Annotated in this window: 834 protein-coding genes, 7 tRNA genes, 3 rRNA genes, 1 other RNA gene, 9 pseudogenes and 2 riboswitches (2 of these 856 cut by a window edge); of the genes and pseudogenes, 526 read left to right on the top strand and 328 right to left on the bottom strand. The window is 72.2% G+C overall.

The window, feature by feature from the left end:
• Positions 1-53: the 3' portion of a sigma-70 family RNA polymerase sigma factor gene (locus tag ACTFTM_RS27255; RefSeq protein WP_449563246.1), read on the top strand. 775 nt of this gene lie to the left of the window's left edge; only the last 53 of its 828 coding nucleotides appear in the window; its start codon lies beyond the left edge, outside the window; its stop codon occupies positions 51-53.
• 1 nt (position 54) lies between these two features.
• Positions 55-342 carry a mycothiol system anti-sigma-R factor gene (gene rsrA, locus ACTFTM_RS27250; RefSeq protein ID WP_355050536.1) on the top strand — a complete coding sequence of 96 codons (288 nt, stop codon included), beginning with the start codon at positions 55-57 and terminating at the stop codon, positions 340-342.
• A 124-nt stretch (positions 343-466) separates the two neighbouring features.
• Here rsrA and ACTFTM_RS27245 read toward each other — a convergent pair whose 3' ends face one another.
• Complete coding sequence (locus tag ACTFTM_RS27245; protein ID WP_369752275.1) at positions 467-541, bottom strand: 50S ribosomal protein bL37; 75 nt, start codon at positions 539-541, stop codon at positions 467-469.
• Positions 542-752: 211 nt separating this feature from the next.
• Between ACTFTM_RS27245 and ACTFTM_RS27240 the strand changes: the two genes are divergently transcribed.
• Both ACTFTM_RS27240 and ACTFTM_RS27235 read left to right on the top strand, forming a co-directional pair.
• Complete coding sequence (locus ACTFTM_RS27240; RefSeq protein ID WP_007464729.1) at positions 753-974, top strand: biotin/lipoyl-binding carrier protein; 222 nt, start codon at positions 753-755, stop codon at positions 972-974.
• Positions 971-1,480 (top strand): GNAT family N-acetyltransferase, encoded by a 510-nt coding sequence (locus ACTFTM_RS27235; RefSeq protein WP_449563245.1) that lies wholly within the window; start codon positions 971-973, stop codon positions 1,478-1,480. The genes ACTFTM_RS27240 and ACTFTM_RS27235 overlap by 4 nt, the downstream gene beginning before the upstream one ends.
• A gap of 11 nt (positions 1,481-1,491) precedes the next feature.
• Here the strand turns inward: ACTFTM_RS27235 and ACTFTM_RS27230 are convergent, their stop codons facing one another.
• Positions 1,492-2,103 (bottom strand): TetR/AcrR family transcriptional regulator, encoded by a 612-nt coding sequence (locus tag ACTFTM_RS27230; RefSeq protein ID WP_449563244.1) that lies wholly within the window; start codon positions 2,101-2,103, stop codon positions 1,492-1,494.
• Between the two features lie 112 nt (positions 2,104-2,215).
• On the opposite strand from ACTFTM_RS27230, the gene ACTFTM_RS27225 reads away from it, so the two are divergent.
• Positions 2,216-3,799, top strand: coding sequence for an MDR family MFS transporter (locus ACTFTM_RS27225; protein ID WP_449563243.1), 1,584 nt, complete (start codon positions 2,216-2,218; stop codon positions 3,797-3,799).
• A 62-nt stretch (positions 3,800-3,861) separates the two neighbouring features.
• Here the strand turns inward: ACTFTM_RS27225 and ACTFTM_RS27220 are convergent, their stop codons facing one another.
• Positions 3,862-5,691, bottom strand: coding sequence for a tetratricopeptide repeat protein (locus ACTFTM_RS27220; protein ID WP_449563242.1), 1,830 nt, complete (start codon positions 5,689-5,691; stop codon positions 3,862-3,864).
• Positions 5,692-5,872: 181 nt separating this feature from the next.
• On the opposite strand from ACTFTM_RS27220, the gene ACTFTM_RS27215 reads away from it, so the two are divergent.
• Both ACTFTM_RS27215 and ACTFTM_RS27210 read left to right on the top strand, forming a co-directional pair.
• Complete coding sequence (locus tag ACTFTM_RS27215) at positions 5,873-6,904, top strand: SIS domain-containing protein (protein WP_449566745.1); 1,032 nt, start codon at positions 5,873-5,875, stop codon at positions 6,902-6,904.
• 30 nt (positions 6,905-6,934) lie between these two features.
• Positions 6,935-8,524, top strand: coding sequence for a histidine kinase N-terminal domain-containing protein (locus ACTFTM_RS27210; protein ID WP_449563241.1), 1,590 nt, complete (start codon positions 6,935-6,937; stop codon positions 8,522-8,524).
• A 264-nt stretch (positions 8,525-8,788) separates the two neighbouring features.
• Here ACTFTM_RS27210 and ACTFTM_RS27205 read toward each other — a convergent pair whose 3' ends face one another.
• Positions 8,789-10,255, bottom strand: coding sequence for a glycosyltransferase family 39 protein (locus ACTFTM_RS27205; RefSeq protein ID WP_449566744.1), 1,467 nt, complete (start codon positions 10,253-10,255; stop codon positions 8,789-8,791).
• Positions 10,256-10,649: 394 nt separating this feature from the next.
• On the opposite strand from ACTFTM_RS27205, the gene ACTFTM_RS27200 reads away from it, so the two are divergent.
• From ACTFTM_RS27200 to ACTFTM_RS27185, 4 genes are read left to right on the top strand one after another with little or no spacing between them, the layout of a single operon-like run.
• On the top strand, positions 10,650-12,362 hold the full coding sequence (locus ACTFTM_RS27200) for a nitrite/sulfite reductase (RefSeq protein WP_449563240.1): 1,713 nt from the start codon (positions 10,650-10,652) through the stop codon (positions 12,360-12,362).
• Positions 12,359-12,520 carry a hypothetical protein gene (locus ACTFTM_RS27195; protein WP_449563239.1) on the top strand — a complete coding sequence of 54 codons (162 nt, stop codon included), beginning with the start codon at positions 12,359-12,361 and terminating at the stop codon, positions 12,518-12,520. Before ACTFTM_RS27200 ends, ACTFTM_RS27195 begins: the two co-directional genes overlap by 4 nt.
• Entirely contained in the window at positions 12,517-13,278 is a 762-nt protein-coding gene (locus ACTFTM_RS27190; protein ID WP_449563238.1) for a phosphoadenylyl-sulfate reductase, read from the top strand. Before ACTFTM_RS27195 ends, ACTFTM_RS27190 begins: the two co-directional genes overlap by 4 nt.
• An 11-nt stretch (positions 13,279-13,289) precedes the next feature.
• A complete protein-coding gene (locus ACTFTM_RS27185; RefSeq protein ID WP_449566743.1) occupies positions 13,290-14,045 on the top strand; it encodes a sirohydrochlorin chelatase in 756 nt (251 codons plus the stop codon).
• 85 nt (positions 14,046-14,130) lie between these two features.
• On the opposite strand, the gene ACTFTM_RS27180 is transcribed toward ACTFTM_RS27185, so the two are convergent.
• Together ACTFTM_RS27180 and ACTFTM_RS27175 are read right to left on the bottom strand one after the other, a co-directional pair.
• Positions 14,131-14,388, bottom strand: coding sequence for a WhiB family transcriptional regulator (locus tag ACTFTM_RS27180; RefSeq protein WP_007072794.1), 258 nt, complete (start codon positions 14,386-14,388; stop codon positions 14,131-14,133).
• Positions 14,389-14,835: 447 nt separating this feature from the next.
• Positions 14,836-15,786: a diacylglycerol/lipid kinase family protein gene (locus ACTFTM_RS27175; RefSeq protein ID WP_449563237.1), complete on the bottom strand. Its 951-nt coding sequence runs from the start codon at positions 15,784-15,786 to the stop codon at positions 14,836-14,838.
• Between the two features lie 43 nt (positions 15,787-15,829).
• Here ACTFTM_RS27175 and ACTFTM_RS27170 point away from each other — a divergent pair, with 43 nt between their 5' ends.
• Positions 15,830-16,219, top strand: coding sequence for a hypothetical protein (locus ACTFTM_RS27170; RefSeq protein WP_449563236.1), 390 nt, complete (start codon positions 15,830-15,832; stop codon positions 16,217-16,219).
• A gap of 18 nt (positions 16,220-16,237) precedes the next feature.
• Here ACTFTM_RS27170 and ACTFTM_RS27165 read toward each other — a convergent pair whose 3' ends face one another.
• From ACTFTM_RS27165 to sodN, 3 genes are read right to left on the bottom strand one after another with little or no spacing between them, the layout of a single operon-like run.
• Positions 16,238-16,645 carry an ATP-binding protein gene (locus ACTFTM_RS27165; RefSeq protein ID WP_449563235.1) on the bottom strand — a complete coding sequence of 136 codons (408 nt, stop codon included), beginning with the start codon at positions 16,643-16,645 and terminating at the stop codon, positions 16,238-16,240.
• 32 nt (positions 16,646-16,677) lie between these two features.
• Positions 16,678-17,199, bottom strand: coding sequence for an N-acetyltransferase family protein (locus ACTFTM_RS27160; protein WP_449563234.1), 522 nt, complete (start codon positions 17,197-17,199; stop codon positions 16,678-16,680).
• On the bottom strand, positions 17,196-17,600 hold the full coding sequence (gene sodN, locus ACTFTM_RS27155) for a superoxide dismutase, Ni (protein WP_449563233.1): 405 nt from the start codon (positions 17,598-17,600) through the stop codon (positions 17,196-17,198). Before sodN ends, ACTFTM_RS27160 begins: the two co-directional genes overlap by 4 nt.
• Positions 17,601-17,684: 84 nt before the next feature.
• On the opposite strand from sodN, the gene ACTFTM_RS27150 reads away from it, so the two are divergent.
• The 3 genes from ACTFTM_RS27150 (at position 17,685) to ACTFTM_RS27140 (ending at position 20,353) form a co-directional block, all read left to right on the top strand.
• Positions 17,685-18,035: a S24/S26 family peptidase gene (locus tag ACTFTM_RS27150; RefSeq protein ID WP_449563232.1), complete on the top strand. Its 351-nt coding sequence runs from the start codon at positions 17,685-17,687 to the stop codon at positions 18,033-18,035.
• A 145-nt stretch (positions 18,036-18,180) separates the two neighbouring features.
• Positions 18,181-19,359: an NAD(P)-dependent malic enzyme gene (locus tag ACTFTM_RS27145; protein ID WP_449563231.1), complete on the top strand. Its 1,179-nt coding sequence runs from the start codon at positions 18,181-18,183 to the stop codon at positions 19,357-19,359.
• A 31-nt stretch (positions 19,360-19,390) separates the two neighbouring features.
• Complete coding sequence (locus ACTFTM_RS27140; protein ID WP_449563230.1) at positions 19,391-20,353, top strand: zinc-binding dehydrogenase; 963 nt, start codon at positions 19,391-19,393, stop codon at positions 20,351-20,353.
• 167 nt (positions 20,354-20,520) lie between these two features.
• Here ACTFTM_RS27140 and ACTFTM_RS27135 read toward each other — a convergent pair whose 3' ends face one another.
• A complete protein-coding gene (locus tag ACTFTM_RS27135; protein ID WP_449563229.1) occupies positions 20,521-21,486 on the bottom strand; it encodes an alpha/beta hydrolase family protein in 966 nt (321 codons plus the stop codon).
• Between the two features lie 75 nt (positions 21,487-21,561).
• The gene (locus ACTFTM_RS27130) at positions 21,562-22,611 is read right to left on the bottom strand and encodes an aldo/keto reductase (RefSeq protein ID WP_449563228.1); all 1,050 of its coding nucleotides are present in this window, start codon (positions 22,609-22,611) and stop codon (positions 21,562-21,564) included.
• 88 nt (positions 22,612-22,699) lie between these two features.
• On the opposite strand from ACTFTM_RS27130, the gene ACTFTM_RS27125 reads away from it, so the two are divergent.
• Positions 22,700-23,161 carry a MerR family transcriptional regulator gene (locus tag ACTFTM_RS27125; RefSeq protein WP_449563227.1) on the top strand — a complete coding sequence of 154 codons (462 nt, stop codon included), beginning with the start codon at positions 22,700-22,702 and terminating at the stop codon, positions 23,159-23,161.
• Here the strand turns inward: ACTFTM_RS27125 and ACTFTM_RS27120 are convergent.
• Positions 23,043-23,588: a nucleotidyltransferase domain-containing protein gene (locus ACTFTM_RS27120; RefSeq protein ID WP_449563226.1), complete on the bottom strand. Its 546-nt coding sequence runs from the start codon at positions 23,586-23,588 to the stop codon at positions 23,043-23,045. The two genes, ACTFTM_RS27125 and ACTFTM_RS27120, sit on opposite strands and share 119 nt — an antisense overlap.
• 427 nt (positions 23,589-24,015) lie before the next feature.
• Between ACTFTM_RS27120 and ACTFTM_RS27115 the strand changes: the two genes are divergently transcribed.
• A complete protein-coding gene (locus ACTFTM_RS27115; RefSeq protein WP_357175305.1) occupies positions 24,016-24,183 on the top strand; it encodes a hypothetical protein in 168 nt (55 codons plus the stop codon).
• A gap of 3 nt (positions 24,184-24,186) precedes the next feature.
• Here ACTFTM_RS27115 and ACTFTM_RS27110 read toward each other — a convergent pair whose 3' ends face one another.
• From ACTFTM_RS27110 to ACTFTM_RS27095, 4 genes are all read right to left on the bottom strand, one after another.
• Positions 24,187-25,302, bottom strand: coding sequence for an acetate/propionate family kinase (locus ACTFTM_RS27110; protein WP_449563225.1), 1,116 nt, complete (start codon positions 25,300-25,302; stop codon positions 24,187-24,189).
• The gene (gene pta, locus ACTFTM_RS27105; protein WP_449563224.1) at positions 25,299-27,368 is read right to left on the bottom strand and encodes a phosphate acetyltransferase; all 2,070 of its coding nucleotides are present in this window, start codon (positions 27,366-27,368) and stop codon (positions 25,299-25,301) included. Before pta ends, ACTFTM_RS27110 begins: the two co-directional genes overlap by 4 nt.
• 130 nt (positions 27,369-27,498) lie before the next feature.
• A complete protein-coding gene (locus tag ACTFTM_RS27100) occupies positions 27,499-27,684 on the bottom strand; it encodes a DUF6104 family protein (protein ID WP_139582193.1) in 186 nt (61 codons plus the stop codon).
• 121 nt (positions 27,685-27,805) lie between these two features.
• Positions 27,806-31,555 (bottom strand): multifunctional oxoglutarate decarboxylase/oxoglutarate dehydrogenase thiamine pyrophosphate-binding subunit/dihydrolipoyllysine-residue succinyltransferase subunit, encoded by a 3,750-nt coding sequence (locus ACTFTM_RS27095; protein ID WP_449563223.1) that lies wholly within the window; start codon positions 31,553-31,555, stop codon positions 27,806-27,808.
• Between the two features lie 293 nt (positions 31,556-31,848).
• Between ACTFTM_RS27095 and ACTFTM_RS27090 the strand changes: the two genes are divergently transcribed.
• Positions 31,849-32,151, top strand: coding sequence for a hypothetical protein (locus ACTFTM_RS27090; protein WP_449563222.1), 303 nt, complete (start codon positions 31,849-31,851; stop codon positions 32,149-32,151).
• Positions 32,148-32,555, top strand: coding sequence for a hypothetical protein (locus ACTFTM_RS27085; protein WP_449563221.1), 408 nt, complete (start codon positions 32,148-32,150; stop codon positions 32,553-32,555). The genes ACTFTM_RS27090 and ACTFTM_RS27085 overlap by 4 nt, the downstream gene beginning before the upstream one ends.
• A 97-nt stretch (positions 32,556-32,652) precedes the next feature.
• On the opposite strand, the gene ACTFTM_RS27080 is transcribed toward ACTFTM_RS27085, so the two are convergent.
• The 3 genes from ACTFTM_RS27080 to ACTFTM_RS27070 all read right to left on the bottom strand — a co-directional run bounded on the left by ACTFTM_RS27080 (position 32,653) and on the right by ACTFTM_RS27070 (position 35,180).
• A complete protein-coding gene (locus tag ACTFTM_RS27080) occupies positions 32,653-33,474 on the bottom strand; it encodes an ABC transporter permease (RefSeq protein ID WP_449563220.1) in 822 nt (273 codons plus the stop codon).
• Complete coding sequence (locus ACTFTM_RS27075) at positions 33,471-34,406, bottom strand: ABC transporter ATP-binding protein (RefSeq protein WP_449563219.1); 936 nt, start codon at positions 34,404-34,406, stop codon at positions 33,471-33,473. The genes ACTFTM_RS27080 and ACTFTM_RS27075 overlap by 4 nt, the downstream gene beginning before the upstream one ends.
• Before the next feature lie 129 nt (positions 34,407-34,535).
• Positions 34,536-35,180, bottom strand: a complete 645-nt coding sequence (locus tag ACTFTM_RS27070; RefSeq protein WP_449563218.1) for a hypothetical protein — start codon at positions 35,178-35,180, stop codon at positions 34,536-34,538.
• 150 nt (positions 35,181-35,330) lie between these two features.
• Here ACTFTM_RS27070 and ACTFTM_RS27065 point away from each other — a divergent pair, with 150 nt between their 5' ends.
• From ACTFTM_RS27065 to ACTFTM_RS27025, 9 genes are all read left to right on the top strand, one after another.
• On the top strand, positions 35,331-36,104 hold the full coding sequence (locus ACTFTM_RS27065) for a GNAT family N-acetyltransferase (RefSeq protein ID WP_449563217.1): 774 nt from the start codon (positions 35,331-35,333) through the stop codon (positions 36,102-36,104).
• Entirely contained in the window at positions 36,101-37,027 is a 927-nt protein-coding gene (locus ACTFTM_RS27060) for a lysophospholipid acyltransferase family protein (RefSeq protein ID WP_449563216.1), read from the top strand. The genes ACTFTM_RS27065 and ACTFTM_RS27060 overlap by 4 nt, the downstream gene beginning before the upstream one ends.
• Positions 37,028-37,244: 217 nt before the next feature.
• Positions 37,245-38,069 carry a DUF4097 family beta strand repeat-containing protein gene (locus ACTFTM_RS27055; protein ID WP_449563215.1) on the top strand — a complete coding sequence of 275 codons (825 nt, stop codon included), beginning with the start codon at positions 37,245-37,247 and terminating at the stop codon, positions 38,067-38,069.
• Positions 38,066-38,677 carry a PadR family transcriptional regulator gene (locus ACTFTM_RS27050; RefSeq protein WP_449563214.1) on the top strand — a complete coding sequence of 204 codons (612 nt, stop codon included), beginning with the start codon at positions 38,066-38,068 and terminating at the stop codon, positions 38,675-38,677. Before ACTFTM_RS27055 ends, ACTFTM_RS27050 begins: the two co-directional genes overlap by 4 nt.
• A 74-nt stretch (positions 38,678-38,751) precedes the next feature.
• Positions 38,752-39,453, top strand: a complete 702-nt coding sequence (locus ACTFTM_RS27045; protein WP_422736714.1) for a response regulator transcription factor — start codon at positions 38,752-38,754, stop codon at positions 39,451-39,453.
• On the top strand, positions 39,450-41,009 hold the full coding sequence (locus ACTFTM_RS27040; protein WP_449563213.1) for an ATP-binding protein: 1,560 nt from the start codon (positions 39,450-39,452) through the stop codon (positions 41,007-41,009). Before ACTFTM_RS27045 ends, ACTFTM_RS27040 begins: the two co-directional genes overlap by 4 nt.
• A 62-nt stretch (positions 41,010-41,071) precedes the next feature.
• On the top strand, positions 41,072-42,694 hold the full coding sequence (locus tag ACTFTM_RS27035) for a trypsin-like peptidase domain-containing protein (protein ID WP_449563212.1): 1,623 nt from the start codon (positions 41,072-41,074) through the stop codon (positions 42,692-42,694).
• A 168-nt stretch (positions 42,695-42,862) separates the two neighbouring features.
• On the top strand, positions 42,863-43,522 hold the full coding sequence (locus ACTFTM_RS27030) for a BON domain-containing protein (RefSeq protein WP_449563211.1): 660 nt from the start codon (positions 42,863-42,865) through the stop codon (positions 43,520-43,522).
• Positions 43,523-43,664: 142 nt separating this feature from the next.
• Positions 43,665-44,720: a glycosyltransferase family 4 protein gene (locus ACTFTM_RS27025; protein ID WP_449566742.1), complete on the top strand. Its 1,056-nt coding sequence runs from the start codon at positions 43,665-43,667 to the stop codon at positions 44,718-44,720.
• A 14-nt stretch (positions 44,721-44,734) separates the two neighbouring features.
• Here ACTFTM_RS27025 and ACTFTM_RS27020 read toward each other — a convergent pair whose 3' ends face one another.
• Positions 44,735-46,234: a serine/threonine-protein kinase gene (locus ACTFTM_RS27020; protein WP_449563210.1), complete on the bottom strand. Its 1,500-nt coding sequence runs from the start codon at positions 46,232-46,234 to the stop codon at positions 44,735-44,737.
• A gap of 165 nt (positions 46,235-46,399) precedes the next feature.
• Here ACTFTM_RS27020 and ACTFTM_RS27015 point away from each other — a divergent pair, with 165 nt between their 5' ends.
• From ACTFTM_RS27015 to ACTFTM_RS26990, 6 genes are all read left to right on the top strand, one after another.
• Positions 46,400-47,233 carry a patatin-like phospholipase family protein gene (locus ACTFTM_RS27015; RefSeq protein ID WP_425890925.1) on the top strand — a complete coding sequence of 278 codons (834 nt, stop codon included), beginning with the start codon at positions 46,400-46,402 and terminating at the stop codon, positions 47,231-47,233.
• On the top strand, positions 47,233-48,237 hold the full coding sequence (locus ACTFTM_RS27010; RefSeq protein WP_449563209.1) for a 1-acyl-sn-glycerol-3-phosphate acyltransferase: 1,005 nt from the start codon (positions 47,233-47,235) through the stop codon (positions 48,235-48,237). The genes ACTFTM_RS27015 and ACTFTM_RS27010 overlap by 1 nt, the downstream gene beginning before the upstream one ends.
• A 37-nt stretch (positions 48,238-48,274) precedes the next feature.
• Positions 48,275-48,595, top strand: a complete 321-nt coding sequence (gene cutA, locus ACTFTM_RS27005; RefSeq protein WP_425728676.1) for a divalent-cation tolerance protein CutA — start codon at positions 48,275-48,277, stop codon at positions 48,593-48,595.
• A 48-nt stretch (positions 48,596-48,643) separates the two neighbouring features.
• Positions 48,644-52,081 carry an SCO7613 C-terminal domain-containing membrane protein gene (locus ACTFTM_RS27000; protein WP_449563208.1) on the top strand — a complete coding sequence of 1,146 codons (3,438 nt, stop codon included), beginning with the start codon at positions 48,644-48,646 and terminating at the stop codon, positions 52,079-52,081.
• Between the two features lie 137 nt (positions 52,082-52,218).
• Entirely contained in the window at positions 52,219-53,271 is a 1,053-nt protein-coding gene (locus ACTFTM_RS26995; protein WP_449563207.1) for a fatty acid desaturase family protein, read from the top strand.
• A gap of 154 nt (positions 53,272-53,425) precedes the next feature.
• On the top strand, positions 53,426-54,580 hold the full coding sequence (locus ACTFTM_RS26990; protein WP_449563206.1) for an FHA domain-containing protein: 1,155 nt from the start codon (positions 53,426-53,428) through the stop codon (positions 54,578-54,580).
• Positions 54,581-54,701: 121 nt separating this feature from the next.
• On the opposite strand, the gene rocD is transcribed toward ACTFTM_RS26990, so the two are convergent.
• The 5 genes from rocD to ACTFTM_RS26965 form a co-directional block, all read right to left on the bottom strand.
• Positions 54,702-55,916: an ornithine--oxo-acid transaminase gene (gene rocD, locus ACTFTM_RS26985; protein WP_449566741.1), complete on the bottom strand. Its 1,215-nt coding sequence runs from the start codon at positions 55,914-55,916 to the stop codon at positions 54,702-54,704.
• Positions 55,916-56,731 (bottom strand): dimethylargininase, encoded by an 816-nt coding sequence (gene ddaH / locus ACTFTM_RS26980; RefSeq protein WP_181518433.1) that lies wholly within the window; start codon positions 56,729-56,731, stop codon positions 55,916-55,918. The genes rocD and ddaH overlap by 1 nt, the downstream gene beginning before the upstream one ends.
• 395 nt (positions 56,732-57,126) lie before the next feature.
• The gene (locus tag ACTFTM_RS26975) at positions 57,127-57,960 is read right to left on the bottom strand and encodes a thrombospondin (protein ID WP_449563205.1); all 834 of its coding nucleotides are present in this window, start codon (positions 57,958-57,960) and stop codon (positions 57,127-57,129) included.
• 117 nt (positions 57,961-58,077) lie between these two features.
• Positions 58,078-58,323: a hypothetical protein gene (locus tag ACTFTM_RS26970; protein ID WP_449563204.1), complete on the bottom strand. Its 246-nt coding sequence runs from the start codon at positions 58,321-58,323 to the stop codon at positions 58,078-58,080.
• A complete protein-coding gene (locus ACTFTM_RS26965) occupies positions 58,320-58,484 on the bottom strand; it encodes a hypothetical protein (RefSeq protein WP_355052812.1) in 165 nt (54 codons plus the stop codon). The genes ACTFTM_RS26970 and ACTFTM_RS26965 overlap by 4 nt, the downstream gene beginning before the upstream one ends.
• A 190-nt stretch (positions 58,485-58,674) precedes the next feature.
• Here ACTFTM_RS26965 and ACTFTM_RS26960 point away from each other — a divergent pair, with 190 nt between their 5' ends.
• The 3 genes from ACTFTM_RS26960 to ACTFTM_RS26950 are packed head-to-tail and all read left to right on the top strand — an operon-like array spanning position 58,675 to position 60,604.
• Entirely contained in the window at positions 58,675-59,562 is an 888-nt protein-coding gene (locus ACTFTM_RS26960) for a helix-turn-helix domain-containing protein (RefSeq protein WP_449563203.1), read from the top strand.
• Positions 59,555-59,755: a DUF397 domain-containing protein gene (locus ACTFTM_RS26955; RefSeq protein ID WP_449563202.1), complete on the top strand. Its 201-nt coding sequence runs from the start codon at positions 59,555-59,557 to the stop codon at positions 59,753-59,755. Before ACTFTM_RS26960 ends, ACTFTM_RS26955 begins: the two co-directional genes overlap by 8 nt.
• Positions 59,756-59,794: 39 nt before the next feature.
• Positions 59,795-60,604, top strand: coding sequence for an Fpg/Nei family DNA glycosylase (locus ACTFTM_RS26950; RefSeq protein WP_449563201.1), 810 nt, complete (start codon positions 59,795-59,797; stop codon positions 60,602-60,604).
• A 9-nt stretch (positions 60,605-60,613) separates the two neighbouring features.
• Here ACTFTM_RS26950 and ACTFTM_RS26945 read toward each other — a convergent pair whose 3' ends face one another.
• Positions 60,614-61,480, bottom strand: coding sequence for an aminoglycoside phosphotransferase family protein (locus tag ACTFTM_RS26945; RefSeq protein WP_449563200.1), 867 nt, complete (start codon positions 61,478-61,480; stop codon positions 60,614-60,616).
• A gap of 121 nt (positions 61,481-61,601) precedes the next feature.
• Between ACTFTM_RS26945 and ACTFTM_RS26940 the strand changes: the two genes are divergently transcribed.
• From ACTFTM_RS26940 to ACTFTM_RS26925, 4 genes are all read left to right on the top strand, one after another.
• Positions 61,602-62,438 (top strand): fructosamine kinase family protein, encoded by an 837-nt coding sequence (locus ACTFTM_RS26940; protein WP_449563199.1) that lies wholly within the window; start codon positions 61,602-61,604, stop codon positions 62,436-62,438.
• Positions 62,439-62,451: 13 nt separating this feature from the next.
• On the top strand, positions 62,452-62,877 hold the full coding sequence (locus tag ACTFTM_RS26935; RefSeq protein WP_449563198.1) for a nucleoside deaminase: 426 nt from the start codon (positions 62,452-62,454) through the stop codon (positions 62,875-62,877).
• 339 nt (positions 62,878-63,216) lie between these two features.
• Positions 63,217-64,482, top strand: coding sequence for an AGE family epimerase/isomerase (locus ACTFTM_RS26930; protein ID WP_449563197.1), 1,266 nt, complete (start codon positions 63,217-63,219; stop codon positions 64,480-64,482).
• Positions 64,479-65,429 (top strand): carbohydrate kinase family protein, encoded by a 951-nt coding sequence (locus ACTFTM_RS26925; RefSeq protein WP_449563196.1) that lies wholly within the window; start codon positions 64,479-64,481, stop codon positions 65,427-65,429. The genes ACTFTM_RS26930 and ACTFTM_RS26925 overlap by 4 nt, the downstream gene beginning before the upstream one ends.
• A 235-nt stretch (positions 65,430-65,664) precedes the next feature.
• Here the strand turns inward: ACTFTM_RS26925 and ACTFTM_RS26920 are convergent, their stop codons facing one another.
• From ACTFTM_RS26920 to ACTFTM_RS26910, 3 genes are all read right to left on the bottom strand, one after another.
• Complete coding sequence (locus ACTFTM_RS26920; protein ID WP_449566740.1) at positions 65,665-66,633, bottom strand: LacI family DNA-binding transcriptional regulator; 969 nt, start codon at positions 66,631-66,633, stop codon at positions 65,665-65,667.
• Positions 66,634-66,705: 72 nt separating this feature from the next.
• Entirely contained in the window at positions 66,706-68,085 is a 1,380-nt protein-coding gene (locus ACTFTM_RS26915) for an FAD-dependent oxidoreductase (RefSeq protein WP_449563195.1), read from the bottom strand.
• Positions 68,086-68,108: 23 nt separating this feature from the next.
• Positions 68,109-69,245 carry a carboxylate-amine ligase gene (locus ACTFTM_RS26910; RefSeq protein WP_449563194.1) on the bottom strand — a complete coding sequence of 379 codons (1,137 nt, stop codon included), beginning with the start codon at positions 69,243-69,245 and terminating at the stop codon, positions 68,109-68,111.
• Positions 69,246-69,418: 173 nt separating this feature from the next.
• Here ACTFTM_RS26910 and ACTFTM_RS26905 point away from each other — a divergent pair, with 173 nt between their 5' ends.
• Positions 69,419-69,712 (top strand): DUF6412 domain-containing protein, encoded by a 294-nt coding sequence (locus ACTFTM_RS26905; RefSeq protein ID WP_449563193.1) that lies wholly within the window; start codon positions 69,419-69,421, stop codon positions 69,710-69,712.
• 96 nt (positions 69,713-69,808) lie between these two features.
• Positions 69,809-70,567: a YidC/Oxa1 family membrane protein insertase gene (locus ACTFTM_RS26900; RefSeq protein ID WP_449563192.1), complete on the top strand. Its 759-nt coding sequence runs from the start codon at positions 69,809-69,811 to the stop codon at positions 70,565-70,567.
• 17 nt (positions 70,568-70,584) lie between these two features.
• On the opposite strand, the gene ACTFTM_RS26895 is transcribed toward ACTFTM_RS26900, so the two are convergent.
• Together ACTFTM_RS26895 and ACTFTM_RS26890 are read right to left on the bottom strand one after the other, a co-directional pair.
• Positions 70,585-71,256 (bottom strand): DedA family protein, encoded by a 672-nt coding sequence (locus tag ACTFTM_RS26895; protein ID WP_449563191.1) that lies wholly within the window; start codon positions 71,254-71,256, stop codon positions 70,585-70,587.
• Between the two features lie 93 nt (positions 71,257-71,349).
• The gene (locus ACTFTM_RS26890) at positions 71,350-71,964 is read right to left on the bottom strand and encodes a DUF1349 domain-containing protein (RefSeq protein WP_449563190.1); all 615 of its coding nucleotides are present in this window, start codon (positions 71,962-71,964) and stop codon (positions 71,350-71,352) included.
• 68 nt (positions 71,965-72,032) lie between these two features.
• On the opposite strand from ACTFTM_RS26890, the gene ACTFTM_RS26885 reads away from it, so the two are divergent.
• A complete protein-coding gene (locus tag ACTFTM_RS26885) occupies positions 72,033-73,685 on the top strand; it encodes an alpha-amylase family protein (RefSeq protein ID WP_449563189.1) in 1,653 nt (550 codons plus the stop codon).
• 43 nt (positions 73,686-73,728) lie between these two features.
• Positions 73,729-74,487, top strand: a complete 759-nt coding sequence (fabG, locus tag ACTFTM_RS26880; protein ID WP_449563188.1) for a 3-oxoacyl-ACP reductase FabG — start codon at positions 73,729-73,731, stop codon at positions 74,485-74,487.
• Positions 74,488-74,517: 30 nt separating this feature from the next.
• Here the strand turns inward: fabG and ACTFTM_RS26875 are convergent, their stop codons facing one another.
• Positions 74,518-74,934 carry a hypothetical protein gene (locus ACTFTM_RS26875; protein WP_449563187.1) on the bottom strand — a complete coding sequence of 139 codons (417 nt, stop codon included), beginning with the start codon at positions 74,932-74,934 and terminating at the stop codon, positions 74,518-74,520.
• Positions 74,927-75,319 carry a hypothetical protein gene (locus tag ACTFTM_RS26870; protein ID WP_449563186.1) on the bottom strand — a complete coding sequence of 131 codons (393 nt, stop codon included), beginning with the start codon at positions 75,317-75,319 and terminating at the stop codon, positions 74,927-74,929. Before ACTFTM_RS26870 ends, ACTFTM_RS26875 begins: the two co-directional genes overlap by 8 nt.
• 488 nt (positions 75,320-75,807) lie before the next feature.
• Here ACTFTM_RS26870 and ACTFTM_RS26865 point away from each other — a divergent pair, with 488 nt between their 5' ends.
• Positions 75,808-76,710: a Gfo/Idh/MocA family protein gene (locus ACTFTM_RS26865; RefSeq protein WP_449563185.1), complete on the top strand. Its 903-nt coding sequence runs from the start codon at positions 75,808-75,810 to the stop codon at positions 76,708-76,710.
• Between the two features lie 91 nt (positions 76,711-76,801).
• On the opposite strand, the gene ACTFTM_RS26860 is transcribed toward ACTFTM_RS26865, so the two are convergent.
• Complete coding sequence (locus ACTFTM_RS26860; RefSeq protein WP_449563184.1) at positions 76,802-76,993, bottom strand: DUF2795 domain-containing protein; 192 nt, start codon at positions 76,991-76,993, stop codon at positions 76,802-76,804.
• Positions 76,994-77,093: 100 nt separating this feature from the next.
• Between ACTFTM_RS26860 and ACTFTM_RS26855 the strand changes: the two genes are divergently transcribed.
• Positions 77,094-78,350, top strand: a complete 1,257-nt coding sequence (locus ACTFTM_RS26855; protein ID WP_449563183.1) for an erythromycin esterase family protein — start codon at positions 77,094-77,096, stop codon at positions 78,348-78,350.
• An 89-nt stretch (positions 78,351-78,439) separates the two neighbouring features.
• Here ACTFTM_RS26855 and ACTFTM_RS26850 read toward each other — a convergent pair whose 3' ends face one another.
• From ACTFTM_RS26850 to ACTFTM_RS26840, 3 genes are all read right to left on the bottom strand, one after another.
• Complete coding sequence (locus tag ACTFTM_RS26850; RefSeq protein ID WP_449563182.1) at positions 78,440-80,644, bottom strand: MMPL family transporter; 2,205 nt, start codon at positions 80,642-80,644, stop codon at positions 78,440-78,442.
• The gene (locus ACTFTM_RS26845) at positions 80,644-81,231 is read right to left on the bottom strand and encodes a TetR/AcrR family transcriptional regulator (RefSeq protein WP_449563181.1); all 588 of its coding nucleotides are present in this window, start codon (positions 81,229-81,231) and stop codon (positions 80,644-80,646) included. The genes ACTFTM_RS26850 and ACTFTM_RS26845 overlap by 1 nt, the downstream gene beginning before the upstream one ends.
• A 100-nt stretch (positions 81,232-81,331) precedes the next feature.
• Positions 81,332-81,718 (bottom strand): winged helix-turn-helix transcriptional regulator, encoded by a 387-nt coding sequence (locus ACTFTM_RS26840; RefSeq protein WP_355052881.1) that lies wholly within the window; start codon positions 81,716-81,718, stop codon positions 81,332-81,334.
• Between the two features lie 122 nt (positions 81,719-81,840).
• Between ACTFTM_RS26840 and ACTFTM_RS26835 the strand changes: the two genes are divergently transcribed.
• From ACTFTM_RS26835 to ACTFTM_RS26820, 4 genes are all read left to right on the top strand, one after another.
• A complete protein-coding gene (locus ACTFTM_RS26835; protein WP_449563180.1) occupies positions 81,841-83,340 on the top strand; it encodes an MFS transporter in 1,500 nt (499 codons plus the stop codon).
• Positions 83,337-84,296 (top strand): DNA polymerase domain-containing protein, encoded by a 960-nt coding sequence (locus ACTFTM_RS26830; protein ID WP_449563179.1) that lies wholly within the window; start codon positions 83,337-83,339, stop codon positions 84,294-84,296. Before ACTFTM_RS26835 ends, ACTFTM_RS26830 begins: the two co-directional genes overlap by 4 nt.
• 103 nt (positions 84,297-84,399) lie before the next feature.
• Positions 84,400-84,849 carry a helix-turn-helix transcriptional regulator gene (locus tag ACTFTM_RS26825; RefSeq protein ID WP_449563178.1) on the top strand — a complete coding sequence of 150 codons (450 nt, stop codon included), beginning with the start codon at positions 84,400-84,402 and terminating at the stop codon, positions 84,847-84,849.
• A gap of 35 nt (positions 84,850-84,884) precedes the next feature.
• Positions 84,885-87,266, top strand: a complete 2,382-nt coding sequence (locus ACTFTM_RS26820) for an ATP-binding cassette domain-containing protein (protein WP_449563177.1) — start codon at positions 84,885-84,887, stop codon at positions 87,264-87,266.
• A gap of 285 nt (positions 87,267-87,551) precedes the next feature.
• Here ACTFTM_RS26820 and ACTFTM_RS26815 read toward each other — a convergent pair.
• The 4 genes from ACTFTM_RS26815 to ACTFTM_RS26800 all read right to left on the bottom strand — a co-directional run bounded on the left by ACTFTM_RS26815 (position 87,552) and on the right by ACTFTM_RS26800 (position 90,657).
• A tRNA-Arg gene (locus ACTFTM_RS26815) sits at positions 87,552-87,623 on the bottom strand.
• 92 nt (positions 87,624-87,715) lie between these two features.
• Positions 87,716-88,408, bottom strand: a complete 693-nt coding sequence (locus tag ACTFTM_RS26810; RefSeq protein ID WP_355052838.1) for a winged helix-turn-helix domain-containing protein — start codon at positions 88,406-88,408, stop codon at positions 87,716-87,718.
• A 771-nt stretch (positions 88,409-89,179) separates the two neighbouring features.
• Entirely contained in the window at positions 89,180-89,848 is a 669-nt protein-coding gene (locus tag ACTFTM_RS26805) for a DUF305 domain-containing protein (RefSeq protein WP_449563176.1), read from the bottom strand.
• An 8-nt stretch (positions 89,849-89,856) separates the two neighbouring features.
• Positions 89,857-90,657, bottom strand: a complete 801-nt coding sequence (locus ACTFTM_RS26800; RefSeq protein ID WP_449563175.1) for a DUF3105 domain-containing protein — start codon at positions 90,655-90,657, stop codon at positions 89,857-89,859.
• A 98-nt stretch (positions 90,658-90,755) separates the two neighbouring features.
• Here ACTFTM_RS26800 and argS point away from each other — a divergent pair, with 98 nt between their 5' ends.
• The 11 genes from argS (at position 90,756) to prfA (ending at position 107,085) form a co-directional block, all read left to right on the top strand.
• Positions 90,756-92,423: an arginine--tRNA ligase gene (gene argS / locus ACTFTM_RS26795; protein WP_449563174.1), complete on the top strand. Its 1,668-nt coding sequence runs from the start codon at positions 90,756-90,758 to the stop codon at positions 92,421-92,423.
• A 1-nt stretch (position 92,424) separates the two neighbouring features.
• Positions 92,425-93,810, top strand: coding sequence for a diaminopimelate decarboxylase (gene lysA, locus ACTFTM_RS26790; protein WP_449563173.1), 1,386 nt, complete (start codon positions 92,425-92,427; stop codon positions 93,808-93,810).
• An 8-nt stretch (positions 93,811-93,818) separates the two neighbouring features.
• Positions 93,819-95,129 carry a homoserine dehydrogenase gene (locus ACTFTM_RS26785; RefSeq protein ID WP_449566739.1) on the top strand — a complete coding sequence of 437 codons (1,311 nt, stop codon included), beginning with the start codon at positions 93,819-93,821 and terminating at the stop codon, positions 95,127-95,129.
• A 127-nt stretch (positions 95,130-95,256) separates the two neighbouring features.
• A complete protein-coding gene (gene thrC, locus ACTFTM_RS26780) occupies positions 95,257-96,306 on the top strand; it encodes a threonine synthase (protein ID WP_449563172.1) in 1,050 nt (349 codons plus the stop codon).
• A 118-nt stretch (positions 96,307-96,424) separates the two neighbouring features.
• Complete coding sequence (locus ACTFTM_RS26775; protein WP_449563171.1) at positions 96,425-99,706, top strand: efflux RND transporter permease subunit; 3,282 nt, start codon at positions 96,425-96,427, stop codon at positions 99,704-99,706.
• Between the two features lie 154 nt (positions 99,707-99,860).
• On the top strand, positions 99,861-100,676 hold the full coding sequence (locus tag ACTFTM_RS26770; RefSeq protein WP_449563170.1) for a polysaccharide deacetylase family protein: 816 nt from the start codon (positions 99,861-99,863) through the stop codon (positions 100,674-100,676).
• A gap of 11 nt (positions 100,677-100,687) precedes the next feature.
• Positions 100,688-101,932 (top strand): MFS transporter, encoded by a 1,245-nt coding sequence (locus ACTFTM_RS26765; RefSeq protein ID WP_449563169.1) that lies wholly within the window; start codon positions 100,688-100,690, stop codon positions 101,930-101,932.
• Positions 101,933-101,998: 66 nt separating this feature from the next.
• Positions 101,999-102,943, top strand: a complete 945-nt coding sequence (thrB, locus tag ACTFTM_RS26760; protein ID WP_449563168.1) for a homoserine kinase — start codon at positions 101,999-102,001, stop codon at positions 102,941-102,943.
• Between the two features lie 294 nt (positions 102,944-103,237).
• On the top strand, positions 103,238-105,352 hold the full coding sequence (gene rho, locus ACTFTM_RS26755) for a transcription termination factor Rho (RefSeq protein WP_449563167.1): 2,115 nt from the start codon (positions 103,238-103,240) through the stop codon (positions 105,350-105,352).
• Between the two features lie 305 nt (positions 105,353-105,657).
• Entirely contained in the window at positions 105,658-105,882 is a 225-nt protein-coding gene (gene rpmE / locus ACTFTM_RS26750; RefSeq protein ID WP_088987870.1) for a 50S ribosomal protein L31, read from the top strand.
• Between the two features lie 114 nt (positions 105,883-105,996).
• Positions 105,997-107,085 carry a peptide chain release factor 1 gene (gene prfA / locus ACTFTM_RS26745; RefSeq protein WP_449563166.1) on the top strand — a complete coding sequence of 363 codons (1,089 nt, stop codon included), beginning with the start codon at positions 105,997-105,999 and terminating at the stop codon, positions 107,083-107,085.
• 119 nt (positions 107,086-107,204) lie between these two features.
• Here the strand turns inward: prfA and ACTFTM_RS26740 are convergent, their stop codons facing one another.
• Positions 107,205-108,752, bottom strand: a complete 1,548-nt coding sequence (locus ACTFTM_RS26740; protein ID WP_449563165.1) for a diguanylate cyclase domain-containing protein — start codon at positions 108,750-108,752, stop codon at positions 107,205-107,207.
• 72 nt (positions 108,753-108,824) lie between these two features.
• Here ACTFTM_RS26740 and prmC point away from each other — a divergent pair, with 72 nt between their 5' ends.
• From prmC to ACTFTM_RS26720, 4 genes are all read left to right on the top strand, one after another.
• Positions 108,825-109,772 (top strand): peptide chain release factor N(5)-glutamine methyltransferase, encoded by a 948-nt coding sequence (gene prmC, locus ACTFTM_RS26735; RefSeq protein WP_449563164.1) that lies wholly within the window; start codon positions 108,825-108,827, stop codon positions 109,770-109,772.
• The gene (locus ACTFTM_RS26730) at positions 109,772-110,419 is read left to right on the top strand and encodes an L-threonylcarbamoyladenylate synthase (RefSeq protein ID WP_393214160.1); all 648 of its coding nucleotides are present in this window, start codon (positions 109,772-109,774) and stop codon (positions 110,417-110,419) included. The genes prmC and ACTFTM_RS26730 overlap by 1 nt, the downstream gene beginning before the upstream one ends.
• Positions 110,420-111,031, top strand: a complete 612-nt coding sequence (locus ACTFTM_RS26725; protein WP_449563163.1) for an arsenate reductase/protein-tyrosine-phosphatase family protein — start codon at positions 110,420-110,422, stop codon at positions 111,029-111,031.
• 106 nt (positions 111,032-111,137) lie between these two features.
• The gene (locus tag ACTFTM_RS26720) at positions 111,138-113,252 is read left to right on the top strand and encodes a transglycosylase domain-containing protein (RefSeq protein WP_449563162.1); all 2,115 of its coding nucleotides are present in this window, start codon (positions 111,138-111,140) and stop codon (positions 113,250-113,252) included.
• Between the two features lie 261 nt (positions 113,253-113,513).
• On the opposite strand, the gene ACTFTM_RS26715 is transcribed toward ACTFTM_RS26720, so the two are convergent.
• On the bottom strand, positions 113,514-114,977 hold the full coding sequence (locus tag ACTFTM_RS26715; RefSeq protein WP_449563161.1) for an SDR family oxidoreductase: 1,464 nt from the start codon (positions 114,975-114,977) through the stop codon (positions 113,514-113,516).
• A gap of 216 nt (positions 114,978-115,193) precedes the next feature.
• Between ACTFTM_RS26715 and ACTFTM_RS26710 the strand changes: the two genes are divergently transcribed.
• The 13 genes from ACTFTM_RS26710 to ACTFTM_RS26650 all read left to right on the top strand — a co-directional run bounded on the left by ACTFTM_RS26710 (position 115,194) and on the right by ACTFTM_RS26650 (position 126,165).
• A complete protein-coding gene (locus tag ACTFTM_RS26710) occupies positions 115,194-116,483 on the top strand; it encodes a serine hydroxymethyltransferase (protein ID WP_449563160.1) in 1,290 nt (429 codons plus the stop codon).
• A complete protein-coding gene (locus ACTFTM_RS26705) occupies positions 116,476-116,898 on the top strand; it encodes a hypothetical protein (RefSeq protein WP_449563159.1) in 423 nt (140 codons plus the stop codon). Before ACTFTM_RS26710 ends, ACTFTM_RS26705 begins: the two co-directional genes overlap by 8 nt.
• Before the next feature lie 190 nt (positions 116,899-117,088).
• A complete protein-coding gene (locus ACTFTM_RS26700) occupies positions 117,089-117,325 on the top strand; it encodes an AtpZ/AtpI family protein (RefSeq protein WP_449563158.1) in 237 nt (78 codons plus the stop codon).
• Between the two features lie 11 nt (positions 117,326-117,336).
• On the top strand, positions 117,337-118,134 hold the full coding sequence (gene atpB / locus ACTFTM_RS26695) for a F0F1 ATP synthase subunit A (RefSeq protein WP_449563157.1): 798 nt from the start codon (positions 117,337-117,339) through the stop codon (positions 118,132-118,134).
• A 65-nt stretch (positions 118,135-118,199) separates the two neighbouring features.
• Positions 118,200-118,433 carry an ATP synthase F0 subunit C gene (locus tag ACTFTM_RS26690; protein WP_091405890.1) on the top strand — a complete coding sequence of 78 codons (234 nt, stop codon included), beginning with the start codon at positions 118,200-118,202 and terminating at the stop codon, positions 118,431-118,433.
• A 27-nt stretch (positions 118,434-118,460) separates the two neighbouring features.
• Positions 118,461-119,000, top strand: coding sequence for a F0F1 ATP synthase subunit B (locus ACTFTM_RS26685; protein WP_449563156.1), 540 nt, complete (start codon positions 118,461-118,463; stop codon positions 118,998-119,000).
• Positions 119,000-119,821, top strand: coding sequence for a F0F1 ATP synthase subunit delta (locus ACTFTM_RS26680; protein WP_449563155.1), 822 nt, complete (start codon positions 119,000-119,002; stop codon positions 119,819-119,821). The genes ACTFTM_RS26685 and ACTFTM_RS26680 overlap by 1 nt, the downstream gene beginning before the upstream one ends.
• 116 nt (positions 119,822-119,937) lie before the next feature.
• Positions 119,938-121,590, top strand: coding sequence for a F0F1 ATP synthase subunit alpha (gene atpA, locus ACTFTM_RS26675; protein WP_449563154.1), 1,653 nt, complete (start codon positions 119,938-119,940; stop codon positions 121,588-121,590).
• A gap of 4 nt (positions 121,591-121,594) precedes the next feature.
• Positions 121,595-122,524: a F0F1 ATP synthase subunit gamma gene (locus tag ACTFTM_RS26670; protein ID WP_433535457.1), complete on the top strand. Its 930-nt coding sequence runs from the start codon at positions 121,595-121,597 to the stop codon at positions 122,522-122,524.
• Positions 122,524-123,960, top strand: coding sequence for a F0F1 ATP synthase subunit beta (gene atpD / locus ACTFTM_RS26665; RefSeq protein ID WP_449563153.1), 1,437 nt, complete (start codon positions 122,524-122,526; stop codon positions 123,958-123,960). Before ACTFTM_RS26670 ends, atpD begins: the two co-directional genes overlap by 1 nt.
• A gap of 220 nt (positions 123,961-124,180) precedes the next feature.
• The gene (locus tag ACTFTM_RS26660; protein WP_449563152.1) at positions 124,181-125,326 is read left to right on the top strand and encodes an LCP family protein; all 1,146 of its coding nucleotides are present in this window, start codon (positions 124,181-124,183) and stop codon (positions 125,324-125,326) included.
• An 89-nt stretch (positions 125,327-125,415) separates the two neighbouring features.
• Entirely contained in the window at positions 125,416-125,697 is a 282-nt protein-coding gene (locus ACTFTM_RS26655) for a F0F1 ATP synthase subunit epsilon (RefSeq protein WP_421472903.1), read from the top strand.
• A gap of 12 nt (positions 125,698-125,709) precedes the next feature.
• On the top strand, positions 125,710-126,165 hold the full coding sequence (locus ACTFTM_RS26650) for a DUF2550 domain-containing protein (RefSeq protein WP_422736650.1): 456 nt from the start codon (positions 125,710-125,712) through the stop codon (positions 126,163-126,165).
• 431 nt (positions 126,166-126,596) lie between these two features.
• On the opposite strand, the gene ACTFTM_RS26645 is transcribed toward ACTFTM_RS26650, so the two are convergent.
• Positions 126,597-127,169 carry a cob(I)yrinic acid a,c-diamide adenosyltransferase gene (locus ACTFTM_RS26645; RefSeq protein WP_449563151.1) on the bottom strand — a complete coding sequence of 191 codons (573 nt, stop codon included), beginning with the start codon at positions 127,167-127,169 and terminating at the stop codon, positions 126,597-126,599.
• Here ACTFTM_RS26645 and murA (ACTFTM_RS26640) point away from each other — a divergent pair.
• Together murA (ACTFTM_RS26640) and ACTFTM_RS26635 are read left to right on the top strand one after the other, a co-directional pair.
• Positions 127,168-128,610 (top strand): UDP-N-acetylglucosamine 1-carboxyvinyltransferase, encoded by a 1,443-nt coding sequence (gene murA, locus ACTFTM_RS26640; protein ID WP_449563150.1) that lies wholly within the window; start codon positions 127,168-127,170, stop codon positions 128,608-128,610. The two genes, ACTFTM_RS26645 and murA (ACTFTM_RS26640), sit on opposite strands and share 2 nt — an antisense overlap.
• A 99-nt stretch (positions 128,611-128,709) precedes the next feature.
• Positions 128,710-129,558: a 3-hydroxyacyl-CoA dehydrogenase family protein gene (locus ACTFTM_RS26635; RefSeq protein ID WP_449563149.1), complete on the top strand. Its 849-nt coding sequence runs from the start codon at positions 128,710-128,712 to the stop codon at positions 129,556-129,558.
• Positions 129,559-129,600: 42 nt separating this feature from the next.
• Here ACTFTM_RS26635 and ACTFTM_RS26630 read toward each other — a convergent pair whose 3' ends face one another.
• Both ACTFTM_RS26630 and ACTFTM_RS26625 read right to left on the bottom strand, forming a co-directional pair.
• Positions 129,601-130,446 (bottom strand): ABC transporter permease, encoded by an 846-nt coding sequence (locus tag ACTFTM_RS26630; RefSeq protein ID WP_449563148.1) that lies wholly within the window; start codon positions 130,444-130,446, stop codon positions 129,601-129,603.
• The gene (locus tag ACTFTM_RS26625) at positions 130,443-131,294 is read right to left on the bottom strand and encodes an ABC transporter ATP-binding protein (protein ID WP_449563147.1); all 852 of its coding nucleotides are present in this window, start codon (positions 131,292-131,294) and stop codon (positions 130,443-130,445) included. The genes ACTFTM_RS26630 and ACTFTM_RS26625 overlap by 4 nt, the downstream gene beginning before the upstream one ends.
• A gap of 151 nt (positions 131,295-131,445) precedes the next feature.
• Here ACTFTM_RS26625 and ACTFTM_RS26620 point away from each other — a divergent pair, with 151 nt between their 5' ends.
• Entirely contained in the window at positions 131,446-133,446 is a 2,001-nt protein-coding gene (locus ACTFTM_RS26620; RefSeq protein ID WP_449563146.1) for a protein meaA, read from the top strand.
• A gap of 16 nt (positions 133,447-133,462) precedes the next feature.
• Here ACTFTM_RS26620 and ACTFTM_RS26615 read toward each other — a convergent pair whose 3' ends face one another.
• The gene (locus ACTFTM_RS26615) at positions 133,463-133,759 is read right to left on the bottom strand and encodes a DUF1540 domain-containing protein (RefSeq protein ID WP_355052875.1); all 297 of its coding nucleotides are present in this window, start codon (positions 133,757-133,759) and stop codon (positions 133,463-133,465) included.
• 11 nt (positions 133,760-133,770) lie between these two features.
• Positions 133,771-133,971 (bottom strand): hypothetical protein, encoded by a 201-nt coding sequence (locus ACTFTM_RS26610; RefSeq protein ID WP_449563145.1) that lies wholly within the window; start codon positions 133,969-133,971, stop codon positions 133,771-133,773.
• A 632-nt stretch (positions 133,972-134,603) separates the two neighbouring features.
• Between ACTFTM_RS26610 and ACTFTM_RS26605 the strand changes: the two genes are divergently transcribed.
• On the top strand, positions 134,604-135,173 hold the full coding sequence (locus ACTFTM_RS26605; RefSeq protein WP_449563144.1) for a hypothetical protein: 570 nt from the start codon (positions 134,604-134,606) through the stop codon (positions 135,171-135,173).
• A gap of 86 nt (positions 135,174-135,259) precedes the next feature.
• On the opposite strand, the gene ACTFTM_RS26600 is transcribed toward ACTFTM_RS26605, so the two are convergent.
• Positions 135,260-135,877: a DUF4126 domain-containing protein gene (locus ACTFTM_RS26600; protein ID WP_449563143.1), complete on the bottom strand. Its 618-nt coding sequence runs from the start codon at positions 135,875-135,877 to the stop codon at positions 135,260-135,262.
• A 71-nt stretch (positions 135,878-135,948) separates the two neighbouring features.
• Between ACTFTM_RS26600 and nucS the strand changes: the two genes are divergently transcribed.
• Positions 135,949-136,608, top strand: coding sequence for an endonuclease NucS (gene nucS / locus ACTFTM_RS26595; RefSeq protein WP_357134169.1), 660 nt, complete (start codon positions 135,949-135,951; stop codon positions 136,606-136,608).
• A gap of 7 nt (positions 136,609-136,615) precedes the next feature.
• Here the strand turns inward: nucS and ACTFTM_RS26590 are convergent, their stop codons facing one another.
• Together ACTFTM_RS26590 and ACTFTM_RS26585 are read right to left on the bottom strand one after the other, a co-directional pair.
• Complete coding sequence (locus ACTFTM_RS26590) at positions 136,616-137,275, bottom strand: methyltransferase domain-containing protein (protein ID WP_449563142.1); 660 nt, start codon at positions 137,273-137,275, stop codon at positions 136,616-136,618.
• 79 nt (positions 137,276-137,354) lie between these two features.
• A complete protein-coding gene (locus ACTFTM_RS26585) occupies positions 137,355-138,851 on the bottom strand; it encodes an aldehyde dehydrogenase family protein (protein WP_449563141.1) in 1,497 nt (498 codons plus the stop codon).
• Between the two features lie 256 nt (positions 138,852-139,107).
• Here ACTFTM_RS26585 and ACTFTM_RS26580 point away from each other — a divergent pair, with 256 nt between their 5' ends.
• From ACTFTM_RS26580 to ACTFTM_RS26550, 7 genes are all read left to right on the top strand, one after another.
• A complete protein-coding gene (locus ACTFTM_RS26580) occupies positions 139,108-139,524 on the top strand; it encodes an FHA domain-containing protein (RefSeq protein WP_449563140.1) in 417 nt (138 codons plus the stop codon).
• Between the two features lie 93 nt (positions 139,525-139,617).
• Positions 139,618-140,751 (top strand): alpha/beta fold hydrolase, encoded by a 1,134-nt coding sequence (locus ACTFTM_RS26575; protein WP_449563139.1) that lies wholly within the window; start codon positions 139,618-139,620, stop codon positions 140,749-140,751.
• A gap of 119 nt (positions 140,752-140,870) precedes the next feature.
• A complete protein-coding gene (locus ACTFTM_RS26570; RefSeq protein ID WP_449563138.1) occupies positions 140,871-142,718 on the top strand; it encodes a 3-hydroxyacyl-CoA dehydrogenase family protein in 1,848 nt (615 codons plus the stop codon).
• Between the two features lie 41 nt (positions 142,719-142,759).
• Positions 142,760-143,254, top strand: a complete 495-nt coding sequence (locus ACTFTM_RS26565) for a SigE family RNA polymerase sigma factor (RefSeq protein ID WP_449563137.1) — start codon at positions 142,760-142,762, stop codon at positions 143,252-143,254.
• Entirely contained in the window at positions 143,251-144,309 is a 1,059-nt protein-coding gene (locus tag ACTFTM_RS26560; protein ID WP_449563136.1) for a hypothetical protein, read from the top strand. Before ACTFTM_RS26565 ends, ACTFTM_RS26560 begins: the two co-directional genes overlap by 4 nt.
• Before the next feature lie 38 nt (positions 144,310-144,347).
• A complete protein-coding gene (locus ACTFTM_RS26555) occupies positions 144,348-144,677 on the top strand; it encodes a hypothetical protein (protein ID WP_387120701.1) in 330 nt (109 codons plus the stop codon).
• Positions 144,678-144,809: 132 nt separating this feature from the next.
• Positions 144,810-145,610 (top strand): alpha/beta hydrolase, encoded by an 801-nt coding sequence (locus ACTFTM_RS26550; RefSeq protein ID WP_449563135.1) that lies wholly within the window; start codon positions 144,810-144,812, stop codon positions 145,608-145,610.
• Positions 145,611-145,648: 38 nt separating this feature from the next.
• Here the strand turns inward: ACTFTM_RS26550 and ACTFTM_RS26545 are convergent, their stop codons facing one another.
• From ACTFTM_RS26545 to ACTFTM_RS26535, 3 genes are read right to left on the bottom strand one after another with little or no spacing between them, the layout of a single operon-like run.
• Positions 145,649-146,842, bottom strand: a complete 1,194-nt coding sequence (locus ACTFTM_RS26545; RefSeq protein ID WP_449563134.1) for an AI-2E family transporter — start codon at positions 146,840-146,842, stop codon at positions 145,649-145,651.
• Between the two features lie 50 nt (positions 146,843-146,892).
• Positions 146,893-147,084: a DUF397 domain-containing protein gene (locus tag ACTFTM_RS26540; RefSeq protein ID WP_449563133.1), complete on the bottom strand. Its 192-nt coding sequence runs from the start codon at positions 147,082-147,084 to the stop codon at positions 146,893-146,895.
• Positions 147,075-147,854 carry a helix-turn-helix domain-containing protein gene (locus ACTFTM_RS26535; RefSeq protein WP_449566738.1) on the bottom strand — a complete coding sequence of 260 codons (780 nt, stop codon included), beginning with the start codon at positions 147,852-147,854 and terminating at the stop codon, positions 147,075-147,077. Before ACTFTM_RS26535 ends, ACTFTM_RS26540 begins: the two co-directional genes overlap by 10 nt.
• A gap of 329 nt (positions 147,855-148,183) precedes the next feature.
• Here ACTFTM_RS26535 and ACTFTM_RS26530 point away from each other — a divergent pair, with 329 nt between their 5' ends.
• Positions 148,184-148,525 (top strand): hypothetical protein, encoded by a 342-nt coding sequence (locus ACTFTM_RS26530; RefSeq protein WP_449563132.1) that lies wholly within the window; start codon positions 148,184-148,186, stop codon positions 148,523-148,525.
• A gap of 89 nt (positions 148,526-148,614) precedes the next feature.
• Here ACTFTM_RS26530 and ACTFTM_RS26525 read toward each other — a convergent pair whose 3' ends face one another.
• From ACTFTM_RS26525 to mce, 4 genes are all read right to left on the bottom strand, one after another.
• Positions 148,615-150,741 (bottom strand): hypothetical protein, encoded by a 2,127-nt coding sequence (locus ACTFTM_RS26525; RefSeq protein WP_449563131.1) that lies wholly within the window; start codon positions 150,739-150,741, stop codon positions 148,615-148,617.
• A gap of 177 nt (positions 150,742-150,918) precedes the next feature.
• Entirely contained in the window at positions 150,919-152,184 is a 1,266-nt protein-coding gene (locus ACTFTM_RS26520) for a cell division protein DivIVA (protein ID WP_449563130.1), read from the bottom strand.
• A 286-nt stretch (positions 152,185-152,470) separates the two neighbouring features.
• Positions 152,471-153,826 (bottom strand): crotonyl-CoA carboxylase/reductase, encoded by a 1,356-nt coding sequence (ccrA, locus tag ACTFTM_RS26515; RefSeq protein WP_449566737.1) that lies wholly within the window; start codon positions 153,824-153,826, stop codon positions 152,471-152,473.
• 350 nt (positions 153,827-154,176) lie between these two features.
• Entirely contained in the window at positions 154,177-154,650 is a 474-nt protein-coding gene (mce, locus tag ACTFTM_RS26510) for a methylmalonyl-CoA epimerase (RefSeq protein ID WP_449563129.1), read from the bottom strand.
• Positions 154,651-154,713: 63 nt separating this feature from the next.
• On the opposite strand from mce, the gene ACTFTM_RS26505 reads away from it, so the two are divergent.
• The 6 genes and pseudogenes from ACTFTM_RS26505 to ACTFTM_RS26480 form a co-directional block, all read left to right on the top strand.
• Positions 154,714-155,913, top strand: a complete 1,200-nt coding sequence (locus ACTFTM_RS26505) for an acetyl-CoA C-acetyltransferase (RefSeq protein ID WP_449563128.1) — start codon at positions 154,714-154,716, stop codon at positions 155,911-155,913.
• Between the two features lie 226 nt (positions 155,914-156,139).
• Positions 156,140-157,144 carry a methylmalonyl Co-A mutase-associated GTPase MeaB gene (gene meaB, locus ACTFTM_RS26500; protein WP_449563127.1) on the top strand — a complete coding sequence of 335 codons (1,005 nt, stop codon included), beginning with the start codon at positions 156,140-156,142 and terminating at the stop codon, positions 157,142-157,144.
• Between the two features lie 128 nt (positions 157,145-157,272).
• Positions 157,273-157,689: an Asp23/Gls24 family envelope stress response protein gene (locus ACTFTM_RS26495; protein WP_449563126.1), complete on the top strand. Its 417-nt coding sequence runs from the start codon at positions 157,273-157,275 to the stop codon at positions 157,687-157,689.
• A 106-nt stretch (positions 157,690-157,795) separates the two neighbouring features.
• Positions 157,796-159,484, top strand: coding sequence for an acyl-CoA mutase large subunit family protein (locus ACTFTM_RS26490; protein WP_449563125.1), 1,689 nt, complete (start codon positions 157,796-157,798; stop codon positions 159,482-159,484).
• A 198-nt stretch (positions 159,485-159,682) separates the two neighbouring features.
• Positions 159,683-160,603: a tetratricopeptide repeat protein gene (locus tag ACTFTM_RS26485; protein WP_449563124.1), complete on the top strand. Its 921-nt coding sequence runs from the start codon at positions 159,683-159,685 to the stop codon at positions 160,601-160,603.
• Between the two features lie 84 nt (positions 160,604-160,687).
• Positions 160,688-161,669: pseudogene (locus ACTFTM_RS26480) on the top strand (arginase family protein); the annotation flags it as partial.
• A gap of 472 nt (positions 161,670-162,141) precedes the next feature.
• On the opposite strand, the gene ACTFTM_RS26475 reads toward ACTFTM_RS26480, so the two are convergent.
• Complete coding sequence (locus ACTFTM_RS26475) at positions 162,142-164,106, bottom strand: penicillin-binding transpeptidase domain-containing protein (protein ID WP_449563123.1); 1,965 nt, start codon at positions 164,104-164,106, stop codon at positions 162,142-162,144.
• Between the two features lie 287 nt (positions 164,107-164,393).
• Between ACTFTM_RS26475 and ACTFTM_RS26470 the strand changes: the two genes are divergently transcribed.
• A complete protein-coding gene (locus tag ACTFTM_RS26470; RefSeq protein ID WP_449563122.1) occupies positions 164,394-169,475 on the top strand; it encodes an NAD-glutamate dehydrogenase in 5,082 nt (1,693 codons plus the stop codon).
• A 71-nt stretch (positions 169,476-169,546) separates the two neighbouring features.
• Here ACTFTM_RS26470 and ACTFTM_RS26465 read toward each other — a convergent pair whose 3' ends face one another.
• Both ACTFTM_RS26465 and ACTFTM_RS26460 read right to left on the bottom strand, forming a co-directional pair.
• Positions 169,547-170,236: a class F sortase gene (locus ACTFTM_RS26465; RefSeq protein WP_449563121.1), complete on the bottom strand. Its 690-nt coding sequence runs from the start codon at positions 170,234-170,236 to the stop codon at positions 169,547-169,549.
• A gap of 1 nt (position 170,237) precedes the next feature.
• Positions 170,238-171,452, bottom strand: a complete 1,215-nt coding sequence (locus ACTFTM_RS26460; RefSeq protein WP_449563120.1) for a hypothetical protein — start codon at positions 171,450-171,452, stop codon at positions 170,238-170,240.
• A 590-nt stretch (positions 171,453-172,042) separates the two neighbouring features.
• On the opposite strand from ACTFTM_RS26460, the gene ACTFTM_RS26455 reads away from it, so the two are divergent.
• Positions 172,043-173,851: a glycoside hydrolase family 6 protein gene (locus ACTFTM_RS26455; RefSeq protein WP_449563119.1), complete on the top strand. Its 1,809-nt coding sequence runs from the start codon at positions 172,043-172,045 to the stop codon at positions 173,849-173,851.
• A 121-nt stretch (positions 173,852-173,972) separates the two neighbouring features.
• Here the strand turns inward: ACTFTM_RS26455 and ACTFTM_RS26450 are convergent, their stop codons facing one another.
• From ACTFTM_RS26450 to ACTFTM_RS26430, 5 genes are all read right to left on the bottom strand, one after another.
• Positions 173,973-174,359, bottom strand: coding sequence for a hypothetical protein (locus tag ACTFTM_RS26450; RefSeq protein ID WP_449563118.1), 387 nt, complete (start codon positions 174,357-174,359; stop codon positions 173,973-173,975).
• A 116-nt stretch (positions 174,360-174,475) separates the two neighbouring features.
• Positions 174,476-174,784 (bottom strand): hypothetical protein, encoded by a 309-nt coding sequence (locus ACTFTM_RS26445; RefSeq protein WP_449563117.1) that lies wholly within the window; start codon positions 174,782-174,784, stop codon positions 174,476-174,478.
• Positions 174,785-174,799: 15 nt separating this feature from the next.
• Positions 174,800-176,458 (bottom strand): sodium:solute symporter family protein, encoded by a 1,659-nt coding sequence (locus ACTFTM_RS26440; protein WP_449563116.1) that lies wholly within the window; start codon positions 176,456-176,458, stop codon positions 174,800-174,802.
• Between the two features lie 218 nt (positions 176,459-176,676).
• Positions 176,677-177,750 carry a hypothetical protein gene (locus ACTFTM_RS26435; protein WP_449563115.1) on the bottom strand — a complete coding sequence of 358 codons (1,074 nt, stop codon included), beginning with the start codon at positions 177,748-177,750 and terminating at the stop codon, positions 176,677-176,679.
• Between the two features lie 11 nt (positions 177,751-177,761).
• Positions 177,762-178,364 carry a hypothetical protein gene (locus ACTFTM_RS26430; RefSeq protein ID WP_449563114.1) on the bottom strand — a complete coding sequence of 201 codons (603 nt, stop codon included), beginning with the start codon at positions 178,362-178,364 and terminating at the stop codon, positions 177,762-177,764.
• Positions 178,365-178,782: 418 nt separating this feature from the next.
• Between ACTFTM_RS26430 and ACTFTM_RS26425 the strand changes: the two genes are divergently transcribed.
• From ACTFTM_RS26425 to ACTFTM_RS26395, 7 genes are all read left to right on the top strand, one after another.
• Positions 178,783-181,230, top strand: a complete 2,448-nt coding sequence (locus ACTFTM_RS26425) for a nitrate- and nitrite sensing domain-containing protein (RefSeq protein ID WP_449563113.1) — start codon at positions 178,783-178,785, stop codon at positions 181,228-181,230.
• Positions 181,230-181,652, top strand: a complete 423-nt coding sequence (locus ACTFTM_RS26420; protein ID WP_449563112.1) for a roadblock/LC7 domain-containing protein — start codon at positions 181,230-181,232, stop codon at positions 181,650-181,652. Before ACTFTM_RS26425 ends, ACTFTM_RS26420 begins: the two co-directional genes overlap by 1 nt.
• Complete coding sequence (locus tag ACTFTM_RS26415; RefSeq protein WP_449563111.1) at positions 181,642-182,031, top strand: DUF742 domain-containing protein; 390 nt, start codon at positions 181,642-181,644, stop codon at positions 182,029-182,031. Before ACTFTM_RS26420 ends, ACTFTM_RS26415 begins: the two co-directional genes overlap by 11 nt.
• On the top strand, positions 182,012-182,614 hold the full coding sequence (locus ACTFTM_RS26410; RefSeq protein WP_449563110.1) for a GTP-binding protein: 603 nt from the start codon (positions 182,012-182,014) through the stop codon (positions 182,612-182,614). Before ACTFTM_RS26415 ends, ACTFTM_RS26410 begins: the two co-directional genes overlap by 20 nt.
• Positions 182,615-182,718: 104 nt before the next feature.
• Positions 182,719-183,756 (top strand): lactonase family protein, encoded by a 1,038-nt coding sequence (locus ACTFTM_RS26405; protein WP_449563109.1) that lies wholly within the window; start codon positions 182,719-182,721, stop codon positions 183,754-183,756.
• 165 nt (positions 183,757-183,921) lie between these two features.
• Positions 183,922-185,676 (top strand): substrate-binding domain-containing protein, encoded by a 1,755-nt coding sequence (locus ACTFTM_RS26400; protein ID WP_449563108.1) that lies wholly within the window; start codon positions 183,922-183,924, stop codon positions 185,674-185,676.
• 213 nt (positions 185,677-185,889) lie between these two features.
• The gene (locus tag ACTFTM_RS26395; RefSeq protein ID WP_449563107.1) at positions 185,890-187,374 is read left to right on the top strand and encodes a sugar transferase; all 1,485 of its coding nucleotides are present in this window, start codon (positions 185,890-185,892) and stop codon (positions 187,372-187,374) included.
• A gap of 9 nt (positions 187,375-187,383) precedes the next feature.
• Here ACTFTM_RS26395 and ACTFTM_RS26390 read toward each other — a convergent pair whose 3' ends face one another.
• Complete coding sequence (locus tag ACTFTM_RS26390) at positions 187,384-188,514, bottom strand: PP2C family protein-serine/threonine phosphatase (protein ID WP_449563106.1); 1,131 nt, start codon at positions 188,512-188,514, stop codon at positions 187,384-187,386.
• Between the two features lie 96 nt (positions 188,515-188,610).
• On the opposite strand from ACTFTM_RS26390, the gene ACTFTM_RS26385 reads away from it, so the two are divergent.
• Positions 188,611-189,255: a MarR family winged helix-turn-helix transcriptional regulator gene (locus tag ACTFTM_RS26385; RefSeq protein ID WP_449563105.1), complete on the top strand. Its 645-nt coding sequence runs from the start codon at positions 188,611-188,613 to the stop codon at positions 189,253-189,255.
• An 18-nt stretch (positions 189,256-189,273) separates the two neighbouring features.
• Here ACTFTM_RS26385 and ACTFTM_RS26380 read toward each other — a convergent pair whose 3' ends face one another.
• Both ACTFTM_RS26380 and ACTFTM_RS26375 read right to left on the bottom strand, forming a co-directional pair.
• Positions 189,274-190,944 carry a SpoIIE family protein phosphatase gene (locus tag ACTFTM_RS26380; protein WP_449563104.1) on the bottom strand — a complete coding sequence of 557 codons (1,671 nt, stop codon included), beginning with the start codon at positions 190,942-190,944 and terminating at the stop codon, positions 189,274-189,276.
• A gap of 128 nt (positions 190,945-191,072) precedes the next feature.
• Positions 191,073-192,311 carry an ROK family protein gene (locus ACTFTM_RS26375; RefSeq protein WP_449563103.1) on the bottom strand — a complete coding sequence of 413 codons (1,239 nt, stop codon included), beginning with the start codon at positions 192,309-192,311 and terminating at the stop codon, positions 191,073-191,075.
• A 78-nt stretch (positions 192,312-192,389) separates the two neighbouring features.
• Between ACTFTM_RS26375 and xylA the strand changes: the two genes are divergently transcribed.
• The 3 genes from xylA (at position 192,390) to ACTFTM_RS26360 (ending at position 196,530) form a co-directional block, all read left to right on the top strand.
• Positions 192,390-193,577, top strand: a complete 1,188-nt coding sequence (gene xylA / locus ACTFTM_RS26370; RefSeq protein ID WP_449563102.1) for a xylose isomerase — start codon at positions 192,390-192,392, stop codon at positions 193,575-193,577.
• Between the two features lie 9 nt (positions 193,578-193,586).
• Positions 193,587-195,005, top strand: a complete 1,419-nt coding sequence (xylB, locus tag ACTFTM_RS26365; protein WP_449563101.1) for a xylulokinase — start codon at positions 193,587-193,589, stop codon at positions 195,003-195,005.
• Between the two features lie 91 nt (positions 195,006-195,096).
• Positions 195,097-196,530, top strand: a complete 1,434-nt coding sequence (locus tag ACTFTM_RS26360; protein ID WP_449563100.1) for an MFS transporter — start codon at positions 195,097-195,099, stop codon at positions 196,528-196,530.
• Positions 196,531-196,621: 91 nt separating this feature from the next.
• On the opposite strand, the gene ACTFTM_RS26355 is transcribed toward ACTFTM_RS26360, so the two are convergent.
• The 5 genes from ACTFTM_RS26355 to ACTFTM_RS26335 all read right to left on the bottom strand — a co-directional run bounded on the left by ACTFTM_RS26355 (position 196,622) and on the right by ACTFTM_RS26335 (position 202,858).
• Positions 196,622-198,277, bottom strand: a complete 1,656-nt coding sequence (locus ACTFTM_RS26355; RefSeq protein WP_449566736.1) for a glycoside hydrolase family 13 protein — start codon at positions 198,275-198,277, stop codon at positions 196,622-196,624.
• Positions 198,278-198,310: 33 nt separating this feature from the next.
• Positions 198,311-199,357, bottom strand: coding sequence for a LacI family DNA-binding transcriptional regulator (locus ACTFTM_RS26350; protein ID WP_449563099.1), 1,047 nt, complete (start codon positions 199,355-199,357; stop codon positions 198,311-198,313).
• Positions 199,358-199,424: 67 nt separating this feature from the next.
• Positions 199,425-200,393 carry a carbohydrate ABC transporter permease gene (locus tag ACTFTM_RS26345; RefSeq protein ID WP_449563098.1) on the bottom strand — a complete coding sequence of 323 codons (969 nt, stop codon included), beginning with the start codon at positions 200,391-200,393 and terminating at the stop codon, positions 199,425-199,427.
• Between the two features lies 1 nt (position 200,394).
• Positions 200,395-201,441, bottom strand: coding sequence for a carbohydrate ABC transporter permease (locus ACTFTM_RS26340; protein ID WP_449563097.1), 1,047 nt, complete (start codon positions 201,439-201,441; stop codon positions 200,395-200,397).
• Between the two features lie 70 nt (positions 201,442-201,511).
• Complete coding sequence (locus ACTFTM_RS26335; protein ID WP_449563096.1) at positions 201,512-202,858, bottom strand: ABC transporter substrate-binding protein; 1,347 nt, start codon at positions 202,856-202,858, stop codon at positions 201,512-201,514.
• 252 nt (positions 202,859-203,110) lie between these two features.
• On the opposite strand from ACTFTM_RS26335, the gene ACTFTM_RS26330 reads away from it, so the two are divergent.
• Positions 203,111-203,884, top strand: a complete 774-nt coding sequence (locus tag ACTFTM_RS26330; RefSeq protein WP_449563095.1) for a peptidoglycan DD-metalloendopeptidase family protein — start codon at positions 203,111-203,113, stop codon at positions 203,882-203,884.
• Between the two features lie 48 nt (positions 203,885-203,932).
• On the opposite strand, the gene ACTFTM_RS26325 is transcribed toward ACTFTM_RS26330, so the two are convergent.
• From ACTFTM_RS26325 to ACTFTM_RS26305, 5 genes are all read right to left on the bottom strand, one after another.
• Entirely contained in the window at positions 203,933-204,427 is a 495-nt protein-coding gene (locus tag ACTFTM_RS26325) for a TspO/MBR family protein (RefSeq protein WP_449563094.1), read from the bottom strand.
• Between the two features lie 154 nt (positions 204,428-204,581).
• Positions 204,582-204,728 carry a GPGG-motif small membrane protein gene (locus ACTFTM_RS26320; protein WP_449563093.1) on the bottom strand — a complete coding sequence of 49 codons (147 nt, stop codon included), beginning with the start codon at positions 204,726-204,728 and terminating at the stop codon, positions 204,582-204,584.
• A complete protein-coding gene (locus tag ACTFTM_RS26315; RefSeq protein ID WP_449563092.1) occupies positions 204,719-205,495 on the bottom strand; it encodes a metallophosphoesterase family protein in 777 nt (258 codons plus the stop codon). The genes ACTFTM_RS26320 and ACTFTM_RS26315 overlap by 10 nt, the downstream gene beginning before the upstream one ends.
• Positions 205,496-205,505: 10 nt before the next feature.
• The gene (locus ACTFTM_RS26310) at positions 205,506-205,781 is read right to left on the bottom strand and encodes a hypothetical protein (RefSeq protein WP_449563091.1); all 276 of its coding nucleotides are present in this window, start codon (positions 205,779-205,781) and stop codon (positions 205,506-205,508) included.
• Complete coding sequence (locus ACTFTM_RS26305; RefSeq protein WP_449563090.1) at positions 205,778-206,425, bottom strand: nucleotidyltransferase; 648 nt, start codon at positions 206,423-206,425, stop codon at positions 205,778-205,780. Before ACTFTM_RS26305 ends, ACTFTM_RS26310 begins: the two co-directional genes overlap by 4 nt.
• 101 nt (positions 206,426-206,526) lie before the next feature.
• On the opposite strand from ACTFTM_RS26305, the gene ACTFTM_RS26300 reads away from it, so the two are divergent.
• Complete coding sequence (locus tag ACTFTM_RS26300; protein WP_449563089.1) at positions 206,527-207,261, top strand: dTMP kinase; 735 nt, start codon at positions 206,527-206,529, stop codon at positions 207,259-207,261.
• On the opposite strand, the gene ACTFTM_RS26295 is transcribed toward ACTFTM_RS26300, so the two are convergent.
• On the bottom strand, positions 207,246-207,938 hold the full coding sequence (locus ACTFTM_RS26295) for an SDR family NAD(P)-dependent oxidoreductase (RefSeq protein WP_449563088.1): 693 nt from the start codon (positions 207,936-207,938) through the stop codon (positions 207,246-207,248). The genes ACTFTM_RS26300 and ACTFTM_RS26295 overlap by 16 nt on opposite strands.
• 180 nt (positions 207,939-208,118) lie before the next feature.
• On the opposite strand from ACTFTM_RS26295, the gene ACTFTM_RS26290 reads away from it, so the two are divergent.
• The 4 genes from ACTFTM_RS26290 to ACTFTM_RS26275 all read left to right on the top strand — a co-directional run bounded on the left by ACTFTM_RS26290 (position 208,119) and on the right by ACTFTM_RS26275 (position 212,471).
• Positions 208,119-209,138, top strand: a complete 1,020-nt coding sequence (locus tag ACTFTM_RS26290) for an NAD-dependent epimerase/dehydratase family protein (protein WP_449563087.1) — start codon at positions 208,119-208,121, stop codon at positions 209,136-209,138.
• A gap of 74 nt (positions 209,139-209,212) precedes the next feature.
• Complete coding sequence (locus ACTFTM_RS26285) at positions 209,213-210,127, top strand: MurR/RpiR family transcriptional regulator (RefSeq protein WP_449563086.1); 915 nt, start codon at positions 209,213-209,215, stop codon at positions 210,125-210,127.
• The gene (locus tag ACTFTM_RS26280; RefSeq protein ID WP_449563085.1) at positions 210,124-211,080 is read left to right on the top strand and encodes an N-acetylmuramic acid 6-phosphate etherase; all 957 of its coding nucleotides are present in this window, start codon (positions 210,124-210,126) and stop codon (positions 211,078-211,080) included. Before ACTFTM_RS26285 ends, ACTFTM_RS26280 begins: the two co-directional genes overlap by 4 nt.
• A 401-nt stretch (positions 211,081-211,481) precedes the next feature.
• Positions 211,482-212,471 (top strand): sigma-70 family RNA polymerase sigma factor, encoded by a 990-nt coding sequence (locus tag ACTFTM_RS26275; protein WP_355052221.1) that lies wholly within the window; start codon positions 211,482-211,484, stop codon positions 212,469-212,471.
• A gap of 71 nt (positions 212,472-212,542) precedes the next feature.
• On the opposite strand, the gene ACTFTM_RS26270 is transcribed toward ACTFTM_RS26275, so the two are convergent.
• Positions 212,543-213,520, bottom strand: coding sequence for an NlpC/P60 family protein (locus tag ACTFTM_RS26270; RefSeq protein ID WP_449563084.1), 978 nt, complete (start codon positions 213,518-213,520; stop codon positions 212,543-212,545).
• A 542-nt stretch (positions 213,521-214,062) separates the two neighbouring features.
• Here ACTFTM_RS26270 and ACTFTM_RS26265 point away from each other — a divergent pair.
• Positions 214,063-214,545, top strand: a complete 483-nt coding sequence (locus ACTFTM_RS26265; protein ID WP_449563083.1) for a DUF6232 family protein — start codon at positions 214,063-214,065, stop codon at positions 214,543-214,545.
• Between the two features lie 27 nt (positions 214,546-214,572).
• On the opposite strand, the gene ACTFTM_RS26260 is transcribed toward ACTFTM_RS26265, so the two are convergent.
• On the bottom strand, positions 214,573-214,899 hold the full coding sequence (locus ACTFTM_RS26260) for a DUF3817 domain-containing protein (RefSeq protein ID WP_449563082.1): 327 nt from the start codon (positions 214,897-214,899) through the stop codon (positions 214,573-214,575).
• A 26-nt stretch (positions 214,900-214,925) separates the two neighbouring features.
• Positions 214,926-215,348: a hypothetical protein gene (locus ACTFTM_RS26255; protein ID WP_449563081.1), complete on the bottom strand. Its 423-nt coding sequence runs from the start codon at positions 215,346-215,348 to the stop codon at positions 214,926-214,928.
• Between the two features lie 130 nt (positions 215,349-215,478).
• On the opposite strand from ACTFTM_RS26255, the gene ACTFTM_RS26250 reads away from it, so the two are divergent.
• From ACTFTM_RS26250 to ACTFTM_RS26240, 3 genes are read left to right on the top strand one after another with little or no spacing between them, the layout of a single operon-like run.
• Entirely contained in the window at positions 215,479-215,844 is a 366-nt protein-coding gene (locus tag ACTFTM_RS26250; protein WP_449563080.1) for a DUF6158 family protein, read from the top strand.
• Positions 215,844-216,170: a hypothetical protein gene (locus ACTFTM_RS26245; protein ID WP_449563079.1), complete on the top strand. Its 327-nt coding sequence runs from the start codon at positions 215,844-215,846 to the stop codon at positions 216,168-216,170. The genes ACTFTM_RS26250 and ACTFTM_RS26245 overlap by 1 nt, the downstream gene beginning before the upstream one ends.
• 52 nt (positions 216,171-216,222) lie before the next feature.
• Positions 216,223-216,759 carry a DUF1360 domain-containing protein gene (locus ACTFTM_RS26240; RefSeq protein ID WP_449563078.1) on the top strand — a complete coding sequence of 179 codons (537 nt, stop codon included), beginning with the start codon at positions 216,223-216,225 and terminating at the stop codon, positions 216,757-216,759.
• Between the two features lie 63 nt (positions 216,760-216,822).
• Here ACTFTM_RS26240 and ACTFTM_RS26235 read toward each other — a convergent pair whose 3' ends face one another.
• From ACTFTM_RS26235 to ACTFTM_RS26225, 3 genes are all read right to left on the bottom strand, one after another.
• Positions 216,823-217,017: a hypothetical protein gene (locus ACTFTM_RS26235; protein ID WP_421472824.1), complete on the bottom strand. Its 195-nt coding sequence runs from the start codon at positions 217,015-217,017 to the stop codon at positions 216,823-216,825.
• Positions 217,018-217,066: 49 nt separating this feature from the next.
• The gene (locus ACTFTM_RS26230) at positions 217,067-217,300 is read right to left on the bottom strand and encodes a hypothetical protein (RefSeq protein ID WP_449566735.1); all 234 of its coding nucleotides are present in this window, start codon (positions 217,298-217,300) and stop codon (positions 217,067-217,069) included.
• A gap of 272 nt (positions 217,301-217,572) precedes the next feature.
• The gene (locus ACTFTM_RS26225; RefSeq protein WP_449563077.1) at positions 217,573-218,670 is read right to left on the bottom strand and encodes a 3-deoxy-7-phosphoheptulonate synthase; all 1,098 of its coding nucleotides are present in this window, start codon (positions 218,668-218,670) and stop codon (positions 217,573-217,575) included.
• Between the two features lie 273 nt (positions 218,671-218,943).
• On the opposite strand from ACTFTM_RS26225, the gene ACTFTM_RS26220 reads away from it, so the two are divergent.
• Complete coding sequence (locus ACTFTM_RS26220) at positions 218,944-219,162, top strand: hypothetical protein (RefSeq protein ID WP_449563076.1); 219 nt, start codon at positions 218,944-218,946, stop codon at positions 219,160-219,162.
• On the opposite strand, the gene ACTFTM_RS26215 is transcribed toward ACTFTM_RS26220, so the two are convergent.
• Positions 219,129-219,887, bottom strand: a complete 759-nt coding sequence (locus ACTFTM_RS26215; RefSeq protein WP_449563075.1) for a phosphodiesterase — start codon at positions 219,885-219,887, stop codon at positions 219,129-219,131. The genes ACTFTM_RS26220 and ACTFTM_RS26215 overlap by 34 nt on opposite strands.
• A gap of 106 nt (positions 219,888-219,993) precedes the next feature.
• Here ACTFTM_RS26215 and ACTFTM_RS26210 point away from each other — a divergent pair, with 106 nt between their 5' ends.
• The 4 genes from ACTFTM_RS26210 to ACTFTM_RS26195 all read left to right on the top strand — a co-directional run bounded on the left by ACTFTM_RS26210 (position 219,994) and on the right by ACTFTM_RS26195 (position 224,388).
• Positions 219,994-221,286 carry a M16 family metallopeptidase gene (locus tag ACTFTM_RS26210; protein WP_355052234.1) on the top strand — a complete coding sequence of 431 codons (1,293 nt, stop codon included), beginning with the start codon at positions 219,994-219,996 and terminating at the stop codon, positions 221,284-221,286.
• Entirely contained in the window at positions 221,283-222,626 is a 1,344-nt protein-coding gene (locus ACTFTM_RS26205; protein ID WP_449563074.1) for a M16 family metallopeptidase, read from the top strand. The genes ACTFTM_RS26210 and ACTFTM_RS26205 overlap by 4 nt, the downstream gene beginning before the upstream one ends.
• Positions 222,627-222,787: 161 nt before the next feature.
• Positions 222,788-223,813, top strand: coding sequence for an aspartate-semialdehyde dehydrogenase (locus ACTFTM_RS26200; RefSeq protein ID WP_449563073.1), 1,026 nt, complete (start codon positions 222,788-222,790; stop codon positions 223,811-223,813).
• Between the two features lie 134 nt (positions 223,814-223,947).
• Positions 223,948-224,388 (top strand): PPOX class F420-dependent oxidoreductase, encoded by a 441-nt coding sequence (locus ACTFTM_RS26195; RefSeq protein ID WP_449563072.1) that lies wholly within the window; start codon positions 223,948-223,950, stop codon positions 224,386-224,388.
• Positions 224,389-224,455: 67 nt separating this feature from the next.
• Here the strand turns inward: ACTFTM_RS26195 and ACTFTM_RS26190 are convergent, their stop codons facing one another.
• A complete protein-coding gene (locus ACTFTM_RS26190; protein WP_449563071.1) occupies positions 224,456-225,037 on the bottom strand; it encodes a nucleotidyltransferase family protein in 582 nt (193 codons plus the stop codon).
• A gap of 117 nt (positions 225,038-225,154) precedes the next feature.
• Here ACTFTM_RS26190 and ACTFTM_RS26185 point away from each other — a divergent pair, with 117 nt between their 5' ends.
• The 5 genes from ACTFTM_RS26185 to ACTFTM_RS26165 all read left to right on the top strand — a co-directional run bounded on the left by ACTFTM_RS26185 (position 225,155) and on the right by ACTFTM_RS26165 (position 229,422).
• Positions 225,155-225,286, top strand: coding sequence for a hypothetical protein (locus ACTFTM_RS26185; RefSeq protein WP_449563070.1), 132 nt, complete (start codon positions 225,155-225,157; stop codon positions 225,284-225,286).
• 88 nt (positions 225,287-225,374) lie between these two features.
• On the top strand, positions 225,375-225,791 hold the full coding sequence (locus tag ACTFTM_RS26180; protein ID WP_355052239.1) for a CBS domain-containing protein: 417 nt from the start codon (positions 225,375-225,377) through the stop codon (positions 225,789-225,791).
• 351 nt (positions 225,792-226,142) lie between these two features.
• Entirely contained in the window at positions 226,143-226,514 is a 372-nt protein-coding gene (locus ACTFTM_RS26175; protein WP_449563069.1) for an SCP2 sterol-binding domain-containing protein, read from the top strand.
• On the top strand, positions 226,514-228,574 hold the full coding sequence (locus ACTFTM_RS26170) for an amylo-alpha-1,6-glucosidase (protein WP_449563068.1): 2,061 nt from the start codon (positions 226,514-226,516) through the stop codon (positions 228,572-228,574). The genes ACTFTM_RS26175 and ACTFTM_RS26170 overlap by 1 nt, the downstream gene beginning before the upstream one ends.
• Positions 228,575-228,669: 95 nt before the next feature.
• The gene (locus ACTFTM_RS26165) at positions 228,670-229,422 is read left to right on the top strand and encodes a lysophospholipid acyltransferase family protein (RefSeq protein WP_449563067.1); all 753 of its coding nucleotides are present in this window, start codon (positions 228,670-228,672) and stop codon (positions 229,420-229,422) included.
• Between the two features lie 138 nt (positions 229,423-229,560).
• Here ACTFTM_RS26165 and ACTFTM_RS26160 read toward each other — a convergent pair whose 3' ends face one another.
• The 5 genes from ACTFTM_RS26160 to ACTFTM_RS26140 form a co-directional block, all read right to left on the bottom strand.
• Positions 229,561-230,271: a hypothetical protein gene (locus ACTFTM_RS26160; RefSeq protein WP_449563066.1), complete on the bottom strand. Its 711-nt coding sequence runs from the start codon at positions 230,269-230,271 to the stop codon at positions 229,561-229,563.
• A 71-nt stretch (positions 230,272-230,342) separates the two neighbouring features.
• Positions 230,343-231,056, bottom strand: a complete 714-nt coding sequence (locus ACTFTM_RS26155; protein WP_449563065.1) for a response regulator transcription factor — start codon at positions 231,054-231,056, stop codon at positions 230,343-230,345.
• Positions 231,029-232,240 (bottom strand): hypothetical protein, encoded by a 1,212-nt coding sequence (locus tag ACTFTM_RS26150; protein WP_449563064.1) that lies wholly within the window; start codon positions 232,238-232,240, stop codon positions 231,029-231,031. Before ACTFTM_RS26150 ends, ACTFTM_RS26155 begins: the two co-directional genes overlap by 28 nt.
• Entirely contained in the window at positions 232,230-233,408 is a 1,179-nt protein-coding gene (locus ACTFTM_RS26145) for a sensor histidine kinase (RefSeq protein WP_449563063.1), read from the bottom strand. Before ACTFTM_RS26145 ends, ACTFTM_RS26150 begins: the two co-directional genes overlap by 11 nt.
• Positions 233,409-233,527: 119 nt before the next feature.
• Entirely contained in the window at positions 233,528-233,923 is a 396-nt protein-coding gene (locus tag ACTFTM_RS26140; protein ID WP_449563062.1) for a VOC family protein, read from the bottom strand.
• A 117-nt stretch (positions 233,924-234,040) separates the two neighbouring features.
• On the opposite strand from ACTFTM_RS26140, the gene ACTFTM_RS26135 reads away from it, so the two are divergent.
• Positions 234,041-235,057 (top strand): hypothetical protein, encoded by a 1,017-nt coding sequence (locus tag ACTFTM_RS26135; RefSeq protein WP_449563061.1) that lies wholly within the window; start codon positions 234,041-234,043, stop codon positions 235,055-235,057.
• A gap of 6 nt (positions 235,058-235,063) precedes the next feature.
• Here ACTFTM_RS26135 and ACTFTM_RS26130 read toward each other — a convergent pair whose 3' ends face one another.
• The 3 genes from ACTFTM_RS26130 to ACTFTM_RS26120 all read right to left on the bottom strand — a co-directional run bounded on the left by ACTFTM_RS26130 (position 235,064) and on the right by ACTFTM_RS26120 (position 237,252).
• A complete protein-coding gene (locus ACTFTM_RS26130; RefSeq protein WP_449563060.1) occupies positions 235,064-235,957 on the bottom strand; it encodes a septum formation family protein in 894 nt (297 codons plus the stop codon).
• Positions 235,958-236,316: 359 nt separating this feature from the next.
• Positions 236,317-236,604: a hypothetical protein gene (locus ACTFTM_RS26125; RefSeq protein ID WP_449563059.1), complete on the bottom strand. Its 288-nt coding sequence runs from the start codon at positions 236,602-236,604 to the stop codon at positions 236,317-236,319.
• A gap of 84 nt (positions 236,605-236,688) precedes the next feature.
• Positions 236,689-237,252 (bottom strand): dihydrofolate reductase family protein, encoded by a 564-nt coding sequence (locus ACTFTM_RS26120; protein ID WP_449563058.1) that lies wholly within the window; start codon positions 237,250-237,252, stop codon positions 236,689-236,691.
• Positions 237,253-237,504: 252 nt separating this feature from the next.
• Here ACTFTM_RS26120 and ACTFTM_RS26115 point away from each other — a divergent pair, with 252 nt between their 5' ends.
• Positions 237,505-237,765 carry a DUF7660 family protein gene (locus ACTFTM_RS26115; protein ID WP_449563057.1) on the top strand — a complete coding sequence of 87 codons (261 nt, stop codon included), beginning with the start codon at positions 237,505-237,507 and terminating at the stop codon, positions 237,763-237,765.
• 126 nt (positions 237,766-237,891) lie between these two features.
• On the opposite strand, the gene ACTFTM_RS26110 is transcribed toward ACTFTM_RS26115, so the two are convergent.
• The gene (locus ACTFTM_RS26110; protein ID WP_449563056.1) at positions 237,892-238,260 is read right to left on the bottom strand and encodes a hypothetical protein; all 369 of its coding nucleotides are present in this window, start codon (positions 238,258-238,260) and stop codon (positions 237,892-237,894) included.
• Positions 238,261-238,685: 425 nt separating this feature from the next.
• Here ACTFTM_RS26110 and ACTFTM_RS26105 point away from each other — a divergent pair, with 425 nt between their 5' ends.
• Positions 238,686-240,011 (top strand): alpha/beta hydrolase family protein, encoded by a 1,326-nt coding sequence (locus tag ACTFTM_RS26105; RefSeq protein WP_449563055.1) that lies wholly within the window; start codon positions 238,686-238,688, stop codon positions 240,009-240,011.
• 49 nt (positions 240,012-240,060) lie between these two features.
• Here the strand turns inward: ACTFTM_RS26105 and ACTFTM_RS26100 are convergent.
• Positions 240,061-240,133: transfer RNA gene (locus ACTFTM_RS26100), tRNA-Arg, on the bottom strand.
• A 157-nt stretch (positions 240,134-240,290) separates the two neighbouring features.
• Here ACTFTM_RS26100 and ACTFTM_RS26095 point away from each other — a divergent pair.
• Positions 240,291-240,974: a hypothetical protein gene (locus ACTFTM_RS26095; protein WP_449563054.1), complete on the top strand. Its 684-nt coding sequence runs from the start codon at positions 240,291-240,293 to the stop codon at positions 240,972-240,974.
• Between the two features lie 16 nt (positions 240,975-240,990).
• On the opposite strand, the gene ACTFTM_RS26090 is transcribed toward ACTFTM_RS26095, so the two are convergent.
• Positions 240,991-242,043: an alpha/beta hydrolase gene (locus tag ACTFTM_RS26090; protein WP_449563053.1), complete on the bottom strand. Its 1,053-nt coding sequence runs from the start codon at positions 242,041-242,043 to the stop codon at positions 240,991-240,993.
• A 280-nt stretch (positions 242,044-242,323) separates the two neighbouring features.
• Entirely contained in the window at positions 242,324-242,743 is a 420-nt protein-coding gene (locus ACTFTM_RS26085; protein ID WP_449563052.1) for an HPF/RaiA family ribosome-associated protein, read from the bottom strand.
• A gap of 305 nt (positions 242,744-243,048) precedes the next feature.
• Between ACTFTM_RS26085 and ACTFTM_RS26080 the strand changes: the two genes are divergently transcribed.
• From ACTFTM_RS26080 to ACTFTM_RS26070, 3 genes and pseudogenes are all read left to right on the top strand, one after another.
• Complete coding sequence (locus ACTFTM_RS26080; protein WP_449563051.1) at positions 243,049-243,765, top strand: single-stranded DNA-binding protein; 717 nt, start codon at positions 243,049-243,051, stop codon at positions 243,763-243,765.
• Between the two features lie 205 nt (positions 243,766-243,970).
• Positions 243,971-244,969 (top strand): annotated as a pseudogene (locus ACTFTM_RS26075) (cobalamin biosynthesis protein); the annotation flags it as partial.
• Between the two features lie 113 nt (positions 244,970-245,082).
• Positions 245,083-246,624 carry a cobyric acid synthase gene (locus tag ACTFTM_RS26070; protein ID WP_449563050.1) on the top strand — a complete coding sequence of 514 codons (1,542 nt, stop codon included), beginning with the start codon at positions 245,083-245,085 and terminating at the stop codon, positions 246,622-246,624.
• A gap of 129 nt (positions 246,625-246,753) precedes the next feature.
• On the opposite strand, the gene ACTFTM_RS26065 is transcribed toward ACTFTM_RS26070, so the two are convergent.
• Positions 246,754-247,155: a rhodanese-like domain-containing protein gene (locus tag ACTFTM_RS26065; protein WP_449566734.1), complete on the bottom strand. Its 402-nt coding sequence runs from the start codon at positions 247,153-247,155 to the stop codon at positions 246,754-246,756.
• A gap of 333 nt (positions 247,156-247,488) precedes the next feature.
• Here ACTFTM_RS26065 and ACTFTM_RS26060 point away from each other — a divergent pair, with 333 nt between their 5' ends.
• The 4 genes from ACTFTM_RS26060 to ACTFTM_RS26045 all read left to right on the top strand — a co-directional run bounded on the left by ACTFTM_RS26060 (position 247,489) and on the right by ACTFTM_RS26045 (position 251,522).
• On the top strand, positions 247,489-248,142 hold the full coding sequence (locus ACTFTM_RS26060) for a uridine kinase family protein (protein WP_449563049.1): 654 nt from the start codon (positions 247,489-247,491) through the stop codon (positions 248,140-248,142).
• Between the two features lie 21 nt (positions 248,143-248,163).
• Positions 248,164-249,522 (top strand): M20/M25/M40 family metallo-hydrolase, encoded by a 1,359-nt coding sequence (locus ACTFTM_RS26055; protein WP_449563048.1) that lies wholly within the window; start codon positions 248,164-248,166, stop codon positions 249,520-249,522.
• Positions 249,523-249,593: 71 nt separating this feature from the next.
• Complete coding sequence (locus tag ACTFTM_RS26050; protein ID WP_030333429.1) at positions 249,594-249,800, top strand: hypothetical protein; 207 nt, start codon at positions 249,594-249,596, stop codon at positions 249,798-249,800.
• Between the two features lie 129 nt (positions 249,801-249,929).
• On the top strand, positions 249,930-251,522 hold the full coding sequence (locus ACTFTM_RS26045; RefSeq protein ID WP_449566733.1) for an ATP-dependent DNA ligase: 1,593 nt from the start codon (positions 249,930-249,932) through the stop codon (positions 251,520-251,522).
• A gap of 26 nt (positions 251,523-251,548) precedes the next feature.
• Here ACTFTM_RS26045 and ACTFTM_RS26040 read toward each other — a convergent pair whose 3' ends face one another.
• Positions 251,549-252,370: an SURF1 family cytochrome oxidase biogenesis protein gene (locus ACTFTM_RS26040; protein ID WP_449563047.1), complete on the bottom strand. Its 822-nt coding sequence runs from the start codon at positions 252,368-252,370 to the stop codon at positions 251,549-251,551.
• A gap of 173 nt (positions 252,371-252,543) precedes the next feature.
• On the opposite strand from ACTFTM_RS26040, the gene ACTFTM_RS26035 reads away from it, so the two are divergent.
• Together ACTFTM_RS26035 and ACTFTM_RS26030 are read left to right on the top strand one after the other, a co-directional pair.
• Positions 252,544-253,941 carry a cobyrinate a,c-diamide synthase gene (locus ACTFTM_RS26035; RefSeq protein WP_449563046.1) on the top strand — a complete coding sequence of 466 codons (1,398 nt, stop codon included), beginning with the start codon at positions 252,544-252,546 and terminating at the stop codon, positions 253,939-253,941.
• Entirely contained in the window at positions 253,938-254,507 is a 570-nt protein-coding gene (locus tag ACTFTM_RS26030; RefSeq protein WP_449563045.1) for a GNAT family N-acetyltransferase, read from the top strand. The genes ACTFTM_RS26035 and ACTFTM_RS26030 overlap by 4 nt, the downstream gene beginning before the upstream one ends.
• Before the next feature lie 86 nt (positions 254,508-254,593).
• On the opposite strand, the gene ACTFTM_RS26025 is transcribed toward ACTFTM_RS26030, so the two are convergent.
• Complete coding sequence (locus tag ACTFTM_RS26025; RefSeq protein ID WP_449563044.1) at positions 254,594-256,726, bottom strand: transglycosylase domain-containing protein; 2,133 nt, start codon at positions 256,724-256,726, stop codon at positions 254,594-254,596.
• 122 nt (positions 256,727-256,848) lie between these two features.
• Here ACTFTM_RS26025 and cobC point away from each other — a divergent pair, with 122 nt between their 5' ends.
• Genes cobC through cobA form a run of 3 tightly spaced genes read left to right on the top strand, consistent with a single transcriptional unit; the run spans position 256,849 to position 260,265 of the window.
• On the top strand, positions 256,849-257,931 hold the full coding sequence (gene cobC / locus ACTFTM_RS26020; RefSeq protein ID WP_449563043.1) for an Rv2231c family pyridoxal phosphate-dependent protein CobC: 1,083 nt from the start codon (positions 256,849-256,851) through the stop codon (positions 257,929-257,931).
• Positions 257,931-259,013 carry a nicotinate-nucleotide--dimethylbenzimidazole phosphoribosyltransferase gene (gene cobT / locus ACTFTM_RS26015; RefSeq protein WP_449566732.1) on the top strand — a complete coding sequence of 361 codons (1,083 nt, stop codon included), beginning with the start codon at positions 257,931-257,933 and terminating at the stop codon, positions 259,011-259,013. Before cobC ends, cobT begins: the two co-directional genes overlap by 1 nt.
• 31 nt (positions 259,014-259,044) lie before the next feature.
• Complete coding sequence (cobA, locus tag ACTFTM_RS26010) at positions 259,045-260,265, top strand: uroporphyrinogen-III C-methyltransferase (protein ID WP_449563042.1); 1,221 nt, start codon at positions 259,045-259,047, stop codon at positions 260,263-260,265.
• A 273-nt stretch (positions 260,266-260,538) separates the two neighbouring features.
• Here cobA and otsB read toward each other — a convergent pair whose 3' ends face one another.
• Complete coding sequence (gene otsB, locus ACTFTM_RS26005) at positions 260,539-263,100, bottom strand: trehalose-phosphatase (RefSeq protein ID WP_449566731.1); 2,562 nt, start codon at positions 263,098-263,100, stop codon at positions 260,539-260,541.
• Positions 263,101-263,141: 41 nt separating this feature from the next.
• A complete protein-coding gene (locus ACTFTM_RS26000) occupies positions 263,142-264,542 on the bottom strand; it encodes an alpha,alpha-trehalose-phosphate synthase (UDP-forming) (RefSeq protein WP_355052272.1) in 1,401 nt (466 codons plus the stop codon).
• Between the two features lie 329 nt (positions 264,543-264,871).
• Between ACTFTM_RS26000 and ettA the strand changes: the two genes are divergently transcribed.
• The 4 genes from ettA to ACTFTM_RS25980 all read left to right on the top strand — a co-directional run bounded on the left by ettA (position 264,872) and on the right by ACTFTM_RS25980 (position 268,423).
• Positions 264,872-266,548, top strand: coding sequence for an energy-dependent translational throttle protein EttA (ettA, locus tag ACTFTM_RS25995; RefSeq protein ID WP_449563041.1), 1,677 nt, complete (start codon positions 264,872-264,874; stop codon positions 266,546-266,548).
• Positions 266,541-266,987, top strand: coding sequence for an acyl-CoA thioesterase (locus tag ACTFTM_RS25990; RefSeq protein WP_449563040.1), 447 nt, complete (start codon positions 266,541-266,543; stop codon positions 266,985-266,987). Before ettA ends, ACTFTM_RS25990 begins: the two co-directional genes overlap by 8 nt.
• Positions 266,984-267,706, top strand: a complete 723-nt coding sequence (locus ACTFTM_RS25985; RefSeq protein WP_449563039.1) for a hypothetical protein — start codon at positions 266,984-266,986, stop codon at positions 267,704-267,706. The genes ACTFTM_RS25990 and ACTFTM_RS25985 overlap by 4 nt, the downstream gene beginning before the upstream one ends.
• A gap of 132 nt (positions 267,707-267,838) precedes the next feature.
• On the top strand, positions 267,839-268,423 hold the full coding sequence (locus tag ACTFTM_RS25980; protein ID WP_355052276.1) for a type III secretion system chaperone family protein: 585 nt from the start codon (positions 267,839-267,841) through the stop codon (positions 268,421-268,423).
• A gap of 34 nt (positions 268,424-268,457) precedes the next feature.
• Here ACTFTM_RS25980 and ACTFTM_RS25975 read toward each other — a convergent pair whose 3' ends face one another.
• The 3 genes from ACTFTM_RS25975 to ACTFTM_RS25965 all read right to left on the bottom strand — a co-directional run bounded on the left by ACTFTM_RS25975 (position 268,458) and on the right by ACTFTM_RS25965 (position 271,614).
• Positions 268,458-268,886 (bottom strand): globin, encoded by a 429-nt coding sequence (locus tag ACTFTM_RS25975; RefSeq protein ID WP_449563038.1) that lies wholly within the window; start codon positions 268,884-268,886, stop codon positions 268,458-268,460.
• Positions 268,887-268,955: 69 nt separating this feature from the next.
• Positions 268,956-270,320: an MFS transporter gene (locus ACTFTM_RS25970; RefSeq protein WP_449563037.1), complete on the bottom strand. Its 1,365-nt coding sequence runs from the start codon at positions 270,318-270,320 to the stop codon at positions 268,956-268,958.
• A gap of 235 nt (positions 270,321-270,555) precedes the next feature.
• Complete coding sequence (locus ACTFTM_RS25965; protein WP_449566730.1) at positions 270,556-271,614, bottom strand: mechanosensitive ion channel family protein; 1,059 nt, start codon at positions 271,612-271,614, stop codon at positions 270,556-270,558.
• A gap of 267 nt (positions 271,615-271,881) precedes the next feature.
• Here ACTFTM_RS25965 and ACTFTM_RS25960 point away from each other — a divergent pair, with 267 nt between their 5' ends.
• Positions 271,882-272,418 carry an HNH endonuclease gene (locus ACTFTM_RS25960; RefSeq protein ID WP_074313833.1) on the top strand — a complete coding sequence of 179 codons (537 nt, stop codon included), beginning with the start codon at positions 271,882-271,884 and terminating at the stop codon, positions 272,416-272,418.
• A gap of 76 nt (positions 272,419-272,494) precedes the next feature.
• Here the strand turns inward: ACTFTM_RS25960 and ACTFTM_RS25955 are convergent, their stop codons facing one another.
• Positions 272,495-274,081 carry a DUF6194 family protein gene (locus tag ACTFTM_RS25955; RefSeq protein ID WP_449563036.1) on the bottom strand — a complete coding sequence of 529 codons (1,587 nt, stop codon included), beginning with the start codon at positions 274,079-274,081 and terminating at the stop codon, positions 272,495-272,497.
• 54 nt (positions 274,082-274,135) lie between these two features.
• Between ACTFTM_RS25955 and ACTFTM_RS25950 the strand changes: the two genes are divergently transcribed.
• Positions 274,136-274,915 (top strand): TioE family transcriptional regulator, encoded by a 780-nt coding sequence (locus ACTFTM_RS25950; RefSeq protein ID WP_449563035.1) that lies wholly within the window; start codon positions 274,136-274,138, stop codon positions 274,913-274,915.
• Here the strand turns inward: ACTFTM_RS25950 and ACTFTM_RS25945 are convergent.
• From ACTFTM_RS25945 to ACTFTM_RS25935, 3 genes are all read right to left on the bottom strand, one after another.
• Entirely contained in the window at positions 274,861-275,637 is a 777-nt protein-coding gene (locus tag ACTFTM_RS25945) for a class F sortase (RefSeq protein ID WP_449566729.1), read from the bottom strand. The genes ACTFTM_RS25950 and ACTFTM_RS25945 overlap by 55 nt on opposite strands.
• 102 nt (positions 275,638-275,739) lie before the next feature.
• Positions 275,740-276,261, bottom strand: a complete 522-nt coding sequence (locus tag ACTFTM_RS25940) for a hypothetical protein (protein ID WP_449563034.1) — start codon at positions 276,259-276,261, stop codon at positions 275,740-275,742.
• Positions 276,262-276,638: 377 nt separating this feature from the next.
• Positions 276,639-277,076 carry an Lrp/AsnC family transcriptional regulator gene (locus ACTFTM_RS25935; RefSeq protein WP_435207185.1) on the bottom strand — a complete coding sequence of 146 codons (438 nt, stop codon included), beginning with the start codon at positions 277,074-277,076 and terminating at the stop codon, positions 276,639-276,641.
• 146 nt (positions 277,077-277,222) lie between these two features.
• Between ACTFTM_RS25935 and ACTFTM_RS25930 the strand changes: the two genes are divergently transcribed.
• The 14 genes from ACTFTM_RS25930 to ACTFTM_RS25865 all read left to right on the top strand — a co-directional run bounded on the left by ACTFTM_RS25930 (position 277,223) and on the right by ACTFTM_RS25865 (position 290,082).
• Positions 277,223-278,125 carry a tryptophan 2,3-dioxygenase gene (locus ACTFTM_RS25930; RefSeq protein WP_449563033.1) on the top strand — a complete coding sequence of 301 codons (903 nt, stop codon included), beginning with the start codon at positions 277,223-277,225 and terminating at the stop codon, positions 278,123-278,125.
• A gap of 14 nt (positions 278,126-278,139) precedes the next feature.
• On the top strand, positions 278,140-279,420 hold the full coding sequence (gene kynU / locus ACTFTM_RS25925) for a kynureninase (protein WP_449563032.1): 1,281 nt from the start codon (positions 278,140-278,142) through the stop codon (positions 279,418-279,420).
• Positions 279,417-280,754: an FAD-dependent oxidoreductase gene (locus ACTFTM_RS25920; RefSeq protein WP_449563031.1), complete on the top strand. Its 1,338-nt coding sequence runs from the start codon at positions 279,417-279,419 to the stop codon at positions 280,752-280,754. The genes kynU and ACTFTM_RS25920 overlap by 4 nt, the downstream gene beginning before the upstream one ends.
• 23 nt (positions 280,755-280,777) lie before the next feature.
• The gene (locus ACTFTM_RS25915) at positions 280,778-282,259 is read left to right on the top strand and encodes a 2-hydroxymuconic semialdehyde dehydrogenase (RefSeq protein ID WP_449566728.1); all 1,482 of its coding nucleotides are present in this window, start codon (positions 280,778-280,780) and stop codon (positions 282,257-282,259) included.
• 14 nt (positions 282,260-282,273) lie between these two features.
• Positions 282,274-283,071: a 2-keto-4-pentenoate hydratase gene (locus ACTFTM_RS25910; RefSeq protein ID WP_449563030.1), complete on the top strand. Its 798-nt coding sequence runs from the start codon at positions 282,274-282,276 to the stop codon at positions 283,069-283,071.
• Positions 283,068-283,997: an acetaldehyde dehydrogenase (acetylating) gene (locus ACTFTM_RS25905; RefSeq protein ID WP_449563029.1), complete on the top strand. Its 930-nt coding sequence runs from the start codon at positions 283,068-283,070 to the stop codon at positions 283,995-283,997. Before ACTFTM_RS25910 ends, ACTFTM_RS25905 begins: the two co-directional genes overlap by 4 nt.
• Positions 283,994-285,076 carry a 4-hydroxy-2-oxovalerate aldolase gene (gene dmpG / locus ACTFTM_RS25900; RefSeq protein ID WP_449563028.1) on the top strand — a complete coding sequence of 361 codons (1,083 nt, stop codon included), beginning with the start codon at positions 283,994-283,996 and terminating at the stop codon, positions 285,074-285,076. Before ACTFTM_RS25905 ends, dmpG begins: the two co-directional genes overlap by 4 nt.
• Positions 285,073-285,846, top strand: coding sequence for a 2-keto-4-pentenoate hydratase (locus ACTFTM_RS25895; protein ID WP_449563027.1), 774 nt, complete (start codon positions 285,073-285,075; stop codon positions 285,844-285,846). The genes dmpG and ACTFTM_RS25895 overlap by 4 nt, the downstream gene beginning before the upstream one ends.
• The gene (locus ACTFTM_RS25890) at positions 285,843-286,265 is read left to right on the top strand and encodes a RidA family protein (RefSeq protein WP_449563026.1); all 423 of its coding nucleotides are present in this window, start codon (positions 285,843-285,845) and stop codon (positions 286,263-286,265) included. Before ACTFTM_RS25895 ends, ACTFTM_RS25890 begins: the two co-directional genes overlap by 4 nt.
• Positions 286,262-286,786 (top strand): 3-hydroxyanthranilate 3,4-dioxygenase, encoded by a 525-nt coding sequence (locus ACTFTM_RS25885; RefSeq protein ID WP_355052291.1) that lies wholly within the window; start codon positions 286,262-286,264, stop codon positions 286,784-286,786. Before ACTFTM_RS25890 ends, ACTFTM_RS25885 begins: the two co-directional genes overlap by 4 nt.
• Positions 286,786-287,787 carry an amidohydrolase family protein gene (locus tag ACTFTM_RS25880; RefSeq protein WP_449563025.1) on the top strand — a complete coding sequence of 334 codons (1,002 nt, stop codon included), beginning with the start codon at positions 286,786-286,788 and terminating at the stop codon, positions 287,785-287,787. Before ACTFTM_RS25885 ends, ACTFTM_RS25880 begins: the two co-directional genes overlap by 1 nt.
• A gap of 65 nt (positions 287,788-287,852) precedes the next feature.
• Positions 287,853-289,319 (top strand): amidase, encoded by a 1,467-nt coding sequence (locus tag ACTFTM_RS25875; RefSeq protein ID WP_449563024.1) that lies wholly within the window; start codon positions 287,853-287,855, stop codon positions 289,317-289,319.
• 48 nt (positions 289,320-289,367) lie between these two features.
• The gene (ctaJ, locus tag ACTFTM_RS25870) at positions 289,368-289,688 is read left to right on the top strand and encodes an aa3-type cytochrome oxidase subunit CtaJ (protein WP_449563023.1); all 321 of its coding nucleotides are present in this window, start codon (positions 289,368-289,370) and stop codon (positions 289,686-289,688) included.
• A complete protein-coding gene (locus ACTFTM_RS25865) occupies positions 289,675-290,082 on the top strand; it encodes a DUF5130 family protein (RefSeq protein ID WP_357133566.1) in 408 nt (135 codons plus the stop codon). The genes ctaJ and ACTFTM_RS25865 overlap by 14 nt, the downstream gene beginning before the upstream one ends.
• A gap of 67 nt (positions 290,083-290,149) precedes the next feature.
• On the opposite strand, the gene ACTFTM_RS25860 is transcribed toward ACTFTM_RS25865, so the two are convergent.
• Entirely contained in the window at positions 290,150-290,713 is a 564-nt protein-coding gene (locus ACTFTM_RS25860) for a Uma2 family endonuclease (RefSeq protein ID WP_449563022.1), read from the bottom strand.
• Between the two features lie 84 nt (positions 290,714-290,797).
• Complete coding sequence (gene pepN, locus ACTFTM_RS25855) at positions 290,798-293,347, bottom strand: aminopeptidase N (RefSeq protein ID WP_449563021.1); 2,550 nt, start codon at positions 293,345-293,347, stop codon at positions 290,798-290,800.
• 222 nt (positions 293,348-293,569) lie between these two features.
• Between pepN (ACTFTM_RS25855) and ACTFTM_RS25850 the strand changes: the two genes are divergently transcribed.
• The 4 genes from ACTFTM_RS25850 (at position 293,570) to ACTFTM_RS25835 (ending at position 296,791) form a co-directional block, all read left to right on the top strand.
• A complete protein-coding gene (locus tag ACTFTM_RS25850; protein WP_449563020.1) occupies positions 293,570-294,193 on the top strand; it encodes a mycothiol-dependent nitroreductase Rv2466c family protein in 624 nt (207 codons plus the stop codon).
• A gap of 192 nt (positions 294,194-294,385) precedes the next feature.
• On the top strand, positions 294,386-294,946 hold the full coding sequence (locus ACTFTM_RS25845) for a hypothetical protein (RefSeq protein ID WP_449563019.1): 561 nt from the start codon (positions 294,386-294,388) through the stop codon (positions 294,944-294,946).
• 90 nt (positions 294,947-295,036) lie between these two features.
• Positions 295,037-296,236, top strand: coding sequence for a DUF1015 family protein (locus ACTFTM_RS25840; RefSeq protein ID WP_449563018.1), 1,200 nt, complete (start codon positions 295,037-295,039; stop codon positions 296,234-296,236).
• A gap of 87 nt (positions 296,237-296,323) precedes the next feature.
• Positions 296,324-296,791, top strand: a complete 468-nt coding sequence (locus tag ACTFTM_RS25835) for a ribose-5-phosphate isomerase (protein WP_449563017.1) — start codon at positions 296,324-296,326, stop codon at positions 296,789-296,791.
• A 45-nt stretch (positions 296,792-296,836) separates the two neighbouring features.
• On the opposite strand, the gene ACTFTM_RS25830 is transcribed toward ACTFTM_RS25835, so the two are convergent.
• Complete coding sequence (locus ACTFTM_RS25830; protein WP_449563016.1) at positions 296,837-297,178, bottom strand: hypothetical protein; 342 nt, start codon at positions 297,176-297,178, stop codon at positions 296,837-296,839.
• Between the two features lie 209 nt (positions 297,179-297,387).
• On the opposite strand from ACTFTM_RS25830, the gene ACTFTM_RS25825 reads away from it, so the two are divergent.
• Positions 297,388-297,936, top strand: coding sequence for a hypothetical protein (locus tag ACTFTM_RS25825; protein ID WP_449563015.1), 549 nt, complete (start codon positions 297,388-297,390; stop codon positions 297,934-297,936).
• 131 nt (positions 297,937-298,067) lie between these two features.
• Here the strand turns inward: ACTFTM_RS25825 and ACTFTM_RS25820 are convergent, their stop codons facing one another.
• Positions 298,068-300,218: a M14 family zinc carboxypeptidase gene (locus tag ACTFTM_RS25820; protein WP_449563014.1), complete on the bottom strand. Its 2,151-nt coding sequence runs from the start codon at positions 300,216-300,218 to the stop codon at positions 298,068-298,070.
• A gap of 155 nt (positions 300,219-300,373) precedes the next feature.
• Between ACTFTM_RS25820 and ACTFTM_RS25815 the strand changes: the two genes are divergently transcribed.
• Positions 300,374-301,495, top strand: coding sequence for a hypothetical protein (locus ACTFTM_RS25815; RefSeq protein ID WP_449563013.1), 1,122 nt, complete (start codon positions 300,374-300,376; stop codon positions 301,493-301,495).
• A 239-nt stretch (positions 301,496-301,734) separates the two neighbouring features.
• Here ACTFTM_RS25815 and ACTFTM_RS25810 read toward each other — a convergent pair.
• Positions 301,735-301,808, bottom strand: a tRNA-Gly gene (locus ACTFTM_RS25810).
• A gap of 291 nt (positions 301,809-302,099) precedes the next feature.
• On the opposite strand from ACTFTM_RS25810, the gene ACTFTM_RS25805 reads away from it, so the two are divergent.
• The 5 genes from ACTFTM_RS25805 to clpX all read left to right on the top strand — a co-directional run bounded on the left by ACTFTM_RS25805 (position 302,100) and on the right by clpX (position 306,676).
• A tRNA-Pro gene (locus tag ACTFTM_RS25805) sits at positions 302,100-302,173 on the top strand.
• A 117-nt stretch (positions 302,174-302,290) separates the two neighbouring features.
• Complete coding sequence (gene tig / locus ACTFTM_RS25800; RefSeq protein WP_449563012.1) at positions 302,291-303,637, top strand: trigger factor; 1,347 nt, start codon at positions 302,291-302,293, stop codon at positions 303,635-303,637.
• A 217-nt stretch (positions 303,638-303,854) separates the two neighbouring features.
• Positions 303,855-304,496 carry an ATP-dependent Clp protease proteolytic subunit gene (locus ACTFTM_RS25795; protein ID WP_088988027.1) on the top strand — a complete coding sequence of 214 codons (642 nt, stop codon included), beginning with the start codon at positions 303,855-303,857 and terminating at the stop codon, positions 304,494-304,496.
• Positions 304,497-304,506: 10 nt separating this feature from the next.
• A complete protein-coding gene (locus tag ACTFTM_RS25790; RefSeq protein WP_007464109.1) occupies positions 304,507-305,169 on the top strand; it encodes an ATP-dependent Clp protease proteolytic subunit in 663 nt (220 codons plus the stop codon).
• Positions 305,170-305,380: 211 nt separating this feature from the next.
• Positions 305,381-306,676, top strand: a complete 1,296-nt coding sequence (gene clpX, locus ACTFTM_RS25785) for an ATP-dependent Clp protease ATP-binding subunit ClpX (protein ID WP_449563011.1) — start codon at positions 305,381-305,383, stop codon at positions 306,674-306,676.
• Positions 306,677-306,703: 27 nt separating this feature from the next.
• On the opposite strand, the gene ACTFTM_RS25780 is transcribed toward clpX, so the two are convergent.
• A complete protein-coding gene (locus ACTFTM_RS25780; protein ID WP_449563010.1) occupies positions 306,704-307,324 on the bottom strand; it encodes a helix-turn-helix domain-containing protein in 621 nt (206 codons plus the stop codon).
• Between the two features lie 41 nt (positions 307,325-307,365).
• Between ACTFTM_RS25780 and ACTFTM_RS25775 the strand changes: the two genes are divergently transcribed.
• Entirely contained in the window at positions 307,366-308,199 is an 834-nt protein-coding gene (locus ACTFTM_RS25775; RefSeq protein ID WP_449563009.1) for an EamA family transporter, read from the top strand.
• A gap of 39 nt (positions 308,200-308,238) precedes the next feature.
• A complete protein-coding gene (locus ACTFTM_RS25770) occupies positions 308,239-309,036 on the top strand; it encodes a carbon-nitrogen hydrolase family protein (RefSeq protein ID WP_449563008.1) in 798 nt (265 codons plus the stop codon).
• A 1-nt stretch (position 309,037) separates the two neighbouring features.
• On the opposite strand, the gene ACTFTM_RS25765 is transcribed toward ACTFTM_RS25770, so the two are convergent.
• Positions 309,038-309,262 carry a hypothetical protein gene (locus ACTFTM_RS25765; RefSeq protein ID WP_425733575.1) on the bottom strand — a complete coding sequence of 75 codons (225 nt, stop codon included), beginning with the start codon at positions 309,260-309,262 and terminating at the stop codon, positions 309,038-309,040.
• 643 nt (positions 309,263-309,905) lie between these two features.
• Between ACTFTM_RS25765 and ACTFTM_RS25760 the strand changes: the two genes are divergently transcribed.
• The 3 genes from ACTFTM_RS25760 (at position 309,906) to rrf (ending at position 315,111) form a co-directional block, all read left to right on the top strand.
• Positions 309,906-311,420 (top strand): 16S ribosomal RNA (locus ACTFTM_RS25760).
• Between the two features lie 380 nt (positions 311,421-311,800).
• Positions 311,801-314,911 (top strand): 23S ribosomal RNA (locus tag ACTFTM_RS25755).
• A gap of 83 nt (positions 314,912-314,994) precedes the next feature.
• Positions 314,995-315,111 (top strand): 5S ribosomal RNA (rrf, locus tag ACTFTM_RS25750).
• The 16S, 23S and 5S rRNA genes sit together here, the layout of an rRNA operon.
• Before the next feature lie 153 nt (positions 315,112-315,264).
• On the opposite strand, the gene ACTFTM_RS25745 is transcribed toward rrf, so the two are convergent.
• Positions 315,265-315,951, bottom strand: a complete 687-nt coding sequence (locus ACTFTM_RS25745; protein WP_449563007.1) for a hypothetical protein — start codon at positions 315,949-315,951, stop codon at positions 315,265-315,267.
• Positions 315,952-316,020: 69 nt separating this feature from the next.
• Here ACTFTM_RS25745 and ACTFTM_RS25740 point away from each other — a divergent pair, with 69 nt between their 5' ends.
• From ACTFTM_RS25740 to ACTFTM_RS25730, 3 genes are read left to right on the top strand one after another with little or no spacing between them, the layout of a single operon-like run.
• Entirely contained in the window at positions 316,021-318,639 is a 2,619-nt protein-coding gene (locus ACTFTM_RS25740; RefSeq protein ID WP_449563006.1) for a valine--tRNA ligase, read from the top strand.
• The gene (locus ACTFTM_RS25735; RefSeq protein WP_449563005.1) at positions 318,636-319,970 is read left to right on the top strand and encodes a bifunctional folylpolyglutamate synthase/dihydrofolate synthase; all 1,335 of its coding nucleotides are present in this window, start codon (positions 318,636-318,638) and stop codon (positions 319,968-319,970) included. Before ACTFTM_RS25740 ends, ACTFTM_RS25735 begins: the two co-directional genes overlap by 4 nt.
• On the top strand, positions 319,967-320,470 hold the full coding sequence (locus tag ACTFTM_RS25730; protein WP_449563004.1) for a DUF4233 domain-containing protein: 504 nt from the start codon (positions 319,967-319,969) through the stop codon (positions 320,468-320,470). Before ACTFTM_RS25735 ends, ACTFTM_RS25730 begins: the two co-directional genes overlap by 4 nt.
• A gap of 30 nt (positions 320,471-320,500) precedes the next feature.
• On the opposite strand, the gene ACTFTM_RS25725 is transcribed toward ACTFTM_RS25730, so the two are convergent.
• Complete coding sequence (locus ACTFTM_RS25725) at positions 320,501-321,970, bottom strand: VOC family protein (protein ID WP_449563003.1); 1,470 nt, start codon at positions 321,968-321,970, stop codon at positions 320,501-320,503.
• Between the two features lie 142 nt (positions 321,971-322,112).
• On the opposite strand from ACTFTM_RS25725, the gene ndk reads away from it, so the two are divergent.
• Complete coding sequence (ndk, locus tag ACTFTM_RS25720) at positions 322,113-322,538, top strand: nucleoside-diphosphate kinase (RefSeq protein WP_449563002.1); 426 nt, start codon at positions 322,113-322,115, stop codon at positions 322,536-322,538.
• Positions 322,539-322,550: 12 nt separating this feature from the next.
• Here ndk and sigJ read toward each other — a convergent pair whose 3' ends face one another.
• The gene (sigJ, locus tag ACTFTM_RS25715; protein WP_449563001.1) at positions 322,551-323,426 is read right to left on the bottom strand and encodes an RNA polymerase sigma factor SigJ; all 876 of its coding nucleotides are present in this window, start codon (positions 323,424-323,426) and stop codon (positions 322,551-322,553) included.
• Complete coding sequence (locus ACTFTM_RS25710) at positions 323,423-323,857, bottom strand: carboxymuconolactone decarboxylase family protein (protein ID WP_449563000.1); 435 nt, start codon at positions 323,855-323,857, stop codon at positions 323,423-323,425. Before ACTFTM_RS25710 ends, sigJ begins: the two co-directional genes overlap by 4 nt.
• A gap of 219 nt (positions 323,858-324,076) precedes the next feature.
• Here ACTFTM_RS25710 and ACTFTM_RS25705 point away from each other — a divergent pair, with 219 nt between their 5' ends.
• The 3 genes from ACTFTM_RS25705 to ACTFTM_RS25695 all read left to right on the top strand — a co-directional run bounded on the left by ACTFTM_RS25705 (position 324,077) and on the right by ACTFTM_RS25695 (position 329,985).
• On the top strand, positions 324,077-325,627 hold the full coding sequence (locus tag ACTFTM_RS25705; protein WP_449562999.1) for an alkaline phosphatase D family protein: 1,551 nt from the start codon (positions 324,077-324,079) through the stop codon (positions 325,625-325,627).
• Between the two features lie 398 nt (positions 325,628-326,025).
• On the top strand, positions 326,026-329,199 hold the full coding sequence (gene ileS / locus ACTFTM_RS25700) for an isoleucine--tRNA ligase (RefSeq protein WP_449562998.1): 3,174 nt from the start codon (positions 326,026-326,028) through the stop codon (positions 329,197-329,199).
• Between the two features lie 96 nt (positions 329,200-329,295).
• Positions 329,296-329,985: a lysophospholipid acyltransferase family protein gene (locus ACTFTM_RS25695; RefSeq protein ID WP_449562997.1), complete on the top strand. Its 690-nt coding sequence runs from the start codon at positions 329,296-329,298 to the stop codon at positions 329,983-329,985.
• Positions 329,986-330,117: 132 nt separating this feature from the next.
• Here ACTFTM_RS25695 and ACTFTM_RS25690 read toward each other — a convergent pair whose 3' ends face one another.
• Positions 330,118-331,638: a hypothetical protein gene (locus ACTFTM_RS25690; protein ID WP_449562996.1), complete on the bottom strand. Its 1,521-nt coding sequence runs from the start codon at positions 331,636-331,638 to the stop codon at positions 330,118-330,120.
• Positions 331,639-331,790: 152 nt separating this feature from the next.
• Between ACTFTM_RS25690 and ACTFTM_RS25685 the strand changes: the two genes are divergently transcribed.
• The 8 genes from ACTFTM_RS25685 (at position 331,791) to ACTFTM_RS25650 (ending at position 341,297) form a co-directional block, all read left to right on the top strand.
• Entirely contained in the window at positions 331,791-333,794 is a 2,004-nt protein-coding gene (locus ACTFTM_RS25685; RefSeq protein WP_449562995.1) for a TIGR03960 family B12-binding radical SAM protein, read from the top strand.
• A gap of 87 nt (positions 333,795-333,881) precedes the next feature.
• The gene (locus ACTFTM_RS25680) at positions 333,882-334,616 is read left to right on the top strand and encodes a TIGR03936 family radical SAM-associated protein (RefSeq protein ID WP_449562994.1); all 735 of its coding nucleotides are present in this window, start codon (positions 333,882-333,884) and stop codon (positions 334,614-334,616) included.
• Positions 334,617-334,747: 131 nt separating this feature from the next.
• On the top strand, positions 334,748-337,858 hold the full coding sequence (locus ACTFTM_RS25675; protein WP_449562993.1) for an Rne/Rng family ribonuclease: 3,111 nt from the start codon (positions 334,748-334,750) through the stop codon (positions 337,856-337,858).
• A gap of 116 nt (positions 337,859-337,974) precedes the next feature.
• The gene (locus tag ACTFTM_RS25670) at positions 337,975-338,460 is read left to right on the top strand and encodes a hypothetical protein (protein WP_449562992.1); all 486 of its coding nucleotides are present in this window, start codon (positions 337,975-337,977) and stop codon (positions 338,458-338,460) included.
• Between the two features lie 167 nt (positions 338,461-338,627).
• Positions 338,628-338,942, top strand: coding sequence for a 50S ribosomal protein L21 (rplU, locus tag ACTFTM_RS25665; protein WP_007464063.1), 315 nt, complete (start codon positions 338,628-338,630; stop codon positions 338,940-338,942).
• Between the two features lie 11 nt (positions 338,943-338,953).
• Positions 338,954-339,208, top strand: a complete 255-nt coding sequence (gene rpmA, locus ACTFTM_RS25660) for a 50S ribosomal protein L27 (RefSeq protein ID WP_043966727.1) — start codon at positions 338,954-338,956, stop codon at positions 339,206-339,208.
• 93 nt (positions 339,209-339,301) lie between these two features.
• Positions 339,302-340,777 carry a GTPase ObgE gene (gene obgE, locus ACTFTM_RS25655; RefSeq protein ID WP_449562991.1) on the top strand — a complete coding sequence of 492 codons (1,476 nt, stop codon included), beginning with the start codon at positions 339,302-339,304 and terminating at the stop codon, positions 340,775-340,777.
• A 70-nt stretch (positions 340,778-340,847) separates the two neighbouring features.
• On the top strand, positions 340,848-341,297 hold the full coding sequence (locus tag ACTFTM_RS25650) for a GNAT family N-acetyltransferase (RefSeq protein WP_449562990.1): 450 nt from the start codon (positions 340,848-340,850) through the stop codon (positions 341,295-341,297).
• Between the two features lie 39 nt (positions 341,298-341,336).
• Here the strand turns inward: ACTFTM_RS25650 and ACTFTM_RS25645 are convergent, their stop codons facing one another.
• Both ACTFTM_RS25645 and ACTFTM_RS25640 read right to left on the bottom strand, forming a co-directional pair.
• Positions 341,337-342,002: a DUF6766 family protein gene (locus ACTFTM_RS25645; protein WP_449562989.1), complete on the bottom strand. Its 666-nt coding sequence runs from the start codon at positions 342,000-342,002 to the stop codon at positions 341,337-341,339.
• A gap of 72 nt (positions 342,003-342,074) precedes the next feature.
• Positions 342,075-342,566 (bottom strand): DUF4383 domain-containing protein, encoded by a 492-nt coding sequence (locus ACTFTM_RS25640; protein ID WP_449562988.1) that lies wholly within the window; start codon positions 342,564-342,566, stop codon positions 342,075-342,077.
• A gap of 232 nt (positions 342,567-342,798) precedes the next feature.
• Here ACTFTM_RS25640 and ACTFTM_RS25635 point away from each other — a divergent pair, with 232 nt between their 5' ends.
• Genes ACTFTM_RS25635 through ACTFTM_RS25625 form a run of 3 tightly spaced genes read left to right on the top strand, consistent with a single transcriptional unit; the run spans position 342,799 to position 344,769 of the window.
• Positions 342,799-343,623, top strand: a complete 825-nt coding sequence (locus ACTFTM_RS25635; RefSeq protein ID WP_449562987.1) for a hypothetical protein — start codon at positions 342,799-342,801, stop codon at positions 343,621-343,623.
• A 31-nt stretch (positions 343,624-343,654) separates the two neighbouring features.
• Positions 343,655-344,122 carry a phage holin family protein gene (locus tag ACTFTM_RS25630; protein ID WP_357397623.1) on the top strand — a complete coding sequence of 156 codons (468 nt, stop codon included), beginning with the start codon at positions 343,655-343,657 and terminating at the stop codon, positions 344,120-344,122.
• Complete coding sequence (locus ACTFTM_RS25625) at positions 344,119-344,769, top strand: DUF3618 domain-containing protein (protein WP_449562986.1); 651 nt, start codon at positions 344,119-344,121, stop codon at positions 344,767-344,769. The genes ACTFTM_RS25630 and ACTFTM_RS25625 overlap by 4 nt, the downstream gene beginning before the upstream one ends.
• Positions 344,770-344,867: 98 nt before the next feature.
• Here ACTFTM_RS25625 and ACTFTM_RS25620 read toward each other — a convergent pair whose 3' ends face one another.
• Complete coding sequence (locus ACTFTM_RS25620) at positions 344,868-345,908, bottom strand: glycosyltransferase (RefSeq protein ID WP_449562985.1); 1,041 nt, start codon at positions 345,906-345,908, stop codon at positions 344,868-344,870.
• Positions 345,909-346,015: 107 nt separating this feature from the next.
• Positions 346,016-347,260: a cytochrome P450 gene (locus ACTFTM_RS25615; protein WP_449562984.1), complete on the bottom strand. Its 1,245-nt coding sequence runs from the start codon at positions 347,258-347,260 to the stop codon at positions 346,016-346,018.
• Between the two features lie 211 nt (positions 347,261-347,471).
• On the opposite strand from ACTFTM_RS25615, the gene ACTFTM_RS25610 reads away from it, so the two are divergent.
• On the top strand, positions 347,472-347,867 hold the full coding sequence (locus ACTFTM_RS25610) for a hypothetical protein (protein WP_449562983.1): 396 nt from the start codon (positions 347,472-347,474) through the stop codon (positions 347,865-347,867).
• A gap of 104 nt (positions 347,868-347,971) precedes the next feature.
• On the opposite strand, the gene ACTFTM_RS25605 is transcribed toward ACTFTM_RS25610, so the two are convergent.
• Positions 347,972-348,190, bottom strand: a complete 219-nt coding sequence (locus ACTFTM_RS25605) for a DUF397 domain-containing protein (RefSeq protein ID WP_007464035.1) — start codon at positions 348,188-348,190, stop codon at positions 347,972-347,974.
• A gap of 69 nt (positions 348,191-348,259) precedes the next feature.
• Here ACTFTM_RS25605 and pepN (ACTFTM_RS25600) point away from each other — a divergent pair, with 69 nt between their 5' ends.
• A complete protein-coding gene (gene pepN / locus ACTFTM_RS25600) occupies positions 348,260-350,776 on the top strand; it encodes an aminopeptidase N (protein ID WP_449562982.1) in 2,517 nt (838 codons plus the stop codon).
• Positions 350,777-350,824: 48 nt separating this feature from the next.
• Here pepN (ACTFTM_RS25600) and ACTFTM_RS25595 read toward each other — a convergent pair whose 3' ends face one another.
• Positions 350,825-352,039 (bottom strand): FAD-dependent monooxygenase, encoded by a 1,215-nt coding sequence (locus tag ACTFTM_RS25595; RefSeq protein ID WP_449562981.1) that lies wholly within the window; start codon positions 352,037-352,039, stop codon positions 350,825-350,827.
• 161 nt (positions 352,040-352,200) lie between these two features.
• Entirely contained in the window at positions 352,201-352,860 is a 660-nt protein-coding gene (locus ACTFTM_RS25590; protein ID WP_449562980.1) for a helix-turn-helix transcriptional regulator, read from the bottom strand.
• A 105-nt stretch (positions 352,861-352,965) separates the two neighbouring features.
• Between ACTFTM_RS25590 and nadD the strand changes: the two genes are divergently transcribed.
• From nadD to ACTFTM_RS25565, 5 genes are all read left to right on the top strand, one after another.
• Complete coding sequence (gene nadD, locus ACTFTM_RS25585; RefSeq protein WP_449562979.1) at positions 352,966-353,562, top strand: nicotinate-nucleotide adenylyltransferase; 597 nt, start codon at positions 352,966-352,968, stop codon at positions 353,560-353,562.
• Between the two features lie 110 nt (positions 353,563-353,672).
• Positions 353,673-354,080, top strand: a complete 408-nt coding sequence (gene rsfS / locus ACTFTM_RS25580; protein WP_355053184.1) for a ribosome silencing factor — start codon at positions 353,673-353,675, stop codon at positions 354,078-354,080.
• Positions 354,077-354,706, top strand: a complete 630-nt coding sequence (locus tag ACTFTM_RS25575) for a histidine phosphatase family protein (protein ID WP_449562978.1) — start codon at positions 354,077-354,079, stop codon at positions 354,704-354,706. Before rsfS ends, ACTFTM_RS25575 begins: the two co-directional genes overlap by 4 nt.
• A gap of 69 nt (positions 354,707-354,775) precedes the next feature.
• Positions 354,776-355,630: a DegV family protein gene (locus ACTFTM_RS25570; RefSeq protein ID WP_449562977.1), complete on the top strand. Its 855-nt coding sequence runs from the start codon at positions 354,776-354,778 to the stop codon at positions 355,628-355,630.
• Positions 355,631-355,634: 4 nt separating this feature from the next.
• A complete protein-coding gene (locus ACTFTM_RS25565; protein WP_449562976.1) occupies positions 355,635-356,408 on the top strand; it encodes an SDR family NAD(P)-dependent oxidoreductase in 774 nt (257 codons plus the stop codon).
• Positions 356,409-356,459: 51 nt separating this feature from the next.
• Here ACTFTM_RS25565 and ACTFTM_RS25560 read toward each other — a convergent pair whose 3' ends face one another.
• Positions 356,460-357,938, bottom strand: coding sequence for an arabinofuranosidase catalytic domain-containing protein (locus tag ACTFTM_RS25560; protein ID WP_449562975.1), 1,479 nt, complete (start codon positions 357,936-357,938; stop codon positions 356,460-356,462).
• Positions 357,939-358,152: 214 nt separating this feature from the next.
• On the opposite strand from ACTFTM_RS25560, the gene ACTFTM_RS25555 reads away from it, so the two are divergent.
• The 4 genes from ACTFTM_RS25555 (at position 358,153) to ACTFTM_RS25540 (ending at position 362,874) form a co-directional block, all read left to right on the top strand.
• Positions 358,153-358,944: a helix-hairpin-helix domain-containing protein gene (locus ACTFTM_RS25555; protein WP_449562974.1), complete on the top strand. Its 792-nt coding sequence runs from the start codon at positions 358,153-358,155 to the stop codon at positions 358,942-358,944.
• On the top strand, positions 358,941-361,325 hold the full coding sequence (locus ACTFTM_RS25550; RefSeq protein ID WP_449562973.1) for a ComEC/Rec2 family competence protein: 2,385 nt from the start codon (positions 358,941-358,943) through the stop codon (positions 361,323-361,325). The genes ACTFTM_RS25555 and ACTFTM_RS25550 overlap by 4 nt, the downstream gene beginning before the upstream one ends.
• 155 nt (positions 361,326-361,480) lie before the next feature.
• The gene (gene holA / locus ACTFTM_RS25545) at positions 361,481-362,461 is read left to right on the top strand and encodes a DNA polymerase III subunit delta (protein ID WP_449562972.1); all 981 of its coding nucleotides are present in this window, start codon (positions 361,481-361,483) and stop codon (positions 362,459-362,461) included.
• A complete protein-coding gene (locus tag ACTFTM_RS25540) occupies positions 362,458-362,874 on the top strand; it encodes a hypothetical protein (protein WP_449562971.1) in 417 nt (138 codons plus the stop codon). Before holA ends, ACTFTM_RS25540 begins: the two co-directional genes overlap by 4 nt.
• A gap of 78 nt (positions 362,875-362,952) precedes the next feature.
• Here ACTFTM_RS25540 and rpsT read toward each other — a convergent pair whose 3' ends face one another.
• Together rpsT and ACTFTM_RS25530 are read right to left on the bottom strand one after the other, a co-directional pair.
• A complete protein-coding gene (gene rpsT, locus ACTFTM_RS25535) occupies positions 362,953-363,219 on the bottom strand; it encodes a 30S ribosomal protein S20 (RefSeq protein WP_030336508.1) in 267 nt (88 codons plus the stop codon).
• 253 nt (positions 363,220-363,472) lie between these two features.
• Positions 363,473-364,459 (bottom strand): phosphotransferase, encoded by a 987-nt coding sequence (locus tag ACTFTM_RS25530; RefSeq protein ID WP_449562970.1) that lies wholly within the window; start codon positions 364,457-364,459, stop codon positions 363,473-363,475.
• A gap of 61 nt (positions 364,460-364,520) precedes the next feature.
• Here ACTFTM_RS25530 and ACTFTM_RS25525 point away from each other — a divergent pair, with 61 nt between their 5' ends.
• The 8 genes from ACTFTM_RS25525 to ACTFTM_RS25490 all read left to right on the top strand — a co-directional run bounded on the left by ACTFTM_RS25525 (position 364,521) and on the right by ACTFTM_RS25490 (position 372,533).
• Positions 364,521-365,057, top strand: a complete 537-nt coding sequence (locus ACTFTM_RS25525; protein WP_449562969.1) for a DUF4240 domain-containing protein — start codon at positions 364,521-364,523, stop codon at positions 365,055-365,057.
• Between the two features lie 117 nt (positions 365,058-365,174).
• Positions 365,175-367,049 (top strand): translation elongation factor 4, encoded by a 1,875-nt coding sequence (gene lepA, locus ACTFTM_RS25520; protein WP_449562968.1) that lies wholly within the window; start codon positions 365,175-365,177, stop codon positions 367,047-367,049.
• A gap of 389 nt (positions 367,050-367,438) precedes the next feature.
• The gene (locus ACTFTM_RS25515; RefSeq protein ID WP_396804119.1) at positions 367,439-367,723 is read left to right on the top strand and encodes a GlsB/YeaQ/YmgE family stress response membrane protein; all 285 of its coding nucleotides are present in this window, start codon (positions 367,439-367,441) and stop codon (positions 367,721-367,723) included.
• Between the two features lie 517 nt (positions 367,724-368,240).
• Complete coding sequence (locus ACTFTM_RS25510; RefSeq protein WP_396804119.1) at positions 368,241-368,525, top strand: GlsB/YeaQ/YmgE family stress response membrane protein; 285 nt, start codon at positions 368,241-368,243, stop codon at positions 368,523-368,525.
• A gap of 225 nt (positions 368,526-368,750) precedes the next feature.
• Positions 368,751-370,037 carry a sugar ABC transporter substrate-binding protein gene (locus ACTFTM_RS25505; protein WP_449562967.1) on the top strand — a complete coding sequence of 429 codons (1,287 nt, stop codon included), beginning with the start codon at positions 368,751-368,753 and terminating at the stop codon, positions 370,035-370,037.
• Positions 370,034-371,020, top strand: coding sequence for a carbohydrate ABC transporter permease (locus tag ACTFTM_RS25500; RefSeq protein ID WP_449562966.1), 987 nt, complete (start codon positions 370,034-370,036; stop codon positions 371,018-371,020). The genes ACTFTM_RS25505 and ACTFTM_RS25500 overlap by 4 nt, the downstream gene beginning before the upstream one ends.
• Positions 371,017-371,847 carry a carbohydrate ABC transporter permease gene (locus tag ACTFTM_RS25495; RefSeq protein WP_449562965.1) on the top strand — a complete coding sequence of 277 codons (831 nt, stop codon included), beginning with the start codon at positions 371,017-371,019 and terminating at the stop codon, positions 371,845-371,847. Before ACTFTM_RS25500 ends, ACTFTM_RS25495 begins: the two co-directional genes overlap by 4 nt.
• A gap of 44 nt (positions 371,848-371,891) precedes the next feature.
• Positions 371,892-372,533, top strand: a complete 642-nt coding sequence (locus tag ACTFTM_RS25490; RefSeq protein ID WP_449562964.1) for an MOSC domain-containing protein — start codon at positions 371,892-371,894, stop codon at positions 372,531-372,533.
• A 50-nt stretch (positions 372,534-372,583) separates the two neighbouring features.
• On the opposite strand, the gene ACTFTM_RS25485 is transcribed toward ACTFTM_RS25490, so the two are convergent.
• The 3 genes from ACTFTM_RS25485 to ACTFTM_RS25475 all read right to left on the bottom strand — a co-directional run bounded on the left by ACTFTM_RS25485 (position 372,584) and on the right by ACTFTM_RS25475 (position 375,503).
• A complete protein-coding gene (locus ACTFTM_RS25485) occupies positions 372,584-373,486 on the bottom strand; it encodes a phytanoyl-CoA dioxygenase family protein (protein WP_088988074.1) in 903 nt (300 codons plus the stop codon).
• Between the two features lie 222 nt (positions 373,487-373,708).
• Positions 373,709-374,563 (bottom strand): hypothetical protein, encoded by an 855-nt coding sequence (locus ACTFTM_RS25480; protein WP_449562963.1) that lies wholly within the window; start codon positions 374,561-374,563, stop codon positions 373,709-373,711.
• A 130-nt stretch (positions 374,564-374,693) separates the two neighbouring features.
• Positions 374,694-375,503, bottom strand: a complete 810-nt coding sequence (locus ACTFTM_RS25475; protein WP_449562962.1) for an enoyl-CoA hydratase-related protein — start codon at positions 375,501-375,503, stop codon at positions 374,694-374,696.
• Positions 375,504-375,522: 19 nt separating this feature from the next.
• Between ACTFTM_RS25475 and hemW the strand changes: the two genes are divergently transcribed.
• Positions 375,523-376,746, top strand: coding sequence for a radical SAM family heme chaperone HemW (hemW, locus tag ACTFTM_RS25470; RefSeq protein WP_449566727.1), 1,224 nt, complete (start codon positions 375,523-375,525; stop codon positions 376,744-376,746).
• Between the two features lie 63 nt (positions 376,747-376,809).
• Here hemW and ACTFTM_RS25465 read toward each other — a convergent pair whose 3' ends face one another.
• Complete coding sequence (locus ACTFTM_RS25465; protein WP_449562961.1) at positions 376,810-377,448, bottom strand: DUF4870 domain-containing protein; 639 nt, start codon at positions 377,446-377,448, stop codon at positions 376,810-376,812.
• Between the two features lie 199 nt (positions 377,449-377,647).
• Between ACTFTM_RS25465 and hrcA the strand changes: the two genes are divergently transcribed.
• From hrcA to ACTFTM_RS25450, 3 genes are all read left to right on the top strand, one after another.
• Positions 377,648-378,670: a heat-inducible transcriptional repressor HrcA gene (gene hrcA / locus ACTFTM_RS25460; protein ID WP_355053206.1), complete on the top strand. Its 1,023-nt coding sequence runs from the start codon at positions 377,648-377,650 to the stop codon at positions 378,668-378,670.
• A gap of 73 nt (positions 378,671-378,743) precedes the next feature.
• Positions 378,744-379,892 carry a molecular chaperone DnaJ gene (dnaJ, locus tag ACTFTM_RS25455; RefSeq protein WP_433539303.1) on the top strand — a complete coding sequence of 383 codons (1,149 nt, stop codon included), beginning with the start codon at positions 378,744-378,746 and terminating at the stop codon, positions 379,890-379,892.
• A 1-nt stretch (position 379,893) separates the two neighbouring features.
• Positions 379,894-380,628 (top strand): 16S rRNA (uracil(1498)-N(3))-methyltransferase, encoded by a 735-nt coding sequence (locus ACTFTM_RS25450; RefSeq protein ID WP_449562960.1) that lies wholly within the window; start codon positions 379,894-379,896, stop codon positions 380,626-380,628.
• Between the two features lie 235 nt (positions 380,629-380,863).
• Here the strand turns inward: ACTFTM_RS25450 and ACTFTM_RS25445 are convergent, their stop codons facing one another.
• The gene (locus ACTFTM_RS25445) at positions 380,864-381,625 is read right to left on the bottom strand and encodes an SDR family NAD(P)-dependent oxidoreductase (protein ID WP_449562959.1); all 762 of its coding nucleotides are present in this window, start codon (positions 381,623-381,625) and stop codon (positions 380,864-380,866) included.
• Positions 381,626-381,672: 47 nt separating this feature from the next.
• Between ACTFTM_RS25445 and ACTFTM_RS25440 the strand changes: the two genes are divergently transcribed.
• The 8 genes from ACTFTM_RS25440 (at position 381,673) to ACTFTM_RS25405 (ending at position 388,965) form a co-directional block, all read left to right on the top strand.
• A complete protein-coding gene (locus tag ACTFTM_RS25440; protein ID WP_393055180.1) occupies positions 381,673-382,032 on the top strand; it encodes a histidine triad nucleotide-binding protein in 360 nt (119 codons plus the stop codon).
• Positions 382,029-383,414: a serine hydrolase domain-containing protein gene (locus ACTFTM_RS25435; RefSeq protein ID WP_449562958.1), complete on the top strand. Its 1,386-nt coding sequence runs from the start codon at positions 382,029-382,031 to the stop codon at positions 383,412-383,414. The genes ACTFTM_RS25440 and ACTFTM_RS25435 overlap by 4 nt, the downstream gene beginning before the upstream one ends.
• 131 nt (positions 383,415-383,545) lie before the next feature.
• Entirely contained in the window at positions 383,546-384,604 is a 1,059-nt protein-coding gene (locus ACTFTM_RS25430) for a PhoH family protein (RefSeq protein WP_449562957.1), read from the top strand.
• Between the two features lie 15 nt (positions 384,605-384,619).
• Positions 384,620-385,093, top strand: coding sequence for an rRNA maturation RNase YbeY (gene ybeY / locus ACTFTM_RS25425; protein ID WP_449562956.1), 474 nt, complete (start codon positions 384,620-384,622; stop codon positions 385,091-385,093).
• Positions 385,069-386,493, top strand: coding sequence for a hemolysin family protein (locus tag ACTFTM_RS25420; RefSeq protein WP_449566726.1), 1,425 nt, complete (start codon positions 385,069-385,071; stop codon positions 386,491-386,493). The genes ybeY and ACTFTM_RS25420 overlap by 25 nt, the downstream gene beginning before the upstream one ends.
• Entirely contained in the window at positions 386,486-386,872 is a 387-nt protein-coding gene (locus ACTFTM_RS25415) for a cytidine deaminase (RefSeq protein ID WP_449562955.1), read from the top strand. The genes ACTFTM_RS25420 and ACTFTM_RS25415 overlap by 8 nt, the downstream gene beginning before the upstream one ends.
• A gap of 5 nt (positions 386,873-386,877) precedes the next feature.
• Positions 386,878-387,774, top strand: a complete 897-nt coding sequence (gene era / locus ACTFTM_RS25410; RefSeq protein WP_449566725.1) for a GTPase Era — start codon at positions 386,878-386,880, stop codon at positions 387,772-387,774.
• Between the two features lie 72 nt (positions 387,775-387,846).
• A complete protein-coding gene (locus ACTFTM_RS25405; protein ID WP_449562954.1) occupies positions 387,847-388,965 on the top strand; it encodes an acyltransferase family protein in 1,119 nt (372 codons plus the stop codon).
• On the opposite strand, the gene ACTFTM_RS25400 is transcribed toward ACTFTM_RS25405, so the two are convergent.
• The gene (locus ACTFTM_RS25400) at positions 388,952-389,758 is read right to left on the bottom strand and encodes a DUF4097 family beta strand repeat-containing protein (protein ID WP_449562953.1); all 807 of its coding nucleotides are present in this window, start codon (positions 389,756-389,758) and stop codon (positions 388,952-388,954) included. The genes ACTFTM_RS25405 and ACTFTM_RS25400 overlap by 14 nt on opposite strands.
• 102 nt (positions 389,759-389,860) lie before the next feature.
• Here ACTFTM_RS25400 and recO point away from each other — a divergent pair, with 102 nt between their 5' ends.
• The 5 genes from recO (at position 389,861) to ACTFTM_RS25375 (ending at position 393,106) form a co-directional block, all read left to right on the top strand.
• Entirely contained in the window at positions 389,861-390,739 is an 879-nt protein-coding gene (recO, locus tag ACTFTM_RS25395) for a DNA repair protein RecO (RefSeq protein ID WP_449562952.1), read from the top strand.
• Positions 390,736-391,548 carry an isoprenyl transferase gene (locus ACTFTM_RS25390; protein WP_449562951.1) on the top strand — a complete coding sequence of 271 codons (813 nt, stop codon included), beginning with the start codon at positions 390,736-390,738 and terminating at the stop codon, positions 391,546-391,548. The genes recO and ACTFTM_RS25390 overlap by 4 nt, the downstream gene beginning before the upstream one ends.
• A 68-nt stretch (positions 391,549-391,616) precedes the next feature.
• Positions 391,617-391,802 carry a hypothetical protein gene (locus ACTFTM_RS25385; protein ID WP_334630275.1) on the top strand — a complete coding sequence of 62 codons (186 nt, stop codon included), beginning with the start codon at positions 391,617-391,619 and terminating at the stop codon, positions 391,800-391,802.
• A 318-nt stretch (positions 391,803-392,120) separates the two neighbouring features.
• A complete protein-coding gene (locus ACTFTM_RS25380; protein WP_449562950.1) occupies positions 392,121-392,348 on the top strand; it encodes a thioredoxin reductase in 228 nt (75 codons plus the stop codon).
• On the top strand, positions 392,345-393,106 hold the full coding sequence (locus ACTFTM_RS25375; RefSeq protein WP_449562949.1) for a pirin family protein: 762 nt from the start codon (positions 392,345-392,347) through the stop codon (positions 393,104-393,106). The genes ACTFTM_RS25380 and ACTFTM_RS25375 overlap by 4 nt, the downstream gene beginning before the upstream one ends.
• Positions 393,107-393,213: 107 nt before the next feature.
• Here ACTFTM_RS25375 and gndA read toward each other — a convergent pair whose 3' ends face one another.
• Positions 393,214-394,656 (bottom strand): NADP-dependent phosphogluconate dehydrogenase, encoded by a 1,443-nt coding sequence (gndA, locus tag ACTFTM_RS25370; protein WP_449562948.1) that lies wholly within the window; start codon positions 394,654-394,656, stop codon positions 393,214-393,216.
• Between the two features lie 144 nt (positions 394,657-394,800).
• Positions 394,801-395,097: an MTH1187 family thiamine-binding protein gene (locus tag ACTFTM_RS25365; RefSeq protein WP_357133265.1), complete on the bottom strand. Its 297-nt coding sequence runs from the start codon at positions 395,095-395,097 to the stop codon at positions 394,801-394,803.
• A 290-nt stretch (positions 395,098-395,387) separates the two neighbouring features.
• Here ACTFTM_RS25365 and ACTFTM_RS25360 point away from each other — a divergent pair, with 290 nt between their 5' ends.
• On the top strand, positions 395,388-395,852 hold the full coding sequence (locus tag ACTFTM_RS25360) for a hypothetical protein (protein WP_449562947.1): 465 nt from the start codon (positions 395,388-395,390) through the stop codon (positions 395,850-395,852).
• A 147-nt stretch (positions 395,853-395,999) separates the two neighbouring features.
• On the opposite strand, the gene ACTFTM_RS25355 is transcribed toward ACTFTM_RS25360, so the two are convergent.
• The 3 genes from ACTFTM_RS25355 to ACTFTM_RS25345 form a co-directional block, all read right to left on the bottom strand.
• A complete protein-coding gene (locus tag ACTFTM_RS25355) occupies positions 396,000-396,800 on the bottom strand; it encodes an energy-coupling factor transporter transmembrane component T family protein (RefSeq protein ID WP_449562946.1) in 801 nt (266 codons plus the stop codon).
• The gene (locus tag ACTFTM_RS25350) at positions 396,797-398,242 is read right to left on the bottom strand and encodes an ABC transporter ATP-binding protein (RefSeq protein WP_449562945.1); all 1,446 of its coding nucleotides are present in this window, start codon (positions 398,240-398,242) and stop codon (positions 396,797-396,799) included. Before ACTFTM_RS25350 ends, ACTFTM_RS25355 begins: the two co-directional genes overlap by 4 nt.
• Before the next feature lie 111 nt (positions 398,243-398,353).
• Positions 398,354-398,941, bottom strand: coding sequence for an ECF transporter S component (locus tag ACTFTM_RS25345; RefSeq protein WP_449562944.1), 588 nt, complete (start codon positions 398,939-398,941; stop codon positions 398,354-398,356).
• A 77-nt stretch (positions 398,942-399,018) separates the two neighbouring features.
• A riboswitch (TPP riboswitch) is annotated at positions 399,019-399,123 on the bottom strand.
• A gap of 107 nt (positions 399,124-399,230) precedes the next feature.
• Between ACTFTM_RS25345 and ACTFTM_RS25340 the strand changes: the two genes are divergently transcribed.
• From ACTFTM_RS25340 to ACTFTM_RS25320, 5 genes are all read left to right on the top strand, one after another.
• On the top strand, positions 399,231-400,061 hold the full coding sequence (locus ACTFTM_RS25340; RefSeq protein WP_449562943.1) for an alpha/beta fold hydrolase: 831 nt from the start codon (positions 399,231-399,233) through the stop codon (positions 400,059-400,061).
• Between the two features lie 3 nt (positions 400,062-400,064).
• Entirely contained in the window at positions 400,065-400,871 is an 807-nt protein-coding gene (locus ACTFTM_RS25335) for an aminoglycoside N(3)-acetyltransferase (RefSeq protein WP_449562942.1), read from the top strand.
• Positions 400,868-401,617 carry a sugar isomerase domain-containing protein gene (locus ACTFTM_RS25330; protein ID WP_449562941.1) on the top strand — a complete coding sequence of 250 codons (750 nt, stop codon included), beginning with the start codon at positions 400,868-400,870 and terminating at the stop codon, positions 401,615-401,617. The genes ACTFTM_RS25335 and ACTFTM_RS25330 overlap by 4 nt, the downstream gene beginning before the upstream one ends.
• Positions 401,618-401,771: 154 nt before the next feature.
• On the top strand, positions 401,772-402,275 hold the full coding sequence (locus tag ACTFTM_RS25325) for a DUF6328 family protein (RefSeq protein WP_421472653.1): 504 nt from the start codon (positions 401,772-401,774) through the stop codon (positions 402,273-402,275).
• 308 nt (positions 402,276-402,583) lie between these two features.
• The gene (locus ACTFTM_RS25320) at positions 402,584-404,506 is read left to right on the top strand and encodes an acyl-CoA dehydrogenase family protein (RefSeq protein ID WP_449566724.1); all 1,923 of its coding nucleotides are present in this window, start codon (positions 402,584-402,586) and stop codon (positions 404,504-404,506) included.
• A 331-nt stretch (positions 404,507-404,837) separates the two neighbouring features.
• On the opposite strand, the gene ACTFTM_RS25315 is transcribed toward ACTFTM_RS25320, so the two are convergent.
• From ACTFTM_RS25315 to ACTFTM_RS25275, 9 genes are all read right to left on the bottom strand, one after another.
• Positions 404,838-405,005: a hypothetical protein gene (locus ACTFTM_RS25315; RefSeq protein WP_449562940.1), complete on the bottom strand. Its 168-nt coding sequence runs from the start codon at positions 405,003-405,005 to the stop codon at positions 404,838-404,840.
• Positions 405,006-405,491: 486 nt separating this feature from the next.
• Positions 405,492-406,100 (bottom strand): hypothetical protein, encoded by a 609-nt coding sequence (locus ACTFTM_RS25310; protein ID WP_449562939.1) that lies wholly within the window; start codon positions 406,098-406,100, stop codon positions 405,492-405,494.
• 81 nt (positions 406,101-406,181) lie between these two features.
• Complete coding sequence (locus ACTFTM_RS25305; protein ID WP_449562938.1) at positions 406,182-406,622, bottom strand: GNAT family N-acetyltransferase; 441 nt, start codon at positions 406,620-406,622, stop codon at positions 406,182-406,184.
• Positions 406,622-407,020, bottom strand: a complete 399-nt coding sequence (locus ACTFTM_RS25300) for a Fur family transcriptional regulator (RefSeq protein ID WP_421472648.1) — start codon at positions 407,018-407,020, stop codon at positions 406,622-406,624. Before ACTFTM_RS25300 ends, ACTFTM_RS25305 begins: the two co-directional genes overlap by 1 nt.
• On the bottom strand, positions 407,017-407,316 hold the full coding sequence (locus ACTFTM_RS25295) for an ArsR/SmtB family transcription factor (RefSeq protein WP_449562937.1): 300 nt from the start codon (positions 407,314-407,316) through the stop codon (positions 407,017-407,019). Before ACTFTM_RS25295 ends, ACTFTM_RS25300 begins: the two co-directional genes overlap by 4 nt.
• Positions 407,317-407,368: 52 nt before the next feature.
• The gene (locus tag ACTFTM_RS25290) at positions 407,369-408,235 is read right to left on the bottom strand and encodes a metal ABC transporter permease (protein WP_449566723.1); all 867 of its coding nucleotides are present in this window, start codon (positions 408,233-408,235) and stop codon (positions 407,369-407,371) included.
• A 2-nt stretch (positions 408,236-408,237) separates the two neighbouring features.
• A complete protein-coding gene (locus ACTFTM_RS25285) occupies positions 408,238-408,999 on the bottom strand; it encodes a metal ABC transporter ATP-binding protein (RefSeq protein WP_449562936.1) in 762 nt (253 codons plus the stop codon).
• Positions 408,996-409,946: a metal ABC transporter substrate-binding protein gene (locus tag ACTFTM_RS25280; protein ID WP_449562935.1), complete on the bottom strand. Its 951-nt coding sequence runs from the start codon at positions 409,944-409,946 to the stop codon at positions 408,996-408,998. Before ACTFTM_RS25280 ends, ACTFTM_RS25285 begins: the two co-directional genes overlap by 4 nt.
• A gap of 54 nt (positions 409,947-410,000) precedes the next feature.
• Entirely contained in the window at positions 410,001-410,258 is a 258-nt protein-coding gene (locus ACTFTM_RS25275; protein WP_449562934.1) for a hypothetical protein, read from the bottom strand.
• Between the two features lie 29 nt (positions 410,259-410,287).
• On the opposite strand from ACTFTM_RS25275, the gene ACTFTM_RS25270 reads away from it, so the two are divergent.
• The 4 genes from ACTFTM_RS25270 (at position 410,288) to dusB (ending at position 413,864) form a co-directional block, all read left to right on the top strand.
• Entirely contained in the window at positions 410,288-410,629 is a 342-nt protein-coding gene (locus ACTFTM_RS25270) for an antibiotic biosynthesis monooxygenase family protein (protein WP_007463893.1), read from the top strand.
• A gap of 24 nt (positions 410,630-410,653) precedes the next feature.
• Positions 410,654-411,133, top strand: a complete 480-nt coding sequence (locus ACTFTM_RS25265) for a hypothetical protein (protein ID WP_449562933.1) — start codon at positions 410,654-410,656, stop codon at positions 411,131-411,133.
• Between the two features lie 114 nt (positions 411,134-411,247).
• Complete coding sequence (locus ACTFTM_RS25260) at positions 411,248-412,627, top strand: glycine--tRNA ligase (protein ID WP_234587283.1); 1,380 nt, start codon at positions 411,248-411,250, stop codon at positions 412,625-412,627.
• Between the two features lie 64 nt (positions 412,628-412,691).
• Positions 412,692-413,864 carry a tRNA dihydrouridine synthase DusB gene (gene dusB / locus ACTFTM_RS25255; RefSeq protein WP_449562932.1) on the top strand — a complete coding sequence of 391 codons (1,173 nt, stop codon included), beginning with the start codon at positions 412,692-412,694 and terminating at the stop codon, positions 413,862-413,864.
• 613 nt (positions 413,865-414,477) lie between these two features.
• Here dusB and ACTFTM_RS25250 read toward each other — a convergent pair.
• Both ACTFTM_RS25250 and ACTFTM_RS25245 read right to left on the bottom strand, forming a co-directional pair.
• Complete coding sequence (locus tag ACTFTM_RS25250; RefSeq protein ID WP_449562931.1) at positions 414,478-415,140, bottom strand: C39 family peptidase; 663 nt, start codon at positions 415,138-415,140, stop codon at positions 414,478-414,480.
• Positions 415,141-415,746: 606 nt separating this feature from the next.
• On the bottom strand, positions 415,747-417,468 hold the full coding sequence (locus ACTFTM_RS25245) for a beta-N-acetylhexosaminidase (RefSeq protein ID WP_449562930.1): 1,722 nt from the start codon (positions 417,466-417,468) through the stop codon (positions 415,747-415,749).
• A 259-nt stretch (positions 417,469-417,727) separates the two neighbouring features.
• Between ACTFTM_RS25245 and ppdK the strand changes: the two genes are divergently transcribed.
• From ppdK to ACTFTM_RS25225, 4 genes are all read left to right on the top strand, one after another.
• The gene (gene ppdK, locus ACTFTM_RS25240) at positions 417,728-420,436 is read left to right on the top strand and encodes a pyruvate, phosphate dikinase (RefSeq protein ID WP_449562929.1); all 2,709 of its coding nucleotides are present in this window, start codon (positions 417,728-417,730) and stop codon (positions 420,434-420,436) included.
• Between the two features lie 156 nt (positions 420,437-420,592).
• Entirely contained in the window at positions 420,593-420,940 is a 348-nt protein-coding gene (locus ACTFTM_RS25235) for a VOC family protein (protein ID WP_449562928.1), read from the top strand.
• 3 nt (positions 420,941-420,943) lie between these two features.
• Positions 420,944-422,179 (top strand): deoxyguanosinetriphosphate triphosphohydrolase, encoded by a 1,236-nt coding sequence (locus tag ACTFTM_RS25230; RefSeq protein WP_449562927.1) that lies wholly within the window; start codon positions 420,944-420,946, stop codon positions 422,177-422,179.
• Between the two features lie 14 nt (positions 422,180-422,193).
• Positions 422,194-423,024, top strand: a complete 831-nt coding sequence (locus ACTFTM_RS25225) for a siderophore-interacting protein (protein WP_449562926.1) — start codon at positions 422,194-422,196, stop codon at positions 423,022-423,024.
• Positions 423,025-423,036: 12 nt separating this feature from the next.
• Here ACTFTM_RS25225 and ACTFTM_RS25220 read toward each other — a convergent pair whose 3' ends face one another.
• On the bottom strand, positions 423,037-424,224 hold the full coding sequence (locus ACTFTM_RS25220; protein WP_449562925.1) for a low temperature requirement protein A: 1,188 nt from the start codon (positions 424,222-424,224) through the stop codon (positions 423,037-423,039).
• Positions 424,225-424,338: 114 nt separating this feature from the next.
• Here ACTFTM_RS25220 and dnaG point away from each other — a divergent pair.
• Positions 424,339-426,241: pseudogene (gene dnaG / locus ACTFTM_RS25215) on the top strand (DNA primase).
• On the top strand, positions 426,242-426,778 hold the full coding sequence (locus ACTFTM_RS25210; RefSeq protein ID WP_449562924.1) for a hypothetical protein: 537 nt from the start codon (positions 426,242-426,244) through the stop codon (positions 426,776-426,778). It begins immediately after the preceding pseudogene.
• A gap of 7 nt (positions 426,779-426,785) precedes the next feature.
• Here the strand turns inward: ACTFTM_RS25210 and ACTFTM_RS25205 are convergent, their stop codons facing one another.
• Both ACTFTM_RS25205 and ACTFTM_RS25200 read right to left on the bottom strand, forming a co-directional pair.
• A complete protein-coding gene (locus ACTFTM_RS25205) occupies positions 426,786-427,805 on the bottom strand; it encodes a TAXI family TRAP transporter solute-binding subunit (RefSeq protein ID WP_449562923.1) in 1,020 nt (339 codons plus the stop codon).
• On the bottom strand, positions 427,769-429,841 hold the full coding sequence (locus tag ACTFTM_RS25200) for a TRAP transporter permease (RefSeq protein WP_449562922.1): 2,073 nt from the start codon (positions 429,839-429,841) through the stop codon (positions 427,769-427,771). Before ACTFTM_RS25200 ends, ACTFTM_RS25205 begins: the two co-directional genes overlap by 37 nt.
• Before the next feature lie 458 nt (positions 429,842-430,299).
• Between ACTFTM_RS25200 and ACTFTM_RS25195 the strand changes: the two genes are divergently transcribed.
• On the top strand, positions 430,300-431,232 hold the full coding sequence (locus ACTFTM_RS25195) for an ABC transporter ATP-binding protein (protein ID WP_449562921.1): 933 nt from the start codon (positions 430,300-430,302) through the stop codon (positions 431,230-431,232).
• 127 nt (positions 431,233-431,359) lie between these two features.
• On the opposite strand, the gene ACTFTM_RS25190 is transcribed toward ACTFTM_RS25195, so the two are convergent.
• Positions 431,360-431,587 (bottom strand): flavin reductase, encoded by a 228-nt coding sequence (locus ACTFTM_RS25190; protein ID WP_449562920.1) that lies wholly within the window; start codon positions 431,585-431,587, stop codon positions 431,360-431,362.
• A 242-nt stretch (positions 431,588-431,829) separates the two neighbouring features.
• On the opposite strand from ACTFTM_RS25190, the gene ACTFTM_RS25185 reads away from it, so the two are divergent.
• The 22 genes from ACTFTM_RS25185 to ACTFTM_RS25080 all read left to right on the top strand — a co-directional run bounded on the left by ACTFTM_RS25185 (position 431,830) and on the right by ACTFTM_RS25080 (position 458,950).
• Positions 431,830-432,618 carry a helix-turn-helix domain-containing protein gene (locus ACTFTM_RS25185; RefSeq protein WP_449562919.1) on the top strand — a complete coding sequence of 263 codons (789 nt, stop codon included), beginning with the start codon at positions 431,830-431,832 and terminating at the stop codon, positions 432,616-432,618.
• Entirely contained in the window at positions 432,609-432,800 is a 192-nt protein-coding gene (locus ACTFTM_RS25180; protein WP_449562918.1) for a DUF397 domain-containing protein, read from the top strand. The genes ACTFTM_RS25185 and ACTFTM_RS25180 overlap by 10 nt, the downstream gene beginning before the upstream one ends.
• A gap of 560 nt (positions 432,801-433,360) precedes the next feature.
• Positions 433,361-434,161, top strand: coding sequence for an ABC transporter permease (locus tag ACTFTM_RS25175; protein ID WP_449562917.1), 801 nt, complete (start codon positions 433,361-433,363; stop codon positions 434,159-434,161).
• A 9-nt stretch (positions 434,162-434,170) separates the two neighbouring features.
• Positions 434,171-434,980, top strand: a complete 810-nt coding sequence (locus ACTFTM_RS25170; RefSeq protein WP_449562916.1) for an ABC transporter permease — start codon at positions 434,171-434,173, stop codon at positions 434,978-434,980.
• Between the two features lie 65 nt (positions 434,981-435,045).
• Positions 435,046-436,191, top strand: coding sequence for a YihY/virulence factor BrkB family protein (locus ACTFTM_RS25165; RefSeq protein ID WP_449562915.1), 1,146 nt, complete (start codon positions 435,046-435,048; stop codon positions 436,189-436,191).
• 258 nt (positions 436,192-436,449) lie between these two features.
• The gene (locus ACTFTM_RS25160) at positions 436,450-437,628 is read left to right on the top strand and encodes an ROK family protein (protein WP_449562914.1); all 1,179 of its coding nucleotides are present in this window, start codon (positions 436,450-436,452) and stop codon (positions 437,626-437,628) included.
• The gene (locus tag ACTFTM_RS25155) at positions 437,625-439,247 is read left to right on the top strand and encodes a sugar ABC transporter ATP-binding protein (RefSeq protein WP_449562913.1); all 1,623 of its coding nucleotides are present in this window, start codon (positions 437,625-437,627) and stop codon (positions 439,245-439,247) included. Before ACTFTM_RS25160 ends, ACTFTM_RS25155 begins: the two co-directional genes overlap by 4 nt.
• A complete protein-coding gene (locus ACTFTM_RS25150; protein WP_449562912.1) occupies positions 439,244-440,371 on the top strand; it encodes an ABC transporter permease in 1,128 nt (375 codons plus the stop codon). Before ACTFTM_RS25155 ends, ACTFTM_RS25150 begins: the two co-directional genes overlap by 4 nt.
• A 98-nt stretch (positions 440,372-440,469) precedes the next feature.
• Positions 440,470-441,522 carry a substrate-binding domain-containing protein gene (locus ACTFTM_RS25145; protein ID WP_449562911.1) on the top strand — a complete coding sequence of 351 codons (1,053 nt, stop codon included), beginning with the start codon at positions 440,470-440,472 and terminating at the stop codon, positions 441,520-441,522.
• A gap of 54 nt (positions 441,523-441,576) precedes the next feature.
• Positions 441,577-442,767 (top strand): Gfo/Idh/MocA family protein, encoded by a 1,191-nt coding sequence (locus ACTFTM_RS25140; RefSeq protein ID WP_449566722.1) that lies wholly within the window; start codon positions 441,577-441,579, stop codon positions 442,765-442,767.
• Positions 442,768-443,413: 646 nt separating this feature from the next.
• Complete coding sequence (locus ACTFTM_RS25135) at positions 443,414-444,580, top strand: inositol-3-phosphate synthase (protein WP_449562910.1); 1,167 nt, start codon at positions 443,414-443,416, stop codon at positions 444,578-444,580.
• Positions 444,564-445,520: an SCO3242 family prenyltransferase gene (locus ACTFTM_RS25130; protein WP_449562909.1), complete on the top strand. Its 957-nt coding sequence runs from the start codon at positions 444,564-444,566 to the stop codon at positions 445,518-445,520. Before ACTFTM_RS25135 ends, ACTFTM_RS25130 begins: the two co-directional genes overlap by 17 nt.
• Positions 445,517-446,482 carry a sugar phosphate isomerase/epimerase family protein gene (locus ACTFTM_RS25125; protein WP_449562908.1) on the top strand — a complete coding sequence of 322 codons (966 nt, stop codon included), beginning with the start codon at positions 445,517-445,519 and terminating at the stop codon, positions 446,480-446,482. The genes ACTFTM_RS25130 and ACTFTM_RS25125 overlap by 4 nt, the downstream gene beginning before the upstream one ends.
• Positions 446,483-446,502: 20 nt before the next feature.
• On the top strand, positions 446,503-447,111 hold the full coding sequence (locus ACTFTM_RS25120) for an EboA domain-containing protein (RefSeq protein ID WP_449562907.1): 609 nt from the start codon (positions 446,503-446,505) through the stop codon (positions 447,109-447,111).
• Between the two features lies 1 nt (position 447,112).
• Complete coding sequence (locus ACTFTM_RS25115; RefSeq protein WP_449562906.1) at positions 447,113-447,970, top strand: TatD family hydrolase; 858 nt, start codon at positions 447,113-447,115, stop codon at positions 447,968-447,970.
• Positions 447,970-449,169 (top strand): metabolite traffic protein EboE, encoded by a 1,200-nt coding sequence (gene eboE / locus ACTFTM_RS25110; protein WP_449562905.1) that lies wholly within the window; start codon positions 447,970-447,972, stop codon positions 449,167-449,169. Before ACTFTM_RS25115 ends, eboE begins: the two co-directional genes overlap by 1 nt.
• Complete coding sequence (locus ACTFTM_RS25105) at positions 449,166-450,581, top strand: alkaline phosphatase family protein (protein ID WP_449562904.1); 1,416 nt, start codon at positions 449,166-449,168, stop codon at positions 450,579-450,581. Before eboE ends, ACTFTM_RS25105 begins: the two co-directional genes overlap by 4 nt.
• A complete protein-coding gene (locus ACTFTM_RS25100; RefSeq protein WP_449562903.1) occupies positions 450,578-451,645 on the top strand; it encodes a polyprenyl synthetase family protein in 1,068 nt (355 codons plus the stop codon). Before ACTFTM_RS25105 ends, ACTFTM_RS25100 begins: the two co-directional genes overlap by 4 nt.
• Positions 451,646-451,862: 217 nt before the next feature.
• On the top strand, positions 451,863-454,718 hold the full coding sequence (locus ACTFTM_RS25095; protein ID WP_449562902.1) for a PQQ-dependent sugar dehydrogenase: 2,856 nt from the start codon (positions 451,863-451,865) through the stop codon (positions 454,716-454,718).
• Positions 454,719-454,780: 62 nt separating this feature from the next.
• The gene (locus ACTFTM_RS25090; RefSeq protein ID WP_449562901.1) at positions 454,781-456,895 is read left to right on the top strand and encodes a ThuA domain-containing protein; all 2,115 of its coding nucleotides are present in this window, start codon (positions 454,781-454,783) and stop codon (positions 456,893-456,895) included.
• A gap of 165 nt (positions 456,896-457,060) precedes the next feature.
• Complete coding sequence (locus ACTFTM_RS25085) at positions 457,061-457,555, top strand: sensor histidine kinase (protein WP_449562900.1); 495 nt, start codon at positions 457,061-457,063, stop codon at positions 457,553-457,555.
• Between the two features lie 387 nt (positions 457,556-457,942).
• The gene (locus ACTFTM_RS25080) at positions 457,943-458,950 is read left to right on the top strand and encodes a sugar phosphate isomerase/epimerase family protein (protein ID WP_433114716.1); all 1,008 of its coding nucleotides are present in this window, start codon (positions 457,943-457,945) and stop codon (positions 458,948-458,950) included.
• A gap of 286 nt (positions 458,951-459,236) precedes the next feature.
• Here ACTFTM_RS25080 and ACTFTM_RS25075 read toward each other — a convergent pair whose 3' ends face one another.
• Positions 459,237-459,635, bottom strand: coding sequence for a hypothetical protein (locus tag ACTFTM_RS25075; RefSeq protein WP_355051320.1), 399 nt, complete (start codon positions 459,633-459,635; stop codon positions 459,237-459,239).
• Between the two features lie 319 nt (positions 459,636-459,954).
• Here ACTFTM_RS25075 and ACTFTM_RS25070 point away from each other — a divergent pair.
• From ACTFTM_RS25070 to ACTFTM_RS25030, 9 genes are all read left to right on the top strand, one after another.
• A tRNA-Asn gene (locus ACTFTM_RS25070) sits at positions 459,955-460,027 on the top strand.
• 764 nt (positions 460,028-460,791) lie between these two features.
• Positions 460,792-462,915 carry an MMPL family transporter gene (locus ACTFTM_RS25065; protein WP_449562899.1) on the top strand — a complete coding sequence of 708 codons (2,124 nt, stop codon included), beginning with the start codon at positions 460,792-460,794 and terminating at the stop codon, positions 462,913-462,915.
• Complete coding sequence (locus ACTFTM_RS25060; protein WP_449562898.1) at positions 462,905-464,143, top strand: FAD-dependent oxidoreductase; 1,239 nt, start codon at positions 462,905-462,907, stop codon at positions 464,141-464,143. Before ACTFTM_RS25065 ends, ACTFTM_RS25060 begins: the two co-directional genes overlap by 11 nt.
• A gap of 56 nt (positions 464,144-464,199) precedes the next feature.
• Positions 464,200-465,147, top strand: a complete 948-nt coding sequence (locus tag ACTFTM_RS25055) for a hypothetical protein (RefSeq protein ID WP_449562897.1) — start codon at positions 464,200-464,202, stop codon at positions 465,145-465,147.
• Positions 465,144-466,829, top strand: coding sequence for an insulinase family protein (locus ACTFTM_RS25050; RefSeq protein WP_449562896.1), 1,686 nt, complete (start codon positions 465,144-465,146; stop codon positions 466,827-466,829). The genes ACTFTM_RS25055 and ACTFTM_RS25050 overlap by 4 nt, the downstream gene beginning before the upstream one ends.
• Before the next feature lie 66 nt (positions 466,830-466,895).
• Positions 466,896-466,972 (top strand) — tRNA-Ile (locus tag ACTFTM_RS25045).
• Between the two features lie 27 nt (positions 466,973-466,999).
• Entirely contained in the window at positions 467,000-467,200 is a 201-nt protein-coding gene (locus ACTFTM_RS25040) for a hypothetical protein (RefSeq protein WP_449562895.1), read from the top strand.
• Positions 467,201-468,224: 1,024 nt separating this feature from the next.
• Positions 468,225-469,664, top strand: a complete 1,440-nt coding sequence (locus ACTFTM_RS25035; RefSeq protein ID WP_449562894.1) for an AAA family ATPase — start codon at positions 468,225-468,227, stop codon at positions 469,662-469,664.
• Positions 469,665-469,708: 44 nt separating this feature from the next.
• Positions 469,709-470,602 (top strand): hypothetical protein, encoded by an 894-nt coding sequence (locus ACTFTM_RS25030; protein WP_449562893.1) that lies wholly within the window; start codon positions 469,709-469,711, stop codon positions 470,600-470,602.
• 342 nt (positions 470,603-470,944) lie between these two features.
• Here the strand turns inward: ACTFTM_RS25030 and ACTFTM_RS25025 are convergent, their stop codons facing one another.
• Both ACTFTM_RS25025 and ACTFTM_RS25020 read right to left on the bottom strand, forming a co-directional pair.
• Complete coding sequence (locus ACTFTM_RS25025) at positions 470,945-471,217, bottom strand: hypothetical protein (RefSeq protein ID WP_449562892.1); 273 nt, start codon at positions 471,215-471,217, stop codon at positions 470,945-470,947.
• A gap of 181 nt (positions 471,218-471,398) precedes the next feature.
• Positions 471,399-472,199 (bottom strand): hypothetical protein, encoded by an 801-nt coding sequence (locus ACTFTM_RS25020; protein WP_449566785.1) that lies wholly within the window; start codon positions 472,197-472,199, stop codon positions 471,399-471,401.
• Here ACTFTM_RS25020 and ACTFTM_RS25015 point away from each other — a divergent pair.
• From ACTFTM_RS25015 to ACTFTM_RS25005, 3 genes are read left to right on the top strand one after another with little or no spacing between them, the layout of a single operon-like run.
• A complete protein-coding gene (locus ACTFTM_RS25015; protein WP_449562891.1) occupies positions 472,090-472,647 on the top strand; it encodes a DUF5753 domain-containing protein in 558 nt (185 codons plus the stop codon). The genes ACTFTM_RS25020 and ACTFTM_RS25015 overlap by 110 nt on opposite strands.
• Positions 472,637-472,816, top strand: coding sequence for a DUF397 domain-containing protein (locus tag ACTFTM_RS25010; protein WP_449562890.1), 180 nt, complete (start codon positions 472,637-472,639; stop codon positions 472,814-472,816). Before ACTFTM_RS25015 ends, ACTFTM_RS25010 begins: the two co-directional genes overlap by 11 nt.
• A gap of 23 nt (positions 472,817-472,839) precedes the next feature.
• The gene (locus tag ACTFTM_RS25005) at positions 472,840-473,772 is read left to right on the top strand and encodes a GNAT family N-acetyltransferase (RefSeq protein WP_449562889.1); all 933 of its coding nucleotides are present in this window, start codon (positions 472,840-472,842) and stop codon (positions 473,770-473,772) included.
• A gap of 22 nt (positions 473,773-473,794) precedes the next feature.
• Here ACTFTM_RS25005 and ACTFTM_RS25000 read toward each other — a convergent pair whose 3' ends face one another.
• On the bottom strand, positions 473,795-474,145 hold the full coding sequence (locus ACTFTM_RS25000; protein ID WP_449562888.1) for a hypothetical protein: 351 nt from the start codon (positions 474,143-474,145) through the stop codon (positions 473,795-473,797).
• Positions 474,146-474,309: 164 nt separating this feature from the next.
• Between ACTFTM_RS25000 and ACTFTM_RS24995 the strand changes: the two genes are divergently transcribed.
• From ACTFTM_RS24995 to ACTFTM_RS24965, 7 genes are all read left to right on the top strand, one after another.
• Positions 474,310-474,441, top strand: coding sequence for a hypothetical protein (locus ACTFTM_RS24995; protein ID WP_449562887.1), 132 nt, complete (start codon positions 474,310-474,312; stop codon positions 474,439-474,441).
• A gap of 27 nt (positions 474,442-474,468) precedes the next feature.
• The gene (locus tag ACTFTM_RS24990; protein ID WP_449562886.1) at positions 474,469-474,747 is read left to right on the top strand and encodes a hypothetical protein; all 279 of its coding nucleotides are present in this window, start codon (positions 474,469-474,471) and stop codon (positions 474,745-474,747) included.
• Positions 474,748-474,815: 68 nt separating this feature from the next.
• Positions 474,816-475,793 (top strand): DUF6461 domain-containing protein, encoded by a 978-nt coding sequence (locus tag ACTFTM_RS24985; RefSeq protein WP_449562885.1) that lies wholly within the window; start codon positions 474,816-474,818, stop codon positions 475,791-475,793.
• A 188-nt stretch (positions 475,794-475,981) separates the two neighbouring features.
• Positions 475,982-476,356, top strand: a complete 375-nt coding sequence (locus tag ACTFTM_RS24980) for a YciI family protein (RefSeq protein WP_449562884.1) — start codon at positions 475,982-475,984, stop codon at positions 476,354-476,356.
• 63 nt (positions 476,357-476,419) lie between these two features.
• Complete coding sequence (locus tag ACTFTM_RS24975; RefSeq protein ID WP_449562883.1) at positions 476,420-479,212, top strand: BTAD domain-containing putative transcriptional regulator; 2,793 nt, start codon at positions 476,420-476,422, stop codon at positions 479,210-479,212.
• Positions 479,213-479,303: 91 nt separating this feature from the next.
• A complete protein-coding gene (locus ACTFTM_RS24970) occupies positions 479,304-480,026 on the top strand; it encodes a hypothetical protein (RefSeq protein WP_449562882.1) in 723 nt (240 codons plus the stop codon).
• Entirely contained in the window at positions 480,014-480,895 is an 882-nt protein-coding gene (locus ACTFTM_RS24965) for a hypothetical protein (protein WP_449562881.1), read from the top strand. The genes ACTFTM_RS24970 and ACTFTM_RS24965 overlap by 13 nt, the downstream gene beginning before the upstream one ends.
• A 98-nt stretch (positions 480,896-480,993) precedes the next feature.
• Here the strand turns inward: ACTFTM_RS24965 and ACTFTM_RS24960 are convergent, their stop codons facing one another.
• Positions 480,994-481,875: an AraC family transcriptional regulator gene (locus ACTFTM_RS24960; protein ID WP_449562880.1), complete on the bottom strand. Its 882-nt coding sequence runs from the start codon at positions 481,873-481,875 to the stop codon at positions 480,994-480,996.
• Between the two features lie 91 nt (positions 481,876-481,966).
• Here ACTFTM_RS24960 and ACTFTM_RS24955 point away from each other — a divergent pair, with 91 nt between their 5' ends.
• Positions 481,967-483,046: an aldo/keto reductase gene (locus ACTFTM_RS24955; protein WP_449562879.1), complete on the top strand. Its 1,080-nt coding sequence runs from the start codon at positions 481,967-481,969 to the stop codon at positions 483,044-483,046.
• A gap of 161 nt (positions 483,047-483,207) precedes the next feature.
• Positions 483,208-484,398: a serine hydrolase domain-containing protein gene (locus ACTFTM_RS24950; RefSeq protein ID WP_449562878.1), complete on the top strand. Its 1,191-nt coding sequence runs from the start codon at positions 483,208-483,210 to the stop codon at positions 484,396-484,398.
• A 7-nt stretch (positions 484,399-484,405) separates the two neighbouring features.
• Here ACTFTM_RS24950 and ACTFTM_RS24945 read toward each other — a convergent pair whose 3' ends face one another.
• Both ACTFTM_RS24945 and ACTFTM_RS24940 read right to left on the bottom strand, forming a co-directional pair.
• A complete protein-coding gene (locus tag ACTFTM_RS24945; protein ID WP_449562877.1) occupies positions 484,406-484,852 on the bottom strand; it encodes a hypothetical protein in 447 nt (148 codons plus the stop codon).
• A 63-nt stretch (positions 484,853-484,915) separates the two neighbouring features.
• Positions 484,916-485,455: a TetR/AcrR family transcriptional regulator gene (locus ACTFTM_RS24940; RefSeq protein ID WP_449562876.1), complete on the bottom strand. Its 540-nt coding sequence runs from the start codon at positions 485,453-485,455 to the stop codon at positions 484,916-484,918.
• Between the two features lie 88 nt (positions 485,456-485,543).
• On the opposite strand from ACTFTM_RS24940, the gene ACTFTM_RS24935 reads away from it, so the two are divergent.
• Entirely contained in the window at positions 485,544-486,434 is an 891-nt protein-coding gene (locus ACTFTM_RS24935) for an NmrA/HSCARG family protein (RefSeq protein ID WP_449562875.1), read from the top strand.
• A 3-nt stretch (positions 486,435-486,437) separates the two neighbouring features.
• Here the strand turns inward: ACTFTM_RS24935 and ACTFTM_RS24930 are convergent, their stop codons facing one another.
• Together ACTFTM_RS24930 and ACTFTM_RS24925 are read right to left on the bottom strand one after the other, a co-directional pair.
• Positions 486,438-487,622 carry an NAD(P)/FAD-dependent oxidoreductase gene (locus ACTFTM_RS24930; RefSeq protein ID WP_449562874.1) on the bottom strand — a complete coding sequence of 395 codons (1,185 nt, stop codon included), beginning with the start codon at positions 487,620-487,622 and terminating at the stop codon, positions 486,438-486,440.
• 82 nt (positions 487,623-487,704) lie between these two features.
• A complete protein-coding gene (locus ACTFTM_RS24925) occupies positions 487,705-488,652 on the bottom strand; it encodes an RNA polymerase sigma-70 factor (RefSeq protein WP_449562873.1) in 948 nt (315 codons plus the stop codon).
• Between the two features lie 65 nt (positions 488,653-488,717).
• On the opposite strand from ACTFTM_RS24925, the gene ACTFTM_RS24920 reads away from it, so the two are divergent.
• Complete coding sequence (locus ACTFTM_RS24920; RefSeq protein WP_449562872.1) at positions 488,718-489,266, top strand: DUF6461 domain-containing protein; 549 nt, start codon at positions 488,718-488,720, stop codon at positions 489,264-489,266.
• Between the two features lie 10 nt (positions 489,267-489,276).
• On the opposite strand, the gene ACTFTM_RS24915 is transcribed toward ACTFTM_RS24920, so the two are convergent.
• Positions 489,277-489,945 (bottom strand): hypothetical protein, encoded by a 669-nt coding sequence (locus tag ACTFTM_RS24915; RefSeq protein WP_449562871.1) that lies wholly within the window; start codon positions 489,943-489,945, stop codon positions 489,277-489,279.
• Between the two features lie 63 nt (positions 489,946-490,008).
• Positions 490,009-490,674, bottom strand: a complete 666-nt coding sequence (locus tag ACTFTM_RS24910) for a LuxR C-terminal-related transcriptional regulator (protein WP_449562870.1) — start codon at positions 490,672-490,674, stop codon at positions 490,009-490,011.
• Between the two features lie 211 nt (positions 490,675-490,885).
• Here ACTFTM_RS24910 and lysW point away from each other — a divergent pair, with 211 nt between their 5' ends.
• The 8 genes and pseudogenes from lysW to ACTFTM_RS24870 form a co-directional block, all read left to right on the top strand.
• Positions 490,886-491,071: a lysine biosynthesis protein LysW gene (gene lysW / locus ACTFTM_RS24905; protein ID WP_355246263.1), complete on the top strand. Its 186-nt coding sequence runs from the start codon at positions 490,886-490,888 to the stop codon at positions 491,069-491,071.
• Positions 491,064-491,921 (top strand): RimK family alpha-L-glutamate ligase, encoded by an 858-nt coding sequence (locus ACTFTM_RS24900; RefSeq protein WP_449562869.1) that lies wholly within the window; start codon positions 491,064-491,066, stop codon positions 491,919-491,921. Before lysW ends, ACTFTM_RS24900 begins: the two co-directional genes overlap by 8 nt.
• Positions 491,918-492,964, top strand: coding sequence for an N-acetyl-gamma-glutamyl-phosphate reductase (gene argC / locus ACTFTM_RS24895; protein ID WP_449562868.1), 1,047 nt, complete (start codon positions 491,918-491,920; stop codon positions 492,962-492,964). Before ACTFTM_RS24900 ends, argC begins: the two co-directional genes overlap by 4 nt.
• Positions 492,961-493,809 (top strand): [LysW]-aminoadipate kinase, encoded by an 849-nt coding sequence (locus ACTFTM_RS24890; protein WP_449562867.1) that lies wholly within the window; start codon positions 492,961-492,963, stop codon positions 493,807-493,809. The genes argC and ACTFTM_RS24890 overlap by 4 nt, the downstream gene beginning before the upstream one ends.
• On the top strand, positions 493,802-494,941 hold the full coding sequence (locus ACTFTM_RS24885) for a [LysW]-lysine hydrolase (protein ID WP_449562866.1): 1,140 nt from the start codon (positions 493,802-493,804) through the stop codon (positions 494,939-494,941). The genes ACTFTM_RS24890 and ACTFTM_RS24885 overlap by 8 nt, the downstream gene beginning before the upstream one ends.
• Position 494,942: 1 nt before the next feature.
• Complete coding sequence (locus ACTFTM_RS24880) at positions 494,943-495,818, top strand: transketolase (RefSeq protein WP_449562865.1); 876 nt, start codon at positions 494,943-494,945, stop codon at positions 495,816-495,818.
• Positions 495,815-496,786 carry a transketolase family protein gene (locus ACTFTM_RS24875; RefSeq protein WP_449562864.1) on the top strand — a complete coding sequence of 324 codons (972 nt, stop codon included), beginning with the start codon at positions 495,815-495,817 and terminating at the stop codon, positions 496,784-496,786. Before ACTFTM_RS24880 ends, ACTFTM_RS24875 begins: the two co-directional genes overlap by 4 nt.
• Positions 496,783-497,961 (top strand): annotated as a pseudogene (locus ACTFTM_RS24870) (MFS transporter); the annotation flags it as partial. The gene ACTFTM_RS24875 and the pseudogene ACTFTM_RS24870, both read left to right, overlap by 4 nt.
• Positions 497,962-498,009: 48 nt before the next feature.
• Here the strand turns inward: ACTFTM_RS24870 and ACTFTM_RS24865 are convergent.
• From ACTFTM_RS24865 to ACTFTM_RS24850, 4 genes are read right to left on the bottom strand one after another with little or no spacing between them, the layout of a single operon-like run.
• Positions 498,010-498,780 carry an SDR family NAD(P)-dependent oxidoreductase gene (locus ACTFTM_RS24865; RefSeq protein WP_449562863.1) on the bottom strand — a complete coding sequence of 257 codons (771 nt, stop codon included), beginning with the start codon at positions 498,778-498,780 and terminating at the stop codon, positions 498,010-498,012.
• 14 nt (positions 498,781-498,794) lie between these two features.
• Positions 498,795-499,703 carry a sulfotransferase gene (locus tag ACTFTM_RS24860; RefSeq protein WP_449562862.1) on the bottom strand — a complete coding sequence of 303 codons (909 nt, stop codon included), beginning with the start codon at positions 499,701-499,703 and terminating at the stop codon, positions 498,795-498,797.
• Positions 499,700-500,554: a family 3 encapsulin nanocompartment shell protein gene (locus ACTFTM_RS24855; protein ID WP_449562861.1), complete on the bottom strand. Its 855-nt coding sequence runs from the start codon at positions 500,552-500,554 to the stop codon at positions 499,700-499,702. Before ACTFTM_RS24855 ends, ACTFTM_RS24860 begins: the two co-directional genes overlap by 4 nt.
• A gap of 28 nt (positions 500,555-500,582) precedes the next feature.
• Positions 500,583-501,470 carry an ATP-grasp domain-containing protein gene (locus tag ACTFTM_RS24850; RefSeq protein WP_355246291.1) on the bottom strand — a complete coding sequence of 296 codons (888 nt, stop codon included), beginning with the start codon at positions 501,468-501,470 and terminating at the stop codon, positions 500,583-500,585.
• A gap of 225 nt (positions 501,471-501,695) precedes the next feature.
• Between ACTFTM_RS24850 and ACTFTM_RS24845 the strand changes: the two genes are divergently transcribed.
• Both ACTFTM_RS24845 and ACTFTM_RS24840 read left to right on the top strand, forming a co-directional pair.
• A complete protein-coding gene (locus ACTFTM_RS24845; protein WP_449562860.1) occupies positions 501,696-503,345 on the top strand; it encodes an AMP-binding protein in 1,650 nt (549 codons plus the stop codon).
• A 3-nt stretch (positions 503,346-503,348) separates the two neighbouring features.
• Positions 503,349-505,157 carry a BTAD domain-containing putative transcriptional regulator gene (locus ACTFTM_RS24840; RefSeq protein WP_449562859.1) on the top strand — a complete coding sequence of 603 codons (1,809 nt, stop codon included), beginning with the start codon at positions 503,349-503,351 and terminating at the stop codon, positions 505,155-505,157.
• Between the two features lie 20 nt (positions 505,158-505,177).
• Here the strand turns inward: ACTFTM_RS24840 and ACTFTM_RS24835 are convergent, their stop codons facing one another.
• The 4 genes from ACTFTM_RS24835 to ACTFTM_RS24820 are packed head-to-tail and all read right to left on the bottom strand — an operon-like array spanning position 505,178 to position 515,100.
• Positions 505,178-505,861, bottom strand: coding sequence for an aspartate/glutamate racemase family protein (locus ACTFTM_RS24835; RefSeq protein ID WP_449562858.1), 684 nt, complete (start codon positions 505,859-505,861; stop codon positions 505,178-505,180).
• Between the two features lie 5 nt (positions 505,862-505,866).
• Positions 505,867-513,093 carry an amino acid adenylation domain-containing protein gene (locus tag ACTFTM_RS24830; protein ID WP_449562857.1) on the bottom strand — a complete coding sequence of 2,409 codons (7,227 nt, stop codon included), beginning with the start codon at positions 513,091-513,093 and terminating at the stop codon, positions 505,867-505,869.
• Position 513,094: 1 nt separating this feature from the next.
• Positions 513,095-513,316 carry an MbtH family protein gene (locus ACTFTM_RS24825; protein WP_355246306.1) on the bottom strand — a complete coding sequence of 74 codons (222 nt, stop codon included), beginning with the start codon at positions 513,314-513,316 and terminating at the stop codon, positions 513,095-513,097.
• Positions 513,313-515,100 (bottom strand): non-ribosomal peptide synthetase, encoded by a 1,788-nt coding sequence (locus tag ACTFTM_RS24820; protein WP_449562856.1) that lies wholly within the window; start codon positions 515,098-515,100, stop codon positions 513,313-513,315. Before ACTFTM_RS24820 ends, ACTFTM_RS24825 begins: the two co-directional genes overlap by 4 nt.
• Positions 515,101-515,251: 151 nt before the next feature.
• On the opposite strand from ACTFTM_RS24820, the gene ACTFTM_RS24815 reads away from it, so the two are divergent.
• From ACTFTM_RS24815 to ACTFTM_RS24800, 4 genes are read left to right on the top strand one after another with little or no spacing between them, the layout of a single operon-like run.
• The gene (locus ACTFTM_RS24815; RefSeq protein ID WP_449562855.1) at positions 515,252-516,775 is read left to right on the top strand and encodes a lyase family protein; all 1,524 of its coding nucleotides are present in this window, start codon (positions 515,252-515,254) and stop codon (positions 516,773-516,775) included.
• 4 nt (positions 516,776-516,779) lie between these two features.
• The gene (locus ACTFTM_RS24810; protein WP_449562854.1) at positions 516,780-517,715 is read left to right on the top strand and encodes a GHMP family kinase ATP-binding protein; all 936 of its coding nucleotides are present in this window, start codon (positions 516,780-516,782) and stop codon (positions 517,713-517,715) included.
• Positions 517,715-519,988, top strand: a complete 2,274-nt coding sequence (locus ACTFTM_RS24805) for a pyridoxal-phosphate dependent enzyme (RefSeq protein ID WP_449562853.1) — start codon at positions 517,715-517,717, stop codon at positions 519,986-519,988. Before ACTFTM_RS24810 ends, ACTFTM_RS24805 begins: the two co-directional genes overlap by 1 nt.
• On the top strand, positions 519,985-521,022 hold the full coding sequence (locus ACTFTM_RS24800) for a GntG family PLP-dependent aldolase (protein WP_449562852.1): 1,038 nt from the start codon (positions 519,985-519,987) through the stop codon (positions 521,020-521,022). The genes ACTFTM_RS24805 and ACTFTM_RS24800 overlap by 4 nt, the downstream gene beginning before the upstream one ends.
• Here the strand turns inward: ACTFTM_RS24800 and ACTFTM_RS24795 are convergent.
• Positions 521,009-524,122, bottom strand: coding sequence for an amino acid adenylation domain-containing protein (locus ACTFTM_RS24795; protein ID WP_449562851.1), 3,114 nt, complete (start codon positions 524,120-524,122; stop codon positions 521,009-521,011). The two genes, ACTFTM_RS24800 and ACTFTM_RS24795, sit on opposite strands and share 14 nt — an antisense overlap.
• Before the next feature lie 458 nt (positions 524,123-524,580).
• Here ACTFTM_RS24795 and ACTFTM_RS24790 point away from each other — a divergent pair, with 458 nt between their 5' ends.
• Positions 524,581-524,850, top strand: coding sequence for a hypothetical protein (locus ACTFTM_RS24790; RefSeq protein WP_449562850.1), 270 nt, complete (start codon positions 524,581-524,583; stop codon positions 524,848-524,850).
• Positions 524,850-525,890, top strand: coding sequence for a hypothetical protein (locus ACTFTM_RS24785; protein ID WP_449562849.1), 1,041 nt, complete (start codon positions 524,850-524,852; stop codon positions 525,888-525,890). Before ACTFTM_RS24790 ends, ACTFTM_RS24785 begins: the two co-directional genes overlap by 1 nt.
• Positions 525,891-525,987: 97 nt before the next feature.
• On the opposite strand, the gene ACTFTM_RS24780 is transcribed toward ACTFTM_RS24785, so the two are convergent.
• Positions 525,988-526,812, bottom strand: a complete 825-nt coding sequence (locus ACTFTM_RS24780; protein ID WP_449562848.1) for an SDR family oxidoreductase — start codon at positions 526,810-526,812, stop codon at positions 525,988-525,990.
• A gap of 63 nt (positions 526,813-526,875) precedes the next feature.
• Here ACTFTM_RS24780 and ACTFTM_RS24775 point away from each other — a divergent pair, with 63 nt between their 5' ends.
• Positions 526,876-527,661: a helix-turn-helix domain-containing protein gene (locus ACTFTM_RS24775; RefSeq protein ID WP_449562847.1), complete on the top strand. Its 786-nt coding sequence runs from the start codon at positions 526,876-526,878 to the stop codon at positions 527,659-527,661.
• Positions 527,662-527,694: 33 nt separating this feature from the next.
• On the opposite strand, the gene ACTFTM_RS24770 is transcribed toward ACTFTM_RS24775, so the two are convergent.
• Together ACTFTM_RS24770 and ACTFTM_RS24765 are read right to left on the bottom strand one after the other, a co-directional pair.
• The gene (locus ACTFTM_RS24770; RefSeq protein ID WP_449562846.1) at positions 527,695-528,225 is read right to left on the bottom strand and encodes an SRPBCC family protein; all 531 of its coding nucleotides are present in this window, start codon (positions 528,223-528,225) and stop codon (positions 527,695-527,697) included.
• A 1-nt stretch (position 528,226) separates the two neighbouring features.
• Positions 528,227-528,538 carry an ArsR/SmtB family transcription factor gene (locus ACTFTM_RS24765; protein WP_449562845.1) on the bottom strand — a complete coding sequence of 104 codons (312 nt, stop codon included), beginning with the start codon at positions 528,536-528,538 and terminating at the stop codon, positions 528,227-528,229.
• 97 nt (positions 528,539-528,635) lie between these two features.
• Between ACTFTM_RS24765 and ACTFTM_RS24760 the strand changes: the two genes are divergently transcribed.
• Positions 528,636-529,565: an LLM class F420-dependent oxidoreductase gene (locus ACTFTM_RS24760; protein WP_449562844.1), complete on the top strand. Its 930-nt coding sequence runs from the start codon at positions 528,636-528,638 to the stop codon at positions 529,563-529,565.
• 4 nt (positions 529,566-529,569) lie between these two features.
• Here ACTFTM_RS24760 and ACTFTM_RS24755 read toward each other — a convergent pair whose 3' ends face one another.
• Complete coding sequence (locus ACTFTM_RS24755) at positions 529,570-529,992, bottom strand: hypothetical protein (RefSeq protein WP_449562843.1); 423 nt, start codon at positions 529,990-529,992, stop codon at positions 529,570-529,572.
• A 120-nt stretch (positions 529,993-530,112) separates the two neighbouring features.
• Here ACTFTM_RS24755 and ACTFTM_RS24750 point away from each other — a divergent pair, with 120 nt between their 5' ends.
• Complete coding sequence (locus ACTFTM_RS24750) at positions 530,113-530,868, top strand: hypothetical protein (RefSeq protein ID WP_449562842.1); 756 nt, start codon at positions 530,113-530,115, stop codon at positions 530,866-530,868.
• Positions 530,869-530,909: 41 nt separating this feature from the next.
• Positions 530,910-532,142, top strand: a complete 1,233-nt coding sequence (locus ACTFTM_RS24745) for an FAD-binding protein (protein ID WP_449566721.1) — start codon at positions 530,910-530,912, stop codon at positions 532,140-532,142.
• Between the two features lie 90 nt (positions 532,143-532,232).
• On the opposite strand, the gene ACTFTM_RS24740 is transcribed toward ACTFTM_RS24745, so the two are convergent.
• Together ACTFTM_RS24740 and ACTFTM_RS24735 are read right to left on the bottom strand one after the other, a co-directional pair.
• Positions 532,233-533,372: a site-2 protease family protein gene (locus ACTFTM_RS24740; RefSeq protein ID WP_449562841.1), complete on the bottom strand. Its 1,140-nt coding sequence runs from the start codon at positions 533,370-533,372 to the stop codon at positions 532,233-532,235.
• 71 nt (positions 533,373-533,443) lie between these two features.
• Complete coding sequence (locus ACTFTM_RS24735) at positions 533,444-534,298, bottom strand: alpha/beta hydrolase (RefSeq protein WP_449562840.1); 855 nt, start codon at positions 534,296-534,298, stop codon at positions 533,444-533,446.
• Positions 534,299-534,574: 276 nt separating this feature from the next.
• On the opposite strand from ACTFTM_RS24735, the gene ACTFTM_RS24730 reads away from it, so the two are divergent.
• From ACTFTM_RS24730 to ACTFTM_RS24715, 4 genes are read left to right on the top strand one after another with little or no spacing between them, the layout of a single operon-like run.
• A complete protein-coding gene (locus ACTFTM_RS24730; RefSeq protein WP_449562839.1) occupies positions 534,575-535,474 on the top strand; it encodes an ABC transporter ATP-binding protein in 900 nt (299 codons plus the stop codon).
• A gap of 3 nt (positions 535,475-535,477) precedes the next feature.
• On the top strand, positions 535,478-536,281 hold the full coding sequence (locus ACTFTM_RS24725; protein WP_449562838.1) for an ABC transporter permease: 804 nt from the start codon (positions 535,478-535,480) through the stop codon (positions 536,279-536,281).
• Between the two features lie 26 nt (positions 536,282-536,307).
• The gene (locus ACTFTM_RS24720; protein WP_449562837.1) at positions 536,308-537,438 is read left to right on the top strand and encodes a sensor histidine kinase; all 1,131 of its coding nucleotides are present in this window, start codon (positions 536,308-536,310) and stop codon (positions 537,436-537,438) included.
• A complete protein-coding gene (locus ACTFTM_RS24715; RefSeq protein ID WP_449562836.1) occupies positions 537,435-538,067 on the top strand; it encodes a response regulator transcription factor in 633 nt (210 codons plus the stop codon). The genes ACTFTM_RS24720 and ACTFTM_RS24715 overlap by 4 nt, the downstream gene beginning before the upstream one ends.
• A gap of 10 nt (positions 538,068-538,077) precedes the next feature.
• Here the strand turns inward: ACTFTM_RS24715 and ACTFTM_RS24710 are convergent, their stop codons facing one another.
• Both ACTFTM_RS24710 and ACTFTM_RS24705 read right to left on the bottom strand, forming a co-directional pair.
• On the bottom strand, positions 538,078-538,989 hold the full coding sequence (locus ACTFTM_RS24710; RefSeq protein ID WP_449562835.1) for a L,D-transpeptidase: 912 nt from the start codon (positions 538,987-538,989) through the stop codon (positions 538,078-538,080).
• A 77-nt stretch (positions 538,990-539,066) separates the two neighbouring features.
• Complete coding sequence (locus tag ACTFTM_RS24705) at positions 539,067-540,512, bottom strand: alpha amylase C-terminal domain-containing protein (RefSeq protein WP_449562834.1); 1,446 nt, start codon at positions 540,510-540,512, stop codon at positions 539,067-539,069.
• Positions 540,513-540,788: 276 nt separating this feature from the next.
• On the opposite strand from ACTFTM_RS24705, the gene ACTFTM_RS24700 reads away from it, so the two are divergent.
• Genes ACTFTM_RS24700 through ACTFTM_RS24685 form a run of 4 tightly spaced genes read left to right on the top strand, consistent with a single transcriptional unit; the run spans position 540,789 to position 545,462 of the window.
• Positions 540,789-542,429 carry a hypothetical protein gene (locus ACTFTM_RS24700; RefSeq protein ID WP_449562833.1) on the top strand — a complete coding sequence of 547 codons (1,641 nt, stop codon included), beginning with the start codon at positions 540,789-540,791 and terminating at the stop codon, positions 542,427-542,429.
• Positions 542,426-543,892 (top strand): NADH-ubiquinone oxidoreductase-F iron-sulfur binding region domain-containing protein, encoded by a 1,467-nt coding sequence (locus tag ACTFTM_RS24695; protein ID WP_449562832.1) that lies wholly within the window; start codon positions 542,426-542,428, stop codon positions 543,890-543,892. Before ACTFTM_RS24700 ends, ACTFTM_RS24695 begins: the two co-directional genes overlap by 4 nt.
• Positions 543,893-543,933: 41 nt before the next feature.
• Positions 543,934-544,551, top strand: a complete 618-nt coding sequence (locus ACTFTM_RS24690) for a thioredoxin-like domain-containing protein (protein ID WP_449562831.1) — start codon at positions 543,934-543,936, stop codon at positions 544,549-544,551.
• The gene (locus ACTFTM_RS24685; RefSeq protein WP_449562830.1) at positions 544,548-545,462 is read left to right on the top strand and encodes a cytochrome c biogenesis CcdA family protein; all 915 of its coding nucleotides are present in this window, start codon (positions 544,548-544,550) and stop codon (positions 545,460-545,462) included. The genes ACTFTM_RS24690 and ACTFTM_RS24685 overlap by 4 nt, the downstream gene beginning before the upstream one ends.
• 171 nt (positions 545,463-545,633) lie before the next feature.
• On the opposite strand, the gene serS is transcribed toward ACTFTM_RS24685, so the two are convergent.
• The 5 genes from serS to ACTFTM_RS24660 all read right to left on the bottom strand — a co-directional run bounded on the left by serS (position 545,634) and on the right by ACTFTM_RS24660 (position 550,997).
• Positions 545,634-546,917 (bottom strand): serine--tRNA ligase, encoded by a 1,284-nt coding sequence (serS, locus tag ACTFTM_RS24680; RefSeq protein ID WP_449562829.1) that lies wholly within the window; start codon positions 546,915-546,917, stop codon positions 545,634-545,636.
• A gap of 96 nt (positions 546,918-547,013) precedes the next feature.
• Positions 547,014-548,114: a DNA polymerase III subunit beta family protein gene (locus ACTFTM_RS24675; protein WP_449562828.1), complete on the bottom strand. Its 1,101-nt coding sequence runs from the start codon at positions 548,112-548,114 to the stop codon at positions 547,014-547,016.
• 25 nt (positions 548,115-548,139) lie between these two features.
• Positions 548,140-549,375: a saccharopine dehydrogenase family protein gene (locus ACTFTM_RS24670; protein WP_449562827.1), complete on the bottom strand. Its 1,236-nt coding sequence runs from the start codon at positions 549,373-549,375 to the stop codon at positions 548,140-548,142.
• Positions 549,376-549,426: 51 nt separating this feature from the next.
• Entirely contained in the window at positions 549,427-550,569 is a 1,143-nt protein-coding gene (locus tag ACTFTM_RS24665) for an alcohol dehydrogenase catalytic domain-containing protein (RefSeq protein WP_449562826.1), read from the bottom strand.
• Positions 550,566-550,997, bottom strand: a complete 432-nt coding sequence (locus ACTFTM_RS24660) for a hypothetical protein (protein ID WP_449562825.1) — start codon at positions 550,995-550,997, stop codon at positions 550,566-550,568. The genes ACTFTM_RS24665 and ACTFTM_RS24660 overlap by 4 nt, the downstream gene beginning before the upstream one ends.
• 134 nt (positions 550,998-551,131) lie before the next feature.
• On the opposite strand from ACTFTM_RS24660, the gene ACTFTM_RS24655 reads away from it, so the two are divergent.
• Entirely contained in the window at positions 551,132-553,888 is a 2,757-nt protein-coding gene (locus ACTFTM_RS24655) for a LuxR C-terminal-related transcriptional regulator (RefSeq protein WP_449562824.1), read from the top strand.
• 35 nt (positions 553,889-553,923) lie between these two features.
• Here the strand turns inward: ACTFTM_RS24655 and ACTFTM_RS24650 are convergent, their stop codons facing one another.
• The 3 genes from ACTFTM_RS24650 to ACTFTM_RS24640 form a co-directional block, all read right to left on the bottom strand.
• Positions 553,924-554,472, bottom strand: coding sequence for a DsbA family protein (locus ACTFTM_RS24650; RefSeq protein WP_449562823.1), 549 nt, complete (start codon positions 554,470-554,472; stop codon positions 553,924-553,926).
• Positions 554,469-554,966: a redoxin domain-containing protein gene (locus ACTFTM_RS24645; protein WP_449562822.1), complete on the bottom strand. Its 498-nt coding sequence runs from the start codon at positions 554,964-554,966 to the stop codon at positions 554,469-554,471. The genes ACTFTM_RS24650 and ACTFTM_RS24645 overlap by 4 nt, the downstream gene beginning before the upstream one ends.
• Positions 554,967-555,027: 61 nt before the next feature.
• Positions 555,028-555,714, bottom strand: coding sequence for a BON domain-containing protein (locus ACTFTM_RS24640; protein WP_449562821.1), 687 nt, complete (start codon positions 555,712-555,714; stop codon positions 555,028-555,030).
• Between the two features lie 405 nt (positions 555,715-556,119).
• On the opposite strand from ACTFTM_RS24640, the gene ACTFTM_RS24635 reads away from it, so the two are divergent.
• Complete coding sequence (locus tag ACTFTM_RS24635; RefSeq protein WP_449562820.1) at positions 556,120-558,870, top strand: cellulose binding domain-containing protein; 2,751 nt, start codon at positions 556,120-556,122, stop codon at positions 558,868-558,870.
• 159 nt (positions 558,871-559,029) lie between these two features.
• Here the strand turns inward: ACTFTM_RS24635 and ACTFTM_RS24630 are convergent, their stop codons facing one another.
• Both ACTFTM_RS24630 and ACTFTM_RS24625 read right to left on the bottom strand, forming a co-directional pair.
• On the bottom strand, positions 559,030-559,437 hold the full coding sequence (locus ACTFTM_RS24630) for a hypothetical protein (RefSeq protein ID WP_449562819.1): 408 nt from the start codon (positions 559,435-559,437) through the stop codon (positions 559,030-559,032).
• Between the two features lie 138 nt (positions 559,438-559,575).
• Positions 559,576-559,716 carry a hypothetical protein gene (locus tag ACTFTM_RS24625; RefSeq protein ID WP_449562818.1) on the bottom strand — a complete coding sequence of 47 codons (141 nt, stop codon included), beginning with the start codon at positions 559,714-559,716 and terminating at the stop codon, positions 559,576-559,578.
• A gap of 377 nt (positions 559,717-560,093) precedes the next feature.
• Between ACTFTM_RS24625 and ACTFTM_RS24620 the strand changes: the two genes are divergently transcribed.
• Positions 560,094-560,456: an STAS domain-containing protein gene (locus ACTFTM_RS24620; protein WP_007463546.1), complete on the top strand. Its 363-nt coding sequence runs from the start codon at positions 560,094-560,096 to the stop codon at positions 560,454-560,456.
• Positions 560,457-560,471: 15 nt separating this feature from the next.
• On the opposite strand, the gene surE is transcribed toward ACTFTM_RS24620, so the two are convergent.
• Positions 560,472-561,299: a 5'/3'-nucleotidase SurE gene (gene surE / locus ACTFTM_RS24615; protein WP_449562817.1), complete on the bottom strand. Its 828-nt coding sequence runs from the start codon at positions 561,297-561,299 to the stop codon at positions 560,472-560,474.
• Complete coding sequence (locus ACTFTM_RS24610) at positions 561,296-562,258, bottom strand: PfkB family carbohydrate kinase (RefSeq protein ID WP_449566720.1); 963 nt, start codon at positions 562,256-562,258, stop codon at positions 561,296-561,298. The genes surE and ACTFTM_RS24610 overlap by 4 nt, the downstream gene beginning before the upstream one ends.
• A 186-nt stretch (positions 562,259-562,444) precedes the next feature.
• Between ACTFTM_RS24610 and ACTFTM_RS24605 the strand changes: the two genes are divergently transcribed.
• Positions 562,445-562,897, top strand: coding sequence for an SRPBCC family protein (locus ACTFTM_RS24605; RefSeq protein WP_449562816.1), 453 nt, complete (start codon positions 562,445-562,447; stop codon positions 562,895-562,897).
• A gap of 21 nt (positions 562,898-562,918) precedes the next feature.
• Here ACTFTM_RS24605 and ACTFTM_RS24600 read toward each other — a convergent pair whose 3' ends face one another.
• Complete coding sequence (locus ACTFTM_RS24600) at positions 562,919-563,422, bottom strand: hypothetical protein (RefSeq protein WP_449562815.1); 504 nt, start codon at positions 563,420-563,422, stop codon at positions 562,919-562,921.
• A 93-nt stretch (positions 563,423-563,515) separates the two neighbouring features.
• Complete coding sequence (locus tag ACTFTM_RS24595) at positions 563,516-564,583, bottom strand: coiled-coil domain-containing protein (RefSeq protein WP_449562814.1); 1,068 nt, start codon at positions 564,581-564,583, stop codon at positions 563,516-563,518.
• 5 nt (positions 564,584-564,588) lie between these two features.
• Positions 564,589-564,720: riboswitch (cyclic di-AMP (ydaO/yuaA leader) on the bottom strand.
• A 252-nt stretch (positions 564,721-564,972) separates the two neighbouring features.
• Here ACTFTM_RS24595 and ACTFTM_RS24590 point away from each other — a divergent pair.
• Positions 564,973-566,799 carry an SGNH/GDSL hydrolase family protein gene (locus ACTFTM_RS24590; RefSeq protein ID WP_449562813.1) on the top strand — a complete coding sequence of 609 codons (1,827 nt, stop codon included), beginning with the start codon at positions 564,973-564,975 and terminating at the stop codon, positions 566,797-566,799.
• A gap of 125 nt (positions 566,800-566,924) precedes the next feature.
• On the opposite strand, the gene ACTFTM_RS24585 is transcribed toward ACTFTM_RS24590, so the two are convergent.
• The 3 genes from ACTFTM_RS24585 to ACTFTM_RS24575 all read right to left on the bottom strand — a co-directional run bounded on the left by ACTFTM_RS24585 (position 566,925) and on the right by ACTFTM_RS24575 (position 571,149).
• Positions 566,925-567,842, bottom strand: a complete 918-nt coding sequence (locus ACTFTM_RS24585; RefSeq protein WP_449562812.1) for a cation diffusion facilitator family transporter — start codon at positions 567,840-567,842, stop codon at positions 566,925-566,927.
• A gap of 107 nt (positions 567,843-567,949) precedes the next feature.
• The gene (locus ACTFTM_RS24580) at positions 567,950-570,067 is read right to left on the bottom strand and encodes a HelD family protein (protein ID WP_449562811.1); all 2,118 of its coding nucleotides are present in this window, start codon (positions 570,065-570,067) and stop codon (positions 567,950-567,952) included.
• Between the two features lie 107 nt (positions 570,068-570,174).
• Positions 570,175-571,149 (bottom strand): alpha/beta fold hydrolase, encoded by a 975-nt coding sequence (locus ACTFTM_RS24575; RefSeq protein WP_449566719.1) that lies wholly within the window; start codon positions 571,147-571,149, stop codon positions 570,175-570,177.
• Between the two features lie 148 nt (positions 571,150-571,297).
• On the opposite strand from ACTFTM_RS24575, the gene ACTFTM_RS24570 reads away from it, so the two are divergent.
• Entirely contained in the window at positions 571,298-571,942 is a 645-nt protein-coding gene (locus ACTFTM_RS24570; protein ID WP_449562810.1) for a carbonic anhydrase, read from the top strand.
• 351 nt (positions 571,943-572,293) lie between these two features.
• Here the strand turns inward: ACTFTM_RS24570 and ACTFTM_RS24565 are convergent, their stop codons facing one another.
• Positions 572,294-572,623 (bottom strand): hypothetical protein, encoded by a 330-nt coding sequence (locus ACTFTM_RS24565; RefSeq protein ID WP_355051393.1) that lies wholly within the window; start codon positions 572,621-572,623, stop codon positions 572,294-572,296.
• Between the two features lie 308 nt (positions 572,624-572,931).
• Between ACTFTM_RS24565 and ACTFTM_RS24560 the strand changes: the two genes are divergently transcribed.
• Both ACTFTM_RS24560 and ACTFTM_RS24555 read left to right on the top strand, forming a co-directional pair.
• Complete coding sequence (locus tag ACTFTM_RS24560) at positions 572,932-573,423, top strand: DUF3145 domain-containing protein (RefSeq protein WP_007463525.1); 492 nt, start codon at positions 572,932-572,934, stop codon at positions 573,421-573,423.
• Positions 573,424-573,519: 96 nt separating this feature from the next.
• On the top strand, positions 573,520-575,253 hold the full coding sequence (locus ACTFTM_RS24555) for a glycoside hydrolase family 3 protein (RefSeq protein WP_449562809.1): 1,734 nt from the start codon (positions 573,520-573,522) through the stop codon (positions 575,251-575,253).
• A 22-nt stretch (positions 575,254-575,275) separates the two neighbouring features.
• Here the strand turns inward: ACTFTM_RS24555 and ACTFTM_RS24550 are convergent, their stop codons facing one another.
• Genes ACTFTM_RS24550 through ACTFTM_RS24540 form a run of 3 tightly spaced genes read right to left on the bottom strand, consistent with a single transcriptional unit; the run spans position 575,276 to position 577,490 of the window.
• Positions 575,276-575,569: a DUF1330 domain-containing protein gene (locus ACTFTM_RS24550; RefSeq protein WP_449562808.1), complete on the bottom strand. Its 294-nt coding sequence runs from the start codon at positions 575,567-575,569 to the stop codon at positions 575,276-575,278.
• A gap of 32 nt (positions 575,570-575,601) precedes the next feature.
• Positions 575,602-577,035, bottom strand: a complete 1,434-nt coding sequence (locus tag ACTFTM_RS24545) for an MFS transporter (RefSeq protein WP_449562807.1) — start codon at positions 577,033-577,035, stop codon at positions 575,602-575,604.
• On the bottom strand, positions 577,032-577,490 hold the full coding sequence (locus ACTFTM_RS24540; RefSeq protein WP_449562806.1) for a MarR family winged helix-turn-helix transcriptional regulator: 459 nt from the start codon (positions 577,488-577,490) through the stop codon (positions 577,032-577,034). Before ACTFTM_RS24540 ends, ACTFTM_RS24545 begins: the two co-directional genes overlap by 4 nt.
• A 98-nt stretch (positions 577,491-577,588) precedes the next feature.
• Here ACTFTM_RS24540 and ACTFTM_RS24535 point away from each other — a divergent pair, with 98 nt between their 5' ends.
• The gene (locus tag ACTFTM_RS24535) at positions 577,589-577,807 is read left to right on the top strand and encodes a hypothetical protein (RefSeq protein ID WP_449562805.1); all 219 of its coding nucleotides are present in this window, start codon (positions 577,589-577,591) and stop codon (positions 577,805-577,807) included.
• 89 nt (positions 577,808-577,896) lie between these two features.
• Here the strand turns inward: ACTFTM_RS24535 and fabF are convergent, their stop codons facing one another.
• The 8 genes from fabF to ACTFTM_RS24495 all read right to left on the bottom strand — a co-directional run bounded on the left by fabF (position 577,897) and on the right by ACTFTM_RS24495 (position 585,562).
• Positions 577,897-579,123 (bottom strand): beta-ketoacyl-ACP synthase II, encoded by a 1,227-nt coding sequence (gene fabF, locus ACTFTM_RS24530; RefSeq protein WP_449562804.1) that lies wholly within the window; start codon positions 579,121-579,123, stop codon positions 577,897-577,899.
• A gap of 2 nt (positions 579,124-579,125) precedes the next feature.
• Positions 579,126-579,365 carry an acyl carrier protein gene (locus tag ACTFTM_RS24525; protein ID WP_007463517.1) on the bottom strand — a complete coding sequence of 80 codons (240 nt, stop codon included), beginning with the start codon at positions 579,363-579,365 and terminating at the stop codon, positions 579,126-579,128.
• 87 nt (positions 579,366-579,452) lie between these two features.
• Positions 579,453-580,397 (bottom strand): beta-ketoacyl-ACP synthase III, encoded by a 945-nt coding sequence (locus ACTFTM_RS24520; protein ID WP_449562803.1) that lies wholly within the window; start codon positions 580,395-580,397, stop codon positions 579,453-579,455.
• Positions 580,394-581,350 carry an ACP S-malonyltransferase gene (locus tag ACTFTM_RS24515; RefSeq protein ID WP_449562802.1) on the bottom strand — a complete coding sequence of 319 codons (957 nt, stop codon included), beginning with the start codon at positions 581,348-581,350 and terminating at the stop codon, positions 580,394-580,396. The genes ACTFTM_RS24520 and ACTFTM_RS24515 overlap by 4 nt, the downstream gene beginning before the upstream one ends.
• A gap of 78 nt (positions 581,351-581,428) precedes the next feature.
• Positions 581,429-582,823, bottom strand: coding sequence for a PucR family transcriptional regulator (locus ACTFTM_RS24510; RefSeq protein WP_449562801.1), 1,395 nt, complete (start codon positions 582,821-582,823; stop codon positions 581,429-581,431).
• Positions 582,742-583,593 carry a septum formation family protein gene (locus ACTFTM_RS24505; protein ID WP_449562800.1) on the bottom strand — a complete coding sequence of 284 codons (852 nt, stop codon included), beginning with the start codon at positions 583,591-583,593 and terminating at the stop codon, positions 582,742-582,744. The genes ACTFTM_RS24510 and ACTFTM_RS24505 overlap by 82 nt, the downstream gene beginning before the upstream one ends.
• A 110-nt stretch (positions 583,594-583,703) precedes the next feature.
• Entirely contained in the window at positions 583,704-584,372 is a 669-nt protein-coding gene (locus ACTFTM_RS24500) for a response regulator (protein WP_449562799.1), read from the bottom strand.
• Entirely contained in the window at positions 584,369-585,562 is a 1,194-nt protein-coding gene (locus tag ACTFTM_RS24495; protein ID WP_449562798.1) for a sensor histidine kinase, read from the bottom strand. Before ACTFTM_RS24495 ends, ACTFTM_RS24500 begins: the two co-directional genes overlap by 4 nt.
• A gap of 199 nt (positions 585,563-585,761) precedes the next feature.
• On the opposite strand from ACTFTM_RS24495, the gene ACTFTM_RS24490 reads away from it, so the two are divergent.
• Together ACTFTM_RS24490 and ACTFTM_RS24485 are read left to right on the top strand one after the other, a co-directional pair.
• Positions 585,762-586,301 carry a hypothetical protein gene (locus ACTFTM_RS24490; protein ID WP_449562797.1) on the top strand — a complete coding sequence of 180 codons (540 nt, stop codon included), beginning with the start codon at positions 585,762-585,764 and terminating at the stop codon, positions 586,299-586,301.
• A 104-nt stretch (positions 586,302-586,405) separates the two neighbouring features.
• Positions 586,406-586,729 (top strand): hypothetical protein, encoded by a 324-nt coding sequence (locus ACTFTM_RS24485; protein WP_449562796.1) that lies wholly within the window; start codon positions 586,406-586,408, stop codon positions 586,727-586,729.
• A 128-nt stretch (positions 586,730-586,857) separates the two neighbouring features.
• On the opposite strand, the gene ACTFTM_RS24480 is transcribed toward ACTFTM_RS24485, so the two are convergent.
• Complete coding sequence (locus ACTFTM_RS24480; protein WP_449562795.1) at positions 586,858-587,508, bottom strand: hypothetical protein; 651 nt, start codon at positions 587,506-587,508, stop codon at positions 586,858-586,860.
• A gap of 238 nt (positions 587,509-587,746) precedes the next feature.
• Here ACTFTM_RS24480 and ACTFTM_RS24475 point away from each other — a divergent pair, with 238 nt between their 5' ends.
• Positions 587,747-588,394: a copper resistance protein CopC gene (locus ACTFTM_RS24475; RefSeq protein ID WP_449562794.1), complete on the top strand. Its 648-nt coding sequence runs from the start codon at positions 587,747-587,749 to the stop codon at positions 588,392-588,394.
• Between the two features lie 346 nt (positions 588,395-588,740).
• Here ACTFTM_RS24475 and gltX read toward each other — a convergent pair whose 3' ends face one another.
• The 3 genes from gltX to ACTFTM_RS24460 form a co-directional block, all read right to left on the bottom strand.
• Positions 588,741-590,150 carry a glutamate--tRNA ligase gene (gene gltX / locus ACTFTM_RS24470; RefSeq protein WP_449562793.1) on the bottom strand — a complete coding sequence of 470 codons (1,410 nt, stop codon included), beginning with the start codon at positions 590,148-590,150 and terminating at the stop codon, positions 588,741-588,743.
• Positions 590,151-590,367: 217 nt separating this feature from the next.
• Positions 590,368-591,645, bottom strand: a complete 1,278-nt coding sequence (locus ACTFTM_RS24465; RefSeq protein WP_449562792.1) for an MFS transporter — start codon at positions 591,643-591,645, stop codon at positions 590,368-590,370.
• Positions 591,642-592,991, bottom strand: a complete 1,350-nt coding sequence (locus tag ACTFTM_RS24460) for a GH1 family beta-glucosidase (protein ID WP_449562791.1) — start codon at positions 592,989-592,991, stop codon at positions 591,642-591,644. The genes ACTFTM_RS24465 and ACTFTM_RS24460 overlap by 4 nt, the downstream gene beginning before the upstream one ends.
• A gap of 188 nt (positions 592,992-593,179) precedes the next feature.
• Here ACTFTM_RS24460 and ACTFTM_RS24455 point away from each other — a divergent pair, with 188 nt between their 5' ends.
• Entirely contained in the window at positions 593,180-593,623 is a 444-nt protein-coding gene (locus ACTFTM_RS24455) for an SRPBCC family protein (protein ID WP_355051413.1), read from the top strand.
• A 271-nt stretch (positions 593,624-593,894) separates the two neighbouring features.
• On the opposite strand, the gene aceE is transcribed toward ACTFTM_RS24455, so the two are convergent.
• Entirely contained in the window at positions 593,895-596,633 is a 2,739-nt protein-coding gene (aceE, locus tag ACTFTM_RS24450) for a pyruvate dehydrogenase (acetyl-transferring), homodimeric type (RefSeq protein WP_449562790.1), read from the bottom strand.
• A gap of 174 nt (positions 596,634-596,807) precedes the next feature.
• Here aceE and ACTFTM_RS24445 point away from each other — a divergent pair, with 174 nt between their 5' ends.
• The 7 genes from ACTFTM_RS24445 (at position 596,808) to ACTFTM_RS24415 (ending at position 602,275) form a co-directional block, all read left to right on the top strand.
• Positions 596,808-597,257 carry a hypothetical protein gene (locus tag ACTFTM_RS24445; protein ID WP_449562789.1) on the top strand — a complete coding sequence of 150 codons (450 nt, stop codon included), beginning with the start codon at positions 596,808-596,810 and terminating at the stop codon, positions 597,255-597,257.
• 26 nt (positions 597,258-597,283) lie between these two features.
• Positions 597,284-597,688 carry a secondary thiamine-phosphate synthase enzyme YjbQ gene (locus tag ACTFTM_RS24440; protein ID WP_355051416.1) on the top strand — a complete coding sequence of 135 codons (405 nt, stop codon included), beginning with the start codon at positions 597,284-597,286 and terminating at the stop codon, positions 597,686-597,688.
• A gap of 410 nt (positions 597,689-598,098) precedes the next feature.
• Entirely contained in the window at positions 598,099-598,512 is a 414-nt protein-coding gene (locus ACTFTM_RS24435; protein WP_449566718.1) for a MarR family winged helix-turn-helix transcriptional regulator, read from the top strand.
• Positions 598,513-598,563: 51 nt separating this feature from the next.
• Positions 598,564-601,032 carry a thiamine pyrophosphate-dependent enzyme gene (locus ACTFTM_RS24430; RefSeq protein WP_449562788.1) on the top strand — a complete coding sequence of 823 codons (2,469 nt, stop codon included), beginning with the start codon at positions 598,564-598,566 and terminating at the stop codon, positions 601,030-601,032.
• A gap of 112 nt (positions 601,033-601,144) precedes the next feature.
• The gene (locus ACTFTM_RS24425; RefSeq protein ID WP_030330240.1) at positions 601,145-601,582 is read left to right on the top strand and encodes a DUF3052 domain-containing protein; all 438 of its coding nucleotides are present in this window, start codon (positions 601,145-601,147) and stop codon (positions 601,580-601,582) included.
• 86 nt (positions 601,583-601,668) lie between these two features.
• On the top strand, positions 601,669-602,133 hold the full coding sequence (locus tag ACTFTM_RS24420; RefSeq protein WP_449562787.1) for a peroxiredoxin: 465 nt from the start codon (positions 601,669-601,671) through the stop codon (positions 602,131-602,133).
• Between the two features lie 67 nt (positions 602,134-602,200).
• Positions 602,201-602,275: transfer RNA gene (locus tag ACTFTM_RS24415), tRNA-Val, on the top strand.
• A 31-nt stretch (positions 602,276-602,306) separates the two neighbouring features.
• Here ACTFTM_RS24415 and ACTFTM_RS24410 read toward each other — a convergent pair.
• Both ACTFTM_RS24410 and ACTFTM_RS24405 read right to left on the bottom strand, forming a co-directional pair.
• Entirely contained in the window at positions 602,307-602,675 is a 369-nt protein-coding gene (locus ACTFTM_RS24410; protein ID WP_449562786.1) for an immunity 53 family protein, read from the bottom strand.
• A 107-nt stretch (positions 602,676-602,782) separates the two neighbouring features.
• Positions 602,783-603,190 carry a hypothetical protein gene (locus ACTFTM_RS24405; RefSeq protein WP_449562785.1) on the bottom strand — a complete coding sequence of 136 codons (408 nt, stop codon included), beginning with the start codon at positions 603,188-603,190 and terminating at the stop codon, positions 602,783-602,785.
• 226 nt (positions 603,191-603,416) lie between these two features.
• Between ACTFTM_RS24405 and ACTFTM_RS24400 the strand changes: the two genes are divergently transcribed.
• The 3 genes from ACTFTM_RS24400 to ACTFTM_RS24390 all read left to right on the top strand — a co-directional run bounded on the left by ACTFTM_RS24400 (position 603,417) and on the right by ACTFTM_RS24390 (position 606,377).
• Positions 603,417-603,659 (top strand): hypothetical protein, encoded by a 243-nt coding sequence (locus ACTFTM_RS24400; protein WP_449562784.1) that lies wholly within the window; start codon positions 603,417-603,419, stop codon positions 603,657-603,659.
• 317 nt (positions 603,660-603,976) lie between these two features.
• A complete protein-coding gene (locus ACTFTM_RS24395; RefSeq protein ID WP_449562783.1) occupies positions 603,977-605,449 on the top strand; it encodes an FG-GAP-like repeat-containing protein in 1,473 nt (490 codons plus the stop codon).
• 376 nt (positions 605,450-605,825) lie between these two features.
• On the top strand, positions 605,826-606,377 hold the full coding sequence (locus ACTFTM_RS24390) for a hypothetical protein (protein WP_449562782.1): 552 nt from the start codon (positions 605,826-605,828) through the stop codon (positions 606,375-606,377).
• A gap of 127 nt (positions 606,378-606,504) precedes the next feature.
• On the opposite strand, the gene ACTFTM_RS24385 is transcribed toward ACTFTM_RS24390, so the two are convergent.
• Positions 606,505-606,945 carry a hypothetical protein gene (locus tag ACTFTM_RS24385; protein WP_449562781.1) on the bottom strand — a complete coding sequence of 147 codons (441 nt, stop codon included), beginning with the start codon at positions 606,943-606,945 and terminating at the stop codon, positions 606,505-606,507.
• 82 nt (positions 606,946-607,027) lie between these two features.
• Positions 607,028-608,473: an RICIN domain-containing protein gene (locus tag ACTFTM_RS24380; protein ID WP_449562780.1), complete on the bottom strand. Its 1,446-nt coding sequence runs from the start codon at positions 608,471-608,473 to the stop codon at positions 607,028-607,030.
• Positions 608,474-608,616: 143 nt separating this feature from the next.
• Here ACTFTM_RS24380 and ACTFTM_RS24375 point away from each other — a divergent pair, with 143 nt between their 5' ends.
• Positions 608,617-609,456: an alpha/beta fold hydrolase gene (locus ACTFTM_RS24375; protein WP_449562779.1), complete on the top strand. Its 840-nt coding sequence runs from the start codon at positions 608,617-608,619 to the stop codon at positions 609,454-609,456.
• 13 nt (positions 609,457-609,469) lie between these two features.
• Here the strand turns inward: ACTFTM_RS24375 and ACTFTM_RS24370 are convergent, their stop codons facing one another.
• Positions 609,470-610,342 carry a class I SAM-dependent methyltransferase gene (locus ACTFTM_RS24370; protein ID WP_449562778.1) on the bottom strand — a complete coding sequence of 291 codons (873 nt, stop codon included), beginning with the start codon at positions 610,340-610,342 and terminating at the stop codon, positions 609,470-609,472.
• Between the two features lie 276 nt (positions 610,343-610,618).
• Between ACTFTM_RS24370 and ACTFTM_RS24365 the strand changes: the two genes are divergently transcribed.
• Together ACTFTM_RS24365 and ACTFTM_RS24360 are read left to right on the top strand one after the other, a co-directional pair.
• On the top strand, positions 610,619-611,167 hold the full coding sequence (locus ACTFTM_RS24365; RefSeq protein ID WP_449562777.1) for a hypothetical protein: 549 nt from the start codon (positions 610,619-610,621) through the stop codon (positions 611,165-611,167).
• Between the two features lie 43 nt (positions 611,168-611,210).
• Positions 611,211-611,834 (top strand): HAD-IA family hydrolase, encoded by a 624-nt coding sequence (locus tag ACTFTM_RS24360; RefSeq protein ID WP_449566717.1) that lies wholly within the window; start codon positions 611,211-611,213, stop codon positions 611,832-611,834.
• 11 nt (positions 611,835-611,845) lie between these two features.
• On the opposite strand, the gene ACTFTM_RS24355 is transcribed toward ACTFTM_RS24360, so the two are convergent.
• Positions 611,846-612,781: a phosphotransferase gene (locus tag ACTFTM_RS24355; RefSeq protein WP_449562776.1), complete on the bottom strand. Its 936-nt coding sequence runs from the start codon at positions 612,779-612,781 to the stop codon at positions 611,846-611,848.
• 112 nt (positions 612,782-612,893) lie between these two features.
• On the opposite strand from ACTFTM_RS24355, the gene ACTFTM_RS24350 reads away from it, so the two are divergent.
• A complete protein-coding gene (locus tag ACTFTM_RS24350; RefSeq protein WP_449562775.1) occupies positions 612,894-613,448 on the top strand; it encodes a GNAT family N-acetyltransferase in 555 nt (184 codons plus the stop codon).
• Between the two features lie 63 nt (positions 613,449-613,511).
• Positions 613,512-614,654 (top strand): polysaccharide pyruvyl transferase family protein, encoded by a 1,143-nt coding sequence (locus ACTFTM_RS24345; RefSeq protein WP_449562774.1) that lies wholly within the window; start codon positions 613,512-613,514, stop codon positions 614,652-614,654.
• Positions 614,655-614,661: 7 nt separating this feature from the next.
• On the opposite strand, the gene ACTFTM_RS24340 is transcribed toward ACTFTM_RS24345, so the two are convergent.
• Positions 614,662-614,868: a hypothetical protein gene (locus tag ACTFTM_RS24340; RefSeq protein WP_435209291.1), complete on the bottom strand. Its 207-nt coding sequence runs from the start codon at positions 614,866-614,868 to the stop codon at positions 614,662-614,664.
• An 82-nt stretch (positions 614,869-614,950) separates the two neighbouring features.
• On the opposite strand from ACTFTM_RS24340, the gene ACTFTM_RS24335 reads away from it, so the two are divergent.
• From ACTFTM_RS24335 to ACTFTM_RS24320, 4 genes and pseudogenes are all read left to right on the top strand, one after another.
• Positions 614,951-615,472, top strand: a complete 522-nt coding sequence (locus ACTFTM_RS24335; protein WP_449562773.1) for a DinB family protein — start codon at positions 614,951-614,953, stop codon at positions 615,470-615,472.
• A 156-nt stretch (positions 615,473-615,628) separates the two neighbouring features.
• Positions 615,629-616,523: pseudogene (locus ACTFTM_RS24330) on the top strand (ATP-dependent helicase); the annotation flags it as partial.
• Positions 616,524-616,597: 74 nt separating this feature from the next.
• Positions 616,598-618,736 (top strand): annotated as a pseudogene (locus ACTFTM_RS24325) (DEAD/DEAH box helicase); the annotation flags it as partial.
• Entirely contained in the window at positions 618,733-619,620 is an 888-nt protein-coding gene (locus ACTFTM_RS24320) for an SWIM zinc finger family protein (protein WP_449562772.1), read from the top strand. The pseudogene ACTFTM_RS24325 and the gene ACTFTM_RS24320, both read left to right, overlap by 4 nt.
• Positions 619,621-619,624: 4 nt before the next feature.
• On the opposite strand, the gene ACTFTM_RS24315 is transcribed toward ACTFTM_RS24320, so the two are convergent.
• Complete coding sequence (locus ACTFTM_RS24315; protein WP_422736250.1) at positions 619,625-619,882, bottom strand: DUF3040 domain-containing protein; 258 nt, start codon at positions 619,880-619,882, stop codon at positions 619,625-619,627.
• Positions 619,883-620,311: 429 nt separating this feature from the next.
• Between ACTFTM_RS24315 and ACTFTM_RS24310 the strand changes: the two genes are divergently transcribed.
• From ACTFTM_RS24310 to ACTFTM_RS24290, 5 genes are read left to right on the top strand one after another with little or no spacing between them, the layout of a single operon-like run.
• Positions 620,312-622,435 carry a DUF1800 domain-containing protein gene (locus ACTFTM_RS24310; RefSeq protein ID WP_449562771.1) on the top strand — a complete coding sequence of 708 codons (2,124 nt, stop codon included), beginning with the start codon at positions 620,312-620,314 and terminating at the stop codon, positions 622,433-622,435.
• A gap of 8 nt (positions 622,436-622,443) precedes the next feature.
• Entirely contained in the window at positions 622,444-623,826 is a 1,383-nt protein-coding gene (locus ACTFTM_RS24305) for a DUF1501 domain-containing protein (RefSeq protein ID WP_449562770.1), read from the top strand.
• Positions 623,823-625,241, top strand: a complete 1,419-nt coding sequence (locus ACTFTM_RS24300) for a ferredoxin reductase family protein (protein ID WP_449562769.1) — start codon at positions 623,823-623,825, stop codon at positions 625,239-625,241. The genes ACTFTM_RS24305 and ACTFTM_RS24300 overlap by 4 nt, the downstream gene beginning before the upstream one ends.
• Positions 625,242-625,252: 11 nt before the next feature.
• Entirely contained in the window at positions 625,253-625,858 is a 606-nt protein-coding gene (locus tag ACTFTM_RS24295; RefSeq protein ID WP_449562768.1) for an FMN-binding protein, read from the top strand.
• Positions 625,859-625,907: 49 nt separating this feature from the next.
• Positions 625,908-626,630: an FAD:protein FMN transferase gene (locus ACTFTM_RS24290; RefSeq protein ID WP_449566716.1), complete on the top strand. Its 723-nt coding sequence runs from the start codon at positions 625,908-625,910 to the stop codon at positions 626,628-626,630.
• A gap of 404 nt (positions 626,631-627,034) precedes the next feature.
• On the opposite strand, the gene ACTFTM_RS24285 is transcribed toward ACTFTM_RS24290, so the two are convergent.
• Positions 627,035-627,706, bottom strand: coding sequence for a bifunctional DNA primase/polymerase (locus tag ACTFTM_RS24285; protein WP_449562767.1), 672 nt, complete (start codon positions 627,704-627,706; stop codon positions 627,035-627,037).
• A 246-nt stretch (positions 627,707-627,952) separates the two neighbouring features.
• On the opposite strand from ACTFTM_RS24285, the gene ACTFTM_RS24280 reads away from it, so the two are divergent.
• The 7 genes from ACTFTM_RS24280 (at position 627,953) to mctP (ending at position 634,710) form a co-directional block, all read left to right on the top strand.
• A complete protein-coding gene (locus tag ACTFTM_RS24280) occupies positions 627,953-629,182 on the top strand; it encodes a helix-turn-helix domain-containing protein (RefSeq protein ID WP_449562766.1) in 1,230 nt (409 codons plus the stop codon).
• Positions 629,183-629,195: 13 nt separating this feature from the next.
• Complete coding sequence (locus tag ACTFTM_RS24275; RefSeq protein ID WP_449562765.1) at positions 629,196-629,771, top strand: flavoprotein; 576 nt, start codon at positions 629,196-629,198, stop codon at positions 629,769-629,771.
• A 183-nt stretch (positions 629,772-629,954) separates the two neighbouring features.
• Entirely contained in the window at positions 629,955-630,791 is an 837-nt protein-coding gene (locus ACTFTM_RS24270) for a Nif3-like dinuclear metal center hexameric protein (protein ID WP_449566715.1), read from the top strand.
• Positions 630,781-631,518: a zinc ribbon domain-containing protein gene (locus ACTFTM_RS24265; protein ID WP_449562764.1), complete on the top strand. Its 738-nt coding sequence runs from the start codon at positions 630,781-630,783 to the stop codon at positions 631,516-631,518. Before ACTFTM_RS24270 ends, ACTFTM_RS24265 begins: the two co-directional genes overlap by 11 nt.
• A 3-nt stretch (positions 631,519-631,521) precedes the next feature.
• Positions 631,522-632,679: a bifunctional RNase H/acid phosphatase gene (locus tag ACTFTM_RS24260; RefSeq protein WP_449562763.1), complete on the top strand. Its 1,158-nt coding sequence runs from the start codon at positions 631,522-631,524 to the stop codon at positions 632,677-632,679.
• A 139-nt stretch (positions 632,680-632,818) separates the two neighbouring features.
• Entirely contained in the window at positions 632,819-633,061 is a 243-nt protein-coding gene (locus ACTFTM_RS24255; RefSeq protein WP_355051446.1) for a DUF3311 domain-containing protein, read from the top strand.
• A complete protein-coding gene (gene mctP, locus ACTFTM_RS24250; protein ID WP_449562762.1) occupies positions 633,061-634,710 on the top strand; it encodes a monocarboxylate uptake permease MctP in 1,650 nt (549 codons plus the stop codon). The genes ACTFTM_RS24255 and mctP overlap by 1 nt, the downstream gene beginning before the upstream one ends.
• Before the next feature lie 525 nt (positions 634,711-635,235).
• Here mctP and ACTFTM_RS24245 read toward each other — a convergent pair.
• Positions 635,236-635,694, bottom strand: coding sequence for a MarR family winged helix-turn-helix transcriptional regulator (locus ACTFTM_RS24245; protein WP_449562761.1), 459 nt, complete (start codon positions 635,692-635,694; stop codon positions 635,236-635,238).
• A gap of 54 nt (positions 635,695-635,748) precedes the next feature.
• Here ACTFTM_RS24245 and ACTFTM_RS24240 point away from each other — a divergent pair, with 54 nt between their 5' ends.
• Entirely contained in the window at positions 635,749-636,981 is a 1,233-nt protein-coding gene (locus tag ACTFTM_RS24240; RefSeq protein WP_449562760.1) for an MFS transporter, read from the top strand.
• Between the two features lie 24 nt (positions 636,982-637,005).
• Here ACTFTM_RS24240 and ACTFTM_RS24235 read toward each other — a convergent pair whose 3' ends face one another.
• Positions 637,006-637,767, bottom strand: coding sequence for a sulfite exporter TauE/SafE family protein (locus ACTFTM_RS24235; RefSeq protein WP_449562759.1), 762 nt, complete (start codon positions 637,765-637,767; stop codon positions 637,006-637,008).
• A gap of 127 nt (positions 637,768-637,894) precedes the next feature.
• On the opposite strand from ACTFTM_RS24235, the gene rnpB reads away from it, so the two are divergent.
• An RNA gene (rnpB, locus tag ACTFTM_RS24230) (RNase P RNA component class A) lies at positions 637,895-638,311 on the top strand.
• Positions 638,312-638,356: 45 nt separating this feature from the next.
• Here rnpB and ACTFTM_RS24225 read toward each other — a convergent pair.
• Complete coding sequence (locus tag ACTFTM_RS24225; RefSeq protein WP_449562758.1) at positions 638,357-638,734, bottom strand: YbaB/EbfC family nucleoid-associated protein; 378 nt, start codon at positions 638,732-638,734, stop codon at positions 638,357-638,359.
• A gap of 175 nt (positions 638,735-638,909) precedes the next feature.
• On the opposite strand from ACTFTM_RS24225, the gene ACTFTM_RS24220 reads away from it, so the two are divergent.
• From ACTFTM_RS24220 to ACTFTM_RS24200, 5 genes are all read left to right on the top strand, one after another.
• Positions 638,910-639,233, top strand: a complete 324-nt coding sequence (locus tag ACTFTM_RS24220) for a WXG100 family type VII secretion target (RefSeq protein WP_449562757.1) — start codon at positions 638,910-638,912, stop codon at positions 639,231-639,233.
• Entirely contained in the window at positions 639,233-639,727 is a 495-nt protein-coding gene (locus tag ACTFTM_RS24215) for a WXG100-like domain-containing protein (protein WP_449562756.1), read from the top strand. The genes ACTFTM_RS24220 and ACTFTM_RS24215 overlap by 1 nt, the downstream gene beginning before the upstream one ends.
• Positions 639,720-640,325, top strand: a complete 606-nt coding sequence (locus ACTFTM_RS24210) for a DNA/RNA non-specific endonuclease (RefSeq protein ID WP_449562755.1) — start codon at positions 639,720-639,722, stop codon at positions 640,323-640,325. Before ACTFTM_RS24215 ends, ACTFTM_RS24210 begins: the two co-directional genes overlap by 8 nt.
• A gap of 4 nt (positions 640,326-640,329) precedes the next feature.
• Positions 640,330-640,665 carry an immunity protein YezG family protein gene (locus ACTFTM_RS24205; protein WP_449562754.1) on the top strand — a complete coding sequence of 112 codons (336 nt, stop codon included), beginning with the start codon at positions 640,330-640,332 and terminating at the stop codon, positions 640,663-640,665.
• A 204-nt stretch (positions 640,666-640,869) separates the two neighbouring features.
• On the top strand, positions 640,870-641,556 hold the full coding sequence (locus tag ACTFTM_RS24200) for a hypothetical protein (RefSeq protein ID WP_449562753.1): 687 nt from the start codon (positions 640,870-640,872) through the stop codon (positions 641,554-641,556).
• On the opposite strand, the gene ACTFTM_RS24195 is transcribed toward ACTFTM_RS24200, so the two are convergent.
• Both ACTFTM_RS24195 and ACTFTM_RS24190 read right to left on the bottom strand, forming a co-directional pair.
• Positions 641,528-641,719, bottom strand: coding sequence for a DUF397 domain-containing protein (locus ACTFTM_RS24195; RefSeq protein ID WP_449562752.1), 192 nt, complete (start codon positions 641,717-641,719; stop codon positions 641,528-641,530). The genes ACTFTM_RS24200 and ACTFTM_RS24195 overlap by 29 nt on opposite strands.
• Complete coding sequence (locus tag ACTFTM_RS24190; protein ID WP_449562751.1) at positions 641,706-642,512, bottom strand: helix-turn-helix domain-containing protein; 807 nt, start codon at positions 642,510-642,512, stop codon at positions 641,706-641,708. The genes ACTFTM_RS24195 and ACTFTM_RS24190 overlap by 14 nt, the downstream gene beginning before the upstream one ends.
• Positions 642,513-642,778: 266 nt before the next feature.
• Here ACTFTM_RS24190 and ACTFTM_RS24185 point away from each other — a divergent pair, with 266 nt between their 5' ends.
• Positions 642,779-643,054 (top strand): hypothetical protein, encoded by a 276-nt coding sequence (locus tag ACTFTM_RS24185; protein ID WP_449566714.1) that lies wholly within the window; start codon positions 642,779-642,781, stop codon positions 643,052-643,054.
• Positions 643,051-643,326 (top strand): hypothetical protein, encoded by a 276-nt coding sequence (locus ACTFTM_RS24180; protein ID WP_449562750.1) that lies wholly within the window; start codon positions 643,051-643,053, stop codon positions 643,324-643,326. The genes ACTFTM_RS24185 and ACTFTM_RS24180 overlap by 4 nt, the downstream gene beginning before the upstream one ends.
• 58 nt (positions 643,327-643,384) lie before the next feature.
• Here the strand turns inward: ACTFTM_RS24180 and ACTFTM_RS24175 are convergent, their stop codons facing one another.
• Positions 643,385-644,161, bottom strand: coding sequence for a helix-turn-helix transcriptional regulator (locus tag ACTFTM_RS24175; RefSeq protein ID WP_449562749.1), 777 nt, complete (start codon positions 644,159-644,161; stop codon positions 643,385-643,387).
• A gap of 86 nt (positions 644,162-644,247) precedes the next feature.
• Between ACTFTM_RS24175 and ACTFTM_RS24170 the strand changes: the two genes are divergently transcribed.
• Positions 644,248-645,300 carry a zinc-binding dehydrogenase gene (locus ACTFTM_RS24170; RefSeq protein WP_449562748.1) on the top strand — a complete coding sequence of 351 codons (1,053 nt, stop codon included), beginning with the start codon at positions 644,248-644,250 and terminating at the stop codon, positions 645,298-645,300.
• Positions 645,301-645,472: 172 nt separating this feature from the next.
• Here ACTFTM_RS24170 and ACTFTM_RS24165 read toward each other — a convergent pair whose 3' ends face one another.
• The gene (locus tag ACTFTM_RS24165; protein WP_449562747.1) at positions 645,473-648,268 is read right to left on the bottom strand and encodes a TIM-barrel domain-containing protein; all 2,796 of its coding nucleotides are present in this window, start codon (positions 648,266-648,268) and stop codon (positions 645,473-645,475) included.
• Positions 648,269-648,487: 219 nt separating this feature from the next.
• On the opposite strand from ACTFTM_RS24165, the gene ACTFTM_RS24160 reads away from it, so the two are divergent.
• Complete coding sequence (locus tag ACTFTM_RS24160; protein WP_449562746.1) at positions 648,488-648,661, top strand: hypothetical protein; 174 nt, start codon at positions 648,488-648,490, stop codon at positions 648,659-648,661.
• Between the two features lie 153 nt (positions 648,662-648,814).
• Here ACTFTM_RS24160 and ACTFTM_RS24155 read toward each other — a convergent pair whose 3' ends face one another.
• Positions 648,815-649,723 (bottom strand): expansin EXLX1 family cellulose-binding protein, encoded by a 909-nt coding sequence (locus tag ACTFTM_RS24155; RefSeq protein ID WP_449562745.1) that lies wholly within the window; start codon positions 649,721-649,723, stop codon positions 648,815-648,817.
• 229 nt (positions 649,724-649,952) lie between these two features.
• On the opposite strand from ACTFTM_RS24155, the gene ACTFTM_RS24150 reads away from it, so the two are divergent.
• From ACTFTM_RS24150 to ACTFTM_RS24120, 7 genes are all read left to right on the top strand, one after another.
• Complete coding sequence (locus ACTFTM_RS24150; RefSeq protein WP_449562744.1) at positions 649,953-650,351, top strand: hypothetical protein; 399 nt, start codon at positions 649,953-649,955, stop codon at positions 650,349-650,351.
• Position 650,352: 1 nt separating this feature from the next.
• The gene (locus ACTFTM_RS24145; protein ID WP_449562743.1) at positions 650,353-651,021 is read left to right on the top strand and encodes a haloacid dehalogenase-like hydrolase; all 669 of its coding nucleotides are present in this window, start codon (positions 650,353-650,355) and stop codon (positions 651,019-651,021) included.
• A gap of 142 nt (positions 651,022-651,163) precedes the next feature.
• Positions 651,164-652,711: an FAD-dependent monooxygenase gene (locus ACTFTM_RS24140; RefSeq protein WP_449562742.1), complete on the top strand. Its 1,548-nt coding sequence runs from the start codon at positions 651,164-651,166 to the stop codon at positions 652,709-652,711.
• A gap of 206 nt (positions 652,712-652,917) precedes the next feature.
• Positions 652,918-654,144, top strand: coding sequence for an epoxide hydrolase family protein (locus ACTFTM_RS24135; RefSeq protein ID WP_449562741.1), 1,227 nt, complete (start codon positions 652,918-652,920; stop codon positions 654,142-654,144).
• On the top strand, positions 654,145-655,098 hold the full coding sequence (locus ACTFTM_RS24130; RefSeq protein ID WP_449562740.1) for a thioredoxin: 954 nt from the start codon (positions 654,145-654,147) through the stop codon (positions 655,096-655,098).
• A 47-nt stretch (positions 655,099-655,145) separates the two neighbouring features.
• Positions 655,146-655,733: a GNAT family N-acetyltransferase gene (locus tag ACTFTM_RS24125; protein ID WP_449562739.1), complete on the top strand. Its 588-nt coding sequence runs from the start codon at positions 655,146-655,148 to the stop codon at positions 655,731-655,733.
• An 87-nt stretch (positions 655,734-655,820) separates the two neighbouring features.
• Positions 655,821-656,687, top strand: coding sequence for a GyrI-like domain-containing protein (locus tag ACTFTM_RS24120; protein ID WP_449562738.1), 867 nt, complete (start codon positions 655,821-655,823; stop codon positions 656,685-656,687).
• A 3-nt stretch (positions 656,688-656,690) separates the two neighbouring features.
• Here the strand turns inward: ACTFTM_RS24120 and ACTFTM_RS24115 are convergent, their stop codons facing one another.
• Entirely contained in the window at positions 656,691-657,188 is a 498-nt protein-coding gene (locus ACTFTM_RS24115; protein WP_449562737.1) for an NUDIX hydrolase, read from the bottom strand.
• 176 nt (positions 657,189-657,364) lie between these two features.
• Between ACTFTM_RS24115 and ACTFTM_RS24110 the strand changes: the two genes are divergently transcribed.
• From ACTFTM_RS24110 to ACTFTM_RS24090, 5 genes are all read left to right on the top strand, one after another.
• Positions 657,365-657,568, top strand: a complete 204-nt coding sequence (locus tag ACTFTM_RS24110; RefSeq protein WP_425732704.1) for a hypothetical protein — start codon at positions 657,365-657,367, stop codon at positions 657,566-657,568.
• Between the two features lie 82 nt (positions 657,569-657,650).
• A complete protein-coding gene (locus ACTFTM_RS24105; protein ID WP_449562736.1) occupies positions 657,651-658,526 on the top strand; it encodes a histone in 876 nt (291 codons plus the stop codon).
• 114 nt (positions 658,527-658,640) lie between these two features.
• Positions 658,641-660,071 carry an RNB domain-containing ribonuclease gene (locus tag ACTFTM_RS24100; RefSeq protein WP_449562735.1) on the top strand — a complete coding sequence of 477 codons (1,431 nt, stop codon included), beginning with the start codon at positions 658,641-658,643 and terminating at the stop codon, positions 660,069-660,071.
• A gap of 78 nt (positions 660,072-660,149) precedes the next feature.
• Complete coding sequence (npdG, locus tag ACTFTM_RS24095) at positions 660,150-660,848, top strand: NADPH-dependent F420 reductase (RefSeq protein WP_234586517.1); 699 nt, start codon at positions 660,150-660,152, stop codon at positions 660,846-660,848.
• Positions 660,849-660,872: 24 nt separating this feature from the next.
• On the top strand, positions 660,873-661,223 hold the full coding sequence (locus ACTFTM_RS24090) for a hypothetical protein (protein ID WP_449562734.1): 351 nt from the start codon (positions 660,873-660,875) through the stop codon (positions 661,221-661,223).
• An 88-nt stretch (positions 661,224-661,311) separates the two neighbouring features.
• Here ACTFTM_RS24090 and ACTFTM_RS24085 read toward each other — a convergent pair whose 3' ends face one another.
• Positions 661,312-662,562 carry a DUF222 domain-containing protein gene (locus ACTFTM_RS24085; RefSeq protein WP_449562733.1) on the bottom strand — a complete coding sequence of 417 codons (1,251 nt, stop codon included), beginning with the start codon at positions 662,560-662,562 and terminating at the stop codon, positions 661,312-661,314.
• Positions 662,563-662,704: 142 nt separating this feature from the next.
• On the opposite strand from ACTFTM_RS24085, the gene ACTFTM_RS24080 reads away from it, so the two are divergent.
• The 3 genes from ACTFTM_RS24080 to ACTFTM_RS24070 are packed head-to-tail and all read left to right on the top strand — an operon-like array spanning position 662,705 to position 664,328.
• Entirely contained in the window at positions 662,705-663,133 is a 429-nt protein-coding gene (locus tag ACTFTM_RS24080) for a hypothetical protein (RefSeq protein ID WP_449562732.1), read from the top strand.
• The gene (locus ACTFTM_RS24075) at positions 663,127-663,354 is read left to right on the top strand and encodes a helix-turn-helix transcriptional regulator (protein ID WP_449562731.1); all 228 of its coding nucleotides are present in this window, start codon (positions 663,127-663,129) and stop codon (positions 663,352-663,354) included. The genes ACTFTM_RS24080 and ACTFTM_RS24075 overlap by 7 nt, the downstream gene beginning before the upstream one ends.
• A complete protein-coding gene (locus ACTFTM_RS24070) occupies positions 663,351-664,328 on the top strand; it encodes an NAD(P)-dependent alcohol dehydrogenase (protein ID WP_449562730.1) in 978 nt (325 codons plus the stop codon). Before ACTFTM_RS24075 ends, ACTFTM_RS24070 begins: the two co-directional genes overlap by 4 nt.
• A 93-nt stretch (positions 664,329-664,421) precedes the next feature.
• On the opposite strand, the gene panB is transcribed toward ACTFTM_RS24070, so the two are convergent.
• Together panB and ACTFTM_RS24060 are read right to left on the bottom strand one after the other, a co-directional pair.
• Positions 664,422-665,267: a 3-methyl-2-oxobutanoate hydroxymethyltransferase gene (gene panB / locus ACTFTM_RS24065; protein ID WP_449562729.1), complete on the bottom strand. Its 846-nt coding sequence runs from the start codon at positions 665,265-665,267 to the stop codon at positions 664,422-664,424.
• 188 nt (positions 665,268-665,455) lie between these two features.
• The gene (locus tag ACTFTM_RS24060; RefSeq protein ID WP_449562728.1) at positions 665,456-667,213 is read right to left on the bottom strand and encodes an NAD+ synthase; all 1,758 of its coding nucleotides are present in this window, start codon (positions 667,211-667,213) and stop codon (positions 665,456-665,458) included.
• A 237-nt stretch (positions 667,214-667,450) separates the two neighbouring features.
• Here ACTFTM_RS24060 and glnA (ACTFTM_RS24055) point away from each other — a divergent pair, with 237 nt between their 5' ends.
• The 4 genes from glnA (ACTFTM_RS24055) (at position 667,451) to ACTFTM_RS24040 (ending at position 670,684) form a co-directional block, all read left to right on the top strand.
• On the top strand, positions 667,451-668,800 hold the full coding sequence (gene glnA / locus ACTFTM_RS24055) for a type I glutamate--ammonia ligase (protein WP_449562727.1): 1,350 nt from the start codon (positions 667,451-667,453) through the stop codon (positions 668,798-668,800).
• A gap of 100 nt (positions 668,801-668,900) precedes the next feature.
• Positions 668,901-669,326 (top strand): DUF350 domain-containing protein, encoded by a 426-nt coding sequence (locus ACTFTM_RS24050; RefSeq protein WP_355051479.1) that lies wholly within the window; start codon positions 668,901-668,903, stop codon positions 669,324-669,326.
• A 96-nt stretch (positions 669,327-669,422) separates the two neighbouring features.
• Positions 669,423-670,115, top strand: coding sequence for a helix-turn-helix transcriptional regulator (locus ACTFTM_RS24045; RefSeq protein WP_449562726.1), 693 nt, complete (start codon positions 669,423-669,425; stop codon positions 670,113-670,115).
• A gap of 194 nt (positions 670,116-670,309) precedes the next feature.
• Entirely contained in the window at positions 670,310-670,684 is a 375-nt protein-coding gene (locus ACTFTM_RS24040) for a VOC family protein (protein ID WP_449562725.1), read from the top strand.
• Between the two features lie 173 nt (positions 670,685-670,857).
• Here ACTFTM_RS24040 and ACTFTM_RS24035 read toward each other — a convergent pair whose 3' ends face one another.
• On the bottom strand, positions 670,858-671,346 hold the full coding sequence (locus tag ACTFTM_RS24035) for a hypothetical protein (protein WP_449562724.1): 489 nt from the start codon (positions 671,344-671,346) through the stop codon (positions 670,858-670,860).
• A 179-nt stretch (positions 671,347-671,525) separates the two neighbouring features.
• Between ACTFTM_RS24035 and ACTFTM_RS24030 the strand changes: the two genes are divergently transcribed.
• Positions 671,526-672,404 (top strand): Vgb family protein, encoded by an 879-nt coding sequence (locus ACTFTM_RS24030; protein WP_449562723.1) that lies wholly within the window; start codon positions 671,526-671,528, stop codon positions 672,402-672,404.
• 1 nt (position 672,405) lies between these two features.
• On the opposite strand, the gene ACTFTM_RS24025 is transcribed toward ACTFTM_RS24030, so the two are convergent.
• The gene (locus ACTFTM_RS24025; protein ID WP_449562722.1) at positions 672,406-673,341 is read right to left on the bottom strand and encodes a S66 peptidase family protein; all 936 of its coding nucleotides are present in this window, start codon (positions 673,339-673,341) and stop codon (positions 672,406-672,408) included.
• A gap of 91 nt (positions 673,342-673,432) precedes the next feature.
• Here ACTFTM_RS24025 and ACTFTM_RS24020 point away from each other — a divergent pair, with 91 nt between their 5' ends.
• Both ACTFTM_RS24020 and ACTFTM_RS24015 read left to right on the top strand, forming a co-directional pair.
• The gene (locus tag ACTFTM_RS24020) at positions 673,433-674,200 is read left to right on the top strand and encodes a type 1 glutamine amidotransferase (RefSeq protein ID WP_449562721.1); all 768 of its coding nucleotides are present in this window, start codon (positions 673,433-673,435) and stop codon (positions 674,198-674,200) included.
• Complete coding sequence (locus ACTFTM_RS24015) at positions 674,200-677,220, top strand: bifunctional [glutamine synthetase] adenylyltransferase/[glutamine synthetase]-adenylyl-L-tyrosine phosphorylase (protein WP_449562720.1); 3,021 nt, start codon at positions 674,200-674,202, stop codon at positions 677,218-677,220. Before ACTFTM_RS24020 ends, ACTFTM_RS24015 begins: the two co-directional genes overlap by 1 nt.
• 5 nt (positions 677,221-677,225) lie before the next feature.
• Here the strand turns inward: ACTFTM_RS24015 and ACTFTM_RS24010 are convergent, their stop codons facing one another.
• Positions 677,226-678,809 carry a hypothetical protein gene (locus tag ACTFTM_RS24010; protein WP_449562719.1) on the bottom strand — a complete coding sequence of 528 codons (1,584 nt, stop codon included), beginning with the start codon at positions 678,807-678,809 and terminating at the stop codon, positions 677,226-677,228.
• A gap of 44 nt (positions 678,810-678,853) precedes the next feature.
• Between ACTFTM_RS24010 and mptB (ACTFTM_RS24005) the strand changes: the two genes are divergently transcribed.
• Positions 678,854-680,254, top strand: a complete 1,401-nt coding sequence (mptB, locus tag ACTFTM_RS24005; protein WP_449562718.1) for a polyprenol phosphomannose-dependent alpha 1,6 mannosyltransferase MptB — start codon at positions 678,854-678,856, stop codon at positions 680,252-680,254.
• 74 nt (positions 680,255-680,328) lie between these two features.
• Positions 680,329-681,849 (top strand): polyprenol phosphomannose-dependent alpha 1,6 mannosyltransferase MptB, encoded by a 1,521-nt coding sequence (mptB, locus tag ACTFTM_RS24000; RefSeq protein WP_449562717.1) that lies wholly within the window; start codon positions 680,329-680,331, stop codon positions 681,847-681,849.
• A gap of 396 nt (positions 681,850-682,245) precedes the next feature.
• Here mptB (ACTFTM_RS24000) and ACTFTM_RS23995 read toward each other — a convergent pair whose 3' ends face one another.
• Together ACTFTM_RS23995 and glnA (ACTFTM_RS23990) are read right to left on the bottom strand one after the other, a co-directional pair.
• A complete protein-coding gene (locus ACTFTM_RS23995) occupies positions 682,246-682,617 on the bottom strand; it encodes a hypothetical protein (protein ID WP_449562716.1) in 372 nt (123 codons plus the stop codon).
• 283 nt (positions 682,618-682,900) lie between these two features.
• Positions 682,901-684,325, bottom strand: coding sequence for a type I glutamate--ammonia ligase (glnA, locus tag ACTFTM_RS23990; protein ID WP_357170622.1), 1,425 nt, complete (start codon positions 684,323-684,325; stop codon positions 682,901-682,903).
• 273 nt (positions 684,326-684,598) lie between these two features.
• Between glnA (ACTFTM_RS23990) and ACTFTM_RS23985 the strand changes: the two genes are divergently transcribed.
• Entirely contained in the window at positions 684,599-684,997 is a 399-nt protein-coding gene (locus ACTFTM_RS23985; protein WP_449562715.1) for an RDD family protein, read from the top strand.
• 318 nt (positions 684,998-685,315) lie between these two features.
• Here ACTFTM_RS23985 and ACTFTM_RS23980 read toward each other — a convergent pair whose 3' ends face one another.
• Entirely contained in the window at positions 685,316-685,999 is a 684-nt protein-coding gene (locus tag ACTFTM_RS23980) for a DUF4191 domain-containing protein (protein ID WP_449562714.1), read from the bottom strand.
• A gap of 206 nt (positions 686,000-686,205) precedes the next feature.
• Here ACTFTM_RS23980 and ACTFTM_RS23975 point away from each other — a divergent pair, with 206 nt between their 5' ends.
• Both ACTFTM_RS23975 and ACTFTM_RS23970 read left to right on the top strand, forming a co-directional pair.
• Complete coding sequence (locus ACTFTM_RS23975; protein WP_449562713.1) at positions 686,206-686,376, top strand: hypothetical protein; 171 nt, start codon at positions 686,206-686,208, stop codon at positions 686,374-686,376.
• Between the two features lie 95 nt (positions 686,377-686,471).
• On the top strand, positions 686,472-689,369 hold the full coding sequence (locus tag ACTFTM_RS23970) for a helix-turn-helix transcriptional regulator (protein ID WP_449562712.1): 2,898 nt from the start codon (positions 686,472-686,474) through the stop codon (positions 689,367-689,369).
• Between the two features lie 15 nt (positions 689,370-689,384).
• On the opposite strand, the gene ACTFTM_RS23965 is transcribed toward ACTFTM_RS23970, so the two are convergent.
• On the bottom strand, positions 689,385-690,989 hold the full coding sequence (locus ACTFTM_RS23965; protein WP_449562711.1) for a hypothetical protein: 1,605 nt from the start codon (positions 690,987-690,989) through the stop codon (positions 689,385-689,387).
• Positions 690,990-691,042: 53 nt separating this feature from the next.
• Positions 691,043-692,038 (bottom strand): lipoyl synthase, encoded by a 996-nt coding sequence (gene lipA, locus ACTFTM_RS23960; RefSeq protein ID WP_396799077.1) that lies wholly within the window; start codon positions 692,036-692,038, stop codon positions 691,043-691,045.
• A gap of 442 nt (positions 692,039-692,480) precedes the next feature.
• Here lipA and aspS point away from each other — a divergent pair, with 442 nt between their 5' ends.
• Positions 692,481-693,767, top strand: a complete 1,287-nt coding sequence (gene aspS, locus ACTFTM_RS23955; protein WP_449562710.1) for an aspartate--tRNA(Asn) ligase — start codon at positions 692,481-692,483, stop codon at positions 693,765-693,767.
• A gap of 55 nt (positions 693,768-693,822) precedes the next feature.
• Here the strand turns inward: aspS and lipB are convergent, their stop codons facing one another.
• Together lipB and ACTFTM_RS23945 are read right to left on the bottom strand one after the other, a co-directional pair.
• The gene (gene lipB / locus ACTFTM_RS23950; protein WP_449562709.1) at positions 693,823-694,464 is read right to left on the bottom strand and encodes a lipoyl(octanoyl) transferase LipB; all 642 of its coding nucleotides are present in this window, start codon (positions 694,462-694,464) and stop codon (positions 693,823-693,825) included.
• A 62-nt stretch (positions 694,465-694,526) separates the two neighbouring features.
• Positions 694,527-696,353, bottom strand: coding sequence for a DUF2079 domain-containing protein (locus tag ACTFTM_RS23945; protein ID WP_449562708.1), 1,827 nt, complete (start codon positions 696,351-696,353; stop codon positions 694,527-694,529).
• A gap of 211 nt (positions 696,354-696,564) precedes the next feature.
• Between ACTFTM_RS23945 and ACTFTM_RS23940 the strand changes: the two genes are divergently transcribed.
• The gene (locus ACTFTM_RS23940) at positions 696,565-697,803 is read left to right on the top strand and encodes an extracellular catalytic domain type 1 short-chain-length polyhydroxyalkanoate depolymerase (protein WP_449562707.1); all 1,239 of its coding nucleotides are present in this window, start codon (positions 696,565-696,567) and stop codon (positions 697,801-697,803) included.
• Positions 697,804-697,899: 96 nt separating this feature from the next.
• Here the strand turns inward: ACTFTM_RS23940 and ACTFTM_RS23935 are convergent, their stop codons facing one another.
• From ACTFTM_RS23935 to ACTFTM_RS23920, 4 genes are all read right to left on the bottom strand, one after another.
• On the bottom strand, positions 697,900-698,799 hold the full coding sequence (locus ACTFTM_RS23935; protein WP_449562706.1) for a TIGR01777 family oxidoreductase: 900 nt from the start codon (positions 698,797-698,799) through the stop codon (positions 697,900-697,902).
• 156 nt (positions 698,800-698,955) lie between these two features.
• On the bottom strand, positions 698,956-699,201 hold the full coding sequence (locus tag ACTFTM_RS23930; RefSeq protein WP_449562705.1) for a hypothetical protein: 246 nt from the start codon (positions 699,199-699,201) through the stop codon (positions 698,956-698,958).
• The gene (locus ACTFTM_RS23925; protein ID WP_449562704.1) at positions 699,180-703,436 is read right to left on the bottom strand and encodes a polymorphic toxin-type HINT domain-containing protein; all 4,257 of its coding nucleotides are present in this window, start codon (positions 703,434-703,436) and stop codon (positions 699,180-699,182) included. The genes ACTFTM_RS23930 and ACTFTM_RS23925 overlap by 22 nt, the downstream gene beginning before the upstream one ends.
• 431 nt (positions 703,437-703,867) lie before the next feature.
• Complete coding sequence (locus ACTFTM_RS23920) at positions 703,868-704,860, bottom strand: aldo/keto reductase (RefSeq protein WP_449562703.1); 993 nt, start codon at positions 704,858-704,860, stop codon at positions 703,868-703,870.
• A gap of 60 nt (positions 704,861-704,920) precedes the next feature.
• Between ACTFTM_RS23920 and ACTFTM_RS23915 the strand changes: the two genes are divergently transcribed.
• A complete protein-coding gene (locus ACTFTM_RS23915; RefSeq protein ID WP_449562702.1) occupies positions 704,921-705,307 on the top strand; it encodes a MerR family transcriptional regulator in 387 nt (128 codons plus the stop codon).
• Positions 705,308-705,416: 109 nt separating this feature from the next.
• On the opposite strand, the gene ACTFTM_RS23910 is transcribed toward ACTFTM_RS23915, so the two are convergent.
• Positions 705,417-706,754, bottom strand: coding sequence for a low temperature requirement protein A (locus tag ACTFTM_RS23910; protein WP_449562701.1), 1,338 nt, complete (start codon positions 706,752-706,754; stop codon positions 705,417-705,419).
• A 45-nt stretch (positions 706,755-706,799) separates the two neighbouring features.
• Complete coding sequence (locus ACTFTM_RS23905; RefSeq protein ID WP_449562700.1) at positions 706,800-707,408, bottom strand: TetR/AcrR family transcriptional regulator; 609 nt, start codon at positions 707,406-707,408, stop codon at positions 706,800-706,802.
• Between the two features lie 106 nt (positions 707,409-707,514).
• On the opposite strand from ACTFTM_RS23905, the gene ACTFTM_RS23900 reads away from it, so the two are divergent.
• Entirely contained in the window at positions 707,515-708,450 is a 936-nt protein-coding gene (locus ACTFTM_RS23900) for an SDR family NAD(P)-dependent oxidoreductase (protein ID WP_449562699.1), read from the top strand.
• A 64-nt stretch (positions 708,451-708,514) separates the two neighbouring features.
• On the opposite strand, the gene sucB is transcribed toward ACTFTM_RS23900, so the two are convergent.
• Both sucB and lpdA read right to left on the bottom strand, forming a co-directional pair.
• Complete coding sequence (gene sucB, locus ACTFTM_RS23895; RefSeq protein WP_449562698.1) at positions 708,515-710,362, bottom strand: 2-oxoglutarate dehydrogenase, E2 component, dihydrolipoamide succinyltransferase; 1,848 nt, start codon at positions 710,360-710,362, stop codon at positions 708,515-708,517.
• 67 nt (positions 710,363-710,429) lie between these two features.
• On the bottom strand, positions 710,430-711,821 hold the full coding sequence (gene lpdA / locus ACTFTM_RS23890; protein ID WP_449562697.1) for a dihydrolipoyl dehydrogenase: 1,392 nt from the start codon (positions 711,819-711,821) through the stop codon (positions 710,430-710,432).
• A gap of 178 nt (positions 711,822-711,999) precedes the next feature.
• On the opposite strand from lpdA, the gene ACTFTM_RS23885 reads away from it, so the two are divergent.
• On the top strand, positions 712,000-712,329 hold the full coding sequence (locus ACTFTM_RS23885; RefSeq protein WP_396799101.1) for a hypothetical protein: 330 nt from the start codon (positions 712,000-712,002) through the stop codon (positions 712,327-712,329).
• Between the two features lie 50 nt (positions 712,330-712,379).
• On the opposite strand, the gene ACTFTM_RS23880 is transcribed toward ACTFTM_RS23885, so the two are convergent.
• On the bottom strand, positions 712,380-713,954 hold the full coding sequence (locus tag ACTFTM_RS23880; protein WP_449562696.1) for a leucyl aminopeptidase: 1,575 nt from the start codon (positions 713,952-713,954) through the stop codon (positions 712,380-712,382).
• 162 nt (positions 713,955-714,116) lie between these two features.
• On the opposite strand from ACTFTM_RS23880, the gene gcvT reads away from it, so the two are divergent.
• Positions 714,117-715,247, top strand: a complete 1,131-nt coding sequence (gene gcvT, locus ACTFTM_RS23875; RefSeq protein ID WP_449562695.1) for a glycine cleavage system aminomethyltransferase GcvT — start codon at positions 714,117-714,119, stop codon at positions 715,245-715,247.
• Between the two features lie 103 nt (positions 715,248-715,350).
• On the opposite strand, the gene ACTFTM_RS23870 is transcribed toward gcvT, so the two are convergent.
• From ACTFTM_RS23870 to ACTFTM_RS23860, 3 genes are all read right to left on the bottom strand, one after another.
• Positions 715,351-716,646: a DUF2314 domain-containing protein gene (locus ACTFTM_RS23870; protein WP_449562694.1), complete on the bottom strand. Its 1,296-nt coding sequence runs from the start codon at positions 716,644-716,646 to the stop codon at positions 715,351-715,353.
• A 66-nt stretch (positions 716,647-716,712) separates the two neighbouring features.
• On the bottom strand, positions 716,713-717,486 hold the full coding sequence (locus ACTFTM_RS23865; protein WP_449562693.1) for an adenosylcobinamide-GDP ribazoletransferase: 774 nt from the start codon (positions 717,484-717,486) through the stop codon (positions 716,713-716,715).
• On the bottom strand, positions 717,476-719,422 hold the full coding sequence (locus ACTFTM_RS23860) for a bifunctional adenosylcobinamide kinase/adenosylcobinamide-phosphate guanylyltransferase (protein WP_449562692.1): 1,947 nt from the start codon (positions 719,420-719,422) through the stop codon (positions 717,476-717,478). Before ACTFTM_RS23860 ends, ACTFTM_RS23865 begins: the two co-directional genes overlap by 11 nt.
• 186 nt (positions 719,423-719,608) lie before the next feature.
• Here ACTFTM_RS23860 and ACTFTM_RS23855 point away from each other — a divergent pair, with 186 nt between their 5' ends.
• Both ACTFTM_RS23855 and ACTFTM_RS23850 read left to right on the top strand, forming a co-directional pair.
• Positions 719,609-719,809 (top strand): hypothetical protein, encoded by a 201-nt coding sequence (locus ACTFTM_RS23855; protein ID WP_030337978.1) that lies wholly within the window; start codon positions 719,609-719,611, stop codon positions 719,807-719,809.
• Positions 719,809-720,603, top strand: a complete 795-nt coding sequence (locus ACTFTM_RS23850; protein WP_449562691.1) for a site-2 protease family protein — start codon at positions 719,809-719,811, stop codon at positions 720,601-720,603. The genes ACTFTM_RS23855 and ACTFTM_RS23850 overlap by 1 nt, the downstream gene beginning before the upstream one ends.
• A gap of 60 nt (positions 720,604-720,663) precedes the next feature.
• Here ACTFTM_RS23850 and ACTFTM_RS23845 read toward each other — a convergent pair whose 3' ends face one another.
• The 6 genes from ACTFTM_RS23845 to nadA form a co-directional block, all read right to left on the bottom strand.
• Positions 720,664-721,662 (bottom strand): aldo/keto reductase family protein, encoded by a 999-nt coding sequence (locus ACTFTM_RS23845; protein ID WP_449562690.1) that lies wholly within the window; start codon positions 721,660-721,662, stop codon positions 720,664-720,666.
• 44 nt (positions 721,663-721,706) lie between these two features.
• Positions 721,707-726,611 (bottom strand): WG repeat-containing protein, encoded by a 4,905-nt coding sequence (locus tag ACTFTM_RS23840; RefSeq protein ID WP_449562689.1) that lies wholly within the window; start codon positions 726,609-726,611, stop codon positions 721,707-721,709.
• 374 nt (positions 726,612-726,985) lie between these two features.
• Complete coding sequence (locus ACTFTM_RS23835; protein WP_449562688.1) at positions 726,986-727,537, bottom strand: helix-turn-helix domain-containing protein; 552 nt, start codon at positions 727,535-727,537, stop codon at positions 726,986-726,988.
• Between the two features lie 155 nt (positions 727,538-727,692).
• The gene (locus tag ACTFTM_RS23830; RefSeq protein WP_449562687.1) at positions 727,693-728,286 is read right to left on the bottom strand and encodes a DUF3043 domain-containing protein; all 594 of its coding nucleotides are present in this window, start codon (positions 728,284-728,286) and stop codon (positions 727,693-727,695) included.
• A 118-nt stretch (positions 728,287-728,404) separates the two neighbouring features.
• The gene (gene murA / locus ACTFTM_RS23825) at positions 728,405-729,760 is read right to left on the bottom strand and encodes a UDP-N-acetylglucosamine 1-carboxyvinyltransferase (RefSeq protein WP_449562686.1); all 1,356 of its coding nucleotides are present in this window, start codon (positions 729,758-729,760) and stop codon (positions 728,405-728,407) included.
• A gap of 212 nt (positions 729,761-729,972) precedes the next feature.
• Complete coding sequence (gene nadA / locus ACTFTM_RS23820) at positions 729,973-731,148, bottom strand: quinolinate synthase NadA (RefSeq protein WP_449562685.1); 1,176 nt, start codon at positions 731,146-731,148, stop codon at positions 729,973-729,975.
• Positions 731,149-731,216: 68 nt separating this feature from the next.
• Between nadA and ACTFTM_RS23815 the strand changes: the two genes are divergently transcribed.
• The 4 genes from ACTFTM_RS23815 (at position 731,217) to ACTFTM_RS23800 (ending at position 741,645) form a co-directional block, all read left to right on the top strand.
• Positions 731,217-732,356, top strand: coding sequence for a glycerate kinase family protein (locus ACTFTM_RS23815; protein ID WP_449562684.1), 1,140 nt, complete (start codon positions 731,217-731,219; stop codon positions 732,354-732,356).
• 159 nt (positions 732,357-732,515) lie between these two features.
• Positions 732,516-732,884, top strand: a complete 369-nt coding sequence (erpA, locus tag ACTFTM_RS23810) for an iron-sulfur cluster insertion protein ErpA (protein ID WP_282257478.1) — start codon at positions 732,516-732,518, stop codon at positions 732,882-732,884.
• A gap of 177 nt (positions 732,885-733,061) precedes the next feature.
• Complete coding sequence (locus tag ACTFTM_RS23805) at positions 733,062-734,039, top strand: carbohydrate kinase family protein (RefSeq protein WP_449562683.1); 978 nt, start codon at positions 733,062-733,064, stop codon at positions 734,037-734,039.
• A gap of 136 nt (positions 734,040-734,175) precedes the next feature.
• A complete protein-coding gene (locus ACTFTM_RS23800; RefSeq protein WP_449562682.1) occupies positions 734,176-741,645 on the top strand; it encodes a hypothetical protein in 7,470 nt (2,489 codons plus the stop codon).
• 12 nt (positions 741,646-741,657) lie between these two features.
• Here ACTFTM_RS23800 and ACTFTM_RS23795 read toward each other — a convergent pair whose 3' ends face one another.
• Both ACTFTM_RS23795 and ACTFTM_RS23790 read right to left on the bottom strand, forming a co-directional pair.
• Entirely contained in the window at positions 741,658-741,891 is a 234-nt protein-coding gene (locus ACTFTM_RS23795) for a sulfurtransferase TusA family protein (protein WP_449562681.1), read from the bottom strand.
• A complete protein-coding gene (locus ACTFTM_RS23790; RefSeq protein ID WP_449566713.1) occupies positions 741,888-743,039 on the bottom strand; it encodes a cysteine desulfurase family protein in 1,152 nt (383 codons plus the stop codon). The genes ACTFTM_RS23795 and ACTFTM_RS23790 overlap by 4 nt, the downstream gene beginning before the upstream one ends.
• 182 nt (positions 743,040-743,221) lie before the next feature.
• Between ACTFTM_RS23790 and ctaC the strand changes: the two genes are divergently transcribed.
• From ctaC to ACTFTM_RS23775, 3 genes are all read left to right on the top strand, one after another.
• The gene (ctaC, locus tag ACTFTM_RS23785; RefSeq protein WP_449562680.1) at positions 743,222-744,193 is read left to right on the top strand and encodes an aa3-type cytochrome oxidase subunit II; all 972 of its coding nucleotides are present in this window, start codon (positions 743,222-743,224) and stop codon (positions 744,191-744,193) included.
• A gap of 9 nt (positions 744,194-744,202) precedes the next feature.
• The gene (locus ACTFTM_RS23780) at positions 744,203-744,628 is read left to right on the top strand and encodes a cytochrome c oxidase subunit 4 (RefSeq protein ID WP_422736140.1); all 426 of its coding nucleotides are present in this window, start codon (positions 744,203-744,205) and stop codon (positions 744,626-744,628) included.
• Between the two features lie 272 nt (positions 744,629-744,900).
• Entirely contained in the window at positions 744,901-745,107 is a 207-nt protein-coding gene (locus ACTFTM_RS23775; RefSeq protein WP_449562679.1) for a hypothetical protein, read from the top strand.
• A 133-nt stretch (positions 745,108-745,240) separates the two neighbouring features.
• Here ACTFTM_RS23775 and trpD read toward each other — a convergent pair whose 3' ends face one another.
• The 3 genes from trpD to ACTFTM_RS23760 form a co-directional block, all read right to left on the bottom strand.
• A complete protein-coding gene (gene trpD / locus ACTFTM_RS23770; RefSeq protein ID WP_449562678.1) occupies positions 745,241-746,305 on the bottom strand; it encodes an anthranilate phosphoribosyltransferase in 1,065 nt (354 codons plus the stop codon).
• Between the two features lie 90 nt (positions 746,306-746,395).
• On the bottom strand, positions 746,396-746,791 hold the full coding sequence (locus tag ACTFTM_RS23765; protein ID WP_449562677.1) for a hypothetical protein: 396 nt from the start codon (positions 746,789-746,791) through the stop codon (positions 746,396-746,398).
• 108 nt (positions 746,792-746,899) lie between these two features.
• Positions 746,900-747,889 carry a cytochrome c oxidase assembly protein gene (locus ACTFTM_RS23760; RefSeq protein WP_449562676.1) on the bottom strand — a complete coding sequence of 330 codons (990 nt, stop codon included), beginning with the start codon at positions 747,887-747,889 and terminating at the stop codon, positions 746,900-746,902.
• Positions 747,890-747,997: 108 nt separating this feature from the next.
• Here ACTFTM_RS23760 and ctaE point away from each other — a divergent pair, with 108 nt between their 5' ends.
• The 5 genes from ctaE to ACTFTM_RS23735 all read left to right on the top strand — a co-directional run bounded on the left by ctaE (position 747,998) and on the right by ACTFTM_RS23735 (position 753,165).
• Positions 747,998-748,597, top strand: coding sequence for an aa3-type cytochrome oxidase subunit III (gene ctaE / locus ACTFTM_RS23755; RefSeq protein ID WP_355236426.1), 600 nt, complete (start codon positions 747,998-748,000; stop codon positions 748,595-748,597).
• A gap of 72 nt (positions 748,598-748,669) precedes the next feature.
• On the top strand, positions 748,670-749,509 hold the full coding sequence (gene qcrC / locus ACTFTM_RS23750) for a cytochrome bc1 complex diheme cytochrome c subunit (RefSeq protein ID WP_449562675.1): 840 nt from the start codon (positions 748,670-748,672) through the stop codon (positions 749,507-749,509).
• A 64-nt stretch (positions 749,510-749,573) separates the two neighbouring features.
• A complete protein-coding gene (gene qcrA / locus ACTFTM_RS23745) occupies positions 749,574-750,662 on the top strand; it encodes a cytochrome bc1 complex Rieske iron-sulfur subunit (protein WP_449562674.1) in 1,089 nt (362 codons plus the stop codon).
• On the top strand, positions 750,659-752,290 hold the full coding sequence (gene qcrB, locus ACTFTM_RS23740; protein ID WP_449562673.1) for a cytochrome bc1 complex cytochrome b subunit: 1,632 nt from the start codon (positions 750,659-750,661) through the stop codon (positions 752,288-752,290). The genes qcrA and qcrB overlap by 4 nt, the downstream gene beginning before the upstream one ends.
• Before the next feature lie 194 nt (positions 752,291-752,484).
• Positions 752,485-753,165 (top strand): DUF4142 domain-containing protein, encoded by a 681-nt coding sequence (locus ACTFTM_RS23735; protein WP_449562672.1) that lies wholly within the window; start codon positions 752,485-752,487, stop codon positions 753,163-753,165.
• Between the two features lie 87 nt (positions 753,166-753,252).
• On the opposite strand, the gene ACTFTM_RS23730 is transcribed toward ACTFTM_RS23735, so the two are convergent.
• From ACTFTM_RS23730 to ACTFTM_RS23710, 5 genes are all read right to left on the bottom strand, one after another.
• The gene (locus ACTFTM_RS23730) at positions 753,253-753,540 is read right to left on the bottom strand and encodes an Lrp/AsnC family transcriptional regulator (RefSeq protein WP_355049387.1); all 288 of its coding nucleotides are present in this window, start codon (positions 753,538-753,540) and stop codon (positions 753,253-753,255) included.
• Between the two features lie 36 nt (positions 753,541-753,576).
• Entirely contained in the window at positions 753,577-754,431 is an 855-nt protein-coding gene (locus ACTFTM_RS23725; RefSeq protein WP_449562671.1) for a nucleotidyltransferase family protein, read from the bottom strand.
• Positions 754,428-754,970, bottom strand: coding sequence for an NUDIX hydrolase (locus ACTFTM_RS23720; protein WP_449562670.1), 543 nt, complete (start codon positions 754,968-754,970; stop codon positions 754,428-754,430). Before ACTFTM_RS23720 ends, ACTFTM_RS23725 begins: the two co-directional genes overlap by 4 nt.
• A 53-nt stretch (positions 754,971-755,023) precedes the next feature.
• Positions 755,024-756,817 carry a RelA/SpoT family protein gene (locus ACTFTM_RS23715; RefSeq protein WP_449566712.1) on the bottom strand — a complete coding sequence of 598 codons (1,794 nt, stop codon included), beginning with the start codon at positions 756,815-756,817 and terminating at the stop codon, positions 755,024-755,026.
• 128 nt (positions 756,818-756,945) lie between these two features.
• On the bottom strand, positions 756,946-758,700 hold the full coding sequence (locus tag ACTFTM_RS23710) for a DEDD exonuclease domain-containing protein (RefSeq protein ID WP_449562669.1): 1,755 nt from the start codon (positions 758,698-758,700) through the stop codon (positions 756,946-756,948).
• Between the two features lie 127 nt (positions 758,701-758,827).
• Between ACTFTM_RS23710 and ACTFTM_RS23705 the strand changes: the two genes are divergently transcribed.
• From ACTFTM_RS23705 to ACTFTM_RS23685, 5 genes are all read left to right on the top strand, one after another.
• Positions 758,828-760,246, top strand: a complete 1,419-nt coding sequence (locus ACTFTM_RS23705; RefSeq protein WP_449562668.1) for an NYN domain-containing protein — start codon at positions 758,828-758,830, stop codon at positions 760,244-760,246.
• Between the two features lie 222 nt (positions 760,247-760,468).
• A complete protein-coding gene (locus ACTFTM_RS23700; protein WP_449562667.1) occupies positions 760,469-760,702 on the top strand; it encodes a hypothetical protein in 234 nt (77 codons plus the stop codon).
• Positions 760,703-760,810: 108 nt separating this feature from the next.
• Positions 760,811-760,969, top strand: coding sequence for a hypothetical protein (locus ACTFTM_RS23695; RefSeq protein ID WP_449562666.1), 159 nt, complete (start codon positions 760,811-760,813; stop codon positions 760,967-760,969).
• Entirely contained in the window at positions 760,966-762,225 is a 1,260-nt protein-coding gene (locus ACTFTM_RS23690; protein WP_449562665.1) for a M48 family metallopeptidase, read from the top strand. Before ACTFTM_RS23695 ends, ACTFTM_RS23690 begins: the two co-directional genes overlap by 4 nt.
• Positions 762,222-763,346, top strand: coding sequence for a glycosyltransferase family 4 protein (locus tag ACTFTM_RS23685; protein WP_449562664.1), 1,125 nt, complete (start codon positions 762,222-762,224; stop codon positions 763,344-763,346). The genes ACTFTM_RS23690 and ACTFTM_RS23685 overlap by 4 nt, the downstream gene beginning before the upstream one ends.
• A gap of 14 nt (positions 763,347-763,360) precedes the next feature.
• On the opposite strand, the gene ACTFTM_RS23680 is transcribed toward ACTFTM_RS23685, so the two are convergent.
• The 7 genes from ACTFTM_RS23680 to ACTFTM_RS23650 all read right to left on the bottom strand — a co-directional run bounded on the left by ACTFTM_RS23680 (position 763,361) and on the right by ACTFTM_RS23650 (position 771,619).
• Positions 763,361-764,017, bottom strand: a complete 657-nt coding sequence (locus tag ACTFTM_RS23680) for a lysophospholipid acyltransferase family protein (protein ID WP_449562663.1) — start codon at positions 764,015-764,017, stop codon at positions 763,361-763,363.
• A 12-nt stretch (positions 764,018-764,029) separates the two neighbouring features.
• Positions 764,030-764,611 carry a TetR/AcrR family transcriptional regulator gene (locus ACTFTM_RS23675; RefSeq protein ID WP_449562662.1) on the bottom strand — a complete coding sequence of 194 codons (582 nt, stop codon included), beginning with the start codon at positions 764,609-764,611 and terminating at the stop codon, positions 764,030-764,032.
• A gap of 71 nt (positions 764,612-764,682) precedes the next feature.
• Complete coding sequence (locus ACTFTM_RS23670; protein WP_449562661.1) at positions 764,683-766,446, bottom strand: putative bifunctional diguanylate cyclase/phosphodiesterase; 1,764 nt, start codon at positions 766,444-766,446, stop codon at positions 764,683-764,685.
• Positions 766,421-767,230, bottom strand: a complete 810-nt coding sequence (locus ACTFTM_RS23665; protein WP_449562660.1) for an SAM-dependent methyltransferase — start codon at positions 767,228-767,230, stop codon at positions 766,421-766,423. Before ACTFTM_RS23665 ends, ACTFTM_RS23670 begins: the two co-directional genes overlap by 26 nt.
• A gap of 189 nt (positions 767,231-767,419) precedes the next feature.
• Positions 767,420-768,088: a response regulator transcription factor gene (locus ACTFTM_RS23660; protein WP_007072219.1), complete on the bottom strand. Its 669-nt coding sequence runs from the start codon at positions 768,086-768,088 to the stop codon at positions 767,420-767,422.
• Positions 768,089-768,095: 7 nt separating this feature from the next.
• Positions 768,096-769,787 carry a sensor histidine kinase gene (locus ACTFTM_RS23655; RefSeq protein ID WP_449562659.1) on the bottom strand — a complete coding sequence of 564 codons (1,692 nt, stop codon included), beginning with the start codon at positions 769,785-769,787 and terminating at the stop codon, positions 768,096-768,098.
• Between the two features lie 14 nt (positions 769,788-769,801).
• Entirely contained in the window at positions 769,802-771,619 is a 1,818-nt protein-coding gene (locus ACTFTM_RS23650; protein WP_449562658.1) for an AMP-dependent synthetase/ligase, read from the bottom strand.
• Between the two features lie 155 nt (positions 771,620-771,774).
• Here ACTFTM_RS23650 and ACTFTM_RS23645 point away from each other — a divergent pair, with 155 nt between their 5' ends.
• The 6 genes from ACTFTM_RS23645 (at position 771,775) to ACTFTM_RS23620 (ending at position 777,016) form a co-directional block, all read left to right on the top strand.
• Positions 771,775-772,230: an SRPBCC family protein gene (locus tag ACTFTM_RS23645; RefSeq protein WP_449562657.1), complete on the top strand. Its 456-nt coding sequence runs from the start codon at positions 771,775-771,777 to the stop codon at positions 772,228-772,230.
• 31 nt (positions 772,231-772,261) lie between these two features.
• Positions 772,262-772,954 (top strand): hypothetical protein, encoded by a 693-nt coding sequence (locus ACTFTM_RS23640; RefSeq protein ID WP_449562656.1) that lies wholly within the window; start codon positions 772,262-772,264, stop codon positions 772,952-772,954.
• A gap of 79 nt (positions 772,955-773,033) precedes the next feature.
• Positions 773,034-773,981, top strand: coding sequence for an ROK family glucokinase (locus ACTFTM_RS23635; protein WP_449562655.1), 948 nt, complete (start codon positions 773,034-773,036; stop codon positions 773,979-773,981).
• A gap of 12 nt (positions 773,982-773,993) precedes the next feature.
• Positions 773,994-774,686 (top strand): endonuclease/exonuclease/phosphatase family protein, encoded by a 693-nt coding sequence (locus ACTFTM_RS23630; RefSeq protein WP_449562654.1) that lies wholly within the window; start codon positions 773,994-773,996, stop codon positions 774,684-774,686.
• Between the two features lie 114 nt (positions 774,687-774,800).
• Positions 774,801-776,207: a flavin-containing monooxygenase gene (locus ACTFTM_RS23625; RefSeq protein ID WP_449562653.1), complete on the top strand. Its 1,407-nt coding sequence runs from the start codon at positions 774,801-774,803 to the stop codon at positions 776,205-776,207.
• Between the two features lie 14 nt (positions 776,208-776,221).
• Positions 776,222-777,016, top strand: coding sequence for an alpha/beta hydrolase (locus ACTFTM_RS23620; RefSeq protein ID WP_449566711.1), 795 nt, complete (start codon positions 776,222-776,224; stop codon positions 777,014-777,016).
• 13 nt (positions 777,017-777,029) lie between these two features.
• Here ACTFTM_RS23620 and ACTFTM_RS23615 read toward each other — a convergent pair whose 3' ends face one another.
• Together ACTFTM_RS23615 and ACTFTM_RS23610 are read right to left on the bottom strand one after the other, a co-directional pair.
• On the bottom strand, positions 777,030-778,502 hold the full coding sequence (locus tag ACTFTM_RS23615) for an alpha,alpha-trehalose-phosphate synthase (UDP-forming) (RefSeq protein ID WP_449562652.1): 1,473 nt from the start codon (positions 778,500-778,502) through the stop codon (positions 777,030-777,032).
• A 246-nt stretch (positions 778,503-778,748) separates the two neighbouring features.
• On the bottom strand, positions 778,749-779,609 hold the full coding sequence (locus ACTFTM_RS23610; protein WP_449562651.1) for a DUF308 domain-containing protein: 861 nt from the start codon (positions 779,607-779,609) through the stop codon (positions 778,749-778,751).
• Between the two features lie 501 nt (positions 779,610-780,110).
• Here ACTFTM_RS23610 and ACTFTM_RS23605 point away from each other — a divergent pair.
• Positions 780,111-780,791, top strand: coding sequence for a lysophospholipid acyltransferase family protein (locus ACTFTM_RS23605; protein WP_449562650.1), 681 nt, complete (start codon positions 780,111-780,113; stop codon positions 780,789-780,791).
• Positions 780,792-780,794: 3 nt separating this feature from the next.
• Here the strand turns inward: ACTFTM_RS23605 and ACTFTM_RS23600 are convergent, their stop codons facing one another.
• The gene (locus ACTFTM_RS23600; protein WP_449562649.1) at positions 780,795-784,361 is read right to left on the bottom strand and encodes an ATP-binding protein; all 3,567 of its coding nucleotides are present in this window, start codon (positions 784,359-784,361) and stop codon (positions 780,795-780,797) included.
• A 125-nt stretch (positions 784,362-784,486) separates the two neighbouring features.
• Here ACTFTM_RS23600 and ACTFTM_RS23595 point away from each other — a divergent pair, with 125 nt between their 5' ends.
• Positions 784,487-784,684 (top strand): hypothetical protein, encoded by a 198-nt coding sequence (locus ACTFTM_RS23595; RefSeq protein WP_449562648.1) that lies wholly within the window; start codon positions 784,487-784,489, stop codon positions 784,682-784,684.
• A gap of 97 nt (positions 784,685-784,781) precedes the next feature.
• Here the strand turns inward: ACTFTM_RS23595 and ACTFTM_RS23590 are convergent, their stop codons facing one another.
• A complete protein-coding gene (locus ACTFTM_RS23590; protein ID WP_007463121.1) occupies positions 784,782-785,474 on the bottom strand; it encodes a Crp/Fnr family transcriptional regulator in 693 nt (230 codons plus the stop codon).
• A 305-nt stretch (positions 785,475-785,779) separates the two neighbouring features.
• Between ACTFTM_RS23590 and ACTFTM_RS23585 the strand changes: the two genes are divergently transcribed.
• From ACTFTM_RS23585 to ACTFTM_RS23565, 5 genes are all read left to right on the top strand, one after another.
• Entirely contained in the window at positions 785,780-786,277 is a 498-nt protein-coding gene (locus ACTFTM_RS23585) for a polyadenylate-specific 3'-exoribonuclease AS (RefSeq protein ID WP_449566710.1), read from the top strand.
• Between the two features lie 77 nt (positions 786,278-786,354).
• Positions 786,355-786,858 carry a pyridoxamine 5'-phosphate oxidase family protein gene (locus ACTFTM_RS23580; protein WP_449562647.1) on the top strand — a complete coding sequence of 168 codons (504 nt, stop codon included), beginning with the start codon at positions 786,355-786,357 and terminating at the stop codon, positions 786,856-786,858.
• 158 nt (positions 786,859-787,016) lie between these two features.
• Complete coding sequence (locus tag ACTFTM_RS23575) at positions 787,017-788,045, top strand: 6-phosphofructokinase (protein ID WP_449566709.1); 1,029 nt, start codon at positions 787,017-787,019, stop codon at positions 788,043-788,045.
• Positions 788,046-788,118: 73 nt separating this feature from the next.
• Entirely contained in the window at positions 788,119-788,937 is an 819-nt protein-coding gene (gene proC / locus ACTFTM_RS23570) for a pyrroline-5-carboxylate reductase (protein WP_449562646.1), read from the top strand.
• Between the two features lie 52 nt (positions 788,938-788,989).
• Positions 788,990-789,340: a DUF2203 family protein gene (locus ACTFTM_RS23565; protein WP_449562645.1), complete on the top strand. Its 351-nt coding sequence runs from the start codon at positions 788,990-788,992 to the stop codon at positions 789,338-789,340.
• 72 nt (positions 789,341-789,412) lie between these two features.
• Here the strand turns inward: ACTFTM_RS23565 and ACTFTM_RS23560 are convergent, their stop codons facing one another.
• Together ACTFTM_RS23560 and ACTFTM_RS23555 are read right to left on the bottom strand one after the other, a co-directional pair.
• Positions 789,413-790,075, bottom strand: a complete 663-nt coding sequence (locus ACTFTM_RS23560) for a class F sortase (protein WP_449562644.1) — start codon at positions 790,073-790,075, stop codon at positions 789,413-789,415.
• Complete coding sequence (locus tag ACTFTM_RS23555) at positions 790,045-790,899, bottom strand: DUF4397 domain-containing protein (protein WP_449562643.1); 855 nt, start codon at positions 790,897-790,899, stop codon at positions 790,045-790,047. The genes ACTFTM_RS23560 and ACTFTM_RS23555 overlap by 31 nt, the downstream gene beginning before the upstream one ends.
• Before the next feature lie 334 nt (positions 790,900-791,233).
• Between ACTFTM_RS23555 and ACTFTM_RS23550 the strand changes: the two genes are divergently transcribed.
• Complete coding sequence (locus ACTFTM_RS23550) at positions 791,234-792,835, top strand: glycosyltransferase 87 family protein (protein ID WP_449562642.1); 1,602 nt, start codon at positions 791,234-791,236, stop codon at positions 792,833-792,835.
• A 24-nt stretch (positions 792,836-792,859) separates the two neighbouring features.
• Here the strand turns inward: ACTFTM_RS23550 and ACTFTM_RS23545 are convergent, their stop codons facing one another.
• Together ACTFTM_RS23545 and ACTFTM_RS23540 are read right to left on the bottom strand one after the other, a co-directional pair.
• Positions 792,860-793,534: an NADPH-dependent F420 reductase gene (locus ACTFTM_RS23545; RefSeq protein WP_449562641.1), complete on the bottom strand. Its 675-nt coding sequence runs from the start codon at positions 793,532-793,534 to the stop codon at positions 792,860-792,862.
• A 374-nt stretch (positions 793,535-793,908) separates the two neighbouring features.
• On the bottom strand, positions 793,909-794,391 hold the full coding sequence (locus tag ACTFTM_RS23540; protein ID WP_449562640.1) for a glutathione peroxidase: 483 nt from the start codon (positions 794,389-794,391) through the stop codon (positions 793,909-793,911).
• Positions 794,392-794,557: 166 nt separating this feature from the next.
• Here ACTFTM_RS23540 and ACTFTM_RS23535 point away from each other — a divergent pair, with 166 nt between their 5' ends.
• From ACTFTM_RS23535 to ACTFTM_RS23520, 4 genes are all read left to right on the top strand, one after another.
• Positions 794,558-796,195 carry a glycosyl hydrolase family 18 protein gene (locus ACTFTM_RS23535; RefSeq protein ID WP_449562639.1) on the top strand — a complete coding sequence of 546 codons (1,638 nt, stop codon included), beginning with the start codon at positions 794,558-794,560 and terminating at the stop codon, positions 796,193-796,195.
• 181 nt (positions 796,196-796,376) lie between these two features.
• Positions 796,377-796,883, top strand: coding sequence for a hypothetical protein (locus ACTFTM_RS23530; RefSeq protein WP_449562638.1), 507 nt, complete (start codon positions 796,377-796,379; stop codon positions 796,881-796,883).
• Positions 796,884-796,970: 87 nt separating this feature from the next.
• Complete coding sequence (locus tag ACTFTM_RS23525) at positions 796,971-798,377, top strand: class II 3-deoxy-7-phosphoheptulonate synthase (protein WP_449562637.1); 1,407 nt, start codon at positions 796,971-796,973, stop codon at positions 798,375-798,377.
• A 71-nt stretch (positions 798,378-798,448) separates the two neighbouring features.
• Positions 798,449-799,483, top strand: coding sequence for a threonine aldolase family protein (locus ACTFTM_RS23520; RefSeq protein WP_449562636.1), 1,035 nt, complete (start codon positions 798,449-798,451; stop codon positions 799,481-799,483).
• Positions 799,484-799,551: 68 nt separating this feature from the next.
• Here the strand turns inward: ACTFTM_RS23520 and ACTFTM_RS23515 are convergent, their stop codons facing one another.
• Together ACTFTM_RS23515 and pknB are read right to left on the bottom strand one after the other, a co-directional pair.
• Positions 799,552-800,424, bottom strand: a complete 873-nt coding sequence (locus tag ACTFTM_RS23515; protein ID WP_449562635.1) for a deoxyribonuclease IV — start codon at positions 800,422-800,424, stop codon at positions 799,552-799,554.
• Positions 800,424-802,412, bottom strand: a complete 1,989-nt coding sequence (gene pknB, locus ACTFTM_RS23510; RefSeq protein ID WP_449562634.1) for a Stk1 family PASTA domain-containing Ser/Thr kinase — start codon at positions 802,410-802,412, stop codon at positions 800,424-800,426. Before pknB ends, ACTFTM_RS23515 begins: the two co-directional genes overlap by 1 nt.
• 200 nt (positions 802,413-802,612) lie before the next feature.
• Between pknB and ACTFTM_RS23505 the strand changes: the two genes are divergently transcribed.
• Positions 802,613-802,987, top strand: a complete 375-nt coding sequence (locus ACTFTM_RS23505) for an Rv2175c family DNA-binding protein (RefSeq protein WP_449562633.1) — start codon at positions 802,613-802,615, stop codon at positions 802,985-802,987.
• A 130-nt stretch (positions 802,988-803,117) separates the two neighbouring features.
• On the opposite strand, the gene ACTFTM_RS23500 is transcribed toward ACTFTM_RS23505, so the two are convergent.
• Both ACTFTM_RS23500 and ACTFTM_RS23495 read right to left on the bottom strand, forming a co-directional pair.
• On the bottom strand, positions 803,118-804,200 hold the full coding sequence (locus tag ACTFTM_RS23500) for a polyprenyl synthetase family protein (RefSeq protein ID WP_449562632.1): 1,083 nt from the start codon (positions 804,198-804,200) through the stop codon (positions 803,118-803,120).
• Positions 804,201-804,209: 9 nt separating this feature from the next.
• Positions 804,210-804,611 carry a helix-turn-helix domain-containing protein gene (locus ACTFTM_RS23495; protein WP_449562631.1) on the bottom strand — a complete coding sequence of 134 codons (402 nt, stop codon included), beginning with the start codon at positions 804,609-804,611 and terminating at the stop codon, positions 804,210-804,212.
• A gap of 244 nt (positions 804,612-804,855) precedes the next feature.
• Between ACTFTM_RS23495 and metF the strand changes: the two genes are divergently transcribed.
• Both metF and ACTFTM_RS23485 read left to right on the top strand, forming a co-directional pair.
• The gene (metF, locus tag ACTFTM_RS23490) at positions 804,856-805,773 is read left to right on the top strand and encodes a methylenetetrahydrofolate reductase [NAD(P)H] (RefSeq protein ID WP_433114255.1); all 918 of its coding nucleotides are present in this window, start codon (positions 804,856-804,858) and stop codon (positions 805,771-805,773) included.
• Between the two features lie 21 nt (positions 805,774-805,794).
• A complete protein-coding gene (locus ACTFTM_RS23485; protein ID WP_449562630.1) occupies positions 805,795-806,508 on the top strand; it encodes a CDP-alcohol phosphatidyltransferase family protein in 714 nt (237 codons plus the stop codon).
• A 61-nt stretch (positions 806,509-806,569) separates the two neighbouring features.
• On the opposite strand, the gene ACTFTM_RS23480 is transcribed toward ACTFTM_RS23485, so the two are convergent.
• The 6 genes from ACTFTM_RS23480 to ACTFTM_RS23455 are packed head-to-tail and all read right to left on the bottom strand — an operon-like array spanning position 806,570 to position 811,851.
• Positions 806,570-808,057: a phytoene desaturase family protein gene (locus ACTFTM_RS23480; protein WP_449562629.1), complete on the bottom strand. Its 1,488-nt coding sequence runs from the start codon at positions 808,055-808,057 to the stop codon at positions 806,570-806,572.
• A gap of 12 nt (positions 808,058-808,069) precedes the next feature.
• A complete protein-coding gene (locus ACTFTM_RS23475; RefSeq protein WP_449562628.1) occupies positions 808,070-809,194 on the bottom strand; it encodes a glycosyltransferase in 1,125 nt (374 codons plus the stop codon).
• Positions 809,191-810,051 carry a carotenoid biosynthesis protein gene (locus tag ACTFTM_RS23470; RefSeq protein WP_449562627.1) on the bottom strand — a complete coding sequence of 287 codons (861 nt, stop codon included), beginning with the start codon at positions 810,049-810,051 and terminating at the stop codon, positions 809,191-809,193. Before ACTFTM_RS23470 ends, ACTFTM_RS23475 begins: the two co-directional genes overlap by 4 nt.
• The gene (locus tag ACTFTM_RS23465) at positions 810,048-810,599 is read right to left on the bottom strand and encodes a GNAT family N-acetyltransferase (protein WP_449562626.1); all 552 of its coding nucleotides are present in this window, start codon (positions 810,597-810,599) and stop codon (positions 810,048-810,050) included. Before ACTFTM_RS23465 ends, ACTFTM_RS23470 begins: the two co-directional genes overlap by 4 nt.
• On the bottom strand, positions 810,596-811,366 hold the full coding sequence (locus ACTFTM_RS23460; protein WP_449562625.1) for a monooxygenase: 771 nt from the start codon (positions 811,364-811,366) through the stop codon (positions 810,596-810,598). The genes ACTFTM_RS23465 and ACTFTM_RS23460 overlap by 4 nt, the downstream gene beginning before the upstream one ends.
• On the bottom strand, positions 811,363-811,851 hold the full coding sequence (locus ACTFTM_RS23455) for a YbaK/EbsC family protein (RefSeq protein ID WP_449562624.1): 489 nt from the start codon (positions 811,849-811,851) through the stop codon (positions 811,363-811,365). The genes ACTFTM_RS23460 and ACTFTM_RS23455 overlap by 4 nt, the downstream gene beginning before the upstream one ends.
• A gap of 452 nt (positions 811,852-812,303) precedes the next feature.
• Here ACTFTM_RS23455 and ACTFTM_RS23450 point away from each other — a divergent pair, with 452 nt between their 5' ends.
• From ACTFTM_RS23450 to ACTFTM_RS23385, 14 genes and pseudogenes are all read left to right on the top strand, one after another.
• The gene (locus ACTFTM_RS23450; protein WP_234589090.1) at positions 812,304-812,753 is read left to right on the top strand and encodes an SAV_6107 family HEPN domain-containing protein; all 450 of its coding nucleotides are present in this window, start codon (positions 812,304-812,306) and stop codon (positions 812,751-812,753) included.
• Between the two features lie 96 nt (positions 812,754-812,849).
• Positions 812,850-813,575, top strand: coding sequence for a hypothetical protein (locus ACTFTM_RS23445; RefSeq protein WP_449562623.1), 726 nt, complete (start codon positions 812,850-812,852; stop codon positions 813,573-813,575).
• A pseudogene (locus ACTFTM_RS23440) lies at positions 813,572-814,813 on the top strand (DNA polymerase Y family protein); the annotation flags it as partial. The gene ACTFTM_RS23445 and the pseudogene ACTFTM_RS23440, both read left to right, overlap by 4 nt.
• Positions 814,814-814,939: 126 nt before the next feature.
• A pseudogene (locus ACTFTM_RS23435) lies at positions 814,940-815,275 on the top strand (DNA polymerase Y family protein); the annotation flags it as partial.
• A gap of 264 nt (positions 815,276-815,539) precedes the next feature.
• The gene (locus ACTFTM_RS23430; protein WP_449562622.1) at positions 815,540-818,905 is read left to right on the top strand and encodes an error-prone DNA polymerase; all 3,366 of its coding nucleotides are present in this window, start codon (positions 815,540-815,542) and stop codon (positions 818,903-818,905) included.
• Between the two features lie 81 nt (positions 818,906-818,986).
• Positions 818,987-820,339, top strand: a complete 1,353-nt coding sequence (locus tag ACTFTM_RS23425; protein WP_449562621.1) for an extracellular solute-binding protein — start codon at positions 818,987-818,989, stop codon at positions 820,337-820,339.
• Positions 820,340-820,345: 6 nt separating this feature from the next.
• Positions 820,346-821,290: a carbohydrate ABC transporter permease gene (locus ACTFTM_RS23420; protein WP_449562620.1), complete on the top strand. Its 945-nt coding sequence runs from the start codon at positions 820,346-820,348 to the stop codon at positions 821,288-821,290.
• Positions 821,287-821,463, top strand: a complete 177-nt coding sequence (locus ACTFTM_RS23415; protein WP_449562619.1) for a hypothetical protein — start codon at positions 821,287-821,289, stop codon at positions 821,461-821,463. The genes ACTFTM_RS23420 and ACTFTM_RS23415 overlap by 4 nt, the downstream gene beginning before the upstream one ends.
• A complete protein-coding gene (locus tag ACTFTM_RS23410; RefSeq protein ID WP_449562618.1) occupies positions 821,460-822,383 on the top strand; it encodes a carbohydrate ABC transporter permease in 924 nt (307 codons plus the stop codon). The genes ACTFTM_RS23415 and ACTFTM_RS23410 overlap by 4 nt, the downstream gene beginning before the upstream one ends.
• 9 nt (positions 822,384-822,392) lie before the next feature.
• Positions 822,393-823,160 (top strand): methyltransferase domain-containing protein, encoded by a 768-nt coding sequence (locus ACTFTM_RS23405; protein WP_449562617.1) that lies wholly within the window; start codon positions 822,393-822,395, stop codon positions 823,158-823,160.
• A complete protein-coding gene (locus ACTFTM_RS23400) occupies positions 823,157-824,416 on the top strand; it encodes an alkaline phosphatase family protein (protein WP_449562616.1) in 1,260 nt (419 codons plus the stop codon). The genes ACTFTM_RS23405 and ACTFTM_RS23400 overlap by 4 nt, the downstream gene beginning before the upstream one ends.
• A gap of 62 nt (positions 824,417-824,478) precedes the next feature.
• Entirely contained in the window at positions 824,479-825,741 is a 1,263-nt protein-coding gene (locus ACTFTM_RS23395; RefSeq protein WP_449562615.1) for a DNA polymerase IV, read from the top strand.
• A gap of 116 nt (positions 825,742-825,857) precedes the next feature.
• Positions 825,858-826,256 (top strand): DUF3040 domain-containing protein, encoded by a 399-nt coding sequence (locus ACTFTM_RS23390; RefSeq protein WP_449562614.1) that lies wholly within the window; start codon positions 825,858-825,860, stop codon positions 826,254-826,256.
• A 208-nt stretch (positions 826,257-826,464) separates the two neighbouring features.
• Positions 826,465-826,602 (top strand): hypothetical protein, encoded by a 138-nt coding sequence (locus ACTFTM_RS23385; protein WP_449562613.1) that lies wholly within the window; start codon positions 826,465-826,467, stop codon positions 826,600-826,602.
• A gap of 10 nt (positions 826,603-826,612) precedes the next feature.
• Here ACTFTM_RS23385 and ACTFTM_RS23380 read toward each other — a convergent pair whose 3' ends face one another.
• The 3 genes from ACTFTM_RS23380 to ACTFTM_RS23370 are packed head-to-tail and all read right to left on the bottom strand — an operon-like array spanning position 826,613 to position 831,456.
• The gene (locus ACTFTM_RS23380; RefSeq protein WP_449562612.1) at positions 826,613-829,087 is read right to left on the bottom strand and encodes a transglutaminase TgpA family protein; all 2,475 of its coding nucleotides are present in this window, start codon (positions 829,085-829,087) and stop codon (positions 826,613-826,615) included.
• Positions 829,088-829,103: 16 nt separating this feature from the next.
• Positions 829,104-830,402, bottom strand: coding sequence for a DUF58 domain-containing protein (locus tag ACTFTM_RS23375; RefSeq protein WP_449562611.1), 1,299 nt, complete (start codon positions 830,400-830,402; stop codon positions 829,104-829,106).
• 1 nt (position 830,403) lies between these two features.
• Positions 830,404-831,456, bottom strand: coding sequence for an AAA family ATPase (locus tag ACTFTM_RS23370; protein ID WP_449562610.1), 1,053 nt, complete (start codon positions 831,454-831,456; stop codon positions 830,404-830,406).
• 400 nt (positions 831,457-831,856) lie between these two features.
• On the opposite strand from ACTFTM_RS23370, the gene leuS reads away from it, so the two are divergent.
• Positions 831,857-834,697 (top strand): leucine--tRNA ligase, encoded by a 2,841-nt coding sequence (gene leuS / locus ACTFTM_RS23365; RefSeq protein WP_449562609.1) that lies wholly within the window; start codon positions 831,857-831,859, stop codon positions 834,695-834,697.
• A 111-nt stretch (positions 834,698-834,808) separates the two neighbouring features.
• Here leuS and ACTFTM_RS23360 read toward each other — a convergent pair whose 3' ends face one another.
• The 3 genes from ACTFTM_RS23360 to ACTFTM_RS23350 are packed head-to-tail and all read right to left on the bottom strand — an operon-like array spanning position 834,809 to position 837,445.
• A complete protein-coding gene (locus ACTFTM_RS23360) occupies positions 834,809-835,492 on the bottom strand; it encodes a TVP38/TMEM64 family protein (protein ID WP_449562608.1) in 684 nt (227 codons plus the stop codon).
• Positions 835,489-836,208 carry a type 1 glutamine amidotransferase gene (locus tag ACTFTM_RS23355; RefSeq protein ID WP_449562607.1) on the bottom strand — a complete coding sequence of 240 codons (720 nt, stop codon included), beginning with the start codon at positions 836,206-836,208 and terminating at the stop codon, positions 835,489-835,491. Before ACTFTM_RS23355 ends, ACTFTM_RS23360 begins: the two co-directional genes overlap by 4 nt.
• Entirely contained in the window at positions 836,198-837,445 is a 1,248-nt protein-coding gene (locus ACTFTM_RS23350) for a MurT ligase domain-containing protein (protein WP_449566708.1), read from the bottom strand. Before ACTFTM_RS23350 ends, ACTFTM_RS23355 begins: the two co-directional genes overlap by 11 nt.
• A gap of 355 nt (positions 837,446-837,800) precedes the next feature.
• On the opposite strand from ACTFTM_RS23350, the gene mraZ reads away from it, so the two are divergent.
• The 25 genes from mraZ (at position 837,801) to ACTFTM_RS23225 (ending at position 864,534) form a co-directional block, all read left to right on the top strand.
• Positions 837,801-838,232 carry a division/cell wall cluster transcriptional repressor MraZ gene (gene mraZ / locus ACTFTM_RS23345; RefSeq protein ID WP_449562606.1) on the top strand — a complete coding sequence of 144 codons (432 nt, stop codon included), beginning with the start codon at positions 837,801-837,803 and terminating at the stop codon, positions 838,230-838,232.
• A 205-nt stretch (positions 838,233-838,437) separates the two neighbouring features.
• On the top strand, positions 838,438-839,544 hold the full coding sequence (gene rsmH / locus ACTFTM_RS23340; protein ID WP_449566707.1) for a 16S rRNA (cytosine(1402)-N(4))-methyltransferase RsmH: 1,107 nt from the start codon (positions 838,438-838,440) through the stop codon (positions 839,542-839,544).
• Entirely contained in the window at positions 839,541-840,146 is a 606-nt protein-coding gene (locus ACTFTM_RS23335; RefSeq protein ID WP_449562605.1) for a hypothetical protein, read from the top strand. The genes rsmH and ACTFTM_RS23335 overlap by 4 nt, the downstream gene beginning before the upstream one ends.
• Before the next feature lie 3 nt (positions 840,147-840,149).
• Complete coding sequence (locus tag ACTFTM_RS23330) at positions 840,150-842,378, top strand: peptidoglycan D,D-transpeptidase FtsI family protein (protein WP_449562604.1); 2,229 nt, start codon at positions 840,150-840,152, stop codon at positions 842,376-842,378.
• Between the two features lie 52 nt (positions 842,379-842,430).
• Positions 842,431-843,993 (top strand): UDP-N-acetylmuramoyl-L-alanyl-D-glutamate--2,6-diaminopimelate ligase, encoded by a 1,563-nt coding sequence (locus tag ACTFTM_RS23325; RefSeq protein WP_449562603.1) that lies wholly within the window; start codon positions 842,431-842,433, stop codon positions 843,991-843,993.
• Positions 843,990-845,384, top strand: a complete 1,395-nt coding sequence (locus ACTFTM_RS23320) for a UDP-N-acetylmuramoyl-tripeptide--D-alanyl-D-alanine ligase (RefSeq protein WP_449562602.1) — start codon at positions 843,990-843,992, stop codon at positions 845,382-845,384. The genes ACTFTM_RS23325 and ACTFTM_RS23320 overlap by 4 nt, the downstream gene beginning before the upstream one ends.
• The gene (mraY, locus tag ACTFTM_RS23315; RefSeq protein ID WP_449562601.1) at positions 845,381-846,505 is read left to right on the top strand and encodes a phospho-N-acetylmuramoyl-pentapeptide-transferase; all 1,125 of its coding nucleotides are present in this window, start codon (positions 845,381-845,383) and stop codon (positions 846,503-846,505) included. The genes ACTFTM_RS23320 and mraY overlap by 4 nt, the downstream gene beginning before the upstream one ends.
• 349 nt (positions 846,506-846,854) lie before the next feature.
• Entirely contained in the window at positions 846,855-848,267 is a 1,413-nt protein-coding gene (locus ACTFTM_RS23310) for an FtsW/RodA/SpoVE family cell cycle protein (protein ID WP_449566706.1), read from the top strand.
• The gene (murG, locus tag ACTFTM_RS23305) at positions 848,267-849,373 is read left to right on the top strand and encodes an undecaprenyldiphospho-muramoylpentapeptide beta-N-acetylglucosaminyltransferase (protein ID WP_449562600.1); all 1,107 of its coding nucleotides are present in this window, start codon (positions 848,267-848,269) and stop codon (positions 849,371-849,373) included. The genes ACTFTM_RS23310 and murG overlap by 1 nt, the downstream gene beginning before the upstream one ends.
• Entirely contained in the window at positions 849,370-850,932 is a 1,563-nt protein-coding gene (murC, locus tag ACTFTM_RS23300) for a UDP-N-acetylmuramate--L-alanine ligase (RefSeq protein WP_449562599.1), read from the top strand. The genes murG and murC overlap by 4 nt, the downstream gene beginning before the upstream one ends.
• Positions 850,929-851,747, top strand: a complete 819-nt coding sequence (locus ACTFTM_RS23295; protein WP_449562598.1) for a cell division protein FtsQ/DivIB — start codon at positions 850,929-850,931, stop codon at positions 851,745-851,747. The genes murC and ACTFTM_RS23295 overlap by 4 nt, the downstream gene beginning before the upstream one ends.
• A gap of 247 nt (positions 851,748-851,994) precedes the next feature.
• Complete coding sequence (gene ftsZ / locus ACTFTM_RS23290) at positions 851,995-853,110, top strand: cell division protein FtsZ (RefSeq protein ID WP_449562597.1); 1,116 nt, start codon at positions 851,995-851,997, stop codon at positions 853,108-853,110.
• A 9-nt stretch (positions 853,111-853,119) separates the two neighbouring features.
• The gene (locus ACTFTM_RS23285) at positions 853,120-853,863 is read left to right on the top strand and encodes a YggS family pyridoxal phosphate-dependent enzyme (RefSeq protein WP_449562596.1); all 744 of its coding nucleotides are present in this window, start codon (positions 853,120-853,122) and stop codon (positions 853,861-853,863) included.
• A 188-nt stretch (positions 853,864-854,051) separates the two neighbouring features.
• Positions 854,052-854,747, top strand: coding sequence for a cell division protein SepF (locus ACTFTM_RS23280; protein WP_449562595.1), 696 nt, complete (start codon positions 854,052-854,054; stop codon positions 854,745-854,747).
• 30 nt (positions 854,748-854,777) lie between these two features.
• Positions 854,778-855,083 carry a YggT family protein gene (locus ACTFTM_RS23275; RefSeq protein ID WP_449562594.1) on the top strand — a complete coding sequence of 102 codons (306 nt, stop codon included), beginning with the start codon at positions 854,778-854,780 and terminating at the stop codon, positions 855,081-855,083.
• A gap of 44 nt (positions 855,084-855,127) precedes the next feature.
• Positions 855,128-855,931 carry a DivIVA domain-containing protein gene (locus ACTFTM_RS23270; protein ID WP_355049472.1) on the top strand — a complete coding sequence of 268 codons (804 nt, stop codon included), beginning with the start codon at positions 855,128-855,130 and terminating at the stop codon, positions 855,929-855,931.
• Positions 855,932-856,011: 80 nt separating this feature from the next.
• Positions 856,012-856,677 carry a hypothetical protein gene (locus tag ACTFTM_RS23265; RefSeq protein WP_449562593.1) on the top strand — a complete coding sequence of 222 codons (666 nt, stop codon included), beginning with the start codon at positions 856,012-856,014 and terminating at the stop codon, positions 856,675-856,677.
• A 6-nt stretch (positions 856,678-856,683) separates the two neighbouring features.
• A complete protein-coding gene (locus tag ACTFTM_RS23260; RefSeq protein ID WP_449562592.1) occupies positions 856,684-856,995 on the top strand; it encodes a DUF167 domain-containing protein in 312 nt (103 codons plus the stop codon).
• 22 nt (positions 856,996-857,017) lie between these two features.
• Positions 857,018-858,517 (top strand): potassium/proton antiporter, encoded by a 1,500-nt coding sequence (locus ACTFTM_RS23255; protein WP_449562591.1) that lies wholly within the window; start codon positions 857,018-857,020, stop codon positions 858,515-858,517.
• A 224-nt stretch (positions 858,518-858,741) separates the two neighbouring features.
• Positions 858,742-859,161 carry a TraR/DksA family transcriptional regulator gene (locus ACTFTM_RS23250; RefSeq protein WP_355049476.1) on the top strand — a complete coding sequence of 140 codons (420 nt, stop codon included), beginning with the start codon at positions 858,742-858,744 and terminating at the stop codon, positions 859,159-859,161.
• A gap of 66 nt (positions 859,162-859,227) precedes the next feature.
• Positions 859,228-859,842 carry a signal peptidase II gene (lspA, locus tag ACTFTM_RS23245; protein ID WP_449562590.1) on the top strand — a complete coding sequence of 205 codons (615 nt, stop codon included), beginning with the start codon at positions 859,228-859,230 and terminating at the stop codon, positions 859,840-859,842.
• Positions 859,839-860,783, top strand: a complete 945-nt coding sequence (locus ACTFTM_RS23240; RefSeq protein ID WP_449562589.1) for an RluA family pseudouridine synthase — start codon at positions 859,839-859,841, stop codon at positions 860,781-860,783. The genes lspA and ACTFTM_RS23240 overlap by 4 nt, the downstream gene beginning before the upstream one ends.
• Before the next feature lie 42 nt (positions 860,784-860,825).
• Complete coding sequence (locus ACTFTM_RS23235) at positions 860,826-861,854, top strand: hypothetical protein (RefSeq protein ID WP_449562588.1); 1,029 nt, start codon at positions 860,826-860,828, stop codon at positions 861,852-861,854.
• A 74-nt stretch (positions 861,855-861,928) separates the two neighbouring features.
• Positions 861,929-863,644, top strand: coding sequence for an AAA family ATPase (locus ACTFTM_RS23230; protein ID WP_449562587.1), 1,716 nt, complete (start codon positions 861,929-861,931; stop codon positions 863,642-863,644).
• Positions 863,645-863,700: 56 nt separating this feature from the next.
• Positions 863,701-864,534 carry a DUF2567 domain-containing protein gene (locus ACTFTM_RS23225; RefSeq protein WP_449562586.1) on the top strand — a complete coding sequence of 278 codons (834 nt, stop codon included), beginning with the start codon at positions 863,701-863,703 and terminating at the stop codon, positions 864,532-864,534.
• On the opposite strand, the gene ACTFTM_RS23220 is transcribed toward ACTFTM_RS23225, so the two are convergent.
• Positions 864,449-865,153: an LON peptidase substrate-binding domain-containing protein gene (locus ACTFTM_RS23220; protein ID WP_449562585.1), complete on the bottom strand. Its 705-nt coding sequence runs from the start codon at positions 865,151-865,153 to the stop codon at positions 864,449-864,451. The genes ACTFTM_RS23225 and ACTFTM_RS23220 overlap by 86 nt on opposite strands.
• A 106-nt stretch (positions 865,154-865,259) precedes the next feature.
• On the opposite strand from ACTFTM_RS23220, the gene hisD reads away from it, so the two are divergent.
• From hisD to hisF, 12 genes are all read left to right on the top strand, one after another.
• Positions 865,260-866,582: a histidinol dehydrogenase gene (gene hisD, locus ACTFTM_RS23215; RefSeq protein ID WP_449562584.1), complete on the top strand. Its 1,323-nt coding sequence runs from the start codon at positions 865,260-865,262 to the stop codon at positions 866,580-866,582.
• Positions 866,579-867,667 (top strand): histidinol-phosphate transaminase, encoded by a 1,089-nt coding sequence (locus tag ACTFTM_RS23210; protein WP_449562583.1) that lies wholly within the window; start codon positions 866,579-866,581, stop codon positions 867,665-867,667. Before hisD ends, ACTFTM_RS23210 begins: the two co-directional genes overlap by 4 nt.
• A gap of 99 nt (positions 867,668-867,766) precedes the next feature.
• On the top strand, positions 867,767-868,378 hold the full coding sequence (gene hisB, locus ACTFTM_RS23205) for an imidazoleglycerol-phosphate dehydratase HisB (RefSeq protein WP_355049484.1): 612 nt from the start codon (positions 867,767-867,769) through the stop codon (positions 868,376-868,378).
• Positions 868,378-868,551 (top strand): hypothetical protein, encoded by a 174-nt coding sequence (locus ACTFTM_RS23200; RefSeq protein ID WP_266244462.1) that lies wholly within the window; start codon positions 868,378-868,380, stop codon positions 868,549-868,551. Before hisB ends, ACTFTM_RS23200 begins: the two co-directional genes overlap by 1 nt.
• Positions 868,548-869,183: an imidazole glycerol phosphate synthase subunit HisH gene (hisH, locus tag ACTFTM_RS23195; protein WP_449562582.1), complete on the top strand. Its 636-nt coding sequence runs from the start codon at positions 868,548-868,550 to the stop codon at positions 869,181-869,183. Before ACTFTM_RS23200 ends, hisH begins: the two co-directional genes overlap by 4 nt.
• A gap of 39 nt (positions 869,184-869,222) precedes the next feature.
• On the top strand, positions 869,223-869,546 hold the full coding sequence (locus ACTFTM_RS23190; RefSeq protein ID WP_449562581.1) for a hypothetical protein: 324 nt from the start codon (positions 869,223-869,225) through the stop codon (positions 869,544-869,546).
• A gap of 14 nt (positions 869,547-869,560) precedes the next feature.
• On the top strand, positions 869,561-870,286 hold the full coding sequence (gene priA, locus ACTFTM_RS23185; protein WP_449562580.1) for a bifunctional 1-(5-phosphoribosyl)-5-((5-phosphoribosylamino)methylideneamino)imidazole-4-carboxamide isomerase/phosphoribosylanthranilate isomerase PriA: 726 nt from the start codon (positions 869,561-869,563) through the stop codon (positions 870,284-870,286).
• Complete coding sequence (locus ACTFTM_RS23180; RefSeq protein WP_449562579.1) at positions 870,283-870,672, top strand: RidA family protein; 390 nt, start codon at positions 870,283-870,285, stop codon at positions 870,670-870,672. Before priA ends, ACTFTM_RS23180 begins: the two co-directional genes overlap by 4 nt.
• Before the next feature lie 79 nt (positions 870,673-870,751).
• The gene (locus tag ACTFTM_RS23175; RefSeq protein ID WP_449562578.1) at positions 870,752-871,198 is read left to right on the top strand and encodes a MarR family winged helix-turn-helix transcriptional regulator; all 447 of its coding nucleotides are present in this window, start codon (positions 870,752-870,754) and stop codon (positions 871,196-871,198) included.
• Between the two features lie 5 nt (positions 871,199-871,203).
• Positions 871,204-871,635 (top strand): organic hydroperoxide resistance protein, encoded by a 432-nt coding sequence (locus ACTFTM_RS23170; protein ID WP_449562577.1) that lies wholly within the window; start codon positions 871,204-871,206, stop codon positions 871,633-871,635.
• Positions 871,636-871,682: 47 nt separating this feature from the next.
• Entirely contained in the window at positions 871,683-872,681 is a 999-nt protein-coding gene (locus tag ACTFTM_RS23165; protein WP_449562576.1) for an NADP-dependent oxidoreductase, read from the top strand.
• Positions 872,682-872,754: 73 nt separating this feature from the next.
• Positions 872,755-873,522, top strand: a complete 768-nt coding sequence (hisF, locus tag ACTFTM_RS23160) for an imidazole glycerol phosphate synthase subunit HisF (protein ID WP_449562575.1) — start codon at positions 872,755-872,757, stop codon at positions 873,520-873,522.
• A 171-nt stretch (positions 873,523-873,693) separates the two neighbouring features.
• Here hisF and ACTFTM_RS23155 read toward each other — a convergent pair whose 3' ends face one another.
• Both ACTFTM_RS23155 and yczE read right to left on the bottom strand, forming a co-directional pair.
• A complete protein-coding gene (locus ACTFTM_RS23155) occupies positions 873,694-874,155 on the bottom strand; it encodes a hypothetical protein (protein WP_449562574.1) in 462 nt (153 codons plus the stop codon).
• A gap of 103 nt (positions 874,156-874,258) precedes the next feature.
• Entirely contained in the window at positions 874,259-874,939 is a 681-nt protein-coding gene (gene yczE, locus ACTFTM_RS23150) for a membrane protein YczE (RefSeq protein ID WP_449562573.1), read from the bottom strand.
• 59 nt (positions 874,940-874,998) lie between these two features.
• Here yczE and yczR point away from each other — a divergent pair, with 59 nt between their 5' ends.
• On the top strand, positions 874,999-876,456 hold the full coding sequence (gene yczR, locus ACTFTM_RS23145; RefSeq protein WP_449562572.1) for a MocR-like transcription factor YczR: 1,458 nt from the start codon (positions 874,999-875,001) through the stop codon (positions 876,454-876,456).
• 63 nt (positions 876,457-876,519) lie between these two features.
• Here yczR and ACTFTM_RS23140 read toward each other — a convergent pair whose 3' ends face one another.
• The 3 genes from ACTFTM_RS23140 to ACTFTM_RS23130 all read right to left on the bottom strand — a co-directional run bounded on the left by ACTFTM_RS23140 (position 876,520) and on the right by ACTFTM_RS23130 (position 880,190).
• Complete coding sequence (locus ACTFTM_RS23140; protein WP_449562571.1) at positions 876,520-878,346, bottom strand: AMP-dependent synthetase/ligase; 1,827 nt, start codon at positions 878,344-878,346, stop codon at positions 876,520-876,522.
• Between the two features lie 137 nt (positions 878,347-878,483).
• The gene (locus ACTFTM_RS23135; protein ID WP_449562570.1) at positions 878,484-879,431 is read right to left on the bottom strand and encodes a terpene synthase family protein; all 948 of its coding nucleotides are present in this window, start codon (positions 879,429-879,431) and stop codon (positions 878,484-878,486) included.
• Positions 879,432-879,560: 129 nt separating this feature from the next.
• Entirely contained in the window at positions 879,561-880,190 is a 630-nt protein-coding gene (locus ACTFTM_RS23130) for a TIGR03085 family metal-binding protein (RefSeq protein WP_449562569.1), read from the bottom strand.
• A gap of 171 nt (positions 880,191-880,361) precedes the next feature.
• Between ACTFTM_RS23130 and ACTFTM_RS23125 the strand changes: the two genes are divergently transcribed.
• The 3 genes from ACTFTM_RS23125 to ACTFTM_RS23115 all read left to right on the top strand — a co-directional run bounded on the left by ACTFTM_RS23125 (position 880,362) and on the right by ACTFTM_RS23115 (position 884,883).
• Positions 880,362-882,245, top strand: coding sequence for an ABC transporter ATP-binding protein (locus ACTFTM_RS23125; RefSeq protein ID WP_449562568.1), 1,884 nt, complete (start codon positions 880,362-880,364; stop codon positions 882,243-882,245).
• Between the two features lie 17 nt (positions 882,246-882,262).
• Positions 882,263-884,038, top strand: a complete 1,776-nt coding sequence (locus ACTFTM_RS23120) for an ABC transporter ATP-binding protein (protein ID WP_449566705.1) — start codon at positions 882,263-882,265, stop codon at positions 884,036-884,038.
• A gap of 95 nt (positions 884,039-884,133) precedes the next feature.
• The gene (locus tag ACTFTM_RS23115; protein WP_449562567.1) at positions 884,134-884,883 is read left to right on the top strand and encodes a DUF2470 domain-containing protein; all 750 of its coding nucleotides are present in this window, start codon (positions 884,134-884,136) and stop codon (positions 884,881-884,883) included.
• On the opposite strand, the gene ACTFTM_RS23110 is transcribed toward ACTFTM_RS23115, so the two are convergent.
• The 3 genes from ACTFTM_RS23110 to ACTFTM_RS23100 form a co-directional block, all read right to left on the bottom strand.
• Positions 884,880-885,476 (bottom strand): TetR/AcrR family transcriptional regulator, encoded by a 597-nt coding sequence (locus ACTFTM_RS23110; RefSeq protein WP_449562566.1) that lies wholly within the window; start codon positions 885,474-885,476, stop codon positions 884,880-884,882. The genes ACTFTM_RS23115 and ACTFTM_RS23110 overlap by 4 nt on opposite strands.
• 86 nt (positions 885,477-885,562) lie before the next feature.
• Complete coding sequence (locus ACTFTM_RS23105; RefSeq protein ID WP_449562565.1) at positions 885,563-886,318, bottom strand: ABC transporter permease; 756 nt, start codon at positions 886,316-886,318, stop codon at positions 885,563-885,565.
• 55 nt (positions 886,319-886,373) lie between these two features.
• Positions 886,374-887,117, bottom strand: a complete 744-nt coding sequence (locus ACTFTM_RS23100) for an ABC transporter ATP-binding protein (protein WP_449562564.1) — start codon at positions 887,115-887,117, stop codon at positions 886,374-886,376.
• A gap of 193 nt (positions 887,118-887,310) precedes the next feature.
• On the opposite strand from ACTFTM_RS23100, the pseudogene ACTFTM_RS23095 reads away from it, so the two are divergent.
• The 4 genes and pseudogenes from ACTFTM_RS23095 to ACTFTM_RS23080 all read left to right on the top strand — a co-directional run.
• Positions 887,311-887,997: pseudogene (locus ACTFTM_RS23095) on the top strand (phosphoribosyl-AMP cyclohydrolase); the annotation flags it as partial.
• Positions 887,998-888,177: 180 nt separating this feature from the next.
• On the top strand, positions 888,178-888,609 hold the full coding sequence (gene hisI / locus ACTFTM_RS23090) for a phosphoribosyl-AMP cyclohydrolase (RefSeq protein ID WP_449566704.1): 432 nt from the start codon (positions 888,178-888,180) through the stop codon (positions 888,607-888,609).
• 58 nt (positions 888,610-888,667) lie between these two features.
• Positions 888,668-890,221, top strand: a complete 1,554-nt coding sequence (locus ACTFTM_RS23085) for an anthranilate synthase component I (protein ID WP_449562563.1) — start codon at positions 888,668-888,670, stop codon at positions 890,219-890,221.
• Positions 890,218-890,817, top strand: coding sequence for a Trp biosynthesis-associated membrane protein (locus ACTFTM_RS23080; protein ID WP_449562562.1), 600 nt, complete (start codon positions 890,218-890,220; stop codon positions 890,815-890,817). Before ACTFTM_RS23085 ends, ACTFTM_RS23080 begins: the two co-directional genes overlap by 4 nt.
• On the opposite strand, the gene ACTFTM_RS23075 is transcribed toward ACTFTM_RS23080, so the two are convergent.
• Positions 890,818-891,114 carry a hypothetical protein gene (locus ACTFTM_RS23075; protein ID WP_449562561.1) on the bottom strand — a complete coding sequence of 99 codons (297 nt, stop codon included), beginning with the start codon at positions 891,112-891,114 and terminating at the stop codon, positions 890,818-890,820.
• A gap of 487 nt (positions 891,115-891,601) precedes the next feature.
• Here ACTFTM_RS23075 and trpC point away from each other — a divergent pair, with 487 nt between their 5' ends.
• Genes trpC through trpA form a run of 3 tightly spaced genes read left to right on the top strand, consistent with a single transcriptional unit; the run spans position 891,602 to position 894,486 of the window.
• Complete coding sequence (gene trpC / locus ACTFTM_RS23070; RefSeq protein ID WP_039906616.1) at positions 891,602-892,405, top strand: indole-3-glycerol phosphate synthase TrpC; 804 nt, start codon at positions 891,602-891,604, stop codon at positions 892,403-892,405.
• Between the two features lie 37 nt (positions 892,406-892,442).
• A complete protein-coding gene (gene trpB, locus ACTFTM_RS23065; RefSeq protein ID WP_449562560.1) occupies positions 892,443-893,681 on the top strand; it encodes a tryptophan synthase subunit beta in 1,239 nt (412 codons plus the stop codon).
• A 1-nt stretch (position 893,682) separates the two neighbouring features.
• Entirely contained in the window at positions 893,683-894,486 is an 804-nt protein-coding gene (trpA, locus tag ACTFTM_RS23060; protein WP_449562559.1) for a tryptophan synthase subunit alpha, read from the top strand.
• 167 nt (positions 894,487-894,653) lie between these two features.
• On the opposite strand, the gene ACTFTM_RS23055 is transcribed toward trpA, so the two are convergent.
• Positions 894,654-895,229, bottom strand: coding sequence for an NUDIX hydrolase (locus ACTFTM_RS23055; protein WP_449562558.1), 576 nt, complete (start codon positions 895,227-895,229; stop codon positions 894,654-894,656).
• Positions 895,230-895,330: 101 nt separating this feature from the next.
• Between ACTFTM_RS23055 and lgt the strand changes: the two genes are divergently transcribed.
• Together lgt and ACTFTM_RS23045 are read left to right on the top strand one after the other, a co-directional pair.
• Positions 895,331-896,512 (top strand): prolipoprotein diacylglyceryl transferase, encoded by a 1,182-nt coding sequence (gene lgt / locus ACTFTM_RS23050; protein WP_449562557.1) that lies wholly within the window; start codon positions 895,331-895,333, stop codon positions 896,510-896,512.
• A 14-nt stretch (positions 896,513-896,526) separates the two neighbouring features.
• On the top strand, positions 896,527-897,714 hold the full coding sequence (locus ACTFTM_RS23045) for an FAD-dependent monooxygenase (RefSeq protein ID WP_449562556.1): 1,188 nt from the start codon (positions 896,527-896,529) through the stop codon (positions 897,712-897,714).
• 34 nt (positions 897,715-897,748) lie between these two features.
• Here the strand turns inward: ACTFTM_RS23045 and ACTFTM_RS23040 are convergent, their stop codons facing one another.
• Positions 897,749-898,585 carry a GNAT family N-acetyltransferase gene (locus tag ACTFTM_RS23040; protein WP_449566703.1) on the bottom strand — a complete coding sequence of 279 codons (837 nt, stop codon included), beginning with the start codon at positions 898,583-898,585 and terminating at the stop codon, positions 897,749-897,751.
• Positions 898,586-898,738: 153 nt separating this feature from the next.
• Between ACTFTM_RS23040 and gltB the strand changes: the two genes are divergently transcribed.
• The 4 genes from gltB (at position 898,739) to ACTFTM_RS23020 (ending at position 907,061) form a co-directional block, all read left to right on the top strand.
• On the top strand, positions 898,739-903,442 hold the full coding sequence (gltB, locus tag ACTFTM_RS23035; RefSeq protein ID WP_449562555.1) for a glutamate synthase large subunit: 4,704 nt from the start codon (positions 898,739-898,741) through the stop codon (positions 903,440-903,442).
• Positions 903,435-904,955: a glutamate synthase subunit beta gene (locus ACTFTM_RS23030; protein WP_449562554.1), complete on the top strand. Its 1,521-nt coding sequence runs from the start codon at positions 903,435-903,437 to the stop codon at positions 904,953-904,955. The genes gltB and ACTFTM_RS23030 overlap by 8 nt, the downstream gene beginning before the upstream one ends.
• Before the next feature lie 170 nt (positions 904,956-905,125).
• Positions 905,126-906,514: an MFS transporter gene (locus ACTFTM_RS23025; protein ID WP_449562553.1), complete on the top strand. Its 1,389-nt coding sequence runs from the start codon at positions 905,126-905,128 to the stop codon at positions 906,512-906,514.
• A gap of 58 nt (positions 906,515-906,572) precedes the next feature.
• Entirely contained in the window at positions 906,573-907,061 is a 489-nt protein-coding gene (locus tag ACTFTM_RS23020; protein ID WP_449562552.1) for a hypothetical protein, read from the top strand.
• 579 nt (positions 907,062-907,640) lie between these two features.
• Here ACTFTM_RS23020 and ACTFTM_RS23015 read toward each other — a convergent pair.
• The gene (locus ACTFTM_RS23015; protein ID WP_449562551.1) at positions 907,641-909,173 is read right to left on the bottom strand and encodes a M1 family metallopeptidase; all 1,533 of its coding nucleotides are present in this window, start codon (positions 909,171-909,173) and stop codon (positions 907,641-907,643) included.
• Between the two features lie 187 nt (positions 909,174-909,360).
• On the opposite strand from ACTFTM_RS23015, the gene ACTFTM_RS23010 reads away from it, so the two are divergent.
• Positions 909,361-911,916, top strand: coding sequence for an FtsK/SpoIIIE domain-containing protein (locus ACTFTM_RS23010; protein ID WP_449562550.1), 2,556 nt, complete (start codon positions 909,361-909,363; stop codon positions 911,914-911,916).
• 2 nt (positions 911,917-911,918) lie between these two features.
• A complete protein-coding gene (locus ACTFTM_RS23005; RefSeq protein ID WP_449562549.1) occupies positions 911,919-912,773 on the top strand; it encodes a hypothetical protein in 855 nt (284 codons plus the stop codon).
• On the opposite strand, the gene ACTFTM_RS23000 is transcribed toward ACTFTM_RS23005, so the two are convergent.
• The 3 genes in view from ACTFTM_RS23000 to ACTFTM_RS22990 are tightly spaced (at most 59 nt apart) and all read right to left on the bottom strand, a layout consistent with a single transcriptional unit that may run on beyond the window.
• A complete protein-coding gene (locus tag ACTFTM_RS23000) occupies positions 912,743-913,795 on the bottom strand; it encodes a phosphotransferase family protein (RefSeq protein WP_449562548.1) in 1,053 nt (350 codons plus the stop codon). The genes ACTFTM_RS23005 and ACTFTM_RS23000 overlap by 31 nt on opposite strands.
• 59 nt (positions 913,796-913,854) lie before the next feature.
• Complete coding sequence (locus ACTFTM_RS22995) at positions 913,855-914,307, bottom strand: hypothetical protein (protein WP_449562547.1); 453 nt, start codon at positions 914,305-914,307, stop codon at positions 913,855-913,857.
• Positions 914,304-914,811: the 3' portion of a hypothetical protein gene (locus ACTFTM_RS22990; protein WP_449562546.1), read on the bottom strand. The gene runs 209 nt beyond the window's last position; only the last 508 of its 717 coding nucleotides appear in the window; its start codon lies beyond the right edge, outside the window — the gene reads right to left on this strand; the stop codon is at positions 914,304-914,306. The genes ACTFTM_RS22995 and ACTFTM_RS22990 overlap by 4 nt, the downstream gene beginning before the upstream one ends.

Below are 914,811 nucleotides of genomic sequence, written 5' to 3'. Positions count from 1 at the left end.
CGGCCCGGTCCGCCAAGGGCTCGACCGCTGCCGCTGCCGGCCGGGAGGTGTGACGTGAGCTGTGGAGAGCCGCACGAGACGGACTGCCGCGAGGTGCTCGCGGAGGTCTACCTCTACCTGGACCTCGAGTGCGCCGACGAGCGGCGCGCGCTGATCCGGCACCACCTCGACGAGTGCGGGCCGTGCCTGCGCGAGTACGGGCTCGAGCAGGAGGTGCGGGCGCTTGTCGCTCGTTGCTGCGGTAACGAGACCGCTCCGGACCAGCTCCGCGAGCGGCTGCGGGTCAAGCTCACCGAGCTGGTGGTCTTCGAGACCAGCGATTCCCGCGAGCTGGCCGACTGAACGTCGGCGTACCGAAGCACACACAAACCGGTGGCCCGGGTCGATACCGACCCGGGCCACCGGTGTACCCGGCCTCGGCCGGGCTGAGCTGACCGTCGACGGGCACGTCGGCCCGTCGGCACGTTCAGGAGTTGGGGCGCTTACCGTGGTTCGCGCTGCTCTTCTTGCGGGCCTTCTTCTTGCGGGCCTTCTTCGCCATGCTGACCTCCTCGTGATGGGTCGGATCCGTCTCGCGCGCGGCCTCGCGCCGGTTGTACCCACCGGCCGCCCGGCGTCGGGTCCGACCCGCTGATGGTAGTGCGACCGGCACCTCGTCCTTCCCCCCGGGGCCGACCCGCGCCGCTGCGCACCCACGCCCCACCCTCGCGTGATTGGATACGTCGGCAGGCACATCGCGAAAAGGGAGGGCCGTGGACATGGCCGAGGAGATCCGCGCCGAGATGGTGGCGAACGTCTGGAAGGTCGTCGCGTCGGCGGGCGACACCGTGTCCGAGGGCGACACCCTGGTGATCCTCGAGTCCATGAAGATGGAGATCCCGGTCGTCGCGGAAGCCGACGGCGTGGTCCAGCAGCTCGCCGTCCACGAGGGCGACGTCGTGCAGGACGGCGACCTGATCGCGGTGATCGGTTGACGGGCCTGCTGGTCCGGCCCGCCGACCCGGCCGACTTTCCGGCGGTCGCCCGACTGACCGTGGCCGCGTACGAGGCGGATGGTCAGCTCAAGGGCGAGCACGGGTACGCGGCGGTGCTGGCCGACGTGTCGACCCGGGCCGCCGTCGGCGAGGTGCTGGTCGCGGTGGACGAGGAGACCGGTGCGGTGCTCGGCTCGGTGACCTTCGTGCTGCCGGGCACCCCGTTCGCCGAGCTGTCCGGGCCGGGCGAGGCGGAGTTCCGCATGCTGGCCGTCGACCCGGCCGCCCAGGGGCGGGGTGTCGGCGCGGCGCTGGCTCGCGCGTGCGTCGACCGGGCCGCCGAGCTGGGCTGCACGGCGGTCGTGATCTGCGTCCGCGCGGGGATGGCCGTGCCGGCGCACCGGCTCTACGAGCGTCTCGGGTTCGTGCGGACGCCGGAGAAGGACTGGTCGCCGGCGGCGGGGGTGGCCCTGCTCGGCCTGCGGCGGGAGCTGCCCCGCGCCTGACCGCCGGCCCGTCAGCCGTGCGCGTTGGCCGGACTGGCCGGGGTCGCGCTCTCGTCTGGCGGCGTGCCGATGGCGGCCAGCAATTCGTCGGCGACCTCCAACGCGAGCCGGCGGCGTTCGGAGTCGGTGATGCCGGGTGCCCGCAGGGCGAACCAGCTGGCGTGCACGGCGAACAGGGACAGCGCGGCGCGGAGTTGGGCGGCGGGGGAGTCGTCGCCCCGGCAGAGCGCGTTGGCGAGCTGCATCATCCGGTCACGCATCTGCTTGCCGGAGGAGCTGCTCTTGAGCACGGTCTGGTTCTGCTCGAAGAAGCGCATCACCGAGGGCATGTCTCCGCCGAACATCGTGTCGGCGTAGCGGAAGACCAGCTCGCGCCGGGTGGCCAGGGTCGCGGGCTGGGACTCGCCCCAGGCGGTCAGCTCGTCCATCTGGGCCAGCCGGTCGCCCACGAAGCTGGCGACGATGTCGTCCTTGCTCTTGAAGTGGTAGTAGAGCGCGGCCTTGGTGACGTTGAGGCGTTCGGCGATCTCCCGCAGCGAGGTCTTCTCGTACCCCTGCTCGGTGAAGAGCTCCAACGCGACGGCTTTGATCCGCTCTCGGGTGCCGCCTGTGCTCTCCCTCACCCACGCCCTCCAATTCGTTTGACCGTGTGCTGGTACCCAACTTACCGTGCGGCTAGTAAGGTGACTAGCCGGGCGGCAAGTAAGTGAGACAAACCTCGGGGGGAGCTTACCCATGACTCAGGCAACCCAGGCCGACGTGCGACCCAATGTACGGGTCGTGCTGTTCGGGCTGATGATCGCGATGATGCTCGCGATGCTCGACAACATGATCGTCAGTACCGCGCTGCCGCGGATCGTCGGCGAGTTCGGCGGCCTCAACCACTTCACCTGGGTGGTCACCGCGTACGTCCTGGGTACCACCGTCTCCACCCCGATCTGGGGCAAGCTCGGTGACCTCTACGGCCGCAAGTCCGTCTTCCTGACCTCCGTCGGCATCTTCCTCGTCGGCTCGGCGCTTTGCGGCATGGCCGGCTCCGGGATGTTGGGCGGGCCCGAGGACGGCATGGTGCAGCTCATCGCCTTCCGGGCTGTGCAGGGCCTCGGCGCGGGCGGCCTGATGGTCGGCGTGATGGCGATCATCGGCGACCTGGTCCCGCCCCGCGAGCGCGGGCGCTACCAGGGCATGATCGCCGGCATCATGGCCATCGCCATGGTGGCCGGCCCGCTGGTCGGTGGCTTCATCACCGACAACCTCTCCTGGCGGTGGGCGTTCTATGTCAACCTGCCGCTGGGCGGCATCGCGCTGCTCGTGCTCATCACCACGATGCACCTGCCGAAGTACCGGACCGAGCACCGGATCGACTGGCTCGGCGCCGGGCTGCTCTCGGTGGGCATCACCGCGATCGTCCTGATCACCACGTGGGGTGGCAACGAGTACGACTGGACCTCACCGCAGATTCTCGGGCTCGCCGCGCTGGCGCTCGTGACGCTGGTGGTGTTCGGCCTGGTGGAGCGCCGGGTTCCGGAGCCGATCCTGCCGCTGACGCTCTTCGCCAACCGCAACTTCGCGCTGATCTCGGTGGTCGGCTTCCTGCTCGGCTTCGCGATGTTCGGCGCCATGAACTTCCTGCCGCTGTACCAGCAGACCGTGCAGGGGGCCTCGGCCACCAACAGCGGCCTGCTGCTGCTGCCGCTGATGTTCGGCATGCTCGTCGTCTCGCTCGCCATCGGTCGGGCGATCACCAAGAACGGCAAGTACCGCGCGTACCCGATCGTCGGTGGTGTGGTGATGGCCGGTGGCATGGCGCTGCTGTCCATGCTCGACACGAACACCAGCAAGCTGACCTCCTCGCTCTACATGGTCGTGCTTGGCGTCGGCATGGGCTTCCTCATGCAGACCTCGATGCTGATCGCGCAGAACAGCGTGGAGCAGAAGGACCTGGGCGCGGCGAGTGGCGCGGCCACGTTCTTCCGGTCGATCGGCGGCTCGTTCGGCATCTCGCTGTTCGGCGCGATCTTCGCCAACCGGCTTGCCGACTCCGCCGCAGGCGCGGCCTTCGGCGGTGAGTCCGGCGGCGGTGCGATGGACCTGGAGAAGCTCAAGCAACTGCCCGCCCAGGCGCGCGAGCTGGTCCTCACCGGCCTGGCCGACGCGATCTCGCACGTGTTCCTGTGGGCCGTGCTGTTCACCGTGGTGATCCCGGTGCTCGCCTGGTTCATCAAGGAGATCCCGCTGCGTACGGCCAACGAGGCGCCGCCGCAGGCGTCTCCGGAGGAGGAGGCCGAGGTCGCCCTCGGCAAGGCCCCGGTGGCCTGACCCCGCATCGACAAGCGCCCCGCCGATCCTCCGGCGGGGCGCTTGTCGCGTGTGCGCGGGGCTCAGCGCCGGTGGGTCAGTCGCTGCCAGAGCCGGCGTAGCGGGTTGCGCGGGCGGGGAACGCGGGATGTCCGCTCGCCGAGCATCCGGGTGGCCAGGGCCGTGGTGGCCGGATCGACGGCAGGGGCGGCCAGCGCGAGGTGGGCCAGCGAGGCCGCGATCGGCACCGGCCGCGTCTGGGCCACGGCCGCCACGTCGGCCAACCGCTCCGCCACCACCCGGGCGACGTCCGGGCGTACCGCAGGGTCCACCCAGGCGGCGGTGACCAGGGCGAACAGCGCCGCCTCGGTGACCCAGTCCTCCACGCCCCAGACCAGGTCGAGCAGCACCTGTCTTCTCGTCGATGAGTCCCAGGGCTCGTCGGTGCGCTGGTGCAACAGTCCCAGGCAGGCCCACACCTGCACCCCGCGTACCCAGATCGACGGGTCCTGGAGGGCTAGCAACCGGCCCAGCGCGTTGGCCGGCGCGGCGGGCGGGTGCACCAGCAGCCCGAGCAGGTCGTCCACGTCGAGGCCGGCCAGACCCACGGCCGCGTCGTAGGCGGCCGGCGGGTGCGGCCACGCCGGTTGGGCCACCTGACCGATCCGCTCGACCGCCGCCGCCGAGGGCGCCGCAAGCGCCGGCGTCGGCAGGTGCCCCGTGAAGGTCCACAGCCGCCGCGCGGACGCGCGCCGGGGCTCGTGCGGGTCCGGCTCGGCCGCGCTCTCCACCTCGACCCGCAGCCCGGGCGCCACGGACGTCGCGGTCCGCAGGGCGCTCGGTGGGGCTGCCGCAGCGAGGCGTACGACGCCGCCGACGCCGTTGTCGTCGTCGGCGACCGCCTGGCGCAGCGCGTCCAGCAGGGGACCGCCGGCCGGCGTCAGTTGCCCGAGCCAGGGCCGCCCACGGCAGCACTGGGCCAGGTCGCCGTGCTCGTGACTGTCGTCCGGGTGGTCACGGATGAAGTCGGCGAGCGCGACGAGGTGGGACACGTCGCCGTCGCGCAGGTGCCGCAGGCGGTGCGTCGTGTGCACCGCGCAGTCGAACGTCGGGTCCCGGGCCAGCGCCCGCTCGGTCCACTCCAGCGCGTCGTCGAGCCGCCCGATGTCCGCCAGGGTGCCGGCGATGTCGGCGTAGACGGCCAGGTCGTCGGGGTCCAGGTCGACCGCCCGGTACAGGGCCGCGAGGGCGTCGCGGGTCCGGCCCGCGCTGCGGTACGCGTACCCGAGCCAGACCTCGCCCATCTTCGACGGCTGGCTCCGTACCCCCCGGCTGGCCCAACGGATCGCCAGCGCGACCTCGCCGAGACGCCGGGCCAGCGCGGACGCCGCGCCCAGCAGCGTCCCGTTCTCCGGATGCACGGTGACGGCGTTGCGGGCCAGCTCGAGGTACGGCGTGAGGGCGGCCCGGCCGGCGCGCGGCACCGGGTCGCCCAGCGCCGCGCAGACCTGCATGAGGACGCGGGCCAGGCGGTCCGGGTCCAGCCGTTCGGCCAGTTCGGGGGCGGTCACCCACGGCACGCCCGCCCACTCGGCGTCGGGTGAGTGGCCGGTCGCGGCGGCGAGGAGTTCCAGCCCTTCGGCGGGGCGGCCGGCGGCGGCCAGCAGGTGGGCGCGGGCGACGACCGCGCCCACGAAGGTGTGGTGGTTGATCGGGAAGAGGTCGAGGCCCCCGCCGTCGGCCGCGGCGAGGTGGGCGAGCGTCTCGTGCACCTCGGGCAGGGTGGGCGCTCGTGCCAACGCGCCGGCGAGGTGGCGGGCGGCGTGGTGGAGGTCACCCTCGCCCAGTGCCAACCGGGCCAGGGCCAGCTCCTCCGTCGCGGAGAGCGCGGGGTTGTCCCTTCCCTCGGGCACGGTGTCCTCTCGTCGCAGTTTCTTGGCGGGGCCAGCGTAGTTGATATTGGGATGATCAAGTGATCAACTGCGCACTACTGCTCGAATAATTGCTCTGACCGACAGAAGAGTGCAAGACTGAGCAGGAAACGCGCGGCAATCGCGCAGGAGGGGAGTGTCCGTGTCACGTGCAGGGTCCGGAATGGCCGCCGACATCGACGAGCAGCCGGCCGGTTACGCCCGCCTGCTCGACACCGCCAACGCGGCGGCGATCGCCCAGGTGGCCTCGGTCGTCGCCGAGCGTCGACCTCGGCACGTCGTCTTCACCGCGCGGGGCACCTCCGACCACGCGGCCCTCTACGGGGCGTACCTGACCGAGATCCGGCTCGGCCTGCCCGCCGGGCTCGCCTCGCCGAGCGTGGTCACCCTCTTCGGCGCGCGCCCCGACCTGTCCGACGCCCTCGTCGTCGGTGTCAGCCAGAGCGGTGGCTCACCCGACCTGGCCGAGGTGCTGCGTGCCGCGCGCGCCTCCGGCGCGCTCACCCTCGCGGTGACCAACGCCCCCGACTCCCCGCTGGTCGAGACGGCCGAGTTGAGCATCGACATCGCTGCCGGGCACGAGCGCGCGGTGGCGGCGACGAAGACGTACACCGCCGAGCTGCTCGCCCTGCTGATGCTGGTGGAGGGCATCCGGGCCGGCGACGGCGCGCTCCCCGCGGCCGAGCACGAGGCGCTCGCCGCGTTGCCCGACCTGGCCGCCCGCACCCTCGCCGACGACACCCCGGCCCAGCTCGCGCCGCGTTACCGCTTCGCCCGCCAACTCGTCACCACCGGCCGGGGGTACGCCTACCCGACCGCCCGCGAGGCCGCGCTGAAGCTGATGGAGACCTCGTACCTGCCGGCGCTCGCCTTCTCCGGCGCCGACCTGCTGCACGGCCCGCTCGCGATGACCGACCCGGAGGTTCCGGTGCTCGCCGTGGTCGGCTCCGGCCCCGGCGGCCGGTCGATGGGCGAGGTGCTGCCCCGCCTCGGCGAGCGCCGCGCCGACGTGGTCGTGGTCGGTTCCGCCGACGTGGCGGGCACCGCGCGGCTTGCCGTCCCCGACGTCGACGAGCGGTACGCCCCGCTGCTGGACATCCTGCCGTTGCAGCGCCTGGCGCTGGCGTTGGCGCTGACCCGCGGCGAGGATCCGGACGCGCCGCGTGGCCTGAAGAAGGTCACCGCGACGATGTGAGTCGGGGCGCGGCGTGGCACCCTGGTCACCGTGTCCACGCTGCGCGACCTCGCCGAGGAGCACACCCACCTCCGTCCGGCCGACATCGACCACCTGCACCGGATCGCCGGTGACTGGCAGTTGCTCTCCGACCTGTCCTTCGCCGACCTGCTGCTCTGGGTGCCGGTCGACGCCGACGGCACGTTCCTCTGCGTCGCCCAGGTGCGTCCCACGACCGCGCCGACCGCGTACCAGGACGACCAGGTGGGCCGGATCATCGGCGGCTCGGAGGTCGCCCACCTGGCGGTCGCCTACTCCCAGGGGCGGATCTGGCGCGAGGGCGACCCGGTCTGGTACGGCGACGTGCCCGCCCGGCACGAGGCGATCCCGGTCCGGCTGCGCACCGCCGACGGCGAGGCCGGCGAGGTGATCGCCGTGGTCGGACGGGACACCAATCTCTCCACGGCGCGGACGCCCAGCCAGCTCGAACTCAACTACCTGACCACTGCCGACGACCTCGCCCAGATGATCGCGGACGGCACCTTCCCGCCGCCCCGGCACCCGGGCGAGACGACGTCCGCGCCCCGAGTCGGTGACGGCCTGGTGCGTCTGGACGCCGGTGGCAAGGTGACCTACGCGAGCCCGAACGCCCAGTCGGCGTACCGGCGGTTGGGTTACGCCTCGCACCTGGTGGGTGAGGACCTGGCGGCGTTGCACCGCCGACTGGCCGGCGATCCGCTGGACGGCACCGAGGCGGCGACCGGGATCCTGGCCGCGCTGCGCGGCGAGGCCCCGCCCCGCCGGGAGATCGACGCCCGCGGGGCCACGATGCTCACCCGGGCGCTGCCGCTGATGCCCGCCGGCGTACCGATCGGCGCGTTGGTGCTGGTGCGGGACATCACCGAGGTCCGCCGTCGGGATCGGGCGCTGATCACCAAGGACGCCACCATCCGGGAGATCCACCACCGGGTGAAGAACAACCTCCAGACGGTGGCCGCGCTGCTGCGGTTGCAGGCCCGCCGGGTGGCCATGCCGGAGGCCCGGGTCGCCCTGGAGGAGTCCGTCCGCCGGGTCGCCTCGATCGCCCTCGTGCACGAGACGCTGTCGATGTCGAGCGACGAGGCGGTCGAGTTCGACGGCATCGTCGACCGGGTCGCCAGCGCGGCGACCGAGGTCGCCGCGACCGAGGTGAGCGTCGGCATGCGCCGTCAGGGCAGCTTCGGGGTACTGCCCGCCGAGATCGCCACGTCGCTGGTGATGGTGCTCAACGAACTGCTGCTCAACGCCGTCGAGCACGGCTTCCCCCCGGCGGACGAGGCCGACGAGCCGGTGCCGGCCGCCTCGGGCATGGTGCCGGTCGCCGCCCCCGAGGTCGATCCGTCACTGCGACCCGAGGTGGTCGTCTCGGCGCACCGGTTCCGCAAGATGCTGCACGTCTCGGTGACCGACAACGGACGCGGGCTGCCGCCCGAGTTCGACGCCGAACGCGGCAGCCGACTCGGCCTTCAGATCGTCCGGGCCCTGGTCACGGGGGAGTTGCGCGGCACGATCGAGCTGCGCGCGGGTGCCAACGGTGGCACCGAGGCGTTGCTGGTCGTCCCGCTGGGCCGCAGCGCGCCGGACGGCCGCTCCCAGGGCTGAGCCGCCCGCTGGCCGGCAGCCGCTTGCGAGCAGCGGACACCAGAATGAGCGTGATGCCGGTGAGTCATCAAGATGACTCACCGGCATCAGGGTCAACGCAGTGGTCCCGGCCGCGCCTCTTGGACGAACAGGTCGTCAGCCGGCGCCGGGTGGGTCCGCCCGCCTGCTGGATGATCGGCGCACCGGCGACGTCGTGCGGCCGGCCTCGTCTCCCGACTGATCAGGCCGGCGGTCGACGCGCAGGTCCGTCCGGTGGCTCGTCGGTCAGCGGCTGGTCAGCAGGGCGACGGTCAGGCCGGGGCGCGGCCAGACCTGGGCGACGGTGAACCGCGCGCGGAGCGCGTCGCCCTTGGCGCCGGGCACGGCCGCCAGCGGATCGGTGTGCCGGCCGGCGACCACGAGCCAGACCCGTGGCGTGCCGGCCAGGCACTGCGCCGGTTGGGGACACTCGGCGGCCCAGAGGTCACCCCGGCGGGCCTCGTCCTCGGTAGCCAGCACATCGCGCGGCGGGTCGTCGAGGTGGTACTCGATGCCGAGGTCGAGGAAGAGCCAACTGTGTCGGGGCGAGTAGACCACCGCGTCCCCGGGCCGCTGACCGTCACCGATCACCCTTGCCGCGCCCGCGTAGTCCACCGGAGCGTTGCGTGGCCACTCGTGGGTCCGCCGCAGCGCGGCCTGGTCGGGGAGGCCGAGGAGCCCGGCCAGGAGCACCACGACGAGCGCGGCCGGCGCGGACACCGCCGCCAGGGCCGCGCCCGCCAGCAGGCACGCGAACGGCACCACGAAGACCAGGTACCGAGGCACCCACAGCGGTACGACAGCGCCGGCCGCGAAGAGCAGCAGGACCGGCAGCAGCACCGCGCTCAGCGGTAGCAGAGCGCGCCGACCGAGCCGGGCCGCGCCCAGCGCGGCGATCCCGACCAGCAGACCGCCCACCACACTGCTCTGGGCCACGCCGCCGGGCAGCGCGGTCAGGTCGTCCAGCCGAGCCAGACCCACCCAGTTCAACTGCCGGGACTGCTGGGTCCGGGCCTTGACCAGCAACGGACCGGCCACCAGTACGACCGGCACCACGGCGACGACCCACCGCCACACCCGCCGGTCCCGCTCGACGGTGGTGTGGTCCCGAGTGCCGACACCGGCATCGGCGGGCCCACGCCACCAGGCGAGCACGACGACCAGCGCGTGCGCGGCGAGCAGCGTCAGCGCGATCAGGTGAATGAGTCCGAGGGCGGTGACCGCGACCGCGTACCCGGTCCAACGGGCCCAGCCGGGCCGCCGCAACGCGGTCACCAGGAGCAGGGTGGCGAGCACCGCGAGCATGGTGGCCAGCGCGTACGGGCGGGCCTCCTGGCCGTAGCGCGACGTGCCGGGGAGCACCGCGAACAGCAGGCCGGCGAAGAGACCGGTGCGCCGGTCGACGAGCCGCGCGCCGAGCACGGCGAGCAGCCCGGCGGCCACGGTCATCGCCAGCACGGCCGGCACGCGCAGGGCGACGGTGGAGTCGCCGACGATCCTGGTCCAGATGTGCATCAGCAGGTAGTACGGGCCGGTGGCGGCGTCGATCGTGTCGGCCAGGCGGGCCAGCTCGGTGGGGGAGCGGGTGGCCGCGCTCCACGTGGCCAGCTCGTCGCGCCAGAGCTGGGCGGAGCCCAGGCCGGCCACTGTCACCGCCAGGGTCAGCAGCGCCGGGGGGAGCCAGACCGGCGGGCGGCGCAGGTGTTCCCACACCGCCCCGCTCGACTTCTCCGACAATCCGCCCACGGGTCCGAGCCTGCCACGGCCCTGCCGCCCGTGGGCGTCAGCTGCGGCAGGCGGTGGCCCAGGTGATCGTCGGCCCGTGATGTGGGATCCAGCACGTGGACATTGGCCGGCCCCTACGCCGTGTGGCAGCATGACTGCATGACCGCCGCTGTCGTCCGCCGCTTCGTGGCACGTCGCCACGTCGACTACGGCCGCGTGCGCAGCGCGATCTGTCCGGCCTACTGACGACGCCCGACCAATCTGTCTCGGGCGCGCTCCGCGCCGGCTGTCTCTGACACCGTTGTCCCGCCCGCTTCGCCGGGCCGGCCGCCGCGCCCCGCGCGTGCTTCGAGGCACAGCAGAGACAACGGAGGACGCCGCGATGGCGGTCAGCAGCATCCCGGCCCGGCCCGAGGACCCGACGGCCCGGCCCGCCCGGCCGCCGCGCCGGCCGCGGGGCGAGGGCCAGTGGGCGCTCGGCCACCGCGAGCCGCTCAACCCCAACGAGCGGATTAAGAAGGACGACGACCCGCTCAACGTCCGCGCCCGTATCGAGAACATCTACGCGCACCGTGGCTTCGCCTCCATCGACCCGCAGGACCTGCGCGGCCGGTTCCGCTGGTGGGGCCTCTACACCCAGCGCAAGGCCGGCATCGACGGCGGGCGCACCGCCGTGCTGGAGCCGCACGAGCTGGAGGACGAGTTCTTCATGCTCCGCGTCCGCATCGACGGCGGCCAGCTCAGCCTGGCTCAGCTGCGGGTCATCGCGGACATCTCCCGGGAGTTCGCCAGGGACACCGCCGACATCACCGACCGGCAGAACATCCAGTACCACTGGATCCGCGTCGAGGACATGCCGGAGATCTGGCGTCGGCTCGAGTCGGTCGGCCTGCAGACCACCGAGGCGTGCGGCGACTGCCCGCGCATCGTCCTCGGCAGCCCGGTCGCCGGGGTGGCCCGCGACGAGCTGCTCGACCCGACCCCGGCAATCGACGAGATCGTCGCCCGGTACGTGGGTGACAAGCAGTACTCCAACCTGCCCCGCAAGTTCAAGACGTCGATCTCCTGGCTGGTCGACACCCCGTACGAGTCGAACGACATCGCGCTCCTCGGTGTCGACCACCCCGAGCACGGCCCCGGCTTCGACCTCTGGGTCGGTGGCGGCCTCTCCACCAACCCGATGCTCGCCCAGCGGCTCGGCGTCTGGGTGCCGCTGGCCGAGATCCCCGACGTGTGGGCCGGCGTTGTCGGCATCTTCCGTGACTACGGCTACCGCCGGCTGCGTAACCGGGCCCGGCTGAAGTTCCTGGTCGCGGACTGGGGTATCGAGCGCTTCCGCGAGGTCCTGGAGAAGGAGTACCTCGGTCGTACGCTGCTCGACGGCCCCGCGCCGACCCTGCCGTCGAAGCCGATCGACCACGTGGGCGTGCACGAGCAGGCCGACGGGCGGCACTACGTGGGCGCCGCGCCGGTGGTCGGGCGGGTCTCCGGCACCCAGCTCGCCCAGTTGGCCGACGTCGTCGAGGCGCACGGCAGCGACCGGGTGCGGCTCACCCCGTACCAGAAACTGCTGGTGCTCGACGTGCCGCCGGCGCGGACGGAGTCGCTCGTCGACGCGCTGCGCGGCATCGGCCTGGAGGCTCGGCCGTCGGCCTGGCGGCGCGGCACCATGGCGTGCACCGGCATCGAGTACTGCAAGCTCGCCATCGTCGAGACCAAGGCTCGCGGTGAGGAACTGGTGGCCCGGCTGGAGCAGCGGCTGCGCGACTTCGACGCGGACATCTCCATCCACATCAACGGCTGCCCGAACGCCTGCGCCCGCACCCAGGTGGCCGACATCGGTCTCAAGGGTCAGCTGGTGGTCGGCCCGGACGGCCGGCAGGTGGAGGGCTTCCAGGTGCACCTGGGCGGCGGGTTGGGCATGGCGCAGGGGCAGACCGCCGGTTTCGGCCGCAAGCTGCGCGGCCTGAAGACCACCGCCGAGGAGCTTCCGGAGTACGTGGAGAGGCTGGCCCGCCGCTACCTGGCCGGGCGGGTCGAGGGCGAGACGTTCGCCAACTGGGTGATCAGAGTCGACGAGGAGGAGTTGCGGTGAGCAGCGAGAACCGAGCGGCACCCCTGTACTGCCCGTACTGCGGCGAGGAGGACCTGCGGCCGCACGAGGCGGGGCACGGCGCCTGGGAGTGCCACGCCTGCGCCCGGGTCTTCTCGGTGAAGTTCACCGGGCTGCTCTCGCGGGCGGTGACCTCATGAGCCTCGTCTCCGCCGCGAGCCTGCGCCTGGTCGGCCCGGGCGCGCAGACGTCGACCGCTCCGGCCGGGCGCAGCCCGGACGAGTTGCGCGCGCTGGCCGAGGACGCCGGCCGGGAGCTGGAGGGCGCGCCCGCGCTGGAGATCGCCCGCTGGGCGGCGCAGACCTTCGGCGACCGGTTCTGCGTCACCAGTTCGATGGCCGACGCCGTCCTGGCCCACCTGGTGTCCCGGGTCGCCCCCGGCGTGGACGTGGTCTTCCTGGACACCGGTCTGCACTTCCCCGAGACGCTCCGCGTACGCGACGAGGTCGCCCGTACGCTGCCGGTGAACGTCCGGTCGATCCGGCCTCGGCTCACCGTGGGGCAGCAGGACGGCCAGTACGGTCCGCGACTGTTCAACAAGTCCCCGGACGACTGCTGCCAGTTGCGCAAGGTGGAGCCGTTGGAGCGGGCCCTGTCCGGGTACGACGCCTGGGCCGCCGGTCTGCGCCGGGACGAGTCGCCGACCCGGGCCAACACGCCCGTGGTGACGTTCGACGCCCGGCGCGGCAGGGTCAAGGTCAACCCGATCGCGGCCTGGTCGCAGGGGGACGTGGACGCCTACATCGCCCGCTGGAACGTGCCGGTCAACGAGCTGTTCAAGCAGGGTTACGGCTCGATCGGCTGCTGGCCGTGCACCCGCCGTACGAAGGCCGGCGAGGATCCGCGCGCCGGACGCTGGGCCATGTTCGAGAAGACCGAGTGCGGGCTGCACGTCTGACCTCGTCGTCGATCACCCCGACCGGCCCGGACGCGGCCGGCGGGGCGGCCCCGGTGGTGCTGGTCGCGCACGGCAGTCGGGATCCGCGAGCCGCCGAGGCCACCCGGGCGCTGGCCCGGGCGGTGTCGGCGGTCCGGCCCGGCCTGTCGGTGTCGGCGAGTTGGCTGGACCATACCGAGCCGGGGCCGACCGAGGTGCTGCGCGGGCTGGCCGAGGCCGGGCACCGGAGGGCGGTGGTGGTGCCGCTTCTGCTGACCGCCGCGTACCACCGCCGGGTGGATATTCCCGCGGCGGTGGCGGCCGCGACGAAGGCCGGACCAGCGCTGACGGTTCGGGTGACCGACGTGCTCGGCCCGGCGGACGGGACGGTGGCGCCAGCCCTGCTGGCGGGGCTTCGTCGTCGGCTCGGCGAGGTCGCTCCGGGCCGCTTCGACGCCCTGGTGCTGGCCGCTGCGGGCACCCGGGACGCGCGTGCGCGTGGTTCGGTGGGCCGCGTGGCTGATGCGCTCGGCGTCGAGTTGGGGGTGCCGTGCCGCGTGTCGTACGCCTCGGCGGCCCCACCGGCGACGGGCGTGGCGGTGACGCGGCTGCGGGCGGCGGGCGCGCGGCGGGTGGCGGTGTCCGCGTACTTCCTCGCGCCGGGCCTGTTCCACGACGCGGTGACCGCGTCGGCGCAGGGGGCCGGGGCAGTGGCGGTGGCGGCCCCGTTGACGGACGCGCCCGAGCTGGCTGAGCTGGTGCTGCGCCGGGTCGACGAGCTGGCCTGACCGCTCGTCCGACCGGAACGGTTCCGGACAGCAGTACGCCCCGGCAGGCGGACCTGCCGGGGCGTACTGCTGTGTCGTTGGGGGATCAGGCGGAGTGAGCGCGCAGCACCCGGAGGCCGCCGCGCCGCTTGACAGCGCGCCGCTCCTCCTCGCTCATCCCGCCCCAGACGCCGGCGTCCTGACCCGACTCGAGCGCCCACTGAAGGCACTGGTCGGTGACGGAGCAGCGCCGGCAGACGGCCTTGGCCTGCTCGACCTGAAGGAGAGCCGGTCCGGACGTCCCAATCGGGAAGAACAGCTCCGGGTCCTCGTCGCGGCAGACAGCATGGTGACGCCAGTCCATGGCGGCAACACTCCTCATTCTGGATGGGTGGCAATTTATTGCGGGTAGTGCTTTTCCTATATGCATCCGCAGTGCCTATGGTGACCGTTCGCGTCCGACCATTCGGCAGTGCGTGAGCAGGCAGTCAGCCCCGGGGACCTGCTGGAACAGCTCAACCTGTCGAGCATATCCAGGCAATGTCCCGGTAACTCAAGTTCGCTTGTGAATACTTTCACGAACGCTCGCGATGTCAAGGGTGACGCTCGGAAAAACTCCGCGCGGTGAGCAAGCCCACAACCCATTTGTCCGGGTTCCAGTACCTTCCTGGTTACCCGCCGTGCCACAGCCGAGGATCAATATAGTACAGTCCGCGTGACATTGCTGACATTTCCGGCACCTGCCCCTCGGTGTGGCGGCACCAGCCGTTGCGGTTGCGGCGCCGCGTCGACCAAGGGCAGTACCCGAGACCTAGCAGATTACTCTGAGTGCGGCCGGAATGGAGGTGAATCTGACCTTCTCCCGCTCACCAAGATAGTCGCCGTCGAGCTGGAACGCCTGCGGGCGGCTGGAGACCAGGGTGAACTCCGCAGTGTCATGGAGTCGTAACACCTGACGTCCGTTCGGATCTGGCCGCCGGGACATGAATTGAGTGACTGTCCGTGTTGTGCTAGCCACCCGGAGCTGACGCAGGGCCAGCACGTCCAAGCCGAGGTCGAACGACGCCTCCGGATTCGGGTTGACCTCCCGATCACCCAGGTACGTCCAGGGGGCGGTGTTCTGGATGATGACGGTGGCCAGCTCGTCCTCGGCCGCCTCACCGGGCCGCTCCAGGCTGATCGCCGGATGCCGCCGGTCCGAGGCGAAGAAGTACTGGCTCATGATCGAGCGGAAGTAGAGACCGGGCGTCGAGACCCGCCCCTTGCGGCGGGCCTGCTCCACCCGGTGGATCACGGCGGCGTCCAGCCCGAACCCGGCGCAGAAGGTGAAGTAGCGGTCGTCCGCGAGGCCCAGCCCGACCGTGCGCTGCCGGCCCAGGCGCAGCCCTTCCAAAATCATGCTGGTCGCGTCGGGCCACTCCCGGGGCAGACCCAAGGCGCGGGCGAACACGTTCGTGGAACCGCCCGGAACGGTGGCCAGCGCGGGCAGCCGCTGCGCCATCGACGCTCCATCGGCACCGGCCGGCGGCTCGGCCGTCATCAGGCCGTTCACCACCTCGTTCACGGTGCCGTCGCCACCCAGGGTGACGACGAGATCGACGCCCTCGGCGGCGGCCTCCCGGGCCAGGGCCATGGCGTGCCCCCGGCGGCGGGTGTAGCGCACACTGAGGTCGACTTCGCTGCGCAGCGCGCGGACAAGCACGTCTCGGCTGCGTTCGCTGGTGGTGGTGGCCTTCGGATTGACCACCAGGACGGCCCGCATGGGCGGCACTGTACCTCTCGGTAGCACAGGTATCGTGGCGCGCGTGACCATCGACTCGGCCCGGATTCCCGGCACGCTTCGCTGGGCGGCGCGGCTGCTGTGGGCGGAGGCGGTCGCCGTCGGTCTGATCGCGGTCTGGTTGGTCTGGGCCGACCTGACCGCCACCACCACCGACCTCGCGTCGGCGTTGCTGGTGACCGCCTTTGCCGTCGGGGCGGCCGTCGCACTCTGGGCCCTGGGCCGCGCGCTGCTGCGCCGCCGGGCCGGCGCACGGGCCCCCGCGATCGTCCTTCAGCTGATGCTGCTGCCGATCGGCTGGTTCATGATCCAGGGCGGGATGGGCTGGTTGGGCGTACCGCTGATCGCGCTCGGCCTGGGCGTCGGCTGGCTGCTCGTCAGTCCGCCCACGACGAAGGCCCTCGGCTTCGAGTGACGCCGCCGGGCGGGTCGGTCAGTAGCCGCCGGAGCGGCGGGTCAGCAATGAGATGGTCGCCCGGCCGTCGGCGGCCGTGGCAGACGCCGACGTGGTCAGCGCGGTGAGCACCTTCCAGGCGAAGGACGACTCGGCGGGCAGCGTGGCGCCGCGGACGGTCGGGACGGTCACCTCGACGGTCAGCGCGTCGTTGGTGACCGAGAAGCGACACTCCAACTCGGCGTCCCGCGTGGCGATGGCGAGCAGCATGGCGCACGCCTCGTCGACGGCGATCCGCAGATCCTCGATCTCGTCGAGCGCGAACTGCAACCGGGCCGCGAGGCCGGCGGTGGCGGTGCGGAGCACGCCGAGGTAACCGCCGTCGGCGGGCACCGTGAGGTGCACCACGTCGTCGTCGGTCGCTGGCTGGCTGGTCAGTTGAGTCACGGCTCATCCCCCCGGTCGGGGACTCTACCCGGTCAGTCGCCCGGGTGCGTCTCGGCGGCCTCCGCCTGAGTGGCCAGATCCCGCAGGGCGTCACCGCTGAGTCGGTACGGAACCCACTCGTTCAGCTGCTGGGCGCCGATCGAGGCGTAGAAGCCGGCGGCCGGATTCCACTCGATCATCCACCACTCGAGCCGTTGGTAACCCCGTCGTACGCAGATCTCGGCCAGCGCGGCGAGCAGCAGTCGGCCCGCGCCGGTGCCCCGGGCGGACGGGGAGACGTAGAGGTCCTCCAGATAGATGCCGTGCACGCCGGCCCAGGTGGAGAAGTTGAGGAACCACAGGGCGAAGCCGACCGGCACGTCGTGCTCGTCGACCGCGACGTGACCGAAGAGCGCCGGGGCGGTGGTGAACAGCGCCGAGGTGAGCTGCTCCTCGGTGAGGTGGCACTGGTCGGGGGCGCGTTCGTACGCCGCCAGTTCGTGCACCATGGCGACGACGGCCGGTACGTCCGCGGGACGTACCGGCCGGATCGTCGGGGTGACCGGGTTGGTCACGCCTTCTTGGTCTCCCAGAAGATCTTCGCGATCTCGTCGATCTTCGCGAGGAGCTGGTCGGCCGTGGCCGGGTCGAGGCTGCCCTTGACGCCGCCGGCGCCGGCGAGCTTGGTGGCCTCGTTGAACAGGGTGTGCAGGTTCGGGTACTTCTCGAAGTGCGGAGCCTTGAAGTAGTCGGTCCAGAGCACCCACAGGTGGTGCTTGACCAGCTCGGCGCGCTGCTCCTTGATGATGACGGCCCGGGTACGGAACTCCGGGTCGGTGTTGGCCTGGTACTTCTCGCAGATCATTTTGACCGACTCGGCCTCGATCCGGGCCTGGGCCGGGTCGTAGACGCCGCACGGCAGGTCGCAGTGAGCGCTCGCGGTGACGCGAGGCGCAAGGATGCGCGGAAGTCGCATCGGGATCCTCCATGGGAAGTTTGCGATGATCAAAGGCGACATTACTCCTGAGAGTGCTCCCCGAACGGGGTGGAGGTGAAACCAGTGGGCGCCGATCACCCGGGTGAGCCGCCTCGCCTGCGCGGCCCGCTGACGGCGGTGGCGGTGACCGGCCCGTCCATGGCACCGACGCTGCGGCACGGTGACGCGGTGCTGGTCCGCTCGGGCGGGCGTCCGATCCGACCCGGGGACGTGGTGGTCGCGGTCTTCCGGACGCGGCCGGAACTGCTGGTCGTCAAGCGGGCGGTCCGGCCGCAGGACGGCGGTTGGTGGCTGCGTGGTGACAACGAGTTGATCACCGACGACTCCCGGGCGTACGGCGTGGCCGACGTGCGCGGCCGGGTGGTGGCCCGCTACTGGCCACGCCCCGGACGGGTGCCTCGCCGGCTTATATGACCCTGCTCACATCCGAGGGGCAGTGTCGACACTATGCTCGGAAAGTGCCCGGGTGACCCCCCGCGCCGCGTGCCATCGCTCGCCGCCCACCTCGCGGCCGGGCCCGCCGCCTCACATCTGCTCGACAGATCCTGGAGTCACCGCCATGTCTTCATCCACCGTGGACCCCGCTGATCCCGTCTTCCAACTGCACCTCGGCGGCAAGATGGCCGTCGCCTCGACGGTGCCGCTGACCAGCCGCGAGGACCTCTCCCTCGCGTACACCCCGGGGGTGGCCCGGGTGTGCGAGGCGATCGCCGCCGACCCCGACCTCGCCGACGAGTACACCTGGGCGTCGCACGCGGTCGCGGTGGTCACCGACGGCTCGGCCGTGTTGGGGCTCGGCAACATCGGCCCGCGTGCCGCGCTGCCGGTCATGGAGGGCAAGGCGGTGCTGTTCAAGCAGTTCGCGGGGGTGGACGCGGTGCCGGTCTGCCTCGACACCCAGGACGTGGACGAGATCGTCGCGGTGGTGCGCGCGCTGGCCCCCTCGTTCGGCGGAATCAACCTGGAGGACATCAGCGCGCCGCGCTGCTTCGAGATCGAGCGTCGACTCGACGAGGCGCTGGACATCCCGGTCTTCCACGACGACCAGCACGGCACCGCCATCGTGGTGCTCGCCGCGCTGCGCAACGCCGCCACCCTGCTCAACCGCAAGCTCGGCGACCTGCGGGTCGCGGTGAGCGGCGCGGGCGCGGCCGGGGTGGCCGTGACGAAGATGCTCATCGCCGGGGGCGTCAACCCCGACCAGGTGGTCGTCTGCGACTCGAAGGGGATCATCGGCGCGCACCGCGCCGAGTTGACCGGCGGCAAGGCAGAGCTGGCGGCGAGCACCAACGCCGACGGCCGCCAGGGCGACATCACCGAGGCGCTGCGCGGCGCGGACGTGTTGATCGGCGTTTCCGGCGGTGAGATCCCGGAGGCCGCCATCGCCGGTATGGCACCCGGTGGGATCGTGTTCGCGCTGGCCAACCCCACGCCGGAGGTGCACCCGGAGGTGGCCGCCCGGCACGTCGCGGTGGTCGCCACGGGCCGCAGCGACTACCCCAACCAGATCAACAACGTGCTGGCGTTCCCCGGGGTGTTCCGGGGCGCGCTGGACGCCGGCGCCACCCGGATCACCGAGGCGATGAAGGTCGCCGCGGCGGACGCCATCGCGCAGGTGGTGGCCGAGTCGCTGACCCCCGAGGCGATCGTCCCGTCGCCGCTGGATCCGCGTGTCGCCCCGGCCGTCGCCGAGGCGGTGGCCGAGGCCGCCCGCCGTGACGGCGTGGCCCGACGGTGAGGCCTTCTTAACGAGCGCTCAGCTTGTTACCGTGCCGATCATGCGTGCTGCCTTCGCCTCCCGCTTCGACGACGCCGATCCGCTCGCCGCCCTCACCGTCGGTGAGCAGCCCGAGCCGACCCACCCGGAGGACGACTGGGTGACCGTGCAGGTGCGCGCCACCTCGCTCAACCACCACGACCTGTGGTCGCTGCGCGGGGTGGGGCTCACCGAGGCCCAACTGCCGATGACCCTGGGCTGCGACGCGGTGGGTGTGGACCCCGAGGGCAACGACGTGGTCGTCTACCCGGTCGTCGTCACTCCCGGTGACCCGCGTGGGGTCTCCATCCTCTCCGAGCACTTCGCCGGGACCCTCGCCGAGCGGGTCGCCGTACCCCGGTCGAACCTGATCCCGCTGCCCGACGGCATGGCGGCGACCGACGCCGCGTGCCTGCCCACGGCCTGGTTGACCGCGTGGCGGATGCTGACCACCAAGGGCCGCGTCGCGGACGCCGACAGCGTGCTGGTGCAGGGCGCGGGCGGTGGCGTCGCCACCGCGGCCGTCGCGCTCGCCGTCGCGATGGGCAAGCGGGTGTACGCGACCAGCCGCGACGCCGGCAAGCGCGACCGGATCTCGGCTCTCGGGGCCACCGCTGTCGAACCCGGCGCCCGGTTGCCGGAGCGGGTCGACGTGGTGATCGAGACGGTCGGCGCGGCGACCTTCGAGCACTCGATGAAGTCGGCCGCCCCGATGGCCCGGATCGTCGTCTCCGGTGCCACCGCCGGCCACCAACCGTCGGTCAACCTGCGCCGGGTCTTCGCCATGCAGTTGGAGATCCTGGGCACGTCGATGGGCACTCCCGGGGAGCTGTACGAGCTGCTGGCGTTCTGCGCCGAGAACGAGGTCCGCCCGGTGGTGGACAGCGTGGTTCCGTTCAGTCGGGTGGAGGACGCCTTCGCCCGCCTGCACTCCGGCGAGGCCTTCGGCAAGATCGTCATCGACCACACGGCCTGAACCCCCGCCCCCGCGCCGGCCGCGCCATCCCCGCGCCACCCCCGCGCCACCCCCGCGCCACCCCCGCGCCACCCCCGCGATCTTGCGCTTTCTGCTGTCGTTCAGCGAGAAATGACCCGTTACGCCACCACAGGAAGTGCAAGATCGCGCAGACGGCGGCGCGACGCTCAGAGGTGGTCGTCGAAGGTGGCGATGTCGTTGCGGGTCGCTTCGGTCGCCATGCGCTTCTTGGCCTCCGCGTCGCCGTAGAGCGACCAGCGCAGGAACTCCACGACCGTGTCCGAGACGACCCGCAGCGTCGCGGGGTCGCCGAGCAGCGCCCGGCCGTGGTCGCCCTTGGGCAGGCTGAGCAGCGCCTTGGGCCAGGGCACCTTGTCGTACGCCGCCTTGCCCGCCGCGTAGTCGACCACCTCGTCCAGCTCACCGTGCACGAACAGTTGCGGCGCGGCCGCGCCCGCGAACGCCGTACCCACGCCGACGGCAGTGCCGGCGAACACCACCCCGGCGTCCAGCCGTTCGTCCCGGCCGGCGGTGAACAGACCGATGGTGGTCACCCCGCCCGCCGAGTGCCCCGCCGCGGCCACCCGGTCGGTCGCCAGCCGGCCGCGCAGCCCGTCGCCGGCCTTGCCGTCGAGTGCCAGCACCTGGGTCAGCGCGTACGACACGTCGGCCGGCTGGTTGAGCACGTCGAGGACGTTGCCGTCGCTGCCCTTGGAGGTGTGCGGGAACGTCGGCGCGGCCACCACGAAGCCCGCCGCCGCCCAGCGGGTCAGCAGCGTGGCGTAGTCCTCCGGCCGTCCGGTGAGACCGTGGCTGAACATCACCACCGGAAACCGGCCGTCCGCCGCCGCCGCGGACCGCTTGGCCGCGCCGCCGGCGGTCCCGGCCGCCGGATACCAGAGGGTCACCGGTAGCGGACGGCCGTCCCGGTTCAGCTTGAGCTGTCGTACGCCGACGCCGAAGGCATTTTCGGGCGCGGACCCGGCGGGTACCTGCGGTGTCGGCGTGGCGGCCGGCGGCGGCTCGACGGCGACCGGCGCGGCCTGCTTCTTCGGGGCGTCCGTGGAGCAGCCGACCAGAGCGGCCAGGAGCAGGGCGCTGGCCAGCAGCGTGGGGGTGACACGACGCGACATGAAGGTAATTGTGCCCTGCCGCGCCGGTGGCTCGGCGCGGTCCGGCGCGCTGTGGCCACGCCATTACCGGCCGTCTCAGGCAGCGGCGCGTTCGGGAAGCGGACGCCGCCGTCGCGCCGGGTCGGTCAGGGAGCGCGGGGGGAAGGCGGCGTTGGGGTCGTACCGGTTGGTCCCGGGTGGCACGATCTCGTCGATCCGGTCGAGGGCCGCGTCGTCCAGGGTGAGGGTGGCGCCCTTGAGCAGGTCCTCCAGGTGCTGCATGGTCCGCGGTCCGATGATCGCCGAGGTGACCGCCGGATGGGCCACGGTGAAGGCGATGGCGAGTTGGGGAAGCGTGCACCCGATGTCCGCCGCGAGGTCGACGAGCTGCTCGACGATGTCGAGCTTGGCCGCGTTCTCCGCGATCGTGGGATCGAACTGCGCCGGCCGGAGAACCGCCCGCCCGGTGGACAGGTCGACGGCCCGGTCCTTGCGGTACCTGCCGCTGAGGAAGCCGAAGGCGAGAGGGCTCCAGACCAGCACCCCCATGCCGTAGCGCTGGCAGACCGGGAGGGTCGCGACCTCCACCCCGCGGGCGAGGATCGAGTACGGCGGCTGCTCGGTGCGCAGCCGGCCGAGGCCGCGACGCTCGGACACCTGGTGTGCCTCGACGATCTCCTCGGCGGGGAAGGTCGAACACCCGAAGGCGCGGATCTTCCCCTGGCGTACCAGGTCGGTGAGCACCGAGAGCGTCTCCTCGATGTCGGTCGAGGGGTCGGGGCGGTGAACCTGGTAGAGGTCGATCCAGTCGGTACCGAGACGCCGGAGACTCCCCTCGACCGCCTGGATGATCCAACGCCGTGAGTTGCCGCCCTGGTTGGGTCCCTCGCCCATCGGGAAGTGCACCTTGGTGGCGAGGACGACGTCGTCGCGGCGTCCCCGCAGTGCCTTCCCCACGATCTGCTCGGACTCACCCCGGCCGTACATGTCGGCGGTGTCGATGGCGTTGATGCCGCTGTCCAGGGCGGTGTGGATGATGCGGACGCACTCGTCGTGGTCCGGATTCCCGACGGCACCGAACATCATGGTCCCGAGGCAGTGGGTGCTCACCTCGATGCCGGTGCCGCCGAGCGTGCGGTAGCGCATGCCGATGCTCCCTTGCTATGTCGTAACGATCAGCAGGACCCTAGGAGCTCGAGTCGGCTCTAGGTCAAGCCTCGCTACCCTGCTCGACATGGCAGACGACATCGCGAGTCTGAGCATCGGGCAGGTCGCCGAACGCACCGGCCTGAGCGTGCACGCCCTCCGCTTCTACGAGCAGGAGGGTGTCTTCGTCGATCCCGTACGCCGAGGGCCCGCGGGGCGTCGCGTCTACACCCAGAACGACGTCGACTGGCTGACCGTCTGCATCATTCTCCGTACGTCGGGCATGCCGTTGCCCGCGCTCCGCCGGTACGCCGACCTCGTCCGGGCCGGCGCCGGCAACGAGGAGGAACGACTCGCGCTTCTGCGCGAGCACCGCGAGCGCGTCACCAGCCAGATCGGCAAACTCACGCAGTGCCTGGACCTGATCGGTTTCAAGGTCGGGGTGTACGAGGACCTGCTCGACGAGGCCCAGCGCGCAGTCGAGCCAGGTCGTCCGCGTCCTTCGGACGGCGGGGACGTTCCGGCATCCACACCGGGTACATCTGCTTGAACTCGATCTGGGCCGCCACCGAGATCGTCGGCACGGTGAGCGGGCCGATCCGGCCGGGCGGCGCGTCCAGCAACCCGGCCGGCAGGGGAGTGCCCGCCCAGGGACCGGCGCCCACGGTCGGCCGGCCGCTGTCGTCCCGGCCCAGGTACGCGACGCTGACCTCCACGTCACCCGCGAACAGGTCGAGCTGTAGCTCCGCCGGCATCCTCGGGTCGGGACGCCAACCACGGGCCGTCAGCAACGCGGCCAGCCGCTCGCCGTCCTCGCGCCAGCAGTACCAGTCGACGTCGACGTGCGGGCGGCTCACCGCGCCGAGGTGAAAGTCCATCGCCCAGCCGCCGCGCAGCCACACCGGGATGCCAGCCGACGCGGACACCTCGACCAGCTCGGCGATGCTCGCCAGCTGGCGCTGCGCGAGGTCATCCACCGGGCCACGGTACCCGTCGGGGGCATGTCCTCGTCCGACCTCAGCCCCGAGCCGGCAAGGTCGCTGACGTGGGCGGCCAGGCAGGCGGTCACCGGCAGGGGGCGCGCCGAGCGCGGATCGAGGGTGAGCGTACGCACGCCGACGGTGTACGACCCCTCGGGCGCTCGGCGCGCAGCCTGCGGCCCGGCGGACCCGCCAGCCACGGCGGAGGCCGGCGCGCAGGCCGCGAGCAGCGCTGTCACCAGTACGGCGACCAGCCGTCCCGCCCCCGGTCCCACCGTAGGCGCAGGGACGCGCGCGACGGCCCCGCCGTCCGGCCTGCCTCTGCCCCCCACCCGGTCGGGTCGCCTCCGCCGCGCGGCCCGACCCGACGCGACCACGGAGGTGGGGGCGGTGCGTCGGCCAGAGCTTCGCTAGGGTCACCGGCATGGCTGAGAACTACACCGACCCCAGCGGCAACACCGAGGCGTTCCGTGCCTTCACGCAGACGCCGGAGGCCACGGCCCCGGCCGACGCGCCGTCCCGGCTGCCCCTCATCGTCGGTGCGGCGGTGGTCGTGGTGCTGCTGGTGGCCCTGGTCGTCTGGCTCGCCTAGCCCCTAAGGCTTGCCCACCACGTCCCGGGTCTGCCGGGCGATCTCCCGCTCCTCGTCGGTGCGGATGACGCAGACGCTCACCTCGGCGCCGTCGGGCGAGATCACCCGGTCACCCTCGCCGCCGTTGCGGGTGTCGTCCACGCCGATGCCGAGCCGGTCCAGGCCGGCCAGCGCGGCGGCCCGCACGGCGGCGGCGTGCTCGCCCACCCCGGCGGTGAACGCGATCGCGTCGACGCGGCCGAGCAGCGCGTAGTACGCCCCGACGTACCCGGTGATCCGTCGGCAGTAGACGTCGAAGGCCAGCGCGGCGGCCGGGTCGCCGGCGGCCCGGCGGCGCAGCACCTCGCGCATGTCGTTGGCGCCGGTCAGGCCGAGCAGGCCGCTGCGGTGGTTGAGCAGGTCGTCGATCTCGTCGACCGACAGTCCGCCCTCGCGTCGCAGGTGGAAGATGACGGTCGGGTCGAGGTCGCCGCTGCGGGTGCCCATCACCAGCCCTTGCAGGGGCGACATCCCCATCGAGGTGGCCACGCTGCGGCCACCGGCGACAGCGCAGGCGCTGGCACCGTTGCCCAGATGCAGGGTGATGGTGTTGAGCTGCTCGTACGGGCGGCCCAACAGCTCGGCGGTACGCCGGGAGACGTACGCGTGCGAGGTGCCGTGGAAGCCGTACCGGCGGATGTCGTACCGCTCGGCGGTGTCCCGGTCTATCGCGTAGGTCGCGGCGGCCTCGGGCAGGGTGTGGTGGAACGCCGTGTCGAAGACGGCGACCTGCGGCACGTCCGGCAGGGCCGCCCGGGCCATCTCGATCCCGGCCAGGTTGGCCGGGTTGTGCAGCGGGGCGAGCGGGACCAGGTCGCGGATCGCGGCCAGCACCGCGTCGTCGACGAGCGTGGGGGCGGTGAACGTCCGGCCGCCGTGCACCACCCGGTGCCCGATGGCCGTCAGCCCGGTCAGGTCCAGCCCGTCCAGGATCTGCCGGACCGCGCTGGCGTGGTCCGCCGGACCGCCGCCGGGCTCGCCGACCCGCTCGACGGTGCCCTGGTCGAGCGAGCGGTCCCCGTCGTAGAGCCGCCACTTCACCGACGACGACCCGCAGTTGAGCACCAGGATCCGACTCATGACGCCTCCCCGGCGGCCGCCTGGATGGCGGTGATCGCGACCGTGTTCACGATGTCCGGCACCAGCGCGCCCCGGGACAGGTCGTTCACCGGCCGGCGCAGGCCCTGCATCACCGGCCCGACGGCGACCGCCCCGGCTGACCGTTGCACCGCCTTGTACGTGTTGTTGCCCGTGTTCAGGTCCGGAAAAATGAACACCGTGGCGTGCCCGGCGACCGGGCTGTCCGGCAGTTTGGTCGCCGCCACCGCCGGGTCGATCGCCGCGTCGTACTGGATCGGGCCCTCGACCAGCAGGTCGGGCCGGCGTTCCCGGACCAGCGCGGTGGCCTCGGCGACCTTCTCCACGTCGGCGCCCGCGCCGGAGCTGCCGGTGGAGTACGACAGCATGGCCACCCGGGGCTCGATGCCGAACCGGGCTGCCGTCTCGGCCGACGAGATCGCGATGTCGGCGAGTTGGGCGGCGTCCGGATCACGGTTCACCGCGCAGTCGCCGTAGACCAACACCCGGTCGCGCAGCAGCATGAAGAAGACGCTGGAGGCCACCGAGACGTCCGGAACGGTACGGATGATCTCGAACGCGGGTCGGATGGTCGCCGCGGTGGTGTGCGTGGCGCCGGAGACCATCCCGTCCGCGTGCCCGGTGGCCACCATGAGCGTGCCGAAGTAGTTGGGTTGGGCCACGATGTCGTACGCCAGTTCGGCGGTGACGCCCCGATGGGCGCGCAGGCGCGCGTACTCGGCGGCGAACTCGTCGTGCCACCCGCTGCTGGTCGGGTCGACGAGCCGCGCGTCGCCGAGGTCGATGCCCAGCTCACGGGTGCGCCGGGCGATGTCCTCGGGACGACCCAGCAGGGTCAGGTCGGCGACGCCCCGCCGCAGCAGGATCTCGGCCGCCCGCAGGATCCGCTCGTCGGTGCCCTCGGGAAGCACCAGGTGGCGGCGCTGCGAGCGAGCCCTGTCGATCAGCTCGTTCTCGAACATCAGCGGGGTGACCCGCGTCGACCGGCTCACCCGGAGCCGGCGGGCCAGGTCGTCGGTGTCCACGCAGCGCTCGAACGCGCCCAGCGCGGCCTCCACCTTGCGCGGGTTGGCCACGCTGGGGCGCCCCTCGATCCGGCTGGACGCCTCGACCGTGTCGTAGCTGTCGCTGCGCACGGACAGCACCGCCAGGCCGGTGTTCAACCCCTCCACCAGCCGCATGACCCGGGGATCGGGCTGCTCGCCCAGGGTGAGCACCAGCCCGGCCACCGACACCTGCCCGGCCACGTGGGCCGCGCTGGCGGCGACCAGCAGGTCGGCCCGGTCGCCGGGGGTGATCACCAGCGCCCCCTCGGTGAGGTGGCCCAACAGGGTCGGCACGTGCGCCGCGCCGACCACGAAGTCCAGCACGTCCCGCCCGAGCGCGGCGTCATCCCCGGCCAGCAGGGTGGCGCCGAGCGCCGCCGCCACCTCGGCCACCGTCGGCGCCGACACGCTCGGCACCTCCGGAATGGCGTACGCGGGCACCGGCAGCTCGGGCAGCGTCATCGGCCCGGGCACCCGGTTGGCGATCACCGCGAGCACGGTCGCGCCCAGGTCGGCCACATCGTGGTACGCCCCGCGCATGGCCGCCGCGACGGCCGCCGGCTCCTGCTCGTAGCCGTCCACCACGGGCACCACGACGCTGCCGAACTCGGTGGCCAGCCGGACGTTGAAGGCCAGCTCGCGGGGGTGCGCGGGATCGCCCGGCTCGTCGAAGTCGCTGCCCACCACGACCACCGCGGGGCACTGCCGCTCCACCGCCCGGTAGCGCTCCACGATGGTGGAGATCAGCTCCTCGCGCCGACCGTCGGCCACCAGCGCGGCTGCCTCGGCGTAGGTGGCCCCGGCCAGCTCGGCGACCGGCACCTCGACGCGGTACCGCTCGCTGAGCAGGGCGAGGATCGGATCGGGGCCGATGTCGGCGACCAGCGGCCGGAACACGCCGATCCGCCCCACCTGCCGCGACAGCAGTTCGGCCAGCCCGAGAGCGATGGTCGACTTGCCCCCGCCCGAACCCACGCTAGTCAGATAAAGGCTCCGAGCCACGCCCCCACCCTAGAAGACCCCCAAGCCCCGGCCGTCCCCCTCCCGAGCACCCCGCCCTCGTGATCAAGAGGTTTGCGTCACGATCAGGGCCAGAAGTGACGCGAACCTCTTGATCACCGGGTCAAACGGGTTAGGCGTCTTCGTCGTCGGGGTCGTCCAGGCGGGCCAGGTACGTCGCCAGGCGTTCGATGGGGGTTTCGAACTCCGGGTTGAGGTCGACGAAGTCGCGGAGGCGCTCGCCCAGCCACTCCAGGGTCACCTGCTCGTCGCCCCGGCGTTCGACCAGTTCCTCGATGCCACGGTCGGTGAAGTACACGGCGTACGTCCTCGTGCTCGGCCCGGCACGGGCCGGGTGGGTCGGTGATCGGATGGACCGACGCGAGCCGGGGCAGGACCGTGGTCGACGGCCCTGCCCCGGCTCGCGTGGCGCGGTCAGGTCACGGGCGGGGGAGTGCCGCCTCGATGAGCGCGGTCTGCTCGACCTCGTGGGTCTTGGCCGAGCCGACCGCCGGGGCCGCCGCGGCCGGGCGGGAGATCCGCCGCAGCCGGACGTCGGTGAGGTGCTCCAGCAGGTTGAGCGCCACGAACGACCAGGCACCCTGGTTGGCCGGCTCCTCCTGCACCCAGGCGAAGTCCTCCGCGTTCGGGTACTGCGCCAGCGCGGCGCGGATCTCCTCCACCGGCAGCGGGTAGAGCTGCTCGATCCGGATGATGGCGGTGTCGGTGACGCCGCGCTCCTGCCGGGCCTGGAACAGGTCGTAGTAGACCTTGCCGGAGCAGAGCAGCACCCGCTTCACCGACTCGGGCGCCGGGGCGGCCGTGTCGCGCAGCACCGGCTGGAAGGTGCCGGTGGTGAAGTCCTCCACCGAGGAGACGCAGAGCTTGTGCCGCAGCAGCGACTTGGGCGTGAACACCACGAGCGGCTTGCGCTTCGGCGACAGGGCCTGGCGGCGCAGCAGGTGGAAGTAGTTCGCCGGGGTCGTCGGGATGGCCACCCGCATGTTGTCCTCGGCGCACATCTGCAGGAACCGCTCCGGGCGACCGGAGGTGTGGTCCGGGCCCTGGCCCTCGTGGCCGTGCGGCAGCAGCAGGGTCACGGCGGAGCGCTGCCCCCACTTCACCTCACCGGACGAGATGAACTCGTCGATCACCGACTGGGCGCCGTTGACGAAATCACCGAACTGGGCCTCCCAGGCGACCAGCGCGTTGATGTTCTCCACCGAGTAGCCGTACTCGAAGCCCATCGCCGCGTACTCGCTGAGCAGCGAGTCGTGCACGAAGAACCTGGAGCGCTCACCGTCGCCGGTGAGCGACTTCAACGGCAGGTAGTCGTCGCCGGTGCGGGAGTCGACCACCGAGGCGTGCCGCTGGACGAAGGTGCCGCGACGCGAGTCCTGCCCGGCGAGCCGGACGGTGACCCCGTCGTGCAGCAGCGCCCCGAACGCGATGATCTCGCCGTAGCCCCAGTCGATGTTGCCCTCGACGGACATCTTGGCCCGCCGGTCGAGCAGCTGCTGGATGCGCTTGTGCGGGGTGAAGCCCTCCGGCAGGTTGACGTGCGCCTCGCCGATCGCCTTGACGACGGCGGCGTCGGTGGCGGTGTCGACAGCCGGCTCCGGCTCCTCCTCGCGGCGCGGCCGGTTGAGCTGGCGCGGCGCGGCGGCGGCGTCCCGGGTGGCCTTGAAGACCTTCTCCAGTTGCGCCTGGTAGTCGCGCAGCAGCTCCTCCGCGTCCTCCACGGTGATGTCGCCGCGACCGATCAGCTCCTCGGTGTAGAGCTTGCGCACCGAACGCTTCGAGTCAATGATCTTGTACATCTGGGGGTTCGACATCGACGGGTCGTCGCCCTCGTTGTGGCCGCGCCGGCGGTAGCAGACCATGTCGATCACGACGTCCTTGTTGAACGTCTGCCGGTATTCGAAGGCCAGCCGGGCCACCCGGACCACGGCCTCCGGGTCGTCGCCGTTGACGTGGAAGATCGGCGCCTGGATCATCCGGGCCACGTCGGTGCTGTAGAGGCTGGACCGGCTGTACTCCGGGGCGGTGGTGAAGCCGACCTGGTTGTTGACCACCACGTGCACGGTGCCACCGGTGCGGTAGCCGCGCAGCTGCGACAGGTTGAGCGTCTCGGCGACCACGCCCTGACCGGCGAACGCGGCGTCACCGTGCACCGCCAGCGGCAGCACGGTGTAGCCCTCCAACTTGAGGTCGATCCGGTCCTGCTTGGCCCGGACGATGCCCTCCAGCACCGGGTCGACGGCCTCCAGGTGCGACGGGTTCGCCACCACCGACACCTTCACGGCGTGCGCGCCGTCCGGGGTGGTGAACTTGCCGTTCTGGCCCAGGTGGTACTTCACGTCGCCGGAGCCCTGCGTGGAGCGCGGGTCCAGGTGGCCCTCGAACTCCGAGAAGATCTTCTCGTACGGCTTGCCGACGATGTTGGCCAGCACGTTGAGCCGGCCCCGGTGGGCCATGCCGATGACGACCTCGTCCAGCCCGTTCTCGGCGGACGACTCCAGCACCTCGCCGAGCAGCGGGATCAGCGACTCGCCGCCCTCCAGCGAGAAGCGCTTCTGGCCCACGTACTTGGTCTGGAGGAAGGTTTCGAACGCCTCGGCGGCGTTGAGCCGGTTGAGCACGTGCTTCTGCTCGTCTGCGGACGGCTTCTCGTACTTGCGCTCGATCCGCTCCTGGATCCAGCGCCGCTCCTCCGGGTCCTGGATGTGCATGTACTCGATGCCGACGCGGCGGCAGTACGAGTCGCGCAGCACGCCGAGGATCTCGCGCAGCTTCATCCGCTGCCGGCCGGCGAAGCCGTTCACCGGGAACTCGCGGTCCAGGTCCCACAGGGTCAGCCCGTGCTGGAGGACGTCCAGGTCGGGGTGCTTGCGGATCTTGAACTCGAGCGGGTCGGTGTCGGCCATCAGGTGACCGCGCACCCGGTACGCGTGGATCAGCTCGTGCACCCGGGCGGTCTTGTTGATCTGGCCCTCGGAGTTGACGGCCACGTCCCGCATCCAGCGCACCGGTTCGTACGGGATGCGCAGCGAGGTGAAGATCTCGTCGTAGAAGCCGTGCTCACCGAGGATCAGCTCGTGCATCGCCTTGAGGAACTCGCCGGACTGCGCGCCCTGGATGATCCGGTGGTCGTACGTGCTGGTCAGCGTGATGATCTTGCTGACCGCCAGCTCGGCGAGGGTGGCCTCGGACATGCCCTGGTAGGGGGCCGGGTACTCCATCGCGCCGACGCCGATGATCGCGCTCTGCCCCTGCATGAGGCGCGGCATCGAGTGCACCGTGCCGATGCCGCCCGGGTTGGTCAGCGAGATCGTGGTGCCGGAGTAGTCCTCCATGGTCAGCTCGTTGCGCCGCGCCCGCCGGACCACGTCCTCGTACGCCTGCCAGAACTGCCGGAAGTCCATCTGCTCGCAGCCCTTGATGGAGGGGACCACCAGGTTGCGGGTGCCGTCCGGCTTGGCCAGGTCGATGGCGATGCCGAGGTTGACGTGCGCCGGACGGACCACGGCCGGCTTGCCGTTGGCCTCGGCGAACGAGTTGTTCATCTCGGGGTGCTGGACCAGCGCGCGCACCATCGCGTAGCCGACCAGGTGGGTGAAGCTGACCTTGCCGCCCCGCCCACGGGCGAGGTGGTTGTTGATCACGATGCGGTTGTCAACGAGCAGCTTGGCCGGGACCGCGCGCACGCTGGTCGCGGTCGGCACGCTCAGTGAGGCGTCCATGTTCTGGACGATCTTCGCGGCGACACCCCGCAGCGGCGTGGTCTGCGGACCGTCGGCGCTCGGCGCGGGCGCCTTCGCGGCCGGCTTGGCCGGCGCCTCCTTGGCGGCGGGCGCCGGGGCCGGCGTCGGGGCGCTCTTGGCCGGGGCGGGCGCGGCGGCGGCCGGCTTGGCCGGCGCGGCGGCCGGCTTCGTGGCGGGCTGGCTTACCTTGGCTGCCGCCTCCGGCTGGCCGTCCGGCTCGGGCGCGGCGGCCGGCTTGCCGGCGCTCTCCGCCCCGCGCGGTGTCGCGGCGCCTGGCGCTGGTCGGTAGTCGGCGAAGAAGTCGTGCCAGGCCGAATCGACGCTCGTTGGGTCGGCGAGGTAGCGCTGGTACATCTCCTCGACGATCCACTCGTTCGGGCCGAAACCCGCCAGTGGGTTCTCCTGCGAAGTCTGCTGGGTCGACACGGCCGGTAATCGCCTCTTTCACGCGGGTTTGTGTGTCACGCGGTGTCCGTCACGTCCGATCAAGCAGAACGGACAGACGAGTCCCAGGCTACGCCGTACGGATCGCCCCGGCATTTCCGCCTCGGTCGGGTGGCCCGATTCACAGAAGATGCCAGAAGTTCGGCAACCCCTGCGGCGATCGTCGCGGGCTGGTACGGCCGGACTGAGTATCCCTACTGATGTCCCGAGGGCGCTGTCGGGCGAGGATCGGGCGCATGGATCGACACGGGGCAGGGGGGCGCTACGGCAGAAGCATGGCGGTGGCGGCCGGTTGGTACGTCACCGCCATCGCGGCCGTGGCGGTGGGCACCACGAGTGTGCCGAGCACACCGGTGGGCGACGACTGCGCGGCCTGGTTCAGTTGCCTGTCGCCGGGGGAGTCGCTGGCGTTCGTCGCGCTGGTGTGGGGCGCACCGGTATTCGTCGGGCTGCTGTTCGTGACGGCGCTGGTGGCCGCGCTGGCCGCCCGGCTCGTCCCGTCGGCCGTGGTCGCCGGGACTCTGTCCGCGGGGGTCAGCAGCACCCTCTGCGTCGCCGTCCTCGCGGGGTTGATGTGAAGCGGCTCGGCCTCGGAGGGCTCTTCTTCGCCTGGCTCTACGGGGTGCCGTTCCTGCTGCTGGTGGGCCTGATCCGGCGCGTGTCCCGGCCGTACACGCCGACGCACGCCGAGGCGCGGGCTTTCGGCGCGACCACCGACGACCTGCTGACGACCGGGCTCCTGCTCAACGCGGTGCTTCCGGTGGTCGGTCTGCTCCTGGCCGGGCTGGCCGGCGAGGCGGTGTGGCGTCGGTACTTCGCCTGGGCGTTCGCCGGTGTGGCGCTGATCTACGTGGCCGTCGCGCTGGTCGGCAACATGGCCACCAGCGGGCTGGTCGGACACGTCCCCGCCGACCAGGAGCCGGCCCCGCGGATCACCCAGTGCATCCCTGTCAGCGGCGGGCGGGGCTGCCCCGGCGGCTGACGAGCGGACAGGCCCCGGGGTGACGGCGGGTGCCGCCGCCACCCCGACGCGGTCCGGGATTGACGGCCGTGCCGCCGCCAACCCCGAACCCGGTCGGTCAGGAGATGTCGCGCCGACGGATCAGCAGAGAGCCGGCCACACCGGTGACCACCGCGTACCCGATCAGCACGGCCGCGCCGGCCCAGCGCGGCGGGTTACCGGGGATGTCCGTCCCGGTGACCATCAGCGACGAGGCGAGCGACGGCACCAGCAGTTGCAGGTTGTTGATCCAGTCGCCCCAGCGGTTGGCCAGGATGGTGATCACCACGGCCGCGCCGATCGAGCCACCCAGGTAGAGCAGGATGCCGGTCACCGTCGCGCCGATCTGACTGCGGATCAGCACGCCGATGCCGACGCCGAACACGGCCCACAGCAGGTACGCGAGCAGGTTCAACCCGATCGCCCGCCAGGCGGCGTCGTTGCCCAGTTGTGAGTCCACCCCCACCGCGCTCAGCACCGCCGACCCGGCGATCAGATTGAGCACGGTGGTGACCAGCCAGAACAGCAGCGCCAGCACGCCCGCCGCGACCAGCTTGGCGAGCATCACCGCGGTGCGATGTGGTGCGGTGAGGAACGTGGTGGTGACCGTCTGGTGGAAGAACTCGCTGGTCACCACGATGATGCCGAGCAGCATGATGATCAGCAGACCGAAGAACTGCCCGGTGGTGAACAGGTTCGACGAGAGCGCATCGGGGCTGGCCGCGGCCTCGAACTGGGCGGCCTGGTCGCCCACGTCGGCGGGGTTGGTGCTGGTGAGGGCGTCGGCCTGCAACCAGTTGATGAGCAGCGTGAGCGCCCACAGCGGCAGACTAATCAGCGCGAAGATCCACCAGGTGTTGGTGGTACGGATCTTGAGCAGCTCGGATCGGACCAGGTTCATCGGATGCCCGCCTTTCCGGCCGTCAGCTCCAGGAAGACCCGTTCCAGATCGGGCCGTTCGGTGGTCAGTTCGTGCAGTTCCACATTCGCGGCCAGAGCGGCGCGGCCGATCGTCGGGGCGTCCACCCCGGAGACCAGCAGGACGCCGTGCTCGTCGGTGGTGACCGTGGCCGACTGCGCCTTCAGCGCGGTGGTCAGCGCCTCGGCCTGCGGGGTGCGGACCCGGACCTGGGCGCCCTGGGCCATCGACCCGAGGACCTGCTCGACCGGCCCCTGCCGGACGAGCTGCCCGGCCGCGATGATCACCACGTCGTCGGCGAGAAGCTGCATCTCCGACAGCAGGTGGCTGGAGACCAGCACCGTACGGCCCTCGTGGGCGAGGTTCTTCAGGAACCCGCGCATCCACCGGATGCCCTCCGGGTCGAGCCCGTTGGCCGGCTCGTCGAGGATCAGCACCCGTGGGTTGCCGAGCATCGCGGCGGCGATGCCGAGCCGCTGCTTCATGCCCAGCGAGTAGCCCTTGAACTTGCGCTTCGCCGCCGGGGTCAGCCCGACCAGTTCCAGCACCTCGTCCGCCCGGTTGCGGGGCAGACCGGCCGCCGCGCAGATCACCCGCAGGTGGTTGATGCCGGTGCGGCCCTTGTGCGCGCTGGACGCCTCCAGGATCGCGCCGACGTGCCGCAGCGGGTCGCTCAGGTCGGCGTAGCGGTGGCCGCTGATGGTGGCCGTGCCCCCGGTCGGCGTGACCAGGTTCAGCAGCATGCGCAGCGTGGTGGTCTTGCCGGCGCCGTTCGGGCCGAGGAAGCCGGTCACCCGCCCCGGTGCCACGGTGAAGGACAGGTTGTTCACCGCCCGCACGTTCTTGTACTGCTTTGTCAGACCGGACACCACGATCTGACCGTCGCTGGTGGGGCTTCGCTGCCCGTCAGTCATCGTTCTCCTCCCGTGTGGCGTCGAGGTACGCCGTGGCACAGCGTGACGGTACCGAGCAACAAGGTCAATCAGCCCGAGTACCTACGGCGTGGTCCTCCTCAGGAATGACGCCCGGGACGACGACGGACCTCAGCGGGCGATCCAGGTGGCCCGGGCCGCGCCGAGCAGCGTGCCGTCCGGTCCGTACAGGCTGGTGTGCACGAGCGCCTTACGGCCCTCGACAGCGATCAGCGCGCCGGTCACCACGCACTCGTCGCCGGGCGCCGGCCGGGCCGCGACCACGGCGGCGATCCGGCCGAGCAGGTACGGGCGGTCCGACGCGAGCACCGTCCAGCCGCCGGGGCAGTCCAGCGCGGCCCAGACGGTGGCGTCGTCGACCCGCTCGGGCGCCCGGAACGGCGCGGCGGTCCGGCCGTCCGGCAGCCGACCGGGGAAGATCCGCAACCCGTCGGTCCGGCTCGGACCACAGACAAAACACTCGGGGTACGGATGTGCGACGAACCCGGGGTAGCGGGTGGCCGCCTCCTTCGCCGTCCCCGCGTCGACGGGCGGCACGACGGCGTCCACGACACCCGCCGGGCGTACCTCGGCCACCAGTTCGCCGGCCGGGTCCCGAACCTCGCCGTCGACGAGAGTCAGCTCCGTCTCCAGCGGCGGTGGCCGACGCAGTGTCACCTCGACCGGTCCGGTCCCCGCCGCGGTGGCGAAGAGCCCGGCGCTCCAGCCGCCGTTGCCGGAGCCGGTGGGCCCGTTGTAGCGGGACTCGACACGCATGGGCGACCTCCGTGGGACGTGGGCCGGCATCGTCGCCGGCACGCCCGCAGCCTCGCACGGGCACACCGCGCAGGCATCCGCCGGCCGGCGTTCATCCGTCCGACACCAGCGGTGTCCACCGATGGCACCCGGGGCCCTTACACAGATCCCATGGCCGTTCTGCATGTCGCTGGCACGCCACTGACGACCAGCGGATACACCCTGCTGATCGCCGACGACCCCACCCAGGTCGCGGCCGCGCAACGCCTGCGCCACGAGGTGTTCGCCACCGAGTTGGGCGCCACCCTCGCACCCGGCGGAGCCGGGCTGGACGTGGACCCCTTCGACGCTCACTGCGACCACCTCATCGTCCGGGAGGACAGCACCGGGCAGGTGGTCGGCACGTACCGGCTGCTGCCGCCGGGGCGTACCGACCGGCGGTACGCCGAGAGCGAGTTCGACCTCGGCGCACTGGACCCGCTTCGCGACGACCTCGTCGAGACGGGCCGGTCCTGCGTGCACCCGGACCACCGCTCCGGTGCCGTGATCAACCTGATGTGGGCGGGCCTCACCCGCTACCTACACCTGCGCGGCTCCCGCTGGCTCGGCGGCTGCGCCTCCGTGCCGGTCGACGACAACGGTCGTACGGTCGCCGGGGTGTGGGCACAGGCCCAGGCCCGGCACCTGTCACCGCCGCCGTTGCGGGTCCGCCCGTTGCGTCCGTGGTTCGCCGAACCGGCCGCCGCTCTGGCCGCCGACGGCGATCCGGCCGCTCGCGTGGCGGTGCCGCCGCTGCTGCGCGGTTACCTGCGACTCGGTGCGTGGATCTGCGGCGAGCCGTCGTACGACCCCGACTTCCGGTGCGCGGACTTCTACGTGCTCTTCTCCCTCGACCGGATGAACCCGCGCTACCTGCGGCACTTCCTGGGCGGGGACGAGCGGTGAGCGTCGCGGCGCACGACCTGTGGCGGCCCTTCTCGGGCTGCGACGACGACTGCCTGCCGGCGGCCGGCGCGGCGCCCACGGTCCCGGTGGCCCGTCGGGTGCTCCGGCTGGTCGCGGCGGGCGGCATGTTGCTGGCCGGGGTGGGCGTGGCGGTGCTGCTGCCCGTGCTGCCGGCGCCCGAGCGGCAGGCACTGCTGCGCGGCTGGGCCCGTGGCACCGTGCGCGCCTTCGGCGTCCGGCTGGTGATCAAGGGGCGGCTGCCCCGGCGGCGCGCGCTGCTGGTCGCCAACCACGTGTCGTGGCTGGACATCCTCGCCGTGCTGGCGGTCGCGCCCACCCGCATGGTGGCGAAGCGGGAGATCCGGTCGTGGCCGGTGGTCGGGCTGCTGGCCGCCGCCGCGGGCACGGTCTTCGTGGACCGGTCGCGCCCGCGCGCGCTGCCGGCCGCCGTGCGCCGGCTCGCCGACGCGCTGCGCGCCGGCCGGTCGGTCGCGGTCTTCCCCGAGGGTACGACCTGGTGTGCCGGCGACGGCGCGGCCGAGTGCCGTCCCGGGGGCGGCTTCCGTCCGGCCATGTTCCAGGCGGCCATCGACGCGGGCGCTCCGGTGGTGCCGCTTCGGCTCGGGTACCGGTTTGCGGACACCGGGGCGTGCACCACCGTCGCCGCGTTCCTCGGCGCGGACACCCTGCTGCGCTCGGTGACCCGGGTGGTCGCGGCCCGGCATCTGGTGGTGTCGGTGACGGTCGGCGCCGCGCTGCACCCGGGGCAGGACGCCGATCGGCGGTTGCTGGCGCGGGCCGCGGAGTCGGCCGTACACCTGGTGCCGGCTCTCCCGGCGCGGACCCGGCTGCGGCCGGTCGCCACCCCGCCCCCGGCGGTCCCGGCACCGCACTCCGGCAGGGAGTTGGACCTGGCCGCCTGAGCCGGCGCGCTCGCAGGCCCCCCGGTCAAGATCCGCGCAACAACAGGGTTGTTGCTGCTTCCCGCGCGCCGGAGGCAGCAACATCCGGGAAACTGCGCGGATCTTGGCGGGACGCACCCTGCACAACGTCTCGCGACAGTCTTGTCGTATCGCGATGTATCGCGTTACCGTCTTCTCGGGAGGCGCGCCACGGCGTGCCGTCGAGAGGAGCACAGCCATGGCCGGATGGACGGTCGAGACGCCGCAGCGGCTCACCCTGGACGGCCCGGTCACCCGGCTGGACGTCCGCCTCGTCAGCGGACGGCTCAACGTGGTCGCCAGCGACGGGCCGGCCCGGATCGACATCACCGAGGTCGGCCGTCGACCGGTCCTGATCGACCACTCCGACGGCCGCCTCAGCATCCGCCAGGAGCGGGACTGGGGCTGGCCGAGCTTCCTGCGCGGCCTCCGGGCGATCTACCGCTTCCCCCGGGTGGACGTCTCGGTGGCCGTACCCGCCGACGTCCTCGCCGACCTGGGCCTGGGCGCCGGCTCGGTGGTCGTCTCCGGGCTGCGTCGGCAGACGACCGTCGACCTGGCCGCCGGCCAGATCACCCTGATGGGGCTGCGCGGCACCACCTCCGCGAAGATCACCTCCGGGCCGGTGGAGGCGCTCGGGGTGCGCGGCGACCTCACTCTGGAGACGGTCTCCGGGGAGGTGGTCCTCGCCGACAGCGCCGCCGAGCGGGTACGGGCGCAGACGGTCTCCGGCGCCATCACGTGCGACCTGGACAACCCCCGGCGCAGCGACATCCGGCTCACCACGATCTCGGGCAGCATCACCGTCCGGGTCCGCGAGGACAGCGACCTCTCCGTGCGGTTGAACACCGCCGCCGGCCGGATCACCAGCGGCTTCCCACAGGTGCGCAGCTCGACGTACCCGCTGCCGAGCAGCGAGGGGGTGCTCGGCAGCGGTGACGGTAAGCTCTGGGCCTCCGCGACCTCGGGCAGCATCGCCCTGCTCGCCCGAGCGGTCGACGACGATTCCGAGGAGCTGCCGTGACCGCCGTGTTCAGCCACGGACGGCTCCGGCTCTACCTGCTCAAGCTTCTGGACGACGGTCCCAAGCACGGCTACGAGCTGATCCGCCTCCTGGAGGACCGGTTCCTCGGGCTCTACGCCCCCAGCGCCGGCACCATCTATCCCCGCCTGCAACGACTGGAGGCGGAGGGGCTGGTCAGCCACACCGCCGCAGGAGGGCGCAAGACGTACGCCATCACCGACGCCGGCCTCGACGAGCTACGCCAGCGCGCCGGTGAGCTGGCCGCGTTGGAGGCGGACATCGCGGCTTCGGTGGCGGACCTCTCCACCCTGGCCGGCGAGATCCGCAGCGAGGTGCGCGGCTCAACGCGTGACCTCAAGCGGGAGCTGAGTGAGGCCGCCCGGCAGACCCGCCGCGCGCGGTGGGCGCCCTCCGCGTCGGCGCACCGGCCCCCACCTGTCGATGCCCCACGCGCCGCGCTGCTCGACGAGTTCGACCAGCGGCTCGCCTCGTTCACCGCCGAGGTGAGCCGTCTGGCGCGCGGGCGGCAGTTCAGCGACACTCAACTGCGCACGGCGATCCGGCTGCTCGACGGTGCCCTGGACGGGCTGCGTCGGCTGCTGCGCTGACCGTTCGGTGACTCACAGGATTTTTCCAGGAAGCGTCCAGCGCCGGCGCAGTGAGTTCACCGATGATTGGGCCCATGCCCGCTACCCAGACCGAGGCGCGACTTCTCGTCGTCGAGGACGACCCCAACATCCTCGAACTGCTCTCCGCGAGCCTGCGCTTCGCGGGCTTCGACGTGGCCACCGCGACCAGCGGCAGCGCGGCCCTGAACGCCGCCAAGGACCACCGGCCCGATCTGGTCGTGCTCGACGTGATGCTGCCGGACCTGGACGGCTTCGAGGTCATCCGGATGCTGCGTGAGGGCGGTACGCGTACCCCGGTGGTCTTCCTGACCGCGCGGGACGCCACCGACGACAAGATCCGCGGGCTCACCCTGGGCGGCGACGACTACGTCACCAAGCCGTTCAGCCTGGAGGAGTTGACCGCCCGGATCCGCGCCGTGCTGCGCCGCACCAGCACCGGCGAGCAGGCCCCGTCCCGGCTCACCTTCGCCGACCTGGAGTTGGACGAGGAGACCCACGAGGTGCACCGCGCCGGGCAGCGGGTGCAGCTCTCGCCGACCGAGTTCAAGCTGCTGCGCTATTTGATGCTCAACGCCAACCGGGTGCTGTCCAAGGCGCAGATCCTCGACCACGTCTGGAACTACGACTTCCGGGGCGACGACAACATCGTCGAGTCCTACATCTCCTACCTGCGCCGCAAGGTCGACACCGGTCAGCCCCGGCTGATCCACACCCTTCGCGGCGTGGGGTACGTGCTGCGCAAGCCGGCGGCGTGAACCCGGTCCAGCAGGCGAAGGGACGGCTGCGGGGCGTACCGCTGCGGGTGAAGTTGGTCGCCTCGGTGCTCGCGCTGGTCTCCGCGGCGCTGCTGGTGATCAGCGCGCTGACCGCCTACTTCCTGCACAACTACCTGGTCGACCAGGTGGACGGGCAGATCCGCTCGGCCACCCAGAGCCTCGGCCAGTATCTTCCGCGACTGCGCAGCGGAGAGGTCAACGCCGTGACGCTGCCCAGCGATTACGTGGTCTCGCTCGCCGACGAGAACAGGGTGTCCCAGCCGTACTACGACAAGTTCAACTGGGCAACCGAACAACTGCCCAGCTTCCCGACCACCCGGGCGGGCTTCGAGGAACTGGAGGGCGAGCCGAAGACAGTCCTGTCCCAGGACGGGCGTACCCGGTGGCGGGTCTACTACGCCGCCCAGCCAGACGGCTCGGTGCTGGCCGTGGGCCAGCCGCTGACCGAGGTCGACCGTGCGGTCAAGCAGCTCGTCTGGATCGACCTGCTGGTCGGCGGCGCGGTACTGATCATGCTGGCGTCGGTCGGCGCGGCGATCGTGCGGACCAGCCTCAAGCCCCTCGTGGAGATCGAACGGACCGCCGCCGCCATCGCCGGTGGCGACCTCACCCGCCGGGTGCCCGACCCCGAGGAGGGGCAGGAGCAACCCACCTCCGAGCTGGGTCGGCTCTCCCGTGCGCTGAACGCGATGCTCACCCAGATCGAGGCGGCGTTCACCGCCCGGGCGGCCTCGGAGACGGCGGCCCGGTCGGCGGAGAGCACCGCCCGGGACGCGGCCGCCGCCGCCCAGGCGTCCGAGGCGCGGGCCCGACGCTCCGAGGAGCGGATGCGGCAGTTCGTGGCGGACGCCTCGCATGAGCTGCGGACCCCGCTGACCACCATCCGTGGCTTCGCCGAGCTGTACCGCCAGGGCGCGGCCCGCGCGCCGGAGCAGACCGCCGGGCTGCTGCGCCGCATCGAGGACGAGGCCGCCCGGATGGGTCTGCTGGTCGAGGACCTGCTGTTGCTCGCCCGGCTGGACCGGGAACGCCCGCTGTCGCTGGCCCCGGTGGAGCTGCCGGTGCTGGCCTCCGACGCCGTGCAGGCGGCGCGCGCGATCGCCCCGGACCGGCGGATCGAGCTGGAGATCGAGCCCGGGTCCGGCCCCCTCGTCGTCTACGCCGACGACGCGCGGCTGCGGCAGATCATCGGCAACCTGGTGACCAACGCGTTGACCCACACTCCGCCGGAAGCCGACGTCAGCGTGCGCCTGCGCGCCGAGGCGGGCAACCTCGCCGTCGTGGAGGTGGTCGACACCGGTCCCGGTCTGTCACGCGAGCAGTCCGAGAGGGTCTTCGAGCGCTTCTACCGGGCCGACGCGGCCCGGACCCGACGGGCGGACGGCAACACCGGCACCGGCCTCGGCCTGGCCATCGTGGCGGCGCTGGTCGCCGCCCACCACGGCTCGGTCGACGTGCTCGAGACACCCGGCGGAGGCGCCACCTTCCGGGTCCGGCTGCCGCAGGTGCCCCGGGGCGACGACCTGGGCGAGTGACTTTCAGCCAACTTCCAGGACGGTTCCAGGTTGATTGCAGTGCCGAGGGAGAAGGTAGTCCCATGACCGAGTTCGAGTCCGACCCGCAGCGCCGGCCGGCCCCCACCGACGCCGAGCCGTCGCACCCCACCGCCGAGCTGCCGCGCGACGAGCGCGCGCAGTCCGACTCTCCGACCACCCCCGTGCCGGTCGTCTCGACCGACGGGGACACCGCGCCCACCGTCGCCACGCCGGCCGTGCCCGCCGCTTCCGACGGACCGATCGGGTCCGACCCGCACGCCGGGCGGCCGACCGGGTACGAGCCGCCGACCGTGGGCCAGCCCACGGGGTACGAGCCGCCGGCCGCCGCCGGTGGGTCCGCGCCGCCGTACCAGGTCTCCGGCCACCCGGCGCCCGGCCACTCCGGCTACCCGGCCCAGCCCGGCTACTCCGGTTACCCGCAGCCGGGCGCCGGCCAGTACCCGGGCGCCGGCTGGCACGCGGGCCAGCCGTCCGGCTGGGCCGGCGGGGGCCAGCCGGGCGCGGCCTACCCCCAGCACGCCCAGCACCAGCAGCACCCACAGCACCACCCGGGGCAGCCCGTGCCGCCGTGGGGCCCGCAGGCCACGCCGCCCGGCTCCGGCCCGCGGCCGGGTCGGATCGCCAAGTTCGCCGGCGCGGGCGTAGCGGTGTTCGCCCTGATGCTCGGCTCCGGCGTGGCCGGTGGGGCGCTCGCGCTCGCCCTCGACGGCGACCGTGGCGGCGTCACCCGCACCTACACGGCGGCACCGGTGCTCAACAGCGCGGACCTGCCGAAGATCGCCGCCGCCGTACAGGACAGCGTCGTCTCCATCGCCACCGACAGTGGTGAGGGGTCCGGCGTGGTGCTCACCGCCGACGGCTACGTGCTCACCAACAACCACGTGGTCGCCTCCGCGAGCGGGGACACCGTGCAGGTCGTCTTCGCCGACGGCAGGAACGTCCAGGCGAAGATCGTCGGCACCGACCCGAAGACCGACCTGGCCGTCGTCAAGGCCAACGGGGTGAGCGACCTCAAGGCGGCCAAGTTCGGCGACAGCGACGCCATGCAGGTCGGCGACCAGGTTCTCGCGCTGGGCAGCCCGCTCGGCCTCCAGGGCTCGGTGACCGCCGGCATCCTCAGCGCCCGGGACCGCACCATCCGGGCCGGTGAGGGCCAGCAGCAGGACCCGCGCCAGCAGGGTCAGGCCGTCAGCTCGATCTCCGGTCTGCTCCAGACCGACGCGCCGATCAACCCCGGCAACTCCGGTGGCGCGTTGGTCAACACCCGGGGTGAGGTGATCGGCGTCAACACCGCTATCGCCACCTCCGGGCAGAGCACCGGCAACATCGGCGTCGGCTTCGCCATCCCGAGCAACAAGGCCAAGGACGTCGCGGGCAAGCTCCAGCGCGGCGAGAAGGTCAGCCACCCGTCGCTCGGGGTCGGCGTCAACCAGGCCGAGGGCGGCGGCGCGCTGGTCGCCTCGGTCACCCCGGGCAGCCCCGCCGAGAAGGCCGGCCTCCAGCAGGGCGACGTGGTCACCCGCTTCGGCGACAAGCCGATCAACGACTCCGACGACCTGGTCGGCGCGGTGCAGGCCGGCAAGGTCGGTGACCGGGTCGAGCTGCACTTCAAGCGCAACGGGGCCGAGAAGACCGTGACGGTGACCCTCACCGAGACGTCCTGACCGGCCACAGAACCTGCCTCCCTCCGGCGGCGGGTGGCGGAGCCAAGGGGGTTGGCTCCGTCACCCGCCGCTTCTTTCCCGGCGGTTCACCCTCTCCGGGTGAGCCGCCGTCACCCGTACGCCCGGCAGGCTCGGCGGCGAGCCGGCGAGCGTACGGGGGTTGGGCCGATGAGCGGGGTCGATGACCAGCGGATCCAGCGGGACGTCCTGGCCGAGCTGGCCTGGGATCCGCAGGTTCTGCCGAACGAGATCGGGGTGACCGTCGACCAGGGCGTGGTCACCCTCAGCGGGTACGTCGACGGCGCGGCCCGTGGCTGGGCGGCCACCCGCTGCGCCCAGCGGGTCCGGGGCGTACGCGCGGTGGCCGACGAGATCGAGGTACGGCTCCCCGGGACGCCGGGGCGTACCGACGGTGACATCGCCCTCGCGGCGTCCCGCGCCCTCGAATGGGACGGTTTCGTGCCCGCCGAGCGGCTGGACGTCAGCGTGGCCAACGGCTGGTTGATGCTGCGCGGCGAGGTCGAGTGCGGGTGGCAGCGCCGTGCCGCCGAGGGGGAGTTGCGCCGCCTCGACGGCGTACGGGGAATCACGAACCTCGTCGAGGTGCGACCGTCGACGCCACCGCCGGACGAGCGGGCGCGACAGGACGTCCAGCGCGCGCTGGCGCGGACGCTCGGCGGTGAACGGGTGACGGTGGAGGTGGACGGCGACACGCTGGTCCTCGCCGGGGTGGTCCGGTCGTGGTGGGAACGGGACCAGGTGGAGCGCGTGGCGTGGTCGACGCCGGGCATTCGGATCGTGCACGACCAACTCCTGGTCGGCGGGTAAGCGTCCGTCTTGTCCGGTTTATTGGGGGCGGCGGGGGGAACCCGCCGCGAACCATGCCGACCGGGGGACCCAACGGGGAGGACTCGTGGCCGTGAACCACCCGCCCGCCGACCGCCCGCCGGACCGGTCGTTGCGCATCGCGATGGTGGTCCCGCCCTGGCTGTCCGTGCCGCCGCCCGGCTACGGCGGCCTGGAACAGGTGGTGGCCGGCCTGGTGGACGCGTTGACCGCGCACGGACACGCGGTGACGCTGTTCGGTGCGGGTGAGCAGCACGGGACCGCCGCCAGCGGCTTCGTCTCCACCGTGCCGGAGGTGCAGTACGAACGACTCGGCGAGTCACTGCCGGAGCTGGCGCACCTGGCCCGGGTGAACCGGCTGATCACGCCAGCCGACTTCGACGTGATCCACGACCACAGCACGATCGGCCCGCTGCTGGCCGGTCGCCGCTCGGTGCCGACCGTGGCGACCGTGCACGGCAACCCGGTGGGGGAGTACGGCGACGTGCTCGGCGACGCCGACGAGGACGTCGCCCTGGTGGCCATCTCGCACGCCCAACGTCGACTCAACACGGGCCTGCCCTGGGCCGGCACCGTGCACAACGCGCTGGACCTGCGGGGCTTTCCGCGCAAGACCGCCCCCGGCCCGGGCCCGGTGCTGTGGCTGGCCCGGTTCAGCCCGGACAAGGGCCCGGACGTCGCCATCCGCGCCTGCCGGGAGGCGGGCCTACCGCTGCTGCTGGCCGGCAAGTGCAACGAGCCGGCCGAGCGGCGCTACTACGAGCAGGTCGTCGCGCCGCTTCTCGGCGAGGACGTGACGGTCGTCCTCAACGCCGACCGTGCCGAGACCCTGCGGATGCTCGTCGACGCCCGCTGCCTGATCATGCCGATCCAGTGGGACGAGCCGTTCGGAATGGTGATGCTCGAGGCGATGGCGACCGGCACGCCGGTGGTCGCGCTGGACCGGGGCGCGGTGCCGGAACTGGTGCGGCCGGGACGGACCGGGCTGGTCTGCCGGGGACCCGAGGAGTTGCCCGCCGCGCTGCTGGCCGCCGAGGAGTTGGACCCGCGCGACTGCGTGGCGCACGTCGCCGAGAACTTCTCGGTCGAGCGGATGGCGTACGGCTACGAGGAGGTCTACCAGCGCTTCGCCCTCGGCCGGCCCGACGTCCGGCGCACTGCCCCCGTCGCCGTGCGCTGACCGCCTCGCCCGGATCAGACCCGTGCCGCGCCCAGTTCGACGATCGCGGCGTCGAGTCGCTGCGCGTACGCCGGACTGATCGCCCCCTCGCCGAGTCGGACGGTGACCTTCGCGCGCAGCCGGGCCACCGACGGCGCCAGCGCGTCCCGGCCGGACCCGACGGCGACGAGCAGGTTGCCCAGCGACTGGCGCAGGTCGAGGCCGACGTCGTCGCGGATCTCCCCATCCCGCACTCCGGCGTCGACAAGCCCGTTGACGCGGTTGGCGGCCTCGGCGAGGGTGCCCGGCCCGGCGGTGGACGCGACGCTGGGCGGTGCCGACGACGGCGCCGGCGCCGGTTGGAATGGTGCGGTGGCCGGCGGATCCGTCGATGGCGCACCGGGTGGGGGCGTCGTCGGGCCGACCGTGGGCTGGGCCTGACGACCCGGCTCGTCGTCGGGGAGCAGGGCCACACCGGCCAGCGCCACCGCGACGGCCAGGACCACGGGGATCAGCAGCAGCGCCGGACGCCGGAGGGACCGGCCGGGACGGTCGCCGGGCGGCGTCAGCGGCCGGGGCACGTCGTCGGCGCGTAGCGTCGTCACGACGCCGACGGCCGCGGCCGGAGCATCGCTCGCCGGTGGCGGCTGCGCCGGCAGGGGCGGCGTCGGCACCGCGATCGTGGCGGTCGGCGGGTCGGGCGTCAGCAGGTGGCCGCGCAGCACCGTGGCGACCTGTCGGGCCGTCGGCCGGTCGGCCGGGTCGCGGGCGAGGCTGCGCAGGCAGATCCGGGCGACCTCGATGGGCAGCTCCGGCACGCCGGCCAGCGTCGGCGCGGGGCCGCCGGCGAGCGCGGCGCTGAGCTGCTCCCAGGTGTCCGCCGGGTACGGCACCCGCCCGGTCGACGCCTCGTACAGCAGGACGCCGAGCGAGTAGACGTCGGTGGCCGGCTGGGCGGGCGCGCCGTCGAGGCGTTCCGGGGCGACGTAGGCCGGGGTGCCGAACGTGCCGCCGTCCTCGTCCTCGTCCGGCGCGCCGATCCGGGTGGCGATGCCGAAGTCGAGGACCTTCACGCCCATCGCCGTCATCATGACGTTGGCCGGGGTGATGTCCCGGTGCACGATGCCCAGCCGGTGCGCGGCGGCCAGCGCGTCGGCGACCTGGCCGCCCACCTCGACGGCCTCGGGCCACGGCAGCGGCCCCTCGGTGAGCCGCAACTCCAGTTCCTCGCCGCTGAGCAGCTCCATCACGACGAACGAGGTGATGGAGCCGTCCGGGTCGACCGTCTCGCCGTAGTCGTGCACCGACGTCACGTGCGGGTGCACCAACTGGGCGGCGGCGCGCGCCTCCTCCCGCACCATGTCGCGGAACCGCGCGTCGGCGGCCAGCGAGGCGGCGAGCACCTTGAGCGCCACGAAGCGGTCGAGCACCTCGTCCCGCGCGCGCCAGATGACCGACATGCCGCCGGCACCGATCTGGTCGATGAGTCGGTACCTGCGGGCCAGCAAGCGGCCCGGATGGAGCGCTGCCTTCACGGATCGCACCTGCCCTCGGGGTGGGAGCGGTATCAGGTTGCGCGAATGTGTCCACCCTGTCAACGCCGACGGTACGGATCGTCGGCGGACGGTGGCCGGTGTGCGCCGACCGTCCGGTGGCGGCGGCCCGTGAGGTGGGCGGCGGGCCCGTGCCAGGATGAGGACATGGCTCCGGGACCGGTGGCGTTCGTACTCGGCGGCGGCGGAGTGCTCGGCGCCGTCGAGGTGGGCATGCTGCGCGCCCTGTTCCGCGCCGGCATCCAGCCCGACATGGTGCTCGGCACGTCGATCGGCGCGGTCAACGGCGCGCTGGTCGCCGCCGACCCGTCCGAGGCGGTGACCGACCGGCTGGTCCGGCTCTGGGCGTCGCCCGAGGCCAGCGAGGTGTACGGCGACTCGGTCGCCCGACAGCTGCGCCGCTTCGCCGCCCGTACCCACCTGCACTCGCCCCGGCCGCTGCGCCGGCTGCTGGAATCCGAGTTGGGCGTGGACACCACCTTCGCCGACCTGCGGGTGCCGTTCCGGTGCTGCGCCGCCCACATCGAGCGGGCCGCCGAGCACTGGTTCACCAGCGGTCCGGTCGTGCCGGCGGTGTTGGCGTCGGCGTCGGTGCCGGGCCTGCTCCCGCCCACCGAGATCGACGGCGCGCACTACATCGACGGTGGGATCGTCAACTCCATCCCGATCGGCGAGGCGGTGGCCGCGGGCGCGGGCCAGGTCTTCGTACTCCAGGTGGGCCGGATCGAACGGGAGCTGACGCCGCCCCGGCGGCCGTGGGAGATCGCGCAGGTCGCGTTCGAGATCTCCCGCCGGCACCGCTTCTTCCGGGAGATGGCCGCGCTGCCCGAGGGGGTGGAGGTGCACGTCCTGCCGACCGGAGGGCTGAACCCGCGCGACGACACGCCATGGGCGTACCGGGACATGGCGGCGGTGGGTCGCCGGATCAGCCGGGCGTACACCGCCTCCCGCCGCTACCTCGCCACCCACGTGGAACGCTGATGCCGCTGCCTCCCAGGTGGTTGCGGCGGTTGCTGATCGCGCCCGGCGTGGTGCTGCTCGCGATCCTCGTGGTGACCACGTTGCCGGTCTGGGCGTTGCTGGCGGCAGCCGCTTCACCGCTGGTCCCGGGCCGGCTGCGCCCCCTGCGACTGCTCTGGATCGGCTGCGTCTACCTGGTCTGGGATGCTGCCGCGTTGCTCGCGCTGTTCGTCCTCTGGCTCGCCTCCGGCTTCGGCTGGCGCAGCCGCTCGCCGGGGTTCCAGCGCGCGCACTACGTGCTGGCCGGCTGGTTCCTGCGGGTGCTGTTCTGGCAGGCCCGCTGGTCGCTGCGCCTGAGCATCGACGTGGTCGGCACCGACCCGGACACCGCCCTGCCCGGCCGGCCCGAGCTGGTGCTGTGCCGGCACGCCGGGCCGGGCGACTCGTTCATCCTGATCCACGGGCTGGTCAACTGGTTCAAGCGGGAGCCGCGCATCGTCCTGAAGGACAGCCTCCAGTGGGACCCGGCGATCGACGTGCTGCTCAACAGGTTGCCCAACCGGTTCATCGCGCCCACCGCGGATCGCGGCGAGGAGACCGTACGCCAGGTCGGGCACCTGGCCACCGGTCTGGACGACAACGACGCCTTCGTGATCTTCCCGGAGGGCGGCAACTTCACCCCGAGGCGGCGCCTGCGGGCCATCGCCCGGCTGCGCTCGCTCGGCCTCGAACGCATGGCGCGGCGCGCCGAACGGATGCGCCACGTGCTCGCCCCGCAGCCCGGCGGGGTGCTCGCCGCGTTGGACGCCGCACCGGACGCCGGGGTCATCTTCGTCGCCCACACCGGGCTGGACCAGATGCTCACCATCGGCGACGTGTGGCGGGAGCTGCCCATGGACAAGCGGATCGTGATGCGGTTCTGGTCGGTGCCGCCCGAGGAGGTGCCGACCGAACGGCAGCAGCGCATCGACTGGCTGTTCGACTGGTGGGCGCAGATCGACACGTGGATCGCGGCCAATCGGTGAGCGCGCTCAGCGCCTCGTCGCCGCGTAGGGTGCGCTCGTGGACCAGATCTGCGTGGTGACGACGGTGGTGGATGCGCGTTCGGTCGCGGACGTGCTGGCGGCCGCGGCCGTCGCCGGGCGGCTCGCCGCCTGTGCCCAGGTCGGCGGTCAGGTGGACAGCACCTACTGGTGGCGTTCCGGGGTGGAGACCAGCACCGAGTGGTCCGTGCAGTTCAAGACCGCGCCGGACCGGTTGGCCGCGCTGGTGGACCAGATCCGGGCCAGTCACCCGTACGAGGTTCCGGAGATTCTGGTGTCCAGGGTGGAGAGTGGGAACCCCGGCTACGCGGCCTGGGTGCACGACCACACCCGACCCTAGGTACGCCTACTCTGGGCCGTACCCCGCCGGCTTCTCGATGATGACCGGGTGGACGACACCCGCTATCCCTGCCCCGCCTGCGGCGCGCCGGCCGATCTGAGCGCCGGTTGCGCCGCGTGCCACCGCCCACCAGATCCGACCGCGGCCGAGGTGGTGCGACTCGGCCGGGAGGTGGCTCGCCTCGAACCGGAGGTGGAGCGGGCCCGCCGGACGTACACCGAGTTGGCGGACCTGCTGGCGGCGACCTCGCGGCGGCGCGCCGAGCTGGCTGCCGTCGTCCGCGCACAGAGGGCGGCGGTGATCCCGGTCGTGCCGGCGACTCCGCTGGCCGCGTCGACGCCGGCCGGTGGCGCGGTGGGGACGCCACCGCCGGGCGTGGCGGAGACCTCGACGCGGACCGTCCAGGGGCTGCTGTTCGTCCTGGGTGGACTCCTGCTCGGCACGGCGGCGGTGGTCTTCACGGCGGTGGCCTGGGCTTCCGTGGGGGTCGGTGGCCGGGCGCTGATCCTGGCGGCGGTCACGGCGCTCGTCCTGGCCGTTCCGCTGTTGGTGGTGCGGCGGGGTCTACGGGGGACGGCGGAGACGTTCGCCGCGGTGGGCCTGCTGCTGGTGCTGCTCGACGGGTACGCCGCCTGGTCGGTGAATCTGGGCGGGGTGGCCGGTTGGCCGGGCACCCGGTACGCCGCGCTGGTCGGGGGGGCCAGCGCGGCGGTCGCCGTCGCGTACGGGCGGCTCAGCGGGTTGGCCGGGCCCTGGTTCACCGCGCTGGTGGCGGCCCAGCCGGTGCTGCCGCTGCTGGCGGTGGAGGCCGAGGTCGGCGCGTCCGGCTGGGCGCTGGTGCTGCTCGGGGTGGCCCTGTTCGACCTGGTGGTGCTGGTCGCGCTGCGCGACGGGGTGGCTGGTGCCCGGCTCGCCGGTCGGGTGCTCGCCGGGGTGGGTCACGTCGGCGCGCTGGTCGCCGCCGCCGCGTGTGCGCTGGTGCCGTTGCTGCTGGGGCGGGCGGCGGGTACGCCGCTGCTGGCCGGGGGACCGTTGCTGCTGGTCGCGGTGACGGGGGTCGGTGCGGCGTGGCTGGTCGGGGGTGCGGCGCTGCGGGCGGTGGCCGGCGGGCTGCTGGTTCCGGTGCTGGCCGCCGCCCTGCTGCGCCCCGTGGGTGAGTTGCGTCCGTCGTTGCTGCTGCTCGCGGCGTCGACGGTGGCGCTCGCCCTGGCCGGGGCGGTGCGGTTGCTGCCCACCGGTTGGCGTGCCGGGCCGCGGGCCGGCGCGTTGCTGGTCGCCGCCGGCACGGCACAGCTCACCGTGGTGATCACCGGCGCGTTGGCGGTGGCCGCCGCCGCCCGGTCGCTGCCACCGTGGCACGGGGCCGGTTGGGGGCCGGACCTGAGCTGGGGCTGGCAGGTGGCGCCCGCCGCCGCGTTGGCGCTGGCCGCGACCGTGTCGCTGCTGCCGCGACGCATGTGGACGGTGCTCGCCTCGGCCGGTGCGGTGGCGGTGCTGCTCGCCGTGCCGGCGGGCTGGACGGCGTCGTGGGCGACGGTGGTGGCTGTGGACCTGGTGGGTGGGTCCGTGCTGCTGCTCGCCGTGCTGGCCCGTCCGGCGACCCGTCCGGCGATCATGCTCGGCTGGGCTTCCGGCGGCGCGGTCCTGCTCGCGCACGCGCTGCTGGTGGCGCTGGCCGATCCGGTCGGCGTGACGGTGACATTGGGCGTCGCCGGGGTGCTCGGGGTGGCGCTGGCGTCGCGGCGGGGGGTCGGGGCGTACCGCCGGGTGGCGGGTGTCGGTGTGCTGGTCGCGCAGCTCGCGCTGCCCGGCGTCGCGACGGCGGCGGTGTTCGCGGCCGGCGCGCCGCCGTGGTGGCAGGCCCGGGCGTCCCTGGCCGCCGCCGGGCTGTCGCTGGTCGCGGCGTTCCCGGTGCGTCGCCACCGGGTCGACCTCGTCGGGTACGCGGTGACGGGCTCGGTGGTCGCCGCGCTGGCGGCCGGGGTCGCGCCGCTGCTGGCGGCGGGGGACGAGCCGGTGACGGTGTACGCCGCGCTGGCGGCGCTCGGTGTCGCGCTCGTCGCCCGCTGGGGCGACCTGTCGACGACCGGTGACGAACCGGCCGGGCCGGGGGAACGGCCGGCGGTCACCGGGTCGCCGGTGGTCGGCGCGCCGGGTGTGCTGGTGGCGGCGGGTGTCGTGCTGGCGGGGGTCGCGGTGCTGGCCGCGCTGCCGGCGGTGCTCGTGGCGCTGTTCGCTCCGTACGGCATTCAGGGATCGGTCTGGTCCGGCGCGCCGACCGTCGTCGCCGACCGTGGGCTGCTCCCCGCCGGGCTGGCCCTCGTCACGCTGGCGGTGGCGGCGGTCCTGGCCGGTTGGCGGGTACGCCCACCGCTGCTCGCCGGCGTTCCGTTCGCCGGTGCCGCGCTGCCGGTGCTGCTCGTCGCGGTGGGCGCGCCCTGGCCGGTGCTGCCGGCCGTCACCCTGCTCGCCGGGGTGTCCGCCCTGGTGCTCGCCGCTCTGATGACGGCCCGGCGGGCGCTGGCGTCGCTCGTCGTACCCACGGGTGCGGTGCTCGTCGCGGCCGGGGTGACCGGGCTCCTGGCCACCCGGCCCGGCACCCTCGCCGCCGAGGGCGCGCTCCTGGTGGCGGCCGTGGTCGTCGCCGTCGGGGCGCGGGTCGGCGAGGTACGGGTCGTCGGCGCCGTCGCGGCGGTGGGGGCCGCGTGCGCGTTGGCGGTGACGGCGCCGCTCGCCGCCGGGCAGCCGGTGCGGTCGGCGGCGTACCCGCTGCTGGGGGTGGCCGTGCTCGTTCTCGCCGCCGCCGCGAGCGGTCGGCGCGCGCCCGTCGGGCGGGTGTTGGATGCCGCCGCGCAGGCGGTGGCGCTGGTGGCGGCGGTGCTCGCCGTCGAGTCGGCCCGGCAGCTCGCGACGGTCTGCGTGCTGTGGGGGGTGGCCGTGGCGCTGCGGCTGCTGCGGCGGGGCGAGCCGGCCGGTCGACGGTGGCGGTTCGCCGCCGTCGCGGCGGTCAGTGAGCTGCTCGGGGCGTGGGTGCTGCTCGCGGCCGGCGGGGTGACGGTGCTGGAGGCGTACACCCTGCCGGCGGCAGCGCTCGCCGTCGGGGCGGGGCTGCTGGCGTTGCGGACCCGGCCGGGGCTGACCAGTTGGCCGGCGCTCGGTCCGGGGCTCGTCGCCGCGCTGGTACCGAGCCTGGTGTCGGTGCTGGCCGGGACGGATCCGCAGCCGTGGCGGCGGTTGCTGCTCGGGGCGGCGGCGCTGGGCGTCGTGCTGGCCGGGGCGAGCCGTCGCTGGCAGGCGCCGGTGCTGGTCGGGGGTGCGGTGTTGGCGGCCCTGGCGTTGCACGAGCTGGCCCGGGGATGGGACCTGCTGCCCCGGTGGATCTACCTGGGCGTCGGCGGCTTGGCGTTGATCGGGCTGGCCGCGAGCTACGAGCGGCGGCGGCGTGACCTGGCCCGACTGCGCGCCGTGGTGGCCCGGCTGGGCTGACGCCGGACCGGGGGGTAGGGCCCGCCCTACCCCCGGTTCGGGGGTTCCCAGGGTTACTCAGCGCAACGTTTCCGGCGAGAGTTGACAGTGCGCCCGGACCAGCCGGTGTGGGCCCAACGTCGAACGGGGGAGCAGCGATGGCGCTCGGAGCGGTGGCGGAACGACCGGTACGGCGGCGGGGTAGCGACTACGCACAGTTGTCCCGGCGGATCAGCCAGGCCGGCCTGCTGGAACGGCGGCCCGCCTCGTACGTCGCGCGGATCGTGCTCACCCTCGGCGCGTTCGTGGCCGGCTGGGTCGCCGTGGTCCTCGTCGGCGACTCCTGGTGGCAGGTGGCGCTCGCCGTCGTGCTGGCGGTCGCCACCACCCAGGTCGCGTTCCTGGGCCACGACGCGGGACACCGCCAGATGTTCCGTCGTCGCCTTCCCAGCGAGCTGGTCGGGTTGGTCGCCGGCAACGCGGCGGTGGGGCTCAGCTACGGCTGGTGGGTTGACAAGCACAACCGGCACCACGCCAACCCGAACCACGAGGACGAGGACCCGGACGTCGGGGCGGGCGCCCTGGTGTGGACGTACGAGCAGGCGCTGGGCACGCGAGGGTTCGGTCGGTGGCTGGCGCGGCGGCAGGCGTACCTGTTCTTTCCGATGTTGCTGTTGGAAGGTCTGAACCTGCACGTGGCGAGCATCCGGGCGATCGTCGGTCGGGGACCGGACGGCCGGTACGCCACCCCGATGCGGCACCGCGCGGTCGAGGCGGCGCTGCTCGTGGCGCACTCCGTCGGCTACGTGGCGTTGCTGCTGGCGGTCATGTCGCCGGGCAGGGCGCTGCTGTTCGCCGCCGTGCACCAGGGCCTGTGGGGCCTCTACATGGGCTGCGCGTTCGCGCCGAACCACAAGGGTATGCCGATGCCGACCGCCGAGGACGAGTTGGACTTCCTGCGCAAGCAGGTGCTGACCTCCCGCAACGTGCGGGGCAGCCGGCTGGTCGACACCGCGCTGGGTGGGCTCAACTACCAGATCGAGCACCACCTGTTCCCGAACATGCCCCGGGCCAACCTGCGCCGGGCGCAGCCGATCGTGCGCGCCTACTGTGCCGAGCAGGGCGTCTCGTACGCGGAGACGGGTCTGGTCGAGTCGTACCGGCAGGCGCTCGCTCACCTGCACGAGGTGGGCCGGCCGCTGCGCGGCTGACGGGCCGCCGGCCGCTGCGCGGCTGCGAGCCGCCGCACCGGTAGGGTCGGCGCATGGCAGACCTGCTCACCGTGGAGACGGTGCGAGACGAGCTGGGTTGGCTGACGGGTTGGTCCCTCGGCCACCGGATCGGCACGATCATTCGGAGCGCCGCATGAGGTTCGAGATCAGCAAGGTGCTCGACGCCATCGAGGGGCGGGTCTGCACGGACCCGTCGCTGGCCCGGGCGGTGCTCGACCTGGCCGAGATCATCCGTTACCAGGACATCGACGGCGGTCGGCCGGCGAGCCTGCTGCGCCTCGGCATGGTCATCGACGCGCTCTCCCGTGAGCTGGAGGAGGACAGCGTCCAGGTGTACGCGGTGGTGCACCGCGCGCTGCTCTCCGACGCCGACCTGACCTCCAACGAGCGGATGGTGGTGCGCCGCTGGGCGGACGACGGGCTGGTCGAGGTGCTCGACAATCCCGGTGACCGGATGCTGGAGGTGGCCGACCTGCTGGGCGTGCCGGTGCTCACCCGGGTCCGTTTCGACGGGCTGCGTGGGCGGTTCCCGTGGCTGGTCGAGCAGCCCGGCCGGGTCGTCGCCCCGGTGCCGGGCGCGGGCGGTCCGGTGTTCATCGCGCACGTCGGCGGCGGGCACGCTCCGGTCGCCGGCAAGCGTTCGCCCACCGGGGCGAAGCTGCTGGCCCGTGAGTGGCGGTGCCCGGAGTCGGGGTGCGCGCTGTTCGGCGGCGGTGGTGGGGGTGGCGCGTTCGCGGACCTCGCCGGCGGTGCGGACCGCAGTCCGGCCGCGCAGCCGCCGCCCTCGCTGCGCAACGGCGTACCGACCTGCCCCCGGCACGGCGCTCGGCTCGGTGACGTGGGCCCGCGTCCGCGTACGGAGGTGCTCGCGGTACGCGTCGGCGGCCTGGTCCGGCGGCGGTTCGTGCTGAGCGAGGAGCAGCCGGTGGTGGCTGGCCGGGCGCCGGAGCAGGAGGGCGGGATCATGCTCGGGCAGTGGCTCAACGACGAGGCCCGTCGCTGGATCAGCCGTGGTCACGTCCACTTCGAGCTGCGGGTCGGTGAGGTCATCGTGACCGACATCAGCACCAACGGCTCGGGCATCCGCCCGGCCGGCTCGATGGCTGAGGCGGATCGGATTCCGCTCGCCCCGCAGCAGTCCCGGGTGCTGGGCGAGAACGACATGATCGAGCTGTACCCGGGCGTGCAGATCGGCCGCGCCGAGGAGTTGCCCACCGGGGCCCCGTTCACCCCCACCTCGGTGATGGCCGAGGCCCCCACGATGGCAATGCGCCTACCCCGCCCCTGAGGACCGGTCCGGCCGCCCCGGTTGATCATGAAGTTAGCGTCACGACACGCCGAGGCGGCTGGCGCTAACTTCATGATCAACGCGGGGTCCGCGGGGCCCGGCGGCGGGGTCGGCGGCGGTGTTACGCGGCCAGGATCTCGGTTAGCGCCGTCAGCGCCTGGTCGATCTCGGCTTCGGTGATCACCAGGGGTGGGGCCAGGCGGATGGTGGAGCCGTGGGTGTCCTTGGCGAGGATGCCGCGCTCCATCAGGCGCTCGCACGCCTCACGGCCGCTCATCAGCGCCGGGTCGATGTCCAGACCGGCCCAGAGGCCCCGGACACGTACGCCGACGAGGCCCTTGCCCACCAGCCCTTCCAGGCCGGCCCGCAGCCGCTCGCCCAGCTCGGCCGAGCGGCGCTGGAACTCGCCCGTCGCCAGCAGCCGTACGACCTCGGTGGCCACCGCGCAGGCCAGCGGGTTGCCGCCGAAGGTGGAGCCGTGCTGACCGGGCTTGAGCACGCCCAGCACGTCGGTGTTCGCGGCCACCGCGGAGACCGGCACGATGCCGCCGCCGAGCGCCTTGCCCAGCAGGTACATGTCCGGCACGACGCCCTCGTGCTCGCAGGCGAAGGTGCGCCCGGTACGCCCCAGACCCGACTGGATCTCGTCGGCGATGAACAGCACGTTCCGCTCGGTGCAGACCTGGCGTACGCCGGGCAGGTAACCCTCCGGCGGCACCACCACGCCCTGCTCGCCCTGGATCGGCTCCAGCAGCACGGCGACGGTGTTCTCGTCGATCGCGGCGGCGAGGGCGTCCAGGTCGCCGTACGGCACGACCGTGAACCCCGGGGTGTACGGCCCGAAGTCGGCTCGGGCGTCCTCGTCGGTGGAGAAGCTGACGATGGTGGTCGTCCGCCCGTGGAAGTTGCCGTCGGCCACGATGATGTTGGCCTGACCGGCCGGTACGCCCTTGACCTGGTAGCCCCACTTGCGGGCCACCTTGATCCCGGTCTCGACCGCCTCGGCGCCGGTGTTCATCGGCAGCACGAGGTCCTTGCCGCACAGCTCGGCCAGCTCCCGGCAGAAGTCGGCGAACTGGTCGTGGATGAACGCGCGGCTGGTCAGCGTCAGCCGGTCGAGCTGGGCGTGCGCGGCGGCGATGAGCTGCGGGTGCCGGTGCCCGAAGTTGAGCGCCGAGTAGCCGGCGAGGCAGTCCAGGTAGCGCTTGCCGTCCACGTCGGTGAGCCACGCGCCCTCGGCCGACGAGATCACGACCGGCAGCGGGTGGTAGTTGTGCGCCGTCCAGCGCTCGGCGTCCCGGACCGCTCCCGGCGTACGCAGCTTGTCGTCCACGATCACTTGCTTGCCTTTCCCTGACGGAGTCGCAGCGTGCAGCACTTCGGTCCGCCGCCGGCCTTACGGAGTTCGGACAGGTCGACGCCGATGGTCTCGTAACCCCGGTCGCGCAGCTTGGCGGCCAGGTCGGTGGCCTGCGCGGGCAGCACCACGTGCCGGCCGTCGCTGACCGCGTTCAGGCCCAGCACCTCGGCGTCGGCCATGGTGGCGTGCACGGCGTCGGGGAAGAGCCGGCGCAGCACGGCCTGGCTGCCGGGGGAGAAGGCTTCCGGCAGGTACGCCACGGTCCGCTCGTCGAGGACGGTCAGCGCCGTGTCCAGGTGGTAGAAGCGCGGGTCGACGAGCTGCATGGTGATCACCGGGTAGCCGAAGACCTCCTGCAACTGTGCGTGCGCGGCGTGGGCGGTGCGGAAGCCGGTGCCGGCCAGCAGGTGGTCGCCGGCCAGCAGGACGTCGCCCTCACCCTCGTTGACGTGCTTCGGGTCGTACATCTCGAAGCCGGCGGCCTCGAACCAGGCCCGGTAGGCCGGCGCCTCGTCGGCGCGCTGCGGGTCGCGGAACTGCACGGCCATCGCCTTGCCGTCGATCACGGTGCCACCGTTGGCGGCGAAGACCATGTCGGGCAGGCCGGGTACCGGAGTGATCTCCTCGACGGTGTGGCCCAGGTCAAGGTACGTCTGGCGAAGCTGCTCCCACTGGCGGACGGCCAGCGCGGCGTCGACCGGCGCGCTCGGGTCCATCCAGGGGTTGATGGCGTAGTCGACGGCGAAGTACGTCGGCCGGCACATCAGGAGGCGCTGGCTGGTGGCGTCCATCGTCATTGTCCTGCTCCCAGGGGTCGGGCGCGCCCGGCCACCACGGCCCACGGGCTGGCGCCGTTGCTCAACGTTATGCGGCGTCAGCGGCAGGATCCACCACCAAGAGTTGCGCAGAGCAGACATTCGTTGCGTCTACCAACCTCTGACCAACGATCCGTTGCGCCTATGGCCCAGCTCACCCCACAACGGTGATCAAGAGGTTCGCGTCACCAGAACGGCCGCTGGTGACGCGAACCTCTTGATCAACCGGCCTGAACTGGCCCCGGACACACTTCAGGGGCGGCGAATCGCCGCCCCTGAAAGGGTGTCGCCCTGCTGGTGAACCACCGTCGGGCTGCCGGCGAACCGCCGGCTCTTCGCCGGTGCACCACCGGCGAGCGGAACAGTGCCCGCTAGAAACGATCCACAAACTGTGAGTCAAGCCACTCGCGGAGGCGCTGCACCCAGTCGCCGTCCGTGGTCGGCCAGACGAACTGACCGGTCATCGCCAGCACACCGATCACCACGGCCGCGAGCCCGATGAGGATGCCGAACAGCGCGTCGGTCTTGCCCGCGACGTGCCGGCGGCGGGTCGCCATCAGGCCGAGCACCGAGAGCACCGCGCCGACCGCGCCGAGCCCGATGCCGTACCCGGCCAGGGTGCCGCTCAGCACGAACAGCGCGCCGACCACGGAGACGATCAGGCCGAGGGTGGCGAGCAGGCTGGCCCGCGGCTTCGGACCGCGCGTGACCGGCGTCGGCTCGGTGTCGCCGGCGGGGGCGGTGTCCAGCGGACGGTCGGTCGCGTCAGGCCGCGAGGTCGTCGTCCGGTCCAGGTCCGTGTCGCGCTCCGGCCGTCGGGTCGTACCGTCGAGGTCCTTGTCGCGCTCGATGGTCGGGACGGCGGCGGTGCCCGTCTTGGCGGCGAGCGGCCGGGCCTCGCCCTCCGTCGTGCGGGCGGTGTCGGTCTCCACCGGCCGGGCGGTGGCGGCGCGGGCGACGGCCGCGCGCTCCGCGGCCCGCCGCTCGGCCTCACCGGTGCGCCCGGTCCGTCCGTCGGTCGCCGTGGCGTCGCCGGTCGCCGTGGTGCTGCGGTACGTCGTCTGGTCGGCGTCCCGGTCGGTCACGACCGGTCGGCCGTCGTCGCCGGTCCGGCCCGTCTCGACCGGGGTATCGCTGCTCGCAATGTTCTCGTCCCGCGTCGGCGTCTGCTCGGACCGCCGGGACAGCGAAGGAATCCTGACCACTACACACCTCCTGTTGACTGCGTGGTGGCCGACGTCCAGGGGTGGCACCCACGCGCTACGACCCCGAAATACCCACCTGGGCGTTTCCTGACACCGATTCCGGGTACGGCCCGCCGATCAGGTGCGGATCGGCCTGTCGGTGGCGCGCAGCACCCGCAGTCCGGCGCGTCGCACGTACACCTCCCGCTTGTCGACGGCCAGGCCCCTGTCGCTCAGGACGTAGCCGGTCAGCCAGACCCACCCGTCGTACGTCGGTCGCGGGTCCACGCTCACCAGTCGCAGGCGCAGCGCGCGGTCACCGGAGAACTGCACCGAGCAGGCCGCGCCGATCAGCAGGAGGTCGCCGGATTTCAGCTCGGTCACGTCGGCCAGTGCCCACGGTTGATCGGGATGCGGTGGCGGGCCCGGCAGGGCAGGTCCGCGCCGCAGCGGCACACCCTGCGCCAGCGCGCCCAACTCCACACGGGCCGATGCCGGCGGGCGAGGGTCAGCGCGGTGACCAACAGATATTCGTTGTACGACACGCGCTGCTCCTTGGCCAATGCCGCCCCATTTCTTGGTGACTCGAATAAGGGACAGGGTGTTCCATGCTGGCCCCCTTGTGCAACGCGCCCCACCCCCATAGCCTCGATTCGTATCGACGCACGAGGAATGGAAGACAATTGCGTTCGAGGCGCAACAATTAATGTTGCAGGAAGGGTGAGGTGATGTTGCATGACGGATGCAACAGGCGGGTCCACGGTCCCTCGGCGGCAGCTCGGGCGGCTGCTCACCCAGCTCCGCGAGGACGCCGCGGTGACGTTGGACGCCGCTGCCCAGGCGCTGGACTGCTCACGGCAGAAGGTGTGGCGCATTGAGAAGGGGCTGGTTCCGGTGCGGGTCGTGGACGCCCGCGCCATGTGCGCTCTCTACCGGGTGCCGGAAGAAATGAGAGACATTGTGGCGGCGCTCGCGAAGGAGACGCGCGCCAAGGGTTGGTGGCATTCCTACGGCGATGTCGTCCCGTCGTGGTTCTCGCTGTACGTCGGCCTGGAATCGTCCGCGTCGACTCTGCGTCAATACGACTCCGAGTTGATCCCCGGCCTCCTGCAAACCCGCGAGTACGCCGGCGAGTTGTTCCGCCGCAAGAACCCGACCGTGAGCGCACAGGATCGGGAGAAGCTGGTGGAGCTGAGATTGCAGCGGCAGAGCATCCTCGTGCGCCGGCTGCCCACCGCGCCCGTCCTGCGGGTCGTCCTGTCCGAAGCGGTGCTGCGCCGCACGATCCCCGACCGGCGGGCGATGGTGGGGCAGTTGCGCCACCTCCTCGCCGTGGCCACGCTGCCGAACGTGAGCCTGCGGGTGCTGCCGTTCGCCGCCGGTCCACCCCTGGCCAGCGAGACCGGCACCTTCGTGCTGCTGGGCTTCCCGCAGGCCCTCGGGCGGGCGTCGACCGAGCCGACCACCGTCTACCTGGAGAACATCACGGGCGCGCTCTACCTGGACAAGCCGGCCGAGGTGACCGCCTTCGAACAGGTCTGGTCGGACCTGGAGACGCTCGCGTCCACTGAGGCAGAATCAGAGAAAACGATCACTTCGATCATCGAGGAGCATCATGACTGACCTCGCCCGGGCCCGCTGGCGCAAGAGCACCCGCAGCGGCGGGAGCGGCGGCAACTGCGTCGAGGTGGCCGACAACCTCCCCGGCGTGGTGGGCGTACGCGACAGCAAGGACCCGACCGGCCCGGCCCTCACCTTCACCCCGGTCACCTGGACGACGTTCGTCAACGGCGTGAAGGAGCAGCGCCAAGGCTGACCAGGCCGTTCACGGCGCGGCTGGCTATCCTTGGCACCCGTGCCAGAGGGACACACGATCCACCGCCTGGCGGCCCGGCACGCCGAGCTGTTCGCCGGTGACAAGCTGCACGCCGCCAGCCCGCAGGGCCGCTTCGCCGAGGGCGCCGCGCGGCTCTCCGGCACCGTCCTGGACAGCACCGAGGCGTACGGCAAGCACCTGTTGCACCACTTCGCCGACGAGTTGACCCTGCACGTGCACCTCGGGCTGTACGGCAAGTTCACCGACGGTTCCGGTACGCCACCCGAGCCCGTCGGTCAGGTGCGACTGCGGCTCGCCAGCGACCGGCACTGGCTGGACCTGCGCGGCCCGACCGCCTGCGAAGTGCTCACCCCGCCCGAGGTCGACGCCCTGCGGGCCCGCCTCGGCCCGGATCCGCTGCGCGCCGACGCCGACCCCGAGCGGGCGTACGCCCGGATCTCCCGCAGCCCGACGCCCCTCGCGGCGCTGCTGCTGGACCAGTCGGTGGTGGCCGGCACCGGCCTGATCTTCGTGACCGAGGCGCTGTTCCGGGCCGGGCTGCCCCCCACGATGCCCGGCCGGGCGCTCACCCGGGCCGGCTGGGACGCCCTCTGGGCCGACCTGGTCGCGTTGATGCGGCTCGCCCTGGAACACGGTCGGATCGACACCGTCCACGACGCCCACCTGCCCGAGGCCATGGGTCGGCCGGCGCGCGTCGACCGTCACGGCGGCGAGGTGTACGTCTACCGCCGCGCCGGCGCGCCCTGCCACGTCTGCGGCACCGAGGTCAGTCGCGGGGAGCTGGTCGGCCGCAACCTCTACTGGTGCCGTACCTGCCAGGCCGGCTGACCCTCGGCGTCAGTCGCCCCCGAGCAGCCAGCGGACCACCTCGACCTGGTGTGCGAAGACGACCTCGTCGGCGATGCTCCAGGCCAGGCAGTGGCCGATCGTCCAACCCCGTACCCGTTCGACGTCCAGCCCGAGGTCGGCGCTGAGCCGGTCGAGCCGGTGCCGGACGGCGGCCGGCGAGTGACCCAGCTCCGGACCGCGTACGAGTGGCACCACCGAGAACTCCCGCTCGCCGAGCAGCGGCTTGGGGTCGATCGCCAGCCAGGGGGCGCGCTCGGCGGCGAGCACGTTGCCGGCGTGCAGGTCCTGGTTGACGAGCACCTGCTCGCCCTGGCTCGCCGACAGGTCGACCAGCAGGGCGCGCGCCGCGTCGAGGAGCCGCCGCTCGTACGGCCGGCCGGCCCGCTCCCAACTGCGCGGCATCCGGTCGAGCCAGCCGGCGGCCTCCTCGGCGAGCGGGGTGAACGGCGCGCCGGCCGGTCGCCAGAGCCGGGGGAGCAGGTCGACCGCCGCGTCCAGCGCCCGGTCCATCGGCAGCTCGTGCAGGGGCGTACCGGGTCGGCAGCGCTCCACCAGCAGCGCGCGTCGATCAACGTCGTGGGCGAGCAGTCGGATCGCGCCGTCGCCGGCCCAGTGGGCGAGCGCGTGGGCCTCGTACCGACTGTCCTCGTCCGGAAACTGGATCTTGAGCACCGCCGCCGTGCCGTCGGGCAGATCGGCGGGGAGCGCCAGCGAGGCGTACGCGTAGCGGAACGGCGGACCGAGCCGCAGCGACCACCGCTCGGCACACTCCGCCGCCAGCGTCGGCAGCGCGGCCAGCCAATCCCGGCCCACCGCTGACGCTCGTACCCAGCCAAGCCCTTCGGGCAGCTCCATCCCGCCATCCTGCCCGCGCTCCGGGTGGCTGGCATACCGGGTGGACACCGGATTGGACATCCGGAAGCCTGTCGTGATGCGACCGGGGCCGTTCTTACGCGAAAGCCTGCTGCGCGCCGGGATGCGCGATGTCGTCGCCGTCGAACCCGCGGCGGGTGGCCTCGCGGCGCTCGCGGGCATCGCCACCCGCCGGAACGCGCCACCGGTGTTCGTCAAGGCGTTCGCCGACAGGCCGGCCGACGACGTCTTCGACGCCGAGGCCGACGGGTTGGCCGCGCTGCGGGACCTGGGCGGTGTGGAGACGCCCGAGGTGATCCTCGCGGATCGGGACGTGCTGGTGTTGTCGCTGCTGCGGCCGAGGCCGAGCGGCGAGGCGTTCTGGGAGCGGTTCGCGCACCTGTTGGCCCACCTGCACCTGAGCACGACCCATCCGCGCTTCGGTTGGCAGCGGGACAACTGGCTGGGACGTCGCCGACAGGTCAACACCTGGAACGACGACGGCTTCGTCTTCTTCGCGCAGCACCGGCTGCTCCGGTGGCTCGGCGAGCCCCGTGTCGACGCCGCGCTCGACCGGGAGGACAGGGCTGCGCTGGAACGGCTCTGTTCGCGGCTGCCCGAGCTGCTGCCGGTCCGGCCGGCGTGCCTCACGCACGGCGACCTGTGGGCGCAGAACATCCTGGCCACGCCGGACGGGACGCCGGCGTTGATCGACCCGGCGGTGTCCTACCTGTGGGCCGAGGTCGACCTCGCTCATCTCTGGACCACGTCGCCCCCGCCCGAGGCACGGCGGTTCTTCGACGTCTACGCCGAGCTGATGTCGCTCGACGATGACTGGCAGGCCCGGATGCCGATCGTCCAATTGCGACAGCACCTCGCGGTCCTGGCCCAGTTCGACGACGATTGGGGCGCGGGCGACCAGATCCGTGCCACGCTCGCACCGTTCCGCAGCAGGACGTGACCCAGGAGGCCCCGTGACACCCGATGACGAGAAGTTCCTCCGCCGCGCCGTGGAGATCGCCAGCCAGGCCGGTGCCTCCGGCGAACGGCCGTTCGGCTCGTTGCTGGTCGACGCCGACGGCGTCGTCCTCATCGAGGACCACAACACCGTCGTCTCGGATTCGGACATCACCGCCCACCCGGAGCTGAAGTTGGCCCGCTGGGCCGCCCGGGAGCTGTCCGCCGAGGTGGCCGCCGGCACCACCATGTTCACGAGCTGCCAGCCCTGCGCGATGTGCGCGACGGCGATCGACCGTTCCGGCCTCGGCCGGGTGGTGTACGCGCTCTCCAGCGAGCAGTTCGAGGAGGTCAAGCCGGCCACCCCGCCGCTGCCTCCGGTGCGCTACGAGGGGCCGGCGCTGTTCGAGGAGGCGCGTCGGCCGATCGACGAGCACTACTGACCGGGGCGGTGGGGTCGGATCACCACCTGCTGGCCCGCTCACTCAGGCGTGGGTCGGGAGCGCAGGCGATCCAGCCGGGCGTGTCCGCCACGACCACCCACGGGTCCTCCACATCCCCAAGGGTGGTGTGACGCGAGCGGAATTGACAGTCGACCGGCCGCCGGAGCAGGGTTGGGAAGTGACAACGCTGTCAACGGGCAAAAGGGATGAAAAGCAGTGGCTTTCCGCTCATGCGCCTGCGGCGGCATGCCGTACCGTTGACCGTTTTCCGGCGCGGACCCGGTTCGTCCGCCGATCCTTGCCGTATGCCCCTTCGCTCCTCGACGGTGACCAGCTGAGATGACCGACGCGCCCCGCTTCGACGCCGAACCGATCCCTGCCCCGTCAGGGACGGCCGACCTGCCCGACCAGGACGGCTTCCTCGCCGACCAGACCCGCACCCTGCTCGACACGGCCCGCCGCTCGGTCCGACCCGAGGGCGGCTTCTGGTGGTTGACCGACGACCGCACCCCGGACCGGGGCGAAGCTGTCTACACCTGGATCACCTGCCGGATGACCCACGTGGCAGCGCTCGCCCACCGCAACGGCGACCCGGATGCCGCCGCCATCGTCGACCACGGCGTCGCCGCGCTCGACACGCTGCTGCGCGACGACCGGTACGGCGGCTGGTTCAACGCCGTGGACCAGCAGGGCACGCCGATCGACGAGCGCAAGGCCGGGTACGACCACGCGTTCGTCCTGCTCGCGGCTTCCAGCGCCGCCCGCGCCGGGCGACCCGGCGCGGACCGGCTGCTCGCCGACGCGCTCAGCGTGGTCCTCGACCGGTTCTGGGACGACGAGGCGGGCGCGGTCCGCGAGTCGTGGAACCGGGACTGGACGGTCACCGAGGACTACCGGGGCGCGAACAGCAGCATGCACATGGTCGAGGCGTTCCTCGCCGCTGCCGCCGCCACCGGCGACACGAGCTGGACCGACCGGGCGCTGCGGATCGCCACCCACCTCGTGCACACCGAGGCCGCCCGGCACGACTGGCGGCTGCCCGAGCACTTCACCGCCGACTGGACGCCGCTGCTCGACTACAACCGGGACCAGCCCGCCGACCCGTTCCGGCCGTACGGCTCGACCATGGGCCACTGGCTGGAGTGGGCACGGCTGCTCCTCGAACTGGAAGCCGTCCTGCCCGAACCGCCGGGCTGGCTGCTCGCCGACGCCCGTACCCTGTTCGCCGCCGCCCTGCGGCGCGGCTGGGCGGTGGACGGCGCGGACGGCTTCGTCTACACCATCGACTGGGACGACCGGCCAGTGGTCCGCGCCCGGATGCACTGGGTGCTGGCCGAGGCCATCGGCGCGGCCGTCACCCTGCACCGCCGCACCGGGGATGCCGTCTACGCCGACTGGTACCGGGTCTTCTGGGCGTACGCGCGCCGCTACCTCGTCGACGGCAGCGGCTGGCGGCACGAGCTGGACGAGCGGAACCGGCCCGCCGACACGGTCTGGCACGGTCGACCCGACGTCTACCACGCATACCAGGCGGTACTCCTGTCCCGTTCGGCCGACGGTCTCGGTGGCCCCGGCCCGCTCGCCCCGGGCACGGTGACCGCATGATCGTGGTGGCGGGAGAAGCCCTCATCGACCTGGTGGTCACCCCCGAGGGGCAGCGCGCGGTACCCGGTGGCTCGCCGGCCAACGTGGCGGTCACCCTGGCCCGGCTCGACCAGCCGGTACGGCTGCTGGCCCGGCTCGGCCCCGACGAGTACGGCCAGCAGATCGCCGAGCACCTCGCGGCCAACCAGGTGGACCTCCGGTGGGCCGTCCGCGCCCCCGAACCCACCTCGGTGGCGGTCGCCACCCTCAACGAGAGCGGTCAGGCCAGCTACGAGTTCCGGCTGGACGGCGCGGCGGACTGGCAGTGGACACCGCAGGAGCTGCCCGATCTGGCCGGCTCGTCGGCGATCGCCTTCCACACCGGGTCACTCGCCCTGGCGCTCGCCCCCGGTGCGCAGGCGCTGGAGGGACTGCTCGCCCGCGAACGCGACCGCGACGCGGTCACCCTCTCGATCGACCTCAACCTGCGCCCGAGCATCGTCACGGACCGGGCCGCCGAGCAGCAGCGGGTACGCCGACAGGTGCCCCTCGCGCACCTGGTCAAGGCCAGCGACGAGGACCTGGCCTGGCTCTACCCGGACCGCTCGATCGCCGACGTGATGGCCGAGTGGCGCGAGGCGGGGGTGTCCTGCGCGGTGGTGACCCGCGGCGGTGAGGGCGCGTGGCTGCTCGCCCCGAACGGGGTGCTGCACGAGCAACCTGCCGTACCCACCACGGTGGTCGACACCGTCGGCGCAGGTGACTCGTTCACCGGGGGCCTGCTGGCCGCGCTGGCCGACATCGACGCGCTCGGCGACCGGCCGGCCGACCGGCTCGCCGCCGTCACCGAGCAGCAGTGGACGGCGGTGCTCCGCCAGTCGGCGACAGTGGCCGCCCTGACCTGCGCCCGCCGAGGCGCCAACCCCCCAACCCAAGCCGAGCTGAAAGCCCTCCTAGCCCCGAACTAACCCGGCCCCCGCCCGCCGCTCGGGTCGATCATGGACTTGTGGTGGGCACTCCATGGTGTTTTGCCGCATACGCGAGGCACCACAACTCCATGATCGCCGGGGCTGCCGCGCCAGGACCCCCGCGATCTTGCACTTTCTGTGCCGACATAAGGCGCGGACCGGCGCAAAGCGGCGTCAGGAAGTGCAAGATCGGCGCGGGCTGGGGCTGGGGCGCGGCGCGGGCGTGCGCTGGGGGTTAGGGGAGGCCTCGGTGTAGTAGGCGGGTGGGGAGGACTGTCGTTGACGGTGGGGAGTCGTCGCCGGCGATCCGCTCGAAGAGGCGCTCGGTGGCCACCCGGGCCAGTTCCCGCGTGTCGTACGCGACGACGGTCAGCGGCCGGGGCATCAGGTGCGCCAGTTCGAAGTCGTCGAAGCCGACGAGCGCCGCGTCGCTGCCCCGGCGGTGCAACTCCTGCAACGCGCCCACGGTGAGCCGGTTGTTGCCGCAGAAGAAGGCGGTGGGCGGGTTCGGGGAGTCGAGCAGCGCGCCGACCGCCCGCCCGGCGTCCTCGGGGGCGATCAGGCGGTCGCATACCAGTGACTCGTCCGGTTCGATGCCGGCCGCCGCGAGGGCCGCCCGCGCGCCGACCAGCCGCTCGCGCATGGTGGGCACGCTCGGCGCGCCGAGCAGGAGAGCCACCCTCCGGTGCCCCTCGTCGAGAAGGGCCTCGACCCCGGACCGCCCGCCGCCGGAGTTGTCCAGCAGCACCGTGTCGGCGAGCAGACCCTGCGGTGGCCGGTCGAGGAAGACCACCGGCATGCCCAGCTCGACCTCGCGGCGCAGGAACGAGTGGTCCGGGCCGGCCGGTACGACCAGCAGCCCGTCGACGCGGCGCTGGGTGAAGTCCTGGAGGACGGCGCGTTCGCGCTCCGGGTCCTCCTCGGAGGAGGCGGTGATCAGCATCGTGCCGTGCGCGGCGGCGATCTCGGCGGCCACGCTCGCGATGGTCGCGTAGAACGGGTTGGCGATCTCCTCGATCAACAGCCCGACGGTGGCGTTGAGCTGCCGCGAGCGCAGGTTGCGCGCGATGTCGTTGCGCCGGAAACCCAACTCGGTGATGGCGGCCAGCACTCTGCCGAGCAGCTCCTGACCCACCGGCTCGTCGTTGACCACCCGGGAGACCGTCTTCAGGCTCACTCCGGCGTGCCGGGCGACATCGACCATGGTCGGACGTCGGCGCGCGGCGGACCTGGTCGGGGTCTGGGTCACGGGGTGGACCTCCACGGCGGGCGCGGGTCAGCGGTCGAGCGCGGCGAGCGCGTCGACCGCCTTTCGGGCGGCGATCAGCACCGGATCCCAGACCGGCGCGTACGGCGGAGCGTAGCCCAGGTCCAGTGCGGTCATGTCGTCCACCGTCATGCCGTTCCACAACGCGACGGCCAGAGTGTCGATCCGCTTGGCCGCCTCGGACCAGCCGACGATCTGCGCGCCGAGCAGACGGCCGCTGGGACGCTCGGCGATCAGCTTGACGGTCATCGGCCGGGCGCCGGGGTAGTAGCCGGCCCGGTTGGTCGACTCGGCGATCACCGAGACGAAGTCGAAGCCGGCCGCCGAGGCGTCCCGCTCCCGCAGACCCGTCCGACCGACCTCCAGCTCGCAGACCTTCGTCACGGCCGTGCCGATCACACCGGTGAAGGTGGCGTACCCGCCGCCGATGTTGACGCCGGCCACCCGACCCTGCTTGTTGGCGTGGGTGCCCAGCGGGATGTACACCGGCATACCGCTGACCCGGTGTAGCGTCTCCACGCAGTCACCGGCCGCCCAGACCCCCGGGAAGCCGGGGATCCGCATCCGCCGGTCCACCCGGATCGCGCCGGTCGGCCCGAGCGGCAGCCCGGCGGCCTCCGCGAGCCCGACGTTGGGGCGTACGCCCAGACCCAGGACCACGACGTCGGTCGGTATCGGCCCCTCGGCGGTGACCACGGCGGACACCCGGCCGTCCCGCTGCTCGAGGCCGGTCACCGCCATGCCGCTGCGGATGGTGATGCCGAGGCCGCGCATGGCCTCGGCGACGAGTTCGGCCATGTCCTCGTCCACCGTCGACATGGGTTGCGCGGCCTGCTCGACGAGCGTGACGGACAGGCCCCGCTGGATCATCGCCTCGGCCATCTCGACGCCGATGTAGCCGCCGCCCACCACCACCGCCCGGCGTGGCTGCGGGTCGGCGTCCAGCCAGTCGCGCAGCGCCGCGCCGTCGTCGAGGGTCTGCATGCCGAACACGCCGGCCACGTCCACCTGCGCCCACGGGGGCTTGGTCGGTGTCGCGCCGGTCGCGTACATCAGCTCGTCGAAGCGTTCGGAGACCTCGCCGCCGTTGTCCAGGTCCCGGGCGATCACCTCGCGGCGTTCGAGGTCGATGGCCGTCACCTCGTGGCGCATCCGTACGTCGATGTCGAACTTCGTGCGGAACGTCTCCGGCGCGCGGGCGATCAGATGCTCCGGGCCGGGCACGAGCCCCGAGATCCAGTACGGGATGCCGCAGGCCGAGTAGGAGGTGAAGTGGCCCCGCTCGAAGACCACGATCTCCAGGTCGTCCCGGTCGCGGCGGCGGCGAGCCTGGGACGCCGCAGACATGCCGGCGGCGTCCCCGCCGATGACGATCAGTCGTTGCGCCACAGGATCATCCTGTCACGCGGTGCTCAGCCGCGGGTCTGTCGCGCCACGTCCTGCACGACGTCGACGAGCCGTCCGGTACGGGCGTACACGGCGCGCTGCCGGGCCGCGCCGGTGCCGTGGCGGCGCAGCCCACCCAGCAGGTCGGACACCTCCGCCCAGTCGCCGTGCCGCTCCAGCGCCGGCCGCAGCCGTTCCACGAACCGGTCCAGCAACTCCCACGCGGGACGCAACTCGCCGGTGGTGACGTCGACGCCGTCGCCCTCCAGGCCGTCGTGGGCGGCCCGCCAGTGCGCGCCGACCAGCAGATGGTGGTCGGTCCGTAGCGGCGGGCGGCCGGCCTCGACGTCGTCCATCGCGCTGGCCACCAGCGCCCGGACCAGCGCGGCGACCAGCACCGCGTCGTCGACCGTCGGGCAGACGTCGCCGATCCGCAGCTCCACCGTCGGGTACTTCGCCGACAGCCGGGCGTACCAGTAGAGCATCCCCTCGTCGAGCATCACCCCGCTGGAGATCAACTGACGGATGAGCCGCTGGTAGTGCTCGTGCGACTCCAGGAACGGCGTCGGCGCGACCGACGGCCAGCGCTCCCACTCCACCGACCGCCAACTCGCGTAGCCGGTGTCCTCGCCACGCGCGAAGGGCGAGTTGGTGGTGACGGCGTGCAGTGTCGGCAGCCACGGCCGGACGTGGTTGAGCACCTGCACGCCGGTCTCCGGATCGGGGACGCCCACGTGCACGTGCATGCCGTTGTTGCCGGGGCCGGGCACGAGCAGCCGGAACCGTTCGATCATCCGGTCGAAGCGGGGCTTGTCCACGACCGGCGGCACCGGGCCGTCCACCGGGCCGGTGCCGATGGCCAGCAGCCGAACGCCGGCCCGCTCGGCCGCGTCGGCGAGGGCCTTGCGGAGTACGCCGAGGGAGTGCCGGATGGAGGACAGCTCCAGGCCGGGTGGCGAGCCGATCTCGATCTGGCTGGTCTGGAACTCGCGCTCCACCTGACCGCGCAACTCGGCCGGAACCTGTTCCAGCACGAGGTCGACGGCGGGCACCGCAGCGCCGGTGTGTGGGTCGACGAGCAGGAACTCCTCCTCGACGCCCACGGTGAGCACATCGGTCCCCGCGGTCGTCCCGCCGGGCGCCTCCGCCACCTGCCCCGTCATCGCGCACCACCGTCCGTTTCTGCCGCTCGCGATCCGTCCGCGTCGGTCGGACGCTTGGTTACCCACGGTGGTAACGCCCGGAAACGTGGTGACGGCACGCCGTCCCCGCGTGTCGGGCCCCCGGCCGTCGGCGATCCGCCTGGCGACATGACACCGGGTCCTATGCTGGGCCCGTGCCGGTGCTGCTGGGATTCCTCTGGGCCACGTGGATGTCCGCGTTCGCCCAGCTCGGCATGCTCGCCGACCGTCCGGCCGACGTGCTGGCCGGGGCCGCGCTGACCGCACTGGTCCTCGTCGCCGTTCTGCTCGCCGCGCGTCCGCTCGGCCCGTCACGCGCACCCGGTGTCGCGCGCCGCTGGGCCGGGCTGCGCGCCCGCGCCCGGAGCCGCCGCATTCCCCGCCAGATCGATCCGGACGCCGCCGGCCGACCCCGCCCCCGCGCACCCGGACGCCCCCTCGCCGCGTAGCGACACGTCGCCGCGCGGTCGATCCCACCGTCATCGGTCCTACGTGCCGTCCGCGACGGCGCAAGGACCCACCGGAATCGGACCGAGGGGTTTCCCATGCTCGCCTTCACACCACTGCACACCGTCATCGGCGTCGCCGGCGGCGCCTTGTCCTGGCTCACCGATCTGCTCGAACCGCTGGCCGGTGGCGCGGCGACCGTCGCCGCCATCGTGCTGCTCACCGTCGCCGTCCGGCTGCTGATCACACCGTTGACCGTCGCGCAGGTCCGCGGGGAGCGGCGCCGCGCGGCGCTCGCCCCACAGGTCCGCGAGCTACAGCAGCGGTACGCCGATGACCCGGCGACCCTCCAACGCGAGGTGTTCGCCCTGTACCGCTCGGCCGGCGCGAACCCGGTCGCCGGCTGCCTGCCGCTGCTGATCCAGGCGCCGTTCCTGCTGGTCCTGTACCGACTGTTCGCCACCGACGAGGGCGGTACGGGACTGCTCGACGAACGGCTGGCCGGCGTACCGCTGGGTCACCACCTCGGCGACGGGTTGGCCGGCGCGGCCGGACCGCTCTTCGCCGGCCTGCTGCTGGCGCTGCTGGCGCTGGCCTGGTGGTCGTCGCGGAGGGCGCGACGTGCGTCGGCGGCGGTCGGCACGGTGGCCGGTACGCCCGTCGAGGGGCCGGGCGCGGCCACGCTCGGTCGGCTGCTGCCCCTGCTGCCGTTCACGACCGTGCTGGTGGCGCTGGTGCTGCCGCTCGCCGCCGTGATCTACCTGGTGACGACGACGGCGTGGTCGGCGCTGGAACAGGTGGTGCTGCGCCGCCCGCAGGCAGCGCCGACACCCGCCGCCGCGCATCCGGCGCCCTGATTGCGGAAGGACGCGGATCAGCGACCGGCGGTCACCGACCGCCGGTCGTCGCGTTGCCGGCGGCGGCGGATCTTGCGGACCACCCAGCTGATCACCATGACGACGAAGACCGCGCCGATGGCGTAGTTGAACCAGTCGCTGTACCGCTCGACGTTCTGCCACCGGCTGCCCAGCGCGTAACCGGACCCGACGATGAGCGCGTTCCACACGCCGCTGCCGATCGTGGTGAGCAGGACGAACTCGCCCAGCGGCATCCGGTTGGCCCCGGCCGGAACGGAGACCAGACTGCGGACCACCGGCACCACCCGGCCGATCAGCACCGCCCAGCGGCCGTGTCGTTCGAACCAGCGGTCGGCCTTCTCCAGGTCGTCGCGGTCCACCAGTGGAATGCGGTCCAGCCAGCGCTTGAGCCGTTCCTCGCCGAGCGCCGCGCCGAGCCAGTAGAGCACCAGCGCGCCGACCAGCGAGCCGACCGTCGCGGCCAGCATGACGACGACGACGTTGAACTGGCCCTCGTGGGCCAGGAAACCCGCCATCGCCAGCACGATCTCGCTGGGGATCGGCGGGACGATGCTCTCCAACGCGACCAGCAGGGCCACGCCGACCGGACCCATCGCCTCGATGACGGACGCCACCCACCCGGTCAGGCCGGTGAACTCGGAGGGGTCACCGGTCTGGGCGTACGCCATTGGTCATCCTTCCGAGCGGCCTACGAGGGGATCGGGTGGTGATACCCAATGGTCGGCGCGGCACACCTGCGGGTGACCCGCGTTACGGCGGGTTCAGCCCTCGGGGTGCAGCGCGCTGTCGGCCGGGCCCTGCCGCCAGCGGGTGAACGTCACCGTGAGTCCGCCGCGCGTGGGGGCGCAGCAGAACGGGCCGGCCATCGCCTCGGCCTCCGGGTCCAGCGGGGCGAGTCGGACCAGCCGCCACGGCGCGTCGGCCACCCGCGCCCGTACGGTCAGCGCGTCACCGGCCCGACTGACCCGCACGGTCACCTCCTGACCCGCCCACCCCGGCACCGGGGCCACCGACCAGTCGGAGAACTCCCGGGTGACGACCGCGCCGAGCTGCGACTCGCCGTCGCTCACCTCGACGCCCGCCTTGACCCACGTCCGCTCGTCCACCCGGACCAGCACGCCGGCCTGGTCGAACTGCGCGGCGAAGTCGAGCAGGAAGCTCACCTCCATGGCCGCGCCGACGGGCAGCGACGCCAGCAGCGCCGGCCCGTTGTCGTGGACGAAGCCGTAGCTGGTCCGCCGCCAGAAGTCGGTCTCCGCCCCGGCCTCGACGACCAGCTCACCGGCCGGCCCGTGCTCGGCGCGCACCGGCGGGTGCAACCACCGGCCCCGGGACCAGTCCAACTCGTCGCTCGGCGGTACGAGGTCGATGTCCATGCCCGGCAGGGTACCGACCGTCGCCCGTCAGGTTTGGCGTGGAGATCATCTGGAGACTTTTTCGCGGCATGGGTGACCGTTGGTATTCCGAAGCCGTCGTCTACTGCCTCGACATCGACACGTACGCCGACTCCGACGGCGACGGCGTGGGCGACATCCGTGGCCTGATCGGCCGGCTGGACTACCTGGCCCGGCTGGGCGTGACCTGCCTGTGGCTGCACCCGATCCACCCGTCGCCCAACCGCGACGACGGGTACGACGTCACCGACTTCTACAACGTGGACCCCCGCTTCGGCACCCTCGGCGACTTCGCCGAGCTGCTGCACCAGGCCCAGAACCGGGGCATCCGCGTGATCATCGACCTGGTGGTCAACCACACCTCCGACGAGCACCCGTGGTTCCAGTCCGCCCGTTCCTCGCCCGACTCGCCGTACCGGGACTGGTTCGTCTGGTCCGACACCGAGCCCGACGACCGGCACCAGGGCATGGTGTTCCCCGGCGAGCAGAAGGAGACGTGGAGCTACGACCGCACCGCGAAGTCGTGGTTCTACCACCGCTTCTACAAGTTCCAGCCGGACCTGAACTTCGCCAACCCGGAGGTCCGGGCCGAGGTCAAGAAGATCATGTCGTTCTGGCTCCAGCTCGGGGTCTCCGGCTTCCGGATGGACGCGGTGCCGTTCATCATCGAGCTGACCGAGCCGGGCAACCCGGACTCCCCGAAGGACTTCGAGTTCCTCACCGAGATGCGCCAGCACGTGCAGTGGCGGCGCGGCGACGCCGTCCTGCTCGCCGAGGCCAACGTCGAACCGGACCAGCTCCCGACGTTCTTCGGCGACGCCAGCGGCTCCGGCAACCGCATCCACATGCTCTTCGACTTCATGCTCAACGGCCGGCTCATGCTCGCCCTCGCGCGGCAGGACCCGGAGTCGCTGATCGAGGCGTTGCGCGACACCCCCAAGCTCCCGGTCGGCGGGCAGTGGGCCACCTTCCTGCGCAACCACGACGAGATCGACCTGTCCCGGTTGACGACCGAACAACGCAACCAGGTGTACGCCGAGTTCGGCCCGGACGAGAACATGCGCATCTACGACCGGGGCATCCGCCGCCGGCTCGCCCCGATGCTCGGCAACGACCGGCGGCGCATCGAGCTGGCGTACGCGTTGCAGTTCTCCCTGCGCGGCACTCCGGTGCTGCGGTACGGCGAGGAGATCGGGATGGGCGAGGACCTGTCGCTGCCCGGTCGGGAGGCGATCCGTACGCCGATGCAGTGGTCGTACAAGCCGAACGCCGGCTTCTCCACGGCGGATGCGGAGAAGCTGGTCCGCCCGGTGATCGACAAGGGTGAGTTCGGCTACCAGAACGTCAACGTCACCGCCCAGCGTGGCGACCCGAAGTCGCTGCTCGCCTGGTTCGAGCGCATGATCCGTACCCTTCGGGAGGCCCCCGAGATCGGCTCCGGCTCCACCACCCACATCGACGTGGCCGTGCCGCCGGGGGTGTTGGCGCACCGGGCGGACGGGCCGACCGGCACGATGGTCTTCCTGCACAACCTGGGCACCGACGACGTCGAGGTGGATCTGAGCAGCCTCGAAGCGGAGGCCGATCTGCCGATCGACGTGCTCACCGACCGTGGCTACGGCGAGCTGGGCAAGCTCGGCGCGGTGAAGGTCTCCGGGTACGGATACCGGTGGATTCGCCTATGCCGGGGTCGGGGCTACTGACGCTAAGCTCCTCCGATCGACCCCAAGTTACCCGGAGGTAGTCATGTCGGAGGAGCCCCGCGTCGCCATCGTCACCGGAGCCGCACGCGGTATCGGTGCGGCCACCGCCCGGCGACTGGCCGCTGACGGGCTGGCCGTCGCAGTGGTCGACATCGACGAGGCCGCCACCAAGGAGACGGTCGACGCCATCGCCGCCGCGGGCGGTCGTGCGCTCGGCGTCGGCGCCGACGTGTCCGACCGCGACCAGGTCGAGGCGGCCGTCGAGCGGGTCGCCGCCGAGCTGGGCGCGCCGGCCGTGCTGGTCAACAACGCCGGCGTGCTCCGCGACAACCTGCTGTTCAAGATGACGAACGCCGACTGGGACACCGTCATGGGCGTCCACCTGCGGGGCGCCTTCCTGTTCAGCCAGGCCGCCCAGAAGCACATGGTGGACCGCAAGTGGGGGCGGATCGTCAACCTGTCCAGCACCTCCGCGCTGGGCAACCGGGGCCAGGCGAACTACGCCGCCGCCAAGGCGGGCCTGCAGGGCTTCACCAAGACGCTCGCCATCGAGCTGGGGCCGTTCGGGGTGACCGTCAACGCCGTGGCGCCCGGCTTCATCGTCACCGACATGACGGCGGCCACCGCCGCCCGCATGAAGGTCGACTTCGAGGACTTCCAGAAGCACGCGGCCGCCGAGATCCCGGTACGCCGTCCGGGACGCCCGGAGGACGTCGCCCACACCATCTCGTTCCTGGTGAGCGAGGGGGCCGGCTTCGTCTCCGGTCAGGTCATCTACGTCGCCGGCGGCCCACGGGCCTGACCCGCGCCCTCGCCCCGCGGCCCGGCCGCCTCAGGCCGGGTCGCGGCGGGTGCGCCAGAGCCAGAAGAGGCCCAGCACCGGCAGGACGAGCGGGATGTAGCCGTACCCGCTCCCGAACTGCGACCACACCGTCTCGTCGGGGAACAGCGCCTTGTCGGCCAGGCTCAGGATGCCGACCACGACGACCCCGACCAGCTCCACCGAACAGCACGCCAGCGCCACCCGCCGGCCGGTGTGCCCGGCGCGGGCCAGACCCACGGCGGCCACGATGTAGATGAGCGCCGCCAGGGCGGAGAGCAGGTACGCCACCGGCGCCTCGTCGAACTTGGTGGCGATCTGTAGGCCCGCCCGGCTGGTCGCCGCGATGGCGAAGAGCAGGTAGACCGCGATCAACAGACGGCCGGGGCCGGAGTTCGTGCGCTGCCGGGCCGGGCGTGTCTCAACCACCGAGGACCTCCCAGGTCTGCTGCAACCGCACCACCACGACCGGCGACACCAGGCAGACCGCGCAGACGATCGCCGACCCCCACCGGGTCGGTTCCATCCGGGCCAGCACCCAGGCCAGCGGCGGCAGGCAGACCAGCGTGACCAGGTAGCCGAAGAACGCGCCGGGCTCGCCCGGCCGGTCCCCGCCGCCGACCGCCACCAGGGCCAGCACCCCCAACACGAGCAACACCAACTCGAGTACGGCCAGACCGGCGAACTGCACCCGGTCCGGCGCCCGGTGGCGTACCGTCGCGACCAGCGCCCACACGGCGACGAGCAGCGACAGCACGATGGACGCCGTCGCGAGGGGTCCGTCCACCGGCGAGCTGGCCGCCGCGCTGCTCATCGGCCCCACCCGGTCGTCACCTCGGTCACCGGCACAGCCTACTAACCGTCGTAGTACCCGCCGCGCGCTGCCTGGCCGTCGCGGCCGACGTGTCCCGGGACGCGGCCGACGTGTCCCGGGACGCGTCCGGGTGGGCGGCTGCCCGAGGGGTGCGCAGGCACTGTCGAGCTGCCCCAGAAACGGGGCAGGCCACACCCGCCTCGCCGGCCCGCCTCGCCGGCCCGCCTCGCCGGCCCGCCTCGCCGGCCCGCCTCGCCGGCCCGCGTCGCCGGCCCGCGTCGCCGGCCCGCGCGGCGCAAGATCGTGCTCGATCCAGGAAACAGTGCCTTCGTGTGCGAACGAGGCCACTAATTCCTGGATCGAGGGCGATCGAGCAGGCTACGCGCGCTGCTCCGGTTGGCGACCCGCCGCCGACGGACCCGCTGGGGCGACTAGCGTGGACGAGGTCCGTGGCGTCGCCACGGTGGGGGGAAACAGCGGAGGTACACGTGCTGCGGTTCGGGTTGTTCGGCACCGGTCACTGGGCGATCGAGACGCACGGGAAGGCGCTGCACGCACACCCGGACGCGGAGCTCGTCGGGGTGTGGGGGCGTAACCCGGAGCGGGCCTCCGCGCTGGCCGAGCGGTACGGCGTGCCCGCCTACGCCGACGTGGACGCCCTCATCGAGCAGTGCGAGGCCGTCGCCGTCGCGCTGCCTCCGGACGTCCAGGCCGACATCGCGGTCCGTGCCGCCACCGCCGGCCGGCACCTGCTGCTGGACAAGCCGTTGGCGCTCACCGTGGACGACGCCGACCGGGTCGTCGCCGCCGCCGAGGCATCCGGGGTCGCCTCGGTGGTGTTCTTCACCCAGCGGTTCCAGCCGAACGTCACCGCGTTCCTCGCGTCGGCCGCCGCCGCCGGTGGCTGGCAGCACGGCCGCACCACGGCGTTCGCGTCGATCTTCCAGGAGGGCAGCCCGTACGGCGGCTCGCTGTGGCGTCGCGAGCACGGCGCGCTCTGGGACATCGCCCCGCACGCGCTCTCGATCCTCCTGCCGGTGCTGGGGAAGGTGACCCAGGTGGCCGCGATGGACGGGCCGAGCGGGATGGTGCACCTGCTGCTCACCCACGAGGGCGGTGCCACCAGCAGCGCCTCGCTCTCCCTCGACGCGCCGACCGAGGCGATGGCCCGGGAGTTCGTGTTCTACGGCGAGAACGGCATCGAGACCGTGCCGCACGGCGAGAACGACGCCGCGACGGCGTTCGGCGTGGCGATCGACCAGCTCATCGAGCAGGTCCGGTCCGGTGCCCGCGACCACCGCTGCGACGTCCGCTTCGGCCGCGAGGTGGTCACGATCATCGCCGCCGCCGAGCAGGCCCGCCAGGAATCCCGCACGATCCCCCTCCCCTGACCCCTCTTGCTTCACTCCGTTGATCATGAAGTTATGGTCGGCGATGTCGGCGTGTCCGGACACCAACTTCATGATCAACGGGGGTGGGCGGTTAGGTGGGGGTTGTCAGGGCGTCGGTCAGTTCTTCGGGGGACTCGAACTGTTCGGGTGGCAGCGCCTGAAGCAGGTGCAGCATGGTCGTGCTGGCACCGTTCTCCTGCGCCCAGCGGACGAGGTCCTCGCGGGAGACCGGGTAGTCGAGCCCGGCCAGGTACTCCTGCAACTGCACGCCTGACACGGTCATGTCGGTTGGCTACCCGCTCGTCTGGGGCGTACACGCGCACGGCGTGTCGGCGGGCGACGCGCCGACGGTTTGTCGGCGCGACCGCCGGGTAGCCGCTGCCATGCTGGTTCAGCGGCTCGGCGCGCCGAGCGACTTCGACCCGTTGCTGGAGCGCGTTCGGGACGCCCGGGTGGTGATGATCGGCGAGTCCACGCACGGCAGTTACGACTACTACCGGCTGCGTGAGCAGTTGACCCGTCGGCTGATCGCGGAGTGCGGCTTCTCGTTTGTGGCCGTGGAGGGTGACTGGCCGGACTGCGACCGGGTGCACCGCTCGGTCACCGCCGCGCCCGGTGGGGCCCTCGATCCGCAGGCAGCGCTGGAACGTTTCGAGCGGTGGCCGACCTGGATGTGGGCCAACGCCGAGGTGGCGCGCTTCTGCCGGTGGTTGCGGGCGTGGAACCTGGAACAGCCGGAGGGTGAGCGGGTCGGCTTCCACGGGCTCGACGTCTACAGCCTCTGGGAGTCGATGCAGGCGATCTTCGACTACCTGGGGGAGGAGGACCCGACCTCGCTGGAGGCGGCGCAGGACGCGTACCGGTGCTTCGAGCCGTACGGCAAGCGGGTCGAGGAGTACGGCGCGGCCAGCCGGTTCGTCTCCGCCCGGTGCGAGGAGGAGGTCGTCCGGCTGTTGGCGCGTACCCGGGAACAGGCCATGTCGGACGGCCCGGACCGCTTCTCGGCCTGGCAGAACGCGGAGGTGGTGGCCGGCGCGGAGCGCTACTACCGGGCGATGGTGGCCGGTGGTCCGGACTCGTGGAACATCCGTGACACCCACATGCAGGACACCCTGGACCGGCTGCTGCACCGCTACGGCCCGGACGCCCGAGGGATCGTCTGGGCGCACAACACGCACGTGGGGGACGCGCGGGCCACCGACATGGCCGCGGACGGGATGGTCAACATTGGTCAGTTGGCCCGCGAGCGGCACGGCGACGACGCGGTGGCGCTGATCGGGTTCGGCACCTACCGGGGCACGGTCATCGCGGCGCCCCGCTGGGGTTCGCCGTCGGAGGCGATGGTGGTGCCGCCGGCGCGGGAAGGCTCGGTGGAGCGGCGGTTGCACGAGCTGATGCCCGAGCGGGCGGTGCTCGTCTTCGGCGGCGACGACCAGCCGGGCTGGGTCACCGAGCCGGCGGACCACCGGGCGATCGGGGTGGTGTACGACCCGTCGTTCGAGTCCTGGGGCAACTACGTGCCGACCCGCCTGGGCGCGCGCTACGACGCGCTCATCTGGTGCGACGAGACGACGGCCCTGCATCCGCTGGCCGTCCCGGCCGTGCCTGGCGAGATGGAGACGTACCCGGCCGGGGTGTGACGCGCGGATCATGGAGTTGTGGTGCCGGACGAAGTGCCCGGGTCGGGGCGCAACGGGCACCACAACTCCATGATCGACCAGCCTGGGGGCTAGACGCGCGTCGGCTCCTGGGCCGTCAGGTGGTCTCGCAGGCCCTCGCCCTCGATGTCGACGTTCGGCAGGGCCCGGGACAGCCAGCGGGGCAGCCACCAGGCGCGGTCACCGAGCAGCGACATCACGGCCGGGACGATGGTCATGCGGACCACGAAGGCGTCGATGGCCACGCCGACGGCGAGCGCGAAGCCCATCGACTTGATCACCGGGTCCTCGAGGAACACGAAGCCCCCGAACACCGACATCATGATCAGCGCCGCGGCGGTGACCACCCGGGCGCCGTGTCCCATGCCGCTGATCGTGGCCGCGCGGGCGCTCTCGCCGTGCACGAAGTCCTCCCGCATCCGGGACACCAGGAACACCTCGTAGTCCATGGCGAGCCCGAACAGGATGCCGATGAGCAGGATCGGCAGGAAGCTGATCAGCGGACCGGGCGTGTCCAGGCCGACCAGGTCGGCGAGGTGTCCCTGCTGGAACACCGCCACCGTGATGCCGAACGTGGCGGCGACGGTGAGCAGGAAGCCCAGCGCGGCCTTGACCGGCACCAGCAGCGAGCGGAAGACCAGCATCAGCAGCAGGACCGAGAGCCCCACCACCAGCAGCAGGTAGATCGGCAGCGCGTCGGAGAGCTTCTCGGAGACGTCGATGCCGATCGCGGTGACGCCGGTGAGCAGCACGTCCGCGCCCCGGATGCCGCTCACCGAGTTCCGCACGTCGTGCACCAGCGTCTCGGTGGCCTCGTCGGTCGGGCCGGTCTTGGGCACCACGCCGAGCAGCGCCGTCCGGCCGTCCGGGCTGAGCTGCGGCGGCGCCACCGCGAGGACGTTCTCGGTACGTTGCAGCAGCGCGGTGACCTGCGGTACGGCGGCCGAGGTCGCCTGCGCGTCGTCGCCCGCGACGACCACCGCGAGCCGTCCGGTGAAGCCCGGTCCGAAGCCCTCGACGGTCAGGTCGTTCGCCACCCGGGCGGGAGAGCCGACGGCGGCCGTCGCCGCGCCCGGCAGCGCCAGCCGCATGTCCGGCGTGGGCAGCGCGAGCAGCCCCAGGCCGAGCAGCCCGACCAGGATCACGGGTACGCGGAAACGGGTGACGAACCGGGCCCAGCGGAAGCCGAACGCGGACTGGTCCTCGGTCGGCGCAGGCCGGTCGACGTCCGTGTCGGCGTCCGGCGTGCCGTCGTTGGCGAGCGCCCGCAGCCGGCGGGGCAGGACGCGACGACCGGCGAAGCCGAGCAGCGCCGGCTGGAGGGTGATCGCGACGAGGACGGCCACGGTGACGGTGCCGGCGGCGGCGAGACCCATCACGGTGAGGAACGGGATGTCCACCACGGCCAGCCCGGCGAGCGCGATGACGACGGTGGCGCCCGCGAAGACCACGGCGGAGCCGGCGGTGCCCACGGCCCGGCCGACCGCCTCGTCCGGCGGCAGGCCGTCGAGCAGGTTCTGCCGGTGCCGGGAGGTGATGAACAGCGAGTAGTCGATGCCCACGGCGAGGCCGAGCATCAGCGCGAGGATCGGCGCCGTGCTGGTCAACTCGATGACGCCGCTCAGCGCGAACAGGCCGGCCATGCCGACGCCCACGCCGATCAGCGCGTTGAGCATCGTCATGCCGGCGGCTACCAGCGAGCCGAACGTGATGATCAGGACGATCGCGGCGACCAGGACGCCGAGCGCCTCGGTCGAGCCGACCTCCGGCTCCCCGCCCAGCACCTCACCGCCCGGCGCGACCTGCCAGCCCTTGGCCTTGGCCGCCGCGCCGACCTCCTCGTACGCGGTCTTCTGCGCGTCGGTCACCTCGTCCGCCCCGGTGGCGAACTGGACCTGGACCAGCGCGTACCGGCCGTTGGGCGAGACGGCCCCGACCTGGAGCGGGTTGACCGCGCCCACGACGCCGGGCAGCGTCCCGGCCTGCTGAACCAGTTCCTGCACCACGGCCTGGCCCTCCGGTGTGGCCAGTTGGCCGTCCCCGGGCGCCTTGAGGGTGATCGTGCCCGTGGCGCCGCTGGCCGCGGGGAACTGCTCGGCGAGCAGATCGAGCGCGCGCTGGCTCTCGGTTCCGGGCATGGTGAAGTTGCTCGCCGTCGGGCCGCGCAGGGTCGCCGCGGCCAGGCCGGCACCGACGAGTACGACGAGCCAGAGCGCGACGACGAGCCGTCGCCGGCGCAACGCGCCCCGGCCGAGCCGGTAGAGCAGGGTGGCCATCAGGAGTCCTTGTCCTCGGTCGTGGGTGGTTGGGGCTGGGGTGACCCGGCGGGTTCGACGGCCCGCCGGGCGAGGGTGAGCAGAGCGGGACGCAGCTCGTCGTCGGGGATGTCGACGAACTCGGCGCACGCCTCGGAGATGCCGGCCAGCAGCACCAGCGCGGCGATCCGCGCGCCGGGTGCGTCGGAGTGGCCGGCCAACGCGTCGCGCAGCCGTTCGGAGATCTGCTGGATGTGGGCGAAGGCCGGCTGGCACAGCAGTTCCGGGAACTCGCCACGCAGGACGGCGATCTCCCGCCGGAACCGGACCGCGAGGTCGACGAAGCCGACCGCGGCGACCTCCTGGGCGGCTGCGCCGGTCAGGCCGCTGAGCTGGTCGTCGAGGTCGGTCAGCACCGTGATGGCGGGTGCCATCAGCTCGGCGAGCAGGGCTTCCTTGTTGGCGAAGTGGTAGAGCACGGTGGCCTTGGAGCAGCCGACCTCGCGGGCGATGTCCTGCAACGAGGTGCCCCGGTAGCCGGTCACCGCGAACCGTCGCGCCGCCGCCGCGAGGATCTCGCCGTGCGTCTCGGACACCGCTCTCGCCATCACCGGTCCACCTCCGTGAACCAGCATGCCTGACCGATCGGTCAGACCCTGACCGATCGGTCAGACGAACCGGGTGGCGTTCCCCACACCCGGTTCCCGTTTAGTCGGCGTGCTCCGCGTCGTACCTGGTCCGCGCCTCGGCGATGGCCCGGCGGTGGCGTTCGGCCCAGCTCGTCAGCGCCACCAGTGACTCGTACAGCTCCAGCGCCATCGGGGTGGCCACGTACTCGACCTTGGGTGGCACGGTCGGATAGACGGTGCGGTGCAGCAGGCCGTCGCGTTCCAGGTTGCGCAGAGTCAGCGTGAGCATCCGGCGGCTGATGCCCTCGATGTGCCGCTCCAGCTCGGTGAAGCGCACCGGGCCGTGCGAGGCGGCCACCAGGATGCCGATGCTCCACTTGCCGCCGACCCGGTCGAGCACCTCACGGACGGTGCACGCCCGGGCCTGCCCCGGCGTGAAGGGCACGTTCCCGGGTGAGCAGGTCAGCTCGGCCTCCACCAGGGCGGACACATCGCTGTTCCTCTGGGACACGACAGTGCCTCCTTCCGCTCCCGCCAATGGTCACAGACGATGGCGTCGGTAACAAACCGTGCACCAAGGAGGATTCCGTGGACCGAGGCACCCCGTCCCGCTGGCCTGCGCTGCTGGTGCTCTGCGCCGGCAGCCTCATGATCATTCTGGATGGCAGCGTCGTGTCGGTGGCCCTGCCCGCCGTGCAGCGCGACCTGGGCTTCACGGCCGCCGGCCTGGCCTGGGTGGTCAACGCCTACCTGGTGGCGTTCGGCGGACTGCTGCTGCTCGCCGGCCGCCTCGGTGACCTGCTCGGCCGACGCCGGGTCTTCCTGGCCGGCGTCGTGCTGTTCACCGTGGCCTCGGCGGCCTGCGCGGCGGCAAGCGGTCCGGCCCTGCTCGTCGGCGCGCGGTTCGGCCAGGGCGTCGGCGGGGCGCTGGCCATGGCGGTCAGCCTCGGCATGATCGTCCGGCTCTACCCCGAACCGGCCGAGCGGGCCCGCGCGATCGCCGTCTACAGCTTCACCGGGGCTGCCGGCGCATCCGTCGGCACGGTGGCCGGGGGAGTGCTGACCGAGCTGGCCGGCTGGCGCTCGATCTTCCTGGTGAACCTCCCGATCGGCGCGGCGATCCTGCTCGCCGCCGTACGCCGGCTCCCCGCCGAACGGGGCGTCGGTCTGCGGGCCGGCCTCGACGTGCCGGGCGCGCTGCTCGCCACCGCCGGCCTGATGGCCGCCGTGCTGGGCATCGTGGGTACGGGCGAACACGGTTGGACCAGCCCGCGAACCCTGGGCGCGATGGCGCTCGCCGTGCTGCTGCTCGGCGGCTTCGCGGTACGCCAGCGCGTGGCGTCCACCCCGCTGCTGCCGGCCCGGCTGCTGCGCGTGCCCGGCCTGCTCGCGGCGAACACCGTGCAGTTCCTCATGGTGGCCGCGTTCTTCGGCTTCCAGTTCCTGCTCGCCGTGGAGCTGCAACTGGTGCTCGGGCTGGACGCGGCGGCGACCGGCTGGGCCTTCCTGCCCACCCCGGTGGTGATCGCGGTGGTGTCGCTCGGCCTGGCGGGCCGACTGATCGCCCGCTGGGGCGCCCGAACCGTGCTGCTGACCGGACTCGGCCTGGCCGTCGTCGGGTTCCTGCTGCTCGCCCGGTTGTCCGCCGACGGTGGCTACGTCGCCGACGTACTCCCGGCGATGTTGATCTTCGGGGTGGCCGGCGGCCTGACCCTGCCGGCGGTCACCACGCTGGCCATGGCCGGCGCGACCGACGCCGACGCCGGGCTCGCCTCCGGTCTGGCCAACACGACCCAGCAGGTCGGGGGAGCGGTCGGCCTGGCGGCCCTGGCGACCCTGGCGGCGGCCCGCAGCGACGGTCTACGGTCCGCCGGCCAGACCGAGGTGGTCGCGCTGGCCGGCGGTTACCGGGTCGCGTACACGGTGGCCGCTGCCCTGGTGCTCGCCGCGCTGCTGGTGGCACTGGCCACCGGCCCGCGACGGCCGGCCGACGCGCGTCCCGACGACGACGGACGTGGCGATCGTTCGGGATCGGAGCGCCGTGTCCGGTTGACCGACGACGCCGAGGCGGCGAGGGTGATCGGGTGAGTGAGGCTGACGAGACCCGCGACGGCGTGGCCCTGACGAACCTGGACCAGCCGCTGTCCGACCGTGACGACGCGACCAAGCGCGACCTCGTCGACTACCTCGACGCCGTCCGGGAGCCGATCGTCGGGCAGCTCCGTGACCGGCCGCTGTCGGTGATCCGCGTCCGGCCCGGCCAGCCGCCGTTCATGCAGAAGAACCTGCCCCGCTACACCCCGGACTGGGTACGCCGGACGGCGGTCTGGGCCGAGGCGTCGCACCGGGAGATCTCGTACGCCCTCTGCGACGACCGGCGCACCCTGCTCTGGTTCGCCAACCAGCGCGCGGTCGAGTACCACCCGACCCTGGCCACCGCGACCGACCCGCACCGACCGACCCACCTCGTGCTCGACCTGGACCCGCCCGAGGGGGACGGGTTCCGCGCGGCGGTCGACGCGGCGCTGCTGGTCCGCCAGGCGCTCGCCGACGCCGGTCTGGCCGGGGCGGTCAAGACCAGCGGAGCCAAGGGCGTGCACGTCTTCGTCCCGGTCACGGGCGACGCCACCGCCGAGGAGCTGGCCGCCGCCACCCGGGCCCTCGCCGTCCGCGCCGAACGGCTCGACCCGGCGCTCGCCACCACCGCGTACATCCGCGAGGACCGGGGCGGGAAGGTGTTCGTGGACGCCACCCGCTCCGGCGGGGCGACGGTCGTGGCCGCGTACAGCCCGCGCCTGCGGCCCGGGATGCCGGTGTCCTTCCCGGTCGACTGGGCCGACCTGACCAGGGTGAGCCCGTCGGACTTCACCATCCGGACGGTTCCGGCGCTGCTCGCCGGAACCGACCCGTGGGTCGCGCTGCTGCCGGAACCCCAGCAGATCCCCGCCGACCTGGTCGCCGAGGGTCGCGCCATCCCGGTGGCCCGCGTGCAGGCCATGCACGAGGGCAAGCGCCGGGCCCGCGCCCGCCGAGAAACCACCTGACGGTACGCCCCGACGACCGCCCCACCCGCCGCCGCGCGGCTCGGGTCAGGCTCCGCAGTCCGGCGGTCCGGTGTTGTCGGGGTTCTGTGGCACGATTTTCCGGGTGACCAGCCGATCTACGGAGAGCCAGCGCCTCGCCGACCTCGCGCGGCTGCGTCGCGTCCGCGACCGCATCGACCGGGAGTACGCGCAGCCGCTGGACGTCGAGGCGCTCGCCCGGGGCGTCCACATGTCGGCCGGGCACCTCAGCCGGGAGTTCCGGCTCGCCTACGGCGAATCCCCGTACAGCTATCTCATGACCCGGCGCGTGGAGCGCGCCATGGCCCTGCTGCGTCGTGGCGACATGAGCGTCACCGATGTATGTTTCGCGGTCGGCTGCTCGTCGCTCGGCACCTTCAGCACCCGGTTCACCGAACTGGTCGGTATGCCACCCAGCACCTACCGCCGGGAGGCGGCGCTGTCGACGGTCGGGCTGCCGTCCTGCACCGCGAAGCAGGTCACCAGGCCCATCAGGAATCGAGAAGCGCAGGTCATGCCGCCACCCGTAGCGTGACCGGGTCCCGCCCACCCGAGTAGATGGAGAGACGATTGAGCAAGGCCACGGACTCGCCCGCGGCACACGTCGCCGACCGCCACGACCTGATCCGGGTACAGGGCGCTCGCGTCAACAACCTCAAGGACGTCACCGTCGAGCTGCCGAAGCGTCGTCTCACGGTGTTCACCGGGGTCTCCGGCTCGGGCAAGAGCTCGCTGGTGTTCGGCACCATCGCGGCGGAGTCGCAGCGGATGATCAACGAGACCTACAGCGCCTTCCTCCAGGGCTTCATGCCGACGCTGACCCGGCCCGAGGTCGACGTCCTGGCCGGCCTGACCACCGCGATCATCGTCGACCAGGAGCGGATGGGCGCCAACGCCCGCTCCACCGTCGGCACCGCCACCGACGCCAACGCGATGCTGCGCATCCTGTTCAGCCGGCTCGGGCAGCCGCACATCGGCTCGCCGAACGCGTTCTCCTTCAACGTCCCCTCGGTCCGGGCGACCGGCGCGATCACCGTGGAGCGCGGCGCGGGCAAGACGAAGACCGAGAAGGCGACCTTCAACCGCCTGGGCGGCATGTGCCCGCGCTGCGAGGGCATGGGCAACGTCACCGACTTCGACCTCTCCGCGCTCTACGACGACAGCAAGTCGCTCAACGAGGGCGCGATCACGATCCCCGGTTACAGCATGGAGGGCTGGTACGGCCGGATCTTCCGGGGCTGCGGCTACTTCGACCCGGACAAGCCGATCAGCAAGTACACCAAGCGGGAGTTGCAGGACCTGCTCCACCGGGAACCGACCAAGATCAAGGTTGAGGGCATCAACCTGACGTACTCGGGCCTGATCCCGCAGATCCAGAAGTCGTTCCTCTCCAAGGACATCGACACGTTGCAGCCGCACATCCGGGCCTTCGTGGACCGGGCGGTCACGTTCACCACCTGCCCCGACTGCGACGGCACCCGGCTCAGCGCCGAGGCCCGCTCGTCGAAGATCGCGGGCAAGAACATCGCCGACGTCTGCGCCATGCAGATCAGCGACCTGGCGGCCTGGGTCCGGGGCATCCAGGAGCCGTCGGTCGCGCCGCTGCTCAGCGGGCTGCAACACCTCCTCGACTCGTTCGAGGAGATCGGGCTGGGCTACCTGTCGCTCGACCGGCCGTCGGGCACGCTCTCCGGTGGCGAGGCGCAGCGCACGAAGATGATCCGCCACCTCGGGTCATCGCTCACCGACGTCACGTACGTCTTCGACGAACCGACGATCGGGCTGCACCCGCACGACATCGCCCGCATGAACGGCCTGCTGCTGCGCCTGCGCGACAAGGGCAACACCGTCCTGGTCGTGGAGCACAAGCCGGAGGCCATCGCCATCGCCGACCACGTCGTCGACCTCGGTCCCGGCGCCGGCACCGCCGGTGGTGAGGTGGTGTTCGAGGGCACCGTCGACGGGCTGCGCGCCAGCGACACCCTGACCGGGCGGCACCTGGACGACCGGGCCGCGCTGAAGACCTCGGTGCGTACGCCGTCCGGCACACTCGCCGTGCGGGGCGCGAACACCCACAACCTGCGCGACGTCGACGTCGACATCCCGCTCGGCGTCCTCGTCGTCGTGACCGGCGTGGCCGGATCGGGCAAGAGTTCGCTCATCCACGGCTCGGTGTCCGGCACCGACGGCGTGGTGTCGGTCGACCAGAGCGCCATCCGCGGCTCCCGACGGAGCAACCCCGCGACGTACACGGGCCTGCTCGACCCGATCCGCAAGGCGTTCGCGAAGGCCAACGGCGTGAAGCCCGCGCTGTTCAGCGCCAACTCCGAGGGCGCCTGCCCCGGCTGCAACGGCGCGGGCGTCATCTACACCGACCTGGGGATGATGGCCGGCGTGGCCGCCACCTGCGAGGAGTGCGAGGGGCGCCGGTTCCAGGCGTCCGTGCTGGAATACCGGTTCGGTGGCCGGGACATCAGCGAGGTGCTCGCCATGTCGGTGACCGAGGCGGAGGCGTTCTTCGGCACCGGCGAGGCGCGTACGCCGGCCGCGCACGCCATCCTCGACCGGCTCGTCGACGTCGGGCTCGGCTACCTCAGCCTCGGCCAGCCGCTGACCACCCTGTCCGGCGGCGAGCGGCAGCGGCTGAAGCTGGCCACCCGCATGGCCGAGAAGGGCGGCATCTACGTCCTCGACGAGCCGACCACCGGCCTGCACCTCGCCGACGTCGAGCAACTGCTCGGCCTGCTGGACCGGCTCGTCGACTCCGGCACGTCGGTGATCGTCGTCGAGCATCACCAGGCGGTCATGGCACACGCCGACTGGATCATCGACCTGGGCCCGGGCGCCGGCCACGACGGCGGCCGGATCGTCTTCGAAGGCACCCCGGCCGACCTGGTAGCCACCCGCAGCACCCTGACCGGAGAACACCTGGCGGAGTACGTAGGCCGCTGAGCCCGCCTGCCCCCAAGGCCGCCGGCGTTCCGGGGCGTGCCGCGGCGTTCCGGGGCGTTCCGCGGCGCTCCGCGGCGCTCCGCGATCTTGCACTTTCGGTGGCGACAAAAGGTGCATCCCGCCCAAACCGATAACCGAAACTGCAAGATCGCGGAGCTGACCCGGGCGGGGTCGGGTCGACGCGAGCCGGCGGCGGGTGCGTGGGGTCCGGGGCTCGGCCCCGGGACAGAAATGACAAGCGCTCCAGGTCCGCGCTTCTCAGCGGACATGGAGCGCGAAAGCTTGTGCCCCCGGCAGGATTCGAACCTGCGCCCCCGCCTCCGGAGGGCGGTGCTCTATCCCCTGAGCTACGGGGGCTCAGCGACTGGAGAAGACTAGCAAACCTCCTCCGCGTACGCCGAATCGGTATCGGGTGGGCCGATCGTGTCGGCGACCGGCCCACCCGGTACTCAGGCCGCGACCGCCCGTCCGCAACTGGGCAGCGGGTGCAGGACGATCCGCCGGGGCAGTCGGCGCGGCCACTCGTTGCGGGGCCAGGACCCGTCCACGATCAGGTGAACGGTGCGCTGTTCCTCGCCACTGAGGCGTAGTACGAAGTCGCGGGGGAGCGGCGGGTCGACCGTCGGCGTCGTGATCATGAAGCGCACCCGGCCCCGGGACGACACGGCGGAGATCACGTCGGCGGCCGGCATCGTGCCGCGCAGCCGTACCCGCCCGATCCAGTAGACCTCGGCCAGGTGCTCCTGGGCCGTCCGGGTGATCGCCGGGTACTCGCTGCGTACCCACCGTTCGACCGCGCTGACGCAGAGCCCGCAGGCCCGCTCGCGCGGCTCGCGCGGACCCAACCCCCAGGCTCGGAGGTACGCCCCGACCGCGCCCACGTCCAACGGAAGGTCGAACCGGCGCTGGATGAGCGTGGTGAGGCTCTGCCGCGTCCACAGCTCCTCGTCCAGGCCGAACTCGTCGGGGTGGACGCCCCGGAGTGTGTCGATCAGTTCGAGTTCCTGCTCGCGGCTGAGCATTCCCGGCTCGCCCTGCCGCTGTCCGCGACGGACGGCTGCCACCGCCCCGTCACCGCCGATGGTGTGGCGTCGGCACCAACTGGTGACCGAGCGCCGTGCGTCTCTGAGTGCAACCCCCACGTCTTGGGCAACGAGCCCGAATCACAACTGGTCACGATATGTGTGGAGAAAACTCTCTAAGCAACGTAATCGCCTGTCCAACGCAAAACGCCCACAAGTTACGATATGGCATTTATGGGGCACGGAGGTCTTCGGGCGGCCCGACAGACCCGGCGGCGAGGGCGGGGCCGGCGCCGACCCGGCGTGGTCCGTCGCCAGGTCGCCGATGTTGCGGCATCCGCACGCCTGGACACCGCCACATCGCCGATCTCGTGTGGATCAACGCGCATCTCGGCGGCGCGGAGTGCCGTGATCGTCTCGGGCTCTTGGAAGTCGGGGTGTCCCGGCCGCACGGACAGCCCGCTTTGCAGGAACCCGAGTCGATCACCGAGAGCGCGCCCCGCCCGCTAGACCGCGCCGCGCCGTGCCTGCTGCGCTACGCGCCGCGCCCCACGTTCAGCCCAGCCCGCGCCCGCACCGCGCCCGCCCCACGCCCGCCCCACGCCCGCGCCCGCACCGCGCCCGTGCCCGCACCGCGCCTGCGCCCGCGCCCAGCCCGCGCCGAGCCCGCACCGCGCCCAGCCCGCACCGCGCCCAGCCCAGCACCGCGCTCGCGCCCGTCCGCGCTTGGCCGCGCTTGGCCGCACCCGCCCGCGCTGCGCTGCGGCCCGCTGGATCTCACCGCGGCCCGCTGCGGCCCGGCCCGCCTACGACAGGTGGCCGGCAATGGGCCGGGCCCGCGTCCCGCCTAGGTGCTGCGGTGACGCGGGCCCGGTGCGCCCTCGGAGTGGATCAGCCCTTGGCCTGCGCCTGGAGCTGCCGGAGGTTGTTCAGCTCGGACTGCTGGGTGGTCTTCATGGTCTCGGCCACGCGTACCACCTCGGCGTTGTCGGTCTCGGCGAGCGCCGCGTCGATCATGTGGATCCCGCCCAGGTGGTGGTTGTACATGAGGGCCAGGAACTGCCGGTCGACCTCGATGCCCTTGGCGTCGCGCAGGGCGGCCATCTGCTCCGGCGTGGCCATGCCCGGCATCAGCCCGTCCTTGACGCTCGCCCCGTCGGACATCCACGACATCGGCGGCTGCGAGCCGGTCGGGCTGAGCCCCCACTCGCGCAGCCAGGTCTGCATGGCGCCGATCTCGCCCTGCTGACCGGTGGCGATGTCGACGGCGATCTGCCGGACCTCGGGCAGCGTCGCCGACCGGTACGCGATCAGGCTCATCTCCACGGCCTGGGTGTGGTGGGTCGTCATGTCCCGGGCGAAGCCCGCCTCGACCGAGGCGTCACCGGGGCGGATGAGCCGGGGGGTGAGCAGACCGCCGGCGTACCCGAGCAACAGCCCCACCACCAGCAGGGCGGCCAACGCGAGCACGCCGTAACGCCGCGCCGGCGCCCGGCCGTCCTCGTCCGGGACGGCCGGGGCCTCGTCGTACTCGCTGTCGGTGGTGGCGGGGGCTGTCATCGACGTCCTTACTGGGTGGGCGGCTGCTGCTGGAGCTCACGCGGGGTGGTGCCGGTGGCGGTCACGCCCTGGTTGCAGAGCGCCGTGGGGCCCTCGACGGAGGCGTTCACCCGCAGGTCCTTGATGAAGTCGTCGATCCGCTTGTCGTCGGCGTTGTCGACCTTGAGCTGGTAGCCCCACGCCTGGAGCGAGATCGGCTTGTCCAGACCCTCGTACGGGCTCATCAGCATCTTCTCGACGCCACGCACCTTGCCGGCGAGCTTCTCGACCTGGTCCTTGGGCAGGTCGGGGCGGTACGTGATCCAGACCGCGCCGTGCTCCAGGCTGTGCACGGCGTGCTCGCTGGCGATCGGGGCGTCGTACACGTCGCCCATGCAGTTCTGCCAGGCCGCGTTGTGCACGCCACCCACCGGCGGCGAGTACTTGTAGGTCAGCGGGCCGGCCTTGTGCGCCTCGTACTTGAGGCTCTCCGGGTCGGCCTTGCGGATGTTGGTGATGCCGTCGATGGCGTTGGCCCGCTTGTCCCACGGCTTGGAGCCCTGGAACGCCGCCCACGCGCCGTAGCCGATGATGCCGGCCGCGAGCACGCCCACGGCGACGAAGAGCGCGATGGGGCCCCACGCGCGGCCCTGGCTCACCTTGACCGGGGCGACCGGCTTGCGGGGGCCCTTGCCGCCGGCCCGGGGGGAGCCCGCCGGCTTGCCGGAACCGGCCTTGGCGCCGGACGCCGGCCGGCCCGCGGCCGGCTTCTTGCCGGTGCTGACCACGGTCGGGCGGCGCTCTGGGCCACCCGGGGTGCTGATGCTCATCGTGCCTCGTCAAGTCGGTCGGTCAGGGGAGATGGCGGGCCGGTTGACGCGCAGGGTAGCCGCCGAGTGCCCGAGTCTACCCCCGATAACATGGTTGGGTGACTCCTGCAGAACTCGCCTCGGTCGTCCTCACCGCCGCCCACGCCGTCTTCACCGACCGTGGCCTGGATCACGCCGCGTTGCCGGAGCGCACGGTGGTGGAGCGACCGCGCAACCCCGAGCACGGCGACTACGCCTCCACGCTCGCTCTGCAGTTGAGTAAGAAGGTGGGCGTCCCGCCGCGTGAGCTGGCCAACGCCCTGGCCGACGCGCTGGGTCGGGCGCCCGGGATCAAGTCGGTGGAGATCGCCGGGCCGGGCTTTCTCAATATCCGGCTCGACGCCGCCGCCGCCGGCCAGCTCGCCCGGCTGATCGTCGAGGCCGGCGCGGAGTACGGACGCAGCGACCGGCTCGCCGGCGAGACGATCAACCTGGAGTTCGTCTCGGCCAACCCCACCGGCCCGGTGCACATCGGCGGCGTCCGCTGGGCGGCCGTCGGTGACGCGCTGAGCCGGCTGCTACGCGCGACCGGCGCCGAGGTCGGCACGGAGTACTACTTCAACGACGCCGGCTCGCAGATCGACCGCTTCGCCCAATCGCTGCTGGCCGCCGCGAAGGGCGAGGCCGTGCCGGAGGACGGCTACGGCGGGGCGTACATCGCGGAGATCGCCACCGAGGTGCAGGCCCGCCGGCCCGACGTGCTCGGCCTGGACGACGCCGCCGCCCAGGAGGTGTTCCGGGTCGAGGGTGTCGCGCTGATGTTCGACGAGATCCGCTCGTCGCTGCGCGACTTCGGGGTGGAGTTCGACACCTACTTCAACGAGAAGGACCTGCACGACCGGGGCGAGCTGGATCTCGCGCTGGCGCGGCTGCGCGAGCAGGGCCACCTGTACGAGTCCGAGGGCGCCACCTGGCTGCGGACCACCGACTTCGGTGACGACAAGGACCGGGTGCTGCGCAAGTCCAACGGCGAGTGGACGTACTTCGCCGCGGACTGCGCCTACTACCTCGACAAGCGCGAGCGCGGCTTCGAGCGGGTCGTGATCATGCTGGGCGCCGACCACCACGGCTACATCGGCCGGATGAAGGCGATGGCGGCCTGCTTCGGCGACGACCCGGAGCGGAACCTGGAGATCCTCATCGGGCAGTTGGTCAACCTGCTGCGCGACGGCGCTCCGATGCGGATGAGCAAGCGGGCCGGCACGGTGATCACCCTGGAGGACCTGGTCGAGGCGATCGGCGTGGACGCCTCCCGGTACGCGCTGGCCCGCTACTCCAGCGACTCCCCGATCGACATCGACATCGAGCTGTGGACCCGGGCCACCCGCGACAACCCGGTCTACTACGTGCAGTACGTGGCCGCCCGGACGGCGGGCGTGGCCCGCAACGCCGCCGAGGTGGGCCTGGTCCCGGGTGACGCCGAGGCGTTCCGCCCCGAGCTGCTGGAACACGAGAAGGAGAACGAGCTGCTCAAGGCGCTCGCCGAGTTCCCGGCGGTGGTGGCCACGGCCGCCGAGCTGCGCGAGCCGCACCGGGTGGCCCGCTACCTGGAGGAGAGCGTCGCCGCCTCCTACCACCGGTTCTACGACAACTGCCGGGTGCTGCCGTTGGGCGACGAGGAGGTCACCGACCTGCACCGCGCCCGGCTCTGGCTCAACAACGCCACCCGCACGGTGATCGCCAACGGCCTGCGCCTGCTCGGCGTCTCCGCCCCCGAGAGGATGTGACATGCGGGCTCACGAGGCTGGCGCGCTGCACGCGGACATCAGCAACCAGGGGCCGGCCTGGCTGCGTACCCCGGCCGACGTCAACGCCCTCGTGCCGGCGCTGTGGCCGCGGTCGGTGGCCCGCGGCCCGGACGGCGCGGTCGCCGTCGCGGGCCTGAGCGTCCGCGACATCGCGGCCGAGTTCGGCACCCCGGTGTACGTCCTCGACGAGGCCGACCTGCGCTCGCGCTGCCGTGACTTCCGGGCGGCCTTCCCGACCGAGGACGTCTACTACGCGGGCAAGGCGTTCCTCTGCCGGGCGGTGGTCCGGATGATCGCCGAGGAGGGCCTGCACCTGGACGTCTGCACCGGCGGTGAGCTGGCCACCGCGCTCTCGGCCGGGATGCCTCCGGAGCGCATCGGCTTCCACGGCAACAACAAGTCGGTGGCCGAGCTGAGCCGGGCGTTGGACGCCGGGGTCGGCCGGATCATCGTCGACTCGTTCACCGAGATCGACCGGCTCACCGCGCTGGCCCGCGAGCGCGGCGTGCGGCCCCGGGTGCTGGTCCGGGTGACGGTCGGCGTCGAGGCGCACACCCACGAGTTCATCGCGACCGCCCACGAGGACCAGAAGTTCGGCTTCTCCCTGGCCGGGGGAGCGGCGGCCAACGCCGCCTTCAAGATCCTCGACGAGGACGTGCTGGAGCTGCGTGGTCTGCACTCGCACATCGGCTCGCAGATCTTCGACGCGAGCGGCTTCGAGGTGTCAGCCCGTCGGGTCCTCGCCCTGCAGGCGCAGATCCGCGACGCGCGCGGGGTGGAGCTGCCCGAGCTGGACCTGGGCGGCGGCTTCGGCATCGCGTACACCACGCAGGACGACCCGGCCGCTCCGCAGGATCTGGCCAAGCGGCTCCGCAAGATCGTCGACTCGGAGTGCGCGGCGGAGAACCTGGCCGTCCCGCACCTGTCGATCGAGCCGGGTCGGGCCATCGTCGGGCCGGCCGTCTTCACCCTCTACGAGGTCGGCACGGTCAAGGATCTCGACGGCATCCGCACGTACGTGAGCGTGGACGGCGGCATGAGCGACAACATCCGTACCGCCCTCTACGACGCCTCGTACTCGGCGACCCTGGCCTCGCGCGCCTCGGACGCGACGCCGTTGCTCGCCCGCGTGGTGGGAAAGCACTGTGAGTCCGGGGACATCGTGGTGAAGGATGAATTCCTGCCCGCCGACGTGCAGCCCGGAGATCTTGTCGCGGTGCCCGGCACCGGCGCGTACTGCCGGAGCATGGCCAGCAACTACAACCATGTGCCCCGGCCGCCGGTCGTCGCGGTACGCGACGGCCAGGCGCGCCTGATCGTCCGGCGGGAGACCGAAGAGGACCTGCTGGCATTGGATGTGGGATGACGTCACCTGTGCGCTTGGCTCTGCTCGGCTGCGGCACGGTCGGCCAGGAGGTGGTCCGGCTGTTGCACGAGCAGTCGACCGACCTGGCCGCCCGCATCGGCGCTCCACTGGAGATCGCCGGCGTCGCCGTCCGCCGGCTCGGCCGCGACCGCGGTGACCTGCCGATCGACGAGAGCCTGTTCACCACCGACGCGCTCGGGCTGATCAAGCGCGACGACGTGGACGTGGTCATCGAGGTGGTGGGCGGGATCGAGCCGGCCCGGAGCTGGCTGGTCGAGGCGCTGCGCGCCGGCAAGAGCGTGGTCACCGCCAACAAGGCGCTGCTCGCCGAGGACGGCGTCGCGTTGCACGAGGCCGCCGCCGAGGGTGGCGGGGACCTCTACTACGAGGCGTCCGTGGCCGGTGCCATCCCGCTGCTGCGCCCGCTGCGCGAGTCGCTGCACGGAGACCGGATCAACCGGGTCACCGGCATCGTCAACGGCACCACCAACTTCATCCTGTCCGCGATGGACGCCACCGGCGCCGGCTTCGCCGAGGCGTTGGAAGAGGCCACCGAGCTGGGGTACGCCGAGGCCGACCCCACCGCCGACGTGGAGGGCTTCGACGCGGCGGCGAAGGCCGCGATCCTCGCCTCGCTGGCGTTCCACACCCGGGTCGGCGCCGCCGACGTGCACCGCGAGGGCATCACCGAGGTGACCGCCGCGGACATGGCCAGCGCCCAGGCGATGGGCTGCACCATCAAGCTGCTCTGCATCGCGGCGCGGGGCGTCGACGCGGCCGGTCAGGAGACGGTCAGCGTCCGGGTGCATCCGGCGATGATCCCGCGCAGCCACCCGCTGGCCAGCGTCGGCGACGCGTTCAACGCGGTCTTCGTCGAGGCGGACGCCGCCGGGCAGCTCATGTTCTACGGCCGGGGCGCGGGCGGCGCGCCGACCGCCAGCGCGGTGCTCGGCGACGTGGTGGCGGTGTCCCGCAACCGGCTCGCCGGCGTGCGCGCGGCCAGCGAGAGCGCGTACGCCGCCCTGTCGGTGCGGCCGATGGGCGAGGCGCTGACCCGCTACCACGTCAGCCTGGACGTGGCCGACCGCTCGGGTGTGCTGGCCACGGTGGCGAGCGTGTTCGCCCGGCACGACGTGTCGATCGCGACCGTGCGCCAGGGTTCGGCGGGTGGCGCTCCCGGCCGGGACGGCGACGCGGAGCTGGTCATCGTCACCCACGTCGCGCCGGACGCCGCGCTCGCCGCGACCGTCGAGGAACTGCGCGGTCTGGACATCGTCCGGTCGGTGACGAGCGTGCTGCGGGTCGAGGGCGGCGACTGAGTCGTTGGACCATCGGGCGTCCCGCCAGGTGGGTAACCCGGGGTGTGCCATCGATGGCTCCGGCAGGGTGGTCCAGGGTGACCCGGTGCTCGGGTCGGCGCGGCGGTAGAGAGGCGAGGAGAGCGACATGTGGCGTGGTCTGATCGAGGCGTACCGGGATCGGCTGCCCGTCACCGCGGCCACGCCGGTCGTCACGCTGCACGAGGGGAACACGCCGCTGCTGCCGGCGCCGGTGCTCTCGGCCCGGTTGGGCTGTGACGTCTACCTGAAGGTGGAGGGAGCGAACCCGACCGGCTCCTTCAAGGACCGGGGGATGACCCTCGCGGTGTCGAAGGCGGTCGAGGCCGGCAACAAGGCGATCATCTGCGCCTCCACCGGCAACACCAGCGCCTCCGCCGCGGCGTACGCGGCCCGGGCCGGGCTGACCTGCGCGGTGCTGGTGCCGCAGGGCAAGATCGCGCTGGGCAAGCTGGCCCAGGCGCTGGTGCACGGGGCGAAGCTGCTCCAGGTCAGCGGCAACTTCGACGACTGCCTGGCGCTCGCCGCCAAGCTGGCGCAGGACCACCCGGTGGCGCTTGTCAACTCGGTCAACATCGACCGCCTGCACGGGCAGAAGACCGCCGCGTTCGAGATCGTCGAGGCGCTCGGTGACGCGCCGGACATCCACTGCCTGCCGGTCGGCAACGCCGGCAACATCTCGGCGTACTGGATGGGCTATGCGGAGGAGCAGGCGGCCGGCGCCACCACGCGCGCGCCCAGGATGTTCGGCTTCCAGGCGTCCGGCGCCGCCCCGATCGTGACCGGAAAGGTGGTGCCGGAGCCGTCCACCATCGCCACCGCGATCCGGATCGGCAACCCGGCGAGCTGGACCAAGGCGCTGGACGCGCGGGAAGCTTCCGGCGGCCTCATCGAGGCGGTGACCGACCGGGAGATCCTGTCGGCGTACCGGCTGCTGGCCCGAGAGGTGGGCGTGTTCGTCGAGCTGGGCAGCGCGGCCAGCGTGGCGGGCCTGCTCCAGCAGGCCGCCGCGGGAGCGGTGCCGGCCGGTTCGACGGTGGTCTGCACGGTGACCGGTCACGGCCTGAAGGACCCGGAGTGGGCGATCTCCACGGCACCCGCCCCGCTGACCATCGGCAACGACCCGTTGGCCGCGGCCCGCGCCCTCGACCTGGCCTGAGAGGGTTTCCGCCGTCGGCGGTGGGCCGCTCCTGGGGGCGGCGGGGGTTCCGGTGATCGAGTCCGGCACACTTTCACGTATCCCCGCCCGCATTCTCTTTCAGGAGTGAGCCAGGCCGATGTCGCTGCTCGCCAGATTCAGCCTCGCCAACCGAGGGCTGGTCGCCCTCATCGCGGTGGTGACCACGGCGTTCGGAGCGTTCGCCGTGCCGTCGCTGAAGCAGCAACTGCTGCCGTCGCTCGAGTTCCCGGCCGCGTTCATCGTGGCCTCCTACCCCGGCGCCGGACCCGAGATCGTCGAGTCGCAGGTGACCGAGCCGATCGAGAACGCCCTCCAGGGCATCCCGGGGCTGGACAAGGTCACTTCCACCTCCCGTGAGGGATCGGCCACCGTCCAGGTGGAGTACGAGTTCGGCACCGACCTGGACGGCGTGGTCAACAAGATGCAGACCGCGCTGAGCCGGATCGACGCCCAGTTGCCGGGCAGCGTCGATCCGCAGGTCATCGCGGGCAGCACCGACGACCTGCCGGCGGTGGTGCTGGCCGCGGCCGGTGGCACGGACGAGCGGGCGCTCGCCGAGAAGCTGCGCGCGACGGTGGTGCCGGAGCTGGAGAGCATCGAGGGCGTCCGTACGGTCGAGGTGACCGGCGCCCGCGACGACGTCGTGGTGGTCACCCCGGACCCGGCGAAGCTGGCCGCGGCGAAGCTCGCGCCGACCGCCATCGGCGCCGCCCTGAAGACCAACGGCGTGTCCGTGCCGGCCGGCGCGGTGGCCTCGGGCGGCCTGGCCCTGCCGGTGCAGGTCGGAACGCCGGTCGCCACCCTGGACGACCTGCGCGGCATCGTGGTCGCGCCCGGCGCGACCCCGGTCCGGCTCGGTGACGTGGCGACGGTCGAGCAGCAGCTCGCCCCGGCCACCGCGATCACCCGGACCAACGGCAAGGACAGCCTCGGCATCGCCGTCACCGCCGCGCCGGACGGCAACGCGGTGGAGATCTCCCACGAGATCCGTGACCGGATGGCCGACCTGAAGGACGCCTCCGGCGCGGAGTTGACCGTTGTCTTCGACCAGGCGCCCTTCGTGGAGAAGTCGATCGAGTCGTTGACCACCGAGGGCCTGCTGGGTCTGCTGATGGCGGTCATCGTCATCCTGGTGTTCCTGCTGTCGGTGCGCTCGACGGTGGTGACCGCGGTCTCCATCCCGCTCTCCGTGCTGGTGGCGCTGATCGCCCTGTGGATCGGTGACTACTCGCTCAACCTGTTGACCCTCGGCGCGTTGACCATCGCGGTGGGTCGGGTGGTGGACGACTCGATCGTGGTGTTGGAGAACATCAAACGGCATCTGGAGTACGGCGAGGAGAAGCGGCACGCGATCATCACCGGTGTCCGCGAGGTGGCCGGCGCGGTGACCGCGTCCACCCTCACGACGGTGGCGGTGTTCGCCCCGATCGCGCTGGTGGGCGGGTTCGTCGGGCAGCTCTTCGCGCCGTTCGCGATCACCGTCACGGTGGCCCTGCTCGCCTCGCTGCTGGTCTCGCTGACGGTGATTCCGGTGTTGGCGTACTGGTTCCTCAGGCCGCGCGGCGGCACCGTCGACGACGAGGCGGTGCGCCGCGAGGCCGAGGAGAAGGAGCTGCGCAGCCCCTTGCAGCGGGCGTACCTGCCGGTCATCGGCTTCGCCACCCGCAAGCGGTCGACCCGCTGGATCACCGTCGGGCTCGGCCTGCTGGTGCTCTTCGGCACCTTCGGGTTGGCGCAGAAACTGGAGACGAACTTCCTGGACGACTCCGGCCAGGACACGCTCAGCTTCCGGCAGGAGCTGCCGGCGGGCAGCGGCCTGGCCGCCACCGACGCGGCGGCCAAGCAGGTCGAGGGGGTCCTCGAGCGGCTCGGCGGGGTCGACACGTACCAGGTGACCGCCGGTGGCAGCGACTCGCCGTGGGCGGGCGGCGGCGGTAACAACGTCGCGAGCTGGTCGTTGGCGCTCGACGGCGACAAGGACGCCAAGCAGGTACGCGAGGAGCTGCGCCGAGAGTTCGACAAGCTCGGCACGGGCGTGGGCGAGGTCAGTTTCGGCGGTGGTCAGGACGCGTCGACCAGCCAGCTCGAGGTGATCGTCCAGGCGAGCGACCCGGAGGTGCTGACCCGCGCGACCGAGGCGGCCCGTACGGCGATGGACGACGTCCCGGACGTCGAGGACGTCACCACCAGCCTCGCCGCGCGCGTGCCGCGGGTGGACGTGACCGTCGACCGGGTCGCGGCCGGCCGGGTGGGCCTCACCGAGGCCGCCGTGGGTCAGCTCGTGTCGCAGGCGTTCCGTGGCGCTCCGCTGGGGCAGGTGGCGCTCGACGGCCGCCAGCAGGACGTGGTGCTGCGGCTCAGCGCCGCCGCGCCGGTGTCGGTGGAGGAGCTGCGGGCCCTTCCGGTCGGACCGGTGAAGCTGGACGACATCGCGGACGTCACGCAGGCCGAGGGGCCGCAGCAGGTCACGCGGATCGACGGTGAGCGCAGCGTCTCGGTGACCGGCGCCGCGACGGGCTCCAACCTGGGCGCGACCACGAAGGAGCTCCAGAAGCGGCTCGACGGCATCGACGTTCCGGGCGCGACCTTCACCATCGGTGGGGTCAGCGCCGACCAGTCGGACGCCTTCGGTGACCTGGGTCTGGCGGTGCTCGTCGCCATCGCGATCGTGTTCCTGATCATGGTGGCCACGTTCCGCAGCCTCACCCAGGCGTTGATCCTGCTGATCTCCATCCCGTTCGCGTCGACCGGCGCGATCGGTCTGCTGTTGATCACCGGGACGCCGCTGGGTGTGCCGGCGCTGATCGGTGTGCTGATGCTGGTCGGCATCGTGGTGACCAACGCGATCGTGCTGCTCGACCTGATCAACCAGTACCGGGCGCGGGGCATGGGGGTCCAGGAGGCGGTGGTCGAGGGTGGCCGGCGGCGGCTGCGCCCGATCCTGATGACCGCGGTCGCGACGATCTTCGCGCTGCTGCCGATGGCCTTCGGGCTGACCGGGGAGGGCGGCTTCATCTCGCAGCCGCTGGCGGTCGTGGTGATCGGTGGTCTGCTCAGCTCGACGCTGCTGACGTTGATCCTGGTGCCGACGCTCTACTCGATGGTGGAGCACACCAAGGAGTCGCTGCGGGGACGCCGTACCCGCCGGCGTTCCGGCGACGCCACGCCGAGCGGGTCGGAGACCGTCGAGCCGGACGGTCCCAACCAGGTGGCGGTGCCGGCGAGCGCACCGGCGGCGACGTCGGCCGAGAGCGCACAGCCGTCGGCGACGCGCCCCGCGCCGTCGGGTGCGCTGGTGGACGGGACGGACCAGTTCGAGGTGCTGCGGCTGCCCCGTAGCCGCACCTCTCCGCTGCCGCCGTCGGAGCCGACCGAGTAGTCGTACGGATCGCGCAGCGCCCCCGGCAGGATTGCCTGCCGGGGGCGCTGTACGTCGCGCCCGTGAACACACCGATCGAACGACCGGACCTCGACTTTGTGTCACGTCTTGCATACTCCTGGTAGATGTCGGGATTGGAGAGCGGGGCAGGCGGATGACCGAGGGCGCGCGCGGGTGGTCCCGGCGCGACCTGCTGCGCCGAAGCGCCCTGGTGGTGACCGGGGCGGCCGTCGGCGCGGGCCTCACGGACGTCTGGTTGGCCCACCGGCGGCTGCCGCTGGCCGGCGGCCCGGCCAGCGCCACGGTCGGCAACGGGGAGCAGGACGTCGGCGCGGGAGAGCTGCCGGTCGTCTGGTCCGGGTCGACCACCCGGCGACTGGTCGCGCTCACGTTCGACGACGGTCCGGCGCCACAGTGGACTCCCATGGTGCTGGACACCCTCGCCGCGCACCGGGTACCCGCCACGTTCTTCCTGGTCGGTAGTCAGGTCCGCGCGCACGCCGACCTCGTACGCGACCGGCTCGGCGAGCATGAGGTGGGCAATCACAGCTGGGCGCACCGGGACCTCGCCCAGTTGGACGCCGCCGCCGTGTACGACGACCTGAGCCGTACCCACGACGTGATCTCCGACGTGACGGGTCGGGCGCCCCGGCTGGTCCGCCCGCCGTACGGGCACCTGGGCGGGGCGGTGCTGCACGCGGCCGCCCGGTTGAACTATCGGCTGGTGCTCTGGTCGTTGCAGATGGTCGAGCGGGAGTTCCCCGACGACCCGGCGGGTCATGCCCGCCGGATCGTGGGCGCTGTCCGGCCCGGGACGATCCTGCTCGGGCACGACGTCGGTCAGCGGCGGCGTCTGGTCGCGCTGCGCGGCCTTCCCGACATGATCGCCGGACTCCGGGAGCGCGGGTACACCTTCGTCACCGTCTCGGCGCTGCTGGGAGCGGGTGTAGCCCCGACGCCGACCGGGTAGGGTGCCGGTCCGTGGCGTCCACCCTTTCGGTCCTTACCGGTAATCGGAGCTTCCGCAACCTCTTCCTCGCCGAGCTGGTGGTCTTCGGCGCCGACTGGTTCGTCATGGTGCCGCTGCTGGTGCTGCTGCCGCACCTGACCGGGAGCGGCGTCTGGGGCGCACTGGTGCTGGCGGTGGACACCGGCATCGTGGCGCTGCTGCTGCCGTACACCGGCACCATCGCCGACCGCTTCGACCGCCGCAAAATCATGATCGCCGCGAACGTGGCCGCGCTGGCCGGTGTGCTGTTGCTGCTGGGTGTCCGCGACCGTGGCACGGCCTGGTTGGCGCTGGTGGCGATCGGGGTCGTCGCGGTCGCCAAGGCGTTCTACTCGCCCGCCGCCCAGGCCGCGCTGCCGAACGTCCTGGAGCCGCACGAGCTGGCCGCCGGTAACGCCGTTGCCGGCTCGGCCTGGGGCACCATGACGATCGTGGGCGCCTCCCTGGGTGGCGTGCTCAGCTCGGCCGCCGGCCCGTACGCCTGCTTCTGGGTGGCGGCGGCGGGCCTGGCGCTGGCCGCGGGCCTGGCCACGCGGATCCGTCGGCCGTTGCAGGCCGCCCGCGACCCGTTGTTGCCGGCGCAGCGGACCTGGGCGGCGGTCCGCGAGGCGCTCGGCTACATCGGGCACCGGCCCCGGGTGCTGGCGCTGGTCACGGTCAAGTCGGCGGTCGGCCTGGGCAACGGGGTGCTGACCGTGTTTCCGCTGCTCGCCGGCGTGTACGGGGTCGGTTCGCTGGGCGCGGGTCTGCTCTTCGCGGTACGCGGTGCGGGAGCGCTGGTCGGGCCCATCCTGATGCGCCGGGTGTTGACCAACCGGTCCTGGCTGCTGCCCGGGCTCGCGCTGTCCATGTCGCTCTACGGATTGTCCTATGTGGGCGCATCGGTGGTGCGCTGGTTCCCGCTGGTGCTGCTGCTGGTGTTCGTGGCGCACTTCGCGGGCGGCAGCAACTGGGTGATGTCGAACTTCGCCCTTCAGGGCGAGGTGCCGGACCGGCTGCGCGGACGCGTGTTCGCCACCGACATGATGCTCGCGACGCTGGCCATCTCGGTGAGTCAACTGGCGGTCGCCCTGGTCGTGGACGTGGTGGACGAGCGGGTGGTGCTGGCCGGCTGCGGGCTGGTCACGGTCGTGTACGCGGTCGGCTGGCGGATCGCCACCCGCCGACTCTCGCTGACCGGTCCGGCCGCCGAACCGGTCCCCGACGCCGCGGGTTGAGACCCGGCCGGTCCCATGGTGCGGGCGCGCGGCCGGATCGTCGGTGTGCACGCCTAGCATGAGCGCGTGCCGACGAACTTCACCGCCGGGCCGGTCCGGGTCCGGGTTCCCGCGACGAGCGCCAATCTCGGTCCGGGCTTCGACGCGCTGGGGCTCGCCCTCGGGCTGTACGACGACCTGGCCGCCGAGGTGTCGTCCGGCGGGGTCCGGGTCGCGGTGAGCGGTCAGGGCGCCGGCGAGCTGCCGGACGACGATCAGCACCTGGTGGTGCGGGCCATGCGTGCCACGTTCGACGTCCTCGGCGCGCAACCCTCGGGTCTGAGTGTCGAGTGCGTCAACCGGATACCGCAGGCGCGTGGCCTCGGCTCGTCGTCGGCTGCCATCGTCGCCGGGGTCCTGCTGGCCCGTGCCCTGGTCGCCGACGGCGAACGACGGTTGGACGACCCGGCTGTCCTCCGACTGGCCGCCGAGATCGAGGGCCACCCGGACAATGTCGCGCCGTGCCTGCTCGGCGGCTTCACGCTCGCCTGGACCGAGACGGGCGGCGCCCGTGCGGTGTCCCTGCCGGTCGCCGACGCCGTACGACCCACGGTTTTCGTGCCCTCCGAGCGCGGCCTGACCGCGACCGCGCGGGCGGCTCTGCCGGCCACCGTGCCCCACGCCGACGCCGCGTTGACCGCGGGACGGGCGGCGTTGCTGGTGCACGCGCTCACCTCGGACCCGACGCTGTTGTTGCCTGCCACCCTCGACCGGCTGCACCAGGATTACCGCGCGGCGGGGATGCCGGGCACATCGTCGCTGGTCAGCGCGTTGCGAGAGGCGGGTGTGGCGGCTGTTGTCTCCGGGGCCGGGCCCAGTGTGCTGGCGTTCGGCGAGCCGCCAGCGGGCCTCGACGCGGGAACAGACTGGCAGATCTGGAAGTTACCGATAGACGTCAGCGGCGCGCGGGTCGCCCGGGGTAGACTTGGACACGCCGAGCGGGACCCTGTTGCCGCAGGTCGGAAGAGTTGATTACGCTCTAGACCTAGCACAGCCGCGAAGCACGCGATCTCCTGCGGGGCGGCGCACCCCCGAAGCTCTCGGCGGTCAGCCCGTCACCCCTGCCAAGGCCCACGCCGCACCGCAGTTTCCACAGGTCGCCGCAGACGGCGAGACCTGCCCACCGACGTTGGTGGGTCGGGAAACCACCGGCTGCTGTGTCACAGACTCCCGCGACGCGTCCTTGCGAGGCGGGTGCACCGAGGCCGCCCGGCCACCTGAGCTCCGACTCCGGGCAGTCCCGGCCTTATCGAGGGAAGGAATCCATTGAGCGACACCACCGACGTGACGTCGGATGTTTCCAACGTCGCTGGCGATGCCACCGCTGCCGCTCCCGCCCGTCGTCGGCGCAGCGGTACCGGTCTGTCGGCGATGCTGCTGCCAGAGCTGCAGAGCCTGGCTGCGTCGCTCGGCATCTCCGGCACTGCTCGCATGCGTAAGGGTGAGCTGATCGCCGCGATCTCCGAGCGGCAGGGCGGCAACGCCGCCGGAACCCCTCGACCGCGGGCCGAGGTCGCCGCGGCGGCCGCTCCGGCCCGTGAGGAGGTGCGGGAGACCGTGGACCGCCCGGCGGCCGAGGGTCGCAGCACCGAGCAGGCGCCGGCCGAGCCGGCCACCGAGACCGAGAGCCGCGGTCGTTCGCGGCGCAGCCGGACCGCCGCGGCGGAGGCCCGTACCTCCGAGGCTGGCACCTCTGAGCCCCGTGGCGCCGAGGCCCGCACCGACGAGGTCGAGGGCGGCGAGCGGACCGAGCGTGGCGAGAACCGCCGCGACCGTGCCGAGCGCAACGACCGCTCCGACCGGGGCGAGCGTGCCGAGCGGGGCGAGCGTGCCGACCGGGGCGAGCGTGCCGAGCGGGGCGAGCGTGCCGAGCGGGGCGACCGCAACGACCGGGCCGACCGCAACGACCGGGCCGAGCGTGCCGACCGGGGTGACCGGGGCGAGCGCAACGACCGGGGCGAGCGCTCCGAGCGTGGTGAGCGTGCCGAGCGCAACGACCGGGGCGAGCGTGCCGAGCGGGGCGACCGTAACGAGCGTGCCGACCGGAACGACCGTTCGGAGCGCGCCGACCGCAACGACCGTGGTCAGCGCGTCGAGCGCGACAACGACGACGAGGACGGCGAGGGCGGCGGCCGGCGGGGCCGGCGCAGCCGCTTCCGGGACCGTCGGCGTGGCCGCGGCGAGCGCGGCGACACCGGTGGGGACACCGGCGGCCGTGAGCCGCAGGTTGGCGAGGACGAGGTGCTCGTCCCCGTGGCCGGCATCATCGACGTCCTCGACAACTACGCCTTCGTGCGGACGACCGGTTACCTGGCCGGCCCGAACGACGTGTACGTCTCGATGTCGCAGATCAAGAAGTACGGCCTGCGTCGCGGTGACGCGATCACCGGCGCCGTGCGGGCGGCCCGCGAGGGCGGCAACAGCGGCGACCAGCGGCGGGACAAGTACAACCCGCTGATGCGGCTGGACACGATCAACGGGATGGAGCCGGAGGAGGCGCGGCGTCGGCCCGAGTTCTACAAGCTCACGCCGCTCTACCCGCAGGAGCGCCTGCGGCTGGAGACCGAGCCGCACATCCTGACCACCCGGGTCATCGACCTGGTCATGCCGATCGGCAAGGGCCAGCGGGCGCTCATCCAGTCCCCGCCGAAGGCGGGTAAGACGATGGTGCTGCAGGCGATCGCCAACGCGATCACCCGCAACAACCCGGAGTGCCACCTTATGGTGGTGCTGGTCGACGAGCGGCCCGAAGAGGTCACCGACATGCAGCGGTCGATCAAGGGCGAGGTCATCGCGGCCACGTTCGACCGTCCGCCGCAGGACCACACCACGGTGGCGGAGCTGGCCATCGAGCGGGCCAAGCGCCTGGTCGAGCTGGGGCACGACGTCGTCGTGCTGCTCGACTCGGTGACCCGGCTCGGTCGGTCGTACAACCTGGCGGCGCCGGCCAGCGGCCGGATCATGTCGGGTGGTATCGACTCCACCGCGCTCTACCCGCCGAAGCGCTTCCTCGGCGCGGCCCGCAACATCGAGAACGGCGGCTCGCTGACCATCATCGCCACGGCGCTGGTGGAGACCGGTTCCATGGCGGACACGGTCATCTTCGAGGAGTTCAAGGGCACCGGTAACGCGGAGCTGAAGCTGGACCGGAAGATCGCCGACAAGCGGACCTTCCCGGCCATCGACATCAACCCGTCCGGCACCCGTAAGGAAGAGGTCCTGCTCGCGCCCGAGGAGCTGGCCATCATCCACAAGCTCCGCAAGGTGCTGCACTCGCTGGACTCGCAGGCGGCGATGGACCTGCTGCTGGACCGCCTCAAGCAGTCCCGCACCAACATCGAGTTCCTGATGCAGATCGCGAAGTCGACGCCGGGGGAGTGACCCTCCCCGGGTGACGCGAAGGGGCACGGCCAGGACGGCCGTGCCCCTTCGTCGTTCCACCCCGACGCCTCACAAGTCGCCCCGTTGGCCCGACGAATGCCCCGCCGGCCGGCGGGAATGCGGACAGGGAGACCTGTGTTGACGATGCCGGACGAGGTGTGCGGCCCGCTTACCGGGTCGGCTCCGGCCCATGGCACACTGGTCAATCGGCCACACCGGTTCCGGTTCACGCCCGAGCCCGTCGCGTACGGCGCGACGAGCGATGACGGCGACCCGGCGACCACCAACGAGAGGACCGAGGCGAGATGAAGGCAAACATCCACCCGGAGTACACGACCACCGAGGTCAGCTGCTCCTGCGGTAACACGTTCACGACCCGCAGCACCGCCAAGGGCGGCGCGATCCACGTCGAGACCTGCAGCGCCTGCCACCCGTTCTACACCGGTAAGCAGCGCGTTCTCGACACCGCCGGTCGGGTCGCGAAGTTCCAGCAGAAGTACGCCAAGGTTCAGGCCAAGAAGGCCAAGTAACTCCCCGTTCGGCGCCCGTGTCCGGTTTTCACCGGACACGGGCGCCGTCCGCGTTCTGCCCGTCAACACCCTCGGGCCCTCCCGGTGCCGCATCGTCGAAGGAGCATCCGCAGCATGAGCAGCGAGCGTCTGGCCGGACTCCTCGACGAGTACGCGGAGCTGGAGAAGCGGTTGGCCGATCCGGCCATCCACGCCGACCAGAACACCGCGCGTCGGGTGGGTCGCCGGTACGCCGAGCTGGTGCCGCTGCACAAGGCCGCCGATGAGCTGGAGCAGGCCCGCGCCGACCTGGCCGCGGCCCGTGAGCTGGCCGACGAGGACCCGTCGTTCGCGGCCGAGGCGGACTCGATCGCGGCGTCCCTGCCGACCCTGGAGGAGCGCCTCGCCGAGCTGCTCATCCCGCGTGACCCGCACGACGCCAAGGACGTGATCGTCGAGATCAAGGCCGGTGAGGGCGGGGAGGAGTCGGCGCTGTTCGCCGGCGACCTGCTGCGGATGTACACCCGCTACGCCGAGCGGCACGGCTGGGTCACCGAGGTGATCGACGCCCAGGATTCCGACCTCGGTGGGGTCAAGGACGTCTCGCTGTCGATCAAGACCAAGGGTGTGCCGGACGGCGGGAACGGCGTCTGGTCGCGGCTCAAGTGGGAGGGCGGCGTGCACCGGGTGCAGCGCGTCCCGGTCACCGAGTCGCAGGGCCGGATCCACACCAGCGCGGCCGGCGTGCTGGTGCTGCCGGAGGCCGAGGACGTCGACGTCACCATCGACCAGAACGACCTGCGCATCGACGTGTTCCGCTCGTCCGGTCCGGGCGGCCAGTCGGTGAACACGACCGACTCGGCGGTCCGGATCACGCACGTACCGACCGGCATCGTCGTGTCGTGCCAGAACGAGAAGTCCCAGTTGCAGAACCGGGAGCAGGCGATGCGGATCCTGCGGGCCCGCCTGCTCGCCGCCGCCCAGGAGCAGGCCGACGCCGCCGCCTCGGACGCCCGCAAGGCCCAGGTACGCACCGTGGACCGCTCGGAGCGCATCCGCACCTACAACTTCCCGCAGAACCGGATCACCGACCACCGGATCGGCTACACCGCGTACAACCTGGACCTGGCGCTCGCCGGTGACCTGGACGGCGTCCTGGACGCCCTGGCCGAGGCCGACCGCGCCGCCCGCCTGGCCGGCGACACGGAACTGACCCGCCGCTAACCCCCCGCCCCGCCCCGCCCGCCCTGTCCCGGTCGATCATGGGGTTCTGGTGGGTGGGTCATCCCGTTGTGAGCCTTTTGCGGGGCACCACAAGTCCTTGATCGACGCCAGCTTGGGGGTCAGCTTGCGCGGGGACGGGTTTTGGCGCGCAGCATCTCCCGGTCGGCCTGCTCGAAGGCGACGCTGAGCGCGTCGCGCAGCCCGCTACCACCGGAGACCTCGGCGAAGCCGATGCTCACGCCGACCGGGGTGCCCGGCACCAGCGTCTCCCAGTCCTCGTTGCGGACCGCCGTCTCGATCCGGCGGGCCACCTCGGCGGCCTCGGTCATGCCCGTGTCCGGAAGCACCACGACGAACTCGTCGCCGCCGTAGCGGGCCACGAAGTCCCCCCGGCGCATCACCCGGTTGATCACCCCGGCGATGCGTTGCAGCACCAGGTCGCCGGAGTGGTGGCCGTGTCGGGTGTTGACCGCCTTGAAGCCGTCCAGGTCGCAGACGCCGATGACGACCCGCTCGCCGCGGGTGACGACGGCGGTGATGTACCGCTCCAGGCGCCGCCGGTTGGGCAACCCGGTGAGCGGGTCGGTCAACGCCTCACCCTCGTACCGCGCCGCCTCCCGACGCATCTCCTCGTGGTCGATCCGGGCGGCGATGCCGTCGATGTAGACGTCGCGCAGCCGGTCGTTGCGCTGGGCGGCCAGCCGGAAGGCCAACCGGTCCGCCCGGTGGGCCGCCGGATGGTCGCCGGCGCGGGCCAGCGCGATGCTGCGCAGTCGGGCCGGCTCGGCCGCACCGAGCGTCTCGGTGGACACCCGGATGGTGTCCAGCCGGGTGACCGCCTCGATGGGCCGACCGTCCGCGACGGCCAGGCAGACCATGCCGAGTTGCCGCAGGTCCCGGGCACGGGCGCTGTCGCCCCCGTGGGTGAGCAGCCGGGACGGGACGGCGTCGCCGATCGGGTCCAGCGTGTCGCCGAGGGCGGCCTGCCGCGCCGCCGAATAGCCGTACGCGGCGAGGCTGCTGGGACGGAGTCGACCGGCCCGCCCGCTGTGGACGAACTGGGCCAGATCGGCCGCCACGTCCCGCAGTACGCGCAGGCAACCGTCGCTGTCGCCGTTGTGGTCCAGCGCCACGGCGTTGCGCAGCCGGATGCCCGGCGCGGCGAACGTCTCCTCCGGTATCCCGGCGGTCAACCCGAGTTGCCGTGCGCGTTCGATCGCGCCCAGGGCGTACCCGTGGAAGCTGAGGTAGCTGTAGGCCATCGCCAGGTCGTGCCAGCCCCAGGCGGTGTCCCGGTCCGGGTCGTCCACGGCGTTCAGGGCCCGGGCCGCCTTGACGAGGTGGGTGACGCAGCGGTCCAGCGCGCCCTGGTGGTGGGCGGCGAGCGCGGCCAGCGCGTTGAGGTGCCCGTGCAGGTAGGGCTCGGCGAGGTCGCGGACGGCCGCCGACGCCTCCTCGATGGCCCGGGTGAACTCCGCCGTCCGACCGAGGTTGATCAACGCGGAGAGGCGCTGGACCATGGCGTCCGCGCGGGCGGCCGGGTCCGACGTGGTGCGGATCACACGTTCCAGGAGGGTGTACGACTCCGCGGAGCGACTTGCTTCCTGCAAAGCGCGGGCGTGCGAGAGAGTGTCAACCTGGTCATGGACCCGGTCGAGCCAGCCCACCCACAACCTCCCGTCGTGTGCGCCTCGACGCACCCGTTCATGGCGTCGCCCGCGACGCCTCATGATTATCGTGTGACCACTCTGCCGCAACACCCCTCCGAAGGGACAGGCCGTACCCGTCCGTCCGCCGCGGTTGCCCGGGCGGCCCGTGCGCTCGCGGAGGCCGGGGTGGGCCCGGCCCGGGTGGAGGCCGAGTTACTGGCGGCGTACGTGCTGGACGTGCCCCGAGGTCGACTGGCGCTCGCCGACGACCTGGACGACGCCCAGGTGGCCCGGCTCGACGAGCTGGTCGGGCGTCGCGCCGGCCGGGAGCCGTTGCAGCACCTGACCGGTCGGGCGGGTTTCCGGCACCTGGAGCTGGCGGTCGGTCCGGGCGTCTTCGTGCCCCGCCCGGAGACGGAACTGCTGGCCGGATGGGGTGTCGAGCAGGGACGGGGCAGGCCCGAGCCGCTGGTGGTGGACCTGTGCAGCGGCACCGGCGCGATCGCGTTGGCGGTGGCGCAGGAGCTGCCCGGGGCGCGGGTGGTCGCGGTGGAACGGTCGGCGGCGGCGCTGGCGTGGCTGCGCCGCAACGCGGCCGAGCGGGCGGCGGCGGGGGACCGGCCGATCGAGGTGGTCGAGGCCGACGTGACCGCGCCCGACCTGCTCGCCGACCTGGTGGGTCGGGTCGACGTGCTGCTCTGCAACCCGCCGTACGTGCCGGTGGACGTGGTGGTGCCGCCCGAGGTGGCCGCGCACGATCCGGCGGAGGCCGTCTTCGGGGGCGCCGACGGGCTGGCGGTGATCCGGCCGGTGATCGACCGGGCGGCGGCGCTCCTGCGACCCGGCGGTGTGATCGGGGTCGAGCACGACGACACCCACGGCGAGGCGGTGCCGGAGCTGCTCGCCCTCGACGGCCGCTTCGACGCCGTCGCGGAGCATCCGGACCTCACCGGCCGCCCCCGCTACGCCACCGCGTCCCGACGGGCGGACGGCCAGCACACCGTGCCCGGGCCGGCGTGGCAGACTGACTCCCCGTGATGCTCTACGACTGCCGATCGCCCGCCGATCGGGACCGCGGTATCGCCGCGGCCATCGAGGCGGTCAAGAACGGCGAGCTGGTGGTCCTCCCGACGGACACCGTCTACGGGATCGGCGCGGACGCGTTCACGCCGTACGCGGTCAAGGCACTGCTGGACGCGAAGGGGCGGGGTCGGCAGATGCCGCCGCCGGTGCTGATCGGCTCGCGGCACACCCTGGACGGCCTGGTCTTCTCGCTGCCCTCGGCAGCGCGGGACCTGGTGGAGGCGTTCTGGCCGGGCGCGCTGACGATCGTGGTCGAGCACTCGCCGAGCCTGCAGTGGGACCTGGGCGACAAGACCGGCACCGTGGCGGTACGGATGCCGCTGCACCCGGTGGCGCTGGAGGTGCTGCGCGAGACCGGCCCGATGGCGGTCTCGTCGGCCAACAAGACGGGCCAGCCGGCGGCGGTGACCGCCGAGGAGGCGCGCGACCAGCTCAGCTACTCGGTACGGGCCTACCTGGAGGCCGGGCCTTGTCCCGATCCGGTGCCGAGCACGATCGTGGACCTGACCGGCGAGGTGCCGCAGTTGCTGCGGGCCGGCGCGATCCCGTTGGAGAAGCTGCGCGACGTCGTTCCGGATCTCCTCGACGTCCAGGGGGCCTGAGTGCCCCCGTTCACCGTCCTGCACGTCTGCATGGGCAACATCTGCCGCTCGCCCATGGCCGAGCGGTTGCTCACCCTCGCGGTGCGGGAGCGGTTGGCGCGGCGTTCGGAGGCTCCGGCCAGCGCCGAGGAGTTGCTGTACAGCCACAGCGCGGGCACCGGCGGCTGGCACGCGGGTGAGGAGATGAACCCGCCGGCGGCACGGCAGGTCCTGGACCGTGGCGGTGACGTCGACGGGTTCGCGGCGCGCAAGCTGCGCTCGGACCACATCGACGCCGCCGACCTGGTCCTGACGGCCACGGCCGACCAGCAGGAGTACGTGGTGGCGCTCCGCCCGGACGCGGCGGCCCGCACCTTCGTGCTGGGTGAGTTCGGCCGGCTGCTGGGCGCGGTGGACGTCGCCGCGCTGCCGGCGGCCGAGGCGACCCCGGAGGCGGTGTATGCGCGGGGTGTGGCCCTGGTGACGGCGGCGCACGACAAACGGCTGGGCGCCTCGGCGCTGCCCACCGACGATCTCGACGATCCGTGGGGTCGCGGCGACCAGTGCTTCACCCGGGTCGCGGACGAGATCGAGGAGACGGTCCACCCGCTGGCGGCCACGCTGCTGCCCTGAGCGCCGTGCGAGTTTCCTCCGGGTTTGGGGAAAACCAGGGGCGAAAGGGGTGTTCCGGGTCATTCTGAACGGGTCCTAGCGTGACCGGCTCCTGCGGGGAGAGCTGATGATCCGGGCCCGACTCGACAAACTGCTGACCGTGGTGATCGCCGGCGTGCTGGCCGGGCTGGTGCTGGCCGGGGCCGCGCTGCCCGCCGCACTGGTCTTCGGGATCGGCTTCAGGGCCCTCTCCACGCCGTACTCGGAGCTGCCCAACACGCTCCGTACGCCGCCCACGGCGCAACGCTCCAACCTCTACGCCAACGACGGCACCACCCTGATCACCTCCTTCTACCAGGAGGACCGGGTGGACGTCCCGCTGCACGAGGTCGCCCCGGTGATGCGCCAGGCCATCGTGGCCGCCGAGGACGTCCGGTTCTACCAGCACAGCGGGGTCGACCTGCGCGGTGTGGTGCGCGCCCTCACGGTGAACAAGCGCGACGGCGCGACCCGGCAGGGCGCCTCCACCCTGACCATGCAGTACGTCCGCAACGTGCTCAGCAGCGACCCTCGGCTCACCGAGCGGCAGCGCCAGGCGGCCACCGAGATCACCACCGCCCGCAAACTCCAGGAGATGCGGTACGCGCTGGCGTTGGAGCGGGAGTTGAGCAAGGAGGACATCCTCACCCGCTACCTCAACATCGCGTACTTCGGCGCCGGGGCGTACGGGATCGGGGCGGCCAGCAAGCGCTACTTCTCGGTCTCGCCCGCGGAGTTGACCCTGCCCCAGGCCGCGCTGTTGGCCGGTCTGGTCCGGTCGCCGGACAGTGACGATCCGATCAACGGGGACGCCGACAGCGCCCTGCGCCGACGGGCGTACGTGCTGGAACGCCTCGTCGAGACGGGTCAGGTCCCGGCCGACGCGGCTGCGGCGGCGCGGGCCGAGCCGTTGCAGCTGCGGCCCAGCGAGACGCCGAACGACTGCACGGGCGTGCCCGAGGGACACACCGACTGGGGTTTCTTCTGCGACTGGTTCACCCGCTGGTGGAGCAGCCAGTCGGCGTTCGGTTCGAGCGCCGACGAGCGGCAGCGCACGTTGCGCCGGGGCGGGTTCTCCATCGTCTCGTCGCTGGACCCGGCCGTGCAGCAGGCCACCACCGAGCAGGTCCTGCGCATCTACCGGCCCACCGAGGCCCGGGCGGTACCCACCGCCGTGGTGCAGCCCGGCACCGGCCGGGTGCTGGCGATGTCGGTGAACCGCAACTACAGCGTCGAGGACAACCCGGTCGGGCAGAAGAACCACCCGAACACGGTCAACCAGCTCGTGGCCGGGGGTGGGGCCATCGACGGGTACCAGGCCGGTTCGACGTTCAAGCTTTTCACCATGCTGGCCGCGCTGGAGTCCGGCATGCCGTTGTCGACCGAGTTCACGGCGCCGACGCAACTGCTCACCCGCTTCCCGGCGACCGGTTCGGGTAGCTGTGACGGTCGCTGGTGCCCGGCGAACGCCAGCCCCTCGGCGATGGACGGCCCCCGCACGATGTGGACCGCGTTCGGCCGGTCGGTGAACACCTACTTCGCCTGGCTCACCGAGCGGGTCGGCGCCGACCGGGTGGTCGAGATGGCCGAGCGACTGGGCATCGTGCTGCGTGCCGACTCCGACGAGCGGCTGGCCCGTTACGGCGCGAAGGACTGGGGCCCGTTCACCCTGGGCGTCGCCGCGACGACCCCGCTGGACCTGGCCTCGGCGTACGCCACGGTGGCCGCCGAGGGGACGTGGTGTGCGCCGCTGCCGGTGGTCTCGATCAACGACTCCACCGGCCGTCCGGTGGACGCCGCCAAGCCGGACTGCCGGCAGGTGCTCGACACCGACGTGGCCCGGGCGGCGGCGGACGCGGCCCGCTGCCCGGTGGGCGACCAGTCGATGTACGGGCGGTGCGACGGCGCCACCGCGCCCGACATGCGATCCCGGCTTGGCCGTCCGGTGGCCGGCAAGACCGGCAGTTCCGAGCGGTACGAGACGGAGACGGTGGTGGCCTTCACCCCGCAGGTGGTGGTCGCCTCGATGGCGGCCAACCCCGACGACCCGCGCGACGCGGTCGGTCAGGCCGTGCAGGCCCGGATGGTGAACGGGGTGGGCGCGGTGCTCGCCAGCGCCCTCCGCAACCAGCCGGTACGCGACTTCGTCCCGCCGAGCGAACGCGCCGCCTTCCAAATAACCGGCGCCCGCACCACCAACTAACCCACCCCACCCACCCCACCCACCCCACCCGCTCCGCCCTGGCTCCGCCCTGGCACCGTCGATCATGGAGTTGTGGTGGGCGTTAGGGGTCCTGATGCCCCTTTCGCGGAGCACCACAACTCCATGATCGACGCGAGCGGGTGGGCGTGCGCGAGCGGGTGGCGTGCGCGAGCGGGTGGCGTGCGCGAGCGGGTGGGCGTGCGCGAGCGGGTGGGCGTGCGCGAGTGGGTGGGCGGGGGCGGTGGGGGAGGGGTTCGGGGGTTAGGGGGTTTGTTCGGCGTTGCGGGCTATGTTGCGGGCCATGCCGCCGAAGATGACCGCGTGGAACGGGGTCACCGAGCCCCAGTAGGCGTGGCCGGCCAGTCCGCGGGGGAGGAAGACGGCACGTTGCTGGTAGCGGCTGTGGCCGTTCTCGTCCGGCAGCGCCCGCATCTCCAACCAGGCGCGGCCGGGCAGCCGCATCTCCGCCCGCAGCCGCAACAGCTCGCCCGGAACGATCTCCTCGACCCGCCAGAAGTCGAGCGCCTCGCCGACCTGGAGGCGGTGCGGGTCGCGTCGGCCCCGCCGCAGCCCCACACCGCCGACCAGCCGGTCCAGCCAGCCGCGTACCGACCAGGCGAGGGGGAACGAGTACCAGCCGTGCTCGCCGCCCACGCCCTCGATGACCCGCCAGAGCGCCGCCGGCGACGCGTCCACCGCCCGTTCGCGCACGTCCGTGTACACCGTGCCGCCGGACCAGTCCGGGTCGCTGGGCAGCGGCTCGGCGGGCGCGTCCGGGCCGCTCGCCGTGGACCAGCGCGTCTCCACCTGGGCGTCGCGCACCTTGGCCAGCGCCAACCGCACCGCCTCGTCGAAGCCGGTGAGGCCCTCCGGCGGGTCGGGCACGTACCGGGCGATGTCGTGTTCGTGGGCCACGGCCTCGTGGATCAGGCTCTCCACCAGTGGGCGGGCGATCTTGTTGGGTACCGGGGTGATGAGGCCGACCCAGTGCGACGAGAGCGACGGCGTGAGCGGCCGGACCGGCAGGATGACCCGTCGCCGCAGCCCGGCCACCCGGGCGTAGCGCTGCATCATGTCGCGGAAGGTCAGCACGTCCGGTCCGCCGATGTCGAAACCGCGGTTGACCTCGGGCGGCAGGGTGGCGCAACCGGCCAGGTAGCGCAGCACGTCGCGGACCGCGATCGGCTGGATCCGGTTGCGGACCCACCGGGGCGTGACCATGGCGGGCAGCCGCTCGGTCAGGTAGCGCAGCATCTCGAACGAGGCCGAGCCGGACCCGATGATCACCGCGGCGCGCAACACCGCCGTGGGCACGCCGCTGGCCAGCAGGATGCGGCCCACCTCGGCCCGGGACCGCAGGTGCGGCGACGGGACCTCGGCGTCGGCCGCCGGCTCCGGACCGCCGAGATAGACGATCCGGCGTACGCCGGCCGCGCGGGCCGCCGCCGCGAAGTTCGTCGCCGCCGCCCGGTCGGCCGCCTCGAAGTCCTCCCGGCCGAGCGAGTGCACCAGGAAGTACGCGACGTCCACGTCGGCGAACACGGCGGGCAGCGTCTCCGGCCGGCTCAGGTCGCCCTCGACGATCTCGGCCGCCGACGCCCACGGCACGTCGCGCAGGCGTACGGCCTTACGTGCGAGGCAGCGCACGGTGTGCCCGTCGGCGAGCAGCAGCGGCGTCAGCCGCCCGCCGATGTATCCGGTGGCTCCGGTGACGAGGCATCTCACGGCTCTCAGTGTGCGGCCCCCGAGGGCCCGTCGCACGAGAACTGGCCGGCCTGCGGCGGGCCCGGGCGACGCCCGGCGGCGTTGCGGTCACGTCCGGATACAACGCCGGATTCCGTACGCCACCGCGCCTTGCCGGATCGCCGCCCGGGCTCCGCCTCGGCTCGGCCGCCCTGAGCCTCGGCCGCCCTGATGTGACAGGCCCTAGACTCGTTCGCTGTGGAGACCGAGACGAGCACCTTCTGGGGGCCGGATTTCGCCCAGCTCAGGGCCACCGATCCGGAGATCGCCGGGGTGGTCCTCGGCGAGCTGGACCGGTTGCGGGGTGGCCTGCAACTGATCGCGAGCGAGAACCTGACCTCGCCGGCCGTGCTGGCCGCGCTCGGCTCGACGTTGACCAACAAGTACGCCGAGGGCTACCCGGGTCGGCGCTACTACGGCGGCTGCGCCGAGGTGGACCGGGCCGAGGAGATCGGCATCGCCCGGGCGAAGGAGCTGTTCGGGGCCGAGCACGCCAACCTCCAGCCGCACTCCGGGGCGAGCGCCAACCTGGCCGCGTACGCCGCGCTGGTGCAGCCGGGGGACACGGTGCTGGCGATGGACCTGCCGCACGGCGGGCACCTCACCCACGGCAGCCGGGTGAACTTCTCCGGCAAGTGGTTCCACCCGGTGGGCTACCCGGTCCGGCCGGACACCGAGCTGATCGACTACGACGAGGTACGCGACCTGGCCCGCGCGCACCGGCCCAAGCTGATCATCTGCGGGGCCACCGCGTACCCCCGACTGATCGACTTCGCGCGGTTCCGGGAGATCGCCGACGAGGTCGGGGCGTACCTGATGGTGGACGCCGCGCACTTCATCGGTCTGGTGGCCGGTCGGGCGATCCCGTCGCCGGTGCCGTACGCCGACGTCGTCTGCGCCACCACCCACAAGGTGCTGCGCGGTCCCCGGGGCGGCATGATCCTGTGCCGCGAGTCGCTGGCCCAGCGGATCGACAAGGCGGTCTTCCCGTTCACCCAGGGCGGCCCGCTGATGCACGCGGTCGCGGCCAAGGCGGTCGCGCTGCGCGAGGCGGCCCAGCCGGAGTTCCAGACGTACGCCCGGCAGGTGGTCAGCAACGCGCAGGCGCTCGCCGCCGGGCTGGCCGACGAGGGAATGCGCCCGGTGTCCGGTGGCACCGACACCCACCTCGCCCTGATCGACCTGCGGGAGCTGGGGGTGACCGGCGCGGAGGCCGAGGCCCGCTGCGACGCCGCCTCGATCACGCTGAACAAGAACGCCATCCCGTACGACCCGCAGCCGCCGCTGGTGGCCTCGGGTATCCGGGTGGGCACGCCGAGCGTCACGACCCAGGGCATGCGGGAGGGTGAGCTGCGGCAGGTGGCCGCCCTGATCGCCCGCGCGGTCCGTACGAACCCGGGTGAACCGGGTGGCGCCGACGCGCTGAGCACGATCGGCGCCGAGGTGGCCGAGTTGGCGGCGGCTTTCCCGGCGTACCCCCGTGGCTGAGCCCGGGGTGGTCGAACCCACGACCGACGGACGGTGGCGGCTGCGGCACCTGCCGGTGCTGCTGGCCGCGTCGGCGGCGCTGGCCGTGGTCGCGGCCGTGGTGGGTGGGGTGACCGGCGGCGTGCCGGCCGCGCTCGGCGCGGCGGCCGGGGTGGGCGTGACGGTGCTCAGTTACACCCTCACGACCGTGGTGCTGGCACGGGCCGACCAGGTCAACCCGCAGTTGCTGCTGCCGCTCGGCGTGGGGCTGTACGTGCTGAAGTTCACCCTGTTGGGTGTCGTCCTGGTGGCGGTGGCGTCGACCGGTTGGGCGGGGTTGATCCCGCTCTGCCTCGGCATCGTCGCCGGGGTGGCAGTGTGGACGGCGGCGCATCTCTGGTGGCTGACCACGGTGCACGCCCGCCGTTCCGGCTGACCTGGTCACCGAGCCAGGTGTCCCACGTTTCGGACGCGCGGCAATGTGTCGGCCACCGGTCATTTTCCGACGGGCGGAAGGGGAGTAGCGTGCCCACAGACGACGCGAGCCCCGAGATGCCCACACAACGACGGTTGTGCGGGGGGTGAGGCACAGCCTCGTCTTCCCGGCTGATATCGTTCGCCCCGTCATGGCTGATGACCAAACCCCCCGTCCCGCCGGTCAACCGGACGACTATCCGTCCGGTGCCGGTCAGGGTTGGACCGCGCTCAGCTACCTCGTCGGAGGCATGCTCGTGTGGGGTTTCATCGGCTGGCTGGTCGACCAGTGGCTCGACACCGGTGGCATCGCCACCGGGATCGGCTTCGTGCTCGGCATGGCTGGGGGAGTCATCCTGGTCATCCGCCGACTCGGCACGCCTACTTAGGAAGGGACGCGGTGTTCGGACAGGCGAACGTCCTGGCAGCGGGCCAGGCAGAATTCCCACCTAGCAAGGAGGACTTCTACCTGCCCAGCATCCTGCCCTGGGGTGCGGAGAACTCCTACTGGTTCACCAAGTTCACGTTGATGATCTGGATCGCGGTCGGCGTTCTGATCATTTTCTTCCTGGCGACCTACCGGAACCCGAAGCTGGTGCCGACCAAGAAGCAGTGGTTCGCCGAGTCGATCTACGGCTTCGTGCGCAACAACATCGCGGTCGACATGATCGGGCATGCGGGCGTGCGGTTCGCGCCGTACTTCACCACGCTGTTCTGCTTCGTGCTGCTGACGAACGCGTTCGCGATCATCCCGGTCTTCCAGATCTCGCCGAACTCGCACATCGCCTTCCCGGCGATCCTCGCGGTGATCAGCTACGTGCTGTTCAACTACATCGGCATCCGGCACCACGGCTTCGGCAAGTACTTCAAGCACGCCCTGATCCCGCCGGCACCCTGGTACATCCTGCCGCTGCTGATCCCGATCGAGGCGTTCTCGACCTTCGTCATCCGGCCGTTCTCTCTGGCCGTTCGTCTCTTCGCGAACATGTTCGCCGGCCACATGCTCCTGCTGGTCTTCACGCTCGGCGGCTTCGCGATGCTCAACGCCAACGCCTGGTTGGCGCCGGTGTCGGTGGTCTCCTGGGTGATGACCGTGGCGCTGACCCTTCTCGAAGCGCTGGTCATCGTTCTGCAGGCCTACGTCTTCACGGTGCTGAGCGCCAGCTACATCCAGGGCGCTCTCGCCGAAGAGCACTGATCCACGCACCAACCGTTGTCGTCCCGCGTGAGAGTCACGCGTGATAACCAGGAGGAACCACACCAATGGACGCTAGCGTTCTCGCCGAGGTAACCGGTAGCACCGCTGCCATCGGCTACGGTCTCGCCGCCATCGGCCCGGGCATCGGCGTTGGCCTGGTCTTCGCCGCCTACATCCAGTCGACCGCCCGGCAGCCCGAGTCGTCCCGGATGACCCTGCCGTACGTCTGGATCGGCTTCGCCGTCATCGAGGCGCTCGCCCTGTTCGGCATCGCCTTCGGCTTCATCTGGGCCGGCTGATCCCGCCCTTAGACCGGGAGGTCATCCATGTTCTTCCTCGCCGCTGAGGGTGGTGAGTCAGGCCACAACCCGATCATCCCGATCTGGGAGGAGATCGTGGTCGGCACGGTCGCCTTCGCCGTGCTCTGCTTCGTGCTGATGAAGTTCGTCTTCCCGCGCATGGAACAGACGTTCCAGGCTCGGGTCGACGCGATCGAGGGCGGCATCAAGCGCGCCGAGGCCGCCCAGGCCGAGGCGAACCAGCTGCTCGAGCAGTACCGCGCCCAGCTCGCCGAGGCGCGGACCGACGCCGCCAAGATCCGTGACGACGCGCGGGCCGACGCCGAGGGGATCCGCCAGGACATCCTCGCCAAGGCGCGCGAGGAGTCCGACCGGGTCATCCAGGCCGGCAAGGACGCGCTCGCCGCCGAACGGGCCACCATCGTGCGCGAGCTGCGCGCGGAGGTCGGCACCATCGCGGTGGACCTGGCCAGCAAGATCGTCGGCGAGTCGCTTGCCGACGAGGCGCGGCGCAAGGGCACCGTCGACCGGTTCCTGAGCGGTCTCGAGAGCACGGGGGCCCGCTGATGCAGGCCGCCAGCCGGGAGTCGTACAAGGTCGCGGCCGAGCGCCTCGACGCGTACGTCCGCGGCGCGGAGCCGTCGGCGGTGGCCGCCACCGCCGACGCCATCCTCTCCGTGGCGGCCGTGCTGCGGCGTGAGCCGCGGCTGCGTCGGGCGCTCTCCGACCCGGCCCGTTCCGGGGAGGACCGCGGCGCGCTGCTCGGCGACATGCTGGGTGGGCGGATCGGCGCGGACGCGCTCGACCTGCTCGTCACGCTTGTCTCGGGTCGCTGGTCGGCGCCGTCGGAGTTGCTCGACGGCACCGAGCGCCTCGGCGTGGAGGCGCTGCTGGCCAGCGCCGACTCCGCCGGCGAGCTGGGCGAGGTCGAGGACGAGCTGTTCCGCTTCGGCCAGGTCGTGTCCGGTCAGTCGGCGCTGAGCAACGCGCTCGCCGACCCGGTCGCCCCGGTCGAGCAGCGGGCCACCCTGGCCCGCGAGCTGCTCGCCGGCAAGGCCCGTCCGGTCACCGTCGGCCTCGTCGAGGCGGCGCTCGCCGGGTTCGGCGGGCGTTCCTTCACCGGGGCGCTCACCCGGCTGGTCGAACTGGCCGCCGACCGGCGTGACCGGCAGGTGGCGTACGTGACCGTCGCGGCCCCGTTGAGTGACGAGGACGAGCGTCGACTGGGTGCCAGCCTCGCCGCGATATACGGTCGAGAGGTGTCCGTCAAGCAGACGGTCGACCCCGCCGTTCTCGGTGGCGTGAGCGTCCGGGTCGGTTCCGACCTGTACGACGGCACCATCCTGCGCCGCCTCAACGAGACCCGCAACGCGCTCGCGAAGCGCTGAACGGCTCGCCGTCCAGCACCAGGGCGGCTCCGCCGCCCAGCGCCCGGATTGACAGACGCCATTCGGACCGGTTGGTACTAGGTATCCCGGGCCCCTGAACTTTAAGGAAGCAGAGGATGGCCGAGCTGACCATCTCGACGGAGGAGATCCGCGGCGCGCTGGAGCGCTACGTCTCCTCCTACTCGTCCGACGTCTCCCGCGAGGAGGTCGGCACCGTCGCCGACACCGGCGACGGCATCGCCCACGTCGAGGGCCTGCCCTCGACCAAGACCAACGAGCTCCTGGAGTTCGAGGACGGCACGCTCGGCGTGGCGTTGAACCTCGACGTCCGGGAGATCGGTGTCGTCGTCCTCGGTGACTCCGCCAAGCTCGAGGAGGGGCAGCGCGTCAAGCGCACCGACCGGGTGCTCTCCGTGCCGGTCGGCGACGCCTTCCTCGGTCGCGTCGTCAACGCGCTCGGCCAGCCGATCGACGGCCTCGGCGACATCGCCGAGGAGGGTTACCGCGAGCTGGAGCTGCAGGCTCCGAACGTGATGGCCCGGCAGTCGGTGTCCGAGCCGCTGCAGACCGGCATCAAGGCCATCGACGCGATGACGCCGATCGGCCGCGGCCAGCGTCAGCTGATCATCGGTGACCGCAAGACCGGCAAGACCACCGTCGCCCTGGACGCGATCCTCAACCAGCGGGACAACTGGCGCACCGGCGACCCGAAGAAGCAGGTCCGCTGCATCTACGTCGCCATCGGCCAGAAGGCCTCCACCATCGCCTCGATCAAGGGGCAGCTGGAGGAGGCGGGCGCGATGGAGTACACCACCATCGTGGCGTCCCCGGCGTCCGACCCGGCCGGCTTCAAGTACCTGGCCCCGTACACCGGCTCGTCCATCGGACAGCACTGGATGTACGGCGGCAAGCACGTCCTGATCGTCTTCGACGACCTGAGCAAGCAGGCCGAGGCGTACCGGGCCGTGTCGCTGCTGCTGCGTCGCCCGCCGGGCCGTGAGGCGTACCCGGGTGACGTCTTCTACCTGCACTCCCGTCTGCTGGAGCGCTGCGCGAAGCTCTCCGACGAGCTGGGTGGCGGCTCGATGACCGGTCTGCCCATCATCGAGACGAAGGCCAACGACATCTCGGCCTTCATCCCGACCAACGTCATCTCGATCACCGACGGCCAGATCTTCCTGGAGACCGACCTATTCAACCAGGGCGTCCGTCCGGCGATCAACGTCGGCACCTCGGTCTCCCGGGTGGGTGGCGCCGCGCAGGTGAAGCCGATGAAGAAGGTCTCCGGTTCGCTGCGGCTCAACCTGGCCCAGTACCGCGAGCTGGAGGCGTTCGCCGCCTTCGCCTCCGACCTGGACCGGGCCTCGCAGAACCAGCTCAACCGTGGTGTCCGGCTGGTCGAGCTGCTCAAGCAGCCGAACTACTCGCCGTACCCGGTGCAGGAGGAGGTCGTCTCCGTCTGGGCCGGCACCGAGGGCAAGCTGGACGACGTCCCGGTGGGTGAGGTCCGGCGCTTCGAGGCGGAGTTCCTCCAGTACCTGCGGCACAAGCACGAGGGTGTCCTCGCGTCCATCGGTGACAACCAGTGGAACGACGACATCACCAACGCGCTCGACACGGCGGTCGCCGAGTTCAAGCAGGTCTTCCTCAACAAGGAGGACGAGCGCACGGTGAACGACGCGCCGGCCGCTCCGCTCGAGGGCGAGCAGAACCGCGAGACGGTGACCCGCTTCCGCGACGGCGCGACCGACCGCCCGGCCGAGAGCTGATCTGATGGCGGCCCAGGTTCGCGTTCTTCGTCAACGGATCCGCTCGGCGAAGTCGATGAAGAAGATCACCAAGGCGATGGAGCTCGTGGCGACGAGCCGGATCGCCAAGGCCCAGGCCCGGGTGCAGGCGTCCCTGCCGTACGCCGAGGCCATCACCGGCGTGCTCACGGCGCTGGCGTCCAACGCGCGGATCGACCACCCGCTGCTCACCCCGCGCGAGCGGGTGCGGCGGGCGGGCGTCCTGTTGGTCACCAGCGACCGTGGCCTGGCCGGCGGTTACAGCTCCAACGCGATCAGGATGGCCGAGTCGCTGATCGCGCGGCTCAAGGCGGACGGCAAGGAGCCGGTGCTCTACGTCATCGGGCGTAAGGGCGTCGGGTTCTACCGGTTCCGCAACCGGCCGATCGAGGCGAACTGGACGGGCTTCAGCGAGCAGCCGTCGTTCGAGGACGCCCGCACGGTGGGTGAGACGCTGATCAAGGCGTTCACCGCCGGCGCGGACGACGTCGACGGTGGTGCCGGTGCGGACGGCGTGCTCGGCGTCGACGAGTTGCACATCGTCTACACCGAGTTCCACTCGCTGATGACGCAGACGCCGGTCACCAAGATCGTCGGCCCGATGCAGGTGGAAGACCGGCCGCGCTCCGAGGGGCTACTGCCGGCGTACGAGTTCGAGCCGGAGGCGGAGGCGCTGCTCGACGCGCTCCTGCCGAGGTACATCAACACGCGGATCTACGCGGCGTTGATCGAGTCGGCGGCGAGTGAGTCGGCGGCGCGGCGGCGGGCGATGAAGAGCGCCACCGACAACGCCGAAGAGATGATCGAGAAGTACACGCGTGAGATGAACTCGGCCCGCCAGGCCGGGATCACCCAGGAGATCAGCGAGATCGTCGGCGGCGCGAACGCGCTGGCCGCGTCGGGAAGTGAAGTGTGATGACTGCCCCAGTAGAGACCAAGACGGCCACGGGTCGCGTGGTCCGGGTCATCGGCCCGGTCGTCGACGCCGAGTTCCCGCGCGACGCGATGCCGGCCCTGTTCAACGCCCTGAACGTGAACGTCAGCCTGTCCGGCGGTGAGAAGACGCTGACCCTGGAGGTCGCCCAGCACCTGGGTGACAACCTGGTCCGCGCCATCTCGATGCAGCCGACCGACGGTCTGGTCCGCGGCGCGGAGGTTCGTGACTCCGGCGGACCGATCTCCGTTCCGGTGGGCGACGCGGTCAAGGGCCACGTGTTCAACGCGATCGGCGAGTGCCTCAACCTCACCGAGGGCGAGACCATCGACGCCGACGACCGGTGGGGCATCCACCGCAAGGCGCCGGCCTTCGCCGACCTGGAGCCGAAGACCGAGATGCTGGAGACCGGCATCAAGGTGATCGACCTCCTCGCCCCGTACGTCAAGGGTGGCAAGATCGGCCTGTTCGGCGGCGCGGGCGTGGGCAAGACGGTGCTCATCCAGGAGATGATCACCCGTGTCGCCCGCAACTTCGGTGGTACCTCGGTGTTCGCCGGCGTGGGTGAGCGCACCCGTGAGGGCAACGACCTCATCGCCGAGATGACCGAGTCCGGCGTCATCGACAAGACCGCGCTGGTCTACGGCCAGATGGACGAGCCGCCGGGCACCCGTCTGCGGGTGGCGCTCTCCGCGCTCACCATGGCGGAGTACTTCCGCGACGTGAAGAAGCAGGAGGTGCTGCTCTTCATCGACAACATCTTCCGCTTCACCCAGGCCGGTTCCGAGGTCTCCACCCTGCTCGGCCGTATGCCGAGCGCCGTGGGTTACCAGCCGACCCTGGCCGACGAGATGGGCGAGCTCCAGGAGCGGATCACCTCCGTCCGGGGCCAGGCCATCACCTCGATGCAGGCGATCTACGTGCCGGCGGACGACTACACCGACCCCGCCCCGGCCACCACGTTCGCCCACCTGGACGCGACCACCAACCTGGAGCGGTCGATCTCCGACAAGGGCATCTACCCGGCCGTGGACCCGCTGGCGTCCTCGTCCCGGATCCTCGCCCCGGAGTTCGTCGGCCAGGAGCACTTCCAGGTCGCCACCGAGGTGAAGCGGATCCTGCAGCGCTACAAGGACCTGCAGGACATCATCGCCATCCTCGGTATCGAGGAGCTTTCTGAGGAAGACAAGATCACCGTGGCCCGGGCCCGGCGGATCGAGCGCTTCCTGTCGCAGAACACCTACGCGGCGGAGCAGTTCACCGGCGTGCCGGGCTCGACGGTTCCGATCAAGGAGACCATCGAGGCGTTCCGCAAGATCAGCGAGGGTGAGTACGATCACTTCCCCGAGCAGGCCTTCTTCATGTGCGGCGGTCTTGAGGACCTCGAGAAGAAGGCTGAGGAGCTGATGAAGGCCTGACGGCCCTCTTCACATCCGTACCGCAAAAGACTGCCCCGGCAATGTCGGGGCAGTCTTTTGTTCATCTTCGCGTCTTACCATCGTCGCGGTCCGTTACTCGTGGTCGTCGCTCGGGCGGTACACGAGATACGGTCGGTCCGCGCTCACCTTCACGGGCGCGGCGAGTGCAACCTTTCGACGACGTGAGCCCGTCTCCTCAGCGTGGGCGTAGCGAACGGAGATGAGCGTGGGTAAGGCCGGCAAGAAGGGCCGCAAGCCGTCCATGTGGCGGGGCGTGCCACGCTGGGCCAAGGTGTGCACCGTGTTCGGCCTGGTGCTGACCATGCTCAGCGGCGGCGTGCTCGTCGGCACCGAGGTGCTGATGGCCCGCTACGAGGGTGCCGTCGGTAAGGCCGACCTCTTCGGTGACCAGGCGGCGGGCGCCAAGGAGAAGAAGAGCGACATCAAGGGTCCGCTCAACCTCCTGCTGGTCGGCATCGACCCGCGTACGCCGACGGCCGCGCCGTTGGCCGACTCGATCATGGTGTTGCACGTACCGGCGTCGATGGACCGCGCCTACCTCTTCTCGTTGCCCCGCGACCTCTACGTCGACATCCCGGCGTTCAAGAAGGCGAACTTCGGTGGCGAGACCACGAAGATCAACGCCGCCATGTCGTTCGGCAGCCGGGTGCCGGGCGGCGGGAACCCGGACGCGGCGCGCGGCTTCGAGCTGCTGGCCAGCACGGTGCAGAACGTGACCGGCATCAAGCGGTTCGACGCCGGCGCGATCATCAACTTCACCGGTTTTCAGAAGATCGTCGACGCGATGGGTGGCGTCGACATGTACGTCGAGCGGGACGTGAAGTCCGAGCACAAGCAGCCCGACGGCAAGCCCCGGCCGGGCAACCCGCACGGTGAGGGCTACATCGGCCCCCAGGCGATCTACAAGAAGGGCAACCATCACCTCAAGGGATGGCAGGCCCTGGACTACGTCCGGCAGCGCTACCCGAAGAACGGTGTCCCGGACGCCGACTACGGCCGGCAGCGCCACCAGCAGCAGTTCGTCAAGGCGATGGTCGGTCAGGCGTTCAGCGCCGACGTCGTGGCCAACCCGATCAAGCTGGACAAGGTGCTCCGCGCCGCCGGCCAGTCGCTGATCTTCAACGGTCGGGGCAACAGCGTGGTCGACTTCGGGCTCGCCCTGAAGGACATCCGCCCGAACACCATCCAGATGATCAAGCTGCCGGGCGGTCCGGTCTTCGAGGGCAAGAGCTACAAGGGTGAGCAGTTCCAGGCAGGTGTCCCGGACTTCTTCACCGCCCTGCACAATGAACAACTGGACCCGTTCCTGCTCGAGCACCCGGAATTCCAGAACAAGACCAAGTAGTCGTGGCGCAGCTCTCGCCACCCGCGTTGGGGGCGGCGCGGCGGCACGACTAGACTTTCGGCAATCCGTCGCCGCAGCAAGGAGACAGCGTGGCACAGCAGCTTCACGTCGAGCTCGTCGCCGTCGAGGAGAAGGTCTGGTCCGGTGAGGCCGAGATGGTCGTCGCCCGGACCACCGAGGGTGAGCTCGGTGTCCTGCCGGGTCACGCGCCGCTGCTCGGCCAGCTCGCCGAGCCCGGCCAGGTCCGCATCAAGCTGGCCGGTGGAGAGCAGGTCGCGTACGAGGTGGCCGGCGGCTTCCTCTCGGTGAGCGCCCAGGGCGTCACCGTGCTGGCCGAGAGCGCTACCCCGGTTTCCGCGCAGAGCCGCTGAGCCACACCGGGGATGGAGATCGTCGAAGGGATCGGGATCGGCGTCGCCGTCATTCTCGTCGCGCTTCTCGTACTCTTCGTCCGGCGGGCCGTCGTCACCCGCAGCGGTGGCATCATCCGGCTCAGCGTCCGGGTGACCACCATGCTCGACGGGCGCGGCTGGTCACCAGGCTTCGGCCGGTTCGCCGGTGACGAACTGCGCTGGTACCGGATGTTCAGCTTCGCGCTCCGCCCCAAGCGGGTCCTGTCCCGCAAGGGTCTCGCGGTCGAGCGCCGTCGGTTGCCCGAAGGGCAGGAACGGCTCTCCATGCCGGCCGACTGGGTGATCCTCCGCTGTACCAGTCACCACGCACCGGTGGAGATCGCCATGGCGCGATCGACCGTGACCGGTTTCCTCTCCTGGCTCGAGGCCGCCCCTCCGGGGGCGGTCTCGCCGCGTCTGGCCTCCCAGGACTGGCCGGCTGCCTGACGGCTCGTCCGTGGTCGCCCTTGGGGCTTTCGCTGGTCGCCCTTGGGTTCGTGGTTGCTCTTTCGGGTTTCCGGGGGAGCCCGCCCGGCTCCGGGCGGTCAGGCTTGATCCCTGCGCCGGGCAGGCTCCCCCGGAAACCCGTCCGCGGCGCTCTGCGTCGTTCTGGCGCGGTCTTCTGTCACCTGCCGTTACCGATGTAGCCCGCGTCCTGCCTGGCGGGGCTGGCGGAGCGGCTTGATCGACTCAGCTTTCCTGATGTCGGGGTGTCCTGCTGGCCTGGACACCCCGCCTTCAAGGAACCGGAGTTGATCAAGTTGGGCCGGGGCCGGGGCCGGGGCCGGGGCGGCCGGGCCGAGGGAGTCGGCTCGGCCGACGCGTGGGCGCGGTCAGATGGGGAAGTCACACCTCGACGTGGTGCGGAGCGCCCGACCTCAGCGCTTGCCGCCCGGGACCCATAGCACATCGCCCGCCGGATTTGCCGTTCTTGACAGGATAAAGAGCAGATCGGAGAGCCGGTTGAGATACTTTGCCGGGAGCGGGCTGGTCCGGTCCGGATCGTGGCTGACCAGCGCCCACGCCGCGCGCTCGGCTCGCCGGGCGATGGTCCGCGCCACGTGCAGCAGCGCCGCTCCGGCGGTGCCCCCGGGGAGGATGAAGGAGTCGAGCTTGCTCAGGCGCGCGTTGTACTCGTCGCACCAGCCCTCCAGGCGCTCGACGTACTCCTCGGTCACCCGCAACGGCGGGTACTTCGGATCCGGCTCGACGGGCGTGGACAGGTCGGCGCCGACGTCGAACAGGTCGTTCTGCACCGACGCCAGGACGCCCCGCAGCTCCTCGTCGAGCTGGCCCAGGGCGAGTGCGACGCCGATCGCCGCGTTGCACTCGTCGACATCCGCGTACGCGGCGATCCGTGGATCGGTCTTCGGAACCTGCTCGTTGTTGCTCAGCCTGGTCATGCCGGCGTCGCCGGCCTTGGTGTAGATGCGCGTGAGGTGGACGGCCATGACGCACAGCCTACGGATACCGGAACTGACGATCCCCGCTCGGCCGGACACGACAGCCGGCTGGCCAGCGGTGGTGGGTCCGGGCGACGCCGGTGACACGGCGGTCAACGACGTCGACGTCATCCGCGTCTGCGGTGCGGCCCGACTGGCGGGCACCGTGCACGTCGTCGGCGCCAAGAACTCGGCGCTGAAGTTGATGGCCGCCGCGCTGCTCGCTCCCGGCCGCAGCGTGATCACCAACGTCCCGCGGATCACCGACATCGCCATCATGGGGGAGGTGCTGCGGCGGCTGGGCTGTGACGTCCGGTTCGACGCGGACGAACCCGTCGATCCGATGGTGGCGCGGGGCGGGGTCGCCCGGTCCCGCTCGGTCACCATCGACGTACCCGAGCAGCCGGGCGCGGAGGCCGACTACGACCTGGTCCGGCGGCTGCGCGCGTCGATCTGCGTGCTCGGCCCCCTGTTGGCCCGCCGTGGCTACGTGCGGGTCGCCCATCCGGGCGGCGACGCGATCGGCTCACGGGGTCTGGACATGCACATCTCGGGGCTGACGCGGATGGGCGCGGAGATCTCCGGCGAGCACGGGTTCGTCATCGCCGAGGCCCCGCACGGCCTGCGCGGCGCCGACATCGTGCTGGACTTCCCCAGCGTGGGGGCTACCGAGAATCTCGTCATGGCGGCGGTGCTGGCCCAGGGTGCCACGACGATCGACAACGCGGCCCGGGAGCCCGAGATCGTCGACATCTGCACGATGCTCAACCAGATGGGCGCGCGGATCTCCGGCGCCGGCACGTCCACCCTGCGGATCACCGGCGTGGCCGGCCTGCGGCCGGTGCGGCACGCCACGGTGGGGGACCGGATCGTCGCCGGCACCTGGGCGTTCGGCGCCGCGATGACGCGCGGGGACGTGACGGTCACCGGCCTGGACCCGGCCTACCTGGAGGTCGCGCTGGACAAGGTCGTCGCGGCCGGCGGCCTGGTCGAGACGCGGGGAGACGGCTTCCGGGTACGCATGGACGACCGGCCCCGGGCGGTGGACGTGGTGACCCTGCCGTACCCCGGCTTCGCCACCGACCTGCTGCCGATGGCGATCGGGCTGGCCTCGGTCAGCGACGGCGCGTCCCTGATCACGGAGAACATCTTCGACGGCCGGTTCATGTTCGCCAACGAGATGATGCGTCTCGGCGCGGACATCAAGACCGACGGGCACCACGCCGTCGTCCGGGGACGGGAGCGGCTGTCCGGGGCGCCGGTACGCGCCACCGACATCCGCGCGGGCGCCGGGCTGATCATCGCCGCGCTCTGCGCGGACGGGCCCACCGAGGTCTCGCACGTGCACCACGTCGACCGGGGGTACCCGGACTTCGTGGCCGACCTGCGCGCGCTCGGTGTGGCGGTGGAGCGGGGGACCGCTCCCGAGGAGCCGTCGCTGGAGATCTGACCACCGACTTAGCCATCGTTCAGGCTCGCGGGCTAGGGTCTGTTTCACACAGACCCCTAGGGTGCAGGCAGGCACCCAATCGCAGCGAGGGAGAAGCAGATGGCGGGTCGACTCGCGGTCGTCGGGGCCGGGCTGATGGGCTCCGGCATCGCCCAGGTGGCGGCCCAGGCGGGCTGGCAGGTGACGCTGCGCGACCTGGACGACGCGGCCACCACCCGGGGACTCGGCGGCATCCGGAAGTCGCTGGAGAAGTTCGCCGAGAAGGGCAAGATCGAGGCGTCCGACGTCGAGGCGACCCTCGCGCGGATCACGCCGACCACCGACCTGGAGGCCGCGGCGGACGCGGACATCGTGGTCGAGGCGGTCTTCGAACGGCTGGAGATCAAGCACGAGGTGTTCCGGGCTCTGGACAAGATCTGCAAGGCGGACGCGGTGCTCGCCACCAACACGTCGGCCATCCCGGTCACCCAGATCGCGGCGGTCACCGAGCGGCCCGAGGCCGTCGTCGGCACCCACTTCTTCTCGCCGGTGCCGATGATGCAGCTGTGTGAGCTGGTTCGCGGCTACAAGACCAGTGACGCCACGCTCGACACGGCACGGGCCTTCGCCGAGGAGATCGGCAAGACCGTGGTCGTGGTCAACCGGGACATCGCCGGCTTCGTGACCACCCGGCTGATCTCCGCCCTGGTGATGGAGGCGGTCAAGCTCGTCGAGTCCGGCGTCGTGTCGGCGGAGGACCTGGACACCGCCTGCCGGTTGGGCTTCGGGCACGCCATGGGTCCGCTGGCCACCACCGACCTGACCGGGGTGGACGTGCTGCTGCACGCCTCGAAGAACATCTACACCGACACGGCCGACGAGAAGTTCTTCCCGCCGGAGCTGCTCCAGCGCATGGTCACCGCCGGCGACCTGGGCCGCAAGACCGGCAAGGGCTTCTACACGTACTGATCAGGTGGCGACCGGGGCGGGCAGCCCGCCCCGGTCGTCCGCTCAGCCGTCGCGCTTGGTGGTCCAGCGGAAGGTGGTCAGGCAGAGCGCCAGGCCGATCACGCACCACAGGGCGAGCACCAGCGCCACCCGGCCCAGCTCGAACGAGCCGCCCGGCTCCTGCGCGCCGAAGCTCTCCGGCAGGAAGACCGCGCGCAGCCCCTGGCACATCCACTTGAGCGGGAACAGCGCCGCCACCTGCTGCATCCACGTGGGCAGGTCGGTGAAGACGAAGAACACCCCGGAGATGAACTGGAGCACCAGGGAGACCGGGGTGACCACGGCCGAGCCGCTGCGGGCCGTGCGGGCCAGCGACGAGATGGCGATGCCGGACAGGGTGCACGCGGTGACCCCGAGCACGGACACCCAGCCGAAGGTGAGCCACTTCCCGGCGGTGCCGGGCAGGTCGAGGTCGAACAGCGCCACCGCGAAGGCCAGCAGCACGGCCGTCTCGGCGATGCCGATCGCCACCACCATGATCACTTTGCCGGCGAACCAGACCCATTTCGGCATCGGTGTTCCCCGGTAGCGCTTGAGCATTCCCCGGTCCCGCTCGACCGGGATCCAGATGCCGAGGTTCTGGAAGCTCACCGTCATCAGGCCGGTCGCGATCATGCCGGTGATGAAGTACTGGGTGAACTTAACCCCGCCGCCGATCGTCCCGTCGAAGATCGACGCGAAGATCAGGATCATGATGATGGGGAAGCCCATCGTGAAGACCACGGACTCCCGGCTGCGCAGGAACTGGGTGATCTCCAGGCGGCCCTGCCGCAGGGCGAGCGCGCCGGCGCCGACCCGTCGGCCGGGCGTCGCGGCGACCGGCGTCGCCGGCTTCGTCGTGGTCGTCATCGCGCGTGTCCGATCATCGTGAGGTAGACGTCCTCCAGGGTCGGCCGGGTCACCGTGAGCCCGGGGACCTCGCCGCCGTACCGCGCGGCCAGGTCGGCGACCAGGGCCGTCGGCGTCGCGCTCTGCGCGCTCTCCCAGACCCCGTCCGGGGTACGCCACGACACCGTCGCGAGGGCCTCCTGCCGGTTGCCCAGCCGGTCCGGCGTGGCCACCTCGACCAGTTGGCCGCCGGCGATCACGCCGACCCGGTCGGCGAGCGTCTCCGCCTCGTCTAGGTAGTGGGTGGTGAGCAGGATCGTGGTGCCGGCGGCCGCCAGGTCGCGGATCAGCTCCCAGAACTCGCGGCGGGCCTCCGGGTCGAAGCCGGTGGTCGGCTCGTCGAGGAAGAGCAGTTCGGGACGGCCGATGATGCCCAGCGCCACGTCGAGGCGGCGCTTCTGCCCACCGGAGAGGGTGTGGGTACGGGCCTTGGCCTTAGCGCCCAGCCCGACCCGCTCGATCACCTTGGCGGGGTCGTCCGCGTCGGGGTAGAAGCCGGAGAAGTGTCGGACCACCTCGGCCACGGTCAGCTCGTCGAACTCGCCGGTGCCCTGGAGCACGATGCCGACCCGCGAGCGCCAGGCGGCGTCCGGCCGGGCCGGGTCCGCGCCGAGTACGGCCACCTCTCCGGCATCCCGGTGCCGGTAGCCCTCCAGGATCTCCACCGTGGTGGTCTTGCCCGCGCCGTTCGGGCCGAGCAACGCGAACACCTCGCCCCGGTGGACGTCGAGATCCACACCCGCCACAGCCACGTTGTCGCCGTACGCCTTGCGCAGCCCACGGACGGAGATGGCCAGCTCATCATCCATGACGTCCAGTGTGCGTCCTGGCGGCAAGTGGCGGGTGCCCGGGGTGTGGCGGTCCCCGCCACCGCGGGCGCTTCGCACCCGGGCGTCCTCGACATGGACCTGTGTGGTTTTCCACAACCTCTTCTACTGAACGGTAACTTAGACTCCGGCCATGGATGAGACGCCGAGCCGGCTGCCCGAGCGGGACCGCCCGTGGGTCATGCGCACGTACGCCGGCCACTCGTCGGCCGCCGCCACCAACGCGCTCTTCCGCCGCAACCTCGCCAAGGGTCAGACCGGCCTGTCGGTCGCCTTCGACCTGCCCACCCAGACCGGGTACGACCCCGACCACGAGTTGGCCGCCGGCGAGGTCGGCCGGGTCGGCGTGCCGGTGGCCCACCTCGGCGACATGCGGGCGCTCTTCGACGGCATCCCGCTCGCCGAGATGAACACCTCGATGACCATCAACGCTCCAGCGATGTGGCTGCTCGCCCTCTACGGGACCGTGGCGGCGGAACAGGGATCGACCACCGACAGGCTGTCCGGCACCACGCAGAACGACATCATCAAGGAGTACCTGTCCCGGGGGACGTACATCTTTCCGCCGGCGGCCTCGCTGCGGCTGACGGCGGACGTCATCGCGCACACCCTGACGGCGATGCCGAGGTGGAACCCGGTCAACATCTGCTCGTACCACCTCCAGGAGGCCGGCGCGACGCCCGTGCAGGAGGTCGGCTTCGCCCTGGCCACCGCCGTCGCCGTCCTCGACATGGTCCGCGACTCCGGACAGGTGCCCGCCGAGCGGATGGGCGACGTGGTGCAGCGCGTCTCGTTCTTCGTGAACGCGGGCGTGCGCTTCGTCGAGGAGATCGCCAAGATGCGCGCGTTCGGCGTGCTGTGGGACGAGATCACCCGGGACCGGTACGGCGTGACCGAGGCCCGGCAGCGGCGGTTCCGCTACGGCGTGCAGGTCAACTCGCTCGGCCTCACCGAGGCGCAGCCGGAGAACAACATCCAGCGCATCGTGCTGGAGATGCTCGGCGTGACCATGTCCCGCGACGCCCGGGCCCGCGCCGTGCAACTGCCCGCCTGGAACGAGGCGCTCGGTCTGCCCCGTCCCTGGGACCAGCAGTGGTCGCTACGCATGCAGCAGGTCCTGGCGTACGAGTCGGACCTGCTCGAATACCCCGACCTCTTCGCCGGCTCGCACGTGATGACCGCGCTCGTCGACGAGATCGTCACCGGGGCGCGGGTCGAGTTGGACGCCGTGTTGGAGATGGGCGGGGTGGTGGCCGCCGTGGAGACCGGCTATCTCAAGAGCGCGCTGGTCGCCTCGCTGGCCGAGCGCCGCCGCCGGATGGAGGCCGGCGTCGACGTGGTGGTCGGCGTCAACCGCTTCGCCGAGACCGAACCGTCCCCGCTGACGGCGGCGGGCGCCGAGGCTGTCGAACAGGTCGATCCCATGGTCGAGGCGGCCGCCGTCGCCTCCGTACATCGATGGCGTGCCGGGCGGGACGACGCGGCGGTCGACGCGGCACTGGCCCGGCTCCGCGCGGACGCCGCGACCACCGCCAACCTGACGCCGGCGACCCTGGAGTGTGTACGGGCCGGGGTGACCACCGGGGAGTGGGCCGGCGCGTTGCGCGAGGTCTTCGGTGAGTACCGGGCTCCGACCGGCCTGTCCGGCGCCACCGGCAGCGGCGGCGACGCGGGTCTCGCGGCGGTGCGTGAGCGCGTTGCCGCGACCGCGCGCGAGATCGGCAGTGGGCGGCTGCGGTTGCTCGTCGGCAAGCCCGGCCTGGACGGGCACTCCAACGGCGCGGAGCAGATCGCCGTACGTGCCCGCGATGCCGGCTTCGAGGTCGTCTATCAGGGCATCCGGCTGACCGCCGGGCAGATCGTCGCCGCCGCCGTCGAGGAGGACGTCGACCTGGTCGGGCTGTCCGTACTGTCCGGCTCACACCTGGCGGCCGTGCCCGCGGTGCTCGACGGGCTGCGCGCCGCCGGCCGGGCGGACCTGCCCGTGGTGGTGGGCGGCATCATCCCCGCCGGTGACGCCGACACCCTGCTCGCCGCCGGAGTGGCCCGGGTCTTCACGCCGAAGGACTTCGCCCTCACCGGCATCATCGACGACCTGGTGACGGTCATCCGGCAGGCCAACGACCTGGCCTGAACGGTCCGTCGGAGGGTCAGCGGCCGGCGTACGTCATGCAGTCGGCCAGGTCGTTGTCCGGCCCGACCTTGATCGACGAGGCGTGGCACTCCAACTGCTCGTTGTGCCGACAGTCGGAACGCTGGCAGGCGCCCACCTGCGCGGTGAGACCGTCCACCCCGCCCCGGACCGGCGACTCGACGAAAGTGTGGCAGTGCGCGTGGTCCATGCTGCCGATCGTGATGGCGAAGGCGTGGCAGTCGCCGCCCTGGTTGTACGCGCACGCCGCGACGACGCATTCCTGGACTCGGGGCATCTCCATTGCAGTGGTCATGCCGACCTCCTCTAGGTTCCTGCCCCGATATTAGGCATTTGCGGCGCTGCGCAGACCCGATACGCCCGTCTGTCCATCCGGCCTGACCGGCTCTCTGTCGGCTTGACGGCCACGCCGGCGTTGACGGCCACGCCGGCGTTGACGGCCACGCCGGCCTTGACGGCCACGCCGGCCTTGACGGCCACGCCGGCCTTGCCCCGCATGATCGACACGAGATCGCCGATATCGCGGTGTCATCCGGCCCCGGATACCCCGACGTCGGCGATGTGGAGTCGATCACCGCCTGGATGCCTCTCCTACCGGTCGCGTCGGTCGTGGGGACTGAGCGCTATGTCCGGTTGTGGGGTGTCTGTGGTGACCGGCTGCACCCGCCGGCCGGAATCGTGGCGGGCCGGGGGTCGTTACACACCCTGACGATCGCAGGACCACCGGGCCGCCCGCCTGCGGGAATGACCCCGGACCGCAGGTCGTTTCACCCGGACCCGGCACCGACGAGCCGCCCGCCCCGCGGGAATGACCCCGCCCATCGGGTCGTTACACACGGACCGGCCGCCGCGAGGAACCCGCCCGCAGGCCGCACGGAATGGCCCCGCCCGCCGGGTCGTTACACACGGACCGGCCGCCACGAGCCCCCCGCTCGCAGGCCGCCAAAGCCCCCCGGGAATGACCCGGCCCCCCGGGTCGTTACACCCGACCCGGCGCCGCAAGCCCCTCCGGCTCGCCGGCCGCCGCCCCCCTCTTCACGTCTTTGCACAGCGCCCGGACGAGGTGCTGACACCCCATGTTCACCGCCCCCCGCAACAGGTGGCGTGTGGGTGTTTCCTACCCCCGAAGGAGCAACCCCATGAACACGATCTTCCGCAAGAGCATGCTGTCCGTTGCTGGTCTCGCGTTCGCCGGTGGCGTGTTCGCCGGCCCGATCGCCGCCCACGCCGCCACCCCGGCCGTGGACGCCAAGCCCACCGCCGCCGCAGCGGTGCAGACCGCCGCGCCCAAGCCGCAGGGCGACCAGTCGCACATCACCCTCAACGGTGAGCAGACCGCCAACGCCAAGGCCATCATCGCGGCCACGAAGAAGGCCGGCCTGCCGGAGCGGGCCGCGGTCATCTCGATCGCGACGAGCCTGCAGGAGTCCAAGCTGGAGAACCTGGGTCACCTCGGCGACGCCAACGACCACGACTCCCTGGGTCTGTTCCAGCAGCGCCCCACCTCGGGTTGGGGCACGCCGGAGCAGATCACCAACCCCGAGTACTCGACCACCGCGTTCCTCAAGGGCCTCAAGCAGGTCGACGGCTGGCAGGACATGCCCCTGACCGACGCCGCGCAGACCGTGCAGGTCTCGGCCTACCCGGACGCGTACGCGCAGTGGGAGCAGCAGGCCACCGACCTCGTCGGCCAGTACTGGAACAGCTGACACACCGAACAGCCAAGAACGACCGATGGCCGGCACCCGACAACGGGCGCCGGCCATCGCCGTATCCGAAGGCGCTGAGCCGAGTGTCAGACGCGGAAGCCGGCGGCGCGGGCCGCCTCGCGTTCCCGGCGGCGTTCGGAGCGTCGACGGAGGAACCAGTAGACGAAGACGACCAGGCCCACCAGGAAGGCGAGTACGAGCACCGGCAGGATGACCGCGACCAGGGACATGACCACGCTCGTCGCGTCCTCGGCGGTGCTGGCAACCGGGGCGCCGAAACCGGCGGTGGTCGCGTTGATGACCGGACGTGCGGCGGACTTGAGCAGGTGCACGCCGAAGGCGAGAAGTACGCCGGTGGCTACCGGCACCCACTGGTGGCTGGAGAAGAAGCTCCCCGGGTCGCTGACCGTGACCGTCTCGGACGAGGAGCCGGCCCCGAAGGCGAGGCCGCCGGCGGTGGGTCGGACGACGGTCTGCACCACGTCGTTGACGTGGTCGACGACCGGCACCTTGTCCGCCACCATCTCGACGGCGAGCAGGACGGCGAGGATGACGATGACCCAGCCGTTGCCGAGCCACGTCCAGCCACTGGGCAGGTCGATCAGGTTGGTGTAGCGGCCGAGGAGGCCGAGGACGAGCAGGGGTATGTAGGCGTTCAGCCCCGCTGAGGCGGCGAGGCCGGTGCCGGTGAGGACTTCGAACACGGTCTCAGCATCGCACCGACGCGCCAGTGCCGCTCGGTGGCGGTCGCGGGCTGCTCGGCTACCCTCGTCGGGTGCGGTTGGTCATTGCGAAGTGCTCGGTGGACTACGTCGGACGGCTCTCGGCTCACCTGCCGCCGGCAACGCGGCTGTTGATGGTGAAGGCGGACGGGTCGGTGTCGATTCACGCCGACGACCGTGCGTACAAGCCGCTGAACTGGATGAGCCCGCCGTGTCGGCTGGAGGAGGCCCCCGGCGTGTGGCGGGTGGTCAACAAGGCCGGCGAGGAGTTGCGGATCACCCTGGAGGAGGTCTTCCAGGACACCTCGTACGAGCTGGGTGTGGATCCCGGCCTGCGCAAGGACGGGGTGGAGGCGCATCTCCAGGAGTTGCTGGCGGCCAACCCGACCGTGCTGGGCGAGGGGTTCACGTTGGTGCGCCGCGAGTACATGACGGCGATCGGCCCGGTGGACCTGCTGTGCCGGGACGCGAATTCCGGCGCCGTGGCCGTTGAGATCAAGCGGCGGGGCGAGATCGACGGCGTGGAGCAGTTGACCCGCTACCTCGAACTCATGAACCGTGACCCGCTGCTCAGCCCGGTGACCGGGGTGTTCGCGGCGCAGGAGATCAAGCCGCAGGCCCGGGTGCTCGCCGCTGACCGGGGCATCCGGTGCGTCGTCGTCAACTACGACCGGCTGCGCGGCATCGAGAAGGACGAGCTGACCCTCTTCTGACCGGAGCTCACGACCCCGTTCGTACGGCGATCAACGATTTCGGCAGGCCGAAGGCCCGTTCGACGAGCATCGTCGAGTCCGGAAAGTAGTGGCGCATCTGCGAACGGTCCAACAGTTCGGTCCAGAGCACCTGGTGGATGGCCGCCTCGTGGCTGCGGGTCGGTTTGTGACCCAGGGGCCAGCGGCGAGCGAGCGCTGTGCGCATCCGGATCGGCAGGAACTGCATCCCGGGCGCGATCCAGTGCGGCTCGATGGGGAAGTAGCGGTAGGGCGTCTGCACCCAGTGCCGATCGGCCAGCGAACGCGCCGCGGCGGCGAACCGCAGTCGGCGCTCGTGCCCGCCGACGTGTTCCAGCACGGAGTTGGAGAAGACCAGGTCGTAGGCGCCCTTGGCGACATGGGGTGGCAGGTCGCAGGCATCGGCCTGCTCGACGTGGGCCCACTCGGGTACGGCGGCGGGCGGTTGTTCCAGGTTGACCACGGTGACCCGGGCCGGCCGGACGGTGGCGCGGTGCCAGGTGCCGAGCCGGCCGCCGAGGTCGACGACGTGCATGTCGCCGATGTCGGGGAAGGTGCGCGCCAGCCACTCCGAACGACGACGCCGCTGCCGAGCGCTCCACGACTGGTCACTGTCGACAAGGCGGTGTCGCAATCGATTGTGGCCCATTTAACGCAATGTACCGCCGTGCGTACGGCGTATAAACATGTGGATACACCGATCGGGTCGCAGATCGGCTATCCGACACTCATCTGCCGTACATCACCTTGATGGCCTTGACGAGACGCGCCACGTCGGCCGGGGTGCGGTCGAAGGTCATCGACGGCAGCAGCGAGCGCGCTCGACGCCGGGTGATGGCCTTGGCGCGGGCGAACTCGCGGAGGCCGTCCTCGCCGTGGATCCGCCCGAAGCCGGAGTCGCCGACGCCGCCGAACGGCAGCGTGGACATCCCGGCGAAGGTCAGGGCGGAGTTGACCGAGGTCATCCCCGAGCGCAGGCGCCGCGCGACGCTCACCGCACGCCGCCGGCCGAAGACCGAACCCCCCAGGCCGTACGACAGGGCGTTGGCGCGGGCGACGGCCTCGTCGGCGTCGCGGACCCGGCTGATGGTCACCGTCGGACCGAAGGTCTCCTCGCGGACGGCGGCCGAGTCCTCCGGTACGTCCACGAGCACGGTCGGATGCACGTACGGTGGCTGCACCGCGTCCGGGCCGCCGACCAGGGCGCGACCGCCGGAGCTGACCGCGGCCTCGATGTGGCGGCGGATCACGTCGATCTGGCCAGGCATCGTGATCGGGCCGATGTCGGCGCCTTCGGGGCCGACGGTCAGCCGGCCGGCGCGGTCGACCACCTTGTCGACGAAGGCGTCGAAGACCGTGTCGACGGCGTAGACGCGCTCGATGCCGATGCAGGTCTGGCCGGCGTTGGTCATGGCGCCCCAGACGCACGCCTCGGCGGCGGCGTCCAGGTTGGCGTCGCTGTCGACGATCATCGCGTCCTTGCCGCCGCCCTCGATCAGCACCGGCGTCAGCGTCTCGGCGCAGGCGGCCATCACCTTGCGGGCGGTAGCGGTCGACCCGGTGAAGGCCACCTTGTCGACCCCGGAGCGGCACAGCGCCGCACCGACGTCGCCGAGCCCGTGTACGGCGGTGAACACCGGCTGCTCGGGCACCACCTCCGCGAACGTGTCCACCAGCCACTGGCCGACGACGGGCGTGTACTCGCTGGGCTTGAGCACGACGGCGTTGCCGGCGGCCAGGGCGTACGCGGCGGAGCCGAGCGGGGTGAGAACCGGGTAGTTCCACGGCCCGATCACACCCACCACGCCGTGCGGCTGGTATTCCAGGTGCGCGGAGAACTCGGCGAGGACGAGCCGGGACCGTACCCGGCGTGGGCCGAGCACACGGCGAGCGTTGCGGGCGGACCAGTCGACGTGTTCGATCGCGCTGGCGATCTCGACGATGCCGTCGGCGACCGGCTTGCCACCCTCGGCGTGCATCAGCTCGGCGAGCTGCTCGACGCGCTGGGCGAGCAGCGCGCGCCAGCGCAGCAGCCGCTGGCGGCGGCCGGCGAAGTCCAGACCTGCCCACCACTCGCTGGCGGCGCGGGCACGCTCGACGGCCTGCCGTACGTCCGCGTCGGTGGCGACGGGGAGGCGGCCGGCCTCGACGCCGGTGGCCGGACTGGTGGAGACCAACTGGTGCGCCTCGATGAGGGGGGTGCCGGGGACATGCACAGCCGTCATGGCCGGAAGTCTAGTTCCGAAGATTACTCACCGGTAGGTCCCTTGTTGGAGCTCAGGTCGCCGACCCCTGTCGCCCTGACCGATCGTTGATCAGTGCAGGTCAGTGCGTTGGTGAACGAAAACGCCCGTCCGAATCGTCGAACAGCGGGTGACCGGGAGGTGACGAGGAGCTGACCGGCTGGTCGGTATTGACGATTACCGTCTGATGGCAAGCTGACGCGCGGAGTAATGGTGTGGGGTGGAGGGCTGACTGTCCATGGAGGAACATCCGGAACTGATGCCGTTGTTGACGGTCGCCGGTGGGCCGATGCGCGGAGCGAGCTTTCGTCTGCGGGTCGAGCCGCAGGTGATCGGTCGGGCGCCGACCGGCCACGTGGTGATCAACGATCCGCATCTGAGTCGCCGGCACGCCGAGGTGTGGCTGGCCCCCGAGGGCGCGTCGTTACGCGACCTGGGTTCGACCAACGGCACGTGGCTCAACGACCGCCGGATCACCGAGGTGGAACGTCTCTCCGACGGTGACGTGATCCGGCTGGGCCGCACCGAGCTGCGCCTGTTCGATCCGGGGGTCGCCCACACGGATCCGGTCGGGCTCAGCTTCGGGGTCTCCCGGCGGGATGTCCGACCGACGTTGCCGCTGCCGCTGGCCACACCTCCCGGGGCCCGCCGCTGACCCCGGGCCTGCCGCAGTTGGTGGCCGGCCACACCGTGCGGTGTCCCGGGGTGGCTGGTCGGCACCTGGACCGGCGGGAGCCGGCGTGGCAGCATGCCGCGGATGGAAATCGAGCAGCGGGTCGTGACGGCGAACGGCATCACCCAGGCGGTACGGGTGGCCGGCCCGCCGGACGGCACTCCGGTGCTCCTGATCCACGGCAACTGCTCGTCCTCGCTTTTCTGGGAGCCGCTGATCCGGCGGCTGCCACCGACGCTGCGGATCGTCGCCCCTGACCTGCGTGGGTACGGCGACTCCGCTACCGCCCCGGTGGACGCGACGCGCGGCCTGCGGGACTTCGCCGACGACGTCGCCGCCCTGCTGGACGACCCGACGCTCTTCGCCACCCCCGGCAGCCCCACCGCCGGCAGCGCCACCGCCGAGAGCGCCACCGCCGGCAGCGCCGGTGGCGGAACTCGACCGGTCGTGGTCGGCCACTCCCTCGGCGGGGGAGTGGCGATGCGGCTGCTGGTCGACCATCCGCACCGGGTGGGCGCGCTGCTGCTGGCCGCGCCGGTGTCTCCGTACGGCTTCGGTGGCACGCGCGACCTGATCGGTACGCCGACCACGCCCGACTTCGCCGGTACCGGCGCCGGCACGGCCAACCGGGACTTCGTCGCGCGGCTCGCCGAGGGCGACCGGGGCGCAGACGAGCCGGCCAGCCCGCGCGCGGTGCTGCGTGCCGCCTACGTGGCCGACCCGGCCTCGCTGGGCGTCGACGAGGATCTGCTGCTGGACAGCGTGCTGTCCACGGCGACCGGCGACGACAACTATCCGGGTACGGCGGTGCCCTCCGCGAACTGGCCGGGTACCGCGCCGGGGGAACGCGGAGTCCTCAACGCGCTCGCCCCGACCTGGTTCCGAATCGCCGACGAGCTGGTGGCCGTCGCACACAAACCCGAGATCGCGTGGGTGCGCGGGGACGCCGACGTGATCGTGTCGGACACGTCGCTGTTCGACCTGCCGTACCTGGGTTCGCTGGGTGTCGTACCGGGCTGGCCGGGCGCCGAGTCCTGCCCGCCGCAGCCCATGGTCGGCCAGACCCGGGCGGTGCTGGAGCGGTACGCGGCGGCCGGCGGGGCGTACCGCGAGGTGGTGTTGCCCGGCTGCGGACACAGCCCGCACCTGGAACGTCCGGGGGAGTTCGTGGCGGAGCTGCTGGCGCTGACCGACGCGCAGGCCGGGTAGGGCGCACCGTGGGTGAAATATCCCACGGCGTCTCGACAACCCTGCGGCACGTGGCAGACTCGCGCGCAAAGCCTTAGCGGCCGTTCAGTGGCCGTACGGAGTGTCTGGGGAGGCCGGTCGTGGCGCGCGAGTTCAGCACCGTCGGTGTCGTGGGGCTGGGCACCATGGGTGCCGGCATCGTCGAGGTCTTCGCCCGCAACGGCATCGACGTCGTCGCGGTCGAGATCGCCGAGGCGGCGCTGGAGCGCGGTCGGGCCACCCTGAAGGGCTCCACCGACCGGGCGGTCGCCAAGGGCAAGCTCGCCGAGGCGGACCGCGACGCCCTGCACGAGCGGGTGCGCTTCGAGGTCGGGCTGGACGCGCTGCACTCCGTCGACCTGGTCATCGAGGCGGTGCCCGAACACCTCGACCTCAAGCAGCGGATCTTCGCGGAGCTGGACCGGGTCTGCAAACCGGAGGCCGTCCTCGCCACCAACACGTCGTCGCTGAGCGTCACCGAGATCTCGGTGGCCACCAGCCGGCCCAACCAGGTGATCGGCATCCACTTCTTCAACCCGGCCCCGGTGATGAAGCTGGTCGAGGTGGTCCGCACCGTCGTCACCGCGCCCGAGGTCGTCGCCGACGTCGAGGCGCTGTGCGCCCGGCTCGGCAAGGTCGACGTCACCATCAACGACCGGGCCGGCTTCATCGCCAACGCGCTGCTCTTCGGCTACCTCAACCACGCGGTCGCGATGTTCGAGTCGCACTACGCGACCCGGGAGGACATCGACGCCGCCATGAAGCTCGGTTGCGGCCTGCCGATGGGCCCACTGGCGCTGATGGACCTGATCGGCCTGGACACCGCGTACGAGATCCTGGACACGATGTACCGGCGAGGGGGTCGGGACCGTCGGCACGCCCCCGTGCCGCTGCTCAAGCAGATGGTCACCGCGGGACTGCTCGGCCGCAAGTCCGGCCGCGGCTTCTACACCTACGAGCGGCCCGGTTCGCCGAAGGTCGTACCCGATGGGACGACGCCGCCGGCGACGGACGCCGCGCTCGCCGACGGCGCGCGCGCCATCTACGCCGAGGTGGGCATCGGGAGCGCGAGGAGTGAGCTTGCGGGCCCCGCAGTCGTGACCAAGGTCGGCATTGTGGGTTCCGGAACGATGGCCACCGGGATCATCGAGGTGTTCGCCAAGGCCGGGTACGAGGTCGTCTCGGTGACCCGGGGCGCCGAGAAGTCCGCATCGGTCTGCGAGGCCGTGAAGACGTCGCTGAACAAGGGCGTGGTCCGGGGCAAGCTCGCCGAGGCCGACCGGGACGCGGCGCTCGGCCGGATCACCTGGACGGCCACCCTCGACCACCTCGCCGACGTCGACCTGGTCGTCGAGGCGGTCGTCGAGGAGTTGAGCGTCAAGAAGGCGCTCTTCGCGAGCCTCGACGAGATCTGCAAGCCGGGCGTGGTGCTGGCCACCACGACCTCGTCGCTGCCGGTGATCGACGTGGCGATGGCCACCCAGCGACCGGCCGACGTGGTGGGTCTGCACTTCTTCAACCCGGCGCCGGTCATGCCGCTCGTCGAGGTCGTCCGGACCATTCGCACCTCCCCGGAGGCCACCGCGACCGCGCGGGCGGTCTGCGCCGCGCTGGGCAAGACCGGCGTGGTCTGCGGCGACCGGTCCGGGTTCATCGTCAACGCGCTGCTCTTCCCGTACCTGAACGACGCGGTCAGGATGCTGGAGGCCAGCTACTCGACGGCCGACGACATCGACCACGCCATGAAGCTGGGCTGCGGCTACCCGATGGGCCCGTTCGAGCTGCTCGACGTGGTGGGGCTGGACGTCGCGCTGGCGATCCAGCGCGAGCTGTACCTGGAGCTGCGCGAGCCGGGCTTCGCGCCCGCGCCGCTGCTGGAACACCTGGTCACCGCCGGTTACCTCGGCCGTAAGACCCGTCGCGGCTTCCGCGACCACTCGCACCGCTGACCGGGTCAACGCCGGAGGGTCCCGGCCGCGTCTAGGAGGATGTGACCTTCGAGGAGTACGTCGGCAGTCGCGGCCCGGCCCTGATGCGGCTGGCGCGGCTGTTGACCGGTGACGAGCACCGGGCCGAGGACCTCACCCAGGAGGTGCTGTCCCGGGCGTACGTGCAGTGGAGGCGGATCTCCCGCGCCGACCGGCCCGACGTGTACGTGCGCCGGATGCTGGTCAACGCCAACAACTCCTGGTGGCGCCGCCGGTCGAATCGGGAGCTGGTCGTCGACGGCGTCGGGGATCGGCCGCACCGCGTCGACGTGGGTGGGGAGGCGGCCGACCGGGACGAGATGTGGCGGCTGATCCTCGGCCTGCCCGACCGTCAACGGGCGGTGCTGGTGCTGCGCTACTACGAGGACCTCGACGACGCGACCATCGCCCAGATCCTGGAGTGCTCGCAGGTCACCGTCCGCACCCACGCGATGCGGGCGCTCGCCAACCTCCGGCAGCGCTGCGGCGCACCGGCGACAAACGGGAGCCGACCGTGACCGACCTCGACCAGCGGATCAACCAGACGTTGCGCCAGCGCGCCGAGGGCAGCGTGGACACCGACCGGCTGTTGGCCGCCGCGGTCGTGCAGGGGCGCAGTCGGGTACGCCGCCGACGTGCTGTCGCGGGCATCGCGCTCGGCGTCGTGGCGGTCCTCGGCCTGGGTGCGGCCACCGACCCGGTCGGCCTGATCGACTCCGGCCCGGACGTCGTACCCGGCCTGGCGCTGACGGAGGAAGCTCCCGTGCCCGTCGTGCCACCCCGGGCCGACGGTGTGCCGGGCGCGGCCGCCCGACCGGACCTCATCGGCGCCGATCCGCAGTTGTTGCACTTCGGGTTCGTCCCGGACGGGCTCCGCTATCTCTCCTGGTCGGTGCAGAGCGGCGTGGAGATGGCGCGGCTCGACGTGGCCGGCGACACGGTCACCCTGGAGCTGTCGGCGTCCGCCGAGGCGCTGCCCATGCGTGCCCAGGGCCTGCCGGCGCTGGTACCGGAGCTGATCGCCGAGGGCGTCTTCGACGGATCGGTGTCACACGCCACCGGGCCCTACGGCGTGACGGTCTGGCTGCGGCACTGGCAACCCGCCCCCGGGGTGTACGCCCGCGCCACCGCCATCGGCGACGACCAGCAGGACCTTTTCGACGTGGCAGCCGCCTTGCGGCTCGACCAGGCGCACCACTGCGGGGGGCCGCTGCGGCTCACCGGCCTTCCGCCGGGTACCCGGGTCACCCGGTGCGACGTGACGGTCGCGCCGTTCCCGGCCGCGTTCGGCGTGCAGATGATGGTCTCCGGGAGCAAGCCGGGCGGCATTCAGGTCGAGTTGCAGTACGCCAGGGGTATCGCGTCGAGCCGTACCGACGGGAACCGCATGATCGGCGACAAACCAGCCAACATCGATCTCCGGAGTGGGGAACTCGAACTGCTCGGCTTCCCCAAGGCCCACCTGACCGCGAACTTCGGCTGGCCGGCGCAGGGCTACACCGAGCAGGACGCGGCGACGGTGCTGGGTGGGGCGCAGGTCGCCGAGCACCTGGACCGGCCCACGACCTGGTGACCGCCCGGGGTGTCCCGCCCGAGGTGACCGTACGCTTGGTGACTGTGAGCCCCCGTCGCAACCGCCCTCGCCGGGACGAGAACGCCAACCTGGACGCCGATCGGGTCCGCCAGGGCGTCGCCTCGGTGCAGCAGTGGACCGACGGCGCCTGGCAGGTACGAGGGATAGGGGCGGGCGCGTCGGTCAAGACGTACCGCTGTCCCGGTTGTGACCAGGAGATTCGACCCGGTGTGGCGCACCTGGTGGCCTGGCCGGCGGACGGCCTGGGCGACCTGACCGACCGCCGGCACTGGCACAGCGGCTGCTGGCGTGCCCGGGAGCGGCGTGGCCCGGCGGTGCAGCGCGGCCGGAGCGCGCCGCGCTACTGAGCGACCCGGCCGGGCGCCTCGCGTCCCGGCTCAGTGACCCGGCCGGGCGCCTCGCGTCCCGGCTCAGCGATCTGGATCACCCTGTTCGTGCCTCGGTGGGCGGCGGCGGCGACTTCGCGACAGACTTGGGCGGTGAGCACAGCGATCCGCGCGTCCTCGATCCTGCCCGGCCGCCGGGAGGACATCGAGCTGCACACCGCCGACGGACTGCGGCTGGTCGGCGAGCTGGCCCTGCCGGCCGACCGGCCGCCGGTGGCCACCCTGGTCTGCCTGCACCCGCTGCCCACGCACGGCGGGATGATGGACAGCCACGTGTTCCGCAAGGCCGCCTGGCGGCTGCCCGCGCTGGCCGACCTGGCCGTGCTGCGGTTCAACACGCGCGGCACCAGCAGTGTGCGCGGCACCAGCGAGGGCGCCTTCGACGGCGCGGTGGGCGAGCGGTACGACGTGGCCGCCGCGATCGAGTACGCGGAGTTCGCCGAACTGCCCAACATCTGGCTGGTCGGCTGGTCGTTCGGCACCGACCTGGCCCTCAGGTACGGCTGCGACCCGGCCGTGGCCGGAGCGATCCTGCTCTCCCCGCCGCTGCGCTACTCGACGCCGGACGACCTGGCGACCTGGGCCACGTCCGGTCGGCCGCTGGTGGCTCTGGTCCCCGAGTTCGACGACTACCTGCGTCCGCCCGAGGCGCGCGAGCGGTTCGCGGCGGTGCCGCAGGCCGAGGTGGTCGGGGTGCCCGGCGCGAAGCACCTCTGGGTGGGTGACGCGGAGACGGTGCTCGACGAGATCGTCAAGCGGGTCAATCCCGCCGTCGAGGTGCCCCTGCCGGCGACGTGGGACGGGCCGATGGAGGCCGGCGACGTCAGCGCGTACGCCGACCGGACGGTGGCCGCCTTCGCCGACACTCCCGTCCCCGGCCCGGCGGCCGACTGACCCCGCGCGGCTCCGCTCCGGTCCCGCTCCTGGCGGGGTCAGTTCCGTTCCTGGCGGGGGAGCACCACCTCGCGCAGGATCAGTTGCAGCGCGGCCACCGTGGGGATGGCGATCAGCGCGCCCACCACGCCCAGCAGCGCCACGCCGAGCAGGGCCGCCAGCAGGGCGGCGACCTCGTTGACCTCCACCGAGCGCCGCATCACCTTCGGGTAGATGAGGTAGTTCTCGATCTGCTGGTAGACGAGGAAGAACACCGCGCAGGCGATGCCGGTGGGCAGGTCGGCGGCGAAGCCGACCAGGCTCACGATCACCGCGCCCAGGGTCGCGCCGATCTGCGGGATCAGATCGGTTACCGCGACGACCACGGCCAGCGCGAACGGGTACGGCAGGCCAACGATGAGCGCGAAGACGAACGTGGTCGCGCCAGCGAGGACCGCGATGCTCAGCGCGCCGACCATGTACGCGCCCACCTTGGTCAGGATCGCATCGCCGATCAACGCGGCCCGTTCGCGGCGCGAGCGGGGGACCAGCGCGTAGCCCAGGGAACGCAGCTTGTCGAAGTAGGCCAGGAAGTAGATGGTCAGCACCAGCACGGTCAGCGTCCGGAACACCGTGCCGAAGATCAGTTGCGCCCCGCCGAGCACTCCGCCGAGCGCCCGGCCGATGGTGTCGGCGTTGGCCGCGCCCTGCACCCGCTCCACCACGTCGTACCGCTCCACCAGGTCGTTGACCGTGGGATTGCGGCGCAACTCGTCGAGCAGGCTCGGGATCTGGTCGATGAACTGTCCGGACTGCGTCACGATCGGCGGGACCAGCGCCACGATGCCGCCGCAGAGCAGCAACACCACGGTCAGCGCCACCACCGCCACCGCCAGGCCGTGGGGCACACCCCAGGTGCGTAGGCGCACCACCGCCGGGTTGAGGCCCACCGCGAGGAAGAGAGCGATCACGACCAGCACCAGAATGCCGCCGGCATTCCGAATCCCCAGATAGAGGGTGTACGCCAACAGCACGCCCAGCGCGCCGGTGAAGCCGACCAGGAAACTGCTGCGCCGCAGCGGACGCCCCGGCGTGCCGAACTTCCCGGACGGAACCGCCGGGGGCTCGTCCGGGTCGAAACCCGGGGCCGGCACGGGCACCGGCGGTGGCGTCTCCGCTGGTGGTGGCGTCTCCGCCGGCGGTGGCGTCTCCGCCGGCGGTGGCGTTTTCGCTGACGGGGGACCAGGGGGCATAGCCGGGTCGTCGCCGGACGGGTCGCGCTGCGGCACCGAGAACCTCCGGCTCAGGCGGCGGGGAGACGACGCGTGGCGGCCACGAACACCCGCCACGCGGCCGGCGCGAAGACCAGGACCGTACCCGACGGGTCCTTGCTGTCCCGCACCCCCACGAACCCGGGCAGGTTGTCCGCCACCTCGACACACTCACTGTTACCGCTGCGAGTGGAGGTGCGCCAAACTGCGCCGCTCAGGTGCATGAATCCACTACTTCCTTCATCAAATCAATCGAGTGTCGATGAGAGAGCGCTTCGTTCCGGACCGTTTCCCACCGTGAGAGCAGCGTAGCTACGTCGCCATCTTGGTCAACCACGACGCCGGCAAGCTGGTTTTCGAGGTTGCCGACCCAGCCACCGTCCCCGCTGGCTGCAAGCGTGAAGGGTCCGGACATCCCGACGTGCACTCCAACGTCGGTGGTAACGACGTGCACGCTGATCGGCGGCCGCTGGGCGCATGTGATCAGGTGGGTGAGTTGCTCGAACATCAGACCACGCATGTGTTCGGCGGAGTGCCGCAGCGCACGCTCGTCGACTACGGCGATCAACTGCGGCGGATCGGGCTGCTCAAGGATGGACTGGCGGTCCAGGCGGGCGTGGACTCGGCGTTCCACCTCGTCGTCGCTGAGCAGGTCGTCGCAACGGATCACGGCACGGGCGTAGTTCTCGGTCTGCAGCAGTCCCGGGATCAGCGTGGGCTGGAAGCACCGCAGTTGGCGGGCACTGCGCTCGGCATCCAGCCACGGACGGAACCAGCTCGGCTGACCGTCTCGCTCGGCGAGCTTGAGCAGGTGGACGAGGAGGCCGTCGGTGGCCAGCACCTCGTCGGCGCGGGCCAGGAACAGCCGGTCCAGGGGCCGTTGGCCCAGTTCCAGCGCCGACACCATCGAGCCGGAATAGTGGACCAGCCGGCCGAAGTCCTCCTGGCTCATTCCGGCTGCGGTCCGCAGCCGACGCAACTGTGCGCGGATCATGTCGGCCGTCGGGGCGACGTCGCCTTCCACAGTGCCTCCGCAGGTCGAGGGTCGATTCCACCGGCTGTCCCGGCGCGCCACGCCGTCGACACAGTGCCGCCGTCGAACACCGTGCTGCCTTCCGACCGTAGTGGTCTGGTCAGCAGACTGTCACGTACCGGATCGTGCGGCTGTCGTCGCCCCGCGCCCTGTCCCGGCGGCGCAACCGTTTCCAGTCGAGGAGGTACCCATGCCCGGTTCCCGCCGTGCCGGTCGCGCGCTGCCCGTCGCAGCATCCCGGTCGAGATGTACGCCGTCGGGCTCTGGACCGGGGTGACCGGGAGCGTACGTTGGCATCGGGGCTGCCCCAGCCGCGACTTGGGCCGTACCCCGCGTTGCCCCGACCCTGCGGTGCGCGGACGCCGCACACTCCGCTGCGACCGATGTGGTGCTGCCGCGCCGACGGTCGACCATGGCCCTGCCCGGATGCCCGGCTGCTGCTCAAGGCGGAGTTCGACGAAGACCCTGTCGCGCTGACCATCTACCTGGCCGGGCTCTACCACGAGGCAGCACACGACCTCTACCAGCTCAATCCCTACGACGGGCCGACGCCCAGAGAGTTGTTCGAACGTTTCGTGGCGTGGGGGCCGTTCCGCCGCCCGATCATCGATCCACCCCCGGACATCAGCTAGAACCTGCTGGCTCCGTGCAGATCTTGGACACTTCCCGTCACGCGTTAACGGAAACTGTCCAAGATCTCGACGCTCGGTGTGGGCGTTCGTCAGTCCTTCTCGATCGTGACCTTGCTGGGCTTGGCGCTGCGCTCGTCGGTGGTCGGCTTGCTGGGGCGTTTGCCGTTCTCGCCGGTGCTGGTGATCTTGGTTGGCTTGGCGCCCCGGCCACCCTCGCCCGGAACGGCCGCCACTGTCGGTTCGCCGTCCACCCCTGCGCTGGCCGCGCCACCGTCGACCGTGGTCACCGGCTCGGCCACCGGCCGAGTGGTGGGCTGCCCGGCCTCGCCGGTGCTGGCGTTCGCCGGGGCATCGGCGGGCTGGGCCCGGAGACCACCTGCCGCATCGCCGCCAACGGCTGCACCGTCACCGTCGGCCGGGCCGTTCCCGCCACTGGCTGCCCCGGCGATCTTGATCGGTGCGTCGGCATCGACGTCGTCGGCCGTACCGCTGCCACCGCTGGTCGCCACGGTCGCGGCACTGCCGTTGGCCGCCACGGTCGCTGCACTGGCCGGCGCGTCGGGGCGGTCGCCGGTTGCCGGGGCCGTCGGGCCGTCGACCGGGCCGGCAATGTTGCGCAGCCGCAACTCGGCCATCTGGCGCTCGATCTCGTCGGACTCCTGCCGGGCCTTCCAGGTCTCCTGCCGCAGGTCGGCGAGCTGTTGCTGGGCCTGCGCGATCTCCAACATCACCTGCGCGAGCTGCTGACGGCCCGCCGCCGCCTCCTGCTGCGTCGCCGCCAGGTGCTGCTGCGTCGTCGCGAGATGCTGCTGGGTGGTGGCCGCGTACTCCTCGAACTGGCGGCGCGAGGCAGCGACGTGCTCGTCGGCCTTGCGGCGCTTGTCACCCGCCTCGGTCTCGGCGCGGCTCAGCATCTCGGCGGCCTCGGTCTCGGCGCGCTGGCGCAGCGTCGCCGCGTCCGCCTCGGCCGCCTGACGGATCGCGTCCGCGCCCTGCTCGATCTCGTTCTTGCGGCTGGTGTACTCGGTCTCCAGCTCGTCGCGGCGTGCGGTCCAGCTTGACTCCAGCTCCTGCTGGCGCGACTCGTGCTGCTTGTCCAGCTCGTCACGGCGCTTGGCGAACTCCTGCTCGGCGGTGGACCGTCGCTGGGCCAGCTCCCGATCGGCCGCCTCGCGCCGCGAGTTGACCTCCTGCTCCACGCCGGCCCGCCAGGCGCCCAACTCCTGCTGCGTCTGCGCCCGGGACTGCTGCACGTACGTCTCGGTCTCGCCGCGCATGCGCTGCACGTACGCCTCGGTCTCGGCCCGGCTGCGCTTGGCCGCCTCGGACGCCTGCGTGGTGAGTCGCTCCGCCTCCTGCTGGGCCTTGGCCCGCGTGGCCCGGCCGGCCATCGAGGCGTCGTCGATGATCTGCTTGGCCTCCTGCTGGGCCTTGGCGTGGGTCGCCCGGCCCGCCTCGGTCGCGGTGTCGGTGAGCCGCTTGGCCTCCTGCTGCGCCTTGACGTGTACTTCCTTGGCCGCCTCGCGCAGCTCGGCCGCCTCCTGGCGGGCAGTGGCCAGCGCCTCGCGGGCCTCCTCGCGCAGCTTGGTGGCCTCCTGTTGGGCCCGGGTGTGGATCTCCTTGGCGGTGTCCCGCAGTTGGGTGGCCTCCTGCTGGGCCTTGGCCAACTCGTCCTGCGCCGCCTTGCGCAGCTTCGCCGACTCGTCCTGGGCCGAGCGCAGGGTCGCGTCCGCCTCCGCGCGTCGGGAGGCGCTGTGGCGCTCCTCCTCCTGGCGTCGGGCCGCGAGGGCGATCTCGAAGTCCTTCAGTGCCCGGGCGGCCTGCTCGCGGGCTTCCTCGATGATGTGCTCGGCGGCGGCCCGACGGGCGTCGATCTCCTCGTTGGCCGCGGACAGGATCTGCTCGGCCTGCTCCTCGGCGAGGGTGAGGATCGACTCGACCCGGGGCCCCAGGTGCCGGAAGGAAGCCCGGTCGACCACGTTCATCTGCTTGCGGACCTGGGTCAGGTCCCGCTGCAGCACCTCAACCTGGCCGGCGAGCTTGTGGATCTGTGTATAGGCCTGTTCCCGTTCGGCGGCGAGGGTCGCGATCTCGTGCTCGGCACGCGCGACGTACCGGTCAACCTGTTTCTTCTCGTACCCCCGCAGAGCGGACTCGAAGCTGGGCTCCGTGGTCACGTCCCCGCCGAGAGCGAACAGTTCCTCGCCGTGCGACATGCCCCCATCCTCACACGCATCGCCCGCGGCTGGGGCGATACGGACGCCGCTTGTGGGACCTACTTCACTCCGTGGCGAGGGCGCCACACCAAGGGTTGGGAAACGCACACGGCGCGAGGTCACACCGGTTACCCGGTGTCACCTCGCGCCGTCGATGCCCCGACCTGACGCCTCGCGTCAGCCGGCGGTCTCCGCGGTGACCCGCTCCTGAGCGCCGTCGGTCTTCTTCGTCTCGGTCTTCGTCGCGGCGGCGGGCGGCGACGCCGGAACGCCGGGCACGATGCCGGCGAGCCCGGAGAGCATCTGCCCGAGCTGCGAGGTGACCGCGTCCTTCTGCCGGGTGAGGTCCTCGACCTCGCGGCGGGCGGCCTGCGTGGTCAGCTCGGCCTCGGTGCGGGCCTCGGTGAGCAGGCGCTGCGACTCGGCCTTGGCCTCGTTGAGCATCTTGTCGGACTGCGCCTTGGCCTTGTCGACCGTCTCGGCGGCGTTGCGCTCCGACTCGACCCGACGGGCCTCGGCGCGCTGCTCGATCTCCTTGGCGCGCTCCTGGGCGGCGCGGGCGCGCTGCTCGGCCTCGCTGACCATCTTCTGGGTCTGCGACACCTGGGCGGCGTGCCGCTCGGACTCCTCGCGCTCGGCCTTCTCGCGCCGCTCGGCGAGTTGCAGCTCCAGCGCCTGGAGGTCCTTGTCGCGCTTGTCCCGGGCGTCGGTCAGCAGCTTGGTGGCCTCGGCGCGCTTCTCCTCGGCCTCGCGGGCGGCCTTGGCCCGCTGCTGGGTGATCTCCCGCTCGGCGGTGGCGCGCAGGGTGGCCACCTCCCGCTCCACGGTCGACTTCAGCTCGGCCACCTCGTGGGCCGTGACCGTCCGCAGCTGCTTCGTCTCGCGGTCCGCGTCGGCGCGCAGCGTGTCGGCCTCGCGGCGGGCCTGCACCCGGACCTCGGCGGCCTCCCGCTCGGCGGCGGTACGCAGGTTGCCCGCCTCGCGCTCCGCGGTGGCCTTCATCGCGGCGGCCTCGGCACGGGCCTTGTCCGTGATCTCCCGCGCCTCGAGGCGGGCGGCGGAGAGGATGCCCTCCGACTCGCGCTTGGCCTCGTTGCGGTGGTCGTTGGCCTGCTCCTCGGCGAGCCGGAGGATCTGCTCGACGCGGGTGCCGAGCCCGGAGAGGGTGGGCCGGCTGTTCTCTTCGAGCTGCTTGTTGGTGTCGGTGAGCTTCTGCTCCAGCGCACTCATGCGCTGCTCGGCCTGGCGGAGACGACGCTGGGCGTCGTTCATCCGCTGCTCGGCCTCGGCACGGGCCTGCTCGGACTGGGTCAGCGCGGCGGTCATCCGGCCGATGAAGTCATCGACCTGGTGAGTGTTGTATCCGCGCAGGCCAACGGTGAAATCTGGCTGCGAGTTCGCGTTATCGAAGAACGCGAGAGGGGAGGACTGCTGCTGGGGCATTGGGACATACTGGCAGACGCCCCAGGGTGCTTCGCAAGAGCGGTACGCAGCTTTCGTCTCCTCTTTACATGGTCAACTGCCCTGGCCGTCGTGCCTGGACCAATCGGCGATCTTGGCAGCTCCCGGGCCGGTCGGAGGCCACGCAGCGTGACGCGAAAAAGGGCCACGGGGTGTGTCCCGTGGCCCTTTGTTCGACCCGCGTGGGTTCTGGCTAATGGGGGTGGAAGAACAATGGCCGATCACCGCATTGGCCATCGGGTGCTCATCCGTCCGGCCGGTGTCCCGCTCAGTGCCCCCGGAACCGGTTGATCGCCTCCTCGTGCCGGGCCCGCAGCTCCCCGTCGCGGACACCGAGTCCGTCCGACGGCGCGAGGCAGCGCACACCGACCTTCCCCTGGTGCGCGTTGCGGTGCACCTCGTACGCCGCCTGACCGGTCTGCTCGAGGGAGTAGGTGCGGGACACCGTCGGGTGCACCTTGCCGAGCGCGACCAGGCGGTTGGCCTCCCACGCCTCGTGGTAGTTGGCGAAGTGGCTGCCCACGATCCGCTTGAGGTGCATCCACAGGTAGCGGTTGTCGTACTGGTGCTGGAATCCGCTCGTGGACGCGCAGGTGACGATGGTGCCACCGCGGCGGGCCACGTAGACGCTCGCGCCGAACGTCTCCCGGCCGGGGTGCTCGAAGACGATGTCCGGGTCCTCCCCGCCGGTCAGCTCGCGGATCCGCTCGCCGAACCGTCGCCACTCGTCCGGGTCCTGGGTCTCCTCGTCCTTCCAGAACCGGAAGCCCTCGGCGGCGCGATCGATGACCAGCTCCGCGCCCATGCTGCGGCACAGCTCGGCCTTCTCCGGCGAGGAGACGACGCAGACCGGGATGGCGCCACCGTTGAGGGCCATCTGGGTCGCGTACCCGCCGAGACCACCGGACGCGCCCCAGATCAGCACCACGTCGCCCTGCTTCATGTTGGCGCCGTGGTGGGAGATCAGCTGCCGGTACGCGGTCGAGTTGACCAGTCCCGGGCTGGCCGCCTCCTCCCAGCTCAGGTGACGCGGCTTGGGCATCAGCTGGTTGGCCTTGACCACGGCGAGCTCGGCCAGCCCACCGAAGTTGGTCTCGAACCCCCAGATGCGCTGCTGCGGATCGAGCATCGTGTCGTCGTGCCCGGCGGCGTCCTCCAGCTCGACCGAGAGGCAGTGCGCGACGACCTCGTCGCCGGCCACCCACCGGGTCACCCCGGGGCCGGTTCGCAGCACCACGCCGGCCGCGTCCGAACCGACCACGTGGTACGGCAGGTCGTGCCGGCGGGTCAGCTCGGAGACGCGACCGTAGCGCTCCAGGAACCGGAAGGTGGACACCGGCTCGAAGATGCTGGTCCACACCGTGTTGTAGTTGATCGCGCTGGCCATCACGGCGATCAGCGCTTCGCCCGGCCCGAGTTCCGGCGTCGGCACCTCCTGCACGTGCAGCGCCTTGCGGGGGTCCTTGTCCCGGGTGGACATTCCGTCGAACATCCGGGACTCCTCGGCGCGGACGACCACGCCTCGGTAACTGTCCGGTACGGGCAGTCCGGCGACGCCGGCCAGTTCCCGGTCCGGGTCGTTCGATTCCTCCGCCGCCATGATCGCTTCGAGGATGTCCTGCACGGTGACCTCCGGTTCGTCCCGCACCCGCGCGGGCCCGGGTGCTGCCATCGTCGGCGCCGGTGGGACGCGACCGCCATGTCGGCATTCGACACATCCGGCACCGGCCGCGCTCCTGTGGGCCGGGACGTTACTGAACGGTAGCTAAAGCCGGAAGTCCTCTGTGAAAAACTGCATCCGCCGATGCGTGAAGGTGCCCGACCAGCGCGAAAACCGCGCACCGCCGCGCGCACAACCTCCGGTGCCGCCCCCACGGCCCCGGCCGCCCCGTCCGGGTGATCAAGAGGTTGGCGTCATCCCGGGGCCCGGAAATGACGCGAACCTCTTGATCACCGGGAGCGGGGGTCGGTTCGTCAGTGCGTCGCGGCGGGTTGGACCAGCTCGACCAGGACGCCGCCCGCGTCCTTCGGGTGGACGAAGTTGATCCGGCTGTCCGCGGTGCCGCGTCGCGGCTCGTCGTAGAGCAGTCGCATCCCCCGCTCGCGCAGCGCCGCGCAGGCCACGTCGATGTCCGCCACGGTGTACGCGACCTGCTGCACGCCCGGCCCGTTGCGGTCCAGGAACTTCGCGATCGTGGACTCCGGGGTGAGCGGAGCGAGCAACTGCACGCAGCCGCCCTCGGTGGTCGGTCCGACGGCCAGCATCGCTTCCCGTACGCCCTGCTCCGCGTTGGTCTCGACGTGTACGCAGCGCATCCCGAAGGTCCGCTGGTAGAAGTCGATCGCGGCGTCCAGGTCGGCCACGGCGATGCCCACGTGATCGATCTTGCGAAGTCCGATGTCTGTGACGTAGTCGGCACCGGGCTCGGCGGGGGAGTTCTCTGTCATGGCGTTAGTCTGGCCGAACCATCGTTCAGGCGTACAGCTCGGCACCCCCCCTCGGAGGCAGGCATGGCTTCGGTGATCGTCAGCGGCGCGCGTACCCCCATGGGCCGGCTGCTGGGCAACCTCAAGGACCTCCCGGCCACCAAGCTCGGCGGGATCGCCATCAAGGCCGCCCTGGAGCGTGCGGGGGTCAGCCCCGACCAGGTCCAGTACGTGATCATGGGGCAGGTGCTCCAGGCCGGCGCCGGTCAGATCCCGGCCCGGCAGGCGGCGGTCGAGGCCGGCGTGCCGATGTCCGTGCCGGCGTTGACCATCAACAAGGTCTGCCTGTCCGGCCTGGACGCGATCGCCCTCGCCGACCAGCTCATCCGCGCCGGCGAGTTCGACATCGTGGTGGCCGGCGGCATGGAGTCGATGACCAACGCCCCGCACCTGCTGATGGGTCAGCGCACCGGCTACAAGTACGGCGACGTGGTGGTCAAGGACCACATGGCGCACGACGGGCTCAGCGACGCCTGGGACTGCTGCTCGATGGGCGAGTCGACCGAGCGGCTCGGCAGCCGGCACGGCATCACCCGCGAGGAGCAGGACGCGTTCGCCGCGACCAGCCACCAGCGGGCCGCCGCGGCGCAGAAGAACGGCCACTTCGCCGAGGAGATCGCCCCGGTGCTGATCCCGCAGCGCAAGGGTGACCCGCTGGTGATCAGCGACGACGAGGGCATCCGGCCGGACACCACCGTCGAGTCGCTGGCCAAGTTGCGGCCCGCCTTCGCCAAGGACGGCACCATCACCGCCGGCAGCTCCTCGCCGATCTCCGACGGCGCCGCCGCCGTGGTCGTGATGAGCAAGGCCAAGGCCAAGGAGCTGGGTCTGACCTGGCTGGCGGAGGTCGGCGCGCACGGCAACGTGGCCGGCCCGGACAACTCGCTGCACTCGCAGCCGTCCAACGCGATCAACCACGCCCTCAAGAAGGGCGGCCTGAGCATCGAGGACCTCGACCTCATCGAGATCAACGAGGCCTTCGCGCAGGTCGGTATCCAGTCCACGCGTGACCTCGGCATCAGCCCGGACAAGGTCAACGTCAACGGCGGCGCGATCGCCCTCGGGCACCCGATCGGCATGTCCGGCGCGCGTCTCGTACTCACTCTCGCCCTGGAGCTGAAGCGGCGCGGTGGCGGCACCGGCGCGGCGGCGCTGTGCGGCGGCGGCGGCCAGGGCGACGCGCTGATCATCCACGTTCCGGGGAAGACCGAGAGCGACAGGTGAGCGCGAGGAGTGAGCCGGTTCTGCGAGCCCCGCAGTCGCGAACAGAGGTGGCCGTGAGCGCGAGGAGTGAGCCGGTTCTGCGAGCCCCGCAGTCGCGAACAAAGGTGGCCGTGAGCGCGAGGAGTGAGCCGGTTCTGCGAGCCCCGCAGTCGCGAACAAAGGTGGCCGTGAGCGCGAGGAGTGAGCCGGTTCTGCGAGCCCCGCAGTCGCGAACAAAGGTGGCGCAGTGAGCGAAGCGGCCGAGCACGTCCCGTCGGCGAGCAGCACGTCGGTGCGCCGCAGCCGGGACGTACCGCTGCTGGTCGAGCGGGCCCGCGCCGGTGACCCCCGGGCGGTGGCCCGCCTGATCACCCTGGTCGAGAACGGCGACGCGCTGCTGCCGGCGATCGCCGCCGCGCTGGCGCCGTACGCCGGTCAGGCCCAGGTGGTCGGGTTGACCGGCTCGCCCGGAGTGGGCAAGTCGACCACCACCAACGAGATGGTCCGCGCGCTGCGGGCGCGCGGCCACCGCGTGGGCGTGCTGGCGGTGGATCCGTCCAGCCCGTTCACCGGCGGGGCGATCCTCGGCGACCGGGTGCGGATGCAGGACCACGCGACCGACCCGGGCGTCTACATCCGGTCGATGTCCAGTCGGGGCCACCTCGGCGGGCTGGCGGCGGCGACGCCGCAGGCGGTCCGGGTGCTGGAGGGCGCGGGCTGCGACGTGGTGCTGGTGGAGACCGTCGGCGTCGGGCAGGCCGAGGTGGAGGTGGCCTCGCTGGCCGACACCACGCTCGTGCTGCTCGCCCCGGGCATGGGCGACGCCATCCAGGCCGTCAAGGCCGGCATCCTGGAGATCGCCGACGTGTTCGTGGTGAACAAGGCCGACCGGGACGGCGTCGACGCCACGGTCCGCGACATCCAGGGCATGATCGCGCTGGGCGAGCGCGGGCCGGGGCAGTGGCGGCCGCAGGTGGTCCGCTCGGTCGCGGCCCGGGGCGAGGGCATCGACGACATCGCCGCCGCCCTCGACAAGCACCGCGGTTGGCTGGTCGAGCACGGCGAGCTGCGGCGCCGGCAGGAGGCGCGGGCCGCCGCCGAGATCGAGGCCATCGCCCTCGGCGCCCTCCGCGCGCGGATGGGCTCACTGCGCGACGGTACGGAGTTGAGCACGCTCGCCGCCAAGGTCGCCGAGGGCGCGATCGACCCGTACGCGGCGGCGGACGAACTGCTCGCCCAGCTGGCGAACTGACCCGGGGCCGTCGGCCGCGAAGCGCCCTCCGGTTTTAGTAGGCTCGCGCCGCGCGGCAGCGGACTGCCACGCGGTGGACCGTCGAGCCGGTCGGTCCACAGTGCACCGGGACCAGGGGAGATGTGATCATGACGGACGCGGTGGAGAACGCCGGCGCGGCGCAGCCGACGACGGGCGCGGCCCGGGGTGTGACGTCGGTTTCCGACGAGGTGGTGGAGAAGATCGCCGGTGCGGCCGCCCGCGCGGTGCCCGGCGTCGCCGACCTCGGTGGTGACGTGGCCCGGTTCTTCAACAGCGTGCTCGACAAGGTCGGCCTGGACGAGGTGGGCGACGCCCGCCGCGGTGTCTCGGCCGACGTGAAGGGCACCTCCGCCGTCATCAACGTGGTCCTGGTGATCGACGCCGGTTCCGTCGTCGCCGACGTGACCGAGGGGGTGCGGACCGCCGTGATCGAGGCGGTGGAGAAGTACGGCCTGACGGTCACGCAGGTCAACGTCACGGTGGACGACATCGAGCTGAACCAGCCGGGCGCCGCCGCCGTCTGACCGTGGACCGCCTGGTTACCCGCCGGTACGGCGCGACTTAGCGATCGTTCAGGCAAGGGCTCTACACTCGATGTGCTAGTCGAGGAACCGAGGAGGAGCCCTGCGCATGGACGCCGACGAGATCGCCGCCGGACGGGCACGCTGGCAGGCCCGGTACGACTCCGCGCGCAAGCGGGACGCCGACTTCACCACGCTCTCCGGGATGACCGTCGATCCGGTGTACGGGCCGCCCGAGGGCGCCTCCTACCCGGGTTTCGAGCGCATCGGCTGGCCGGGCGAGTACCCGTACACCCGGGGTCTGTATCCCACCGGCTACCGCGGTCGGACCTGGACGATCCGGCAGTTCGCCGGCTTCGGCAACGCCCAGCAGACCAACGAGCGCTACAAGATGATCCTCGGCGCCGGCGGTGGCGGCCTGTCGGTCGCGTTCGACATGCCGACGCTCATGGGCCGCGACTCGGACGACCCGCAGGCGCTCGGCGAGGTCGGCCACTGCGGCGTCGCCATCGACACCGCCACCGACATGGAGGCGCTCTTCGACGGCATCGACCTGGCCGGCGTCACCACCTCGATGACCATCTCCGGCCCGGCCGTGCCGGTGTTCTGCATGTACCTGGTCGCCGCCGAGCGGCAGGGCGCCGACCTGTCCAAGCTGGACGGCACGCTGCAGACCGACATCTTCAAGGAGTACATCGCGCAGAAGGAGTGGCTCTTCGACCCGGAGCCGCACCTGCGCCTGATCGGCGACCTGATGGAGTACTGCGCGGCCGAGATCCCGCGCTACAAGCCGCTGTCGGTCTCCGGCTACCACATCCGCGAGGCGGGCTCGACCGCCGCGCAGGAGCTGGCGTACACCCTGGCCGACGGTTTCGGCTACGTGGAGCTGGGTCTGTCGCGCGGGCTGGACGTGAACGTGTTCGCGCCGGGGCTGAGCTTCTTCTTCGACTCGCACCTCGACTTCTTCGAGGAGATCGCCAAGTTCCGCGCCGCCCGTCGGATCTGGGCCCGCTGGTTGCGCGAGGTCTACGGAGCGACCAGCGAGAAGGCGCTCTGGTTGCGCTTTCACACGCAGACCGCCGGGGTGTCGCTCACCGCGCAGCAGCCGGTCAACAACGTCGTTCGTACGGCCGTGGAGGCGCTCGCCGCGGTGCTCGGCGGCACCAACTCGCTGCACACCAACGCGCTGGACGAGACCCTCGCGCTGCCCACCGACGAGTCCGCCGAGATCGCCCTGCGCACGCAGCAGGTGCTGATGGAGGAGACAGGTGTGGTCAACGTGGCGGACCCGCTCGGCGGCTCCTGGTACGTCGAGGCGCTGACCGACAAGATCGAGGCCGAGGCGGAGGAGATCTTCGCCCGCATCCGTCAGCTCGGCGGTGAGGGGCCGCACCAGATCGGCCCGATGACCTCCGGCATCCTGCGCGGTATCGAGGACGGCTGGTTCACCGGGCACATCGCCGAGTCGGCCTTCGTCTACCAGCAGGCGCTGGAGAAGGGCGACAAGAAGATCGTCGGCGTGAACTGCCACACCGGCACGGTCGCCAAGGAGCTGGAGATCCTGCGCATCTCGCACGAGGTGGAGCTGGAGCAGCGCCGGGTGCTCGCCGAGCGCAAGAGCGCGCGGAACGAGGACGCGGTCCGCGCGGCGGTGGCCCGGATGGTCGAGGTCAGCCGCACCGACGGGAACATGATCCCCGCCATGCTCGACGCCGTCCGTGCCGAGGCCACCCTCGGCGAGATCTGCGACGCCCTGCGAGCCGAGTGGGGCACCTACCGCGAACCCGCCCGCTTCTAACCCCGTCCCCACCCCCGTCGATCTTGCGGTTTCTGTGGTGGCAAAAGCCGCAAAAGTGACGTAGCGGCAACCGAAAGCGCAAGATCGGCGGGGCTGGGGACCCGGGGCCGTTTCGGCTTCTTCGGTGGGCGTGAGAGTTGCGACGTTGGAGTTGTGGGTGAGCCGGGAATCGGGGCTCACGTGCGAGACTAGGTAACCATGAGCGACCCACGGATCACCTCGTCGATCTTCACCCGCGGCGCGGTCGACCTCAGCACGCTGCGTGGCCCCGCACCAGCCAGTACCCGCCCCGGCGCACCCCCGCAGGGCGGTCCGTCCGCCGGCACGCCGGGCGCACCGACCACCGGCGACGCCCCCATCGTCGACGTCACCGAGGCGACTCTCCAGTCGGCGGTGCTCGAGCAGTCGATGGCCATGCCCGTCATCGTCTTCTTCGGCGCGGCCGGCTTCCCCGAGAGCGACGACTTCGCCCCGGTGCTCGAGCGGCTGGCAGCCGAGGGCGGCGGCACGTGGGTGCTGGCCCGTGTCGACGTGCAGGAGAACCCGCGGATCGCCCAGATGTTCCGGGTCCAGGGCATCCCGATGGTCTACGCGGTCGTCGGCGGCCAGCCGATCGACGCCTTCTCCGGTGTGGTGCCCGAAGCCCAGCTCCGCCAGTGGATCCAGGCCGTGCTCAAGGCCGGCGGCGTTACCGTCGCCGAGCCGGAGGACCCGCGCCTCGACGAGGCGGACGACGCGCTCATGAGCGGCGACCTGGACGCCGCCGAGCAGGCGTACCGCAAGATCCTCGCGGACGCTCCCGCGGACGCCGCGGCCACGGCGGGCCTCGCCCAGGTCGGCGTGGCACGCCGGGTGGCGGGCGCCGACCCGGCCACCGCGCTGGCCGCAGCCGAGAGCGCCCCCGACGACGTCGCGGCCCAACTGCTGGCCGCCGACATCGAGGTGCTCAGCGGCCTGGCCGAGCAGGCGTACGCCCGCCTCGTCGGCCTGGTCCGGCGCACCGCCGGCGAGGACCGCGAGACGGTCCGCCAGCACCTGGTGTCGCTCTTCTCCATCGCCGGCCCGGACGATCCGGCGGTCGCCTCGGCCCGTCGGGCACTTGCCAGCGCCCTGTTCTGAGCCCGCAGCACGACTGTGGGTGCGTAGTACGCCAGCGCGGGCCGGCGTTTCGCCGGCCCGCCCGACCACCGGGGACGGGAGCTCATGATGCGCCGGATCGCCGTCCTCGACGCGCCGACAAACCTCGGCCTGCGACCGCCGACGTCCACCTCCGTGCCGGGCTGCGCCAAGGCGCCCGGTGCGCTACGCGACCACGACCTGTTGGCCCGGCTGCGGGCCCGCGACGCCGGCTGCCTGACTGCACCCCGGTACGACCCCGGTGACTGGCGGCCCGGGGACGGTGTGTGTCATGCCCGGGAGATCGCCGACTACTCGCTCGCGCTCGCCGAGCGGATCGGCTCGATCATCGACCGGGGCGAGTTCCCGGTGGTACTGGGTGGCGACTGTTCCGTGCTGCTCGGTTCCGCGCTCGCCATGCACCGTCTCGGCGAGGCGGTCGGCGGGCGGATCGGACTGGTCTTCGTCGACGGTCACTCCGACTTCCGGCACCCCGGCAACGCCTCCTACGTCGGCGCGGCCGCCGGGGAGGACCTGGCCCTGGTCACCGGGCGCGGGCAGGCCGACCTGGCCGCGTTGGAGGGCCGCCGCCCCTACTTCCGCGACATCGACGTCGTAGTGCTCGGCATCCGGGCGCAGGACGAGTACCGCCTCGACCTCCAGGCCGCGGGGATCACCACCCGGCCGGTTCCGGCGCTGCGCGCCGAAGGCGCCGCCCGTACCGCGCAGTGGGCGCACGAGCAGCTTGCCGACTGCGCGGGCTACTGGGTGCACATCGACGTCGACGTGCTCGACCCCGCGGTGATGCCGGCCGTCGACGCCCCCGACCCGGGCGGCATCGCCTTCGCCGAACTGGAGATCCTGCTCGCCGGCCTGGTCGACACACCACACTGCCTCGGCGTCGAGCTGACCGTCTTCGACCCCGACTACGACCCGGACGGCTCGTACGCCGCCGAGATCGTCAACACCGTGGTCGCCGGTCTGGCCCCCGTCACCGCCCCGGAGGCGATGCCGCCGCGGCTGCTGTCGTCCCGGCCCACGCCCGCCCCCCGCCGGAGCAGCCGGCCAACGCTCGCCCCCGAGCCCGCCGACGTGCCTCGCCCGGCCCTCGACGGCGACGGGCCACACGACGAGACCGAGTCTTCCGGCGGGCAGAACGGCACCGAGGTCGCGAACGCGGTACCGATCGGCGCGCTCACCCCGGCTCGATCGGAGTCGGTTGGCCCTGCGGAGCGGTCAGGTTTCGCGGTGCCTGCCGGTCCTCCGGAGCCGGTCGATTCGGGGCCGGATGTCGTCGTGACCGCGGTCGAACCCGTCGGCCCACCGGCCGCAGCCGGCCCAGGCCTGCTCCGGCGCCCGACGCCCCCCGCCGAACACCCCGAAACCGACACCGCCTAACCCCACCCCAGCCCGGACCCTCCGCCGCCGGTCCGCTCCTCTGGTGATCAAGAGGTTCGCGTCATGATTCGGCTCGAACCTGACGCGAATCTCTTGATCACCGAGGGCGGCGGGGGTGGGAGGGTCCGGGGTGGGGGAGGGGGTCAGGGGGTTCGGAGGGCGCGCAGGAAGCGTTCGGCGATCGGGACGGCCGTATCGGTGCTGGAGCCGCCGTTCTCCACGAACACGGCGAACGCGACGTCACCCCGCCAGCCCACGAACCAGGCGTGCGTGTGGGCCGGGTTGTCGTCGAACTCGGCGGTGCCGGTCTTGCCGTACACCTCGCCGCCCGGCACGTCCTTGAGCGCGCTGGCGGTGCCCGCGGTGACCACCTCGCGCATCATCGTGCGCAGCGCCGTGACGGACTCGGGCTTGAGCTGCTCACCGGCCGGAGCCGGCTTGGCCGGCGCCGGGTCGACCAGCAGTTTCGGCTGCTCGAAGCGGCCCCGGGCGACGGCCGCCGTGGCGCCGGCCATGGCCAGAGGACTGACCAGCGTGGTGCCCTGGCCGAACGACGCGGCCGCCTGCTCGGCCGGGCTGCCGCCGGTCGACACCTTGCCGGTGAAGGAGTCCACGCCCAGGTCCCACTGACCTTCCAGCCCCAGGGACCGGCCGGCCGCAGCCAGCCCGTCACCGCCGAGCTTCGGTGCCAGCGAGGCGAAGGCCGTGTTGCAGGACTTCGCGAAGTCGGTGCGGAACGGCACCGAGCCCAACTCGAAGTTGTTCGAGTTCTTGAAGGACCGACCGTCGACGGTGAAGGTCTTCTTGCACTCCACCCGGCCGTCCAGCGTGACCGCGCCCCGGTCGAGCAGGCCCAGCGCGCTCACCATTTTGAAGGTGGACCCCGGCGGCACCTGCGCGGTGAAGGCCAGATTCTCGCCGGCCGAGCCGGGACCGTTCGCGGCGGCGAGCACCGCGCCGTCGCTGACCCGTACCGCGACCAGCGCGGCACGGTGCGGCTCCGCGCGCAGTGCCCCGTCGGCCGCGTTCTGGGTGGCCACGTCCAGGGTGGTCTTCAGCGCCTGGCCCGGCTGCGGTTCGCGGCGGAACAGCTCGGTGCCGGTGGGCGCCAACTTGCCGTCCTCGGCGGGCCGCTCGACCAGGACCGTCAGCCCGGGACCACCACGCAACCGCTCGTCGTACTGGCCCTGCAACCCGCCGTGACCGACGAGGTCGCCGGTGACGTACCTGTCGGGGTGGGCGGCGAGGTCGTCGGCCTGCGCCTGGTCGACGCTGCCGAGCAGCGCGCGGGCGAACTCCCGGGTCGGTGCCAGATCGAGCTTGTCGGAGTTGAACTTGGTGCCGGGCAGGTCGTAGATGCGAGGTTTGATCTGCTTGTACGCTTCCTCGCGCAGGGTCACCACCTCGACGAACGCGCCCGGATCAGCCTCGGCGACCCGCTTGGGCAGGTCGGCCAGGTCGACGCCGGGCACCAGGGCCGGACGGATCGCCTTGAAAGCCGCGTCGAGGTCCTTCACCAGCTTCTTGATGTCGGTGACCTGGCTGGGTTGCACGCCCACCCGGACCACCGGGCGCGGCGACACGATCGGTTTGCCGGCCGCGTCCAGCACTCCGGCGCGGGAGCCGGCGTCGCGGCGCAGCCCCAGCCGGTCGCCCTTGGTGAGCTGCTCGTGGAGGACCCGCGGCTCCCACATCACCTGCCACTGGTCGTCGTCGCCCTGGACGAGCCGCAGCTCCCGGTCGTACGTCCAGTGGGTCTGACCCGGCAGCGTCCAGTCCACCCGGACAGTGGTGGTCGCGATGTTCTTGGTGATCTTCGGTTCGCCCTGCCGGGTCAGGGCGGGCGGGGTGGCGGCCAGGTCGCCGGACAGCTCCTTGATCTCCTTGCTCACCTCGGCCGCCGGTATCTTCGCGCCGGTCGAGTCGACCATCGCGACCGTCTGCAGGTCGCCGCTGCGCCACCCGGCGAGGAAGGCGTCGACGCTGCCTTCCGGCCCGTCGTCTCCGGAGCACGCCGCCAGCACACCGGCGGTGAGCAGGGACGCGGTGAGCGCGGCTACCCGCCGTGCGCGGTTCGGCCGGTTTGGGCGGGGGTAGGACAAGGTCATGAAGCGGTCCTTCCGATCTCGTGCTGCTCTGCACCGTAGTACGCGAACGCTGTCCCCAACGTCCGGTGAAGCCCTGAACGTTCAGGAAAGACGGACCGGGCCGGTGTGATGAACATCGCGCGGCGGGGTATCCCGCAACCGGCCAACCTCGGACCCGCAACGGGTGAAAGGACAAAGTCCCGATCCGGACGTCCGGCCGGTGGTCCGCCGACGAAGGCGGCTGACGGCACGCATAGGCTGGGCGGCAGAGTGACCCACAACGCGGTGGGTCGAGGGGAGTGGCACCGATGGACCGGCGTCCGGCGATCAAACCGGAACCCGACCTCCGACCGGATGACTCCGGCCGGGACGACGACAGCTTCGATTCGGCGACCGACGGGGACGGCTACGGCCGTCTCGACACCGGCGTCACAGGGCTGACGGGGTCGAGCATCGACACCATCTACGATCTGGGTCTGCCGACTGAGGCGTTGACCGACGACGTGGAGGACGCGGAGCTCGACGAGCCCGTACCCAACGCGGAGCGTCTGGTGGCCCAGGCCGTCGCGCTCGCCGGGGACGACCATGACGCGGCGACCCTGGTCGGTCGCTTCTGGCGGTTCGCCCCGGACGAGGAGCTGGTCGGCTTCACGGCGGAGGAGATGCTCGACGCGGCCCGGGCCCACCGGGACCTCGCGCAGCAGCGGGTGCCCGGCGAGTTGAAACTGCGCATCCACGAGCCGCACGCCGACCAGCACCACACCGTCGTCGAGATCGTCACCGACGACATGCCGTTCCTGGTCGACTCGGTGACCGCGCTGCTCAACTCGTACCACCTGGACGTACACCTGCTGGTGCACCCGCTGGTGGTGGTCCGGCGTGAGCCCCTGGGTCGCCTCACCGAGGTCTCGGCCGACGTGGAGCCGGACGACGCGATCGCCGGCGACATCGTCGAGAGCTGGATGCGGATCGAGATCGACCCGGTCCGGGACGCGGCCGAGCGGGACCGGTTGCGCAGCGAGCTGCAACGGGTGCTCACCGATGTACGGGAGGCCGTGGAGGACTGGCCGAAGATGCGTCAGCGCGCTCTCGCGCTCGCCGACGAGTTGGCCTCGGCCCGTACCTCGGACAACCGCCCGCCGGTGCCGGAGAAGGACATCACCGACTCCGTGGAGCTGCTGCGCTGGCTCGCGCACGACCACTTCACGTTCCTCGGCTACCGCGAGTACCGCCTGGTCGACGCCCCCGACGGGAACTCCGCCGACCCGGTGGACGGCAAGGCCCTCGAAGCGGTGCTCGGCACCGGGCTGGGCATCCTTCGCTCGGACTCCCCGGAAGCCCGGTCGCTGTCGTCGATGACGCACGAGGCGCACGAGAAGGTGCTGGAGAAGCGCCTCCTGATCATCACCAAGGCCAACTCGCGGGCCACCGTGCACCGTTCGGCGTACCTGGACTACATCGGCTTCAAGATCTTCGACGAGGCCGGCGAGGTCATCGGCGAGCGACGCTTCCTGGGGCTGTTCTCCACCGCCGCGTACCGGACCAGCGTCCGGGAGTTGCCGGTGGTGCGCCGCAAGGTCGCCGAGGTGCTCGACCGCTCCGGCCTGAGCCGGCGCAGCCACTCCGGCAAGGACCTGCTCCAGATCCTGGAGACCTACCCGCGCGACGAGCTGTTCCAGATCAAGACCGACGACCTGTACCACGCGGTGATCGGCGTGCTGCGGATGGCGGGCCGCCGGCAACTGCGGGTGTTCCTGCGCCGTGACGCGTACGGGCGCTTCATCTCCTGTCTGATCTACCTGCCCCGCGACCGGTTCACCACGCAGAACCGACTGCGCATGCAGGACATCCTGCTGCGCGAGCTGAACGGTGTCGGGGTGGACTACACGACCCGGGTCACCGAGTCGATGCTCGCCCGGATCCACTTCATCGTCCGCACCGACCCGACCCGGCCGCCCGGCGAGATCGACGCCGACCTGCTGGCCGAGGAGTTGGCCGACGCCACCCGGCTCTGGGACGACGACTACCGGCTGGTGCTGGAGCGCAAGCTCGGCGACGAGCAGGCCAAGCACCTGTTCACCCGGTACGCCGACGCGTTCCCGGAGGGCTACAAGGACGGGCACACGCCGTACGAGGCGATGAAGGACCTGGCCAAGCTGGAGCTGCTGGAGGAACCCGGCCAGCTCGAGATGCACCTGTTCCGCAAGCAGCTCGCGCCTCGCCCGGGCACCCGCGTGCCGGGCGCCGACCTGCCCGATGAGATGAACGTGCGGTTCAAGGTCTACCGGTACGGCGAGCCGATGATGCTCTCCGCCGTGCTGCCCGTGCTGCACTCGCTCGGTGTACGGGTGGTCGACGAGCACCCGTACGAGGTGGACCGGATCGACGGTCGGGTCTACCTGTACGACTTCGGCCTGATGCTGCCCGAGGGGCACCACGAGCTGGCCGAGGTCCGCCCGCACGTGGAGAACGCCTTCGCGGCGGCCTGGCGCGGCGAGGCCGAAGTGGACCGGTTCAACGAGCTGGTGCTGCGCGCCGGACTGACCTGGCGGCAGGTCGTGGTGCTACGGGCGTACGCGAAGTACCTGCGGCAGGCCGGCACGGTCTTCTCGCAGGACTACATGGAGCAGACCTTCATCGCGTACCCGAAGCTCGCCAGCCTGTTGGTGGAGCTGTTCGAGACCCGGTTCGCGCCGGGTGAGCTGAGCGCCGAGCAGCGGCAGCAGCGCAGCGGCGAGCTGGTGGAGACGATCCGGGGCGCGCTGGACGACGTCGCCAGCCTCGACCAGGACCGGATCCTGCGCTCGTACCTGACGTTGATCGAGGCGACCCTGCGGACCAGCTTCTACCAGAAGCCGGTCGGGGGGCGGCCGAAGGCGTACGTGGCGTTCAAGCTGGACCCGCAGGCCCTCCCGGACCTGCCGGCGCCCCGACCGAAGTTCGAGATCTTCGTGTACTCGCCGCGGTTCGAGGGCGTGCACCTGCGGTTCGGGCCGGTGGCCCGGGGCGGGTTGCGCTGGTCCGACCGCCGGGAGGACTTCCGGACCGAGGTTCTGGGCCTGGTCAAGGCGCAGATGGTGAAGAACACGGTGATCGTGCCGGTGGGCGCCAAGGGCGGCTTCGTGCTGAAGCAGAAGCCGGGGGACCGGGACGAGGCGGTCGCCTGCTACCAGGAGTTCGTCGGCGCGATGCTTGACGTCACCGACAACATCGTCAGCGGGCAGATCGTGCCGCCCGACGACGTGGTCCGGCACGACGGCGACGACCCGTACCTGGTGGTCGCCGCCGACAAGGGCACGGCGACGTTCTCCGACATCGCCAACGAGATCTCGCTGGCGCACAACTTCTGGATGGGCGACGCGTTCGCCTCCGGCGGTTCGGCCGGGTACGACCACAAGAAGATGGGCATCACCGCCCGGGGCGCCTGGGAGTCCGTGAAGCGGCACTTCCGGGAGCTGGGCCTGGACACCCAGACCCAGGACTTCACGGTGGTGGGCGTCGGCGACATGTCCGGTGACGTGTTCGGCAACGGGATGCTGCTGTCCGAGCACATCCGGTTGGTGGCCGCGTTCGACCACCGGCACATCTTCCTGGACCCCGACCCGGACGCCGCCACCTCGTACGCGGAGCGTCGGCGGATCTTCGACCTGCCCCGCTCCTCCTGGGAGGACTACAACCCGGAGCTGATCTCGGCCGGGGGCGGCATCTTCCCGCGTACCGCGAAGTCGATTCCGATCACGCCGCAGGTCCGGGCGGCGATCGGCCTCGACGACGACGTCACGCAGATGTCGCCGCAGGAGCTGATGAAGGCGATCGTCACCGCTCCGGTGGACCTTTTCTGGAACGGCGGCATCGGCACGTACGTCAAGGCCTCCACCCAGACGAACGCCGAGGTGGGCGACAAGTCCAACGACGCGATCCGGGTGGACGGGCGCAGCCTGCGCTGCCGCGTGGCGGGCGAGGGCGGCAACCTGGGCTGGACCCAGCTCGGTCGGATCGAGTACGCGTTGACCGGTGGTCGGATCTACACCGACTTCATCGACAACGCGGCCGGTGTGGACACCTCCGACCACGAGGTGAACATCAAGATCCTGCTGAACACCGCGGTGGCCGACGGCGAGCTGACCACCGCCGAGCGGGACGAGCTGTTGGCCGGGATGACCGACGAGGTCGCCGAGCTGGTGCTGCGGGACAACTACGACCAGGCCCGGGCGATCAACAACGCCCAGGCCCAGGCGGCGTCGCTGCTCCCGGTGCACCGTCGGATGATCAACGAGTTGGAGCGGTCCGGCGCGTTGGACCGCTCGTTGGAGGCGCTGCCGCCGGACGAGGAGCTGGCGGTCCGCAGCGAGTCCGGGCTGACCGCGCCGGAGTTCGCCGTGCTGCTCGCGTACGTGAAGATCGTCCTCGAGCGGGAGATCCTCACCGACGGGCTGGCCGACGAGGAGTGGACGTCCGAGGTCCTGGTCAACTACTTCCCGACGCCGATGCGCGAGCGGTTCGCCGACCGGATGGGCCGGCACCGGCTGCGGCGCGACATCGTCACCACCGTGCTGGTCAACGAGGCGATCAACCGCGGTGGCATCTCGTTCGTCTTCCGGGTCGTCGAGGAGACCGCAGCCAGCGCCGCGGACGTGATCCGGGCGTACGTGGTGGTCCGCGAGGTGTTCGGGCTGCGTGACCTCTGGGACGCGGTGGAGGCGCTGGACAACAAGGTCTCGCCGGAGTTGCAGACCAGCGTCTACCTGGACACCCGTCGGCTGCTCGACCGAGCCGTGCGCTGGCTGGTCACCAACCGACGCTCGCCGATCGACGTGCCCGCCGAGATCGCCCGTCTGCGGGACGGCGTGGCTCGCCTGCTGCCGGGGATGGAGGAGCTGTTCTACGGCAGTGAGCGGCAGGGCATCGTGGCGCACATCGACTCGATGACCGAGCGTGGGCTGCCCCGCGAACTGGCGGAGCGGGCGACGCGGCTGATGTACAGCTTCGGCCTGCTGGACGTGGTGGAGACCGCGACCCGCAGCGGACGGGACGTCGGCGAGGTGGCCTCGGTCTACTTCGTGCTCTCCGACCTGTTCCGGGTGGACTCGCTGCTGTCGAAGATCTCCCTGCTGCCGCGGGAGGACCGCTGGCAGACGCTCGCGCGGATGGCGCTGCGCTACGACCTGTACGCCGCGTTGGCCGCGCTCACCGCCGAGGTGCTCGACTCCACCCCGGACGAGTTGCCGCCGCACGAGCGGGTGCAGCAGTGGGAGCAGTCGAACGCCACGTCGATCCACCGCGCCCAGCGGGCGATGGGGGAGTTCGACGAGTCGCGTGCGGATCTCGCCGCCCTCTCCGTGCTGCTGCGCCAGATCCGCACCCTGGTGCGGACCTCCGCCGCCGCCTGAGTCGGTACGCCGGACGCGGTCCGGCCGGTCGGGAACCCCCGACCGGCCGGACCGCGTTTCGTTCGTCGCGGTCACGCCGCCAGAGTGGCGAAGACGACGATGTTGTCGGGGTAGCTCTTGGCGGCCTGGTCGAACTGGCCGCCGCAGGTGACCACCCGCAGGCCGGGCCTGTCGTTCGGCCCGTACACCAGCTCGGTGGGGAAGGACGTCTTCGGGTACGACTTCACCGAGTCGACCCGGAACGTCGCCGGTTGGCCATCCGCCCGCCGCACCGTGATCGTGTCACCGGGCACGAGCGAGCCGAGGTCGAAGAAGACAGCCGGGCCGAGCTTGGCCGAGTCCACATGCCCGACGATGACCGCGTTGCCGGTCTCACCGGGGCTCGGACCCGGCTCGTACCAGCCGGCCTGGTCGGCCTGCTCCAGCGGGGGGACCTGGACGGTACCGTCCGGGTTGGTGCCCAGCGACATGAGCGTCGCGTCGACGCCGATCCGAGGGATCTCGATGGTGGTCGGGGCCGACCGGGCGAGGCCGGCCGGCGCGGCTTCCCCGTTGACGGGTGGGATGTCGCTGTCGGGCGCCGCCGATCCGCTGACCTCGGGGCCGGCCTGGGCCAGCGGCTGTGGGGGTCGGGGAGCGGGCGTGGTCTGCAAGGAGGCTCCGATCATGCCAGCGCCGATCATGGCAAGGGTGACGACGACGGCCGCGCCGGCGGCACGCCACGGTCTTCCGTGACGGCCGCCGGCCCGTGTCGCCGTCACGTCAGGCGAGCGAACCATCGGTCCGCCGACGACGCATCAGCACGATCCCGCCGAGCGCGGCGGCGCCCAGCAGGCTCGCGCCACCGGTGGCCAGGCCACGGTCGGTGCCGGTGCTGACGCCGCCGTCACCACCGTCGACCCCGCCGTGGGGCAGGACAACCAGTTCGCCCTCGCCGCACGAGCCCTTGAGCTCGTAGCGACCCGGCTTGGCGTCCTTGTCGACCTTGGCCTCGCCGTAGTAAACGAACTCGCGCTCCTCGTCCCGGCCACGCTCGTCCCGACCGTGGTCGGAGCCGTAGTCGCGGTCCTCGGACTCGTGGCCCTTGGACTCCCAGCCCTTGTCGGAGCCGTACTCGTCGTCGGAGCCGTAGTCGCGGCTCTCGGACTCGTGGCCCTTGGACTCCCAGCCCTTGTCGGAGCCGTACTCGTCGTCGGAGCCGTAGTCGCGGCCCTCGGACTCGTCACCCTTGGACTCGTGGCCCTTGGACTCCCAGCCCTTGTCGGAGCCGTACTCGTCGTCGGAGCCGTAGTCGCGGCCCTCGGACTCGTCACCCTTGGACTCCCAGTCCTTCTTGTCTTCGTCCTTGGACTCCCAGTCCTTCTTGTCTTCGTCCTTGGACTCCCAGTCCTTCTTGTCCTGGTCGTCCCGGCCCTCCTGGCCGTGCTCCTCGCCCTTCCAGTCCTTGCTGTCCTCGTCCTCGTAGGCGTCGGCGGCAGCGCCGCCGCCCTGGCCGCCGGGCTGGGCGTCGCCGTGCTCACCCTTGCCCTCGTCGTCCTTGCCCTTGTCGTCCTTGCCGTGCTCGTCCTTGCCTTCGTCGCCCTTGCCTTCGTGGTCCTTGCCCTTGTCGTCCTTGCCGTGCTCGTCCTTGCCCTTGTCGTCGTCCTTGCCGTGCTCGTCCTTGCCCTTGTCGTCGTGGTCGTAGGAGTCCTCCTCCTCGCTCCACTCGCCGCGGTCCTCACCCCGGTCGTCCCGCGCCGGCTTGAGCTTGACCTTGCCGGTGACCTTGGACCACACGTACGCGTGCTCCTGCCGATCCGGGCAGATCTCGAGGAGCTTGACCTCGTCGCCGGCCTTCACGATGTGCGGCTTGGCGTAGACCTTGCCGTCCTGGTCGTGGTGCCCGTCGGCGAACGCGATCCCCGGCGTGAACACCAGGAGGGACGCGCCACCGAGGGCGGCGCCCGCAACGACCTTCCCGAGCATCTTCTTAGCCATGACCTGCGTCACTCCATCCCTGTTGTCCTGAGCTCGGCGACAACCGAGCTAAGACCGACGTTAGACCTTTTCATGACCTATGAAGTGAAAGATTCGCGTTTTGACCTTTGCTGGTGGTAAGAGCCGAAGGGCTGGTACGCGGCTTTCTTCGCTTGCTGTGTCGCCCCGGGTGCTGACCGCCCCGCCGGGCCGGGCGAGGCATTGCCGCCCCGCCGCGCGCTACCGCACGCGCTCGCCCCGTAACGGGCAGCTGGTGCCACCTGCGCCGCTCGGGGGTATCGTCCGACTAGAGGTGGACCGCGCATCGAGCCATTGCCATGGAAGCGCTCCCATGCAAGAATCGGCGAACGCGGTTCGGGGAGCCACACCGCGCAGGCGGGGCGTCGAGGGCATCCGGTTCACCGGACGACAACCGGCCGCCGATCGGTCGGCCGTGCGCCGGCCAATCACCACCAACCACCACCGCCCGTCCGGGTCGGGCACCCCCCCAAAGAATCCCGTGGCGCCGGAGGCCGTCCGTGCAGGACGCCCGACGGGCCGTCTCGCCGGGCCGTACGTGAGGCCCGGTCTCGCCCAAGGAGATCAGTGGCATGAATGTGTGGAGAAGGCTGTCCGGCCCACGCCGGACCCTCGCGCTCGCCGGCGCGGGCGTTCTGGTCGCCGGCGGGCTGGTGACAATCCCGGTCACGGCGGCGCAGGCGGCGACGCAGTGCGACGTCGCCTACGCGACGAATGACTGGCAGGGTGGCTTCACCGCCAACATCACCATCAAGAACCTCGGCGACCCGGTCAACGGCTGGACGCTCGGCTGGACCTTCCCCAACTCGAGCCAGCGGGTGCAGCAGGGCTGGTCGGCCACGTACACCCAGTCCGGCAGCCAGGTCACCGCCCGCAGCATGTCCTACAACGGCACCCTCGCCACCGGTGCGTCGACGACCCTCGGGTTCAACGGCGCGTGGAGCGGCAGCAACCCCAAGCCGACGTCGTTCACCCTGAACGGCGTGGTCTGCAACGGTGGCACGGGCAACCCGACCACCCCGCCGCCCACCACGCCCCCGCCGACCACGCCTCCTCCCACCACGCCTCCGCCCACGACCCCGCCGCCCACCACGGGGCCGCCGCCCACCACGCCGCCCCCCGGCGTGAAGGTCGACAACCCGTACGCCGGTGTGCCCGGTTACGTGAACCCGGAGTGGAAGGCCAAGGCGGACGCCGAGCCCGGCGGTAGCCGCGTCTCGAACAACCCCACCGCCGTGTGGCTGGACCGGATCGCCGCGATCAACGGCACGCCGAACAGCAGCTCCAACGGCGCCTTCGGGGTGCGCGACCACCTGGACGAGGCGCTGCGCCAGGGCGCCGGTTACATCCAGTTCGTGATCTACAACCTGCCCGGCCGCGACTGCTCGGCGCTCGCCTCCAACGGCGAGCTGGGCCCGGACGAGCTGCCCCGGTACAAGTCCGAGTACATCGACCCGATCGCCGCGATCCAGAGCGACTCGAAGTACCGGAACATCCGGATCATCAACGTCATCGAGATCGACTCGCTGCCGAACCTGGTGACCAACACCTCCGGTCAGGCCGGCGGCACGGTCATGTGTGACACGGTCAAGGCCAACGGCGCGTACGTCAACGGTGTCGGCTACGCCCTCGCCAAGCTGGGCGCGATCGGCAACGTCTACAACTACATCGACGCCGGGCACCACGGCTGGCTCGGTTGGGACAGCAACTTCGGCCCGACCGCCGACATCCTGAAGACCGCCGCGGTCGCCTCCGGCAGCACGGTCAACAACGTGCACGGCTTCATCACCAACACCGCGAACTACTCGGCGCTGGTGGAGCCGAACTTCAAGATCACCGACAACGTCAACGGCCAGACGGTGCGGCAGTCCAAGTGGGTCGACTGGAACTACTACGTCGACGAGCTGTCCTTCGCCCAGGCGTTCCGGACCAAGCTGATCTCGGTCGGCTTCAACTCCAACATCGGCATGCTGATCGACACCTCCCGCAACGGCTGGGGCGGCGCCAACCGGCCCACCGGTCCGGGCGCGACGACCAGCGTCGACACGTACGTCAACGGTGGTCGGATCGACCGTCGCTACCACGCCGGCAACTGGTGCAACCAGGCGGGCGCGGGTCTCGGCGAGCGGCCCCGGGCGAACCCGGCGACCGGTATCGACGCCTACGTCTGGGTGAAGCCCCCGGGTGAGTCGGACGGCTCCAGCGCGGAGATCCCGAACAACGAGGGCAAGGGCTTCGACCGGATGTGCGACCCGACGTACGGCGGTAACGCCCGCAACGGCAACAACCCGACCGGGGCGCTGCCGAACGCGCCGATCTCCGGCGCGTGGTTCTCGGCCCAGTTCCGGGAGCTGATGCAGAACGCCTACCCGGCGCTCTGACCGGGTAGCTCCGCACCCACCCGCCCCCGGCAGTAGGTGAGGCACTGCCGGAGGCAGGTTCCCCGGGGTCCCCGGTCCGACCAGCATGGTCGGGCCGGGGACCCCCCTTTTCCGTCCCAGGTCAGGGCACGGTGCGCTCGATCGCCGCGCGGCCGTGCTCGGCCAGGTCGCGTCGGGCCTTCTCCAGGTTCTCCGGCGTGAGGTCCTGTCCGCGGGCCATCACCAGGTCCTCCGGTTCCCAGGGCTGCTCCGCCCCGGTACGGATGTTGTCGCCGCCCGCGCCGGTGCCCGTGCCGGTCGCACCGGTTCCGGCCGCGTACGGGTCGCCGAGCAGGTCGTCGGTGTCCGGGGCGAGGTCCGGCTGCCGCCCGCGGGGTTCGGTGAAGGTCGGCGTGTCCCGGTCCGGGCCGCCCCCGGTCCGCAGCTCCGGCACGGTGCTGTCGTCGTCCACCGCAGCGGCCGTTTGCGGGCTCTCCTCCAGCGGCGGTCGGCGGTCGCGATCGGTCATGGTGCTGCCTCCTGTGTCCGACACGGTGCCTGATCCCCCTCGCGTACCCCGTGCGCGGGCGCCCATGCGCGACGCCGGCGCCGTCCGGGTGGACGGCGCCGGTCAGGGGCCGGGATTCAGCGTTCGGGCTGGGGCTCGTTCGCGGACGGCGCCTCCGCCGGCCGCAGCCACTGCCAGAGCAGCATGACCAGTCCGAAGGCGAGCATCGCCAGGCCGGCCCACAGGTTGATGCGGACGCCCTCGGCCTTGTCGATCTCGGCCCGGCTGTCGAAGATGCCGATCAGCGTCACGATGATTCCGTACGCCACGAAGAGCCCACCGATCACCCGGCGGATGTCGAACAGACGGGCGGCGGCGGACCGCCGCTCCTCTGCCTGCGTCTCGTCGATCAACGGGTCCTGCGCCGGCTGGCCGTCGTTGCTCATCTGCCGACTCCTTTCCTAGAAGACCGGGATGTAGAAGAGGGCGGCCAGCGCGACCGCGATCAGGCCCAACAGCACCGGTGAGCGGTACCAGACGGCGTCCCCGGCGAGCACGTCGCCCTTCAGGTCGACGCCGCCCATTCCGTAGACCAGCCCGCGCAGCTCCTCGTCGCGCTTGGGTGCGGTGATCGGGGTGAGGATGGCGGCGACCAGCGCCACGGTGACGAACGCGATGCCGGCGCCCCAGAAGCTCTCCTCCAGGTCGGAGTTGAAGTCGATCACGCCGCCCTTGTAGAGCAGGTACGTCGCCAGCGATGCCAGGGTGCCGAGCAGCAGCGACCAGAAGCCCGCGAGCGCGCTCATCCGCTTCCAGAACATGCCGATGATGAAGGTGGCGAACAGCGGCGCGTTGAACAGGGAGAAGAGCGCCTGGATGTAGTTCATGATGTTGCTGAACCCGGACGCGATGAACGCCGTCCCGATGCCGATCACGACGGCGCCGACGGTCGCCCACCGGCCGATCCGCAGGTAGTACTCGTCGGACCGGCCGCGGCGGACGTACGCCTGCCAGATGTCGTAGGTGAAGACGGTGTTGAAACCGCTCACGTTGGCCGCCATGCCGGCCATGAACGACGCGAGCAGGCCGGTCACCGCCACCCCGAGCACGCCGTTGGGCAGCAGGTCCCGCATCAGCAGCGGGATGGCGTTGTTGTACTGCAGGTCGCCCTTGTCCGCGCCGAGCCCCTTCACCGTCACCAGGGCGACGAGACCGGGAATGATCGTCACGAGAGGGATGAAGAGCTTCGGGTACGCGGCGATGATCGGCGTACGCCGGGCGGCGCTCATGTTCTTGGCCGACAGGGCGCGCTGCACCTCGGCGAAGTTCGTCGTCCAGTAGCCGAACGACAGCACGAAACCGAGACCGAAGACGATGCCGATCCACTGCGCGCCGAGGGGGTTGTCGGTGCCGCCGGTGTCCTGCCAGGCGTGCAGACCCGCCTCGCCGAGCTTCGAGTCGCGGACCGCGTCCATCAGCCCACCCACACCGCCGACCTTGACCAGGCCGATCACGGTGACCGGGATGAGGCCGGCCAGGATGACGAAGAACTGGAGTACCTCGTTGTAGATCGCCCCGGACAGGCCACCGATGGTGATGTACGCCAGCACGATCGCCGCGCCGACCACGATCGCCGTCCAGAGCGGCCAGCCGAGCAGCGCCTGCATGACCAGGGCCAACGCGTAGAGGTTCACGCCGGCGATCAGCACCTGGGCGACGGCGAAGCTCAGCGCGTTCAGCAGGTGGGTCGGTCGGTTGAAGCGCAGCCGCAGGTACTCGGGGACGCTGCGGACCTTGGAGCCGTAGTAGAAGGGCATCATCACGATGCCCAGGAAGACCATCGCCGGCACCGCGCCGATCCAGTAGTAGTGGACCGTCATGACGCCGTACTGGGCCCCGTTGGCCGCCATACCGATGATCTCCAGCGCCCCGAGGTTCGCCGAGACGAAGGCGAGGCCGGTCACCCAGGCCGGTAGGGAGCGGCCGGAGAGGAAGAAGTCGACGCTGGTACGGATCGCCCGCCGGGCGGCGAAGCCGACCCCGAGGACGGTGACGAAGTACAGCGCGAGAATCAGGTAGTCCAGCCCGTTCATGTCGAGCCGCAGACCGCCGCCGTCCATCTCGTCACCCCTCGTCCGACGTTGGCACCGGATTTGATGCGCGCGCCCTATTACCCAGTAGTCGGACTTTCACGCCTCCCTGTCTGATCCGCGGGGTTGGGGTCTGTTTCAGGAGAACTGGCCGGCCTGCGGCGGGGTGCCCTCCCGGGCGGCATTTCGGGGCGTACCGAAAGGGGCGCCCGGCCGGTGTCGGCCGAGCGCCCCCGTGGTCCGGTCGGTCAGCGACCCAGGACGCGGTCCAGGAAGTCCCGGTAGTTGCGGACGGCCATGCGCAGTTGCTCGGTATCCGCCGAGCCGGCGTCCTGCCAGCCGCCCAGCGTGTTCTTCTGCGCCGCGAGCGCCGAGGCGAGAGCCTGGATGGCCTCCTCGACCAGGGCCTGCGCCTCGCCGGCCGCGGCGTGCGGATCGTCGACGAACCGTAGTTGCACGTCCCGCCAACGGTCCCGGAAACCCTGTGCGGTGTCCCCGTCGAGGAGCGTGGCCGCGTCGGAGGCGACCGTCGAACCGGCGGGCCGCGACGTGCCGGCCGACTCCAGCGAGGCGCCGGCGCCCTCGGTGGCGACCGGTTCGGCGTCCGGGTCCACCATCTCCGGGGAAGCGCTGCCGTAGCCGGCCGCGCCCGCGGTCGCCGCGTCGGGATCGCCGACCGAGTCGGTCAGGTCGCTCCGGCGCTCCGGCGCGCCCTCGGTGCTCCCCGGCACCACGACGGTCCGCGCGGTGTCGCGTCGGTCGACGACGTCGACGGTCTCGTCGGCGTCCCGTGTCGTGTCCCCGTCGGTCTGCGTGAAGCCGTCACGGCGGTGCAGTTCGGCGGTGGGGTCGGCGCGCAGGCCCTCCCGCTCGCCGTCCTCGGCGCCGTCGCCCGGCGCGGCGGTCCGCTCGGCCCGCGGGTCGGGCTGGTCCTGCGGACGTGGGCTGGCCAGGGCGGACGCGGCCACCGCATCGGCGACCGTGGTCGCGCCGAACGCGGTCGGCAGCGGGCCGGGCTCGTGGAAGCCACCCTCGTCGTCGGACCGGTTCCGACGGTCGGAATCGTCGGTCCGGTCGTCGTCGGCCCGGTCGTGCAGGACGCCCGGATCGGTGCCGTTGGCCCGCTCGTGGTCGGTGGTCGGGACGTCGTCGGCGTCCCGTTCGTCGCCCACCGTCGGATCGTCGAAGGTGCCCCGGTCGTCCAGGGTGTCCTCGGGTACGTCCGAGTGGGCGGCCCGGTCGCGGGTCGGCGGCACCGGCACCGGCGCGGACCGGACGGCCTCCGGGTGGTCGTTGCTCACCTGCTGCTCTTCGTGGCGCATCGGTGGCCTCCTCAGCGGCTCGTGGCGTCGTGCGGAGTGTCGTCCGGGTGGGGACGCTGTTCGGGCGTGTGCTGACCGATGGGCTCCTCGCCGAGCAGGTCGGCGAAGAGGGCCCGGTAGTGCACGACCGCCTGACGCAGCTCCTCGGTGGTCGCCTCACCCCGGGAGTTCCGCAGGTGGATCTCGTGCGCGTCCCGGTAGTTCGTCAGCGTGCGGGCGTGCTCGACGGAGAGGTGGGCGATCTGGTCGGAGAAGTCACCGGTCGGGTAGCCCCGCTCCTCGATGAGCCGGGTGACCAGTTCGTCCGCGTCGCCCACGGTCTCGCCCGGCGAGTCGATGAAGCGGATCTGGAGCTCCTCCCAGGCGGCGGCGTAACGCGCTCGCGACTCGGGGCTGAGCGGGGTGAGCGTGAGTTCGGCGTGCCGGCGTTCCCGGTCGCGCAGCTCGCGCTCCGCGGCGGATCGGCTCTCCTGCTCCTGCACCACCCGGTCGTACTCCGGTCCGAACCGGCTGCGCAGCGCGCGGCGACGGCCGGCCGTCCGGACGGCCACGGCGATCGCCGCGATGATCACCAGTACGACGAGCACGATGACGACTATCTGCGTGGGCGACATGGGCTCCTCCTTCGTCGTCTGGTATTCCCTCCGCGCACTGATCGCCAATCCCGATCCGGTGGACTTTCCTCGCCGATCGCGGTCCGAGGTCGCCGCTGCTGACAGAAACCTGACTCATTCCAGAAAGTCCGCGCGGGCGGGCCGGCCCCCGTCGTACGGCATCGCCGGCAACGTCTGATCCTTTCCGCCCAGCACCAGCGCACCCGGGGAGCCCGAAGCCGGGCCGCTTCGCGTGCCGGCGGGGGCCCTCCGCAGCGCGGATGCTCATCCGACGGCGGTAGTGCAACCGGGCATGATTACGTATCCTGCCCAAGGCGCGCGCGCCGGTGCCCGGCCCGACTGCCGGGTAGACGACCGGCGAGCGCGCTGCCCGGCGGTGCCGGCGCCCCTCCTGCCACCCCTTGACGGGCGAGGTCTGATGAGAACCCGCGACTGGCCCATCCGCTCGAAGCTGACCGCATTGGTCGTCGCGCCGGTGACCGCGCTCCTCGCGCTGTGGATCTTCGCGACGACGCTGACCTTCGGCCCCGCTCTGAACCTGCTCTCCGCGCGCACCCTGCTCTACGACCTGGGTCGACCCGGCGAGGCGGTGGTCACCGAGCTGCAACGCGAGCGTCGCCTCTCGGTGGTGCAGCTCGCCGGCGACACCGAACTGCCGGCGTTGGCCGAGCAGCGCCTGCGCACCGACCGGGCCGTGGCCGAGCTGCGTCGCCGCGTCGACGGGGAGGCGTTACGCGACGCCGCCGACGACCTGCTGGAGGACCGCGTCGACCGGCTGGTCACCGCCCTGGCGGCGCTGCCGACCGGGCGGGACTTCATCGACGACGGGATGATGGACCGCGCGGGCGCGATCGGCCTCTACAGCGGCATGGTCTCGGCGGCCTTCCAGGCGTTCTCCGCCATGGCGAACCTGAGCGACCCGGCCATCAACCGGCAGGCGTTGGCCCTCACCACGCTGGGCCGCTCCCGCGAGCTGCTGGGCCAGACGGACGCGATGCTCGCCGGTGTGCTGACCGCCGGGAAGTTCGGCAACGGAGAACACGCGCTGCTCGTGCAGACCATCGGCAACCAGCGGTGGCTGACCGAGAGCGCGGTGGCCGACCTGCCCGAGGCCGGGCGCACCGCGTACCAGCGGCTCACCGAAAGTCCCGACTTCACCAGCCTGCGGGCCATGCAGGACGCGCTGATCGGCGCCAACAGGTCCGGTCGCCCACCCGTGGACGCCGCGGCGTGGCAGGCCAGCCACGACGCCGTACAGCAGGAGTTGCGCGACTTCGAGCTGGCCGAGGCCGACAACCTCACCGACCGCTCGGTGCCGATGGCGGTCGGGATCCTGGTCCGGCTCGCCGCCGCCGGGGTACTCGGTCTCGTCGCCGTGGTGGTCTCGGTGCTGGTGGCGCTGCGGGTCGGCCGCACCCTGGTCCGGCGGCTCAGCGGAGTCCGTACCGCCGCCCTCGAACTGGCCGAGCACCGGCTCCCCGACGTGGTGGCGCGGCTGCGTCGCGGCGAGCACGTCGACGTCGCCCGGGAGGCGCCACCCCTGGAGTACGGCCACGACGAGATCGGCCAGGTCGGGCGGGCCTTCACGGAGGTGCAGCGCACCGCCGTCCAGGCAGCCGTGGACGAGGTGACCCTGCGCCGTGGGCTCAACGAGGTGTTCCTCAACATCGCCCGCCGCAGCCAGGGCCTGGTGCACCGGCAGTTGCACCTGCTGGACCGGATGGAGCGACGCGCCGAGGACCCGGACGAGCTGGCCGAGCTGTTCCAGGTGGACCACCTGGCCACCCGGCTCCGCCGGCACGCCGAGGACCTGGTCATCCTGGCCGGCTCCGCGCCGGGCCGGGGGTGGCGCAACCCGGTCGCGATGGTCGACCTGGTCCGCGGGGCGATCAGCGAGGTCGAGGCGTACGACCGGGTGGACATCACCGCCGTACAGCCGGCCGGCGTGCTGGGCCGGGCGGTCGGCGACATCATCCACCTGCTCGCCGAGCTGGTCGAGAACGCCACCGCCTTCTCCCCGCCGGACACCCGGGTGACCATCACGGGGGAGCAGGTCGCCGACGGGTACGTCCTGTCGGTCACCGATCAGGGGCTGGGCATGTCCGCCACCGCGCTCGAGAACGCCAACACCCGGCTGACCAGCTCGCCCGAGTTCGACCCGGCGCAGAGCGCCCGCCTCGGTCTGTTCGTGGTGGCCCGGCTGGCCGCGCGGCACTCCGTACGCGTGCGACTGCAATCTCCCGAGGCGGGCGGCGTCACCGCCGTGGTGCTGATCCCCACGGACCTGGTCACCGCCGAACCGCCGGCCGGCCCCGACCCGGCCTCGATCGCCTCCGCACCCGGTGACCGACGTCTGACCCGGCCCGTACGACGGACCACAGCCCCTCGGCCACGCGCCGGTCGTACCCCCTCGTCCCCGGTCGCCACCGCCGAACCGGACACCCTCGCCCTGCCCGCGGGCCCGGCGTCCGACGTGCCGGCCGGGAACGGCGAGCCGTCCTCCGACGGGACGGCGGACGACCTGGAGGGGTTGCCCCGGCGGGTGCGGCGGCGTACCCCGAACGCCCTGCCCCGGTCGACCGCCGCCGACACGCCGTCGCCCCGCTCGCCCGAGGAGGTACGCCGGGTGATGGCGGCCCTGCAGGCCGGTACCGCACGGGGCCGGGCAACCGTCGTCGCCCCGGCGGCCTCCACCCGCGCCCCCGCGCCTCCGCCCTCCGCAGCGCCGGCGATCCCGGCCGCTGCGCCGACGGCGGTCCCGGCTCGCCCATCCGCAGCGGCCGCCGATGCCGGGCCCGCCGACGATGCGGCATCCTCGGCGCCCCCGAAGGCCTTCGAACCGACAGCGACTGAGAGGGACGCCTAGTGCGGGAAACGACGAAGCAGAGCGCCAGCCTCGACTGGTTGCTCGACGAGCTGGTGCAGCGGGTGCCGGCCGCCCGGGAGGCCGTGGTGCTCTCCGCCGACGGACTCCTGCTCGGCTCCTCGGCTGAGCTGGACCGCGCCGACGCCGAGCACCTCTGCGCGCTCGCCGCCGGCTTCTCCAGCCTGGCCCGGGGCGCGAGCCACCACGTGGACGGCGGTCCGGTCCGGCAGACCGTGGTGGAGATGGAGTCGGCGTACCTCTTCGTCACGACCGCCGGCCAGGGGGCCTGCCTGGCCGTCGTCAGCGATGCGGACGCGGACATCGGCCTGGTCGCGTACGAGATGGCGATGCTGGTCATCCGTGTGGGGGAGAACCTGACCGCCTCGGCCAGACCGACCGTGGACGCCGGTGATGCGGACTGAGCCGCCCGGCCCCCAGCACGAGTGGCTGGACGGCGACGCGGGCCCGGTGGTCCGCCCGTACACGCTCACCGGCGGCCGGGTGCGTTCCGCCGCCGGCGGCTTTGACCTGGTCGCGTTCGTGTTGGCCAGCGCGGACCTCGACCCGGCGGCCCACCCGCAGTTGCCGCCGGAGCACCGGCGGTTGGTCGCGTTGGCCGGCCGTCCGGTGTCGGTGGCCGAGCTGGCGGCCGAGCTGGACCTCGCGGTCGGTGTGATCCGGGTGCTGCTCGGCGACCTCCTCGCGCAGGGCCTGGTCGCGGTGCACGAGCCGCCGGCCAGTCGCGATCTTCCCAACGACGACATCCTCAAGGCGGTGGTCAGTGGACTCCGTGCGCTATGACCATGCGGGCTCGGCCCTCACCGTCCCGCTCGCACTGAAGATCCTTATCGCGGGAGGCTTCGGCGCCGGCAAGACGACGCTGGTGAGCGCGTTGAGCGAGGTCCGGCCGTTGCAGACCGAGGAGGTGTTGACCGACGCCGGGATCGGCACCGACGACCTCTCGGGGGTGGAGAGCAAGACGACCACCACCGTGGCGATGGACTTCGGCCGGATCACCATCAACGACGACCTCCAGGTGTACCTGTTCGGCACCCCCGGCCAGGACCGGTTCTGGTTCCTCTGGGACGAGTTGGCCTTCGGAGCGCTCGGCGCGGTGGTACTCGCCGACACGCGGCGGCTGGCCGACTGTTTCCCCTCGATCGACTACTTCGAGCAGCGTGGCATCCCGTTCGTGGTGGGGGTGAACTGTTTCGAGGACACCCGTCGCTTCGACCTGGAGACCGTACGCCGGGCGCTCGACCTGGACCCGGACGTGCCGATGGTGCTCTGCGACGCCCGGGACCGGCAGTCCGGAAAGCTGGTGTTGATCTCCCTGGTCGAGCACGTGGCCCGGCAGCGCGGCGAGCCGGTGCCGACCTCCTGAGCCGCCTCCGCGTCCGCCCCTGGCGTCGAAAAGCCGGTTAGGCGGTCGACTTCGTGGGCAGCTCTGGTTGGATCTACTCCAGAATGTCGGCGAAGGGGTGCAGCGTGACTGGTCCGGGCGAGATCGTCCACATCGGGGGTTACACCGCGCAGAGCGGCGGGCGGGCAGATGGCATCGTCGCCGCGCGCCGCGATCCGGCCAGCGGGGCCCTGACCCCGCTCGGCACGGTGGCTGTCACGCCGTCGCCGTCGTTCCTCACGCGGCACCCCGCCCGGCCGGTGCTCTACGCGGTCAACGAGTTGACCGACGGTCAGGTCAGCGCCTGGCAGGTCGGGTCGGACGGCGCGTTGGACGCGCTCGGCAGCTTCTCGACCGGCGGCGCCGAGCCCTGCCACCTGGCGGTGCTGCCCGACGGTCGGCACCTGGCGGCGGCCAACTACGGCAGCGGGAGCGTCGCGGTCTTTCCGCTCGACGAGCAGGGCGTGCCCGGCGAACGCACCGACCTCGTGGTCCACGAGGGCCATGGGGCCGACCCGGAACGCCAGGACCGGGCGCATGCCCACATGGTCTCTCCGGGCCGCGACCGGGAGCCCCTGCTGGCGGTGGATCTCGGCACCGACTCGGTCTACCGGTACGACCTGGACAACGCGAGCGGGCGGCTGGTGCCGCGCGGTCCGCGAATGCGTACGACGCCGGGCGCCGGGCCCCGGCACCTGGCCCGTCACCCCGACGGTCGGCGCTGCTACCTGGTCGGTGAGTTGGACGGCACGGTCACCGCGTACGAGCTGACCGCTGACGGGTCGCTGCACCAGCGCGGCCGGGTCGACGCGAGCGGGCGTACCGGTCACGTCCAGCCGTCGGAGGTCGCTGTCGACCCGGACGGCCGTCGGCTCTACGTCGCGAACCGGGGTGTCGGCACCATCGCCGTCTTCGACCTGGCCGGCGAGATGCCCGCACTGGTGTCCGAGGTGGACACCGGTGGGGAGTGGCCGCGACACTTCGCGCTGGTCGGGGAGCATCTGTACGTCGCCGACGAGCGGGCGGACATGGTGCGGGTGTTCCGGCGTGACCCGAGCACGGGCGTGCCGGCCCCGGTGGGCGAGCCCGTGCCGCTGGCGAGCCCGACGTGCGTCCTGCCGTGAGCGGACGGAATGACGGAAGCAAATGCGAGAGTGCGACGGGTTTGGCAACACCGTGGGGCCGATTCATCACTCTCTGTTGCTAAACAGTGATCAACTGTTTCTCCTGCGTAACTTTAGTCCGAACGGATGTGGCAGAGACGGCACCTAATACGCAAGATGGTCAGCGTGTCTGCAGGCCGCCATCGAATGCGTTCGAAACTCCATCTAGCAGCCGCCGCCGCGACGGCGACGGTTCTCGTCGTCACCACCGGCGTCTGGTTCGGCTATAAGGAGCTGATCCAGCCCAGCTGTTCCGGAGAGATCCGACTCGCCGTGGCGGTCGCCACCGAACTCGCGCCCGCGGTGGACGCCGCCGCTTCCCAGTGGGTGAAGGACGGCGCCGCGGTCGGCCCCACCTGTATCCGCGTCGATGTCTCGGCATCGGACCCGGTCGACGTTGCCGCCGTGGTGGCCGCGAAGCACGGTGCGGTACTCGCCGGCGTCGGGCAGGCCAGCGGCACGGCCGTCACCCCGGACGTCTGGGTGCCGGACTCCTCCACCTGGCTGCTGCGCCTCAAGAAGGACGCCACGGCGTTCGCGCCGACCAACGGCGCCTCCATCGCGCGCAGCCCCGTCGTCGTGGCGATGCCCGAGCCGATCGCGACGCGCCTCGGCTGGCCCAACGCCAAGTTCACCTGGACCGATCTGCTCAAGCAGGTCAACAGCAGCAAGCCGTTGCGTACCGGGATCGTCGAGCCGACCCGGGACGCGGCCGGACTGTCCGGTCTGCTCTCGCTGACCACGGCCGCCAGCGGCGCGGGCGGCGACGCCCAGCGCAACACGGTGGGCGCGCTGCGGGCGCTGGCCACCGGTCGCTCCTCGCTCCGCAACGACCTCCTCGCCCGCTTCCCGACCGCCACCGACCCGACCACCATCGCGAGTGGTCTCGGTGCGGCGGCGCTGTCCGAGGAAGACGTGATCGCGTACAACAGCAAGAAGCCGCCGGTGCCGCTCGCCGCGCTCTACATGGAGCCGGCCCCGATGCCGCTGGACTACCCGTACGCGGTGCTGCCCGGCATCGAGCCGACCAAGGCGGCGGCGGCGAAGGTGCTGTTCGAGCTGCTCACCGCGCCGAAGTTCCGTGACCGCCTGGCGGCGCAGTCGCTGCGCGGACCGGACGGCAACTGGGGCGCCGGCTTCAACGCCCCGCAGGGCGCGCCGAGTCCTGCCGGTGGCGCGTCGACCGCCCCGGCGGCCGGCGGCACCGCGGCCGGTGGCCTGGACCCGGCCGCGATACAGCGTGTCGTGTCGAGTTGGTCGATCGCCACCCAGTCCGGCCGGATGCTCGCCGTCATCGACGTCTCCGGCTCGATGAAGGACGAGGTGCCCAGCGCCAACAACCGCAGCCGGGAGGAGGTCACCGTCGACGCGGCCCGCCGCGGTCTCGGACTCTTCGACGACTCCTGGTCCATCGGCCTGTGGACCTTCTCCACGAAACTGGTCGGCAACCGTGACTACCGCGAACTGGTGCCGATCGGGCCGCTGTCCGGTCAGCGGGCCCAGCTGGAGGGGGCGCTCGCCACCGTCAAGCCGTCCAACGGTGACACCGGCCTGTACGACACGATGCTGGCCGCGTACCAGGCCGTGCAGGAGGACTGGCAGCCCGGACGGGTCAACTCGATCGTGCTGTTCACCGACGGCAAGAACGAGGACGACAACGGCCTCAACCAGCAGCAGTTGCTCGCCAAGCTCAAGCAGATCGCCGACCCGGAACGGCCGGTCCAGGTCATCATGATCGGTATCGGCGAGGGCGTCAGCAAGGCCGAGCTGGAGTCGATCACGAAGGTGACCGGCGGGGACGTCTTCGTCACCAAGGACCCGAGCGAGATCGGCAGCATCTTCCTCACCGCCATCGCACGGCGCCCCCCAGCCCCGCGCTGACCCGCCACTGAGCAGAAGGAACCCGCCGTACCGGCTCAGCGGTACGGCGGGTTCCTTTTATGGCCACCGGATTGAAGAAAAGTGACGGCAATACGTCGGAAGCAATCGGCAGTCATAGTTGTCAGGGCAGGATGTCGACGTGTTCCGGCAATGTCGGTCCGCCTCTGGCCCGACCCGTCGGCCGGGGCCGTCCTGAGCAGAGTGGGAGGGCCGGTGACCGCGGCGACACTGTTGACCCCCGCCGACACCTCGGCGGCGCCGGAGGACCGGCCGAGCGGGCTGGTGGCCCGTGCCGACGAACGTGCCTACATCCGGGTCCTGGTGGTGCTGGACACCGCCGTCCTCATCATCGCGCTGCTCGTCGGGTACGTCGGCAGGTTCGGTGACGAGGAGCCGGTCGGCTCCAAGATCCCGTACGTGCTGGTGGCCCCCGGCCTGGTCCTGGCCTGGCTGATCTCCCTCAAGGCGCTGGGGTGCTACGACGACCGGGTCGTCGGCTACGGGGCGGACGAGTACCGGCGGGTCAGCTCGGCGAGCCTGCGGCTGGCCGGCGCGATCGCCATCGCCGGCTACATCGCCGACGTCGGCGTCTCCCGAGGCTTCCTCGGCATCTCCTTCGCGGTCGGCACGGTCGGGTTGGAGGTGACCCGGTTCGCGGCGCGCAAACGACTGCACCGGGCCCGCTCGAAGGGGGCTGGCTGGTCCCGCCGGGTACTCGTCGTCGGCGACACCGCGCACGTCCTGGAACTGGTGCACACCCTGCGCCGCGAGCCGTACGCCGGCTACCAGGTGGTCGGCGCGTGCATCCCCGACGCGCTGCTCGCGCCGGTGGCGCAGCGGCTCGGTGACGTACCCGTGGTGGGATCCTTCCGGGGCATCCCGGAGGCCGCGACGGCGATCGGCGCGGACACCGTGGCGGTGACCGCCTCCGGCGAGCTGACCGCGGCCCGACTGCGTCGACTCGGCTGGCAGTTGGAGGGGACCGGCGTCGACCTCGTCGTGGCCCCCGCGCTCACCGACGTGGCGGGCCCGCGGATCCACACCCGCCCGGTCGCCGGGCTGCCCCTGATCCACGTCGAGGCGCCCGAGTTCCGTGGCGCGCGCAAGCTCGTCAAGGGCTTCGTCGACCGGTCGATGTCGTCGGTGGCCCTGGCGTTGCTCCTGCCACTGATCGCGGTCATCGCGTTGGCCATCAAACTGGACAGCCGGGGGCCGGTGCTGTTCCGGCAGGTCCGGGTGGGTCGGGGAGGTCAGGAGTTCGGGGTGTTCAAGTTCCGGACCATGGTGGTCAACGCCGACGCGCTGCTCGCCGAGCTGGCGGCCCGGAACGAGACCGACGGCCTGATGTTCAAGATGCGTGACGACCCTCGGGTGACCCGGGTCGGCCGGCTGCTGCGCAAGTGGTCGCTCGACGAGCTGCCGCAGCTGGTCAACGTCCTGCTGGGCCAGATGAGTCTCGTCGGGCCGCGCCCGCCGCTTCCGTCCGAGGTGGCCCGCTACGACGGCGACGTGGCCCGGCGACTCCTGGTCAAGCCCGGCATGACCGGGCTGTGGCAGGTCAGTGGCCGGTCCGACCTGAGTTGGGAGGACGGCATCCGGCTGGATCTCTACTACGTGGAGAACTGGTCGCTCGCCGCGGACCTCACCATCCTCTGGAAGACCGCCGGCGCGGTGCTGAACAGTCGCGGCGCGTACTGACCGCCACGCTCACGGTTGCGGGCCGGTCCAGTCCAGGCAGACCACCACGGCGTCGTCGACCAGGTCACCGGCCACGAAGGCGCGCAGGTCGCCGATCAGCGAGCGGACGGCGTCCAGCGGCTCCATCGGGCCCGTCCGTCGCAGGAACCGGTCCAGCGCCGTCTCGCCGTACCGCACGTCCTGCCCGGTGGCCTCCACGACGCCGTCGCTGACGACGAACAGCCGGTCACCGCGTTCCAGCGTGAAGGTCTGCTCCTGGTAGTCGGTCGCCTCGAACATGCCGAGCGGAAACTGCGCCTCCAACGGCTGCTCGGTGACCTCACCCCGGCGCAGGAGGACCAGCCGTGGCGAGCCGGCGTCCACCACCGTCATCACCCCGGAGCGCAGGTCCAGCTCCATCAGCAGCACGGAGAGGTACCGCTTGCCCCGGTACTCGTCGTAGATGGCCTGGTCGGCGAGGGCGGCCTGGTCGCCCAGCCCGAGGCCGGCCCGGCGCGCGTTGCGCAGCGCGTGGGTGGCCAGCGACGTGAGCAGTGACGCCGCGACACCCTCACCGCTGCCGTTGACCGTGGAGAGCCAGAGCCGCTCCCCGTCGTCGGACCAGTCGAAGCCGTCGCCCCGCACCGCGTACGCCGGTTCGAGCTGCCCGGCCAGGCTGAACGAGGGACGGACCCGACTGCGGCCGGGCAGCAGGTCCCACTGCATCTCGGCGGCCAGTGTGAGCCGCTGGCTGCGTCGGGCCACGCTGTAGACGTCGGTGCCGGGGGAGACGGCGGCCACCTCGTGTGCGAGCGAGGTGGCGATGTCGGCCAGTTCGGCGAGCACCGCCGGGTCGTCGGCCACCGGCGCCAGGCGCAAAACGCCCCGGCGTTCGCCGCGCATGCTGACCGGAAACCAGGCGACGCCGTCGACCAGGACGGGCGACTGGTGGTCGAAGGCACGCCAGGCGGGATGGCCGGCGCCCCGGAGAGAGTCACCCTCGGTGAGGGGCAGCAGCTCCGAGAGGCGGTAGTCGACCTGGTACAGCTCCGCCTCGGCGATCCCGTACGCCTCGTCGAGAACCTCGCGGACCCCACCCACGAGACGGTCGGCGGGTGTCTCGTTCAGGGCGCGTCGTGCCCGATTGACCGGTTCGCTCATCAGGCCTCCTTCATCAGAGCTCGACCACCAGTGGGTTCGGAGTAGTCTCGGGCCACCATGGCCGAACACAACGGTCCACCGGACCCTGCGACGAGTATGGCTGCCGCACTGGACGCGGCGGCGGGTGCCCTGCTGGGCGTCTGGGATTCGGCCCGCGAGGCGACCGCCAGCCGGGTTTCCGGTGCCCAACTACGGGCGGTGATGGTGGTCGAGCAGTACGACGGGATCAACCTACGCCGGCTCGCCGCCCGTCTGGACATGTTGCTGAGTTCCGCCAGCCGGCTGTGCGACAGGTTGGTCGCGGCCGGGATGCTCGAGCGCGAACCGGGGCGCTTCGACCGGCGGGAGATCTCCCTGCACCTCACCCCGGAGGCTCGTCGGCTCCTGGCTGAGCTGCGCAACGACCGCCAGGAGCGGCTGGCCGCCGTGTTGGCGGCGATGAGCCCGGCGGGCCGCGCCGCGCTGGTGAGCGGGGTGCGGGAGTTCGACGAGGTTGCTCGCCGGCAGCGGGCGCGGAACTCCCCGGACGACGGGGACTCCCCGCGTGGGCGCGAGGACTGGCGGCCGGACGAGTGGCCGCAGGACCCGGACCGGCCGGACGGGCGGGCGAGGAGGTCGTCGGACCACCCGGACCGCCCGGACCGCCCGGTGTGGCAGAGCGGTCCGGCGGGCCCGGAGCGGGCGGCCGGCACGCCCCGCGACTCGGCCACCGGAGAGCCACCGGTGGCGCGCACCGCCTGACCGGCGGGAGTCCGGCGCTCAGACCGGCGCCGACGCGCACACCGCCAGCATGGCGATGTCATCGTGCGCCTGTCCGCCCACCCACTCGTCGACGACCTGGAGCAGCCTGTCGACCAGGGCCGCCGGAGGCAGACCGGCCGCCGCGGCGAGCGCGCCGCGCAGTCGGTGCTCGCCGAACTTCTCCGCGTGGGTCGGCCCGCCGGTCGCCTCGGTCACCCCGTCGGTGTACGCGAGGAGCAGATCGCCCGGATCGAGGTGCATCCGTACCTCCGCGAACCGGGCGTCGGTCAGCGCGCCGACCGGCATACCGCCGACCGGGACGTCCGTGACGGCGCCGGCGGCGGTGACCAGCAGCGGCGCGGGATGGCCACCGCCGGCGACCCGGAGATCCACCCCTGCCGGTCCGTGCTCCAGCCTCCCGAGCAGCAGGGTGGTGAGCTGGCTGCGCCGTGCCGCGTCGGGGGCGTCGAACAGGGTGCGGTTGAGCAGGTGGATCAGCTCCAGGGGGCGCTGCTCGACGAGTCGTAGCGTCTGTAGCGACTGGCGGACCCGCCCGGTCAGCACGGCCGCGCCGACGCCCTTGCCGGATACGTCGCCCAGCGCGAACAGCGCGCCGCGCGGGTGCGGGAACACCTCGTAGAAGTCCCCACCGATGCGCAGCGTGTCACCCGCGGACCGGTAGCCGCCGGCCATGCGGACGCCGGGCACCGTCGGCAGCTCCGGCGGGAGCAGGCTGGTCTGCAACACCCGGGCCAGGTGTGCCTGCTCGCCGTACAGCTCGGCGGCGGCCAGCGCGGCACCGGCCCGCGCGGCGAATTCGCGGGCCAGCTCGCGGTCGCGAGGATCGAAGCCGGCTCGCCCCGCACGGCGGACGAGCAGCAGGGCGCCGGCCGGGCCGCCGGGGCCACGCATCGGACTGACCAGCGCCGCGCCGGGCCGGCCGAAGTTGGGTGGGAGCAGGGCGGTCAGCTCGGTGACGGCGGCGTCCGGCCACGGGGTCGGCGCGCTGAGGTCGCCGTCGAGCGCCGCGCCGAGATCGGGGACGAGGTCGGTCAGCTCCTCGTCGGCCACCCCGGTCACCGGGGCCGGCTCGTCGTCGGCGTACCGCGTGAAGCGGGGGTGCGACTCGGCCGGCGCGGGTGGCCGGAGCAGCGCCACCGCGGCATCGGCCAGGTACGGCACGGCGAGGGTCACCGTGGTACGCAGTGTCTGGTCCCGGTGCAACGAGAGTCCGAGCCGGCTGCCGGCCTGGGCGAGGAAGGCGGTGCGGGAGCGTTCGGCCAGCAGGGCGTCGGTGCGGGCGTGCTCCTCGGTGACGTCGCGGACGTACCAGGCGTACCGGTCGCCGGCGAGCTGCCGCCGGGCGCCGCGCAGGTGGCGGCCGTGGTGCTCGGCCTCGAACGCGCCGCTGCCGTCGCGGACGGCTCGGGCCAGCGCCGCCATCGCGCAGTCGGACAGCTCGGCGCCCGCGACGATCTCCGGGAGCAGCTCGACCGCCCTTGCGTTGACAAGTGTCACCCGGCCGGCGGCATCGGTCGTCAACACCGCCTCGGCCAGCCCGTCGAGCAGCTCGCGGGCCAGCGGTGGGTCGGCGGGCAGGCCCTTGCCCCCATGGCGGGTCGGACGGCGTGACGTCTGCCCGTCACCGTCGACCGGACCGGCGATGCCGCCCCGTCGGATCGTGGTCACCGCCCGACGCCGGCCCGCGTCCGACGACCTGTACGCATACTGCTCCCGGGCTCCTCGCCTGCCGATTGTTGCTCGACGGCAAGCGTACCGAGCCGCACCGACGCACGCCCAGACCGCTTCGCCCGTGGTCAGCCGGCCCGGTTGAGCCAGCCGGCGGGTCGGGCGACGATCCGCCGTACCACCGAGCCGGCAGCGCCCACGGCGGCGGCCTCCGGCCCGAGGGTCGAGGGGCGGACCGTGACCGGCGACCAGGCGGCGGTGAGCACCCGGGCCTTGATCTCGGTGAGCACCGGCGGGCAGAGCCAAGGGGCCAGCGGGGCGTAGCCGCCGCCGAGTACCACGGTGTCCAGGTCCAGCAGGTTCACCACACCGGCGACCGCCACCCCGAGGGCCGTGCCGGCGTCGTGCAGGGCGCGCAGCGCGGCCGGGTGGCCGTTCTCGGCCAACTCGGCCAGCCGGGACGTCGCGGTGTCGGCGGGTAGCTCCGCCCGCACCAGTCCGGCGGCGGCCACGATCGCCTCCTGACCGGCGTACTGCTCCAGGCAGCCGCGCCCACCGCAGCGGCAGGGCCGCCCCTGCGGGTGCACCGGGAGGTGCCCGATCTCACCGCTCCAGCCGCGTACGCCCCGGAACAGCGCGCCGTCCAGGACGATCCCCGCGCCGATGCCGACCTCGCCGGAGATGTGCAGGAAGCTGGCCGGGCCGGGGGGCCGGGAGTGCAGTTCGCCGAGCGCGGCGAGGTTGGCCTCGTTGTCCACCACCAGGGCCGGTACGTCCGGTACCCGGTCGGTGAGGGGTGGGTGCGCGCTCAGCAGCTCGGGCACCGGTACGTCCCGCCAGCCGAGGTTCGGCGCGAGCCGGACCTGCCCGGAGTCGTCGATCAGGCCGGGTACGGCGAGCGCGGCCCCGGCGAGGGTGAGGCCCTGTCGGGCGGCGTCGGCGCGGGCCTGCCCGGCCAGGTCGACGAGTCTGGCCAGGGCGTCCTCGGGCGCGACCGGGCGCAGGTCGGCCCGGTGCACGGTGCGGTGGCGGACCTGGCCGGCGAGGTCGACGACGCATACCGTCAGATAGTCGACGTTGACTTCGAGCCCGAGCCCGGCCGGGCCCTGGTCAGCCAGGACCAGCCCGCGTGCCGGGCGGCCGGCGCCGGCCCGGGGCGCCGGGTCGGCCTCGCTGACCAGCTGGCCCGCGAGCAGGTCCTCGACGACCGCGGAGACGGTGGCCCGGGTCAGGCCGGTGGCCGTGGCCAGGTCGGCCCGGGACGGGGGGCGGTCGGCGGCGGCGATCCGGCCGAGGACCAGGGCGAGGTTGAGCTCGCGCAGGCTGGCCTGGCGGGCTGCGCCGGCCGGGGCGTGGGTGGGGCTCACCCCTTGACACTGCCATAGGGCGGGCAAATAATTCAATCGCTGAACAAATACCTGACACCACCATCCCGGAGGTCACCCATGGCACCTCGTCCCACCCCCGCCGACAAGTTCTCCTTCGGGCTCTGGACCGTGGGCTGGCAGGCCCGCGACCCGTTCGGCGACGCGACCCGCCCCGAGCTGGACGCCGTCGAGGCCGTGCACCGTCTCGCCGAGCTGGGCGCGTACGGCATCACCTTCCACGACGACGACCTGATCCCGTTCGGCGCGGACGCCGCGACCCGCGACCAGCACATCGCGCGGTTCCGCAAGGCCCTCGACGAGACCGGCCTGGTGGTGCCCATGGTCACCACGAACCTCTTCACCCACCCGATCTTCAAGGACGGCGGGTTCACCAGCAACGACCGCGAGGTCCGCCGCTTCGCGCTGCGCAAGGTGCTGCGCCAGGTCGACCTGGCCGCCGAGCTGGGCGCGAGCACCTTCGTCATGTGGGGTGGCCGCGAGGGTTCCGAGTACGACCTCGCCAAGGACGTCCAGGCCGCCCTGGACCGGTACCGCGAGGCCGTCAACCTGCTCACCCAGTACTCCATCGACAAGGGCTACAACCTGCGGTTCGCGCTGGAGCCCAAGCCCAACGAGCCGCGCGGTGACATCCTGCTGCCCACCATCGGTCACGCGCTCGGCTTCATCTCCCAGCTGGAGCACCCGGAGCTGGTCGGCCTCAACCCGGAGGTCGGGCACGAGCAGATGGCCGGGCTGAACTACGCCCACGGCATCGCCCAGGCGCTCTGGCAGGGCAAGCTGTTCCACCTGGACCTCAACGGCCAGCGTGGCATCAAGTACGACCAGGACCTGGTCTTCGGTCACGGTGACCTGATGAACGCGTTCGCCCTGGTGGACCTCCTGGAGAACGGCGGCCCGAACGGCGGGCCGACCTACGACGGTCCCCGGCACTTCGACTACAAGCCGTCGCGTACCGAGGACATGGACGGGGTGTGGGCGTCGGCAGCGGCGAACATGAGCACCTACCTGCTGCTCAAGGAGCGCGCCGCCGCGTTCCGCGCCGACCCCGAGGTCGTGGAGGCACTGGCCGCCAGCAAGGTCGGCGAGCTCAGCACGCCGACGCTCGGCGACGGCGAGGGCTACGAGGAGTTCCTGGCCGACCGTTCCGCGTTCGAGGACGTCGACGTGGACGCGGTGGCCGCCCGGGGCTTCGCCTTCGTCCGGCTCAACCAGCTCGCCGTCGAGCACCTGCTCGGCGCCCGCTGAGGCCCCGCCATGCCGCTGGTCGCGGGCGTTGACTCGTCCACACAGTCCTGCAAGGTGGTCATCCGGGACGCGGAGACCGGCGCCCTGCTCCGGCAGGGCCGGGCGCCGCACCCGGACGGCACCGAGGTCGACCCGGAAGCCTGGTGGCAGGCGCTGCGTAGCGCCGTCGACGAGGCCGGTGGGCTGGCCGACGTCGCCGCGGTATCGGTCGCCGGCCAGCAGCACGGCATGGTCTGCCTCGACGAGGCGGGCCGGGTGGTCCGTCCGGCCCTGCTGTGGAACGACACCCGCTCCGCCGACGCCGCCGCCGACCTCGTCGAGGAGGCCGGCGGCGGCGAGGCTGGGCGTCGCTTCTGGGCCGACGCCACCGGCAGCGTGCCGGTGGCGAGCTTCACCATCACCAAGCTGCGCTGGCTGGCCCGGCACGAGCCGGAGCAGGCCGCCCGGGTGGCCGCCGTGTGCCTGCCGCACGACTGGCTGACCTGGCGGCTGGCCGGCGCGCCCGGCCTGTCGGCCCTGCGGACCGACCGGGGGGATGCCAGTGGCACCGGCTACTGGTCCCCGGCCACCGGCACCTACCGTCCCGACCTGTTGGAACGGGCGTTCGGCCGGCAGCTCGTGGTGCCCGAGGTGCTCGGTCCGGCCGAGTCGGCCGGCCGGCTGACGGGGGAGTGGGGTGACGCCCTGCTGGGGGCGGGCACGGGCGACAACGCCGCCGCCGCGTTCGGCGTCGGCGCCGGGCCCGGGGACGTGGTCGTCTCCATCGGCACGTCCGGCACCGTGTTCAGCGTGGCCGACGTGCCAGCGGCCGACGACAGCGGCGCGGTGGCCGGCTTCGCCGACGCGTCCGGTCGCTTCCTGCCGCTAGTGTGCACGCTCAACGCCGCACGTGTGCTGGACGCCGCCGCCACGATGCTCGGCGTCGACCTGGACGAACTCGCCGAGCTGGCCCTCTCCGCACCAGCCGGCGCGGACGGGCTGGTCATGGTGCCTTACCTGGAGGGTGAGCGCACGCCCAACCGTCCGCTGGCCACCGGCGCGGTGCACGGCCTGACCCTGCGTACCTCGACCCCCGCGCACCTGGCCCGGGCCGCCGTGGAGGGCATGCTCTGCGCCCTCGCCGACGGCCTGGACGCGCTGACCGCGCAGGGTGCCACCGTCCGCCGGGTCATCCTGGTCGGCGGTGGGGCGCGGTCGGCCGCGGTCCGCCGGATCGCGCCGCAGGTCTTCGGCTGCCCGGTCGTCGTCCCACCCGCCGGGGAGTACGTCGCCGACGGGGCCGCCCGCCAGGCCGCCTGGGTCGCCCTGGGCGGTCCGACGCCACCGCAGTGGGACGTCAAGGGCACCGAGGAGTACGCGGCGGAGCCCGTCCCCGCCGTCCGTGACCAGTACGCCGCGGCCCGCGGCCTGGTGCTCGACCGGCGCTGAGCGTCGGATCGAGCGGGTAGGCGTCGGTCAACGGTGACCGGCGCCCACCCGCGTGCCAGCCTGCTCGGCCGCGTCTGATTGGCTGCGGGTCATGACGGTGACCAGTGGCGGGCGGGAGCAACGCCCGCGCGGCCGGGGCGGAGGCCCGGCGCACCGGCTGTACAGCGTCGTTGTGTTCGTGGTGCTCGCCTCGCTCGACAACGTGGCGATCGGACTGGTCCCACCGCTGTACGGGCCGATCGCCCGGACGTTCGACGTGTCGACCGGGCTGCTGGGCGTGGTCACCGCCGTCACCTTCCTGGTCAGCGCGGTGGCCGCCGTCGGCTGGGCGTACGTCGGGGACCGCGGCAACCGCAAGCCGCTGCTCATGGTGGGCACGCTGCTCTGGGCGGCGGGCACCGGTGGCAGCGCCCTCGCCGGCGGGTACCTCACGTTCCTGGCCGCCCAGTTCGTCGCGGCGGTCGGCCTCGGCGCGGTCGGCTCGGTGGGCTTCTCGGTGGTCACCGACCTGATCACGCCGGCCCGCCGCGGGCTCGTGATGAGCTTCTGGGGGCTGTCGCAGGGCGTCGGCACGCTCGCCGGCACGCTTGTCGGTGGACTGCTCGGGGCGACCGACTGGCGGCGACCGTTCCTGCTGCTGACCGGGGTGGGGCTGACCGCCACCCTGGCGTACCTGTTCACGTACGACATCCGACGCGGCCAGAGCGAACCGGAACTGGCCGGCGCACTGGACGCCGGGGCCGAGTACGACTACCGGATCAGCCGGGCCGACCTGCCGCGCATCCTGGACCGGCGGACCAACCGGTGGCTGATCCTCCAGGGGCTGACCGCGCAGGCCGCCTTCGGCTCACTGGTGTGGCTGCCGAGGCTCTTCACCGAGCGGGCCGAGGCCCAGGGCTACTCCGAGTCGACCGCTGTCGTGGTCGGCAGCGTTTTCGCCACTCTGTTCCAGCTCGGCGGGGTCCTGTCCATCGTGGGTGGCCTCGTCGGCGACGCGGCGCAGCGGCGTACACCCCGGGGCCGGGCGGTGGTCGCGGCGGTCGGCATCCTCGCCGCGCTCCCGTTCTACCTGGTGTTGTTCTTCGTGCCGGTGACCATCGACGTGCCGGACGGCGGGAGCGGCGGCGCGGTGGTCGGCGCGGTGCTGGCCAGCGTGTTCACCGAGCCGTCGGTGGGGTTGAGCCTGCTCGTCGCCGTGGTGGCGCTCGCGCTGACCTCGGCCAATTCGCCGAACTGGTTCGCGCTGATCGCCGACGTCAACCCGCCGGAGCACCGGGGGACCGTCTACAGCCTCGGCAACCTGGTCAACGGGGTCGGTCGGGCGGCCGGCAACGGGCTGGTCTGGGCGGCGTTCCAGGGACTACGGACGGCCTTTCCGCCGCCGCTGAACTTCGCCGTCGGGCTGGCCGCGTTCCAACTCTTCTTCATTCCCACCGGCGTCATGTACTGGCTGGCGTCCCGCAGCTCACCACGGGACATCAAAAACGTGCACGGACTCCTCCACACCCGCGCCGACCGCCTCTAACCCCCCTCCGTCGATCATGGAGTTGTGGTGCCCGGGTAAGACCCTGTCGAGCCTTTTGTCACCCACCACAACTCCATGATCGACGAGCGGGTCAGCCGCGGAGCCAGACTGTTACGTCGGTGGGGATCTCGTTCGCCGGCAGGGGGGCGCTGGTGGCCAGCACCTCGGCGTCGGCGGGCACCGGGATCGGGGCGTCGCCGAAGTTGGTCAGCACGGTCAGGTCGCCGTTGCGGAAGGCGAGTGCCTCGTCGCCCGAGGACAACCATTCGAGCGTCCCCCGGCCCAGACCGTGCTCGCGGCGCAGGCGCAGCGCCGTGCGGTACAGCTCGTACGTCGAGCCGGGCACGTCGCGCTGCCGGTCCAGCGCGTACTCCGCCCAGGACGGCGGCTGCGGCAGCCAGCTCGCGTCGGTCGGTCCGAAGCCGTACGACGGGGCGTCGGCCTCCCACGGGATCGGCACCCGACAGCCGTCGCGGCCCCGCTGGGTGTGCGCGCTGCGCGCCCAGGTCGGGTCCTGCCGCGCCTCGTCCGGCATGGTGGTGTGCTCGGGCAGGCCCAGCTCCTCGCCCTGATACAGGTACGCGGAGCCGGGCAGGGCGAGCATCAGCAGGGTGGCCGCCCGGGCCCGGCGCAGGCCGAGCGCGGCGTCCGGCTGCGGGTCGCCGATGCCGATGCCGTTGGGCCGGCCGCCGCCGGTCGCCAGGCCGAGCCGGGAGGCGTGCCGCACCACGTCGTGGTTGGACAGCACCCAGGTCGTCGGCGCGCCCACCGAGTCGGTCGCCTCCAGGGACCGGGTGATCACCGCGTACTGGGCCGGCGCGGTCCACGCGGCGAGCAGGTACTCGAAGTTGAACGCCTGGTGCATCTCGTCCGGGCGGACGTAGCGGGCCAGCCGCTCGGCCGGCTCCACCCACGCCTCGGCGACCAGCACCCGTTCGCCGGGGTAGCTGTCCAGGACCTGCCGCCACTGCCGGTAGATCTCGTGGACGCCCTCCTGGTCCCACATCGGCGGTCGCGGCTTGTCGATCTCGTTGCCGGAGAGGATCTCCTGGGGCTCCTGCCAGTCGGGCAGGTTCGCCTGCTTGATGAGGCCGTGCGCCACGTCGACCCGGAAGCCGTCCACTCCCCGGTCGAGCCAGAACCGCAGCACGTCCAGGAACTCCGCGTGCACCTCCGGGTTGTCCCAGTTGAGGTCCGGCTGCCCGGTGTCGAACAGGTGCAGGTACCACTGGCCGGGTTGGCCGTCCGGGTCGATCGTGCGGGTCCACGCCGGCCCGCCGAAGACGCTCTGCCAGTCGTTCGGCGGCTCCTCCCCGGCCGGGCCCAGGCCGTCCCGGAAGATGTACCGGGACCGCTCGGTGCTGCCCGGGGCGGCGGCCAGCGCCTCCTGGAACCAGCGGTGCGCCGACGAGGTGTGGTTGGGCACCAGGTCGACGATCACCCGCAGGCCGCGGGAGCGGGCCTCGGCGATCAGCTTGTCCGCGTCGGCGAGGGTGCCGAACAGCGGGTCGACGTCCCGGTAGTCGGCCACGTCGTAGCCCGCGTCGGCCTGCGGCGACGGATAGAACGGGGAGAGCCACACCGCGTCCACCCCCAGCTCGACCAGGTGGTCGAGGCGGGCCGTGATGCCCGGCAGGTCACCGATCCCGTCGCCGTCGGAGTCGGCGAACGAGCGCGGGTAGATCTGGTAGATGGCGGCCTCGGTCCACCAGCCGGTGGTGGTCTGCTGCGTCGGGTCGGTGTTCAGGGTCGTCTCCCGTGTCGTGCCGTGGTTGATGTTTCAGTGTGCCCGGGGCGGTGCGGTGGACTCCCGGACGACCAGCCGAGTGGGCAGGATCACCGGCGAGTCGCCGTCGGGGGTCCGTTGACCGACGATCGGGCCCAGAGCGCGGGCCCCGAGCGGATCGAGCATTATCCGGGCGGCCAGCCGGCCCTGCTCCGCGGCCGGCTGGGCCACGGTGCTGAGGCCCAGCACACCCGCCAGGTCGTGGTCGTCGATGCCGACCACGCTGACGTCCTGCGGTACGCGCAGCCCGGCGTCGCGCAGCGCCGTCATGGCGCCCATCGCCATCTCGTCGCACGCCGCGACGATCGCCGTCGGCGGCTCACCGCGGGCCAGCAGTTCGGCGGCGGCCCGGTTGCCACCGTCGATGGTGAACGACGACTCGACGTCGAGGCTCGGGTCGGGTCGCAGGCCGGCGGCCTTCAGTTCGGACTGGTAGCCCTGGCGTCGGTCCAGGTGGGTGGTGTAGGCCAGTTCGTCGTCGGGGTCGCCGGAGATGTGCGCGATCCGACGGTGGCCGAGGTCGAGCAGGTGACGGGTCGCCATGCGTGCGGCGGCGACGTCGTCGATGCGTACGCAGGGCCAGTTGGGCACCCGACTGCCCGAGCTGATGGTCACCCCGGGCAGGTCCAGCGCGGCCAGCGCGGTCAGGTCGGCCGGGCGCAGCGGCGTGGCGACCAGCATGATGGCGTCCACCCGCTTGTGCAGGTTGGCGGTACGCAGCACCCGCTGGCGGATCTGCTCCCGACCGCCGAGGTTGTAAAGCAGCAGGTCGTAACCGGAGTGGTGGAGGTACTCCTCGACGGCCTCGACCACGGTGCTGAAGAACCAGCGGGTGATCCGGGGTACGACCACCGCGACCGTCCCGGTGCGACCACCGGCGAGCCGGGACGCGCTCGGCGAGACCGCGTAGTCGAGCTGCTCGGCGGCAGCCAGCACGCGGCGTCGGGTGGCGGCCGAAACCGTCGGCAGCCCGCGTAGGGCCCGCGAGACGGTGGCCGTGGAGACCCCGGCCAGCCGGGCGACATCATCAATCTTCGTCACGGTTCCCCCGCTCGGTACCCGTCGCCCGCCGCCGCCCTCAGGGGCCGGACGGCGGCGGGCAAGCGGGTCAGCCCTTGACGCTGCCGGCGAGCAGACCTCGCACGAAGAAACGCTGTAGGGACAGGAATACGACGAGCGGTACAACGATCGAGACGAACGCGCCAGCGGTGAGTCGCTGCCACTCGTTGCCCCGGGTGCCGGCCATCTCGGCCAGCCGGACCGTGAGCGGTGCGGTCTCGTTGCCGCCACCGGCGAAGATCAGCGCGACCAGCAGGTCGTTCCAGACCCAGAGGAACTGGAAGATGCCGAACGCGGCCAGCGCCGGGGTGATCAGCGGCAGCACGATGGTGCGGAAGATCTTCGGGTGCGTGGCCCCGTCGACCCGGGCCGCCTCCATCAGGTCTCCGGGAAGCTGCGAGATGAAGTTGTGCAGCAGGAAGACCGCGAACGGAAGCGCGAAACAGGTGTGCGCGAACCACACCTGGGCGAACTTCTGCTCGTCGACCAGGTTCCACGCCGGCATCAGGGTGACGCCGCCGAGGGTGACGCCGGTGGAGAAGAACTTCAGCAGCGGCACCAGGGCCATCTGGAGCGGAACGATCTGCAACGCGAAGATCGCGATGTAGAGCCAGTCCCGCCCACGGAAGTTGATCCACGCCAGCGCGTACGCGGCCAGGGAGGCGAAGGCCAGCGGGAAGAGCACCGACGGGATGGTGATCGCCAGCGAGTTGATGAAGTAGCTGGCGAGCTGTCCCGACGACGCGGACCGCCCGAACAGGACCTGTTCGTAGTTCTCGAAGGTGAACTGCGGGTTGGTGAACGCCGTCCACCAGCCGGTCGTCTTGATCTCGTCCTCCGGTCGGAGGGAGGAGACGAGCAGGCCGAAGGTCGGGATCGTCCAGATCACCGCGATGACGATCGACACGAGCGTCGCGGTGCGGCTGTTCAACCGTTTGCGAACCCGGCCCGCGGTGGTGAGCGCGGTGCCGGCGGTCTTCTGGGCGCCGGCGGCGACGGTGGGCGTTGCGGTGCTCATCTCAGCCCTCCCGCTGACGACGGAGGTTGCGGATCTGGTAGATCACGACCGGGATGACCAGGATGAAGAGGAAGACCGCGAGCGCGGAGCCCTGCCCGTTCTGGCCGTACCGGAAGGCCTGGTTGTACATCTCGCTGGCGATCACGCTCGTGTCGTAGTTGCCGTTGGTCGAGGTCCGGACGATGTCGAAGACCTTGAGCGTGGCGATCGTGAGCGTCACCACCACGACGATCAGGGCCGGCCGGATGCTCGGCATGGTGATCTGCCAGAACATCTGCCACGGGCTGACGCCGTCGAGCCGGGCGGCTTCGACGATGTCGCCGGGGATGGCCTTGATTGCCGCGGAGAGCACCACCATGGCGAAGCCGGCCTGGATCCAGACCATGATGACGATCAGCAGCAGCGTGTTCAGGGGTGATTCGAGCAGCCACTGCTTCGGCTCACCGCCGAGGCTGACGACGATCTGGTTGAGCAGGCCGATCTGGTCGCCGTCGCCGCGGTACGCGTAGACGAACTTCCAGATGATGCTCGCGCCGACGAACGAGATGGCCATCGGCAGGAAGATCAGTGACTTGGCGACCGCCTCGAAGCGGGCCTTGTCCACGAGCACGGCGTAGATGAGGCCGAACGCGGTCGCCACCAGCGGGACCAGCAGCACCCAGACCAGGGTGTTGATCAGGACCCGGACCATGGAGGTGTCGGAGAACATCCAGCCGTAGTTGCGCAGCCCCACCCATTCGGTGCTGCCCCCGTTCATCAACGAGAGCAGCATGGTGCGGATGGCCGGTACGACAAGACCGATGGTGAGCAGCAGCAGTGTCGGCAGCAGGAAGAACAGCGCGAAGAGCCCTTCCCGCTGCTTGGGTCGCCGGGTCAGCGGCGTGCCGCTGATCGAGGCGGCGACGAGCTGGGCTTCCCGCCGTCGGGCGAACCAGGCCGGCACCACGTCGAGCAGCAGGAGCAGACCGCCCACCACCACTACGAAGGCGACCAGCCCGTACATCAGCATGAGGAGCTTCGGCTGCTCGTCGGCGAAGTCGAACTCCATCAACCCTCCCTCTCGGGTCCAGATCGGCCGGTGGCCCGGTCCGCGCACGCGAACCGGGCCACCGCCGTGATCACTTCGGCCAGCTGCTCTCGATGCCCTGGAGCACCGGGGCGGTCTGCTTGCCGTTCAGCCAGTCGACCATGCCCTTCCAGAACGTTCCCGCGCCGACGGCGGCCGGCATCAGGTCGGATCCGTCGAAGCGGAAGGTGCCCGTCTTGTCCTGGAGGATCTGGACGGACAGCTTGTCGATCGGGCTGGCCACGTTGGCGATGTCCAGCTTGTTGTTCGCCGTGACCCAGTTGCCGAGCTTCGCGCGGCTGTTCACGTACTCGGCGGAGGCGAGGTACGTCTGCACCGCCTGCACCTCGGGACGGTCGGCGTACGCGACGACGAACTCGCCAGCGCCGAGGACCGGCTTGCCCTTGGCCGGGTCGATGGCCGGGAAGTAGAACGCGAACGCGTCACCGTCCGCGGCCACCTTGGTGCCCTCGGGGAACTGGTTGGCGTAGAACGACGCCTGCCGGTGCATCGCGCACTTGCCGGTGGTCACCGGCAGACCCGCCTCCTGGAAGGCGGTGGTGGTGATGCTCTTGACGCCGCCGAAGCCGCCGTTGACGTACTTCTCGTTCTTGAGGATGCTGCCGGCGCGGTCGACCGCGTCGACGATCCGCGGGTCGTTGAACGGGATGGCGTGGGTGGTCCACTGGTCGTAGACCTCGGGACCCTGCGTCCGCAGGATCACGTCCTCGATCCAGTCGGTGGCCGGCCAGCCGGTGGCGTCACCGGACTCGACGCCCGCGCACCACGGCTTCATGCCGCTCGCGGCGATCTTGTCGCTGAGCGCGATGAGCTGGTCCCAGGTGGTCGGAACCTCCCAGCCCTTCTCCTTGAAGGTCTTGGGGGAGTACCAGACGAAGGACTTGACGTTGGCGCCGAGCGGCACGCCGTAGAGCGTTCCGTTGACGGTGCCGTACTTCAGCCAGTCGGCCGGCATGTTCTGCTCGGCCAGTGCCTTGGTGTCGGCGCTGAGGGACTTCAGCTTGCCGGCGTCCGCGAACCGCTTCACGAGGCCCGGCTGGGGCACGAAGGCGATGTCGGGGGCGTTGCCGCCGTCGACCCGGACGGGGAGCTGCGCCTCGAACTCGCCGCTGCCCTCGTAGGCGATCTCGATGCCGGTGCAGTCGGTGAACTGCGACCAGGACCGCTCCAGCAGGTCGGCCTCGGCGTCACGGATGGACGCGTAGATGGAGACCTTCTTGCCGTCGTTGCCCTGGTACTTCTCGTACGGGGCACACTCGGCAGATCCTGCTTTGTCGCTCTTCTTGTCATTGCCGGTACCGCAAGCGGTGGCGCTGAACGCCAGCCCGAGTACACCGGCGATCACGAAGGCCTGGCGTGGTCTGGTAAAGACCGCCATGCCGTCCTCCTTCCTAGCCGGCGTGGTCTCCGCTGGTGACCCGCGCCGGTCCGATTGGGCGTGCCACACATGTAAGCGCTTGCATCGGGTCTGGTCCACCCCCTGTCAGACACGAGCGAGTAACAATCCCGAAACCTCGTCTCCGCCGGCTGGACGCGCTTTTCAGGCATCGCGCCGGGCTCTTTCGAAGATTGGCGATATCTGTCAGGCTGGAGCCACCTCATCGAAAGTTTTGAACATAGGAGGAGCTGCATGCGCAAGCGGTGGATCAGCCTGCTGGTGACGGGCCTGCTGGTGGGAGGGGCCCTCGCGCCGGCGAGCCCGGCGTTGGCCGCGCCGACCTTCAAGGTGCCGTTCCCGTGCGGCCAGTCCTGGTCGGGGCAGACCCGGTCGGACCACAGCCCGGCGTACGCCGTCGACTTCAACCGCACCGACGACCTCGGCGACCCGGTGGTGGCGAGCGCGCCCGGCACTGTCGACCGGGTCACCGACCTCGGCGGCACCAGCTACGGCAAGTACGTCCGCATCGACCACGGCGGCGGTTACACGACCTACTACGCCCACCTCAACGGCTTCAACGTCTCGGTCGGGCAGACCGTCGGGTACGGCAAGGTGATCGGCTGGGTCGGCAGCACCGGCGGATCCACCGGTCCGCACCTGCACTACGAGCAGCGCCTCAACGGCAACGACATCCAGGTCCGGTTCAACGGCACCCTGGCCCTCTACTGGGGCACCAAGACCTACACCAGCGGCAATGGGTGCTCCTCGGGCAGCGGCAACGGCACGGTCGACACCAGCGGCACGCCGCTGACCGTCCGCTCCGGCCCCGGCACGGGGTACGCCTCGGTGGGTACCGTCGCCGACGGCACCCGGGTGACCATCGCCTGCCAGACCAGTGGCACCACCGTCACCGGCACCTACGGCACCAGTTCGATCTGGGACCGCATCGGCAGCGGCCGCTACATTGCCGACGCGTACGTCTACACCGGTTACGACGGCTACATCCCGAACGTGCCCCGCTGCTGACCCCCGCTGGTCTCCGGCGGGGACACCCGCCGGAGACCGGTCGGGCGGTCAGGCGTTGAGACGCCAGATCGACAGGTTCAGCGCGGCGGCGAACGTGACCCACGCCCAGTACGGCAGCAGCAGCGCCGCCGCGACCCGGGACACCCGGGCGAAGAGCACCACGGTGAGGCCGATCGCCAGCCACATCACCACGATCTCGGCGAACGCCAACCCGTACCGGCCCGCGCCGAAGAACAGCGGCGTCCAGATGGCGTTGAGCACGAGTTGCGCGGTCCACGCCCACAGGGCGGGGGAGAAGCCGACCCGTCGCCAGACCAGCCAGCCGGCGACCGCGATCAGCGCGTAGAGGACCGTCCAGACCGGGCCGAAGAGCCATGACGGCGGCGCCCAATCCGGCTGGCGCAGGCTCGCGTACTCGTCGGAGGTGCCCTGCACTCCCAGCCCGCCGATGGCGGCGGCGACGAAGACCGCCGCCGCGAACGCGGCGAGCGCCCAGCGCGAGCGTCGGCCGGAGATGGGGCGTGCCCGGCGAGATACCTCCATGGTCGAGATATTTCCGCGAAACGCCCCGGTCAAACCCCAGAAAAAAGCGCCGGGGCCGCTGCGGCCGGTGCTTCTGTCGGGAGGACGAAGCTCCGGTCGCGGCGACCCCGACGGGTCCCGGTGTCCGTTATGACGGTGTTATGAGGTGTGAGCGTCAATTGTTGAAGATGCTGACACCACCCGGGCCGACGAGCAGCCCGACGACGATGAGGACGATGCCCCACAGGATCTGCCGGCGGAACAGCGCGAGGATGCCGGCGACCACGAGTACGACTGCGAGAATGTAGAGAATCAGCTCCATGACCTCTGAATACCCGACCCTCCGACCGGAGAAACCTGGTCCGTGTCGAGTTGATCCCCGACATGAAAGACGCTGTACGCCTGCTTGATCACGGGGTGCGCCACGTTGCGGACGCGTACCCCTCCCGGGGTCATTCCGCGCTCGGTGCCGGCGTGCGCGTGCCCGTGCAGGGCCAGGGCGGTCGGCGCGGAGTCGATCGCCTGCCCCAACTGGTACGACCCCAGGAACGGGTAGATCTCCAGCGGCTCGCCGACCAGCGTGTCGGGGACCGGGGCGTAGTGCGTGAGCGCGACCAGCATGTCGCAGTCCAGCGAGCGCAGGGCCGCGCCCAGGCGGTCCGCGCTCTCGTTGGTGGTCCGGACGAACGCCTTCATCTCCGGCTCGCCGAAGTCGCTCGCGCACCGGCCGGCGAACCCCCCGCCGAAGCCCTTGACCCCGGCGACGCCCAGCCGGCCGCCCGCGCAGTCCAGGACGACGCCGTCGCCCTCCAGCACGGTGATGCCCGCGTCCTCGAGCACCTTCACGACCTGTGGCACCTGATCACACTGGTGGTCGTGGTTGCCCAGCACGGTGACCACCGGTACGGCCAGTCCACCGAACTCCTGCGCCACGCAGCGGGCCTCGGCCTCGGTGCCGTGCCGGGTCAGGTCGCCGGCCAGCAGCAGCACGTCGGCGCACTCCGGCAGCTCCTCCAACGCCGGGCGGAACCGGCCGACCACGTCCTCGTCCAGATGCACGTCGCCCACGGCGGCGATCCGGATCACCATGAAACCTCCCTCAGGGCAGTTGCTCGATCTCCGTGGGCGCCTCGACGCGGATCACCCCGATGTCGCTGGTGATCGGCACGTCCGGGAAACGCTCCGACACGAGACGCAGGATCTCCTCCCGCCGGTGCGGGCTCTCCACCTCGCCGTGGAGCACGAGGACGTCGTCGCGCCGGACGACGGTGATCCCCTGTTCGGCGACGGCCGGATCCTCGGTGAGCGACCGTTGGATCTCCGCTTCGACGTACTCGTCGGGTGGCGCCGCGCCACCGGCCTGATCGTTCGTCACGGTTTCTCCCCTCCTGCCGGGGCGCCGGGCTCCGGCACCACCTCCAGCCGGTCCAGCAACACCAGGAACGCCTCGGCGTACGGCGAGTGCTGCGTCTCCTTGCGTACCCGTTCCCAGTCGATCTGCTCCCGCAGCGACCGGGCCAGCGGCAGCCCGCGGGCGAAGTCGCAGTAGTGCTGGGAGAAGCTGAGCAGCTTGTGCACCATGAGCTGGGTGGCGGACAGAACCGGCATGTGGATGGCGTCCACCGGCCGTACGACGGTGTCGGCGAACGTCTCCTCGGTCACCGGCGTCTCGATCGGCCGGTGGATCAGGTCCACCATCCGCTCCTCGTCGAAGACCTTGACGAGCCAGTCCTCCGGCGGTCGCTCGGCACGGAAGCCGGCGGCCACCAGCGCCTCCAGCGATCGTTCGACGTCGGCCTCGCGGATCAGGAAGTCGACGTCGTGGTCGCTGGAGTGGCCGCCGTGGGCGTACACGGCGAAGCTGCCGCCCAGGGCGAACGGGATCTCGGACTGCTTGAGCACGGCGGCGACCTTCTTCAGGGTGTGCACCAGACTCTCGTCCCCGCGCTCAGCCATCTGGAACTCCCGTCGGTCGTGTTGGTGGACAGGCGGTTGGATTCGAACTCCGGTACCCGGCATTCCGGTCGCCCACACCTGCTCTGGTCGCGGTCGGGTGCCAACCGGAACAAACGGGAACAAAGATCGCAGGAGGCGGGCATCGGTCGGATAGCCTGTGGAGGGTGGCCAGACCATCGGGGACGCGACGCCGCAAGGCCCGGTTGCGCACCGTCGCTCTGATCGGCATCGACGGCTCGGGCAAGACCACGCAGGCGCACCGGTTGGCTGACGCGCTCAACGCCGCCGGCCGCCCCGCCACGTACCGCCGCAACGCCAGCGGGCGTCGCTGGCTCGGCCGGCTCGCCCACCGTCTCGGCCTGCCGGACGCGCAACGACTCGTCGGGCGCGACGGCGTCCTCGCGGTGGAGTCCGTGCTGCGCTGGTTGGCCATCGCCGCGGCCCTGCTCAGTTGCCTGCTCACCGGCCGGACGGCCGTCATGGACCGCTACTCGGCCTGCCAGTACGCCAGCATCCGCGCCCACGGCGGGCACCGGTGGGAACGACTCGCCCGGGCCGGCTACCGGCTGTTCCCGACGCCGCAGGTGACCTTCCTGCTCGCCGTCGACCCGGCGGAGGCGTACCGGCGCATCGAGGAGCGCGGCACCGACCACGAGTCGATGGGCTGGCTGACCGCGGCGGACACCGCCTACCGGACCCTGCCCGAGTACCCGAGCTTCGTGCTCGTCGACGCGGGCCGCCCGGCCGAGGAGGTGACCGAGCAGATCCAGGCCCACCTGTCGTCCTGGCTGCCGTCGGACATCCGACCCGGTCCGGCGCGGCCGTCCACCGGGACGCCGCCCACGCCGAAGCGGGCCGGGCCCGGCGACGTACCGCTGCTGGTTCAGGCGCGTCCGTAGACCGGGACGGTGGCTCCGCTGGTCGGCGCCGAGTCCGGCGAGGCCAGGAAGCGGATCACCGGCGCGATCTCGGCCGGGCTGACCCAGCGGGAGTGGTCGGCGTCGGGCTGCGCGGCCCGGTTCGCCGGGGTGTCGATGACGCTGGGCAGCACGGTGTTGCAGCGGACCCCGCGCGAGCGGTACTCCACCGCGACGGCGTTGGCGAAGGCCAGCACCGCCGCCTTGGCCGTGACGTAACCGGCCGCCCCGGCGAACGGGCTGACCGCCGCCCGGGCGGAGACGCACACCACCGCGCCACCTCCGGCCGCCACGAGGTGCGGCAGCGCGGCCTGCGTGACCAGGTACGTGGGGCGCAGATTGACGCTCAGCATCCGCTCGAACTCCTCGACCGGCGTCTCGTGCACCAGGCCGCCGCTCGCGTACCCGCCGACCAGGTTCACCACCGCCCGCAGCGGCGCGGCCGGGTCGGCCGCGGCGGTCTCGACCACCCGCGCCACGTCCGCCGGTTCGGCCAGGTCCGCGTCGAGCCGGACCAACCCGTCCGCCGCCGGCTCCGACCCGGCGGGCCCACCCCTTCGCGGTACGACCACCCGCCAGCCCGCCTCGACGAACGAGGAGACGACCGCACCGCCCAACCCGCCGGTCCCACCGGTGACCACCACGCTCCGCCCCACCATGCCCAAACGCTAAACCCGCCCACCCATCCCGGATGTCCCACCTCGTCGATCATGAAGTTGTTGCCCTCCGGGTCGGCGTGTCGCGCCGACAACTTCATGATCCACGAGCCGAAGGTCGAGGTTGTCTGCCGAGAGCAGATGGATTGGGTTTTCCGGGGCGGGGCGGCGCAGGATCGGGCCATGGCGCGGATTCTTGTTCTCGGCGGTACCCGTTTTCTCGGCCGGGCTCTGGCTCAGCTCGCCGTCGCGCGGGGCCATGAGGTGACCTGTGCAGCGCGGGGCGTGTCGGGCGCCGTACCGGAGGGCGTGCGACTGGTGTCGGTGGACCGGGACGACCCGGCGGCGCTGTCGCCGCTCGTCGGTCAGGGTTTCGACGCGGTGGTGGACGTGACCCGCCAGGTCAGCCACGCCCGACACGCGCTCGCCGCGCTGGCCGACCACGTGGGTCACTGGTCGTTCGTCTCGACGGTCTCGGTGTACGCGGACAACGCCACCCCGGGTCAGACCGCAGTGGACGCCCCGCTGCTCCCGCCGGCCCCGCCGGACGTGGACGCGCCCGTCGGCCCCGAGCACCGCTGGTACGGCGAGTGCAAGGTCAGCATCGAGGGCCTGGTCCGGGAGCGGATGGGTGCGGACCGGTCGTTCATCTGTCGGCCGGGGCTGATCGTCGGCGCCGAGGACCCCAGCGACCGCTTCCCGTACTGGGTGCGACGACTGGCGCGCGGCGGCGAGGTCCTCGCGCCGGGGCGGCCGACCGACCGGGTGCAGTTCGTGGACGTCGCCGACCTGGCTGCCTGGCTGCTGCACGCCGCCGACACCGGCCTCGTCGGCACGTACGACGGCGTCGGTCCGGCCATGTCCCGGTCCGACCTGCTCACGGGCGTCGCGACCGCGCTGGGCGGTCACGATCCGCACCTCACCTGGGTCGACCAGGACTTCCTGCTGGCCCACGACGTACGCGAGTGGTCGGGGGAGCGCGCGCTGCCACTGTGGGTACGGCTGCCGGAGTTGGCCGGCCTGATGGACCGGGACGCCCGCCCGGCGCTGGATGCCGGGCTGACGATCCGTCCGCTGGGTGACACCGTTCGGGCGACGGCCTCCTGGATGAGTGCCTACCCGGGCGACGTACCGCAGGGTGGACTCGACCCGGCGGATGAGGCGGCGATCCTGGGCACGTGGCAGGCTGTGCGAAAGGCGTGATCCGGATCCTCGACACTTTCCCACCACATACGGTGATGGTTGACGCTCACGCGTCGTGAAAGTAAGTTTCACCCGTGGCGAAGAGTCCGAAGATTTCTGCGAGTCACGAGCCCGGTGGGCTGATCGTCCACATCAGCGGGCTTCTGCCATCGCTGTCGCCCGCCGAGCAGCGGGTCGCCCGACTGGTCGTGTCCGACCCGGCCGCCGCCGCCCGGAGGACCATCACCGACCTCGCCACGGCAGCGGAGACATCCGAGGCGACCGTCATCCGGTTCTGCCGGTCGGTCGGGATGGACGGCTACCCGCAGTTGCGGATCCGGCTCGCCGCCGAGGCCGCCCGTCGCGTCGAACCTCCGGACGCCCGGGTCGTCGGCGGTGACATCCCGCCCGGCGCCGATCTCGCCCAGATCATCGCCACCATCGCGTTCAACGACGCACGGGCCGTCGAGGAGACCGCCGAACAGCTCGACCCGGCCGTCTGCGAGCAGGTCGTCGAGGCGATCGCCGCCGCCGGTCGGATCGACATCTACGGCGCCGGGGCCAGTGGTTTCGTCGCCTCGGACTTCCAGCAGAAGCTGCACCGCATCGGCCGCATCGCGTTCTACTTCCCGGACGTGCACACCGCGCTGACCTCGGCCGCCCTGCTCGGTCGCGGCGACGTGGCGATCGGCATCTCGCACACCGGCACCACCTCGGACGTGATCGAGGTGCTGGAGCAGGCCCGGACCCGTGGCGCGATCACGGTGGCGCTGACCAACTTCCCGCGCTCGCCGATCACCGAGGTCGCCGACTTCGTCCTGACGACCGCGGCCCGCGAGACAACCTACCGCTCGGGCGCCACGGCCAGCCGGTTGGCGCAGCTCACCGTCGTCGACTGCCTTTTCGTCGGGGTGGCCGCGCGCAACCGGTCCCGCGCCCGCAAGGCCCTCGAGGCGACCGCCGAGGCGGTCCAGTCGCACCGGGTGGGCGCGAGCCGGAGGCGGGCATGACGCCCGGCTCGGTGGAGCCGCACAAGGACCTGACAGCACCCCCCACCCGCCCGACGGTCCGGGTGGGCGCGCCCACCGAACGGCGCAACCCGCTCAGCGTCGACCTGGACCTGATGTCCACCCGGGACGTCCTCACGGTGATCAACGACGCCGACCGTCGGGTGCCGGCGGCGGTCGCCGCCGTGCTCGACGAGATAGCCGCCACGGTCGACCTGGCCGTCGCGGCGCTGCGCGGCGGCCACCGGGTGCACTACTTCGGGGCCGGCACCTCCGGCCGGCTGGGCGTGCTCGACGCGGCCGAACTGGCGCCCACCTTCAACTCGCCCCGGGACTGGTTCTGCGCCCACCTCGCCGGCGGCCCGGACGCCATGGTGCGCGCCGTGGAGGACGCCGAGGACGACGAACCCGGCGGCGCGCTCGAAGCTGCCGGATGTGTGCGTGCCGGTGACCTCGTGGTCGGTCTGGCCGCCAGCGGACGCACCCCGTACGTCCTCGGGGCGCTCGCCGCGTCCCGCGCCACGGACGCCTCGACCGTGCTGCTCTGCGCCAATCCGGAGGCGGAGGCTGCCCGGTCGGTCGACGTGTTCATCGGGGTGGACACCGGACCGGAGGTGGTCACCGGGTCGACCCGGATGAAGGCGGGCACGGCGCAGAAGTTGGTGCTGAACGCGTTCTCGACCGCCGTCATGGTACGCCTGGGGCGGGTCTACTCGAACCTCATGATCGATATGGTTGCCACCAACGCCAAGCTCCGGGGCCGAATGATCTCGATCCTGGTCGAGGCGACAGGGTGCTCCGAGGAGGTCTCCCGGCGGGCCCTCGGCGAGGCCGACGGCGACCTGAAGACCGCCCTCGTCACACTCGTCTCCGGCGTCGAGGTGGCCGCCGCGCGGGCCGCCCTCGCCCGCTCCGCCGACCAGGTACGCGGCGCCCTCGCACTGCTCGCCTCCTGAGTCCGACCACCCGGGAAGCGAACGGGGCTCCGGATTGTTAGTCGGGGCGGAGGGTAATAACACCCTCGTGGATGAACCGACCGGCCCAGCGTTGCGTATCTGGCAGTGACCAGGATCGCACCACGGTGGTGACCCGGGTCGCTGTGCCAGCGCGGCGGGCGGTGTTGCCTATGGTGCGGGCGATCGGTGATTCGTCGACCCACCAGCCTGTTCGAGGTGCCCAGCGGCGCGCCACCCGACGGGTGCTGACAGCAAACATGGACCGTGCTCTCAGCAACTACTCAGGCATTCGTGACACTTTCGACTCACGAAATGGAACACCCGACACGTCTCATCTGTTGTGTAGGTGTCAGCACCGGTGGGCACAGCAGAAGTTACCAGGGGCTGACCGGACGTGGGGAATGGCAAGGAACCGGGCAACCGGCGCGAGCGAGGGGACCGTGGGCAACGTGGACAAGAACATCGGCATGCGTACCGACGAGGTCGCCGAGGAGCGTGACCTGGTCGGCGTCTACCTGCACGAGATCTCCCGGACGCCACTGCTGGACGCCGCCAAGGAGGTCGATCTCTCCAAGGCGATCGAGGCGGGCCTCTACGCCGAGCACCTGCTCGGCGAGGATGCCGTTCCCGACGGTGTCGACCGGGCCGACCTGGATCGGCTGGTCGCCGAGGGCGAGCGCGCGAAGGACCTCTTCATCCGCGCCAACCTGCGACTGGTCGTGTCGATCGCGCGTCGCTACGTGCGCTCGGGGATGCCCATGCTGGACCTGATCCAGGAGGGCAACACCGGCCTCGTCCGGGCGGTCGAGAAGTTCGACTACGAGCGTGGCTACAAGTTCTCCACCTACGCCACCTGGTGGATCCGCCAGGCCATCAGCCGGGCGATCGCCCAGCAGGAGCGCACCGTCCGGCTGCCGGTGCACCTGGTGGAGGACGTCAACCGGATGCGCAACGTGACCCGGCAGCTCACCCGTGAGCTGGGCAGCGACCCGGAGCCGGAGCAGATCGCGGCGTCGCTCGGCGTCACCGTCGAGCGGGTCAACGAGCTGCGTCGCTGGTCGCAGGACACGGTCTCGCTGGACACCCCGGTCGGGGACGACGGCGACACCAACCTCGGTGACCTCGTCGCCGACAGCGACGCGCCGTCCCCGGAGGACATCGTCCTCAGCGGTCTGGAACGGCAGCGCATCGAGGGGTTGCTCAACCACCTCGACGACCGGTCGGCGGGCATCATGCGGGCCCGCTACGGGCTGGAGGACGGCCGCGAGCACTCGCTCACCGAGGTCGCGTCCCGCTTCTCGCTGTCCCGCGAGCGGATCCGGCAGCTCGAGATCCAGGCCCTCGGTCGGCTCCGCGAGCTGGCCCGGGCCGAGGGGCTGCAGGCAGCCTGACCTGGTAGTAATGACGGCGAACGGCCGGCGTCCGATAGGGGGACGCCGGCCGTTCGCCGTATCCGGTTGAGCTAGCGGACCCGGCCGTAGCCGTGGATCGACATCATGTTCATGCCGCGCTTGAGCACGTTACGACCGGCGCTCGGCGCGTCGATCACCTGTCCGTCGCCCACGTAGAGCGCGACGTGCCCGAGGCCGCTGTAGAAGACGAGGTCTCCCGGGCGCAGGTCACCCCGGCCGATGTGCGCGACGGCGCCCCACTGCATCCGGGCGCTGTGCGGCAGCGACCGTCCGGCCGCCCGCCAGGCCGCCAGGGTGAGGCCGGAGCAGTCGTAGCCGCCCGGTCCCTCGCCCGCCCAGACGTACGGTTTGCCGATCGCCCCGAAGGCGTAGCGAACCGCCGCGCCGGCATCTCCGGCGACCGCCGGCACGTTGCGGGCCTCGGCCTGCGCCGCTTTGGGCGCGGGCCGCTCGGTCGCCGCCCCGTACGCCTGTCGGCGCAGCTCGTACAGCTCGGCCAGGTCCTTCTCGATGCGCGTCCTGCCCGCCGCCAGCTCGCGGGCCTGCGCGGTCTGTCGGGCCACCGTCGCGTCCAGCCGCTTCTTCTCGTCGAGGAGCCGCCGCTGGGTGTCGGTGAAGCCGGAGATGCGCTCCTGGCGCTGGCGGGTCAACTGGTCCAGGGTTCCGAGCCGGTCCAGCAGGGCGGTGGAGCCGCCGGGTCGCAGCAGCGCGTCGGCGGTACGCAGGCCACCGCTCTTGTACGCGCTGTTGGCCAGTGCGGCGACGTCCGCTCGGCTCTGCTCCGCCTGCTGTTCGAGCGGGCCGATACGGGCCTGTAATCGGGCCACCGCGGCTTTGTTGACCTTCATGTCCTCCGTGAGCTTGTTGTACGACTCCACGACCCGCTCCAACTCGGCCGAGGACGTCTCGATCCGGCGGGTCAGGTCGGCGGGGGACGGCTCGGCGTACGCCGCCGCCGTCGGGGCGATCAGGGCGGCCGTCAGGCCGACCAGCGCCACGGAACGCAGCAGGGTTCTCAGGGATGACAAGAGCGAGAGGCTCCTCTCCCACGGCCGCCGACGGGGCTGCTGACGCCCTCGGCGACACCGGCCGGGGTCGTCCGGGTGGACGGCACTGGACCGGACCGGCTCGCCCAACCTAACCCGGGACGGTTGTGCTGCGCAGTTGAAGCAGGGGTGAATGTTGACCAAGTGGCGGGAAGTGCCGCTGCGGAACGACAGCATGTGCGGGGCCACCGACACGGGAGTGAAGGCCGCCGTGCTCCCTTTAATGGTTATTTGACCGATATGCGACTTTCGTCGTTCGGGACACATGCCGGCGGTTAACAGCGCGCCATACCCGATAAAAGATGAAATGGCTGCCGTTTCATGGCGATGTCGCCCGCACGGGTGGGCGGTCCGCTCCCGGTAAATGCCCAGGTCGAGTGGCAGCGCCCGAACACAATGGAGCCCGGGGCCGGGAATCCCGTCACCGGACACTCACGCCGGTGGTCACGGACCCGACCCGACAGACCGCACCCGCGGGAGGATCCGTGAATCGTGAAGGCGCAACGACGCGACCGCAGCGAACGGTGCCCGGTGCCAGGTCCACGCTGCTCTACGCGCGACCCGGCATCATCGTCACCGTCGACCGGTTCACCGTCGGCCGCACCAGCTACCGCATCCCCGACCTGACCCACCTGCGTACCACCCGAGGCCCGCACGACCGGATCGCCGTCCGGGCCGTCGTGGTCACCGCCTCCATGATCGGCGTGGTGGGCCTGCTCCTCGGCTTCAGCGGCGGCCTACAGCGGTTGACCGCCGGGGCGTACCTCATCCTCGGAGCGGTGCTCCTGCTGCCGGCCACGCTCGCCCTCGTCGGTGACCGGTGGCGGCCACCACCGTACGAGCTGTGGGGGTGGCACCGGGGCGCGGAGGTGCTGCTCTTCAGCGCCGACGACGAGCGGCAGTTCGGCCAGGTGACCCGGGCGCTGCTGCGCGCCCGGGAGGTCAACCGGTACGGCGGTTGGGTCGACCCGCTCGCCTCCACCGACCCCTGGCGGCCGAACCGCTGACGGTCCCGGCCGGCAGCGGCGTCGGATTCAGCCGGCGACCGGCTCCGGCGTACGGGTGGCGGGCCGGTCGAGCCAGGCGGTGACGCGACGCTCGGCGTAGAACGAGACGAACGGCACGGTGCCGGCCAGCATCACCAGGAGCATCCGCTTCAGCGGCCAGTCGGCCCGGCGGCTCAGATCGAACGCGGCCACCAGGTAGATCATGTAGAGGAAGCCGTGCGCCGGGCCGACCGTCTCCACCACCGCCGCGTTGTCGAACACGTACTTCAGCGGCATGCCGATCACGACCAACAGGATCAGCACCACGCCCACGATCCAGGCGATCACGCGGTACCGGGTAAGGGCTGCGCCCACTTCGTCCGTCCTTCTTCAGGCCCGGCTCAGCCGGGATAGTCACCGGGCCGGGCGCCCGGATTGGCGTTCAACCATGACAGGTAGTCGTTGTACGCGGCCAGGGCCGCGTCGTCACCGGGCGTCACGTCGACCGGCGTCCTCGTCACCCGCACCGGTCGGCGTACCCCCGGTCGGGATCCGGCGGTCGCTGCCGGCGCCGGCTCGACGGCCGGGTCCGCGGGTGGCTCGGCGGCGCCCTGCGCGGCACGGCGGGCCAGGCGCACCTCGCGCCACCAGACGTACACCACGAAGCCGGCGAAGATCGGCCACTCGACGGCGTACCCCCAGCTGAGGTTGTTGCCGGCGGTGGCCCGGCTGATCTGCCACCAGCCCAGCCCGAGGAAGCTCCCCACCAGCACGACCATGGCCACGTGACGTGCGATCCACGCCGGGGTCCAGAGCCACCTCATGGCGTCGAGGGTACCGGGAACGGCGACCGTCTCCGACGCGGCGTCGTAGTTGGCGCGCGGAAGGGATGGTTTGGCGTCACCCGGTGTGGGCATCCGTCTAGACGCCAGCCCAAACGAGACCAGGGGGGCGATGATGACCGGATCGGTACGCGAGGACGGCTTTGCGTCCAGCGGCGGTACGGAGATGAGCCCGGAGCAGCGGGTGACCGAGTGGAGCGGCGACCACCTCGCCGACCCGGGGGGCGCCGAACTCGACGGCGACGCGGTCGGCGCCGAATTCGACGGTGACGCGGTCGGCGTCGACCCGACGGAGCTGACCGACGACGACCTGATCCGCGAGATGCACAGCCTGCACCGCACGCGGCTGGACACGCTGCGGCACGCGGCGGACTCCGCGCTCGCGAACCATCTGCGCCGTACCGCGGAGCTGGAGACCGAGTACCTGGCCCGCCACCCAGGCCGGGAGGTCGACCCGAGCCGTCTGCGGGACGCCTGATGGCGGCGCGAGCCGTGCGCGGCATGTCCGCGCCACCCGAGGTGGTCTTCAACACGGCCACCGACCCGGCCCGAGCCTCGGCCTGGTTGCCCGCGCCACTGCGCAACGACGGGAGCCCTCCCGCCGAGGTCAGCGGGGAGGAGCTGCGGGCCCGCTGGGGCGACGCCGACTGGGCAGCCGAGATCCGGGTGGATCCGGCCGACTCCGGCGGCGCGCGGATCCAGCTCGACCTGACCGACGGCTCGGGTACCGACCCGGACCAGTTGGCCGACGAGGCGCTGACCAACCTCGCCCGCGAGGTCGCCGACAACCTCCAGGCCGGTTGAAACACCCCGGCCGTTCGGCACTCTCGCACCACGACGACATGGAAGGAGACCGGTGACCGACACTGGCCTGCGACAGAGGGTGGCGCGGCTACGCCGGGCGTACGCGCCGCACGAGCATCGACCGCTCGGTGGCTACCTGGCGGCAATGGGCACCTACGCGGGCGTCACCGGAGCGCTCGCCGGCCTGGTCAAGGTGACCGGCCGGCAAGTGCCCGAGCGTCCCGCAGTCGCCGACGTGGTGCTGCTCTCCATCGCCACGCACAAGCTCAGCCGGCTGCTGTCCAAGGACGCGGTGACCAGCCCGCTGCGCGCCCCGTTCACCCGGTACGACCGGCCGATCGGCAGCGGCGAGGTGATGGAGCAGGTCCGGGACTCGGGCAGCTCCACCCGGCACGCCATCGGCGAGTTGCTGAGCTGCCCGTTCTGCCTCGCGGTCTGGGTGGCCACGGGACTGACCGGAGGACTGGTGCTCGCCCCCCGGCTGACGCGTCTGGTGGCCACCGCGCTCACCGCCGTGGCCGCGTCCGACTTCCTCCAGATGGCGTACGCCTCGGCCCAGCAGGCCGCTGAGGGCGGACACGACGACTGACCCGACGGACGGGCGCAACACAGCGGGGGCCGGCGAATTCGCCGGCCCCCGCTGTCGTACGCGTCAACGCTGCATGCCCGACCAGCCGTGCGGCGACTCCGGCTCGCGTTCATCCTCGTCCGCGCCCGTGATGATGTCGCGGTCCACCGCCGTGCGGTCGTGCTCGTTGGCGAAGTCCGGCTCGGGCGTGGTGTCCCTGCCCTCCGGCGGCTGGCCCAGCGCCGGGACCTTCTCCTCGTGGTCCTCGTGGTGCGTCATGATCGTCGTCCCTTCGCGTCGCTGGGCTCGCTGGCTGCGCACGTGCCGCTCACCCGATGTCGCCACCCAGCAGGTCGCTGGCCTCGTCCACCGCGTACTCGCCCTCGGGCAGCGCGTCGATGCGGGCGAGTAGGGCCGGCGGAAGCTCGGCGGCGACGGCCCGGCGGTAGATCTCCCCCTGGGTGATGCGCTCCTGGCCCCGGAAGATGTCGTCGAGCAGGTCGTCGAGTGCCCGGGTGTCCGGCTCGTCGGCCACAGATGCGTCGTCGGTCACGCTGATCAGCTACCCGGGCCGGAATCGGTCAAACGTCACGCCCATGGCCCGCCAGCCGGCTCGACGACGTCCGAACAGACAGCGCCGCCCCCGGCCTCGTGAGCCGGGGGCGGCGCTGGTGTCGGTGTGTAGGTCGCCTCTCGGCGAGTGGCGCGACGCGGCTCCAGCCGAACGGTATTCCGCGAGGGCTATTTAGGTGAGGCCCGGGGACACTGAGCACACCGACACCTCAGTTAACCAGGCGACGCCCGCTCGTGTTCCGCGCACCGCAGTGCCGACCGTCACACCCCCAGGGCGGGCAGGGTGGCCCGGCGGGCGCGTACGGCGGTGGCCAGCTCGTCGAGGACCTCGGCGGTGTCGTCCCAGCCGAGGCAGGCGTCGGTCACCGAACGGCCGTACACCAGCTCGCGGGTGGGATCGAGGTCCTGCCGACCGGACAGGAGGAACGACTCCAGCATCACGCCGGTGATCCCGCGCTGGCCGGCGGCCAGTTGGGCGGCCACGTCGGCGGCGACCAGTGGCTGGTTGCGGTGGTCCTTGCCGCTGTTGGCGTGGCTCGCGTCGATCACCAGGCGCTCCGGCAGCCCGGCGGCGCGGAGCAGGTCGAGCGCCCCCGCCACCGACGCCGCGTCGTAGTTGGGCCGACCGCCACCGCCACGCAGCACAAGGTGACCGTCGGTGTTGCCGCGCGTGTGCATGATCGCCGGGGTGCCCGAGAAGTCGATGCCCGGGAACACGTGCGGCACCCCGGCGGCGCGGATCGCGTCCACGGCCGTGCCGATGCTGCCGTCGGGGCGGTTCTTCATGCCGATCGGCATGGACAGACCGGAGGCGAGCTGCCGGTGCACCTGGCTCTCCACGGTGCGGGCGCCGATCGCACCCCAGCCCACGGTGTCGGCGATGTACTGCGGGGTGATCGGGTCGAGGAACTCGCAGCCCACCGGCAGGCCGAGGCGCAGGACGTCGAGCAGCAGCGCTCGGGCCCGACGCAGACCGGTGTTGACGTCGCCGCTGCCGTCCAGCCCGGGGTCGTTGATCAGGCCCTTCCAGCCGACGGTCGAGCGGGGCTTCTCGAAGTACACCCGCATGACGATGAGCAGGTCGTCGGCGAGCCGGTCGGCGGCGGCGCGCAGACGCTCGGCGTACTCCAGCGCGGCCGCCGGGTCGTGCACCGAGCACGGGCCGACGACCACCAGCAGACGGTCGTCCTCGCGGTCGAGGACACGACTCACCGCGCGGCGGTCCTTCAGGACGGCCGCGGCGAGCGAAGCGTTCAGGGGCAACTCGTGGTGCAGCAGGGCGGGTGTGGTCAGCGGCACGACGCGGTCGATCCGCTGATCGCTGACCCGATCGGTCTCCGGGGTCGTCACGGTGGGCATCCTTCCGCCGACCGTGCCCGGGGCCGGTGCCCGGGACGAGCCGGCTGCTCGTACGCAGAGGGGCGGGAACGACAGCTCCTGCCCGGCCGGCTCGGTCCGTGGTGACGTCAGATCATGGTGAAGTCACCGGCGTGCCAGCCGGCTGCCTAAACCATGGATACGTCCTCATCACCCGGCCAGCCTACCCGACCCGGCGGGGCTCGCCGGTCCCTCGTCCCAGGATGCGGAGTGAACACCGCGTGCGGAGGCTGGGCCCGGGGTAACAGGGGTGCCATGACTGACGAGCAGAGCGAGCAGGAGCGGGCGGAGTCCCGCGCGCACCACCTCCTTCCCGAGGAGGTCGCGGCGGGCAGCGACGATCCGCAGGCACAGGCGGAGGCCATCCTCGCCGAGTCGGACCTGCGCGAGGCGGACCAGAACGCGGCCCCGGACACGGTGTTGGAACGGCGTACCTCCGATCAGACGGTGGTCGCCGTCGAACCGCCGGACTGAACCGTCGCGCCACGGGCCCGGCGTGACCCCCGGTAGGTCTGCTCGCGCAACCAGGCGAGCGGACCTGCCGCCCGGAGTCCGGACGGCAGGTTGCGTACCGGGTCGAAGGCCAGCGCGGCGTCCTGACGGGCGTCGAGCGGGGCACCGAGGCCGACCTCGCCGACCGGCCGCCACGGCCCGACGGCGGACGCGACCGCGAGCACCAGGCGCGGCGCGTCCGTCCGGGCCGCGGCCGTCACAGCGGCCAGGGTGCGACCGAGGTCGACCGCTTCCGGGTCGGCCAACGCGGCCAACCAGAGTCGGCGCCGGCTCGTGCGATAACCCATGATCGTGCTGTACGTCCCGGAGAAGCCGCGGCGGGGCAGTGGCAGGTTCCGCAGCACCGGAGCGGCGCCGCTGGAGCTGACCAGCAGGTCGAACGGGCGCCCCTGGCCGGGGTGCACGCGCAGCGCCAGGCCCAGCACGTCCGGCCACCCGCCTGGCGTGGGCGTCCCCCGGGACAAGCGGACCGTGCCCGCGTACTCACCGGGGTTGTCCAGGAGACCGACGCCGACGGGCGGTCCGGGCGTACCCCAGATCGTCACCCGCGCGGCGAACGACGCGCCCGCCGGATGCAGCAACCGGCCGCGGCGCAGGTGGCCGAGCGCGGCGCTCGCGTGTTCGACGGCGCGGGCGGCCGGTCCGGCGGCGCGGCGCGCGGACCCCTCGGGCATCGGTCGGGTCATACCTCTGCGGTACCCCGAGCGACGGACTCGATGCGGGCGAGCGGGTCGGCTCGCCGAGCCGCCACGCGTCACCGCTCCGCCCCGGAGATCGGATAGCGTCGTGCCCATGCCCGACAGTGGTTATCCCTGGCCCATCGAGACGTCCCGACTCGACAACGGCCTGCGTGTGGTGGTGAGCGAGGATCGGACCGCGCCCGCCGTGGCCGTGAACCTCTGGTACGACGTCGGATCCCGGCACGAACCGGCCGGGCAGACCGGCTTCGCCCACCTCTTCGAACACCTCATGTTCGAGGGTTCGGTGAACGTGGCGAAGACCGAGCACATGAAGCTGATCCAGGGCTCCGGCGGCTCGCTGAACGCCACCACCAACCCGGACCGGACGAACTACTTCGAGACGGTCCCGGCCGAGCACCTGGAGTTGGCGCTCTGGCTGGAGGCCGACCGGATGGGCGGGCTCGTTCCGGCGCTCACGCAGGAGACGCTGGACAACCAGCGTGAGGTGGTCAAGAACGAGCGCCGGCAACGCTACGAGAACGTCCCGTACGGGGACGCCTGGCTGCGGCTGCTGCCGCTGCTCTACCCGCCGGGGCATCCGTACCACCACTCGACGATCGGCTCGATGGCCGACCTGAACGCCGCCGACCTGGCCACCTTCCAGGCGTTCCACGAGATGTACTACGCGCCGAACAACGCGGTGCTCACCGTCGTCGGCGACGCCACGGCCGCCGAGGTGTTCGCGCTGGCCGACAAGTACTTCGGCGCGCTGCCCGCCCGCGACGACATCCCGGCCGCCCCGGACGGTCGCAGTGTCCCGGCGACCGGGCAGCCCGCGGTGGAGACGGTGACCGCCGACGTGCCCGCGCCGCGCGTCTACGTCGCGCACCGCGGTCACCCGTTCGGCACCCCCGGGTACGACGTGCTCACCGTGCTCGCCACGGTCCTCGGCAGCGGTCGTGGCAGTCGGCTCTACCAGCGGCTCGCCGACGGCGAGCGGATCGCCCAACCCGACCTGGTCGGCGCGTACGGGGTGGATCTCGCACACGCGCCGGCGCCGCTGATCGCCACCGCCACGGCCCGGCCCGGGGTGAGCGCCGAACGGCTGACCGAAGGGCTCGCCGAGGTCGTCGACGAGTTGGCCACCGTGCCGGTCACCGCCGCCGAGCTGGACCGGGCCAAGGCGCTGCTGAGCACCGCGTGGTGGCGGCAGATGTCGACGGTGGACGGCCGCGCGGACACGCTCGGCCGGTACGCCACCCAGTTCGGTGACCCGGCCCGGGCCGCCGACCGGCTGCCCGCCTGGCTCGCCGTGACCGCCGAGCAGATCGCCGAGACGGCCGCCGAGGTGCTCGGCGCCGCCGACCGGGTGACCCTGACCTACGTGCCCGAGGAGACCGCATGACGCTGATCACCGACCGTCCCGGCCCGGGCGCCGCTCGCCCGTACCGGTTCCCGCCGGTGGTCCGCCGCGCGGCAGGTGGCGGCCGGGTGGTCGCCGCGCACCTGCCCGGGCAGAACCTCGCCGTCGCCTTGCTGCTGCTCGACGCCGGTGCCGGCCGCGAGCTGACCGGCAAGGAAGGGCTGGGCGGCGTCCTGGCCAAGGCCATGGAGGAGGGCACCGCGCAGCGGGACGCCACCGCCTACGCGCTGGCCATCGAGGCGCTGGGCACCGAACTGGTGACCGGGCTGGACTGGGATTCGTTCCAGGTCAGCGTGCAGGTCCCGGTGGACCGGTTGACCGCCGCCGTGGAACTGCTCGCCGAGGCCGTCCGGACGCCCCGGCTCGAATCGACCGACGTGCGCCGGGTCCGCGACGACGAGGCGAACGCGTTGCGCATGGACTGGGCCAACCCCGGCCCGCGCGCCGACGCCGCGCTGCGCGCCGACCTGTTCGGCGCCGACACGCGGTGGGGACGACCGATGTACGGCGACCCGGACTCGGTTGCCGCCCTGGACGTGGAGGACATCACCGTCTTCCATTCCGAGTGGTTCCTGCGGCCGGGCACCCTGGTCGTCGCCGGTGACCTGGACCGGATCGACCTGGACGCGCTGGCGGCTGCGGCGTTCGCCGGCACCGGAGGCGGCCCGGCCGAGCAGGGCGGCCCGATCGAGGTGTCGCCGCGCCCCGGCCGGCGGATCATCCTGGTGGACCGCCCGGGCTCGGTGCAGTCCACGCTGCGGCTGGGCCACCCGTCGCCGCACCGGGCGCACCCCGACCACGTGCCGATGACCCTCGCCGGCACGGTCCTCGGTGGGGCGTTCACCTCCCGGCTCAACCACCTGATCCGCGAGGTGCGCGGCTACACGTACGGCATCCGGGGCGAGTTCGCCTCGTCCCGCCGGTTCGGCCGGTTCGCGGTCAGCTCGGGCGTGCAGACCGCGGTGACCACGCCGGCCCTGGTCGAGGCGGTGGGCGAGATCGCGCGTACGCAGGCCGGGGGCGTGACCGAGGACGAGCTGGCGGTGGCCCGGTCCTGGCGGGCCGGGCAGCTCTCGGTCGAGTTGCAGAGCCCCCGGGCGATCGCGTCCGCCCTGACCACGCTCGTGGTGCACGACCTGCCGGACGACTACCACGCCCGGCTGCGCGAGGAACTGCTCAGCGCCGACGTGGACCAGGTCTCCGCCGCGGCGGCAGCTCACCTGCACCCCGACGCGATGACCCTGGTCGTCGAGGGCGACGCGGCGGTGATCCGTGAAGACCTGGAGTCGGCGGCCCTGGGAGACCTGCACCTGCTCCCCTGACCCCGGCACATCCTCGTTGATCATGAAGTTGTTGTCGGCTGGCACGGCGTGTCGTGGCACCAACTTCATGATCGACGCGGGTGGGGCCCGGGTGTGAGGTGGCACCCGGGGGGTGGGAAAGGGGTCCCGGTTCCGGGGGTGGGGTGGGTAGCCTCCGGGGCATGAGGATCGGCATTGTGGGGGCCACCGGCCAGGTCGGTGGCGTGATGCGGCAGGTGCTGGCGGAGCGGAAGTTCCCGGCGGAGCAGGTGCGATTGTTCGCCTCGGCGCGGTCCGCGGGGCGTACGCTGCCGTGGCGCGACGAGGAGGTGACCGTCGAGGACGCCGCGACGGCGGACTACTCCGGGCTGGACATCGTGCTCTTCTCGGCCGGTAAGGGCACGGCCAGGGAGTTGGCTCCCAGGGTCGCCGAGGCCGGCGCCGTGGTGATCGACAACTCGTCGGCGTTCCGGATGGACCCGCTGGTGCCGCTGGTGGTCGCCGAGGTCAACCCACACGCCGCGGCCGACCGCCCGAAGGGCATCATCGCCAACCCCAACTGCACGACGATGGCCGCGATGCCGGTGCTGCGCCCGCTGCACGCCGAGGCAGGTCTGGTCGGCCTGGTCGTCTCGACGTACCAGGCGGTCTCCGGCGCCGGGCTGGCCGGCGTCGCCGAACTGGACGAGCAGGTCCGCAAGGTCGCCGAGCACGCCGCCGGGCTCGCCTTCGACGGGTCGGCCGTCGAGTTCCCCGCGCCGCGCTCGTTCGCCGAACCGATCGCCTTCAACGTGCTGCCGCTGGCCGGCTCGATCGTCGACGACGGCTCGTTCGAGACCGACGAGGAGCAGAAGCTCCGCAACGAGAGCCGCAAGATCCTGGAAATCCCCGACCTCAAGGTCTCCGGCACCTGCGTCCGGGTGCCGGTCTTCACCGGCCACTCGCTACAGATCAACGCCCGCTTCGCACGGCCGATCACGCCGCAGCGGGCCCACGAACTGCTGGCCGACGCGCCCGGCGTCGCGCTGACCGCCGTGCCGACGCCGTTGCAGGCCGCCGGGCAGGACCCGACCTACGTGGGCCGCATCCGCGCCGACGAGACCGTCGAGTACGGGCTGGCGCTCTTCTGTTCCAACGACAACCTGCGCAAGGGCGCGGCCCTCAACGCCGTACAGCTCGCCGAGTTGGTCGCCGCCGAACGGCGCTGACCGTTCACCGTCCCCTGCGGGCCCGACCGGTTCACGGTCCGGGCCCGCAGTCGGTGCTGGGCGGCACGTCGGGAGCGGGAGCGCGCCGATCGTGTTTGGATGGACGGAGCCGACCGTGCCACCTGGAGGAAGCCGTGCCGGAGGACCCCAACCAGCAGGCGTTGACCGACCTGATCGCCGGTCGTTCGATGGGCGTGCTCGCCACCATCAAGCGTGACGGACGACCGCAGATGTCCACCGTGGTCTACGCGTTCGATCCCGCAGCCGGCCTGATTCGGGTCTCGGTCACCGACGGCCGGGCCAAGACCGCCAACCTCCGTCGGGACCCGCGCGCCAGCTTCCACGTCAGCAGCGAGGACGGCTGGGCGTACGCGGTCGTCGAGGGGCGGGCCGAGCTGACCGCCACGGCGGCCGACGTCGATGACGCCACGGTCGAGGAACTGGTGGGGCTCTACCGGTCGTTGCGTGGCGAGCACCCGGACTGGGCGGAATACCGCAGCGCCATGGTCGCCGAGCAGCGGCTGGTGCTGCGCCTGCACGTGGAGCGGATCTACGGGATGCCGCCCCGCTCCTGACGGGTCACGCCGTCCCGCGCTCTGGTGCGCACGCCCCCTTCCGGTGCGCCGCGATGCCGGATGCCGGTCAGCCCGGCTCGATCACGGTCACCCCGGGCCAGCGTTGCGCGGGCCGGTGGCGAGCCAGCCGCTGGCGGGACCGCGCCACGTCCACCCGGGTCGGGTTGTGCCGCCACACCCCGCCCAGCAGGTCCGCGAGGCCGTACGGGGCGCAGATCTCCAACTCACCGTCCGCCGACAGGCGCACGGCCACGGCCGTGGCGTACTCCGGCCAGGTGGCCACCGCCTCGGCGACGCTGCGGTACGGGGCGATCGGCTCTCCGCCGAACTTCGAGGCGTACCAGGTGTGTACGGCTGCCTGGTTGCGCGCCTCCCACGGCGGTTCCGGCCAGGCCGCGGCCAGTCGGGCCGTGGCCCGGTGGTCGTCGTCGCGGGACAGTCTTGCCGGGTCGAAGAAGACCACGTCCACGTCGCGGACCGTCGTCGGGTCGAACCCGTCGCCGTACCGCTCGCCCCAGACCAGGTCGCGTAGGGCGCCCGCGCCGATCCAGGCGTCGGGCAGGCCGGAGTCGCGGACCACCGTCAGCGCCCGGCCCAACCAGGCGTTGCCGGCGACCAGCTCCCGCAGCTCACGCTCGCCTGTCCGCACCTCATCCACGGTAGGCGGCGCCGCCGGAGCACGCTGCCCCGCCTCGCGGGTGCTGGGACCGTCGGCGGGTATACCCCACCGCCGCAACGGGCCGCGGTCGGCATCCCGGGGTACGCGTTGGCGGTTCTCATCGGGTTCGTCAGCGAACCGCTGTTCGCGTTGACGATCTTCCTGCTGCTGCCGATGTTCCACATCCTGATGAACAGTGGTCTCTACGAGCTGCGCCGCCTGCGCCGGCCGGACGGATAGCCCGCGGCACGGGTCGCCCCGGCCGACCGCGTTACCCCCTGCGGGGCGGCGGGTAGACGGGCCGTGCCGACACCGAGAGGGGAGCACCATGACAACGGTCGGAGAGTTCATGACGACCCGGTTGGTGACGATGGACGGCAACGACACGCTGATCGCCGCCGCGCAGGAGATGCGCGACAGTGCCATTGGTGACGTGGTGGTGACCGATGGCGACAGTGTCGTCGGTATCGTCACGGACCGGGACATCACGGTCCGGGGTGTCGCGGAGAACATGGACCCGGGCTCGACCCGGCTGAACCAGATCACCAGCCGCGATGTGATCACCGTGAGCCAGTACGACGACGCGGTGTCCGCCGCGGACCTGATGCGTACCTACGCCGTACGCCGACTGCCGGTGGTCGACGAGGGTCGCCTGATCGGCCTGGTCTCCATGGGTGACCTCGCGGTCGAGCGTGAGCCGCAGTCGGTGCTGGCCGACATCAGCGCCGACGAGCCGAACAACTGACGCACGCCGCCACAACCGCCGGCCCTCCGTCCCGGAGGGCCGGCGCGCCCATATCCCCGCCCGCCCCCCTGGCCCCCGCGCCGCCCCGCCCGCTCCCGGTGATCAAGAGGTTCGCGTCACGACACGCCGGGAGCGGTGACGCCAACCTCTTGATCACCGAGGCAGAGCGGGCGGGAGGGGGCGGGAGGGGGGCGGGGGCGGGCAGGGCGGGGCGGGGCGGGTCACCCTATTTGGGCGAGGTTGGGTCTGTGGGGTGCGGGGACCCGTGCGGGGACGTGCGATGACGGCCGTGCGCGGGTGCGCGCCGGGTGGATTGCGGCGGCCCGGCCGACTGGGGAAGGAGTGGACCCGATGGTGGACGCGACCACGAGGTTCTTCGAGGACCTGGACCGGCGGGGGTACGAGCCACTGCTGGCGAAGACCTCCGGGACACTGCGGATCGACCTGCACGAGGGGGCGCAGACCCGGCACTGGCTGCTGAAGATCGACCGCGGGCGGCTCGACGTGAGCCAGGAGGACCGTGAGGCCGACACGGTGATCGGCGCCGACCCGATGCTGTTCGACGAGATAGCGGCCGGTCGTGAGCACGGCCTTGCCGCCGTGTTGCGCGGGGACATGACGGTGTCGGGGGACGCCCGGCTGTTGGTGCAGGTGGAGCGGATCCTCCCCGGGTCGCCGGACGCCCGTGGGCCGCGTCGCCGCTTCGCGGGGGAGGTGCGGTGATGGGACAGAGCAACACGATCCGGATCCTGGACGGCAGCACGTTTGTCGTCTGCGAGGACACCGGCGACATCGAGGCGACGCCGAGCGAACCGACCGGGCTCTTCTCCCTCGACACCCGCTTCCTGTCGACGTGGGTGCTGAGCGTCAACGGGGAACGCCTCAACTCGCTCTCGTACGACGATCTGCAGTACTTCGAGTCCCGGTTCTTCCTGGTGCCGGGGATGGCCACGCACTACGTGGACGCGAAGTTGTCGATCATCCGCGAGCGGGCGGTCGGCGGCAGCTTCCGGGAACAGCTCACCATCCTCAACCACGACGAGAAGGCGGTCGACCTGGAAATCCGGATGGACGCGGCGGCCGACTTCGCCGACCTGTTCCAGGTCAAGGACGAGATCCTGAACAAGAAGGGCGAGATCTACACCGAGGTCGAGGCCGACAAGCTGCGCCTGGGCTACCGCCGGGGCAACTTCCGGCGGGAGACGATCATCTCGTCGTCGGTGTCGGCTCGCTACGACAACCGGGGTTTCGCGTACACCGTCCACCTGGAACCGAACGAGCAGTGGGACGCGACGATCGACGTGCAGACGCGCGCGGTCGGGCCTGGGGACCGGGACCTGCGGATGGGCGTACGCGTGCACGGCGGCGAGCGGCTGGCCCTGCAACACGACCTGGAGCAGTGGATCGCGGACGCGCCGAAGGTCAACAGTGAGCACGGTCGGGTGTCCAGCACGTACCGCCGTAGTCTGATCGACCTCGCGGCGCTGCGCTTCTCGCCGCTGTCGCTCGGTGGCGCGACCCTGCCCGCGGCCGGTCTGCCCTGGTTCATGACCATGTTCGGCCGGGACAGCATCCTCACCTGCCTCCAGACGCTGCCGTTCACGCCGCAGCTGTCGAAGACGACGCTGCGCATCCTGGCGTCCCTGCAGGGCAGCCGGTTCGACGACTTCCGGGACGAGGATCCGGGGCGGATCCTGCACGAGATGCGCTACGGCGAGACCGCCGCCTTCGAGGAGCAGCCGCACTCGCCCTACTACGGATCGGTGGACGCCACCCCGCTGTTCCTCGTGCTGCTCGACGAGTACGAGCGGTGGAGCGGGGACGTGGCGCTGGTCAAGGAGTTGGAGCAGGAGTCCCGGGCCGCGCTCAGGTGGATCGACAGCTACGCGGACCTGATCGGCAACGGCTACATCTGGTACGAGCGCCGAAACACCGAGACGGGCCTGGAGAACCAGTGCTGGAAGGACTCCTGGGACTCGATCTCCTACTCCGACGGCACCCTGCCGCCGTTCCCGCGGGCCACCTGCGAGGTGCAGGGGTACGCGTACGACGCGAAGATCCGCGCGGCCCGGATGGCCCGCCTGTTCTGGGATGACCCGGAGTTCGCCGACCAGTTGGAGCGGGAGGCGGCGGAGCTGAAGGAGCGGTTCAACCGGGACTGGTGGGTCGCCGACGGCGAGTACTACGCGCTGGCCCTGGACCCGGACGGTCGTCAGTGCGACGTCCTCAGCTCCAACATCGGTCACCTCCTGTGGAGCGGGATCGTCGATCCGGCGCGGGCCGAGAAGCTCGCGGCGCACCTGGTCGGACCGCGACTGTTCTCCGGTTGGGGGGTGCGCACGCTCGCCGAGGGGGAGGCGCGGTACAACCCGATCGGCTACCACAACGGCACGATCTGGCCGTTCGACAACTCCTTCATCGCGTGGGGACTGCGTCGGTACGGCTTCGCCGAGGAGGCCGCCACCATCGCCAACGGCATCCTGGACGCGGCCACCTACTTCGACGGGCGGCTGCCGGAGGCGTTCGGCGGCTACCCGCGGGAGCTGACCAAGTTCCCGGTGGAGTACCCGACGGCGTGCAGCCCGCAGGCCTGGTCGACGGGTACGCCGCTGCTGCTGCTGCGCACCATGCTCGGTCTCGAGCCGCACGACGGTCACCTGGCGGTCGAGCCGCGTCTCCCGGTCGGGATGGGCCGGATCGAGGTTCTGGACATTCCGGGTCGTTGGGGGCGGGTGGACGCCTTCGCCCGCGGCCGGCTCGACCTGGACAGCCTCTCCGACTGAGCCGCGAGCGGGGCCTACCGGCGGCGGCGCGCCACCCGCGTCGCCGCCGGGCCGCCGCCCAGGCGATACCCAGCCGGGCACGGTAGATTCTGCGGATGCCGGAGCTCGTGTACCCGCCCGTTATCGCCGCTGCCAAGACGATGTTCCGGGTCCTCGACCTGAAGATCACCATCGAGGGCGCCCACCACGTACCCCGCACGGGCGGGGCCGTTTTGGCCAGCAACCACGTCAGCTACCTCGACTTCATCTTCGCGGGATTGGGCGCGAACGCCTCGGGCCGGCTGGTCCGGTTCATGGCCAAGCAGTCGGTGTTCGCGCACCGGATCTCCGGCCCGCTGATGCGCGGCATGCGACACATTCCCGTGGACCGACAGGCGGGCGCGGCCTCGTTCCGCTCCGCCGTCGACGCGCTCAAGCGCGGGGAGGTCGTGGGCGTCTTTCCCGAGGCGACCATCAGCCGGTCGTTCACCGTCAAGGAACTCAAGAGCGGCACCGTCCGGATGGCCCGCTCGGCGAAGGTGCCGGTGCTGCCGGTCGCGTTGTGGGGCACCCAGCGGCTCTGGACGAAGGGTCGTCCCCGCACCCTCACCCGCCGCCACACGCCCATCACGATCCTGATCGGCGAGCCGATCCTGCCGGCGGACTTCCCGGACCCGAACGTGCTGGCCGCCGAGTTGACGACCCGGCTGAGCGCGCTCGTGGATCGGGCCCAGCGCGAGTACCCGGATGCGCCGGCCGGTCCGGAGGACACCTGGTGGCTGCCGGCGCACCTCGGCGGGAGCGCGCCGACGCCGGAGGAGGCCGCCGCGCTGGACGCCGACGGGGAGGAACGCGCCCCCAGCCTCTGACGACGCCGGTCCGACAATGCCCGGGCAGCGACGCCAGCCGCCAGCGCCGCTCGGGCAACGACGCCAGTGCCGTCCGGGCGGCGACGCCCGGGCGCGTGGCCGGCGACGTCCGGGGTACGCCGCCAGCGGCCCTCAGCCTCAGTGACGCCCGGACGTGCCGTCCGCGAAGCCGTCCCACGAGCTGGGCGCCGGCCCCGAGCGGTAGTAGTCGTCGCGGGAGCGGAACTCCACCGGCAGGGAGCCGGGCAGTGTGATCCGGGGTTCCCCGGCGAGCAACGCCGGGCCGGCACGCAGCAGCAGGACGTCGCGCTCCTGGGCGGAGAGGTCGACGAGTTGCGGGCGGGTGAGCCGGAACATGGCCACCGACCGGCGGACCTGCCGAGCCAGCGCGATGACCTCGCCCGGTGACCCGCCCAGCGCGAGCGCCGGCTGTTGAATCGTCCGCAACGCGTCGCAGACGATCATCAGTTGTGCCGGGTCGGTGGGCGGAAGCTCCAGCCGGGACGGCCACTGCCAGCGGATCTGGCCGGTCATCAGGCCGTTCAGTCGGCCGGCGGGCCGGGGTCGGGGCGCGTCGTCGGCGACCAGCGAGAGCTGCGAGCCGGTACCCACCCAGCAGATCCGCTGGTCGGTCACGGTCACCGAGACCGGTCCGGGAAGCTGCCAGGCGCATCGCGTCTCCGTCGGCCCCAGCAGGTAGCCCGCCACGAGCAGCCGGTGCCGCCCGAGAATCTTCTCGCCGGGCAGCGGACGCATGTCGTACCGCCGGTCGAGGGTGGGGCCGGCATCGTCGTCCGGCGCGTCGAACCGGTGCGGACCGATGAAGAAGGGGGACGCGTCGGCATGCATCGTCACGACCTCCCGGTGAGCTGGCTGTGCGTTGAGCTTCGCCGATTCGTCGGCCACTGTCATGACGCCCGTTAGGGGGTCGTCCGGTCGTGCGTCGCCTGTGACCGGTAGATGCCGATCTCCTCCGGGCGGACGAGGCCGTCCTCGATCGCACGGGCGAGCAGTGCCGCCTTTGTGGCTGCGGGCCGCCCCGCCCGGGTGTACTTGATCCGCGCACGGTCGACGTACTGCTTCACGGTGTGCTCGCTGATCTGCATGCGGCGCGCCACCGACGCCTTGGACATCGACTGGAACCAGAGCAGCAGGGCCTCGCGCTCCTTGTCGGACAGTGCCGGCCGGTCGGGGCGCGGGTCGCCGACCATCGCGCCGGCCAGCGCCGGCGGCACGTACGGGCGGTCGCTCGCGGCGGCCAGCACGGTCGCCACGCAGTGTTCCCGGCCCTCGTGCTTGGCCAGGAACGCCACCGCTCCGGCGTCCAGCGCGGCGAGCATCGTCTCCGGGTCGGTGTGCTCGGAGTAGACCACCACCCGCCGTCCGGTGGCGCTCAGCTCGGCCAGCTTGTCCAGCGCCATCCGGCCGTGCAGCCGCAGGTCGAGCAGGACGACGTCGGCGTCGGGCGCGGCGCGTAGCACCTCGTCCGGGTCGTCCCCGGTGGCCAGCACGGTCAGTCGCGGTTCGCTGGCGAGCCAGGCGCGTACCCCCTCGACTACCACCGGGTGATCGTCGACGATCGCGACCCCGATCGGCCGGTCACCGGTCATGTCGACCATCGGGTCTGCGCCCATCTGATGTCCCCGTCCCGTTCGTAAAGGTGCTGTACCGGTCCGTCCTCGGGGTCGGGGGGCGGACCGGTCGCGTCCGGTCCCTCCCGGTCCGGCGTGACGAGGCTGACCACCACCTCGTCCGGGCCGGACACCACGGTCAGGCGGGCCCACCCGCGGGCGTCGGCGAGCAGGCTGGTGAGCGGGTCGGCCAGCCGGCGACGGATCTCCACCGGCAGCGGTGGCGGGTTGCCGATGGCGACCAGGTCGATCGGCAACCCGTTGCGTTCGGCCAGGTCGGCGGCGGCCCGTAGCTCGTGCAGGAGTGGGTCGGGCACGTCGTCGGATTCGGCGATCAGGCGGCGCAGTCGGGCGGCGGCCAGTACGGACCGGCGCTGCACCTCCGGGTCGGCCGGGTCCGCCTCCCCGGCGGCCAGCTCGCCGAGCACCCGCCCGGCTGCCGCGCCCACCAGGGCGAGCCGGTCACGGCGTTCCTGCCGGCCCTGCTCTGCGGCGGCCCGTTCCGCGGCGATCGTGTGCATCGCCGCGGCAGCGGCGGCGCGGTCCCGGGCCAGGCCGACGATCACCGCGCTGCCGGCGAAGACCGCCACCGGCAGCGAGAACGTGCCGTAGACGTACATGGTGTAGCGGGCCAGGTCGGCCGTGCTCGGCGCGTACGCGAGGACGGCCGCGAGCGCGATCAACGCGTGGGTGGTCAGCAGCGCGACGAGACCGCCGACCCGCCGCCCCCACAACGCGAGCACGAAGAACCAGCCGAGCGTGCCCCACACCCAGTTGGCGGCGGTGAACAGCTGCCGTTCGCCGACTGCGGCGAAGACCGCCGCGTCGACGGCGATCAGCACCCCGGCGAGCGGCCACGGCGGCAGCGGCGTGCCGCGCAGCAGCCGTACGCCGGCCACCGCCCCGGTCACGGCGACCAGGACCCAGCCGCCCACCACGACCGTCGGCGCGACGAACTCCGTGCGGGTCGCCAGCACCGCCGGCAGTCCGATCGCGACGTGCCAGGCCAGCGCGATGGCTACGGCGACGATGCGCGCGCCCCGGTCGGAGGCCTGCGCGACGGCGGCCGGCGCGGCGAGCACCGGCTGCTCGGGTGTGGGCCTGTCGACCGGGCCGGGTCGAGGCACCGGCACCGGCCCGACACGGGTGCCGGTGCGGTCCGCCGTCGCGCCGAGGTCAGCCGTCACCGGGCCACTCCAGTCGAATCCGGGTGCCGGCGCCGGGCGCGGAACACACCTCGGCCCGCCCGCCGACCGCCGCCATCCGCCCGTGGATCGACTCGCGCAGACCGTACCGGTGCGCGGGGACGGTGGCCGGGTCGAACCCCGGGCCGTCGTCGACCACCTCGGCCACGACGGCGACCGCGTCGCGGCTCAGCCGCAGTGTGGCCCGCGCGCCCGGGGCGTGCCGGGCCACGTTGGACAGCGCCGCGTAGGCGCTTTCGGTGATCGCGTCGGCCACCCCGGCGGGCACCGCGCAGGCGGCCAGCTCGAGGCTCACCGGCAGCTCGGGCAGCCGGTCGGGCACCGCGCGCAGCCGCTCGTCGAGCGGCACCGGGCCGTCGCCGGGCGTCGGGCCGTGGTCGGTCAACGCGACGAGGGTACGCAGGTCGGTGGCGCACCGCTCACGGAACGCGGCCGACGGGCCGGGTACCGCGCCGAGCCCCACCATGGTCAGGGTGCCGAGCACCGTGTCGTGCAGGTCCCGGTTCTGCTGGCGTTCCGCCTCCCGGGCGGTCCGCGCGACCAGCGCCTCCCGGGTGAGCCGCTGGTGCTCGGCGAACGCCTGGTCGGCCCGACCGATCCGGCGGCGCATCACCGCCGTCATCATCGCCGTGCAGCCGGTCTGCACGAGCAGCGTGGCGGCGTGTGCCCGGGCCTCGGTGAGGTTGCCGGCCGCCTGTGCGCCCGCCACGTACGTGGCGGTGACCAGCAGCCCGGCCGGGATCGACCAGCGGGTCCGGGCGGTGGCCTGCGCGTTGATCACCGTGGTGCTGGCGAGCACCGCGATCCAACTGCCCTCGCCCGGCAGCACCTCGGGTGCCACCAGGCGGGGGATGAGCAGGCAGGCCGCGGCGGTGACCGCGACGTCACCGGCGACCAGCGCCGGCGTGATCCCGTGGCGCAGCGCGCGGGCCGCGTACCAGATCGACCAGCCGGTCAGCGCGGCCACACCGGGCAGCAGCAGGGTCGCGTCCACCGGCGGGGTACGCACCGACAACGCCACGGCGGCGCCGACCAGTCCGCACGTCAGCCGCAGCAGGGCCGGCAGGGTGGTGAAGATGAAGCTGAACGCCCCGCCGGCCGGATTGTCGAGGGCGGGCGGTGGCATGGTCGGGGCGGCAGTCGCCGGCATCGGGAGGTGTCCTTCCGACAACGACCCGGTACCGGGTCCGCACGGCGGAGATCGACATCGGAGAATAGCATGGCGAATGGTGAGCGTTCACCTACCGGATGCGTGGTGTCGCCTTCTCGTCACTCTGCGCTGCGGGGCTGGATCAGGTCCCAGCGATTGCCGTACAGGTCGACGAAGACCGCCACCGAGCCGTACGCCTCGTGTCGGGGCTCCTCCAGGAACCGTACGCCGGCCGCGACCATCCGGGCGTGAGCTGCGGCGAAGTCCTCGGTGTGCAGGAACAGGCCGACCCGGCCACCGGTCTGGTCGCCCACCCGCGCCCGCTGTTCGACGGTGGTGGCCCGGGCCAGCAGCAGGGCCGTCTCACGCGCTCCGGGAGGGCGCACGACCACCCAGCGTGAGCCGTCCGGGCGTGGGGTGTCCTCCACCAACTCGAAGCCGAGCCCGCCGACGTAGAAGTCGATCGCCTCGTCGTACTCGTTCACCAGCAACGCGACCAGTCCCAGATGTGCCATCCGCCCATTGTGCGCAACGGGTGGTCCGACTCCGGCGGGCGGCGTCGCCCACAGTCGGCGACGTCACGCGGGAACCCCGCCGGATGCCCGCCCGTCTCATCGGGCGGCGGAGAGGTGGTGAGCGGGATGCGCTCGGGCGGAACGACACTTGTGGCGACGCTGCTCGGCCTGGGGCTGTGCGGCCTGGCACTCACCGGCTGCGCCGGACCGGGCGCCCCGCCAAAGGGCCCCGGCCCGGCCGAGATCGCCGAGAAGTGGACCTCCTGCGCCGAGATCGCGCCGCAGGCGGGCGTCCTGCCCGTACCCCGAGCACCGGCGGTGACGCCGCCGGCCGGCGGCGAGCCGCGCGTCGGACGGATCGACCCGGCGTTCACCCCGGTCGCCGCCGTGCTGTGCGGCCGCGACGTCGTGCCCGGGGCCGCAGGTGGTCGGGAGCAGGTGGCCGTCGAGCGCCGCGCGGACGACGTCGGCCCGCTGGTCGCCGCGCTGGGACTGGCCGACGAGGAACGAGGTCGGGGCGACGTCGCCTGCACCGCCGACATGCTCCTTCCACCCTGGCTGGCGCTGCTCGACGACAAGGGTCGGTGGCTGCGGCCGTACCTGCCGACGGACGCCTGCGGCAAGCCGCGCACGGAGGTCCGCGCGGCGCTGGACGGGCTGCGGCTGACCACTGTCGACAGCCGTACCGTCGGGATCGTCGAATCCTCGGAGGCCGAGGCCGCCGGGTGCGCGCAGCGGTGGTCGGACATGGTGTGGGTGGAGAGCACCCTGGGACGTCCCGGCCGCGTCGCGGCCGGCGTCGGCCCGACGGTCGGGCCGCTGCGCCTCTGCGTCTACCAGGTGCCCCCGTCCGAGCGCGGCGGCGGGAAGCCGGCCGGTGACTTCGTGTACGGCCGGCCGCTGCCGCCCGGACGGCAGGCGGACGTGCTGCGGGCGCTGGCCGGCACCCGGCCGGCGGCCGACTGCGCCACCCCGGCGTCCCGCTTCGCGGTGCTCAGGGCCGTCGACGGGAGCGGACCCGAGTGGTACGTGGAACTCGACGCCTGCCGGCGCTTCCTGGTCGTGGCGTCACCCGGTGGAGCGCAGCTCGGGCAGGGCGATGCCGCGCTGGCGGCGTTGCTGGGACCGAGCTGACCCGCCCTATCGGATCGGCAGCGCCTTCGTGCCGCCGCCGGCGATCGAGCGCTTGACGGTGGTGCCGCCGGACCAGTAGTAGCAGCGCACGCCGCGATCACCGCGCTCCCACAGCAGGCGGTTCGGAAAGCGGTACGAGGTGCCGGTGCGGTAGATCAGGTCGCCGTCCACCGGCACCTTCGCGTACCGGGCGATGACCTTCCGGCAAGCCGCGTGGATGGAGTCTTCGTCCCGGGTCGCGTCCGCCCAGGAGCGATCCGGGGCCGTCCAGGTGCCCGCGTACTCGAACTGGTGCCCGGCGGTGCAGGCGACCGGCCGCAGCAGATGCCACCTGTCCTCGTTCATGCACCCGTAGTGCAGCGGGGAACGGCTGGCCAGGGCGTTCCGCAGCGAGCCGGCCCGCTCGATCGCCGCGTCACTGTCGCCGTTCGGGCCGCTGACCTCGTTCAACTCGTAGATGTCGCACCGGTACCAGCGCGCGCCACCGGCCCAGGCGGCCGGCGACGCCGGCACGACCTGTAGCGACAGCCGGGCGTCGCGCCACTCGCCGGCCACGAACTTCTTGGCGCGGCTGTCGCAGTCGGCGAAGGTCGACCGTAGCGTCGCCGACTCCGTCTTGGGCGGCGCGGTCCGGTCGGCCAGCGCGCCGGTGAAGGTGCCCACGTAGAAGGTCTCGACCTTGTGGGTCTTGTCGCAGGCGACGGGGGAGTAGCTGGCCAGGTACGACGTGGCCGCGTCGATGAGGTGGCACTCGTCGGCCTTCGGGACGAACTGCTGCGCCGCCGCCATCGGGCGCCAGTCGTCGGCCAGGTCACCATCGGTGCCGGCGGGTGTGCCGCAGCCCGCCAGCGTCGCCGTGAGGACCGCAGCCGTGAGCGCCGCCCAGCCGTACCGTCGCATGTGTTTCTCCCCGTGCCCCCGTGTCGAACGCGCGCAGCATATGGCACCGCCGCGACGGACCGGCACCGGCTTCCGGTGCCTTCTGCTCGGCCGTACCGCCACGTGTCGTCACCAGGTGCCGGGGCCGCTCCCATCGCCGTTGATCATGAAGTTAGCGCCACTGGGCTCGGCGTGTCGTGACGACAACTTCATGATCAACGGAGGAGGCGTGCTGGTGCCGGGCGGCCAACACCTGTGCTTCCTTCTCCCGGCTGATTCCGATCTCGGCGGTCCGAACGCACACACGGGCTGCGTCACTTTCCTGCCGGTTGCTGGGTGCACGCGATCCTGCCGCAGGCTCGGCGATCGGCGATGGACGGTCAGCCCGGGCCGCGGACGATGTCGCCGGACGACTCCACCAGGTCGACGAAGCGGCGCAGGATGGGCCAGGGGACGTCCCCGCCGTCGGCGCTGAACGTCACGTCGCGAGCCGGACGTGGCGTGAACGGCCCGTCGTCCGGCGTCGCGTCGGGAATCGTGACGGTGATGTACGGGCCGGTCCCGGGTGCTCCGGTCAGTCCAACCAACTCGTACTGCCACGCGTAGTCGGGCAGGCTGTAGTACGAGTTGACCTCGTACAGCTTGCCATCGTGATCCCAGACCTCCATCTCCGCAGGATCACACGTCCTCCTCAAGAGGGCACGACGAACAGATCCTGGACGTCCGCCTCCGAATCTGGCCGGGAGCTGTGTTCAGCGTCTGGTCTCGTACCTGGCCAGCAGCACGCCCCCAGGGAACGTCCGGGTCTCCACCAGGCTCAGGTGCACCCACTTGTCGATGGCGGTGAAGAACGGTCTGCCACCGCCGATCAGGACCGGGTGGGTGACGACCGCGTACTCGTCGATCAGACCCTCCCGCATGGCCGCCGCCGCGAGGGTGGCGCCGGCGATGTCCAACGGACCGCCGTCCCCGTCCTTGAGCCGGGTGATCTCGGTGACCGCGTCGCCGGTGTGCAGGCGGGCGTTCCAGTCGACCGTCTCGAGCGTCGAGGAGAACACCACCTTCGGCATGTCCCGCCAGCGGCCGGCGAACTCGATCGTCGCCGGTGTGGCACCCGGCTGCTGGTCGGCCGTCGGCCAGTGGGAACTCATCGCCTCCCACAGTCTGCGCCCGTACAGCGCCGTGCCCGTCGCCGCCACCCGGTCGGACCACCACTGGAACAGCTCGTCGCTCGGCACACCCCATCCGAGGTCGTCACCGGGCGCGGCGACGTAGCCGTCCAGGCTCACGCTCATACCGAAGGTCAGTTTCCGCATCGTGCCAGCCTGCCGTAAGTCAGTCCTCGACGGTTGGACCGGCACAATGCAAGAAGAAGATCCCGTCCGCCGGTTCACCACCAATCCAAGGCGGGCGATCACGGCGTCGCTCCCTGCTGCGGTGGTGGATCGGGCCGGTGGGCCAAGCCGCTGACCTGCGGTGGTGGGGTCTCCCGGCAGGATTCGAGCCTGCCGGCGCTCTCGTGGGAAGAACATCGCGGATGGTGGCGGCGGGATGCAGGGGAGGCGGCAATGGCCGAGGACGACAACCGTCCGCTGAAGCGGGTCGACAGCCTGGACGATTTGGTCACCTGGCTGCGGTGGATAGCTGATGATGTCGCTCGCGATCCAGACGCGGTCGGGAACATGACCACAGACCGCTACCTGGAGGCGTGCGCGGCGTTCCTACAGGACCGGAGCCGCCTGCAGAAGCGGGCCGGCCAACCTCTCCCGGCGCAACCGACCTGGCAACTCCTTGCGGACGCCCTGCATGCCGGCTGCTTCTACGAGTAGACGCCAGACCTTTCGCCGCAGACGATCGGAGTCGTCACAGCTCGACGCGCGGCGACGCTATCAGCGGACCCGCTGCGCGTCGTCACACTCAGCGCGAGCAGCGCGGCGGCGTCCAAATGCCGAGGGTCAGGTCTCGTGAGCGGTAGCGGGGAGCAGGTGTTCCCCCTGCGGGTCGTAGCAGACGAGCCCATGATCGGCTGCTAGCTGCGCTGCTGCGGTCGAGACCTCGTCGGCCCGGTTGAAGGGGATCGTGAAGTAGACCATCGGGCCGGATGCCTCGTCGACGAGTCCGTTCGACAGCGGGTAGAGCCCGGCGTCGTGGCCGTAGAGGTCGGGCCATCGTTCCGCGACGGCATCGACGTAGGCGCGGATCCGTGGCGTCGGCGGCAGCTCCTCGAACTCGAAGTACTGCTGGTACAGCGCCTCGTACAGCTCGCCGGCCGCATCGTCGTCGGCGGGCACGTCGCCCTCCCACACCGCCAGGTCGTAACTCATGCGGCGAAGTATGCCGGGCGCCGGTGGCTCGTTCCGCCCCCGATGGACCCGGCTGTACAGCCACTTTTACAAGTGGCGACCGGAACGTGCGTGAGAGCGTCATCGATGCTGCGCTATGACGAAGCGGACCTGACTGCCTACGTCACCGCGCACTGCTCCGGGGTAGCTCTGGCGCTGCACGACACGACCGAGCCCAGGAAAACCACCGCCCCACCGCCCGTACCGGCTTATTCTCATCCGGTAGGCACCGGATCCGGAGGATTTTCGCTTCCCGCCACGGCGGGAAGGCCGCCTCGGCCAAGACGTGCTGACGTCGCCCGGTACGTGTCGCGTCCGCGCAGCCCGTCTGCCATGCCGCCCTGGCGCTCCGATCCGGACCCCCGTCACGCACGGCGGCACCGTTTCCTCACCACCACGGGGGCACGATGACCAACCACCCCATCGAACAACGGGCACGCCACGGCCGCCGCCGGTCCCGGGTCGCGGTGGTGCTTCTGTTGGCGGGGCTGCTGAACGCCGCCACACCGGCGTGGGGTGCCGACGGTGGTCCGACCGGCGCCGTCGAGGTGGCCTCGGACGGGGACGTTGTCGGTGCCCCCACAACCCTGCGCAACGTCCCCTCGGTGATCGCCGACGTGGCCGACGGTCAACTCGTCGTCTACCGCATGCCGGGCATCCGGGGAGACCAGATCAACGCCACCGCCATGCTGTTCCTCCCCACGCAGACGCCCCCGGCCGATGGGTGGCCACTCGTGGTGTGGGGGCACGGGACCGTCGGGTGGGCCCCGGAGTGCGCACCCAGCGTGCAACTCCAGGAGCATGGCAAGTGGGCCGACGGACCGAACGCCGCCCTGTTGGCGGCCATCCTGAAAATGAACATTGCCGTGGTCGCCCCGGACTACGAAGGACTCGGTCCGGTGGCCGACGGTGTTCCGGAGGGGCACGGCTACTACAACCTGTCCAGCGAGGGAAATTCGATGGTCTACGCGGCAGTGGCCGCGCAGCGACTCCTCGGCGACCGGCTGTCGGGTCAGTGGGTGCCGGCCGGATGGTCGGAAGGAGGCTTCGCAGCCCTGGCCGCGTCGTACTACTCCGACCGGGCCACGATGGCGGATCCCGATCTGGAGTACCGCGGCACCATCACCCTCGCCCCGGTACCGGACGTGCCCGCCATGAACCGGGTCCTGTGGAACGACATCGAGCAGGCGGCGCGCTCGGGACTACCACCGACGGAACACCAGATCGAACAGCTCGTCTTCGCCAATGCGGAAACCATCTACTTCACCAGGACCGAACGCTACGCGGGCTACGACATCGACCCGACCACCATCTACGGCCCGAACATGCTGAGGTTCTACCGCGAGAACTGGCGTACCTGCCTGGATGACCTCAACCGCCTGGTCAAGCAGGACATCCAGAACTACCTGGCCTCGTCCCCGACGCACCGGCTCACCACCTATCCCGGCATCCGTGGCGACACACCGAACTCGTTGCCGGAGAACAGGCGGTTCTACGCGGAGAACCAGGGCAGGTTGGAGAATGCGACCCTGCCGGGGTCGATTCTCTGGCTGTACGGGACCGACGACATCACCAGCCCCGCCACGGTCACCTACAACGTCGTCAACAAGATGCTGATCAACGACAACGACGTGAACCTCGCCGTCCTCGAAGGGGCGGGCCACTACGACGTCTCCACCGTCGGTCTACCGCTGATCCAGGCCCGGCTCAAGCAGCTCTTCGCGATCTCGTAGGGCCGTCCAGCGCACCTTCAGGAGGGCCGCTGACCTGTGGAGCTGAAGGTGCGCCCGGCAGGATTCGAACCTGCGGCCTTGGGATTAGAAGTCCCCTGCTCTATCCGCTGAGCTACGGGCGCGCGGCGTGGAAGTCGCGCCAGAAGGGTACCGCCGACCCGCCGCGCGTCGGGTCGATGGGTGCCGCCTCCACGTTGCCGTGCAGAGTCTCACGAGGCGGCTCCGGTCGGCATCCGGGTTCCCGCGAGGAGGCAGGTCGTCTCCCCGTACCCTCGGCTGGTGTTGCTGGACCCCGACGCCGAGAGCAGCGTCGCCTACGAGCTGTGCCAGGTCGTCGGTCGGGCGATCCTGCCCTACCGGACGGCCGACGCCCACGGCACCGCCTTCTTCTTCCAGGGTGGCGACGACCCGGTGGGGGAGGCGCTGCTGACGGCGGCCGACCTCGTCGGTACGGCGGGCGGTGAGTTGGGCCTGCGGGCGAGCGTCACCGAGCCGGCCGGCGTCGCGCCGGACGCCGTCGCCCAGGGCGAGATCGTGCCCGGCTGGTCCAGCTTTCCGGGTGACGGGGTGGCGGTGCTGCCGACCGCGGGCCTGCACCGCTACGCGGGCGACGGCGGCTGGCGGTGGCGGGTGCAGCCGGTACCGGCGGGGATCGCCGCCGGGCCCGAGGCCGTCGCCGACGCCAGCTCCGCCTTCGTCCTGGCCCATGGGGTACGAGAGGACGGCTCCCGCCCTCTGGAGGTGGCGATCGAGCGCGTGGTCCGCGACGGGGACGACGTGCGGATCACCACCGAACTACCCCCGGGGTACGTCGGCGCGCCCGTCTTCGTCGTCCAGGCCGACGCCATGGGCGACGTGTCGCTGTACTGCCTCGGCCTGGTGTTGCCCGGCGTCGGCGGGCACCCGGTGGCGACCTTCGACCGGATCGACGCGGTCCTGTCGGCCGCGCACGGCGACGCCTGAACCCTGGCTCGACCGCTCAGTCGCCGACCGCTGTTGCCTCGGCGGCGTCGGTCGACGGGCGGCGGCTCTGCGGCAGCGTGGGCGCGTCGGTGTCGGCATCGTCGTCGGCCGGGGCGGTGGGGCCGGCGGCCAGGAACGCCTCGGCCCAGCGGCCGACCTCGTCGAGGACCTTCGCCCGTACGGCGGGGCCGGAGAGCGTGAGGTCGTGCAGCCCGCCGTCGAAGCGGGCCAGGGTGACGTGCTGGCCGAGACGGGGCGCGTACTTGACCATGTGCTCGACGTCCAGCACCGCGTCGGCCAGGGTGGCGTTGTCGTGCCACTTCGTGCCCCGGAACGAGCGGGTCGAGCAGGCCAGCAGCACCGGCACCGGGATGTCCAGGCCGGCGCGCAGCCGACGCTGGCCGGTGCGGATCGCGTTCAGCCAGCCGGCCCGCACCGGGAACCCGGCCAGCGGCTTCCAGGCCAGGTCATAGGTCCACTCGCCGCGGTGGTCGGCGTGCAGGCTCTCGCCGTACACGGTGCCCAGGCCGAGAGGCAGGACGCGGTGCGGCGCCCTGCGGCCCAGCCGGGCGACGGCGGCCGCGAGGGGTCGACGGACCGCCCAGGGAGCGTTGAGGTCGAAGAAGGGACTGTTCAGGACCAGGCCGTCGACGATGCCGGCGTCGCGGCGGGCGTCCGCCCAGAGCGAGATGATCAGGCCCCCGGTGGAGTGACCCATCACCAGCAGGGTGTCGTGCCCGTCCTCGCCGCGGATGATCTCGGCAGCGGCGTCCAGTTCGGGAAAGTAGTCGCTGAGGTCGCGACAGAAGTTCGGCGTCTGGTGCGCGAGCAGGCTACGACCGTATTTGCGCAGGTCGAGCGCGTAGAAGTCCCAACCACGCTCGGCGAAGAAGTCGGCCAGGTGGGTCTGGAAGAAGTAATCGACGAACCCGTGCACGTAGAGCACCGCCCGACCGGTCGGGCGTTCGGCCCGCCGCCGGACCAGGGTCGCGACAACGGGACCTTCGTCGTCGGTGCCCAGCTCGATCGTCCGCCGCTCGTAGGGCAGCCCCAACACGTCCGGTTCCACGACCGCGACGCTACGCCGCCGTCCCTACCCAGCGGTAGCCCCGCCGCGTTCCCCCGTCCCCGCCGCCTTTCCCCGTCCCCGCCGCCTTTCTCCGTCCCCGCCGCGTTCCCCCGTCCCCGCCGCCTTTCCCCGTCCCCGCGCCGTCCCCGCTCCCGGCTCCTCCCTGTTTTCCCGGTTCCCCCTCTCCGCGTCGATCATGGAGTTGTGGTGCCTCGCGAAAGGGATTTGGCGGGTGTAACGACCACCACAACTCCATGATCGACCGGGTGAAGAGGGGGAGTTAGACCGTTTCTGCGTCGGTGCGGGCGGGGTCCTCGTCGATCGGGTCGGTCTCGCCCTGGGGCTGCGGGATGTCGCGCAGGTGCTTGTTGTTCCTGGGCTCCTGGCGGGTCTTGGCGTCGTTGAGCTTGCGGCGCAGGTCGTCGCGCACGTCGTTGAGGGCCGCGTGCAGGTCCTCCTCGGTGGAGGTGGTGACGATCTTCTGCCGGCCGGCGATCCAGCACTCCAGGGTGACCTTCTGACCCCGGGCCTCCCGGTCCTTCACCGACACCTCCAGCTCGGTGGCGTCGGCGTGGAAACCGGCCAGCCGGGCGTCGAGGGTGGCGAACTGCTCGGCGATCCAGTTGCGGTCGCCCTGCGAGAAACCCGCGCCGACCCGCAGGCACTCGCCCACGGTCGCCGGGTTCGCCACGGCGCTCATCGCCGCACCTCGGAAGCGGTCGCGGTGCCGAAAGTAGTGATCGTCATGGTGCTGACCTCTCGTCGACGTGGAGCTTGTCGGTGGTGCGTTGATCAAATCCATACCCAGTTCGGTCGGCTCCGGAACCGCCATCGGCCACCCGGGTGGGTCGGCTTTACCACAGCAGGGGCTTGATCAGGGCGTTGTCCACAGGTGGCCCGTTGTCCACAGGTCCGGATGGCGGCGCTGGCGGTGCCCGCCGACATCGCACAGGCTCGATGCCGAGTCGACTCGCGCTGGCAGACCCCGGATCCCCTGGAGGGACGATGTTCGACACGTACGTCACGATCGTCGGCAATATTCTGACGGCGCCCGAGTGGCGCCGGACCAAGGAGAGCAACACCCTGGTGGCCAACTTCAAGGTCGCCTCCACCGCACGCCGCCTCGACCGCGACAGCGGCCGTTGGGTCGACGGGAACTCGCTGCGCGTCCGCGTCAACTGCTGGCGCAAGCTCGCCGAGGGCGTGGCCGCGTCGGTGATGGTCGGCGACCCGGTGGTGGTCTGCGGTCGGCTCTACACCCGCGACTGGATCGATGAGGCCGGCACCCACCGCACCCCCTACGAACTGGAGGCGGTCGCCGTCGGCCACGACCTCTCCCGGGGCCGCGCCCGCTTCCTGCGTAACCGGCCGACCATGACCACCAGCACCGTCGAGGACGCCGCCACCGACAGCCGCGTGCACGGCGAACCCACCGATCCGGTACCCGACGAGGAGGCGCCCGCGCTGCCCGGGGACGGCGCGCTCGACGACGACTTCGAGCTGCCCGAGTACGCCGCACCGCGTACCAGTCCGCTGGGCCAGGGCCCGATCGACGTCTCCCTGGACGACGACGGGCTCCCCCTCGCTGCGGCAACGGACGACGTCGACCCGGAGGACGACGCCGACGACGAGTTGGGGCCGGTGCCCGACGAGGGGCAGCCGGACGTCCCGTCGTCCGGTCGGGGGCGGCGGGGCCGAGGGCGGGTTCCGCAGCCGGCGTGAGCGTCCGGTCCCGGGGCGGCAGCGCCGCCGCCGGATAGGTCGGCCCGACGGCGTGCGTGCCGGCGGCACGACGGGGGCGGGGTGGCGGCGCGGTCCGCGTCGTCACCCCGCGTGGGCAGTGGGCGAAGGAGAGCTGGGTGGAGTACGGCAGGCGCGGCCGGTTCACACGGTGCTCGTCTAGGCTGGCCGGCCGGGGGTGGTGAGCGTGCGAGGGACAGCACCGGTGGCGAACGCGGTGGGCCTGGTGGCCGGTTATGCCCTGGACCGGTTGCTCGGCGACCCGCGCCGGTGGCACCCCGTCGCCGGGTTCGGCCAGGTGGCCGGCGCTCTGGAGCGTCGCCTGCACCGGCCGGACCGGACCGCCGGGGCGGTGTTCACCGCACTGGCGGTGGGCGGGCCCGTGGCTCTCGGGGCCGTCGCCGCCGTAGCCACCCGGCACCGGCCGGTGAGCCGCGCAATCCTCGTCGCCGCCGGCACCTGGACCGTGCTGGGGGGCCGTACCCTGCGGCGCGAGGCCGCCGTCATGGGTCGGACGCTGCGCGACGGCGACCTGCCCGCCGCCCGGGAACGCCTCGGCAACCTGTGCGGCCGGGACCCGTCGACCCTTGACGAGTCGGAGTTGGCCCGCGCCACCGTCGAGTCGGTCGCGGAGAACACCTCCGACGCGGTGGTCGCTCCGCTGTTCTGGGGCGCCGTCGCCGGCCTGCCCGGGCTGCTGGGCTACCGCGCCGCGAACACCCTGGACGCGATGGTCGGGCACCGATCGGAACGCTACGCACGGTTCGGCACCCCGGCCGCCCGGCTGGACGACGTGCTCAACCTCGTGCCGTCCCGGCTGACCGGGCTCCTCACCATCGCCGTCGCACCGGTCGCGCACGGCGACCGGGACCGCGCCTGGCGGGTGTGGCGGCGGGACCGCAACGACCACCCCAGCCCCAACGCCGGCCAGTGCGAGGCGGCGATGGCCGGTGCGCTCGGCGTCCGCCTCGGTGGCCGCAACAGGTACTTCGGGCGCTCCGAGGTCCGCCCGTTCCTGGGCGACGGCCCCCGTCCCGAGGCGCGACACCTCAAGCGGGCCGCGCGGATCTCCGGCGCTGTCGGCTTGGCGGCCCTCGGGCTGGCCGCCGCCTACCCGCTGACCGTTGGCCGCCTCACCGACGCAGTCGCGCGGCACGGCCTGCGAGCCGTGACGGGACGGCGCAGCGGCCCGGGACCGGCCCGGGAGGCGTTGCCGCGTGGCCGGTGGGCAGGCGGCCCGCTGCCCGTCGGGTCGGAGCATGGCCGGGTCGGCCGCGTCGCGGGGCGGGAAAGCGGGCGGTGAGCGGCGGGCTGCTGGTCGCCGGCACCACCTCGGACGCCGGCAAGAGCGTGCTCACCGCCGGCATCTGCCGCTGGCTGCACCGGCAGGGCGTGAAGGTGGCGCCGTTCAAGGCGCAGAACATGTCGAACAACTCGGCCGTCGTGGTCGGGCCGGACGGGCGTGGTGGAGAGATCGGCCGTGCCCAGGCCATGCAGGCCGCGGCGTGCGGGCTCGCGCCTGACCTGCGCTTCAACCCGGTGCTGCTCAAGCCGGGCAGTGACCTCGCCAGCCAGGTGGTACTCCTCGGCGAAGCGGTCGACACGATCACGGCTGGCACCTTCCGACAGCTGCGACCCCGGCTCGCCGAGACCGCGTACGCGGCGTTGGCCGAGCTGCGCGCCGCGTACGACGTGGTGATCTGCGAGGGCGCGGGCAGCCCGGCGGAGATCAACCTGCGGGCCGGGGACTACGTCAACATGGGGCTCGCCCGGCACGCCAACCTGCCCGCCATCGTGGTCGGCGACATCGACCGGGGCGGCGTCTTCGCGTCGATGTTCGGCACGGTGGCCCTGCTCGACCCGGCCGACCAGGCTCTCGTCGCCGGCTTCGTGATCAACAAGTTCCGGGGGGACCTCGGCCTGCTCCAGCCCGGGCTGGACATGCTGCGCCACGTGACCGGCCGTCCCACGTACGGGGTGCTGCCCTGGTCGCTCGACCTGTGGCTGGACGCGGAGGACTCCCTCGCCTATGGGCGGGTACTCGGCCGCCCCGCAGCCCCACACGGCGCCGAATGGCTGGACGTGGCGGTCGTCCGGCTGCCCCGCATCAGCAACGCCACCGACGTGGAGGCGCTCGCCACCGAGCCGGGTGTCCGCGTACGCCTCACCGTCGAGCCGGCCGAGCTGGCCTCCGCCGACCTGATCGTCCTACCCGGCTCGAAGTCGACAGTCGCGGACCTGGCCTGGCTACGCGAGACCGGCCTCGCCGACGCGGTCGCCGCCCACGCGGCAGCCGGCAAGCCGCTGCTGGGCCTCTGCGGCGGCTTCCAGATGCTCGGCCGGGCCATCCACGACTCGGTCGAGAGTCGGCAGGGCAGTGTGCCCGGGCTCGGTCTGCTGCCCATCGAGATCACCTTCGATCCCCGCAAAACCGTCCGGCAGTCGGTGGGCGCCGGCCCGGGCGACGTGACGGTCCGCGGCTACGAGATCCACCACGGGTACGTCTCGCAGACCGACCCGGACCTGACTCCGCTGCTGACCGGGGCCGACGGCGCGGGCGAGGGAGCGGTGCTCGGCGCGGTGCACGGCACACACTGGCACGGCGCGTTCGAATCCGACGGCTTCCGCCGCTGGTTCCTCACCGAGGCGGCGCGGCTGGCCGGGCGTACCGGCTTCCAGGTCGCGCCGGGCACCAGCTTCGCCGCCGTCCGGGAACGCTCGCTCGACCTGCTCGGCGACCTCGTCGAGGAGCACCTCGACACCGACGCCCTCTGGCGTCTCATCGAGACGGGCGCACCCCCGGACCTCCCCTTCATCCCACCCGGCGCCCCGCCCGCCTGAGCACCACCCCGGAGACGGACCGACCGCCTCCGGCGTCGATCATGGAGTTGTGGTGCCTGATGCGTCACTGATGGTCCCCTACGTCCGCCACCACAACTTCATGATCGACGGGGTGGGATAACGGGCGGGTCAGAGGCGGATGTCGGCGGGGCGGTCGGTGGTGGGCAGGCCGGCGGCCAGCCACGCGTCCACGCCGCCGATCATGTCGGTGGCCCGGCGCAGCCCGAGGGTCTGGAGGCTGGCGGCGGCCAGGCTGGAGCTGTAGCCCTGGCGGCACACCACGATGATCTCCCGGTCGTACGCGGTGGCCTCCGGAATGCGCCAGGCGCTGGCCGGGTCGAGCCGCCACTCCAGCACCGTGCGGTCGATGACGACCGCCCCGGGAAGGTCACCCTGTTCGCGGCGCTGCAAGTCGGTACGGGTGTCGACAAGCAGAGCGCCACCGCGGACCGCCTCGACGGTCTGCTGTGGAGTCAGTCGGTGCAGCCCGGCGCGGGCCTGTTCGAGTAGGGCTTCGATGCCGGGGCTCATCACGTCTCGGAGCACCACCCGATCATGCCGACTCGGCTACCGGCTCGCGCGGCGAACGGGCGGCCCGTCACCCGTCGCCACCCCAATTCCCCCGGACGTGAGAATGGCCGCCCCGGGCGGGCTCAGCCGCACGTGTCACACCGCTCAGCCTCGCCCGGTCCAGCCCTGCCCGGTCTCGCCCGGCCTCGCCTGTCGGCCCTGGCCGGGCGGCATACTGCGACCGTGCACGGACTCGTCGCCAGGAAACCGATCGACCGTAGGGGTCCGCCGCTGCGTGACCCCGGCACCCTTCGAGACGACAACGACGCCGGCGGGCCTATTGAGCGTCCCGCCGTGCCGGTGGCGGTTGTTGAGGCGTACGCCGAGGTGGCGCGCCGGGTGATCGCGGGCCCGGCGCGGTTGGGGCGGACCCGGCTGGTCGCCGTCGACGGGCCGAGCGGCGCGGGCAAGAGCCGGTTCGCGGCGCACCTCGCGGACGCCCTGGCGGCCCTGCCCGGCGGGCGGCCGCCGGTGGTGCACACCGACGACCTGCTCGACGGCTGGGACGACCAGCTCACCTTCTGGCCGCGGCTCGATGGCGAGGTGCTGGCCCGGCTGCGCCAGGGTGAGCCGGGCGCGTACCGGCGCTACAGCTGGGTGCGGCGGCGTTTCCTGCCCCGCCCGGTGCCGGTGCCGGTGACGCCGGTGCTGATCGTGGAGGGGGTCAGCGCCGCCCGGGCTGTCGTCCGGCCGGAGTTGACGCTCGCCGTCTTCGTGACCGCGCCCGCGCCGCTGCGGCTGGCCCGCGCCCTGGAGCGGGACGGGCCGGAGGTCCTGCCGGAGCTACGGCGCTGGCATGCCGGTGAGCGGAGGCACTTCGCCGCCGACGACACCGCCGCGCACGCCGATCTGGTGGTCGACGGCGCGCCGGCGCTGCCGCTGGACGCGTCGCGCTACTTCGTCCGGGTCCAGGCAGCGGGTACGGGCTCCGGCGGCAGGCCGGGGTAAGGCCGGCATACGATGCCGGTCATGACCTCACCGATCATGTCCGAGTCCGAGGTGCGGGCCGCCGTCGAGCGGGAGATGCCCGGTGTTCGGGCCGACCTCGAACGCCTTGTGCGCATTCCCGGCATCGCCTTCGACGGCTTCGACCACTCACACGTCGAGCGTTCCGCCGAGGCGGTCGCCGAGCTGCTGCGCGGCTGCGGCCTGGACGTCGACATCGTGCGTTCCGGCGGACAGCCCGCCGTGATCGGCCGGCGAGCGGCCCCGCCCGGCGCGCCCACCGTGCTGCTGTACGCCCACCACGACGTGCAGCCGGTCGGCGACCGGTCGCTGTGGGAGTCCGACCCGTTCGAGCCGGTGGAGCGGGACGGCCGCCTGTACGGCCGGGGCGCGGCCGACGACAAGGCCGGGATCATGGCGCACGTCGCGGCCCTGCGGGCGTACGGGGACGCGCTGCCGGTCGGTGTGGTGCTGTTCATCGAGGGCGAGGAGGAGTTCGGCTCCGACTCGTTGGAGCGGCTGCTCGTCGAGCACCGCGACGAGATCGCCTCGGACGTCATCGTGATCGCCGACTCCGGCAACTGGGACATCGGCGTACCGGCGCTGACCACCTCGTTGCGCGGCATCGTCAACTGTTTCGTCGAGGTGCGCACGCTGGACCACGCCGTACACAGCGGCATGTTCGGCGGTGCCATCCCGGACGCGCTGACCGCGCTGGTCCGGCTGCTGGCCACCCTGCACGACGACGCCGGTGACGTGGCGGTCGACGGGTTGGTCGGTCGGGTGGGCGCCGCCGTCGACTACCCGGAGGACCGGGTACGCGCCGAGGCCGGCCTGGCCGAGGGTGTGCAGTTCATCGGCACCGGCCGGCTCACCGACCGGCTCTGGACCAAGCCGGCGCTGGCGGTGCTCGGCATCGACGCCCCGGCCACCGGGGAGGCCCCGAACGCCCTGGTGCCGGCCGCGAAGGCGAAGCTCAGCGTCCGTCTCGCTCCGGGCGACGACCCCAAGCGGGCGTACGCGGCGGTGCGCGCCCACCTGGAGAAGCACGCGCCGTGGGGCGCCCAGGTGACGGTCACCTTCGAGCACGACGGCGACCCGTGCGTGATCGACGCGTCGGGGCCGATGTTCGACGCCGCCCGTTCGGCCTTCCGGACCGCCTGGGACGGCACCGACCCGGTGGACATCGGTGTCGGCGGCTCGATCCCGTTCATCGCCACGTTCCAGGAGATGTTCCCGCAGGCGGCGATCCTGGTGACCGGTGTGGAGGACCCGCACGCCCGCGCGCACGGCCCGAACGAGAGCCTGCATCTGGGCGAGTTCGCCAAGGTCTGCCTGGCGGAGGCGCTGCTGCTGGGCAAGGTGGCCACCGCAGCGGAGTAGTAGCGGCAAGTTTGCGCCTGATCTGCCTGTTTACGGCGTGTCGCCGATGGGATTGCTATAGGCTTTCGAACATGAGTACGAACGAGGTGATGGCCCGGTTGGGGGCCGCCGTCAGCGCACTGGGGGACGTCGACGTCTCCGCGTGGTCCGAGGACACGCTCAACGAGCAGCTCGGTGAGCTGTCCGCCGCACTGGTCGCCCTCGACTCGGTGCTCTCCCGGGTGGCCGGCGAGGTCCGCGCCCGAGGGCTGCGCATCGAGGAGCCCGTCTCCGCCTGATTCCCGCCGTCCGCGTGCCTGTTCCACAAGGGCGGCCGCCCTCACCTGACAGGACGGGCGGGCTGCGGCACCGCGCCGACACCGCCCGGGCACGGCAATGCCCGGGCGGTGTCGGAGGTGACTGGCAGGATGGGCTTCGTGCGGTTCATCGACCTGGCGGCCACCTCCGCCGCCGTGGGCGCCACCGGCGGCCGGCGGGCCAAGGTGGAGCTGCTCGCCGACGCGCTGCGCCGGCTCGACCCGGCCGAGGTGGAGCCCGGCGCGGGCTATCTCGCGGGTGAACTGCGGCAACGCCAAACCGGGGTGGGCTACGCGAGCCTCCGTGACCTGCCCCCGCCGGCCACCGAGCCGACGCTGACCGTGGCCGCCGTCGACGCGGCCATCGAGCAGATCGCCGCGGTGCGCGGCTCGGGGTCGCAGGCCCGCCGCCGCGCTCTGCTCGGCGCCCTCTACGCGGCGGCCACCGCCGACGAGCAACGGCTGCTGACCGGCCTGTTCGGCGGCGAGCTGCGCCAGGGCGCGCAGGCCGGGCTGCTCGCCGACGCCGTGGCCCGGGCCGCCGAGGTGCCGGTCGCCGCCGTCCGCCGGGCACTGCTGCTCGCCGGTGATCTCCGCGCGGTGGCGGTGGCCGCGCTGCGCGGAGGGGCCGCAGAGCTGGCCGGCTTCGGCCTGCGGGTCGGCCGTCCGCTCGCGCCGATGCTCGCCCAGAGCGCCCCCTCGGTCGACGAGGCGCTGGCCGCGACCGGCACGCCCGCCGTGGTCGACGTGAAGCTCGACGGCATCCGCATCCAGGTGCACCGCTCCGGCGCCGACATCGCCGTGTTCACCCGCAGCCTCGACGAGATCACCAGCCGGGTGCCCGAGGTCGTCGCGGCGGTTCGCGCCCTGCCCGGCCGGGAGTTGGTGCTCGACGGCGAGGCGATCGGTCTGGACGAGACGGGCCGCCCGCTGCCCTTCCAGCAGACCTCCAGCCGGGCCGCCCGGCGCACCACACCGAGCACCACCGGCCGTACGCCGGTCGCCCCGGCGGTGCTCGCGGCCGCCGCCAGCACCGGCACGACGGTGCTGACCCCGTACTTCTTCGACCTGCTGCACCTCGACGGTGAGGATCTGATCGACCTGCCCGGCCGCGAGCGGTGGGCCGCGCTCGCCGGGGCGGTGGACGCGTCACTGCTGGTCGGTCGGATGGAGGTCGACGGTCCGGAGCAGGCCGGCGCGGCGTTCGCCGCCGCCCTCGACGCGGGTCAGGAGGGCGTGGTGGTCAAGGCGCCGGACGCTCCCTACGACGCCGGCCGTCGTGGCGCCGCCTGGGTCAAGGTCAAACCCCGACACACCCTCGACCTGGTGGTGCTCGCCGTCGAGTGGGGCAGCGGCCGGCGCGAGGGCTGGCTCTCCAACCTGCACCTCGGGGCCCGTGACCCGCGCACCGGCGACTTCGTGATGCTCGGCAAGACGTTCAAGGGGCTCACCGACGAGCTGCTGCGGTGGCAGACCGAACGGTTCCTCGGCCTCGCCGTCGAGCGCGGCGACTGGGTGGTCCGGGTGCGCCCCGAGCAGGTCGTGGAGATCGCGTTCGACGGGGTGCAGACGAGCACCCGCTACCCCGGTGGGATGGCGCTGCGGTTCGCCCGCGTGGTGCGCTACCGGGACGACAAGTCCGCCGCCGAGGCCGACACCATCGACGCCGTCCGTGCCATCCACGCGGGCCGGGTCACCGGCTGACGCCGGTCGAGGCTGGCGGCCCGGGGTCAGGCGGACGCGCTCGTGGTCGACTCGGCCGCCCGGTCGAGCGGGGCTGACGTGCCGCCGAGGCCGGCCGCGCGACGTGCCTCGCGGCGGGCCACCCAGCCGTAACCGAAGATCGCCATCGCGGCGAACAGCCACCACTGCACGACGTAGCCGAAGTTCTGCCAGTTGTTGGTGTGCCCGACCGGAACGGCCTTGAACGCCGCGTCGGCGGCCGGGGTCTGCTCGTCCAACAGCAGGTAGCCGCCGTAGACCGGATAGGGCATCTCGCGGGCCAGGCGCGGTACGGCGATCCGACGCGTCTCCAGCCGCCCGTCGCGGCGGTCCACCACGCCCGCGCCACTCTCGGTCTCGTGTACCCGGCCGCTGACCGTGACGTCGCCGGCGGGCGGGGTGGGCACCGACGGCTGTGCGGTCGCGCCGCCCGGCGCGGGCGGGATCCAGCCCCGGTCCACCAGCAGCGCCGTGCCGTCGGCGAGCACGAGCGGGGTGAGCACCTCGAAGCCGACCCGGCTGTCGACCGTCCGGCCGCGCACCAGGACGGTGTTCGACGTGTCGTACCGGCCGGTGGCGGTGATCCGGGTCCAGACCCGGTCCTTCGCCGGGGCCGGGCCGGCCGTGCCGGGGCCGCCGGTCGGCGGACGGAACGCGTCGGCCAGGGGCGCCGGGGCCATCCGCTCGCCCGCGTCGATGCGCTCGTTGATCTCGGTACGACCCCGGTAGCGGTCCAGCTGCCAGTTGCCGAGCCACACCATGACGGCGGCGGCGACCAGCGTCAGCGCGAGTGCGCCCAACCAGCGTGGGCTCAGCAGGAACCGGTACACGGCACCGAGGCTACCCGTATGACCGGGGCCACTCACCGCGACCGGCCCGGGACGGTCCGCCGACCCCCGGTTGGCGGTGCTCGCCCGTCGGATCGGACGGGTATCGTCACGCCGACGGATCGACCCCCTCGGTTGTCCGTCGCGTACCCGCCGCCGCCCGCGAGGAGTCGATGATGACCGACGTGCCGCGCCTGGTGCTCAGCGCGCCGTCCTCCGGGCACGGAAAGAACGCGCTGGCGATCGGGCTGCTCGCCGCACTGGCCGAGCGGGGTGTCGACGTCGCCGGGTTCAAGCTCGGCCCGGACCACGTCGACGCCGCGTACCTCGGTCTCGCCGCCGGCCGGCCGGGCCGGGTGATCGACCCCCGACTGGTCGGCGTCGACCGGCTCGCCCCGCTGGTCGCGCACGGCGCCGCCGGTGCCGGGCTCGCGGTCGTGCAGGGCAGCATGGGCCTGTACGACTCGGTGGGTGGCCGCCCCGAGCAGGAGTCGACGGCCGCCGCCGCGGCGGCGCTGCGCAGCCCGGTGGTGCTGGTGGTCGACGTGGCCGCGATGGGTCAGTCGGTGGCCGCGCTGGTGCACGGTTTCCGCTCGTACGACGAGCAGTTGTGGCTGGGCGGGGTGATCCTCAACCGGGTTGCGTCGTCGCGGCACGAGGGGATGCTGCGCGAGGCGTTGGACGACGTGGGTGTGCCCGTCTACGGCGCGCTGCGCCGCCAGGACCTGCCGGCCGTGCTGCCGTCCCGCCGGCACGGCGTCGCGCCGGTGGTCGACTCCTCGGCCGACGCCGTCCGTGCGGTCCGCCGCCTGGGTGAGGCCGTCGCCGCCACTGTCGACCTGGAACGCCTGCTCGGGCTGGCCCGTTCCGCTCCGCCCCTGCCGGCGGCGGCCTGGTCCCCGGGGGAGGTGCTCGGCGAGCTGGTCGTGCCGGCGCAGCGTCCACTGGTCGCGGTGGCGGGTGGCCCGGGTGGCAGCTTCAGCCACCCGGAGACCGCGGAGCTGCTGTCGGCGGCCGGGGCCGAGGTGGTCACGGTCGATCCGCTGCGCGACGAGGCGCTGCCCGTCGGCACCCGCGCGCTGGTCGTCGGCGGTGCGCTGCCCGAGACGTACGCCGAGCAGCTGTCGGCCAACCGTCGGCTCTGCATCGCGGTGGCCGAGTTGGCGCGTACCGGCCGGCCGGTGGTCGCCGAGGGCGCCGGCCTGCTCTGGCTGGCCCGGGAGTTGGACGGGCTGCCGATGTGCGGTGTGCTGGACGCGGTGGGCGTGAGCCGCGACGGTCTGGTGGCGGGCTACCGGGAGGCGACCGCCCGGACCGACAGTGTGGTCGCCGCGAGCGGCACGGTGGTCGTCGGGCACAAGGAGCACCGGGCGGTGCTCACGCCGCGCGCCGGTCAGCGCCCGGCGTGGAGCTGGGACGGCGGCACGCCGGAGGGGTTCGTCTGGCGCAACGTGCACGCCTCGCAGCTCACCCTGCACTGGGCCGGTCATCCGGCGACCGCCGCCCGGGTGGTGGCCGCGGCGGTGGGCGAGCCGGCAGTCGAGGCGGTGTCACCGCCGGTGGTGCCGGCGTGATCGGTCAGGTGGCGGTCCGCCGGTTTCCCGCGTTGACCGTCTCCACCCCGCGTACGGAGGTGCGCCAGCTCACCGCGGCCGACGCGGTGGCGGCCGGCGAGATCTTCGCCGACAAGCTGACGCGGCGTTGGCTGCCGCTGCCCGACGACTCCGGCCCGATCGACGGGCACGCCTGGTGCACCGACCTGGCCCGGCAGCGACGCGACAGCGGCGACGGTGACCACTACGCGGTGATCCGTCGGGAGGACGACCAGGTGGTCGGTTCCCTCTGGACCCGGCGCACCGACTGGGGCGCCCGCCTCACCGAGGTCTCCTACGCGATGGCCTCCCACGCCCGGGGCTTCGGCCTGGCCGCCGAGGCGGTGGACGCGGTGGCCATCGCGCTGATCCTGGAGCACGGTTTCCAGCGGGTCGAGCTGCGGGTCGCGCCCGGCAACCTGGCGTCCCGCCGGGTCGCCGAGAAGGCCGGCTTCACCTACGAGGGCCTGTTGCGCAACGCCGGTTTCGTCGGCGGTGGCCGGGTCGACCTCGAAGTGTGGTCGTTCGTGGCGGCCGACCTGCGCTGACCTCCGCCAGGCGGGCTGCGCTGACCTCCTCCAGGCGGGCTGCGCTGACCCCGGCTGGCGAGCGGGGGTCAGCGCAGCCCCAGCCGTCATCCGACGATGGCGTCCGACGGTGGCGTGAACTGGCGGGTCGGTGTGCCCTTGAGGCCGTCGCGCAGTGTCTGTGCCACCGCCGCGATCGGGATCTGGGACTGCCCGTCACCGACCGCGTTGAACGGGTTGTCCGGGTCGGAGATGAAGCTCGCCGCGGCCAGTTCCGGCGTGAACCCGACGAACCAGGCCGACCGGGTGCTGTCGGTGGTACCCGTCTTGCCGGCGACCGGGCGGCCGACCGTACCCCGGACGCTGTCGGCCGTCGACCAGCCGCCGCAGCCCCCGCGGGCCGGGGTGTCGCCGGTCGGGCAGCGGGCGGCGTCGGTGGCCGCGCGGGCGGCGTCGGCGCTGACCACCTGGCGGCACCGGGGCTTGGCCACCTCGCGTTGGATGCCGCCGGGCGTGGCGTACGTGGCCGGTGTGCCGTCCCGGTTCATGATCGCCTGCACGGGTATGGCCTCGCAGTAGCGGCCGTCGGCCGCGATGGCCGCGTACGCGTTCGCCATCTCCAGCGGGGTGGCGTCGGAGACGCCCAGGGTGAACGCGCCCCACTTGTTGGCCTTGCCCGGTGACGCCTGCTCCCGGTCGACGTCGGTGCGCCAGCGTAGGCCGAGCTGTTCGGCGAGCCGGACGGCCTTCTCCGCGCCCACCTTCTCCTCCAGCCACACGAAGTACGTGTTGACGGACTTGCCGAAGCCGGACCACATGGTCTGCTGGCCGGTCATCGCGCCGCTGGCGTTCGACGGCGCCCAGCCGTCGTAGACGGACGACTTGTAGCGGTACGGGGCGTTGAACGAGGTGGAGAGCGTCATGCCCGAGTCCAGCGCGGCCAGCATCGGGAACATCTTGAACGTCGATCCGGCCTGGTAGCCGGGCAGGTCACCGCCGCCGAGCAGCGGCGCCACCGTGTTCGGGTAGTTGGCCTTCACCTTCGGCCCGGCCTCGGGATTGGAGCTGGGTGGGTTCTCGGCCAGGTCCAGGGAGTAGTTCCGGTTGACCGCCATCGCCTTGACCCGCCCGGTGCCCGGTTCGGAGACCACGATGCCGTTGGCGAACGGGCTGCCGGTGCCCTCCTTCGCGCCGACGTTCTTCTCGGCCGCCTCCTGGACCTTGGGGTCGAGGCTGAGCACGATCCGGTAGCCGCCCCGGCGCAGCTTGTCCATCCGTTCCAGGCGGTTGCTACCGAACGCCGGTTGGGCGCTCCACCAGTTCTTCACGTAGTCGCAGGCGAAGCCCCAGCTCTGGTACTTCTCGATGATCGAGGCGCAGTCGCTCGGTGGGGTGGTGAGCTTCAGCCGGATCGGTTCGGACTTGGCGGCGGCGGCCGAGTCGGGGGACATGTAACCGAGCTGGCTCATCCGGTCCAGGACGTAGTTGCGCCGCCCGGTGGCCTCCTTCTGGTCGGAGTCGGCCGGGTCGTACTCGGAGGGGGACTTGACGAGCCCGGCGAGGGTGGCCGCCTCGACCGGGGTGAGGTCCTTCGGGGTCTTGGAGAAGAAGATCTCGCTGGCCGCGTAGATGCCGTACGCCCGGTGACCGAAGTACGCCGAGTTCAGGTAGCGCTCCATGATGTCTTCCTTGCTCATCTCCTTCTCCAGGTCCAGCGCCATGCGCATCTCCTTGACCTTGCGCAGGCTGGTCTGCTGGGTGGCCTCCTGGACCTCCTTGGGGCTGCTGGCGCTGTCCCGCAGGGCCATCCGGACGTACTGCATGGTCAGCGTCGACGCGCCCTGGGACACCCCGCTGGAGTGGGCGTTGGCCACGAAGGCGCGGGCCACGCCCTTCGGGTCGACGCCGTGGTGCTGGTAGAAGCGGGAGTCCTCGGCGGCGACGATCGCCTGCTGGATGTTCGGCGACATGTCCGACAGCTTCGTGTACTGCCGGTACTCCTCGTAGAACATGGTCAGCACGGTCTTGCCGTCCGGGGCGTACAGGTAGGAGGTCTCGGCGGGCAGGGCTCTGGTCAGCAGCCTGGTCTTCTGCTCCGTGGCGTGCGCGGTGGCCTTCGCGCCGAGCCCGGTGAGGGCGACCAGCGGGTAGGCGGCGGCGGCGATCACGATGCCGGCGATGAGCCCGGCGCGCAGGAGAGGAACGAAACGACCGGCGGCAGCAAGGGGTCGGTTGCTCACGTCGCCAAGTTATGACATTTCCGATTCGTACATGAGAAGAACTCATAAACCCGCGAGGTGGTGACATGGCTTACGTCGACATCGACTGTCCCGCCGGCCACCTTCCCGGCAGGATCGCGGACATGCGTGATCAGCCGTGCGGGGTGTCGCCGTTCGTCGACGCCGAGCCCGACCTGGCGCACCACGGCGATGCCGAGGCCACCGCCGGGTTGGTCGACCTCGCGGTCAACGTCCGCCGGGCGCCGCTACCGCCCTGGCTGGCCGACCCGATCGCCGCCACCCTCACCGACCTGGCCCGCTATCCGGACCCGGCCCCGGCCCGCGCCGCCGTCGCGGCCCGGCACGGACGTCACCCGGACGAGGTACTGCTCACCGCCGGTGCCGCCGAGGGCTTCGTGCTCATCGCCCAGGCGCTGCGCGGCGTGCGCCGGCCCGTGGTGGTGCACCCGCAGTTCACCGAGCCGGAGGCGGCGCTGCGGGCCGCCGGGCACACGGTCGAGCGGGTCCTGCTGGATCCGGCCGACGGCTTCCGCCTCGACGAGTCCCTGGTGCCCGCCGACGCGGACCTGGTCATGATCGGCAACCCGACGAACCCCACCTCGGTGCTGCACCCCGCGCGGACCATCGCCGCGCTCGCCCGACCCGGCCGGGTGCTGGTGGTCGACGAGGCGTTCGCCGACACCACGGGCGGCGCGGAGACCGGCGAACCGGAGTCGCTCGCCGGGCGGCGGGACCTGCCCGGGCTGCTCGTCCTGCGCAGCCTCACCAAGACCTGGGGGCTGGCCGGCCTGCGGATCGGCTACCTGCTCGGCGACGCGACCCTGCTGTCGCGCCTGGCCGCCGTCCAACCCCTCTGGGCCGTCTCCACGCCCGCGCTGGCCGCCGCCGTGGCCTGCGCCACGCCCGTCGCGGTCCAGGCCGAACGCGCGATCGCCGCCGAACTCGCCGCCGACCGCGACCACCTGGTCGCCCGCCTGTCCGACCTGCCGGGCGTACGCGTCGCAGGCCGTCCCGCGAGCGCGTTCGTCCTGCTGAGCCTGCCCGGCGCGACCCGGGTGCGGGCCGCCCTGCGCGACCGGGGCTGGGCCGTGCGCCGAGGCGACACCTTCCCGGGGCTCGGCCCGGACTGGCTGCGGGTGGCGGTACGCGACCGAGACACCACCGACGCGTTCATCGCGGCACTGCGCGAGATCATGGAGGCATGATGCTGGAGACCACGACGTCGGCGATCCGGCCCCCGGACGAGACGGCGATGGCCGCCGCCCGTGAGCTGCACGGGCGGCTGACCAAGCCGGCGGGCTCGCTGGGCCTGCTGGAGAACCTGTCGGTACGCCTCGCCGGGCTGGCCGGGGCCTGCCCGCCGCCGGTGCCGGAGCCCGCCGCCGTGGCGATCTTCGCGGGCGACCACGGGGTGCACGCCCAGGGCGTCACCCCGTGGCCGCAGGAGGTCACCGCGCAGATGATCGGCAACTTCCTGGCCGGCGGCGCGGTCGTCAACGCGTTCGCCCGGCAGGCCGGCGCGTCGGTCACCGTGGTCGACGTCGGGGTGGCCCACCCGCTGCCCGCGCCCGAGCCGACGGGATCCGCGCCGGACCCGCGCGCGCCGCGGCTGGTCGACGCGTCCGTACGACGGGGGACCCGGGACCTGTCGGTGACCGCCGCGCTCACCCGGGACGAGGCGCTGGCGGCGGTCCTCACCGGCGTCCGGGTCGCCGACGAGCTGATCGACGCCGGCGCCGGCATCCTGCTCACCGGGGACATGGGCATCGGCAACACCACCCCGGCCGCCGCGCTGATCGCCGCGTTCACCGGCGTCGACCCGCTCGACTCCACCGGTCGGGGCACCGGTGTGGACGACGAGACGTACGCCCACAAGGTGGCCGTGGTGCGAGCCGCGCTGGCCCGACACACACCCGACCCGGCCGACCCGCTGGGCGTCCTCGCCGCCGTCGGTGGCCTGGAGCACGCGGCGCTGGCCGGGCTGATCCTAGGCGCCGCCGCCCGCCGTACGCCGGTCCTGCTGGACGGGGTGATCGCGGTGTCCGCCGCGCTCGCCGCCGCCGCGTTCGCGCCGGACGCGGTCGCCGCCATGGTCGCCGGACACCGCTCGGCCGAGCCCGGCGCGACGGTGGCGTTGCGGCACCTCGGTCTCGACCCGCTCATCGACCTGGGGCTGCGCCTCGGCGAGGGCACCGGCGCCCTGCTGGCGCTGCCGGTGGTCACCGGCGCGGTCCGGGTGCTGCACGAGGTGGCCACGTTCGACTCGGCCGGCGTGGCGGAGAAGTGACCGCGTCCAACGAGCGGTCCGGTGGTGCCGGATGAGCGCGAACCCGTACCCCCTCGGTCTGCGGCTCGACGGACGGCGGGTGGTCGTGGTGGGTGGCGGCGCGGTCGCCACCCGGCGGGTGCCGGCGCTGCTGGACGCCGGCGCGGACGTCCTGCTGGTGGCGCCGGAGCTGACCCCGGCGTTGCAGGCCCGGGTCGACGCGGGTCGGCTGCGCTGGGTGCCGCGCCGGTTCGTGCCCGAGGACCTGGACGGTGCCTGGCTGGTCCAGGTGGCGATCGACGACCCGATCGCGGCGGCCGCGGTCAGCGCCGTCGCGGCCGAGCGGCGGATCTTCTGCGTACGCGCCGACGACCGGGCGGCCGCCACCGCCTGGACTCCGGCCGTGACCCGGCAGGGGCCGGTCACCGTGGCGGTGCTCGGCGGTGGTGACCCTCGGCGGGCGATGAGCGTTCGGGACGCCATCCGCGACCTGCTGGCGGTGCGCGACGCCGCGCCGCCGGAGGCCCGGCCCGACGCCGTGGCGACCGGCGGCCGGGTGGCACTTGTCGGATCCGGGCCGGGCGACCCGGAGCTGATCACCGTGAAGGGTTGGCGGCTGCTCACCGAGGCGGACGTGGTGGTCGCCGACCGGCTGGTGCCCGGCCTGCTCCTGGACGAGCTGCGCCCCGACGTCGAGCTGGTGGACGCCTCGAAGATCCCGTACGGCCCGTCACGGGCCCAGGAGGAGATCAACCAGATCCTGGTGGACCGCGCGCTGGCGGGCGCATTTGTGGTGCGGCTCAAAGGCGGCGACCCGTACGTCTTCGGTCGGGGCGGCGAGGAGTTGCTGGCCTGCGCGGCCGCCGGCGTACCGGTGACCGTCGTGCCCGGGGTGACCAGCTCGATCGCCGCCCCGGCGGCGGCCGGCATCCCGGTCACCCATCGGGGGGTGGCGCACGAGTTCACCGTGGTCTCGGGGCACGTCGCACCCGACTCACCGGCGTCGCTGGTGCGTTGGGACGCCCTGGCGGGTCTGCGCGGCACCCTGGTGATCCTGATGGGGCTCAAGAACCTCGCCGCCATCACGGCCACCCTGATCGCCCACGGCCGACCGCCGGGCACGCCGGCCGCAGTGGTCCAGGAGGCCACCACGGGCGCCCAGCGGGTGCTGCGTTCGACGCTCGACGCGGTGGCCGCCGACGCGTCGGCGGCCGACCTCCGTCCACCAGCCGTCGTGGTGGTTGGCGACGTGGTGGGTGCGCTCGACGTCTGACGAGCGCGCGCGACCAGCTCCTCCAACTCGTGTCGAGTGAGAATCGCGTCGATCTTGCAGGTTCGGTGGTCGACATGGGTGGAATGCCCCTTAAGTCGCGACAGAAAGTGCAAGATCGCCGGGCTCCGGCCCGGCGATCATGGAGTGGTGGTGCCCGTATTGTCGACTTATGGACGCATTGTGGCCCACCACAACTCCATGATCGGCGAGGCGGTGCCACGTACGACGGGGCCGGAGCGCTAGCGCTCCGGCCCCGTCGTCACGTGCCGTGGACTACTGCTTGAGCATGTTGTCCAGTAGGAGGGCGCAGCGGATCAGCCCCAGGTGGCTGTACGCCTGCGGGTGGTTGCCCAGGCCGCGCTCGGCGAGCGGGTCGTACTGCTCGGGGAGCAGCCCGGTCGGGCCGGCGGTCAGCACCATCTGCGCGAACAGCTCCTCGGCGTCGGTGCGGCGGCCGGTGCGCAGGTACGCCTCGATCAGCCACGCCGTGCAGATGTGGAAACCGCCCTCGCGGCCGGGCAGGCCGTCGTCCCAGTGGTACCGGTAGACGACCGGGCCGCTCCGCAGGTCCGCCTCGATCTTCAGGACCGTGGACAGGAAGCGCGGGTCGTCACCCGGGAGGAGGCCGGAGAGGCCGATCCAGAGCGACGAGGCGTCCATGTCCTCGTCCCCGTACGCGACGCTGTACGCCTCGACGTCGGAGTGCCAGCCGTGCTCCAGCACGTTGGCGCCGATCCGGTCGCGCAGGTCCTTCCACTCGGGCCGGTCCTCGCCGCCGTGCTGACGCATCACGTGCAGCGCCCGGTCGACGGTCATCCAGCACATCACCTTGGAGAACACGTGGTGCCGTGGGGGCAGCCGCGCCTCCCAGATGCCGTGGTCGGGCTCGTGCCAGCGGCGGCGGACCGCCTCGACCATGTTCTCCAGGACCCGCCACTCGTCGTCGCGGACCGAGCCGCGCGCGTCGGCGACGGCCGCGATCAGGTCGGCGATGGGGCCGAACACGTCGAGCTGGAGCTGGTGGTTGGCGAGGTTGCCGACCCGGACCGGCCGGGAGCCGGCGTACCCGGGCAGCGTGTCGATGACCGCCTCGGCGCCCAGCTCGTACCCGTCGATGGTGTAGAGCGGGTGCAGCCGCTCCGGGTGGCCGCCGGTGCGCTCGATGCAGCCGTCCACCCAGCGCAGGAACGCCTCCGCCTCCTCGATGGAGCCGAGGTCGACGAGCGCGCGGGCGGTCAGCGCGGCGTCGCGCAGCCAGCAGTAGCGGTAGTCCCAGTTGCGGACGCCGCCCAGCTCCTCCGGGAGGGAGGTGGTGGCGGCGGCGAGGATCGAGCCGGTCGTCTCGTGGCAGAGCCCGCGCAGGGTGAGGGCGCTGCGCGCGACCAGGTCACGGGACGTGGACGGCAGCCGCAGCGAGGCCACCCAGTCCTTCCACGGCTGCTCGGCCGCGGCCTGCCGCTCGTGGATCGGCACCCGGTGGTGCTCCAGGCTGTGCGTGCCGAAGCGCAGCTCCAGCACCACCTGTCCACCCGCGGCGGAGAGGTCGACGACCGCCTTGGCGGTCTCGTACCCACCGTCGTTGTTGACCTGCCACTCCACCCCGGGGGAGTAGAGGGCGACGGGTTCGTTCGAGCCGAGCACCAGCAGGCCGTCGCCGACGGGCTGCAACTGCACGGCCACCTGACCGAACTCGGGGCGCGGCGCGAACTCCACCCGGACCCGGCCGTTGCCGCTGAGGACCCGGACCAGGGTGGAGTCGCCGGTGACCACGGCCGGGCCGTCCGGCGTCGTCTCGCGGGCCGGCTTGTCCAGCCAGTCGGTGACGGTGAGCCCGGACCACCGGGTCTCGACGGTCATCGTGCCGGAGCGGTAACGCTGGCCCAGCGGGATGCCGCCCCGTTCCGGGGCGATGCTGAAGTGACCGGCCGGGCTGCCGCCGACCAGGTCGGCGAAGATCGCCGCCGAGTCCGGCTTGGGGTGGCAGAGCCAGCTCACCTTGGCCTCGGGGGTGAGCAGCGCGACGGTACGACCATTGGCCAGCATGGAGTGCCGCTCGATGGGCACCGCCCGCTCGCCGAACAGCCAGTGCCGGCGGGTCTCCAGCAGCAGCCCGAGTGCGCGGGCGGCCTCGATGGGCTCGGCCACCCGGAAGCTGGCCTTGGTCTCACCCGGGCCGATCTTGATGCCGAGGTCCGGTCCGTGCAGGTTGCCGAAGGCGTTCTCGTCGGTGACGTCGTCGCCGATGAAGAGCACCGCGCTGGCCGAGAGCTGGGTCCGTAGCTGGTCGACGGCCGTGCCCTTGTGGGTGGCCACCACGGACAGCTCGATGACCTCCTTGCCCTGCGTCACGGTGACGCCGTCGAAGGTGGCCGGGCCGTTGCGCACGGCCTCGATGGCGGCGGCGGCGACCTGCGGGTCGACGCCACGGGTGTGCACCGCGACGCTTGCCGGCTTGCGTTCGAGCCGGATGCCCGGGTGTTCGGCGGCGATCTCGCGCAGCGCGTTGCGCACCTGGGTGCGGACCGCGACCAGCTCGGGGGAGAGGCGCTCGACGAAGCCGATGTCGAACTCGGAGCCGTGGCTGCCCACGAGGTGTACCTCGCTGGGCAGCCGGGAGAGCGCGGCCAGGTCGCGCAGGGCGCGACCGGAGACCACGGCGACGCTCGTCTGCGGCAGGGCGGCGAGCGCGCGGATCGCGGCCACCGACTCGGGCAGCGGTACGGCGGTGCTGGGATCCTCCACGATCGGCGCGAGCGTGCCGTCGTAGTCGCAGGCGATCAGGAGTTGCGGAACCCGGGCGATCCGGCCGATGGCGGATCGCAGCTCGGGGTCCATCACCCCGGTGGCGATCGCCGTTCCGTCGTTGACGGCCGTGTTCACGCGGCCTCCGCCTCGGAAACTCCCAGTTCGGAGAGGAAAGACTTGGCCCAGTGCCCCACGTCGTGGGTACGCAGGTGACGTTGCATTGTCCGCATCCGGCGGCGTGCCTCGGTTTTCTCCACGTGCACGGCCCGGAGCAGGGCGTCCTTCACCGCGTCCGGGTCGTGCGGGTTACATAGGAATGCCTGGCGCAGCTCCGTTGCGGCGCCAGCGAACTCGCTGAGCACGAGCGCACCGCCCTGGTCGGCACGGGATGCGACGTACTCCTTGGCCACGAGGTTCATGCCGTCTCGCAGCGGGGTCACCATCATCACGTCCGCAGCAACGTACATCGCGGCCAGTTCACTGCGACTGTACGACTGATGGAGGTAATGCACGGCAGGCACGCCGACTCGGCCGAATTCGCCATTAATCCGACCAACCTCGCGCTCCACCTTGACCCGAAGTGCCTGGTAGTGCTCGACGCGCTCGCGGCTCGGCGTGGCGACCTGCACCATAACGGCGTCCGGAACTGTCAACTTTCCGTCAGCCAGCAACTCGCGGAACGCCTTCAGGCGCAACTCGATGCCCTTGGTGTAGTCGAGCCGATCCACGCCCAGGATGATCGTCTTCGGGTCGCCCAGCTCGGCGCGGATCTGCTTGGCCCGCGCCTGGATCGCCGGGTCGGCCGCCATCCGCTCCATCTCCTGCGTGTCGATGGAGATGGGGAAGGCGCCCGCCTTCACCTGCCGACCGTCGACCTGGATCATCTGTCCCTCGTAGCGGAGCCCGAGCAGGTGCCGGGCCAGCCGGACGAAGTTCTGCGCCGCCAGTCGCTGCTGGAAGCCCACCAGGTCCGCGCCGAGCAGACCGCGTAGCAGCTCGGTACGGAACGGCATCTGCATGAACAGCTCGATCGGCGGGAACGGGATGTGCAGGAAGAAACCGATCCGCAGGTCCGGGCGTAGCTCGCGGAGCATGGCCGGCACCAGCTGGAGCTGGTAGTCCTGCACCCAGACCGTCGCGCCCTCGGCCGCCACGTCGGCGGCGGCCTCCGCGAACCGGGCGTTCACCAGCCGGTACGCCTCACGCCAGCGACGCTTGTACGCCGGAGTCTCCACCGCGTCGTGGTACAGCGGCCAGATCGTCGCGTTGGACTGGCCCTCGTAGTAGCGCTCCAACTCCTCGGCGCTGAGCGGAACCGGGTGCAGCCGGATGCCCTCCAGGTCGAACGGCTCGGGCGCGGCGCCGGTGCCACCGGCCCAGCCGACCCACGTGCCCTGGTGCTCGGCGAGTACGGGATGCAGCGCGGTGACGAGCCCGCCGGGGCTGCGTCGCCACTGCCGTCCCTCGGGTGTGCTCACCTCGTCGACCGGCAGACGGTTCGCCACTACGACAAAGGAGCTACGGACGGTCACGATCGGCCACCTCCGGGTACTGACGGGTCCACCGCGATGAGCGTACTGAGCGTAGCTGCGGTGTCTGGGCCCCCGTGCCGGAGTCTCCTACCCGCCCCGCGTGCGGCGAATCCTTAAGGTGATCTTGTCGACAGCTCGACGGTCAGAGGCGACGCGGCTCGCCGGCGTACTCCTGGGGCGGGGTGATGTGGGCGAAGCGCGCCGTACCTGTCAGGATTGACGATGGCGTGCGCGCGGCCGGCTCCCGGCCGGCGGCGGCGGGCGGAGGTCTCAGCTCGCGCCGCGCCGCCCACTCAGGCGACAGCAAACCGACGGAGGTAGCCCGCACCGTGGCCCAGTTCATCTACGTCCTGGAAAAGGCGCGCAAGGCGCACGGCGACAAGGTCGTGCTGGACAACGTGACGCTGAACTTCCTGCCGGGTGCCAAGATCGGTGTGGTCGGCCCGAACGGCGCCGGTAAGTCCAGCCTCCTCAAGATCATGGCAGGCATGGACAAGCCGAGCAACGGCGAGGCCCGGCTCATGCCCGGCTACACCGTCGGCATGCTCGCGCAGGAGCCCCCGCTCAACGACGCCAAGACGGTGCTCGGCAACGTCGAGGAGGCGGTCGCCGAGACCAAGGCCAAGCTGGAGCGCTTCAACAAGATCGCCGAGCAGATGGCGACCGACTACTCCGACGAGCTGATGGAGGAGATGGGCAAGCTCCAGGAGGAGCTGGACCACCTCGACGCGTGGGACATCGACTCCAAGCTCGAACTGGCCATGGACGCCCTGCGGTGCCCGCCGCCGGACGCCGACGTGACCCAGCTCTCCGGTGGTGAGCGCCGCCGGGTCGCGCTCTGCAAGCTGCTGCTGGAGGCGCCCGACCTGCTGCTGCTCGACGAGCCGACCAACCACCTGGACGCGGAGAGCGTCTCCTGGCTGGAGCAGCACCTGGCCAAGTACGCCGGCACGGTCATGGCGATCACCCACGACCGGTACTTCCTCGACAACGTGGCCAACTGGATCCTGGAGCTGGACCGCGGCCGGACCTACCCGTACGAGGGCAACTACTCCACCTACCTGGAGAAGAAGGCCGCCCGCCTGGCCGTCGAGGGCCGCCGCGACGCCAAGATGAAGAAGCGCCTCACCGAGGAGTTGGAGTGGGTCCGCTCCAACGCCAAGGCCCGGCAGACCAAGTCCAAGGCCCGCCTCGACCGGTACGACGAGATGGCCGCCGAGGCCGAGAAGACCCGCAAGCTGGACTTCGAGGAGATCCAGATTCCGCCGGGCCCGCGACTGGGTGGCACGGTCATCGAGGCGAACAACCTCAGCAAGGGCTTCGGCGACCGGCTGCTCATCGACAACCTGTCGTTCTCGCTGCCGCGCAACGGCATCGTCGGCATCATCGGCCCCAACGGCGTCGGCAAGACCACGCTGTTCAAGACCATCGTCGGGCTGGAGGAGCCGACCGGCGGCGAGGTGCGGGTCGGCCCGACCGTCTCGCTGTCGTACGTCGACCAGAACCGCGAGGGCCTCAACGGCGACAAGACCGTCTGGGAGGTCGTCTCCGACGGTCTGGACTACCTGATGGTGGGCAAGGTCGAGATGCCGTCGCGGGCGTACATCGCCGCGTTCGGCTTCAAGGGACCGGACCAGCAGAAGCCGACCAAGGTGCTCTCCGGCGGCGAGCGCAACCGGCTCAACCTGGCGCTGACCCTGAAGATCGGCGGCAACGTCATCCTGCTCGACGAGCCGACGAACGACCTGGACGTGGAGACGCTGTCCAGCCTGGAGAACGCCCTGCTGGAGTTCCCCGGCTGCGCCGTGGTCATCTCCCACGACCGGATGTTCCTGGACCGGGTCGCCACGCACATCCTGGCCTGGGAGGGCGACGACCAGGACCCGGCCAAGTGGTTCTGGTTCGAGGGCAACTTCGAGGCGTACGAGAAGAACAAGATCGACCGCCTCGGCGCGGAGGCCGCCCGACCGCACCGGGTGACCTACCGCAAGCTGACCCGTGACTGACCGTTTCGTCTACCACTGCACCCTGCGCTGGTCCGACCTGGACGCGTACGGCCACGTCAACAACTCGCGCTTCCTCACCCTGTACGAGGAGGCGCGGGTGGCGTTGATGTTCGCCGGCGGCCGGGCCTGGGGAGTGGGCTCGTTCGCCGACGGGGTGGTGATCCGCCGGCACGAGGTCGACTACCTGCGCCCGGTCGACTACGCGCTCGGACGGGCCACCGCGGAGTCCGCCCCCACGGTCCGCATCGAGCTGTGGGTGGAGGAGATCAAGGCGTCGCGGTTCACCGTCGCCTACGAGCTGTACGACGGTGACGTGCTGGCCAGTCGCGCCCGCTCGGTGCTGGTGCCGTTCGACCTGACGCGTCAGGTGCCCCGGCGGATCACCGTCGAGGAGCGGGACTTCCTGCTGACGTACGCCCCGCAGGGCGGCGGATCGTGACGCGGCCGGGGGCGGAACAGGTGACGGCGTCGTCGTCCGGCCACGGACTGGCCGGTGTGGCCGACGCGGGCGCCTTCCTGGCCCGGCTGGTCCGGCTGGACCCGGCGGCGCCGGTGCGGCTGCGGCCGGCCGGCGCTCCCGGCCGGGTCGCCCTGTGGGCCCGGCTGCCGTGGCAGGTGCTTGTCGCCTGCACGGTGGCCGGCGACGCACCCGGGGACGTCACCGTGGGCGCGGCCGACCTGCTGGCCGAGCTGGGCCGCGGCGGCGCGGGGTTGCCGGAGCGCCGCGACGCGCAGTGGCGTTGGCCCCTGCCGCCGTCGCGCAGCGAGCCGGTGGAGGTGTTGCCGGGCGTCGAGGTGCGCCGGATCGCCGCCGCGGCGGCGGGCACCCTGCGTACGGCGAGTGCCGAGGGGGTGGCGGGCCGCGCGGTGGGTCAGCGGGCCCTGCGCGACGCGCTGCTCGACCACGTGGCCGTGGTGGTCACGCCGGACGATTCCCCGGGCCCGCCGGTCGAGGTGCCGCAGCGGCTGGTGCAGGGACTGGTCCGGATGGGCTTTCTCGGCGCGGTCGACGACCCGGCTGGCCCCTCGGGGCGCCCCGGGGTGCGGGTACGGGTCGCCGGCCGCTGGGTGGGCCTGGTGGGACCGTACGGAGCGGCCTGGTTGCAGAAGGCCACCGATCTCGCCGTGACCCCCCTCACTACTCGTCCGAAAGTATGACCCCCATTCATTCTTCTGGGCCGGTGGGGTCGTTGGGGGGGTGCTTCAACCCGGCTGTCCGGGTACCGTCCATCCTCGGATCCAACGCACCGTAGGCGGCTGGATCCGCTGGGGAGTGAGGTGCGACGAGCGATGCCGTGGTGGTCATGGCGCCCCGGTCCCGCCGACGGCGGTGATCCGGAAACCCGAAGCGGGATCACAGTGGAGAGCGCGGTCCGGGTCGGGCCGCCGAGTCCTCGCCAGCCGGGAGACGACTGCCCGGGCAGCGACCGACCGGTGCTGGCCGAGATGGCGGCCACCATCGAGCCGGTGAGCCTGCGCCGGGTCTGCGACGCACTCGATCTACTCGACGTGCGTTACCTGGCCGACGGCGACGGCAACCTGCTGGCCATGTGGGAGCGCCACGCCGTGCTGGTGACCCTCGAGGGTCCGGAGGACGAGATCCTGGTGATGCGGGCCCGCCCGCACGCCACGGTTCCGCCGGACTGGGCCGACCGGGCCTACCGGGTGGTCAACGAGTGGAACCACACCCGCCGCTTCTGCAAGGCGTACATCGGCGATCCGACCGAGCGCGGGCAGCTGCCGATCTACGCGGAGTTGCAGGTGCCCCTCGGCGCCGGCACGCACGACGCGCTGCTGGTCGAGATGCTCGACTGTGGCGCGGCCGTGGCGACCAGCTTCGTGGACTGGCTGCACGACGAGGGCGCGCTGCTCTGAGACGGGCCGCGGCCCGGCCGCCCGGTGCGCGCCGTCAGGCGCGCTCGGCCGGGTCCTCCATGGCGTTGACCATGAAGTACGCGGCCCGCTCCAGGTAGTCCCAGAGGGCGACGGCGAGCTGCGGTTCCAGCTCGAGACGGTCCACCGCCTGGCGCATGTGCCGCAGCCAGGCGTCCCGCTCGGCCGCGCCGATCCGGAACGGGGCGTGCCGCATCCGCAGCCGCGGGTGACCGCGCTGCGCGGAGTACGTGTTCGGCCCACCCCAGTACTGCATCAGGAAGAGGGTCAACCGGTCGGCCGCCGGGCCCAGGTCCTCCTCCGGGTACATGGGTCGCAGCAGCGGATCGCTGGCGACGCCGACGTAGAACTCGTCCACCAGCCTGCGGAAGGTGGGTTCGCCGCCGACCGCTTCGAAGAGCGTCATCGACGCGTCGGGACGGTCGGATTCACCTGCGGGGTTCACCGTTCCATCCTGCCAGGTGCGTCGGCCGTGGACCCGCCCCGGAGGCCGTGCGTCGGCTCACGCCGTGGATCACGTGACCGCGTGCCGGCGATGACCGCCGGCTGTGCCGGGATCGACGAGCCCCGTCGTCCCGTTGACGGCGACGTCGCCCGCGATGTTGGCCGCCGTGGCCGCCGCCAACGTCTCGTCCACCGTCTGCCGGTCCGGCCAGCGCAGGGCGGCGACAGCCATCAGCAGCACCCCGGCGGCGCTCCAGAGGCCGACCACCACCGGGATGGGGAACCGTTCGGCGAGCAACCCGGTGGCCAGCACGGCGATCCCCTGGATGACCTGCACACCGGTGGCCATCACACCGAACGCGCGAGCCCGGAACTCCTTCGGTAACGCCTGGACGAACAGCCCGTTGGCCATCGGGAGCATGCCGGCGACAGCGAACCCGCACAGCGCGGCCAGCAGCGCCACCACCAGCGGTGGCGGATCGAACAGGGCCGGCACCAGCACCAGCGGGGCGAGCACCGCGAGCGGGCGCATCAGGGCCCGCCGGCGGGCGGGACCGAACAACCGGCTCACCAACAGCCCGCCGAGGATGAAGCCCACCGGACTGGCGACCATGATCACCGCCTGTGCCGTGCCGGCCGCCACGTCGCTCCTGGCGTCCTTGTTCGCCCAGGCGGCGGCCAGCCCCTCCGGGACGATCGAGAAGAGCATCACGCTGAACACCAGCACCGCGATGGCCCGCAACACCGGCGTACGGAAGACGATCCCGAAGCCCTCGGCGGTCTCCCGCAGCAGGTGGCTGCGGTGGGCGGTCGTCATGCTGGCCGGGCGGTCCCGGACGCCCAGGCGCAGCAGCAGCGCCGAGAGGCCGAAGGTGGCGGCGTTGAACAGCAGCGCGGCCGTCGGGTCGATCGAGGCGATGGCCGCGCCGAACAGATAGCCGACGACCTGCGCGGCCTGCCCGATGCTGCTGTTCAACGACAAGCCGACCACCAGCCGGTCGCCGGTGAGGATCTGCGCCATCAGCGCGGACTTCGCCGCCTGGCTGGGCGGGTTGGCGAGCGTGGCGGTGAAGAGGAGCACCAGCACCACCGGGACCGGCAGACCGGGAAGTGCGATGAGCACCATCAGCGCCATCCGGACGACGTCACACGCCACCATCACCCGCCGGTACGGGTGCCGCTCGGCCAGCGCGGCGAGCAGCGGACCGCCGAGCAGCCACGGCAGGTAGCTCACCGCGAACGCGGCGGCGGAGAGCGCGACGGACCCGGTCTGCTGGTAGACGAGGAGGGTCACGGCGGCCTTGGCGACGTAGTCACCGATCCAGGACAGCGACCCGGCCGTGAAGACAGCCCGGAACTCACGTTGGGCAAACACTTCGCGAAAAGTGGCCGGACCTTCCACGGAAGGTCGCTCGTCGGGCACCGTCGCCTCCATCGGCCCCCGGATACGGCTGCTTGTGGCCGCCGGGCCGGGAACACTCGTCAGATCTGCGGATCAGCGAGGATGTGACCGCGCTCCAGCGGGAACGCGTGCTTCGGGATTCTGCCCGATCGTCTGACAACTAGCTAGGGCGAACGGATCGTTCGTCGCATCCCCGACTGAACGAACGGACGATACTCCAAGGGCCGGGTGGACCGCGACCCCTGTATTCCCGGCCAGTGTCACCGGGTCAGGTGGCGCCACCCTGACCGGTCTCACCCTCCGACAGGGACCGGCTCGGCACACCGGGATAGATGCGGGCGGCGGCGATCTGCGCGGTGATACCCGAGTTCTCCAACGCCTCGGCCAGCCTGCGCCGCAGCTCCCGACCCACGGCGAACTGGCCGTCGGCGGTCGTCTTGACCACCGTACGGATCACGGCGCCGTCCACAGTCACCTGCTCGACGCCCAGCACCTCCGGCGCCTCCACGATCTCCGGCGACAGTTCCGGGTCCACCGCGACCGAGGCGGCGGCCGTACGCAGCACCGCGTTGGCCTCCTCCGTGCCGCTGAAGCCGATCGGCAGGTCCACCACCACCAGCGCCCAACCCTGGCTCTTGTTGCCCACCCGGATGATCTCGCCGTTGCGGATGTACCAGAGCACGCCACGTCCGTCCCGGACCGTGGTGACGCGGAGCCCGACCGACTCCACGACGCCCGTCGCCTCGCCGAGGTCGACGTTGTCACCCACGCCGTACTGGTCCTCGATGAGCATGAACAGTCCGGCGATCAGGTCCTTGACCAGGCTCTGCGCGCCGAAGCCCAGCGCGACGCCGGCGATGCCGGCGCTGGCCAGCAGCGGCGCCAGGTCGAAGCTGAACTCGCGCAGGATCATCAGCAGCGCGATCCCGAAGACGAACGCCGTGGTCATGCTGCGCAGCACCGAACCGATCGCCTCGGCCCGCTGCCGCCGCCGCTCCGGCACGAACTCGGCCGGGTCGACCGCGGCCGTGGGCACCCGCTCGCGCAGCGGGCGCAGCATCGTCGGCACCGCGCCGTCGGTGGTCGTACGGACCAGCCGGTTGATCGTGCGGTGCAGCGCCCAGCGGGCCACCATCGCCAGCACGATGATCAGCACCACCCGTAGCGGCTTGAGCAGGATCCAGTAGCTGCCCTCGGCGAACCACGCCGAGTGGGTGATCCGGTAGATCCACTCGCAGGAGGTGCTGCCCTGACAGTTCACCGATACGACGTCGGGCAGGGCAAGGGGCGTCACGCTGGCGGCACTCACCCTGTCTTCGTACCGCAACACCTCGGACCCGCCGCCGCCGACCCACCAGCCGGGTGAGATGCGTCGGAGCGCCGGGTCGGACCGGGGCGAACCGGCCATCGTGACAGGTGGGGAAAAGAGCTTCACATCCGACCCCGGATTAGTACGTGCAATCCGGGGTCCGATCAGGGACTATTGGCGCAACGGACGTCGGTGATCGAACGGGCGTCGACGGTGGGGGCCCTCGTGCCCGACTCCGGTCGGCGGCAGGTTCGTAGCAGCCGCTGAACCGGGAGGGTGAGCGCGATGCCTGACATACGACCCACGGTGGGCTCCGGCGCGCTGGTTCTCAACGCCACCTACGAGCCCCTGTGTGTCGTGTCGGTGCGTCGCGCCGCGATCCTCGTCCTCTCGGCCAAGGCCGTCTGCGTCGCCGACGGCGACGGCATCCTGCACAGCGCCCGGGACGCGCTGCCGGTGCCGTCGGTCGTGCGGCTGACCCGCTTCGTCCGGGTGCCCTACCGGACCCACGTCGGGCTGTCCCGCCGTGCGATCTTCGCCCGGGACGGTTGGCGGTGCGCCTACTGCCGGGGGCCGGCCGAGACCATCGACCATGTCTTCCCGCGCAGCCGGGGTGGCCGGCACGCCTGGGAGAACGTGGTCGCCGCGTGTGCGCGGTGCAACCACACCAAGGGCGACAAGACCCCGGCCGAGCTGGGCTGGCGGCTGCACGCCCTGCCGGCCGCGCCGAAGGGCACCGCATGGCGGGTTCTCGGGCACCGCGCCCCGGACCCGCGCTGGGCCGACTGGCTCGACCTGCGCGAGCCCGAAGCGGCAGCCTGACCCGTACCCGTGCGGGTCCGGCTGCACCCGCGGGCCACGCGGCCCGGGACGGCCGTCCGGGGGCCGGCGGTCGGGCTCAGTCCTGCTGGTCGGCGGCCCGACGCGTCGCGCGCTCGTGCCGGTCGACCGCCCGCCGGTGCGCGATCGCGAGGAGCCGGTCGACCTCGGGCAGCATCTGCGGACCCGGCATCACGATGCTGGCGAAGCCGTACAGCGCGTAGCCCGGGTGCGGCGTGAGAGTGTCCAGCCGGGCGTAGTCGAAGTCGTCCCGGTGCTCCTCGAAGGCCCCGGGCGCGAAGCCGAACGCCTTTTCGAACTCGGCCCGGCCCAGCTCCAGGTTGAGGCGGAAGACGCCGGGGCGGTCGAGCTGCCCGGCCTCGTCGAAGCCGGGCACGTCGTGCTCGACGATGGTGGCGAACGGTTGGCGGCGATCCGGCCCGACGTGGAAGAACCGGTCACCCCACGCGGCCTCGGGGGACCCGTTCTCCTCGCTCGCCACGACCTGCTCGACGCCGGGCAGCGCGCCGATCCGCTCGGCCAGCACGGCCGCGTCGACGCCGGTGGGGATGTGCAGCACCGCGTCGGCGTTCTCGACGGCCGCCTGGTCCAGCGGGAAGTAGCGGTAGTCGTGCTCGCGGCGTTCGGCCGGCGCGATGTCGGCCGTCGGGACGTACCCGGGAAGGTCGCCCCGCTGCTGGAGCCGACCCTCGTAGGTCGGCGCGGCGGGCGCGTCGATGCCGAGCGCGGGACTCGCGCCGAGGGTGCCGACGACCACCGCGTACCGCTCGCCGAGCAGCGCCCCGACGATCGCGCCGGCGCCGGCCCACGACACCGTCGCGCCACCGATCGTCATGGCGCTCGGATGGCGTTGCAGGTGTGTGTTGTGGGCGAAGACCAGCGTCGGTCCCCGGTCGGCCTCGACGGCCCGGATCGCGAGCAGGTTCTCGGCCATCAGCGCGTCCCGGACCCCGGCCAGGCGCGGGAAGCGCTCCTGGGGCGCGAGGTCGGACGCGGCCGCGGCGTGGTACCGCAGCAACGCGACCGCGGACGTGGCGTGGACGTGCGCCTCCTGCCATCCGGCGGACCGGCGGTGGGCCTGAAGAAACAGCTCGGTCAGCAGGTCGTCGGCCAGAACCCGCAGCCGCTGGGCATCCGTCGAGCGTCCGACCGATCGACCCGGCTCCCACACGGCGGCCGTGTCGCTCCACCGGGCCTCGTCCCCGACCAGCTCGTCGATCTCCGCCGACCGGTCCAGGCCCAGAAAGTCGCACACGAGCGTCAGGTGCCGGCGGGGGCTCGGGGCGCCCTCGATCTCCAGCGGCGCGTCGAAACCGTGGAACCGCAGGCGCTGCCCGGCAGGCCGACCGGCGTTCCACTCCCGCATCCGCAGCAGCAGGTCACGGTTGGCCGGGGCGGCGCCGAAGCCGTGACTGAACCCCTCGGCGAGCGCGCGGTCGAGCGGCACGTCCCCGCCCCGCACGAACTCGTCGGCGAGCAGCCCGGCGGCCCGGTCGCTCTCCAGGGCGATGGAGCGGTAGCCGTGCTCGGCCAGCATCAGGAAGGCGTCGTTGCGGATCTGGAGGAAGGCGGACTCACCATGCGTCGGCTCGCCGAGCGCGAGCAGGGTCGGTGAGCCGGCGAGCAGGTCGAGAAGAGTGGTCATTGCATCGACCGTATCGTTGAACCACCGGTTGAGACTTCAGAGCGAGGGAGCACGGTGGTCACCCCAAAACCCTCAAACCCGGGGGTACGCCGGCCGGTCGACCTCGCCCGGCGACACGGGCTGTCGGCGCAGGCCGTCCGCAACTACGAACGCGACGGCGTGCTGCCGCCGGCCGAGCGCGCCCCCACCGGGTACCGCCGGTTCACCGAGGTGCACGCCCGGGCGCTGGACGCGTACCTCGCCCTCGTCGCGGGCCACGGTCACGCGGCCGGCGGCGACATCATGCGCGCCGTCAACCGGGGCGAGATCGACACGGCGTTGCGGGCGATCGACCACGGCCACGGACTGCTACGACGCGACCGGGAGACCCTGGACGCGGTCGAGGCGGCGGTCACCACCCTCACCGCTTCGAAGCCGGCGCCGCAGACGCGGCGGGCCGTGCCGATCAGTGTGCTCGCGCACCGGCTCGGCGTACGACCGGCGACGCTGCGCAAGTGGGAGGCGGCCGGGATCCTGCGACCGGAGCGCGATCGGGTCACCCGCCACCGCGTCTACACGCCCGACGACGTCCGGGACGCCGAACTCGCCCACCTGCTGCGCCGGGGCGGCTACCGGCTGGGCCACATCGCCGACGTGCTGCGTCGGGTGCGGGACGCCGGCGGCGCCGAACCCCTTGCCGCGTCGCTCGCCCAGTGGCGGGGACGCCTCACCGAGCGCGGCCGGGCCATGCTCACCGGGGCCGCCCGGCTCGCCGCCTACCTCGACGGCGGCGCGGGAGATCACCCGCCACGGGCCTTGACCAGCGAGGCGAAGACCACCAGGTTGTCCGAGTAGCCGGTCTCACCACCCACCCACCGGCCACCACAGGTGATCAGCCGCAGGCTGGGACGGCTGAAGTCGCCGTACACCTCGTCCACCGGGAGCCGTTCCTTGTCGAACCGCTCCACCGAGTCCACCTCGAAGACCGCCACCCGGCCGTCGGCGCGGGTGATGTCGACCTGGTCGCCGGAGCGCAGTTCCCGTAGCCGGTGGAAGACAGCCGGCCCGGTGGTGGTGTCCACGTGCCCGACGATCACCGCCGGCCCGTACTGACCCGGGGTGGGACCCTGGTCGTACCAGCCGGCCTCCTGAGCGCGGGCCACGTCGGGCACGGCGATGGTGCCGTCCGGGGCGATGCCCACGTCGTGCAGCGGCGCGCGCAGGTCGATCGTGTCGATGGCGAGGGCGGTCGGTGGGCTGGCCGGCAGCACCGGGAACTTCTTCGGCGGCGGCCGGAGGCCCGCGCTGATCCGGTCCGGCAGCAGACTCACCCCGGTCACCTGCTCCAGTCCGAGCATCGCCACGATCAACACCATCAGCGAGGCGATGATCAGGATCGGCGCTCCCGGCCGGTTACCGTCGAACCGACGCCGGGCCAGCGGCGGCCCACCCTGGCCTCGGGGCGGCAGCGGTCGTGCGTCCGGGTCGGTGGTGGCGACGCTGGCGCAGACCGCCTGCCCGGCGACCCGCCGTAGCCGCCCGGAGAGGCGGGCCACCAGGCGTCCCGAGGCGCGCAGCGTCCGCGCGGCCTGGACGCGGGCACGGCGGTCCGACCGCGTGGAGCGGGCAGGATGATCCGACCGCGCACGCGCGGATCTGCGGGTCATGGTGGGTCCGGGTCAGGAGCCGGCTCCGGGCCGACGCCGGCCGCCCGCCATGCCGAGCGCCACCGCGGCGGCCACCAGGGCCACGCCGCCGAGGACGAGGACCGAGCCGGTGCCCCGACCGCCGGCGGTGCCGCCGCCCCCGGTCGCCGGCCCCTTGCTGGGCGAGGCCATGTTGAGCACGGTCAGCATCGTCTGGGCCGTCTGGTTGTTCTGGCAGCGCAGGTCGACCTGGTAGTCACCGGGCTCCTTGTTGCCCGGAACGGTGACCTCACCCTTGAGGAAGCCGTTGTCCGGCCTGAGCATCACGTGTCCGAACGCGTCGGAGTGCACGTTGGCCTGCCGGTCGTTGTTGTTGTCGCAGCTCGCCCGGATCGTCACCCGGCCGCCCGCCGGAACGCTGTTCGGTGTCACCTCGACGAAGGTGTTCTCACCGGCGCGGGCCGGCGCCACCGACAGCAGGACGAACGCCCCGATGAGCCCGACCAGCGTCAGAGCGGACGAGAGCGCGCGGTTGATCGTGCGAAGACCCTGCATGATTTCCCCCCAACCGGCGACAACCGCCGGAACCCTCCCCTGGGCACGCGGCTGCTTTCCCCGTCCCGCAAAGGCAAACCCCGCCCCGCCCGCCCCGCACCTCTCCGCGCCCCGCCCCCGCCCCCTGCCCCCCTCCCGCGTCGATCATGGAGTTGTGGTGCCCCGCAAAAGGTGCATCTCATCGCCATCTACCCACCACGACTCCATGATCGACCGCGAGCCCTGCCTGGGCTCCCGCAATCTTGCACTTTCTGCGGCGGCATACCGGGCACTCTTCGCGTATCGGCGACAGGAAGTGCAAGATCGGCGCGCGGGAGGGGAGGGGTGAGGGAGGGGAGGGGGAGGGAGGGGAGGGGGGAGGGCGCGGGTGGGGTGGGTTAGGGGTGGGGGGTTATGGGGTGCCAGGGGAGGGGGGAGGACAGGACCATGGTGCTCGACGGCTGGCCGTACGGGGCCAGGCGGTCGATGACCGCCTCGAAGTCCCCGATCGAGCCGGCGGCCACCTTGAGCATGCTGCACGCGTCACCGGTGATCCGATGGATCTCCAGGATCTCCGGCCAGTCGGACACCTCCGGGTCGTGCAGGATGCAGCGGGCCCCGTAACAGGACATCCGGATCAGGGCGACCACCGTACGGCCGGCCCGGGTCAGGTCGACGTGGGCGTGGTACCCGGTGATCACACCGGTCTCCTCGAGCCGGCGGACCCGCTCGGCGACGGCCGGCGGGGACAGGTGCACCCGGCGGGACAACTCGCTGAACGAGAGCCGGGCGTCGGCCTGCAACTCGCGCAGCAGCGCCCAGTCCATGTCGTCCACGCTCGAACCTTACTTTCGTGAACCGGATTCGCCCAGCTGCCTTCTGTTCGTCAGGTCAGGACGGCAAGTCCCGTTGATCCGGCATTCCATACGCCGATCCCGCCGCGAGATCATGACGTCGGCAGTCCGGGGAAGGGAGACGTCTGGTGGAATCGACGGAGCGGCGGGCCTCGAACCGCGTCGCCACGGTGCGACCGGTGACCCCGCGACAACGGGCGGCCCGCGCCGCCCGCAACGGTGGCGAGCCGACCCTCGAGTTCGCCGACCTGGTGCCGTACGACGCGTACGTGCGGGCCAGCGCGCTGCACCAGTTGCAGCAACCCCTCAGCGACGACCCCGGTGAGATGTCGTTCCTCATGGTCAGTCAGATCATGGAGCTGTACTTCGGGCTGACCTGCCACGAGCTGCGCGAGACCCAGCGCCTCCTGCGTGCCGACCGGATCTGGGACGCGTTGGCTCCGCTGCGCCGCGCCACGCTGCACCTGGAGGGGCTCAACGCCGCCTGGCAGGGCCTGCGCTGGATGACCCCGGCCGACTTCAACCGGTTCCGCAACCTGCTCGGTGAGGGCAGCGGCTTCCAGTCCGCCATGTACCGGCATCTCGAGTTCCTGCTCGGGCTGCGCGATCCGGCGCTGATCCGTCCGTTCCGCCGGCAGACCGAGGTGCACGCCGCACTCACGGCCGCGCTGGCCGCCCCGAGCCTCTGGGACGACGTCGTCGCGCTGCTGGCCCGGCGTGGCTTCGACATCCCCGCCGATCTGCTGGGCCGGGACGTGGCGGTCGAGCACGATCCGCAACCGGAGGTCGAGGCCGCCTGGGTACGGATCTACGCCGACAGCGGCCCCGACAATCATCTGCGGCTGCTGGGCGAGGCGCTCAGCGGTGTCGCCGAGGAGTTCGGCGACTGGCGCTGGAACCACGTCAAGGCGGTGCAGCGGACGATGGGCGCCAAGGTCGGCAGCGGCGGCTCGGCCGGCCTGGCGTGGCTGCAACGGAGCATGGCCCGGGTGGTCTTCCCGGAGCTGTGGTCGGCCCGCACCGCGATGTGACCGGAGAGCGAGACATGCACATTCCTGTTGACGAGGCGCACCGCCTCGACGAGGCCGACCCGGGTCACCGGCACCTCTTCCACGTGCCACCCGCCGACGGTGGCGACCACGCCGAGTCGGCGTACCTGGCCGGCAACTCGCTCGGTCTGCAACCCCGGGCCACCCGCGACGAACTCCTCGCCGACCTGGACGCCTGGGGGCGGCTCGGCGTCGAGGGGCACCTGGAGGCCGAGCGCGCCTGGCTGCCGTACCACGAGCTGTTGACGGGCCCGGCCGCCCGACTGGTCGGCGCCCGGCCCGCGGAGGCCGTGGTGATGAACTCGCTCACCGTCAACCTGCACCTGCTGATGGTCAGCTTCTACCGCCCGGCCGGCGCGCGCACCCGCATCGTCATCGAGGACAGCGCCTTTCCCTCGGACAGCTACGCGGTGCGCAGTCAGGCCAGGTTCCACGGCCTGGACCCGGACGACACCGTGGTCCGGCTGCGCCCGCGCCCCGGCGAGGACGCGCTGCGCACCGAGGACGTCACCGACTACCTGGCCGCCGAGGGCGACCGGGTGGCGCTGGTGCTGCTCGGCGGCGTCAACTACCTCACCGGTGAGCTGCTGGACATCCCGACGATCACGGCCGCCGGTCGGGCCGCCGGCGCGGTGGTCGGCTGGGACCTGGCGCACGCCGTGGGCAACGTGCCCCTCGCGCTGCACGACTGGGACGTCGACTTCGCGGCCTGGTGCTCCTACAAGTACCTGAACTCCGGTCCCGGAGCGTTGGCCGGCGTCTTCGTGCACGAGCGCCACCTCGGCGATCCCGACCTGCCCCGCTTCGAGGGCTGGTGGAGCACGGCGGCGGCCACCCGGTTCGAGATGACGCCGGTCTCCCGGCCACCGTCCACCGTGGAGGCGTGGCAGATCTCCAACCCGCCGATCTTCGCGATGGGTCCGGTGCGTACCTCGCTGGAGCTGTTCGACGCGGTCGGGATGCCGGCGCTGCGGGCCCGCAGCCTGCGTCTCACCGGCTGGCTGGAGTCGCTGCTCGACGAGGTCACCGCCGACCGGCCGTTGCGGGTGGTCACCCCGCGTGACCCGGCCCGCCGGGGCTGCCAACTCTCGGTCCGCGTCGGCGCCGGCAACGCCGCCGAGCTGACCAAACGCCTACGGTACGAACACGGCGTCATCGCCGACGCCCGGGAGCCGGATGTGGTCCGCTTCGCCCCGGTGCCGCTCTACTCGACGTACCTCGACTGTTGGCGGGCCGCTGCCGCGCTGGAGGCCACGGTGGGACAGGTGAACCCATGACGGCGCGGCGCGACGAGGTCGCGATCATCGGCGCCGGCCTGGCCGGGTGCCTGGCAGCCTGCTACCTGGCCCGGCGGGGCTATCCGGTGGCCCTCTACGAGCGACGGCCGGACCCGCGCGCCGGTACGGCCGAGCGGGGACGTTCGATCAACCTCGCGCTCTCCGAGCGAGGGCTGGACGCGCTGCGGCGGATCGGCCTGGCCGAGCAGGTGATGGCCGACGCGTTGCCGATGCGTGGCCGGATGATCCACCCGGTGGAGGGCGAGCCGCAGTTCCAGTCGTACAGCGCGGCCGGCGACCGGGCGATCAACTCGATCAGCCGGGGCGCGTTGAACAACGCTCTGCTGGACGCCGCGACCGCGCTGCCCGGGGTACGGGTGGTCTTCGACCATCGTCTCGTGGGGCTCGACCCGACCGACGGCTCGCTGAGCTTCGACACCCCGCAGGGACTCCTCGCCGCCAAGGCGTCGGTCGTGCTGGGCGCCGACGGCGCGGGCTCCGCCGTACGCGGGCAGCTCCTGGCGCACGGCTTGCTGCGCGAGAGCGTGGACTTCCTCGACTACGGCTACAAGGAGCTGACGATCCCGCCGCTGGGCGGGGATTTCGCGCTCGACGAGGACGCCCTGCACATCTGGCCACGGGGCACGTCGATGATGATCGCGCTGCCGAACCCGGACCGCTCGTTCACGTGCACGCTGTTCTGGCCCAACGAGGGGGCCGGCAGCTTCGCCGCCCTGGACGACCCGGCCGCGATCAGGGCGCACTTCGCCGAGCAGTACCCGGACGTGATTCCGCTGGCCCCCGCCCTGGTGGACGACTACCAGCACAACCCGGTCGGTGTGCTGGGCACGGTCCGCAGCACGCCCTGGCAGGTCAACGGCACCGTCGGCCTGATCGGTGACGCGGCCCACGCCATCGTGCCGTTCTACGGGCAGGGCGCGAACTGCGCCTTCGAGGACGTCGTCGAGTTGGACCGCTGTCTGGACGAGTGCGGCGACGAGTGGACGGCGGCGCTGCCGCTGTTCCAGCGTCGCCGGCAGGAGAACGCCGAGGCCATCGCGCAGATGGCGTTGACCAACTTCGTGGAGATGCGCGACAAGGTCGCGTCACCGGTCTTCCAGGCGCGTCGGCGGGTGGAGCACGCGCTGGAACGGGCCCTGCCCGGCCGGTACGTTTCGCAGTACGAGCTGGTGTCCTTCTCCACCACCCCGTACGCCGAGGTGCGCCGCCGGGTGCGCCGGCAGCACCGCGTGCTCGGCGCGGTCGCCGGTGGGGCGGCGCTGCTGCTGGCCGGCGCGATCACGGCGGTGCTCAACCGAGGGAGGCGCGCGTGACGAACGTCTGGGACCCGGCGCTGATGACCGGCCGCGCGCCGGCCGGGCCGCCGCTGCTGCGCAACTTCGTGGGCGGCGGGTTCGTCGACGGATCATCGACGTTCACGAAGGTCAGCCCGGTGACCGGGGAGCCGGTCTTCGAGGTGGCCGAGGCGTCGCGGTCCACGGTGGACGACGCGGTCGCCGCCGCCCGCGCGGCCCTGCGCGGCCCGTGGGGCCGGATGGGCGAGCGGGAGCGCGCCGAGGTGCTGCGCCGGGTGGCCGACGAGTTGGAACGCCGCTTCGACGACCTGGTGACCGCCGAGGTCGCCGACACCGGTAAGTCCATCGCCCAGGCCCGTACGCTGGACATCCCGCGTGGCGCGGCGAACTTCCGGGCGTTCGCGGAGATCGTGGCGACCGCGCCCACCGAGTCGTTCACCACTGTCACCCCGACCGGCGGCCGGGCCCTCAACTACGCGGTCCGCAAGCCGGTCGGCGTGGTCGCCGTCATCGTGCCGTGGAACCTGCCGCTGCTGCTGCTCACCTGGAAGGTCGCTCCGGCACTGGCCTGCGGCAACGCCGTGGTGGTCAAGCCCAGCGAGGAGACGCCCGCCTCGGCGACGGTGCTGGCCGAGGTGATGGCCGCCGCCGGCGTACCCGAGGGGGTGTTCAACCTCGTGCACGGGTTCGGTCCGGACTCGGCGGGGGAGTTCCTGACCCGTCATCCCGGCGTGGACGCGATCACCTTCACCGGCGAGTCGGCCACCGGCGGCGCGATCATGCGGGCCGCCGCCGACGGGGTGAAGGCGGTCAGCTTCGAGTTGGGCGGCAAGAACGCCGGCCTGGTCTTCGCCGACGCCGACCTGGACGCGGCGGTCGCCGGCTCGGTGCGGTCCAGCTTCACCAACGGCGGTCAGGTGTGCCTCTGCACCGAACGCATCTACGTGCAGCGGCCGGTCTTCGAGGAGTTCACCGCCCGGCTGGCGAAGCGGGCCGGCGAACTGACGTACGGCTGGCCCACCGACGAGGCGACGGCGACCATGCCGCTCATCTCCCCGCAGCACCGGGCCAAGGTGCTCGGGGCGTACGAGCTGGCCCGGTCCGAGGGGGCCGAGGTGCTGACCGGCGGCGGTACGCCCACCTTCGGCGACGCCCGCGACGGCGGCTCGTACGTGCAGCCGACCGTGCTCGCCGGTCTCGGCGCGGACGCCCGCACCAACCGGGAGGAGATCTTCGGCCCGGTCGTGCACGTCGCGCCGTTCGACACCGAGGACGAGGCGTACGCCCTGGCCAACGGCACCGACTACGGCCTGGCGGCGACGGTGTGGACCCGGGACGTCGGTGTGGCGCACCGGGCCGGGGCGCGGCTGGACGCCGGCATCGTCTGGGTCAACACCTGGTTCCTGCGGGACCTGCGCACCCCGTTCGGCGGGGTGAAGGCGTCCGGCATCGGTCGGGAGGGCGGCGTGCACTCGCTGGACTTCTACTCCGAACTCACAAACGTCTGCGTGGACCTGTCGTGACCGGGGGAGTGAACGTGGAAGCCGACATCGAGGCCGCGAACCGGGAGCTGGCCGAGGCGCGCAGCAGCGGCAAGCCGTGCCCGCCGCTGCGCGGCCGGTTGCTGCCGGAGGGGGACGTCGAGTCCGCGTACCGCGTGCAGCAGCTCCAGACGCGGGCCTGGCAGGGCCGGGGCGAGCGCCGCGTCGGCGCGAAGATCGGGCTGACGTCCCGGGCGGTGCAGGAGACCTTCGGGGTGTTCCAGCCGGATTTCGGGTTGCTGACCGACGAGATGGCCGTCGGCGACGGTGTCGAGGTGCCGATCGACCGGCTGCTCCAGCCGCGGGTCGAGGCGGAGATCGCGTTCGTGCTGGGCGGCGACCTCGCCGAGGAGCGGATCACCACGGTCGACCTGATCCGCGCGGTCGACCACGTGCTGCCGGCCATCGAGATCGTCGACTCACGGGTCGCCGGCTGGGACATCTCCATCGTGGACACGATCGCCGACAACGCGTCCAGCGGGCTGTTCGTGCTCGGCACCACGCCCCGCCGGCTCGCCGACGTCGACCTGCGGCTGTGCGGGATGGTGCTGGAGCACGCCGGTGAGCCGGTCTCGGTCGGCGCGGGCGCGGCCTGCCTGGGCAACCCGCTGCACGCCCTGCACTGGCTGGCCGCCACCCTCGCCCGGGCCGGTGATCCGCTGCGTGCCGGAGACGTGGTGCTCTCCGGGGCGCTCGGGCCGATGGTGCCCGTCACCCCCGGGGCCGCGTACGAGGCGCGGATCTCCGGGCTCGGCTCGGTGCGCACCTGCTTCAGCGTTGGAGGCAACCAGTGACCGGTGTGGCGGTGCTCGGTTCCGGAAACATCGGGACCGACCTGATGATCAAGGTGTTGCGGCTGAGTGACAGCCTGCGGATGGTGGCGATGGCCGGCATCGACCCGGCCTCCGACGGCCTGGCCCGCGCCCGCCGCCTCGGTGTCGTCACCACCGCCGACGGCGTGGACGGCCTTGTCGCGATGCCCGAGTTCGCCGACGTCGAGCTGGTCTTCGACGCCACGTCGGCCGGCGCGCACCGCCGTCACGACGAGGTGCTGCGGTCGTACGGTCGTACGGTGGTCGACCTGACCCCGGCGGCGATCGGCCCGTACGTGGTGCCGCCGGTCAACCTCGACGAGCACCTGCACGAGCCGAACGTCAACATGGTGACCTGCGGCGGACAGGCGACCGTGCCGATCGTCGCCGCCGTCGGTCGGGTCACCCCGGTGGCGTACGGCGAGATCGTCGCGTCGATCGCCTCGAAGTCCGCCGGCCCGGGCACCAGGGCCAACATCGACGAGTTCACCGAGACCACGGCGCGGGCCATCGAGGTGGTCGGCGGGGCGGAGCGGGGCAAGGCGATCATCGTGCTGAACCCGGCGGACCCACCGCTGCTCATGCGGGACACCGTCTACTGCCTGTGCCCGGACGCCGACGCCGACACCGCCGCCATCGCCGCCTCGGTCAGCGAAATGGTGGCGGCGGTGCAGGAGTACGTCCCCGGCTACCGGCTCAAGCAGGACGTGCAGTTCGACCGGGTGCGGGCGTACCTGCCGTCGCTGGGGCGTCAGCTCACCGCGTTGCAGGTGTCGGTGTTCCTGGAGGTCTCCGGCGCGGGCCACTACCTCCCGGCGTACGCCGGCAACCTGGACATCATGACGTCGGCCGCGCTGCGGACCGCCGAGCGGCTGGTGGCCCTGCGTGCGACGGGAGCGGTGACATGACGGACCTGTACATCCAGGACGTGACCCTGCGCGACGGCATGCACGCCATCGCCCACCGCTACAGCGTCGACCAGGTGCGCACGATCGCCGCCGCGCTGGACGCCGCCGGGGTGGCCGCCATCGAGGTCGCGCACGGCGACGGGCTCGCCGGGTCCAGCGTCAACTACGGCCACGGCGCGGCCAGCGACGCCGAGTGGATCTCCGCAGCCGCCGAGGTGCTGACCACGGCGAAACTGACCACCCTGCTGCTGCCCGGCATCGGCACGATCGCCGACCTGAAGGCCGCCAAGGCCCTCGGGGTGACGAGCGTCCGCATCGCCACCCACTGCACGGAGGCGGACATCTCCGCCCAGCACATCTCCTGGGCCCGGGAGAACGGCATGGACGTGGCCGGGTTCCTGATGATGTCGCACATGAACGATCCGGCCGGGTTGGCCGGGCAGGCCAAACTCATGGAGTCGTACGGGGCGCACTGTGTCTACGTCACCGACTCCGGCGGCCGGCTGCTGATGTCCGACGTGGCGCAGCGCGTCGACGCGTACCGGCAGGTGCTCGAACCCCGGACGCAGATCGGCATCCACGCGCACCACAACCTGTCCCTCGGCGTGGCCAACAGCGTGCTCGCCGTCGAGCACGGCCGCGTCCTCGGCTCCGCGCCGACCGGCCCCGACGCGCCGCACGGCCGGACCGTCCGGGTCGACGCGTCGCTCGCCGGGATGGGCGCGGGCGCCGGCAACGCGCCGCTGGAGGTCTTCGTGGCGGTCGCCGAGCTGCACGGCTGGAAGCACGGCTGCGACGTGTTCGCGCTGATGGACGCCGCCGACGACCTTGTCCGCCCGTTGCAGGACCGGCCCGTCCAGGTCGACCGGGAGACGCTCTCCCTCGGTTACGCCGGGGTCTACTCCAGCTTCCTGCGGCACGCCGAGCGGGCCTCGGCGAAGTACGGCGTGGACGTGCGCTCGATCCTGGTCGAGCTGGGCCGGCGTCGGATGGTCGGTGGCCAGGAGGACATGATCGTCGACGTGGCACTCGACCTGGCCGGCACGAAGCGGTCGCGGACGGAGGATGAGGCAGCATGATCGGACCGGACATCGCGGGGATCGCCGAGAAGCTGGGCGCGGCCGCCGCCACGGCCACCGCGATCCCGCAGCTCGCCGCCGAGACCGGCCTCGACGTGGACGCCGCGTACGCCGTGCAGGCCGCCCTGGCGCAGCGCCGGGTCGACGCCGGTGAGCGGCTGGTCGGGCTGAAGATGGGGCTCACCAGCAAGGCGAAGATGGCCCAGGTCGGCGTGGACGAGGTGATCTGGGGGCGGCTCACCGACGCGATGCGGGTGCCCGACGGCGGAGTGGTCGACCCGTCCGCGTACATCCATCCCCGGGTCGAGCCGGAGGTCGCGTTCCTGCTGGACCGGCTTCCGGAGCCGGGTGAGCCGGTCGGCGACTTCGCCACGGCGGTCCGCGCGGTCGCCCCGGCCATCGAGCTGATCGACTCCCGGTACGCCGACTTCCGGTTCTCGCTGCCGGACGTCATCGCGGACAACACCTCCGCCGCCGCGTTCGTGATCGGCCCGTGGTCCCCGGTGCCGGCGGGACTGGACAACCTGGGCGTCCTGCTGGAGATCGACGGACGGGTGGCCCAGGTCGGCTCGACGGCGGCGATCCTCGGCGATCCGCGTCGCGCGCTCGACGAGGGAATCCGGCTGGCGGGCCGGCACGGCGTGCGACTGGAACCGGGCTGGGTATTCCTGGCCGGCGCGGCCACCGCCGCCGTTCCGCTGCGCCCCGGCGCGCACGTCCGCGCGGTCGTCGAGAAGCTCGGCACGGCGTCGTTGCGGGCGTCGTCGTGAGCGGGGTGGTCGTTGCCGGGAAGGCGGTTCCTCGGGGGGCTTTTCCGCACGTCAAGGTGGCGGGTGGGTTCGTCTTCGTCTCCGGTACGTCGTCCCGGCGGCCGGACAACAGCTTCGCCGGTGTCGAGGTGGACGAGTTCGGCACCACGAACCTCGACATCCGGGCGCAGACCAGGGCCGTGATCGAGAACATCCGGGACCTGCTGCGCTCGGTCGGCGCGGACCTCACCGACCTCGTCCAGGTGACGTCGTACCTGGTCAACATGAACGACTTCGGTGGTTACAACGAGGTCTGGGCGGAGTTCTTCGACACGTCCGGGCCCACCCGTACGACGGTGGCGGTGCACCAGTTGCCGCACCCGCACCTGCTCATCGAGATCCAGGCCGTGGCCCTTCTTCCCTCGGGAGGTCAGTCGTGAGTGAGATCGCCGAGCCGTTCAGCTTTCCGGGCTGGATCGCGGAGAACCAGCACCTGCTGAAGCCCCCGGTGGGCAACAAGGAGATGTTCCCCGGCGGGGACGACTTCATCGTGATGGTGGTGGGCGGCCCCAACCAGCGCACCGACTTCCACGTGGACCCGTACGAGGAGTTCTTCTACCAGGTCAAGGGCAACATGCACATCAACCTGATGACCCCGCAGGGGCCGCGCACGGTGCACGTGCGCGAGGGTCAGATGTGGATGCTGCCGCGCAACACCCCGCACTCGCCGCAGCGACCGGAGGCCGGCTCGATCGGTGTGGTCGTCGAGCGGGTCCGCGAGGAGGGCACGCTGGAGACGTTCCAGTGGTACTGCCCGGAGTGCGGGCACAAGGTGCACGAGGTCGAGTTGCAGGTCCGCGACATCGCCGCCGACCTGCCGCCGGTGTTCCAGGCGTTCTACGCCGACGAGTCGGCGCGCACCTGCGCGAACTGCGGCACCCTGCACCCGGGCAAGGGCTGATGCCCGCTGGTGTGGTCGACGTGCACACGCACGTCGTACCGAAGGGGTGGCCGGACCTCGGGGCGGCGTGCGGTGGCACCGGCTGGCCGTGGTTGCGGGTCGACTCCGAACGCGCCGCCATGATCATGGTGGGGGAGGCGGAGTTCCGCCCGATCGGCGCGGAGTGCTGGGACGCGTCCCGCCGGCTCGCCGACATGGACGCCGACGGCGTCGCCGTGCAGGTGGTGTCGCCGACCCCGGTCTTCTTCAGCTACGACCGTCCTGCCGACCAGGCCGTGAAGGTCGCCCGGATCTTCAACGACCTGACCCTTGAGGTCACCGCGGCCGGCGGCGGCCGGCTGGTGCCGTTCTGTCAGGTGCCCCTGCAGGACCCGGACGCCGCCTGCGCCGAGCTGGACCGCAGCCTGGCTGCCGGGCACGTGGGCGTCGAGATCGGCAACCACGTGGGCGACCGGGACCTGGACGACGCGGGTGTGGTCACCTTCCTCCAGCACTGTGCCGAGGTGGGCGCGCCCGTCTTCGTCCACCCGTGGGACATGCCGGACGGGCCACGGCTGGACCGGTGGATGGCTCGGTGGCTCAGCGGCATGCCGGCCGAGACGCACCTGTCGGTGCTGGCGATGATCCTGGGCGGCGTCTTCGACCGGGTGCCCGGGTCGCTGCGGATCTGCTTCGCGCACGGTGGCGGGAGTTTCCCGTTCTGGCTGGGCCGGGCCGACAACGCCTGGCACCGCCGGGGCGACCTGGTCCGGGGCGCGTCCGTCGCCCCGCCGAGCAGCTACGTCGACCGGTTCAGCGTCGACTCGGTCGTCTTCGCGGCACCGGCGCTGCGGCTGCTGGTGGACACGCTGGGGGAGGACCGGGTGCTGGTCGGCAGCGACTACCCGTACCCGCTGGGGGAGCGGCCCGCCGGTGCGGTGGTCGACGCGGCCGACTTCCTCACCGACGCCCAGCGCGACAAGCTCCGCGCCACCAACGCCCGGCGCTTCCTGTACGGCTGACCAGCGCCGCTTCGTCGGCCCGCGTGTCGGGTGCACCGGGCGCTGGCGGGCGGCAGGATGAGGACATGGCCGAGCCGCACGACCTGACCGCTTTGGAGCAGGCTGCCGCCGTCGCGCGCGGCGAGTTGTCAAGCGTCGAGCTGGTCGAGCACCACCTGCGGCGGGTGGCAGCGCTCGGCGACACCGTGGGCGCGTTCGTCACCGTCACCCCCGAGCTGGCCCGCGCCGCCGCCCGCGCCGCCGACGCCGCGCCGGCGCAGGGGCGCGGCCCGCTGCACGGCGTACCGACCGCCATCAAGGACCTCACCCTCACCGCCGGGGTACGCACCACCTTCGGCTCGGCCGCCTTCGCCGACTTCGTCCCGCCGGTCGACGCCGACGTGGTCCGGTTCATCAAGGCCGCCGGCCTCGTCAGCCTCGGCAAAACGACCACCTCGGAGCTGGGCTGCTCGCTCTACTCCGAGGGCCGCGTCGCGCCACCGGCCCGCAATCCGTGGCAGTTGGCGTACACCGCCGGTGGTTCCAGTGGCGGCGCGGCGGCGGCGGTCGCGGCCGGCCTCGTCCCGGTCGCCCAGGGGTCCGACGGCGGCGGCTCGCTGCGCATCCCGGCGTCGCTCTGCGGCCTGGTCGGCTACAAGCCCAGCCGTGGCCTGGTCTCCGGCGGGCCGCTCGGCTCCGGCGCGTTCGGGCTGCCCACCAGCGGGCCGATCGGACGGACGGTGGCCGACGTCGCCGCGCTGCTCGACGTCATGGCCGTCCCGGTGCCCGGGGAGCCCTACCTGTCGCCGCCCGCGCCGCCCGGCGGATACCTGGCCGCCGCCCGGCGGGCCGAGCCCGGCCGCCTGCGGGTCGGCCGGTTCACCACGCCGATGCTCGCCGACGAGCCGGTGCACCCCGACTGCGTCGCGGCCGTCGACTCCGCCGCCGCGCTGCTCGCCGCCGCCGGCCACGAGGTGGTCGAGGTGCCGCCGCCGCTCACGCCTGCGGTGTGGCCGCTCTTCGAGATCATCTGGTACGTCCTGGCGCTCGCCCCCGTCCCGGCGCACCGCGAATCGGAGCTGCTGCCGCTGACCCGGCTGCTACGCGCCCGGGGCGCCGAGGTGTCCGCGGGGACGCTGTCCGCGACCCTCGGCGAACTACAGGCGCACGTACGCCTCGGCGCGGCCCGCACCGCCGACTGCGACGTCCTGCTCTGCCCCACCCTGGCCACCCCGCAGGCGCCCGTCGGCTGGTTCACCGCCGACGGCGACCCGGCGGCCGATTTCGACCGGCAGCGGCGCTTCTCGCCCTACTGCGCCATCTTCAACGTCACCGGCGACCCGTCGGTCTCCCTGCCCCTGGCCACCACGAGCACCGACGGGCTGCCCGTCGGGGTGCTGCTCACCGGCCGGTACGGCGACGACGCGCGGCTCATCGCTACCGCTGCGCAATTGGAGCACGCCAGTGACGGATGGGATCGGCACCCCGCAATCTGGCGGGCCGCCGACTCCGCTAACGTGAATGGCGACGGAGTTGGCCGGTCGCCATCATGATCGTCCATCCGACCCGCTTGTTCGAGGTCCTTCTTCCGCCTGGGGGCGTTGGGATTGTCTGTTACCGAGACGGTGCTGGTCTTCGTCGGCATCCCGTTGGCGGCAGTGCTGGTGATCGCCGGCCTGACGTACGCCGGTAGTCGTGGGGGTGCCACCGGCGGTGGTGGTGGCGCCAAGCGCTACCGGCCGGGCCGGCCCTTCGACTTCACTCCGGTCTGGTTCCTGGGCCGCCCGGAGCAGCTGGCCGACTCGGCCGGCACCGCGCTGACGGCGGGCGCGCAGGCGCCCGCGCTGACCAGCCACAAGCTAGAGCAGGCCAGCGTCGAGGCGCCGGCCGGTGGAACCGGAGGCGCAAGTGACCGTTGGTGAGAAGCAGACCGGGACGGAGAATCCGCCCGAGGTGCTGGACGGGCCGTTCTCGACCCGGCAGCTGCTGCGCATCGACGAGGCCCTGCGCCTGGCCGACAAGGGCACCGGCCTGGTCTTCTCGGTGTTCGTCGGCGGCCTCGACGAGCCGATCCGGGAGCACGCGCAGCGGCTGCACCGCCAGCTCGCCGACCCGGACAAGTCAGTGCTGATCGCCCTGTCGCCCAACCAGCGGCAGTTGGAGATCGTCACCGGACGGCACGCGCGCAAGCGCATCCCCGACACGTACGCCAAGCTGGCCGCGCTCTCGATGGTGGGCGCGTTCAGCGGCGGCGACCTGGCCGGCGGCATCATCAACGGGCTCGACCAGCTCGCCAGCCACGCCGGCAAGGGCTGAGCCCGCCCCTCGTACGACGAAGCCCGACCCGCTGCGAGCGGGTCGGGCTTCGGTGTGTCTGGGTATCTCAGCGCGGCCAGGCCGACGGGTCCAGCTTCATCGGCCACGGCTCGTCCACGTTCACCGGGTCGTCCGGACCCAGGGTGCCCAACAGATCGTAGTGCTCGCCCTCGCCGAGCCGGTAGCGGTAGACCACCGGGCCGAAGTTGCCCCGTTCCACCCGCCAGTAGTGCGCGATGCCCGCCTCGGCGTAGAGGGCCGGCTTGGTGAAGTGATCGTGGCGACGACTTCCTGTCGACTCGACTTCCAGGACGAGAGCGATGTCTGCCGGTTCGGCCCACATCCGCCCACGCGGTGCGTTGGGCCGCAACACCGTCAGATCGGGGATGAGGTTGCCGCCAGGGATCCGCACCCCGATCTCCCGGATCACCCGCCAACCCGTGGGCGCCGCCAGGCGGATCGCCATCCGGATGTCGTCCGCCAGCTCATGGTGCTCGGGACCGGCTGGAGGGGTCACGTGCAGGCTCCCGTCGATGATCTCGTAGCGGTTCCCATCCTCAGGCAGGTCGGATAGGTCCTGCTCGCGCCACGCGCGCGCGGGGGGCCGCCACTCGTAGGTCGGGTGTGCCATCACGTTCACCTCCTCTCGTCACCATAATGGCCCGGGCCGGCGCGGGTTCGCCCCCACGCCGGCCCGGGCCGCGTACTCGCTGTGTCAGCTCTGCTCGGCGTCCTTCGCGCGGGCCTTGAGCGCCCGCAGCACGCCGTCACGGCCCTCGGCGACCAGGCGACGCAGCGGTGCCGGGTTGCCGTCCCCGGCCAGCCACGCGTCGGTGGCGGTGACCGTGTCGTCGTCCACCAGGTACGTCGGGTACGCGAGCTGGGCGAACTCCTGCGCCGGCTCGCTGTCCCGGCTGGCCCACACCTGACCGACCGCAGCGAAGTACTTCTCCCGGTACGGGGTGACCAGCTCCACCTGCGCCGGGTGCGCCAGGCCCTGCAACAGCGCCCGGTTCCGCCAGTTCGGCAGCGAGTCCGGGCCGGTCAGCAACGCCCACACGGCGGCCTTGTTCTCCGCCGTCGGCACCAGCGCGTGCGCGTACGCGGCCTCCCGCTCGCCGCTGGCCGTACGGTCGCCGGCCAGCTCCGCCTCGATCTCGGGCGCGCCGGCCGCGCCGTTGGCCACCAGCGCGCCGAGCACCGTCCAGCGCAGCTCGGTGTCCACGGTCAGGCCCTCCGGCGCACCGGTGCCGTCCAGCCAGCCACGCAGCGTGGCCAGGTCCTCCTCCGAGCGGGCGGCCGAGGTGAACGCCCGGGCCCAGGCGAGCTGGAAGCCGCTGCCCGGCTCGGCGGCAGCGAGCGCGTCCTTCGCCGTGCGGGCCAGCCCCGCCCAGCCGGTGGGCGCCCACGCCGGGTCGGCGTAGAGGGTCAGCGCGGTGGTGGCCTGGCGCAGGGTGGCGGTGACCAGGTTGATGTCGGTCTCGGCGGGCAGCCCGGCCAGCACCAGCGCCACGTAGTCGCGGGTCGCCAGCTCGGCGTCGCGGGTCATGTCCCACGCGGCCGTCCAGCACAGCGCGCGGGCCAGCGACGAGTCGAAGCCGCCGATGTGCTGCACCACCGTCGCCATCGACCGGTCGTCCAGGCGCAGCTTGGTGTAGCTCAGATCGTCGTCGTTGAGCAGCAGCACGTCCGCCGCCCGGACGCCACGCAGCTCGGCGAGGTCGGTCCGCTCACCGGTCACGTCCACCTCGTACCGTTCGCGGCGGACCAACCGGCCGTCGGCCAGGTCGTACAGGCCGACGCCGATCCGGTGGGTGCGCAGCGTCGGGTACGCCGTCGGCGCCTCCTGCCGGACGACCACCTGCTCGTACGTGCCGTCGGCGCCGATGGTCACCTCCGGGCGCAGCGTGTTGACCTGCGCGGTCTCCAGCCACTGCGCGGCGAACTTGCGCAGCTCCCGGCCCGAGGCGGCCTCCAGCTCGGTGAGCAGGTCGTCGAAGGTGGCGTTGCCCCACGCGTGCTTGCCGAAGTACGCCCGCAGCCCCGCCACGAACGGCTCCTCGCCCACGTACGCGACGAGCTGCTTGAGCACGCTCGCGCCCTTGGCGTAGGTGATGCCGTCGAAGTTGACCTCGACGGCCTCCATGTCCGGCATCTCGGTGTAGACCGGATGGGTGGAGGAGAGCTGGTCCTGCCGGTAACCCCAGTTCTTGCGGATCGACAGGAACGTCGTCCACGCCTCGGTGAACCGGGTGGCGTTGGTGTTGCACCAGTGGCTGGCCCACTCGGCGAACGACTCGTTCAGCCACAGGTCGTTCCACCAGCGCATGGTGACCAGGTCACCGAACCACATGTGCGCCAGCTCGTGCAGGATCGTGTTGGCCCGCTGCTCGTACTCGTAGTCGGTGACCTGCGAGCGGTACAGGTAGTGCGACTCGGCGTGCGTCACGCAGCCGAAGTTCTCCATCGCGCCGGCGTTGAAGTCGGGCACCCAGAGCTGGTCGTACTTCGGCAGCGGGTACCGCACCCCGAACTTCTCGTGGAAGAAGTCGAAGCCCTGCTTGGTGATGAGGAACAGGTCGTCGGAGTCGAGGTAGCGCGACATGGACGCCCGGCAGAACACACCCAGGTCGATACCGTCGTGGGTGTCGCGCACCTCGTGGTACGGGCCGGCGCACAGCGCGGTGATGTACGTGCTCATCCGCGGCGACTCGGTGAAGTGGAGCGTCTTCAGGTCCTCGCCGGCGGGCTCCTCGTTCTGCACGGGCATGTTGGACACGACCCGCCAGTGCGCCGGAACCGTCGCGTGCCAGGTGTAGACGCTCTTGAGGTCGGGCTGGTCGAAGCAGGCGAACACCCGCTGCGCGTCGGCCGTCTCGAACTGGCTGTAGAGGTACGTCTCGCCGTCGACCGGGTCGACCGTGCGGTGCAGCCCCTGCCCGCTGTTGGAGTAGGCGAAGTCCGCGTCGACGACCAGGGTGTTGTCGCTGGCCAGCCCGGACAGGATCAGGCCCTTCTCCGCCGACCAGTCGGACAGGTCCACCGGGGCGCCGTTCAGGGTGGCGGACCGCACCGACTCGGCGGCCACCTCGATGAACGTGCTCGCCCCCGGCTCGGCGCAGCGGAACCTGACCTCGGTCGTCGACCGGAAGGTACGGCCGTCGGCGGCCAGCACGGCGGTCGACAGGTCCAGCCTGATGTCGTATCCGGTCACCTCGAGCAGGCGGGCCCGCTCGGTCGCCTCGACCTGCGTCAGGTTACGCACTCCCGGCACTGTTCGTCTCCATCCCACGTCTCGCCGTACGCCCGGCGGCGCCCGTCTGCCGACCGCTTGTGACGTCCGGCCCGGTCCGAGTCTTCCACGTGTGGCCAGCCCTCGGTGGTCGAGGTCACGCTCTCATTCGGGTGCCGGTCGATGCGCCGTGGGGTGAGTATTCGAGGTGAGACGCCGGACTGCCGGCGTCACCCGTCGCGAAGGGACCTCACCGTGACCGATCGTGTCACCGCCGACATGTGGTTCGACCCAATCTGTCCGTGGGCGTGGATCACCTCCCGCTGGCTGTTGGAGGTCGAGCAGGTCCGCGAGGTGGACATCCGCTACCACGTCATGAGCCTCTCGGTGCTCAACGAGGGCCGTGACCTGCCGGAGCAGTACCGGGAACTGATGGACAACGGCTGGGGCCCGGTGCGGGTGTGCATCGCCGCCGAGCAGCGCTACGGCTCGGACGTGCTCCGCAGGCTCTACACCGCGCTCGGCACCCGCATCCACCTCGGTAAGGAGCAGCTCGGGCCGGAGTTGTTCGTCGCCGCGCTGACCGAGGCCGGCCTGGACCCGGCGTTGGCCGCCGCCGCCGACAGCACCGAGTACGACGAGGCGCTGCGGGCCAGCCACGAGGCCGGCATGCGCCCCGTCGGGCAGGACGTCGGGACCCCGGTCGTGCACGCGCCCGGCCCGGACGGCCGTCCGGTCGCGTTCTTCGGCCCGGTGATCACGCCGCGCCCGAAGGGCGAGGCCGCCGGACGGCTCTGGGACGGCGTCCTCCTGGTCGCCGGCACCCCGGGCTTCTACGAGCTCAAGCGCACCCGCGAGCAGTCCCCGATCTTCGACTGACGACGACCGCCACACGCCCCCGCCCGGACTGCGCCGGTTGTCCGGGCGGGGTGCGTCGCGCCGGACGCCTGGCGCGGGCTGCGGTGTCGGACACGGTCACCGCGTCACCGGTGGGCGGGCGGCGTCGTTTCCCTCGGTGTCCGCCGCAGCGACCCGCAGGGCCGCACACCGCAGCTCGTGGAGGCAGTCCCGATGGCCAAGCACCGTGCGTCCGGTGACGATCAGTTGACCCGGCAGGGGGTGAACGAGACTCCCGGCGCTGCCTACTGGTCGGTCGACGGTTCCCGCTGGCCGGCGGTCCGCCCCGACCTTCCCGCCGACGTGGCGGACCTGCTCGCGCCGCCCATCGTGGTCGGCGTGGCCCGGGTGCCGGTCACCTCGCGCCTGACACCCGCGCGGGTCATACCGGTGACGTCCGCACCCGCGCCGGTGTCGCCCGCGCCGGCGATGTCCGCGCCGGTGACGTCGGCGTCGGTCGTGGCGGCGCCGGAACTGGTCGTGGTGGCGGCCGCCCCGGCCGAGCCCGCCCCGCCCCCGCCGGCGCCCACCGCGCCGCGTCCCGTGCCGACCCCGCCGCTGAACCCGCGGCCCGTTCCGGCGCCGCCGCCCGAGCGTCCCGTGCCGGGCCCGCCCGCCACGCCTCGCCGCAACGCGGTCACCGGTCCCATCGGGGGCGGCCGGCGCGGCAACGCCGGGCCGGTCGTCGCCGGACGGCACCGCCGGCACAACGGCGCGTCCGGCCGCGCCGGCTGACCACACGTCGACGCGCGGGCGCTTTCATCTGGTGGACGCCGCGCGGGTCCCCGGTCGTCCGGCCCGTCGACGCCGGTAGCGTCAGCGGGCATGACGGTCGTGCATCCGATCGCCCGGGCCTGGATCACCACTGGCGGCACCGGCGCGCAGAACTACGACGAGTTCGCCGACGACGCGGAGATCACCGCGATCATCGAAGCGAACCCGCACAGTGCCCTCGGCATCGAGATGCCGCACCGTGCTCCGGACAGCCTGGGGACGTCGTTCCTCGACGCGCTGCCGGCCGCGGTGGCCCGGCTCGCCGAGGCCAAGGCCGACGGCAGCTACACCCCCGCCGAGCAGGTGATCGTGCTGTACCGGATCAGCGCCCCGGGTGAGGAACCCGCGTACGGGCTGTTCGCGACGGTGGACACCGACCAGATCTCCACCAGCGCCGACGAGCCGGGCCTGGTCATCCGCAACGAGGACGTGTTCATCGCCAAGGTGCGCGAGCGCGTCGCGCTGGCCGAGGCGCTGGGTCACCTGCTCTCACCCGTACTCCTGCTGCAGACCGGAAGTGGCGACGAGCTGCACGCCGCCCTCGCGGCGGCGACCGACGCGGCCGGGGCGCCGGCCGCGACCGACACCGACCAGGCGGGCCGCACCCACGCCATCTGGCTGGTCGGCCCCGGCCCGCAGCAGGACGCGCTGACCGCCCTGGCGGGCGGCGGCGAACTGGTCGTCGCCGACGGCAACCACCGCAGCCTGGCCGCCCAGACCGGCGGGTTGTCGCGCTTCCTGGCCGTGGTGACCACCCCGGCGTCGGTGGCCATCCAGCCGTACAACAGGCTGGTCAGCGAGCTGACCACCACGGCGGGCGAGCTGCTCGACCGGTTGCGCGCCGCGGGCGCCCAGATCGAGCCGATCGACGGCCCGGTCGAGGTCCCGGCGGCCGGCGGCACCGTCCATCTCCGGCTCTCCGACCAGGGGTACGCGGTGCGCCTGCCCGCCACCGCCGACGCCCGCCTGGAAAACCTGGACCACGCCCTGGTCGAGCGGCTGCTGCTGCGCGACGCGCTGGGACTGGACCCGGGCGACAAGCGGATCACCTACGTCGGCGGGGACTATCCGGCGAGCTGGCTCACCGGGGAGGTCGACGCCGGCCGTGCCGAGCTGGCCATCCTCATCGCGCCGGTGACCGTGGCGGACTTCGTCGCGGTGAACCTGGCCCGGGAGAAGATGCCCCGCAAGAGCACCTGGTTCACCCCGAAGGCGCGCGGTGGCCTGGTGGTCGCCGAGCTGCCGCGCTGACCGCGTACCGCCCGACCGTGTGACGTACCCGCCTCCGAAGCGCCGCCCCTGCGGCGCTTCGGAACGCGGCCTGACAGACTGCCCGGTATGCGCGTCTACCTGGGATCCGACCACGCCGGTTTCGAGTTGAAGGTGCACCTGGCCAACCACCTGGCCAAGCAGGGGTACGACGTGGTCGACGTCGGCCCGCACAGCTACGACCCGGACGACGACTACCCGACGTTCTGCCTGCACACCGGTGACCGGGTGATCGCCGACGAGACCTCCCTGGGGGTCGTCATCGGCGGGTCCGGCAACGGCGAGCAGATCGCCGCGAACAAGGTCGCCGGCGTTCGGGCCGCCCTCGCCTGGAGCGTCGAGACGGCTCAGCTCGCCCGGCAGCACAACGACGCGAACGTCGTCGCGGTGGGCGCCCGCCAGCACACGCTGGACGAGGCCACGGGCATCGTCGAGGCGTTCCTGAACACGCCGTTCTCCGGGAACGAGCGGCACGCCCGCCGGATCATTCAGGTCGCCGAGTACGAGCAGACCCGGGAGCTGCCCGACCTGCCCTGAGCAGCGCAGACCCGCTGACCTGTCCCGCCGCTGGCCCGTTCGTCGTCAGCGCGGCGAGCGGGGCAGGTCCTCGCGGGGCACCCAGTTGCGGCGCACGACGACCACCCGGGCCTCCGCGTCGGCGAGGTCGTCGTCGCTCGGACGGGCGGCGTCGCGGGCCCGCAGCGCCGCGCTCAACCCCACCTGGGACGAGCCGGAGCCGACCAGCCCGCGCAACCCCCGCTCGCCGTCCCGGTCGTCTCCGCCGGCCCCTCGACGTCGCGGCGGCGGATCCCCGCCGTCGTGGACACCGGCCGTGCTGGCCGCCGAGCCGTCGGCGCTCCGCGTGGCCGCGTCGGAGTCGGAATGGTGGCGCAGCCGTCGGCGGCGTCGGTCCGGGTCACCCATCAGCCGACCGTACCTCCCCACGCCGTCAAGCTCCGCACAACATCGGGGATGTTGCTGCTTCCCGGGCGTCGGAGGCAGCAACATCTGCGAAGTTGTGTGGATCTCGGCCGCCAGGCCACCAGGCCGTCGGCGGCGGGCGGCGACCGATTTGCCGGCTGGCTACCCTCGAATCCGGGCGGTGAAGACGCCGCCCGACAGGGGAGGACGAGATGGCAGACCAGACGCAGCCGTGGGCGGAGCGCACCGTCGAGGTCCCACCGCAGGCAGGCGTCGATGTGCCGGCGCAGCGGGACGGCTTCCGCCGTGGTGTGGCGTCGGTGGGTCAACCGCGTACTCCGCGGACCGAACCGTTCCCCGTGGTCGAGCAGGAGCCGACCGGCACGGGTTGGCCGGGCGAGCCGGCACCGCGCCGCCCGCTGAGCTGGCGTCTGGCGCAGTTGCGTCGCGGCGGCGAGTGGAGCGCGGCGGCTGGGCTGTTCGCCTTCGTGTGCTGGGGGATCTGGGCGCTCTCCGGGGGCGGCAACCTGTCCGGCCCGCTGCTGGTGCTCGTGCTGAGCCTGCTGGTGGCGGTCGGCCTGTTCGCACTGGCCCGGGCGGTCGGTCGATTGGTGCTGGAGCGGCAGCTCGGGCGGGTCCGGCGTGGCGCGCGAGGCGCTCACCTGGCCACCGCGGTCTTCCTCGTCGGCCTCGGCGTGGCCTGGCTCCAGCAGACCGAATGGGTCGTCTCGGCCTGGAACTGGATCAGCTCGAACGTGTGAGAGGTGTGCACGGACGGGCCGGCAGGTTGCCGCCCGCCCGTGCACCCGGTCGTCTCCCCACCAGGCAAGGCCGCTGCTTACCCGGCCGGCAACGGTTCATCCGTGGCCGGCCGGAGCGTCCGTCGTTCGGGTCAGCCCCGGGCGGCCTCGGCGGCGGCGTGATCGCGGGCCACCCGGACCAGTTCGACCAGCCCGCCCGCGTACTCCTGGGACTCGCCGTGCGCCTCGTCGAACGGCGGCTGGAAGCCGACGCCCTCCCACTCGCCGGTGGCCGGGTTCCAGCGGTCGTTGCCGACCTCGAAGTCCCAGGCGAAGATGCCCAGCTCGTAGTAGAGCTGGTCGGCCGAGTTGCCGGCGGCGGAGTACAGCACGTCGGCGACCGGACCGGTCTGCGACGGCCAGGTGACCGTGCCGCGTTCCTGGGCGATGGCGCCGACGATCCGTCGGGCGCTGTCGAGGAACATCGTCGACTCGTCGATCGACGGTCGGGGCAGGGTGATCCGCCCGTCGGCCCGGTACGCGCCCGGCGGCCACATGAAGTACCCGCCGTAGGAGTGCACGTTCATCGCGAACCTGATGTTCGGGTGGGCCTTGGCCAACGCGATGACGTTGCCGCTCTCGGCCTCGGACAGCTCCGCCGTGCCCGCGTAGGTGCCGGAGAGGCAGTTCGCGCTGGCCCCCACGTAGCCGTCGAAGTACGACCCGACGGTGTAGTTGCGGTTCACGTCGACGCCCCACGAGGTGCGGTACTTCGGGTCCCGGGCCGCTCCCTCACAGTGGTTGACCAGGTTCTTGCGCTGGAAGTTGTAGTCGTTGAACGAGTAGTTCGCCCCGTCCGGGTTGACCGTCGGGATGACGAACACGTCGACCTGTTCCAGCAGTTCACGGGTGGCCGGGTCGGTACGGGCGTTCGCCAGCATCCGCTCGGCGAACTCCAACGTCACCAGCGGGGTGGCCCACTCCCGGGCGTGTTCCTGGGAGTACGCCAGCACGCCGATCCGGGAGCCGTCCCGGTGCACGCCCAGACGCAGCGCCTGCACGGTCCACGGCTTCGCCGGCACCTCGGTGCCCTGGAGCCCGTCGTCGAGGCGGACCGGGCCGGCGACCGGCATCGGCAGCCCGGTCGAGCCGTCCTCGACGGCGGCCCGGAACCGGTTCGCCTGCCGGGCGTTGACAGCCGCCGCGACATCGTCGGTGGTGCTCACCGTCTTGCCGCCGGCGTCGGTGGCGAGCGTGACCGTGAGGACGCGGTCGCGGTAGCCGACGGTCAGCGGCCGGTTGGGCCGGCCCGGGTCGACCGTGCGCACCTGCACGCCGTTCATGCCCTGGTCACCGAAGCGCACCGACTCCACGACAACGGCGGCGACCGCCGGGTCGCCCAGGTACGCGACGGCGTTGCGGCGGTACCCCTGGGTCTTGTTCGGCAGGTCGATGACGTCCACCAGGTCCCGGTACTGGCGGGCCAGCCGCTTGATCCGCGCCTGGATGTCCACCGGCGTCAGGTACGCGTCGATGAAGTCCTTCTGGTAGCCGACCGGCAGCGGCGGTGGGGAGGCGTTCGGCCACAGCGCGGGGGTGACGACCCGGCTGACGCCACCGAGGCTGGAGGTGGCGGTCAACTGGACCGGTCGGCTCGGCACCGGCTGGGGGAGGTTGTAGTGGTACTGGTACTCACCCGAGTCCTCGAACCGGTAGAGCGGGAACGACCCGGTGGCGCCGTCCGCGGTCCGCCAGCTGACGGTGATCTCCACATCCGGGTCGTCGGTGGCGGTGGTCGCCACCTGGGCCTGGAGAAACGTCTGCCCACCGGTGGTCCACCAGTACGCCTGCTGTACGACGAGGGTGTCGACGGCAGCGGCCGTACTGCTGCTCCGCTGGCGGGCGTCCGGGGCGCCCAGCCCGGCGGCGGTACGCGCCCGCGCCGCGCGGACGCTGTCGGCGAAGTGCCGGCTGCCGTCGCCGGCCCGCTGCACGACCTGTGTGGCGGTGGCGCCCTGGGCGGTGAGGTCGGCGAGCTGCGCGCCGGTCAGCACCAGGTCGGCGAGGATCCGCCCGTCCCGGGCCCGGGGTCGGTTGGCGAGGTCGGCGCCGGCGGCGACGAGCCTGTCGAGCTGGGCCTGATCGCGCAACTGCACCCGGACCAGGGCGGTCTCGGCGGCGGCCAGGGTGATCGGTGCGGTCTCGGCGGCGGATGCCGCCGTCGCGGGGCCGGGATGGGACAGCGCCGCACTGATCAGGATCGCTGTGGTGGCGGCAGCCGTCCACCGTCGTCGGACGATCATGTGCCCTCCTGTGACGGACGTCGATGCTTGTGGTCCTTACACCAGTGCACGGATCGACACATGTCAAGCGAGCTGATCGGTAAGGGCGGCGTAAGGTCATCCGGCCACGTCGACCGACATCATTCCCTCATGCGTAGCCAACGAGGGGACTGTCGATGAGTCGACTACGAACAAGTCTGGCCTTCCTGATCGTGCTGACCACCGGACCGGCGACCGCGCCGGGTGTCGCGTCGGCAGCGGCGGCGCTGCCCACGTACACCTTCGTGGACCTGGGCACGCTCGGTGTGCCGAGTACGGGGGAGCCGCGCACCAGCGACGGCTACGCCCTCAACAACGCCCGCACCGTGGTGGGCGTCTCCACGATCGACGGCATCTACAACTTCCACGCCTTCGCCTCGACGAACGGTGTGCTGACCGACCTGGGCGCCCTGTACGCCGGCACGTACGGCGCGAGTTCCGCGGCGGGCATCAACGAGCGGGGCGTCGTCGTCGGGGCCACCCACGTCAACGCGACGGACCCACCGCACGCCTTCCGGTACGCCGGCGGGGTCATGACCGACCTCGGCACCGGCTACGGCGCGGGCAGCGGGAGCGCGGCGAACGACATCAACGACGACGGCGTGGTGGTGGGCAGCCGGTTCGAGACGCAGGGGGCACCGACCCGGGCGGTCGTCTGGCGCGACGGCAAGGTCATCGACCTGGGCACGCTCGGCGGGCAGGCGGGCCCCTGGGGTACGGACGGCATCGCGTACGGCGTGAACTCCTCCGGGCACGTCGTGGGCGGCGCCGCCGTGCCCGGTGGCGGCCTGCACGCCTTCGTCTACAAGGGTGGGGCACTGGCGGACCTCGGCACCCTGGGCGGTGTCACCGAGTCCACGTACGCCCGGGACATCAACGACCGGGGTCACGTCGTCGGTGTCTCGCAGAACACCAGCGGTCAACTGCGCGCGACGCTCTGGCGCAACGGGACGATCCGCGACCTCGGGTCCCTCGGTGGCAACTACTCCGAGGCGCGGGCCGTGAACGGGACCGGCCAGGTGGTGGGTATCGCCCGGACCAGCAGCCCCGACTTCTACAACGAGCGGGCGTTCCTGTGGCAGGGCGGTCGGATCGTCGACCTGAACACGCGCGTTGCGAACCTCCCGCCGACGGTGACGCTCCGCTCCGCCGAGGACATCAACGACGACGGCGTCATCGTCGGCTTCGCCTGCCCGATCGCCTGTGACGAGGGCGGTGACCGTGCGCGCCGGGCCTACCTCCTGGTGCCGACGAGCTGACCCGGAGCAGGGGGACCGGCGGGGCCCGTGTTCCCGGCAGCGGATGACGAGCGCCGTCCCGTCGCTACCGGGATCGGGCTGCGCATCGAGGCCGCGATCAGCTCACCTCGGGCGTGACCATCTGAACCGGAGAACGCTCGGTGCGCCGGCCGTAGGCAGCCGGCAGGCGGAGATTGAACAGACTGGAACGAGAACGGCCCAGGCTCGGCGGCTGTGCCGTCTACCTGGGCCGGAGTTCGTGGAGCGGGCGACGGGAATCGAACCCGCACCGTCAGTTTGGAAGACTGAAGCTCTGCCATTGAGCTACGCCCGCGCTCGGCCCCGCCGGAACGGGGCGCGCCGACAGCGTACCCAATGCCGGTCGTGGGCGCGCGACCGCGCCACCGCCCCCGCGGCGTCGTGTCGTGACGACGCCGCGCCGCGCCCCTTCAAGATCCGCACAACAACACCGAAGTTGCGGCATCCGCGCGCCGGGAAGCCGCGACTTCCCCGATGTTGCGCGGATCTTGAAGGGGCGAAAGATGATGAGATGGGTGATCTGTCCGGGTGGCGGACGCCCCGGCACTGCCTGAGGCGCGGCGACGGCATAGACTGCACGTCGCCACGGGGTGTGGCGCAGCTTGGTAGCGCACTCGCTTTGGGAGCGAGGGGCCGTGGGTTCAAATCCCGCCACCCCGACTGTCGTCCGCGTCCGGGTCGCCCCGGGCGCTGCGAGCCGGCCCTGCCGGCTCGCCTACACTCGATGGGCCAATCGAAGGCCCAGAATCAAACCCAGATCCGTCAAGGAGTACGCCTGTGAAGAGCACCGTCGAGACTCTGAGCCCGACGCGCGTGCGGCTCGCCATCGAGGTGCCGTTCGTCGAGCTCGAGCCGAGCCTCAAGAAGGCGTACCGGGAGATCGGTTCGCAGGTCCAGGTCCCGGGCTTCCGCCGGGGCAAGGTGCCGACCGCGGTGATCGACCAGCGGGTGGGCCGGGGCACCGTCCTCAACGAGGCGGTCCAGGAGGCCATCCCGGAGAACATCATGGCCGCGGTGCGCGAGCACGACCTGAAGACGCTGGGACGTCCCGAGGTCGAGATCACCGAGTTCAACGACGGTGACTCGCTGAACTTCACCGCCGAGGTCGACGTCCGCCCGGAGATCACCATCCCGGACGCCTCCACCATCGAGGTGACCGTCGACGAGCTCCAGATCGACGACAGCGAGATCGACGAGCAGGTCAAGAACCTGCGGGAGCGGTTCGCCACCCTCAAGACGGTCGAGCGGGCGGCCGCCGAGGGTGACTACGTGCAGATCGACCTGAACGCGACCGTCGACGGCGAGGACGTCCCGGGCGGCCAGGCCAGCAACATCTCCCACGAGGTGGGCAGCAAGCAGCTCCTGCCGGGCCTGGACGAGGCCGTGGTCGGCCTCGCCGCCGGCGACAGCACCACCTTCACCACCCAGCTCGTGGGCGGCGACTTCGCCGGCCGTGACGCCGAGGTGGCGGTGACCGTGCGTACGGTCAAGGAGAAGGAGCTGCCGGAGCTGAACGACGAGTTCGCGCAGATGGCCAGCGAGTTCGACACGATCGAGGAGCTGCGCGGCGACCTGCGGTCCCGGGTCACCCAGGGCAAGCAGGTCGAGCAGATCTACGCCGCCCGCGACAAGGCGCTGGCGCAGCTGGTCGAGACCGCCGAGGTGCCGGCGCCGGAGGGCGTCGTGCGCGAGGAGGTCGCCAGCCGCAAGCAGGCGATGGTGGACCAGCTCGAGCGGATCGGCGCCTCCCTGGAGGAGTACCTGGCGGCCGAGGAGAAGACCGAGGAGCAGATCGACGCCGAGCTGACCGAGGCGGCCACCGAGGGCGTCAAGGTGCAGCTCCTGCTCGACACGCTGGCCGACGCGGAGGACGTGCAGGTCTCCGACGACGAGTTCGGGCACGAGATCGTGCACCGGGCGCAGCGCGCCGGGATGGCCCCGCAGCAGTACTACGACCAGTTGGTGCGCTCCGGCGCCGCCGCCGCGGTCTTCGGTGACGTGCGGCGCGGCAAGGCGCTCGCGGCCGTCATGGAGCGCATCACGATCAAGGACTCGGCCGGCAACCCGGTCACCCTGGACGCGCTGCGCGCCGCCAACGAGGCCGAGCACAACCACGAGCACTGATCGTCGGGCGGCCGCCGTCCGCCGCTGCGCGGTGCACGGCGGCCAAACCCTTTCCGGGTACACCCGGAGTTGAGCGCTGCCGGGGTACGCCCGGAAGGCCCGCGCCGCGGGTGCCCGACACAGCTGCGCTGAGAGCGAACAGTGCCCCGACCGGGACTCTGCCGCCCCGCACAGCGGTTAGTGTCGGGAAAGACGGTACGGAGAGCGAAGGGCTGCCATGACCGACATGCACATCCCCAAGAAGTCGCTCCGGGCGATTGACGCGCGCGGTGGCGACTCCATTGGCAACCTCGACGACTCGGTCTACAACCGGTTGCTCAAGGAGCGCATCATCTTCCTGGGCAGTGAGGTGACCGACCAGGTCGCCAACCGCATCTGCGCGCAGCTGCTGCTGCTCGCCGCGGAGGACCCGGACCGCGACATCAACCTGTGGATCAACTCGCCGGGTGGCTCGGTCTACTCGGGCATGGCGATCTACGACACCATGCAGTTCATCGACAACGACGTGTCGACCGTGGCGATGGGCATGGCGGCCTCGATGGGTCAGCTGCTGCTCTGCGCGGGCACCAAGGGCAAGCGTTACGCCCTGCCGCACGCCCGGATCATGATGCACCAGCCGTCCGGTGGCCTGGGCGGCACGGCGTCCGACATCGCCATCCAGGCGGAGCAGATGCTCTACACGAAGCGGATGTTCCAGGAGCGGGTCGCGCACCACACCGGCCAAGACCAGTCGCAGATCGAGGCGGACTCGGACCGGGACCGTTGGTTCACCGCCCAGGAGGCCATGGACTACGGCTTCATCGACAAGGTGATCATCGGGGCCGCTCAGGTTCCGGATGGCGCCGGGACCCTGAGCTGAGGAGCTGACGATGACCGACCTTAGCCTGCCGCCCCAGTTCGCGGCCGTGCACAACCGTTACGTGCTGCCGTCGTTCGTCGAGCGCACGTCGTACGGGGTCAAGGAGTCCAACCCGTACAACAAGCTCTTCGAGGACCGGATCATCTTCCTCGGCGTCCAGGTGGACGACGCGTCGGCCAACGACGTGATGGCCCAGCTGCTCACGCTGGAGGGCACCGACCCGGATCGCGACATCATCATGTACATCAACTCGCCGGGTGGCTCGTTCACCGCCATGACGGCGATCTACGACACCATGCAGTACGTCCGCCCCGACATCCAGACGGTCTGCCTCGGGCAGGCGGCCAGCGCCGCGGCCGTGCTGCTGTCGGCGGGCACCGCGGGTAAGCGGATGGCGCTTCCGAACTCGCGGATCATCATCCACCAGCCGGCCACGGAGGGCGGCTACGGGCAGGGCTCGGACATCGAGATCCAGGCCCGGGAGATCCTGCGGATGCGGACGCAGCTGGAGGACATGTTGTCCCGCCACTGCAACCGCCCGATCGAGCAGGTTCGCAAGGACATCGACCGTGACAAGATCATGACGGCCGAGGAGTCCAAGGAGTACGGGCTGGTCGACACGATTCTGACCAGCCGCAAGAAGGGTCTGCTGGCGACCCACTCCGCCAGCTGAGCTGTACCGGGTCAGAGGTTGGCCGGGGCGTGAAGTTCCCGGCCGGCCTCTGACACACCCGTTTTGGGGGTCGGAGAATGCCCCGTCAGCGGGTAACGTCGGGTCCGTACCGCTTCGCCGGTCGGGCCAGCGAAGCGAACCAAGCCGGGCGGCGCGCAGCCTCCGCAGGTCAGGGCCGGGTCTCCGGCCGACGAGTGCAGGGAGAACGTAGGTGGCACGGATCGGTGACGGCGGCGACCTACTGAAATGCTCCTTCTGCGGTAAGTCGCAGAAGCAGGTCAAGAAGCTCATCGCGGGGCCTGGGGTCTACATCTGCGACGAGTGCATCGATCTCTGCAACGAGATCATCGAAGAGGAGCTGGCCGAGTCCGGCGAGGTGAAGTGGGAAGAGCTTCCCAAGCCGATGGAGATCTGCCAGTTCCTCGACAACTACGTCGTGGGGCAGGACCAGGCCAAGAAGGCGCTCGCCGTCGCGGTCTACAACCACTACAAGCGCATCCAGGCCGAGGCGGCCAACGCGCCGGGCTCCGGCAGCGATGCCGTCGAGCTGGCGAAGTCCAACATCCTGCTGCTGGGCCCGACGGGATGCGGCAAGACCCACCTGGCGCAGACCCTCGCCCGGATGCTGAACGTCCCGTTCGCGATCGCGGACGCCACGGCGCTGACCGAGGCGGGCTACGTCGGCGAGGACGTGGAGAACATCCTCCTCAAGCTGATCCAGGCCGCCGACTACGACATCAAGCGCGCCGAGACCGGCATCATCTACATCGACGAGGTCGACAAGATCGCCCGTAAGTCGGAGAATCCGTCGATCACCCGCGACGTCTCCGGCGAGGGTGTGCAGCAGGCTCTGCTCAAGATGCTCGAGGGCACGGTCGCCAACGTCCCGCCGCAGGGCGGTCGCAAGCACCCGCACCAGGAGTTCATCCAGATCGACACCACGAACGTGCTGTTCATCTGCGGTGGAGCGTTCGCCGGTCTCGACCAGATCATCGAGTCCCGCACCGGGCAGGGTGGCACCGGCTTCGGCGCCCGACTGCGGTCGGTGTCCGAGCGGTCGACCGACGACATCTTCAGCCAGGTCATGCCGGAGGACATGCTCAAGTTCGGGCTCATCCCCGAGTTCGTCGGCCGGCTCCCCGTGATCACCAATGTGCGCAGCCTGGACCGCAGCGCCCTGGTGCGCATCCTCACCGAGCCGCGCAACGCCCTGGTCCGGCAGTACCAGCGCCTGTTCGAGCTGGACGGCGTCGAGCTGGAGTTCGACGAGGCGGCGTTGGAGGCCATCGCCGACCAGGCCATGCTGCGGGGCACCGGCGCTCGTGGCCTGCGGGCCATCATCGAGGAGGTCCTGCTCTCCGCGATGTACGAGGTGCCGAGCAACCCCGACGCCGCCCGGGTGCTGATCACCCGTGAGGTCGTCCTGGAGAACGTCAACCCGACGATTGTTCCGCGCGAGTTCACCGGGCGTCGGGCCCGGCGGGACCGCGAGGAGAAGTCGGCCTGATCGTCCCCGCGTCGCGCCGGCCGTTCGTCACTGACGCGGCCGGCGTGACCGTGTCCGGCGGTCCCACTCGCCCGACGGGGTGACCGTCACCATCATCAGCCGAGCTGGTTCGTCGGCGTCGTTGCGGTAGCCGTGCTCCCGGTCGGCGTGGAACTCGATGGTGTCCCCGGCGCGTACGGCGTGATCCTGCCCGTCCACGCGGACGACCACCGCCCCGGCGAGGACGTGCAGGACCTCGCGGGTGCCCCGGGGATGCTCGGAGGAGCGGTGGCGCTCTCCGGGTTCCAGCCGCCAGTCCCACAGCTCGACGAGGTCGGGTTCGCCGAGCCCGCTGAGCAGGTGGGCCATGCCGCCGTGCTCGCCCTGCCACAGCACGGGCGCCTCGGCCGTTGAGCTGATCCGTACGGTCCGCTCCTCGTCGGGCTCGAGCAGCCGGGCGATGTTGACGCCGAACGCGTCGGCGACCCGGCACAGCGTGCCGACGCTGGGGTTGGTGCGCGCGCTCTCGATCTGCACGAGCATCGCCTTGCTCACGCCGGACCGGCCGGCCAACTCCTCGAAGGACCAGCCCCGGGCGGCGCGCAGCTCCCGTACCTGTCGGGCCACCGCGGCCGTCACCGTGCCTACCCGGTCCGCTGCGTCGGTCATCAAACTATCCTTCACGGTCACTATTATGGTACGACAGTCGCATGTTCCCCATTCTCCTGGCAGCGGTGTCCGCAGTCGCGTTCGGCACCGCCGACTTCTTCGGCGGCAAGGCGTCCCGCCGCGCCGACCCGATCGCCGTGACCGTCATCTCCCAGCTGATGAGCGTCCCGCTGCTGGTCGCTCTGGTGCTCGTGGTGCCGGGGTCACCGACGGTCGCCGACATCGCCTGGGGACTGCTCGCGGGGACGGCGGGCGCGGGCGGCATCGTCCTGCTCTACCGGGCGCTCGCCGGCGGGATGATGGCCGTGGTGGCGCCGGTCACCGCGATCACCGCCGCCGTGGTGCCGATCGTCGCCGGCCTGTTCACCGCCACGTTCCCCGGCGCCCCGGCGCTCACCGGCGCCGGCCTCGCGGTGGTGGCGATCGCCCTGGTCAGCTTCGGCGAAGGCGGTGGTCGCCCGACGGTCCCCGGCCGACTGGTGGGGCTCGCCCTCGCGGCCGGCGCGCTCTTCGGCGTCTTCTTCACGCTGCTCGGTCAGGCCGGCGAGAGCGCGGGCATGTGGCCGGTGGCAGCGGTACGGACCAGCTCGATCGCGTTCGGCCTGCTCCTCGCCGCCGGTACGGGTGTGCGACTGCGGCTCGAACGGCGGGTGCTGGGCTGGGCAGCCGTCGCCGGAATGCTCGACAGCGCCGCCAATGGGCTCTTCCTCGCCGCCGCCGCCCGAGGGCACCTCAGCATCGTGGCGGCGATCGCCGCGCTCTACCCCGCCAGCACGGTGCTGCTGGCGCTCGCCTTCGACCGCGAACGGCTGCGGCCGGTCCAGGTCGCCGGCCTCGGGTTCGCGGCGGGGGCTCTCGTGCTGGCCAGCATCTGAGGCTGTCCACACGGGCCCGTCCGGTCGTACTCTTCTGTCATGCGCGTCGCCGTCTGCCAGCTCAACGCCCGGGACGACCGCAAGGCCAACCTGGCCGCCGCGGAGCTGCTGCTGGAACGCGCCGCCGACGGCGGCGCGGACCTGGCCATCCTTCCCGAGTACGTCGACTACCTCGGCCCGGAGGCCGGTCTGCCCGAGCCGGAGCCGGTCGACGGCGAGGTGGGCAGCTTCTTCGCCGGGGTCGCACGGCGGCTGGGCATGTGGGTGCTGGCCGGGTCGTTCCACGAAGCCGGCCCGGATCCCGCGCACACCTGGAACACCTCGCTGGTCTTCGACCGCGCGGGCAGCCTGGCCGCCAGCTACCGGAAGATCCACCTGTACGACGTGGAGATCCCCGGCCGCGTGTCCTACCGGGAGTCCGAGACGGTGGCACCCGGCGTCCAACCCGTCGTGGTGGACGTGGAGGGTCTCCGGGTCGGGCTGTCGATCTGCTACGACCTGCGGTTCCCGGAGCTGTACCGGCGGCTCGCCACCGAGGGTGGCGCCCAACTCCTGGTGGTGCCCGCGGCGTTCATGATGCACACCGGGCGGGACCACTGGGAGGTCCTGCTCCGGGCGCGGGCCATCGAGAACCAGTGCTTCGTGGCGGCGGCCGGTCAGACCGGTGACCACGAGCCGGGCCGCACCTGCTTCGGCCGCAGCATGGTGGTCGACCCGTGGGGGACGATCCTGACCCAACTGCCCGACGGGCCGGGGGTGGCCGTCGCCGACCTGGACCTCGACCGGCTCTCCGTGATCCGGGCCGAGCTGCCGAGCCTCGCCAACCGCCGGCTCTGACTCAGCCCTCCAGGAGGACGCCGATCGTCGCCAGCCCGGCGATCACCGCCGCGGTGACCAGCAGGGCCGTGGTCATCCGGGACCTGCCGCGGCGGGCCAGTCGTCCGACCGAGAAGACCAGGACCACCAGCACGACCGCGCCGATCACCAGCTGCCAGAACGGCAGGAGGATGCCGAGCAGCGCTTCCTCGGCGAACACCGCGGTTTCCAGCCCGGACTCATCCATGACTGACACTCTGGCACGCCGACGCGCCCCGCGTCGCCGACCACGGTGCGGGCCGCGCCGGTCGCCCCGACCCGAACCAGTGATGAACCCTGATTTGCCTTCTCCCGGCTGCCCGCGTAACTTTCTCTCTGCACGAGGGAGGCCGGACAAACCGGCCGAGAGCGGGCGCCAGGCTCGTGGCGGGAACGCCGAGCGAGACTGAGATCGGGCGGTGCGAAACACCTCGGAGACGGGGTTGCGAACGCGAAGCCGACCGGGTAGAGTTCTGAAGCCGGCAGGAGCCGGGCGGAGAGCCGCGCAGCGGCGATCGGCCGGTCTGCGGCTTCCCACGACAGTAACGACCGCCGGATACGGCGTGCGTCATCGTGGGTCCGGACGAACCAGATTGATCACCTCAAATACGAGGTTGACAATGAAAGTTCGACCAAGTAGGTTTGAGCGGTTGCCCCGAAACGGGGTTCCACGGAATGTGGGGCTTCTGATCGGTGTGTGGTTGTTCTTTGAGAACTCAACAGGGTGCTTGTAAAGCCAGTGCCAATTATGATTTATACCCCGGACTGGCAGCCTGCTTTTGGTGGGTTGTTGGTTGGGATTCCTTTGGCAACATTTGTTTGTTGTCAGGGTTTGCTGTTCAACTAATTTTTTGTTGGAGAGTTTGATCCTGGCTCAGGACGAACGCTGGCGGCGTGCTTAACACATGCAAGTCGAGCGGAAAGGCCCTTCGGGGTACTCGAGCGGCGAACGGGTGAGTAACACGTGAGCAACCTGCCCCAAGCTTTGGGATAACCCTCGGAAACGGGGGCTAATACCGAATATTACTGCTGGTCGCATGGCTGGTGGTGGAAAGTTTTTCGGCTTGGGATGGGCTCGCGGCCTATCAGCTTGTTGGTGGGGTGATGGCCTACCAAGGCGACGACGGGTAGCCGGCCTGAGAGGGCGACCGGCCACACTGGGACTGAGACACGGCCCAGACTCCTACGGGAGGCAGCAGTGGGGAATATTGCACAATGGGCGGAAGCCTGATGCAGCGACGCCGCGTGAGGGATGACGGCCTTCGGGTTGTAAACCTCTTTCAGCAGGGACGAAGCGAGAGTGACGGTACCTGCAGAAGAAGCACCGGCCAACTACGTGCCAGCAGCCGCGGTAAGACGTAGGGTGCGAGCGTTGTCCGGATTTATTGGGCGTAAAGAGCTCGTAGGCGGCTTGTCGCGTCGACCGTGAAAACTTGGGGCTCAACCCCAAGCCTGCGGTCGATACGGGCAGGCTAGAGTTCGGTAGGGGAGACTGGAATTCCTGGTGTAGCGGTGAAATGCGCAGATATCAGGAGGAACACCGGTGGCGAAGGCGGGTCTCTGGGCCGATACTGACGCTGAGGAGCGAAAGCGTGGGGAGCGAACAGGATTAGATACCCTGGTAGTCCACGCTGTAAACGTTGGGCGCTAGGTGTGGGGGGCCTCTCCGGTTCCCTGTGCCGCAGCTAACGCATTAAGCGCCCCGCCTGGGGAGTACGGCCGCAAGGCTAAAACTCAAAGGAATTGACGGGGGCCCGCACAAGCGGCGGAGCATGCGGATTAATTCGATGCAACGCGAAGAACCTTACCTGGGTTTGACATGGCCGCAAAACCTCCAGAGATGGGGGGTCCTTCGGGGGCGGTCACAGGTGGTGCATGGCTGTCGTCAGCTCGTGTCGTGAGATGTTGGGTTAAGTCCCGCAACGAGCGCAACCCTCGTTCGATGTTGCCAGCGCGTTATGGCGGGGACTCATCGAAGACTGCCGGGGTCAACTCGGAGGAAGGTGGGGATGACGTCAAGTCATCATGCCCCTTATGTCCAGGGCTTCACGCATGCTACAATGGCCGGTACAATGGGCTGCGATACCGTGAGGTGGAGCGAATCCCAAAAAGCCGGTCTCAGTTCGGATCGGGGTCTGCAACTCGACCCCGTGAAGTCGGAGTCGCTAGTAATCGCAGATCAGCAACGCTGCGGTGAATACGTTCCCGGGCCTTGTACACACCGCCCGTCACGTCACGAAAGTCGGCAACACCCGAAGCCGGTGGCCCAACCCTTGTGGAGGGAGCCGTCGAAGGTGGGGCTGGCGATTGGGACGAAGTCGTAACAAGGTAGCCGTACCGGAAGGTGCGGCTGGATCACCTCCTTTCTAAGGAGCACCTTCCACCGAAAGGTGGTAAGGAGCCCGCGGTCCGCGAATGTCGGGTCGGGGTGCTCAGATGGCGGAGACACTGGCAAGTTTGTCCTTGGCAACGGCTGGGATCACCTAGTACAGCCACCCTCACCGGTGGTGGGAACGGATGGGTTCTGGTGCGGCTGAGGAGGGATGTAAGCACCCTGTTGGGTCCTGAAAGAACAACCGATGGTTGTCTTTCAGAGACTGGTCCAGCCCTGTGGGGTTGGGAGTCTGCCAGGCATGGCCTGGCCTCGCATACCGTTGGTCCGAGAGGGCTGGGTTTGGTGTGGGGCGTATCGGGTTGTGGGTTGGTTGTTTGTTGAGAATTGCACAGTGGACGCGAGCATCTTTGTGGTCAAGTTGTCAAGGGCGAACGGTGAATGCCTTGGCACCAGGAGCCGATGAAGGACGTGGGAGGCCGCGATAGGCCTGGGGGAGCTGTCAACCAAGCTGTGATCCCAGGGTGTCCGAATGGGGAAACCTGGCACCAGTCATGTGGTGTCACCCACACCTGAACACATAGGGTGTGTGGAGGGAACGCGGGGAAGTGAAACATCTCAGTACCCGTAGGAAGAGAAAACAAATAGTGATTCCGTGAGTAGTGGCGAGCGAAAGCGGATTGAGGCTAAACCGGCTGCGTGTGATACCTGTCAGGGGTTGCGTGGTCGGGGTTGTGGGACCCTGCTCAACAGGCTGACATCTGTTGGAGAAGTTACAAAGTCAGTGGCTAGTCGAACAGTCTGGAATGGCTGACCGTAGACGGTGAGAGTCCGGTAGGTGAAAGTTGCTGACCTTCTGTGGGTGTTCCCGAGTAGCGGCGGACCCCTGAAATCTGCCGTGAATCTGCCAGGACCACCTGGTAAGCCTAAATACTTCCTGGTGACCGATAGCGGACGAGTACCGTGAGGGAATGGTGAAAAGTACCCCGGGAGGGGAGTGAAATAGTACCTGAAACCGTTCGCCTACAATCCGTCGGAGCCTTGCGGGGTGACGGCGTGCCTTTTGAAGAATGAGCCTGCGAGTTAGTGGCATGTGGCGAGGTTAACCCGTGTGGGGGAGCCGTAGCGAAAGCGAGTCTGAATAGGGCGCCTTTAGTCGCATGCTCTAGACCCGAAGCGGAGTGATCTAGCCATGGGCAGGCTGAAGCGCGGGTAAGACCGCGTGGAGGGCCGAACCCACCAACGTTGAAAAGTTGGGGGATGACCTGTGGTTAGGGGTGAAAGGCCAATCAAACTCCGTGATAGCTGGTTCTCCCCGAAATGCATTTAGGTGCAGCGTCGCGTGTTTCTTGCCGGAGGTAGAGCACTGGATGGTCTAGGGGGCCCACAAGCTTACCGAAATCAGCCAAACTCCGAATGCCGGTAAGTGAGAGCGCGGCAGTGAGACTGCGGGGGATAAGCTTCGTAGTCGAGAGGGAAACAGCCCAGATCACCAGCTAAGGCCCCTAAGCGTGTGCTAAGTGGAAAAGGATGTGGGGTCGCATAGACAACCAGGAGGTTGGCTTAGAAGCAGCCACCCTTTAAAGAGTGCGTAATAGCTCACTGGTCAAGTGGTTCCGCGCCGACAATGTAGCGGGGCTCAAGCACACCGCCGAAGCTGTGGCATTCACATTTTAACCACGCAACGCCTTGATGTGTTGTGCAGGTGTGTGGATGGGTAGGGGAGCGTCGTGCCGGGGGTGAAGCAGCGGGGTGACCCAGTTGTGGACGCGGCACGAGTGAGAATGCAGGCATGAGTAGCGAAAGAAGGGTGAGAAACCCTTCCGCCGGATGACCAAGGGTTCCAGGGCCAGGCTAATCCGCCCTGGGTGAGTCGGGACCTAAGGCGAGGCCGAGAGGCGTAGTCGATGGACAACGGGTTGATATTCCCGTACCCGCGAAAGAGCGTCCCTGATGAACCTCGTTGTGCTAACCACCCAATCCATCCTATGTCTTCGGACTGCGGGTGGGGAGCGTGGGAACCTGGCGGGTAGTAGTCAAGCGATGGGGTGACGCAGGAAGGTAGCTGAGCCCGGCCGGTGGTTGTGCCGGGGTAAGCGTGTAGGCCGTGCCATAGGCAAATCCGTGGCGCATGAAGGCTGAGACGTGATGCCGAGCCGATTCAGGTGAAGTCAGTGATCCTATGCTGCCGAGAAAAGCCTCTAGCGAGTTCTTAGCGGCCCGTACCCCAAACCGACACAGGTGGTCAGGTAGAGAATACCGAGGCGATCGGGCGAACTGTGGTTAAGGAACTCGGCAAATTGCCCCCGTAACTTAGGGAGAAGGGGGGCCGGAGACGTGAAGCCCCGCGCGGGTGGAGCGTTGTATGGCCGCAGAGAGCAGGGGGAAGCGACTGTTTACTAAAAACACAGGTCCATGCGAAGAAGTAATTCGATGTATATGGACTGACGCCTGCCCGGTGCTGGAACGTTAAGGGGACCTGTTAGCTCTTTCGGGGGCGAAGCGGAGAACTTAAGCGCCAGTAAACGGCGGTGGTAACTATAACCATCCTAAGGTAGCGAAATTCCTTGTCGGGTAAGTTCCGACCTGCACGAATGGCGTAACGACTTCCCCACTGTCTCAACCACAGGCCCGGCGAAATTGCAGTACGAGTAAAGATGCTCGTTACGCGCGGCAGGACGGAAAGACCCCGGGACCTTTACTATAGCTTGACATTGGTACTTGAGTTAGCTTGTGTAGGATAGGTGGGAGCCGGTGAAGTCCATACGCCAGTATGGGTGGAGGCAATCTTGAAATACCACTCTGGTTGATTTGGGTATCTAACTTCGGACCGTTATCCGGTTCAGGGACAGTGTCTGGTGGGTAGTTTAACTGGGGCGGTTGCCTCCTAAAGGGTAACGGAGGCGCCCAAAGGTTCCCTCAGCCTGGTTGGCAATCAGGTGTTGAGTGCAAGTACACAAGGGAGCTTGACTGTGAGACTGACAGGTCGAGCAGGGACGAAAGTCGGGACTAGTGATCCGGCACTTGCGAGTGGAAGCGGTGTCGCTCAACGGATAAAAGGTACCCCGGGGATAACAGGCTGATCTTCCCCAAGAGTCCATATCGACGGGATGGTTTGGCACCTCGATGTCGGCTCGTCGCATCCTGGGGCTGTAGCAGGTCCCAAGGGTTGGGCTGTTCGCCCATTAAAGCGGTACGCGAGCTGGGTTTAGAACGTCGTGAGACAGTTCGGTCCCTATCCGCCGTGCGCGTAGGATACTTGAGAAGGGCTGTCCCTAGTACGAGAGGACCGGGACGGACGAACCTCTGGTGTGCCAGTTGTCCCGCCAGGGGCACGGCTGGTTAGCTACGTTCGGAAGGGATAACCGCTGAAAGCATCTAAGCGGGAAGCCTGCTTCAAGATGAGGTATCCCACCCACTTTGTGGGGTAAGGCCCCCAGCTAGACGACTGGGTTGATAGGCCGGAAATGTAAGCCCGGTAACGGGTTCAGTTGACCGGTACTAATAGGCCGAGGACTTGACTACTAAGCTGCTACGCGTCCACTGTGCAACTCTGAACAAACACCACCCGTGAACGTGCCGGGGTTTGGTTGATATGTTCATAGAGTTACGGCGGTCATGGCGGAGGGGAAACGCCCGGTTACATTCCGAACCCGGAAGCTAAGCCCTCCAGCGCCGATGGTACTGCACTCGTGAGGGTGTGGGAGAGTAGGACACCGCCGGACAATCTTTCAGTTAGGGCCACCCCTGTCAGGGGTGGCCCTAACTGCATTCCCCCCTACCCCCACCCCCTCAGCCCTGGTTGATCATGAGGTTGGCGGCGTCGGTGACGGCGTGTCGTGACGCTAACTTCATGATCAACGCCGGCTTGGGAGGCGTTAGTTGCGGGTTTGCATTTCGGCTCGGAGGTCGCGGAGCAGGGCGCCGGCATCGGTCACCGACCTGCCGGGGAACATCGCCATCACGACGCTGCCGTGGTCGGCCCAGCCGCACACCGCGAAGTCGCCGCCCTCACCGCTCGTGTTGCCGCACTTCAGGACGCCGCCCAGCTTGCCGGCGTCCATCTCGCGCAGGCCCGTCACCGCGCCGGTCTCGTCGGACATCAGCCCGAAGAGGCTGTCCAGGTCGCGCTCCGGCTGCCAGAGCAGGGTCGTGCCGCCGAAGACCAGGACCGAACGCTTGTCGTCCGCGGGGTCGCGGTAGACGGTGCCGAAACTGCGGTCCAGGTCGATGTCGGCGGCCAAGCCGCTGCGGAGGTAGTCCGCCGTGCTCTTGGCACGCTCGCTGTCGTCCCGCGTCAACCCCGCCACCTGTTCGGGCGAGGTCAGCCGGGTGTCCTTCTGCTGCGCCACACGCCACCCGGCGACCCCCAGCACACCCGCGCCCGCGAGACCGACGACCAGGGCGACCGTCCAGCCGATCCTGCGGCGGCGGGACCAGCCACCGGACCGCCCGTCGGGGTCGCCGCCGGCGTCCCGGGTGCTCAGCTGGATCGGCTCCTCGGTCAGTTCGACCGGCTCACGGCCGTGGTCGAGCGACCGCTCGGTGAGATGTGCGTCGGACATAGCCGACACCGTACGCGAACGACAGGTGGCGCACGTCAGGTCCGCAGAAGCCCTTCGTAGACTTGTCGGGTGACCGAGAGACTGGATGCCCGACGCCCCGACGCCCCGACCCTTGCCGGCCAGTACCAGCCCGGCGAGGTAGAGCAGCGACGGTACGAGCAGTGGGTAGCCGCTGGGCACTTCCGGGCCTCCGCCGACAGCGACAAGCCCCCCTTCACCATCGTCATCCCGCCGCCGAACGTCACCGGCTCACTGCACATGGGCCACGCGTTCGAGCACACGCTCATGGACGCCCTGACCCGGCGCAAGCGGATGCAGGGCTTCGAGGCGCTGTGGCTCCCCGGCATGGACCACGCCGGCATCGCCACCCAGAACCTGGTCGAACGTCAGCTCGCCGCCGAGGGTCTGTCCCGGCACGACCTCGGTCGGGAGAAGTTCGTCGAGCGGGTCTGGCAGTGGAAGGCCGAGTCCGGCGGCAAGATCCTCGGCCAGATGCGCCGCCTCGGCGACTCCGTCGACTGGGACCGGGAGCGCTTCACGATGGACGCCGGCCTGAGCCGCGCGGTCCAGACGATCTTCAAGAAGCTCTTCGACGACGGCCTCATCTACCGGGCCAACCGGATCATCAACTGGTGTCCGCGCTGCCTGACCGCTCTGTCCGACATCGAGGTCGAGCACACCGACGACGACGGTGAGCTGATCTCCATCCGCTACAGCGACGAGGTCGTGGTCGCCACCACCCGGGCCGAGACGATGCTCGGCGACACGGCTGTGGCGGTGCACCCCGACGACGAGCGCTACCAGCACCTGATCGGCACCGAGGTCGAGCTGCCGCTCACCGGCCGACGGATCCCGATCGTCGCCGACGCGCACGTCGACCCGTCCTTCGGCACCGGCATGGTCAAGGTGACGCCCGCCCACGACCCGAACGACTTCGAGATCGGTCAGCGGCACGACCTGCCCTCGCTGACCGTCATGGACGAGCGCGGCGTCATCACCGTTCCCGGCCCGTTCGAGGGGCTGGACCGGTTCGAGGCGCGGCCGGCGATCGTGGCCGCACTGCGCGAACAGGGCCGGATCGTCGCCGAGAAGCGCCCGTACGTGCACGCCGTCGGCCACTGTTCGCGCTGCAAGACGACCGTCGAGCCGCGGCTGTCGCTGCAGTGGTTCGTCAACACCGCCCCGCTCGCGCAGGCCGCCGGTGACGCGGTGCGCGACGGTCGGGTCCGCATCGAGCCGGCCGAGCTGGCGAAGCGCTACTTCGCCTGGGTCGACAACATGCACGACTGGTGCATCTCCCGCCAGCTCTGGTGGGGGCACCGCATCCCGGTCTGGTACGGCCCGGCCGGCGAGATCGTGTGCGTGGGCCCCGACGAGACGCCGCCGACCGGCGAGGGCTGGCACCAGGACGAGGACGTCCTCGACACCTGGTTCTCCAGCGGCCTGTGGCCGTTCTCCACCCTGGGTTGGCCGGAGGAGACTCCGGACCTGGCGAAGTTCTATCCGACCAGCGTGCTGGTCACCGGGTACGACATCCTGTTCTTCTGGGTCGCCCGGATGATGATGTTCGGCCTCTACGCGATGGACGGCCGGCCACCCTTCGACGTGGTCGCGTTGCACGGCATGGTGCGCGACCAGTTCGGCAAGAAGATGTCGAAGTCGTTCGGCAACGTGGTGGACCCGCTGGACTGGATCGACAGGTACGGCGCCGACGCCACCCGGTTCACCCTGGCCCGGGGCGCGAACCCCGGCCAGGACGTGCCGGTCAGCGAGGAGTGGTGCCAGGGCTCGCGCAACTTCTGCAACAAGCTCTGGAACGCCACCCGCTTCGCGCTGATGAACGGCGCGCACACGACCGGCGACCTGCCGCCCGTCGAGCAGCTCTCCACCGTCGACCGGTGGATCCTGTCCCGGCTGGCCCACGTCACCGCCGAGGTCGACGAGCAGTTCGAGGCGTACGAGTTTGCCAAGGTGTGCGACCTGCTCTACCACTTCGCCTGGGACGACGTCTGCGACTGGTACGTCGAGCTGAGCAAGCCGGTGCTCACCGAGGGCGGTGAGCGGGCCGAGGTCACCCGGCGCGTGCTCGGGCACGTCCTGGACCAGTTGCTGCGGCTGTTGCACCCGGTCATCCCGTTCGTCACCGAGGAGTTGTGGCTCGCGCTGAGCGGTGGCGAGACGGTGCAGGCCGTCGCCTGGCCGGTCGCCGACCGGTCGCTTGTCGACGACGCCGCCGAGGCCGAGTTGGCGGCCGTGCAGCGGGTCGTCACCGAGATCCGCCGGTTCCGTTCCGACCAGGGGCTGCGCCCGACGCAGCGGGTCGCGGCCCGCCTGGACGGGCTGGCCGGGGCCGGCATCGCGGCCCACGAGCCGCTGATCCGGTCGCTGGTCCGCCTCGACCCCGCGGGTGACGACTTCCAGGCCAGCGCGACGTTGGCCATGCCCGGCGCGGTCGGTGTCGCGTTGGACACCCGGGGGTCGATCGACGTGGCCGCCGAGCGGGCCCGGCTGACCAAGGACCGCGCGGCAGCCGAGAAGGAGGTCGCGCAGGCCCGGGCGAAGCTCGACAACCCGGCCTTCGTCGGCAAGGCCCCCGAGCCGGTGGTCGCGAAGATCCGCGACCGGCTCGCCACCGCCGAGGCCGACCTGGTCCGGATCGACGCCGCTCTGGAGACGCTTACCTCGTGACCGACCGTACCGATTTCGCCGCCGCCGAAGCCGAGCTGAACGCCCGCGGCTTCACCCGCATGGTCTTCGAGCTGGACCGCATCGAGTCGCTGCTCGACCTGCTCGGGAGTCCGCAGCGGGCGTACCCGTCGATCCACCTGACCGGCACCAACGGCAAGACGTCCACCGCACGGATGATCGACTCGCTGCTGCGGGCGTTCGGGCTGCACACCGGCAGGTACACGAGTCCGCACCTGGAGACCGTCCGGGAGCGGATCAGCCTGGACGGCGAACCGGTGAGCGAGGAACGGTTCGCCGCGGTGTACGGGGAGATCAAGCCGCTGGCGGAGCTGGTGGACGCGCGCTCGGCCGAGCCGCTGACGTACTTCGACATGACGACCGCGTTGGCGTTCGCCACGTTCGCCGACGCGCCCGTCGACATCGCCGTGGTCGAGGTGGGGCTCGGCGGCGCCGAGGACGCCACGAACGTCATCCAGGCCGGAGTCTGCGTGATCACCCCGATCGGCCTCGACCACACCGAGTGGCTCGGCGACACGCTCCAGGACATCGCGCTGGCCAAGGCCGGCATCATCCACCCCGGCGCCACCGTGATCTCCGCGGCGCAGGAGGAGGAGGCCGCGCGTCCCCTCCTCGAACGCTGCTCCGAGGTGGGTGCCACCATCGCCCGTGAGGGTGCCGAGTTCGGCGTCCTGAGCCGAGCGGTCGCCGTCGGCGGCCAGGTGCTCAAGCTGCAAGGTCTCGGTGGCGTCTACGACGACGTGTTCATCCCACTGCACGGCGCGCACCAGGCACAGAACGCGGCGGTGGCGCTCGCCGCCGTGGAGGCGTTCCTCGGGGCGGGGGCCCGCCGACAGCTCGACGTCGAAGCCGTCCGGGAGGGGTTCGCCACGGCCAGCTCCCCGGGTCGGCTGGAGCGGGTCCGCAGTGCCCCGACCGTTCTGCTGGACGGCGCGCACAACCCGCACGGCATGGCCGCGACCGTGACCGCTCTTCAGGAGGAGTTCGCGTTCAGCAAGCTGGTGGCGCTGGTCGGCGTCCTCGCCGACAAGGACGCGAGCAGCCTGTTGGAGCTGCTGGAGCCGGTGGCCGACGTCGTGGTGGTCACCCGCAACAGCTCGCCACGGGCGATGCCGACGAAGGAACTCGCCGCGCTCGCCGTCGAGATTTTCGGGGAGGAGCGCGTCGAGGTAGCCGAGGAGGTGCCGGACGCGATCGAGCTGGCGGTCGCGCTGGCCGAGGAGGACGTCCCCGGTGAGCTCAGCGGCGTCGGCGTCCTGGTCACGGGTTCGGTGGTCACCGTGGCCGACGCCCGCCGGCTCCTGAAGCGATGACCGGCCCCGAGCGCGACCCCCGCGCCACCGACGACCCGACCAGCCCGTCGCGCGGCGAGGCGGGCCCGTCGCGCGGTGAGGCATCCTCGGCTGGCGAGGCGGGTACGCCCGGTCAGGGCGCGCCCGGATCGCCCGTGGGGGAGTCGGAGGCCGGGCAGGTACGGCGCTCCGGGCTGCGTAACCCGCAGGGCGCCGTCCGGGGCCTCGGTGCCGGCACGCTCGGCCTGGAGGCGCTGGTGCTGCTGCTGGCCATCCAGCCGATCCGGGTTGTCGGCGGTGACCTCGGCGGTGCCGCGATCGCCGTGGTGGTGGCCCTGGCGGTGGCCGCCATCCTGCTCGCCGGGATGATGCGCCGCCCCTGGGCGTGGCACGCCGGCACCGTGCTGCAGGGCCTGCTGATCCTGGCCGGGCTGCTGCACTGGTCGCTGCTGGTGCTGGGCGTCATCTTCGCGCTGGTCTGGGCGTACGCGCTGCACGTCCGCCGGGTCATCCTCGGCTGACGCCCGAGGAGGCCCAGCGGCCGGCTCGGGTCAGGCGTCGGCGCGTTCGCGCCACTGGGTCAGCGCGATGCCGTGGCCGTCCGGGTCCCGGAAGGCCGCCGCCCACACCTCCAGCCGGCTGCCCCGGTTCACCACGCGGGGGGCGTACGTGAAGCGGACACCGGAGTCGCGCAGTCGCCCGTACGCCGCCTCGATGTCGTCGACCTCGAGATTGACGTGGACGAGCCGGCGACTGATCGGCGCCGCCCCGGTCACCTCGCGCAGCACCAGTCGGGTCGTGCCGAAGGCGAGCACCGCGTTGCCGGTGCCCTGGTCGACCTCGGTGAAGCCGAGCATGTCGCGGTAGAAGCCGAGCGACCGGGACAGGTCGGTGACCAGCAGAGTCAGGCCGACGCCACTGATCGGGCCGGCCGGATCCGCTGCCGACGCTCCGTCGTACCCGAAGATCGCCTCGTCCAGGGCCTCGGCGGTGACGGTCTCGCGGGCCGCTCCCGCCGGGGTCGGATCGTCGAGCGGCAGGTCCAGCGGGTCCAGCGGGTCCGCGACGGCCGGGCCCGTCCGCTGCGCCGGAGGAACGTCGGTCGAGCGGTCCGCGCCGGGCGCGGACGCGGCCCGCGCCGTCGCGTCCACCGGGCCGTCGTCGGGCCCGGCGGCGCGGTCGCCGTCCGGGTCGGCAAGGTCGGCAGGGTCGACGTCGGGCTGGTCGAAGTGCTCCTCGGCCGGAGGCCGGGGCGCGGGAGTGGCCCGCCGGGGCAGTCCCGCACCGGGCTGTTGCTCCACGACCACGCCTTCGAGGACCACCGGGCCGCCCGGGGTCTGGCTCACCACCACCGGCTCGCGATCCTCCGCGACGACCGACCGGTCATCGCGCAGGGGATCGGGGCCGCGCGGGTCGCGGAACGGATCCGGGCCGCGCGGGTCGCCGAACGGGTCGCCGCCGCGCGCATCCCGGAAGTCGTCGTCGGGCGCGCGGTCCGCCCACGGCGGAGCGTCCTGCTCGATCAGCACCTCGTCGACGGGATCGATGTCACCGAACTCGGGCGGGAGGTCCGCGACCGCCGCGGCGGTCTCGGCGTGGGTGGGCACCTCGTCCCAGAGAACTTTGACGTGCCGCTGGTCGTCCAGCGCGACCCGGATCGGCAGGGTCTGGCCCAACGACGGCCACTTGGAGACCGGCACCCGCGGCTCGATGATCTTCTTGGATCGGGGCGGCAGGCCGGGCGCGTCGATGACCAGTTGCAGCTCGCACCGGCCGAACGCGTACTGGGTGGGTGGTTCGGAGGCGCTGTGCACGTGCGCCACGCCGACCACCCAGGTGCGTCCGCCGCCCTTCACGGTGGCCAACGCGATCGCCAGCACCAGCAGGGCGACACCGAGCGCGACGATGGCCCAGCTGGTCATGCCCAGCCCGAAGAGGACGACGAAGGTGGCCACGGTGCCGAGCACCGTGCCGATCAGCTTGCGTACCGGCGCGATGGGCCGGCTCCCGCCATTCGCCACAGTGGACCTCCCGGGGGTCAGGGCCAGGCTAGGCCGGATCGGCCACCGGAGGAAAGACCGGCCGCCGCGCCGGCGCCGGGACCGGGTCGCTAGGCTGACCGTACCGAGCCCAAGCGTTCTGCGCGTACAGGAGGAACCCAGCGTGTCCAGCAACAGCCCGGAAGAGCGCAGCCTCGTGCTGATCAAGCCCGACGCGGTCCGCCGCGGCCTGGTCGGCGAGGTCCTCTCCCGCTTCGAGCGCAAGGGGCTGCGGATCGACGCGATGGCGCACCGGACCATGGACGCCGCGCTCGCGGACGCGCACTACGCCGAGCACGTCGACAAGGCGTTCTATCCGCCGCTGAAGGACTTCATGACCGGCGGCCCGCTGGTCGCCCTCGTCCTCTCCGGCGACCAGGTCATCGACGTGGTCCGTGGGCTGGTCGGCGCGACCGACGGCCGCAAGGCGGCCGCCGGCACGATCCGGGGCGACCTGTCGCTCTCCAACCGGGAGAACCTGGTGCACGCCTCCGACTCGCTGGACAGCGCGAAGCGCGAGATCGCGCTCTGGTTCCCCGAGCTGGGCTGACCGCCCTGCGGTTCAGTCGGTCGGGGGTAGCTTCTCCGGGTTGCCCACCACGTAGACCCCGGTGATCCGACCGGCCGCCGCGGCGACGGTCAACGTGTACCGACCGCCGTCGGCGCGGGTGAGCAGCATGGCCGGTTCGCCGTTCAACTCCAGCCGGCTCGCCGTCCACGAACGGCGCGGACCGTAGATCCCGGCGTAGTACCTGGCGACCCGGTCCGCGCCCCGCACCGGATTGCGCGCGGAGCGGACGCGACCGCCGCCGTCGTTCCACGCCGTGACATCCGCGGCCATCAGCCGGGTGAGCGTCGCCAGGTCCCCGTCGCGGGCGGCGGCGAGGAACGCCTCCAGCAGCCGTTCGCGTTCCGCACGGCTGGCGGTGAAGCGGCTGTTCTCCTGGCGTACGCGCGTCATCGCCCGGTGGTGCAGCTGCCGGCAGTCCTGCGGGGTCCGGTCCAGGATCTCCGCGATCTCGGCGTACGGCAGGTCGAACGCGGTGCGCAGGACGTACACGGCACGCTCCGGCGGGGTGAGCCGCTCCAACACGTGCAGCAGCGCGGTGGACAGCGAGTCACGCAGCTCCGCGCGGTCCAGCGGACCGAACGGCGAGGGCTCGGTCGGCACCGGCTCGGGAAGCCACGGTCCGACGTACGTCTCACGGGTCGCCTGCCGGGACCGCAGCCGGTCCAGCGCGAGCCGGGTCACCACCCGCGACAGGTAGCGGCGTGGCTCCGCCACCGTCGAGCGGTCCACGCCCAACCACCGCAGGTACGCCTCCTGGAGCACGTCCTCCGCGTCGTGCCGGCTGCCGAGGAGGCGGTAGGCGAGCCCGAGCAGCATCGGCCGGTGCGCCTGGAGCGCACCGGCCGCCTCTGCCGCCTCGGTCGTCACACCTGGGCCGGGGGCTCCGTGTGCGTCGTCACGGCGATGCGATTCCACACGTTGATTGTGGCGATCGCGAGGACCAGATCGGCCAACTCCTTCTCCGACCAGACCTTCGCGGCGGCGTCCCACACCTCGTCCGACACTCCGTGCTCGCCGAGCCGGGTCACCGCGTCGGTGAGCGCCAGCGCGGTCTGCTCCCGCTCGTCGAAGAACGACAGCGCCTCCCGCCAGGCGGCCACCGCGAACAGACGTCGGCTCGACTCGCCGGCGGCGAGGGCGTCGCGGCTGTGCATGTCCACGCAGAACGCGCAGCCGTTCAGGATCGACGCCCGCAACTTGACCAGTTCCAGCACGGTGTGATCGACGTTCGCCTGGACGTACTTCTCCAGACCCGACACGGCCTGGTATCCCTGCGGCGCGACCTCGAAAAGCTTCATCCGTTGCACGGCAACCTCCTTGATCGGTTCGACACCGCTACGACGGTCCGCCCGGTCACGCTGTGACAACCGGGACTATGAGCCCGGTCACTCAATGGGGCCGGCCGTCCACTCGCGCCCTTCGGACAACAGGCGTTCCGTCGCCCGTCACCCGGACCGCCGGCCGCGGTCATCTGCGCCCGGTAGACCCACGGGGTCAACCCATGACCGGGAGGAAGCATGACCGAGCTTGATCGACGTACCCTGCTGCGGGCCGGCCTGGTGGCCGGGGCCGGAGTCGCCGGCGGCGCTCTGCTGGGCGGCGCCGGCGCGAACGCCGCTCCGGCCTGGCGGCCGGCGGGACGTCCCGTGCTCACCCACGGGGTGCAGAGCGGCGACGTGACCGCCGACTCGGCGCTGGTCTGGACGCGGGCCGACCGCCCGGGCCGGATGCTGGTCGAGGTGAGCCGCCGACCCGACTTCCGCGGCGCGCGGCAGCTCCGTGGCCCGGTGCTGGGCCCCGGCGCGGACTTCACCGGCAAGGTGCGGCTGCGGGGCCTGCCGGACGCCGAGCGGCTGCACTACCGGGTGCGGGTGGAGAGCCTGGATCGGCACGGGGTGGTGAGCGAGCCGCTGACCGGGTCGTTCACCACCGCGCCGGGCCGGCACCGCCGCAGGGACGTGCGGTTCGTCTGGACCGGGGACATCGTCGGGCAGGGCTGGGGGATCGACCCCGCCTTCGGCGGTCTGTCGATCTTCCGGGCGATGCGCGCGGTCCGCCCGGACTTCTACCTGTGCAGCGGCGACACGGTGTACGCGGACGGCCCGCTCGTCGAGTCGGTGACGCTGCCCGACGGTCGGATCTGGCGCAACCTGGTGACCCCCGAGAAGAGCAAGGTCGCCGAGACGCTGACCGAGTACCGGGGACAGTTCGCCTACAACCTGCTCGACGAGCACCTGCGGGAGTTCGCGGCCGCGGTCCCGCAGATCAACCAGTGGGACGACCACGAGGTGCTCAACAACTGGTACCCGGGGGAGATCCTGGACGACCCGCGCTACACCGAGCAGCGGGTCGACGTGCTCGCCGCGCGGGCCAGACAGGCGTTCCACGAGTGGCTGCCGGTGCCGGACAACGGGCCGCTGTACCGGCGGATCTCGTACGGGCCGCTGCTGGACGTCTTCGTGCTCGACATGCGGACGCACAAGGACCCCAACGACGGCAACACGTACGCCGACCCGAAGCGCGGTCTGCTCGGCCGCGAGCAGCGGGAGTGGCTCATCCGGGAGCTGAAGCGGTCCACGGCGACCTGGAAGGTGATCGCCAACGACCTGCCGATCGGCGTCGTGGTGCCGGACGGTCCGGGGGCGCAGGAGGGTGTGGCGCAGGGCGACCCGGGCGCGCCGGCGGGGCGTGAGCTGGAGTTCGCCGAGGTGCTGCGGGCGACCCACCGGGCCGGGGTGACCGGAATGGTCTTCCTCACCGCCGACGTGCACTACTCCGCCGCGCACCACTACGACCCGGCCCGCGCGGCGGTCGGTGACTTCACGCCGTTCTGGGAGTTCGTCTCCGGCCCGGCGCACGCCGGCGCGTTCGGGCCGAACGCCCTCGACGGCACCTTCGGACCGCAGGCGGTCTTCGTGCACGCCCCGCCGCGGGCCAACACCTCCCCGGCGGAGGGCTTCCAGCACTTCGGCGAGGTACAGATCGACGGCGAGTCCGGTGCCCTGACGGTGAACCTGCGTGACCGCGACGGCGCCTCCCTCTGGACCACCACCCTCCCAACCCCCTAACCCACCCACCCCGGAGATCTCGCCCTGGTGATCAAGAGGTTCGCGTCAGGATCCGGCGCGAAATTGACGCAAACCTCTTGATCATCGGGGGTGGGAGCGGGGGTGGGCGCGGGCGGGGGTTTAGTCGGGGGCGGGGGACCGGGTGGGTCTTGTATCGTTGGAGACCGTAAGGCGATGACCCGGCCATCACCGGTGAGCCTCCGGAAGAACAGCCGGGTGACCGGCCCAGTAGAACCGGACGGGTCCGGCCCGTCACAGCCGGCCAATGAGCGGGCGGTCGATCCTGACCGCCAAGCGGGGTGGTACCGCGGGCCACCCGGGAGCGCCGTCGTCGGCGTACCCGGACGGTTCGTCCTCGCAGACCCACGTTGAGTGAGCTGCGAGGAGAGCGACAGGCGATGGCCTATCCGTTGCACGACCCGACCGCCGCCGGTGTGCCGGCGAGCCCGGACCTGCCCGCGGTCGAGCGCCGGGTGCTGGAGCACTGGACGGCCGACAAGACCTTCGAGGCGTCGGTCGAGGCCCGTCCCGCCGGGACCGACGGCAAGAACGAGTACGTCTTCTACGACGGCCCGCCGTTCGCCAACGGCCTGCCGCACTACGGCCACCTGTTCACCGGCTACGTCAAGGACGTGGTGCCGCGCTACCAGACCATGCGCGGGCGGCACGTGGAGCGGCGCTTCGGCTGGGACTGCCACGGCCTGCCCGCCGAGGTGGTGGCCGAGAAGCAGCTCGGCATCACCAGCAAGGCGGAGATCATCGACCTGGGCGTGGCCCGGTTCAACGAGGCCTGCCGCACCTCGGTGCTGGAGTTCACCCAGGACTGGGAGCGGTACATCAACCGGCAGGCCCGCTGGGTCGACTTCACCAACGACTACAAGACCCTCGACCTGGACTACATGGAAAGCGTCATGTGGGCCTTCAAGACCCTGCACGACAAGGGTCTGATCTACGAGGGTTTCCGGGTGCTGGCGTACTGCTGGCGTTGTGAGACCCCGCTGTCGAACACCGAGACCCGGATGGACGACGTCTACCGGGACCGGCACGACCCGACCCTGACCGTCTGGTTCGGGCTGACCGCCGACGAGTCCGCCCCGGAGCTGCTGCGTGGGCCGGTCAAGCTGGGCGTCTGGACCACCACGCCGTGGACCCTGCCGTCGAACCTGGCGCTGGCCGTCGGCCCGGACATCGAGTACGCGGTGCTCGAGCGCGAGGGTCAGCGGTACGTCGTCGGCGCGGCGCGGCTGGCCGCGTACGCCAAGGAGCTGGACGGGTACGAGCAGGTCGGCACGGTGTACGGCCGGGACCTGGTCGGACGCCGTTACACGCCGCTGTTCGACTTCCTCGTCGAGCAGGCGGGCGAGAACGCGTACCAGGTGCTCGGCGCGGAGTTCGTCACCACCGAGGACGGCACCGGGATCGTGCACCTCGCGCCGGCGTTCGGCGAGGACGACCAGAACGTCTGCAACGCCGCCGGCATCCCCACCATCGTCACCGTGGACGACCACACGCGGTTCACCGCGCTGGTCCCGCCGTACCAGGGTGAGCAGGTCTTCGACGTCAACAAGCCGGTGATCCGGGAGCTGAAGGAGCGGGGGGTGGTGCTGCGGCAGGACACCTACACCCACTCGTACCCGCACTGCTGGCGTTGCGACACCCCGCTGGTCTACAAGGCGGTGTCGTCGTGGTTCGTCGCGGTGACCCGGTTCCGGGACCGGATGGTCGAGCTGAACCAGGAGATCAACTGGACGCCCGGGCACATCAAGGACGGCTCGTTCGGCAAGTGGCTGGCCAACGCCCGGGACTGGTCGATCAGCCGGAACCGGTTCTGGGGCTCGCCGATCCCGGTGTGGAAGTCCGACGACCCGAACTACCCGCGCCTGGACGTCTACGGCTCCCTCGCCGACATCGAGCGGGACTTCGGCGTACGCCTGACCGACCTGCACCGGCCGGCGGTGGACGACCTGGTCCGCCCCAACCCGGACGACCCGACCGGTCAGTCGATGATGCGCCGGGTGCCGGAGGTGCTGGACTGCTGGTTCGAGTCCGGGTCGATGCCATTCGCCCAGGTGCACTACCCGTTCGAGAACGCGGACTGGTTCGAGCACCACTACCCGGGTGACTTCATCGTCGAGTACATCGGCCAGACCCGCGGCTGGTTCTACACGATGCACGTGCTGGCCACGGCGCTGTTCGACCGGCCGGCGTTCCGCAACTGCCTGAGCCACGGCATCCTGCTCGGCTCGGACGGGCGCAAGATGTCCAAGAGCCTGCGCAACTACCCGGACGTCTACCACGTGTTCGACTCGTACGGGTCGGACGCGATGCGCTGGATGCTGATGTCGTCGCCGGTGCTGCGCGGCGGGGACATGGCGGTCACCGAGACGCTGATCCGCGACGCCGTACGCCAGGTGCTGTTGCCGTTGTGGAACGTCTGGTACTTCTTCTCGCTGTACGCCAACGCCGACGGCTACCGGGCCAAGCGGAGGACCGACGCTGAGCCGACCGGCGGCGGAGACGCCGCGGGCACCCTGCTCGACAGGTACATCCTGGCGAAGACCAACGAGCTGGTGTCGACGGTCGGCACGCAGATGGACGCGTACGACATCTCGGGCGCGTGCGCCACCGTCCGGTCCTACCTGGACGCGCTGACCAACTGGTACGTGCGCCGGTCCCGGGACCGGTTCTGGTCCGGTGACGCCAACGCCTTCGACACCCTGTCGACGGTGCTGGAGACGCTCTGCCGGGTGGTGGCGCCGCTCGCGCCGCTGACCGCGGAGGAGATCTGGCGTGGCCTGACGGGCGAGCGGTCGGTGCACCTGACCGACTGGCCGTCCGCCGAGGAGTTCCCGGCCGACCACGACCTCGTGGCGGCCATGGACAACGCGCGGGCGGTCGCCTCGGCGGCGCTGTCGCTGCGCAAGGCCAAGGGGCTGCGGGTACGGCTGCCCCTGTCGACGTTGACCGTGGCGTCCCCGGTGGCGGAGCAACTGCGCCCGTTCGCCGACCTGATCGCCGACGAGGTCAACGTGAAGGCGGTGGAGTTCAGCGCCGAACTGTCCGCGTACTGCGAGCAGGTGTTGACCGTGGTGCCCCGGGCGCTCGGCCCGCGCGTCGGCAAGCAGGTCCAGCAGGTCATCAAGGCGGTCAAGGCGGGCGACTGGGAGCTTGTCGACGGCGCGCCCGTGGCGGCCGGCATCACCCTGGCCGAGGGCGAGTACGAGCTTCGTCTCGTGGCCGCCGACGCCGAGCACTCCGCGCCGCTGCCCGGCGGTGAGGGCGTGGTCGTGCTGGACACCGAGGTCACCCCGGAGTTGGCCGCCGAGGGCCTGGCCCGCGACGTGGTGCGGGTGGTGCAGCAGGCCCGCCGCGACGCCGACCTGGACGTCTCGGACCGGATCGTGGTGTCGGTGTCGGCGTCCGAGGAGGTACGCGCCGCGGTGGCCGCGTACATGGAGTTCGTGTCGGGTGAGGTGCTGGCCGACTCGGTCGACTTCGCCGAGGGCCTCGACGGTTTCGCCGGTGAGGTGGGCGAGGGCGAGCGGGTGACGGTCACCGTCCGTCGATCGTAGAACACGGACGCGGACGCCTCCCACCTCCGTCTGCGGGGTGTGGAGGCGTCCGCTACCGTGACACCGCCTGCTCGCACCTCATCTGCCGGAGGACCAGTGCCCCTGCTCTACACCATCGGCAAGCTCACCGTGGCGCCCGCGCTGCGGTTGGCGTTCCGCCCGACCGTGGAGGGTCTGGAACACGTGCCGGAGACCGGTGGCGCCATCTTCGCCGGCAACCACCTCTCGGTGGCGGACGAGCTGTTCCTCGGCACGGTGGTGCCGAGGCACCTGGCCTTCTGGGCCAAGTCGGAGTACTTCACCGGCACCGGGGCGAAGGGCGCGTTCTCGAAGTTCGTCCTCACCGGTCTGGGCGCGATCCCGGTCGAACGGGCCGGTGGGCGTGCCGCGCTGTCCGCGTTCGACGCCGCCATCCCGGCGTTGCGGGGCGGTGACCTGGTGGTGGTCTACCCGGAGGGCACCCGCTCCCCGGACGGCAAGCTCTACCGGGGCCGGACCGGGGCGGCCCGGCTGGCGATTGCCGCCGGTGTGCCGATCATCCCGGTGGGCACGATCGGCACCGACAGGGCGCAGCCGATCGGGGCACGGGTGCCACGCCCCGGCACCGCCAAGATCACCGTTAAGTTCGGGAAGCCGCTGGACTTCACCGGCCGTCCGGACGATCGCACCTCGCTGCGGCAGATGACCGACGAGGTGATGAGCGAGATCCAGAAGCTCACTGGCCAGGAGTACGTCCCGCGCTACGCCCCGAAGCGCGCCGACGCCGACATGACCGGCGAGGTCTGACCCGAGGTCCCTGCGTCGGGCCGGAACCACTGCTGACAGCGATATACCTGTGAGTCATAAATATGACTCACAGGTATATCGCTATGAAGCCCAAGCCGTCCGCGTAACCTCACACAGCGTTACGGATGCCGCTCAACCCTGCTTGGGCTGAACGATCTGCGTACGCAGGGTGTCCAGCAACGTCGCGCTGTCGGAGACGGAGAGCCGGGTGAACACGCCGGTGGCGATGCTGCCGTGGTCGACCGAGGTGCACACCACCACGTCGCCCTCGGCGGGCCGGCCGATCGCGCAGCGCTCGTACCGACCCCGTACGCCGGTCCGTACCGTCTCGGGCGCCTCCAGCGCGTAGCGCTCACCGAGCCGCGTGATCTCCTCGTCCGCGTCCGCCTCGGGGGTCAGCCGGAAGCCGGTGCCGCCGAAGACGGTCACCTGCTTGCCGTCCGCCGTCCGGTAGACGCCGGCGAAGGTGTCCTCGGCCAGCAGGTGCTCCTGGCGTACCTCTTTCTCCAACTGCTTGGCCGTCTCGGAGCTGCTGTCGTCCTGTCGCAGGCTCAGGTCGGCGACCTGCTCGGGCAGCGCGGCGCTGGCCGGGTACTGGGACGAGATCGGCAGGCCGTAGTAGGCGGGGCAGCCGCAGCAGCAGGCCAGGCTGAGCAGCAGCACCCACGGCCAGCGACGCCGCCGACGTGCCGGCGGAGGCGCGTACCCCCCGGGGTTCTCCCAGCCCGGGGGCGGCGTGGCCGAACGCCGGCCCCGACGCTGCTTCGGCACCCGCGCCGGCGGCGCCGGCCGGACCGGCGCGGCGGGCCGGGCGGCGGTGGGTTGGGGCGGCGGAGCAGGTCGGGCGTGCGGTGGCGGATAGGCGACCGGCGGCAGGTGGGCCGGAGGTGGCTGGACGGGACGCGTCCCGAGCGGCGGCGGCGAGACGGGATGCGCACCGACCGGCGGCGCGGACCACTGCCGGGTGGCCGGCGGCACCGGGTAGTCAAGCGTCGGCGGCAGCGAAGGCAGTTCAGCGGACGGCAGGTTCCAGCCGCCGGTGTCCACCCCGGCCCACGGGTCGACCGGGGTGCGGTGCTCGGGTGGCTGCTCCGGCAGCGGAGGCGGCGGGGTCGGCTCGGCCGACTCTCCCCAGGCGCGTCGACGTGGCAGCGGGGGCGGAACCGGCGCGGACCCGCTCCACCGGGGCGCGGGCGGCGCGGGCTCGGGCGGCGCGGCGGGGGAGTCGGGGCTGTCACCCACGCGCTCGCGGGCCGTGGGCTCGGGCCCGGCGGCCGGCTCGGGCTCGGCCGCCGGCTCCTGGGCCGTCGGGTCCGGCGTGGCCGCGGGCTTCCCGGCCGGCTCCGCCGCGGGCTTTCCGGCCGGCTCCGCCGCGGGCTTTCCGGCCGGCTCGGGCTCGGCCGCGGGCTTCCCGGCCGTCGGCTCCGGCTCGGACAGCGTCGGGTCCGGCGTGGCCGCCGGCTCCGGCGTCGCCGCCTCCGCCGAAGCCGCAGCGGTCGGTTCGGCCGCGGGTTCCGGCTGGTCGGGGGCGGCAGGCTGGTCCGGGGGTACGGGTGGGGAGGTCGACTCGTCGGCGACCGCCGGCGCGTCGTCCGGCTCCGGGCCAGGGGTGCGCCCGTCGGCCGGCCGTGCTCCCGGCTGGGGCTCCGGCATCGCGGCAATCTCCTCTCGCGCCGGTCCGAGGTTAGTACCGTGCCGCCACCACCGCCGCCCGGGCATCGGGGCGCGGGTCCCGGGGCGGCCGGTCGGGCGGCATCGTGGCGTGCGCGCGGCCACCTCCGGGCGGGCGCGTACCCTTGGGCATCATGAGTGCCCCGTCCATGACTCCCCGCGCGGCCGCGACCAATTCGGGCGACGACTCCAGCTCGGAGCCGTCGATCTGGCCCCGGCTCGAGCCGTTGCTTCCGCAGGTCTCCAAGCCGATCCAGTACGTCGGCGGTGAGCTGGGCGCGGTCGTCAAGGACTGGGACGCGGCGACGGTGCGCTGGGCGCTGATGTACCCCGACGCGTACGAGGTGGGCCTGCCCAACCAGGGCGTGCAGATCCTCTACGAGGTGCTCAACGAGCTGCCCGACACCCTCGCCGAGCGGACGTACGCGGTCTGGCCCGACCTGGAGAGCCTGATGCGCACGCACGGCGTGCCGCAGTTCACCGTCGACGCGCACCGGCCGGTGCGCGGGTTCGACGTGTTCGGCATCTCCTTCTCCACCGAGCTGGGCTACACCAACATGCTCACGGCGATCGACCTGGCCGGCATTCCGCTGCTGGCCGCCGACCGCACCGACGCCGACCCGGTGATCGTGGCCGGCGGGCACGCCGCGTTCAACCCGGAGCCGATCGCCGACTTCATCGACGCCGCGGTGCTCGGCGACGGCGAGGAGGCCGTCCTGGAGATCACCGCGATCGTCCGGGAGTGGAAGGGCGAGGGCTCCCCGGGTGGCCGCGACGAGCTGCTGCTGCGGCTGGCCCGCACCGAGAGCGTCTACGTGCCGCGCTTCTACGACGTCGACTACCTCCCGGACGGGCGGATCCAGCGCGTCGTGCCGAACCGGGCGGACGTGCCGTTCCGGGTGCACAAGCGCACGACGATGGACCTGGACGCGTGGCCGTACCCGAAGAAGCCCCTCGTGCCGCTGGCCGAGACGGTGCACGAGCGGTACGCCGTGGAGATCTTCCGGGGCTGCACCCGGGGCTGCCGCTTCTGCCAGGCCGGCATGATCACCCGCCCGGTGCGGGAGCGGTCGATCACCACCGTGGGGCAGATGGTGCGTGAGGGCCTGGAGTTCTCCGGCTTCTCCGAGGTGGGCCTGCTGTCGCTCTCCTCGGCCGACCACTCCGAGATCGGCGACATGTGCTCGGGCCTCGCCCAGCAGTACGAGGGCACCAACGTGTCGCTGTCGCTGCCGTCGACCCGGGTGGACGCCTTCAACATCGACCTCGCGCAGGAGCTGTCCCGCAACGGGCGGCGTACCGGTCTGACCTTCGCCCCGGAGGGCGGATCGGAGCGGATCCGCAAGGTCATCAACAAGATGGTGTCGAAGGAAGACCTGATCCGCACGGTCGTCACCGCGTACAGCAACGGCTGGCGGCAGGTGAAGCTCTACTTCATGTGCGGCCTGCCCACCGAGACCGACGAGGACGTCCTCGAGATCGCGGAGATGGCCCACGAGGTGATCCGGGCCGGTCGGGCCGCCACCGGCTCCAAGGACATCCGCTGCACGGTCTCGATCGGCGGGTTCGTGCCGAAGCCGCACACCCCGTTCCAGTGGGCCTCCATGGAGCGCCCGGAGGTCATCGACGGCCGGCTCAAGATGCTCAAGCAGGCCATCAACGCGGACCGTTCGCTGGGTCGGGCGATCGGCTTCCGCTACCACGACGGCGAGCCGTCGCTGATCGAGGGACTGCTCTCCCGCGGTGACCGCCGGGTCGGCTCGGTGATCCGCAAGGTCTGGGAGAACGGCGGCCGGTTCGACGGGTGGAGCGAGCACTTCTCGTACCAGCGCTGGGTGGACGCGGCGGCCGAGACGCTGCCCGCGTTCGGGGTGGACCTCGACTGGTACACCACCCGCCAGCGCGACGAGCTGGAGGTCCTGCCCTGGGACCACCTGGACTCGGGCCTGGACAAGGACTGGCTCTGGCAGGACTGGCAGGATTCGGTCAGCGGGTTCGAGCAGGACGACTGCCGGTGGACGCCGTGCTTCGACTGCGGCGTGTGTCCCTCCATGGACACCGAGATCCAGATCGGCCCGACCGGCAAGAAGCTTCTGCCCCTGACGCCGATCACCCCCCTGAGAACCCCCGCCTCCTGACCCGGTTCCGGGCGGTTGCGGTGCTGAGTTTCGAGGAGCGAGACGATCAGTAAGAGAAATCAGCCGGAGGGTGGGCAGGCGCCGGTCGTGCAGCGTGCCCGCATCCGGTACGCCAAGCGTGGGCCGCTGCGGTTCACCTCGCACCGGGACTTCGCCCGGGCCTTCGAGCGCGCGCTGCGCCGTGCCGCCGTGCCGATCGCCTTCTCCCAGGGCTTCACCCCGCACCCGAAGATCTCCTACGCCAGCGCCGCCCCGACCGGGGTGGCGAGCGAGGCGGAGTACCTGGAGATCGGCCTCCAGACGCCGGTCGAACCGGAGGCGCTGCGGGCCGCGCTCGACGCCGCGCTCTCGCCCGGTCTGGACGTGCTGGAGGTGGTGATCGCCGAGGGTGGCAGCCTGGCCGACCGCATCGAGGCGTCGCACTGGCGCATCGAGCTGCCCGAGGTCTCCACGGCGACGCTACGCGCCGCCGTGGACGCGTTCACCGCCGCCGACGAGGTGATGGTCGAGCGGATGACCAAGCAGGGACGACGGACCTTCGACGCCCGCGCGGCTGTCATGTCTATCGATGTCCTTTCCCCGACGCCGACGCCTTCCGGGGTGCCGGCCGTACCGTGTGCGATACTCGAACTGGTCGTGCGGCAGGTCACCCCGTCCGTGCGGCCCGATGACGTCCTTTCCGGCCTCCGCGTGGTGGCCGACCTGGAGCCGCCGGTCTCGCCGAGGGTGACCCGGCTGGCTCAGGGCACGCTGACCGCGCAGGGTGCGATCGTGGATCCGTTGGATGCGGACCGCGGCGGGGCAGCCATCGTTGGGCACTGACCGACGGTCAGCGCTCTTGCAGGCAGACTTCGGCGGTCGCGCACCATGCGCGCCCGGCGGAAACACTTTTGCGGCGACCCTGCGTGGCAGCGCTCACCCGCGCCCGGGGCAGCCAGAACTGGAGAACGTCCATGCTCGAGAACGAGCCCGAGGGCGGCGAACGGACCGGTTCACAGCCGGCCGGTGACATCGCTGCGCAGAACAGCACCACCGACAGCACCGCCGGCACGGAACAGGTCGCCGGCACGGAGCAGGTCGCTGCCGAGAGCGCCGAGCCCGCCGCGCCTCCGCGACGGGCGCGGACCACCCGACGTCGGGCGGCCCCGCTCAACCAGCCGGAGCAGGCCGAGGCGCCCATCGAGGCGTCCACCGGTGGGGTCGGCGCCGTCGAGTCGCCGCAGGCGGAGGTTTTCGCCCCGATCTCCGGCGACCAGGACGTCGCCCCGAAGACCCCGCGCCGCCGCCGCAAGGCCGCCCCGGTCGAGACGACCGCCGAGGAGCCGCTGGTCGCGGCCAGCGCGGAGCTGGCGTCGCCGGAGGTCGTTCCTCCGGTCAAGGTGACCCGTACCCGGCGCAAGAAGGCGACGCCGCCCGCCGTCGCGGAGCCCGAGCCCGCCGTGGCCGCGGAGCCGGCCGTCGAGGAGCCGCCCGCCGTCGCCGAGCCCGAGCCGTCCGCTGCCGCGCCCGAGTCCGAGGCGGCCGGCCCGGCCGACGAGCCCGCCGACGAGAACCCGGCGGAGTCCGACCTGCGCGAGGCCGAAGCCGAGCTGAACGAGCCGCCGACCGCGCCCGGGGCAGGCGTCGCCGAGCAGGCGCTCGGCGACGTGTCGCCCGGTGTCGCCGTGGCGAACGTGACGGACGAGCCCATCGAGCCGGCCGAGGCCATCGAGGCGGAGCCGCCCAGGACCCGCCGCCGTCGGGCCGCCCTCTCCGCGCCCACCGTGTTGTTCATGGCGCCCCAGCCGGACGCCGTGCCGGTGACCCGCCCGGCGGAGCCCGCACCGGTCGCCGAGGAACCGGTCGTCGAGGCCGAGCCGTCGCGTCGGCGCCGGCGTGGCCGCCGCGACGTGGAGCCGGTGGAGCCGATCGAGGCCGTCGAGGCCGAGGAGGAGCCGACCGAGGAGCCCGACGAGGCCACCGAGGCGGACGAGGACGACGAGGACAGCGCCGCCGCGCGCCGTCGCCGTCGCCGTGGCCGCCGTGGTCGGGGCCGGGGCAAGGGCGGGGCCGACGAGGCCGAGGACGAGGAGTCCGACGAGGCTGCGCAGGCCGAGGAGGAGACCGCCGAGGCCGAGGCCGAGGGGGAGAGCGACGAGGACGAGGAGTCCGAGGGCGGGGACGGGATGACCCGCCGTCGCCGCCGTCGCCGTCGCCGCGGCGCGGGTGACACCGAAGGCGCCGCCGACGACGGCGTGCCGACCGTGGTCAAGATCCGCGAACCCCGTCGTACGGTCGACGAGGTCCAGGGCGTGTCCGGCTCGACCCGGCTGGAGGCCAAGCGCCAGCGTCGCCGGGACGGCCGGGAGCAGCGGCGTACGCGGCCCCCGATCCTCAGCGAGTCGGAGTTCCTGGCCCGCCGGGAGGCGGTGGACCGGGTGATGGCGGTCCGGCAGCGCGGCGACCGCACCCAGATCGCGGTCCTGGAGGACGGCGTGCTGGTCGAGCACTACGTCACCCGCAACTCCTCCGGCACGATGGCCGGCAACGTCTACCTGGGCAAGGTGCAGAACGTGCTGCCCAGCATGGAGGCGGCGTTCGTCGACGTCGGCCGGGGCCGCAACGCGGTGCTCTACGCCGGCGAGGTCAACTGGGACACCTCCGGGCTGGAGGGGCGTGCCCGCTCGATCGAGCAGGCGCTGCGCTCCGGCGACTCGGTGCTGGTGCAGGTCACCAAGGACCCGATCGGGCACAAGGGCGCGCGGCTGACCAGTCACATCGCGCTCTCCGGCCGGCACCTGGTCTACGTGCCCAACGGCAACGCGTCCGGGATCAGCCGCAAGCTGCCGGACACCGAGCGCAAGCGGCTGCGTGACGTGCTCAAGAAGCTGGTCCCGGACGGCGCCGGCGTGATCGTCCGTACGGCCGCCGAGGGCGCCAGCGAGGACGAGCTGGCCCGCGACGTCAAGCGGTTGCAGGCGCAGTGGGAGGACATCCAGGCCAAGGCCGCCGAGGGCGGCGCGCCGGTGCTGCTGTACGAGGAGCCCGACCTGGTCATCCGGGTGGTCCGGGACCTGTTCAACGAGGACTTCCGCGAACTGGTCATCGAGGGTGAGCAGTCGTACGGCATGGTCGAGTCGTACCTGTCGCACGTCTCCCCGGACCTGGTCGACCGGGTCCGTCGGCACGTCGGGACGAACGACGTGTTCGCCGAGTACCGGATCGACGAGCAGATCATCAAGGGGCTGGACCGCAAGGTGTTCCTGCCCTCGGGTGGCTCGTTGGTGATCGACAAGACCGAGGCCATGACGGTCGTCGACGTGAACACCGGCAAGTACACCGGCTCCGGCGGCAACCTGGAGGAGACGGTCACCCGCAACAACCTGGAGGCGGCCGAGGAGATCGTCCGCCAGCTCCGGCTGCGGGACATCGGCGGCATCGTGGTGATCGACTTCATCGACATGGTGCTCGAGTCGAACCGGGAGCTGGTGCTGCGCCGGCTCACCGAGTGCCTGGGTCGGGACCGCACCAAGCACCAGGTCACCGAGATCACCTCGCTCGGCCTGGTGCAGATGACCCGTAAGCGGATCGGCGCGGGCCTGCTGGAGGCGTTCAGCGAGACCTGCGACTGCTGCAAGGGCCGGGGCGTCATAATCCACACCGAGCCGGTGCCGGAGAAGCCGCGCAACGGCGGGACCGCGGAGAAGGTCAAGGCGGTCGCGTCGTCGGCGCCGGCCGCCCCGGCCGCCCCGGCCGCGGAGAACGGCACGCCGTCCTCCCGCCGGCGGGCGCGCAAGAGCGCCCCGGCCGAGCGCGCCGTGGTCGAGGTCGTCGACACCGACAACCGCGCCGAACCGGACGCCGACTACCAGGACACGATGGGGTACGACCTCTCCCGGTACGAGACCGAGACGGAGGCCGCTCCGGCGGTGTCCGACAGCCAGCGGGGTGAGTCCTCCCGACTGGCCGCCGCGGACGACCCGGACGCTCTCGCCGACGCCGACGGCGACGAGGAGGCCGCCGAGGGTGGCGCCGGACGTCGTCGTTCCCGCCGGGGTGGCGCCCGCCGGCGGACCCGCCCCTGACGGCTGACCGGCCCGGTGTTTGACGAGGTCCCTTTCCCGGCAATGTGACGGGGGAGGGACCTCACCGCTTCGGTCACCCCGACCCGGCGGCGGTCGGCCCCGGTCAGGAGAAGAAGATGCGTCGGCTGCTCGCTCGTACCCTGCTGGTGGTCGTACTCGTGGCCGGAGCGGGCTGCTCCGACGGCCGCTCGGGCGGCGCGGGCCCGACCGGCGCGGCAGGGGGCTCCGGGTCGACGGGTCCGGTCGGTACGCCGCTGGGCGGTGGCGCGGCGGGCGGTGACGCCCAGGTCTGCGCCGAGGCGCGGCGGGCCGGGGTCACCGCCGTCCGGGAGTACGTCGAGGAACTGGGCCGGATGATGGCGGCGGTGGGCGCGGGCGACACCGTGACGGCCGACGCGGCCCGGACCCGGGCGCAGGGGGCCCTGGCCGGCTGGCGGACCGCGCTGCGGGAGCAGGGGGCACGGGCCGCCGACGCGCAGCTCAGGACGCTGCTCAGTGACCTCGGCATGGAGGTCGCCGCGCTCGGCGTCGACGTCGAGTCGATCGACGAGACCGAGTTGGATCGGCTCCAGCAGCGCCTCGATCAGCTCTGCGCCCGGTGACCAGGGCGGGCCGGTTTGGGGTCCACAGCGGGGATGGCGTACTCTTGCCTACGGCCCACCTTTGGTGTGCCGAGTTCCCGTGTGCCCGCGCCGCCGTGCACTGCTACCCGGCGAGCCGCCGCGGGGACGACCAGTCAGCAGCCTCAACGACAGGGAGTCCGCCTCCGATGTACGCGATCGTCAAGACCGGCGGCAAGCAGTACAAGGTCGCCGAGGGCGACGTGATCGAGGTCGAGAAGCTCACCGGTGCCCCCGGTGACGCGGTGAAGCTCACCGCGGTGCTCCTCGTCGACGGTGACGACCTGGTGACCGACGCGGCGAAGCTTGCCGAGGTCGCGGTGTCCGGCGAGATCGCCGCGCACACCAAGGGCCCGAAGATCCGGATCCACAAGTTCAAGAACAAGACCGGCTACCACAAGCGCCAGGGTCACCGCCAGCCGTTGACCCAGGTCAAGGTGACCGGCATCTCCAGCGGGAAGTAGGTCGTCCTCCAATGGCTCACAAAAAGGGTGCGTCCAGCTCGCGTAACGGTCGTGACTCCGCGGCCCAGCGACTCGGCGTGAAGCGCTTCGGTGGTCAGGTCGTCAGCGCCGGTGAGATCCTCATCCGGCAGCGTGGCACCAAGTTCCACCCCGGTGACCTGGTCGGCCGTGGCGGCGACGACACGCTGTTCGCCCTGGCCGCCGGCTCGGTTCTGTTCGGCACCAAGCGCGGTCGCAAGACCGTCAGCATTGTTCCGCAGCAGTAGTTCTCTTCGCTGAGCGGGCCGCGGACCTCCGGGTCCCGGCCCGCTTGGTTTTTTCGAAGTGCGGGGTCGACCCTCGCTGGAAGGATTGACGCCGTGGCGACGTTCGTTGACCGGGTCGTCCTGCATCTGCAGGCCGGCGATGGTGGGCACGGTTGTGTCTCGATCCACCGCGAGAAGTTCAAGCCCTTCGGTGGGCCGGACGGCGGGAACGGCGGGCACGGCGGCAGCGTGTCGCTGGTGGTCGACCCGCAGGTGACCACGCTGCTCGACTTCCACTTCCACCCGCACGTCAAGGCCGACAACGGCAAGGGCGGCGCCGGGTCGAACCGGGACGGGGCCAACGGCCACAACCTGGTGCTCAAGGTGCCCAACGGCACCGTCGTGCAGACCACCGACGGCACCGTGCTGGCCGACATGGTCGGCGCCGGCACCACCTTCGAGGTGGCCCGGGGCGGGCGCGGCGGGCGCGGCAACGCCTCCCTGGCCAACGCCCGGCGCAAGGCGCCCGGCTTCGCCGAACTGGGCGAGCCCGGCGACCAGCTCGACATCGTGCTGGAGTTGAAGAGCGTCGCCGACGTGGGCCTGGTGGGTTTCCCGTCGGCCGGCAAGTCGTCGCTGATCTCGGTCATCTCCGCCGCGAAGCCGAAGATCGCCGACTACCCGTTCACCACCCTCGTGCCCAACCTCGGCGTGGTCCGGCTGGACAACCACACCTTCACCGTCGCCGACGTGCCGGGTCTGATCCCCGGCGCGGCCACCGGTAAGGGCCTGGGCCTGGAGTTCCTGCGGCACATCGAGCGCTGCGCGGTCCTGGTGCACGTGATCGACTCGGCGACCCTGGAGCCGGGCCGCGACCCGGTCGCCGACATCGACGCGATCGAGGCCGAGCTGAGCCAGTACGGCGGGCTGGCCGACCGCCCCCGACTGGTGGCCGTCAACAAGGTCGACGTGCCGGACGGCCGGGACCTCGCCGAGATCGTCCGCCCCGACCTCGAGGAGCGGGGCTACCGGGTGTTCGAGGTCTCGGCGGCCACCCGGGAAGGGCTCAAGGAGCTGACGTACGCGATGGCCGAGCTGGTCGAGGCCGAGCGTAAGGCCACCCCGCCGGCCGAGCCGACCCGGATCGTGATCCGGCCGATGGCCGTGGACGACGCCGGCTTCACCATCACGGCCGAGGCCGACGGGTCGTTCACCGTGCGCGGTGTACGCCCGGAGCGGTGGGTCAAGCAGACCAACTTCGACAACGACGAGGCGGTCGGCTACCTCGCCGACCGGCTGGCCCGGCTCGGCGTGGAGGACAAGCTCGCCAAGGCCGGTGCCGAGCCCGGTGACCTGGTCCGGATCGGTGAACGCGAGTTCGACTGGCAGCCGACGCTCTACGCGGGCGTGGAGTTCGTGCCCGGTAACCGGGGCACCGACGTACGCCTGGAGGAGAAGTCGAGCCGGGCGTCGGCGGCGGAGCGGCTCGCCGCGCGCAAGGCCCGCCGGGTCCGCCCGGAGGACGAGGTCGGCGCGGACGAGATCGGCGCGGACGTGGGCGACGACGACATCGAGGACGACGCCGAGTAGCCGGTTGCGCTCCGTGATCGGGTTGACTGCCGGAAACCTCCGCGAAATCCATCCCACCTAGCGTCGGGTGATGCTGATCGAGTCGCGGCCCGCCATCGATCCCGAGATCGCCGCCCTGGTCGTCGCCCAGCAGCGTGAGCTGCGCGAGGCCGACGGCGGGTTGGACGGGCAGGTCACCGCCACCCACGACGACGTTCGCTACCTGGCGGTGGTGGTGCGCGGACGAGCGGTCGCCTGCGGCGGACTCCAGTCGCTCGACGCCGTCACCGGCGAGATCAAGCGGATGTACGTCCGGCCGGCGTACCGGGGCAGGGGCATCGCCCGGCAACTGCTCGCCGCCCTGGAGGAGTGCGCGTTCCGGCAGGGGCACACGGTGGTCTGCCTGGAGACCGGCACGTACCTGCCGGCGGCCATCGGGCTGTACACGTCGTGCGGCTACGAACCGATCCCGGTGTACGGCGAGTACGTCGGCAACCCGTACAGCGTCTGCTTCGCCAAGCGGCTCCCGGTCGCGGCCTGACGGCCGCCGGCGGGCGGCGGTCGTCCGGGTGGCGCGGCCTCAGGCGCCGGTCTCGGCGTGCGCCACGGTGACCGGCTTCGACTCCGGCGACGCGTGCTGGCGCAGCACGATGCTCAGCAGGATCAGTGCGCCGACCGCCAGGAACTCGCTCTGCCAGTTCTGCATGGACTGGAACCAGAAGTCGCTCGTGCCCAGGAAGTCCCACACGCCGATCGGCGGCGCTCCGCTCTGCAACGCCTGTTCCTGGTTGTACGCGGCCGTGCCGCCGAGCAGGTGCCCGACGAACGAGCCGGCGAAGATCAGCAGCAGCGCGATGGAGAGGCTGTTGCGGTAGACCACCAGGGGCAGGCCACCGGCGCGTACCGGCCACGGCGACCGCGCGGTGGCCCGGCGCTCGTCGTCCTCCGGCCGGTCGGTCTGGTCGACCGGCTTCGACTCGGCCGAGCCGCGCTGCACCAGATACGCGGTGAGCAGCACGTACCCGCCCATCTGGAGGAACTCCGACTCCCAGTTCTCGAAGACGGCCTCGGCGAAGTGCCCGCTGGCCAGGTACGCCGGCCAGCTCAGCGGTGCCGCCCCGAACTCGACCAGCTCCTCGTTGTGGGTCTGCCAGCCGAAGATGCTCTGGAGGACCAGGAACACTCCGAAGGCGCCCAGCATCGCGGCGGCGAGCGCGTTGTCGCGTATCCAGCGAGGCATCGTCATCGACCCCCTTCACGGATCATCACCCGTGACGTACCCCGCTCACCGTCGCCGTCAAACGCGCGGAGCCGCAGCTCAGGGCCGGTCGATCGGGGTGTCGAGGCGTCCGCCCGTCCCGGCCTCGTTCGACAACAGCAGGCCGAGCGCGAGCATGCCGAAGCCGAGCGCGAGGTGCAGCCAGTTGTCGGCGTCGTTGACCGGGAGGATGTTCGCGCCGCCGTCCTCGTCGACGGCCTCGATCGCCAGCCCGTACAGCCAGAGGGCGAGGTAGATCGCGCCGCCGCCGGCCAGGAAGAGCCGCGCGCCGGCGACGCTGCGGGCCAGCGCCAGACCCGCCAGCCCGAACAGCAGGTGTACGGCATTGTGCAGGATCGAGACCTGGAACACGCCGAGCAGCTTGGCGTCTGAGTGGTGCCCGGCGAAGGTCAGCTCGCCGTAGTCGGTCGTGATGCCGGGGATGTAGCCGAGGACGCCGATCAGCAGGAAGACCCCGGCCACGACCAGCGCGGCGACCTGCACCCGGGGTCGGTGCGCGGCAGGCCGGCCGCCCCGCGCGTCTCGTGCCATCGGTGCCCCTTTCATGGATCTGCCCGGTCCCGCGAACGTCGCTGTCCGCAGCGGCGACGTGACGCAGCCCGACGATCCTCCATTTTGAAGTCCGTCCCGGCAGTCGCGCAGAGAAATGCACGAACAGGTATGGAAGCCGAAACGGAGGGTAGGTGAGTCGTCAGCGGCCACGGCGACACGGCCGCATCCCCCCAGTACAACCGCGAAGACACTTCCGAGCGGAAGGGAAATCATGACTTACGATCTGTCACCCACGTCCTCCACGTACGGGCAGGAGTCCACCAACGGCGGCGGCGTCCGCGAGCAGGCCCGGCACGTCGGGTCCGAGGCGGCACACGCCGGTGGCGCGGTCGCCCAGACCGCCAAGGAGCAGGGCACCGAGGTCGGCCGTGAGGCCGTCCGGCAGGCCCGCAACCTCTACGGCGAGGCCCGCACCCAGCTCGCCAGCCAGACCGGTGAGCAGCAGCGCCGCGCGGCCGGCGGTCTGCGGTCGATCGCCGACGAGATGCGCTCGATGGCCGAGCAGGGCGGCCAGGCCGGTCCGGTGAGCGAGCTGGCCCGCCAGGCCGCCGACCGGGTGCACGGCGTGGCCGGCTGGCTCGAGGAGCGCGAGCCCGGCGACCTGATCAACGAGGTACGCGACTACGCGCGGCGCAACCCGGGCACCTTCCTGGTCGGCGCGGCGGTGCTCGGTGTGCTGGCCGGTCGTCTGACCAAGGGCATCTCCGCCGCCGGTGACGACTCCGGCAACGGCTCCTCGGGCTACCGCGGCGCCGGGGCGTACGACCCGGAGCGCACCGCGGTGATCCCCACGCCGCCGCCGGCGCCCCGTACGGCCGCGGACGCCACCCCGGCCGGCGGCTACCTCGACCCGACCCCGGGCACCTACACCGAGCCGACCTCCGGCGGTTACGCCGACCCGACCCCGGGCGGCTACAGCGACCCGGCCCGTCAGGGTGGCTACACCGAGCCGGCGAGCACCGGTCAGCCGCTGCCGCCGGTGACCCAGACCGACCCGCTGCCGGGCGTGCCGTCCAGCGGCAGCCCCCGCCCGTGAGGCGCCGAGTCATCCGAAGGGAGGCGGCGGCATGAGCATGCCGACGCAGGGGTCCGGACTGGACTCCGGGTACCACCCCGACGCGGGTGCCCCGCACACCGCGGCCGAGGTGAAGGGCAGCTCGCTCGGTGACCTGATGCGTCAGGTCACCACCGACCTGTCGACGCTGATGCGCCAGGAGGTCGAGCTGGCCAAGGCCGAGATCCGTCAGGAGGGCAAGAAGGCCGGCAAGGCGGCGGGCCTCTTCGGCGGCGCCGGCTTCGGCGGCTACATGGTGGCCCTCTTCGTGTCGATCGCCATCTGGCAGTTCCTGGACAACGTCATGGACTCCGGCCTCGCCGCGCTCATCGTGGCCGTGGTCTGGGCCGTGGTCGCCGCCGTCCTCTACTCGGCGGCCAAGAAGAACGCCCAGCACGTACGCGGGCTCAAGCAGACCAACGACAGCGTGCAGCGGATCCCCGACGCGCTCAAGCCCCACCCGGAGGGAGTCACCCGATGAGCACCGATCCCGACCAGATCCGCCGGGAGATCGAAGCCACCCGCAACAGCCTCAGCTCCGATGTGGACGCGCTGGCGTACAAGGTCAGCCCCAGCCGCATCGTCGACGACCGTAAGCAGCGGGCGCGTTCCGCGCTGCAGAATGTGAGGGACAAGGTCATGGGAACCGCTTCCGACCTCGGCCACGGCACCGGCCACGCCGCCCACTCGGTGGGCGACCGGGCGTCGTCGGCGGCGTCCAGCGTCAGCGACGCCGCGCACTCGGCGGCCTCCTCGGTCAGCGACGCCGCCCACAGCGCGCCCCGCGTGATCCGGCAGAAGTCGCAGGGCAATCCCCTCGCCGCCGGCCTGATCGCCTTTGGCGTCGGCTGGCTGGCCTCCTCGCTGATCCCGGCCTCCCGCCGGGAGCAGCAGGCGGCCGCCCAGGTCAAGGAGAAGGTCGGCGAGCACAGCGGCGTCGTCAAGGAGAAGCTGAGCGAGGTTGCCAGCGAACTCAAGGACGAGCTGCGCGAGCCGGCCCAGCACGCGGCCGAGTCGGTGAAGTCCACCGCCCAGGACGCCGTGCACGCGGTCAAGGACGACGGGAAGTCGGCCGCCCAGGACGTCAAGGACCAGGCCCAGCAGGCCCGCCAGCAGGTCAGTTCCTGAAGACACCGACGTCGACGACGGCTCGCGGCCACTCCGGTGGCTGCGAGCCGTCGCCGTATCTCCCCGCGATCTTGCACTTCCTGTTGCCGTCATGTGGGCTAGCGCCGCTTTTGTCCCAGCAGAAAGTGCAAGATCGCGGGGATTTCGTGGCGGTGGGCCGGGGTGCGGATTCTCGTGTCGCCGTAGCGGACTCCGCCGTGTAGCAGGCGTTGGGTTACCGCCAGCCAGCTACAGACGCCACGTTCGAGCAGCCAGAGCGGCGCGGCTAGCGGGGTGGTCGGGGGGAAGACGGTGACGCCGGCCGCACGGCGGCGACCCGCCTCGGCCAGCGCGACCACGGTGACCGCCATCGGAAACAGCAGCCGGGACCGGCGGCACGCGACCGCCGTGGCCAGCACGGGCAGGACCGCGAGCGCGGTCAGGAGGCGGGCCGGCTGGGCCAGGTCGTCGTACGCCTGACGGACGCGCTGGCCCCGAAAGTGCGCCGCGTCCGGCGGCAACCGGCGTACGTACAGCCAGGGCGGCGCGGCCTCGACGCCACCGTGGCCGCGCACGGTACGGATCAGCTCCAGGTTCTCGAAGAGCACGTCGTGGTCGTACCCGCCCATGGCGAGGAACGTGCTGCGGCGTACCGCGAGGGTGCCGGGGTAGTCGTTTCCGAGGGCACGGTTGAGCAGTGTCCGGCCGGTGTCCCACCAGGCGTGCCAGGGCAGGGGATCGAAGTAGTTCTGCGGCCGGACCAGGTCGACCCGGTCCAGCAGCCGGTGCACCGCGTGCAATCCGGCCTCGTCGTACCGGACGTCGTCGTCGGCTATCACCACGTACTCGTGGCGCGCCGCGTCGATCCCGGTGTGCACCCCCACCACCTTGCCGTTGAGACCGCGCCCGCTCGCGTCGGGCCGCAGGTGCCGGACCAGCCCGTGCCACCCCTCGGCGTGCCGGGCGAACAGCTCCGGTGGTGACCCGTCGACCACGATGACGTCCACGAGGCCGTTCAGCCGGCGCAGGTAGTGGGTCAGCTCGTCCAGGCCGGTGTCGGTGTGCCAGCGCAGCGGCAGGACGTACGCCATCGGCAGGGACGTTCCGCCGGTGTCGTGACGCGCGGGGCGCCGGGCGTCACCGGTGGCCGGAGCGGGCATCGGCGTCTCCTGGCGGGTGAGGTGCGGCGGGCGTGCGGCCCGCTGCACCTGCCCGCTCTGCGGCCGTCCAAACCGGCGCGGAGCGGTGACACCCGGACATGAGGGGGTCAGGCGCGGCGGACGTTGGTGAGGGTCAGGTGGCTGGGCGGCAGCGCGGGCATGCGCCGCAGGTCCAGGCGGAGGTCCTGCGGCGGCACGTCGTAGCGCATGTCGCCGGTCAGGTGCGTGACCGCCCGCTTCATCAGGTCGATGGTGATCCACTCGCCGGCGCAGCGGTGCCCGGTGGCGTGGTCGCCGCCGCCCTGCGCGATCAGCGCGAACGGGTCCACGCGGCGGTCGGCGAACCGCTCGGGGCGGAACAGCTCCGGTTCGGGCCAGAGCGCCGGGTGGTGGTTCGTGCCGTAGAGGTCGAGCAGCACCCGCCGGCCCTGCGGGAAGTGGTGGCCCTGCCAGTCGAAGGAGCGCCGGACGCGGGCCGCGGCCATCGGAAAGAACGGGTAGTAGCGGCGTACCTCCTGGACGAACTGCTCGGTGGCCCCGTCGTCGCCCCGGACCCGCTGACGCCAGCCGGGATGGTCGCGCAGGGCGAGCGCGGCGAAGACGATGTACCGGTCCACGGCGACGGTGGGACGCAGCAGGTTGAGCAGTTCCACGGCGGCGATCCGGCGGGGGAGCAGCGCCCCGTGCGCGTCGCGGTGCTCGGCGACGACCCGCAGGGGACTGTCGGCCGGGGCCGGGTGGATGCCGACCCGGGTCTGTTCGACGAGGTCGCCGATCCAGCGTTCGGCGCGGCGGCGGGCGAGCAGGCCCCGCCAGTGCCGTGGGCCGACGAGCGCCGGGCCCTCGATCATGGCGTGCAGGTCGACGGCGCGGCGGTCGACCTGTGACGTGGCCAGCGGCACCCCGGCCCAGGAGCAGACAACCCGGGTCAGCAGCCGGCCCAGCTCGTCGTAGAGCGGCACCGCGCCGGCCGCCTCCCAGGCGGGAATCCGTGCCCGCCACTCGGCGTCGAAGAGCTGCCCGAGCCGCCCGATCGCCGCCGGCGTCATGATCGACATGAACATGGCCTTGCGGTCGGTGTGTGCCGCGCCGTCCAGCCCCTGCACGCCGCCCCGACCGGTGAGCGTCCGCTGTACCCGCAGCGGCATGGCGCTCTCGCGCTGGAAGCGCTCGTTGTCGTAGAACAGCGCGGCGGCCGGCCGACCCCGTAGGCAGATGGTCGGCGCGAGCAGGATCCGGGTCGAGAAGACGTCGCTGCCGAAGCGGTCGCAGCGTTCACCGATGAACCGGTAGCCGGCACGCAGCAGGGCGAGGGTGCTGTCCGGGCTGCGGTCGGCCGGCATGGTCGCCATCGGGCCTCCTCGAGGGTCCGGCGGCGGCCCGCGTCGCCGCCGCGGCACGTCTACCCTCGTGGCCGCCGCGCAATCCCCGCGCCGACAGCGCGTCCGCTGGCCCCTCCCACGGGCGGCGGAACCTGGTTGGCTTAGCCGGTGGGGCCGTCGCCGGCCGGGAACGTCGGTCGACGCGGGCGACCCCGCCGGTCCACGACCACGGGGAGGACGAATGCACGACAACAGGGCGCCGCGCTGGCGGCAGCGGCGGGCGGTCGAGACACCGGGCGCGGGCCGGGCCGCGCGGTCACTGATCGGTCCGCCCGGTCGGCCGGCGCGACCGCGCCGGTTCTTCACCGTGCACCTGGGCTTCACCGCGCCCGGCGAGGCCGACGCCCGTGAGCAGGCGGTGGCGTACGCGGAGGCGCTGAGCCTGCTCCGCCCGGAGTTGGCGCTCGGGGCGGCGGCCCTGTCGCCGGCCGACGCCTGGCACCGGGCCGAACGGCTGTTCTGCGGTGCGGTCGGTCCGGACGGAGAGCGCTGCGTCGACGTCGCCGACCATCCCGGCTTCCACCACGCGCCGGGCCCGGGCGGTCTGGGCTGGGGCGACGGCGACCGGCGCGGCTGAGCGGGCCACCGCGCGCCCCCGGTCCAGCAGGGCGACCACCGTGTGCCGCCCGTGCCGGTGTCCTCGTCCCGAAGACGCCGGCACGGGCGACGACCGATGGCTGATCAGTCGAGGTCGAACTCGCCGTCCTGCGCGCCGGCCACGAACGCGTCCCACTCGGCCTGGGTGAAGACCAGCACCGGGCCCTCCGGCTCGGCGGAGTTGCGCATCCCGATCAGGTCGTCGACGAAGGCGACCTCGACAGCGCTCTCGGAGGTGTCCCCCTCGGCCCGTTGCCAGACCGCGCGGGAGAGGTCGAAATCGCCCTTGGGGTGCTGCGCCATGATTCTTTCCTTCACTGCCGGGGGCCAGGTGGGGACCGGCTGCCGATCCCCATCGGGCAGGATAAGCGGATGCCGAGCCTGACCCGTGTAGAGGCGACCGCGCGTGGCGCGGCGATTACTGTCGAGTCCTATCAGGTGGACCTCGATCTGACCGGCGACGGCGATCTGTTCCGTTCCCGCGTTCAGATCCGGTTCCGGGCGACCGCCGGGACCGTGACCTTCGCCGAGGTCAAGCCCGTCAACCTTCTTTCGGTACGCCTCAACGACCGCGCCGTCGACCCGGCCACGTTGACCGACAACCGACTGCCCCTGGCCGACCTGGACACGACGAACACCCTCGTCGTCGAGGCGGAGATGGCGTACTCCAACACCGGCGAGGGGCTGCACCGTTTCGTCGACCCGGCGGACGGCGAGACCTACCTCTACGCGGTGACGTTCCTCGACAACGTCCAGCGCATCTTCGCCGCGTTCGACCAGCCCGACCTCAAGGCGCCGTTCACCCTCTCGGTCACCGCGCCGCCGCAGTGGACGGTCTCCAGCAACGCCGAGGTGGCCGCCACGCCGGCCCCGGGGCGGTGGGAGTTCGCCCCGACCGCGCCGCTGGCGACGTACTTCTTTTCGCTGATCGCGGGGCCGTACCACGTCCGCCGGGCCGAGCACGACGGCATCCCACTGGCGATCTACTGTCGCCGGTCGCTCGCCGAGCACCTGGACGCCGACGCCGAGGAGATCTTCGACATCACCGGGCGGTGCCTGGACCGGTTCCACCAGCTCTTCACCGAGCGCTACCCGTTCGGCAAGTACGACCAGGCGTTCGTGCCCGAGTTCAACGCCGGCGCGATGGAGAACCCGGGCATCGTCACCTTCCGCGACGACTACGTGTTCCGGTCGGCGGTCACCGACACGCAGCGCGAGCTGCGGGCCAGCACCATCGCCCACGAGATGGCGCACATGTGGTTCGGTGACCTGGTCACCATGCGCTGGTGGGACGACCTGTGGCTCAACGAGTCCTTCGCCGAGTACCTGGGCTACCGGGTCACCGCCGAGGCGACCCGCTTCGACCAGGCGTGGACGACGTTCGCCATGCGCCGCAAGGCCTGGGGATACGCCGCCGACCAGCGTCCCTCCACCCATCCGGTCGCGCCGCAGGAGGTCGCCGACGCCGACGAGGGCCTGCTCAACTTCGACGGCATCTCGTACGCCAAGGGCGCCAGCGTGCTGCGGCAACTGGTCGCCTGGCTCGGCGACGAAGCCTTCCTCGCCGGCCTGAACGCGCACTTCGCCGCGCACCGCTTCGGCAACGCCACCCTGGACGACCTGCTGACCAGCCTCTCCGCCGCGAGCGGCCGGGACCTGTCCGGTTGGGCCGAGCTGTGGCTGCGCCGGCCGCAGGTCAACACGTTGCGCGCCGAGGTCGCCGTCGACGGCGACGGCCGCTACACCGAGGTCGCCGTGGTGCAGACCGCCCCCGCGTCCCACCCGGTGCTGCGCCCGCACCGCATCGGCGTGGGCCGGTACGCGGCGGACGGCACCGTCCAGCGCACGGAGGTGGATCTCGATCCGGCCGTCGACGGCGGTCGTACCGTGCTCGGCACGTTGACCGGCGAGCCGGCGGCCCAGGTGCTGCTGCTCAACGACGGTGACCTGACCTTCGCCAAGGTACGCCTCGACGACGCGTCGGCGGATGCCGTCGCGCGGGTGCTGCCTTCGCTGACCGATCCGCTCGCCCGGGCGGTGCTCTGGGGCGAGGCGTTGGACGCGGTGGTCGACGGCGAACGGCCGGTGGCCGGCCTGGTCGACCTGATGGTCGCGGCGTTGCCCGCCGAGACCGAGGTGATCATCGCGGAGGACGTGCTGACCCTCAGCCGGTCGCTGGTGGACCGTTACCTCGACCCGCTGGCCCGTTCGGCGGCGCTGGCCCGGATCGCCCAGGCGTGCCGGCGCCTGCTCGACGACGCGCCGGCGGGGGAGTCGTTGCAGCTCGCCGCCGCTCGGGGCTGGATCGCCGCGACCACCGACAGCGACCTGCTCGTCGGCTGGCTCGCCGGCCGGGACGTGCCGCCGGGGCTGACGGTCGACACCGAGCTGCGCTGGGCGGTGCTGCGCCGGCTCGTGGTGCTGGGCGCGGCGGGCGAGGCGGAGATCGCCGCCGAGGCGCGGGTCGACGTCAGCTCCGCCGGTGCGGAACAGGCCGCGTACTGCCGGGCCGCCGTGGGCGACCCGGCCGCGAAAAAGGCGGCGTGGGAGATCATCGTGCGCGACGCCGAGCTGTCCAACCGGCTGCTGGAGTCGACGGCCGAGGGCTTCTGGCAGCCCGAGCAGGCCGACCTGACCGCCGCGTACGTCGAGCGGTACTTCGCCGAGATGCCGGCCGCCGCTCGTCGGCGTACCTCCTGGACGGCCGACCGGGTGGCGAAGCTGGCGTTCCCCCGCTACGCCGTGGCGCAGCCGACCCGGGAGGCGGCCGCGGCGTTGCTGGGCCGCGACGACCTGACGGCGGGTCTGCGGCGGGTCGTCACCGACGCCGACGACGACCTGCGGCGGGCGCTCGTGGCGCGCACGGCGGTGGCCGCCGCATCGGCCTGAGGCCGACCCGAAGCGCGGGGTGGCCGCCGGGCCACCCCGCGCTCGTGCTCAGCCCAGGGCGGGTTCCGCCGTGACCGGCGCGTCGAAGTCGATGACGTAGCGCTGCTCGTGGGCGATGGTGCGCTCCGGGTTCATCGCCGTGCGCATGAGCAGCGGCATCAGCAGGGGCATCAGCGTCCGGGCGACCGGCCCGGGCGCCTTGGTGTGGTTGATCCGCGCCGCGCGGGCGGCGACCTTCTCGACCCGGGTGCGACGCAGCCGCACGTACGCCTCGAACGCCGACGTCACGTCGGGCAGGTCCCGCAGGCAGCGGGCGAGCTGCACCGCGCTCTCGATGGCGAGCGACGCGCCCTGCCCGGAGCTGTTCGACGGCGCGTGCGCGGCGTCGCCGATGAGCACCATGCGGCCCCGGTGCCAGTGCGGCACGGGCGGCATGATCTGCAACGCGCCGACCACCTGGAGGTCGTCGGCGGAGCTGGTGGCCATCAGCTCCGCGCCCGGGTCGTCGTCGCCGTAGGTGGCGCGCAACGTGTCCAGCCACTGCCGCGCGGGCACCGTACGGGCCTCGACGAGGCTCATCGGCCGGTGCCCCGGCAGGTTGGCGCCCCAGCGGGTGCCGCCACCCGGCTCCGGCCAGTAGAGGTAGTAGCCGCGCCGTCCGAAGGCGAACGTCATCGTGCCGGCCCCGGCGTCCACCTGGTGCCGGGCGACCGCCTCGAAGCCGAGCAGTCCGGTGAACCGGGGGCCGGGCGCGGCCGGGTCGATGAGGCGACGGACCGTGGACCGGATGCCGTCCGCGCCGACCAGGACGTCGGCGGTCGCCGTGGTGCCGTCCTCGAAGAGCGCAGTCACGCCGTCGTCGGCCTGCGTGACGTCGACCAGTCGCCTGCCGTACGCGAAGGTGACGCCCTCGGCGGCCGCCCGGTCGTGCAGCACCCGGTGCAGCTCGGCCCGGTGCACCACCCGCAGCGGTGGCACCCCGGCCAGCATCGGCAGGTCGATCCGTCGGGCGCCGACGGCCATGACGCTGCGGTGGATGGGCGTGGCGATCGCCGTCACCGCCTCGTCCGCGCCGACCGCCCGCAGGGCTGCGACGCCGTTGGGCGCGAGCGCGAGGGTGCCGCCGACGCCGCCCGCTCCGGTGGCGGTCGCCGGGTACGCCTCGGCGACGGTGGCCGTGATGCCGGCGCGGTGGAGCGCGAGGGCCGCCACCGGCCCGGCGATGCCGCCGCCGATGACGAGCGCGGTTCGTACCGTTGTCATGCTCTTTCTCCCTGGTGTCGTCGCGTGGGTGCGGACGAACCGTCCTGGGAGGGAACCCGGTTATCCTCGTGGTTGCCGCTTCGGGCCGGGTGCCTGCTCAGGTGTCGGTTCGAGGTAGGGCTCCGGCGGGGTGTTGGCGCACCCCGCCGGAGCCGTCTTTCTCAGTCGGCGGTGTCGGGGTCGCCGCTGGTCCTCTCGGCCAGCTCGGTCAGCTCGGCCGGCATCTCGCCGGTCTCGTGGTAGGCCCGCCAGACGTCCAGCCCCGGGTAGCTGCCCGAGGTCAGCTCCGCCAGCAGGGCCCGTAGCCAGGCGGCTTCGGCGTCCCGGATGGCCAGGTCGTATTCGTTCTCCACGAGGAACAGGCGCGGGATCTCGCGCAGGTGGGCGTCGAGCGTGTCGCGGTCGCGGCGGAGCGCGTCGTCCAGCCGTTCGAGCCGCTGTCGGAGCAGGTCGGTGGCCTCGTCGGGGTGCAGGGCGGCGAGGACGGACAGGCCGGCTCGGAAGCGGGGATGTTCCGGCATGGGTGTGCCGACCAGTTCGCGGGCCCAGTCGACCAGTTCGGCGCGCCCCGCATCGGTGATCCGGTAGACGGTGCGTTCCGGACGCCGACCCTCGCGGACGCTCTCCACAGCGGTGATCAACTCGTGTTTGTCGAGGTTGCGGATCACCGTGTAGAAGGAGCCCCACTTGAACTCCATGTCCTGGTCCTTGCCCCAGGCGCGCAGCGTGCTGGCCATCTCGTAGGGGTGCATGGGCCGCTGGACGAGGGCGGAGAGCACGGCCAGCGCCAGCAGGTTGCCGACCTTGCGCCGCTTCGGCATGACGCACCTCCAAATACTCGCCTACGAGTATACGCACGCGAGTAGTCGCCTCACCAGCCCTCGGGCCGTGACGACCGGGTGGGAGGTCCGGCCTACGATCACGGGGTGGAGGAAGATATCCGGCGTATCGGGATCATGGGCGGCACCTTCGACCCGATCCACCACGGGCACCTCGTCGCGGCCAGCGAGGTGGCGGACCGGTTCGGTCTGGACGAGGTGGTCTTCGTCCCCACCGGGCAGCCGTGGCAGAAGGCTGACGAGCCGGTCAGCCCCGCCGAGGACCGGTACCTCATGACGGTGATCGCCACCGCCTCCAACCCCCGCTTCCAGGTCAGTCGCGTCGACATCGACCGCAGCGGCCCGACCTACACGGTCGACACGTTGCGCGACCTCCAGGCCGAGTACGGCCCCAAGGTCCAGCTCTTCTTCATCACCGGAGCGGACGCGCTGCAACGCATCCTGTCCTGGAAGGACCTGGACGAGATCTTCGAGCTGGCCCACTTCATCGGGGTGACCCGGCCCGGGTTCGCGCTGACCGACAAGCACCTCCCGGCGGACACGGTCAGCCTGATCCAGGTGCCCGCGATGTCCATCTCGTCGACCGACTGCCGTGCCCGGGTCGCCCGCGGTGAGCCGGTCTGGTACCTGGTGCCCGACGGTGTGGTGCAGTACATCGCCAAGCGACGCCTCTATCAGTCCTGATCGCGCCCGGTATACGCCGGTTCGTACACCTAAGCGACCAGAACTGACGGCTCGGGACCTCGCCGGGTGTGAGACGCTTGGAGGATCGCACGCCTGATCGAAGGAGAACGGTGACAGTTTCCGAACGCGCGCACGAGCTGGCGATCGCCGCCGCACAGGCCGCCGCCGACAAGAAGGCGCAGGACATCGCGATCATCGACGTCGGCGACCAGCTCGCCATCACCGACGCGTTCCTGCTCGCCGCCGCCCCCAACGAGCGCCAGGTGCTCGCCATCGTCGACGCCATCGAGGAGCGCCTGCTGGAGCTTCCGGAGAAGGCCAAGCCGATCCGGCGCGAAGGCGAGCGGGGCGGCCGCTGGGTGCTGCTCGACTACGTCGACATCGTGGTGCACGTCCAGCACACCGAGGAGCGCGAGTTCTACGGGCTCGACCGCCTCTGGAAGGACTGCCCCACCATCCCGTTCGTCGACCGCGACCTGGTCGAGGCCGACGCCAGCGGGTCCGCCGCGGCCGAATGACCCGGCTGATCGTCTGGCGGCACGGCAACACCGACTGGAACGCCGCGAACCGCGTCCAGGGGCAGACCGACGTACCCCTCAACGAGCTGGGCCGCGACCAGGCCCGCGCTGCCGCGCCGCTGCTCGCGTCGCTGCGACCGGACGCCATCGTGTCCAGCGACCTGGGCCGCGCCGCGGAGACGGCCGCGGCGCTGGCCGCGCTCACCGGCCTCGGGGTACGCACCGACGCCCGGCTGCGCGAGCGGCACTTCGGTCAGTGGCAGGGCCTGCACCTCACCGAGGTCGCCGAGCGGTTCCCCGGCGAGTACGCCCGCTGGCGGGCCGGTGACCCGGCGCCCGGTGCGGACCTGGAGCCGCTGCACGAACTCGGTGAGCGGGTCGCCGCCGCGTTCCTGGCGGCGGCCGACGCGACGCCCGGCGGGACAGTGGTCCTCGCCACCCACGGCGGCGCCTCCCGCCAGGGCGTCGGCCACCTGCTCGGCTGGCCCTCCGACGTGCTGCGCACCATCGGCTCACTGGCTAACTGCCACTGGACCGAACTGCGGCACGACGACGTCCGGGGCTGGCAGCTCCGCGCCCACAACGTCGGCCTCGTCACCGCCCCGGCCGTCGTCGACGCGGTCTGAGCGCCGATCCCACCCGGGCCGGCGCTCGCACCTCGGCGCAGGGCGTCGTGATCGGCTAGCGTGCCGGGCATGCCCGTCGCGGTCGTCACCGACTCCACCGCCTACCTCCCACCCGAGCTGGTGCGGCGGCACCGGCTGACCGTCGTCCCGCTGACCGTCGTGCTCAACGGCGCGGAGGGGCTGGAGGGGGTGGAGACCCAACCCGCCGACGCCACCCGTGCGCTGGGGGAGCGGCGGGTGTCGGCCAGCACGTCCCGCCCGGCGCCCGAACAGTTCGCCCGGACGTACCGCCGTCTCCTCGACGACGGGGCCGACGGCGTCGTCTCGGTACACCTGTCCGCCGGCCTGTCCGGCACCGTCGAGGCGGCCCGACTGGCCGCCGTCGAGGTCGGCGGTCGGGTCGAGGTCGTCGACAGCCGCTCCACCGGCATGGGCCTCGGCTTCCCGGCCCTCGCCGCCGCCACCGCCGCCGAGGCCGGGGCGGACCTGACCGGCGTACGCGACGCGGCGCTCGCCGCGGTCGCCCGCACCACCGTCTGGTTCTACGTCGACACGCTGGAGTTCCTCCGCCGGGGCGGCCGGATCAACGCCGCCGAGGCGCTGCTCGGCACCGCCCTGTCGGTCAAGCCGATCATGCACATGCCGGACGGCGCGATCGTGTTGCGCGAGAAGGTGCGGACCGCCAGCCGGGGAGTCGCCCGGCTCGCCGACCTGGCCGTGGAGGCCGCCGGTGACGACGACGTCGACCTCGGCGTACACCACCTGGCCGCGCCGCAGCGCGCCGAGGCGCTGCTCGCCGCGCTCACCGCACGCCTGGGCGAACGCGTGCACGACACGTACGTCTCCGAGGCGGGCGCGGTGGTCGCCGCACACGCCGGGCCGGGTCTGGCCTGTGTGGTCGTGCACCGGCGGCCCCGGAGCTGACGCAGTGGCCGGCGCGTGCGTGGTGACCGGTGGCGGCCGTGGCGTCGGTCGGGCCGTGACGCACCGGCTGGTGACGACCGGCGTCACCGTCGTCGTCGTGGAGCGCGACGCCGAGGCGGTCGACTGGCTCGCCGGGCACCCGGCCGCCGACCGCCTGCTCGCGGTCGTCGGCGACGCCGGTGACGAGCGGGTGGCCGCGCACGCCGCCGAGGTGGCCGAACGCGTCGCCCCGCTCACCGGCTGGGTGAACAACGCGGCGGTCTTCCGGGACGCGGACCTGCACACGGCGTCGGCCGACACCGTGCTGGACCTGATCGGACTGAACCTGCGCCCCGCCCTGGTGGGCGCCGCCGTGGCGGTACGCCGGTTCCTGGCCGCCGGCACGGGCGGCGCCATCGTGAACGTGTCGTCGCACCAGGCCCACCGGCCGGTGCCGGGCGCCCTGCCGTACGCCACGGCGAAGGCCGCCGTCGAGGGGCTGACCCGGGCGCTGGCCGTCGAGTACGGGCGGCACGGCATCCGCGCCAACGCCGTCGCGCTCGGCTCGATCGCCACCGAGCGGCACGCCGAGTTCCTCGCCGCGCAGGAGCCCACCCGCGCCGAGCAGATCGACGCCGAGCTGACCCGGCTGCACCCGGTGGGCCGGATCGGGCGGGCCGACGAGGTGGCGGAGGCGGTCGCGTACCTGCTGTCGCCGGCCGCGAGTTTCGTCAACGGGGTGACCCTGCCGGTGGACGGGGGACGGGCGGTGCTCGGCCTCGACCCGGAGGCCCGCTGAGCCGGTGCCGTCGGGCCGCCTCCATCCGGAGGCGGCCCGACTGCTGCCCGATCAGCTACGCAGGGACCACTGCTGGTTCTGTTGCCCGTTGCAGGCCCAGAGGATCAGCTTGGTGCCGTTGGCGGTGGCGGCCCCGTTGGCGTCCAGGCAGAGCCCGGACTGGACGCCGGTGAGGGTGCCGTTGGCGTTGACGTTCCACTGCTGGTTCGTGCCGCCGTGGCAGTCCCAGATGATCACCTGAGTGCCGTTCGCCGTGCCCTGGCCGTTGGCGTCGAGGCACTTGTTGCCGTACACCTGGATCTGCTTGCCGGCCGTGTAGGTCCAGCGCTGCGCGGTGCTGTTGCTGATGCAGTCCCACAGTTGCACCTGGGTGCCGTTGGTGGTGGTGCCGTTCGGCACGTCGACGCAGCGACCGGACTGCGCGCCCACGATCTGGGCGTTCTGCTGCGGGTTGCCGCCGCTGGCGGGCGTGTAGGCGGCAGCGGCGATGTTGGCCTGGACGGCGTCCTCGGTGGCCGCGGTCGGGTAGCCGGAGGTCAGCACGCCCTCGAAGAAGGTGCCGCGGCCGGTGATGCTGTTGTCACCACCGATGCCGAGGAGGATGGCCCCCTCCTTCTTCATGGGGTTGTAGCCGTTGGGACGCCGGCCGTCGAAGTAGGTGGTCAGGCCACCCGACTGCGAGTTCCCGCCCCGGATCGCCCAGTGGTTCGGCTCGCCCTTGACCATGGCCGTCACGAAGCGGTGGTTGATGGACGCGATGTTGTTGTAGCCCGCGTTCACCCCGGAGAACAGGCCCCACTCCAGGTCGGCCATGATCCAGGGACCCGCGCCCGCTCCGTAGCCCCACTGCTTGTTCGCGCCGAAGTAGACCGTCTCCATGATCGCGCGCTCGTCGGCCTGGACGTTTGTCTGCGCGTTGCCGTAGTCGAAGCAGCACCACTGGTTGTAGTGCGTGCCGTCGACGACGGCGTAGATGCCCTCGGGCTGGTCGCCGGTCGCGACGCCGTTGGTGTTGTTGTTGCGGTAGCCGGTGCCGGGGGCGATGTAGACGCCGTACGCCTTCTGGCCGCCGATGGTGACCGGTGCCGCCTTCGCGTCGGCGAGGTTGTCGTACCCGCCGGGCGCCGGACCGGTGAAGCCGCCCGGAGGCGCCTGCGTGAGGCGGTTGTTGCGACCGGACTGGTCGTAGATGATCGTGATGACGCAGCTCGTGTTGGCGCAGAACGTGTCCTGGGTGGCCGCGTTGGCGACGCCACCGGCGCTGAGCACGCCGACGTCGCGGGTGGTGTTGTCCGACGATCTGCGAACCTGGTAGAGCGGGCCGTTGTACGCGCCGTACAGGGCTCGGGTGGTGCTGTGCGCGGCGACGCACGGCGTGCCGCCGGAGGCGTAGATGTCACACGGGCCGGTGCCGGCCGCCCGGGCGACGCCGGGCGTCTCCGTGACCAGGTAGACGCCCGCGCCGGCGACGAGGACCAGCAGGGTCCCCGCTGCGGCCAGCAGGCGGTGCAGCCTTCTCTTTACGTCCATGGTTCCCCTCAGGTGCGGCGGTGGTGGTGGGGGGTGACGTCACGCGTGATAGCGCTAACATTAATCCCCATCCATGAATGCGCGCTACCTTCCGGCGGCTCCCGCGCCGTAGCAGACACGAGCATGATCAGGGCGTTGTCCACAGTGGCGTCGACTGTCCACAGGCCGGGCCGCGAGGCGCCCGTCGTGGCGTCCGACGTCCTAGCGTCGCGGCGTGGCAGAGGACGAGGAGACAGCGGTACGTCAGCGTCTGCGCCGGCTGACGGCCGCGACGGGTGGCGGGTCGCCGACTCCGTCGGGCGGTGGTGCGTCTCCGACTCCGTCGGAGAGCGGTGCGTCGGCGGCGGACGTGTCCGTCGTTCCCGGCGGCGGTGCGGCGCGGCTGCCCGGCCCCGGAGCATTCGACCCGGGCAGGCGCGGCGTACGGGCGTTGGCGGCCGTGGCCCTCGTGGTGGTGCTGGCCGCCGCCGGCTGGGCCTGGCGGTCCCGACCGCACGCGGAACCGGTCACCCCACCGGTGGGCGAGGCCACCCCGGCCGTCGTGGCGGGGCCGGGCAGCGCGTCGGCGTCCGGCGAGCTGGTGGTCGCGGTCGCGGGCAAGGTACGCAGACCCGGCCTGGTGCGTGTACCGGCCGGGGCCCGACTCGCCGACGCACTGTCCGAGGCCGGTGGCCCGCTGCCCGGCGTCGACGTGTCGCTGCTCAATCCCGCCCGCAAGGTCACCGACGGTGAGTTGATCGTCGTCGGGGTGACGCCCCCGCCGGCGCCCGGCCCCGCGGCCGGCCCGGCCCCCGGCGGGGCGCCGGCCCCCGGCGGAGTGCTGAACCTCAACACCGCGACACTCGCCCAGCTCGACGCGCTGCCCGGAGTGGGGCCGGTGCTCGCCCAGCGCATCCTCGCCTACCGGGACCAGCACGGCGGGTTCACGGCCGTCGGAGACCTGCGCCAGGTCGAGGGGATCGGCGACGCGCGCTACGAGCAGCTCAAGGACCTGGTGACGGTGTGAACGTCCCCCCTTCCGTCGGCGACCCGCCGCCACCGGACCTCCGGCTCGCCGGGCTGGCCGGGGCCGCCTGGCTCACCGCGCTCGCCGGCCTGCACGTCGGCCCCCGACCACTGCTGCTGGTGGCGGGCGGGGCCGCCGTGTCGACGGCGCTGGGCGTCCTGCGCCTGCTCGGCCGGCTCGGTCGCCCCGGCCCGCTCGCCCGCCGCTACGGCTGGGTCGTCGTCGCGGTCGGCCTCGGCGTGCTCTGCGGCGCGGCGGCGACCTCGGCCCGGCTGGTCGTCCGGGACGCCCCGCCGGTCCGCGCCCTGGCCGAGAAGCGCGCCCCGGTCACCGCCGACCTCGTCGTGCGTGACGATCCGCGCCCGATCCGCTCCGCCGGGCGTCCCGGCATGCTGCTGGTGTCGGGCGAGCTGATCCGGCTGACCGGTCCCGACGGCACGCGGCTCCGGGCGTCGGTGCGGGTGCTGGTCCTCGCCACCGACCCCGCCTGGCGAGGGCTGTTGCCGGGGCAGCGGCTGACCGCCGAGGGACGGCTCGGCGTGCCGCGCGGCGGTGACCTCACCGCGGCGGTCCTCGCCACCACCGGTCCACCCCAGCGGCGCGGTACGCCGTCGTGGGCGCAGCGCGCCGCCGGCACCCTGCGCGCGGGTCTGCAACGGGCCTGCGCGCCGCTGCCCGACGACCCGGGTGGCCTGCTGCCGGGGCTGGTGGTGGGGGACACCAGCCGCCTGCCGCCCGCCGTCGAGGAGGACTTCCGGGCGACCGGCATGACGCACCTCAACGCCGTCTCGGGCAGCAACGTGGCGATCGTGGTGGGTGCGGTGCTGCTGGTCGCACGCTGGGCACGCGCCGGTCCATGGCTCGCCGGGCTGCTCTGCGGGGTGGCGCTGGTGGGCTTCGTCATCCTGGTACGTCCGTCACCGAGCGTCGTACGGGCCGCCACGATGGGAGCGGTCGGGCTCGTCGCGTTGGCCGTCGGCCGACCCCGGGCCGCGCTGCCGGCACTGGCCGCCGCCGTCACGGTGCTGGTGCTCGTCGACCCCGAACTGGCCGGTGACGCCGGGTTCGCGCTGTCCGTACTGGCCACCGGGGGCCTGCTGCTGCTCGCGCCACGGTGGCGGGACGGGCTGCGCCGCCGGGGCGTACCGGCCGGGCTGGCCGAGGCGTTGGCGGTTCCGGCGGCAGCCCAGGTGGCCTGCGGGCCGGTCGTCGCCGGGATCTCCGGCACGGTCAGCCTGGTGGCGGTGCCGGCCAACCTGCTGGCGGTGCCGGCCATCGCGCCGGCGACCGTGTTGGGCGTGACGGCCGCCGTGCTGTCGCCGCTCTGGCCGGCCGGGGCCGGGTTCGTCGCGTGGCTGGCGAGCTGGCCGGCCTGGTGGCTGGTCGTCATCGCCCGCCACGGCGCCCGTCTCCCGGCCGGCACCCTGCCGTGGCCGGGCGGGGCCTGGGGCGCCCTGCTGCTGGCCGGGCTGACCGTGGCGCTGCTGGTGGCCGCACGCCGACCGCTGGTGCGCCGGCTGGTGGCGGTGGTCGCCGTCGCCGTACTGGTCGGCGCGCTCGGGGTCCGGTTGGTCGCCAGCGGCTGGCCGCCGCCCGGCTGGGTGGTGGTGGCCTGCGCCGTAGGACAGGGGGACGCCCTCGTGCTGCCCGTCGCGCCCGGCCGGGCGGTCGTTGTCGACACCGGACCGGAGCCGGGCGCGGTGGACGCGTGTCTGCGGCGGCTCGGTATCCGGGAGGTGCCGCTGCTGGTGGTCAGCCACTTCCACCTCGACCACGTGGGCGGCGTGGCCGGGGTGTTCCGGGGGCGACGGGTGGCCGCCGTGCTGACCCCGCCGTCCACGGACCCGCCCAGCGGTCGGGCGGCCGTCCGCGCGGCGGCGACCGGCGGCCGGGCCACGATGCTGGACACCACCGCCGGGGCACGTCACCGGATCGGCGGTGTCGAGCTGCTGGTGCTCGGTCCGCCGTACCCGCTGGACGGCACCCGCTCGGACCCGAACAACAACTCGCTGGTGCTGCGCGCCACGGTCGCCGGCGTCTCGTTCCTGCTGCCCGGGGACGCCGAGACCGAGGAGCAGCACGCCGTCCTGGTCCGGACGCCGCCCGGACAGCTACGGGCGGACGTGTTGAAGGTCGCGCACCACGGCTCGGCGTACCAGGACGAGGACTTCCTCGCCGCCGTGCGGCCGGCTGTCGCTCTGGTGCCGGTCGGCACGGGCAACACGTACGGGCACCCGAACCCGGCGCTACTGGCCCGGCTGAGCAGGCACGGTGTCCGGGTTCTGCGGACCGACACGGACGGTGACGTGGCGGCGATCCGGACCGCCGACGGGCTGGCCGTGGCCCATCGTGGCCTGCCGCCCGGACGTCGACCACCGTGACAGGCGCGTGGAAATTGCGCGCACTCGGCCGGAAATGCTAGTCATTCGCGAATTAGGCGGTGAACTGAGATAAATGTCTGGATTTGCGCTAAGTGCGGGCTGCGCCGACCGGGCGGCGAATGAGCAGGCCCGTACCCGCCACAGGCCGTGCGAATATGGGCGACGTGACCCCCGCCAGCCTCGCCCCCATTGTGCTCGTCCTCGGCGACGAGGAGCTGCTCGCCACGCGCGCGGTCTCCGAAGCGGTCGAACGGGCCCGCGCCACCGATCCCGAGGTGGACGTCCGCGAGTACCAGGCGGGTGCGCTCACCGTCGGCGAGATAGCCGAGATGCTCAGCCCGTCACTGTTCGGCGGCCGGCGGCTGCTCATCCTGCGTTCCGGCCAGGACGCCCGCAAGGACCTGGCCGCCGCGCTGCTGGCGTACGCGAAGAATCCCGACCCGGAGGTGCAGCTCCTCGTACTGCACCTGGGCGGTGCCAAGGGCAAGGCGTTCGCCGACGGGCTGCGGTCGGCCGGCGCGACGGTGGTCCCGGCGGCCAAGCTCAAGGGCCACCGCGAGCGGGTCGCCTTCGTCCGCGACGAGATCCGCCGGGCCGGCGGCCGATGCGCCGACGACGCCGCCGAGGCGCTGATCGCGGCGGTCGGCAACGACCTACGCGAACTGGCCGCCGCCTGCTCCCAGCTCATGGCCGACACGGACGGGCGGATCAGCGCCGAGACGGTGTCCCGTTACTACCGGGGGCGGGTCGAGGTGACAGGCTTCACCGTGGCGGACGCCACCATGGTCGGCGACGTGCCGGCCGCCCTGGAGGCACTGCGCTGGGCCCTGCACGTCGGTGTCGACCCGGTGCCCATCGCCGACGCCCTCGCCGACGGGGTGCGGACCGTGGCCCGGGTGGCGTCGGCCGGGCGGGGCAACGCGTACCAGCTCGCCAGCAGCCTCGGCATGCCGGCGTGGAAGATCGAACGGGCGCAGCGACAGGGCCGCGGCTGGACCCCGGAAGGGCTGGTCCGGGCCATGCAGGTCGCCGCGGAGTGCAACGCGGCCGTCAAGGGGGGCTCGGACGACCGGGCGTACGCCCTGGAACGGGCGGTCTTCTCGGTGGCGGCGGCCCGGCAGGGCAGCAGCCGGTGACGGGGCCGAACCGTACGGCGTGGGCCACCGTGTCCGCCGACGAGGAGCGGTACCGGCCGCTCTACGCCCGGCTCCTCGGCCTGCGGTTCGTCAACCCCGGTGGGGTGCTCTGCTTCCTGTTCTTCGAGGGCGCCATCGCCCTGGCGGTGCTGCTCGCGCTCGCGGAGCTGGTCACCTGGTGGGCGGTGCTGGTGCTACCCGTGGTCGTGGCGGCGATGGTCAAGCTCAACGACATGGTGGCCGCGGTGGTGGTCCGCTCCGCCGCGCTCGTGCCCGAGCAGGAGCGGGACCGCTTCCGCCGGCAGATGGAGCCGGTGGTCGGCCGGGCCCGGGTCGAGTGGAGCGCCGTGACTCCGGTGGCGGTCACGACCGATCCGGTGCGGCCCAGGCGCCGCAGGGACCCGCTGGACTGACCAGCGGGGGCTTCGAGGACACGCGGAAGCCCCGGACCGAGGTCCGGGGCTTTCCGAATGCAGTCTGACGATGAAGCGTCAGGCGGAGAGGGCAACCACGCGCTTCGCGATCGCGGACTTGCGGTTCGCGGCCTGGTTGGAGTGGATCACGCCCTTGCTGACGGCCTTGTCCAGCTTGCGCGAGGCGTCCAGCATGAGGGCGGTCGCCTTCTCGACGTCACCGGCCTCGGCAGCCTCGTGGAACTTCCGGACGGCGGTCTTCAGCGACGACTTGACCGACTTGTTGCGCAGCCGGGCCTTCTCGTTCTGCCGGTTGCGCTTGATCTGGGACTTGATGTTCGCCACGCGACAGCCTCGTCTTATAGCTCGGGTTGGTCAGCTTGTGCACGGCATGACGACACGAGTCATCGCCGCGCGAAGAGCCAGGTTACCAGGTCGCCCGGGACGAGCCAAAACGGCTCCGCCCGACGCGTTCACCCGGACCCTCGGTGGGTGATCCACCCGGCTTCCTGGAAACCAGGGTATCCGCCGCCGGCTGACCGCCCGCCTTCGCCGCAGCCGAGTGGATCACGGAGGCTCAGGTGAGCCGCCGCGCGGATCACCGCCAGCCCCGCCGGCGGGCGAGCCAGTCCAGGGCCTGTTCGCCGCTGGACCGCTGGTGCGCCGACCGGTGCGGCGAGGCCGTCACCGGTGTCGCGTCCGCCCCGGTCAGGTAGTAGCCGGCCAACGCGGCGAGGGTGGCGTCCAGCGCGTCCGGGGGAGCGCCCGCGTTCGCCGGGTGCGCGGCGAAGATCCGATCGACGTCCAGGCCGCTGGCGTACGCGGTGAGCAGCAGAGTGACCAGATCGAACCAGGCGGGACCGGTGCAGGCCCAGGTCCAGTCGCAGAGCCGGGCCCGGCCGTCCGGGTCGATGAGCACGTTGTCCACCCGCAGGTCGCCGTGGATCACGCCGGTCGCCCCGTCCGCGTACGCGGGGAGGCGGGACTCCAACGCCACCAGCTCGGGGAGCCGGCCCCGGGCGGTGGCGGGCAGTGCGGGGAGCGGCTCCCGGCCGGCGGCGACCTCCTCCCACCAGAGGATGTCCGAGCGGGCCAGGTCGGCCAGGCGGGGCAGACCGAGCGCGATCAGGTCGGTCGGTGGGTCGGCGAGCGCGGCGGCGACCTCGGCGTACGCGGCGAGCGTGGCGTCCAGCTCGGCGCGCGTCCAGGGCAGGTGTGGGATGTGGCCGTCGACCGCGTCGACGCAGAGCGCGAACCAGCCGGCGTGGTCCAGCGTCCAGCGTAGGCGGGGCGCCGGCAGGTCGGCCGGCAGCCGATCGAGGATCGCGGCCTCCCGGGCGTATCCGTGGCTCAGGCGCGGTTGCGCGACGGCGGGTGCCGCCTTGACGAACGCCCGGCCGCCGTCGGCGGTGTGCAGCACGGCGGCGAAGCCCCGGGTGAAGCCGGCGGCGGCGACCCGGACGCTGACCACCGGCGCGCCGAGCCGGTCGACGATCGCGGCCCGCAGCGCCGCCGGCAGCTCCGGCCACGACGGGCGCAGCGCGCCCCCGTGGTACGGCACCGGGGGCAGCGGCGGGGACGACATCCCCCCATGCTGCCCCGGGGTACGTGCGCGCCGCGCGGCGACACTGCCAGACTGCCAAGCCATGAGGACCGAGGACTTCTGGCAGCTGATCGACAAGGCCCGCGCCGGGGGCGGCGGTGAGCCCGGGCCGGTCGCCGCGCGGGCGGTGGCGCTGCTCGCCGAGCGCGATCCGGAGGACATCGTCGGGTACGCCCAGCACCAGGCGAGGGTCCTGGCGGCGTCGCACAAGGCGGACCTGTGGGGCGCGGCGTACCTGATCAACGGCGGGGCGTCGGCGGAGGGCTTCGAGCACTTCCGGGGCTGGCTGATGGCCCAGGGTCGGGCGGTGTTCGCCCGCGCGGTCGGCGACCCCGACTCGCTGGCCGAGCTGCCCGAGGTGCGGGCCGCGTCGCTCAGCGGGGAGGAGTTCTCCGCCGAGCAGATGCTGGCGGTGCCGTGGGAGGCGTACCGCAGGGCCACCGCGTCGGAACTGCCGACGGACCGCGAGCCGGTCCGGACGCCGGATCTCAACGACTTCTGGGACTTCGACGACGAGTCCGAGGCCCGCCGTCGGCTGCCCCGGCTGGCCGCGCTCTTCGTGGAGCCGCCGATGGAGTGAGGCTGCCCGGGCACCGATCCGTCGCCCGCGCAGTGGGCGTACCCCGGCGGCGTGGGAACATGGAGGGGGTCGGCGGCGCGCCGGCCTGTTCACGTCAGCCGACCAGAACGGACCGCTGTGCCACCGAAGCTCGATCCCGGCGCGAACGCTCCTGGTGCCACCGACCCCGGTCGCATCCGGAACTTCGGCATCATCGCCCACATCGACCACGGGAAGTCGACCCTGGCCGACCGGATGTTGCAGCTCACCGGCGTGGTCGACCCCCGGCAGATGCGCGCGCAGTACCTGGACCGGATGGACATCGAGCGCGAGCGCGGCATCACCATCAAGAGCCAGGCCGTTCGCATGCCGTGGACCATCCGCGAGGGCGAGCGGACCGGCGAGCACGCCGTGCTCAACATGATCGACACCCCGGGGCATGTCGACTTCACGTACGAGGTGTCCCGGTCGCTGGCCGCCTGCGAGGGCGCCGTGCTGCTTGTCGACGCCGCGCAGGGCATCGAGGCGCAGACCCTGGCCAACCTCTACCTGGCCCTCGAGAACGACCTGCGCATCATCCCGGTGCTCAACAAGATCGACCTGCCGGCCGCCCAGCCGGAGAAGTACGCCGAGGAGCTGGCCCACCTCATCGGCGGTGACCCCGCCGACTGCATCCGGGTCTCCGGCAAGACCGGCGAGGGCGTACCGCACCTGCTCGACGAGATCGTCCGGCAGTTCGTCCCGCCGGTCGGCGACGCCGCGGCGTCCGCCCGGGCCATGATCTTCGATTCGGTGTACGACGTGTACCGCGGCGTCGTCACGTACGTCCGGGTCATCGACGGCCGGATCAGCGCCCGCGACCGGATCAAGATGATGTCGACCGGTGCGGTGCACGAGCTGCTGGAGATCGGCGTCATCTCACCGGAGATGGTCAAGGCCGAGGCGCTCGGCGTCGGCGAGGTCGGCTACCTGATCACCGGTGTGAAGGACGTCCGGCAGTCCCGGGTCGGTGACACGGTCACCATCAACGCCCGGCCGGCGGCCGAGCCGCTGGGTGGCTACAAGGACCCCAAGCCGATGGTCTACTCCGGCCTCTACCCGATCGACGGGTCCGACTACCCGAACCTGCGTGAGGCCCTGGACAAGCTCAAGCTCAACGACGCCGCGCTGGACTACGAGCCGGAGACCTCCGGCGCGCTCGGCTTCGGCTTCCGCTGTGGCTTCCTCGGCCTGCTCCACCTGGAGATCATTCGGGAGCGGCTGGAGCGCGAGTACAACCTCGACCTGATCTCCACCGCCCCGAACGTCGTTTACCGGGCGATCACGGACGACGGCGCGGAGATCGTCGTGACCAACCCGAGCGAGTACCCGACCGGCAAGATCGCCGAGGTGTACGAGCCGGTGGTGCGGGCCACCGTGCTGACGCCCAACGACTACGTGGGCGCGGTCATGGAGCTGTGCCAGGGCCGGCGCGGCAGCCTGCTCGGCATGGACTACCTCTCCGCCGACCGGGTGGAGCTGCGCTACACGCTGCCCCTCGCCGAGATCATCTACGACTTCTTCGACCAGTTGAAGAGCCGGACCAAGGGGTACGCCTCACTCGACTACGAGCCCTCCGGCGAGCAGGCGTCCGACCTGGTGAAGGTGGACATCCTGCTGCACGGCGAGCCGGTGGACGCGTTCAGCGCCATCGTGCACAAGGACAAGGCGTACAACTACGGCGTCACCATCGCCGCGAAGCTTCGTACGCTCATCCCGCGCCAGCAGTTCGAGGTACCGATCCAGGCGGCCATCGGCAGCCGGGTGATCGCCCGGGAGACCATCCGCGCGATCCGCAAGGACGTGCTCGCCAAGTGCTACGGCGGTGACATCAGCCGTAAGCGCAAGCTGCTGGAGAAGCAGAAGGAAGGCAAGAAGCGGATGAAGATGGTCGGCCGGGTGGAGGTCCCGCAGGAGGCATTCATCGCCGCCCTGTCCTCCGACTCCGGCGACACCAAGGCCCCCAAGAAGTAACCCCGACCCCCCGACCCCCGCCCGATCCCCGCCCCGGCCCCCCGCTTACCCGTGTTGATCAAGAGGTTCGCGTCATCCGAAGCCCGGATTCTGACGCGAACCTCTTGATCACCGGGGTGGAGGCGGGGTGAAACCCGGTGTGGGGCAGGGGGTGAGGCCGGGTGTGGGCGGAAATTTTTTGGTCGGGCTTCTCTGGGTTGTCGCCCTGGGCAACATGTTGTCTGACCTGTGTGGACGTGGATCCGTGCCAACCGACGCAGCCGGCCGGCATCGACGCCGGCGACTTCTTGTGCCGGTGAGTCGGTTTGGATTTTTGGTGGGTCGGGAACTTAGCGGTCACGACAGGAAGCACACGTTGTGTGTCAGACATTCTTTGAAGGAGGGCGACCGTGGAGCTCACCGTGTGGGGCATCATCACTGCCATCGTTGTTGGTCTCATCGTCGGGGCGCTCGGCCGCCTGGTTGTTCCGGGCCGCCAGAACATGCCGATCTGGTTGCACCTGCTGATCGGTATCGGCGCGGCTCTGCTGGGCACGGTGCTGGCGCGGGCGATGGGTATCGCGACCGAGACCGCTGGTATCGACTGGACCGAGCTGCTGGTGCAGGTCGTGGTGGCGGCGATCGCGGTCGCGCTGGTGGCCGGTGTGGGTGGCCGCCGCCGCGTCACCCGGTAACAACCGACACCTGTAGCACCGCAACATCTCCAAGGGGCGCCCGGCCAGCAGGCCGGGCGCCCCTTGAGTGCTGTGCCCGGCCTGGTTCGGCGAACCGCGATGTCGCGCCTCGGCCGGTGCCAGGCAGCCGTCCCGTGCTCCGCACCTGCGCTCTGCCTTCCCGCGCCACCATCGTGATCCTCAGCGGCGATGCCACTACTTCATGGACAGAGCACGATCCTCGGTGCGGCACGGGCGACCGGACGTGAGCCCGGAGAGCCCTCCGACCGCGCCGATCTTGCACTCTCTGCTGCGGCATCCCCGGCATTCCACTCCTATCGACGACCGAAAGTGCAAGATCGCCGGGGCGCGGGGCGCGGGGCGCGGGGCGCGGGGGTCTGGTGGTCCGTGCCCTTGTTCACCAAGTCGTGATCGTCTGGGCGGTCAGGTCGGTTTGGATTTTTGGTGGGTCGGGAACTTAGCGGTCACGACAGGAAGCACACGTTGTGTGTCAGACATTCTTTGAAGGAGGGCGACCGTGGAGCTCACCGTGTGGGGCATCATCACTGCCATCGTTGTTGGTCTCATCGTCGGGGCGCTCGGCCGCCTGGTTGTTCCGGGCCGCCAGAACATGCCGATCTGGTTGCACCTGCTGATCGGTATCGGCGCGGCTCTGCTGGGCACGGTGCTGGCGCGGGCGATGGGTATCGCGACCGAGACCGCTGGTATCGACTGGACCGAGCTGCTGGTGCAGGTCGTGGTGGCGGCGATCGCGGTCGCGCTGGTGGCTGGTGTGGGTGGCCGCCGCCGCGTCACCCGGTAACAACCTGGCATCACCGCAGGACCTGAAAGAGCGCCCGGCCGTCTGGCCGGGCGCTCTTTCGTGGCGTCCTGCCCGGGTTCGGCCCGGTTCCACGGCTCTGGCGCGTCGGCGACCTGCGATACGGTCGCCAGGCTTCGGCCTGCCCGCCCACTGTCGTAAAGGATTTCTTCGTACTAAGGTGCGGCGGAGAAGGTTAGTTCCAGGCAGCGCGAGGGGAGATGTGGCGTGAACAGGTGGAAGCGGCTGGCCCCGGTCACTGCCGTGGCGGCCTCGGTGGCCATGGTGTTGGGCGGCTGTGGCGGCTCAGGCGAGGAAGCGGCCGACGACAGCAAGCTCACGGTCTGGATGATGGGCGAGGGCGGCGACGCCCAGAACGCCTTCCTCGACAGCGTGGAGACCGAGTTCCGGCAGAAGCACCCCGACACCGATGTGGTGGTGCAGTACATCCCCTGGCTGGAGGCGCCCAAGAAGTTCCAGGCCGCGCTCGCCGGCGGTGAGGGCCCGGACATCACCGAGCTGGGCAACACCGAGACCCAGGGCTGGGCCGCGCAGGAGGCGCTCGCCGACGTGAGTGGTCGGATGGGCGGCTGGGCGGACGGCAAGGACCTGCTGCCCGACCTGGTGCGCAACGCGCAGCTCGACGGCAAGCAGTACGGCGTCCCCTGGTACGCGGGTGTGCGGGCGATCTACTACCGCACCGACTGGTTCGCCGAGGCGGGTGTGCAGCCGCCGAAGACGTGGGACGAGCTGGTCACCGTCGCCAAGACCGTGCAGGCCAAGAAGAAGGGCACCTACGGCATCGCGCTGCCGGGCAACTCCGAACTGCCCTTCTACTCCTTCCTCTGGGGCGCGGGCGCCGAGATCGCCACCAACCAGGGTGGCGCGTGGAAGTCCGGCTACGCGACGCCGGAGGCGCAGCGGGCCGTCAAGTACTGGACCGACCTGGTCACCGTCCACAAGGTCGCCCCGCCGGCCGCCGCCGGCTGGAACGAGATCGACGCGCGGACGCAGTTCGCCACCGGCAAGGCCGCGATGGCGTTCGCCGGTAGCTGGCAGCAGGCCGCCATCAAGAAGGACAACCCCGAGATCGAGAAGGTCTGGGGTACGTTCCCGATCCCCGGCCCGGACGGCAAGGCCGCACCCGGTTTCGCCGGTGGCTCGGACGTGGCGATCTGGAAGGACAGCGAGCGCCAGGACCTGGCCTGGGACTACCTGACCGTGCTGCTGAACAAGAAGAACTCGCAGAGCTTCGCGAGCAGCCTCGGGTTCTTCCCCGTCTACAAGGACCTGGTCGCCAGCGATACGTACGCCAACGACAAGGTGATGGCGGCGTTCGCCACGACCATGCAGAACACCAAGCTCACGCCGCTCACCCCGAAGTGGGTGGAGGTCAGCCGTACCAAGACGGTGACCCAGGCGATGAACAGCTCGGTCATGAAGGGTCAGAAGACGGTCGAGAAGGCTACCGCCGACGCGGCCGCTGAGATGGAAAGCATCCTCAACTCCAAGTGACCACGCTGACCGAGGTGCCGGAGACGTCCGCCGCGCGGGAGAACCCCGCGCGGCGGCGTCGCCGGGTCGACCGCCTGCCGTACCTGCTGCTCCTGCCCGCACTCGTCATCATCGGGGTGCTGCTGCTCTGGCCGCTCGGCCAGGTGGTGGCGATGTCCTTCTACCGGCTGAACAGCGTCCGGCAGCTGCGGGGCGACCGGGAGTGGCCGTGGGTGGGGCTCGGCAACTACACCGACATCCTCTCCGACCCGTTCTTCCTGACGGTGCTGCGCAACACGGTGCTGTTCGCCGCGGCGAACGTGTTGCTCACGATGGTGCTGGGCACCCTGGTCGGGCTGCTGCTCAACCGGCTCGGTCGCAAGATGGCGACCTTCGTGGCCAGTTGTGTGATGCTCGCCTGGGCCACTCCGGCGCTGACCGGCACGATCGTCTGGAAGTGGATCTTCGACGACACCAGCGGCCTGGTCACGTGGCTGTTCAACGCGTTGCCGGACGGGCTCTCGAACGCCCTGTTCGGGCACAGCGACTGGACCGGCTACGGCTGGTTCAACTCGCCGCTGCTGTTCTTCGCCATCCTCACGCTGGTGGTCGTGTGGCACTCGTTCCCGTTCATCGCGGTGAGCGTGCTCGCCGGCCTCAAGAGCGTGCCGAGTGAGCTGCACGAGGCGGCCCGGGTGGACGGCGCGAGCCCGTGGCGGGTCTTCTGGAAGATCACGTTCCCGCTGCTGCGTCCGGTCTTCGGGATCCTGATCGTGCTCTCCACCATCTGGGACTTCAAGGTCTTCACCCAGCAGTTCGTGCTGGCCGGCGGCACCCAGGACCGGCCGACGTTCATGCTCTCCATCTACTCGTACGCCGAGGCTTTCTCGCCGCCGCCGAAGTACGGACTCGGCGCGGCCATCGCGGTGATCCTCACGTTGATCCTGCTCGTGGTCACCGGCTTCTACGTGCGGATGGTGCTCAAGCAGGAGGACGAGTCGTGAAGAAGGTCGCCCTCAACGGCGCCGGGCTGCTGGTCGCGCTCTTCGCGGCGTTCCCGGTTTACTGGATGATCTCGACGTCGCTGAAGCCGAGCAGCGAGATCTTCTCGTCCACCCCGCAGCCGGTGCCGACCCATCCGACGCTGGCGCACTACCGGGAGATCCTCACCGGCAACCTGATCCCCGGGGTGACCTTCCTCGACTTCTTCCTCAACAGCGCGATCGTCGCGGTGTCGACGGTGGTGCTCAGTGGTCTGGTCGCCCTGCTCGCCGCGACGGCGGTGGCCCGGTTCCGCTTCAAGCTGCGGACCAGCTTCCTGATCATGCTGCTGATCGTGCAGATGATCCCGCTGGAGGCGCTTGTCATCCCGCTGTTCCTGATGATTCAGCGGCTCGGGCTCTACAACACCCTGCCCAGCCTGATCCTCACGTACCTCGGCTTCTCGCTGCCGTTCGCGGTGTGGATGCTGCGCGGTTTCGTCGCGGCCGTGCCCAAGGAGCTGGAGGAGGCGGCGGCCATCGACGGCGCGAGCCGGGCCCAGACGTTCCGGCGGGTGCTGTTCCCCCTCGTCGCGCCCGGCCTGGTCGCGACCAGCATCTTCTCCTTCATCACCGCGTGGAACGAGCTGATCTTCGCGTTGACGTTCGTCAACGACCAGGGGCGCTACACCCTGCCGGTGGCGATGACCTTCTTCTTCGGCCGGGACGACACCAACTGGGGGCCGGTCATGGCCGCCTCCACGCTGTTCACCCTGCCGGTCATCATCTTCTTCCTGCTGGTGCAGCGGAAGATGGTGTCCGGTCTGGTGGCCGGCGCCGTCAAGGGCTGAACGCAGGGCCGGTCGGGGAAAGCACCGCAGCTAGGCTGGCCGTCATGACGGGCAGGGTGGCAGCGGTGAACCTCGGCATCGTGACCGAGGCGCGGTGGGCCGGCGACGCGAGTGGTCGCAGCGGCATCGACAAACGTCCGGTCGAGGGTTCGGTGGCGGTGCTCGCCGGTGGCCTGGCGGGTGACTTCGTCGCCGAGCGTCCTGTGCATGGTGGCCCCGACCAGGCGGTGTACGCCTATGCCGAGGAGGACGCCGCCTGGTGGGCCGCCGAACTCGGCCGAGGCGTCGGGCCGGGGGGTTTCGGGGAGAACCTGACCACCTACGCGGTCGACGTGACCGGCGCCGTGATCGGCGAGCAGTGGTTGGTCGGGTCCGCTCTTGTTCAGGTCACCAAGCCGCGGACGCCCTGCACCACGTTCGCCGGCTTCTGGGGCGTACCGGATCTGATCAAGCGGTTCACCGTCCGGGCCGCCCCGGGGGCGTACCTGCGGGTGCTGCGCGAGGGCGAGGTGGGCGCCGGCGACCCGGTCGAGGTGGTGGAACGGCCCGCGCACGGGGTGACCATCGGCGAGGTGTTCCGGGCGACCAGCCTGGAGCCGGAGCTGCTGCCCCGGTTGCTCGACGCGACCGACCTGCCGGAGCCGATCCGGGAGAAGGTCCGCCGCCGGCTCGCCGGTCGGGCCTGATACGCGAGGAAGGCCCTCGGCGGACCGAGGGCCTTCCTTCCAGCGGTACGTCAGCGCAGCCAGGGGATGTTGCGGTCGAGCAGACCGCGCTCCTTGAGCTCCTTGCGCAGCGGGATCTCGTCGTCGACGTACCCGTCCCAGTTGATGCCCCAGTAGTTGGCGGTGTGGGTGCCCTCACCGATCAGCTGGCGCTGGACGGGCGTGCGGTTGCGGTACCACTCGCCGTTCACGTCGGGGTGCAGCTCGTCCAGCGGACGGATCCACCGGTAGGTGTAGCCGACGAAGAGCATCTTGCGGGTGATGGTCGACAGGTTCGTCGAACGCGAGTGCCACTGCCGACGGTCGAAGATGAACGCGTCGCCCGGGTTCGCGGTGATCTCCACCGTGCCCTCCGGGTCCGGGTTGTGCACGCTGAGGTCCTTGGGACGGTCCAGCGAGTTCCACAGGTGGCTGCCCGGGATGACCTTGGTGGCGCCACGGCCGGTCTCCGACAGGTCGGACAGCACGTACGCGACCTTCAGCGAGAACATCGGCCGGGGGAGGTTCGGGTCCATCGTCTCCGGGTCGGAGTTCTGCCGGTACCCGTCCTGGTGCCAACCCCAGTACGGCTTCTCCGGCTCGGCGGCCGGCGGGGTGACGTCCAGGTGGTTGTGGTGGGTGTAGATGTTCCAGCCGGCCAGCCCCCACATGTACGGGAAGGCGATCGGGTGGGTGAGCAGCTCGCCGAACAGCTCGTCGCGCTCCAGGAAGCCCAGCAGGTGCAGGGTGCCGTCCTTCTTGGTGGTGCCCTTGGCCTGCTCCTCCGCGTAGACGCGGTCGACCGCCGCCTCCAGCGCCGCCCGGTGGTCCTCCGTCAGGACGTTGCGCAGCAGGAGGAAGCCCTGCTCGTGGAACTCCTTGCGGTCAGTGTCGCTGATCGGTTCGTAGCCGGTCCGGTCGCCGTAATCGAACACCGCGTCGTACCCCTCCCCATGAGGTGAAACCATTTCTGGCACAGGCCGCCGATCGTAACGCGAGTGCCGGGGCGGTGGGAGGGCGAGCGGCGGCGGTAGGGCCCGGGGCCGGACCGCACGCAGTGGGACAGGTGCGGAGAGTCACATTTGCATGATTGCCAGTCAGGTCTGCGGAGTTTTGTCCGATTGTGCGGTCACTGCCGGTTAAGAGATCCGGGTCGCTCAGCCCTCGGCGAAGACCTCGGCGACCACCTGGCCGGCGGGGCCCTGCGTGCCGTTCACCTGGCCCCACGTGCCGTTGCGCGCGGTCCACTCCAGGTTGCCGAAGCGGACCCGCTTCACCCCGTGGTCCTGGGCGTGCGAGACCAGCCAGTGCGCGTACCGCCAGCCGTCGCGTTGGTCCTGGGCGGTCACCGCCAGCCCGGTCTGGCTGGCCTCGTCGGCGCTCGACACGCCCCAGTCCAGCGCCAGGTTGCGGGTCAACTGCGCGGCCGCCGCCGCGCCGTGCATCACCGGGGTACGCCCCACCGTGCAGGCGACCGCTTCGGTGGCGTCGCCGAGCAGGGCCTTGGTGAGCACCTCGGAATCGTCGGCCCACTTCTGGTACGCCTCGGGGAACGCCGAACGCTGCACCCGCTGGGCGGCGTCGGTGATCCGCATCTTCTCCCAGCCGCGCACCTTCTTGAGCGCCTTGTAGAACCTGTTCGCCGCGTAGCGGGGGTCACGGATCTGTTCCGGCGTGCCCCACCCCTTGCTCGGGCGCTGCTGGAACAGCCCGAGCGAGTCGCGGTCACCGTGGTCGAGGTTGCGCAGCCCCGACTCCTGGTACGCGGTGGCCAGCGCGACCACCACGGCGCGCTCGGGCATGCCGCGCTGGACGCCGATCGCCGCGATGGTCGCCGCGTTAGCCATCTGCTCGACGTCCAGGACCACCCGGCCGTCGGCCTGGACCGTGCAGGTGCGTCCCGCCAGCGGCAGCCGCAGCTCGTCGCCGACCCGCTTCAGGACGAGCCAGATCGCGATCACGGCGACGAGGATGAGCACCACTCCGCCCGCCACGGCTGCCCGAGTTCGCACCCACACCTCCACATCGACAGTTCGACAAGCGTACGTCCCCGCCGGCGTCGTCCGGGTCGTTCGACCGGTTCCGGCTCCGCTTGGCCGTCACGTACCGATCGGGACGTTCCCGCTCAGGCGCGGAACTCACCTACCCGGCATGATCAGCGGAATTGCCGTCCAGAGCGGCCACCCATCGAGCCGGTCGCTTCTCGCGGAACGCCATGACCCCCTCGCGGCCCTCGTCGGAGAGGAAGTAGCCGGTGGAGAGCGCGGAGAGGCGGGCCAGGTCGCCACGCAACTCGGCGGTGCCCGGCCGGCGCAGCAGATCCTTCGTGCCGGCCAGCGCGCCGGGCGCGCCGCGGACCAGGGAGTCGCAGTAGCCCCGCACCGCGTCGTCCAGCTCCCGCGCCGGCACCGAGGCCGTCACCAGGCCGACCTCGGCGGCCCGCCGCCCGTCGAAGGTGTTCCCGGTCAGGTACAGCTCGGCCGCGGCGCGGGGGTGCAGCCGGGGCAGCACGGTCGCCGAGATCACCGCCGGGATCACCCCGATGCGGACCTCGGTGAACGCGAACGTCGCCTCGTCGGCGCAGACCGCCAGGTCGGCGGCGGCGACCAGGCCCAGTCCGCCGGCCCGCGCGGGCCCGGCGACCCGGGCCACGACCGGCTTCGGACAGTCCCAGAGCGCCGCCAGCACGTCGCCCAGCATGCCGGCGGGCACGGTTCCGCTCGCGTACGCCGCGGCGGTCTCCTTCAGGTCCGCGCCGGAGCAGAAGACCGGACCGGTGTGGTCAAGCACGATCACGCGGACCCGGTCGTCGGCCACCGCGTCCGCCAGCCCGGCCAGCAACTGGGTCATCAGCGCGGTGGAGAGCGCGTTGCGGTTGTGCGGGCTGTCCAGGGTGAGGGTGGTCACCCCGCGGGCCGTGGCGACCCGCACGAGCACGTCGGGAGAGGTCATGCCGGGCACACTAGTGGCCATGCCCGGCGTCCTTCCAGATGGTGAGACCGTCCCCGTCGACGGGTCGTTGCCCGCCACCGCCACCACGGCGGTCGGCGCGCGCGGCTTCGGCGTGTACGTGCACGTCCCGTTCTGCGCCAGTCGCTGCGGCTACTGCGACTTCAACACGTACACGGCCGCCGAGCTGGGTGGCGGCGCGAGCCGCGAGGCGTACGCCGACACCGTGCTGGCCGAGCTGGCGCTCGCCGCCCGGGTGCTCGGCGACAGCCCGCCACCCCGCGTCGACACCGTCTTCGTCGGTGGCGGCACGCCCACCCTGCTCCCCGCCGACGACCTGGCCCGCATCCTCGACGGCATCGACCGCACCTGGGGGCTCGCCGCCGACGCCGAGGTGACCACCGAGGCGAATCCGGAGTCGGTCACCCCGGAGTCGTTGAAGCTGCTGCGGGCCGCCGGCTACACCCGGATCTCGCTGGGCATGCAGTCCGCGTCGCCGGGGGTGCTGGCGATCCTCGACCGCAAGCACAGCGCCGGGCGGGCCACCGCCGCCGCCCGGGAGGCGCGCGAGGCCGGGTTCGACCACGTCAACCTGGACCTGATCTACGGCACGCCGGGGGAGCGGGCCGAGGACTTCGCCGCCACGCTGGAGCAGGTCGTCGCCTCCGGTGTCGACCACGTCAGCGCGTACGCCCTCATCGTGGAGGACGGCACCCGGCTCGCCGCCCGGATGAAGCGCGGCGAGGTGCCGTACCCCAGTGACGACGTGGCGGCGGACCGCTACCTGGCGGCGGAGGCCGCCCTCGACGCGGCCGGCCTCTCCTGGTACGAGGTGTCCAACTGGGCGCGCACCGACGAGGCCCGGTGCCGGCACAACCTGCTCTACTGGACCGGCGCGGACTGGTGGGGCCTCGGGCCGGGCGCGCACAGCCACGTCGGCGGGGTGCGCTGGTGGAACGTGAAGCACCCCACGACGTACGCCCAGCGGCTGGCGGCCGGCGCGTCACCCGGCCTGGCCCGCGAGGTGCTCACCACGGACGAGGCGCACATGGAGGACGTGATGCTCCGGCTGCGGCTCGCCAGCGGACTGCCGCTGGAGGTGCTGGACGACGCGGGCCGGGCCGGCGCCGCGCGGGCGCTCGCCGACGGCCTGCTGGACGCCGAGGGGTACGCCGCCGGACGGGCGGTCCTCACCCTGCGCGGCCGGCTGCTCGCCGACGCGGTCGTGCGGGACCTGCTGCCCTGAGCCGGACGCTCCGCCCGGCCGGCGGCGGTGTGCCGGACCGGCCGGGGGAGCGGCCGGCCCGGGTCACTTGATGAAGTTCGCGGAGAGCGGGTAGCGGTAGAGCTGCCCCTCGTTGGCCTTGATCCCGGCGAGGATGCCGCACACGGCCCCGAGGATGATGGCCGCCGCGACGCCGATGAAGCCGATGAGGATGCAGGACAGCACCCAGCCGACCAGGCCGACGATCGACCAGATGAGCTGGAAGTTGAGCGCCGACACGGAATGCGCCCGGACGGTCGGCGACTGGTTGCCCCGGGCCAGCAGCGCCACCAGCGGGGCGATCCAGCCGAGCACGCCACCACTGATCATCATGCCGGCCGCGCCGCCGAAGTGTGCGATCAGCGCCCAGGTCTTGTCCTCGTTGTTGGCGTAGCCGCCGCCCGGACCGCCGAAGGCGCCGCCGGTCGGATACCCGCCAGTCGTGCCACCCGGCGGGTAGTCCCCAGGTGGAGGGTAACCACCCGGCGGAGGGTAGCCGCCCGACGGCGGTTGGTCACCGGTGGGCGGCGGATAGCCACCGGCCGGGGGATAGCCGCCCGGGCCGGGTGCCCCGGACAGTGGTGCGGTGGGCGGCTCGGCCGACGAGGACGAGCCGGGGAGATTCGGCTCCGGCGGGTAGCTGCCGGGGTCTCCCGCGCCGGGAGGGCGAGGTGGTTCAGTCATGGTTGTCACGGTAGGTGCCGTGAGCAACGCCGCACCAGTGCCACACCGCCGGTCGGGTCCTACGCGCCGGACGCGGACAACCTTGATCATCGCGTCGGCGGGAGCGCCGACGTAGACTGGCACTCGTTACAGTCGAGTGCCAGGACGGTCCGTCGGCCCCGGTGGGCCGGCGGCCGACGTGCGACAGGAGGTGCGGAGGATGGGTCTGGACGACCGCAAGCTCGCCGTGCTCCGCGCCATCGTCGAGGACTACGTCTCGACCCAGGAGCCCGTCGGCAGCAAGGCGCTGGTCGAGCGGCACCAGCTCGGGGTCTCCCCGGCGACGGTCCGCAACGACATGGCGGTGCTGGAGGAGGAGGGCTACATCCGGCAGCCGCACACCAGCGCCGGCCGGGTGCCCACCGACCGCGGCTACCGCCTCTTCGTCGACCGGCTGTCCCGCGTCAAGCCGCTCAGCCCGGCCGAGCGGCGGGCCATCGAGCGCTTCCTCGTCGGCGCCGTCGACCTCGACGACGTGGTCCACCGCACCGTACGGCTGCTCGCCCAGTTGACCCGGCAGGTGGCCGTGGTGCAGTACCCGAGCCTCGCCCGCTCCTCGGTTCGCCACCTGGAGCTGGTGCCGATCTCCACCACCCGGTTGATGCTCGTCATGATCGCGGACACCGGGCGGGTCGAGCAGCGGCTGGTGGAGCTGCCCGGGCCGGTGCCCGCCGACGACGTCACCGACCTGCGTCGCCTGGTCAACGAGAAGCTCGCCGGCGAGCGCATGTCCGACACGCCTCCACTGGTGCAGGCGTTGGTCGAGGAGGCGCCGGTCCAGCTGCGCCCGGCCATGACCACGCTCTCCACGGTCCTGCTGGAGACGCTCGTCGAGCGGCACGAGGAACGCATCGCGCTGGCCGGCACCGCCAACCTGACCCGGGGCGGTCTGCTCGACTTCCAGGGTTCGCTGCGGCCCATCCTGGAGGCACTGGAGGAGGAGGTCGTGCTCCTCAAGCTCATCGGCGAGACCGAGCCCAGCACGACCCGTGTGCTGATCGGCGACGAGAACGAGTTCGACAACCTGCGTGCCGCCTCGGTGGTCAGCACCGGGTACGGCCCGGGGGCCACCATCGTGGGCGGCCTGGGAGTGCTGGGGCCGACCCGGATGGACTACCCCGGCAATATCGCCATGGTGCGCGCCGTGGCACGCTACGTGGGCGAGCTGCTGGCCCAGAACTGACCAGTCAGGGCCGACGGCCGGCTGCGGCCGCCGGTCGGCGCAACGCGAGACGAACATGAGGACACGGAACGCAGTGGCCAGGGACTACTACGGCATCCTCGGTGTCAGCCGGGAAGCCTCCGATGACGAGATCAAGCGCGCCTACCGCAAGCTGGCACGCCAGTTCCACCCGGACGTCAATCCGGACCCGGAGGCCCAGGAGAAGTTCAAGGACATCAACGCCGCGTACGAGGTCCTCTCGGACGACCGGAAGCGGCAGATCGTCGACCTGGGTGGCGATCCGCTCGCCCCGGGCGGCGGGGGCGCGGGCGGCCCGGGTGGTCCGGGCGGCGCCGGCCCGTTCGTCGGTTTCCAGGACATCATGGACGCGTTCTTCGGTGGCGCCGCGGGTGGCGCCGGCCGTGGGCCGCGTCCCCGCACCCGGCCCGGCGCGGACGCGATCCTGCGCCTCGAACTGGACCTGCACGAGACGGCGTTCGGCGTCGAGGCGCCGATCACGGTCGACACCGCCGTGCTCTGCACCACCTGCTCGGGCGCGGGCACGGCCGCCGGCACCCACCTGGCCACCTGCGAGGCGTGCGGCGGTCGGGGCGAGGTGCAGTCGGTGCAGCGCACCTTCCTCGGCCAGGTGGTCTCGGCCCGGCCGTGCACCGTCTGCCAGGGCTACGGCACGACCATCCCGCACCCCTGCCCGACCTGCGCCGGCGACGGCCGGGTACGCACCCGCCGTTCGCTCACCGTCAAGATCCCGGCGGGCGTCGAGGACGGGATGCGGATCCGGTTGGCTCAGCAGGGCGAGGTGGGCCCGGGCGGTGGCACCGCCGGGGACCTCTACGTGGAGATCCACGAGCGCCCGCACGACGTCTACTCCCGCAAGGGCGACGACCTGCACTGCCGCGTCACCGTGCCGATGACCGCCGCCGCGCTGGGCACCCGGCTCACCATCAAGACGCTGGACAGCGAGGAGACCGTCGACGTCAAGGCCGGCACCCAGCCGGCCAGCACGCTGCGCCTGCGCGCCCGGGGCGTACCGCACCTGCGCGGCACCGGCCGGGGCGACCTCTACGTGCACCTGGACGTCCGGACGCCCACCAAGCTCGACCCCGACCAGGAGAAGATGCTGCGCGACTTCGCCAAGACCCGGGGCGAGGAGGTCGCCGAGCTGACCAAGCAGGGCGGCTTCTTCTCCCGGATGCGGGACGCGTTCAACGGCCACGCCTGACGTGTCCGCGCCGCTGTTCCTCCTCGACGCGCTGCCCACCGGCGACACGTTGACGCTCGACGGTCCCGAGGGACACCACGCCGCCACCGTGCAGCGGCTGCGGGTCGGCGAGACGTTGCTGCTCGCCGACGGTCGGGGTGGCACGGCCGCCGCCGTGGTCACCGCCGTCGGCCGGGGCAGCCTCGAGGTCGCCGTCACCTCCCGGGGGTACGCGGACGCGCCCGTACCCCGGATCGTCACCGTGCAGGGCATCGCCAAGGGTGACCGGGGCGAGCTGGCCGTGCAGGCGATGACCGAGGTCGGGGTGGACGAGATCGTGCCCTGGGCGGCGTCGCGCTCGGTGGCCCAGTGGCGCGGCGAGCGGGGCGTACGCGCACGCGAGAAGTGGGTCGCCACCGCCCGCGAGGCGGCGAAACAGGCCCGCCGGCCCTGGCTGCCCGTCGTGGCCGGCGCGCCGGACGAGTCCACCGCCACGGTCGCCCGCCGGATCGCCGGCGCCGCCGCCGGGTTCGTCCTGCACGAGGAGGCCGACGAGCCGCTGACCGGCGTCGACCTGCCGTCGGCCGGGGAGATCGTCCTCGTCGTCGGCCCGGAGGGTGGCATCGCCCCGGCCGAGCTGACCGCCTTCCGCGAGGCCGGTGGCCGGCCGGTACGCCTCGGACCGGAGGTCCTGCGTACCTCCACGGCCGGGGTGGCCGCGCTCAGCGTGCTCGCCACCCGCCTCGGCCGCTGGTAGCCGGCCCCCCGTCCGCTTCGGCCGCTGTGGCCTTGGCTCGCGGGCCGGTGGTTCGGGCGGCTCGGAGTCGCCCACTGCATTGAGCGTGATGCCTGTCAGTCATCAAGATGACGCACGGGCATCACGCTCAATGTGCCGTCCGCCGTCCGCCGTCCGCCGTCCGCCGTCCGTCGGCAGGAGGTGCGGCGTGCCGGCGGTCCGTCGGTGAACGCCGCATCGGGCTTGGGTCGCGAGGTCAGCTGCGCAGGTACGAAGCGCCGTTCAGGTCGACGATCGTGCCGGAGGCCCACTCGGCCTCGGGCGAGGCCAGCCAGTGCACCGCGGCGGCGATCTCCTCCGGCCGGGCCACCCGGTCGAACGGGCTCTGCGCCCGGATCGCCGCGCCCCGCTCACCGCGCAGGTGCTCGGTCGTCATGTCGGTCGCCACGAATCCCGGCGCCACCGTGGCGACCGTGATGCCGTACGGCGCGAGCGCCACGGCGAGAGACTGACCGAGCGCGTTCAGCCCCGCCTTGCTGGCGCCGTACGCCGGTTGCTCCGGCTCGCCCCGGAACGCGCCCCGGGACGACACGTTGACGATCCGGCCACCCCGCTCGCGCAGGTGCTGGGCGGCGCACCAGATCACGTTGCCCGCACCGGTCAGGTTTGTCTCCAGCACCTGCCGCCAGCGCGCCTGCCACTCGTCGTACGAGGTGCCGAAGATCGGGTGCGGGACGTCCCGCTCGCCGTACGTGCCGGCGTTGTTGACCAGCACGTCCAGGCCACCGAGCTGCTCGGCGGCCCGGTCGACCATGCTGCGGACCGCCTCGGGGTCGGTGAGGTCGGCGCGGACCACGACGTGCCCCGACCCGGGCAGCCCGGCGCGCAGTTCCTCGGCCGCCTCGGCGGAGTCGCGGTGGTGGATCGCCACCCGGTCTCCGCCGGCGGCGAACGCCTCCGCCACCGCCCGGCCGATGCCGCGCGAGGACCCCGTCACCAGAACCGCCCGATCCGTCATGCCGGCCATCCTGCCTCAGCCGTGCCTGCCGTCCTTACACTGCCCCGATGGGATCCGACTGCCTGTTCTGCCGCATCGTCGCCGGGGAGATCCCGGCCACCGTGGTCCGCGAGACCGACACCACGCTCGCCTTCCGCGACATCGACCCGAAGGCTCCGGTGCACGTCCTGGTCATTCCGAAGGAGCACTACGCCGACGTCGCCACCCTCGCCGAGGGTGACCCGGCGCTCGCCGGAGCCGTGCTGGCCACGGCCGCCGCGGTGGCCGAGGACGAGGGGCTGCTCGGCGACGGGTTCCGGCTGATGTTCAACACCGGGGCGTACGGCGGGCAGGAGGTGTTCCACGCGCACGCCCACCTGCTCGGCGGCGCGCCGCTCGGCCCGATGCTCGCCCGGGACCTGGCGTGACGGCCGGCCCCGACGCGTACGCCCGGTTGGAGCGGTTGGTTCGCCGGGTGCAGGCCGACGCCCGCGTGCCGGCGGTGTCGGCGGCGCTGCACCGGGCCGACCGGCCGCTGTGGCACTGCACCGTCGGGGGCACCGGCACCGACAGCGCGCTGGGATCGCACACCCAGTTCCGGATCGGCTCGGTCACGAAGACCTTCACGGCGGTGCTCACACTTCAGTGCCGCGACGACGGGCTGCTCGACCTGGACGACCCGGTGGGCCGGCACCTGGACCTGCCGGCGCACGGCGAGCTGACCGTGCGCCGGCTGCTCTCGCACACGGCCGGTCTGCAACGTGAACCGTTCGGCGACGTCTGGGACACCCTGGACGCGCCGGACGCCGCACGGCTGGTGGCCGATCTGGGCCGGGCCGAGCAGGTCCTACCTCCGGCGCGACGGTTCCACTACTCCAACCTCGGCATGGCCGTGCTCGGCCTGCTGGTCGATCGGCTGCGTGGCGGTGCCTGGGCGGAGGTGCTCGCCGAGCGGGTCCTGACGCCGCTGGGGCTGACCGACACGACCGTGACCCCTCGGCCCTCGGCGGCCACCGGGTTCCTGGTCGACGCGTACTCCGACGAGGCGCACCCCGAGCCGCCCACCGACTTCGGAGCGGTCGGCCCGGCCGCCCAGCTCTGGAGCACCGCGACCGACATGGCCCGCTGGGCGGCGTTCCTCGCCGACCCGGCGGCGCTCGACCCGGCGGGCGCGGTCCTCGCCCCGACGACGCTGGACGAGATGCGCTGGCCGTCGACCACCACCGACGAGACGCTCTGGGGCGCAGGCTTCGGACTCGGCCTGATCCTGATCCCACAGGGCGAGCGCGTGGTGCACGTGGGGCACGACGGGGCGATGCCCGGATTCCTCGCCGGGGTGTACGGCCGCCGGGGCGGCGACGGCACCGCCGGGGCGATGGGCGCCGCGGTGCTCGGCTCGTCCGGTACCGCGACCGAGTTGTTCGACCTGCCGCACCGGCTGCTCGCGGAGGCGGCCGCGCACGACCCGGCCGACATCGCCCCGTGGACGCCCGGCGCACCCGCCCCGGCGGCCCTGCGGGGGATGCTCGGTCGCTGGTGGGGCGAGGGTTTCGAGTACGTCTTCTCCTGGCACGACGGCACGCTGCGGGCGCAGCGCGAGGGCGACCCGCCGGGCCGCCCACCGGCGGTCTTCGCACCGCTGCCGGACCATCCCGACGTGTTCCGGACGGTCTCCGGCCGGGAGGTCGGCGAGCTGCTGCGGCTGACCCGCGACGAGGCTCGGACGGTGGTCCGGATGCACTGGGCGACCTACCGGTTCACCCGCCACCAGGAGACCTTCGACAGGTACGACTTCCGGGCCGGCGGTTGATCGCGGCCAGCGGAAATGGACGCGATGCGGCCCGCGTTGACCCGATACGATGGGTGTAACGTCCGCACGCCGTGCCAGCAGGGCCGGCGCCGAGATCGAGAGCAGGTGCGCAGGGCCCCTCGGCCCGACCTATGACTGGCACCCCACCTCCCGGCCCGCCCCGGGTGCAGACCAGGATCACCGTGCCCGACCCAAAGATCATGGTCAATCTGCTGGGCGCGGGCGACGAGATCCTGCGCCTCGTCGAACGCTCGGTCACCAGTGACGTGCACGTCCGCGGCAACGAGATCACCATCACCGGCGCTCCCGCCGACAACGCCCTCGCCGAGCGGGTCTTCAGTGAGCTGCTCGAACTCATCGAGAAAGGCGAGACCCTGACCACTGACGCCGTCCGGCGTACCGTCGGCATGCTCGAGCAGGGCAGTGCCGAGCGGCCCGCCGAGGTCCTGACCCTCGACATCCTCTCCCGTCGTGGGCGCACCATCCGCCCGAAGACCCTCGGGCAGAAGCGGTACGTCGACGCGATCGACTCGCACACCATCGTCTTCGGCATCGGCCCGGCCGGTACCGGCAAGACGTACCTGGCCATGGCGAAGGCCGTCCAGGCGTTGCAGGCCAAACAGGTCAACCGGATCATCCTGACCCGGCCGGCGGTCGAGGCCGGCGAGCGGCTCGGCTTCCTGCCCGGCACGCTCAACGAGAAGATCGACCCGTACCTGCGCCCGCTCTACGACGCGCTGCACGACATGCTCGACCCGGAGTCGATCCCGAAGCTGATGGCCGCCGGGACGATCGAGGTCGCCCCGCTGGCGTACATGCGCGGTAGGACCCTCAATGACGCGTTCATCATCCTGGACGAGGCGCAGAACACCACGCCCGAGCAGATGAAGATGTTCCTCACCCGCCTCGGCTTCAACTCCAAGATCGTCGTGACGGGTGACATCACCCAGGTGGACCTTCCCGGCGGGACGAGCAGCGGGCTGCGGGTCGTCCGGGAGATCCTGGGAAACGTCGACGACGTGCACTTCTCCCAGTTGTCCAGCTCTGACGTGGTGCGCCACCGGCTGGTCGGGGAGATCGTCGACGCGTACGCCCGCTGGGACGCCGAGCGGGAGAACCAGCAGGCGCAGGGCGTCCATGCCGTACCCGGGCGACCCGCCCAGGGCGGCCGGGCCGGCCGCCGCCGCTAAAGCAGAGGAAAGCAGTTGTCCATCGAGATCGCCAACGAGTCCGGTGTCGAGGTCGACACCGACGCCGTGCTCGCCGTCGCCCGGCACGCCCTCGACGAGATGGGGGTCAACCCCCTCGCCGAGCTGTCCGTGCTGCTTGTCGACATCGACTACATGACCGAGCTGAACCACCGCTGGATGGGTGGGGACGGCCCGACCGACGTCCTCGCCTTCCCGATGGACGAGGGAAGCGTCGACCACGGCCCGGGCGAGACCGCCCCGGCCGGCGGCGAGCCGGCCCTGCTCGGCGACATCGTGCTCTGCCCGGAGGTGGCGGCCAAGCAGGCCGCGACCGCCGGGCACGCCGCGTCCGACGAACTGCACCTGCTCACCGTGCACGGGGTGCTGCACCTGCTCGGCTACGACCACGCGGAGCCGGAGGAGGAGCGGGAGATGTTCGCCCTCCAGGCCCGACTGTTGGCAAGCTGGCGGTCGACCCGCACCCAGTGATGTCCACACCCGTGTTACTCGCGGCCGGCCCCACGGCCGGCCTTCCCGACCTGCAACTGATCGTCTTCGCGGCCGGCCTGGTGGTGCTGGCCGGTGTGATCGCGATGACCGAGGCGGCGCTCGCCGCGGTCTCACCGGCCCGGGCCGCCGAACTGGCCCGGGACGGCGTGCGCGGCGCCCGTACCCTCCAGGTCGTGGCCGGCGACGTCGTCCGGCACCTCAACCTGTTGCTGTTGCTGCGGCTGCTCGCCGAGCTGACCGCCACCACGCTGGTGGCGCTGGTCGCGGTGGACAGCTTCGGCGCGGGTTGGCGGGCGGCGCTGGTCACCGCGGGCGCGATGACCGTCGTCAGCTTCGTGGTGGTCGGTGTCGCCCCGCGCACCATCGGCCGGCAGCACGCGTACGCCGTGGGCCGGGCGGTCGCGCCGCTGGTCCGCTGGCTGGGTCGCGCGCTCAACCCGCTCGCGTCACTGCTCATCCTGATCGGCAACGCGGTCACCCCGGGGCGCGGCTTCCGGGAGGGGCCGTTCGCCAGCCAGGTGGAGCTGCGTGAGCTGGTCGACCTGGCCGAGCAGCGCGGCGTCGTGGAGCACGGCGAGCGTCAGATGATCCACTCGGTCTTCGCGCTCGGCGACACCATCGCCCGCGAGGTGATGGTGCCGCGCACCGAGATGGTGTGGATCGAGGAGGGCAAGACCCTCGCCCAGGCGCTGGTGCTCTTCCTGCGCTCGGGTTTCTCCCGCATCCCGGTGATCGGCGAGAGCGTCGACGACGTCCTCGGGGTGCTCTACCTCAAGGACCTGATCCGCCGCTCGCGCGGCGGCGACCCGGGCGCCGAGCAGGTGCCGGTGGCCGAGCTGATGCGACCGGCGACCTTCGTGCCGGAGTCCAAGCCGGTCGACGACCTGCTGTCGGAGATGCAGGCGGCGCGCAACCACCTGGTCATCGTGGTCGACGAGTACGGCGGCACCGGCGGCCTCGTCACCATCGAGGACATCCTGGAGGAGATCGTCGGTGAGATCACCGACGAGTACGATGTCGAACGCCCGCCGGTCGAACACCTCGCGGACTCCTCGGTGCGGGTCACGGCCCGCCTGCCGGTGGAGAACCTGGGCGAGCTGTTCGACACCGATCTGCCCACCGACGAGGTGGAGACGGTCGGTGGCCTGCTCGCCCAGTCGCTGGGGCGGGTGCCGATCCCCGGAGCGCAGGCCGAGGTGGCCGGCCTTCGGCTGGTCGCCGAGGGCACCACCGGCCGACGCAACCGGATCGACACCGTCCTGGTCAGCAGGGTGGAGTCGGGCGACAGGCAGGACACCACCGGGCGCGGCGACCACGCCGGCCCCGGAAGCGACCCGGACCACTATCGAGACGACGAGAGGCAAGCCGCCGATGCCTGAGACACCCGCCGCGCCCACCGCCCGGCCCACCCCCGGTGCGCCGGTGCCGCTGAGCGCCGAGGACGGCAAGCTCGTCGTCCTGGCCCGAGGCGCCCGTGCGCGGGTCGGTGCCGTGGAGGGCGCCGCGGTTCGGGACCAGGACGGTCGGACGTACGCGGCGGCCAGCGTGGCGTTGCCCTCGCTGACCCTCACCGCGCTCCAGTTGGCGGTGGCCTCGGCGGTCGCCGCCGGGGCGAGCCGGCTGGAGGCGGCGGCGGTGGTGACCGAGGCGTCGACGCTGGACGGCGCGGGGCATGCCGTGGTGCGTGACCTCGCGGCGGACGCGCCGATCCACGTCGCCGCCCCGGACGGCACGGTCCTCGGCACGGTGACCGAGTGACCCCCGTGCGCGATCCGGAGGCACGCCCGTACCGGGCCGGGTTCGGCTGTTTCGTCGGCCGACCCAACGCGGGCAAGTCGACCCTGACCAACGCGATCGTCGGCACCAAGATCGCGATCACGTCGAACAAGCCACAGACCACCCGGCACGTCATCCGGGCGGTGCTGCACCGCCCGGATTCGCAGCTGGTCCTGGTGGACACGCCGGGCCTGCACCGTCCTCGTACGCTGCTCGGCGAGCGCCTCAACGACCTGGTCCGCTCCACCTGGACCGAGGTCGACGTCATCGGTCTGTGCATCCCGGCGGACGAGCCGGTGGGGCGCGGCGACCGGTTCATCACGGGCGAGCTGGCCGAGCTGAAGGCGACCGTGCTGGCCGTGGTCACCAAGACCGACCTGGTGGACAAGCGCCGGTTGGCCGAGCAGTTGCTCGCGGTCAGCGAGCTGGGGGAGTTCGCCGAGATCGTGCCGGTGAGCGCGGTCTCCGGGCATCAGGTGGACACGCTCGTCGACGTCATGACCAAATACCTGCCGGCGTCGCCGCAGCTCTACCCGGACGACATGCTGACCGACGACCCGGAGCAGGTGCTGGTCGCGGAGCTGATCCGGGAAGCGGCCCTGGAGGGCGTCCGCGACGAGTTGCCGCACTCCATCGCCGTGGTGGTGGAGGAGATGATCCCCGAGGGTCAGCTCATGAAGATCTACGCCGACGTGTACGTGGAGCGTCCCAGCCAGAAGGCGATCGTGCTCGGCCACCGGGCGAGCCGGCTCAAGGAGGTCGGCACCACCGCCCGCCGGCAGATCGAGGAGCTGCTCGGCTCGCGGGTCTACCTGGACCTGCACGTCCGGGTCGCGAAGGACTGGCAGCGCGACCCGCGGCAGTTGCGCAAGCTGGGTTTCTGAGGCGTCGTTTGGTTCGTGGGTCGGACCGGGTAGGGGTGGGGCACCCCGCGCCCCCGATCCAGATGCAGGCTGATGCGCAACAGATACCTCGATCTGCTCCGTTTCCTGGCTATCGTCCGAGTCGTCGTCTACCACGTCACCGGGTGGGCGACCCTCACCCTGGTGTTCCCCGCCATGTCGGTGATGTTCGCGCTGGCCGGCTCGCTGATGGCGGCCTCGCTCACCCGGTCCGGCCCGGCGGCGGTCGGCCGTCGGCTGCGCCGCCTGCTGCCGTCCCTGTGGGTGGTGGCGGTGGTCTTCGTGCCGGCCATGCTGTTCACCGGGTTGCCGCTGTCCCCGCGGGTGCTGCTGTGGCTGTTCCCGATCGCCGACCCGCCGGCCAACAACTGGGGCGCCCTGGCGCTGAGCGTCATCTGGTACCTGCGCGACTACCTCTGGTTCGTGCTTGCCTCGCCGGTCGCGTTCTGGCTGTTCCGGCGGGCCCCGCTGCCCACCCTGCTCGCCCCGTACCTGCTGCTGGTGACCATCGAGGTGGGCATCTACCCGGCGCCGGCGGTGGTACGCGAGTTCGGCTTGTACTTCGGCGCGTGGCTGCTCGGCTTCGCCCACCACGACGGGATGCTGCGCCGCCTCACCGGTCGGGTGCTGTACCCGCTCGCGCTGGCCTTCGCCGCCGTCGGCGGGGCCTGGATCGTCACCCACCCCGGGCCGCGCGGCTATGACCTCAACGACAACCCCCTCGGCAACGCGCTCTGGTCGACCGCGTTCATCCTGGTCGTACTGGGCCGGGCGCCGGCCGGGGTGGCCTGGCTGTCGCCCAGCCGGCTGGCCGACCGGGCGGTGACCGTGGTCAACCGGCGGGCGCTCACCATCTACCTCTGGCACATGCCGTTCGTGGTGGCGCTCACCCCGCTGGTCGACGTGGTCGGCTGGTCCCACCAGGACCCGGTGGGACTGGCGGTACGGGTGCTGCTGGTCTTCGCCCTGGTCGGTCTGGTCACCCTGGCCGTCGGCTGGGTCGAGGACGTCGCCGCCCGCCGCCCCCCGGAGCTGATCCCCGTCGGCTCGCCGGCCCCCTCCCACGCCGGTACGGCGGGTCGGCCCGACGTCGGCGCGAGTGTGGGGCGGGCCGCCGTACCGGCCCAGCGGCTGCCCGCCGAGGCGGCGACCGTCGAGGTCAGCGCTGGCTGATGGTCACGTCACCGCTGCCGGCCGAGCCGTCGAGCACCAGGGACGCCGCCGGGTCGTCCGCGACGGTGATCCGCGCGTCGCCGGAGCCGGTGCTGGAGCGGACCCGGTAGCTGCCCGCCGGTACGAGCAGGCTGACGTCCCCGCTGGAGGCGTGTGCCCGCGCCGAGGTCGGCTTCTCCAACTCGATGGTCACGTTGCCGGAGCCGGCCTCGGCGTCCGTCGCGCCGGCTACCCGGCGGGCGTTGACGTCGCCGGAGCCGGCCCGCAGTCGTACCGTCGAGCCGGCCTCGCTCAGGTCGATGTTGCCCGAGCCGGTCTCCACGTCGAGCGCCCCCGTGACCTCGGTGATCCGCACGTCGCCCGAGCCCAGCCGCAACGTCACCGCGCCCACCTTGGTCAGCTCGACGTCGCCCGAGCCGCTGTCGCCCTGCACGCTCACCCCTTCGGGAACCGTCACCTCGTACGAGACGCTGCACCGGTCGCCGCAGTCGGTGTTCAGCACCAACTCGCTGTCCTTGATCTCGTACCGGGCCTTGGGCTCGCCGCCCTGGTAGCGCACCACCCGCTTGATCCGCGCCTCGCCCGCCGCGCCGGTGCCTCGAATGATCACGTCCCCGGAGCCCCCGTCGACCCGGATGGTGGTGATCTTCACCGCCTCGGTGTCGTCGTAGTCGAGCCGCCGGAACGACAGGTTGTCGCACCCGGCCAGCAGGATGAGGGCGGTGGACAACCCCAGTGCCACGGGCGCGGCGGCGCGGCGACGACGGACGGCGGTGCTCTGCTGCAGTGCCATGGCCAGCACGCTACGGGCGGTCGTCGGCCCGGCGCATCGGGGTTCATCCTCGCCCGCACCCCGAACCGACCCTGATTTCGCACCCCGAGGGAGAATGGTCCGATGGCCGGGTACCGCCGACAGCTCTACCGCGACGACGCGGTGGTGCTGCGTGTGCAGAAGCTCGGCGAATCCGATCGGATCATCACCCTGCTGACCCGCCGGCACGGTCGGCTGCGGGCGGTCGCCCGCGGGGTCCGGCGCACCATGAGCAAGTTCGGCGCCCGGCTGGAGCCGTTCGGTCACGTCGACCTGCAACTCGCCGGTGACCCCAAGGGCAACCACGGCAGCTCGCTGCACACGGTCAGCCAGGTCGAGGGCATCGAGCTGTACGGCAAGCGGTTCCTCGGCGACTATCCCCGCTACACGGCGGCCAGCGCGATCGCCGAGACCGCCGAGCGGCTGACACCCGTCGAGCGGGAACCGTCGCTGCGGTTGTTCCAGCTCACCGTGGGGGCGTTGAAGGCGCTGTCCCGGGGTGAGCACGACACCACCCTGGTGCTCGACGCGTACCTGCTGCGGGGGATGGCCCTCGCCGGCTGGGCGCCGGCGCTGACCGCCTGCGCCGTCTGCGGCACCCCCGGCCGGCACCGCGCGTTCTCCGTGCCGGCCGGCGGCGCGGTCTGCCCGGACTGCCGGCCGCCGGGCGCGGCCCACCCCGCGCCGGCCACCATCGACCTGATGTCCGCGCTCGCCACCGGCGACTGGGTCGTCGCCGATGCCACCGACACCGGTGTACGACGGGAGTGCAGCGGCCTGGTGGCGGCGCACCTGCAGTGGCACCTGGAACGCGCGTTACGCTCGCTGCCGCTGGTCGACCGGGGCGTCACCCCGGTCGCCGGCACGGTCCCGCCGCCGGGCGGCGGTGGGACGGGGATGCTCCGGCCGCGCGGTGACGCCGAGGCCGGAGCGGACGGCACGAGCAGGGAGAGAGCCGAGTGATCCGATCGACGAGGCCCGGTCGGCGCGAGCCGACACCACCGACACCCCACCCTTCCGGCGCCCGGTCGCCGGCGCTGCCCGCCGGGGCGGTGCCGAAGCACGTCGCCATCGTGATGGACGGCAACGGTCGGTGGGCCAAGGAGCGCGGGATGGCCCGCACCAAGGGCCACGAGGCGGGGGAGCACAGCCTCTTCGACACCATCGAGGGCGCGATCGAGATGGGTATCCCCTACCTGTCGGCGTACGCGTTCTCCACCGAGAACTGGCGGCGCTCCCCCGACGAGGTCCGGTTCCTGATGGGGTTCAACCGGGACGTGATCCGTCGACGCCGCGACCAGTTGGTCGACCTGGGCGTCCGGGTGGTCTGGTCGGGGCGGCCGGGACGGCTGTGGAAGAGCGTCATCTCCGAGTTGCAGACCGCCGAGGAGATGTCCCGCGACAACTCCACCCTGACCCTGCAGTTCTGCGTCAACTACGGCGGGCAGGCCGAGATCGGCGACGCCGCCGCCGCTATCGCCCGGGACGTGGCGGCCGGTCGACTGGACCCGGCGAAGGTCACCGAGAAGACCGTCGCGAAGTACCTCTACCACCCGGAGATCCCGGAGGTGGACCTGTTCCTGCGCCCCTCCGGTGAGGAACGGATCTCCAACTTCCTGCTCTGGCAGACCGCGTACGCCGAGTTGGTCTTCCTCGACACGCTCTGGCCGGACTTCGACCGTCGCCACCTCTGGTACGCGTGCGAGCTGTACGCCCAGCGGGACCGGCGCTTCGGGGGCGCGTTGCCCAACCCGGTGGCCCCGACCGCCTGAACGAGGCTTACCCAGACGTCACGCTGGGTATCACCTCCGTCAGAAGCCACTGACGGAGGTGAACCCACATGATCCAGAAGCGCATTGCCCAGTGGGCGGTGATGGCCGTCGCGGTGCCACTGGCCGCGGCCGGCGCCCGCCGGCTCAGCCACACCCTGGAGGCCCGGCGTGGTCCCTCCGGGGCGACCCGGCTGCTGACGAAGGGCGCGGACCTGATCCGCCCGCAGAAGGCCAAGCGTCGCCGATTCTGGTAAGCGAGACACCTGACCCACCCACCCACCCGGCGCGCGCCCCGCACTACGTGCGGGGCGCGCGTGCGTCTCACCCTGTCGATCCCCTCACCCTGTCGATCATGGAGTTGTGGTGGCCGGTCTAGCCGCATTCACGACTTTCGTTCACCACCACAACTCCATGATCGGCGGGGCGGGGCGGGGCGAGGCGAGCGGGGGCGGGGGGGGCGGGGCGGGGCGGGGTGCGGGGGTGGGTGGGGTTGGTTGTTCTGGGGTTTGGGGCGGTGGGGGTCGGTAGGGTTCGGAACGGGGGCGGGACCTGTCGGGTGGGGGTGGTTGGGTGTGCGGGATCTCCGGTACAAGATGATCATGGCGTTGAACGCCGCCGACCTGGGCGACCCGATCTGCGAGCAGGTCGCCGAGATCTGCGCCGAGATCGCCGAGCAGCACTGCGCCGAGTTCGGTCACACGCCCGCGCTGCGCACCGGTGAGATCGCCGAACTGGCCACCGGAGAGCCGGCCCTGACCTGGGCGCCGTCGCTCCCCGACGCCGGGCAGCGTGCCTGGTGACCGCACCCGCGCCGGCGGTCGACGTACGCCGCGCCGAGGACCGCTTCGCCACCCGGATCTCCTGGCTGGACTCGAAGCACTCCTTCTCGTTCTCCCGGCACTACGACCCGGCCAACACCCACCACGGGCTGCTGCTGGTCAACAATGACGACGTGGTCCGGCCGGGCGCCGGCTTCGAGACCCACCCCCATCAGGACATGGAGATCGTCACCTGGGTGCTGCGCGGTTCGCTCGTGCACCAGGACTCCACCGGTCACTCCGGGGTCATCTACCCGGGCCTGGCGCGGCGGATGAGCGCCGGCACCGGCATCCTGCACTCGGAGAAGAACGACGCCTGGCGCCTGAACAACCAGGAGCCGCACAGCGACCCCGTGCACTTCGTGCAGATGTGGGTGCTCCCCGACGAGGAGGGTGTCGACCCCGGCTACGAACAGTTGGAGATCGAGGACGAGTTGCTGCGCGGCGGCCTGGTGCCGATCGCCTCCGGAATGGACCGCTACGACGGCGCGTCCGCCATCCGGATTCGCAACCGGTACGCGACCCTGCACGCCGCCCGCCTCCGCCCCGGCGACGAGGTCACCCTCCCGGACGCGCCCTTTGTGCACCTGTACGTGCCCGACGGCACGGTCACCCTGGAGGACAGCGGCCCACTCGGCACCGGCGACGCCGCGAGGCTCACCATGACCGGCGGTCGACGGGTCACCGCGGACGAGCCGGCGGAGATCCTCGTCTGGGAGATGCACGCCACCGTCGCGTGAGCGCCACCGGACCCTCATGATCGCGCTCGAACATGGATGTAGTGGCCTCCCGGACACGGAAGACCACTACATCGTGGATCGAGCGCGATCACGCCGCGCGTCGTGCCCTACGCCGGGGACTCGGTCTTGTCGCCGGCCCACGTGGTGTGGAACGAGCCCTCGCGGTCCACGCGCTGGTAGGTGTGCGCGCCGAAGTTGTCCCGCAGGCCCTGGATCAGCGCGGCGGGCAGCCGCTCGGCCCGCAGCGCGTCGAAGTACGCCAGTGACGACGAGAACGCCGGCGTCGGCACACCCGCCTGCGCCGCGTCCGACACCACCCGCCGCCAGCTCGGCACGCCCGCGCTGACCGCCTCGGCGAAGTACGGCGCGACCAGCAACGTCGGCAGGTCGGGCTGCTCGTCGTACGCCTCGCGGATGCGGTTCAGGAAGCGGGCCCGGATGATGCAGCCACCACGCCAGATGGTCGCCGTGCCGCCCAGGTCGATGTCCCAGTCGTACTCGCTGCTGCCGGCGCGGATGTGGTCGAAGCCCTGGGCGTACGCGACGATCTTGGAAGCGAGCAGCGCCCGGCGGACGTCCTCGACGAACGCGTCCCGGTCGGCCACCTGCCACTTCTCACCGGCGTCGGGGAAGGCCCTGCGGGCCGCCTCGCGCTGGTCCACGTGCCCGGACAGCGAGCGCGCGAACGTCGCCTCGGCGATGCCGGTGATCGGAATGCCCAGGTCCAGGGCGCTCTGCACGGTCCACCGGCCGGTGCCCTTCTGCTCGGCCCGGTCCTGCACGATGTCGACGAACGCGCGGCCGGTCGCCGCGTCGGTGTGCGCCAACACGTCGGCGGTGATCTCGATGAGGAACGACTCCAGCTCGCCGCTGTTCCATTCGCGGAAAATCTCCGCGATCTCCGCCGGGGTCGCGTCCAGGCCGGCCCGCAGCAGGTCGTACGCCTCGGCGATGAGCTGCATGTCGGCGTACTCGATGCCGTTGTGCACCATCTTGACGAAGTGCCCGGCGCCGTCCGGCCCGACGTGCGTGCAGCACGGCACACCGTCCACCTGCGCGGCGATCTTCTCGAACATCGGCCCGAGCTTCGCGTACGACTCGTCGGAGCCGCCCGGCATGATGCTCGGGCCGAGCAGCGCGCCCTCCTCGCCGCCGGAGACGCCGGTGCCGCTGAAGTGCAGCCCCTGCGCGCGCAGCGACTCCTCCCGGCGACGGGTGTCGGCGAAGTGGGCGTTGCCGCAGTCGACGATGATGTCGCCCTCGTCCAGCAGCGGCACCAGTTCGTCGATGACCGCGTCGGTGGGAGCGCCGGCCTTGACCATCACGATCACCGCGCGGGGACGCTCCAGCGACGCCACGAAGTCGGCCATCGACTCACCGGGCACGAAGGTGCCCTCGTCGCCGTGCTCCGCGACGAGGCTGCGGGTGCGTTCCGGGGACCGGTTGTGCACCGCCACGGTGAAGCCGTTGCGGGCCAGGTTGCGGGCCAGGTTGCGGCCCATCACCGCCAGCCCGGTCACGCCGATCTGCGCTGTCGCCTGCTGAGCCATTCGTGCCGCCACCTCTCGCCGTCGAACTGTCCCTGCGACGGTATCGCGGCATCCGGCATCACGGGCAGGTCGTCCCACGGCGGGTCACCGCCTGGTCGCGGCCCGTCCGTCCACCCCGCCGATCACGGTCGTCGCACCGGCCGCTCACCCCTGGGCGAGTCGTTCCTCCACACGCGCCACCTTCGCCGTGAGCGCGTCGGTGACCCCGGGCCGGACGTCGGCCTTGAGGACGACGCTCACCCGGGGCGCCTGCGCGGCCACCACGTCGACCGCGCGCTTGACCACCGCCATCACCTCGTCCCACTCGCCCTCGACGGTGGTGAACATGGCGTCGGTCCGGTTCGGCAGTCCGGACTCGCGGACCACCCGGACGGCCTCGGCGACGAGGTCGCCCACCGAGTCGCCGCCGCCCAGTGGGGTGATCGAGAACGCGATCAGCATGTGCCGATCGTGCCAGTAATTCGGATGCGCGTCCTCCCGGGCGGTGGTTAGGGTTTCGGCATGCGTAACTGACGCCCCACTTCCGAGCCGGTCCGCCGCCCCGCGTCGCGGTCCGTGCGCTCCCGGGCGTCGCGCGTCTTCCCCGGCGTCGTTGGTGGCGTCGAGCCTGCCCGAACCCCGGTGAGCACCCCTTCCCACTCGCACCGTCGCGCAACGACGGTCACCAGCCGATCCGACCGACCGCCGGAGCGCGGGAACGGCCGGGACGGTCGGCACCGAAGGAGGCCCGGATGCCCGCCAGGCGTAACCCGAGAAAGTCCCGTACCCCGAAGAAGATCCCGCCCGGACAGGGCCCGGCGGCCGACCACGGCCCGGTGGCTGGTCGCGGCCCGATCCTGCCGGCCGGCCCCGATGCCGGGGTCGAGCCCGCGCTGCCGGCGGCGCTGGTTGAGCCCGCGCTGCCGGCGGCCCTGGTCGACCCGGCGTCGGCCATCGAGCCCGCGCCATGGGCGGCGCTGGTCGACCCGGCGGCGACCGTCGAGCCGCTCCGGCCCGGAGCGGTCCCGACCGACGTGGCGCTGCCTGTCGATGTGCCGGCGGCTGTCGACGCGCCGGCGGTGGAGGATCTGCACTTGCCGGCCAGCCGACCGTCGGCACCGACGGCCGGGCCGCCCACGGGCGGGGGCAACCGCTCGACCGGCGGCCGCAGCCAGGCGGCGGGGCAGACCCGCCGCTACGCGTTCCGGCGTAGCTGACCGAGCCGTCCGGCCCCGTGGGCGCCGCTCGATGACAGCAACTTCGGGGATGTAGTGGCCTCTCACGCTGACGAGGCCACGACATCCCCGAAGTTGCGCGGATCTTGCCGCCGCCAGCCCGGCACAAGGTGACGCTGCCCGGCGGTGTCAGCCGAGCAGGGGGCGGAAGGTTCCGGCCAGGATGCTCGTCGTCAGGGCCGCGCCCGCCAGGGCGGCCGCACCGACGACCAGCAGCGTGTCGGCGGGGCCGAAGCGCTGCCGGCGGGCCACGGTACGGGGTGTGCCGGCGTCGAACCCGCGCGCGTCCATGGCGACGGCCAGCCGGGTACCTCGGCGGATCGCGCCGACGAGCAGCGCGAACGCCGTGGACGCGAAGAGTCGTAGCTTGGCCACGGGGTTGCGTCCCGCGTCGACGCCGCGTGCCCGGCGGGCCATGCTGATCATCTGCCATTCCTGGCCGAGCAGCGGTACGAGCCGGAACGCGGCCAGCGCGCCGACGGCGAACCGGGCGGGTGCCTTCGTGTTCTGGATCAACGCGTCCGCCAGGTCGGTCGGGTCGGTGGTGGCGAAGACGATCACCCCGGGCAGGGCCACCGCGAAGATCCGCAGCACCAGGCCGAGCGCGGTCAGCAGCACACCGGTGCTCACCAGCACCGGTCCGGCGTCCACCAGGACGCGGCCGGACTGGTCGGCGGCGAAGAGCACCAGGGTGACCAGGATGCCGACGGCGCTGAGCAGCAGCGGCAGCGCCCGCCGGGCCAGCACCCGGTAGCGCAGGCCGAACAGTGGCAGCACGGCCAGCTCGACGGCGATGGCGATCGCGGGCGCCACCGGGTCGAGCGTGGCCAGCAGGGTGAACGAGAAGACCAGCGCGGCGGCGAGCTTCGCCACCGGGTTGCGGCGGGCCAGCGGCGCTCCGGGCCGGGCGACCGGCTCGATGCTGATCATCGGTGTGGCTCCTGTTCAGCGCTGCGGCTCGCCGACCGCTCCAGCGTGACGGTGCGGTCGGCGAGCGCGGCGACGAAGTCCGCGTCGTGGGTGACGCTGACGACGCCGTGCCCGGCGTCGCGCAATTCGGCGAACAGGTCGACCAGCTCGGCCCAGGTCCGCCGGTCCTGGCCGAAGGTGGGTTCGTCGCAGATCAGCAGGCGGGGCGCGGTGGCCAGGGCCGTCGCCACGCTGAGGCGTCGCGCCTCCCCACCGGAGAGGGTGTACGGGTTGGCCGCCGCGAGCCGGGTCAGCCGGAGCCGTTCCAGCAGCCCGGCCACCGTCTCCTTGACGGCCGGCTCGGGTTGACCCGTCCGGCGTGGGCCGAGCGCCAACTCGTCGAAGACGGTGCCGGTGACGAACTGGTGTTCCGGGTCCTGGAAGACCGAGCCGATGCGGCGGGCCAGCGCGGGCGCGCGCCAGCGGTGCGGGGGAGTGCGATGGTGGGCGTCGGCCAGCTCGACCGAGGCGGTGACCCGACCCGTGCCCGGTTTGAGCAGTCCGCCGAGCAGCAGCGCCAGGGTGGACTTGCCGGCACCGTTCGGTCCTCGTACGGCGAGGGCCTCTCCGGCGCGTACCGTCAGATCGGTGGGGCCCAGCCGCGGTGGCAGGCCGAGCCGGTCGGCGGTGAGCAACACGGCCCCCGCGGCGGCGGTGGCCCGGCGCGGCGCGATGGGGCGACCGGGCACCCAGACGCCCTCGGCGGCGAGGGCGTCGCCGTGCGCGGCGAAGACCGCGTCGGGTGACCCGTCCGCGCGGACGCCGCCGCCGGGCTCCAGGACGACCACCCGCTCGACCAGCGGCAGGGCCTCGGCGACCCGGTGTTCGACGAGGATCAGGGTGGTGTCGGCGTCCAGCGCGCCCGCCACCGCGCCGCGGACCAGGGCGGCCCCGTCCGGGTCGAGGTTGGCGGTGGGCTCGTCGAGCAGCAGCAGGCCGGGCCGTAACGCCAGCGCTCCGGCCAGGGCGAGGCGCTGCTGCTCGCCGCCGGAGAGGGCGGCCGTGTTGCGGTCCCGGGGGTACGGGAAGCCGACCCGCAGCAGCGCCGCGTCGACGCGCGGCCAGATCTCGTCCGTCGGTACGCCCCGGTTCTCCAACCCGAACGCGACGTCGTCGCCGCTGCGCGCCATGACCAACTGGCTCTGCGGGTCCTGGAAGACGATGCCGACCCGTTCCCGGCCCTTGCGGGGGTCGAGCCCGTCGATTTCGACGGTACCCTCCTGCTCACCGGAGTCCTCCGGCAGCAGCCCGGCCAGGGCGGCGAGCAGGGTGCTCTTGCCGGCCCCCGAAGGCCCGAGCAGCAGCACCCGCTCCCCGTCCTCCACCCGGAGATCCACTCCACGCAGGGCCCAGGCCCGCCGCCCGGCGTGCCGCCACCCGAAACCCCGCAGCAGTACCCCCACAACCCCTCCTCCCGGTTCGCCGTCGTCGTTGATCAAGAGGTTCGCGTCAGAATTCCGCCTCGCGGTGACGCGAACCTCTTGATCAACGAGGCAGGGTCGGACGGGACAGCGTCAGATCAGGGCGCGGGTTCGGCCTGACGGGAGACGGTCCAGGACGCCGGTGTTCGCCAGGGCGCGGGTGAGCGCCCAGCCGCCGACGCCCGCGATGATCGTGGCGCTGACGATGGTGAGCAGCGCGTACGGGATGCGGTAGTTGACCAGCTCGGTCTCGCTGTTCCAGACGAAGAAGTCGAACAGCGCCGCGCTGAGGCCGGTCAGCGCGCCGGCCAGCACGGCGGTCGGCAGCCGGTACGACCGGTAGCGGAAGGCGGCGAACGCCAGCTCGGCCCCGATGCCCTGCACGATGCCCTGCGGGATGACCGTGCCGGCCCACTGGCTGCCCAGCAGCGCGGAGACGACCGCCGCCACCGTCTCGCAGTAGAGCGCCGCGCCGGGCTTGCGGATGACCAGCCCGCCGACCACGGCCGGCATCAGCCACACGCCGTAGATCAGCGTCTGCGCCGGCGGGAAGAAGGCGAACGCCCCCTCGGTGGCGCTCCACACCAGGCCCCAGGCCCAGAAGATGACGCCGAAGGCGACCGCGATCACCGAGGCCACCACGATGTCGATCGTGCGCCAACGGTTGGTGGTGTTGTCCATGCTGTGCTCCCAGTTCAGTGGAACGAACCAGGAGAAGACGCACGCCGCGCGTCCGGTGGCACCGGACTCACGGCGCGGCTGGAGGTCGACCGAACTCCCTGCGCTGGCATTACCCAGATCAGGTTCGAGGGTCTGCGGGCGTGCCCGCACTCTCAGCGCTGTGCGCTCCCCTGTCGGATGTGAAGTTGTCTCGCTGACGCTAGCACCGACCAGGGGTAACGGCCCAGCAGGGCGTCCCGGCGTCCGCGCGTCCGGGCCGGCGCGACCGCGGCTGGGTAGGCTGACGATCATGCAGGTCGACGCGCGGGGTCTGACGTTCGAGGTACGCACCGGCGGCCCGTCCGACGGCGTCCCCGTCCTGCTGCTGCACGGGTTTCCGCAGCACAGCGGCGAGTGGGACGACGTCGTGCCGCCGCTGCACGCCGCCGGCCTGCGCACGTACGCGCTGGACCAGCGGGGCTACTCGCCGGGCGCGCGCCCCGCCGAGGTGCCGCAATACCGCATCCCCGAGCTGGTCGCCGACGTCGTGGCGGTGCTCGACGCGCTCGATCTGGAGGCCGCGCACCTCGTCGGCCACGACTGGGGCGCGGTCGTGGCCTGGGCGGTGGCCGCCGCGCACCCGCAGCGGGTCCGTACGCTGACCGCGGTGTCGGTGCCGCATCCGGCGGCCATGGCACACGCGCTCACCACGGACGGCCAGCAGAAGGCCCGCTCCTCGTACATCGCCCTGTTCCGCAAGCCGGGCAAGGCCGAGAAGGTGCTGTTGGCGTGGCACGCGACGGCGCTGCGCAAGCTGCTGGGCGGGGTGGGCGACGCCGCCCGGGTGAACCGCTACGCCGAGCCGATGCGCGAGCCGGGCGCGCTCACCGCAGCCCTGAACTGGTACCGGGCCATGTCCCGCGCCGACCTGGCCGCCGTCGGCCCGGTCGCCGTACCGACCACCTACGTGTGGAGCGACCGGGACGTCGCGATCGGCCGGACCGCCGCCGAGGCGTGCGCCGCCCACGTGACCGGCGACTATCGCCTCGTACCCCTGGCCGGGGTGAGCCACTGGATCCCGGACGCCGCGCCCACCGCGCTGGCCGAGGCGGTCCTGGCGCGGGTCGCCGGGACGGCCTGAGCCGTGCCGGCCGCCATCGGTGGACCCGGCACCCGTCGGTCGATCGCCGCGCAGTTCCGGCTGCTGGGCGTACGCCCCGGATCGACCGTGCTCGTGCACGCCGCGATGCGCGCGTTGGGCTACGTCTGCGGCGGGCCGCAGGCGCTGGTGCTCGCCCTGCGTGACGCGCTCGGCCCGGACGGCACGATCGTGGTGCCCACCCACACCCCCGACAACAGCGACCCCGCGCAGTGGCGGAACCCACCGGTGCCGGTGGACTGGTGGCCGCTGATCCGCGCGGAGATGCCCGGCTTCGACCCGGCGGTCACGCCGAGCCGCTACATGGGCGTCTTCGCCGAGACGGTCCGCTGCTGGCCCGGGGCGCTGCGCAGCACGCACCCGCACGTGTCGTTCGCGGCGCTCGGCCCGGCCGCCGAGCGGGTGGTCGCCGGGCACGCTCTGGCCGACATGCTCGGCGAGGTCTCACCGCTGGCCCGGCTCTACGACCTGGACGCCGACGTGCTGCTGCTCGGGGTCGACCACCGCGTCGACACCTCGCTGCACCTGGCCGAGTACCGCCGTCCCGCCCCCGTTCGCGAGCGACTGGGCGCGGCGGTGCGGACCGCCGACGGCGGCCGGGAGTGGGTGTGGTGGCAGGACGTCCGGCTCGACGAGAGCGACTTCGGCGCGCTGGGCCGGGACTTCGACGCCACCGGGGCGGTCCGCGTCGGTCCGGTGGGCGCCGGGACGGCGACGTTGGCACGCCAGCGGGCGGCGGTCGACTTCGCGGTGCAGTGGTTCGCCCGCAACAGACGGACGGAGGACATATGACGGTGAGCGCCGATGACTACCTGAGGGTGGTGACCGAGACGATGTCCCGGGTCGCCGCCAGCCAGGCCGACGCTGTGGGCCGGGCCGCCGACCTGATCGCCGACGCGGTACGCGCCGACGGGGTGGTGCACGCCTTCGGCACCGGACACTCGGAGGCCCTCGCCATGGAGATCGCCGGCCGGGCCGGCGGGCTGGTGCCCACCAACCGGATCGCCCTGCGGGACCTCGTGCTGCTCGGCGGCGAGCCGGCCGACCTGCTGGGGCCGCTGCTGGAACGGGACCCGGCGGTGGCCCACCGGCTCTACGAGTTGGCCCCCGTACGGCCCGCCGACGTCTTCGTGCTCGCCTCGAACTCCGGGGTCAACGGCGCGATGGTCGAGTTCGCCACGCTGGTCAAGGAGCACGGTCACAAGCTGGTGGCGATCACCTCCGCACAGCACTCCGGCCGGATGACCTCCCGCCACCCGTCCGGGCGCAAGTTGGCCGACCTCGCCGACGTGGTGCTCGACAACGGCGCGCCGTACGGCGACGCGACCCTGCCGCTGCCCGGCGGGGGCGCGGTCGGCGCGGTCTCCTCGATCACGGCCGCGCTGCTGGCCCAGCAGATCACCGTGGAGGTGGTGGCGCGGCTGCTCGCGGCGGGGGAGCGGCCCCCGGTGTACCTGTCGGCGAACATCCCGGACGGGGACGCGCACAACAACGCGCTGGAGGCCCGGTACGCGGGCCGCATCCGTCGCGGGTCCTGAGCCGGGCCGGTCGATCGACCTCGCGATGTCCGGCGGGTGTCCGGCGGGTGGCCGGGACATGTCGTGAGCTTGTTTCGCGCCCGCTCGGGTGGGGCATTGGCGTTGCTGCCGGCGGCCGGGACCGCCGGCAGTACCGTCTGACCGGAGGTAGCGCGTGTCCAAGGAGACCGAGAAGCAACGGTGGCAGCGCAATTTCGCTGACCTGCTCCAGGAGTTGCGGGTCGCCCAGACCGGCGTGCAGATCCTCTTCGCCTTCCTGCTCACCCTGCCGTTCAGCAACGGGTTCACCCGGACCAGCGAGTTCCAGCGCGACGTCTACATCGTCGCCCTGCTCGCCGCGGCCGCCGCCACCGCGATGATCATTTCGCCGGTGGCGTTCCACCGGGCGCTGTTCCGCCAAGGGCGCAAGCCGGAACTGGTGCGGTTCGCGCACCGGATGGCGACCGGCGGCCTCGGCTTCATGCTGATCGCGATGGTCAGCGCGGTGCTGCTGATCACCGACTTCGTACTGGACCGGCCGATCGCCTTCGTGCTGAGCGCGCTTGCCGGGATCTGGTTCCTCGTCTTCTGGGTGATCCTGCCGTTCGCCCGGCGCAACTGGGGTGACGACGACATCGACGACGAGGACGACGACCCGGAAACTCTAAGCGTCGGCTGATCGCCCTCGATGTTCGCGCCACGCTACCCCTGGGTAACAACCGGGGGTAGCGTGGCGTTAGTCGCGCACGTCGAGCAGCCGCACCGAGTTTCGAGGGGGCAGCCGTGACCACGACACAGGATGGCCGACCGGCACCGGACGGCCCCGACTCCGAAGCCGCCGCCGGGTCCGCCGCGTCGTCCGCTGGCAGCAATGCCGGGTCCGCCGCTGGTGGCCTTGCCGGGTCGTCCGTTGGTGGGACTGCCGGGTCCGCCGCTGGTGGCCTTGCCGGGTCGTCCGTTGGTGGGACTGCCGGGTCCGCCGCGCCGCTGGCCGCCGAGGCCGGGCAGGTCTCCGAGAAGGAGGCCCGCAGGGTCGCCGAGGCCGCCCGCGAGTCCACCTGGGACCGTCCCAGCTTCGGCAAGGAGCTGTTCCTCGGCCGGTTCCGGCTCGACCTCATCGACCCCTGGCCGCGCGCCAACCCGGACGACGCGGCCCGCGCCGAGGACTTCCTCGGCCGGCTCCGCGCCTTCGTCACGTCCGAGGTGGACGGCGGCGCCATCGAGCGGGACGCCTCCATCCCGGACTCCGTCTTCCACGGCCTTGCCGACCTCGGCGCGTTCGGTATGAAGATCGACCGGAAGTACGGCGGCCTCGGGTTGAGCAACCTGCACTACTGCCGGGCCCTGATGCTGGCCGGCTCGGTCAGCCCGGCGATCGGGGCGCTGCTCTCGGCCCACCAGTCGATCGGGGTGCCGCAACCGCTGAAGATGTTCGGCACCGCCGAGCAGAAGCAGCGCTTCCTGCCCCGACTCGCCGCAGGCGAGGTCTCCGCCTTCCTGCTCACCGAACCCGACGTCGGCTCCGACCCGGCCCGCCTCGCCACGACCGCCGAGCCCACCGAGGACGGCACCGGTTACCGCCTCAACGGGGTGAAGCTCTGGGCCACCAACGGCACCGTGGCCACCCTGCTGGTGGTGATGGCCCGGGTGCCCGCCGCCGAGGGGCGACGCGGCGGCATCACCGCCTTCGTGGTGGACGGCGACAGCGCCGGCATCACCGTGGAGCGACGCAACGAGTTCGTCGGCCTGCGCGGCCTGGAAAACAGTCTGACCCGCTTCCACGACGTGTTCGTACCCGCCGAGAACGTCATCGGCGGCGAGGGCAAGGGGCTCAAGATCGCCCTGACCACCCTCAACACCGGCCGGCTCTCGCTCCCGGCCATGTGCGTGGGCGCCGGCAAGTGGGCGCTGAACGTGGCCCGGGGATGGGCCGCCGACCGCGTCCAGTGGGGCCGGCCGGTGGGCGAGCACGAGGCTGTCGCCCAGAAGCTTTCCTTCATCGCCGCGACCACGTACGGCATGGAGACCATGCTCGACCTGTGCTGCCTGCTCGCCGACGACGACCGCAACGACATCCGCATCGAGGCGGCGCTGGTCAAGCTCTACGCCAGCGAGATGGCCTGGAAGATCGCCGACGAGCTGGTCCAGATCCGGGGCGGACGCGGCTACGAGACCGCCGACTCGCTGGCCGCCCGCGGCGAACGCCCGGCCAACGTCGAGCAGGTGCTCCGCGACCTGCGCATCAACCGGATCTTCGAGGGCTCCACCGAGATCATGCACCTGCTGATCGCCCGGGAGGCCGTCGACGCCCACCTGTCGGTCGCCGGCGACATCATCGACCCGGAGGCGGGGCTCGGCCGCAAGGCCCGCGCCGGCGCCCGGGCGGGAGCGTTCTACGCGCGGTGGCTGCCGACCCTCACGGTCGGCAAGGGCCAGAGCCCTTCGGCGTACGCCGAGTTCGGCCCCCTCGCCGGCCACCTGCGCCAGGTGGAACGCTCCTCGCGCAAGCTGGCCCGCTCGACGTTCTACGCGATGTCCCGCTGGCAGGGAAAGATGGAGCGCAAGCAGGCGTTCCTGGGGCGCATCGTGGACATCGGCGCGGAGCTGTTCGCGATGTCCGCCGTCTGCGTCCGGGCGTCCGCCGAGCGTGACGCCCGCCCGGAGAACGTCGAGCTGGCCGACCTGTTCTGCCGGCAGGCCCGCGTCCGAGTGGACGCCCTGTTCGCCGCACTCTGGGACAACACCGACTCGGTCGACGCGGCCGCCGCCAAGCGGATCCTCGCGGGCCGCTACGCCAGCCTGGAGGACGGCGTCGTCACCCCGCCCGCCGAGCTGCCCTGGGTGGCCCGCTGGACGCCCGGCCCGTCCACCGCCGAGGACGTCCGCCGCCGCATCCCCCCGAAGCCGTAACCGCCACACCGGCCGTGGCCGGTTGCGTTGTCGGGCCGGTCGCGACGGGTCGTGGCGGTGTCGGGCCCGGTCGCGACCGGTCACGGCGTCGTCGGGCCGGTCGCGACGGTGTCGGCCGGTCGCGACGGTGTCGGGCCGGTCGCGACGCAGGCTGGGGCGATCACTGCGTTGGCGGGGGTGGTCGCTGCGTTGGCGGGGGTGGTCGCGGCGCAAGATCGCGCTCGATCCTGGATCCAGTGGCCTACCTACGACCCCGACGCCACTACTTCCTGGTTCGAGCACGATCTTGGGGCGGGGCGGGGCGGGGCGGGGCGGGGCGGGGCGGGGCACGTCAGCGGGCGACCGCCCAGGCCAGCACTCCCGCCAGGATCAGACCGTTGAGCGCGGCCAGGGCGAGGTACGCGGCAGGCGGGATCCTCTTGCCCCGGCGGACGAAGGAGACCAGGACGGCGGCGTAGCCGAGCAGCAGCACGGCGATGACGACGAGGAAGTAGAACACCCGAAGACCTTAACGGCCGCGGCCCGCACCCCCGAGTCGCCGCCCCGCACCCCGCGTCCTCACGCCCCATATCCGCGTCGATCTTGCACCTTCAGTCGTCGCTTCAGGACGGTATGCCCCTTACGTCACCACAGTAAGTGCAAGATCGCGGGGGTGGTCGCCGCCCCACCTCGTCGATCATGGAGTTGTGGTGCCCGTTATGGGGGATTGGCGATGCTTTGTCACCCACCACAACTCCATGATCGACGGGCGAGGCGAGGCGAGGTGAGGTGAGGCGAGGTGGGGCGGGGCGGGGCGTGGGCGGCGCGGGGCGTGGGTGGGGCGGGGCGTGGGCGTGGCGTGGGCGGGGTGGGGCGTGGGCGGGGCGTGGGCGGGGGTGGGGCGGGGCGGGGACGGCCGTACGCGAGGGCGAGCGAGTGAGAGAGGTGCGGGCCCGGTGGCGCGGGGTGAGGGCTCGGGCGGGAGTGGGGTGGGGTGGGGTGGGGGTTAGCGGGATTTTTGGCGGAGGCCGAGGTGGCGTAGTTCCAGGGCGGCCAGGGCGTTGACGGTGTCGTCGTCGCCGCGTCGCCAGGCTTCGGCGACGTCGGGCGCGATCCGGGTGAGGCGGCCCAGTGGTTGGGTTGCCAGCGCCCGGAGCGCGAGCAGGTCCCGTCCGGCCGGGCCGGCGGCGAGCTTCGCGGCCGAGCCGGCGCGACGCATCCAGCGCAGCCGCAGCGGCAGCCAGCCGAAGAGCACCAGGCCGAGCGGGAAGATCAGCACCGCGACGGTGAGGGCGAGGGCGAGCTGGTCGACGAGGTGCTGCTGCTCCCGGCCGGCGTCGGCGAGCCCGCGGGCGGCGTCGGCGGCGCGCTGGAAGGGCGCGGTCAGCTCGTCACCGACCAGCGGCACCCGACGTACCTTGCCGCCGGCGTCGGCGAGGTTGTCGGCGAGGCCACCGCCCGCGCCTTCCAGCTTCTGCCCGGGTACGGCGAGCTTCTGCACCAGGTCGTGCAGCCAGAGGGCGGCGCGGATCGCGACGTACACCCAGATGACGACGAGCAGGTCGGTGAGCAACTGACGGACGGCGGTCGGAAACCGATCGGCGTAGATCTTCACGCCGGACAGCGTGCCACGAACGACTGCGGCCCGGCACCCGCCGATTCGGTCCGGACGGGGGTGCTGGAGCCAACGCCCCGCTCAGGCGAGCCGCAGGTCCACGAAGGCGATGGTGTCGCCTGGCAGAACGTACCGGTCGATCTCGACGAAGCCGTGCTGGCGGGCGAACCGCAGGCCCTCGTCGTTGGACGCCAGGACGACGGTCTCGATGCTCTGCGCGCCCAGCTCACGGGCCCGGGCCAGGCCACGCTGGTAGATCTGCTCCCCGTAGCCGTGTCGACGACTCCCGGGTAGTACCCGTGCGATCACGGTCGCGGCATCGGGTGCCGGGGGTCGTACGGTCGAACAGCCCACCGCCATCCCGTCGGCGTACGCGACCTCGAGGATGTGACGCTGGGCGCGGGCGGCGATCTCGTCGGCCGACAGGGGCGCGGTCGGGATGATCGAGTTGTGGATGTGCTGCCAGTCGCGCAGCGTCGTGTCACTGCCCGCCGGATGGACCGGCGTGAACCGGAGACCCATCAGCGGACACACGTCGGGCAGGTGCCGAAGATCTCCAGCGTGTGGCTGACGTCGGCGTACCCGTGCTCGGCGGCGACCCGGTCGGCCCAGCTCTCCACCGCCGGGCCGGCGACCTCGACCGTCCGCCCACAGGCCCGGCAGACCAGGTGGTGGTGGTGCCCCTCGCTGCACCGGCGGTAGAGGTGTTCGCCACCGGGCGGGCGCATCACGTCGATCTCGCCCGCGTCGGCGAGGCCCTGGAGGGTGCGGTAGACGGTGGTCAGGCCGACCCGCTCGCCGCGCTGTCGGAGCATCGCGTGCAGGTCCTGGGCGCTGTGGAAGCCCTCCATCTCGCCCAGCAGCGCGCTCACCGCCGAGCGCTGCCGGGTGTTGCGGACGGCGGCGCCGCTCTCGCTCATGATCCCTCCCCCGCGTGACTGACCGCGTCCGCCACGATGTGCGCGACGTGCTCGTCGACAAGGCTGTACGCGATCTCCCGGCCCCGACGGGAGCCCCGCACCACGCCCGCTCCGCGCAGCACCCGCAGGTGCTGGGAGACCAGCGGTTGCGCGGCGCCCAGCTTTTCCACCAGCTCGTGCACGCACCGCTCGCCGTCGGCGAGTTCGCTGACGATGGCCAGCCGGATCGGCGCGGACAGGGCTCGGAGCAGTTCGCTGGCTCCGTCGAAACCCTCGTAGCCCGTTGTGCTGGTCATCTTGTAACGGTAACCAATACCACCGTCATCCGCCGATCCGGCGTGGCTAGGCCTAGTCCAGGACGACCTCGTGCGGCTCCGCCGCCGGGACCGGCGCCGGCGCGGTGCGGCGGCGCAGCGAACGCCAGATCGCCCCGGCGATGGCCACCACCAGGAAGGAGGCGATCGCCAGCAGCACCACCGAGGCCCCGGGCGGGGTGTCGGCGCTGGCGGCCACCCAGACACCCGAGCCGGCGGCGAAGAACCCGAGCGCCATGGCGGCGGTCATCGTGCTGCGGAAGCCCCGGGTGACCTGCTGGGCGGCAGCCACCGGCACCACCATCAGCGCGCTGATCAGCAACACCCCGACGGCCCGCATCGCGATGGTCACCGTGACCGCGGTGGTGACCGCGATCAGCAGGTTGAGCGTGCGCACCGGCAGGCCGGAGACGCGGGCGTACTCCTCGTCGTGGCTGATCGCGAAGAGCGCCGGCCGCAGGGCGATCATGGTGACCAGGATCGCCGCGCCGAGCACGCCGACGGTGATCAGGTCGTCGGCTGAGGTGGAGAGCAGCGATCCGAACAGGTAGGCGTTGAGGTTGGCGCTTGTCGCGTCCGAGAGGCCGACCAGCAGGACGCCACCGGCGATGCCGCCGTAGAAGAGCAGGGCCAGGGCCAGATCTCCGGAGGTACGCCCACGGGCGCGGACCAGCTCGATGGCGATCGCGCCGGCGGTGGCGACGATCACCGCCACCAGCACGGGAGAGCGGTTCAGGAGCAGGCCGGCGCCGACACCTGTCAACGCCACGTGCCCGATGCCGTCGCCGATCAGCGTCAGTCGGCGCTGCACCAGGTAGATGCCGAGCGCCGGGGCGGCCAGGCCGATCACCAGCGCGCCGATCAGGGCACGCTGCATGTAGGGGTACTGGAAGAGTTCCATGGTCAGTTGCTCCACAGCCCGGCGGGCTCGTCGGGACCGTGCGGGTGCACGTGGTCGTGGTCGGGCTCGGCGTGGTGGCCGGCCGGGTCCGGAACCGCGCCGTCGTGGCAGATGCCGCCCTGGTGGACGACGACCGCGCGGCTGATCACCGGTCGCAGCGGGCCCAGCTCGTGGGCCACCAGCAGCACCGTCCCGCCGTCGGCGACGAAGTCGCGCAACGCGCCCGCGAACGCCTCCTGGCTGGCGGCGTCCACCCCGGCGGTGGGTTCGTCGAGGACCAGCAGCTCCGGCTTACCGGCCAGCGCGCGGGCGATCAGGGTGCGCTGCTGCTGACCGCCGGACAGCGTGGACACCGGGTCGGTGGCCCGGTCGGCGAGCCCGACCGCCCGCAGCGCCGCGTCGACGGCGGCCCGGTCGGCGGCGCCGGGCGGGCGCAGGATGCCCCGGCGGGCCAGCCGGCCGGAGGCCACCACCTCGCGGACGGTGGCGGGCACGCCCGACCCGGCGCCGAGGCGCTGCGGGACGTACCCGATGCGCTGCCACTGGCGGAACTGCCGCAACGGTCGGTCGAAGAGGGTGATCGAGCCGGCGCTGAGCGGCACCAGGCCGAGGATCGTGCGGATCAGCGTGGACTTGCCGGAGCCGTTGGCGCCGAGCACCGCGACCACCTCGCCGGCGGTCACGGTGAGCGAGACGTCCCGCAGCACGGGGCGGCCCTCGTAGCCGACGGCGCCGTGCTCGACGGTGATGACGGGGGTGCTCACGAGCAGCTCAACGCCGTCCGGAGGGTCTGCAGGTTGGTACGCATCACCGAAAAGTAGTCGGCGTCGCTGCCCGCTGCGAGTCCTTCGATCGGATCGAGCACCGCGGTCTTCGCGCCGACCTGGCCGGCGATGGTCTCGGCGACCTTCGGGCTCACCAGCGCCTCGAAGAAGATGGTGGTCGCCTGGTGCTCCTTCGCCTCCTCGATGACCTGGGCGAGTCGCTGTGGCGAGGGCTCGACGTCGGGGCTGAGCCCGGTGATGCCGACCTGGTCGAGGTGGTAGCGGTCGGCCAGGTAGCCGAACGCGGTGTGGCTGGTCACGATCTCGCGTCGCTGGCAGGTGGCAAGCCCCTTGGCGAACTCGCCGTCGAGGGTGGTCAGGTCGGCGCGCAGGGCGGCGGCGCGGGCGGTGTAGTCGGCGGCGTGCTTCTCGTCGACGGCGCCGAGCTGTTGGGCGAGCTTGTCGCCGATGCCGGCGAGCCGGATCGGGTCGAGCCAGACGTGCGGGTCCTTGGCGTGCCCGTGCCCCTTCTCGTCCTCCTCCTCGCCCTCGTGGTTGTGGCCGCCGAAGCTCGCGTCCATCAGTGGCTGCACGCCGGCCACGTCGAACACGGGCGCGTCGTCGTCCTGCGCGATCGCCTCGTCCACCGCGGGCTGGAAGCCCTTGAGGTAGACGATCAGCTCGGCCTCGGTGATCTCACCGACCTGGCGTGGGCTCAGCTCCAGGTCGTGCGGCTCGGCGCCGGGCTTGGCCAGGTTGGTCACGCGGACGGCGTCGCCGCCGACGCGCTCGGCGACGAACTGGAGTGGGTAGAAGGCGGCCACCACGTCGACCCGTTGGGGATCGGCGCCGGCCGGGCCGCCGCTGGAGCAGCCGGCGGCGGCGCCCAGGGCAAGCAGGGCGGTCGCGGCTGCGGCCAGGACGCGGGACGTGGTGCGGTTGCTCATGTCGCCAACTGTCCGTGGTAACGACAATGATTGTCAAAAACGCATGCTTGCATGTCAGAGCAGCTTTGCCAGGCCCACCGTCACCAGCAGGGTCAGCATCAGCAGCCGGACCACCCTCGTCTGCGGCGCCTGAACCGACCACGTGGTCGCCAACAGGGCGATCAGGGCGGCGGCGAGGGCCAGCGTCAGCAGGCCGCCGACCACGCCCGGCGTGAAGAACGCCACCAGCACCACCACCAGGGTGAGCAGGAACACCGACGTCGGGTTCGCCCCGGCCAACCGGGCCAGCAGAGGGCGCTGCGTACGCTGCATCCCACAGACTCTACGAGGAGGAACCCCCGGTGCTGGTGACCAACCGGTTCGTGGTCGACGTCGATGTCGCCGACGGCTTCACCGAACGGGCGCACGCCGCCCTCACCGCGCTGGCCGCCTGCCCCGGCTACCTGCGCGGCCAACTGGTCCGGGCCCTGGACGACCCCCGGTACTGGTCACTGGTCACCGAATGGGAGTCGGTCGGCACCTACCGGCGGGCGCTGGGCGCGTTCGAGGTCAAGGTCAGCGCGGTGCCGCTGCTCGCCGAGTCGGTGGACGAGCCGTCCGCGTACGAGGCGCTGGCCAGCGCCGCCCCGGGCGGAGCCGTGGTGGTCGCCGAGAGTGATCGGGCTGCAGGTCCTTACCGCTGAGCCCTCGGGCACTACCCTGCTCCTATGACCGCACCCGCCCCGCCGCCCGGTCCCGGTGTGGCTCCGCCCTTCGCCGCGCCTCCCACCGAGGGGCGCCGGACCCGGCTCTGGATCGGCCTCGGCGTCGGCGCCCTTGCCGTGCTGCTCTGCTGCGGCGGAGGGGGGACGGCCATCGTGGGCCTGGCCGTGAGCGGCGTGCAGGCGGTACGCGAGCAGGGCCGCACGGTCACCGGCGACTACTACCAGGCGCTCGTCGAGCGCAACTACGGCCGGGCGTACGACCAGCTCTGCGACGACGCGCAGCGGCGCGAGTCCCGCCCCGAGTTCGAGCGGCGGGCAGCCGCCGAGCCGCAGGTCACCGCGTTCCGGGTGGGTGAGGTGGACACCACCAGCCTGACCGTCCCGGTGGACGTGACCCTCGACGGCGGCGATCGGGAGCGCCAGCAGGTCAGCCTCGGCCAGGACGGTCAGACCGGTGGCATGGAGGTCTGCGGGGTGAGCTGACCCGCCCCCGGTATTCTGCTGGGCTCGGGGCGGCAGTGGTCGTACCGTTGTCCCGAACCGACCGATCCATCCACATCTCGCCCCCGCCGACCGCCAGCCGGCGTAGGAGGAAACATGCCAGCCGACCGTATCGACGCCGTCGTCAGCCTCGCCAAGCGCCGAGGCTTCGTCTTCCCCTCCAGTGAGATCTACGGAGGCACCCGGTCGGCGTGGGACTACGGTCCGCTCGGCGTGGAGCTGAAGGAGAACGTCCGCCGGCAGTGGTGGAAGACCATGGTCCAGCAGCGCGACGACGTCGTCGGTCTCGACTCCGCCGTGATTCTGGCCCGCAAGGTGTGGGAGGCGTCCGGCCACATCGCCGAGTTCGTCGACCCGCTCACCGAGTGCCAGTTCTGCCACAAGCGGTTCCGGGCGGACCACATCGAGGAGGCGTACGAGGCCAAGCACGGCCACGCGCCCACCTCGCTCGCCGAGGTCAACTGCCCCAACTGCGGCAACAAGGGCACCTTCACCGAGCCGAAGATGTTCAACGGCCTCATGAAGACGTACCTGGGCCCGGTGGAGAGCGACGAAGGGATGCACTACCTGCGCCCGGAGACCGCGCAGGGCATCTTCGTCAACTACAAGAACGTCGAGACGGTCGCCCGCAAGAAGCCGCCGTTCGGCATCGCGCAGACCGGCAAGTCGTTCCGCAACGAGATCACCCCGGGTAACTTCATCTTCCGGACCCGCGAGTTCGAGCAGATGGAGATGGAGTTCTTCGTCGAGCCGGGCACCGACGAGCAGTGGCACGAGTACTGGCTCCAGGAGCGCTGGAACTGGTACCTCGACCTCGGTCTCTCGGCGGACAACCTGCGCCTGTACGAGCACCCTGCCGAGAAGCTGTCGCACTACTCGAAGCGCACCGTCGACATCGAGTACCGGTTCCAGTTCGGCGGGACCGAGTTCGCCGAGCTGGAGGGCGTCGCCAACCGCACCGACTTCGACCTCTCCACGCACAGCAAGCACTCCGGCGTCGACCTGTCGTACTTCGACCAGACCAAGGGCGAGCGCTGGATGCCGTACGTCATCGAGCCGGCCGCGGGTCTGACCCGCGCGGTGCTCGCCTTCCTGCTGGAGGCGTACGACGAGGACGAGGCGCCGAACACCAAGGGCGGCGTGGACAAGCGCACGGTCATGCGGTTCGACCCGCGACTGGCCCCGGTCAAGGTGGCGGTGCTGCCGCTGTCGCGCAACGAGGCGCTGTCGCCCAAGGCGAAGGACCTCGCCGCGCTGCTGCGCAAGCGGTGGGTGGTGGAGTTCGACGACTCCCAGGCGATCGGCCGCCGCTACCGTCGGCAGGACGAGATCGGCACCCCGTTCTGTGTGACCGTCGACTTCGACACCCTGGACGACAACGCCGTGACCGTCCGGAACCGGGACACCATGGGGCAGGAGCGCGTCTCCCTCGACCAGGTCGAGCGGTACCTCATCGAGCGCCTCCCCGGCTGCTGAGACACCGGGCACGGGGCCCCGGCCGACGCGGAAAGCGCCGGTCGGGGCCCCGTACACTTGTGCGGTGACCGCCTCGACCGTGCCCGCGCTGCGCCCGTTGACCCTCGGGCCGTACCAGGTGTCACCGCCGGTGGTGCTCGCCCCGATGGCCGGGATCACGAACGTCGGCTTCCGTCGGCTCTGCCGGGAGCAGGGCGGCGGCATCTACGTCTGCGAGATGATCACGACCCGGGCGCTCGTCGAGCGGAACCCGAAGACGCTGCGCATGATCGCGTTCGGCGACGACGAGCAGCCACGAAGCCTCCAGCTCTACGGCACCGATCCGGAGATCACCGCCGCCGCCGTGCGGATCGTCGTCGAGCGGAACCTGGCCGACCACATCGACCTCAACTTCGGCTGCCCCGTACCCAAGGTCACGCGGCGGGGCGGCGGCGCGGCGCTGCCGTGGCGGCGCCGGCTCTTCGCGCGCCTGGTGAAGGCCGCGGTGGATGCCGCGGCACCCTCCGGCGTGCCGGTCACCGTCAAGATGCGCAAGGGCATCGACGACGACCACCTGACGTACGTCGAGGCGGGGCTCGCCGCCCAGGAGGCCGGCGTCGCCGCGGTGGCCCTGCACGGGCGTACGGCCGCGCAGCGGTACTCGGGCACCGCCGACTGGGACGCTATCGCCACCTTGAAGCAGGCCCTTGACGTGCCGGTGCTCGGCAACGGCGACATCTGGGAGGCCGACGACGCGCTGCGGATGGTCGCCCACACCGGCGTCGACGGCGTCGTCGTCGGTCGCGGTTGCCTGGGCCGGCCGTGGCTCTTCGCCGACCTGGAGGCCGCCTTCAACGGTCGGCCGGAGCGACGGCTCCCCACCCTCGGCGAGGTGGCGGTGACCATGCGCCGGCACGCCGAGCTGCTCGTCGACCAGTTCGTGGCCGGCGCCCGCAACCCGGCCCGCGGTGAACGGGACGGTTGCACCGACTTCCGCAAGCACGTCGCCTGGTACCTGAAGGGCTTCCCGGTCGGCGGCGAACTGCGCCGGTCGCTGGCGATGATCGAGAGCCTGGCCCAGCTCGACGACCTGCTCGGCAAGCTCGACCCGGCGGAGCCGTTCCCGGCCACCGCACTGGGTCAGCCGCGCGGCCGTACCAACTCGCCGGGCAAGGTCGCCCTGCCGGACGGCTGGCTGGCCGGCCGCGACGACGACACCGTCCCCGAGGGCGCCGAGATGGACGACTCCGGCGGCTGACGCCGCTCGGCCGGAGACGGCACGGGGTAGCCCACCGTTGCCTGGCCGATGCCGCTCGCGCCGACTCTGGCGATGGCGGGGGTGGAGCACCGGCCTCGGGCATGTTTTCCAAGGTCGCCGCCTCGGTCGCGCCTCGGTCGCGCTGGGGTCGCGCTTGGGTCGCGCCGGGTCGTGCTTGGGTCGCGCCGGGTCGTGCTTGGGTCGTGCTTGGGTCGCGCTTGGTCCTGCCTCGGTCGGGCTTGTCCCGCCTGGCCCCGGCCGGGCGGACGTTGATTCGTCTACGACATCAGCTCCAAAGGACCTGTGACACCACCAACGGACCCTCGCCCGACCGCTGGTCGCCAAGATCCGCGCAACTTCACCGATGTTGCTGTTTCCCGCGCGTCTGAGGCAGCAACTTCGGCGATGTTGTGAGGATCTTGGCCGCTGGGCCGCTGGGCCGCTGGGCCGCTGGGCCGCTGGGCCGCTGGGCCGCTGGGCCGCTGGGCCGCTGGGCCGCTGGGCCGCTGGGTCGCTGGGCGACGTGACGTGACGTGATGCGACGTGACCTGGGCATGCGACAAGGGCCGGACCCGTGTGGGGTCCGGCCCTTGTCGGTGGTGCGGGTTGCGGGTCAGCTGGTGGCGTAGCCGCGGGTGGCGATCCAGTCGGCGAGGTGTTCGACGGTGATGTCGTAGGCGGCGGTGTTCGGGTCGGCGGAGTCGGCGATCCGTACCACGTTGCCGTTGTCGCGGTAGCCCACGACGCTGATGTAGTGCCCGCCCTCGAAGGAGTGGGTGTTGCCGTCGGTGTCGGTGCTGGTGCCGGCGATGTTGGCGACCACGGCGCGGCCGTTGTCGACGGTCTTGACGATGTCGGCGCGCAGCGTGTCGGTCTGCTTGGTGTCGGCGTCGGGCTTGCTGATCTCGACCGAGTGGTAGGCGTCGGTCTTGCCGGTTTCCTTGTTCAGGACCGGGGTGATGTCGTTGATGGAGTTGGTGCCGGCTTCGGTGGTGCCCATCTCCTTGGCCATGGCGTCGACGCTGATGTTCTTGCCCTGCACGCTCAGGGCGTTGCGGGCGGCGGCGGGGCCGCAGTAGTAGAAGTTGGGCTGGGCTTCGTAGCGCACGCCCAGCTGCCGCTCACCGTGGCCCTTGCGGTCGTTCTGGGTCTGCGACACGGGCTTGGCGGTGCTCTGCGCGGCGAACGCGGTGGTGACGGGGCCGGCGATGGCGCCGCCGGTGAAGGCGAGGCCGGCAGCGGTCAGGGCGGTCTTGCGAATCAGATCGGTACGCATGATGGCGTGCTCCTCTGCTTCATTCGGGGGATATGCACACGGCACACGGGGGGCGTGCCGGGCGGGAAAGTCCGTGTAAGGGGGATCGGTTCCGGCGACCCGACGAGGGGGTCTGCGCGGGGGGTGGTGCAACGGTCCGGGCTGGCGGGTCATTCCCGCCGCGGACCGGGGGCCGGCCGGGTGCTGCTCGGCCGTGCGGGGGGTGTAACGACGCCGGCCGGGCGGGTGTTCCCGGGGGCCGCTCGGTGACCCGGGGTCGCGGCGGCGTGCCAGGTATAACGACCCCGCCCGGCCGCCGATTCCGCCGGCACGGTGTCACCGACCACAGCCCGAAACCCGGACGAACCTCGCAGCCGTGACGTCGTGCGCTTCGCTACCGGCGTGATCATCACGGGATCGCCGATCTGGGGGCATCGGGCCGAAGGGACACCCCCACATCGGCGACCTGGAGTGGATCATTCGCGCGACCGGGCGTCCCCTCGCAGGAGATGCGGGGTATTCGACGTCGGTTGGGGCGTGATCGACTCGACGTCACTGGTGTCGGGGTATCTGGGTGTGCGGGACACCTTGACATCGGCGATCCCGAGTCGATCATCCGCCGAGCTTTCAGCGGTCGGCGGTGTCCGCCTTCGCGGCGGGGCGCTGGCCCGGGATGGTCGGAAGGTCCGGCCAGGGAATCTCGGGGCTGCGGTGGAAGGTGATCCCGGCGGTGGACCAGCGTGTGCCGTGCCCGGCCAGACGGTTCCGGAAGCCTGCCCAGTCGTGCGTCGTACGGGGCGACCAGCCCAGTTCCGCGATGGCGGGGAGCCGGGGGAGCAGCAGGAACTCGATGTCGGCCAGCGAGGTGACCGACTCGGTCCACAGCGGGGCCTCGACACCCAGCACGGCCGTGGCGGGCACGCCGGTGACGTGTGTGCCCGGATCCCAGTCGTACGCGCGGCGCACGTCGATGAGGCCGGCCCAGTCGTGCCCGATCGGGGTGTCCTCGGCGTACTTCATGTCCAGGTAGGCGTGGTTGCCGGGGGAGACGATCAGCCGGGCTCCCCGACGGACCGCGTCGGCGGTGGTGGGGTCGTCGGCGTCCGTACCCCACCATTGCAGGACCCGTCCGTCGCTGTGCGCGGCCGGCGCGAGCTGGTGCCAGCCCACCACGGTCTTGCCGGTGTCGGCGACGAGCCGCTGCGCCCTCTCCACGAAACCGGTGTAGACCGCACCCTTGACCTTGAACGCCTCGTCGCCGCCGATGTGCAGCCAGGGTCCCGGGGTGAGGGTGGCGACCTCGCCGAGCACGTCGGCGATGAAGTCGTACGTCTGCTCGTCGGCCGGGTCGACGTAGCTGAAGCCGACCTCGGTGCCGGTGTACGGCGCGGGCGCTACCTTGTCCGGCGCGAGGCGCGGGTACGCGACGAGCGCCGCGTTCGTGTGACCGGGCAGGTCGATCTCCGGGACGACGGTGACGTGCCGGGAGGACGCGTACGAGACGATCCGCCGGTAGTCGTCCTTGGTGTAGTGCCCGCCGGGGCCGCCGCCGACCTCGCTCGCCCCGCCGACGGTCGCCAGCCTCGGCCAGGAGTCGACGGCGATGCGCCAACCCTGGTCGTCGGTGAGGTGCAGGTGCAGGTGGTTGAGCTTGTAGCGGGCCAGGTGGTCGATCACCCGCACGACGTCCTCGACGGCGAAGAAGTGCCGTGCCACGTCGAGCATCGCGCCCCGGTACGGAAAGCGCGGGCGGTCCAGGATCGTGCCGCCGGGCAGCGCCCAGCGGACGGCCACCGGGGTCGGGCTCTCGACGGCTGCCGGGAGTAGTTGCCGGAGCGTCTGGACGCCGTAGAACAGACCGGCGGCGGTGTCGGCCACGACGCGTACCTCGGTGGCGCTCACGTCGAGCCGGTAGCCCTCCGCGCCCAGGTCGGTGCGCTCGGGGTCGGCGGTGGGGAGCGGCGGTGTCGTCGTACCGGCCAGGGTGAGCGTCAGGGTGCCGGCCGGGTCGGCCGCGAGGGTGTCGGCGACGGGCAGGGGGAACCCGGTCGCCGGGCGGAGCAGCTCGGCCAGGTGGTCGGCCACCTCCCGGGCGCCCGGGTGAGCGGTGACCCGGATGGCGGTGTCCCCGTCGAGCACGAACGTCACCCCCGGGTCCGCCTCGGCCCGTTCCGGCGCGGGCACGACGTCGTCGAGGCGTACCGGCGGGGCGAGCAGGTCGTCACCGGCCGTCCGCGCGGCGAGCGCGGCCAGGTCACCGGCCTCCGGCTGGTGCTGCGCGGGCAGCGCGACCGGGTCGGCGGCGGCGGTCGGGTCGGGGGCGGGGGAGGACAGCGGGAGGGAGGACACGACGACGGCTCCGGAAGGGGTTATTTCGCGTCGGATATGGCAAAAGCGAGCTTCGGCAGAACCAGTGTCGTCAACAATACGAGGACCGGAGAAATTGCGTGATCGTGCTCGTGGAAGCGTTCCCAAAAACCGGTACGAACGCGGATAGTCGTGATGGCTGTGCCTATTGTCACCGAACGGTCCCAGGCCACCCGATCTTCGCTTAACCTTCGCCCTGAACCTTCGTTAAGTGTCAATCCGGCGCGCGTGGGAGGCTCTGGTGGCAGCGCAAGAGACCGACGATCACAAGTACGTCTACGACTTCTCCGAGGGCAACAAGGACCTCAAGGACCTGCTCGGAGGCAAGGGCGCGAACCTCGCCGAGATGACCAACCTCGGCCTGCCCGTGCCGCCCGGCTTCACCATCACCACCGAGGCGTGCCAGGCGTACCTCGCGACCGGGCGGGAGCCGGACGGCCTCGCTGGTCAGATCGAGGCGCACCTTCAGGCGCTGGAGCGCGAAATGGGCAAGCGCCTCGGCGACCCGCAGGACCCGCTGTTGGTGTCCGTCCGTTCCGGCGCGAAGTTCTCCATGCCCGGCATGATGGAGACGGTCCTCAACGTCGGCCTCAACGACCAGAGCGTGGTGGGACTCGCCGCGCAGGCAGGCCAGAACGACCGCTTCGCCTGGGACTCGTACCGCCGGCTGATCCAGATGTTCGGCAAGACCGTCTGCGAGGTGCCGGGCGAGGAGTTCGAGCACGCCCTCGACGAGGTCAAGAGCGCCAAGGGTACGCACAACGACCTGGACCTGGACGCGGATGACCTGCGAGGGCTCGTCGACGCGTACAAGAAGATCTTTGCCAAGCACACCGGCCGGGAGTTCCCGCAGCAGCCGCGTGAGCAGCTCGACCTGGCGATCCGTGCGGTCTTCGAGTCGTGGAACGCCGAGCGCGCGGTCCTCTACCGTCGTCAGGAACGCATCCCGGCCGACCTCGGCACCGCCGTCAACGTGGTGACCATGGTCTTCGGCAACCTCGGCCCCGACTCCGGCACCGGGGTCGCCTTCACCCGCGACCCGGGCAGTGGCGCGCAGGGCATCTACGGCGACTATCTGGCCAACGCCCAGGGTGAGGACGTGGTCGCCGGTATCCGCAACACCGTGCCGTTGCAGGACCTGGAGCGGCTGGACAAGGCCTCCTACGACGAGCTGCTGTCCATCATGGCCCGGTTGGAGGAGCACTACCGGGATCTGTGCGACATCGAGTTCACCATCGAGCGCGGCAAGCTGTGGATGTTGCAGACCCGGGTGGGCAAGCGGACGGCCGCCGCCGCGTTCGTCATCGCCGGGCAGCTCGTCGACGAGGGTCTGATTGACGAGGACGAGGCGTTGCACCGGGTCAACGGCGCGCAGCTCGCCCAGCTCATGTTCCCCCGCTTCCAGCTCGACCACGAGTTCGAGGCGGTCGCCACGGGCATCGGCGCGTCGCCCGGCGCGGCGTCCGGCAAGGTGGTCTTCACCTCCGCCCGGGCCGTCGAGCTGGCCGCCGAGGGTGAGTCGGTGATCCTGGTCCGCCGCGAGACCAACCCGGACGACCTGAACGGCATGATCGCCGCGAAGGGCATCCTCACCTCGCGCGGCGGCAAGACCAGTCACGCCGCCGTGGTGGCCCGGGGCATGGGCAAGACCTGCGTCTCCGGCGCGGACGAGATCGACGTCAACGTGCCGGCGAAGCGGTTCACCGTGGCCGGGCACACCGTCACCGAGGGCGACGTCGTCTCCATCGACGGCACCACCGGCAAGGTGTACCTGGGTGAGGTGCCGGTCATGCCGTCCGAGGTCGTGCAGTACTTCGAGGGCAGCCTCGACGCCGAACACGTCGACAACCCGCTGGTCCGGGCCGTACACCGGATCATGACGCACGCCGACGCACAGCGGCGGCTGGCGGTCCGCACGAACGCCGACACCGGCGCGGACGCGGCCCGTGCCCGGCGCTTCGGCGCCGAGGGGATCGGCCTGTGCCGCACCGAGCACATGTTCCTCGGCGACCGGCGGGAGCTGGTGGAGCGGCTGATTCTCGCCCGGGCCGAGGGCGAGCGCGACGAGGCGCTGGCGGCGCTGCTGCCGTTGCAGCGGGCCGACTTCGAGGAGATCTTCCGGGAGATGGACGGGCTGCCCGTCACCGTCCGGCTCATCGACCCGCCGCTGCACGAGTTCCTGCCCCCGCTGGAGCAGCTCGCCGTGAACGTGGCGGTCGCCCAGGAGCGCGGCGAGGACGTGGCCAAGGAGGAGGCGCTGCTGGCCGCCGTCCGCCGGATGCACGAGGAGAACCCGATGCTCGGGCTGCGGGGCGTCCGCCTCGGCCTGGTCATCCCGGGCCTCTTCGCGATGCAGGTGCGGGCCATCGCGGAGGCGGCCGTCGCGGTCGTCCGCGCCGGCGGCGTCGCCCGCCCGGAGATCATGGTGCCGCTGGTCGGGGCCGTGCAGGAGTTGGAGACGGTACGCGCCGAGGCCGAAAAGATCATTGCCGAGGTGGTCGGGGACAGCGGCGTCGAGGTGCTGATCGGCACGATGATCGAGGTGCCCCGGGCGGCGCTGACCGCCGGCCAGATCGCCGAGGCCGCCGAGTTCTTCTCGTTCGGCACCAACGACCTGACGCAGATGGGCTGGGGCTTCTCCCGCGACGACGTCGAGGGCGCGTTCTTCTGGCGGTACCTGGAGCTGGGCATCTTCGGCATCTCGCCGTTCGAGTCGATCGACCGCGACGGTGTCGGCAGGCTGGTGCGGATCGCCGCCGAGGAGGGCCGGGCCGCCCGCCCCGGGCTGAAGCTCGGCGTGTGCGGCGAGCACGGCGGCGACCCCGACTCGGTGCACTTCTTCCACTCCGTCGGCCTGGACTACGTCTCCTGCTCGCCGTTCCGGGTGCCGGTGGCGCGCCTGGAAGCGGGGCGGGCTGCCGTGGAGACCGACGGCTCGGACAGTCGCTGACGCGCGGCACGGCGGCGGCCCGGGACGACCGGGCCGCCGCCGACGTTCGCCACTCGCCGAAGCGTTCGGGGCGCGTCGATCGGCCGTGACGGGCGTAACCTTGGCTCGCTCGCAAACGGCCGATTGTGTACGCCGTCGAACGGGAAGGGTGACTGAATGACAAGCGTCTGGGAGAGCCTCACCGTCGACGCCCGCGATCCGGCGCGGCTGGCCCGCTGGTGGGCCGAGGCGCTCGGCTATCAGATCATTTCCGAGAAGCCGGGCGGCGTGGAGATCCGCCAGTCCGCGGATCGGTCCCCCGCCCTCTTCTTCGGTCCCGTGGCCGAGGGCAAGGTACGCAAGAACCGGCTGCACCTCGACCTGCGCCCGGCCGACCAGGAGGCCGAGGTCGAGCGCCTGGTCGACATGGGCGCCCGGCACGTCGACATCGGCCAGGGCGACGTGGAGTGGACGGTGCTGGCCGACCCGGAGGGCAACGAGTTCTGCGTTCTGCCTGAGCACTGAGCAGTGAGCGCTGATCCGGCCGACCGGTTGGTCGCGGAGCCGCCCAAGGACACCGGCCACCGTCGGTCGCCGTACGAGCGTGACCGTGCCCGGGTGCTGCACTCGGCCGCGTTCCGCCGGTTGGCCACCAAGACGCAGGTGCACACCGCCGGCACCGACGACTTCCTGCGTACGCGGCTGACGCACTCGTTGGAGGTGGCCCAGATCGCCCGCGAGATGGGCGCCCGGCTGGGCTGTGACCCGGACGTGGTCGACGTCGCCGGGCTCGCCCACGACCTGGGGCATCCGCCGTTCGGGCACAACGGCGAGGCCGCGCTGGACCTGCTCGCGACGCCGTGCGGTGGCTTCGAGGGCAACGCGCAGACGCTGCGGGTGCTGACCCGGCTGGAGGCGAAGGTGCTCGCCCCGGACGGGTCGTCCGCCGGGCTGAACCTGACCCGGGCGTCGCTCGACGCGATCGGCAAGTACCCGTGGCCGCGCCGCCCGGGCGAGCGCAAGTTCGGGGTGTACGCCGACGACGCGGCGGTCTTCGACTGGATCCGGGTCGGTGCGCCGGGAGACCGGCGCTGCCTGGAGGCGCAGGTGATGGACTGGGCGGACGACGTCGCGTACTCGGTGCACGACGTGGAGGACGGCATCCACGGCGGGTACGTCACGCTGGGCCCGCTGCTCGCCGACTCCCACGAACGGGCGGCGCTCTGTGCCGACGTGGCCGCGGCGTACTCGGGGGAGTCGCCGGACGATCTGGCCGAGGTGCTTGTCGCGTTGTTGGCCGACCCGCTGCTCGCCCCGCTCGCCGCCTACGACGGCAGCCACCGCGCCCAGGTGGCGTTGAAGGCGACCACCAGCGGCCTGACCGGTCGGTTCGTGTCGGCGGCGGTGGAGGCCACCGAACAGCGGTACGGCCCCGGCCCGCACCGCCGGTACGCCGCCGACCTGGTGGTGCCGAGGCTGGTCCGGGCGCAGTGCGCGCTGCTCAAGGGCATCGCCCTGCGGTACGTGATGCGGCGCAGCGGATTCCGGGGTCGGTACGAGCGGCAGCGGACGATGTTGGCCGAGGTGGTGGCCGCGCTGGTGCGGCGGGCGCCGGACGGGCTCGACCCGATCTTCGCGCCGCTGTGGCGTGCCGCGCCGGACGACGCCGCGCGGCTGCGGGTGGTGATCGACCAGGTTGCCTCACTCACCGACCCGGCGGCGGTGAGCTGGCACACCCGTCTGGTGGACAACTCAACAACTTAGGTTAGCCTAACTGCATGACGGAACGCCCCAGGAACGTCACCTCGGTCCGGGTGCTGCGCACCGAACGACCCACCCCGCACCTGATCCGGCTCGTCCTCGGTGGGGACGAGCTGGACGGCCTGCCGGTGGGCGAGTTCACCGACCACTACATCAAGCTGGTGTTTCCGCAGCCCGGCGTCGCGTACCCGCAGCCGCTGGATCTCGTCGCGATCCGCCGGGACATGCCCCGGGAGCAGTGGCCCCGACTGCGGGCGTACACGGTGCGCCGGTGGGACCCGCGCGCGAGGGAGCTGACCGTGGACGTGGTGCACCACGGCGACGAAGGGCTGGCCGGCCCGTGGGCCGCCGCGTTGCGTCCCGGTGACCCGGTGCACTTCGTGGGCCCCGGTGGGGCGTACGCGCCGAGCCCGGACGCGGACTGGCACCTCCTGGTCGGCGACGAGAGCGCCCTGCCGGCGATCGCCGCCGCGCTGGAACGGCTGCCGGTGAACGCGCCGGCGCACGTCTTCGTGGAAATCGCCGACCCGGCTGACGAGCAGAAGCTGCTCAGCCCCGGAGCGGTCACCCTCACCTGGCTCCACCGCGGCGAACGCCAGGTGGGCGAGGCGCTGGTCGACGCGGTGCGCTCGCTGGAGTTCCCGGCCGGCCAGGTGCACGCCTTCGTGCACGGCGAGGCAGCCTTCGTCCGGGAGCTGCGCCGGCTGCTGCGCGGCGAGCGCGGCGTGCCCCTGGACCGGCTCTCCATCTCCGGTTACTGGCGACGCGGCATGGACGACGAGGGCTGGCGCTCGTCGAAGCAGGAGTGGAACCGGCAGGTCGCCGCCGAGGAGCCGGCCGCCGCCTGAGCGTCGGCCGGCTCAGTCCTCGGCCGTCGCGGTGAGTCGTCGGGTGAGCAGCACCGCGTACCCGACGACCGCCACCGAGAGCAGGAACAGCATCAGCTTCGGCTCGTGCACCGCCGTGGTGATCAGGACGGTAGAGCCCACGCCGTAGCCGGCGATGCCGAGGCGGCCGACGCTCGGCCGGTTCCACACCCAGTGCAACGCGAGCCCACAGAACATCCAGGCGGTGATCGAGGCGGCCAGCACGAGCCGCAGCTCCATCGGCAGCCGGACCACCTCGTCGTCGGCCAGCCGGACCATCTGCCCGAGCGCCCAGCCGAGCAGCAGCAGTGCGCCGCCGAGCGGGATGTGCAGGTAGGCGTACGTCTGGCCGCCGCGCAGCCGGCGCCGTGACTCGCGGGTGGTGACGAAGGTGGCGTAGACCCACCAGACGGCCGCCGGCACCAGGAACGCCAGTCCGGCCGTCACGATCATGTGCGGTCGGGGATGGTCGGGCACCGCGAAGAGGAGGTTGGCCAGCGCGCTGCCCAGCACGATGATGGTGAACTGCCCGATCCGCTCGGGCAGGTGCTGGTCATCGACCGGAAACCGGTTGAGCCAGCGCTTGCCCACCCACGGGGTGGCCAGCTCGATGATCATGGCGACGATCCACAACGTCGGACGCGCGGCGGCGGGGACGGCCAGCGAGGCCAGCCAGATCAGCCAGCCCGACCCGAAGCCGCACAGGTAGATCGTGGTCACCGTACGGGCCTGCGGGCTGGTGGGGCGGGCCCGCAGGTACAGCAGGAGCAGCACACCGCGCACGATCAGGTAGCCCACCGGCAGGAGCACGCTCTCCGGAACCTCGTCCACCCCGAGCGTCATCGTGCCCGCGCCGACCAACGCGACCAGCACCAGGATCCGGTGCGGCACGTCGTCCGGGTCGAAGCGGGTGTCGTAGAACACCTGACCCAACCAGGCCCACTGGACCACCACGAAGAGCCCCAGCACGGCCAGCACGGCGCTGGGCGACGGGGTCGGATCGTCGCCCAACCGGCGCACGACCGCCGCCAGCGCGTACACGAAGATGAGGTCGAGGAACAGCTCCAACCAGGTCGCGTGCCGTTCACCGGTGTCGTCGGTCAACGGGCCCTGTCCGCGCATCCGCAGTCGACCGGTCACCCATCGCGGCGGCCGGGGCCCGTTGGCGCGTACCCTGCGCATCTGGTCATGGTCCCCGCGCGGACCCGGCGGCCGGGGCGAAACGGGTGAGCCCGGCGGCGGCCCCCGCCACACCGGCGTCCCCCGGCCGGCGTGTCGTCGGTCGGGCAGGGCAGGATGTACGGCGAGGGGGTGGCGCATGGCTGGGCGGATCCGGGACGAGGACATCGCGCTGGTCCGGGAACGCACCTCGATCGGGGATGTGATCTCCGAGACGGTCACCCTGAAGTCCGCCGGTGGCGGCAACCTCAAGGGCCTGTGCCCGTTCCACGACGAGAAGAGCCCGTCGTTCAACGTCTCGCCGGCCCGCAACGTCTGGTACTGCTTCGGCTGCGGGGCCGGCGGCGACGCGATCAAGTTCCTGATGGACGCCGAGCACCTCAGCTTCGTCGAGTCCGTCGAGCGGCTGGCCGGGCGCGCCGGCATCCAGCTCCGCTACGTCGAGGACGACCGGGGCGCCCCGCGTCCGCGCCCCCAGCAGGGCCAGCGCCAGCGACTGGTCGCCGCGCACGCCGCCGCCGTGGAGTTCTACCGGGCGCAGCTCAGCACCGCCGGCGCCCGACCGGCGCGGGAGTTCCTGGCCCGCCGGGGCTTCGACCGGGCCGCCGCCGAGCGCTACGGGTGCGGGTTCGCGCCGGACGGCTGGGACCTGCTCACCAAGCACCTGCGCCAGCAGGGCTTCACCCACCAGGAGCTGGTCACCGGCGGTCTGTCCCGGGAGTCGCGGTCGGGCACGCTGATCGACAGGTTCCGTCGTCGGCTGCTCTGGCCGATCCGCGACCTGACGGGTGACGTGATCGGCTTCGGGGCGCGCAAGCTCTTCGACGACGACGACGGCCCGAAATACCTGAACACCCCCGAGACGCCGATCTACAAGAAGTCGCATGTGCTCTACGGCCTCGACCAGGCCAAGCGGGAGATCGCCAAGCAGGGCCGCGTGGTCGTCGTCGAGGGCTACACCGACGTGATGGCCTGTCACCTGGCCGACGTGCCGACGGCGGTGGCGACCTGCGGCACCGCGTTCGGCGCGGACCACATCGGGGTGCTGCGCCGGCTCCTGCTGGACACCGACTCGGTGGCCGGCGAGATCATCTTCACCTTCGACGGGGACGCCGCCGGCCAGAAGGCGGCGCTGCGCGCGTTCGGCGACGACCAGCGCTTCGTCGGCCGGACATTCATCGCGGTCAGCCCCGACAACATGGACCCGTGTGAGCTGCGCCTGGCCAAGGGGGACCTGGCCGTGCGGGACCTGGTGGCCCGCCGCGAACCGCTCGTCGACTTCGCGCTGCGGCACGAGATCAGTCGCTTCGACCTGGACACCGTCGACGGCCGGGTCGAGGCCATGCGCCGGGCCGCGCCGCTGGTCGCGCAGCTCAAAGACCGGGAAAAGCGCCCCGAGTACGTCCGCAAGCTCGCCATGGACCTCGGGATGGAGATCGAACCGGTGCAGCGGGCCGTGCTCGCCGCCGCCAACACTCCGCCGTCCGCGACCCGGGACGCCGCGCCAGCTCCTCGGCCCGCCCCGGCCCGGGCCGAGCCGTCGGTCGACAGCCCACAGTCGATGGTCGAGCGCGAGGCGTTGAAGCTCGCCCTGCAACAGCCGGTGCTCGCCGGGCCGATGTTCGACGCGGTCGAGGCGACCGAGTACCGCCACCCGGTGCACGTGGCCGTCCGTACGGCCGTGGCGGCGGCCGGCGGGGCCGCGTCGGCGACCGGCGGCGCGGTGTGGATCGAGAAGGTCCGCGACGCCTGCGCGGACCTGGCCGCCGCGGCGCTGGTCGGCGAGCTGGCCGTGGAGCCGCTGCGGATCGACGGTGAGCCCGACCCTCGCTACGTGTCGATCACCATGGCCCGGGTGCAGTTCGGCTCGGTGACGGGACGCATCCGGGACCTCAAGTCGCGGATCCAGCGGATCAACCCGGTCAACAACAAGGACGAGTACTTCGCCGCCTTCGGGGAGCTGCTGTCGCTGGAACAGCACGCCCGGGCGCTGCGCGAGCAGGCCGCGGGAGGGCTCTAGATGGGACTGTTCAGCCGCAAGCCGAAGCTGCCCCCGGCCGACCGGCCGCCGTTGACCGCCGACGAGCGCGTGCTCGCCTGGGCGGCGGTGGGCAACGGCGAGGGCGACGGCGTCATCGTGGCCAGCAACCTCGGGCTGTGGCTGCCCGGTCGGGGGCACCGCATCGGCTGGCACGACCTGATCAAGGCGGTCTGGTCCGGCCGGGAGCTGACCGTCACGCCCGCCGAGACGGTCGTCGAGCGTGACGGCTACCTCGTGGTCGCCGACGGGCCGGCCGAGACGTACCTGCTGCTCGACCCCGGTGAGCTGCCGCACCAGGTGCGCGCCCGGGTGACCCGTTCCGTCGCGTACACCGAACACCACCCGGTGCCCGGCGGCGCGGCGCGCGTCGCGGCCCGCCGCGCGGCCGGGGCCGACGGTCTGACCTGGACGGTCCGACTCGACCCCGGCACACCGGCGGACGACGAGGCGTTGCTCGCCGAGACCGACCGCCTGGTCGGCGTGGCCCGCGCCGCCACCGCGCCGGCCGACCTCTGACCGAGGCTCACCTCGCTCCCAGGTCGTTCAGCGCCTTCTCGGCGCCCCGGTGCAGCGGCACCGGCAGGGTCCTGCGGGCCTTCTCCAGCGAGATTCCCTTGGCCGCCGGATTGGCCTGGGCCAGGACGTCGCGCTTGTCGAACACCGTCCGGGTGATCGCGCAGGCGACGTTGGCGTCCAGATCCTCGCGGACCAGCAGCACGTTGGGCACGACGATGGTCGGGGTGTCGGTCGCCGTCCGGTACACGTCCCGACCGATCGTTCCGGCCTGGTAGCCGGGGCTCTGCGTGGTCAGCTTCGGCAGCAGCGGCGAGATGTCGACGAACGTCACCGTGTCGCCGGCGGTGGTGAACAGGTCCGTCAGGCCGCCGGTGGGCAGGCCACCGGACCAGAAGAACCCGTCGATGCTGCCGTCCTTGACGCCGTCGACCGTCTTGGCGAGGTCGAGTCGCTGCGCCCGGACGTCCTTGGCCGGGTCGAGTCCGGCGGCCTCCAGCAGCCGGTTCGCGATCACCTCCGTACCGGACTTCGGGGAGCCCGTGGAGATCCGCTTGCCGCGCATGCCGGCGACCGAGGTGATCCCGGAATCCTTGCGGACCACCACCTGCGTGTAGTTGTCGTAGAGGCGGGCCAACGCCCGCACCGGCTGTGGCGCGCTGAAACTGCCCTTGCCCTCGACCGCGTTGACCGCCGTGTCGAACAGCGAGAACGCCACGTCGTACTGGCCGCCGACCAACTGCTCGACGTTCTGCACCGACGCGCCGGTCTCGGCGGCGGTGCCGGTGAGCTTGCCGCCGGTCGCACCGGACAGCTGCCCGGCCAGGGCGTTGCCGACCACGTAGTAGACGCCCGTCGAGTTGCCGGTGGCGATACCCACGCGGGTCTCCCGGGTCACCTCGCAGGTGACCGCACTGGCCGTGTCGTCCGTGCCCGCGCCGCCCTTCTGGCCTCCACAGCCGGTGGCACCCGTCAGGACGAGGGCGAGCGCGCTCACTCCCGCCGCGAGCCGTACGTCGGTTCGTCGCACAGTTCCTCCTCTGTTGGTGTTCGCGGTCGGCCCTCTGTGGGTGTTCGCGGTCGGCCCGTGGATCCGCGTCGGACGAGCACTCCCGCTGCCGCGATGACGGCCAGCGCCACGCCGACCACGACCGGCACCGGTTCGAGCCAGAGCAGGGTGACGCCGGCGACGGCGCCGAGCACGCGTTCCGGGGCGCCGGCGGGACCGACCCCCGGCAGCCAGCCACCGGCGGCGACGGCGAGTACCGCCACGCTGAGCGCCGTCACCACGGCGGCGAAGGCGATCCGCGGCACGCCGCCGATGCCGAGCAGACCGAGGCCGGCCGGAGTGATGACGAACGCGATCGGGGTCAGGTACGCCGGCAGCGCGTACCGCAGGGTCTGCCACATGGTCGGCACCAGCCGCCCCCCGGTGACGGCGGCGGCGGCCACGGCGGCGAGCGCGGTCGGCGGGGACACCTCGGACAGCACGGCGAAGTAGAAGACGAACATCGCCGCGGCGGGCGCGGCCACGCCCAGGTCGAGCAGGGCCGGGCCGACGATCACCCACCCGATCACGAACGAGGCGGTGACCGGCACCGCCAGGCCCAGCAGGCTGAGCGCGACGGCGGCGAGCAGCGCCGTCAGCACCAGGACCAGCGTCGGGTCCGACGTGGCCGCCTCCGCCCCACCGATCAACAGCGCCGCCGCCTGTGGCCCGAGCCCCGTCTTCGTGGTGGTCGCCGTGATGATGCCGGCGGCGGCGCACACGGCGGTGACGGCGAGGACCCCGCGTACGCCGGTGACGAGCGCGGTCATTAGCCGGGCCGGGGTGAGCCGGTGCGAGCGGTCCAGCCACGACAGCGCGGCGGTGAGGAAGATGGCGAAGACCACGGCCCTCGTCGCGGAGACACCGACCGCGAGGAACACGACGATCGCGATCAGCGAGGCGAAGTGGTAGCCGAAACGGCCCAGCAGCCGCCACGGCGAGCCGACGTCGAGCACGACCGGTCGTACGCCGGACCGGCGGGCGTCGATCTCCACGGAGAGCAGGATGCCCAGGTAATACAGGACCGTCGGCACCGTCGCCCAGCCGAGCACCTGGAGGTACGAGACGCCCAGGTACTCGGCGATGATGAACGCCGCCGCCCCGAGCGTGGGCGGGGACAGGATCGCGCCCACCCCGGCCGCGGCCAGCATGCCGCCGGCCCGCTCCGGTGGATAGCCGGCGCGACGCAGCAGCGGCCACGTGACCGCGCCGATGCTCACCGTCGTCGCCGCGCCCGATCCGGAGACCGTGCCGAGCAGGAAGCCCGAGGCCACCGCCGTCCGACCGGCAGCGGTACGGGAACGACGGAACGCCGCGGCCGACAGGTCGACGAAGAACCGCCCGGCCCCGGACAGCTCCAACACCGCGCCGTAGATGGTGAACAGCACGATGTACGACGCGGCCACGTCCAACGGGGTGCCGTAGAAACCGCTGTCGGAGTTGTAGAACGCGTCGACGAGTTGCCGGAAGTCGAGCCCGGCGTGCGCGACCGGCCAGGACTGCGGCAGCAACCCGCCGTAGTAGCCGTACCCGAGGAACAGCAGGCAGACCGCCGGCAGGATCCAACCCGTCGTACGCCGGCACGCCTCCAGCAACAGAAGCAGCAGCACGGTGCCGAGCACCAGGTCGGTCGGCGCGAGCAGGCCCTGCCGGTCGAGGAACGCGTTGTAGCCGCCGCCCCCCGTACCGATCGTGATCGGCAGGACGGGATACAGGCAGGCCGCCACGGCCAGGGCGGCCAGCAGCCAGTCGGTGACGGTGGGCCGGCTGCTGTCGGTGGCTTGTCGCGGTCCGCGTAGGCGGGTCCAGCGCGGCAGGTCGGCCGGGTAGGCGAGGAACACCAGCGGGAGCACCCCCGCCAAGAAGATGATCAGGTAGTACTTGCTGCCCTGCGCGAGTGGGCGGAACACCTGCCAGAGAGCGAGCGCGCCCACCGCCAGCGCCACCGTGCCGAGGAGCAGGGCCGCCGGCCCGGCCAACACCCGGCCGGGCTTCTCGTCCTCGAACTGGGCAGCCATGTCCCGGGTGGCCCGCTCGGCGGCGCCGGCCGGTCCGGCCGGTCCGGTGGCCCAGGCCGGTCCGGTGGTCTGGGCTGGTTCTGTGGCTTGGGCCGGTTTCGCGGCGCTGGCTGGTTCTGTGGCCTCGGCCGGTTTCGCGGACTGGGCTGGTTCGGTGGTCTCGGCTCGTTTTGTGGCCTCGGCCGGGTTTGTGGTCTCGGCGGGTGGGCGGGGCCGGGGTGGCGCGTCGGTAGCGTTCGTGGGTTCGCCGCCGGCGTTCGTCGTGGGCCCGTCGCCGGATGAGTTGGCTGGTCGGGCGGGTGACGGCGGACCATCGGGCGAGCTGGCGGGCGACACAGGGGGACGATACCTGTCGATCGGCGGATGGGTGGGGCATCGATCGGCGTTTCGCTTTCGGTGAGCCGGGCGAGCGCGTATTTGCGTGGAGGGGTGTCGGACCCGGCGGTTAGGGTCGGGCGGTGACTACCGGGGGACCACTGATTCAGGCTCGTGGGCTGGTGAAGCGGTTCGGTGACTTCACGGCCGTGGACGGCATCGACGTCGAGGTGCAGTCGGGTGAGGCGTTCGGTTTCCTCGGTCCGAACGGCGCGGGCAAGTCGTCCACCATGCGGATGATCGGCTGCACGTCGCCACCGAGCGATGGTGACCTGCGCATCCTCCGCCTGGATCCGGTGGCCGACGGGCCGGCGATCCGCGCCCGCCTCGGGGTGTGCCCGCAGCTCGACAATCTCGACCCCGAGCTGACCGTCCGCGAGAACCTGACCGTCTACGCCCGCTACTTCGGCGTCTCGCGCCGGGCGGCACGGGCGCGGGCCGACGAGTTGCTCGACTTCGTCCAGCTCGGTGAGCGGGCGGACAGCAAGGTCGATCCGCTCTCGGGCGGGATGAAGCGCCGCCTGACCATCGCCCGTGCTCTGGTCAACGAGCCGGACCTCGTACTGCTCGACGAGCCGACCACCGGGCTCGACCCGCAGGCTCGACACCTGGTGTGGGAGCGCCTGTTCCGGCTCAAGCAGCAGGGCGTCACGCTGGTGCTCACCACGCACTACATGGACGAGGCCGAGCAGCTCTGCGACCGGCTGGTGGTGATGGACGGCGGGCGGATCGTCGCCGAGGGCTCGCCCCGGGCGTTGATCGAGCGGTACTCCACCCGGGAGGTGGTCGAGCTGCGCTTCGCGGCCGAGTCGCAGGCGCCGTTCGTCGACAAGCTGGACGGTGTGGGGGAGCGGGTCGAGGTGCTGCCCGACCGCGTACTGCTGTACGTGCCCGACGGCGACGCGGCGGTCGCCGAGGTGACCGCGCTGGGGTTGCAGCCGGCCAACGTGCTGGTACGACGCAGCAGCCTGGAGGACGTCTTCCTGCACCTGACCGGCCGCACCCTCGTCGACTGAGGCGCTGCTGGTTGGCGGCGGTGCGGTCGAGCCGGGCTGGCTGGCGGCCAGTGCGGGTGGGTCGGGGTGATCGGTGGCTGCTCAGCCACAATCCAGCCGGCGTGTCGTGCTGCTGAACAGCCAACGATCACCGGGCTCTGGCCCAGGTGAGGAAGCGGTCGGTCAGCGGGTCGCTGCCCGGGAGGTCTCCGGTGGCTTCTTCGAGCAGCGTGGCGAGGTAGATGAGCAGGCCGGTCCTGTTCTCGCGGTACGCGCCGAGCAGCGCCAGCCGCGCCGGGGAGCAGGGCCACGCCGCGCCGCAGACCCGGCAGCGCCACGACGGACGCGCGGCCACGTGCGGGCGGTAGCGGGGCATCGGCGCCTCCCTTGGTCGTGAACCGAACTGCTCGATGGGTGGGAGCGCCCCGGATCGGGGGTCACGGGGCGCTCCCGGCCTGGTTCCGCCCGCCGTCCGATCCCGTGAGCGGTTCCGCTGCGTGACAGTCTGGTGATGACGCGACTACGGTGGGAGATCCCCCGCGCCGACGACCAGCGCGTACGACGGCCGGCCCGGCACGGTACGAAGATGTACGGAGGTTGTCCGTGGAGAGTTCGTCCATGCTGGAGCACTTCGCGGAGGAGCTGCGGCTGGCCCGGGCGGACCGGGGCCTGTCACAGGCGGCGCTCGCCGAGGCGTTGAGCTACTCGGGCGCGCTGGTCGCCAAGGTGGAGACGTCGGAGCGCCGGCCGAGCCTGGACTTCGCGCGTCGGTGCGATGTCGTGCTCGCGGCCGACGGCCGGTTCGAACGCATCCAACGGCGGATCAGCCGCGAGACCGTCGTGCCGTGGTTCCGCGACTGGGCCGGCATCGAGCAGGAGACCACCGCGCTGCGGTGGTTCGAGCCGCTGTGCGTGCCGGGTCTGTTGCAGACAGAGGGGTACGCCCGCGCTCTGCTGACCGGTGGCGGTCTGTTTGCGCCGGACGAGATCGAGCAACACGTGTCAGCCAGACTGGACCGTCAGGGACTCCTCACGCGCGACCGGCCGCCGTTGATCACCGCGCTGATCGATGAGCATGTGCTTCGCCGAGACGTCGGTGGATCGGGTGTGATGCGCGAGCAGATCCAGCACCTCGTGAAGCTGGGATCGGCGTTTCCGCGGGTGCGAATCCAGGTAGTGCCGGATCTCGCGGGTGCTTACGCTGGGCTCGGAGGGCCCTTCGTGATCGCTACAGCGCCTCAGGGCGAGGACCTTGTCTACCTTGCGGGGCAGCGCCACGGGCAGGTCATCGATCGGTCCGATTACGTGCGTCAGATGGTCGAGGTGTGGGAGTCGATCCGAGGTGAGGCACTATCGCACGGGCAGTCCCTCGATCTGATGGCGGAAGTGGCGGAGACATGGATGTGACTGGCGCCCGCTGGCGCAAGAGCACTCGTAGCGGCCCGGACGGCGGCAACTGTGTGGAGGTGGCCGACAACCTGCCGGGAGCGGTGGCCGTGCGTGATTCGAAGGACGCGGATGGGCCGGTGCTCGTCTTCGAACCCGAGGCGTGGCGTGCGTTCGTCGGGCTCGGTGCCGGTGTCCGATAGGTCGTCGCCCCGGTAGGCCCCTGAGCTGTCGCGTGGTCCGACCGTGTGGCCCTGCGCAGCACCAAGGTCCCCTCGGCTTCCTGCGAATCGGGGCATCTGCGGGACCGGGACGCCCCGCTTTCCATGAGCCCGAGTTGATCTGCCACGAGGCACTACCGCAGCAGCCTTCACGGCCGACGCGTGGCGCGCGTTCGTCGGGTCCGGTCCGACGCCGCCTGTCGAGCGTGATCCACACCAGATCGCCGATCCGGCGGTGTCCGGGCGATTGGATGCCGCCGCGTCGCCGATCTGGAGTGGATCATCGTGCGGCGAGCCTCGCGGCACGGCGCGGGTGATCCACTCGACTTCCCGGATGTCGGGGCTTCCCGTGGCCGTGGAAACCCCGACTTCCGGGAAGCCGAGTCGGGCTGGGCACGCCGGGCCGGGCTGGGCACGCCGGGCCGGGCTGGGCTGGGCACGCCGGGCCGGGCACGCCAACGTCGGGCGCGGCGTAAAGGGGTCGCGGTCTGTCGTACCCCGGGGGTAGACAGGTCGTGGTCGGTGCGGGCGGGGGTGGCGCGGTGAGCGTGGCGGAACGGACGCGGGCGAGACCGGGACCGCCGTGGGCGCCGGCGTCGGCGGTGTTCGGCTACTACCTGGTCGGGCTGCGGCGCACCTGGCGGGCCGGGGTGTTCTCGTCGTTCCTGCTGCCGGTGCTGACCGTGCTCGGGTTCGGCGTGGGCGTCGGGGGCTACATCGACCAGGGCGTCGACGGGGTGCGCTACCTGGACTGGCTGGTCCCCGGGTTGATCGCCTCGACCGCGCTCCAGGTGACCGTGGGTGACTCGACGTGGCCGGTGTTCAGCAACTTCCAGTGGGTCAAGAGCTACCAGGCGCAGAGTGCGTCGCCGCTGCGCGTCGGCGACATCCTGGCCGGGCACCTGGCGTTCGTGCTGTTCCGGGTGGTCACCACGGTTGCGGTGTTCCTGCTGGTCACCGGCTTGTTCGGGGCGCTGCGGTCGCCGTGGGCGGTGGTCAGCCTGCCGGTGGTGGCGTTGCTCGGGCTGGCCGTGGCCGCACCGACGTTCGCGTTCTCGGCCCTGGTGTCCAGCGACAACTGGCTGGCGATGCTGTTCCGGTTCGCGGTCGTCCCGATGACGCTGTTCGCCGGGGTGTTCTTCCCGGTCGAGTCACTGCCCGACGTGCTGCGGTGGCTGGCGTACGCGACACCGCTGTGGCACGCCGTCGACCTGTGCCGTGCGGCCACGCTCGGTGTCTCCCCACAGTGGTCTGTCGCCGGGCACCTGCTCTACCTGGCCGCCTGGGCGGTCGTCGGGTGGCTGCTCGCGCTGCGCACCTTCCGCCGCAAGCTCGTCGTCTAGGGAGAACCCGTGGTCACGCTGGTCCTGCCCCGGCTGGTCGACGTCTCCGGCGCGTCCCGCCGGTCGGCGTCGGTGATCGGGCGCAACGTCACGGCCCTGAAGGCGGTCTACTGGCTGCTGCTGCTCTCCGGCTTCGTGGAGCCCCTGCTCTACCTGCTCTCCATCGGCCTGGGCGTGGGGACGCTGGTCGGGGACCTGTCGCTGCCCGACGGGCGGCTGGTGTCGTACGCCGAGTTCGTGGCCCCGGCGATGCTGGCCTCCTCGGCGATGACCGGGGCGATCTCGGAGACCACGTTCAATTTCTTCGGCAAGATGAAGTACATGAAGCTGTACGACGGGATGATCGCCACCCCGATCCGCCCGTTCGAGATCGCCCTGGGTGAGCTGGCCTGGGCGATGCTGCGCGGCAGCGCGTACTCGGCGGCGTTCCTCGGGGTCATGGTCGCGCTCGACCTGACCACCGTGACCCGGGCCGTCACCGCGCTTCCGGCGGCGGTGCTGGTCGGGTTCGCGTTCGGCGGGCTCGGCATGGCGGTCGCCACCGTCATGCGCAGTTGGCAGGACTTCGACCTCGTGGGGTCGGTCCAGTTCACCCTGTTCTTCTTCTCGGGCACGTTCGTGCCGGCGCAGGCCTACCCGACCCTGCTGCGCTGGCTGGTCGAGGTCACTCCGCTGTACCGGGCGGTGCACCTGCTCCGCGGCCTCACGGTGGGCAGCGGCGGCTGGCTCTGGCTGCTCGACGTGCTCTACCTGCTGGCGATGATGGCGGTCGGTCTGCTGGTGGCTTCGCGCCGGATGGGCAGGATGCTCTACAAGTAGGTGGTTATCCGAGGCCGTCGACGGGGCATGTCCGCAGGTGACACCGCCGACGACGAGGAGGGGCGATGGCCTCGGACGAGTCTTCCGCCCAGCGCGAGCGCGACCACGGCACCGCCGGCGACCGCAGCGCGCACGACAGCACCGCGCACGAGAGCACCGCGGGCGATCGCAAGCTCGGCCGGAGCGAGCACGACCCCCGCACGCGCGGCCGCACCGAGCGTGACCGCGCCAGCGCGCCGGTCGGGCCGGTCGGGCCCGACGACGGCCCGGACAGCCCCACCGATTTGCCCGGCAGCGGCTGGAAGGCGGCGATCCGTCGTACGGTCCGCGAATTCCAGGACGACAGCCTGACCGACTGGGCGGCGGCACTGACCTACTACGGGGTGCTGTCCATCTTCCCCGGGCTGCTGGTGCTGATCTCCATCCTCGGGCTGCTGGGCACCAGCGCCACCGAGGGCGTCAAGGACACGGTCAGCCAGGCGGTGCCCAACGACAGCATCCAGAAGATCATCAACGACGCGATCGGCACGGCGAACGACAACGGCGGCCTGGCCAGCGTCGCGGCGATCATCGGTCTGCTGGCCGCCTTCTGGTCCGCGTCGGGCTACATCGCCGCGTTCATGCGCGCCTCGAACACCATCTACGACGTGCCGGAGGGCCGGCCGATCTGGAAGACGCTGCCGATCCGGGTCGGCGTGACGGCGGTGATCGGGGTGCTTCTGCTGGCCTGCGCGGTGATCGTGGTCTTCACGGGCCGCTTCGCCGAGGTGGTGGGCGACGCCATCGGCGTGGGCTCCGAGGCGGTCACGGTGTGGAACGTCGCCAAGTGGCCGGTGCTGCTGATCCTGGTCAGCCTGATGTTCGCCATCCTCTACTGGGCCTCGCCGAACGCCCGGCACGGCGGCTTCCGCTGGGTCAGCCCCGGCGGGGTGCTGGCCGTGGTGATCTGGCTGGTGATCTCCGGTCTGTTCGCCTTCTACGTGAGCAACTTCGGCTCGTACGACAAGACGTACGGGGCGCTGGCCGGGGTGATCATCTTCCTGGTGTGGCTGTGGCTGAGCAACATCGCGATCCTGCTGGGTGCCGAGTTCGACGCGGAGCTGGAGCGCGGCCGGGCCATCTCGGCGGGGCACCCGGTCGACGACGAGCCGTACGTCGAGCTGCGCGACGACCGCAAGCTCCGCAAGAAGGGCGCCGCGCACAACGGCTGAGCCACCCGAACCCGCCCCGTCAGCAGAGACCCGCTGGCGGGGCGGGTTCGTGTCGGTCGATGAAACTGCACGCGAGCGCGTGCGGGCACGCCGTTATCCTTTTCTTGATCCACTTTTAGCTTTTGTTCCTTCGGACAAAAGTTGGGAACGGAACGGCTGAAGCTCTGGACACGCGGCGCGGAGCGCTCCTACTGTGTCGGACACAACACATCGGCATTGCGTCGATGTGAACGAGCCCGATGAAGAGGTGAACCGCGCGTGCGGACCGTCGACCCCCTGCACGTTCGACTGTTGCGGTTGCTCCGCGACGAGGGGGCCGTGTCCCGCGCCGAGCTGGGCGACCGGCTCCAGATGCCGCGTCCGCGACTGTTGACCGAGCTGGACCGCCTGGTCGCGCTGGGGTACGTCGCCGAGGCCGGTTTCGCCGCCTCCCGGGGCGGGCGTCGCTCGACGCTCGTCGAGCTGAACCCGAAGCTGCGCTTCGCCGCCGTCGACCTGGGCGCCAGCTCGATGGACGTCGAGGTGGTCAACGGCCGCCTCGAACCGGTGGCCCACTACGCCGAGCCGGCCGACATCCGCAGCGGGCCGAAGGTCACCCTGCAGAGGGTCAACGAGCTGCTGCACAAGGCCCGGGTCGACGGGGCGTACGAGCGGCTGGACGCGGTGGGCATCGGCGTACCCGGGCCGGTGAGCTTCCGCGACGGCGTGCCGGTGTCGCCACCGATCATGCCGGGCTGGGACCGGTTCCCCGTCCGCGAGCTGCTCAGCCGTGAGCACGCGTGCCCGGCGGTGGTCGACAACGACGTCAACATCATGGCCATCGGGGAACGCCACGGCGGCGTGGCGCACTCGGTGGACGACTTCCTCTTCGTGAAGATCGGCACCGGTGTCGGCTGCGGCATCTACCTCTCCGGCGAGGTCTACCGGGGCACCGACGGCTGCGCCGGGGACATCGGCCACATCCAGGTCGACGCGCACGGTCCGATGTGCTCCTGCGGCAACGCGGGCTGCCTGGAGGCGCTGTTCAGCGGCGCCGCGCTGGCCAAGGAAGCGCTCGCCGCGGCCCGCAGCGGGGCGTCGCCGGCCCTGGCCGAGCGGTTGAGCCTGCGCGGCACGGTCACCGCCCTGGACGTCGCCGAGGGCGCCGTCGAGGGTGACGTGACCTGCATCCAGTTGATCCGTGACGGCGGACGGCGGGTCGGCGGCGTGCTCGCCGGCCTGGTCAGCTTCACCAATCCGTCGATGATCGTGATCGGCGGCGGGCTGGCCCAGCTCGGGCACATCCTGCTCGCCGAGATCCGCAGCGTGGTCTACCGCCGGTCACTGCCCCTGGCTACCGGCAACCTGCCCGTCGTGCTGTCCGAGTTGGGTGGCCGGGCCGGTGTCGCCGGCGCGGCCGTGCTCGCCAGCGACGTCGCCTTCGGGGAAGCATCATGAGCGAGGAGGAGACCGTGGCCCTGTCCGACGAGACCGCCACCACCGGGTCGGCCGACGCCGACGCCGCCGCGCCGCTGGTCGAAGCTCCGCCCGACACCGTCGCGGGCGAGGTGGTCCTGCGCCTCACCGACGTGGTCAAGACCTTCCCCGGCGTACGCGCCCTGGACGGGGTCCAACTCGAGGTACGCGCCGGAGAGGTGCACTGCCTGCTGGGGCAGAACGGCGCCGGCAAGTCCACCCTCATCAAGGTGCTGGCCGGCGTGCACCAGCCGGACGCCGGGCTGGTGGAGTGGCGCGGCGAACCGGTCACCTTCGCCAACCCGCAGGCCGCCATGAAGGCCGGCATCGCCACCATCTACCAGGAACTCGACCTCGTCGAAGACCTCTCGGTCGCGGAGAACGCGTTCCTCGGGCACGAGTACCGGAGCCTGGGCTTCGTCCGGCGCGGCCGGATGGCCCGGCACACCCGGCAGATCCTCAGTCGGCTCGGTCACGGCGAGATCCCGCCCGGCCGGATGGTCCGCTCTCTGCCGGCGGCCGGCAAGCAGATCGTCAGCATGGCCCGCGCGCTGTCGCACGAGGCGCGACTGATCATCATGGACGAGCCGAGCGCGGTGCTGGCCCACGACGAGGTCGGCAACCTGTTCCGGATCATCCGCGAGCTGACCGCGCAGGGCATCGCCGTCATCTACATCTCCCACCGCATGGAGGAGATCCGCGAGATCGGCGACCGGGTCACCGTACTCAAGGACGGCCGGACCACGGCGGCGAACCTGCCGGCGCGCGACACCCCGACCCGCGACCTGGTCAGCCGCATGACCGGCCGGACCATCGAGTACGTCTTCCCGGACCGCCCGGCCGAGGACACCGCCGGCGCCGACCTGCTCCAGGTGGAGGGGTTGACCCGGACCGGCGAGTTCGCCGACGTCTCGCTGACCGTCCGGGCCGGGGAGATCGTCGGCATCGCCGGACTGGTCGGCTCCGGCCGGTCCGAGCTGCTGGAGACGATCTACGGCGCCCGGCTGGCGGAGGCCGGCACGGTGCGGATGGACGGCAAGGCGCTGCGCCCCGGCGTCGGTGCGGCGGTACGGGCCGGCATGGGCATGGCCCCGGAGGAGCGCAAGAGCCAGGCGTTGCTGCTCGGCGAGCCGATCTACCGCAACGTCACGCTGGCCACCTTCGGCCGGTACGCGCGGCTCGGCTTCACCAATGCGGCGGCGGAACGCGCCGAGGCGGACCGGATCGCCGAGACCCTGGAGCTGCGTCCCCGGGACGTCGACCGGCCGGTACGCACCCTGTCCGGCGGCAACCAGCAGAAGGTGGTGGTCGGCCGCTGGTTGCTCGGCGGCACCAAGCTGCTGCTGCTGGACGAGCCCACCCGGGGTGTGGACGTGGGCGCCCGGGCCGAGCTGTACCAGGTCATCCGCTCGCTCGCCGCGCAGGGCGTCGGCGTGCTGCTGGTCTCCAGCGAGGTACCCGAGGTGCTGGGCCTGGCCGACCGGGTGCTGGTCATGCGCGAAGGCCGGGTCGTCCGCGAGGCGGCGGCCGGCGAACTCGACGAGAACACTGTGCTTGACCTCGTGATGGCGGGGTCCTTGATGGAAGGCGCACCGGCATGAGCGACGCGACTCCCACACCCACCGCGACACCGGAGCGCCCCAAGCTTCCGGCCCAGTCGCCGCCGGTGGACCCGGCGGAGACGGCGGTGGCCAGCGACAAGGCGGCATCGGTCGGCAAGCTCTCCTGGTGGCGGGGCGACGGTGGCGACGGCGCGAAGCGCAACCTCGGCCTGATCGGCGTGCTGGCCGCGCTCATCGTGGTCGGCGCGATCACCAAGCCGGACCTGTACGGCGACCCGACCTGGGTCTGGAACAACGTCCTGGCGATCCTCCAGCTCGCCTCGGTCGTCGGCGTGGTCACGGTCGGCATGACCTTCGTGATCATCGGCGGCGGCATCGACCTGTCGGTCGGGGCGATCGTCGCGCTGGCCGGGGTCTGGTGCACCACGGTCGCCACCCAGAGCTACGGCGCCGGCGGCATGATCTTCACGGCCCTCGTGGTCGGCATCTGCGTCGGCCTGGTCAACGGGGTCCTCATCTCGTACGGCAGGTTGGTGCCCTTCATCGCGACCCTCGCGATGCTGGTGGCCGCGCGTGGCCTGGCGGCCTCGATCTCCAACAAGCAGACGCAGGTGTCGAGCAGCACGTTCATCAACGACATCGCCGCCCGCAAGGTCATCGGCATCCCGATCCTGGTCTACATCCTCGGCGCGGTCGTACTGGCCGGATGGGTCCTGCTCAACCGGACGACCTTCGGCCGGCGGACCATCGCCGTGGGCGGTAACCCGGAGGCGGCGCGACTGGCCGGCATCAACGTCCGCCGGCACACGATGCTGCTCTACGCGCTCTCCGGCCTGTGCTGCGGCATCGCCGCCATCATGCTCACCTCGCAGGCGACCTCGGCGCAGGCGGCGATGGCCAACCTGTACGAGCTGGACGCTATCGCCGCCGCGATCATCGGCGGGACGCTGCTCAGCGGTGGTCGGGGCACGATCGTCGGCTCGCTGCTCGGCGTCATCATCTTCGCCACGATCACGAACCTCTTCGCCATCAACGGCCTCTCCATCGAGGCGCAGAACATGGTCAAGGGCGGCATTATCGTCGCCGCCGTCCTGATCCAGCAGTTCCAGTTCAAGTCAGTCACCCGGCTCCTCGCGCGGAACAGGGTCACCACCACGACCTGACGCACCGCACCGTTGTCCTGGCGACGTCGAGATCTTCGACGGTGGCCGGACCTCGCACACCCTCACCCAGATGAAATCCCGCTCCCAGGAGGTCGTTCATGACCCAGAACAGTCGCGACCTGTCGCGCCGCCGGTTGCTCTTCGGTGGTGCCGCGGTCGGCGCCGCCACCCTGCTGACCGCCTGCACCAGCAACGAGACCCCGGCCGCCAGCACGCAGACCAAGGCCGCCGGTAACGCCGAGGGCAACAACGCCCCGGGTAAGAAGGTCGTCATCGGCTTCTCCGCCCCGGCGGCCGACCACGGCTGGATGGGCGCGATCCACGCCAACGCCAAGGCGCAGGCCGCGGCGTACTCCGACGTGGAGTTCAAGGAGGTCGACGGCGGGTCGAACTCGGAGGCCCAGCGCTCCACGCTCGGCACCCTGATCGCCCAGAAGCCGGACATCATCGTCGTGCTGCCGCACGACGGCAAGGAGGTCAACGCCGTTGCCCTCCAGGCCATGCAGGCCGGCATCCCGATCGTCAACCTCGACCGGGCGTTCCCCGACGCGCTGGCCTCGCGACTGGTGATCAAGGGCGACAACTACGGCATGGGCGTCTCCGCCGGCCACTTCATCGGCAAGCAGCTCAAGGACAAGGGCGTCGCCAACCCGGTCATCGGTGAGATCGCCGGCCTGGAGATCCCGCTGACGGTCGAGCGCAGCGAGGGCTTCAAGGCCGCCCTCGCGACCTACGGGTTCAAGGTGAGCAACCGGCGCTCGGCCGAGTTCACCTCGGACAGCGGCCAGCGCGAGGCGGCCCAGCTCCTCCAGGCGCTGCCGAAGATCGACGCGATCTGGAACCACGACGACGACCAGGGCATCGGTGTGCTCGCGGCCGTCAAGCAGGCCAACCGGTCGGAGTTCTTCATGGTCGGCGGCGCGGGCTCCAAGCTCGCGATCGACGCGATCAAGGCCGACAACTCGGTGCTCAAGGCGACGGTCACCTACAACCCGTCGATGGCGTCCTCGGCGATCTCGCTCGCGCGGCTCATCGCGCAGGGTCGGGGCCTGGGCGACCTGACGGAGCTGCAGGTGCCCAAGGAAGTGACCCTCGCCTCCGAGACGATCACCAAGGAGAACGCGAGCAGCTACGACAAGCTCGGGTTCTGACATACCGGGGGGAGACCCACCTTGTCCACGACAGACAGAGAACTGCGGATCGGCATGGTCGGTTACGCGTTCATGGGCGCCGCGCACTCACAGGCGTGGCGGACCGTGAACCGCGTGTACGACCTGCCGGCGCGGGCCCGGATGGCGCTGATCTGCGGCCGGGACACCACAGCGGTGTCGGACGCGGCAGACCGGCTCGGCTGGGACGCGTACACGACCGACTGGCGTGACCTCGTCAACCGGGACGACATCGACGTGGTCGACGTCTGCACCCCGGGCGACAGTCACGCCGAGATCGCCCTCGCCGCGTTGGCCGCCGGCAAGCACGTGCTGTGCGAGAAGCCGCTGGCCAACACGGTGGCCGAGGCACGGGCGATGACCGCCGCGGCGGACACCGCCCGCGCCGCCGGAGTGCGGTCGATGTGCGGGTTCAACTACCGCCGGGTCCCCGCGGTCACGATGATGCGCCAGATGGTGGCCGAGGGACGACTCGGGGTGATACGACACGTCCGAGCGACGTACCTGCAGGACTGGATCGTGGATCCGCAGTTCCCGCTGGTCTGGCGGTTGCAGAAGGACAGGGCGGGCTCCGGCGCGCTCGGTGACATCGGTGCGCACATCATCGACCTGACGCAGTTCGTCGTCGGCCAGCAGATCACCGGCGTCAGCGCGATCACCGAGACGTTCGTCAAGGAGCGGCCGTTGCCGGCCGAGTCGAGCGGGCTGGCGGCCACCGTCGACGGCGAGTCGACCGACGGTGGCGCTCCGGCCACCGGGACGGTAACCGTCGACGACGCCGCGGTCTTCGTGGCCCGGCTCGACGGTGGCGCCCTGGCCACGTACGAGGCGAGCCGGTTCGCCACGGGCCGCAAGAACGCCCTGCGTGTCGAGATCAACGGCTCGCTGGGCAGTGTGGTCTTCGACCTGGAGCGCCTCAACGAGTTGGAGTTCTACGACGCCACCCGGCCGACGCTGGAGCAGGGCTTCAGCCGAATCCTGGTGACCGAGGGCGACCACCCGTACATGTCGGCGTGGTGGCCGCCGGGCCACATCATCGGCTACGAGCACTCCTTCACGCACCAGATGCGCGATCTCATCGAGGCGATCGCCACCGGCACCGACCCGGCGCCCTCCTTCGCCGACGCGTTGCAGGTCCAGCTCGTGCTGGACGCGGTGACCCGTTCGGCGGAGACCGGTTCCTCGTGGACCGATGTGGAACCGGCGCTGACCGTGGTCGCCGTCTGACCCTGACCATCCGCGACGGCGGTGTTCGCGCCGCCGTCGCCCAACCGGCTTTCCGGAGCCGACCGGCGAGGGACCGGCCGCGGTTTGCGCCCCGCGGCCGGGACGAGGTCGGCTCCGGAGAGTGTGCAGCCGGGCCTTCGCGGCCCGGTGGCGCACGGAAAGGACGGTCGTCCGGTGCGACCGGACCGGGATTCCCCGGCCGCACCGGAGGACCGCCACCACCACCCCCCGGCGATCCGGAGGATCCGATGACATCGCCCGCCGCTGCCCCCACCCGCACCGCTTCCGTCCGCCCCCGCGCGGCGGACCGCACCCCGGTCGACGATCCGGTGGGCGCGGCAACCTGAGACGTCCGGTCGGGGCATGCCAACGCCCCGATCGGCGGATGCGGGGGAGGCAGGGTCGAGACGCCGACCGACCCTGCCTGCCAGCCCCGTCTGCCCGTACCCGTGCCGAGAGCCGGTCCGTCGTCGTCGCCGCCGACGCCGACGCCGGGCCGGCGTCCCAGCGGTACGGGTCGGGCGGGCGGGGCCCATCCATCCGGCCCGAAACTTTTCCGAAACCGGGCCGTATCTTTCCGAAACATATTCTGATATTCCTATATTTAGCGGTACCGACGGTTCCTCGGAAATGGGGAAGGAGCACCATGCGAACAGGTGTCTGGCTGGTAGGAGCGCGCGGTTCCGTCGCGACCACCAGCATCGTCGGGGGGCTCGCGCTGCGGGCCGGCCTGGCCGGGCCCACCGGCTGTGTGACCGAGCTTCCCGAGCTGCGCGGCCCGGCCCTACCGGCCTTCGCCGATCTGGTGTTCGGCGGACACGACGTGGCCACCACCCCGCTGTCCAAGCGCGCCGAGGCGCTGGCCGACGCCGGTGTCATCCCCGGGCGGCTGGTCGCCGCGCTCCGCGACGAACTGGGCGTGGTCGAGCAGGAGTTGCGCCCCGCGCCGGTCGGCGACACCCAGGCCGACCGCGCCGCGGCCGTGGTCCGCGACCTGACCAGCTTCCGCGAGCGCCACGAACTGGACCGGGTGGTCGTGGTCAACGTCTCCGCCACCGAACCCACGCCCCGGCCGCACCCCGGGCACGCCGACCCGGCCGCGTTGCGCGCCGCCCTCGACGGCCCCGACGAGGTGCTGCCGCCCAGTTCCCTGTACGCGTACGCGGCGCTGCTGGCCGACTGCCCCTACGTCGACTTCACGCCGTCCACCGGCCTGCGGCTGCCGGCGCTCGCCGCGCTGGCGCAGGAGCGCCGCCTGCCGTACGCCGGGCACGACGGCAAGACCGGCGAGACCCTGGTCAAGTCGGTGCTCGCGCCGATGTTCGCGATGCGCAACCTCGCCGTACGCTCCTGGTCCGGCATGAACCTGCTCGGCGGCGGCGACGGCGCCACCCTCGCCGACCCGGCCGCCAACGCGGCCAAGGTGCAGAGCAAGCAACGCGTGCTGGGCGAGACGCTGGGGTACGTCCCGCAGGGCAACACCCGGATCGAGTACGTCGAGGAGCTGGGCGACTTCAAGACCGCCTGGGATCTGATCACGTTCGCCGGCTTCCTCGGCACCGGCATGCGGATGGAGTTCACCTGGCACGGCTGCGACTCGGCGCTGGCCGCGCCGCTGGTGCTCGACCTGGCCCGCCTCACCGCCGCCGCGCACGCCGCCGGGCACGTCGGGCCCCTGGCCGACCTGGGCTTCTTCTTCAAGGACCCGCTCGGCGCGCCGACCCACTCGCTGGCCCAGCAGTGGGCCCGGCTGACCGACTTCGCCCAGCGCCTGCACGCCGGCCCGGACGGTGCCCATGACCACGCTGGCTGACCTGGCCGAGCTGGTCCGCGCGCCGGCCGCGCTCTCGGTCCCCGGGGACGTCGTGGCAGGCGCGGCGGCGGCCGGCGCGCTGAGCCCGCGTACCCCCGCCCTGGCGGGCGCGTCGGTGCTGCTCTACTGGGCCGGCATGGCCGCCAACGACTGGGCCGACCGGCGGCTCGACGCCGTCGAACGTCCCGAACGGCCGATCCCCAGCGGCCGGGTCACCCCGACCGCCGCGCTGGGTCTCGCCGCCGGCCTCACCGCCGCGGGCGTGGGCCTGGCCGCCGCCGTGGGCGGTCGCCGCGCCGCCGCGCTCGCGGTGCCGCTGGCCGCCAGCATCTGGGGGTACGACCTGCTGGCCAAGAACACCGCAGCCGGTCCCGCCGTGATGGCCGCCTGCCGTGGGCTGGACGTGCTGCTGGGCGCGTCCGGTGGCCGGCTGACGCGGGCGCTGCCCTCGGCGGCCACCGTCGCGGCCCACACCTGGACGGTCACCGCGCTGTCCCGTCGCGAGGTCAGCGGCGCGGACGCGGCCCTGCCGATGCGTACCCTGGCCGGCACCGCCGTGGTCGCCGCGAGCGCCGCCGTCGCCGTCCCCGGCGTGCGCCGGACCGCCGACACGGACACCCACCGCACCGCCGACGTCGAAGCCGGGCCGGCCGACGAGCGGGCGGACACACGCGCGGGCCGAGCCTGGACCGGGATAGCCGCCGCGCTGCCCGCCGTGCTGGCCGGGTGGTACGCCGCCCGCTACGGCGCTGCCCAGGCCCAGGTGGTCCGGGATCCGTCGGCCGGAAAGGTCCGCGCGGCGGTCGGGGCCGGGATCACCGGCCTGCCCGCCCTCCAGGGAGCGCTCACCGCACGCGGTGGCGCCGGCCTGCTCGGGCTCGCCGTCGCGGCCGCCGCGCCGCTGGGCCGCCGGCTGGCCCGGAAGGTCTCCCCGACATGACCGTGCCCCAGCCCCGCCGCACCCAGCCCGACGTCACGCAGCCGGAGGCCACCCAGGCCGACGTGGTTCGGGCCGACGCGACGACGTTGCGCCTCGGGTACGGCACCAACGGCTTCGCCAACCACCGGCTCGACGACGCGCTCGCCGTCATCGCCGACCTGGGCTACGACGGTGTGGCGCTCACCCTGGACCACGATCACCTGGACCCGTTCGCGCCCGGCCTCAGCCGCCGGATCGCCGCGGTCGGCCGACGGCTGTCCGAGCTGGGCCTCGGGTTGGTGATCGAGACCGGGGCCCGCTACCTGCTGGACCCCTGGCACAAGCACGCCCCGACGCTGCTGCACGACGACCCCACCCGGCGGATCGAGTTCCTGCGCCGGGCGGTGCGGATCGGCGCCGACCTGGGCGCGGAGGCCGTCTCGTTCTGGGCCGGGGTACGACCGGAGACGGTGTCGCCGCAGTGCGCCTGGGACCGGCTCGTGTCCGGCTGCGCCACCGTGGTCGACGCCGCCGACAGCGCGGGCGTGACCCTCGGCTTCGAACCGGAGCCGGGGATGCTGGTGCAGGACATCGCCGACTGGCGTCGACTGCACGCGGCGCTCGGCGGGCCGGCCCGCCTCGGCATCACCCTCGACATCGGCCACTGCCGGTGCCTGGAGCCGTGGCCGGTGCCGCAGTGCGTCGCCGAGGTCGCCGAGCACCTGGTCAACGTGCAGATCGACGACATGCGCCGGGGCGTGCACGAGCACCTGGAGTTCGGCGCCGGCGAGATCGATTTCCCGCCGGTGCTGGCCGCCCTGGCCGATGCCGGTTACCGCGGCCTGGTGGCGGTGGAGCTACCTCGCGACTCGCACGCCGCGCCCGCCGTGGCCGCCCGGTCGATCGAGTTCCTGCGTGCCGCCGCACAGGGCGGCCGTACGGGAGACGAGGTGCCCACAGGCACACCTGGGGTGCCGGCGTAGCAGTAAGGGGAGGAGACGGGATGACACCGGATTCACTACGGGCCGCGCTTCGGGGCGTACCCGATCCCGATTGGCTGGACACGGCGCTGCGCCGGGTCGCGGCCGAGCCCGGCGCGATCACCCGGCTCTTTCCGGCCGCGGGCCGGCGCTGTGGTCGGGCCGCGCTGCCCGACGCGCCCGGCTGGACCGCCGACGACGCGGCCCGGGTGCTGCTGCTCACCAGCCTGCCCGGCGAGCACGCCGCGTACGCCGAGAGCCTCTACCGGCACGGCGACGCCGCCGAACGGCGGGCCGTGCTGCGGGCGCTGCCGCTGCTGCCGATCGGCGACGCCGGGGTGCCGCTGCTGCACGACGCGATCCGGACCAACGACACCCGGCTCGTCGCCGCCGCGCTCGGCCCGTACGCCCGGCACCTCGATGCGGCCGCCTGGCGGCAGGCGGTGCTCAAGTGCGTGTTCAGCGGGGTGCCCCTCGCCGCCGTGGCGGACCTGGACAGCCGGGCCGACGGTGAGTTGGCGGCGATGCTCGCCGCGCTCGCCGCCGAACGGCACGCCGCCGGCCGGGATCTGCCCGCCGACGCCACCGACCTGCTCCACCGGCTCACCGCCGCACTGCCCCGGGAGGCGTGACATGCGCATCTTCGACCCACACATCCACATGACCTCACGCACCACCGACGACTACGAACGGATGGCCGCCGCGGGCGTGCGCGCGGTGGTGGAGCCGGCGTTCTGGCTGGGTCAGCCGCGCACCAGCGCCGAGTCGTTCGTCGACTACTTCGACTCGCTGATCGGCTGGGAGCCGTTCCGCGCCGGGCAGTTCGGGGTGCGCCACTTCGCCACCATCGCGCTCAACCCGAAGGAGGCCAACGACCCGCGCTGCCGCCCGGTGCTCGACCTGCTGCCCCGCTACCTGGACAAGGACGGGGTCGTGGCGGTCGGCGAGATCGGGTACGACTCGATGACGCCCGAGGAGGACGAGGCGTTCGCCGCGCAGCTCGCCCTCGCCGTGGCGTACGACCTGCCGGCGCTGGTGCACACCCCGCACCGGGACAAGGCCCGGGGCTGCGAACGTACCCTCGCCGTGGTCGCCGAGTCCGGCATCGACGCGGGTCGCGTGGTGGTCGACCACCTCAACGAGGTGACCGTGAAGCTCGTCAAGGACAGCGGCTGCTGGATGGGTTTCTCCATCTACCCGGACACCAAGATGACGCCGTCGCGGATGGTCGAGCTGCTGCGCGAGTACGGCACCGAACGGATGCTGGTCAACTCGGCGGCCGACTGGGGACGCTCCGATCCGCTGCTGACCCGGGCCACCGCCGAGGCGATGGCCGAGGCCGGTTTCAGCGACGACGACGTCGACAAGGTGCTGTGGCGCAACCCGGTGGAGTTCTACGGGCAGTCGGGTCGGCTCGATCTCGGCGACGTGGCGGAGCCCGCCGCCGTGGACCCGCAGACCGGCAACTCGATCCTGCGCGGTGGTAGCTGATGCGGCTGCGACATCCCGGCGGTGAGACGGTCCACCTCGGCTACTGCACGAACGTGCACCCCGCCGAGGACCTGGCCGGCATCCTCGCCCAACTGGACACCTACGCCGTGCCGGTGCGTCAGGCGCTCGGCAGCGACCTGCTCGGGCTCGGCCTGTGGCTTGCCGCCCCGGTCGCCGCCGAACTGGCCGCCGACCCGGCGCTGCGCCGCCGGCTCCGCGCCGAGCTGGACGCGCGCGGTCTGGAGGTGGTCACGCTCAACGGCTTCCCGTACGCGGCCTTCCAGGCCCCGGTGGTGAAGCAGGACGTGTACCACCCGGACTGGACGACCGGGCAGCGACTGACGTACACCCTGGATCTGGCCCGGGTGCTCGCGGACCTGCTGCCCGACGACGCGGCCCGGGGCTCGATCTCCACCCTGCCGCTGGCCTGGCGGCGGCCCTGGGACACCGACCGGGCGGACGCCGCCCGCCGGCGGCTCGACCAGCTCGCGGCCGGCCTGGCTGACGTGCAGCGGGACACCGGCCGTGAGGTGCGGGTGGCGTTCGAGCCGGAGCCCGGTTGCGTGGTGGAGAGCACCGGGCAGGCCGCCGCGTTGCTGTCCGGCATGGACACCGACCGGATGGGCGTCTGCCTCGACCTCGCGCACCTGGCCTGCGCGTGGGAGGAGCCGGCGGCGGCGTTGGACCGGCTGCGGGCGGCGGGACTGCCGGTGGTGAAGGTGCAGGTCTCCGCAGCCGTCGAGGCGGCCGACCCGGCCGGCGGCGCCGACGCGCTGCGCCGCTGGGTGGAGCCGCGCTTCCTGCACCAGACCCGCGGCGCCGGCTGCGCGGGCGTGGCCGACCCGGCCGACGAGGCGTACGCCGCCGACGACCTCGACGAGGCGCTGGACCGGGAGCTTCCCGGCCCGTGGCGGGTGCACTACCACGTGCCCCTGCACGCCCCGCCCGAGGAGCCGCTCGGCTCGACCCTGCCGGTCCTCCGCGCGGCGCTGAGAGCGCTCTTCGAGGGGCCGGTAGCCGGCTGCGACCACCTCGACGTCGAGACGTACACCTGGGGTGTTCTGCCGGCCGCACGGCGGCCCGGCACCGACGCGGAGCTGGCCGCCGGCATCGCCGCCGAGTTGGCCTTCGCCCGCGACGAACTGGTCGGCCTCGGGCTGACCACAGACCGAACCGTGAGCATGGGGGTGACGCGATGAGCCGGCGACTGGTGGTCCTCGACGTGGTGGGGTTGACCCCGCGACTGCTGAAGCACATGCCTCGACTGCGCGGCGTCGCCGACGGTGGCTTCCGGGCCGAGCTGGGCACGGTGCTGCCGGCGGTGACCTGCTCGGTGCAGTCCACGTTCCTCACCGGCGAGCAGCCGAGCGGGCACGGCATCGTCGGCAACGGATGGTACTTCCGGGATCTGGGCGAGGTGCTGCTGTGGCGGCAGCACAACGCGCTGGTCGGCGGGGACAAGCTCTGGCACGCGGCCCGCCGGGCCGAGCCGGGCTACACCGTCGCCAACGTCTGCTGGTGGTACGCCATGGGCGCGGACGTCAACTGGACCGTCACGCCCCGCCCGGTGTACTACGCCGACGGCCGCAAGGAGCCGGACTGCTACACCGACCCGCCGGAGCTGCACGACGCGCTGACCGGGCGGCTGGGCACCTTCCCGCTGTTCACCTACTGGGGGCCGACGGCCGGGCTGCCGTCGTCGAAGTGGATCTGCCAGGCGGCCGAGCAGATCCTGGCCGACGTCTCACCCGACCTGACCCTGGTCTACGTTCCCCACCTGGACTACGACCTGCAACGGTACGGCCCCTCGTCGCCGCAGGCCGCCACGGCGGCGGCCGAGTTGGACGCCGTCCTCGGGCCGCTGCTGGACGCCGCCCGCGCCCGCGACGCCACCGTGGTGGTGCTCTCGGAGTACGGCATCACCGACGTGTCCCGGCCGGTCGACGTCAACCGGCTGCTGCGCAGCGAGGGGCTGCTGCGGGTGCACACCCAGGCCGGGATGGAGTACCTCGATCCGTGGACGTCGAAGGCGTTCGCCGTCGCCGACCACCAGGTCGCGCACGTCTACGTCAAGGACCCGGCCGACGTGCCGGCGGTGGCGAAGCTCTGCGCCGGGCTGCCCGGCGTGGCCGAGGTGCTCGACGCCGACGGCAAGGCCGCGCACGGGCTGGACCACCCGCGCGCCGGCGAGTTGGTGCTGGTGGCCGAGCCGGACTCCTGGTTCACCTACTACTACTGGCTCGACGACGCCAACGCGCCCGACTTCGCCCGGCTGGTCGAGATCCACCGCAAGCCCGGGTACGACCCCGCCGAGCTGTTCTTCGACCCGGCCAATCCCGGTGCCGCCAAGGCGCGCGCCGGGGTGGCACTGGCCCGCAAGAAGCTCGGCATGCGCTACCTGATGAGCGCCGTCGGCCTGGACGCCGGCGCCCGGGCGATCCGCGGCTCACACGGGCGGCTGCCCAGCGATCCGGCGGACGCTCCGGTGCTGCTCTGCTCCGACCCGTCGGCCGCCCGGGACCGGATCGCGGCCACCGAGGTCAAGGGGCTGTTACTGGAGCTGGCCGGGTTAGGCGCCGCCGGTGCGCAGGGTCCGGGAGATCGGACGTGACCCTCACCGTCGCGCCCACCGACACCAGCGGTCTGCGGGCGCGCTTCGACGCGGAGCTGGCCGCCTTCCTGGACCGGCAGGGCCCGGACTGGCCCGACGGCGCGCCCCGGGGGGTGTTCACCGCGCTGCAACGGTTCGTCCTGGCCGGCGGGAAGCGGCTGCGCCCGCTGTTCTGCTACTGGGGTTGGCGCGGCGCCGGGGCGGCCGACGCCACCCCGATCGTGGTGGCCGCGGCGGCGTTGGAACTGTTCCACGCGTTCGCGCTGATCCACGACGACATCCTGGACGGCAGTGACCGCCGCCGGGGCGAGCCGTCGGTGCACCGGCTCTTCGCCGACCTGCACGCCCGCTCGTCGTGGCGCGGCGACCCCGAGGCGTACGGACGCAACACCGCGCTGCTCTGCGGCGACCTCTGCGCGGCCTGGTCGGATCAGATGTTCCACGAGTGCGGGCTGGAGACCGAGCAGGTGCACCGGGGGTACGCGGTGTTCGCGCTGATGCGTACCGAGGTGATCGCGGGGGAGTACCTGGACCTGGTGTCCGGGGTGGGCGACGGTTCGGTGGCCAGCGCGCTCACCGTGATACGGATGAAGGCGGCCCGGTACACGGTCACCCGACCGTTGCAGATCGGCGCGGCGCTGGCGGGCGCCGGGCCGGAGCTGATCGCCGCTCTCGGCGAGTTCGGGGACCCGTTGGGGGATGCGTTCCAGCTCCGCGACGACGTGTTGGGCGTCTTCGGTGATCCGGCGGTCACCGGCAAGTCGATCCTGGACGACCTGCGCGAGGGCAAGCCCACGGTGATGATGGCGCTGGCCCGCAGCGCCGCGGACCGGTCGCAGACCGCGCGGCTGCGGGAGTTGTTCGGCAATCCGTCGCTGGACACCGACGGCGCGGCGGAGCTGCGCGAGATCATCGAGGCCACCGGCGCACGGGACCGGATCGAGCAGATGATCCGGGTACGCACCGAGGCCGCGCTGACCGCCCTGCGGAGCGCGGCGGTGAGCGCGGAGGCCCGGGCCGCGCTGGTCGCGTTGGCCGCGCAGGCCATCGACCGGCGCGCCTGACCCGCCGACTTTCGATCAAATCGACGAAAGTTCATGCTGTGCTACCGGAAGGTATGGACACATCGACACTTGCGACTTAGTGTCGGGGCCAACACAGCAATGTTTCGTCGAGGTGAACCGGCGGCGCGGTAACCCATCGACCCCCACCACCGCTACGGCATCCGGCGCGACGGCGCGCGCCCCGCCCTGGCCTCTTCGTCAGGAAGGGACAGCACAGATGTCCAACAAGGACAGACCCAACCAACGGTCCCGACGATGGTTCTCCGCCGGATCGGCCCTGCTCCTCGTGGCCGCGGCCGGCACGGTCACCCTCACCGCCAGCGCCACACCGGCGCAGGCGCACACGATCAACGCCAGCGACTTCCAACAGGTCGAACTCGCCCGTGGCGTAACCGACATGGGTGAGCCGATGTCGCTGGCCGTCCTGCCGGACCGCTCGGTCCTGCACACCGCCCGCAACGGCACCCTGCGGCGTACCGACGCGAACGGCACCACCTCGGTGATCGGCACGCTGTCGGTCTACAACCACGACGAGGAGGGCTTGCAGGGCGTCGGCGTCGACCCGAACTTCGCCAGCAACCGGCAGATCTTCCTCTACTACGCGCCGCCGCTGTCCACCCCCGCCGGCGACGCCCCCGCGACCGGCACCGACTTCTCGGCCTGGCAGGGAGTGAACCGCCTCTCCCGGTTCACCCTCAACAGCGACTTCACGGTCAACCAGGCCAGCAAGGTCGACGTCCTCGACGTACCGGCCGACCGCGGCCTGTGCTGCCACGTCGGCGGCGACATCGACTTCGACGCCGCCGGCAACCTCTACCTGTCCACCGGCGACGACACCAACCCGTTCGAGTCCGCCGGCTACTCGCCCCTGGACGAGCGGACCAGCCGCAACCCGGCGTACGACGCGCAGCGCAGCGCCGGCAACACCAACGACCTGCGGGGCAAGATCCTGCGGATCAAGGTGAACGCCAACGGGACGTACTCCATCCCGTCGGGCAACCTGTTCGCGCCCGGCACCGCCAAAACGCGGCCCGAGATCTACGCGATGGGCTTCCGCAACCCGTTCCGGATCAGCGTGGACAAGGGCACCGGGGTCGTCTACGTGGGTGACTACGGACCGGACGCCGGCTCCACCAGCTCCACCCGTGGCCCGTCCGGCCAGGTGGAGTTCAACCGGATCGCGGCCCCGGGCAACTACGGCTGGCCGTACTGCACGGGCACCAACACCAGCACCGAGACGTACAACGAGTGGGACTTCGCCACCAACACCGGCGGGGCTAAGTACAACTGCACCGGCGGGCCGACCAACAACTCGTTCCGCAACACCGGCCTGACCACCCTTCCGCCGGCCCAGCCGGCCTGGATCCGGTACGCCGGCGACGCCGGCACGCCGACCGAGTTCGGCGGCGGCTCCGAGTCGCCGATGGGCGGCCCGGTCTACCGGTACAACGCCTCGTCGACCTCCACCACGAAGTTCCCGCAGTCGTTCGACGGGCAGTTCTTCGCCACCGAGTTCGGCCGGGGCTGGATCAAGCCCATCCACGTCAACTCGGACGGCTCCCGGGGCACCATCGACACGTTCCCGTGGGTCGGCAAGCAGGTGATGGACTCGGCCTTCGGCCCGGACGGCTCGTACTACGTGCTCGACTACGGCACCGGCTACTTCAACGGCGACGCCAACTCGGCGCTCTACCGCTTCGACTACGTCGGTGGCGGCAACCGGGCGCCCAGCGCCGCCGCGAGCGCCAACAAGACGTCCGGCGCGGCCCCGCTGACCGTGACGTTCTCCTCGGCCGGCTCGTCCGACCCCGAGGGCGGGACGCTCACCTACTCGTGGAACTTCGGTGACGGCACCACCTCCACGGCGGCCAACCCGACGAAGACCTACAGCACCAACGGCACGTACACGGCCACGCTGACCGTGCGGGACCCGCAGGGCGCCACCGGCAGCGCCAGCGTGCAGATCAACGTCGGCAACACCGCGCCCACGGTGACCATCAACAACCCCGGCAACGGTCAGCTGTTCAGCTTCGGTGACACCGTGCCGTACAGCATCACCGTGACCGACCCGGAGGACGGCACGATCGACTGCACCAAGGTCAAGATGACCTACGTCCTCGGGCACGACCAGCACGGGCACCAGATCACCTCGAAGACCGGCTGCTCCGGCTCGATCACCATCCCGGTCGACGGCGAGCACGACGACGCGGCGAACATCTTCGCCATCTTCGACGCCGAGTACACCGACGCCGGTGGCCTGACCACGCACACCCAGCACACCCTGCCGCCGCGGCACCGCCAGGCCGAGTTCTTCGGCAGCTCGTCCGGAATCAACGTGTTCAGCAAGACCCCGGCCGAGGGCGGTAAGACCGTCGGCGACATCAACAACGGCGACTGGATCGCGTTCCAGCCGTACCGGCTCGGCAACGTCACCTCCTTCACCGCCCGGGTCTCCTCGGCGGGCAGCGGCGGCACCCTCCAGGTGCGGGCCGGGTCGGCCACCGGCACGGTGCTCGGCTCCGCGACCGTCCCGGTGACCGGCGGCTGGGAGACGTTCACCACCGTCACGGGGACGATCACCAACCCGCCGACCGGCACCACCACGCTCTACCTGACCTTCGCGGGTACGGGCACCGGCGCGCTCTACGACCTGGACGCGTTCACCTTCGTCACCGGCTCGGCCCCGACCGGCGGGACCGGCCCGATCAAGGGTCTGGGCGGCAAGTGCCTGGACGTGCGCAACGCCGCCACCGCCGACGGCACGCAGATCCAGATCTACACCTGCAACGGCAGCGCGGCCCAGACCTGGGCGGTCACGCCGAACTCCACCATCAAGTCGTTGGGCAAGTGTCTCGACGTCTCCGGCGCCGGCACCGCCGACGGCACCAAGATCCAGCTCTACACCTGCAACGGCACGGGGGCACAGAACTGGGCCGCACAGGCCGACGGCACGCTGCGCAACGTGGCGTCCGGCAAGTGCCTGGACGTCTCCGGCAGCAACTCCGCGGACAGCACCGTGGTGAACCTCTGGACCTGCACCGCCGCCGCGAACCAAAAGTGGACCCTGCCCTGAGCTGAGCGGAGGGGCTCCCACCGTCCCGGGAGCCCCTCCCCACCGTCCCGAAGGAGAGCGATATGCGCAGACTCCTGCGATCCGTTGTCGGTGTGAGCACCGCCGCCCTCGCCGTCATCGCCTGCACCACCCCGGCCACCCCGGCCAGCGCCGCCGACGCCCCGTACGACGTGCTGGTCTTCTCCAAGACCGCCGGCTTCCGGCACGACGCGATCCCGGTCGGCATCCAGACCATCCGTGATCTGGGCGCGGCCAACAACTTCACCGTCACCGCCACCGAGGACGCCGCCGCGTTCTCCACCAGCAACCTCGCCCAGTACGAGGCGGTCGTCTTCCTCAACACCACCGGCGACGTCCTCAACGCCACCCAGCAGACCGCCTTCGAGTCGTACATCGGCTCGGGCCGCGGGTACGTGGGCGTGCACGCCGCCGCCGACACCGAGTACGACTGGCCGTTCTACGGCAACCTGGTCGGCGCGTGGTTCGCCTCGCACCCGGCCATCCAGCAGGCCAACATGAAGGTGGAGGATCGGGGCCACGCCGCGACCGGCCACCTGCCGCAGACCTGGACCCGCACCGACGAGTGGTACAACTACCGCACCAACGCCCGGTCCACCGCGCACGTGCTGGCCACCCTGGACGAGTCGTCGTACTCCGGCGGTGGCATGGGCGCCGACCACCCGCTGAGCTGGTGCAAGAGCTACAACGGGGGCCGCTCCTTCTACACCGGCGCGGGGCACACCCAGGCGTCGTACGCGGAGCCGAACTTCCGGAACCACCTGCTCGGCGGCATCCGGTACGCCGCCGGCCGGAGCAAGGCCGACTGCCGGCCCGAGACCGGCTACACGCCGCTCTACAACGGCTCCACCACCGGCTGGTCGCAGGCCGGCCCGGGCAACTTCACCAACTCCGACGCCACCCTCACCTCCGTCGGCGGCATGGGCCTGTACTGGTACAGCGCGAAGCAGTTCACGAACTACTCGCTGAAGCTGGACTGGAAGCTGGCCGGCGACGACAACTCGGGCATCTTCATCGGCTTCCCGCCGTCGAGCGACCCGCAGTCGGCGATCAACAACGGCTACGAGGTCCAGATCGACGCCACCGACGCGGTCGACCGCACCACCGGCGCGGTCTACACGTACAAGGCCGCCGACATCGCGGCTCGGGACGCGGCGTTGAACGCGCCGGGGGAGTGGAACACCTACGAGCTGCTGGTCGAGGGTGAGCGTCTACAGATCTTCCTCAACGGGGTGAAGATCAACGACTTCACCAACACCGATCCGGTACGGTCGCTGGCCGGCCACATCGGCATCCAGAACCACGGCACGGGTGACGACGCCTACTTCCGCAACATCCGGATCAAGGAGCTGGGCGGCAGCAACCCGCCGACCGGCAACACCACGGTCCAGGCCGAGGCGTTCAGCTCGGCCAACGGCGTCAGCGCGTTCACCAAGGCCGGCGCGAACGGTGGCCAGACCCTCGGCTACGTCGACCCGGGCGACTGGGCCGCGTACAACGGCGTGAACCTGACCGGCGTCACCTCGTTCACCTCCCGGGTGGTCTCAGGCGGCGCGGGCGGCACCATCGCAGTCCGTACCGGCTCGGCCACCGGCCCGGTACTGGGCACGGCCACGGTTGCCAACACCGGTAGCTGGGACACGTACGCCAACGTCACCACGGCGCTGTCGAACGTCCCGTCCGGGACGCAGAACCTGTACCTCACGTTCAACGGCAGCGGCACCGGGCTCTTCGACGTGGACGACTTCACGCTCGTCAAGGGCACCGGAGGCACGAACGGGGTCGGCCCGGTCAAGGGCCTCGCCGGCAAGTGCCTCGACGTCCGCAACGGCGCGACCGCCGACGGCACCCAGATCCAGATCTACACCTGCAACGGCAGTACGGCGCAGACCTGGACCGTGACGCCGAACTCGACCATCAAGGCGCTCGGCAAGTGCCTCGACGTCAGCGGCGGCGCCACCGCCGACGGCACCAAGATCCAGCTCTGGACCTGCAACGGCACCGGCGCGCAGAACTGGGCGGCCCAGTCCGACGGCAGCCTGCGCAACACGTCCTCGAACAAGTGCCTCGACGTGTCCGGCAACAACTCCGCCGACAGCACCGTCGTGCACCTCTGGACCTGCAACGGCGCGGCCAACCAGAAGTGGACCCTGCCCTGACCCACCGAGCCCGCTGGGGCCGTCGGACATGACCGGCGGCCCCGGCGTACCACCTGATGACACCGCCGGCGCGGCGGTACCTCACCGCCGCCGCGCCGACGGCGTCCCGCGCGTCGGACCGATGCCGCGGACCGACCCTCAGCCGGCTGCCGTACCTTGACCGGCATGGGGCGTTACGCGCGGTGGCTCCGGATGGTCCAGGCGCAGGGCCACCGGCTGCACGACGCGCTGCGCCCGGCCGACGAGCCCGACCCGCTGACCGGGCCGGCGCCCAGCCTGAACCGCCTCGACGCGCTGGTGGAGGGCTTTGCCGCAGGCCAGCCCGTGCGCTGGAGCCTGGCCGGAGCGCCCCGGCCGCTGCCCGAGGCGGTGGACGTGGCGGCGTACCGGGTCATCGAAGAGGCCCTGACCAACGCGTGCCGGCACGCGCCGGGCGCGGCGGTCGCGGTCCGCCTGCGCTACGACGACGAGGGCATCACCATCGAGGTACGCGACGACGGCGCGCCACCGGCGGAGAGCCCGGCGCGGACCGGTGGCGGTCTGCTCGCGGTACGCCGTCGGGTCGAGCGGGTCGGCGGCACCCTGGACGCCGGCCCGAACCCCGGCGGCGGCTTCACCGTCCGGGCGGTCCTGCCGGCCCCCGAAGAGATGACCGGCTGACGATCCCGAGGGTTCGCTCGGGGGCTTTCGTGTTGCGACCGGGTGGCGTTTCGGGGCTTTCGCGATGCGGCCGGCTGACGATTCTCGGCTCTCGCGATGCGGCCGGGCGACTATCCTCGGCCCTCGCGATGCGGCCGGGGGACGATCCGGGGGCTTCGCGATGGGCCCGGCGGACGATCCGGGGGCTTTCGCGATGGGCTCGGCGGAAATAGGGTGGGGGCGGCGACCGTGACGGTGGCCGGTGACCCGGTGGGAGGCGCAACCCGCCGGGCTCAGGTGCGCGCGGCACCCACCGGCGTTCCGCCCCGGTGCCGCGTACCGGTCTGACCGGTCACCCTCGCCCCGGTCCGCACAACGGAATCCCCATCACATCAGGGGAGAAGGACAATGGCGCGACCCATCACGCTCTTCACCGGCCAGTGGGCCGACCTGCCGTTCGAAGAGGTCTGCCGGCTCGCCTCCGAGTGGGGCTACGACGGTCTGGAGATCGCCTGCTGGGGCGACCACTTCGAGGTCGACAAGGCGCTCGCCGACGACTCGTACATCGAGCGCAAGAAGGAGACCCTGGCCAAGCACAACCTCCAGGTCTTCACGATCTCCAACCACCTGGTCGGTCAGGCGGTCTGCGACCACCCGATCGACGAGCGGCACAAGGACATCCTGCCCGGCCGCATCTGGGGTGACGGGGAGCCCGAGGGCGTACGCCAGCGGGCCGCCGAGGAGATCAAGGACACCGCGCGGGCGGCCGCGAAGCTCGGTGTGAACACCGTCGTCGGCTTCACCGGCTCGTCCATCTGGCACACCCTCGCGATGTTCCCGCCGGTGCCGCCGTCGATGATCGAGCGCGGCTACCAGGACTTCGCCGACCGGTGGAACCCGATCCTCGACGTCTTCGACGAGGTGGGGGTGCGGTTCGCGCACGAGGTGCACCCCAGCGAGATCGCGTACGACTACTGGACGACGAAGCGGACGCTCGAGGCGATCGGCAACCGGCCCGCGTTCGGGCTCAACTGGGACCCGTCGCACTTCGTCTGGCAGGAGCTGGACCCGGTGAACTTCATCTTTGACTTCGCCGACCGCATCTACCACGTCGACTGCAAGGACGCGAAGGTGCGTACCGGCGACGGCCGTCGCGGCCGGCTCGCCTCGCACCTGCCCTGGGCCGACCTGCGCCGCGGCTGGGACTTCGTCTCCACCGGCCACGGCGACGTGCCCTGGGAGGACTGCTTCCGGGCGTTGAACGCGATCGGCTACGACGGCCCGATCTCGGTCGAGTGGGAGGACGCCGGCATGGACCGCCTGGTCGGCGCCCCCGAGGCACTGCAGTTCGTGCGCCGGCTCGCTTTCGACGCGCCGAGCGCCGCCTTCGACGCCGCGTTCAGCAGCAAGGACTGACGAGCCACCGCCCGGCCCCGACGACCACCGGGCCGGGCCAGGATCGGCCGGGCGGCCGGCTGGCCAGTCCGCCAGTTGTCTGGTCGCCCGGCCGGTTGGCTGGTCGCCGGGCTGGTTGGCTGGTCCGCCGTTCGGCAGGTCAGTTGTTGGGGGCTGGTCCGCTGGTCGGCCGGTCGGCTGCTGGTCCGCTGGTTGGCTGGTCCGCCGGTTGGTCAGTCGGAGCACGGTCTGGACAGAGCACGGGCCGGTCGCCTCGCGGCGGCCGGCCCGTCGACGTGCGGGTGGGTCAGAGCGTGCTTGCGTTGGTGCCCGAGCCGGACGGCTTGGTGCGGGGGGTGGTGGCCGACGGCGACCCGGAGGTCGTGCCGACCGGGCTGCTGCCCGCCTTGGCGCCCACGGTGGCGGGCGTGCCGGCGAACGCGTCGTCGGCGGCGGTCAGCTCCTGCTTGCCGGTGCTGCCGTTGCCCAGCTTCTCGCCCAGCTTGGTCTGGCCGAGCTTGTCCTTGCCCTCGCTGTAGAGCCGGTTGGCCTGAGCCTGCGCGACCCCGGCCGCCTCCTGGACGGTCGGGTGGTCGAGCACCTTGCGGCCCCGGACCACGAGCTCTTCGTACTTCTCCCGGCCGGCACGGGCGCCCAGGACGAATCCCGCAGCCAGCCCGCCAAGAAACATGATCTTTCCGCGCATGGCGGCTCCTTCCGTACCTGACGCGCCGTCGCCCCGTCGGGTCGCCCCGCCGGGCGCGACCAATTCGCGCCTGCGTCCTCTGTCCGCAGCTAACTACCCATCCTGCTCCCCGCTCAAGCATGCTTGTGCCGGGATGGCGATTTGCCCCGATTGCGATTCGCTTCGCGGCCGTGACCTGGGAATCTGGATCATGGCTGGATCAGGGTGGCTTGTGGGCGGGTTGCGTGTGGAACCCACTGGACCACCACCGGGGGATGTCCTGTACTCTTGTCCCCGTCGCACGGTGCCGGCGAGATCCGGTTCTCCGAGCGGTGCACGATCCCCTGTAGCTCAATTGGCAGAGCAGCCGGCTGTTAACCGGCAGGTTATTGGTTCGAGTCCAATCGGGGGAGCTTCTCCACCCAACGCCCGTCGGCCACCCGCCGACGGGCGTTCCCGTATCCCCACCCCTCGTCCCCGGCCCTCGGCGGTCCCGGCCCCCGACCCAGGCACGCCCGCACCTCGGCCCCTTCCCGCCCCCTGCCCCCCGCCCCCTGGCCCGCCCCTGGCCCCTGCCCCCCGCCCCCTGGCCCCTGGCCCCTGGCCCCTGGCCCCTGCCCCCCGCCCCCTGGCCCCTGGCCTTCGCGGTCCACCCCCGGGCCGCCGATCTTGCACTTGATGCGGTGGCAAATCGGATGTAGTGCGCCTTTCGGCAACCGAAAGTGCAAGATCGACGCGATCGTGCCGGCGAGCGCGGAGGGGCACGGGTGTGCGGGGCGGGAGGTCGGCTCTCGAGGCAGCAACTTCACCGATGTTGCTGTTTCCCGCGCGTCGGATGCAGCAACTTCACCGATGTTGTGAGGATCTTGGCGCGGGGCGCGGGGCGCGGGGCGCGGGGCGCGGGGCGCGGGGCGCGGGGCGCGGGGCGCGGGGCGCGGGGCGCGGGGCGCGGGGCGCGGGGCGCGGGGCGCGGGGCGCGGGGCGCGGGGCGCGGGGCGCGGGGCGCGGGGCGCGGGGCGCGGGGCGCGGGGCGCGGGGCGCGGGGCGCGGGGCGCGGGAGCGCGGGGCGGAATGGGTCGGTTTGGGGTGCTTGGGACTCGTGGGCCGGGCAGGATGGCGATGTCGACCTAGACTCCCGCTGCGTCGATTGATGCGTCGATTCTTGGGGTGAGCGCGAATGTCCGGACGACGGGGCTTCGGCCGGGCCACGCTGGTCGCGGTGGCGGTCGTGCTGGCCTGGTTGGTGATCGGCGCGGTGGCCGGCCCGTACGCCGGACGGCTCAGTGAGGTCTCCACCAACGACAACGCCGCGTTCCTGCCCACCGACGCCGAGGCGACCCGCGCCCAGGATCTCGCCGGTGGATTCGTCGACCGGCAGACCACTCCGGCGCTTGTCGTCTACGAGCGGTCGTCGGGGATCACCGACGCTGACCGGCAGCGGGTCGCCGCGGACGCCGCCCGGTTCGCCCAGGTGCCGGGCGTCGTCACCCCGCTGCCTCCGCCCATCCCCAGTGCGGACGGCCAGGCACTACAGGTCGTCGTGCCGGTGGACGACGCCGAGGGCGAGCAGATCGGCGCGGTCGTCCGACAGGTGCGCGACATCGCCGGGGGTGACCGGGACGGGTTGAGCGTGGACGTTGCCGGCCCGGCGGGTCTGCTCGCCGACCTGATCGAGGTCTTCTCCGCCATCGACGGGCCGCTGCTGCTCGTCACGCTCGTCGTGGTGTTGATCATCCTGTTGATCGTCTATCGCAGCCCGGTCCTGTGGGTCTTCCCGCTGTTGGCCGCGGGAATGTCGTACGCCCTCGCCGCCGTCTTCGTCTACCTGCTCGCCGACGCCGACATCCTCAAGCTGAACGGGCAGGCACAGGGCATCCTCACCGTGCTGGTCTTCGGCGCCGGCACCGACTACGCGCTGCTGCTGATCGCCCGCTACCGGGAGGAGCTGCACCGCCACGACCGTCCGTGGAGCGCGATGCGTGCCGCGTGGCGGGGCGCCGCGCCGGCCATCATCGCGTCCGGCGGCACGGTCATCGTCAGCCTGCTGTGCCTGCTGCTGTCCAGCCTGAACTCCAACCGGGCGCTCGGTCCGGTCGCCGCCATCGGCATCGCCGCCACGCTGCTGGTGATGCTCACCTTCCTGCCCGCGTTGCTGGTGCTCGGCGGCCGGTGGGCGTTCTGGCCCCGACGTCCCCGAGTCGACCAGGCCGACCCGCAGGCCGAGCACGGCATCTGGAGCCGGGTCGCCGGTTTCGTGGCCCGGCACGCCCGTCCCATCTGGTTGAGCACCGCCGTCGTGCTGGCGGTGCTCACGCTCGGCCTCACCCAGCTCGGCGCGACCATCCTCGGCCAGTCCGACCTGTTCACCCAACGCACCGACTCGGTGGACGGTCAGGAGGTGATCGCCCGGCACTACCCGGCCGGCACCGGCAGCCCGGCCACCATTTTCACCACCCAGCAGTCCGCGCAGCAGGTCGCCCAGGTGGCGAAGGACGTGCCGGGCGTCGCCGACGTCCGCCCCCTCACCGGCGGCCCGCAGACCGGCCCACCCCAGGAGAACGCCGCCCCGAAGGTCGTCGACGGTCGGGTGCAACTGGAGGCGACCCTGACCGACCCGCCGGACAGTGACGGCGCCGAGCGGACCATCCGCGACCTGCGGGAGGCCGTACACCAGGTGCCGGGCGCGGACGCCGTGGTCGGCGGCTTCACCGCGATCAACGTGGACACCTCGGACGCCGCGAAGCGCGACCAGAACGTCATCATCCCGGTGGTGCTGGTGGTCATCGCGGTGATCCTGGCCCTGCTGCTACGCGCCCTCCTCGCGCCGCTGCTGCTCATCGGCACGGTGCTGCTCAGCTTCGCGGCCACCCTCGGCCTCTGCGCGCTGCTGTTCCGCCACGTCTTCGGCTTCCCCGGTGTGGACTCGTCGTTCCCGCTGTTCGCGTTCGTCTTCCTCGTCGCGCTCGGCATCGACTACAACATCTTCCTGATGAGCCGGGTCCGCGAGGAGTCGGTCAAGCGGGGCACCCGGGCCGGTGTGCTGGCCGGCCTCGCCGTCACCGGTGGCGTGATCACGTCCGCCGGCATCGTGCTCGCCGCGACGTTCTCCGCCCTCGCCGTGCTGCCGTTGGTGGTGCTGGTCGAGTTGGGTACGGCGGTCGCGATCGGGGTACTGATCGACACGATCATCGTCCGGTCGTTGCTGGTGCCCGCGCTCGCGTACGACATCGGGCCGAAGATCTGGTGGCCGGGCCGGTTGTCCCGGACGAACGGTGAGCGGGAGGCGCGCGATGCTGGCTGAGACCGACGTGGTGGTTGTCGGCGGCGGCCTGGCCGGACTTGCCGCCGCCCGTCGGCTGCACCGCGCCGGCGTGCCGTGGCGGCTGCTGGAGGCCGGCCGCCGGCTCGGGGGCCGGGTCGCCACCGACGTCGTCGACGGGTACCTGATCGACCGCGGTTTCCAGGTGCTCAACACCGCCTACCCGCGACTCGGCACGCTGCTCGACACCGATCGCCTGGACCTCGGCTACTTCACCTCCGGCGTGCTGGTCCGCCGGGGCGACGACCTGCTGCGGCTGGTCAACCCGCTGCGCGAGCCGAGCGGCGGCCCGCGTACCGCCCTCGCCGGCGTCGGTTCGCTGCTCGACCGGCTCCGTTTCGCCGCGCTCGCCACCGGTGCCGCGACGCTGCCGGTGTCCCGCCTGCTGGCCGCGCCGGAGACGACCACCGAGAGGGCGCTGCGCCGGGCCGGTCTCTCCGACGCGATCATCGAGGAGCTGTTGCGGCCGTTCCTGTCCGGTGTGTTCATCGACCGGGAGTTGGCGACCTCCAGCCACGTGTTCGCGATGGTGCTGCGCTCGTTCGCCCGGGGCCGCATCGGCCTGCCCGCCGAGGGGATGGCCGCGCTGCCCCGGGCCATCGCCGAGCCGCTGCCGACCGACCTGCTCGACCTGGACACCCCGGTCGCGCAGGTCGCGCCCGGCCTGGTCCGCACGCAGGCCGGCGACATCAGATGCCGGGCCGTCGTGGTCGCCGCCGACCCGCCCGCCGCGGCCGCGTTGCTGCCGGCTCTGTCGACGGTACGGATGCACAGCTACACGACGTACTACCACAGCGCTCCCGAACCGCCGCTTCGCGAGCCGGTCCTGCTCGTCGACGGTGACCGTCGGGAGATCGTGGCGAACACGGTGGTGCTCAGCAATGCCGTACCGACCTACGCCCCGGCCGGCCGGCACCTCGTGGCCACCTCCGTGGTCGGTCCGACGGCCCCGCCCGAACCGACCATCCGGGCCGAGTTGACCCGGCTGTACGGACGATCCACCGCCGACTGGACGCACCTCACCACCGTGTCCGTGCCGGACGCGCTGCCCGCCGCCCCACCCCCGCAGGGACGGCTGCGCAAGCCGGTCGCGCTCGGGCAGGGGCTGTTCGTGGCCGGTGACCACCGGGACAGTCCATCGATCCAGGGCGCTCTCGCCAGCGGTTGGCGTGCCGCCGGCGCGGTGCTCGAGGAGCTGCGCGCCGGCTGACCTCGTGCCGAAAACGCGGGCATCGCCGCCGTAGTTGATCACCTATGATCGCCGCCATGCCCGCACCTCTGCCAGCCCCCACCTTCGATGCTGGCGCCGCGTACCCCGAGGTCAACGATCTCCGCAAGGCGCTCGACGCCGCCGACTGGCCCGCCGTGCAGGCCGTGTTCGCCGAGCGTGACCCCGCCTTGCGCACGCTGCTTGTCAGGGAGGCCGGCGACCACGCCGGGGCGGGTGAGTTCCTGCGTCGCATGTACGACGACGACCCCACCGACAACCTCGCTGGTGTCCTGCACGGCACCCACCTCATCTGCGACGGCTGGCGGATCCGCAGCGCCGACCGGGCCCGCAACGTCAGCCGGGCGCAGTTCGACCAGTTCCACGATCACCTACGGCGCGCCGAGCAGGTGCTGATCGACGTCACCGCCCGGTACCCCGACGACCCGGCAGCCTGGACCGAACGACTGGCCGTCGCCCGCGGTCTGGAGCTGGGTCAGAACGAGGCCCGCCGCCGCTACGACCGTCTCGCCCACCACCACCCTCACCACCTGCCCGCACAGGCCAGCCTCATCCAACAGCTCTGCCCGAAGTGGAGCGGTGACTGGGACCGGATGTTCGCCTTCGCCCGCGCGTGCGCCCAGACCGCCCCCGCAGGGGCTCCCAACGCCGTGCTGATCGCCGACGCGCACCTGGAGCGCTGGCTGGACATCGACGACGACCAGGAGGGCGCGGACTACCTGGAGCAGTCGGAGGTGATCGACGAGATCCACCAGGCCGCGGAACGGTCGGTGCTGCACCCGGACTTCGTGCACGACGCCGGCTGGGTCTGGGTCCGCTCGGTCTTCGCGCTGATGTTCTGCCTCACCGAACAGTGGGCCGCCGCCGCGACCCAGTTCACCGCCCTCGGCAACCTGGGATCGAAGTACCCCTGGAGCAACCTCAGCGGGGTCGACACCTTCACGGAGTACCGCGCTGAGGCGTACGCGAAGGGTGGTCGGTCGTGATCCAGCACCTGGACGTGGACGGGGTGCCCACGCTGCTCGCCCCCACCGGCGGGCCGATGCGCGCCGGACTGACCTTCCGGGTCGGCACCGCCGACGAGACACTCGCCCGCGCCGGCGCCACCCACCTCGTCGAGCACCTGGCGCTCGCGCCGCTCGGCCTGGCCGACTACCACGTCAACGGCGTGACCGCCCCGGCGTTCACCATGTTCCACACGCAGGGCTCCGCGACCGACATCGCGGCGTTCCTCACCGCCGTCTGCGGGCACCTGTCCGACCTGCCGGTCGGGCGACTCGACGTCGAGAAGGACATCCTGCGTACCGAGTGGAGCAGCCGGGGAGCCGCCGCGATCGACGACATCCCGCTGTGGCGACACGAGGCCCGGGACTTCGGGCTCAGCAGCTACCCGGAGTGGGGCCTGGACGCGCTGACCGCCGACGACCTGCGCGAGTGGACGGCCCGCTGGTTCACCCGGGAGAACGCGGTGCTGTGGATCTGCGGCGACCAGGTGCCGGCGGGGCTCCGGCTGTCGTTGCCGACCGGGGTACGCCAGCCGGTCCCGGCGGTCTCGTCGGCGCTGCCGCAGACCCCCGCGTACTTCGTCCACGGGGCCCGGGCCGTGGTGCTCGACGCCGTGGTGCGGCGCAGCGCCGCCGCGGCCGTCTTCGCCGGCGTGCTGGAACGGGATCTGTACCGGTCGCTGCGCCAGGATTCCGGCCTCTCCTACACCACCACCACGGGGTACGACCCGCGCGGCGACGGCAACGCCACGCTGCGGGCGCTCGCCGACGCGCTGGCGGAGAAGCAGGACGCCGTTCTCGGCGGCTTCGTCGACGTGCTCGCCAAGCTGCGGGTCGGCCGGATCGAGCAGGCCGACCTGGACGCCACCGTGGCCAAGCGCGAGGACCTGCTCGGCACCGCCGAGGTCGATGCCGCGCGACTTCCCGGTTACGCGCTGAACGTGCTCACCGGGGAACCCAACCTCACCATCGACGAGCACCGGGCCGAGTTGAAGGCCGTCGACCTCGCCGACCTGCACGAGGTCGCCGGCGAGGTGATGGGCTCCGCGCTGCTCATGGTGCCGCGCGGGCTCACCGCCGACTGGGCCGGTTTCGTCGCCGCGCCCACCCACTCCACGGAGATCCTGGACGGCACCGGCTACGCGGCGAAGGAGGGCCACGCCGACCTGCGGATCGGCGTCGACGGAGTGACCCTGCTCCAGAACGACAAGCCGCTGACCGTGCGCTACGCCGACTGCGCCGCCATGCTCACCTGGCCGGACGGAGCGCGGCAGCTGATCGGCGCGGACGCCATCGTGCTGCACATCGAGCCGACCATGTTCCACCTGCACCCGGCGGCACTCCCGATCATCGACGCCCAGGTGCCGGCCGACCGGCACATCGGCATGCCGGCACGTACGCCGGACGAGATGCCGCAGCCCTCGGCACCCGAGAAGCCGGCCCGCGCGCCCGGCGACCGCCCCTGGTGGGAGGTCGCGATGATGGTGGTCAGCGGCGTCGCGGTTCTCGTGGTGGGCGCCGTGAGCCTGCTGGTGACGTACGCCATGGTCGCCGCCGGTTCCGAGCCCGGCGAAGAGTGGCTGTGGGGCGTCGTCGTGGCAGGCTGGCTGCTCACTGTTATCCTCGCGTTGCCCATCGTGCTGCTGTGGCGACGGCGGCGGTGATGGGACGGGGCCGCATCGGCGCTGGCCCGTGATCCACCGGGCGGGATAAGATCCGGCCCGGTGTCGGGGGCGGTAGCTCAGCTGGTTAGAGCAGTGGACTCATAATCCATCGGCCACGGGTTCGAGTCCCGTCCGCCCCACCAGGCAAAACATCAGATTACGATCCTTCCGTGTTCCTGCTCGTGGTGCGAGCGCGCTACGACTGCTTCCATGACGAAGGCGAACGGTCACCAGAAGCGGCAGCCCGGCGAAGCTGCCCAGGCGACTTACCGAAGGTGAAGGTCTACGCGGGCATCGACTCCATCATTAAGAAGCAGCACTACCTCAGCGGACCATCCTCGGCTGCTGCCCGACCGCTGGAAAAATGCTGATAAGGCGCGCGCGGTTCTCGCCAGGTGGACGAGCGGCGCGACCCGCGTACCCGTGCAACCTTGGATCAGTGCTTTATCAGTAGCCAGAAGTGCTGCGGTGCTGCGAGAGTGCCGAGACCGCTGTGAAGGCGCGACAGCGGCTTGCACTTTCTGTGGCCGGCACTTATCGGTGCAGTCGCGCGGTCCTGCCTTCGGGTGCTCAATCGCAGTGCGGGTATGCCTGCGTCGATCCGGCAGATTCACTAGATTTTGTCTGGCATGCTGAACCAGCGTTCGATGGCGGTGGATCTCCGTTAATCCGGCAACTCAAGCGGAGAAGCCAGGGATGCCCAGCCCAATCCGGGGCCGCCAGCGGCCCACTTAAGCGGCGAACTGGTCAGTCAAGAGTGGACAGACCGAGGCGCGTTCGTGTTGGTGGCTATGACAACGGAGCGCGACGGAGTCAGCTGTGCGCGAGCCGCGTTGGTCCGCTGTCTACCTGGACGCGCTCCGTGCTGACGCTGCGGAGCCTTGTATCTGGACGATGCCGGGAACCTGCGGGACAAGGCCACTAAGACGTACCAGCAGCGGCGCGCGGCACCGAACGCAGAGACGGTAGCGGCGTTGTGTGATCATCTGGCCGGTTGCTTCGAACGCGCGTCGGCCCTCGGCCTTACGCAGCAGCGTCAAGGCCAAGTTTTCTCGCCCGGCCCTCGGTGGTCGTAACGCCGCTGATACCGGATGCGACCCAGCGATCCAGCCGCATGCCCCTACGGCTAGACATAGCTACGAACCTAGATGTTCTTAGGTGCCCATTGGTCTACGGAGTTTGTCGCGACAGGTGTCGACGTTCGGACAGTTGCCGGGAGGATCGGCCACGGTGGGAGACGCAACCCTGTGCGTATATGCAGCCTGGCTCTCACAATCCGATCAGCATGCGGCTGCCGCTCTGGCTGCTCGTGAGCCCAGTCGCGCCATCTGTCCGAGCACACATGGCCTGTACGGGGCCTTCCGGCATAGCGCGAGTTTGCTCTAGGATTGCCGGATGCAACCGTCCCGGTTACGAACAAGCCGCAAAGTGCACGATGTTCCCGGCCCTCGACTGATTCGCTTGGAAGCGAAGGGTCTCCTCCGAAGATTCAACCATGTAATTGATTTCCCGGCCGACTGGACTTACGTGATTCTGCATGGTCCGAACGGTGTCGGGAAGACCAAGTTGTTAGAAATCGTCGAGGCGGTATTTACGGGCAAGCCCTCGAAGGTTTTAGAGTATCCCTTCGACTCGGTATACTTCCGCTTCGATGATGGCACCAAACTATCGATTTCAAATTCTGAGCAGCTGAGTTTATTTGATCAAAAACTGCGCGATAGAGAATTTTCCCTATCGACGCGAACTGTCAGCTTCAGATTGGCCAGGCCCGGCGGTGACGTCGCTATTTGGGAATCTGGCCCCTCCTACGTCGTGCCGTCAGCAGAAGTGATGGACTATTTGGCGAGGCGCGTTCCCCTTGGCAGGTTAGTGGGCGGCTACTGGCGTGATCACCGTAGCTCGGAGCGGATGACCGATCAGGAAGTGTTGGCGAAGTACGCAGACTTGCTTCCTCACCGCGTTCCTCCGACCCAACCGATGCCTGGGGAACTGATATCATTTATCGATTCCATCTCTGTCCACCTGATCGAGACGCAGCGGCTATTGGCTGGGCAGTCCGCTCCGCGCGTGGCAGCGGGCCCTAGGAGTCGACCATTGCGGAGATCGCGTGTGTTGGAATATGCGGACGACCTTGCGCGCCGACTCCGAGGTGCTTTGGCGGAAAACTCTACGATATCCCAGCGGCTCGATCGCACATTCCCCAGGCGACTTCTTGCTGAGGGCGTGTCGGAAAACGCGCCTACCGAGGCCGTTATTAGAGCTAGGTACGACGAGCAGCGTGAGCTTCGTAACGCTCTTACTGCGATCGCGGTACTGGATATGGCTGAAGATCTTCCCCTGCCGCCACGTGCTCTAGAATTGTGGGAAAGAGTCGTCCTGTCGACGTACCTGGATGACGCGGATAAGAAGCTTGCTACCTTTCAGTCGTTGCTATCGCGCGTAACCCTGTTAAAGCAAATTGTAACAGCGCGTTTCGAGTACAAGGATATGGTCATTGATCGGGATAAGGGCTTTCTATTCGCTGCCGACGGGGTAGAGATTTCCCCCGATATGCTCTCCTCTGGAGAGCAGCATGAGCTTGTTCTCCTGTACGACCTTCTCTTTAACGTTAGCCCTGGTTCTCTCGTTCTGATTGACGAGCCAGAGATTTCGCTGCACGTGGGTTGGCAGCAGCGTTTCTTGGCTGATTTGGGCGAAATTGGCGAGCTGAATAACCTTCGTTTTATCGTGGCCACGCACTCGCCCCAAATTGTGCACAAATCGTGGAATAGGACGGTTGCTCTGGGCTCCCGTAAAGATGATAGTGGGGCTCTGGAGAGGGAGGCGGATCATTGATCTCTTGCTTGACTGCTGATGATCTATTCGCCCAAATCCTCTTCATGCGTACGGTCGACAGTCGGACCTTCTTGCTGGTTGAAGGTGAGACCGACTGCGCCTTGGTAGACACTCATCTCGTGAATGAATGTGAATCGATCCCGGCCGCAGGAAAGAGTGTGGCTTTGGGTGCAGCCGTCATTGCTTATGAGCAGAATGTAGAAGGAGTGCTAGCGATAGTAGATCGAGACTGGGTTGGCAGCCTGGAAACTGAATTATCGACCCCGAATGTGATCTATACAGATGCGTATGACATGGAGTCCACCATGTTTCAAATGGACAACGTGCTGAACAGAATCATGAACTCTTACTGTCGCCGTGATCTGCTCAGATCTGTCGATCGAACGGCTCCCCAGTGGCCGGTTATGGTTACGACGAGAGCTGCTGCCGCTGTCTCTGCGTTAAGATACGCCTCCAAGACTCACGGTTGGGGTATCGGTGTCCGCGACTTCCCGATCCATGTAATCGTCAACTTGGACGGAGGTGCTCCTAATCTCGCCCTGCTGTGTCGAATTGCCTGCGACAAAGCAGAATCGAGGATTGATGCCGAGACGGTACTCGGGGCAACCAGGATGGCCTTAAGTGAGATAGCCGACGATGCTAAAAAATGCTCCGGACACGATCTAATGAAGGCCCTCTCGTATGTTATTAATCAGAGGTTTGGCGGTTCGATTTCGGAGGCTAACCTCGCGTCCGCATTCCGTGCTGCGGTCGGCTGCGGCGACCTTGCAGGCACCACGTTTTTCCGTAGCGTGAGTGAGTGGAGCCAGATGCACGGGAAGCGTGTCTGGTCCTGCAACCTGCCTAACAAGGTGCCCGCTGCTCGGACGTCGCCTGACCCCTGCATCTCTGACGAATCTAGTACCGCGCTGTGGCAAGACGAACCTAGCCGAAGCTAGGATTGGCTGACAGCGGGCCGACGCGGTGTCGCTGGTCGAGGCGGTCGCTAACTGCTTCACGTTCAGGTGTGACAGTGGAAGTGGCGGCGGTAGCGCCAGTCATTTGTGCGCACTTTTCGAGGCGGAAGAGCGAGGTCTGGGGCAGAAGTTACGTGCAGAGTTCGCCGACGATCTTACGCTTGGATGTCCAATTGGACCGACATGGAAAGCGGGCCCAATGGTCACGAGATGAGCGTGCAAGAACGCTTATCGGAGTGCCCTCCGTTGTGGGCCTGACCACATCGTGACGCGGTCTCGGGCCAAGATTGAAATGGTTTTGAGGGAGGCAGTGTCTCGAGTCGACTACTCGCCGAACGGCTCGACCGATCCGTCCCAGCCGAGCCAGCCCTGTTGGGTCATCCGTCCCTCGGCGTAGATGTAGGACCAGCGGGCGCCGTCCTCACTTTCGAAGTGGACGACGCCGGAGCGGACGAACGGCGCGATCGCGACGTAGAAGGCGATGGCCTGCTTCGACCACTTGGGATCGCCCTCGTCGTCGTGATCAAACTCGATCCAGTCCCCGTTCGCGGGTGATCGAGGCCCTGGCCTCGTACGCGATGTCGACGAGCCGGTCATTCACGGCAGCCAGATCGGGCTCGTACCAACCACTCTGTTCGGCCATGGCGGCCTTGGCGGCGGCGGTCGCAGCGGCATCGTCCGACGTTGGTAGGTGCAGACGGCCCGAAGGCCACACCGAATATCCCACGGCGGGCAGTCTGCGGTCGTCGATGTTCTGCAAGCCGAGTCGAACAGCGACCTATTGCCGAGCCAGTCCGACGGCGGCGGCCAAGCGGGCCACGTCGGCTGTTGTCGGGCCGGCTCGTAGCGCGGCGGTCAGCGCCTCCCGGGCGACGGGGCGGGTCCGCGTCTCCGCAGGCGCGATGCGATCGGCGTTGACCAGGGCCTGGCCGGCTGCGCCCGCGTCGCCGAGGTTCAGGTGAGCGCACGCGATGTCGATCAGGTGGGCGGCTCGATGTTCGGCGGGGAGCAGGTGCCAGCTGTTGGTGCCGATGGCCCGTCGGTGTCTGAGCACGGCCAGGTGGTGATCCCCGGACCAGGTCGCCATCAGGGCGTGAGCGAGGTCGACTTCAGTGGCGCCGAAAGCGATGCTGTCGTGGTCGTGGCAGTCGGCGTCGTTCGCGAGGCGGGCCGCGCGCTCGGTGAGTTCGCCTGCGGCGGTGACGTCCGAGCTGATGGCGGCCGCGAGCGCCGCTTCGATGAGCAGGGTCCCCGCTACGCCCGTCTGGCGGGGGTGGCGCGGCGCAAGGTCGATCTGGCGTACGGCGTCCATGGCGGTCGTCATCGCCAGCCGGCCGCGCCCCAGAGTCCGCAGTGCCTGCGCGAGGGAGATCGCGGCGAGCCCGCCGCGCCGCGGGTCGCCGTTGGCGGCGCTCATCGCCCGGTCGGCGGCCAGCCAGGCCAGGTCGCCCTCGCCGAGTTTGACCAGCATGTGGGCGGCGAGCCGGTTCACTCGCACCGAGAGGTCGGCTGCCTCCTGCGGGTGCGCGTGGCAGATCCGGCGGCTGTCGGCGAGCAGGCCGGGCAACAGCCGTAACACCTGTGGATGGACGGACCCGGACACCATCGATCAGCGGGTCGCCGCGCGGATGACCCGGCAGGAGGTGCTGCGCCGGCAGCCGAATCCGTTGCGGATGCACGCCATCCTCTCCGAGGCGTCGCTGCGCACCGAGGTCGGCGGCCCGGACGTGCTGCGTGAGCAACTCGACCACCTGGTCACGGTGGCGCGGCTGCCGAACGTGACGATCCAGGTGCTGCGCTTCGAGGCCGGCGCACACCTGGCTGACAGCAGCGGCTTTGCTCTGCTCGACTTCGAGCAGGACGAGCCGTCGCTGGGCTACATCGAGACCCTGGCCGGTGAGCTGTTCCTTGAGTCGAGTCGCGACCTGGCGAGGCTGTCGGCGGCGTACGACAATCTGAAGATGCTGGCGATGTCACCCGCCGAGTCGGTCACGTTCATCAAGGAGCTGAGCAAGCATGGAACGTAACGCCTGGCGCACGTCGAGCCGTTCGGGCAACAACGGCCAGTGCGTGGAGGTGCGTGACCGGGGCGTAGAGGTCGACGTTCGCGATTCCAAGGCTCCGGATGCCGGGATGTTGAGCTTCGCACCGGCCGCCTGGGCGGCGTTCATCAGCAGCGCCAAGCAGCCGCGCTGAGCCGTACCCTCTAGCCTCTGCGGGTGATCTCCTACCGCGCCTGCGTCCCCGCAGACCTCGATCGCGTGACCGCGTGGGTCGTGACCGAGCCCGTCGGGTGGATTCCCGCCGACCGTTACGCGGCCGATCTGGCCGACGGCATGTACCGGCCGGAATGGACATGGATCGCCGAGCACGACGGCCGGGTCGTGGGACGGGCGTTGTGGTGGGGGCCGAAGGGCAGTCCGCATCCGGTCGCGCTCGACTGCCTCGACGTGGATCCCGCCGTGGGCGACCGTGCCGCCGTCGCCGCCGAGCTGATCAGGGTCGCACTGGCCGGGCTCCCGCACGCGGTGCAGTACCGGATCAACCTCACGGGTGGCTGGCGTGACGATCCCGCCACCTCGGCGGCCGTCGAGTGGCGGCGGGCGGCGGCGCACGCGGCGGGGCTCACCCGGCAGGTGGAGCGGCTGCAGTTCGAGTGGGCACCCGCCGACGGGGTGCCTCCCGTGACCGGCCGGCTGCGGTTCACCGAGGCCTCCGACGAGGAGTTCCTCGCGGTGTTCAGGAGAATCGCCGAGGGCAGCCTGGACGCCCAGACCCGTGCGAGCCTGGCCGCCAAGGGCGTGGACGCGACCGCGCGCGACGAGATGGACTTTTATCTCAGGGCACCGGGCAAGCGGGAGTGGTGGCGGATCGCCCACACGCGCGAGGGGGAGGTGGCGGGCATGGCGATTCCCTCCGCGACCGCGTACAACGTGAACGTCGGCTATCTCGGGGTGGTGCCGGAGTTCCGCGGGCGCGGCTACGTGGACGACGTGCTCGCCGAGATCACCCGCTTTCACGCGGTCAACGGGGAGTCGCGCATCACCGCCACCACCGACATGGGCAACGCGCCCATGGCGGCCGCCTTCCGTCGCGCCGGGTACCGCAACACCGGAATACGGCTGCTCTTCTCCAACTACGCCCAGCCCTGAAACAGCACACGTGCAGTGCGACCTATGCGAAGTCCCAGTCGAACATGCGCACCGGCAGGAGGACGAGGACGACTGTCGCGGCGACGGCGAGCAGTACGCGCACGGTGCGAAGGCCCCGCCACCACGGAATGATCCAGAGCAGTAACCACACGGCGCTCGCGATCGCCACATGCAAGCCGATCACCCTGAGGCTGGTCTCCTCGCACATGTTGTCGGCGATTGCCTCTTTGCACAGCGGCGGGGTGCGGTGGTGGCTCTGCATGTTTCCCACCACGCCGACGATGCCGGCCAACACCGGTGCCGCCACGAGGGTGAACAGTGGCGTCACCAGCCATCCGGCGAGGTCACGACGCCGGTCCGTCAGCCGTACCACTCGCGGAACTGTACAGCCGGACATCGACAGTTTCTGCCCCTCTCGTCGGCACGAGTCGGCAGGGCCACGCCGGGCTGCGCGCGCCGCTAAACTCCGCCGAGTCTCCTCGTCGAGCCGGACCGACACGGGTAACGCCATCCTGTTGACGGGACTGGAGCTGTCCAATGGGCCTGCAACTGCCACCTGAGCTGGCCGAAGCTCTCAACTGGGTGGGCTTCACCTGGCCAGCAGCCGACCGCAACGGCGTCAACAACGTCCCGCTCTTCGGCTTCGACGGCCGTACCCGGCTGAACTGACTGCCCGAATCGGAAAGGGTTTTGCGAGTGGCCACTGACGACTGGAAGGGCACCATCAACCAGATCCTGTACGGGTTGATGTTCACCCCTCAGTTGAGCGACGAGACGGCCGATCAGATGGCAGCGGCGATGGTAGAGCGCCGCTACTTCGGTGCCGGTCCCGACGCCTACGCCGACGCGATCGCCCAGGCCGGACGGTACGACGGTCCACTGACCGACGAGATCGAGACACCGCACGGAGAGACGGCGTTCCGCGACTTCCTCGGCCGGCTCGGCAGCCGGTTGGAAGCGCTGCGAGCCTCGTAGAGATCACCGGAGATCGGCGGGTGGAACAGCGGCACCACCGGCGTGGATGATCGTCGTACCGTGTTCCGATGGTGTCGGAGGCGGTGCGGTACTACGACGATTTCCTCGCCGAGCGGGACTGGCTCGCCGAGGGCCTGAGCTGGGCCGTGGTGCAGCCGGCGAGTGCCGAGGCCACCGTCGACGGGGTCATCAAGCGGCTGCGTGCCACGCGTGTCGAGCCGGGTGACGACCAGTCGGGCGAGCTTGCCGACCTGGCCCAGATCGGCCCCGACGTGCTGGTGTTTCAGGACAACGGCTGCGCGTTGAGTCGCCCCGAGGTGCTGCGCTGGCTCAGTGACGGTACGCGGGTACACACCGTCGAGTGGACCGTGAACGGCAACGGCGGCCTGACGTACGCGGTGTACGGCAGGATCCTCGCCTGGATGGACCTGAACGACCCGGAGCGGCGGCACGGCGACGACCCGTCCGCGTTCGCCGACGACCTGGACGACGTACGCGCCGCGCGCGGCACCGGGTACGTGCGGTCCGCGGCGATGGCGTTCGTCGAGCAGCGGACCGGGGTGCGGCTGCCGGCCGGGTGGATGAGTGACGAGGGGGCCGATCCGCAGGCCGGGCCGTGGGTGACGGTGCGGCTGCCGCACATCCCGGCCGACCCCGGGCCGCCGTCGAACTTCGGTCACTACGAGCCCGACCTGGACGCGCGGCTGCGGGCCGCGCCGGATCGGGTACGACGGGCGGCGGTCGCGCTCGCCGTCCGGGCGGTGACCACGCGGTTCCGGTTCAGCGACGACGAGCTGGCGAGGCGGGCGGTCGAGGCCGTCGAGCGGGGGCTGACCGTGGACGAGGAGACCCGGTGGAGGATTGCCCGCCTCAGGGCGCAGGGCGATGACGTCCGGCCCTGCGCCGATGCCGTGCACGCCCTGCACGCGGCGCTGGGCGCGGGGATGGCCGCGGTCGACGCGCTGGGCGCCGCGAGGCACGCGCTCGGCGACCGATGGCCGGCGGTGCGCCAGGACCTGCACCGCCTGGTACGGGAGCCCGGCTGAGGTGGTCCGATCGGTGCCCAAGATCTGCACAACATCCCCGATGGTGCTGCCACAGCCACGCGGCAGACAGCAACATCCCCGAAGTTGCCGCCACGAACTTCGGCGCCTTTGTCGAATCGGGGTCGGGTCGTTCGTGGTACGGGTGGAGGCGGCCGACGGAGGCCGCCCGGGAGAAGGGGAGTTCTGAGATGGCGCGGTACCTGATCTCGTTCAACGACGGCGCGATGGACCACATCCCCGCCGAGGAGTTGCCCGAGGTGGGCAAGGCGGCGCACGCCGTGCTCCAGGAGGCCGTCGACGCGGGCGTCTGGGTGTTCGGCGGCGGCCTCGAACGGCAGCAGGCCACCATCGTGGCAACGGACGGGTCGACCACCGACGGCCCCTACCCGGAGACCAGGGAGGTCATCGGCGGGTTGGTGGTCGTCGACGTGACCACCCGCGAGGAGGCGCTCGGGTGGGCTGCCAAGTGGGCCGCCGGTTGCCGCTGCGCCCAGGAGGTCCGGGAGATCATGGACGACCCCGAGATGGAGGAGATGCTCCGCCGCGCCGACCGTCGAGGGTGACCCCTCGTGTCCAGTGCGCGACGAACAGATCGAGGCTGCGGCCTGCGGAATTAGCCTGAGCCGGTGACGTCGATCGCGGACTCGGGCGTACGCGTCCGGCTGCTCGGGCCGGTGGAGGTGGTCGTCGCCGACGGTCCGCAGGCGGTGAACGGGGTACGCCGCAAGGCGGTCCTGGCGACGTTGGCGCTGCACGCGGGCCGGGTCGTGAGCGTCGACCGACTCGTCGACGTGGTCTGGGGCGAGCGTCCACCCGCGACGGCCGAGAACACGCTGCAACGCCACGTCTCCTACCTGCGCGGGGTGCTCGGCGAGCCCGGATCGATCGTGGCGCGTCGGCCCGGTTATCTGCTCGACACCGGGCCGGGCTCCACGGACGTCCAGGCCGCCGAGCACCTCCTCGACCTCGCTCGGCGTACGACGGACCGGGCGGAGCGGGTGGCCCGCCTCACCGCCGCGGTGGCGCTGTGGCGTGGCCCGCCGCTCGCCGACGTCACCGGCTCGCCCTGGCTCGAGGAGCAGGCCGAGCACCTGGCCCGCCTGCGGTTGGAGGCCGAGCGGGCGCTCGCCGAAGCGCGGCTCCGCGCTGGTGAACACGCGCGACTCGTCCCCGGCCTCGAACGGCTCGTCCGACAGCATCCCTTCGACGAGCACCTGCACGCACACCTGATGCTCGCCCTGTACCGGGACGGTCGGCAGGGCGAGGCGGTCGCCACGTACCGGCGGTTGCGTGACGGCCTCCGGGAGAACCTCGGCATCGACCCCAGCCCACGGCTCAAGGATCTCCAGGCGGCCATTCTGCGCCAGGACGCCGCGATCGCCGCGCCCGCGCCGGCCACCCCGGCTCCGGCCGTACCCGCGCGGGCGGTGGCGGCGCAGTTGCCTCCGCCCGTACCCACGTTCACCGGGCGTGCGTCGGAGCTGGCGGCCCTCGACGCGCTGGTCGACCGGGGCGGCGCGGTGGTGGTGTCCGGTACGGCCGGCGTCGGCAAGACCGCCCTCGTCGTGCACTGGGCGCACCGCGTTGCCGAGCGCTTTCCCGACGGGCAGCTCTACGTCAACCTGCGCGGCTTCGACCCGGCGGCCACACCGACCGACCCGACGCGGGTGCTGCACGGCTTCCTGGAGGCGCTCGGCGTTCCGCCGGCACGGATGCCGAGCGATCCGGACTCGATGGTGAGCCGGTACCGGACGCTGGTGGCGGATCGGCGTCTGCTGGTGGTGCTGGACAACGCGCGCGACGCGGACCAGGTCCGCCCGCTGCTGCCCGGCTCGCCGGACTGCCTCGCGGTCGTCACCAGCCGCGATCAGCTCGTCCCACTTGTCGTCACCGAGAGCGCCCAGCCGGTGGTCCTCGACCTGCTGAGCCCCGACGAGGCCCGTGACATGCTCGTCCGTCGGCTCGGCCCGCGCCCGGTCGCCGACGAACCCGCCGCGGCGGACGACATCGCCGACCGCTGCGCGCGGCTGCCCCTCGCCCTCGCCATCGTCGCCGCCCGGGCGGCCACCAACCCGCGCTTCTCGTTGGCCTCGGTGGCGAGCGAGCTGGGCGGTCTGGACGCCTTCCACGGCGGGGACGCGACCACCGACGTCCGGGCCGTCTTCTCCTGGTCGTGCCGGACCCTCAGTCCGGCGGCGGTCCGGCTGTTCCGGCTGCTGAGCCTGCACCCCGGCCCGGACGTCGCCGCGCCGGCCGTGGCGAGTCTCGCCGGTAGCAGCCCGCAGGCGATCGGCCCCCTGCTCGCCGAGCTGACCCGGGCGAATCTGCTCGCCGAGCACTCGTACGGGCGGTACGCGTTCCACGACCTGCTGCGCGCGTATGCCGCCGGTCTCGCCGACGAGGTGGAGCCGGCTGCCGACCGCCGTGCGACGGTCCACCGGCTGCTCGACCACTGCCTGCACGCCGCGCACGTCGCCGACCTCGCGCTGCATCCGCACTTCAGCACGATCAGTCTGCCGGCGCCGCTCCCGGGCGTGACGCCGGAGAGCCCTCGGAACCGTTCGGCCGCGTCGGCGTGGTTCGCCGCCGAGATCCCCGTCCTGCTGGCCGCCGTGCCGCTGGCGGCACGGTCCGGGTTCGAGGGGCACGCCTGGCGACTCGCCTGGACCGTGGCCGGCTACCTGCACCGGCAGGGACACTGGCAGGACTGGCTCGGTACGCAGCAGATCGCCCTCGCCGCCGCATCCCGCATCGGGGATCGGGCCGGGCAGGGGCACGCGCACCGCAGCCTCGGTCTCGCCTGCTCGCGGCTGCGCCGCTACGACGAGGCGGACGACCACCTGCGGCGTGCGCTCGACCTGTTCGGCGAGGCCGGCGACGACGCCGGACGGGCACACACCTGTCTGAACCTCGGCCAGCTCGCCGAGCGGCGGGGGGACATCCGCCAGGCGCTCGGGCATTCCCGGCGGGCGCTGACCCTGTTCCGGCGGGCCGGGAACCGGGCCGGGCAGGGGTACACCCTCAACGCGGTCGGTTGGCAGGAAGGGCTGCTCGGTGACCACCACCGCGCCCTCACCTCCTGCGGCGAGGCGCTGCGGATGCTGCAGGAGGTGGACGACGTCCAGGGTCAGGCGGACACCTGGGACAGCCTCGGCCACGCCCACCACCAGCTCGGCGACGACCGGCAGGCCGTCGCCTGCTACGAGCGGGCCCTGGAACTCTTCGGCCAGGTGCACGACCGGTACGCCGAGGCCAGCACATACGTGAACCTCGGCGGTAGCCACCGGGCCCTCGGTGACCTGGGCGCCGCACGTGCGGCCTGGCGTCGCGCGCTGCGCATCCTCGACGAACTCGGCGACGCGGACGCCGACGCGGTCCGCGCCGACCTCGTGCAGCTCGACGCCACCCGCTCGGGCTGACGTACCCCGCTTTCCGCGCCGTTTCCGGGCCGTTTCAGGGCGGCTCGGCACTCTTCGGACACCAGCTTTCCATCCAGGAACGGAGTGTTCGATGAGTCGCTTGGCACGCCGCCTCGCGGTGATGGGAGTGGCCGGCGCAACGGTGCTGGCCACGTCCACCACCGCGCTGGCGCAGACCGACAAGCCGCCGACCAAGGGCGCCGACTGCGTGGTCCAGTACGTGGACGAGCGCGGCGGGATCGTCCGCACCGGGACCGAGCCGGAGGGCCGGGAGTACGGCCGGTTCCGCTGCGGCAGCGGACAGTGGACGTTCGCCTGGGACCCGTTCGGCGCGGACGACGCGATCGTGGCGGACGAGATCGTCGTCGACCCGTCCGGCGTCGTCTCGGTGCGGCGGTTCACCGGTCCGGCGCTCGGCAACGACCTGACGATCGGCGAGATCACCGCCATCGCCCAGGCCGTCACCGGCAGCGCGGAGGTGATGGTCGACCGTGCGATCGTGGCGGTCGACGACGGCAAGGAGCGGACCCCCGAGGAGATCGAGGCGCTGCTGGCCGGCAAGGACACCACCGGCGTACGGGTGTTGGACACGATCGACAAGCCGGACGCCGCCAGGTCGGCGATGGACGTCATCGACGAGGCCGGAGGCACACCCGAGACCACCGTCGTCTACTTCAGCCTCTGGGGGGCGATCAAGTCGGTGTTCGCGTGGGTCGCGGACACGATCAGCGACATCGGTGGCTGGTTCGAGCGGCACTGCGACTGGGGGCTCTCTCCCAGCGGCCTGGGCGTGGTGGTCACATGTCGCTGGTAGCGCGGGACATCGCCAGGCGCGGCGGAATCATCGCCGTGGCACTTGTCGTCGGGCTGGTGGGGTCGTACGCGCCGTCGCGGGCGGCCGAGGGGGACGCCCGGACGACGGTCACCGACCAGCCCGGTGCCCCGGGAACGATGCTGCGCCAGTTCGAGGACCTCACCGGCCGGGGTGTCGGTGACCTGAACACGGTGCTGGCCGTCGACACCGGCGGTCGCAACGTCTCGGTCGACCAGTTCGCGGCGCTCGTCGCCGGCGAGAAGGTCGACGGTGTCACGGTCCTGGGCACGATGCCCGGCGGCCGGGACATCCTCGGCACGACCATGGCCGACCTGGCCGACGGCGCGTACGACGGCAGGGACGGCGGCGGCACCCTGCTCTTCGCCTCCTCCGCCCCCGGCGGTCGGGAGTGGTGCCTGACCATGTGCGTGGCCTCGGGGAAGTCCGTGTGGGAGTGCCTGTTGTCGCGCCGGTCGGGCGATCTGTTGCGCACCCTCGATCTCTCCGGCGACACGACGGTCGGCGGGACGAAGACAGCCTTCGAGAAGGTCAACGGGGTTGCCGTCGAGGGACCGTACGCCGTCGACACGCTCACCGGTGACGCCGAGCCCTCGGCGGACGAGATCCAGGCGCTGCTGGACGGCAAGGACGTCGACTCGCTGCGTCGGGTGGCGACCGTGCAGGCGCCGGACACCGGCTGGGCGTTGGCCGACGTCGCCGAGAAGTCCGGCGTGCCGTACCGGAAGACCACCATCCACATCTTCACCCTCGGCCTTCCCTTCATCGGGAAGATCCTGGTGGTCTGCGTCTCGCACAACGACGGCAAGACGTGGAAGTGCTCGACCCGCCCCTGGAGCGGGTGGTTCTAGGCGTCCCGGTGAGCGGTATACCTCAGAGGTATACCGCTCACCGTGGACGTCGGTGACGAGCAGGCAACGTGAACGCCGACGCTCGGCCCGGGCGTCCCTCACACGCCGGCGAGCCGCGCCTGGTCGAGTCCGGCGAGGCGGGCGGCGTCCCGGCCCGGTGGCAGCCCGAACAGTCGTCGGTACTCGCGGCTGAACTGCGACGCGCTCTCGTAGCCGACCGCGTATCCGACCCCCGCCACGTCACCGGGGTCGGCCAGCAGCCGAACCCGTGCCTCCTGCAGCCGGACGAGCTTCTGGAACTGGATCGGCGTCATCGTCGTGATCGCCCGGAAGTGGCGGTGCAGCGAGGTGACACTCATTCCGGCGACGCGCGCCACGTCCTCGACGCGGAACAGGTCGGCGTGATGCTCGCGGATCCAGCGGATCGCGCGTTCGATCTGCACGACATTGCCGTCGCCCACCCCGATCTGCCGGACCGTGCCGCCCTGCTCGCCGGTCAGCAACCGCCAGACGACCTCGCGCTCCACACCCGCCCAGAGCACGCGCTGGTCGTCGGGGCGGTCGAGCAGCCGCAGGAGCCGTACCACCGCGTCGAGCAGGTCGCCGTCGGCGGTGCTGACCGCGATGCCCGCCGCCGACTCGCCCCGGGTCGGCGGGGCGTCCAACAACAGGTCCGCGATCAGTGGCGGGCGCAGGGCAAGCCCCAGCACCAGGTACGGCTCCGCGCGACTGGCCCGACTGATGTGGCTGATCACCGGCAACTCCATGGACGCGACGACGAACCGCCCAGCGCCGTACGAGAAGACGCCGTCGCCCAGCACCGCGTACTTCGTGCCCTGCGCGACGAGCGCGAAGACCGGCGCGGTCTGGGTCGGCATCGGCTCGGTAGGCGAGTCGCTGCGGAGCAGGACGAGGCCGTCCGGTGTCGGCCGCCCCACGTGGCGCAGCACCAGGTCGCGGATCTCGGGCAGCGCGGTCACCCACCCATCCTGCCCGAGTTTGGCAGGATCAGGCAATGCGGTGGCAGCATCGACCTATGGGGGAGCCGGCTCTCAGGTGTGTACTTGGCGCATGCCACTCGACAATTTCGTCACGCTCGGCCATTCTGGCCTGCGCATCAGCCCGTACACCCTCGGTGCGATGACCTTCGGCGAGGACCACGGCTGGGGCGCCTCGGCCGACGAGTCCGAAGCGATGATCACCGAGTATCTGGAACGTGGCGGCAACTCCATCGACACCGCCAACATCTACACCAACGGCCACTCCGAGAAGATCATCGGGGACTACCTGGCCGCCCGGCCCGGCCTACGCGACCGGCTCATCCTCGGCTCCAAGTTCTTCGGCAACCTGTTCCCCGGCGACCCCAACGGCGGTGGCGCCGGACGTAAGGCCGTTGTCGCCCAGGCGGAGGAGTCGCTACGGCGGCTGCGCACCGACTACCTGGACATCTACTGGCTGCACAACTGGGACCGCGGCGTCCCGATCGAGGAGACGCTGCGCGCCCTCGACGACCTCGTCACCGCCGGCAAGATCCGGTACGTGGGCCTGTCCGACCTGCCCGCCTGGAAGGCGGCCGAGGCGCAGGTCGTCGCGCACTTCCGAGGCTGGACGCCGGCCATCGGGATGCAGCTCGAGTACTCGTTGCTGGAGCGGACGGTCGAGGGCGAGCTCATCCCGATGGCATCCGAGCACGGCCTCGGCGTACTGCCGTGGAGTCCACTCAAGAGCGGCTGGCTGTCGGGCAAGTTCGTCCGCGGCAACAGCGACGTGGACACGACGCGTGCCGCCCTGGTGGGCGGTCCGGCCGAGCGCGACTGGCAGGTCATCGACGTGCTGCACGAGGTCGCGGCCGATGCCGAGGTGACACCGGCGGCGGCCGCGCTGTCCTGGGTCGGCGCCCGGCCGGGCGTGACCTCGGTGCTGATCGGGGCCCGACGCCTCGACCAGCTCAAGGCGAACCTGGCCGCTGTGGACGTGCGGTTGACGCCGCAGCAGACGGCACGGCTCGACGAGGTGTCGACCCCGACGCTGAACTTCCCGGCCCTCAACAACCGCTTCCTCGCGCCGAGGCTCGCCTTCGCGGGCGCGACGGTGGACGGCCAGCCGAGCGTCGTGTCGCCGGGTCTCACCGACAGCGACGTCCGCTACTGAGCACCGGTCGGTGGGGCGTCGCATTGGCCGGGATGCGGCGCCGCCGGTCCGGCGAGGTAGCGCAGGCTGTACCAGAAGGAGGGCAGCTGGGGGGATCGTCCCTGTATCGGAATTCTTGAACCCTTGATGGCGTCAAGCGTTTCCGAGACAGAGGAGCAGTCATGCCGCCGCACGCCATCACGTCCACGCGCCGCCGGGCCCTGCGGACGGTCGCCGCGACACTGGTCGCCGCCACCGCCCTGACCGGCTCCGCCGCGTTCGCCGCCACCGACAGCGGTCGGCCGGCCGGTCCACGGGACACCGTCCAGCGGCAACTGGACGACCTGGTCAGCGACAGCGGCTTCCCCGGCGTTCTCGCCTCCGTGCGGGGGGCCGACGGCCGGGTCCGCGACTACACCGCCGGGGTCGGCGACCTCAAGACGCGCCGCCCGGTTCCGCAGGACGGCCAGGTCCGCATCGGCAGCAACACCAAGACCTTCACCGCGGTGGTCGTCCTGCAGTTGGTGGGGGAGGGGCGCATCGACCTGGATGCCACCGTCGAGCACTACCTGCCCGGAGTCGTGCGAGGTCACGGCAACAACGGCAACACGATCACCGTACGTCAGCTGTTGCAGCAGACGAGCGGCCTGGCGGACTACGACGACGTGCTGTTCACCCGGTCGCAGGACCTCGTCGACAAGAGCCACTCGTACTACCAGCCGCGGCGGCTGGTGGACGCCGCGTTGACGAACGCCCCGCACTTCGCGCCCGGCGCGAAGTGGGAGTACAGCAACACCAACTACGTCCTCGCCGGGCTCATCGTGGAGCAGGTCACCGAGCGTCCCATCGGCGAGGAGATCACCAACCGGATCATCAGGCCGCTCGGCCTGCGCGACACCTACTGGCCCGGCGTCGGGGAGCAGCGCCTGAGGGGTACGCACCCGCACGGCTACGTCGGGGTGGCCCCGAGCGCCCCGTGGGTGGACGTCACCGACATGGACCCGTCGCTGGGCTGGGCCGCCGGGCAACTCGTCTCCACGCCGGACGAGCTGCGGACCTTCTTCCAGGCGCTAGTCGACGGCCGACTGCTCAAGCCCGCGCAGCAGAAGGCGATGATGACGACCGTTCCCGCGCCCGGGTTCGAGCCGACCGGCGAGTACGCGTACGGGCTGGGTATCGCGCGTCACGACCTGCCCTGCGGCGGCGAAGCCTGGGGCCACGGCGGCGACATCCAGGGCTTCGAGACCCGCAACCTGGTCACCCGCGACGGACGGGGCGCCGTCGTCGCCGTGACCGGCCTGCCGACCGGTGAGCAGATGCTCGCCGACGTGAACGAGAGCGTCGAGACGGCGCTGTGCGCCACCGACCACTGAGGCGCCATCAGCTTGGCGGCTCCCAGCGGCTGCCGGTCAGCCCGGCCGCCTGCTGGTGCGCCTGGTTCAGGATCGACTCCGCTTCCCGTCGCGCGGCGGTCACGATGCTCTCCGCCTCGAGGCGCGCGACGGCGCGGTGGTCCTCGGCCTGCTTCTCGGCGAGGTCGAGGATCTGCTCCACCCGGGTACCGAGGCCGCTGAGGGTCGGCGTCTCCCGCTTGCGCCGTCGCGGAGCGGCGACCGCCGTTCCGCTGGCGGCCTGGTCGGCATCCCCCCGGTCGGCCAGGCCGTCCTCGACGAGGTGGGACCCGCTGGTGCCGATCAGGGAGAGCGCCACGCCGAGCGCGGCGACCGCGACACCGGACCAGAGGGCGGCCGGTCCGAGGGACGGGCCAACCGCTGCCCCGACACCGAGTCCGATGAGGACCACAGCGGTCCTGACTGGCTTGCGCACGGGTCCTCCAGAGGGGGGCAGGGCTCCGGCTTTCAGCATGACGATCGCGTCAAGACGGGCGGGTCACCTTTCGTGAGGCTGGATTCCCGCCAGGGCGAGGGCCAGGAGCCGTTCCGCCTTCGTCGCGTCGGACGGTTGGGCGGCGAGCGAGATGGCGTTGGCGAGGGTCATCACGTCCGCCATGGCGACGTCAGCACGCACGGAACCTTGCTCGACGGCTCGACGTAACAGCTTCTCGCCCGCCGCGCTGAGCGTCGCGCCGCAGGTCTCGTTCTCCTCGGGTGGCGCGTTCAGCAGTGTCTCCGCGAGCCCACGCGTGGTCGTGGCGTACACGGTGACCTCCCGCAGCCAGATGGTGAGGGCGGCGAGAGCGTCCGGCTCGGCCAGTAGCTCGTCGGCGCGGCCGGCGAGGTTGCGCACGCACGTCTGGAAGACGGCTTGGAGCAGGGACCACCGCGACGGGAAACGCCGGTGCAGGGTCGCCGACCCCACCCCGGCGGATCGGGCGATCTCCTCCAGCGACGCGTACGCCCCGTCGCGGGCGATCGCCTCGGCGGCCGCCTTCACGATCAGGTCGTAGTTGCGTTGTGCGTCGGCTCTCATGGTCCGCCTTGCCAAAGTGGGGTGGTCCCCCATATCGTAGCCGACGTCAAGTGGGGGGAAACCCCACTTATTTCGGGAGGCATGCATCATGGCTGTTCTTGTCATCGGCGCGACCGGCAAGCAGGGCGGAGCCACCGCCCGCGCACTGCTCGACCGTGGCGTCGCGGTCCGTGCCCTGGTCCGCGACGTCTCCACCGACAGTGCCCAGGCCCTGGCCGCGCGCGGCGCCGAACTGGTCAAGGGTGATCTGGACGACGAGGCGTCGCTGGTCGCCGCCGCCGAGGGGATGGACGGGCTCTTCTCGATCCCGTTCCCCGACGTGACGAACCTGCGGGGCGACGCCGAGCTGGTGCGCGGTCGCAACGTCGTCGAAGCCGCGCGCCGGGCCGGAGTGGCACACGTCGTGCACAGCAGCGTGTCCGGCGCGGGCGACTTCCACCGCAACCAGCCCGGCTGGGCCGAGGGCCGCTGGGACAGGCAGTACTGGGAGAGCAAGGCGGCGATCGACGAGATGGTCCGCACCGGCGGCTTCGCGCACTGGAGCGTGCTCAAGCCATCGACGTTCATGGAGAACCTCGTCGGCTGGTCGTACCTCTTCGGCGACTGGTCCAGCGGCACGATCATCACCGGCTTCGCGGCGGATACGCGGCTTCCCTGGGTCGCCGTCGACGACATCGGGGAGGCCGCGGCGACGGCGTTCACGAACCCGGGACGGTTCGACGGCCTGGACGTCGAACTCGCCGGCGACCTGCTCACCATGACCGAGGTGGCCGCGATCCTCAGCGAGGTCACCGGCCGGACGATCTCCGCGCCCGTGCTCACCCCGCAGGAGGCCGTCGAGCGCGGACTGCTCCCTGGCATGGTCAACACGGTCGAACGGATCAACGAGAACGGCAGCCCGGCCCGTCCGGAGATCACCCGGGCGCTCGGCCTGCCCACGACCGACTTCCGGACGTGGGCGGGCCGCACGTTCTCCTGAGGGTCACACCCTCGCGACGTTCTCCGTCCGCGTCGCCGTGACGCGGTGGCGGCGAACCGGGTACGGGATGGGGTGGGAGACGCCCCAGGCCGCGCCCTTGCAGACGACCTCCTTGTAGCGCGCCGCCAGCCTGCCCGTGAGCTGGGACGGCTTGGCCCGGTCGTCGGCGGTCACGTACTGGATGATGCCGTCGCGGCGGCCGAGGCTGATGCACTGGTTGAAGTAGCGCAGTGGCGCGTTCGGCATCTTCGTCCGACCGGTCAGGCGCGCGGCGATGGCGTCGGCCGCCTGCCAGGCCATCGGGGTGCCCGAGGCGCAGGACATCCGCAGCGGCTTGCCGCCCGGACCGGCGGCGAGTCCGGCGTCGCCGACGGCGTACACGTCCGGGTGCGAGACCGACCGCATGGTGTCGTCGACGACGATCTGGCCGGTTGCCGCGACGGTCAGACCGGTGGCGGCGGCGATGGGGTGGACGGCGAAGCCGGCCGTCCACACGGTCACCGTGGCCGGGATCGTTGAACCGGCGGCGGTGACCACGCCGGCCGGCTCCACCCGGACGACGTCGGTGTGCTCGTGGACGGTGATGCCGAGCCGGTCCGCGACGTCCCGCAGGTGCTGGCGCGCCTTGTCGTTGAGCCAGTCGCCGAGGCCGCTTCGGGCGGCGATCGCGACGTCGAGGTCGGGCCGGGCCTCGGCGATCTCGGTGACCGCCTCGAGGCCGGTGAGACCTCCGCCGACCACGAGCACGGTCTGGCCGGCCGCGAGGCGGGCGAGGCGGTCACGCAGCCGCAGCGCCGACGGTCGGCCGGCGATGTCGTACGCGTGTTCGGCGACGCCGGGGACGCCGTGCTCGGCCGCCGTGCTGCCGAGGGCGTAGACGAGCGTGTCGTACGCGATCTCGTCGTTGCCGTGCTCGTCGGTCAGCGCGACGGTGCGGCGGTCGACGTCGACGGCGGTGACCCGGGCGAGGCGGACCCGCACGCCGGTGCCCGCGTACACCCGGCTCAGCTCGCGGCGCGGGAGGTCCTGGCCGGTGGCGAGCTGGTGCATGCGTACCCGCTCGACGAAGTCGGCCTCGGCGTTGACGACGGTGATCTCGATGTCGTCGGGGTGCAGCCGGCGGGCGAGGCGGCCGGCGGCGATCGCTCCGGCGTAGCCGGCTCCGAGGACGACGATGCGGTGCTTCATGGCGGCGCTCCTGTCTCGGCGATGGTCGCTACCTGAACCGGGCGGCGACGCCGTTGCTGACAGCGGGCGGCTATGACCTGGGTCACCAGACGTGCAGGAGCGGCTCGGAGTGTGGGGTGACGGACCACTGGCGGGTGACGCGTTCGAGCTTGTCGGGGTTGACCTGCACGCGGATCGCCGCGACGCCCTCGGGCGTCACCTCCAGCGCCATGACGCCGACGACCTGCTCGCCGGTCACGACGACGACCGCGGGACCGCCGTTGACGACCTCGGCGTAGAGGGCGGGGCTGCTGCCGCCCACCAGGTTCCGCTTGACGTCGCTGGGCCGGAAGAGCCCACGCAGGAACTTCGCCACCGCCAGCGCGCCGACGACCGGCGTCGTACGGGCCGGGATCTTGCCGCCGCCGTCACCGACGCTCGTCACGTCCCCGGTCAACAACTCCACCAGCCGCTGGATCTGGCCGCTGTTGGCCGCCGTGAGGAACTCGGTGACGATCTTCCGTGCGGCGGCGTCATCCACGACGGCGCGCGCCCGGCCGGCGGCTACGTGCTGCTTGGCGCGCCGGTAGATCTGCTGGCAGTTCGACTCGGTGAGGTCGAGGATCTCGGCGATCTCGCCGTGCGAGTAGCCGAACGCCTCACGCAGCACGTACACCGCGCGCTCGTTGGGCGACAGCCGCTCCATGAGGGTGAGCACCGCCATCGAGACCGACTCGCGCTGCTCGACGGTGTCGACCGGGCCGAGCATCCGGTCTCCGGCGAGGACGGGCTCGGGCAGCCAGGTGCCCACGTACGTCTCCCGCCGGGCGCGCGCCGAGGTGAGCTGGTTGAGGCACAGGTTGGTGAGCACCCTCGTCAGCCATGCCTCGGGCGTCTCGACGCGCTCCCGATCGGCGGCCTGCCAGCGCAGGAACGTGTCCTGGACCGCGTCCTCGGCGTCGCCGGCCGAGCCCAGCAGCCGGTAGGCGATCGCCTCCAGCCGGGGCCGGGAGCGCTCGAACACCTCGACCTCGTCGGGACGCAGCGACATGGCTCGACAGTAGCCGCGCTCGTCGCGCGGCCAGGACACGCCCGCGCCGTCGATACAGTCACGGCGTGAACGTGCGGCAGTGGGCGTGGGCGGGGCAGGACCGGTACCCGGGCTTCTGTCTCACCCTCGTCCGGGGTCGAACGCCGGCGACCGTCGCCGCGCAGCTCGGCGCCGACGTGGTGCGGGAGTTGACGCTGGCCGAGGCCGAGCAGGCCCATCCGATCAGCGCGCCCGGGGCGTTGCTGCGCCTCGGCGCGTACGGGGGCGGGGTTTTCTGCTTCGAGGACCGCGCGCCGATCGCGAACCGGACCTGGGCGATCGCCCGCCTGTCGCAGGGCACCCGTCTGCTCCAGGTCACCAAGAGCGGCGACGGGATGGTCATCGTCCGTGACGTGGTCGACGGCCGGACGGCCGAGTTGTTCGAGCCGGGCGGGGCGGTCTACGCCGACGGACCGTTGCGGCCCCGGGTCGTCCCGCTCCTGGCGGCGCACTCGCGGGTGATCGCGGCGCTCACCGTGGTCGCCGACGAGGCCGGCGTCGACCTGGAACGCGCGACCCTGGAAGGTCGGCTCGCCACGGCGCTGAGCCTGCGCGACGAGCCGGCCCGAGGCTGATCCGGCGCGGTCAGCAGGCGGAACGCAGGTGGTTGTTCCGATACCACGGGCAGACCCTCGTCACCCCGGGCGCCTGTGCCAGTCGACGGCGGAGCTGGTCCTGTCCGTCGGCCGACAGACCGGGCTCGAACTCGACGAAGCTGATCGGACCCTCGCCGCCCTCGGCGCGGTTGGTCTGCACGCCGCGCACGCTGAGGTCTCCCCGCTCGACGAGGTCGGTGAACCCGGAACCCGCTTCCCGGTGGACGACGAAGCCCACCTGTGGGGACGTCAGCGCGTCGTGCACGGCACCGGTCGACGTCACGACCGGGACGACCACCAGCGCCGCGCCGACGAGCATCGACAGCCGGGCCCGCCACGGCGACCACCGGGGGTCGGCGGTGGTCGCCAGCAGGACCAGCAACGCCGGCAGGATCCCGGCCGGCACGGGCCCGCAGGCCACGACGAGCAGTAGGCCCCCTGCCGCGACGCAGGCGTACGTGAACTGTCGCCGTCGCGCGAAGAGCAGCGGCACCGCCGTCAGCGCGACCGGGATCCACTGGAACCGGAAGACGATGGTGTCGCCCTTCGTCAGGTACGACCAGCCGAGCAGAGCCACGGCGGTCACCAGTCCGGCCACCACCAGCGCGCGTTGCCACGCGTGCACCTTCGGCGCCGGCGCCGTCCGGGTCGTCGTCACGGCGGCAGTGTGCCACCCGGACGCAACGGGAACGACGAGGCTGCTGACGCTCGCCGCAGCGGGTCAGGCGGGCTGCATGAGGCCGGCCCGGTAGGCGAAGGACACCAACTGGGCCCGGTCCTTGACGTTGAGTTTGCACCGGAGTCGGTAGACGTGGGTGCGTACGGTGGTCAGGCCGATGGACAACTCGTTGGCGACCTCCTCGGTCGATTTTCCGTCGGCCATCAGCAGCAGCACCTGCCGTTCCCGTGGGGTCAGGGTGGACACCGCCGGTTGGAAGACCTCCTCCGGGTACGGCTGCCGACGCCGGAACCAGTCGACCAGCCGGTCGGCGATCCGGGGAGCGAGGGTGGTCTGACCGGCGGCGGCGGCGCGGACCGCGGCGGCGACCTCCTCCCAGGTCGCGTCCGGCATCAGGATTCCGTTGACACCCGCCTGGAAGACGCTGCTGACGAGGTCGTCGCTGTCGTCGGTGGCGAACACCACGAAACGGGGTCGCGGGCTCAATTTCTCGGCGTTGATTTTGTGAATGAGATTGACGGCGGAAATGCCGCGCAATTTCAGGCCCGTCACGATGACATCGACCCGATGCGTGCGAGCCAACATTATCGCGTGGTTGCCGCTGTCCGAGGTGTCCACCACGGAGACGTCGGGCTCGCTGCCCAGCAGCGTACGGAGGCCATCTCTGACAATTGGCAATTCGTCGCAGACAAGAACCCGGATTGACATTCCCCCGCCTTACGTACTGCCGCCGGTGAATTCAACACATCGATGATCGCGATGTTACTCGGTCCAACGCGGCTGCGACAGCCGTGTCACGCCGTCGTCCCGGGGTCATCGTGGCGTTGACCGGGTGTCGACGGCGCGCGGACGCGAGACCGGCGGTGGGATTCCTATGGTCGGAGCGGACCCGGCCCCCACGAAGGAACGGAAGCCTCCCGTGACAGTCCAGGAACAGACCATCGCCCCCTGCCCCGAGTGCGCCGCCGACGTGACGTTCGCCCAGCCACCACGGCTCAGCGAACTGGTCGAGTGTGGAGAGTGCCAGGTCGAGCTGGAGGTCGTCACGGTCCAGCCGGTGACGCTCGCGCCGGCGCCCGAGGTCGAAGAGGACTGGGGTGAGTGAACCCGCCTCGGTTGCGGTGCTCACGTCCCGGTTGCGGGTCGACGACAAGCGGATCCTGGAGGCGCTGGAACGCCGCAACGTCGCGGTGGCCCACGTCGACACCCGGACGGCCTGGTGGCCGCTGGACGGCGGCACGCCCGAGTGGCGGCTGGTGCTCAACCGGGAGATCGGCCAGATCCGCGCCGGCTACGCCGCCCGAGCCCTGGAGCGACTGGGCGTGATCGGCGTCAACTCCGCCTCGGCCATCGAAACCTGCGCCGACAAGTGGCACACGTCCATCGCGTTGCGGGCGGCCGGCCTGCCCACCCCGCGTACCGCCCTCGCCGCCACACCCGACGCGGCGCTCTCCGCGCTGGCCGCGATCGGCTACCCGGCCGTCGTCAAGCCGCTGGTCGGGTCGTGGGGCCGGCTGGTCACGACGGTGCCGGACCCGGACCTCGCCCGCACGGTTCTGGAGTACGTCGCCGCGCTGCCCGGGCCGCAGGCGCACATCGTGTACGTGCAGGAGTACGTCCGCAAACCCGACCGGGACATCCGGGTCGTGGTGGTCGGCGGTGAGGCGCTCGGGGCGGTGTACCGCTACAGCGCCGACTGGCGTACCAATGTGGCCCGTGGCGCCCGGACCGAGCGGTGCACGCTCACCGACCGGATCGTCGAGCTGGCCACCACGGCCGCCGCCGCGGTCGGCGCGGACCTCGCCGGCGTCGACCTGGTCGAGGACGAGACCGGTCGGCTGTACGTCCTGGAGGTCAACTCCGGGGTGGAGTTCGCCGGCTTCGAGCAGGCGTACGACGGTGCCGTCGACGTCGCCGGTCGGATCGTCGACCACGTCCTGGCGAGGCTCGCGTGACCGCCGTGGCCGGGCCGGTCCGCGCGGCGGTCGTGGGTGGGGCCGGTTACATCGGCGGTGAGCTGGTCCGCCTGCTGCTCGGGCACCCGAGGGTGGAGCTGACCACCGTCACCTCCCGCCGGCTCGCCGGCCGGCGGGTCAGCTCCACCCACCCCAACCTGCGCGGCCTGACGGAGCTGACCTTCACCGCCCCGGAGGACCTGGGCCGGCACGACGTGCTGCTGCTGGCCACCGAGCACGGACTGGCGATGGGCGCGATGCGCGGCCTGCTCGACCTGGCCGACACGGTGGTCGACCTGTCGGCGGACTTCCGGCTGCGCGACCCCGCCGTGTTCGCCGCGTACTACGGCGGCCCGCACGCCGCGCCCGACCTGCTCGCCGAGTTCGTCACCGGGCTGCCCGAGCTGCACCGCAAGCAGCTCCGCGACGCCGACCGGATCAGCGTGCCGGGCTGCATGGCGACCGCCGCGATCCTCGCCCTGCACCCGCTCGCCGACGCCGGCCTGCTGGGCGCGGGGGAGGTGACGGTCGACGGGCGGACCGGCTCCAGCGGCTCCGGTAGCACTCCGTCGGCGGCGAACGTGCACGCTGAGCGCAGCGGCGCCATGCGGGTCTTCGCCCCGACCGCGCACCGGCACCAGGCGGAGATCGCCCAGGCGGTGGGCGTACCGGCGCGGATGACCGCGACCGGGGTGGAGGCGGTCCGGGGTGTGCAGGTGCTGTGCCGGGTGCCGCTCGCCGACGGTGTCGACGAGGTCGCCACCCGGGCCGTGTACCGCCGCTACTACCGCGACGAGCCGTTCGTGCGGGTGGTCGCGGGGCGGCGTGGCACGTACCGGTTGCCGGAGCCGAAGATCCTGGCCGGCTCGAACTTCTGCGACGTCGGGTTCGCCGTCGACCCCGACGGCGGCTGGGCGCTTCTCGTCGCGGCGCTGGACAACCTCGTCAAGGGGGGCGCCGGCAACGCGGTGCAGTGCCTCAACGTCCGCTACGGCTGGCCCGAGCGGCTGGGGCTGGAATTCCCCGGCCTGCATCCGGCGTGAACGCCCCGACGGCCCCACCGGTCGAGGTGACGGTGGTCAAGTGCGGCGGCACCGCCGGGGTGGACGCGGCAGCGGTCTGCGCCGACGTCGCCGAGCTGGTCCGCGCCGGGCATCGGGTGGTGCTGGTGCACGGCGGGTCCGCCGACATCGCCGCGCTCGGCGACCGGTTGGGCGTACCGCAGCGGCGGATGGTCAGCGGCGACGGGATGGACACCCGCTACACCGACCCGGCCACCCTGGAGGTCGTCGTGCTCGCCCTCGCCGGCGCGGTCAAGCCCCGACTGGTCACCGCGCTGGCCCGCGCCGGCGTCGACGCGGTCGGCCTGACCGGACTGGACGGCGGCCTGCTGCGGGCCCGGCGTGCCGTCGTACACCGGGCGGTCGTCGACGGCCGTCGGATGGTGCTGCGCGACAACCACGGCGGCCGGTTGGTCGGCGTACGCGCCGAACTGGTCCGGACGCTGCTCGCGGCCGGCGCGGTGCCGGTGGTGTCGCCGCCGGCGCTCGGCGAGGACGGCCGACCGGTCAACGTGGACGCCGACCGTGCCGCCGCCGCCCTCGCCGCCGCGCTGGACGCCCGCACGCTGGTCCTGCTCACCGGAGCGCCCGGGGTACTCGCCGACCCGGGGGACGAAGGGTCGGTGCTGGACCGCTGTGCCGTGCCGACGACAGGCGTGCCCCCCGGTGTCGGCCGAGGGATGGCGATGAAACTCGTCGCCGCCCGCGAGGCGTTGTTCGGCGGGGTCGCCCGGGTGCTCGTCGCCGACGGCCGGCGCACCCACCCGGTCCGAGCGGCGCTGGCCGGCGCCGCCACCGAGATCACCGTGAGGAGCGAAGATGCCTGAGGACGCCCCGGAGCCCGGCACGCCGCAGACGCGACCGGGCGCCGTCACCGACACCTTCGCGGCCGGACTGCTGCGCCGCATGGTCGAGACGCCCTCGCCGTCGTACCACGAGGCGGCACTCGCCCGATCCCTGGTGGACGCCATGGCGCAGCTCGGCTTCGCGGCGTACGTCGACCAGGTCGGCAACGTGGTCGGCGAGATCGGCCGGGGCGACGGCCCGGTGGTGTTGCTGATCGGCCACCTGGACACGGTGCCCGGCGGGCCGGTCGTCCGCGCCCAGGACGGCCGGCTCTACGGCCGCGGCGCGGTGGACGCCAAGGGGCCGCTCGCGGCCATGGTGTGCGCCGCCGCCGCGGCGGACTTCGGTGGACGGATCGTGGTGGTGGGCGCGGTGGAGGAGGAGATCGCCTCGCGTGGCTCGCGGGAGATCCGACGGCGGTTGCCCCGGCCCGACGCGGTGGTGGTGGGCGAACCGAGCGGCTGGTCGACGATCACGCTCGGCTACAAGGGCAAACTCGACCTGCGTTACCGGGTGTCGGTGCCGGCCACCCACCCCAGCAACCCCGTCGCCAAGGCGTCCGAGCTGGCGGTGCGCTGCTGGACGACGCTCCTGGAACTGCTCGGTCCGGACAGCGGCAACGGCTCGTTCGACCGTCCCGGTGCGACCCTCGTCTCGCTGCGGGCCGACCAGGTCCGGGCGGAGGCGGAGCTGAGCGTCCGCACCCCACCGGGGTACGACGTGGACGGGCTGTTGCGTGAGCTGCGGCAGCGCACGCCGGATGGGGATCTGACCGTGGTCAACCGCGTCGCCGCCTGCCGCGCCGATCACCGCAACCCGGTGGTCCGGGCGCTCTCGGCGGGTATCCGCGCCCAGCGGGCCCGGCCCGCCCTGAAGGTGAAAACCGGCACGTCGGACATGAACGTGCTCGCCGAGCAGTGGGACGTCCCGATGGCCACCTACGGCCCCGGGGACAGCAGTTTGGACCATTCCGACGACGAGCACATCGTGCTGGCCGACTACCTGCGCGGGATCGCCGTCCTGCGACACGCGCTGCGCGAGCTGGACGTCCCCGCGCCGGCGCCGGCCACCGACCGGGTCAACGGTTTCCGTCTCGCCCCGAGTGGGGCCTGACGTGACGTCCCGGGAGCCGCTCGCGGTGGCCGAACCGGCCGACCCGACCGAGCTGCCCGACCAACCGGTCGCCGCCGAGCTGGCGGCGGTCGCGGTACGCGTACGGGAGTTGATCGTGCGGATGTGCGCCAGCTCGGACGGTGGCCACCTGGGCGGGTCGATGTCGCTGGTGGAGATCCTGGTGACCCTGTACCACGAGGTGCTGCGGGTCGACCCGACCCGGCCGGAGGCTCCGGAGCGGGACGTGCTGCTGCTCAGCAAGGGCCATGGTGGGATCGCGCTGTACGCGGTGCTCGCCACCCGGGGCTACTTCCCGGTGGAGTGGCTCGACGGGTACGCCGCGCCGGGCGGACCGTTCCTGGCCCACCCGCACCGGGAGGTGCCCGGCGTGGAGATGCCCAGCGGGTCGCTCGGGCACGGGCTGGCGCTCGGGGTCGGGCACGCGCTCGCCGCCCGCCTCGACGGCAGTGACCGGCGCTGCGTGGTCGTCCTCGGTGACGGGGAGTTGCAGGAGGGCTCGGTCTGGGAGGCGGCCATGGCGGCCAGCAGCCTCGGACTCGACCGGCTGACCGCCGTCATCGACCGCAACGGACTGCAACTGGGCAGCGTCACCGAGGACGTGATCGCGCTCGAGCCGCTGGCGGACCGGTGGCGGGCGTTCGGGTGGACGGTCCGCGAGGTGGACGGGCACGATCCTGCCGCACTGCGGGAGGCGCTGACCTCGCCCGGCTCGGGCCGACCGGTGGCCGTCATCGCCCGGACCGTCAAGGGCCGGGGACTGCCCTACGTGGAGGGACAGGTGCGTAGTCACTTCGCCCGGCTCGGGGAGGCCCAACGGGCACGGGCACTGCGGGCCGTACGCCGGGGGGTCCGGTGAGCACGGCGGCCGGGCCGCGTGCGGGGCGGGACGTCTACCGGGACCTGCTCGTCGAGCTGATGGCCACGGACGCCCGGCTGGTCTGCCTGGACAGCGACACCGGGCTGTTCAGCGGCGTGGACTTCGGGCCGGCGGCCGACCGCTACGTCAACCTCGGCATCGCCGAGCAGAACCTGATGGGCGTCGCCGCCGGTCTGGCCCGCAGCGGGCGCATTCCGCTGGTCAACACGATGGCCACCTTCGCCAGCACGCGTGCGCTCGAAGCGGTGAAGGTGGACATCGCCCTCAACGACCTGCCGGTGCGGATCGTGGCGACCCACGGCGGGCTGGCCGCCGGCCACCTCGGGCCGACCCACCACGCCCTCGAAGACGTGGCGATCATGCGTACGCTGCCGAACATGACGGTGGTGGTGCCGGCCGACGCCGACGCCTGCGCCCGGTTGTTCCGGCAGTCGCTGGACCTGCCCGGTCCGGTCTACCTGCGGCTCGGCCGCGCCCCGACGCCGGACGTGACGGCCGCCCTCGCCGCCGCCGGAGGCCCGGACGCGCCGGCGGTGCGGTTGGGCCGGGTGCAGACGTTGCGCACCGGAGGTGACGTGGTGCTGGCCGCCTGCGGGCCGTACCCGGTGCTCGCCGCGCTGGACGCCGCCGACGAGCTGGCCCGGCGCGGGGTGGGAGCGACGGTGCTCAACGTGCACACCGTCCGTCCGCTCGACGTCCAGGCGCTCGACGCCGCGGTCCTGGCGACGGGACGGCCGGTGGTGGTCACGGTGGAGGAGCACTGGCCCAGCGGCGGGCTGGGCGCCGCCGTCGCGGAGGCGCTGACCGAACGACGGCCCGTCCGGGTGCTGCGGGTGGCGGTACCGGACGGGTTCGTGGCCGTCGCCGGCGACCAGCGGTACCTGCTGGACCGCGCCGGGGTGACCGCCGCCGCCGTGGTGGACCGGGCGGTGACGGCGCTGCGATGAGCGGTGGGGGCGAACGCCGGAGCCTGGTGGCGCTGCTGAGCGCGCACTACCTGTCGTCCTTCGGCAACGCGATCACCATCGTCACCGTGCCGCTGTACGTGCTGGCGCGTACGGACAGCGCGGCGGCGACCGGCCTCGCCGGCTTCGCCGGCACCCTTCCGTTGATCTTCGCGGGCGCGGTCGGCGGCGTGTGGATCGACCGGCTCGGCGGCCGACGCGTCAGCGTGCTCTCCGACGCGCTCGCCGGGCTGCTCACCGCCTCGGTGCCGGTGCTGGACGCCACCGTCGGGCTGCCGCTGCCCGCCCTGCTGGCGCTGCTGTTCGCCCGCAGCCTGGTCGCCACGCCGGCGAACGCGGCCCGGGTGAGCCTGATCCGCCCGGTGGCCGGCGCGGCCGGCGTACGCCTGGAGACCGCGAACTCGTGGTACCAGGCCGCGCCCCGCCTCGGCCTGGTGGTCGGCGCACCGCTCGCCGCGCTGCTGGTCGCCGCCCTCGGCGCGGCTGTCGGGCTCTACGTCGACGCGGCCGGCCTGCTGCTCGCCGCCGTGCTGGTCGCCGTCGGCGTGCCCGCCCTGGCCGCCGCGCCGACGACCGGCCGCGCCAGCTTCGCGCGGCAACTTCTCGAGGGCGCGACACTGGTACGACGGATGCCGGTGATCGCCGCGATGACCGCCTTCGTGTTCGTCACCAACCTGCTGGACGCCGCGTTCACCCCGGTGCTGCTGCCCGTCTACGCGCACGACGTGCTGCGCGACGGGCGCTACCTGGGCTGGTTGATCGCCGCGTCCGGCTGCGGGGCCGTGCTCGGCACCTTCCTGTACGCCCCGGCCAGCCGCCGCCTGCTGGCCAGCAGGCGACGCACCATGTTGGGCTGCTTCGTGGTCATCGGCACGCTGCGGCTGTCCATGGCGACCACCCCGCCACCGGCCGTGATGATCGGCATCTGCCTGCTGCTGGGCCTGGCCGCCGGCCCGCTCAACCCACTGCTCACCACCGTCACCCTCGAACACGTGCCGGAGGAGGCCCGGGGTCGGGTCTTCGGGCTGGGCAGCGCCGTCGCGCTCAGCGGGGCGCCGCTGAGCGTGCTGCTCGCCGGTTGGTCCGTCGGCGCGGTCGGGCTGGTGTCCACCCTGGCCGCGTTCGGTGGCGCGTACCTGCTGCTGGTGGCCGTGGCGCTGCGCGGCCGGTCGTTGCACGCCATGGACGCGTACGCCCCGGACGGGTCAGCCGAGGCCGCGGGTCCGCCCGCCGTCGACCAGCAGACAGGTGCCGGTGATGAACGAGGCGGCCTCGCTGGCCAGGAAGGCGGCCACCGCGCCGAAGTCCCCGGCCCGACCCACCCGGCCCAGCGGGATGCCCGCGCCGATCTCCGCGAGCCGGGCGTCGGCCGCTGAGCCGTAGTCGGCGCGTACGCCCTCGGTGTCGTGGTAGCCGGGCGCGAGCACGTTGACCGTGATGTCGCCCGGCCCGAGCGCCTGCACGAGGGCCCGGGTGAAACCCAGCAGGCCCGGCCGGGCCGCGGCGGACAGCCCGTACTCCGGGATCGGCTGGCGGACCGTCTCCGAGGCGACGATGAGGACCCGGCCCCAGCCGGCCGCGCGCAGGTGCGGCAGGGCCGCCAGCGTGAGGCCGACGTGCGGCAGGAACGCGGCGTCCAGCGCCTGCCGGTACGCGTCCAGCCCGAAGCTGTCGACCGGGCCTCCCGGCACCTCACCGCCGTTGGCGACCACGATGTGCAGCGCGCCGAAGTGCGCCACGGTGTCGGCGACCCAGCTGGCCACCCCCTGCTCGTCGGTGATGTCCACCGCTCGGGTCAGCACGTCCGGAGCGCCGGCGTCACGCAGCTCCTGCGCTGCCTCGGCGAGCCGCCCGGGGTTGCGCGCCCCCAGCGACAGGGCGCAGCCCTCGGCCGCGAGCGCACGGGCCGTGGCCCGGCCGAGGCCGCTGCTGGCGCCGGCGACCAGCGCCACCCGTCCCGCGATGCCGAGATCCATACCCAACCACTCCCTCAGGGTCGTAACGGATAGCCGTACCGGCGCAGCACCGGGACGGCGAGCGTGGTGGCGACCGCCGCGGCGCGCGCCGGCAACGCCTCCCGCCACGCCAGGTCGGGTCGGATCGTCGTCGGCCCCCGACGCAGCCGGTCCGGGTTGCCGGTCACCGTGTGGTTGACACCCAGCACGGCCCGCCCGTCCGGCCCGACGGGCGGCTCACCGGGCAGGTCGGCCCAGCGCAGCACCCGGCTCAGCACGTCGCGCGGCGCGGCGGCGAAATCCTCGTAGCGCAGCCGCAGGTAACGCTCCCCGGCGGCGCGGCCGATCCGGTCCGAGGCCACGTTTATCGCGGTCCACATGCCGGTGCTGCGGGCCGCGCTCATCCGCGGTAGGTACTGCTTGGGTCGGGCGAACGAGTGGGCGACCGCGCGCGGGTCGCGGACCAGGTGCAGCACCCGCAGGTCCAGCCCGGCGTCGCCGAGCAGCACGGCCGCCTCGGCGGGGTACTTCGAGCCGTCGACGATCACCTCGGCGTCGGTCTCCTCGGCCACCGCCCGGTACGTGTCGACCATGCGGCGGGCCACCTCGGTCACCCCGGCCGGCCTGGGCCGCCGCCCCGCGACCTCGGCCAGCCGTACACCGGTGTGCCGGACCCGGACGTGACGCCGCTGCTCGCGTACGACCCGCCGGGCCTCGCCGGCCGGGTCGGGTCCGGCGACGCGGGCGATGACCCCGCTCCACAGCGGACACCCGGTGAGCGTCTCGCCGCAGCCGCAGGACGTGTTGGTGCCGGTGCCCAGGACGCCGTTGCGCCACAGGTAGTACAGCTCACCGACGTGCACGACCCCGGGCAGCTCACCGAGCAGGTTGCCCAGCACCGTCGAGCCGCTGCGGTTCCAGCCGGTCAGGTAGACCACCTTCACCGCAGGTCCAGCAGCAGGAAGTGCTGCGGCAGGTGCACGGCCAGGCCGAGTCGCAGGCCCGCGCTGATCACGTCGGAGCCGTCCGGGCCGACGCCCCGGCGCAGGGTGAGCTGCGACGTGCCGGACTCCAGCAGCGTGACCGCCGCCCGGAAGTCGCCCAGCAGCACCTGGTCCGGCGCGATCATCCTGGTCCGGCTGACCCGGATGCCGACCTCGCCGAGCCGGGCCAGCATCCCGCTGCCCAGCAGGTCCCAGTAGCGGTTGGGGTGGGCGACGATCGCGTCGCACGACCCGCCCATCTCCTCGACCTCGCCGGCGGCGGTGATCACCTCGGCGGTCAGCTCCCCTGGCGCGGCCCTCCGCCGGGCTCCCGGCAGGCCGATCAGAGAAGGGATCACCCCGTCGGCGCTGCCGTGCAGCAGCACCTCGTTCTCGATGGTCCCCAGCCGCACCAGCACCCGGTAGTCCACGAACCCGGCCAGCAGCGTCGGGTCGCGCAACAGCTCCGGCGGCACGGCCACCGCGGCGGTCACCTCGGTCAGCTTCGTCTCGACCAACCGGGGCACGAAGGTCGCCTCCGGACTGGCCTGGTAGCTGGTGCCGGCGATCTCCGGGGTGCCCGGCGTCGGGGCCTCGCTGACGTAGCTGACCGGCTCCTCGGTCACCGTCGCGCTCTTGAGCAGGTGCCGCACCGTGTAGCGGGGCCGGTGCTTGGCCAGCGGAAACAGGGTGGGCAGGGACGCGGCGATCGGTACGTCGACGTCGCCACCCTCGGCGGCGAGCACCGCGCGGGCGAACTGCTCGCCCGGGCCGTGCTCGGTCAGGTCGTAGTCGGCCAGGGCATGCTGCATCGACACTCCGTCCGTCGCGCGGGGCAGTTCAGCAGGGGGTACGGGCCTCCACCCACTCGTACATGGCCTCGAAGGCGAGCCGCTGGGACTCCTTTCCGAGGATGTTGAGGTTGCCGGGGATGGCGTTGCACTCGAGGATCACGTAGCCGTCCTCGGTGGGCAGGATGTCCAAGCCGGACAGCGTGATCCCCATCGCCCGGGTCGCCCGGATCGAGATGTCCGCCAGCTCCGGCGGGATGTCCACCCGCTCGAAGCTCGCCCCGAGCAGCGTCCGGGTCTTCCACTGCCCGACGGCCGGATACTTGACCATGTTCATCGGCATCGTGTCGCCCGAGACGGTCAGCCGGTACTCGCCGTACTGGGTGGGGTAGTAGGGCTGGCACACCAGGACCCCGTAGCGGGCCAGCAGCTTCTCGATCAGCGGCAGGTCGTCGGCGACGTTGGTGATCCGCTCCACGTCGATGCCGGCGCGTCCGTACGACGGTTTCACCACGACGGTGCCCCACTCCCGGCTCGCCGCCTCGACGTCGGCGGGCACCCGGCAGGCCCGGGTGGGTGGCACGGGCAGGCCGGCGTCGGCGAGCACCTGCATCATCCGGAACTTGCTGTACGCCGCCTGCCACACCTCGACCGGGTCGAACATCGTCACACCGGGGATGCTGCTGGCGAGCATCAGCCGCTCCACCCGGTCGCGCCAGTCGCCGTGCAGTTGCGCCCGCGAGATGACCGCGTCGAAGGAGCGCCCCAGCTCACCGTTGAACATGACCTCCGGGCCGCCGCCCGGGGCGGCCGCGACGTCGATCTCCTCGACGGTGAACAGCGAGGTGTCGTGACCGCGCTCGCGGCCCAGCTCGGCGATGACCGGCGAGTCGTCGTCCTCCTCGCCGTGATCCCACGCAAGAACACCGATCCTCATGACACCTCCACGCTTCCGCGCACCCCGACAGGCATCTATGACTCTGGTGAGAGTCGTCCATGTCTGATCATTTGTCAAGGTCACTGGATGATGCTCGCTAGCTGCGGGTTTGCTGTGTGTAACCGCGGTTTTCGGGGACGCGACAGCCGCGGTTCCGGGTGGTAGCTTCGCCCGCAGACACATCTCATGTGGACGTGACGGGGCATGGCCGGGAGGCGACCGAACATGTGGGATTCATTGGCACCTGTCGACAGGCAACAGGCCGAGGAGTACGTCGCGGCGGGTTGGTGGCGGTCGGAGACGTTCCTCGACGACCTCGCCGTGGCGGCGCGCGACCGCCCGGACCACCCGGCGATCATCACGTACGAGGGTGGCGAGCACGCGCGCACGCTGACGTACGCGGAGCTGGCCACCATGGTCGCCCGGTTCGCCGGCGCGCTGCGGTCACTCGGGGTGGGTCGGGGCGACGTGGTGATGATCTACCTGCCGAACCGGTGGGTGCTCACCCCGCTCTACCTGGCCTGCAACCAGATCGGGGCGGTCAGCTCGCCGGGCTTCCCGATGCTGAGCACCCGTGAGCTGCGCCAGGTCCTGGAGTCGACCGGCGCCCGGGTCTGCATCACCCTGGACACCTTCGCCGGCACCGACTACGCCGCGCGACTCGCCGAGCTGGACGTGCCGACGCTGGAGCACCGGGTGGTGATCGGCGACGCCGCCCGGGTCGGCGCGATCGACTTCCAGGAGGTGTTCGTCGACACCCCGTGGGAGGAACGCCTCCCGGACGACGGGACGGACGCCCTCGGCCCCGACGAGCCGGCCCTGGTGCTGCACACCTCGGGCACCACCGGGCCGATGAAGGGCGTCGTGCACAGCCAGAACACCATGTACGCGTGTGTCCGCGCGTCGGCGGAGCCACTCGGCCTCGCCTCGGACGAGGTGGTGCTGCTGCCCAGCGTGCTCACCCACATGGCCGGGGTCACGCACGCGGTCTACCTCCCCGTCCATCTGGGCTGCACCGCTGTGGTGATGGACTCCGGCGACGACATGGCGTTGATGGTCGCGCTGATCGCCCGGCACGGTGGCACCTTCGTGTACGCCGCGCCCGGCTTCGTCATCGGCATGCTCGCCGCCCAACGGCGCGCGCCCGTGCGGACGCCGACCCTGCGCCAGATCGTCTCCGGTTCGGCGCCGATCGCGCCGCAGCTCATCGCCGACGTGCGGGAGGCGTTCGGGGTGCCGATGCGGGCGCTGTGGGGAATGACCGAGAACGGCGCGGTCACCGTGACGCGGCTGGACGACCCGGACGACTGGGCGGCGCACAGCGACGGCCGTCCGGTGCCGTGGATGCAGGTGCGGATCGACACCGACCCCGGCGAGGAGGCCGGCCGGCTGTACGCCCGGGGCGCCTCCCAGTGCCTGGGTTACCTCAACCAACGCGAGCTGTACGAGTCGCTGCTCGACGACGACGGCTGGTTCGACACCGGCGACCTGGCCCGCGACGACGGCCGGGGCGGCATCCGGATCACCGGGCGACGGGTCGACCTCATCACGCGGGCGAACAGTCTGCGGGTGTCCACGCTCGACATCGAGGCGGTGTTGCAACGGCACCCGCACGTGGTGGAGGCCGTCCTGGTCGGCTACCCGGACCCGGCCGTACCCGGGGCGGACCTGGTCTGCGCCGTGGTGATCCCCGGGGGTGGCGACACCCCGACGCTCGCCGGCCTGCACGACTACCTGGAAGCCGAGGGCGTGGCACGGGTGCTCTGGCCGGACCGGCTCCAGTTCGTCCGCATCCTGCCCAAGAACGCGCTCGGCAAGCCGCTGCGGCATCCGCTGCGTCAGCGCCTGGAGATCGCGGCGTCGGCCCGGAGCTGACCGGTGCGCTTCCGGATCCTCGGACCCCTCGAGATCTCCGGCGCCGGGCACACTCTGACGGTCACCGCGGCACGCCAGCGGGTGGTGCTCGGCACGCTGCTGCTCGACGCGAACTGCGTGGTCTCCACCGCGCAGCTCGCCGACGCGCTGTGGGACGACGCTCCGCCGAGCACCGCCCGTGGTCAGGTGCAGATCTGCGTGTCGGCGCTGCGCAAGACGCTCACCCGGCTCGGCCTGCCGGACCGGATCGTCACCCGCCCGCCCGGCTACCTGATCGAGGTGGCCGACGGCGAGATGGACCTGCACTACTTCGACCGGCTGGTGCTGGCCGGGCAGCAGGCGCTGGCCGGGTCGCGGCTCGACGACGCCGCGGAAGCTTTCAGCGCGGCCCTCGCGCTGTGGCGTGGGTCCGCGCTGGCTGGCGTGGAGAGCCCGGCGGTGCGGGCCGCCGCGACCCGGCTCGACGAGCGGCGGCTCGCCGTCACCGAGGACTGGCTCGACGTCGAACTGCACCGCGGGCGGCATCAGCACGTGGTCGGTGAGCTGCGGGAACTCCTCGTCGCCCATCCGCTGCGGGAACGGCTGCACGCGCAGCACATGCGGGCGCTCTCGGGGGCGGGTCGGCCGGCCGAGGCGCTGGCCGCGTACCGGTCGGCCCGGCGGACGTTCCTCGACGAGCTGGGCTTGGAGCCCGGCGGCGAACTGCGTCGCCTGGAGCGGGCGATCCTCACCGACGGCCGGGCCGACGAACCGGCCGACGACGCGGTCACGCCGCCGGCGGTGCCTCGGCTGCTCCCCGCCGACCCCGCCGAACTCACCGGGCGGGACGAGGCCCTGGGTGTGGTCTGTCAGGCGTTGGGCGACGATGGCGGAACGTCGGTGCCGGTGGTGGCGATCTCCGGCCCGGTGGGCGTCGGGAAGTCGACCCTCGCGGTCCGCGCCGCGCACGCGCTCGCGCCGGCGTACCCGGATGGGCAGCTGTACCTGCGGCTGCTCGACGCCGACGGTCGTCCGGTGCCGCCGGAGGCCGCCCTGGAGCGGTTCCTGCGTGCGCTCGGCCTGTCCGGCGACGCCGTCCCGAGCGGCCTGGACGAGCGGGCCGAGCGGTACCGGGACCGGATCGCCGGCCGGCGCGTGCTCGTCGTCCTCGACGACGTGACCCACGAGCGGCAGGTGCTGCCGTTGCTGCCGGGCGCCACCGGCGCGGGCGTGCTCGTCACCAGCCGGCGGCGCCTCACCGGCCTGACCGGCGCGTGCCTGGTCCACCTCGACCCGCTCGGCGTGGAGGACTCGGTACGGCTGCTCGCGACCGCGCTGGGCCGGCCCCGGCTGGCGGCCGACCCGGCCGGCGCGGCGGCGTTGGCCGTGCTCTGCGACGGGCTGCCGCTGGCGCTGCGGATCGCGGCCGCCCGGCTCGCCGCGCGGCCCCACTGGACGGTCGCCCAGCTCGCCGGCCGCCTCCGCGACGAGAGCCGCCGCCTCGACGAGCTGAGCTTCGGTGGGCTCGACGTACGGGCCCGGCTCGCCACCAGCTACGCGACGCTCTCCCCGGCGGCGCGGCTGCTGTTCCGGTCACTGGGCGCGCTGCCCGACGCGGATCTGCCGCTCGCGCTCACCGGCCGGCTGCCGGGGTTCGCGGGCGGGTCCGTCGAGGACGCCGTCGAGGAGCTGGTCGACGCCCAGCTCGTCGAGGTCCGGCCACGGCACGCGAGCCCGCCTCGGTATCGCCTCACCGGACTGGTGCGGCTCCACGCCGCCGAGCTGTCGGCCACCGGCGAGCCCGTGCCACACAGCCCCGCCGAGTCGGCCTGAGCCAGCCCGGCGGCCACCGGTCAGCGTCCGTTGCGTACCGGTGTCGGGCGGCGGGCCAGCACCGCGTCGGCCAGTACCTCGGTCACGTCGACCAGCGGCAGTGGCCCGGCCCCGCCGAGCGGCGCGATCACCGGCAGCTCCGTGCAGGCCAGGACCACACAGTCGGCGTCGCTCGGCCACGGCCCGTCCGCGATCAGTTCGGCCAGGCTGGCGCGCAGCGTCTCGACCGGCGCACCCCGCTTCACCCCGTCGATCAACCCGTCGAGCCGGTGCTGCGCCGCCGCCGTCGGGTACAGCGGCCGGGTTCCGGCGGTCAGGTGCGGCTCGTACAGCCGTAGTCGGGCGGTCGGTGCCGTGGCCAGGAAGACCGGCCGGCGCAGTCCCCGCCCGGCCAGTGCCGCGCCCACCTCGGCCAGCAGGTCCAGCACCGGTACGGCCACCGCCCGGGCCACGTCGTCCCGGAAGGCGTGCGTGGTCGCCGACGGGATGACCACCGCGTCCACCCCGGCGGCCTCCAGGTGCTTGGCCGCCCGCAGCAGCGCCGGCACCGGGCTGGGCCCGACACCGCGCAGGTACGCGATGCGGCTCGGCACCCGCTCGGCGACGAGCACCACCTCCAGGTGCTCGTCGTCCTCCACGGCCGGGGTGAGCTGGATGAGGCGCTGGTAGAAGTGGGCGACGGCCAGCGGGCCGACCCCTCCCACCACGCCTAGTCGGCGGATGTCCAACCCCGCTCCCGCAACACGTCGGCGATCCGGGCCGCCAGCACGGCCGCGTGTGGCGCGTACACCAGGTCGTGGTGGTTTCCCGGCACCGGCACCACGTAGACCGCCCCCCGGGTGCGTGCCCGCCAGCTCGCCGGGTTGACCGGTGGGTTCGTCAGCGTGGGATGCCTCTCGGTGGCCGTGAACAGGTGGATCGGGGCGCGGATCGGCGCGCGGGGCGCGTACCGGTCGGCAGCCCGGCCGTTCGCGGTGAACACCGCCACCATCCGGCGCAGCGTCGCGGTGTCCGCGCCGCGCGGAACCCGACCCCGCCGCTGCGCGTCGCGCAGCAGGATGGCCAGCGCCTCCTGCTCCTCGGCGGCGGCCAGCTCGGCGACCTGCGCCGGGTCCAGTTCGGCGATCAACCCGTAGCGTTCCAGCTCGCTGCGCCCGGTGAACCAGGGCTCCAACTCCTCCCGCCCGAAGGCCCGCGCGTCCAGGACGCCGAGGAAGTCGACAGTCTCGCCGGCCGCCTCCAGAAGGGACGCCATCTCGAAGGCCACGTTGCCGCCGAAGGACCAACCGGCCAGCCGGTACGGCCCATCCGGCACCGCTGCCCGGACCTCCTCGACGTACCGCTGGGCCATCTCCTCGATGGCCGCCAACGGCCGATCGTCGGTGTTGTAGCCGACCGCCTCGATGCCCTGCACCGCGCACACGCCGGCCAGTTCCCGGGCGAGCTGCGCGTAGCAGGCCACGTCGCCGCCCTGCGGATGGACCAGGAACAGCGGCGGCGGCGTGGTCGGCCCGTCGGCCAGCGGAACGAGCAACCGGTCGGTGGTGGCCGATGCGCTGCCCAGCACCGCGGCGAGCCGTTCCACGGTGGGGTGGGTGAAGACCACGCTGAGCGGCACGGCGACGTCCAACTCGACGCGGATCGCCTCGACGAGGTCCACCGCCCGCAGCGAGTGGCCGCCGACGGCGAAGAAGTCGTCGCGTACGCCGATCGGGCCGTGACCCAGCACCCGTTCCCAGATCCGTACCAGGGCCAGCTCCAGGATGTCGCGCGGGGGCAGCGCGTCGGCGCGGGCCACCGGCGCCGGTGCCGGGAGCCGGGAGCGGTCCAGCTTGCCGTGCGGGGTCAGCGGCAGCGCGTCCAGCGCCGTCAGGCGGGCCGGCACGGACTGCTCGGGCAGCGTGTCGGCGAGCTGGTCGCGCAGCCCGCCCAGGTCGACGTCGGGGCCGGCCACGACGTAGCCGGCCAGCTCCCCGTCGTGTACGGCCGCCGCCGCGGCGCGGACACCCGGGCAGGCGGCCAGCGCGGCCTCGACCTCGCCCAGCTCCACCCGCACGCCGCGGATCTTCACCTGCTGGTCCCGACGGCCGTGGAAGACCAGCCGGCCGTCGGCACGCCAGCGGACCAGGTCGCCGGTGCGGAACAGCCGGCCACCGGGTGGCCCGAACGGGTCCGGGACGAACCGCTGCGCCGTCAACCCGGGGGCCCGCTGGTAGCCCCGGGCCAGCCCCGGCGAGCCGAGGTACAGCTCGCCCAGCGCGCCCGGAGGCAGCAGCTCACCGCGCTGACCGAGGACGTGACAGCGCACGTACGGGATGGGCCGTCCGATCGGCACCGCGCCGACCTCGTCACCCACCTGGTGGTACGTCGAGGTCATCGTGGCCTCGGTCGGGCCGTACTGGTTGACGAGCGCGATGCTCGGGGAGAGCCGCCGGGCGGCGCGGACGTGCTGGCTGCCCAGCGCCTCGCCGCTGACCAGGCCGAGACGCACCGACCCCGCCGCGCCCGGCCTCCCGGCGGCGGTGGCCAGCGCGGTCAGCATCGGCGGCACCAGTGTCAGCAGCGCCGTCACCCGGTGCCGCTCGATCGCGGCCAGCAGGGCGTACGGGTCGCGCGTTGCGCCATCCGGTGGCAGCACCACCCGTCCGCCGACCACCAGCGGGCCGAAGATGTCCCGGATGGACGCGTCGAACGAGATCGCCGCCAGTTGCAGCACCACGTCCCGGTCGGTCAACCCGATCGGCCCACTCAGGTACGCCAGGAAGTTCGCGATGCCCCGGTGCGGGGTCGGTACGCCCTTCGGCGCCCCTGTCGACCCCGAAGTGTAGTAGATCGCGGCCCGGTCGTCGGGGTGCGGCACGTGCTGAGGACCGGTGGCCGGTTCGGCGAGCACCGCAGGCCACTCCTCGTCCAGGAGGTGGACCGGTACGCCCTCGGTGGCGGCGGCCGGCCCGCGTCGGGCCAGCGCGTCGCGGCAGGTCAGGATCAGCCGGGGCGCGCTGTCCGCGACGAGGTGGGTGAGCCGCCCGGGTGGGGCGGTCGGGTCCAGCGCGACGTACGCGCCACCCGAGCGCAGCACACCGAGCAGCGCCACCACGAGGTCGATCGAGCGGGGCAGCGCCACACCGACCACGACGTCCGGGCCGACGCCGCGTCGACGCAGCCAGTGGGCCAGCCGGTTGGCCCGCCCGTCCAGCTCGGCGTAGGTCAGCTCCTGCGCGGTGGTGGGCGCGTCGTCGGGGGGCGCGGCCAGGCACACCGCGACGGCGTTCGGGGTGCGCGCCGCCTGCCGCGCCACCAGCTCCGGCAGCGACGGCCGCTCCGGCGCCGGCTCGCCGAGCCCGCTCCACCGCACGAGGAGCCGCCGCTCGTCGGCCGTCGGGCCCAGCTCGGACAGCCGCCGGTCCGGCTCGGCCACCACCGCCTCCACCGTCCGCGCGTACGCGGCGGCGAACGCCTCGACGGTCGCCGCGTCGTACAGGTCGGTGGCGTACTCCACGGTGCCGCGCAGCCCGTCGGGGCTGTCGACCACCGACACGTTCAGGTCGTACTTCGCGCCGCCCGGGCCGAGGTCCATCGTGTCCACGCTGACCCCGGGCAGCCGCAGCGCCGCGCCGTCGCGCTCCTCCGGACGGAAACCCACCTGGAACAGTGGGTTGCGCGACGGGTCCCGGGCGACCCGAAGCTCCTCGACCAGCCGCTCGAACGGCACGTCGCGGTGCGAGAAGTCGGTGGCGGCGGCCCGGCGCACCCGATCCAGCAGCCCGGCGAAGGTCGGGTCACCGCCGACGTCGCCGCGCAGCACCAGGGTGTTCACGAAGCAGCCGACCACCGGCTCCAGTTCGGCGTCGTCCCGGCCGGCCACCGGCGTGCCCACCACCACGTCGTCCTGCCCGGTGAAGCGGGCGAGCACGACCTGGAAGGCGGCGAGCAGCGCCATGAAGGTCGTCGCGCCGCAGCGCCGGGCCAGGTCCCGTACCGCCCGCGCGGTCTCGCCGGAGAGCGCGAAGTCCACCCGGTCACCCCGCCCCGACCAGGTGGCCGGCCGGGGCCGGTCGGTGGGCAGGGAGCAGTGCGGCAGATCGGCGAGTCGGACCCGCCAGTGCTCGAGCTGGTCGGCGAACGCCGCCGGGCCGCGCTGCTGCTGCCAGTAGGCGTGGTCGGCGTACGTCAGCGGCAGCTCCGGCAGCTCCGGCGTCCGGCCGGCGACGAGGGCCGAATATGCGGTGCCGACCTCCCGCCACAGCACACCGAGCGACCAGCCGTCCACCGCCGCGTGGTGCAGCACCAGCACCACCGTGTGATCGTCGTCGGCGACCCGCACGATCCGCGCACGGGCCTGCGGGCCGCTCGCCAGGTCGAACGGTCGGGTGGCGTCCTCACTGGCGAGCCGGAGCACGGTGGAATCGTCGACGCCGGGCAGGTCGGTGTGGACCACCTCGCACGGCGGGCCGGGGACCTGCCGGTCACCCACGCCGTCCGCGACGAACCGGGCGTTCAGCGCGTCGTGCCGGGCCAGCACCGTGCGCAGCGCCCCGGCCAGCGCCGACGTCGACAGCGGTCCGCGCAGGCGCAGCACGCTCGGCACCAGATAGCTGCCGTCGCCGGGGTTGAGGCGGTCGAGGAACCACAGCCGGCGCTGCGCGTACGACAGCGGGGCGACCGCCCCGGCCGGCCGGACGGTCAGCGGCGGACGGTCGGCGGCGGCCGTGGTGGCGGCGGCCGTGGTGGCCCCGGCCTGGTCGCCGCCGGGCGCGGCGGCCCCGGCGGTCAGCGTGGCGGCCAGGTCGGCCGGGGTCGGGTGGGCGAACAGGGTCCGCAGGGACACATCCACGCCGGTCGCCGCACGGAGCCGGGACGCCACCTGCAACGCCCGCAGCGAATGCCCTCCGAGCTGGAAGAAATCGTCGCGTACGCCGATCCCGTCCCGGCCGAGCACCGCCGTCCAGGTGTCCACCACGAGGCGTTCCAGGTCGGTCCGTGGCGCGAGGTGTCCGGGCCCGGCCGGGCGTACGTCCGGTGGGGGCAGCGCGGCGCGGTCCACCTTGCGGTTGGGGCTGAGCGGCAGCTCCGGCAGCTCGACCAGCAGGCTGGGCACGAACGCGTCGGGCAGGGTGCGGCGCAGGTACGCCCGCAGCGTCGCCACCTCCAGCGGCGCGTCGCGCCACACCACGTACCCGACGAGCTGCCGGTCGGCGTCCTCGCCCCAGGTGGTCACCGCCGCGCCGGCCACCGCCGGGTGGGCGGACAGCGCGGCCTCCACCTCACCCAGCTCGATCCGGTTGCCGCGCACCTTGACCTGCGTGTCCGCCCGCCCGACGAACTCGATCGTCCCGTCCGGGCGCAGTCGGGCCAGGTCGCCGCTGCGGTAGAGCCGGCCGCCGGAGCCGAACGGGTCCGGTAGGTACCGCTCGGCGGTCAGCCGGGGTTGCCCGGCGTACCCGCGACCGACCCCCACCCCGCCCACGTACACCTCGCCGATGACTCCGACCGGGACCGGACGCAGGGCCTGGTCCAGCACGTACACCGTGTTGTTGGGCAGTGGCCGACCGATCGGCATCGGCCGGTCCGGCCGGACCGCGTGCACCTCGTACGCCGTGCACCACACCGTCGTCTCGGTCGGCCCGTACAGGCACCAGAACCGGGACACCCGGCCGAGCAGCGCGGCGGCCAGCGTGCTCGGCACCGTTTCGCCGGACGCGCCGGCGCGCAGGTCCCCGCCGGTCCAGCCGGCGTCGACGAGCATCCGCCACATCGTCGCCGTGGTCTGCATGACGGTGGCCCCGCCGTCGGCCAGCAGCGCGCCGAGCGCCACGCCGTCGGTGGCCGTCCGGCGCGACGCGAGCAGCACCGTCGCGCCGACGGTGAGCGGACTGAGCAGTTCCGGCAGCGACAGGTCGAAGGCGTGCGAGGCGACGGCGGCGACCACGTCGGCCTCGGTGACCTCGAAGAGCCGTACGAACGCCACCGTCAGGTTGACGATGGCCCGGTGCGGCACCATCACGCCCTTGGGTCGCCCGGTGGAGCCCGACGTGTAGATCAGGTAGGCCAGGTCGTCGGCGGTCGTGGCGGTGGCCGGTGGTGTGTCGGGCAGCCCGGCGAGCCGGTCGTCCGCCCGGTCCAGGCGCAGCAGCGGTGGGCCGGGCGGGGCGCCGAGACGGTCCCACACGTCGCCGGTGGTCACCAGCAGCCGGGCCGCGCTGTCGGTGAGGACGTGCCGGACCCGGTCGGCCGGATGGTCCGGGTCGACCGGCACGTACGCGCCGCCGGCCTTGAGGACGGCGACCAGCGCGACGACCAGCTCGGGCGTGCGGTCCAGGCAGACGCCCACCGTGACGTCGGGGCCGACGCCGTGGTCGACGAGCAGGTGCGCCAGGCGGTTGGCGCGGCGCTCCAGCTCGCCGTAGGTCAGCGGGGCGTCGTCGCAGCGGACGGCGACCGCGTCCGGGGACCGTCGGGCCTGCTCGCCGATCAGGTCGGAGAGCAGCTCGTCGTGCGGGTACGCGGCGGCGGTGTCGTTCCACTCGCCGACGATCCGGTCGTGCTCGGCGGACGGCAACACCGTGAGCGCGGCGACGGGGCTGTCCGGGTGGGCCACCGCGTCGGCGAGCAGGCACAGGTAGCTGTCGACCAGACGCGCCACGGTGGCCGGCTCGAACACGTCGCTGGCGTACTCGACGAACCCGGCGAGCCGGCCGTCGCGGCGGGTCAGCACCAGCTCGACGTCGAACTTGACCGTGCCGGTGCCGACCGGCACCGGCTCGACCACGCAGCCGGGCAGCTCGAACGGGGCGGTCTCCTCGTCCTGCACGGTGAACATGGCCTGGAACAGCGGATTGCGGGACAGGTCCCGGGCCGGGCGCAGCTCCTCGACCAGCCGCTCGAAGGGCACGTCCCGGTGCTCGTGGGCGTCGACGACGGCGTCGCGGACGTCGTGCAGCAGGGACGCGAACGGCCGGTCCGGGCGTACCTGGTTACGGATCACCACGGTGGTGCCGAAGAACCCGACGACCGACTCCAGCTCGGGGTGCTCCCGGTCGGCGAAGAGGGTGCCCACCGCGACGTCGGTACGACCGCTGAACCGGTGCAGCACGGCGGTGAAACCGGCCAGCAGCGCGTGGAACAGCGTCACACCGTGGCGGGTGGCCAGCTCGCGAACACCGTCGGCGAGCGCGTCGGGCACCGCGAAGTCGTACCGGTCGCCCCGGCCCGTGAACACCGGCGGTCGGGGGTGGTCGGCCGGCAGCTCCAACGGCGACAACCCGGCCAGCCGCTGACGCCAGTAGTCGAGCTGCCGGGCCAGTCGTCCGCCGCGCAGCTGTTCGCGTTGGTGGTACGCGTGGTCCACGTACCGCACGGGCAGGTCCGGCAGGGCCGGCACGGTACCCGCCAGCAGAGCCCGGTACGCGGCGGCCAGCTCCGCCCAGAGCAGCGCCATCGACCAGCCGTCGACCGCGATGTGGTGGACCACCAGCACGACGTACCACTCGGTCTCGTCGGCGGTCAGCAGCTCGGCGCGCAGTGGCAGGCCCGCCGCGAGGTCGAAGGGCCGCCGGACCAGTTCCCGGGCCCGGGCCAACGGGTCCTCGACCGTACGGACGGCGACCGGGATCTCGCCCAGCTCGTGCGGCACCGGCCGGGGTCGACCGGCCACCTCCGGGTAGCTGGTGCGCAGCACCTCGTGGCGCTCCATCACGATGCCGAACGCGAGCCGCAGCGCGGCGGCGTCGAGCGGCCCGTGGACCCGCAGCACCTCGGCCACGTTGTAGTCCGGTGCGCCGTCGAGGAACCGGTCGGCCAGCCACACCGACTCCTGGGCGGGCGAGGTGACGAGCTGGTCGTCGGGGCAGCGGGGCAGGGCGGGCGACGGCGCGGCCCGGCTCGCCTCGCGTGCCGCGCGCAGCCGTTGGGCCAGCAGCTCCGCCGTGCTCGACACGTCAGGCCACGTCGTCCGGCGCGCCGTCCAGGTGCCGGCGCAGGCTCGCCGGGCGCATGTCCACCCAGACCCGCTCGACGTGGTCGAGGCACTCCTCGCGGCTGCCGGTGGTGCCCTCGGCCCGCCAACCCGCCGGCACCGGCCGCTCGGCCGGCCAGATCGAGTACTGCTCCTCGTGGTTCACCACGACGCTGTACGACAGCTCGTCGATGTCGCTCGTCACCGCGCTGCTCCCTCCAGGTCCGCCAGCACGAGCCGTTCCAGCTCGGCCGCGGACGCCGCGATCGTCGGGTGGTCGAAGATCAGCCGCAGCGGGATGTCCAGGCCGAACGCCTGCCGCAACCGGCTGAGGACGCGCACGGCGAGCAGCGAGTGCCCACCGGCGGCGAAGAAGTCCGCGTCGACGCCGATCCGGTCGACGCCGAGCACCGCGCACCAGATCTCCGCGACGGTCTCCTCGGTGACCGTCCGGGGCGCCAGCAACGCGCCCTCGTCACCGCCGGGCGCCGGCAGTGCCGCCAGCGCGGCCCGGTCGACCTTGCCGTTGGGGTGCAGGGGCAGCCGGTCGAGCACGTTGAGATGGGTGGGCACGGCGTAGCTGGTCAGCACCGTCCGCAGGTGTGCGCGCACGTCGTCCACCGAGAGGCCGTCGGCCCGTCGGGGCACCAGGTAGGCGGCGAGGTGTTTCGTGCCGGTGCCGAGTGCGAGCACCACCGCGTCGGCGACCTCCGGATGGCCGCGCAGCGCCGTCTCCACCTCGCCCAGCTCGATCCGTACACCACGGATCTTGACCTGGTGGTCGACCCGGTCGACGAACGTCAGCGTCCCGTCCGGACGCTGCGCCCCGCGGTCGCCGGTGCGGTACATCCGGGCGCCGAAGCCGTCCGGGTCGGGCACGAAGGCCGCGGCGGTGCGGCGCGGGTCCCCCTGGTAGCCGCGGGCCAGGCCGACCCCGCCGATGCACAGCTCGCCGACGTCGCCGGCGCGGACCGTCTGGTGCCGGGCGTCGCGCACGGTGACCCGGTTGCCGGTCATGGGCTGGCCGATGGGGACGCTCGCGCCGTCCGCGCGGCCGTCGGCCGGCAGGCAGATGTGGTACGTCGAGTCGATCGACACCTCGGTGGCGCCCCAGGTGTTGTCGAGCGAGACCCCGTCCGGGAACCGCGCGAAGAACCGTCGTACCAGCTCCGGACGCAGCGCCTCGCCGCTGCACAGCACACTGCGCAGGCGGGTCAGCCCGGCCACGTCGGCGTCGGTGAGCGTCTCCAGGAAGAGGTCGAACACGCTCGGCACGAACTGGAGGTGCACGACCTCGTGCCGGATCGCCGCGTCGATGATGGCCCGCGGGTCGCGGTGCGCGCCCGGGGCGAGCATGGCGACCCGACCGCCGACGAGCAGCGGCCAGAGCAGCTCGACCGCCGCGTCGTCGAAGGTCAGCGTGGTCTTCTGCAACACGGTCTCGCCGGGCTGGAGGTGGTGCCGCTCCTGCATCCAGCGCATCCGGTTGGCCCAGCCGCCGTGTGTGCAGGCGACGCCCTTGGGCCGGCCGGTGGAGCCGGAGGTGTAGTAGATCGCGCAGAGCTGGTCCGGGTGCGGCGACGTCGGTTCCAGCGGGGCGCGGTCGGTGGGGGCGGCGTAGGGGACCACCGCGGTCCGGCCGGTGGCCCGTACCTCGTCGACCAGGGCCGGGCCCACCACGCAGACGGTCACGGCGGCGTCGGCCAGGATCGCCTCCCGGCGGGCAGCGGGGGTCTCCGGCTCGATCGGCACGTACGCCCCGCCCGCGCGCAGCACGGCCAGCACGCCGGCCACCATGTGCGCCGACCGGTCCAGGATGAGCCCCACGGGTTGGTCGGCACGGACACCGGCGTCACGCAGCGTGGCTGCCAGGTCGCCCACCCGCCTGTCCAGCGTCGCGTAGTCGAGCGTCCCGTCGTCGTCCACCACGGCCGTCGCCGACGGTGTCCGGTGGGCCTGTCGCGCGAACATCTCGTCCAGTGACGTCACGGCACCTCCTCGCCGCCAGCCACCGTGCCAGAGTCCGCTATCGATGCGCTTTCGCCGCGGTATGTCGCGGACCGGCGAATATCGACAGGGGTTGTCACGTCGCTCCGGGCCTGGGTATGTTTCTGCGGCCGGCGCAACGGGGAGGCCGATCGTGAATACCAGCGCGCCGCCCGGTCTGACCGGGCGGATCGACGAGCCACCCGACCGGCTGCTCCACGACGAGGTGCTGGCGCCGCAGTTCCACTTCGAGGTCGAGCACCTGCTGCCGTCGTACGTGGCGGTCGAGAAGGTCCTGGCGCTGGAATACCAGCGGATGGGGCTCCTCACCGCCGACCAGGCGACAGCCGTGGCGGCCGGCCTGGACAGCGCCGGCCCGACCGCGCTCACCGCCGACCCGGTGGCCAACCTGTCGGATCTCGCGTTCGCCCTGGAGCGGCACGTCGAGGCGGCGCTGACCGAACCGCTACCGCTCTGGCACGTCGACCGCAGCCGCAACGATCTCCAGGCCACCGCGCAGTTGCTGTTCGGCCGGCAGCAGGTGGTGACAGTGGCGCAGGCGCTGCTGGGGCTGGGGGCCGCCCTGCACCGCCGGGCCGGCGCGTACACCACGACGCCGATGCCCGGCTACACCCACTTCCAGGCCGCGCAGGTGATCACGCCGGGCTTCCACCTGGCCGCGTTCTCCGGGCACGTGCTGCACACCCTGCGCCGGCTGCTGAGCACGTACGACGGGATCGACACCTGCCCCCTCGGCGCGGGCGCGATGGCCGGTCAGGACCTCCCGTGGGACCGGGACCGGATGGCCCGGCTGCTCGGCTTCCGGGCGGCCCAGCCGCACGCGCTGACCGCGGTGGCGTCCCGGCGCTGGGTGCTGGAGGTCACCGCCGAGCTGTCCCTGTTCGGCGCGGAGACCAGCCGGTTCGTCACCGACCTGATCACCTGGGGTGGCAGCGACCTGGGCTTTTTGGACCTGCCCGACGAGTTGAGCGGCATCTCCTCGGCCATGCCGCAGAAGAAGAACTTCCCGATCCTGGAACGAATCCGGGGCCGCTCGGCGCACCTGGCCGCCTTCCACACCGACGCGCTGCTCGGGCAGCGCAACACCCCGTACGCCAACCTGGTCGAGGTGTCCAAGGAGGCCGGCACCTACCTGCACTCCGCGATCGGCGCCACCTCGTCGCTGCTACGGCTGCTGACCGCCGTGGTGGACGGTCTGCGCCTGCGCCCCGAGAGGATGCTGGCGGCCTGCGAGCGCGAGTTCCTGGGCGGGTTCGCGCTGGCCAACCTGCTGACCCTGCGCGAGGGCGTGCCGTGGCGGCGGGCCCAGGTGCTCGCCGGCCGGTACGTGGTGGCCGTGGCGTCGGCCGGCCGGGCACCCCGGGACACCGACCCCGAGCTGCTGGCGGCGACCACCGCCGCCGAGGGTTACCGGCTGGTCGACCCGGCGACGCTGCTACGCGAGGCGTTCGACGTGCACGCGGGTCTGGCGGCTCGGCGCACCACCGGCTCGACCCGGCCGTCCGCAGTGGTCGACCTGCTGTCGACGCAGGCGCACGAGTACGACGAGCTGCGGGCGCAGTGGGAGCGACGGGCCGCGACCGACCGGGCCGCGATCGAGGAGACCGACCGGCTGCTGGGGCTGGCCCCGGCCGGCGTGGGCCACGGGATCGGCTGACGACATGGGCGAGGGGGCGTGCACGGCCGATCGGGACGCGCTGCTGGCGGCCACCGGCCGGCTCGGCGTCGGCACGGCGTTCGGCACCTTCGGCGAGCTGTTGCAGGGCGTCCTGCCCGACGCCGACCGGGACTTCCTGGTGACGTTCCCGATGGCCCAGTGGGCGACCGCCACCTTCTGGCCGACGAACGACCTCGACCACATCCGCGTCTTCCCCCGGCACAAGCGCAAGTCGGCCCGGCTGGCGGCCACCATCATGGAGCTGTTCGGCCTGTCCGGCGGCGGTGTGCTGGAGCTGGGCGGCGAGCTGGCCGAGGGCAAGGGCTTCGCCAGCTCGTCGGCGGACCTGGTGGCCACCGCGCGGGCGGTCGGGGACGCGTTCGGCATGCCGCTGAGCGAGCGCACCATCGAGTCGCTGCTGCGCCAGATCGAGCCCTCCGACGGCGTCATGTACGACGGGATCGTCGCCTTCTACCACCGCGAGGTGCGGCTGCGGGAGAGGATCGGCGTCCTGCCCCCGCTCACCGTGGTGGCGCACGACGAGGGCGGCGCGGTCGACACCATCCGCTTCAACCGCATCCCCAAGCCGTTCGACGACGCCGACAAGCAGGAGTACGCGCAGCTGCTCACCGCCCTCACCGCGGCGGTACGCGCCGGTGACCTGCCCGCCGTCGGCCGGGTCACCACCCGCAGCGCCGTCCTGAACGGCAAGCTGCGTCCGCGCCGGCACTTCGACGTGGTGCACCGGCTCTGCCGCGACGTGGAGGGTTACGGCCTGGTCATCGCGCACAGCGGCACCGCCCTCGGCGTCCTGCTCGCCGAGGATGATCCGGAACGCGCCGCGAAGATCGACCACGTACGCCTGGCCTGCGCCGCGCTGCCCGGCCAGGTGACCGTGCACCGGTCGCTCGGCGCCGACGAACTTCCCGGGAGCGGCTGATGCGCTTCGATGCGATCCGCGACGCCATCGGCCACACCCCGCTGGTCCGTCTGCGGATGCCCGACACGCCGGCCGTCGAGGTGTACGCGAAGCTGGAGCTGCAGAACCTGTACGGGATGAAGGACCGGGTCGCCCGCGCGATGATCATCGAGGCACGTCGACTCGGTGTGCTCGCCGACGGCGACCCGGTGGTGGAGAGTTCGTCGGGCACCATGGCCCTCGGCGTGGCCCTGGTCGGCCGCTCGCTCGGGCACCCGGTGCACATCGTCACCGACCCCCGCATCGACCGGGTGACGCTGGCGAAGCTGCGCGCGCTCGGCTGCGAGGTGCACGTCGTGTCGACGATGACCTCGCACGGGTGGCAGAGCGCCCGGATCGAGCGGCTTCAGGAACTACTGGTCGGGCTGCCCGGGGCGTTCTGGCCGCAGCAGTACTCCAACCCGGACAATCCCGGGGCCTACCGGTGGCTGGCCGACGAGTTGCTCGCCGACCTCGGCCCGTTCGACGTGCTGGTCGGCTCGGTGGGCAGCGGCGGGTCGCTCTGCGGCAGCTCCCGGGCGCTGCGCCGACGCCTGCCCGAGCTGCGGGTCGTCGGGGTGGACTGCGTGGGCAGCATGCTGTTCGGTCAGCCGGACCAGCCGGGCCGCCTCCAGAGCGGTCTGGGCAACAGCCTCCTGCCCGCGAACCTGGACCGCCGGCTCATCGACGAGGTGCACTGGCTCAACGACCACGAGGCGTTCGTGGCCACCCGGGAGCTGGCCCGCGAGCAGCAGATCTTCGCCGGCAACACGTCCGGCTCGGTCTACCGGGTGCTGTGCGATGTGGCCCGCCGTACCCCGCCCGGCTCTCGGGTGGTCGGCATCTTCCCCGACCGTGGCGACCGGTACGCCGACACCGTCTACGACGACGACTACTGGGCCGCCACCGGGCTCACCGCGCTGCCGCTGGCCGCCGAGCCGGCCGTCGTCGAGCCGGACACCGTGGTCACCTCGTGGTCACGGGCGGCCCTCGCGCCGCCGGCCGACCGGCGGCACCTGCTCTTCGTCGAATCCAACACCACCGGCACCGGGATGCTCGCCCTGCGCCGCGCCGTCGACCTGGGCTTTCGGCCGGTGCTGCTGACCGCCGACCCGACCCGATACGGCGGACTGGCCCGGACGGGGGCCGAGGTCCTGGTCTGCGACACCGCGTCGGTGCCGGCGCTGCGCGCGTTCGTGCAGGCCCGCTACCGCCGCGAGGAGTTGGCCGGGGTGACGAGCACGAGCGACTTCTTCGTCCCGGCGGTGGCCGAGCTGACCGGCTGGCTCGGGCTGCCCGGCAATCCCGTCGACGCGGTGCTGACCTGCCGGGACAAGGGTCGGCTGCGGGTGGCGCTGGACGCCGCCGGCGTGCGCCAACCCCGCTACGCGATCGTCGAGGAGAGTCCGGCCGCGACACGCGCCGCTCGGGTGGCGGCGGCGGTCGAGCGGGTGGGCCTGCCGTGCGTGGTGAAGCCGGTCGACGACTCTGGGTCCAACGGCGTCCGGCTCTGCGCCACCGTCGCCGAGGCGCTCGCCCAGGCCGAGCGCGTCCTCGCCGTACGCCACAACGTGCGCGGCCTGCCCACCGCCCGGCGGGTGCTGGTGGAGGCGTACCTCGACGGACCGGAGGTGAGCGTGGAACTGTTCGGCACGGGCGAGACCCAGCACTGCCTGGGCATCACCGACAAGCGGGTCGACCCGCCGCCGTACTTCGTGGAGCGGCAGCACGTCTTCCCGGCAGGGCTGCCACCCGAGGCCGCCGCGGAGGTGACCGACCTGGTTCGCCGGGCGCTGACGGCGGTGGGCATGAGCGTCGGCGCGACGCACACCGAGGTGCGGCTCACGCCGGACGGGCCGGCCCTGGTCGAGATCAATCCGCGGCCGGCCGGTGGGATGATCCCCGAACTCATCCGTGCCGCGACGGGCGTGGAACTGCTCGACGCGCAACTGCGCGCGGCGACCGGCCTGCCGGTGACGCTCACCCCCACCAGCAAGGGGTACGCGGGTATCCGCTTCCTCACCGCCGACCGCGCCGGCACCCTGGCCGGCGTGGACGGGGTGGAGGAGGCCGGCCGCTGCCCGGGAGTACGGGGGGTGACGGTCACCGCCGGACCGGGCACGCCGGTCCGGCCGCCGGAGAACGCGTACGACCGGGTGGGGCACCTGATCGCCGTCGGGGACGACGCCGCGCAGGTGCTCGCCGTCCTCGCCGAGGCGGGCGACCTGCTCACGGTGCGGGTGGACGTGCCGTGATCGAGCTGCGCAGCGACACCTTCACCCTGCCCACCCCGGCGATGCGCGACGCGATGGTCCGTGCCCCGCTCGGGGACGACGTGTACGGCGAGGACCCGACCGTCCGTGAGCTGGAGGAGTTGGCCGCCTCCACGCTGGGCAAACAGGCGGCGTGCCTCACCCCCAGCGGCACGATGGCCAACCTGGCGACGATCATGACGCACGCGCCACGCGGCGCGGCCCTGCTCGTGGGGGCGGAGAGCGACATCTACATCTACGAGGCCGGCGGCGCGTCGGTCTGCGGCGGCGTGACCTACCAGCCGGTGCCGAACCAGCCCGACGGCCGTCTGCTGCTGAGCGACCTGGCCGCGGGGTTCCCCGACGACCCCGACGACCCGCAGTTCGCCGTACCCGCGTTGATCTGCCTGGAGAACACGCAGAACCGCTGCGGCGGGAAGATCCTGCCCACGGACTACCTGGCCGAAGTGCGCCGGTTCGCCGACGAGCGCGGCGTGCCGGTGCACCTCGACGGCGCACGGATCTTCAACGCGGCGGTCGGCGCGGGCGTCGACGTCGCGGAGATCGCCCGGTACGCCGACTCGGTGCAGTTCTGCCTCTCCAAGGGGCTCGGCGCGCCGATCGGCTCGATGGTGGTCGGTGCTGCCGACGTCATCGAGCGCGTGCGTCGGGTCCGCAAGATGCTCGGCGGTGGGATGCGCCAGGCGGGCGTCATCGCGGCGGCCGGCATCATCGCGATCCGCGAGCACGGCCGGCTCGCCGAGGACCACGCGAACGCCCGCCGACTCGCCGACGGGTTGGCCACCATCGACGGGATCGAGGTCGATCCGGCGTCGGTGCAGACCAACATCGTCATGTTCCGGGTGCCGGAGCACCGGCTGACCCGCTCGCGGTTCCTCGCCGAGGCCCACGCGGCGGGGGTGGCCCTGGCCGAGTTGGGGCACGGCCGGGTCCGGGCGGTCACCCACTCGGGCGTGACCGGCGCGGACGTCGACCGTGCGCTCACCGTGATCGACGAGGTGCTCAGCCGGCCCTGAGCGCGGCCCGCACCTCGCCGGTCGTGGCGTCCGGGTGGGCCGTCACGACGTCGAGGACGCGGCGCAGGTCGGTCAACAGCCGCCCGCCCTCGGCCGGGCTCACCGCGTCGTCCTCGATCAGCAGGCGGAGCACCAGCTCCGGGGTCGGCTCCACCACCAGGGTCAACGGGTAGCCGGTGCTCTCCACCACGTCGACCGGGGACAGTCCGGCCGGCAGGGGCGGGTGGTTCTGAAAGACCACGATGCTGTGGAACAGCGGTGTGCCCGGCGGCAGTTCGCTGGCGCGGGTGATGTCGGTCAGCGACTGGTGCTCGTACTCCCGGCTGGCGACCTGCTGGGCCTGCACGGCCCGCAGCGTCTCGGCGAAGGGTGCGTCGGGCTCGAACCGCACCCGTAGCGGCACCGTGTTGATCAGCAGGCCGACGATCGCGTCCGCGCCGGGCAGGTCGTCGGGTCGGCCGGCGACCGTCACCCCGACCACCACGTCGTCGCTTTCGGCGTACCCGGCCAGGACCAGCGCCCACGCGCCGAGCGTCACGGCGTACGACGTCACGCCGGCGCTGGCGGCGCGGCCGGTCAGCGCGGCCCGCAGCCGATCGCTGACGGGCAGCCGTGCGACGCGGGTGCCCGGCAACCCCACCTGCCCCGTGACGGTGGGGGAGTCCGCGGTGGCGGCGCCGCCCGGCGCGGGCACCGGCGGCCGGGGCATAGGGGTGGGTGCCCCGAAGCCGGCGAGCAGCCGCTTCCAGTGGTCGGTCGCCCGGTCCGCCTCGGCCAGCCAGCGCAGGTGCCGCCGTGGTGGGATCACCGGCTCGCGTCGCCCGTCCAGCACCTCGGCGAGCAGGATGGCCAGGCTCCACCCGTCGAGCAGCAGATGGTGGAAGGTGAGCACGAGGTCGACGTCCTCTGTCGCCCGGCGGACGAGGGTGAGCCGTACCGGCGGCGCGGCGCCCAGGTCGAACCCGGCGTGGCGCTCGTCGGCCAGCAGCCGTCGCAGGTCGACCGGCCCGTCGAGCACCCGCACGTCGGGTGGATGCCCCTCGTGGACGAGCTGCACCGGCTCCGCGACGTCCTCCCACCGGACGGTCGTGCGCAGCGCCGGATGCCGGTGTACCGCCTCCCGCCACGCGTCCGCCAGCGCGGCCACGTCAACCGGCCGGGTCAGCCGGTAGACGTGCTGCTGGAGGTAGTCCGCCGCACCGGGGGAGAGCAGGGTGTGAAAGAGCATGCCCTCCTGCATGGGGGTCAGCGGGTACCCGTCGACCGGTCGCGCCGGACCGCCCGGCGGACCGCTCAGCAGCGCCGGGTCGACCGGGCAGAGCGCGAACGGCGGGCCGTCCCGCAGCTCCGGCGCCGGACCGGCCACCTGGACGTGCGGCGTGAGCGCGGCGAGCGTCGGGTACGCGAACAGGTGCCGGGTGGTCAACCGGAGCCCGGACCGGCGTGCCAGGGCCACCACCCGCATGGCCAGCACCGAGTCGCCGCCCAGGGCGAAGAAGTCGTCGTCCGGGCCCACCCGGCCCCGCTCGAGCACCTGTGACCAGAGCGCGGCCAGTCGGGCCGGCACCCCGTCGGCTGGCGGCTCCGCCGGCTGCGGCCCGTCGTCGGGTGGCGCGGGCAACGCCCGCCGGTCGGTCTTGCCGCTCGGTGTGACCGGGAGGTGGTCCAGGTGCACGAACAGCGCGGGCACCATGTAGTCGGGCAACCGGCGGGTCAGCCGGGCACGCAGCTCGTCCACCGGGGAACCGGGCGGGGCCACGTACGCGACCAGCTGCGGATGCCCGGAGGCGAGGTGCCGCACGGTCACCGCCGCCTCGCGGACATCCTCGTGCTCCAGCAGCGTCTGCTCGATCTCGCCCAGCTCGACGCGGTTGCCGCGGATCTTGACCTGCCCGTCGCGGCGGCCCACGAAGTCGAACTCGCCGTCGGGTAGCCGGCGGGCCAGGTCGCCGGTGCGGTAGAGCCGGCCGGAGCCGCCCGGGTCGGGCACGAACACCTCGGCCGTCAACGCCGGGCGACGGTGGTAGCCGCGGGCCAGGCCGATCCCACCGATGTACAGCTCGCCGACGACTCCGGTAGGCGTCGGGGTCAGGTGGTCGTCCAGCACGTGCAGGCTGACGTTGGCGATCGGGACGCCGATCGGCACGCTCGTACCCCGCAGCGGCGGCCGGACCCGGTGTGCGGAGACGTCCACCGACGCCTCGGTGGGGCCGTACAGGTTGTGCAGCTCGCCCGGGAGCCGCCGGGTCGCCTCCCGGGCCAGGGCGACCGGCAGGGCCTCGCCGCTGCACATCACGCGTCGTAGCGTCGGCATGGACGGCAGGTCGGGTTCGGCCAGGAACTGCGCCAGCATCGTCGGCACGAAGTGCAGCGTGGTCACGTTCCGCCGGACGACCGTCGCCGCCAGGTAGGCGGGGTCACGGTGCCCGCCCGGACGGGCCAGCGCCAGCCGGGCCCCGGCGACCAGCGGCCAGAAGAACTCCCACACCGACACGTCGAAGCCGTACGGGGTCTTCTGCAGCACCACGTCGTCGGCGCGGAGCCGGTAGGTGTCCTGCATCCAGCGGATCCGGTTGACGATGCCCCGGTGTGGCACGCACACGCCCTTGGGTCGGCCCGTCGAACCGGACGTGTAGATGATGTAGGCGAGGCTGTCCGGTCTGGCGCGCCGGGGCGGTGGGGTGGTCGGTCCCGGCTGCGCCGACCCGTCGTCCACGACGCACCACCGCGCCGGGTCGACGCCGGGAACCCGGTCGAGCAGGTGGCGCTGCGCCAACACCACCGGCGGGTCGGCGTCGTCGAGCTGGTAGCCCAGCCGCTCGGCGGGCAGGTCCGGGTCGAGCGGCACGTACGCGCCGCCGGCGACCAGTACTCCGAGCAGCGCGACGACCAGGTCGACCCCACGTTCGGCGACGACCCCGACCGGAGTGTCCACATCGACCCCGCGAGCGCGCAGGCGGTGGGCGAGCCGGTTGGCACGGGCCACCAGGTCGGCGTAGCGCAGCACCCCGTCGTCGGCCAGCACGGCCACCGCGTCGGGCGTCCGGGCGGCCTGCTCGGTCACCAGGTCGTGCAGGCACGTCTCGTCGGCTCGCGGCACGCCGCTAGTCCAGCACAGCGCGCTGTCGGCGAGCTTTCGATCGGCTATCCCAGGGTCGACGCACAGTGCGACACCGGGGCGTTAGTCGCTAACCGGACAAGACGGTAAAGCCCCTGGTAGAGCACCCTTGAGGCAGGCGAAAGAGGCGGCGGATGTCGGGCCACATCCCCGTCCTCGGGCCCGGCACGGACAGCATGGTCCGGGCCGGTGCCGCGCCCACCCGGTCCGGCCCCGCCGGTGCGGGCCCGGCACAGCCGCCGGCCCCGACGAGGCGTACGGCTCGGCCGCCCCCCACACCGCTACGGGCGCCCGCAGCGGTGTCACCGTCCACCGCCGGCGACGTCGCCCACCGGCGCGTCGCGTACGTGCCCCGCCGACCCACGCATCGTGGATCCCGCCTCGTCCGGCGTCGCTCACCCGCGCGCCCGACCGGGCGACCGAATCAGAGAGGCCCTGTCATGGCGGCTCCCACCGCGACCGCAGCCCTGAACGCATCCGTCTTCGCGCCGGGTGACCAGATGCTGCTGACCGTCACGTACTCCGACGCCGACACCAAACCGCTGACCGTCACCATCGTGGTCACCGACGCGCAAGGGAACAGCAGCGCGCCGGTCAAGGTGACCGCGGTCATCGACCCGCTCACCGTGACCGTCTCCGACAACTCCGGGCGTACCTGGACCCGGGTCTCCGACAACGGCTCCGTGGCCGTGTACCGGGCGGTGGCGTGATGCCCCGGGTCACCGTCCAGGTCCGCGACGCCGCCGGACACACGGCGACGGCCGGGGTCGACTACACCCTGCGCCAACCCGTGCTCGGCGGCTACTACCTGTCCGGCGGGGCCGACCCCACGGCCGACATGGCCGGCGGCAACTTCCGCTCGTTGACCCAGTACCGCAGCTTCGCCGACGGTTTCATCTTCCCCGGCTACAACCGGCCGTGGCTGGTCGACCTGGGCAAGGCCGGCGTGCAGATGAACATGGTCCTGGAGTTGAAGCACTACGGCGCCGGCAGCGCCGGGCCGCAGACCTTCACCGTGGACGGCGTCACCTACACCGTGCCCGCGCCGTCGATGACGATCCAGCAGCGTCCCGGCGTCACCCCGTGGCCGAAGGCGTACGGGTACACCCAGGTGCTCAACGGCCAGTGCGACGGGCTGTTCGCGCGTGCCCTGTCCCAGTACCGGGCGCTCGGCTTCGGGGTGAACATCCAACTCGCGTCCGAACTGGACACGGACCACGAGTTCGGCACGACCGAGGCCGGCAAGGCGTACACCTGGGCAGAGTCCGACGCGCGGGCGGTGCAGGCCGTGACGTACATCGTCACGTGGTTCAAGGCCAGGGCGCTGCCCGCCGGCACCACCTTCTCGGTCGGGTTGGGCGGCTTCGACCGGGCGTGCTTCCAGCGCACCCACCCGGAGGCGCTGATGTCCCGACTGGACTACCTCCAGTGGAACGCCTACGCGACCGCCTCCGGCCAGACCGCGCTGGCCCGCTTCCGCCGGACCAAGGACTGGGCGGTGGCGGACCTCGGCCCGGTGGCGCTGTCCCGGCCCGTGATCATCGCGGAGTACGGGGTGCGGTCCGCCGAAATCCCCGACCAGGCGGCCTGGATCTCCACCGTTCCGGCGGCGATCGCGCAGCTCAACGCCGAGCGTGGGCCGCTGATCGCGCGGACCAACTACTTCAACTCCGGTTGGGGCACCCTGTCGCCGAAGGCGGCCGGGCTGGCCGCGCTGCGGACCGCGTACGCCACCCGACCGTACGTCTGACGGCTTCGGCGTCATCGGGCGGTCCGCCTCGCCGAACCGCCCGAGGGCGCCCACGATGGCACACGCCGGGGAATGCCCCGGGTGTGTGGACCAGCGCTCACGCCTTCCGGGGCGGCCCGGCCTGCTCCGCCAGCCAGCGCCAGTCGTGCCAGGTGGCGAGCCGGTTCTCGTACAACGTCTCGGCGATCCGGTACGGGTACAGCCCGAGGAACAGGCGCAACGGCGGCTCGGCGGAGTCGACGAGTTGCAGGATGACGCCTGCGGTCAGCGCCGGATCGTCGGGTGTACGGGTGGACGCCCCGGCCCGGCGCGCCTGTCGCACCGGCTCGTACGCCTCGATCGGCTCGGTGTGCGCGGCCGAGTCCCCGGACCAGTCGGTGCCGTACGGGCCCGGCTCCACGATCGTCACCTTCACCCCGAGCGGGGCGACCTCGGCGGACAGGGCCTCGCTCAGCCCTTCCAGTGCCCACTTCGACGCGTTGTAGAGCCCCAGGGTCGGGAAGGCGCCGATGCCTCCGATGCTGGAGACCTGGAGGATGTGGCCGGTGCCCTGCGCCCGCAGCACCGGCAGGGCGGCCTGGGTCACCCAGAGCGCGCCGAAGAAGTTCGTCTCCACCTGGGCGCGGGCCTGCTCCTCGGTCGTCTCCTCGACCATGCCGAACAGGCCGTAACCCGCGTTGTTGACGACGACGTCGAGCCGACCGAATGCCTCCGCGGCCCGGGACACCGCGTCGAACACGGCCGGGCGGTCGGTCACGTCGAGGGTCAGCGGCAGGATCCGGTCCCCGTACCCCTCGGTCAGATCCTCAAGCGTGCGGCGGTCCCGGGCGGTGGCGGCGACCTGGTCGCCGCGTTCGAGCGCGGCCTCGGCCCAGATGCGGCCGAAACCGCGGGACGCGCCGGTGATGAACCATGTCTTCATGACTCGACCCTGCGCCGACGGACGACGGGCTGCCAGCACCCTGACAGGGCTAGCCTGGGGGGAATGAGCGGCGAGAACGCGCTTGGCGACTTCCTGAAGGCGCGTCGCGGGCGGGTTCGGCCGGACGAGGCGGGAGTGACCTCGTTCGGGCGACGACGCGTACCAGGACTACGCCGTGACGAGCTTGCCCGTCTCGCGGGCGTCAGCCAGCACTATCTGACCCGTCTGGAACAGGGCACGGACCGCAACCCGTCGCCGCAGGTGCTGGACGCCCTGGCCAACGCGTTGCGGTTGAACCAGGACGAGCGGGCACATCTCACCGCGCTGGCCACCCCCGCGCCGCCACCGCGGCAGCACGCCGCGGTCTCCGAGGCGGTGCGGCAGCTCATCGACTCGTTCGGCCAGATGCCCGCGTACGTCCGCGACCGTCGCTTCGACGTGCTGGCGGCCAACAAGCTCGCCATGGCGCTGTCCCCGCTCTACACGCCCGGTCAGAACCTGGTCCGCGGCATGTTCCGCGACCCGACGGTGCGCACGCTGTTCCCCGACTGGGCGGAGATCGCCGCGCAGAGCGTCGCCGCGCTCCGCGCCGAAGCCGACGCCCGCGACCCCGCGACGGCCGACCTCATCGCCGAGTTGCTGGCCGACAGCCAGTTCCGCGACCTGTGGACCGCGCACGACGTCCGGCCGACGCGCGACGAGGTGAAGCGATTCCACCACCCCGTCGTCGGGCCACTGACCCTCCGTCGGGAGACGCTGGCCGTCGCCGCAGCCGACGGTCAGGTGATCATCGCCTACCAGGCGGCACCGGAGACCAGCTCTGCGGACGCCCTGGCCAGGCTGCTCTGACGATCGGGTCGGACCGCTCCGGCGGGTGCCGCGTCAGCCCTGGCCGAACCGTTCGGCGTACGCGTCGCGCAGCTCGGCCCAGCCGAAGTCCTTGGCCTCCGCGCCGCGGATGGGGCCGACCGGGTCGCCGTCGAGCAGCCGGTCGGCCACGTCCAGGCAGAGGTGCCAGCCGGCGGCGACCATCGGCAGCACGCCGCGGTCCGCCACGGTGTGCCGCAGGGTGAGCCGGGTGCCGTCGCCCGCGGGGGTCAGCTCCCAGCGCAGCACGTCGTCGCCCCAGGTGTACTCCAGCAGGCGGGGTGGCTCGGCCCGGCGTACCACAGCGGTCTGTTCGGCGGAGGTCTCGCCGTCGACGAGGGTGAGCACGGCGCCGCCGGGGCTGCCGAGGTCACGGTCGGCGAGGAACGGTGCCCACTGCGCGAGCTGGCCCGGGTCGGTCAGCGCGGCCCACACGGCGGCGGGCGGGTGTGGCAGGTCGCGGACGAACACCAGGGTCGCGCCGCCGCCGGCGTGCTCGGCGTACGCCTCGACGGGCGGGCTGGGGCGGAACGAGTCGCGGTCCATGTCACTGCTCCTGACTGTCGAGATGCCGTTGCAGGGCGTCCAGGTGTCGACCCCACAGCCGGCGGTACGGGTCGAGCCAGCCGTCGACCGCCCGCAGCGGGCCCGGGTCGAGGCGGTAGATGCGCTGCCGGGCGGCCACCCGGCAGGAGACGAAGCCGGCTTCGCGCAGCACCCGCAGGTGTTTGGAGACGGCCGGCTGGCTGACGCCGAGCCCGTCGACCAGCTCGTTCACGCTGTGGTCGCCCTCGCGGAGCGCGTCAAGGATGCGGCGTCGGGTGGGTTCGGCGAGCACGGTGAACACGTCGCTGGACACCCGCCCAATATGCCTCCTCGTTCATATGCCGGTCAAGTCATATGATGGTGGTCGCGGTCCCGGAGCGGCACCGGAGGCCGCTATCTATGCTCGGAGCATGGAACTGCGGATCTTCACCGAACCCCAGCAGGGCGCCACGTACGACCAACTGCTCGCGGTGGCCCGACGTGCCGAGGACGCCGGCTTCGGCGCGTTCTTCCGCTCCGACCACTACCTGAAGATGGGCTCGGTGAGCGGCGACCCGGGCCCCACCGACGCGTGGACCACGCTTGCCGGTCTGGCCCGCGACACCAGCCGAATCCGGCTCGGCACGCTGATGACCGCCGCCACGTTCCGGCTCCCCGGCCCGCTGGCGATCACCGTGGCGCAGGTCGACCAGATGAGCGGCGGTCGCGTGGAGCTGGGCATCGGCACCGGCTGGTACGGCGACGAGCACACCGCGTACGGCATCCCGTTCCCGGCGCTGGGCGAGCGGTTCGACCGGCTGGAGGAGCAGCTCGCGGTCATCACCGGCCTCTGGTCCACCCCGGCGGGCGAGCTGTTCAACCACCCGGGCCGGTACTACCCGGTCAGCGACTCGCCGGCCCTGCCCAAGCCGGTGCAGCAGCCCCGCCCGCCGATCCTGCTCGGCGGGATGGGTCCGAAGCGGACGCCCCGGCTGGCCGCCCGCTACGCCGACGAGTTCAACCTGCCGTTCGCGTCGGCGGCGGACTCGGCGGCGCAGTTCGACCGCGTCCGCGCGGCGTGCGCCGAGATCGGCCGCGACCCGGCGGAGCTGGTCTGGTCCAACGCCCTGGTGCTCTGCTGCGGACGCGACGACGCCGAGGTGGCCCGCCGGGCCGCCGCCATCGGCCGTGACCCGGACGAGCTGCGGGCCAACGGTCTCGCCGGCACGCCCGACGAGGTCCTGAACACCATCGACCGGTACGCCAAGATCGGCAGCCAGCGGATCTACCTCCAGGTGCTGGACTTGACCGACCTCGACCACCTCGACCTGGTGGCGAGCGAGGTGCTGGCGAACCTGTGAGTCGTCAGGCGCGGTGCTGCGCGTGCCGGTCCGGCTCGCGCAGCACGGTGTCCAACCGGCCGTCACGGTCGCTGTCCACATAGGTGATGTCCGGTACGCCGTCACCGTCCACGTCGATCTGGACGACGTCGGCGACGCCGTCACCGTCGAGGTCGGTGACGATCTCGACCGACCCGTCCAGGTGCCGCGTCACGATCGACCGCGACCCGCCGCCGGGCTCGCGCGGCGGTGGCCCTGGCGACGGTACGGGCGTCGGGGCTGGCGCGGGAGCGGGAGTCGGCCGGGGACCGGGTGTGGGCGCCGGGTGGTTCGGCAACCGGACGTCCGGGGGCGCGCTGGCCGGCTCGACCGCGCTGCCGGTCGGGTCCAGCTCCTCCTCCGACGGGAAGACGTCGCCTCGCGGGGCCGGATCACGGTAGCTGCTCATGGGCGTAGGGTTCCCCGACGACGGCGAGAACAACCGTGCCCGATCGTCGGGTGTCCCTGGTGCCCGGTCTGGCGGAAGATGTCGGGACCGACGCCACGGTCATGGAACGGGGGTCCACGGGTGGAATTGCGCCGGAATCGGGGGGCCCGCGCGCTCGCCCTCGCCTGCGTACTCGGCGGGGTGATCCTGCTGGCCTATCCCAGCGACCGCGCCCTGCTACGGACGATCATCGCGGTGGGTGCCATCGCGCTCGGCGCGGTGGCTCTGGTCAGCGCGTTGCGGCCGTTCCGGTTCGGGATCCACGCGGACGGGCTGAGCATCCGGCGGCCGGGCCTGCGCCGGGAGTTCCGGTGGTCCGAGGTCGACACGGTGGTCCTCGACGAGCCGCCTCGACGGGACGGCTACCCGACACCGCCGCGGCTGCTGCTGGTGCCTGTGCAGGGCGTGCCGGCCGAGTTGGTGACCGCCCGCCACCCGGTCGACGGTCGGCCCGCCATCGAGCTGCTCGTCCTCGACCAGGTCCGCGAGCAGCCCGAGCAGGTGTCCGAGGCGCTCACCCGGCACGCCGGGGACCGCTTCGTCGACCTGCTCGCCCTGCGGCGCGCCGCCTTCGCCGTTCCGGACATCACGGTCGGCCTGCGCGGCTACGCCATGGACCGGGTCGATCGGTTGATCCGGCGTGGCCAGGACGCCCTGCTGTCCGGCGACGCGGTGGCCCGGCAGGCGGCACGCGGTGAGATCGAACGCGCCACCGCAGCGGCCGGTCTGCCGCGCGCCCAACGTGGTTACAACACGATCCAGGTGGATACGGTTCTAGACGCCCTCGTCGCCGCCCTGAGCGACCAGCAGTCCACCGATCGGGAGACCGCCACGTGACCACCCCGGGACCGAACGCCACGTCGACCACAGCTCCCGAGGTGCCACGCCGCAACTGGGCCGGCAACGTCCGGTACGCGGCCCGGGCGTTCCACCGGCCGACCTCCCTCGACGAGGTGCGTCGCCTCGTCGCCGGCAGTCGGCGCGTCCGCGCCCTCGGCACCGGGCACTCCTTCAACCGCCTCGGCGACACCGACGGCGACCTGGTGAGCCTGGCCGGCCTGCCGCCGAGCGTCGAGGTGGACCGCGAACGCGGCCAGGTCACCGTGACCGGCGCGATGCGCTACGGCGACCTCGCCCGACAGCTGCACCCGCATGGGTACGCGCTGGCCAACATGGCCTCGCTGCCGCACATCTCGGTCGCCGGCGCGGTGGCCACCGCCACCCACGGCTCCGGTCCCACCCACGGCAACCTGGCCAGCGCCGTCGCCGGTCTGGAGCTGGTCACCGCCGACGGCGACCTGCTGCGGGTTGACCGCGACGACGACACGTTCGCCGGGATGGTGGTGGGGCTCGGCGCGCTCGGCCTGGTCACCCGGCTCACCCTGGACCTGGTGCCGGCCTTCGAGCTGCGCCAGTACGTGCGGCTCGACCTCGACCCGGCCGCGCTGGACGAGGCGCTCGACTCGGCGTACAGCGTGAGTGTCTTCACCGACTGGCGTACGCCGCGCCTGCGGGAGGTGTGGCGCAAGCAGCTCGCGGACCAGCCGCCGCCGGACGCGGACTGGCTCGGCACCACCGCCGCCGAGCAGCCCCGGCACCCGGTGCTCGGCATGCCCCCGGAGAACTGCACCCCGCAACTCGGTGAGCCGGGCCCGTGGCACGAGCGACTGCCGCACTTCAAGCTCGGCTTCACCCCGAGCAGCGGCGACGAGTTGCAGTCCGAGTACCACGTGCCGCGTACCGCCGCCGCCGACGCGCTCGCCGCCCTGGCCGACGTGGCGCACCTGATCGCCCCGGTCCTGCACGTGTGCGAGCTGCGGACGGTGGCCGCCGACGAGCTGTGGCTCAGCCCCAACCACCGGCGGGACAGCTTCGTCGTCCACTTCACCTGGATCGACGACACGGACGCGGTGCTGCCCGTGCTGGCCGAGGTGGAGGCGCGCCTGGCCCCGTTCGCCCCGCGCCCACACTGGGGCAAGGTCTTCGTCACCGACCCGGAGAACCTGTCGGGCCGCTACCCGAGGTACGCCGACTTCACCGCCCTGCTGAAGAACCTGGACCCAGAGTCGAAGTTCCAAACCGACCAGCTGAACCACTACTTCCCCCGCTGACCCGCCCGGCGCCGAGGCCCGCTGCCCGGCTCCCGGTGATCATGAAGTTATGGCCATCCGGCGCGGCGTGTCGGCGCGATAACTTCATGATCAGCGGGAGGAGGCGGGGGTGCGCAGGGTGGCGCGTTGGACGGCGCGGGCGATGTCGCTGGGGGAGACTATGCCCGTTAGGCGACCGTCGTTCCCCACCACCAGGGCGCGGCCGTCGGCGCACTCGGTGAGCCGGGGGAGCAGGTCGTTGAGCTGTTCACCCGGCTCGGCGAGCACCAGCTCGTCGGCCCGGCAGGCCACCTCCGCGAGGGTGGTCGACGCGCGTCGCTCGGCCGGTACGCTCCGCACCCGGTCCACGGTGACCAGGCCGGTCGGCCGCCCCTGGTCGGTCAGCGGCAGCGCCGAGTGCCGGTACGCGAAGAGGTAGTGGTCGACGAAGTCGGCGACCGTCATGTCCGCCGACGCGGTCTGCGGCTGTGGAGTCATCACGTCGGCGACCCGGACTCCGCGCAGCGCGGTTCCGGTGCGGGCCTGCCGCTCCTCCATCCCGGCGGCACCGATCAGGAACCAGCCGATCAGCGCCAGCCACAGCCCGCCGAAGCCGACGCCGGACAGGAACTGCCACAGCCCGAGACCGATGAGCAGCGCGCCGAGCACCCAGCCGGCCCGCGCGGCGACCACGGACGCCCGGGTCCGGTCGCCGGTGGCCTTCCACACCGCCGCGCGCAGTAGCCGACCGCCGTCCAGTGGCGCGGCCGGCAGCACGTTGAAGATCGCCAGCAGTACGTTGATGCCGGCCAGCCACGCGATCGCCCCGAAGAGCAGCCCGCCCTGCCCGGCCAGCGCGAACAGCAGCGCGATGACACCGAAGAACGCCCCGAGCAGCAGGCTGACCAGCGGGCCGACGCCCGCGATGCGCAACTCCGCGCCGGGGTCGCGCGGCTCGCCCTTCAGTTCGGCCACGCCGCCGAACAACCACAGCGTGATCCCGTCGACGGTCAGCCCGTTGCGCTTGGCCACCACGGCGTGCGACACCTCGTGGGCGAGCAGGCCGACGAAGAAGACCACCGCCGCGGCCAGGCCGGCAAGGGTGTACGCCACGGGCGAGCGGTCCGGGTACGAGCGGGGAAACTGGTTGGCGGCCAGCCCCCACGCGATCAGCGCGAAGATGACCAGAACGCTCCAGTTGACGCCGACCGGCACTCCCGCGATCCGACCGATCCGGAAACTCGCCCTCATCCTGGGCGCATACCCCCGGTCAGCCGAGCCATGCGACACGCGACACCCAGGTTGTCGTGCCGAGAGTGTTGTCAGCGGCGGGGGGTCTCGCTGGCGATGGTCGCCTCCCGGGGCAGCGCCGCCGCCCGCATCGCCCAGTCCAGCGCGTAGTCGGCGATCGCCTCCCAGCCCGGCGCCCCGACGGTGAAGTGCGACCGGTCGGGGAACTCCTCGTACGCGGTCAGCGCGCGGGACTTCTGGTAGAGCCCCGCGTTCGCGCGGACCACCGACGCCGGCACCACGTGGTCCTGCCCGCCGGCCATCAGCAGCAGCGGCGCCCGGTCGACGCGTCCGGTGTCGACGCGGGCGGGCGAGCGCGGGTCGACGTTGGCGAAGGCCCCCTCGAAGAACACCCGGCCCGCTCCGGGGACCGCGTACCGCTGCCAGGCCCGGTCGGACTCCTCGCGGCTCAGCGTGTTGCCGAAGGTGTAGGCGAAGTCGTCCGGGGTGAACGCGACGGCCTTGCCACGGTTGGCGGGGCTGCGCAGGATCGGAAAGCCGGAGCGCAACTGGCTCAACGGCACCTTCAGCACCCCCTTGATCGCCGCCGGATGCACACCCACCACCGCCGCGCCGAGGCCCCGGTCGGCGAGGACCTGGGCGAAGAGCCCGCCGAACGAGTGGCCCATGATGATCGGCGGCCGGGGGAGCGCCCGGATGATCCGGTCGTAGTGGGCGACGATCGTGGCCATGCTCTGTTGGGCGATCGGGGTGGGGTCGTCGCGCAACTGCTCCACGGAGCGGTCCATGCCGGGCCAGGCGGGGGCGATGACGTGCATGCCGCGCTCGGTGAAGCGTTCGGCCCACCCCTCCCAACTTCGTGGGGTCATCCAGAGCCCGTGGATCAGCACGATCGTGTCGACCTGGCCCTGCGGCGTGGCACCCATCGCGTCCTCCCGGTGTCGCGGCGTCCGGCGGCGCGCTTACCCGCTGCCGCCCCCGGGATGCCTGCGTCGGGGGCGGATGTGCCGGTGGGCTTGATGACTCAGGGGCATCTTGATGACGCAGAGGCATCACGCTCGTCGCGGTCCTCGCCTGCCGGCCCGTCACGCTGCGTGCCCGCCGGGCTCTGAGCCGTGCCGTCCGAGCCCTGACAAATGTCACGGCCGGAACGTGACGGCCGCTTCAGGAGTCGAGGTCCGCGACACCCCAGCATTTATGCCATGACCAGTACGCAGCCGGCCGTCGAGCTGAACGGCCTCACCAAGACCTTCGGTACGGTCACCGCGGTCGACGGACTGAGCCTGCGGGTGCAGCCCGGCGAGGTGGTGGCGTTCCTCGGCCCCAACGGGGCGGGCAAGACCACCACGATCGACATGCTGCTCGGCCTGGCCCGCCCGGACGCGGGCACGGTCCGCGTTCTCGGCGGCACCGCCGACGAGGCGGTGGCCCAGGGGCGGATCGCCGCCGTGCTTCAGACCGGCGGCCTGCTCAAGGACCTCACCGTGGGCGAGACGGTACGGATGACCGCGCACTTCTACCGGCACACCCGCCCGGCGGCCGAGGTGCTGGAGCGCGCCGGTATCACCGACATCGCCGACCGGATGGTCGGGCGGTGCTCGGGCGGTCAGCAGCAGCGGCTGCGCTTCGCGTTGGCGCTGCTGCCGGACCCGGACCTGATGGTCCTCGACGAGCCGACCACCGGCATGGACGTCGAGGGTCGGCGGGACTTCTGGCAGGCCCTGCGCCGCGACGCCCGCGACGGCAGGACCGTCATCTTCGCCACCCACTACCTCGACGAGGCGGACGCGTACGCCGATCGGATCGTGCTGGTCCGCCGGGGACGCGTCGTCGCCGACGGCACCACCGCCGAGATCAAGAACCTGGCCGCCGGCCGTACGGTGCGGGCCACCCTGCCCGGCGCGGACCAGGCCGCGCTCGCCGCGCTGCCCGGCGTCGACGCCGTGGAGGTACGCGGCGACAGCGTGCTGGTGCGTACCGGCGACTCGGACGCGGTCGCGCGTCACCTGCTCACCCGGACCGCCGCCCGGGACGTGGAGATCACCTCCCGCAACCTCGAGGACGCCTTCCTCGCCCTGACCACCGAGCGCATCGGAGCCTGACGAATGTCCACTCCCATCGCCACCCGCACCGACCGTCCTGCCCGGCCCGATCGCCGGCCGTCCGCTCTGGGCGGCTTCGCCCCGGCGGTTCTCGGCATCGAGCTGCGTCGGGTGCTGCGTAACCGCCGTACCCTCGCCTTCACGCTGATCATGCCGAGCGTCTTCTTCCTCATCTTCGGTCTGCCGCAGCGCGGACAGACCCTCGACAACGGTCGACCCGTCACCGCGTACGTCATGATCAGCCTCGCCGTGTACGCGGCGATGGTGGCGACGACAAGCGCGGGTGGCGCGGTCGCCACCGAGCGGGCGTTGGGGTGGAGCCGGCAGCTACGGCTCACCCCGCTGCGGCCGACCGCGTACGTGGCGATGAAGCTGGCCACCGCGATGACCCTCGGTCTGCTCGCGGTCGTCGTGGAGTTCCTCGTGGGGGCGGCGGCCGGCGTCCGCCTCCCGCTGGACGTCTGGCTGCTGTCCGGGCTGGCCGCCTGGGTCGGCTCGCTGGTCTTCGCCGCGTTCGGCCTGTTCATCGGCTACCTGGTGCCGGCCGAGAACGTCATGCAGTTCATCGGGCCGATCCTGGCGGTGCTGGCGATGTTCGGCGGGCTGTTCGTACCGGTCGAGGTGCTGCCGCACGTGCTCCAGCAGGTCGCGAAGTTCACCCCGGTGTACGGCATGGGTGAGCTGGCCCGTTCGCCGCTCACCGGCGACGGCGTGAGCATGGCGGCGGTGGCGAACATCGTCATCTGGACCCTGGCCTTCGGCGTCGGCGCGACCCGGCTGTTCCGCCGGGACACCGCTCGGGTCTGACCGCCGCGACCGCTAGCGTGAACCCGATGGACCTTCCGACGGGGCAGCCCCGGCCGATGAACCGCAACTGGCGGGTCATCGGCTGGCTGCTCGCCGCCGTGTGGCTGTTCTTCCTCAACGTGCCGCTCGCCACCGCGTTGCACCAGCCGGAGCTGTGGCGGCGAATCATCGGAGTGGCGGCCCTGGTCGTCTTCGGCCTGGGCTACGTGTTGCTGTTCCAGTGGGCCCGCCGGCTGCGCCAGTCGCTGCTGCCGATCCCGGCCGGCCGGGCGCGGTTGGGCCTGCTGCTGCTGCTCGCGGTGGGGCTGGCCAGCATCCCGGGCACCGAGGGGGACTGGCTGGCGACGCTGGTCTACGTGGCGGCGGCGGGGGTGTTCCTGCTGCAGGCGTGGGAGGCGGCGGCGACGGTGGCGCTCTGCGCCGGAACTCCGGCGCTGGCGTCCTGGCTGGTGACCGGCTGGGAGGCGGAGAACGGCATCGTCTTCGCGGTGCTGCTCGCCTCGTTCGCCATGTTCGGCGTCTCGCGGCTGGCCCAGCGCAACAGCGAACTGCAGGCCGCCCAGCAGGAGATCGGCCGGCTCGCGGTCGCCGAGGAGCGGGCCCGCGCCGCGCGCGACCTGCACGACATCCTCGGGCACTCGCTGACCGTGGTGGCGATCAAGGCCGAGTTGGCCGGGCGGCTCCTCGAGGTCGACACCGCCCGGGCCGCCGCCGAGATCGCCGAGGTGGAGAGGTTGGCGCGGGCGGCCCTGGCGGACGTGCGGCAGACCGTCGGGGCGTACCGGGAGGTCACCCTCGCCGGTGAGCTGGCCGGCGCGCGGTCCGCCCTCGCCGCGGCGGGCATCGCGGCCGAGGTGCCGGCCGAGACGCCGGAGCTGCCGCGCGAGTGGGACCGGTTGTTCGGATGGACGGTGCGCGAAGGGGTGACCAACGTGGTCCGGCACAGCGGGGCCAGGTGCTGCACGATCCGGGTACGCCCGGACGGGGTTGAGGTTGGTGACGACGGCCGGGGGCCGTCCACACCCGAGGCCGACGGGTACGGGCTGGTCGGCCTGCGTGAGCGGGCCCGCCGGCTGGACGCCGTGGTGACCGTGGGCCGCCGTGGCGACGGCACCGGCTTCCTGCTGCGGGTGCACGCGCCGGGGGAGGCCCGGTGAGCGGCTCCGCCACGCCGATCCGGCTGCTGCTCGCCGACGACCAGGCGCTGGTGCGTGGCGCGCTGGCCGCGCTGCTGTCGCTGGAGCCGGACCTGACCGTCGTGGCCGAGGTCGGGCGGGGCGACGAGGTGGTGCCCGAGGCCCTCCGGCACACGCCCGACGTGGCCCTGCTGGACGTCGAGATGCCCGGCCTGGACGGCATCGCCGCCACCGCGGCGGTGCGAGCAGCGCTGCCGTCCTGCCGGGTGCTGGTGGTGACCACGTTCGGGCGGCCCGGTTACCTGCGTCGGGCCATGGAGGCCGGCGCGAACGGATTCGTCGTCAAGGACACCCCGGCCCGGCAGCTCGCCGACGCCGTCCGGCGGGTGCACGCCGGCCTGCGGGTGGTGGACCCGACGTTGGCCGCGGAGACCCTGGCCACCGGGGCGAGCCCGTTGACCGAGCGGGAGACCGAGGTGCTGCGGGCGGCGCGCGGCGGCGGCGCTGTCGCCGAGCTGGCGAGGACGCTGCACCTGTCCGAGGGGACGGTGCGTAACCACCTGTCGGCGGCGATCGGCAAGACCGGGGCGCGGAACCGGGCCGCGGCCGTGCGCATCGCCGAGCAGAACGGGTGGCTGCTGGGCGAGTGAGCGGCCCGGCTCAGGCGGTCGGCGGTGGGGTGGGGAGCTGGTCGACGACCACCAGGCTGCTACCGGGTCGGACCTCGGCGAGCAGTTCCCGCTGACCGCTGCGGGTCACCCGGATGCAGCCGTTTGTGGTGTTCTCGCCCAGCTCGTCGTCGTTGTACCAGGTGTGCAGTCCGATGTGCGCGCCCCTGAGCCCGGTCGGCACCGCCTCCGGGTCGTCCGGCACCGAGCCGAGGGCGTAGATGTCCACGCCGCCGTAGACCTCCTCCGGTGGCGGGGTGCGGCCCAGGATGAAGGTGCGTCCGAGCGGCGTCTCCTGCCCCGACTGGCCGAGGCTCGTCTCCCACGAGCGCACCGCCTTGCCGGCCCGGTACCAGGTGAGCCGGTGCGCCTTGCGCTCCACCACGATCTGGTCGCGCAGCGCCACGGTGTCGAACCCGCCCGGGGGCAGCCAGGCGAGCTTCCGGTTCGCCGACGGCAGCAGGACGGCAGTCCAGCCGGCCCGCCGCTGGGCGATCGGCACGGTCAGCTCGACACCCGCGAGCGTCGGTTCGACGAAGGCCAGCGGACGACCGCCGGGAGCGTCGTACGCGGCGATCCGCCGGGTCGGGTGCACGCCCTCGGCCAGTGGCGCGGTGTCCATCGTGGCCGGGTCGGCGGGGAAGCCCCTGGGCGCGGGGTCGTAGTCGAGCACCGGCAGCCCGTCCGGGGCGGGCGCGGCCGGCGGCACCGACTCCTCCGGGCTCTGCTCGACGCTGTTCGGCGTCGGGTCGGCGACCACGACGCTCTGGTCGTCGGGGTCCGTCGAGTGTGGGGTGAGAGCCTGGCCGACCAGCAGCGCGGCGACCAGCAGCACGGGTACGGCGACAGCGCCCACGATCCAGCCGACGCGACGACGGTACGGGGACATTCGGTCAAACTGCACCAAACCACTGTATGGCGATGAACGGTCCGGGGCCTCCGGTTCGGCGATACCCGCCGCCTGGAGGCCCCGGGATCAGGTCAGACCCGCGCGCCGATGTGGATGGCCACCGCGTCGTGCGCCGGCACGTTCACGGCGAACCAGCCGTTACCGTCCACCGTGATCACCGGACCGCTGCACGATCCGTTCGCGTACGTGCCGTGGATGACGTCGCAGTACCGGCCGGCCGGTAGCCCGGTGTAGTACGAGCGGCCGTTCACCGCCGAGTCCTCGTCGTTGACGGTGACGTAGCCCTTGCCGCTGCGGCTGAACGCGATGTGGTTGTTGCCGTTGTCGTACCAGTTGGCCACGCCCGCGCCCTCGGTGGCGTTGCGGAAGCCGACCATGTTGGCGATCACCGGCCAGCGGTGCTCGCACTCCCAGCCCGAGTAGCAGGTGGTGTTCAGCGTCTTGTTGCTGCCGTCCGAGGGCGGGCCGGCGTCCCGGTCGCTGAAGGTGTAGCTGGACATGACGGTCGGCGACCCGTACGGCCAGGCCAGCATGAACGCGTTCGCGAGGGCGTAGATGCCCCGGTCGCGGTAGGTGAGCACGCCACCGGAGTCGCGCTGGGTGTCGTGGTTGTCCACGAACACCGACGCCGAGGCGCTGGGCAGGTGCCCCCAGCCCTCGCCGAAGTTCTTCAGGTAGGCGAGCCGCTCGGAGCGGAACACCCGGGCCAGGTCCTTGCCGTAGCGGAACTCGTGCACGTCGCCGTTGCCGGTGTACTCGGTCGGCTGGACCGGCTCGCCGGCGCCGTAGATGACCTCCTGCACGATGTACGCCGAGCGGGACAGCTTGCCCTTGATGGCGGCGATGTCGGCGGCCGGCATGTGCTTGCTGGCGTCGAGCCGGAAGCCGTCCACACCGAGGGAGAGCAGATCGTTGAGGTACGAGGCGATCGTCGTACGGACGTAGTCCGACTCGGTCTTCAGGTCGGACAGGTTGACCAGCTCGCAGTTCTGCACCTCGTACCGGTCGTTGTAGTTGGCGATGTCGTCGCCGCCGTTGCGTCCGCAGTGGTGGAAGTCCTGGGTCTGGTAGATGCCCGGGTAGTCGTAGTGCGAGTACGACGAGCCGGCCCAGCCGGTGCCGCCGTTGTCCTGGCCGGACATGTGGTTGATGACGGCGTCGACGATCACCTTGACGCCGGCCGCGTGGCAGGTGTTCACCATCGACTGGAACTGGGCGCGGGTGCCCTTGCGGGACTCGATCCGGTAGCTGACCGGCTGGTACGCCATGTACCACTGGTTGCCCCGCACGTGCTCCTGCGGGGGCGAGACCTGCACGTAGCCGTAGCCCTTGGGTCCGAGGGTGCTCTGGCACTCGCTGGCGACCGACGGCCAGTTCCACTCGAAGAGCTGGACGATGACCTTCTTCGCGGTGGACGGGCTGGCGGCGGCCGGGGGCGGTGTCGCGGTGAGGGGGACCAGCAGGCTGGCGACCAGGCCGAGGGCGAGGGTCGCCGAGCGGCGTCGACGTTGGCGCATCGGGACTCCTGACGGGAGCGGGGGTGGGGGGGTGATGCGGTGGGGGAGCGCACCGGCTGCTCGAATCTTGCAACCCATGCTGAAATTTGCCGAAAGGTTACAAGCGTGTTGCAAGCACTGTCAATGCATGGACCTGCGTCACTGCCTGTCACGTGAAGGGACTGTGCACAACGCACCGCGACGCCACTTGGTTCGAACGCGGCACAGAATTTTTTCCCGGCGGATGATCCGCGCGCGCCGCCGGTCCGTACTGGATGGGGGAGCAGGGGTCGGCCGGTGGTACGCCGCCGCGAGACGATCGAGGAGCAGATGGCCCGGGCAAAGCAGAACCAGAAGGCCACCGAGGTCCGGACCAGCACCAGCAGTCGGGGGGTGCGGACCAGGTCCCGCTCGGCGACGATGTTGCTGATCGCGTCGATGCTCGCCGCGTTCTGGGCGGCGACCATGCTGACCGGCGCCGGTCAGATGGCGTACGCGTACGGCTTCTTCTTCACCGAGTTCTTCGCGGGCGTGATCGCCCTGGTGTCGCTGAGTCTCACCGTGATGCTGGGACTGCTCGCCACCGACCGGCTGGTGTTGAACATCTCGCACCGCGTACTGATGCAGTCCGCGCACCGCGCCACCGGCGTCCTGGGCACGGCCGGACTGGTCTTCCATGTGCTCACCAAGATCGCCACCGGGCGGGCCGCGGCGACCGACTCGCTGATCCCGTTCATCGGCGGCCGGGGGCTCTACGTCGGCCTGGGCACGGTGGCCGCCCTGCTCATGGTCAGCGTGATCTGGACCGGCATCATCCGCGCCCGCTTCGCCGGCGTCGGTCCAAAGTGGCTGTGGCGTGCCCTGCACTCCGCCGCGTACCTCGCCTGGCCGTTCGCGATCTTCCACGGCCTCAACGCCGGTCGGGCCGCGGCGTCCTGGGTGGTCCTCAGCTACCTCGGGTGCGTCCTGCTCGTCGTGCTGGCGTTGCTGGTGCGGCTCTCGGTCACCATCGGCCGGCGCAGCCGGGAGCAGCACCAGGCCGCCGTGCGCAACGCGGCGCTGGCCGGCCGGGGGACCGACGAGGCCCGTGGACGCTCGCTGCTGGCCGGCCTGGGCCGCCGCCGCGGGACCACCGAGGACAAGCGGCCGGCCTGGGCGGAGGCCACCACCGCCACGTGGACGGCGCCGGCCGGTCCGCGACGGCGCGACCCCGAGCGGTTCACCGTTCCGGTGGTGCCCGAGCCCGGCTCGCTGGTCGAGCCGGCCCGGCCGAGCCGGCGTCGCCGGGACGAGGAGCCCGCCGCCCGGCAGGGCCGCCGCGAAGAGATGGAGACGACGGCGACCCGCCGCTCCGCCCGCCGCAGCGCCGAGGAGGAGATGGAGACGACGGCGACCCGCCGGCGCGCCTCGCGCAGCCGCGACCGGGACGAGGAGACCACCCAGAGCGGGCGGCGGCGTGCCGAGGAGCCGGCCGCCGAGCGGAGCGGCCGACGGTCCCGTGCCGAGGACGAGGGCACCCGGTATTCGGCCCCGCCCCAACGGACTCTCGCCGAGCCCGAGGAGCCGTGGGACAGCCCGCGCCGTTGGCAGGCCGCCGAGCCGATCTCGGCCGGTCCGGTCTCCGTGGAGCCGATCTCGGCCGGCCCGATCTCCGGCGGCCCGATCTCCGGTGGTCCCATCTCGGCGGCCCCGCGCAGCGGCAGCGGCCGGCACAGCGCCGAGGACGACCTGCCGGAGGAGCCGGACTACTGGCGTCCGCCGGCGCGGTACGTCCCTGAGGACGTGCCGCCGCCCGTCGACGACACCCCGACCCTTGTCGACCTGGCGTCACGGCGCGCCAAGCGGGCCGCCGGCGAGGGCCGGTCCAAGCGGCGCAAGGCCAGCGCGGACGCGGTGGACGGGGCGTACTGGGCCGGACTGCGGGGTGAGGCGAAATGATGCGGACGACCGTCCCTCCGGTGGCCTGCGTCGGTGAGCCTCGACTGACCGCCGGCTTCGCCGAGTTCGGTCGACTCGACATGGCCGCCCACGAGGAGGTGCACGGGCCGATCGGCCCGATGGAGCCGGCACAGCTGCTCCGGCTCGCCGAGGGTATGCAGCTCAAGGGCAAGGGTGGCGCGGGCTTCCCGTTCGCCCGCAAGCTGCGCGCGGTGCTGGAGTCCTGCGAGCGGCAGGACCTCTCCGCGGTGGTGGTGGTCAACGCCACCGAGGGGGAGCCGGCGAGCTGGAAGGACAAGGTGCTGCTGACCCGCGCCCCGCACCTGATCCTCGACGGCGCGGCGCTGGCCGCGTACGCGCTGGACGCCGACGAGATCGTGATCGGTGTGGCGGACGACGGGGTCGGCCGGGACTCGCTGATGGAGGCCCTCGACGAGCGCCGGATGCCGGTGCCGACCACCATCGTCACCGTGCCGCACCGGTTCATCTCCGGTGAGGGTGGCGCCCTGGTCAACGGGATCAACGGCCTGCCGCACATTCCGCCCGGCACCAAGAAGCGCTCCAGCGACTCCGGGGTCAGCGGCCTGCCCACCCTGCTGTCCAACGCCGAGACGTTCGCCCAGCTCGCCGTCGGCGCACGACTCGGCCCGTACGAGTACGCGGCGCTCGGCACCGACGACGAGCCGGGCACCGTGCTGCTCACGGTGACCGGCGCGGCGGCCCGGCCGGCCGTGGTGGAGTGCACCGCGGGCATGCCGCTGCGCGACGTCCTCGACCTGTGCGAGGTGCCGGACGTCCAGGGCATCCTGATGGGCGGCTACCACGGCAAGTGGATCACCGCCGAGGCGGCGGAGAAGGCCGAGGTCTCCCGCAAGGGCCTGGCGGCGGTCGGCGGCACCCTCGGCGCGGGCATCATCATCCCGGTCGGTGTGGACACCTGCCCGCTTGGTGAGGCCGCGCAGGTGGTGCGCTACCTGGCCGGCGAGTCCGCCGGCCAGTGCGGCCCGTGCAAGATGGGCCTGCCGGACCTGGCCCGCGCGGTCGACCTGGCCGTGGCCGGCAGCCAACCGGCCGACGTCGTCCGCGCCGCCGCGGGCGAGGTCAAGGGCCGGGGCGCGTGCAGCCACCCCGACGGTACGGCCCGGTTCGCCCTCTCCGCGATCGAGGTCTTCGCCGACGACCTGCGGCTGCACAGCACCGGCGACGGCTGCGGCCGGCGGGTCAAGGGCGTCATGGGCCTGCCCGGCGCGCCCGACCCCAACCCGCAGAAGCTCACGCTGGACTGGTCCCGCTGCGACGGGCACGGCCTCTGCGCGCACGTGGTGCCGGACTTCATCCGGCTCGACGCCAACGGCTATCCCGCCTTCCCGGCCACGCCCGTGCCGACCTGGCTACGCGAGGGCGCCCTCAAGGCCGTCAAGGTCTGCCCGGAACTCGCCCTGCGCCTCGCCAAGGCCGAGTAGGGAAAGGCACTGACCACCACACCTGCCGAACGGAGCTGCGGATGGGCAAGCGGATCGGGCGGACGGCGGCGGCGTGTCCGCCCCGGGCCGCCATCGTGGGGGCGCTCGTCGCCGTCCTGCTCGCCACGGCGGCCTGCACCGGCACGGTGCCGCCCGACGTCGCCGCCGCCGGGACCGCGCCGGCCCCGACCAGCTCCCCGACCCCCTCGGTCACCCCCTCGGCCGGCGCGTCGTCGGCCCCGGCGGCCCCGGTCCCGGACACCCTGCGCTTCAGCGGTACGACCCTCGCCGGCAGCGCCTTCGACGCGACGCGACTGGCCGGCCGGCCGGTGGTGCTCTGGTTCTGGGCGCCGTGGTGCGCCACCTGCGCCAGCCAGGCCTGGACGGTGGCCGAGATCGCGCCGAAGTACCGGGACACCGTGCCGATCGTCGGTGTCGCCGGGCTGGGCGAGCAGCGCGACATGAAGAACTTCGTCACCGAGTTCGACCTCGGCGACATGCCACAGATCGACGACCGCAAGGGCGCGCTCTGGAAGCGGTTCAAGGTGACCGAGCAGAGCATCTTCGTGATCATCGACCGGGACGGCAAGGTCGTCCACCAGGGCTTCCTGGACGGTGAGTCGCTCACCGCCCGCGTCACCGCGCTGGCCGGGGCGTGACCGGGCCGCTGCTGCTCGCACTGACCGCCGGCATGCTCGGCGCGGTCAACCCGTGCGGCTTCGCGTTGCTGCCCGCGTACCTCTCACTGCTGGTCGCCGGGGCGTCGGACGCCCGTGGCGCGGTCGGCCGCGCGCTCACCGCGGCGGCCGGGCTCACCCTGGGGTACGTGGTGGTCTTCGGCGCCTTCGGTCTGGTGCTCGCGCCGCTGGCCGGGTGGCTGCGGCCCCGGCTGCCGTGGCTGACGGTGGTCCTCGGGCTGCTGCTGGTGGTGGCCGGTTGCTGGCTGCTCGCCGGCCGGCGCCTGCCCGCGCCGGGCTGGACCGCGCGAGCGCCCCGGCTGACCAGGTCGTGGCCGTCGATGGCGCTGTTCGGGGCGGCGTACGCGCTGGCCTCGCTCGGCTGCGCCATCGCGCCGTTCCTGGCCATCGTGGTGACCAGCCTCCAGGCCGGCTCGACCGGGCGCGGGCTGGCCCTGTTCGGCGCGTACGCCCTCGGGATGGGCCTGGTGGTCGCGGTCGCCGCGGTCGGTGTGGCGCTGCTGCGCGATTCGCTGGTGGCCCGGCTGCGCGTGGCCGGGGCGCTGGTGCCCCGGCTCAGCGGGGTGGTGCTACTGCTGGCGGGCGGTTACGTCGCCTGGTACGGCCGGTACGAGCTACGGCTCGCCGCCGGCCAGCGCGAAGCCCTCGAAGACCCGGTCATCCGGGTGGCCGCCCAGATCCAGCGAGCCCTGGCCGACGCCCTGGACCGGATCGGCCCGGCGCTGCTCCTGGTCAGCCTGGCGGCGCTGCTGCTCCTGGCAGCCCGCACCGCACGTTCCCGCCGGCACGCCCGCGATCTTGCACTTTCTGTCGCCCCCACAGACGCGGATCGGGGCATCGAGACGACAGAAAGTGCAAGATCGGCGGGGTGAGCTGGTCAGGGCGTGTGTCAAAGTCCCTGGCCGGCCTACGGCGGGCCCAGGCGACGGCCGGCGGCGTTGGAGATGGGCTCGGATACAACACCGGTATCCGAGCCCATCTCCGCCTTGCCGGACCGCCGCCTGGACTCCGCCTCGGCTCGACCGAGGACTTCGACACACGCCCTAGCGCGGGGCCAGCCGGTCTGTTCCTAGGCGGTCCTGGAGGACCTCGGGGATCAGGACGCTGCCGTCGGCCTGCTGGTACTGCTCCAGGATGGCCGGGAAGAGCCGGCTCGTGGCCAGGGCGGAGCCGTTGAGGGTGTGCACGAAGCGGGTCTGCTTGCCGCCCGGCTCGCGGTAGCGGATGGCCGCCCGACGCGCCTGGTAGTCGCCGGCCCAGGAGACCGACGAGACCTCCTTGTACTTGCCGGTGCTCGGCATCCACACCTCGATGTCGAGGGTCTTCTTCATCGAGGCGCTGGCGTCGCCGGCCGAGAGCAGCGTGCGCTGGTAGTGCAGGCCCAGCCCCTCGACCAGGCTCTCGGCGTGGGCGAGCATCTCCTCCAACGCCGCGTCCGCCTGCTCCGGCAGGGTGAACTGGAAGATCTCCACCTTGTTGAACTGGTGCCCGCGCACCGTGCCGCGCTCGTCCGAGTGCGACCCGGCCGACTCCCGGCGGTAGCACGGCGTGTACGCGAACGCCTTCAACGGCAGCTTCGTGGTCTCCAGGATCTCGTCCTGGTACGCGCCCAGGATCGCCGTCTCCGACGTGGGCAGCAGGAACTGCCCGCGCGGCGCGGACGCGGCGTCCAGGTGGTAGACGTCGTCGTAGAACTTGGGGAACTGGCCGGCGGCGAACCCGGCCGAGTCGAGCAGCAGGTGCGGCGGGAGCAGGAACTCGTACCCGGCCTTGATGTGCTGGTCGACGAAGTAGTTGAGCAGCGCCCACTCCAGGCGGGCGCCGATCCCCGTGTAGATCCAGAACCCGGAGCCGCCGAGCTTGACGCCGCGCTCGTAGTCGACCAGGCCGAGCGCGCGGGACAGCTCCACATGGTCGCGGACCTTCTCGATCGCCGGTGGCTCACCGAAGGTCTTGACGACCCGGTTCGCCTCCTTGCCGCCGGGGAGGATGTCGTCGGCGGGCAGGTTCGGCAGCTCGCTCATCGCGTCGCGCAGCCGCGCCTGCACCTCGTCCAACTGGGACTCCAGCTCGGCGAGCTGCTTGCGCTCCGCCTCGGGAGCGGAGACCTGCGGCTCGGTGCCGGCGCGCTTGGCCTGCGCGTACGCCCGTGCCTCCGCCTTGCGGCGCTGCCGCTCGGCGTCGATCTCCGTGATCAGGGCCCGGCGTTCCTGGTCGAGCCGCTGGATCTCGTCCAGGGAACGGGTGACCTCGGCGGGATCCAGCCGCTTCGCCAACGCGGTCGCCACCGCCTCGCGATCCTTCCGGATCAACTCCATGTCGAGCATGCTGCTCCGTACGCCTCCGTCCGGGGTTCACTGGTGAACCATCAGATGTTACCGTCGCGCACGTTTCCACCCGGGTACGGGGAGCGCGACCGGTTTCTACAGCCGGATCGGCATCAGCACGGAGTAGGTGTCCTCGTCGTCCGGGCGGCGTACGGCCAGCGGGGCGATCGGCCCGTCCAGCTCCAGCACCAGTTGCGGGCCGCCGGCCGCGTCCAGCGCGTCGAGCAGGTACTCGCCGTTCACCCCGAACCGCAGCTCGCCGTTCGGATCGGCGGGCAGCCCGGTCAGCTCGGCAGGGTGCAGCAGCCGCAGGCCGCCCTCGTCGTCGAGGCCCAGGACGGAGACCGCCAGCGGCGTGCCCGCGTACTCGCGCGCCAGCGTCGGCGCGGCCGGGTCGCGCAGCGCGGCGCGCAGGGCCACCACGTCCACCGGGATGCGGTACGCGGCCGGCCGCGCCCCGACCGCCTCCCGTAGCAGCCGCCGGTAGTCCGGGAAGTCGTACGGCAGGGCGACCCCGGCGAGCGTCCGGCCGGCCACCGTCACCCGCAGCTCGGCGCCGGCAACCGTCAGTCGTACCGGCCCGTCGTCGGTGTCCAGCAGCCGGCGCAGCCGGTCGACGAGGCCCACCGGCAGCAGCACCCGCACGGGCGGCCCGTCGACGGCGGCCCCGGCCCGGGCCAGCGCGAGGCGGTGCCGGTCGGTGGCGACCAGCCGCACCCCGTCCGGCTCGACGTCGAGCAGCACCCCGGACAGGGCCGGCAGCTCCGGGTCGACGCCGACGGCGAAGCGCACCGCGTCGAGCGCGGCGGCGAACTCGGCGGGGGAGAGCAGCAGCGTGGTCACCACGGCCGGGGCCGGATCGACCAGGGTGCGCAGGCGGGTGATCTCGCGGCGTGCGTCGGCGAGCCCGTCGGCCAGCCGGCGCAGGTGCGCGTCGAGCAGCCGGTGCACCTCGGCCGGCTCGGCGCGGACGGCGGCGGCGATGTCGGGCACCGGCATACCGACCCGGCGCAGCCCCGCGACCAGCCGGGCCGGGGCGACCTGCGCGTCGGTGTACCAGCGGTAGCCGGTCACCGGGTCGACCAGGGCCGGCGTCAGCACGCCCGCCGAATCGTAGAAGCGCAGCGCGCTGACGGTCAGGCCGCTGGCCCGGGCCAACTCGCCGATGCTGTGCAGGTCGCTCACCACGTGGGGCATCCTGCCCCCTCGACCTGGTCGAGGGTCAAGCGGTCGACCCCGTCGCACGCTCCGCCGCGCCGCGCGGCGGACCCGGGGCGACCTCGTCCCGTTCCAGCACCCGGAAGGTGAGTCCGGCCCGGACCAGCCGGTCGAGCAGCGCGTCCCCCATCGCGCTGACCGGGGTGAGCTGGCCGGCGGTCGGCGGCAGGTCGTCGAGCGCCAGACACAGCGCCGACTCGGCGAGCATCTTCGCCGTCTCGTCGTAGCCGGGGTCACCGCCCGCGACCTCGGTGACCACGCGCTGCCCGCCCCCGGTGCCGACGAAGCGGACCCGGAACCAGGACGACGCCCGCTGCTGTGCGCTGGGCCCCTGCCCGGCGGCGAGCCGCCCGAGCAGCCACCGCCGGGTGGGCGGCACCTTCACCAGGCCGATCAGCGCGCCGAACCCCACCGCGCCGGCGAGCACCGTCGGGAGCCGCTTCAGCGCGGCGAAGTGCCGGTAGCGGAAGTCCGGCCCGTACTCCGGACGGGCCGCGGCCGACCGGCGGACGACCTGCGGATCGATGGTGGGCAGCGGCACGGTCCAGATGCCCAGCTCGGCCGAGCGGGCCAGCCGCCCGGGCACCGCCCGGACCCGACGGTCGGTGGGACGCGGCTCGACCTCCCGGCGGGCCCGGGCGGCCCGGCTGGCCTCGCCGCTCCGGGCGAACGCGGTGAGCGCGGAGTGGTAGGTGCCTCCGGAGAACCGTGCGCCCGCGCGCACGTACCCGTCCACGCTGATCGGTCCGCCGGTCGGCAGGTGCTTGACGGTGAACCAGACGCCCAGGTCGTGCGGGACGGAGTCGAACCCGCAGGCGTGCACCAGGCGGGCGCCGGTGCGGGTGGCCTCGGCGTGGTGGCGGACGTACATCAGGTCGACGAACTCCGGCTCGCCGGTGATGTCCAGGTAGTCGGTGCCGGCCCGGGCGCAGGCCGCGACCAGCGGCTCCCCGTGGTGCACGAACGGCCCGACGGTGCTGGCGACCACCCGGGCGCTCTCGGCCACCGCGCGCAGCGATTCGGCGTCGGTCACGTCGGCGTGCAGCAGTGGCAGGTCGGCAAGGGTGGGGTCGATCGCGGCGAGCCGGTCGCGTACGGCGGCGAGGCGAGCGGGGTCGCGCCCGGCCAACGCCCAGCGCAAACCGGGCGGCGCGTGCCGGGCCAGGTATTCGGCCGTCAGCCCGCCGGTGAAGCCGGTCGCGCCGAACAGCACCACGTCGTACGCCCGCTCGCCAGTCATTCCCCGAGTCTGCCACCGGTCATCGTCCCGCGCCGATCCGGCGAGGGCGGGTCACGGCGTGAACACGGCCCGGACGCAACCGTCGGCGCGGTCGGCGAACAGGGCGTACCCCGACGGGCCGTCCGCGAGCGGCAGCCGATGGGTGGCCAGGTGCTCGGTCCGCAGCTCGTCGCGGGCCATCCGGCGCAGCAGCATCGGTACGTCCCGCAGGTCCGGCCGGCGCGCCCCGCGCACCGTGAGCCGCTTGTCGGTGACCGTGCCCAGCGCGAACGCGTCGACGAACCCGTCGGTCCCACCGAGCACCACCACCACGCCGTCCTTGCGGCAGGCGTGCACCGCCTCGCGCACCGGGTCCGGGCGGTCGCCGCCGGCCAACCGGTCGGCGACCGAGCGGGGCGGCGGCGGACCGACCGCGACCACGCACACGTCCGGGCCCCGCCCGCCGCTGCGCTCGCGCAGCTCCGCCGTCACGTCGGCACGGCGGTAGTCCAGCGGTTCCGCCCCGGCGTGCCGTTCGGCCATCCGCAGCCGCTCCTCGTGCCGGTCGACGACGAGCACCCGGGCCGCGCCCCGCAGCGCGGCGGCGTGGGCGGTCAACTGGCCCACCGCGCCTGCGCCCCAGACCGCCACCACGTCACCGGGTCGCACCTCGCCCAGTTCGGCCGCCAGCCAACCGGTCGGCGCCGCGTCGGCGGCGAAGAGCGCCCGGTCGTCGTCGACCGTGTCCGGCACCCGGAACGCGCCCACGTCGGCGTACGGCACCCGCACGTACTCGGCGTGCCCACCGGCGAAGCCGCCCGCCGCCCGGGGCCGGCCGAAGCAGCCGGCGTCGGGGCGTTCCCAGCTCGGATCGACGTCCGGCACGTCGACGCCGGCGTTGTCGCAGCACGAGTGCCGCCCCTGGCGGCAGTACCAGCAGCCGCCGCACGCGACGCCCGCGCCGACCACCACCCGGTCGCCGATCCGGTGCCGCCGGATGGCCGGCCCGGCCTCGACCACCTCGCCCAGGAACTCGGCCCCCAGCACGTCACCGGCGCGCAGCAGCGGGTCCCGTCCCGCCAGCAGGGGCAGGTCACCGCCGCAGGTGGCGCTGCGGCGGACGCGGACGATGACGTCCCGCTCGTTGCGCAACTCCGGGTCGGGCACCTCGCGTACCGCCAGCTCGTCGGCGGCCACCCAGCACAGCGCCCTCACCCGGGGACCCTCGGGCGGTCCAGCGCCGAGCGGTCCGCGCGCAGCACCTCGCCGGCCTCGACGCCCTGCTTCACCTGGCGCAGGGTCCGCCGGACCAGCAGGCGCGGGTCGTCGCCGACGAGATGGGCGGCGAGGCCGGCCGTCGCGGCGGTACGGGCCAGGGGCCGGGCGGCCAGCTCGGTGCCCCGGTCACCCGGCGCCGGTCGCACCCGCACCTCCACCACGCCGTCGAGGCGGCGCAACGGCTCCGGCCACCGGCCGTCGGGAAGCACCTGCCCCGGGGGCCGATCCACGGTCACCACCTCCCACCCGGCCGCGGTGGGGTGGCGGTCCGCGTCGGACCGGCCACGCCACCGGGGTACGCGCAGCAGCCGTACCGCCCCGGCCAGGGTCGACACCGCCCGCCTCGGCCGTCCCCTTCGTCCCATACGTCCTCCCGGTCCACGTCCCCCGATCGTCGGTCGGACCCGGGTGAAGCGGGCTCGCCCGGAAGGGGTGAACCGTTCCGCGCCGGGTAACCGCTCGCCGACCGGGGGTGGAACGCGGGCGGTGGGGGTACCGGGTGCCGGAACAGCAGGATTCCGCGCGGGTCGGCACGGCGGCGGCGCGGCCGGGGGAGCAGCGTCCGCTGCTGTCGTCGCGGCTGACGCCGACCGTGCCACCCGAGCCGGTGGTGGCCCGGCCGCGCCTGCTGCGCCGCCTCGACGAGGGCAGCGCCGGGCCGGTCACCCTGGTCGCCGCACCCGCCGGGTGGGGTAAGACGACCCTGCTCGCCACCTGGGTACGGCTCAGCGAACCCGAGTACGCGCCGACGCCGGCGTGGGTCTCGGTGGAGGCCGGCGACGACGGCGACCGGCTCTGGGCGTACCTGGCGGCGGCCCTGCGCACGGCCACCGGCGCGGGCGACGACGACCTGGTCGCGCCGCTGCCCACCGCCCCGCCGCGCCCGGACCAACTGGAACTGCTGGCGGCCGGGCTGGCCGGCGCGCCACAGCCCGTGCTGCTGGTGCTCGACGACCTGCACCGGATCACCGACCCGGCCGCGCTCAACGGGCTGGAGTTCCTGCTGCGGCACTCCGAGCAGCGGCTGCGCCTGGTGGTCGGCGCGCGGGCCGGCCTGCCGCTGGCCCTGCACCGGCTCCGACTCGCCGGCGAACTCACCGAGATCGGCCCGGACGAGCTGGCGTTCACCGACGACGAGACGGCCGACCTGCTGACCGCGCACGGCGTGCCGCTGCCGGTCGCCGCGGTACGCCGCCTGCGCGAGCGCGCCGGGGGCTGGCCGGCCGCGCTGCGGATCGCCGCGCTGGCGCTGCGGGGCCAGCCGGACCCGGAACGGTGGGTGGGGCAGTTCGGCGGCGACCAGCCGGAGATCGCCGGCTACCTGCACGAGGAGGTGCTCGCCGCCGTCGACCCGGCCGATAAGGACCTGCTGCGTCGTACGGCCCTCGCCGAGACCGTCTGCGCCGAACTGGCCGAGGCGTTGACCGGCCGCGCGGACGCCGAGCGGGCGCTGGCCGACCTGGCCGGCGCCGGTGGGCTGCTGCGCCGGGAGGACAGCCGACCACCCTGGTACCGCTGCGACCCGCTGCTCGCCGATCTGCTCCGCGCCGAGCTGGCCCGGCTGCCCGGTGACGAGGTGCGGGAGCTGCACGCGCGGGCGTCCGACTGGTACGCCGGCGCGGGCCGACCGGCCGACGGGCTGCGGCACGCCCTCGCCGCCGGCCGCTGGAGCCTGGCCGCTGACCTGTTCGTCGCACACTGGCCGGAGCTGACCCGGTACGACCACGACCCGGTCCCTGGACCGACGCCGCCCTCCCCGCCCCCGGAGGCGGTCGGGGCCGATCCGGAGGTGGCCCTCGCCAGTGCCGCCGAGCGGGCGTACGCCGGTGACCTGAGCGCCGCCACCGGCCACCTGCGGACCGCCGCGTCGTACGCGGACGGGCTGCCGACGCCACGGCGGGACCGGTTCCTGCGGTTGGCCACCGCGCTGGAGCTGACCCTGGCCCGGCTCGCCGGTGACCGGGGGCAGGCCCGTGCCGCCGCCGCCCGACTGCTGCGCAACCGCCCGACCGCCGCCCCGACCACCGGTTCACCGGACGGCCCACCCGCCGGACCGGTGACCGACACGTCAGCACCCGAGGACGCCGACCTGCGGGCGTTCATCGGGACCGCGCTGGGCCTGGTCGAGATGTCCGCCGGCGGGTTGCCCGACGCACGGTTCGTCCGGGCCGGGACGGCGGCCCGGGAGGCCGGCCGGCCGCGTACCGAACTGGTCGCCGCCAGCCGCACCGCGTTGCTGCTCGCCGTGCGCGGTGACCTGCGCGCAGCGGAACAGACGGCCCACGACGCGCTGGGCATGCCCGCCTGCCGGGGCTGGTCCTGCCGGCTCGACTGCGGCTACGCGTACCTGGCGTTGGCGGTCGTGGCCCTGCACCGCGACCAACCCGAGGAGGCCGCCGCGAACCTCGCGCTCGCCGGACCGGCAACCGACTCGCCCGGCGACGAGCCCGTGGCGGCGGCGGTTCTCGCGCTGTGCCGCGCGGGCCTGGACCGGGACGCCGGTGACCCGGCCGCCGCCCAGCGGCTGCTGGTGCACGCCCGCGAGGCGCTGCCCGACGAGCCGGCCGCCGCCGAACTGTCCAGTCTGCTCCGGGCCGCCGAGGCCGACGCCCGCGCCGAACGGGGCGACCTGGACGCCGCCCGTGAGCTGCTGGCGGACGTCACCGGCGACCCGGCCACCCCGGCACTCGACGTGGCCCTGGCCCGGGTGGAGCTGCGGGCCGGCGACCTCGGCGCCGCCGGGCGGGCCCTGCCGGACTGGCAGGGTCCGCCGGCCGCCGCGTGGCCCCTTCCGGTACGCCTGGACGCCGGCCTGCTGGAGGCGGTGCTCGCCGAACGGGCCGGAGACGTACGCCGTGCCGGGCGGGTCCTGGAACAGGTGCTCGACCTGGCCGGCCCGCAGGGCTCCCGTCGGGCGTTCACCCGGGCGCAACCGTCGGTGCGGGACCTGCTGGCCGCCCACCTCGACGCGGGTACCGCGCACTTTCCCCTGGTCAGCGATCTGGTCCGGGGCGTCGAGGAGGTCACGCCCCGGCCGGCGGCCGGTCCGGACGGTCTGCTCGACGAGCCACTCACCGAGCGGGAGCTGACCATCCTGCGGTACCTGCAGAGCATCCTGTCCAACGTGGAGATCGCCGCCGAGCTGTCCCTGTCGGTCAACACGGTCAAGACGCACGTGCGCAACATCTACCGCAAACTCGGCGCGACCCGCCGGCGCGAGGCGGTCCGGCGGGCACGCGAGCTGCGGCTGATCTGAGCGGCGGGGTCACCGCCCGGATCAACCGACGGCCATCAGGCGTTCGCCGCCGCGTCCACGGCGGCCAGCAGATCGGGCAGGTCGTACCCGCCGTCGTGCCGGACGTCGTTGACGAAGAGGGTCGGCGTGCCGTTGACCCCGCTGCGGATTCCGCCCACGAAGTCCCGGCGTACGCGGTCGGCGTACGTCCGGCGCTCCACCTCGCCGTTCACCTCGTCCGTCGGCAGCCCGAGCTGCTCGACGCCGAGCGAGAGGTGTACGGGGTCCAGCTGGTCCTGGTGCTCGTACAGCCAGTCGTGCATCTCCCAGAACTTCCCCCGTGCCGCCGCGGCCTCCGCCGTCTCCGCCGCCCGCTCCGCGTACGGGTGGACGTTGGCGATGGGGAAGTAGCGGTAGACCAGCCGTACCGTGTCGGCGCGCTGGCGCAGCAACTCGTGCAGGTTCGGGTACGCGGCGCCGCAGAACCGGCACTGGAAGTCGCCGTACTCGATGATGGTGACCGCGGCGTCGGACGGCCCGCGGACGTGGTCCTCGACGGTCAGCGGCTCGCGCAGCCGCGCGGTGACCTGCAGTGGCGTGGTCATCCGGCCATCACCTTCCGCTCGTTGGTCAGGTTGTCCAGCGCGTCGAAGATCCCGTCCGCGCCAGGGTTGACGTCGGGGGCCGACAGGTAGCTCCACGCCACCGTCCCCGCCTGGTCGACCACCACCAGCGCGCGGGCCGACTCACCCCGCGGGGTGTACGCGCCGTACCGGCGGGACACCTCGCCCTTGGGCTCGAAGTCGGACAGCAGCGGGAAGGTGATGCCCTGGCTCTCGGCGAACGCCCGGTGCGACCAGATGCTGTCCACCGAGATGCCGAGCACCATGGCCTGGTACTGGTCGAACACCGGCGCTGCCGCCTGGTAGAGCGACATCTGGTCGCCGCAGACGGGGCTCCAGTCGGCGGGATAGAAGACCAGGACGACCGGGCGGCCCCGGAACTGCTCGGGGCCTGTCTGGCGCCCGTCCGGAGTGCTTGCCAGGGTGAAGCCGGGGGCGGGGTGCCCGGGTTGGATCAGCCCGTTCGGATCACTCATGCCACCAGCCTGCCGCCGGGACGGGTGAGACGGGCTCACCCGTCCCGGGTGGTTACCGCGCTCAGCGCAGCACCGGGGCGACCGCGATGTGGTTCTGGACCTCCCGGATGCCGGGGGCGGACCAGGCCACCTGCTCGATCTCGGCGCGTTCGGGCATGGAGTGCACCAGCCCGGCGAGCACCGCCGTGTCGCCGTGCACCCGGACGGTGATCCGCTCGGCCTCGGTGGCGCCGGCCCGGGCCAGCGCGTCCACGATCTTCCCGGCCAGGTTCGTGCCGTCCGGCGACGCGTTCGGCTGGACGGTGATGCCGTTGCTGACCCCACGTACGCCGGTCAGCCGGCACACCGCCCGTTCGGCGGCCCGGCGCTGGTACTCCCACTCGACCTCACCGTGCAGCGTCACCCACCCGGCCGAGACGGTGACCTGGAGCTTCTCGATGGGCACGAACGCGTCCCACTCCAGGGCGTCGCCGGCCGCGGCGGCCAGGTCCGGGTCGGCGCGCTCGTCGCTGCCGGCCAGTTGCACGGTGAGGTCGTTGGCGACCGCCCGGACACCGGCGACGCGGTGCGCGGCCCGTTCCCCGGCCCACTTCTTCGCGTAGCTGTCCACCCGTCCGCTCAGCGTGACGACGCCCTCGGCCACGGTCACGCCGATCTCGTGCGGCTGCACCCGGGGTTCCCAGGTCAACTCGTCGAGGACGGCGGACTGGATGTCCTGGTCGGTACGCGTGATCGTCGCGATGGCCATCTGCCCCTCCCATCCGCTCGCGTTCCTGGCGGACCGGGGTGTTGGCCGTGCCGGCCCGCCGAGGTCCGATCCTGCCGGTCGTGCGGGTTAGCCGTCCTCACCCGATGCGGGTGGGCTCCCGCGCGGCTGGTGTGCGAAGCAGGCTCGCCAGCGACCGGTGGGAGCGCTTCCATAGCAGCGTCGAATCGGTTAGGGTGAGTGCGTTCCTCGATCGCGGGAGCCTCGCGTCGGGTGGTTGGAGCCAGGGCAGCTCCGATCCGTCCCCCGCGTCGTCGTCCGTCCCCCGGGCCGCGGCGCGCCACTTCTGGTCGATCCGTCCCCGCGTCGCCGTGCTCGTCCCCCGGGCCGCGACGTCACCCCGGTCGATCCCGACTCCCGGGTCCCCACCCCCGAGAGGAACCACAGATGCCCAGATCACTGGCCAGCGTGGCCGTCGCGGCGCTGACCCTCGCCACGGCCGTCGTGGCGGTCCCGATCACCGCCGCGGGATCGACGCCCGCACCGGCCGCCGCCGAGGCGTACACCTGGCGCAACGTCCCGGTCGGCGGCGGTGGCTTCGTGCCCGGCATCGTCTTCAACCCCACCGAGAAGAACCTGATCTACGCCCGCACCGACATCGGCGGGGCCTACCGCTGGGAGCAGGGCAGCCAGTCGTGGACGCCGCTGCTCGACTGGGTCGGCGCGGACCGCTGGGGCTACAACGGAGTGGTCAGCATCGCCACCGACCCGGTGCAGACCAACCGGGTGTACGCGGCCGTCGGCATGTACACCAACGGTTGGGACCCGAACAACGGCGCGATCCTGCGCTCGACCGACAGGGGCGCCACCTGGCAGGTCACCGAGCTGCCGTTCAAGAACGGCGGCAACATGCCGGGCCGGGGCATGGGCGAGCGGCTGGCCGTCGACCCGAACCGCAACAGCGTCCTCTACTACGGCGCCGAGGGCGGGAACGGGCTCTGGCGCAGCACCGACTACGGGGCGACCTGGGCCCGGGTCACCGCCTTCCCGAACGCCGGCAACTACCGGGCCGACCCCAGCGACCCGAACGGCTACAACGGGCAGAACCAGGGCCTGACCTGGGTCAGCTTCGACAAGAGCACCGGCACCGCCGGCACCACCACGCAGACGATCTACGTAGGTGTGGCGGACAAGGACAACCCGGTCTACCGCAGCACCGACGGCGGTGTCACCTGGGCGCGGATTCCCGGGCAACCCACCGGCTACCTGGCGCACAAGGGCGTCGTCGACCCGGTCGGCGGCCACCTCTACATCGCCACCAGCGACACCGGCGGCCCGTACGACGGCGGCAAGGGCGACGTCTGGAAGTTCACCCGGTCCACCGGGGCCTGGACGCGGATCAGCCCGATCCCCTCCACCAGCGGCGACGACTACTTCGGCTACAGCGGCCTGACCATCGACCGGCAGCACCCGAACACGCTGATGGTGGCCACCCAGGTCTCCTGGTGGCCGGACGCGATCTTCTTCCGCAGCACCGACGGTGGGGCGACCTGGACCCGCATCTGGGACTTCACCAGCTACCCCCAGCGGTCCAAGCGCTACACCATGGACGTCAGCTCGGTGCCCTGGCTGACCTTCGGCACCAACCCGGCGCCTCCCGAGGAGAGCCCCAAGCTCGGCTGGATGAACGAGTCGGTGGAGATCGACCCGCACGACTCCAACCGCATGATGTACGGCACCGGCGCCACCATCTACGGCACCACCGACCTCACCAAGTGGGACACCGGCGGTCAGTTCACGATCCGCCCGATGGTCCGGGGCCTGGAGGAGACGGCCGTCCTCGACCTGGTCAGTCCGCCCAGCGGCGCGCCACTGATCAGCGCGCTCGGCGACGTCGGCGGCTTCCGGCACGTCGACCTGGACACCATTCCGTCGATGCTGTTCACCCAGCCGGTCTTCACCAGCACCACGAGTCTGGACTACGCCGAGAGCAAGCCGGCCACACTGGTCCGCGCCGGCAACTTCACCGACTCCGACCGGCCCAACGACAGCCACGTCGCCTTCTCCACCGACGGCGGGGCCACCTGGTTCCAGGGCACCGAGCCGTCCGGCGTCAACGCCGGCGGTACGGTCGCCGCGGCGGCCGACGGCAGCCGGTTCGTCTGGGCGCCCGGCGACGCGGGTCAACGCGTCGTCTACGCGGTCGGCTTCGGCAACTCGTGGGCGCCGTCCACCGGCATCCCGGCGAACGCGACGATCGAATCCGACCGCGTCGACCCCAACCGGTTCTACGGCTTCAGCGCCGGCCGGCTCTACCTGAGCACCAACGGCGGCGCGAGCTTCACCGCGACGGCGGCGACCGGCCTGCCCACCGCCGACGTGCGCTTCAAGGCGCTGCCCGGCAGGTCCGGCGAGCTGTGGCTGGCCGGTCCGGGCGGGCTCTGGCGGTCCACCGACTCCGGGGCCAGCTTCACCAAGCTCGGCGGCGTCAGCGCCTCCGGCAACGTCGGCTTCGGCAAGGCCGCGCCGGGACGGACCAACCCGGCCGTCTTCCTCTACGGCACGGTGGACGGCCAGCCCGGCGTACACCGGTCCGACGACGGCGGCACGACGTGGGTACGCATCAACGACGACCGTCACCAGTACGGCAACCCGACCGAGGCGCTGACCGGTGATCCTCGGGTCTACGGGCGTGTCTACCTGGGCACCAACGGTCGCGGCATCCTGGTGGCCGACCGCACCGGCGGCACGCCGACGACCCCGCCTCCCACGACCCCGCCTCCCACGACGCCGCCTCCGACGACCCCGCCTCCGACGACGCCGCCCCCGACGACGCCGCCCCCGACGACGCCGCCCCCGACGACGCCGCCCCCGACGACGCCGCCTCCGGTCGGTGGGTGCGCGGCGACGTACCGGGTGACGGGTTCCTGGACGGGCGGGTTCCAGGCCGAGGTCCTGGTCAGCAATCCCGGCACCAGGCCCATCGCGGGCTGGACGCTCGGCTGGACCTTCCCCAACGGCCAGCGCATCAGCCAGCTCTGGGGCGGCACCCACACCCAGAACGGGGCGGTCGTCTCGGTCGTGGACAGCGGCTGGAACGGCGCGCTCGCCCCCGGGGCCAGCACCACGATCGGGTTCCTCGGCTCGTGGATCGGCACCAACTCGCCGCCCACCTCGGTGAGCTGCACGAGTCGCTGACCGGTGGCCCGGCGTCGTCCGGGCCACCCACGAACACCGGTCCGCCGGGGCTGCCTGAGGGGTCCGGCACCCCGGCGGACCGGGCGCAAGCGCCGCCACCGGTACGCGAGCGGGCCCCGCCGACGCGATGTCGACGGGGCCCGCTCGCGTGTTGACTCGCTAGTCGTCCAGTCCGACGGGGGAGTTGGGGCGGTCGACGTCGACGAACTCGACGTCGTTGACCGCGCGGTCGTCCCGGCTGCCAGCGGCGCGGGCGGCGGAGCCGACGGCCCAGCCGACCGCCGCGCCGACCAGCGCGGCGCCGATCAGCAGCGTCCACGGCAGCGCGGGCTGGCGTCCGGCGAGCGCGTCGAAGGCGCGCGAGGCGCGACGCCGTGCCTCCTCCGCCGCCGAGCCCACCAGGTCACCGGCGCCGTCGGCCAGGTCACCGCTGCTGCGACGGGCCGACCGCGCGGTGTCCCGGACGCTGTCTCCCGCGGAGCTGACGGCGGAGAGCAGCTGCTCCCACGCCTGGTCCGCGATCCGCTCCGGCTTGCTGCGCCGGTCCAGCAGATTCGTTCCGAACATCGTGGTTACCTCCTCAGGTGCCGAAGCCGCCGGCCACTTCGGACCTCGGCGTCCGTCCAGCGCGACACGGTTCGCTGATTGGGCAGTGCCCCGGGCCGGTCGAGCGCAAACCCGGTCCCGCGTGGCGCACCCGCCAGGTCAGCGCACCGCCACGGCAGCCACACCGCCGGCGAAGTCGTCGTCATCGTCATCGTCGTCGTCTCCGCCGCCGAAACCGCAGGCCAGTACGAGGGCGAGCAGCAGACCCACGCCGGCGAGCCCGGCCAGTCGCTTGATCATCGAAGATCCTCTCCGTCACGGTGGGTGTCCCGGGCCGATGCTAGAAAGCGCCGGCAACCACCTTGGCCGGTCGGACCGCGACACGCCGACCCCACGCGGGGCGGGCGGGCGGGGCGGGACGGATGTCGGGCTCGCCGGGCCGCGACCGCTACCCTGGTCCGGCGACGCGTCGGTTCCGACCGATCGTCGACTGATCAGATAACGAAAAGTATTGAATGATCAGATGCCGAAAAGTGGGGATATGGGCGACTTTGTGCGCTCGGATCCGTGAATTGCTCATCCCGAGGGGTGGCGACCGAGGCCGTTGGAGGAATACTCTCGGTCGCGGCCCGCGTACTGATGAGGCGCCCGGGGGACGGGCGGGTGGAGGTGCTCGCGTGAGCCTGTCGATCGTGAAGTCGGTCCTGTCCGGTGGTGTCGTCGAGATCGCTCCCCGGGGTGAGATCGACGTCGACACAGCGTACGAGGTGCGTGAGGCGATTGCGGAGGTGCTGGCCAAGAGCCGTCCGCTCCGCATCGAGCTGAACATGAGGCTGGTCACCTTCATCGACTCCGTGGGCATCAGCGCCATGGTCGCCGGCTTCCAGACCGCCGAGGTCAGCGGCGTCAAGCTGGTCGTCACCGAGCCGAGCCGGTTCGTGCACCGTCAGCTCTGGGTGACCGGCCTGCTCGGTCTCTTCGGCGCGCCGGAGCCCTACTTCGCCGGGGCCGCCACCCCCGAGGTGCTGCCCGGCGCCTGAGCGCGGCGGCGACCGTCAGAACTGCTCGTCCAGACCGGTCAGGTCCACGTCGGCCACCTCGGTGACCGCCCGGATCGCCGTGACCGACGCGTACCCGGCGGCCAGCAACGCCACGTCGGTGCCCGGCTGCGCGGCCTGCCCGGGCTCTTCCAACGAGGTACGCACGAAGCCGTGCCCCGACTCCGCCACCGTCATCTGCACCTGGCCGAAGCTGGCCAGCGCGCCACGGCGTACCCCGTGCAGCCGCTCGTGCGGCAGGTCGGGGGCGTTGACGTTGAGTACGCTCTCCGGCGGCGCGGAGGTCAGCCGGGGGAGCAGGTCCAGGGCCACCCGTGCGGCCGTGCTCCAGTGCCGCTCGGCGTCGCGTACGCGGCCCGCGGCGTCGACGGCGGCGCCACCGCTGGCGGCCGTCGCCTCGCCCGCGCTCAGCACGTCCAGTGACACCGCCATGGCACGGCATCCGTTCGAGGCCGCGGTGAACGCGGCGCCCACCGTCCCCGAGTGCAGCACGGCCCGGCCGGCGTTGGCGCCCCGGTTGATGCCCGACAGCACCACCGACGGCGGCGGGCCGAACGCGCCGTGCAGCGCGATCAACGTGATGAAACCCGGCGAGCCGCCGACCCCGTACGCGGGGATCCCCGGCAGGTCGGGCAGCGGGTGGTCGTGCACCACGACGCGCCCGTCCCGCTCCACGGCGTTCATCGCGGCGCTGGTGCCGCTGGCTTCCTCCAGTGGCGCGGCGACCACCACGTCCAACCCCCGCCGCGTTGCCGCCAGGGCCAGCGCCTGGATACCGGGTGCGCCGATCCCGTCGTCGTTGGTCACGAGCACCCGCAGGGTCATCGCTCGACCACCCGGTCGGCCAACTCGTCGGGGGTGGTCCGCTCCTGTTGTCGGCTGTCCGCCGGGACCAGTCGGACCCGCTCCACGAGACCGGTGATCGAGTCCAGGCGTCCGGTGCCCAGGCCGTGCCGGGTGACGTTCAGCGCACCCGCCGCCGCGCCGGTGCGGATGGCCGTACGGATGTCGCCTCCACGGGCGATCACGGCCGCCACGCCGGCGGTCATCGAGTCGCCCGCTCCGCGCGGATCTGCGGCCTCCAGCCGGGGCATCTCCACCTCGAAGAGTTCCCCGTCGACGAGCGCCAGCGCCGGCTGGTCCGCACGGCTCACCACCACCGTCTCCGCGCCGGCGGCGTGCAGGTCGTACATCGCCCGCGTCAGCTCGGGGCCGCTCCCGTCGCGGGCTCGACCGTCCCGGATCAGCTCCTCGTGGCTCACCTTGAGGAAGAACACGCCGCTGTCCAGCACCGCGCCGAGGTGCTCACCGGACAGGTCGACCACCACCCGGCTGCCGTTGGCGCCCAGGTCGGCGGCGAAACGCCGGTACAGGTCGGCCGGGACGAGCCACGGCGCGTTCGGGCCACTGAGGATGCTCACCTCGGCGCGCAGCCCCTCGCCGAGCGCCAGGTTGTACAACTCGTCCAGCTCGTGGCGGCTCAGGCGCTCCCCGGGCACGTCCACGACCTCCTGCCGGGAGCCGCCGCGCCGGTCGTGCACGTACGCGCCGCTGCCGGAGTCGCGTACCACGACCTTCAGGTCCACCCCCTCGCTGACCAGCAGCGGCTCCAGCACTTGGCCGATCTCGCCGCCGAGCGCGGCGCAGAGCACCACGTCGACCCCGAGGGACAGCACCATGCGGGCCTGCCAGACCCCCTGACCGCCGGGGTGCAGGTGCAGCTCCGGCTGGTCGCTCGGCTGGTCCACCGTCACCGTCAGCTGCGGTGTCGGCGCGAAGACCATCACGCCTCCGCTCACCGGTCGTCACCGTTCACGCGCCCACCCTTCGTCGCAACAGGTGATTACCCATCAGCCGAACGTAGTGGGAACGCTGCGCGAATGCCGTGACAACGCACGGTGTCCGTCCGGCCGTTGCCAGTCCCGGCGGGGTACGGGACGATCGTGCGACCAGCGACCTCGGGAGACGGTGTGCTCAGCAGCGATACCTTCAGCTACACCGTCCAGGCCCGCTGCTCGGTCGCCGAGGCGGCGGCGCTGTTGAGCGACCTGACCCGGCAGGGTGACCTGCATCCCCTGATCGTGCGGGTCCGCGAGGTGACGCCGCCCCGTCCGGGCGCCCGCGCCAGCTACACGATCAACGACCGGCTGGTCGCCGGCCCACTGCGCTTCCGCACCACCTACCAGGCGGACGTGCTGATCAGCGAGCCCGACGAGATCGTCACCGTGGCCCGCCAGTGGCCCGCCACCACCGTCCGTAACCACACCCGGCTGCGTGCCGAGCCCGACGGTCTGGTCCGCATCGACGTCGACATCACCCTGCGCGCGCCGACACCCCTGTTCGGGTACGCCTTCCGCCAGGCCCGTGCCGCGCACCTCGCACTGGCCGCGCGCCTCGGCGCGGCCCTCGACAATCCCGCGTGACCCGTCGAGGTGCCTGCGCGATCAGGCGCGCGTCGCGCCGACCGTCGCGCGGCGGCAGGGTTGGCCGGCCCGGCGGCCCCAGGGCTTGTACGTCGACAGCACCGTCGCGATGATCATGAGGGTGGTCGACACGGCGGGCGCGATCACCAGGTCGGCGCGGTCCCGCGCGGGTAGGGCGGCGCCCAGCGCGGCCGCGTGCCGCAGGTTCGGGGTGAGCAGGAACAGCACCAGCCCGACCATCACCGTCGTGATCACCAGCTTGATCACCACCCACCGGTAGCGCAGCAGGCCCCAGGGGGTGAGCAGCGCGCTGGCGACACCGATGAGCCACACGAGAACGCTCAGCGGCGCGAAGAGCACGGTGCCGACGAGCCCGGCGACCGGGTAGACCACGGCCGGATCAGCGCCGCGTTGCGCGGCGATGCCGAGGGTGAGCAGCACCAGATCGGCCCCGAGCCAGCCGAGGGACGTGACCAGGTGCAGGGTGAGCAGGGCCTTGCGGGTGGTGGGCGCGATTCGCGGCATACCCGAATGCTCCCGGCCCGACCCCGCGTCGTCGTCCGACCGCCGACGACGTCCGGGGTACGCCCGCTGACGTACCCCGGACGGCTCCGACGGTCAGTACACCGACAGGTGCACGTGGTTGGTGTGGTCGCTGGAGGGGTCGCCGTTCCCCCCGCTGTACGACTTCCAGCCGCTGCTGGGAAGCCAGATCTGCTTGAACCAGATCACGTAGAGCACCGCGAGCCGGTCGGCGTTGCGGATGAAGTACGCGGCCAGGTTGTTGCCGTACGTCTTGTCGCCGCCGGTGGCGACCCCGCCGAAGCCGCCCTTCTGCGCGGCGAAGTCGCAGGCCCGGCCCTTGGGATGCTCGCCTGAGCCGCCGTTGCGGTGACAGGAGACGTACCGGGTGAACCCGGCGGCCTTGGCCTGGTTGAGCGCGTGCAGGGTTCGGGGGGTGATGCAGCTGCTGGCCGGGGTGGGGTCGTTGATGCTGCACGACTCGGACGGCCAGGAGCCGTCGGAGTTGCGGGGGGCGGGCTGGGCGTTGGCGGTGGAGGTGCCACGGTTGGAGCCGGTGTCGGCGGCGGTGGTGCGTGCCTTGTTGTTGGCGACGGTCAGGGCCCGCTCGGCCTGCTCCTTGCGCTTGGCCATCACCTCGACCTGCTTGCGCTGCTCGCGGATCTCGCCGTCGAGGGCGACGCGGGTGCGGTTCGCCTCGTCCCGGGTGACGTGCAGGTCGCGCAGCACCCGGTCCTCGTTGGCGGCCACCACGTCGAGGGCGGCCGCCCGGTCCATGAAGCCCTCGGGGGTGTTGCTGTTGAGCAGGGCCGAGACGGTGCTGAGTCGACCGGTGCGGTACGCCACGCCGGCGATCTCGCCGACCTTGCCGTTGCGCACGGTCATCTCGGCCTCGGTGGTCTTGAGCTTGACCGCGAGTTGCTGCTGCCGCTGGATGGAGGTGTCCAGGGCGCGCTTCGCGTCGAGGTAACCCTTGCTGGCCGCTTCGAGCTGGGCCCGCAGCGCGGGGGTGCCGCCCTCCTCGTCGCCGTCCGGCGCCGCGGCGGCCTGCAGGCCGGCGGGGGGAGCGGCGGTGGCGGCGCCGATCGGGAGCGCGACGCCGAGGGTGACCATCATGACGATCAGTGCCGCCAGTCGGGCGGCGGGTGGTCGTGCTGGTGCCACTACGCATGTCCTTCCGTCAGCCGCCGACCGGGTTAGCTGACGGGTTCGGGACGGAAGATCCCTACCGCTGACGCGGATGCACCCCAGGAACATGGTTCCCCGGTTCGCCCTGGCGGGCGATTAGGCGGCGGCCGCCACCGGCGCCGGGAGGCGCCGCCGGGTGGTGGCCGGGACAGAGCCTACCGGTGCTGGTGGGGTCTGTGCAGCCGATGTGACGGAAGGTGTCTCCGCTGCCACCATCGGTCATTCACCTGCCGCGGGATCCCTCTCCCATCGTGGGTGGCGGAGCGGACGTCCCGTTTCGGGGATCTCCTGTACCACCCGCGCCGCCGATAAGGTTCCTTTGTTTGGGCCGAAAGGCCAATCGACTTATCGAGATGGATCTAGTAATGCAACTTCGCAGATCGTTGGTTGTCTCGGCGGTTGCCGTGCTTGCCGCGGCCGCCGTCATTCAGCCCGGTACGGCGGGCACGGCGGCGTCCGCCGGGACCACGGCAACAACCGCAACCGCAGCCGACGGGTGGACCGGTACGTGGTCGGCGGCGTACGAGAACGCCGGCGGGGTCTTCCCCGCCCAGACCACGACCCGCCAGATCGTGCACACGAGCATCGGTGGCACGCAGGCGCGACTCCGGCTGTCCAACGTGTTCAACACCAAGGCGCTGACGTTGCAGGACTTCCACGTGGCACGTCGGTCCTCCGGCGCGTCGATCGTGTCGTCCACGGACAGGGCGGTGACCTTCGGCGGCCGGTCGTCGGTGACCATCCCGGCCGGGGGCGAGGCGGTCAGCGACCCGGTCTCCTTCCAGGTGCTCGCCGAGTCCGACGTGGCGATCAGCTTCTACGCGCCCACCAGGGCCGAGAACGTCTCCAGCAAGCAGTTCGCCTTCTCCGACCAGTACATGGCCAACGGCAACGTCGTCGGCGCGCAGTCGCTGTCGGTCATCCAGCAGTTCAGCAGCTACTTCATCGTCTCCGACCTGGAGGTGATCAACAGCGCCGCGACGGGCGCGGTGGTCACGCTGGGCGCGTCGATCACCGAGGGGCACAGCTCGTCCTTCAACACCAACCATCGGTACCCGAACCTGCTGGCGGCCCGCCTCAACGCGTCCGGCCGAACCGTGGGTGTGCTGAACGAGGGCATCGCGGGCAACCAGCTCCTGGGTGTCGGGACCGGACCGAGCGCGCTGGACCGCTTCGACCGGGACGTCCTCGGCCGTTCGGGGGTACGGTCCGTGATCTTCGCGGACAACCCGATCAACGACCTGGCCAACGGCGCGCCGACCGGCACCCAATTGATCAACGGGCTCCGGCAGCTCATCGCCAAGGCTCACGGCGCCGGCGTCGCCTTCTACTGCGCCACGCTGACCCCGTTCGAGGGTCACTGGTCCTGGACCGCGTCCGACGAGACGGCGCGCAGCGAGTACAACACCTTCGTCCGTAGCTCGGGTTCCGGTTGCGACGCGTACGTCGACTTCGACGCCGCCACCCATGATCCGTCAGCCCCGACGAAGTTCCGGCCGGACATGGACTCGGGCGACCACCTGCACCCCAACGACCTGGGTATGGAGGCGATGGCGAACGCCATCCCGCTCACCCTGTTCGGTTCCGGCGCACCGGTTCCGGCACCGCTCACCCTGGCCCAGGCGGTCAACAACGTGGCAGTCTCCGCCGATGCCAACACCAACCCGGCGGACTTCGACGGCGGGGGCGCCAGCTTCTCCGCCGAGGCTCTGGCGACTGCCAAACTGGTCCGCGGTGGGACGGTCACCCTCAACGGCGTCAAGCTCACTTGGCCGTCGAGCGCCGGCACCGGGCAGCTGGACAACGTCATCGCCACCGGCCAGAGCGTCACGGTGTCCGGTTCCGGTAACACCCTCGCCTTCCTCTTCTCGGCGGCTCACGGCCAGGCGTCCGGCACCGGCACGATCACGTACACCGACGGCACGACGCAGGCGTTCACCCTGACGTCGCCGGACTGGTTCGTGACGGCGACACCCGCCGCGCCCACCACGCTGGTGGCCGCTGCCGCTTACCAGAACCGGCAGGGCAACACCCGCTACGACAGCCCGAGCGCGGTGTTCGGTGTCACCGTGCCGTTGGCTTCGGGCAAGACCGTCGCCCGGGTGAAGCTGCCGGTCGCGGGGGTCGCTCCCGTGCAGGCGGGAACGCCCAGCCTGCACATCTTCGCCGCCGCTGTCGGTACTCGTTCCTGACCGCGCCGCACCGCCCTCGCCAAGGGGCGGCATCGCCCGGGGTCATCGTCCTGCCTCGCGCAGGGCGGTGACCCCGGTGCCGTGCGGTCACAGACGAGCGCGCCGACGGCTGACCCTGGACGACCTCACCACTCGACGGAGCCGCACGCGCCCGGAGCGGCCCCGGGCTCGGTCTGCAGCGTGGCGTGCTCGATGCGGAAGTCGTCCCGCAGGGCGGTACGCGCCGCGGTGAGCACCGCGCCGACCTCCGCGCCGGGTGCCATCGTCAGGTGTGCGGAGGCCACCTCCATGCCCGAGGTGAGCGTCCAGACGTGCAGGTCGTGCACCTCGACCACCCCGGGCACCGCGGCCAGGCGGTCGTGCACGGCGGTGACCTGGAGGTGTTCCGGGGCGGCCTGCACGAGGATGCGGACTGCGGCGCGCCCCAGCCGCCAGGTGCGCGGCAGGATGAACACGCCGATCGCGACGGCGACCAGCGGGTCGGCCCACCACCAGTCGGTGAACGCGATGAGCAGCGCCGCGCCGATCACGCCGAGCGAGCCGAGCAGGTCGCCCAGCACCTCCAGGTAGGCGCCCTGGAGGTTGATGCTCTCCTTCGCGCCGGCACGCAGCAGCCCGAACGCGATCACGTTCGCGAGCAGGCCGAGGACGGCCACCGTGAGCATCGGACCGCTCAGCACCTCGTGCGGGTCGCCGAACCGGCCGATCGCCTCGATCACCACGTAGACCGCCACGCCGGAGAGCAGGACGGCGTTGGCCAGGGCGGCGAGCACTTCGAGGCGGTAGAGCCCGAACGTGCGCTGCGGGTCGCCGGTGGCCCGTCGGGTCGCGGTGATCGCGGCGAGCGCCATCCCGATGCCGAGTACGTCGGTGAACATGTGCCCGGCATCGGAGAGCAGGGCCAGCGAGCCGGTGTGGAAGGCGGTCACCGCCTCGACCACCATCAGGGTGGCGAGCACTCCGAAGGCCGCCCAGAGCCGTCCCCGATGCTGGTGGGCGGCGTTGGCGACCGACCCGTGGTGGTGGTCATGTCCTGCTCCCACGAAACCCACCCTCCGACGTCGCCCGGGACCCGGTCAAATATATGCTCATATCGCTATGTGTGCAAATGTAAGGTGAGGGCCGTCCACGGGCGGCGCCAACGCGACGGTCAGCCGGTCGGGTCGATGGTGGTGAGCCGCTGGGTGGCGCGCGAGAGCGCCACGTACAGCGTGCGGACGCCGGAGCCCGGATCCGCCCGGATCTCGCTCGGGGCGACCAGCGCGACCCCGTCGTACTCCATGCCCTTGGCCTCCAGGCTGGTCACCACCTGCAGGCGCGCCGCGCCGAGCGCGTCGAGCCAACCGGCGACCTCGTCGCGGCGGTTGACCGGCGTGATCACCCCGACCGTGCCGTCGACCTCGGCCAACAGGCCGCTGGCCTCCTCCACGACCGCGGCCCTGAGTCCGGCGGGCGGCACCACCCGCTCGACCGGGTCGACGCCGGTGGAACGGACGGCCCTCGGCAGGGACAGGTCCGGATAGAGCCGGCGGATCTCCGCCGCCGCCACCGCGAAGATCTCCGCCGAGTTGCGGTAGTTGGTGGTGAGCGTGAACTCGTGCCGCTTACGCCGGCCCAGCGCCTGGTCGCGGGAGCGGGTCAGCTCCTCGGGGTCACCGGTCCACGCCGTCTGGGCCGGGTCGCCCACCACCGTCCACGACGCCAGTCGCCCACGCCGGCCGATCATCCGCCACTGCATCGGCGAGACGTCCTGCGCCTCGTCGACCACCACGTGCGCATACTCCCGGTAGTCCTCCGGCCGCTCCCGGGCCGCCGCGCGGGCGGCCCGCTGCCGGTCGGCCGCGGTGCTCAGCTCCCGGACGCCGCCCGCGAGCTGGAACGGGTCGCGCCGGGCCCGCGCCGGTTTCACCGGCTTGCCGAGCAGCGCGTCCAGCTCGTCGAGCAGCGCCACGTCCGCGATGGTCAGGCCCTCGGAATCCAGGCTTTGGTACGCCGTGCCCAGCAGTCGGATCTCCGCGCCGGAGAGGATCCCGCCGGCGTACCGGCGCAGCCGGTCCGGTCGGGCCAGCCAGCCGAGCACGTGCCGAGGGTGCAGGCGCGGCCACCACGCCTTGAGGAACTCCCGGAACTCGGGCCGCTCCGCGATCTCGTCCTCGAAGGCCCGCTGCTCGGGCAGCCGGCCGATGTTCACCCGCCGGGCCTGCGCCCACAGGGCGGCGAAGACACCGTCGAAGCCGGCCCGGCGCACCTCGTTGCGCCGCGCGCCCCGGTGCAGCGCGCGGTCCCGGATCGCGTCCAGCTCCCGGCGGTCCAACCGCAGCAGCCCGCCCCGGTAGAGCAGCCGCAGCTCACCCGGTGCCCCCGGCGCCGCGTCGCGGGCCGCCCGTTCCAGCACCCGGCGCATCCGCAGCGAGCCCTTCACCGCGGCCACCTCGGGTGGATCGGTGCGGGTGGCCGTCATCCCCGGAAACAGGGTGCCCAGGGAGTGCAGGGTCGCCGTGTCCTCACCGAGCGAGGGCAGCACCGAGGCGATGTACTCGACGAAGACGGTCGACGGGCCGACCACCAGGATGCCGCCCCCGGCGTACCGGCTGCGGTCGGAGTAGAGCAGGAACGCCGCCCGGTGCAGGGCGACCGCCGTCTTGCCGGTGCCCGGCCCGCCCGCGACGATCGTCACCCCGGAGCCGGGCGACCGGATCGCCTCGTCCTGCTCCCGCTGGATCGTCGCCACGATGTCGCGCATGCCCCGGCCGGTGGCCCGGGAGAGAGTGGCCAGCAGCGCGCCGTCACCGACGACCGTCATGCCCTCTTCAGCGGCGTCCGGGTCGAGCAGGTCGTCCTCGATGCGGGTGACCCGCTCCCGCTGGGACTGGATCGTACGGCGGCGCACCACGCCCAGCGGCTGCGCGGGAGTGGCCTGGTAGAACGCCGACGCGGCCGGCGCCCGCCAGTCGACGACGAGTGTGGTGGCGTCCTCGTCACGGATGCCGAGCCGTCCGACGTGCAGCACCTGCCGGTCGCGCAGGTCCAGGCGGCCGAAGACCAGCCCCTCGTGCTCGGCGTCGAGGGTGTGCCGCCGCTGTGCCGCGTGGAAGACCATCGCGTCGCGTTCGACGAGCGCGCCGAACGTGCCCACCCGTGCCATCCGGTAGCCGTCCCGCTCGGCGCGCACCGCCGACTGCCGCAGCTCGGACAGTCGGGCGTACACCCGGTCGAGGTGCCGTTGCTCGACGGCGATCTCCTGCTCCAGGGCGGTCTGGTCGGTCAACGCACGCTCCTTCGATGTCGCCGGCAAGCGGCGCGAACCGCGCGGGCCAACCGCAGAAGGGTACGGCCCCCGACCCGACCCGCCGCGCCCGAGGTGCGCGAACGTGCTCAGCGAGCTGCCGCGACGGCGCCCGCGCGCTCGTACCGCGGCGGCATGGCGCTCGCGCTGCGCCCGGCCGGCGACGCCGTGGCGAACACCCGACCAAGCACGCTGGTCAGGGCCAGGTTCACTTCGTCCGGGCGCTCCATCATCAGCATGTGCCCGGCGCCCGGGCAGACGGTCAGCTCGGTGGCTGGCAGGGCCGCGGCGATCGACTCGGCGCACGGTGGCGGGGTCAGCCGGTCCCGGTCACCGACCAGGGCGGCGGCCGGCAGGTGCGCGAGGGCGGCGAGGGTGTCCAACCGGTGCTGAGCGCCGATCGAGGCGCGGAAACCGCCGATCGAGCGCAGCGAGGCGCGGGCCACCGCCGACGTGACCAGGCGGATGTCGGAGGGGTCGCAGCGGTCGCCGAAGAGCATCCACCGGATGCTCGGTTGCAGCGCGTTGAGCAGCGCCCGGGGTGCTCGCCACGAGCCGCAGCGGGCCAGCACGCCGGCGCCGGTCGTCTCGGCGAGCCGGATCAGCCGGGCGATGCGTGGCGAGAGCCCGTAGACGGTGTGCGTGTGCCCCTCGGCGGTGGTCGAGACGAAGACCAGGCCGGCCGTACGCTCCGCGAAGTGCTCCCGGTGGCGGTGCGCGTACTCCATGATCGTCATTCCGCCCATCGAGTGCCCGACCAGGACCACCCGACCTCTCGGGGCGACCGCGTCGAGGACGGCGGCCAGGTCGTCGCCGAGCTGGGCCAGGGTGGCCGTGGGCAGCGCCATGCAGCTCGACCGGCCGTGGCCCCGCGCGTCGTAGGTGACCACCCGCAGCGCGTCGCCGAACGACGACGTGAGCGCGTCGAGCTGCCGGTGCCAGCTACGCCCGTCAAGCGTCCAGCCGTGCAGCAGGACCGCCGTCACCGGGGCGTCCGTGGGACCGGTGGTCTCGACGTGCAGTCGTACGCCGTCGGGCATACCGACTTCGAACCGCTCCGGCATCGCCACCTCCCAGGGTCGCCCAGGCATCACCCGCACCGGAGTACCCGGCGGTAACACCGGCTACCCGCCACGACACCACGCCAATCGCGTCGGAGCGAACATTCGTGACTCCGCCCACGGCGTGCGGCGGCGGGCCAGGCTGGACGGCATGAGGGTCGCAGGGCAGGGGCGGCAGGCCGGTGGTACGCCCCGCGCCGCGCTCGCCGAGCTGCTCGCCGGCAACCGACGGTTCGTCAGCGGCCAGCCGATCCACGGGCACGACGTCAGCGCTGCCGCGGCGGCCGCCTCCGGTGACCAGCAGCCGTACGCGGTGGTCCTCGGCTGCATCGACTCGCGGGTGCCGCTGGAGGCGATCTTCGACCAGACCTTCGGGGCGATCTGCGTGATCCGCACCGGCGGGCACGTGCTCGACCGGGCGGTGTGCGGCTCCATCGAGTACGTGGTGGGTCAGCTCGGTGTGCCGCTGGTCATGGTGTTGGGGCACGAGCGGTGCGGTGCGGTGGGCGCGACGGTGGACGCCCTGCGGGCGGGGGAGCGCCCCGCTGGGTCGTTGGGCCACCTGGTCGACGAGATCGCCCCGGCGGTGATCGAGGTGGGGCTCGACGATCCGGCGGTGCTCGCGCTGGCGGTCCGCCGGCATGTCCGGCGTACGGTCCACACGCTGCGCGCGGACGACCTGCTGGCCGGGCCCGTGGCCGCCGGCCGGGTCGCGGTGGTCGGCGGTCTCTACGACCTGAGCACCGGCGAGGTCGCCCTGCTCGACGTGCCGGACGCCGGCCCGGCCCAGGTGTGAGCCGGTGACCGGCTCGGCCCGCTTCCGGCTGGGCACATGGCGGACTGGAAGCCGCTGCCCGCGCCGAGCAGGTTGCGGAACCGGCACTGGAACACCTGTCGGTGACTCCTTTGGAGCTGATGTCGCAGACGAGTCAGAGCGCCACCGGATCGACGCGCTTCGTTCCTGACGTCAGCTTCAGATTCGTTCCTGACATCAGCTCCAAAGGAAGTGACCACACACCTGCCGACCCGGGCGTCGCCGTAACGGGACCGCAGGACCCGCCGCACGGTGGCGCGGCCGGCGGTGGAGACGTGAAACCGCCCGCCGGGAACTCCCGGCGGGCGGTCGGTGATGCGGTGGGGGAGAGGCTCAGCCCTCGAAGACGCCGGCCGCGACCAGGCGCTTCTCGGTGGCCTCCCAGCCGTCGTTCGGGTGAACGGTGGCCAGGTTGTTGATCTCCGCCCGGATCTTGGCGGCGTGGCCGGCGGCGGCCAGCGCGCGGATCTCCTCGACGAAGGCGTCGGAGTCGGTACGCAGGTGCGCGGTCTTGCCGTTGGTCAGGTTGCGCACGTAGGCGTGCTTGCCGCCGTTGAGCGGGATGAGGTACTTGAACTCGCCCAGCACGCTGAGGGCGCCACCCTGGCCAGCCTGGCCGGCCCGGACTGACGCGCGCGCGGTCTTAGAGGTGTTGCTCGCCACGGAGGTACTCCTTGCAAGACGTACGGGAGGACTGGAACGTCCGGGGGCTGTGTGCGGGTGACACTGCGTCGGCCCGCAGAGGTGTAACGCGGCAGAAGCCGCCGATGGAACTGTACAGGACCACGACATCAGGCTGGTCGTCGCGGTGTCCTGAGAGGCAACGGAGACCATCCGTCCGGCTATTCCGGGAGGCGTTTTTTCCGATTCCCTGGCGCACCATCCGTCACAGGAGTCATCATGTGTTCCAGCAACCACTCGGGTGGACGAGGTCGTAGGGGAAGACGCACCTCGCTCTCCGGGAGGTCACCGTGCCAACGCGTGGCGTCGTATACGTCCACTCGACCCCGCTCGCCGTGTGCTCGCACGTCGAGTGGGCGATCGCGCGCGTCCTAGCCGCGCCGGTCAACCTGCAGTGGACGGCTCAGCCCGTCGACCCCGGCGCCCGCCGGGCCGAGTGCGGGTGGACCGGCCGTCCGGGGACGGGCGCCGAGCTGGCTGCTGCCCTCCGGCAGTGGCCCATGATCCGTTTCGAGGTCACCGAGGAGCCGAGTCCGGGCGCCGACGGCGAGCGTTTCATGTACGTGCCCGCCCGTGGCCTGTTCCGGGCCACCGTGGGCGCGGCCGGGGACATCCAGCTCGGCGAGGACCGGCTGCGAGCCCTGATGGCCTCCGCCCGGGCCCCGGAGGCGTTGTCGCACGCCCTCGACAAGGCGCTCGGCACCGCGTGGGACGCTGACCTGGAGCCCTACCGGTACGCCGGTGACGGTGCGCCGGTGACGTTGCTCACCCGGGTCGGCTGATGGCGGGGTCTTCCGCGCCGCCCACCTGCGAGTCGCGTCACCCGTACGGCGGCGACCGGTAAGGTCAAGTTGCCCCGATAAGGGGGAACTGGTGGGATGGTCGGCGTGCCGATTCGCCCGCGACACGCCGGTGTCGCCGTCGCCGCCCTGACCGCGCTGCTCATCTCCGGCTGCTCGGGTACCCCGGATCATCCCGACCCGACGCCCGGCCCGACCGGCGCGTCGGCGGCCCCGAGCGCGCCCGCCTCGCCGCCGACCGACGACCCGGCCGCCCGGGCCGCCGCGCTGGTCGCGACGCTCTCCGACGAGGACCTGGTCGGGCAGGTGCTGATGCCGTACGCCTACGGCGACTCGGCCACGAAGGTCTCCACCGGCTCGGCGGCCGGCAACCAGGCGCTCGCCGGAGTGGACACACCCGCTGAGATGATCGCCAAGTACCGCCTCGGCGGGTTGATCCTGGTCGGCTTCAGCGCCGACGACCCCACCAAGGGCAACCAGGAGACCACAAACGTCGACAACCCGAAGCAGGTCCACGACCTGACCACCGGGTTGCGTGGGGCCGCCGGGCGGCTGGCCGCCGGTCCGGCGCCCTTCCTGATCGGCACCGACCAGGAGTACGGCGTGGTCACCCGCGTCACCGACGGGGTCACCATCCTGCCCAGCGCCCTCGCCGCGGGGGCGGCCGGCGACCCGAAGCTGACCGAGGCCGCCTGGCGGGCCGCCGGCGCCGAACTCGCCGCCATGGGCATCAACATCGACTTCGCTCCGGTGGCCGACGTGCTGGCCACCCGCAGCACGGTGATCGGCTCCCGGTCGTTCGGCGCCGACCCGAAGATCGCCGCCGCGCAGGTCGGCGGCGCGGTCCGGGGTCTACAGGCCAGTGGTGTGGCGGCCACCCTGAAGCACTTCCCGGGGCACGGCCACAGCGCGGACGACTCGCACAAGGACCTGCCGGTGCTCACCCAGTCCGCGGCGGCGTTGCAGAGTGGCGCGTGGCCGCCGTTCAGCGCAGGGTTCGACGCGGGCGCCATGGCCGTGATGTCCGGCCACCTGGACGCGCGGGCCATCGACCCCGGCACCCCGGCGACCTTCTCGCACAAGCTGCTCACCGACGTGCTGCGCGGCCAACTCGGCTTCAAGGGCGTGGTGATCACCGACGGGATGAACATGCCGCCGGCGAAGCGGTGGGCGCCCGGCGAGGCCGCCGTCCGCGCGCTGAACGCGGGCAACGACCTGATCCTCATGACCCCGAACGTCGGCCAGGCGTACGACGGGCTGCTCGCCGCCCTGCGCGGCGGATCGCTGCCCCGGACCCGGCTCGTCGACGCGGTCACCCGGATTCTGACCATGAAGTTCCGGCTGGCGGCGGCTCCCACCGAGCCGATGTCGACGCTCAACACCCCGGCGCACCGGGCGGCTGCGGACGCGCTGGCCGCCGGAGCGGTCACCGTGCTGCGGGGAGCCTGCGGCGGTGCGGTGCACGGACCCGTCACCGTCACCTCCTCCGGTGGTCGGGACAGCACCCGGGCCGCGCTCACCGCCGCGCTGACAGCGGCCGGCGTGACCGTGAAGCCGAGCGGCGGGACGGTGGTGCACCTGGTCGGCTACGGCGACGGGGAGAAGGACCTGAGCGCGGGCGCGGCCGTCACCGTGGCCATGGACACCCCGTACGTGCTGGCCAAGGCCAAGTCGCCGACGCTGCTGGCCACGTACTCCTCCAGCCGGGCGTCGATGACCGCGCTCGCCGCCGTGCTGGCCGGCAAGGCCCGCCCGGGCGGCCGGTCACCGGTGGCCGTGTCCGGCCTCCCCGCCACCACCTGCAAGAGCTGACGCACCCGCACGCCGGGCTCGGTCAGTCGACGCCCTCGACGATGCGGAAGTCGCGCTCGACGCCGTCGGAGAGTGCGGCCAACGCCTCCTGGTAGGCCGCACTCTCGTGCGCGGCGACGGCCTCCTCGAAGCTGTCGAACTCGACCAGGACGGTGCGCTCGGCGATTCCGGCGTCGTGGGCCACGATCCGACCGCCACGCACGAGGGTACGACCGCCAGCGGCCCGGACAGCCGGACCGGCCAGCTCGTTGTAGGTGGCCAGCTTCTCGGGGTCGGAGATGGTGCAGTAGGCGCTGACCCAGTAGCCCTTGGGCATGAAAACTCCTGTGTTCGGTGAGTGTGTCCGACTCACCTGGTGGTCTCGGACGAGCGTCGGCGGGCGAGAGCGAGGCTCGTCAGCGTCGCGAGCGCCATGGCGCCGATCCCGACCAGCGCCGCCGTGGTGTAGGCGCCGTCGTCGGGGAAGAGGTGGCCCGGGCGGGTGCCCGCGGCGAGGACCAGGCCGCCGACAGCGCTGCCCAGCGAGTATCCGACGCTGCGGACGACGTAGTTGACGCTCATGGCGCTCGACGTCTCGCTCCTGGGGGTGACGGCCAGGATGACGCCGGGCATCGCTGCCGAGAAGCCGCCGACGCCGAAGCCGAGCACGCCCATCGCCGCGAACAGTTCCACCAGGTCCGACCGGGCCGCCGCGAACAGGGCGAACCCGACGCCGACCACGACGGCGCTGCCGGCCAGGAGCAGGGGGTCGGCGATCCGCGCCCGGACCCGCGGCGTGAGCTTGCCGGCGACGAACCCCAGCACCGAGAACGGGACGAGGACCAGTCCGGCCGCGAAGGTCGTCAGCCCGAAGCCGTAGCCGACGCCGTGCGGCGTCTGCGCGTACCGGGTGATGAGCGTGAGCAGGAGGTACATGCCGATCCCGCCGACGAACATGGCGAGGTTCGCCCCGGCGACCGCCGGGTGCCGTACCGCCCGCACATCGACCAGGGGCGTCGGGCTGCGCAGCTCGATGACAGCCCAGACGCTGAGCAGCACCACCGCGACGACGGCGAGGCCCGCCGCCACGGCCAGGTGCCGGCTCCACAGATCCCGTTCACCGGCGAGGAACAGCACCAGGAGCAGCGCGGCGGTCAGGACGACCGCGCCTGCCACGTCCACGTGGGCGGACCGGCCTTCGGGGGCTTCGGGCATGGAGCGCCACGCGGTCAGGAGGGCGGCGGCGGTGACGACCAGGCCGAGGCCGTAGGCGGCCCGAACTCCGCCGAACTCGGCGAGCAGCGCGGCCAGCGGGTAGCCGACACCGGCGCCGATGATCGAGACCACCGAGATCAGCGCGATCACGGCTGCGCTGCGCTCCTCGGGGAGGTGGTCCCGGGCCACGCCCATCATCAGCGCCGTGAGCCCGAGCCCGACGCCCTGGGCCGCCCTGCCGGCCAGGAGCCACGCGAACGGCAGGGGCAGCACGGTGAGCGCGCTGCCGGCCACGACGACGGCCAGGGTGGCGAGGATGGTCGCCCGCCGGTGTGGACCGGCTCCGAGCCGGCCCAGGACCGGCGTGGCGACGGCGCCGCTGAGCAGCGCGATGGTCAGCGTCCACTGCGCGCTGCCGAGCGAGACGTGGAACGACGTCGCCACGCTGGTGATGAGCGGCGTCCCGAGGCTGGCGACCGCCGCCACGACCAGAGCGATGAACATCAGGGCGGGGACCAGCAGCCGCGTCTCGGGGCGGGCCACCGGGAAGGCCCCCGCCGCGACCCCGTCGACCGGTTGCCCGGTCACTGCTTCGGCCCTTCGCGGTCCTGACCTTCCAGCTCTGCCAGATGCTCCAGCGCCGGAAGGGCCGCCGCCAGCGCCTCGGCCTCGTCCTCGGTGAGCTGGTCGATCAACCGCTCGAACGCGTGGATCCCCGCCTGGCGTCGCGTCCGGACATAGGCGGCGCCGGCCTCGGTCAGGCACACCAGCGTGACCCGCTTGTCGGACGCGTCGCCCCGCCTCTCGACCAGGCCGGACTCCTCCATCACCCGGACCAGGGTGGTCATCGCGGGCTGGGTGACACCCTCGACCGCGGCCAGATCGGTGATGCGCCGGGGGCCCGTCCGGGCCAGGGTCGCCAGGGTGGCGGCGGACGTCAGGCTCATGTCCCGGGGCAGGCGTCTCGCGGCCCTGGTGGCCAGGCCGTAGAGGGCTGCCCCGACGGCGGCGGTCGCGCCGGAAGCAGGGTGGGGACGGCTCACGTCAGAAGCATAGCGTCTTTATATTCATAAGCTATGCAACTGGCCTCGGCCCGGGAATCCGGTCGCGCCGGCGGGGCCGCCCTGGCAGCCTGTCGGCCATGGGCCAGGCGCAGGGCTTCCGGTACGACCAGCGGGCCGACGGCACGGTGGTGATCACCCATCACGGTCGGGTGGCGGGCAAGCTGCGGGGCGCCCGTGCGGCGGAGTTCCTCGCCGAGGTCGACGACGACCCGCAACTGGTGATGGCCCGCTGGACCGGCAACTACCGCCACGGCAACGAGCGTGCCGCCCGGCAGCATCCCCGCAATCGGGGCTGAGCAGCCGAGAGGGCCCCCTCTGGCGAGGGGGCCCTCTCGGTGGACGAGCAGATCGGTCAGCTCACGGCCGCTGTCTCACGGCCGCTGTCTCAGGGCCGGGCGAAGACCAGCGCCACGTTGTGACCGCCGAAGCCGAACGCGTTGTTCAGCGCGGCGGGGATCTCCATGTGGCGTGCCTTGTGCGCGGCGACCTCCAGGCTGAGCCCGGGCTCCGGGTCGTCCAGGTTGATCGTCGGAGGCACGACGCTGTCGCGGATCGCCAGGATCGTGGCGATCGACTCCAACGCGCCGGCAGCGCCCAGCAGGTGACCGGTCATCGACTTCGTCGCGGCCAGCACCGGGTGGTCGCCGAGCGCCTTGTGCAGCGCGCCGATCTCCAGCATGTCGCCGACCGGGGTCGACGTGGCGTGCGCGTTGACGTGCACGATGTCCTGCTTGGCGATGTCCGCGTCCGCGATCGCCCTGGCGATGGCCCGGATGGCGCCCTCACCCTCGGCGTGCGGCTGCACGATGTCGTACGCGTCGGAGGTGATACCGGCGCCCGCGAGGCGTGCGTACACCCGGGCGCCCCGGGCCGCGGCGTGGTCGGCCCGCTCCAGCACCACGATGCCCGCGCCCTCACCGAGGACGAAGCCGTCGCGGCCGGTGTCCCACGGACGGGAGGCGCGTTCCGGGTCGTCGTTACGGGTCGACATGGCCCGCATCGAGCTGAACCCGGCGATCGGCAGCGGGTGGATGACCGCCTCGGTGCCGCCGGCCACCACCACGTCGGCCCGGCCGGCGCGGATGATGTCCAGGCCGAGCGCGATCGCCTCCGCGCCGGTCGCGCAGGCGCTGGCCACCGTGTGCACGCCGGCCTTGGCGCCCAGCTCCAACCCGACCCAGGCGGCGGGACCGTTGGGCATCAGCATCGGGATCGTGTGCGGGGAGACCCGCCGCGGTCCGGACGCCTCCAGGATGTCGTCCTGCGCGAGCAGGGTGGTGGCACCCCCGATGCCGGAGCCGACGCTGACGGCGAGGCGCTCACCGTCGATGCCGGCGTCCGCCAGGCCGGCGTCCGCCCAGGCCTGCTGCGCCGCGATCAGGGCGATCGCCTCGGAACGGTCCAGCCGGCGCAGCTTCACCCGGTCCAGCACCTCGGAGGGCTCCACGGCCAACTGGGCCGCGATCCGCACCGGCAGTTGCGCGGCCCACTCCTGGGTGAGGGCACTCACCCCGGAGCGGCCGGCGAGCATGGCGTCCCAGGTCGACGCGACGTCCCCGCCGAGCGGGGTCGTCGCGCCGAGCCCGGTGACGACGACGTCAGGACGACTCATGATCAGGACTGCGCCTCGATGAAGCTGACGGCGTCCCCGACGGTCTTGAGGTTCTGCACCTCGTTGTCCGGGATCTTGACGCCGAACTTCTCCTCGGCGGCCACCACGACCTCCACCATGGAGAGCGAGTCGACATCGAGGTCGTCGGTGAAGGACTTCCCCTCGGCCACGTCGTCCGGGTTCACCCCGGCAACCTCTTCGAGGATCTCGGCGAGGCCGGTGGTGATCTCGTCACGGGTCATTGCGGTTGGTTCCTCTCATAGGGGGTTCTCCGACGGCCGGCGTCGCCGACCGCCGCTCCTGGAGCGCGTACGCGCCTCAAGGGGGCTTCAGGGGCAGCGGACGACCTGACCGGCGTAGGTCAGGCCACCGCCGAAGCCGAACAGCAGGACCGGGGCGCCCGAGGGCACCTCCCGCCGCTCGACGAGCTTCGACAGGGCCAGGGGGACGCTCGCCGCCGAGGTGTTGCCGGACTCGACGATGTCCTTCGCGATGATCGCGTTGGGGATGTTGAGCCGCTTGGCGATGCCGTCGATGATCCGGGCGTTGGCCTGGTGCGGCACGAACGCGGCCAGCTCCGACGGGTCGACCCCGGCCCGCTCGCACGCCTGGAGGGCCAGCGGCGCCAGGGCGGTGGTGGCCCAGCGGAACACCGCCTGCCCCTCCTGCTGGATGTACGGGCGCCAGCCCTCGATGCGTACCGCGTCGCTCTTCTCCGGAACCGAGCCCCAGACCACCGGGCCGATACCGGCGGGCTCGTCGTCGGCGGTGGCGGTGACCACCGCGGCGCCGGCGCCGTCGCCGAAGATGATGCAGGTGGAGCGGTCGGTCCAGTCGGTGAAGTCGGACAGCTTCTCGGCGCCGATCACGATCGCGTTGCGCGACGCTCCCGCGCGGACGGCGTGGTCGACGGTGCCGAGGGCGTACGCGAAGCCGGAGCAGGCGGTGTTGACGTCGAACGCGCCCGGTGCGGCGATGCCCAGCTTGGCGGCGACCCGGCAGGCCACGTTGGGGCTCCGGTCGATCGAGGAGCAGGTGGCGACCACGACCAGGTCGATGTCGGCGGCGGTGAGCCCGGAGTTGGCCAGGGCCTTGCCGGCGGCCGCGGCGGCCATGTCGGCCACCGTCTCGCTGTCGGCGATCCGCCGGGTGGCGATGCCCACCCGGTCCCGGATCCACTCGTCGTTGGTGTCCACCAGTTGGGCGATGTCGTCGTTGGTCACCACCCGGGATGGCTGGTAGTGCCCCATCGAGACGATGCGACTGCCGGTCATGAGTGTCCTCCGATGCGGGCGAGCGGTTGGCCCGGCGTGGCGTGGCGGGCGATCAGGTCCCGTGCGGCCGGCAGGTCGTCCGGGGTGTTCAGGGTGACGATCTCCGGGGCGCCCTCGCCCCTGAGCTCCCGCTTGACCAGACCGGCGAGGGTGCCGGCCGGGGGCAGCTCGATCACGCCGGTCACCCCGTGCTCGGCCAGGGCGCGCATGCACAGGTCCCAGCGGACCGGCGCGGTGACCTGGCGGACCAGCCGTCGCACCAGCTCGTGCCCGTCGCTGACGGCGGTGCCGTCGAGGTTCGACAGCAGGATCCGGGCCGGGTCGACGGGGGCGATCCCGGCGGCGACGGTGGCCAGCGCGGTCTCGGCCGGGGCCATGTACGGCGTGTGGAACGCCCCGGCCACCTGGAGCCGGATGACCCGGGTCTTCGCGGGAGGCGCGGCGGCGAACGTGTCCAGCCCGTCCAGCGCACCGGCGGCGACGATCTGGCCGGCGCCGTTGCGGTTGGCCGGGTGCAGCCCGTTGGCGCTGATCGCGGCGAGCACCTCGTCCGGGTCGCCGCCGAGCACGGCGGCCATGCCGGTCGGCTTGAGCGCGCAGGCGGCGGCCATCTCGCGACCGCGGATTCCGGCGAGGGTGATCGCGGCCTCGGCCGAGAGCACCCCGGCGACCGCCGCGGCGCCCAGCTCGCCGACGCTGTGCCCGGCGGTGAGCGCCACGCCGTCCAGCGGCAGGTGCTCGGCGGCGAGCAGCGCGGCCGCGACCAGCAGCGGCTGGGTGCGGGCGGTGTCCTTGATCTCGTCGGCGTCGGCGGCGGTGCCCAGGTGCACCAGATCCACGCCGGCCAGCGCCGACCACCAGCGCAGGCGCGCTTCGGTGCCGGTCAGGTCGAGCCAGGGGGTCAGAAAGCCGGGTTTCTGTGAACCCTGGCCGGGACTAAGTACGGCGAGCACGCCTATGACTCTCCCGGATACGCGTGGGTAAAGCTGTGCCGGGGCCGACCAAACCGCACTAGAACCTTTGGAGGTTTCTTACAAAGATCGGCGGGGATCATCACTGGTTTGGGCGGATTTCCGGACGGCCGGGGTCAATGTCTGGGTCGGGACCGACGAGGCCACCGGGACCACCGGGTCCAGCCGACCGACGGTCAACGCCACCTGAAGGGCGAACGCGTCCCGGGGCGTGAGCGGCGAGAAACCGGTCACCTCGGCGATGCGACGCAACCGGTACCGCACCGTGTTCGGGTGGACGAACAGCGCCCGCGCCGCGCTCTCCAGCGTGCCACCGGCGGCCAGGAACGCGTCCAGGGTCTCCAGCAGCTCGCCACCGGCGCGGACCAGCGTCGCGTACACGTCGTGCCGCAGCCGCCGGCGGGCCTCCGCGTCGCCGGCGAGGGCCCGCTCCGGCAACAGGTCGGCCGCCGCCACCGGTCGGGGGGCGGCCGGCCACGCCGGCGCTGCCCGGAAGCCGGACAGCGCCGACCGCGCCGATTCCGTCGCCTCGTCCAGACTGGGTACGGCCGGACCGACCACCACCGGGCCGTCGCCGAACGCGTCCAGCAACTTGCCGGTGGCGCTCAGCGGGTCCGCCGCCCCGCCCAACACGATCACCAAGCGGTCGCCGTGCACCCCGCCGATGACCTCGACACCGATCCGCCGCGCCAGCCGGTACACCACGTGCAGCACCGCGGAGACCTCCCCACCGGGGGAGTGCCCGACCGCCACCGCGACCGGCGGCGCGTCCGCCCAGCCCAACGCGGCGGCACGGCTCGCCAGCACGTCCGGCGAGTCACCCCGCAGCAGCGCGTCCACCAGCAGAGCCTGCAACCGGGCGTCCCACGCGCCGCGCGACTCGGCGGCCCGCGCGTACACCCGGGCGGCGGCGAACGCGATCTCCCGGGAGAAGCGCAACACGGCCTCCCGCAGCAACTGCTCCTCGCCCTCGGCGGCGAGCTGCGACACCTGCTCCTCGACGACGTCGATGGTCACCTTGATCAGCGCCACGGTCTGCTGGAGGGTGATCGACCGGGCCAGCGCCTGCGGCGCCGCGTCGAAGACGTCGTCGGAGACCTCCTGCGTGCTGTCCGCCGTACCGCCGCCCTCACGCAGCCACTGCACCAGCGATCGGGCGCCCGCCTGCGCCACCAGCATCACCCAGGAGCGCTGGTCGGCCGGCAGAGCGCGGAACCACGGCAGCGTCTCGTCCATCCGGGCCACGCTGGCGGTGGCCAACGCTCCCGCCGAACGCTCGATCCGGCGCAGCGTGGCCGCCAGCTCTCCACCCTCGGCCGTGCTCACCGCCCTAGCCTGACACGTCGTGAGCAGGCCACGAACGCCGGCACCGGTCAGCGGGCCGCCGGCAGGGCGCTCAGGCCGGCATTCCTCAGGGACCGGTCGAGCGGTTGGCGCGGGCTGTGCAGGAAGCACATCGCGCTGAGCCGACCCGCGAGCCACTCGGGCTCAGCCTCAGCCACGTACGCCAACACCTCCAGCCGGCCCTTCAGGGCGGCCTCCGGCGCATCGACGTATCGGGCGATCGTCGACCGGCAACCCGCCTCCATGACCTCCTCGGTGAGCTCTTCCACCTCCGGGCCGGCCGGCCAGATGCCGGCGAACTCGGTGCCGTGCGGCCCGGTGCAGGACGCCGGGGGCAGGTTGACCAGGGATTCGGCGTCCTCCTCCGGTTCGGTGAAACACGTCAGCCGCAGCGGCGAGTCACCGGTCAGACTGGCGCGCAGACTGTTCGCCCGAGGATTCGGCGCCCACAGGTCCAGCGCGAGCATCTCCACCAGGTCGCAGCGGTACCACCGCTCACCCGCCTTCCAACGCGCCGCGGACGGGGTCAGCGCCCGCATCGCCAGTCGTGACTCGCGCCACTCACCACCCAGGAAGCGGGCAGCCTCGCCGTCGCAGGCATCGTGCAGCCGCCACATCGCCTCGGTGTCCGCCTCCGGCGGGGCCGACGCGGCACCGTCCGCACCGCGGATGACGCCGACCAGGAACGTCTCCGCCTCGTGCTTGGAGGAGCAGGGGATCGGGGCGTACGCCTCGGGGCTGCGGTCGTCGGAGGCGGTGGCGTGGCACGCCCCCGCCTCGGGTGCGAAGGTCGAGGTGGGCTGCTCGGTGGGGCCGCTGTCGCAGCCGCCCACCCCCACGGTCAGCGCCATCAGAACCGTCGTCCCCCACAGCCGTCGCACGTCGTCTCCGTTCTGGGCAGCCATCCTCGGCGCCGGTGGCGCGCAGCGTACGACAACACGACCGTCCGGCGGTGCCCCATGTGGAGCTGTCGACTCAGCTCCGCGGCGACTCAGCTCTGCGGCGGCGCGGGCAGGCCCAGCTCCTGGGCCAGGATCGCGGCCTGCACCCGGCTACGCAGGTCCAGCTTCGCCAGGATCCGGCTCACGTGGGTCTTGGTGGTGCTCTCCGCCAGTGCCAGTCGGTCGGCGATCTGCTGATTGGACAGGCCGAGGCCGAGGCAGGCCAGCACGTCGCGTTCCCGCGGGGTCAACGTTTCCAGCGCGGCCCGGCTGGCGGCCGACGCGCCCGGCGCGGTGGCGGCGAAGGCGGCGATCAACCGACGGGTCACCGTGGGAGCGATGAACCCCTCGCCGCGCGCCACGGTGTGCACCGCCGCGACCAGTCCCGCCGCGTCGGTGTCCTTGAGCAGGAACCCGGCCGCGCCGGCGCGCAGCGCGCCGAAGACGTACTCGTCCCGGTCGAAGGTCGTCAGCACCAGCACGTCGGCGAGCCGGTCGGCGACGATCGCCCTGGTCGCGGCGATGCCGTCGAGGCGTGGCATCCGCACGTCCAGCACCGCCACGTCGGGGCGTACCTTCCGGCACAGCCGTACCGCCTCGTCGCCATCGGCCGCCTCGCCGACGACCTCGATGCCCGGCGAGCCGGCCAGGATCAGGACCAGTCCCGCCCGCACCGCCGGCTGGTCGTCCGCGAGCACCACCCGTACCGGCTCGGTCACCGGTCGTCCCCGGTGGGAAGCGCGGCCTGGACCTGCCAGCGGCCGTGCCGCGGCCCGGCGGTGAACCGTCCGGCCAGCAGCGCCGCCCGTTCCCGCATGCCGATCAGCCCGGCCCCGGCGCCCGTCAGTCCCGCCCCGTCCGGACGTACCGGGTTCTCCACGGTCAGCACCACCTCCGTCGGGCGGTACGCGATGGTCAGATCGGCCTCGCCGGTGCCGTGTTTGAGGGCGTTGGTCAGCGACTCCTGCACGATCCGGTACGCGGCGAGATCCACCCCCACCGGCAGCGGACCCGGTGTGCCGTCGGTGCGGAACCGCACCGCGAGGCCGGCCGCGCGGATGCGTTCGATCAACCCGTCGGCCTCGGCCAGTCGTGCCGTGACGGCCTCCGGCACCGTGCCCGCCACGCCGTGTCCGTCACCTTCCGGCTCCCGCAGCAGTTCGATCATCTGCCGCATCTCGGCCAGACCCTGCACGCTGCTCTCCCGGATCACCCGCAACGCGGACTCCACCTGGCCACGCTCCAATCCCGGCACGGACAGCACGGCGGTGGCGTGGATGGCCACCGCGCTCAGGTGGTTGGCGACCACGTCGTGCAGCTCCCGGGCCATCCGGGCCCGTTCGGCGCTGACCGCCTGCCGACGGTCCAACTCGACCAGCCGGGCGGTCTGCTCGGCCCGTGTCCGCTCGGCGGCGGCCTGGTCGCGGTACTGCCGCACGCTGATCCCGGTCAGCACCGGCAGCAGTCCGGCGAGCACCACCGGCACCCCGACCGCGGCCCCGCGCCACTGCCCGAAGCCGAGCACGCCGGCCACCGCCCCGATCACGCTCAGCGTCACGGTGATCCCCAGCAACCACCGCCACAGCCGGGGCGGACCGTACACGCAGGCGTCGTAGAGCACCTGTGTGTAGACCACGACCGTGCCCAGCGAGTTGCCCAGCGCCGTGTCCACCACGAGCGCCCCGGTGCCCACCGCCAGGCTGGTGCGTGGCGCGACCCGGCGCAGGCCGACGGCCGCGCAGACCGCCAGCAGCGGTCCCAGGAACAGGGCGGGCGGCACGTCGGGGTGCGGGACGATCTGCGGCTGCATGCCCAGGCCGTAGAGCACCAGGCCGCCGGCCAGCGACGCGCCGGCCAGCGTGAGGTCCCGGCCGGGCGTACCGGAGCCGAGCCACGGTGGCGGTCGCATGCCCCGATCCCACCACAACGGCCGGCCCTCCGACTCCGACCGCAGGAGGAGCCTCTCGGCTCCGCCATGCTCCGAAAGGGGTACGCCGGGCGCGGGAGCGGCGGACGGTCCGTCGAAGGGAGGACCCCGATCTCGTCTCCGGTGTCGAGGTCCCGACCCGGACCGTGGGCGACGCTGGTGGCGACGAGGGGAGCCCGCCATGCTGGTCGCGGTGATCATCGGTTGTGAGATCGCGTTCTGGGTGTTGATCGCCGCCGGACTGGTGGCCCGCTATCCGCTGCGCCGGCCACGGCTCGGCGGGGCGCTCCTGGTCTGCGTACCGCTCGTCGATCTGGCACTGCTCGCCGCGTCGGTGATCGACCTGCGACGCGGCGCGACCGCGGACGTCAGCCACGGTCTCGCCGCCGCCTACCTCGGCTTCTCGGTGGCCTTCGGGCACTCGATGGTGCGGTGGGCGGACCAGCGCTTCGCCCACCGCTTCGCCGGCGGCCCACCGCCCGTGCGGCCGCCCCGCCACGGCTGGGCCCGTGCCCGTCACGAGTGGCGCGAGTGGGCCAAGGCACTCCTCGGCTGGGCCGTCGCGTGCGGCCTGCTCGGCGCGGCGATTCTCTGGGTGAACGACGCGGAAAGAACCCGTGAACTGGGCAACTGGATCCGCAGCCTGACCACCGTGATCCTCATCTGGCTGGTCGCCTTCCCGGTCTGGGCGACCCTGTTCCCCGGTCGCCCGGAGCGTTGACCCCGGGGTACGCCCTGCACGCCCCGTCGGGCCCGGCCAGTACGGTGACAGGGCACGTACGGGGGAAGCACCTGCGCGTGAGTGCGAGCGTGAGGAGACCGGGGATGGCGCACGGGGAGGCCGAGCACGGCTGCGCCCAGGGCGAGCCCTGCCGTCTGGGGCACCACGACCCGCAGGTGACCGGCAAGCCACGCCGGCCGGTCGGCCCGGCGGCGGCGCACCCGGGCGAGACGCCCGCCGGGCGGCCGGACGAGGAGATCCCACGCCAGCGGGCCGCCGAGCCGGTGGCCCTGGGCGAGCCGGAGTCGGACGACCCCGCTGGTTGCCTCAGTGAACTTCCTGGATGGGCGGGTGCCCACCGGCACGGGCCGGTCCGGCCACGTCAGCGGGGCACTCGACGGGAGCGCCCGCCGCGCCGCTGGTGCTGACTTCACGGCGGCCGGGCGCCGTCGTCCGCTGAACCGCGCCAGCCTCTTGCGGCGACCGCGTCAGTAGGCCGGGCGGCGTCCTCCGGCGGTCGCGTCAGCGGGTTCGGCGGCGTCTGCCGACGGTCGCGTCAGCGGGTTCGGCGGCGGATCAGCAGAGCGATCCCGGCGAGGCCGACCGTGATGATCAGCATCACCCCGACGTTGAGCAGCAGCAGCCGCTGCAACTCACCGAGCGCCTCGTCGATGTCCCGCGCCGGATCCATCGTGTCCTCCGGCAGCACCCGCTCCCCGCCGCCCACGCCGCCGCTGACCGTGTCGAACTGCCGCTCGAGCGGCACCCCGGCGGTGCGCAGCGTCTCGGACATGCTGAGCCGGCCCAGGAACCAGCCGGCGCTGGTCTTGCGCCCATCCGGCTGTTTGGCCGGGCGGTAGACGCGCGGGCCGCCGGCCGCCTTGGGGTAGAGGTCGAAGGTCTGCTTCGGGGTCTCCCCGGCCAGCACCACGACCGTGTACTTCGGACCGAGGCTGGCCGCCTTGGGGCCGGTCGGCATTCCGGTACGACCGAAGAAGTTAACCTGGTCGATGACCGCGAGGACGTGCGCGGGCTGGGTCTCGGACCGTAGCCGCAGCGGCTCGGTGAGCCCTTCGCCGGTGACGTCGACACCGGCGGGCGCAGGCTTGGGGGCCGCGCTGACCGGACCGGCCACGCCGAGCACCAGAAGTGCCGCGGCCAGCGTGCCCGCCAGCACAGCGAGCCAGCGCCTCATCTGTCGGACCATCCCGCCTCCTCGCCCCGTTCGATGGATGGCTTCGCCGTGACGTCCGGGTCGGTCGGCCGGTGACGGCACCGACCGGGTCGGTCCCACTCTCACAGACTCCGCAGAACGTCGATGGATTGCAGCTTGTGGAACAGTATTTGGAACTATCTGCGATCTCTGCTCGACTAACGAGGAGCTGTTCGATCAGCGGGCGGATCGTACCCTTACGGAGGGGTTCATGGGGGGCAGGGTTACACGAGTGGCACGCCTCGTGCCAGTGGTACTCGGCGTGGCGTTCGGTGTGTCGTTACTGGCCCCGGCGACGCCGGCCGCCGCGCACAACTCGCTGACCGGCAGCGATCCGCGCGACGGCGCCCGGGTGGCCACGGCGCCCACCCGGATCGAGCTTCGTTTCCTGGCCAAGCCGCCCCCCGCTACGACGAAGATCACAATAACCGGACCGGACAATGTGGTCGCCGGCGGGAGGCCCACCTTCGACGGCACCCGGGTACGCGTGCCGTTCACGCCCGGTGCGGCGGGTCTCTACGTCGTCGGCTACCAGCTGCCGTCAAACGACGGCCATCCGATCAAGGGCGAGGTGCGGTTCACCCTCACCACCGGTACGGCCGCCGACCCGTCCGCCAGCCCTTCGGTCAGCGGCACCGCCCCATCCGCCAGCCCGTCCGCCGCCGGCACCGGCCCGTCCGCGGCCCCGGCCGGCTCGCCCACGGCCTCCTCCGCCGGGCCCCTGTCGCCGGCCGCCGGCACCCTGTCCGCCGTACCGGCGGCCGGCGAGCAGTCCGGCTCCAACGGCAACTGGTGGCTCTGGGCGCTGGGCACCCTGGCGCTACTGGCCGCCCTGGCCGGTGCCCTACTGCTCCGCCGCCGCAGAAGCGACACAACCTAGTCGCCCAACCGCCCACCCCGACCGCGGCATGCCACCCGCGACGCACGCGACCCCGCCCCGCCCCGCCCCGCCCGCGTCGATCATGAACTTGTGGTGGGGACGAAGTCTCCCTAAAGGCATCCAACCCGGCACCACAAGTCCATGATCGACGGGCCGGGCCGGGTCGGGCCGGGCCGCGACGGGTCGCGACGGGTCGGGCCGGGTCGGGTCGGGTCGGGGGTTCGCCATGCATTCCGGCGCCGATCTTGCGGTTTCTGTGGCGACATAGCAGGCATTCCACTCATGTCGACAACCGAAGATGCAAGATCGGCGCGGGGGCAGGCGCAGGCCGGCGCGACAGGGGGGTTCAGGGGAGGCGGAGGCGGGCTGCGCGCATTCTTGTCAGGGTGCGCTCGCGGCCCAGCACCTCCAGGGACTCGAACAGGGGCAGGCCCACGGTGCGGCCGGTGACCGCGACCCGTACGGGCGCCTGCGTCTTGCCGAGCTTGAGGCCGCGCTCTGCGCCGACCGCCTCGAGCGTCGACTTCAGCGTCTCGGCGTTCCAGGAGTCCAGCGCCTCGAAGGCGGCGACGGCGGCGTCCAGCAACTCGCCGGAGCCGTCCTTCATCGTCTTCGTCCAGGCGGCCTCGTCGATCGTCGGCGAGGCCAGGAAGAGGAAGTCGACGTTCGGCACGATCTCGCTGAGGACCGCGATCCGCGTCTGGGCCAGCGGCGCCACGGCGGCGAACGCCTCGGCGTCGAACTCCTCCGGCTGCCACGGGGGCGGCGCGATGGTCCCGGTGCCGGTGAGCCACGGCTGGCAGGCGTCGACGAACTCGGCCACCGGCAGCGCGCGGATGTACTCGCCGTTGAAGGCGCGCAGCTTCTTCTCGTCGAAGAACGCGGGGGAGGGGTTGACCTCCTCCAGCCGGAACTCGTCCTCGATGACCGACCAGGGCACGATCTCCCGGTCGCCCGAGGGCGCCCAGCCGAGCAGCATGAGGTAGTTGCGCATCGCGCCCGCGAGGTAGCCCTCGTCGCGGTACGCCTCCAGGGCGACCTTGTCGCGGCGCTTGGAGAGCTTCTGCCGCTTCTCGTTGACGACCACCGGCACGTGCGCCCAGACCGGCGGCTTGACCCCGAGGGCGTCCCAGAGCAGCTGCTGCTTGGGCGTGTTGGGCAGGTGCTCCTCGGCGCGGATCACGTGGGTGATGCCCATGGTCATGTCGTCCACGACGTTGGCCAGCAGGAACACCGGCGAGCCGTCGCCGCGGGCGATGACGAAGTCCTCGATGAGCTTGTTCTCGAAGGTGGGCTCGCCGCGGATCAGGTCGACGACCACCGTCGTGCCCTCGTCCGGCGTACGGAAGCGCAGGGCGTGCCCGGGCCCCGGTCCGAGGCCGCGGTCGCGGTGGTAGCCGTCGTAGCCCTGGTACTGCGAGCCGGTGCGGGCCTGTACGTCCTCGCGGGTGCAGTCGCAGTAGTAGGCGCGGCCCGACTCGTAGAGCCGGGTGGCGGCGGCGCGGTGCTCGCCGGCGTTCTCGGACTGGAAGTACGGCCCCTCGTAGCTGCCCCGGGAGATGCCGATCCAGTCGAGCGCGGAGAGGATGCCCTCGGTCCATTCGGGCTTGTTGCGCGCGGCGTCCGTGTCCTCGATGCGCAGCACGAACACCCCGCCCTGCTGCTTGGCGTAGATCCAGTTCTGCAGCGCCGAGCGGGCGCCGCCGACGTGGAACATTCCGGTCGGGGAGGGGGCGAAGCGCACACGTACCGTCACGCCCTCCAGCCTACGGCGGCCCGCGACCGCTTTCGGTCACGGCCCCCCGACTTAGGGCGTGTGCCAAAGCCCCTGGCCGGCCTGCGGCGGGCTCAGACGACGGCCGGCCGCGTTGGAGATGGGCTCGGATACCGGTGTTGTATCCGAGCCCATCTCCGCCTTGCCGGACCGCCGCCTGAACTCCGCCTCGGCTCGACCGAGGGCTTTGACACACGCCCTAGGCGACCGAGCGGATCTTGACCACCAGGGCGCTGCCCACGACGGTGACCACGGCGGTGACCGCGTAGAGCGTCGGGTAGCCGCCCAGGTGGACCACGAGCGGGGCGGAGAGCGCCGGACCGAGCACCTGCGGCGCCGAGTTGGCGATGTTGATCACGCCGAGGTCCTTGGCCCGATCGGTGGCGCGCGGTAGCACCTGCGTGATCAACGCGGCGTCCACCGAGAGGTAGACGCCGTAGCCCGCGCCGAGCAGCAGCGCGGCGACGATCGCCATGGGCCAGGTGGGCGCGACCGCGAGCAGCAGCGCCGCCACCGCCATGATCAGGCCGGAGACGATCACGTAGATCTTGCGCCGCCCGGAGCGGTCGGACAGCCGGCCGGCGACCACGGCGGTCAGCATCATGCCGAGCGTGTAGAGCAGGATCAGCACGAGCAGGCCGCCCTCGGGGTCGGGGTAGTGGACCCCGTCGGTGAGGAAGTACAGCAGGTAGAGGGTGCCCAGCGCGTTGCCGAGCTGGACCAGGAACCGGGTGATCCACGCCCAGGCGAAGTCCGGGTGCCGGCGCGGGCTGATCCACATCGAGGTGAACAGCGTCCGGACGCGCAGTGCCGGCCGGTGTGCGCGGGGCAGCGGGTCGTCGGGCGTGAGCAGCGCGAACGGCAGCGACAGCAGCAGGATGGCCACCGCGATGGCCAGGTAGCCGGCGGCGTTCCCGGTGACCACGGCGGTGACCAGTACCGCGCCGAGGACCAGCCCGAGCGCCTGCGGGATGCCCACCCAGCCCGAGACGCCACCGCGCTGCGTCACCGGCACCCGGTCCGGGATGGCGGCGGTGAGGCTGGCGAGCATCGCGTTGAAGCACACCTGCGCGGCGACCCAGCCGACGGCGACCCCGAGGATGGTCCGCTGCTGGGCCAACAGCACGAGCGCCGCCGCGCCGAGCACCGCGCCGCCGGCGGTCCAGACGTGCCGCCGACCGAACTCCCGGCCGCCGATCCGCAGGCAGGTCCGGTCGGACAGCGCGCCCGCCAGGGGATTCGCCAGCACCGCCGCCAACGCGCCCAGACCGGTGACCACGGCCAGCATGGTCTCCTTGTCGCCGGGCGCGATCCGCTCGATCTGCTGCGGCAGCAGCACCTGGATCGGCGTGAAGAACGCCATCCACACGCCGAGGTTGGCGGCGAAGACCAGGCCGATCCAGCCGCGCCGGACCGGCACGGTCGGCTCGGCGAGCGCGGCCGGCAGCGACGCCGGCGTCGGGTCGAGGGTGGTCACCGCGCCGACCCCGGCGCGCTGCCCGCGATCAGGTCCCGCAGCCAGGTGTACGACGACTTCGGCGTCCGCCTCTGCGTGGCGTAGTCGACGTGCACCAGGCCGAAGCGCTTGGTGAACCCCTCGGCCCACTCCCAGTTGTCGAGCAGCGACCAGACGAAGTACCCGCGGACGTCCACCCCGTCGTCGATGGCCGCCCGGACCGCCCGCAGGTGCCCGTCGAGGTACGCGATCCGCTCCGGGTCCGCCACCTGCCCGTGCGCGTCCGGCTCGTCGTCGTACGCGCAGCCGCCCTCGGTGATCTCGATGGGTGGCAGGGCGTCGCCGTACGTGTCGCGCAGCCAGCCGAGCAGCTCGTGCAGCCCGTCGGGGGCGACCGGCCAGTCGAAGGCGGTGCGCGGGTAGCCGTCGAGGGGTACCAGGTCGAACGGCAGGGGCGAGCCCTCCTCAGCTGCCCGTACACCGGTGGGGTTGTAGTAGTTGACCCCGAGCACGTCGATGGGCGCGGCGATGGTGTCCAGGTCGCCGGCGCGGACGACGGTGGGGTCGAGACCGGGCAGGTCGGGGTACCCGCGTCCGAGCAGCGGGTCGGTGAAGAGCCGGTTGTGCAACGTCTCGTACGCGGCCCCGGCGGCCCGGTCGGCGTCGCTGTCGCCGATGACCCGCACGGGCGAGTAGTTGTTGGCGATCGCGATCGGATTGGCGGTGTGCGCCCGCAGCGCCTGTACCGCGAGTCCGTGGCCGAGCAGTTGGTGGTGGGCGACGGGAAAGGCGTCGAAGAGCAGCATCTGACCGGGGGCGTGCACACCCATGCCGTAGCCGAGGCTCATGTGGATGAACGGCTCGTTGAGGGTGATCCACAGTTTGACCCGGTCACCGAGGCGGGCGGCGGTCCGCTCGGCGTACTCGCCGAAGCGGGCGGCGGTGTCGCGGTGCAGCCAACCGCCGGCGTCCTCGAGGGGTTGCGGCAGGTCCCAGTGGTACAGGGTGGCCACCGGGTCGATGCCGGCGGCCAGCAGGTCGTCGACCAGCCGGTCGTAGAAGTTCAGGCCGGCGGCGTTTGTCGCGCCGCTGCCGTCCGGCTGCACGCGGGGCCAGGCGATCGAGAACCGGTACGCCCCGACACCGAGCCCGGCCATCAGCGCCACGTCCTCGGCGTGCCGGTGGTAGTGGTCGCAGGCGACCGCGCCGCTGCTGCCGTCGCTGATCCGGCCGGGCTCGCGGGCGAAGGTGTCCCAGATGGACGTTCCTCGTCCGTCGGCCGTGGCGGCGCCCTCGATCTGGTGGGCCGAGGTGGAGACGCCCCAGCGGAAGCCGTCGGGGAACTGGGGCATCGGTGCGGTCGACATGCGCCCTCCCGGTGAACATGAAACGTGTTCGGGACTTTAGGACGCCGTCGATGAATGCGCCATAGGCCGGGCTGGCGTAATCCGCAATGGTTGATCGGCGTGTCTTTTTCCAAACCCGTCCAGGTAAGTCCGATTTGACGCATAGAGTGCCGATATCGTGGGATGTCCTCACTGGAGGCAAGACGGAAATGATCCTCGTGGAACGTAGTGCGCACGTGGCGGCGCCGATGGAAGTGGTCTGGGACGTGGTCCAGCGGGCCGAGCAGTTGCCGGCCTGGCTGGCGGGGGTTCGCGCGGCCGAAGTGCTCTCCGGAGAGGGCTTCGGGCGGCGACAACTCGTCCAGGCGGGGCGTTCGGCGCATGAGGCCGAGGTGATCGCCTATCAGGAGCCGACGCTGATCGGCTGGCGGGAGCGGGCCAAGGGGGCCGGTGCCCGTGCGGAGGCGCGCACCGAAATCTACGTCCAGCTCACCGAGGACGAGGAGGAGGGCGGAACGGTCGTGCGGCTCATCGTGGTGCGCTGGCCGGCCGGTCCCGTCAAGGCGGCCCTGCTGCGCCTCGGCCTGCGTCGGGTCGGCGCCGACCTGGAGGACTCGTTGGCCCGGCTCACCGACCTGGCCGCCGTCGGCTGACGAGCCGCGTCCTCCCAGCGCCACCCGCCCCGGCGGTGGCCCGGCGTCCCCACCAGGAACGCCGGCCACCGCCCACCCGCACCCCACCCACCCGTGCCGCCCGCACCCACCCGTGCGCCCGGGTCGATCATGGACTTCTGGTGCCCGGAACGGGGTGACTTCACCGCTTCGTCCCCCACCACAACTCCATGATCGACGCAGTTGGGGGGGTGGGGGTGACGCAGAGGGGCCCGGCGCGTCAGCGCCGGGCCCCTCTTACGGTCGTGCGGGTTTAGCTGTCGCCGCCGGTCTCGCCGACCGGGGCGGCGTTGACGTCGTCGATCGCGTACTTCTTGGCGGCCTCGGCCGGTACGGTGGCCTCGACCGCGCCGCTGCGGGCGAGCTGCCGCAGCGTGGCGACCACGATCGACTCGGCGTCGACGTGGAAGTGCCGGCGCAGCGCGTGCCGGGTGTCCGACATCCCGAAGCCGTCGGTGCCGAGCGACGTGTAGTCGCCGGGTACCCAACGGGCGATCAGGTCCGGGACGGCGCGCATCCAGTCGCTGACCGCGACCTTCGGCCCGTCCGCGTCGGCCAGCTTCTGCGCGATGTACGGCACCTTGGCCTCGGCGCCCGGGTTCAGGAGGTTGTACTCCTCGGTCTCCACCGCGTCGCGGCGCAGCTCGGTCCAGGAGGTCACCGACCAGACGTCGGCGGCCACCCCCCAGTCCTGGGCGAGCAGCTGCTGGGCCTTGAGCGCCCACTGCATGCCCGTCCCGGAGGCGAGGACGTTGGCCTTCGGGCCGTCGACCTGTGGCGCCGGCGAGTAGCGGTAGATGCCCTTGAGCAGCCCCTCGACGTCCACGCCCTCCGGCTCGGCCGGCTGCAGGATCGGCTCGTTGTACACCGTCAGGTAGTAGAAGACGTTCTCCTGCGCGTCCCCGTACATCCGGTGCAGGCCGTTCTCCATGATGTGCGCGATCTCGAAGGAGAACGCCGGGTCGTACGCGACCACCGCCGGGTTGGTGGCGGCGATCAGCATCGAGTGGCCGTCCTCGTGCTGGAGGCCCTCACCGTTGAGCGTGGTGCGTCCGGCGGTCGCGCCGAGCAGGAAGCCTCGCGCCATCTGGTCGGCCGCTGCCCAGAGCCCGTCGGCGGTCCGCTGGAACCCGAACATCGAGTAGAAGATGTACATCGGGATCATCGGCTCGTCGTGGGTGGCGTACGCCGAGCCCGCGGCGGTGAATGAGGCGACCGAACCCGCCTCGTTGATGCCCTCGTGCAGGATCTGCCCGGTGGTCGACTCCTTGTACGACAGGAACAGCTCCCGGTCGACGGAGGTGTACCGCTGACCGTGCGGGGAGTAGATCTTCGCGGTCGGGAAGATCGAGTCGAGACCGAAGGTGCGCGCCTCGTCCGGGATGATCGGCACCCAGCGCTTGCCGAACTCCTTGTCCTTCATGATGTCCTTGAGCAGGCGGACGAAGGCCATCGTGGTGGCCACCTTCTGCTTGCCCGAGCCGCGCTTGACGTCGGCGAAGCGCTCCGGACCGGGGATGGTCAGCCGCTTGGTGCTGGTCCGCCGCGACGGCAGGTAGCCGCCGAGCTGCTCCCGGCGCTCCTTCAGGTACGCCAGCTCCTCGGACTTCTCGCCCGGGTGGTAGTACGGCGGCAGGTAGGGGTTGTCCTCCAGCGCCTTGTCCGGAATGTCCAGGTAGAGCCGGTCGCGGAAGGTCTTCAGGTCATCCAGCGTCAGCTTCTTCATCTGGTGGGTCGCGTTGCGGCCCTCGAAGTGCGAGCCGAGCGTCCAACCCTTGATCGTCTTTGCCAGGATGACCGTCGGCTGACCGGTGTGCTCGGTGGCCGCCTTGTAGGCCGCGTAGAGCTTGCGGTAGTCGTGCCCGCCCCGCTTCAGGTTCCAGATCTCGTCGTCGCTCAGCGGCTCGACCATCTTGCGGGTACGCGGGTCACGGCCGAAGAAGTGCTCCCGCACGTACGCGCCGGACTCCGCCTTGTACGTCTGGTAGTCACCGTCGGTCGTGGTGTTCATGAGGTTGACCAGCGCGCCGTCGGTGTCGGCGGCGAGCAGCGGGTCCCACTCGCGGCCCCAGACCACCTTGATGACGTTCCAGCCGGCGCCCCGGAAGAACGCCTCCAGCTCCTGCATGACCTTGCCGTTGCCCCGGACCGGGCCGTCCAGCCGCTGCAGGTTGCAGTTGATCACGAAGGTGAGGTTGTCCAGCTCCTCGCGGGCGGCCACGCCGATCGCGCCCAGCGTCTCCGGCTCGTCCATCTCACCGTCGCCGAGGAACGCCCAGACGTGCTGCTGCGAGGTGTCCTTGATGCCGCGGTGCTGGAGGTACCGGTTGAACCGGGCCTGGTAGATCGCGTTCAGACCGCCGAGACCCATCGAGACGGTGGGGAACTCCCAGAAGTCCGGCATGAGCCGCGGGTGCGGGTACGACGGCAGACCGCCACCCGGATGCGACAGCTCCTGGCGGAACCCGTCGAGCTCGTGCTCGCTGAGCCGCCCCTCCAGGAACGCCCGCGCGTACATGCCCGGCGAGGCGTGGCCCTGGTAGAAGATCTGGTCGCCGCCGCCCGGGTGGTTCTTGCCCCGGAAGAAGTGGTTGAAGCCCACCTCGTAGAGCGACGCCGAGCTGGCGAAGGTGGAGATGTGCCCGCCGACGCCGATCTCCGGGCGCTGGGCCCGGTGCACGAGCATCGCCGCGTTCCACCGCACGTACGCCCGGATGCGCCGCTCGACGTGCTCGTCACCCGGGAACCACGGTTCGCGTTCCGGAGTAATGGTGTTGATGTAGTCGGTGGTGGTCAGGGGCGGAACCCCGACCTGGCGCTCACGGGCCCGCTCCAGCAGGCGCAGCATGACGTAGCGGGCGCGTTTGGCTCCCCGCTCGTCGATGACACCGTCAAGCGACTCGACCCATTCGCTGGTCTCTTCAGGGTCGATGTCCGGAAGCTGGCTCGGTAGGCCGTCGCTGATCACCGGGCGCTTGCGTTCCGTAGCCACAGGCGTTCCCTCGGTTGTGTGTGGGATAGGTCTCTAGCGCCATCCTGCCCCCTGGTGGCACCCGTCGTCACGTCTAGGTCCCCCGGACGCGATGCTGAACACAGGTACCCGCCGGTAACTTAGCGCTACGGCCGTCCGGTCGCCCACTTGTCCGGGCTCGCTACCGTGCCGAACATGAACGGTCGGCGGGTGGTGAGCGGCGGCACGATCCTCCTGGTTGGCGCGCTCGGAGCGCTTGTCTCCGCGCCGGTGCTCCTGGCGGGGAATCCCGCCGTCCTGCCGATCACGATTCTCGGCGTCGCGGCGATGGCGTTCGGCGCGGTCCAGTTGCGCGGCGGGCTGCGCGCGCCCGCGCCCCGGCGAGGGCCTCGTCGGGTTCCCGGCCCGCGCCACCGGCACGCCGACACCAGCGTCCCTCTGACGTACTACGGCGCGGGGGACTGGTCCGGCAGCGGCGACTCCGGCAGCGGCGACTCCGGTGGCGGCTTCTTCGGCGGCGACTCCGGCGGCGGTGGCTTCTCCGGCGGCGACTCCGGCGGCGGTGGCTTCTCCGGCGGCGACTCCGGCGGCGGTGGCTTCTCCGGCGGTGGTGGGGACTCCGGTGGCGGTGGCGGCGGTTCCTGACCGTCGGCTACGGCAGAATGCGACCTATGCGCAGTGACGTGATCACCGTCCAGACCGGGTCCCGGCCGGCCGTCCGGGACATCACCGCCGAAGCCCAGAGCTTCGTCTCCGGCGAGGGGGACGGTCTGCTGCACGTCTTCGTGCCGCACGCCACCGCCGGGTTGGCGATCATCGAGACCGGGTCGGGCTCCGACGACGACCTGCTCACCGCGATCGACGCGCTACTGCCCACCGACAACCGCTGGCGACACCGGCACGGCTCGGCCGGCCACGGCCGGGACCACGTCCTGCCGGCCTTCGTGCCGCCGTACGCCACGCTGCCGGTGCTCGACGGCCGGCTGGCCCTGGGCACGTGGCAGTCGATCTGCCTCGTCGACACCAATGGCGACAACCCGACCCGCCAGGTCCGCTTCTCGTTCCTGCCCGCCTGACGCCCCGCCCCGCCCCGCCCCGCCAAGATCGTGCTCGATCCTGGATCCAGTGGTGTCGCGCGGACGGGAGGCCACTACTTCCTGGTTCCAGCGCGATCATGGACGGCCCGCTGCGGCAGGGGCGGGTTCAACCGGCCAGAGGCCACGTCCCGGTCCAGGATCCCCGCAACTAACCCGAGACTGCTGTCTCCGGGCGCGCCGAGGCAGCACTTTCACCGAAGTTGCGCGGATCTTGACCGCCCCGGCGGCCGTCGCGGACGCGTCGACGCAAGCTCCCACCCGACACGGCCCGGGAGGATCTGATCGCTGAGCTGGGCGGTCGTCGTGGTGCGTACGATGTTGCGGTGGTGGGGGACGCGGTGTCGGTAGCGGACGAACCGGTGGGCCGCGATGGGCTGGCCGCCGACGTGATGCGTCGGATGGCGCACCTGACGGCGTCCCTGCGGCATCGGCAGGGCGTAGCCTTCGCCGAGTTGGGGCTGACCCCGGCGGCGGCCCGGGCGTTGCACGAGCTGGACCCGGACCGCCCCCTGCCGGCACGTGACCTCGCCGACCGGCTGAGCTGCGACCGGTCGAACGTGACCGCGTTGGTCGACAAGCTGGAACAGGCCGGCCTGGTCGAGCGTCGGACCGACCCGGCCGACCGCCGGCAGAAGACCCTCGTGGTGACCGGGGACGGTCGCGTCGTGCGGGGCCGGGTCGCCGAGGTGATGTCCGACTCCCGACTTCTCGCGCCGCTGGGCGACGAGGAGCTGTACACCCTCCGTGACCTGGTGTGGAAGGTGTCCGACGGCGGTTGTCCGGAGCCGTGCGACCCGCAGTGAGTCGACCCGTGCCGGCCGTGTCCCACTGGGCGACGGTGGCCCGCGTCGGTAATGCTGTCGGACGTGACCACCCCGCAAGATCTCGACGACCGGTTCCGGGAGACGCTGGCGGCGCTGCCCGCCGCGCCGCAACGGCGTGACCTCGCCGATCCGGTCACCGACGACGCCCCGCTGACCGGCGCCCAACTGCTCGACCTGTTCGACGCGCAGGTGGCCAGCCGGCAGCTCGACCTGGCCGGGCGCTGGCTGCGCAGCTTCGGGGAGGGCTTCTACACCATCGGCTCGTCCGGGCACGAGGGCAACGCGGCGGTCGCCGCCGCGCTGCGCCCGACCGATCCGGCGCTGCTGCACTACCGTTCCGGGGCGTTCTACTGCGTGCGGGCGGCCCAGGTCGCCGCCGCCGCTGCTCCGGCGTCCGACGGCGACATCCCGGCGCTCGACGCGGAGGTCCCGACGCCCGCCGCCGACGCGTCGGACGCGCCCGCCAGACCCGAGCCGGCCGGCTCCGAGCCGGCCGGGTCCGAGGCCCCCACCGGTGGGTTCGGGGTGTACGCCGAGGCGGCCCGGGACGTGTTGCGGGGCATGGTCGCGTCCAGCGAGGAGCCGATCGCCGGTGGCCGGCACAAGGTGTTCGGCCGGGCCGACCTGGCCGTCGTGCCGACCACCTCCACCATCGCCTCGCACCTGCCCCGCGCGGTCGGGATGGGACTGGCCGTGGAGCGGCTGCGCCGGCTGGACACCGCCGGGCGGCGTACCGGCACGGGGGTACGGGTCGGCAGCGGCGCCGGCGCGGCGCACGTCCCGTGGCCGCCGGACGCCATCGTGGTCTGCTCGTTCGGCGACGCGTCGGTCAACCACGCCAGCGCCACCGCCGCCTTCAACACCGCCGGCTGGTACGACCACGCCGGCCTGCGCATCCCGGTGCTCTTCGTCTGCGAGGACAACGGGCTGGGCATCAGCGTCCGCTCCCCGGAGGGCTGGGTGGAGGCGACGCTGCGCGCCAAGCCGGGCGTCCGCTACTTCAGCGCGGACGGCGCCGACCCGGTGCGGGCGTACACGGTGGCGCAGGAGGCGGCGGCCTGGGTACGCCGGTACCGGCGGCCCGCCGTGCTGCACCTGCGCACCGTCCGGCTGATGGGCCACGCCGGGGCGGACGCGGAGTCGGCGTACCGCACCCCGGCCGAGCTGGCCGAGGACCTGGACCGGGATCCGGTGGTCGCCACCGCGCGGCTGCTCGTCGATGCCGGCGTGGCGACCGCCGACGAGCTGCTGGCCCGGTACGACGAGACGGGCTGGCAGGTACGCCGGCTCGCCGAGGAGGTGCTGGGCGAGCCCAAGCTGGCCTCCGCGGCCGACGTGGTGTCGGCGCTGGCCCCCCGCCGCCCGGTGCGGGTGGCGCGGGCGGTGGCCGACGCGGCGGCCCGGGCCAGCGGACCGGGCGCGGCGGCCCGGGAGGAGGCGTTCGGCGGCAAACCGCCCGAGCTGGTCGGACCGATGACCCTGGCCCAGAGCATCAACGCGGCGCTCGCCGACGGGCTGCTCGACCACCCCCAGATGGCCGTCTTCGGCGAGGACGTGGCCGCCAAGGGCGGGGTGTACGGCGTGACGAAGGGCCTGCGCGACAGGTTCGGACCGGCCCGCGTCTTCGACACCCTGCTCGACGAGACGTCGGTGCTGGGCCTGGGTCTCGGCGCCGGGCTGGCCGGGATGCTGCCGGTGCCGGAGATCCAGTACCTGGCGTACCTGCACAACGCCGAGGACCAGCTGCGCGGCGAGGCCGCCACCATGCAGTTCTTCTCGCGGGGCGCCTTCCGCAACCCGATGGTGGTGCGGGTCGCCGGGTTGGCGTACCAGGAGGGGTTCGGGGGGCACTTCCACAACGACAACTCGGTGGCCGTACTCCGGGATGTTCCTGGTCTTGTGGTCGCGGTGCCGGCGCGGCCGGACGACGCCGCGCCCATGCTGCGGACCTGTCTGGCGAGCGCGGCGGTGGACGGCAGCGTGTGCGTGTTCCTGGAGCCGATCGCGCTCTACCACACCCGCGACCTGTACGCCGATGGCGACGGTGAGTGGTTGGCCGGCTATCCCGAGCCGGGCTCGTGGGTGGCCGGGCACGTGCCGATCGGCCGGGCCCGGGTCTACCGGGTCGGGTCGGCCGACGACCTGACGATCATCACGTTCGGTAACGGCGTGCGGATGTCGCTGCGGGCCGCGGCGGTGCTCGCCGAGGAGGGCGTCGGCACCCGCGTGGTGGACCTGCGGTGGCTGGCGCCCCTGCCGGTGGCCGACATCATCCGGGAGTCCTCGGCGACCGGGCGGGTGCTGGTGGTGGACGAGACACGCCGGTCAGGCGGCGTCGGCGAGGGAGTTATCGCCGCCCTGGTGGATGGTGGATATGTCGGCGCAGCGCGGCGGGTGGCCGCAGTTGACTCGTTTGTACCATTAGGTCCGGCTGCGCGTCATGTTCTGGTCTCACCGGAGGCCATTACCGACGGTGCCCGTACGCTGCTGGCACGGTAAATTCCGTTCCACCCGGTGCGCCACTTGCGCGCAGACGCACAACTGTGTGGACTTTGCCTGACGGCGTCGGTCCGACGCCGCGAGCAGGGACGAGATGAGGAGGCACGCGACAGTGAGCGCGACCGCTGGTCAGGCCGCCGACGGGGTACGCAGCCTGGCGGACCGGTTCGGCATCGAACCGGGGATGGTCGTCATGGAGATGGGGTACGACGACGACGTCGACCAGGATCTCCGCGACGCCCTGACCGACCGCTGTGGAGATCTGGTCGACGAGGACACCGACGAGGTGGTCGACGCGGTGCTCGTGTGGTACCGCGACGGCGACGGTGACCTCTTCGAGCTGCTCGTCGACGCCCTCGGCCCGCTGGCCGACAACGGAGTCGTGTGGCTGCTCACCCCGAAGGCGGGGCGCGAGGGGCACGTCGAGCCGAGCGAGGTCGCGGAGTCCGCGCCCACCGCCGGCCTTCAGCAGACCTCGACCGTCAACGCCGGCCGGGACTGGAGCGGCGCCCGCCTGGTGCTTCGCCGAGGGGCCAAGGCCAAGAAGTAACCCACGCTCGTCCCCTCGCGCCCCGACGGTTCGCCGTCGGGCGCGCTGGGCTGGCCTCGTCCCCCGAGTCGACCCGAGGAGTCCGCATGCCCATCGAGGTTGGCGCCGAGGCGCCGGACTTCGTGCTGAAGGACCAGAACAACCAGGAGGTCCGGCTCTCGGACTTCCGCGGCCGGCGCGCCGTGCTCCTGGTCTTCTACCCGCTGGCATTCACCGGCACCTGCCAGGGCGAGTTGGCCGAGGTGCGGGACAACCTCCACGAGTACGCGAACGACGACGTCCAGGTGCTGACGGTCAGCGTCGACTCGGCCTACAGTCACAAGATCTGGGCCGACCGGGAGGGCTACCAGTTCCCCATGCTGGCCGACTTCTGGCCGCACGGTGGCGTCGCCCAGGCGTACGGGGTCTTCAACGACGTCGCCGGGTTCGCCAACCGGGGCACGTTCGTCATCGACAGGGCCGGCGTGGTCCGCTTCGCCGAGATGAACGGCCCCGGCGAAGCCCGCGACCAGCAGGGCTGGCGCAAGGCCATCGCCGACGCGACGGCCTGATGCGGCCGGGCCGGCGGCGAGCAGGTAGGCTTGCCAGCCACCGGCCCGCCGCAGACGGGGCGTTCCGGGGCGCGTAGCTCAGCGGGAGAGCACTCGCCTTACAAGCGAGGGGTCGCAGGTTCGAAACCTGCCGCGCCCACCAATCACCACCAGCAGAAACCGCCCCGCGAAGATCATTTTCCGGGGCGGTGACAGGTTTCGGTCAAGCCTGCGGCCCGGCCACGCGGTTCGTAGTCTCGACCCACTGGCCGAAACAGGTGTAGCGCGTCGCCGAGGTTGAGTGGCCCACACGCCGTCCTGAACTGGTCTTCCTCGACCCAGGTCATGAGCCACTCGTGCTCGCTTCTACGGAGCTCTTGCCGCTCGTAGGCCATTCCCGACAGTGCCGTATCGCCCAGGTCGATGCGGACCGACCACCCGGGGTTGTCGAGCGTCTCGATCCGAATGCCGTATTCGTGTTCCCACTCGCCATCGCACTGAGTCGCGTACCAGGCTTGCAGCCAGGACCAGACCCCGGGCGCTAGCTCGTCGTGATCGTGCATTCCGTATTCCTGATCTCGCTGTGGTCGTTCACGTCAGGCAAGGGTAGGTCTCGCGGTCGATGTAGCTCAGCGCCGGATGACGAGTCGCTCTGGGCGCGAGCCGAGGATCATCCTGTGTCGGTGATTGCCCACCGGATCTGACGAGCGGCGAGGTAGAGGTGGGAGTGCTCTGCCATCTCATCGACTGTGCGCTCCTCGCCGGGGTTGTCCAAGTCGAGGTGGAGGAGTCCGGCTTCGTCCTGAACGAGCTGGGGTTCGTCGTCGAGCACCCAGGAGAAGGTCCCGAGGTCCACGACCTTCCAACGGGCAAGGCGCGAGAGCTCGATGTGGAGCTGTACCCATCGAGTCTCACCGACACGCCGGACATCCAGAAGCGCGACCGCAGACTGCTGAGCGCCTTCCCCGTAGTTTGACCTGAAGGTCAACTCTCTGAGGCAACCATCGCCAAACTGCACCCCGTCCAGAAGATCGTCAGCCGTTGCCGGGAGGAGTTGCCGCCAATGCACCGGAACCATTCGGCGAAGATTACCTCCGGCCCATCCGCCCTGGGGGATACCCGCCAGGCAGCCGCGGGTGAGGTGCGGCCGTGCCCGTTGCGTGCCCGACGGGTGGTTCCTTCGCACCGAAGCGGTCGTGGTCAGGAACAATGCTTCGGTGGGTTGGGAAGATTTCCTCTGGCATATGGACCACCGGCTAGGAATGTACGTCGGACGGCCAAGGTTCGAGCGAGCGTTCTCGGCGGTGACAGGGTTCGACCTCGCGCGTGGCCGGGGCGAGCTGGCAGCGTTCCAAGGGTGGATGTCCGCCCGCCACCGTGGCAGCAGCCTTGCCTTCTGGGCGCTGGTGCTGGCGGAAACCTTCGGTGCGGGGGCGACCGAGGACAGCATTGCCAGCGATGACGACCACATGCTGGCCATCTCGAACCTCTGCCGACTTCTCCGCGAGTTCCTTGGGCGGCAAGGGGCGATCGCCGACCAACGCTAAGGGGCGATGGCGCCCAGAAGTTACCCGGCGCGGGCTGGCTGCCCGGAGTCGCCACCGCCGCCATTGCGGCCGGACGACGACGGAGATGGCGATGCTCAGCGCGACGTTGCCGGACGGGCTCACCGGCGAAAATCCGCCACCCCTGATCGTCGCTTCACGGGGCAGCACTCGCTCAGTAGGTGAACTAGTGTCGGACCGCCACAAGGGCCAGCCTTGGGCGGGACATCACGGGGGATGCCTTGTCACACAAGAGATATCGCGTCAGTACTGTTCTCAAACTGCTCGGTCCGGCGCTCGCGGTCAGTGTCCTGGCCGGTGTGCCAGCACAGGCGGTCGTGGGGTCCGTGCCTGATGCCGGGGCCAACCTCGGTTTCGTGGCGAAGGTCGACACCGGGGAGCGTGCGTGTACCGGTGCACTGATCAATGCGTGGTGGGTCGTCACTGCTGCGTCATGCTTCGCGGTGGACGGCCAAGCCCCGGCACCTGGTGCCCCGGCCAGGCCCACCACCGTCACCATCGGCCGCACCGACCTGACCACGACGGGCGGGCATGTCCTCGGGGTCACCACCCTCGTGCCACGTCCGGACCGGGACCTCGTCCTCGCCAGGCTCGCCAGGGCGGTCAGGGACATCGTCCCGGTTCCTGTTTCCACCTCTCCGGCCGCTCCTGACCAGGCACTGACCGCAGCAGGGTTCGGGCGTACGGCCACCGAGTGGGTGCCTGACTCCCTGCACACCGCGCAGTTCACCGTCGAGAGTGCCGGCACCACCACCTTCGCGATCACGGGGCTCACCCCGAGTGCGGCCCTCTGCAAGGGTGACGCGGGAGGGCCGGCGTTGCGCGAGGCGGGCGGGCGTCTCGAACTCGTCGGTCTCCATCACACGTCCTGGCAGGGAGGCTGCTACGCCGAGACCGAAACCCGGCGAGGCGCGGTCGAGACCCGGGTCGACGATCTGCTCGGATGGATCACCCAGAACGCCCCCGTGCCCAGCTCCGGTGATTTCAACGGTGACGGTAGGGCGGACGTCGCTGGTATCGACGGCAGTGGTGACCTGCGGTTGTACACGGGTGATGGTGGCGGGTTGTTGTCCGGCGGTGCGTTGATGTGGACCGTCCCTCGAGGTGGTTGGGCGAGCTTCAAGGCCATCACGGGTGGTGATTTCAACGGTGACGGTAGGGCCGACGTCGCTGGTATCGACGGCAATGGCGACCTGCGGTTGTACACGGGTGATGGTGGCGGGTTGTTGTCCGGCGGTGCGTTGATGTGGACCGTTCAGCCGGGTGGTTGGGCGAACTTCAAGGCCATCACGGGTGGTGATTTCAACGGTGACGGTAGGGCCGACGTCGCTGGTATCGATCGCAATGGCGACCTGCGGTTGTACACGGGTGATGGTGGCGGGTTGTTGTCCGGCGGTGCGTTGATGTGGACCGTTCAGCCGGGTGGTTGGGCGAACTTCAAAGCCATCACGGGTGGTGATTTCAACGGTGACGGTAGGGCCGACGTCGCTGGTATCGATCGCAATGGCGACCTGCGGTTGTACACGGGTGATGGTGGCGGGTTGTTGTCCGGCGGTGCGTTGATGTGGACCGTTCAGCCGGGTGGTTGGGCGAACTTCAAGGCCATCACGGGTGGTGATTTCAACGGTGACGGTAAGGCGGACATCGCTGGTATCGACGGCAATGGTGATTTGCGGTTGTACACGGGTGATGGTGGCGGGTTGTTGTCCGGCGGTGCGTTGATGTGGACCGTTCCTCGAGGTGGCTGGGCCCGCTTCAAGGCCATTGTCTGACGACGGACGAGGGAGGCACCGTCCCGTTCACCGGGCCGGTGCCATCCCGTCCCTGGGTAGTACAGCTAACTCGCGCGTTGGTGAGCTGTAGCCCGCCATCGACACCCATGATGGGCGCTCCAGCACACCGTCGCCGTCGCGCCCCCGTAGGTGCGATGATTCCCGCCGTTAGGGGCTGCGACGGCGGGAATGGGAGCGTCAGCATCGAGCCCGCTGACCATGGGCTGGACGTCGCCCGGCTCCAGGCTGTGATGCTGCACGAGGTGCTGCCGGATGAAGGCGGGTGCCGACATGAAGTCGTCTGTCTCTCGGGACGGCTGATCGTGACAAGCCAGGACCTGGTCGCAACCTGGCTGCCCGTCGTAGGAGAGGAACCATGCCGACCCGGCACAGCCGCCATGGCCTGACGTTGAGTCCGGACTACCGAATGGTCGTCCTACGCGACGTCTACTGCGACGCCGCCGTGGGTTCGACGGCCGCAATCAGGGAGGCCAATGAGAATGTGGCAGCGAGCACCGGATACGAGATCTACGTCGTCGTGACCCAAGACCTCGTCAAGGTGCGAGCCGACGTGGAGATCTGGGACAAGACCCCCGATGATGATCTGAGCGCCTCCGGGTGGACGGGTCCCCTGACGTTCGACCTGGACTGTCCTACCGGCAATCTGCAGGTTGGCGATATTTTTGGCACGGTCATTTTTGGCATTGACCCGCCAAGTGGGCCTGGCCGGTATACGGTCGCGCTTTTCCATCGGGGGCGTGAGCAGGCAGTCGAGGCATTCCACGAGATTCTGACGGTTATGGGCACTGACGGCGACGACGACCGTATCGCCGACCTGCGACGACAGCACTCCGGCATTGAGCAGTACCTGATGCGGATCTGGTGGCGGACCGACCTGCCGCCAGACGAAGACGATGAAGACCTGTGACGCCTACGGGCAGGGACAGCAGCCGTCGATGGTGTGAGCAGCAGTTCGGCGGGTCGTCGATCCCGCACGAGCGAGGCGTGATCCGCGCCCAGGCTGGCATGCGGGGTCCGCACCCTGCCGCGAATTGTCAGGCCGCACCATCAAGAAGATGATCAGTAGGGCTGTAGTTGATCTTCCAGTCGGCGTAGACGCCCATCGTGCCGTCCTGAACACAATGCAGTCCAACACTGATCCAGCGGACCTCACCGTCCGCGTACAGGGCGAAGCCGACGGCGACGTGGAAGACTTCGCCACCGCATGGGCACGCGCAGTCGCCTGGGTCAGCGTCCATCCAGTAGTCGGCGCTGTCCGCGACGAAGGCACGTGCACCGCAGCCCGCACAGCTCACCTCGGCGCAGCCCTCCTCGTCGTCGACAAGGACGGCGAAGGTCCTGCCCGCGCACCGGAGGCAGACCATCTCCTTCACCAGCGCTACCGGGTAACCACCGGGCTTGAACTCGCGGAGGTAGTCGGCAAGGTCCGTGGAGTCCTCGCCCTTCCAGAACTCGCCGCTTCTGTCGATCGCCATCGGCGCAGCCTGCCGCCTGCGCTCAACGGTGTCGAGAGCAGGCGGCGGTACGTGTAACGGCCAGCAAGCCGGTTCCGCGGTGTCAGGACTGGGTGCGGGTCCACTGCTGGTTGAGGCCGCTTCCGCAGGTGTACTGGGTGATGTCGGTGCCGTCTGCCGTGCCGCTGCTCACCACGTCCAGGCACTTGCCGCTGTGTCGGGCGCGCAACTGGTAGTAGTTGCCGGTGGCGACCCACTGCCACTGCTGGTTGGTGCCCCCGCCGCAGGTGTACTGGACGACGTTGGCGCTGTTGGCGGTGGAGGCGTTGGCGACGTCGAGGCATTTGCCGCTGTTCTGGTTGACGATCCGGAAGTAGCCGCTACCGGCGTCGCGGAACTCCCACTTCTGGTTCGCGCCCCCGTTCCAGGACCATTGCCTGACTTCGGCGTTGTCGCTGACGGCCATGTCCAGCACGTCGACCACCTTGCCGCTGTTGCGGTTGGTGATGCGGTAGGAGAGTGGCGCCTCTCCGGTGACGGTGCCTGCGGCGGTGTCGATGGTGATGGTGGAATACCAGGTCAGACTCATGGTCGTGGCGGAGGGGAAGGCGATCGGCAACCACACGTACTGGGAGTCGTTGACCGGCCCGCCCCAGGCGCCGGCCCAGCGGTCGCCGAGGTAGAGGTAGCTCGTCGTCGACGTGCCCTGGATGGGGAGCACGAAGGCCGACTGGGAGCGGAAGGTGGTCGAGTCCCCGACGTTTGTCATGCCGGACCACGGACCGGAGATGCTGGAGGCCGTGGCGTACCTGGCCTGGTTGGGGCTCCAGCCGGTCAGGCCCGAGGTGAGCAGGAAGTAGGTGCCACCGCGCTTGAACAGGGCCGGCGCCTCACGGTTGCCGTCGTTCCAGAAGTTGCCGACCAGCGTGGCCGGGGTGAGGTAGTCGGTGCTGAGGCGGTAGATGAGCAGGTCGCGGTTCTCGTCGCCGGCGGAGATCATGTAGGCGGTGCCGCCGTCGTTGTAGAGCGTGATGTCCCGCGACATGTTGCCCAGCGGCCGGAAGCTGCCGTGGTAGGTGTAGGTGCCGTCCACGGTGGCCGAGGAGGCGACGGCGGCCCTGGCCTCGCCGTAGTCGGTGCCGTTCTCCTTGTGCATCCACATCACGTACCGGTTGGTGCTGGCGTTGTAGATGACCTTCGGCCGCTCGATGTTGGCCGATTGCAGTTCCGCCGCCGACGACTGGGTCAGCACGTTGTTGCGGAACTCCCAGTCGCGCAGGTTGGTGGAGCGGTAGACGGAGACCGCCCGGAACGTGTTGTTGGCGTTGCGGTTCTCGCCGAACCAGTAGTAGTAGTCGCCAACCTTGAGTACCCCACCGCCGTGCGCGTGCACCAGGTTGCCGGCGGTGTCGGTGAACTGCGTGCCGTTGGGGATCGTGACCGGCGCGGCCTGGGCCGGGGCAGCGGCCAGGGTGGTGACCGCCACGATCGCCGTTCCGACCAGGGTGAGCGCCGCCACCAGGGATGGAAGCAGTCTGATGCGTCTCACTACGTTCGTCCTTCCGTGGGCGGGCGGCGACCGCCACCGTCCGAACCGATTCGCTCATCAATGTACATCGATTTGTTCCGGTGCAGGTCGAGGACGATCACCGGTGGCGTGTGGACCGACCGACCGTGGTGCAGGATGCAGCGGTGACGTCCATCTACCGGACTCCCCAGGGCCGAGACAGCATCCGCCGGTGGTGCGCGCAACAGGTGGACGCGTGGTCGACCCCGCACGAGCGACGCGTGATCCGGGCCCACGGCCACGACACGCACCTCCTCACCGCCGGCGCGGGCCGGGTTACGGTTGTCCTCGTCGCCGGTGACCGCTTCAGCACGGCCGCCTACCTGCCGCTGCTCACGGCCCTGGCGCGGCAGTACCGGGTGGTGGCCGCCGACATCCCAGGTCAGCCCGGGCTGAGTTCCGACGCGGCGGAGGTCGCCGACGGCGGGCTCGCCTGGTACGCCGCGTGGCTGGGCGAGGTCGTCGAGGAGGCCACCTCCGGGCCGGTCGTGACGTTCGGGCACTCCTTCGGTGGCGCGGTGACGCTCGCCGCCGAGCATCGCCGCATCAGGGGCACGGTCGCGGTGGCGCCCGGAGGACTGTGCCGGCTCAGGGTCACCCCTCGTGTCCTGGTGGCGTTCCTGGGCTGGCTCGCGCGGCCCCGGACCACGTCGAGCCTCCGGTTGCTGCGGCTGCTGTCCGCGCCCGGCCGCACGCCCCGCGCCGAGCTGGTGGAGTGGATGACGCTCGTCGCCCGCCACACCCGTCCGGTGAGTACCGACGACCTCGTGCCGGCGGCGACGAGCAGGGCGCCGGTCGTGATCGCGAGCGGTGACCACGACGTGTTCCTACCTCCGGACCGGCTGCGCGCGGCGGCGGAACAGCGGCTTCATGCCGACGTCGACATCGTCCCCGCCGCCGGTCACCTGGTCACCGACGAGCACCCCGACACGCTCGCCGCGCTGGTCGGTCGGTTGGTCGACTGACCCGGGACGAGCGTCACACGCGATCGGCGACCATCACCCGGCCGTGCGCCAGCGACGTGGTCCTGCGGGCCGGCACGGACAGGGCCCGCGCCGCGTCCAGCAGGTCGTGGTCGTCGGTGACCGTGAAGCCGTGTCGGGTGAGCAGAGCGGCCATGGCGGCCGGTGTCCAGGTCGAACGCCACGGCTCGGTGGCCCAGAAACTGCGCCGGCCGGTGGACGCCATCAGCATCCGCGCGACGAGCCGACCCAGCGTCAGGGACGTCCCGGGCAGCTGGAAGTTGACGACGAGGCGGCTCATCGGGGCCGAGCAGGCCGCGATTGCGGCGACCGTCGTGGACACCTGCGTCGTGGTCAGGTACGGCACGACGCCCTCCCAGATCCACGTCGTGGGCTCGTCGGGGCGGTGCCCGGCGGCGGCAAGCGCCTCGGTGAGCCGGTCACGCCCGAAGTCCACCGCCACGAACGTCGGCGGTGGCCCCGGCAGACCCTCGGCGCGTTCGCGCTTGTCGCGCTGGCTGCTCGGGTGATCGACCTCGAAGACCGTCCGGCCCGCGAGTTCCGGCATCCGCCAGGCCCGACCGTCCAGCCCCGCGCCGAGGATCACCACCTGCGAGCCGCGGTGGGCGCGTACGGCGTCGTCGATCGCCACCGTGCGGGGCACGATCATCTCGGCGCAGGCCCGAACCGTCTCGTAGTCGATGCGTTGCCGCCACGACTGGGGCGCGGCATCGTCGCGTACCCGTTCGACGGCCTCGCGCTCGTCGGCGCGGAGCAGGCGCATGGCCGTCGGGTCGGCGAACCGGCCGGGAGCGACCAGGCCGTCCGCCGCCGCGCGGCCCTGGCAGACGAGCACCGCCGTACGGCTCGCGGATGGCGTCCTCGGCATCGCTCGCGCTCCCGTCCGTGTCCCGGCATCGGCTCTGTGTGCCGACGGTACCGCCGCGGAAAGCCAGTTGACCGCACCCGATAGCCTTCGCGGCTATGGGCGCGATCAAACCGTGGCATCTTGTGGTCCTCAGCCTCTGCTGCCTGCTGCCGTTCACGGCGGCAGTCGCCGGCGGAGTCTGGGCCGTACTCCGCAAGCGCAACCGACGCTGAGCCCGGTCGGCCCACGGCGAGGACCCGCCCCGCTGACCGCCACGGCTGCCGACACAATGGGCGCGTGCAGGACACCGTCGCCGTCGCGCTGATCACATCACTGTCCACGTTGACCGCCGCCGCCCTGACCGGGCTGATCGCCGCGCGCAGCACCCGCCGTCAGCTCGCCCACCAGCTCACCATCGCCCGGCAGGAGAGCGCCGACCGGGCCGCCGCCCGGCGCGAGGAGCTGCGGCGCGACGCGTACGTCGGGTTCCTCGGCGCCTGCGACGCGGCGTACCGGCGGCTGGACCGGCGGTGGATCGAGCCGGGCGCGGACGCGGTCACGCCCGGCTACGACGAGACGTACGCGGCGATGCGCGCCGTGGACGAGGCGTACAACCTGGTGTTGCTCCAAGGCCCGGCGGACGTCGCGGCGGCGGGCCGGTCGGTGGTGGCCAGCCTGACGACGGAGTACGCCGAGCAGCGCCGGCTCGCCGGCGAGCCGGGCGACGCGGCGGCGTCGCTGCGCGACCGGCACCGGGAGCGCTGGCTCGCGGCCATCGAGGTACGCACGGACCGCCGCGTCGCGTTCGTCGACGCCGCGCGCCCGGCGGTGGACCGCGAGGGGTGAGGGGCTGCCCCCTATGCTCGGGCGGGGAGGTGGTCAGGTGGATATGTCCGGCATCGGCGCGGTGCTCTTCGACATGGACGGCACCCTGGTGGACTCCGACGCCGCCGTCGAGAGGGCCTGGGAGCGGTGGGCGTCCGAGTACGACGTCGTACCGGCGGCGGCACTCGCGATCGGGCACGGCAGATCCGCCGAGCAGACGATCCGTCGGCTCCTTCCCGCTCTCGACGACGCGGCGGTCGCCGTGGCGGCGGCACGGCAGTTGGCGTTGCAGTACGACGACCTGTCCGACGTGACCGCCACCCCGGGCGCCCTCGATCTGCTGTCGACGTTGGGCCGGCTGGGGTTGCCCTGGGCGGTGGTGACCAGCGCCGACGTCCGACTGGCCGAGGCTCGGCTCGGTGCCGCCGGCATCGCGCCACAGGTGTTGGTGACGGTGGAGGACGTCCGGGAGGGCAAGCCGGCGCCGGAGGGCTATCTCCGCGCCGCCGCGCTGCTCGACGTGCCTCCGGCGCGCTGCCTGGTCGTCGAGGACGCCGAGGTCGGGTTGCGGGCCGGGCGCGCGGCCGGCGCGGTGACCGCCGCGCTGAGGGGACTCGACGGCGACGTACGCCTGGACGACCTGGGGCAGTTGGCAGGCCGGTTCCGGGCGGCGACCGCGGCGAGCTGACCGCTGGGGCCTCAGCCGAGGCGGGCCGCCAGCCAGGGGAGCAGGGCGTCGGCGTGGGCCTGCTGGAACGCCCGCAGGGTGGGGATGCCGGGCGGCGGCGGGCGGCGGGCGGTGTCGGCGAAGAAGCCGGCCAGCCCGGCGTACACGCCGGTGATCGCCGCGGGGTCGACGTCGGCGGTGAGCGGCAGCCGGCGCAGCAGCGCCTCGGTGTCGTGCCCGCCGTGCAGCCGTACGTTCACCAGCAGAAGCGCCGTGTCGAGCCAGGCGGGCCCCCGGCAGGCCCACGGCCAGTCGACCACCGTCACCGTGCCGGCGGTGTCGAGCAGCAGGTTGTCGGCCCGTACGTCGACGTGGCAGAGCGTGTCCCCGGTGAGCGCGGCGACGCCCTCGTCGGCGGCCGCCCGCAACTCGCCGAGGTGCGCCCGGGCCCACGGATCGAGGTGTGGCGGCGGGTCGGCGGCGATCCGGTCCCAGCCCGCGAAGTCCCGGGCCAGCAGGTCGGCGGCGGTCGGCGCGTGCCCGACGGGGTTGGGGGTGAGCGCGACGGCCATCGCCTCCAGGGCGTCCAGGACGCGGGTCAGCTCGTCGGACCGCCACGGGGTACGGGGGTGGCGTCCGGCCGCGTCGGAGAAGACCAGCGCCACCCAGTCCCCGTCGTCGTAGCAGCCCAGCAGGCGGGGTGTCGGCGCCGTCGCCGGGAGCGCGCCGGCGATCCGCGCCTCGGCGCGGTGCATGACCGGACTGTCCGGGTTCAACGCCGGGTTGACCGCCTTCACGAACGCCCGCCGGCCGGTCGCGGTGCGGACCCGGTCGGCGGTGCCCGGCGAGTAGCCGCCCGGCTGGGAGACCGCCTCGACCACCCGGTCGCCGATGATCTCCTCGACGGCGGACCGCACCGTCACCGGCAGATCACCCCAGCCGATCCGCGTCGCCGCCCCCGGTGCCATCCCGCCACGGTGCACCCCGGCCCACCCCCGCGACAACCCGATTTCCGCCGCCCCCACTCCGGTGATCATGAGGTTGGCGCGCGCCGAAGAGATCAACTCTCCCGCTAACCTCATGATCACCGCGCCCGGGGCTGGGGTGGGTGTGGTGGAGTGGTGGCGGAATTCGACCGAGCAGAAGGAGACCGCGGTGGAGTTGGCCCTGACCCCGATGACCGAGCAGGAGCTGGCCCGGCTGCGGGAACCGCTGGAGGTCGGGTACGCCGAGGACCTGGTCGCGCACCGCGGCCTGACCTCGGAGGCGGCCCGGGAGCGGTCGGCCGAGCAGCTACGCGAGATGCTGCCGGCGGGCGCGGCCACCGAGCGGGTGCTGTTGCGGGTGGCGCGGGTCGACGACACCGAGGTCGGCTGGATCTGGGTGAGCCTGCCCGCGAACGCCGACACCCGACAGGCCTGGATCTACAACATCGAGGTACATCCGGCGCACCAGGGACGTGGACACGCACGGCGGATGATCCAGCTCATCGAGGCCGAACTGGCCGAACTCGGCGTACCCGAGCTGGGGTTGAACGTCTTCGGCACGAACACCGTGGCGATCGGCCTCTACCGGAGTCTGGGCTTCGAGGTCACCTCGCAGCAGATGGCGAAGCGGATCGACCCACCGAGCTGAACCGGGACTGTTCACCTGCCCAGCGGGAAACCCGCGCGGACCGCACCTGGGGAGGAGCGACGGATGACGCACGGCCACGGACTGACCATCGGTGTGCTCGGCTCGTACGGCGGCCGGAACCTCGGCGACGAGGCGATCCTCACCGGCCTGCTCACCGATCTCCGCACGCAGGAGCCGAACGCCCGGATCATCGTCTTCTCCCGCCACCCGGAACACACCCGGGCGGCCCACCCGGACGTCGAGGCGGTGCCGTGGGAGGGCGTCAGTCGCACCGACTCGGCGCTGGTGCTGGCCCAGCTCGACCTGCTGATCCTGGGCGGCGGAGGGATCCTCTACGACCGGGAGGCCCGCCGCTACCTGCGGGTCGTCCGGGTCGCCCAGGAACGCGGCCTGCCTCTCATCACGTACGCGGTGGGGGTCGGCCCGCTCAGCGACTCGGTCGACACCGGCATGGTCCGTGAGACGCTGGCCGGCGCGACCCAGGTGACCGTCCGGGACCAGGAGTCCCGGATGGTCCTGGAGGAGGCGGGACTGCTCAACCCCATCACGGTCACCGCCGACCCGGCGTTCCTGTTGCAGCCGGCCGACTTTCCGACGCACCTGCTGGCCGAGGAGGGTGTGCCGGTCGGCAAGCGGCTGGTCGGGATCAGCGTGCGGGAGCCGGGGCGGGCCGCCGAACGTCTCGACGTCGACGGCTACCACCGGCTGCTGGCCCAGATCGGTGACTTCCTGGTGCACCGCATCGACGCGTACGTGCTGTTCGTGCCCATGGAACGCGACGACATCCGGCACTCGCACGGGGTGCTGTCCCACATGGTCGCCGCCGAGCGGGGTCGCATCCTGCACGGCAGCTACTCGCCGGAGCAGGTGCTCGGGCTGATGCGCCACTTCGACCTGGCCGTCGGCATGCGCCTGCACTTCCTGATCTTCGCGGCGATGGTGGGTACGCCGTTCCTGCCACTGCCGTACGCGGGAAAGGTCTTCGACCTGGCCCAGCGGCTCGGTGTGCCGGCGCTGCGGGGCGTGGAGCGCGAGGTGGAGGGGCCGCTGCTGGCCGAGGTCGACCGGCTGTGGGACGAACGCGAACAGCGCGCCGAGGCCACCGCCCGCCGGGTCGCCGAGGTCTGTGAGCAGGCCCGGGGCACCTCCGAGGTCACCCGTGGCGTGCTGGACCAGTTGCGCAGCCAGACCCTCACCCGGGCCTGACCGGCGGTCACACCGCCGGACCGGTCCAGCGGTAGCGCCACTCGCGGGCCTCCTCGCGGGCGGCTTCCAACTCGTAGATCTGCGCCTCGGCCAGCCCACCGGGCCCGAGGTGGTGGTGGGTGAGCGGCGGGCGGCCGTTGGTGTCCAGCTCGACGGTCACGGTCTGCCCGTCCGCCGTGCCGCCGACGAGTGGGATCTGCACGGATGAAGCCATGCGCCCATCCTGCCGGTCGTGCGGGCACCTCGCAGCGGGATGCGGGGCAGCGCGAAGCCTGCCACGTGGTTAGTGTCGGCGGATGGCAGAGCAGACCATCGATCCGGCGCTCGGCCCGGTGCTCGCCCGCGTCGGCGACGAGCGCGCCGTCCTGGAGGCGTTCCTCGACTTCCACCGCTCGATGGTGGTGCGCAAGGTGCGGGGTCTGTCCGACGACGAGGCCGCCCGCCGGCTGGTGCCCTCCGCGACCACGCTCGCCGGGCTGGTCAAGCACCTGGCGCTGGTCGAGCGGAACTGGTTCCCGGTGCTGCTGGCCCCCGAGCCCGGCGACGTCTACCTCCGCTCCGAGGAGGACGCGGTGGCGAGCTTCACCCTCGACGAGCGGGACACGGTCGACGGGCTCGTCGAGGCGTACGAGCGGGCATGCGACCGGTCCCGGGCGGTCGTCGCGCGGTTCGACCTCGACCACGTGGTGCCGCATCCGCAGCTCGGCGAGGTGTCGGTGCGCTGGATCCTGGTCCACCTCGTCGAGGAGACCGCCCGGCACGCCGGCCACGCCGACATCCTGCGCGAACTGACCGACGGGTCGACCGGCGCCGTCTGAGCCTGGCGGGTCACCCGACGACTCGCCGATCTTGCACTTTCTGTCCCGACGTAACGGGCATTACCACGCAGGTCAACGACAGAAACCGCAAGATCGGCGCGGGCTTGTCGCGCGGGGCCGCCTATCCTGGGCCGGAGCGGCGACGAGGGGGAGTACGTGCTGGTCATCCACGGGCTGTGGCTGCCCGGCTGCGGGCTCGCCGTCTGGGGCGAGGACAGCTCCGCGCCGGTTCCCGTCGCGCGCTCCGGTCGGCCACCCCGGGAGCGCCCGCACCCGTTCGCCGCCGGACACGCCGACCTGGTCGCGGCCCTCGACGACGCCGCCGCGCCGGCCCGCCCGGCCACCGCGCCGCTCACCCTGCCCACGCGGGCGGGCGCACCGACCGACTCACCCGAACTGATCCGGACGACCGTCGCACCCGAGGTCCGCGGCCGGCTCACCCTCGCCGCCTGGCAGGTTCCCACCCTGGTGTACGCCCCGGACGACGCCCTGCCCCTGCTCCGCGCCCTGGACGATCTCCCGGTGGTGTGCGGGGCGACCCTGCGGCACCTCGCGGAGCTGGCCGAGTTCGCCGCCGACCTGGTGGCCCGGGGCCGCGTCCTGCCCGGCGTCCACACCCTGGCCGGCTCGGTGGATGAGGGGGCGGCTCAACTGGTCGCGCGGGCGGTGTGGCGTCCGCTGCTGACCGGCACCGACGCCGGATGGGCCCGCTCGCTGGCCCTGGCCCTGCCGCCGGCCACCCGAGCCGCCGCCGTGGACGCTGCGGGCGACGGCGAGCCGACCGCCGCCGCACTGGTGGCGGACGCGCTCGACACGCTCACCGACGCCGCCGCCCGGGCCGCCCTCGCGAACACCACCCTGGCCCGGGGAGTGCGCCCGGCTGGGCCCGCGCCGGCCTGGCTGGCCGCGCTCGCCGGGCCCCACCGCGACTTCACCGTCGACGATGAGGCGGCGCTGAACCTGCTGCGTACCGAGCTGGACGACTGGCAGCGCGACGCGGCCGGCGGGGCCGTGCGGGCCAGCTTCCGACTGGTCGAGCCGGCCCCCGACGAGGTCACCGAACCCATCCTGGCCACCCGCCCGTCCGGCGACAGCACGCCCGTCACCTCGACCGACACGACCCGCTGGCGGTTGGAGTTCGGGTTGCAGGGCGCCGACGAGCCGGGCCTGCACATCGACGCCGCCGAGGTCTGGCGGGCGCACACGACCAGCCCTACGGGCAGCCCGCAGGAAACCCTGCTGGCGGAGCTGGGCCGGGCCAGCCGACTCTGGCCGGACCTGGACGCCGCGCTGCGCACCGCCGCCCCCGAGGCGATGGAGTTGGACGTCGAGGGCGCGCACCGGTTCCTCAGCGAGGGCGCGCCGGTGCTGCACGCCGCCGGCTTCGGGGTGCTGCTGCCCTCGTGGTGGCAGCGCCCGTCGGCGCGGCTCGGCGCGCGGCTGCGCGCCCGCAGCCGTACCGCGCCCGGCACGGTGGCCGGCACCGAGGCCGGCGTCGGGTTGGACGCGCTCGTCGACTACCGCTGGGAGATCGCGCTCGGCGACCAGCCGCTGTCGGCCGAGGAGTTGGCGGCGCTGGCCGAGCTGAAGACCCCGCTGGTACGTCTGCGTGGCCGGTGGGTGGAGCTGGACCCGGGACGGCTCGCCGCCGGTCTGCGCCTGCTCCGCTCGGCCGGCGAGCTGACCGTCGCCGACCTGCTGCGCCTGGGGCTCACCGACGGCGAGGACACCGGGGCGCTGCCGGTGCTGGAGGTGAGCGCCGACGGCGCGCTGGGCGACCTGCTCGCCGGGGCGGTCGAACACCGGCTCACCCCGCTCGACCCGCCGCCGGGATTCGCCGGGACGCTGCGGCCGTACCAGCAGCGGGGGTTGGCCTGGCTGGCCTTCCTGCGGTCGCTGGGGCTCGGCGGGGTGCTGGCCGACGACATGGGGCTGGGCAAGACCGTGCAGCTGCTCGCGCTGCTCGCCGGAGACCCGCCGGACGCCGGGCCGACGCTGCTGGTCTGTCCGATGTCGCTGGTCGGCAACTGGCAGCGCGAGGCGGCGAAGTTCACGCCGGGGCTGCGGGTGCACGTACACCATGGCGCGGAGCGCGCGCGGGGGGCGGAGTTCACGACGGCCGCGCACGGCGCGGACCTGGTCCTCACCACCTACTCGGTGGCCGCCCGCGACGCCGTCGACCTGGCCGGCATCGACTGGCACCGGGTGGTGGTGGACGAGGCGCAGGCGATCAAGAACGCCTCCACCCGGCAGGCCGAGGCGGTCCGCGCGCTGCCCGCCCGGCAGCGGGTGGCGGTGACCGGCACGCCGGTGGAGAACCGGCTCGCCGACCTCTGGTCGATCATGCAGTTCGCCAATCCGGGGCTGCTCGGTCCGGCCGCGACGTTCCGCAAGCGGTTCGCCGAGCCGATCGAGCGCCACGGCGACGCCGAGGCCGCCGAGCGGCTGCGCCGGATCACCGGCCCGTTCGTGCTGCGCCGGCTCAAGACCGACTCGTCGATCATCTCGGACCTGCCGGAGAAGCTGGAGATGGAGGTGGTCTGCAACCTGACCGCCGAGCAGGCCGCCCTCTACCAGGTGGTGGTCGACGACATGCTCGCCCGGATCGAGACCAGCGACGGCATCGAGCGGCGCGGGCTGGTGCTGGCCACCATGACCCGGCTCAAGCAGGTCTGCAACCACCCGGCCCAGTTGCTGCGCGACGGCTCCCCGCTGGACGGGCGCTCGGGCAAGCTGGCCCGGCTCACCGAGATTTTGGAGGAGGTGTTGGCGGCGGGGGAGCGGGCGCTGCTGTTCACCCAGTACGCCGAGTTCGGGGCGATGCTGCGCGGTCACCTGTCGGCGCGGTTCGGCCGGGAGGTGCTGTTCCTGCACGGCGGGCTCGGCAAGGCCGAGCGGGACGCAATGGTGCAGCGTTTCCAGTCCGCCGACGGTCCACCGCTGTTCGTGCTCTCCCTCAAGGCCGGCGGCACCGGCCTCACCCTGACCGCCGCCAACCACGTGGTGCACGTGGACCGGTGGTGGAACCCGGCGGTGGAGGACCAGGCCACCGACCGGGCGTTCCGGATCGGGCAGCGGCGACGCGTGCAGGTCCGCAAGTTCGTGTGCGCGGGCACGGTCGAGGAGAAGGTGGCCGCGTTGATCGCGGACAAGCGCAACCTCGCCGAGCGGGTGGTCGGCACCGGCGAGCAGTGGATCACCGAGCTGTCCACGGGTCAGCTCCGGGACCTGTTCGCCCTGGAGGCCGGGGCGGTGGTGGAGTGACCGACTTCGCCGACTACGGCCGCCCCCGCAAGGTCGACGGGGGACTGAAGGCGCGCAGCACCCGGGGCGCGATCGGACGATCCTGGTGGTCCCGGCGGTTCCTGGAGGTGCTGGAGTCGTTCGCGCTCGGCACCCGGCTGACCCGGGGCCGGTCGTACGCCCGGGCCGGTCAGGTCCTCCGGCTCGACATCACGCCCGGCCGGGTCACCGCCCAGGTGCAGGGCTCCCGGCCCCGGCCGTACGAGGTCTCGATCGGGTTGGCGGAGTTCCCGGAGACGCTCTGGTCCCGGATCGAGGACGAGTTGGCCGGGCAGGCGTTCTTCAGCGCCCGCCTGCTCGCCGGGGACCTGCCCGACGAGCTGGAGGAGCTGTTCGCCGCGGCGGGCGCCCCGCTCTTTCCCGCCGCCGTCGACGAGCTGACGCAGCGCTGCAACTGCCCCGACTTCGCGGTGCCGTGCAAGCACCTCGCGGCCACGTTCTACCTGCTCGCCGAGGCGTTCGACGCGGACCCGTTCGAGCTGCTGCACTGGCGCGGCCGATCGCGCGCGGACCTGCTTGACCGGCTGCGCGCCCGCCGTGCCGAGGCGACCGGCACGCCGGCGTCGCCCGCGCCGTCCTCCATCGTGGACACGGGCCCGTCGGCGGTCGACGTGCTGCCACCGGCCGGCGCGTCCCGGGCGCTCGCCGGACTGGCCGTTCCGCCCCTCACGGACGCGGTGGACCGCTTCTGGACGGCGCCCGTGCCGCTGCCCGACCGGCCACCCCGACTGGCCACCGGGCCGGATCTCCTGCTGCGCCAGCTCGGTCCGCCGGCGCCGGCCATCGGTGGGCCGGGCCTGCTGGAACGGCTGCGCCGCGCGTACCGGGCCTTCGGCCCCGGATGAGCCGTCACGTCCAGCGGCGGCGGAACCGCCACATGATCGCAGCGTTGGCCACCAGCACCACCGCGCAGATCGCGCCGGCCAGGCGTCCGGCGAACACGGCCATCGCCGGGAGCGACGCCCACAGCAGGATGGTCAACAACATCAGATAACGGCCCCGACGGGCCCGGACCCGATGGTCGAGCCGGGCGAAGAAGGCCGGGTCGCTCTCCCGGAGCTGACGGGTGATCTGGTCGAACCTGCGCTGATCCTCTTTGCTGAGCATGGCGCTGCCTTCCCCTCACGCGTTCAGCGGTTCGGCGGCATACCCGCTGCGGCGGCGGCTCACGCTCCTGCTCGTCCTACTTTTCCCCAGCGTGAGAGCACCTCACGTCCGGCTTATCCAAACCTTAAGTTTGCCTGTGGTGGTGAACAGCGGTGAACGTGGCGCGTACGGCGTCGCGGTCCGATCCGTACCCGGCTGCCGCGCGTCGGCCCTGCTGAGAAGGTCGGAGCCCGACCCGCGTGACCCGCTGACCACGAATGCCGTGGTGAGGGCTGTCTTAAGTGCCCTCACGGGCGTGTTCGGCCCACCTTGAAGGCACCTGAGCGCTTGGTTACCTTGCCGTAGCAACCCCCTCAGGCAACAGTCGCCGCACCTGCCGCACCTGTCCGGTCGCAGCTTCCGGCGCTCATCAGAAATCGGGATTGGTACATGGCCGACCAGAATGTGCCACCACGTCGACCGCGGGACGACCGCGGCTGGGACGGACGCCAGCACCACACCTCGGACACGTACGGCGACCCCAACGCGTCCGCGTCGTACGGATACGACTCGCCCCACCCCTACCAGGGCGGCTACCCGGCGCAGGGTGACCCGCGCGAGCAGTACGTCGACGGGTACGCGTACAACGCGCAGCCCGCCTCCGCCCCGCGTGGGCCGCAGTGGGTGGGCCCGGAGGGCCTCGGCCGTCCCGCCCCGTCCCGCCCGGCCGGCGCCGGACTGCCCACTCTGGACGACGACGACGAGCCGGGCCGCAAGGTCGGCCGGCGCAAGGCCATGGCCGCCCTCGGTGGCACCGCCGCCGTCGTGGCCGGTGGCGCGGCGCTCGCCATGACCCCGCAGTTCCGCGACCTCTTCGGCGACGAGGCGGCGGCCGACGCGACCGGCAGCACGGTGACGGACGGAACCGCGGCGCGACCCAGCGGCCAGCAGCCCAGCACGGTGCGTACGTACACCGAGCAGAACGAGAGCTACATGGGCTCGCGCGCCGGAGAGGCGCTGAAGAAGAACGCGCCCGCCGGTGGCCGTACCTTCTCCGGTCCGGCCGCGGCCGCGGCGGCGACCACGGTGACCGTCAAGACGGTGCTCGCCAAGGACCCGATCCTGCACCTGGCCCGGCGGGCGACCTTCGGGGCGACGCCCGCGGTGGTCGCCGACATCAAGAAGCAGGGCATCGACGCGTGGATCCGGACGCAGCTCGACCCGGACAAGATCGAGCCGAGCAAGGCCGAGCTGAAGCTCGCCGAGCTGCCCACCCAGTCGCTCTCCGTACAGCAGCTGCGTGAGCAGCGGGACAAGCTGAACGACCAGGGCGCCCAGCCGGAGCGGGAGGTGGTCGACGCCACCCTGGCCCGGCAGATCTGGTCGAAGCGTCAGCTCTTCGAGGTGATGGTCGACTTCTGGAACGACTTCCTGCACGTCGCCGCCGACTTCGACGGCGGGGAGGTGTACCGCACCTCGTTCGACAAGGACGTCGTGCGCAAGCACGCGCTGGGCAGCTACCCCGAGATGCTGGTGGCGGCGAACAAGCACCCCGCGCTGCTGATCTACCTGAACCAGAAGGACTCGCGCAAGGACGCCATCAACGAGAACCTCGCCCGGGAGAACCTGGAGCTGTACTCGGTCGGCGTCGACGGCGGCTACAAGGAGGGTGACGTCCGGCAGGCCGCCATGCTCCAGACCGGCCGTGGCGTGGACGACAAGGGCCAGTACGTCCTGCGCGTCAACCAGCACTACATGGGCAAGGTGAAGATCCTCGGCTTCACCCACGCCAACACGTTCAGCATCAAGGACGTCAACAACCCGACGGCCAAGGAGATCGCCGCCGTGGACGCGGCGATCGACAAGTACATCACCTACATCGCGCTGCACCCCTCGACCGCGAAGTACGTGGCGCAGAGCCTCGCGACCCGGTTCGTCTCGGACACCCCGCCGAAGTCCCTCGTGGACCGGCTGGCCAAGACGTACAGCAGCAACAACGGCATGATCAAGCCGGTGCTGATGACGCTGTTCAGCTCGTCGGAGTTCTGGGCGGCCGTGGGTCAGAAGGTCCGCCGGCCGATGGAGTACCTGGTCGCCACGTACCGCACCCTGGGCGTCTCGCCCGAGGCGTCGGCGAAGAACGACAACGGCGACAACAAGCGCACCCCGTTCGCCCGGGGCCTGCGGCAGATCCACGACAAGCTGCGTGAGCTGGGCCAGTACCCGATGGGTCAGCCCACCCCGGACGGCTACCCGGACGTCTACGTCGCGTGGACCTCGGCGGGCACGATGGTCAACGGCTGGAACGAGGCCGGGGAGATCGTGGCCGGCTACCGCACCGTCTTCACGTACACCGCGCCGGAGAAGCTGGTCAAGGCGCCGGCCACCGCCGGGGCGTACGTGGACGCGCTGTCCCTGCGGCTCGTGGGCCAGAAGCTGAGCACCCGGGAGAAGAACCTGATCCTCGGCGTTGCCGGTGTGGCGGCGACCGCCAAGGTCGACGCCACGTTCAACGGGGCCATCACCGCCGTCGCGCGGGCGATCCTCGCTTCCCCCCAGCACCACCTCCGGTGAGGCACCCGATGGAGAAGACTGTGTACAACTCTTTCCCCCTGCACCCCGAATGCCCCGACGTGCGACGGCTCGCCGACAACCCGGCCGAGGCGCTGCTGCGCGCCGAGGCCGACCTCGTGGCCGCCGAGAACGCGGCCGAGGCCGACCGTTACCGCCGGCTGGAGGACCTGGAGGAGGCCCAGCAGGACGGGCGCGGCGTCACCCGACGGACGTTCGTCGCCGGTGCCGCGGCCACCGCCACCGCGCTGGCCACCGCCCAGTTCGTCACCACCTCGGCGTCGTTCGCCGCCACCAAGACCGGCACGCTGATCCACGTCTTCCTCTACGGCGGTCTCGACGGGCTCAGCCTCGTCGCGCCGGACGGTGACCCGGTGCTCGCCAAGGCCCGGCCCGACCTGCTGCTCGGCAACGACTCGCTGGCCCTGAGCCGCGGCTTCAAGCTGACCAGCGCGTTCAAGCCGCTGGAGAGCTTCCTCAAGGCCGGTCAGCTCGGCTTCATCCCGGCGGTCTCCGACGAGCGGCTGTCCCGCAGCCACTTCCAGGCCGCCGACGCCTGCAACCTGGGCGGCCTGCCCAACGAGACCGGCGGCCGGGGCTGGCTCGACGGCCTGGTCGACAACCTCGGCAAGGGCACCGCGTTCCGCAGCGTCGGCATCGGCAGCACGCTGCCCCGCTCGCTCGTCGGCAACAACGGTGCGCTCTCGCTGAACAGCGTCGGCTCGCTGCGGCTCAACGGCGACGACAAGTTCCGGGCCGCCACCGAGAAGGCGATCAAGGGGCTCTTCACCGGGATCAACCACCCGGTGGAGGAGGCCGTGCAGGAGGGCATGGGCGCGCTCGCCACCGCCCAGAAGCTCGCCGCCAAGCCGTACCAGCCCGCCGCGGGCGTCAAGTACGAGGGCGTCGGCAACGCGTTCCAGCAGCTCGCCCAGCTCATCAAGGGCGGCGCCAACGTCCGGGTCGCCACCGTCGGCATGGGTGGCTACGACACCCACGAGAACCAGGGCACCCAGAGCGGTGGTCAGCTGCACCGCCGGCTGAACGAGCTGGCCAGCGCCATGGCGGCGTTCTTCACCGACCTCGGTCCGCAGGCCGCCGACGTGACGATCATGGTGTCCAGCGAGTTCGGCCGCCGGGTCGGCTCGAACACCGGCGGCACCGACCACGGCCACGGCGGCGTGGTCACCGTCCTGTCCGGCAAGAAGCTGGCCGGTTCGCTGCTCGGCACCTGGAACGGCCTGAGCAAGTTGGACTCCGGCGACGTGCCGGAATACAACAACATGTTCAACGTCTACGGCTCTCTGGCGCAGGGCCGCTTCGGGCTCACCAACGCCGAGGTGCAGAAGGTGTTCCCGCGCATGAAGTACGCCCCGATGAAGCTGTACGCGTGACGTACCCGGGCACCCACGCCGCCGGCCGCCGCACCGGGACCTCGTCCCGGCACGGCGGCCGGTCGGCTGCTCCCGTACCTCCGCAGGTCCCCGAGCGGCGCGGACCCGGCGGCCGACGGTTCCTGGCCGCGCTGCTGCTGGTCGGGCTGCTGGCCAGCGTGCTGCCGTGGTGGCTGGGCACCCCCGCCGGCTCGCTGCGCAGCAGCGCGGCGACCCTCACCGCGGCGGGCCGGATCACCGGGCTGATCGCCGGTTACCTGCTGCTCGTGCAGGTGCTGATGATGAGTCGCCTGCCGGTGCTGGAACGCTGGATCGGCGGCGAGCAGATCGGCCGCTGGCACCGCGACATCGGCGCGACGCTGCTGGTCACCGTGCTGGCGCACCTGTCGCTGATCCTCGTCGGGTACGCCGACCTGCGGAACCACTCGGTGTTCGCCGAGGTGGGCACGCTGCTGGGCAGCTACGAGGACATGCTCTCGGCCTTCGTGGCCACCGGCATCATGATGGTGGTCGGGTTCAGCAGCGTCCGGGCGATCCGGCGCGCGCTGCCCTACGAGCTGTGGCACCTGCTGCACCGGTCCAGCTATCTGGTGCTGCTGCTCGGCTACGGGCACCAGTTCAGCCACGGCGCGCAGCTCTACAAGCCGGGCCCGGTCCGCACCGGCTGGATCGCGCTGTACCTGCTGGTGGTCGCCGCGCTGCTCTGGGGACGGGTGATCACGCCGCTGGCGTTCAACCTGCGCTACAAGCTGCGCGTCGCCGACGTGGTCGCGGAGAGCCCCGACACCATCTCCATCTACCTCACGGGTGAGCGGCTGGGCCGGCTCGCGATGCTCGGCGGCCAGTACTTCCGCTGGCGTTTCCTCGCCCCCGGCTGCTGGTGGCAGTCGCACCCGTTCTCCGTCTCCGCCGCCGCGAACGGCCGCTGGCTGCGGCTCACCGTCAAGGTCGTCGGCCGGCACACCGCCGACCTGCGCGACCTCGACCCGGGTACCCGCGTGTGGGCGCAGGGCCCGTCGGGCACCTTCACCGCCGCGCACCGGGTGCGCGAACGGGCGTTGCTGATCGCCGGCGGCAGCGGTATCACGCCCATCCGGGCCATGCTCGAGGAGCTGCCGCCGGGCGCGGCCCTGATCTACCGGGCCCGCACCCCCGCCGACGTGCTGCTCAGCCGCGAGCTGGACTGGCTGGCGCAGGAGCGCGACACGTCGGTCTGGTACGTCATCGGCTCCCGCGACGACCCCGGCCCGCGCCAGCTCATGAGCCCCGACGGGCTGCGCCAACTGGTACCCGACGTGGCGCGGCGCGACGTCTACCTCTGCGGGCCGTCCGGCCTCGTCGAGCAGTCGGTGCGCGCGCTGCGCCGCGCCGGCGTGCCCCGCCGCCAGATCCACCTGGCCACCTTCGAACTGTAGGAAGGCATCGCATGCGTCGCGCGTTGCTCGCGATCACCGGCCTGGCCGCCAGCACCACCGCCCTGGTGGTGTTCAAGGGCTCGCCGGGCGCCACCCCGGTCGCCCAGAACCTGCCGACCGCGCAACCGGTCAACCCCAGCGGACCGGGCGTCGAGGAGAGCCTCGTCCCGGAAGCCCCCGACCCCTCGGGTGCGACGCCGAAGCCGTCGGAGACCGCCGACGCGCCCGTGTCGCCCAAGCCCGGCAAGACCACCGCCCGGCCGTCCGGCACGAAGACCACCGCGAAGGCGCCGACCGCGCCGAAGACCACCAAGGCGCCGCAGCAACCCACCACCCGACGGGTCACCGGCCCTCCGGTGGACACGGCCAGTGGCTACGGGACCGTGACGGTGCAGATCGTGGTGTCCGGCAACAAGATCATTGACGCCACCGCGCTGGAACTGCCCAGCGGCGGCGAGTCCGACATCCACAGTGGCGACGTGCGCAGCAAGTACAACGGCACCGGTGGTGAGGTGGTGCAGAAGCAGAGCGCCAACCTCAACACCGTCTCCGGGGCCACCGCCACCAGCAACGCGTACAAGTCGTCGCTGCGGTCCGCGATCGAGCAGGCGTTCTGACGTGCCGGCCGCGATGACCCGACCCGGGCTGTGCCGGGTCGAACAGATCATGGGTACGACGATCACCCTGGACCTCGCCGACGACCTCCCTCCGGCGCGCCTGCGGTTACTGGCCGACGACGTCTTCGGCTGGATGCACGAGGTGGACGCCCGGTTCAGCACGTACCGGCCGGACAGCGAGGTGTGCCGGTTCGACCGGGGCGAGGTGCTGCTCTCCGAGGCGTCGGCGGACCTGCGCTTCGTCCTGGAGGCGTGCGCCGACCTGTGGGGCGGCACCGACGGGTTCTTCGACGCGTACGCCACCGGCGGACTCGACCCGTCGGGATTCGTGAAGGGCTGGGCGGCGCAGGTCGCCTCGGACCGCCTCCTCGCCGCCGGCGCCGCGAACCACTGCGTGAACGCCGGCGGCGACGTCCGCGTACGCGGCTTCTCGCCCACCGGAGACCCGTGGCGCATCGGCATCCGGCACCCGTGGGACGAGATGGCGACCTGCCTGGTGCTCGCCGGCACCGACCTCGCCGTGGCCACGTCCGGCGTCTACGAGCGGGGCCGGCACGTGCAGGACCCGCGCCGGGGAGCGCCGGCCACCGGGCTGCGCTCGGTGACCGTGGTCGGCAGCGACCTGGGCGTCGCGGACGCCTACGCCACCGCCGCGCTGGCCATGGGGGCGGCGGGCATCGGCTGGCTGGACCGCCTCGCCGACCACACCTACGCGGTGATCACCGACGACGCCCGCCAGTTCCACTCCGCCGCCCTCCCGCAAACAACCTGACCCCGCCCCGCCCTCCGCGCCCGTCCTCCGCGATCTTGCAGTTTCGGATGTCGATCCGTCCCTTGTGATGGGGAATGCCGCGACACAAAGTGCAAGATCGACGAGGTGAGGGTGGGGTGGGACGCGGGGGTGAGGGGCTAGCGGAGGGGGCGGTGGGTGGTGGCGGGACGGGCGCCGGTGGGGCGCGGGCGGCCGGGGCGGGAGCCCGTTGGGCGGGTGCCGGCCCAGCGGTGCCCTCGTTGGCCGCGCCGGGGCGGCTCGGTGCCGCCGGGATACGGCGACCGGTCGTGTGTGGACATCGTTCCCCCGTTCGTGGCGCGCGTTCGCGCCGTCACCTGCTCAACGAGGACCGGCCGCTTGGCGACGCTGTCGGTCACCGGATCGAATCGTCGGCCGGCCCCGGCTCACCTGCCCCGGCGGGGCAGCGGCAGATGTCCGGGAAGCAGGTCGTGGGTAAGCGTCACCCCGCTGGCGCGCAGCGCCTCGATCAGGGTGTTCTGCACCAGGTACGAGTCGGGAAGCTGCCAGCGGGCCTGCTCCGGGGCGACCGCCCAGCGGACGGTCCCCTCGGGCAGCCGGGTCGGCGGCGCGGGGATCCACGAGCCCGGCCCGTGCCGGACCACGTGGAAGCAGTGCTCCAACTCCGGCCGCAGCGGGTCACCGGGACGCACCAGGAACATCCACCGGCCGGTGGGGGTGACCAGCACGGGCCCGCGGACGCCGGTGCCGGCCGGGTGGGTCTGTACAGCGTCGAGCACGTGCCGGCCGAGGTGCGCCGGTACCTCCAGCACGTCGAAGGTCCGCCCGGTGGGCAGCAGCACGCCGTGTGGGCGTGTCCGCCACCAGGTGGCCACCCGGGCCGGGTCGGTGGTGGCGGCCATCTCCCAGTTCTCCAGCGCCGGGTGGCAGCCCACCGTGGGGCAGCCGGCCCGACCGCACACGAACCTGCTGCGGGCGAGGCAGGCGCCGGGCGTCACCTCCCACCCGTGTACGGCGTACCGGATGGCGACCCGGCGCAGCCGGACGCGTTCCAGCGGCGACAGTTCGGCGACGCGTGGTCCGACGTTCCCCCACATGTGTGCCATCTCCCCTCGGTCGGGCCCGGCGGACGCCAGGTCGCAGTTCGAGCGCCGTCACTGCCGTAACCCACGATCGTTGAGGTTGACGAACGGCTCGTGCAACTTGCACGAAAAGTACGAGGACTGGCTGTCCGGCTGACGTACAGGCTGTGCGACCAGCGAAAACTGCAAGACGAACGCCTGATCGCCGCACCCGCGGACATCGCCCCGCCCGATCGGCGGTGGCAGGGGAGGGATGGGGAGATGGACGAGCTACCCATTGGACGGCGAGTGGCCTACTGGCGGGGGCGGCGCAAGATGTCGCAGCAGGTCTTCGCGGACCGCCTGGGCAAGTCGAAGAGCTGGGTCGACAAGGTCGAGCGGGGCGTCCGACGGCTGGACAAGTTCTCGGTCCTCTACGAGATCGCCGACATCCTCCAGATGGACGTGCAACTGCTGATGGGCCGGGACCCGGAGCGGCGTACGGACGCCTTGAACTGCATCGACCAGGTCGAGGTGCAGGAGATCCGGGCCGCCCTGGAGCGGTACGACTCGATGAGCGCCTACTTCGACGCCGTGCCGTACCCGCCCCCGCTGGACGACATGCGCAAGGCCGTCAACCACGCCTGGCTCACCTACCAGTACGGCCGCTACGGGATGCTCACCCGCGCGCTGCCCAAGCTGCTGCGCGACGCGCAGGCCGCCGACGCCGCCTACGGTGGGGCGCAGGCGCCGGAGGCCGCGCACCTGCTCGGGCAGGTCTACCAGATCGCCTCCTCGGTGCTGCGCAAGCTCGGCGAGTTCGAGCTGGCCTGGCTGGCCGCCGACCGGTCGATGGCGGTGGCCCAGCGCGCCGACGACCCGCTGCTGGCCGGCATCGCCACCACGCGGGTCTGCAACGCCCTGGTCGCCATGGGCCGCGCCCGGCCGGCGCTGGAGCTGAACGTCCAGATCGCCAACCGGCTGGCTCCCGGCGGCGGCAACGACGTCTCGCCGGCCCGGCTGTCTGTCTACGGGATGCTGCTGTTGCAGGGCGCCATGGCCGCGTCCCGGATCGGCGACTCGGCCAGCGTCGACGACCTGATCAACTGCGCGCAGGAGGCCGCCACGCTGCTCGGCGGCGACCACAACCACTACTGGACGTCGTTCGGCCCGACGAACGTCGAGCTGCACCGGGCCGCCGCCGCCGTCGAGCTGGGCGACGGGGGCCGCGCGGTGGAGGTCCACCAGCTCCGCATCGCCGAGCCCGACTTCAACGCGCTGCTACCCGAACGCCGTGCCCACCACCTGCTCGACATCGCCCGCGGGTACGCCCAGATCGGCGATGTGGCCAACGCCGGCGAGATGCTGCTGCTCGGTGACCGGCTCGCGCCGTCGGAGATCCGCTGCCGGCCGATCGCCCACGAGGTGATGTCCGACGTCCTTCGTCGCACACGGGGTGCGCCGCCTTCTCCGGTGGCGGAGTTGGCTGAGCAGATGGGAGTAGGGGTATGAGCGCGGAGCCGGTGTGACGACCGGCGCAGCACACACCAGCGAGCACCGTGCGGTGCTCTACGTCATCGCCTGCGGTTCGCCGCTGGCCCGTCACGTCGGCCGCCTGGTGGACCTGGCCCAGGCCGACAACTGGGACGTCTGCGTGGTCACCACGCCCGACGGCGCGAAGTTCGTCGACCAGGCGGCCCTTCACCGGCAGACCGGCCACCCGGTACGGACGCACTACAAGAATCCCGGTGACCCGGACGTGCTGCCGCCCGCCGACGCCATGGTCGTCTGCCCGGCGACCGTGAACACGGTCAACAAGTGGGCGGCGGGCATCGCCGACACCCTCGCGCTCGGACTCCTCGTCGAGGCGCAGGGCAAGGGCATCCCGATCGTGGCCGTGCCGTACACCAACGTCGCGATGGCCGCCCACCCGGCGTTCCGGGCCGGCGTGGCCCGGCTGGCCGACTGGGGGATCACGGTGCTCTTCGGCGACCACGTGGTCGCCCTGCACCCACCCGGTACGGGAGAGCAGCACATGCACGCCTTCCCCTGGGCGATGCCGCTGGCGGCCCTGCGCACCGTCGCGTACCGCGCCGCCTGAGCCTGCCCGCCGGGCCGGCGCGTCGGCGGCGCTGCCGCACCGGCGGCTCGAACGGCGTCGCCAGTTCGCGGCCGGCGAGGGCCGACCGGCGCGGCCGGGGCCGGGTGTCACCGCCTGCGGGCCTCCGCGCCGGTAAGCTGGCCCGCCGTGAGCACAAGCCGATCCGCCGCCACCGTGAGCGACGTGGTGGCCGAGGTGGAGCGCCGCTATCCGCCCGTCTGGGCCGAAGAGTGGGATCGTGTCGGCCTGGTGCTCGGTGAGCCGAGCGCCCCGGTCCGCCGGGTGCTGTGCGTGGTCGACGTGGTGCCCGAGACGGTCGCCGAGGCGCTGGCCGTCGAGGCCGACATGATCATCGCGCACCATCCGCTGCTGCTGCGCGGGGTGTCGTCGGTCGCGCCGACGACCGTCAAGGGCCGGATCGTCCACGACCTGATCCGGGCCGGCGTGGCCCTGTACGCGGCGCACACAAACGCCGACGTGGCCTCCCCGGGCGTCTCCGACGCGCTCGCCGCCCGGTTCGGCCTGACCGGGCTGCGCCCCCTGCAACGGCCCGCGCCCGGCTCGCCGGCACACGGCGACGACCGTGGATTCGGCCGGATCGGCGACCTGCCCCACCCGATGACCCTCGCCGAGCTGACCCGGCACGCCGCCGCCGTGCTCCCCGTCACGTCCTGGGGAGTTCGCGCCGCGGGCGATCCCCGGCGTATGGTTCGTACCCTCGCCGTCAGCGGCGGGTCGGGAGACAGCTTCCTCGGCGCCGCGACCGCCGCCGGGGTGGACGCGTTTCTCACCTCCGACCTGCGGCACCACCCGGCCAGCGAGCACGTCGCCGCCGATGGTCCCGCCCTGATCGAGGCCGCCCACTGGGCGACCGAACGACCGTGGCTGGACGACCTGGCCGCCCTCCTGCGAGAGGCGCCGGGCGTCGAGACGCTGGTGTCCGACCTGGACACCGACCCGTGGACCGTGCACGCCGCCGCACCCGTTGTGGACGACAAGGAGCCCGACCGTGAAGGCTGACCCCCAGGTCCAGCGCCGCCTGCTCGACCTTCAGGCGATCGACACCAACCTCGCCCAGCTCGCGCACCGCCGCCGCTCGCTGCCGGAGCGCGCCGAACTGGAGGCGCTGGCCCGGGAGCTGTCGTCGCTGGAGGACGAGCGGGTACGGGCCCAGGTGGCTGTCGACGACCTGGACCGGGACATCGCCCGCCTGGAGAAGGACGTCGAGCAGGTCCGCGCCCGCAAGGAGAAGGACCAGAACCGGCTCGCCGCCGGCACCGGCCCGGCCCGGGAGCTGGAGGCGCTCCAGCACGAGCTGGCCTCGCTGAACCGGCGTCAGGGTGACCTGGAGGACGCCGAGCTGGAGTTGATGGAGCAGCGGGAGACCGCCCAGGGCGTCCTGGACGGCGTGGAGCAGCGCCTCGCCGACGCCCGGGAGAAGCGGGCCGCCACGGAGCAGCGCCGCGACGACGCGCTCGCCGAGATCGCCAAGGACGAGGAGTTCAAGCGGGGCGCGCGGCAGCCGCTCGCGGCCGACCTACCCGCCGAACTGGTCACCCTCTACGACAAGATCCGCGAGGACACCGGGCTGGGCGCGGCGCTGCTCACCGCCGGCCGCTGCGGCGGCTGCCGGCTGGAACTCTCCGGCGCCGACCTGGCCCGCATCCGCAAGGCCGCCCCGGACGACGTGGTCCGCTGCGAGGACTGCCGGCGGATCATGGTCCGTACCAACGAGTCGGGCCTGTAGGTCGTGGCGCCGCGCGTGGTCGTCGTCGAGGCCGACGGCGGGTCCCGGGGCAACCCCGGACCGGCCGGCTACGGCGCGGTGGTGCGCGACCCGGAGACCGGCGAGGTGCTCGCCGAGCGCTCCGAGTCGTTGGGCACGGCGACCAACAACGTCGCCGAGTACCAGGGCCTGATCGCCGGGCTGCGGGCCGCCGCCGAGCTGGACGCCGCGGAGGTGGACGTCCGGATGGACTCCAAGCTGGTCGTCGAGCAGATGTGCGGCCGGTGGCAGATCAAGCACCCCGGCCTGCGCCCGCTCGCCGCGCAGGCGGCAGCGCTGGTGGGCCGTTTCGGCGCGGTCCGCTTCACCTGGATACCGCGGGAGCAGAACCGGCACGCCGACGCGCTCGCCAACGCCGCGATGGACGCCGCCGCCGGCCGGCCCACCCCACCGGCGTCCCAGGGCGCACCGGCCTCGGCCAGCGCGCCGGCCGGGGGCACGTCCACGGGCAGCGATCCGGCGACCGCGCCGGCCTCCTGGGAGCCCCGACCGAGCTTCACGGCCACCCGCCTGATCCTCGTGCGGCACGGCGAGACCGCGTACACCGAGCAGGGCCGCTACTCCGGCCGCGGCGACGTGCCGCTCTCCGAACGCGGCCGCGCCCAGGCCGCGGCCACCGGCGCGCGCGTGGCCGCGCTGGCGCCGTCCGTCGCGGCCGTGCTCAGCTCACCCCTGTCCCGCTGTACGGCCACCGCGGCGGCGATCGCCGAGGCGGTCGGCGACGTTCCGGTCCGCACCGAGGCCGACCTGATCGAGTGCGACTTCGGGCAGTGGGAGGGGCGCACCTTCGCCGAGGTACGCCAGCAGTGGCCGGGGGAGATGGACGCCTGGCTCGCGTCGGCGCGGATCGCCCCGCCGGGCGGCGAGTCGTTCACGCAGGTGGCCGAACGCGTCCACCGGGTCGTCGACGCGCTGCCGAAGGCGTACCCCGGGGAGACCGTGGTGGTCGTCTCGCACGTCTCGCCGATCAAGCTGGCGCTGCGCGACGCCCTGGCCGCCACCGACGGCTTCCTGCACCGGCTCTTCCTGGACGCGGCCGGCATCTCGGTGCTCGACCTGTGGCCCGACGGTGGCATCGCCGTCCGCACGGTCAACGACACCGCGCACCTCCCCGCCGCCTGAGCAGCGCGCCCCCCGCCGTTCGGCGCAGCCGATGCGCCGTTCGGCGCAGAGCCGTCCGCGCCCTGATCGTGACGGCGGTCACAGAGTCGTAGCCTCCGGCCGTTACATCGAGTGCCTCGACTCCCCGGAGGTGTGTCAGATGGCTGCACCCGAACCGGAGGCGCCTACCACGGCGTCATCCAGGGCGAAGGACCACAGTCCCTGGAACTGGTTGCTCCTGATCCCCATCGTGGTGCCGCTGGTCCCGGCGTTCTTCAACAGTGACGCGCCCCGGATCTTCGGATTCCCGCGCTACTACTGGCTGCAACTGGCCTGGATCCTGCTCGGCGTCGCCACCACGACGCTGGTGTACCAGATGACCAAGAAGCGGGGGACCCGCTGATGTGGCGCGACCATCTCACCGAGATCATCGTCTTCTCGCTGCTGTTCCTGCTGGTCAGCGCGATGGGCTTCGTGGCCGCCCGCTGGCGCGCGCCGAAGGACATGGCGCACCTCGACGAGTGGGGCCTGGGCGGGCGCAGCTTCGGCGGCTGGATCACCTGGTTCCTGGTCGGCGGTGACCTTTACACCGCGTACACCTTCGTGGCGGTGCCGGCGCTGATGTTCGGCGCCGGGGCGGCCGGGTTCTTCGCCGTGCCGTACACGATCGTCATCTACCCGCTGGTCTTCCTGGTGCTGATCCGGCTCTGGTCCGTCTCGCACCGGCACGGCTTCGTCACCCCGGCCGACTTCGTCCGCCGGCGGTTCGACTCGCCCGTGCTGGCGCTGCTGATCGCGATCACCGGGATCGTCGCCACCATGCCGTACATCGCGCTGCAACTGGTCGGCATCGAGGCCGTGCTCAAGACGATGGGCGTGACGGGCGACAGCACCCTGGCCCGACACCTGCCGATCATCATCGCGTTCGCCATCCTCGCCGCGTACACCTACCAGTCGGGGCTGCGGGCGCCCGCGCTGATCGCGTTCGTCAAGGACAGCCTGATCTACATCGTGATCCTGGTGGCGGTCATCTACCTGCCGTACAAGCTCGGCGGTTGGGGCGACATCTTCGACGCCGCGGACGCGAAGTTCCAGGCGTCACCGAACCCGAACGACGGCATCCTGCTCAACGGCAACAACCAGCTCCAGTACGTCACGTTGGCGTTCGGCTCGGCGCTGGCCCTGTTCCTCTACCCGCACAGCATCACCGGCGTACTGGCCAGCCGGAACCGTGACGTGATCAAGCGCAACATGTCGGCGCTGCCCGCGTACAGCCTGCTGCTCGGGTTGATCGCGCTGCTCGGCTACATGGCCATCGCGGCCGGGGTGAAGCCGCTGCCGGGGGCTTCGGCCGGCAGCGTGGACAGCAACACGATCGTGCCGCTGCTGTTCGACCAGCAGTTCCCGGACTGGTTCGCCGGGGTCGCGTACGCGGCCATCGGCATCGGCGCGCTGGTGCCGGCGGCCATCATGTCGATCGCGGCCGCGAACCTGTTCACCCGCAACATCTACAAGGAGTATCTGAAGAAGGACGCCTCCCCGGCTCAGGAAGCGAACGTCTCGAAGATCACCTCACTGGTGGTCAAGGTCGGCGCGGTCGCCTGCATCGTGTTCCTCGACCCGCAGTTCTCGATCGACCTCCAGCTCATCGGCGGCGTCATCATCCTCCAGACGCTGCCGGCGGTGGCGCTGGGCCTCTACACCCGCTGGTTCCACCGCACTGCGCTGATCGCCGGCTGGGTTGCCGGGATGGGCCTCGGCATGTGGATGCTGTACCAGGTCGCCAGCCCGACGAAGAAGCACTTCGGAGGCTCGGCGTTCCCGCTGGAGAAGTTCGGCTTCGACACGCCCAAGACGATCTACGTGGGCATCGTGGCGGTGCTGGTCAACCTGGCCGTCGCCGCCCTGCTGACGCTGATCCTGCGGGCCGCCAAGATGCCCGAGGGCGTCGACGGCACCGAGCCGGACGACTACTTCGCCGACGAGGGCGACCCGCGCGTCACCCCCGGCGCCGACCGCGACGCCGACGCGGCCCGCGAACCGGTCGCCTGACCACTGACCCGTCCGGGTCCCGGCGCTCAGGTCGTCGGTCGGGCGTGGGGTGGCGGGGCGGGCGTGTCCGTCTGGAGTGTCGTGCTTGGCCCGGGCCTGGTGTGGCCGGGCCTGGTGTGGCCGGGCCTGGTGTGGCCGGGCCTGGTGTGGCCGGGCCTGGTGTGGCCGGGCCTGGTGTGGCCGGGCCTGGCCTGGCGTGACGTGACGTGGCCTGGCCTGGCCTGGCCTGGCTCGGGCTTGCCTGGTGGGCGAGTGGGCTTCGGACGCTTTGGAGCTGATGTCACAGACGAATCGGTGGAAACTCTGCTGAGGGTGATTCGTTGATGGCATCAGCTCCAAAGCGCTCGTCCACCACCCTCGCCCCGACGTGGCCGCACCCTTCCACGTGGCCGGCCCTCGCACTCCCGTTTGAGTTGGCCGCGACGGCCGAGCGTGGGCGCAGCGCCCCGGAAGCGGGGCAGTAGCGGGGGAGCAGTAGCGGGGGAATGGCAGCGCGCCGACCTCCCGCGTCGATCATGGAGCTGCTCAGCGGGGGCGGTTGCGATTCACCAGGGCCTGGTTGAGGCGGCCCAGTAGGCGCGCCAGGGTCTCCCGGTCGTCGGGGCTCCAGTCGGACAGCATGTCGCCGTAGAGCCGGGTCCGGGCGGCCTGCACGGCGGCCATTCGCTGGAGGCCGGCGGTCGTGGGGGAGATGACCGTGCCTCGGCCGTCCGTCGGGTCGGGGGCGCGAGCGATGAGGCCGTCGCGTTGCAGGGCGGAGACCTGCCGGGTCACTGTCGAGCCGTCCAGGTTGAGCCGCGCGGCGAGCGCGGAGACGTTCTGCGGGCCGGCGGCGTCGAGGTGCCGCAGGATGACGTACGCCGCTCGGTCGAGCACCCGGTGCTCGGCGGACCCGGTGGCCCGCCGGGTGGCCTCGCCGAAGCGCATCAGCAGGGCCACCTCGGTCTCGATCAGTCCGAGGGTGCTCTCGTCGTCGTCGCTCATAGCTGTAGGATACAGGGTAAATACCTGTACGATACAGCTAATTGGGGAGTCGGAGTGGATCGGTCGTCCGAACCAAACCGCAGTGCCATCTACGCCACCACGCTGGTGGCCTTCCTCGCCATCGCGGGCATCGCCGTCGTCGACCCGATCCTGCCCGCCATCGGCGAGGCGATCGGGGTCACCGCCTGGCAGGTCGAGTTGTTGTTCACCGCGTACATCGCGGTCATGGCCCTGGGCATGATCCCGGCGACGCTCGCCAGCGGCCGGTTCGGCTTCAAGCCGGTGCTGGTCGCCGGTGTCTCGGTGGTCGGCCTGGCCGCCATCCTCGCCTCGTTCAGCGGCAACATCGTGCAGCTCTCGGTGCTGCGCGGCGTGTGGGGCCTCGGCAACGCGATGTTCTTCGCCACGGCCATGGTGGTGCTGGTGAACCTGGCCGTCGACCGGGAGTGGGTGGTCGGCCTCTTCGAGACCGCTCTCGGCCTCGGGTTCGCCGTCGGCCCGCTGATCGGCGGCCTGCTCGGTCAGGTGAGCTGGCGGCTGCCGTTCTTCGTCTGCGGCGTGTTCATGGTCCTCGCCCTCGGTGTGGCTGCCGGCAAGCTGCGCGAGCCCACCAACCGCCAGGCCCCGGTACGCGTCGGCCAGATCTTCGCCACCTACCGCCGGCCGGCGTTCATCGCGCTCTGCGTGGTCACCGCCGCGTACAACTTCGTGTTCTTCGTCGTGCTCGGCTACACGCCGCTCTTCCTGGGCCTGGACGTCGTCCCGCTGGGGCTCGCCTTCACCGGCTGGGGGCTGGGCCTGGCCACCGGCATCCTGGTGATCGGCCACCGGCTCGCCCACCGGATCGGCGCGGTACAGACCGTCGGAGTGGCCATCGCCGGGCTGCTGGTCTGCATGGTTCTCTTCGCCACGTCCACCAGCACCGCCGAGGCGCTCGTGGTGCTCGTGCTCGCCGGGCTCTGCATGGGTATGGCCAACGCCAACCTCACCGACCTGGCGCTCGGCCTCGGCTCCAGCGACCGCCGGCTCGCCACCGGCGCGTTCAACCTGGTCCGCTGGGGCGCCGCCGCGCCCGCGCCGATCATCTCCGGCAAGCTCGCCGAGCAGTCCCTGGCGCTGCCGTTCTGGGTCGGGTTCGGGGTGCTCGCCGTCGGAGTGCTGGTGTACCTGGCGTTCGCGCACATGATGGCCGCCGGCTACGGCGAGCGGGTCCTCTGGTCCCGCTGGAACCGCGCCGCCGCGAACACCGAGCACGCTCCCGAGGAGCCGGTGGGTGAGGCGTACTGAACGGATCTCGGACGTCGGGCCGCGTCAGCGCAGGGCGCGGTAGAGCAGGTAGAGGCCGATCGTCGTACCGAACACCACGATCAGCGTCTTGAGCACCACCGCCGGCAGCCGGCGGACCAGCCGGGCGCCCGCGTACCCCCCAATGAGCGTTGCGGGCGCGACCACCGCGACCACCGCCCAGTTCAACGGGCCGAACAGGGCGAAAATCACGAGCGTGGTCAACCCCACCACGGCCGAGAGCAGATTCTTGATCGCGCTCACCCGGGCCAGGGTCGCGTCGAGCACCAGGGCCAGGCCGGCGACCAGCATCACCCCGAGAGCCGCGCCGAAGTACCCGCCGTACACCGCGCCGAGCGCGACCATCGTCTGGACCGCGACCGTCCGCTGGCGTGGCGACAGGTCCCGGGGGTGACCGACCAGGCGGCGCAGCGGGTCCTGGAAGGCCAGGACCGCGGTCGCGCCGAGAACCAGAAAGGGTACGACCAGCTCGAACGCGCGGGCCGGGGTCGCCAGCAACAGCAGCGCCCCGACAATCGTGCCGAGGATCGTGGTGGGCACCAACGTGGCGAGCGCGCGGGGGCGCGGCAGGTCCTGCCGGCTGCCCGCCACACTGGCGACGTACCCGGGAAAGACGGCGACGGAGTTGCTGACGTTCGCCGGCACCGGCGGCAACCCGACCGCGATCATCGCCGGGAACGTGATCAACGAACCACCACCGGCCACCGCGTTGACAGTGCCCGCGGCGAGACCGGCGGCGAGCAGCAGCGCGGCGTGGGAGAGATCCATAGCCCCACGAGGCTAGCCCCCGCCCTCCGAGCTGGCGTCGCCGGACCGCCCATGAGCTGCCCGATCTTGCCCAGGCGGGGCGGCAATACCGGCAGACCGGCCGTCGTTAGGATGGGAGCGCGACGGACGAGTCGACCGGGCGGTCGCGTCGGCGGGCTGCGGCCCGCCGCCGAGGAACGTCCGGACTCCACAGGGCAGGGTGGTTGTTAACGGCAACCCGGGGCGACCCGCGGGACAGTGCCACAGAAAACAGACCGCCGACCCCAACGGGGACGGTAAGGGTGAAACGGTGGGGTAAGAGCCCACCAGCACCCCGGGTGACCGGGGTGGCTCGGTAAACCCCACCCGGAGCAAGGCCAAGCAAGGGCCGTCACCGCAAGATGACGACCCGGCGCAGACGCTCGAGGGCTGCCCGCCCGATGTCTGCGGGTAGGCCGCTAGAGCCTGCCGGCAACGGCAGGCCGAGATGGATGGCCGCCGCCGGCGCGGAACCCCTCGGGGTACGCGCCGCGCACAAAATCCGGCGTACAGGTCGACTCGTCCGTCGCCCACCAGCTCAGCGAGCAGGATGGGTGGTTGGACGGTACCGCTAGCGTGCTGGTCTTGCCGCGGCGTCGCGCTGCGCCTGGGTCATCGCGTCGATGAACGATCGCATCTGCGGCACCGCTTCCGCTTGCACCTGCTTCAACTGGGTGATCACCTGCGACAGGTCCACCGCCGCGACCGCCTGACCGTGTTGCGCCTTCTGCTCGTCCAATGCCGCGTTCACGGCTTCGACGATCGCCGCGCCGATGCGCTCCAACGGCATCCGAAGCATTCCCGGATCAAGATTCACCGACGCGAGACGGCCGTCGCCGCCGAGTTCCACCTCAAGCCACCCGTTCGCGGCAGACGCGTGAACCGGTTCCGCCACGGTGTGGGTGGCGTCCTGCACTCTCCCTGCCGCAGCGACCACCTCATCGAGCATCCCCGCGAAACCGTCACTACTCGGACGCATAACCACTCTCCTCGGCCAGCCGTTCGCCAGCGTACGAGCGCGCACCTCGTCCGTCGACCCCGCCCGGAGATCGACAAGCATCCACGAAACCGAAGGCTCGCCGATATACTGCTCCCCTCTGGACAGCCGACCGATCGGGGGAACGGTGCCAGGTTTCCACGTCGAGCCAGCAGGCATTCAAGCCGCCGGACAAACGCTCGCCACCACGGGCGAAACCCTCAGCGACCAACTCGCCGCCTTCGAGCAAGCATGTGCCGCCTACGAGGGCGCATGGGGTGACGACACCATCGGCACCTACATCGGCACCGCCTACACGGCGGTCTCGGCGTGGGCATTTGACTGCTGGCACAGCGTCGCCGAGGAACTCGTCTCGGCTGGCGATGACCTCGTCGGCATGGGCGACGCCTACGAACAGGCCGAATCCGACATCCAATCCATGATCACCACTATCGGTGAGGGCCTCAGTTAATGGGCCTCCAACTTCCCGGTGAGCTTGTCGGCCTCCTCGGCATGCTCGGATATGACTGGCCCACCTCCGACGAGGAGAAGCTGTTTCAGCTCGGTCGGCTGTGGATCGACTTCGCGCCCCGGATCGAAGAGGCTGGCGCCGCTGCCATGGCAGCCGCCTCACCTGTGTGGTCCGAGAACCAGGGCCAGGCGGCTGACGCTTTCCGTAACTGGTGGAACAACGCGGACAACGCGCCGCAGGCACTCCAGCAAGGACCAGCCGGGGCGTCCCTGCTCGGGGCCGGTCTCATCGTCTGCGCGGGAGTGGTCCTCGCCCTGAAAATTCAGGTGATCGTGCAGTTGGCAATCCTTGCCGTACAGATCGCTCAGGCAATCGCCACGGCAGTCGCCACGTTCGGCGCGTCCCTCCTCGAAATCCCCATCTTCAAGATTGCCACCTCGCTCATCCTCGACCAACTGGTCAGCCTCGCCATCGATGCGGTGCTCAATGGCTAGGCGCAGAGGCGGCGGTGGACGCCGGGCCACCCCGGGCAACGCACCCACCGTTCGCGGACCTGTCGCCGTTGCCGCCCAGGTCATCCGCGCACCTCGTCGACGGATCGAGTTCGACGCCGGCCAACCCGGCTCGTGGAGCCGCGCCGCGAACCGCCGCAACCTGCACCCCAACGCCGAGTACGTCGAGCGCAGCACCGGCTACACCTACCGCACCGACCAGCACGGCCGCGTCACCTCGTTCAGCGGCCGCCTGCAAGCTGGACACGGCCACCGCAACCCCTACCAGCAGCGGGTTTCCGGCCGGACCGACCGAGGCGCCGACGACGCGGGCGGTCACCTCTTCGCGCACATCTTCCGTGGTCCTGGCGAGGGTCTGAACCTTGTCCCGATGGACGCCAACCTCAACGGGGGTGCTTGGAAACGGATGGAGAACGCGTGGGCCCGCGCCCTCGACCGAGGCTCCTCCGTCGAGGTTCACGGCACTGTGCACTACGATTCGAACTCGACCTCTCGAAGACCTGTCCGCTTCGAAATCGCCGAATCGGTCAATGGTGGGCCAATCGAGAGACACCGTTTCCGAAATCGACCAGGAGGCTGACCGAATGCTCACGAGCCGTGATGCCGAGTTCACGAACCGGATCGGTGGCGCCCTTCTCAGCGCGCTCCCCGATCGGGCGAGGTCGATCACCGCTCGGTGCAAGGCGGACGCCGACTACGCCTCCGTACAGCTGACCTTCATCAACGACGACGGTTCGGCGGGGCACTTCACGTTCGACGACGAGCCGGTCGATGCCAGCAGCGAGGTCAACGAGGCGGTCATGGACTGGTGGGATGCCACAAAGAATGAAGGCAAGGCCCCGTGGTACGGCGTGACCATGACGGTAGAACGTGACGGGAACTTCGACGTGAATTTCTCGTACGACCCACCGCAGGACTAACAGAGGACCCCAGCGTGCGGGAGCACCGAGGCTCAAGCTCTCGAACCGGTTCTCCTATGACCCCGAAGGTGGAATGTTCTGTGCCTACGGGATTGATCGTTAGGCGCTGGAAGAGTTGTCAGCACGAATGACGGTGGTCGCGACCGACGGGGATCGCCTGGTTGTCGGGTAGGCAGGCCCGTCCGGTCGGTCTAGCGTCGTCGCGTGAGCTTCGGCACCTACGCCCGCCACGTGCGCAACCCCGAGCTGCCCTACCGGCGTCGGGTGTCCGCGCTGAGGTCTTGCGTGCAGCTGTACCGGCCGATCGGCTTCCACGCCACGCTGAGCTTTCTCGAGGAGATCGCCGGGCCGTTCCAGCGGAACGAGGCGGCGTTGCTGCGCGCGTTGGACGCTCTGGTGTCGAGTCGTGCGGGCTGGCACGCCGAGCTCCGCGACTACGCCGCCGAACGGAAGCTCGCCAAGCGCCGTGGTCAGCGAAGCCCTCGCCCGGCCGATCCGAACCCGAACGGCTTCCCCCGGTGCTGGTACGGCGCCCCCGGGCAGGCTGCCCTGCATGCCGTGCGGTACTGGCGTCGGCACGAGGCACCTGCGCTGCTGGCAGAGCCGGACTCGACCACGTTGGACCTTGCCGCGTGCGTCACCGCGTCCCTGGCGTCAGGCGGCTCACTGCTTCCCGCCGAACGAGAGGTCCTGAGCGCAACCGTCGAAGCACTGCGGCAGCGAATGGGCGCCGAGACGTGGCGCGATGACTCGCAGACCTACTACCGGGCGTTCGATCTGCTGAGGGTCGCGCGGCACCTCGAAATGGCCGCCGATGCGGTGCCCGCATCCGTCGCCACGCCCGACCTACCTGCGGTCTCGGTTACGGCCGCGCGGCGACCCGAGCGATGAACGCCCGCCAGGCGGCCGGGCCGAAGGTCAGTGCTTGGCCGGCGGGGTCCTTGCTGTCCCGGACACCAACGACACCGGGCAGGTTGTCCGCGACCTCGACGCAGTTGCCCCCGGACGAGCCGCTGCGCCGGGCCTTGCGCCAGATGGCGTTAGTGAGGTCCATGGTGGCTGTGCACTTCCTTCATCAGCTCGTTGGACTGTCGGCGCGGGAGTGCTTCGTTCCGAACGTTCTCCCACCTCGCCTGGAGAGTATCCAGCCCATCTTCCGTGTTGACCACGATCCCGCCTAGCTGATTCTCAAGGTGCCCGACCCACGTCCCGTCGTTGGCCCGGGCCAACGCGAACGGCCCGGACAGCCCGATGTGGAGGCCGGCACCCGCCGGGATCACGTGTACGTGGACGTGCGGTAGCTCGGCAACGGCGATGAGATGGGCGATCTGCTCGGCCATGATGCCGGCGTACTCGTCGCCGCCGCGGTGGAGCGCGGACTCGTCCAGGACGGCCACCACCTGCGGCGGAGCGTCGCTGGTGAGGATCTTGTGCCGACTCATGCGGGCATTGACCTGGTGGTCCACCTCCGCGGCGGACATGAGGTCGTTCAAGCGCATCACGACGCGGGCGTAGTTTTCGGTCTGTAGGAGGCCCGGGATCAGAAGTGGTTCGAAGAGACGAAGCTGTCGCGCCCCGCGCTCGGCGTCCAGCCACGGCAGGAACCATGACGGCGCGCCGAGCTTCATCACCAGGCGTCCGAACAGCCCGTCGTTGCTGAAAGCCCGATCCGCGCCCTTGATGAAGTCCATCGTCAGCGCTCGCGTGCCGCTCTCCACGGCGCTGACGTGTGACGCGCTGAAGCCGGCTGCCCTTCCGAACGCGTCCTGGGTCATCCCGGACGCGCCGCGAGCACGGCGGATCTCGCCCACGATGAAGTCCGCCAGCGGACTCGGCACGTCAGCCATTCAACGCTCCTCAACTCGGAGATCGACTACCCGAGGCGCTACACACCGGGCACCTGTCCTGCCAGCTCCGGCCCGGACCCCGCGAGCACCTTCCGAGCGTAGTGGCCTCCACAGCAGAGTGTCACCAGGCGGCGCGGCTGGTAGGGCCACGAGACCGGCGGTCGCGTTCGCAGCGGGGCCGCTTCGGGCGGGCGAGCACTCACGGGAGCGGCCCTTTCTATCGCGATCAAGGGGAGACCGTGCCCGACGACAAGCACGAGAGGCCGATGAAGGCCGGCGACGTCATCCACCTGACCACCGCCGCGAGCGTGCAGTTCCTGCGCCCGATCGTCGTACGCGTCATCCGCGAGCTGCCCGAGCGGCACACGTACGACGGATGGGTCTGGATCGAGGGGTACCAGCTCAACGCGGCTGGCGACGCCGTGGCGCGACGAGAGCTGTACGTGCTGCGTGCGGGCGTGCGCTGGCCGGTCCTGCCCGCCGCACCGACGAAGCTGGCCCAACGCCGGCCCGTCCGCCGAGGTCCGGTGCGGGTCGGATGACAATCCGCCCTCGCCCGCACCTGCCGATGCGTCCGGCGTGGCTGTGCCGCAACTGCGCCGCTCCCTGGCCGTGCCGTCCGGCCCAGCTCACTCTCGCGGCCGAGTTCTACGGTCACTCCATCGCCTTGGCGTTCTACCTGGCCGCGTCGATGCACGACGCGATCGACGACGCGTACGGCCTGGGGTTACGCCCGAACCTGCCGGCGATGCACGCCAGGTTCCTCGGGTGGTTGTCCCTGGCCCGGCGGCCTCACCGGTCCGATCGGGCTTGAGGTCCTGCGTAGGTGACTCGTGGGTCGACCACCAGTTCGGCGGCCCAGACATGACGGCTCACGCGGAAGGTGGCGCTCCCGCAGAGAGGTCTGTGCTGTCCGGCAGGTGGTAGACCACCAGCGTCTGTTCGGGTCGCTCGGCGACGTGGAAGGCGGCGTGCGACACGGCGATCACGCCCAGTCGGGGATGCCGGAGGCGTTTGCGGCCCGCGTGGCTGAACTGGATGTCGTACTGCGGCCACCACTGGCGTACCTCGGGGCTGATCTCGGTGAGTTCGGCCACGAGCCGGGTTACCCGTGGGTGACCGGGATGCTGTCCGGCGATCGCCCGCAGACGGGCCAGGATGCTGCGCGCCTCCTGCTCCCAGTCGACCAGCACCTGGCGGGCGGCGGGCTCGGTGAATACCCAGCGTACGACGTTGCCACCCGGCCCCATGCCCTGGAACAGCTCCGCTGCGGCGTGGTTGGTCGCGAGCACGTCGTAGCAGATGCCGGTGACGTACGCGGGGTTGTCGCCGAGCAACGCCGGAACGCCGGCGATCTCGGGTGTCGCCTCCTCGGAGACGTCCTGCTCGGGCGCGGCTCCTGCACCGGCGAGGCGGTGCAGGTGTTCCTGCTCGGCGTCGGTCAACCGCAGCGCTCGGGCCAGGGCGTCGAGCACCTGGCCGGAGGGGCGTACGTCGCGGCCCTGCTCGAGATAGGTGAGCCAGGTGGCGCTGATGCCGGCCAGCAGGGCGAGTTCCTCCCGGCGTAGCCCTGGTGTGCGGCGGCGCCGCGTGACCGGCAGACCCGCCTCCACTGGGGCTATCCGCTCGCGCCGGCTGCGAATGAACATGCCCAGCTCCTTGCTCACCCTGGGACCTCCAATACCAGAATAAAGCGGGTCTGGATACCACTCTACCGAGTCGTCAGGCTTGTCCCATGCGTGCTTGGACTGTTGCTTCAGAAGACGACGACGTACGACTTTCCGATGTTGCCTCGCCGACACTTCAGGGCGGTGGCGTGCTCGTGGAGGTACTCGCCGCGCACCTGCCGGCGTACACAAAAATGGTGGTGAACGGCAACCGCGGCGGCCTGCCCGTGCCGCTCATCCTGGGTCCCTCCTGCGTCGGCCGGGTGACTGACGTGGCGCCCGACGTGTTCCACGTCGCCCCGGGCGACGTCGTGCTGGACACGGCGTTGCTCGACGCGGGAGGCGGCGACGAGATCCTGGTGGGCTGGGTCGGCCTTGGCGGTTCCGGGGCAGGCAGCGAGCGTACGGATCGCATGCGTACGGTGTGGCGCGACGGTGTCTTCGCGGAGACGGCGCTCTGTGCCAAGGAAACGCTCGTCAAGCTGCCCGGTGCGGAGAACTACCCGGACCCGACTCGTCTGTCGTTCCTGCCGTGGCTCTGCATCGCCGCCACGGGCCTGCACTCGGCGGGTCCGCTGACAGGCCGCGACGTTGCGGTGATCGGTGCGACGGGCCAACTCGGCGGTGCGGCGGTGCTGATGGCCCTCGCGGAGGGCGCCGGGACGGTGACAGCGGTGGGCCGCAACAAGGAGGCGCTCGACCGGCTGGCCGACCTCGACCCCCGCGTGCGTATCCACCGGCTGACCGGCGACCGTACGACGGATGCGGCGGGTATCGGCCCGGTCGACGTCGCCCTCGACGCCCTCGGCGCTACGCCGACGGCGGACGCGACCATGGCCGCCTACGACAGCTTGCGGGGGCGCGGCACCCTTGTGCTCATCGGCGGCGTACGCCAAAACCTCACCATTCCGTACGGCGACCTGATGCGCCGCAGGCTCACCCTGCGCGGCTCCTGGATGAGCAACGACGAGACCGTGACCAGAGTGTGGAACCTGGTCCGCTCCGGGCTGCTGGACCTCTCCGCGATCGAGATGCGGACGGTCGGCCTGGACGACCCGGCGGCCGCCCTCGACCTGGCAGAGCACACGACGGGCCTCAGCTTCGTAGCCCTCGTCCCCTGACCGTCGAGGCGGGTCGTCCTGGCCCGCCGGCATCACCGGTCTGAGCGGTATACCTCAGAGTCATATTTATACCTCTGAGGTATACCGCTCAATGCCGCATCCGCCGCGACGGAGGCTACCGACGGTCACCGCCGGCCGCGCCCACAGCCCCAGCAGGTGAGGACCTACTCGTCTAGCGCTTCTTGAACACCGGCATGGTGTCCAGGGTGGTGGTGATGTTCTGCGTGGTGCCGCCCCGGTACGTCTTCCCGGTGAAGATGTCCGTCCAGCTGTTGCCCGGCGGGAACCACACCGACGTGGTGGCGGTGTCGCCCGGCGTCGTCACCGGTGCCACCAGGTAGTCCGGGCCGTAGAGGTACTGCGAGCCGGCGGTGGCGTACGCGGCCTGCTCGTCCGGGTACGCCAGGTACATCGAGCGGACGATCGGCGTACCCGTGCGGGTTGCCTCCTTGGCGGCGGCGTAGGTGTACGGCTGGAGTTCCTTACGCAGGTTGAGGAACTTCTTGGCCGACGCGTTCGCTGCCGGGCCGTACTGCCAGGGCAGTCGGTCGCTGTGGTTGGAGTGCAGCCGGTCGATGGGCTGGAACGTGCCGAACTGCACCCACCGGGCGTACAGGTCGTCGGGCAGCTTGGTGCTGCCCGGTTCGCTGCCCGGCTCCCGCAGGCCGCCGGTGTGTCCGCCGATGTCGTGGCTGACGGCGGCCAGCCCGGTCGCGGCCGACTCGCCCGGCGTGTAGCCGACCTCCATCTGGAGGGTCGACCAGTCGCTGGTGGTGTCACCGGTGAAGTGCAGCGTGGTGCGCTTGTCCGCCCACGGGCCGGTCGCCACGGGGGTGGGGCTGCTGTAGCCGCCGGCCTGCAACGACCCGTACGCCCGGGAGAAGGCGAAGCCGGTCTTGTCGGCGTACTGCTGGTTGATCCACGCGTCCCCGGTCACCCCGGCGAGCGAGGACTTCGTGTTGTCGCAGCACCAGTCCAGCCACCAGAGGTCGGGGCCCTTGCTGCCCTTCGGGATCATCCCGTCGTGCAGTTGCATGTACGCCTTGAGCTGGTCCGGGTCGCCGAAGTCGAACGTGTAGCAGTCGGGGCCGCCGTTGCAGCCGACGCGCTGGAGCTTGCCCTTCGCGGTGGCCTGCGCCTGGGCGAACTTCGGGTCCGAGCCGAGGATGCTCGGGTGGATGTTGATGCCGGTGTGCAGGCCCTGCTTCTTCGCCCAGTCGAAGAACGCCTTCGGGTCGGGGATGCGGGTGGGGTCGATGCTCCAGCCGTTCCACTTGTCCGGCGCCTTGATGTCGGTGTCGAGGACAAGAACATCCATGGGTACGCCCTCAGCCCTGGCCCGCTTCACCAGGTTCTGGAACTCGGTGGCGGTGCGGTCGTAGTACTCGGAGTACCACACCCCGTACGCCCACTGGGGCAGCAGCTTCGTCGGGCCGGTCAGGGTCGAAAGGTCCCTGAGGCCACGGGTGAAGTCCTGCCCGTACGCGAAGACGTAACCGTCCTGCTCGGGCGCGGGCCGTGGCTTGGTGGTGCGCAGGGCCGAGGCCGAGTCGTCGAGCAGGTACCAGCCGTCCTGGTAGAGCAGGCCGGGGGCGGTGAGCGCGGAGCCGGTTACGCCGTCCAGGCCCCGGCGGTAGCCGCCGAGCGGCGCATGCGGGGCGAGCAGTGGAGAGTCCTTGCCCGTGACGGCGACCGTGTCGACGTTGACGTTGCAACTGGCGTCGGTGGGGCAGCCCAGCGTCACGGTGTTGGTGCCGCCGTCGAGGTGGACCGGGACGGAGACGGTGTTCCAGTAGTCCCACCCGCTGGTCGGCGGCAGGGTCGCCGTCACCGGTGCCGCCGTTCCCGCCGTCACCGACATGGTGCGCGGCTGGCTCGGCTGGGCGCCGGCCTGGCCGTTGGCGTAGCGGATCTGCACCTGGTAGTCACCCGCGGCGGGTACGTCCGTCACGGTGAGCGCCACGGCGGCGCTGGTGCTCTCCAGGCCGGCCAGGAAACCCGTACCCGAAGCGCCGTTGTGGTCGTTCGCGGGCCGCGCGCCGCCGGCGAGCGCGCCGGTCTCGGCCTCCGCCAGAGTGCCGAACCGCAGAGGCTGCGGCTGGGGCGGGGCCGGTGCGGGGAACGGGTCACCGGGGTTGACCACGGCGAGGCTGTCGACGTTCACGTTGCCGGAGTCGTTGGCCCCGCGTACGACGCTGATCTCGTGGCGTCCGGCGGTGAGGTCGACCGGCACGGTGGCCAGGCCCCAGGTGTCCCAGTTCGCGGTGGGCGGCAGTGTCAGCGTACGGCCGGCGTCGCCGTCGACCCGAACGGTCAGGGTGCGGGCCACATTCTGGCCGTCGCCACCGGTGCTGTTGGCGTAGCGGACGGCGAGCTGCTTGGTGCCGCCGGCCGGTGCGTCGAGCGCGAACGTGACCGAGTCGCCGGACGAGGAGAAACCGGCCGCGAAGCCGCGCCCGGTGTATCCCTGGTGGTCGGTGGCCACGCCGGGACCGTTGAGTTGCAGCGACTCGGCCTCGCAGAGCGCGCCGAACGCGCAGGCCGGAGCGGTGTGGCCGGCCCAGGGCTGGCCCTGCACGCTCTGTTTGCCGGTCTTGAGCCGTACGGTGAGGTTGTCGGCGGTGAACGCACCGGAGCCGACCCGGTAGCGCAGCGTCATCTCTCCGGTGTCGATGGTGAGCCAGCCGTTCTCGACGCGCTTCGTGAAACGCGTACGGGCGAAGTCGTCGCGCCCGATGGCGTTGAACGTGGCGGCGTCGGTGAACCTGCCGTCCTTCTGGTACTCGGTGCGGATCAGGGTCGGGGACAGCACTTCGAATCGCGCGTTGCCCGACCGTACGGCTCCGTCCTGCGCGCCGTGCGGTTTGGCCTGGGCGGGCGCGGAGGGGGCGAGCGCCAGGCCCGTGACGAGAATGCCGGCCGCGGCGGCTGCTGTCGCCCGGCGGCGGGGTGAGTTCCGATAGAGCAAGATGCGCTCCTCGTCTCATATGGAGGAAATGAGTCGATGACAACGCTGTCACTCGCCCGAAACGTCTGTCAACGGGCTCCGAGAGTTGCTCTTCTCTCCTTCGCGGACCCGAGCATCGGCCTGGACCTGGGCACCCGCGCCGGCGCAGGCTGCGGCGGACGACGGGCACAGCGCCTCCGACCGGTTTGCCGCAGCCTGCGCGCGGGGATGGTCCGACGCATGTCTTTCTGGAAGCGGTTGAAGCAGAGGCGAAGCGAGCAGATCGAGCAGCGGCGTCAGGAGGCCATGGCCAAGGCGATGGCCCGTGGCGCCACCCCGGAAGAGGTGGTGGCCGCCGGCGAACGTGCCGCTCGCGGCACCAATGCCGCCGTGCTGGGTGCGATCAGCACCTGAGGCGCCGTCGGAGGACGTGATCCACTCCAGGTCGGCGATGTGGAGGTGTCGCGCCACTGGGATGCCGCCACGTCGGCGACCTGGAGTCGATCACGCCCCACGCACGCCCCACGCACGCCGCACGCACGCCAAGCGCCCCCAGCGCGGCGCGGGTCAGCAGCGGGCGGCGGCCAGCGGAGCCGCGCCGGCCAGGGCCTCGACCGTCGTCGTCGGAGCGGCTGACTCAGCCGGCGTCGGCGAGAGCGAGGGCGCAGGCGACGGCGTGGGGGTCGGCGAGGGCGGAGGCGGGACGGCGACGAGGGACGCCGTGGTGCGCTGGACCTGCTTCGGCGTCATGCGGATGCCCGTGGCGGTGCTCTGGTGCCCGTACACGTCGGTGACCCTGATCGTGTACGGGCCGGGACCGATCCCGTCCTCGACGGTCCAGTAGTTGTCGACCTGGCGGGCCGCCTTGCGGAAACCGCCGGTCGGGCCCTTGGCCTCGACCGAGCGCAGCGGGTTGCCGTGGTTGCCGACCTGCACCGCGAACCACCACTGCGACGCGCCGCCCTTGATCCGGAAGCTGAGGCCGCCGTCGAGCGGAGGGTTCACCACCGCCCGGTACGTCACGGAAGCGATGCCCTGCGAGCGGTCGGCGATCCGGGCGAACGCCTCGTCGGACAGGTCGATCTTGTTGCTTCCGCACCCGCCGCACTGGTCCATGACCAGCACCCGGACCGTGCCCTTGGGGCCGGTGACGTCCAGGTAGCCGCCGCAGGCGGCCGCCCTGGCGTACTGCGACGAGCCGAGGGCCACGTAGAGCCGGTCCGCGGGCGGGCCCGGGAAGGAGCAGGTGCCGCCCGAGCGGCCCGCGTCGTAGAAGCTGGCCGTTCCCCTGTGGACGGTGCTGCCGCTGGGCGGCGCGGCGCACGCCGGGGTGGCGCCGCCGCGTACGGCGAGGGTGACGCCGAGGACGGCGGCCAGAGCGGCGACCCCGGCACCGGCCCACCAGTGCCGGAACCGACGTGACCGGGACGTTCTGGCCGGGCTGTCGCTTGCGGATTCCGCGCCTGGTGCCGTCACGCCGCCTGATGTTGCCGCATGATCCGCAGGCAGCGCAAAGCCCGCGAGCAGGCCGTCACGCGCCGGATCGGTGGGCGCGCAGTCCGTCGTGGGCTGGCCGTAGATCCACTCGGCTTCCCTGACGCTGGGGTGTCCGGGGGCGCGGGATAGGCCGGTTTCGCCGAAGGCGAGTGGATCATCGCTTTCCGCGTTGCTCCGCGTCCGTACCGTGTTGTCGAGGGAGGTAGGGATGATTGACCTGGTGACGGTCGGCGCGGTCGTGGGCGTGCTGCTCGTCGGTGTCGGTGTCGTGGTCCGCAAGCCGGTCGACGCCCGGCGGGTCCTGCGGTGGTCGGCCCTGACGATCACCGTGCTGGTGGCCGCCGCGCTGACGCCCTTCACGGTGGACGACTCCGGACCCGCGGCCAGCTACCTGCTCGGCGTTCCGGTCGTCGCCGCGTTACTGCCGGCTCTGGCGCAGCGGTTCGGTCGGCTGGGCGGGGTCGTCGACCTGGCTGCCGCGTTGGTCATCGGCGGGTGGGGCCTGCTGCTCGGGCTGGGCATCGGCGGCGCGTTCCTGCCGGCGGCCGTGCTCCTGGTCGCCAGCGCCTTCGCCACCAGGCCACCTCGACCGTCCAACGCCACCTGAAATGGGGCAGGACCGCGAGGAGACCGCCCCAACCGTCATCTTCGATCTCGACGGCGTCCTGCTGCGCGGAGACGCGTTCGGGCTCTTTCTGCGACGCGTCGCCTTCGCGGGTGCCCGACTGCCGCTGGCCGTCGGCCTGCTCGTCCTCCTCGCGCCCATGATCGCCGTTCCCGCCTCCCGCATCCGGGCGGCGCGCTGGGTGAGTCGGGTCGGCCTGTGGGGGCGGGACGCGGATCAGGTGCGGGCCGAACTCGGGCGTTTCGGCGCCGACCTGGGCGCCGAGCCGGGGCGGATCATCGTGCCCGCGCTGCGGATGGTCCGTACCCACCTCGCGGCGGGGGACCGCGTCGTCGTGGCGACCGCGTGCGAGTACACCCTGGCGCGCGCGGTGCTCGACGTGATCGGCCTCGCCGAGGTCGAACTCGTGGCCTCGCACATCCGTGGCCCCAGGTTGATCGTGCACAACCACGGCGCGACGAAATTGGTGCAGCTGGCCGCCCACGGGGTGACGCCGCCTTGGCGGGTGGCCTACAGCGACTCGCTGTCCGATCTGCCCATCCTCGCCGCCGCGGAGCGAGCGGTGCTGGTCGACGTGAACGCGCGTGAGGCCGCCCGGGCGCGGCGGCTGCTCGGTACCCGACTGACCACCGTGACCTGGGCGGACCGCTAGGGAGATCCCCTTCGCCGCGCGGATTGGTGCGCACGCTCTCCGTGACGGGTGCGGGCGGGTAGTTGACGGACGCTTGACGATCTCGGGTCGGAGGCGTTCCGACGTAGTCAGATCGTCAACAACCGGGCCCTAGCGTCAGCCTGTGAAGAATTTTGTACGGGAACCGGCTGTACTGGTGGTGGGTGCGGGACCGACCGGACTCACTCTGGCGTGTGAGCTCGCCCGCCGGGACGTCCGGGTCCGCATCATCGAAGCCTCCGCCGAGCCCCGTGCCGGCTCCCGGGGTAAAGGTATGCAGCCACGGACCTTGGAGGTGCTCGAGGATCTGGACCTGGCTGCCGGAGCCATCGCCAATGGACGTTTCCGGATGCCGTTGCGCAAGTACCTACCGAACGGCGAGGTGATCACCCACGAGGTGCTCGCCGACGCCACCGAGCCCAGCGCGGCGACGCCGTACACCCGGCCGTTGATAATCGCCCAGTACCGCACCGAGGCACTGCTGCGAGCCCGGCTGGCCGAGTTCGGAGTGCGGGTCGAGCAGAATGTCCGGCTGCTGCGGTTCGGTCAGGATAAGACAGGTGTGTCCGCTCAGCTCGACGCGGGCGGGACTGAGACCGAGGTCGGCGTCGACTACCTGGTTGGTTGTGACGGCGGGTCCAGCCTGGTCCGCAGGCAGAGTGGTGTCGCCTTCCTCGGTGAGACCGACGAGGACGCCCGGTGGTTGGTCGCCGACATCGAGCTCGACGGACTCGACCGTGACTTCTGGTACCAGTGGATATCCCCGTCCGGGGCCGGTCTCGCCCTGTGTCCACTGCCGGCCAGCAACGCTTTCCAGTTGCAGACCGGTGTGCCGGCGGGCGCTGCCGCCGTTCTCTCCATCGACCAGGTGCAGGCGCTGATCAGCGATATCAGCGGCCGCGCTGATATTCGGGTCCGGCACGTACGGTGGCAGTCGATCTGGCGAGCCAACGCGCGGCTGGCCGAACGGTATCGCGTGGGGCGGGTCTTCCTGGCCGGCGATGCCGCCCACGTCCACACACCGGCCGGTGCGCAGGGAATGAACACCGGCATCCAGGACGCCTACAACCTCGGCTGGAAACTGGCCCACACCCTGTCCGGCGCACCGGCCGCGCTGCTCGACACGTATCAGGAGGAACGTCAGCCGGTCGCCCTCGACGTGCTGGGTCTCTCCGCGGAGATGTTCGTCGGCGGGCTCGCCACCGTACTGCCGAAGGAAGGCCAGCAGCAGTCCGTCACCCAGCTCGGTGTGCAGTATCGGGCGAGTTCGCTCAGCGAACGTCACGGTGCAGCGGCGGGGGCGCTCACCGCCGGGGATCGGGCACCGGGCGGCGTGCTGGCGGCGGCGAACGGTGACGCGACGCGGTTGTTCGACCTTTTCCGTGGCACGCACGTCACGACCTTGGCGTTCGGGTTGTCCGGCGCTGCCGTCGCCAGCAGGTTGGCCGAGCGCTTCGGAGAGCACCTGCGGGCGTACTCCATCGTCCGAGCGGGGCAGGCTGCGGCCGGTGCGTACACCGATCCCACCGGTGACGTCTTCGCCAGCTACGACGCCACCGACGGCGTGCTCATCCTCGTCCGGCCCGACGGTTATGTCGGCGTCCGCGCCACCGACCTGGACGAGGATCGGATCGCCAACTACCTGAACCGGATCCTTCCCCCACCACTCTGATTGCGGCTGTCGACGTCAGCCGACCCGCTCGGTCACGTACCGACCGCGTCGGCTGGCGCTGACACCCATATCGCCACGGGGGCGGTCAGCCGCGTTCTAGGCTCCGAGATGGGGCGGCGCGCCATCTCGGCGCACACATCCGGGCAGTGCCCTCACCCCCATGATTCCCCTCGCGAGGCGCGAACTCCGACAGAGAGGAAGCAGGCATGGCGGTCAAGACGAAGACGCGGCCCGGCACCACGGAGATCCGCCCCTTCACGGTGGAGATCCCCCAGGCGGACCTCGACGACCTGAAACGGCGGATCGCGGCCACCCGGTGGCCGGAAAAGGAGATCGTCGACGACCAGTCGCAGGGCGTGCCACTCGCGACCATCCAGGCCGTCGCGCGTTACTGGGAAAACGAGTACGACTGGCGCAAGGTCGAGTCACGCCTGAACGCCGTACCGCAGTTCATGACCACCATCGACGGGGTGGACATCCACTTCATCCACGTGCGCTCCAAGCACGAGGACGCGATGCCGCTCATCGTCACCCACGGGTGGCCCGGGTCGGTGATCGAGCAGATGAAGATCATCGAGCCGCTGACCGACCCGACGGCGCACGGCGCGAGCGCGTCGGACGCCTTCCACCTGGTGATCCCGTCGCTGCCCGGCCACGGCTTCTCCGGCAAACCCACCTCGACGGGCTGGAACCCGCAGAAGATCGCCACCGCCTGGACCGAGCTGATGACGCGCCTCGGGTACGACCGGTTCGTCGCCCAGGGTGGCGACTGGGGAGCGGTCATCGTCGACCAGATGGGCGTGCAGGCCCCGCCGGAACTGCTCGGCATCCACACCAACATGCCCGGCGCGGTCCCGCCCGAGATCGACCTGCTGTTCCAGGGCGACACCACCGGCGCGAACAACGCCATGGGGTCGCTTCCCTCGGGCCTGTCCGACGACGAGATGCGCGCCGCCACCGAACTGGACTACGTCTGGAAACACGTCGCGTACGCCCTGATGATGGCGACGCGACCGCAGACGCTGACCGCGCTGGCGGACTCCCCGGTGGGCCTGGCGTCGTTCCTGCTCGACCACGACGCGAAGAGCCTCGCCCTGATCGCGAAGGTCTTCGAGGGCGCCCAGGCGGGCCTGACCCGCGACGACATCCTCGACAACATCTCGCTCTACTGGCTGACGAACACCGCGGTCTCCGCGTCCCGCCTGTACGCGGAGAACAAGCTCTCGTTCTTCGCCACGAAGGGCGTCAACGTCCCGGTCGCCGTGAGCGTGTTCCCGGACGAGCTGTACGAGGCCCCGCAGAGCTGGGCGGAGCAGGCGTACCCGAACCTCATCTACTACAACAAGCTCGACGTCGGCGGGCACTTCGCGGCCTGGGAGCAGCCGAAGCTGTTCTCCGAGGAACTGCGCACCGCCTTCCGGTCGCTGCGCTAGATGTCCGCGTTCGGTCGGGTGCACCTGCCGCCGCTCGGCGGCGCGGTCGAGTGGCTCAACTCCGAGCCGCTCGGCCCGGCCGAGCTGCGCGGACGCGTCGTACTCGTGAACTTCTGGACGCTGACCTGCATCAACTGGCTGCGCCAGGAGCCGTACGTGCGGGCCTGGTCGCGGGCCTACCGGGACGACGGCCTGGTCGTCGTCGGGGTGCACACGCCGGAGTTCGGCTTCGAGCACCGGATCGACTGGGTACGCGCCGCCGTCGCGGCTCGGGACATCGACTACCCGGTCGCGGTCGACAGCGACTACGCGATCTGGGGCGCGTTCGCCAACCAGTACTGGCCGGCGCTCTACTTCGCCGACGCCGACGGCGTGATCAGCGACGAGCACTTCGGCGAGGGCCGCTACGAGCAGTCCGAACGGACCGTCCAGCGGCTGCTCGGCATCGAGCGGGACCTCGTACCCGTCGAGGGTTCCGGCATCGAGGCGGCGGCGGACTGGGACCAGCTGCGCACGCCGGAGACGTACCTCGGCTTCGGTCGTGGCGGACACTTCGCGTCGCCGCACGGCGCCGCCCTCGACGAACGCCGCGTCTACGACCTTCCCGAGCGCCTGGGCCTGAACCAGTGGGCCCTCGCCGGGGAGTGGACGATCGGCCCCGAGAAGGCGGTGCTCGCACAGGCCGGCGGGAGCGTCGCCTTCCGCTTCCACGCCCGCGACGCGCACCTCGTGCTGTCGCCCGACGGGCAGGGGCCGATCCCGTACCGGGTGCTCCTCGACGGCGAACCCCCCGGCCCGTCGCACGGCGTGGACGTCGACGCCGACGGCAACGGTGTCCTCCTGGACGGGCGGCTGTACCAGCTCGTCCGGCAGGACGGCGCGATCCGCGAGCGGACCGTCGAGATCAGGTTTGACGCGCCCGGCGCCGAGGCGTACGCCTTCACGTTCGGCTGACCGTCCGGGGCCACCTCGGCGCGCGGGTCCGCCTAGTGTCGAACGCTGTGACCACGCCCGAGATCACCATCGCCACCCCTGCCGACCGGGACGCCGTCGTCGGCACACTGGTCGCCGCGTTCGTCAAGGACCCCATCCTGCGGCACCTGTTCCCCGACGATGAGACCTATCCGCGGCACGCCGCGACCTTCTTCGGGAACCTCTTCGACAGGCGGGTGCACCAGCTGTCGATCTGGACGATCGGCGCGGGCGCCTCGGTCGCCCTGTGGGACCCGCCGGCCGCGCCGCAGGCAACCGGGCTCCAGCCGTCGCCGGACGGCGGCACCGCCGCGCGTTACCCCGCTGACGTGCGGGCCCGCGTCCAGGGCTACGACGACGCCGTACACGCGGCCCTGCCGACGTACCCCTTCTGGTATCTGGGTGTGCTGGGCACCCACCCGGACAGCGCCGGACGCGGCTGGGGTCGCGCGGTCATGCGGGCCGGGCTGGCCCGCGCCGCCGCCGACGGCCTGCCGGCGATCCTGGAGACCAGCAACCCGGCCAACGTCGAGCTGTACCGCCGCGCCGGCTGGGAGGTCATCGGCTCGCTGCCGGAGCCGGTCCCCACCTGGCTGATGCAGCAGCCACCCCGCTGAGGCACCCGATCATCGCGGGCATCGGATGTCGGGTGGGCCCCCTGCCCGGCCACCTAGCGTTGCTGCTCGTAAGGGAAGGAGGCCCGGATGCTGGAACGGCTCAACGAGGCCATGGCGCACATCGAGCGGCACCTCGACCAGCAGGTCGAGGTGGCCGACCTGGCGCGGATCGCACTGACGTCGGAGTACCACTTCCGGCGGCTGTTCTCCGCGCTGGCCGGCATGCCGCTGTCGGAGTACGTCCGTCGCCGCCGGCTCACCGTCGCCGGCGCGGACGTGCTGGCGGGGGAGCGGACGCTGCTCGACATCGCGGTGCGCTACGGCTACGGCTCCGCCGAGGCGTTCGCCCGGGCGTTCCACGCCGTGCACGGCGTGGGGCCCGGAGAAGCCCGGCGTACGGGGGCGGCGCTGCGCTCCCAGCCCCGGATGTCCTTCCGACTCACCGTGGAAGGGAGCGGCAGCATGGAGTACCGAATCGTCACCAAGGACGCGTTCGCGCTGGTGGGGCGCAAGGCCCGGGTCCCGCTGGTGCACGAGGGGATGAACCCGGCGATCGTCGCGTTCATCAGGAGCATCGACAGCGGGACGACGGCCCGGATCGAGGCGCTCTCGGACCAGGAGCCCGCCGGGATCGTCAACGTCAGCGACAACCTGGCTGACAGCCGGGCCGAGGGGAGCGAGCTGGACTACTGGCACGGGGTGGTCACCTCGGCCACGCCACCGCAGGACCTGGACGCGCTGCCCGTACAGGCCGGGACGTGGGCGGTGTTCACCACCTCCGGCGCGTTCCCGCAGGCGGTGCAGTTCCTGTGGCGGGACGTGTTCACCCAGTGGTTCCCGTCGAACCCGTACCGCAGCCGGCCCGGACCGGAGATCTCCCGGGTGCGGGTGTCCGCGGACGGGACCACGGCGGACGCCGAACTGTGGATCCCCGTGGAGCGGGTCGCGGCCTGAGCCTCAGTCGGGCACGTCGTCCCAGCTCGTGCCCGGCGGCAGGTGCCCGGCGGACGGGTTGTCGCGCAGCGCGTAGGCGATGACCAGCAGTGCGTGCTTGTCCAACTCGGGCAGCCGGTCCAGCGGAAACCACCGCACGTCCAGCGACTCGTCGTCGTTGACCCGTGCGGTGCCGGACACCACCTGGCAGACGAAGCCCAGGTTGAGGTACTCGCAACGGTCGCCGTTGGGATAGGTGTGCGGGTGGGAGACGGCGCTGGTCAGGCGCAGCGGCGTCACGTCCAGACCCGTCTCCTCCCGTACCTCCCGTACCAGCGCGGTGGCCGGCTGTTCGCCCGGCTCGACGAAGCCGCTGATGACCGACCACCGCCCGTCGTCCGAGCGTTGGCCGAGCAGCAGCTCGCCGGCGTCGTCGCGGATGACCGCGCTGACGCTGGGCAGCCACAGCAGGTCGTGGCCGACGTGCTTGCGCATCCGCACGATGTAGTCCGGTACCGCCATCGGGCGATCATAGGCCGCGTGCCAAGCGCCCGCGTTTCCGGCGCGTCCAATGCCCCCACCTGCACTTCTTTCGGCGTTTTCGCCCGCGGCGCGGTGTGCGTCTCTACTGTGGAGAGGGTTAGGCGACTTGCGTGATCCGGTGGCGGGCGACCGGTTCGCGGTGCACAGTGTTTCCCATGAGCGACAGCGGACGCAGTGGGCAGTTCTACTGGTGCACCCGACACCACCGGGTCGAGACGGACGCCGACGTGTGTCCGGCGAAGCACGTCCTCGGCCCGTACGACTCGGCGGCCGACGCGGAGAACGCCCTGCAGCGAGTGCAGGAGCGGAACGAAGCGTGGGAGGCCGAGGACGCACGTTGGGCCGGGGAGGACAGGTAGACGGCGCGGGACGGCCCGCGTCGCGGTAGTTCGTGCTCCGCGAGGACGCACGCGAGAGCACGTCCCCAAGGAGGGAACCACGATGGCCGTTACACAGCAGGCCACCACCCGCCCGGCTGCCCGCAAGACCACCGCGAAGAAGACCGCCGCGGCGGAGCGTGGCACGTCGGCGAGCCGGACCACCCCCGTGCGCAAGTCCACCGCGGGCGCGGCGAAGGCGCCGGCCCGCAAGGCGGCCGGCGGCGCGGGGCGTGCCCCGGCGACGAAGACGACCACGGCGGCGAAGAAGGCCCCCGCCAAGAAGGCGACGGCCGCGAAGACGACGAAGACCACGGCGGCGGCGAAGAAGACCACGGCCGCCCGTAAGGCCCCCGCGAAGAAGACCGCGACCACGGCCAGGACCACGGCGGCCAAGAAGGCGCCCGCGAAGACCACGTCCGCCCGCGGGACGACCACCGCCACGAAGCGGAGCCCGGCGTCCACGGCGCGCACGAGCGCCACCGCGAGCAGGACGACGAGCGCGGCGAAGAAGACGACGAGCACGGCGAAGAAGACCACCGGCGCGGCGAAGAAGACCACCGCGTCGGCGGCGAAGAAGACCACGGCCGCGGCGAAGGCACCTGCCCGCAAGGTCGCGACCAAGGCGTCGGCGGCGAAGAAGACGGCCGCGAAGAAGGCGCCCGCGAAGAAGACCACGGCGGCGAAGAAGACGGCGACCCGTCCGGCCGGCGGCGCCCGCAAGGCCGCGGCGAAGAAGGCCCCGGCCGCCAAGGTGACCGGCACCTCGTCGACGACCGCCCGCAAGGCGGCGGCGAAGAAGGCCCCGGCGAAGAAGACCACCGCCGCCAAGGCGCCGGCCCGCAAGGTGACCGCCCGCAAGTCGCCGTCGCGTCCGGTCGCCGCACGGGCAACCGCCCCCCGGGGTACGCGCACCACGGCGCGCAGGGCGACCGGCTGACCGCTGGTCGTCCCCGGGCTGACACTGGTCGCAGTCCTCAGCTGGCGGGCGGCGCGGCGTGGACTCAGCCGGTCACCGGAGGCGGATCACCGGCGGCGCTGTCAGGATTGATCCGTGGTCATCCGACGCGTACTCGCCCCCCGCATCGACTTCGGCGCGCTGCGCCGCGAGCTCGGTCTGCCCGAGGGTTTTCCGGCCGCGGCCCAGCGGGAGGCCGACGCGGCGGCAGCCGCGCCACCCCGTCCGTCCGTCGACCGCACCGACGTACCGTTCGTCACGGTCGACCCGGCCACCTCCCGTGACCTGGACCAGGCCATGCACCTGGCCCGTCGGCCGGGCGGCGGCTACCGCGTGCGGTACGCGATCGCGGACGTCGCCGCGCACGTACACCCGGGTGGCGCGCTGGAGGAGGAGACCTGGCGGCGGGGGCAGACGGTCTACCTGCCGGACGGCAACGTGCCGCTGCACCCGGTGACGCTGAGCGAGGGCGCGGCGAGCCTGCTGCCCGACGACGACCGCGCCGCAGTGGTGTGGACCATCGACCTGGACGCCGACGGCGGCACGCTCGCCGTCGAGCTGGAGCGCGCCCTGGTACGCAGTCGGGCCAAGCTCGACTACACCGGCGTGCAGGCGGCGGCCGACGCCGGTCGACTGCCCGAGCCGATCGCGCTGCTGCCCGAGATCGGCGACCGGCTGACCGCCCGGGGACTACGCCGGGGGGCCATCAACCTGCCGCTGCCCGAGCAGGACGTGGAGCCCGACGGCGACGGGTGGCGGCTGGTGTTGCGCGGGCCCGCGCCCATGGAGGAACACAACGCGCAGATCTCGCTGCTGACCGGGATGGCCGCCGCCGACATCATGCTGGCCGGCGGGATCGGCCTGCTGCGCACGATGCCCCGGCCGAAGCCGGAAGCGGTGCAACGCCTACGGGCGGCCGCCGCCCCGCTGGGCGTGCGCTGGCCGGACGGTGCGAGCCCCGGCGAGGTGATCGCCGGCCTGGACGCCGCGCAGCCCCGTGCCGCCGCGTTCATCGACCAGGCCGCTGAACTGATGCGCGGCGCCGCGTACACCGCCTTCGACGGCAGCCGCCCGGAGCAGCCGGAGCACGGTGGGGTCGCGGCCGCGTACGCCCATGTCACGGCCCCGTTGCGGCGCCTCGCCGACCGGTACGCGACCGAGGCCTGCCTGGCCCTGCACGCGGGCCGGGAGGTCCCCGACTGGGCCCGCGCCGCGCTGCCCCGGCTGCCCGAGGTGATGGCCAGCACCGACCGCACCGCCTCGGCAGCCAGCCGTGGCGCGGTCGAACTGACCGAGGCGGTGCTCCTGGAACACCGGGTGGGGGAGACGTTCGACGCGGCGGTCCTCGACGTCGACGCTCCTCCCAACGGCAAGTCCCGGCCGCGCCCGCCCGGCGGAACGGTGGCCCTGGACGCCCCGCCGGTCCGCAGCCGCTGCCTCGGCGACCTGCCCCTCGGCGAACGGGTCCGGGTCCGCCTGGTCACCGCCGACCCGGCGTCCCGCACGGTGCTGTTCGAGCTGGCCTGAGAGGGCCGCGGCGTCCGGCGGGGATTGTCACAGCGGCTGGCCACACAGGCGTGCCCAGCGGTTTGCGAGGATGAGTCCATGGCATACGACGCGAGCACGCTGCCCGACGTTTCCGGGCTGACGGTCGGCATCATCGGCGGCACCGGCGACCAGGGGCGTGGCCTCGCCTACCGACTCGCCCGGGCCGGGCAGACGGTGCTGATCGGCTCCCGGTCCGCCGAGCGGGCCGCCGAGTCCGCCGCCGAGATCGCCGCGCTGCCCCGGATGCCGGCCGACGTCCGCATCACCGGCGCGGCCAACGACGAGGTGGCCCGCCGCAGCGACGTGGTGATCATCGCAGTGCCGTGGGACGGCCACGCCGCCACCGTCGCCGCTCTCGCCGAGCCACTGGCCGGCACGATCGTCGTGGACTGCGTCAACCCGCTGGGCTTCGACAAGCAGGGCCCGTACGCGCTCACCGTCGACGAGGGCAGCGCCGTCCAGCAGGCCGCCGCGCTGCTGCCCGACTCCCGGGTCTGCGCCGCGTTCAACCACGTCAGCGCGCCACTGCTGGCCGACCCCGAGGTCGACCGGATCGACCTTGACGTGCTGATCTGCACCGAGGACCGGGAACTCGTCGACATCGTCGGGGCGCTCGCCGCCCGGATCCCCGGGATGCGCGGCATCTACGCCGGTCGGCTGCGCAACGCCCACCAGATCGAGGCGTTCACGGCGAACCTGATCGCCATCAACAAGCGCTACAAGGCCCACGCCGGCATCCGCGTCACCGACCTCTGAGCGCGCCCTGGGGGATCATGGGGCATGACCGATTCCGACGCGGTGTTGAGGATCGCGGATCTGCGCCGAGCGTGCTCGATGTTGTTGGACGCGGCGGAGAGCCGATTCGGTCCGGAGATCCAGCTGTCACAGCTCGACGTCGACTACTACTGGAACATGGACCTGGGTGCGGCATTTCGGATGGTTCAGCAGCCCGGGTCGGAGATCGACTGCGGGCAGAGCAGCGACGATGTCGCCGAGTTGACGAGCCTCTTGCAGCGGGGTGGTGCAGAGGGCTTCGTGTCGCTGCGGCACGACCTTTCGCACGTGAGCGGGCTGCTGCGGCTGCTGGCGTACCTCGATCTGCCCGACAACCGCGAGGTGCGCGAGAAGTAGCCCCGCGTCATCACCGGCACCCGTGCTGGCGCAGCCGGCACTTGTCAGTAGGGATCCATCCGTACGAGTGGATCGCCTCCGGACAGCGTCACGTTCGTCGGTGGTAGTGGTTGCGGCGGGGGATCTGCTCCGGGTCGAGCCAGGCGGGCGGGACGAATTCGGGGTGGCCGTCGCCGCCCAGGCGGACCGTCCACTCGCCGTGGTGCAGGTGGCGGTGGTGGTGGCCGCAGAGGAGCACCGAGTTGGTCAGGCTGGTGTGGCCGCCGTCGGTCCAGTGGTGGATGTGGTGGGCGTCGCACCAGCGTGGTGGTCGGTCGCAGCCGGGGAAGGCGCAGCCGCGGTCGCGGAGTACCAGGGCGCGGCGCAGGGGCCCGGTGACGAGTCGGCGTTGGCGGCCGACGTCGAGTGTCTGGCCGGCGCTGCCGAGCACGGCGGGCAGGATCGCCGCGTCGCAGGCCAGCCGTCGGACGGTCTCGGCGGTGAGCCCGAAGCCGGTGTCGAGGGTGCCCGCGCCGAGCTGTTGGGCGAGGCCGTCGAAGCTGGTGGTGACCACGAGTTGAGTGGGCTCGCCGCCGTGCTCGGGCAGCTCACCGGTGCGCAGGGCGAGTCGGCACAGGTCGCCGAGTGCGTCGTGCCGCCGTTGCCCGGGTGACCGCTGGTCGTCCTGGCCGCAGGGCGCGGTCAGTGGGTCGATGGCGGTGCGGAGCAGGCCGGCGGTCTCCGCGTCGAGGGTGCCGCTCAATCGGAGCCGGCCGTCGGTCAGCTCGGAGAGGGTGAGGTGACGGTCCCGGGTGGCGCGGCGGGCTTCGGCGTCGAGGGCGGCCTTGGCGGCGGCGTCGGCGATCTCGGGGGCGACGTGGTCGAGGATGCGGGTGCCGAGCTTGCGCAGCAGGGTGGGGTCGAACCGGCCGGCCCAGTCGACCAGGACGCCGGCGGCTCTGGTGGCGACCTCGGCGTCGGCGGTGGTCCGCACGCTGTCGACGGTGTCGGCGATGACGCGGGCCTGCTCCAGGCTGACATCCCCATCGGCCAGCGCCTGGCGGACCTCCGGAACGCCCGTGTCGAGGACGCTGGCGAATTCGACCAACCGGCGGGCGGCGGGCACGGTCAACCGGAGGCGGTCGCGTAACCAGACCGCCGTCGACGACGCGCCCTGCGCCCGCGCCGTGCCCCGGCCGTCCAGCTCGCGCACCAGGGCCAGCTTGACCGCCGCGAGCTGCTGCTCGAGCCGATGAACGGCGTCGAGCGCGGCGACCAGGTCGTGCTCCGCGAGGGCCCAGACGGGCGCGGCGGCGGATGCCACCACCGCGCCCCGCGCCTGCGCCAACTCCTCAATCACACCCCGAGAATAGAACAGGTGTACGACAAAAACAGCTACCATGATCGATGAGGGCGAGCTGCCTATGTAAAACTTTTTAGACACGATGTCAAAGACGCCATACTATGGGTGTGTCAAGAATTCTTTACAGTAGGAGGCGGTCGTGACGCACGAGGAGAAACGCGCCTGGATCATGCTGGTGGTCAGTGTGGTGGGCTACGCCGTCTACGCCGCCGTCGTCCTCAACCGGGTCGACGGCGGCCCGCTCACCGCCACCCCGTACGCCGCCGTGCTGTTGTGGACGGTCGGCGGGGCCGTCGTCGCGGCCGTCGTCGCCGAGATCGGGATGGGTGTGGTCAACCCGGGAGCCTCCCGAGCCAAGGACGTCCGTGACCGGGAGATCGGACGGCTCGGTGACCACGTCGGCCAGGCGTTCGTGGCCATCGGCGCGGTGTCGGCGATGCTGATGGCGCTGGCCGAGTGGGACTGGTTCTGGATCGCCAACGTCATCTACCTGTGCTTCGTCCTGTCGGCGGTGGTCGGCTCGCTGGCCAAGGTGATCGTCTATCGCAAGGGTGTCCCGCAGTGGTGAAGCCGACCCGCGTCACGAACAACATCCGCGCGCTGCGCTTCGCGCACGGCGAGATGACCCAGGCCGAGCTCGCCGAGCGGATCGGCGTGACCCGGCAGACCGTCATCGCCATCGAGCAGGGTCGCTACTCGCCGTCGCTGGAGATGGCGTTCAAGATCGCCCGATTGTTCGACGCGCGTCTCGACGACGTCTTTCAGTACCCCGAGGAGGCGGCGCCATGAAGGCCATCGTCCAGGACAGCTACGGCCCGCCCGACGTGCTGCACCTCCGCGACATCGACCAACCGGCCGTGCGGGACGACGAGGTCCTCGTCCAGGTCCGTGCCGCCGGGGTCGACCCCGGCGTGTGGATCTTCATGACGGGTCGCCCGTACCTGGCGCGGCTGGCCAGCGGGCTGCGCCGGCCCCGGGTTCCGGTGCGTGGGCGGGACCTGGCCGGGGTGGTCGTTGCGGTCGGCGCGCGGGTGACCCGGTTCCAGCCCGGCGACGAGGTGTTCGGCACCTGTCCGCGCGGCTCGTACGCCGAGTTCGCGAGCGCGCCGGAGCGGCGGCTGGCCCGCAAACCGGCCAACCTGTCGTTCGCGCAGGCCGCCGCCGCGCCGGTCTCCGGGATGACGGCGCTGCGTGCGGTCCGCGACAGCGGCGCGGTGCGCCGAGGGCACCGCGTCCTGGTCATCGGCGCGTCCGGCGGCGTCGGGTCGCACGCCGTACAGATCGCCAAGGCGTACGGGGCGACGGTCACCGCCGTCTGCACGCCCGCCAGGGCCGCGTTCGTACGCGCCCTCGGCGCCGACGACATCCTCGACCACACCACCGAAGAGGTCGACCGCCGTGGCCCGATCTACGACGTGGTCATCGACACCGGCGGCGATCGGCCGATCTCTCTTCTGCGCCGCGCCCTCACCCCCCACGGGACACTGGCGCTCGTCGGCGGCACGTACACCAGGGGTCCCGTGCTCAGCGGCTACGACCGGCAGATGGTCCGCGCGCCGCTGCTGTCCCTGTTCGTCGGTCAACGGCTGCGGAGCGTGAGCGCAGTCGAGCGCACCACGGACCTGGACGAGCTGGGGAACCTCATCGAGTCGGGCGCGCTCACCCCGGCGGTCGACCGCACCTATCCGCTGGCCCAGGCGGCGGACGCGATCCGCCACCTCCGGCATGGACACCCGGCGGGGAAGATCGTCGTCACCGTGTGACCCGGCGGTCGCCGCGACCGTTCAGCCACGGCGACCGGGACCGGGCGACGGGAGGTGGACGTGGCCCCCCGCCGGCCCGGGCCACTTGACCACCTAGAAGGTGTGCTCGGCGGCGGGGAACTCGCCGCCGCGGACCTCGTCGGCGAAGCGACGGGTGGCATCGGTGAGGACGTCCGCGAGATCGGCGTAGCGCTTCACGAAACGGGGCGCCTTGCCGGTGCGCAGGCCGGCCATGTCCTGCCAGACGAGCACCTGGGCGTCGGTGTCCGGGCCGGCGCCGATGCCGACGGTGGGGATGGACAGCTCGTGGGTGATCTGCTTGGCCACCACGCCCGGCACCATCTCCAGCACCACCGCGAACGCGCCGGCCTCGGCCACCGCCCGCGCGTCGGCCAACACCTCGTCGGCCGTGTCGCCCCGGCCCTGCACCCGGTAGCCGCCCAGGGTGTGTTCGCTCTGCGGGGTGAAGCCGATGTGCGCCATCACCGGGATGCCGGCGCCGACGATCGCGGCGATCTGCGCGGCACAGCGTCGACCGCCCTCCAGCTTCACCGCGTGGCAGCCGCCCTCCTTCATGAACCGGACGGCGGTGCGCAGCGCCTGGGCGGGGCCCTCCTCGTACGAGCCGAACGGCAGGTCACCGACGACGAGGGCCTGCCTCGTCGAGCGCACCACGGCCCGTACCAGCGGCAACAGGTCGTCGGCGGTGATCGGCAGAGTGGTCTCGTAGCCGAAGACGTTGTTCGCCGCCGAGTCACCGACCAGCAGCACCGGTACGCCGGCGCGGTCGAAGATCCCCGCCGTGTACTGGTCGTACGAGGTGAGCATCGGCCACCGTTCGCCGCGCTCCTTGGCGGCGATCAGGTCGCGGGTGCGGACCCGACGGGTGGCCGGTCCGCCGTACAGCGCGGTCACCTCGTGCGGAGTGGACTCGATCATGACTGTCTCCCTTCCTCGAGGCCGCATGCGCGGTCCCCGGGCTCCGCCGATCGTCGCACCGCGAGGTGGGGCGGCGGCAGGGCACAGTGCAAGATGTCACTCCGCCACCCGGGCTCGCCGGGCGCGAGCCCGCCGGTAGGGCGCCGGGCCCGCGCCACCGGCCCGGCAACCCCATCGGGTGTACGAGGTCAGCCGTGCTCGCGCCACCGGTTCGTGATCGGCAGCCGACGGTCCCGGCCGAACGCCTTCATGGAGATCTTCGTGCCCGGCGCGGACTGGCGTCGCTTGTACTCGGCGGTATCCACCAGTCGCAGCACCTTGTCGACCACGGCCGGGTCGTGGCCCGACTCGACCAGCCCGTTCCGGCCCAGGTCGCCGTCGACGTAGCCGATGAGGATCGGGTCCAGCACGTCGTAGTCGGGCAGGGAGTCGCTGTCGAGCTGGCCCGGGCTCAGCTCGGCGCTCGGCGGCTTGCCGATCGAGTTCTCCGGAATGGGGGCGGTCTCGCCGCGACGGACCGCGTCCGTGTTGCGCCACTTCGCCAGCCGCCACACCAGCGTCTTCCAGACGTCCTTGATCGGGTTGAAGCCGCCCACCGAGTCGCCGTACAGGGTGGAGTAGCCGACCGCCAGCTCGCTCTTGTTGCCGGTGGTCAACACCAGGTGGCCCTCCTGGTTCGACAGCGCCATGAGGATGACACCGCGAACCCGGGCCTGGAGGTTCTCCACGGCGATCCCGGACAGCGACAGGTTCGCCAGGAAGGCGTCCACCATCGGCTGGATCGGCTCTACGCGGTAGTCGAGCCCCGTGCGCTTGGCCAGGTCGGCGGCGTCCTCACGGGAGTGCTCGGAGGAGTGCTGGCTGGGCAGCGACACGCCGACCACCCGGTCGGGGCCGAGCGCGTCGACGGCGAGCGCGGCCACCACCGCCGAGTCGATGCCGCCGGAGAGACCGAGCACCACCGACGAGAACCGGTTCTTGTTGACGTAGTCGCGCAGGCCGAGCACCAGCGCGTGCCAGACCTCGGCCTCGTCGGCGACCGGCTCGATCAGCCCACCGGTGACGGCGGGACCGGTCGGCGCGGGCGGGATGGGATCCACTGTGTGGTACGCCACCCGCATGCCGTCCGCGATGGTCTCGCCGCCCGGGGTGGTGGTCGCGGCCGGCAGCTCGACGTCGTGCACGAGCAGGTGCTCGACGAACTGCGGGGCGCGGGTGAGCAGGTCGCCGTCGGAGGTGACGATCATGGAATCGCCCTCGAAGACCAGCTCGTCCTGCCCGCCGATCATGTTCACGTACGCGATGGTGGCGTTCGCCTCGGCGGCCCGGCGGCGAACCAGCGGCAGCCGGATGTCGTCCTTGTTCAACTCGTACGGCGAGCCGTTGATGTTGACCACGAGCCCGACGCCGGCCTGTCGGGCGGCGGTGAACGGCCCGCCGGCCTGCCACAGGTCCTCGCAGATGGTCAGCGCGACGTCCACCCCGCCGATCCGCACGACGGTCAGCTCGTCGCCGGAGACGAAGTAGCGGTCCTCGTCGAACACCCCGTAGTTGGGCAGGTGGTGCTTGAAGTAGCGGGCCACGACCTCGCCCCGGTGCAGCAGCGCGGCGGCGTTGCGTGCCCCGCGCCCCGGCTCGGCGTCCCCGCTGACCTGCGGCGGCCCGTCGGCGTCCAGGTAGCCGACCACGACCGGCAGGTCACCGAGACCGTCGCCGGCGAGGTCGGCCGCGAGCTGCCGCAGGGCGGCCCGGGACGCGGCGACGAAGGACCGCCGGAAGACCAGGTCCTCGACCGGGTAGCCGGTCAACATCATCTCCGGGAAGAGCACCAACTGGGCGCCGGCGTCGGCCGCCTGGCGGGTCCAGCGACGGACCAGGTCGGCGTTGCCGGCGAGGTCGCCGACGCTCGGGTTGACCTGGGACAGGGCGAGACGCAGGGTGGGCATGCCCTCATCTTGCCCCAGCTTCGGCGGACGAATCCGTACCCTCGGACGAGACGGCGGCCACGTGCGGACGCCGCGCCGCCGTCGTGCCGCATCGGTACCGCTCGCCGGGCGGGACACGAGGGGACGGGCGGCGGCGGTTCGCGTAACGTCTGCGTAACCAGGCCCGGGAACACTGGGCGGTCAGGTCGGGCGCAGCCCGGCCAAGGCGGACAAAGAGTGTCGCGAGGGGTTGGGGAAGTGGACCGTCAGCAGGAGTTCGTCCTCCGTACGCTGGAAGAGCGGGACATCCGGTTCGTCCGGCTGTGGTTCACGGACGTGCTGGGCACGCTCAAGAGCGTCTCGGTGGCGCCCGCGGAGTTGGAAGCGGCCTTCGAGGAGGGCATCGGCTTCGACGGCTCGGCGATCGAGGGCTTCGCGCGCGTCTTCGAATCGGACATGGTGGCGATGCCCGACCCGACCACCTTCCAGGTCTTCCCGTTCGAGGGTGGGGTCAGCGGCGAGAGCGCCCGGATGTTCTGCGACATCCTGCTGCCCGACGGCGGCCCCTCCTGGGCCGACCCCCGGCACGTGCTGCGCCGCGCATTGTCCAAGGCGGCCGAGAAGGGCTTCACCTTCTACACCCACCCCGAGATCGAGTTCTTCCTGCTCGAGAACGGCCCGCAGGACGGCTCGGTGCCCACCCCGGTCGACACCGGCGGCTACTTCGAGCACACCACCCACGCCGTGGCCCGCGACTTCCGTCGCCAGGGCGTGCTGGCGCTGGAGCGGATCGGCATCTCGGTGGAGTTCAGCCACCACGAGGTCGCGCCCGGCCAGCAGGAGATCGACCTGCGGTACGCCGACGCGCTGACCACCGCCGACAACATCATGACCTTCCGGCACGTGGTCAAGGAGGTCGCGCTCTCCACCGGTGTGCAGGCCAGCTTCATGCCGAAGCCGTTCACCGACCAGCCCGGCAGCGGCATGCACACCCACCTGTCGCTGTTCGAGGGCGAGCGCAACGCCTTCCACGACGGTGGCGACCCGATGAAGCTCTCCAAGGTGGCGAAGTCCTTCATCGCCGGCCTGCTGATGCACGCCCGCGAGTACACGGCGGTCACCAACCAGTGGGTCAACTCGTACAAGCGACTCTTTCCGCAGGCGCTGCCGGACCGGATCACCGAGAGCCCGGCGTACGTCTGCTGGGGTCACCTCAACCGGTCCGCGCTGGTCCGGGTGCCCGCGTACGGCAAGCCCAACTCGGCCCGGGTCGAGGTCCGCTCGTTGGACTCGGCGACGAACCCGTACCTCGCCTTCGCGGTGCTGCTCGGCGCGGGCCTCAAGGGCATCGAGGAGGGCTACGAGCTGCCGCCGGGAGCCGAGGACGACGTCTGGTCGCTGAGCAGCGCCGAGCGCCGCGCCATGGGGTACGAGGCGCTGCCGGAGAACCTGGCCGAGGCGATCGACGTGATGGCCGGGTCCGAACTGGTCGCCGAGGTGCTGGGCGAGCACGTCTTCGACTTCTTCCTGCGCAACAAGCGGGCCGAGTGGGAGCAGTACCGCCGCGAGGTCACTCCGTACGAGCGGCAGCGCTACCTGGCGCTGTAGGGCAGGGCATCGGCGCGGGGCTGACGGGCTTGCCCGCTGCCGCTATCGTCTCGATCACCGCGCCGGTACCCCTTCCGGGCGGAGACTCGGGAGGCAGTCGGTGCTGGAGGACCTGCTCAGCGGTGCCTGGCAGAGCGTCGTGTTCGGGATCGTGGGCGTCGGGCTCATGGCGGCCGGGTTCGGGCTCGTCGACCTGCTGACCCCGGGGCGGCTGCGGGAGCTGATCTGGGTCGAGCGCAACACCAACGCGGGGCTGCTGCTCGCCGCCAACCAGCTCGGCATCGCCGGCATCGTCTTCACGGCGATCCTCACCAGCTACAGCGACTTCGCCAAGGGTCTCGCCTCGACCGTGGTGTTCGGGCTGGTCGGGCTGGCCATCATGGCGTTGGCCTTCTTCGTGCTGGACCTGCTCACCCCGGGCAAGCTCGGCGAGGTCATCTGCTCGTCCGAGCCGCACCCGGCCGCCCGGGTCAGCGCCGCCACGCACTTCGGCGCCGCGCTGATCGTCTGCGCCTGCATCGCCTGAGCCCGCGTCGCCTGAGCCCGCGTCGTCTGCGCCTGCATCGCCTGAGCCGGCGTCGTCCGGGCGCGGGCGTCGTACCCCGGTCGTAGCGTGCCGGGCATGAACCGCACGGATCGGCTCTACGCCCTGGTCGAGGAGCTGCGGGCCGTGTCGCCGCGGCCGCGCAGCGCGCGCTGGCTGGCCGTGCGCTTCGAGGTCAGCAGCCGGACCATCGAACGGGACATCGGCGCGCTCCAGCAGGCCGGGGTGCCGATCTGGGCCGAGCCCGGGCGTACCGGCGGTTACGTCCTGGACCGCGCCCACACCCTGCCGCCGGTCAACCTGACCGCCGCCGAGGCGGTCGCGATGGCGGTGGCGCTGCACCGGCTCGCCGGCTCCCCGTTCGCCGGGCCGGGCGCCACCGCGCTGCGGAAACTGCTGGCGGTACTGCCGGCCGCCGACGCCGCCGAGGCGCACCGGCTCGCCGGCCGGGTGCACCTGATCGGCGACGGGCCGGCCACGCCCGTCCCGGCCACCGTCGCCCACGCGGTCGCCGCGCGGCGGGTGCTGCGCATCCGGTACGCCGACCGCGCCGGCGTCGACTCGCTCCGGGCCGTCGAGCCGCTGGGCTACCTCGGCAACAGTCACCACTGGTACCTGGTGGCCTGGTGCCGCCTGCGCGGCGAGGTGCGATGTTTCCGCACCGACCGTATCCGCGAGGTCGAGGCCCTGCCGGAGGTGGTGGTCCGGGACCTCCGCCTGGAGGACCTGGACATCCCGCACGAGCGCGTCCGCGCGCTGAGTCTGGTCTGAGCGTGCCGTCCCGGGCGGTCTGAGCGTGCGGTCCCGGGCGGTGTGAGCGGTGCGGTCCGGGCGTGTGAGCGTGCGGTCCCGGGCGGCCACCCGGCCGGGTGATCCGGAAACACCGACAGGACGGTGTCGCGAGCGGCCTCGAGACTGCACCGGAAGCCGGCCGAACGGCCGGCTCGGGAAGACCTGGAGGAAGCATGTCCGCGACGCCCGTCACGTGGTTCGAGATCGGTACCGACCGGCCGGAGGAGGCGGAGCGCTTCTACGGCGACCTGTTCGGCTGGACCTTCACCGAGGAGGGCGGGGCCGCCGGTTCCTACCGGACGACCGGGGCTGGTGGCGACACCGGGATCGGTGGGGCGATCCGGGCGATCGACGGCTCGACGCCGAACTACACGATCTTCTACGCCGAGGTCACCGACGTGGCGGAGACCTGCCGGCGGGCCGAGGCGGCCGGTGGAAAGGTGCTCGTGCCGCCCCGGACCACGCCCACCGGGCTCACGCTGGCCCGGCTGACCGACCCGACCGGCAACCACCTGGGCGTGTTCGCGTCCCCACCCGCGCAGGGCTGACGCCGAGGGCGGGTGCCCTGCGGCCTGCCAGGCGCAAGATCGACTCCAGGTCGCCGATGTGGCGGTGTCCGAGTGCGATGGACACCGCCACATCGGCGCTGATCAACTCGACATCGTGGAAGTCGGGGTATCCGGGACCGCCGGACACCCCGAATTCACGGAAGTCGAGTGGATCAGGCCGGGCCGGCCTGTCCGGCGGGGCCGCCCTGTCCGGCGGGGCCGCCCTGTCCGGCGGGGCCGCCGTGGCCGAGCGGGCCACGGTGGCCGCCCGGGAAGACGCCGGCCTCGACGGCCTTGGTGATGGCGTCGGCCTGCTCCTGAGTGAGCTTGCCGTCCTTGACGGCCTGGTCCAGCCGCTCCTTGAGCGCGGCCTTGCGCTCCTCGGGAGAGTGACGCTGCGGCCGATCGGCCGGCCGGTGCTGCTCGCGGATCTTCTCCAGCGCGGCGGTCACCTTGTCGGTCGGCACGCCCAGTTCCTTGGCCAACTCCTCGGCGAACTGGCCCTGCCGGTCGGCCTTGGCCCCGGGCACCGGGGCGGTGCTGGCGCTCGGCGTCGGGGTGTCGGCGGCGAAGGCGATCGTCGGGGCCGCGATCCCGACGCCGAGGACGCCGGCGGCGGCGAGACCGGCCAGCATGTGCTTCCTACTGATGGTGCGGGACATGCTCTCCTCCAGAAGGCTAGGTGATACGCGATGTCGTCACCGACAGTGACGGGTAAGCCTGGGTGCGACCCGTGGCGAACCTGTCAGCGCGCTGACAAACGGGGGGCGGAAATCGGTTGTGCCGTCGCTTGTCGGGCGGCCAGGGTCGGTACGCCGCCGACGAAGGGACGTACGCCGAGATGACAGTCGAGATCCGGGAGATCGCGCTCGCCGAGCCGGGCGTCGGCCCGTACGGCATCACGGTCGGGCCCGACGGCGCGCTGTGGCTGACGCTGGTCCATGGCGGTGGCATCGCCCGCCTGGACCCCGACGGCCCGGTCCGGACCTACCCGCTGGAACCCGCCGGGGGCCGCCCGTTGATCATCACCTCGGGCCCGGACGGAGCGCTCTGGTTCACCCGCTCCGGAGATGACCGGATCGGTCGGATCACCGTCGACGGCGCGCAGCGCACGATCGCCCTGCCGCCCGGCGCCGGGCCGGGTGGCATCGCGGCCGGGCCCGACGGGGCGCTCTGGTACGCGGGGATGACCTCCGACACGATCGGCCGGGTGGCCACCGACGGCCGGGTGACCACCTTTCCGCTGCCGGTCAGCGGCGGGTTCCCCTCGATGATCACTGCCGGCGCGGACGATGCCCTCTGGTTCACCCTCAACCGCGCGAACGCGATCGGCCGGATCGCCCTCGACGGCACGGTGACGCTGTACCCGTTGCCCACCGCGGACGCCGGGCCGGTCGGCATCGCCCCGGGCGTGGACGGCGCCGTCTGGTTCGTGGAGATCACCGCCGGCCAGGTCGGACGGATCGACGCCGATGGCGTGATCGTCGAGTATCCGCTGCCGGACCGGGCCGCACGCCCGCACGCGATCGTGGCCGATCCCGCGGGTGGGGCCTGGTTCACCGAGTGGGGCGCCAACCGGATCGGTCACCTCGATCCGACCGGACGATTCGAGAGCTGGGTCCTACCCACCCCGCAGTCGGAACCGCACGGCATCGTCCACACTCCCGACGGAGTGTGGGCAGCCCTCGAAACCGGCGCACTGGCCCACCTGCCCCGCTGACCTACCGGACCGCGGGGGTGACTGTCAGGGTTTCGGATTCGGTGTCCAGGAGTGCTTCGGTGCCTACCGGGACGGTCAGTTGGTTGGGGCCGTGGCCGATGGGGAGGCCGCCGAGGACCGGTACGCCCAGGTCGCCGAGGCGCTCGGTGAGCACGTCGACGATCGTGGTGTCCCAGCCGTCGCCGCAGTCGGTGAACTGTCCGACCGCCACCCCGGCCAGCCCGTCCAGCGCCCCGGACCGGCGGAGCTGGGTCAGCATCCGGTCGACCTTGTACGGGGGCTCCTGCACGTCCTCGATCAACAGCACCGCGCCGGTCAGATCGGGCAGGTCCGGTGTGCCGATCGAGGCGGCGACGAGGCACAGGTTCCCGCCGAGCAGGGTGCCGGTGGCGCGGCCGGGGACACGGACGTCGAAGGTCTCCTCGGTGGGTACCGCCTCGACGGTCACCGGTTCGGTGGTCATCAGCGCCGCGTGCAGCGACTCGGCGGAGCGCAGCGGCGTCCGCTCGTCCCGCCAGGCCGCCCCGGGGCCGTGCACCCCGGCCAGTCGGGCGCCCCGCCACAGGGCGAGCTGCAACGCGGTGATGTCCGAGAAACCGGCCACCACCTTCGGGTCGCGGCGTACGGCCGCCATGTCGATGGCGTCGACGATCCGCTGGGCGCCGTACCCGCCCCGGGTGCAGATCACCCCACGGATCTCGGGGTCGGCGAACGCCGCGTTCAGGTCGGCGGCGCGCAGGTCGTCGGTGCCGGCGAGGTAGCCATGGCGGGCGTACGCGTTCGGGGCCGGTATCGGGCGCAGACCCCAGCTGGTGAGCAACTCCATGCCCCGGGCCACCCGTTCCGGCGAGGTCGGCCCGGACGGCGAGACGAGCAGCACGGCGTCGCCCGGGCGTAGGACGGGCGGGCGGACGACGGCGGTCTCCTCGTTGATCACAACCGCAGAGCCTAGCCATCGCGTCGGCACCGGAACCGCCAGCGGGTGCCGGGGGCGTGGCGGAGCGCGCCGCACCCGCTAGCCTCGACGGGTGGCAACCGCGCTGGTGATCGAGAACGACCCGACGGACGACGCGCGCCGGTTGGGTGAGTGGCTGACCGAGGCAGGGCTGGAGTTGTGGGTGGTCCGCCCGCACGCCGGTGACGAACTTCCCGCCGACCTCGAGGGGTACGCGGCGCTGGTGGTGCTGGGTGGCGACCAGCAGGCGTACCCGCTGCCGGACGGCTCGCCCGGCGCGCCCTGGTTCCCGGCCGTGGAGGGGCTGTTGCGTAAGGCGGTCCGGTACCGGGTGCCGACCCTGGCCGTCTGCCTGGGCGCGCAGTTGCTCGCCACGGCGCACGCCGGGCTGGTCGAACGGAGCCCGTCCGGGCCGGAGATCGGCCCCGGTGTGGTCGGCCGGCGCGACGCCGCCGAACAGGACCCGCTGTTCCGGTACGTGCCGCTGATCCCGGACGTGCTCCAGTGGCACTCCGACGAGATCACCGAGCTGCCCCGGGGCGCCACCCTGCTGGCGGCCTCCACCCGTTATCCGCACCAGGCGTTCCGGCTCGGTGACCGGGCCTGGGGGTTGCAGTTCCACATCGAGTGCGACACCGCGATGATCGCCGACTGGGCCACCGACTCGACCCTGCTCGCCGAGTTGGGCTACGACCCGGAGCTGGTGGTGGCGGCCTGCGACTCGGTGATGGTGGACGTCGAGGAGGTCTGGCAGCCGTTCGCCGCCCGGTTCGCCGCGCTGGCCCTGGGCGAGTTGGACGACAGCACGATCCGGCCCGGCCTGCCGCTGCTCGGGCACTGATGAGCCGGCCGACGAGGGCCCCCGGTCGGCTCGCCCGCTACGGCTTCGGCACCGCCGAGGGCGACGGCGGCGCGCGCGCCGCCGACCTGCTCGGCCCGGACGGGCTGGGTCTCTGGCAGCCGGTGGAGCAGGAGCCGGTCGACGACACGGCCGGGGAGTTACTCGCCGCGCTGTCCCGGGCCGCCGACCCGGACCTGGCGCTGCGTCAACTGCACCGCATCGTCGAGGCCGAACGACGGACCACCGGCGACACCGACGCGTCGCCGCTGCTCGCGGAGCTGCACGCCGACCCGGGGCTGCGGCGTCGGCTGATCGCCGTGCTGGGCGCGTCGTCGGCGCTCGGCGACCATCTGGTGGCGAATCCCGAGCACTGCCTGGCGCTGCGCACCGCGCCGGACGGGCTCGCGCCGATCGCCGACGGTCGGCTGGAACCGGTCGGTGACGGCAACCCGGTGGCGGTGCTGCGTGCCGCGTACCGGCTCTCCCTGCTGCGGATCGCGGCGGCCGACCTCACCGGCGGCCGGGCCCTGGAGCAGACGATGGCCGCGCTGTCCGCGCTGGCCGACGCGACGCTGGCCGCCGCGTACGAGATCGCCGTCGCCGAGTTGGCGGCGGGCACCGAGCGTCCCCGGCTGGCCGTGGTGGCCATGGGCAAGTGCGGCGGCGGCGAGCTGAACTACGTCTCCGACGTGGACGTGATCTTCGTGGCCGCCGAGGACGTCGACCTGCCCGCCGCGACGCAGGTGGCCACCCGGCTGATATCCGTCTGCGGGATGGTCGCCTGGCCGGTGGACGCCGCCCTGCGGCCCGAGGGCAGCCGCGGGCCGCTGGTGCGTACCCTCGCCAGCCACCTCGCCTACTACCGCCGGTGGGCGCGCACCTGGGAGTTCCAGGCGCTGCTCAAAGCCCGCCCGGCCGCCGGGGACCTGCCGCTGGCCCAGGAGTGGATCGACGAGCTCGCGCCGCTGGTGTGGAGCGCCGCCGAACGCCCCGAGGCGGTCGAGGACGTCCGCGCGATGCGCCGCCGGATCATCGACAACATCCCGCCGAAGGAGCTGGAACGCGAGATCAAGCGCGGTCCGGGCGGGCTGCGGGACATCGAGTTCGCCGTCCAGCTCCTGCAACTCGTACACGGCCGCGGCGACGAGACGCTGCGGGCGCCGGGCACCATCCCGGCGCTGCGCGCGCTCGTCGCCGGCGGCTACGTCGGCCGCGCCGACGGCGAATCGTTGCTGCGCGGCTACCGCTTCCTGCGGGCCGTCGAGCACCGGCTCCAACTCCAGGCCCTGCGCCGCACGCACACCGTGCCCACCGAGCCGGGCGCGCTGCGTTGGCTGGCCGCCGCGCTGGGTTTCGTGGCCACGCCGGGCCGCAGCGCCGTCGAGAGCTTCCGGTCCGACTGGGTCACCCACGCCACCGAGGTACGACGGCTGCACGCCAAACTGCTCTACCGGCCGCTGCTGGAGTCGGTGGCCCGGGTGCCGGCCGACGGGCTCCGGCTCACCCCGGAGGCGGCCCGGCACCGGCTGGAGATCCTTGGTTTCGCCGACCCGGCCGGGGCGCTGCGTCACCTCCAGGCGCTCACCGGCGGGGTGAGTCGTACGGCGGCCATCCAGCGGACCCTGCTGCCGGTACTGCTGAGCGAGTTCGCCGACGCGCCGGAGCCGGACCGGGGGCTGCTCAACTACCGCAAGGTCTCCGACAAACTGGGCAGCACCCCCTGGTACCTGCGGCTGCTGCGCGACGGCGGTCCCGTCGCCCGTCGGCTGGCCCGGGTCCTGGCCCTGTCCCGGTACGTCGCCGACCTGCTCGCCCGCGACCCGGAGGCGCTGCGGCTGCTGGCCGAGGAGAACGAGCTGTCGCCGCGTCCGCGCCCGGTGCTGCGGGAGGGCTTCCTCGCGGCGGCGGCCCGGCACACCGACCCGGTCGAGGCGACCCGGGCGGTGCGGGCGCTGCGCCGCCGGGAGCTGGTCCGGGTGGCCTGCGCGGACGTGCTCTGCCGAGCCGGCGCGCTCGCACCCAGCCCGACCAGGGCGGAGAGCGCGACGCGGCCGTCGCCCGGTCTGGCCGACATCACCGAGGTCGGTACGGCCCTGGCCGACGTCACCGACGCCACCCTCGCCGCCGCGCTGCGGGCCGCGCGGGCCAGCCAACCGGCCCCGGACGGGCTGCGCTTCGCGGTGATCGGGATGGGCCGGCTCGGCGGGTACGAGTCGAACTACCTCTCCGACGCCGACGTGCTCTTCGTCTACGACCCGCCCGCCGGCAGCAGCGAGAGCGCCGCCAGCGCCGCCGCGCACGCCATCGCGGAGGAGCTGCGTCGACTGCTCGGCATGCCCGCGCCCGACCCGCCGCTCGGTGTCGACGCCGACCTGCGCCCCGAGGGCCGGCAGGGTCCGCTGGTGCGCAGCCTCGCCGCGTACGCCCAGTACTACGCCCGCTGGTCACGCGTGTGGGAGGCGCAGGCGCTGCTGCGCGCCCGGTTCGTCTGCGGCGACGCCGACCTGGGCGCCGAGTTCGAGGCGATGATCGAGCCGGTGCGCTACCCGGCCGACGGGCTGACCCGCGAGCAGGTCGTCGAGATCCGCCGGATCAAGGCCCGGGTGGAGACCGAGCGGCTGCCGCGCGGAGCCGACCCGGCCACCCACACGAAGCTGGGCCGGGGCGGGCTGGCCGACGTGGAGTGGGCGGTCCAACTCGTCCAGCTCCGACACGCGGGCGCGATTCCGGAGCTGCGCGGCACGCGTACCCTCGATGCCCTCGCGGCGGCCGAGCGGGCCGGCCTGGTCGATCCGGCGGACGCCGCGGAGATGGCCGCCGGCTGGTCCCTGGCCGCGCAGGTCCGCAACGCGCTGATGCTGGTCCGGGGCCGGGCCGGCGACCAGTTGCCCCGGCACGGCGCGGAGCTGGCGGGGGTGGTCCGGCTGCTCGGCCGCGACGATCCGGGGGAGTTCCTCGACGAGTACCTGCGCACCGGCCGCCGCTCCCGCGCCGCCGCCCAGCGCGTGCTCGAGGGGTAGGAAGGTCAGCCGAGGGTGTACTCGCCGGCGCGGGGGACGGTGACGACGGTCCAGTCCCCGTCGGCGGCGACGGTCGCGCCGCCGGAGGCGGTCAGCCAGCGGCTGTGCCGCACCCGGACAGCCACCGGGCCGGCGGCCGGTGCCCGGAAGGTCACCGCCGCGCCGTCCGCGCGAACCAGCTCGGCGGGCGCGGCGACCAGCGGCGTCGGGTCGGCCACCGCCCAGACCCGCCAGTGCGCGCCGGACCAGGCCGGGGTCAGGTACGGCAGGCCGCCCTCGACGAGTTCCGCCTCGGCCCGCCCCACCCAGGACAGCGGGGCGTCCGGCACCGCCACGTACTGCACGGCGTTGTCGGTCAGCCAGGCCCGGTAGCTGGCCGCCGTCAACGGAACGCCGGTGCCGGTCGCGCCGGGCACGGTGGTGAAGAAGAGCGGGTTGCGGTCGATGTCGGCCTGCCGCAGCCAGCCCCGGGCCAACGGCACCTCGCCGAGGCGGGCCGCCTCCCAGTAGTTGCGCGTCGGCGGCACCTCGACCCGACCGGTGAGCCGCTGCCCGGCCAGGAACGCGCGCAGCGGCGCGTGGTAGCCGGGCGCGCTGCTCGGGTCGCCGATGCCGCGCAGGTCGGCGGGGACCACCGGCGGCTGCCAGACGCACACTGCCGCCAGCAGCGCGGCCAGGCCGATCCCACCCAACAGCCGCACCGGCACGGGCCCGACACTCGGCCGGCGGGCCAGGCGGGTAGAGAGCCAGGCCGGCGGGCGGGCGGCGGCGGCCAGCACCGGCAGCGCGAACATCGTCGCCAACCGGGTCGCGTTCAACCCCACCGGCGTGTGCACTCCGGCGGCGACCAGCACCCCGGCGGCGGCCAGCAGCGCGCCGAACCGCACCGGCCGGTACGCCACCAGCGCCGCCACCAGCAGGCTCGTCACCACCGCCCGCACAGTGTCGGTGCGGCTGATGTTCATCCAGCCGCCGTCGCCGAAGAGCACCGCGGTCGCGGCCAGCGGCACGGCCGCCGCGACACCGAGCGCCAGCCCGTCGGCGTACCGGCGGGCCAGCAGCAGCGCCGCGCCCGCCAGGCCGACGAACAGGCCGGCCACCGGGCTCGTCGCCGACGCCAGCAACGCGCCGCCCGCGGCCAACGCCACACGACGACCCGAGGGTACGCCCCGAGTCAGCGCGACCAGCGCCGCCAGCCCGAAGGCGACACCGAGGGCGTACGTCACCCGGCCCGACACCAGGTTGCCGGCCAGCGTGACCACGCCGACCAGGCTGCCCAGCAGCGGCCGGGGCACCGGGCTGCGGACCAGCAACGCCGCCAGCGCGGTCGCCGACGCCACCAGCGCCAGCGCACCGGTCACCCGCACGCCGAGCACCGCCATCACGGGCTGCGACACCAGGCTGTAGCCGAACTGCTGCACCCCGCCGTACCAGCGCAGGTCCACCGGAGTGAGACCGTGGGCGGCGAAGAAGTCGGCGCGGGCGACCTGCGCGGCCAGGTCCGAACCCATCAGCGGCAGGGCCAGCCAGAGCGCGCCGAGCACGACGGAGCAACCGGCGGCCACCGCCACCACCCGACTGCGCCGCATGCCCACCTCCGTACCGCGACAACCGTACTGGCAGCATGTCCGGCGTGCCTCACCACCTCGCGCGCTGGACCGGACTGGCGGGATCGGCGCTCCTCGCCGTCGCCGCTTTCCTGGGCGGCGCACTGCCCGACTCACCGCTGCGCAGCAACCCGGTCAGCATCTGGCAGGGCCCGAACGGGCCGCTGGTGCTCATCGCCTGGCTGGTCGGCACCGCGCTGCTGGCGTACGCCTGGTGGTCCCTGCGCGACGACGTGCCGTCGACCCGCTGGGCGCTGGTCACCGTCGGGCTCTGGCTGCTGCCGCTGCTGATCGCGCCGCCGCTGGCCAGCCGGGACGTCTACGCGTACGCCTGCCAGGGCGCCAGCTACGCCGCCGGGATCAACCCGTACGAGCAGGGCGTCTCCGCGCTGCCCTGCCCCTGGCTGGACACCATCTCGTACATCTGGCGGGATACCCCCGCGCCGTACGGGCCGCTGTTCGTGGTGCTGTCCGGCGCGGTGGTCAAGGCCACCGGCTCGCTCACCGGCGCGATCGTGGTGTTCCGGCTGATCGCCGTGGCCGGGGTGGCGCTGACGGCGGTCAGCCTGCCGGTGCTGGCCCGACGGGTGGGTGTACCGGCCTCCCGGGCCGTCTGGCTGACGCTCGCCTGCCCGCTGGTCGCCGTGCACCTGGTCTCCGGCGCCCACAACGACGCCCTGATGGTCGGCCTGCTGGTCGCCGGGCTGGCCGTGATCGCCTCCCGGCCCGGACGCCCCGGCCCGCTGCTCGCCGGTGGCGTGCTGCTCGGTCTCGCCGCCGGTATCAAGGTGACCGCACTGGTCGTGGTCCCGTTTGCCGCGCTGGCCGCGATCGTCGGCGGGTACTCGATCCGCGCGCTGATCCGCCACGGTGGCTGGGTGGTCGGCGGCGCGGTCGCCGTCGTGGTCGGGGTGACCTTCGCCGCCGGCCTCGACTTCGGCTGGGTCGGCGGGCTGGCCCGAGGCGGCGACGTCATCGCCTGGACCTCGCCGTCCACGGCGGTCGGGCAGACCATCGGCTACCTGGCGGTGCCCTTCGGCGGGCACGTCGACGCGCTCGGGGTCACCCGGGGGATCGGCATGGCGGTGCTGGCGGTGCTGCTGGTGTGGCTGTGGTGGCGGGCCCGCGACCGCGAACCCCTGTGGCACGCCGCCGTGGCGCTGGCCGCCACGGTCGCCCTCGCGCCGCTGTTCCACCCCTGGTACTGGATCTGGCCCCTCGCGGTGCTGGCGGCCACCGCCCGGCGTACCGGCTGGTTCACGGTGGTGGCGCTGGTCGCGTCGTTCCTGGTCCTGCCCGATGGCACCGGGCTGCCCCGGTACACCAAGACGGCCGGTGCGCCCCTGATGACGCTGTTGGTGATCGTGCTGGCCATCCGGTTGGTACGGTCGGCTCGGGCGGCCCGAAAGCCGGTCCCCGTCGACTGAGGGAAGGTGCGCCGGTGACCACTCCCGGCGCACCTTCGCCGTTTTCGAGCCCGTCGTCTTCGTCGTCGTCGTCCTTGTTGTCGTCGTCGTCTTCGTCGGCGGCCCGGCTTGCGCGGTACGCGGGTCTGGTCGGTGCGGTCCTGCTCGCGGTGGCCGGGTATCTCGGTGGGGCGTTGCCCGACGCCCCGCTGACCGTCACACCCGCGTCGATCTGGAAAGCCCCGCACGGCCCGACGACGCTGGCCTGCTGGCTGGTCGGCACCGCGCTGCTGGTCGGCGCTTGGTGGTCACTGCGCGACGGTGCGTCGTCCGGCCGGTGGGCGTACGTCACCGCCGGACTGTGGGCGCTGCCGCTGCTGCTCACGCCGTTCCTGGGCAGCCGGGACGTCTACTCGTACGCCTGCCAGGGCTGGACCTACGCGCACGGCGTCGACCCGTACGCGGTTCCGGTCGCGGCGGCCGGCTGCCCGTGGGTGGAGACGGTGGCACCGATCTGGCGGAACACTCCCGCACCGTACGGGCCGGTCTTCGTGCTGCTCGCGGCGCTGGCCGTCGTTCTCGGCGGTGGGCTCACCGGCACGATCGTGCTGCTGCGCGTGATCGCGGTGGCGGGTGTGCTGCTGGCGGCGTGCTGCCTGCCGCATCTGGCCCGGGCGGCCGGCGTGCCGACCCGGCGGGCGGCCTGGCTGGCGCTGGCCGCGCCACTGGTCGGCGTACACCTGGTGGCCGGCGCGCACAACGACGCCGTGATGCTCGGGCTGCTGCTGTGCGGACTGTTGGTGGCGGTCCGCCGGCCGGGCCGGCCCTCCGCGCTCCTGATCGCCGGGGCGCTGCTCGGGCTGGCGGTGACCGTGAAGGCCAGCGCCGTGGTGGTGGTGCCGTTCGCGGCGCTGGTCGGAGCGTCCGGTCGTACGGTGTTCCGCAGCGGCGCGTGGCTGGGCGGCGGCCTCGTCGCCGCGGTGCTGGGCAGCTCGGCGCTGACCGGCCTGGGGTTCGGCTGGGTGGGCGGGCTGACCCGCAGCGGGGACTCCGAGCAGTGGACGTCGCCGCCCACCGCCGTCGGATTCGTCGTCGACTACGCCGGCGCGCTGATCGGGCGCGACCCGCAGGCCGTGCCGGTGACCCGCGCGGTCGCGTTGGTGCTGCTCGCGGTCGTGCTCGTGGCCCTCTGGTGGCGCACCTGGCGAACGTGGCGGCGATCTGACGCCGGTTTGGCCGGGCTGTCGGCTGACTCGGGCGGGTCGCCGTCCGGCTCGGGTGGGCTGTCCGCCGACTCGGACGGATCGGCCGTCGGCGCGGCGCGGTGCCGCGCGGCGCTGCACGGCGCCGGCCTCGCACTGGTCGCCACCGTCGTCCTGTCCCCGGTCTTTCACCCCTGGTACGCGACCTGGCCGCTGGCACTGCTCGCGCTCTCCGCCGCCCGGACGACATGGTTCGCGCTGCCGGTGGCGGTAGTGGCCTTTCTGGTCCTGCCCGACGGCACCAACCTGGCCCGCTTCACCAAGGCCCCCGGCGCGGTGGCGATGACCGTCCTGCTCCTGCTCCTGCTCCTACAGGTGCGGCGGAACGGACCGGAGCACTGGTCACGTCCCTGACCACCGGTCGGACACGCGAAGATCGCGCTCGAACGTGGATGTAGTGGTTTCCGGCGCGTTCGAGACCACTACATCCAGGATCGAGCACGATCTTGGCGCGGCCCGGCGCGGCGTGATCCCGATCCCGGTCCGTGCCAGCGGGCCGCTCTACGACGTTGTGTATTTCGGGACGGCTCTTTCCAGCTCTGACCGGAAGTCGCGTACCTCGCGCGGGTTCCCTTCCTGAACAACCACAGCCCCTGCGGTGCTGTCAGCCAGAGCCTTGTCTCCCGCCACCGCCGCTGCGAACGCTGCTGCTTGCAAGGGGGCGCTACCCCCGGGATACACATGCCGGAACGCTTTCGCCACGGCCGCACCGAGCGTCGCCGGAGGCCATCCCCGGGTCGGCCGGAGGCCCTACCCGCCGGGGGCGCTGTTACCAGGGCCGGCGGCCGACTGTTCGGATTCCGGACCGCTGAGCCAGCCGTAGTCGTAGTCAGAGCGGTCCCAGCAAGCGGTCATCCACTCGCGCTTGCGCTGGGACGATGTGCGCCACAGGTAGCGAAGCCCTGCGGCGAGGTTATGCCGCCTGCTCGGGTGGAGCAGCCCCGGCAAGTTGTGGCAGATGTCGGCCAACTCGTGGATCTGGATGCGGCGCTTGGCCAGCGTTTCCGGCGACTGGTCCTCGACCGGGTGAGCAGACAGGGCGCGGATCCACAGGAAGGTGAGACCGAGAAGCTCGGCAACCGCAGCTTCGGTCGCCTCCGGCGCTGGGTCATCGCTCGACATTGCCTGCAGCCTCCCTCGGCACAGCATCAACCGGCTCGTCTAGCCCGAAGGTCTCTCACCCCGGCGTCACCGTTGATGAGATGCCGCCGGGGTTTCGGCGTGTCCGCTGGCCTCGCCGAGGTCACCCACGTCCCGAGACTCATCCGAGGCGCGCTCGGTCAACACGAAACGGCGGCCACGCCGGCTGTGAGCCGGGCATGACCGCCGTCCGTGAGGTTGTACCCAACCTGTACCCAAGATCAGTAGTGATCCTGTCGGTGCAGGTCAGAGCTTTGTTTCAGGCTCAGCAGTCGTAGTACATGGCGAACTCGTGCGGGGTCGGGCGCAGACGCACCGGGTCGACCTCGTTGGCGCGCTTCCAGTCGACCCAGGTGGAGATCAGGTCGGGGGTGAAGACGCCGCCCTCAAGCAGGTAGTCGTGGTCGGCCTCGAGCGAGTCGAGCACGGCCGGCAGCGAGCCCGGAACCTGCTTGACGTCGCCCCACTCCTCCGGCGGGAGGTCGTAGAGGTCCTTGTCGATCGGCGTCGGCGGCTCGATCTTGCTCTTGATGCCGTCCAGGCCGGCCATCATCATGGCCGAGAAGGCCAGGTAGACGTTGGCCGACGGGTCCGGGACGCGGAACTCGACGCGCTTGGCCTTCGGGTTGGCGCCGGTGACCGGGATGCGGGTGCAGGCGGAGCGGTTGCGCTGCGAGTAGACCAGGTTGACCGGGGCCTCGTAGCCCGGCACCAGACGGCGGTAGGAGTTGACCGTCGGGTTGGTGAAGGCCAGCAGCGACGGGGCGTGGTGCAGCAGACCGCCGATGTACCAGCGGGCGGTGTCGGACAGACCGGCGTAGCCGGTCTCGTCGTAGAACAGCGGCTCACCGTTGAGCCAGAGGCTCTGGTGGGTGTGCATGCCGGAGCCGTTGTCACCGAAGAGCGGCTTGGGCATGAACGTGGCGGTCTTGCCGTTCGCCCAGGCCTCGTTCTTCACGATGTACTTGAAGAGCTGGAGCTGGTCGCCGGCGTGCAGCAGCGTCGAGAACTTGTAGTTGATCTCGGACTGGCCGGCGGTGCCCACCTCGTGGTGCGAGCGCTCCACGGTGAAGCCGGTGTCGACCAGGCGGCGCACGATCGAGTCACGCAGGTCGGCGTAGTGGTCGACCGGCGGCACCGGGAAGTAGCCGCCCTTGTAGGCGGTCTTGTAGCCGAGGTTGCCGCCCGCCTCGTCGCGGCCGGTGTTCCAGGCGCCCTCGATCGAGTCGATGTAGTAGAACGACTGGTGCGCCGAGGTCTCGTGGCGGATCGAGTCGAAGATGTAGAACTCCGCCTCGGCGCCGAAGTAGGCGGTGTCGGCGATGCCGCTCGCCGCCAGGTACGCCTCGGCCTTCTTCGCGACGTTGCGCGGGTCGCGGCTGTACGCCTCGCGGGTGAACGGGTCGTGGATGAAGAAGTTCAGCGCGAGAGTCTTCTGCGCGCGGAACGGGTCGATGAACGCGGTGGCGACGTCCGGGAGCAGGAGCATGTCCGACTCGTGGATCGCCTGGAAACCGCGGATCGACGAGCCGTCGAACGCGAGGCCGTCGGTGAAGAGGTCGTCGTTGACGGACTCGACCGGCAGGTTGAAGTGCTGCATCACGCCGGGCAGGTCACAGAAACGCACGTCGACGAACTTCACGTCCTCGTTCTTGAGGTATCGCAGCAGTTCCTCGGGATTGGCGAACACACATCCTCCTGGCACGTCCACGGGTGGCTAGCGTCCTGGGGACGCTATGGCCGGGGAGTTGCCCGGCCATGTCTTCAGTGTTTCTGCCGTGTTACGTCCCTCGCGGAGCGTCAGGGACGCTCCTGTCCACGCACTCAGCCTGCGCGAACGTCGTACCGGCTGTGCCAGTGTAATGACACTTGAGGCCATTGGCCCGAATCGGCACGCAGTGGTGACGGCTCCGCGGCGGCTCCGCAGTGGCCTCGATCCGGGGCGCGGATACCCTTGATCGCTGTGACCAATCCGCACGTCCCGGCAGCGCCGGCCACCGACCCGACCTTCACCCCGCCGAGCCTGGGCCGGCGCTTCGGCGCATTGATCATCGACTGGGTGCTCTGCCTTCTGGTGGCCAACATCTTCGCCGACCCGGTACGCGACGGGTGGGCGCCGGTGCTCGTGCTGATCCTGGAGTACGGCCTCTTCCTCGGCCTGTTCGCCCAGACGCCGGGCATGTACATCACCAAGGTCCGCTGCGTGAACTGGCACGACGGGGGCCGGATCGGTGTGCTCCGCGCGCTGGCCCGGGGCGTGCTGCTGGCGCTTGTCGTCCCCGCGCTGATCATGGACCAGCACCGCCGGGGCGTGCACGACCGGCTCGTCGACTCCGTCGTCGTCGACGCCCCACGCGCCTGACGCCCAAACACCCGCCCGCCCCGGCCCGCCCGCCCGCCCCGGCCCGCCCGCCCGCCGGCCGCCCCGGTCCGGCAAGATCCGCACAACTTCGGGGATGTTGCTGCTTCCGGCGCGTCGGAGGCAGCAACATCGGGGAAGTTGCGCAGATCTTGGGCGCGGGGCGCGGGGCGCGGGGCGCGGGGCGCGGGGCGCGGGGCGCGGGGCGCGGGGCGCGGGGCGCGAGGCGCGAGGCGCGAGGCGCGAGGCGCGAGGCGCGAGGCGCGGGGCGTACACGAAGAAGAGCCGGACCCGACGGGTCCGGCTCTTCGGTGTGTCGCGTCAGCGGCGGGGCTGGCGGGCGCCGCCCGGCGGACGCATGTTCTTCGGGATCGCGCCCTTGGGCATCTGCGGACGGGCGGTGAGTGCCTTGAGGCGCTTGTCCAGCGCGTTGACGTCCTTGCCGCTGAGCGCGCGGGGCAGCCGCAGCAGCGTCGTGCGCAGCTTGCGGATCGGCAGCTCGCCCTCCTGCTGGCCGATCACGTAGTCGTGCAGCGGGGCGGAGCCGATGACCTTGGCCAGTCGACGCTTCTCCTGCCCGAGCAGGCCGCGTACGCGCTGGGGGTTGCCCTCGGCCAGCAGGATCACGCCCGCCCGGCCGATCACCAGGTGGACCATGTCCATCTGGGTGGTGGAGCTGACGGCCGGCGTGACCCGCCAGTCGCCGCGCATGTTGTCCATGATCTGCGCCGCCGCGCCGGGCTGCCCCTCGGCGGCGTTCATCATCGCCGCATTGGACCGCAGGTTCAGCACGATCAGCACCGCGAGCAGGGCGAACAGGATGCCCAATGGCAGCCAGATCCAGCCCCAGAGGATCACCGCGACCACGGTGAGCGCGAGCGGGATGAGCACCGCTGCGGCGACCAGCGGCGCGAACCACCGGTCCTGCTTGGCGGTGAACTGGAACACCATCCCGATCTGCTTCAGCCGCTGGCCGAACGAGACCTTCTCCTGGGGCTTTGCCATGCCGCAGAGTCTAGTGGGCCCCGCCGCCCGCGTTGATCCGCGTCCGGGTGCCGCCCGGCTGAGTACCTTACGTCGCCTCAGCGGCCCGGACCGGGCAGGTAAGGAGGGTGCCGCTGGGGAAGATGAGGCGGTGTGCCCATGCCGGGGTGGGGCCTTCGCGCGAAGTGTTGTCGGCAGAGGACGACGACGCGACGAAGGAGCCTGACATGTTCGGCAACGACGTGGACTTCCTGCTCTCCCTGCACCGTACCCATGCTGCCGAGCTGCGGGCCGAGGCCGCCGCGGAGCGACTGGCCCGCTCGGTGCCGCGCCGGGCCGGCCGTACCTGGACGGGCCGTCGCCAGCCGGTCCGCCGCACGGGCGACGACCGCCGGTGACCGCCGTGGCCCCACCCGCCACCGCCGCACGCGCTGCCGCGACCCCGCCGATCGGCGGGGTCGCGGTGTCGTCGGGTCATGGCATGCTCGGTCCCGTGACCGTACGTGCCACCAGTTCCGTCCTCGTCGGCCGCCAGCGCGAGATCGCGGCGCTGCACGACGCGTTGGGTCGGGCCGGGAAGGGCGAGCCGGCCACCGTGCTGGTGGGTGGTGAGGCCGGGGTGGGCAAGACCCGGCTGTTGGAGGACTTCGCGGCCGGGGCCACCGGCTCCGGCGCCCGGGTGCTGGTCGGCCAGTGCCTGGAGCTGGGTGAGGCGGGGTTGCCGTTCGCCCCGTTCGCCGCGGCGCTGCGCGCGGTTCTGCGGGCCGACGGCGCGGAGGTGTTCGCCGGCTTCGAGGCGGAGTTCGCCCGTCTGCTGCCGGAGCTGGGCCGGGTGCCGGCGGCGTCGACCGTGTCGTACGCGGGGCCGCTGACCGACGCGCCGCGCGGATATCTGTTCGACCTGGTCGCGGAGCTGTTCCAGCGGCTCGCCGACGTCCGGCCGCTGGTGCTGGTGGTCGAGGACCTGCACTGGGCGGACCGGTCCACCAGGGATCTGATCGGTTTCCTGGTCCGAGCCGCGCGGCCGGGCCGGCTGCTGCTGGTCTGCACGTACCGCACCGACGAGTTGCAGCGCGGGCACCCGCTGCGCCCGTTCCTCGCCGAGCTGGACCGGGCCCGCGGTGTGGAACGGGTCGAGCTGGGCCGACTGGACCGGGACGGTACCGGCGCGATCCTCGCCGACCTGCTCGGCGGCGAGCCGGCGCCGCGTGCCGTCGACGACGTCCACAAACGTACGCAGGGCAACCCGTTCTTCATCGAGGAGTTGGCGGTGGCCGGCGACCCGATCGGCTGCGCGGCGATTCCCGAGACGCTGCGTGACCTGCTGCTGGCCCGCGTGGACCGGCTGCCCGAGCCGACCCAGCGGGTGCTGCGGATCGCCGCGGCCGGCGGCACGCGCTTCGCCCACGATCTGCTCGCAGAGGTCGCCGGCCTGCCCGAGGCCGAGTTGGAGGACGCGCTGCGCGCCGCCGTCGCCGCCCAACTGGTGGTGGCCGACCCGGACGGCGACTACGAGTTCCGGCACGCTCTGGTCCGCGAGGCCGTGCACGACGAGTTGCTGCCCGGCGAGCACGCCCGGCTGCACGCGCGGTTCGCCGCCGCGATCGAGGCCCAGCCGCATCTGGTCGTCGCCGGTCGCGCCCCGGCCGAGATCGCCCACCACTGGTACGCGGCGCACGACCATCCCCGTGCCCTCGTCGCCGCTCGGGTCGCGGCCTGCGCCGCCGCTGACCGGTACGCCTACGCCGAGCAGCGTCGCCTGCTGGAGCGGGCGTTGGAGCTGTGGGAGTTGGTGCCGGACGCGGCGGACCTGCTCGGCATGGACCATCTGGCGCTGCTGGAGCAGACGCTGGACGCGGCGGTGACGGCGGGCGACTTCAGTCGGGCCATCACGTTGACCCGCGCCGGACTGGCCGAGGTGGACGCCGACGCCGCGCCGCTGCGAGCGGCCCGCCTGCTGGACCAGCGGGGTCGCCTGATGGCCCTGCTCGGCAAGAGCGACGGCCGGCGGGAGCTGGACGAGGCGTACCGCCTGGCGGCCGGCGGTCCACTAGGCGTCGAGCGGGTCCGGCTGCTCGCCGACATCGCCACCCACCTGGTCAAGATCGACGCTGCGCAGGCGGCCCGGGTGGCCGCCGAGGCTGCCACGGACGCCAGGGCGCTGGGCGCGGAACCGGCCCTGCTCGCGACCCGGATCGCGCTGCTCTGCCAGGGCGAACGGGACGGCGAACGTGGGCTCGCGGAGCTGGACCGCGCCGAGGCGGCGGCCCGGGCGTCCGGTGACGTGCCGGCCCTGGTGCTCGCCAAGGTGTTCCAGTCGGACATGCTCTGCGAGGCGGGCCGCTACGCCGAGTCGGCCGAGGCGGCCGAGGCCGGGATGGCCGAGGCGCGGCGGGTGGGGATCAGCCGCTCGACCGGGGCGTACCTGCTGTCCAACCGGGCCGAGGCGCTGATCGCGTTGGGCCGCTGGGACGAGGCGGAGACGGTGTGCGCCGAGGCGGCCCGGATCGACCTGTCCGGCGTGACCGGTCTGCACTGGCTCCAGGTGTGCGCGGGTCTCCGGCTGGCCCGGGCACACCCGGGAGCCGACGAGCTGGTGGAGCGCGCGTTGGCCTTCCTCGGCCGGCCCTACCTGTGGCCGAACCACCGACTCCCCCTGCACGAGCTGGGAATCGAGGCGGCGCTGACGGCGGACGACAGGACCGAGGCGGTACGCGCGGCCCGTGTCGCGGTGGCCGACGAGAGCCTGCCGCAGCTTCCTCGTGAGGGCTGGCCGGTGCTGAGCGCTGCCGCGCGTGCCGCCGCCCGGGCGGGTGACGCCGAGCTGGCCGCCGCCGTGGCCGCGCTCGCGTCCGACCTGCCGGCGCGGCACCCGGCCACCCGGGCGCACTCCGCCCAGGTCAGTGCTCTGCTGGCGGCCGACGACGAGGCGTTGCCGGCGTGGCGGGCGGCGGTGCGGACGTGGCGTGCCGACGGGCAGCCGTACCCGCTGGGTCGCGCGTTGCTGGCGCTGGCCGAGTCCGCCGCGGTGGCCGGCGAGCGGGACGAGGTGGCGGCGGCGATCACCGAGGCGGCCGAGATCGCCCGGCGGCTCGGCGCGACGCCGCTGGCCGCGACAGCCGCCACCCTGGCGCGGCGGGTCGGTCTGCGCGGGTCGGGCGCCGGTGGGGCCGGCCCGGATGTGCTGACGTCCCGGGAGCGGGAGGTGCTGCGGCTGGTCGCGGAGGGGCACAGCAACAGCCGCATCGCGGAGCGCCTGTTCATCTCACCCAAGACGGCGAGCGTGCACGTCTCCCGCATCATCGCCAAGCTGGACGTGACCAACCGTGGGGAGGCCGCCGCGCTGGCGCACCGCCTCGGCCTGCTCGCGGAGACCGCCGCCCCGCGTTGACGGCGGTGGCCGCGGTCAGCCGCGCGGCAGGTAGATCCGCCAGCCGTCGACGGTGACCAGGTCGAGGGCGCCCTGGCCCGCGCCCAGCCGCGCGTCGAGCCGGGCCGCCAGCGGCGAGCCGGTCGGCGCCACCCAGGCGGGCGCCGGCGCGCGCTCCACCTCGCGGCGGTACGCGGGGTAGCGGTCGAAGCCGGGACGCAGGTCGTCGTCGACGACCGCGCACACCACCCGCTCCGCGCTGGCGAAGGTGAGGCGGTTGCAGGTCCAGTAGCCGGCGCGGACGTGTCGTACACCGAGGTGGCGCAGCGTGGCCACCAACTCGGCGTGCCGGGCGTCGGCGGCCCGGGTCGCCGGGGCCGTCCGCGCCGCCTGCGCGGTGGCCCAGGCGGCGGTGAGCAGCGTGGCGGCGAGGACGACGAGCGCGACCGGCCGGGCCGCCGTCGACCCCGACCGGGCCAGCGCCCAGACCGGCCACAGCAGCGCCGGCACGCAGATGAGCAGGGTGGACAGGTACCGGGCGCTCTCCGCCGGGGTCAGGCCGGAGGAACTGCTGACGGTGTACGCGACGAGCGTCGCCGCCGCGGCCAGCACGAGCGCGAGCCGCACCGCCGCCGCGACCCGGGGCGACACACCGTCGGTGCCGGCCGGGGCGGGCGGACGGCGCAGGGTGCGCCAGGCGGTGACGGCCGCGACGGCCAGCAACACCGGCAGCGCGTACGCCCACCACAGTTGCCAGGTGGCGCAGGCGCCGGGGTCGCAGAAGCCCATGCCCAGCGGCGGTCCGACCAGCAACCCGCCGTGCAGCCGGGCGGCCCAGCCGGCGGTGGCGTCGGCGCCACCCGCGGCGAGCACCGCGTGCACCGGATTCCGGCCGGTCAGCAGGCTGTCCGTGAGCAGCGGGGCGGCGCCCAGCAGGACGGCCACCCCGACCAGCGCGCCGGCCCGACCGCGCAGTTCCCGGTGGCGGAACCCGACGAGCACCGCGCCGGTCGTCACCACGTACGGCAGCACCAGCGGGTCGACCCAGAGCATCAGGCCAGCCAGGAACCCCCAGGTCGCCCAGCGCGTCAGTCGCCACCCGGGTCGGCCGGCGGCCAGGTCCACGGCGAGCAGAGCGAGCGCCACCCCGACGGCGTTCATCTCGGGGTACCCGCCGCCGGCGATCAACTGGTTCTTGACGATCCGGTCGGCGCCGAGGGCGAGCAGGACGACCACCAGCAGACCGAACCAGCGGTCCCCGGTCAACCGCAGCGTCAGCCGCCAGGCCAGCAGCAGGAACAGCGCGTACAGCGCCAGCGTGGGCAGCCGCAGGGCGAACAGGGACGGACCGGCGAGCGCGAACACGGGCGCGGCCAGGTACGCCTCCAGCGTGCCCATGTAGTGCTGGCCGTAGAACCAGACCGGGAAGTCCTCGCCCCGGGCGATGTGCAGCGCGGCCAACCCCATGGTGGCCTCGTCGCTGTTCGTCGGGGGAGTCGCCTGGCCCAGCAGCCAGAGCCGGTAGCCGACGCCGGCGAGCAGGGCGAGGCCGGTGAGCCAGCCGAGGAGTCCGGGGCATGCGCCGGACCGCGGGCGCGGGCGATCCGCGCCGCGCGGCTGGTCGCGTACCCCGGCGGTCATCGCACGATCATGACACCCGGGCGCCGCACGGTCCGTGCGGCGCTGTCGGCGGGTCAGCCGGCGGTGGCGACGGTGCTGGCGGCGCGGGCGTCGAGCGCCTGCTGGTAGAGCCGGCCGGCGCGGTACGACGAGCGCACCAGCGGCCCGCTCATCACCCCGGCGAAGCCGATCTCCTCGGCCTCCTCGCGCAGCTCCACGAATTCCTCCGGCTTGACCCAGCGGGTCACCGGGTGGTGCCGGGGGGAGGGGCGCAGGTACTGCGTGATGGTGATCAGCTCACAGCCCGCCTCGTGCAGGTCGCGCAGCGCCTGGGAGACCTCGGCCCGCTCTTCGCCCATGCCCAGGATCAGGTTGCTCTTGGTGACCAGGCCGTCGGCGCGCGCCTGACGGATCACGTCGAGCGAGCGGTCGTAGCGGAACGCCGGCCGGATGCGCTTGAAGATGCGCGGCACGGTCTCCACGTTGTGGGCGAGCACCTCGGGCCGGGAACCGAACACCTCGGCCAACTGCTCGGGGACGGCGTTGAAGTCCGGGATGAGCAGCTCGACACCGCAGCCGGGTTGCAGGGCGTGGATCTGACGGACGGTCTCGGCGTAGAGCCACGCACCGCCGTCGGGCAGGTCGTCGCGGGCGACACCCGTGATGGTGGCGTACCGCAGGCCCATCGAGACCACCGACTCGGCGACGCGACGCGGCTCGTCCGCGTCGAACTCGGCCGGCTTGCCGGTGTCGATCTGGCAGAAGTCGCAGCGCCGGGTGCACTGGTCGCCGCCGATGAGGAAGGTGGCCTCCCGGTCCTCCCAACACTCGTAGATGTTGGGGCAGCCGGCCTCCTGGCAGACGGTGTGCAGCCCTTCGCGCGAGACGAGCCCGCGCAACTGGGTGTACTCCGGGCCCATCTTGGCCTTGACCTTGATCCACGGCGGTTTGCGCTCGATCGGCGTCTCGGCGTTGCGCGCCTCGATCCGCAGCAGGCGACGCCCCTCGGGGGCGGCCGTTGCGGTGCGCGCTGCCTGGCCGGTCGTCGGCGCGGAGTGCTCGATCGTCACGAAAACGAGCCTACGCCGGATGGTGGCCGTCTATGTGCGTCAGGCGACCGGCGTCACGCCGCTGACGTTGTGACGCCGGACACCGCTAAGCCGAAAAATGGCGTCACACGCTCGCGGTCGGGGTGTTAGCGTCGCCGGCAACAGCGACGACGGAGCCGAGTAGCACCCCGAACCCGCCAGCGCAGAGAGCCGCCGGTGCTGAGAGGCGGTCTGGCGCCGGGGCGCGAAGACCCTCCCGAGCTGCGGGCAGAACGGCGGCGACGCCTACTAGAGCCCGCCCGGCTGGCCCCGGTGACCAGGCGACGAACGAGGCCCTCGCTTCGGCGTGGGCGAAGGTGTGGTGGCACCGCGAGGTTCCCGCTCGCCCACACCTCCCTGGGGCTGACGCGACGCGTCGCTTCCCCCGGGGGCGACGGCGTGGCGATCGACCGAGGAGTCCGCCATGCGACGAACCCTGTCCCACCACCTGGCCGCCCAGATCGGCTCGACCGTGCGTATCGCCGGCTGGGTGCACCGACGCCGACTGCTCAAGTCGGTGGCCTTCCTGATCGTGCGCGACGCGGCCGGCCTGGCCCAGGTGGTCGTCACCGACGCGGCCGTCCGCGCCGAACTGGAGAAACTGACCGAGGAGACGGTCGTCGAGGTGGTCGGCACGGCGACGTCGAACGCCACGGCGCCCGCCGGGGTCGAGCTGACCGACCCGACGGTACGTCCACTCGGGCCGCCCGCCGTGCCGCCCCCGTTCGACCTGTACCGGCCGGCGCTCACCGCGAGCCTGCCCGCCCAGTTGGACCACGCACCGACCGCGCTGCGGCACCCCACTCGGTCGGCCGCGCTGCGGATCTCGGCGGCCGCGGTGGCCGGCTTCCGGGCCGCGCTCGACGCCCAGGGGTTCGTCGAGATCCAGACGCCGAAGGTGGTCAGCTCCAGCACGGAGAGCGGGGCGAACGTGTTCGCGCTGGACTGGTTCGGCCGGCCCGCGTACCTGGCCCAGTCGCCGCAGTTCTACAAGCAGCTCATGGTCGGCGTCTTCGAGCGCGTCTACGAGGTGGGGCCGGTCTTCCGGGCCGAGCCGCACGACACGGTCCGCCACCTCGCGCAGTACACGTCGCTCGACGTGGAGTTGGGCTTCGTCGCCGACCACCGGGACGTGATGCGCGTGCTGCGCGACACCCTGGCGCGGATGCTGGGCGCGGTGGGCGAGCGGGCCGGCACCGCCCTGGCGGCGCTCGGCGTCACGCCGCCGCGGGTGCCGGCGGAGATCCCGGCCGTGCACTTCACCGAGGCGTTGACGATCGCCCGCGCGCCCGCCGACGAGCCGGACCTCGCGCCCGCCCACGAACGGGCGCTCGGCGAGTGGGCCCTGCGCGAACACGGGTCTGACTTACTCTTCGTCACCGGCTACCCGATGGCGAAACGACCCTTCTACACCCACCCGGACCCGGCGCGCCCGGCGTACTCGAACGGCTTTGACCTGCTCTTTCGCGGGGTGGAGCTGGTGACCGGCGGGCAGCGGCTACACCGGCACGCCGACTACCTGGAGGCGTTGGCGGCCCGGGGCGAGCCGGTCGAGCCCTACGCCGGCTACCTGGACGCGTTCCGGCACGGTATGCCACCGCACGGTGGCTTCGCCATCGGCCTGGAACGGTTCGTGGCCCGCCTGGTGGGTGCGGCCAACGTCCGGGAGGTCACCGCGTTCCCGCGCGACCTGCACCGGCTGACCCCGTGAGCAGGGCGGCCCCCGGCGTTGCCGCCGGGGGCCGCTGCGCAGACCTGGATGCCGCTCAGACCTCGATGAGGGTGGCGAGCCGGCGCTCGACCACCGGCAGCACGTCGGCGACGGTGATCGTGCGGCCCAGCTCGGCGGTGAGCGACGTGACGCCCGCGTCACGGATGCCGCAGGGCACGATCCGGTCGAAGTACGTCAGATCGCAGTCGCAGTTGATCGAGAAGCCGTGCAGGGTGACCCCCCGGGCCACCCGGATGCCGATGGCGGCCACCTTGCGGGCCGGCCCCCGGTCGTCCTCGGGCACCCAGACCCCGCTGCGCCCGTCGACCCGGCCCGCTGCCAGGCCGAACTCGGCGCACACGCCGATGAGCAGGTCTTCCGTCCGGCGGACGTACGCCACGACGTCCACCGGGTCGGGCAGCCGCAGGATCGGGTAGCCGACGAGCTGACCCGGGCCGTGCCAGGTGATCTTGCCGCCCCGGTCCACGTCGACGACCGGGGTGCCATCCATGGGACGGTCCCACGGCTCGGTGCGCTTGCCCGCCGTGTAGACGCTCGGGTGCTCCAACAGCAGCACGGTGTCGCCGCGCTCACCGGCCACCACCGACTCGTGCAGGCGCCGCTGCTCGTCCCAGGCGGCCTGGTAGTCGAGCAGGCCGGCACGGACGGCCGTCAGGCCAGGGGTCGTCGTCGTCACGGCATCCAGCCTAATCCCGTACCCGCCTCCGATCGCTGGTGAGACGTCTCACCAGTGCTCGGTCAGGCCGGTGGGACCCGCCAGAGCCACACGTCGTCGACCCGCTGCGGTTCGCCGAACAGGGCCGTGGCGGTACGCCGGACCGCCGCCTCGTCGACCTCGAACTTCGCGCCGTGCACCGCGTCGGCGAGGACCAGCGTCTCGATCCGCCAGTGCCGCAGGTCGGACTGGACCTCCGTCCGGGTGCCGTCGGTGATGATCGGCACCAGCCCGGTGCGGCCGGCCTGGTCCATGAGCGCGCTCAGGGTGCGCGGCACCGGGCCGATCCGGCCGCGCCCGTCCGGGCCGCCCGGGCCCAGGAAGAAGCCGCCCGGGATGGCGAACTCGCCCTGCCGGTGCGCCAGGGCGTACGCCTGCCAGCGCTGGCCGTCCGGATAGATGTCCACGGTCAGCGGCAGCGGGGTCAGCGTGTTGCCGTCGGAGACGTAGTCGCGCCACGTGCCGGAGGTGATGAACGCCGGGATCGGCTCCCGCTCGTCGGTCAGCAGCGGGGTGGGCAGCAGCGGCAGCAGGGCCACCGCGAAACCGATCGCCCAGGCCAGCTCCGTCGAGCGGTGCCGGGGTGGCGCGGCCCGCAGCTGGTCGACGGTGTACGCCAGCAGCACCCCGATCACCGGGGCCACCACCAGCGCCAGCCGGGCGGGCAGCGCGGCGTTCACCACCGGCAACTGGCCGAGGATGTCGAACGGCATGAGCAGGTCGGTACGCCGTCCGTCGACCTTGGCGACCGGCCCGAAGGACAGCACCGAGAAGATCACCGCGACGACGCCCAGCGCCCAGAGGACCGCCCGGCGGCCGGGGTCGGCGCGTCGCCACAGCGCGACGAAGCAGACGACGGCGAGCACGAGCAGGGGAATGCCGAAGAACGAGTTCTCCTCGGTGGGGTTCGGCGCCAGCGCGGTGCCCAACCCGACCTCCCCGGCCAGGGATCGGCGCGGGAACGCGACGAACGCGGCGATGTCCTCGGAGTGGATCACCGGGTCGAAGCCGGTGCCGTGGAACCGTTGCGGCCCCGCGAAGTGCAACCACAGCGGATACGCCAGCAGCACGCCGGCCACCACGGCGGTCACGCCGAGCCCGCGCAGGAACGTGGGTAGCACGGCGCGGGCATCGGCCCGGTGGGCCGGGTGCAGCGCCCAGACGGCGACGAACACGCCGAGCGCGAGAGCGGCGAAGAACAGGCCCTCGGCGGCGATAGAGAAGGCCACCGCGACCAGCACGCCGAGGATCACCCCGTCGCGTAGCCAGTGCCCGGGGCGGCGCAGCGCGAACAGCCGCCAGATCAGCAGCGGGAACAGCCAGCCGGCGGTCCAGTTCAGGTGCGCGTTGGCGTGCGAGACCATGCCGGGGGAGTAGGCGATGAAGAGGCCACCCACGGCGGCGGCGAGCCGACTGCGTACGAGGTGCCGCGAGAGCAGCCAGTACCAGGCCAGCGCGGTGGCGAACAGGTTCAGGGTGAGGATCACGAGGAACGTCACCGGTGGCCCGACGAGGTACGTGAGCGGGGCGAACACCACCGCGTACACCGTGATCGAGGTGTTGACCGCGAGGTTCACGCCGTCCGGCACGTTGATCAGGTAGGTGAAGAAGGGGTTCTCCCCGTGGGTGACCGCGTGCCCGCCGAAGGCCAGCAGCCACTCGAAGAGCGCCTGGTCGCTGGAGTTGACGGTGATCGTGCGGACGTTCGGGTCACGCCACAGCCCACTGGTCACCCACACGGCGAGCGCGAGCGCCACCAGCACGACGATCAGGTCGGCCCGGAGGTCCCGACGGGTACGCGGCGACGACGCTGGTGCGGGCCCGGTGGCCAGCGACGGGGAGGACGGCACGCAGCGGACGTTACCAATCGGACCTGGACGAGCCGGTCAGACCGGCGGTTGTTGTCCGCTCCGATGCGGCCGTGGCGGGAGGAGTTCGGCATACACAACGGCTGTCGTGAATGTGTGAACAAGCCCCATGTCGGGGCCGCGACACATCGTCGTAACGTCTCGGCAACTTGACCGTGACCCAGTTCACAGTCTGCCCCGTCAGGAGGCCGTCGTGCGCCGCTCCTCATCCACCCTCGCCCGGCTGACCGGTGCGGTCGCCGGGCTCGTCCTCGCCGTCGCGGGCGCGATCACCCTCGCCACGCCCGCCCAGGCCGCCAGCCTCACCCAGGTCACCGGCTTCGGCTCCAACCCGGGCAACCTCGCCATGTACGCCTACCGGCCGGACAACCTGCCGGCCAACTCGCCGGCCGTCGTGCTGCTGCACGGGTGCGTCCAGAACGCCTCCGGCTACTTCGCCAACTCGGGCTGGCAGAAGTACGCCGACCTGTGGAAGTTCACGCTGATCGTCGCCCAGCAGCCCTCCGGCAACAACGCCAACTCCTGCTTCAACTTCTTCGAGACCGGTGACACGGCCCGGGGCCAGGGCGAGGCGCTGTCCATCAAGCAGATGGTCGACCACGCCAAGGCCAACTACGCGGTCGACGGCTCGCGGGTCTTCGTCAGCGGCCTCTCGGCGGGCGGCGCGATGAGCGCGGTCATGCTGGCCACCTACCCGGACGTCTTCGCCGCCGGATCCATCATCGCGGGCATCCCGTACCGCTGCGCCACCAGCATGGTCAACGCGTTCAGCTGCATGAACCCCGGCACGGACAAGACGCCGGCGGCCTGGGGCGACCTGGTCCGCGGCGCGTACGCCGGCTACACCGGTCCCCGCCCCCGGGTCGCCATCTGGCACGGCACGTCGGACACCACGGTCACCCCGCTCAACGGCACCGAGTCCCGCGACCAGTGGACCAACGTCCGGGGGATCTCGCAGACACCGACCAGCACGTCGTCGCTGCCCGCCAACACCAGCCTCGAGGTGTACGGCAACGACGAGGTACGCCTCTACCGCGTCGCCGGGATGGGCCACGGAACGCCCGTCGACCCGGGCTCCGGGGCGGACCAGTGTGGCACCGCCGCCGCGTACTTCCTGGACACCATCTGCTCGACGTACCGCGACGCGCTCTTTTTCGGCCTGAACAACGGCGGCACCACGCCCACGACCCCGCCGGCCACCTCGACCCCGTCGGCCACCCCCACCGCGACGCCCACGGCGAGCCCGACCCCGAGCACCCCGCCGACCTGCGTGACGGCGACCAACTACGCGCACGTGACGGCCGGGCGGGCGTACCAGTCCGGCGGGTACGCCTACGCCAACGGCTCGAACCAGCGCATGGGCCTCTACAACACCTTCTACACGAGCACCCTCAAGCAGACCGCCCCCAACTACTGGGTGATCGGCTGCTGACCCTCCTCCCCTCCCGGCGAGACCCCGTTGATCATGAAGTTAGCGCCCGACGCCTCGGCGTGTCGTGGCGCTAACTTCATGATCAACGCGTTCGGGTCAATCCTGGAGGGCTGCTTTCAGGGCGTCGGGCAGGGTGGGGTGGGCGTAGGGGAAGTTGGCCTCGGTCAGCACCCTGGGGTGGACCCTCGTGCTCGTCAGGGCTTCGTGGGCGAAGCCTCCCAGGGCCACCTTGAGGGCCAGCGCGGGGATCGGGATGACCGCCGGACGATGCAGCTGACGGGCCAGCTCCCGGGTGAACTCGGCGTTCGTCACCGGATTCGGCCCCACCACGTTGACCGGACCGGCGATCTCGTCGTGTGTCAGCAGGAAGAGGGTCGCGTCCAGCCAGTCCCGCATGGAGATCCACGGCAGCCACTGCCGGCCACTGCCCAACCGCCCGGCGATGCCCAGCCTGAACGGGAGCAACTGCGGCTTGAGCAGGCCGCCGTCGCGGTGCAGCGGCAGGCCGGTACGGAGCCGGACCACGCGTACCCCGGCGTCCTCGGCCGGCCGGGTCGCCGCCTCCCACACCCGGCATACGTCGGCCAGGAAGCCCTCGCCGGCGGGCGCGTCCTCCTCGACCACCCGGTCGCCCGTGTTGCCGTACCAGCCGACAGCCGACGAGTTGAGCAGCGCCCGGGGTCGGTCACCGGCCGGTAGGCCGGCGATCGTCGTCGCGAGCGTGGTGGTGCTGTCCACCCGGCTGGTCCTGATCAACCGCCGGTAGTCGTCGTTCCAGCGCTTGTCGCCGACACCGGCGCCGGCCAGGTTGACCACGGCGTCGGCGTCGGCGACCACCGCCGGGTCGAGGTGCGCGGCGGACGGGTTCCACTGCCGTTCGTGGGGGTCACGCGGCGCTCGTCGCACGAGTCGGGTGACCTGGTGCCCGTCGGCGACGAGCCGGTCGCCCAGCCGGGTGCCGAGGAAGCCGGACGCGCCGGCCATGAGGATCCGCATGCTCATATCTTCGGGTACGGAGGGCAGCTTGGATGCGCCGAGCCCGCGTACGCCCTCCCTGCGACCGTGCACCTGACGTCGCTACGTCCCTCGCAGCGCCGTCGGCGACACCGGTGGACGCCGACCTCGTACGGATCGGCATCCACCGGTTAGCTGTCAGCCGGTGGGCGGCGCGGGGCACTCCTCGATCAATGCCCAAGCGTTGAAGAATTTCGGCTGCGGTCCGAAGAAGGCCCCCAGATGGTGTGTCGGAGGCCCATGACGGTCGTCGCTGGGCAGCCAAATCGAGTCGCACTCCGGGCAGAGCAGGAACACCCGCCCGTCCTCACGAACCCGGTACCAGGTCTGCCAGTCCTGTCCGCACGCCGTGCAGGCGACCTTTAAGGTTTCTTGTACGTGCATCTCGCCGGATCCTTGATCGGGTACGCGGTGATCACCACGTCCGTGTTCTCTATTACCAGACAGAGGTATCTCTCCCCGTTCGTTCCGATCGGTCGATCCATTGGGATTCCCCACCACGCCTTGTCTCCCACGGCTTCGTTCAACATGCTCCCGTCTTTCTTCCGCCACGCCTCGTCGATCAGCGGAAAGACCTCTTCCTCCGTGACGCTGAAAACGGTGTGCAGCGGTTTGGAGGGATTCGGCTGCATGTGCGTGAGCACATGTAGCACGCGGTGATTTTCCCGGGAGCCGGGCCCGTAGTTCAGACCGGCCGGCGTTCGGTACCAGTCGTTCCCGAGATAGACGAGGTCGTCGGGGTCGAAGCAGTTGGTGTTGTGCACCAGCACCGACGTCGTACCTGCCAGCACATAGTACGTGTGGCTCCCGGCGACGGTCAGGTTGTGCATGACCTGCCGGCCCGGGAAGGTGCGCACGCCGGTCACCCGGGCCGCCTCGCCGCTCGCGGTGCGCACCATGCTGCCCACCCGCAGCTCGCCGGCGTTCACCCAGCTTCGGGCGTCCGGCGTCCAGAACGGGTGGTACGGAGTGGTGTTCAGGGTGGTCGATCCGGTGGCCGACCTGACCGTCACGTCGGTGAGCAGCCGGTCGGTGTTGCGGATCGCGTTGGTCACCGGCTGGGCGCTGGTGGCACCCGTGATCGGGTCCGTCGCCATCACCCGGTCGCCCGGGCGGATGTCGGCGATCGCCCTACTGCCGCCGCCAGCGAGCAGCACCGGCGTGTCGGCCGAGAAGCTGTTGCCTCGCAGGCACGAGGTGAGCCACAGTCGACCCCTCGCGACGTTCGCCGCCTGCAGGCTCGCCTCGGCCTGTTTGGCGGCGCGGCTGATGGTGTAGAGCTGCTTGGCGGCCTGGAAGCCCGCACCGACGAGTTTGGCGATGCCGGCGAACACCAGTGCTTCCGCCGCGATGCTGCCGAGTTGCAGCAGGGTGTCGGCGAGTGACTGGTCACCGTTGATGTACTTGTAGATGCTGAGACCGACCTCGCCGATGTCGATCACGGTGGTGGCGACGACGGCGCAGGCTACGGTCAGCACGCAGCCGATGCCGACGGCGATGGCGATGGGTGCCAGCAGCGCGGTAACGCCCTGCAACACCGCGGTGAGCATGACCAGTGTCTGCCCGCCCCGGAAGTCGGGGTCCAGGACGGTGGCCTGGCAGTTCTTGGCGAGCTGGCTGCCGTCCGGGTAGACGCTGCAGTAGGCCGAGTTGGTGTAGGCGCGGTTGGCCAGTTCGGCGGGGTCGGCGATGACGTTGCGGACACAGTTCTCGGCGTAGTCACCCCGCTCGCCGGTGAGCAGCTTCTCCCAGTCGCCCAACGGCCCCTCGGCGGCGAAGGTGACCGAGCACGCTTGGATCTCCCGGCCCTCGGCCAATTCGTACTGGTGGTAGGCGTCATTGGCGGCGGCGATCGCCTCCCCGGCGCTCTTCCCGGCCGCGACGGCCGAGTTGTACGCGCTGGTGGCCGAGGCGTGGGCCTCGGCCGCGGACTGGACGGCCCGTTCGTGTGACAGGACCGCCCAGGACGCCGAGCGGATCGCGCTGCGCGCCGAGGCGGAGGCCCGGGTCGCCGCCGCCTTGGCGGTCTGGACCGCGGCTGCCGCCTTGTCGACCGACTGGCTGGCCTGGTTGGCGTACTGGGCGGCCTGGCTCGCGTACCCGGCGGCCTTCTGTGCCGAGGCGGCTGCCTGGTTGGCGTAGTCGGCGGCCGCGGCGGCGTCCTTGCGGGCCTGGGCGGCGATGGACTGCGCCGTCATGGCGTTCTGCACCGCGGTCTGGGCGATCTGGTTGATCCGCTGCACCAGACCGGCGACCACGGCCAGGTGCGCCGCGGCGTCCTGGTCACGCTCGGCCGCGGCGTAGCGGCCCTCGTCGAGGAACTTTCGTAGCCCGGCCGGCGGTCCGTCCAACGCGATCTGCGCCGCGGCCTTCACCTCCGGGCCACTGTCCGGGCTGGCCTGGATCGTGTTGACCTGGATCCGTTGGCCAATGGTGGCGGCGGTGTACTGGCCGGAGGCGATGAAGTCACGCAGCTTCTGGCCGTCCCCGGAGTCCAGCGCCTCCTGGGCCTTCTGCGCCAGGTAGGTGTCGCCGGCCGTCTTCGCCGCGGACATGATCTGGTTGACCTTCAACCGGTCCTGGGTGTACCGGCCGGTGTAGTTCTGGGTCTGGAGGAACTGCGACACCTGCGCGTCGCTGCCCTCCAGGGCGGCGAGAGCAGCGTCCCGCAGGGCGGTGTTGTCGGTGACGGCGAGATTGCGCACCGCCACCCGGTCGTCCTGCCCGGCGGCCTCGGCGATACCGGTGCGGACGAACTCCAGCACCTGCGCCTCGGCGCCGCCGAGCGCGGTCATGGCCGCTTCCCGGGTCCACGTTCCGGACGCCTGGCTGAGGTTCAACGCGACCTTGCGGGCCTTCGTCACCGCGACGGCCGGGTCGGTGGCGGGATTGAGGACGTCGGCGATGAGGCCGTTGGTCTCCGCGTCGCGCTGCGCGGCCTGTACCGCGTCCCACTTCGCCGCGGCCTGCGCCTGGTCGTACTGGGCGGCAGCCTGCCGGGCCGCTTCCGTGCCCTCGTCCTGCGTGACCGCGAGCCGCTCGGCGTCCGCCGCGCGCGCCGCGTCGTAGATCTCGATCGCCTGGCTGGCCGTCTCCACCGCGGCCTGCGCCGCTGCCGTCGCCGCGGTGGCCGCCGCGGTCGCCCGTGCCGCAGCGGTGGAAGCGTCGCCGGCGTGGTTCGCCGCGTCGATCGCGGCGTCGGCTGCCTCCTCCGCGTGCTGCGCGGCCCGGTTCGCCGCGTCCCGTGCCCGGCCTGCCGCCGTGGCCGCCACCCGAAGGTAGTTCTCCGCCGCGGTGGCCGCCCGCAGTGCCCGGTCCGCGTCCGCCCGCGCCTGATTCGCCGCCGCTACCGCTTCCTTGGCGTCCGCGCCGGCCGCATTCGCCCACCGGGCGGCGTCGTCGTTGGCGTCCGCGGCCAGCTTCGCGTTGGTCGCCGCCGACCGGGCCGCGTCCAACGATTCCAGACCCGCCTGAATCGCCTGTCCCGCCAGGTGCGCGGTGGTGGCCAAGTCGCGCGCCAGGCGGGCGTTGTCCCGCGCCTCCTGCGCCCGGACCCGAGCCGTGTCCGCCTTCGTGGCATCCGTCGCCGCACCCGCCGCCGCGTTGTACGCCCGCGTCGCCGCCTGCTCCGCCTGCGACGCGGCGGATGCCGCCCGCTGGGCTGCTGCCGCGGCGGCCTGCGCCGCCCGGTTCGCCGACGCCGCCGCCTGCACGGCCACCTTCGCCGCCGATGCCGCCTTCTGGGCCGCCACCGCGGCCCGCTTCGCCTGCGCCGCCGCCTCGGCCGTGTCGTTTCGTGCCGCCTCGGTTGCCGCGGCGGCCAGCTCCGCCGACCGCTTCGCCGCCGCTGCGGCCTCCTTGGCCCGGGCCGCCTCGGACACCGCCCGATCGGTCTCCTGCTTGGCCAGGTCGCCCTGAGCCTGGGCCTGCGCCTGCAACGCGGTCAGCGTCTCGGTCTCCTGGTCACGGGCGGCGGCGACCGACCAGCCACCGTCCAGGAACGACTCCAACGCCTCCGGAGTGCCGGCGTCCAGCGCCTTCTGCGCGGCCGCCTTGACCTGTGGCCCGCCCGAGGCCATCGCCTGGTTGACCCGCACGCGTTGGTCCGTCAACCACCGCGACTGCCAACCCGAGTCCGCGAACTGCCGCCAGACAGCCGGGTCCGCCGAGTCCAGCGCCTGCTGCGCGGCCGCCTTGACCTGATTCCCGCCAGCCGCCATCAGCTGGTTGACCCGGATCCGGGTGTCGGTGTTCGTCGGCTGCTGCCAACCGCTGTTCAGGAACGTCGAAAGCGCATCCATGTCACCGGCGTCGGCCGCGTTGAGCGCCGCCTGGGCGGCCGCCCGCATCGCCGGTCCTGCCTCGGCGATCACCGACACGACCGCGTCCCGCTCGTCGAGCCGCTGCGCCTTCGCCCAGCCGTCGCTCACGAATGCCCGGATGTCGTCGTCGGAACCGACCAGGGCCAGCTCGGCTGCGGCCCGTACCTTGGCGCCGCCGTTCAACCAGGCCTGCACCACCGGCGTTCGCTCCGCGGCTGCGGGCGCCGGCTCAGCCGCCCGTGCCGAGTGCGCCGGAAGAAGGCCGGCCAGGAGGGCCAACACCGTGACCCGTGCCACGGCGGCCCGTCGCCACCTGGCTTGTCGGCGCCGCGCCGGTGGCGCGGCAGTCGCGGACTTCCTCGGAATCATGTTTGCTCCCCGTGAAAAGGCGCGCCGCCCCCTGGTCGAGGGCGGCGCGACATCGAACATTGGACGGAGGGCGGACTCGACGGACCGGGAGATGCCAGCTTTCCGGCTTCACGACGACGTCGGCGCGTCGACGTGTGGTCGCGAGTGATTGCCGCCTCCTGAGCCACCATCGCCGGGCACGCGGCACGCATCGCCCGAACGCGAACCTTCCTACGATGTGGACTGACGACACGCTACAAGTGCCGGATTGACCGCGCTGTCCCGCCGAATGTGTCTGGCGTCACATGCCCGGCCCAGGCGGCGAAGTGTCCGCCCGGGATGCTGCCGGCCGGCCGGGACGGACCGGCTCGCCGGTCAGATCACGGGGCGGTGCGTAGGTCGGCGAGCAGCCGCTCCACCTCGGCGTAGCACTCCGCGCTCAGCGGTCCCAGCGCCAGGGTGGCCAGGTTCTCCTCGGCCTGTGCCACCGTGCGCAGCCCGGGGATCGGCACCGTACGCGGGCTGCGGGCCAGCAACCAGCCGAGCGCGCCCTGGGCGAGGGTCCGGCCGTCGGCGGTGAGCGCCGCACGGACCCGCTCGACCCGCGCCGCCCACTCCGGCGTCGGACGGCCGTCGGTGTACCACCGCAACCACTCGGGCGTACGGCCGCGCACGTCGTCCGCGCCGAGCGCCCGGGTCGAGCCGGCGAGCAGCCCCATCGCCAGTGGCCCCCGGTTGAGGCTCGCCAGCTCGTGACGGTCGCACACGTCCAGGACCGCCGCGTTGTCGTTCAGCACCGACTCGTCGTGCTGGATTACGGCACAGTGCGGACCGGCGGCCGCGAATGTCTCCGCCGAGGCCGGGTTGTCGGTGCTCCAGCCGTACGCCCGGATCTTGCCCTGGTCGACGAGGCCTTCCAGCGTGCCGACCAGGTCGAGCGCGGCGGACGCCGGCAGTTCGTTGATGTGCAGTTGGTAGAGGTCCACGTGGTCGGTGCCGAGCCGGCGCAGCGACTCCTCCAGGCTGCGCACGGCGAACGCCGGGCTGGCGTCGGTGCCGAGCGCCCGTCGGCTGGCCTCGTCGCTGACGTTGCCGAACTTCGTGGCGATCACCGCCTCCGACCGGCGGCCCGCGAGAGCCCGCCCGAGGATGCGCTCGCTGTGCCCGGCGCCGTAGTTGCTGGCCGTGTCGAAGAGGGTCACGCCGAGGTCGAGGGCGCGGTGGATCGTACGGATCGACTCGTCGTCGTCGACCTCGCCCCAACCGAACGGCTGGCCGCCGTCACCCCAGAGCGGGCCGCCGATCGCCCAGCAGCCCATCCCGATCGCGCTCACCTCGATGCCGCTGCGTCCCAGCGTGCGTGTCGTCGTCATGCGGACCAGCCTCCAACCTGGAGCGCGCTCCAGGTCAAGGGACAACTAGCATCGGGGGACATGAGCGGTTACGCCCCCGCCGAGGCCGCCCGGCGCAGCGGCTTCAGCCTGGACACCCTGCGGTACTACGAGAAGATCGGTCTGCTGGCCGACGTGGGTCGTACGTCGGGTGGCCGGCGCGTCTTCACCGACGACGACCTGAGTTGGCTGCTGCTGTTCCGCTGCCTCCGGGACACCGGGATGCCGATCGCCCAGATGTGCCGGTACGCGTCGCTGGCCCGCGCCGGTGAGCACACCGTCGACGAGCGGCGTGAGCTGCTGCAACGGCACGCGGAGCAGGTGGAGGAGCAGATGCGCCTGCTCCAGCGTCAGTACGACCACCTGCGGGAGAAGATCCGCTTCTACGAGCGGCTACCCGGCGCGCCCGCTCCCGACGAGGGCCGGTGATCTCGGCTCAGTCGGCCGGCGCGGTCAGGCCGAGCAACTGCTCGGCGCTCCCTCGGCGGCTTTCGTGCCGGGTACACCGCGACGCTGCCCGCAGTCTAGACGGGCGTCGTCAGGGGGTGGTCGGCTCGTCGGGCTCCCGAAGGTCGTGCCAGCGGGCACGCCACGCCGCCTCGTGGGCCTCGTGCGTCGTGCGTTCCTGGAACACGGCGGACCGCAGCGCGTGCCGGGAGTCCGACATCACCATCACCTCGACGGCCACCAGCCCGACGCAGATCACGGTCGCCAGCGTGAGCGCGCCGAGCGCCGGCAGGTACAGGCCGACGGGCAGGGCCGCCGTGAGCGCCACGATGACGCCCACGCGGGTCCAGGTGACCGTGTGCAGGGTGCGCAGTTGGAACAGCATGTTGACGGCGAAGTACGTGATCAACCCGCCGAAGAGCATCGGCACCGCCGGCCCCTCGATCTTTTCCGCTATGCCGCCGGACGGATCGGTGATCTTGTGCAGGATCTCCTCGTTGCCGATCGAGAAGAGGATCACTCCGGCGATCATCGGCAGGTAGAGGTAGGCGTACGCGTCGCGGGCCATCGCCACGCGGGGAGCCCCCTCCGCCGCGTGCAGGGCGATTCGGGCGGCGGGCCCGACGAAGTCGAAGTGCGCCCACCAGAGCGCGGCGGTGATCACGATGCCGAGCGCGGCGGCGGCCACCGCCGGCCAGGTGACCGACTTGCCGAGCAGGTTGCCGCCCACTCCGGTGGAGATGATCGACTCACCGAGCGCGATGATCAGGATGAGGTCGTAGCGCTCGGTCCAGTGCTCCGCGCTGGTCACCCCCCAACCCCAGGTGCCGACGATGAAGCCGGTCGCGTACTGCACCACCACCACGACGATCCACAGCCCGTCACGGACCAGGGCGGCCCGTTCGGGGTCGGTGATCTGCGGCGGGATCGACGCGGCGGCGAGCAGCAGCAGGATGCTCACCGCCAACTCCGGGGCGAAGCGTCTGAGCTGGCGTCGCTCCTGCGGGCTGTCCCGCACCACGTGCTGGTACAGGAACATGTGCACGGCCCGGACCACGACGTAGCTGATGGCCACCAGCATCGGGCCGGCCGCGCTGCCCTTCGGATCGCTGAACGCCTGCGGCAGCCCCAGCGCGAACGCGAACAGCGCGACCATCGCGATCACCATGAGCGCCGGCACGTAGCCCTCGCCGAGCCGCACCCGGGTGGCGACCAGGCTGTGCACCACCCAGATCCACCAGAGCACGGCGAGCACCAGGGCGGCGTGCAGCAGTTGACGACCGGAGATGTTCGCGGCCGTCGCGCGGGTGATGATGAAGAACGAGAAGACGAAGACCAGGTCGAAGAAGACCTCGAACTTGTCCACCCGGGCCCCGGGGGCGATCGGGACGGCCGGTCCCAGCTGTCCGCGCCGCCGGTTACCGCCCACGGTCCCACTCTGGCAGCGTGTGGCCTGGTCGGAGGACGGAACGGGTCAGCCGGGGTCGCGGAAGCGCAGCCCGTCCATCAGCAGGTCGAGCAGCCGGTCGGCCTGGGCGCTCTCGTCGGCGGCCAGGGAGATGCCACTCAGGCCCGCCAGCACGTCGCCGGCGGCGACGTCGGCCCGGACGGCGCCCGCCGCCACGCCCGCGGCCAGCAACTGGCCGAGCGCTGCCAGCAGCAGGTCCCGGCTCTGCGCGTACGGGTTGGCGCCGGAGGCGATGACGAGGCGCAGCGCGTCCGCCATGCCCCGCTTCGTGGCGAGGTAGTCGAGGAAACGCGACATCCACTCCCGCAGCGCGCGTTCGGGCGGTAACCGGTCGACAAGCTGCGGCGCGGCGGCACAGAGCCGGGCCAGCTCGTTGCGGTACGCCGCCTCGACCAGCGCCTCGCGGGTGGGGAAGTGGCGGTACAGGGTGCCGATGCCCACCCCTGCCTCGCGGGCAATGGCGTCGAGCGTTACCTCCGGCCCGGGGCGGGAAAAAGCCTGGACCGCGACCTGAAGCAGGCGTTCGCGGTTGCGCAGCGCGTCCGCCCGCAGTCGGCGGGGGCTGGGCTCCGGCACCGTCTCCTCCTCGCTGGGCAGGTGTAACGCACAGGACATGGCAAGCGGAGGGAACTCCGGTTAGTGTCGACCGCAGCGGAGGGTCCTCCGCTTCCATCGTACCGGCGGGCCGACCGGCCCGCCCCAGCCTGGACAAGGATGGATCATGACGAGGAGCAACCCGATCACCACGTCGTTCGCCCCCGACTCCACCGCCATGGACGTGATCCGGGGCGTGGACCTGGTCGGCCGGCGGGCGATCGTCACCGGCGGATCGTCCGGTATCGGCGTGGAGACCGCCCGTGCCCTGGCCAGCGCCGGCGCGGAGGTCACCCTGGCCGTCCGCAACCCCGACGCCGGCCAGAAGGCCGCCGACGACATCACCGGCACCACCGGCAACGACCGCGTCCTGGTCGCCCCGCTCGACCTCGCCGACCAGGGTTCGATCGCCGACTTCGTCGCCAACTGGGACGGCCCGCTGCACATCCTGGTCAACAACGCCGGCATCATGGCCGCGCCCCTGAGCCGCACCCCGCAGGGCTGGGAGATGCAGTTCGCCACCAACCACCTCGGGCACTTCGCGCTCGCCACCGGGCTGCGCCCGGCGCTCGCCGCCGCCGACGGGGCCCGCGTCGTCTCGGTCAGCTCCGCCGCCCACCTGCGCTCGCCGGTGGTCTTCGAGGACATCCAGTACGACCGCCGCGAGTACGAGCCCTGGCAGGCGTACGGGCAGTCGAAGACGGCCAACGTGCTCTTCGCCGTGGAGGCGACCCGCCGCTGGGCCGACGACGGCATCTACACCAACTCGCTGATGCCCGGCGCGATCCGCACCAACCTCCAGCGTTACGTCAGCGATGAGGAGCTGAACCGGATGCGGGCGGGCAACGCGGCGGCCTGGAAGACCGTGGAGCAGGGCGCCGCCACGTCGGTGCTGGCGGCCGCGTCCCCGCTGCTCGACGGTGTCGGCGGGCGCTACTTCGAGAACTGCCAACAGGCTGCCCCGGCCCAGCCCGGCGGGCGCACGGGCGTCGCCGAGTACGCGCTGGACCCGGAGGCCGCCGAGCGGCTCTGGGAGGTCTCGACCGCGCTGCTCAAGGGCTGAGCGGGAACAGACGAAGGGGCGCCCCGGTCGACGACCGGGGCGCCCCTCTCGGCGTTGCGGCGGATCAGGCCAGGCCCAGCTCCGACTCGAAGTTGCCGCCCTCCAGGCGCTCCTTGACCGAGGTCAGGAAGCGGGCCGCGTCGGCGCCGTCGATCAGCCGGTGGTCGTACGACATGGCCAGGTAGACCATCGACCGGACCGCGATGACCTCGCCCAGGTTCGGGTCGTTGACCACGACCGGACGCTTCACCACGGCGCCCGTGCCCAGCATCGCCGACTGCGGCGACGGCACGATCGGCGTGTCGAAGAGCGCGCCCCTGCTGCCCGTGTTGGTCAGCGTGAACGTCGCCCCGGCCATCTCGTCCGGGGTGATCTTGTTGTTCCGGGTGCGCTCGGCGAGGTCGGCGATCCGCTTGGCGATGCCACCCATGTTGAGGTCACCGGCGTTGTGGATGACCGGCACGAGCAGGCCGCGCTCGGTGTCCACGGCGATGCCGAGGTGCTCGGCCGCCGGGTAGGTGATCGTGCCGCCGTCCAGGTCCATGCTGGCCTGGATGATCGGGTGGGTCTGGAGCGCCTCGATGGCGGCGAGGGCGAAGAACGGCAGGAAGGACAGCTTCACGCCGTGCTTGGCCAGGAACGAGTCCTTGGCCTGGGCCCGCAGCTTGGCGACCTTGGTGACGTCGACCTCGACGACCGTGGTCAGCTGTGCCGTCTCGTGCAGCGACTGCTGCATCCGCTTGGCGATGGTCGCCCGGATCCGCGGCAGCTTCTCCGTGGTCCCCCGCTTCGCGCTGGGCTGCGGCTTGGCGGCCGGCTTCGGCGCGGCGGCGGACGGCGCGGCGGCGGGCTGTGCCGCCGGAGCCGGCGCGGCCGCGGCGGCCTTGGCCTTCTCGGCCGCGTCGAGGACGTCCTGCTTGCGGATCCGGCCACCCACTCCGGTGCCGTTGAGCGCGGCCAGGTCCACGCCGTGCTCGTTGGCCAGCTTGCGTACCAGCGGCGTGACGTACCCGGCCGCCTCCTCGCCGCCCTGCGCCGGCGCGGACGGGCGCTGCGGCGCGGCGGTCGGCGCGGACGGCTGGGCGGCCTGCTCGGCCTTCGCCGGCTGCGCCGACGTCTCCGCCTCGGCGGCCGGCTCGTTGTACGACATGCCCGGGGTGGGCTCCTCGACCTTCGGCTCCGGCTTCGGCTCGGCCTTGGGGGCCGGCGCGGCCTCCGCCTTCGGTTCGGGCTTCGTCTCGGTCTTCGCCGGAGCCGGGGCTCCGCCCTCGGCGCCGATCACCACGAGGTCGGCGCCGACCGCGGCGGTCTCGTCCTCGGCGACCTTGATCTCCAGCACGGTGCCGGCCACCGGCGACGGGATCTCGGTGTCGACCTTGTCGGTGGACACCTCCAGCAGCGGCTCGTCCACCTCGACGGTGTCGCCGACCTGCTTGAGCCAGCGGGTGACCGTACCCTCGGTGACGCTCTCGCCCAGGGCCGGCATCTTGACCGCGGTGCCCTCGCCCGACGACGCGGCGGCCGGAGCCGGCGCCTCGGCCGGGGCCTCGTCCTGCGCCACCTGGTCGGCGGTGCCCTCGGCGGCGGCGGTCGGCTCGGCGGCGGGCTCGACCGACTCGGCCGGGGCCTGCTGCTGCTCCTGCGGCGCGGCCTCGCCGCCGCCGGTCGACTCGCCCTCACCGGCGATGACGGCCAGCTCGCTGCCGACCTCGGCGGTCTCGTCCTCGCCGACCACGATGCGGCTCAGCACACCCGCCGCGGGGGACGGGATCTCGGTGTCGACCTTGTCGGTCGAGACCTCGAGCAGGGGCTCGTCGACCTCGACCGTGTCGCCCTCCTGCTTGAGCCAGCGCGTGACGGTGCCCTCGGTGACGCTCTCGCCGAGCCGGGGCATGGTGACCGATACCGGCATGTTCTCCAGACTCCTTCATTCCCCTGGGGGGATCTTCGCCCGTCGCCGGACGCCGCGGTTTGTGTGATCAGGCGTGCGCGTGCAGCGGCTTACCGGCGAGGGCCAGGTGCGCCTCGCCCAGGGCCTCGTTCTGGGTCGGGTGGGCGTGCACGAGCTGGGCGACCTCCGCCGGGTAGGCCTCCCAGTTGTAGATGAGCTGCGCCTCGCCGATCAGCTCACCCACCCGGGCGCCGACCATGTGGACGCCGACCACCGGGCCGTCCTCGACGCGGACCAGCTTCACGAAGCCGGTGGTCTTGAGGATCTGGCTCTTGCCGTTGCCACCCAGGTTGTAGTTGTAGGTCTTGACCTTGTCGGCGCCGTACTGCTCCTTGGCCTTCGCCTCGGTCAGGCCGACCGACGCCAGCTCGGGGTCGCAGTAGGTGACGCGCGGGATGCCGACCTCGTCGATGACGGCGGGGGTCTGCCCGGCGATCTCCTCGGCGACGAAGATGCCCTGCTGGAAGCCCCGGTGCGCGAGCTGGAGGCCGGGCACGATGTCGCCGACGGCGTAGACGTTCGGCACGCTGGTGCGCAGCCGCTCGTCGGTCAGCACGTAGCCGCGGTCCATCTTGACGCCCTGCTCCTCGTACCCGAGGTTCGCGGTGTTCGGACCGCGACCCACGGCGACCAGCAGCAGCTCGGCCTCGACGGTCTCGCCGCCGGAGATGGTCAGCTTGACGCCGTTCTCGGTCTTCTCGACCTTCTCGAACGGCTTGCCGACCTTGAAGTTGATCCTGCGCTTACGGAACGCCCGCTCCAACGCCTTCGACGACTCCTCGTCCTCGGCGGCGACCAGCCGGGGCAGCGCCTCGACGATCGTCACGTCCACGCCGAAGGACTTCCACACGCTGGCGAACTCGACGCCGATGACGCCGCCACCCAGCACGATCACCGACGAGGGGATCCGGTCCAGGGTCAGCGCGTGGTCGCTCGTGATGATCCGCTCGCCGTCGACCTCCAGGCCGGGCAGGCTCTTCGCGTACGAACCGGAGGCCAGCACGATGTTGCGGCCGGTGTAGCGCTTGCCGTCGACCTCGACCACGTTCGGGCCCACGAGCTTGCCGTGGCCCTCGACGATGGTGATCGACTTGTTGCCCTTCAACATGCCCTGGAGGCCCTTGTACAGGCGGGCGATCACGCCGTCCTTGTACGAGTTGACCCCCGCCATGTCGATACCGACCAGCTCGGCCTTCACACCGAACTGCTCCGACTCGCGGGTCTGGTCGGCGATCTCGGCCGCGTGCAGCAACGCCTTCGTGGGGATGCAGCCGTTGTGCAGGCAGGTGCCTCCGAGCTTGCCCTTCTCGACCAGCGCGACCTTCAGGCCCAGCTGGACGGCGCGCAGGGCGGTCGCGTAACCGCCGCTGCCACCTCCGAGGATGACGATGTCGAAGGTCGCTTCGTTCGGCTCGCTCACGTCCAACTCCCAGGTCGCGTCACTGCATCGGGGGTCACGGAGGTGTAACACGGACACACCCCACCTCGGTCATCTTGTCACCACTGGGCGCAGGGTGCGTACTGAGGTGCCCAACGACACGTCATCGACACGTACCCTTGGCACCGTTGTCGATGACGTCAGGTGGGGGAGAGATCCGGTGGGGTTGTTCCGGCGTCGCAAACAGGCGCGTGTGGCGAGCCACGATCGTGCGGCCGATCGTGGCGATCTGGCCCATCTGGAGAACTTCATCCGGAGCCGGCGAGGCGTCGAGGCGTTCATCGAGCCCAGGACGACGGTCACCGAAACCACCGTCATCCTGATCGCCGACGACGGGGAGTGGACCCGCCGCCGCATCGACGGCCCCGACGGCGCGCGCCGCTTCGCGTACCGGATGGGCATCCCGGTCTACGACGTCCGGCTGATGGGCTACCCGCAGCGGATGCGCGACTTCAACGAGCGCCGCAAGCGCCGCCCCGAGCTGTACTGACGAAGAGGGCCCCCGGCGTGACGCCGGAGGCCCTCTCGTCGTCCGACCCGTCAGCCGTTGGCGGCGACGTCCTCGACGAGCTGCACCAGGGTGCGGACCGGCACGCCGGTGCCGCCCTTGGTCCAGTAGCCGGTCGCCTCGCCCGAGTGGTAGCCCGGACCGGCGATGTCGATGTGCGCCCACGCCACGTCGTCGGTCACGAACTCGCGCAGGAAAACGCCGCCCTGCAGCATGTGCCCCGCCCGGTCCATCCCGGCGTTGACCTGCGAGATGTCCGCCACGTCGGAGTCCATGCCCTTGCGCACGTCGTCCGGCAGCGGCATCGGCCAGGCCGGCTCGCCGACCGCGTCGCCGACCGTACGGACCCGCTCGCACAGCTCGGGGGTACCCATCACGCCGGCGACCCGCTTGCCCAGCGCGATCACCTGACCGCCGGTCAGGGTGGACGTCTCGAACAGGTAGTCCGTGCCGTCGGCGCAGGCGCGGGCGATGGCGTCGGCCAGGACCATCCGGCCCTCGGCGTCGGTGTTGAGCACCTCCACCTTCTTGCCGCTGAACATGCTGATCACGTCGCCCGGCCGGTAGCTGGTGCCCGACGGCATGTTCTCGGCCATCGGCAGGTACGCGCTGACCGCCACGGACGGCTTCAACGCGGCGATCGCCAGCATCGCCGCGCCCACCGCGGCGGCGCCCGCCATGTCGGACTTCATCTCCCACATGCCCTGCGCCGGCTTGATCGAGATACCGCCGGTGTCGAAGGTGATGCCCTTGCCAACCAGCGCGACCCGCTTGCCGTTGCCGGCGTCCTGCGGCGTGTAGGTGAGCTTCACCAGCCGCGGCGGGGCCTCCGAGCCCTGCCCGACCGCGATGATGCCGCCGTACCCGCCGGCGGCCAACGCCGCCTCGTCCAGCACCTCGACGCCGAGGCCGGCGTCACGGGCGGCGGCGGCCACGGCGTCGGCGAACGACGGGGGACGCAGCTCGTTCGGGGCGGTGTTCACCCAGTCCCGGCTGGTCCGGACCGCGCCGGCGACCGCCTGCGCGCGGGTGATCTCCGCCTGGGCGCCCGTGTCGGCGGCGTCCGGAACGGCGACGAGCACCTCGGCCACCGGCTCCCGCCGGGCCGGCTGCGGCCGGGTCTTGTAGCCGGCGAAGCGGTAGCCGCCGAGCAGCGCGCCCTCGGCGACCGCGCGCAGCGCGGCCAGCGCGTCCGCGTCGTCGGGCAACGGCAGGCTGAGCGCCACCTTCGGCGCGCCCGCCAGGGCACGCACCGCCGCGCCGGAGGCGCGACGCAGCGTCTCCGGCGCCGGAGCGGCACCCGACGGCTCCGGGCCGAGCCCGACCGCGACGACCAGTGGAGCGGTGACGGTACCCAGCGTGGCCAGCTTGATCACCTCGCCCGGGCCACCGGTCGCGCCGAGCAGCGCCAGCGTCTCGGTCAGCTTGCCGTCGAACGCGACGGCGATGCTCTCCGCGCCGCTGCCGAGCAGCAGGGTGCCGGCGAGGCCGCTGGTGGCGTCCTGCTCTCCGGTCTGGCTGTGCACGCCGATCACGATCGCGTCGACGGCGAGCTCCGCCGGGTCGGTGTCGACCAGGCTCAGGGTGGTCGTGCGGGGGGTTGTCACTGAAGCTACTCCGGGCGGGCCGGGCCGGTCGCGTCCTTGCGTACCAGCGGTGAAGGTCTCCGGCGGAACCTACCCGCCGGACGTCAGGGCTGTCCCGTCGATCACACCAACGGGGTCCCGCCGATGCTAACCAGCGGCGTAACCCCCGGTAAGTTGCCACCCATGACCGACGTGACCTCCGCCGCCGCCGCGACCCGGCTGCGCCGTTCCCCGCTGCACGAGCGGCACACCGCCGCCGGCGCCAAGTTCGCCCCCTTCGGGGGCTGGGAGATGCCGTTGGAGTACGCCGGCGGCGGGGTGCTCAAGGAGCACACCGCGGTGCGTACGGCGGTGGGGGTCTTCGACGTGTCGCACCTGGGCAAGGTCCGGGTGACCGGTCCCGGGGCGGCCGAGTTCGTCAACTCGTGCCTCAGCAACGACCTGGGCCGCATCGGGCCCGGCCGCGCGCAGTACACGCTGTGCTGTGACGACGCCACCGGCGGTGTGGTCGACGACATCATCGCCTACCTCTACGCCGACGATCACGTCTTCCTCATCCCCAACGCCGCGAACACCGCCGAGGTCGTACGCCGGTTGCGCGCCGCCGCGCCGGAGCGCATCACCGTCACCGACGAGCACGAGGCGTACGCCGTGCTGGCCGTGCAGGGCCCCCGCTCGGCCGAGCTGCTCGCCGCCCTCGACCTGCCCACCGAGCACGGCTACATGAGCTTCGACGCCGCCAGCCTCGCCGCCGTGGAGCTGACCGTCTGCCGTACCGGTTACACCGGCGAACTGGGCTTCGAGCTGGTCGTGCCCGCGCAGGACGCGGTGACCGTGTGGGACGCGCTGTTCGCCGCCGGCGAGGCGTTCGAGCTGCGCGCCTGCGGCCTCGCCGCCCGCGACACGCTGCGCACCGAGATGGGGTACCCGCTGCACGGGCAGGATCTCTCGCTGGACATCACCCCGGTGCAGGCCCGCTCCGGTTGGGCGGTCGGCTGGGACAAGCCGGCGTTCTGGGGTCGTGACGCGCTGCGCGCCGAGAAGGCCGCCGGCCCCCGCCGTACGCTGCGTGGCCTGGTGGCCGTCGACCGCGCCATCCCGCGCCCCGGTATGACCCTGCACGTGGGTGACAAGCAGGTCGGCGTGGTGACGAGCGGCACGTTCAGCCCCACGAGGAAGCAGGGCATCGCCCTGGCCCTGGTGGACACGGACGCCAACCTCTCCGAGGGCGCCGAGGTCGAGATCGACATCCGCGGCCGCCGCGCCCCCCTGACCGTAACCAAGCCCCCCTTCGTAACCCCCTCAACCCACTAACCCGGGCACCGGAAGACCCCGTTGATCATGAAGTTATTGCCGAGACACGCCGACAGCGGTGGCAATAACTTCATGATCAACGGGGTGGGTGGGGGTGGGGGGGTTAGGGGGTTGGGGTGGGGGGTTCGCCGGAGTCCAGGACTGCCTGGGTCCAGCCTCCTTCGATGACTCCCGTCGCGTCCAGGAGCGCCCAGTCGACGACGTCGGTGGACTCCACCACCACCGGGGCGCCGATCCGGACGCTCTCGTCGGTCGCCGCGTCGCTCGCGCTGACGCCGACGATCCGCTCCGGGGTCTCCCACGAGGTGACGCCCGCCCAGACGTACTCCGGGCCGTCGTCGCCCGGCAGGCCGTACTTCACCACGAGCTGCGACTCGGCCGGTAGCCGGCCGGCGACGAAGCGGGCCCGGGCGTCGCCCAGCGCGGCGCGCGCGGTGGCCACCGCACGGCTCATCGCGTCACCGGAGCGGGCGTAGCGCACGTCCGGCTGGATACCGGAGAACAGGGTCGCGCAGGCGGCGGCGTAGTAGCGCCCGTCCGGACCGGGGTGCCCGGCCGGCGGCCGCAGACTCAGGAACGAGTCGGCCTCCGGGTCGGTGGCCGGGTCCAGCTCCAGGCGCAGCAGCACCGGGGCGGTCGCGCCGTGCTGCTCCGGGTTGCCGTACGCCACGGCGATGTCGTGCCCGGTCACCGTGGCGAGCACCGGTAGCTGCACGAACGCCGGCACCTCCGCGCCGTTGAGCCCGTCGGTCCAGTCCCGCAGCAGTCGGCGGGCCGCGCCGGTCATCACCGCGCCCCAGGCGCGGGTGAGGTGGTCGGGCACCCCCTGGGTCTGCAACTCCAGCAGCCCGAAGCGACGCAGCCCCTTCGTGGTGAACCACAGCCCCTCGGCGTCGGACGAGTACGGAACCAGCACCCAGTCGACCAGCCGGATCCGGCCCTGCTCGTCGGGGAGCGAGCGCAGCGCGGTCGCCGGGTCGAGGAACTGGAGGCCGAAGACGTCCACCACGTCGCTGTCGACGGACTCGGCGACCGCCGCCGCCACCGCGCGTGCCGCCCACTCGTGCGCGGGCGGCCAACCGGGCCGGTACTCGGCCTGCACCACCACCAGGTGCGTCGCCGCCGCCAGTCGGGCCAACTGCTCCTCGGTCGCGCCGAAAGCGGTGAGCAGATCCGGCGGCAGCGCGGGGAACTCGGCGATCGGCCGGGTGTCCACGCTCATCAGCGGGCTGTCCAGCATCTGCCGGGCGAGCCCGTGCACCGGTTCGGCCAGCCGCCCCGCGAGCGCCTCCACCGCCGTCTTCGCGCTGACCTTCGGCAGTCCCGCCATCGGCACCAGGTAGGTCGCGCTGAGCGACTCCGGGACCGGTACGGGCAGGAAGTCGTCCGTGATGAGCATGTTCGTTCCCCCGGTGGCCGCGCCGGTGTTGTCGAGCCGAACGCTACCCGGCCGTCCGTGCCGGCTTCAGCCGGACAGCACCACACCCAGGTAGACCAGCGTGGTGACCACCTCGACGGTCGCCCCGAGCACGTCGCCGGTGATGCCGCCGAGCCGTCGTACCACGTGGGTCAGCAGCGCCACCGCGACGGCCAGCGCGACGGCGACGGCGAGCGGCCCCTGCCACGGACGGCCCGGCACCGCGGGCGCCGCCAGCAGCAGGACGGCGACCGCGCCCACGGTCAGGGCCGCCGGGCCGACCGTGCCGGCCACCAGCGCGCCCAGGCCGTCCGGCCGGGCCGCGGGCACGCCCCGCCGGCACGCCACCGCGACGCCCAGGCGGCCGGCGGCGGTGGCCGCGACCACCGCCGCGAGGCACGCCGGCCACGACCGTCCGGCCAGGTCGGCGAGGGCCGCGGCCTGCACCAGGAGTACGACCACCAGCGCCACGACACCGAACGGTCCGACGTCCGGCTTCTTCATGATCTCCAGCGCCGCGGCGCCCCGTCGGTACGAGCCGAGCGCGTCCACCGTGTCGGCCAGCCCGTCCAGGTGCAGTCCCCGGGTCAGCAGGGCGGCGGCGGCCACCGTCACGCCCGCCGCGACCAGCGGGGGAGCGAGCAGCCCGGCCAGGAGCAGGACACCACCCAGGAGTACGCCGAGCAGCGCGCCGACGGCCGGGGCCAGCGCCATCGCCGTACCCGCCACCGGGCGGTCGATCCGTCCGGCGCGTACCGGCAGTGTGCTGAAGGTGGTGACGGCGAGCCGGACGCCCGCGACGAACCGCGACTCAGCCGGCACGCCAGCCCGACGCCGGCTGCTCGTCGGCCCCGGTGCGGGTGGGGCCCGGCCCGGCCGGCTCCGGCTCGACGAACTCCGGGTCGGTGTAGTCGGGCCCGGTGTACGCCGGCTCGTCGTCGGCGTACGCGGGTTCCGGCTCGTCGGTGAGGTCCGGTTCGGCGTCGCCGCCGAGCGACGGGTGGACCGGCAGGGCGGCGGCCAGTGCCAGCACCGAGCGCAGCATCGGCAGCGCGACCAGGGCGTTCGCGCCCTCGCCGAGGTCGAGGCGGAGGTCGAGCAGGGGCGTGAGGCCGAGCACGTCGGCCGCCAGCCGCACGGCGGGGTGCTGGCCGTGGTCGGCCAGCAGGCACCAGTGCCGTGCCTGCCCGGCCAGGTCGCGGCTGATCATTCCGGCTGCCAGGCCGACCGGCCCGTCCAGCAGCACCGGCACCCGGCGGGCGGTCGCGCCCAGCAGCACGCCGGTGGCCACCGCCACGTCGCCGCCACCCAACTCGGCCAGCACGTCCTTGGCGCTGCGCGGTGAGCGGCGGGTGCGGTGCAGAGCGTCCCGCACGGCCGCGCAGCGAACCATCCAGGCCGCGTCGTCGATCTCACCGGAATCGGTGATCACCCGCCCCAGCACCGACGGCGGTTCCGCGCCCGCCGTGGCCGCCAGCACGGCCGCCGCCGCCGCTTCGGTGCCGGCGCCGCACGCGCCCAGGACCAGCAGTTGTACGCCCGCGTCGGCCGCCTGCTCGGCCAACCGCCAGCCGTAGCGCAGGGCCGACTCGACCTGCTCGCCGCTGAGCGCCGACCGGGTCTCCATCGGGGCGGCGGCCGGAGCGTCCACGACCTGGAGGCTCGCGCCGGCCTCGGCGGCCAGCCGGGCGAGCACGCCCCGGCCGGCGCGGGCCTGCGCGGCGCGACGTGCCGACTCACCGGCGACGGTGCCGGCGGACGCGCCGCCCGCGTGGTCGCCGTTGAGCAGCAGCACCCGTACCGAGCCCCAGGCGGACGGGGTCGACGTGCCCTGCGTGGCGGCGGCGAAGCCGACCACCCGGTCCAGGACGCCCAGTCCGGCGCCCGGCACGTCCAGGGTCGCCAGCCGGTCCACCGCCTGCGGGCCCGCGTACTCGTCGGGCATCGGCAGCTCCATGCCGGGCTGGATGACCAGCCCGGTGGCCACCATCGGCAGCGCCATGGTCGGCGCGGCCCACGGGTTGCCGGGCTCCTGGTTCGGGGCGACCGGTGGCGTGTGGGTCAGAACCTCGGGGAGCTGCACCTCGGGGGTGGGCTCGGTGTCGTCCAGACGTGCAGCGGCGCCGGCCGGGGTGCCCTGGCTCTGGTCGGCGACGACGGCGTGTCTCCCGGTCGCGCCCCGCGGCGCGGACGGAGCCGACGCGGCGACCGCTGCCGGCTTCAACCAGGCGGGCTGACCGGCGACCACCAGCGCCACGGCGTCGCAGGCGTCCGCGACCGCGCGGTTGGCCGCGCCGAGCGCGTCGGTGAACGCCCGGCCCAACGGGGTCGTCGGCACCAGTGACAGCCCCACCTCGGGGCTGACCAGCACCACCCGCGCCGCGCAGGCCCGGATCGCCTCGGCCAGCTCGGCGATCGTGGCCACGTCGTCGGCGGGCTGGTGCTCCGGGTCGAGCAGCACGGTCACCCAGCCGCCCAGGTCGTCCACGAGCAGCGTCTCGTTCGGCTCGGCGGACGCGAGCACGTCCGCCAACCGACGCGGCTCCCCGGCGGTCTCCTCGGTGGTCCAGCTACCCGGACGCCGGGCGCGGTGCGTCGCCAGTCGGGTCGCCCACTCGGTGTCCTCCGGGTCGCCCTCGGGCGCGGTGGCGACGTAGCGGACCACCGGCGCGTCGGCGACCAGGGACTCGGCGAACTCGGACTTGCCGGACCGGATACCGCCGAGCACCAGGACCGTGTTCCACCCGTCAACGGACATGCCCGTACCTTAAGGCCGCCCGGGGTCGCTCTGCCTGCCGGCCCGGCGCTCGCGCGACGGCCGTCCCGATCCGGATGTCGGCCGCTCCGGCAGCCCGTAGGCGGGCGAGGGGCCGTCGCGCGCCGGGCCGACTACGCTGGCGGGGGTTCGTCCCACCGGGACTTCAGCGGCGAGGGGAGACGCGGCATGGCGTGGAGCTGGCGGTACGAGGGCACGGACGGCCAGACGGTCGAGGGACCGGCGGAGTCGTTCGGCAGCCAGGCCGACGCCGAATCCTGGATCGGTCAGACCTGGCGTGAACTCGCGGCGTCCGGCGTCACCTCGGTCGCGCTCGTGGAGGACGACCGGGTCGAGTACCGGATGAGCCTGCTGCCCACGGCCGAGTGATGGCGTACGACCGGCCGGGCGACAAGCTGGTGCTCGGCGTGCCCAGTGCGGCGTTCCGGCCCAGCCCGGTCTTCCTCGGCCTGGTCGCGCTCTTCGCGGTCAGCGGGGTGCTGGCCTGGAACGGCTACGGCAGCGTCCGCTTCGACGTGTTCCTGTTCGTGGTCTCCGGCTGGCTGGTGTCACTCTGCCTGCACGAGTACGCCCACGCGGTCGTCGCCTACCGGGCCGGCGACCGCGACATCGCCCACCGTGGCTACCTCACGCTCAACCCGTTCAAGTACACCCACCCGCTGCTGTCGATCGTGCTGCCGGTGGTGGTGGTGCTGCTCGGCGGCATCGGCCTGCCCGGCGGCGCGGTGTGGGTGGACCGGCACGCCATCCCGGGCCGGCTGCGGCACACCCTGGTGAGCCTCGCCGGTCCGGCGACCAACGTGCTGTTCACGTTGCTGCTCGTGCTCGCGGTACGGATCGGTACGACGTCGGGCGGCCCGGTCGAGTTCTGGGCCGGGGTGGCGCTGCTGGCGTTCCTGCAACTCACCGCGAGCGTGCTCAACCTGCTGCCGGTGCCGGGCCTGGACGGCGGCAACATGATCCAGCCGTGGCTCAATCCACAGTGGCGCAGGATGTACGACCTGTTCGCCCCGTACGGCTTCCTGCTGCTCTTCGCGCTGCTGTGGAACCCGCGCCTCGGCGGCTGGTTCTTCGACGCGGTCTTCGCGGTCGGTGACCTGCTCGGCCTGCCGTCCTGGCTGTACGCCGCCGGGCTCGACCTGATCCGCTTCTGGCAGAGCTGAGCTGCCGGGCTGAGCTGACCGGCCCGGTCGGCGGTTCGCGCCGACCGGGCCGGACCCGCGTCAGGGACGCTCGGCGGGGGACTCGGTCTTCGCCGCGTCCCGCTCGGTGACCGGCTCGACGATGTCGTCGATGGCCTTGAGCAGCTCGGCGTCGAGCTTCACGCCGGCCGCCTTCACGTTGTCGTGCACCTGCTCGGGCCGGGACGCGCCGATGATCGCCGACGAGACGTTCGGGTTCTGCAGCACCCACGCCACGGCGAGCTGGGCCATGCTCAGGCCGGCCTGCTCGGCGAGCGGCTTGAGCTGCTGCACCCGGGTGAGCACGTCGTCGTTCATGAACCGGGCGATGAAGTTCGCGCCGGACTTCTCGTCGGTGGCGCGGGAGCCGGCGGGCGGCGGCTGCCCCGGCAGGTACTTGCCGGAGAGCACACCCTGCGCCATCGGCGACCAGACGATCTGGCCGATGCCCAGCTCCTCGCTGGCCGGTACGACCTCGGCCTCGATGACCCGCCACAGCATCGAGTACTGCGGCTGGTTGGAGACCAGCGGAACGTGCAGCTCCCGGGCCAGCGGGTGAGCGGCGCGCAGCTGCTCGGCGGTCCACTCGGAGACGCCGATGTAGTGCGCCTTACCGGAGTGCACGACGTCGGCGAACGCCTCCATCGTCTCCTCCAGCGGCGTGCTGTAGTCGTACCGGTGGGCCTGGTACAGGTCCACGTAGTCGGTACGCAGCCGGCGCAGCGAGCCGTTGATCGACTCCATGATGTGCTTGCGGGACAGGCCACGGTCGTTGCGACCCGGCCCGGTCGGCCAGTAGACCTTGGTGAAGATCTCCAGGCCCTCGCGACGCTCGCTCTCCAGCGCCCGGCCGAGCACGTCCTCGGCCCGGGTGCCGGCGTACACGTCGGCGGTGTCGAAGGTGGTGATCCCCGCGTCGAGGGCGGCCCGCACACACGCGAACGCCGCGTCCTCCTCGACCTGAGAACCGTGGGTGATCCAGTTGCCGTACGAGATCTCGCTGACCATCAGGCCGGAGCGGCCCAGGTGTCGGAATTCCATGACCCGACCCTAACGCCGGTGGATCACGATCGCCGAGCGGCGACTCAGAGCACGGGACTGGCGTCGGTCAACAGCCGGTCGATCTCCTCCAGCACCGCCTCGCGATCGGGATGCACCAGGTCGATCAGCGACGCGCCCCGACGGTCCAGGGCACCCCACCGGCCGCCGCCGCTGACCAGGAACGCCACCGGGTGGATGACCACCACCGGGTACGACGGTGGCACCAGCACCGTGCCGGTGCGATCCACCACACCGCGCCGGCCGGCCACGTCGACGACCGCGAGACCCTCGTCGGTGAAGCCGTCGACCGGCCCGGCGTCGGTCAACTCGGTGACGAAGGCGTGGTAGCGGGTCGGCACCACCATCCGGCCGGTCCGGTCGACCGCCCCCCAGCCCTCGCGCTTCACCGGCGCCAGCCCTCGCCGGAACGGTCGTACGTCGGCGAAGTTCGGCGGGACCTGCACCGCGCCCGTCGGGTCGATCGCGGTCCACCCGCCGTCGGTGACCACCCACGCCAGTCCGTCGCTGAACGGGCGCACCGCCCGGTACGACGGTGGGATCACCGTCGTACCCAACATGTTGATGAGCGACCACCGGTCGGTGTCCGGCCGCCGGACCCAGGCCAGCCCGTCGTGGAACGGCTGCGCCTCCGCGTACCGGGCGGGAATGGCCACCTCCCCGGCCTGGTCGGTGTAACCCCACAGCGGTCCGTCGCGGTCCGGCTGCGGGGGCCGGTCACGGTCGAGCACCTCGTCCCGACCCCGGCGGTACGGGCCGAAGCCGTCCGCCGACGCCCGCACGGTGACCGCGTCGAGGGCGATCCGCACCCGGTCCAGCAGTTCGGCGTCGGCCGCGCCGCGCAGGTCGAGCGCCCGCTCGAAGTGGTGGCAGGCCTCCATCAGCCGGCCCTGGTCGTAACAACAGCGCCCGGCGTGCTCGTGCAGGGCGGCGCGTAACCGGTCGGGCAGCTCGACCGAGTTGGCCTCGGCGAAGAGCTGGTCGGCCTCGGCGAAGTCACCCCGCCAGCGCAGGACGTGAGCCAGCCGTGCCTGCGCGAGCGCGGTCCGGCGCAGTTCACCGGTCGCCTCCGCGTAGGTGAGGGCGAGGCGCCCGTCGGCCAGGGCGTCGTCGAGGTCGCCGAGGATCCGCGACGCCACCGCCCGCAGGCTGAGCAGTCGCGCACGGGCCCGGTTGTCGACGGCCGTACCCAACTTCTCGGTCAGCCGTCGCCGGATGGCCCGCATGCCGTCCGGCTCGGTCAGCTCCTCGCGCAGGGTGACCGGGTCCAGCCGCCAGCGGTACGCGGCCAGGATCTGCTCCGGGTCGCCCTCGTCGGACAGCGACGGGCCCGCTGTGCCTGGCGGCGCTGACACGGGCGCGTCCGCCTCGGAGGAGGGGTCACGCGGTGCGGGGATGACGGCGGCCGGCACGGCGGGGACGGGCTCTGCCGGGACGGATTCCGCGGCGACGGGCTCTGCGGAGACGGGTGGGGATGCCGCTGGCGGCCCGGAGACGGGCTCGATGGGGGCAGGCCGGCTGACGGGTTCGGCGGCGGGTGGCGCGGATGCCGACTCTGCGGCGGCGGGTGGCGCGGACACGGGTTCGGCGGCGGCGGGTGGCGCGGACACCGAGTCTGCGGCGGCGGGTGGCGCGGACACGGGTTCGGCGGTGGCGGCTGGTGGCGCGGGCAAGGGTTCCGCCTCGGCCCGTGGCAGGGGAGTGGGTTCGGGGGCGGCCTGTGGTGTGGAGGTGGGTTCGGGGGCGGCAGGCGCTGCGGAGACGGGCTCGACGGCGGCGGGCGGGGCGGAGGCTGCTTCGGGCGCGGTCGGCGCGGAGGTGGCCTCTGGGGCGGCTGGCGCGGCATCCGGTGTGGTGGGTGCCGTGGTGGCTCTCTCCGCTGCGGCGTCCGGCGTGGGAACGGGTTCGGGTGCGGCGGCGGGTGGTGCCGAGGTGGGCGCTGCGAGGGCGGCGTCGGCGCCCGCAGTGGCGGTCGACGGGTCCGTGGCGCTCGGTCGAGCCGGCGACGCCGGTCGGTCCGACGCATCCGGCCCGGCGACATCGTCGACGGACGGCGTGCTTCTCGGAGTTGCCACTTCGTCGAGGTCGTCCGCAGTGGACTCGCTCGGCCGCTCGGGCGTCTCGCCGGGCACCGGGCGGCGATCGTTGGCGGACACCCCGGCGACGGTTGCCGACAGGTGGTCCGCGCCGCCGCCCAGGTCGTCGGACCAGGCGCGCGGCGCGACCGTGACGGATTCCGCCGGCGGGCCGGATACGGGGTCCGTGCCGGCCCGGTCCGGCTCGGCAGCCGGCGTCATGTCGTCGGCCAGGTCGCCGGACCAGGGTGGACGCGCAGTGTCCACCGGCCCGATCGGCGGTGCGGAGACGGGCGGTGCGGAGACGGGTGCCGCCGATACCGGCGGTGCGGAGACGGGTCGCGCGGCGGCGGGCGGTGCGGAGACCGGTGCCGCGGCGGCTGCGCCCGCGTCGGGCCGCTGGTTGGTGGCCGGGTGGTCGACCAGCGGTTCGGGCGACGCGGTGGTGTCGTGCGCGTCGTCGACCTCGGACGCCGACCGCGCCGGTACGTCGACCGGGGCCCAGTCCTCGGTCGTCCCGGAAATCGTGGCGTCGGCGGTCGGCGGTGCGTCGGTAGTCGGCGTCGCGTCCTGATCGGCCTCGGCCGCTTGGGCGGCGGGGCTGAACCAGGCGTCGGGCCCCCGCACCGGCGCCTCCGCCGGCTCCGGATCGGTTGGCGCGGGCGCTTCGGTGGGCGTCGGAGGCACGTACCGACGCGGCACCCCCGGCGCGATCGGGAGCGACGGCTCGACGTCGGAGGGGGCAGACGTCGGCGTCGTGTGCGCGGCGGGCTGCTCCGGCCGCTGCCACGTCGGGGGCGGCGCCACCGGCGGGCGGTTGTCCGGGCCCGGGTAGCGCGGTGGCGTGGTGGACCGGGCGTCCGCGGTCGGCGCAGCGTCGGTGGGTCGGTGGCGATCGGGCCCGGGCGACGTCGACTGTCCGTCCGTCGACGGAGGATCCACCGGGGCGGGCAGGAACTCCACCCGGAGCCGCGCGGCCGGCGGGGCGGAGATCGGAACGTCTCCTGCTGGCGACACCGGCATGCCCGACACCGGCCGGTCGTACTCCGGTCGGTCGTACGAGGTGGACGGTCGCCGCTCGTGGTCGGCGGGCGCGGGGGAGACGGGCGTCGCTGACCGGGGCTCCTCCCACCCGGCGGCGGGCGAGACAGGTCGGTCCCGTCCGGGGGCGGCAGGGGACACGGGCCGGTCCCGTCCGGGGGCGGCGGGCGACACCTGTCGTTCCGGCGACACGGGCCGAGCCGGAGTGACCCGGTCGGCACCGGGCCCGGCCGGGGAGACGGGTCGGGGCGGAACCGGGGCGGCCCGGCCGGTACCCGGTGCGGCCGGGGAGACGGGTGTGGGCGGCACCGGGGTGGGCCGGCTGTAGGTGGGCGACGCGCTCGCGGCGGGGCGTACCTGCCGTTCGTCGTACCGGCCGGGCTCCACCGCTGGCCGTGCGGGCCCGCTCGGCGGCCGCGACCCGACGCGCGGCTCGGTGTCGCGGTGCGGCTCGGACCGGTAGCCCGGCTCCCGGGTGCGGTCCGGATGCACCGGCCCGGGCGACGGCCAGGGCAGGCCGCCACCCGAGCGGGGCTGGTGGGCCTCGTCACGGCGGGTCTCTTCCCGGTACGGTTCCGGCTGTGCTGTCTCGCGCGGGCGGCGGTCCGGGTACGCCTCGGTGCGCGCTGCCGCCTCGCGGGGTTGCTGGCGGCGCGGCTCGACGTCGGGACGGCGGCGGTCGTCGTCGCGGCGGGGCTGCTCCGGCGCCTCCGGTTCGGGGCGGCGTCGCCGTCCGCTCTCGGACGTCTGGGGCGGCCCGTACATCTCGTCCGACCGGCGCTGCCGCTCGGTGGACACACCGGGGCCAGCCTCCACCCGGGACCGCTCGTCGGCCACGCCCCGCTCCGGCTGACGTGCGTTGTCAGACCAGCGCTCCGCGCGGCGTGCGTCATCGGCGACGCCCCGCTCCGGCCGGCGTGCGTCGTCGGGCCAGCGTTCCGACCGGCGGGCTTCGTCCGGGCGACGGTCGGGCTGGCCGTCGGCGCGGTAGCGGGAGCGGCTGTCGATGGGCGCCCACTGGCCGGGGCCTTCGGCGGCCCAGCCGTCGGTCGGGCGGCTCTCGGGGCTCCGGGGCGGGCGGGTGCCGTACGCGTCGCCGGGCTGCCGGTCGTGGGCGGCGGCCGGTCGCTCCGACGTGCCGCGTCGGCGCGGTGGCTCGTCGGGCTCGGGGACCCAGCCGGAGTCGCCGCGGGGCGCCGGAGAGTACGGCCCGGGGGAGACCGGTGGTGACGTCGGGTACGTCCGGTCCCGGTCGGGCGGCTCGGGTCGGCGCCGGCGGCTGTCGTACCCGTCGAAAGCGGGCTGATCGCGGTGCCACGCGGCCTCCCGGCCGGGTGTCCGGTCGTCGCTGACCCGTCGGTCGGACCAGGCGGTACGGCGGTCCGACTCGGGGGAGCGGCGCTCCTCGCGCCGGGGTGGCTCGGGAAGTGGCCGCCGGTACGGCTCATGGTCGTAGTACGCGGTCTCGGGTCGGCCGTGGCGTGACGCGTCGGGTGTCCGCTCGTCGCCGCGCGGCCAACCGTGGGGCTGGTCGGGCTCGTCGTCCGTCCGCCATCGATCGTCGGGCTCGGCCGGAGGTTCGTCGGCCCAGGAGCGGCCGAGGTAGGTGCCGTCCGGGCGGGTGGGCGCGAGCGGCGGCACCTCGGCACGACCCACCGCGCTCGCTCGTCCGCGGGGCGGCGGGGACTGGTGGGTGGCGCCGATGTCGCCGGGGTAGCGCTGGCCGGGGAACTGGGGGTGCCATTCGGTGGTCGGTTCGACCACCCAGGACGGTTCGTTCGGATCCCGCCACCGGTCGGTGTAGCGGCCGTTCATCCGTCGAGCCCGTCGCCACACCCGACCGCTCGGCCGTTCCCCGTCGACGGTGAGGTGGCCGCGGTTCTGTCCCGCTGGCCGTTGGGCGTCCGGTCGCCGCCTGCCACGCTCCGGTGGCCGGCTCGCGTCCGCTCGCTCACGGCGTTGTCACCTCGTTGCACATTGTCGCGCTGGGGCCTCGCGTGCCGGTTGGGTCGCCCGTTCCGGCAGGGCGTGGCTGCGGATGGAGGGTAACGGCGCGGGCTTGTTCACCGCCACTGTGGCACCGCCCACGAGCGCAAACGTTATCCGATGGTTCCGGACATTTAGGTCGATAACCGAATCTGACCTTCGACGATACCCCACCCGCCGCGCGGACGGACCGGAGCATCGGGTCAGGGATGCTCCATGACGAGGACGGCGAACGTCCCGGGGACGAGCGCCTCGTACCGGTGCGGCAGGTCGCCGGGGAACGTCGCGTAGTCACCCGGGCCGAGGTCGACCACGTCGCTCTCGGGCCCCACCCGCAGCCGTCCGGCGGCCACCACCACGTGCTCCACGCTGTGCGGCGTGTGTGCGTCCGCCTCCCGGACCGCGCCCGGCTCCAACTCGATCAGGTAGATGTCCCGGCGTACCCGCGCGGTCCCGGCGCTGAGCAGCGTCCCGGTGAAGTCGGCCAGCTCGGAGCGGACCCGGGGTCCCTGGCCCGCACGGATCACCCGCAGGTCGTCGGCCGCCGGCTCCACGAGCCGGCTGAACGGTACGCCCAGCGCCACACCGATCGCCCACAGCGTCTCCACGCTCGGGTCGCCGGTCCCCGACTCCAGGGCCGAGAGCGTGGATTCGGCCGTCCCCGCCCGAGCGGCCAACTCGGTCAGCGAGACCCCGGCTCGCTCGCGTTCGCGGCGCAGGGCGGCGGCGACGCTGGCCGACGGTTCTCCGGGCATGCGTGTTCGCTCCACTGGATCATCGTTCGCGGTCACGAACAACGGGACCTGTTCGCCGTGCTGGACTACGCGCACGGTACAACGAACGACACCTGCCCGACGTCCTTTGCCAGCAACGTGGCCAGGGCGAATGTGCCGGCGACGTGTCGCCGGGATCAGACCTTGTCGCCGAGCTGCACAGCGGGCGCCGGAGCGCGCATGCGCCGGAAGGTGATCGAGCGCATCACGGCGTAGAGGTAGAGCGACCCCATCCGCTGGTCGGTCTTCGGGAAGCGCTCCCGGACCAACTTGCTGATCTTGCGGCAGATCAGCACCGAGTCGACGACCACACCCAGGGCCAGGGCGCCCCAGAGCACGTTGGAGATCAACCGGACCACCGGCGGCATCGCGGCGTTCGAGCCGATCAGCACGATCAGCGCGCCGCCGAAGAACCAGGTGCCGACGGTACGACGGGAGTCGACCACGTTGCGCGCCAGCAGCCGCTCCGGGCCCCGGTCGCGGGGGCCACCCTCGCGGCGGAACTCGGCCGCGGCGTCCGCGCGCAGTTGACGACGCCGTTCCCGCTCCTCCTCCTTGGTGAGGGGGCGGCTCGGGCCGGCCGGACGCCGGCCGACCGTCGGCCGCTTCGGCGTCTCCCGGCCCTTGGCCGGGGTGTAACCCCGGGACCGCTCGGCGGTCTCCTCGGGGGTCACCGAGGTGACGGCCTCGTCGACGAGGTCGGTGGACTTGCGGCGAAAGAGCGACGGCACGCGGCAAGGGTAGCCAACCGTCCGCGACCGGTGCACATCGCGGTGCACCGGGCGGACGACGGCTCCAGGTCGCAGCGCGACCTGGAGCCGTCGGGGCCGAACGATGTGGTGCGAGAGGTTACGGGCGCTCGGCGTGCGCGCCCAGGTTGGCGAGCTTCGCCTCGAAGTCCTCGTAGCCCCGGTTGATCAGGTCGACGCCGTACACGCGGGAGGTGCCCTCGGCCGCGAGCGCCGCGATCAGGTGGCTGAAACCGGCCCGCAGGTCCGGGATGACCAGATCGGCGGCGTGCAGCTTGCTCGGCCCGGCGATCACCGCCGAGTGCTTGAAGTTACGCCGGCCGAAACGGCACGGGGTGCCGCCGAGGCAGTCCCGGTAGACCTGGATGTTGGCGCCCATCGAGTTCAGCGCCTCGGTGTAGCCGAGCCGCTGCTCGTACACCGTCTCGTGCACGATCGACAGGCCACGGGCCTGGGTCAGCGCCACGACCAGCGGCTGCTGCCAGTCGGTCATGAAGCCCGGGTGCACGTCCGTCTCCAGCGCGACGGCGTTCAGCTCGCCGCCCGGGTGCCAGAAGCGGATGCCGCCCTCCTGGCCCGGGTCGCCCAGCTTCGGCGCGCGGGCGTCGGTGACCTCGTACTCGCCGCCGACCGAGCGGAAGATGTTCAGGAAGGTCATCATGTCGGCCTGCTGCGCGCCGAGGACCTCGACGTGACCACGGGTGGCCAGCGCGGCGGCGGCCCAGCTCGCGGCCTCGATCCGGTCCGGGATCGGCCGGTGCGTGTACCCGTGCAGCTTCGGCACGCCCTGGATCTCGATCACCCGGTCGGTGTGGACCTTGATGATCGCGCCCATCTTCTGCAGGATGCAGATCAGGTCGATGATCTCCGGCTCGACGGCGGCGTTGCGCAGCTCGGTGACGCCCTCGGCCATGACCGCGGTCAGCAGCACCTGCTCGGTGGCGCCGACGCTCGGGTACGGCAGGGCGAACTTGGTGCCGTGCAGTCCGTTCGGCGCGGACAGGTGCAGCCCCTCGGGCCGCTTGTCGACGGTCGCGCCGAACTCCCGCAGCGCCTGCAGGTGGAAGTCGATCGGACGCGGGCCGATGTGGCAGCCGCCCAGATCCGGGATGAACGCGTGCCCGAGACGGTGCAGCAGCGGCCCGCAGAACAGGATCGGGATCCGGCTCGAACCGGCGTGCACGTTGATCTGGTCGGTGCTGGCGCTCTCCACGTTGGCGGGGTCGAAGACGAGCTCGCCGTCCTCGGCGCCGTCGGTCACCTTGACGCCGTGCAGACCGAGCAGACCCCGGACCACCTCGACGTCGCGGATCTTCGGCACGTCGAACAGCCGGCTCGGGCTGTCGCCCAGCAGTGCGGCGACCATCGCCTTCGAAACCAGGTTCTTCGCGCCGCGCACGCGGATCCGCCCTTCGAGCGGAGTTCCTCCGTGCACGACCAGGACGTCGTCGGTCAACGCAACCTCCAGCGCTTCGGTGCTGCTGTGTTGATGGTGGGGAGCGTGAACCCTGTCGCTACCCAGGATGCGGCCATATCGAAACGGCCCGCTCGCGTCGTCGCTCCGGCAGCATAGCCCTCGGTGACGAAAAAGGACTCGGTCACACCGGCGTGTGTGGCATTAATCGGTGATCCGGCACTTTTGCGTACCAACGAGGTCACGGATCGTGATCACGCGCCGGGCAGGGCGAGCATCTGGTCCAGGGCCACCCGCGCGTGGTGGGCGGTGTCGGCGTCCACCGTGATCTGGTTGACCACCCGGCCCGCGACCAGCTCCTCCAACGCCCAGACCAGGTGCGGCAGGTCGATCCGGTTCATCGTCGAGCAGTAGCAGACCGCCTTGTCGAGGAACATGATCTGCTTGTCCGGGTGGGCCAGGGCCAGCCGGCGCACCAGGTTCAGCTCGGTGCCCAGCGCCCACGCCGAGCCGGCCGGCGCCGCCTCGATGGTCTTGATGATGTACTCGGTCGAGCCGACGTGGTCGGCGGCGGTGACCACCTCGTGCCGGCACTCGGGGTGGACCAGCACGTTGACGCCCGGCACCCGCTCCCGTACGTCGTTGACGCTGTCCAGCGTGAACCGGCCGTGCACCGAGCAGTGCCCCCGCCACAGGATCATCTTGGCGTCGCGCAGCTGCTCCGGCGTGAGCCCGCCACCGGGCTTGTGCGGGTCGTAGAGCACGCAGTCGTCCAGCGACAGGCCCATCTCCAGCACGGCGGTGTTACGGCCCAGGTGCTGGTCCGGCAGGAACAGCACCTTCTGACCCTGCTCGAACGCCCAGTCCAGGGCGCGCTTGGCGTTGGACGAGGTGCAGACCACGCCGCCGTTGCGGCCCACGAAACCCTTGATGTCCGCCGAGGAGTTCATGTACGTCACCGGCACGGTCTCGCCGGCGATGCCCAGCTCGGTCAGCGTGTCCCAGGCGGCCTCGACCTGACCCAGCACGGCCATGTCCGCCATCGAGCAGCCGGCCGCCAGGTCGGGCAGGATCACCCGCTGGGTGTCGGTGGTGAGGATGTCGGCGCTCTCGGCCATGAAGTGCACGCCGCAGAAGACGATGAACTCCGCCTCCGGGCGGGCCGCCGCCTCCCGGGCCAGCTTGAACGAGTCGCCGGTGACGTCGGCGAACTGGATCACCTCGTCGCGCTGGTAGTGGTGCCCGAGCACGAAGACCTTGCTGCCCAGCTTCGCCTTCGCCGCCGTGGCGCGGGCCACCAGGTCGGGATCGCTGGGCGCCGGCAGGTCGCCCGGACACTCGACGCCGCGCTCGGTGTCGGGGTCGCTGCCCCGGCCGAGCAGCAGCAGAGCCGTCGCCGTGTTGGAGGGTTCCACCCAGGTCGAAGTCACGTACCCCATGGTCCCACAGCGCGAGCGCGCCGCAGCTCCGCTCGGTGTGTGCTGCCACACTGCTCGGCATGCGCGTGCTGCTCTGCCCGGACAAGTTCGCCGGCACCCTGCCCGCACCGGAGGTCGCCGCGGCGGTGGCCGAAGGTTGGCGCAGCGTCACCGACGGCGACGACCTGCTGATCCGGCCACTCGCCGACGGCGGCCCGGGCTTCGTCCAGGTGCTCGCCGACGCGCTCGGCGGCCGGCGGCTGCCGGTGTCGACGGTCGACCCGCTGGGCCGTCCGGTGGCGGGTGAGATCCTGCTCACCGCCGACGGCGCGACCGCCTACCTGGAGAGCGCCCAGGCGTGCGGACTGCACCTGCTCGCCGAGGCCGAGCGCGACCCGAAGGCCACCACGTCGTACGGGCTGGGTCTGCTGGTGACCGCCGCCCTGGAGAGCGGGGCCCGGACGGTGGTGATCGGGCTGGGCGGCTCGGCCACCAACGACGCCGGCGCGGGCATGCTGGCCGCGCTGGGCGTGACACCGCTGGCCGCCACCGGCGTCGCGCTGCCGTACGGCGGAGCCGCGCTGGCCGCGGTCGACGCGCTGGACGGCGTACCCCGGTTGCGGGACGCCCGGCTGGTCGCCGCCACCGACGTGGACAACCCCCTGCTCGGCCTGCACGGCGCGAGCAACGTCTTCGGCCCGCAGAAGGGCGCCGACCGGGCCGACGTGCTGCTGCTCGACGCCGCCCTGGAGCGTTTCGCGGCGGTGCTGGAACGGGACCTGCCCGGCTGCCCGGCGGGACTGGGCACGCTGCCCGGCGGCGGGGCGGCCGGTGGCCTCGGCGCGGCCATCCTCGCGCTGGGCGGCGGCTGCGAGTCCGGCATCGGCCTGGTCACCCGCGCCACCCGGCTGGACGCCGCGCTGGACACCGCCGACCTGGTGATCACCGGGGAGGGGTCGTTCGACCACCAGTCGCTGCGCGGCAAGGTCGTCGCCGGGGTGGCCGGGGCCGCCCGGGACCGCGGGGTTCCCTGTGTGGTGCTCGCCGGCCAGGTCAGCACCGGCCGGCGGGAGGCCGCCTCGGCCGGGGTCACCGACGCGTACAGCCTGGTGGAGCACTTCGGCGGCGAGGAGGCCGGCGGGCTCGACGCCGCGCTGAGCCGCCCCGCGGACGGGCTGCGCGAACTGGGCGCCCGACTGGCCCGCCAGTGGAGCCGCTGAGCGCTCGCCGCCGTCCCACCTGGGGCGGGGAGCCCGCCACGCGGGTACGTCCGGCCGGGGCGGCGTACCATCGGAACTGGACCACAACCGGGAATCACTGGACGGCGCGCGACGTTGGCCAGTGCGTCCGGACCCAAAACCGCGCAGGGAGACTTCCACGTGACCACGCCAGCGCAGACCGAGTCGACCGAGGCCCAGGCCCCTACTTCCGTCGTCCTCACCGACGTCGCGGCGCAGAAGGTCAAGGCCCTGATCGAGCAGGAGGGCCGCGACGACCTGCGGCTCCGGGTCGCGGTGCAGCCGGGCGGCTGCTCCGGCCTGCGGTACCAGCTCTTCTTCGACGAGCGCTCGCTCGACGGTGACGTCGTCACCGACTTCGGCGGCGTCGAGGTCGTCGTCGACCGGATGAGCGCCCCCTACCTGGCGGGCGCGACGATCGACTTCGCCGACCGGATCGACGCCCAGGGCTTCACCATCGACAACCCCAACGCGGGCAACTCCTGCGCCTGCGGCGACTCGTTCAACTAGAGTCGCGCACCACGCGCCACCGACGACGGGGCAGTCCCACGGGACTGCCCCGTCGTCGTGTCCGGCCCCGCAAGGACGCCGGTGACCAGCGGGTTGCCGTTGCCTGACCGACCGGACACGTCCGGATTGCCGGGCCGGTAGGCTGACCGCGCCCTGCTCCCGACCCTGAGGGTTGACATGAAGATCGCCGTGACCGGCTCGATCGCCACCGATCACCTGATGAGCTTCCCGGGTCGCTTCGCCGACCAGCTCATCGCCGATCAGTTGCACAAGGTTTCGCTCTCCTTCCTGGTGGACGACCTGGTGCTCCGCCGTGGCGGGGTGGCGGCGAACATCTCCTTCGGCATGGGCCAGCTCGGGCTGCGCCCGGTGCTGCTCGGGGCGGTCGGGGCCGACTTCGCCGACTACCGCTCCTGGCTGGAGCGGCACGGCGTGGACTGCGACTCCGTGCACATCAGTGAGGTGGCGCACACCGCCCGGTTCGTGTGCACCACCGACACCGACATGTGCCAGATCGCCTCGTTCTACGCGGGCGCGATGAGCGAGGCGCGCAACATCGAGCTGGCCCCCGTCGCCGACCGGCTCGGCGGACTGGACCTGGTGCTGGTCAGCGCCAACGACCCGGAGGCGATGCTGCGGCACTCGGCCGAGTGCCGCACCCGCGGGTACGCCTTCGCCGCCGACCCCTCCCAGCAGCTCGCCCGGATGCCCGGCGAGGACGTGGTGGCGCTGATCGAAGGCGCCGAGTACCTGATGACCAACGACTACGAGAAGTCGCTGTTGCAGAGCAAGGCGCAGCTCAGCGACGACCAGTTGCTGGACCTGGTGAAGGTGCGGGTCACCACGCTGGGCAAGGACGGCGTCGAGATCGCCGGCCGGGGCATCGACCCCATCCACGTACCCATCGCCCGGGAGATCCGGGCCGTCGACCCCACGGGTGTCGGCGACGGCTTCCGGGCCGGCTTCTTCACGGCGCTGTCCTGGGGCCTCGGCCTGGAACGGGCTGCCCAGGTCGGCTCGCTGCTGGCCACGCTCGTCCTGGAGACGGTCGGCACCCAGGAGTACGACGTACGCCGCGACCTGTTCGTCAAGCGCCTCGCCGAGTCGTACGGCGACACGGCAGCGGACGAGGTCCGTCCGCACCTGATCCCGTAGCCCCGGATCCCGACAGGGATCGCTCCGGCGCGCGACGGTACTTCCTCGCGCGGACGGCTCGCGGGAACCTCGCGGCCACCTCCCGGTAACTCGACAGCCCGTTGTTGCGGGCGCGGGTGGCGAACGGGAGGTGGTCGTGCAGGGCATCCAGGATGTGGGCTGTCCCGAGTTCCTCGTCAGCTGGGTGCCGTCGGGTATGCATCTGAGCCTCGGGTCGGACGCGGTGCCGTCGGAGGTGTTGCTGGCCGCTCCGGTGCCCGGTCTGCACCTCGTCCACTGGGCCGAGGACGCGGCCGGGTCGGCGCTGGCGTTCGACATCCTGCGAGCCCAGCCGAGGGCTGTGGTCGAGCGGATGGTGGACGCCCCGCCGGCGTCCGTGCTCGCCGGGATCGATCTCGCCGGGGCCATCGCCCGGGCCGACCGGCTGCGCATGCCGGTGCGGGTACCGCGTGACGTGCTCTCCGGCGAGGACACCAGCCGAGTGGTGCCGATCGGGTCAGCCGATCAGGGCGTCGAACACGTCCTCGTCCTGCCGGCCAGCGCCCTGCTCGACGGCGTCGGAACCGGCGTGACGCCGGTGCGGGTTCTCCCCGACCTGAGCGTGGCGGTACGAGCGGCCGTGCGTGCCGTCGCCGGCCAACGAGCGGACCCGGGTCTGCCCACGTTCGTGCTCTCGACGGCCACCAGCGGTTCCTTCGCCGATCGGGACGTTTCCGCGGTGCATCCCGCCGTGGTGCGCCAGCTCGTGGAGCGGTTCGGACGGCAGTACCGCGGATCGACGATCCAGTTGGTCGGTCCGGACCCGGATGGGCTGCTGCGTGACGAGTATCCGCAGTCCTTCGCGTTGCTCGACGCGCTCCAGGAGGCGGGACACGGGCACCTGGACGGTTCGGGTCGAGCCGTTCTGCTGGCCGAGCTGGCTGCCGTGGGCGCCACGCTGATCGGTGCCACCCGTGACATCGCCGAGATCCCTGGTGACCTGGGTCTGCGGACGCTCTGGCTCGGCGGCGAGGTGCGGCCCGACGATCCGGTCGGCGACGGACGGGTTCAGTCACAGCGCTTCGTGTTGCCGGTCGACTGGCCGGCGAAGCGGGACGCCCTGGGTGCGGCGATGAGCGGTCCACCGGAGTCGACCGGGGCGGTGCGAGGCGCCCTGAACGACTGGCTGTCCTCGGTGGTGGGCTACCGGAGCCGCATCCATCAGGAACGGGAGGCCCGCGGTCGCGTCGACGAGGTGTTGGCGCTGCGGCTTCGCCTGGCCGGTGACATCGAGGCCCACCTGATGTCGGGACTGGCCGCGCTCGATACGAGCCCGCGGGCGACGGGTGACTGGTGGACCGGGTTCCGGGACCACCCGGACTTCGACCTTTCGCAGGTGTTCCAACTGGCCCCGGTGGAGATCCAGGGCCTGCTGCGCCGCTCGGTGGATCTGGACTGGGCCTTCGGGGCGACGGTCGTGCCCGAGTCGATCAAGGGACACGAGTTCGCGCCGGTTCGGGCCGATAAGGTGCCGGGGCGGAGCGCGGACGGCCTACCGATCCGCGTCAACCCGCTGTGGACGCCGCTCTCCGCGCTGACCGCCGAGCACTTCACCGATGCGCCAGGTGTCGCGTGGCAGTTCTCCGTGACGCACGATGGACTGCCGTGGTTCGGCAGTGAGAACACCTCGCAGGTGGTGCCCGAGCGCGACTGGGCGCGGCTGCGGGAGTTCCGGCTCGCCGCTGCCCGGCGGGCGGTGGCCGAGGCGCTGCGGGGCGAGCCGCGGTCGGTGGATCAGGCCCCGCACGAGGACGTTCCACCGCCGCTGGCCGACGGCGAGGTCGAGCGCCTCGTCGCCGCCTTGAACCTGTCGGACCTGATAGCGGAGCTCGGCGTGCCCACGCCGACGCCGGAGCGGCTGCGACGGATCCTGACGGCGCGCGAGGTCCGCGGGGCGCTTGTCCCGCCGGAGACTCTGGGCAAGCAGTTCGACGGGTTGGGGCATCCCACCATCGGTGCACGCTTCCGACCCGACGGCGCGTTCCTGATCGGTGAGAACCGCGTTGGCGGTGAGGTCCACTACAATCCCGACGATGACAGCCTGATCTTCAACGACCAGTCCGGCCGGACGATGAGCCCCAAGATCCGGCCGAGGCTCACGGCGGGGGAATCCGAGACCTGGGTGACGCACGTCGCCCGGATGGTGAGCGCCCAGACGGGGCTGAAGTTCGAGATCGGCCTCTCCAAGCAGACTGCGAAGGCGGCGCTCAAGGCGAGTCCGGGCGATCCTGCGGCGCTGGCCAAGGTCGCCATCGTCAAGGCGGGGCTGTCCGATCGGCGGGCCGTCGGGTTGCTCCGCGAGGCCGCCGACCGCCTGGACGCCCGGGTCACGGGTGCGCTGGCTCGCCTGCCGTCCACGGCGGCCAAGGCCGAGGCGACCAGGGCGTGGAGGGCGTTCCGGGGCGTCGTGGCGGACACCGAGGGCTCGACCGTTGGTGCCGCGGCCAGGGCCGTCGCGGCGTATCAGGCGGCGCTCTCGCAGGTGGCCTCGGTCGTGGGACCTTCGGCCCCCCGGGTGCTTCCGGACCCGGGGTACTTCTTCGCTCTCCCCGTCGTGGCGGTGCCGTCCGGGCTGTGGATAGGTTCCGCACAGGCTCCCGACGATGCGGGCGACGCGGTCCGCCGCCGCCCGGGTCCGGAGCGGATCGTGGAGGTGCGCTTCCGCGCGAATCCCGACCTGGGAGACATCGGGCTGGCACGGTTGGCTCTTCTCCGTCAGCCGGTGGATGTGGTCGGCGACGCGGTGCACCGCCCTGCGGTCGCCGACCTGACGGACTCCTTCGACGCCCAGGCGCGGGCCGATGCGTTCGGACTCCCCGTGGACGTGGCGAGAGCGCAGGCCCCGCAGCGGTATCTGACCCAGCCGCCGGCCGGATCGGTCTGGCTCGACGGGCAGGGCCGGACGGTCGACCAGCCCGAGAAGGCCCACTATCTGCGTGTCCGGCCTACCCGTCACCTCGTCGAGCAGCATCTCGACCACGTCCCCACACCGGAGTCGGTCGGACAGACGGCCCCGCCGATCGCCAGCGCGCCGCACGTCGCGTCGTGGCAGTCCGACCCGCGACCCCGCTTCGCCAGGGCCAACCGGTCCCGCTGGCAGAACGCGCTGACCCCGCAGGACCGGGCCATGGTCGACGCGGTTGTCGACGCGGTGCACCGGGTCGACGTGACGTCCGGGTCACGGCGGGCGGCGGAACTGGCGGTGGTCGACGCGTTGCGTTCGCTGCACGTGCTGCGGGATCACCACGGCGCGGCGCGCCGGGGCGAGCACCTGCTGGCCACGATGCAACGCCGGTTCACCCGGGACGGGCGAGCGGACCCCTCCCGGGTCCGTCGAATGATGTTGCACCACCGCACCGACGTGGGCGGGAGCGATCGGGAGATCCTCGGGTACGCGGCGACGGCGGTGCGACTGGCGCTCGCTCACGGCAGCGCCCTGCCCGCCGCGACGATCGACCTGGACTCCGCGACGCTGACCGTCGAGTTCACCGCGCCGGGCGGCACCAGGCCGGTGCTCTCCGCCGAACAGCACACCGTGCCCGTCGACGTCGTTCCCGTGGACCGGTGGTCGCACGCGTTGACCGACTCCGCGCTGCTCGTCGACGGTCGACTGAAGATCCGCTCGGACGCGAGCGACAGGTCCCTCGTGCTCGGCCTCGCCGGACTGTTCGCGCAGCTCGCCACCGAGGGGGCCGCCGGCCTCGTCCGGACCCTGCTGGCCGAGAGCGCGGAGGCCCTGCACACCAAGCGGACGATCCTGCGGCGGATTCACTTCGGCGGCAGCACGTGGGGCACGACCCGACCGAAGCGGTGGCTGAAGAAGCACCTCTCGATGCCGCACACCACCGAGGTGCTGCGGGCGGAGCTCCGCGCCATCGACGATGAACTGACGGTGGCGGACCCCGGCCACTCCGACACCGCGGTCTGGGGCGTGGACCAGCTCGCCCACCTGAATGGCAGGGCGTCCTTCGCCGACCACCTCGCACGGCGGATGGTCGCCGCGTCGTCGGTAGCGACGACCTTCGCCGGTGGGCTGACCAACGACCCACCGCGTGCGATGGCGCTGATGGGAGCATCGGTCGCCGGGACGGGAGCACAGACCATCGTCCAGGCGGCGTCCGACGCGGCGGCGGCCAGCGTCAGCGGCAGCGGCGCGTCCAAGGCGGTGCTGACGGCCCCCAAACGATGGGGCGAACTCGGGCGGCCGGCGAAGACCGTGCTCGGACTGCCCACCGCTCAGGTGACCAAGCGTGCGCCCTCCGCGTTGGCGCTGGCGGCTGCCTCAGGTCTGGTGACCGGTCTGGTGGGCCTCGACGTACCGGCGGTGCTCGACGCGAACGGGCAGGTTCTCACCGAGGCGCACAAGGCGCACCGGTGGGACCTGGCCGGCCTCTCGACCGCGCTACAGGGCGGGCAGGGTCTGCTGGCCGGCGCCGGATCGGACTGGGTGTTCGACCTGTGGGAGGGGCGGGCGAAGGGCGCCTTCGAACGCGCGTTGAGCGGCAGCCCGGACCACCGCCGCAACCGGTACGTGGAGGTCGCGTTCCACCACGCGCTGGAGCTGTACGGGCGGTGGGCCGAGTCCCTGACCTCGGGCGCACCCGTCCCGGAGCACCTGAAGGCCGACCTCGCCGACCTCGTCGGACAGGTGGACCGGCTGGCGCAGGAGGTCGGGAGGGAGGTGGACAACAAGGTCGCCGACCTGCGGCACCGCCGTCGGCTGGTCAAGCGCTTCGGCGGCATGTTCGGTCGGCAGCAGGCGCGGCAGAGTTACGACCTGGTCGATCGCGGACTGCCCAACGGGAGGCCGAACATCTGGCACCACATGCTGCGCGTCGGCATCCAGTACTCCGCCGCGCAGGTGCCGTCCCAGGTGATCGGTCACCTCGCCGGCAGCGCGGCCGGACTCGCGGACGCCGGTGTCCTGTCCGGCGCGGGACGAGGGCTGGCCTACGGCGCCGGGTTCAGCGCGTTGAAGAACCACGAGTTCCGCGACGCGGTGGCGGTGGCGGCCTGGGACGCCAGGTTCCGGCTGGGTGTGGTCAGGACCCTGCTGGACGCGATCGCCAGGGGCGAGGCCGTGGCCGACGGCGTGCTGCCCCGCGCCGCCGATCCGCGGCGCTACCCGTGGTTGGCGAAGTTCAGTCAGGACACCGCGCGCGTCCTGGATCAGCGCAGGATCAACCAGCTCGTCGGCCGGCCCACGGAGATCTCCAAACGTACCCAGATGATCTACAAGCATGTGCCGTCCACCGCCGCCGGAGCGTTGGGTTACGGCATCGCGGCGGGTGCCGGGATGATCGCCGCTCCGGTGGCGCTGCCCCTGATCCTCACTGTCGTCGGCGTCCTCACGGCCACCGGCGTCGGCGAGACCTACCTGCGGACCCACGAGCCCCGGCACCGCCAGGCGGCCCGGTTCGCCGGCGCCGTCGCCGAGGTGAGCAGCCAGCCCCGCTCCAGCGAGCAGTTCGTGCAGGTTCTCCGGGACAACCTGCGCGAGGCGGCGGTGGCGAACGAGTTGATCACGCCGATCGAGCTGCCGCCCAAGGCGGGGGTACTCAAGCGGTTCGGTCGCTGGCAACGCGACGGGTTCAGCGACGTGTGGGTCAGCGGAAGTCGGCGCGTCCGACGGGCCGTCGTATGGGCGCAGGACCAGGCCCGCGCCGGCCAACCACCGCGACACCTCACCCGGCAACCGCTCCGGGCGGCCGGCCCGCTGCACCTGACCTCCGCCGACCGCGCCGAGGTGGACGCGCTGCACGAGATCCTCACCGACCTCGACACGCTCAAGAGCTGGGCCGTCGGTGACGACACCGACCGCGAGCTGCTCCGTACCGACCTCGCTCTGCACCTCGACAAGCTCGGCCTCTGGCAGGGCGCGGCGGGACCGCACTGGTCCTGGAGCGAGGCGCGCTGGACGGCGGTCGCCGCGGCTCTGCGATCCCGACACGGCCGGATCGACCCCCTCGGGTGGAGCGGCCCGGGCGGCGTCGAGTCCGTCGAGTCGATGGCGGCGCTCCGGCGCGCCGAGTCGGATCCGCTGTCGCCGTACCGGGTGGCCGTCGACCGCGAGCGGGAGAGGACGAATCACCTGTGGGCCGGCATCGCCAGGATGTCGTCGGCCGAGGGGCGACCGCGACCCTGGGCGTCGGTGATCTCGCCGACGAAGCTGCACATCGCGGTCGGTGACCTCAAGAGCGCCGAGCTGGACCTCCGGGTCGACCCGGCGTTGCACGGGCCCGCCGACATCGTGCTGCGGCTGCGGCACTGGTCGGCGCCGACCTACGAACTCCTCGTCCGGGACAGCGCGACCCTGCACGATCCGGACGCCCTGGGTCGTCTGCTGGACGGGGCCGTCGAGCAGATCAGGGTCGATCGTCCCGGCCTCGGCACGCGATCGTGGAACCTGGTCCAGCACGCGTTCCGCACCGAGGACAGGTACCTCGTCCTGCGTCGACAGCTCAATCCGTTCGGCCCGCCGACGTGGCCACTGCGGCTCACCCCCGCCATCGCCGCGCACCCCAACCTGCACGTCATCTCGTCGCACGGCGGCCCCCGACCGCACCAACTCGTCGACCAACTGATTCCGGTGGCGGCCCGGGCCGCCTACCCGGTCGTCCTGCTGGACGCCCCGAGGATCGGCCACGCCGTGCTCGACGCCGATCGTGCCGCGCTGAACTACCTGCTCGAACAGTTCGCCCAACGTGACCAGCTACCGGTGGTCGTCACCCGGGGCGGGGTGAGCGCCGACGTGCTCGAGGTGGCGGCGAAATACGGCGCTGCCGTCCTGCATCCGACCCTGGACAGACCTGTCAGTGCCGGATTGAGCAGCCTCCAGGTGGGCCACCGGTGGAAGGTGACCGCGTCGGGCCCCCGGAACCACCCCGGCACCGACACATGGGACCGGATCACCCCGGCGGTGCTCGACGCGGCGGCCCGACTGGCGCGTCCCACCGAAGCGGTGTCCCGTATCGACGACGCGCTCGGTGAGTTGATCTGGTCGGTCGACCTGGCGGCCGAACCGGCGGCCGGCCGTACGGTCTTCCGCACCGTGACGCAACGGTGGTCGACAGACCGGATGCAGTCCAACCTCACCCGGGTCAAGAAGATGATCGAGCGGGTGCCGAACCAGCGCGACCTGGGCATCCTCGCGCCGGTGCTGGAGTTCGGCGCCGCGGGCCAGGCCGACGTCGTCTTCGACTACGCGACCGCCGACGAGGCGCGACGACCCCGGGTGCTGCTCGACTCGGTGGGCCGGCTCGACCTGGCGGGGCAGCTCGACGTGCCGACGGGGTCCGGGCTGACCACCGGCGCGCTCGCGTCGATGGTGAGCGCCGTCGGCGGTGCCACGTCGACGTCCGCCGTCGCGGTGTCGGTGCTCGAGGTGCTCCCCGTCATCAGGGCCGGGAACTTCACGGACGCCCAGAGCTTCATCGCGGCCAACCGGGGGCGGTTCTCCCCGGAGGAGAAGGGGCGCTGGGTCGACGCGATCGCCGGCCTGTCGACCAGCATGCCCGGTCGCGCCGAACAGCTCGAACGACTGTCCCAGGCGGTACTGACCTGCTGAAGTCGGTTCCCCTCAGTGGGAGCGGCGGATGTCGTAGGCGGGGCCTTCTGGGCCCGTTAGGGCGCCCAGGTACTCGTGGCCGCGCATGCGGCACCACGCCGGGAGGTCGACCGCCGCCGCCGGGTCGTCGGCCAGCACCCGGACGACCGTGCCGACCGGCACCTGCGGCATTCGCCGTGCGGCCGCGATCACCGGCAGCGGGCAGCGCTGACCCCGACAGTCGATCACCTCGTCCGGCATCGTCACAGCCCGACCACCCCGGCGTCGGCCCGCAACCCGGCGACGATCCCGGGCAGCTCGGCGAGGAACCGCTCGACGTCCTCCTCGGTCGTGTCCCGGTGCAGGCTGACCCGCACGTTGCCGTGCGAGAGCACACCCATCGCCTCCAACACGTGCGACGGCCGCAGCGTGGACGACGTGCACGACGAGCCGGACGACACCGCGAACCCCCGCCGGTCCAGCGCGTGCAGCAGCGTCTCGCCGTCGACGTACAGGCAGGAGAACGTCACCAGGTGCGGCAGGCGCAGCACCGGGTCGCCGACCACCTCCACGTCGGGCACCTGGGCCGCCACCCGCGCCCGGATCCGGTCCACCAGGGGAGACAGCCGGGCCTGCTCGGCCGCCGCGTCGGCCGCCGCCGCGCGCAGGCTCGCCGCCGCCGCCACCACCGCGGGCAGGTTCACCACCCCGGGGGTACGACCACCCTCCCGCTCGTCGGCCGGCCACGGCGACTCCCAGCGGGTGCCCTTGCGCACCGCCAGCAGCCCCACCCCGGGTGGCCCACCCCACTTGTGGGCGCTGGCGCTGAGCACCGACCAGCCGGCCGGCAGGGGCACCCGTCCGACCGACTGCGCCGCGTCGACGTACAGCGGTACCCCGACCTCCGCGCACACGGCCGCCGCCTCGGCGACCGGCTGCACGGTGCCCACCTCGTGACTGGCGCTGATCAGCGCGGCCAGCGCGACCCCGGGCGCCCGGACGGCGTCCGACCAGGCGGTCAGGTCCAGCCGGCCCACCCGGTCGACCGGTACGGCGGTGGCGCCGCCGCCGGCCGCCACGTGCCGTTCCGCGGCGTGCAGGACGGCGGAGTGCTCGATCGCCGAGTGCACCAGGGTCGCCCCGACCCGACGTCGTCCCGCGAGCGCGCCGAGCACCGCGCCGTGGGCTGCGGTCGTACCGCTGGGGGTGAAGGACAGTTCGTCGGCGCGGACGCCGAGCGTCTGCGCGGCGGCCTCGCGGGCGGCGTCGAGCAGTTGACGCGCGCGGCGTGCCTGCGTGTAGAGCTTCCCCGGGTCGGCCCAGCCGTCCTCCAGGGCCGCCAGCAGCGCCTGCCGGGCGACCGGATGCAGCGGCGCGGCCGTCGCCGCGTCCAGGTAGACCGGGGATCCGCTCACGGTGGCACTCACGGGTCCCCACGCTATCGCGACGTTATGCCCAGGATCCCCCCGATGGGGGCGGACAGTGACCCCACCACGGTCGAGTCCGTCATGGTCGAGTAATCTGCGACCGTCGGTGACGCCTTTGCCGCCGGTGCTGACGAACGACGCACCGCGGCGCGCTAGGGAGGCAGGACCAGGTGGTCGCAAGGAGTTCGGAGGTACGGCCGTCGGCCGTACGGCACGGTGCTGCCCCACGGGTCGGTGGACGCCGGGGACGTGGTGCCGGTCGGCTGGCCGGGCTCGGTCTCGGGGGCGTGGCACTGCTGGTTCTGCTCACGGGCTGTGACGTCGGCAAGACGTTCGACGGCTTCGGTTGGCCCCAGGGTGGCATCACGCCCGAGTCGCACCGGATGTACGACCTGTGGATCGCCTCCTGCGTCGCCGCGCTCGCGGTCGGCGTCTTCGTGTGGGGCCTGATCTTCTGGTGTGTCGTGCGGTACCGCAAGCGTGGCAACGCGCTGCCGGTGCAGACCCGCTACAACCTGCCGATGGAGTTCCTCTACACCATCGCGCCGATCCTGATCGTCTCCGTGCTCTTCTACTACACGGCGATCGTGCAGACCGACGTCGACAAGCTGTCGAAGAACCCGGACGTCACGGTCGAGGTCGTCGCGTTCAAGTGGAACTGGCAGTTCAACTACCGTGACGGCCAGGGCACCGAGGCCAAGACCACCGCGTCGACGCTCGGCACCAGCGAGGTCATCCCGGTGCTCGTGCTGCCGACCAACCGGTCCATCCGGTTCGAGGAGACCAGCCGCGACGTCATCCACTCCTTCTGGGTGCCGGAGCTGCTGTTCAAGCGGGACGTCATGCCGGGCAAGATCCGCAACGTCTTCGAGGTCTCCAGCCTCGACGCCGAGGGTGCGTACGTCGGCCGCTGCGCCGAGCTGTGCGGCAGCTACCACGCGTTCATGAATTTCGAGCTGCGGGTCGTGTCGCCGGAGAAGTACGACCAGTTCCTCGCGGCCAAGCAGGGTGGCAAGTCCACCCAGGAGGCGCTGGCCCAGATCGGCGAGGAGCCGTACGCGCAGACCACGAAGCCGTTCGACACCCGACGGACGCAGAGCAACTTCAACCCGGACAACGCTCCGGCCGGCACGGGAAGCTGAGGCAGCCGCATGAAGACCGAGTGGCGTATCTTCCTGATCATCGCCGGGTTCCTCTTCGGCGCCACCATCCTCTACGGCGCCTGGACGCACGGTGAGTCCGGCAACATCGAGTGGGTGGGCACCGTCGCCCTGGCGCTGTCGTTCCTGCTCTGCTCGATGTGCGGTGGCTTCTTCTGGTTCGTCTCCCGGCGTATCGACCTGCGCCCCGAGGACCGGGCCGACGCGGAGATCTCCGACGGCGCCGGTGAGGTCGGCTTCTTCAGCCCGGGCAGCTACTGGCCGTTCGGTCTGGCGCTGGCCGCCGCGATCGCCGCGCTGGGCATGGTGTTCTGGCAGTTCTGGCTGATCGGCCTCGGCCTGGTGGCGGTCGTCTTCGCCGCCTGCGGCCTGCTGTTCGAGTACTACACCGGCACCCGGCGCACCGCCGAGCACTGACCGACCGATCGCGTACCGCTACGAAGGCCCGCACCCCGACCGGGGGAGCGGGCCTTCGCGGTTTTTCCGGGAAGTCGGGGTGTCCGGGTGGCCCGCCCTCAGTGATGTCGACCGGATCACGCGGGGCGGCCCTACATCCGGGCGGTGCCCGGGGGCGTGCGCGGAGATTTGTCGGACCCGCGTGGGAAACTACAGGCGAGTAGTTCTCCGCTTCCGTTGTGCGTCGTTGTCGCATTCGGAGCGGGTCGTCTGGAGTGAAGAGGAGACGCCCGATGTCGCACCGCGATCTCTACTGCGACGTCTGCGAGGGCGTGACGCCGTTCGAGGCGCCGCCCTGCGTCGACGGCCACGGCAGAGACTGTCCCGAACTGGTCTGCACCGGCTGCGGCGCGGCCGTGGTGATCGCCACGTTCGTCGCCCCCGTCACCCGACTGGCCGAGCGCCGGCGCCGCCAGCCCACCCGCCGCCACGCCGCCTGACCCGAGCAGGTATCGACGCCGCCGCCCCACGTCCCCGAGCTGGCGGCGAGGGCACCACCTCGCCGATGTCGTGGCGTCTCGCCACGCTGACAGCGCCACGTCGCCGACCTCGTAGGGCGGGCGGTCGTGCCGGTCAGGCGGTCGCCGTGGCCTCGGCGGTGGTGGCGGTCTCGATCCAGCTCTCCAGGACGCGTTCCGCCGCTCCCGAGTCGATCGACTCGGCGGCGCGGTCAAGTCCGGCGCGCAGCGCCTCGGTCAGGTCGCCGTCGAGCGGGCCCTGCGTCGCGAGCGCCGCCGCCGCGTTGACCAGGACGGCGTCCCGCACCGGGCCGGTCTCGCCGGCCAGCAGGCGGCGGGCCACGCCGGCGTTGTACGCGGCGTCACCACCGCGCAGGTCGCTGAGGGTGGCCCGGGGTACCCCCAGGTCGATCGCGTCCAGCACAGCCTCGCGTACGGTGCCGTTCTGCGCGGCCCAGACCCGCGTCGGCGCGGCGGTGGTGAACTCGTCCAGCCCGTCCTCGCCGCGCATGACCAGCACCGAGTCACCGCGGGCGGCGAACACGTCGGCCATCACCGACGCCATCCGCGCGTCGAAGCAGCCGACCGCGCCGGCACGGGGTCGGGCCGGGTTGGTCAGCGGGCCGAGAAAGTTGAACACGGTGGGGACGCCCAGCTCCCGGCGGACCGGGCCGGTGTGCCGCATCCCCTGATGGAACCGGGCGGCGAAGCAGAACCCGATGCCGGCCTCGGTGACGCACCGCACGATCGCGTCGGGGTCCAGGTCGAGCGGGATGCCGAGGAACTCCAGCAGGTCGGCGGTGCCGCAGGACGAGGACGCGGCGCGGTTGCCGTGCTTGACCACCCGGACGCCGGCCCCGGCCACGACCAGCGCGGCCATGGTGGAGATGTTGACCGTGTGGGCGAGGTCACCGCCGGTGCCCACCACATCCAGCGCGGTGGAGCGCACCTCGTCGGGAAGGTCGACCGGGACGGCCCGACTCAACATCGTCTCCACCAGGCCGGCCAGCTCGGCCGAGGTCTCGCCCTTGGCCCGGAGCGCCACCGCGAAGCCCGCCACCTGGGCCGCGGTCGCCGAGCCGGCCATGATCTCGCCCATGGCCCAAGCGGTGTCGGCGGTGGACAGCTCCCCGCCGCGCAGCAGGGTGTTGAGCAGGTGCGGCCAGGTCCGATCGCCCATGGCGGGCCTCCCGAGCGTACGAAGTGCGGGTGGGCTGGAACCGGCGCAGGCTCGGCCGGCGCCGTGTCGGTGCCCCCTGGCGCGGGGACGTCAGGCGGGTGCGTGCGCCCGCAGCAGTTCGGCGACCGTGCTGCCGGTGGTCACCGGGTCGAGCGGGTGCACCAGCGTCGCGTCGACCTCGGCGTACGCGGCGAGCCATCGGTCCGCGGCGCGGGCGATCACGAGGCAGGTGGGAGGCGCGTCGTCCCGGTCGTCCTTGATCTGCCGGGCGATGCCGATGCCGCCACCGGGGCTCGCCTCGCCGTCGAGCAGCAGCAGGTCGATCTCGTAGTCGTCGACCAGCCGGATGGTCTCGGCGTAGGTCGACGCGTCGACGAACTCGATCTGGAGCCCGGGCGCGGGCCGGGTGCCCACGGCGAGCCGCATCCGGTCACGGACCTGCGGGTCGTCGCTGTAGAGCAGGACGGTGCACAGACGGTCACTCATGCCGACACTCCGCTTCCAACCTCGTAGCTGCCCGCCGATCGTACCGGCCGACGTGACGTACCTGACACGCCGCCCGCTCCCCGCCACCGGGCGTGCCGTCTGCGCTGCTCACGCGGTCGCGGCGTCGGCGGCACGGTCGCGGGCCTCCTGGCGGTCCAGCTCGCGGTCGACGCGGCGGGCCTCCCGCTCGGACTGCTTGACCCACTGCACGACCAGCACCGCGAGCATGGTGACGCTGACGAACTCGCCGCCGGCCCAGAGGATGCCTCCGGCGACCACCTGGTCGGCCTTGGGGTCGGCCCAGCTCAGGTTGAGCGACGGGTACCAGTCGCCGCCGAAGAGCGTGGTGCTCTGCATGATGGTGAGCCCGAGCACGGTGTGGAACGGCACGGAGAGCAGCATGAGCAGAGCCCGCGCCGGGTACGGCCAGCGGCCGGGCAGCGGGTCCAGGCCGAGCAGCGGCCAGAAGAACACGCAGCCGGTCAGGATGAAGTGGGCGTGCACCAGCTCGTGCGCCCACGCGTGCTCCAGCGTGAAGCGGTACAGGTCGCTGAAGTACAGCGCGAACGGATTGACCACGAAGATGGCGAACGCCACCAGCGGGAAGCTGTAGACGCGGGCGATCCGGCTGTGCACGATCGCCAGGAGGCGCTTGCGCGGCCTGACCGGCAGGGTCCGCAGGGCAAGCGTCATCGGCGCGCCCAGCGCCAGGAAGATCGGCGACACCATGGAGAGCACCATGTGCTGGACCATGTGCACCGACAGCAGCGCGGTGTCGTAGGCGTGCAGCCCGCTGACCGTGACCAGCGCGATGCCGCCGAGGCCGGGCCCGATGAAGAAGACGGTACGGGCGACCGGCCAGCGGTCGCCGCGGATCCGCAGCCGGTGTACCCCGTACAGGTAGAGGCCGGCGGCGAGCACCAGGCCGAGGGCCAGCCAGCTGTCCAACCGGGTCTCGGTCAGCACCGCGCCGATGGTGAACGGTGGCGGGGTCGCCTCGGCTCCGGCGGCCAGCGTCGAGGGGCCCGCCGAGGTGGCCGCGAGCACATCGGCCGGGACGGCCGAGGTGGCGGCGAGGATGGGATCGACGTGCAGCACGCTTTTCAGGCTAGGCCAGGCGAACCGGACCCTGACGCCCGGGCCACGGAAGGCGCGGGTTTGCCACCCCGCTGATCGCCGGCCCCGGTCAGGGGCAATAATGACGGCGTGACTGCGGCCCCAGCCATTGACAAGAGCCGGATCCACTCTCTGACGCGACCCAACATGGTCAGCGTGGGGACGATCGTGTGGCTCTCCAGCGAACTCATGTTCTTCGCGGCGCTCTTCGCGATGTACTTCTCGATCCGCGCGGCTGCGCCGGAGCAGTGGGAGAAGCACACCGAGTCGCTGAACATCCCGTACGCGACCACCTTCACGGTGATCCTGGTGCTGTCCTCGGTGACCTGCCAGCTCGGCGTCTTCGCGGCGGAGAAGGGTGACGTGCACGCGTTGCGTCGCTGGTTCACCGTCACCTTCGTGATGGGCCTGATCTTCGTGCTCGGCCAGGTGAACGAGTACCGCCACCTGGTGGAGGACGGCGTCAAGATCAACGCCGACGGCTACGGCTCGATGTTCTACCTGACGACCGGCTTCCACGGCCTGCACGTGACCGGCGGTCTCATCGCCTTCATCATCTTCATGGTCCGCACGACCATGGGCCGGTTCACCCCGGCGCAGGCGACCTCGGCGATCGTCGTGTCGTACTACTGGCACTTCGTCGACGTCGTGTGGATCGGCCTGTACGCCATGATCTACTGGCTTCAGTGATCTTGGCGCGTCACGAACCGCGCCGCTGCTCCGTCCCCTGAGACAAGGTCCAACCGGTTAAGGACACAGCTCATGACTTCTGACAACGACCGCCGACGCGGCCTGCTCGCGCGGTTGCGCGGGCGGCCCGCCGCGCGCAGCAGGGGCCGCCGCCGGCTGGGCGCCGCGGTCCGGCTGATCGCGGCGCTGATGCTCGCCGGCGGCGCCTACACCGTCTTCGCCCCCGGTGCGCAGGCGCAGGACAATCCGCCGCTCACCGGCGCCGCAGCCGAGGGCAAGGCGCTGTTCGACGTGAGCTGTGTGACCTGCCACGGACGCAACGCCCAGGGCGTCGAGGGCCGCGGGCCGAGCCTGATCGGCGTCGGCGCGGCCTCGGTCGAGTTCCAGGTCAGCTCGGGCCGTATGCCGCTGGCCCGCCAGGAGGCCCAGGCGCACCGCAAGCCCCCGGTCTTCACCGACGAGCAGACCCGGCAGCTCGCCCAGTACATCCAGGAACTCGGCGGCGGTCCGGTCGTCCCGGGCACCGAAGGGGACCTGCACGAGAACGGCAACGTCGCGGCCGGCGGCGAGCTGTTCCGGATCAACTGCTCGCAGTGCCACGCCTTCGGCGGTGGCGGCGGCGCGCTCTCCTCGGGCAAGTTCGCCCCGAGCCTGCACCCCGCGACCGACCGGCAGATCTACGCGGCGATGCTGAGCGGCCCGCAGAACATGCCGGTGTTCGGCGACAACCAGATCACTCCGGAGCAGAAGGCCGACATCATCGCCTACATCCAGGAGACGCTGAAGACCGACCAGGACCCGGGCGGGTTCAACCTCGGTCGGTACGGGCCGTCCACCGAGGGCCTGGCGATCTTCCTGGTTGGCATCGTGGCGCTCGTGTTCGCTAGCCTGTGGATTGCGGGTAAGTCGTGACCGAGCGGATCTTCAGATTCACTGCCGTGGTGCCGCTCGGCGCCACCCGTAGCGAGGTGACGGCATGAGCACGCACACCGAGCACCAGGCCCCCGAGGGCCGGGAGCCGCTCGACGTGAACGACCCCAGGCTGAGCCGGTTCGACATCGTCCGTGAGGGCGCCCGTCGGGACGACATCGAGATCGTCCACTACGAGCCGCAGGTGCTGCCGGGCACCAAGGCGGAGCGTCGGCTGACCCGCGTGGTCGCCGGGTTCTTCCTGATCACCGGTCTGGCCGCGACCGCGTTCCTGGCCATCTACATCTGGTGGCCGTGGCAGTACGCGCCGGGTCGCGGGGGCGACAAGTTCTACACCCCGCTGCTGGGCGCCACCCTCGGCATCGCCCTGCTGGCCGTCGGCTTCGGCATCCTGACCTGGGGTAAGAAGTTGCTGCCCAAGGAGGTCTCGATCCAGGACCGGCACGAGGGTCAGGTGGACTCCGAGGGCCGCACCATCACCGGTCAGACCATGCTCTACATGGCCGACGAGCTGGGTGTGAAGCGTCGTCCGCTGCTCGGCATCTCGCTGCTGGCCGGTCTCGCGCCGGTCGCCGCGGTCGCGGCCGCGCCGCTGGTCGGCGGTCTGATCTCGCAGCCGCACAAGAACAACCAGATGTTCACCACCGGGTTCGCCCCCGCCGAGGGTGGCGAGAAGATCCGTCTGGTCCGCGAGGACGGCCGCCCGGTACGCCCGGCGGACGTCAGCGCCGGTGGCCAGCTGACGGTCTTCCCCGGCATCGAGCACGGCGTGAGCAACCGACACGCCGACTCGCCGACGCTCCTGATCCACCTGCGGGACTCCGATGCGCAGGAGTCGCGCCGGGCCAACGAGCGGATCGGCCGCGAGAACTTCATGTGGGGCAACTACGCGGCGTTCTCGAAGATCTGCACGCACGCCGGCTGCCCCGCCAGCCTGTACGAGCAGCAGACCAACCGCCTGCTCTGCCCGTGCCACCAGTCCCAGTTCCTGATCACCAACAACGCCAAGCCCGTCTTCGGCCCTGCCAGCCGGCGGCTGCCGCAGTTGCCCATCGAGCTGGACGCCGAGGGCTTCTTCGTGGCGAAGTCCGACTACACCGAGACCGTCGGGCCTGACTTCTGGGAGCGGCCATGAAGCGTCGAAAGTTCGACCTGGCGGCCACGCCGGGCAAGGCCGCAACGGGGGTGGACGACCGCTTCGCGGTGGCCACGCCGCTGCGCAAGCTGCTGAACAAGGTCTTCCCGGACCACTGGTCGTTCCTGCTGGGCGAGATCGCGCTGTTCTCGTTCATCGTGCTGCTGCTGACCGGCGTGTTCCTCACGTTCTTCTACGAGCCGGCGATGACCGAGGTGGTCTACGACGGCAGCTACGCGCCGTTGCAGGGCACGCCCATGTCCGCCGCGTACGCCTCCAGCCTGGACCTGTCGTTCGACGTCCGGGGCGGTCTGGTGATGCGGCAGATGCACCACTGGGCGGCGCTGCTGTTCATGGCCGCGATCGTCGTGCACATGCTGCGGGTGTTCTTCACCGGCGCCTTCCGCAAGCCGCGCGAGACCAACTGGATCATCGGCTCGCTGCTGTTCTGGGTCGGCTTCCTGGCCGGCTTCACCGGCTACTCGCTGCCGGACGACGGCCTGTCCGGCACCGGTCTGCGGATCGCCTCCGCGATCATGCTGTCCATCCCGGTGGTGGGCTCCTGGCTGACGTCGTCGATCTTCGGTGGCGAGTTCCCCGGCACGATCATCATCAGCCGGTTCTTCATCGCCCACGTCCTGCTCATCCCGGGCCTGCTGCTCGCGCTGATCAGCGCCCACCTGGGTCTGGTCTTCAAGCAGAAGCACACCCAGTGGCCCGGCCCCGGCCGGACCAACAACAACGTGGTCGGCGAGCGGATGTTCCCCCGCTACGCGTTGAAGCAGGGCGGCTTCTTCATGGTCGTCTTCGGCGTCATCGCCCTGCTGGGCGGTCTGTTCCAGATCAACCCGATCTGGCTGTTCGGCCCGTACGAGGCGTGGGTGGTCTCGGCCGCCAGCCAGCCCGACTGGTACGTCATGTTCCTCGACGGCTCGACACGGCTCATGCCGGCGTGGGAGATCCCGATCCCGATCGGTGACCACTACGTCATCCCGCCGCTGTTCTGGCCGACGGTCGTGCTGCCCGGCATCCTTGTCGGCCTGTCGACGATGTACCCGTTCCTGGAGGCCCGGCACCTCAAGGACCGCAAGAGCCACAACCTGCTCCAGCGGCCCCGCGACGTTCCGGCCCGTACGGCCGTGGGCGCCATGGCCGTCGCCTTCTACATCGTGCTGACGCTCTCGGGCGCCAACGACGTGATCGCCGACAAGTTCCAGATCAGCCTGAACGCGATGACCTGGGCGGGCCGGATCGGCCTGCTGGTGGTCCCGCCGCTGGCGTACTACGTCACCTACCGGCTCTGCCTGGGTCTCCAGCAGCACGACCGGGAGGTGCTCGCGCACGGCGTCGAGACCGGCATCATCCGGCGTCTGCCGGACGGTCGGTTCATCGAGGTCCACCAGCCGCTCAGCGCGTCGAACGGGCACGCGGACGGCCACGGTGAGCTGGACTACGCCGGCTGGGTGGTGCCGAAGAAGATGAACCGGCTCGGGGCCCTCGGCCCGGCGGTCCGGGGCTTCTTCTACCCGATCGAGAAGCCGGTCGAGGCGCCGGTCTCACCGGGTCACCCGCCGGTCGAGCCCCGGCCCGATCGTGCGGAGATCGGCAGCGGCGAGAGCCGCCGCTGACCTCCCGACAGCACCGTCACGTGACGCCCGCCGGACTTCCGGCGGGCGTCACGTCGTTGTCGGTGTCCCGTCGCCCAACCGAGCAGGAGTCGGACGGGCACGGCGGGACCGGTCGACCCCGCGCGTCGGGCGATCGCAGGAATAACCCCCGTGAGCCGGGTATCCGTGCGGTCCAACGTCTCAAGGGGGGAAGCATGTTGGGTCTCAAACGCCTCGGCCTGTTGGCCGCGCTGGTGCTGGTGGGCGTCGCGCCGGCAGCGGCCGCGCAGGCGGCGGCACAGCCGTCGACGCAGGACACCCAGTACCTGCAGGCGGTGCACCAGGTGAACCTTTTCGAGATCACCGCCGGTGACCTGGCTCAGCAGAAGGGCCAGAACCAGGGGGTCAAGGACCTGGGCGCGATGTTCAAGACCGACCACACCCAGCTGGACCAGACGGTGCAGCAGACCGCGTCGCAGCTCAACGTCCAACTGCCGAACGAGCCCACGGCCGACCAGCAGGCGGTCATCGACAAGTTGAACAACGCCAGCGGCGCGGAGTTCGACCGGCTCTGGGTGACCAGTGAGCTGGCCGGTCACGTCCAGGCCATCCAGGCCACCCAGACGGAGATCTCGCAGGGCTCCGAGCAGTCGGTGGTCCAGTTGGCCCAGACGGCCCTGCCGACGCTCCAGGCGCACTACGACGAGCTGGTCCAGCTGGCCAACCAGTTGGGCATCCCGGTCCCGCAGACCAGCGCCAGCGGCACGCCCAGCCCGGGCACCTCGTCGCCGGCTCCGGGTGGCGTCACCGAGTCGCCGGCTCCGAGCGGTGGGATCACCGAGTCGCCGGAACCGGGCCTTGGCACCACCGAGCGGCCCGCTCCCAGCGAGAGCTGATCTCGCGGTAGCGCGACGGCCGGTCCACCCCGCAACGGGTGGACCGGCCGCGGCGCGTTCCGCCCGGCCGCGCAGGCGGCCCGGGGGTCAGTCGGCGTCCGCGAGGCCGATCGCGAACGTCTCCTCAAGGTCGAGCTTCGAGTACGCCCGGAACGCGATGTGCGACTCCGTGTTCAGCACACCCGGCACCTTGGAGATGCTGCCCGCGATGACCTGCGCGATCTGGTCGAACTCGCGGACCCGGACGATGGCGATGAGGTCGACGTGCCCAGCCACCGAGTAGACCTCGCTGACGCCGGGGACGTTGGCCAGGGCGTCGGCCACCTCGGGGATCGCGTCGGTGGCGCAGTCGATCAGCACGATCGCGGTGATCACGGGGCATTTCTCCGTTCGTCGGCGTCGTCGCCCATGCTAGACCCGCACCGTACCGTCGTCGCCGAAGCGGATCACGTTCCGCAGCCGCTCGTCCTCCCGTACGGTCGCGCCCGGCCAGATCACGCTGCGCCGCACGTCGCCGTCCACCCGGGCGTCCGCGCCGACGACCGCCTCGACGCAGTTCCCGGTCACCGTGGCCGACTCGTCGACGAGCACGCCGCCGGCCGCCGCGTGCAGGTTCGCCGCCAGGTAGTCGGCCGGCGTGCCGGTGTCGTAGAAGGTGCCCGCGTACGGCACCACGGCGAGTGCCCCGGCCGCCTCGGCCGGACGCCACACGACGCGCACCAGGTCGGAGAAGACCACCGGCAGGTCGCGGACCAGTCGCCACGGCAGCAGTGAGAAGCCGGTGAAGCAGTGCCCGGCGAAGGTGCCCGGGGCGTCCGGGTCGGCGGCGGGCTGCCCGAGCAGGCGTACGGAGTCCCCATCCCAACCGTCGAGCAGCGCGGCCACGTCGGGGCCCGGCGCGGCGGCCGGATCGGCCAGGTACGCGTCGGCGTTGCCGACTAGGACACCTCGACCGTCGATCCAGTCCCGCAGGTTCGCCACTCCGCCCGCCGTGCCGAGCGGGTCGCCGGGCTCCACCGACAGGTGGGCGCGGTCGCCGACGTGCGCGACCACCTGGTCGGCGAGGTAGCAGGCGTTCACCGCGACCCGTGCCGGACCGCTCAGGCCGAGTCCGGCCAACCGATCCAGGGCCCGGTCCAGGAGCGGCACGTTGCCGACCGGGCAGAGCGCCTTGGGCACCCGGTCGGTGAGCGGGCGCAGCCGGGTGCCCTCGCCCGCGGCGAGCACGACCGCGCAGACGTCCCCCGGCCCGCTCGCCCTGGTCATGGCGCGGTGTCGGGTATCGGCGGCGGGAACTGCCCGGCCAGCGGCCCGATGTCGTAGTAGGCGAGCAGCCGCGCGGTCGGCCAGGTCAGCTTGGGCAGGTCGTCCAACCGATGCCAGGCGGCCTCGAAGACCTCCCCGCCGTCCACCACCAGTTCGGTGCTGGACGCCGGCACCTCCGTCTCGAAGACCATGTCCACCCAACCCTTGGCGTGCACGATCGCGTTCGGCACGGCGGGGCGCAGCCGGGACGGCGGCAGCCGGATGCCGGACTCCTCGAACAGTTCACGGGCCGCGCCCACCACCGGGGGCTCACCCCGGTTCAGCAGGCCGGCGGGGAGCGACCAGCCCTTGCCGGGAGGCTGGCGCAGCATCAGCAACCGACCCGCGCCCGTCGCCTCCGCGTCGCGGACCAGGGTGACCGCGCCGACGATGTACTTCGGTACGGCGAGCCGGACCAGACGCCGGCGCACCGGCAACGGCAACCGGTAGAAGGCCTGGTAGAAGACGGCCCGACCGGTGGCACGGGAACGGGGGATCATGACCCCAGGCTAGTGGTCACGAATGTCCCTCGGACGCGCTGGGGCCGCCGGAGTCACTGTCGATGGTCGACAAGGTCGATGAGCTGGCGTACCACCGCGTCCGGTTCGATCACCCGGTCGAAGACCGCGACCAGCAGGGTCTCCAGGTCGGGGTAGCCCAACTCCTCGGAGAGCCGCAGCAGCGGCAGGTCGCTGGCGAGGCCCCGGTTGTGCTGGCGCAGGGCGAGACCGATGGTGGCCCGACCGAGGCGTACCTTGTCGCTGATCGTGATACCCGGCTCGGTGTGCTCGGCGAACCACCTGTTGATCTGCATCTGCGCGTGCGGCGACTTGACGAAGCCCAGCCACTCCTTGCGCGGACCGCGCGGCGCGGCGGCGGCCTCGAAGCCGTTGTCGGCGTCGTTCTCGGTGAAGATCTCCACCACGTCGCCCTCGTCCAGTTCCGAGCTCAGCGGCGCGAGCCGGCCGTTGATGCGGGCGGCGAGGCAGTGGTCACCGCGATGACTGCCCAGCTCGTACGCCAGGTCGACGGGTGTGGCGCCGGCCGGCAGCACCACCTGACGGCCGTCGGCGAAGACCTGGATCTGACCCTCGGCGAGGTCGCAGCGCAGCGACTCGTAGAACTGGGCCGGGTCGGCGGCCTCCGGCTCCCAGTCGAGCACGCGGCGCAGCCAGTCCAACTGCTCGGCCCGGGCCGCCGCGCTGCTGCTGCCCGAGCGGGGGAAGCGGAAGTCGGCGGCGATGCCGTACTCGGCCGAGCGGTGCATCTCCTCCGTGCGGATCAGCACCTCCACCGTACGGTCCTGCGGGCCGCAGACGCTCGTGTGCAGCGAGCGGTAGAGGTTGTTCTTCGGGGAGGCGATGAAGTCCTTGAAACGCCCCGGTACCGGCCGCCACGTGCCGTGGATCGCGCCCAGCGCGGCGTAACAGTCGGTGGCCGGGCCGTCGACCACCACCGAGATGCGGGGGAGGTCGTACGGCGCGGTGTGACCGCCGGCGACGGTGTCCTTCCAGATCGAGTAGAGGTGCCGGGGACGGGGGCTCACCTCGGCGTCGACCCGGCTGCGCTTGAGGGCGACCCGGGCGCGGCTGACCACGGCGTCGAGGTAGGCGTCCCAGCCGGGCCGGTCGTGCACGTGCCGGGCCAGCCGGGCGTGCTCGTCGGGCTCCAGGTGCAGCAGCACCACGTCGTCCAGCTCACGCTTGAGGGTCTGGATGCCCAACCGGTCGCAGAGCGGGACCAGGACCTCCTGCGTCTTGCGGGCGATCCGCTCCCGGGACGCCGCCGAGCGCACACCGAGCGTACGCATGTTGTGCAGGCGGTCGGCCAGCTTGATGATCAGTACCCGGACGTCCTTGGCGGCCGCGACGATCATCTTGCGGACCGTCTCCGCCTCGGCGGCCTTGCCGTAGAACGCCTTGTCGAACTTGGTCACCCCGTCGACCAGGTGGGCCACCTCGTGGCCGAAGTCCTCCGAGAGCGCCTGGAGCGTGTAGCGGGTGTCCTCGACGGTGTCGTGCAGCAGCGCCGCGACCAGCGTGGTGGTGTCCATGCCCAGCTCGGCGCAGATCTGCGCCACCGCGAGGGGATGGGTGATGTACGGCTCGCCGCTCTTGCGGAACTGCCCGCGGTGCATGTTCTCCGCGATCGTGTACGCCCGGCGCAGCACCGCCGGATCGGTGCCGGCGTGGATGCCCCGATGGGTGCGGACCAGCTGGGTGACCGGGTCGGAGTCGGTGGTCGGCCAGGTGAGCAACGACCGTAGTCGGCGGGTCAGGGGCAGCTCGCCCGACTGGGTTGGCAGGGCGCCCCCCAGGGCGGCGCCGTGTCCGGCGTCGACGTCCACGAGGGACACCTCCTCACCCCGGCTCCGCGGTCACCGTACCCGGTGATCGGGAGCAGGCCCACGAAACGGGCAGGACTGCACTTCCTTAACAGCCTAAGCGAGTCGACGTAGTCCGATCGGTCAGTTGGTCATGAGCGTTCGGTCGAGAGTTGGTGCGACGCCCCGCTCTCGGCCTTCGCCAGCAGGTCACGGAAGCGGCCCGCGCCGCCCGCCGGCGACGACCATCCGGACGACATCTCGACCAGCCGGGTCTCCGGCCGCTCCAACCAGGACAGGATGCGCTCGGACTCCTCGGCGGTGGCCGACGGCACCGGCCCGTGCCCGCCCGACACCGTCTCGGCCGTGGCCCGGATGGCGTTCAGGGTGGGTCGCGGGTGGACGCCCGGCGGGGACACCCCGGCGCCGGCGAGCCGACCGTGGCGTACCAGGGCCAGCTCCCAGCCGCCCCGCGCGGCCGGCCGGGCCGCCGCCAACTCGACGATCCCGGTCAGCGCCGCCAACCGCTGCATCCGCACCGTGGCGCGCAGCACCGCCGCCAGCCGGGACCGCACCACGGCGGCCTCCTCGTAGCGCTGGTCGGCCGCGAGCACGTCGATCCGGGCCAGCAGCGCGTCCACCACCGGCTGCGGGTCGCTCGCGGTGGCCGTCCGGAATGGCGCGACGGCTCTGTCGTCGTACTCCTCGGGGGTGATCCGGTGCTCGCAGGGCGCCGGGCAGCGACCCAGCTCGGCCAGCGCGCAGGCCGGCGTGACGGTGCGCAGCGAGAGCCGGTGCGTGCACTGGCGCAGCGGGACCGCGTCGTGGAAGCCGGCGGCGGCCAGCTCCGCGGCGCGCCGGGAGCTGAACGGCCCGAGGTAGGCGGTGTCGGTGGGGGAGATGTCCCGCACGACCGACAACCGGGGGTACGGCCCGTCGGTCAGTTTGAGCCAGACCATCCGCTCCGGGTACTTCGACCGCCTGTTGTACGGAGGGGCGTGCGCGGCGATCAGCCGCAGCTCGCGGACCTCCGCCTCCAACGAGTGCGCGCACTCCACGGCCTCGACCCGCTCGGCCGCGGCCAGCATCTCGGAGATCCGGGCGCGCTTCTCGCCGGCGGTGAAGTAGCTGCGCACCCGGGTGGCGATGTCGCCCGAGGTGCCGACGTAGAGCGGCCGGTCGTCGGCGGCCCGGAAGATGTAGACGCCCGGCACCTTGGGCAACCCCTCGGCCAGGTGCCGCTTGCGGCGCTGCGTCGGGGTGACCGCGCGGGCGAACTCGATGGCGTCGCCGACGGTGTCGACACGGTGCCCGCCGAGGCGGCCGATCAGACCGTGCAGCACGTCGACGGTGGCCTTGGCGTCGTCCAACGCGCGGTGGGTGGGCTGGGTGGCGGTGCGGAAGTACGCCGCCAGCGTGCCGAGCTTGCGGTTGGGCACCTCGTCGCGGGTCAGCACCCGCCGGGCCAGCGCCGCCGTGTCCAGCACGCGGGGGTTGGGCCAGCGGTAGCCATGCCTGGCGCAGGCGGCCTTGAGGAAACCCACGTCGTACGGGGCGTTGTGGGCCACCAGCACGGCGTCGGCGATGAACTCCAGGAAGCTGGGGAGCACCTGCTCGATCGGCGGGGCCGGCAGCAGCATCGCCTGGGTGATCCCGGTCAGCACGGTGATGAACGGGGGGATGGGCTGCCCCGGATTGACCAGGGTGGCCAGCACCCCCAGCTCCTCGCCACCGCGGACCTTGACCGCGCCGATCTCGGTGATCCCGCCGCCGTCCGGCGCGCCGCCGGTGGTCTCCAGGTCGACCACCACGAAGGTCGTCGCGTACAGCGGCAGGGCCGGGTCCACCCCGCCCACCGCCGGGTCGAGACCGGCCAGTGACTCCTGGACGTACTCCGCCTGTGCCATCGGCGGCACGCTAGCGCCCCGGTCCGACACTCCCGTCGCAGGCGTCCCAGCAGTCACCATGGGGCTAGGATGAGAGATCGGCTCACTCACCAGGCGGTGGGCCCGCCAGCGGTGGGAGACTTGCCACATGCCCCTCACCGAGCCGCACGACGACCACCTCCCGCAGGAGGATCCGGTCGCGGGCGACGGCGCGGTGAGCGATCCGGACGCCGGTGACAATCCTACCGATTCGGGTGTCGAGCCGGAGCCCACGTTGCCCGAACCGGTCCGCCAGCGGATCGTGGCGCTGACCGCCGCCGTGCTGCCGGGGTTGCCCGCCGACGAGGTGCCGGTGCCGCTGCGGCGGGTGGCCAAGTTCGCCCCCAACCGGCGGGCCCGTCTCGGCGCTCCGGCCATCGCCGCCCAGCTCACCGCCGACCCGCTGTTCCGGCAGCGGGTCACCGCCCGGGTGCTGGCCGACTCCGGTGACCTCGGGGCGGCCGTGGTCGAGGGCACCGCGCCGGCGGCGGCCGACCCGGTCGAGGTGGCCGCGCTGGCGTACCTGGCCCGGCCGCGTGGCTGGCGGGAGTTGATCGACGCCAGCGGCGCGGCGGTCCGCGCCGAGGCGGACAGCGCCGTCGTCGCCGAACTGGTCCGCGAGGCCGAGCAGCGGGCCACCCGCGCCGAACACGACCGTGCGGTGGCCCGGGTCGAGGCCGACAAGCTCCGCGACGAGCTGGCCCGTGTCCGCGAGGAGCTGGGTCAGCTCCGTGAGGAGTCCCGTCAGCTGGCCCGTACGCTGCGCGAGACGCAGGCCCGCGAGCGTAAGGCCACCGAACTCCTCGCCACCGAACGCGGCCGGGCCGCCCGCGCCAGCGCGGACGTCGACGCCGAGCTGCGTCGCGCCCGCGCCCGGCTCGCCGAGGCGGAGGCCGCCGCCGGGGTGGCCCGGGCCAGCGCCAAGGAGGCCCGCTCGGTCGACGACGCCCGCCTCTGGCTGCTGCTGGAGACCATCGGCCAGGCCGCCGTCGGGCTGCGCCGGGAACTGGCGCTCGACCCCGTCGACAAGCTCCCGGCCGACTTCGTCGCCGACGCGTTCGCCGAGCAGTCCGGCGGCGCGCCGGCGGGACCGGCCGCCCGCGCCCGCGACACCGACGACCCGGCCCGGCTCGACCAGCTGCTCGCCCTGCCCCGGGCGCACCTCGTCGTGGACGGCTACAACGTCACCAAGCGCGGCTTCGGCGAGATGTCGCTGGAGCAGCAGCGCAAACGCCTGATCACCGGGCTGGGCGGCATCGCCGCGCAGACCGGCGACGAGGTCACCGTGGTGTTCGACGGGGCCGAACGGATGCACGGGCTGCCGCCCACCCCGCGTGGCGTACGGGTGCTCTTCTCCCGCAAGGGCGAGACCGCCGACGAGCTGATCCGACGCCTGGTCCGTGCCGAGCCGTCGGGCCGTCCGGTCGTCGTGGTCTCGTCCGACCGCGAGGTCGCCGACGGGGTACGCCGGCACGGCGCGTACCCGCTCGGAGCCGACTCGCTGCTGCGCCGCCTCGCCCGCTCCTGACCGGGGCGTCCGGGCCGAAGCCCCGGCGCTCTTGATCGACACGAGGTCAGCGAAGTGGGGGTGTCCGGGCGTTCGGGATACCCCGATTTCGCTGATCTGGAGTCGATCTAGCCCTCAACGGGCGGTTCTGTCGTACCCGGTGGATAGCGTCGATGTGACCGACGGTGCTCGGGTGGCGACGACAGGGTGTCGATCGCGCATCGCGAGCGATCAGGAGGCGTGATGCTGATCGACTGCGACGGGTGCGCGAAGCGGGCCCACGGCTGTTCCGGCTGCCCGCTGACCGCCCTGTTCGACGACACGTCCCCGGCGGCCGGGCTGGTCGCCGCCGAGGTCGAGGCGATCGAGGTGTTCGCCCGGGCCGGCTTCGACGTCGAGGTGTTGGCCGCGCCCGCGCTCCCCGACGCTCCCGCCCGGCCCGGCGCCCGCGCGCGCCGGGCCCGCCGGGTGGCCTGAGCCCTCACCCGGGCCACTCGCCAGCCGGTCGACGAAGTGGCTCACCGCACGCGAAGCGGGCTTTTCGCGGGCCATAGGATGGGCGGTCACGGCGGGAGGAGCGGCGGGATGAGCGGGGTACGACGCGAGCACGGCGGGCCCCTCGGTGTCCCGCGCGCCGACGCCCTACGACAGGGTCGCGGCGTCGCGCGGCGGTACGAGGGCGTCGCCTGGCGGCGTCATCATGCGCGGGTGCTGGGCGTGCTCGCCGCGGCGGTGCCCCGGTGAGCCCGCGTGGGTGGGCGCTGCTGACGTTGGCCGGGTTGACGGTGGCGCTGTTGGTGACCGCCGCGGTGTTCATCCCCTGGCATCGACCCCCGGCGCCCCGTGCCGACCAGCTCGCCGCGCTGCGGGATCTCCCGGCCGACCAGGTGGCCAGGGGACGCGAGTTCCGCGCCGCCCTGCGCCCCGGCGGCTACGCCGCGCTCGCCGTGGGGCTGCTGATCGCCGTCGCGCTCGGGCTCACCCCGCTGGGCAGCCGCCTGGTCGAGCTGGTGGGCCGGCCCTTCGGTGGGCACTGGATCGCCCAGGCGGTGCTCGGCGGCCTCGCCGTGGTGCTCGTCGCCGACCTGCTCACCCTCCCGTTCTCCGCCTGGCGGCAGACCATCCTGACCCGCTACGGGCTCAGCACCAACTCCTGGAGCGGCTGGGCCGTCGACCTGCTCAAGTCGTACGCGGTGAGCGCCGTCATCGGTGCGGTGGCGCTCTTCGGCTTCTACCTGGTGATCCGGCTCGCGCCGCGCTGGTGGTGGGCCCTCGGCGCGGCGGGCGCGGCCCTGCTGGTGGCGCTGCTGTCGTTCGTGCTGCCGGTGCTCGTGGAGCCGGTGTTCAACAAGTTCACCCCGATGGAGCAGGGTCCGCTGCGTACCGAGCTGATGAGCATGGCCGCCCGCGACGGGGTTCCGGTGCGCGACGTGCTCGTCGCCGACGCCTCGCGGCGTACCAGGGCGGTCAACGCGTACGTCTCCGGCCTCGGTCCGACCCGCCGGGTGGTCGTCTACGACACGCTGCTGCGTGAGGCCACCCCCGCCGAGGTGACGGCCGTGGTGGCGCACGAGCTGGGTCACGCGAAGGACTCCGACGTGGCGGTGGGCACGCTGACCGGGGCGCTGGGCGCCGCCGCCGCGGTGGTGGCCCTCTACCTGCTCGGTTCCTGGGGGCTGCTCCTGCGGTTCGCCGGCGTCGACTCGATCGCCCATCCACGCGCGTTTCCGCTGGTGATCGCCCTGGTCACGGTTGCCGGTCTGGTCGCCACCCCGGTGCAGGCGCTGATGTCGCGGCGGGTGGAGGCGCGGGCCGACGCGCACGCGCTCGCGCTCACCGGCGACCCGGTGGCCTTCGAGTCGATGCAGCGCCGTCTCGGCACGGTCAACCTGGGTGACCCCGACCCGCCGCGGTGGGAGTACCTCTACTCGGCCTCGCATCCGTCCACCGTGGAGCGGATGGCCGCCGCCCGCGCGTACGCCCGGGAGGCACGCCGATGAGCCGCACGCTGCTGATCACGAACGACTTCCCGCCCCGCCCGGGTGGCATCCAGTCCTTCGTGCACAACCTCGCCGTGCGTCAGCCGGCCGGGTCGGTGGTCGTCTACGCGTCGAGCTGGCGCGGTGCGGAGAAGTTCGACGCCGACCAGCCGTTCGAGGTGATCCGGGAGCGTACCCGGGTGCTGCTGCCCACCCCGCTGATCGCCCGGCGGGCGGCCCGGCTCGCCCGCGCGTACGACTGCGACACGGTGTGGTTCGGCGCGGCGGCCCCGCTGGGGTTGCTCGCCGGCGGTCTGCGCAGGCGTGCGGGCGTACGCCGGGTGGTGGCGCAGACCCACGGCCACGAGGTCGGTTGGGCGGCGCTGCCGGCCGCGCGGCCGGCGCTGCGGCGCATCGGGCGTGGTGTCGACGTGACGACGTACCTCGGGGAGTACACGCGTACCCGGCTCGCCCGGGTGCTGGACGGGGTGACCGACCTGCGGCGGCTCGCGCCCGGCGTGGACGTGGACACCTACCACCCGTCGGTGGACGGCGAGCCGGTCCGGGCCCGGTTGGGGCTGACCGACCGGCCGGTGGTGGTCTGTGTGTCCCGGCTCGTGCCGCGCAAGGGCCAGGACATGCTGATCCGGGCACTGCCGGAGATCCGCCGCCGGGTGCCCGACGCGGCGCTGCTGATCGTCGGCGGCGGGCCGTACCGGGCCACCCTGGAGAAGCTGGCCCGCCAGACGGGCGTCGAGCGGGACGTGGTCTTCACCGGCTCGGTGCCGGCGGCCGACCTGCCCACGCACTACGCGGCCGGCGACGTCTACGCCATGCCCTGCCGCACGCGCAACCGTGGCCTGGACGTGGAGGGGCTGGGCATCGTCTATCTGGAGGCGTCCGCGACCGGCCTGCCGGTGGTGGCCGGCGACTCCGGTGGCGCGCCGGATGCGGTCCGGGAGGGCGAGACCGGGTACGTGGTCCGTGGCCGGGACGTGGCGCAGCTCGCCGACCGGGTCGCCCGGCTGCTCGCCGACCGGGATCTGGCCCGGCAACTCGGCGCGGCCGGCCGGGCATGGGTGGAGCGGGAGTGGCGCTGGGAGGCGCAGGCGCAGCGGATGGCGGCCCTGCTGGCCGGCTGACCGATCGCCCCGGCTCAGGGGCGGGCCGGCCGGGGCGGGGCGTAGCGGGGGACGTACTCCTGGTTGGTCAGCTCCTGGATCGCGGCCATCACCTCGTCGGTGACGGTCCGGACGTCGCGCGGCCCGGTGATGCGGTCGGCGACCGGGATCGCCGGGCCGAACCGCAGGGTGACCGGGTGCCGGCGGGGAACCCGCGCGTCGACCGGGAGCACCTCGGCGGTGCCGAGCACGCCGACCGGGACGATCGGCACCTCGGCGTCGCGGGCCAGCCGGGTCATGCCGACCCGTCCCCGGTAGAGCCGCCCGTCCGGGGACCGGGTGCCCTCCGGATAGATGGCGACGAGGCGGCCGGCGCGCAGCACCGGCACGGCCGCGTCGAGAGCCGTGAGAGCGGCCCGGCCGCCGGCGCGCTCGACACGGATGGCGCCCATCCCGGCGACGACCTGCCGGGTGAGCCAGCTGCCGGTGAAGTACTCGGCCTTGGCCCAGAAGGTGACGTGTCGGGGCGTGAGGCAGGCGAGGAACACCTGGTCGGCGACGGACAGGTGGTTGCTGGCGAGGATCGCGCCGCCCTGGCGGGGCAGGTGTTCCAGCCCTTCGACGCGGGGTCGCCAGCCCAGCCGCAGGGCCGATCCGACGGTCAGTTTGCTGAGGTCGTACAGCAGGGGCACGTCTTCTCCGGTTCAGTTCTGCGCGGGGCCGAGGTGCGCGTCGAGCGCGGCCCGCAGCACGGTGTCGTCGTCGCTGACGCCGGTGGCCAGTGGCAGGCTGCCCCAGGCCCAGAGCTGGGCGATGCCGTGCAGGTTGGCCCAGAGCGCGCCGGCCACCACCGGCGCGGGCGCGTCGGTCGGCCGTCGTGTCTGGGCGACCAGGTCGGTCAGGAGGGTGAACAGCGGCAGGCTCGTCTCGCGCAGCCGCAGGCGACCGCTGGCCAGCAGGTCGTGGCGGAACATCAGCTCGAACATGCCACGGTGCCCCGCGGCGAAGTCCAGGTACGTCCGGGCCAGCGCGACCAACCGGGTACGCGGTTCCTCGCCGGCCGTGTGCATCGTCCGCTCGACCCGGGCGGTGAGGTCGGCGAAGCCCTCCCGGGCGATGGCCGATAGCAGGTCGACGTGGGTGGGGAAGTAGCGGCGCGGAGCGCCGTGTGACAAGCCGGCCCGTCGGGCGATCTCCCGCAGGGACACCGCGGACTGGCCCTCGCGCAGCACCAGGTCCACGCCGGCAGCCACCAGTCGGGCCCGAACTCCGGTCTCCACGTCCATAGACAGTGTCTACCAGGTTGCCGTAGACATTGTCTACGCTGATCGGTGTCGACGCGGCTGCGCGTGCGGGCTCAGCGGATGCGGGCCAGGATGCGGTCGGCGGGCGCCGGACGGCCGAAGTGCCAACCCTGGGCGGCGTCGCAACCGATCGCCCGCAGCCGCTCGGCCTGCCCGGCGGTCTCCACCCCCTCGGCGGTCACCGTGAGGTCGAGCGCGTGCGCCAGCGACACCAGCGAGGCGAGGATCCGCTCGTCGGTACGCCCCACCGTCGGCGACCGCAGCCCGGCCACGAACTCGCCGGCCACCTTCAGCTCGGTGACCGGCAGATCCCGCAGGTACGCCAGGTTGCTGTAGCCGGTGCCGAAGTCGTCGATGGCGATGCGTACGCCCAGGTCGGCCAGCACCCGTAGCGCCCGGACGGGCTCCTTGGCGCTGCTCATCATCGTGCTCTCGGTGATCTCCAACTGGAGTCGTTCGGGCGGCAGGCCGGTCTGGCTCAGCAGCGTACGGACCTCCGCCACCAGACCGGGTCGGTGCACCTGCCGGACGGCCAGGTTGACGCTCACGAACGGCGCCTGCGCGCCGCCCGCAGACCACGCCTCCGCCTCCCGGCACGCCTCGGCGAGCACCCACCCGCCCAGCTGCACGATCAGACCGGTCTCCTCCGCCAGCGCGATGAAACTGTCCGGCCGCAGGACGCCCAACTCCGGGTGCCGCCAGCGGACCAGCGCCTCCACGCCGAGCAGCCGGCCGTCCCGCAGCGACGTCAGGGGCTGGTAGTCCAGGTAGAACTCGCCCCGCTCCAGCGCTGCCGGGATGGCCGCCGACAGGGCGTACCGGGCCAGCTCGCGGCGGTTGCGCTCGGCGTCGTACAGCGCCCAACGCGCCCCTCCGGCCGACTTCGCCCAGTGCAGGGTGCTGTCGGCGGCCCGCATCAGGTCGCTCGGGCTGGAACCGGCCACCTGCCGCTCGACGATGCCGATGCTCGCCGTGACCTGGAGTTCGTGCCCGTCGACCACCACCGGTGTCCGGACCGCGGCCAGAGCGCTCTCGGCGACCTCCACGACCGCGTCGGTGCCGCCCGCGCCCTCCACCAGGATGACGAACTCGTCCCCACCGAGGCGGGCCACCAGATGCTCGCCCAGGGCCTGGCGCAGCCGGTCGGCCACCGTGGTCAGCAGCCGGTCGCCGACCTGGTGTCCCAGACTGTCGTTGACCACCTTGAAGCGGTCCAGGTCCAGGAAGCACACCCCGACGCGCTGGGCGCCCCGGCCCGGTTCGTTGAGCGCGGCGGTCAGCCGCTCGGTGAACAGCGTCCGGTTGGGCAGCCCGGTGAGCGGGTCGTGGGTGGCCTGGTGACGGAACCGCGCCTCGCTGGCCCGCAGCGCCCGTTCGGCCTGCGTCCGGGCCTTCATGGCAGCCCGGCGGATGGACTCCTGCTCGTCGAGCGTGCGGTCCCGCAGCGCGCGGGCGTAACCGGTCGCCACGGCGGCCAGCAGTCGGGCCATCCGGTCCTCGACGTCCTCGGCCACCAGTCCCAGGTCCCGCACGAGACGGAGCTGGATCACCTCGACGGTACGGCCGAGTCCTTCGGCGGACGCGATGTGCGCGGCGACCAACTCCGCGCCGACCCGGTGCCCGGCCCGCAGGTCGAACGGCTCGGCGAGCAGGGCCCGGGCCAACTGCCCGGTGAGCCTCTGTAGCAGGGCCTCGAGCTGGGCCTGTGTCATCGGCAGGTAGCTCGTACCGGAGACCGCCTTGGCCCAGGCGCGGGCGAAGGTGCCGGGGCGGGTGACCGCCGAGGGCGGCTCAGTCACCGAGTCGCCCGACGCCACCCATGAAGACCGCCCGCTCGGCGTCCTCCGCGCTCTCGGGAGTGTCCGGTCGCCACTGTGGCACCCACACGACGCCCGGGTCGACCAGCTCGAACCCGTCGAAGAGGGCGGTCAGCTCGGCCCGGTTGCGAATGGTGAGTGGGCTGTCGGTACGCCGGTAGACGCGCTCGGCCTCGGCGCGTTCCTCCCCGGCGCGGCCGTCGTCGCTGGCCTGCGACAGCACCAGGTAGCTGCCGGGCGCCAACGCGTCCCGAAGCGTCGCCAGCAACTCCGCCGGGCGGTCGTCGTCGGGGACGAAGTGCAGGACGGCCACGATCATCACCGCCACCGGCCGGCTGAGGTCGAGCAGCCGACGCGTGTCGGGGTGCGCCAGGATCCGGTCCGGGTGCCGCAGGTCCTCCTGGACGATGGCCGCCCGGTCGTTGCCGGCCAGGATCTCCCGGCTGTGCGCCACCGCGACCGGATCGACGTCCACGTAGACCACCCGCGATGCCGGGTCGATCCGCTGGGCGATCTCGTGCACGTTGCCGACCGTGGGGATGCCCGAACCGATGTCCAGGAACTGGCGGACGCCGGCCTCGGCGAGGTGGTGGACCGCCCGGCGCAGGAACGCCCGGTTGGCCTGTGCCGCCAGCGGCGCCTCCGGGACGGCCGCCACCATCGCCTGCGCGGCAGCCCGGTCGGCGGCGAAGTTGTGTGATCCGCCGAGGTAGTAGTCGTACATCCGGGCGACGCTCGGGCGCTCGATGTCGATGGTGTCGGGCGCCCAGTCCGGCCGCTGCATGCGCTCACCCCTTGAGTCCACGACGCGGGCGTCACCGCCCGCGCGGGTATTCTGCCCCCGCGGTACCCGCCAGACCATAGCGTGCCCGTCCACTCGTCGCGGACGTCGGTCGATACGCGAAGGTCCGCGCCGGCGGCGAGCCGGCGCGGACCTTCGGTTACGGGATTCCGCTCGACGAACGAGCGTGGGTCAGAACTTCGGGGCGTCCGGCGCTTCGAGCAGGCCGAGTCGCAGCGCGGTCATCAGGGCCTGGGCCCGGTTGGCGGCGCCGAGCTTCTCGTAGAGCTTGGAGATGTGCGTCTTCGCCGTGGACTCGCTGACGAAGAGCTGCTTGGCGATGCCCGCCACGCTCATCCCGTCGGCGAGCAGCCGCAGCACCTGCCCCTCGCGGGGGGAGAGCTGCGGACCGGAGGGGGCGAGCCGACGCTTCATCGCCTCGGCCAGGTCGGCGGCGGTGAACGCGCTGGGCGACGACGCGGCGTGCCGCGCGGCGGCCACGACCTCGTCGGCCGGGGCGGTCTTGGGCACGAAGGCGCTCGCCCCGGCCTCCAACGCCCCGAAGAGCTGGTCATCGCCGGCGTACATGGTCAGCACCACGATGCCCATCGACGCGCTGGACTTGCGCAACGCGCGGGTGGCCTCCAGGCCGCTGCCGTCGGGCAGCCGCAAATCCATGATCACCACGTCCGGCTGGAGGGCGCCGGCCTGGCGTACCCCCTCTGCCGCGGTCGCGGCCTCGCCGACGACCTCGAACTGGCGGTCACGCTCGAAGGCGTGCCGCAGGCCCTTACGGATCAGGTCATGATCGTCGACAAGGAGGACCTTGGTGCGGGTGGCCGGTGTCGGGCTTGTGGTCATCCTCGGGTTACTCCCCTTCTGGTGCTGCGCTGTCACGCACGTTATCGCGCCGGGACGAGGTGCCGAGAACCACCGCCACGGTCGTGCCGCTGGGTTGCCGCGGCCTGATCTCCAACCGGCCCCGGATACGTTCCGCCCTCTCGGCCATGATCGCAAGACCGTACCGCCCGTCGGGGCGCTGGTCAGCCATCCCCTGACCGTCATCCGACACTTCTATTTGCGCGTACGGGGGGTCGACCTCACACGTGACCCACAAATTCGACGCCCCGGCGTGCTTGCGGGCGTTGGTCACCGCCTCCTGGGCGATGCGCAGCAGCTCGGCCTCGGTGGCGGCCGGCAGGCGGGCCGTGGACTCGTCCAGCGACAGGTGCACCCGCAACCCGCCCGAGGCGCCGACGGTGCGGGCGTACTCGGCGATCGCCGCGGCCAGCCCGCCCTGCCGGTCCACCTCGCTGCGCAGCTCGAAGAGGCTCAGTCGCAGCTCCTGGATCACCCGGGTCACCTCGGCGCGCAGCGTCCGCAGCGCCTCGGCGGTCTCGTCCGCGTCGTCGAAGACGGTGGCCATGGCGTTGTCGATGCCGTAGCCGACCATCACCAGCTCCTGCGCCACCCCGTCGTGGATCTCCCGGGCCAGCCGCTGGCGCTCCTCGTTGGTGGCCAGCGACCGGACCTCGTCGAACAGCAGCGCCGCCTCCAGCCGCAGCGCGGCCGGGCGGGTCAGCGCGGTCACCCGGGACACGACCGGCGGCGGGTACGCCTGCGCGACATCGGCCTCCAGCACCACCAGCCCCACCGTGCGGACCCCCGCCACCAGCGGGACGATCAGCGCGGACACGTCCGGACCCCGGTGCGAGCGGGACTGCGAACGGGCGGCGGTGGTGGCCTGCTGGCTGGCCCAGGCGTCGGCGATAGCCGAGTCCGCGTCCAGCGTCGTCTCCCAGTCCACCCGATCCGCGCCGGCCTGGGCGAGGACCACGAGCCGGCCGCCGCCGCTGGCGGACAGCACCGCGCCCCGGTCCGCCCGGGCCACCGTGCGCAACTCCTCGATCAGGTGCTCGGAGATGCCCCCCGGGTCCAGGGTCGCCCCGGGCAGTTGCCGGGCCACCGTCCGCAGCTGGGTCAACAGGCGGGTGGCCTCGGCGTACGGCTGGGGCTTGCCGTCGGCGCGTACCGCCATCACCCGGTGCAGCGTGCCGGCGGCGTAGAGCCCGAGCGCGGCCAGGATCAGCCACTGCGCGCAGACCGCGAGGTAACCCACCTGGCCGAGCTGACGGTCCCCGTCGACCTCGGTCAGAGCGCCGCTGACCAGCAGCGTGCCGGCGGTCACCGCGAGCAGCGCCGCGCCCTCGCGGAAGCGGCGGCGCAGGGCGGTGACGGTCACCGGCACCGCCAGGTAGGGCAGCACGGCGGAGGCGCCGAGCCCGTCGACCGTGCCGCCGATCGACGCGACCGCGGCGACCTGGCTCGCGGCCAGCCCCAGCACCACCACCTCGGCGACCCGGCTCAGCGGCCCGATCAGCCGGTGCTGCGGCGCGAGCAGGGAGGGCAGCCCGGCGACCGCCAGCAGCGCGATCCACCACAGCTGGGTGACGTCGCGGGTGGCGAACAGGGTCAGGATCGCGACCAGCGCCAGCATCACCAGGCGGGCGGCCGCGGCGAGAGGATGCGGGTGTGGGGCGGCGGTTGTGGATGCGGGCACGTGACGGATCGTAGTCAGCCGCGGTAGATGTCGGCGATCTCCGCCGCGTACGTCTTGTGGACGACCTGCCGCTTGACCTTGAGCGACGGGGTCAGCTCGCCGGTGGCCTCGGTGAAGTCGCGGGGCAGGATCCGGAAGACCTTGATCGCCTCAGCCTTCGACACGGCCCGGTTCGCGGTGTCGATCGCGGACTGCACCTCGGCGCGCAGGCCCTCGTGCTCGCGCAGCGTCTCCATCGGGGTCTCCGGGGGCAGTCCGGCGTTCGCCAGGAAGGCCGGCAGCGCCTCCTCGTCGATGGTGACAAGCGCCGCGATGAACGGCTTCGCGTCCCCGACGACGACGCACTGGCTGATCAGCGGGTGCGCCCGGACCTGGTCCTCCAGCACCGCCGGGGCGACGTTCTTGCCGCCGGCGGTCACGATCAGCTCCTTCTTGCGGCCGGTGATGCTCAGGTAGCCGTCGGCGTCGAGCTGGCCCAGGTCACCCGTGCGGAACCAGCCGTCGGGGCTGAGCGCCTCCGTGGTCGCCGCCTCGTTGTGCCAGTAGCCCTGGAAGATCAGCTCGCCGGAGATCAGGATTTCGCCGTCGTCCTCGATCCGGACGGTCACGCCGGGCAGCGGCCGGCCGACGGTTCCGATCCGGGTGCCGGTCGGCAGGTTCGCGGCGGCGGCGGGCGACGTCTCGGTCAACCCGTACCCCTCCAGGACCGTCACGCCGATGCCGCGGAAGAAGTGACCGAGCCGCGCGCCCAGGGGCGCGCCGCCGGAGATGGCGTCGCGGCACCGACCGCCGAGCGCGGCGCGCAGCTTGCGGTAGACGAGCCGGTCGAAGACCGCGTGCTGGGCGCGCAGCGCCAGGCCCGGCCCGCGCGGGGTCTCCAGGGCCTCGCTGTACGCGATGGCGACCTGCTCGGCGCGGGCGAAGACGCCGCCCTTGCCGTCGGCCTCGGCCTTCTGCTTGGCCGCGTTGTAGACCTTCTCGAACACCCGGGGTACGGACAGCACGAAGGTCGGGCGGAACTCCTGCAGTTCGCCGACCAGGTTCTTGGTGTCGGCGCAGTGCGCGAGGGTGGCCCGCGCCTGCACCACGCCGATCTGGATGAGCCGGGCGAAGGCGTGCGCCAGCGGCAGGAAGAGCAGGGTGCTCGCGCCGGCGTTGAACAGGTTCGGCAGCACCGGCACGGCGTTGGCGATGTCGGCGTACATGTTGCGGTGGGTCAGCACGCAGCCCTTGGGGCGGCCGGTGGTGCCGCTGGTGTAGATGATGGTGGCCAGGTCGTCGGCGCGGACGGCCTTGCGGCGCTGCTCCACCTCGGCCAACTCGACGGCCGTGCCCGCGCGAACCAGCTCGTCGACCGCGCCCTGGTCGATCTGCCAGACGTTCGTCAGCTCGGGCAGGCGGTCGCGGACACCGGCGACCAGGTCGGCGTGCGCGCCGGTCTCCACGACGGCGGCGACCGCGCCGGAGTCGGCGATGATCCAGGCGGCCTGCTCGGCGCTGGAGGTCTCGTAGATCGGAACGGTGACCGCGCCGGCCGCCCAGATCGCGTAGTCGATCAGCGTCCACTCGTAGCGGGTCCGGCTCATCAGGGCGACCCGGGCGCCCGGCTCGATGCCGGCGGCGATCAGGCCCCGGGCCACGGCCGCCACCTCGTCGCGGAACGCCAGGCAGGTCACCTCGACCCAGGTGGTGGTGGTGCCGCCGTCGGTGGAGCGGGTGGCGCGGGCGAACTGGACGGTGTCCGGCGCGATCTCGGCGTTGTCCCACACCGGATCGGTGAGGTTGGCCGCGTCGCCAACGGTGACGATCGGCGGAACGGAGAACTCGCGCACCTGCACTCCTTCGTGCTCGCACTGGCCCGGGCCGAACATCGCCCGAGGGCATCGGCTCTGTCGAAACCTACCCGGCGGGCGTTTCGGGTGGGGTAGGCAGGGCGCGGCGGGGGCGGCGCGGGGTGCGGGCGGCGTCAGCCGGGTAGCCTCCCCCCATGGCGGACTCCTCCACCCAGTCGATCATCATCGGCGCGTCACCCGAGCGGGTGGCGGCGGTCATCTGCGACTTCCCGAGCTACCCCGAGTGGACCGAGGCGGTCCGCGGCGCCGAGGTGATCGAGGAGTACGAGGACGGCTACGCCAGCCAGGTGCGTTTCACCATCGACGCCGGGGTGATGGCCGACGAGTACGTGCTCGCCTACGAGTACGCCGAGGACCTGTCCCGCGTGCAGTGGCACCTGGTCGCCCCCTCGAAGATGCAGAAGAGCCAGCGTGGCTCGTACGACCTGGTGGCGAACCCGGACGGGACGACAACGGTGACGTACACGCTGGAGGTCGAGCTGTCCGTGGGGATGCTCGGCATGTTTCGGCGCAAGGCCGAGAAAATGATCATGGATACCGCGTTGAAGCAGCTCAAGCGCCGGGTAGAAGCACCCGGTGCGGCGCAGTGACGCGTCCGGCGGCAGGGTAGAGGAGCCGAGGGTGGGCGGAACGGACCCGGGTTCGGCCCGGGAAGAGGCGGAGCGTCTGGTAGCCGCCCTGCTCGCGGGGGCGCGCCTGGCGTCCAGCGGGTCGGGGGGCGGGGCGTTCGGCCCGTTGGGCGGCATGGTGGCCGGTGTCCTCGGTCACAGTTCCGCTCCGGGCGGCGGCGGCCGTACCGCCGGTGGTTTCGCCACCGGTTCGGCCGAATGCTGCGTCTGCCCGGTCTGTCGTGGCATCGCCGCGTTGCGCGACCCGAGTCCGGAATTCGCCGAACGCCTCGCCACCGGCGCGGGCGACCTCGCCGCCGGCGTGGCCAGCCTGCTCCGCGCGTTCGCGCCGCCGGAGCCGACCGCGACGACCGTGCCGGAGCCGTCCACGTCGTCGCAGGCGGCGCCCCCCACGAGCGACGACCGCGAGGCCCCGCGGGCCGCCCCGACCGCCCGCTCGGCCGAGGCCGTCGACGAGCACGTGTGGCGCGATGCCACCCGCACCGGGCATGATTCCCAACCGGCGCCGGAGCGGGATGTCTGGTCGGTCGCCACCCGGTCGGCGGACACCTCCGCCCCGACCACCGCGGCACCCGTCGACGACGCCGGGGCGGTGGCCGCGCCGGTGCCGACCAGCCGACCCGTGGTGCCCGCTTCGCGGGCGTCCGACGACACCGGCGCGGACGCGCCGGGCGGCGGCGCCTGAGCGCGGGACATCGCGATCCGGACCGGCGTGCCTCGTGGCGCGCGCGAGCCGGACAGCACAGCAGAGGGGAGCGGCGGCGGTGACGCTGACCATCGGAGTCGACGTGGGTGGCACGAAGGTGGCCGGCGGTGTCGTGGACGACACCGGCGCGGTCCTCGTGCAGAGCCGACGGGACACCCCCGCCGACGACGTCGCGAAGACCCGCGACGTCATCATCGAGCTGGTCGACGAGCTGGCCGCCGGTCGGACGATCGAGGCCGTCGGCATCGGCGCGGCCGGCTGGATCGACGCCAGCCGCTCCACCGTGCTCTTCGCCCCCAACCTGGCCTGGCGCGACGAGCCGCTGCGCGAGTACGTCAGCAGCGCCGTCGGCCTCCCGGTGATCGTGGAGAACGACGCCAACGTGGCCGCGTGGGCCGAGTTCCGCTACGGCGCCGCCCGCGCCGCCGACGACTCGATGATCATGTTCACCATCGGCACCGGCGTCGGCGGTGGCATCGTCCTCGGCGGCGAGCTGATGCGCGGCGCGCACGGCATCGCCGCGGAGCTGGGCCACATGCTGGCCGTGCCGGACGGGCACCAGTGCGGCTGCGGGCGGCTCGGCTGCATCGAGCAGTACGCCAGCGGCAGCGCCCTGGTCCGCTTCGCCCGCGCCGGCGCCCGACAGGAGCCGCAGCGGGCCACCGCGCTGCTGGAGCTGGCCGGCGGCGAGCCCGAGGCGATCACCGGCCACATGGTGACCGCCGCCGCGCAGGGCGGCGACCCGGTCTCCGCCGAGGCGTTCGCGCAGATCGGCCGGTGGCTGGGCACCAGCCTCGCCGACATGGCGCAGATCCTCGATCCGCAGACCCTGGTCGTCGGCGGCGGCGTGATCGACGCCGGTGACCTGCTGCTCGGTCCGACGCGTCGCTCGTACCTCGACGCGCTGGCGCAGCGAGGTCGCCTGCCCGTGGCCGAAGTGCTCCCCGCCGAGCTGGGCAACAGCGCCGGTGTGATCGGCGCGGCCGACCTGGCCCGCCGGATCTGAGGCGGTCGGGGAATGGGCGTGCCGCTGCGGGTGGTGTCGTACAACATCCACAGCCAGCGCGACGACACCGCCGCGCTGGCGGCGGTCGTCCGGGCCGCGAAACCGGACGTCGTGATCGTGCAGGAGGGACCCCGCCGGTTCCGGTGGCGGCAGAAGTCCGCCACGCTGGCCGAGTCGTTCGGCCTGGTGGTCGCCGCCGGAGGTCTGCCCGCCCTGGGCAACCTGCTGCTGACCAGCCTGCGGGTGCAGGTGCGCGACACCCGTTGTCAGCGCTTCCCGTTGACCCCCGGCCGGCACCTGCGCGGCGCCGCGTACGCCGACTGCCGGGTCGGCGACGCCCGCTTCACGCTCGCCGGCTCGCACCTGTCCACCGACCCGGCGGAGCGGCCCGCGCAGGCCGCCGAGTTCCGGCGCGGCCTGGAGGCGGCGAGCACTCCGGTGGTGGCGGGGGCCGACCTGAACGAGGGGCCGGACGGGCCGGCCTGGGCGACGGTGGCGCGCGGCCTGACCGACGCGGCGGTCGCCGCCGACCGGGCGGAACGGCTCACCTACTCGTGCGCCGACCCGCGGCGGCGCATCGACGCGCTCTTCGTCGATCCCCGGATCACGGTGGTCGACTACGACGTGGTGGACACCCCGCAGACCCGCCGGGCGAGTGACCACTTCCCGGTCCTCGTCGACCTGCTGCTGCCCGCCACGGCCTGACCCCCACCGGTCGGGACCCGCCGATCGGTCCGCGCCGGGGCTGGACATCCGGCTCCGATGTGGAGAAGATTTCGCGGCGAACGGCACCCGTGCCGCACAAAAGGAGATGTTCCGGTGTCCACCTCCACCGACCAGGGCCGGCCCGACCCGGATGCGATCCCGTCCGCGCAGAGCCGCGACGGCCGCACGCTCTCCGACCGGGGCGACACGGTCTGCGTCATCGGGGCCGGGGCCAGTGGCCTGGCAGCCATCAAGAACCTGCGCGAGCAGGGATTCGGGGTGGACTGTTACGAACGTGAGACCGGCGTCGGCGGCGCCTGGAACTGGCGGCACGACCGCAGCCCGGTGTACGCCAGCACTCACCTGATCTCGTCGAAGCCGTTCACCCAGTTTCCCGACTTCCCGATGCCGGACTCCTGGCCGGACTACCCCCACCACAGCCAGCTCCTGTCGTACTTCGAGCGGTACGCCGACCACTTCGACCTGCGTTCGCACATCTGGTTCGGCACCGAGGTCGTCCGGGTCGAGCCCGCGCCGGGGGAGCGGTGGGACGTGACGACACGCTCCACCGGCGGGTACGGCCCGGAACGCACCTCCCGCTACGCCGCCGTGGTGATCGCCAACGGGCACAACTGGTCGCCGAAGCTGCCCCGCTACGAGGGCCTGGAGGAGTTCCGCGGCGAGATCATGCACGCGTCGTCCTACAAGGACCCGGCGCAGCTGCGCGGCAAGCGGGTGCTCGTGGTCGGCGCCGGCAACACCGGATGTGACATCGCCGTCGAGGCCGCCCAGCAGGCGTCGCGCTGCTGGCACTCCACCCGGCGCGGCTACTGGTACGCCCCGAAGTACGTCCTGGGCCGTCCGGCCGACCAGATCAACGACGCGCTGCTGTCACTGCGGGTGCCGCTGCGGGTCCGCCAGTGGCTCTACCACTGGACGATGCGGTTGACCGTCGGCAACCTGACCCGCTTCGGGCTGCCCAAGCCCGACCACCGGGTGTACGAGACACACCCGATCGCCAACAGCCAGCTCGTCTACTACGTGGGCCACGGCGGGATCGGCCCGGTGCCCGACGTCGCCCGCTTCCGCCCGTACGCCGTCGAGCTGGCCGACGGCCGCGAGATCGACCCTGAGCTGGTCATTTTCGCCACCGGCTACCTGCCGCGTTTCGAGTTCCTGGACGCGTCGGTCTTCGGTGACAGCGCCGGCACCGGCCGTCCGACGCTCTGGCTCAACGCCTTCACGCCGGGGCACCCCACGCTTGCCGTCGCCGGCCTGGTGCAGCCCGACTCCGGCCTGTTCACCCTGTCGCACTGGCAGACGGTGCTCTTCGCGCGGCTGCTGCGGGCTCGACGGGACCGACCCGAGCGGGCCGCGGCCTTCGCGCAGCGGGTACGGGACCGGGCGGGGGAGCGCTACGCGGGTCAGGTCAAGGACAGCAGCCGGCACTGGTTCGAGGTCGGGCACGCCGACTACCTGCGCGCCGTCCAGCGCGCCCTGGTCGACCTGGAGGGCAAGTGAGCGAGCTGCGGATCATGCGGGGCCGGGAGTGGGCTCGTCCGGTCCGGCCGGCGCGCCGTGAGGTGCTCAGCGCCGTACCCGAGGTGGAGCAGGGGCGTCCGCCGCTGCTGTTCGTTCCCGGGTTCGGGCACGGCGCGTGGGCGTTCGCCGAGCACTGGCTGGGCCACGCCGCGTCGCGGGGCTTCCCGGCGTACGCGCTGAGCCTGCGGGGGCACGGCGGCAGCGAGCCGGCGCCGGAGGCGACGCTGCGGGCGTACGCCCATGATGTGACCCAGGTGGCCGCGAGCCTGCCGCGCCAGGCGGTGCTGGTGGGGCACGGCGCCGGGGCGCTCGTGGTGGCCCACGCGATGGCGCGCTACCCGGCGCGCGGCGCGGTGCTGGTGGCGCCGGTCTTCGGCGGCTGGGGGGTCTTCGGGACGGCGGTGCGCCGCAACCCGGCCGGGACGCTGCCGGCGGTGTTCGGCGGGCCGCTGCGGCTCAGCCGCACGCAGCTGTTCAGCCGGGAGCTGCCCGACGAGGAGGCCCGCCGCTACGTGGCGCGACTGGGTCGGGCCGGTCGGCGCGCGCAGTGGGCGTTGCTGGGCGAGCCGCAGGCCGAGCCGGCCGTGGGCGAGCCTCCGGTCCTGGTGCTGGGCAGCCCGGACGACCGGGTGGTGCCGGCGTCGACGTTGACGCGGGTCGCCCGCCGGTACGGCTCGGCGCCGCTGCTCTTCCCCGGCATGGGGCACGACCTGATGCTCGACGCGCGCTGGGCCGAGCCGATCGACGCGATCCTGGACTGGTTGGAGAAGGAGCCCGCCGGCCGGTGACCCGGCGTCCCGGTCAGCCGCCGGCGTGCTGGGTCGTCCGGGTCGCCGGGTGCGGCACCCGTGCGGCGCCGTCGGTGCTGGTGAGGCGACCGACCAGCGCGCCCGTCTCGTCCAGGGCGCTCAGGTAGGAGCGGGCCCAGGCCCGGATGTCGTGCTCGTGCAGGTGGGCGCGCATCGCCCGCATGCGGTCGGTGACGTCCGCGGGGTCGGCCCGCAGCGCCGTGCGCAGCGCCTGCTTGAGTCCCTCCAGGTCGTGCGGGTTCACCAGGTACGCCTGGGACAGCTCGGCGGCGGTGCCGGCGAACTCGCTGAGCAGCAACGCGCCGGTGTCGTCCACCCGGGCGGCGACGTACTCCTTGGCGACCAGGTTCATGCCGTCGCGCAGCGGGGTCACCGCCATCACGTCGGCGACCCGGTAGAGCGCCGCCAGCTCGGCCCGGTCGAAGGGCTGGGTGAGGTAGTGGATGGCCGGCTCGCCGACCCGTCCGAACTCGCCGTTGATCCGGCCCACCTCGCGTTCGATGCGTTCGCGCAGGATCTGGTACTGGCCGACGCGTTCCCGGCTCGGCATGGCGACCTGGACGAGGACCGTGTCGCGGACCTTGACGTCGCCGCTGGCGAGCAGTTCGCTGTACGCCTTGAGCCGCTGCTCGATGCCCTTGGTGTAGTCCATCCGGTCGACGCTGAGGATGACCTGTCGGGGATCGCCGAGATCCTGCCGCAGGCGGCGGGCCCGGGCGGCCACGTCGGGGCGGGCGGCGAGGGCGGCCATCTCGGCCGTGTCGATCGAGACGGGGAACGCGCCGATGCGCACCACCCGGTCGTCGATCCCGATCCGACGGTCGGTGGCGGGCAGCTCCAGCACCCGGGTGACCAGTTGGGCGAAGTTGTGCGCCGCCTGGGCGCGTTGGAAGCCCACCAGGTCGGCCCCGAGCATGCCGCGCAGCAGCTCGGCGCGGCGCGGTAGCTGCATGAACAGCTCCGGTGGCGGGAACGGCACGTGCAGGAAGAAGCCGATGCGCAGGTCGGGGCGGAGCGCGCGCAGCAGCCCGGGTACGAGTTGCAGGTGGTAGTCCTGTATCCAGACCACGCCACCCGGTTCGGCCACCTCGGCGGTCGCCTCCGCGAACCGCTGGTTGACCCGCTGGTACGCCTCCCACCAGCGCCGGTGGTGCTCGGGTTGCTCGACGGCGTCGTGGTAGAGCGGCCAGAGGGTGGCGTTGGCGAAGCCCTCGTAGTGGTCGCGCAGGTCCTCCTGGGTGAGGGCGACGGTGTGCATGTGGACGCCGTCCACGTCCGGTAGTGCGGGCGCCGGACCGGTGCCGCCGGCCCAGCCGACCCAGATCGCCGGGGTGTGTCGCAGCAGCGGGTGCAGCGCGCTGACCAGCCCTCCGGGGCTGCGTCGCCACTCGCAGGCGCCGTCCGGGGCCTGGTTGTCGTCGATGGGGAGGCGGTTGGCCACCACCACGAGGGAACTCTGTCGCATCTCGGGCATTCCGATCAGCAAAGGACTGACCGCCACGAGCAAGGGAAAACCGGTCAGTCAGCGGGGGAAGTGACGTACAGCGGTATTCCTACTGACAGTAAGTTACACCACTGTTACGCGCCGAGTGAGGGCGGTCGTGTCCCGCGATGCGGGCCGGGGTAGGGCCCGTTCCATAAGGGCGGCTGAGCCTTGCCGGATCGCCGCCCGGACCCGCCGCAGGCCGGCCAGTTCTTATGAAACAGGCCGTTAGACGACGGCGCCGTTGTCCGGGTCGTCGTCTTCCTCGTCGCCGGGACGCAGTCGCCAGATCAGCGTGACGAAGCCGGCCAGGATGCCCGTGAAGCCGAACAGGGTGACCGCCGAGCGGTCCACCGGGAGCAGCGACGGAAAGAGGAAGAGCACGAACCCGACGACCACCGCGAGCGCGCCGACCACCGCGTACTTGGAGACGCGGGGCAGCGGTGGCGGCGGGGGCGGGTGGTAGGTGTCGTCGTCGTCATCCGGCAGGTCGGCGCCGAAGGTGTCCAGACCGTCCAGCAGCGAGGGCTCGTCGCCCCGGGTGTTCCGGCCGACCGAGATCCCGGAGAAGTCGGTCGCCGACGGCAGCCGACGGACGTCGGTCGCGGTCGGCCCGGCCTCGTCGACGCCGGAACGGGCGAGGGGGCCGGCGGTCGACTCGTCCCGGGTGTCCCGGTCGTCGTGCTCGTCCACGTCCTCGGCGGCCGGCCAGGGCCGCTCGTCGGTGGTCGAGGAGGTGCTGTGGAAGCCCGCCACGATCCGGGCCCACTCGGCGTCGATGTCCGGTTCGTCGCGGGCCGGCGGCTGCTCCGGCGTGCTCTCGTCGGCGAGCTGGGTGAGGTAGTCGCGGGCGGTCCGCAGGTGCGAACGGTCGACGTAGAGCCGGTCGACCGGCCGGGCCGGGACGGTGGTGGTACGGGTGACCGGGTTGAGGTCGGCCGACGGTTGCAGGTAGGCGGCGATCCCGCCGGCGGCCAGCACGTCGAGCAGGTGCTCGCCGACGCGCGGATCGACGTCGCCGACGACGGCGTACTCGTTCGCGTCGAGCCCGTTGTCCCGCCGTCCCCGGCGGGCCCCACCCGCTGACACCCGGCCATCCTCCTCAACGCGCCCTGCGGCGCGGCCACCCCTGCCCCCTCGACGTCCGTGCGCACGTCGTGCTCTGAATCGTGACACGTCAGGGGCCGGTTCCGGGAGTGCGTTGTGTCGCGTCTTGGAAAGTCGGGGGCGCTCCCGCTGGTCACGGCGGTGGCTCTTTGTCCGTTGTTGCGCGAGACGTGCGATCTCGGAGATCGTCCGGGGCGGGCGGCGCGCTGGTGAGCTGCGGCGATTGCGCCGAGGCGGAAGTGACCGCGCGGTCGTCTGCCAAGATCCGAGCAGTTTCCCTGTTGTTGCTGCCACAGGCGGGTGGGAAGCAGCAAGAACCCTGATATTGCACACGCGGGCCCGCCGGGTGGTCTCTGGGTGCCGTGCCGACCGCGTGCGCCGCGTGGTGGTGAGCGTCCGTCCGTTGTGGTGAGAGCGCTCGCTTCGTAGGCTCGTCGGGGATGACGGCCGGCGCTGTCGCGGCCCCCCTCAGAAAGGACGCCGGTGCTCTACTGGCTGTTGAAGCACGTGATCCTCGGTCCGCTGCTCAAGCTGATCTTCCGCCCGCAGGTGGAGGGGCTGCGCCACGTGCCGGCGACCGGGCCGGTGATCCTGGCCAGCAACCACCTCTCCTTCTTCGACTCGATCTTCATCCCGTTGATCGTCTCGCGGAGGGTCACCTTCGTGGCCAAGGCCGAGTACTTCACCGGCAAGGGGATCAAGGGCTGGTTGCAGAAGGTGTTCTTCGTCGGCACCGGCACGATCCCGGTGGACCGCTCCGGCGGCCAGGCCGCCTGCGCCGCCCTGGACACCCAGCTGCGGGTGCTGCGCGCCCAGGGAGTGGCCGGCATCTACCCCGAGGGCACCCGCTCCCCGGACGGGCGGCTCTACCGGGGCAAGACCGGCGTGGCCCGGCTCGCGCTGGAGAGCGGCGCGGTCGTGGTCCCCGTGGCGATGCTCAACGCCGACCAGCTCCAACCGCCCGGCCGGCTGATCCCCCGGATCGGCCGGGTGCGGGTCCGCTTCGGCGCGCCCCTGGACTTCTCCCGCTACGCCGGGATGGCCGGCGACCGGTTCGTCGAACGCGCGGTCACCGACGAGATCATGTACGAGGTGATGGAGCTCTCCGGCCGCGAGTACGTCGATATCTACGCGCAGAAACTCAAGACGCCGGTGGCCGCCTGAGTCTCAGCAGGCGACGGCCGGTCCGGTCGGGCTGATCGGCCGGCCGGCCAGGGCCAGCAGACCCGGCGCGTCGTTACGCAGCGCGAAGGTGCGCACCTCGGCGCGGGGCGCCCGGGCACCGGCCGGGTCACCCGCCTGGATCAGCTCCGAGGCCGCCAGCGCCAGCGCCAGCACCCGGTCGCTCGCGTCCGGAATCCTTCCGTACGTCTCGGCGGCGGCCAGGTGCAGCTCGGCCGCGCGCCGGTGGTCGCCGTCGGCCGCCGCCACCGCCGCCGTCACCGTCCGCAGCGCCGCCTCCGACCACGGTGTCCGGTGCCCGACCCGGTCCAGCATCGCCCGGACCCGCACCGCGGCGTCCCGGCCGGCCAGGGCGCCGGCGTACGCGGCCGCGGCGATCCACTCCCCGCTGGCCAGCGCCGGCACCGCCGACCAGGACCGCTCCAGCTCGTCGATCAGCTCCGCAGCCTCGTCGTGGCGCTCCTGCAACGCCCGGCACAGCGCGGCCATGCCCAGCATCGTCCAGCGCAGCCGGTGAAAGCCGCTGCGTCGGGCGGTGGCCAGCGCGTCGGCCAGATCGGCCGGGTCCTCGTCGTCACGCAGCACGAGCAGGCAGCAGCGCAGGCCCCGCACCTGCATGTCCCAACTGCCGGTCGGCGTGTCCACGAACGCCTCCGCCGCGGCGAGCAGCCGGCCGAAGTCACCCTCGAACCAGGCCCGCATCGCCTCGGCCGAATAGCTGGTGGTCAGCGTCTGCCCGCTGGCCGTACGCGCCGGAGCGGCCGAGAGCAGGGCGTTCGAGCGCAACCAGTCGCCCTCCTCGCGGATGGCCCAGGCCAGGTTCTGGGTGGCCCGGGGCAGCGCGAGCAGCTGGTTGGCCCGGCTGAACTCGACGATCGCGTGCAACTCGTCCAGGCCGATCCGGTCGCCGGCCTGGTAGCGGGCCGTGGCCGCGGTGATCCGCGCGTTGGTCCGCGTCTCGGTCAGGCCCAGCCGCTCGGCGATCTCCGCCGCGGTGTCCGCCGCCGACACGGCCGGGTCGCGTTCGTAGTTGAGCATGTGCAGGCGGCCCAGCTCGGCGTACGCATCGGCCTTCTGCGGGCTGTCCGGAAGCTGCTCGAACAGGTGGACCGCGCGATCCAGGCAGGCCAGCGCCTCACCCCGGTCGGCACGTAGCCACGCCGCCTGGCCGAGCAGCGTCCACGCCCGCGCGGCACACGCGTCGTCGCCGTGCGCCGCCAGCCGGTCGGCCAACGCGTGCACCTGCTCCGGTCCGCCGCCGGAGAGGAACGCGTTGCCGTCCCGGTAGAACGAGATCTCCGTGCTCAGCAGCTCCAGTTGCAGCCGGCCCACCGGGTCGCTGTCGTCGGCCAGGCCGAGCGCCCGGCCGGCGTGGCTCGCCGCCGCGTCCAGCCCGTGCAGGGCGTACGCCCGGCGGGCCGCCCGGTGCAGCGCCTGTCGCGCGGGCCCCGCGTACCGCCGCATCTCCATGCCGAGGGACCGCGCGATCTCGTGGGCCGCCCAGCGGTGGTGGGCGAGGACCTCGGCCAGGTCGGTGTCGCGGCTCTGCGACAGCGCGTCGAGCCAGTCCGCGGCCCGATCGTGCCGCGCCACCCGCTCGGTGCGGGGCAGCCGCTGGTAGCAGACATCCCGCACCAGCACGTGCCGGAACCGGAACTCGGCCTGCCCGGCCATCGTCGACGCGGCCTGCTCGTGCACGAAGTCGCGCTGTTCGAGGCGGCGCAACGCGCGCTCGACCGACTCGACCGGCTGCCCCAACGCGGCGGCCACCGCGCCCGGCCAGAACTGCACCCCGACCACCGAGGCGGCGAGCAGCACCGCACGGTCCTTGGCGTCCAGCAGGTCCACCCGGTTGGCGATGACGGCGTGCACGCTCTCCGGCATGGTCAGTTCGAGCTGCTTGTCCAGCGACCAGCCGCGCCCCGACTGGCGCAGCGCGCCCTGCTCGATGAGCATCCGGACGTACTCGTGCGCGTAGAGGGGGTTGCCCCCGGCCACCTCGATGAGCGGCGTCAGCATCTCGGCGGAGAACGCCGCCTGGCCGAACAGGTGCGCGTACAGGGCGGCGATGCCGGTGTCGCGCAGCGGCGGCAGAGTGATGGTGACCGAACCCGTGATCGTCCCGGCCCAGCTCGGGTCGCGGTCGACCAGTTCCGGACGGGCGGTGCAGAGCAGCAGGAGGGGCACCTCACGAGCCGCGGCCCCGAGCAGTTCCACGAAGCGCAGCATCGCGTCGTCGGCCCAGTGCAGGTCCTCGAAGACCAGCACGGTGGGGCGGCGGGCCGCCAACGCCAGCAGGAACCGCCGCCACGCCGACTCCGCCTCCTCCGCCGGCAGCGGCGTTCCGGGCAGCCCGACGAGCGGACGCAGCGCGTCGACCACCCGGTCGCGCTCACCCGACCCGATCAGCTCCCCGACGGCGGCGCCCAGCCGCTGGGCCGCGCTGGCGGCCGGGTCGGTGTCCAGGATGCCGGCCTCGGACTTGACGATGTCGGCGAGCGCGGCGAACGTGACGTTCTCGCCGAACGGCGGGCAGCGTCCCGTCCGCCACGTCAGCGGCTCGTCCACCAGCCGGCCGGTGTGCCGGTACAGCTCGCGCAGCAGCCGGCTCTTGCCGATCCCGGCCCGGCCGAAGATCGTCACCACCTGGGGCAGCCGGTCGCGCAACGACCGGTGCAGGGCGTTGACCAGCATCCCCAGCTCGTGCTCGCGGTCCACCAGGGGCGTGGTGTCCGGCTCCCGGTCGGTGGGCTGACGGCGCAGCGGCGACAGGGCGAGCCACACCTCGGTCGGCGAGGAGCGCCCGCGCAGGGTGACCGGGGGCTGCTCCTCGTAGCGGATCGCGTCCTTGGTCAGGGCGTGCGTGGTGCCGCAGACCAGCACCCCGCCGGGCGGCGCGACCGACTGCATCCGCGAGGCGGTGTTCACCACGTCGCCGGCCACGATCGCCTGCCCGCCGTCGCGGGCGGCGGCCACGTCGACGAGGGCCTCGCCGGTGGACACCCCCACCCGGAAGCGCATCTCGGTGCTGCCCGTCGGCGCGAAGCGGGTGAGCACCCGTTGCAGCTCCAGCCCCGCCCGCACGCAGCGCAGCGCGTCGGTCTCGGTGGCGATCGGCGCGCCGAAGAGCGCCATCACGGCGTCGCCGATGTACTTCTCCACCACCCCGCCGTACTGGCCGACCACCCGACGGGCCGCCGAGAAGAAGCCCGTCTGCATGCCGCGTACCTGCTCCGGATCGGCGCGCTCGACGTACGGGGTGAAGTCGATGAGGTCGACGAAGAGCACGCTCACCCGCCGACGGTCCTCCTGCGGGGCGACCGTGGCGGTCCGGTCCGTGCCCGGCCGAGGTGACCCGCACGAGGTGCAGAACGCGACGTCCGAGGCGAGGGGACGCAGGCAGTGCGGGCAGACGGCACCCAGCTCGGCGCCGCAGCCACCGCAGAAGCGGTCACCGTCGGCGGCCGTGCGTCCACAGCGCCCACACTGCGCGGCGATGACACACCCTCCACTGGCGATACCGGCCGACGCCCCCAGCGCCGCCGCCCGCAAGGAGTATCACCGTCGAACGGGCTGTCAGGTACCGGCCTGTTGGCTTGTGGACAGTCCACCAACGGCCTGAGCGACTACATTCAGTCCGCCACATCTTCGATCAACGACCAGAGGGGGACAGGTCAATGGTGTACGTCAAGCTGGAGAGTGACTGGACCGACGGCAACGGGGTCAACCACTCGGCAGGCGAGTCGGTGGACGTCGACGCCGCCACGCTCGCCACGCTGCAGGCCGAGGGAATCGTCAGCGAGCAGTCCTCGGGCCCGGGCGGCGACAGCAAGGGCCCGAACAAGTGGGCCGGCCCGGGCAGCCCCGGAGTCTGAACCATCCGTCGATGACACAGCGCGACGGCCGGGCCGCCCACGGGCGACCCGGCCGTTCCTCGTCCACCGGTCGACGGCGGCGGGCCGTCCAGTCAGCTCAGCGGTCGTTCATGCCCGCCCGGCGGCGCAGCGCGGCGACGTCGGTGACCACAATCCGACGCCCCTCCGTCCGCAGCCAGCCGCGGCTGGCGAAGGAACCGATGGCCTGGTTGACGCTCTGCCGGGAACCGCCGGCCATCTCCGCCAACTGGCTCTGGTTCAGCTCGATAGTGATCATCGGTGCCTGGCTCTCACCAGCCAGCCGGACCAGCGTCTTGGCGACCCGACCCGGCAGGTCGAGGAAGACGTGGTCGGCGTTCTGCTCGGTGAGCCGGCGGATCAAGCCGCCCAGCGACCGCATCACCGCGTCCAGGATGCGTGGGTTGGAATGCACCAGCTCCATGAACGCGCCCCGGGAGAGCGCGAGCGCCGCGCAGTCCTCGATGGCCTCTGCCGACGCGGAGCGCGTGGAGGCGTCCAGCAGCGAGACCTCGCCGAGCACGTCCGGCGGACGGATCACCGACAGAACCGCCCGCTCACCCGTCGGCGCGGTGCGGAACACGGCGACCGCGCCGCGACGCAGCACGATCAACGATTCGCCCGGGTCGTTCTCGACGAAGAGCAACTGACCCTTGCGGTAGGTGCGCGGAACGGCGGCCGCGATGACGCGCTGGCGTACCTCGGGCTCCAGCCCGGCGAACATCTCGACACCCGTGAGCGCGTCACCCGGCTCCGGCAGGCGCATCTCCACCGGCCCAACCCCTCCCCGGTCATGGACCACACAATCGCTCACCGGGTGAACCTGATGGCCCTGACGAGGTGAACTGACACCGGTTCGGCATCCGGTAGCGGTACACATCAGATCATGACGGTCTGGTCGCTTGCTGTACACCCCTCGAAGCACTTCCGTGACCGTCGCGAGCTGCGGCGTACCCCCGGGATCGTCGTCGGCGCGAGGTCGGCGGCCCGGGTCGGCGCCGGCCCACCGCGGACGAACCGGGGTTCCACCCGCCCCCGCCGGATGCCGGCGGGCGGCGGTGGGTGAGGATGTCCGCGATGGTCTACCGCTACTTTTACGACTGCGAGTTCATCGAGGACGGCCGGATCGTCGACCTCGTCTCGATCGGTGTCGTCGACGAGTACGGCCGCGAGTTCTACGCGGTCTCCACCGAGTTCGACGACTCCCGTGCCGTGCCCTGGGTCCGGCGTAACGTGCTGGACCGGCTGCCGTCGCCGGCGGACCGTGCCTGGCGTTCGCGGGAGCGCATCCGCGACGACCTGTACGACTTCCTCATGGAGCCCGTCCGGGACCGTCCGGCCGAGCAGCTGGAGCTGTGGGCCTGGTACGCGGCGTACGACCATGTGGTCCTCGCGCAGCTCTGGGGCGCGATGCCGGCGCTGCCCCGGGAGATCCCCCGGTTCACCAAGGACCTGCGCCAGCTCTGGGACGACCGGGGCCGCCCGGCCCTGCCGGACGCGGACGCGGCCCGGCACGACGCCCTTGTCGACGCCCGGCACAACCTGGCCCGCTGGCGGGCGATGACGGCGCGCTGAGCGATGGCCATACCTCTGTAGGTTTGACCGGTTCTGTCCTGGGCAACGGTTCGACAGTCGAGCCGAGGGAGACCGCCATGAGCAACGATCCGACCAGCGTCGCCGACGCCCGGGCGCGGGTCACCGAACTGATCCGCGCCGCGCGGATCTGCATGCTCACCACGATCGCGCTGGACGGGCGGCAGGTGAGCCGGCCGATGGGGCTGCAGGAGGCCGAGTTCGACGGCGACCTGTGGTTCTTCGCCTACGCCGACTCGGCCAAACTGCGACAGATCCGGGTGAACCCGGAGGTCAACGTGGCCTTCTCCGACCAGAAGCACCACTCCTGGGTGTCGGTCTCCGGCACCGCCAGCGAGAGTTCCGACCGCGAGCGCGCCAAGCGGTTGTGGAACCCGCTGCTCAAGACCTGGTTCCCGGACGGGCTGGACACTCCCGGCCTGACTCTGATCAAGGTGCACGCCAGCTCCGCCGAGTACTGGGACTCGCCGAACAGCACCGTGGTCAACCTGCTCGGCTTCGCGAAGGCCGCCGTCACCGGCCGTCCGCCGTCGCCCGGCGAGAACCGCGAGGTGACCTACTGAGCCGCCGTCCCCCGGGGCGCTGTCGTCGTGCGGGCAGGTGCGGCTACAGTTCGCAGTGACGGCCCGCCCCGGGCCGGCAACGGCGCCGATGGTCTGACCTGACACATACCCTGGGGCATATCGGGCTTTACCTGATGCTCCAGGAGGATGAGCGGATCATGCGTATCGGCGTGCTCACCGGCGGCGGCGACTGCCCGGGTCTCAACGCGGTCATCCGGGCGGTGGTCCGCAAGGGCGTCGCCACCTACGGTCACGAGTTCGTGGGCTTCCGGGACGGTTGGAAGGGCCCGCTGGAGGGTCTGTCCAAGCCTCTCGGCATCGCCGACGTGCGTGGCATCCTGCCCCGCGGCGGCACCATCCTCGGCTCGTCCCGCACCAACCCGTTCAAGATCGAGAACGGCGTCGAGCGGATCAAGGACAACCTCGCCGAGCAGGGCGTGGACGCGCTGATCGCGATCGGCGGCGAGGACACCCTCGGCGTCGCCACCAAGCTGCACGAGCTGGGCGTCAACGTCGTCGGCGTGCCGAAGACGATCGACAACGACCTCGGCGCCACCGACTACACCTTCGGCTTCGACACCGCGGTCAACATCGCGATGGAGGCCATCGACCGCCTGCACACCACGGCGGAGAGCCACCACCGCACCCTGGTCGTCGAGGTCATGGGCCGGCACGCCGGCTGGATCGCCCTGCACGCCGGCCTGGCCGGCGGCGCCAACGTGATCCTGCTGCCCGAGCGGCAGTTCGACGTCGAGCAGGTGGCCGGCTACGTCGAGAAGCGCTTCCAGCACCAGTACGCCCCGATCGTCGTGGTCGCCGAGGGCGCCCAGCCGCTCGACGGCCAGATGGTGCTGCACAACCAGGAGCTGGACGCGTTCGGCCACGTCCGCCTCGGCGGCATCGGCCAGTGGCTCGCCGAGCAGCTGGAGGCCAAGACCGGCAAGGAGGCCCGCACCGTGGTGCTGGGCCACATCCAGCGCGGTGGCACCCCGACCGCCTTCGACCGGGTCCTCGCCACCCGCCTCGGCCTGCAGGCAATCGACGCCGCCAACGACGGCGACTGGGGCAAGATGGTCGCGATGCAGAGCACGGACATCGTCCGGGTGCCCCTCGCCGAGGCCACCCGCGAGCTGAAGACCGTGCCGATCGAGCGGTACGAAGAGGCCGAGGTCTTCTTCGGCAGCTGATTCCACGGTGAGCGCCGCGGCAGGCCTGCGGGCCCGCCGCGGCGCGAACCGACATCAAGGGGGTACGGCGCAGGTGTCAGCCGGGGTGCACACGGTCGCGGTGATCGGCGCGGGCAAGATCGGCGAGCTGATGCTCTCCGGGCTGCTGCGGTCCGGATGGCCGGTGGAGCGGCTGCTCGCCACCGCCCGCCGACCGGCCCGCGCGCAGGAGCTGACCGACCGCTACGGCGTCCGGGTGGTCGACAACCTGGCCGCCGTCGACGAGGCCGCCGTACTCGCCGTCTCGGTCAAGCCCCAGGACGCCGCCGCGCTGCTGGACGAGATCGGCCCGAAGGTGCCCGCCGACAAGCTGGTCATCTCGCTCTGCGCCGGGCTGCCCACCAGCTTCTTCAGCCGCCGGCTGCCCGAGGGCACCCCCGTGGTCCGGGTCATGACCAACACCCCGGCGCTTGTCGACCAGGCGATGACGGCGATCTCCGCCGGCGCGTATGCCACCGGGGCGCACCTGAGCCTCGCCGAGGAGATGTTCAAGCCCCTCGGCCAGACCATCCGGGTGCCCGAGTCGCAGCAGGACGCGGTCACCGCGCTCTCCGGCTCCGGCCCGGCCTACTTTTACCTGCTGGTGGAAGCGATGATCGACGCCGGGATCCTGCTCGGACTGCCGCGCCAGGTGGCGCACGAGCTGATCGTGCAGACCGCCATCGGGTCCGCCGTGATGCTGCGCGACTCCGGCGAGCACCCCGTCAAGCTGCGCGAGGCGGTCACCTCGCCCGCCGGCACCACCATCTCCGCCGTCCGCGAGCTGGAGAAACACGGCGTCCGCGCGGCGCTGCTCGCCGCGCTGGAAGCGGCCCGGGACCGCGCCCGCGAGCTGGCCGCCCAGGCCGACTGACGTCGGCCTCCGCGGGGTCACCGCGCCGTCGCGCGTGGCGCATACTGGCGGCGTGTTCACACTCGCCCAGGCCCGGCACCTGGTGGCCACCCTGCAGCCGCGTGTCGACGAGCTGATCCGCGTCCGCGCCGACCTGGCCGAGCTGCGCGCCGACCTGGCCGACCACGGCGTCAGCGCGCTCGGCGGGCTGGCCGAGGTCAAGGGGCTGGAGGCCCGGCTGCACGCCGTCGTCGACGAGCTGCACCAGCACGAGATCCAGGTCAAGGGCATCGCGCCGGTGCTGCTCGACTTTCCGGGCGAGCGCGAGGGCCGTGCCGTGCTCTGGTGCTGGCTGGAGGGCGACTCCGACGTGCGCTGGTACCACCGGGCCGAGTGCGGCTTCGCGGGCCGCCGCCCGCTCTGACCCGGCCGTCGTCCGCTCTGACCCGGCCGTCGTCCGCTCTGACCCGGCCGTCGTCCGCTCTGACCGCGCAGGTCATGGGTCGAGGACCGCGAACACCACCACGTTGTCCCGGTAGTGCCCGCGCCGCCGGTCGAAGTCGCCCCCGCAGGTGACGAGGCGCAGCTCCGGCCCGGGTGTCGGTCCGTAGACGGTGGCCGTCGGGAACCGGTCCTTGCGGGTGCGCAGCGACCCGGTCACCCGAAACGACAGCCACCGCCCGCCGCGCCACACCTGCACCCGGTCGCCGGCGCGCAACTCGCCGAGCCGGGCGAAGACCGCCGGGCCGCGCCGCGAGTCCAGGTGTCCGGCGAGCACTGCCGGACCGGTGTCGCCGGGAGCGGGTCCAGCCCCGTACCAGCCGGCCGTGTCGAAGTCGACCGGCGGGACGAGCACGCCGGCGCTGTCCAGGCCCAGCACCGTGAGCGCCGAGTCGACGTCGATCCGCGGCACCCGTACCCGGGTGGGTGGACCCTGTGGTCGCGGCGACGCGGCCACCGACGCGCAGCCGTCGGCGCAGCCGGGGTGCCAGGCCGCGACCGGCGGCGGGCCGGTCGTCGCGAACCCGACCCCGCTGCCGGCGGCCAGGCAGACCGCCGCGCCGGCCGCGACCAGCGCGGCCAGCGGCGCCCGACGGTCGCGGTGCCGCCGGATCGCGGGCCCGATGCTCACCAGGTGGTGCGCCGCCGCCGACGCCACAGCAGCAGGCTCGCCACCACGGCCGCCGCGGCCACGGCGCCGGCCACCAGGGGGTACGCCCCGAGCCCGCGCCCGGCCGTGCCACCCGCGCCGGTGTCCACCCCGCCCGCCGGTACGACCGTGCCGCCCTCGGCATCCTGCCGCAGCTCGGCGGTGAGCCCGCCCTGTCTGCCGTCGAGCACCAGCAGCGAGTAGACCGCGCCGCCGGTGAGCCGCACCTCGGCGTCGGTGCTCGGACCGCCCGCGCCGGTCAGCCGCAGCTTCCAGGTGCCCGGCTCGACCTGCTGGTAGTCGGTGGTGGTGGCGAACTGCACGCCGTCGGCGATCGCCGGGCCGTCGGCGGCGGCCACGTCGAGGACGGGAGTACGCACCGACGCCTGCACCACACGCACCTTGGCCCGGCCCTGCGCGGGAGCGCTCAGGTCGTCGGTGAGCACCCGCAGCCCCAGGTCGGCGTGCCGGCCGACACCGGCCACCGTGTACGCGCCGCCACTTCGCACCGCGACCTCGGTGGTGAGCACCGGCGGATCGCTGGCGGGCGTGCCGGCCTCGCGCATCGCCACCGCGTACCGGCCCGGGGGCAACTGGAGATAGTCGGAGACCACGCCGTAGCCGACGCCGGGAAAGACCCTCGGCTTCGCGGCGTCCGGGGCGGCGAGGTAGACGTCCACCGCCGGGGTGTCGGGGGAGAGGTGGGCGAGTCGGACGTACCCGACGCTGGCCGCGCCGGCCGACGCCGGGATCGCGGCAGCGAGGGAGGTGCCGAGCAGGAGCGCGCCGACGCCGGCCAGCAGCCGGCGGGACGCGGTACGGAGCGTGTGCATATCGCCTCCGAGGCACGTTCGGTGAGCGGGCGGCAACCCACCGACAGAGTCCCGTGCGTGAGACTCTCGCGCAAGTTGTACACGCGATGTTTCTCCCCTCTCGCGCCGTCGGATGCTGCCCGGGCCGTGCGTGCCGGCCGTGTGTGCGGGCCGTGCCGCCGCCGCAAGATCGTGCTCGATCCAGGATGTAGTGGCCTCGGGGCCGGGGGGATGCCACTCGATCCATGATCGAGCGTGATCTTGCCCCTCGGCGAGGGATGATCCTGACTCCGGGACCGAGGCTGCCGACAGCCGGCGGGCCGTCGCCCGCCTCGCGTTCGCCTATTCTCGGGTGGTGCGGGATCGACGCGTGGTGCTGCTCTGGGCGGCGTTCGTCGTCGTCGCGACGGTGTCCTGTGTGCTCGTGCTGACCCGCGACGACCGGCTCTCCGACCTGCACATCTACTACGGCGCGCTGTCCGATCTGCACAACGGTCGGCCGCTGTACGAGTACCGCGCCGCCAACGGCGGTCCGTTCACGTACCCGCCGTTCGCCGCTCTCGCGCTGGGGCCGATCACCCTCGTCGGCGAGGGCGTACTCCAGGGGATCTGGCTGCTCGCGACGTGCGCGGCGGTCGTCGCCGTCGCCGGGACGGTCGGTGTCGCGCTGGACGCCGATCGGTCCCGGCGGCCACTGGTCGTGGCGGTAGCGGCCACCGTGCTGATGCTCTCCGCGCCGGTGCAGAGCAACCTGCGTTTCGGGCAGGTCAGCATCTTCATCGTGCTGCTGGCGCTGCTGGACGGCATGGGTCTCGTCCCGCCACGGCTGCGGGGAGTGCTCGTCGGGGTGGCGGCCGCGATCAAGCTGACCCCGCTGCTGTTCGTCGTCTACTTCCTCGCCACCGGGCGCTACCGCGACGCCGGGCGTGCGGTGGCGACCTTCCTGGCCTGCGCCGGGCTGGCGGCGCTCGTGCTGCCCGGTGAGAGTTGGACGTACTGGACCGAGGCCGTCCGGCAGACCTCACGGATCGGCAACCTGGCCTCGTTGGGCAACCAGTCGGTCCACGGGATGCTGTTGCGCGTCGGCGTCGATGAGGCGGCCCTTCCCGTCCTCTGGGCCGCCCTGGTCGCGGCGATCTGCGGGGCGGCTCTCCTTCGCGCCCGCCAGTTGGCCGCGCGGGCCCGCCCCGGCCACGCCGCCGTGCTCGTCGGCTGCGCCACGGTGGCCGCGTCCCCGGTGTCCTGGACCCACCACCAGGTGTGGCCGGTGCTCGCCGCGATGCTGCTGGTCGGCGCGTCCGGCATCACGCAGCGGGTGGCCGGCGTGGCGCTGCTCGCCACCATGGTCGTCTCGCTGGGGGCGGTCCTCGGGCCGGTGTCGACGCGGCCCGGCGTGCAGTTCCTGTTCGAGAACGCCCGCACCGTCGGGACGTGCCTGCTGTGCCTGGCCGGCTTCGGCGGTGTCGCGGTTGCCGCCGCCCGGGGCAACCGTCGCCCGGCCGCGCGCCGGGCCTGGCTGCGGGTGGGCGTCACGGCCGCGGTGGCCCTCGCCTTCTTCGCCGTGCAACCGCTGCCCGCCGGGGCCGACCCGACCTTCAAGGCGTACGCCCTTGACGACGTGGCCAACCCGCGATACTTCTTCGTCTGTCGGGGTTCGGCCGAGTGCGCGGCCTACGCCACCGACGCGCCGGTCACGTTCGGCACCCGGGCGGAGAAGACAAAGGTACGCGTCAACGGCGTGGTCTCCACCCGGGTCGCCCGACTGGAGTACTACTCCGCGCCGGGCGGCGCACCCCGGAGCATCCCCCTGCTGGCGGCCTACCCCGGCACCCGGACGTTCTCGTTCCGGTCGGCCAGCATGGCGCAGGGCCGGTTGGTGGCGTACGACGTGGACGGTCAGCCGATCGCCAGTTACGACGACGAACTGGCCGCCGCCCTCCGGACAGCCACCCGATAGGTGGTCACCGGAGGGCGGCGGTGCTCAGCGGGTGGCTGCGGCCAGGGCGGCGCGCAGCTTCTCCGCGTCGCCCGGCGCCGGGTGTTCCCAGTCGGTCGGGGTCGCGGAGTAGAGCGTGCCGTACGCCGGGGTGTCCGGCTGGTAGCGCCAGCCCTCCGCGAGCGGGCCGACGTCGACCGCGTCGTACCCGATCCGGTCGAGGAAGGCAGTGACCTCGGCCTTCGCGGCAGCGTCGTCGCCGGCGACCGCGAGAGCGCTGCGGTCGGCGGCGCCGGACGGCCGGGCGAGCGCGGCCAGTCCCCTGAAGTAGATGTTGTTGAAGACCTTGACCACCCGCGACTCCGGCAGGTGCCGCTGGAGGAGTTCGCTGCTGGTGGTCTCGCCGGAGTCCAGCTCCGGGAAGTTCCCGTCACGCTGCGGGTAGTAGTTGTTGGTGTCGATGACGACCTTGCCGGCCAGCGGCTCCACGGGCACCGCCCGGTACGCCTTGAGCGGCACCGTGACCACCACCAGGTCACCGACCTGCGCCGCGTCCTGCGACGTGCCGGCGCTGGCCCGCTCGCCCAGCTCGTCGACCAGGTCGGTGAGCGTCTCCGGCCCGCGCGAGTTGCTCAGCACCACGTCGTAGCCGGCGGCCACGGCCAGCCGGGCCACCGTGCTGCCGATGTTGCCACTGCCGATCAGTCCCACAGTTGTCATGCTGCTTCCCAACTCCGTCCACCCACGACGCATTCCCGACCGGTGCGGTGGGTTATTCCGGTTGCCGGACGCCCGGTGGCGGCCTGCCGTGCCGCCATGTGCTGCCTCGCCGGGAGTCGCGACCTTCGCGGCGCGTAACGCCGGGCCGCGCCGCGGGCCGGTCCTGCACAACGTACTGCCCACACGTGTCGCCCGGCCGTCTTCCGAGAATCGCTCCACCCTCCGGTGACCGCCCCCGTCCCCGGCCACCCCCCGGCTTTCCGGCCCGCCGGCTCCCGGTGATCAAGGGGTTGGCGTCATCGATCGGCCGATTCCTGACGCGAACCTCTTGATCACCAGGCCAGGGGTGAGGTGGGGCGGAGCCAGGGGGGAGTTCAGGCGGGGAGGATCTTTTCGATGGGAGTGCGGAGGTCGTCGGGCTCGACCGTCGGGGCGAAGCGGCCGGCGACCGTGCCGTCCGGTGCCACCAGGAACTTCTCAAAGTTCCAGCGGATGTCCCCGGTGTGCCCGTCGGCGTCCGGGGTGTCCACCAGCGCCGCGTAGAGCGGGTGCCGATCGGGCCCGTTGACGTCGACCTTCTCGGTCAGCGGAAACGTCACGCCGTAGTTGACCTGGCAGAAGTCGCTGATCTCGGCGGCGCTGCCCGGCTCCTGCCCCGCGAACTGGTTGCACGGCACGCCCACCACGACGAGGCCACGCTCGGCGTACGTGTCGGCGAGGCGCTGGAGGCCGGCGTACTGCGGGGTGAGGCCGCAGCGGGAGGCGACGTTGACGACCAGCAGGGCCTTGCCGCGGTAGCGGGCGAGGTCCGCGGGGCCGCCGTTGAGGGCGCCGATCGGGATGTCGAAGACGGTCATGGACCGAGGTTACGCGCCAGGCGTGGGCCTACCGGGGCGGGTCGTGACCGCCGGTTCCCCGCGCCAGGAGAAATCGAAAGATGGACATCTTGACGGAGTGATGACGGTGTGAGTACCGTCTCACCATCTCTTTTGGAAAGTTTCCTAACAGTACGGGAGACGCCTCATGAAAAGATCGCTCCGCCGGGCCCTCTGGGCCGGCGCCGTGGTCGCCGTGACCGTCGCGGCGGTGCCGATGACGACCGCGTTCGGCGCCGGCACGGTCACCACCACGTTCGCCAAGGCGCAGGACTGGGGGACCGGTCACGAGACGAAGGTGACCGTCACCAACGGCACCAGCGCCACGGTCGCCACCTGGCGCATCGAGTTCGACCTGCCGTCCGGCACCACCATCAGCAGCGCGTGGGACGCCGACGTCACCAGCAGCGGCAACCACTACGTCGCGGTCAAGAAGAGCTGGGCCGGCGGTCTCGCCCCCGGCGCCTCGTTCAGCTGGGGCTACAACGGCACCGGCGCGTACAAGGCGCCGCTGAACTGCACCGTCAACGGCGCGCCCTGCGGCGGCGGCACCCCGACGAGCCCACCGACCACGACCGCGCCGCCCACCACGGCGCCCCCGACCACCGCGCCGCCCACCACGGCACCGCCCACCACCGCGCCCCCGACCACCACCCCGCCACCCAACACGGGCGGTAAGAAGGTCGTCGGCTACTTCGCCGAGTGGGGCGTCTACGGACGCAACTACCACGTCAAGAACATCCAGACCAGCGGCTCGGCCGCCAAGCTGACCCACATCCTGTACGCCTTCGGCAACACCACCGGCGGTCGCTGCACCATCGGCGACAGCTACGCCGACTACGACAAGGCGTACACGGCGGCGGAGAGCGTAGACGGCGTCGCCGACACCTGGGACCAGCCGCTGCGCGGCAGCTTCAACCAGCTGCGCAAGCTCAAGGCGCTCAACCCGCACCTCAAGGTGATCTGGTCGTTCGGTGGCTGGACGTGGTCCGGCGGCTTCACCCAGGCCGCGCAGAACCCGGCGGCGTTCGCCGAGAGCTGCTACAACCTGGTCGAGGACCCCCGCTGGGCGGACGTGTTCGACGGCATCGACGTCGACTGGGAGTACCCCAACGCCTGCGGTCTGAGCTGTGACACCAGCGGCCCGAACGCGTTCAAGAACGTGATCGGCGCGCTGCGGTCGAAGTTCGGTTCCAACGCCCTGGTCACCGCCGCCATCACGGCGGACGGCAGCAACGGCGGCAAGATCGACGCCACCGACTACGCCGGCGCGATCGGCAACCTCAACTGGCTCATGCCGATGACGTACGACTACTTCGGCGCGTTCAACGCCCAGGGCCCCACCGCCCCGCACTCGCCGCTGACGTCGTACACCGGTATCCCGCAGCAGGGCTTCAACTCCGACGCGGCGATCCAGAAGCTCAAGAGCAAGGGCATCCCGTCCAGCAAGCTGCTGCTCGGCATCGGCTTCTACGGCCGCGGCTGGACCGGCGTCACGCAGGCCGCGCCGGGCGGCAGCGCCACCGGCGCCGCGCCAGGCACCTACGAGGCGGGCATCGAGGACTACAAGGTCCTCAAGAACACCTGCCCGGCCACCGGCACGATCGCCGGCACCGCGTACGCCAAGTGCGGCAGCAACTGGTGGAGCTACGACACCCCGTCGACCATCAACGGCAAGATGACGTACGCGAAGAACCAGGGCCTCGGTGGCGCGTTCTTCTGGGAGCTCTCCGGCGACACCAGCAACGGCGAGCTCATCGGCGCCATCAAGGGCGGTCTCGGCTGAGCCGAGCGCCGACGCACCACCCACACGGCGGGGAGGGGCCCGCACCGCCCCTTCCCGCCCGTGCCGTAGCGGCCCGGTCGACGCCACGCGTCGGCCGGGCCGCCGGCCTTGGGCGGGTCGGGTCCGATGTGGCAGACTCGCGGCTCGGCAGGTCTCGATTTCCCGTTCGACGGAGGTGGTCATGCGTCCGATCCACCGCGGGCTGGCGATGACAGCCGCCGCATTCGTGCTGCTCCCGGCCGTCCTCGCCGGCTGCGGGGCCGACGGCGACGACGCCGAGGAGCAGACCGCCACGCCCCAGCGGGCGCCCGCCGAGGAGGCCGCCGCACGCTCCCGCGAGCGCGTGCAGGCGTACCTCGACGCGATGACCGCCAAGGACGTCGCCGCCGGCCGCAGTCAGCTCTGCGCCGTGCTGCACGGCGGGTTCGACGCCGCGGCCACCGGCCCCAACGGCGACTTCGCCGACCACTTCCAGGTGCCCCAGGCGACCATCACCGACGTCCGGTCCGGTCAGCGCGGCCAGGAGGTCAGCGTCTCGGTCTCGGTCACCGCCGGCAAGAGCAAGATCACCCGGCCGCTGGTGTTCACCGTCACACGCGACGGCGGCGACTGGTGCATCGCCGGTGAGGCGCCGGGCGGCCGTCCGGCCACCAGCCCCGCACCCGCGTCCCCCTCACCCGCGTCCTGACCGACCTGGGTGGGATCGACCTCCCACTTGCCGGAACCGTCACCCTCGCCGCCCGGTCACCCGCGCGGTCGCCGTACGCTTTCTGTCATGCGCCATGAGTGGCATCAGCTGAGCCATCCCGCGGTGGGTAGCCCGGGCCTGCAGACCAGCCGTCCGACCGTCGACTCCGCCGAGGACGCCGCCCTCGGCCTGGACCGCTGGCGGGAGCTGCCCCGCGAGCAGGTCCCACCGTGGTCCGACCCGGCCGCCGTCGCCGAGGTCTGCAAGGTGCTCGACACCGTGCCGTCGGTCGTCGCGCCCTACGAGGTCGACCAGCTCCGGCAGAAGCTGGCGCTGGTGTGCGAGGGCAAGGCGTTCCTGCTCCAGGGCGGTGACTGCGCGGAGACCTTCGCCGACAACACCGAGAGCCACCTGCTGGCCAACGCCCGCACCCTGTTGCAGATGGCGATCGTGCTCACCTACGGCGCGTCGCTGCCGGTGGTCAAGGTCGCCCGGGTCGCCGGCCAGTACACCAAGCCCCGCTCGCTGCCTACCGACGCCCGCGGCCTGCCCGCGTACCGCGGCGACATGATCAACTCGCTGGAGGCCGATCCCGCCGCCCGCCTGGCCGACCCGCAGCGCATGATCCGGGCGTACGCCAATTCGGCCGCCGCGATGAACATGCTGCGGGCGTACCTGGCCGGCGGGCTCGCCGACCTGCACGCCGTGCACGACTGGAACAAGGGCTTCGTGCGGACCTCCCCGGCGGGGGAGCGCTACGAGGCGATCGCCCGGGAGATCGACCGGGCGTTGGCCTTCATCCGGGCCTGCGGGATGACCGACGACGAGGCGCTGCGGACCGTCACCCTCTACTGCTCCCACGAGGCCCTGGCCCTGGAGTACGACCGGGCGCTCACCCGGGTCTCGGACCGCCGGGCGTACGGGCTGTCCGGCCACTTCCTCTGGGTCGGTGAGCGCACCCGGCAGATCACCGGCGCGCACATCGACTTCATCTCCCGGATCGCCAACCCGATCGGCGTCAAGCTCGGCCCGACGACCTCCCCGGACGAGGCGATCGAGCTGTGCGAGAAGCTCAACCCGGACAATGTCCCCGGCCGGCTCACGCTGATCAGCCGGATGGGCAACCACCGGGTCCGCGACGCCCTGCCGCCGATCGTGTCCAAGGTCACCGCCTCCGGCGCGAAGGTGGTCTGGCAGTGCGACCCGATGCACGGCAACACCCACGAGTCCTCCAACGGCTACAAGACCCGGCACTTCGATCGCATCGTCGACGAGGTGCTCGGCTACTTCGAGGTGCACCGGGGCCTGGACACTCACCCCGGCGGCATCCACGTCGAGTTGACCGGTGAGGACGTCACCGAGTGTCTCGGCGGCGCCCAGGGCATCGAGGACCTCGACCTGCCCGACCGGTACGAGACCGCCTGCGATCCGCGGCTGAACACCCAACAGTCGCTGGAGCTGGCCTTCCTCGTGGCGGAGATGCTCCGAGGCTGAGGCTGAGGCTCGCTGTCGAACAAGGATGACCGTGGCCAGGTGCGCGAGACCCGCGACCGGCTGCCGAAAGGATGACTGTGGCTGAGCTTGTTGACCTGCGTTCCGACACGGTGACCCGGCCGACCGCCGGGATGCGCGAGGCGATGGCCGCCGCCGAGGTCGGTGACGACGTCTACGGCGAGGATCCCACCGTCAACGCGCTGGAGGCGGAGGTCGCGGCGCTGTTCGGCCACGAGGCGGCGCTGTTCGCCCCGAGCGGGTCGATGGCCAACCAGATCGCCCTGCAACTGCTCGTGCCGCCCGGCGAGGAGCTGCTGTGCGACGCGGACGCGCACGTCGTCACGTACGAGATCGGCGCCGCCGCCGCGTACGGCGGAATCTCCTCGCGGACCTGGCCGGCCGTCGGCGCGGACATCGACCCGGAGGTGGTCGCCGGGATGATCCGTCCGGACGGCTACTTCGCCGTACCCACCCGCGCGATCGCCGTCGAGCAGACCCACAACCGGGGTGGGGGCGGCGTGATCCCGCTGGCCACTCTGCGGGAGCTGCGCGGTGTCGCCGACGACGCGGGGGTGGCGCTGCACTGCGACGGCGCCCGGATCTGGCACGCGCACGTCGCCGACGGGGTGCCGCTGACCGAGTACGGCCGGCTGTTCGACACGCTGTCCGTCTGCCTCTCCAAGGGGCTCGGCGCGCCCGTCGGCTCGCTGGTGGTCGGCAGCGCGGAGAAGATCGAACGGGCCCGGATGATCCGTAAGCGGATGGGTGGTGGGATGCGGCAGGCCGGCATCCTCGCCGCCGCCGGCCGGTACGCGCTCGCGCACCACATCGACCGGCTTGCCGAGGACCACGTGCGGGCGGCCCGGCTCGCCGAGGCGGTCGCGCCGTTCGGGGTGCTGGCCACCACGGTCCGCACCAACCTCGTTCCGCTGGACCTGACCAAGCACGCGTTGGACGCCCGCGCCCTGGCCGCTGCCGCGCGCCAGGAGGGCGTACTGATCTCGGTGCTCGGTCCCCGTACCGCTCGTCTGGTCACCCACCTGGACCTCGACGACGACGCGGTGACCCGCGCCGCGACCGCCCTGACCAAGGTCCTGTCCGCCTGACCGACATGCCCGCGTTGATCAAGAGCTTCGCGTCAGATTCCGGCTTCCGGATGACGCGAACCTCTTGATCACCTCGAAGGGTTGAGGCGGTTCAGGGTTTCTATGTCGGCGGCGTGGCCCAGCTGCTTCTCGCTCGGGGTCTCCACCACCACGGGGACACCGGCGGTGGCGGGGTGGGCCATCAGCTCCGCGAAGGCCGGCTCGCCGATGGTGCCCTTGCCGATGTTCTCGTGCCGGTCCCGGGTGGAACCGCACAGATCCTTGGAATCGTTGGCGTGCACCAACCGCAACCGGTCGGCTCCCACGGTGGCCACCAGCGTGTCGAGGGTCGCGGTCATGCCGCCCTCGGCGGCCAGATCGTGCCCGGCCGCCCACGCGTGGCAGGTGTCGAAGCAGACGCCGAGCATCGGATGCCGGTCCACCGCGTCGAGGTACGGCCCGAGCTGCTCGACCCGCGAGGCGAGGGAACGCCCGCCACCGGCGCTCGGCTCGACCAGCAGCATCGGTCCGCCGGCCTCGGCCGTCCAGTCGAGCAGGGGCAGCAGCTCCCGACGAACCTGCCGCATCGCCTCCTCGGCGTACCCCTCGTCGACCGAACTGCCGGCGTGGAACACCACCGCCCGCGCGCCGATCGCCACGCCCCGGCGCAGCGCGTGCGCCAGCGTCAGCGCCGACTTCTCGACGGTGGCCGGCGTGGGCGAGCCCAGGTTGACCAGCAACGAGGCGTGGATGAACGCCGGGATGCCCCGCTCGGCGCAGCCGTCGCGGAACAGCGCGTCCTGCGCCGGATCGCCCGGTGGCAGCGCCCAGCCCCGCGAGTTGGAGACGTACACCTGCACGGCGGCTGCGCCGGTCGCGTCCACGTACGGCAGGGCGGCCCTGGCCAGCCCGCCGGAGGTCGGGGTGTGCGCGCCCACCGGCCGCGCGGTGTTCGCCGTCATCAGAAGCACGTGAGGGTGACCGGGGTGCCCGGGGGCACCTGCGAGTTTTCGCCCGGGGCCTGGATCCGGACCGTGGCGTTCGGGTTGAACGCGATCGTCACCGGGTAGCCCTGGCTCTCCAGCACCTGCTTGGCCTGCTGGCAGGGCAGGTCGATCACCCGGGGCACCACGACCAGCGGCGGGCCCTTGCTGATCTCCAGCTTGACCTCGGTGCCCTTCTCCACGCCCGCGCCGTCGGCCGGGCTCTGGCCGAGGATCTCGTCCTTGGGCTTGTCGGAGTCCTTGAAACTCTCCACCGGGACCAGACCGAGCTGGCCCAGTTTGGTGCGCGCCTCGGTCAGACTCTTGCCCACCAGGTTCGGCACCGTCACCGGCGCCCGGCCGCGGCTCAGGATGAGCGTGATCTTCGTGCCCGGCTTGACCTCGGCGCCCACCTTCGGGTTGCTGTCCAGGACGACGCCGGCCGGCAGGGTGTCGTCATAGCGGGGGGAGCCCTTGGCGACCACCAGTTGGGCGTTGACCAGATCGGCCTCGGCCAGCTCGTACTCCTTGCCGATGACGTCCGGCACCGGGAAACGCTCCGGGCCCAGCGAGAGGGTCAGGGTGATCGTGCCGCCCTTGACGATCTTGCTCGACGACGCCGGGCTCTGCCCCAGCACGCTGTCCTTCGGGGCCTTCTCGTCGAAGCGCGGCTCTCCGTACGCCAGGGTCAGGCCGGCGCGTTCGGCCTGGGCCTGCGCTTCGGCCTTGTTCAGGCTGACCAGTTGCGGCGCGGACGTGTAGCGGCCGACGCCGAACCACCAGCCGCCGAGCGCGGCCACCAGGCCCAGCGCCACGACCACGGCCCCGAAGGCCAGGCGACCCTGAGAAGTGCCCAGAATCCTGGTGCGCAGCTCGGCGAACCGGGCGGCCAGACCTTCCGCGGGCTCCGGTGCGGCCCGCCGGCGGCCCGGACCCTGGCTACCGCCCTCGGGCAGCCGCGCCCAGGTCGGCCGCTGCGCCGGGCGGATCGCGGCGACCATCATGGTCGGCTGAGAGGCCGGCGGCTCGTCGGTGACCCGGCGCAGGACCGCGGTGCTGCTGCTGTTCACGTTGCCCAACTGGTCCCGGGCCACCTGGACCTCAGTCAGCAGCGCACCGGCGTCGGCGGGCCGGGCGGACGGGTCACGCCGTGTGGCGCGCTGCACCAGAGCGTCGAGGGCCGGCGGCAGGCCGGGCACCAGCGTCGAGGGCGCCGGTACGTCCCGGTCGACGTGCTGCCAGGCGACGTCCACGGGACGGTCCCCGTCGTACGGCACCCGACCGGTGAGCATCTCGAACAGCACGATGCCGGCGGAGTAGACGTCGGTACGCGGATCGGCCCGACCCTCGGTGACCAGCTCCGGGGCGACGTACGCCACGGTGGCCATGAGTTGGTTGCCCTGCTCGTCGTCGGCGCTGGCCTCGACGGCGCGGGCGAGCCCGAAGTCGGCCACCTTGACGACGCTGTCCACCAGGTTGGCGACACCGCCGGTGGGCGCCTCGGCGACCAGCACGTTCTCGGGCTTGACGTCGCGGTGCACGAGTCCGGCACGGTGCGCGGCGGCAATCGCGGCGAGCATCTGCTCGGTGATGGCCAGCGCCTCGTCCGGGTTGAGCCGGCGTCGTTCGGCCAGCACGTCGCGCAACGTGCGGCCGCGGACGTACTCCATCACCAGGTACGGCAGGCCGGCGTGGGTGCCCTGGTCGTAGACCGCGACCACGTTCGGGTGGGTCAGCCGGGCGATGGTCTTGGCCTCGTCGGTGAACCGGGCCACGAAGTTCGCGACCCGGGCCCGCGCCTCGGGCGCCTGGGTCGGGTGAATGATCTTGACCGCGACGGTGCGTTCGAGGCGCTCGTCGGTGGCGGTGTACACGGTCGCCATGCCACCACGGGCCACGCGACCGCGAATGCGGTAGCGCCCGTCGATCAGCGAGCCCAGCAACGTGTCGGCGACCTGTGTGTCCATCGGCAGGGAGTCTATGTGTCCAGGGGGTGGAAGTTGAACAGGATGCTACAGCCCGCGGACGTACCGGTCCGTCCCGTCGTGGCCGTCAGCCCGGCGCCGCCCCTGATCCGCTGCTCACCGACGGTCCTCACCAGCGGATGCGGGCCGTTCGTGCGGGGTGCCGATGGTCTCCGCCGGCGACGGCGTGGCAGGGTGATCGGGTGACCGAATCCGTACCCGACCCCGAGCTCGCCGGCCCCACCGACCCGTCCGGCTGGCTCACCCTGCCCGACGTCGCCGAGCGGCTCGACGTGTCGATCAGCAAGATCCACCAGATGATCCGCGACCGGGAGCTGTTGGCGGTCCGCCGCGACGGCGTACGCCGGATACCCGCGGACCTGGTGGCCAACGCGACAGTTCTCAAGCACCTGCCCGGTGTGCTCAACCTGCTCGCCGACAACGGCTACGACGACGAGGCGGCCATGCGCTGGCTCTACGAACGGGACGACACGCTGCCCGGCGACACGCCCGCCGCGGCCCTCTCCGGCGACCAGGCCCGCGAGGTCAAACGCCGAGCCCAAGCCCTCGGCTTCTAATCCCCCCCACACCGCCCACCCCCCCCGGGCTCCCACCTCGTCGATCATGAAGTTGTCGCCTGTCGGCACGGCGTGTCGCAGCGATAACTTCATGATCAACGGGGAAGGCGTGGTGCGCGCGGGGCGGGGTTCAGTCGGCTCGGCGGGTGGCGGCTATGGCCAGGTCCACCAGGGCCTGGCGGGCTTCGGTGTCCAGGTCGACGGCGGCCAGGGCGGCCAGGGCGCTGTCGGTGAGCGTCACGATGCGCTGTTCGGTGCGGGTCAGGGCCCCGCTCGCGTGGATCAGCTCGCGCAGGCGGGCCACACCCTGCTCGTCCAGGTCCGGGTTGCCGAGCTGACCGAGCAGCAGCTCCCGACCCGCGTCGTCGGTCGTCTCCACGGCCGCCGCCACCAGATAGGTGCGCTTACCCTCGCGCAGGTCGTCACCGGCCGGTTTGCCGGTCTGCGCCGGGTCGCCGAAGACCCCCAGCACGTCGTCGCGGAGCTGGAACGCCTCGCCCAACGGCAACCCGTACGCCGAGTACGTCGTCCGGATCTCCTCGCCCGCGTCGGCCAGCGCGGCGCCGAGCAGCAGCGGACGCTCGACCGTGTACTTCGCCGACTTGTAGCGGGCAACCTTGCCGGCCCGCTCCAGCGAGGTGTCCCCGGTGGCCTGGGTCAGCACGTCGAGGTACTGCCCGACGGTGACCTCGGTGCGCATCTCGTCGAAGACCGGCCGGGCCCGGGCCAGCGCCCGCAGGTCCAGGCCGGCGGAGTGCAGCAGCTCGTCGGACCACACGAGGCACAGGTCGCCGAGCAGGATCGCGGCGGCGTCGCCGAACCCGTCCGCGTCGCCACCCCAGCCAGCCGCCCGGTGCTGACTGGCGAACCGCCGGTGCACCGCGGGCTCGCCCCGCCGGGTGTCGGAACGGTCCATCAGGTCGTCGTGGATGAGGGCGCTGGCCTGCACGAACTCCAGTGCCGCGAGCGCGGTGAGAACCTCGTCGCCGTCCACTCCGCCGGCGCCTCGGAATCCCCAGTACGCGAACGCCGGGCGGAGGCGCTTGCCGCCACCGAGCACGAACGCCTCGATCGCCTCCGCCACCGGTAGGAGGGCCTGGTCCACTAGGGCCAACCGGGCCCGCTGGCCGGCCAGGAACTCGGTGAGCGCCTCGTCGACCCGCTGCCGCAGGCCGGCGCGGTCGACGGGGGACACGGGAGCAGCATGGGTCACGCCACGACGCTAGCGGTTCCCCACGCCCCGCGCCCCACCGCCACGCGTAGTCCCGCCGGGCCGTGGACCGGCGCGGCCCCCACCTGCCCGCCCGGTCGGCCGCGCAGCCGTCGCGCCGCGCCGGCCCGACGCACCGGCCGCTGACCGTCCGGTCCGCCGGGTGCGCGCGGCCGCCTCGGCGAGCACCACCGGCGGTACGTCCAGCACGACGGCGAGCCAGCCGAGCCAGAACGCACCGGGTACGCGTCGCTGCCGCTCCCACCGGGACACCTCGTGACGGCTCAACGTGGGGACGCCCGCCGCGGCGCACAACTCGGTGGCGGCCCGCTGTTGGCTCCACCCCCGGGCCAGTCGATGCCGGACCAGCAGCGGCCCGAGCTGCGTGCGGTACGGCGGTGCGGGCGAGATCATGGGTCCTCCCGGCGGGTCGACGCGGTGACGACCTGCCCGGGCAACGGGCCGGGCGCACCTCGGCTGCGTGACCCCCACGCCGGAACCGGGCCGCCCCCGCCGCCCCTTCCGCGCATCCCATTCCTACCCCCGGGGTACGACGACTTCCCCCGCCCCGCCGCGCCGCCTGCTCGGGACCGGACAACTCGTCCACGACGGTGGGAAGCTCCTGGGTCCCGACGGCGCCGCCCGCTAGAGTCGGGTCGTGGCGCTCGGTCTTCCCTCGGTACTCCCCAATCCGCAGCCGGCGATCGGGGCGCTCATCCGTGACCGTCAGCCGACGTTCTCGTTCGAGTTCTTCCCGCCCAAGACCGAGGCGGGGGAGCGGCTGCTCTGGCAGGCGATCCGCGAGCTGGAGTCGCTGCGTCCGTCGTTCGTGTCGATCACCTACGGCGCGGGCGGTTCGACCAGGGACACCACCGTGGCGGTGACGGAGCGGATCGCCACCGACACCACCCTGTTGCCGATGGCCCACCTGACCGCCGTCAACCACTCGGTGGCCGAGCTGCGGCACGTCATCGGACGGCTCGCCGGGGTGGGCGTGCGTAACGTGCTGGCCGTGCGCGGTGACCCGCCCGGCAACCCGGGCGGCGAGTGGGTCCGGCATCCCGAGGGCGTCGACTACGCCGAGGACCTGGTCCGGCTGGTCCGTGACTCCGGCGACTTCAGCGTCGGTGTGGCGGCCTTCCCGTACAAGCACCCCCGCTCACCCGACGTCGCCAGCGACACCGCGCAGTTCGTCCGCAAGTGCCGGGCCGGCGCCGAGTTCGCGATCACCCAGATGTTCTTCGAGGCCGACGACTACCTGCGCCTGCGTGACCGGGTGGCCGCCGCCGGCTGCGCCACCCCGATCCTGGCCGGGGTGATGCCGGTGACCCAGATCGGCACCATCGAGCGGTCCGTGCAGCTCTCCGGGGCGCCCTTCCCGCCCGCGCTGGCGGCGCGCTTCGAGCGGGTGGCCGACGATCCGGAGGCGGTGCGCCAGCTCGGCATCGAGCAGGCCAGCGAGATGTGCCGCCGGCTACTGGACGAGGGCGTCCCGGGAATCCACTTCATCACCCTCAACCGGTCCACCGCCACCCGGGAGGTCTGGCAGAACCTCAGGGCCGGCGCGCGGGTGTGAACGGGGAGTCGGCGACACCTGATGCCCGGCACGACGGTTGATCCCCAGGTGGGCACACAGCTGAACTGGGACCAGTACGCCACGGCGTGGGCGCGGCTGCACGGCGGGTTCGACCCGCGGGTCGCCGCGCCGGTGGTGCGCGCCTGGCTGCGGTTCGCCTACCACGTCGGGTACGTGCTGGGCCGGCTGCGGGTCGGCCCCACCCCGGTCACCGTGGTCGGGGTGCTGCTCTGCTTCTGCGTACCGTTGCTGGCGACCCGGCCGGGCGACGGCCCGTTTCTCGGCGCGTTGTTCGTGCTGCTCGCCGCCGTGGCCGACAGTGTGGACGGCGCCGTGGCGGTCGCCACCGCCCGCACCACCCGGCTCGGCTACGTCTACGACTCGCTGGCCGACCGGCTCGGCGAGGTGGCGTGGCTGCTGGCGTTCTGGCTGGTCGGCGCGCCGGGCGGGCTGGTCGTCGCGGCCGGGGCGCTGTCCTGGCTGCACGAGTACGTGCGAGCCCGCGCGGTGTCCGCCGGGATGCGCGAGATCGGCGCGGTGACCGTCGGCGAGCGACCCACCCGGGTCTCGGTCGCGCTGGCGGGTCTGGTGGTCGCGGGGCTGGCCGGTCTGATCGAGCCGGACCTGGCCGCCGGCACCATCACCATGGCGACCGCCGTGTGGGTGCTGCTCGCCGGCTTCGGGCTGGGACAGCTGCTGTCCACCGTCCGCCGCGCGCTCCTCGACGCCGGCTGAGCGACCACGCCGGCTGAGCGACCACGCCGGCTGAGCGACCACGCCGGCTGAGCGACCGGGCCTACCAGGCGGGACCGATCTCCTCGGCGACGATCTGCGCGGAGAGGGTCACCATCGGCAGTCCGCCGCCGGGGTGGCTGGAGCCGCCCACCAGCCACAGTCCGTGCGCCGGGCCCCGGTTGGCCGGGCGGAGCAGACCGCCGGCGGTGCCGTAGATCGCGCCGCCCGGCGCTCCGGTCGCGGCGTCCAGGTCGGCCGGGGTGCGCACCTCGCGGAACAGCAGCCGGTCCCGGACGTCCACGCCACGCTCGGCCAGGACGTCCAGGATGCGGTCGGCGTACGCGTCGGCCAGCCCGGGGCGTCGCCAGTCGACCGCGCCCGCCGCGGTGCCCTGCCGGGCGGCGTTGACCAGCACGAACCACGCCTCGTGGCCGGCCGGGCGGACCATCGGGTCGTCGGCCACGGTGACGAACACCGTGGGGTCGGCCGCCGGCCGGGCCCGTACGCCCCGACCGGGGTCGCCGAAGACGGCGTCGAACTCGGCGTCGTAGTCGCCCGGGAAGAAGACGTTGTGGTGGGCCAGCCCGGTGCTGCCGGAGACGCCGAGCAGCAGCACGAAACCGGCGAGGCTGCGGTCGGTCAGTCCGGCCAGCCGGCGCGGGTGCGGCAGCAGGTCCCGGTAGACGGTGAGGGCGTCGGTGTTGGCCACCACCACGTCGGCGGGCACCGGCGCGGCGACGCCCGCGAGGCGTACCCCGTGCACCCGGCCGCCGGTCGCGTCGATCCGGGTGACCCGGGTGTCGGTCTGCACGACCACGCCCAGGTCCAGGCAGCGGGTCAACAGCGCGTCGGCGAGCGTGCCCAGCCCGCCGCGCAGGTACCAGCCGCCGAAGGCCAACTCGGCGTAGGGGACCGCGACCAGCGCCGCCGGCGCCCGGCGTGGGTCCGCGCCGGTGTAGGTGGCGTACCGGTCCAGCAGCATCCGCAGCCGGGGGTCGGAGAGGTGCCGGCGGCCCAGGCCGCGCAGGGTGCGGCCCGGCGCGATGGCGGCCAGGTCGCCCAGCCGCCAGGCCAGCGAGGCCAGGTCACGGGGGGAGTCGACGGTACGGCGCAGGATGTCCCGCGACGACGCCTCCCACACCCGCGCGGCCCGGCGCCACAACCGCTGCCAGTCGGCGGCCGCCCGGTCACCGAGGGCGGCCCCGATCCGCGCGGCGAGCTCCGCCGGGTCGGCGCACGAGTCCAGGGCCGGGCCGCCGCCGGGAAAGACGTGCCGGACGATCGGGTCCAGCGGGACCAGGTCCAGGTACTCGTCGAGCTTCGCCCCGGTCGCCTCGAACAGGTCGTGGAACACCTCGGGGAGGGTGAGCAGGCTCGGCCCGGTGTCGAAGTGGAACGTCCCGGCGGGGGTGTCGTGCGCGTACCGGCCGAGCTTGCCGCCGACCGTGTCGGCGGCCTCGAAGACGGTCACCTGGTGTCCGGTGGCGGCCAGCCGGGCGGCGGTGGCGAGGCCACCCACCCCGGCGCCGACGACCACGATCCGCGCCATGCCGTGCCCTCCCTAGCTGACCGGACGGCCCCGCCAGGTGAGGCGGCGTCGCTTCCGCAGATGGTACGACCGCAGGGTCAGCCAACCGAGGACCACGACCGACACGGGGTGTGCGAGCGCGTCGGGCCACCACCGGCCACCGGTCGCCCGGGCGGTGAGGGCCCGCCCGGTGACCCCCAGCAGGTATGCGATGAGCGCAACCATCGACACCCGGGGAGCTGTCCAGGCGAACCCCAGCGCGACCAGCGGTGGGGCGGTGTAGAGCAGCAGCAGCGCCGCCACCACGGCCGCCGCCGCGCCCGGGTGCCCGAACGACGCCCACAGCGACTTCGAGTACCCGTCGCGCAGTTGCGGCCAGTCGTCGTACATCCGGCAGGTGGCCAGCCGCGAGCCGTCGGCCAGGGCGATCCGCCCGCCGGCCCGCTTGACCGCGCGGGCCAGCTCGACGTCCTCCAGGATCTTGTCGGCGACCGCGGCATGCCCGCCGGCGGCGGTGTAGCCGGCCCGGTCCACCACCAGGAACTGCCCGCCCGCCGCGGCCAGCGACGGCCGCGGCGAGCGCTCCATCGCCCGCAGCGGCAGGAAGGTCAGCCAGAGCCACTGCAACAACGGCTGGACCAGCCGGTCGGCCGCCGTCGCCACCACGATCCGGGGGTACGGCGACAGCAGTGTCACCCGGGCGGCGCGCAGCTCGGTGACGGCCGCCGCCACGGCGTGGGGGGCGAGCACCACGTCCGCGTCGACGAAGACCAGCGCGGTGGCGTCCGGGTCGGCCCGGGTGGCGAGCTGCCAGCAGGCGTGCGGCTTGCCCAGCCAGCCCGGTGGCGGGGCGACCCCGGTGAGCACGGTGACCCGGGGATCGTCCCCGGCCACCGCGCGGACCACGTCGGCGGTGCCGTCGGTGGAGCCGTCGTCGAGGACCACGATCCGCAGCCCGGGTACGCCGCGCTGGGCGAGCAGGGCGCGCAGGCACGGCGTGACCCGGGTGGCCTCGTCGCGCAGCGGCAGCAGCACGGCCACCGGCTCGTCGACCTCGTCCGGTACGTCGGTGGGCCGGCGCAGCCAGTGGGTGGCGTTGACCCAGGTGTGCGCGGTCAGCGCGGCGACGGCGACCAGCAGGGCGGCCAGGACGGTCATCGGGTCGCGTCGACGCCGGTGCGGTCCGGCCGGTGCTCCTCGTGGCGGGTCGCGCCGGCCCGGCGGGCGCGCAGCAGCGTCACCGTCAGCGGCACGGCGGTGACCGCCATGCCGGCGGCGCCCCAGAGCGCCGAGGCGGGCAGGTCCAGGAAGACAGCGTGGGCCAGGATGCTGGAGAAGTACGTCCACAGGTAGAGCGCGACCATCGGATGGTCCCGCCGGTCGGTGCGCTCGGCGGTCGGACCGGCCAGCGGGCGCAGCGCGCTCACCAGCAGCACCGCGAAGAGCAGCCAGCCCAGGTAGTTGCTGACCGGGATGCCGGTCAGGCCGGGCAGCGCGGGGGTGGCGTCGCGCCAGACCCAGTAGCCCTCGGCGACCATCTGCGGGTCGAGGAAGAGGTCCCAGGCCGCCAGTCCCACCGCGGCCAACGCGATCCTGCCCACCCACCGTCCGGCGGTCGAGCCCCTGCCGTCGCCGGTCGGGGCGCTGTCGCCGCCGGTCAGGCGGACCGCGGCCAGCCAGGCCGGCCAGGCCATCCAGGTCCACGCCAACGGAATGATCAACGGCACTCCGGCCAGCTTGGGACCCAGCTCGCCCGAGTAGTCGTAGCTGCCGAACGGCACACCGGTGGCCACCCCGATCGCCTCGATCGCGAATCCACCGCCGGTGGCCACCGCGACCAGCGCCGCCGCCACCCGGGGTCCCCGACTGAGCAGCGCGTGGCCGACCGAGAGCAGCCAGCCGAGCACGACGGTGGCCACGGTCAACCCGGCCCGGGTGGCGCCGGTGGTGAGCGGGTAGCAGATCTGGGCGAGCACCAGGACGCCGAGCAGCGTCCAGGAGATCCGCCTGGTCATGACGCCGGGGGCTCGAGCGGCAGGTCCCGACCGAGTACGCCGAACGGCCGCTCGTCACCCGGGAAGTGGAAGTCGCGCAGCACGTCGACGAAACCGAAGCGCCGGTACAGTCGCCAGGCCCGCGAGGTCTGCTCCTCGGCCTCCGGGGTGGACAGCAGCGTGGTGTCGCCCTCGGCCATCGTGAGCAGCGCCCGCAACTGGCCGGCGCCCAGGCCGTGCCCCTGCGCGGGCGGGCGGACGTGCAGCTCGACCACCTCGAAGCAGTGGGTGAGCCAGCGCTTGCGGGTCGGGCCGTCCAGCGCCCGGTGCACCTGGTCGTGCCACCACTGGCCGGCGCCGCCCAGATAGCCGTACCCGAAGCCGGCGAGGTGGCCCTCGCTGGTCAGGCTGGCCACGGCCCGGAACCCCGGCCGGCGGACGTGGGTGGCGATGTAGCCGCGCCGAGCCTCCAACAGGTCGGTGCGGTACCCCATCGCCTCGCCGTAGACGGCAACCACATCGTCCAGTCGTCGGACGAGATCGTCCGGCGTCCAGCGCACCAACCTCATGCCCGTCCATCCTTCACTGTCGCCTGGTCGCCGTCGGCGACCCACCCGAGGACCGTCCGGTCGCCGAGGACGTCGCGTACCTCGAACCGGGCGAACAGTTCCTCGGCGTACCAGCCCGCGGTGGGGGTCCGCATGATCGCCGCCCGATGCTCCGGGTGACGGTACGCGAACGCCACGAGGTCCGTCGGGTCGCGCCACACGCTGACCGTGCCCTGCCATCCCAACGGGGCCTCACCCACGCCGAACCGGGCGAGCAGCCCCGGCGCGTCGTGCAGGGCCGCGGCCACCGGCGGGATCGCCCGCCAGAAGGTGGCCGCCCGACGTGCCCGCAGCCGGGCCCGCGTCAACGCCAGCACCGGCCCGGCCACCCGCCCGCCCGGCGGTTCGCCGAACGGCCGCTGGCCGGACCACTCGCCACGGCTGCTCAACGGACGCAGGTCGACCCGGGCCTGGGCCTGGGCGATGCGTCCCCAGGCCCGCCCGACCGACGAGTCGTCGAAACCGGCGGCCGCGGCGGGGGAGTCCCAGACGGTCAGCGCCGCCCACCTGGTGAGGTCGGCGTCACCCGGGCCGAAGCCGGTGCCCGTCCCGGTGCCCAGCAGTTTGCCGAACCGGACGCCCGGCAGGGCGCGCAGCCGACGCGGATCCATCGCCATCCGGGTCAGCGCCCGGGGCAGCGCGCTCCGGGCGATCCGCCACACGTGCAGGGTGACCAGCTCCGGTACGGCGCTGCTGTGCCGGCTGGTTCGCTCGCTCGGCTCGCTCACGCCACCTCGGCCGGGGTGCCGGCGGTGACGCGCAGCAGTTCGGCGTAGGTGGTCGGGAAGACCGCCTGCGGTACGCCACCCGCGGCCCAGATCTGCGGGTACGCCGCCAGCGCCGTGTCCACCAGGGTGCGCAGCGTCCGTGGGTGACCGAGCGGGGCGACCCCGCCGATCGGCTGCCCGGTGTGCTCGCGGACGAACTCCGGGGTGGCCCGGCGCAGCCGGTTGACGCCGATGGACGCGGCCAGACCGGCGGTGTCCACCCGGTGCGCGCCGGAGGTGAGCACGAGCAGCGGCGCGTCATCCGCGTCGAAGATCAGCGAGTTGGCGATCTGGCCCACCTCGACGCCGAGCGCCTCGGCGGCGGCTGCCGCGGTGTGCACCGCGTCGGGCAGGAGGCGGACCGTGCTGGGCTGACCGGCGTCGTCGAGCGCGCCGGCCCCGTCCAGCGCGTCCTGCACCGCCCGTACGTTCGGGTGTGGCTGCATTCCGCCATTCTTCCCGGTTCGTGTGCGCCGGTTCACCCCGGCACACGTCACGGCGAGTCCTGGCGCGTCACACGTTGCATTTTCGTCGGAGGGGAGGTGTACTGTCAGCAGTAGTTAGAACGAGTGTTCGATTGCCTCGTACGCTCGTTCCAACCAGCCGGAGCGCGGTGTTTCGCGGCGCCAGTTCCGGCCGGTGCGGCTCCGCGGGCCGCACCTGGGTTTCCGGGCAGTCGCGAGCCCGGTCCCATCAGGCAGGAGCGTCGCCCGCCGCCCACGACCCCCGGGCGGCGGGCGACGAACCCGCCGGTACGCCGGCCGGGTGTGGTGTGGGGAAGCATCCACACCCGGCCGGCCACCCCCGGTGCGTCTTCCTCCGCACCACCCGACCTCGGCGTCTTGTCGGTGGCACCACTGCCCCGGCCGACGCCCCGGCCATGTGGAGGAGACAGTCCATGCCGACCAACCCGGCTCAGGCACCGACGGTGCCGGCGCACGTGCTGCCGCACCGCACCCCTGCCCAGCTCCTCACCCTGGCCCGCCGTGGGCTGGTCGAGGCCGGCCAGACCCGACCCGACGGCCTGCGCTACGCGGCCGCCCACCTGGCGGCGCTGCGCGCGGCGGCCGCCCTGCTCGCCGCCCGGGCCCGTCCCGCCCCGAGCCGGCGCAACCGGATCACCAGCGTCTGGGTCCTGCTCTGCGCCGTCGCCCCCGAGCTCGACGAGTGGGCCCGCTTCTTCGCCGCCGGCGCCAGCAAGCGAGCCGCCGCCGAGGCCGGCATCCCCCGGGTGGTCAGCGCCCGGGAGGCCGATGACCTGCTCCGCGCCGCCGAACAGTTCGTCACGGTGGTGGAGACCGCGCTCGGCGTGGCACACCAACCAGCCCTGGACGGCCTCGCGGCGTGAGACAGCCGTGACGCCGGCCGCCTGGAAGGGAAGCCGGGCGGCTGGCGTCACGGTGCGGCCTGATCTGTTCCACAGCAACGACGGGGGGTTGGTCCAATGGCGGGCCGCATGGTGGTCGGTTCCGCCGCGCTGGCCGATCTGGTACGCCCGGCGAGCGCGCCCGATCCGGTGGGTGGCCACCGCGTGCTACCGGTGACGCCCGAGCTGACCGGGCTGTTGCCCAACCGGGGTCTACGCCGGGGCAGCACGATCGCCGTCGCCGCCGGTCAGCCCCGCCACAGTGGGGGCACCTCGCTGGTGCTCGCGCTGCTGGCCGAGGCGTCCCGGGCCGGCTCGTGGTGTGCGGTGGTCGGAGTGCCGACGTTCGGCGCGGGCGCGGCAGCCGAGCTGGGCATCTCCCTGGACCGGCTCGCCCTGGTGCCGAACCCGGGCCCGGAATGGGCCACCGTGGTCGCCGCGCTGATCGACGGGGTGGACGTCGTGGTCACCGCCGTACCGGCCGCGGTCTCCGCCTCGGTCGCCACCCGGCTGGCCGCCCGGGCCCGGCAGCGCGGCAGCGTGCTCGTCCCGTACGGCCGGTGGGACGGTGCGGACGTGACGCTGCAGGTGGTCCGCGGGGTCTGGGAAGGGCTCGGTCAGGGTCGGGGCCGGCTGCGCCGCCGGGAGGTCACCGTGTCGGCGCGTGGGCGGGGAGCAGCCGCCCGCCCCAAGGAGATCAAGGTCTGGCTTCCCGGCGCCGAGCTCACCCGTGTCATTCCCCGGACGGTGCGGTCGACCGTGGGCCGACCGTCCGTACCGCTCGCCCTGGTCGGGTCGGGGTGACCGGCTCGCCGACCCGGACCATGCTGCTGTGGTGCCCGGACTGGCCGGTGCTCGCCGCCGAGATCGTCGACGGGATACCAGCCACCGGCCCGGTCGCCGTACTGCACGCCAACCGGGTGGTCGCCTGCTCCGAGCGGGCCCGCGCCGAGGGCGTACGCCGAGGGCTGCGCAGGCGGGAGGCGCAGGGTCGTTGCCCGCAGCTCACCGTCGTGGACTACGACTCCGGCCGGGACGCCCGGGCGTTCGAGCCGGTGGTCGCCGCGCTGGAGGAACTGGTGGCCGGCGTCGAGGTGGTCCGGCCGGGCGCCTGTGCGGTTGCCGCCCGGGGCCCGAGTCGCTACCTCGGCGGTGAGGAGGCGGCCGCCGAACGGCTCATCGAGCACGTCGCCCAGTCGTGTCTGGTGGAGAGCCAGGTGGGCATCGCCGACGGGGTGTTCGCCGCGGGGCTGGCCGCTCGCGCCGGCCGGGTGGTGGCGTCGGGTGGGACGCCGGAGTTCCTGGCCGGGATGCCGGTCGAGGCGCTCGGCCGGTCCGCGCTGGCCGACCTGCTGCGTCGCCTGGGGGTGCGGACCCTCGGTGACTTCGCCGCGCTGCCGGCCGGCGACGTGCTGGCCCGCTTCGGGTTCGACGGCGCGCTGGCCCACCGGCTGGCCGCCGGCCGGGACCACCGCCCCCTCGCCGTCCGGCAGCCACCGGCCGACCTGACGGTGACCGCCGGGTACGACGAGCCGATCGACCGGGTCGACGCGGCGGCGTTCGCCGGCCGTGCCCTGGCCGAGCAGTTGCACGACCGGCTTGCCGGGCACGGGCTGGCCTGCACCCGGCTCGGCATCGAGGCGGTCACCGAGCACGGGCAGGAGCTGCACCGGGTGTGGCGGCACGACGGTCTGCTCACCGCCTCCGCCATCGCCGATCGGGTGCGCTGGCAGCTCGACGGCTGGCTCTCCGGCAGCAACGGTCGCGCCGGCGCCCGCCCGGCCCGCCCGACGTCCGGCATCATCCGGCTACGACTGATCCCGGACGGGGTGATCGCCCAGGCCGGCCTGCAGGCCGGCCTCTGGGGGGAGACCGGCGAGGAGCGGGAGCGGGCGCACCGGGCATTGAGCCGCGTACAGGGCATCCTCGGCCCGGAAGCGGTGGTCACGGCGGTGCTCGGTGGTGGGCGTTCCCCGGCCGACCAGGTGCGACTCGTACCGTGGGGCGACGAGCGGCTCCCGGCCCGACCCGGCCCACCGGCCGTTGCCGGCGCGGGCAGTGCCGGTGCCGGTGCCGGTAGCGACGGTGCCGGCGGTGGCGGTGGCGGTGGTGCTGGCGGTGGCGGTGGTGCTGGCGGTGGCGGTGCTGGTCTGGCGACCGGTCGGGGTGGGGGCATCCCGCCGTGGCCGGGCCGGCTGCCGCCGCCCGCGCCCGCCGTGGTGCTGCCCAGCCCGCTCGCCGCGACCGTGCACGACGCCGCCGGCGAGCCGGTGGTGATCAGCGCGCGGTTGGCGGTGAGCGCCGCCCCGGCGCGGCTGGTGGTCGGCACCGGCCGGCCGGCGGAGATCGTGGGGTGGGCCGGGCCGTGGCCGGTGGACGAGCGCTGGTGGGCTCCGGCCGAGGCTCGCCGCCGGGCCCGGTTCCAGGTCAGCCTCGCCGACGGCGCTGCTCTGCTGCTCGCCGTCGAGGCCGGGCAGTGGCTGGTGGAGGCCATCTATGACTGAATCCGGTCGGCCCTTGCCCGGCGTCGGCGGATCTGGTGTGGGCGGGTGCCGCACTGACCGAGCGGGGTGCGGCACCGGCCGGGCGGCGGATGTCCTGATGAGCGTGATGACTCACAGGCATCTTGATGCCTGTGAGTCATCACGCTCATCGCACCTCTCGCCGCCGGCGGGGCGACCGCCGTCGTGTTCGTCGTCGACGCGACCGACCAGCCGCAGGGTGGACGGTCGCGCCACCAGCGCGGTCGGAGTGGTCGGAGCGGGTGGATGAGCTTTCACAACCCGAAAATGCCCTGGTCGGAGCTGGAGAGCGTGCTCTCCGGCCGGGCCGGCGGCGGGCGGCCGCGCGCCGAACGGCACCTGCACGTGGTGGATCCGCTCGCCGTGGACGCCGACGGTGGTGACTCGCCGGCCTGGAGTCGCCACCGCGAACGGTACGAGCCGCCGCAGCTGACCCGTCCCGACGGCGTGGTGCCCTACGCGGAGCTGCACGCGCACACCAACTTCAGTTTCCTCGACGGCGCCAGCCACCCGGAGGAGCTGGCCGAGGAGGCCGCCCGGCTGGGGCTCACCGCGTTGGCCGTCACCGACCACGACGGCTTCTACGGGGTGGTCCGCTTCGCCGAGGCGGCCCGCACGCTGGACCTGCCGACCATCTTCGGCGCGGAGCTGTCCCTCGGGCTGCCCGGTCCGCAGAACGGCGAACCCGACCCGCACGGCGCGCACCTGCTGGTGCTGGCGCACGGTCATGAGGGGTACGCCCGGCTGGCCACCACCATCGCCCGCGCCCAGTTGCGGGGCGGGGAGAAGGGCCGCCCGGTCTACGGAGACCTGGAGGAGGTCGCCGCCGAGCTGAAGGACCACGTGCTGGTGCTGACCGGCTGTCGCAAGGGGCACGTGCCGGGGGCGCTGCTCACCGAGGGGGTGGACGCGGCGGCCCGCGAACTGGACCGGTTGACCGCGCTCTTCGGCGCGGAGACGGTGGCGGTGGAGTTGACCGACCACGGCCATCCCGTCGACGCCGACCGTAACGACGCGCTCGCCGAGTTGGCCGCCGCGGCCGGGCTGCCGACGGTGGCCAGCAACAACGTGCACTACGCCAGCCCGGGCCGGCGGCGGTTGGCCACCACGGTCGCCGCGGTACGGGCCCGGCGCAGCCTGGACGAGATCGACGGTTGGTTGCCCGCGGCGGCCACCGCCCACCTGCGCAGCGGCGCGGAGATGGCGGCACGGTTCGCCGCGTACCCGGGCGCGGTGGCGCGGGCCGCCGAGTTCGGCGCCGAGCTGGCCTTCGACCTCCAGCTCGTCGCGCCGCAGTTGCCGGCGTACCCGGTGCCGCCGGGGCACACCGAGATGAGCTGGCTGCGCAAGCTGACCGCCGACGGGGCGCACGAGCGGTACGGACCGCCGCAGGCGCACCCGGCGGCGTACGCGCAGCTCGACCACGAGCTGAACATGATCGAGGAGTTGGGGTTCCCCGGTTACTTCCTGGTGGTCTACGACATCGTCACGTTCTGCCGCGAGCAGGACATCTACTGCCAGGGGCGGGGTTCGGCGGCCAACTCGGCGGTCTGTTACGCGCTGCGGATCACCAACGTGGACGCCGTCCGGCACCGGCTGCTCTTCGAGCGGTTCCTCGCCCCGGAGCGGGACGGTCCGCCGGACATCGACGTGGACATCGAGTCCGACCGGCGGGAGGAGGTGATTCAGCACGTCTACACCCGCTACGGCCGGGAGCACGCCGCGCAGGTCGCCAACGTCATCTCCTACCGGCCCCGGTCGGCGGTGCGGGACGTGGCCAAGGCGTTCGGCTTCTCACCCGGTCAGCAGGACGCCTGGAGCAAGCAGATCGACAGGTGGGGCTCGGTCGCCACGGTCGACGTCGAGGGCATCCCGGAGCAGGTGGTGGAGTACGCCAACGAGCTCCAGACGTTCCCCCGGCACCTGGGTATCCACTCCGGCGGCATGGTGATCTGCGACCGGCCGGTGATCGAGGTCTGCCCGGTGGAGTGGGGGCGGATGCCCGGGCGCAGCGTCCTGCAGTGGGACAAGGACGACTGCGCCGCCGTGGGCCTGGTGAAGTTCGACCTGCTCGGCCTGGGCATGCTCTCCGCGCTGCACTACGGCTACGACATGATCGGGTCCCGGCTGGACCTCGGCGACATGACGCTTGACGATCCCGAGGTCTACGACATGCTCTGCCGGGCCGACTCGGTCGGAGTGTTCCAGGTGGAGAGCCGCGCCCAGATGGCCACCCTGCCGAGGCTCAAGCCCCGCGAGTTCTACGACCTGGTGGTCGAGGTGGCGCTGATCCGTCCCGGCCCGATCCAGGGCGGTTCGGTGCACCCGTTCATCCGGCGCAAGAACGGCCAGGAGCCGGTGACGTACGCGCATCCGTTGATGCGCAACGCGCTGGAGAAGACCCTGGGGGTGCCGCTGTTCCAGGAGCAGTTGATGCAGCTCGCCATCGACCTGGCCGGTTTCGACGCGGCCGAGGCCGACCAGTTGCGCCGGGCGATGGGCGCGAAACGCTCGATCGAGCGGATGAACCGCATCGCCGACCGGCTCTACGCCGGCATGGCCGAGCGGGGCATCACCGGCGAGCTGGCCGACGACGTCTACCGCAAGCTCACCGCGTTCGCCAGCTACGGCTTCCCGGAGAGCCACGCGATGAGCTTCGCCTACCTGGTGTACGCCAGCTCGTGGCTCAAGCGCTACCACCCGGCCCCGTTCCTCGCGGCGCTGCTCAACGCCCAGCCGATGGGCTTCTACTCACCGCAGACCCTGGTCGACGACGCCCGCCGGCACGGGGTGGAGGTCCGCCGTCCGGACATCAACGCCAGCGGGGCCCTGGCGGTGCTTGAGTCCACCCCGGACACCCGTTGGGGCAGCGAGCCTGGTGAGCCGCCGCACGCCTGGGGGCTGGGTGGTCCGGCCGTCCGGCTGGGGCTGTCCAGCGTCCGTACCCTCGGGTCGGATGTGGCCGAGCGGATCGAGGCCGAGCGGACGGCCGGTGGGGCGTACCGTGACATGCCGGATCTGGCCCGGCGGGTCGGCCTGACCGCGGCGCAGCTGGAGGCGCTGGCCACCGCGGACGCCTTCGCCTGTTTCGGCCTGACCCGGCGGGAGGCGCTGTGGGCCGCCGGCGCGGCGGCCCAGGACCGACCGGGTCGGCTACCCGGCACGGTGACCGGCGCGGCGGCGCCCATGCTGCCCGGCATGGAGGCCGTGGATCGGTTGGTCGCCGACGTGTGGGCCACCGGGTTGTCGCCGGAGAGCCACCCGGCCCGGTTCATCCGGGGGCAGCTCGACGTGCTCGGCGCGGTGCCGATCGCCCGGCTCGGTCGGGTGGAGCCGGGCCAGCGGATCCGGGTGGGCGGCATCGTCACCCACCGCCAGCGTCCGGCGACCGCCGGTGGGGTGACCTTCCTCAACCTGGAGGACGAGACCGGCATGTTGAACGTCACCTGCTCACCGGGGCTGTGGCAGCGCTACCGGCGGGTGGCCCGCACCAGCGCCGCGCTGGTGGTCCGGGGGCGACTGCAACGCCACGAGGGGGTGACCAACCTGGTCGCCGACCGGCTGGACGCCATTGAGCCGCCGGTCAGTCCCGCCTCCCGCGACTTCCGCTGAACGACTGACGTTTAAGACCTCCGGCTGAGGAGAAGTGCAGGTCGCGGGCATGGTGGCCCGCGCCGGTCCGGGGAGGGTCTCATGTCACGGAAACTGCGGGCGACCGCCTTCGCCGGGGTCCTCACCCTGGCGCTCGCCGGTTGCGGGGGAGTCGGCGGCGGCGGCGGTGACGACAAGGGTGGCACCGCCACCACGGGCGTGCTCAGCACCATGGGCTTCGGCCTCTCCGACGAGATCGCCACCACCCGGGTGGACGCGTTCAAGCGGGACCATCCCGACGTCGACTTGAAGATCACCGAGGGTGCCTTCGACGAGCAGCAGTTCCTCTCCGCGGTCGCCTCGGGCAACCCGCCGGACCTGGTCTACATGGACCGCAAGCTGATCGGCACGTACGCCAAGCGCGGCTCGATCCAGCCGCTGACCGACTGCGTCACGAAGCAGGACGTCGACCTGGACCAGTACCGGTCGGCCGCTCGCGCGCAGGTCACCCTCGACGGCACGGTGTACGGCATCCCCGAGTTCTCCACCGTGCGGGTGGTGTACCTCAACGAGGGGCTGCTCAAGAAGGCCGGCCTGACCGCCGACCAGGTGAACCTGGCGGACTGGGGCGCGCTGCCCGCGCTCAACGCCCGGCTGAGCGCGGTCTCCGGTGGGCGACTGTCGCGCATCGGCATCGACCCGAAGGTCCCCGAGTTCCTGCCGATGTGGGCCAAGGCCAACGGGGTCGACATGCTCTCCGCCGACGGCCGTACCGCGAAGCTGGACGACCCCAAGGTGGTCGAGGCGCTGACGACCGGCGTCGCCCTGATCCAGCAGCAGGGCGGGTGGGGCAAGTTCAAGTCCTTCCGGGACACGTTCGACTTCTTCGGCGCGCAGAACCCGCTGTCCAAGAACCAGATCGTGGCGTGGCCCATGGAGGAGTGGTTCCTCAACCAGGCCGCCAAGAACAGCCCGGACGCCGAACTCGTGGTCAAGCCGTTCACCGACCGGCAGGGCACGCCACTGACCCAGTCCTCCGGCCAGGCGTGGGTGATCACCAAGGGCGCGAAGAACCCCGACGCCGCGTGCGCGTTCGTCAAGCAGATGACCGCCACCGACACCTGGATGGCCGCCGCGAAGGCCCGGTCGGACGCCCGCAAGGCCGCCGGTCAGCCGTTCACCGGCGTCTACACCGGCAACGCCGAGGCCGACAAGAAGATCTTCGACGAGCTGTACCAGCCGACCGGCAACAAGCGGTTCGACGACGCGGTGGCCACCATCCGGTCGGTGCAGGACGCCGCGTTCGCGATGCCCGCGTCACCGGCCGGCGCGGAGTTCGACAAGGCGTACTACGACGCGGTCAACCGGGTGCTCGCCGGTCAGGCGCAGCCAGCCCAGGCGTTGCAGCGGGCCCAGCAGGAGGCCACGGCGGCGCTCGACAAGGCCGCGAAGTAGCCCACGATGGCCACCGTCACCGCTCCCGCCCCGGGCCGGCGTCGTACGTCGCTGGCCCGGCGGGAGGCCCGCTGGGCGTACCTCTTCCTGGCGCCGTGGATCGCCGGTTTCCTGATCTTCTACGCCGGCCCGATGGTCGCCAGCCTGTGGTTGAGCTTCACCGAGTACGACGTGATCAACCCACCGGAGTACACCGGCCTGGACAACTACCGGGAGCTGATGAGCGACCCGGCGGTGGCCCGGAGCCTCGGCAACACGGTCTACTACACGGCGCTGCACGTACCGCTGGTGATGATCATCTCGCTCGGCCTGGCGTTGCTGCTCAAGCGGGTGGGCCGGTTGCAGGGCTTCTTCCGGACCGTGTTCTACCTGCCCGTGATGACCCCGGCCGTGGCCGTCGGCATCCTGTTCCTGCTGCTGCTCAACACCCAGGACGGCCTGATCAACCGGGCGCTCGGCCTGGTCGGGATCGACGGTCCGAGTTGGACCACCGACCCGCACTGGGTGATGCCCGGGATCATCCTGATGAGTCTGTGGAGTCTCGGCTCCACCGTCATCATCTACCTGGCCGCGTTGCAGAACGTGCCCCGTGACCTCTACGAGGCGGCGGCCATCGACGGCGCGGGCGCCTGGGCGCGGTTCCGCTCGGTCACCCTGCCGATGATCTCCGGCTCGCTGTTCTTCACCCTGATCGTCAACACCATCGCGTCGCTGCAGATGTTCACCGAGGTCTACACCATGTACTTCGGCAACCGGGAGACGCAGACCCGGTTCAACAGCGACGCGGCCAGCTTCTACGTCATCCACCTGTTCCAGGAGGCGTTCCAGTTCCTGCACATGGGCTTCGCCTCGGCGATGGCCTGGCTGCTGTTCGTGATCATATTGGTGATCACGCTGGTGCAGGTGAAACTCAGCAATCGGTTCGTGTACTACGAAGGAGACGACACGTGAGCGGCATGATGGGCCACAACGGCGTGGCCAACGCGCGACGGACCCGACTCGGCGCGGGCTGGGTGCCCGGGCAGCACCTTGAGCCGCGCGAGTACCAGGTCACCGACGGGCCGGTGGCCAACGCCCGACGGTCCCGGGCGGAGGACGATCCCGCAGCCGGTGAGCTGTCGTGACCACCGCGGTCGAACGCAGCGCCGCCGCACCGGTACCCGGCATCGAGCCGGCCCGGGCGGCGGCGCGCCGCCCCCCGGCCGAGGAGGCCCGCAGGCCCCTCTGGCACCGGGTGCTGTTCGTCGCGGCGCTGGTCGGCGCCGCGATCATCTTCATGCTGCCGTTCGTGTGGCTGGTCAGCGCCTCGCTGCGCCCCCGGGAGTACGTCTTCGCGCCCGGCTTCCTGCCCACCCCGTTCGCCCCGGAGAACTACGCCGAGGCGTGGCGGGCCGTGCCGCTGCTGACCTGGTTCGGCAACAGCGTGGTGGTCGGTGTGGCCGCCGCCGCGGCGGTGACGCTCTCCAGCGCCTGGGTGGCCTTCGGCTTCGCCTACTTCCGGTTCCCCGGCCGCAACCTGCTCTTCGGGTTGGTGCTGGCGACGATGATGCTGCCGTTCGCGGTCACCATGATCCCGACGTACCTCATCTGGTCGAAGCTGGGCCTGACCGACACCCAGGTGCCGCTCTGGGCGGGCAATCTCTTCGGCTCGGCGTTCTACATCTTCCTGCTGCGGCAGTTCCTGCTCTCGCTGCCCCGGGAGTACTTCGAGGCGGCCCGCGTGGACGGTGCGAGCTATCCGCAACTGTTCTGGAAGATGGCCTTCCCGCTGATCCGTCCGGCGCTGCTGGTCGCCTTCGTCTTCGAGTTCAAGGCCAGCTGGACCGACCTGCTCAAGCCGCTCATCTACCTGCGCAACGAGCAGCTCTACACCCTGCCGCGCGGGCTGAAGGTCGTGCTGGACCGGTTCGGTTACGGCGGCGAGCAGCAGTGGGAGATCGTCCTCGCCGGCAGCGTCCTGGCGACCATTCCGATGATCATTCTGTTCTTCCTGGCCCAGCGACACTTCGTCGAGGGCATCGCCACGACCGGCCGCAAGGGCTGACTGGACCGGGTGACTAGGCTCGACCGGGTGGAGCAGACCCGAGGCCGGTTCGCCGCGCCGCCGCTGAGCCCCCGTACCGCCGTGATCTGGTCGGTGCTGCGCGCCGAGCTGGACCGGCGTGGCGACGCCGAGCTGACCGTGCTGGACATCGGCGGCGGCACCGGCGGTTTCGCCGTCCCGCTGGCCCGGGCCGGCCACCGTGTCACCGTCGTCGACGCGAGCCCCGACGCCCTCGCCGCCCTCACCCGACGGGCCGCCGAGGCCGGGGTCGCCGACCGGGTCGTCGCCGTGCAGGGCGACGGCGACGCCCTCGCCGGGCTGGTCGAGCCGGCCGGGGTCGACCTGGTGCTCTGCCACGCCGTCCTGGAGGTCGTCGACGACCCGACGCCGGTGGTCGCCGCGCTGGCCACCGCTCTGCGCCCCGGCGGCGCGGCCAGCGTGCTGGTGGCCGGTCGGGCCGCCGCCGTGCTGGGCCGGGCCATGAACGGGCACCTGGACGTCGCGGCCACGCTGGCCGCCGATCCGGCCGGCAGCGCCGGGCCGCGCGACACCCTGCGCCGCCGTTACGACGCACCCGAGGCCGTCGCGCTGCTCACCGCCGCAGGGCTGGAGGTCGAGGACATCCACGGGGTACGCGTGCTCGCCGACCTGCTGCCCGCCACGGTCTCCGACGGGCAGCCCGCGGCCCTGGTCCAGCTCGAACTGGCCCTAGCCGCCCAGCCTCCCTACCGGGATCTGGCCGCCCAACTGCACCTGTTCGCCCGCCGACCGGCATGACCGGTCGCGACCTGCCCGCCGACGGGGGTTCGTCGGCCGGCTCGTCCGGTCGGTTGCTGCCCGCCGACGGGCGTACGCCGGTCGACGGCCCTCCGGCGGCCGACGTCGACCCGCCGCTGGCGGTCCTCGCGCCCGACCGGGCCGGCGGACGGCTTGCCCACGTGCTGCCCAGCGCGCTCGCCGTGCTCGGCGTGCCCGACTCGCCCGACCCGCTCGGACTGGCACCCGCCCTGGCCGGGGTACGCCGGATCGCCGTCCTGCTCGTCGACGGCCTCGGCTGGTACCAGGTGCCGACCGCCGCGCCGTACGCGCCGACGCTGGCCGGGCTGGCCGCCACGGTGGGTCGGCCGCTCGTCGCCGGCTTCCCGTCCACCACGCCGACGAGCCTCGTGACGCTGGGCACCGGCGTCGCGCCCGGCGCGCACGGGGTGCTCGGCTTCACCGTGCGGGTGCCCGGCACCGACCGGGTGCTCACCCACACGCACTGGGCCGCCGACCCGTCGCCGCTGCGCTGGCAGCCGGTGCCCACCCAGCTCCAACGGGCCCGTGCCGCCGGCGTGACGACGACGGTGGTGAGCCGGCCGGAGTTCGGCGGCAGCGGGTTGACCCTGGCCGCCAACCGGGGCGGGGACTTCCGGGGCGCCGCCGGCGCGGACCAGGTGGCCGCCGCCATGCTGGCCGCGCTGTCGGCCGGTGACGGGCCGACCCTGGTCTCCGGCTACCACCCCGACCTCGACCGGCACGGGCACCTCAGCGGCGTCGACTCGGCGCCGTGGCGAAGCGCCGCCGCCGAGGTGGACATGCTGCTCGCCCGACTTGTCGACGGGCTGCCGCCGGACGCGGCGCTGCTGGTGACCGCCGACCACGGGCAGCTCGACATCCCGCTCGGGCACCGCTTCGACCTGGACACCGACCCACGGCTGCGCGACGGCCTGCGGGTGGTGGCCGGCGAGGCCCGGGTCCGCTACCTGCATGCCGAGCCGGGCGCGGTGGACGACGTGGTGGCCGCCTGGTCGGCGGTGCTCGGCGACGCGGCCCGGGTGCGTACCCGGGAGGAGATGGTGGCCACCGGCTGGTTCGGACCGGTGGCCGAGGAGCACCTGGGCCGGATCGGCGACGTGGTGGTGACCTGCAACGACACGTACGCCGTCCTGGCCAGCCGCACCGAGCCGCCGATGGCGTCGAAGCTGGTCGCGTACCACGGGGCGGACACTGCCGCAGAGCTGACCGTGCCGCTGCTGGTGGTGCGGGGCTGACCGGGGCACGGTCCGGCCGGTCGGTCGGTGGTGGTGTCGTACCTCGGGGATAGCCTGCACCGATGGGCCGCAGTCAGTCGTTGCCGCGAGGCGGTGATGATCCGCGCTTCGGGCCGGACGCCGACGACTCGGCCAGCGGCATCCTGCACGTCGACATGGACGCGTTCTTCGCCTCGGTGGAGGTGCGCGCCCGACCCGAGCTGCGTGGCCGCGCGGTCGTGGTGGGTGGCGTGGGCTCGCGGGGCGTGGTCAGCTCGGCCAGCTACGAGGCTCGCCGCTACGGCGTGCGCAGCGCCATGCCGACCTCCCGGGCCCGGGCCCTCTGCCCGCACGCCGTCTACCTTCCGCCGAACTTCGCCGCGTACTCCGCCGCCTCGCGGGCGGTGATGCAGATCTTCCGGGACGTCACCCCGCTGGTCGAGCCGCTCTCCCTCGACGAGGCGTTCCTCGACGTCACGGGCGCCCGCAAACTGTTCGGCTCGCCGTCCACCATCGCCCGGCTGATCCGCAAGCGGGTCGCCGACGAGCAGGGGCTGACGTGCTCGGTCGGGGTGGCGCCGAGCAAGTTCGTGGCCAAGCTCGGCTCCACCCGGGCCAAGCCCGACGGCCTGCTCGTCGTACCCGCCGGGCAGGTCCTCGACTTCCTGCACCCGCTTGGCGTGGACGCGCTGTGGGGCGTGGGGGAGCGGGCCGCCGAAACGCTGCGCCGGCTCGGTCTGGCCACCGTGGGGGACCTCGCCGAGGCCCCGGTGGGCATGCTGCGCAAAGCCCTGGGCGCGGCGTCCGCGGCGCACCTGCACGAGCTGGCGTGGGGGCGCGACCCGCGCCGGGTCAGCCCCGAACAGGTCGACAAGTCGATCGGCGCCGAGGTGACCTTCGACGCCGACGTGGCCGACCCGGTGGAGATCCGCCGCGCCCTGCTCGCGCTCAGCACGAAGGTCGGCGTCCGGCTGCGGGCCGCCGGCCACGTCGGGCGTACGGTCACCCTGAAGGTACGACTGGCCGACTTTCGTACCGTCAACCGTTCCCGCACCCTCGGCGTACCCACCGACACGGCCCGGGAGATGTTCGACACGGTCTGGGCGCTCTACACCGCGCTGGACCCGGCTGAGCGGATCCGCCTCGTCGGTGTCCGGGTGGAGGGGCTCACCCCGGCGCAGGGCGCGCCCCGGCAGCTCACCCTCGGCGCGCCCGAGCGCGGTTGGCGGGAGGCGGAAGCTGCCGCCGACGCCGCCGCTGCCCGATTCGGGCGGTCCGTCATAGGTCCGGCCAGTCTGTTAGGCGACCGTGACGCTCATCGAAAGGAAAATCCACCCCACCCGTAGGTCGTCCCGCTTTCCGACGCGCGACCCCCCTCGTAGACTTGCGGGTAAGCAGCCGGTTGGCTGCCACGGTCTGTCGGCCCGAGTGGGCCCGACCAACGTGACCGGGGAGGAGTGCCGTGCCGCTCTCGGAGCACGAGCAGCGGCTGTTCGAGCAGATCGAGCGGTCGCTTGCCGAGGACCCCAAATTCGCCTCGGCCGTGCGCGCCAGCGATCCGCGCTTCCACGCGCGGCGTCGCCTGCTCGTCGCTGCCGGCGTGATCATCGCTGGCTTGGCCCTACTGGTCTATGGCGCGGTGATCAAGACTCCACCGCTGGCGGTGGCGGGCTTCGTCGTCATGCTGGCGTCGGCCGCGTTCGCGGTGCAGTCGCACCGGCGGGCGCAGTCACCCGACCTGCACGTGGTGGGTGGCACGACGAGTCGTCGTCGTCCCCGCGGTGGCCGTCCCGGTCGCCGACGGTCGATCCTGGACCGGATGGAAGACCGATGGCGGCAGCGCCCGGAGGGGCACCGCTGAGCGCGTCCCGCCGCTGAGGCGGGCCGACCACCGCGACGAGCGGGCCACCGGGACACCCCCGGTGGCCGCCGTCGCTCAGTCATGCCCCGAGCATCGCGCGCCCCGCACCGTGCCCGCCCACGTCGCGCCGCCGTGCTCGCGCCGCGCGTCCCTCCATGCTCGCGCCGATCTTGCAGTTTCTGTCGTCGGTATGAGTGAAATGCCCCGTATGTGGCGACAGGAAGTGCAAGATCGCTGGGGCTGGGGCTGGGGCTGGGGCTGGGGCTGGGGCTGGGGCTGGGGCTGGGGCTGGGGCTGGGGCTGGGGCGCCGGGACGCCGTGGTGGCGTCCCGGCGCGGGCTGGTGACCAGCGTCGGTCAGCGGGCGGCTCGATCGGCCAGCATCCGGCGCGGGTTCCAGCGCAACAGCTGGTAGCGCATCCGGGCGGTCAGCGCCACCAGGCGGCCGGACGCGTCCGCCAGGGCGATCCGCCAGCGCAGCAGCACCGACGGCGGCAACACGCTGGCGAGCACCCGGGTCCGCCGATCCGCCTGGGACGAGAGCGCGCCACGGACCGTACGGAGCGCCGACGGCAACGGTTCACCGGTCAGCGGGGCCCGCGCGTACCGGGCCCGTTCCTCGGCACGGCCGAGCAGCCGCGCGGCCCCGATCGCCGTGGCGTCGTCGGCCAGAGCATCCCGGACGAGCCGGTCCGCGGTCGCCCGGGGTGTCTCGGTCCGGTCCACCCGTACCTTGTAGTCGACAAGCGTGTCGAGCAGTTCGGCCCAGGCGGCGTGGGCGTCCGCGCGAGCGCGACCCGCGTCCGCCTCGACCACCATCCCGCGCGCGTCGTCGGCCGGCGGCCCGTCGCCCGGGGCGGTGGCGGCCGGCACGGCGTCCGCCCGGCCGGCCCGCCGTCGACGCAGCGCCCGCCGACGGAGCGCCGGCACCGCCAGCAGCGCCAGCAGCGCGAGTACGCCCGCCACCCACCACGGCCACACCGGCGCCTGCTCGGCCGGCTTCGAATCCCCGAGGGAGAGCCCGGAGTCGGTGTCCCGGTCGGCGTTGTCCGGCCCGGCCGGCCCGGCCGAGGGGTCGGCACCGCTCGGGCTGTCCGTGGCGCCGGTCTCCGGGGCGGACGGCTCGGGCGCGTCCGTGTCCGGCGCCCAGGCCGACCGGGTGGAGCCGGGAACGCTGGACGCCGGGGTGGCGTCGAACGGCACCCAGCCGACCCCGTCGAAGAAGACCTCGGTCCAGGCGTGCAGGTTGAGGTTGGTCAACGTGTACGTGTCGCCGTCGCGCCCGCTGCCGTTGGTGAATCCGAACGCGACACGCGCCGGGATTCCGGCCGACCGGACCAGCCAGGCCATGGCGGCGGCGTACTGCTGGCAGTAGCCGACCTTGTTGGTCAGGAAGTTGACGATGTCCTGGCCGCTGCTGCCGCTCTCGGTGCTCAGGCGGTACGTGAACCCGTTGTCCGCGGAGAAGTGCTGGTAGATGGCCAGCACCCGGTCGTAGTCGGTCCGCTTGCCCTGGATCAGCCCCCGGACCAGCTCCTCCACCTCGGGCACCGGCCCGGGGGTGGCGGTCTGCTGTCGACGGACGGGGTGATCGGCCGGTAGGGGCTTCGCGGCCCGCAGGGTCGCCGGGGTGTACGTCGAGCGGATGTAGTCGAACGAGTACTTGCGCCCCCGCGAGCTCTCCCGGTTGGAGAACACGATCTGCTGGTTGGGGTCGTACAGCCAGTTGCCGTTGAGGTCCTGGGTACGCACCGGCTCGGCGTACACCGGCATCAGGGACATGCTGAGGCTCTTGGTCACCTCGACGGTCGCCCGGTACTCGGCCTGCTGCACCCCCGGACCGACCCGCTCGCTCGGGTCGGGCAGATCGCGGTTGGCCGGCCGGCCACTCGCGGCGCGGGCCTGGAAGCCGTTCGGGCGCAGCTCGTCGGCGACGGCGTAGCGCAGGTAGAACGGGTTCTGCTCCGACGTGGTCACCTTGACCAGGTCCACCACCTCGGACTGGTTGAGCTGGCCGGCGAGCGACGCGAACAGGTCGATCCGGCCGGACGAGCCACCCACCCCCCGGCCGTTGCCGTTGCCGTTGCCCGTGCCCTCGGTGATCCTGTCGAGCAGCCCACCGCTCAGGCCGGGCACCGCCAGCGGCAGCACCACGGCCAGCACCACACCGACCACGGCGAGCCGACGACCGGCGGACGCCAGCGGCGACGCCTCCCACACGTCCACGTCACGACCGTCGCCGGTGAACCGCCGCCCGAACCGGCGTACCCGGTCGATGTTGTCGCTCACCAGCAGCCACAGGTAACCGGCGGCGCCCACGACGAACGGCGCCGGGGGGACGCTGTCCACGTAGACGGCGACCGGCACCGAGTAGATCGCGAGCATCGGCAGGCCGGCCAGCGCGGGCCGGCGCAGTCCCACCGCCAGCACGTCCACCAGCACGGCCACCCCGCCGACGCCGAGCACGGTGATGAACAGGAGCGGATCGGTGTCCGGGACCTCGACGCCGTACGAGCGCATGTCCTGCGCCGAACCGGCGAGCAGGTCCGCGAAGTGCCCGATCGTGCCCGGCGTGGGCAGCATCGCCAGCAGCTCGCTGCCGCTGGGGAACAGCCAGGTCAGGGCGAGCAGCAGGGCGGCGAGCATGCCGAGCACCTGACCCCAGAGCGGCGCGCGGACGAGCCGGGTCAGCGCGGCGACCCCGGCCACCACGGCGACCGCTATCGCGCACTGGATCAGCCACGTCCAGGTCTGGAAGATGGCCGACAGCGGCGCGGCGGCGAGCAGCGTCGCGGCGGCCGCCACCAGACCGGTGTTCCGGCTGGCGATCATGAGGGGGACCTTCCGTTCATCGCACGCGGCCCGCGACCGTCTCGGCCAGCGCGGCCCGCAGGGCGAAGCCCTGGGAGCCGCGGCCCGCCTGCGGCCACAGCGCCGGCAGTCGGCTGCCGTGGTCGGCGCCGACCACGCGCCAGCCACTGCGCACCATGGTGAGCACGGCGGCGCCGTGCGCGTGCTCCGCCTCGGCGCGAGCCTTCTCGGGGAGGCTCAGCCAGGTGGAGCTGTCCAACAGGAAACCGACACACGTCGCGCCGTTGCCGCGCAGCCCGGCCAGCAGCTCGGCCTCGGCGACGCTCACCGCGCCGAACAGCCCGATGATCAGCCCGCCGTCGGCGCGCTGGCGGACCCGCTCCACCAGTCCGGTGACCTCGGCCCGCTGGTCCAACCGCACCTCGGCCAGGTGGTCGAGCAGCACGCCGTCGCCACCGCCCTCCGAGGCGTCCACGTCGACCCCCGAGCCGGTGACCAGGCGCAGCTTGTAGCCGGCCTGTCGCAGGTGCACGGCGATGCTCGCGGCGGCCGAGACCGCCCACTCGAAACTCGCCGTCGGTCCGTCACCCCGGTGGCCGTACGCCCGGGTGTCCAGTACGACGGTGGCGCGGCTCTCCCAGGGCTGCTCCTCCCGCCGCACCATCAGCTCGCCGGTGCGCGCCGTGGACTTCCAGTGCACCCGGCGCAGGTCGTCGCCCCGGCGGTACTCACGGGTGGCCGCGTCGTCCTCGCCGTGCACCGCCACCGAACGTGCCCGGCTGTCGCCGCTGCCCGCGTACTCCCCGGGGAGCCGGACCGACGGCAGGGGGGTGACCTGCGGGATGACCGTGAGGTGGTCGGTGCTGGGGAAGGCGCGGGTGAGTTCGCAGAGACCGAACGGGTCGGTCATCCGTACCACCAGCGGACCGACGTCGTAGCGACCGCGCACGTCGGCGCGGACCGTGTACGCCACGGAGCTGGCCTGGTGCGCGCCGAGCCGTTCCAGTACGACGCGGGGCCGACTGCCCAGCGCGTAGGGCAGCCGGTCCTCCAGCAGCAGGGTGCCGGTGGGCAGCCGGGAGAGGTTCTGCAGGCGCAGCACCACCCGCGAGTTGGCCCCGACGGGAACCCGGTGCGGGTCCAACGAGCGGTTGCAGGCCAGCTTGTAGCGGCTGCGGCCCACGTAGGCGGCGGCCAGCAACGGCAGGATGGCCAACAGCAGGGCCACCCGGAGCAGGTCCTTCTCGCCCAGGATGACGGCCGAGACCGCCGCGGCGACCGCGGCGGCCAGGAACGAGCGCCCGCGGGTGGTCAGCCCGCGCAGCCCGGCACGCACGTCACGGCCTCCGCGGCTCGTAGGGCGCGCGGCCGTTGCCGGTGGCGGGCCGGGTGTCGTACGGGTTGCGCTGGCGGTCGTGCGGCAGGGGCAGCCGGTGCACCAGCTCGGAGACGATCGCGTCGGTGGTGCGTCGGGCGAGCTGCGCGTCGGCCGTCGGGATGATCCGGTGCGCCAGCACCGGCACCGCCAGGACCTGGAGGTCGTCGGGGAGGACGTAGTCGCGGCCCTCCAGCGCGGCGACCGCCCGGGCCGTGCGCAGCAGTTGCAGCGTCGCCCGGGGGGACGCGCCGAGGCGCAGGTCGGGGGCCTCACGGGTGGCGGTGACCAGGTCGACCGCGTACTGCTTCACCGCGTCCGCGACGTGCACCTGCCGGACGGTGGCGATGAGCTGCCGGACCATGTCGGCGTCGGAGACCGCACGCAGCTCGTGCAGGGGGTCGGTGGCACCGTGCCCGTCGAGCATCGCCAGCTCCGCGCCGGCGTCCGGGTAACCCATCGCGATCCGGGCGGTGAAACGGTCGCGCTGCGCCTCGGGCAGCGGATACGTCCCCTCCATCTCGATCGGGTTCTGGGTGGCGATGACCATGAACGGGGTCTGCAGCTGGTAGGTCACGCCGTCGACGGTGACCTGCCGTTCCTCCATGCACTCCAGCAACGCCGACTGGGTCTTCGGCGAGGCCCGGTTGATCTCGTCGCCGACCACCAGGTTGGCGAAGACGGCCCCCGGACGGAACTCGAAGTCGTGGGTCTCCTGGTTGTAGACGCTGACGCCGGTGACATCGCTGGGCAGCAGGTCAGGTGTGAACTGGATCCGGCGGACCGTGCAGTCGATGGACCGAGCGAGGGCCTTGGCCAGCTTGGTCTTGCCGACGCCGGGGACGTCTTCGATGAGGAGGTGACCCTCGGCGAGCAGGACGGCCAGGGCCAGCCGCACGGTGGCGGTCTTGCCCTCGATGACCTGCTCGATGTTGGCCACGATGGCCTCGCTGGCGGCGCGGAACTCGTCGTGCGGCAACAGGCCGCCCACCTCGTCCCAGGTCTGTTGTGTCACGGGCCTCCTCCTCGTCGCCGTCACGGCAGCTCTGTAGAGAGCACCTGGACCCGCCGTTGGGTTCGCGACGTCGAGCCTCGTTTGCCGCAGGAATCTCACTGGCCTCTCAGGCTAACCATGTTTGTCGTTATCGCCGACCCCCGCAGGTAGTCCGCCGGTTACGCCCCGATATTCGCCAGCTCGGGGGAACGGGTCGGACACGCCCGGTGGTCGGCGGGCGGAACCGGGCGCGCGGTACACTGCGGGCATGGCCGGAGTCTTCCTGCTTCTTACCGGGCCGTGCTGATGCGCTGAAGGCGTGACAGCACGGCAGCCCCTCCTGCGCGAGGGGCTTTTTTGTGCCCGCCGCCGGTCCGGCCCGGCGGTGCCGAGACGAAGCGAAGCGAAGCGAGGAGAGACGATGAGCGAGGCAGCCGCACCGGCGGGCGACATCCCCCCGTTCCGGTACACCGCGGCCATGGCCGACGAGATCGAGACCCGTTGGCAGGACACCTGGGCACGCGAGGGCACCTTCCACGCCCCGAACCCGACCGGCCCGCTGGCCGATCCGAGCCACCCCCGGGCCGGCGCGGAGAAGCTGTACGTGCTGGACATGTTCCCGTACCCGTCGGGCGCCGGCCTGCACGTCGGCCACCCGCTGGGCTACATCGGCACCGACTGCTACGCCCGGTACCAGCGGATGGCCGGGCACAACGTGCTGCACGCGATGGGGTTCGACGCGTTCGGGCTGCCCGCCGAGCAGTACGCCGTGCAGACCGGCACGCACCCCAGGACCACCACCGTGCAGAACATCGAGCGGTACAAGGCGCAGCTGCGCCGTCTGGGGCTGGCGCACGACGAGCGGCGCTCGGTGGCGACCATCGACACCGACTTCTACCGCTGGACGCAGTGGATCTTCCTGCAGATCTTCAACTCCTGGTACGACCGCGAGGCCGGCCGGGCCCGTCCGATCGCCGAGCTGATCGCCGAGTTCGAGGGCGGCAACCGGGCGACCCCGGATGGCAGGTCCTGGGCCGAGCTGAGCGTCGCCGAGCGCCGCAAGGTCGTCGACGACCACCGGCTGGCGTACGTCTCGGAGGCGCCGGTGAACTGGTGCCCGGGGCTGGGCACCGTGCTGGCCAACGAGGAGGTCACCGCCGACGGCCGCTCCGACCGGGGCAACTTCCCGGTCTTCAAGCGCAACCTGAAGCAGTGGATGATGCGGATCACCGCGTACGGTGACCGGCTGCTGGACGACCTGGACAGCCTGGACTGGCCCGAGCCCATCAAGCTGATGCAGCGCAACTGGATCGGCCGGTCGCAGGGCGCGCACATCGACTTCGCCACGGCGGGGGAGCCGATCCGGGTGTTCACGACCCGGCCGGACACCATCTTCGGGGCCACCTACATGGTGCTGGCGCCCGAGCACGAGCTGGTCGACGCCCTGGCGCCGGCCGCCTGGCCGCAGGGCACCCGGGACGCCTGGACCGGCGGGCACGCCAGCCCCGCCGAGGCCGTCGAGGCGTACCGCAAGGCCGCGGCCGCGAAGACCGACGTCGAGCGGCAGTCCGACTCCAAGGAGAAGACCGGCGTCTTCATCGGCGCGTACGCCACGAACCCGGTCACCGGCGGGCAGATCCCGATCTTCATCGCGGACTACGTGCTGGCCGGCTACGGCACCGGCGCGATCATGGCGGTGCCGGCGCAGGACGAGCGGGACTGGGCGTTCGCCGAGGTCTTCGAGCTGCCCATCGTCCGGACCGTGCAGCCGGCGGAGGGCTTCGACGGCAAGGCGTACACCGGTGACGGCCCGGCCATCAACAGCGCCGCGCCCGAGCGCGGCCTGGACCTGGACGGCCTGGGGGTCGCCGACGCCAAGGCGGCGATCATCGCATGGCTGGAGGCGAACGGGCACGGCACCGGAGCGGTGACCTACCGGCTGCGCGACTGGCTGTTCTCCCGGCAGCGCTACTGGGGTGAGCCGTTCCCGATCGTCTACGACTCCTCCGGCGCGGCCATCGCCCTGCCGGAGGAGATGTTGCCGGTCGAGCTGCCGGAGGTGGACGACTTCTCCCCGAAGACGTTCGACCCGGACGACGCCGGCTCCAACCCGGAGACGCCACTGTCGCGTCGCCGCGACTGGGTCGAGGTGGAGCTGGACCTGGGTGACGGGCCGAAGCGCTACACCCGCGAGACGAACGTGATGCCGCAGTGGGCCGGCTCCTGCTGGTACGAGCTGCGCTACCTGGACCCGACCAACTCCGAGCGGTTCGTCAGCGCCGAGAACGAGCGGTACTGGATGGGTCCGCGCGGCGAGGGCGACTGCGGCGGCACCGACCTGTACGTCGGTGGGGCCGAGCACGCCGTGCTGCACCTGCTGTACGCGCGGTTCTGGCACAAGGTGCTGTTCGACCTGGGCCACGTGTCGTCGTTCGAGCCGTTTCGCAAGCTGTTCAACCAGGGCATGATCCAGGCGTACGCGTACACCGACTCGCGCGGCAGCTACGTGCAGGCCGAGGACGTGGTCGAGCGCGACGGCGCGTACTACCTGGAAGACCTGGTGGTCAACCGCGAGTACGGCAAGATGGGCAAGTCGCTGAAGAACGTGGTGACCCCCGACGAGATGTGCGCGGCGTACGGGGCGGACACCTTCCGGGTGTACGAGATGTCGATGGGCCCGCTGGAGGTGTCCCGCCCGTGGGAGACCCGCGCGGTGATCGGCTCGTACCGGTTCCTGCAGCGGGTGTGGCGGGCGGTCGTCGACGAGCAGACGGGCGAGCTGCGGGTCACCGACGACCCGGCCGACGAGGCGACCCGCCGGCTGCTGCACACGGTGATCGACGGGGTCCGTGGCGACATGGACGGCATCCGGTTCAACACCGCGATCGCCAAGCTGATCCAGCTGACGAACGGGCTGACCGGGCTGTCGGCGACGCCCCGCGAGGTGGCCGAGCCGCTGGTGCTGATGGTGGCGCCGTTCGCCCCGCACGTGGCCGAGGAGCTGTGGCGCAAGCTGGGTCACGACACCTCGCTGACGTACGTGGACTTCCCGGTCGCCGACCCGGCGCTGCTGGTCGCCGACACGGTCACCTACCCGGTGCAGGTCAACGGCAAGGTCCGGGGACGGGTCGAGGTGCCCGCCGACGCCGCCGACGAGACCGTCCGCGCGGCGGCCCTGGAGGCGGTGGCCGCGTCACTGGCCGGCAAGGAACCACGCAAGGTCATCGTGGTCAAGGGCCGCATGGTCTCGGTAGTCGTGTAACCCCGCTCGACCCCCTTCGGCGTCGATCATGGAGTTGTGGTGCCGGGTTCGCCCCTCGGCAGGGCTTTGATCCCCACCACAACTCCATGATCGACCCGGTGGTGGCCGGGGTCAGGCCCGCGTGGATCGGTGGTGGCGGTTGGCACGCCACCACTGGTGTACGAGGATGACGCTGGCGATCAGGCCCAGGCTGGCGGGGGCGGCCGCGTACCAGTTGACGTGGCCGGGTGAGCTGACCGCCGCGCCGATCGCCGCGTAGCCGAACGCGGTCGGCGCGGAGGCGATCACGCTGCCGGCCAGGAACGGCGCCACCCGCGCGCCGGTCGTGCCGTAGCCGTAGCTGACCAGGCCGAACCCCGCGATCGGCAGCAGCCGGACGGTGACCACGCCGAACACGCTCTGCCGGGCGAACCAGCCGTCGAGGCGGGCCAGCCGACCGCGTACCCGTTCGGCGACGAACTCCCGGCCCAGCAGCCGGCCGACGGTGAACCCGATCGCGGCGGCCACCAACGCGGCGCCCAGGGCGTACGCGGCGCCCTCCAGAGGGCCGAAGATCGCGCCCGCGGCGAGCGTCACGAAGGTGCGGGGGACCAGCGCGACCAGGAGCAGCGCGCCGCCGAGGATCGCCGCCACCGGGGCGAGGTCGCCCAGCCGGTCGGCGAGCGCCGGCAGCCGCGCCGGATCCGGACGGGGCACCAGGAGCAGCAGCAGCCCGCAGCCGCCGATGAGAGCGACGAGCAGGGCGAACCGGGCGGCCGACGGCTGCCGGAGCAGCCGCCGGACAGCGCGGATCATGCCCGGGCGGCGGCCACCGCTGAACGGCGCTCGCTACGGAGCCGGTCGGGCCAGGTGTCGTCCAGCGGCGGGAGCTGGTGTGCCCCGGTGGCCCAGCGCAGCAGCAGGTCGGCCAGGGCCGGGTTGCGCGCCAGCGCGGGACCGTGCGAGTAGGTGCCGAGCAGCTTGCCGCGCCAGGCGCCCTCGGTGGCGCCGTCGTTGCCGATGCCGGCGGTGACCCGGGCCAGGGGGGCGACCTCCGGGCCGAGGTGGGTACGACCACCGTGGTTCTCGAAGCCGGTCAGCGGCGGCAGGCCCAGCCGAGGGTCGATCTCGCCGGCCAGCTCGCCGACGGCCCGGCTCTCGCCCCGGTCGGACCGCAGGTCCAGCAGTTCCAGGCCGCGGCACTGCACACCCTTGGCGAAGAAGGACGTCCCGAGCAGCTGGTAACCGGCGCAGACACCGAAGACCACCGAGCCCTGTGCGACCGCCCGGTGCAGACCGCCGTCGGCGATGAGCCGCTGCGCGCCCAGCGCCTGCGGGCCGTCCTCGCCGCCGCCGACGAGGTAGATGTCGGCCGTGGAGGGCAGTTGCTGGTCGGAGCGGACCTCCAGCACCTCGACCGGCATGCCGCGCTGGCGGGCCCGCCGGGCCAGGATCAGCGCGTTGCCCCGGTCACCGTAGGTGGACAGCAGGTCGGGGTAGATCCAGACGATACGCAGGCTCTCAGTTGACACGGTCCAACTCCGCTCGGATGTCCTGGAACGCGGTGTAGTTCGCGATGACCTCGAGCCGGCCGGGCGGGACCGACCGGACGGCGTCGTCGAACGTGCGGACGTGCTGGAAGGGCACGTCGTTGACGTCCAGCCGGACCGCGAGGTCGTATGCCCGGTCACCGGTGATCAACACCTGCCGGCCGCGGAGCGGGGCGAAGTCGACGTCGAACAGCCACGAGGTGTCCAGCCCGTCGGGGTCGCGCGCGTTGATGGAGAGCAGCGTGGGCGCCTCGTCGGCCATGTCGAACGCCTCCAGCCAACTGGCCGGGTTCTTGGCCAGCAGCAGCCGGATGTTGCGACCGTCCCGGTCGACCTGCGCGTACCGGCCGGCCACCGAGGTCACGATGCCGAGGCGGGACACCGCGTCGACGGGGCGTACGCCGAACTCGGCCGCCACGGCCAGCGCGGTCGCCGCGTTGCCCAGGTTGACCTTGCCGGGGAGCTGGAGGGAGACCTTGTGCCACGCCCCGGTGGGGTCGAGCACGCCCTCGTCCTCGACGACCCAGTTCGGCTCCGGACGGCGCAGCGCGCAGCCGGTGCACCACCACTGCTCGCCGGAGCGGGCGATGGTGGAGCCGCACTCGGGGCAGACCCAGGAGTCGTCGTGCCAGCGCTGGCCGGCGCTGAACCAGGTCACGTGCGGCGGGTTGATGCCGCGGGCCGGGTCGGCCGGCGGGGTGGCGGCCCAGACCACCATCGGGTCGTCGGCGTTGGCCACCACCCGCACGTTGGTGTGCCGCACCAGGGCCGCGCGCCAGAGCTGCGCCATCATGGCGACCTCCTTGGCGCGGTCGAGCTGGTCGCGGGAGAGGTTGAGCAGCGCGACCACGTGCGGCTCGGTCGACTCCAACACCTGGGCCAGGTAGTGCTCGTCGACCTCCAGCACCGCGTACGGGGTGCTGCCGGCCTTGGCCAGCGCCGAGGTGTGCCCGGTGGGCATGTTGGCGCCGAACGAGTTGGTGGCGACCCGGCCGAGCACGCCGACCGCGGCGGCGGTCAACCGGGTGGTGGTCGTCTTGCCGTTGGTGCCGGAGACCAGCGCGATGGCGCGGCCGGCCGACAGGTGCGCCAGCAGGTCCGGGTCGATCTTCAACCCGATCCACCCGCCGATCACCGATCCGTCGCCACGGCCGGCGGCCCGGGAGAGCGCCGCGGCGGTCCGTGACACGGAGCTGGCCACCTTGGCCCGTAGGGGCATTTTCGCGTCCGTCACGCGAGCGAGGTTACCGGACCGCCCGCCTCGCCAGATCGCCGCCGACGGTGAACCGTTCGGCCGTGGCATCGGTGCGCACGGTCGGCTCGCGCTCGGCCGGACGGAGTCGATCAATGTCGGAAAGCGGACCACGCCGGGCGGGCGCGCGGGCCCTCCACTGCGCTCCACCCCCTGTGACGTGCGGTTTTGCACGTGGATCGGACGCGCCACGCGGGCGAATCTGGTTGCAGGTGGAGGGAAGTGGAGTAGAGTGGGGCCCAATGGTGAGGCCGGGAGGGCTCACCGGCCCGGGGGGTCAGCGGCGCCGCGAACGCCGCTCAAGGGCGAGGGGGTTGGGCCGATGTTCCTCGGCACCCATACCCCGCGCCTGGACGAGAAGGGCCGGTTGATCCTTCCGGCCAAGTTCCGGGATGAGCTGGCGGGGGGTGTCGTGGTCACCAAAGGGCAGGATCGCTGCCTCTATGTCTTTCCGACACCCGAGTTCCAGCGCATCGCGGATCAGTTGCGCGCGCAGCCGATGACGCACAAGGCGGCCCGGGCCTACAGCCGGGTCTTCTTCGCCAGCGCGCACGACGAGGTGCCGGACAAGCAGGGTCGCGTGACGATCCCCGCACACCTTCGTGAGTACGCGGCGCTCGACCGGGACCTGGTGGTCATCGGCGCGAGCACACGGGTCGAGATCTGGGACAAGGTCGCCTGGGAGACCTACCTCGCCGAGAGCGAAGACGACTTCGCCGACATCGAGGAGGGGGTGCTGCCCGGCGGTCTGTAGGGCGGAACGGCGCCCGACGTACTGCGAGATCTCCAGCCGCTTTCGAGCTCCTGGCATCACTTCCCCGGTGCCAGGCGCACGATCCAGTAATCCGGCGGAAGTCGGTGTCCGGCGGGAGCGGATGGGGATCTGGCGGTACGACGGGAGCGCCGTCTGCACGACGGGCGCGCGAGAAGAACGGACGTTTCAACCAGTGGGGGTCATCATGGGGGAGTTGCGCGGCACGCACGTGCCGGTGCTGCTCGAGCGGTGTCTCGAGCTGTTGGCCCCCGCGCTGGGTCGAGGCGGCCGGACGGTGCACGTCGACGCGACGCTCGGCCTGGCCGGGCACGCGGAGGCGGTGCTCGAGGCGCATCCGGAGACCGTCCTGATCGGGCTCGACCGGGACACCGAGGCGCTCGCCCACGCACGCGTGCGGTTGGCGCGGTTCGCCGACCGTGTGCACCTGGAGCACGCCGTCTACGACGAGCTGCCCGAGGTGCTCGAGCGGCTGGGCTATCCGGGCATCGACGGGATCCTGTTCGACCTGGGTGTCTCGTCGCTGCAACTGGACGCGCCCGACCGCGGGTTCGCGTACGCGCAGGACGCGCCACTGGACATGCGGATGGACCAGACGCGGGGGGTGACCGCCGAAGAGGTGGTCAACACGTACGCCCATCCGGATCTGGCCCGGGTGCTGCGGGTGTACGGCGAGGAGAAGTTCGCCGGTCGGATCGCCTCGGCGATCATCCGGGAGCGCGAGCGCGCCCGGATCACCTCCTCGGCGCGGTTGGCCGAGCTGGTCCGGGAGTCGATCCCGGCACCAGCCCGACGAACGGGCGGGCACCCGGCAAAGAGAACGTTTCAGGCTTTACGGATCGAGGTAAACAGAGAACTGGCAGCGCTGGAGACAGCGCTGCCGTCCGCGCTCGACGCACTGACCGTGGGCGGTCGCATGGTGGTCCTGTCCTACCACTCGCTGGAGGACCGGCTCACCAAGGCGGCGCTCGCGGACCGGGTCCGTAGTAAGGGCCCGGTCGACCTCCCGGTTGAGCTGCCCGGGTCCGGTCCGACGTTCCGGCTGCTCAGCCGGGGCGCCGAACTGCCTGGGGAGGCGGAGGTCGCCGCGAACCCGCGTGCCGCTTCGGTGCGGTTGCGGGCAGCGGAACGGCTCGATCCGGACGCGGCAGAAAAGGGGCGGACCGACCGCGAACGGTCCCGCCGACGAGTGAAGGCGATGCACCAACCGGGGACGGGGTCGACGGAATCCGTGGGGGATTCGGCGACGCCGGCGGACGGCAGAGGGACGGACATAGAGGGGGAGGGGACATGAACATTGACAAGCGCGACCGCCGGGACGTCACCGGCGGCGGGCAGCGCGCACCGCGGTCGGGGGGCCGGACCGCGGCGGAGCGAGCCCCGCGCGTGGGGAACGGTACGCCACGCATCGATCGGGTCAACCGGCAGGGGGAGACTCGCGCCCGGGGGGCGCGCGAGTTCCCCACCCAGGGCAGCGCCGCGCTGCGCCCGGCCGAGAAGGCCGGCGCCGCGGCGACCAAGCGGCCGCCGCGGCTGCGGGTGGCGCCGCCGCCGCCGGTGTCGGTGCCGCGCGCGCCGTTCGCGGCGCTGATCGTGGTGCTGGTCGTCGGCGGGGTGTTCGGCATCCTGGCGGTCAACACCAAGATCAATGAGAACGCGTTCCGGTTGGAGAAGCTGCAGCAGCAGCAGGCCCGACTGGACCTGGAGAAGCAGCAGCTCGACAAGGAGATCGCCGACGCCAAGGCGCCGGGGAACCTGACCGCCGAGGCGCGTCGGCTGGGTCTGGTGGACGCCGGTGAGCCGGCGTACATCCGGATGCCGGACGGCAAGCCCATCGGCGTGCCCAAGCCGGCGACCGGCGAGCCGTCGGTCACCAGCCAGGGCGCGGGAGGCTGACCGGTGCCACCGAGGTCGGACGAGCCGCGCCGGGACCCCACGGGGTCCCGGCGCGGTTCTGCGCGTGACTCCGCCGACTCCGACTCGCGCACCGGTGAGCCGGGGATCGGCGGCATCTCCGGCGCTCGGGCGTACACCCCGAGGGGGCGGACGGTCCGGGAGGAGCGCGGCACGCCCGCGCGCGGCACGAACGCCGAGCAACGGCGTACCCCTCGTGGCAGCTCGCGGTCCGGCGACCCGTTCCGGCCCGCGTTGCAGGTGCTCGACGGCGGCCGGGCCGCTGCCCGCTCCGGCCGACGTGCCGCTCCGGCGGCCGGTCGGACTGGTGTCGTGCGCACCGTCGCGCCCCGGAACCCGCGCGGCGCTCCCGGCGACGTCCCGCCGCCGCGTCGCCGCACCACGCCGCGTGCGCCCGGTCGCGGCGACCGTCCGGCGGCGCGCCGGCCGTCCCGCAAGCCGCCACGTCCGCCGAAGCTCGCCGACCCACGGCTGCGGCTGCGCCTGGGCACCGTGCTCACCCTGGCGCTGTTCGTCGCCATCGGGGTGCGGTTGATCTTCCTGCAGACGGTCGACACCCCCGCCTACGCCGGTGGTGGCGTCCCCGAACGGACCCGCACCGTGGAGCTGCCCGCGCCGCGCGGCGCGATCTACGACCGCACGGGCGAGCCGCTGGCGCACAGCGTCGAGGCGCGGTACGTCTTCGCCGACCCGACGATGATCGAGGACCGGACGAACCCCGCGTGGGTCGGCGCCGACGCCACCGCCAAGGCGCTCTCCCCGCTGCTCGGCATTCCGGCGTCGAAGCTGATCGACCTGATGAAGCCCCGCAAGCTGGAGAACGGCAACGCGTCCCGGTTCGAGTACCTGGCCCGGGGGGTGGAGATCCCGACGGCCAAGCAGGTGCTGGCGCTGGACCTGCCCGGCATCGGCGTGCACCGCGACGAGCGCCGGGAGGTGCCCGGCGGCGACCTGGCGGCCAACCTCATCGGCTTCACCAGCCAGGACATGGACGGCCTGGAAGGGCTGGAGGCGCGCTACGACGACGTGCTCTCCGGTCAGGACGGCCGGCGGGTGTACGAGGCGGGCCTCGGCGACCTCGCCGCGCCGATCCCCGGCGGCTACAGCAAGACGACTCCGGCCAAGCCGGGCAGCTCGATCGCGTTGACCATCGACCGGGACCTCCAGTTCCGCACCCAGCAGATCCTGAGCGCGGGGATGGCGGGGCAGCGCGGCGCGACCGCCGCCGCCGTCATCATCGACGTGCCGACCGGCGAGGTGCTGGCCCAGGCGAGCCACCCCACCTACGACGCGGCGAAGCCGACCCCGAGCGACCCGGTCGCCCGGGAGGACGCCGCGACCAGCTTCGTCATCGACCCCGGCTCGGTGCACAAGGCGATCACCTACGGCGCGGCCCTCCAGGAGGGGGTGATCACCCCGGACACCACGCTGCCCATCGCGAACAGCATCAGGATGGGCGACACCTGGTTCTCCGACACGCACCCCGCCAACGGCCGGAAGATGAGCGTGCCGGGAATGCTGGCCTTCTCGTCGAACGTCGGCGCCATCACCGTCGCCGACAAGCTCGGCAAGGAGCGGTTGATCGACTACCAGAAGCGCTTCGGCCTGGGGCAGCCCACCCGCGAGGGCCTGCCCGGCGAGGCCAGCGGCCGGCTGCTGCCGGCCGACGAGTGGAGCGGCTCGTCGTACGGGTCGGTGCCGATCGGGCACAGCGTGGACGCGACGCCGCTGCAGATGGCCGCCGCGTACGCCGCGATCGCCAACAACGGCACGTACGTGCAGCCGCACCTGGTCAAGGAGACGATCGGCCCGGACGGCAAGCACACCCCGACAGCGCCGCCGGTCACCCGTCCGGTGCTCAGTCCGCAGAACGCGGCGGCGCTGCGCACCATGCTGGAGGCGGTCACCACTGTCGAGGGCGCCACCGGCACCACGGCTGCTGTCCCCGGCTACCGGGTCGCCGGCAAGACCGGCACCGGCTGGCGTCTGGTCGACGGCAAGAAGCAGCCGGGCGAGGTTTCGTCCTTCATCGGCATGGCCCCCGCCGAGAAGCCCCGGTACGTTATCGCGGTCTTCGTGTACGCCCCCGGCGGCGGTGGCGCGGCGATCGCCAATCCGGCATTCCGGAACATGATGCAGTTCACGCTGCGTCACTACCGGGTGCCGCCGTCCCCGAGTGGTTCCGCACCCAAGTTCGTGGTCTATCCGCGCTGACCAGCGGAGGCGCGACATCATCGGTGAGTGCCGACGAACCACCGGGGCGGCTGTGCGGCCGGAACCGGACGACCGGGTAGGGTCTGACGCCGTGCCCGGCAATCCACGTCCACGTACCGTGACCGGCGTCCGGCTCGGTGACCTCGCCGTCCGACTCGCCGTCGACCTGCCGGCGGACGCCGCCGACGTGGTGGTCACGGGTGCCACCCACGCGAGCCAGGAGGTCCGCCCCGGCGACCTGTACGCGGCCCTGCCCGGCGCCCGCCGCCACGGCGCGGAGTTCGCCGTCGGCGCGGCCGAGGCCGGCGCGGTTGCCCTGCTGACCGACCAGGCCGGCGCGGAGCTGGCGGCGGCGAGCGGCCTGCCCGCGCTGGTGGTACCCGACCCGCGCGCGGTGCTCGGCGAGCTGGCCTCGGCCGTGTACGGCGACCCGACCGCCGACCTCACCGTCATCGGCATCACCGGCACGGCCGGTAAGACGTCCACGGCGTACCTGGTCGAGTCGGGGCTGCGCGCCGCCGGACACACCACCGGGCTGATCGGCACCGTGGAGACCCGCCTCGGCGATCTCGTGATCGACAGCGTGCGGACCACCCCGGAGGCGACCGACCTGCACGCGATGCTGGCCACCGCCCGGGAGCGTGGGGTCACCGCCGTGGTCATGGAGGTCTCCAGCCACGCCCTGGCCATGGGTCGGGTCGGTGGGGTGCGCTTCACCGTGGGTGGCTACACGAACTTCGGCTCCGACCACCTGGACTTCCACGCCGACAGCGCCGACTACTTCGCCGCCAAGGCGCAGCTCTTCGACGGTCGGTGCGCGGTCGAGGTGCTCAACCGCGACGATCCGGCGCTCACTCCGCTCTACAAGCCGGCGACGGTCAGCTACTCGGCGGCCGGCGACCCGACCGCGACGTGGTGGGCCGACGGCGTCGACGGCGAGGGGTACGCGCAGCGGTTCACCGCCCACGGCCCGGACGGCGTGGTCGTGTCCGCCGGGGTGGCGCTGCCCGGCCGGCACAACGTGGCCAACGCGTTGCTGGCCATCGCCGCGCTCGTGGGCGCGGGGGTGGACCCGCGGGCCGCCGCCGACGGGGTGGCCGCCTGCGGTGGCGTCCCCGGCCGCCTGCAACTCGTCGACGTCGCCGGACCGGTGCGCGGGGTCGTCGACTACGCGCACAAGGCGGACGCGATCGTGGCGGCGCTGGCCGCGCTGCGTGAGCTGAGCGCCGGCCGACTGATCTGTGTGATCGGCGCCGGTGGGGACCGTGACCGGGGCAAGCGGCCGGTGATGGGGGCCGCCGCCGCCGAGGGCGCCGACGTGGTGCTGGTGACCGACGACAATCCGCGCACCGAGGACCCGGCCGAGATCCGCGCCGAGGTGCTCGCCGGGGCGTACCGGGCCGGCACCGCCGCCCGGATCATCGAGGTGGCCGGTCGGCGGGACGCGATCGACGAGGCGGTCCGGCTGGCCGAGCCGGGCGACGTGATCGCTCTGCTCGGCAAGGGCCACGAGCGAGGCCAGGAGGTGGCGGGCGAGGTGTTCCCGTTCGACGACAGCACCGAACTGGCCGAGGCGCTGCGGACCCGCTTCGCGGACCGGGCGGGTCAGCGGTGATCGCCCTGACCCTGGCCGAGGTGGCCACGGCCGTCGACGGGCGGCTCGTCGCCGCCGACCCGGCCGCCGCCGTCACCGGCTCGGTCGAGTTCGACTCGCGCAAGGTCGGGCCCGGTTCGCTCTTCGTGGCGTTCCCCGGGGAGAAGGTGGACGGGCACGACTACGCGGCGACGGCCATCGAGGCCGGCGCGGTGGCCGTGCTCGGCAGCCGCGAGGTGCCCGGGGTGCCGATGGTGCTGGTCGACGACGCCCTGACCGCGATGGGTCGACTGGCCCGCGCGGCGGTGGCCAGGCTGCCCGAACTGACCGTCATCGGGGTGACCGGCTCGTCGGGCAAGACCACCACGAAAGACCTGATCGGGCAGCTCACCGCCCGGCTCGGCGCCACGGTCGCGCCGCCCGGCTCGTTCAACAACGAGCTGGGTCACCCGTACACGGCGCTGCTGGCCGGACCGGACACCCGCTACCTGGTGATGGAGAAGGGCGCCCGGGGCATCGGGCACGTGCGCTACCTGTGCGAGCTGGTGCCGCCGCGCATCTCGGTGGTGCTCAACGTCGGCACGTCGCACATCGGCGAGTTCGGCTCGCAGGAGGCCATCGCCCAGGCCAAGGGCGAGCTGGTCGAGGCCCTGCCGGCCGACGGGCTGGCCGTGCTGAACGCCGACGACCCCCGGGTGGACGCCATGGCGAGCCGCACGCGCGCACGGGTGGTGCGCTACGGCGAGGCGGCGGACGCCGACCTGCGCGCCGAGGACGTCACGCTCGACGAGCGGGGGCACCCGTCGTACACCCTGGTCACGCCGGAGGGGCGGGCGGCCGTGCGGCTCGCGCTGACCGGTCGTCACCAGGTCGGCAACACGCTCGCCGCCGCCGCGGTCGCGCGGGAGCTGGGCATGCCGCTGGCCGAGCTGGCCACGGCGCTCGGCGAGCTGGGGCTGAAGTCCACCCGGCGGATGGACGTCTTCGACCGGCCCGACGGGGTGACGGTCATCGACGACTCGTACAACGCCAATCCGGCCTCGATGGCGGTCGCGCTCCGGGCGCTCGCCAGCCTCGGACGTGAAAGGCGTACCGTCGCGGTGCTCGGTTACATGGCCGAGCTGGGCCCGTTCGAGCGCGACGGCCACGCCGAGGTCGGCCGGCTCGCGGCCGAGCTGGGTGTCGACCGGCTGCTCGTGGTGGGTGAGCCGGCCGCGCCGATCCACGAAGGCGCGACAGCGGTAGCGAACTGGGGAGGAGAGTCGGTGCTGCTCACCGATCAGGCGGCGGCCGTCGAGGTGCTGCGGGGCGAGCTACGGCCGGGCGACGTCGTCCTGGTCAAGGGCTCGCGGTACCGGACCTGGGAGGTGGCCGACGCCCTGCGCGCCGCCGCCGGGGAGGCCAGTCGATGAGGGCCATCATCGTCGCCATCGGGGTGGCCTTCGTCGTCTCGCTGTTCTGCACCCCGATCGCGATCAAGGTGTTCACCCGGCTCAAGGCCGGCCAGCCGATCCGCTCCGACGGCCCGGCCATGCACCAGGGCAAGAAGGGCACGCCGACGATGGGCGGCGTGGTCTTCATCCTGGCCACGGTGATCGCGTACGTGGCCGGCCACCTCGCCCTGACCACGCTGCCGGACGCCCAGATCGCCCAGGTGGAGCCGACCATCACGGCGCTGGTGCTGCTGGGGCTGATGGTGTTCTCCGGCGCGGTGGGCTTCCTCGACGACTTCCTGAAGGTGCGCAAGCGCAACAGCGCCGGCCTCAACAAGCGCGGCAAGCTGCTCGGCCAGATCCTGGTCGGCGCGGTCTTCGGCGTGATCGCGCTGTGGTTCCCGAGCACGATGACCGACGCGACGGGCCGGGCCACCAACACCGAGACGGTGGGCAGCACCACGCTGAGCTTCATCCGGGACATCGACTTCCTGGAGGTCAGCAAGGTCGGCGCGGTGATCATCTTCATCTTCGTGGTGATGGCCGCGACGAACGGCGTCAACCTCACCGACGGCCTGGACGGTCTGGCCACGGGCGCGTCGGTGATGGTGCTCGCCGCGTACGCGTTGATCGCGTTCTGGCAGTACCGGCACTGGTGCGCCGACCCGAGCTACACCCAGCCGTACTGCTACGAGGTCCGGGACCCGTTGGAGATCGCGCTGATAGCCGGGGCCGCCGCCGGGGCCTGTGTGGGCTTCCTGTGGTGGAACACGTCCCCGGCGCGGATCTTCATGGGTGACACCGGGGCGTTGGGGTTGGGTGGCCTGATCGCCGGCATGGCGATGTCGACCCGCACGATCCTGCTGCTGCCGATCATCGGCGGGCTCTTCGTGATCATCACGATGTCCGTGGTGATCCAGATCATCTCCTTCCGGACCACCGGAAAACGTGTGTTCCGGATGTCCCCGTTGCAGCACCACTTCGAGTTGGCCGGTTGGAGCGAGGTCAACATCGTGGTCCGGTTCTGGATCATCGCCGGCATCGGCGTGGCCATCGCCCTGGGCCTGTTCTACAGCGAGTTCCTCGCCAACATGACCTGATCCCCGGCCCCGCTCGTCGGCCCCGCGATCGTGCACTTTCGTACGCCGGAATGTCCCGCCTCGCGGGTTCTGCCGCCGCAGAAAGTGCAAGATCGCGGGGAAGTGGGGGCGACACGCCGGGGGTGGTGTTCTGGAGTGCTCGCGGGTGTTCAGCGGTGATGATGTCGGTGTGGGGGAGGAACTCGGCACCGACGACAAGACATTCGGTCGACCGCGACGGCCATCGGGCGCGGCCCGTGGCGCGGAGGCGGCCACGCCACCGGACGACGCACGCGGGCCGGAGCCCGGCGGAGCGCAACGCGAGGCCGCGCCGGCCGTGCCGCTGCGCGTGCTGGACGCGGCCGGTGGACTGGCCGCGCTGCGCGGCCTGCTGGACCGGCCGCTGGCGTCCTACTACCTGCTGCTGTCCAGCGCCGGCCTGCTGCTGCTCATCGGTCTGACGATGGTCTTCTCGGCGACCAGCGTGAAGGACTACGCCGAGGACGGCAACGCCTCGGCCTCGCTGACCAAGCAGGCCATTTTCGCGGTGATCGGCATCGTGGCGTTCTGGGCGTGCCAGCGCCTGCCCGCCAGCACGTACCGATCGCTCGGCCGGCCGCTGCTGTTCACCGCCGTGGCACTGCTGCTGGTGCTCAACGTGCTGGTCGCGTACGGCCGGCTCGCCGGCCTGAAGACGGTCACGCTCGGGCCGGTCGAGGCGCGGCTGAACTGGCTGTTCGTCGGCGGGATCCAGCTCCAGCCGTCCGAGCTGGCCAAGTTCGCGCTGGTCCTCTGGGGCGCGCACGTGATCGCCCGCAAGGGGGCCGCGCTGGGCTGGTGGCGGGAGTTGGCCACCCCGCTCTTCCCGATGGTCGGCCTGCTCTTCGTGCTGGTCGGCTACAACGACACCGGCACGATGCTCTGCCTGCTGGCCCTGGTGGTCGGCCTGCTCTGGGCCGCCGGCGTGCGGATGCGGGTCTTCGGCGCGCTGACCGTGGTCGGTCTGCTCGGCGTCGGCCTGCTCATCGCGGTCGCCTCGCTGGGCGCCGGCTCCGGCGAGCGCGGCGCGGAAAACTACCGGCTGGCGCGGTTGACGTCGTTCGTCAACCCGCCCGACCCGCAGGAGTGCAAGCTCGACGACTGCCTCCAGCTCTACCAGGGCCGGCTGGCCATCGAGCACGGCGGCTGGTTCGGGGTCGGGCTGGGCAAGGGCAGCGTCAAGTGGGACTGGCTGCCCGAGGCGCACAACGACTTCATCTTCGCGATCATCGCCGAGGAGTTGGGCGTGATCGGGTGTGCCGTGCTGCTCGCCCTGTTCGCCGTGCTCGCGTACACCGGTCTGCGGATCGCCCGGCGGGTCGACGACCCGTTCCGCAGGCTCGCCGCCGCCGCCGTGACGACCTGGCTGGTGAGCCAGGCGGTCATCAACATCGGTGGGGTGGTCGGGCTGCTGCCGATCACCGGTCTGCCGCTGCCGTTCATCTCCGACGGCGGAAGTGCCCTGGTCGTGACGTTGGCGGCGATCGGGATGCTGGCGTCCTTCGCCCGCGCCGAACCCGATGCGGCCAGAGCGCTGCATGCCCGTCCGCCGGCCCGGTGGGTCCGACTACTCTGGGCCCCGTTGCCGCCGCTTCCCGGCCGGCGTCGCCGCCCGGCGACGCCACCGGCGGCCCGAGGGCCCGTGCCCCGGTCGCGGGAGCGGCGGAAGGACGACCAGGCCGCGCCGCGCGGTGTCCGGCAGGGCCGGAACCGCCAGGGTACGGCGAGCGAGAGGAGACGCTGATGGGTCCGCTGCGTTCGGTGGTGCTCGCGGGAGGTGGCACCGGGGGGCACATCTACCCGCTGCTCGCCTTCGCCGACTGCCTGCGCCGACACGACCCGGGCGTCCGGATCACCTGTCTCGGCACACCCAAGGGCATGGAGAACGAGTTGATCCCGCCGCACGGCTACGACCTGCGGCAGATCCCGGCCTACCAGCTGCCCCGCTCGGTGAACATGAACCTGGTCCGTACCCCGGGCCGGATGTGGACCGCGGCCCGCGCGGCGGGCAAGGTGATCGACGAGGTGCAGGCCGACGCCGTCGTCGGCTTCGGCGGGTACGTCTCGGTGCCGGCCTACCTCGCCGCCTGGCGGCGGGAGCTGCCGATGGTGATCCACGAGGTGAACGTGCCGCCGGGCGTCGCCAACCGCCTCGGCATGAAGTTCACCAAGAACATCGCGGTCGGCTTCCCGCACCAGCCGAGCCAGGCCGAGTCGCTGCGCGACGCCACCGTGGTCGGTGTGCCGCTGCGCCGCAGCATCGCGTCGCTGGACCGGTACGCGCTGCGCAACGCCGCCCGCGCCCGGTTCGGCCTCCGGCCGGACCTGCCGGTGCTGTTCGTGGCGGGTGGGTCGTCCGGCGCCCGCTCGATCAACCTGGCGGTCTCCGGGGCGGCCAAGGAGCTGGCCCGCAACGGCGTGCAGGTGCTGCACGTGATGGGCGCCCGCAACGAGCCGGTGCCGATCCCCACCGACCTGCCGGTCCCGTACGTGACGCTGCCGTACCTGTCCGAGATGGAGCTGGGCTACGCCGCCGCCGACCTGATGCTGGCCCGGGGCGGGGCGATGACCGTGGCCGAGGTGGCCGCGATCGGTCTGCCGACGATCTACGTGCCGTACCCGCACAGCAACCAGGAGCAGAAGCGCAACGCCCTGCCCGTGGTGGAGGCCGGCGGCGGTCTGCTCGTCGACGACGCGGAGCTGACCCCGGACTGGCTGGAGCGTGCGGTCATCCCGCTGATCCGCGACCCGCAGCGGCTGTACGCGATGGGCGCCGCGGCCTCCGCGTACGGTCGGCGCGACGGTGACGAGGCGCTGCGCTCGTTCGTCCTCGAGGCGGTGGCCCGATGACCGCGCAGTTCACCCCGGCCGGCACGCTGACCGCCGAGGACCTCGGCGCCGTGCACCTGATCGGTGTGGGCGGGGTGGGCATGCTCGGCGTGGCCCGGCTGCTGCTCACCCGGGGCATCCAGGTCTCCGGTAGCGACCTGCGCGAATGGCCGTCGCTGGCGGGTCTGCGGGCGCTCGGCGGCACCATCTACCTCAGCCACGAGGCGTCCAACCTGGACGGGGTGGACACGGTCGTGTACTCCTCGGCCATTCCGAAGGACCACCTGGAACTGGTCGAGGCCCGTCGCCGCGGCCTGCGGGTGCTGCACCGCTCCGAGGCCCTCGCGGCGGCGATGACCGGCCGGCGGGCGATCGCGGTCGCCGGCACGCACGGCAAGACCACCACCACGTCGATGGTGACGATGGTCCTCCAACAAGCCGGTGTGGACCCGTCCTTCGTGATCGGCGGGGAGATCTCCGAGGTCGGCTCGGGCGCCCACCACGGCACGGGCGAGCACTTCGTGGTCGAGGCCGACGAGAGCGACCGCTCGTTCCTCATCTACCGCCCGTACGTCTCGGTCATCACCAACGTCGAGCCGGACCACCTGAACACCTACGGCGACTTCGCGACGCTGGAGGCGGCGTTCGCGGAGTTCGCCCGGCTCACCGACCCGGACGGGTTCATCATCACCTGCGCCGACGACCCGGGCGGTCGGCGGCTGGCCGAGACCCTGCGCGCCGAGGGACGGCGGGTGTTCACCTACGGCGCGGCCGAGGACGCCGACCTGCGGCTGACCGAGATCTCCTCCTCCGCGCGCGGCGTGCGCTACCTGGCCGCGATCGACGGCCGGTCACTGGGCGAGTTCCGGCTACCGGTGCCGGGCCGGCACATGGGGCTCAACAGCGCCGCGGCGGTGCTGACGGCGTACCTGCTCGAACTGCCCCTGGAGGCGGCGGAGGCCGCGCTCGCGGTCTTCCCCGGCGTGCGGCGGCGCTTCGAGCGCAAGGGCGTCGCGGACGGTGTGCTGGTCTACGACGAGTACGCCTACCACCCGACCTCGATGACGCTGGCGTTGCAGACGCTGCGCGAGGTGGCCGGGGACGGGCGGTTGATCGTCGTCTTCCAGCCCTACCGGCTGTACCGCACCCGCGACAACCAGGCGGAGATCGCCGAGGCGCTGGCCATCGCCGACGAGGTGGTCCTGCTGGAGGTCTTCGGGCCGGGCGAGCTGCGGCAGCCCGGCGAGGGCTCGGCGGCGCTGATCGCGGCGGTGGACCTGCCCGCCGACCGCAAGGTGTTCGTCGACTCCTGGGAGGCCGCGCCGGGCGAGGTGGTCCGGCGGGCCCGCTCGGGCGACGTCGTGGTGACCATGGGCGCCCCGCCGATCTCGTTGATGGGTGACGAGCTGCTGGCCGCGTTGGGGGCGCGTACGGCCGACCCCTCGGCGACCACCGCCGTCGAGGAGCTGGCGACGACCCCGGCGATCGGCCAGCCGGTGCCGGGAGGATCCACGGCCGGTGGCGACGGGGCGGCCCTCGGCGCCGCCGCACCGGACGGCGCGACGCCCACGGCCGGATGAGCCCCGGCCCCGCCCGCGGGCGGACCAGCCCTTCCGACGGCGGCGCTCCGCGGCGCGGTCCGGTCCGGCGTTGGCAGCTGGTCCGGGCCGGCAGCGACGCGGTGCCGGCGTCGACCCGCCGGTTCATGGCCCGCGCCCGGCAGCGCCGGATGCGGGCCGCGATGCCGTGGGCGGTGGCCGCCGGGGTGCTGGCGCTGCTCGGGCTGATCGCCTGGACGGTGCTCGGCACCGGGCTGTTCGGTGTCCGGACGGTCCGCGTCGAGGGCGCCAAGCTGGTCACGGACGTGCAGGTACGTGACGCGGTGGGGGTCGCCGACGGGGTGCCGCTGGCGCGGGTGGACCTCGCTGCCGCCGCGCGTCGGGTCGGTGGGTTGGCGCCGGTGGAGCGGGCCAGGGTGTCGCGGGACTGGCCGGGCACGCTCGTGGTGAAGGTGACCGAGCGGACGCCGGCGGCGGTGGTGCCGCAGGCGGACGCGTTCACCGTGATCGACCGCAGCGGCGTGGCGTTCCAGACGGTGGCCCGCCGCCCGGCCGGACTGCCGCTGGTGCGGGTGGTCCGACCTGCCGCCACCGACCCGGACACCCGGGCCGCGCTGGAGGTGCTCGGCGCGCTGACCCCGCAGTTGCGTGCCGAGCTGGCGGAGGTGAGCGTGGAGGGTCTGGCGCGGATCAGCCTGCGGCTGCGGGGGAACCGCACGGTGGTCTGGGGAGACGCCACGCGGAGCCCGGACAAGGCCCGGGTGGCCACCGCGCTGCTCGGGGAGGACAGCGAGCGGATCGACGTCAGCGCGCCGGACGTGGTGACCTTCCGCTGACCGGGTGAGCGGGCGGCGGACGTGACGAGTCGCGCTCCGGCCGGCGACACGCCGACCGGGTCCTTGGCTCATCGCGCGGCGGCGCTTACGTTGCCCCGAAGAGGATCAGTGGTTGACATAACTGTAAGCCTCTAGTAGAGGGTGAGGGTTCACCTCTGATCCTCGCTGGTGGCGCTGTCGTCGGCCGCTGGGCTGGCCACGCCGTACCCGGTCGGTCGAAGCCAATCTCGAAGGGAAAGGACCGGAGATGACACCTCCGCACAACTACCTGGCGGTCATCAAGGTCGTCGGCATCGGGGGCGGCGGCGTCAACGCCGTCAACCGGATGATCGAGGTTGGGCTCAAGGGCGTCGAGTTCATCGCGATCAACACCGATGCCCAGGCGCTGCTGATGAGCGACGCCGACGTCAAGCTCGACGTCGGCCGCGAGCTGACCCGTGGGCTGGGCGCGGGCGCCAACCCGGACGTGGGCAAGAACGCCGCCGAGGACCACCGCGACGAGATCGAGGAGGTGCTCAAGGGCGCCGACATGGTCTTCGTGACCTGCGGCGAGGGCGGCGGCACCGGCACCGGCGGCGCGCCCGTGGTGGCGAACATCGCCCGCAAGCTCGGCGCGCTGACCATCGGCGTGGTGACCCGGCCCTTCTCGTTCGAGGGCAAGCGCCGCCAGGTGCAGGCCGAGTCCGGGATAGACGAACTGCGCAACCAGTGCGACACCCTGATCGTCATCCCGAACGACCGGCTGCTGGCGCTCGGCGACCGCAACATCAGCATGATGGACGCGTTCCGCACCGCCGACCAGGTGCTGCTCTCCGGTGTGCAGGGCATCACCGACCTGATCACCACCCCGGGTCTGATCAACCTGGATTTCGCCGACGTCAAGAGCGTGATGAGCGGCGCGGGCAGCGCGTTGATGGGCATCGGCAGCGCCCGCGGGGAGAACCGCGCGGTCGAGGCGGCCGAGGCGGCCATCTCGAGCCCGCTGCTGGAGCAGAGCATGGACGGCGCGCGGGGCGTGCTGCTCTCCATCGCCGGCGGCTCCGACCTGGGCCTGTTCGAGATCAACGACGCGGCCCAACTGGTCACCGACGCGGCCCACCCGGACGCCAACATCATCTTCGGCGCGGTCATCGACGACGCGCTCGGTGACGAGGTGCGGGTGACGGTCATCGCGGCGGGCTTCGACGGCGGCACGCCCGCGTACAAGGCGGCCGAGCCGACCCGCAAGACCAACACCAACCAGCCGGCGCCGCAGTCCACTCCGGTGCCGCCGCCGGCCACCCTGCCGGCCCCGACGCAGTCGCCGCGCCGGGTGCTCTTCGACGACGTGGACGTCCCCGACTTCCTCAAGAACGGCTCCTGAGCGCCGCCGATGACCGACAGCTCAGCCACGGTACGACCGGACCGGCGCGCCGAACTCGCGGCCGGTCTGGCGACGGTACGGGCCCGGATCGCCGAAGCCTGCGACCAGGCGGCCCGGGACCCCGCCGACGTCACGATGATCGCGGTGACCAAGACGTACCCGGCCGGGGACGTGGTGGCGTTGGCCGGGCTCGGCGTGACCGACATGGGGGAGAACCGCGACCAGGAGGCCGCCGGCAAGGCGGCCGAGGTGGCCGCCGCAGGGGTCCGTCCACGCTGGCACTTCATCGGGCAGTTGCAGCGCAACAAGGCCCGTTCGGTGGTGCGTTACGCCGACGTCGTGCACTCGGTGGACAGCGTACGGCTGGCCCGGGCCCTGGACGGCGCGGCGGCACAGCGGGAACGGCCGCTGGACGCCCTGGTGCAGGTGAGCATCGACGGCGATCCGGCGCGGGGCGGCGCTCTGCCCGGGTCGGCCGATCCGGAGTCCGGTCTGGACACGGTCGCCGCGGCGGTCGCCGAGGCGTCCACGCTGCGGCTGGCCGGCCTCATGGCGGTCGCGCCGCTGGGCTGGCCGCCGGAGCGGGCCTTCGCCCGCCTGGCCGAGATCGCCGAGGCGTTCCGGTCGGTCCACCCGGGAGCGACAGCGTTGTCGGCCGGAATGAGCGGCGACCTGGAAATCGCGATCCGCTACGGCGCGACACATGTCCGCGTCGGTAGCGCGTTGCTCGGAATGCGTCCCACGCTGCGGTAGCCTGACCGCGAGACAGGCAAATTACATCAGTGTTGTTTCAGGGACGGCCGATCCTGTGGGGGTCGTGACACGCGACGCGAATCGCATGTCAGGGGATTGCCGTCCTCGTCCGATGGGCATGGTTGTCCATTCGCGACGGGCGACATGGCACGGGGGCGAGTGCCGCACGGCGGACGGAAGGGCGCGGGATGGGTGCACTGCGCAAGGCGGGGGTCTGGCTCGGTCTCGTCGAGGAAGACGACGAGCGGGCCTACGACGACGGTGACTACGACAAGGGTGGTTACCGTGACTCGCGCTACCGGCAGAGCCGGTACGCCGAGGAGTTCGCCGACGATGACGACGACGACACCGAGGAGCCGCCGGCTCCCCGGCCACGCGCGAGCGAGCGGGGTCGGCTCTCCGAGCGGTCGACCGGGCGGGGCGCCGAGTCCGACCGTGGTGACACCGAGCGGCCGGAGCGGGCCGAGCGGTCCAGCGTACGGTCGATCACGCGGTCGCCGGCGAGCGAGACGTCGGGCGCGCTGACATACCACACGCGCGACAACCTGGCTCTCGCGCCGCAGGCCGTGACGCGCGAGCGCGTGGTCGTGCCCGAGGAGGAGCAGCGCTACCAGATCACCACCCTGCACCCGACCACCTACCGGGAGGCGCGCACCATCGGTGAGCACTTCCGCGACGGCGTACCGGTGATCATCAACCTCACCGAGATGGACGAGGCCGACGCCCGCCGTCTGGTTGACTTCGCGGCCGGTCTGGCGTTCGGGCTGCGCGGTACGATCGAGCGCGTGACCAATCGGGTGTTCCTGCTCTCACCGGCCAATGTCCAGGTCACCGCTGAGGACAAGGCCAAGATCGCTGAGGGCGGTTTTTTCAGCCTGAGTTGACCCCGCCCGACCCGAGGGACGTCGCTGACCGTGTTGTCGATCTTGCTGCAAGTGTTGTACCTGGTCCTTTATGTCTTCCTGCTTCTTCTTCTGTCCCGGTTCGTGTTGAGCGCCGTCCTGCAGTACGGCCGCCGGTGGCAGCCGGGGCGCGGAGCGGCGGCAGGACTTGAATCCGTGTGGAGCGTCACTGATCCCCCTCTCAACGCGTTGAGGCGTGTGATCCCTCCGCTGCGAATTGGTACCGTGAGCATCGACCTGGCCTCCCTTGTGCTCCTGGTTATCCTGTTCGTGCTGATGGAGTTCGTGTTAGGGCCGTCGATCGGGGCAACTGCCTGATGACCGACGCGCTTTCGCGGCCGCAACTGACCCGAGGAGTTTCGATGCCGCTGACCCCGGCCGACGTTCACAACGTCGCCTTCAAAAAGCCGCCGATCGGCAAGCGGGGGTATGACGAGGAGGAGGTCGACGCCTTCCTGGACGAGGTAGAGCGCGAGCTCGCCCGTCTCATCGAGGAGAACAACGAGCTGCGCGCCCAGGTGGAGCGCGGCGGCCGTGGCGGTGCCCCCGCCGGCCCCGGCGGCGACGCCCGACTGGCGGCGGAGCTCAACGACGTCAAGGCCCAGCTCGACCGGGTCCAGCGCGACAAGTCCGCTGCCGAGCAGGCCGCCCGCGCCATGCAGGCCGAGCTGGAGCAGGTCCGCGCGACCGGCGGCCCGGCCGGCGTCACCGGCGACGGTGAGCAGCAGGCGCTGCGGGTGCTGATGATGGCCCAGCGCACCGCCGACGACCACGTGTCCGACGCCCGTCGCGAGGCCGACAGCCTGCTGTCCGAGGCGCGCAGCAAGGCCGAGGAGGTGACCCGCGAGGCACGCGCGAAGGCCGACGCCCTGGAGCGGGACGCCCGCCAGCGGCACCAGGAGGCCATGGGCGGCCTGGACGCCAAGCGCACGGCCCTGCAGAAGCACATCGAGGAGCTCAAGCAGTTCGAGCGCGAGTACCGCACCCGGCTCAAGGCGTACCTGGAGAGCCAGCTGCGGGACCTCGACGGTCGTGGCCAGGGCCTCGAAGCCGAGATGACCCGATCCGAGGCAGGCCGGGTCGCCGGCGGCAACGGGTTGGCCGCGGCGGGCCTCGCCGGCTCGTACGGCGGCGGGCGCTCCGGCGCCCTCGAAGCCGGACGCTGAGCACCGGCCGGCGATCGTTCTCCGCAGATGGTGACGGTCGCCGGCCCCGCCTGGACGGTACGACGCGGCGGGGGTGAGCCGTGATAGTCGCGAGTCTCCTGCTCATCCTCGTCGCTGTGGTTCTGCTGGTGTTCGGCCTGGCCGGTGGCTCCAGCATTCTGTTGACCATCTCCATCGCGGCCAGTCTGCTGGCCGCCGTGGCGTTGGTGGTGGGCGCCCGCCAGGCAGCCGCCAACCGCGCCTCGGCGGATCCCGGCCGGATCGGCCCGCAAGACCGTGGGGCGTTCCGCTCCGCCAGCCGGGCCGGAACGGGTTCCCCGTACGGGCCACCGCTGGCCGAGCCGGACGTGCCGGTCCAGCACGTACCTTCGACGGTCGGTGACGGCGGCATCGGGTGGCGGCAACCACCCGAGCCGCCGTCCGACCCCGAGCCGGTCAGTCCGGCGTCACCGTTCGTGGCCCGTGCCGACGAGGCGTACCGGGCGGACGCCGTGGCCGCCGACGCTCTGACCGACGAGCCCGCGGAGCAGCCGATCACCCCCGCCGAGGCGGCCCGCATCTCCCGGCTGCCCGACCCGGTCGAGGTGGTGGACGGACGGCCCCGCTACCACCTGGCCGCCTGCCCGCATCTCATCGGCCGGGTTCCCGAGACGCTTCCCGTCGCCGAGGCCGTCGAACTCGGCTTCACGCCGTGCGCGGCGTGCGCGCCGGCCACCGCCCTGCTCATCGACGCCCGACCGATCTGAGACGCGGTGCCGGTGCCCCCGCAGGACGCGCTCACCGTGGCGGTACGGGTGAAGCCGTCCGCCTCCCGTGACGCCGTCGGTGGTCGCTTCGACGGCCCGCACGGCCCGGCTCTGGTGATCGCCGTACACGCGCCGGCGGTGGACGGTCGGGCGACCGAGGCGGCCCGCCGCGCCCTCGCCGCCGCGCTGGGCGTCCGGCCGGCGGCGGTGTCGCTGCGCACCGGCGCGGCCAGCCGGGACAAGCTCTTCCTCGTCGACCGGCCCGCCCCCGAGCTGCCCGACGTGCTGCGCCGACTGCGCGACGGGGCCGCGGGGTGAGGACCGCCCGGGCCCGGCAACCGTGACGCCCGGGCTGGACATCGCGCTGCTCCTCGGCGCGGCCGTGCTGCTGGTGGCGGTCGGCGCGGTCCGGCTCTCGACCCGCCTCGGGGTGCCCAGCCTGCTGGTCTACCTGGCGCTCGGCGTGGCCATCGGCGAGGCCGGGCTCGGTATCCGCTTCGACGACGTCGACCTGACCCGGACCCTCGGCTTCTGCGCGCTGATCGTGATCATCGCCGAGGGTGGCCTCACCGCCCGGTGGAGCACCCTGCGTCCGGTGCTTCCGCTGGCGTCCGCGCTCTCCACGGTCGGCGTGGTGGTCAGCATCGTGGTGGTCGGCGTCGCCGTACACCTGTTGTTGGGACTGGACTGGCGGCTGGCGCTGCTCTACGGCGCGGTGCTCTCCTCCACCGACGCCGCGGCGGTGTTCGCCACCCTGCGGCGGCTGCGGTTGCCGCCGCGCCTGGTGGCCACGCTGGAGGCCGAGTCGGGCATGAACGACGCCCCGGTGGTGCTGCTGGTGGTGCTGCTCTCGCACCGTGGCCTGTCGCATCCCTGGTGGTACGAGGTCGCGCTGGTCTGTTACGAGCTGGGCGTCGGCGCCGCCGTGGGCGTGGGCGCGGGTCTGGCCGGCACCTGGGCGCTGCGCCGGGCGGCGCTGCCGTCGGCCGGCCTGTATCCGATCGCGGCGGTGGGGATCACCGTCCTGGCGTACGCCGCCGGCGCCGTGCTGCACGCGTCGGGTTTCCTCGCCGTCTACGTGGCGGGGGTGCTGCTGGGCAACGCCCGCCTGCCGCACCGGCAGGCGATCCTCGGCTTCGCCGACGGGCTGGCCTGGCTCGCGCAGATCGGGCTGTTCGTGCTGCTCGGGCTGCTGGTCGCGCCGGGCCGGTTGGACGCGGCGGTGCTGCCGGCGGTGGTCGCCGGGCTGGCGCTGGTGCTGCTGGCCCGGCCGCTGTCGGTGGCGGTCTCGGCGTTGCCGTTCCGGGTGGGCCTGCGGGAGCAGGCGTTCCTGTCCTGGGCCGGACTGCGCGGGGCGGTGCCGATCGTGCTGGCCACCATCCCGCTCTCGCAACGGGTGCCGGGCGCGGAACGCCTCTTCGACGCGGTCTTCGTGCTGGTGGTGATCTTCACTCTGGTGCAGACCGGCACGCTCGGTCCGCTCGCCCGGCGGTTGGGAACCACCGCGCCGGCCGAGGCCACCGAGATCCATGTGGAGACCGCCCCGCTCGAGCGGATGCGCGCCGACCTGTTGCAACTGGAGGTGCCGCCGGGCTCCCGGCTGGCCGGCGTGCACGTCGACGAGCTGCGGTTGCCGCTGGGCGCCTCGGTGACCCTGGTGCTGCGCGACGGGGTGGGTTTCGTGCCCGGCCCGGACACCCGGCTGAAGACCGGCGACAGCCTGCTGATCGTCGCCACCGGTGGGGTACGTGACGCCGCCGAACGTCGGCTGCGAGCCGTCAGCCGGCGGGGTCGGCTGGCCCGATGGTTTGGCGAGTACGGGGATGAGACGGTCGGTTGATCTGCTAGCGTTCCCTTTGCCCCAGTTCGGCAGGGCTCGGGGCGGTTCAGCGGCACGACGGTGCGCCACGTTGTCGGACGCCTGTACGTTCCGTATTCTTGCCAACCTCGGGAGTGCGCGGCCATTGTCGCCGTGCGCCCCTTTTCGTACTCGGGGGACGCCGTCGTCGACGCCCCCTGACCAGGTGCCGCGACCGCGCGGCTCCCCGGCCGAGGGAGCGACCCATGGCGAAGCCAGCCGACACCAGGACCGCCGGCCGCAAGCCGGTGGCCAAGGCCACCCGCAGCGCGGCGGAGACCGAGAAGATCCGGGCGGCGCTGGCGGCGCGGCGGGACGAGCTTCGCGCCGAGTACGATCAGACGCTGAGCGAGATCACCGAGCTGCAGCGCGAGCGGTTGACGGACTCGGCCGGGGACGACCAGGCCGACACCGGCACCAAAACGTTCGAGCGGGAGCAGGAGATCTCTCTCGCCAACAGCATCCTGGAACGGATCACGCAGGTCGAGCGCGCCCTGGAGCGCCTCGACGAGGGTGGTTACGGCTGGTGCGAGCGGTGCGGCAACCCGATCCCGGTCGAGCGCCTCGCCGCCTTCCCGTCGGCCACCCTGTGCGTGACGTGCAAGCAGTTGGAGGAGCGGCGCTGAAAGCCCGGTCCCCGTCTGCGACGAGACGGTGAGCGATCACCGCCGAGACACCTCGATGGGGAGCGCATGACCGCAGCACCGCCCGCCCAACCCGGCCGCACCGACCCGGACGGCGGTAAACCCCGGCCCCGGGCCGTCGCGATCCTCGCCGGAGTGGCCCTGGTGGCCCTGCTGGCCGACCTGGTGACCAAGCACCTCGCGCTGGCCACCCTCACCGACCGCGAGCCGGTGCGGGTGCTGGGCGGGCTGGTCTACTTCAGCCTGACCCGCAACAGTGGCGCCGCCTGGAGCATCGGGGCGGACTACACCTGGGTGTTCCCGCTGATCACCATCGGTGTGGTCGGCTGGATCGTCTGGATGGCGCTGCGGCTGCGGTCGCTGCCGTGGGCGATCTCCCTCGGCCTGGTGCTCGGCGGGGCACTGGGCAACCTCATGGACCGGATCTTCCGGGCGCCCGCCCCCTTCCACGGCCACGTGGTCGACATGATCAGCGTCTTCGGGCCGTACGGCGAGTACTTCCCGGTGTTCAACCTGGCCGACAGCTCGCTCGTCTGCGGCGTGGTGCTGGCCGTGCTGCTCGAACTGACCGGCCGGCAGCGCGACGGCCGGCGGGCCGGCGGTGTCGGCGCCCTCAAGGACGCGGACGCCACCGCCGACGCCGAGCAGCGGGAGCGGGCATGACCTCCGCCTTCGCCGCCGGCGGCGACCAGCGTTCCCTGCCCGTACCCGACGGTCTCGACGGCATGCGCCTGGACCAGGCGGTGTCCCGGCTGTTCGGTCTCTCCCGGACCGCCGCGGCCGCCCTCGTCGACGCGGGCGACGCCCTCGTCGACGGTGCCACCCGACCCAACTCCCACAAGGTCAAGGCCGGCTCCTGGCTGGACGTCACGCTGCCCGCGCCGGTCGCGCCGCCGACCGTGGTGCCGCAGGCGGTGCCGGGCCTGCGCGTCGTGTACGCCGACGACGACATCGTCGTGGTCGACAAGCCTGTCGGGGTGGCCGCGCATCCCAGCCCGGGATGGACCGGCCCGACGGTGATCGGCGGGCTCGCCGCGATCGGCCACCGCATCTCCACCAGCGGCGCCGCCGAGCGCCAGGGCGTCGTGCACCGCCTCGACGTGGGCACCACGGGAATCATGGTGGTGGCCAAGAGCGAGCAGGCGTACACCGCGTTGAAGCGGGCCTTCAAGTACCGCGAGGTCGACAAGGGCTACCACGCCGTGGTGCAGGGCCACCTGGATCCGCTGCGGGGCACCGTCGACGCGCCGATCGACCGGCACCCCACCCACGACTACCGCTGGGCCGTGGTGTCCGGCGGCAAGCCGAGCATCACCCACTACGACACCCTCGAGGCGTTCCCGGCCGCCAGCCTGGTCGACGTCCGGTTGGAGACCGGCCGGACCCACCAGATCCGGGTGCACTTCTCCACCCTGCGGCACCCCTGCGTGGGTGACCTCACGTACGGTGCCGATCCCACCCTCTCGGCCCGCCTCGGTCTGTCCCGTCAGTGGCTGCACGCCCGCGAACTGAGCTTTTTGCATCCCCGTTCGGGGGACGAGGTCCGGTTCGTCAGCGACTACCCTGACGATCTGGAACGTGCGCTTGAGATCCTGCGTGACTGAGCGGCGACCACCCGACATCGATCTGACGAGGGGATCCCGCCCGTGCGCGCCGGCGACCTGCTGCGGCAGCTGGACCAGCGGCTGTTGCCGCCGCTGACCCGGGCGGTGGCCCGTCTCGGTGATCGTCCGACGCGATCCGGGGTGCTCACCTGGGCCGCCGTGCTCTCCACGGCGGCGGTGCTGGGCACCGCCGTCTGGGCCGTCGACGACGCCCCGGTGGGCGACACGACGGTGGGCGAGGTGACCCGCGTCGGGGTGGCCGACGGCGACTCCGTCCCGGGCTACGTCAGCTCCGCCGCGGCCGACCTGGCCGCGTTGGGCCCGGCCGCCCCGGCCGCCGTGGACGGGACGTACGCGTTGGTCACGCTCGACGCGTACCTGCCGCCGCACCGACTGGCCACGGTGCTCGGCGACGTGTCGGTGTCGACGGTCTTCGGACGGGTCCCGCTGCCCGGCCGGCAGACCGAGATCGTCCGCATCCCCGCCCTGCGGGTGCCCGACGACGTGCTCGCACAGATGGAACGGGTGGCCGCCCGTAAGGACGGCGAGGCCGCCGACTACCGGGCGCGGGCCGCCGCGGTGCGCGGCGACGGCGTCGCCGAACGCGAGCTGCGGGAGCGGTACGTCGTCGGTGCCGACGTGGCCAGCGCCGAGGCCGAGGCGTACCGGGCCGGCTGCGCCTGCGTCTACGCGGCGGTGGTGCGCGCCGCGCCGGAGGCGCTGCGACGGGTGGCCTCCCGCCCGGACGTGCGGGCCGTCGATCCGGCGCCCGAGGTGTACCGGCTCGACCGTACGGTCTTCACGCCGCCGCTGCCCGAGCAGCGTGACGTGGTCCGCCCGCCGGCCGACAACGGGCCGAGTCCGACGCCGACGCCGCGCGCGAGTGACGGGTCGACGTCGAGCACCCCGAGACCGCCGGTGCCGATGGGCGAATCGTCGGAACCCGCACCGCTCGTAACGATTGCGCCACCCGAGACGACCCCGGCGCAGTCCACCGAACCCGCCCCGCCGACTGTCGCCACCTCCCCGGACGCGTCCGACGCCGGGTTGCTGGCAACCTCCCCACCGTGATCTACGCCGGGCGGCGTGCGTCCCCAGGTGTGGTCCGAATAGGGTTTGGTTCGTAGCCTGTCAGGCAGAGATCGATGGCGCTGGGAGGGCGGGCCGTGGAGGGCAGCGAGACCGGCTGGGGCCGGCCGGCCGAACCAGCGCCGAGGTGGCGGGCGTTGCTCGACCGTGCCCGGCTGGGCGGCCGGGCGGCGGAGCAGCCCGAGCCCGAGCGCCGTGCCGACGAGGCGACTCCGGACCCACTGCCGCGACGCGCGGCCCCCAACGGCTACGCGGGGCGCGCGTCGGCCATCGGGCATCCGGCCGATCTGTCGTACGGCCAGGAGCCCGGTTACCGGGCCGAGGGGACGTACCGGGTCGACCCCGCCTACCGCGCCGAACCGGGATACCGGTCTGAGCCGGACTACCGTGCCGAGCCGGCGTACCGGTCTGAGCCGGACTACCGTGCCGAGCCGGACTACCGCGCCGAGCCCGCGTACCGCTCGGAGCCCGCCTACCGCGCCGAGCCGGACTACCGCGCCGAGCCGACGTACCGTGCCGAGCCCACCTACGGGGTCGAGCCGACGTACCGCGCCGAGCCCGGTTACCGGGCCGAGCCGACCTATCGGGCCGAGCCGGGTTATCAGGCCGAGCCGGCCTACCAGGCCGAGCCGGAGCCGCCGCGCCGTGCCGAGCCGGAGTCGCGCTACGCGATCCTGGACAACGGCTACCGGCCGGGCAACCCCGCCGGCGAGTCCCGGTACGCGCTGCTGGAGACCGGTTACCAGCCGGAGACCGGCTATCCGGCCCCCGCGCCGCCGGCGCCACCGCAGGCACTCACCGTCGCACCGCCGCCGGTCGCGCCGCTACCCGCCCCGCCCGTCGCACCGCCGCCCGCCCCGCCCGTCGCACCGCCGCCGGTCGCGTCGGTCACCCCGCCCGGCTCGGCGGTCGCCGAGCGCGGCTACCCGCCCCGGATCGAGTGGCGTCCCCAGGGCGCCGACCAAGAGTCCGAGCGTGCCACCGGAGTGCTCCGCCGCGAGCTGGGCACACCTCGGGTGTTCGCGTTCGCCAACCCCAAGGGCGGGGTGCACAAGACCACCGCCACGGTGCTCGCCGCCGCCACCGTCGGAAGCGTGCGGGGGCGGGGCGTACTGGCCTGGGACGACAACGAGCTGCGCGGCACCCTCGGGTTGCGCGCCGGCAGCGCCCGGCACGCCCGCACCATCCGGCACCTGGTCAGCGACCTCGCCCAGATCGAGATCCTGGAGGGCGCGACCCTGCTGGAACGGCTGGACGACTACCTCCGGCACGCCTCCGACGGCTCGTACGACGTGCTGGCCGGCGAGGAGAGTCCCCGCTTCGCCCAACGGCTCGACCAGTTCACCGTCAAGCGGGTGCTCGACCTGTTGCGGCGTACGCACGACGTGATCTGCGTCGACACCGGCAACAACGTGGAGAGCCCCAACTGGCGCACCGTGATGCACGCCGCCGACCAACTGGTGGTCACCACCGTGCCCCGCGAGGACGCGGCGTTCAGCGCCGACTGGATGCTCGACCTGCTGCACGAGGAGGGCATGGGGGAGCTGGCCGACAACGCGGTCACCCTCATCTCCTGCCCCACGCCCGGCCGCTCGTCCTTGCAGGACGACCTGGAACGGCACTTCGCGACGCGTACCCGCGCGGTGGCCGTGGTGCCGTACGACCCGGCGTTGGAGACCGGATCGTCGATCGAATACCACCAGCTCCAGCCCGAGACCCGCCAGGCGTGGCTGCGGGCCGCCGCGGCCATGGCGGAGCCGTTCGCCCGGTGAGCTGGTTCGCCGCCACCGGCGCCCCGGCCCGTCGCGGGGCCTGAGAGGATCATCGGGTGAGCCCGGACAACCCCGACCCTGAGCGGCACGCCGACATCCCCGACGACCGCACCGCGCCACCCCAACCGTCGGCCGTGCCGCCGCCGGGCGAGTCCACCCCGCCCGCCGGGCCGTCGTTCGGGTCGGCCCCCGACGGGAGTGCCGCCGTGCCGGCGTACCCGAGCGACGTGGAGCTGGCCCCCGACGAGCCGCGCCGGCCGCTGCGGACGGTGGCGACGGTGCTCGGCTCGGCGCTCGCGCTGGCCGTGCTGGGCGCGCCGCTCGGGCTGCTCTGGGCGGCGTTCGCGCCGGACACCCCGGTGCTCAAGACCGCCGAGGGGGCGATCTACGCCGAGCCCCAGCCGGAGCAGCCCATCGCCGCCGACGGCTGGTTCAGCCTGCTCGGGTTGGCGTTCGGTGTGCTCGCGGCGCTGGCCCTGTGGTTCCTGCTGCGTCGGCGACGCGGCCCGGTCGGACTGCTCGGCGCGGTGCTGGGCACGCTCGCCGCAGCCCCGGTGGCCTGGCAGGTGGGGCGTCGGATCGGGCTGGCGACGTTCGACCGGCTGTTGGACACCGCCCCGGCGGGGCAGGCCTTCAGCAAACCCGCCGACCTGCGGGCCGGCGGCGTCGACTGGCTCGGGCACGTGCTGCCGGTGCCGCACGGCAACCTGCTGCTGCCGGCGTTCGGGGCCGCCGTCACGTACACCCTGCTGGCCGGCTGGTCGCGGTGGCCGTCGCTGCGCCCGGAACCCGACCCGGCGTCGTTCAGTTGGGTGTCGGCGGGGACGCCAGCTCCGACAACGGCACCGGAACCGCCCGCACCTGGCGCAGCAGAGCCGCCTCGCGGTTGAGCAGCCGTAGCTCGGCGCGCAGCCGGGCGGCGGTGTCGTCGATGGCGAGCAGCCGCTGCCGGTCGTCGACGGTCAGGGCGGCGGTGGCCGCCACCAGGTGCGACAGCACCGTCGGGTCCTCCGGAAGCTGCTCGGAGATCTCCTCCGGGTCCGGCCGGATCAGGCTCAGGTACTGCCGGAACACCGCGATCACGCGGGCGGCCAGCAGGTCGGCCACCTCGTCCGGCCCGGTGGCCTCGGGTAGCCATTCCACCGAAGCCGTCAGGTACGGCGCGGAGGCGTCCTCGACGTCGGCGATCCGGAAGCGACGCCGGCCGACCGTCACGATGTCGAAGCCGCCGTCGGCCAGTTCGGTGACCTGACGCAGCTCGGCGGTGCAGCCCACCTCGTGCAGGGTGACGTCGCCGACCCCGTTGCCCGCGCGGGCGCCGGGCCCGGTGGGGGCCACCTCCCAGCCGGCCTGGATGGCCACCACGCCGAACTCGCGCGGCGCGCCCTCGGGCAGGTCGACCAGGTGCCGGACCAGGGCCCGGTAGCGCTCCTCGAAGATGTGCAGTGGCAGCACCAACCCGGGAAAGAGCACCGTTGCGAGCGGAAACACCGGCAGCCGTGCGGTCACGTCGTCGAGCCTAACCAATCGCGCCCGCGACGGCGTGGCCCGGCTCACCGTCCCGCCGACCGGACGGCTCGGGTGGGCGGCGGGCGGGCCGCCTAGACTCGCAAGGGTGCTGAATCGGATCGACCTGCGCGACGGTCTCGGTGACCCGCGCCGTCTGCTGCCCCGTGCCCAGCTCGACGTGTCCGTTGCCGTCGAGCGGATCCGCCCGCTGGTCGAGGCGGTCCGCGAGCATGGGTACCCGGCGATCCGGGAGGCGAGCGAACGGTTCGACGGCATCTCGCCCGAGGTGCTGCGGGTGCCCGTCGAGGCGATCACCGAGGCCGAGGGTGTGCTCGACCCGGCGGTACGCGCCGCGCTGCTGGAGTCGATCAGCCGTGCCCGCAGGGTGCACGCCGACCAGCGGCGCACCGACCACGTCACCCAGGTGGTGCCCGGCGGCACGGTCACCGAGCGGTGGCTGCCCGTCGACCGGGTCGGCCTCTACGTCCCCGGCGGCCTGGCCATGTACCCGTCGACGGTGGTGATGAACGTGGTGCCGGCCCAGGCGGCCGGGGTGCGCTCGCTGGTGGTGGTCAGCCCGCCGCAGAAGGACAACGGCGGTCTGCCCGACCCCCGCGTACTCGCCGCGTGCGCACTGCTCGGCGTCGACGAGGTCTACGCGGTCGGCGGCGCCCAGGCGGTCGCGATGCTGGCGTACGGGTCCGCCGTCGACCCGGGTGGCGACCTGCGCTGCGAGCCCGTGGACCTCGTCACCGGCCCGGGCAACATCTGGGTGACGGCCGCCAAGCGGCTGCTGCGCGGCGTGGTCGGCATCGACGCCGAGGCCGGCCCGACCGAGATCGCCATCCTGGCCGACGACACCGCCGACCCGGCGCACGTCGCCGCCGACCTGATCAGCCAGGCCGAACACGACCCGCTCGCGGCGAGTGTCCTGGTCACGCCGTCGCTGGCGCTCGTCGAGGCGGTCGAGGCGGAGCTGGCCCGGCAGGTGCCGGCCACCAAGCACGCCGAGCGGGTGACCACGGCGCTGACCGGCGAGCAGAGCGGGGTGGTCCTCGTCGACGACCTGGAGGCGGGGCTGCGGGTGGTCGACGCGTACGCGGCCGAGCACCTGGAGATCCAGACGGTCGACGCCCGGGAGTGGGCGCTGCGGGTGCGCAACGCCGGGGCGATCTTCGTGGGCGCCTGGTCGCCGGTGTCGCTCGGCGACTACTGCGCCGGCTCCAACCACGTGCTGCCCACCGGTGGCTGCGCCCGGCACTCCTCGGGGCTGTCGGTGCAGTCCTTCCTGCGCGGGGTGCACCTCATCGAGTACACCGAGGCTGCGCTGCGCGAGGTCGCGCCGCACGTCGTGACCCTGGCGACCGTGGAGGACCTGCCGGCGCACGGCCAGGCCGTGCAGGCCCGCTTTCCGGGGGAGCCGGCGTGAGCGGCCTCGACGGTCTGCCGATCCGCGACGACCTGCGTGGCCTGTCGCCGTACGGGGCGCCGCAGCTCGACGTGGCGGTGCGCCTCAACACCAACGAGAACTCCTACCCGGTGCCCGAGTCGGTGGTGGACGCGATCGGCAAGGCACTCGCCGCCGAGCTGCGAGACCTGAACCGCTACCCGGACCGGGACGCGGTGGCGCTGCGCGCCGACCTGGCCGAATACCTGGGGCACGGGCTCACCGTCGAGCAGGTGTGGGCGGCGAACGGCTCGAACGAGGTCCAGCAGCAGCTTCTTCAGGCGTTCGGTGGGCCGGGGCGCAGCGCGTTGGGCTTCGTCCCGTCGTACTCGATGCACCCGCTGCTGGCCCTCGGCACCGGCACCCGGTGGGTGCCCGCGCGGCGCGGCGTCGACTTCGGGTTGACCGCCGAGGAGGCGGTCGCCGAGGTCCGTGAGCACCGGCCCGACGTGGTTTTCCTCTGCTCACCCAACAACCCGACCGGCACCGCTCTCGACCCGGCGGTCGTCGCCGCCGTGCTCGACGTCGCCCCCGGCATGGTGGTCGTCGACGAGGCGTACGCCGAGTTCGCCCGGCCCGGCACGGTCAGCGCCCTCGCGGTGCTGCCCGGCCACCCGCGGCTCGTGGTGACCCGCACGATGAGCAAGGCGTTCGGCTTCGCCGGTGGCCGGCTGGGTTACCTGGCCGCCGACCCGGCCGTGGTGGAGGCGGTGCAGCTCGTCCGCCTGCCCTACCACCTGTCCGCGCTGACCCAGGCCGCCGCCCGCGCGGCGCTGACCTACCGCGACGCCCTGCTCGGTACGGTGGCCGCAGTCATGGCGCAGCGGGACCGGATCGTGGCGACCCTGCGCGCTCGCGGCCTGCGGGTGGCCGACAGCGACGCCAACTTCGTGCTCTTCGAGGTGCGGGGCGACCAGGCCACGGTCTGGCGTGCCCTGCTGGAGCAGGGGGTGCTGGTCCGTGACGTCGGCCTGCCCGGCTGGCTGCGGGTGACCGCCGGCACGCCCGCCGAGACGGATGCTTTTCTGACTGCGATGGAGACTGTGCAACGGGAGCGCGAGGAGTGAGCTTGCCAGCCCCGCAGTCGCTATCCGAAAGGTCCGGTGAGCGCGAGGAGTGAGCCGGTGTTGCGAGCCCCGCAGTCGCGAACGAAAGGTTGCACAGCAATGAGCCGGACCGCCCGGGTGGAGCGGATCACCAAGGAGACCAAGGTCCTCGTCGAGATCGACCTCGACGGCACGGGCGCCGCCGAGATCAGCACCGGCGTGGGCTTCTACGACCACATGCTCCACCAGATCGCCCGGCACGGCGGCTACGACCTGACCGTCCGCACCGTGGGCGACCTGGAGATCGACGCGCACCACACGATGGAGGACACGGCCCTCGCGCTGGGCGCCGCGTTCGACCAGGCGCTGGGCGACAAGGCCGGCATCCGGCGGTACGGTTCGGCGACCGTCCCGATGGACGAGGTGCTGGTCCGGGCCGCCGTGGACCTGTCCGGCCGCCCGTACGTGGTGCACGACGAGCCGCTGCTCGCGCCGTACATCGGGCCGGTCTACGCGACCAGCATGACGCGGCACATCTGGGAGTCGTTCGGCCAGGCGGCGCGGGTGACCCTGCACGTCGACGTGCTGCGGGCGGCGCGTCCCGGTGGCCACCCGGACGCGCACCACGTGGTGGAAGCCCAGTTCAAGGCGGTCTCCCGGGCGTTGCGCGAGGCCACCGCGATCGACCCACGGGCGGCGGGCGCGATTCCGAGCACGAAGGGTGCTCTCTGATGGGGGCCGCGCTGCCGACTCTGTTGTTGATCCTCGCCGGGGTGCTGGTCGGTGGGGCGTGGTCGCTGCACCGGCAGGGCGCTCCGCGGGGCGCCGTCGTGGTGACGGCCCTGCTGGCGCTGCTCGCCACGGCCGCCGGGGTGCTGCGGCTGATTCCGGAGTCGGGCTCGTGACCGCCGACGTGGTGGTGCTCGACTACGGCTCGGGCAACCTGCGCTCGGCGGAGCGGGCGTTGGCCGCGGCCGGCGCGACCGTCCGGGTGACGGACGACCTGGCCGCGGCGGCCGCCGCCGACGGTCTGGTGGTGCCGGGGGTGGGCGCGTACGCCGCGTGCATGGCCGGTATCGAGGCGCTCGGCGCGGGCCCGGTGATCGCGGAGCGGGTGGCGGCGGGCCGGCCGGTGCTCGGCATCTGTGTGGGCATGCAGGTGCTCTTCGAGTACGGCGAGGAGCACGGGGTCGTGTCGAAGGGCCTCGGGCTGCTGCCCGGCGGGGTGACCCGGTTGGCGGCGCACCGCCTGCCGCACATGGGCTGGAACACGGTCCGGGCACCTCGGGCTTCGGTGCTGTTCGCCGGCCTGCCGGCGGAAAGCCGCTTCTACTTCGTGCACTCGTACGCGATGGGCGACCCGGCGGCGCTGTCCGGCGCGGGCGCGCTGGTGACCACGGCCCACCACGACACGGACTTCGTGGCGGCGGTCGAGCGTGGGCCGCTGTCGGCGGCGCAGTTCCACCCGGAGAAGTCCGCCGAAACCGGTGCCGCGCTGCTGCGCAACTGGCTCGCCACCCTGCCCGCCGGTGACTGAGCGTCGACACCGTCCGGCGTCCGACCCACGGGCGTCGCGGTGAGCCGCGAACGTGCCCGCCGACGGGCGGAACGTGAGGCGGAGCTGGCGCGGGAGCGGGCGGTCCGGCAGCGCCGGGTGGCACGTCGGCAGCGCCGCCGCGCGGTTCTGCGCCGCTTGACGCCGCAGGTGCGGCGGGGACGCACCGGTCGGCTGGCCCGACATTCGCGGGGTGAGCGCGCCGCGATCGTGTTGCTCACCGGCGCGGCGATGATCCTGATCTGGACGTTCGTCGACGATCTGGCGCTGCGTGTCGCGCTGATCGTGCTGTTGCTGCTCGTACTGCCGGCGATCGTGGTGATCGCCCTGGACCGTCGTACCTGATCGAGGAGAAGACGTTGAGCCTCACCCTTTTACCCGCCGTGGACGTCGCCGACGGCCGGGCCGTCCGGCTCGTACAGGGCGCCGCCGGCAGCGAGAGTGTCTACGGTGACCCGCTGGACGCGGCGCTGGCGTGGCAGCGTGACGGCGCCGAGTGGATCCACCTGGTCGACCTGGACGCGGCGTTCGGTCGGGGCACCAATGCGCACCTGCTCGCCGAGGTGGTGCGCCAGTTGGACGTGCAGGTCGAGTTGTCGGGTGGCATCCGCGACGACGAGTCGCTGCGTGCGGCGCTCGGCACCGGGGCGGCCCGGGTGAACATCGGCACCGCCGCCCTGGAGAACCCCCAGTGGTGCGACCGGGTGGTCGGGGAGTACGGCGACCGGGTCGCGATCGGGCTGGACGTCCGTGGTCAGACGCTGTCCGCGCGGGGGTGGACCCGCGACGGCGGCGACCTGTACGAGGTGCTGGAGCGCCTGGACAAGGCGGGCGCCACGCGGTACGTGGTCACCGACATCACCAAGGACGGCACGATGCGCGGGCCGAACCTGGATCTGCTGCGTGAGGTGTGCGCGCGGACCGACCGGCCGGTGATCGCCTCGGGTGGCGTGTCCACCCTGGACGACCTGCGGGCGCTGGCCACGCTGGAGCCGCTGGGCGTCGAGGGCGTGATCGCCGGTAAGGCGTTGTACGCGGGCGCGTTCACGGTGGCCGAGGCGCTGCGCACCCTGGCCGAGGCGTGACCGTCACCCGGCTGGGGTCGGGCGGGCCGTGGGAGCAGAGCTACGGCTACTCCCGGGTGGTCCGGGCCGGGGTTCTGGCCCTCACGGCGGGCTGTACGGCCACCGTGGACGGTCAGGTGGTGCATGTCGGGGACGCTGCGGCGCAGACCGCGCAGGCGCTGCGGATCGGTCTGGCGGCGCTCGCCGAGGTGGGCGCGGAGCCGGGTGACGTGATCCGGACCCGGATGTACGTGACGGACCGGCTGCACGCCGACGAGGTGGGCCGGGCGCACAACGCGGTCTTCGGCGCGGTCCGGCCGGTGGCGACGCTGGTGGTGGTGGCCGGTCTGCTCGATCCGGACCACCTGGTCGAGGTGGAGTTGGAGGCGTACGTCGGCGACCGCTGACTCCGGCGGTGGCCGGCGTCACGGCCTCCTTCCACCCTGATCGGTTGTGCACAACTTAATTGCGGGCTACGGTTCAACGGTGACCGATGACCTGGTGCTGCGCCGGCAGGTGTGCTTCGCGCTCTACGCCGCGTCGCGCGCCCTCACCGACGTGTACCGGCCGATCCTCGACGAGGTCGGGCTCACCTACCCGCAGTACCTGGTGCTGCTGGTCCTCTGGGAACGCCCCGACGACCCGCCCGCGGTGTCCGAGCTGGGCGCCGAGCTGCGGCTCGACTCCGGCACGCTCTCCCCGCTGCTCAAGCGGCTGGAGAGTGCGGGCCTGGTGGTGCGCCGACGCTCGGCGCGCGACGAACGGCGGGTCGAGGTGGGCCTCACCGAGCAGGGTCGGGCGCTGCGGGAACGGCTCTGCGACGTCCCGCTGCGGATCGCGCAGGCCACCGGGCTGGGCATCGACGAGCTCGTCGCGCTGCGCGACACCCTCACCCGGGTCACCGAGACCATCCATCGACAGAAGGAGCAGTGACCACCATGAAGGTTCTCTACACCGCGTCCGCGACCGCCACCGGTGATGGCCGGGACGGCCACGTCGAGACCTCCGACGGCACCTTCGCCATGGACCTGGCGTCGCCGAAGGAGTTGGGTGGCGAGGGTGGCGGCGCCAACCCCGAGCAGCTCTTCGCCGCCGGCTACGCCGCCTGCTTCCACAGCGCCCTGCGCATCGTCGGCCGCCGCGCCAAGGCCGACGTGACCGGTTCCGTCGTCTCCGCCGAGGTCGGCATCGGCCCGAACGGCAGCGGTGGCTTCGGCCTCACCGCGCAGCTCGTCGTCGACCTGCCCGCCGTCGCCCGCGAGACCGCCGAGCAGCTCGTCGAGCAGGCCCACCAGGTCTGCCCGTACTCCAACGCCACCCGCGGCAACATCGACGTCGTGCTGACCGTCCGCGAGACCCTGGCCGCCTGACCGTCGCGGCCCCGGACCCCACCCGCGTACGAGAGGACGACCCCCCGATGACCAGCAACCGCGAGATCCACCTGGCCCGCCGCCCCGAGGGCTGGCCCACCGAGGACACCTTCCGACTCGTCGAGACCGACGTCCCGACGCCCGGACCGGGCCAGATCGTGGTCCGTAACCAGTACGTCTCCGTCGACCCCTACATGCGGGGACGGATGAACGACGTCAAGTCGTACGTGCCGCCGTTCGCGCTCGACGCCCCGCTGGACGGGGCCGCCGTCGGCGAGGTGGTCGCCAGCGAGTCACCCGACATCGCCGTGGGCGACACCGTGCTGCACGGGCTCGGCTGGCGGGAGTACGCGCTCCTCGACGCCGGCCGCGCGCGCACGGTTGACGCGAGCATCGCCCCGGCCAGCGCGTACCTGAGCGTGCTCGGCATGCCCGGACTGACCGCGTACGCCGGTCTGCTGGAGGTCGCCGCCATGCAGCCCGGCGAGACGGTCTTCGTCTCCGCCGCCGCCGGATCGGTCGGCAGCCTGGTGGGCCAGATCGCCAAGCTCAAGGGCGCCGGCCGGGTCATCGGCAGCGCCGGCTCGGCCGCCAAGGTCGAGCGGCTCCGGGCGCTCGGCTTCGACGCCGCGTTCGACTACCACGACGGCCCGGTCCGTGACTCGCTGCGCGCCTCCGCCCCGGACGGCGTCGACGTCTACTTCGACAACGTCGGCGGCGATCACCTGGAGGCGGCGATCTCGGCCATGAACCTGCACGGCCGGGTCGCCATCTGCGGCATGATCGCGCAGTACAACGCCACCGAGCCGCCGGCCGCGCCGCGCAACCTGGCGCTGGTCATCGGCAAGCGGCTCACCCTGCGCGGGTTCCTGGTCAACGACCACAACAACGTGCGCGCGACGTTCGTCCAGGACGTCGCCGGCTGGCTGCGCGAGGGCAAACTGTCCTACGACGAGACGGTCGTCGACGGCATCGAGAACGCCCCGGCGGCGTTCCTGGGCCTGCTGCGCGGCGAGAACCTGGGCAAGATGCTCGTCCGGGTGTGACACGCACGTGCGGCGCGGCGGTCGGCCCCCTCGGGTCGGCCGCCGTGCCGTACGCGGAGGATAGGCTGACGGCATGACGGTGGCGGTACGGGTGATCCCCTGTCTCGACGTGGACGCCGGGCGGGTGGTCAAGGGGGTCAACTTCCTCGACCTGCGCGACGCTGGCGACCCGGTGGAGCTGGCCGCCGCGTACGACCGGGCCGGCGCCGACGAGCTGACCTTCCTCGACGTCACCGCGTCGTCCAGCGACCGGGGCACCATGCTCGACGTGGTGCGCCGCACCGCCGAGTCGGTCTTCATCCCCTTGACCGTCGGGGGCGGGGTCCGGCAGGTCGGCGACGTCGACACGCTGCTGCGCGCCGGAGCGGACAAGGTAGGCGTGAACACCGCCGCCATCGCGCGGCCGGAGCTGATCGCCGAGATCGCCGACCGGTTCGGCCGGCAGGTGCTCGTGCTCTCCCTCGACGTACGCCGCGCGCCCACGGGCGACACGCCCAGCGGGTTCGAGGTCACCACCCACGGTGGCCGGCGCGGCACCGGCATCGACGCCGTGGGCTGGGCCCGGCAGGTAGCCGAGCTGGGCGCGGGGGAGATCCTGCTCAACTCGATGGACGCCGACGGCACGAAGGCGGGCTTCGACCTGGAACTGATCGGCGCAGTGCGGGCCGTGGTGGACGTGCCGGTCGTCGCCAGCGGCGGGGCCGGCGAGGTGGCGCACTTCCCGCCCGCGATCGGGGCCGGGGCCGACGCGGTCCTGGCGGCCAGCGTCTTCCACTTCGGCGAGCTGACGGTGGGCGAGGTCAAGGACGCGCTGCGCCGCAGCGGCCACCCGGTGCGCTAGCGGGCTCGTGCGGCCCGTCCCTGGTCGTGACCGCCGTGTCGATGTGCTGATGAGCGATATACCTCAGGGGCATAAATATGACTCCGAGGTATATCGGCTGCGACCGCATCCGCCCCCACGGCAGTGACCGAGGGTCAGCGCCGGCCCCCGCTCCAAGTCCTGCGTCGGACGTCAGTGGCCGCCGGAGTGGCCCTCGGGTGACCTGCGCGGGGTGGGGATCGAGCGGACCGCGTACTCCTGCACGGCCGCCGCGTGGTCGGCCTCCTCCAGGATCCAGTCGGCGTGACCCGGCGTGTGCCGGCGACTCAGCACTCCCTGCACCGTGTCCACCATGGTGGCGACGCCGGCCCGGGGGCGGCTGCGCCAGAGCTGCTCACCTTCGGCGGTGATGCGGAACCACCCGTCGGCGACGGTGACCAGGCCCGCGCCGACCAGCCGCTGGACCGCGGCCTCCACCTCGTGTCGCTCGGGAATCGCGTGGTTGAGATGGTCGGCGGTGGACAGCACGTCGGTCAGACGTACGCCCTCCGGCCGGCGGCTGGTCGCGGACCGTCGGTGCCGCCCGGCGCCGCTCGCGATGACCAACGACACGAAGATCCAGGCGTCGCTCCAGCGCCAACCGTTCTCCCCCATGCAGAGATGATGACGGCGAGCGACGCGGAAGGGAACACCCACCCTCCAACGAGCCCACTTCCACCAGCGCGGCGTGCCGGTCCGTGAACGGTCGGTGAACGCCTCACGCCGGCGCGGCCGGGGCGCGCGACGGATCACCGGCAGTGACCGTCGATTCGTCGGCAGCGTCGGCCTCGGCCGGGGGCACCGCGACGAGCGGGATGAAGAACTGCGCCAGCGGGCCGATGGCCAGGGCGTACGCGACGGTGCCCACGCCGACCGTGCCGCCGAGCAGCCAGCCCAGCGCGAGCACGGTGACCTCGATGACGGTACGTACCAGTCGCACCGAGAAACGGGGACGACGGGCGACGAAGCCGGTCATCAGCCCGTCGCGGGGGCCGGGACCCAGTCGGGCGCCGAGGTAGAGCGCGGTGGCGGCGCCGTTGGCGACGATTCCGGTGACCAACAGGGCGATGCGGACACCGAGAGGGCCACCGCCGGGCAGCAGGGCCAGGGTGGCGTCCACCACGAGGCCGACCACCAGCACGTTGCTGACGGTGCCGAGGCCGGGCCGCTGTCGCAGCGGGATCCACAGCAGCAGCACCAGAGCCCCGACACCGATGGTGACCGTGCCGAAGGAGAGCCCGGTCAGCTCGGACAGCCCCTGGTGGAAGACGTCCCAGGGGTCCAGGCCCAGGTCGGAGCGGACCATCAGGGCCATGCTGAGCCCGTAGAGGACGAGCCCGGCGTAGAGCTGGCTGAGCCGTCGTACCGGCCGCTCCCGCAGATTGCCAATCAGTGCCATGCATGCCACTCTAGGTGCCAATCCTCGCGGAGGAAGAAGCCAATATCGGGGGAGTGGTCGTGACCGGTCAGGTGCGAGGCGTCCAATTGGCGCGCCTGCTGGGGCAGTGGCACGCTCTGCCGGGCCGTCGTCGTAGCCCCGACTACGCCGCGCTCGCCGGCGCGGTACGCGGGCTGCTCGCCGACGCCCGGCTTCCTCTGGGCGTGCGACTGCCAGCGGAACGTGAGCTGGCCGAGGCGCTGCGGATCAGCCGTACCACGGTCACCGCCGCGTACCGGGAGCTGCGCGAGACCGGCCACCTGGCCAGCCGACGAGGTGCCGGCAGTTGGACGATGCTGCCGGGCAACCACCGGGTCGCCAGCACCGGCCTGTGGACGCCGTCGGACGACCGGGACATGATCGACCTCGGCGTCGCCGCGTTGGCGGCCCCGCCGCAACTGCTCACGGCCGCCCGCGCCGCCGTCGAGGATCTGCCCCGCTACCTGGGCGGCGCCGGTTACCACCCGACCGGCATCGGCGAGTTGCGCGAGGCGGTGGCCGCCGGCTACACCGCGCGCGGGCTGCCCACGTCGGCCGACCAGATCATGGTCACCAGCGGCACCCAGCACGCCCTGGACCTGGTGCTGCGCCTCGCCCTGGCCCCCGGCGGGAACGTGCTGGTCGAGTCACCGACCTACCCCAACGCCCTCGCCGCGCTGGCCGGCCGGCGGGCCCGGATCGCCACGCACGGGCTGTCCGCCGACGCCGGTGGCTGGGAGCCCGACCTGTTGCTGGGCAGCCTGCGGCAGACCCGGCCCAAGCTGGCGTACCTGATCCCGGAGTTCCAGAACCCGACCGGGCACCTGATGCCCGCGCCGTTGCGGGAGCGGGTGGTCGCCGCCGCCCACGCCGTGGGCACCGACCTCATCGTCGACGAGTCCTTCGTGGACCTCCCGCTCGACGGCGTCGAGATGCCGCCACCCACGGCCACGTTCGACCGGCACTCCCGGGTGGTCAGCATCGGGGGGATGAGCAAGCCGTACTGGGGTGGCCTGCGGATCGGCTGGATACGCGCCTCCGCGCCGCAGGTGCAGCGGCTGGCCGCCGTCCGGGTCGGCGTCGACATGTCCAGCCCCGTGCTCGACCAGTTGGTCGCGGTGCGCCTGCTCGCCGACGCGGCCGCCATCGTCGCCGACCGCCGGGCGCAGCTCGCGGCCCAACGCGACGCGTTGCTCGGCGCGTTGGCGCACCGGCTTCCGGACTGGCGGGTGACCGTGCCGCGCGGCGGCGTCACGCTCTGGGCCGAGCTGGACGGCCCGGTCTCCAGTGCGCTCGCCCGAGCCGCCGAGGAGGTGGGCGTGCGGCTCGCGCCCGGGCCCCGGTTCGGTCTGGACGGCACCCTGGAACGCTTCCTGCGGTTGCCGTTCACCCTGCCCGCGGCAGAGCTGGAGGAGGCCGTGGAGCGGATCGCCACGGTCCGTTACGACCTGGACCGCAGCGACCGGCAGCGGTGGCCGGAGCCGTCGGTCATCGCCTGAGAGGGCGCGGAAACGCCGGTGGCCCCGCACCCGGGCGGGTACGGGGCCACCGACGGTCCGTCGCTACAGCTCGGCGAGGGTGCCGGCGTACATCTTGTCGATCTCGGCGGCGAAGTTGCCCTCCACGCCCCGTCGCTTGATCTTCAGTGACGGGGTGATCTCGCCGTCCTCGATGGTCAGGTCACGCGGCAGGATGGCCACCTTCTTGATCGTCTCCCACCGGTTCAGCTTGGCGTTGAGCTGGGCGACGTACTCCTCGACCATCGCCTGCGCCTCCGGCGAGGCGACGATCTCGGTGTAGTCGCGGCCCTCCAGCGGGCCGCCGGCGACCCAGCCCCGGATGGCGTCCGGGTCGAGCGTGACGAGCATCGTGCAGAAGTTGCGGGACTGCCCGATCACGACCGCCTGCGAGGTGTACGGGCAGATCGCCTTGAACAGGCCCTCGATGTGCGACGGCGCGATGTACTTGCCGCCCGAGGTCTTGACCAGGTCCTTCTTGCGGTCGGTGATGCGCAGGTAGCCCTGCTCGTCGAGCGTGCCGATGTCGCCGGTGCGGAAGAAGCCGTCCTCGGTGAACGCGGCGGCCGTCTCCTCGGGCAGGTTGTGGTAGCCGCGCATGACCGGCCGCCCCCGAACCAGGATCTCGCCGTCGGTGTCGATCCGGCACTCCAGGTCGCCCATCGCCCGCCCGACCGTGCCGATGCGCAGCCCGTCCGGCGGGTTGACGAAGTTGCCGGCGCTGGTCTCGGTGAGGCCGTAGCCCTCCGAGATCGGCAGGTTGGCGGCGGCGAAGAAGGTGGCGATCTCCGGGCTCAGTGGCGCGGCGCCGGAGACCAGCACCCGCATCCGCCCGCCCAGGCGGGCCTGGAGCTTGCTGAACACCAGCTTCTCGGCCAGCCCGTACCGGAGCTTGAGCCCGGCCGGCACCGGCTTGCCGGCCTGCTCCAACGCGATCTTCTCCTTGCCGACCTGCACGCCCCAGGCGAAGATCTTCGCCTTTGCGCCGCCGGCGCCCTGCGCCGTGGTCACCGCCCGGTTGTAGACCTTCTCGAAGACCCGGGGAGCGCCGCACATCAGCGTCGGTCGGATCACCGCGAGCAGGTCGACCAGCTTCTCCACCCGCCCGTCCACGTAGGTCGGCAGGCCGACGTGGATCGCGCCGCACAGCAGCGTCTTGCCGAACGAGTGCGCCAGCGGCAGCCACAGGTACTGGAGGTCGTCGTCGCGCAGGAGCCCGACGTCGGCCTGCGCCACCGCCTCCCAGCACCACCCACCGTGCAACAGCTCGACACCCTTGGGCTGGCCGGTGGTGCCGGAGGTGTAGATCAGGGTGGCCAGGTGGTCGGGGCCGATGCCGGCCACGAGCATGTCGATCAGATCAGGCTCGGCGGCCAGCGCCTGCTTGCCCCGCTCTTCCAGCTCGGTGAGGGTGAGCTGGGGGATCGCGGCGTTCGGGTCGGGAGTGCCGTCGAAGAGCACCACGTGGGTCAGCGCCGGCAGATCGGCTCCGGCGATCTTGGCTGCCTGCGTCGGGTTCTCCGCGAAGAGGACCCGCGAGGCGGAGTCAGCGATGATGTACGTCGCGTCCGCCGGCTCGGTGGTCGGGTAGACGGTGGTGGTCGCCCCGCCGGCGCACATGATGCCGAGGTCGGCGACCACCCAGTCCAGCCGGGTGTTGGCGAGGATCGCGACCGGGTTCTCCTGGCCGACGCCGAGCGCGTGCAGGCCGGCGGCGACCGCCTTGGCGCGCTGGCCGACCTGCTCCCAGGTCAACCAGTCGGGCCCCGAGTCGTCAGGGGTCGGGGACGCGAACGCGTGCCGGTCGGGGGTGGCCGCCACGCGCTTGAGGAACATGTCCGGGATGGAACGGTACGGTACATCGAGAGCCATCGCTGTAGCCGCCTTCGGGGGTGGTGACGTGACGGTCGTCACGTCATAGTGGTTACCGAAGAGTATTGCCTGATACCGGGCATCGGCTAGTGCCGGTGATCGTCCGGCAGCCCTGCCGCGCCGACCGGCGTCCCGAATCAGGCGTAGCGGGCAGCCACGACCGACCAGTCGTAGGTGGCCCGAACCCAGTTGCGTCGCGCGGCCAACGGCGAGCGGAACCCCTCGGCGCCGCTGGCCAGCAATTCCTTCTCCGCCGCCTGGTACGCCGCCAACCCCCGGTTGAAGCGGTCCGCGGCCGCCCGTAAGGCGTCCGCCTCGTCGAGGCCACGCTCCTGGGCGATGACCGTCACCAGGTTGTGCGCGTCCGGGTCGGACCGGCTCTCCTTGCCGTACGAGAAGAGGTCGTTGCACCAGCACACCAGGTCCACCGCCAGCAGGTCCAGGGCGGTCAGCGCCGCGTCGGCGCGTCCGGCCGGCCCGAGTGGCTGCTCCGACGCGAGGTCGGTCAGGGTGAGACAGGGGTGCACCCCGCCGATGTGCCGACGCAGTTGGACGTACTCCGTCACCCCCGGCACCCGGCGGCGCTCCCGGTTGCTGGCCTCCCAGAGCAGCGCCAGCAGGTACTGGCGGACCTGGCTGACGAATCGCAGCAGCATCGGCGCACGGCCCTCGGCCCGGGTCCGGCGGCACAGGTCGTGCAGCGCGGCGCCCAGCGGGCCGGCCTCCGGTGGTGGTGGGGCATCCGGATCGCCGGCGTGGTCCAGCACGTTCAGCAGGGCGGCGATGACCGGCGCGAGCCGGCTCGGATCGGCCCCGAGGCCGTCCTCGTCGCAGGTGTCGTCCATGACGAAGAGCCAGGAGATGAGGTCGGTGAGGAGGCGCAGCCCCCGCACCGGCCCGTCCGGGCAGGCTCGGCCCGCCAGACCGGCGGCGTCCGCCCGTTGCAGTCGATGAATTTGACCGGAGTTGACCAGGCCGAAAGCGCGCGCCCACTCGACGCTTTCGGTGGCTACCCGATCCGTGGACTTGTGGCGCCCCGCCGTGAAGGAGGGTTCCCGTAGCGCCGAGATTGCGAAACTTCGCATCGTGTGCCCCCACATCGTGCCGCCCTGGCGCGGAACGGCGCGGTGAAGCGTACGGGAGGAGGTATCGGTACGCATCGTTGGGACTGAGGCATTCGTCCGACGTTGCTGTGACCGATTAAGCGCAGAAAGTCACATGCCCAGGCTGGCGTTGCGTAACTGGCGGGCCGACGACGCGGAGCCGTCGAGCTGTACCCGTGCGACCCGTTGCCGTCCGGAGAGGAACAGGGCCAACTCGGCCGGAGCGCCCACCACCCGTAGCCGTTCGCCGCCCCGGCCGACGGAGACCTCGCCGTACCCCGGCGCCTGGACGTAGAGGTCGGCCGGGAAACGCCGCAGCGTCAGCCGGGCCATCGGAGCGGCCCGCTTCCACAGCGTGGCCTGGAGGCCGCGCGGCAGCTCGCGCGGCTGCCAACCCGCGACCGCCCGCCGCACGTCCTCGTGGTGGATGAAGAACTCCATCGTGTTGACCAGCTCGTCGGTCAGCGGGTTGCTGATCGGGCTCCACACCGGCGGTCGGCGCACCCGCGCCACCAGCTCGGGGTAGGGCCCGGCGGCGAGCCGGCGGCGGACCCGTTCGGCGTACCCCCGCAGCGGCGCCAGCAGGATTCCGCCGGCGGCGTCCAGGCGGCGTTCGCGCAGCACGAGGTGCGCGGCGAGGTCGCGGGTCGCCCAGCCCTCGTTGATGGTCGGCGCGTCGGGCCCGAGGGCCAGCAGGAGATCGGCCAGCGCCTCGCGCTCGGCTCGGGCGTACCGCGACATGGGCCGATCGTAGGCCCGGACCTCCGCTGCCGCGCGCCGAGCGGTGCCGGGTCGTCGCGCCCGTCGCGGGCGTGCAGGACGTGATGGTCGACATATCCCGTCCGGGTCGGCGGTGCCGGTCCGCAACGGTAAGGATGAGGTAGATAATTGTGGCTTACGGCGGGGGAGAGCGTGGCGAGCAGGACAAGCCGGGACGTGCTCGGCAGAGGGCTGGGGGTTCTGCGGCAGGCGATCCGGGAGCAGCCACGGATCTTCGCGGTTGCCGTGGTCGGCAGCGTGCTGTTCGGCTCCATGGTCATCGTCAGCGCCTACGTGGTGGGCGCGGTGGTCGGCGACGTGGTGGTGCCGGCGATCGCGCGCGGCGAGGTCGGCGTCGGCGCGCTGACGCTGGCGGCGGTCGCCCTGTTCGGGATCAGCGTGCTGCGGGTGGTCGGCATCTTCGGCCGCCGACTCGGCGCCGGCTACATGCAGTACCGGCTCCAGGCCGCCTACCGCCGCCGGGTCACCCGCCGCTACCTGGACCTGCCGCTGTCCTGGCACCACCGCAACGCCACCGGCACGCTGCTGTCCAACGCCAACTCCGACGTGGAGGCGGCCTGGTATCCGATCGCCCCGCTGCCCTTCGCGGTGGGCACGCTGGTGATGCTGGTCGGCGCGATCATCTCGCTGTTCGCCACCGACTGGGCCCTGGCCCTGGTCGGTCTCGCGGTGTTCCCCGCGCTGTTCGCGCTCAACGTGGTCTACTCCCGCCGGATGGCGCCCCGCCAGGCCCGCGCGCAGCGGTTGCGCGCCGAGGTCAGCGGCATCGCCCACGAGAGCTTCGACGGCGCGCTGGTGGTCAAGACGATGGGCCGCGAGGCGCAGGAGACCGCCCGGTTCGCCGGCCGCGCCGGTGAGCTGCGCGACGCCCTCATCGCCGTCGGCCGGCTGCGGGGCGTCTTCGACCCGCTGCTGGAGACGCTGCCCAGCCTCGGCACCCTGGCCGTGCTCGTGGTCGGGGCGTTCCGGCTGCGCCAGGGCGCGATCAGCGTCACCGAGCTGGTCAGCGTCGCCTTCCTCTTCACCGTGCTGGCCTTCCCGGTGCGGGCCATCGGCTGGGTGCTGGCCGAGCTGCCGCGCAGCGTCGCCGGCTGGGACCGGGTGCGCCGGGTCCTCGACGCCACCGGCGAGATGCCGTACGGGCAGCGGACGCTCGACCCGGCCACCCCGGGCCCGGCCACGCTCACGTTCGCCGACGTGCACTTCTCCTACCCGCCGGCCGAGGCCCACCAGGTCGGCGCGCAGGTGCTCGGCGAGGTCGGTTTCACCGTCCCGGCCGGCCGCACGGTCGCCCTGGTCGGGCCCACGGGCGCCGGCAAGTCCACCATCGCCTCGCTGGCCGTACGCCTGGTCGACCCGGACTCGGGCACCGTCGCGCTGGACGGCGTGGACGTGCGCGACCTGACCGCCGCGTCGCTGGCCGGCACGGTCGCGCTCGTGGCGCAGGTGCCGTTCGTGTTCGACGACACCGTACGGGCCAACATCGCCCTGGACCGGCCGGGCATCGACGACGAGGCCGTGTGGGCGGCGCTGCGCCTGGCCGAGGCGGACGGGTTCGTCGCGGCGCTGCCCGACGGGCTGGACACGATGGTGGGCGAGCGGGGCACCTCGCTCTCCGGCGGTCAGCGGCAGCGGCTCACGCTGGCCCGCGCCCTCGCCGGACGGCCACGTCTGCTGGTGCTCGACGACGCGACGAGCGCCGTGGACCCCCGCGTGGAGGCGGCCATCCTCGCCGGCCTGCGTTCCTCGGCCGGTGAGCCGGGAGTTCCCGCCGCGTCGATCCTCGTCGTGGCGTACCGCCGGGCCACCATCGCCCTCGCCGACGAGGTCATCTACGTCGAGCAGGGCCGGGTGGTCGCGCGGGGCACGCACACCGAGCTGCTGGCCACCGTGCCCGGGTACGTGGACCTGGTCACCGCGTACGAGCAGGCGGAGGTCGACCGGGCGCAGGAGCGCGCGTACGACGACGAGGTGGCGCCGCTGCCGTCGGGCCTGGAGATCGAGGTGGACCATTGAGTACGACGGTGACGACGGTGACGACCGAGCAGCGGGACGAGCGGCCGGAGACGACCTGGCAGACGTTGCGGCGCGGGCTGGCCCTGTCGCCCGAGCTGCGGACCGGGCTGGCCGCCACCCTGGCCCTGGCGCTGGTCTACATGGTGGGCCGGGTGGCCGTTCCGGTGGCCGTGCAGCAGGGCATCGACCGGGGCATCGTCGGCGGTCTGCGGCTGGACGTCGTCTGGTCGGTGGTGGCGGTCACGGCGGCGATCCTCGTGGTCACCACCGCGTGCGGCTACCTGATGATGCGCCGGTTGTTCACGGTCAGCGAGACGGCGTTGGCGAACGTGCGGACGCGGGCGTTCCGGCACGTGCACGACCTGTCGATGCTGCACCAGCAGTCGGAGCGGCGCGGGTCGCTGGTCTCGCGGGTGACCAGCGACGTCGACCAGATCACCCAGTTCCTCCAGTGGGGCGGGGTGATCCTGCTGGTCAACCTGGGTCAGCTTGTGGTGACGACGGCCGTCATGCTGGCGTACTCCTGGCAGTTGACCCTGGTGGTGTTGGCCGCGTTCCTGCCGGCGGTGCTGGTCATCCGTCAGTTGCAACGCCGCCTCGGCGCGGCGTACGCGACGGTGCGCCAGCGCACCGGCGCGTTGCTGGGCGCGATCGGCGAGAGCGTCGTGGGCGCGCCGGTGATCCGGGCGTACGGCATCGCGGGGCGCACCGAGCGGCGGCTGGACGAGGCCATCGACGCGCAGCGCGTCGCCCAGCAGCGGGCGATCCGGATCAGCATCGTGGGCAGCTCGGTCGGTGAGTTGGCGGCGGGGTTGGCGCTGGCCGGCGTGGTGGTGCTCGGTGTGACGCTGGGCGTGGACGGCACGCTGTCGATCGGCCAGCTCACCGCGTTCCTGTTCCTGGTGACGCTGTTCATCCAGCCGGTGCAGATCGCCACCGAGGTGCTCAACGAGGCGCAGAACGCGATCGCGGGCTGGCGGCGGGTGCTGGACGTGCTGGACGTGGCCCCGGACGTCGCGGACCCCGGGGAGCAGGGCCGGGACCTGCCGATCGGTCCGTTGGACATCCGGTTCTCGGGGGTGCGGTTCGCCTACCCTGGCGGGCCGCCGGTGCTGCACGACATCGACCTGGAGATCCCGGCGAAGAGCCGGGTGGCGGTGGTCGGCGAGACGGGCAGCGGCAAGACGACCTTCGCGAAGCTGCTCACCCGACTGATGGATCCGTCGGCGGGGGCGGTGCTGCTGTCCGGGGTGCCGCTGGCGCAGGTGCGCTTCGACTCGCTGCGCTCTCGGGTGGTGATGGTGCCGCAGGACGGGTTCCTCTTCGACGCGACGGTGGGCGACAACGTGCGGTTCGCCCGGCCGGAGCTGACCGACGAGGAGTTGGGGGCCGCCTTCACGGAGTTGGGCCTGGCGGACTGGTTGGACGGTCTGCCCGCCGGCCTGGACACGCCGGTCGGCGAGCGTGGCGAGGCGTTGAGCGTCGGGGAGCGGCAGCTCGTCGCGCTGGCCCGGGCGTACGTGGCCGATCCGGATCTGCTGGTGCTGGACGAGGCGACCAGCGCGGTGGACCCGGCGACCGAGGTGCGGTTGCAGCGCACCCTGGACGCCGTCACACGGGGGCGGACGACCCTCGCCATCGCGCATCGGCTCTCCACCGCCCAGGCCGCCGACGAGGTCATCGTGGTGGACCGGGGGCGCATCGTGCAGCGTGGTCCGCACGACGAGTTGGTGCGCGACGCCGACTCGGTCTACGGGCTGCTGTACGCCTCCTGGTTGGAGCAGACCCGGTAACGGCTCGGTTTCCGCGGGCGTTGGCTGGTGGACGCGGTGGTGCTGGTGCTCTACGCTCCGGTTAGGTAAGGCTAACCTTTGAAGGAGGTTGCGCCATGCGGCCCAGCCCCGCCGAGATCGTCCGCACCCTCGTCGCCGGTCGCCTGCCCGGCCTCGTCCACCTGGCTCGCCGCCCGGGTCCGCACCACGCCCGGCACGTGACCGACCCCGAAGGCCGGGTGCTGCTGCTGGTGCCGGTGGCCAGCCACCTGGGCGCCGCGCTCCAGCCCGCCGCCGGGGGCGCCGACGTCGCGGTGGTCCTGGACGTCCTCGACCTGCCACCCGCCGCCGGCGCTCCCGGGCTCGGTCGGGCCTGGGTCTCCGGTTGGGCCGCCGAACTGCACGACGACGAGGCCCGCCGGGCCGCGGTCGACTTCGCCGCCGTCGAGCCGACCGGCGACCTGCTCGACGTGGGCGCCCGCTTCCGGCTGTTCCGCTTCGAGGTGGCCGAGGTCCGCTGGGAGCGGGCCGGCGTCGTGCACCGGATCGACCCGGGGGAGTACGCCGAGGCGGAGCCGGACCCGGTGCACCCCTTCGAAGCTCTGCTGCTCGCCGACTTCGCCCACCACGACCCCGCCGCCGTCACCGACTACCTCCGCCGGCAGCTCGGGCTGACCGAAGAGGCCCCGGACGGACCGCCGCGCGTGGTGCGTGTCGACCGCTACGGGCTGGTGGTCGCTCTCGGACGCCCCGGCGCACGACGGCGCGTCCGGCTGGCGTTCCCGTGCCCGCTCAGTGGTCCGGACGAGCTGGGCCGGCTGCTCCCGCCGCTGCGCCGCCCCGCGGACGCGCATCCGCCCCGCTAGATCGGCAGGGGCCCGGTCAGGTACCGCTGGACGCTGGGACCGATGGTGGCGACCAGGGTCTCCGGATCGGCCGACGCGACCGGCTCCAGCCGCACCACGTGCCGGATCATCGCGAGCCCGATGAGCTGGGTGGCGACCAGCGCGCCCCGCATCGGGACCTCGGCCGGGTCGACGTCGAGCTGGTCGAGCACCCGGCGCAGCACCTGCGTGGTGACGAACTCCCGCAGCAGTCGCGCCGTCCACTCGCTGCTCAGCACCGAGCGCACCAGCGCCACCCCCGCGCTGCCGGCCGGAGAGTCCCAGATGCCGACGAAGGTGCGTACCAGCCGTTCGCCGACGCCGTCCTGGTCACCCGCCAGCACGGCCGGCAGCAGTTCGGCGGGGTCCACGGGGAAGTTCATCGCGGCCCGGAAGAGCTGGTCCTTCGTGCCGAAGTAGTGGTGCACCAGCGCCGGATCCACCCCGGCGGTGGCGGCGATGGCGCGGATCGGGGCGGCGTCGAACCCCCGTTCGGCGAACGTCGCCCGCGCCGCGTCGAGGATCGCCTCCCGGGTGTCCGGGTTGCCGGGTCGTCGGCCCGTACGCCGCGTCATCGCCGCCCCTCGTTCGTCCGCTGACGCCGCCGGTCTCCCGGCGGCGCTTGGCGACCCGCCCCGCGCGGGCCGCCGCCGGCGGTCGGTCAGCCGGTGCGCCGACGCAGGGTCGCCGCCGCGAGCACCAGCGCCAACACCACCGCGCCGAACACCACGCCCACGTCCCGCCACATGGTCCCGGTCGGCTCGGCGTGGGCGCCGACCTCCTGCAACGCCTCGATGGCGTACGTCAGCGGCAGGGCGTCACTGAGCCCCTGGAGCCAGCCGGCCATCTCGTCCCGAGCCACGAACAGCCCACACAGCAGGAGCTGGGGGATCACCACGACCGGGAGGAACTGTACTGCCTGGAACTCGGTGCGGGCGAAGGCGCTGCACAGCAGGCCGAGGGAGACCCCGAGCACCGCGTCGAGCACCGCGATCCCGATCACCAGACCGCTGCTGCCGAGAGTCCGCAGATCGAAGACCCAGTACGCCAGACCGGCCGCCAACGCGGCCTGCACGGCGGCGGCCAGCCCGAACGCGATGCCGTACCCGAACAGCAGGTCGAGCTTGCCCAGCGGGGTGGTGAGCAGCCGTTCCAGGGTGCCGGACGTGCGCTCGCGCAGCATCGCGATGCTGGTCACCAGAAACATGATCACGAAGGGGAAGGTCCCCAGCATCACCAGCGCGACCCGGTCGAACACCGACGGCTGTCCCGGCAGGGTCGGCTTGTCGGCGTACATGTAGTAGACCAGCGTGAGCAGGACCGTCGGCACCACCACGAGCAGCGCGATCGTCCGCCGGTCGTGCCGGAGCTGGCGCAGGACGCGACCGATGGTGGCCGCCAGGATCCGCACGTTCATGAGGTCTCCTTGGTTCGCGACTGCGGGGCTCGCAGACCCGGCTCACTCCTCGCGCTCACGACGAGGCCTCCCGTCCGGCGGACGCCTTCGCCTCGCCGGCCCGGATCAGCCGCAGGAACGCCTCGTCGAGGTCGTCCACGCCGGCGGCGGCACGGATCGCGGCCGGACTGTCGTCGGCGATCAGCCGCCCCTCGCGGATCAGCAGCAGCCGGTCACAGCGGGCCGCCTCGTCCATCACGTGACTGGACACCAGCAGGGTGGTGCCGGCGGCGGCCATGGCGTGGAACCGGGCCCACAGGTCGGCCCGCAGCACCGGGTCCTGACCGACGGTCGGCTCGTCGAGGATGACCAGCTCCGGATCACCGACCAGGGCGCAGGCCAGCGAGGCCCGACTGCGCTGGCCGCCGGAGAGGGTGGCGACCAGTTGACCGGCCGCCCGGGCCAGCCCGACGGCGCTCACCGCCTCGTCGGCCTCGGCCCGACCACGCCCGTACAGGGCGGCGAAGTAGCGGGCGTTCTCCCGCACGGTCAGGTCGGCGTAGACGCTCGGCGCCTGCGTCAGGTAGCCCACCCGGTGTCGCAGCGCCGGGGCGCCCGCCGGCTGGCCCAGCACGGTCACCGTGCCTGAGGTCACCACCTGCACGCCGACCACCGCGCGCATGAACGTGGTCTTGCCGCTGCCGCTGGGCCCCAGCAGGCCGGTGACGGCGCCCCGCGGAACGGCGCAGGTGATGCCGTCCAGCACCCGCCGTCCGCCCCGATCGACCACCAGGTCGTGGACGCCTATCGCGTCGTCCATCGCGTACCTCCCAAGAAACTCATCATTCGTTGAATTCCACGCTAGAGGGGATTGTGCGGCCCGCGCAACGGCCGGCCTGTCCGCTCGTGCCCGCCCTCGCGCCCACCGCTACAACGGGCAGTAGGCTTCGGACCGGACAGCAGGTCCGGCAACGGGCATTGCGCGCCGATCGGGCGTACGGCACGATGGCGCCGTGGGTCACGCTCCGTTACCGCACAGCGGATTTCTCGAGGACTGGGCCGCGCGGTTGCGGGACGCCGCCGAACGACCGGTCGTCGGCATCCTGCTGCGCGGCAGTCACGCCCGGCGGGCAGCCACCGCGCACAGCGACGTCGACCTCGACGTGCTGGTCGGTGGCTCGCCGTACGCCGCCCGTCGCGCGTACCTGGCCGAGACCGCCGGCCGGGTCACCCACGTCTCGGTGGCGGCGCGCGACGTCCGCTCCTGGGTGCACCGGCTCGGCGAACCGGCCGACTGGGCGTTCGGACTGCCGGTGACCGCGCCGGCCCGGCTGCTCTGGGCGGACCCGCACTGGCGGCCCCGGATCGACCTGCCGGTGCTCTGCCAACCCGCCGAGCCACCCCGGTTGGAGGAGCTGATCGCCCTGCTCGGCAAGGCCGCCGCCGCCCGGGCCGCCGCCGACCGTCTCGGGGTCCGGCTCGCCGTGGCGGACCTGGCCCGCCTCTGCCCGTCGGTGCTGCGCCCGGCGAACCCGTCGGTGCGGGTGTCGTCCCGACGCGCGGCGTTCGCGGCGGCCCTGGAGCTGCCCGTCGCCCCGGTCGGCTACCGCGACGACATGCTCCTCTGCCTCGGCCTGCGTCCGGGCGCCACCGCGCAGCTCTGGGCCGCCGCCGTGCGGCTGGTCGCCGGCACCCTGCCGTTGATCCGCCCGTACGCCGGGGAGATCGCCGACTCCTCCGGCGCCGACCTGGCCGACGCTCTGGTCGACGGCCGCCTCGACCGTTACGTGGCCCAGCTCGCGCGGCCCGTGGGTCACCGGCCGAACCCTCGGCGGGAGCCGTCGCCGGTGCCCACGCCACGTGCGGGACAATGGGAAACTGTGCCCGTACCTGACGCGCCGGTGACCGGCGTCCCCAGCGAACCGAGTGGCCCGGTGGCCTCGGCGCCGGTCCGTCCGTCCCGGCTCGACCCGGCCATCGCGGCCCGGCTGCGCCGCACCGCCGACGGCCTGGTCGCCGCCGTCGTACGCGCGCACGACTCCGGTGAGGTGCTGATGGTCGCCTGGATGGACGACGAGGCGTTGCACCGCACCCTCACCACCGGGCGGGCCACCTACTGGTCGCGCAGCCGCCGCGAGTACTGGGTCAAGGGCGCCACCTCCGGGCACCACCAGTACGTGCGCTCGGTCGCCCTGGACTGTGACGGCGACGCGCTGCTGGTCAGCGTCGACCAGGTCGGCGCGGCCTGCCACACGGGGCACCGGACGTGCTTCTTCACCGAGCTGCCGGTGACCGCGCCGGAGGCACCGTGACCACCGTGGGCACGATCCCGCGCGACCTCGCCGCCGCTAACGAGAGGCGGGTCGGCGCATGACCGACGGCGCGGTGAGTCCCGACCTGGCCACCTTCACCGACCTGGCCGCCCGCTGGCGCGTCGTGCCGGTCACCCGACGCCTGCTGGCCGACGCCGAGACTCCGGTGGGGGTCTACCGCAAGCTCGCCGGCGGGCCCGGCACGTTCCTGCTCGAATCGGCCGAGCAGGGGGTCGGCTCGGCGGGCATGGCCTGGTCGCGGTACTCGTTCATCGGCGTACGGAGCAGCGCGACCCTCGTCGAGCGGAACGGCGCGGCGACCTGGCTCGGGCAGCCCCCGGCCGGGCTGCCCACCGACGGTGACCCGGTGCGGGTGCTGCGGGACACCGTCGCGGCGCTCGCCGGCCCGCCCCAGGGTCCGGGCGACGGCCTGCCGCCGCTGACCGGGGGCATGGTCGGCTACCTCGGCTACGACCTCGTCCGTCGCTTCGAACGGCTGCCCGAGCTGACCGAGTCCGACCTCGGCGTGCCGGAGCTGGGCATGATGCTCGCGACCGACCTGGTGGTGCTCGACCACTACGACGGCTCCGCGATCCTGGTCGCCAACGCGGTGCTGCCACCGCTGGACGCCCCGGGCCGCGACGCGCACGTCACCGCCGCGTACCACCACGCGGTGGGCCGCCTCGACGCGATGACCACCGCGCTGTCCCGACCCATCCCGCCGATGATCTCGACGGTCGCGCGTCCGCCGGCCGGCGAGGTCGTCTGTCGTACCCCCGAGGGGGGCTACGTCAAGGCCGTGGAGGCGGCCAAGGAGGCGATCCGGGCCGGCGAGTGCTTCCAGATCGTGCTGTCCCAGCGGTTCGAGCGGACCACGCACGCCGACCCGCTGGACGTCTACCGGGTGCTGCGCACCAGCAACCCCAGCCCGTACATGTACCTGCTGCGCTTCGACGGGTTCGACATCGTCGGCTCGTCGCCGGAGGCGCACCTGAAGGTCACCGCCGGGGCGGACGGGCGGCGGCGGGCGCTGCTGCACCCGATCGCCGGAACCCGGCCGCGCGGCGGCACCCCGGCCGCCGACGCGGGCCTCGCCGCCGAGCTGCTCGCCGACCCCAAGGAGCGTGCCGAGCACGTCATGCTCGTCGACCTGGGCCGCAACGACCTGGGCCGGGTCTGCGAGCCGGGGAGCGTCCAGGTGCCCGAGTTCGCGACCATCGAGCGGTACAGCCACGTGATGCACATCGTCTCCACCGTGACCGGCACGCTCCGTGACGACCGTTCCGCGTTCGACGCGCTCGCCGCGACCTTTCCGGCCGGGACGCTCTCCGGCGCGCCGAAGGTGCGCGCCATGGAGATCATCGAGGAGTTGGAACCGGTCCGCCGAGGCGTCTACGGAGGCACGGTCGGCTACTTCGGCTTCGGGGGTGACCTGGACATGGCGATCGCCATCCGGACCGCGCTGATCCGTGACGGCCGCGCCTACGTGCAGGCCGGCGCCGGGGTGGTCGCCGACTCGGATCCGGCCGCCGAGGAGCAGGAGACCCGCGACAAGGCCGCCGCCGTGCTGGCCGCGATCGCCGCCGCCGAAACGCTCCGGGCGGCCCGATGACCAGCCACGACCGGCCGGAGCCGAGCCGGCAGCCCACGACGGGCCGGCGCGAGCTGACGTACGCGATGCTGCTCTGTCTTGCCGGCGCGGGCCTGGCGCTGTGGATGGCGACCCGGGGCTGGTCGGTCGAGGTGACCGCGCGGCCGGCGCCGCTGCCGCCGGTGCGTGCGACCCGCAGCGGGGCGGCCCTGCTGCCGTGGCTGCCGGCGCTGGCCGTGGTGGCGTTGGCCGGCGGTGGCGCGGTGCTGGCCACCCGGGGGCGGGTACGGCGGCTGTTGGGTGTGCTGCTCGGCGTGCTGGGTCTGGCGGTGTCGGCCGGTGCCGGTTACGGACTGGTCGCCGACCTCGGTGGTGTGGTGAGCCGGCAGTGGCCGGCGCTCTGCCTGGTCGGCGGTCTGCTCGTCGCCGTGGGCGGCGGGTGGACGGCGCTGCGGGGCGGCGGGTGGCCGGCGATGGGCGCCCGGTACGAGCGGCCGGCGCGGACCGTCACGGAGAGTAGGTCGACGACGGCTGCCGCTCCGGGCCCGATGGCCGGTCGGCGGACCACGGAGGCGTGGGACGCGTTGGACCGGGGCGAGGACCCGACGGCCGGCTGATCAGCCGACCGGCTGAGGGTCCCGTTCCCGGGCGACCGGCTGACGATCCCGCTGCGGGCGGGTGGCGGTGGTGCGGGCGGCGGTCAGCTCGGCCACCAGGCGGTCCAGTTCGGCGCGTCGGTCGGCGCGGGCCCGGTCGGCGCAGACCGCCTCCCAGGCGTTACCGCGTGCCGTGCGTACCCGGCCCTCGCCGACGACGGCACGCTCCAGGGTGTGCACCACCCCGACGGCGAGCGACGCCATGGTCCGCGAGATGGTGGTCAGTCCGATGCTGGTGTTCGACTCGGCAGTATTCATGGCTCACTCCGCACGAGGAGTCGACGACGGTGGGGCAGGCGCGTCATCGAGTCTGCCCGAGGACGATGCTCACCGGCCGACGTTTCGGCCGGGTGACCGCCCCGTCAACTGTCCCGCCACGCCCACGACCTGGGAGGGGCCGTTCGGCCTTGAGCTTGCTCACAACATCGACTGCTGTCGCTGTCGCCGGGCGGCGATCCGGAGTGGGTGGCATGATCGATGGGTCGGCCCGGTTCAACCGGAGCCGCCGGGCTCTCATCGCGTGACGGTGATCGATACCGGAGGTGGCGCAGCGTGACATCCCCTTCACGGCAAGTCGGCCATTATGCCGCAGGCCTTTTCGTGAGCAGCGCCATACCCCCGGCTCCCGGCCTCGGTCGGGTGCCCCTAGCATCGGCCCATGACACCCGGAGAGGGGAGTCCGTTGGTGACTGCTGAGCATGCGCACGCGGAGGGGGACGAAGCCGGTCAGGCGGCGTCCGTAAGCGTGCTCGACGAGATTCTGGCCGGCGTGCGCGAGGACGTCGCCCGTCGCCAGGAGCAGGTTCCGTTGGAACGGATCCGTGAACTGGCCGCGGCGGCGCCGCCGCCGCTGGACGCGTACGCCGCGCTGCGCAAGCCCGGTGTGGCGGTCATCGCCGAGGTCAAGCGCTCCTCGCCGTCGAAGGGCCGGCTGGCCGAGATCGCCGATCCGGCCGACCTCGCCGTCGACTACGCGGCGGGTGGCGCGCGGGCCATCAGCGTGCTGACCGAGGGACGCTGGTTCGGCGGTTCGCTGGACGACCTGGCCGCCGTCCGGGCCGCGGTCACCGTGCCGGTGCTGCGCAAGGACTTCGTGGTCTCCAGCTACCAGGTGCACGAGGCGCGTGCGCACGGCGCCGACCTGGTCCTGCTGATCGTGGCCGCCCTCGAGCAGAACGTGCTGATGGGCCTGCTGGAGCGGATCGAGTCGCTGGGCATGACCGCGCTCGTCGAGGTCCACGACGAGGAGGAGGCCGACCGGGCCCTGGAGGCCGGTGCGCAGGTGATCGGGGTCAACGCCCGTGACCTGCGTACCCTTCAGGTGGACCGGTCGGTGTTCGAGCGGATCGCGCCGGGCCTGCCGAGCAGCGTCGTCAAGATCGCCGAGTCGGGCGTCCGCGGGCCGCACGACCTGATCCGGTACGCCTCCGCCGGCGCCGACGCGGTCCTGGTCGGCGAGGGCCTGGTGACCCAGAAGAGTCCACGCGAGGCGGTGGCCGAGTTGGTCAACGCCGGCAACCACCCGGCGACGCCCCGGCCGGTGCGCTGACCGCGCCGGGGTGACGCCCCACCGAGAGGATTGTCCGATGAGCGCCGACGCGCTGGCCCCGGTGGCCGGTCCGCAGCCCGACTCCGCCGGCCACTTCGGCCGCTTCGGCGGTCGGTTCGTGCCCGAGGCCCTGGTGGCCGCGCTGGACGAGCTCGACGGGGCGTGGCGTACGGCGATCGCGGACGAGTCCTTCCGGGCCGAGTTCGGCGCGCTGCTGCGTGACTACGCGGGTACGCCGTCGCTGCTCTACGAGGCCCGCCGGTTCTCCGCGAAGGTCGGCGCCCGGGTGCTGCTCAAGCGCGAGGACCTCAACCACACCGGCGCGCACAAGGTCCGCAACGTCCTCGGCCAGGCGCTGCTCACCAAGCGGATGGGCAAGACCCGGGTGATCGCCGAGACCGGGGCGGGCCAGCACGGCGTCGCCACCGCGACGGCCGCCGCCCTGTTCGACCTCGAGTGCGTGGTCTACATGGGCGAGGTCGACACCGAGCGGCAGGCGCTCAACGTGGCCCGGATGCGGATGCTCGGGGCCACCGTCGTACCGGTCACCACCGGCTCGCGCACCCTCAAGGACGCGATGAACGAGGCGATGCGTGACTGGGTGGCGAACGTCGACGAGACCCACTATCTGATCGGCACCGCCGCGGGGCCGCACCCGTTCCCGGCGATGGTGCGTGACTTCGTCCGGGGCATCGGTGACGAGGCCCGGCAGCAGTGCCTCGACCTGACCGGCGCGCTGCCGGACGCGGTCACGGCCTGCGTCGGCGGTGGCTCCAACGCGCTGGGTATCTTCCACGCCTTCGTCGGCGACGAGACCGTCCGGCTGTACGGCTTCGAGGCCGGCGGGGACGGGGTCGCCACCGGCCGGCACGCGGCCAGCATCACCGGTGGGTCGGCGGGCGTGCTGCACGGCACCCGCACGTACGTGTTGCAGGACGCGGACGGGCAGACGTTGGAGTCGCACTCGATCTCCGCCGGTCTGGACTACCCGGGCGTCGGGCCGGAGCACGCCTGGCTGCACGACAGTGGCCGGGCCAGCTACCTGCCGGTCACCGACGACGAGGCGATGGCGGCCTTCGAGCTGCTCTGCCGCACCGAGGGCATCATCCCGGCGATCGAGAGCTCGCACGCGCTCGCCGGCACCGTGACGCTGGCCCCGAAGCTCGCCGCCGAGCTGGGCCGGGAGCCCACCATCGTGGTGAACCTCTCCGGCCGGGGTGACAAGGACGTGCACACCGCCGGGGACTACTTCGGCATCCTCGACAAGGAGCGCTGAGGTGAGTCGCATCGGGGTGGCCTTCGACAAGGCCCGGGCCGACGGGCGGGCCCTGCTGGTGGGCTGTATGCCGGCCGGGTTCCCGACCGTCGAGGGCAGCATCGCGGCCATGACGGCGATGGTCGAGGCCGGCGTCGACGTCATCGAGGTGGAGATCCCGTACTCCGATCCGGTGATGGACGGCCCGGTCATCCAGAAGGCCAGCGACATCGCGCTGGCCGGCGGGGTCCGGACGGCCGACACGATGCGCGTCATCGAGGCCGTCGCGGCGACCGGCGCGCCGGTCGTCACGATGACCTACTGGAACCCCGTCGAGCGGTACGGCGTGGACGTGTTCGCCCGTGACCTGGCCGCCGCCGGTGGCACCGGCCTGATCACGCCGGACCTCATCCCGGACGAGGCGGCGGAGTGGCTGGCCGCCTCGGACGCCCACGGGCTGGACCGCACCTTCCTGGTGTCGCCGTCGTCCACCGACGCCCGGCTCGCGATGACGGTGGAACACTGCCGGGGCTTCGTCTACGCGACGGCGGTGATGGGGGTGACCGGCGCGCGGGCGCGTACCTCCGACGCCGCTCCCACGCTCGTCTCCCGGGTGCGCGGGGTCACCGACCTGCCCGTCGGGGTCGGCCTGGGTGTGGGCACGGGTGCGCAGGCCAGCACCGTCGCCGGGTACGCCGACGGAGTGATCGTCGGCAGCGCGCTGGTCCGGTGCGTGCTGGACGCCTCCTCGGAGGCCGAAGGGCTGGCCGCGCTGCGTGCCCTGAGCGCCGAACTCGCCGAGGGCGTCCGCAACCCGGCCCGCTGACCCTTCGGACCGTTCGCGGCGCGGGCGTCGGGCCTGCCGTGCGCTGAAGACCGTGATGCCTGTGCGTCATCTTGATGACGCACAGGCATCAGGCTCTCTGGCGGGTGCGCTCCCGGGGCACAGGCTCGCCGATGACCGTTGGCCCGGCGCGGGGCCGGTGTGTGAAGTCAGCGCCTGAGGGACGGGTCCGTCGCCGCCTCACCGCGCTGCCCAGGGGGCTGACCGGCCTCCGGCCGATCGTCGCGAGCCGCGACCGGCCACGCCCGCGCGGCCGGTTCTCCCTCGGACGTGGGCACGCTCTGGGCCAGGGCCCGGAGTACGCCGCAGCGGCCGTCGAGCGCGTCGGTGACGGCCATCCGGGTGAGCGGGGTGACGCTCTCGGGCAGCGCCGTGGGAACGTGCCACGTCAGCCGGCAACCCGGCCGGGGGTCGGTGGTTCCGTCGTCGGCGGCGCGGGCGCGGAACACGTGCACCAGGATGTCGGGCAGCGGGCCCGCCCGCCCGGCCGGCGCGTGCGTCGTCGTGCCGACGAGGTGGTACAGGCCGACCAGGTCGACAAGGTCGATCTCCCGGCCGGTCTCGGCGCGGATGTCGCGCAGCGCCGCGCGTACCGGGCTCTCCGCCGGACGGAGGCGGCCACCGGGCAGCGCGTACCGGCGTTCGCCCCGGCCCTGCCGGCAGAGCAGCACCCGGCCGGCGGCGTCGGTGACGACCGCGGCGACCGCCCAGGTGAGCGCGCTCATGGACAAAGAGCCTACGGCGGCGCAAACCAGAAGTCATCGGGATCGGCGTGCGGCGGCCCGGGGTGCCGCTGCGGGGGTCCGCAGCGGTAGCGTGTGCACCCGTGACCATCGCCTCGCTGTCCCCCCAGGCGGCCCTGCCCAGCCCCAGCACCGCCGTCTGGCAGCTCGGACCGTTCCCGCTGCGGGCGTACGCGCTGTGCATCATCGCCGGCATCGTGCTGGCCTGCTGGGTGACCGAGCGTCGACTGCGCCGGCGTGGCGTCGCGCCCGGGGCGGTGCTCGACATCGCCGTCTGGGCGGTGCCCGCGGGCATCATCGGCGCGCGGCTCTACCACGTGATCACCTCGCCGGAGAAGTACTTCGGCGCCGGGGGCGAGCCGCTGAAGGCGTTCTACATCTGGGAGGGCGGCCTCGGCATCTGGGGCGCGGTCGCGGGCGGCGCGGTCGGCGCCTGGATCGCGGCCCGCCAGCTCGGCATCCCGCTCAGCGTGGTGGCCGACGCGCTGGCCCCCGGGCTTCCGCTGGCCCAGGCCGTCGGCCGGTTGGGCAACTGGTTCAACAACGAACTGTTCGGCGGCCGGACGACGCTGCCGTGGGGCCTGGAGATCCACCGGATGGACCCGGACAGTCCGGGGCACGCCCTGCGCGACGACGCCGGCCAGCCGATTCTCGAGCCGGGCCTCTACCACCCGACGTTCCTCTACGAGCTGCTGTGGAACCTCGGGGTGGCGGCGTTGGTCCTCGTCCTGGACAAGCGGCTGCGGCTCGGGCGGGGCCGGGCGTTCGCGCTGTACGTCATGGGTTACACCGCCGGCCGGTTCTGGATCGAGCTGATGCGCACCGACGAGGCGAACCAGATCTTCGGCGTACGGCTCAACGTGTGGACCGCGGCCCTGGTCTTCCTCGGCGCGTTGGCCTACTTCGTGCGGGTCCGTGGCCCCCGGGAGTACCTGATCCCGATCGGCGCGGCGGCCACCCCCACCCCGCCCACGACGTCCGACCTGTCGCAGGTCGACATCTCCGAACGCGAGACCGGCGCGCGCGCCACCGCACCCGAGGGCTACCGGGTGGTCAGCGAGGAGCAGTACGACACCTGGCGGGACACCGGCGTGGCGCCACCGGAGCCGACCGACGACGACGTACGCCCCGAGGGCGTCGAGCCGTCCGTCGACGACGCGGCCGACGGTGACCGGGCCGACGAATCGACGGACGGCACGCCCGAGGCGCGCGACGAGGCCCGGGCCGACGCCACCGGCGTACGCCCCGCCGACCGGGACAGCTGAGCGGGGGCGGTCCGATGCGAAGCGCGGTGGTGGTCGGCGCCGGGGTCGGTGGCCTCGCGGTCGCCGGCGCGCTGGCCCGGTCCGGGTGGCAGGTGACCCTCCTGGACCGTGCCGAGCGGGTCCGCCCCGAGCCGACCGCCGTGGTGCTCTGGCCCAACGGCGTCCGCGCCCTGCAGGCCCTGGGTCTGGGCGCCGGCCTGGCCGCCATCGCCACGCCGCTGCCCGACGGCGGGGTCCGCCGTCCGGACGGGCACTGGCTCGTGCAGCCCCGCCCGACGCCGGCCGACCGGATGCCCGTCGTGGTGCACCGGGAGGACCTGCATGACGCCCTGATCGCCGGCCTCGGCGACCGGGTCGAGCTGCGTACCGGGGTGACCGTGCGCCACGTGCGCGTCGATCCGGGCGAACGCCCGGGTGTGAACGACGGACGGCACACCATCGAGGCCGACCTGGTCGTCGCCGCGGACGGCACCGACAGCGTCATCCGCCGCCAGCTCGCGCCCGAGGCCGGCGTGGTCAGCTCCGGCTGCGCGGCCTGGCGGGCCGTCATCCCCTGGTACCGCGCGCCCCGACTGCCCGCCGATCAGCCGATCGCCGGTGAGGTTCTCGGGGCGGGCTACCGTTTCGTGGCCGCCTCGCTCGGCGAGCGGGGCTCCTCGGGCGGCTCCACACGTGGCGGCATCTACTGGGTGGCCACGGCGGCCGGCGCTCCCCGTCCGGAGCCGCCGGAGACCCAGCTCGCCCTCCTGCGCCGCTGGTACGCCGGCTGGCCCGCGCCGATCGGCGCGCTGCTCGACGCCACCGACCCGAGCGATCTCGTTCAGCAGGAGGTGCGCGAGCTGCGCCCGCTGCCGCGGGCGTACGGCTTCGGCGTCGGCCCGGGCGGGGTGGTGTTGCTCGGCGACGCGGCCCACGCCATGCCGCCGCACCTCGGGCAGGGCGCGTGCCTCGCGTTCGAGGACGCCGCCACCCTCGCCTCCCTGCTGCGCGAGGCCCGGCTACCCGACGCCGTGCAGACGTACGACCGGGTGCGCCGTCCCCGGGCGGCGACGGTGGTCCGGCAGACCCGGCGCATGTCCGCGGTGCTGCAGACCCGGGGCCGGCTGGCGCTGCGTGCCCGCGACGCCGCGCTCGGCACGATCAACTCGCGGCTGCTCTCCAGCGCCGCGGCGTCCGCGGCCCAGTGGCGTCCGCCGGCCTGACCGACTCGTGCCGGCCCGGCGCCGGCCGGGCGGCTCAGGGGACCAGGGCGGCGGGTTCGGCGATGCAGGCGGTGCCGATGCGACGGAAGCCGGCCCGCAGGTAGACCCGGGCGATCTCCTCGCTGCCGGCGGAGAGGAAGACGAGCCCGGTGCCGGCGGCGAGCAGCTCCCGGGCGAGGGTGGCCGTCAGGGCGGCGCCCATCCCGCGACGACGGGCGGCCGGCAGGGTGGCCACTCCGGCGATCTCGGCGACGTCGTCCACGCGCATCGCCATGCCGCTGGCCAGCGCTCCCTCGGTCGGCGTGCCGGCCAGCGCGGAGATCCGCCGGCCGTCGGCGATGCGGGCGCGCTCCTCGTCGAGCGCGGCCAACTCCAGCTCGGTGACCGCCGCGTCCCGCTCGGCCGGTCCGGCCTCGCCGGGCGCGGTGCCGGGAACGCCGAACGCCACGGCCGCCACGGCCCGCCGGGCGGCCACGTCCGCGGCGAAGTCGGGCGAGTCCGCCGCCAGCACCCGCACGGGTACGTCGGAGAGCGTCGCCGGGTCGGGCAGGGCGGCCGGGTCGAGGACCATCAGCGGGGCCTCCAGCACGGACAACCCGGCCGAGCGGGCCACGGCGAGGAACTCGGAGGTGGTCTCGTGCACCCACTCGAAGGCCTCCGGCAGGCCCAGCTCGCGCTGACGTGCCCGTACGGACGTCACGTCGGCCAGCGACGGCGTCTCGGTGGCGTCGATGCGGGGGCGGGCGTAGAACGGCCAGCCCGCGCCTTCGCGGACGAACAGCACCAGCGCGCCGTGCTCCTCGACACCGGCGACGTCCCGGGGCACGGCGTCGTAGAAACGTTCCAACCGGTCGAAGATGTCCTTGCGCACCGAATCCACCGCGCGAGACTACACGTCCCAGACTCTGGACGGTGTGATCAATCTTGAGTGGCCTTGTGCCCCCAGCCCTAACGTAGACTCAATAGACCCACGGGCCGACGTCGTCCCCACCATGATCCAACCTGAGTGACGACAGGAGGCCCGGTGGCTCAGCCGTACGCGGATTCGACACAGCCGCACCCGCACAGCCCGCAGGCGTCCCCGACGCCCGGCCCCCGCCCTGCGGCCCAGGGCCTCTACGACCCGGCGCAGGAGCACGACGCCTGCGGGGTGGCCTTCGTGGCGGACCTGTACGGACGGCGGTCCCATTCCGTCGTCGCCAACGGGCTCGGCGCGCTCTGCCGCCTGGACCACCGTGGTGCCCGGGGCGCGGAGCCCAACACCGGCGACGGCGCCGGCATCATGATCCAGGTGCCGGACGCGTTCCTGCGCGCCGTCGCCGAGGTTCCGCTGCCGCCGGCCGGCGAGTACGCCACCGGCCTGGTCTTCCTGCCCGACGACGACGCCGCCGAGGCGCGCGCCCGTCGGGTGGTCGAGAAGTACGCGCTGGTCGAAGGCGCGGACGTGCTCGGCTGGCGGGACGTGCCGATCGAGCCGGACGGGCTCGGCGACACCGCCCTGGCGGCCATGCCCCGGGTCCGGCAGGTCTTCGTGGCCGCGCACCGCCTCACCGACTCGCCCGCCGGGCCGGCCGGCTCCCCGCTGCGGGGCATCGAGCTGGACCGGGTGGCGTTCTGCCTGCGTAAGCAGGCCGAGCGGGAGACCGCCGAGCGGGGCGTGCCGGCGTACTTCCCGTCGCTGTCCAGCCGCACCATGGTTTACAAGGGCATGCTCACGCCCGACCAGCTGCCGGCGTTCTACCCGGACCTGCGCGACGAGCGGGTCGACAGCGCGATCGCGCTGGTGCACTCCCGCTTCTCCACGAACACGTTCCCCTCCTGGCCGCTGGCGCACCCGTACCGTTTCATCGCCCACAACGGCGAGATCAACACGATCCGCGGCAACCGGAACTGGATGCAGGCCCGCGAGGCGCTGCTGCGCTCGCCGAACGTGCCGGGCAACATCCGGCGCGTCTTCCCGGTCTGCACTCCCGCCGCCTCGGACTCGGCGAACTTCGACGAGGTGCTGGAGCTGCTGCACCTGGCCGGTCGGAGCCTGCCGCACGCGGTGCTCATGATGATCCCGGAGGCGTGGGAGAACGACCCCGGCATGCAGCCGGACAAGCGGGCGTTCTACCGCTTCCACGCCAGTCTGATGGAGCCGTGGGACGGGCCGGCGTCGGTCGCCTTCACCGACGGCGAGATCGTCGGTGCGGTGCTGGACCGCAACGGGCTGCGCCCGGGGCGCTGGTGGCAGACCGACGACGGTCTCGTAGTGCTGGGCTCCGAGGCGGGCGTCCTCGACCTCGACCCCGCCCACGTGGTGGCCAAGGGTCGACTCCAGCCGGGCAGGATGTTCCTGGTCGACACCGTGGCCGGCCGGATCGTGCACGACGACGAGATCAAGTCCGAGTTGGCCGCCGCCGAGCCGTACGCCGAGTGGCTGCACGCCGGGCTGATCGAGCTGGACGACCTGCCGGCCCGCGAGCACACCGTCTACACCCACGACTCGGTGCGTCGCCGCCAGCAGACCTTCGGCTACACGCAGGAGGAGCTGAAGATCCTGCTCGCGCCCATGGCGCGTACCGGCGCGGAGCCGCTGGGCTCGATGGGCACGGACACCCCGATCGCGCCGCTGTCCACGCGGCCGCGACTGCTCTACGACTACTTCCACCAGCTCTTCGCCCAGGTCACGAACCCGCCGCTGGACGCGATCCGCGAGGAGTTGGTGACCAGCCTGGCGTCGACGATCGGGCCGGAGGGCAACCTGCTCGACCCGACCGCGGCGAGCTGCCGGCAGATCGTGTTGCCACATCCGATCATCGACAACGACGAGCTGGCGAAGATCCTCTCCATCGACGAGGACGGTGACCTGCCCGGCTTCAAGGCCGTCCGGGTCTCCGGGCTGTACCGCGTCCGCGAGGGCGCGGCCGGGATCAAGGCGCGGCTGATCGAGATCTGCCGGCACGTCTCCGAGGCCATCGAGGACGGCGTGCGCATCCTGGTGCTCTCCGACCGGGACTCCAACGCCGATCTCGCGCCGATCCCGTCGTTGCTGCTCACCGCCGCCGTGCACCAGCACCTGGTCCGCGAGCAGACGCGTACGCAGGCGGCGTTGATCGTGGAGTCCGGCGACTGCCGCGAGGTGCACCACGCGGCGGTCCTGATCGGGTACGGCGCGGCGGCGGTCAACCCGTACCTGGCGTTCGAGTCCGTGGAGGACATGATCACCACGGGCGCGCTGGTCGGGGTGGAGCCGGCCGCGGCGGTGCGCAACTATGCCAAGGCGCTCGGCAAGGGTGTCCTCAAGATCATGTCCAAGATGGGCATCTCGACGGTCTCGTCGTACTGCGGCGCCCAGGTCTTCGAGGCGGTCGGCCTGGACAGCCGGCTGATCGACAGGTACTTCCGGGGCACCCCGAGCCGGATCGGCGGCGTCGGGCTGGCCGGTGTGCACGCCGAGGTGGCCGCCCGGCACGCGCTGGCCTGGCCGCCGGCGGGCACCGCCGAGTCGGACCGGCTGGAGGTCGGCGGCGAGTACCAGTGGCGTCGTGACGGTGAGCTGCACCTGTTCAACCCGGAGACGGTCTTCCTGCTGCAACACGCCACCCGCAGCCGGCAGTACGACGTCTTCCGCCAGTACACGTCCAAGGTCGACGCGCTCGCCGCGCAGGCCGGCTCGCTGCGGGGCCTGTTCACCCTGCGCACCGGGGTCCGTCCGCCGGTGCCGATCGAGGAGGTCGAGCCGGCCACCGAGATCGTCAAGCGGTTCGCCACCGGCGCCATGTCGTACGGCTCGATCTCCGCCGAGGCGCACGAGACGCTCGCCATCGCGATGAACCGCCTCGGCGGCAAGTCCAACACCGGTGAGGGCGGCGAGGACGTCGACCGGCTGCACGACCCGTTGCGCCGCTCCTCGGTCAAGCAGATCGCCAGCGGCCGGTTCGGGGTGACCAGCGAATACCTGGTCAACGCCGACGACCTTCAGATCAAGATGGCCCAGGGCGCGAAGCCCGGTGAGGGCGGTCAGCTGCCCGGCAACAAGGTCTGGCCGTGGATCGCCCGTACCCGGCACGCCACCCCCGGCGTCGGCCTCATCTCGCCGCCGCCGCACCACGACATCTACTCGATCGAGGACCTCGCCCAGCTCGTGCACGACCTGAAGTGCGTCAACCCGGCGGCCCGGGTGCACGTCAAGCTGGTCAGCGAGGTGGGTGTGGGCACCGTCGCCGCGGGCGTGGCCAAGCTCAAGGCCGACGTCATTCTGATCTCCGGTCACGACGGCGGCACGGGCGCGTCCCCGATGAACTCGCTCAAGCACGCCGGCACCCCGTGGGAGCTGGGCCTGGCCGAGGCGCAGCAGACGCTGCTGCTCAACAAGCTGCGTGACCGGGTCACCGTGCAGGTCGACGGCCAGCTCAAGACCGGCCGGGACGTCCTGGTCGCGGCGCTGCTCGGGGCCGAGGAGTTTGGCTTCGCCACCGCGCCGCTGATCGTCTCGGGCTGCGTGATGATGCGGGTCTGTCACCTGGACACCTGTCCGGTCGGCATCGCCACCCAGAACCCGGTGCTGCGCGAGCGGTACACGGGCACCCCGGAGTTCGTCGAGAACTTCTTCCTGTTCCTCGCCGAGGAGGTCCGGGGATACCTGGCCGAGCTGGGTCTGCGGTCCATCGAGGAGGCCATCGGGCAGAGCGAGCTGCTCGACGTGGCCCCGGCGGTGTCGCACTGGAAGGCCAGCGGGCTCGACCTGGCCCCCGTCCTGCACCTGCCGGAGCTGCCCGCCGACACCGTCCGACGCGGGGTACGCGCCCAGGACCACGGCCTGGAGCACGCTCTGGACAACGAGCTGATCGCGCTGGCCCGGCCGGCGCTGTCCGAGGGCGCGCCGGTGCGGGTCGAGGTGGCGGTGCGCAACGAGCACCGCAGCGTCGGCGCGATGCTCGGAGGCGAGGTGACCCGCCGCTTCGGCGGCGACGGCCTGCCCGAGGACACCATCGAGTTCGTGCTGAACGGCACCGCCGGCCAGTCGTTCGGCGCGTTCCTGCCGAAGGGCGTCACCCTGCGGCTGCACGGCGACGCCAACGACTACGTGGGCAAGGGCCTCTCCGGCGGGCGCATCGTCGTCCGTCCGGACGCCGCCGCGCCGTTCCTCGACCCCGACGCCGAGCCGGGGCAGCGCGCGGAGGACCAGATCATCGCCGGTAACACCATCCTGTACGGCGCGACGGCGGGCGAGGTCTTCCTGCGCGGCCGGGTGGGGGAGCGGTTCGCGGTGCGCAACTCCGGCGCGGTCGCCGTCGTCGAGGGCGTCGGCGACCACGGCTGTGAGTACATGACCGGCGGCACCGTGGTCGTGCTCGGCGCGACCGGCCGTAACTTCGCCGCCGGCATGTCGGGCGGCACCGCGTTCGTGCACCGGTTGGACCGGGCCCGGGTCAACGCGGAGCTGGTCGACCTGGCGCCGTTGCGCGAGCAGGAGCAGACGCTGCTGCACGAGCTGGTCCAGCGGCACGTCGCCGAGACCGGTTCGGCGGTCGCCGAGGAGCTGCTCAAGCGCTGGCCGGAGGCGGTGGCCGAGTTCACCGCCGTGGTGCCCCGCGACTACCGCCGGGTGCTGGAGATCATGAAGGCCGCCGAAGCCGCCGGCCGTGACGTCGACGACGCGGTGATGAGCGCGCTCAGCGCGCCTGCCGCGCCCGTGCCGCCCGCGCCGCGGGCGGCCACCCCGGAGGTGGCACGTGCCTGACCCGAACGGTTTCCTGCGCTACGACCGGCGTCTGCCGGCCCGCCGACCGGTGCCGGTGCGGATCAGCGACTGGCGCGAGGTCTACCCGCCGGCCGGCGAGGAACTGGTCCGCGAGCAGGCCACCCGGTGCATGGACTGCGGCATCCCGTTCTGCCACGACGGCTGCCCGCTGGGCAACCGCATCCCGGACTGGAACGACCTGGTGCGGACCGGCAACTGGGACGCCGCCGTGGAGTCGCTGCACGCCACCAACAACTTCCCGGAGTTCACCGGGCGGCTCTGCCCGGCGCCCTGCGAGGCGGCGTGCGTCCTCGGCATCGCCGGCGGCCAGCCGGTGACGATCAAGCAGGTCGAGGTGGAGATCGCCGACGCGGCGGCGGCCCGTGGGTTCACCCCCCGTCCGGTCCCGACGCCGTCGGGTCGGTCGGTGGCCGTGGTGGGCTCCGGGCCCGCCGGTCTCGCCGCCGCCCAGCAGCTCGCCCGCGCCGGTCACGCCGTGACGGTGTACGAGCGCGACGACGCGATCGGCGGTCTGCTCCGGTACGGCATCCCCGACTTCAAGTTGGAGAAGCGGCACATCGACGCCCGGTTGGCGCAGCTCACCGCCGAGGGGGTGCGCTTCCGCACCGGCGTGAACATCGGCGTCGACGTCACCGCCGAGCACGTGCGCGCCGAGCATGACGCGGTGCTGCTGGCCTGCGGCGCGTTGCAGGGCCGCGACACGCCGGAGACCCCGGGGCGGGAGCTTCGGGGCGTACACCAGGCGATGGCGCACCTGGTCGCGGCCAATCGGGCGGTCGCCACCGCGACCACCGAGGAGGCCGCCGAGCGCCGGTTGGCGCCGGCGGTGCTGCCGGACGGCACCCCGATCGACGCGGCCGGCAAGCACGTGGTGATCATCGGTGGCGGTGACACGGCGGCGGACTGCCTCGGGGTCGCGCACCGGCAGGGCGCGGCGGGCGTGCACCAGCTCGACCTGTACCCGCAGCCGCCGACCGAGCGCGACGAGGCCCGGGACCCGTGGCCGACCTGGCCGTGGGTGCTGCGCAACTACCCGGCGCACGAGGAGGGCGGCGAGCGCGTCTTCGCCGTGGCGGTGCAGGAGTTCGTGGACGACGGCACCGGTCAGGTGCGGGCGGTACGGATCGCCGAGGTGACGGTCGAGAAGGTGGACGGCCGGCGGGTGGTCACCGTGGTGCCGGGCTCCGAGCGTGAGTTGCCTGCCGACCTGGTGCTGCTGGCGATCGGATTCGAGGGCACCGAGCGGCAACCGCTGTTGGAGCAGTTCGGGGTGGCCCGTAACGCCCGGGGCGCCGTCGACGCACGGGACGACTGGCAGACCGACGCCGACGGCGTGTTCGTGGCCGGGGACATGCACCGGGGCGCTTCGCTGATCGTGTGGGCCATCGCCGAGGGGCGCGCGGCGGCCGCCGCGATCCACGGCTACCTCGGTGGTGTCGGCGCGCTGCCGGCCCCGGTCGGCCCGGCCGCGCAGCCGCTGGCAGCCCGCTGAGCTGAGGGGTTTCCGGCCGGCACGGTGACGTCGCCGTGCCGGCCGGACATTCCCCGAGGTGAAACCATTCACAAATCTGGGCAAAAAGGCTTGAGCCGGCAAGACTTGTCGGCTGCCGAACCGCGCCGCGATCGGCGTGCCGTTCTGTCGCCGATCGCTGGAGGTTCGTCGTGGCCACGGGTGCCACCTTCGCCGCGCTGCGCCACCGCAACTACCGGATCTGGGCGCTCGCCGGTTTCGTCTCCGTCATCGGGACCTGGATGCAGGTCCTCGGAGTCAACTGGTACGTGCTGAAGGAGACCGGCTCGGCGACCTCGATGGGCGTCGCCGTGCTGCTCCAGGCGACACCAACGCTGCTGCTGAGCGTCTGGGGCGGCGTGCTGGCCGATCGCCTCCCCGCCCGTCCGCTGCTGATCACCGCCCAGGTGGCCCACGCGGCGTTCGCCGCGGGCCTCGCGGCGGTCGCCCTGACCGGGGTCGGCGGCCTGCCGCTGATCTTCGCGATCTCCCTGGCCAGTGGCGCTGTCTCGGCGGTCGAGGGGCCGGTCATGGGCCGCTGGTCCTCGACGCTGGTGGATCGGGAGACGCTGGGCAACGCGCTGGCGCTCGGTTCGCTCACCAACTCCGCCGGACGCATCCTCGGCATGAGCCTCGGCGCCGTCGGGGTCGCCGCCGTCGGCCCGGCGCTGCTCTTCGGCGTCAACGCGGCGAGCTTCGCCGCCGTGGTGGTGGCGCTGCTCGCCATACGACCGGGGGCCCTGCCCGCCTCGGCGATGGCGACCGACGGCCCGACCCGGCACGGTGTGCGCGCCGGGTTCTCCTACCTGCGCGGACAACCGGTCCTGCTGCTCGCGCTCGCCCTCTCGTTCGTGCTCGGCAGCCTCGGCCGCAACTACCAGGTGACGATGGCGGCGATGAGCGACGGACCGCTGGCCGCCGGCGCGTCCGGCTACGGCCTGCTGTCCACGGTGTTCGCGGTCGGGACGGTGGTGGGCGCGCTCGTCGCCGCACGGCGGCGGTCGCTGAGCTACGCCACGCTGGTCGGCGCCGGCCTGCTGGCCAGCGGTCTGCAGATCGTCGCGGGTCTCGTCCCGGGCGTCTGGGGCTTCGCCGCGGTGATCCTCCCGATCGCCGCCGCCGCGGTCGTCATCGACACCACCGTCGGAACCCGTGCCCAACTCGACACCGACGGCGCGATGCGCGGCCGGGTGCTCGCCGCGCTCGCGGTCACCGGCTCGGTCTCGGCCGCCGTCGGCGCACCGCTGCTGGGGTGGCTGGCCGAACACGCCGGGCCACGGCAGACGCTCGTCCTGGCCGGCTCGGTCGCCGCGATCGCCACCACGGCGGCGGCGGTCGCCCTGGAACGCCAGCACGGCCGGGCGGCGTCCCCCGCGCTGGTCGTCCCACGGCCGCGTCATCCGGTACGTCGAGTGGCGTGGCGGGCCGCCCGCGTCGTACGGCCCGCCGGCGCCGTGTGCGTCGTCGCCACCGGTGGAACCGCCACGCGCCCCATCCGGCTGGGCGAGTTGGCCCTCGCCGGCGAGGACGCGCGGCACTGAGACAGCGGTCACCGCTTCCGGGACCGGGCGAAACGAAGATCATCGTTACGCTCCGATCATGGACAACGAGGAGCGGTTGCGGCGTACCCGCCGGTGGCTGTGGATCGTGCTGATCGGCCTCTTCCTGAGCGGGGCCACCGCGTTCCCGCTGGAGATCGAGGTGCGCTGGCTGCTACGCGCGCTGGACCCGCTCGCCGGCCAGTTCCCGGCGCTCGTCGACTGGATCGAACGCGTCCACACCGGACTGGTGACGGCGGGCCGGGACTACCCGTTCCTGCTCTACGGCACCGACTGGCTGGCCTTCGCCCACCTGGTGCTGGCGGTGGCGTTCTGGGGGCCGCTGCGGGACCCGGTGCGCAACATCTGGGTGGTGCAGGTCGGCATGATCGCCTGTGCGGGGATCGTCCCGTTGGCGCTGATCTGCGGCCCGATTCGGGACATCCCCTGGTTCTGGACGCTTGTCGACCTGTCCTTCGCGGTCGGGGCGTTCCCGCCGCTCTGGTTCGCCTACCGACACATCCGCGCCGTCGAAGCCACCCGGCCCTAACCCACCCGCAGCCACGCCCGCCGAGGTGCGCGGCGATCGCGGCGCCTTCACCCAGGCCCGGCCCGGCCCGGCCCGGCCCGGCCCGGCCCGGCCCGGCCCGGCCCGGCTTGGCCCGGCCCGGCCCGGCTTGGCCCGGCCCGGCCCGGCCCGGCCCGGCCCGGCCCGGCTTGGCCCGGCCCGGCTTGGCCCGGCCCGGCCCGGCCCGCCCTCGGAGGTGATGGGTGGGCTGCCGATGCTTTGGAGCTGATGTCACAAAAGAATCGGGGTGGGTCTCGCCCGCCGATGATTCGTTGGCGGCATCAGCTCCAAAGCACTCGTCCACCACCCGTCGGCCCCGACTCGGCCGCACCTCTCGACTCGGCCGCACCTCTCGACTCGGCTGCACCTCTTGACTCGGCTGCACCTCTCCGCTCAGCCGGCCTCCGGTTGCCCCACTTCGTCGAGTGCGCCACCTCGCCCCCACCTCCGACCGCGTCGATCATGGAGTTGTGCTGCCTCAGATTTGGGGCAGGCATGGGCATCAGGCATCTTCTGCCCGCCCACAACTCCATGATCGACGGGGTGGGGACGTGGGGACGGTCAGTGCGACAGCAGCTCGTGGGACTCGCGGATCTTGGCCCAGGACTTCGGCTCGGTGGGCGGCGTGGCCTTGCGCGCGGCGCTTGCCACGTCGGGGCGGCCGGCGGTGAACAGCCAGGTGGTGAAGAGATCGTCCAGGTCCAGACCCGAGATCCGTTCGGCCAGGGCCTGGAACTGCTCGATGGTGCCGTTGCCGTACCGGTGTTCGGCCGTCCACGCCGGCAGGATCTCGAAGAACGCGTCGTCGCCGACGGCCAGCCGGAGCTGGTGAAGGGTCATCGCGCCCCGGTCGTAGACCGCGTTGTCGAAGACCCGGTCCGCCCCCGGGTCGCCGGGCAGCACCTGCCAGAACTCGTCGTCGGCGGGGTAGCTCGCGTAGGTGAAGTCGAAAACCTCCTGCGCGGTGCCCTCGCCCTGCTCCTCCGACCAGAGCCACTCGGCGTACGAGGCGAAGCCCTCGTTCAGCCAGATGTTGCGCCACTCGGCCACCGAGACCGAGTCGCCGAACCACTGGTGGGCGTTCTCGTGGGCCACCACGTACGTGTTGGCGCCGCGCCGCCAGAAGCCCGGTCCGTACACCGGGCGGGTCTGCGTCTCCAGGGCGAAGCCGATGCCGTCCACCGGCCCCGCCACGCCACCCTGCGCCTCGAACGGGTACGGGCCGAAGATCCCGCTCTCCCAGTCGACGATCTCACCGGTGCGCTCGATGCTGGCCCGCGCGGCCGGTCCGAGCGCGCCCAGCGACGTGCTGTACGCGTTGACCACCGGCTGGCCGCCCGGGGTGGTGTCGGTGACGATGTCGTACTGGCCGATGGCCATGAACGCCAGGTAGGTGGCGGTGGGGGAGGTGGTCCGCCAGATCCAGCGGGTGCGGTTGCCGGCCTCGGCCGCGGGCGGCCTCGGCTGCACGCCGTTGCTGATCACCTCGACGCCGGTGGGCACCGACACGGAGATGTCGAACGTCGCCTTGTCCAGTGGGTGGTCGTTGCTCGGGAACCACCACCAGGCCGACTCGGGCTCGTTCACCGCGAGCGCCCCGTCGTCGGTACGCGTCCAGCCGGTGTAGCCGTCGACCAGGGTTTCGGACGGCACACCGCCGTAGCGCACCACGATGGTGAGCTGCTGCCCGCGGGAGATGGTGCGGGCCGGGGTGACGACCAGTTCGTGCGTGCCCGCGGTGCTGGCCTCGGCCTCCCAGCCGTTGACCCGCACCGACTCGACGTCGAGCAGGAAGTCCAGGTTGAACGCCGAGAGGTCCTGCGTCGCCGTGGCGAGGATCGTGGTGGTGCCGGTGAGCCGGTCGGTGGCCGGCTCGTAGCGCAGCCGGACGTCGTAGTGCGAGACGTCGTAGCCACCGTTGCCGTAGTCGGGGAAGTAGGTGTCGCCCAGGCCGGGCGCGCCGGGTTGTGGCGCGGCGGTGACGACCGGCCGGCCCCAGGCCGTCGGGGCGGCCGCGGCGGGCGCGCCGGTGAGCGTGGTGCCGGCGGTGGTGAGGGTCAGGGCGGCGGTGGCCGCCGTGAGGACTCGACGCACGAGGTGCACTCCCTCCATCGGGTTTTCGCATCGCAAACCTAATCGACAACTGTGAACGTCGCTGGCCCGGGGCGCGCGGGGAGCGTCGTCGCCACGATCCGAAAGCGAGGGTCGGTTACTGTCCCGCCGTCGCCGCTGTCCGTTAGGGTTTGCGCGAACCGGACGGCCGTGGCGTGGGAGGCGATGCGTGGGCAGGCTCGCGTCGGCATACGGGCAGGCGGTCACCGCCCACCGGGCGGCCCGTACCCATCTGGACGCGGCCCGGTCCGTGCTCGGCGCGGCGCCGCCCCCGCCGCCCCGCGCCGGCGGTGCCGACCTCGTCGCCCGGCTCGCGCGCCTCGGTGGCGCGCTGGCCACACCGACCCCCGGCGTCGCCACCCTGACCGACGAGCCGGTCGCGGTACGCGTCGGCGAGGCGTCCACCGAGGACGGCGGGTTCGCGGTGCTCGTGCCGCTCGGCGGCGGCCACCACCTGGCACTTGACACCGACGCCCGGGACGGGCGGGTCGCCGCGCTGCTGCGGGCGTTGGTGCTGCGGCTCGTGGCCACCGCGCCGCCCGGTCGGGTCCGGGTCGTCGGCATCGACACCGCCGCGCTGGGCGCGACGTTCGGCCCGCTGCGCCCACTGCTCGACGCCGGGGTGCTCGACCCGCCGGCCACCAGCGAGGCCGAGGTGACCGCCCTGCTGGACGCCGCCGAACGGCACGCCCGCGCCGCCCAGCACGCCGACCCCGCCACCCGGCAGGTGCTGCTGGTGGTCGCCACCGCCGCCCCCGCGCCACGGGAGCTGGCCCGACTCGCCGCGCTCACCCACGCCGGCCCGGCCGCCGCCGTCTGCGTACTCCTCGCCGGCCACCCGTCCCGGCTGCCCGGCGAGACGTCGCCGCCGCTGGGCAGCACCACCGCCATCCGGCTCAGCGACGGGTACGCGCACGTCGGCGACCCGCCCGGCACCCCGTTCAGCGCCGACGGCAGTGGCCTCGCCGCCCCCGTGCTGCTCGACGGCGACCCGCCGCCGGCCTCGGTCCGCGCGCTCGCCGAGCACGTCGGCGCCGCCGCCCGCCGCGCCGACGCGCTACCCTTCGCCGCGCTGCTGCCCGAGCGGCGCTGGGCCGAGTCCTCGGCCAACGGGCTGCGTACCGTCGTCGGCCGGGCCGGCGCCACGCCGCTGACCGTCGCCTTCGACACTCTGCTGACGGTCGCCTTCGACGACGTCACCCCGCACTGGTTGGTGGGCGGGCGTACCGGCGCGGGCAAGACGGTCTTCCTCCTCGACGTCCTGTACGGCCTGGCCGCGCGCTACTCGCCCGCCGAGTTGCAGCTCTACCTGCTCGACTTCAAGGAGGGCGTGAGCTTCACCGAGTTCGTGCCGACCGGCCGCGACCCGTCCTGGCTGCCGCACGCCCGCGCGGTGGGCATCGAGTCCGACCGCGAGTACGGCCTGGCGGTGCTGCGGGAGCTGCGCCGCGAGGCACAGCGGCGGGCCACCGCGTTGAAGCGGCACGGCGTCACCAAGCTCGCCGACCTGCCACGGGACAGCCCGCTGCCACGCATCGTGGCCGTCATCGACGAGTTCCACGTGCTCCTGGCCGGCAACGACGCCCTGGCCCGCGAGTCGGTCGACCTGTTGGAGGAGTTGGCCCGCAAGGGCCGCTCGTACGGCATCCACCTGGTGCTGGCCAGCCAGAGCATGACCGGGATCGAGGCCCTCTACGGCCGGGCCGAGGCGATTTTCGGGCAGTTCGCGCTGCGGGTGGCGCTGCCCGGCGGTGGCGGCGTCCTCGACCAGCTCAACGATGCCGCAGCGGCCCTGCCCATCGGCGCCGCCGTCGTCAACACCGCCGCCGGGGCGGTCGGCGCCGACACCGTCCTGCGCTTCCCCGACGCGCACGCCGCCGCCGGGGACCTCGCCGCGCTGCGTCACGAGCTGTGGCAGGCCCGCCCGCCGGGCTCGCGGGCCCCGGCGGTCTTCAAGGGGTACGAGGCGGCCCGCGTCGAGGACGATCCCACCTTCGCCGGGCTGCGCCCCGGTGGCCGACGCCCCATGGCGCTGGTCGGCCGGACGGTCGACGTGCACGGCACCACCGCGCTGTTCCTGATGGACACCACGCCCGGCCGGCATCTCGCCGTCGTCGGCACCGCACCGGCCGGCGCGGACGTGCTGCGCGCCGCGGCGCTGAGCCTGGCCCGTCAGCACACCCCCGGTGACGTCCGCTTCCAGGTGGCCTCCCTGGTCACCGCCGCCGACCCGGTCGCCGCCGAGACCGAGGCCACGCTGCGGGCCGCCGGTCATCCGGTGCACCGCCTCGACGCGGCCGGGTTGCGCGACCGGATCATCGCGTTGGCCGTCGAGCCGGCCGGCCGTGAATATCTGGTGGTGTTCGGAATGGACGCGGCCGCGCCGGTGCTGGGCGCGTCCGACCCGGTGACGTTCCGGTCCGGCCTGGACGACCTACGTGCCGTGCTGCGCCAGGGGCCCGCCCACGGCGTGCACCTGTTGGGCTGGTGGCGTGGCCTGCGCAGGCTCTCCGACGACCTCGGCGGCACCCAGAACCGCGACGACGTCGCCTGCCTCGTCGCGCTCAACGTGCCCGGGGCGGAACTCGCCCTGCACCTCGGGGTGCACGACGTGGCGTACACGCCGCGCGCCGACCGGGCGCTGCTGGTGGACCGGCACGACCAGCGGACCAGGTTGATCGTGCCGTTCGCCCGCGACGGGCACGAATCGGACGGGGAGCGGTGACGGTGTCCTTCGAGGAGTACGCGGCGCTGGCCCGACAGCTCGCCGAGCACCGCAGCGCCGGTGAGCGCGACGCCGCCGCCGAGTCCGCGCGCCGCCGTGACCTGCACGCCGCCGCCGACTACCTGCACCAGCGGCTGACCGCCCAGGGTCAGCGCCTCGACCAGCTCGGTCGCGCGATCGGCGCCGACCAGCCCCCGGCCGCCGCGCCTCCCGGCCCGCCTGCCGGGTCCGGTCCGCCTGCGCCACCCGGCCCGCCTGCCGGGTCCGGTCCGCCTGCGGCGTCCGAAGCTGGGGACGGGGATTCCGCCGGCGCAGCCGGCGTGCCGGGGCGGGCGGGTGTCGGGGCGTACCCCGAGCTGCCGGCAGGTCAGGCGCGGCTGGCGCTGCCGACGGCCGTGAGCCCGGCGGACGGCGGGGTGCCGACGCAGCGCGCGGCGCCGGTCGACCCGGTGGTGGAGCTGGAGTTGGCCCGCCGGATGGCCGACGAGGCCGACCGGCACGGGCAGCAGGCCGAGCTGCTGGCCCAGCGGCCGGCGCTGCTGCCGACGTGGTCGCCGCTCGCGCGGGCCGTCGCCGTCTACGCGGCCTGTGGGGCGGCGGCCGGGGTGTTGATGCTGACGCTGGTGCTCGCGTCCGGGATCGGGCTGGTCGACGGTTTCACCCTCGGCGCGTGGATCTGCGCGGGACTGCCGGCGCTGGCGTTCTTCGCGGGCTATCTGGTGTTGGGCCGGTGGGGGAAGCCCGCCATGGTCGTCGGTACGCCGCCGCGTTACCTGCCGCTCGGGTTCGCGATCTGCTTCCTGCTGGTGCCGTTGGGCTACTGCGCCTACCTGGTGCTGTTCCGCGCCCTGCGCTGAACCCCGTCCCGGCGCAGCTCGGTCAGCTCGTGATCCAGCAGGTCGGCCAGTCGCTCGAACCGGTCCGGACGATTCTGGCGCGTGATGCCCCGGCTGGGCATCTCGACCGTCATCAACAGGTACAGGTGCAGGCGGTAGAGGCTGAGCCGACGCAGGGCGGATTCGTCGAAGACCACCGGGTCGTCGGCGGCGGCCCGGTAGCCCCGCAGGAACGGGTTGTCCGGTGCGTCCTCCACCCGCCGGAAGATCAGGGGCGACACGAGGTCCATCAGCGGGTCGCCGAAGAGGAACCGCTCGCCGTCCACGATCCCGCGCAGGTGCAGGTCGCCGTCCGCCTCGGGTTCGGCGAGCACGTTGCCGTCCCAGCCGTCGAAGTGCAGCAGCGCGGGCCGGCGTACCTCGTCCAGAACCGACGCGTACCGCTCGGGCAGCTCCCGGATCCGCTCCGGTGGGGTGGGCAGCGGGACGTCCCAGTCCGCCGCGTCGGCCAGCAACCCGTCGAGCATGGCGGTGAACGCCTCGCGCCACGTCACGCCGCTGGCCCGGCCGCCGTCGTACCCGTAACGGTCGCCGCTGACCCGGTGCAGCGCGGCGATCGCGGCCCCGAAGTCGTACCGGGCCGGGGCGTCGCCGAGGTGCTGTTCCGACTCCGTCCACTCCCGCAGCGAACGGCCGGGAATGCGGCCGCTGACCAGCCACTCGCCCAGGTACGGATCGTCGCCGTGGTGCAGCAACGGCGGCACGGGGACCTGCGGCGCGTGCGTGGACACCAGGCGGAAGTACCGCGCCTCGGCCGCGCAGAGGCCCTGCTCGTAACGCAGCAGCGGTACGTCGGGCCGGGGCGCCACCTTCAGCACCACCTCGCGCCCGTCGTCGAGCGCCACCCACCACACCGTCGCGAAGCCACCTCCCGTGATCGGCCCGCAGTCCGTCATCGCGTGGCCCGCGCCGAAGGACGCCTGCACGTAGCGGCGCACCTGATCGTGGTCCAGTGGCCGCTGCGTGCGGCTCAGCGCATCCACCCCGGCGTACCTTCCTCCCCGTTCGTGACGCCCGCCAGGGTGCCAGATTCGTCGGGAAATTACCGTCCTGGTGCCCCGTCGTGGTCCCCGCCCGATGCGGCGTTGTCGGCGGCCCGCGCCGCCGCCGCGAGGACGCCGTCCCGTTCCTGCTCGGTGCACCCCTCGTCCTCCAGTAGCCCGAGCAGCAGCACCGTCCGGGCGACGATGGCCGGCGCGTCGTCGGGCACCGCAGGGCGTTCGCCGAGCGCCGCCCACACCAACGCCTCGGCCAGCGCCGGATCGACGTCGGTCCCCGTGACGTCGTAGCGTTCCCGCGCCGACGCCACGAACCGGATCACCGGTGCCCGGTCCTGTTCGGCGACGAACCGCCGTCGCACGGCCACCAGCAGGGCTCCGGCGAGCAGGTCCGCGTACCGCCGCCAGTCCGCCTCGGTGAACCTGCGCAGCCGCCGTTCGTGCCCGCGCAGCCGTCCCATCAGGAGGCCACGCAGCGCCGCGTGCGGGTCGGTCACCACCGTCGCCCCCTGATCATCGTGACTGTCCTTCGTCGTCGGTGTCGTCCGAGCACCAGCGTCGTCGCCACCCGACAGCCATGCGCGATCTCGCTGGTGCTCGCGGTGCTCCTCGGCACGGACGGCGCGGGGTCCGCGCCCACGCCGGTCAGCGCCGCCACCGAGCGGTCGATGCGGCGGCCGCCGACCGCGAGCCGGGTGACGACCAGGTCCAACCGGGTGACGGCCGCCGCGAACCGCCGGGCCGCGACCGCGTCCGCCGCGACCTGGGTACGCCGGGACGGGTCCTCGGCGGTCCCGATGTGGTGGCGTCGCAACCGGTCTTCGGCGGTCCTGACGTGGCGGCGTCGCAGCCGGTCCTCGGCGGCCGCCAACCGCCATCGGGTACGGGCGGCCAGCGCGGCGGCCCGATCGGCGTCGACCCGAGCCGCGCGCAGCCCGGCGAGCAGCTCACCCGCTGTCGCGGTGACGGCCGATGTCCGATCGGCTGCCAGCCCCGCGTAG

This window comes from Micromonospora sp. RB23 (assembly GCF_053585025.1).
The sequence above is the reverse complement of the archived record's forward strand: the minus strand, read 5'-3'. Positions and strand labels throughout refer to the sequence as shown.

Bases quoted from the DNA above. Each gene is read 5' to 3' on its own strand.
- ACTFTM_RS26335 (WP_449563096.1), bottom strand. From the start codon at position 202,858: ATGGCGGTCTTTACCAGACCACGCCAGGCCTTCGTGATCGCCGGTGTA.
- ACTFTM_RS24930 (WP_449562874.1), bottom strand. From the start codon at position 487,622: ATGAAGCACCGCATCGTCGTCCTCGGAGCCGGCTACGCCGGAGCGATC.
- ACTFTM_RS26155 (WP_449563065.1), bottom strand. From the start codon at position 231,056: ATGGGCGCAGACCCGATGGTCGACATGACCGGTGACCGGCCGATCGGG.
- ACTFTM_RS26435 (WP_449563115.1), bottom strand. From the start codon at position 177,750: ATGCGCCACGAAGAGCAGCAGGTGAGCAACGACCACCCGGAGGCCGTC.
- murA (WP_449563150.1), top strand. From the start codon at position 127,168: ATGACGCACAGCCTACGGATACCGGAACTGACGATCCCCGCTCGGCCG.
- ACTFTM_RS24720 (WP_449562837.1), top strand. From the start codon at position 536,308: ATGGACCTTCCGACGGGGCAGCCCCGGCCGATGAACCGCAACTGGCGG.
- ACTFTM_RS24175 (WP_449562749.1), bottom strand. From the start codon at position 644,161: ATGTTCATTCGCAGCCGGCGCGAGCGGATAGCCCCAGTGGAGGCGGGT.
- holA (WP_449562972.1), top strand. From the start codon at position 361,481: ATGGGCGACGTGACCCCCGCCAGCCTCGCCCCCATTGTGCTCGTCCTC.
- ACTFTM_RS24035 (WP_449562724.1), bottom strand. From the start codon at position 671,346: ATGTCCCGCACCATCAGTAGGAAGCACATGCTGGCCGGTCTCGCCGCC.
- ACTFTM_RS26855 (WP_449563183.1), top strand. From the start codon at position 77,094: ATGCTGGTTCAGCGGCTCGGCGCGCCGAGCGACTTCGACCCGTTGCTG.
- mctP (WP_449562762.1), top strand. From the start codon at position 633,061: ATGTGGCGCGACCATCTCACCGAGATCATCGTCTTCTCGCTGCTGTTC.
- ACTFTM_RS26690 (WP_091405890.1), top strand. From the start codon at position 118,200: ATGGACGCTAGCGTTCTCGCCGAGGTAACCGGTAGCACCGCTGCCATC.
- ACTFTM_RS24255 (WP_355051446.1), top strand. From the start codon at position 632,819: ATGGCTGCACCCGAACCGGAGGCGCCTACCACGGCGTCATCCAGGGCG.
- ACTFTM_RS24015 (WP_449562720.1), top strand. From the start codon at position 674,200: ATGAGCCGGCCGACGAGGGCCCCCGGTCGGCTCGCCCGCTACGGCTTC.
- ACTFTM_RS24150 (WP_449562744.1), top strand. From the start codon at position 649,953: ATGATTGACCTGGTGACGGTCGGCGCGGTCGTGGGCGTGCTGCTCGTC.
- ACTFTM_RS26305 (WP_449563090.1), bottom strand. From the start codon at position 206,425: ATGCCGGGTACCGGAGTTCGAATCCAACCGCCTGTCCACCAACACGAC.
- ACTFTM_RS24570 (WP_449562810.1), top strand. From the start codon at position 571,298: ATGAGGGTCGCAGGGCAGGGGCGGCAGGCCGGTGGTACGCCCCGCGCC.
- ACTFTM_RS25960 (WP_074313833.1), top strand. From the start codon at position 271,882: ATGCCTGACATACGACCCACGGTGGGCTCCGGCGCGCTGGTTCTCAAC.
- ACTFTM_RS24845 (WP_449562860.1), top strand. From the start codon at position 501,696: ATGTGGGATTCATTGGCACCTGTCGACAGGCAACAGGCCGAGGAGTAC.
- ACTFTM_RS24965 (WP_449562881.1), top strand. From the start codon at position 480,014: ATGTCGCTGGTAGCGCGGGACATCGCCAGGCGCGGCGGAATCATCGCC.
- ftsZ (WP_449562597.1), top strand. From the start codon at position 851,995: ATGACACCTCCGCACAACTACCTGGCGGTCATCAAGGTCGTCGGCATC.
- ACTFTM_RS23485 (WP_449562630.1), top strand. From the start codon at position 805,795: ATGCCCGGCACGACGGTTGATCCCCAGGTGGGCACACAGCTGAACTGG.
- ACTFTM_RS23765 (WP_449562677.1), bottom strand. From the start codon at position 746,791: ATGAGTGACCGTCTGTGCACCGTCCTGCTCTACAGCGACGACCCGCAG.
- ACTFTM_RS25305 (WP_449562938.1), bottom strand. From the start codon at position 406,622: ATGGGTCTCCGGTTCACGCCGGTCCATCCGGCGGGCAGTGACACGACG.
- ACTFTM_RS24610 (WP_449566720.1), bottom strand. From the start codon at position 562,258: ATGGTCTTCGCGCCGACACCGCAGCTGACGGTGACGGTGGACCAGCCG.
- ACTFTM_RS25345 (WP_449562944.1), bottom strand. From the start codon at position 398,941: ATGGACAACACCACCAACCGTTGGCGCACGATCGACATCGTGGTGGCC.
- ACTFTM_RS25415 (WP_449562955.1), top strand. From the start codon at position 386,486: ATGCCTGAGACACCCGCCGCGCCCACCGCCCGGCCCACCCCCGGTGCG.
- ACTFTM_RS25475 (WP_449562962.1), bottom strand. From the start codon at position 375,503: ATGACCTCTCCCGACGTGCTCGTGCGGGTCGCCACGGCCCGCGGGGTG.
- ACTFTM_RS26065 (WP_449566734.1), bottom strand. From the start codon at position 247,155: ATGAGCCCCGGCATCGAAGCCCTACTCGAACAGGCCCGCGCCGGGCTG.
- ACTFTM_RS26685 (WP_449563156.1), top strand. From the start codon at position 118,461: ATGTTCTTCCTCGCCGCTGAGGGTGGTGAGTCAGGCCACAACCCGATC.
- ACTFTM_RS25730 (WP_449563004.1), top strand. From the start codon at position 319,967: ATGACCGGCCCCGAGCGCGACCCCCGCGCCACCGACGACCCGACCAGC.
- ACTFTM_RS24955 (WP_449562879.1), top strand. From the start codon at position 481,967: ATGCCACTCGACAATTTCGTCACGCTCGGCCATTCTGGCCTGCGCATC.
- ACTFTM_RS26455 (WP_449563119.1), top strand. From the start codon at position 172,043: ATGAATGTGTGGAGAAGGCTGTCCGGCCCACGCCGGACCCTCGCGCTC.
- ACTFTM_RS24460 (WP_449562791.1), bottom strand. From the start codon at position 592,991: ATGTCGACCGCACCGATGCCCCAGTTCCCCGACGGCTTCCGCTGGGGC.
- ACTFTM_RS24625 (WP_449562818.1), bottom strand. From the start codon at position 559,716: ATGATCAAGCGACTGGCCGGGCTCGCCGGCGTGGGTCTGCTGCTCGCC.
- ACTFTM_RS24170 (WP_449562748.1), top strand. From the start codon at position 644,248: ATGCGTGCTTGGACTGTTGCTTCAGAAGACGACGACGTACGACTTTCC.
- ACTFTM_RS23425 (WP_449562621.1), top strand. From the start codon at position 818,987: ATGTCACGGAAACTGCGGGCGACCGCCTTCGCCGGGGTCCTCACCCTG.
- ACTFTM_RS24770 (WP_449562846.1), bottom strand. From the start codon at position 528,225: ATGGACCGCGACTCGTTCCGCCCCAGCCCGCCCGTCGAGGCGTACGCC.
- ACTFTM_RS23360 (WP_449562608.1), bottom strand. From the start codon at position 835,492: ATGATCCGCGCTGTCCGGCGGCTGCTCCGGCAGCCGTCGGCCGCCCGG.
- ACTFTM_RS24390 (WP_449562782.1), top strand. From the start codon at position 605,826: ATGCCGACCCGGCACAGCCGCCATGGCCTGACGTTGAGTCCGGACTAC.
- ACTFTM_RS26105 (WP_449563055.1), top strand. From the start codon at position 238,686: ATGACCAACCACCCCATCGAACAACGGGCACGCCACGGCCGCCGCCGG.
- ACTFTM_RS25980 (WP_355052276.1), top strand. From the start codon at position 267,839: ATGCCGTGGTGGTCATGGCGCCCCGGTCCCGCCGACGGCGGTGATCCG.
- ACTFTM_RS23805 (WP_449562683.1), top strand. From the start codon at position 733,062: ATGAAGATCGCCGTGACCGGCTCGATCGCCACCGATCACCTGATGAGC.
- ACTFTM_RS26360 (WP_449563100.1), top strand. From the start codon at position 195,097: ATGACGGTGACCAGTGGCGGGCGGGAGCAACGCCCGCGCGGCCGGGGC.
- ACTFTM_RS26245 (WP_449563079.1), top strand. From the start codon at position 215,844: ATGGCGGCGCGAGCCGTGCGCGGCATGTCCGCGCCACCCGAGGTGGTC.
- ACTFTM_RS23855 (WP_030337978.1), top strand. From the start codon at position 719,609: ATGGCGTGGAGCTGGCGGTACGAGGGCACGGACGGCCAGACGGTCGAG.
- ACTFTM_RS25525 (WP_449562969.1), top strand. From the start codon at position 364,521: ATGAGGACCGAGGACTTCTGGCAGCTGATCGACAAGGCCCGCGCCGGG.
- ACTFTM_RS23685 (WP_449562664.1), top strand. From the start codon at position 762,222: ATGAGCCGCACGCTGCTGATCACGAACGACTTCCCGCCCCGCCCGGGT.
- ACTFTM_RS23575 (WP_449566709.1), top strand. From the start codon at position 787,017: ATGCGTATCGGCGTGCTCACCGGCGGCGGCGACTGCCCGGGTCTCAAC.
- ACTFTM_RS24725 (WP_449562838.1), top strand. From the start codon at position 535,478: ATGTCCACTCCCATCGCCACCCGCACCGACCGTCCTGCCCGGCCCGAT.
- ACTFTM_RS26425 (WP_449563113.1), top strand. From the start codon at position 178,783: ATGAGAACCCGCGACTGGCCCATCCGCTCGAAGCTGACCGCATTGGTC.
- ACTFTM_RS25295 (WP_449562937.1), bottom strand. From the start codon at position 407,316: ATGACCAGCACAACGGGCTACGAGGGTTTCGACGGAGCCAGCGAACTG.
- ACTFTM_RS23475 (WP_449562628.1), bottom strand. From the start codon at position 809,194: ATGACCGTCCTGGCCGCCCTGCTGGTCGCCGTCGCCGCGCTGACCGCG.
- ACTFTM_RS23915 (WP_449562702.1), top strand. From the start codon at position 704,921: ATGAGCGGTTACGCCCCCGCCGAGGCCGCCCGGCGCAGCGGCTTCAGC.
- ACTFTM_RS26055 (WP_449563048.1), top strand. From the start codon at position 248,164: ATGACCTCACCGATCATGTCCGAGTCCGAGGTGCGGGCCGCCGTCGAG.
- ACTFTM_RS25385 (WP_334630275.1), top strand. From the start codon at position 391,617: ATGATCCAGAAGCGCATTGCCCAGTGGGCGGTGATGGCCGTCGCGGTG.
- ACTFTM_RS25125 (WP_449562908.1), top strand. From the start codon at position 445,517: ATGACCGTGCCCCAGCCCCGCCGCACCCAGCCCGACGTCACGCAGCCG.
- ACTFTM_RS26575 (WP_449563139.1), top strand. From the start codon at position 139,618: ATGCCGCGGATGGAAATCGAGCAGCGGGTCGTGACGGCGAACGGCATC.
- ACTFTM_RS23695 (WP_449562666.1), top strand. From the start codon at position 760,811: ATGAGCGGGGTACGACGCGAGCACGGCGGGCCCCTCGGTGTCCCGCGC.
- ACTFTM_RS26035 (WP_449563046.1), top strand. From the start codon at position 252,544: ATGACCGACGTGCCGCGCCTGGTGCTCAGCGCGCCGTCCTCCGGGCAC.
- ACTFTM_RS24105 (WP_449562736.1), top strand. From the start codon at position 657,651: ATGGCCGTTACACAGCAGGCCACCACCCGCCCGGCTGCCCGCAAGACC.
- ACTFTM_RS27200 (WP_449563240.1), top strand. From the start codon at position 10,650: ATGGCGGTCAGCAGCATCCCGGCCCGGCCCGAGGACCCGACGGCCCGG.
- ACTFTM_RS24145 (WP_449562743.1), top strand. From the start codon at position 650,353: ATGGGGCAGGACCGCGAGGAGACCGCCCCAACCGTCATCTTCGATCTC.
- fabF (WP_449562804.1), bottom strand. From the start codon at position 579,123: ATGAGTCGTCCTGACGTCGTCGTCACCGGGCTCGGCGCGACGACCCCG.
- ACTFTM_RS25165 (WP_449562915.1), top strand. From the start codon at position 435,046: ATGGCCTCGGACGAGTCTTCCGCCCAGCGCGAGCGCGACCACGGCACC.
- ACTFTM_RS25845 (WP_449563019.1), top strand. From the start codon at position 294,386: ATGGCCAAGCACCGTGCGTCCGGTGACGATCAGTTGACCCGGCAGGGG.
- ACTFTM_RS23595 (WP_449562648.1), top strand. From the start codon at position 784,487: ATGGTGTACGTCAAGCTGGAGAGTGACTGGACCGACGGCAACGGGGTC.
- ACTFTM_RS23545 (WP_449562641.1), bottom strand. From the start codon at position 793,534: ATGACAACTGTGGGACTGATCGGCAGTGGCAACATCGGCAGCACGGTG.
- ACTFTM_RS27180 (WP_007072794.1), bottom strand. From the start codon at position 14,388: ATGGACTGGCGTCACCATGCTGTCTGCCGCGACGAGGACCCGGAGCTG.
- ACTFTM_RS24370 (WP_449562778.1), bottom strand. From the start codon at position 610,342: ATGCCGAGGACGCCATCCGCGAGCCGTACGGCGGTGCTCGTCTGCCAG.
- ACTFTM_RS24855 (WP_449562861.1), bottom strand. From the start codon at position 500,554: ATGCAGCATGCCCTGGCCGACTACGACCTGACCGAGCACGGCCCGGGC.
- ACTFTM_RS24060 (WP_449562728.1), bottom strand. From the start codon at position 667,213: ATGCCCACCCTGCGTCTCGCCCTGTCCCAGGTCAACCCGAGCGTCGGC.
- cobA (WP_449563042.1), top strand. From the start codon at position 259,045: ATGAGCGCGAACCCGTACCCCCTCGGTCTGCGGCTCGACGGACGGCGG.
- ACTFTM_RS24295 (WP_449562768.1), top strand. From the start codon at position 625,253: ATGCGTCGCGCGTTGCTCGCGATCACCGGCCTGGCCGCCAGCACCACC.
- ACTFTM_RS26540 (WP_449563133.1), bottom strand. From the start codon at position 147,084: ATGCACCTGAGCGGCGCAGTTTGGCGCACCTCCACTCGCAGCGGTAAC.
- rpmA (WP_043966727.1), top strand. From the start codon at position 338,954: ATGGCTCACAAAAAGGGTGCGTCCAGCTCGCGTAACGGTCGTGACTCC.
- ACTFTM_RS24045 (WP_449562726.1), top strand. From the start codon at position 669,423: ATGAACCGCACGGATCGGCTCTACGCCCTGGTCGAGGAGCTGCGGGCC.
- ACTFTM_RS25675 (WP_449562993.1), top strand. From the start codon at position 334,748: ATGCTCGAGAACGAGCCCGAGGGCGGCGAACGGACCGGTTCACAGCCG.
- ACTFTM_RS24290 (WP_449566716.1), top strand. From the start codon at position 625,908: ATGGGTACGACGATCACCCTGGACCTCGCCGACGACCTCCCTCCGGCG.
- ACTFTM_RS25765 (WP_425733575.1), bottom strand. From the start codon at position 309,262: ATGGATGAGTCCGGGCTGGAAACCGCGGTGTTCGCCGAGGAAGCGCTG.
- ACTFTM_RS26930 (WP_449563197.1), top strand. From the start codon at position 63,217: ATGACCGACGCGCCCCGCTTCGACGCCGAACCGATCCCTGCCCCGTCA.
- ACTFTM_RS25820 (WP_449563014.1), bottom strand. From the start codon at position 300,218: ATGATCGTCCGACGACGGTGGACGGCTGCCGCCACCACAGCGATCCTG.
- ACTFTM_RS23965 (WP_449562711.1), bottom strand. From the start codon at position 690,989: ATGACCGCCGGGGTACGCGACCAGCCGCGCGGCGCGGATCGCCCGCGC.
- lspA (WP_449562590.1), top strand. From the start codon at position 859,228: ATGACCGCAGCACCGCCCGCCCAACCCGGCCGCACCGACCCGGACGGC.
- ACTFTM_RS24405 (WP_449562785.1), bottom strand. From the start codon at position 603,190: ATGGTTCCGGTGCATTGGCGGCAACTCCTCCCGGCAACGGCTGACGAT.
- ACTFTM_RS25360 (WP_449562947.1), top strand. From the start codon at position 395,388: ATGCCCGCCAGGCGTAACCCGAGAAAGTCCCGTACCCCGAAGAAGATC.
- ACTFTM_RS23280 (WP_449562595.1), top strand. From the start codon at position 854,052: ATGGGTGCACTGCGCAAGGCGGGGGTCTGGCTCGGTCTCGTCGAGGAA.
- ACTFTM_RS26320 (WP_449563093.1), bottom strand. From the start codon at position 204,728: ATGGAGCTGATTCTCTACATTCTCGCAGTCGTACTCGTGGTCGCCGGC.
- ACTFTM_RS23295 (WP_449562598.1), top strand. From the start codon at position 850,929: ATGAGCCCCGGCCCCGCCCGCGGGCGGACCAGCCCTTCCGACGGCGGC.
- ACTFTM_RS24195 (WP_449562752.1), bottom strand. From the start codon at position 641,719: ATGGACCTCACTAACGCCATCTGGCGCAAGGCCCGGCGCAGCGGCTCG.
- ACTFTM_RS27025 (WP_449566742.1), top strand. From the start codon at position 43,665: ATGGTGGTCCCGCCCTGGCTGTCCGTGCCGCCGCCCGGCTACGGCGGC.
- ACTFTM_RS25635 (WP_449562987.1), top strand. From the start codon at position 342,799: ATGACTTACGATCTGTCACCCACGTCCTCCACGTACGGGCAGGAGTCC.
- ACTFTM_RS23020 (WP_449562552.1), top strand. From the start codon at position 906,573: ATGGACAACGAGGAGCGGTTGCGGCGTACCCGCCGGTGGCTGTGGATC.
- ACTFTM_RS23580 (WP_449562647.1), top strand. From the start codon at position 786,355: ATGAGCAACGATCCGACCAGCGTCGCCGACGCCCGGGCGCGGGTCACC.
- ACTFTM_RS26485 (WP_449563124.1), top strand. From the start codon at position 159,683: ATGAGCGACCCACGGATCACCTCGTCGATCTTCACCCGCGGCGCGGTC.
- ACTFTM_RS25790 (WP_007464109.1), top strand. From the start codon at position 304,507: ATGACCGACCTTAGCCTGCCGCCCCAGTTCGCGGCCGTGCACAACCGT.
- ACTFTM_RS24490 (WP_449562797.1), top strand. From the start codon at position 585,762: ATGCTGGTCGCGGTGATCATCGGTTGTGAGATCGCGTTCTGGGTGTTG.
- ACTFTM_RS24695 (WP_449562832.1), top strand. From the start codon at position 542,426: ATGATGCGGACGACCGTCCCTCCGGTGGCCTGCGTCGGTGAGCCTCGA.
- ACTFTM_RS24360 (WP_449566717.1), top strand. From the start codon at position 611,211: ATGTCCGGCATCGGCGCGGTGCTCTTCGACATGGACGGCACCCTGGTG.
- ACTFTM_RS26110 (WP_449563056.1), bottom strand. From the start codon at position 238,260: ATGAGTTACGACCTGGCGGTGTGGGAGGGCGACGTGCCCGCCGACGAC.
- ACTFTM_RS25015 (WP_449562891.1), top strand. From the start codon at position 472,090: ATGTGGGCGGCGAGCCGGTTCACTCGCACCGAGAGGTCGGCTGCCTCC.
- ACTFTM_RS26720 (WP_449563162.1), top strand. From the start codon at position 111,138: ATGATCCGGGCCCGACTCGACAAACTGCTGACCGTGGTGATCGCCGGC.
- ACTFTM_RS24090 (WP_449562734.1), top strand. From the start codon at position 660,873: ATGACCGATTCCGACGCGGTGTTGAGGATCGCGGATCTGCGCCGAGCG.
- ACTFTM_RS24190 (WP_449562751.1), bottom strand. From the start codon at position 642,512: ATGGCTGACGTGCCGAGTCCGCTGGCGGACTTCATCGTGGGCGAGATC.
- ACTFTM_RS26845 (WP_449563181.1), bottom strand. From the start codon at position 81,231: ATGGCGAGAGCGGTGTCCGAGACGCACGGCGAGATCCTCGCGGCGGCG.
- ACTFTM_RS26180 (WP_355052239.1), top strand. From the start codon at position 225,375: ATGACAACGGTCGGAGAGTTCATGACGACCCGGTTGGTGACGATGGAC.
- ACTFTM_RS26450 (WP_449563118.1), bottom strand. From the start codon at position 174,359: ATGACCGATCGCGACCGCCGACCGCCGCTGGAGGAGAGCCCGCAAACG.
- ACTFTM_RS24690 (WP_449562831.1), top strand. From the start codon at position 543,934: ATGGGCAAGCGGATCGGGCGGACGGCGGCGGCGTGTCCGCCCCGGGCC.
- ACTFTM_RS26225 (WP_449563077.1), bottom strand. From the start codon at position 218,670: ATGCCCACCGTGACGACCCCGGAGACCGATCGGGTCAGCGATCAGCGG.
- ACTFTM_RS25770 (WP_449563008.1), top strand. From the start codon at position 308,239: ATGCGCGTCGCCGTCTGCCAGCTCAACGCCCGGGACGACCGCAAGGCC.
- ACTFTM_RS23980 (WP_449562714.1), bottom strand. From the start codon at position 685,999: ATGGCAAAGCCCCAGGAGAAGGTCTCGTTCGGCCAGCGGCTGAAGCAG.
- xylA (WP_449563102.1), top strand. From the start codon at position 192,390: ATGGCACCTCGTCCCACCCCCGCCGACAAGTTCTCCTTCGGGCTCTGG.
- sodN (WP_449563233.1), bottom strand. From the start codon at position 17,600: ATGCGACTTCCGCGCATCCTTGCGCCTCGCGTCACCGCGAGCGCTCAC.
- ACTFTM_RS25400 (WP_449562953.1), bottom strand. From the start codon at position 389,758: ATGGCACTGCAGCAGAGCACCGCCGTCCGTCGTCGCCGCGCCGCCGCG.
- xylB (WP_449563101.1), top strand. From the start codon at position 193,587: ATGCCGCTGGTCGCGGGCGTTGACTCGTCCACACAGTCCTGCAAGGTG.
- ACTFTM_RS25895 (WP_449563027.1), top strand. From the start codon at position 285,073: ATGATCGGACCGGACATCGCGGGGATCGCCGAGAAGCTGGGCGCGGCC.
- ACTFTM_RS25920 (WP_449563031.1), top strand. From the start codon at position 279,417: ATGACGGCGCGGCGCGACGAGGTCGCGATCATCGGCGCCGGCCTGGCC.
- ACTFTM_RS26910 (WP_449563194.1), bottom strand. From the start codon at position 69,245: ATGACGGGGCAGGTGGCGGAGGCGCCCGGCGGGACGACCGCGGGGACC.
- ACTFTM_RS23935 (WP_449562706.1), bottom strand. From the start codon at position 698,799: ATGCGGATCCTCATGGCCGGCGCGTCCGGCTTCCTCGGCACCCGGCTG.
- ACTFTM_RS23450 (WP_234589090.1), top strand. From the start codon at position 812,304: ATGCCGACCAACCCGGCTCAGGCACCGACGGTGCCGGCGCACGTGCTG.
- ACTFTM_RS24350 (WP_449562775.1), top strand. From the start codon at position 612,894: ATGATCACCGCGCCCGGGGCTGGGGTGGGTGTGGTGGAGTGGTGGCGG.
- aspS (WP_449562710.1), top strand. From the start codon at position 692,481: ATGCGACGAACCCTGTCCCACCACCTGGCCGCCCAGATCGGCTCGACC.
- ACTFTM_RS26895 (WP_449563191.1), bottom strand. From the start codon at position 71,256: ATGGCGTACGCCCAGACCGGTGACCCCTCCGAGTTCACCGGCCTGACC.
- qcrC (WP_449562675.1), top strand. From the start codon at position 748,670: ATGACTTCTGACAACGACCGCCGACGCGGCCTGCTCGCGCGGTTGCGC.
- fabG (WP_449563188.1), top strand. From the start codon at position 73,729: ATGTCGGAGGAGCCCCGCGTCGCCATCGTCACCGGAGCCGCACGCGGT.
- ACTFTM_RS26635 (WP_449563149.1), top strand. From the start codon at position 128,710: ATGGCGGGTCGACTCGCGGTCGTCGGGGCCGGGCTGATGGGCTCCGGC.
- ACTFTM_RS25210 (WP_449562924.1), top strand. From the start codon at position 426,242: ATGGGACTGTTCAGCCGCAAGCCGAAGCTGCCCCCGGCCGACCGGCCG.
- ACTFTM_RS24995 (WP_449562887.1), top strand. From the start codon at position 474,310: ATGGGCCTGCAACTGCCACCTGAGCTGGCCGAAGCTCTCAACTGGGTG.
- ACTFTM_RS27125 (WP_449563227.1), top strand. From the start codon at position 22,700: ATGGCAGACGACATCGCGAGTCTGAGCATCGGGCAGGTCGCCGAACGC.
- ACTFTM_RS24010 (WP_449562719.1), bottom strand. From the start codon at position 678,809: ATGCGGCGCAGTCGGGTGGTGGCGGTGGCCGCCGGTTGCTCCGTCGTG.
- otsB (WP_449566731.1), bottom strand. From the start codon at position 263,100: ATGGACCCCGAGCTGCGATCCGCCATCGGCCGGATCGCCCGGGTTCCG.
- ACTFTM_RS24435 (WP_449566718.1), top strand. From the start codon at position 598,099: ATGCGTCGGATGGCGCACCTGACGGCGTCCCTGCGGCATCGGCAGGGC.
- ACTFTM_RS24385 (WP_449562781.1), bottom strand. From the start codon at position 606,945: ATGGCGATCGACAGAAGCGGCGAGTTCTGGAAGGGCGAGGACTCCACG.
- ACTFTM_RS26545 (WP_449563134.1), bottom strand. From the start codon at position 146,842: ATGCCCCCTGGTCCCCCGTCAGCGAAAACGCCACCGCCGGCGGAGACG.
- ACTFTM_RS26945 (WP_449563200.1), bottom strand. From the start codon at position 61,480: ATGGAGCTGCCCGAAGGGCTTGGCTGGGTACGAGCGTCAGCGGTGGGC.
- rsmH (WP_449566707.1), top strand. From the start codon at position 838,438: ATGGGGGAGTTGCGCGGCACGCACGTGCCGGTGCTGCTCGAGCGGTGT.
- ACTFTM_RS27145 (WP_449563231.1), top strand. From the start codon at position 18,181: ATGTCTTCATCCACCGTGGACCCCGCTGATCCCGTCTTCCAACTGCAC.
- ACTFTM_RS23665 (WP_449562660.1), bottom strand. From the start codon at position 767,230: ATGCAGCGGCCGGACTGGGCGCCCGACACCATCGACATCGAGCGCCCG.
- ACTFTM_RS25590 (WP_449562980.1), bottom strand. From the start codon at position 352,860: ATGCCGAAGCGGCGCAAGGTCGGCAACCTGCTGGCGCTGGCCGTGCTC.
- ACTFTM_RS23200 (WP_266244462.1), top strand. From the start codon at position 868,378: ATGGGGGCCGCGCTGCCGACTCTGTTGTTGATCCTCGCCGGGGTGCTG.
- ACTFTM_RS24940 (WP_449562876.1), bottom strand. From the start codon at position 485,455: ATGAGAGCCGACGCACAACGCAACTACGACCTGATCGTGAAGGCGGCC.
- ACTFTM_RS25530 (WP_449562970.1), bottom strand. From the start codon at position 364,459: ATGTCGTCCCCGCCGCTGCCCCCGGTGCCGTACCACGGGGGCGCGCTG.
- ACTFTM_RS25135 (WP_449562910.1), top strand. From the start codon at position 443,414: ATGCGAACAGGTGTCTGGCTGGTAGGAGCGCGCGGTTCCGTCGCGACC.
- ACTFTM_RS25225 (WP_449562926.1), top strand. From the start codon at position 422,194: ATGACGGAACGCCCCAGGAACGTCACCTCGGTCCGGGTGCTGCGCACC.
- ACTFTM_RS25690 (WP_449562996.1), bottom strand. From the start codon at position 331,638: ATGCCGGAGCCCCAGCCGGGAGCACGGCCGGCCGACGGGCGCACCCCT.
- ACTFTM_RS26960 (WP_449563203.1), top strand. From the start codon at position 58,675: ATGACGGATGCAACAGGCGGGTCCACGGTCCCTCGGCGGCAGCTCGGG.
- ACTFTM_RS26430 (WP_449563114.1), bottom strand. From the start codon at position 178,364: ATGTCGCCCACGCAGATAGTCGTCATCGTGCTCGTCGTACTGGTGATC.
- ACTFTM_RS24305 (WP_449562770.1), top strand. From the start codon at position 622,444: ATGGAGAAGACTGTGTACAACTCTTTCCCCCTGCACCCCGAATGCCCC.
- trpD (WP_449562678.1), bottom strand. From the start codon at position 746,305: ATGGGCGATCGGACCTGGCCGCACCTGCTCAACACCCTGCTGCGCGGC.
- ACTFTM_RS25220 (WP_449562925.1), bottom strand. From the start codon at position 424,224: ATGCGCAGGGTACGCGCCAACGGGCCCCGGCCGCCGCGATGGGTGACC.
- pepN (WP_449562982.1), top strand. From the start codon at position 348,260: ATGCCGAGCCTGACCCGTGTAGAGGCGACCGCGCGTGGCGCGGCGATT.
- ACTFTM_RS24215 (WP_449562756.1), top strand. From the start codon at position 639,233: ATGGGCCTCCAACTTCCCGGTGAGCTTGTCGGCCTCCTCGGCATGCTC.
- ACTFTM_RS25030 (WP_449562893.1), top strand. From the start codon at position 469,709: ATGCGTACGGTCGACAGTCGGACCTTCTTGCTGGTTGAAGGTGAGACC.
- ACTFTM_RS24430 (WP_449562788.1), top strand. From the start codon at position 598,564: ATGCTGTCGGACGTGACCACCCCGCAAGATCTCGACGACCGGTTCCGG.
- ACTFTM_RS23645 (WP_449562657.1), top strand. From the start codon at position 771,775: ATGGCGGACTCCTCCACCCAGTCGATCATCATCGGCGCGTCACCCGAG.
- ACTFTM_RS25300 (WP_421472648.1), bottom strand. From the start codon at position 407,020: ATGAGCGAGAGCGGCGCCGCCGTCCGCAACACCCGGCAGCGCTCGGCG.
- ACTFTM_RS23135 (WP_449562570.1), bottom strand. From the start codon at position 879,431: ATGCGAAGTTTCGCAATCTCGGCGCTACGGGAACCCTCCTTCACGGCG.
- ACTFTM_RS26210 (WP_355052234.1), top strand. From the start codon at position 219,994: ATGCCCGACAGTGGTTATCCCTGGCCCATCGAGACGTCCCGACTCGAC.
- ACTFTM_RS26920 (WP_449566740.1), bottom strand. From the start codon at position 66,633: ATGGTCGATGTCGCCCGGCACGCCGGAGTGAGCCTGAAGACGGTCTCC.
- ACTFTM_RS25615 (WP_449562984.1), bottom strand. From the start codon at position 347,260: ATGGCGACCATGCCGGCCGACCGCAGCCCGGACAGCACCCTCGCCCTG.
- ACTFTM_RS25155 (WP_449562913.1), top strand. From the start codon at position 437,625: ATGAGCGAGGAGGAGACCGTGGCCCTGTCCGACGAGACCGCCACCACC.
- ACTFTM_RS23400 (WP_449562616.1), top strand. From the start codon at position 823,157: ATGACCGGTCGCGACCTGCCCGCCGACGGGGGTTCGTCGGCCGGCTCG.
- ACTFTM_RS25095 (WP_449562902.1), top strand. From the start codon at position 451,863: ATGTCCAACAAGGACAGACCCAACCAACGGTCCCGACGATGGTTCTCC.
- ACTFTM_RS23080 (WP_449562562.1), top strand. From the start codon at position 890,218: ATGACCAGCCACGACCGGCCGGAGCCGAGCCGGCAGCCCACGACGGGC.
- ACTFTM_RS23515 (WP_449562635.1), bottom strand. From the start codon at position 800,424: ATGACGGCGAACACCGCGCGGCCGGTGGGCGCGCACACCCCGACCTCC.
- ACTFTM_RS26850 (WP_449563182.1), bottom strand. From the start codon at position 80,644: ATGGCCACCCTGCTCTACCGGCTCGGCCGGGGCGCGTTGCGCCGGCGA.
- ACTFTM_RS25265 (WP_449562933.1), top strand. From the start codon at position 410,654: ATGACCGCACCCGCCCCGCCGCCCGGTCCCGGTGTGGCTCCGCCCTTC.
- qcrB (WP_449562673.1), top strand. From the start codon at position 750,659: ATGAAGCGTCGAAAGTTCGACCTGGCGGCCACGCCGGGCAAGGCCGCA.
- ACTFTM_RS26390 (WP_449563106.1), bottom strand. From the start codon at position 188,514: ATGAGCGAACCGGTCAATCGGGCACGACGCGCCCTGAACGAGACACCC.
- ACTFTM_RS24775 (WP_449562847.1), top strand. From the start codon at position 526,876: ATGAGCGGCGAGAACGCGCTTGGCGACTTCCTGAAGGCGCGTCGCGGG.
- ACTFTM_RS23140 (WP_449562571.1), bottom strand. From the start codon at position 878,346: ATGGCTCTCGATGTACCGTACCGTTCCATCCCGGACATGTTCCTCAAG.
- ACTFTM_RS23725 (WP_449562671.1), bottom strand. From the start codon at position 754,431: ATGACCAGGGCGAGCGGGCCGGGGGACGTCTGCGCGGTCGTGCTCGCC.
- ACTFTM_RS26130 (WP_449563060.1), bottom strand. From the start codon at position 235,957: ATGCGACGGTACGGCTGGGCGGCGCTCACGGCTGCGGTCCTCACGGCG.
- ACTFTM_RS26995 (WP_449563207.1), top strand. From the start codon at position 52,219: ATGGCGCTCGGAGCGGTGGCGGAACGACCGGTACGGCGGCGGGGTAGC.
- ACTFTM_RS24600 (WP_449562815.1), bottom strand. From the start codon at position 563,422: ATGCCGCGAATCGCGCCCACCACCCGCAAGGCCCTGCTCACCCTGCAC.
- ACTFTM_RS25465 (WP_449562961.1), bottom strand. From the start codon at position 377,448: ATGACTGAACCACCTCGCCCTCCCGGCGCGGGAGACCCCGGCAGCTAC.
- ACTFTM_RS24480 (WP_449562795.1), bottom strand. From the start codon at position 587,508: ATGGTCCGACAGATGAGGCGCTGGCTCGCTGTGCTGGCGGGCACGCTG.
- ACTFTM_RS26800 (WP_449563175.1), bottom strand. From the start codon at position 90,657: ATGAGCATCAGCACCCCGGGTGGCCCAGAGCGCCGCCCGACCGTGGTC.
- ACTFTM_RS23860 (WP_449562692.1), bottom strand. From the start codon at position 719,422: ATGTCCGTTGACGGGTGGAACACGGTCCTGGTGCTCGGCGGTATCCGG.
- ACTFTM_RS23420 (WP_449562620.1), top strand. From the start codon at position 820,346: ATGGCCACCGTCACCGCTCCCGCCCCGGGCCGGCGTCGTACGTCGCTG.
- ACTFTM_RS24455 (WP_355051413.1), top strand. From the start codon at position 593,180: ATGATCCTCGTGGAACGTAGTGCGCACGTGGCGGCGCCGATGGAAGTG.
- ACTFTM_RS26385 (WP_449563105.1), top strand. From the start codon at position 188,611: ATGGCTGCCGCACTGGACGCGGCGGCGGGTGCCCTGCTGGGCGTCTGG.
- ACTFTM_RS25705 (WP_449562999.1), top strand. From the start codon at position 324,077: ATGACCGAGCTTGATCGACGTACCCTGCTGCGGGCCGGCCTGGTGGCC.
- ACTFTM_RS26900 (WP_449563192.1), top strand. From the start codon at position 69,809: ATGCTCGCCTTCACACCACTGCACACCGTCATCGGCGTCGCCGGCGGC.
- npdG (WP_234586517.1), top strand. From the start codon at position 660,150: ATGGCATACGACGCGAGCACGCTGCCCGACGTTTCCGGGCTGACGGTC.
- ACTFTM_RS24810 (WP_449562854.1), top strand. From the start codon at position 516,780: ATGGGCGAGGGGGCGTGCACGGCCGATCGGGACGCGCTGCTGGCGGCC.
- ACTFTM_RS25775 (WP_449563009.1), top strand. From the start codon at position 307,366: ATGTTCCCCATTCTCCTGGCAGCGGTGTCCGCAGTCGCGTTCGGCACC.
- dmpG (WP_449563028.1), top strand. From the start codon at position 283,994: ATGACGGACCTGTACATCCAGGACGTGACCCTGCGCGACGGCATGCAC.
- ACTFTM_RS26520 (WP_449563130.1), bottom strand. From the start codon at position 152,184: ATGCCCCAGCAGCAGTCCTCCCCTCTCGCGTTCTTCGATAACGCGAAC.
- ACTFTM_RS23100 (WP_449562564.1), bottom strand. From the start codon at position 887,117: ATGGACGACGCGATAGGCGTCCACGACCTGGTGGTCGATCGGGGCGGA.
- ACTFTM_RS26475 (WP_449563123.1), bottom strand. From the start codon at position 164,106: ATGACCTTGTCCTACCCCCGCCCAAACCGGCCGAACCGCGCACGGCGG.
- ACTFTM_RS26870 (WP_449563186.1), bottom strand. From the start codon at position 75,319: ATGAGCAGCGCGGCGGCCAGCTCGCCGGTGGACGGACCCCTCGCGACG.
- ACTFTM_RS26460 (WP_449563120.1), bottom strand. From the start codon at position 171,452: ATGGCTAAGAAGATGCTCGGGAAGGTCGTTGCGGGCGCCGCCCTCGGT.
- ACTFTM_RS24315 (WP_422736250.1), bottom strand. From the start codon at position 619,882: ATGCTCAGCAAAGAGGATCAGCGCAGGTTCGACCAGATCACCCGTCAG.
- ACTFTM_RS27215 (WP_449566745.1), top strand. From the start codon at position 5,873: ATGGCCGCCGACATCGACGAGCAGCCGGCCGGTTACGCCCGCCTGCTC.
- cobC (WP_449563043.1), top strand. From the start codon at position 256,849: ATGCGTGATCAGCCGTGCGGGGTGTCGCCGTTCGTCGACGCCGAGCCC.
- ACTFTM_RS26205 (WP_449563074.1), top strand. From the start codon at position 221,283: ATGACGCTGATCACCGACCGTCCCGGCCCGGGCGCCGCTCGCCCGTAC.
- leuS (WP_449562609.1), top strand. From the start codon at position 831,857: ATGAGCGAGGCAGCCGCACCGGCGGGCGACATCCCCCCGTTCCGGTAC.
- ACTFTM_RS24115 (WP_449562737.1), bottom strand. From the start codon at position 657,188: ATGGCGGTACCGGACTACATCGTGCGGATGCGCAAGCACGTCGGCCAC.
- atpA (WP_449563154.1), top strand. From the start codon at position 119,938: ATGGCCGAGCTGACCATCTCGACGGAGGAGATCCGCGGCGCGCTGGAG.
- ACTFTM_RS23630 (WP_449562654.1), top strand. From the start codon at position 773,994: ATGGGCGTGCCGCTGCGGGTGGTGTCGTACAACATCCACAGCCAGCGC.
- ACTFTM_RS26080 (WP_449563051.1), top strand. From the start codon at position 243,049: ATGTTCGACACGTACGTCACGATCGTCGGCAATATTCTGACGGCGCCC.
- ACTFTM_RS26955 (WP_449563202.1), top strand. From the start codon at position 59,555: ATGACTGACCTCGCCCGGGCCCGCTGGCGCAAGAGCACCCGCAGCGGC.
- ACTFTM_RS24675 (WP_449562828.1), bottom strand. From the start codon at position 548,114: ATGCCCCACGTGGTGAGCGACCTGCACAGCATCGGCGAGTTGGCCCGG.
- hemW (WP_449566727.1), top strand. From the start codon at position 375,523: ATGCCCGGCGTCCTTCCAGATGGTGAGACCGTCCCCGTCGACGGGTCG.
- ACTFTM_RS26345 (WP_449563098.1), bottom strand. From the start codon at position 200,393: ATGAGCACCGCAACGCCCACCGTCGCCGCCGGCGCCCAGAAGACCGCC.
- ACTFTM_RS24780 (WP_449562848.1), bottom strand. From the start codon at position 526,812: ATGAAGACATGGTTCATCACCGGCGCGTCCCGCGGTTTCGGCCGCATC.
- ACTFTM_RS26215 (WP_449563075.1), bottom strand. From the start codon at position 219,887: ATGACCCGACCGATGCCCGAGGGGTCCGCGCGCCGCGCCGCCGGACCG.
- ACTFTM_RS23615 (WP_449562652.1), bottom strand. From the start codon at position 778,502: ATGCGACAGAGTTCCCTCGTGGTGGTGGCCAACCGCCTCCCCATCGAC.
- ACTFTM_RS24925 (WP_449562873.1), bottom strand. From the start codon at position 488,652: ATGTCGCTGCGTCCCGACGAGGTCGAGGTGTTCGAGCGCTCCCGGCCC.
- ACTFTM_RS26235 (WP_421472824.1), bottom strand. From the start codon at position 217,017: ATGACGCACCACGAGGACCACGAGGAGAAGGTCCCGGCGCTGGGCCAG.
- ACTFTM_RS26585 (WP_449563141.1), bottom strand. From the start codon at position 138,851: ATGACGGCTGTGCATGTCCCCGGCACCCCCCTCATCGAGGCGCACCAG.
- ACTFTM_RS23085 (WP_449562563.1), top strand. From the start codon at position 888,668: ATGACCGACGGCGCGGTGAGTCCCGACCTGGCCACCTTCACCGACCTG.
- mraZ (WP_449562606.1), top strand. From the start codon at position 837,801: ATGTTCCTCGGCACCCATACCCCGCGCCTGGACGAGAAGGGCCGGTTG.
- ACTFTM_RS26590 (WP_449563142.1), bottom strand. From the start codon at position 137,275: ATGGGCCACAATCGATTGCGACACCGCCTTGTCGACAGTGACCAGTCG.
- ACTFTM_RS26445 (WP_449563117.1), bottom strand. From the start codon at position 174,784: ATGAGCAACGACGGCCAGCCGGCGCAGGACCCGTTGATCGACGAGACG.
- ACTFTM_RS25650 (WP_449562990.1), top strand. From the start codon at position 340,848: ATGCTGATCGAGTCGCGGCCCGCCATCGATCCCGAGATCGCCGCCCTG.
- ddaH (WP_181518433.1), bottom strand. From the start codon at position 56,731: ATGGACGCCACCAGCCAGCGCCTCCTGATGTGCCGGCCGACGTACTTC.
- ACTFTM_RS25860 (WP_449563022.1), bottom strand. From the start codon at position 290,713: ATGGCACACCCGACCTACGAGTGGCGGCCCCCCGCGCGCGCGTGGCGC.
- ACTFTM_RS25780 (WP_449563010.1), bottom strand. From the start codon at position 307,324: ATGACCGACGCAGCGGACCGGGTAGGCACGGTGACGGCCGCGGTGGCC.
- ACTFTM_RS23335 (WP_449562605.1), top strand. From the start codon at position 839,541: ATGAACATTGACAAGCGCGACCGCCGGGACGTCACCGGCGGCGGGCAG.
- gcvT (WP_449562695.1), top strand. From the start codon at position 714,117: ATGACCGACGTGACCTCCGCCGCCGCCGCGACCCGGCTGCGCCGTTCC.
- ACTFTM_RS25440 (WP_393055180.1), top strand. From the start codon at position 381,673: ATGGGATCCGACTGCCTGTTCTGCCGCATCGTCGCCGGGGAGATCCCG.
- ACTFTM_RS26925 (WP_449563196.1), top strand. From the start codon at position 64,479: ATGATCGTGGTGGCGGGAGAAGCCCTCATCGACCTGGTGGTCACCCCC.
- ACTFTM_RS24535 (WP_449562805.1), top strand. From the start codon at position 577,589: ATGGGCCAGGCGCAGGGCTTCCGGTACGACCAGCGGGCCGACGGCACG.
- ACTFTM_RS27110 (WP_449563225.1), bottom strand. From the start codon at position 25,302: ATGAGTCGGATCCTGGTGCTCAACTGCGGGTCGTCGTCGGTGAAGTGG.
- ACTFTM_RS26775 (WP_449563171.1), top strand. From the start codon at position 96,425: ATGTCGCTGCTCGCCAGATTCAGCCTCGCCAACCGAGGGCTGGTCGCC.
- ACTFTM_RS24730 (WP_449562839.1), top strand. From the start codon at position 534,575: ATGACCAGTACGCAGCCGGCCGTCGAGCTGAACGGCCTCACCAAGACC.
- lysA (WP_449563173.1), top strand. From the start codon at position 92,425: ATGCGGGCTCACGAGGCTGGCGCGCTGCACGCGGACATCAGCAACCAG.
- ACTFTM_RS25830 (WP_449563016.1), bottom strand. From the start codon at position 297,178: ATGGGTGACCCGGACCGACGCCGCCGACGGCTGCGCCACCATTCCGAC.
- ACTFTM_RS27115 (WP_357175305.1), top strand. From the start codon at position 24,016: ATGGCTGAGAACTACACCGACCCCAGCGGCAACACCGAGGCGTTCCGT.
- ACTFTM_RS25970 (WP_449563037.1), bottom strand. From the start codon at position 270,320: ATGGAGGCGACGGTGCCCGACGAGCGACCTTCCGTGGAAGGTCCGGCC.
- ACTFTM_RS26490 (WP_449563125.1), top strand. From the start codon at position 157,796: ATGGACGCCGACGAGATCGCCGCCGGACGGGCACGCTGGCAGGCCCGG.
- ACTFTM_RS24355 (WP_449562776.1), bottom strand. From the start codon at position 612,781: ATGGCACCGGGGGCGGCGACGCGGATCGGCTGGGGTGATCTGCCGGTG.
- ACTFTM_RS25685 (WP_449562995.1), top strand. From the start codon at position 331,791: ATGAGTGCCCCGTCCATGACTCCCCGCGCGGCCGCGACCAATTCGGGC.
- trpB (WP_449562560.1), top strand. From the start codon at position 892,443: ATGAGCGCCGACGCGCTGGCCCCGGTGGCCGGTCCGCAGCCCGACTCC.
- ACTFTM_RS23115 (WP_449562567.1), top strand. From the start codon at position 884,134: ATGCGGCCCAGCCCCGCCGAGATCGTCCGCACCCTCGTCGCCGGTCGC.
- ACTFTM_RS26495 (WP_449563126.1), top strand. From the start codon at position 157,273: ATGACGGACGCGGTGGAGAACGCCGGCGCGGCGCAGCCGACGACGGGC.
- recO (WP_449562952.1), top strand. From the start codon at position 389,861: ATGGCCGGGTACCGCCGACAGCTCTACCGCGACGACGCGGTGGTGCTG.
- ACTFTM_RS24790 (WP_449562850.1), top strand. From the start codon at position 524,581: ATGGCGGCTCCCACCGCGACCGCAGCCCTGAACGCATCCGTCTTCGCG.
- ACTFTM_RS25060 (WP_449562898.1), top strand. From the start codon at position 462,905: ATGCTGGCTGAGACCGACGTGGTGGTTGTCGGCGGCGGCCTGGCCGGA.
- ACTFTM_RS26280 (WP_449563085.1), top strand. From the start codon at position 210,124: ATGACGCCCGGCTCGGTGGAGCCGCACAAGGACCTGACAGCACCCCCC.
- ACTFTM_RS23555 (WP_449562643.1), bottom strand. From the start codon at position 790,899: ATGCACACGCTCCGTACCGCGTCCCGCCGGCTGCTGGCCGGCGTCGGC.
- ACTFTM_RS25145 (WP_449562911.1), top strand. From the start codon at position 440,470: ATGACCCAGAACAGTCGCGACCTGTCGCGCCGCCGGTTGCTCTTCGGT.
- ACTFTM_RS25085 (WP_449562900.1), top strand. From the start codon at position 457,061: ATGGGGCGTTACGCGCGGTGGCTCCGGATGGTCCAGGCGCAGGGCCAC.
- ACTFTM_RS26145 (WP_449563063.1), bottom strand. From the start codon at position 233,408: ATGCCGGCGACTGCCGCCCCGACCATGCCACCGCCCGCCCTCGACAAT.
- ACTFTM_RS23075 (WP_449562561.1), bottom strand. From the start codon at position 891,114: ATGAATACTGCCGAGTCGAACACCAGCATCGGACTGACCACCATCTCG.
- ACTFTM_RS24335 (WP_449562773.1), top strand. From the start codon at position 614,951: ATGGCAGAGCAGACCATCGATCCGGCGCTCGGCCCGGTGCTCGCCCGC.
- ACTFTM_RS23720 (WP_449562670.1), bottom strand. From the start codon at position 754,970: ATGATCCCCCGTTCCCGTGCCACCGGTCGGGCCGTCTTCTACCAGGCC.
- ACTFTM_RS25120 (WP_449562907.1), top strand. From the start codon at position 446,503: ATGACACCGGATTCACTACGGGCCGCGCTTCGGGGCGTACCCGATCCC.
- ACTFTM_RS23045 (WP_449562556.1), top strand. From the start codon at position 896,527: ATGCGAAGCGCGGTGGTGGTCGGCGCCGGGGTCGGTGGCCTCGCGGTC.
- ACTFTM_RS25815 (WP_449563013.1), top strand. From the start codon at position 300,374: ATGAGTCGACTACGAACAAGTCTGGCCTTCCTGATCGTGCTGACCACC.
- ACTFTM_RS26330 (WP_449563095.1), top strand. From the start codon at position 203,111: ATGCGCAAGCGGTGGATCAGCCTGCTGGTGACGGGCCTGCTGGTGGGA.
- ACTFTM_RS26160 (WP_449563066.1), bottom strand. From the start codon at position 230,271: ATGCATGCCGACGCGTCCCCCTTCTTCATCGGTCCGCACCGGTTCGAC.
- kynU (WP_449563032.1), top strand. From the start codon at position 278,140: ATGCACATTCCTGTTGACGAGGCGCACCGCCTCGACGAGGCCGACCCG.
- ACTFTM_RS24440 (WP_355051416.1), top strand. From the start codon at position 597,284: ATGCGCAGTGACGTGATCACCGTCCAGACCGGGTCCCGGCCGGCCGTC.
- ACTFTM_RS24850 (WP_355246291.1), bottom strand. From the start codon at position 501,470: ATGAGGATCGGTGTTCTTGCGTGGGATCACGGCGAGGAGGACGACGAC.
- ACTFTM_RS25190 (WP_449562920.1), bottom strand. From the start codon at position 431,587: ATGCCCCGCTACCGCCCGCACGTGGCCGCGCGTCCGTCGTGGCGCTGC.
- ACTFTM_RS24135 (WP_449562741.1), top strand. From the start codon at position 652,918: ATGGCGGTCAAGACGAAGACGCGGCCCGGCACCACGGAGATCCGCCCC.
- ACTFTM_RS23110 (WP_449562566.1), bottom strand. From the start codon at position 885,476: ATGACGCGGCGTACGGGCCGACGACCCGGCAACCCGGACACCCGGGAG.
- ACTFTM_RS26275 (WP_355052221.1), top strand. From the start codon at position 211,482: ATGGCAAGGAACCGGGCAACCGGCGCGAGCGAGGGGACCGTGGGCAAC.
- ACTFTM_RS24340 (WP_435209291.1), bottom strand. From the start codon at position 614,868: ATGGCTTCATCCGTGCAGATCCCACTCGTCGGCGGCACGGCGGACGGG.
- ACTFTM_RS24210 (WP_449562755.1), top strand. From the start codon at position 639,720: ATGGCTAGGCGCAGAGGCGGCGGTGGACGCCGGGCCACCCCGGGCAAC.
- ACTFTM_RS25280 (WP_449562935.1), bottom strand. From the start codon at position 409,946: ATGAGCAACCGCACCACGTCCCGCGTCCTGGCCGCAGCCGCGACCGCC.
- ACTFTM_RS25795 (WP_088988027.1), top strand. From the start codon at position 303,855: ATGACCGACATGCACATCCCCAAGAAGTCGCTCCGGGCGATTGACGCG.
- ACTFTM_RS24950 (WP_449562878.1), top strand. From the start codon at position 483,208: ATGCCGCCGCACGCCATCACGTCCACGCGCCGCCGGGCCCTGCGGACG.
- ACTFTM_RS23380 (WP_449562612.1), bottom strand. From the start codon at position 829,087: ATGATCGCCAGCCGGAACACCGGTCTGGTGGCGGCCGCCGCGACGCTG.
- ACTFTM_RS23840 (WP_449562689.1), bottom strand. From the start codon at position 726,611: ATGAACGGCCGCTACACCGACCGGTGGCGGGATCCGAACGAACCGTCC.
- ACTFTM_RS27130 (WP_449563228.1), bottom strand. From the start codon at position 22,611: ATGCGCTACCGCACGCTCGGCGGCACCGGCATCGAGGTGAGCACCCAC.
- ACTFTM_RS24030 (WP_449562723.1), top strand. From the start codon at position 671,526: ATGACAGTCGAGATCCGGGAGATCGCGCTCGCCGAGCCGGGCGTCGGC.
- ACTFTM_RS25825 (WP_449563015.1), top strand. From the start codon at position 297,388: ATGGCAGACCAGACGCAGCCGTGGGCGGAGCGCACCGTCGAGGTCCCA.
- ACTFTM_RS24935 (WP_449562875.1), top strand. From the start codon at position 485,544: ATGGCTGTTCTTGTCATCGGCGCGACCGGCAAGCAGGGCGGAGCCACC.
- murG (WP_449562600.1), top strand. From the start codon at position 848,267: ATGGGTCCGCTGCGTTCGGTGGTGCTCGCGGGAGGTGGCACCGGGGGG.
- ACTFTM_RS26670 (WP_433535457.1), top strand. From the start codon at position 121,595: ATGGCGGCCCAGGTTCGCGTTCTTCGTCAACGGATCCGCTCGGCGAAG.
- ACTFTM_RS23850 (WP_449562691.1), top strand. From the start codon at position 719,809: ATGGCGTACGACCGGCCGGGCGACAAGCTGGTGCTCGGCGTGCCCAGT.
- ACTFTM_RS24590 (WP_449562813.1), top strand. From the start codon at position 564,973: ATGCAACTTCGCAGATCGTTGGTTGTCTCGGCGGTTGCCGTGCTTGCC.
- ACTFTM_RS24705 (WP_449562834.1), bottom strand. From the start codon at position 540,512: ATGCGCCAACGTCGACGCCGCTCGGCGACCCTCGCCCTCGGCCTGGTC.
- ACTFTM_RS26440 (WP_449563116.1), bottom strand. From the start codon at position 176,458: ATGGACGGCGGCGGTCTGCGGCTCGACATGAACGGGCTGGACTACCTG.
- ACTFTM_RS23230 (WP_449562587.1), top strand. From the start codon at position 861,929: ATGGCGCTGGGAGGGCGGGCCGTGGAGGGCAGCGAGACCGGCTGGGGC.
- ACTFTM_RS23105 (WP_449562565.1), bottom strand. From the start codon at position 886,318: ATGAACGTGCGGATCCTGGCGGCCACCATCGGTCGCGTCCTGCGCCAG.
- ACTFTM_RS24495 (WP_449562798.1), bottom strand. From the start codon at position 585,562: ATGCGACCGCCACCGTGGCTCGGCTCCGGTACGCCCGGCCGGGACCTC.
- ACTFTM_RS24525 (WP_007463517.1), bottom strand. From the start codon at position 579,365: ATGACCCGTGACGAGATCACCACCGGCCTCGCCGAGATCCTCGAAGAG.
- ACTFTM_RS24630 (WP_449562819.1), bottom strand. From the start codon at position 559,437: ATGTTCGGAACGAATCTGCTGGACCGGCGCAGCAAGCCGGAGCGGATC.
- ACTFTM_RS24555 (WP_449562809.1), top strand. From the start codon at position 573,520: ATGGTCGGCGTGCCGATTCGCCCGCGACACGCCGGTGTCGCCGTCGCC.
- qcrA (WP_449562674.1), top strand. From the start codon at position 749,574: ATGAGCACGCACACCGAGCACCAGGCCCCCGAGGGCCGGGAGCCGCTC.
- ACTFTM_RS24485 (WP_449562796.1), top strand. From the start codon at position 586,406: ATGGCGCACGGGGAGGCCGAGCACGGCTGCGCCCAGGGCGAGCCCTGC.
- ACTFTM_RS23530 (WP_449562638.1), top strand. From the start codon at position 796,377: ATGCGTCCGATCCACCGCGGGCTGGCGATGACAGCCGCCGCATTCGTG.
- mce (WP_449563129.1), bottom strand. From the start codon at position 154,650: ATGACAGAGAACTCCCCCGCCGAGCCCGGTGCCGACTACGTCACAGAC.
- ACTFTM_RS26165 (WP_449563067.1), top strand. From the start codon at position 228,670: ATGCCGGAGCTCGTGTACCCGCCCGTTATCGCCGCTGCCAAGACGATG.
- thrC (WP_449563172.1), top strand. From the start codon at position 95,257: ATGTGGCGTGGTCTGATCGAGGCGTACCGGGATCGGCTGCCCGTCACC.
- ACTFTM_RS24410 (WP_449562786.1), bottom strand. From the start codon at position 602,675: ATGCACGATCACGACGAGCTAGCGCCCGGGGTCTGGTCCTGGCTGCAA.
- ACTFTM_RS23465 (WP_449562626.1), bottom strand. From the start codon at position 810,599: ATGAGGTTGGTGCGCTGGACGCCGGACGATCTCGTCCGACGACTGGAC.
- pknB (WP_449562634.1), bottom strand. From the start codon at position 802,412: ATGGACACACAGGTCGCCGACACGTTGCTGGGCTCGCTGATCGACGGG.
- ACTFTM_RS25915 (WP_449566728.1), top strand. From the start codon at position 280,778: ATGACCGGCCGCGCGCCGGCCGGGCCGCCGCTGCTGCGCAACTTCGTG.
- ACTFTM_RS25560 (WP_449562975.1), bottom strand. From the start codon at position 357,938: ATGGACGTAAAGAGAAGGCTGCACCGCCTGCTGGCCGCAGCGGGGACC.
- ACTFTM_RS23170 (WP_449562577.1), top strand. From the start codon at position 871,204: ATGAAGGTTCTCTACACCGCGTCCGCGACCGCCACCGGTGATGGCCGG.
- ACTFTM_RS25940 (WP_449563034.1), bottom strand. From the start codon at position 276,261: ATGCAGGGTCTTCGCACGATCAACCGCGCGCTCTCGTCCGCTCTGACG.
- ACTFTM_RS23710 (WP_449562669.1), bottom strand. From the start codon at position 758,700: ATGGCACAGGCGGAGTACGTCCAGGAGTCACTGGCCGGTCTCGACCCG.
- ACTFTM_RS25625 (WP_449562986.1), top strand. From the start codon at position 344,119: ATGAGCACCGATCCCGACCAGATCCGCCGGGAGATCGAAGCCACCCGC.
- ACTFTM_RS26700 (WP_449563158.1), top strand. From the start codon at position 117,089: ATGGCTGATGACCAAACCCCCCGTCCCGCCGGTCAACCGGACGACTAT.
- ACTFTM_RS25430 (WP_449562957.1), top strand. From the start codon at position 383,546: ATGACTGGCACCCCACCTCCCGGCCCGCCCCGGGTGCAGACCAGGATC.
- ACTFTM_RS26050 (WP_030333429.1), top strand. From the start codon at position 249,594: ATGAGTACGAACGAGGTGATGGCCCGGTTGGGGGCCGCCGTCAGCGCA.
- ACTFTM_RS24785 (WP_449562849.1), top strand. From the start codon at position 524,850: ATGCCCCGGGTCACCGTCCAGGTCCGCGACGCCGCCGGACACACGGCG.
- ACTFTM_RS23270 (WP_355049472.1), top strand. From the start codon at position 855,128: ATGCCGCTGACCCCGGCCGACGTTCACAACGTCGCCTTCAAAAAGCCG.
- ACTFTM_RS23920 (WP_449562703.1), bottom strand. From the start codon at position 704,860: ATGACGACGACACGCACGCTGGGACGCAGCGGCATCGAGGTGAGCGCG.
- ACTFTM_RS23845 (WP_449562690.1), bottom strand. From the start codon at position 721,662: ATGGAATTCCGACACCTGGGCCGCTCCGGCCTGATGGTCAGCGAGATC.
- ACTFTM_RS25080 (WP_433114716.1), top strand. From the start codon at position 457,943: ATGGCGCGACCCATCACGCTCTTCACCGGCCAGTGGGCCGACCTGCCG.
- ACTFTM_RS24885 (WP_449562866.1), top strand. From the start codon at position 493,802: ATGCCTGAGGACGCCCCGGAGCCCGGCACGCCGCAGACGCGACCGGGC.
- ACTFTM_RS25710 (WP_449563000.1), bottom strand. From the start codon at position 323,857: ATGAAGCTTTTCGAGGTCGCGCCGCAGGGATACCAGGCCGTGTCGGGT.
- ACTFTM_RS25185 (WP_449562919.1), top strand. From the start codon at position 431,830: ATGCTGGAGCACTTCGCGGAGGAGCTGCGGCTGGCCCGGGCGGACCGG.
- ACTFTM_RS26315 (WP_449563092.1), bottom strand. From the start codon at position 205,495: ATGGTGATCCGGATCGCCGCCGTGGGCGACGTGCATCTGGACGAGGAC.
- ACTFTM_RS25290 (WP_449566723.1), bottom strand. From the start codon at position 408,235: ATGGAACTCTTCCAGTACCCCTACATGCAGCGTGCCCTGATCGGCGCG.
- ACTFTM_RS25115 (WP_449562906.1), top strand. From the start codon at position 447,113: ATGCGCATCTTCGACCCACACATCCACATGACCTCACGCACCACCGAC.
- panB (WP_449562729.1), bottom strand. From the start codon at position 665,267: ATGATCGAGTCCACTCCGCACGAGGTGACCGCGCTGTACGGCGGACCG.
- ACTFTM_RS25340 (WP_449562943.1), top strand. From the start codon at position 399,231: ATGCAGGTCGACGCGCGGGGTCTGACGTTCGAGGTACGCACCGGCGGC.
- ACTFTM_RS27035 (WP_449563212.1), top strand. From the start codon at position 41,072: ATGACCGAGTTCGAGTCCGACCCGCAGCGCCGGCCGGCCCCCACCGAC.
- ACTFTM_RS26940 (WP_449563199.1), top strand. From the start codon at position 61,602: ATGCGCGATGTCGTCGCCGTCGAACCCGCGGCGGGTGGCCTCGCGGCG.
- ACTFTM_RS27030 (WP_449563211.1), top strand. From the start codon at position 42,863: ATGAGCGGGGTCGATGACCAGCGGATCCAGCGGGACGTCCTGGCCGAG.
- ACTFTM_RS26415 (WP_449563111.1), top strand. From the start codon at position 181,642: ATGCGGACTGAGCCGCCCGGCCCCCAGCACGAGTGGCTGGACGGCGAC.
- ACTFTM_RS26505 (WP_449563128.1), top strand. From the start codon at position 154,714: ATGGCTTCGGTGATCGTCAGCGGCGCGCGTACCCCCATGGGCCGGCTG.
- ACTFTM_RS25105 (WP_449562904.1), top strand. From the start codon at position 449,166: ATGAGCCGGCGACTGGTGGTCCTCGACGTGGTGGGGTTGACCCCGCGA.
- ACTFTM_RS24985 (WP_449562885.1), top strand. From the start codon at position 474,816: ATGGTGTCGGAGGCGGTGCGGTACTACGACGATTTCCTCGCCGAGCGG.
- ACTFTM_RS24180 (WP_449562750.1), top strand. From the start codon at position 643,051: ATGACAATCCGCCCTCGCCCGCACCTGCCGATGCGTCCGGCGTGGCTG.
- ACTFTM_RS25140 (WP_449566722.1), top strand. From the start codon at position 441,577: ATGGTCGGTTACGCGTTCATGGGCGCCGCGCACTCACAGGCGTGGCGG.
- ACTFTM_RS26805 (WP_449563176.1), bottom strand. From the start codon at position 89,848: ATGACAGCCCCCGCCACCACCGACAGCGAGTACGACGAGGCCCCGGCC.
- ACTFTM_RS24235 (WP_449562759.1), bottom strand. From the start codon at position 637,767: ATGGATCTCTCCCACGCCGCGCTGCTGCTCGCCGCCGGTCTCGCCGCG.
- ACTFTM_RS24550 (WP_449562808.1), bottom strand. From the start codon at position 575,569: ATGCCCAAGGGCTACTGGGTCAGCGCCTACTGCACCATCTCCGACCCC.
- ACTFTM_RS24225 (WP_449562758.1), bottom strand. From the start codon at position 638,734: ATGCTCGATGAGGTGGTCGCTGCGGCAGGGAGAGTGCAGGACGCCACC.
- ACTFTM_RS24130 (WP_449562740.1), top strand. From the start codon at position 654,145: ATGTCCGCGTTCGGTCGGGTGCACCTGCCGCCGCTCGGCGGCGCGGTC.
- ACTFTM_RS26620 (WP_449563146.1), top strand. From the start codon at position 131,446: ATGGATGAGACGCCGAGCCGGCTGCCCGAGCGGGACCGCCCGTGGGTC.
- ACTFTM_RS26340 (WP_449563097.1), bottom strand. From the start codon at position 201,441: ATGGAGTTCGACTTCGCCGACGAGCAGCCGAAGCTCCTCATGCTGATG.
- ACTFTM_RS23455 (WP_449562624.1), bottom strand. From the start codon at position 811,851: ATGCAGCCACACCCGAACGTACGGGCGGTGCAGGACGCGCTGGACGGG.
- ACTFTM_RS25610 (WP_449562983.1), top strand. From the start codon at position 347,472: ATGCACGACAACAGGGCGCCGCGCTGGCGGCAGCGGCGGGCGGTCGAG.
- ACTFTM_RS23165 (WP_449562576.1), top strand. From the start codon at position 871,683: ATGACCAGCAACCGCGAGATCCACCTGGCCCGCCGCCCCGAGGGCTGG.
- hisB (WP_355049484.1), top strand. From the start codon at position 867,767: ATGAGCCGGACCGCCCGGGTGGAGCGGATCACCAAGGAGACCAAGGTC.
- ACTFTM_RS23585 (WP_449566710.1), top strand. From the start codon at position 785,780: ATGGTCTACCGCTACTTTTACGACTGCGAGTTCATCGAGGACGGCCGG.
- ACTFTM_RS25745 (WP_449563007.1), bottom strand. From the start codon at position 315,951: ATGTCCGACGCACATCTCACCGAGCGGTCGCTCGACCACGGCCGTGAG.
- ACTFTM_RS24760 (WP_449562844.1), top strand. From the start codon at position 528,636: ATGGAACTGCGGATCTTCACCGAACCCCAGCAGGGCGCCACGTACGAC.
- hisF (WP_449562575.1), top strand. From the start codon at position 872,755: ATGACGGTGGCGGTACGGGTGATCCCCTGTCTCGACGTGGACGCCGGG.
- ACTFTM_RS24640 (WP_449562821.1), bottom strand. From the start codon at position 555,714: ATGGCCATCGCGACGATCACGCGTACCGACCAGGACATCCAGTCCGCC.
- ACTFTM_RS24980 (WP_449562884.1), top strand. From the start codon at position 475,982: ATGGCGCGGTACCTGATCTCGTTCAACGACGGCGCGATGGACCACATC.
- ACTFTM_RS25640 (WP_449562988.1), bottom strand. From the start codon at position 342,566: ATGGCACGAGACGCGCGGGGCGGCCGGCCTGCCGCGCACCGACCCCGG.
- ACTFTM_RS25365 (WP_357133265.1), bottom strand. From the start codon at position 395,097: ATGCTGATCGCGTTCTCGATCACCCCACTGGGCGGCGGCGACTCGGTG.
- ACTFTM_RS26200 (WP_449563073.1), top strand. From the start codon at position 222,788: ATGAGGATCGGCATTGTGGGGGCCACCGGCCAGGTCGGTGGCGTGATG.
- ACTFTM_RS23930 (WP_449562705.1), bottom strand. From the start codon at position 699,201: ATGCACGTACAAGAAACCTTAAAGGTCGCCTGCACGGCGTGCGGACAG.
- ACTFTM_RS27135 (WP_449563229.1), bottom strand. From the start codon at position 21,486: ATGTCGCGTCGTGTCACCCCCACGCTGCTGGCCAGCGCCCTGCTCCTG.
- ACTFTM_RS26250 (WP_449563080.1), top strand. From the start codon at position 215,479: ATGATGACCGGATCGGTACGCGAGGACGGCTTTGCGTCCAGCGGCGGT.
- ACTFTM_RS23395 (WP_449562615.1), top strand. From the start codon at position 824,479: ATGGGCCGCAGTCAGTCGTTGCCGCGAGGCGGTGATGATCCGCGCTTC.
- cobT (WP_449566732.1), top strand. From the start codon at position 257,931: ATGCTGGAGACCACGACGTCGGCGATCCGGCCCCCGGACGAGACGGCG.
- ACTFTM_RS23350 (WP_449566708.1), bottom strand. From the start codon at position 837,445: ATGCCCCTACGGGCCAAGGTGGCCAGCTCCGTGTCACGGACCGCCGCG.
- ACTFTM_RS24420 (WP_449562787.1), top strand. From the start codon at position 601,669: ATGCCCATCGAGGTTGGCGCCGAGGCGCCGGACTTCGTGCTGAAGGAC.
- ACTFTM_RS23540 (WP_449562640.1), bottom strand. From the start codon at position 794,391: ATGACCGTCTTCGACATCCCGATCGGCGCCCTCAACGGCGGCCCCGCG.
- ACTFTM_RS26175 (WP_449563069.1), top strand. From the start codon at position 226,143: ATGGTGGACGCGACCACGAGGTTCTTCGAGGACCTGGACCGGCGGGGG.
- ACTFTM_RS27070 (WP_449563218.1), bottom strand. From the start codon at position 35,180: ATGCGTGTCGAGTCCCGCTACAACGGGCCCACCGGCTCCGGCAACGGC.
- ACTFTM_RS26220 (WP_449563076.1), top strand. From the start codon at position 218,944: ATGACTGACGAGCAGAGCGAGCAGGAGCGGGCGGAGTCCCGCGCGCAC.
- ACTFTM_RS27225 (WP_449563243.1), top strand. From the start codon at position 2,216: ATGACTCAGGCAACCCAGGCCGACGTGCGACCCAATGTACGGGTCGTG.
- ACTFTM_RS24280 (WP_449562766.1), top strand. From the start codon at position 627,953: ATGGACGAGCTACCCATTGGACGGCGAGTGGCCTACTGGCGGGGGCGG.
- ACTFTM_RS23240 (WP_449562589.1), top strand. From the start codon at position 859,839: ATGACCTCCGCCTTCGCCGCCGGCGGCGACCAGCGTTCCCTGCCCGTA.
- ACTFTM_RS26890 (WP_449563190.1), bottom strand. From the start codon at position 71,964: ATGGACATCGACCTCGTACCGCCGAGCGACGAGTTGGACTGGTCCCGG.
- ACTFTM_RS24110 (WP_425732704.1), top strand. From the start codon at position 657,365: ATGAGCGACAGCGGACGCAGTGGGCAGTTCTACTGGTGCACCCGACAC.
- ACTFTM_RS27045 (WP_422736714.1), top strand. From the start codon at position 38,752: ATGCCCGCTACCCAGACCGAGGCGCGACTTCTCGTCGTCGAGGACGAC.
- ACTFTM_RS26140 (WP_449563062.1), bottom strand. From the start codon at position 233,923: ATGGCACATCTGGGACTGGTCGCGTTGCTGGTGAACGAGTACGACGAG.
- ACTFTM_RS26660 (WP_449563152.1), top strand. From the start codon at position 124,181: ATGAGCGTGGGTAAGGCCGGCAAGAAGGGCCGCAAGCCGTCCATGTGG.
- ACTFTM_RS27015 (WP_425890925.1), top strand. From the start codon at position 46,400: ATGGCTCCGGGACCGGTGGCGTTCGTACTCGGCGGCGGCGGAGTGCTC.
- ACTFTM_RS25090 (WP_449562901.1), top strand. From the start codon at position 454,781: ATGCGCAGACTCCTGCGATCCGTTGTCGGTGTGAGCACCGCCGCCCTC.
- ACTFTM_RS23870 (WP_449562694.1), bottom strand. From the start codon at position 716,646: ATGCTCATCACGGACGACTTCCTGCCCGTACCGGTCCCGGAGTCGCTC.
- ACTFTM_RS27190 (WP_449563238.1), top strand. From the start codon at position 12,517: ATGAGCCTCGTCTCCGCCGCGAGCCTGCGCCTGGTCGGCCCGGGCGCG.
- ACTFTM_RS24865 (WP_449562863.1), bottom strand. From the start codon at position 498,780: ATGGATCTCGGCATCGCGGGACGGGTGGCGCTGGTCGCCGGCGCCAGC.
- ACTFTM_RS27055 (WP_449563215.1), top strand. From the start codon at position 37,245: ATGGCCGGATGGACGGTCGAGACGCCGCAGCGGCTCACCCTGGACGGC.
- ACTFTM_RS25200 (WP_449562922.1), bottom strand. From the start codon at position 429,841: ATGGCTGCCCAGTTCGAGGACGAGAAGCCCGGCCGGGTGTTGGCCGGG.
- ACTFTM_RS24660 (WP_449562825.1), bottom strand. From the start codon at position 550,997: ATGGGACGAAGGGGACGGCCGAGGCGGGCGGTGTCGACCCTGGCCGGG.
- ACTFTM_RS23535 (WP_449562639.1), top strand. From the start codon at position 794,558: ATGAAAAGATCGCTCCGCCGGGCCCTCTGGGCCGGCGCCGTGGTCGCC.
- mraY (WP_449562601.1), top strand. From the start codon at position 845,381: ATGAGGGCCATCATCGTCGCCATCGGGGTGGCCTTCGTCGTCTCGCTG.
- ACTFTM_RS24670 (WP_449562827.1), bottom strand. From the start codon at position 549,375: ATGACTGGCGAGCGGGCGTACGACGTGGTGCTGTTCGGCGCGACCGGC.
- ACTFTM_RS27065 (WP_449563217.1), top strand. From the start codon at position 35,331: ATGGCCGTTCTGCATGTCGCTGGCACGCCACTGACGACCAGCGGATAC.
- ACTFTM_RS26770 (WP_449563170.1), top strand. From the start codon at position 99,861: ATGACCGAGGGCGCGCGCGGGTGGTCCCGGCGCGACCTGCTGCGCCGA.
- ACTFTM_RS24575 (WP_449566719.1), bottom strand. From the start codon at position 571,149: ATGCCGGAGCGGTTCGAAGTCGGTATGCCCGACGGCGTACGACTGCAC.
- gndA (WP_449562948.1), bottom strand. From the start codon at position 394,656: ATGGCTCAGCAGGCGACAGCGCAGATCGGCGTGACCGGGCTGGCGGTG.
- ACTFTM_RS25405 (WP_449562954.1), top strand. From the start codon at position 387,847: ATGCGCAACAGATACCTCGATCTGCTCCGTTTCCTGGCTATCGTCCGA.
- ACTFTM_RS26650 (WP_422736650.1), top strand. From the start codon at position 125,710: ATGGAGATCGTCGAAGGGATCGGGATCGGCGTCGCCGTCATTCTCGTC.
- ACTFTM_RS23835 (WP_449562688.1), bottom strand. From the start codon at position 727,537: ATGCCCGGAGAACCGTCGGCCAGCGTCGCCGCCGCCCTGCGCCGCGAA.
- ACTFTM_RS25180 (WP_449562918.1), top strand. From the start codon at position 432,609: ATGGATGTGACTGGCGCCCGCTGGCGCAAGAGCACTCGTAGCGGCCCG.
- ACTFTM_RS26680 (WP_449563155.1), top strand. From the start codon at position 119,000: ATGCAGGCCGCCAGCCGGGAGTCGTACAAGGTCGCGGCCGAGCGCCTC.
- ACTFTM_RS24735 (WP_449562840.1), bottom strand. From the start codon at position 534,298: ATGGGTGCCACGCCGCAGGGCCAGGTCGACACGATCGTGCTGATCCAC.
- ACTFTM_RS27175 (WP_449563237.1), bottom strand. From the start codon at position 15,786: ATGCGGGCCGTCCTGGTGGTCAATCCGAAGGCCACCACCACCAGCGAA.
- ACTFTM_RS23055 (WP_449562558.1), bottom strand. From the start codon at position 895,229: ATGAGCGCGCTCACCTGGGCGGTCGCCGCGGTCGTCACCGACGCCGCC.
- ACTFTM_RS26085 (WP_449563052.1), bottom strand. From the start codon at position 242,743: ATGAGCGCCGTGGCGAACCCGGCGACCGTGGGCGAGTGCCTGCGGGTC.
- ACTFTM_RS25880 (WP_449563025.1), top strand. From the start codon at position 286,786: ATGCCCGCTGGTGTGGTCGACGTGCACACGCACGTCGTACCGAAGGGG.
- rpmE (WP_088987870.1), top strand. From the start codon at position 105,658: ATGAAGGCAAACATCCACCCGGAGTACACGACCACCGAGGTCAGCTGC.
- ACTFTM_RS23815 (WP_449562684.1), top strand. From the start codon at position 731,217: ATGCGCGTGCTGCTCTGCCCGGACAAGTTCGCCGGCACCCTGCCCGCA.
- ACTFTM_RS24635 (WP_449562820.1), top strand. From the start codon at position 556,120: ATGCCCAGATCACTGGCCAGCGTGGCCGTCGCGGCGCTGACCCTCGCC.
- ACTFTM_RS23900 (WP_449562699.1), top strand. From the start codon at position 707,515: ATGACGAGGAGCAACCCGATCACCACGTCGTTCGCCCCCGACTCCACC.
- ACTFTM_RS26045 (WP_449566733.1), top strand. From the start codon at position 249,930: ATGGGCTTCGTGCGGTTCATCGACCTGGCGGCCACCTCCGCCGCCGTG.
- ACTFTM_RS24970 (WP_449562882.1), top strand. From the start codon at position 479,304: ATGAGTCGCTTGGCACGCCGCCTCGCGGTGATGGGAGTGGCCGGCGCA.
- eboE (WP_449562905.1), top strand. From the start codon at position 447,970: ATGCGGCTGCGACATCCCGGCGGTGAGACGGTCCACCTCGGCTACTGC.
- ACTFTM_RS26255 (WP_449563081.1), bottom strand. From the start codon at position 215,348: ATGAGGTGGCTCTGGACCCCGGCGTGGATCGCACGTCACGTGGCCATG.
- ACTFTM_RS23480 (WP_449562629.1), bottom strand. From the start codon at position 808,057: ATGGCGCGGATCGTGGTCGTCGGCGCCGGGGTGGGTGGCCTCGCCACC.
- ACTFTM_RS26170 (WP_449563068.1), top strand. From the start codon at position 226,514: ATGGGACAGAGCAACACGATCCGGATCCTGGACGGCAGCACGTTTGTC.
- ACTFTM_RS26470 (WP_449563122.1), top strand. From the start codon at position 164,394: ATGGACCGGCGTCCGGCGATCAAACCGGAACCCGACCTCCGACCGGAT.
- ACTFTM_RS25075 (WP_355051320.1), bottom strand. From the start codon at position 459,635: ATGCGCGGAAAGATCATGTTTCTTGGCGGGCTGGCTGCGGGATTCGTC.
- ACTFTM_RS26605 (WP_449563144.1), top strand. From the start codon at position 134,604: ATGAACACGATCTTCCGCAAGAGCATGCTGTCCGTTGCTGGTCTCGCG.
- ACTFTM_RS27090 (WP_449563222.1), top strand. From the start codon at position 31,849: ATGGCGGTGGCGGCCGGTTGGTACGTCACCGCCATCGCGGCCGTGGCG.
- ACTFTM_RS23620 (WP_449566711.1), top strand. From the start codon at position 776,222: ATGCGGGGCCGGGAGTGGGCTCGTCCGGTCCGGCCGGCGCGCCGTGAG.
- ACTFTM_RS23155 (WP_449562574.1), bottom strand. From the start codon at position 874,155: ATGGGGGAGAACGGTTGGCGCTGGAGCGACGCCTGGATCTTCGTGTCG.
- ACTFTM_RS26295 (WP_449563088.1), bottom strand. From the start codon at position 207,938: ATGGTGGGGCGGAGCGTGGTGGTCACCGGTGGGACCGGCGGGTTGGGC.
- ACTFTM_RS23675 (WP_449562662.1), bottom strand. From the start codon at position 764,611: ATGGACGTGGAGACCGGAGTTCGGGCCCGACTGGTGGCTGCCGGCGTG.
- ACTFTM_RS25250 (WP_449562931.1), bottom strand. From the start codon at position 415,140: ATGCGTACCGATCTGATTCGCAAGACCGCCCTGACCGCTGCCGGCCTC.
- sucB (WP_449562698.1), bottom strand. From the start codon at position 710,362: ATGCCGGTATCGGTCACCATGCCCCGGCTCGGCGAGAGCGTCACCGAG.
- ACTFTM_RS26325 (WP_449563094.1), bottom strand. From the start codon at position 204,427: ATGGAGGTATCTCGCCGGGCACGCCCCATCTCCGGCCGACGCTCGCGC.
- ACTFTM_RS23975 (WP_449562713.1), top strand. From the start codon at position 686,206: ATGTTCGGCAACGACGTGGACTTCCTGCTCTCCCTGCACCGTACCCAT.
- serS (WP_449562829.1), bottom strand. From the start codon at position 546,917: ATGCTCGACATGGAGTTGATCCGGAAGGATCGCGAGGCGGTGGCGACC.
- ACTFTM_RS23430 (WP_449562622.1), top strand. From the start codon at position 815,540: ATGAGCTTTCACAACCCGAAAATGCCCTGGTCGGAGCTGGAGAGCGTG.
- ACTFTM_RS26580 (WP_449563140.1), top strand. From the start codon at position 139,108: ATGGAGGAACATCCGGAACTGATGCCGTTGTTGACGGTCGCCGGTGGG.
- ACTFTM_RS26625 (WP_449563147.1), bottom strand. From the start codon at position 131,294: ATGGATGATGAGCTGGCCATCTCCGTCCGTGGGCTGCGCAAGGCGTAC.
- ACTFTM_RS24740 (WP_449562841.1), bottom strand. From the start codon at position 533,372: ATGAGGGCGAGTTTCCGGATCGGTCGGATCGCGGGAGTGCCGGTCGGC.
- ACTFTM_RS24520 (WP_449562803.1), bottom strand. From the start codon at position 580,397: ATGACCGGCAGTCGCATCGTCTCGATGGGGCACTACCAGCCATCCCGG.
- ACTFTM_RS24645 (WP_449562822.1), bottom strand. From the start codon at position 554,966: ATGAGTGATCCGAACGGGCTGATCCAACCCGGGCACCCCGCCCCCGGC.
- ACTFTM_RS26525 (WP_449563131.1), bottom strand. From the start codon at position 150,741: ATGTCGCACGGCGAGGAACTGTTCGCTCTCGGCGGGGACGTGACCACG.
- ACTFTM_RS26885 (WP_449563189.1), top strand. From the start codon at position 72,033: ATGGGTGACCGTTGGTATTCCGAAGCCGTCGTCTACTGCCTCGACATC.
- ACTFTM_RS24070 (WP_449562730.1), top strand. From the start codon at position 663,351: ATGAAGGCCATCGTCCAGGACAGCTACGGCCCGCCCGACGTGCTGCAC.
- ACTFTM_RS23385 (WP_449562613.1), top strand. From the start codon at position 826,465: ATGTGGCGACAGGAAGTGCAAGATCGCTGGGGCTGGGGCTGGGGCTGG.
- ACTFTM_RS26115 (WP_449563057.1), top strand. From the start codon at position 237,505: ATGGCCGAGGACGACAACCGTCCGCTGAAGCGGGTCGACAGCCTGGAC.
- ACTFTM_RS25595 (WP_449562981.1), bottom strand. From the start codon at position 352,039: ATGACAACGGTACGAACCGCGCTCGTCATCGGCGGCGGCATCGCCGGG.
- ACTFTM_RS24120 (WP_449562738.1), top strand. From the start codon at position 655,821: ATGCTGGAACGGCTCAACGAGGCCATGGCGCACATCGAGCGGCACCTC.
- ACTFTM_RS24910 (WP_449562870.1), bottom strand. From the start codon at position 490,674: ATGTCAATCCGGGTTCTTGTCTGCGACGAATTGCCAATTGTCAGAGAT.
- rplU (WP_007464063.1), top strand. From the start codon at position 338,628: ATGTACGCGATCGTCAAGACCGGCGGCAAGCAGTACAAGGTCGCCGAG.
- ACTFTM_RS25330 (WP_449562941.1), top strand. From the start codon at position 400,868: ATGACGGTGAGCGCCGATGACTACCTGAGGGTGGTGACCGAGACGATG.
- ACTFTM_RS25235 (WP_449562928.1), top strand. From the start codon at position 420,593: ATGACAAGCGTCTGGGAGAGCCTCACCGTCGACGCCCGCGATCCGGCG.
- ACTFTM_RS25620 (WP_449562985.1), bottom strand. From the start codon at position 345,908: ATGCCCGCTCCGGCCACCGGTGACGCCCGGCGCCCCGCGCGTCACGAC.
- ACTFTM_RS26535 (WP_449566738.1), bottom strand. From the start codon at position 147,854: ATGATCCGCGCACAGTTGCGTCGGCTGCGGACCGCAGCCGGAATGAGC.
- ACTFTM_RS23735 (WP_449562672.1), top strand. From the start codon at position 752,485: ATGTTGGGTCTCAAACGCCTCGGCCTGTTGGCCGCGCTGGTGCTGGTG.
- ACTFTM_RS25570 (WP_449562977.1), top strand. From the start codon at position 354,776: ATGCCCGTCGCGGTCGTCACCGACTCCACCGCCTACCTCCCACCCGAG.
- yczE (WP_449562573.1), bottom strand. From the start codon at position 874,939: ATGGCACTGATTGGCAATCTGCGGGAGCGGCCGGTACGACGGCTCAGC.
- ACTFTM_RS23520 (WP_449562636.1), top strand. From the start codon at position 798,449: ATGACTGTGGCTGAGCTTGTTGACCTGCGTTCCGACACGGTGACCCGG.
- ACTFTM_RS25490 (WP_449562964.1), top strand. From the start codon at position 371,892: ATGACGGGCAGGGTGGCAGCGGTGAACCTCGGCATCGTGACCGAGGCG.
- ACTFTM_RS24345 (WP_449562774.1), top strand. From the start codon at position 613,512: ATGACGCACGGCCACGGACTGACCATCGGTGTGCTCGGCTCGTACGGC.
- ACTFTM_RS25025 (WP_449562892.1), bottom strand. From the start codon at position 471,217: ATGACCGGCTCGTCGACATCGCGTACGAGGCCAGGGCCTCGATCACCC.
- ACTFTM_RS25670 (WP_449562992.1), top strand. From the start codon at position 337,975: ATGCGTCGGCTGCTCGCTCGTACCCTGCTGGTGGTCGTACTCGTGGCC.
- ACTFTM_RS27080 (WP_449563220.1), bottom strand. From the start codon at position 33,474: ATGAACCTGGTCCGATCCGAGCTGCTCAAGATCCGTACCACCAACACC.
- ACTFTM_RS23700 (WP_449562667.1), top strand. From the start codon at position 760,469: ATGCTGATCGACTGCGACGGGTGCGCGAAGCGGGCCCACGGCTGTTCC.
- ACTFTM_RS25445 (WP_449562959.1), bottom strand. From the start codon at position 381,625: ATGACGGATCGGGCGGTTCTGGTGACGGGGTCCTCGCGCGGCATCGGC.
- ACTFTM_RS23445 (WP_449562623.1), top strand. From the start codon at position 812,850: ATGGCGGGCCGCATGGTGGTCGGTTCCGCCGCGCTGGCCGATCTGGTA.
- ACTFTM_RS25840 (WP_449563018.1), top strand. From the start codon at position 295,037: ATGACGGTCGTGCATCCGATCGCCCGGGCCTGGATCACCACTGGCGGC.
- ACTFTM_RS26860 (WP_449563184.1), bottom strand. From the start codon at position 76,993: ATGACCGTGTCAGGCGTGCAGTTGCAGGAGTACCTGGCCGGGCTCGAC.
- ACTFTM_RS26125 (WP_449563059.1), bottom strand. From the start codon at position 236,604: ATGGAGGTCTGGGATCACGATGGCAAGCTGTACGAGGTCAACTCGTAC.
- ACTFTM_RS25150 (WP_449562912.1), top strand. From the start codon at position 439,244: ATGAGCGACGCGACTCCCACACCCACCGCGACACCGGAGCGCCCCAAG.
- ACTFTM_RS26645 (WP_449563151.1), bottom strand. From the start codon at position 127,169: ATGGCCGTCCACCTCACGCGCATCTACACCAAGGCCGGCGACGCCGGC.
- ACTFTM_RS24040 (WP_449562725.1), top strand. From the start codon at position 670,310: ATGTCCGCGACGCCCGTCACGTGGTTCGAGATCGGTACCGACCGGCCG.
- ACTFTM_RS24185 (WP_449566714.1), top strand. From the start codon at position 642,779: ATGAAGGCCGGCGACGTCATCCACCTGACCACCGCCGCGAGCGTGCAG.
- murC (WP_449562599.1), top strand. From the start codon at position 849,370: ATGACCGCGCAGTTCACCCCGGCCGGCACGCTGACCGCCGAGGACCTC.
- ACTFTM_RS24310 (WP_449562771.1), top strand. From the start codon at position 620,312: ATGGCCGACCAGAATGTGCCACCACGTCGACCGCGGGACGACCGCGGC.
- ACTFTM_RS25835 (WP_449563017.1), top strand. From the start codon at position 296,324: ATGCGCGTCTACCTGGGATCCGACCACGCCGGTTTCGAGTTGAAGGTG.
- ACTFTM_RS24805 (WP_449562853.1), top strand. From the start codon at position 517,715: ATGCGCTTCGATGCGATCCGCGACGCCATCGGCCACACCCCGCTGGTC.
- ACTFTM_RS25065 (WP_449562899.1), top strand. From the start codon at position 460,792: ATGTCCGGACGACGGGGCTTCGGCCGGGCCACGCTGGTCGCGGTGGCG.
- ACTFTM_RS27010 (WP_449563209.1), top strand. From the start codon at position 47,233: ATGCCGCTGCCTCCCAGGTGGTTGCGGCGGTTGCTGATCGCGCCCGGC.
- ACTFTM_RS25035 (WP_449562894.1), top strand. From the start codon at position 468,225: ATGCAACCGTCCCGGTTACGAACAAGCCGCAAAGTGCACGATGTTCCC.
- ACTFTM_RS23780 (WP_422736140.1), top strand. From the start codon at position 744,203: ATGAAGACCGAGTGGCGTATCTTCCTGATCATCGCCGGGTTCCTCTTC.
- ACTFTM_RS25355 (WP_449562946.1), bottom strand. From the start codon at position 396,800: ATGATCAGCATCGAGCCGGTCGCCCGGCCCGGAGCGCCGCTGGCCCGC.
- ACTFTM_RS24245 (WP_449562761.1), bottom strand. From the start codon at position 635,694: ATGAGCGACGACGACGAGAGCACCCTCGGACTGATCGAGACCGAGGTG.
- ACTFTM_RS23130 (WP_449562569.1), bottom strand. From the start codon at position 880,190: ATGTCGCGGTACGCCCGAGCCGAGCGCGAGGCGCTGGCCGATCTCCTG.
- ACTFTM_RS25130 (WP_449562909.1), top strand. From the start codon at position 444,564: ATGACCACGCTGGCTGACCTGGCCGAGCTGGTCCGCGCGCCGGCCGCG.
- ACTFTM_RS23775 (WP_449562679.1), top strand. From the start codon at position 744,901: ATGTCGCACCGCGATCTCTACTGCGACGTCTGCGAGGGCGTGACGCCG.
- ACTFTM_RS27075 (WP_449563219.1), bottom strand. From the start codon at position 34,406: ATGACTGACGGGCAGCGAAGCCCCACCAGCGACGGTCAGATCGTGGTG.
- ACTFTM_RS25630 (WP_357397623.1), top strand. From the start codon at position 343,655: ATGAGCATGCCGACGCAGGGGTCCGGACTGGACTCCGGGTACCACCCC.
- ACTFTM_RS23470 (WP_449562627.1), bottom strand. From the start codon at position 810,051: ATGACCAGGCGGATCTCCTGGACGCTGCTCGGCGTCCTGGTGCTCGCC.
- ACTFTM_RS24205 (WP_449562754.1), top strand. From the start codon at position 640,330: ATGCTCACGAGCCGTGATGCCGAGTTCACGAACCGGATCGGTGGCGCC.
- ACTFTM_RS23525 (WP_449562637.1), top strand. From the start codon at position 796,971: ATGCGCCATGAGTGGCATCAGCTGAGCCATCCCGCGGTGGGTAGCCCG.
- prfA (WP_449563166.1), top strand. From the start codon at position 105,997: ATGAGCAGCGAGCGTCTGGCCGGACTCCTCGACGAGTACGCGGAGCTG.
- ACTFTM_RS23995 (WP_449562716.1), bottom strand. From the start codon at position 682,617: ATGTCGAGCGATGACCCAGCGCCGGAGGCGACCGAAGCTGCGGTTGCC.
- ACTFTM_RS26290 (WP_449563087.1), top strand. From the start codon at position 208,119: ATGGCGCGGATTCTTGTTCTCGGCGGTACCCGTTTTCTCGGCCGGGCT.
- ACTFTM_RS23705 (WP_449562668.1), top strand. From the start codon at position 758,828: ATGCCCCTCACCGAGCCGCACGACGACCACCTCCCGCAGGAGGATCCG.
- ACTFTM_RS25955 (WP_449563036.1), bottom strand. From the start codon at position 274,081: ATGACCACTCTTCTCGACCTGCTCGCCGGCTCACCGACCCTGCTCGCG.
- ACTFTM_RS25875 (WP_449563024.1), top strand. From the start codon at position 287,853: ATGGCCGAGCCGCACGACCTGACCGCTTTGGAGCAGGCTGCCGCCGTC.
- ACTFTM_RS24755 (WP_449562843.1), bottom strand. From the start codon at position 529,992: ATGAGCAGCTACCGTGATCCGGCCCCGCGAGGCGACGTCTTCCCGTCG.
- ACTFTM_RS26615 (WP_355052875.1), bottom strand. From the start codon at position 133,759: ATGACCACTGCAATGGAGATGCCCCGAGTCCAGGAATGCGTCGTCGCG.
- ACTFTM_RS23905 (WP_449562700.1), bottom strand. From the start codon at position 707,408: ATGTCCTGTGCGTTACACCTGCCCAGCGAGGAGGAGACGGTGCCGGAG.
- ACTFTM_RS25010 (WP_449562890.1), top strand. From the start codon at position 472,637: ATGGAACGTAACGCCTGGCGCACGTCGAGCCGTTCGGGCAACAACGGC.
- ACTFTM_RS24445 (WP_449562789.1), top strand. From the start codon at position 596,808: ATGAACGGTCGGCGGGTGGTGAGCGGCGGCACGATCCTCCTGGTTGGC.
- ACTFTM_RS25645 (WP_449562989.1), bottom strand. From the start codon at position 342,002: ATGACGATGCCTCGCTGGATACGCGACAACGCGCTCGCCGCCGCGATG.
- ACTFTM_RS26990 (WP_449563206.1), top strand. From the start codon at position 53,426: ATGAGGTTCGAGATCAGCAAGGTGCTCGACGCCATCGAGGGGCGGGTC.
- ACTFTM_RS26120 (WP_449563058.1), bottom strand. From the start codon at position 237,252: ATGCGGAAACTGACCTTCGGTATGAGCGTGAGCCTGGACGGCTACGTC.
- ACTFTM_RS23250 (WP_355049476.1), top strand. From the start codon at position 858,742: ATGGCGAAGCCAGCCGACACCAGGACCGCCGGCCGCAAGCCGGTGGCC.
- ileS (WP_449562998.1), top strand. From the start codon at position 326,026: ATGGCCTATCCGTTGCACGACCCGACCGCCGCCGGTGTGCCGGCGAGC.
- ACTFTM_RS25260 (WP_234587283.1), top strand. From the start codon at position 411,248: ATGCCAGCCGACCGTATCGACGCCGTCGTCAGCCTCGCCAAGCGCCGA.
- ACTFTM_RS26730 (WP_393214160.1), top strand. From the start codon at position 109,772: ATGCTCTACGACTGCCGATCGCCCGCCGATCGGGACCGCGGTATCGCC.
- ACTFTM_RS25275 (WP_449562934.1), bottom strand. From the start codon at position 410,258: ATGCAGCGTACGCAGCGCCCTCTGCTGGCCCGGTTGGCCGGGGCGAAC.
- ACTFTM_RS25605 (WP_007464035.1), bottom strand. From the start codon at position 348,190: ATGGCGCAGCACCCCAAGGGCGATTTCGACCTCTCCCGCGCGGTCTGG.
- ACTFTM_RS23285 (WP_449562596.1), top strand. From the start codon at position 853,120: ATGACCGACAGCTCAGCCACGGTACGACCGGACCGGCGCGCCGAACTC.
- ACTFTM_RS24650 (WP_449562823.1), bottom strand. From the start codon at position 554,472: ATGACCACGCCACTGCAGGTCACCGCGCGGCTGCGCGAGCCGCTGACC.
- ACTFTM_RS26630 (WP_449563148.1), bottom strand. From the start codon at position 130,446: ATGACGACCACGACGAAGCCGGCGACGCCGGTCGCCGCGACGCCCGGC.
- ACTFTM_RS24160 (WP_449562746.1), top strand. From the start codon at position 648,488: ATGTCTTTCTGGAAGCGGTTGAAGCAGAGGCGAAGCGAGCAGATCGAG.
- ACTFTM_RS25575 (WP_449562978.1), top strand. From the start codon at position 354,077: ATGACCCGGCTGATCGTCTGGCGGCACGGCAACACCGACTGGAACGCC.
- ACTFTM_RS24285 (WP_449562767.1), bottom strand. From the start codon at position 627,706: ATGTGGGGGAACGTCGGACCACGCGTCGCCGAACTGTCGCCGCTGGAA.
- ACTFTM_RS23660 (WP_007072219.1), bottom strand. From the start codon at position 768,088: ATGACCACAAGCCCGACACCGGCCACCCGCACCAAGGTCCTCCTTGTC.
- atpD (WP_449563153.1), top strand. From the start codon at position 122,524: ATGACTGCCCCAGTAGAGACCAAGACGGCCACGGGTCGCGTGGTCCGG.
- surE (WP_449562817.1), bottom strand. From the start codon at position 561,299: ATGACCCTGCGGGTGCTCGTGACCAACGACGACGGGATCGGCGCACCC.
- hrcA (WP_355053206.1), top strand. From the start codon at position 377,648: ATGGGTCTGGACGACCGCAAGCTCGCCGTGCTCCGCGCCATCGTCGAG.
- ACTFTM_RS25055 (WP_449562897.1), top strand. From the start codon at position 464,200: ATGCCCGCACCTCTGCCAGCCCCCACCTTCGATGCTGGCGCCGCGTAC.
- ACTFTM_RS23495 (WP_449562631.1), bottom strand. From the start codon at position 804,611: ATGATCTCGCCCGCACCGCCGTACCGCACGCAGCTCGGGCCGCTGCTG.